General features: G+C 68.5%; 869 protein-coding genes, 17 tRNA genes, 1 other RNA gene and 5 pseudogenes. 502 read left to right on the forward strand and 390 right to left on the reverse strand.

What is annotated here, in order from left to right; translation table 11 throughout:
* Nucleotides 1-146: 146 nt before the first annotated feature.
* From HNQ67_RS00005 to HNQ67_RS00015, 3 genes are all read right to left on the reverse strand, one after another.
* Entirely contained in the window at nt 147-536 is a 390-nt protein-coding gene (locus HNQ67_RS00005; protein WP_183251145.1) for a DUF302 domain-containing protein, read from the reverse strand.
* A gap of 63 nt (nt 537-599) precedes the next feature.
* Nucleotides 600-1,703 carry a L,D-transpeptidase family protein gene (locus tag HNQ67_RS00010; protein ID WP_183251147.1) on the reverse strand — a complete coding sequence of 368 codons (1,104 nt, stop codon included), beginning with the start codon at nt 1,701-1,703 and terminating at the stop codon, nt 600-602.
* Between the two features lie 136 nt (nt 1,704-1,839).
* A complete protein-coding gene (locus HNQ67_RS00015) occupies nt 1,840-2,022 on the reverse strand; it encodes a hypothetical protein (protein WP_183251149.1) in 183 nt (60 codons plus the stop codon).
* A gap of 139 nt (nt 2,023-2,161) precedes the next feature.
* Between HNQ67_RS00015 and HNQ67_RS00020 the strand changes: the two genes are divergently transcribed.
* The 3 genes from HNQ67_RS00020 to HNQ67_RS00030 all read left to right on the forward strand — a co-directional run bounded on the left by HNQ67_RS00020 (nt 2,162) and on the right by HNQ67_RS00030 (nt 5,251).
* Complete coding sequence (locus tag HNQ67_RS00020; RefSeq protein WP_183251151.1) at nt 2,162-3,328, forward strand: GNAT family N-acetyltransferase; 1,167 nt, start codon at nt 2,162-2,164, stop codon at nt 3,326-3,328.
* 7 nt (nt 3,329-3,335) lie between these two features.
* Complete coding sequence (locus HNQ67_RS00025) at nt 3,336-4,241, forward strand: cupin-like domain-containing protein (protein ID WP_183251153.1); 906 nt, start codon at nt 3,336-3,338, stop codon at nt 4,239-4,241.
* 116 nt (nt 4,242-4,357) lie between these two features.
* Complete coding sequence (locus HNQ67_RS00030; protein WP_183251155.1) at nt 4,358-5,251, forward strand: GIN domain-containing protein; 894 nt, start codon at nt 4,358-4,360, stop codon at nt 5,249-5,251.
* Nucleotides 5,252-5,393: 142 nt separating this feature from the next.
* Here HNQ67_RS00030 and HNQ67_RS00035 read toward each other — a convergent pair whose 3' ends face one another.
* Entirely contained in the window at nt 5,394-6,131 is a 738-nt protein-coding gene (locus HNQ67_RS00035; protein WP_183251157.1) for a porin, read from the reverse strand.
* A 553-nt stretch (nt 6,132-6,684) separates the two neighbouring features.
* Here HNQ67_RS00035 and rpsJ point away from each other — a divergent pair.
* From rpsJ to HNQ67_RS00180, 29 genes are all read left to right on the forward strand, one after another.
* Nucleotides 6,685-6,990 (forward strand): 30S ribosomal protein S10, encoded by a 306-nt coding sequence (gene rpsJ / locus HNQ67_RS00040; RefSeq protein ID WP_003164367.1) that lies wholly within the window; start codon nt 6,685-6,687, stop codon nt 6,988-6,990.
* Nucleotides 6,991-7,010: 20 nt separating this feature from the next.
* Nucleotides 7,011-7,769 (forward strand): 50S ribosomal protein L3, encoded by a 759-nt coding sequence (rplC, locus tag HNQ67_RS00045; RefSeq protein WP_183251160.1) that lies wholly within the window; start codon nt 7,011-7,013, stop codon nt 7,767-7,769.
* A complete protein-coding gene (rplD, locus tag HNQ67_RS00050; protein WP_183251161.1) occupies nt 7,769-8,407 on the forward strand; it encodes a 50S ribosomal protein L4 in 639 nt (212 codons plus the stop codon). Before rplC ends, rplD begins: the two co-directional genes overlap by 1 nt.
* Entirely contained in the window at nt 8,407-8,712 is a 306-nt protein-coding gene (locus HNQ67_RS00055) for a 50S ribosomal protein L23 (RefSeq protein WP_183251164.1), read from the forward strand. Before rplD ends, HNQ67_RS00055 begins: the two co-directional genes overlap by 1 nt.
* 4 nt (nt 8,713-8,716) lie before the next feature.
* A complete protein-coding gene (rplB, locus tag HNQ67_RS00060) occupies nt 8,717-9,550 on the forward strand; it encodes a 50S ribosomal protein L2 (protein ID WP_183251166.1) in 834 nt (277 codons plus the stop codon).
* 2 nt (nt 9,551-9,552) lie between these two features.
* Nucleotides 9,553-9,831, forward strand: coding sequence for a 30S ribosomal protein S19 (rpsS, locus tag HNQ67_RS00065; protein WP_183251169.1), 279 nt, complete (start codon nt 9,553-9,555; stop codon nt 9,829-9,831).
* A 3-nt stretch (nt 9,832-9,834) separates the two neighbouring features.
* Nucleotides 9,835-10,215, forward strand: coding sequence for a 50S ribosomal protein L22 (rplV, locus tag HNQ67_RS00070; protein ID WP_056450358.1), 381 nt, complete (start codon nt 9,835-9,837; stop codon nt 10,213-10,215).
* Nucleotides 10,215-10,967, forward strand: coding sequence for a 30S ribosomal protein S3 (gene rpsC, locus HNQ67_RS00075; RefSeq protein ID WP_183251171.1), 753 nt, complete (start codon nt 10,215-10,217; stop codon nt 10,965-10,967). The genes rplV and rpsC overlap by 1 nt, the downstream gene beginning before the upstream one ends.
* Before the next feature lie 3 nt (nt 10,968-10,970).
* Entirely contained in the window at nt 10,971-11,411 is a 441-nt protein-coding gene (gene rplP, locus HNQ67_RS00080; protein ID WP_183251173.1) for a 50S ribosomal protein L16, read from the forward strand.
* A complete protein-coding gene (gene rpmC, locus HNQ67_RS00085; RefSeq protein WP_183251176.1) occupies nt 11,411-11,608 on the forward strand; it encodes a 50S ribosomal protein L29 in 198 nt (65 codons plus the stop codon). Before rplP ends, rpmC begins: the two co-directional genes overlap by 1 nt.
* 10 nt (nt 11,609-11,618) lie before the next feature.
* Complete coding sequence (gene rpsQ, locus HNQ67_RS00090) at nt 11,619-11,861, forward strand: 30S ribosomal protein S17 (RefSeq protein ID WP_168049152.1); 243 nt, start codon at nt 11,619-11,621, stop codon at nt 11,859-11,861.
* A gap of 19 nt (nt 11,862-11,880) precedes the next feature.
* Nucleotides 11,881-12,249 carry a 50S ribosomal protein L14 gene (gene rplN / locus HNQ67_RS00095; protein ID WP_055832151.1) on the forward strand — a complete coding sequence of 123 codons (369 nt, stop codon included), beginning with the start codon at nt 11,881-11,883 and terminating at the stop codon, nt 12,247-12,249.
* Nucleotides 12,250-12,251: 2 nt separating this feature from the next.
* Nucleotides 12,252-12,560 carry a 50S ribosomal protein L24 gene (gene rplX / locus HNQ67_RS00100; protein WP_183251179.1) on the forward strand — a complete coding sequence of 103 codons (309 nt, stop codon included), beginning with the start codon at nt 12,252-12,254 and terminating at the stop codon, nt 12,558-12,560.
* Entirely contained in the window at nt 12,560-13,117 is a 558-nt protein-coding gene (gene rplE / locus HNQ67_RS00105) for a 50S ribosomal protein L5 (protein WP_183251182.1), read from the forward strand. The genes rplX and rplE overlap by 1 nt, the downstream gene beginning before the upstream one ends.
* Before the next feature lie 20 nt (nt 13,118-13,137).
* Nucleotides 13,138-13,443, forward strand: coding sequence for a 30S ribosomal protein S14 (rpsN, locus tag HNQ67_RS00110; RefSeq protein ID WP_183251184.1), 306 nt, complete (start codon nt 13,138-13,140; stop codon nt 13,441-13,443).
* 14 nt (nt 13,444-13,457) lie between these two features.
* Nucleotides 13,458-13,856 (forward strand): 30S ribosomal protein S8, encoded by a 399-nt coding sequence (gene rpsH, locus HNQ67_RS00115; protein WP_168049145.1) that lies wholly within the window; start codon nt 13,458-13,460, stop codon nt 13,854-13,856.
* Nucleotide 13,857: 1 nt separating this feature from the next.
* Nucleotides 13,858-14,391 carry a 50S ribosomal protein L6 gene (gene rplF, locus HNQ67_RS00120; protein WP_183251186.1) on the forward strand — a complete coding sequence of 178 codons (534 nt, stop codon included), beginning with the start codon at nt 13,858-13,860 and terminating at the stop codon, nt 14,389-14,391.
* A gap of 3 nt (nt 14,392-14,394) precedes the next feature.
* Nucleotides 14,395-14,757, forward strand: coding sequence for a 50S ribosomal protein L18 (gene rplR, locus HNQ67_RS00125; protein ID WP_183251188.1), 363 nt, complete (start codon nt 14,395-14,397; stop codon nt 14,755-14,757).
* Nucleotides 14,758-14,769: 12 nt separating this feature from the next.
* The gene (gene rpsE, locus HNQ67_RS00130) at nt 14,770-15,378 is read left to right on the forward strand and encodes a 30S ribosomal protein S5 (protein ID WP_183251190.1); all 609 of its coding nucleotides are present in this window, start codon (nt 14,770-14,772) and stop codon (nt 15,376-15,378) included.
* A 3-nt stretch (nt 15,379-15,381) separates the two neighbouring features.
* Nucleotides 15,382-15,579, forward strand: coding sequence for a 50S ribosomal protein L30 (gene rpmD / locus HNQ67_RS00135; protein ID WP_183203635.1), 198 nt, complete (start codon nt 15,382-15,384; stop codon nt 15,577-15,579).
* Between the two features lie 141 nt (nt 15,580-15,720).
* Entirely contained in the window at nt 15,721-16,314 is a 594-nt protein-coding gene (gene rplO / locus HNQ67_RS00140; protein WP_183251192.1) for a 50S ribosomal protein L15, read from the forward strand.
* A gap of 104 nt (nt 16,315-16,418) precedes the next feature.
* A complete protein-coding gene (gene secY, locus HNQ67_RS00145; protein ID WP_183251194.1) occupies nt 16,419-17,804 on the forward strand; it encodes a preprotein translocase subunit SecY in 1,386 nt (461 codons plus the stop codon).
* A 23-nt stretch (nt 17,805-17,827) separates the two neighbouring features.
* Nucleotides 17,828-18,391: an adenylate kinase gene (locus HNQ67_RS00150; RefSeq protein WP_183251197.1), complete on the forward strand. Its 564-nt coding sequence runs from the start codon at nt 17,828-17,830 to the stop codon at nt 18,389-18,391.
* A gap of 59 nt (nt 18,392-18,450) precedes the next feature.
* Entirely contained in the window at nt 18,451-19,185 is a 735-nt protein-coding gene (locus HNQ67_RS13790) for an energy transducer TonB (RefSeq protein WP_221247678.1), read from the forward strand.
* Nucleotides 19,186-19,314: 129 nt separating this feature from the next.
* Nucleotides 19,315-19,683, forward strand: coding sequence for a 30S ribosomal protein S13 (rpsM, locus tag HNQ67_RS00160; protein ID WP_183251202.1), 369 nt, complete (start codon nt 19,315-19,317; stop codon nt 19,681-19,683).
* Between the two features lie 9 nt (nt 19,684-19,692).
* Entirely contained in the window at nt 19,693-20,082 is a 390-nt protein-coding gene (gene rpsK / locus HNQ67_RS00165; RefSeq protein ID WP_122468702.1) for a 30S ribosomal protein S11, read from the forward strand.
* Between the two features lie 87 nt (nt 20,083-20,169).
* A complete protein-coding gene (locus tag HNQ67_RS00170) occupies nt 20,170-21,189 on the forward strand; it encodes a DNA-directed RNA polymerase subunit alpha (RefSeq protein WP_183251203.1) in 1,020 nt (339 codons plus the stop codon).
* Nucleotides 21,190-21,290: 101 nt separating this feature from the next.
* The gene (rplQ, locus tag HNQ67_RS00175; protein ID WP_183251205.1) at nt 21,291-21,710 is read left to right on the forward strand and encodes a 50S ribosomal protein L17; all 420 of its coding nucleotides are present in this window, start codon (nt 21,291-21,293) and stop codon (nt 21,708-21,710) included.
* Between the two features lie 86 nt (nt 21,711-21,796).
* A complete protein-coding gene (locus HNQ67_RS00180) occupies nt 21,797-22,264 on the forward strand; it encodes a GNAT family N-acetyltransferase (protein ID WP_183251207.1) in 468 nt (155 codons plus the stop codon).
* A 10-nt stretch (nt 22,265-22,274) separates the two neighbouring features.
* Here HNQ67_RS00180 and HNQ67_RS00185 read toward each other — a convergent pair whose 3' ends face one another.
* Together HNQ67_RS00185 and HNQ67_RS00190 are read right to left on the reverse strand one after the other, a co-directional pair.
* Entirely contained in the window at nt 22,275-23,150 is an 876-nt protein-coding gene (locus tag HNQ67_RS00185) for an ABC transporter permease subunit (RefSeq protein WP_183251209.1), read from the reverse strand.
* Nucleotides 23,140-24,066, reverse strand: coding sequence for an ABC transporter ATP-binding protein (locus tag HNQ67_RS00190; protein ID WP_183251211.1), 927 nt, complete (start codon nt 24,064-24,066; stop codon nt 23,140-23,142). The genes HNQ67_RS00185 and HNQ67_RS00190 overlap by 11 nt, the downstream gene beginning before the upstream one ends.
* Before the next feature lie 193 nt (nt 24,067-24,259).
* Between HNQ67_RS00190 and HNQ67_RS00195 the strand changes: the two genes are divergently transcribed.
* The gene (locus tag HNQ67_RS00195) at nt 24,260-25,636 is read left to right on the forward strand and encodes a trypsin-like peptidase domain-containing protein (protein ID WP_183252665.1); all 1,377 of its coding nucleotides are present in this window, start codon (nt 24,260-24,262) and stop codon (nt 25,634-25,636) included.
* On the opposite strand, the gene HNQ67_RS00200 is transcribed toward HNQ67_RS00195, so the two are convergent.
* Complete coding sequence (locus HNQ67_RS00200; RefSeq protein WP_183251214.1) at nt 25,633-26,052, reverse strand: VOC family protein; 420 nt, start codon at nt 26,050-26,052, stop codon at nt 25,633-25,635. The two genes, HNQ67_RS00195 and HNQ67_RS00200, sit on opposite strands and share 4 nt — an antisense overlap.
* Nucleotides 26,053-26,125: 73 nt before the next feature.
* Between HNQ67_RS00200 and HNQ67_RS00205 the strand changes: the two genes are divergently transcribed.
* From HNQ67_RS00205 to HNQ67_RS00225, 6 genes are read left to right on the forward strand one after another with little or no spacing between them, the layout of a single operon-like run.
* Nucleotides 26,126-27,457, forward strand: coding sequence for a replication-associated recombination protein A (locus tag HNQ67_RS00205; RefSeq protein WP_183251217.1), 1,332 nt, complete (start codon nt 26,126-26,128; stop codon nt 27,455-27,457).
* A 51-nt stretch (nt 27,458-27,508) separates the two neighbouring features.
* Nucleotides 27,509-27,964, forward strand: coding sequence for a hypothetical protein (locus HNQ67_RS00210; RefSeq protein ID WP_183251219.1), 456 nt, complete (start codon nt 27,509-27,511; stop codon nt 27,962-27,964).
* Complete coding sequence (locus HNQ67_RS13705) at nt 27,961-28,089, forward strand: hypothetical protein (protein WP_281380644.1); 129 nt, start codon at nt 27,961-27,963, stop codon at nt 28,087-28,089. The genes HNQ67_RS00210 and HNQ67_RS13705 overlap by 4 nt, the downstream gene beginning before the upstream one ends.
* Nucleotides 28,090-28,407: a hypothetical protein gene (locus HNQ67_RS00215; protein ID WP_246347381.1), complete on the forward strand. Its 318-nt coding sequence runs from the start codon at nt 28,090-28,092 to the stop codon at nt 28,405-28,407.
* A gap of 38 nt (nt 28,408-28,445) precedes the next feature.
* Nucleotides 28,446-29,183 (forward strand): pseudouridine synthase, encoded by a 738-nt coding sequence (locus HNQ67_RS00220; RefSeq protein WP_183251221.1) that lies wholly within the window; start codon nt 28,446-28,448, stop codon nt 29,181-29,183.
* Between the two features lie 40 nt (nt 29,184-29,223).
* Nucleotides 29,224-29,739, forward strand: coding sequence for a CC0125/CC1285 family lipoprotein (locus tag HNQ67_RS00225; RefSeq protein WP_183251223.1), 516 nt, complete (start codon nt 29,224-29,226; stop codon nt 29,737-29,739).
* 118 nt (nt 29,740-29,857) lie between these two features.
* Here HNQ67_RS00225 and HNQ67_RS00230 read toward each other — a convergent pair whose 3' ends face one another.
* Nucleotides 29,858-31,078, reverse strand: a complete 1,221-nt coding sequence (locus HNQ67_RS00230) for a hypothetical protein (protein WP_183251225.1) — start codon at nt 31,076-31,078, stop codon at nt 29,858-29,860.
* A gap of 203 nt (nt 31,079-31,281) precedes the next feature.
* Here HNQ67_RS00230 and crcB point away from each other — a divergent pair, with 203 nt between their 5' ends.
* The 3 genes from crcB to HNQ67_RS00245 are packed head-to-tail and all read left to right on the forward strand — an operon-like array spanning nt 31,282 to nt 33,432.
* Nucleotides 31,282-31,677 (forward strand): fluoride efflux transporter CrcB, encoded by a 396-nt coding sequence (gene crcB / locus HNQ67_RS00235; protein WP_183252667.1) that lies wholly within the window; start codon nt 31,282-31,284, stop codon nt 31,675-31,677.
* Nucleotides 31,674-32,708: an RluA family pseudouridine synthase gene (locus HNQ67_RS00240; protein WP_221247679.1), complete on the forward strand. Its 1,035-nt coding sequence runs from the start codon at nt 31,674-31,676 to the stop codon at nt 32,706-32,708. Before crcB ends, HNQ67_RS00240 begins: the two co-directional genes overlap by 4 nt.
* 49 nt (nt 32,709-32,757) lie before the next feature.
* Nucleotides 32,758-33,432 carry an HAD-IA family hydrolase gene (locus tag HNQ67_RS00245; RefSeq protein WP_183251227.1) on the forward strand — a complete coding sequence of 225 codons (675 nt, stop codon included), beginning with the start codon at nt 32,758-32,760 and terminating at the stop codon, nt 33,430-33,432.
* A 3-nt stretch (nt 33,433-33,435) separates the two neighbouring features.
* Here HNQ67_RS00245 and HNQ67_RS00250 read toward each other — a convergent pair whose 3' ends face one another.
* Nucleotides 33,436-33,813 carry a YidH family protein gene (locus HNQ67_RS00250; protein WP_183251230.1) on the reverse strand — a complete coding sequence of 126 codons (378 nt, stop codon included), beginning with the start codon at nt 33,811-33,813 and terminating at the stop codon, nt 33,436-33,438.
* An 81-nt stretch (nt 33,814-33,894) separates the two neighbouring features.
* Here HNQ67_RS00250 and HNQ67_RS00255 point away from each other — a divergent pair, with 81 nt between their 5' ends.
* The 8 genes from HNQ67_RS00255 to HNQ67_RS00295 all read left to right on the forward strand — a co-directional run bounded on the left by HNQ67_RS00255 (nt 33,895) and on the right by HNQ67_RS00295 (nt 39,578).
* Nucleotides 33,895-34,659: an ATP12 family chaperone protein gene (locus HNQ67_RS00255; protein WP_183251232.1), complete on the forward strand. Its 765-nt coding sequence runs from the start codon at nt 33,895-33,897 to the stop codon at nt 34,657-34,659.
* Nucleotides 34,660-34,738: 79 nt separating this feature from the next.
* Complete coding sequence (locus HNQ67_RS00260) at nt 34,739-35,185, forward strand: hypothetical protein (RefSeq protein WP_183251234.1); 447 nt, start codon at nt 34,739-34,741, stop codon at nt 35,183-35,185.
* Nucleotides 35,182-35,508, forward strand: coding sequence for a transcriptional regulator (locus HNQ67_RS00265; protein ID WP_183251237.1), 327 nt, complete (start codon nt 35,182-35,184; stop codon nt 35,506-35,508). The genes HNQ67_RS00260 and HNQ67_RS00265 overlap by 4 nt, the downstream gene beginning before the upstream one ends.
* Before the next feature lie 65 nt (nt 35,509-35,573).
* Nucleotides 35,574-37,106: an acyl-CoA carboxylase subunit beta gene (locus tag HNQ67_RS00270; RefSeq protein ID WP_183251241.1), complete on the forward strand. Its 1,533-nt coding sequence runs from the start codon at nt 35,574-35,576 to the stop codon at nt 37,104-37,106.
* A 283-nt stretch (nt 37,107-37,389) separates the two neighbouring features.
* A complete protein-coding gene (locus HNQ67_RS00275; RefSeq protein WP_183251242.1) occupies nt 37,390-37,749 on the forward strand; it encodes a hypothetical protein in 360 nt (119 codons plus the stop codon).
* Between the two features lie 297 nt (nt 37,750-38,046).
* Nucleotides 38,047-38,238, forward strand: coding sequence for a hypothetical protein (locus tag HNQ67_RS00285; protein WP_221247680.1), 192 nt, complete (start codon nt 38,047-38,049; stop codon nt 38,236-38,238).
* 230 nt (nt 38,239-38,468) lie between these two features.
* The gene (locus tag HNQ67_RS00290; protein WP_183251245.1) at nt 38,469-38,825 is read left to right on the forward strand and encodes an endonuclease domain-containing protein; all 357 of its coding nucleotides are present in this window, start codon (nt 38,469-38,471) and stop codon (nt 38,823-38,825) included.
* 240 nt (nt 38,826-39,065) lie between these two features.
* A complete protein-coding gene (locus tag HNQ67_RS00295) occupies nt 39,066-39,578 on the forward strand; it encodes a hypothetical protein (RefSeq protein WP_183251247.1) in 513 nt (170 codons plus the stop codon).
* A gap of 51 nt (nt 39,579-39,629) precedes the next feature.
* Here HNQ67_RS00295 and HNQ67_RS00300 read toward each other — a convergent pair whose 3' ends face one another.
* A complete protein-coding gene (locus HNQ67_RS00300) occupies nt 39,630-40,034 on the reverse strand; it encodes a MerR family DNA-binding protein (RefSeq protein ID WP_183251249.1) in 405 nt (134 codons plus the stop codon).
* Between the two features lie 72 nt (nt 40,035-40,106).
* Between HNQ67_RS00300 and HNQ67_RS00305 the strand changes: the two genes are divergently transcribed.
* Nucleotides 40,107-40,847, forward strand: coding sequence for a MauE/DoxX family redox-associated membrane protein (locus tag HNQ67_RS00305; protein ID WP_183251252.1), 741 nt, complete (start codon nt 40,107-40,109; stop codon nt 40,845-40,847).
* 290 nt (nt 40,848-41,137) lie between these two features.
* On the opposite strand, the gene HNQ67_RS00310 is transcribed toward HNQ67_RS00305, so the two are convergent.
* Both HNQ67_RS00310 and HNQ67_RS00315 read right to left on the reverse strand, forming a co-directional pair.
* Nucleotides 41,138-41,911 (reverse strand): pseudouridine synthase, encoded by a 774-nt coding sequence (locus tag HNQ67_RS00310; protein WP_183251254.1) that lies wholly within the window; start codon nt 41,909-41,911, stop codon nt 41,138-41,140.
* Nucleotides 41,908-42,543: a DUF938 domain-containing protein gene (locus HNQ67_RS00315; protein WP_183251256.1), complete on the reverse strand. Its 636-nt coding sequence runs from the start codon at nt 42,541-42,543 to the stop codon at nt 41,908-41,910. The genes HNQ67_RS00310 and HNQ67_RS00315 overlap by 4 nt, the downstream gene beginning before the upstream one ends.
* A 205-nt stretch (nt 42,544-42,748) precedes the next feature.
* On the opposite strand from HNQ67_RS00315, the gene HNQ67_RS00320 reads away from it, so the two are divergent.
* Together HNQ67_RS00320 and HNQ67_RS00325 are read left to right on the forward strand one after the other, a co-directional pair.
* Entirely contained in the window at nt 42,749-44,596 is a 1,848-nt protein-coding gene (locus tag HNQ67_RS00320) for a phosphoenolpyruvate carboxykinase (GTP) (protein WP_343054763.1), read from the forward strand.
* A gap of 62 nt (nt 44,597-44,658) precedes the next feature.
* A complete protein-coding gene (locus HNQ67_RS00325; protein ID WP_343054764.1) occupies nt 44,659-45,669 on the forward strand; it encodes an NAD(P)/FAD-dependent oxidoreductase in 1,011 nt (336 codons plus the stop codon).
* Here the strand turns inward: HNQ67_RS00325 and HNQ67_RS00330 are convergent, their stop codons facing one another.
* Nucleotides 45,670-46,401, reverse strand: coding sequence for a TonB family protein (locus HNQ67_RS00330; RefSeq protein ID WP_183251261.1), 732 nt, complete (start codon nt 46,399-46,401; stop codon nt 45,670-45,672).
* 192 nt (nt 46,402-46,593) lie between these two features.
* Here HNQ67_RS00330 and HNQ67_RS00335 point away from each other — a divergent pair, with 192 nt between their 5' ends.
* Nucleotides 46,594-47,397, forward strand: coding sequence for a transglycosylase SLT domain-containing protein (locus tag HNQ67_RS00335; protein ID WP_183252673.1), 804 nt, complete (start codon nt 46,594-46,596; stop codon nt 47,395-47,397).
* An 82-nt stretch (nt 47,398-47,479) separates the two neighbouring features.
* Nucleotides 47,480-48,622, forward strand: a complete 1,143-nt coding sequence (gene spbR / locus HNQ67_RS00340) for a SpbR family protein (protein WP_183251263.1) — start codon at nt 47,480-47,482, stop codon at nt 48,620-48,622.
* 55 nt (nt 48,623-48,677) lie between these two features.
* Here the strand turns inward: spbR and HNQ67_RS00345 are convergent, their stop codons facing one another.
* From HNQ67_RS00345 to HNQ67_RS00355, 3 genes are all read right to left on the reverse strand, one after another.
* On the reverse strand, nt 48,678-49,154 hold the full coding sequence (locus HNQ67_RS00345; protein WP_183251266.1) for an Hpt domain-containing protein: 477 nt from the start codon (nt 49,152-49,154) through the stop codon (nt 48,678-48,680).
* A gap of 66 nt (nt 49,155-49,220) precedes the next feature.
* A complete protein-coding gene (locus HNQ67_RS00350) occupies nt 49,221-49,994 on the reverse strand; it encodes an NAD kinase (RefSeq protein ID WP_343054765.1) in 774 nt (257 codons plus the stop codon).
* A gap of 45 nt (nt 49,995-50,039) precedes the next feature.
* A complete protein-coding gene (locus HNQ67_RS00355) occupies nt 50,040-51,146 on the reverse strand; it encodes a DUF2336 domain-containing protein (protein ID WP_246347383.1) in 1,107 nt (368 codons plus the stop codon).
* A 144-nt stretch (nt 51,147-51,290) separates the two neighbouring features.
* Between HNQ67_RS00355 and HNQ67_RS00360 the strand changes: the two genes are divergently transcribed.
* The 4 genes from HNQ67_RS00360 to HNQ67_RS00375 all read left to right on the forward strand — a co-directional run bounded on the left by HNQ67_RS00360 (nt 51,291) and on the right by HNQ67_RS00375 (nt 57,234).
* The gene (locus HNQ67_RS00360) at nt 51,291-52,055 is read left to right on the forward strand and encodes a class II aldolase/adducin family protein (protein WP_183251268.1); all 765 of its coding nucleotides are present in this window, start codon (nt 51,291-51,293) and stop codon (nt 52,053-52,055) included.
* On the forward strand, nt 52,052-52,828 hold the full coding sequence (locus HNQ67_RS00365; protein WP_343054766.1) for a hypothetical protein: 777 nt from the start codon (nt 52,052-52,054) through the stop codon (nt 52,826-52,828). Before HNQ67_RS00360 ends, HNQ67_RS00365 begins: the two co-directional genes overlap by 4 nt.
* A 120-nt stretch (nt 52,829-52,948) precedes the next feature.
* Complete coding sequence (locus HNQ67_RS00370; RefSeq protein WP_183251270.1) at nt 52,949-54,055, forward strand: efflux RND transporter periplasmic adaptor subunit; 1,107 nt, start codon at nt 52,949-52,951, stop codon at nt 54,053-54,055.
* Nucleotides 54,055-57,234 carry an efflux RND transporter permease subunit gene (locus tag HNQ67_RS00375; RefSeq protein ID WP_221247705.1) on the forward strand — a complete coding sequence of 1,060 codons (3,180 nt, stop codon included), beginning with the start codon at nt 54,055-54,057 and terminating at the stop codon, nt 57,232-57,234. The genes HNQ67_RS00370 and HNQ67_RS00375 overlap by 1 nt, the downstream gene beginning before the upstream one ends.
* Before the next feature lies 1 nt (nt 57,235).
* On the opposite strand, the gene HNQ67_RS00380 is transcribed toward HNQ67_RS00375, so the two are convergent.
* Nucleotides 57,236-57,724, reverse strand: a complete 489-nt coding sequence (locus HNQ67_RS00380; RefSeq protein WP_183251274.1) for a c-type cytochrome — start codon at nt 57,722-57,724, stop codon at nt 57,236-57,238.
* Between the two features lie 143 nt (nt 57,725-57,867).
* On the opposite strand from HNQ67_RS00380, the gene HNQ67_RS00385 reads away from it, so the two are divergent.
* Nucleotides 57,868-58,137 carry a FeoA family protein gene (locus tag HNQ67_RS00385; protein WP_183251277.1) on the forward strand — a complete coding sequence of 90 codons (270 nt, stop codon included), beginning with the start codon at nt 57,868-57,870 and terminating at the stop codon, nt 58,135-58,137.
* Nucleotides 58,137-60,008: a ferrous iron transporter B gene (gene feoB / locus HNQ67_RS00390; protein WP_183251280.1), complete on the forward strand. Its 1,872-nt coding sequence runs from the start codon at nt 58,137-58,139 to the stop codon at nt 60,006-60,008. Before HNQ67_RS00385 ends, feoB begins: the two co-directional genes overlap by 1 nt.
* 56 nt (nt 60,009-60,064) lie before the next feature.
* On the opposite strand, the gene HNQ67_RS00395 is transcribed toward feoB, so the two are convergent.
* The 3 genes from HNQ67_RS00395 to HNQ67_RS00405 all read right to left on the reverse strand — a co-directional run bounded on the left by HNQ67_RS00395 (nt 60,065) and on the right by HNQ67_RS00405 (nt 61,122).
* A tRNA-Thr gene (locus HNQ67_RS00395) sits at nt 60,065-60,140 on the reverse strand.
* A 58-nt stretch (nt 60,141-60,198) separates the two neighbouring features.
* Nucleotides 60,199-60,603: a DUF1761 domain-containing protein gene (locus HNQ67_RS00400; RefSeq protein ID WP_183251283.1), complete on the reverse strand. Its 405-nt coding sequence runs from the start codon at nt 60,601-60,603 to the stop codon at nt 60,199-60,201.
* Nucleotides 60,604-60,684: 81 nt separating this feature from the next.
* On the reverse strand, nt 60,685-61,122 hold the full coding sequence (locus tag HNQ67_RS00405) for an HIT family protein (RefSeq protein ID WP_183251286.1): 438 nt from the start codon (nt 61,120-61,122) through the stop codon (nt 60,685-60,687).
* 103 nt (nt 61,123-61,225) lie between these two features.
* Between HNQ67_RS00405 and HNQ67_RS00410 the strand changes: the two genes are divergently transcribed.
* Nucleotides 61,226-61,576 (forward strand): phage holin family protein, encoded by a 351-nt coding sequence (locus tag HNQ67_RS00410; protein WP_183251288.1) that lies wholly within the window; start codon nt 61,226-61,228, stop codon nt 61,574-61,576.
* A 5-nt stretch (nt 61,577-61,581) separates the two neighbouring features.
* Here HNQ67_RS00410 and HNQ67_RS00415 read toward each other — a convergent pair whose 3' ends face one another.
* The 3 genes from HNQ67_RS00415 to HNQ67_RS00425 form a co-directional block, all read right to left on the reverse strand.
* A complete protein-coding gene (locus HNQ67_RS00415) occupies nt 61,582-62,730 on the reverse strand; it encodes a GNAT family N-acetyltransferase (RefSeq protein ID WP_183251290.1) in 1,149 nt (382 codons plus the stop codon).
* Nucleotides 62,731-62,896: 166 nt separating this feature from the next.
* On the reverse strand, nt 62,897-63,355 hold the full coding sequence (locus tag HNQ67_RS00420) for a RidA family protein (protein WP_183251293.1): 459 nt from the start codon (nt 63,353-63,355) through the stop codon (nt 62,897-62,899).
* 338 nt (nt 63,356-63,693) lie between these two features.
* Nucleotides 63,694-64,941 (reverse strand): DNA polymerase IV, encoded by a 1,248-nt coding sequence (locus tag HNQ67_RS00425; protein WP_183251295.1) that lies wholly within the window; start codon nt 64,939-64,941, stop codon nt 63,694-63,696.
* Nucleotides 64,942-65,296: 355 nt separating this feature from the next.
* Between HNQ67_RS00425 and HNQ67_RS00430 the strand changes: the two genes are divergently transcribed.
* Together HNQ67_RS00430 and HNQ67_RS00435 are read left to right on the forward strand one after the other, a co-directional pair.
* Nucleotides 65,297-65,683, forward strand: coding sequence for a response regulator (locus tag HNQ67_RS00430; RefSeq protein WP_183252679.1), 387 nt, complete (start codon nt 65,297-65,299; stop codon nt 65,681-65,683).
* Entirely contained in the window at nt 65,680-67,041 is a 1,362-nt protein-coding gene (locus tag HNQ67_RS00435; RefSeq protein WP_183251298.1) for a PleD family two-component system response regulator, read from the forward strand. The genes HNQ67_RS00430 and HNQ67_RS00435 overlap by 4 nt, the downstream gene beginning before the upstream one ends.
* 233 nt (nt 67,042-67,274) lie before the next feature.
* Here the strand turns inward: HNQ67_RS00435 and HNQ67_RS00440 are convergent, their stop codons facing one another.
* Both HNQ67_RS00440 and rpmG read right to left on the reverse strand, forming a co-directional pair.
* A complete protein-coding gene (locus tag HNQ67_RS00440) occupies nt 67,275-67,454 on the reverse strand; it encodes a hypothetical protein (protein ID WP_183251300.1) in 180 nt (59 codons plus the stop codon).
* An 83-nt stretch (nt 67,455-67,537) separates the two neighbouring features.
* Complete coding sequence (rpmG, locus tag HNQ67_RS00445; protein WP_003164451.1) at nt 67,538-67,705, reverse strand: 50S ribosomal protein L33; 168 nt, start codon at nt 67,703-67,705, stop codon at nt 67,538-67,540.
* Nucleotides 67,706-67,834: 129 nt separating this feature from the next.
* Here rpmG and HNQ67_RS00450 point away from each other — a divergent pair, with 129 nt between their 5' ends.
* Complete coding sequence (locus HNQ67_RS00450) at nt 67,835-68,404, forward strand: hypothetical protein (RefSeq protein WP_183251303.1); 570 nt, start codon at nt 67,835-67,837, stop codon at nt 68,402-68,404.
* Here HNQ67_RS00450 and HNQ67_RS00455 read toward each other — a convergent pair whose 3' ends face one another.
* The 7 genes from HNQ67_RS00455 to HNQ67_RS00485 form a co-directional block, all read right to left on the reverse strand.
* On the reverse strand, nt 68,405-70,240 hold the full coding sequence (locus tag HNQ67_RS00455) for a sulfotransferase (protein ID WP_183251306.1): 1,836 nt from the start codon (nt 70,238-70,240) through the stop codon (nt 68,405-68,407).
* Nucleotides 70,241-70,271: 31 nt separating this feature from the next.
* Nucleotides 70,272-70,682, reverse strand: a complete 411-nt coding sequence (locus HNQ67_RS00460; RefSeq protein ID WP_183251308.1) for a DUF5990 family protein — start codon at nt 70,680-70,682, stop codon at nt 70,272-70,274.
* 17 nt (nt 70,683-70,699) lie between these two features.
* The gene (locus HNQ67_RS00465) at nt 70,700-71,506 is read right to left on the reverse strand and encodes a hypothetical protein (RefSeq protein ID WP_183251310.1); all 807 of its coding nucleotides are present in this window, start codon (nt 71,504-71,506) and stop codon (nt 70,700-70,702) included.
* 86 nt (nt 71,507-71,592) lie between these two features.
* Nucleotides 71,593-72,309 carry an NUDIX hydrolase gene (locus tag HNQ67_RS00470; RefSeq protein WP_183251313.1) on the reverse strand — a complete coding sequence of 239 codons (717 nt, stop codon included), beginning with the start codon at nt 72,307-72,309 and terminating at the stop codon, nt 71,593-71,595.
* Complete coding sequence (locus HNQ67_RS00475) at nt 72,293-73,279, reverse strand: DUF4424 domain-containing protein (protein ID WP_183251315.1); 987 nt, start codon at nt 73,277-73,279, stop codon at nt 72,293-72,295. The genes HNQ67_RS00470 and HNQ67_RS00475 overlap by 17 nt, the downstream gene beginning before the upstream one ends.
* 77 nt (nt 73,280-73,356) lie before the next feature.
* Nucleotides 73,357-75,693, reverse strand: a complete 2,337-nt coding sequence (rnr, locus tag HNQ67_RS00480) for a ribonuclease R (RefSeq protein ID WP_183251318.1) — start codon at nt 75,691-75,693, stop codon at nt 73,357-73,359.
* Nucleotides 75,694-75,781: 88 nt separating this feature from the next.
* Nucleotides 75,782-76,219, reverse strand: coding sequence for a DUF1622 domain-containing protein (locus tag HNQ67_RS00485; RefSeq protein WP_246347384.1), 438 nt, complete (start codon nt 76,217-76,219; stop codon nt 75,782-75,784).
* A 117-nt stretch (nt 76,220-76,336) separates the two neighbouring features.
* On the opposite strand from HNQ67_RS00485, the gene HNQ67_RS00490 reads away from it, so the two are divergent.
* From HNQ67_RS00490 to HNQ67_RS00510, 5 genes are read left to right on the forward strand one after another with little or no spacing between them, the layout of a single operon-like run.
* Entirely contained in the window at nt 76,337-77,740 is a 1,404-nt protein-coding gene (locus tag HNQ67_RS00490; protein ID WP_183251320.1) for a pyridoxal-phosphate dependent enzyme, read from the forward strand.
* Nucleotides 77,741-77,744: 4 nt separating this feature from the next.
* Nucleotides 77,745-78,497 (forward strand): alpha/beta hydrolase family protein, encoded by a 753-nt coding sequence (locus HNQ67_RS00495; protein ID WP_183251323.1) that lies wholly within the window; start codon nt 77,745-77,747, stop codon nt 78,495-78,497.
* Between the two features lie 4 nt (nt 78,498-78,501).
* A complete protein-coding gene (locus HNQ67_RS00500; protein WP_183251325.1) occupies nt 78,502-79,305 on the forward strand; it encodes an alpha/beta hydrolase family protein in 804 nt (267 codons plus the stop codon).
* Nucleotides 79,292-80,041: a dienelactone hydrolase family protein gene (locus HNQ67_RS00505; RefSeq protein WP_183251328.1), complete on the forward strand. Its 750-nt coding sequence runs from the start codon at nt 79,292-79,294 to the stop codon at nt 80,039-80,041. The genes HNQ67_RS00500 and HNQ67_RS00505 overlap by 14 nt, the downstream gene beginning before the upstream one ends.
* Nucleotides 80,038-81,201: a cystathionine gamma-synthase gene (locus HNQ67_RS00510; RefSeq protein WP_183251330.1), complete on the forward strand. Its 1,164-nt coding sequence runs from the start codon at nt 80,038-80,040 to the stop codon at nt 81,199-81,201. The genes HNQ67_RS00505 and HNQ67_RS00510 overlap by 4 nt, the downstream gene beginning before the upstream one ends.
* A gap of 182 nt (nt 81,202-81,383) precedes the next feature.
* On the opposite strand, the gene HNQ67_RS00515 is transcribed toward HNQ67_RS00510, so the two are convergent.
* From HNQ67_RS00515 to HNQ67_RS00545, 7 genes are all read right to left on the reverse strand, one after another.
* Nucleotides 81,384-81,647 carry a hypothetical protein gene (locus tag HNQ67_RS00515; RefSeq protein ID WP_183251332.1) on the reverse strand — a complete coding sequence of 88 codons (264 nt, stop codon included), beginning with the start codon at nt 81,645-81,647 and terminating at the stop codon, nt 81,384-81,386.
* 78 nt (nt 81,648-81,725) lie between these two features.
* Nucleotides 81,726-81,938: a cold-shock protein gene (locus HNQ67_RS00520; RefSeq protein WP_183251334.1), complete on the reverse strand. Its 213-nt coding sequence runs from the start codon at nt 81,936-81,938 to the stop codon at nt 81,726-81,728.
* A 226-nt stretch (nt 81,939-82,164) separates the two neighbouring features.
* Entirely contained in the window at nt 82,165-82,779 is a 615-nt protein-coding gene (locus tag HNQ67_RS00525) for a fasciclin domain-containing protein (RefSeq protein ID WP_246347385.1), read from the reverse strand.
* Between the two features lie 205 nt (nt 82,780-82,984).
* Entirely contained in the window at nt 82,985-83,197 is a 213-nt protein-coding gene (locus HNQ67_RS00530) for a cold-shock protein (protein WP_168049003.1), read from the reverse strand.
* 165 nt (nt 83,198-83,362) lie between these two features.
* Nucleotides 83,363-83,593, reverse strand: a complete 231-nt coding sequence (locus tag HNQ67_RS00535) for a hypothetical protein (RefSeq protein WP_183251337.1) — start codon at nt 83,591-83,593, stop codon at nt 83,363-83,365.
* A 38-nt stretch (nt 83,594-83,631) separates the two neighbouring features.
* The gene (locus HNQ67_RS00540) at nt 83,632-84,321 is read right to left on the reverse strand and encodes a TorF family putative porin (protein ID WP_183251339.1); all 690 of its coding nucleotides are present in this window, start codon (nt 84,319-84,321) and stop codon (nt 83,632-83,634) included.
* 46 nt (nt 84,322-84,367) lie between these two features.
* Nucleotides 84,368-85,294 (reverse strand): NAD(P)H-dependent flavin oxidoreductase, encoded by a 927-nt coding sequence (locus HNQ67_RS00545; protein ID WP_183251340.1) that lies wholly within the window; start codon nt 85,292-85,294, stop codon nt 84,368-84,370.
* Nucleotides 85,295-85,403: 109 nt separating this feature from the next.
* Between HNQ67_RS00545 and queF the strand changes: the two genes are divergently transcribed.
* The 3 genes from queF (at nt 85,404) to HNQ67_RS00560 (ending at nt 88,442) form a co-directional block, all read left to right on the forward strand.
* Nucleotides 85,404-85,865 (forward strand): preQ(1) synthase, encoded by a 462-nt coding sequence (gene queF / locus HNQ67_RS00550; RefSeq protein ID WP_183251342.1) that lies wholly within the window; start codon nt 85,404-85,406, stop codon nt 85,863-85,865.
* 71 nt (nt 85,866-85,936) lie between these two features.
* Nucleotides 85,937-86,809, forward strand: a complete 873-nt coding sequence (locus tag HNQ67_RS00555; protein WP_183251345.1) for a DUF817 domain-containing protein — start codon at nt 85,937-85,939, stop codon at nt 86,807-86,809.
* Between the two features lie 25 nt (nt 86,810-86,834).
* Nucleotides 86,835-88,442 carry a phytoene desaturase family protein gene (locus tag HNQ67_RS00560; RefSeq protein ID WP_183251347.1) on the forward strand — a complete coding sequence of 536 codons (1,608 nt, stop codon included), beginning with the start codon at nt 86,835-86,837 and terminating at the stop codon, nt 88,440-88,442.
* A gap of 58 nt (nt 88,443-88,500) precedes the next feature.
* On the opposite strand, the gene HNQ67_RS00565 is transcribed toward HNQ67_RS00560, so the two are convergent.
* Together HNQ67_RS00565 and HNQ67_RS00570 are read right to left on the reverse strand one after the other, a co-directional pair.
* Complete coding sequence (locus HNQ67_RS00565; RefSeq protein WP_183251349.1) at nt 88,501-88,878, reverse strand: response regulator; 378 nt, start codon at nt 88,876-88,878, stop codon at nt 88,501-88,503.
* The gene (locus HNQ67_RS00570) at nt 88,875-90,398 is read right to left on the reverse strand and encodes an HWE histidine kinase domain-containing protein (protein WP_183251351.1); all 1,524 of its coding nucleotides are present in this window, start codon (nt 90,396-90,398) and stop codon (nt 88,875-88,877) included. The genes HNQ67_RS00565 and HNQ67_RS00570 overlap by 4 nt, the downstream gene beginning before the upstream one ends.
* Nucleotides 90,399-90,513: 115 nt before the next feature.
* Here HNQ67_RS00570 and HNQ67_RS00575 point away from each other — a divergent pair, with 115 nt between their 5' ends.
* The gene (locus HNQ67_RS00575; protein WP_183251353.1) at nt 90,514-92,040 is read left to right on the forward strand and encodes a carboxylesterase/lipase family protein; all 1,527 of its coding nucleotides are present in this window, start codon (nt 90,514-90,516) and stop codon (nt 92,038-92,040) included.
* Between the two features lie 3 nt (nt 92,041-92,043).
* On the opposite strand, the gene HNQ67_RS00580 is transcribed toward HNQ67_RS00575, so the two are convergent.
* Nucleotides 92,044-93,402 carry a GH1 family beta-glucosidase gene (locus tag HNQ67_RS00580; RefSeq protein ID WP_183251355.1) on the reverse strand — a complete coding sequence of 453 codons (1,359 nt, stop codon included), beginning with the start codon at nt 93,400-93,402 and terminating at the stop codon, nt 92,044-92,046.
* A gap of 257 nt (nt 93,403-93,659) precedes the next feature.
* Between HNQ67_RS00580 and HNQ67_RS00585 the strand changes: the two genes are divergently transcribed.
* The 6 genes from HNQ67_RS00585 (at nt 93,660) to HNQ67_RS00610 (ending at nt 102,345) form a co-directional block, all read left to right on the forward strand.
* Complete coding sequence (locus HNQ67_RS00585; protein WP_183251356.1) at nt 93,660-94,733, forward strand: LacI family DNA-binding transcriptional regulator; 1,074 nt, start codon at nt 93,660-93,662, stop codon at nt 94,731-94,733.
* On the forward strand, nt 94,730-97,771 hold the full coding sequence (locus HNQ67_RS00590) for a TonB-dependent receptor (RefSeq protein WP_183251358.1): 3,042 nt from the start codon (nt 94,730-94,732) through the stop codon (nt 97,769-97,771). Before HNQ67_RS00585 ends, HNQ67_RS00590 begins: the two co-directional genes overlap by 4 nt.
* A gap of 74 nt (nt 97,772-97,845) precedes the next feature.
* Nucleotides 97,846-99,300, forward strand: coding sequence for a glucoamylase family protein (locus HNQ67_RS00595; RefSeq protein ID WP_246347386.1), 1,455 nt, complete (start codon nt 97,846-97,848; stop codon nt 99,298-99,300).
* Complete coding sequence (locus tag HNQ67_RS00600) at nt 99,297-100,568, forward strand: extracellular solute-binding protein (RefSeq protein ID WP_183251361.1); 1,272 nt, start codon at nt 99,297-99,299, stop codon at nt 100,566-100,568. Before HNQ67_RS00595 ends, HNQ67_RS00600 begins: the two co-directional genes overlap by 4 nt.
* Nucleotides 100,565-101,524, forward strand: coding sequence for a carbohydrate ABC transporter permease (locus HNQ67_RS00605; protein WP_246347387.1), 960 nt, complete (start codon nt 100,565-100,567; stop codon nt 101,522-101,524). The genes HNQ67_RS00600 and HNQ67_RS00605 overlap by 4 nt, the downstream gene beginning before the upstream one ends.
* Entirely contained in the window at nt 101,521-102,345 is an 825-nt protein-coding gene (locus HNQ67_RS00610) for a carbohydrate ABC transporter permease (protein ID WP_183251363.1), read from the forward strand. The genes HNQ67_RS00605 and HNQ67_RS00610 overlap by 4 nt, the downstream gene beginning before the upstream one ends.
* Here the strand turns inward: HNQ67_RS00610 and HNQ67_RS00615 are convergent.
* The 8 genes from HNQ67_RS00615 to HNQ67_RS00650 all read right to left on the reverse strand — a co-directional run bounded on the left by HNQ67_RS00615 (nt 102,342) and on the right by HNQ67_RS00650 (nt 110,064).
* Nucleotides 102,342-103,832, reverse strand: coding sequence for a replicative DNA helicase (locus HNQ67_RS00615; RefSeq protein ID WP_183252688.1), 1,491 nt, complete (start codon nt 103,830-103,832; stop codon nt 102,342-102,344). The genes HNQ67_RS00610 and HNQ67_RS00615 overlap by 4 nt on opposite strands.
* A gap of 118 nt (nt 103,833-103,950) precedes the next feature.
* Entirely contained in the window at nt 103,951-104,331 is a 381-nt protein-coding gene (locus HNQ67_RS00620; protein ID WP_183251365.1) for a hypothetical protein, read from the reverse strand.
* 148 nt (nt 104,332-104,479) lie between these two features.
* Nucleotides 104,480-105,064, reverse strand: coding sequence for a 50S ribosomal protein L9 (gene rplI / locus HNQ67_RS00625; RefSeq protein WP_183251368.1), 585 nt, complete (start codon nt 105,062-105,064; stop codon nt 104,480-104,482).
* A gap of 1 nt (nt 105,065) precedes the next feature.
* Nucleotides 105,066-105,341 carry a 30S ribosomal protein S18 gene (rpsR, locus tag HNQ67_RS00630; RefSeq protein ID WP_183251369.1) on the reverse strand — a complete coding sequence of 92 codons (276 nt, stop codon included), beginning with the start codon at nt 105,339-105,341 and terminating at the stop codon, nt 105,066-105,068.
* A 12-nt stretch (nt 105,342-105,353) separates the two neighbouring features.
* Nucleotides 105,354-105,743: a 30S ribosomal protein S6 gene (gene rpsF, locus HNQ67_RS00635; protein ID WP_183251372.1), complete on the reverse strand. Its 390-nt coding sequence runs from the start codon at nt 105,741-105,743 to the stop codon at nt 105,354-105,356.
* Nucleotides 105,744-105,921: 178 nt separating this feature from the next.
* Nucleotides 105,922-107,991 carry a TonB-dependent receptor plug domain-containing protein gene (locus tag HNQ67_RS00640; protein WP_183251374.1) on the reverse strand — a complete coding sequence of 690 codons (2,070 nt, stop codon included), beginning with the start codon at nt 107,989-107,991 and terminating at the stop codon, nt 105,922-105,924.
* Between the two features lie 85 nt (nt 107,992-108,076).
* Nucleotides 108,077-108,640, reverse strand: a complete 564-nt coding sequence (locus tag HNQ67_RS00645; RefSeq protein WP_183251376.1) for a hypothetical protein — start codon at nt 108,638-108,640, stop codon at nt 108,077-108,079.
* 59 nt (nt 108,641-108,699) lie between these two features.
* Nucleotides 108,700-110,064, reverse strand: coding sequence for a D-alanyl-D-alanine carboxypeptidase family protein (locus HNQ67_RS00650; RefSeq protein WP_183251378.1), 1,365 nt, complete (start codon nt 110,062-110,064; stop codon nt 108,700-108,702).
* Between the two features lie 328 nt (nt 110,065-110,392).
* On the opposite strand from HNQ67_RS00650, the gene HNQ67_RS00655 reads away from it, so the two are divergent.
* On the forward strand, nt 110,393-110,884 hold the full coding sequence (locus tag HNQ67_RS00655) for a phasin family protein (protein ID WP_183251381.1): 492 nt from the start codon (nt 110,393-110,395) through the stop codon (nt 110,882-110,884).
* A gap of 59 nt (nt 110,885-110,943) precedes the next feature.
* Here HNQ67_RS00655 and HNQ67_RS00660 read toward each other — a convergent pair whose 3' ends face one another.
* Complete coding sequence (locus HNQ67_RS00660) at nt 110,944-112,122, reverse strand: S41 family peptidase (RefSeq protein WP_183251383.1); 1,179 nt, start codon at nt 112,120-112,122, stop codon at nt 110,944-110,946.
* 125 nt (nt 112,123-112,247) lie between these two features.
* On the opposite strand from HNQ67_RS00660, the gene clpS reads away from it, so the two are divergent.
* The 3 genes from clpS to HNQ67_RS00675 all read left to right on the forward strand — a co-directional run bounded on the left by clpS (nt 112,248) and on the right by HNQ67_RS00675 (nt 115,583).
* Nucleotides 112,248-112,580, forward strand: coding sequence for an ATP-dependent Clp protease adapter ClpS (gene clpS, locus HNQ67_RS00665; RefSeq protein WP_183251385.1), 333 nt, complete (start codon nt 112,248-112,250; stop codon nt 112,578-112,580).
* 12 nt (nt 112,581-112,592) lie between these two features.
* The gene (clpA, locus tag HNQ67_RS00670) at nt 112,593-114,905 is read left to right on the forward strand and encodes an ATP-dependent Clp protease ATP-binding subunit ClpA (protein ID WP_183251387.1); all 2,313 of its coding nucleotides are present in this window, start codon (nt 112,593-112,595) and stop codon (nt 114,903-114,905) included.
* A gap of 99 nt (nt 114,906-115,004) precedes the next feature.
* Nucleotides 115,005-115,583, forward strand: coding sequence for a DUF4287 domain-containing protein (locus HNQ67_RS00675; RefSeq protein WP_183251390.1), 579 nt, complete (start codon nt 115,005-115,007; stop codon nt 115,581-115,583).
* On the opposite strand, the gene HNQ67_RS00680 is transcribed toward HNQ67_RS00675, so the two are convergent.
* Entirely contained in the window at nt 115,580-115,885 is a 306-nt protein-coding gene (locus HNQ67_RS00680; protein WP_183251392.1) for a CsbD family protein, read from the reverse strand. The genes HNQ67_RS00675 and HNQ67_RS00680 overlap by 4 nt on opposite strands.
* A 455-nt stretch (nt 115,886-116,340) precedes the next feature.
* Here HNQ67_RS00680 and HNQ67_RS00685 point away from each other — a divergent pair.
* Together HNQ67_RS00685 and HNQ67_RS00690 are read left to right on the forward strand one after the other, a co-directional pair.
* A pseudogene (locus tag HNQ67_RS00685) lies at nt 116,341-116,718 on the forward strand (DUF2239 family protein).
* A 188-nt stretch (nt 116,719-116,906) separates the two neighbouring features.
* Nucleotides 116,907-118,121: a S41 family peptidase gene (locus tag HNQ67_RS00690; protein ID WP_183251394.1), complete on the forward strand. Its 1,215-nt coding sequence runs from the start codon at nt 116,907-116,909 to the stop codon at nt 118,119-118,121.
* Nucleotides 118,122-118,126: 5 nt separating this feature from the next.
* Here the strand turns inward: HNQ67_RS00690 and cobS are convergent, their stop codons facing one another.
* The 3 genes from cobS to HNQ67_RS00705 all read right to left on the reverse strand — a co-directional run bounded on the left by cobS (nt 118,127) and on the right by HNQ67_RS00705 (nt 120,991).
* On the reverse strand, nt 118,127-119,131 hold the full coding sequence (gene cobS, locus HNQ67_RS00695; RefSeq protein WP_183251396.1) for a cobaltochelatase subunit CobS: 1,005 nt from the start codon (nt 119,129-119,131) through the stop codon (nt 118,127-118,129).
* Between the two features lie 10 nt (nt 119,132-119,141).
* Nucleotides 119,142-120,251, reverse strand: coding sequence for an FAD-dependent oxidoreductase (locus HNQ67_RS00700; RefSeq protein WP_183251399.1), 1,110 nt, complete (start codon nt 120,249-120,251; stop codon nt 119,142-119,144).
* 65 nt (nt 120,252-120,316) lie between these two features.
* Nucleotides 120,317-120,991: a J domain-containing protein gene (locus tag HNQ67_RS00705; RefSeq protein ID WP_183251401.1), complete on the reverse strand. Its 675-nt coding sequence runs from the start codon at nt 120,989-120,991 to the stop codon at nt 120,317-120,319.
* Nucleotides 120,992-121,036: 45 nt separating this feature from the next.
* On the opposite strand from HNQ67_RS00705, the gene HNQ67_RS00710 reads away from it, so the two are divergent.
* From HNQ67_RS00710 to HNQ67_RS00730, 5 genes are all read left to right on the forward strand, one after another.
* Nucleotides 121,037-121,363: a BolA family protein gene (locus HNQ67_RS00710; RefSeq protein WP_183251403.1), complete on the forward strand. Its 327-nt coding sequence runs from the start codon at nt 121,037-121,039 to the stop codon at nt 121,361-121,363.
* A gap of 78 nt (nt 121,364-121,441) precedes the next feature.
* Nucleotides 121,442-123,259, forward strand: a complete 1,818-nt coding sequence (locus tag HNQ67_RS00715; RefSeq protein ID WP_183251405.1) for an ATP-binding protein — start codon at nt 121,442-121,444, stop codon at nt 123,257-123,259.
* Between the two features lie 152 nt (nt 123,260-123,411).
* Entirely contained in the window at nt 123,412-125,106 is a 1,695-nt protein-coding gene (locus tag HNQ67_RS00720) for a cisplatin damage response ATP-dependent DNA ligase (protein WP_183251407.1), read from the forward strand.
* Between the two features lie 52 nt (nt 125,107-125,158).
* Nucleotides 125,159-126,088: a mechanosensitive ion channel family protein gene (locus HNQ67_RS00725; protein ID WP_183251409.1), complete on the forward strand. Its 930-nt coding sequence runs from the start codon at nt 125,159-125,161 to the stop codon at nt 126,086-126,088.
* A 3-nt stretch (nt 126,089-126,091) separates the two neighbouring features.
* Complete coding sequence (locus tag HNQ67_RS00730) at nt 126,092-127,105, forward strand: beta-eliminating lyase-related protein (RefSeq protein ID WP_183251411.1); 1,014 nt, start codon at nt 126,092-126,094, stop codon at nt 127,103-127,105.
* Between the two features lie 3 nt (nt 127,106-127,108).
* Here the strand turns inward: HNQ67_RS00730 and HNQ67_RS00735 are convergent, their stop codons facing one another.
* Nucleotides 127,109-127,672 carry a sigma-70 family RNA polymerase sigma factor gene (locus HNQ67_RS00735; RefSeq protein ID WP_183251413.1) on the reverse strand — a complete coding sequence of 188 codons (564 nt, stop codon included), beginning with the start codon at nt 127,670-127,672 and terminating at the stop codon, nt 127,109-127,111.
* 163 nt (nt 127,673-127,835) lie between these two features.
* On the opposite strand from HNQ67_RS00735, the gene egtB reads away from it, so the two are divergent.
* On the forward strand, nt 127,836-129,995 hold the full coding sequence (gene egtB, locus HNQ67_RS00740; RefSeq protein WP_183251415.1) for an ergothioneine biosynthesis protein EgtB: 2,160 nt from the start codon (nt 127,836-127,838) through the stop codon (nt 129,993-129,995).
* Between the two features lie 59 nt (nt 129,996-130,054).
* On the opposite strand, the gene HNQ67_RS00745 is transcribed toward egtB, so the two are convergent.
* Nucleotides 130,055-130,276 carry a con-10 family general stress protein gene (locus tag HNQ67_RS00745; RefSeq protein ID WP_183251417.1) on the reverse strand — a complete coding sequence of 74 codons (222 nt, stop codon included), beginning with the start codon at nt 130,274-130,276 and terminating at the stop codon, nt 130,055-130,057.
* A 106-nt stretch (nt 130,277-130,382) separates the two neighbouring features.
* Nucleotides 130,383-130,559, reverse strand: coding sequence for a hypothetical protein (locus tag HNQ67_RS00750; RefSeq protein WP_183251419.1), 177 nt, complete (start codon nt 130,557-130,559; stop codon nt 130,383-130,385).
* A gap of 121 nt (nt 130,560-130,680) precedes the next feature.
* On the opposite strand from HNQ67_RS00750, the gene HNQ67_RS00755 reads away from it, so the two are divergent.
* Nucleotides 130,681-130,971 carry an LbetaH domain-containing protein gene (locus tag HNQ67_RS00755; RefSeq protein WP_183251422.1) on the forward strand — a complete coding sequence of 97 codons (291 nt, stop codon included), beginning with the start codon at nt 130,681-130,683 and terminating at the stop codon, nt 130,969-130,971.
* On the opposite strand, the gene HNQ67_RS00760 is transcribed toward HNQ67_RS00755, so the two are convergent.
* Nucleotides 130,968-131,672: an MBL fold metallo-hydrolase gene (locus HNQ67_RS00760; protein WP_221247683.1), complete on the reverse strand. Its 705-nt coding sequence runs from the start codon at nt 131,670-131,672 to the stop codon at nt 130,968-130,970. The two genes, HNQ67_RS00755 and HNQ67_RS00760, sit on opposite strands and share 4 nt — an antisense overlap.
* A 191-nt stretch (nt 131,673-131,863) precedes the next feature.
* On the opposite strand from HNQ67_RS00760, the gene tig reads away from it, so the two are divergent.
* The 4 genes from tig (at nt 131,864) to HNQ67_RS00780 (ending at nt 135,414) form a co-directional block, all read left to right on the forward strand.
* On the forward strand, nt 131,864-133,207 hold the full coding sequence (gene tig, locus HNQ67_RS00765) for a trigger factor (RefSeq protein ID WP_183251424.1): 1,344 nt from the start codon (nt 131,864-131,866) through the stop codon (nt 133,205-133,207).
* Between the two features lie 161 nt (nt 133,208-133,368).
* Nucleotides 133,369-134,016 (forward strand): ATP-dependent Clp protease proteolytic subunit, encoded by a 648-nt coding sequence (locus HNQ67_RS00770; RefSeq protein ID WP_183251426.1) that lies wholly within the window; start codon nt 133,369-133,371, stop codon nt 134,014-134,016.
* A gap of 77 nt (nt 134,017-134,093) precedes the next feature.
* The gene (locus HNQ67_RS00775; RefSeq protein ID WP_183251428.1) at nt 134,094-134,411 is read left to right on the forward strand and encodes a hypothetical protein; all 318 of its coding nucleotides are present in this window, start codon (nt 134,094-134,096) and stop codon (nt 134,409-134,411) included.
* A gap of 85 nt (nt 134,412-134,496) precedes the next feature.
* Complete coding sequence (locus HNQ67_RS00780; protein ID WP_183251430.1) at nt 134,497-135,414, forward strand: hypothetical protein; 918 nt, start codon at nt 134,497-134,499, stop codon at nt 135,412-135,414.
* Nucleotides 135,415-135,418: 4 nt separating this feature from the next.
* Here the strand turns inward: HNQ67_RS00780 and HNQ67_RS00785 are convergent, their stop codons facing one another.
* The gene (locus HNQ67_RS00785; protein ID WP_183251432.1) at nt 135,419-136,075 is read right to left on the reverse strand and encodes an HAD-IB family hydrolase; all 657 of its coding nucleotides are present in this window, start codon (nt 136,073-136,075) and stop codon (nt 135,419-135,421) included.
* 189 nt (nt 136,076-136,264) lie between these two features.
* On the opposite strand from HNQ67_RS00785, the gene clpX reads away from it, so the two are divergent.
* Together clpX and lon are read left to right on the forward strand one after the other, a co-directional pair.
* Complete coding sequence (gene clpX, locus HNQ67_RS00790) at nt 136,265-137,542, forward strand: ATP-dependent Clp protease ATP-binding subunit ClpX (RefSeq protein WP_183251434.1); 1,278 nt, start codon at nt 136,265-136,267, stop codon at nt 137,540-137,542.
* Nucleotides 137,543-137,907: 365 nt separating this feature from the next.
* Nucleotides 137,908-140,304: an endopeptidase La gene (gene lon, locus HNQ67_RS00795; RefSeq protein ID WP_183251436.1), complete on the forward strand. Its 2,397-nt coding sequence runs from the start codon at nt 137,908-137,910 to the stop codon at nt 140,302-140,304.
* Between the two features lie 166 nt (nt 140,305-140,470).
* Here lon and HNQ67_RS00800 read toward each other — a convergent pair whose 3' ends face one another.
* The 3 genes from HNQ67_RS00800 to HNQ67_RS00810 all read right to left on the reverse strand — a co-directional run bounded on the left by HNQ67_RS00800 (nt 140,471) and on the right by HNQ67_RS00810 (nt 143,479).
* Nucleotides 140,471-141,166: a pirin family protein gene (locus HNQ67_RS00800; protein WP_183251438.1), complete on the reverse strand. Its 696-nt coding sequence runs from the start codon at nt 141,164-141,166 to the stop codon at nt 140,471-140,473.
* A 488-nt stretch (nt 141,167-141,654) separates the two neighbouring features.
* Nucleotides 141,655-142,740, reverse strand: coding sequence for a chorismate synthase (gene aroC / locus HNQ67_RS00805; RefSeq protein WP_183251440.1), 1,086 nt, complete (start codon nt 142,738-142,740; stop codon nt 141,655-141,657).
* A gap of 13 nt (nt 142,741-142,753) precedes the next feature.
* Nucleotides 142,754-143,479 (reverse strand): DnaJ C-terminal domain-containing protein, encoded by a 726-nt coding sequence (locus tag HNQ67_RS00810; RefSeq protein WP_183251442.1) that lies wholly within the window; start codon nt 143,477-143,479, stop codon nt 142,754-142,756.
* An 86-nt stretch (nt 143,480-143,565) separates the two neighbouring features.
* Between HNQ67_RS00810 and pdxH the strand changes: the two genes are divergently transcribed.
* Nucleotides 143,566-144,240 (forward strand): pyridoxamine 5'-phosphate oxidase, encoded by a 675-nt coding sequence (pdxH, locus tag HNQ67_RS00815; RefSeq protein ID WP_183251444.1) that lies wholly within the window; start codon nt 143,566-143,568, stop codon nt 144,238-144,240.
* A gap of 7 nt (nt 144,241-144,247) precedes the next feature.
* Here pdxH and HNQ67_RS00820 read toward each other — a convergent pair whose 3' ends face one another.
* Both HNQ67_RS00820 and udk read right to left on the reverse strand, forming a co-directional pair.
* Complete coding sequence (locus HNQ67_RS00820; protein ID WP_183251446.1) at nt 144,248-144,874, reverse strand: TetR/AcrR family transcriptional regulator; 627 nt, start codon at nt 144,872-144,874, stop codon at nt 144,248-144,250.
* Between the two features lie 65 nt (nt 144,875-144,939).
* A complete protein-coding gene (gene udk, locus HNQ67_RS00825) occupies nt 144,940-145,602 on the reverse strand; it encodes a uridine kinase (RefSeq protein WP_183251448.1) in 663 nt (220 codons plus the stop codon).
* A 146-nt stretch (nt 145,603-145,748) separates the two neighbouring features.
* Between udk and HNQ67_RS00830 the strand changes: the two genes are divergently transcribed.
* Entirely contained in the window at nt 145,749-147,380 is a 1,632-nt protein-coding gene (locus HNQ67_RS00830; protein WP_183251449.1) for a long-chain-fatty-acid--CoA ligase, read from the forward strand.
* Nucleotides 147,381-147,384: 4 nt separating this feature from the next.
* On the forward strand, nt 147,385-148,077 hold the full coding sequence (locus HNQ67_RS00835; protein ID WP_183251451.1) for a DUF1499 domain-containing protein: 693 nt from the start codon (nt 147,385-147,387) through the stop codon (nt 148,075-148,077).
* A 3-nt stretch (nt 148,078-148,080) separates the two neighbouring features.
* Here the strand turns inward: HNQ67_RS00835 and HNQ67_RS00840 are convergent, their stop codons facing one another.
* Nucleotides 148,081-148,983: an MBL fold metallo-hydrolase gene (locus tag HNQ67_RS00840; RefSeq protein WP_183251453.1), complete on the reverse strand. Its 903-nt coding sequence runs from the start codon at nt 148,981-148,983 to the stop codon at nt 148,081-148,083.
* A 223-nt stretch (nt 148,984-149,206) separates the two neighbouring features.
* Nucleotides 149,207-149,629, reverse strand: coding sequence for a protein tyrosine phosphatase family protein (locus HNQ67_RS00845; protein WP_183251455.1), 423 nt, complete (start codon nt 149,627-149,629; stop codon nt 149,207-149,209).
* 215 nt (nt 149,630-149,844) lie between these two features.
* Here HNQ67_RS00845 and HNQ67_RS00850 point away from each other — a divergent pair, with 215 nt between their 5' ends.
* Nucleotides 149,845-152,979 carry a TonB-dependent receptor gene (locus HNQ67_RS00850; protein WP_183251457.1) on the forward strand — a complete coding sequence of 1,045 codons (3,135 nt, stop codon included), beginning with the start codon at nt 149,845-149,847 and terminating at the stop codon, nt 152,977-152,979.
* A 148-nt stretch (nt 152,980-153,127) separates the two neighbouring features.
* Nucleotides 153,128-153,670: a hypothetical protein gene (locus HNQ67_RS00855; protein WP_183251459.1), complete on the forward strand. Its 543-nt coding sequence runs from the start codon at nt 153,128-153,130 to the stop codon at nt 153,668-153,670.
* Between the two features lie 84 nt (nt 153,671-153,754).
* Here HNQ67_RS00855 and metH read toward each other — a convergent pair whose 3' ends face one another.
* Genes metH through HNQ67_RS00875 form a run of 4 tightly spaced genes read right to left on the reverse strand, consistent with a single transcriptional unit; the run spans nt 153,755 to nt 159,415 of the window.
* Nucleotides 153,755-156,412 (reverse strand): methionine synthase, encoded by a 2,658-nt coding sequence (gene metH, locus HNQ67_RS00860; protein WP_425486320.1) that lies wholly within the window; start codon nt 156,410-156,412, stop codon nt 153,755-153,757.
* Nucleotides 156,412-157,506, reverse strand: a complete 1,095-nt coding sequence (locus HNQ67_RS00865) for a homocysteine S-methyltransferase family protein (RefSeq protein WP_183251461.1) — start codon at nt 157,504-157,506, stop codon at nt 156,412-156,414. Before HNQ67_RS00865 ends, metH begins: the two co-directional genes overlap by 1 nt.
* Nucleotides 157,506-158,456 carry a methylenetetrahydrofolate reductase [NAD(P)H] gene (metF, locus tag HNQ67_RS00870; RefSeq protein ID WP_183251463.1) on the reverse strand — a complete coding sequence of 317 codons (951 nt, stop codon included), beginning with the start codon at nt 158,454-158,456 and terminating at the stop codon, nt 157,506-157,508. The genes HNQ67_RS00865 and metF overlap by 1 nt, the downstream gene beginning before the upstream one ends.
* Nucleotides 158,453-159,415 carry an ArsR/SmtB family transcription factor gene (locus HNQ67_RS00875; protein ID WP_183251465.1) on the reverse strand — a complete coding sequence of 321 codons (963 nt, stop codon included), beginning with the start codon at nt 159,413-159,415 and terminating at the stop codon, nt 158,453-158,455. The genes metF and HNQ67_RS00875 overlap by 4 nt, the downstream gene beginning before the upstream one ends.
* Before the next feature lie 108 nt (nt 159,416-159,523).
* Here HNQ67_RS00875 and HNQ67_RS00880 point away from each other — a divergent pair, with 108 nt between their 5' ends.
* Nucleotides 159,524-159,991 carry an EF-hand domain-containing protein gene (locus HNQ67_RS00880; RefSeq protein ID WP_183251467.1) on the forward strand — a complete coding sequence of 156 codons (468 nt, stop codon included), beginning with the start codon at nt 159,524-159,526 and terminating at the stop codon, nt 159,989-159,991.
* A gap of 38 nt (nt 159,992-160,029) precedes the next feature.
* On the opposite strand, the gene HNQ67_RS00885 is transcribed toward HNQ67_RS00880, so the two are convergent.
* Nucleotides 160,030-161,037: a 2-hydroxyacid dehydrogenase gene (locus HNQ67_RS00885; RefSeq protein WP_183251469.1), complete on the reverse strand. Its 1,008-nt coding sequence runs from the start codon at nt 161,035-161,037 to the stop codon at nt 160,030-160,032.
* 39 nt (nt 161,038-161,076) lie between these two features.
* Nucleotides 161,077-161,988, reverse strand: a complete 912-nt coding sequence (locus HNQ67_RS00890) for a LysR family transcriptional regulator (protein ID WP_183251471.1) — start codon at nt 161,986-161,988, stop codon at nt 161,077-161,079.
* Nucleotides 161,989-162,098: 110 nt separating this feature from the next.
* Here HNQ67_RS00890 and HNQ67_RS00895 point away from each other — a divergent pair, with 110 nt between their 5' ends.
* The gene (locus HNQ67_RS00895) at nt 162,099-162,287 is read left to right on the forward strand and encodes a hypothetical protein (protein WP_183251473.1); all 189 of its coding nucleotides are present in this window, start codon (nt 162,099-162,101) and stop codon (nt 162,285-162,287) included.
* Between the two features lie 11 nt (nt 162,288-162,298).
* The gene (phaC, locus tag HNQ67_RS00900) at nt 162,299-164,095 is read left to right on the forward strand and encodes a class I poly(R)-hydroxyalkanoic acid synthase (RefSeq protein WP_183251475.1); all 1,797 of its coding nucleotides are present in this window, start codon (nt 162,299-162,301) and stop codon (nt 164,093-164,095) included.
* A 46-nt stretch (nt 164,096-164,141) separates the two neighbouring features.
* Here phaC (HNQ67_RS00900) and ettA read toward each other — a convergent pair whose 3' ends face one another.
* Complete coding sequence (ettA, locus tag HNQ67_RS00905) at nt 164,142-165,809, reverse strand: energy-dependent translational throttle protein EttA (protein WP_183251477.1); 1,668 nt, start codon at nt 165,807-165,809, stop codon at nt 164,142-164,144.
* A 201-nt stretch (nt 165,810-166,010) separates the two neighbouring features.
* On the opposite strand from ettA, the gene HNQ67_RS00910 reads away from it, so the two are divergent.
* Nucleotides 166,011-166,730, forward strand: coding sequence for a helix-turn-helix domain-containing protein (locus tag HNQ67_RS00910; protein WP_183251479.1), 720 nt, complete (start codon nt 166,011-166,013; stop codon nt 166,728-166,730).
* 59 nt (nt 166,731-166,789) lie between these two features.
* Entirely contained in the window at nt 166,790-168,316 is a 1,527-nt protein-coding gene (locus tag HNQ67_RS00915) for a serine hydrolase (protein ID WP_246347390.1), read from the forward strand.
* 16 nt (nt 168,317-168,332) lie between these two features.
* On the opposite strand, the gene HNQ67_RS00920 is transcribed toward HNQ67_RS00915, so the two are convergent.
* The 3 genes from HNQ67_RS00920 to HNQ67_RS00930 form a co-directional block, all read right to left on the reverse strand.
* Nucleotides 168,333-168,683 carry a hypothetical protein gene (locus HNQ67_RS00920; protein ID WP_183251481.1) on the reverse strand — a complete coding sequence of 117 codons (351 nt, stop codon included), beginning with the start codon at nt 168,681-168,683 and terminating at the stop codon, nt 168,333-168,335.
* Between the two features lie 94 nt (nt 168,684-168,777).
* On the reverse strand, nt 168,778-169,389 hold the full coding sequence (locus HNQ67_RS00925) for a TIGR02466 family protein (protein ID WP_183251483.1): 612 nt from the start codon (nt 169,387-169,389) through the stop codon (nt 168,778-168,780).
* 28 nt (nt 169,390-169,417) lie between these two features.
* Nucleotides 169,418-170,176, reverse strand: a complete 759-nt coding sequence (locus tag HNQ67_RS00930; RefSeq protein ID WP_343054769.1) for a tRNA1(Val) (adenine(37)-N6)-methyltransferase — start codon at nt 170,174-170,176, stop codon at nt 169,418-169,420.
* 115 nt (nt 170,177-170,291) lie between these two features.
* Here HNQ67_RS00930 and HNQ67_RS00935 point away from each other — a divergent pair, with 115 nt between their 5' ends.
* Nucleotides 170,292-171,308 (forward strand): polyprenyl synthetase family protein, encoded by a 1,017-nt coding sequence (locus tag HNQ67_RS00935; RefSeq protein WP_246347391.1) that lies wholly within the window; start codon nt 170,292-170,294, stop codon nt 171,306-171,308.
* Here the strand turns inward: HNQ67_RS00935 and HNQ67_RS00940 are convergent.
* The 7 genes from HNQ67_RS00940 to HNQ67_RS00970 all read right to left on the reverse strand — a co-directional run bounded on the left by HNQ67_RS00940 (nt 171,305) and on the right by HNQ67_RS00970 (nt 179,094).
* Complete coding sequence (locus tag HNQ67_RS00940) at nt 171,305-172,510, reverse strand: pyridoxal phosphate-dependent aminotransferase (protein ID WP_183251488.1); 1,206 nt, start codon at nt 172,508-172,510, stop codon at nt 171,305-171,307. The two genes, HNQ67_RS00935 and HNQ67_RS00940, sit on opposite strands and share 4 nt — an antisense overlap.
* A 61-nt stretch (nt 172,511-172,571) precedes the next feature.
* Nucleotides 172,572-173,114, reverse strand: coding sequence for a hypothetical protein (locus HNQ67_RS00945; protein ID WP_183251490.1), 543 nt, complete (start codon nt 173,112-173,114; stop codon nt 172,572-172,574).
* Between the two features lie 2 nt (nt 173,115-173,116).
* The gene (locus HNQ67_RS00950) at nt 173,117-175,006 is read right to left on the reverse strand and encodes an LVIVD repeat-containing protein (protein WP_183251492.1); all 1,890 of its coding nucleotides are present in this window, start codon (nt 175,004-175,006) and stop codon (nt 173,117-173,119) included.
* Nucleotides 175,007-175,028: 22 nt separating this feature from the next.
* Nucleotides 175,029-175,679 carry a DUF305 domain-containing protein gene (locus tag HNQ67_RS00955; RefSeq protein ID WP_183251494.1) on the reverse strand — a complete coding sequence of 217 codons (651 nt, stop codon included), beginning with the start codon at nt 175,677-175,679 and terminating at the stop codon, nt 175,029-175,031.
* Between the two features lie 72 nt (nt 175,680-175,751).
* A complete protein-coding gene (locus HNQ67_RS00960) occupies nt 175,752-176,912 on the reverse strand; it encodes an SAM-dependent methyltransferase (protein ID WP_183252698.1) in 1,161 nt (386 codons plus the stop codon).
* A 59-nt stretch (nt 176,913-176,971) separates the two neighbouring features.
* Nucleotides 176,972-177,748: a DUF1365 family protein gene (locus HNQ67_RS00965; RefSeq protein WP_183251496.1), complete on the reverse strand. Its 777-nt coding sequence runs from the start codon at nt 177,746-177,748 to the stop codon at nt 176,972-176,974.
* Complete coding sequence (locus tag HNQ67_RS00970) at nt 177,745-179,094, reverse strand: NAD(P)/FAD-dependent oxidoreductase (protein ID WP_183251498.1); 1,350 nt, start codon at nt 179,092-179,094, stop codon at nt 177,745-177,747. Before HNQ67_RS00970 ends, HNQ67_RS00965 begins: the two co-directional genes overlap by 4 nt.
* A 106-nt stretch (nt 179,095-179,200) precedes the next feature.
* On the opposite strand from HNQ67_RS00970, the gene HNQ67_RS00975 reads away from it, so the two are divergent.
* The 3 genes from HNQ67_RS00975 to HNQ67_RS00985 are packed head-to-tail and all read left to right on the forward strand — an operon-like array spanning nt 179,201 to nt 181,244.
* Entirely contained in the window at nt 179,201-179,806 is a 606-nt protein-coding gene (locus tag HNQ67_RS00975; protein WP_246347392.1) for a sigma-70 family RNA polymerase sigma factor, read from the forward strand.
* Nucleotides 179,803-180,438 carry a cadmium/peroxide/UV radiation responsive anti-sigma factor ChrR gene (gene chrR, locus HNQ67_RS00980; protein ID WP_183251500.1) on the forward strand — a complete coding sequence of 212 codons (636 nt, stop codon included), beginning with the start codon at nt 179,803-179,805 and terminating at the stop codon, nt 180,436-180,438. Before HNQ67_RS00975 ends, chrR begins: the two co-directional genes overlap by 4 nt.
* Nucleotides 180,435-181,244 carry a DUF1295 domain-containing protein gene (locus HNQ67_RS00985; RefSeq protein ID WP_343054770.1) on the forward strand — a complete coding sequence of 270 codons (810 nt, stop codon included), beginning with the start codon at nt 180,435-180,437 and terminating at the stop codon, nt 181,242-181,244. Before chrR ends, HNQ67_RS00985 begins: the two co-directional genes overlap by 4 nt.
* Here the strand turns inward: HNQ67_RS00985 and HNQ67_RS00990 are convergent.
* Nucleotides 181,219-181,647 carry a DUF2177 family protein gene (locus tag HNQ67_RS00990; protein ID WP_183251502.1) on the reverse strand — a complete coding sequence of 143 codons (429 nt, stop codon included), beginning with the start codon at nt 181,645-181,647 and terminating at the stop codon, nt 181,219-181,221. The two genes, HNQ67_RS00985 and HNQ67_RS00990, sit on opposite strands and share 26 nt — an antisense overlap.
* A gap of 137 nt (nt 181,648-181,784) precedes the next feature.
* Here HNQ67_RS00990 and HNQ67_RS00995 point away from each other — a divergent pair, with 137 nt between their 5' ends.
* From HNQ67_RS00995 to HNQ67_RS01025, 7 genes are all read left to right on the forward strand, one after another.
* Nucleotides 181,785-182,507, forward strand: coding sequence for a TVP38/TMEM64 family protein (locus HNQ67_RS00995; protein WP_183251504.1), 723 nt, complete (start codon nt 181,785-181,787; stop codon nt 182,505-182,507).
* A gap of 235 nt (nt 182,508-182,742) precedes the next feature.
* On the forward strand, nt 182,743-183,783 hold the full coding sequence (locus HNQ67_RS01000) for a rod shape-determining protein (RefSeq protein ID WP_168048822.1): 1,041 nt from the start codon (nt 182,743-182,745) through the stop codon (nt 183,781-183,783).
* A gap of 149 nt (nt 183,784-183,932) precedes the next feature.
* Nucleotides 183,933-184,916, forward strand: coding sequence for a rod shape-determining protein MreC (gene mreC / locus HNQ67_RS01005; protein WP_183251506.1), 984 nt, complete (start codon nt 183,933-183,935; stop codon nt 184,914-184,916).
* Nucleotides 184,913-185,431, forward strand: a complete 519-nt coding sequence (locus HNQ67_RS01010) for a hypothetical protein (protein ID WP_183251509.1) — start codon at nt 184,913-184,915, stop codon at nt 185,429-185,431. Before mreC ends, HNQ67_RS01010 begins: the two co-directional genes overlap by 4 nt.
* Nucleotides 185,428-187,515 (forward strand): penicillin-binding protein 2, encoded by a 2,088-nt coding sequence (gene mrdA, locus HNQ67_RS01015; protein ID WP_183251511.1) that lies wholly within the window; start codon nt 185,428-185,430, stop codon nt 187,513-187,515. Before HNQ67_RS01010 ends, mrdA begins: the two co-directional genes overlap by 4 nt.
* On the forward strand, nt 187,512-188,669 hold the full coding sequence (rodA, locus tag HNQ67_RS01020) for a rod shape-determining protein RodA (RefSeq protein WP_183251513.1): 1,158 nt from the start codon (nt 187,512-187,514) through the stop codon (nt 188,667-188,669). Before mrdA ends, rodA begins: the two co-directional genes overlap by 4 nt.
* Before the next feature lie 29 nt (nt 188,670-188,698).
* Complete coding sequence (locus HNQ67_RS01025; RefSeq protein ID WP_221247684.1) at nt 188,699-189,157, forward strand: DUF6173 family protein; 459 nt, start codon at nt 188,699-188,701, stop codon at nt 189,155-189,157.
* Nucleotides 189,158-189,293: 136 nt separating this feature from the next.
* On the opposite strand, the gene pip is transcribed toward HNQ67_RS01025, so the two are convergent.
* Entirely contained in the window at nt 189,294-190,268 is a 975-nt protein-coding gene (pip, locus tag HNQ67_RS01030; RefSeq protein ID WP_183251515.1) for a prolyl aminopeptidase, read from the reverse strand.
* 29 nt (nt 190,269-190,297) lie between these two features.
* Nucleotides 190,298-190,669, reverse strand: coding sequence for a DUF423 domain-containing protein (locus tag HNQ67_RS01035; RefSeq protein WP_183251517.1), 372 nt, complete (start codon nt 190,667-190,669; stop codon nt 190,298-190,300).
* Between the two features lie 48 nt (nt 190,670-190,717).
* Between HNQ67_RS01035 and HNQ67_RS01040 the strand changes: the two genes are divergently transcribed.
* Nucleotides 190,718-191,875, forward strand: coding sequence for an MFS transporter (locus tag HNQ67_RS01040; RefSeq protein ID WP_183251519.1), 1,158 nt, complete (start codon nt 190,718-190,720; stop codon nt 191,873-191,875).
* Nucleotides 191,876-191,877: 2 nt separating this feature from the next.
* Here the strand turns inward: HNQ67_RS01040 and HNQ67_RS01045 are convergent, their stop codons facing one another.
* Entirely contained in the window at nt 191,878-194,403 is a 2,526-nt protein-coding gene (locus tag HNQ67_RS01045; RefSeq protein WP_183251522.1) for a coiled-coil domain-containing protein, read from the reverse strand.
* Nucleotides 194,404-194,518: 115 nt separating this feature from the next.
* Nucleotides 194,519-194,704, reverse strand: a complete 186-nt coding sequence (locus HNQ67_RS01050) for a hypothetical protein (protein ID WP_183251524.1) — start codon at nt 194,702-194,704, stop codon at nt 194,519-194,521.
* Between the two features lie 185 nt (nt 194,705-194,889).
* Here HNQ67_RS01050 and HNQ67_RS01055 point away from each other — a divergent pair, with 185 nt between their 5' ends.
* Nucleotides 194,890-196,356: a phospholipase D-like domain-containing protein gene (locus tag HNQ67_RS01055; protein ID WP_246347393.1), complete on the forward strand. Its 1,467-nt coding sequence runs from the start codon at nt 194,890-194,892 to the stop codon at nt 196,354-196,356.
* Here the strand turns inward: HNQ67_RS01055 and HNQ67_RS01060 are convergent.
* From HNQ67_RS01060 to folD, 5 genes are all read right to left on the reverse strand, one after another.
* Nucleotides 196,346-197,080 (reverse strand): endonuclease/exonuclease/phosphatase family protein, encoded by a 735-nt coding sequence (locus tag HNQ67_RS01060; protein ID WP_183251527.1) that lies wholly within the window; start codon nt 197,078-197,080, stop codon nt 196,346-196,348. The two genes, HNQ67_RS01055 and HNQ67_RS01060, sit on opposite strands and share 11 nt — an antisense overlap.
* A gap of 93 nt (nt 197,081-197,173) precedes the next feature.
* A complete protein-coding gene (locus tag HNQ67_RS01065; protein ID WP_183251529.1) occupies nt 197,174-197,866 on the reverse strand; it encodes a TPM domain-containing protein in 693 nt (230 codons plus the stop codon).
* Entirely contained in the window at nt 197,860-198,666 is an 807-nt protein-coding gene (locus tag HNQ67_RS01070; protein ID WP_183251531.1) for a TPM domain-containing protein, read from the reverse strand. The genes HNQ67_RS01065 and HNQ67_RS01070 overlap by 7 nt, the downstream gene beginning before the upstream one ends.
* Nucleotides 198,667-198,686: 20 nt before the next feature.
* Entirely contained in the window at nt 198,687-199,349 is a 663-nt protein-coding gene (locus HNQ67_RS01075; RefSeq protein WP_425486321.1) for a LemA family protein, read from the reverse strand.
* 70 nt (nt 199,350-199,419) lie between these two features.
* Nucleotides 199,420-200,343: a bifunctional methylenetetrahydrofolate dehydrogenase/methenyltetrahydrofolate cyclohydrolase FolD gene (gene folD, locus HNQ67_RS01080; RefSeq protein WP_183251536.1), complete on the reverse strand. Its 924-nt coding sequence runs from the start codon at nt 200,341-200,343 to the stop codon at nt 199,420-199,422.
* 94 nt (nt 200,344-200,437) lie between these two features.
* On the opposite strand from folD, the gene HNQ67_RS01085 reads away from it, so the two are divergent.
* The 4 genes from HNQ67_RS01085 to HNQ67_RS01100 all read left to right on the forward strand — a co-directional run bounded on the left by HNQ67_RS01085 (nt 200,438) and on the right by HNQ67_RS01100 (nt 204,202).
* Nucleotides 200,438-202,270 (forward strand): PPC domain-containing protein, encoded by a 1,833-nt coding sequence (locus tag HNQ67_RS01085; RefSeq protein WP_183251538.1) that lies wholly within the window; start codon nt 200,438-200,440, stop codon nt 202,268-202,270.
* Nucleotides 202,271-202,295: 25 nt separating this feature from the next.
* Nucleotides 202,296-203,333 (forward strand): type 2 isopentenyl-diphosphate Delta-isomerase, encoded by a 1,038-nt coding sequence (fni, locus tag HNQ67_RS01090; protein WP_183251541.1) that lies wholly within the window; start codon nt 202,296-202,298, stop codon nt 203,331-203,333.
* Nucleotides 203,334-203,436: 103 nt separating this feature from the next.
* Nucleotides 203,437-203,706: a hypothetical protein gene (locus HNQ67_RS01095; RefSeq protein WP_183251544.1), complete on the forward strand. Its 270-nt coding sequence runs from the start codon at nt 203,437-203,439 to the stop codon at nt 203,704-203,706.
* 43 nt (nt 203,707-203,749) lie between these two features.
* Entirely contained in the window at nt 203,750-204,202 is a 453-nt protein-coding gene (locus tag HNQ67_RS01100) for a hypothetical protein (RefSeq protein WP_183251546.1), read from the forward strand.
* A 4-nt stretch (nt 204,203-204,206) separates the two neighbouring features.
* Here the strand turns inward: HNQ67_RS01100 and hutH are convergent, their stop codons facing one another.
* Entirely contained in the window at nt 204,207-205,736 is a 1,530-nt protein-coding gene (hutH, locus tag HNQ67_RS01105) for a histidine ammonia-lyase (RefSeq protein WP_183251548.1), read from the reverse strand.
* A 79-nt stretch (nt 205,737-205,815) separates the two neighbouring features.
* Entirely contained in the window at nt 205,816-207,486 is a 1,671-nt protein-coding gene (gene hutU, locus HNQ67_RS01110; RefSeq protein WP_183251550.1) for a urocanate hydratase, read from the reverse strand.
* Between the two features lie 25 nt (nt 207,487-207,511).
* Here hutU and HNQ67_RS01115 point away from each other — a divergent pair, with 25 nt between their 5' ends.
* Both HNQ67_RS01115 and hutI read left to right on the forward strand, forming a co-directional pair.
* Nucleotides 207,512-208,417 (forward strand): agmatinase family protein, encoded by a 906-nt coding sequence (locus HNQ67_RS01115; protein ID WP_246347394.1) that lies wholly within the window; start codon nt 207,512-207,514, stop codon nt 208,415-208,417.
* Nucleotides 208,414-209,625: an imidazolonepropionase gene (gene hutI, locus HNQ67_RS01120; protein ID WP_183251554.1), complete on the forward strand. Its 1,212-nt coding sequence runs from the start codon at nt 208,414-208,416 to the stop codon at nt 209,623-209,625. The genes HNQ67_RS01115 and hutI overlap by 4 nt, the downstream gene beginning before the upstream one ends.
* Nucleotides 209,626-209,767: 142 nt before the next feature.
* On the opposite strand, the gene HNQ67_RS01125 is transcribed toward hutI, so the two are convergent.
* A complete protein-coding gene (locus HNQ67_RS01125; protein WP_183251557.1) occupies nt 209,768-210,370 on the reverse strand; it encodes a nitroreductase family protein in 603 nt (200 codons plus the stop codon).
* Nucleotides 210,371-210,415: 45 nt separating this feature from the next.
* Between HNQ67_RS01125 and HNQ67_RS01130 the strand changes: the two genes are divergently transcribed.
* From HNQ67_RS01130 to HNQ67_RS01140, 3 genes are all read left to right on the forward strand, one after another.
* Nucleotides 210,416-211,066, forward strand: coding sequence for an NUDIX domain-containing protein (locus HNQ67_RS01130; RefSeq protein WP_183251560.1), 651 nt, complete (start codon nt 210,416-210,418; stop codon nt 211,064-211,066).
* A 20-nt stretch (nt 211,067-211,086) separates the two neighbouring features.
* Nucleotides 211,087-211,908 carry a serine O-acetyltransferase gene (gene cysE, locus HNQ67_RS01135; RefSeq protein ID WP_183251563.1) on the forward strand — a complete coding sequence of 274 codons (822 nt, stop codon included), beginning with the start codon at nt 211,087-211,089 and terminating at the stop codon, nt 211,906-211,908.
* Nucleotides 211,909-211,985: 77 nt separating this feature from the next.
* Nucleotides 211,986-212,198: a DUF3126 family protein gene (locus tag HNQ67_RS01140; protein ID WP_055832479.1), complete on the forward strand. Its 213-nt coding sequence runs from the start codon at nt 211,986-211,988 to the stop codon at nt 212,196-212,198.
* Between the two features lie 87 nt (nt 212,199-212,285).
* On the opposite strand, the gene HNQ67_RS01145 is transcribed toward HNQ67_RS01140, so the two are convergent.
* Entirely contained in the window at nt 212,286-212,642 is a 357-nt protein-coding gene (locus HNQ67_RS01145; protein WP_183251565.1) for a hypothetical protein, read from the reverse strand.
* 196 nt (nt 212,643-212,838) lie between these two features.
* Here HNQ67_RS01145 and HNQ67_RS01150 point away from each other — a divergent pair, with 196 nt between their 5' ends.
* From HNQ67_RS01150 to HNQ67_RS01175, 6 genes are all read left to right on the forward strand, one after another.
* Nucleotides 212,839-213,708, forward strand: coding sequence for a 50S ribosomal protein L11 methyltransferase (locus tag HNQ67_RS01150; protein WP_183251567.1), 870 nt, complete (start codon nt 212,839-212,841; stop codon nt 213,706-213,708).
* Nucleotides 213,705-214,379: an SMI1/KNR4 family protein gene (locus HNQ67_RS01155; RefSeq protein WP_183251569.1), complete on the forward strand. Its 675-nt coding sequence runs from the start codon at nt 213,705-213,707 to the stop codon at nt 214,377-214,379. The genes HNQ67_RS01150 and HNQ67_RS01155 overlap by 4 nt, the downstream gene beginning before the upstream one ends.
* Before the next feature lie 84 nt (nt 214,380-214,463).
* Entirely contained in the window at nt 214,464-214,943 is a 480-nt protein-coding gene (locus tag HNQ67_RS01160; RefSeq protein WP_183251571.1) for a hypothetical protein, read from the forward strand.
* 926 nt (nt 214,944-215,869) lie between these two features.
* Nucleotides 215,870-217,240 carry a class II 3-deoxy-7-phosphoheptulonate synthase gene (locus tag HNQ67_RS01165; RefSeq protein ID WP_183251573.1) on the forward strand — a complete coding sequence of 457 codons (1,371 nt, stop codon included), beginning with the start codon at nt 215,870-215,872 and terminating at the stop codon, nt 217,238-217,240.
* 1 nt (nt 217,241) lies between these two features.
* Nucleotides 217,242-217,814: a prephenate dehydratase domain-containing protein gene (locus tag HNQ67_RS01170; RefSeq protein WP_183251575.1), complete on the forward strand. Its 573-nt coding sequence runs from the start codon at nt 217,242-217,244 to the stop codon at nt 217,812-217,814.
* A gap of 234 nt (nt 217,815-218,048) precedes the next feature.
* Nucleotides 218,049-218,807, forward strand: coding sequence for a chorismate mutase (locus HNQ67_RS01175; RefSeq protein ID WP_183251576.1), 759 nt, complete (start codon nt 218,049-218,051; stop codon nt 218,805-218,807).
* On the opposite strand, the gene HNQ67_RS01180 is transcribed toward HNQ67_RS01175, so the two are convergent.
* Nucleotides 218,804-219,286 carry a DUF305 domain-containing protein gene (locus tag HNQ67_RS01180; RefSeq protein ID WP_183251578.1) on the reverse strand — a complete coding sequence of 161 codons (483 nt, stop codon included), beginning with the start codon at nt 219,284-219,286 and terminating at the stop codon, nt 218,804-218,806. The two genes, HNQ67_RS01175 and HNQ67_RS01180, sit on opposite strands and share 4 nt — an antisense overlap.
* A 49-nt stretch (nt 219,287-219,335) precedes the next feature.
* Nucleotides 219,336-220,196 carry a pantoate--beta-alanine ligase gene (panC, locus tag HNQ67_RS01185; protein ID WP_183251580.1) on the reverse strand — a complete coding sequence of 287 codons (861 nt, stop codon included), beginning with the start codon at nt 220,194-220,196 and terminating at the stop codon, nt 219,336-219,338.
* A gap of 76 nt (nt 220,197-220,272) precedes the next feature.
* Between panC and HNQ67_RS01190 the strand changes: the two genes are divergently transcribed.
* The 3 genes from HNQ67_RS01190 (at nt 220,273) to HNQ67_RS01200 (ending at nt 222,292) form a co-directional block, all read left to right on the forward strand.
* Nucleotides 220,273-220,914 carry an SPOR domain-containing protein gene (locus HNQ67_RS01190; RefSeq protein ID WP_183251582.1) on the forward strand — a complete coding sequence of 214 codons (642 nt, stop codon included), beginning with the start codon at nt 220,273-220,275 and terminating at the stop codon, nt 220,912-220,914.
* A 114-nt stretch (nt 220,915-221,028) separates the two neighbouring features.
* Nucleotides 221,029-221,868 (forward strand): division plane positioning ATPase MipZ, encoded by an 840-nt coding sequence (locus HNQ67_RS01195; RefSeq protein ID WP_183251584.1) that lies wholly within the window; start codon nt 221,029-221,031, stop codon nt 221,866-221,868.
* Between the two features lie 4 nt (nt 221,869-221,872).
* A complete protein-coding gene (locus HNQ67_RS01200) occupies nt 221,873-222,292 on the forward strand; it encodes a J domain-containing protein (protein ID WP_183251586.1) in 420 nt (139 codons plus the stop codon).
* On the opposite strand, the gene topA is transcribed toward HNQ67_RS01200, so the two are convergent.
* The 3 genes from topA to plsY form a co-directional block, all read right to left on the reverse strand.
* The gene (gene topA, locus HNQ67_RS01205; protein WP_183251588.1) at nt 222,289-224,928 is read right to left on the reverse strand and encodes a type I DNA topoisomerase; all 2,640 of its coding nucleotides are present in this window, start codon (nt 224,926-224,928) and stop codon (nt 222,289-222,291) included. The two genes, HNQ67_RS01200 and topA, sit on opposite strands and share 4 nt — an antisense overlap.
* 92 nt (nt 224,929-225,020) lie before the next feature.
* Entirely contained in the window at nt 225,021-226,115 is a 1,095-nt protein-coding gene (gene dprA, locus HNQ67_RS01210) for a DNA-processing protein DprA (RefSeq protein WP_183251590.1), read from the reverse strand.
* Entirely contained in the window at nt 226,112-226,753 is a 642-nt protein-coding gene (plsY, locus tag HNQ67_RS01215; protein WP_246347430.1) for a glycerol-3-phosphate 1-O-acyltransferase PlsY, read from the reverse strand. Before plsY ends, dprA begins: the two co-directional genes overlap by 4 nt.
* A 212-nt stretch (nt 226,754-226,965) precedes the next feature.
* Here plsY and HNQ67_RS01220 point away from each other — a divergent pair, with 212 nt between their 5' ends.
* Entirely contained in the window at nt 226,966-227,820 is an 855-nt protein-coding gene (locus HNQ67_RS01220; RefSeq protein WP_183251594.1) for an N-acetylmuramoyl-L-alanine amidase, read from the forward strand.
* On the opposite strand, the gene pyrC is transcribed toward HNQ67_RS01220, so the two are convergent.
* The 4 genes from pyrC to ruvX are packed head-to-tail and all read right to left on the reverse strand — an operon-like array spanning nt 227,817 to nt 231,497.
* Nucleotides 227,817-229,100 carry a dihydroorotase gene (gene pyrC / locus HNQ67_RS01225; protein ID WP_183251596.1) on the reverse strand — a complete coding sequence of 428 codons (1,284 nt, stop codon included), beginning with the start codon at nt 229,098-229,100 and terminating at the stop codon, nt 227,817-227,819. The genes HNQ67_RS01220 and pyrC overlap by 4 nt on opposite strands.
* The gene (locus HNQ67_RS01230) at nt 229,097-230,080 is read right to left on the reverse strand and encodes an aspartate carbamoyltransferase catalytic subunit (protein WP_183251598.1); all 984 of its coding nucleotides are present in this window, start codon (nt 230,078-230,080) and stop codon (nt 229,097-229,099) included. Before HNQ67_RS01230 ends, pyrC begins: the two co-directional genes overlap by 4 nt.
* A 23-nt stretch (nt 230,081-230,103) precedes the next feature.
* Complete coding sequence (locus tag HNQ67_RS01235; protein ID WP_183251600.1) at nt 230,104-231,024, reverse strand: AEC family transporter; 921 nt, start codon at nt 231,022-231,024, stop codon at nt 230,104-230,106.
* The gene (gene ruvX, locus HNQ67_RS01240; RefSeq protein ID WP_183252705.1) at nt 231,021-231,497 is read right to left on the reverse strand and encodes a Holliday junction resolvase RuvX; all 477 of its coding nucleotides are present in this window, start codon (nt 231,495-231,497) and stop codon (nt 231,021-231,023) included. The genes HNQ67_RS01235 and ruvX overlap by 4 nt, the downstream gene beginning before the upstream one ends.
* A 76-nt stretch (nt 231,498-231,573) precedes the next feature.
* Between ruvX and HNQ67_RS01245 the strand changes: the two genes are divergently transcribed.
* The 6 genes from HNQ67_RS01245 to HNQ67_RS01270 all read left to right on the forward strand — a co-directional run bounded on the left by HNQ67_RS01245 (nt 231,574) and on the right by HNQ67_RS01270 (nt 236,489).
* Nucleotides 231,574-232,098, forward strand: a complete 525-nt coding sequence (locus HNQ67_RS01245) for a hypothetical protein (RefSeq protein WP_183251602.1) — start codon at nt 231,574-231,576, stop codon at nt 232,096-232,098.
* Nucleotides 232,099-232,181: 83 nt separating this feature from the next.
* Complete coding sequence (gatC, locus tag HNQ67_RS01250; RefSeq protein ID WP_183251604.1) at nt 232,182-232,469, forward strand: Asp-tRNA(Asn)/Glu-tRNA(Gln) amidotransferase subunit GatC; 288 nt, start codon at nt 232,182-232,184, stop codon at nt 232,467-232,469.
* A 1-nt stretch (nt 232,470) separates the two neighbouring features.
* Entirely contained in the window at nt 232,471-233,949 is a 1,479-nt protein-coding gene (gene gatA, locus HNQ67_RS01255; protein ID WP_183251606.1) for an Asp-tRNA(Asn)/Glu-tRNA(Gln) amidotransferase subunit GatA, read from the forward strand.
* A 2-nt stretch (nt 233,950-233,951) separates the two neighbouring features.
* On the forward strand, nt 233,952-235,445 hold the full coding sequence (gene gatB / locus HNQ67_RS01260) for an Asp-tRNA(Asn)/Glu-tRNA(Gln) amidotransferase subunit GatB (RefSeq protein ID WP_183251608.1): 1,494 nt from the start codon (nt 233,952-233,954) through the stop codon (nt 235,443-235,445).
* 2 nt (nt 235,446-235,447) lie between these two features.
* Nucleotides 235,448-235,741, forward strand: a complete 294-nt coding sequence (locus HNQ67_RS01265) for a DUF6958 family protein (RefSeq protein WP_183251610.1) — start codon at nt 235,448-235,450, stop codon at nt 235,739-235,741.
* 106 nt (nt 235,742-235,847) lie between these two features.
* On the forward strand, nt 235,848-236,489 hold the full coding sequence (locus tag HNQ67_RS01270; RefSeq protein ID WP_183251612.1) for a hypothetical protein: 642 nt from the start codon (nt 235,848-235,850) through the stop codon (nt 236,487-236,489).
* On the opposite strand, the gene HNQ67_RS13795 is transcribed toward HNQ67_RS01270, so the two are convergent.
* Nucleotides 236,413-237,618 (reverse strand): ATP-binding protein, encoded by a 1,206-nt coding sequence (locus HNQ67_RS13795; RefSeq protein ID WP_221247685.1) that lies wholly within the window; start codon nt 237,616-237,618, stop codon nt 236,413-236,415. The genes HNQ67_RS01270 and HNQ67_RS13795 overlap by 77 nt on opposite strands.
* Nucleotides 237,619-237,794: 176 nt before the next feature.
* Nucleotides 237,795-238,478: a P-loop NTPase family protein gene (locus HNQ67_RS01280; protein ID WP_183251616.1), complete on the reverse strand. Its 684-nt coding sequence runs from the start codon at nt 238,476-238,478 to the stop codon at nt 237,795-237,797.
* 489 nt (nt 238,479-238,967) lie between these two features.
* On the opposite strand from HNQ67_RS01280, the gene aspS reads away from it, so the two are divergent.
* Nucleotides 238,968-240,749, forward strand: a complete 1,782-nt coding sequence (gene aspS, locus HNQ67_RS01285; RefSeq protein ID WP_183251618.1) for an aspartate--tRNA ligase — start codon at nt 238,968-238,970, stop codon at nt 240,747-240,749.
* Nucleotides 240,750-240,782: 33 nt separating this feature from the next.
* Here aspS and HNQ67_RS01290 read toward each other — a convergent pair whose 3' ends face one another.
* From HNQ67_RS01290 to HNQ67_RS01300, 3 genes are all read right to left on the reverse strand, one after another.
* Entirely contained in the window at nt 240,783-241,691 is a 909-nt protein-coding gene (locus HNQ67_RS01290) for a pentapeptide repeat-containing protein (protein WP_343054772.1), read from the reverse strand.
* A gap of 74 nt (nt 241,692-241,765) precedes the next feature.
* Nucleotides 241,766-242,257, reverse strand: coding sequence for a pentapeptide repeat-containing protein (locus tag HNQ67_RS01295; protein WP_183251620.1), 492 nt, complete (start codon nt 242,255-242,257; stop codon nt 241,766-241,768).
* Nucleotides 242,258-242,321: 64 nt separating this feature from the next.
* Entirely contained in the window at nt 242,322-244,721 is a 2,400-nt protein-coding gene (locus HNQ67_RS01300) for a TSCPD domain-containing protein (protein ID WP_183251622.1), read from the reverse strand.
* 198 nt (nt 244,722-244,919) lie between these two features.
* Here HNQ67_RS01300 and HNQ67_RS01305 point away from each other — a divergent pair, with 198 nt between their 5' ends.
* Complete coding sequence (locus tag HNQ67_RS01305; protein ID WP_183251624.1) at nt 244,920-245,312, forward strand: NADH:ubiquinone oxidoreductase subunit NDUFA12; 393 nt, start codon at nt 244,920-244,922, stop codon at nt 245,310-245,312.
* Nucleotides 245,309-245,995: a DUF2155 domain-containing protein gene (locus tag HNQ67_RS13710; RefSeq protein ID WP_183251626.1), complete on the forward strand. Its 687-nt coding sequence runs from the start codon at nt 245,309-245,311 to the stop codon at nt 245,993-245,995. Before HNQ67_RS01305 ends, HNQ67_RS13710 begins: the two co-directional genes overlap by 4 nt.
* Here HNQ67_RS13710 and aat read toward each other — a convergent pair.
* Genes aat through aroQ form a run of 4 tightly spaced genes read right to left on the reverse strand, consistent with a single transcriptional unit; the run spans nt 245,962 to nt 249,019 of the window.
* Nucleotides 245,962-246,657, reverse strand: a complete 696-nt coding sequence (gene aat, locus HNQ67_RS01315) for a leucyl/phenylalanyl-tRNA--protein transferase (protein WP_183251628.1) — start codon at nt 246,655-246,657, stop codon at nt 245,962-245,964. The genes HNQ67_RS13710 and aat overlap by 34 nt on opposite strands.
* A 5-nt stretch (nt 246,658-246,662) precedes the next feature.
* Nucleotides 246,663-248,015, reverse strand: coding sequence for an acetyl-CoA carboxylase biotin carboxylase subunit (accC, locus tag HNQ67_RS01320; RefSeq protein ID WP_183251629.1), 1,353 nt, complete (start codon nt 248,013-248,015; stop codon nt 246,663-246,665).
* 4 nt (nt 248,016-248,019) lie between these two features.
* Nucleotides 248,020-248,532, reverse strand: coding sequence for an acetyl-CoA carboxylase biotin carboxyl carrier protein (gene accB / locus HNQ67_RS01325; protein WP_183251631.1), 513 nt, complete (start codon nt 248,530-248,532; stop codon nt 248,020-248,022).
* Between the two features lie 19 nt (nt 248,533-248,551).
* On the reverse strand, nt 248,552-249,019 hold the full coding sequence (gene aroQ / locus HNQ67_RS01330; protein WP_183251633.1) for a type II 3-dehydroquinate dehydratase: 468 nt from the start codon (nt 249,017-249,019) through the stop codon (nt 248,552-248,554).
* Between the two features lie 101 nt (nt 249,020-249,120).
* Between aroQ and thiS the strand changes: the two genes are divergently transcribed.
* The 4 genes from thiS (at nt 249,121) to HNQ67_RS01350 (ending at nt 251,638) form a co-directional block, all read left to right on the forward strand.
* Nucleotides 249,121-249,318 carry a sulfur carrier protein ThiS gene (gene thiS / locus HNQ67_RS01335; RefSeq protein WP_183251635.1) on the forward strand — a complete coding sequence of 66 codons (198 nt, stop codon included), beginning with the start codon at nt 249,121-249,123 and terminating at the stop codon, nt 249,316-249,318.
* A gap of 9 nt (nt 249,319-249,327) precedes the next feature.
* Complete coding sequence (locus HNQ67_RS01340) at nt 249,328-250,107, forward strand: thiazole synthase (RefSeq protein WP_183251636.1); 780 nt, start codon at nt 249,328-249,330, stop codon at nt 250,105-250,107.
* A gap of 533 nt (nt 250,108-250,640) precedes the next feature.
* A complete protein-coding gene (locus tag HNQ67_RS01345; RefSeq protein ID WP_183251638.1) occupies nt 250,641-251,111 on the forward strand; it encodes a DUF411 domain-containing protein in 471 nt (156 codons plus the stop codon).
* Nucleotides 251,112-251,140: 29 nt separating this feature from the next.
* The gene (locus tag HNQ67_RS01350; RefSeq protein WP_183251640.1) at nt 251,141-251,638 is read left to right on the forward strand and encodes a YybH family protein; all 498 of its coding nucleotides are present in this window, start codon (nt 251,141-251,143) and stop codon (nt 251,636-251,638) included.
* Nucleotides 251,639-251,647: 9 nt separating this feature from the next.
* Here HNQ67_RS01350 and copD read toward each other — a convergent pair whose 3' ends face one another.
* Both copD and copC read right to left on the reverse strand, forming a co-directional pair.
* On the reverse strand, nt 251,648-252,559 hold the full coding sequence (gene copD / locus HNQ67_RS01355) for a copper homeostasis membrane protein CopD (RefSeq protein WP_183251642.1): 912 nt from the start codon (nt 252,557-252,559) through the stop codon (nt 251,648-251,650).
* A complete protein-coding gene (gene copC, locus HNQ67_RS01360) occupies nt 252,556-252,915 on the reverse strand; it encodes a copper homeostasis periplasmic binding protein CopC (protein WP_183251644.1) in 360 nt (119 codons plus the stop codon). Before copC ends, copD begins: the two co-directional genes overlap by 4 nt.
* Nucleotides 252,916-253,055: 140 nt before the next feature.
* On the opposite strand from copC, the gene serS reads away from it, so the two are divergent.
* The 12 genes from serS (at nt 253,056) to HNQ67_RS01420 (ending at nt 264,882) form a co-directional block, all read left to right on the forward strand.
* Entirely contained in the window at nt 253,056-254,351 is a 1,296-nt protein-coding gene (gene serS, locus HNQ67_RS01365; RefSeq protein WP_183251646.1) for a serine--tRNA ligase, read from the forward strand.
* A gap of 34 nt (nt 254,352-254,385) precedes the next feature.
* Nucleotides 254,386-254,772, forward strand: coding sequence for a hypothetical protein (locus HNQ67_RS01370; protein ID WP_183251648.1), 387 nt, complete (start codon nt 254,386-254,388; stop codon nt 254,770-254,772).
* Between the two features lie 48 nt (nt 254,773-254,820).
* On the forward strand, nt 254,821-255,612 hold the full coding sequence (gene surE / locus HNQ67_RS01375) for a 5'/3'-nucleotidase SurE (RefSeq protein WP_183251651.1): 792 nt from the start codon (nt 254,821-254,823) through the stop codon (nt 255,610-255,612).
* A 400-nt stretch (nt 255,613-256,012) separates the two neighbouring features.
* Entirely contained in the window at nt 256,013-256,657 is a 645-nt protein-coding gene (locus HNQ67_RS01380; protein ID WP_183252708.1) for a protein-L-isoaspartate(D-aspartate) O-methyltransferase, read from the forward strand.
* A 32-nt stretch (nt 256,658-256,689) separates the two neighbouring features.
* Entirely contained in the window at nt 256,690-257,397 is a 708-nt protein-coding gene (locus HNQ67_RS01385) for an OmpA family protein (RefSeq protein ID WP_183251652.1), read from the forward strand.
* 72 nt (nt 257,398-257,469) lie between these two features.
* Nucleotides 257,470-258,516: a peptidoglycan DD-metalloendopeptidase family protein gene (locus HNQ67_RS01390; protein ID WP_183251655.1), complete on the forward strand. Its 1,047-nt coding sequence runs from the start codon at nt 257,470-257,472 to the stop codon at nt 258,514-258,516.
* Nucleotides 258,517-258,631: 115 nt separating this feature from the next.
* On the forward strand, nt 258,632-258,958 hold the full coding sequence (gene yajC, locus HNQ67_RS01395) for a preprotein translocase subunit YajC (RefSeq protein ID WP_183251657.1): 327 nt from the start codon (nt 258,632-258,634) through the stop codon (nt 258,956-258,958).
* A 32-nt stretch (nt 258,959-258,990) separates the two neighbouring features.
* Nucleotides 258,991-260,577, forward strand: coding sequence for a protein translocase subunit SecD (gene secD / locus HNQ67_RS01400; protein WP_183251659.1), 1,587 nt, complete (start codon nt 258,991-258,993; stop codon nt 260,575-260,577).
* Complete coding sequence (gene secF / locus HNQ67_RS01405) at nt 260,577-261,566, forward strand: protein translocase subunit SecF (protein ID WP_183251661.1); 990 nt, start codon at nt 260,577-260,579, stop codon at nt 261,564-261,566. Before secD ends, secF begins: the two co-directional genes overlap by 1 nt.
* A gap of 125 nt (nt 261,567-261,691) precedes the next feature.
* A complete protein-coding gene (locus HNQ67_RS01410; protein ID WP_183251664.1) occupies nt 261,692-262,315 on the forward strand; it encodes a hypothetical protein in 624 nt (207 codons plus the stop codon).
* A complete protein-coding gene (locus HNQ67_RS01415) occupies nt 262,308-262,943 on the forward strand; it encodes a squalene/phytoene synthase family protein (RefSeq protein WP_183251666.1) in 636 nt (211 codons plus the stop codon). Before HNQ67_RS01410 ends, HNQ67_RS01415 begins: the two co-directional genes overlap by 8 nt.
* Nucleotides 262,944-262,986: 43 nt before the next feature.
* On the forward strand, nt 262,987-264,882 hold the full coding sequence (locus HNQ67_RS01420; protein ID WP_425486322.1) for an ABCB family ABC transporter ATP-binding protein/permease: 1,896 nt from the start codon (nt 262,987-262,989) through the stop codon (nt 264,880-264,882).
* On the opposite strand, the gene HNQ67_RS01425 is transcribed toward HNQ67_RS01420, so the two are convergent.
* The 4 genes from HNQ67_RS01425 to HNQ67_RS01440 form a co-directional block, all read right to left on the reverse strand.
* Entirely contained in the window at nt 264,870-265,343 is a 474-nt protein-coding gene (locus tag HNQ67_RS01425; protein WP_183251667.1) for a chemotaxis protein CheE, read from the reverse strand. The genes HNQ67_RS01420 and HNQ67_RS01425 overlap by 13 nt on opposite strands.
* Nucleotides 265,340-265,912: a response regulator gene (locus tag HNQ67_RS01430; protein ID WP_183251669.1), complete on the reverse strand. Its 573-nt coding sequence runs from the start codon at nt 265,910-265,912 to the stop codon at nt 265,340-265,342. Before HNQ67_RS01430 ends, HNQ67_RS01425 begins: the two co-directional genes overlap by 4 nt.
* 90 nt (nt 265,913-266,002) lie before the next feature.
* A complete protein-coding gene (locus HNQ67_RS01435) occupies nt 266,003-266,953 on the reverse strand; it encodes an acetyl-CoA carboxylase carboxyltransferase subunit alpha (protein ID WP_183251671.1) in 951 nt (316 codons plus the stop codon).
* Between the two features lie 84 nt (nt 266,954-267,037).
* Entirely contained in the window at nt 267,038-267,949 is a 912-nt protein-coding gene (locus HNQ67_RS01440) for a site-specific tyrosine recombinase XerD (RefSeq protein WP_183251673.1), read from the reverse strand.
* A gap of 113 nt (nt 267,950-268,062) precedes the next feature.
* Between HNQ67_RS01440 and HNQ67_RS01445 the strand changes: the two genes are divergently transcribed.
* From HNQ67_RS01445 to HNQ67_RS01455, 3 genes are read left to right on the forward strand one after another with little or no spacing between them, the layout of a single operon-like run.
* Nucleotides 268,063-268,629, forward strand: a complete 567-nt coding sequence (locus tag HNQ67_RS01445; protein WP_343054775.1) for a shikimate kinase — start codon at nt 268,063-268,065, stop codon at nt 268,627-268,629.
* Nucleotides 268,626-269,732, forward strand: a complete 1,107-nt coding sequence (gene aroB / locus HNQ67_RS01450) for a 3-dehydroquinate synthase (protein ID WP_183251675.1) — start codon at nt 268,626-268,628, stop codon at nt 269,730-269,732. The genes HNQ67_RS01445 and aroB overlap by 4 nt, the downstream gene beginning before the upstream one ends.
* A gap of 11 nt (nt 269,733-269,743) precedes the next feature.
* Nucleotides 269,744-270,331: a GNAT family N-acetyltransferase gene (locus tag HNQ67_RS01455; protein WP_183252713.1), complete on the forward strand. Its 588-nt coding sequence runs from the start codon at nt 269,744-269,746 to the stop codon at nt 270,329-270,331.
* Here the strand turns inward: HNQ67_RS01455 and HNQ67_RS13715 are convergent.
* Complete coding sequence (locus HNQ67_RS13715) at nt 270,328-270,708, reverse strand: MliC family protein (protein WP_343054777.1); 381 nt, start codon at nt 270,706-270,708, stop codon at nt 270,328-270,330. The two genes, HNQ67_RS01455 and HNQ67_RS13715, sit on opposite strands and share 4 nt — an antisense overlap.
* 82 nt (nt 270,709-270,790) lie before the next feature.
* A complete protein-coding gene (tadA, locus tag HNQ67_RS01465; RefSeq protein WP_246347395.1) occupies nt 270,791-271,264 on the reverse strand; it encodes a tRNA adenosine(34) deaminase TadA in 474 nt (157 codons plus the stop codon).
* On the opposite strand from tadA, the gene HNQ67_RS01470 reads away from it, so the two are divergent.
* The 4 genes from HNQ67_RS01470 to HNQ67_RS01485 are packed head-to-tail and all read left to right on the forward strand — an operon-like array spanning nt 271,253 to nt 274,884.
* Nucleotides 271,253-272,773 (forward strand): pseudouridine synthase, encoded by a 1,521-nt coding sequence (locus HNQ67_RS01470; RefSeq protein WP_183252715.1) that lies wholly within the window; start codon nt 271,253-271,255, stop codon nt 272,771-272,773. The genes tadA and HNQ67_RS01470 overlap by 12 nt on opposite strands.
* A gap of 25 nt (nt 272,774-272,798) precedes the next feature.
* Nucleotides 272,799-273,230: a GFA family protein gene (locus tag HNQ67_RS01475; protein ID WP_246347396.1), complete on the forward strand. Its 432-nt coding sequence runs from the start codon at nt 272,799-272,801 to the stop codon at nt 273,228-273,230.
* The gene (gene rsmD / locus HNQ67_RS01480) at nt 273,231-273,803 is read left to right on the forward strand and encodes a 16S rRNA (guanine(966)-N(2))-methyltransferase RsmD (RefSeq protein ID WP_183251681.1); all 573 of its coding nucleotides are present in this window, start codon (nt 273,231-273,233) and stop codon (nt 273,801-273,803) included.
* 43 nt (nt 273,804-273,846) lie between these two features.
* Complete coding sequence (locus tag HNQ67_RS01485; protein ID WP_183251683.1) at nt 273,847-274,884, forward strand: Kelch repeat-containing protein; 1,038 nt, start codon at nt 273,847-273,849, stop codon at nt 274,882-274,884.
* Here the strand turns inward: HNQ67_RS01485 and HNQ67_RS01490 are convergent.
* The 5 genes and pseudogenes from HNQ67_RS01490 to HNQ67_RS01510 all read right to left on the reverse strand — a co-directional run bounded on the left by HNQ67_RS01490 (nt 274,881) and on the right by HNQ67_RS01510 (nt 282,215).
* On the reverse strand, nt 274,881-275,345 hold the full coding sequence (locus HNQ67_RS01490; RefSeq protein ID WP_183251685.1) for a low molecular weight protein-tyrosine-phosphatase: 465 nt from the start codon (nt 275,343-275,345) through the stop codon (nt 274,881-274,883). The two genes, HNQ67_RS01485 and HNQ67_RS01490, sit on opposite strands and share 4 nt — an antisense overlap.
* A complete protein-coding gene (gene mutL, locus HNQ67_RS01495; RefSeq protein WP_183251687.1) occupies nt 275,342-277,186 on the reverse strand; it encodes a DNA mismatch repair endonuclease MutL in 1,845 nt (614 codons plus the stop codon). The genes HNQ67_RS01490 and mutL overlap by 4 nt, the downstream gene beginning before the upstream one ends.
* Nucleotides 277,187-277,337: 151 nt before the next feature.
* On the reverse strand, nt 277,338-278,144 hold the full coding sequence (locus tag HNQ67_RS01500; RefSeq protein ID WP_183251689.1) for a DsbA family protein: 807 nt from the start codon (nt 278,142-278,144) through the stop codon (nt 277,338-277,340).
* A 23-nt stretch (nt 278,145-278,167) separates the two neighbouring features.
* Nucleotides 278,168-279,580 carry a M48 family metalloprotease gene (locus tag HNQ67_RS01505; protein WP_183251692.1) on the reverse strand — a complete coding sequence of 471 codons (1,413 nt, stop codon included), beginning with the start codon at nt 279,578-279,580 and terminating at the stop codon, nt 278,168-278,170.
* 61 nt (nt 279,581-279,641) lie between these two features.
* Nucleotides 279,642-282,215 (reverse strand): annotated as a pseudogene (locus tag HNQ67_RS01510) (Rne/Rng family ribonuclease).
* 440 nt (nt 282,216-282,655) lie between these two features.
* Between HNQ67_RS01510 and HNQ67_RS01515 the strand changes: the two are divergent.
* Nucleotides 282,656-283,879, forward strand: coding sequence for an N-acetylmuramoyl-L-alanine amidase family protein (locus HNQ67_RS01515; protein ID WP_183251694.1), 1,224 nt, complete (start codon nt 282,656-282,658; stop codon nt 283,877-283,879).
* 120 nt (nt 283,880-283,999) lie between these two features.
* Here the strand turns inward: HNQ67_RS01515 and HNQ67_RS01520 are convergent, their stop codons facing one another.
* Nucleotides 284,000-284,242 carry a hypothetical protein gene (locus HNQ67_RS01520; protein WP_183251695.1) on the reverse strand — a complete coding sequence of 81 codons (243 nt, stop codon included), beginning with the start codon at nt 284,240-284,242 and terminating at the stop codon, nt 284,000-284,002.
* 679 nt (nt 284,243-284,921) lie between these two features.
* Complete coding sequence (pal, locus tag HNQ67_RS01525; RefSeq protein WP_183251697.1) at nt 284,922-285,473, reverse strand: peptidoglycan-associated lipoprotein Pal; 552 nt, start codon at nt 285,471-285,473, stop codon at nt 284,922-284,924.
* A gap of 174 nt (nt 285,474-285,647) precedes the next feature.
* Here pal and HNQ67_RS01530 point away from each other — a divergent pair, with 174 nt between their 5' ends.
* The 5 genes from HNQ67_RS01530 (at nt 285,648) to prfB (ending at nt 292,363) form a co-directional block, all read left to right on the forward strand.
* Entirely contained in the window at nt 285,648-287,153 is a 1,506-nt protein-coding gene (locus HNQ67_RS01530; RefSeq protein WP_183251699.1) for an ATP-binding protein, read from the forward strand.
* Nucleotides 287,150-287,836, forward strand: a complete 687-nt coding sequence (locus tag HNQ67_RS01535) for a response regulator (protein ID WP_183251700.1) — start codon at nt 287,150-287,152, stop codon at nt 287,834-287,836. The genes HNQ67_RS01530 and HNQ67_RS01535 overlap by 4 nt, the downstream gene beginning before the upstream one ends.
* Before the next feature lie 55 nt (nt 287,837-287,891).
* On the forward strand, nt 287,892-288,614 hold the full coding sequence (locus HNQ67_RS01540; protein ID WP_183251702.1) for an exonuclease domain-containing protein: 723 nt from the start codon (nt 287,892-287,894) through the stop codon (nt 288,612-288,614).
* A gap of 61 nt (nt 288,615-288,675) precedes the next feature.
* The gene (locus HNQ67_RS01545) at nt 288,676-291,075 is read left to right on the forward strand and encodes a penicillin-binding protein 1A (protein WP_183252719.1); all 2,400 of its coding nucleotides are present in this window, start codon (nt 288,676-288,678) and stop codon (nt 291,073-291,075) included.
* A 165-nt stretch (nt 291,076-291,240) separates the two neighbouring features.
* A protein-coding gene (prfB, locus tag HNQ67_RS01550; protein ID WP_183251704.1) for a peptide chain release factor 2 occupies nt 291,241-292,363 on the forward strand; the annotation gives its coding sequence in 2 pieces (ribosomal slippage) (nt 291,241-291,309 and nt 291,311-292,363; 1,122 coding nt in all).
* 145 nt (nt 292,364-292,508) lie between these two features.
* Here the strand turns inward: prfB and HNQ67_RS01555 are convergent.
* The 4 genes from HNQ67_RS01555 to tyrS form a co-directional block, all read right to left on the reverse strand.
* Complete coding sequence (locus HNQ67_RS01555; protein ID WP_183251706.1) at nt 292,509-293,069, reverse strand: bactofilin family protein; 561 nt, start codon at nt 293,067-293,069, stop codon at nt 292,509-292,511.
* Nucleotides 293,053-294,204, reverse strand: coding sequence for a M23 family metallopeptidase (locus HNQ67_RS01560; RefSeq protein WP_183251708.1), 1,152 nt, complete (start codon nt 294,202-294,204; stop codon nt 293,053-293,055). Before HNQ67_RS01560 ends, HNQ67_RS01555 begins: the two co-directional genes overlap by 17 nt.
* A 198-nt stretch (nt 294,205-294,402) precedes the next feature.
* A complete protein-coding gene (locus HNQ67_RS01565; protein ID WP_183251710.1) occupies nt 294,403-294,870 on the reverse strand; it encodes a peroxiredoxin in 468 nt (155 codons plus the stop codon).
* 144 nt (nt 294,871-295,014) lie between these two features.
* Complete coding sequence (gene tyrS / locus HNQ67_RS01570; protein WP_183251712.1) at nt 295,015-296,328, reverse strand: tyrosine--tRNA ligase; 1,314 nt, start codon at nt 296,326-296,328, stop codon at nt 295,015-295,017.
* Between tyrS and HNQ67_RS01575 the strand changes: the two genes are divergently transcribed.
* A complete protein-coding gene (locus HNQ67_RS01575; protein WP_246347397.1) occupies nt 296,327-296,857 on the forward strand; it encodes a DOMON-like domain-containing protein in 531 nt (176 codons plus the stop codon). The genes tyrS and HNQ67_RS01575 overlap by 2 nt on opposite strands.
* Nucleotides 296,854-298,056, forward strand: coding sequence for an exo-beta-N-acetylmuramidase NamZ family protein (locus tag HNQ67_RS01580; RefSeq protein ID WP_183251714.1), 1,203 nt, complete (start codon nt 296,854-296,856; stop codon nt 298,054-298,056). The genes HNQ67_RS01575 and HNQ67_RS01580 overlap by 4 nt, the downstream gene beginning before the upstream one ends.
* Here HNQ67_RS01580 and HNQ67_RS01585 read toward each other — a convergent pair whose 3' ends face one another.
* Nucleotides 298,057-298,884 carry a transporter gene (locus HNQ67_RS01585; RefSeq protein ID WP_183251716.1) on the reverse strand — a complete coding sequence of 276 codons (828 nt, stop codon included), beginning with the start codon at nt 298,882-298,884 and terminating at the stop codon, nt 298,057-298,059.
* A gap of 65 nt (nt 298,885-298,949) precedes the next feature.
* On the reverse strand, nt 298,950-299,600 hold the full coding sequence (locus HNQ67_RS01590) for an alpha/beta hydrolase (RefSeq protein ID WP_183251718.1): 651 nt from the start codon (nt 299,598-299,600) through the stop codon (nt 298,950-298,952).
* A gap of 158 nt (nt 299,601-299,758) precedes the next feature.
* Between HNQ67_RS01590 and HNQ67_RS01595 the strand changes: the two genes are divergently transcribed.
* The 9 genes from HNQ67_RS01595 to HNQ67_RS01635 all read left to right on the forward strand — a co-directional run bounded on the left by HNQ67_RS01595 (nt 299,759) and on the right by HNQ67_RS01635 (nt 307,204).
* Nucleotides 299,759-300,226, forward strand: a complete 468-nt coding sequence (locus HNQ67_RS01595; RefSeq protein ID WP_183251720.1) for an Rrf2 family transcriptional regulator — start codon at nt 299,759-299,761, stop codon at nt 300,224-300,226.
* Nucleotides 300,223-301,362: an aminotransferase class V-fold PLP-dependent enzyme gene (locus tag HNQ67_RS01600; protein WP_183251721.1), complete on the forward strand. Its 1,140-nt coding sequence runs from the start codon at nt 300,223-300,225 to the stop codon at nt 301,360-301,362. The genes HNQ67_RS01595 and HNQ67_RS01600 overlap by 4 nt, the downstream gene beginning before the upstream one ends.
* Nucleotides 301,363-301,365: 3 nt before the next feature.
* Nucleotides 301,366-302,832 carry a Fe-S cluster assembly protein SufB gene (gene sufB / locus HNQ67_RS01605; RefSeq protein WP_183251723.1) on the forward strand — a complete coding sequence of 489 codons (1,467 nt, stop codon included), beginning with the start codon at nt 301,366-301,368 and terminating at the stop codon, nt 302,830-302,832.
* A gap of 102 nt (nt 302,833-302,934) precedes the next feature.
* Complete coding sequence (locus HNQ67_RS01610; protein ID WP_246347398.1) at nt 302,935-303,234, forward strand: GIY-YIG nuclease family protein; 300 nt, start codon at nt 302,935-302,937, stop codon at nt 303,232-303,234.
* Between the two features lie 180 nt (nt 303,235-303,414).
* The gene (gene sufC, locus HNQ67_RS01615; RefSeq protein ID WP_183251728.1) at nt 303,415-304,164 is read left to right on the forward strand and encodes a Fe-S cluster assembly ATPase SufC; all 750 of its coding nucleotides are present in this window, start codon (nt 303,415-303,417) and stop codon (nt 304,162-304,164) included.
* Nucleotides 304,161-305,189 carry a Fe-S cluster assembly protein SufD gene (sufD, locus tag HNQ67_RS01620; protein ID WP_183251730.1) on the forward strand — a complete coding sequence of 343 codons (1,029 nt, stop codon included), beginning with the start codon at nt 304,161-304,163 and terminating at the stop codon, nt 305,187-305,189. Before sufC ends, sufD begins: the two co-directional genes overlap by 4 nt.
* Nucleotides 305,168-306,406, forward strand: a complete 1,239-nt coding sequence (locus HNQ67_RS01625; RefSeq protein WP_183251732.1) for an aminotransferase class V-fold PLP-dependent enzyme — start codon at nt 305,168-305,170, stop codon at nt 306,404-306,406. Before sufD ends, HNQ67_RS01625 begins: the two co-directional genes overlap by 22 nt.
* Nucleotides 306,403-306,798 (forward strand): SUF system Fe-S cluster assembly protein, encoded by a 396-nt coding sequence (locus HNQ67_RS01630; protein ID WP_183251733.1) that lies wholly within the window; start codon nt 306,403-306,405, stop codon nt 306,796-306,798. Before HNQ67_RS01625 ends, HNQ67_RS01630 begins: the two co-directional genes overlap by 4 nt.
* 7 nt (nt 306,799-306,805) lie before the next feature.
* Nucleotides 306,806-307,204: a HesB/IscA family protein gene (locus HNQ67_RS01635; protein ID WP_183251735.1), complete on the forward strand. Its 399-nt coding sequence runs from the start codon at nt 306,806-306,808 to the stop codon at nt 307,202-307,204.
* Here HNQ67_RS01635 and HNQ67_RS01640 read toward each other — a convergent pair.
* The 3 genes from HNQ67_RS01640 to HNQ67_RS01650 form a co-directional block, all read right to left on the reverse strand.
* The gene (locus HNQ67_RS01640; RefSeq protein ID WP_183251737.1) at nt 307,195-307,983 is read right to left on the reverse strand and encodes a lysophospholipid acyltransferase family protein; all 789 of its coding nucleotides are present in this window, start codon (nt 307,981-307,983) and stop codon (nt 307,195-307,197) included. The genes HNQ67_RS01635 and HNQ67_RS01640 overlap by 10 nt on opposite strands.
* Nucleotides 307,984-308,014: 31 nt before the next feature.
* Nucleotides 308,015-309,070, reverse strand: coding sequence for a GGDEF domain-containing protein (locus HNQ67_RS01645; protein WP_183251739.1), 1,056 nt, complete (start codon nt 309,068-309,070; stop codon nt 308,015-308,017).
* A 112-nt stretch (nt 309,071-309,182) separates the two neighbouring features.
* Nucleotides 309,183-310,772, reverse strand: coding sequence for a DEAD/DEAH box helicase (locus HNQ67_RS01650; protein ID WP_183251741.1), 1,590 nt, complete (start codon nt 310,770-310,772; stop codon nt 309,183-309,185).
* Between the two features lie 239 nt (nt 310,773-311,011).
* Between HNQ67_RS01650 and HNQ67_RS01655 the strand changes: the two genes are divergently transcribed.
* The gene (locus HNQ67_RS01655; protein WP_183251743.1) at nt 311,012-311,371 is read left to right on the forward strand and encodes a hypothetical protein; all 360 of its coding nucleotides are present in this window, start codon (nt 311,012-311,014) and stop codon (nt 311,369-311,371) included.
* Nucleotides 311,372-311,453: 82 nt separating this feature from the next.
* Here HNQ67_RS01655 and HNQ67_RS01660 read toward each other — a convergent pair.
* Nucleotides 311,454-311,530 (reverse strand) — tRNA-Asp (locus HNQ67_RS01660).
* 253 nt (nt 311,531-311,783) lie between these two features.
* On the opposite strand from HNQ67_RS01660, the gene HNQ67_RS01665 reads away from it, so the two are divergent.
* The 34 genes from HNQ67_RS01665 to lpxB all read left to right on the forward strand — a co-directional run bounded on the left by HNQ67_RS01665 (nt 311,784) and on the right by lpxB (nt 343,705).
* Nucleotides 311,784-312,161: an NADH-quinone oxidoreductase subunit A gene (locus tag HNQ67_RS01665; protein WP_183251745.1), complete on the forward strand. Its 378-nt coding sequence runs from the start codon at nt 311,784-311,786 to the stop codon at nt 312,159-312,161.
* On the forward strand, nt 312,131-312,784 hold the full coding sequence (locus tag HNQ67_RS01670) for a NuoB/complex I 20 kDa subunit family protein (RefSeq protein WP_425486323.1): 654 nt from the start codon (nt 312,131-312,133) through the stop codon (nt 312,782-312,784). The genes HNQ67_RS01665 and HNQ67_RS01670 overlap by 31 nt, the downstream gene beginning before the upstream one ends.
* A gap of 23 nt (nt 312,785-312,807) precedes the next feature.
* Nucleotides 312,808-313,404, forward strand: coding sequence for an NADH-quinone oxidoreductase subunit C (locus tag HNQ67_RS01675; RefSeq protein ID WP_425486331.1), 597 nt, complete (start codon nt 312,808-312,810; stop codon nt 313,402-313,404).
* On the forward strand, nt 313,404-314,669 hold the full coding sequence (locus HNQ67_RS01680) for an NADH-quinone oxidoreductase subunit D (RefSeq protein WP_183251749.1): 1,266 nt from the start codon (nt 313,404-313,406) through the stop codon (nt 314,667-314,669). The genes HNQ67_RS01675 and HNQ67_RS01680 overlap by 1 nt, the downstream gene beginning before the upstream one ends.
* Nucleotides 314,669-315,067 (forward strand): hypothetical protein, encoded by a 399-nt coding sequence (locus HNQ67_RS01685; protein WP_183251751.1) that lies wholly within the window; start codon nt 314,669-314,671, stop codon nt 315,065-315,067. The genes HNQ67_RS01680 and HNQ67_RS01685 overlap by 1 nt, the downstream gene beginning before the upstream one ends.
* Nucleotides 315,064-315,726, forward strand: a complete 663-nt coding sequence (nuoE, locus tag HNQ67_RS01690; RefSeq protein ID WP_183251753.1) for an NADH-quinone oxidoreductase subunit NuoE — start codon at nt 315,064-315,066, stop codon at nt 315,724-315,726. Before HNQ67_RS01685 ends, nuoE begins: the two co-directional genes overlap by 4 nt.
* On the forward strand, nt 315,723-315,989 hold the full coding sequence (locus HNQ67_RS01695; protein WP_183251755.1) for a hypothetical protein: 267 nt from the start codon (nt 315,723-315,725) through the stop codon (nt 315,987-315,989). The genes nuoE and HNQ67_RS01695 overlap by 4 nt, the downstream gene beginning before the upstream one ends.
* 3 nt (nt 315,990-315,992) lie before the next feature.
* The gene (gene nuoF / locus HNQ67_RS01700) at nt 315,993-317,306 is read left to right on the forward strand and encodes an NADH-quinone oxidoreductase subunit NuoF (RefSeq protein WP_183251757.1); all 1,314 of its coding nucleotides are present in this window, start codon (nt 315,993-315,995) and stop codon (nt 317,304-317,306) included.
* 2 nt (nt 317,307-317,308) lie between these two features.
* Nucleotides 317,309-317,806: a hypothetical protein gene (locus HNQ67_RS01705; RefSeq protein WP_183251759.1), complete on the forward strand. Its 498-nt coding sequence runs from the start codon at nt 317,309-317,311 to the stop codon at nt 317,804-317,806.
* Complete coding sequence (gene nuoG, locus HNQ67_RS01710) at nt 317,806-319,851, forward strand: NADH-quinone oxidoreductase subunit NuoG (protein WP_183251761.1); 2,046 nt, start codon at nt 317,806-317,808, stop codon at nt 319,849-319,851. The genes HNQ67_RS01705 and nuoG overlap by 1 nt, the downstream gene beginning before the upstream one ends.
* Before the next feature lie 6 nt (nt 319,852-319,857).
* A complete protein-coding gene (gene nuoH / locus HNQ67_RS01715) occupies nt 319,858-320,922 on the forward strand; it encodes an NADH-quinone oxidoreductase subunit NuoH (RefSeq protein ID WP_183251763.1) in 1,065 nt (354 codons plus the stop codon).
* On the forward strand, nt 320,919-321,143 hold the full coding sequence (locus HNQ67_RS01720) for a hypothetical protein (protein WP_183251765.1): 225 nt from the start codon (nt 320,919-320,921) through the stop codon (nt 321,141-321,143). Before nuoH ends, HNQ67_RS01720 begins: the two co-directional genes overlap by 4 nt.
* Entirely contained in the window at nt 321,143-321,634 is a 492-nt protein-coding gene (gene nuoI, locus HNQ67_RS01725) for an NADH-quinone oxidoreductase subunit NuoI (RefSeq protein WP_183251767.1), read from the forward strand. Before HNQ67_RS01720 ends, nuoI begins: the two co-directional genes overlap by 1 nt.
* A gap of 74 nt (nt 321,635-321,708) precedes the next feature.
* On the forward strand, nt 321,709-322,335 hold the full coding sequence (locus HNQ67_RS01730) for an NADH-quinone oxidoreductase subunit J (protein WP_183251769.1): 627 nt from the start codon (nt 321,709-321,711) through the stop codon (nt 322,333-322,335).
* On the forward strand, nt 322,335-322,643 hold the full coding sequence (gene nuoK / locus HNQ67_RS01735) for an NADH-quinone oxidoreductase subunit NuoK (protein WP_183251771.1): 309 nt from the start codon (nt 322,335-322,337) through the stop codon (nt 322,641-322,643). The genes HNQ67_RS01730 and nuoK overlap by 1 nt, the downstream gene beginning before the upstream one ends.
* Nucleotides 322,644-322,645: 2 nt before the next feature.
* Nucleotides 322,646-324,736 carry an NADH-quinone oxidoreductase subunit L gene (gene nuoL / locus HNQ67_RS01740; RefSeq protein WP_183251773.1) on the forward strand — a complete coding sequence of 697 codons (2,091 nt, stop codon included), beginning with the start codon at nt 322,646-322,648 and terminating at the stop codon, nt 324,734-324,736.
* Nucleotides 324,737-324,747: 11 nt separating this feature from the next.
* On the forward strand, nt 324,748-326,226 hold the full coding sequence (locus HNQ67_RS01745; RefSeq protein WP_183252724.1) for an NADH-quinone oxidoreductase subunit M: 1,479 nt from the start codon (nt 324,748-324,750) through the stop codon (nt 326,224-326,226).
* A 7-nt stretch (nt 326,227-326,233) separates the two neighbouring features.
* Entirely contained in the window at nt 326,234-327,679 is a 1,446-nt protein-coding gene (nuoN, locus tag HNQ67_RS01750; RefSeq protein WP_183251775.1) for an NADH-quinone oxidoreductase subunit NuoN, read from the forward strand.
* A 2-nt stretch (nt 327,680-327,681) separates the two neighbouring features.
* Nucleotides 327,682-328,434 (forward strand): biotin--[acetyl-CoA-carboxylase] ligase, encoded by a 753-nt coding sequence (locus tag HNQ67_RS01755; RefSeq protein WP_425486324.1) that lies wholly within the window; start codon nt 327,682-327,684, stop codon nt 328,432-328,434.
* Entirely contained in the window at nt 328,431-329,213 is a 783-nt protein-coding gene (locus tag HNQ67_RS01760) for a type III pantothenate kinase (RefSeq protein WP_183252729.1), read from the forward strand. The genes HNQ67_RS01755 and HNQ67_RS01760 overlap by 4 nt, the downstream gene beginning before the upstream one ends.
* Entirely contained in the window at nt 329,210-330,883 is a 1,674-nt protein-coding gene (locus tag HNQ67_RS01765) for a ribonuclease J (protein WP_183251777.1), read from the forward strand. The genes HNQ67_RS01760 and HNQ67_RS01765 overlap by 4 nt, the downstream gene beginning before the upstream one ends.
* A gap of 97 nt (nt 330,884-330,980) precedes the next feature.
* Nucleotides 330,981-331,724, forward strand: coding sequence for a UMP kinase (gene pyrH / locus HNQ67_RS01770; RefSeq protein ID WP_183251778.1), 744 nt, complete (start codon nt 330,981-330,983; stop codon nt 331,722-331,724).
* Nucleotides 331,725-331,753: 29 nt separating this feature from the next.
* On the forward strand, nt 331,754-332,311 hold the full coding sequence (gene frr, locus HNQ67_RS01775) for a ribosome recycling factor (protein ID WP_183251780.1): 558 nt from the start codon (nt 331,754-331,756) through the stop codon (nt 332,309-332,311).
* Between the two features lie 32 nt (nt 332,312-332,343).
* Nucleotides 332,344-333,099, forward strand: coding sequence for a polyprenyl diphosphate synthase (gene uppS / locus HNQ67_RS01780; protein WP_183251782.1), 756 nt, complete (start codon nt 332,344-332,346; stop codon nt 333,097-333,099).
* Complete coding sequence (locus HNQ67_RS01785) at nt 333,099-333,914, forward strand: phosphatidate cytidylyltransferase (RefSeq protein ID WP_183251784.1); 816 nt, start codon at nt 333,099-333,101, stop codon at nt 333,912-333,914. Before uppS ends, HNQ67_RS01785 begins: the two co-directional genes overlap by 1 nt.
* Nucleotides 333,911-335,107: a 1-deoxy-D-xylulose-5-phosphate reductoisomerase gene (gene dxr / locus HNQ67_RS01790; protein WP_183251786.1), complete on the forward strand. Its 1,197-nt coding sequence runs from the start codon at nt 333,911-333,913 to the stop codon at nt 335,105-335,107. The genes HNQ67_RS01785 and dxr overlap by 4 nt, the downstream gene beginning before the upstream one ends.
* Nucleotides 335,108-335,130: 23 nt before the next feature.
* On the forward strand, nt 335,131-336,348 hold the full coding sequence (locus tag HNQ67_RS01795; protein ID WP_183251787.1) for a M50 family metallopeptidase: 1,218 nt from the start codon (nt 335,131-335,133) through the stop codon (nt 336,346-336,348).
* Nucleotides 336,349-336,380: 32 nt separating this feature from the next.
* Nucleotides 336,381-338,798, forward strand: coding sequence for an outer membrane protein assembly factor BamA (bamA, locus tag HNQ67_RS01800; RefSeq protein ID WP_183251788.1), 2,418 nt, complete (start codon nt 336,381-336,383; stop codon nt 338,796-338,798).
* Nucleotides 338,799-338,832: 34 nt separating this feature from the next.
* On the forward strand, nt 338,833-339,411 hold the full coding sequence (locus HNQ67_RS01805) for an OmpH/Skp family outer membrane protein (RefSeq protein ID WP_183251789.1): 579 nt from the start codon (nt 338,833-338,835) through the stop codon (nt 339,409-339,411).
* 1 nt (nt 339,412) lies between these two features.
* Complete coding sequence (gene lpxD, locus HNQ67_RS01810; RefSeq protein ID WP_183251790.1) at nt 339,413-340,444, forward strand: UDP-3-O-(3-hydroxymyristoyl)glucosamine N-acyltransferase; 1,032 nt, start codon at nt 339,413-339,415, stop codon at nt 340,442-340,444.
* Nucleotides 340,437-340,916: a 3-hydroxyacyl-ACP dehydratase FabZ gene (gene fabZ, locus HNQ67_RS01815; protein WP_183251791.1), complete on the forward strand. Its 480-nt coding sequence runs from the start codon at nt 340,437-340,439 to the stop codon at nt 340,914-340,916. The genes lpxD and fabZ overlap by 8 nt, the downstream gene beginning before the upstream one ends.
* Nucleotides 340,913-341,698, forward strand: a complete 786-nt coding sequence (lpxA, locus tag HNQ67_RS01820) for an acyl-ACP--UDP-N-acetylglucosamine O-acyltransferase (protein WP_183251792.1) — start codon at nt 340,913-340,915, stop codon at nt 341,696-341,698. The genes fabZ and lpxA overlap by 4 nt, the downstream gene beginning before the upstream one ends.
* Before the next feature lie 13 nt (nt 341,699-341,711).
* A complete protein-coding gene (gene lpxI / locus HNQ67_RS01825; protein ID WP_183251793.1) occupies nt 341,712-342,542 on the forward strand; it encodes a UDP-2,3-diacylglucosamine diphosphatase in 831 nt (276 codons plus the stop codon).
* Nucleotides 342,539-343,705 carry a lipid-A-disaccharide synthase gene (gene lpxB / locus HNQ67_RS01830; RefSeq protein ID WP_183251794.1) on the forward strand — a complete coding sequence of 389 codons (1,167 nt, stop codon included), beginning with the start codon at nt 342,539-342,541 and terminating at the stop codon, nt 343,703-343,705. Before lpxI ends, lpxB begins: the two co-directional genes overlap by 4 nt.
* Before the next feature lie 33 nt (nt 343,706-343,738).
* On the opposite strand, the gene HNQ67_RS01835 is transcribed toward lpxB, so the two are convergent.
* The 3 genes from HNQ67_RS01835 to gltX (HNQ67_RS01845) form a co-directional block, all read right to left on the reverse strand.
* Nucleotides 343,739-346,201: a DUF305 domain-containing protein gene (locus HNQ67_RS01835; protein ID WP_221247689.1), complete on the reverse strand. Its 2,463-nt coding sequence runs from the start codon at nt 346,199-346,201 to the stop codon at nt 343,739-343,741.
* Between the two features lie 99 nt (nt 346,202-346,300).
* The gene (gene gltA / locus HNQ67_RS01840; protein WP_183251795.1) at nt 346,301-347,602 is read right to left on the reverse strand and encodes a citrate synthase; all 1,302 of its coding nucleotides are present in this window, start codon (nt 347,600-347,602) and stop codon (nt 346,301-346,303) included.
* Between the two features lie 66 nt (nt 347,603-347,668).
* A complete protein-coding gene (gene gltX / locus HNQ67_RS01845) occupies nt 347,669-349,093 on the reverse strand; it encodes a glutamate--tRNA ligase (protein WP_183251796.1) in 1,425 nt (474 codons plus the stop codon).
* A gap of 28 nt (nt 349,094-349,121) precedes the next feature.
* Here gltX (HNQ67_RS01845) and HNQ67_RS01850 point away from each other — a divergent pair, with 28 nt between their 5' ends.
* Nucleotides 349,122-351,242 carry a ComEC/Rec2 family competence protein gene (locus tag HNQ67_RS01850; protein ID WP_343054781.1) on the forward strand — a complete coding sequence of 707 codons (2,121 nt, stop codon included), beginning with the start codon at nt 349,122-349,124 and terminating at the stop codon, nt 351,240-351,242.
* Here the strand turns inward: HNQ67_RS01850 and lexA are convergent.
* The 5 genes from lexA to HNQ67_RS01875 all read right to left on the reverse strand — a co-directional run bounded on the left by lexA (nt 351,223) and on the right by HNQ67_RS01875 (nt 354,920).
* Entirely contained in the window at nt 351,223-351,915 is a 693-nt protein-coding gene (gene lexA / locus HNQ67_RS01855; protein WP_183251798.1) for a transcriptional repressor LexA, read from the reverse strand. The two genes, HNQ67_RS01850 and lexA, sit on opposite strands and share 20 nt — an antisense overlap.
* A 96-nt stretch (nt 351,916-352,011) precedes the next feature.
* The gene (locus tag HNQ67_RS01860) at nt 352,012-352,461 is read right to left on the reverse strand and encodes a hypothetical protein (protein ID WP_183251799.1); all 450 of its coding nucleotides are present in this window, start codon (nt 352,459-352,461) and stop codon (nt 352,012-352,014) included.
* Nucleotides 352,462-352,505: 44 nt separating this feature from the next.
* Nucleotides 352,506-353,297 carry an indole-3-glycerol phosphate synthase TrpC gene (trpC, locus tag HNQ67_RS01865; protein WP_183251800.1) on the reverse strand — a complete coding sequence of 264 codons (792 nt, stop codon included), beginning with the start codon at nt 353,295-353,297 and terminating at the stop codon, nt 352,506-352,508.
* Nucleotides 353,294-354,328 carry an anthranilate phosphoribosyltransferase gene (gene trpD, locus HNQ67_RS01870; RefSeq protein ID WP_183251801.1) on the reverse strand — a complete coding sequence of 345 codons (1,035 nt, stop codon included), beginning with the start codon at nt 354,326-354,328 and terminating at the stop codon, nt 353,294-353,296. The genes trpC and trpD overlap by 4 nt, the downstream gene beginning before the upstream one ends.
* 1 nt (nt 354,329) lies before the next feature.
* Complete coding sequence (locus HNQ67_RS01875; RefSeq protein ID WP_183251802.1) at nt 354,330-354,920, reverse strand: anthranilate synthase component II; 591 nt, start codon at nt 354,918-354,920, stop codon at nt 354,330-354,332.
* Between the two features lie 105 nt (nt 354,921-355,025).
* On the opposite strand from HNQ67_RS01875, the gene HNQ67_RS01880 reads away from it, so the two are divergent.
* Nucleotides 355,026-355,223, forward strand: a complete 198-nt coding sequence (locus HNQ67_RS01880) for a peptidoglycan-binding protein (RefSeq protein WP_183251803.1) — start codon at nt 355,026-355,028, stop codon at nt 355,221-355,223.
* Here HNQ67_RS01880 and trpE read toward each other — a convergent pair.
* Entirely contained in the window at nt 355,199-356,707 is a 1,509-nt protein-coding gene (trpE, locus tag HNQ67_RS01885; protein WP_183251804.1) for an anthranilate synthase component I, read from the reverse strand. The two genes, HNQ67_RS01880 and trpE, sit on opposite strands and share 25 nt — an antisense overlap.
* Nucleotides 356,704-358,611 (reverse strand): peptidylprolyl isomerase, encoded by a 1,908-nt coding sequence (locus HNQ67_RS01890; protein WP_183251806.1) that lies wholly within the window; start codon nt 358,609-358,611, stop codon nt 356,704-356,706. The genes trpE and HNQ67_RS01890 overlap by 4 nt, the downstream gene beginning before the upstream one ends.
* 143 nt (nt 358,612-358,754) lie before the next feature.
* Between HNQ67_RS01890 and tpiA the strand changes: the two genes are divergently transcribed.
* From tpiA to pyrG, 3 genes are all read left to right on the forward strand, one after another.
* Nucleotides 358,755-359,504: a triose-phosphate isomerase gene (tpiA, locus tag HNQ67_RS01895; RefSeq protein ID WP_183251807.1), complete on the forward strand. Its 750-nt coding sequence runs from the start codon at nt 358,755-358,757 to the stop codon at nt 359,502-359,504.
* A gap of 94 nt (nt 359,505-359,598) precedes the next feature.
* Complete coding sequence (secG, locus tag HNQ67_RS01900) at nt 359,599-360,018, forward strand: preprotein translocase subunit SecG (RefSeq protein WP_183251808.1); 420 nt, start codon at nt 359,599-359,601, stop codon at nt 360,016-360,018.
* Nucleotides 360,019-360,106: 88 nt separating this feature from the next.
* Entirely contained in the window at nt 360,107-361,759 is a 1,653-nt protein-coding gene (gene pyrG, locus HNQ67_RS01905; protein ID WP_183251809.1) for a CTP synthase, read from the forward strand.
* A 285-nt stretch (nt 361,760-362,044) separates the two neighbouring features.
* On the opposite strand, the gene HNQ67_RS01910 is transcribed toward pyrG, so the two are convergent.
* Together HNQ67_RS01910 and HNQ67_RS01915 are read right to left on the reverse strand one after the other, a co-directional pair.
* A complete protein-coding gene (locus tag HNQ67_RS01910) occupies nt 362,045-362,437 on the reverse strand; it encodes a baeRF12 domain-containing protein (RefSeq protein WP_183251810.1) in 393 nt (130 codons plus the stop codon).
* Nucleotides 362,438-362,499: 62 nt separating this feature from the next.
* Nucleotides 362,500-362,769, reverse strand: coding sequence for a ComEA family DNA-binding protein (locus HNQ67_RS01915; protein ID WP_183251811.1), 270 nt, complete (start codon nt 362,767-362,769; stop codon nt 362,500-362,502).
* A 291-nt stretch (nt 362,770-363,060) separates the two neighbouring features.
* On the opposite strand from HNQ67_RS01915, the gene HNQ67_RS01920 reads away from it, so the two are divergent.
* A complete protein-coding gene (locus tag HNQ67_RS01920; RefSeq protein ID WP_183251812.1) occupies nt 363,061-363,693 on the forward strand; it encodes a TetR/AcrR family transcriptional regulator in 633 nt (210 codons plus the stop codon).
* Entirely contained in the window at nt 363,690-364,988 is a 1,299-nt protein-coding gene (locus HNQ67_RS01925) for a nucleotide disphospho-sugar-binding domain-containing protein (protein WP_183251813.1), read from the forward strand. The genes HNQ67_RS01920 and HNQ67_RS01925 overlap by 4 nt, the downstream gene beginning before the upstream one ends.
* A 35-nt stretch (nt 364,989-365,023) precedes the next feature.
* Here the strand turns inward: HNQ67_RS01925 and HNQ67_RS01930 are convergent.
* Nucleotides 365,024-365,113: transfer RNA gene (locus tag HNQ67_RS01930), tRNA-Ser, on the reverse strand.
* Between the two features lie 96 nt (nt 365,114-365,209).
* Between HNQ67_RS01930 and HNQ67_RS01935 the strand changes: the two genes are divergently transcribed.
* The 5 genes from HNQ67_RS01935 to HNQ67_RS01955 are packed head-to-tail and all read left to right on the forward strand — an operon-like array spanning nt 365,210 to nt 369,277.
* Nucleotides 365,210-366,049: a septal ring lytic transglycosylase RlpA family protein gene (locus HNQ67_RS01935; RefSeq protein WP_183251815.1), complete on the forward strand. Its 840-nt coding sequence runs from the start codon at nt 365,210-365,212 to the stop codon at nt 366,047-366,049.
* Between the two features lie 39 nt (nt 366,050-366,088).
* A complete protein-coding gene (gene tmk, locus HNQ67_RS01940) occupies nt 366,089-366,715 on the forward strand; it encodes a dTMP kinase (RefSeq protein WP_183251817.1) in 627 nt (208 codons plus the stop codon).
* Entirely contained in the window at nt 366,712-367,689 is a 978-nt protein-coding gene (locus HNQ67_RS01945; RefSeq protein ID WP_183251818.1) for a DNA polymerase III subunit delta', read from the forward strand. Before tmk ends, HNQ67_RS01945 begins: the two co-directional genes overlap by 4 nt.
* The gene (locus tag HNQ67_RS01950) at nt 367,689-368,477 is read left to right on the forward strand and encodes a TatD family hydrolase (RefSeq protein WP_183251819.1); all 789 of its coding nucleotides are present in this window, start codon (nt 367,689-367,691) and stop codon (nt 368,475-368,477) included. Before HNQ67_RS01945 ends, HNQ67_RS01950 begins: the two co-directional genes overlap by 1 nt.
* Nucleotides 368,474-369,277, forward strand: coding sequence for an MBL fold metallo-hydrolase (locus HNQ67_RS01955; RefSeq protein WP_183251820.1), 804 nt, complete (start codon nt 368,474-368,476; stop codon nt 369,275-369,277). The genes HNQ67_RS01950 and HNQ67_RS01955 overlap by 4 nt, the downstream gene beginning before the upstream one ends.
* 3 nt (nt 369,278-369,280) lie before the next feature.
* On the opposite strand, the gene HNQ67_RS01960 is transcribed toward HNQ67_RS01955, so the two are convergent.
* The 3 genes from HNQ67_RS01960 to hemB are packed head-to-tail and all read right to left on the reverse strand — an operon-like array spanning nt 369,281 to nt 371,384.
* Nucleotides 369,281-370,027 carry an AI-2E family transporter gene (locus tag HNQ67_RS01960; RefSeq protein WP_343054809.1) on the reverse strand — a complete coding sequence of 249 codons (747 nt, stop codon included), beginning with the start codon at nt 370,025-370,027 and terminating at the stop codon, nt 369,281-369,283.
* Nucleotides 369,940-370,332, reverse strand: coding sequence for an AI-2E family transporter (locus HNQ67_RS13800; RefSeq protein ID WP_343054812.1), 393 nt, complete (start codon nt 370,330-370,332; stop codon nt 369,940-369,942). Before HNQ67_RS13800 ends, HNQ67_RS01960 begins: the two co-directional genes overlap by 88 nt.
* A gap of 44 nt (nt 370,333-370,376) precedes the next feature.
* Nucleotides 370,377-371,384 (reverse strand): porphobilinogen synthase, encoded by a 1,008-nt coding sequence (gene hemB, locus HNQ67_RS01970; RefSeq protein ID WP_183251823.1) that lies wholly within the window; start codon nt 371,382-371,384, stop codon nt 370,377-370,379.
* Nucleotides 371,385-371,459: 75 nt separating this feature from the next.
* On the opposite strand from hemB, the gene HNQ67_RS01975 reads away from it, so the two are divergent.
* The 19 genes and pseudogenes from HNQ67_RS01975 (at nt 371,460) to HNQ67_RS02065 (ending at nt 387,678) form a co-directional block, all read left to right on the forward strand.
* Nucleotides 371,460-372,599, forward strand: coding sequence for an isobutyryl-CoA dehydrogenase (locus tag HNQ67_RS01975; protein ID WP_183251824.1), 1,140 nt, complete (start codon nt 371,460-371,462; stop codon nt 372,597-372,599).
* A 52-nt stretch (nt 372,600-372,651) separates the two neighbouring features.
* Nucleotides 372,652-372,930 (forward strand): type II toxin-antitoxin system Phd/YefM family antitoxin, encoded by a 279-nt coding sequence (locus tag HNQ67_RS01980; RefSeq protein ID WP_183251825.1) that lies wholly within the window; start codon nt 372,652-372,654, stop codon nt 372,928-372,930.
* An 89-nt stretch (nt 372,931-373,019) separates the two neighbouring features.
* Entirely contained in the window at nt 373,020-373,325 is a 306-nt protein-coding gene (locus HNQ67_RS01985; protein ID WP_183251827.1) for a hypothetical protein, read from the forward strand.
* Between the two features lie 9 nt (nt 373,326-373,334).
* Nucleotides 373,335-374,387: an enoyl-CoA hydratase/isomerase family protein gene (locus tag HNQ67_RS01990; protein WP_221247690.1), complete on the forward strand. Its 1,053-nt coding sequence runs from the start codon at nt 373,335-373,337 to the stop codon at nt 374,385-374,387.
* Nucleotides 374,388-374,452: 65 nt separating this feature from the next.
* Entirely contained in the window at nt 374,453-375,238 is a 786-nt protein-coding gene (locus HNQ67_RS01995) for a class I SAM-dependent methyltransferase (protein WP_183251829.1), read from the forward strand.
* A gap of 23 nt (nt 375,239-375,261) precedes the next feature.
* Complete coding sequence (locus tag HNQ67_RS02000) at nt 375,262-376,047, forward strand: class I SAM-dependent methyltransferase (RefSeq protein ID WP_183251831.1); 786 nt, start codon at nt 375,262-375,264, stop codon at nt 376,045-376,047.
* 70 nt (nt 376,048-376,117) lie between these two features.
* A pseudogene (mmsB, locus tag HNQ67_RS02005) lies at nt 376,118-377,029 on the forward strand (3-hydroxyisobutyrate dehydrogenase); the annotation flags it as partial.
* A 128-nt stretch (nt 377,030-377,157) separates the two neighbouring features.
* A complete protein-coding gene (gene hemA, locus HNQ67_RS02010; RefSeq protein ID WP_183251834.1) occupies nt 377,158-378,384 on the forward strand; it encodes a 5-aminolevulinate synthase in 1,227 nt (408 codons plus the stop codon).
* The gene (locus tag HNQ67_RS13850) at nt 378,314-378,559 is read left to right on the forward strand and encodes a DUF6898 family protein (protein ID WP_343772172.1); all 246 of its coding nucleotides are present in this window, start codon (nt 378,314-378,316) and stop codon (nt 378,557-378,559) included. The genes hemA and HNQ67_RS13850 overlap by 71 nt, the downstream gene beginning before the upstream one ends.
* A 65-nt stretch (nt 378,560-378,624) precedes the next feature.
* On the forward strand, nt 378,625-379,908 hold the full coding sequence (glyA, locus tag HNQ67_RS02020) for a serine hydroxymethyltransferase (protein WP_183251837.1): 1,284 nt from the start codon (nt 378,625-378,627) through the stop codon (nt 379,906-379,908).
* A gap of 7 nt (nt 379,909-379,915) precedes the next feature.
* A complete protein-coding gene (gene nrdR, locus HNQ67_RS02025; protein ID WP_183251839.1) occupies nt 379,916-380,386 on the forward strand; it encodes a transcriptional regulator NrdR in 471 nt (156 codons plus the stop codon).
* Nucleotides 380,386-381,039, forward strand: coding sequence for a RibD family protein (locus tag HNQ67_RS02030; RefSeq protein WP_183251841.1), 654 nt, complete (start codon nt 380,386-380,388; stop codon nt 381,037-381,039). The genes nrdR and HNQ67_RS02030 overlap by 1 nt, the downstream gene beginning before the upstream one ends.
* 153 nt (nt 381,040-381,192) lie before the next feature.
* Entirely contained in the window at nt 381,193-381,783 is a 591-nt protein-coding gene (locus HNQ67_RS02035) for a riboflavin synthase (RefSeq protein ID WP_183251843.1), read from the forward strand.
* Complete coding sequence (gene ribB / locus HNQ67_RS02040; protein ID WP_221247691.1) at nt 381,783-382,916, forward strand: 3,4-dihydroxy-2-butanone-4-phosphate synthase; 1,134 nt, start codon at nt 381,783-381,785, stop codon at nt 382,914-382,916. Before HNQ67_RS02035 ends, ribB begins: the two co-directional genes overlap by 1 nt.
* Nucleotides 382,913-383,374: a 6,7-dimethyl-8-ribityllumazine synthase gene (gene ribH, locus HNQ67_RS02045; protein ID WP_183251846.1), complete on the forward strand. Its 462-nt coding sequence runs from the start codon at nt 382,913-382,915 to the stop codon at nt 383,372-383,374. The genes ribB and ribH overlap by 4 nt, the downstream gene beginning before the upstream one ends.
* A complete protein-coding gene (gene nusB / locus HNQ67_RS02050) occupies nt 383,371-383,898 on the forward strand; it encodes a transcription antitermination factor NusB (protein ID WP_183251848.1) in 528 nt (175 codons plus the stop codon). Before ribH ends, nusB begins: the two co-directional genes overlap by 4 nt.
* On the forward strand, nt 383,898-384,887 hold the full coding sequence (gene thiL / locus HNQ67_RS02055; RefSeq protein WP_183251850.1) for a thiamine-phosphate kinase: 990 nt from the start codon (nt 383,898-383,900) through the stop codon (nt 384,885-384,887). The genes nusB and thiL overlap by 1 nt, the downstream gene beginning before the upstream one ends.
* Nucleotides 384,888-384,924: 37 nt before the next feature.
* Nucleotides 384,925-385,350: a hypothetical protein gene (locus tag HNQ67_RS02060; RefSeq protein ID WP_183251852.1), complete on the forward strand. Its 426-nt coding sequence runs from the start codon at nt 384,925-384,927 to the stop codon at nt 385,348-385,350.
* 180 nt (nt 385,351-385,530) lie between these two features.
* A complete protein-coding gene (locus tag HNQ67_RS02065) occupies nt 385,531-387,678 on the forward strand; it encodes a sodium-translocating pyrophosphatase (RefSeq protein ID WP_183251854.1) in 2,148 nt (715 codons plus the stop codon).
* A gap of 104 nt (nt 387,679-387,782) precedes the next feature.
* Here HNQ67_RS02065 and HNQ67_RS02070 read toward each other — a convergent pair whose 3' ends face one another.
* A complete protein-coding gene (locus HNQ67_RS02070; RefSeq protein WP_183251856.1) occupies nt 387,783-388,259 on the reverse strand; it encodes an outer membrane protein assembly factor BamE in 477 nt (158 codons plus the stop codon).
* A gap of 88 nt (nt 388,260-388,347) precedes the next feature.
* On the opposite strand from HNQ67_RS02070, the gene HNQ67_RS02075 reads away from it, so the two are divergent.
* From HNQ67_RS02075 to HNQ67_RS02105, 7 genes are all read left to right on the forward strand, one after another.
* Entirely contained in the window at nt 388,348-388,875 is a 528-nt protein-coding gene (locus HNQ67_RS02075; RefSeq protein WP_183251858.1) for a ubiquinol-cytochrome C chaperone family protein, read from the forward strand.
* Nucleotides 388,872-389,384, forward strand: a complete 513-nt coding sequence (locus HNQ67_RS02080) for a YceD family protein (RefSeq protein ID WP_183251860.1) — start codon at nt 388,872-388,874, stop codon at nt 389,382-389,384. Before HNQ67_RS02075 ends, HNQ67_RS02080 begins: the two co-directional genes overlap by 4 nt.
* Before the next feature lie 88 nt (nt 389,385-389,472).
* Entirely contained in the window at nt 389,473-390,546 is a 1,074-nt protein-coding gene (gene plsX, locus HNQ67_RS02085) for a phosphate acyltransferase PlsX (RefSeq protein WP_183251861.1), read from the forward strand.
* Nucleotides 390,543-391,520, forward strand: coding sequence for a beta-ketoacyl-ACP synthase 3 (locus HNQ67_RS02090; RefSeq protein ID WP_183251863.1), 978 nt, complete (start codon nt 390,543-390,545; stop codon nt 391,518-391,520). The genes plsX and HNQ67_RS02090 overlap by 4 nt, the downstream gene beginning before the upstream one ends.
* A gap of 74 nt (nt 391,521-391,594) precedes the next feature.
* The gene (locus HNQ67_RS02095) at nt 391,595-391,903 is read left to right on the forward strand and encodes an integration host factor subunit alpha (RefSeq protein ID WP_183251865.1); all 309 of its coding nucleotides are present in this window, start codon (nt 391,595-391,597) and stop codon (nt 391,901-391,903) included.
* Nucleotides 391,904-391,909: 6 nt separating this feature from the next.
* The gene (locus tag HNQ67_RS02100; protein ID WP_183251867.1) at nt 391,910-392,335 is read left to right on the forward strand and encodes a MerR family transcriptional regulator; all 426 of its coding nucleotides are present in this window, start codon (nt 391,910-391,912) and stop codon (nt 392,333-392,335) included.
* 55 nt (nt 392,336-392,390) lie between these two features.
* Nucleotides 392,391-392,467: transfer RNA gene (locus HNQ67_RS02105), tRNA-Pro, on the forward strand.
* A gap of 58 nt (nt 392,468-392,525) precedes the next feature.
* Here HNQ67_RS02105 and HNQ67_RS02110 read toward each other — a convergent pair.
* Entirely contained in the window at nt 392,526-392,732 is a 207-nt protein-coding gene (locus tag HNQ67_RS02110) for a DUF2842 domain-containing protein (RefSeq protein WP_183251869.1), read from the reverse strand.
* Between the two features lies 1 nt (nt 392,733).
* Nucleotides 392,734-393,054, reverse strand: coding sequence for a transglycosylase (locus HNQ67_RS02115; RefSeq protein WP_246347399.1), 321 nt, complete (start codon nt 393,052-393,054; stop codon nt 392,734-392,736).
* A gap of 66 nt (nt 393,055-393,120) precedes the next feature.
* On the opposite strand from HNQ67_RS02115, the gene HNQ67_RS02120 reads away from it, so the two are divergent.
* Nucleotides 393,121-394,188 (forward strand): COX15/CtaA family protein, encoded by a 1,068-nt coding sequence (locus HNQ67_RS02120; protein ID WP_183251870.1) that lies wholly within the window; start codon nt 393,121-393,123, stop codon nt 394,186-394,188.
* On the opposite strand, the gene HNQ67_RS02125 is transcribed toward HNQ67_RS02120, so the two are convergent.
* Nucleotides 394,157-395,542 (reverse strand): alkaline phosphatase PhoX, encoded by a 1,386-nt coding sequence (locus tag HNQ67_RS02125; protein WP_183251872.1) that lies wholly within the window; start codon nt 395,540-395,542, stop codon nt 394,157-394,159. The two genes, HNQ67_RS02120 and HNQ67_RS02125, sit on opposite strands and share 32 nt — an antisense overlap.
* A gap of 1,029 nt (nt 395,543-396,571) precedes the next feature.
* Between HNQ67_RS02125 and rplM the strand changes: the two genes are divergently transcribed.
* The 5 genes from rplM (at nt 396,572) to msrB (ending at nt 399,536) form a co-directional block, all read left to right on the forward strand.
* Nucleotides 396,572-397,048: a 50S ribosomal protein L13 gene (gene rplM, locus HNQ67_RS02130; protein ID WP_183251874.1), complete on the forward strand. Its 477-nt coding sequence runs from the start codon at nt 396,572-396,574 to the stop codon at nt 397,046-397,048.
* Nucleotides 397,049-397,146: 98 nt separating this feature from the next.
* Nucleotides 397,147-397,590, forward strand: a complete 444-nt coding sequence (gene rpsI / locus HNQ67_RS02135) for a 30S ribosomal protein S9 (protein WP_183252737.1) — start codon at nt 397,147-397,149, stop codon at nt 397,588-397,590.
* A 72-nt stretch (nt 397,591-397,662) separates the two neighbouring features.
* Nucleotides 397,663-398,037, forward strand: a complete 375-nt coding sequence (locus HNQ67_RS02140; protein WP_183251876.1) for a hypothetical protein — start codon at nt 397,663-397,665, stop codon at nt 398,035-398,037.
* Between the two features lie 8 nt (nt 398,038-398,045).
* A complete protein-coding gene (argC, locus tag HNQ67_RS02145) occupies nt 398,046-398,975 on the forward strand; it encodes an N-acetyl-gamma-glutamyl-phosphate reductase (RefSeq protein WP_183251878.1) in 930 nt (309 codons plus the stop codon).
* A gap of 63 nt (nt 398,976-399,038) precedes the next feature.
* Nucleotides 399,039-399,536: a peptide-methionine (R)-S-oxide reductase MsrB gene (gene msrB, locus HNQ67_RS02150; RefSeq protein WP_183251880.1), complete on the forward strand. Its 498-nt coding sequence runs from the start codon at nt 399,039-399,041 to the stop codon at nt 399,534-399,536.
* On the opposite strand, the gene HNQ67_RS02155 is transcribed toward msrB, so the two are convergent.
* Nucleotides 399,523-399,903, reverse strand: coding sequence for a hypothetical protein (locus tag HNQ67_RS02155; protein WP_183251882.1), 381 nt, complete (start codon nt 399,901-399,903; stop codon nt 399,523-399,525). The two genes, msrB and HNQ67_RS02155, sit on opposite strands and share 14 nt — an antisense overlap.
* Nucleotides 399,900-401,885, reverse strand: coding sequence for a class I poly(R)-hydroxyalkanoic acid synthase (phaC, locus tag HNQ67_RS02160; RefSeq protein WP_183251884.1), 1,986 nt, complete (start codon nt 401,883-401,885; stop codon nt 399,900-399,902). The genes HNQ67_RS02155 and phaC (HNQ67_RS02160) overlap by 4 nt, the downstream gene beginning before the upstream one ends.
* 77 nt (nt 401,886-401,962) lie before the next feature.
* Here phaC (HNQ67_RS02160) and HNQ67_RS02165 point away from each other — a divergent pair, with 77 nt between their 5' ends.
* The 7 genes from HNQ67_RS02165 (at nt 401,963) to HNQ67_RS02195 (ending at nt 406,948) form a co-directional block, all read left to right on the forward strand.
* Nucleotides 401,963-402,421, forward strand: coding sequence for a hypothetical protein (locus tag HNQ67_RS02165; protein ID WP_246347400.1), 459 nt, complete (start codon nt 401,963-401,965; stop codon nt 402,419-402,421).
* Nucleotides 402,422-402,481: 60 nt separating this feature from the next.
* Nucleotides 402,482-403,438, forward strand: a complete 957-nt coding sequence (glpX, locus tag HNQ67_RS02170) for a class II fructose-bisphosphatase (RefSeq protein ID WP_183251886.1) — start codon at nt 402,482-402,484, stop codon at nt 403,436-403,438.
* A gap of 13 nt (nt 403,439-403,451) precedes the next feature.
* Entirely contained in the window at nt 403,452-405,254 is a 1,803-nt protein-coding gene (gene recJ / locus HNQ67_RS02175) for a single-stranded-DNA-specific exonuclease RecJ (RefSeq protein WP_183251888.1), read from the forward strand.
* Between the two features lie 84 nt (nt 405,255-405,338).
* Nucleotides 405,339-405,413, forward strand: a tRNA-Glu gene (locus HNQ67_RS02180).
* A gap of 265 nt (nt 405,414-405,678) precedes the next feature.
* Nucleotides 405,679-406,242: a cold-shock protein gene (locus HNQ67_RS02185; protein ID WP_343054783.1), complete on the forward strand. Its 564-nt coding sequence runs from the start codon at nt 405,679-405,681 to the stop codon at nt 406,240-406,242.
* Nucleotides 406,243-406,348: 106 nt separating this feature from the next.
* Nucleotides 406,349-406,822 (forward strand): DUF192 domain-containing protein, encoded by a 474-nt coding sequence (locus HNQ67_RS02190; protein ID WP_246347401.1) that lies wholly within the window; start codon nt 406,349-406,351, stop codon nt 406,820-406,822.
* Nucleotides 406,823-406,871: 49 nt separating this feature from the next.
* Nucleotides 406,872-406,948 (forward strand) — tRNA-Pro (locus HNQ67_RS02195).
* Nucleotides 406,949-407,224: 276 nt separating this feature from the next.
* Here the strand turns inward: HNQ67_RS02195 and HNQ67_RS02200 are convergent.
* Nucleotides 407,225-408,514: a cystathionine gamma-synthase family protein gene (locus tag HNQ67_RS02200; RefSeq protein ID WP_183251892.1), complete on the reverse strand. Its 1,290-nt coding sequence runs from the start codon at nt 408,512-408,514 to the stop codon at nt 407,225-407,227.
* Between the two features lie 131 nt (nt 408,515-408,645).
* On the opposite strand from HNQ67_RS02200, the gene HNQ67_RS02205 reads away from it, so the two are divergent.
* From HNQ67_RS02205 to HNQ67_RS02220, 4 genes are all read left to right on the forward strand, one after another.
* Nucleotides 408,646-408,951: an ETC complex I subunit gene (locus HNQ67_RS02205; protein WP_183251894.1), complete on the forward strand. Its 306-nt coding sequence runs from the start codon at nt 408,646-408,648 to the stop codon at nt 408,949-408,951.
* An 88-nt stretch (nt 408,952-409,039) separates the two neighbouring features.
* A tRNA-Arg gene (locus HNQ67_RS02210) sits at nt 409,040-409,116 on the forward strand.
* Nucleotides 409,087-409,938, forward strand: a complete 852-nt coding sequence (locus HNQ67_RS02215; RefSeq protein ID WP_343054784.1) for an exodeoxyribonuclease III — start codon at nt 409,087-409,089, stop codon at nt 409,936-409,938. Before HNQ67_RS02210 ends, HNQ67_RS02215 begins: the two co-directional genes overlap by 30 nt.
* A gap of 4 nt (nt 409,939-409,942) precedes the next feature.
* Entirely contained in the window at nt 409,943-410,419 is a 477-nt protein-coding gene (locus HNQ67_RS02220; protein ID WP_183251895.1) for a hypothetical protein, read from the forward strand.
* On the opposite strand, the gene metC is transcribed toward HNQ67_RS02220, so the two are convergent.
* A complete protein-coding gene (metC, locus tag HNQ67_RS02225) occupies nt 410,409-411,590 on the reverse strand; it encodes a cystathionine beta-lyase (protein WP_183251897.1) in 1,182 nt (393 codons plus the stop codon). The genes HNQ67_RS02220 and metC overlap by 11 nt on opposite strands.
* A gap of 129 nt (nt 411,591-411,719) precedes the next feature.
* On the opposite strand from metC, the gene HNQ67_RS02230 reads away from it, so the two are divergent.
* Both HNQ67_RS02230 and HNQ67_RS02235 read left to right on the forward strand, forming a co-directional pair.
* Entirely contained in the window at nt 411,720-412,781 is a 1,062-nt protein-coding gene (locus tag HNQ67_RS02230; RefSeq protein ID WP_183251899.1) for an amino acid ABC transporter substrate-binding protein, read from the forward strand.
* Nucleotides 412,782-412,808: 27 nt separating this feature from the next.
* Nucleotides 412,809-414,122, forward strand: coding sequence for a dicarboxylate/amino acid:cation symporter (locus HNQ67_RS02235; RefSeq protein ID WP_183251901.1), 1,314 nt, complete (start codon nt 412,809-412,811; stop codon nt 414,120-414,122).
* 7 nt (nt 414,123-414,129) lie between these two features.
* Here the strand turns inward: HNQ67_RS02235 and sseA are convergent, their stop codons facing one another.
* The 3 genes from sseA to HNQ67_RS02250 are packed head-to-tail and all read right to left on the reverse strand — an operon-like array spanning nt 414,130 to nt 417,696.
* Nucleotides 414,130-414,966, reverse strand: coding sequence for a 3-mercaptopyruvate sulfurtransferase (sseA, locus tag HNQ67_RS02240; protein WP_183252744.1), 837 nt, complete (start codon nt 414,964-414,966; stop codon nt 414,130-414,132).
* A gap of 22 nt (nt 414,967-414,988) precedes the next feature.
* On the reverse strand, nt 414,989-416,209 hold the full coding sequence (locus HNQ67_RS02245) for a class I SAM-dependent methyltransferase (protein ID WP_183251903.1): 1,221 nt from the start codon (nt 416,207-416,209) through the stop codon (nt 414,989-414,991).
* A gap of 32 nt (nt 416,210-416,241) precedes the next feature.
* On the reverse strand, nt 416,242-417,696 hold the full coding sequence (locus tag HNQ67_RS02250; protein WP_183251905.1) for a cryptochrome/photolyase family protein: 1,455 nt from the start codon (nt 417,694-417,696) through the stop codon (nt 416,242-416,244).
* 110 nt (nt 417,697-417,806) lie between these two features.
* Between HNQ67_RS02250 and kdsA the strand changes: the two genes are divergently transcribed.
* From kdsA to HNQ67_RS02270, 4 genes are read left to right on the forward strand one after another with little or no spacing between them, the layout of a single operon-like run.
* A complete protein-coding gene (kdsA, locus tag HNQ67_RS02255) occupies nt 417,807-418,670 on the forward strand; it encodes a 3-deoxy-8-phosphooctulonate synthase (RefSeq protein ID WP_183251906.1) in 864 nt (287 codons plus the stop codon).
* Nucleotides 418,671-418,688: 18 nt separating this feature from the next.
* Nucleotides 418,689-420,143 carry a D-glycero-beta-D-manno-heptose 1-phosphate adenylyltransferase gene (gene rfaE2 / locus HNQ67_RS02260; RefSeq protein WP_183251908.1) on the forward strand — a complete coding sequence of 485 codons (1,455 nt, stop codon included), beginning with the start codon at nt 418,689-418,691 and terminating at the stop codon, nt 420,141-420,143.
* A complete protein-coding gene (gene rfaD / locus HNQ67_RS02265; RefSeq protein ID WP_246347402.1) occupies nt 420,140-421,141 on the forward strand; it encodes an ADP-glyceromanno-heptose 6-epimerase in 1,002 nt (333 codons plus the stop codon). Before rfaE2 ends, rfaD begins: the two co-directional genes overlap by 4 nt.
* Nucleotides 421,138-422,247 carry a DUF3089 domain-containing protein gene (locus HNQ67_RS02270; RefSeq protein ID WP_183251910.1) on the forward strand — a complete coding sequence of 370 codons (1,110 nt, stop codon included), beginning with the start codon at nt 421,138-421,140 and terminating at the stop codon, nt 422,245-422,247. The genes rfaD and HNQ67_RS02270 overlap by 4 nt, the downstream gene beginning before the upstream one ends.
* Here the strand turns inward: HNQ67_RS02270 and recG are convergent.
* Nucleotides 422,244-424,331: an ATP-dependent DNA helicase RecG gene (recG, locus tag HNQ67_RS02275; RefSeq protein WP_183251912.1), complete on the reverse strand. Its 2,088-nt coding sequence runs from the start codon at nt 424,329-424,331 to the stop codon at nt 422,244-422,246. The genes HNQ67_RS02270 and recG overlap by 4 nt on opposite strands.
* 133 nt (nt 424,332-424,464) lie before the next feature.
* On the opposite strand from recG, the gene HNQ67_RS02280 reads away from it, so the two are divergent.
* Together HNQ67_RS02280 and mfd are read left to right on the forward strand one after the other, a co-directional pair.
* Nucleotides 424,465-424,770, forward strand: coding sequence for an FAD assembly factor SdhE (locus HNQ67_RS02280; RefSeq protein ID WP_343054786.1), 306 nt, complete (start codon nt 424,465-424,467; stop codon nt 424,768-424,770).
* Nucleotides 424,770-428,222 carry a transcription-repair coupling factor gene (gene mfd / locus HNQ67_RS02285; RefSeq protein ID WP_183251915.1) on the forward strand — a complete coding sequence of 1,151 codons (3,453 nt, stop codon included), beginning with the start codon at nt 424,770-424,772 and terminating at the stop codon, nt 428,220-428,222. The genes HNQ67_RS02280 and mfd overlap by 1 nt, the downstream gene beginning before the upstream one ends.
* Here the strand turns inward: mfd and HNQ67_RS02290 are convergent.
* Together HNQ67_RS02290 and HNQ67_RS02295 are read right to left on the reverse strand one after the other, a co-directional pair.
* Nucleotides 428,219-428,953: an SRPBCC family protein gene (locus tag HNQ67_RS02290; RefSeq protein ID WP_183251917.1), complete on the reverse strand. Its 735-nt coding sequence runs from the start codon at nt 428,951-428,953 to the stop codon at nt 428,219-428,221. The genes mfd and HNQ67_RS02290 overlap by 4 nt on opposite strands.
* Before the next feature lie 4 nt (nt 428,954-428,957).
* On the reverse strand, nt 428,958-430,280 hold the full coding sequence (locus HNQ67_RS02295) for a diguanylate cyclase domain-containing protein (protein WP_183251924.1): 1,323 nt from the start codon (nt 430,278-430,280) through the stop codon (nt 428,958-428,960).
* Nucleotides 430,281-430,434: 154 nt separating this feature from the next.
* Between HNQ67_RS02295 and HNQ67_RS02300 the strand changes: the two genes are divergently transcribed.
* Nucleotides 430,435-431,388 (forward strand): YihY/virulence factor BrkB family protein, encoded by a 954-nt coding sequence (locus HNQ67_RS02300; protein WP_246347403.1) that lies wholly within the window; start codon nt 430,435-430,437, stop codon nt 431,386-431,388.
* Here HNQ67_RS02300 and HNQ67_RS02305 read toward each other — a convergent pair.
* Both HNQ67_RS02305 and HNQ67_RS02310 read right to left on the reverse strand, forming a co-directional pair.
* Nucleotides 431,351-431,581, reverse strand: coding sequence for a sulfurtransferase TusA family protein (locus HNQ67_RS02305; RefSeq protein ID WP_183251926.1), 231 nt, complete (start codon nt 431,579-431,581; stop codon nt 431,351-431,353). The genes HNQ67_RS02300 and HNQ67_RS02305 overlap by 38 nt on opposite strands.
* Nucleotides 431,578-432,069 (reverse strand): CinA family protein, encoded by a 492-nt coding sequence (locus HNQ67_RS02310; RefSeq protein WP_183251928.1) that lies wholly within the window; start codon nt 432,067-432,069, stop codon nt 431,578-431,580. Before HNQ67_RS02310 ends, HNQ67_RS02305 begins: the two co-directional genes overlap by 4 nt.
* A gap of 81 nt (nt 432,070-432,150) precedes the next feature.
* Here HNQ67_RS02310 and HNQ67_RS02315 point away from each other — a divergent pair, with 81 nt between their 5' ends.
* On the forward strand, nt 432,151-434,451 hold the full coding sequence (locus tag HNQ67_RS02315) for a fused MFS/spermidine synthase (protein ID WP_183251931.1): 2,301 nt from the start codon (nt 432,151-432,153) through the stop codon (nt 434,449-434,451).
* Here the strand turns inward: HNQ67_RS02315 and HNQ67_RS02320 are convergent, their stop codons facing one another.
* Nucleotides 434,452-435,588, reverse strand: a complete 1,137-nt coding sequence (locus tag HNQ67_RS02320; protein WP_183251933.1) for a bifunctional 2-C-methyl-D-erythritol 4-phosphate cytidylyltransferase/2-C-methyl-D-erythritol 2,4-cyclodiphosphate synthase — start codon at nt 435,586-435,588, stop codon at nt 434,452-434,454.
* A gap of 108 nt (nt 435,589-435,696) precedes the next feature.
* Here HNQ67_RS02320 and HNQ67_RS02325 point away from each other — a divergent pair, with 108 nt between their 5' ends.
* The 7 genes from HNQ67_RS02325 to hflX all read left to right on the forward strand — a co-directional run bounded on the left by HNQ67_RS02325 (nt 435,697) and on the right by hflX (nt 443,534).
* Complete coding sequence (locus HNQ67_RS02325; RefSeq protein ID WP_183251935.1) at nt 435,697-436,116, forward strand: MAPEG family protein; 420 nt, start codon at nt 435,697-435,699, stop codon at nt 436,114-436,116.
* A 50-nt stretch (nt 436,117-436,166) separates the two neighbouring features.
* On the forward strand, nt 436,167-437,219 hold the full coding sequence (gene dusB, locus HNQ67_RS02330; protein ID WP_183251937.1) for a tRNA dihydrouridine synthase DusB: 1,053 nt from the start codon (nt 436,167-436,169) through the stop codon (nt 437,217-437,219).
* Nucleotides 437,216-439,516, forward strand: a complete 2,301-nt coding sequence (locus HNQ67_RS02335; RefSeq protein ID WP_183251939.1) for a sensor histidine kinase NtrY-like — start codon at nt 437,216-437,218, stop codon at nt 439,514-439,516. The genes dusB and HNQ67_RS02335 overlap by 4 nt, the downstream gene beginning before the upstream one ends.
* A 9-nt stretch (nt 439,517-439,525) precedes the next feature.
* A complete protein-coding gene (ntrX, locus tag HNQ67_RS02340; protein WP_183251941.1) occupies nt 439,526-440,944 on the forward strand; it encodes a nitrogen assimilation response regulator NtrX in 1,419 nt (472 codons plus the stop codon).
* Complete coding sequence (locus HNQ67_RS02345) at nt 440,941-441,804, forward strand: D-amino-acid transaminase (protein WP_183251942.1); 864 nt, start codon at nt 440,941-440,943, stop codon at nt 441,802-441,804. The genes ntrX and HNQ67_RS02345 overlap by 4 nt, the downstream gene beginning before the upstream one ends.
* A 103-nt stretch (nt 441,805-441,907) precedes the next feature.
* Nucleotides 441,908-442,153, forward strand: coding sequence for an RNA chaperone Hfq (gene hfq, locus HNQ67_RS02350; protein WP_055830158.1), 246 nt, complete (start codon nt 441,908-441,910; stop codon nt 442,151-442,153).
* A gap of 76 nt (nt 442,154-442,229) precedes the next feature.
* Nucleotides 442,230-443,534 (forward strand): GTPase HflX, encoded by a 1,305-nt coding sequence (hflX, locus tag HNQ67_RS02355; RefSeq protein WP_183251944.1) that lies wholly within the window; start codon nt 442,230-442,232, stop codon nt 443,532-443,534.
* A gap of 56 nt (nt 443,535-443,590) precedes the next feature.
* Here the strand turns inward: hflX and HNQ67_RS02360 are convergent, their stop codons facing one another.
* The 3 genes from HNQ67_RS02360 to HNQ67_RS02370 all read right to left on the reverse strand — a co-directional run bounded on the left by HNQ67_RS02360 (nt 443,591) and on the right by HNQ67_RS02370 (nt 446,268).
* Complete coding sequence (locus HNQ67_RS02360) at nt 443,591-443,950, reverse strand: endonuclease domain-containing protein (RefSeq protein ID WP_183251946.1); 360 nt, start codon at nt 443,948-443,950, stop codon at nt 443,591-443,593.
* Between the two features lie 75 nt (nt 443,951-444,025).
* Complete coding sequence (gene mazG, locus HNQ67_RS02365) at nt 444,026-444,829, reverse strand: nucleoside triphosphate pyrophosphohydrolase (protein WP_183251948.1); 804 nt, start codon at nt 444,827-444,829, stop codon at nt 444,026-444,028.
* Nucleotides 444,826-446,268 carry an MFS transporter gene (locus tag HNQ67_RS02370; protein ID WP_183251950.1) on the reverse strand — a complete coding sequence of 481 codons (1,443 nt, stop codon included), beginning with the start codon at nt 446,266-446,268 and terminating at the stop codon, nt 444,826-444,828. The genes mazG and HNQ67_RS02370 overlap by 4 nt, the downstream gene beginning before the upstream one ends.
* Nucleotides 446,269-446,512: 244 nt before the next feature.
* Here HNQ67_RS02370 and HNQ67_RS02375 point away from each other — a divergent pair, with 244 nt between their 5' ends.
* The 4 genes from HNQ67_RS02375 (at nt 446,513) to ygiD (ending at nt 449,281) form a co-directional block, all read left to right on the forward strand.
* On the forward strand, nt 446,513-447,373 hold the full coding sequence (locus HNQ67_RS02375; protein ID WP_246347404.1) for a M15 family metallopeptidase: 861 nt from the start codon (nt 446,513-446,515) through the stop codon (nt 447,371-447,373).
* A complete protein-coding gene (locus HNQ67_RS02380) occupies nt 447,370-447,837 on the forward strand; it encodes a hypothetical protein (RefSeq protein ID WP_183251954.1) in 468 nt (155 codons plus the stop codon). The genes HNQ67_RS02375 and HNQ67_RS02380 overlap by 4 nt, the downstream gene beginning before the upstream one ends.
* Before the next feature lie 86 nt (nt 447,838-447,923).
* Complete coding sequence (gene wrbA / locus HNQ67_RS02385) at nt 447,924-448,526, forward strand: NAD(P)H:quinone oxidoreductase (protein ID WP_183251956.1); 603 nt, start codon at nt 447,924-447,926, stop codon at nt 448,524-448,526.
* On the forward strand, nt 448,526-449,281 hold the full coding sequence (ygiD, locus tag HNQ67_RS02390) for a 4,5-DOPA-extradiol-dioxygenase (protein ID WP_183251958.1): 756 nt from the start codon (nt 448,526-448,528) through the stop codon (nt 449,279-449,281). The genes wrbA and ygiD overlap by 1 nt, the downstream gene beginning before the upstream one ends.
* Here the strand turns inward: ygiD and HNQ67_RS02395 are convergent.
* Both HNQ67_RS02395 and HNQ67_RS02400 read right to left on the reverse strand, forming a co-directional pair.
* Nucleotides 449,278-449,682 carry a DoxX family protein gene (locus HNQ67_RS02395; protein WP_183251960.1) on the reverse strand — a complete coding sequence of 135 codons (405 nt, stop codon included), beginning with the start codon at nt 449,680-449,682 and terminating at the stop codon, nt 449,278-449,280. The genes ygiD and HNQ67_RS02395 overlap by 4 nt on opposite strands.
* A gap of 83 nt (nt 449,683-449,765) precedes the next feature.
* Nucleotides 449,766-451,325: an AMP-binding protein gene (locus tag HNQ67_RS02400; protein ID WP_183251962.1), complete on the reverse strand. Its 1,560-nt coding sequence runs from the start codon at nt 451,323-451,325 to the stop codon at nt 449,766-449,768.
* 161 nt (nt 451,326-451,486) lie between these two features.
* On the opposite strand from HNQ67_RS02400, the gene lipA reads away from it, so the two are divergent.
* The 14 genes from lipA (at nt 451,487) to lpdA (ending at nt 463,564) form a co-directional block, all read left to right on the forward strand.
* Nucleotides 451,487-452,449, forward strand: a complete 963-nt coding sequence (lipA, locus tag HNQ67_RS02405; protein WP_183251964.1) for a lipoyl synthase — start codon at nt 451,487-451,489, stop codon at nt 452,447-452,449.
* A 7-nt stretch (nt 452,450-452,456) separates the two neighbouring features.
* Nucleotides 452,457-452,912: a type II toxin-antitoxin system RatA family toxin gene (locus tag HNQ67_RS02410; RefSeq protein WP_183251966.1), complete on the forward strand. Its 456-nt coding sequence runs from the start codon at nt 452,457-452,459 to the stop codon at nt 452,910-452,912.
* Nucleotides 452,909-454,021, forward strand: coding sequence for an NAD(P)/FAD-dependent oxidoreductase (locus HNQ67_RS02415; RefSeq protein WP_183251968.1), 1,113 nt, complete (start codon nt 452,909-452,911; stop codon nt 454,019-454,021). The genes HNQ67_RS02410 and HNQ67_RS02415 overlap by 4 nt, the downstream gene beginning before the upstream one ends.
* Nucleotides 454,014-454,544, forward strand: coding sequence for a GNAT family N-acetyltransferase (locus HNQ67_RS02420; protein WP_183251970.1), 531 nt, complete (start codon nt 454,014-454,016; stop codon nt 454,542-454,544). Before HNQ67_RS02415 ends, HNQ67_RS02420 begins: the two co-directional genes overlap by 8 nt.
* A gap of 31 nt (nt 454,545-454,575) precedes the next feature.
* Nucleotides 454,576-455,091 carry a GNAT family N-acetyltransferase gene (locus tag HNQ67_RS02425; protein ID WP_183251972.1) on the forward strand — a complete coding sequence of 172 codons (516 nt, stop codon included), beginning with the start codon at nt 454,576-454,578 and terminating at the stop codon, nt 455,089-455,091.
* A gap of 110 nt (nt 455,092-455,201) precedes the next feature.
* The gene (rpmF, locus tag HNQ67_RS02430; RefSeq protein ID WP_123286562.1) at nt 455,202-455,384 is read left to right on the forward strand and encodes a 50S ribosomal protein L32; all 183 of its coding nucleotides are present in this window, start codon (nt 455,202-455,204) and stop codon (nt 455,382-455,384) included.
* 112 nt (nt 455,385-455,496) lie between these two features.
* Nucleotides 455,497-456,078 (forward strand): hypothetical protein, encoded by a 582-nt coding sequence (locus HNQ67_RS02435; protein ID WP_183251974.1) that lies wholly within the window; start codon nt 455,497-455,499, stop codon nt 456,076-456,078.
* Nucleotides 456,079-456,156: 78 nt separating this feature from the next.
* Nucleotides 456,157-457,434, forward strand: a complete 1,278-nt coding sequence (gene eno, locus HNQ67_RS02440; protein ID WP_183251976.1) for a phosphopyruvate hydratase — start codon at nt 456,157-456,159, stop codon at nt 457,432-457,434.
* Nucleotides 457,435-457,574: 140 nt separating this feature from the next.
* Nucleotides 457,575-457,892 carry an FtsB family cell division protein gene (locus HNQ67_RS02445; RefSeq protein ID WP_183252749.1) on the forward strand — a complete coding sequence of 106 codons (318 nt, stop codon included), beginning with the start codon at nt 457,575-457,577 and terminating at the stop codon, nt 457,890-457,892.
* A gap of 113 nt (nt 457,893-458,005) precedes the next feature.
* Nucleotides 458,006-459,034, forward strand: coding sequence for a pyruvate dehydrogenase (acetyl-transferring) E1 component subunit alpha (gene pdhA / locus HNQ67_RS02450; RefSeq protein WP_183251978.1), 1,029 nt, complete (start codon nt 458,006-458,008; stop codon nt 459,032-459,034).
* Nucleotides 459,035-459,037: 3 nt separating this feature from the next.
* Nucleotides 459,038-460,429, forward strand: coding sequence for a pyruvate dehydrogenase complex E1 component subunit beta (locus HNQ67_RS02455; protein ID WP_183251980.1), 1,392 nt, complete (start codon nt 459,038-459,040; stop codon nt 460,427-460,429).
* Complete coding sequence (locus HNQ67_RS02460) at nt 460,426-460,743, forward strand: DUF5076 domain-containing protein (RefSeq protein ID WP_183251982.1); 318 nt, start codon at nt 460,426-460,428, stop codon at nt 460,741-460,743. Before HNQ67_RS02455 ends, HNQ67_RS02460 begins: the two co-directional genes overlap by 4 nt.
* A complete protein-coding gene (locus HNQ67_RS02465) occupies nt 460,740-462,014 on the forward strand; it encodes a pyruvate dehydrogenase complex dihydrolipoamide acetyltransferase (RefSeq protein WP_183251984.1) in 1,275 nt (424 codons plus the stop codon). The genes HNQ67_RS02460 and HNQ67_RS02465 overlap by 4 nt, the downstream gene beginning before the upstream one ends.
* Nucleotides 462,015-462,163: 149 nt before the next feature.
* On the forward strand, nt 462,164-463,564 hold the full coding sequence (lpdA, locus tag HNQ67_RS02470) for a dihydrolipoyl dehydrogenase (RefSeq protein ID WP_183251986.1): 1,401 nt from the start codon (nt 462,164-462,166) through the stop codon (nt 463,562-463,564).
* A gap of 17 nt (nt 463,565-463,581) precedes the next feature.
* On the opposite strand, the gene HNQ67_RS02475 is transcribed toward lpdA, so the two are convergent.
* The gene (locus tag HNQ67_RS02475; protein WP_168048551.1) at nt 463,582-463,764 is read right to left on the reverse strand and encodes a DUF3606 domain-containing protein; all 183 of its coding nucleotides are present in this window, start codon (nt 463,762-463,764) and stop codon (nt 463,582-463,584) included.
* Between the two features lie 229 nt (nt 463,765-463,993).
* Between HNQ67_RS02475 and HNQ67_RS13720 the strand changes: the two genes are divergently transcribed.
* Nucleotides 463,994-464,461 carry a pilus assembly protein TadG-related protein gene (locus HNQ67_RS13720; RefSeq protein WP_183251988.1) on the forward strand — a complete coding sequence of 156 codons (468 nt, stop codon included), beginning with the start codon at nt 463,994-463,996 and terminating at the stop codon, nt 464,459-464,461.
* Here the strand turns inward: HNQ67_RS13720 and HNQ67_RS02485 are convergent.
* Together HNQ67_RS02485 and HNQ67_RS02490 are read right to left on the reverse strand one after the other, a co-directional pair.
* Nucleotides 464,440-465,306 (reverse strand): NAD(P)-dependent oxidoreductase, encoded by an 867-nt coding sequence (locus HNQ67_RS02485; RefSeq protein WP_183251990.1) that lies wholly within the window; start codon nt 465,304-465,306, stop codon nt 464,440-464,442. The two genes, HNQ67_RS13720 and HNQ67_RS02485, sit on opposite strands and share 22 nt — an antisense overlap.
* Nucleotides 465,307-465,316: 10 nt before the next feature.
* Nucleotides 465,317-465,817, reverse strand: coding sequence for a flavin reductase (locus HNQ67_RS02490; protein ID WP_183251992.1), 501 nt, complete (start codon nt 465,815-465,817; stop codon nt 465,317-465,319).
* Between the two features lie 143 nt (nt 465,818-465,960).
* Here HNQ67_RS02490 and HNQ67_RS02495 point away from each other — a divergent pair, with 143 nt between their 5' ends.
* The gene (locus HNQ67_RS02495) at nt 465,961-466,863 is read left to right on the forward strand and encodes a flagellar motor protein MotB (RefSeq protein ID WP_183251995.1); all 903 of its coding nucleotides are present in this window, start codon (nt 465,961-465,963) and stop codon (nt 466,861-466,863) included.
* A gap of 124 nt (nt 466,864-466,987) precedes the next feature.
* Nucleotides 466,988-467,722 (forward strand): arginyltransferase, encoded by a 735-nt coding sequence (locus HNQ67_RS02500; protein WP_183251997.1) that lies wholly within the window; start codon nt 466,988-466,990, stop codon nt 467,720-467,722.
* On the opposite strand, the gene HNQ67_RS02505 is transcribed toward HNQ67_RS02500, so the two are convergent.
* The 5 genes from HNQ67_RS02505 to HNQ67_RS02525 form a co-directional block, all read right to left on the reverse strand.
* A complete protein-coding gene (locus tag HNQ67_RS02505) occupies nt 467,719-468,741 on the reverse strand; it encodes a M48 family metallopeptidase (protein WP_183251999.1) in 1,023 nt (340 codons plus the stop codon). The two genes, HNQ67_RS02500 and HNQ67_RS02505, sit on opposite strands and share 4 nt — an antisense overlap.
* Nucleotides 468,742-468,744: 3 nt before the next feature.
* Nucleotides 468,745-469,323 carry a LemA family protein gene (locus tag HNQ67_RS02510; protein WP_183252000.1) on the reverse strand — a complete coding sequence of 193 codons (579 nt, stop codon included), beginning with the start codon at nt 469,321-469,323 and terminating at the stop codon, nt 468,745-468,747.
* A gap of 79 nt (nt 469,324-469,402) precedes the next feature.
* Entirely contained in the window at nt 469,403-471,604 is a 2,202-nt protein-coding gene (gene parC, locus HNQ67_RS02515) for a DNA topoisomerase IV subunit A (RefSeq protein WP_183252002.1), read from the reverse strand.
* Between the two features lie 40 nt (nt 471,605-471,644).
* Complete coding sequence (gene recO / locus HNQ67_RS02520) at nt 471,645-472,376, reverse strand: DNA repair protein RecO (RefSeq protein WP_183252004.1); 732 nt, start codon at nt 472,374-472,376, stop codon at nt 471,645-471,647.
* 44 nt (nt 472,377-472,420) lie between these two features.
* The gene (locus tag HNQ67_RS02525; RefSeq protein ID WP_183252006.1) at nt 472,421-472,882 is read right to left on the reverse strand and encodes a nuclear transport factor 2 family protein; all 462 of its coding nucleotides are present in this window, start codon (nt 472,880-472,882) and stop codon (nt 472,421-472,423) included.
* Between the two features lie 156 nt (nt 472,883-473,038).
* On the opposite strand from HNQ67_RS02525, the gene HNQ67_RS02530 reads away from it, so the two are divergent.
* From HNQ67_RS02530 to HNQ67_RS02545, 4 genes are all read left to right on the forward strand, one after another.
* A complete protein-coding gene (locus HNQ67_RS02530; RefSeq protein ID WP_183252008.1) occupies nt 473,039-473,386 on the forward strand; it encodes an ArsR/SmtB family transcription factor in 348 nt (115 codons plus the stop codon).
* Nucleotides 473,370-473,873: an SRPBCC family protein gene (locus HNQ67_RS02535; protein ID WP_183252010.1), complete on the forward strand. Its 504-nt coding sequence runs from the start codon at nt 473,370-473,372 to the stop codon at nt 473,871-473,873. The genes HNQ67_RS02530 and HNQ67_RS02535 overlap by 17 nt, the downstream gene beginning before the upstream one ends.
* A gap of 40 nt (nt 473,874-473,913) precedes the next feature.
* The gene (locus tag HNQ67_RS02540) at nt 473,914-474,393 is read left to right on the forward strand and encodes an SRPBCC family protein (protein WP_183252012.1); all 480 of its coding nucleotides are present in this window, start codon (nt 473,914-473,916) and stop codon (nt 474,391-474,393) included.
* A 62-nt stretch (nt 474,394-474,455) separates the two neighbouring features.
* A complete protein-coding gene (locus tag HNQ67_RS02545) occupies nt 474,456-474,896 on the forward strand; it encodes a VOC family protein (protein WP_183252014.1) in 441 nt (146 codons plus the stop codon).
* 4 nt (nt 474,897-474,900) lie between these two features.
* Here HNQ67_RS02545 and HNQ67_RS02550 read toward each other — a convergent pair whose 3' ends face one another.
* The 11 genes from HNQ67_RS02550 to folK form a co-directional block, all read right to left on the reverse strand.
* Nucleotides 474,901-476,082, reverse strand: coding sequence for a serine hydrolase domain-containing protein (locus HNQ67_RS02550; RefSeq protein ID WP_183252016.1), 1,182 nt, complete (start codon nt 476,080-476,082; stop codon nt 474,901-474,903).
* A 49-nt stretch (nt 476,083-476,131) separates the two neighbouring features.
* The gene (gene era, locus HNQ67_RS02555) at nt 476,132-477,079 is read right to left on the reverse strand and encodes a GTPase Era (protein WP_183252018.1); all 948 of its coding nucleotides are present in this window, start codon (nt 477,077-477,079) and stop codon (nt 476,132-476,134) included.
* The gene (gene rnc / locus HNQ67_RS02560) at nt 477,076-477,792 is read right to left on the reverse strand and encodes a ribonuclease III (RefSeq protein WP_183252019.1); all 717 of its coding nucleotides are present in this window, start codon (nt 477,790-477,792) and stop codon (nt 477,076-477,078) included. Before rnc ends, era begins: the two co-directional genes overlap by 4 nt.
* Nucleotides 477,792-478,685, reverse strand: coding sequence for a signal peptidase I (gene lepB / locus HNQ67_RS13565; protein ID WP_343054810.1), 894 nt, complete (start codon nt 478,683-478,685; stop codon nt 477,792-477,794). The genes rnc and lepB overlap by 1 nt, the downstream gene beginning before the upstream one ends.
* Before the next feature lie 343 nt (nt 478,686-479,028).
* Nucleotides 479,029-479,430 (reverse strand): holo-ACP synthase, encoded by a 402-nt coding sequence (gene acpS, locus HNQ67_RS02570; RefSeq protein WP_183252023.1) that lies wholly within the window; start codon nt 479,428-479,430, stop codon nt 479,029-479,031.
* A complete protein-coding gene (locus tag HNQ67_RS02575; protein WP_183252025.1) occupies nt 479,427-480,164 on the reverse strand; it encodes a pyridoxine 5'-phosphate synthase in 738 nt (245 codons plus the stop codon). The genes acpS and HNQ67_RS02575 overlap by 4 nt, the downstream gene beginning before the upstream one ends.
* A 9-nt stretch (nt 480,165-480,173) precedes the next feature.
* Nucleotides 480,174-480,758: an orotate phosphoribosyltransferase gene (pyrE, locus tag HNQ67_RS02580; protein ID WP_183252027.1), complete on the reverse strand. Its 585-nt coding sequence runs from the start codon at nt 480,756-480,758 to the stop codon at nt 480,174-480,176.
* 48 nt (nt 480,759-480,806) lie between these two features.
* Nucleotides 480,807-481,547 carry an LOG family protein gene (locus HNQ67_RS02585; RefSeq protein ID WP_183252029.1) on the reverse strand — a complete coding sequence of 247 codons (741 nt, stop codon included), beginning with the start codon at nt 481,545-481,547 and terminating at the stop codon, nt 480,807-480,809.
* 29 nt (nt 481,548-481,576) lie between these two features.
* A complete protein-coding gene (locus HNQ67_RS02590; RefSeq protein ID WP_246347446.1) occupies nt 481,577-483,643 on the reverse strand; it encodes a RelA/SpoT family protein in 2,067 nt (688 codons plus the stop codon).
* A gap of 227 nt (nt 483,644-483,870) precedes the next feature.
* Complete coding sequence (gene rpoZ, locus HNQ67_RS02595; protein WP_183252033.1) at nt 483,871-484,230, reverse strand: DNA-directed RNA polymerase subunit omega; 360 nt, start codon at nt 484,228-484,230, stop codon at nt 483,871-483,873.
* A gap of 86 nt (nt 484,231-484,316) precedes the next feature.
* Entirely contained in the window at nt 484,317-484,874 is a 558-nt protein-coding gene (folK, locus tag HNQ67_RS02600; RefSeq protein ID WP_183252035.1) for a 2-amino-4-hydroxy-6-hydroxymethyldihydropteridine diphosphokinase, read from the reverse strand.
* On the opposite strand from folK, the gene HNQ67_RS02605 reads away from it, so the two are divergent.
* The 3 genes from HNQ67_RS02605 to HNQ67_RS02615 all read left to right on the forward strand — a co-directional run bounded on the left by HNQ67_RS02605 (nt 484,873) and on the right by HNQ67_RS02615 (nt 486,421).
* Nucleotides 484,873-485,442, forward strand: coding sequence for a LabA-like NYN domain-containing protein (locus HNQ67_RS02605; protein WP_183252037.1), 570 nt, complete (start codon nt 484,873-484,875; stop codon nt 485,440-485,442). The two genes, folK and HNQ67_RS02605, sit on opposite strands and share 2 nt — an antisense overlap.
* Nucleotides 485,439-486,083, forward strand: a complete 645-nt coding sequence (locus tag HNQ67_RS02610) for a uracil-DNA glycosylase (RefSeq protein WP_183252039.1) — start codon at nt 485,439-485,441, stop codon at nt 486,081-486,083. The genes HNQ67_RS02605 and HNQ67_RS02610 overlap by 4 nt, the downstream gene beginning before the upstream one ends.
* A gap of 134 nt (nt 486,084-486,217) precedes the next feature.
* The gene (locus tag HNQ67_RS02615) at nt 486,218-486,421 is read left to right on the forward strand and encodes a hypothetical protein (RefSeq protein ID WP_183252042.1); all 204 of its coding nucleotides are present in this window, start codon (nt 486,218-486,220) and stop codon (nt 486,419-486,421) included.
* 587 nt (nt 486,422-487,008) lie between these two features.
* On the opposite strand, the gene smpB is transcribed toward HNQ67_RS02615, so the two are convergent.
* Together smpB and dapA are read right to left on the reverse strand one after the other, a co-directional pair.
* On the reverse strand, nt 487,009-487,479 hold the full coding sequence (gene smpB, locus HNQ67_RS02620) for an SsrA-binding protein SmpB (RefSeq protein ID WP_183252044.1): 471 nt from the start codon (nt 487,477-487,479) through the stop codon (nt 487,009-487,011).
* A 181-nt stretch (nt 487,480-487,660) separates the two neighbouring features.
* Nucleotides 487,661-488,545, reverse strand: a complete 885-nt coding sequence (gene dapA, locus HNQ67_RS02625; protein ID WP_183252046.1) for a 4-hydroxy-tetrahydrodipicolinate synthase — start codon at nt 488,543-488,545, stop codon at nt 487,661-487,663.
* Between the two features lie 111 nt (nt 488,546-488,656).
* Here dapA and HNQ67_RS02630 point away from each other — a divergent pair, with 111 nt between their 5' ends.
* Nucleotides 488,657-490,699: a lytic transglycosylase domain-containing protein gene (locus HNQ67_RS02630; protein ID WP_246347406.1), complete on the forward strand. Its 2,043-nt coding sequence runs from the start codon at nt 488,657-488,659 to the stop codon at nt 490,697-490,699.
* On the opposite strand, the gene HNQ67_RS02635 is transcribed toward HNQ67_RS02630, so the two are convergent.
* Genes HNQ67_RS02635 through HNQ67_RS02650 form a run of 4 tightly spaced genes read right to left on the reverse strand, consistent with a single transcriptional unit; the run spans nt 490,687 to nt 493,887 of the window.
* Nucleotides 490,687-491,457 carry an ABC transporter ATP-binding protein gene (locus HNQ67_RS02635; RefSeq protein WP_343054790.1) on the reverse strand — a complete coding sequence of 257 codons (771 nt, stop codon included), beginning with the start codon at nt 491,455-491,457 and terminating at the stop codon, nt 490,687-490,689. The genes HNQ67_RS02630 and HNQ67_RS02635 overlap by 13 nt on opposite strands.
* A complete protein-coding gene (locus HNQ67_RS02640; RefSeq protein WP_183252051.1) occupies nt 491,454-492,449 on the reverse strand; it encodes a FecCD family ABC transporter permease in 996 nt (331 codons plus the stop codon). Before HNQ67_RS02640 ends, HNQ67_RS02635 begins: the two co-directional genes overlap by 4 nt.
* Entirely contained in the window at nt 492,446-493,258 is an 813-nt protein-coding gene (locus HNQ67_RS02645; protein ID WP_343054791.1) for an ABC transporter substrate-binding protein, read from the reverse strand. Before HNQ67_RS02645 ends, HNQ67_RS02640 begins: the two co-directional genes overlap by 4 nt.
* Complete coding sequence (locus HNQ67_RS02650) at nt 493,255-493,887, reverse strand: WHG domain-containing protein (protein ID WP_183252052.1); 633 nt, start codon at nt 493,885-493,887, stop codon at nt 493,255-493,257. Before HNQ67_RS02650 ends, HNQ67_RS02645 begins: the two co-directional genes overlap by 4 nt.
* A 169-nt stretch (nt 493,888-494,056) precedes the next feature.
* On the opposite strand from HNQ67_RS02650, the gene HNQ67_RS02655 reads away from it, so the two are divergent.
* From HNQ67_RS02655 to HNQ67_RS02665, 3 genes are read left to right on the forward strand one after another with little or no spacing between them, the layout of a single operon-like run.
* Entirely contained in the window at nt 494,057-495,490 is a 1,434-nt protein-coding gene (locus HNQ67_RS02655; protein WP_183252055.1) for a glycosyltransferase family 2 protein, read from the forward strand.
* Nucleotides 495,462-496,352, forward strand: coding sequence for a class I SAM-dependent methyltransferase (locus HNQ67_RS02660; RefSeq protein WP_183252057.1), 891 nt, complete (start codon nt 495,462-495,464; stop codon nt 496,350-496,352). The genes HNQ67_RS02655 and HNQ67_RS02660 overlap by 29 nt, the downstream gene beginning before the upstream one ends.
* Nucleotides 496,352-497,149 carry a TrmH family RNA methyltransferase gene (locus HNQ67_RS02665; RefSeq protein ID WP_183252059.1) on the forward strand — a complete coding sequence of 266 codons (798 nt, stop codon included), beginning with the start codon at nt 496,352-496,354 and terminating at the stop codon, nt 497,147-497,149. The genes HNQ67_RS02660 and HNQ67_RS02665 overlap by 1 nt, the downstream gene beginning before the upstream one ends.
* On the opposite strand, the gene dnaE is transcribed toward HNQ67_RS02665, so the two are convergent.
* Nucleotides 497,146-500,616, reverse strand: coding sequence for a DNA polymerase III subunit alpha (gene dnaE / locus HNQ67_RS02670; RefSeq protein WP_183252061.1), 3,471 nt, complete (start codon nt 500,614-500,616; stop codon nt 497,146-497,148). The two genes, HNQ67_RS02665 and dnaE, sit on opposite strands and share 4 nt — an antisense overlap.
* Nucleotides 500,617-501,865: 1,249 nt before the next feature.
* Between dnaE and HNQ67_RS13570 the strand changes: the two genes are divergently transcribed.
* Together HNQ67_RS13570 and HNQ67_RS02675 are read left to right on the forward strand one after the other, a co-directional pair.
* Nucleotides 501,866-501,982 carry a hypothetical protein gene (locus HNQ67_RS13570; RefSeq protein ID WP_246347407.1) on the forward strand — a complete coding sequence of 39 codons (117 nt, stop codon included), beginning with the start codon at nt 501,866-501,868 and terminating at the stop codon, nt 501,980-501,982.
* Nucleotides 501,983-502,318: 336 nt separating this feature from the next.
* Nucleotides 502,319-502,777: a hypothetical protein gene (locus HNQ67_RS02675; RefSeq protein WP_183252065.1), complete on the forward strand. Its 459-nt coding sequence runs from the start codon at nt 502,319-502,321 to the stop codon at nt 502,775-502,777.
* A gap of 130 nt (nt 502,778-502,907) precedes the next feature.
* Here the strand turns inward: HNQ67_RS02675 and HNQ67_RS02680 are convergent, their stop codons facing one another.
* The 7 genes from HNQ67_RS02680 to HNQ67_RS02710 form a co-directional block, all read right to left on the reverse strand.
* Nucleotides 502,908-503,615: an ABC transporter ATP-binding protein gene (locus HNQ67_RS02680; protein WP_183252067.1), complete on the reverse strand. Its 708-nt coding sequence runs from the start codon at nt 503,613-503,615 to the stop codon at nt 502,908-502,910.
* Nucleotides 503,608-504,912, reverse strand: coding sequence for a lipoprotein-releasing ABC transporter permease subunit (locus HNQ67_RS02685; RefSeq protein ID WP_183252068.1), 1,305 nt, complete (start codon nt 504,910-504,912; stop codon nt 503,608-503,610). The genes HNQ67_RS02680 and HNQ67_RS02685 overlap by 8 nt, the downstream gene beginning before the upstream one ends.
* Entirely contained in the window at nt 504,909-506,225 is a 1,317-nt protein-coding gene (proS, locus tag HNQ67_RS02690; RefSeq protein ID WP_183252070.1) for a proline--tRNA ligase, read from the reverse strand. Before proS ends, HNQ67_RS02685 begins: the two co-directional genes overlap by 4 nt.
* Nucleotides 506,226-506,428: 203 nt before the next feature.
* Nucleotides 506,429-506,767: a DUF3088 family protein gene (locus tag HNQ67_RS02695; protein ID WP_183252072.1), complete on the reverse strand. Its 339-nt coding sequence runs from the start codon at nt 506,765-506,767 to the stop codon at nt 506,429-506,431.
* Between the two features lie 8 nt (nt 506,768-506,775).
* Nucleotides 506,776-507,042, reverse strand: coding sequence for a DUF1467 family protein (locus HNQ67_RS02700; RefSeq protein ID WP_343054792.1), 267 nt, complete (start codon nt 507,040-507,042; stop codon nt 506,776-506,778).
* Complete coding sequence (gene mce, locus HNQ67_RS02705) at nt 507,042-507,467, reverse strand: methylmalonyl-CoA epimerase (protein WP_183252074.1); 426 nt, start codon at nt 507,465-507,467, stop codon at nt 507,042-507,044. The genes HNQ67_RS02700 and mce overlap by 1 nt, the downstream gene beginning before the upstream one ends.
* Before the next feature lie 54 nt (nt 507,468-507,521).
* Nucleotides 507,522-507,968: an FxLYD domain-containing protein gene (locus HNQ67_RS02710; protein ID WP_183252076.1), complete on the reverse strand. Its 447-nt coding sequence runs from the start codon at nt 507,966-507,968 to the stop codon at nt 507,522-507,524.
* A gap of 87 nt (nt 507,969-508,055) precedes the next feature.
* Between HNQ67_RS02710 and HNQ67_RS02715 the strand changes: the two genes are divergently transcribed.
* Nucleotides 508,056-509,153 (forward strand): winged helix-turn-helix domain-containing protein, encoded by a 1,098-nt coding sequence (locus tag HNQ67_RS02715; RefSeq protein WP_183252078.1) that lies wholly within the window; start codon nt 508,056-508,058, stop codon nt 509,151-509,153.
* Between the two features lie 54 nt (nt 509,154-509,207).
* Here HNQ67_RS02715 and HNQ67_RS02720 read toward each other — a convergent pair whose 3' ends face one another.
* The 4 genes from HNQ67_RS02720 to rpsB all read right to left on the reverse strand — a co-directional run bounded on the left by HNQ67_RS02720 (nt 509,208) and on the right by rpsB (nt 513,342).
* On the reverse strand, nt 509,208-510,809 hold the full coding sequence (locus HNQ67_RS02720) for a M20/M25/M40 family metallo-hydrolase (RefSeq protein ID WP_183252080.1): 1,602 nt from the start codon (nt 510,807-510,809) through the stop codon (nt 509,208-509,210).
* Nucleotides 510,810-510,894: 85 nt separating this feature from the next.
* Nucleotides 510,895-511,299 carry a hypothetical protein gene (locus tag HNQ67_RS02725; protein ID WP_183252081.1) on the reverse strand — a complete coding sequence of 135 codons (405 nt, stop codon included), beginning with the start codon at nt 511,297-511,299 and terminating at the stop codon, nt 510,895-510,897.
* Nucleotides 511,300-511,368: 69 nt separating this feature from the next.
* Nucleotides 511,369-512,310, reverse strand: coding sequence for a translation elongation factor Ts (gene tsf, locus HNQ67_RS02730; RefSeq protein WP_183252083.1), 942 nt, complete (start codon nt 512,308-512,310; stop codon nt 511,369-511,371).
* A gap of 93 nt (nt 512,311-512,403) precedes the next feature.
* The gene (gene rpsB / locus HNQ67_RS02735) at nt 512,404-513,342 is read right to left on the reverse strand and encodes a 30S ribosomal protein S2 (RefSeq protein ID WP_183252085.1); all 939 of its coding nucleotides are present in this window, start codon (nt 513,340-513,342) and stop codon (nt 512,404-512,406) included.
* A gap of 214 nt (nt 513,343-513,556) precedes the next feature.
* Here rpsB and HNQ67_RS02740 point away from each other — a divergent pair, with 214 nt between their 5' ends.
* Nucleotides 513,557-514,261, forward strand: coding sequence for a hypothetical protein (locus HNQ67_RS02740; protein ID WP_183252087.1), 705 nt, complete (start codon nt 513,557-513,559; stop codon nt 514,259-514,261).
* Nucleotides 514,258-515,076, forward strand: a complete 819-nt coding sequence (locus HNQ67_RS02745; protein WP_183252089.1) for a M23 family metallopeptidase — start codon at nt 514,258-514,260, stop codon at nt 515,074-515,076. Before HNQ67_RS02740 ends, HNQ67_RS02745 begins: the two co-directional genes overlap by 4 nt.
* A 3-nt stretch (nt 515,077-515,079) precedes the next feature.
* Here HNQ67_RS02745 and hrpB read toward each other — a convergent pair whose 3' ends face one another.
* A complete protein-coding gene (gene hrpB / locus HNQ67_RS02750) occupies nt 515,080-517,512 on the reverse strand; it encodes an ATP-dependent helicase HrpB (protein ID WP_183252091.1) in 2,433 nt (810 codons plus the stop codon).
* Between the two features lie 152 nt (nt 517,513-517,664).
* On the opposite strand from hrpB, the gene HNQ67_RS02755 reads away from it, so the two are divergent.
* Entirely contained in the window at nt 517,665-519,323 is a 1,659-nt protein-coding gene (locus HNQ67_RS02755; RefSeq protein ID WP_183252093.1) for an amino acid permease, read from the forward strand.
* Nucleotides 519,324-519,523: 200 nt separating this feature from the next.
* Here HNQ67_RS02755 and HNQ67_RS02760 read toward each other — a convergent pair whose 3' ends face one another.
* Together HNQ67_RS02760 and HNQ67_RS02765 are read right to left on the reverse strand one after the other, a co-directional pair.
* The gene (locus HNQ67_RS02760; RefSeq protein ID WP_183252096.1) at nt 519,524-520,957 is read right to left on the reverse strand and encodes a sodium-dependent transporter; all 1,434 of its coding nucleotides are present in this window, start codon (nt 520,955-520,957) and stop codon (nt 519,524-519,526) included.
* Nucleotides 520,958-521,068: 111 nt separating this feature from the next.
* A complete protein-coding gene (locus HNQ67_RS02765) occupies nt 521,069-522,544 on the reverse strand; it encodes an alanine/glycine:cation symporter family protein (RefSeq protein ID WP_221247692.1) in 1,476 nt (491 codons plus the stop codon).
* A gap of 164 nt (nt 522,545-522,708) precedes the next feature.
* On the opposite strand from HNQ67_RS02765, the gene HNQ67_RS02770 reads away from it, so the two are divergent.
* The 3 genes from HNQ67_RS02770 (at nt 522,709) to HNQ67_RS02780 (ending at nt 524,604) form a co-directional block, all read left to right on the forward strand.
* A tRNA-Leu gene (locus tag HNQ67_RS02770) sits at nt 522,709-522,793 on the forward strand.
* A 130-nt stretch (nt 522,794-522,923) separates the two neighbouring features.
* Nucleotides 522,924-523,406 carry a hypothetical protein gene (locus HNQ67_RS02775; protein ID WP_183252098.1) on the forward strand — a complete coding sequence of 161 codons (483 nt, stop codon included), beginning with the start codon at nt 522,924-522,926 and terminating at the stop codon, nt 523,404-523,406.
* An 88-nt stretch (nt 523,407-523,494) separates the two neighbouring features.
* Nucleotides 523,495-524,604, forward strand: coding sequence for a PA0069 family radical SAM protein (locus HNQ67_RS02780; protein ID WP_183252099.1), 1,110 nt, complete (start codon nt 523,495-523,497; stop codon nt 524,602-524,604).
* On the opposite strand, the gene HNQ67_RS02785 is transcribed toward HNQ67_RS02780, so the two are convergent.
* Nucleotides 524,605-525,849, reverse strand: a complete 1,245-nt coding sequence (locus HNQ67_RS02785) for a class I SAM-dependent RNA methyltransferase (protein WP_183252102.1) — start codon at nt 525,847-525,849, stop codon at nt 524,605-524,607.
* 158 nt (nt 525,850-526,007) lie between these two features.
* On the opposite strand from HNQ67_RS02785, the gene HNQ67_RS02790 reads away from it, so the two are divergent.
* The gene (locus HNQ67_RS02790) at nt 526,008-526,682 is read left to right on the forward strand and encodes a glycine zipper 2TM domain-containing protein (RefSeq protein WP_183252104.1); all 675 of its coding nucleotides are present in this window, start codon (nt 526,008-526,010) and stop codon (nt 526,680-526,682) included.
* 160 nt (nt 526,683-526,842) lie between these two features.
* On the opposite strand, the gene HNQ67_RS02795 is transcribed toward HNQ67_RS02790, so the two are convergent.
* The 5 genes from HNQ67_RS02795 to HNQ67_RS02815 form a co-directional block, all read right to left on the reverse strand.
* Nucleotides 526,843-527,589, reverse strand: coding sequence for a TlyA family rRNA (cytidine-2'-O)-methyltransferase (locus HNQ67_RS02795; protein WP_183252106.1), 747 nt, complete (start codon nt 527,587-527,589; stop codon nt 526,843-526,845).
* Entirely contained in the window at nt 527,586-530,318 is a 2,733-nt protein-coding gene (locus HNQ67_RS02800) for a valine--tRNA ligase (RefSeq protein ID WP_183252108.1), read from the reverse strand. The genes HNQ67_RS02795 and HNQ67_RS02800 overlap by 4 nt, the downstream gene beginning before the upstream one ends.
* 85 nt (nt 530,319-530,403) lie before the next feature.
* A complete protein-coding gene (locus HNQ67_RS02805; RefSeq protein WP_183252110.1) occupies nt 530,404-531,057 on the reverse strand; it encodes a DUF2497 domain-containing protein in 654 nt (217 codons plus the stop codon).
* A 173-nt stretch (nt 531,058-531,230) separates the two neighbouring features.
* Nucleotides 531,231-532,709 carry a TolC family outer membrane protein gene (locus HNQ67_RS02810; protein ID WP_183252112.1) on the reverse strand — a complete coding sequence of 493 codons (1,479 nt, stop codon included), beginning with the start codon at nt 532,707-532,709 and terminating at the stop codon, nt 531,231-531,233.
* A gap of 134 nt (nt 532,710-532,843) precedes the next feature.
* On the reverse strand, nt 532,844-533,473 hold the full coding sequence (locus HNQ67_RS02815) for a protein-L-isoaspartate O-methyltransferase family protein (protein WP_183252113.1): 630 nt from the start codon (nt 533,471-533,473) through the stop codon (nt 532,844-532,846).
* Between the two features lie 141 nt (nt 533,474-533,614).
* Between HNQ67_RS02815 and HNQ67_RS02820 the strand changes: the two genes are divergently transcribed.
* A tRNA-Cys gene (locus HNQ67_RS02820) sits at nt 533,615-533,688 on the forward strand.
* Nucleotides 533,689-533,927: 239 nt separating this feature from the next.
* Here HNQ67_RS02820 and HNQ67_RS02825 read toward each other — a convergent pair.
* Entirely contained in the window at nt 533,928-534,734 is an 807-nt protein-coding gene (locus HNQ67_RS02825; RefSeq protein ID WP_183252115.1) for a TrmH family RNA methyltransferase, read from the reverse strand.
* Between the two features lie 68 nt (nt 534,735-534,802).
* Between HNQ67_RS02825 and HNQ67_RS02830 the strand changes: the two genes are divergently transcribed.
* A tRNA-Asn gene (locus HNQ67_RS02830) sits at nt 534,803-534,877 on the forward strand.
* A 136-nt stretch (nt 534,878-535,013) separates the two neighbouring features.
* Here the strand turns inward: HNQ67_RS02830 and HNQ67_RS02835 are convergent.
* Nucleotides 535,014-535,763 carry a hypothetical protein gene (locus HNQ67_RS02835; RefSeq protein ID WP_183252117.1) on the reverse strand — a complete coding sequence of 250 codons (750 nt, stop codon included), beginning with the start codon at nt 535,761-535,763 and terminating at the stop codon, nt 535,014-535,016.
* An 82-nt stretch (nt 535,764-535,845) separates the two neighbouring features.
* On the opposite strand from HNQ67_RS02835, the gene HNQ67_RS02840 reads away from it, so the two are divergent.
* Both HNQ67_RS02840 and HNQ67_RS02845 read left to right on the forward strand, forming a co-directional pair.
* A complete protein-coding gene (locus HNQ67_RS02840; RefSeq protein WP_183252119.1) occupies nt 535,846-536,448 on the forward strand; it encodes an LOG family protein in 603 nt (200 codons plus the stop codon).
* Nucleotides 536,449-536,538: 90 nt separating this feature from the next.
* Nucleotides 536,539-536,829: a DUF8200 family protein gene (locus tag HNQ67_RS02845; protein WP_183252120.1), complete on the forward strand. Its 291-nt coding sequence runs from the start codon at nt 536,539-536,541 to the stop codon at nt 536,827-536,829.
* Nucleotides 536,830-536,904: 75 nt separating this feature from the next.
* Here the strand turns inward: HNQ67_RS02845 and gltX (HNQ67_RS02850) are convergent, their stop codons facing one another.
* From gltX (HNQ67_RS02850) to HNQ67_RS02860, 3 genes are all read right to left on the reverse strand, one after another.
* A complete protein-coding gene (gene gltX / locus HNQ67_RS02850; RefSeq protein WP_183252123.1) occupies nt 536,905-538,239 on the reverse strand; it encodes a glutamate--tRNA ligase in 1,335 nt (444 codons plus the stop codon).
* Between the two features lie 72 nt (nt 538,240-538,311).
* The gene (gene dksA, locus HNQ67_RS02855) at nt 538,312-538,740 is read right to left on the reverse strand and encodes an RNA polymerase-binding protein DksA (protein WP_183252759.1); all 429 of its coding nucleotides are present in this window, start codon (nt 538,738-538,740) and stop codon (nt 538,312-538,314) included.
* A 182-nt stretch (nt 538,741-538,922) separates the two neighbouring features.
* Nucleotides 538,923-539,351 (reverse strand): flagellar assembly protein FliX, encoded by a 429-nt coding sequence (locus HNQ67_RS02860; RefSeq protein WP_183252125.1) that lies wholly within the window; start codon nt 539,349-539,351, stop codon nt 538,923-538,925.
* A 183-nt stretch (nt 539,352-539,534) separates the two neighbouring features.
* Here HNQ67_RS02860 and HNQ67_RS02865 point away from each other — a divergent pair, with 183 nt between their 5' ends.
* From HNQ67_RS02865 to HNQ67_RS02875, 3 genes are read left to right on the forward strand one after another with little or no spacing between them, the layout of a single operon-like run.
* The gene (locus HNQ67_RS02865) at nt 539,535-540,641 is read left to right on the forward strand and encodes a flagellar basal body P-ring protein FlgI (protein WP_183252127.1); all 1,107 of its coding nucleotides are present in this window, start codon (nt 539,535-539,537) and stop codon (nt 540,639-540,641) included.
* Between the two features lie 2 nt (nt 540,642-540,643).
* On the forward strand, nt 540,644-540,940 hold the full coding sequence (locus HNQ67_RS02870) for a rod-binding protein (protein WP_183252129.1): 297 nt from the start codon (nt 540,644-540,646) through the stop codon (nt 540,938-540,940).
* Entirely contained in the window at nt 540,937-541,380 is a 444-nt protein-coding gene (locus tag HNQ67_RS02875; RefSeq protein WP_183252131.1) for a flagellar basal-body protein FlbY, read from the forward strand. The genes HNQ67_RS02870 and HNQ67_RS02875 overlap by 4 nt, the downstream gene beginning before the upstream one ends.
* On the opposite strand, the gene HNQ67_RS02880 is transcribed toward HNQ67_RS02875, so the two are convergent.
* Nucleotides 541,364-542,989 (reverse strand): ABC-F family ATP-binding cassette domain-containing protein, encoded by a 1,626-nt coding sequence (locus tag HNQ67_RS02880; protein WP_183252133.1) that lies wholly within the window; start codon nt 542,987-542,989, stop codon nt 541,364-541,366. The two genes, HNQ67_RS02875 and HNQ67_RS02880, sit on opposite strands and share 17 nt — an antisense overlap.
* Before the next feature lie 233 nt (nt 542,990-543,222).
* Here HNQ67_RS02880 and HNQ67_RS02885 point away from each other — a divergent pair, with 233 nt between their 5' ends.
* Nucleotides 543,223-543,711: a group III truncated hemoglobin gene (locus HNQ67_RS02885; RefSeq protein WP_183252135.1), complete on the forward strand. Its 489-nt coding sequence runs from the start codon at nt 543,223-543,225 to the stop codon at nt 543,709-543,711.
* 157 nt (nt 543,712-543,868) lie between these two features.
* Entirely contained in the window at nt 543,869-546,772 is a 2,904-nt protein-coding gene (gene uvrA, locus HNQ67_RS02890; RefSeq protein WP_183252137.1) for an excinuclease ABC subunit UvrA, read from the forward strand.
* Between the two features lie 12 nt (nt 546,773-546,784).
* Here the strand turns inward: uvrA and HNQ67_RS02895 are convergent, their stop codons facing one another.
* Together HNQ67_RS02895 and HNQ67_RS02900 are read right to left on the reverse strand one after the other, a co-directional pair.
* Complete coding sequence (locus HNQ67_RS02895; protein WP_183252139.1) at nt 546,785-547,714, reverse strand: DUF7847 domain-containing protein; 930 nt, start codon at nt 547,712-547,714, stop codon at nt 546,785-546,787.
* A 30-nt stretch (nt 547,715-547,744) separates the two neighbouring features.
* On the reverse strand, nt 547,745-548,710 hold the full coding sequence (locus tag HNQ67_RS02900; RefSeq protein ID WP_183252141.1) for a hypothetical protein: 966 nt from the start codon (nt 548,708-548,710) through the stop codon (nt 547,745-547,747).
* A 107-nt stretch (nt 548,711-548,817) separates the two neighbouring features.
* Between HNQ67_RS02900 and trmFO the strand changes: the two genes are divergently transcribed.
* Together trmFO and HNQ67_RS02910 are read left to right on the forward strand one after the other, a co-directional pair.
* Complete coding sequence (trmFO, locus tag HNQ67_RS02905) at nt 548,818-550,212, forward strand: methylenetetrahydrofolate--tRNA-(uracil(54)-C(5))-methyltransferase (FADH(2)-oxidizing) TrmFO (RefSeq protein WP_183252142.1); 1,395 nt, start codon at nt 548,818-548,820, stop codon at nt 550,210-550,212.
* Complete coding sequence (locus tag HNQ67_RS02910) at nt 550,212-550,421, forward strand: hypothetical protein (RefSeq protein ID WP_183252144.1); 210 nt, start codon at nt 550,212-550,214, stop codon at nt 550,419-550,421. Before trmFO ends, HNQ67_RS02910 begins: the two co-directional genes overlap by 1 nt.
* 58 nt (nt 550,422-550,479) lie before the next feature.
* On the opposite strand, the gene HNQ67_RS02915 is transcribed toward HNQ67_RS02910, so the two are convergent.
* The 4 genes from HNQ67_RS02915 to HNQ67_RS02930 form a co-directional block, all read right to left on the reverse strand.
* Complete coding sequence (locus HNQ67_RS02915) at nt 550,480-551,688, reverse strand: acyl-CoA dehydrogenase family protein (RefSeq protein ID WP_183252146.1); 1,209 nt, start codon at nt 551,686-551,688, stop codon at nt 550,480-550,482.
* Between the two features lie 74 nt (nt 551,689-551,762).
* Nucleotides 551,763-552,068, reverse strand: a complete 306-nt coding sequence (locus HNQ67_RS02920) for an SCP2 sterol-binding domain-containing protein (RefSeq protein ID WP_183252148.1) — start codon at nt 552,066-552,068, stop codon at nt 551,763-551,765.
* Between the two features lie 100 nt (nt 552,069-552,168).
* The gene (locus HNQ67_RS02925; protein ID WP_183252150.1) at nt 552,169-552,945 is read right to left on the reverse strand and encodes a hypothetical protein; all 777 of its coding nucleotides are present in this window, start codon (nt 552,943-552,945) and stop codon (nt 552,169-552,171) included.
* Between the two features lie 290 nt (nt 552,946-553,235).
* Nucleotides 553,236-553,715: a MarR family winged helix-turn-helix transcriptional regulator gene (locus HNQ67_RS02930; RefSeq protein WP_183252152.1), complete on the reverse strand. Its 480-nt coding sequence runs from the start codon at nt 553,713-553,715 to the stop codon at nt 553,236-553,238.
* Nucleotides 553,716-553,779: 64 nt separating this feature from the next.
* Here HNQ67_RS02930 and HNQ67_RS02935 point away from each other — a divergent pair, with 64 nt between their 5' ends.
* The 3 genes from HNQ67_RS02935 to HNQ67_RS02945 are packed head-to-tail and all read left to right on the forward strand — an operon-like array spanning nt 553,780 to nt 558,470.
* A complete protein-coding gene (locus HNQ67_RS02935; RefSeq protein WP_183252153.1) occupies nt 553,780-555,555 on the forward strand; it encodes an N-acetylglutaminylglutamine amidotransferase in 1,776 nt (591 codons plus the stop codon).
* On the forward strand, nt 555,545-557,329 hold the full coding sequence (gene ngg / locus HNQ67_RS02940) for an N-acetylglutaminylglutamine synthetase (RefSeq protein WP_183252155.1): 1,785 nt from the start codon (nt 555,545-555,547) through the stop codon (nt 557,327-557,329). Before HNQ67_RS02935 ends, ngg begins: the two co-directional genes overlap by 11 nt.
* 22 nt (nt 557,330-557,351) lie before the next feature.
* A complete protein-coding gene (locus tag HNQ67_RS02945; protein WP_183252157.1) occupies nt 557,352-558,470 on the forward strand; it encodes an osmoprotectant NAGGN system M42 family peptidase in 1,119 nt (372 codons plus the stop codon).
* A 3-nt stretch (nt 558,471-558,473) separates the two neighbouring features.
* On the opposite strand, the gene HNQ67_RS02950 is transcribed toward HNQ67_RS02945, so the two are convergent.
* From HNQ67_RS02950 to HNQ67_RS02975, 6 genes are all read right to left on the reverse strand, one after another.
* Nucleotides 558,474-559,076 (reverse strand): LysE family translocator, encoded by a 603-nt coding sequence (locus HNQ67_RS02950; protein ID WP_183252159.1) that lies wholly within the window; start codon nt 559,074-559,076, stop codon nt 558,474-558,476.
* A gap of 82 nt (nt 559,077-559,158) precedes the next feature.
* Nucleotides 559,159-560,019: an adenine nucleotide alpha hydrolase family protein gene (locus HNQ67_RS02955; RefSeq protein WP_183252161.1), complete on the reverse strand. Its 861-nt coding sequence runs from the start codon at nt 560,017-560,019 to the stop codon at nt 559,159-559,161.
* Between the two features lie 59 nt (nt 560,020-560,078).
* Complete coding sequence (locus tag HNQ67_RS02960) at nt 560,079-560,585, reverse strand: pyridoxamine 5'-phosphate oxidase family protein (RefSeq protein WP_221247694.1); 507 nt, start codon at nt 560,583-560,585, stop codon at nt 560,079-560,081.
* Between the two features lie 776 nt (nt 560,586-561,361).
* Entirely contained in the window at nt 561,362-562,576 is a 1,215-nt protein-coding gene (locus tag HNQ67_RS02965) for a hypothetical protein (RefSeq protein ID WP_183252163.1), read from the reverse strand.
* A gap of 633 nt (nt 562,577-563,209) precedes the next feature.
* The gene (locus HNQ67_RS02970) at nt 563,210-564,139 is read right to left on the reverse strand and encodes a hypothetical protein (RefSeq protein WP_183252165.1); all 930 of its coding nucleotides are present in this window, start codon (nt 564,137-564,139) and stop codon (nt 563,210-563,212) included.
* A 210-nt stretch (nt 564,140-564,349) separates the two neighbouring features.
* Nucleotides 564,350-565,009 carry a recombinase family protein gene (locus HNQ67_RS02975; RefSeq protein ID WP_183252167.1) on the reverse strand — a complete coding sequence of 220 codons (660 nt, stop codon included), beginning with the start codon at nt 565,007-565,009 and terminating at the stop codon, nt 564,350-564,352.
* 237 nt (nt 565,010-565,246) lie between these two features.
* On the opposite strand from HNQ67_RS02975, the gene HNQ67_RS02980 reads away from it, so the two are divergent.
* From HNQ67_RS02980 to HNQ67_RS13580, 3 genes are all read left to right on the forward strand, one after another.
* Nucleotides 565,247-565,735, forward strand: a complete 489-nt coding sequence (locus tag HNQ67_RS02980) for a YybH family protein (RefSeq protein ID WP_183252169.1) — start codon at nt 565,247-565,249, stop codon at nt 565,733-565,735.
* Nucleotides 565,736-565,912: 177 nt separating this feature from the next.
* The gene (locus HNQ67_RS13575) at nt 565,913-566,233 is read left to right on the forward strand and encodes a site-specific integrase (protein ID WP_246347408.1); all 321 of its coding nucleotides are present in this window, start codon (nt 565,913-565,915) and stop codon (nt 566,231-566,233) included.
* Nucleotides 566,234-566,363: 130 nt separating this feature from the next.
* Entirely contained in the window at nt 566,364-566,537 is a 174-nt protein-coding gene (locus tag HNQ67_RS13580; protein WP_246347409.1) for a site-specific integrase, read from the forward strand.
* Between the two features lie 150 nt (nt 566,538-566,687).
* Here HNQ67_RS13580 and HNQ67_RS02990 read toward each other — a convergent pair whose 3' ends face one another.
* Genes HNQ67_RS02990 through HNQ67_RS03015 form a run of 6 tightly spaced genes read right to left on the reverse strand, consistent with a single transcriptional unit; the run spans nt 566,688 to nt 568,376 of the window.
* The gene (locus HNQ67_RS02990; RefSeq protein ID WP_183252170.1) at nt 566,688-567,272 is read right to left on the reverse strand and encodes an alpha-ketoglutarate-dependent dioxygenase AlkB; all 585 of its coding nucleotides are present in this window, start codon (nt 567,270-567,272) and stop codon (nt 566,688-566,690) included.
* Nucleotides 567,273-567,281: 9 nt separating this feature from the next.
* Entirely contained in the window at nt 567,282-567,467 is a 186-nt protein-coding gene (locus HNQ67_RS02995) for a hypothetical protein (protein ID WP_183252172.1), read from the reverse strand.
* Between the two features lie 18 nt (nt 567,468-567,485).
* Nucleotides 567,486-567,869 carry a hypothetical protein gene (locus tag HNQ67_RS13585; protein WP_246347410.1) on the reverse strand — a complete coding sequence of 128 codons (384 nt, stop codon included), beginning with the start codon at nt 567,867-567,869 and terminating at the stop codon, nt 567,486-567,488.
* 26 nt (nt 567,870-567,895) lie between these two features.
* Entirely contained in the window at nt 567,896-568,039 is a 144-nt protein-coding gene (locus tag HNQ67_RS03005; protein WP_183252174.1) for a hypothetical protein, read from the reverse strand.
* A complete protein-coding gene (locus HNQ67_RS03010; RefSeq protein WP_183252176.1) occupies nt 568,039-568,197 on the reverse strand; it encodes a hypothetical protein in 159 nt (52 codons plus the stop codon). Before HNQ67_RS03010 ends, HNQ67_RS03005 begins: the two co-directional genes overlap by 1 nt.
* Nucleotides 568,197-568,376 carry a DUF3606 domain-containing protein gene (locus HNQ67_RS03015; protein WP_183252178.1) on the reverse strand — a complete coding sequence of 60 codons (180 nt, stop codon included), beginning with the start codon at nt 568,374-568,376 and terminating at the stop codon, nt 568,197-568,199. Before HNQ67_RS03015 ends, HNQ67_RS03010 begins: the two co-directional genes overlap by 1 nt.
* Nucleotides 568,377-568,575: 199 nt before the next feature.
* On the opposite strand from HNQ67_RS03015, the gene HNQ67_RS13855 reads away from it, so the two are divergent.
* Nucleotides 568,576-568,926: a DUF6894 family protein gene (locus tag HNQ67_RS13855; RefSeq protein ID WP_425486327.1), complete on the forward strand. Its 351-nt coding sequence runs from the start codon at nt 568,576-568,578 to the stop codon at nt 568,924-568,926.
* On the opposite strand, the gene HNQ67_RS03020 is transcribed toward HNQ67_RS13855, so the two are convergent.
* The 3 genes from HNQ67_RS03020 to HNQ67_RS03030 all read right to left on the reverse strand — a co-directional run bounded on the left by HNQ67_RS03020 (nt 568,838) and on the right by HNQ67_RS03030 (nt 572,159).
* Nucleotides 568,838-569,596 (reverse strand): Crp/Fnr family transcriptional regulator, encoded by a 759-nt coding sequence (locus HNQ67_RS03020; RefSeq protein ID WP_183252180.1) that lies wholly within the window; start codon nt 569,594-569,596, stop codon nt 568,838-568,840. The two genes, HNQ67_RS13855 and HNQ67_RS03020, sit on opposite strands and share 89 nt — an antisense overlap.
* Nucleotides 569,593-569,898: a hypothetical protein gene (locus tag HNQ67_RS03025; protein ID WP_183252181.1), complete on the reverse strand. Its 306-nt coding sequence runs from the start codon at nt 569,896-569,898 to the stop codon at nt 569,593-569,595. Before HNQ67_RS03025 ends, HNQ67_RS03020 begins: the two co-directional genes overlap by 4 nt.
* A 179-nt stretch (nt 569,899-570,077) precedes the next feature.
* Nucleotides 570,078-572,159: a glycoside hydrolase family 65 protein gene (locus HNQ67_RS03030; RefSeq protein WP_183252183.1), complete on the reverse strand. Its 2,082-nt coding sequence runs from the start codon at nt 572,157-572,159 to the stop codon at nt 570,078-570,080.
* Between the two features lie 417 nt (nt 572,160-572,576).
* Here HNQ67_RS03030 and HNQ67_RS13590 point away from each other — a divergent pair, with 417 nt between their 5' ends.
* The 4 genes from HNQ67_RS13590 (at nt 572,577) to HNQ67_RS03045 (ending at nt 574,290) form a co-directional block, all read left to right on the forward strand.
* Nucleotides 572,577-572,780, forward strand: a complete 204-nt coding sequence (locus tag HNQ67_RS13590; RefSeq protein ID WP_246347411.1) for a hypothetical protein — start codon at nt 572,577-572,579, stop codon at nt 572,778-572,780.
* Complete coding sequence (locus HNQ67_RS03035; protein ID WP_246347412.1) at nt 572,737-573,099, forward strand: DUF4142 domain-containing protein; 363 nt, start codon at nt 572,737-572,739, stop codon at nt 573,097-573,099. The genes HNQ67_RS13590 and HNQ67_RS03035 overlap by 44 nt, the downstream gene beginning before the upstream one ends.
* Nucleotides 573,100-573,212: 113 nt before the next feature.
* The gene (locus HNQ67_RS03040; RefSeq protein ID WP_183252185.1) at nt 573,213-573,479 is read left to right on the forward strand and encodes a hypothetical protein; all 267 of its coding nucleotides are present in this window, start codon (nt 573,213-573,215) and stop codon (nt 573,477-573,479) included.
* 37 nt (nt 573,480-573,516) lie between these two features.
* Nucleotides 573,517-574,290: a DUF6766 family protein gene (locus tag HNQ67_RS03045; protein WP_183252187.1), complete on the forward strand. Its 774-nt coding sequence runs from the start codon at nt 573,517-573,519 to the stop codon at nt 574,288-574,290.
* 461 nt (nt 574,291-574,751) lie between these two features.
* Here the strand turns inward: HNQ67_RS03045 and HNQ67_RS03050 are convergent, their stop codons facing one another.
* The 4 genes from HNQ67_RS03050 to HNQ67_RS03060 form a co-directional block, all read right to left on the reverse strand.
* Nucleotides 574,752-575,978 (reverse strand): hypothetical protein, encoded by a 1,227-nt coding sequence (locus tag HNQ67_RS03050; RefSeq protein WP_183252189.1) that lies wholly within the window; start codon nt 575,976-575,978, stop codon nt 574,752-574,754.
* A gap of 489 nt (nt 575,979-576,467) precedes the next feature.
* Nucleotides 576,468-576,737: a helix-turn-helix transcriptional regulator gene (locus HNQ67_RS13860; protein ID WP_425486332.1), complete on the reverse strand. Its 270-nt coding sequence runs from the start codon at nt 576,735-576,737 to the stop codon at nt 576,468-576,470.
* A gap of 244 nt (nt 576,738-576,981) precedes the next feature.
* Entirely contained in the window at nt 576,982-578,706 is a 1,725-nt protein-coding gene (locus HNQ67_RS03055; RefSeq protein WP_183252191.1) for a DUF6538 domain-containing protein, read from the reverse strand.
* 138 nt (nt 578,707-578,844) lie between these two features.
* Nucleotides 578,845-578,936 (reverse strand) — tRNA-Ser (locus HNQ67_RS03060).
* Nucleotides 578,937-579,073: 137 nt separating this feature from the next.
* On the opposite strand from HNQ67_RS03060, the gene HNQ67_RS03065 reads away from it, so the two are divergent.
* From HNQ67_RS03065 to HNQ67_RS03080, 4 genes are read left to right on the forward strand one after another with little or no spacing between them, the layout of a single operon-like run.
* On the forward strand, nt 579,074-580,654 hold the full coding sequence (locus HNQ67_RS03065) for an exopolysaccharide biosynthesis polyprenyl glycosylphosphotransferase (RefSeq protein ID WP_246347413.1): 1,581 nt from the start codon (nt 579,074-579,076) through the stop codon (nt 580,652-580,654).
* 4 nt (nt 580,655-580,658) lie between these two features.
* The gene (locus tag HNQ67_RS03070; protein ID WP_183252193.1) at nt 580,659-582,110 is read left to right on the forward strand and encodes an oligosaccharide flippase family protein; all 1,452 of its coding nucleotides are present in this window, start codon (nt 580,659-580,661) and stop codon (nt 582,108-582,110) included.
* Entirely contained in the window at nt 582,107-583,045 is a 939-nt protein-coding gene (locus HNQ67_RS03075; RefSeq protein ID WP_183252195.1) for a glycosyltransferase family 2 protein, read from the forward strand. Before HNQ67_RS03070 ends, HNQ67_RS03075 begins: the two co-directional genes overlap by 4 nt.
* Nucleotides 583,045-583,986 (forward strand): glycosyltransferase family 2 protein, encoded by a 942-nt coding sequence (locus HNQ67_RS03080; protein ID WP_183252197.1) that lies wholly within the window; start codon nt 583,045-583,047, stop codon nt 583,984-583,986. The genes HNQ67_RS03075 and HNQ67_RS03080 overlap by 1 nt, the downstream gene beginning before the upstream one ends.
* Before the next feature lie 6 nt (nt 583,987-583,992).
* Here HNQ67_RS03080 and HNQ67_RS03085 read toward each other — a convergent pair whose 3' ends face one another.
* From HNQ67_RS03085 to HNQ67_RS03095, 3 genes are all read right to left on the reverse strand, one after another.
* Complete coding sequence (locus tag HNQ67_RS03085; protein WP_183252199.1) at nt 583,993-584,343, reverse strand: hypothetical protein; 351 nt, start codon at nt 584,341-584,343, stop codon at nt 583,993-583,995.
* A gap of 87 nt (nt 584,344-584,430) precedes the next feature.
* Nucleotides 584,431-585,132 (reverse strand): P-loop NTPase family protein, encoded by a 702-nt coding sequence (locus HNQ67_RS03090; RefSeq protein WP_183252201.1) that lies wholly within the window; start codon nt 585,130-585,132, stop codon nt 584,431-584,433.
* Between the two features lie 61 nt (nt 585,133-585,193).
* Nucleotides 585,194-586,639: a GumC family protein gene (locus HNQ67_RS03095; RefSeq protein WP_183252203.1), complete on the reverse strand. Its 1,446-nt coding sequence runs from the start codon at nt 586,637-586,639 to the stop codon at nt 585,194-585,196.
* A gap of 125 nt (nt 586,640-586,764) precedes the next feature.
* On the opposite strand from HNQ67_RS03095, the gene HNQ67_RS03100 reads away from it, so the two are divergent.
* Nucleotides 586,765-587,520 (forward strand): polysaccharide biosynthesis/export family protein, encoded by a 756-nt coding sequence (locus HNQ67_RS03100; RefSeq protein ID WP_183252205.1) that lies wholly within the window; start codon nt 586,765-586,767, stop codon nt 587,518-587,520.
* 105 nt (nt 587,521-587,625) lie between these two features.
* Nucleotides 587,626-588,120 (forward strand): hypothetical protein, encoded by a 495-nt coding sequence (locus HNQ67_RS03105; RefSeq protein ID WP_183252207.1) that lies wholly within the window; start codon nt 587,626-587,628, stop codon nt 588,118-588,120.
* 4 nt (nt 588,121-588,124) lie between these two features.
* Here the strand turns inward: HNQ67_RS03105 and HNQ67_RS03110 are convergent, their stop codons facing one another.
* The gene (locus HNQ67_RS03110; protein ID WP_183252210.1) at nt 588,125-588,427 is read right to left on the reverse strand and encodes a sel1 repeat family protein; all 303 of its coding nucleotides are present in this window, start codon (nt 588,425-588,427) and stop codon (nt 588,125-588,127) included.
* A gap of 213 nt (nt 588,428-588,640) precedes the next feature.
* The gene (locus HNQ67_RS03115) at nt 588,641-589,360 is read right to left on the reverse strand and encodes a glutathione S-transferase N-terminal domain-containing protein (RefSeq protein WP_183252212.1); all 720 of its coding nucleotides are present in this window, start codon (nt 589,358-589,360) and stop codon (nt 588,641-588,643) included.
* 177 nt (nt 589,361-589,537) lie between these two features.
* Here HNQ67_RS03115 and HNQ67_RS03120 point away from each other — a divergent pair, with 177 nt between their 5' ends.
* The 4 genes from HNQ67_RS03120 (at nt 589,538) to HNQ67_RS03135 (ending at nt 595,089) form a co-directional block, all read left to right on the forward strand.
* Nucleotides 589,538-590,173: an RcnB family protein gene (locus HNQ67_RS03120; protein WP_183252214.1), complete on the forward strand. Its 636-nt coding sequence runs from the start codon at nt 589,538-589,540 to the stop codon at nt 590,171-590,173.
* Nucleotides 590,174-590,556: 383 nt separating this feature from the next.
* On the forward strand, nt 590,557-591,252 hold the full coding sequence (locus HNQ67_RS03125; protein WP_343054795.1) for an RcnB family protein: 696 nt from the start codon (nt 590,557-590,559) through the stop codon (nt 591,250-591,252).
* Between the two features lie 106 nt (nt 591,253-591,358).
* Nucleotides 591,359-593,581, forward strand: a complete 2,223-nt coding sequence (locus tag HNQ67_RS03130; protein ID WP_183252216.1) for an RNA degradosome polyphosphate kinase — start codon at nt 591,359-591,361, stop codon at nt 593,579-593,581.
* Nucleotides 593,581-595,089: a Ppx/GppA phosphatase family protein gene (locus tag HNQ67_RS03135; RefSeq protein ID WP_183252218.1), complete on the forward strand. Its 1,509-nt coding sequence runs from the start codon at nt 593,581-593,583 to the stop codon at nt 595,087-595,089. The genes HNQ67_RS03130 and HNQ67_RS03135 overlap by 1 nt, the downstream gene beginning before the upstream one ends.
* A 4-nt stretch (nt 595,090-595,093) precedes the next feature.
* On the opposite strand, the gene HNQ67_RS03140 is transcribed toward HNQ67_RS03135, so the two are convergent.
* Both HNQ67_RS03140 and HNQ67_RS03145 read right to left on the reverse strand, forming a co-directional pair.
* On the reverse strand, nt 595,094-595,648 hold the full coding sequence (locus tag HNQ67_RS03140; RefSeq protein WP_183252221.1) for a hypothetical protein: 555 nt from the start codon (nt 595,646-595,648) through the stop codon (nt 595,094-595,096).
* Between the two features lie 49 nt (nt 595,649-595,697).
* On the reverse strand, nt 595,698-596,657 hold the full coding sequence (locus HNQ67_RS03145) for a M28 family peptidase (protein ID WP_183252223.1): 960 nt from the start codon (nt 596,655-596,657) through the stop codon (nt 595,698-595,700).
* A gap of 147 nt (nt 596,658-596,804) precedes the next feature.
* Between HNQ67_RS03145 and ligA the strand changes: the two genes are divergently transcribed.
* Nucleotides 596,805-599,144, forward strand: a complete 2,340-nt coding sequence (ligA, locus tag HNQ67_RS03150; RefSeq protein ID WP_183252224.1) for an NAD-dependent DNA ligase LigA — start codon at nt 596,805-596,807, stop codon at nt 599,142-599,144.
* Here the strand turns inward: ligA and HNQ67_RS03155 are convergent.
* Nucleotides 599,141-600,958 (reverse strand): aminopeptidase P family protein, encoded by a 1,818-nt coding sequence (locus HNQ67_RS03155; protein ID WP_183252226.1) that lies wholly within the window; start codon nt 600,956-600,958, stop codon nt 599,141-599,143. The genes ligA and HNQ67_RS03155 overlap by 4 nt on opposite strands.
* Nucleotides 600,959-601,784: 826 nt before the next feature.
* Complete coding sequence (gene gor / locus HNQ67_RS03160) at nt 601,785-603,179, reverse strand: glutathione-disulfide reductase (protein WP_183252228.1); 1,395 nt, start codon at nt 603,177-603,179, stop codon at nt 601,785-601,787.
* 161 nt (nt 603,180-603,340) lie between these two features.
* On the opposite strand from gor, the gene HNQ67_RS03165 reads away from it, so the two are divergent.
* Together HNQ67_RS03165 and HNQ67_RS03170 are read left to right on the forward strand one after the other, a co-directional pair.
* Complete coding sequence (locus HNQ67_RS03165; RefSeq protein WP_183252230.1) at nt 603,341-604,291, forward strand: hypothetical protein; 951 nt, start codon at nt 603,341-603,343, stop codon at nt 604,289-604,291.
* A gap of 103 nt (nt 604,292-604,394) precedes the next feature.
* Nucleotides 604,395-605,363, forward strand: a complete 969-nt coding sequence (locus tag HNQ67_RS03170; RefSeq protein ID WP_183252232.1) for a hypothetical protein — start codon at nt 604,395-604,397, stop codon at nt 605,361-605,363.
* Between the two features lie 4 nt (nt 605,364-605,367).
* Here HNQ67_RS03170 and rpiA read toward each other — a convergent pair whose 3' ends face one another.
* Both rpiA and glmU read right to left on the reverse strand, forming a co-directional pair.
* Nucleotides 605,368-606,090 carry a ribose-5-phosphate isomerase RpiA gene (gene rpiA / locus HNQ67_RS03175; RefSeq protein WP_183252234.1) on the reverse strand — a complete coding sequence of 241 codons (723 nt, stop codon included), beginning with the start codon at nt 606,088-606,090 and terminating at the stop codon, nt 605,368-605,370.
* Nucleotides 606,087-607,454 carry a bifunctional UDP-N-acetylglucosamine diphosphorylase/glucosamine-1-phosphate N-acetyltransferase GlmU gene (glmU, locus tag HNQ67_RS03180; RefSeq protein WP_183252235.1) on the reverse strand — a complete coding sequence of 456 codons (1,368 nt, stop codon included), beginning with the start codon at nt 607,452-607,454 and terminating at the stop codon, nt 606,087-606,089. Before glmU ends, rpiA begins: the two co-directional genes overlap by 4 nt.
* Nucleotides 607,455-607,594: 140 nt before the next feature.
* On the opposite strand from glmU, the gene HNQ67_RS03185 reads away from it, so the two are divergent.
* Nucleotides 607,595-607,669, forward strand: a tRNA-Val gene (locus HNQ67_RS03185).
* A gap of 87 nt (nt 607,670-607,756) precedes the next feature.
* Entirely contained in the window at nt 607,757-609,835 is a 2,079-nt protein-coding gene (locus tag HNQ67_RS03190) for a DEAD/DEAH box helicase (protein ID WP_183252237.1), read from the forward strand.
* Here the strand turns inward: HNQ67_RS03190 and HNQ67_RS03195 are convergent.
* Nucleotides 609,832-611,976, reverse strand: a complete 2,145-nt coding sequence (locus HNQ67_RS03195) for a histidine kinase dimerization/phosphoacceptor domain -containing protein (protein WP_183252239.1) — start codon at nt 611,974-611,976, stop codon at nt 609,832-609,834. The genes HNQ67_RS03190 and HNQ67_RS03195 overlap by 4 nt on opposite strands.
* The gene (locus HNQ67_RS03200; protein WP_183252241.1) at nt 611,976-612,554 is read right to left on the reverse strand and encodes a biliverdin-producing heme oxygenase; all 579 of its coding nucleotides are present in this window, start codon (nt 612,552-612,554) and stop codon (nt 611,976-611,978) included. Before HNQ67_RS03200 ends, HNQ67_RS03195 begins: the two co-directional genes overlap by 1 nt.
* A 109-nt stretch (nt 612,555-612,663) precedes the next feature.
* Between HNQ67_RS03200 and HNQ67_RS03205 the strand changes: the two genes are divergently transcribed.
* The 7 genes from HNQ67_RS03205 to HNQ67_RS03235 all read left to right on the forward strand — a co-directional run bounded on the left by HNQ67_RS03205 (nt 612,664) and on the right by HNQ67_RS03235 (nt 619,725).
* Nucleotides 612,664-613,746: an ABC transporter ATP-binding protein gene (locus HNQ67_RS03205; protein WP_183252243.1), complete on the forward strand. Its 1,083-nt coding sequence runs from the start codon at nt 612,664-612,666 to the stop codon at nt 613,744-613,746.
* Nucleotides 613,747-613,803: 57 nt separating this feature from the next.
* A complete protein-coding gene (gene alr / locus HNQ67_RS03210; protein WP_183252245.1) occupies nt 613,804-614,847 on the forward strand; it encodes an alanine racemase in 1,044 nt (347 codons plus the stop codon).
* A gap of 83 nt (nt 614,848-614,930) precedes the next feature.
* A complete protein-coding gene (gene radA, locus HNQ67_RS03215) occupies nt 614,931-616,295 on the forward strand; it encodes a DNA repair protein RadA (RefSeq protein WP_183252247.1) in 1,365 nt (454 codons plus the stop codon).
* A gap of 147 nt (nt 616,296-616,442) precedes the next feature.
* Nucleotides 616,443-617,036, forward strand: coding sequence for a CvpA family protein (locus HNQ67_RS03220; RefSeq protein ID WP_183252249.1), 594 nt, complete (start codon nt 616,443-616,445; stop codon nt 617,034-617,036).
* Between the two features lie 30 nt (nt 617,037-617,066).
* Nucleotides 617,067-618,572: an amidophosphoribosyltransferase gene (gene purF / locus HNQ67_RS03225; protein ID WP_183252251.1), complete on the forward strand. Its 1,506-nt coding sequence runs from the start codon at nt 617,067-617,069 to the stop codon at nt 618,570-618,572.
* An 8-nt stretch (nt 618,573-618,580) separates the two neighbouring features.
* Nucleotides 618,581-618,925 (forward strand): VOC family protein, encoded by a 345-nt coding sequence (locus HNQ67_RS03230; RefSeq protein ID WP_183252253.1) that lies wholly within the window; start codon nt 618,581-618,583, stop codon nt 618,923-618,925.
* A 47-nt stretch (nt 618,926-618,972) separates the two neighbouring features.
* Nucleotides 618,973-619,725: an SDR family NAD(P)-dependent oxidoreductase gene (locus tag HNQ67_RS03235; RefSeq protein ID WP_183252255.1), complete on the forward strand. Its 753-nt coding sequence runs from the start codon at nt 618,973-618,975 to the stop codon at nt 619,723-619,725.
* Between the two features lie 9 nt (nt 619,726-619,734).
* Here the strand turns inward: HNQ67_RS03235 and HNQ67_RS03240 are convergent, their stop codons facing one another.
* The 8 genes from HNQ67_RS03240 to HNQ67_RS03275 all read right to left on the reverse strand — a co-directional run bounded on the left by HNQ67_RS03240 (nt 619,735) and on the right by HNQ67_RS03275 (nt 626,483).
* Nucleotides 619,735-620,151, reverse strand: a complete 417-nt coding sequence (locus HNQ67_RS03240) for a hypothetical protein (RefSeq protein WP_183252257.1) — start codon at nt 620,149-620,151, stop codon at nt 619,735-619,737.
* A gap of 64 nt (nt 620,152-620,215) precedes the next feature.
* Nucleotides 620,216-621,838, reverse strand: a complete 1,623-nt coding sequence (gene der, locus HNQ67_RS03245; RefSeq protein WP_183252259.1) for a ribosome biogenesis GTPase Der — start codon at nt 621,836-621,838, stop codon at nt 620,216-620,218.
* Nucleotides 621,839-621,870: 32 nt separating this feature from the next.
* A complete protein-coding gene (locus HNQ67_RS03250) occupies nt 621,871-623,295 on the reverse strand; it encodes a PQQ-like beta-propeller repeat protein (RefSeq protein WP_183252260.1) in 1,425 nt (474 codons plus the stop codon).
* A gap of 23 nt (nt 623,296-623,318) precedes the next feature.
* On the reverse strand, nt 623,319-624,089 hold the full coding sequence (locus HNQ67_RS03255) for a tetratricopeptide repeat protein (protein ID WP_183252262.1): 771 nt from the start codon (nt 624,087-624,089) through the stop codon (nt 623,319-623,321).
* Between the two features lie 79 nt (nt 624,090-624,168).
* On the reverse strand, nt 624,169-625,005 hold the full coding sequence (gene panB / locus HNQ67_RS03260; protein ID WP_183252264.1) for a 3-methyl-2-oxobutanoate hydroxymethyltransferase: 837 nt from the start codon (nt 625,003-625,005) through the stop codon (nt 624,169-624,171).
* An 80-nt stretch (nt 625,006-625,085) separates the two neighbouring features.
* On the reverse strand, nt 625,086-625,505 hold the full coding sequence (locus HNQ67_RS03265; protein WP_183252266.1) for a hypothetical protein: 420 nt from the start codon (nt 625,503-625,505) through the stop codon (nt 625,086-625,088).
* On the reverse strand, nt 625,495-626,055 hold the full coding sequence (locus HNQ67_RS03270) for an RNA polymerase sigma factor (RefSeq protein WP_183252268.1): 561 nt from the start codon (nt 626,053-626,055) through the stop codon (nt 625,495-625,497). Before HNQ67_RS03270 ends, HNQ67_RS03265 begins: the two co-directional genes overlap by 11 nt.
* 26 nt (nt 626,056-626,081) lie before the next feature.
* Nucleotides 626,082-626,483: a DUF6249 domain-containing protein gene (locus HNQ67_RS03275; RefSeq protein ID WP_183252270.1), complete on the reverse strand. Its 402-nt coding sequence runs from the start codon at nt 626,481-626,483 to the stop codon at nt 626,082-626,084.
* Between the two features lie 425 nt (nt 626,484-626,908).
* On the opposite strand from HNQ67_RS03275, the gene HNQ67_RS03280 reads away from it, so the two are divergent.
* The 4 genes from HNQ67_RS03280 to bglX all read left to right on the forward strand — a co-directional run bounded on the left by HNQ67_RS03280 (nt 626,909) and on the right by bglX (nt 630,960).
* Nucleotides 626,909-627,148: a hypothetical protein gene (locus tag HNQ67_RS03280; RefSeq protein ID WP_183252272.1), complete on the forward strand. Its 240-nt coding sequence runs from the start codon at nt 626,909-626,911 to the stop codon at nt 627,146-627,148.
* Nucleotides 627,149-627,238: 90 nt separating this feature from the next.
* Nucleotides 627,239-628,204: a Vgb family protein gene (locus tag HNQ67_RS03285; protein ID WP_221247695.1), complete on the forward strand. Its 966-nt coding sequence runs from the start codon at nt 627,239-627,241 to the stop codon at nt 628,202-628,204.
* A gap of 3 nt (nt 628,205-628,207) precedes the next feature.
* Nucleotides 628,208-628,582, forward strand: coding sequence for a c-type cytochrome (locus HNQ67_RS03290; RefSeq protein WP_183252274.1), 375 nt, complete (start codon nt 628,208-628,210; stop codon nt 628,580-628,582).
* Between the two features lie 95 nt (nt 628,583-628,677).
* On the forward strand, nt 628,678-630,960 hold the full coding sequence (gene bglX / locus HNQ67_RS03295; protein WP_221247696.1) for a beta-glucosidase BglX: 2,283 nt from the start codon (nt 628,678-628,680) through the stop codon (nt 630,958-630,960).
* Nucleotides 630,961-630,966: 6 nt separating this feature from the next.
* Here the strand turns inward: bglX and HNQ67_RS03300 are convergent, their stop codons facing one another.
* Nucleotides 630,967-631,314 carry an arsenate reductase gene (locus tag HNQ67_RS03300; protein WP_183252276.1) on the reverse strand — a complete coding sequence of 116 codons (348 nt, stop codon included), beginning with the start codon at nt 631,312-631,314 and terminating at the stop codon, nt 630,967-630,969.
* 99 nt (nt 631,315-631,413) lie between these two features.
* Between HNQ67_RS03300 and HNQ67_RS03305 the strand changes: the two genes are divergently transcribed.
* On the forward strand, nt 631,414-631,905 hold the full coding sequence (locus tag HNQ67_RS03305) for a VOC family protein (protein WP_183252278.1): 492 nt from the start codon (nt 631,414-631,416) through the stop codon (nt 631,903-631,905).
* 68 nt (nt 631,906-631,973) lie between these two features.
* Nucleotides 631,974-632,552 (forward strand): superoxide dismutase family protein, encoded by a 579-nt coding sequence (locus HNQ67_RS03310; protein WP_183252281.1) that lies wholly within the window; start codon nt 631,974-631,976, stop codon nt 632,550-632,552.
* On the opposite strand, the gene guaA is transcribed toward HNQ67_RS03310, so the two are convergent.
* The 5 genes from guaA to guaB are packed head-to-tail and all read right to left on the reverse strand — an operon-like array spanning nt 632,553 to nt 638,052.
* The gene (gene guaA, locus HNQ67_RS03315; RefSeq protein WP_183252283.1) at nt 632,553-634,115 is read right to left on the reverse strand and encodes a glutamine-hydrolyzing GMP synthase; all 1,563 of its coding nucleotides are present in this window, start codon (nt 634,113-634,115) and stop codon (nt 632,553-632,555) included.
* On the reverse strand, nt 634,112-634,759 hold the full coding sequence (locus HNQ67_RS03320) for a 5'-methylthioadenosine/S-adenosylhomocysteine nucleosidase (protein ID WP_183252287.1): 648 nt from the start codon (nt 634,757-634,759) through the stop codon (nt 634,112-634,114). Before HNQ67_RS03320 ends, guaA begins: the two co-directional genes overlap by 4 nt.
* The gene (locus tag HNQ67_RS03325; RefSeq protein ID WP_183252289.1) at nt 634,756-636,168 is read right to left on the reverse strand and encodes an RsmB/NOP family class I SAM-dependent RNA methyltransferase; all 1,413 of its coding nucleotides are present in this window, start codon (nt 636,166-636,168) and stop codon (nt 634,756-634,758) included. Before HNQ67_RS03325 ends, HNQ67_RS03320 begins: the two co-directional genes overlap by 4 nt.
* A 10-nt stretch (nt 636,169-636,178) precedes the next feature.
* Nucleotides 636,179-636,580, reverse strand: coding sequence for an MAPEG family protein (locus HNQ67_RS03330; protein ID WP_246347414.1), 402 nt, complete (start codon nt 636,578-636,580; stop codon nt 636,179-636,181).
* A gap of 11 nt (nt 636,581-636,591) precedes the next feature.
* Nucleotides 636,592-638,052: an IMP dehydrogenase gene (guaB, locus tag HNQ67_RS03335; RefSeq protein ID WP_183252291.1), complete on the reverse strand. Its 1,461-nt coding sequence runs from the start codon at nt 638,050-638,052 to the stop codon at nt 636,592-636,594.
* Between the two features lie 131 nt (nt 638,053-638,183).
* Between guaB and HNQ67_RS03340 the strand changes: the two genes are divergently transcribed.
* The gene (locus HNQ67_RS03340; RefSeq protein ID WP_183252293.1) at nt 638,184-638,732 is read left to right on the forward strand and encodes a DUF2061 domain-containing protein; all 549 of its coding nucleotides are present in this window, start codon (nt 638,184-638,186) and stop codon (nt 638,730-638,732) included.
* Here the strand turns inward: HNQ67_RS03340 and HNQ67_RS03345 are convergent.
* A complete protein-coding gene (locus tag HNQ67_RS03345; RefSeq protein ID WP_183252294.1) occupies nt 638,729-639,439 on the reverse strand; it encodes an RlmE family RNA methyltransferase in 711 nt (236 codons plus the stop codon). The two genes, HNQ67_RS03340 and HNQ67_RS03345, sit on opposite strands and share 4 nt — an antisense overlap.
* Nucleotides 639,440-639,500: 61 nt before the next feature.
* On the opposite strand from HNQ67_RS03345, the gene HNQ67_RS03350 reads away from it, so the two are divergent.
* A complete protein-coding gene (locus HNQ67_RS03350) occupies nt 639,501-640,091 on the forward strand; it encodes an SOS response-associated peptidase family protein (RefSeq protein WP_183252296.1) in 591 nt (196 codons plus the stop codon).
* A gap of 67 nt (nt 640,092-640,158) precedes the next feature.
* Complete coding sequence (locus tag HNQ67_RS03355; protein WP_183252298.1) at nt 640,159-640,620, forward strand: peptidylprolyl isomerase; 462 nt, start codon at nt 640,159-640,161, stop codon at nt 640,618-640,620.
* Nucleotides 640,621-640,697: 77 nt separating this feature from the next.
* Here the strand turns inward: HNQ67_RS03355 and rnd are convergent, their stop codons facing one another.
* Nucleotides 640,698-641,846: a ribonuclease D gene (gene rnd, locus HNQ67_RS03360; protein ID WP_183252300.1), complete on the reverse strand. Its 1,149-nt coding sequence runs from the start codon at nt 641,844-641,846 to the stop codon at nt 640,698-640,700.
* An 80-nt stretch (nt 641,847-641,926) separates the two neighbouring features.
* Here rnd and purM point away from each other — a divergent pair, with 80 nt between their 5' ends.
* Nucleotides 641,927-642,970, forward strand: coding sequence for a phosphoribosylformylglycinamidine cyclo-ligase (purM, locus tag HNQ67_RS03365; protein ID WP_183252302.1), 1,044 nt, complete (start codon nt 641,927-641,929; stop codon nt 642,968-642,970).
* On the opposite strand, the gene HNQ67_RS03370 is transcribed toward purM, so the two are convergent.
* Entirely contained in the window at nt 642,967-643,422 is a 456-nt protein-coding gene (locus tag HNQ67_RS03370; protein WP_183252303.1) for a hypothetical protein, read from the reverse strand. The two genes, purM and HNQ67_RS03370, sit on opposite strands and share 4 nt — an antisense overlap.
* 113 nt (nt 643,423-643,535) lie before the next feature.
* Between HNQ67_RS03370 and HNQ67_RS03375 the strand changes: the two genes are divergently transcribed.
* The gene (locus tag HNQ67_RS03375; RefSeq protein WP_183252305.1) at nt 643,536-644,915 is read left to right on the forward strand and encodes a M20/M25/M40 family metallo-hydrolase; all 1,380 of its coding nucleotides are present in this window, start codon (nt 643,536-643,538) and stop codon (nt 644,913-644,915) included.
* The gene (gene purN / locus HNQ67_RS03380; RefSeq protein WP_183252307.1) at nt 644,915-645,523 is read left to right on the forward strand and encodes a phosphoribosylglycinamide formyltransferase; all 609 of its coding nucleotides are present in this window, start codon (nt 644,915-644,917) and stop codon (nt 645,521-645,523) included. The genes HNQ67_RS03375 and purN overlap by 1 nt, the downstream gene beginning before the upstream one ends.
* Nucleotides 645,524-645,580: 57 nt before the next feature.
* Here purN and ndk read toward each other — a convergent pair whose 3' ends face one another.
* Entirely contained in the window at nt 645,581-646,000 is a 420-nt protein-coding gene (ndk, locus tag HNQ67_RS03385; protein WP_183252309.1) for a nucleoside-diphosphate kinase, read from the reverse strand.
* A 133-nt stretch (nt 646,001-646,133) separates the two neighbouring features.
* On the opposite strand from ndk, the gene HNQ67_RS03390 reads away from it, so the two are divergent.
* The 7 genes from HNQ67_RS03390 (at nt 646,134) to HNQ67_RS03420 (ending at nt 651,305) form a co-directional block, all read left to right on the forward strand.
* Nucleotides 646,134-648,035, forward strand: a complete 1,902-nt coding sequence (locus HNQ67_RS03390; protein WP_183252311.1) for an ABC-F family ATP-binding cassette domain-containing protein — start codon at nt 646,134-646,136, stop codon at nt 648,033-648,035.
* Nucleotides 648,036-648,166: 131 nt separating this feature from the next.
* Nucleotides 648,167-649,573 carry a serine hydrolase gene (locus HNQ67_RS03395; protein ID WP_183252313.1) on the forward strand — a complete coding sequence of 469 codons (1,407 nt, stop codon included), beginning with the start codon at nt 648,167-648,169 and terminating at the stop codon, nt 649,571-649,573.
* A gap of 61 nt (nt 649,574-649,634) precedes the next feature.
* Nucleotides 649,635-650,093: a DNA polymerase III subunit chi gene (locus HNQ67_RS03400; RefSeq protein ID WP_183252315.1), complete on the forward strand. Its 459-nt coding sequence runs from the start codon at nt 649,635-649,637 to the stop codon at nt 650,091-650,093.
* A gap of 77 nt (nt 650,094-650,170) precedes the next feature.
* Nucleotides 650,171-650,404 (forward strand): hypothetical protein, encoded by a 234-nt coding sequence (locus HNQ67_RS03405; protein WP_246347415.1) that lies wholly within the window; start codon nt 650,171-650,173, stop codon nt 650,402-650,404.
* Between the two features lie 18 nt (nt 650,405-650,422).
* Complete coding sequence (locus tag HNQ67_RS03410) at nt 650,423-650,716, forward strand: I78 family peptidase inhibitor (protein WP_183252317.1); 294 nt, start codon at nt 650,423-650,425, stop codon at nt 650,714-650,716.
* Nucleotides 650,713-650,985: a peptidase inhibitor I78 gene (locus HNQ67_RS03415; RefSeq protein ID WP_183252319.1), complete on the forward strand. Its 273-nt coding sequence runs from the start codon at nt 650,713-650,715 to the stop codon at nt 650,983-650,985. The genes HNQ67_RS03410 and HNQ67_RS03415 overlap by 4 nt, the downstream gene beginning before the upstream one ends.
* Nucleotides 650,976-651,305, forward strand: coding sequence for an I78 family peptidase inhibitor (locus HNQ67_RS03420; protein ID WP_246347416.1), 330 nt, complete (start codon nt 650,976-650,978; stop codon nt 651,303-651,305). The genes HNQ67_RS03415 and HNQ67_RS03420 overlap by 10 nt, the downstream gene beginning before the upstream one ends.
* A gap of 231 nt (nt 651,306-651,536) precedes the next feature.
* Here HNQ67_RS03420 and HNQ67_RS03425 read toward each other — a convergent pair whose 3' ends face one another.
* Entirely contained in the window at nt 651,537-653,012 is a 1,476-nt protein-coding gene (locus HNQ67_RS03425; RefSeq protein WP_183252321.1) for a leucyl aminopeptidase, read from the reverse strand.
* Between the two features lie 133 nt (nt 653,013-653,145).
* Between HNQ67_RS03425 and HNQ67_RS03430 the strand changes: the two genes are divergently transcribed.
* From HNQ67_RS03430 to HNQ67_RS03465, 8 genes and pseudogenes are all read left to right on the forward strand, one after another.
* On the forward strand, nt 653,146-654,279 hold the full coding sequence (locus HNQ67_RS03430; RefSeq protein ID WP_183252323.1) for an LptF/LptG family permease: 1,134 nt from the start codon (nt 653,146-653,148) through the stop codon (nt 654,277-654,279).
* Nucleotides 654,276-655,391 carry an LptF/LptG family permease gene (locus HNQ67_RS03435; RefSeq protein ID WP_343054799.1) on the forward strand — a complete coding sequence of 372 codons (1,116 nt, stop codon included), beginning with the start codon at nt 654,276-654,278 and terminating at the stop codon, nt 655,389-655,391. The genes HNQ67_RS03430 and HNQ67_RS03435 overlap by 4 nt, the downstream gene beginning before the upstream one ends.
* 46 nt (nt 655,392-655,437) lie before the next feature.
* Nucleotides 655,438-657,888 carry an LPS-assembly protein LptD gene (locus HNQ67_RS03440; RefSeq protein WP_183252327.1) on the forward strand — a complete coding sequence of 817 codons (2,451 nt, stop codon included), beginning with the start codon at nt 655,438-655,440 and terminating at the stop codon, nt 657,886-657,888.
* A gap of 98 nt (nt 657,889-657,986) precedes the next feature.
* Nucleotides 657,987-659,327 (forward strand): peptidylprolyl isomerase, encoded by a 1,341-nt coding sequence (locus HNQ67_RS03445; RefSeq protein WP_183252329.1) that lies wholly within the window; start codon nt 657,987-657,989, stop codon nt 659,325-659,327.
* Nucleotides 659,324-660,313, forward strand: a pseudogene (pdxA, locus tag HNQ67_RS03450) (4-hydroxythreonine-4-phosphate dehydrogenase PdxA); the annotation flags it as partial. The gene HNQ67_RS03445 and the pseudogene pdxA, both read left to right, overlap by 4 nt.
* Before the next feature lie 230 nt (nt 660,314-660,543).
* On the forward strand, nt 660,544-660,900 hold the full coding sequence (locus tag HNQ67_RS03455) for an endonuclease domain-containing protein (protein ID WP_183252332.1): 357 nt from the start codon (nt 660,544-660,546) through the stop codon (nt 660,898-660,900).
* Between the two features lie 99 nt (nt 660,901-660,999).
* Complete coding sequence (rsmA, locus tag HNQ67_RS03460; protein WP_246347417.1) at nt 661,000-661,824, forward strand: 16S rRNA (adenine(1518)-N(6)/adenine(1519)-N(6))-dimethyltransferase RsmA; 825 nt, start codon at nt 661,000-661,002, stop codon at nt 661,822-661,824.
* Between the two features lie 381 nt (nt 661,825-662,205).
* The gene (locus HNQ67_RS03465) at nt 662,206-662,718 is read left to right on the forward strand and encodes a hypothetical protein (protein WP_183252334.1); all 513 of its coding nucleotides are present in this window, start codon (nt 662,206-662,208) and stop codon (nt 662,716-662,718) included.
* Here the strand turns inward: HNQ67_RS03465 and HNQ67_RS03470 are convergent.
* Entirely contained in the window at nt 662,678-663,124 is a 447-nt protein-coding gene (locus HNQ67_RS03470) for a BLUF domain-containing protein (RefSeq protein ID WP_183252336.1), read from the reverse strand. The genes HNQ67_RS03465 and HNQ67_RS03470 overlap by 41 nt on opposite strands.
* A gap of 323 nt (nt 663,125-663,447) precedes the next feature.
* Here HNQ67_RS03470 and HNQ67_RS03475 point away from each other — a divergent pair, with 323 nt between their 5' ends.
* The 3 genes and pseudogenes from HNQ67_RS03475 to HNQ67_RS03485 all read left to right on the forward strand — a co-directional run bounded on the left by HNQ67_RS03475 (nt 663,448) and on the right by HNQ67_RS03485 (nt 665,431).
* A complete protein-coding gene (locus tag HNQ67_RS03475) occupies nt 663,448-664,020 on the forward strand; it encodes a hypothetical protein (protein ID WP_183252338.1) in 573 nt (190 codons plus the stop codon).
* A 44-nt stretch (nt 664,021-664,064) separates the two neighbouring features.
* Nucleotides 664,065-664,670 (forward strand): annotated as a pseudogene (locus tag HNQ67_RS03480) (terminase large subunit domain-containing protein); the annotation flags it as partial.
* 329 nt (nt 664,671-664,999) lie between these two features.
* A complete protein-coding gene (locus HNQ67_RS03485; protein WP_343054800.1) occupies nt 665,000-665,431 on the forward strand; it encodes a phage terminase large subunit family protein in 432 nt (143 codons plus the stop codon).
* 233 nt (nt 665,432-665,664) lie between these two features.
* On the opposite strand, the gene gmk is transcribed toward HNQ67_RS03485, so the two are convergent.
* The 5 genes from gmk to fabF form a co-directional block, all read right to left on the reverse strand.
* Nucleotides 665,665-666,306 carry a guanylate kinase gene (gene gmk, locus HNQ67_RS03490; protein WP_183252340.1) on the reverse strand — a complete coding sequence of 214 codons (642 nt, stop codon included), beginning with the start codon at nt 666,304-666,306 and terminating at the stop codon, nt 665,665-665,667.
* 214 nt (nt 666,307-666,520) lie between these two features.
* Complete coding sequence (locus HNQ67_RS03495; RefSeq protein ID WP_183252342.1) at nt 666,521-667,006, reverse strand: hypothetical protein; 486 nt, start codon at nt 667,004-667,006, stop codon at nt 666,521-666,523.
* A gap of 136 nt (nt 667,007-667,142) precedes the next feature.
* The gene (locus HNQ67_RS03500) at nt 667,143-668,039 is read right to left on the reverse strand and encodes a YicC/YloC family endoribonuclease (protein WP_183252344.1); all 897 of its coding nucleotides are present in this window, start codon (nt 668,037-668,039) and stop codon (nt 667,143-667,145) included.
* Entirely contained in the window at nt 668,036-669,211 is a 1,176-nt protein-coding gene (gene mltG / locus HNQ67_RS03505) for an endolytic transglycosylase MltG (protein ID WP_183252345.1), read from the reverse strand. The genes HNQ67_RS03500 and mltG overlap by 4 nt, the downstream gene beginning before the upstream one ends.
* On the reverse strand, nt 669,211-670,491 hold the full coding sequence (fabF, locus tag HNQ67_RS03510; protein ID WP_183252347.1) for a beta-ketoacyl-ACP synthase II: 1,281 nt from the start codon (nt 670,489-670,491) through the stop codon (nt 669,211-669,213). Before fabF ends, mltG begins: the two co-directional genes overlap by 1 nt.
* 301 nt (nt 670,492-670,792) lie before the next feature.
* Here fabF and HNQ67_RS03515 point away from each other — a divergent pair, with 301 nt between their 5' ends.
* Nucleotides 670,793-671,668, forward strand: coding sequence for a dihydrodipicolinate synthase family protein (locus tag HNQ67_RS03515; RefSeq protein WP_183252349.1), 876 nt, complete (start codon nt 670,793-670,795; stop codon nt 671,666-671,668).
* A 104-nt stretch (nt 671,669-671,772) separates the two neighbouring features.
* Here HNQ67_RS03515 and cueR read toward each other — a convergent pair whose 3' ends face one another.
* Together cueR and HNQ67_RS03525 are read right to left on the reverse strand one after the other, a co-directional pair.
* Complete coding sequence (cueR, locus tag HNQ67_RS03520) at nt 671,773-672,243, reverse strand: Cu(I)-responsive transcriptional regulator (RefSeq protein ID WP_183252350.1); 471 nt, start codon at nt 672,241-672,243, stop codon at nt 671,773-671,775.
* Nucleotides 672,240-674,723 (reverse strand): heavy metal translocating P-type ATPase, encoded by a 2,484-nt coding sequence (locus HNQ67_RS03525; protein ID WP_183252353.1) that lies wholly within the window; start codon nt 674,721-674,723, stop codon nt 672,240-672,242. The genes cueR and HNQ67_RS03525 overlap by 4 nt, the downstream gene beginning before the upstream one ends.
* A 156-nt stretch (nt 674,724-674,879) precedes the next feature.
* Here HNQ67_RS03525 and HNQ67_RS03530 point away from each other — a divergent pair, with 156 nt between their 5' ends.
* Nucleotides 674,880-675,071: a heavy-metal-associated domain-containing protein gene (locus tag HNQ67_RS03530; RefSeq protein WP_183252354.1), complete on the forward strand. Its 192-nt coding sequence runs from the start codon at nt 674,880-674,882 to the stop codon at nt 675,069-675,071.
* Between the two features lie 253 nt (nt 675,072-675,324).
* Here HNQ67_RS03530 and HNQ67_RS03535 read toward each other — a convergent pair whose 3' ends face one another.
* From HNQ67_RS03535 to HNQ67_RS03565, 7 genes are all read right to left on the reverse strand, one after another.
* Complete coding sequence (locus HNQ67_RS03535; RefSeq protein ID WP_055830235.1) at nt 675,325-675,564, reverse strand: acyl carrier protein; 240 nt, start codon at nt 675,562-675,564, stop codon at nt 675,325-675,327.
* A 297-nt stretch (nt 675,565-675,861) separates the two neighbouring features.
* Entirely contained in the window at nt 675,862-676,602 is a 741-nt protein-coding gene (gene fabG / locus HNQ67_RS03540; RefSeq protein WP_183252356.1) for a 3-oxoacyl-[acyl-carrier-protein] reductase, read from the reverse strand.
* 23 nt (nt 676,603-676,625) lie between these two features.
* Nucleotides 676,626-676,871 (reverse strand): hypothetical protein, encoded by a 246-nt coding sequence (locus HNQ67_RS03545; RefSeq protein ID WP_183252357.1) that lies wholly within the window; start codon nt 676,869-676,871, stop codon nt 676,626-676,628.
* Complete coding sequence (gene fabD, locus HNQ67_RS03550; RefSeq protein ID WP_183252359.1) at nt 676,871-677,818, reverse strand: ACP S-malonyltransferase; 948 nt, start codon at nt 677,816-677,818, stop codon at nt 676,871-676,873. The genes HNQ67_RS03545 and fabD overlap by 1 nt, the downstream gene beginning before the upstream one ends.
* A 290-nt stretch (nt 677,819-678,108) precedes the next feature.
* The gene (locus HNQ67_RS03555) at nt 678,109-679,509 is read right to left on the reverse strand and encodes an FAD-binding oxidoreductase (RefSeq protein WP_183252361.1); all 1,401 of its coding nucleotides are present in this window, start codon (nt 679,507-679,509) and stop codon (nt 678,109-678,111) included.
* Nucleotides 679,503-679,877, reverse strand: coding sequence for a type II toxin-antitoxin system VapC family toxin (locus HNQ67_RS03560; RefSeq protein ID WP_425486328.1), 375 nt, complete (start codon nt 679,875-679,877; stop codon nt 679,503-679,505). The genes HNQ67_RS03555 and HNQ67_RS03560 overlap by 7 nt, the downstream gene beginning before the upstream one ends.
* 2 nt (nt 679,878-679,879) lie before the next feature.
* A complete protein-coding gene (locus tag HNQ67_RS03565) occupies nt 679,880-680,140 on the reverse strand; it encodes a type II toxin-antitoxin system Phd/YefM family antitoxin (protein WP_183252365.1) in 261 nt (86 codons plus the stop codon).
* A gap of 49 nt (nt 680,141-680,189) precedes the next feature.
* Between HNQ67_RS03565 and HNQ67_RS03570 the strand changes: the two genes are divergently transcribed.
* The 3 genes from HNQ67_RS03570 (at nt 680,190) to HNQ67_RS03580 (ending at nt 682,169) form a co-directional block, all read left to right on the forward strand.
* Complete coding sequence (locus HNQ67_RS03570) at nt 680,190-680,606, forward strand: NUDIX hydrolase (protein WP_183252367.1); 417 nt, start codon at nt 680,190-680,192, stop codon at nt 680,604-680,606.
* Nucleotides 680,607-680,735: 129 nt separating this feature from the next.
* Entirely contained in the window at nt 680,736-681,704 is a 969-nt protein-coding gene (locus HNQ67_RS03575) for an SPFH domain-containing protein (RefSeq protein ID WP_183252785.1), read from the forward strand.
* 3 nt (nt 681,705-681,707) lie between these two features.
* A complete protein-coding gene (locus tag HNQ67_RS03580; RefSeq protein WP_183252369.1) occupies nt 681,708-682,169 on the forward strand; it encodes an NfeD family protein in 462 nt (153 codons plus the stop codon).
* Here HNQ67_RS03580 and rnhA read toward each other — a convergent pair.
* The gene (rnhA, locus tag HNQ67_RS03585; RefSeq protein WP_221247697.1) at nt 682,166-682,606 is read right to left on the reverse strand and encodes a ribonuclease HI; all 441 of its coding nucleotides are present in this window, start codon (nt 682,604-682,606) and stop codon (nt 682,166-682,168) included. The two genes, HNQ67_RS03580 and rnhA, sit on opposite strands and share 4 nt — an antisense overlap.
* A 59-nt stretch (nt 682,607-682,665) precedes the next feature.
* On the opposite strand from rnhA, the gene HNQ67_RS03590 reads away from it, so the two are divergent.
* The 6 genes from HNQ67_RS03590 to HNQ67_RS03615 all read left to right on the forward strand — a co-directional run bounded on the left by HNQ67_RS03590 (nt 682,666) and on the right by HNQ67_RS03615 (nt 685,397).
* Nucleotides 682,666-682,893, forward strand: a complete 228-nt coding sequence (locus HNQ67_RS03590) for an AbrB/MazE/SpoVT family DNA-binding domain-containing protein (protein WP_183252370.1) — start codon at nt 682,666-682,668, stop codon at nt 682,891-682,893.
* On the forward strand, nt 682,890-683,285 hold the full coding sequence (locus HNQ67_RS03595) for a type II toxin-antitoxin system death-on-curing family toxin (RefSeq protein WP_183252372.1): 396 nt from the start codon (nt 682,890-682,892) through the stop codon (nt 683,283-683,285). Before HNQ67_RS03590 ends, HNQ67_RS03595 begins: the two co-directional genes overlap by 4 nt.
* A 102-nt stretch (nt 683,286-683,387) precedes the next feature.
* A complete protein-coding gene (locus HNQ67_RS03600) occupies nt 683,388-683,603 on the forward strand; it encodes a twin-arginine translocase TatA/TatE family subunit (protein WP_183252374.1) in 216 nt (71 codons plus the stop codon).
* A gap of 29 nt (nt 683,604-683,632) precedes the next feature.
* Nucleotides 683,633-684,196: a Sec-independent protein translocase protein TatB gene (gene tatB / locus HNQ67_RS13805; protein ID WP_183252376.1), complete on the forward strand. Its 564-nt coding sequence runs from the start codon at nt 683,633-683,635 to the stop codon at nt 684,194-684,196.
* Nucleotides 684,193-685,071 (forward strand): twin-arginine translocase subunit TatC, encoded by an 879-nt coding sequence (gene tatC, locus HNQ67_RS03610; protein ID WP_183252378.1) that lies wholly within the window; start codon nt 684,193-684,195, stop codon nt 685,069-685,071. Before tatB ends, tatC begins: the two co-directional genes overlap by 4 nt.
* 56 nt (nt 685,072-685,127) lie before the next feature.
* On the forward strand, nt 685,128-685,397 hold the full coding sequence (locus tag HNQ67_RS03615; RefSeq protein WP_183252380.1) for a hypothetical protein: 270 nt from the start codon (nt 685,128-685,130) through the stop codon (nt 685,395-685,397).
* Between the two features lie 75 nt (nt 685,398-685,472).
* On the opposite strand, the gene glnA is transcribed toward HNQ67_RS03615, so the two are convergent.
* Together glnA and HNQ67_RS03625 are read right to left on the reverse strand one after the other, a co-directional pair.
* On the reverse strand, nt 685,473-686,879 hold the full coding sequence (gene glnA / locus HNQ67_RS03620) for a type I glutamate--ammonia ligase (RefSeq protein WP_183252382.1): 1,407 nt from the start codon (nt 686,877-686,879) through the stop codon (nt 685,473-685,475).
* Between the two features lie 70 nt (nt 686,880-686,949).
* A complete protein-coding gene (locus HNQ67_RS03625; protein WP_183252384.1) occupies nt 686,950-687,288 on the reverse strand; it encodes a P-II family nitrogen regulator in 339 nt (112 codons plus the stop codon).
* 116 nt (nt 687,289-687,404) lie between these two features.
* Here HNQ67_RS03625 and HNQ67_RS03630 point away from each other — a divergent pair, with 116 nt between their 5' ends.
* The 4 genes from HNQ67_RS03630 to HNQ67_RS03645 all read left to right on the forward strand — a co-directional run bounded on the left by HNQ67_RS03630 (nt 687,405) and on the right by HNQ67_RS03645 (nt 690,515).
* Nucleotides 687,405-688,226, forward strand: a complete 822-nt coding sequence (locus HNQ67_RS03630) for an NAD(P)H-hydrate dehydratase (RefSeq protein WP_343054802.1) — start codon at nt 687,405-687,407, stop codon at nt 688,224-688,226.
* A gap of 75 nt (nt 688,227-688,301) precedes the next feature.
* Nucleotides 688,302-689,072: a peroxide stress protein YaaA gene (gene yaaA / locus HNQ67_RS03635; RefSeq protein WP_183252385.1), complete on the forward strand. Its 771-nt coding sequence runs from the start codon at nt 688,302-688,304 to the stop codon at nt 689,070-689,072.
* A gap of 65 nt (nt 689,073-689,137) precedes the next feature.
* Complete coding sequence (locus HNQ67_RS03640; RefSeq protein ID WP_183252387.1) at nt 689,138-689,986, forward strand: 3-hydroxybutyrate dehydrogenase; 849 nt, start codon at nt 689,138-689,140, stop codon at nt 689,984-689,986.
* A gap of 16 nt (nt 689,987-690,002) precedes the next feature.
* Entirely contained in the window at nt 690,003-690,515 is a 513-nt protein-coding gene (locus HNQ67_RS03645) for a hypothetical protein (RefSeq protein ID WP_183252389.1), read from the forward strand.
* 42 nt (nt 690,516-690,557) lie between these two features.
* On the opposite strand, the gene HNQ67_RS03650 is transcribed toward HNQ67_RS03645, so the two are convergent.
* The 3 genes from HNQ67_RS03650 to HNQ67_RS03660 are packed head-to-tail and all read right to left on the reverse strand — an operon-like array spanning nt 690,558 to nt 692,580.
* Nucleotides 690,558-691,535 carry an L-threonylcarbamoyladenylate synthase gene (locus HNQ67_RS03650; protein WP_183252391.1) on the reverse strand — a complete coding sequence of 326 codons (978 nt, stop codon included), beginning with the start codon at nt 691,533-691,535 and terminating at the stop codon, nt 690,558-690,560.
* Nucleotides 691,472-692,032, reverse strand: a complete 561-nt coding sequence (locus tag HNQ67_RS03655; RefSeq protein WP_183252393.1) for a YceI family protein — start codon at nt 692,030-692,032, stop codon at nt 691,472-691,474. The genes HNQ67_RS03650 and HNQ67_RS03655 overlap by 64 nt, the downstream gene beginning before the upstream one ends.
* Nucleotides 692,029-692,580, reverse strand: a complete 552-nt coding sequence (locus HNQ67_RS03660; RefSeq protein ID WP_183252395.1) for a cytochrome b/b6 domain-containing protein — start codon at nt 692,578-692,580, stop codon at nt 692,029-692,031. The genes HNQ67_RS03655 and HNQ67_RS03660 overlap by 4 nt, the downstream gene beginning before the upstream one ends.
* 127 nt (nt 692,581-692,707) lie before the next feature.
* Here HNQ67_RS03660 and HNQ67_RS03665 point away from each other — a divergent pair, with 127 nt between their 5' ends.
* Entirely contained in the window at nt 692,708-694,492 is a 1,785-nt protein-coding gene (locus tag HNQ67_RS03665; protein ID WP_183252397.1) for an acyl-CoA dehydrogenase, read from the forward strand.
* On the opposite strand, the gene HNQ67_RS03670 is transcribed toward HNQ67_RS03665, so the two are convergent.
* Nucleotides 694,489-695,307 (reverse strand): trypsin-like serine peptidase, encoded by an 819-nt coding sequence (locus HNQ67_RS03670; RefSeq protein WP_183252399.1) that lies wholly within the window; start codon nt 695,305-695,307, stop codon nt 694,489-694,491. The two genes, HNQ67_RS03665 and HNQ67_RS03670, sit on opposite strands and share 4 nt — an antisense overlap.
* A gap of 92 nt (nt 695,308-695,399) precedes the next feature.
* Here HNQ67_RS03670 and HNQ67_RS03675 point away from each other — a divergent pair, with 92 nt between their 5' ends.
* Nucleotides 695,400-697,580 (forward strand): S9 family peptidase, encoded by a 2,181-nt coding sequence (locus HNQ67_RS03675; protein ID WP_183252400.1) that lies wholly within the window; start codon nt 695,400-695,402, stop codon nt 697,578-697,580.
* Nucleotides 697,581-697,630: 50 nt separating this feature from the next.
* On the opposite strand, the gene HNQ67_RS03680 is transcribed toward HNQ67_RS03675, so the two are convergent.
* Nucleotides 697,631-698,014, reverse strand: coding sequence for a DUF1036 domain-containing protein (locus HNQ67_RS03680; protein ID WP_183252402.1), 384 nt, complete (start codon nt 698,012-698,014; stop codon nt 697,631-697,633).
* A 128-nt stretch (nt 698,015-698,142) separates the two neighbouring features.
* On the opposite strand from HNQ67_RS03680, the gene HNQ67_RS03685 reads away from it, so the two are divergent.
* A complete protein-coding gene (locus tag HNQ67_RS03685; protein ID WP_183252404.1) occupies nt 698,143-698,700 on the forward strand; it encodes a GNAT family N-acetyltransferase in 558 nt (185 codons plus the stop codon).
* Between the two features lie 376 nt (nt 698,701-699,076).
* On the opposite strand, the gene HNQ67_RS03690 is transcribed toward HNQ67_RS03685, so the two are convergent.
* Nucleotides 699,077-699,505 carry a response regulator gene (locus HNQ67_RS03690; RefSeq protein WP_183252406.1) on the reverse strand — a complete coding sequence of 143 codons (429 nt, stop codon included), beginning with the start codon at nt 699,503-699,505 and terminating at the stop codon, nt 699,077-699,079.
* 160 nt (nt 699,506-699,665) lie between these two features.
* On the opposite strand from HNQ67_RS03690, the gene HNQ67_RS03695 reads away from it, so the two are divergent.
* Both HNQ67_RS03695 and HNQ67_RS03700 read left to right on the forward strand, forming a co-directional pair.
* Nucleotides 699,666-700,268 carry an ATP-binding protein gene (locus tag HNQ67_RS03695; protein ID WP_183252408.1) on the forward strand — a complete coding sequence of 201 codons (603 nt, stop codon included), beginning with the start codon at nt 699,666-699,668 and terminating at the stop codon, nt 700,266-700,268.
* Nucleotides 700,269-700,360: 92 nt separating this feature from the next.
* Nucleotides 700,361-700,588 (forward strand): hypothetical protein, encoded by a 228-nt coding sequence (locus HNQ67_RS03700; RefSeq protein WP_183252410.1) that lies wholly within the window; start codon nt 700,361-700,363, stop codon nt 700,586-700,588.
* Nucleotides 700,589-700,699: 111 nt separating this feature from the next.
* Here HNQ67_RS03700 and HNQ67_RS03705 read toward each other — a convergent pair.
* Nucleotides 700,700-700,773: transfer RNA gene (locus tag HNQ67_RS03705), tRNA-Gln, on the reverse strand.
* A 156-nt stretch (nt 700,774-700,929) separates the two neighbouring features.
* Here HNQ67_RS03705 and HNQ67_RS03710 point away from each other — a divergent pair.
* A tRNA-Pro gene (locus HNQ67_RS03710) sits at nt 700,930-701,006 on the forward strand.
* Nucleotides 701,007-701,082: 76 nt separating this feature from the next.
* On the opposite strand, the gene ilvC is transcribed toward HNQ67_RS03710, so the two are convergent.
* Nucleotides 701,083-702,102, reverse strand: coding sequence for a ketol-acid reductoisomerase (gene ilvC, locus HNQ67_RS03715; RefSeq protein ID WP_183252412.1), 1,020 nt, complete (start codon nt 702,100-702,102; stop codon nt 701,083-701,085).
* On the opposite strand from ilvC, the gene HNQ67_RS03720 reads away from it, so the two are divergent.
* On the forward strand, nt 702,101-702,652 hold the full coding sequence (locus HNQ67_RS03720; protein ID WP_183252414.1) for a DUF924 family protein: 552 nt from the start codon (nt 702,101-702,103) through the stop codon (nt 702,650-702,652). The genes ilvC and HNQ67_RS03720 overlap by 2 nt on opposite strands.
* On the opposite strand, the gene HNQ67_RS03725 is transcribed toward HNQ67_RS03720, so the two are convergent.
* The gene (locus HNQ67_RS03725; protein ID WP_183252416.1) at nt 702,549-703,118 is read right to left on the reverse strand and encodes a hypothetical protein; all 570 of its coding nucleotides are present in this window, start codon (nt 703,116-703,118) and stop codon (nt 702,549-702,551) included. The two genes, HNQ67_RS03720 and HNQ67_RS03725, sit on opposite strands and share 104 nt — an antisense overlap.
* 346 nt (nt 703,119-703,464) lie before the next feature.
* On the opposite strand from HNQ67_RS03725, the gene HNQ67_RS03730 reads away from it, so the two are divergent.
* From HNQ67_RS03730 to HNQ67_RS03745, 4 genes are all read left to right on the forward strand, one after another.
* Complete coding sequence (locus HNQ67_RS03730) at nt 703,465-704,322, forward strand: thymidylate synthase (protein ID WP_183252419.1); 858 nt, start codon at nt 703,465-703,467, stop codon at nt 704,320-704,322.
* Between the two features lie 187 nt (nt 704,323-704,509).
* Nucleotides 704,510-704,809 carry a nucleoside triphosphate pyrophosphohydrolase family protein gene (locus HNQ67_RS03735; RefSeq protein ID WP_183252421.1) on the forward strand — a complete coding sequence of 100 codons (300 nt, stop codon included), beginning with the start codon at nt 704,510-704,512 and terminating at the stop codon, nt 704,807-704,809.
* A complete protein-coding gene (locus HNQ67_RS03740; RefSeq protein ID WP_343054803.1) occupies nt 704,806-705,336 on the forward strand; it encodes a dihydrofolate reductase in 531 nt (176 codons plus the stop codon). Before HNQ67_RS03735 ends, HNQ67_RS03740 begins: the two co-directional genes overlap by 4 nt.
* A 2-nt stretch (nt 705,337-705,338) precedes the next feature.
* Nucleotides 705,339-705,659, forward strand: a complete 321-nt coding sequence (locus HNQ67_RS03745; protein WP_183252791.1) for a YbjQ family protein — start codon at nt 705,339-705,341, stop codon at nt 705,657-705,659.
* Here HNQ67_RS03745 and HNQ67_RS03750 read toward each other — a convergent pair.
* Both HNQ67_RS03750 and HNQ67_RS03755 read right to left on the reverse strand, forming a co-directional pair.
* Nucleotides 705,626-706,678, reverse strand: a complete 1,053-nt coding sequence (locus tag HNQ67_RS03750) for a hypothetical protein (RefSeq protein ID WP_183252424.1) — start codon at nt 706,676-706,678, stop codon at nt 705,626-705,628. The genes HNQ67_RS03745 and HNQ67_RS03750 overlap by 34 nt on opposite strands.
* A 62-nt stretch (nt 706,679-706,740) precedes the next feature.
* Complete coding sequence (locus HNQ67_RS03755; protein ID WP_183252426.1) at nt 706,741-707,811, reverse strand: Mrp/NBP35 family ATP-binding protein; 1,071 nt, start codon at nt 707,809-707,811, stop codon at nt 706,741-706,743.
* Between the two features lie 53 nt (nt 707,812-707,864).
* On the opposite strand from HNQ67_RS03755, the gene miaA reads away from it, so the two are divergent.
* From miaA to HNQ67_RS03780, 5 genes are all read left to right on the forward strand, one after another.
* Entirely contained in the window at nt 707,865-708,749 is an 885-nt protein-coding gene (gene miaA / locus HNQ67_RS03760) for a tRNA (adenosine(37)-N6)-dimethylallyltransferase MiaA (protein ID WP_183252428.1), read from the forward strand.
* Nucleotides 708,750-708,797: 48 nt separating this feature from the next.
* Nucleotides 708,798-710,300, forward strand: a complete 1,503-nt coding sequence (locus HNQ67_RS03765) for a sensor histidine kinase (RefSeq protein WP_183252430.1) — start codon at nt 708,798-708,800, stop codon at nt 710,298-710,300.
* 2 nt (nt 710,301-710,302) lie between these two features.
* Nucleotides 710,303-710,667: a transfer-messenger RNA gene (gene ssrA / locus HNQ67_RS03770) on the forward strand.
* 80 nt (nt 710,668-710,747) lie between these two features.
* A complete protein-coding gene (locus HNQ67_RS03775; protein ID WP_183252432.1) occupies nt 710,748-711,233 on the forward strand; it encodes an SspB family protein in 486 nt (161 codons plus the stop codon).
* A 61-nt stretch (nt 711,234-711,294) separates the two neighbouring features.
* Nucleotides 711,295-712,050 (forward strand): C13 family peptidase, encoded by a 756-nt coding sequence (locus tag HNQ67_RS03780; protein WP_183252434.1) that lies wholly within the window; start codon nt 711,295-711,297, stop codon nt 712,048-712,050.
* Nucleotides 712,051-712,054: 4 nt separating this feature from the next.
* On the opposite strand, the gene HNQ67_RS03785 is transcribed toward HNQ67_RS03780, so the two are convergent.
* The gene (locus tag HNQ67_RS03785; RefSeq protein WP_183252435.1) at nt 712,055-712,408 is read right to left on the reverse strand and encodes a RusA family crossover junction endodeoxyribonuclease; all 354 of its coding nucleotides are present in this window, start codon (nt 712,406-712,408) and stop codon (nt 712,055-712,057) included.
* Nucleotides 712,405-713,007, reverse strand: coding sequence for a peptidylprolyl isomerase (locus HNQ67_RS03790; protein WP_221247698.1), 603 nt, complete (start codon nt 713,005-713,007; stop codon nt 712,405-712,407). Before HNQ67_RS03790 ends, HNQ67_RS03785 begins: the two co-directional genes overlap by 4 nt.
* Before the next feature lie 81 nt (nt 713,008-713,088).
* Between HNQ67_RS03790 and fumC the strand changes: the two genes are divergently transcribed.
* Nucleotides 713,089-714,480 (forward strand): class II fumarate hydratase, encoded by a 1,392-nt coding sequence (gene fumC, locus HNQ67_RS03795; RefSeq protein WP_183252437.1) that lies wholly within the window; start codon nt 713,089-713,091, stop codon nt 714,478-714,480.
* Between the two features lie 4 nt (nt 714,481-714,484).
* Here fumC and HNQ67_RS03800 read toward each other — a convergent pair whose 3' ends face one another.
* Both HNQ67_RS03800 and HNQ67_RS03805 read right to left on the reverse strand, forming a co-directional pair.
* The gene (locus HNQ67_RS03800) at nt 714,485-715,249 is read right to left on the reverse strand and encodes a class I SAM-dependent methyltransferase (protein WP_183252439.1); all 765 of its coding nucleotides are present in this window, start codon (nt 715,247-715,249) and stop codon (nt 714,485-714,487) included.
* Between the two features lie 80 nt (nt 715,250-715,329).
* Nucleotides 715,330-715,563: a DUF2171 domain-containing protein gene (locus tag HNQ67_RS03805; RefSeq protein WP_183252441.1), complete on the reverse strand. Its 234-nt coding sequence runs from the start codon at nt 715,561-715,563 to the stop codon at nt 715,330-715,332.
* A 75-nt stretch (nt 715,564-715,638) separates the two neighbouring features.
* On the opposite strand from HNQ67_RS03805, the gene HNQ67_RS03810 reads away from it, so the two are divergent.
* Nucleotides 715,639-715,815 carry a DUF4169 family protein gene (locus HNQ67_RS03810; protein WP_183252443.1) on the forward strand — a complete coding sequence of 59 codons (177 nt, stop codon included), beginning with the start codon at nt 715,639-715,641 and terminating at the stop codon, nt 715,813-715,815.
* A 9-nt stretch (nt 715,816-715,824) separates the two neighbouring features.
* On the opposite strand, the gene HNQ67_RS03815 is transcribed toward HNQ67_RS03810, so the two are convergent.
* Nucleotides 715,825-716,766 carry a DMT family transporter gene (locus HNQ67_RS03815; protein WP_246347420.1) on the reverse strand — a complete coding sequence of 314 codons (942 nt, stop codon included), beginning with the start codon at nt 716,764-716,766 and terminating at the stop codon, nt 715,825-715,827.
* A gap of 89 nt (nt 716,767-716,855) precedes the next feature.
* Nucleotides 716,856-717,602 carry a Coq4 family protein gene (locus HNQ67_RS03820; protein ID WP_183252444.1) on the reverse strand — a complete coding sequence of 249 codons (747 nt, stop codon included), beginning with the start codon at nt 717,600-717,602 and terminating at the stop codon, nt 716,856-716,858.
* A gap of 114 nt (nt 717,603-717,716) precedes the next feature.
* On the opposite strand from HNQ67_RS03820, the gene HNQ67_RS03825 reads away from it, so the two are divergent.
* Nucleotides 717,717-717,953 carry a ribbon-helix-helix domain-containing protein gene (locus HNQ67_RS03825; protein WP_183252446.1) on the forward strand — a complete coding sequence of 79 codons (237 nt, stop codon included), beginning with the start codon at nt 717,717-717,719 and terminating at the stop codon, nt 717,951-717,953.
* Between the two features lie 104 nt (nt 717,954-718,057).
* On the opposite strand, the gene HNQ67_RS03830 is transcribed toward HNQ67_RS03825, so the two are convergent.
* Nucleotides 718,058-718,381, reverse strand: a complete 324-nt coding sequence (locus HNQ67_RS03830; protein ID WP_183252448.1) for a hypothetical protein — start codon at nt 718,379-718,381, stop codon at nt 718,058-718,060.
* 3 nt (nt 718,382-718,384) lie between these two features.
* On the reverse strand, nt 718,385-718,582 hold the full coding sequence (locus HNQ67_RS03835) for a hypothetical protein (RefSeq protein ID WP_183252450.1): 198 nt from the start codon (nt 718,580-718,582) through the stop codon (nt 718,385-718,387).
* 123 nt (nt 718,583-718,705) lie between these two features.
* On the opposite strand from HNQ67_RS03835, the gene HNQ67_RS03840 reads away from it, so the two are divergent.
* The 4 genes from HNQ67_RS03840 to parE all read left to right on the forward strand — a co-directional run bounded on the left by HNQ67_RS03840 (nt 718,706) and on the right by parE (nt 725,397).
* Nucleotides 718,706-721,045, forward strand: a complete 2,340-nt coding sequence (locus tag HNQ67_RS03840) for an ATP-dependent helicase (RefSeq protein ID WP_183252452.1) — start codon at nt 718,706-718,708, stop codon at nt 721,043-721,045.
* Between the two features lie 23 nt (nt 721,046-721,068).
* A complete protein-coding gene (locus HNQ67_RS03845) occupies nt 721,069-721,842 on the forward strand; it encodes a hypothetical protein (protein WP_183252454.1) in 774 nt (257 codons plus the stop codon).
* Between the two features lie 134 nt (nt 721,843-721,976).
* On the forward strand, nt 721,977-723,329 hold the full coding sequence (locus HNQ67_RS03850; RefSeq protein ID WP_343054804.1) for an O-antigen ligase family protein: 1,353 nt from the start codon (nt 721,977-721,979) through the stop codon (nt 723,327-723,329).
* Between the two features lie 127 nt (nt 723,330-723,456).
* Entirely contained in the window at nt 723,457-725,397 is a 1,941-nt protein-coding gene (gene parE / locus HNQ67_RS03855) for a DNA topoisomerase IV subunit B (RefSeq protein WP_183252797.1), read from the forward strand.
* Here the strand turns inward: parE and HNQ67_RS03860 are convergent, their stop codons facing one another.
* The 4 genes from HNQ67_RS03860 to HNQ67_RS03875 form a co-directional block, all read right to left on the reverse strand.
* Nucleotides 725,398-725,916 carry a phosphoglycerate mutase family protein gene (locus tag HNQ67_RS03860; RefSeq protein WP_183252458.1) on the reverse strand — a complete coding sequence of 173 codons (519 nt, stop codon included), beginning with the start codon at nt 725,914-725,916 and terminating at the stop codon, nt 725,398-725,400. It abuts the gene before it with no gap.
* 55 nt (nt 725,917-725,971) lie between these two features.
* Complete coding sequence (locus HNQ67_RS03865; protein WP_183252799.1) at nt 725,972-727,222, reverse strand: glycosyltransferase; 1,251 nt, start codon at nt 727,220-727,222, stop codon at nt 725,972-725,974.
* A gap of 133 nt (nt 727,223-727,355) precedes the next feature.
* Nucleotides 727,356-727,523, reverse strand: a complete 168-nt coding sequence (locus tag HNQ67_RS03870) for a type II toxin-antitoxin system antitoxin (RefSeq protein ID WP_246347421.1) — start codon at nt 727,521-727,523, stop codon at nt 727,356-727,358.
* 28 nt (nt 727,524-727,551) lie between these two features.
* Nucleotides 727,552-728,442, reverse strand: coding sequence for an SPFH domain-containing protein (locus HNQ67_RS03875; RefSeq protein ID WP_183252462.1), 891 nt, complete (start codon nt 728,440-728,442; stop codon nt 727,552-727,554).
* Nucleotides 728,443-728,641: 199 nt separating this feature from the next.
* Here HNQ67_RS03875 and HNQ67_RS03880 point away from each other — a divergent pair, with 199 nt between their 5' ends.
* The 3 genes from HNQ67_RS03880 to HNQ67_RS03890 all read left to right on the forward strand — a co-directional run bounded on the left by HNQ67_RS03880 (nt 728,642) and on the right by HNQ67_RS03890 (nt 732,450).
* Complete coding sequence (locus HNQ67_RS03880; protein ID WP_183252464.1) at nt 728,642-731,980, forward strand: autotransporter outer membrane beta-barrel domain-containing protein; 3,339 nt, start codon at nt 728,642-728,644, stop codon at nt 731,978-731,980.
* A gap of 57 nt (nt 731,981-732,037) precedes the next feature.
* A tRNA-Val gene (locus HNQ67_RS03885) sits at nt 732,038-732,114 on the forward strand.
* 63 nt (nt 732,115-732,177) lie between these two features.
* On the forward strand, nt 732,178-732,450 hold the full coding sequence (locus HNQ67_RS03890; RefSeq protein ID WP_183252465.1) for a hypothetical protein: 273 nt from the start codon (nt 732,178-732,180) through the stop codon (nt 732,448-732,450).
* On the opposite strand, the gene HNQ67_RS03895 is transcribed toward HNQ67_RS03890, so the two are convergent.
* The 4 genes from HNQ67_RS03895 to queC form a co-directional block, all read right to left on the reverse strand.
* A complete protein-coding gene (locus HNQ67_RS03895) occupies nt 732,447-732,914 on the reverse strand; it encodes a GNAT family N-acetyltransferase (RefSeq protein WP_183252467.1) in 468 nt (155 codons plus the stop codon). The two genes, HNQ67_RS03890 and HNQ67_RS03895, sit on opposite strands and share 4 nt — an antisense overlap.
* Nucleotides 732,915-732,993: 79 nt before the next feature.
* Nucleotides 732,994-733,359, reverse strand: coding sequence for a 6-pyruvoyl trahydropterin synthase family protein (locus tag HNQ67_RS03900; protein ID WP_183252469.1), 366 nt, complete (start codon nt 733,357-733,359; stop codon nt 732,994-732,996).
* Nucleotides 733,356-733,991, reverse strand: a complete 636-nt coding sequence (gene queE, locus HNQ67_RS03905) for a 7-carboxy-7-deazaguanine synthase (protein ID WP_183252471.1) — start codon at nt 733,989-733,991, stop codon at nt 733,356-733,358. Before queE ends, HNQ67_RS03900 begins: the two co-directional genes overlap by 4 nt.
* The gene (queC, locus tag HNQ67_RS03910) at nt 733,988-734,707 is read right to left on the reverse strand and encodes a 7-cyano-7-deazaguanine synthase QueC (protein ID WP_183252473.1); all 720 of its coding nucleotides are present in this window, start codon (nt 734,705-734,707) and stop codon (nt 733,988-733,990) included. The genes queE and queC overlap by 4 nt, the downstream gene beginning before the upstream one ends.
* A gap of 182 nt (nt 734,708-734,889) precedes the next feature.
* Here queC and HNQ67_RS03915 point away from each other — a divergent pair, with 182 nt between their 5' ends.
* Entirely contained in the window at nt 734,890-736,527 is a 1,638-nt protein-coding gene (locus HNQ67_RS03915; protein WP_183252475.1) for a response regulator, read from the forward strand.
* Here the strand turns inward: HNQ67_RS03915 and HNQ67_RS03920 are convergent.
* Nucleotides 736,524-737,555 carry a ligase-associated DNA damage response exonuclease gene (locus HNQ67_RS03920; protein ID WP_183252477.1) on the reverse strand — a complete coding sequence of 344 codons (1,032 nt, stop codon included), beginning with the start codon at nt 737,553-737,555 and terminating at the stop codon, nt 736,524-736,526. The two genes, HNQ67_RS03915 and HNQ67_RS03920, sit on opposite strands and share 4 nt — an antisense overlap.
* A gap of 83 nt (nt 737,556-737,638) precedes the next feature.
* Here HNQ67_RS03920 and HNQ67_RS03925 point away from each other — a divergent pair, with 83 nt between their 5' ends.
* From HNQ67_RS03925 to HNQ67_RS03955, 7 genes are all read left to right on the forward strand, one after another.
* Nucleotides 737,639-738,109, forward strand: a complete 471-nt coding sequence (locus tag HNQ67_RS03925) for a PaaI family thioesterase (RefSeq protein WP_183252479.1) — start codon at nt 737,639-737,641, stop codon at nt 738,107-738,109.
* Entirely contained in the window at nt 738,106-738,504 is a 399-nt protein-coding gene (locus HNQ67_RS03930; RefSeq protein WP_183252481.1) for an acyl-CoA thioesterase domain-containing protein, read from the forward strand. The genes HNQ67_RS03925 and HNQ67_RS03930 overlap by 4 nt, the downstream gene beginning before the upstream one ends.
* Before the next feature lie 62 nt (nt 738,505-738,566).
* Nucleotides 738,567-738,959 (forward strand): hypothetical protein, encoded by a 393-nt coding sequence (locus tag HNQ67_RS03935; protein ID WP_183252483.1) that lies wholly within the window; start codon nt 738,567-738,569, stop codon nt 738,957-738,959.
* Nucleotides 738,960-738,992: 33 nt separating this feature from the next.
* The gene (locus HNQ67_RS03940; RefSeq protein ID WP_183252485.1) at nt 738,993-739,334 is read left to right on the forward strand and encodes a hypothetical protein; all 342 of its coding nucleotides are present in this window, start codon (nt 738,993-738,995) and stop codon (nt 739,332-739,334) included.
* Between the two features lie 87 nt (nt 739,335-739,421).
* Nucleotides 739,422-739,877: a hypothetical protein gene (locus tag HNQ67_RS03945; protein ID WP_183252488.1), complete on the forward strand. Its 456-nt coding sequence runs from the start codon at nt 739,422-739,424 to the stop codon at nt 739,875-739,877.
* A 26-nt stretch (nt 739,878-739,903) separates the two neighbouring features.
* Nucleotides 739,904-740,332 (forward strand): hypothetical protein, encoded by a 429-nt coding sequence (locus tag HNQ67_RS03950; protein WP_183252490.1) that lies wholly within the window; start codon nt 739,904-739,906, stop codon nt 740,330-740,332.
* Nucleotides 740,333-740,421: 89 nt separating this feature from the next.
* Nucleotides 740,422-741,057, forward strand: a complete 636-nt coding sequence (locus HNQ67_RS03955; protein WP_183252492.1) for a S24 family peptidase — start codon at nt 740,422-740,424, stop codon at nt 741,055-741,057.
* Nucleotides 741,058-741,128: 71 nt separating this feature from the next.
* On the opposite strand, the gene HNQ67_RS03960 is transcribed toward HNQ67_RS03955, so the two are convergent.
* Nucleotides 741,129-741,626, reverse strand: a complete 498-nt coding sequence (locus HNQ67_RS03960; protein WP_183252493.1) for an SH3 domain-containing protein — start codon at nt 741,624-741,626, stop codon at nt 741,129-741,131.
* Between the two features lie 119 nt (nt 741,627-741,745).
* Nucleotides 741,746-743,416, reverse strand: a complete 1,671-nt coding sequence (locus HNQ67_RS03965) for a lysine--tRNA ligase (protein WP_183252495.1) — start codon at nt 743,414-743,416, stop codon at nt 741,746-741,748.
* 90 nt (nt 743,417-743,506) lie between these two features.
* Here HNQ67_RS03965 and queA point away from each other — a divergent pair, with 90 nt between their 5' ends.
* Both queA and tgt read left to right on the forward strand, forming a co-directional pair.
* Nucleotides 743,507-744,592 carry a tRNA preQ1(34) S-adenosylmethionine ribosyltransferase-isomerase QueA gene (gene queA, locus HNQ67_RS03970; protein WP_183252497.1) on the forward strand — a complete coding sequence of 362 codons (1,086 nt, stop codon included), beginning with the start codon at nt 743,507-743,509 and terminating at the stop codon, nt 744,590-744,592.
* A 537-nt stretch (nt 744,593-745,129) separates the two neighbouring features.
* Nucleotides 745,130-746,260, forward strand: a complete 1,131-nt coding sequence (gene tgt / locus HNQ67_RS03975; RefSeq protein WP_183252499.1) for a tRNA guanosine(34) transglycosylase Tgt — start codon at nt 745,130-745,132, stop codon at nt 746,258-746,260.
* On the opposite strand, the gene HNQ67_RS03980 is transcribed toward tgt, so the two are convergent.
* Together HNQ67_RS03980 and HNQ67_RS03985 are read right to left on the reverse strand one after the other, a co-directional pair.
* Nucleotides 746,247-746,573, reverse strand: a complete 327-nt coding sequence (locus tag HNQ67_RS03980; RefSeq protein ID WP_183252501.1) for a hypothetical protein — start codon at nt 746,571-746,573, stop codon at nt 746,247-746,249. The two genes, tgt and HNQ67_RS03980, sit on opposite strands and share 14 nt — an antisense overlap.
* A gap of 64 nt (nt 746,574-746,637) precedes the next feature.
* Nucleotides 746,638-747,189 carry a hypothetical protein gene (locus HNQ67_RS03985; protein ID WP_183252503.1) on the reverse strand — a complete coding sequence of 184 codons (552 nt, stop codon included), beginning with the start codon at nt 747,187-747,189 and terminating at the stop codon, nt 746,638-746,640.
* A 113-nt stretch (nt 747,190-747,302) separates the two neighbouring features.
* On the opposite strand from HNQ67_RS03985, the gene HNQ67_RS03990 reads away from it, so the two are divergent.
* Entirely contained in the window at nt 747,303-747,791 is a 489-nt protein-coding gene (locus HNQ67_RS03990) for a pyridoxamine 5'-phosphate oxidase family protein (protein WP_183252505.1), read from the forward strand.
* 81 nt (nt 747,792-747,872) lie between these two features.
* On the opposite strand, the gene HNQ67_RS03995 is transcribed toward HNQ67_RS03990, so the two are convergent.
* Nucleotides 747,873-747,949 (reverse strand) — tRNA-Lys (locus HNQ67_RS03995).
* Between the two features lie 109 nt (nt 747,950-748,058).
* Between HNQ67_RS03995 and HNQ67_RS04000 the strand changes: the two genes are divergently transcribed.
* Nucleotides 748,059-749,141, forward strand: a complete 1,083-nt coding sequence (locus HNQ67_RS04000; protein ID WP_183252507.1) for a CaiB/BaiF CoA transferase family protein — start codon at nt 748,059-748,061, stop codon at nt 749,139-749,141.
* A gap of 9 nt (nt 749,142-749,150) precedes the next feature.
* Here HNQ67_RS04000 and HNQ67_RS04005 read toward each other — a convergent pair whose 3' ends face one another.
* Nucleotides 749,151-750,887: an ATP-binding protein gene (locus HNQ67_RS04005; RefSeq protein WP_183252509.1), complete on the reverse strand. Its 1,737-nt coding sequence runs from the start codon at nt 750,885-750,887 to the stop codon at nt 749,151-749,153.
* A 137-nt stretch (nt 750,888-751,024) separates the two neighbouring features.
* On the opposite strand from HNQ67_RS04005, the gene HNQ67_RS04010 reads away from it, so the two are divergent.
* The 3 genes from HNQ67_RS04010 (at nt 751,025) to HNQ67_RS04020 (ending at nt 757,393) form a co-directional block, all read left to right on the forward strand.
* Nucleotides 751,025-751,279 (forward strand): hypothetical protein, encoded by a 255-nt coding sequence (locus tag HNQ67_RS04010; protein ID WP_221247699.1) that lies wholly within the window; start codon nt 751,025-751,027, stop codon nt 751,277-751,279.
* Between the two features lie 199 nt (nt 751,280-751,478).
* The gene (locus HNQ67_RS04015; RefSeq protein WP_425486329.1) at nt 751,479-753,170 is read left to right on the forward strand and encodes an autotransporter assembly complex protein TamA; all 1,692 of its coding nucleotides are present in this window, start codon (nt 751,479-751,481) and stop codon (nt 753,168-753,170) included.
* Complete coding sequence (locus HNQ67_RS04020) at nt 753,167-757,393, forward strand: translocation/assembly module TamB domain-containing protein (RefSeq protein WP_183252513.1); 4,227 nt, start codon at nt 753,167-753,169, stop codon at nt 757,391-757,393. The genes HNQ67_RS04015 and HNQ67_RS04020 overlap by 4 nt, the downstream gene beginning before the upstream one ends.
* Nucleotides 757,394-757,395: 2 nt before the next feature.
* On the opposite strand, the gene HNQ67_RS04025 is transcribed toward HNQ67_RS04020, so the two are convergent.
* Complete coding sequence (locus HNQ67_RS04025) at nt 757,396-757,929, reverse strand: hypothetical protein (RefSeq protein ID WP_183252516.1); 534 nt, start codon at nt 757,927-757,929, stop codon at nt 757,396-757,398.
* A 112-nt stretch (nt 757,930-758,041) separates the two neighbouring features.
* Between HNQ67_RS04025 and HNQ67_RS04030 the strand changes: the two genes are divergently transcribed.
* From HNQ67_RS04030 to HNQ67_RS04055, 6 genes are read left to right on the forward strand one after another with little or no spacing between them, the layout of a single operon-like run.
* The gene (locus HNQ67_RS04030) at nt 758,042-759,292 is read left to right on the forward strand and encodes a hydrolase (RefSeq protein ID WP_183252518.1); all 1,251 of its coding nucleotides are present in this window, start codon (nt 758,042-758,044) and stop codon (nt 759,290-759,292) included.
* A 4-nt stretch (nt 759,293-759,296) separates the two neighbouring features.
* Nucleotides 759,297-760,304 (forward strand): arginine N-succinyltransferase, encoded by a 1,008-nt coding sequence (locus tag HNQ67_RS04035; RefSeq protein ID WP_183252520.1) that lies wholly within the window; start codon nt 759,297-759,299, stop codon nt 760,302-760,304.
* 17 nt (nt 760,305-760,321) lie between these two features.
* Nucleotides 760,322-761,740: a succinylglutamate-semialdehyde dehydrogenase gene (gene astD / locus HNQ67_RS04040; RefSeq protein WP_183252522.1), complete on the forward strand. Its 1,419-nt coding sequence runs from the start codon at nt 760,322-760,324 to the stop codon at nt 761,738-761,740.
* Nucleotides 761,737-763,083: an N-succinylarginine dihydrolase gene (gene astB, locus HNQ67_RS04045; protein ID WP_183252524.1), complete on the forward strand. Its 1,347-nt coding sequence runs from the start codon at nt 761,737-761,739 to the stop codon at nt 763,081-763,083. Before astD ends, astB begins: the two co-directional genes overlap by 4 nt.
* On the forward strand, nt 763,080-763,499 hold the full coding sequence (locus tag HNQ67_RS04050; RefSeq protein WP_183252526.1) for a hypothetical protein: 420 nt from the start codon (nt 763,080-763,082) through the stop codon (nt 763,497-763,499). The genes astB and HNQ67_RS04050 overlap by 4 nt, the downstream gene beginning before the upstream one ends.
* A complete protein-coding gene (locus tag HNQ67_RS04055; RefSeq protein WP_183252528.1) occupies nt 763,487-764,047 on the forward strand; it encodes a GNAT family N-acetyltransferase in 561 nt (186 codons plus the stop codon). The genes HNQ67_RS04050 and HNQ67_RS04055 overlap by 13 nt, the downstream gene beginning before the upstream one ends.
* Here HNQ67_RS04055 and phhA read toward each other — a convergent pair.
* Nucleotides 764,014-764,889, reverse strand: a complete 876-nt coding sequence (gene phhA / locus HNQ67_RS04060; RefSeq protein WP_183252530.1) for a phenylalanine 4-monooxygenase — start codon at nt 764,887-764,889, stop codon at nt 764,014-764,016. The two genes, HNQ67_RS04055 and phhA, sit on opposite strands and share 34 nt — an antisense overlap.
* Nucleotides 764,890-764,979: 90 nt before the next feature.
* Complete coding sequence (hspQ, locus tag HNQ67_RS04065) at nt 764,980-765,294, reverse strand: heat shock protein HspQ (RefSeq protein WP_183252532.1); 315 nt, start codon at nt 765,292-765,294, stop codon at nt 764,980-764,982.
* Between the two features lie 146 nt (nt 765,295-765,440).
* On the opposite strand from hspQ, the gene HNQ67_RS04070 reads away from it, so the two are divergent.
* Nucleotides 765,441-766,550 carry a Ppx/GppA phosphatase family protein gene (locus HNQ67_RS04070; protein WP_183252534.1) on the forward strand — a complete coding sequence of 370 codons (1,110 nt, stop codon included), beginning with the start codon at nt 765,441-765,443 and terminating at the stop codon, nt 766,548-766,550.
* Nucleotide 766,551: 1 nt separating this feature from the next.
* Here the strand turns inward: HNQ67_RS04070 and HNQ67_RS04075 are convergent, their stop codons facing one another.
* From HNQ67_RS04075 to gyrA, 5 genes are read right to left on the reverse strand one after another with little or no spacing between them, the layout of a single operon-like run.
* Nucleotides 766,552-767,445: a peptidylprolyl isomerase gene (locus tag HNQ67_RS04075; protein ID WP_183252536.1), complete on the reverse strand. Its 894-nt coding sequence runs from the start codon at nt 767,443-767,445 to the stop codon at nt 766,552-766,554.
* Between the two features lie 32 nt (nt 767,446-767,477).
* A complete protein-coding gene (locus HNQ67_RS04080; RefSeq protein ID WP_281380653.1) occupies nt 767,478-768,320 on the reverse strand; it encodes a peptidylprolyl isomerase in 843 nt (280 codons plus the stop codon).
* A gap of 6 nt (nt 768,321-768,326) precedes the next feature.
* The gene (gene coaD, locus HNQ67_RS04085; RefSeq protein WP_183252537.1) at nt 768,327-768,809 is read right to left on the reverse strand and encodes a pantetheine-phosphate adenylyltransferase; all 483 of its coding nucleotides are present in this window, start codon (nt 768,807-768,809) and stop codon (nt 768,327-768,329) included.
* A gap of 49 nt (nt 768,810-768,858) precedes the next feature.
* On the reverse strand, nt 768,859-769,662 hold the full coding sequence (locus HNQ67_RS04090) for an aminotransferase class IV (RefSeq protein ID WP_183252805.1): 804 nt from the start codon (nt 769,660-769,662) through the stop codon (nt 768,859-768,861).
* Nucleotides 769,659-772,436 carry a DNA gyrase subunit A gene (gene gyrA, locus HNQ67_RS04095; protein WP_183252539.1) on the reverse strand — a complete coding sequence of 926 codons (2,778 nt, stop codon included), beginning with the start codon at nt 772,434-772,436 and terminating at the stop codon, nt 769,659-769,661. Before gyrA ends, HNQ67_RS04090 begins: the two co-directional genes overlap by 4 nt.
* 445 nt (nt 772,437-772,881) lie before the next feature.
* Here gyrA and HNQ67_RS04100 point away from each other — a divergent pair, with 445 nt between their 5' ends.
* Nucleotides 772,882-773,187, forward strand: a complete 306-nt coding sequence (locus HNQ67_RS04100; protein ID WP_183252541.1) for a hypothetical protein — start codon at nt 772,882-772,884, stop codon at nt 773,185-773,187.
* Between the two features lie 19 nt (nt 773,188-773,206).
* Here HNQ67_RS04100 and HNQ67_RS04105 read toward each other — a convergent pair whose 3' ends face one another.
* The gene (locus tag HNQ67_RS04105; RefSeq protein ID WP_221247700.1) at nt 773,207-773,815 is read right to left on the reverse strand and encodes a hypothetical protein; all 609 of its coding nucleotides are present in this window, start codon (nt 773,813-773,815) and stop codon (nt 773,207-773,209) included.
* A gap of 144 nt (nt 773,816-773,959) precedes the next feature.
* On the opposite strand from HNQ67_RS04105, the gene HNQ67_RS04110 reads away from it, so the two are divergent.
* Nucleotides 773,960-774,862 carry a LysR family transcriptional regulator gene (locus tag HNQ67_RS04110; protein WP_183252543.1) on the forward strand — a complete coding sequence of 301 codons (903 nt, stop codon included), beginning with the start codon at nt 773,960-773,962 and terminating at the stop codon, nt 774,860-774,862.
* Between the two features lie 194 nt (nt 774,863-775,056).
* On the opposite strand, the gene HNQ67_RS04115 is transcribed toward HNQ67_RS04110, so the two are convergent.
* Nucleotides 775,057-776,907 carry an ABC transporter transmembrane domain-containing protein gene (locus HNQ67_RS04115; RefSeq protein ID WP_183252545.1) on the reverse strand — a complete coding sequence of 617 codons (1,851 nt, stop codon included), beginning with the start codon at nt 776,905-776,907 and terminating at the stop codon, nt 775,057-775,059.
* Nucleotides 776,908-777,040: 133 nt separating this feature from the next.
* On the opposite strand from HNQ67_RS04115, the gene rpmE reads away from it, so the two are divergent.
* Together rpmE and HNQ67_RS04125 are read left to right on the forward strand one after the other, a co-directional pair.
* Entirely contained in the window at nt 777,041-777,265 is a 225-nt protein-coding gene (gene rpmE / locus HNQ67_RS04120; protein ID WP_183252547.1) for a 50S ribosomal protein L31, read from the forward strand.
* Nucleotides 777,266-777,495: 230 nt separating this feature from the next.
* On the forward strand, nt 777,496-778,989 hold the full coding sequence (locus tag HNQ67_RS04125; RefSeq protein WP_246347423.1) for a L,D-transpeptidase family protein: 1,494 nt from the start codon (nt 777,496-777,498) through the stop codon (nt 778,987-778,989).
* A gap of 3 nt (nt 778,990-778,992) precedes the next feature.
* Here the strand turns inward: HNQ67_RS04125 and rcdA are convergent, their stop codons facing one another.
* Nucleotides 778,993-779,523 (reverse strand): protease adaptor protein RcdA, encoded by a 531-nt coding sequence (rcdA, locus tag HNQ67_RS04130; RefSeq protein ID WP_183252551.1) that lies wholly within the window; start codon nt 779,521-779,523, stop codon nt 778,993-778,995.
* A 93-nt stretch (nt 779,524-779,616) separates the two neighbouring features.
* On the reverse strand, nt 779,617-779,820 hold the full coding sequence (locus HNQ67_RS04135; protein WP_183252553.1) for a DUF1192 domain-containing protein: 204 nt from the start codon (nt 779,818-779,820) through the stop codon (nt 779,617-779,619).
* A gap of 81 nt (nt 779,821-779,901) precedes the next feature.
* Here HNQ67_RS04135 and HNQ67_RS04140 point away from each other — a divergent pair, with 81 nt between their 5' ends.
* Complete coding sequence (locus HNQ67_RS04140) at nt 779,902-780,870, forward strand: NAD(P)H-quinone oxidoreductase (protein WP_183252554.1); 969 nt, start codon at nt 779,902-779,904, stop codon at nt 780,868-780,870.
* Here HNQ67_RS04140 and HNQ67_RS04145 read toward each other — a convergent pair whose 3' ends face one another.
* Complete coding sequence (locus HNQ67_RS04145) at nt 780,871-781,467, reverse strand: beta/gamma crystallin-related protein (RefSeq protein ID WP_183252556.1); 597 nt, start codon at nt 781,465-781,467, stop codon at nt 780,871-780,873. It lies immediately after the preceding gene.
* 223 nt (nt 781,468-781,690) lie between these two features.
* Here HNQ67_RS04145 and HNQ67_RS04150 point away from each other — a divergent pair, with 223 nt between their 5' ends.
* On the forward strand, nt 781,691-782,359 hold the full coding sequence (locus HNQ67_RS04150) for a DUF1013 domain-containing protein (protein WP_183252558.1): 669 nt from the start codon (nt 781,691-781,693) through the stop codon (nt 782,357-782,359).
* Between the two features lie 59 nt (nt 782,360-782,418).
* On the opposite strand, the gene HNQ67_RS04155 is transcribed toward HNQ67_RS04150, so the two are convergent.
* Nucleotides 782,419-782,592, reverse strand: coding sequence for a YdcH family protein (locus tag HNQ67_RS04155; RefSeq protein ID WP_183252560.1), 174 nt, complete (start codon nt 782,590-782,592; stop codon nt 782,419-782,421).
* 116 nt (nt 782,593-782,708) lie between these two features.
* Between HNQ67_RS04155 and HNQ67_RS04160 the strand changes: the two genes are divergently transcribed.
* Genes HNQ67_RS04160 through HNQ67_RS04170 form a run of 3 tightly spaced genes read left to right on the forward strand, consistent with a single transcriptional unit; the run spans nt 782,709 to nt 784,062 of the window.
* Nucleotides 782,709-783,335: a UbiX family flavin prenyltransferase gene (locus tag HNQ67_RS04160; RefSeq protein WP_183252562.1), complete on the forward strand. Its 627-nt coding sequence runs from the start codon at nt 782,709-782,711 to the stop codon at nt 783,333-783,335.
* The gene (locus HNQ67_RS04165) at nt 783,332-783,799 is read left to right on the forward strand and encodes a TIGR02444 family protein (protein ID WP_183252564.1); all 468 of its coding nucleotides are present in this window, start codon (nt 783,332-783,334) and stop codon (nt 783,797-783,799) included. Before HNQ67_RS04160 ends, HNQ67_RS04165 begins: the two co-directional genes overlap by 4 nt.
* A gap of 38 nt (nt 783,800-783,837) precedes the next feature.
* Nucleotides 783,838-784,062, forward strand: a complete 225-nt coding sequence (locus HNQ67_RS04170; RefSeq protein ID WP_183252566.1) for a YdcH family protein — start codon at nt 783,838-783,840, stop codon at nt 784,060-784,062.
* 3 nt (nt 784,063-784,065) lie between these two features.
* On the opposite strand, the gene HNQ67_RS04175 is transcribed toward HNQ67_RS04170, so the two are convergent.
* Nucleotides 784,066-784,629, reverse strand: coding sequence for a diguanylate cyclase (locus HNQ67_RS04175; protein ID WP_183252568.1), 564 nt, complete (start codon nt 784,627-784,629; stop codon nt 784,066-784,068).
* 122 nt (nt 784,630-784,751) lie between these two features.
* On the opposite strand from HNQ67_RS04175, the gene purE reads away from it, so the two are divergent.
* Both purE and HNQ67_RS04185 read left to right on the forward strand, forming a co-directional pair.
* Entirely contained in the window at nt 784,752-785,243 is a 492-nt protein-coding gene (purE, locus tag HNQ67_RS04180; protein WP_183252570.1) for a 5-(carboxyamino)imidazole ribonucleotide mutase, read from the forward strand.
* Entirely contained in the window at nt 785,244-786,320 is a 1,077-nt protein-coding gene (locus tag HNQ67_RS04185) for a 5-(carboxyamino)imidazole ribonucleotide synthase (protein WP_183252571.1), read from the forward strand. It begins immediately after the preceding gene.
* A gap of 301 nt (nt 786,321-786,621) precedes the next feature.
* Here the strand turns inward: HNQ67_RS04185 and HNQ67_RS04190 are convergent, their stop codons facing one another.
* On the reverse strand, nt 786,622-787,314 hold the full coding sequence (locus HNQ67_RS04190; protein WP_183252573.1) for a COQ9 family protein: 693 nt from the start codon (nt 787,312-787,314) through the stop codon (nt 786,622-786,624).
* A 188-nt stretch (nt 787,315-787,502) separates the two neighbouring features.
* Between HNQ67_RS04190 and rpsU the strand changes: the two genes are divergently transcribed.
* Nucleotides 787,503-787,754 carry a 30S ribosomal protein S21 gene (rpsU, locus tag HNQ67_RS04195; RefSeq protein WP_183252808.1) on the forward strand — a complete coding sequence of 84 codons (252 nt, stop codon included), beginning with the start codon at nt 787,503-787,505 and terminating at the stop codon, nt 787,752-787,754.
* Between the two features lie 228 nt (nt 787,755-787,982).
* Here the strand turns inward: rpsU and HNQ67_RS04200 are convergent, their stop codons facing one another.
* Both HNQ67_RS04200 and HNQ67_RS04205 read right to left on the reverse strand, forming a co-directional pair.
* Nucleotides 787,983-789,374, reverse strand: coding sequence for an ABC transporter permease (locus HNQ67_RS04200; RefSeq protein ID WP_183252576.1), 1,392 nt, complete (start codon nt 789,372-789,374; stop codon nt 787,983-787,985).
* Nucleotides 789,371-790,327: an ABC transporter ATP-binding protein gene (locus HNQ67_RS04205; protein WP_183252579.1), complete on the reverse strand. Its 957-nt coding sequence runs from the start codon at nt 790,325-790,327 to the stop codon at nt 789,371-789,373. The genes HNQ67_RS04200 and HNQ67_RS04205 overlap by 4 nt, the downstream gene beginning before the upstream one ends.
* A gap of 147 nt (nt 790,328-790,474) precedes the next feature.
* Between HNQ67_RS04205 and HNQ67_RS04210 the strand changes: the two genes are divergently transcribed.
* From HNQ67_RS04210 to phoB, 6 genes are all read left to right on the forward strand, one after another.
* Nucleotides 790,475-791,917, forward strand: coding sequence for a sensor histidine kinase (locus HNQ67_RS04210; RefSeq protein WP_183252581.1), 1,443 nt, complete (start codon nt 790,475-790,477; stop codon nt 791,915-791,917).
* Nucleotides 791,918-792,025: 108 nt separating this feature from the next.
* A complete protein-coding gene (pstC, locus tag HNQ67_RS04215; protein ID WP_183252583.1) occupies nt 792,026-793,456 on the forward strand; it encodes a phosphate ABC transporter permease subunit PstC in 1,431 nt (476 codons plus the stop codon).
* Nucleotides 793,449-794,759 carry a phosphate ABC transporter permease PstA gene (gene pstA / locus HNQ67_RS04220; RefSeq protein ID WP_183252585.1) on the forward strand — a complete coding sequence of 437 codons (1,311 nt, stop codon included), beginning with the start codon at nt 793,449-793,451 and terminating at the stop codon, nt 794,757-794,759. Before pstC ends, pstA begins: the two co-directional genes overlap by 8 nt.
* Before the next feature lie 4 nt (nt 794,760-794,763).
* Nucleotides 794,764-795,630 (forward strand): phosphate ABC transporter ATP-binding protein PstB, encoded by an 867-nt coding sequence (gene pstB, locus HNQ67_RS04225; RefSeq protein ID WP_183252587.1) that lies wholly within the window; start codon nt 794,764-794,766, stop codon nt 795,628-795,630.
* Nucleotides 795,631-795,641: 11 nt separating this feature from the next.
* Nucleotides 795,642-796,367, forward strand: a complete 726-nt coding sequence (gene phoU / locus HNQ67_RS04230) for a phosphate signaling complex protein PhoU (RefSeq protein WP_183252589.1) — start codon at nt 795,642-795,644, stop codon at nt 796,365-796,367.
* 16 nt (nt 796,368-796,383) lie between these two features.
* Complete coding sequence (gene phoB, locus HNQ67_RS04235) at nt 796,384-797,073, forward strand: phosphate regulon transcriptional regulator PhoB (protein ID WP_183252592.1); 690 nt, start codon at nt 796,384-796,386, stop codon at nt 797,071-797,073.
* 13 nt (nt 797,074-797,086) lie between these two features.
* On the opposite strand, the gene HNQ67_RS04240 is transcribed toward phoB, so the two are convergent.
* The 8 genes from HNQ67_RS04240 to HNQ67_RS04275 all read right to left on the reverse strand — a co-directional run bounded on the left by HNQ67_RS04240 (nt 797,087) and on the right by HNQ67_RS04275 (nt 802,627).
* Nucleotides 797,087-797,647: a hypothetical protein gene (locus HNQ67_RS04240; RefSeq protein ID WP_183252593.1), complete on the reverse strand. Its 561-nt coding sequence runs from the start codon at nt 797,645-797,647 to the stop codon at nt 797,087-797,089.
* A 74-nt stretch (nt 797,648-797,721) separates the two neighbouring features.
* Complete coding sequence (locus tag HNQ67_RS04245; protein WP_183252595.1) at nt 797,722-798,174, reverse strand: hypothetical protein; 453 nt, start codon at nt 798,172-798,174, stop codon at nt 797,722-797,724.
* A 43-nt stretch (nt 798,175-798,217) separates the two neighbouring features.
* Entirely contained in the window at nt 798,218-798,481 is a 264-nt protein-coding gene (locus tag HNQ67_RS04250) for a hypothetical protein (protein WP_183252597.1), read from the reverse strand.
* 41 nt (nt 798,482-798,522) lie between these two features.
* Nucleotides 798,523-798,918, reverse strand: a complete 396-nt coding sequence (locus HNQ67_RS04255; protein WP_183252598.1) for a hypothetical protein — start codon at nt 798,916-798,918, stop codon at nt 798,523-798,525.
* Between the two features lie 40 nt (nt 798,919-798,958).
* Entirely contained in the window at nt 798,959-799,345 is a 387-nt protein-coding gene (locus tag HNQ67_RS04260) for a hypothetical protein (protein WP_183252600.1), read from the reverse strand.
* On the reverse strand, nt 799,342-799,611 hold the full coding sequence (locus tag HNQ67_RS04265) for a hypothetical protein (protein ID WP_183252602.1): 270 nt from the start codon (nt 799,609-799,611) through the stop codon (nt 799,342-799,344). The genes HNQ67_RS04260 and HNQ67_RS04265 overlap by 4 nt, the downstream gene beginning before the upstream one ends.
* Nucleotides 799,612-799,763: 152 nt before the next feature.
* Nucleotides 799,764-801,602 carry a winged helix-turn-helix domain-containing protein gene (locus HNQ67_RS04270; RefSeq protein ID WP_183252607.1) on the reverse strand — a complete coding sequence of 613 codons (1,839 nt, stop codon included), beginning with the start codon at nt 801,600-801,602 and terminating at the stop codon, nt 799,764-799,766.
* Nucleotides 801,603-801,709: 107 nt separating this feature from the next.
* A complete protein-coding gene (locus HNQ67_RS04275) occupies nt 801,710-802,627 on the reverse strand; it encodes an Hsp33 family molecular chaperone (RefSeq protein WP_183252609.1) in 918 nt (305 codons plus the stop codon).
* 149 nt (nt 802,628-802,776) lie between these two features.
* Between HNQ67_RS04275 and HNQ67_RS04280 the strand changes: the two genes are divergently transcribed.
* The 5 genes from HNQ67_RS04280 (at nt 802,777) to HNQ67_RS04300 (ending at nt 811,327) form a co-directional block, all read left to right on the forward strand.
* Nucleotides 802,777-804,183, forward strand: a complete 1,407-nt coding sequence (locus HNQ67_RS04280; RefSeq protein WP_183252611.1) for an SDR family oxidoreductase — start codon at nt 802,777-802,779, stop codon at nt 804,181-804,183.
* A gap of 89 nt (nt 804,184-804,272) precedes the next feature.
* Nucleotides 804,273-806,162, forward strand: a complete 1,890-nt coding sequence (gene serA, locus HNQ67_RS04285; protein ID WP_183252613.1) for a phosphoglycerate dehydrogenase — start codon at nt 804,273-804,275, stop codon at nt 806,160-806,162.
* Between the two features lie 89 nt (nt 806,163-806,251).
* The gene (locus HNQ67_RS04290; protein ID WP_183252615.1) at nt 806,252-808,081 is read left to right on the forward strand and encodes an autotransporter domain-containing protein; all 1,830 of its coding nucleotides are present in this window, start codon (nt 806,252-806,254) and stop codon (nt 808,079-808,081) included.
* A 265-nt stretch (nt 808,082-808,346) separates the two neighbouring features.
* On the forward strand, nt 808,347-808,970 hold the full coding sequence (locus HNQ67_RS04295) for a M23 family metallopeptidase (RefSeq protein WP_183252617.1): 624 nt from the start codon (nt 808,347-808,349) through the stop codon (nt 808,968-808,970).
* A gap of 65 nt (nt 808,971-809,035) precedes the next feature.
* A complete protein-coding gene (locus tag HNQ67_RS04300; protein ID WP_183252619.1) occupies nt 809,036-811,327 on the forward strand; it encodes an ATP-binding protein in 2,292 nt (763 codons plus the stop codon).
* Between the two features lie 10 nt (nt 811,328-811,337).
* Here HNQ67_RS04300 and HNQ67_RS04305 read toward each other — a convergent pair whose 3' ends face one another.
* Nucleotides 811,338-811,547 carry a hypothetical protein gene (locus HNQ67_RS04305; RefSeq protein WP_183252621.1) on the reverse strand — a complete coding sequence of 70 codons (210 nt, stop codon included), beginning with the start codon at nt 811,545-811,547 and terminating at the stop codon, nt 811,338-811,340.
* Between the two features lie 13 nt (nt 811,548-811,560).
* Nucleotides 811,561-812,841 (reverse strand): isocitrate lyase, encoded by a 1,281-nt coding sequence (gene aceA / locus HNQ67_RS04310; protein ID WP_183252622.1) that lies wholly within the window; start codon nt 812,839-812,841, stop codon nt 811,561-811,563.
* Between the two features lie 151 nt (nt 812,842-812,992).
* On the opposite strand from aceA, the gene HNQ67_RS04315 reads away from it, so the two are divergent.
* Nucleotides 812,993-814,420: a helix-turn-helix domain-containing protein gene (locus tag HNQ67_RS04315; protein WP_183252623.1), complete on the forward strand. Its 1,428-nt coding sequence runs from the start codon at nt 812,993-812,995 to the stop codon at nt 814,418-814,420.
* A 41-nt stretch (nt 814,421-814,461) separates the two neighbouring features.
* Here HNQ67_RS04315 and HNQ67_RS04320 read toward each other — a convergent pair whose 3' ends face one another.
* Nucleotides 814,462-815,457 carry a helix-turn-helix transcriptional regulator gene (locus tag HNQ67_RS04320; RefSeq protein ID WP_183252625.1) on the reverse strand — a complete coding sequence of 332 codons (996 nt, stop codon included), beginning with the start codon at nt 815,455-815,457 and terminating at the stop codon, nt 814,462-814,464.
* An 89-nt stretch (nt 815,458-815,546) separates the two neighbouring features.
* Here HNQ67_RS04320 and HNQ67_RS04325 point away from each other — a divergent pair, with 89 nt between their 5' ends.
* Nucleotides 815,547-815,777 carry a hypothetical protein gene (locus HNQ67_RS04325; protein WP_183252627.1) on the forward strand — a complete coding sequence of 77 codons (231 nt, stop codon included), beginning with the start codon at nt 815,547-815,549 and terminating at the stop codon, nt 815,775-815,777.
* A gap of 71 nt (nt 815,778-815,848) precedes the next feature.
* A complete protein-coding gene (locus HNQ67_RS04330) occupies nt 815,849-817,330 on the forward strand; it encodes a sulfotransferase (protein ID WP_183252629.1) in 1,482 nt (493 codons plus the stop codon).
* On the opposite strand, the gene HNQ67_RS04335 is transcribed toward HNQ67_RS04330, so the two are convergent.
* The 21 genes from HNQ67_RS04335 to HNQ67_RS04430 form a co-directional block, all read right to left on the reverse strand.
* Nucleotides 817,331-817,753: a DUF1801 domain-containing protein gene (locus tag HNQ67_RS04335; protein WP_183252631.1), complete on the reverse strand. Its 423-nt coding sequence runs from the start codon at nt 817,751-817,753 to the stop codon at nt 817,331-817,333.
* The gene (locus HNQ67_RS04340) at nt 817,753-818,274 is read right to left on the reverse strand and encodes a CYTH domain-containing protein (RefSeq protein WP_183252632.1); all 522 of its coding nucleotides are present in this window, start codon (nt 818,272-818,274) and stop codon (nt 817,753-817,755) included. Before HNQ67_RS04340 ends, HNQ67_RS04335 begins: the two co-directional genes overlap by 1 nt.
* Nucleotides 818,271-818,690: a cupin domain-containing protein gene (locus tag HNQ67_RS04345; RefSeq protein WP_183252634.1), complete on the reverse strand. Its 420-nt coding sequence runs from the start codon at nt 818,688-818,690 to the stop codon at nt 818,271-818,273. The genes HNQ67_RS04340 and HNQ67_RS04345 overlap by 4 nt, the downstream gene beginning before the upstream one ends.
* Nucleotides 818,687-820,102: an NAD(P)(+) transhydrogenase (Re/Si-specific) subunit beta gene (locus tag HNQ67_RS04350; RefSeq protein WP_183252636.1), complete on the reverse strand. Its 1,416-nt coding sequence runs from the start codon at nt 820,100-820,102 to the stop codon at nt 818,687-818,689. Before HNQ67_RS04350 ends, HNQ67_RS04345 begins: the two co-directional genes overlap by 4 nt.
* A 28-nt stretch (nt 820,103-820,130) precedes the next feature.
* Nucleotides 820,131-820,421: a hypothetical protein gene (locus tag HNQ67_RS04355; RefSeq protein ID WP_183252637.1), complete on the reverse strand. Its 291-nt coding sequence runs from the start codon at nt 820,419-820,421 to the stop codon at nt 820,131-820,133.
* The gene (locus tag HNQ67_RS04360; RefSeq protein ID WP_183252639.1) at nt 820,418-820,753 is read right to left on the reverse strand and encodes a proton-translocating transhydrogenase family protein; all 336 of its coding nucleotides are present in this window, start codon (nt 820,751-820,753) and stop codon (nt 820,418-820,420) included. Before HNQ67_RS04360 ends, HNQ67_RS04355 begins: the two co-directional genes overlap by 4 nt.
* Before the next feature lie 7 nt (nt 820,754-820,760).
* Complete coding sequence (locus HNQ67_RS04365) at nt 820,761-821,132, reverse strand: hypothetical protein (protein ID WP_183252641.1); 372 nt, start codon at nt 821,130-821,132, stop codon at nt 820,761-820,763.
* A complete protein-coding gene (locus HNQ67_RS04370; RefSeq protein ID WP_183252643.1) occupies nt 821,132-822,265 on the reverse strand; it encodes a Re/Si-specific NAD(P)(+) transhydrogenase subunit alpha in 1,134 nt (377 codons plus the stop codon). The genes HNQ67_RS04365 and HNQ67_RS04370 overlap by 1 nt, the downstream gene beginning before the upstream one ends.
* Nucleotides 822,266-822,383: 118 nt before the next feature.
* The gene (locus tag HNQ67_RS04375; protein ID WP_183252646.1) at nt 822,384-822,626 is read right to left on the reverse strand and encodes an aa3-type cytochrome c oxidase subunit IV; all 243 of its coding nucleotides are present in this window, start codon (nt 822,624-822,626) and stop codon (nt 822,384-822,386) included.
* An 82-nt stretch (nt 822,627-822,708) separates the two neighbouring features.
* Entirely contained in the window at nt 822,709-824,034 is a 1,326-nt protein-coding gene (locus tag HNQ67_RS04380) for a serine hydrolase domain-containing protein (protein ID WP_183252648.1), read from the reverse strand.
* Between the two features lie 36 nt (nt 824,035-824,070).
* Nucleotides 824,071-825,873: a M3 family oligoendopeptidase gene (locus HNQ67_RS04385; protein ID WP_183252650.1), complete on the reverse strand. Its 1,803-nt coding sequence runs from the start codon at nt 825,871-825,873 to the stop codon at nt 824,071-824,073.
* A 115-nt stretch (nt 825,874-825,988) separates the two neighbouring features.
* Nucleotides 825,989-826,561: a DUF2059 domain-containing protein gene (locus tag HNQ67_RS04390; protein WP_183252652.1), complete on the reverse strand. Its 573-nt coding sequence runs from the start codon at nt 826,559-826,561 to the stop codon at nt 825,989-825,991.
* Nucleotides 826,562-826,616: 55 nt separating this feature from the next.
* Entirely contained in the window at nt 826,617-827,165 is a 549-nt protein-coding gene (locus HNQ67_RS04395; RefSeq protein ID WP_183252654.1) for an NUDIX hydrolase, read from the reverse strand.
* A 182-nt stretch (nt 827,166-827,347) separates the two neighbouring features.
* Nucleotides 827,348-828,037 (reverse strand): 50S ribosomal protein L1, encoded by a 690-nt coding sequence (gene rplA, locus HNQ67_RS04400; protein WP_183252655.1) that lies wholly within the window; start codon nt 828,035-828,037, stop codon nt 827,348-827,350.
* A gap of 4 nt (nt 828,038-828,041) precedes the next feature.
* Nucleotides 828,042-828,473, reverse strand: a complete 432-nt coding sequence (rplK, locus tag HNQ67_RS04405; protein ID WP_183252657.1) for a 50S ribosomal protein L11 — start codon at nt 828,471-828,473, stop codon at nt 828,042-828,044.
* Nucleotides 828,474-828,669: 196 nt separating this feature from the next.
* Nucleotides 828,670-829,248 (reverse strand): transcription termination/antitermination protein NusG, encoded by a 579-nt coding sequence (gene nusG, locus HNQ67_RS04410; RefSeq protein ID WP_183252659.1) that lies wholly within the window; start codon nt 829,246-829,248, stop codon nt 828,670-828,672.
* A 10-nt stretch (nt 829,249-829,258) separates the two neighbouring features.
* Nucleotides 829,259-829,543 (reverse strand): preprotein translocase subunit SecE, encoded by a 285-nt coding sequence (gene secE, locus HNQ67_RS04415; protein WP_183252661.1) that lies wholly within the window; start codon nt 829,541-829,543, stop codon nt 829,259-829,261.
* 70 nt (nt 829,544-829,613) lie between these two features.
* Nucleotides 829,614-829,689, reverse strand: a tRNA-Trp gene (locus HNQ67_RS04420).
* Nucleotides 829,690-829,780: 91 nt separating this feature from the next.
* Complete coding sequence (locus HNQ67_RS04425; protein WP_183252663.1) at nt 829,781-831,115, reverse strand: hemolysin family protein; 1,335 nt, start codon at nt 831,113-831,115, stop codon at nt 829,781-829,783.
* A 94-nt stretch (nt 831,116-831,209) separates the two neighbouring features.
* Nucleotides 831,210-831,338 carry a hypothetical protein gene (locus HNQ67_RS13725; protein WP_281380655.1) on the reverse strand — a complete coding sequence of 43 codons (129 nt, stop codon included), beginning with the start codon at nt 831,336-831,338 and terminating at the stop codon, nt 831,210-831,212.
* 137 nt (nt 831,339-831,475) lie between these two features.
* Nucleotides 831,476-832,810 carry a mechanosensitive ion channel gene (locus HNQ67_RS04430; RefSeq protein ID WP_343054805.1) on the reverse strand — a complete coding sequence of 445 codons (1,335 nt, stop codon included), beginning with the start codon at nt 832,808-832,810 and terminating at the stop codon, nt 831,476-831,478.
* Nucleotides 832,811-832,997 lie beyond the last annotated feature (187 nt).

Genomic DNA, 832,997 nt, shown 5'->3' on the forward strand with positions numbered 1-832,997 from the left:
TCACGACGCGGTCGCTTGCTGCTTGAGCGCGTGACCGCACCGTACAACGACAGACCGGCCCCCGGAGCGATCCGGGGGCCGTTTTGCTGTCCGGATGCTGGCCTGAGGCCCGGGCCGGCCCGGGCCGGCCCGAGCTGGAGCCGGCGCTACAGTCTGTCGAGCGCGCGTCTGAGACGGGCCCCGATCTCTTCGGCCTTCGCCGCGAGAGCCGGGTTATCGATGGCGGACATGGAGGCGGCGGGGTCGACGGCGGCGACCTCGGTTCCCTCACCATCCGGTCGCTGTTGAACGATGACGTTGCAGGGCAGCATGACGCCGACCTTGTCCTCGACCGACAGGGCCTCATGGGCCGCCTTCGGGTTGCAGGCTCCGAGAATGATGTAGGGGCGAAAGTCGATCTCCAGCTTGTCGCGAAAGGTGGCGGTGACGTCGATCTCGGTGATGACGCCGAATCCCTCGGCCTTCAACGCCTCGCGCGTTCGGCCCACGGTCGCCTCGAAGGGGTCACTGACGGTCTTGCTGAAGTAGTAGGTCATGGGTTCGTCCTCTGCGGCGTTCGATATCCGGGCGCGGGCCCCGTCGCCCGCGCGTGGGGCGGGTCAGGTGAACCGCACCTTGACCCCCGGCTTGACCGCCCCGGCCAGTTGTTCGGCGTCCCAGTTGGTCAGGCGGACGCAGCCGCTGGAAGCGGTCTTGCCGATCTTCGCCGGATCCGGGGTTCCGTGGATCCCATAGGTGTCGCGGGACAGGTCGATCCACACCGAGCCGACCGGATTGTTGGGGCCGGGCGGGACGATGACCGTGCGGCCGCCCTCGCCATAGCTGACCCGCGAGGGATCGTAGGTGTAGTTGGGCTCGGGCGCGATGGCCCGGACGGTGTGGGTTCCGGTGGGGGACGGGGTCTGGCCGCTGCCGATGGTGGCGGGGTAGAAGGCCAGCAGCCGGCCGTCGGCGGCATAGGCGCGCACCGCGCTCTCGGCCTTGTCGACCACGATGCGGGCCACCTCGTCCTGCAGGGCGTCGGGCCCGGTCGCGGCCACCACGATGGTCTGGCCCGCGCGCCCGAAATCGACGTCGGGATTGAGGGCGTCGAGCAGGGCCTCGCTCATGTGGAATTTCTCGGCCAGCGCCTCGCGGGCGTCGACATAGCCGACGGTCTGCATCCGGGCCTGGGCTTCCAGCGACTCGGGTACGCTGCCGACGAAGGGGCCGGACACGTCCGCGGGGGTGATGGTGTAGTCGGTCAACACCCGGCCCCCGTCGCCGGCGGTCAGGCGCTCGAACACCGTCGCGTCGAGCTCGCCGTCCACCGGCAGGTCATGGGCTTCCTCGAAAGCGGCGATGGCCTGACGGGTGTTCTCACCGCCGAGGCCGTCGACGATGCCCGGCGAAAACCGCGTGCGGTCGAGCAGGATCTGGGCCCGAACCATGGCGGGCTCGGGTCGGGCGTCCCCGGGCAGCGCCTCGCGGACCGCGGGCGCCGTGCCGGGTCGTTCGCCGGCGGCGGCGTCGCCGGTCTCCGGCGCAGGGGCGGGCGGGGTGAAGCTCGCCGACTCCACGGACTGGCGCAGGCTGGCGGCGGCGGCGGCCCCCGGGTCGGCCGCCTCGTCGGCGCGGGGCGCCGGCCGACGATCACAGCCCGCAAGCGCCAACACGGGCAGGGCGGCGAACAGGGCGAGGCGGGCAGGGCGGCTCGGGATCATCGGCGAACTCCAGCGGTCGGGACCAGAGCAACACCGCAGGGCGCCGGCTGTTCCTTAAGCGAAGGTCTGCCGCCAGGCCTCCGGCGGCGATGCCACCCGGGCCGAACGCGGCAGGCGTCGACGACGAGGGCCCGGATCAAGGGTTGGGCTTTCCGGTGGCGGGATCGGTGGCGGTTTCTCCGCTGTTGCTGCTGCCTTCGGACCCGCGCGGCTCCTGGGCGGGGCGCGGCGGTTGTCCCTCGCGGGCGGGCGTGCGCTGTTCCTCGTATTCGTTCTGACGGCCGGGCGCGCGTCGGTCGGCTTCCTGCGGGTCGGTCATGGCGATCTCCTCTACAGCCAAGCCAACGCCCGCGGGCAGGGCAGGTTTCGTTCACCATGCCGGCTTACCCTGTTGAAAGAGGCGACGGGCTAAGCCTGACGGCGAAGACGCCCGCAGCGGGCGTCGCCCGGGAGGCCGCATGACCGCGCTGAAGGTCGACATCGTCGGAACGGATGCGCTGGGCGAGGCGGACTGGGCCGAGTGGCGCGCCATGCTGGCCGCCGATCCGGCCTTGAACAGCCCCTATTTCAGGCCCGAGTTCACCCGCGTCGCAGGGCGCATCAGCCCGAACGCGGCGGTGGCCGTGTTCTCGCGCGGCGGGCGCACCGTCGGCTTCTTGCCGCATCAGAGGCGGGGCGGGGCGGTGCAGCCGTTGGCCGCGCCGATGAACGATTATCACGGCGTCATCGCCCGGCCGGGCGAGGCGCCTTCCCTGGAAGCGGCGGCCGCGGCGTTGGGCGCCAGCCGGCTCAACGTCACCGCCTGGGTCGGGGCGACGGGCGAGGGCGGTCGCGACCCCGGCGAGCCGAGGCGAACGGTGCAGGTCGCCCTGGGGGCCGACGGATACGAAGGCTGGTACGCCGAACGCCGGGCGAGCGAGGGCAAATTCTTCAAGGACAAGGAACGCGCCCGGCGCAGCATGGAAGCGGAGCTGGGCCCGCTGCGCGTGGAACGGGGGCTCCGCGATCCGGCCCTGCTGAACTGGCTGATCGGGCTGAAGCGCGAGCAGTACCGGCGCACGGGGCGGCACGACATCTTCGCCTGCGGCTGGACCGCCGACCTCCTTCATGCCCTGCTCAAGGAGAAGACCGAAGGCTTCGGCGCCTCGATGGCCGGGCTGTGGGCCGGGGACCGGTTGGCGGCGGTGGAATATTCGCTGCACGGCGGCGACCAGTATCACTTCTGGTTCCCGGGCTACGATCCGGCGCTGTCGCGCTGTTCGCCGGGCATCCTGCTGAGCATGGACACGATGCGTCTGGCCTCGGCGCTGGGCTACCGGACCTTCGACTTCGGTTTCGAGGGCGAGCACTACAAGAAATATTTCTGCAATGCGTCGCGCACGGTGCGCGAGGCGCTGATCCTGCGGCCGGGGCTGGGAACGGCCGTCAGCCAGGCGGCTGTCGGGACGCTGAACCTGGCCGGACAAGGGCGCGGGGAACGCCTGCGCGCCAGCGTGCGGCGGCGCTGGGCGGCGATCGAGGCCTGCGAGACCACGCCGGTCGCGCGCATGCGCGGCGCCCTCCAGGCGGCCGGCGCGGCCCTTGCAAAGGCGCGGCGGGCATCGACCCGACCTGTACCGGCCTGAGACAGTCATGACCGTCGCGCGCACCCGCTACGCCGGGCCCATCACCGAGGCCCGGGTCCACGACCACCGCCTGGTCGAGCAGGGCTTCGCCACGGACGAGGCGCTGGCGGCCATGCTGGAGCGCTATCCCGCCGGGCTGTTCGACATCAATCTGTACGATTACGACGAGGCCGGTCAGGTGTCGTTGCGCACCGGCGCGCGCGGCCGACTGGGCGGCGCGGATCTGCTGGCCGCGATCCAGCAGGGACGGCTCTGGGTCAATCTGCGCGAGGTCGAGACCGGCTGGCCCGAACTGTGGGCCGCCGCGATGGCCGAGTTCGGGGACGTGCAGGCGCGCTATCCGGGTCTGCGCGCGGTGCGCCAGTCCGGGCAGCTGATCCTGTCGTCGCCGCGGGCGCGGGTGCCCTACCATTTCGATGCGGCGGGCGTGGTGCTGTTCCATCTCCGCGGACGCAAGCGGGTTTTCGTCTATCCGGGCGATGAGGCCCATCTGGCCGAGACCGACATGGAGCAGGTGGTGACCCGTCAGACCACGGAAGAACTGCCCTATCGCCTCGCCTTCGAGGCGGACGCCCAGATCATGGACCTCGAGCCGGGGCAGGCCCTGACCTGGCCGCTGTACGCTCCGCACCGTGTCGAGAACCTCGACCGCTTCTGCGTCTCCCTGTCGATGGATTTCCAGACCTGGCCGTCGCGGTTCAGAAACGGGGCCCTGTTCACCAATGCAGTGCTGCGTCGCGCGGGCGGCCGGCCGCGCTTCACCGACCGCATGTCCACGCCTGAACTGGCGGCGCGCTGGGCCGCCTCGCTGGCGCTCAAACGGGCGGGGGCGATGAAGAGCCGCATCGCCGGCTTCGAGCGCGATTTCGAGCCCGACGCGGGTGCGGCGGATGGCGCGCGCGCCCTGGCATGAGGCCGCCGGCGGCGGCCGCCGGGTTCCTTACAACGAGGTCATGACCTCGATTTAAAGTGACTTGGCGCGAGGTGAGTCGCACCTTCCCCGCACATTTTCGGAGAGGGAGCCCCGCCATGAAACCCATCCTGCTGTCCGCCGCCGCGGCCGCCGCGCTTGCCCTGGCCGTCGCCGGGCCCGCTCTGGCCAAGGAGCCCCGGGTGAAAATCGATCACGCCGTCGCCCGGGTCGTGGTCATCGTCGAGGACCGTGCCGACGTGGCCGTCGAGATTGAACAGGGGAGCTCGCGCCTGCCCGCCCTGCGTCTCGAGCGCGACGGCGACCGGATTCGCATAGACGGCGGTCTCGCGCGCCGCATGGCCGGCTTGCGTCTGGGCGACGACATCCGCAACTGCCGTTCTGGCCCGGATCGCACGCGACCGGGGGAGGGCGCCTCGGTCGAGGTCCGCAACCTCGGCCGGGTCAATGTGGATGACGCGCCGCTGATCGTCATCCGCTCGCCCCGCGCCGTCAACGTCGAGACCGGCGGCGCCGTATACGGTTCGATCGGTCGCGGCGCGGCTTCGGTCGATCTCGGCAGCAGCGGCTGCGGCGACTGGGCGGTGGCGAACACCGAAGGCTCGGTGGATGTGTCCGTGTCAGGCTCGGGCGACCTGATGGTCGGCACCTCCCGATCCCTCGAGGCCAGCCTGAACGGCGCCGGCGACCTGACGGCGGGCGCCACCGGCCGTCTCGCGCTGAGCGCGAACGGAGCGGGGGATGCGGTCATCGCCGAGGTGGACGGTGACACGGACATCTCGATCGCGGGTTCGGGCGAGGTGGCCATTCGCCGGGGGCGGGCGCCCAATCTCGATATCTCCATCGCCGGCGCGGGCGACGTCGATTTCGGCGGGGTAGCCGGAGACGTCAGCGTCTCCATCGCCGGCGCGGGCGACGTCCGCATCGCCGAGGCGACCGGTCGCGTCAACCGCAGCGTCGTCGGGGCGGGCGACATCCGCATCGGTCGCTAGCCCCTGCGGGCCATTGCCGGACGGGAAGGCCCGGGCGCGGACGCCGCCCGGGCCTTCTTGCTGGCCGTGACCCACAATCGGGCACGAAAAAGCCCCGGCGGATCGCTCCGCCGGGGCTTCGTCGTTCGGTCAGGCGTGACGCTTAGAGAGCGCCCAGCAGACCCATGACGCCCGAACCCGGCAGGGCCGCGCCGGCGCGGTCGCGGGCCTGCAGGCCGCCGCCGAAGCTGTAGCGCAGGCCGACGGTCCAGGTGTCGACGTCCAGGCCTTCGATGTCCGAGTGCGAATAGCCGGCGGTCGCCGAGAACGGCGTGCGGGCGATCTGGTACTCGGCGCCGACGCCGTAGGTGAAGCCGTCGACATCGGCGTCGTCGATGGTCATCCACGACACGCCGGCGTTCAGGCGCAGGGCGTCGGTGACGTAGAAGGCCGCGTCGCCGCCGACCGACCAGACGTCCAGATCGACGTCGTCGGCGGTGGTGTAGGCGACCACGCCGGTCAGGGTGGCGTTGGCCAGGTATTTCTGGGCCTCGAAGCCGGCCGTCAGGGCCGTCTCATCGGCCACGTCGGCGGCGCCGACGAAGCCGCCGATGCGCAGGTCCGAACCGACCAGGGTGGTCAGGTGGGCCGTTCCGGCGATGACGGTGTCGTCGTCGCTGTCGGCAACGGCGCCGGCGAGGGTCACGGTCCACTCGCCGAAGGCGGGCATGGCGACGACGCCGTCGACGGCCCAGGCGTCGGAGTCGGCGCTGAGGCCGCCGAGCTCGAGCTCGCTGTCGCTATAGGTGACGCCGAACGAGCCGACCGGGCCGTCCTGGGCCAGGGCGGGAGCCGCGGCGAAGGCGGCGATGGAGGCGGTGACGAGGAGGAGAGACTTCATTTTTTGTTTTCCTTGGGTGCCGCGGCTGGGAGCGCCGCGACGGACCGCCCGGCTAGCAGCGCCTCGCCAAGCGCGGCCATTACAAACGCGTCACAAATCAGCCGGATGGGCTGGTTGTGGCCGGCCGGCCACGCATTGTGGCCGAGCGGTGACAAAGTCGCGGACCTATTGCGGCGCTTCTTCAACCGCCTGTCATCCGGACGCCGGCCCAGCTTTTTCGAGGGACGCAGTTATAAGGCGTGGCCCGCACCGCGAGGGGCTTCGCCACGCTTTCGCCGCTTGACGGAAGCGGAATCGATCTGCATAAGCCCCCACTCTTGTTGGACCGGCTGTGCACCTCGCTTGAGTTTGGGGTGCAGACGCGGTCCGCAGGAACGACCTGAGACCCTGTTCTTTGCAGTGACCCAGGACTTCAACGGCCTTCGCGGGAGACTGCGTGGGCCGATCGTTTTTGCGGACGTGCGTCCTCTGAAGGCCTTCGCGGCCTGAAGACTCCGGTCTTTGAAATGGTTCACAGGGACGCAGGTTCGCCTGCTTGGGAATAGCTACCGATATGGATCAAAGCATCCGCATCAGGCTCAAGGCCTTCGATCACCGCGTCCTCGACTTTTCGACGCGCGAGATCGTCAACACCGCCAAGCGCACGGGCGCGACCGTTCGTGGTCCGATCCCGCTGCCGACCCTGATCGAAAAGTTCACCGTGAACCGCTCGCCGCACGTCGACAAGAAGTCGCGCGAGCAGTTTGAAATCCGCACGCACAAGCGTGTCCTCGACATCGTCGACCCCACTCCGCAGACCGTGGACGCGCTCATGAAGCTCGACCTGTCCGCCGGCGTGGACGTCGAGATCAAGATTTAAGAAGAAAGAGGCGGGATCCGATGCGCACGGGCGTGATCGCCAAGAAGCTGGGCATGACCCGCGTGTTCGCCGATGACGGCGCGCACGTTCCGGTCACTGTGCTTCAGCTAGACGGCTGCCAGGTCGTCGGCCAACGTACCCAGGAGCGTGACGGCTACGTCGCTCTCCAGCTGGGCGCTGGCAGCAAGAAGGCCAAGAACACCAACAAGGCTCAACGCGAAGCTTTCGCGAAGCTGTCGGTGGAACCGAAGGCCTATGTCACCGAGTTCCGCGTCGATGCGGACGCGATGCTGGATGTGGGCGCCGAGTTCTCGGCCGACCACTTCGTCGCCGGCCAGAAGGTCGACGTCCAGGCCGAGACCATCGGCAAGGGCTTCGCCGGCGCCATGAAGCGCTGGAACTTCGGCGGTCTGCGCGCCACGCACGGCGTCTCGGTCTCGCACCGTTCGCACGGCTCCACGGGTAACCGTCAGGACCCGGGTCGCACGTTCCCGGGCAAGAAGATGGCCGGCCACCTCGGCCAGGAAGTCGTCACCACCCAGAACCTGACCGTCTTCCGCGTCGACGCCGACCGCGGCCTGATCATGATCAAGGGCGCCGTCCCGGGTCACGAGGGCACGTGGGTCAAGATTCGCGACGCCGTGAAGAAGACCCGTCCGGCTGAAGCTCCCTACCCGGGCGGCGTGAAGTCGTCGAAGACCGCCGCTGCTGCTGAACCGGCCGAAACGCCGGCCGAGGAAGCCCCGGCGGTCGAGACCACCGAAGGCGGTGAAGCGTAATGAAACTCTCGGTCATCAAACTCGACGGCAAGGCCTCGGGCGACGTTGAACTGTCGGACGCCGTCTTCGGCATCACCGACATTCGCGGCGACCTGCTGGCCCGCTACGTCAACTGGCAGCTGGCCAAGCGCCGCGCCGGCACGCACAAGGTTCAAACCCGCAACGAGAACTCTCGTACGGGCAAGAAGATGTACAAGCAGAAGGGCACCGGCGGCGCCCGTCACGGTTCGCGCCGTGCGCCGCAGTTCGTCGGCGGTTCGCGCGCCTTCGGCCCGATCGTCCGCGATCACGGGTTCTCGCTGCCCAAGAAGGTCCGCGCCCTGGCCCTGCGTCACGCGCTCTCGTCGAAGGCCAAGGCCGGCGACCTGATCGTGGTCGACACGGTGTCGGTCAAGGAGCCCAAGACCGCCAAGCTGCGCGAGCAGTTCGGCAAGCTGGGCTGGACCAAGGCCCTGATCATCGCCGGTCCCGAAGTCGACGCGAACTTCGGCATGGCCGCGCGCAACATCCCGCACATCGACGTGCTGCCGAACGCCGGCCTGAACGTCTATGACATCCTGCGGGCCGACAAGCTGGTGCTGACCAAGGCGGCCGTCGAGGCCATCGAGGCGCGCTTCTCTGAGAAGGAGGCCGCGTAATGGCCGGCGCTCAACCCACCGCCAAACACTACGACACCATCCTGTCGCCGATCATCACCGAGAAGGCGACGATCCTGTCGGAGCAGAACAAGGTCGTTTTCCGCGTTGCGGGAACCTCGACCAAGGACGAGATCGCCGCGGCGGTCGAAAGCCTGTTCAAGGTCAACGTCCTGAAGGTCAACACCCTCGTCCAGAAGGGCAAGACCAAGCGCTTCCGCGGCATCATGGGCCGTCGGGTCGACATCAAAAAAGCGATCGTGACGCTGGCCGAAGGCCAGTCGATCGACGTCACCACGGGGCTCTGATCAGATGGCCTTGAAAACCTACAATCCGACGTCGCCGGGCCGCCGCGCCCTGGTGCTGATCGACCGCTCCGAGCTCCACAAGGGCCGTCCGGAGAAGTCGCTGACCGAAGGCCTGACCAAGTCGGGCGGACGCGGTCAGGGCGGTCGGATCGCCGTCCGCTTCCGCGGCGGCGGCGCCAAGACGCTGTACCGCAAGATCGATTTCAAGCGCCGCAAGTTCGCCTCGGCGACCGTCGAGCGCCTTGAGTACGATCCGAACCGGACCGCCTTCATCGCCCTCATCACCTATGAGGACGGCGAGAAGAACTACATCATCGCGCCGCAACGTCTGAAGGCCGGCGACACGGTGGTGGCCGGCGAGAAGGTCGACGTGAAGCCGGGCAACGCCATGCCGCTGCGCTCGATGCCCGTGGGTACGATCATCCACAACATCGAGATGAAGCCGGGCAAGGGCGCCCAGCTGGCCCGTTCGGCCGGCGCCTACGCCCAGCTGGTCGGTCGCGATCAGGGCTACGCCCAGATCCGCCTCGGCTCGGGCGAACTGCGCATGGTTCTGGACGGCTGCATGGCCACGGTGGGCGCGGTGTCGAACCCCGACCACATGAACCAGAACCTCGGCAAGGCCGGCCGCGTCCGTCACATGGGCTGGCGTCCGCACGTTCGGGGCGTCGCCATGAACCCGATCGACCACCCGCACGGTGGTGGTGAAGGCCGGACCTCTGGCGGTCGCACCCCGGTTACGCCGTGGGGCAAGGACACCAAGGGCACCCGGACCCGCAAGAACAAGGCTACGGACAAGTTCATCATCCGTACCCGCCACGTTAAGAAGGCTCGCTAAAGATGGCCCGCTCCTCCTGGAAAGGCCCGTTTGTCGACGGGTATCTGCTCAAGAAGGCCGACGCCGTCTCGACGTCGGGCCGCAAGGACGTGATCAAGACGTGGTCGCGCCGCTCCACCATCCTGCCGCAGTTCGTCGGCCTGACGTTCGGCGTCCACAACGGCCAGAAGCACGTGCCGGTGTCGGTCTCCGAAGAAATGGTCGGCATGAAGCTCGGCGAGTTCGCCCCGACCCGGTCGTTCCCCGGGCACGCGGCGGACAAGAAGGCCAAAAGGAAATAACTGATGGCCCAGACCAAAAACCCCCGTCGGGTCGCCCCGACCGAAGCCCGCGCCAAGCTGGTGAATGTCCGGATCAGCCCCCAGAAGCTGAACCTGGTCGCCCAGTCGATCCGCGGCCTGCCGGTGCAGAAGGCGCTGAACGAGCTGGAATTCAGCCGCAAGCGCATCGCCACCGACGTTCGCAAGGTCCTGTATTCGGCCGTTTCCAACGCCGAGAACAACCACAACCTCGACATCGACAATCTCGTCGTCGCCGAGGCCTTCGTGGGCAAGAACCTGGTGATGAAGCGTTTCGCGAGCCGCGCTCGTGGCCGCTCGTCGCGCATCCTGAAACCTTTCGCGGAGATCACCATCGTGGTCCGAGAAGCCGGTGAGGCCGCCTGATGGGTCAGAAAGTAAATCCGATCGGTCTGCGCCTTGGCGTCAACCGCACGTGGGACAGCCGCTGGTTCGCCGGCGGCGCCGACTACGCCAAGCTGCTGCACCAGGACCTGAAGCTGCGCACGTGGCTGAAGGAACGCCTCAACGCCGCCGGCGTGTCGCGCATCATCATCGAGCGTCCGCACAAGAAGTGCCGCGTGACGATCTACGCCGCCCGTCCGGGTGTCGTGATCGGCAAGAAGGGCGCCGACATCGAGAAACTGCGCAAGGACATCGCGGCCCAGACCGAGGGCGAGGTTCACCTGAACATCGTCGAGGTCCGCAAGCCCGAAACCGACGCCCAGCTGATCGCCGAGAACATCGCGCAGCAGCTCGAGCGCCGTATCGCCTTCCGCCGCGCCATGAAGCGCGCGATGCAGTCCGCCATGCGCCTCGGCGCCAAGGGCGTCCGCATCAACGTTTCGGGCCGCCTCGGCGGCGCCGAGATCGCGCGGATGGAATGGTACCGCGAAGGCCGCGTGCCGCTGCACACCCTGCGCGCCGACATCGACTACGGCTTCATCCAGGCCAAGACGACCTACGGCATCATTGGTGTGAAGGTGTGGGTCTTCAAGGGCGAGGTCTTGGAGCACGACCCGATGGCGCAGGACAAGCGCTGGGCCCAGGAAGCTGCTGGCCCGTCTTCCAACGAAGGCCGTGAACGTGGCCCCCGCGGTGATCGCGGTCCGCGTCGCGACCGGGGACGTGAGAACTAGGTCATGCTGCAACCCAAAAAGACCAAGTACCGCAAGGCCTTCAAGGGCCGGATCCATGGCTCCGCCAAGGGCGGCTTCTCGCTCAACTTCGGCTCCTACGGGCTGAAGACGGTCGAGCCGGAACGCATCACGGCGCGTCAGATCGAGGCGGCCCGCCGCGCGATCACCCGCCAGATGAAGCGTCAGGGCCGCGTCTGGATCCGCGTCTTCCCGGACCTGCCCGTCACGGGCAAGCCGGCCGAAGTCCGCATGGGCAAGGGCAAGGGCGCCGTGGACCATTGGGCCGCGCGCTGCCACCCGGGCCGTATCCTGTTTGAAATCGACGGCGTGCCGGACGACATCGCCCGCGAGGCGCTGCGCCTCGGCGCCGCCAAGCTGCCCGTGCGCACCAAGGTGGTCACCCGCCTCGACGCCGGCGTCGCCCATACGGAGGCTGCTGCCTGATGACCAAGATCGCCGATCTCCGGTCGCAAACCGCCGACCAGCTGTCCGACGAGCTGCTCAAGCTCAAGAAGGAACAGTTCAACCTGCGCTTCCAGGCCGCCACCGGCCAGATGGAAAAGACCCACCGGGTCTCGGAAGTGCGCAAGGACATCGCCCGCATCTCGACGCTTCTGCGCGAGAAGCGTGTGAACGCGTAGGGAAACGAAGATGCCGAAACGAATTCTCGAAGGCGTGGTCGTCTCCGACAAGGGCGACAAGACCGTCGTGGTGAAGGTGGAGCGCACGCTGCTTCACCCCGTCCTCAAAAAGACCGTCCGTCTGTCCAAGAAGTACCACGCTCACGACGAAGCGAACGCCCTCAAGGTCGGTGACCTGGCCCGCATCGTCGAGTGCGCCCCGAAGTCCAAGCTGAAGCGTTGGGAAGTCCTTTCCACCGCCTCGGCCTCGTAACTCAGAAGGATCGGATCCCATGATCCAGATGCAAACTAACCTGGAGGTGGCCGACAATTCGGGCGCTCGCCGGGTCATGTGCATCAAGGTGTTGGGCGGCTCCAAGCGCCGCTACGCCTCGGTGGGCGACACGATCGTCGCTTCCGTCAAGGAAGCCATTCCCCGCGGCCGCGTGAAGAAGGGCGACGTCGTGCGCGCCATCGTCGTGCGCACCGCCAAGGACATCATGCGCAAGGACGGCTCGGTCATTCGCTTCGACAAGTCGGCCGCTGTCATCGTCAACAAGCAGAACGAGCCCGTCGGCACGCGGATCTTCGGCCCGGTTCCCCGCGAACTGCGCGCCAAGAACCACATGAAGATCATCTCGCTGGCTCCGGAGGTCCTGTAGTCATGGCCGCCAAGATCAAAACGGGCGACAACGTCGTCGTCCTGACCGGCAAGGACAAGGGCCGGACCGGCAAGGTCACCAGGGTTCTGCCGACCGAAAACCGCGTCGTCGTGCAAGGCATCAACATGGTTCAGCGCCACACGCGCCCGACCCAGGCTGATCCGCAGGGCGGCATCAAGAACAAGGAAGCGTCGCTTCACCTGTCGAACGTCGCGATCGCCGACGCCAACGGCAAGGCCACCCGCGTCGGCTTCCGCGTGGACGGTGACAAGAAGGTTCGCTTCGCCAAGACGACGGGAGACGTCATCTGATGGCCGACACCAAGTACACGCCTCGTCTGAAGGACGAGTACCAGGCCCGCATCCGCAAGGCGATGACCGAGAAGTTCGGCTACACCAACCCGATGCAGGTGCCCAAGCTGGATAAGATCGTCCTCAACATGGGCATCGGCGAAGCCGTGGCTGACTCCAAGAAGGCCACCGCGGCCCTCAAGGATCTGGCTGCCATCGCCGGCCAGAAGCCCGTGCCGACCAAGGCCCGCAACTCCATCGCCGGCTTCAAGCTGCGCGAGGGCATGGTCATCGGCGGCAAGGTCACCCTGCGCGGCGACCAGATGTATGAGTTCCTCGACCGGTTCATCACCATCGCGCTGCCGCGGGTGAAGGACTTCCGGGGCCTCAAGGGCACCAGCTTCGATGGTCGCGGCAACTACGCCACCGGTCTGAAGGAGCACATCGTGTTCCCCGAGATCAACTACGACCAGATCGACCAGATGTGGGGCATGGACATCATCGTCTGCACCACGGCCAAGACCGATGAGGAAGCCAAGGCTCTCCTCACCGAGTTCAAGTTCCCGTTCGTGAACTGAGCGGGAAGGGATAGAGCACAATGGCTAAGAAGAGCGCCGTGAACCGCAACGAGATGGTGAAAGCCCTCGTCGCGAAATACGCCGACAAGCGGGCCGCCCTGAAGGCGACCGCCAACGATGAATCCCTGCCGCTTGAGGAGCGCTTCGAAGCGCGCCTGAAGCTGGCTGAGCTGCCGCGCAACTCGGCCGCCAACCGGATTCGCAACCGCTGCGAGGTGACGGGCCGTCCGCGGGCCTATTACCGCAAGCTCAAGATGAGCCGTATCGCCCTGCGTGAACTCGGCAACCTGGGTCAGATCCCGGGTCTGACGAAGTCCAGCTGGTAAGGGGAGCGACAGACATGATGATCAACGATCCCCTGAGCGACATGATCGCCCGCATCCGGAACGCCGCCATGCGCAAGCGTTCCAAGGTGCTCACCCCGGCTTCCCGCCTGCGCCAGCGCGTCCTCGACGTGCTGCAGGACGAGGGCTACATCCGCGGCTATTCGCTGGTTCAGAACCCCGGTGAGTTCCCGCAGTTCGAGATCGAGCTGAAATACTTCGATGGCCAGCCGGTCATCGCCGAGATCGCTCGCGTGTCCAAGCCGGGCCGCCGCGTCTATTCGGCGATCAGCGACCTGAAGCCGATCAAGAACGGCCTCGGCATCTCGATCCTCTCCACGTCCAAGGGCGTCATGTCCGACACCGCGGCCCGCGAGGCCAAGGTGGGCGGCGAAGTCCTCTGCAGGGTCTACTGATATGTCCCGTATCGGCAAGAAAACCATCGCGATCCCGAAGGGCGTGACGCTCACGCTCGACGGCCAGACCGTCTCGGTGAAGGGGCCCAAGGGCGAACGCACCTGGACCGTCGCGGAAGAGATCGAGGTCAAGCAGGACGGCGACGAGCTGTCGCTGATCCCGCGCTCGGACACGCAGCGCGCTCGCGCCATGTGGGGTCTGTCGCGCACCTTGGTCGACAACATGGTCACCGGCGTCACCACCGGCTTCGAGAAGTCGCTGGACCTCGTCGGCGTCGGCTATCGCGCCGCCATGAAGGGCAACGCCCTGTCGCTGCAGCTCGGCTTCTCGCACGACGTCGACATCCAGCCGCCGGCCGGCGTCACCTTCGCGGTGCCCAAGCAGACCGAAATCAAGATCTCCGGCGCTGACAAGCAGGCCGTCGGTCAGATCGCCGCCGTCATCCGCAAGCTGCGTCCGCCGGAGCCCTACAAGGGCAAGGGCGTGCGCTATTCGGGCGAAAAGGTCCGGCGCAAGGAAGGCAAGAAGAAGTAAGCCATGGCCAGTACTCTCAAGCAAAACGCCAAGCGTCGCGCCGAGCGCACCCGCCGCCGCCTCAAGGCTGTGGCCAACGGCCGCCTGCGCCTGTCGGTCCATCGCTCGGACAAGAACATCTCGGCTCAGATCATCGACGACGCCCAGGGCGTCACGGTGGCCGCCGCCTCTTCGCTGGAAGGCGAGAAGGGCAAGAAGCTGAAAGGTTCGGACACCGCAGCGGCTGCGGCCATCGGCAAGCTGATCGCCGAACGCGCTCTCGAGAAGGGCGTCAAGGACGTCGTCTTCGACCGCGGCGGTTACATCTATCACGGACGGGTGAAGGCGCTGGCTGATGCCGCGCGTGAAGCCGGCCTGAACTTCTAAGGGACGCGACAGATGGCGCATCAACCCCAACGTGGCGGCGGCGGCAACGACCGCAACCGTCGTGACAACCGCAACGCTCCCGCCGTCGACGGTCCGGATTCGGACATCGTCGAGAAGCTGGTGCACATCAACCGCGTCGCCGCCACCGTCAAAGGCGGCCGCCGGTTCTCGTTCGCGGCCCTGATGGTCGTCGGCGACGGCAAGGGCCGCGTCGGCTTCGGTCACGGCAAGGCGCGTGAAGTGCCGGAAGCGATCCGCAAGGCGACCGAAGAAGCCAAGAAGACCATGATCAAGGTTCCGCTGCGCGAGAACCGCACCCTGCACCACGACGGCTCGGGCCGTTGGGGCGCCGGCAAGATCATGATGCGCGCCGCTCCTCCGGGAACCGGCGTCATCGCGGGCGGTCCGATGCGCGCCGTGCTCGAAACCCTCGGCGTCCAGGACGTCGTCGGCAAGTCGACCGGTTCGTCGAACCCCTACAACATGATCCGCGCCACCTTCGAAGCTCTGAAGGTCCAGTCGTCGCCCCGCATGGTGGCCTCGAAGCGCGGCAAGAAGGTCGCCGACCTGATGGGCCGCCGCAACGACGGCGCCTCGGCGCCTGAAGCCGTGGAGGGCTGATAGATGGCCAAGACCGAATCCAAAGCCACCGTCACCGTTCGCCAGACCGGTTCGCCGATCCGCCGCAAGTCGGACCAGCGCGCCACCCTGGCCGGCCTGGGCCTGAACCGCATGGGTCGTGAATCGACCCTCGAGGACACCCCCTCGGTCCGCGGCATGATCGCCAAGGTCGCCCACATGGTGGAAGTGGTCGAGAAGTAAGCCGTTTCGCCCTCTCCCGGATCGGGGGAGGGCGTTCCGCTTCTTGCGAATACCGGACGGGCCGCCTAGAAGCGGCCCTTCAATTTTTCCAGAGCCGAGTCCGGTTTCGACCGGGCGCTAGCACCCGAAAGGATCAGGCACATGAAACTGAACGAAATCCGCGACAACGAAGGCGCTCACAAGAAGCGCATGCGTGTCGGCCGTGGCCCGGGTTCGGGCAAGGGCAAGACTGCCGGTCGCGGCGTCAAGGGTCAGAAGTCGCGTTCGGGCGTCGCCATCGGCGGCTTCGAAGGCGGCCAGATGCCGCTGTACATGCGGATGCCCAAGCGCGGCTTCAACAATCCGAACGCGCTCAAGCTGGCCGAGGTCAATCTGTGGCGTCTGCAGGAAGCCATCGACGCCAAGAAGCTGGACGCCAAGAAGGAAATCAACGGCGAGGCGCTGGTCGCCGCCGGCGTGATCCGTCGCGTCAAGGACGGCGTCCGTCTGCTGGGCACCGGCGAGATCAAGGGCAAGCTGAACCTCGTCGTCTGGTCGGCCACCTCGGGCGCTCTGAAGGCCATCGAGGCCGCCGGCGGCACCGTTGAGCAGCAGCGGATCGAGGCCGAGGCCAAGGCCGCCGCGCGCGTCGAAAAGCGCAACGCCGCCAAGGGCAGGGCTCCGGCGCCCAAGGCGCCGCAGGGCGACGCCAACAAGGTCTCGGCCCGCGCCAAGCGGACCGCCGCCAAGAAATAAGCTTGAAGGGCGCCCTCGCCACGGGGGCGCCCTTCACCTATCTGGACGCAGGCGCCGGATTCCTGTCCGATGCGCCGCGTTCTGACCAGTCGGGGTGACGACATATGGCTTCGGCCGCCGAACAACTCGCAGCCAATATGAACATGGGTTCGTTCGCCAAGGCGACCGAGCTCCACAAGCGTCTGCTGTTCACCCTGGGGGCCCTCGTGGTCTACCGCATCGGCACCTATGTGCCGATCCCCGGGCTGAACTCCGAGGCCTTCCTCCAGTTCTTCCAGAACCCTGACGGTCAGCGCGGCATCCTGGACATGTTCAACATGTTCTCGGGCGGCGCCGTCGAGCGCATGGCGGTCTTCGCCCTCAACGTGATGCCCTATATCTCGGCGTCGATCATCGTCCAGCTGATGGGCGCGGTGTATCCGCCGTGGGAGAAGCTGAAGAAGGAAGGCGGCGAGAGCGGCCGCAAGCAGCTGAACCAGTACACCCGCTATCTGACGGTCGTGCTGGCCCTGTTCCAGTCGGCCGGCATCGCGCTGGGCCTGAACGCCACCCAGGGGTTGGTTGATCAGCCTGGCCTGTTCTTCATCGTCTCCACGGTCACGACCCTGACCGGCGGCACCATGTTCCTGATGTGGCTGGGCGAGCAAGTGACGGCGCGGGGTATCGGCAACGGCATCTCGCTCATCATCATGGCCGGCATCGTCGCCGTGCTTCCCGGCGCCATCGCGCGGATGTTCGGCATGGCCCAGCAGGGCGTGATGTCGCCCTTCGTTCTGCTGATGATCACCGGCCTGGCCATCGGCGTGGTGGTGTTCATCGTCTTCATGGAACGGGCCCAGCGCCGGCTGCTGATCCAGTATCCGAAGCGCCAGGAAGGCAACCGCATGGCCGGGGGCGAACGCTCGTTCCTGCCGCTGAAGCTCAACACCGCCGGCGTCATCCCCGCGATCTTCGCCTCCTCGCTGCTGATGCTGCCGACCACGGTGGCGACCATGACCGCGTCGGCCAACCTGCCGACCTGGCTCGACTGGCTGCCGCTCTTCACCGCCCAGATGCAGCACGGCCAGCCGATCTTCATGGTCTTCTACGGCGCGCTGATCATCTTCTTCTGCTTCTTCTACACCTCGATCACGTTCAATCCGGAAGACACGGCCGAGAACCTGCGCAAGTACGGCGGCTTCCTGCCAGGCATCCGGCCGGGCAAGCGCACGGCCGAGTATCTGGACTATGTCCTGACCCGCCTGACCACAATCGGGGCCATCTACATCACCGCCGTCTGTCTGCTGCCCGAGTTTGTCGGGGCCCAGATCGGCGGGGGGCTGCTGTTCGGCGGCACCTCGATCCTGATCGTCGTCTCGGTGACCATGGACACGGTCGCCCAGATCCAGTCCCAGCTGCTCGCCCACCAGTACGAAGGCCTGATCAAGAAGGCCAAGCTGCGTGGACGGGGCGGTCGCGGCAAGGGCGTCACCGCGCCCGCGAGACGCTGAAGCCGGGCCGGGGAGGGGCGGCGATGAACCTGATCCTGTTCGGACCGCCGGCCGCGGGCAAGGGCACGCAGGCCAAGCGTCTCGTCGAGACGCGGGGCATGGTCCAGCTGTCAACCGGCGATATGCTCCGCGCCGCCATCGCCTCGGGCTCTGACCTCGGCCGGGAGTGCCAGGCGATCATGTCGCGCGGCGACCTCGTCTCCGACGCCATCGTCATCGCTCTGATCGAGGAGCGGCTGCCGGAGGCCGAGGCGGCAGGCGGCGCCATCTTCGATGGCTTCCCGCGCACTGTGGCCCAGGCCGAGGCCCTCGACGCCATGCTGGCCCGCAAGGGCGCCCGCATCGATCACGTCATCCGCCTCAAGGTCGACGACGAGGCCCTGCTGGAGCGCGTGGCCCGCCGCTACGCCGAGCAGGGTCGCCCGGACGACAATCCCGAGAGCTTCAAGGTCCGCCTGGTGGCCTACAACCGCAACACCGCGCCGCTGCTGCCCTACTACGCCGACAAGGGCTTGCTGACCGAAATCGACGGCATGGGATCTGTTGACGCCGTCGCCTCCGCGATCGACGCCGCATTGGATAAGTGAACCGGAGCTGAGCGCTTTCGGCTCCGGCGCGTTCATGCCGGATGTGGCATCTTCCGCCGGTGAAAATCCGCTCGTTCCTGACCCGGGACCGGCAGCGCAAGGCGGGCGTCTTCGTCGTGGTGCTGGCGGTGCATGCCGGCCTGTTCGCGGTTATGGCGCGGACCACGGCCTCGCCGCCGATGGCCCTGCCGCCGGTGTTCGAGGTCGAGCTGTTCCGGCCGCCGCCGCCGCCACCGCCGCCTCCGCCGCCCGAGGAGGCGTCTGTCGACCCCGGCGGCGGCGCGCCCGCCGCCCCCTCCCGCATCCACGTCCCGCCGCCGCCGCGCGATCCGACGCCGCCCGAGGTCCCGGCCCCCCGCCAGCAGGCGCCCGAGCCTGAGCTGGTGATCGGGGTCGCGCCGACCTCGTCGGAGACGCCCGGCATGGGCCAGGGCGGGCAGGGGACAGGGCGCGGCACGGGCGTCGGCGCGGGCGACGGCCCCGGCCGCGGCGTCCGCACGGGGCCGCGCAATCTGCGCGAACCCCGGCCGCTGGCCCTGCGGCGCTACCATCCGCAGGAGGCGCTGAGGCAGGGGGTGTCCGGCACGGCCGTGGTGAGCTGCCGGATTCGCGAGGACACGGTGCTGGATCAGTGCCGCGTGGTGAGCGAGACTCCGGCAGGGCAGGGCTTTGGCGCGGCCGGCATCGCCGCGGCGGTCGCCGAATACCGTTTTCGCCCGGGCATGATCGACGGACGCCCCGATTACGATCTGCGGGCGGTGATCACGGTCCGCTTCGGGCGCAACGCTCCCTGACGGGCGTCGGCAGGCGTTGACGGCGCGTGAATCCCCTGTATAAGGCGCGCTTCCGCGAAGGGCGTCGGCGCTCCTGGTCTGTTGACCGGAGCGTTTGTTGCGTCCGCACACGCGTATCTGGAGAGCTTCGTGGCCCGTATCGCTGGCGTCAACATCCCGACCAACAAGCGCGTCGAAATCGCGCTTCAGTACATCCATGGCATCGGCGCTCACGCGGCGAAGGACATCACGGCCAAGGTCGGGATCGAGCCCTCGCGCCGGGTGAACCAGCTGACCGACGCCGAGGTGCTGCAGATTCGCGAGACGATCGACCGCGATCACACCGTGGAAGGCGACCTGCGCCGCGAAACCTCGATGAACATCAAGCGTCTGATGGACCTGGCCTGCTACCGCGGCCTGCGTCACCGCAAGGGCCTGCCGGTCCGCGGCCAGCGCACGCACACCAACGCCCGCACCCGCAAGGGTCCCGCCAAGCCGATCGCCGGCAAGAAGAAGTAAGACAGACACATGGCCAAGGAACCGGGTCGCGTAAAGAAGCGCGAGCGCAAGAACATCACCTCGGGCGTCGCCCACGTGAATGCGTCCTTCAACAACACCATGGTGACCATCACCGACGCGCAGGGGAACGCCATCTCCTGGTCGTCGGCCGGGCACATGGGCTTCAAGGGTTCGCGCAAGTCGACCCCGTACGCCGCCCAGATGGCCGCCGAGGACGCCGCCAAGAAGGCCGGCGAGCACGGCGTGAAGACGCTGGAAGTCAATGTTTCGGGTCCCGGCTCCGGCCGCGAGTCGGCCCTGCGCGCGCTGCAGGCCGCCGGCATGACCATCACCACCATCCGCGACGTCACGCCGATGCCGCACAACGGTTGCCGTCCGCCCAAGCGCCGCCGCGTCTAAGCAGACATCGACCGACTATTCTCCGCCGGTCCTGCCGCCCCTGACGAGGAGCGAGGGACCGGCGAACTCCGTTTTCGAGGGACATCCATGATCGAACGTAACTGGCAAGAGCTGATCCGTCCCGAGAAGCCGCAGATCGAGGCCGGCTCCGACCCCCAGCGCAAGGCGCGCCTGGTCGCCGAGCCCCTCGAACGCGGTTTCGGCGTGACGCTCGGCAACGCCCTGCGCCGCGTTCTCCTGTCGTCGCTGCAAGGCGCGGCGGTGACGGCCATCCAGATCGACGGCGTCGTCCACGAATTCTCGTCGCTGGAAGGCGTGCGGGAAGACGTTGTCGACATCGTGCTGAACATCAAGCAGCTGGCGCTGCGCATGCACGCCGAGGGCCCCAAGCGCATGACCCTGCGCGCCACCGGCCCCGGCCCGGTGACCGCCGGCCAGATCGACGTCCCGTCGGACATCGAGGTGCTGAACCCCGATCACGTGATCTGCACGCTGGACGACGGCGCCTCGGTGCGCATGGAACTGACCGTCCAGAACGGCAAGGGCTATGTCGCCTCGGAGTTCAACCGTCCGGAAGACGCCCCGATCGGCCTGATCGCCGTCGACGCCCTCTATTCGCCGGTCAAGCGCGTCGCCTATCGCGTCGAGCCGACCCGTCAGGGCCAGTCGCTCGACTACGACAAGCTGGTGCTGGAAGTCGAAACCAACGGCGCCGTCTCGCCGGTTGACGCGGTGGCCTACGCCTCGCGCATCCTGCAGGACCAGCTCCAGATCTTCATCACCTTCGACGAGCCCAAGAAGGCGGTCGAACAGGCGGACGGCAAGCCCGACCTGCCGTTCAACCCGGCCCTGCTCAAGAAGGTCGACGAGCTGGAACTGTCGGTCCGCTCGGCCAACTGCCTGAAGAACGATAACATCGTCTACATCGGCGACCTGATCCAGAAGACCGAGGGCGAGATGCTTCGCACCCCGAACTTCGGCCGCAAGTCGCTGAACGAGATCAAGGAAGTGCTGGCGACCATGGGGCTCAGCCTCGGCATGGACGTGCCCAACTGGCCGCCGGAAAACATCGAAGACCTGGCCAAGAAGTTCGACGACCAGATCTAGTTTCAACCCTCCGCCCTTGGCCCCCCGGGCCGCGGAGCGGTTAGAATGAGAGAACCCCAGGTCCGCTTCTGTGGAAACCAGGGTGAGTAGGAGAGACCCCGATGCGCCACGGCGCCGCCTATCGCAAGCTCGGCCGCACGGCCAGCCACCGGACCGCGATGTTCGCCAACATGGCCGCGTCGCTGATCAAGCACGAGCAGATCACCACGACCCTGCCGAAGGCGAAGGAACTGCGTCCCTTCGTCGAGAAGCTGGTCACGCTCGCCAAGAAAGGCGACCTGCACGCGCGTCGTCAGGCCATCAGCCACGTCCGGGACGTGCCGCAGGTGGGCAAGCTGTTCGAAACGATCGGCCCGCGCTACGCCGACCGCAACGGCGGCTACATCCGCATCATGAAGGCCGGCTACCGCCACGGCGACAACGCCGCCATGGCCGTGATCGAGTTCGTCGACCGCGACGTCGACGCCAAGGGCCAGGACTCGGGTCCGGTCTATGAGATCGAGGGCGACGACGAGGCGTAAGCGTCTCCCGTTGGGGCTTCGAAGGGGCGGCCGGAGCGATCCGGCCGCCCTTTTTCTTTGGGTGGGGGCGAGGCAGAAGGTCGCCCATGAACGAAGTCCAGATCGTCCCCTTCCGTCCCGACCACGCCGCCGGCTGGGCCGCACTGAACGAGGCCTGGCTGGCCGAGGGCGGCTTCGCGGTCGAGGCCAGGGACCGCACGGTCATCGACGATCCGCGCGGGGCCATCCTCGATCGCGACGGCCGCATCTTCATGGCTGAACGGGACGGGGAGGCGATCGGCTGCTGCGCACTGATGGCGATGGACGATGGCGGCTATGAGGTGGCCAAGATGACGGTGTCGCCGGCCGCGCGCGGCCTCGGCCTCGGCCGCCGCCTGCTGGAGGCCTGCGAGGTTGCTGCCCGCGCTGCTGGCGCGCCGCGCCTCTATCTGGAGACCAGCAGCACCCTGAAGCCGGCGGGCGCCCTTTACCGAAGCTTCGGCTTCGTCGACCTCCCGCCTCGGCCGAGCCCCTACGTCCGGGCTGACGTCTGGATGGAAAAGCGGCTCCGCTGACCGGGCGCTCCTATTCCTTTGACAGGTCCTGCTTCTCGAACCACGCCAGCGCCCCCGCCAGCGGAAGCACCGTCCACAGACCGAGGCTGATCCAGGCCTTCAACAGCAGGCCGTCGGGCAGGGCCGCCGCGCGCTCGCCGCCGGCGATGGCCGCGCTGATGGCGTCGACCGCCGCGCCCGGATTGATCAGCATGGCCAGCCACGCGTCGGGCATGATCCCCATCGGCCCCAGCATCTGCGGCGAGAAGAATTGCGCCACGCCGATGACCAGCGGGACGAACAGCGCCGCTAGCAGGGACCGGGTCACGGTGGCGGCCAGCATGCCCATCATGGTGAACTGCAGGATGCGCAGCCACGACAGGCCGAACTGCCCGGCGAACTGGCCGAAGGCTTCACCGGTCGCGTTGAACACCACCGCCCGGTCGAAAATGGCGGCGCGGATGAAATTCTCGATCACGGCGGCGAGCAGCATGAACAGCATCGCCGCCAACGCGATCCCGGCCACCGTCGCCAGCTTGCCTAGCATGAGGTTGAGGCGGCTGTTCCGCGCGCTGATCAGCCGCCAGGTCTCCCAGCGGTAGTCGCCGGCATAGAGGGTCGCGGCCCCGATCAGCACGAACAGCAGCACGATCGGATTGGCGACATTCCCCGCCGCCTGAACCAGCGACTGGGCGAGGTCCAGTTGACCGCCCGAGGCCATCATTTCGCGCAGGCCCAGTGGGGCCTCCGCATCGGCCAGCAGCTTGGCCTCGTTGGCCTTCAGCACGAACTGGGTGATCGTCCCGATGGCGATGGTGATGATCGGAACGAACAGCACGCTCCAGAACAGCGCGGTGCGGTTCTTCGACAGACGGAAGCTTTCCGCGCGGATGGCGTCAACGAGCATGGATCGTCTCCGGCGTCTGGACGGAGCCCGTCTCGGTGAAGAAGATGGCCTCGAGGTCGGTGCCGACCCAGCGCGCCTCGTGGATGTCGACGCCGGCCTCGGCCAGGGCGCGGATCAGGGCGGGCCCCTCCTCGCGCCTGATGTCGGCCAGCACGGCGTCGCCCTCGGCGGCGCCCTTGGCCCCCAGCACCTCGAGGACCTTCGCCTGCGGACTGACCGCCAGCCGCAGCCGCTCGCCCACCGCCGTCAGCTCGCCGACCGCGCCTTCGCGCACCAGCTTGCCCTTGTTGAGGATGGCGACGCGGTCGCAGACGCGCTGGACCTCGAGCAACTGGTGGCTGGCCAGCACCACGGTCACGCCGTCGTCGTCGGCGAGGCTGCGGATCAGGGCTCGCATCTCCTGGATCCCGGGCGGATCCATGCCGCTCGTCGGCTCGTCGAGGATGACCAGGTCGGGGCGGCTCATCAGGGCGGCGGCCACACCCAGCCGCTGCATCATGCCGACCGAGAAGCCCCGCACCCGGCGGTCCGCCGCCTCGGTCAGGCCGACGCGCTGCAGCCAGTGGGGAATATCCGTCTCGCCGCCGATGCCATGCTCCAGCGCCAGCCAGCGCAGCACCTGCCGCGCGGTCATATAGGGCGGGAAACGGGGGGTCTCGATCATCGAGCCCATGCGGCGCATGTGGCCGACCTCGCTGACGGCGCCGCCCATGACGGTAGCCGATCCCTCGGTCGAGCGAATCAGCCCCAGCAGGATGCGGAACAGGGTCGACTTGCCCGCCCCGTTGGGGCCCAGCACGCCATAGACCCCGCCGCGCGGGATCGCCAGGTCCAGCCCGTCGAGGGCGCGGACGGTTCCGTAGGTCTTGGTCAGCCCCGAAACCTGGATCACGGGCGTTTCGATAACAGCGGTCATGGGTGCAGCTAGAACGTGCGCCGCGGCCCAACGCAAGTCGCGTCGGCATTAAGCTTTCGCAACGAACGCCCGGCGGTGCGTGCGGCCGCGGAACGTGGGCAAATCGTAATCGTTTGGCTTGCCTGCGCCTTGATCGCGTCGAAATGACCGGGCGAACTCGGCGTATAAAGCGTTCATGACCCCCCGGATGACGATGAAGACCAGCACCCTCGCGATCACCCTGGCCCTGTCCCTCGCCGCTTGCGGCCAGCCCGACGACAGCCGCGCCCAGGACGGCGTCTTCGCCGAAAACCGGATCCTGCCGGGCGACGCGTCGTCGATGAAGGCCAGTTTCGCCCCCGTGGTGCGCCAGGCGGCGCCGGCGGTGGTCAATATCGCCGCCCGCGGCGTGCAGCAGGTCCGGGACCCCTTCTGGGGCATCCCCGGCCAGCGCCAGACCGGCTCGGTCGGCTCGGGCGTCATCGTGCGCCCTGACGGCGTCGTGGTCACCAACAACCACGTCATCGAGGGCATGCAGGAGATCCGCGTCACCCTGAATGACCGGCGCGAATTCTCGGCCCGGGTCGTGCTCGCCGACGCCCGCTCCGACATCGCCGTGCTTCAGCTCGAAGGCGTCAACGACCGCCTGCCGACCTTGCCCATCGACGATCGCGAGGAACAGCAGGTCGGCGATCTGGTGCTGGCCATCGGCAATCCGTTCGGGGTCGGCCAGACGGTGACCAACGGCATCATCTCGGCCCTGAACCGGACCGAGACCGGCATCAGCGACAGCGGCTCCTTCATCCAGACCGACGCCGCCATAAACCCGGGCAACTCCGGCGGGGCCCTGGTCGACATGGACGGCGACCTGATCGGCATCAACACCGCCATCTTCTCGCGCTCGGGGTCGTCGTCCGGCGTCGGTTTCGCCGTACCCGCCACCCTGGTGAAGCGGGTGGTCGATTCCGCCGTCGGCGGCGCCACCGCCGTGGTCCGTCCGTGGCTGGGCGTGAAGGGCGAGACGGTCAGCGCCGAGATCGCCCGCAGCCTCGGCCTCGAGCGTCCGCAGGGGCTGGTGGTCACCGAGGTCTGGCCGAACGGCCCGGGCGCCCGCGCCGGCCTGCGCGAGGGCGACGTCATCACCGCCATCGACGGGGCCGAGATCAATGATCAGGGCGGGCTCAACTTCCGCGTCGGCACGCGCGCGCCGAACGACACGGTCGAGGTCGCTGTCCTGCGCGACGGCCGGGCCCGAACGCTGAGCGCCCGGGTGCAGCGGCTGCCGGGCGACGCCGACGTCGACCGGGCCACCCTGATCCGGGAAGGCGGCCTGTCCGGCGCCCAGGTCCTGACCCTCAATCCGGCGCTCGCGGACGGCCTCGGCGGCGATCCCTTTGCTACCGGCGTGATCGTCAGCCGCGTTGACAGCCGGGGCTACGCCCGCCGCGGCGTGGGCGTGCAGGCCGGCGACGTCATCCTGGCCGTGAATGGTCGCGCTGTGACCTCCGCCGAGCAACTGGCCAATCTGCCGCGCGGCGCCCAGCTCACGGTCGAACGGCGCGGCCAGCGGGGAATCCTTTTGGTCCGCTAGCCTTTCACCGGCGCTCCTATCGACCAGCAGTGGCCGAACGGGTCCTTCAACTGTCCGTAGCGGTCACCCCAGAACTGGTCGGCCAGCGGGAACACGGGCACGCCGCCCGCGAGGATGGCCCGGTTCCACCATTCGTCGGCGTCGTCCACCTGCAGGTGGATGGTCACCCCGCTGGGCGTGATGTCCTGCTCGCCGTTGTATTCGGGGAACTCGTCGTGCAGCAGGACGTCGCCGCCGTTGATCCGCAGCCAGGCGTGCATCAGCCGTTCGCCGTCCTCGGCCAGCATCCGGCGGACCTCCACGGCCCCGAAGGCCCGGGTGTAGAAATCGATCGCCGCCTGACCGCCGCGCGACGGAATGGTCAGGTGCGGCGCGACGCCCGTGGTCGGTCCCTGGGCGTTGTGGTCTTCGGTCATGGCGTGGTCTCCGATTGGACGCGCCACAGTAACGCGTGATTTGCGCGCCTGTACCGCCTATCTCTGAGCGTCCATGACCGATCTGTTCGAAGCCTCCGGCATCCATCCCCCCGACGCGCCGCTGGCCGACCGCCTGCGCCCCCGCACCCTCGACGAGGTGGTGGGCCAGGATCACCTGCTGGGCGAGGCCGGGCCGATCCGGCGCATGGTCGAGGCCGGACGGCTCGGCTCGATGATCCTGTGGGGACCGCCCGGCACCGGCAAGACCACCATCGCCCGCCTGCTGGCCCAGGCCTCCGGCTATCAGTTTCAGCAGATCAGCGCCGTCTTCTCCGGCGTCGCCGACCTGAAGAAAGCCTTCGAGGCCGCCCGCATGCGCTGCGCCGCCGGCCAGAGCACCTTGCTTTTCGTCGACGAGATCCATCGCTTCAATCGCGCCCAGCAGGACGGCTTTCTGCCGTTCGTGGAAGAGGGGATCGTCACCCTCGTCGGCGCCACCACAGAGAACCCGTCGTTCGAGCTGAACGGCGCCCTGCTGTCGCGCAGCCAGGTGTTCGTGCTCAAACGGCTCGATGACGAAGCTCTGAATCAACTATTGATTCGGGCCGAGGCGCAGGAGGAAAAACCCCTTCCGCTTACCCCCGAGGCGCGTCAGGCCCTGCTCGCCCTGGCCGACGGCGACGGCCGCTATCTGCTCACCCTGTCCGAGGTGCTGTTCGGTCTGGAGCCGGCCGAGCCGCTCGACGTCCAGGCCCTCGCCGGCATCCTGCAGAAGCGCGCGCCCGCTTACGACAAGAGTCGAGAAGAGCACTATAACCTCATATCTGCGCTACATAAATCGGTTCGCGGCTCGGACCCCGACGCCGCCCTCTACTGGCTGGCGAGGATGCTGAACGGCGGCGAGGATCCGCTCTATCTGGCGCGTCGCATCGTGCGAATGGCGGTCGAGGACATCGGCGAGGCCGACCCGCTCTCCCTCCTCGTCGCCAACGCCGCCAAGGATGCGTACGACTTCCTCGGCAGCCCCGAGGGCGAACTGGCCTTGGCCCAGGCCGTGGTCCACCTCGCCACCGCGCCCAAGTCGGTCGGCGTCTACGAGGCCTTCAAGGCGGCGAAGCGGGCGGCGGCCGAGACCGGCTCCCTGATGCCCCCCGCCCACATCCGCAACCCCCCGACGAAGCTGATGAAGTCACTCGGCTACGGCAAGGGCTACCAATACGACCCCGACACCCCCGAGGGCTTCTCCGGTGCGAACTTCTTCCCCGACGGTATGGACCGTCGCACCTTTTACGCGCCGAGGGGCGAAGGGCATGAGGCCAAGGTCAGGGAGCGACTCGAGCGCTGGGCGGCGCTGCGGGCGAAGATGCAGGCGGACGACGGGTCGTCAGCGGAACCGTTGCCGTAACCCTGTTTTCAGCCCATTCTCCCGTCCTCGGATTATCCTTGGGAGGGGACGATGACCGATACCATGAAGATGACTACCTCGACGCCCTGGCACCTCTGGGTGGTCGGTGTGGTTTCGCTGGTGTGGAACGGCTATGGCGGCTTCGATTTCATCATGACCACGACGCAGGGCGCGGCCTATATGCAGGCGTCCGGCTTCGACCAGCCCATGATCGACTACTATATGGGCCTGCCCACCTGGATGTACGCCCCATGGATCCTGGGCGTCTGGGGCGCCGTAGCAGGTTCCATCCTGTTGCTGATGCGCAGCCGGTTCGCCGTCTGGGCCTTCGGTCTGTCGCTGATCGGGGCGGTCGTCAGCCTCGTCTACGGCCAGTTCATCAACCCGCCCCCGGCGCTGCCGGCGGAACTGGCGGTGATGAGCTTCATGCCCTGGGTCATCGTGGTCATCGCCGCCTTCCTCGCCTGGTACGCCTGGACCATGTCGAAGAAGGGCGTGCTGCGTTGACCGCCTCGGGTCTCGGCGGCGCCCGGACGCCCTGGCACCTGTGGGTCGTCGGCGTGGTGGCCGTCCTGTGGAACGCCTTCGGCTGTTTCGACTACACCATGACCCAGCTGCAGGGCGAAGCCTAGTTGGTCCAGTTCGGCATGACCGAGGCGCAGATCGCCTATTTCCACGCCACGCCCGCCTGGGCGCACGCGGCCTGGGCCATCGGCGTCTGGGGCGGTCTGCTGGGCGGCATCTTGCTGCTGCTGCGCCGCAACTGGGCCCTTCCGGTGTTCGTGATCTCCTTCCTCGGCTGGGTGGCGGGCGTGATCTACGCCTTCGTCCTGTCCGATGGCGGCGAGCTCCTGGGAGACATGTGGCCGATGCAGGTCGTCATCGGGGCCGCCTGCGTCTTCTTCATCTGGTACGCCTGGACGATGTCGAAGAAGGGCGTGCTGCGCTGAGGGCTGACGGGGGAGGGCGGTTGGCGTAAGCACGCGCCGTGGCCGACCGCTCCCCCGTATCCCTGTCCGAAGACGAGACCGCCGCCGTCCGCGCGTGGGTGCTGCACGAGGACGCGCACATCCTCGTCCTGAACAAGCCCGCCGGTCTGTCCAGCCAGGGCGGGCGGATCAGGGCGCACACGCTCGACGATCTGCTGTGGGCCTTCATGCGCTCGAACGGCAAGCGGCCCGAACTGGTCCACCGGCTCGATCGCGACACCTCCGGCGCCATCCTGGCCGCCAAGACCAAGCCCGCCGCCAGCTTCCTCGGCAAGGCGTTGCAGATGCGGCGCTTCCAAAAGACCTATCTGGCCCTCATCTCCGCCGCGCCCGAACCGCGCGTGGGCCGGATCGACGCCCCGCTGGTCCGTCAGGAGATCGGCCGCGAGAGCTATATGCGCGTCTGCGCCTTCGACGCCCCCGGCGCCCAGGGCTCCCAAAGCCGCTATCGCACCCTGTCGGCCTCGGAGGACGGGGCGCTGGTCGAGCTCGAGCCCCTGACCGGGCGGATGCACCAGTTGCGGGTGCACATGGCCCACATCGGCCGCCCCCTGGTCGGCGACCCCCGCTACGGCGGCGCCCTGACCTTCGCCGGCCGCGCCGCGCCCCGACTGATGCTGCACGCGGCGAAACTGGCCTTTCCTCACCCCGAAGGCGGCGATCTGACCATCGAGGCCCCGCTCCCCGCCGATTTCGAGGCCTTGAGGCAAGCGGCGGAACTCCCGGAACATTCCTGACGGCCCGACGCTATTTCATGGGAAAGCCCGGAGCTCCGCCATGAAACGCCTGTCCCTGACCCTGCCCATCATCGCCGCCGCCGGCCTGGCTCTTTCGGCCTGCGCCAGCCTCGCCCCCTACGGTCCGCAGATGGGTCCCGGCGGGCAGGGCTACGCCGAGCAGCGCATCGAGTCGAACCGCTACCGCGTCACCTACTACGGCGTCGGCGCCCCCGGCCCGGTCGCCGACTTCGCCCTCCTGCGCGCCGCCCAACTGACCACGGCCCAGGGTTACGACTGGTTCGAGGTGACGCAGCGCTGGACCGACGGCCGTCTCGACAGCGCCGGCGGGCTTCGACCCAGCGTCAACCTGGGCTACGGGTCCGGCAGCTATGGCGGACGCTACGGCTCCTACCGCACCTCCGGCGTCGGCGTCGGTCTCGGCCTGAACTTCAGCGGCCCGTCCCCGACCTCGACCTCGCTTGAGGTGGTGATGGGCAATGGCGACCGCCCTGACCGCCCGACGGCCTATGACGCGCGTGGCGTGCAGGAGAGCATGGGGTGGAGGGCTCAGTAGGGCTTAGGTCTTAGGTCTTAGGGTTTGGGGGTCAGGAATTTGATGATCAAGGCGATCCCGCCCAACCCGGCCCGTTTCCCAAGCCCTGAGCCCTAAGTCCTCGCCGCCGACGGCGGCGCTATCTCCCCCCTCGCGTCAGCGCCCGGTATTCGACCAGCCGCTCCTTGTCGCGCCGCACCTGGTCGGCGACGGCGTTGTCGACGTCCAGCGAGGCGTAGCGGACCCAGTTCTCGATGCCGAGCTTGTCCTGCACCGCCGAGGTCGGCGTCTGCCACAGGAAATAGGACGCCAGGCCGACGATCGCCGACAGCACCACAGCCAGTCCCTGCAGGCTCCGCAGGGCCACCTCATGGCCTTCCAGGCCCGGCTGCAGGGCGAAGATCGCCACCCCGACCACGAACACCAGCGGCGTCAGGATGCGCGACAGCCAGCGCATCCAGTAGCGCTCGCGGCGCACTCGCCACAGCTCCATCTGGACGTATTTCTCAAGGTACTCCATGCGCGCGCCCAGCCACATGGTCAGGCGCGTCAGATACAGGGCGCGCTGCCCCCACGCCTTGCCGTCCTGCTGGTAGCGGGTCTCGGCCTGGTCGGCCATGGCGCGGCCGCTGGTGAACAGGTTCTGCAGTTCGCGCGACCGCTGCACGATCTCGCGCGACAGCTGGTAGGAATCGTTCTCCAGCCGGAAGCGGTACTGGATGAACAGGATCTGCTGGATGCCCCAGTAGAGACCCAGCACTACCAGCATGGCGCCGGCGGCCACGGCCGCGCCGGCCGCGTCCGTCCCGGTCCACTGGCTGAACCAGGTCGGTCCGAGCAGGGCCAGAGCCGCGAACGCCGCCATGGCCAGGGCCTGATTGACCCGCTTTATGATGACGTGGATGCGCAGCGCGTCGAACACCCCCCGGCCATAGGTGTAGATGTTGGACCGCAGGTCCGAGTCGACCGGGAACCGCTCCTCGATCTGACGTGCGTACAGGACGTGGAATCGGTCCGGCTTGCCCTCCGATTCCCAGAACGGAAAGATGTCCAGGGGCTGGTTGAAATACTCGTCGATATGGGCCGAGACCCGCTCGGTCGCGGCCGGATCTTCCGAGAAATACTCGCTGTCCTGGATCGGGTGCAGAATGCCGTCCGCATTGCGCATCGGGCCGCTATGTCGCGTCGGGGTGGCCGAGGGCACGGCCCGGTCCTCGACGTCGGCGGCCCCGCGCGGCGGCGGGTTGGGCGCGGGGTCGTAGCTGGTCTGCGCCCGGGCGTCATGGCCTTGGCCGCCATGGCCGCCGTCATGTGGCGCGCCGTGCGTGGGGGGGACATGGCTGTGATCGTCGTGCGACATGACGCGGGGTCGGTCCTTTTGATCGGTCAGCCAGCCTAGCAGATCGTTCCGCCGGTCCGACGCCGTTCTCTCACGACGCGAAGCGCCGCCGTTCTCACGGATATCGCCGTTAACCACGCCGCCCGGCAAGTGAAGTTTCGGTCAGAAGCAGCAGGCGACGGGCTCCTTCGCTTTGCGGCCCGGTGCAGTATAAGCCGCCCATGATGACCCGACTTCTCCTCATCGCGGCAGGGGGCGCGCTCGGCGCGGTCGCCCGCTACGGCGTCGGAGCCTGGGCTCTGCGCCTGTTCCCGACCGCCCAGTGGCCGTGGGCCACCCTGGGCGTGAACGTCCTCGGCGGCCTGCTGATGGGGCTGCTGGCCGGCTGGCTGGCGTTCCGCGGCGGGCTGCACGGCGAGTCGATCCGCCTGTTCGCCGCCGTCGGTCTGCTGGGCGGCTTCACCACCTTCTCGGCCTTCTCGCTTGAGACAGCGCTGATGATCGAGCGCCGTCAATTGGCCATGGCCGGGGGCTATGTCGCCGCCTCGGTGGTGCTGTCGATCGCCGCCCTGTTCCTCGGCCTGATGGTCGCCCGCCGCGCCTTCGGAGCCGCCCTTTGACTGACGATCCCATCAAGGGAGGCGAGCCCGCCCCCAGGCGCGAGGTCCAGACCCTCTACGTTGCCGAGGCCGAGGACGGCATCCGGCTCGACCGTTGGTTCCGCCGGCGCTGGCCGCACCTGTCCAACATCCAGGTGCAGAAGATGGCCCGCAGCGGCCAGATCCGCGTCGACGGCGCCCGCATCAAGCCCGAGGGCCGCCTGACCGCCGGGGCCGCCGTGCGCGTGCCGCCGATCCCGGACGACACGTCGCGCCAGGCGGGTGACGCCCACACCCTGAGCCCGCAGGACATCAAATTCGCCAAATCGCTCGTGCTCTACGAGGACGACATGGTTATCGCCCTCAACAAGCCGCATGGGCTGGCGGTGCAGGGCGGAACCAAGACCAGCCGCCACGTCGACCGCCTGCTGTCGGCCTGGGGGGAGGGGATGGAGCGCCCGCGCCTCGTCCACCGCCTTGACCGCGACACCTCCGGCGTCCTGCTGCTCGGCAAGGGCCCCGAGGCGGCCAAGCGGCTGGCCGGCGCCTTCGCCCGCCGTCAGGCGAAGAAGACCTACTGGGCCATCGTCATCGGCAATCCCAAGCCCGCCGCCGGCCAGATCGACATGCCGCTGAAGAAGACCGGCATCAACGACTTCGAGATGATGCGCCCGGCCGAGCGCAAGGACCCGCGCGCCGAACCGGCCGAGACCGCCTTCGCCACCATCAGCCGCGCCGCCCACCGCGCCGCCTGGATGGCCCTGCGCCCCTTCACCGGCCGCACCCACCAGCTACGCGCCCACATGGCCGCCATCGGCCATCCGATCCTCGGCGACCCGAAATACGGCGACGACAAATCCCGCGAGCTGTCGGGCAATCTGAAGCTCCAGCTCCACGCCCGCCGCATCGAACTGGACCACCCGTCGGGCGGCAAGCTGATCGTCGAGGCCCCGCTCAGCCCCGAGATGAAGGCCGGCTTCGCCCATTTCGGTTTCGAGGAAGCCGAGGGCAACGAAAGCGATCCGTTCGAGGGCGTGAGGCGGCAGCGATGAGTGGACTGACCCGTCTCCTCCCCATCGCTCCGCGACAGGGAGGAGACGAATGAGACCCCTGGCGGTCTTCGACATCGACGGCACCCTCGTCGACAGTCGCGCCTCGATCCATCGCGCCGCCTGCGAGGCCGCGCGCGACATCGGCCTGCCCGAACCCGACTACGACCGCGTCCGCAAGACTGTCGGCCTCAAGCTGGAGCACGCCATGGCGGTGCTGGAGCCCGGGCTGGACGCGCCGACCCTCGCCCGGTTCATCGCCGGCTTCCGGGCCAGTTTCAATCGCATGTACGCCGAGGGGCACGAGGAACCGCTCTATCCGGGGGCCGTCGACACCCTGCGCCGCCTGCACCGCGACGGCTGGCGCCTCGCCATCGCCACCGGTCAGAACCGCCGCGGCGTCGCCCGCAACCTCGCCCGCGAGGGCTGGGCCGACCTGTTCCTGTCCTCCCACTGCGCCGAGGACGGCCCCGGCAAGCCCGACCCGGCCATGCTCCACGCCGCCATGGCCGCCTGCGACAGCGACCCGGCCCGCACCGTGATGATCGGCGACACCGCCCATGACATCGAGATGGCCATCAACGCCGGCGTCCTCCCGCTCGGCGTGGCCTGGGGCTTCCACACCGTCGAGGAGCAGCGCGCCGCGGGCGCGCGGCACGTGGCCGAAACCTTCCCGGAACTGACCGTGGTGCTGGAGGGATTCGCCGCCCTGACCCGCGCCGCCTGAGCCTCAGACCAGCAGCCAGATGCCCGCGACCAGGGCCAGCGACCCGGTGCCGATGGCGAGGGCGATCAGCTTGAGATTCATCTGCTTCATGTCGCGCGCCGCATGGGTGTTCAGCCGCCCGGCCACGACGCAGGCGCGACGTTCCGCCATCCAGATCAGAAACACGCCCAGCAGCACGAACAGGCTGGCGATGGCCTTGGGCGCCCAGGTCGGCTCCATGGTGTTGAACAGGGCCTTGAACCCCAGGCCGATGCCGATCGCCGCCATCGCCGTCCGCGCCCACCCGGCGAAGGTCCGCTCATTGGCCATGGCCGTGCGGTCCTCGGCCAAGTCGGTGCGGTCTTCGGCCAGTTCGGTTCGGTCCGGTGTCTCGTCGCTCATCCCGTACCAAGCGCGGCCGTAAACCATCCGTTCCGCGCGCCGGGGCTGTGAACCGCCGCCCCGCGCGCTATATGCGCCGCCATGAGCCACATACCGCCCCTTGATCCCAACGTCGCCGCCCGCAAGGGTTTCCGCGAGTCCGAGGAGCGGCTGAAACGCTTCTGGAAGGCCGTCGACGTGGCCGAAGGGCCGGGCGGATGGTCGGTCACCCTCGACGGCCGTACGCCCAAGACCCCCGCCCACGCCCCCCTGACCCTGCCCACCGAGGCCGCCGCCCGGCTCGTCGCCGAGGAATGGGCCGCCCAGGGCGAGTTCATCGATCCCGCCACCATGCCGGCCACCCGCCTGGCCTCGACCGCCATCGACCGCGTCTCCCAGGTGCGCGAGGCCGTGGCCGACGAGGTCGCCGCCTTCGCCGGGACCGATCTGGTCTGCTACCTGGCCGAACATCCGTCGTCGCTGGCGAAGGAGCAGGCGGCCTGCTGGACGCCGTGGCGCGACTGGGCGGCGCTGGAGCTGAACGTTGTGCTCGAACCGGTCGAGGGGATCATTCACCGTCAGCAGGACCCCGCCGCCGTCGCCCGCGCCCGCGAACTGGCCCTGCGCCTCGACGACTTCGCCCTGACCGGCCTGGCCATGGCCACGCCCCTGCTGGGCTCGGCGGTGCTGGCCTTCGCCTTGCAGCGCGGCGTGCTGTCCGGCGAGGCGGCGTTCGAGGCCTCCCGCCTCGACGAGGCCTTTCAGGAACGCCAGTGGGGCGTCGACGCCGAGGCCGCCGAACGCACCGCCGCCCGCCGCGCCGAGGCGATCCTGCTGGAACGGTGGTTCAGGGTCATCGCCACTTAACTTTCCAAGGCGGAAAATAAACGCTTGCCAATCTGGAAAATGGCGCTACCCTTTCCACATCGGAAAGTGAAAGTTCGCCATGACCCAAGACCCTGATCCCCATGAGGCGTTGGCCTCCATCCAAGCCGCCCGCGCCGGCAGCGCGCCGCCGGCCGACTATCCGGTCGGCTATGACCTGATCTACGGCGCCGTCTGCGCCCTGCTTCTGGCGGGACCGGGTTTGCCGCAGCCCTGGTCGATCATCGTCCTGCCGCTCGCCATGGCCGGCCTGGCCCTGATGATCACCGCCTGGCGCAAGAAATACGGCTGGTGGGTCAGCGGCTATTCGCCCAAGCGCGCCCGCTGGGTGGCCTTCGCCCTCGGCGCCGTCTTCGTCGGCCTCATCCTGCTGTCGCTCTACGGCCGGGGCGACGGTCCCGACTGGTTATTCCTCGTCTCGGGCGGGCTCGGCTTCGTCGCCGCCATCGCCGGCAGCCGCCTGTGGCTCCGGGTCTGGCGCAGGGAACTGGCGGAGGAGATCCGGTGAGCGCCGTCCCCGTCTTCGATCCCGTCATCCACGCCCCCGGCCGGCTGCAGATCTGCGCCATCCTGTCGGGGCTCGACGAGGCCGAGTTCGCCCTGATCCGCGACCGCATCGGCGTCTCGGACTCGGTCCTGTCGAAACACCTGAAACAGCTGGAGGAGGCGGGCTACGTCAAACTGACCAAGGCCCCCTTCGACGGCCGCCAGCGCACCTGGCTCAGCCTCACCGGCGCCGGCCGCAAGGCCTTCGCCGCCCACGTCGCCGAACTCCAGCGCCTCGCGGCCATGACCGCCCCCGAGCCGATGGGGCAGGGGTTCGCCGGGTAGAAGGGGCGGGGGCGCTTGCCTCCGCCCCCGGCCCTCCTTAAGCCTCGCGCTCAAGGAGACGCCGCATGCAAGACATTCTCGAACAGCTCGAAGCCCGCCGCGCCGGGGCCCGCCTCGGCGGCGGCGAAAAACGCATCGCCGCCCAGCACGCCAAGGGCAAGCTGACCGCCCGCGAGCGGATCGAGGTTCTGCTCGACGAGGGCTCGTTCGAGGAGACCGACATGTTCGTCGAGCACCGCTCGCACGACTTCGGCATGGAGAAACAGCGCATCCCCGGCGACGGCGTGGTAACCGGCCGGGGCACGATCGGCGGCCGGCTGGTCTATGTCTTCTCCAAGGATTTCACCGTCTTCGGCGGTTCGCTGTCGGGCGCCCACGCGGCCAAGATCGTCAAGATCCAGAAGATGGCCCTGACCAACGGCGCCCCGATCATCGGCATTTTCGACGCCGGCGGCGCCCGCATCCAGGAGGGCGTGGAATCCCTCGCCGGCTATGCTGACATCTTCCTGCAGAACACCCTGGCCTCGGGCGTCATCCCCCAGATCAGCGTCATCATGGGCCCCTGCGCCGGCGGCGACGTTTACAGCCCCGCCCTGACCGACTTCATCTTCATGGTGAAGGACACCTCCTACATGTACGTCACCGGCCCCGACGTGGTGAAGACGGTCACCAACGAGGTGGTCACCCACGAGGAGCTGGGCGGCGCCCGGGTCCACGCCGGCAAGTCGGGGGTCGCCGACGGCGCCTTCGAGAACGATCTGGAGGCCCTCAGCGAGGTCCGCCGCCTGATCGGCTTCCTGCCCCTGTCGAACCGGGAAAAGCCCCCGGTCCGCGACTCCTACGACGATCCCGAGCGCGACGAGGCCAGCCTCGACACCCTGGTCCCGGCCAATCCCAACCAGCCCTATGACATCAAGGAGCTGATCCTGAAGACGGTCGACGAGGCCGAGTTCTTCGAGATCGCCCCCGACTACGCCCGCAACATCGTCACCGGCTTCGGTCGCCTCGACGGCCAGACCGTCGGCGTCGTCGCCAATCAGCCCCAGGTGCTGGCCGGCGTCCTCGACATCGACTCCAGCCGCAAGGCCGCCCGCTTCGTGCGCTTCTGCGACGCCTTCGACATCCCGCTGGTGACCTTCGTCGACGTGCCCGGCTTCATGCCCGGCACGCGCCAGGAGTACGGCGGCCTGATCAAGCACGGCGCCAAGCTGCTGTTCGCCTACGCCGAGGCCACCGTGCCCAAACTGACCGTCATCACCCGCAAGGCCTATGGCGGCGCCTATGACGTGATGAGCTCCAAACACCTGCGCGGCGACGTCAACTACGCCTGGCCCAGCGCCGAGATCGCCGTCATGGGCGCCAAGGGCGCGGTCGAGATCATCTTCCGCAAGGAGGCCGGCGACCCCGAGGCCCTGGCGGCGCGGGAGGCCGAATACAAGGAACGCTTCGCCAATCCGTTCGTGGCGGCGGGGCTGGGCTACATCGACGACGTGATCATGCCGCACGGGACGCGGCGCCGGCTGATCAAGGCGCTACGGACGCTGAAGAACAAGGCTATGGACAACCCGTGGAAGAAGCATGACAACATTCCACTGTGACGGAGGGGCAGAGATTGACGGAAGATGCCGACAAGGAAATGTCGGAAGCGGAGTACGCTCGCGTTAATGCGTGGTACAAGCAACGTTCTCCGATCTCATGTCAGGTCTGCCATTCAACGTCTTGGATGGTGAATTCGACTTTCGTAACGTTCCCAACATTCCACAAGAACGCTACGGTACTAGGCACTACCGTTCCCTGTTTCCAACTATTCTGTAAGGAATGCGGAAACACATTAAATATCAGCGCTGTACAGAATGAAATATTGGACGCGGAGGGCGAGTAGTGGCCCACGTGGATCCAAATATCGTTGAAGGTATTCAGCGCTCAACCGGCTTGACGCACGAGACAGTCGCACGAAAAGTTCCATATTATTACTGCAACGAAGCAGAACTTGAAGCCTTGAAGGGTGTAGGTCTGATCTTTAATGCGTGCTTCGCTTTTGGTGTTGGTGGACTATTCTTCGGGTTGCCCCTCATTCTTGGCGGAGCAGTTCTTAGCGTTGGAGGTGAACTGCAACCCGAAGCGAGTCGGGTCATAGGTTGGGTGGCGTTTGTATTCTCAGTGGTTCTGTTTCTGATTGCCTTCGTGTCTCATCGGTCCGGAAGCCGCCTGATGAAGCAGTTGAAAGGCGCTAAGGCGTAAGCGCTCACCTGACCAACCTCCTCTTCCTCTGCGCCCGCAACCGCCTCCGCTCCCCCACGGCCGAGCGGGTGTTCGCCTCGCGCCCCGGCGTCGAGACCGCCTCCGCCGGCCTGGCGCTTGACCCCTTCCTTTTCGTCATCCCGGGGCGCGTAGCGACCCCGGGACCCAGCGGCGCGCGAGAGCGCGAACCTGTCGCCGACACCCTGCCTGAACAGATCGCCTTCGGCGCCGCTGGGTCCCGGCCTTCGCCGGGATGACGAAAGGGAAGGGGGCGGCCAGGCCGACCTGATCTTCGTCATGGAGCGCGCCCACCGCGCCAAACTCCAGCGCCGCTTCGGCAAACACCTGAAGGGCAAGCGCGTCATCTGCCTCGACATCCCGGACGACTACGCCTTCATGCAGCCCGAGCTGGTGGCCCTGCTGGAGAAGAAGGTCGCCCGTTTCCTTCTCCCCCTGAGGGAGAAGGTGCCCCCGGCAGGGGGCGGATGAGGGGTGAGACTCCGGGGCGAGAAGGGTTCAAGCCGGCTTCCTGTCCGTACATTCGAGTGGTCCCGCCAATCTTTCAGACCTCTGCCCACACCCCTCATCCGGCCCTCCGGGCCACCCGTCAGTCGGTCGCCGTGCGACCTCCTTCCACCCACAAGGGGAGAAGGAGCCGCACCACCCGCACCGGTTGGTAGACGGCTGACACCTTGTCCCGTCCCGCCTACGCTCCGGCCATGCTCAAGCCCACCGAGCGCACCCGGACCGCCGCCCGCCGCTCGCGCCGCGAGCCGACGATGGCCGAGGCCGCCGTCTGGGAGCTGCTGCGGGACCGGCGCCTCGGCGATCTGAAATTCCGCCGCCAGATGCCCGTAGGTTCATATGTGGCGGACTTCTGCTGCCCGGCGCTCAAGCTGATCATCGAGCTGGATGGCGGGGTTCACCGCCTGAGGATCGACGACGATGCGCGGCGCGACGCATGGCTGACCGCCGGGGCCGGCTTCACGGTCCTCCGGTTCGAGAACGAGGCGGTGTTGCGAAATCCGGCGGTGGTGCTGGACGCCGTGCGGGCGCATGCGGCGCGGATGCCCTAGCCACCCGTGTCTCACCCCTCATCCGGCCCTCCGGGCCACCTTCTCCCTCAAGGGGAGAAGGAGCGGTTCCCGCCCCCACCCCCAAGTTTTCCCGATCGCCGGTTGAAAAATCTGAACTTTCGGCTATATTGGGGACATCCTGAAATCCAGACGGCTTCCTGCCCGCGCCCTGCGCGGCGGCGGGTTTCGCCCTATTCGCCGCTGGCTTTCGCGACATCGACAACCCCCGAAGGAGACGTCTTGTACGCACAACGCAAAGCCCCGTTCACCCCCCGCACCCACGCCGGCCGCGGCGGTTATCGCCCGACCCCGATCCGCGCCCGCGTCGGTCTCGCCATGCGCCGCTCCATGAATTTCGGCGACATGCCGGACGCCGAGTCCGTGCTGCGCTCGCGCGGCCTGTCGCTGGCCCCGATGTCGGTCGGCGACGCCGGGCTGAACGTCGGCGGCACCAGCGTCCTGCCCACCGCCCAAGCCTCCGACATCGACAACGGCGCGCTCAAGGCCGTGGTCATTCCGGCCGGCTCGACCGATGCCGAGGCGACCGCCGCCATCGATGACGTCGTCACCCGCGCCCAGGCCAAGGGCGCCCCGGTGTTCGCCTTCGGCGACGGCGTGGTCGCCACCCTGCGCGCCCTCGACCGGCCGACCGAGCCGTTCGCCGACGCTCCGGCCGTGCTGGTCACCGCCGACGCGGTCGAGCCGCTCGCCGACAGCGACGCCCTCGCCGCCGCCGCCCTGCGCGTGCAGTAGCGACGACCCGATCCCGGGCGCGGACGGCCTGCGCCGCCGCGCCCGACCGGTTCAGGTCTCGAAGGCCGCGATGATCGGGCAGGGGCCCTTGCCGCCTGTCCCGCAGGCCGTGGCCAGCCGCCTCAGCGCCGCCCGCGCCGCCTCCAGTTCAGCGATCCGCGCATCCAGTTCGCCCAGCCGCGCCATGGCCAGGGCCCGCGCTCGCGCCCGGTCCTCGCCCGCGTCCAGCGCCAGCAGTTCGCCGATCTGCTCGAGGGTGAAACCCGCGCCCTGCGCCTGACGGATGAACCTCAGCCGCCGCACATCCTCCGCCCCGTAGCGCCGCACCCCGCCGCCCAGCCCGGCGCCGTCCGGCCGCGGCGGCGTCTCCAGCAGGCCGCGCCGCTGGTAATACCGCACCGTCTCCACGCCGACGCCGCCCGCCGCCGCCAGCCGCGCGATGGTCAATCCGGTCATGCTTGACTCCGTACCATGGTCCGGACCCTACATGGGGCGCGGACCGTTATCGGCAACAGGAGACAACGCCCCATGTCCGCACCGAAAAAGACCGCCGTCCTCTATCGCATGGTCATGCCCGACCACCTGTGCCCCTCGGGCCAGAAGGCGCGCTGGCTGCTGCGCCGCAGGGGCTATGCGATCGAGGACCATCATCTGAAGACGCGCGCCGAGACTGACGCCTTCAAGGCCGAGCATGGCGTCCCGACCACGCCCCAGACCTTCATCGGCGGCGTTCGCATCGGCGGCTACGACGACCTGCGCCGCCATTTCGGTCAAACCGTCCCCGAGCCCGGCGCGACCAGCTACACGCCGGTCCTCGCCGTCTTCGCCGTCGCCGCCCTGATCGCCCTCGCCGTCGACTGGCTGTCGATGGGTGCGATCACCCTCATGGCCCTGCCGACCTTCGTCGCCGTGACCATGTGTCTGCTGGCCATGCTCAAGCTGCAGGACGTCGAGAAATTCTCGACCATGTTCCTCAACTACGACCTGCTGGCCCGACGCTGGGTGCCCTACGGCTACATCTATCCCTTCGCCGAACTGGGCGCGGGGGTGCTGATGCTGGCCGGCGTGCTGTCCTGGCTGTCGATCCCGGTCGCCCTGTTCATCGGCGGCATCGGCGCCGCCTCGGTGTTCAAGGCCGTCTACATCGACAAACGCGAGTTGAAATGCGCCTGCGTCGGCGGCTCCTCCAGCGTCCCGCTCGGCTTCGTCTCCCTTACCGAGAACCTGATGATGATCGGCATGGCGGTGTGGATGGTGGCCATGGGGTGACCGGCGCGTGCTGACTATTCGCCGCCAGCCATCATACTTTCGGCGATGAAACAGCGCGATTTCAAAGGCTTGGAAAAAATTGAGCGTCCTGAACCCGCCTGAGGGCGAGGGCGGCGTACACTCTTTCCGCTACGCCGCCCGCAGGGGCGTCCGGGTCTTTGACAACTGAATCGAACCCGCACCCGATCGACGCTCGGGGTCCGCCGACCGACCGGAGGTTGTCGACTCTGCCGACTCCGCCATCACGAATTTCCGATGCGACCTTGCCGACTCTGCCGACTCCGCCACACCTAATTTTTCGGGGCGGGTCCCCCGACCAGGGCCGCCCGCTCCTCCGCGGTCAGCAGCCGCCAGCGGCCTTCCGGCAGATTGTCCAGCTTCAGCGGCCCGATCCGCACCCGGATCAGGTCGACGACCTCCAGCTCGACCATCTCGCACATCCGCCGGATCTGCCGGTTGCGGCCCTCGCGCAGGATGAATTTCAGCCGGTGCGACTCCATCCGGCTGACATAGGCGGGCTTCAGCTGCCGCCCGTCCAGCATCAGGCCGTGGCGCAGGATCCTCAGCTTCTTCTCGGTGATGTCGCCGGTCACCCGGACCAGATATTCCTTGTCCAGATCGGACTGCGGCCCGATCACCGCCTTGGCCACCACCCCGTCCGACGACAGCAGCAGCAGCCCCCGCGAATCTTCGTCCAACCGCCCGATCGGGGGCAGGGAGTGATCGTCGGCCGGGACCTCGCCGGGGCCGACCCGGTTGTTCTCCGTGACCAGCCGCACCGCCGGCAGCTTGTCCGGCTCCGGCTGGCCCGAGACATAGCCCATCGGCTTGTGCATCACGATGGTGACGCCCTCGGCCAGCGCCGCCGTCGCCCGCTCGTTCAGCGTCAGGGTCTGCCCGGGCTGCAGCTTGCGCCCCGCGTCGGTGACCACCTCGCCCTCGACCGAGACCAGCCCCTCCGCGATCAGCGCATCCGCCTCGCGCCGCGAACAGATGCCCGACTGGCCCATGAATTTGTTCAGCCGCACCGGCTCCGCGCCGTCCCAGGTCTTCGAAAGGCTCATGGGACCCGCCGGAACAGCAACATCAGATTGTTGGCGGGCATCTCCACCCGCCGGGTCAGCGCCAGCCCCTCGGCTTTCGCGGCCGCCGCCACCGCCTCGCGGTCGCGCAGTCCCCAGGCCGGGTCCCGCGCCCTCAGGCTCTCGTCGAAGGCCGCATTGGACGTGGCCAGCGGAACCTCCGCCTCGCGATAGGGCCCGTAGGTGGCCAGCAGCCCGCCGACCGGCAGCGTCCGCCCGGCCAGCCGCATCAACCCCTCCGTCGCCGCCCACGAGCTGATGTGGATCATGTTGATGCAGACCAGCGCTGCGTAGGGCCCCTCCGGCCAGCCCGCCGCGTCCAGTACGTCCAGCGCCAGTGGCGGCTTCAGATTGGGCAGTCCCGCCGCTTCCGCCCAGGCCGCGATGCTGGCCCGCGCCTCCGCTGACGGATCGCTCGGCGTCCATTCCAGCCCCGGCAGGGCGCCCGCGAAGGCCACGGCGTGCTCGCCCGATCCCGCGGCGATCTCCAGCACCCGTCCCCGCGCCGGCATGTGGGCCTTCAGCACCTCGAGGATCGGCGCCGTGTTCCGCGCCACTGCGGGCGAGGCGAGGGCGCCCTGGGGAGTCGCGCTGATCGCATCCATCGTCTGCATGGCGGCTCCGATAACCCGCGCAGCGCCCCGCCGCGACCGGAAATATGCAGGGGAGGGGGCGCCCGCTGCGCCCACAGGGTTGAAACGTGCAGCGGTTGACCTTGCGTTCGCTTCGGTGTCATTCCGCCTGAAACATTGCGTGATGATCCACGCAAGGGAGGCCACGGCGGCCACAGATCGCCGGGCAGACGTCAGGAGAGTTCGCGTGACCGCATCCGCCATCCCGGGTCTGCACCCGGCCCCGACCTCGCACCAGAAGCTGATCGCCTGGGTCGAGGACATCGCCGCCCTGACCAAACCCGCCCGCGTCCACTGGTGCGACGGCTCTGAGGCCGAGAAACAGGCCATTATCGCGGACCTGATCGACAAGGGCACCCTGCGCGAACTGGACCAGACCAAGCGCCCCGGCTGCTACTACGCGGCTTCGGACCCCAAGGACGTCGCCCGCGTCGAGAGCCGCACCTTCATCTGCCCCGCCGACAAGGCCGACGCCGGCCCGACCAACAACTGGGCCGATCCCGCCGAAATGCGCGAGCGCCTGAACGGCCTGTTCGACGGCTGCATGGCCGGCCGGACCATGTATGTCGTGCCCTTCTCCATGGGCCCGCTCGGCTCGAAGATCAGCGCCCTCGGCGTCGAGATCACGGACAGCGGCTACGTCGCCGTCTCGATGGGCATCATGACCCGGATGGGCAAGTCGGCCCTCGACGTGCTCGGCGACGACGGCGTCTTCGTCCCCGCCGTCCACACCCTCGGCGCGCCGCTCGCCGACGGCCAGGCTGACGTGCCGTGGCCGTGCAACGACGACAAATGGATCGTCCACTTCCCCGAGACGCGCGAAATCTGGTCCTACGGCTCGGGCTACGGCGGCAACGCCCTGCTGGGCAAGAAATGCTACGCCCTGCGCATCGCCTCGGTCATGGCCCGCGACGAGGGCTGGTTGGCCGAGCACATGCTGATCCTCAAGCTGACCGATCCGAAGGGCCGCGCCAAATACGTCGCCGCGGCCTTCCCCTCGGCCTGCGGCAAGACCAACCTCGCCATGCTCCAGCCGACGCTGCCGGGCTGGAAGGCCGAGACCGTCGGCGACGACATCGCCTGGATGCGCATCGGCGACGACGGCCGCCTCTACGCCGTGAACCCCGAGGCCGGCTTCTTCGGCGTCGCCCCCGGCACCAGCCGCAACACCAACGGCAACGCCCTGGCCACCCTCGCCACGAACACCGTCTTCACCAACACCGCCCTGACCGCCGACGGCGACGTCTGGTGGGAAGGCCTGACGAAAGAGGCCCCTAAAGGCCTGACCAACTGGAAGGGTCAGCCGCACGATCCGGCGTCAGGCGAACCCGCCGCCCACCCCAACGCCCGATTCGCCGCGCCCGCCGGCCAATGCCCCGCTATCGCGCCGGAATGGGAAGATCCGAAGGGCGTGCCGATCGACGCGATCCTGTTCGGCGGCCGCCGCGCTTCGGCCGTGCCGCTGGTCGCCGAGGCCTACGACTGGGACCACGGCGTGTTCATGGGGTCGTCGGTCGCGTCGGAAGGCACCGCCGCCGCCGAGAACGCCATCGGCGAACTGCGCCGCGATCCCTTCGCCATGCTGCCGTTCTGCGGCTACAACATGGGCGATTATTTCGCCCATTGGCTGTCGATGAAGGATCGCACCGACGCCTCGAAGCTGCCGCGCCTCTACTTCGTCAACTGGTTCCGCAAGAACGAGGACGGCAAGTTCGTCTGGCCCGGCTTCGGCGACAACGCCCGGGTGCTGAAGTGGATCGCGGAGCGCCTCGACGGCGAGGCCGAGGCCGTCGACACGCCGGTCGGCCGCGTCCCGACCCGCGAGTCGCTCGACCTGTCGGGGCTTGACCTGACCGAGACCGATCTGTCGACCCTGCTCGACGTCGACGCCGAAGTCTGGGCCGAGGAAGCCGCGCTGATCCCCGCCTTCTACGAAAAGTTCGGCGACCGCCTGCCTCGCGCCCTCTGGGAGCAGCATGCCGACCTGACATCGCGGGTTGAACGGGCCCGGGCCGCCGCCATCGCCGCGGAGTAGGCCGCCGCGCGGCGAGCGATAGCGGCTTGCAAATGAAGCCCGGGCGGTCGATCTGATCGCCCGTGACTTCTTCCCCGGATGTGATCGTCATCGGCGCCGGCGTTCTCGGCCTCTGTACCGCCGCCGAGCTGGCGGGCCGGGGCCACGCGGTGACCGTGATCGACCCCGGCGGACCGAACGCCTCCTCCGTCGCCGCCGGCATGCTGGCCCCGGCGCTGGAATCCCTGCTCGAGGGCCTGACACCCGATCAGGCCGGTCTGTTGAAGCGCGCCCGGGATCTATGGCCTGACTTCGCCGAGGCCCACGGCCTGGCCTTGCACCATGAGGGCGCCGAGTGGAGGGAGGCGGATGCGGCCGTGGCCGTCGGTCGCCTGGGCCAACTTGGATTCGACGCCCGGGCGACGCCACTCGGCCTGATCACGCCTGACGACTGGCGCGTCGATCCGGGCCCCGCCCTGTCCGCCCTGGCCCGGGCGCCGGGCGTCAGCCTCGTCCGGGGGCGGGTCGCGCGCCTCGCCGGTGACGCCCGCCGCTGGCGGGTCGAGGCGGACGATGGCTGCATCTGGTTTGCCTCGACGGTGGTGCTGGCCAGCGGCGCCGCGCCCGCCGTCGACGGCCTCCCGCCGCCCGTGGCGGCCATGGTCGACGCCATCCAGCCGATTCGCGGCCAACTGACCCATGTCGCGGTCGAGGGGGTGGGTCGGGTGGTCCGCGCGCCGGGGGTCTATGCCGTGCCCGTCGCGGGCGGGGTCGTTATCGGCGCCACGATGGAGCCGGGCCGCCGCGATCTCGAGCCCGATCCCGATGAGGCCCGTTTGCGGGTGGCCGCGGGTCTGGCGCTGCTCGGCCGCGAGGGGACGGCCGGACCGACCCGCGTCGGAATCCGGGGCGCGGTCGCCGATGGCCTGCCGCTGGCCGGGGCCGCCGGACATCCCGGCCTGTTTTTTGCGCTGGCGCCGCGACGCAACGGCTGGCTGCTCGGGCCGCTCGTAGCCCAGGTCGTCGCCGACGCAATCGAGGGCCGCCCGCCCGTTCCGGACGCAGGGGCCCTCGACCCGCTCAGGTTCGCCTGATCAGTCCGTCGGCGGGTTGAAGCGGATGGCGATGTTGACCCGCGATCCCACCGCCGAGCCGTTCACCGTGCGCGGGCTGATCTGGAAATGCCGCGACAGCCCTTCGGCCGCCCGCCCGAAGCCGTAACCGCCGGGGGTTTCGGTGGTGACGTTGCAGTCGGCGACCCGGCCGTTGGGCTGGACGAGGCAGTTCAGCGTGGCCAGCCCCCCGACCTCGGCCCGCAGGGCCCGATCGGGATAGGCCCGCATCAGCTGTTCCGCCGACGGCTGCCGCTCCCAGCGGGGATTGGTGATCACGGCCGGTGGGCGCGGCGGTGAGGTCACGGTCGGGGCGCTCTCCACAGGCGCGGGAGACTTTTCGATGGTGCTGATGGTCGACCCTTCGGCGACCTTCTCACCCTGGACGATGCTCACGACGTTTTCTGTCGCCGGCGGAGCAGGCAGTTCGTTGAGCAGCGTATTGGGGGCTTGCGGTTGGGTGGGTGCAGGCAGCGGTTCGGGCGGCTTCGGCTTCGACCGGACCAGCTCGAGGATCGTAGGCGGGGTCGAGTCAGGGGCAGCAGGCGGCGCCATGTCGAAGCGCTGGTGGTAGAGGGCCGCCCCCGCGCCGACATGCCCGGCGGCGACAATGGCCAGGGCGATCCAGGTGGTTCGGGTGAAGCGCGGCGTCTTGCGCTCGTTGTAGTCGAAGGGGCTCACCAGTCCGGGCCCGTCCGCGGTTCTGATCATCATGGCCGTTCATCCCTGTCGTCCGCCGCCCCCGCAGCGTCCCAAGGACAAGTTGAGCGCTTACGTTAGGGCAAGTTTGGGGCGAGCTTCGCCATGAAAGGGACACCAGCGGCCACAGCGGCAAAGGTTAAGCTTCTGTGGACGGCGATAACGCTGTTAGGGTTTGGTTAACCACGAAGCCGCAGCGTCATGGGTATGAACATCGGAGCGATTCCATCCTCTGGCGGAGTCGAGGCGGCGATCAGGCGCGCCTCGAACGCGACAGGCGTGGACGCCGAGTTTCTCCTCAAGACGGCGCGGCGCGAGAGCGCGATGAACCCCGCCGCCAAGGCCCGGACGTCGTCGGCCGCCGGCCTGTTCCAGTTCATTGAGCAGACCTGGCTGGGCACGGTGAAGGCCCACGGGGCGAAGCATGGCTACGGCCAGTATGCCGACCTGATCCACAAGGGCTCGGATGGGCGCTGGCGCGTGGACGGTTCGGCGCGGAACGTCGTGCTCGACCTGCGGTTCGATGCGCAGGCCGCTTCGACCATGGCGGCGGAACTGACGGCCTCGAACGCCGCCTATCTGCGGGGGCGCACCGGCCGTGAGCCGGGGGCGGGCGACCTTTATGCGGCGCATTTCCTTGGCCCCGCCGGCGCGGCCCAACTGATGGAAGCCATGGAGCGGCGGCCCGGAACGAGCGCAGCCGCCATCTTCCCGGCGGCGGCGTCTGCCAACCGATCGATCTTCTATCGCGAGGGCAGGGCGGCGACGATCGCTGAGGTCCACGCCAACCTTCAGCGCCATGCGGGCGAAGGCGCGCCGGCCGCGTCGGCGGGGGTCGTAGCCGCGACCGCGTCGCCGCCGTTGTCCGAGCGCGACCAGATGCTGGCGGCCCGCCTCGACCGGCTGAAGCAGGACCAGAGCCTGCTCGCGCTCCTGCTCGGTCAGGACGGGGAAGGGAAGGGGGGCGGCTTCGGCGGCGCCTTCGCCCCCGAAGAGAGTTCGCGCGCCTGACCGCGAATCCGGCGATGGTAAACCGCCCGTTAGGGATGACCGGCCAAAGCTGGCGGGTATCGCCTGACCCAGAGCGCCAAACATGACTGCCTACCGCGCCCGCCTTACCGAGACCGACATCCGCCGCCTGATCAAGGCGACCGACGACGACGACCGGGCCGCCGCCGCGCACAAGCTGTGCCGCAACATGGACCGCGCGAAGTTGAGCGAGGAGGAACGCGAGGCGGCGCAGAAGATTCTCCGCATGCTGGCGCACGATGCGGCGGAACTGGTGCGCCGCGCGATGGCGGTGACACTGAAGTCATCAGACCTGATTCCGCGCGATGTGGCCCGGGCGCTCGCCGCCGACGTCGATAGCGTCGCCCTGCCGCTGATCAGCTTCTCGCCGGCCTTCTCGGACGAGGACCTGATCGAGATCGTCCAGGCGGGATCGGCGCTTCGGCAGATTGCTGTGGCCGGGCGTCCGGCTGTCGGTCGCGATCTCGCCGCGGCGCTGGCCGAGGTCGGCTGCGAGCAGGCTGTTCGGACGTTGGCCGCCAATGACAACGCCGACATCGCCGAGGCCGCCTTGGGGCGCTGTATAGATCGCTTCGGGACCTCGCCCGAGATTGTAGCCGCCATCGCCTACCGCCAGGTCCTGCCGCTGTCGGTGACGGAGCGATTGGTCGAGCTGGCGACCGACGCCGTGCGCGAGCACCTGGTCACGCGCCATGCCGTGGCTCCGGAGACGGCGATTCGACTGGCTTCCTTCGCTCGCGAGCGGGCGACGGTCGATCTGGTCGACCAGGCCTCGAACCACGCTGATCTTGCCATCTTCGCAGCCGGACTGAACGCTCGCCGGGCTCTGACCGGCTCCCTGCTGCTGAGGGCGCTTGCCCGCGGCCAGATGGCGCTGTTCGAATACGGCGTGGCGGAGCTGGCGGGAACTCCGCATCCGCGGGCGTGGCTGATGATCCATGACGCAGGCCCGCTGGGGCTCAAGGCCATTTACGACCGGGCCGGCCTGCCGCCCCGGCTGTTTCAGGCATTTCGAGCCGGAGTCGATACCTGGCGAATGCTCCAATCCGAAGGCGCAGACACGGCGGGCGACGGTTTCCGGCAGCAGATGCTGCAGCGTTTTCTGACCCAACGTCCGAACGCGCCGCGCGAGGATCTCGCCTATCTGATGGAGCGGCTCGACCAGGAGCCGGCCCCGGCCCGTTCGGCCCTCGGGGCCGCGGCCTGATCGACAGTTGAGAACGCGCGCCGGTCGGCGGGCGTTCAAACAGGCTTTGACGGTTTCAGCCGAGGTGGTCGGCGACACCCGCTTCCAGCGACTCCGCCAGCGCTCGGCCGATCGGGTGGTCGTCAGTCTGGATCTGATCGCGGACGACGGCTCTGATGGCGTCGATGTGGGCGTCGACCAGCACCCGCGGCGCGGCCATTCGCTTGGCGGGTTCGTCCATCATCTTGCACAATGATCCGGCCAAGCGGGTGACCAACGGGTACTGGTAGGTCGCGCCCAAACCCTTCAGGTCGTGGGCGCGGAAATACAGAGCCTCGGCGGTCTGTACGTTGTAACCTTGGTCGCTGATATCGCTCTGGGCCTTGTCCAGCTTGACGATCTCATCCTGCAGCCATTGGCCGAATTGCGAGGACATCGCCTTCAGCGCCTCCTCGGCCTTTGCGATCGCGCTTGCGTCGATGCCGCCGAATGCTCCGCCTACCTTGAGGCGCAGTGTGTTGGGCGGGCGAATGACCTGGGCGGAATTGCTCACGGGCGAGCTCCTCAAGACGAACCTTCCACATCGTGGCAGGACAGACTTAAGAACCTGTGCACGCCGTCAGGAGGTGAACTGCTCCGCCAGCACGCGTTCCTCGAACGAGCGGCCGGCGTCGAACAGCATGGTCAGGGCGATGTCGCGGCGCTCGCGCACCTCTACCCGGGTCACGCGCCGCACCTCGAAGCTGTCGGCGGTGGCGCTGACCGGACGCTTGTCGGGCTCCAGAACCTCGAAACTGACCTTGGCCGTATGAGGCAAGAGCGCCCCGCGCCAGCGTCGCGGTCGGAAGGCGCTGATCGGCGTCAGAGCCAGCACACGGGCGTCCAGCGGGATGATCGGTCCATGCGCTGACAGGTTATAGGCTGTCGAACCGGCGGCGGTTGAGACCAGACAGCCGTCGCAGGACAGCTCCTCAAGCCGCACCCTGTCATCGACGGTGATGCGGAGTTTGGCGCTCTGCCGGGTTTGCCGCAGCAGGGACACCTCGTTGATCGCCAAGCCGATTTTCACATCACCACCTTCGGTCGAGGCGTCCATCTGCAGTGGATGAATGACGGCCTGGCCCGCAGTGGCCAGCCGCTCTGGCAGGCCTTCTTCCTTGTAGTCGTTCATCAGGAAGCCGACTGACCCCCGGTTCATCCCGAACACCGGGGTGCGACGCTCCATGTTGGCGTGCAGCGTTTCGAGCATGAAACCGTCGCCGCCGAGTGCAACGATGACGTCGGCCGAGGCCGGGTCCTGGGACCCGTACATCGCGATCAACCGGTCACGGGCGGCGGCCGCTTCCGGGCGATCGGAAGCGGCGAAGGCGATGCGGAGGTCTGGCTGGTTCACGCGCCTACGCAAGCCGAGCCCGGCGGCGAAGTCAAACGGGCGTACTCAGCCCTCGACCAGAGCCCGGAAGGATCGGGCCGCGGAGGTCGCGGAAATCGATCCGCGCGTCCAGACTGGAGCCCCGGCGTCGCCCGGAAGCCCGTCGTTGAGCAGGCGGATCTCGGTCAGCAGGGCCGGATAGACCGCGCGGTCCACACCGGCCGCCGCACAGGCGTAGAAAAGCGCCTCCGGGCTGCGCGCGGCCAAGGCCTCGCGGATATGGGCGACCGAGAAGCCACCGAGGGCGGCCAGGGCGTAGACGAACAGCCCGAGGCGGCGTTCGCGTATCGCCCGGACGAGGTAGCCGGCGCGAAGCTGCCCTGAGGCCTGAAGCTTGGTGACCAGCCGCCGCTCCATTTCGTCGCGGTCGGGATCGTTCGCCGGAATCGCCACCAGGGTTCCGGACCTGGCGTCGTAGACCGACTGCTCGATCAGCGGCGCCAGTTTCGTCTCGTCGACCTGGAAGCGGTCACAGATTGACTGGCGCAAGGCCGCGCCGACCCATTGATACATTTGCGCGGCCAGTTGCTCGGTCATCCGAGGGTGGCGGGTCAGCGGACCCCGCAAAGCCGCCACCCGCCGTGATTGCTCGACCAGGCGGCGGAGTCCCTCCAGACTGATCTCCGCGGTGCGGTTGAACGCCAGGGCGGTCACCGTCGCGGGCTCGCCGCGATCGATAATGGCGTCGGCGACGCGGCCGCCGAGGTTCGGCCTGCGGGCGATTTCGATCTGATGCTCCAGCGTCGCCTCGACCAGCACGCGAAGCAGGTCGTCATCCTGAAGCAGGGGGCTGGCGGCGAGCACGGGCCTCGCGATCTCAATCTCGTCGAGAGCAAGGACGTTGATCAGGGCGGGCGGAGCCCAGTCGGCCTGGGCAAGGCGTTGGGACAAGACCTTGCGCACCTCCCGCTCCGCCTGCTTCGCCAAGGTCAGGAATATTTCGGTCAGGACCGGCGACAACTCACCCGATGGCGGGCGCGCGTCGCACAGGGCGATGACGCCCAGCAACAGGCGTTCGCGGGCCTCCGAACTGGGGTTTCTCGCCAGCGCCAACAGATCCGGAATGGCTGGCGGCGAGGCGAGGGGCGGTGAGCGAAGCTGAGCGACGGTCAAGGGCGTCTCCGGCGCGCCGACGATTCGGCTGATCCGAGCGTAACGGCAGGCCGCTAAGGCAGGGTTAACGGAAGCTGAATCTTGACGGCGAGGCCGCCCGGCGCGAGCGTGCGCCGCCGTACGCAACTTGAAGGACACGGACCCATGGCCGATGGAACTACCGCCTCGCTGAAGTCCCGCGTCTCCGAGGCCGAATGGAACGCCCGCGTCGAACTGGCCGCGCTCTACCGCCTGGTGGCGCTGCATGGCTGGGACGACATGATCTTCACCCACATCTCGGCGCGTGTGCCGGGGCCGGAGACGCATTTCCTGATCAACCCGTACGGCTGGTATTTCGAGGAGATGACGGCGTCGTGCCTCGTCAAGGTCGATCTGGACGGGAACATCGTCCAGGAGACCACGAGTTTCATCAATCCGGCGGGCTTCACCATCCATTCGGCGATCCACGCCGCGCGGGACGACGCCCATTTCGTCATCCACCTGCACACGGTCGCCGGGGTAGGCGTGGCGGCCCAGCAGGAGGGCCTGTTGCCGCTCGGCCAGAACGCCTGCCTGCTCCAGGAGCAGGTCGCCTATCACGGCTATGAGGGTCTCGCCCTGAACCATGACGAACGCGAGCGTCTGGTCGCGGACCTCGGGGACAAGCCGCTGATGCTGTTGCGTAACCACGGCACCCTGGCGGTCGGCCAGACCGCGGCCCAGGCGTGGATCGGCATGTTCTTCCTTGAGCGCGCCTGCGCCCAGCAGGTGGCGGCGCTGTCCGTAGGGCGTGAGCATGTGCTGATGGCGCCTGACGCGGCCCAGGCCGAGACCCGGAAACAGGGCAAGGGCATCGGCTTCGTCTCGGCGCTCGCCTGGCCGGGCGCGCTCCGGATGCTCGATCGAAAGTCACCGGGCTACGACGTGTGACCCGCGCTGGGGGGCTGCTGGTCGGATTCACGGTCGCGGTTCTCGCCACGCCGGCGGCCGCTGGCGCCTGGAACCAGACCAAGGGCAAGGGCCAGGTCATCCTCAAGTTCGAGCATATGGTCGCCGATCGAGGCTTCGATCCCGGTGGCGTGCTGGCCGGCCTGCCAGCCGAACGGCGGGACATCTCCCTGGGAGCCTTCGCCGAATACGGCCTGACTGACCGGCTGACCGTCCGGCTCAAGGGCGACTGGCAGTCCGGCGAGGACGCCTTCGTTGAATTCGAGGGGCGGGGGCCGGTTGAGTTGGGGATCAGCTGGCAGGCCTGGCGCGATGAGGCTACCGCGGTCAGCCTCTACGCCGGTTATGCACTCGGTGGGGAAGGGCGCAACGCGGGATACGCGGCGCCGGGACGGGGCGATCATGACTGGGAGGTGAGAGCCGCTGTCGGCCGTTCGTTCCAGAGCGGCTGGGGTCCGATTCCGCCGAAAACCTTCGTCGAGCTGCAGGTGGCGCGGCGCATGCGGCAGGGCCTGCCCGATGAGACACGGGTCGATGCGACCGTCGGCGCACATCTCGGGGACGACTGGATGGTGCTGACCCAGGCCTTTGGCGGAGAAACGGAGGACGGCGTGGCGCGCTGGTTGGCCGTCGAAGCGTCGGTCGTTCGGGACTTCGGAGTTTGGAGCGTGCAGGCGGGCTGGCGCCAGACGGTGGCAGGGCGCGAAACGCCCCAGGCGAGCGGACCGGTGATCGGCATCTGGCGCCGATTTTGACGCGTAGAAATACCGGTCTGTTCAGCGACGGAATTCGAAACACCGCGCGTTGCAGAGACTCCAGTTGCGTCGACGGCGGGAGCCGCTAAGTCGGCCCGTCCCGTCCCGGAGCCCGACCGCGTGATCAAGCGCCATTTCTTTCTCGCCGCCGCCGCTGTCCTGCTCGCCCTGATGGTAGTCGCCGTGATCCTGCGCCTCGCCATGGCGGACGAGGAAAAGGGAGGTGGTCGAGGTGGGCCGGGAGCGGGACGGGGCCAGGTTGTCTCGCAGGCCGTCGTCGCGCCTCGCGAGTTCACCGATGAAATCCGCGTGCTCGGCGTCGCGCGCGGCCGCCGCTCGGTCAACATCACCTCCTCGACCAGCGAACTGATCACACGCGTCCTGTTCACCGATGGCCAACGCGTCGCCGCCGGAGCGCCTCTCGTCGAACTTCAGGCGCGCGAAGAGGATGCCGACATCATCGAGGCGCGGTCGCGCGTCGCGCAGGCCCAGCGCGAATACGCCCGCTATCGCGACCTTGCCGACCGCGGCGTCGCGCCGAGGGTTACGGCGGAGAACGCCGAGACGGCCCTCGAGGCCGCACAGGCCGGTCTGGCTGCGGCCCAGGCACGACGGGGCGACCGCCTCATCCGGGCCCCGTTCTCGGGCGTGCTGGGCCTGACGACCGTGACCCCGGGCACCTTGATCAGCCCCGGGGCCGTGATCACCACCCTCGACGACATCAGCATCGTCCGCGTCGATTTCCCCCTGCCTGAGCGATACCTGTCGGTTCTTCGGTCCGGGGTGCCGATCATCGCCACCGCCGACGCCTTGGGCGAGCAGAGTTTTTCCGGACGGATCGCGCTGATAGACACCCGCGTCAACGAACAGACCCGATCGGCCACCGCCCGGGCAGAGATCGCCAATCCGGGCGGGCTCATCCGCCCCGGCATGTCGATGCGGGTGACGGTGAGACAGGGTCTTCGGCAAGGGCTCGCCGTGCCCGAGGCGGCGGTCCAGTATGAGGGCGACAGCGCCTTCGTGTTCCGCATCGCGCCGGGCGAACGGGGCCTGACCGCCCAGCGGCTCAACGTCCAGCCGGGATCGGTGGAGAACGGCTTCGTCGAAATCCTGTCCGGGCTGAACACCGGCGACCGGGTGGTCGCCTCGGGCCTGAACCGCATCCAGCCCGGTTCGCCGGTGACGGTGGCGGGAGCGCCCGCGAGCCGCGGGGGCGCGGCCCAATGATGTTGTCCGACGTCTCCGTCCGCCGTCCCGTCTTCGCGGCGGTGGCGGCGATCGTGCTGTGCGTGATCGGGGCCGCAGCCTTCTTCTTCCTGCCTGTGCGCGAACTGCCGGACGTCGATCCGCCGATCGTGTCGGTGAACACCAGCTACGCCGGAGCCTCGGCCGAGGTGATCGAGAACCGGATAACCGAGCCGATCGAACAGCGCATCGCCGGTATTCAAGGAGTCGAGCGCATCAACTCGACCAGCCGCGACGGCCGGTCCAGCGTCCGTATCGAATTCTCGCTCGATCGCGACATCGACAGCGCGGCCAACGACGTTCGGGACCGCATTTCGCGCGTCCTCGGCAATCTCCCGGATCAGGCGGACCCGCCCGAAGTGGCCAAGGCGGACACCAACGGCCAACCGATCATCATCCTGTTCCTGCGGTCCAGCCAGATGGATCGCCTGGCGCTGACCGACTACGCTGACCGCTACCTGATCGACCGCCTGGCCACGGTGCCCGGGGTCGCCCAGGTGCAGATCTACGGCGAGCAACGCTACTCGATGCGCGTCTGGCTGGAGCCCGCCGCTCTCGCCGCCCGCGGCTTGACAGTGAGCGATGTCGAGTCGGCCCTCACCAGCCAGAATATCGAACTGCCCGCGGGTGCGCTCGATACTGGCGAAAAGAATTACACGGTGCGCGTCGCCCGCAACTACGCCCTGGCGGAGGATTTCCGGCAGTTGCCGATCGGAGCCCGCGGGGGCGCCGTGTCGGGCGCGCAGTCGGGCGCCCTCCAGAACCAGACCGCCTATGTGACCCGCCTCGGGGACGTTGCGCGGGTCGAGGAGGCTCCGGAAGAGGAGCGCAGGCTGTTCCGTGGCAACGGCCTCGATCAGATCGGGCTCGCCGTCACGCGGCAGGCCCAGTCCAACGACCTGGCCATCTCCGATGGCGTGCGGGAAATGATGGAGCAGGTCCGGCCGAGCCTTCCCGAGGGAACCGAACTGGTCGTCGGGTCGGACAATTCGGTCTTCACGGCCCACGCCATCGACGAGGTATGGATCACCATCGGCATCGCCCTGGCGCTGGTCGCGCTGGTCAACTTCATCTTCCTCGGCACCCTGCGGGCTGCCTTCATTCCGTCGATCGTGGCCCCGATCTGCCTGCTATCGACCTTCATCGTGCTGGCCCCGCTCGGATTCTCGCTGAATCTGCTGACGCTGCTGGCCCTGGTGCTGGCCATCGGTCTTGTGGTCGATGACGCCATCGTGGTGACGGAGAACATCCAGCGCCGCATCGATCACGGTGAGCCGCCGCTGGTGGCGGCGGAGCGTGGGGCGCGACAGGTCTTCTTCGCCGTCGTGGCCACGACGATCGTGCTGTTGTCGGTATTCGCGCCGCTGCTTTTCCTGCCCGGTTATGTTGGACGGCTGTTCGTTGAACTGGCGGCCGCCATCGCCGCCGCCGTAGCCTTTTCGGCGTTCCTGGCGCTCAGCCTGTCGCCGATGCTGGCCTCCAAGATCCTGCGCCCGGCCTCGGGCTCAGGCTGGGTGGCCCGGCGCGTTGATCGCGGGATGGAGGCGCTGAAGAACTCTTATCGCAACTCCCTGACCGCGCTGCTCGGTCGCCGTGCGGCGGTCGGGGGCGTGATCGGATTGATCGTGCTCGTCGGGGCGGGGGCGGGAGCCATGTTCCTGACCCTTCCGAGCGAGCTGGTTCCCCCGGAAGATCGGGGCCGCATCGTCGGCCGCATCCAGGGGCCGGAAGGTGCGGGCTTCGATTACACTCGGCGCATCATGCTGGGGCTCGAGCCCATCCTGGCGGAATACCGGGAGTCCGGCGAGGTCGAGAGCTATCTGATCTCGGCCCCCGGCTTCGGCGGCGGCAGCTTCAACTCCGGCAACGCCGTGCTGAGCCTGAAGGATTGGTCCGAGCGCAGCCGCTCGGCCGATGAGATCGCCCAGGAACTGAACCAGAAGCTGCGTAGCCAGACCGACGCCCAGGTGAACGTCAGCGTGCCAGGCGCCTTCCAGCGAGGCGGCGGCAACTCCAACTCGGTCGAAATGGTTCTGACCGGCGCCGAATACGAAGACATGTTCGACTGGGTGCAGCCAGTCCTCGCCGCCGCCCAACAGAATCCCGGGTTTTCGCGGCCTCGTCTCGACTACGAGCCGAACGCGCCCCGTCTGCTCGTCGACGTGGATCCTCAGCGGGCCGCCGCCCTGGGCGTGTCGTCGCAAGAGATCGGTCGGACCCTGCAGACCATGTTCGGCTCACGCCGGGCGACGACCTATATCCGCGGCGGTCAGGAATACGACGTCATCCTGCAGACCGATCTCGAGAACCGGCGCTCGGTCGGCGATCTCGAGTCCCTTTACGTCTCCACCGGCAGCGGGCAACTGGTGCCGCTCGCGGCGGTAGTCACGACGGAGACGTCAGGCGATACGCCCGATCGCCGTCGTCTGGATCGCCAGCGCAGCATCTCCCTGAGCGCCGACCTGAATCCCGGCACGACGCTCGCCGACGCGATGTCGTTCCTGAGCGAACAGGCCGCGCGGCAGCCGTCGGGCGTGGCCACTGTCCAGTGGGGCGGCGCGGCGCGTGATCAGCAGGAGGCGGGCAGCGCCGTCGGCTGGGCCTTTGCCCTCGCCCTGCTGCTTGTCTTCCTGGTGCTGGCGGCGCAGTTCGAGAGCTGGGTCACCCCCGCGGTGATCATGCTGACGGTGCCGCTGGCCGCCGCCGGAGGGCTGTTTGGCCTGGTCATGGCGGGTTCGAGCCTGAACATATACAGCCAGATCGGCCTTATCATCCTGATCGGGGTGGCGGCGAAGAACGGGATTCTGATCGTGGAATTCGCCAATCAGTTGCGCGACCAAGGTCGGTCGATTCACGACGCCATCATCGAGGCGTCGACCCTCAGGCTGCGCCCCATCATCATGACCTCCATCGCCACCGCCTTTGGCGCACTGCCGCTGGTGCTGTGGCAGGGAGCAGGGGCGGGCAGCCGTCAGACCATCGGCGTGGTCATCTTCGCGGGCGCAATGTTCGCCACCCTGCTGACGCTGTTCGTGGTGCCGGTGATCTACGGCGTGCTGGCGCGCTTCACCAAGTCGCCGGAATACACCGCCCGCAAGATTGAGGAGTGGGAGGCGAAGGAGGCGGCCGCCAACGACCCGGCGCCGATAGCCGCCGAATAGGTCAGGGCCGGGCGGCCGGCGGCGAGTAGCCCGTCTCGACCTTAAGGAAGGCGATGACGTCGCGGCGGTCTTCCGCGTCCGGGATGCCGGGGAAGCTCATCTTCGTGCCCTTCAGGAAGGTGCGCGGGTTCTCCAGCCAGTGGTCCAGCCGTTCGCCGTCCCAGACGAAATCGGCCTGCTTCACGGCGGTCGAGTAACTGTATTTCGGATAAGCTCCGGCCCTACGGCCGAAGACGCCATACAGGTTCGGACCAGTCATGTTCGGTCCGCCCTCGGTGATGGTGTGGCAGGAGCGGCAGCGGGCGAAGACGCGACGGCCATTGTCCAGATCGGCGGCGTTGTACGGAGCCGGCAGGGTCGCGAGCAGGGCCGCCTTCTGTTCGGGCGTCGGCGCCGGGCGGGCCGGCGCCGACGGCGTGGCTTCGCCGCCATCCTGTCCGCAGGCAGCGAGACCCAGGGTGGCGAGGGCGATCAGGACGGGTCGGGTCATGCATGGGCTCCAGTGTCGCCGCAGTGATAGCCGAACCATCGTTTCGGACAACGGCTGCGACGCTTCGGTGGTGGACGGACGGCTCTCGCACCTGATAATCACTGTCAAAAGGCGCGCTGATCGCGCCGCCGTGCGTGAGCCTCATGTCCGACACCATCAAACTCAGCCAGGCCCGCCGAGGCGACTGCGGCGTCATCGTGCAGGTCGGCGACCACTGCCATCATGACGAGCACGCGCTGGAGCTGGAGCGCCGGCTGCTGGAGCTCGGCTTCGTCGAGGGCGCGCGGATCGAGCTGCTGCACGAGGGCTTGCTGGGCCGCGACCCGATCGCGATGAAGGTCGACGACATGCGCGTGGCGCTTCGCCGTCACGAGGCCGCGAGTCTGACTGTCCGGGTGGAGCCGGTCGCCTGATGGACGTCGCGGTTCGGAGCGCGCGGGTCGCGCTCGTCGGCAATCCCAACAGCGGCAAGACCGCGCTGTTCAACGCCCTGACCGGGGCGCACCAGAAAGTGGCGAACTACGCCGGCGTCACCGTCGAGCGCAAGGAGGGGCTGATCCGCACCGGCGACGGGCGGACGATGTCGGTGCTCGACCTGCCGGGCACCTATTCCCTGCGCGCCCGCAGTCCCGACGAGGAAGTCACCCGGGACGCCGTGTTGGGGCGGCTGGCCGGCGAGGCGCCCCCCGATGTCATCGTCGCGGTCGCTGACGCCACCAATCTGCGGTTGGTCCTTCGGCTGATCCTCGAGCTCAAAGCCGTCGGCCGACCGATGGTGCTGGCCCTGAACATGTACGACATCGCTCAGCGGCAGGGGCTACGGATCGATCTGGAGAGGCTCCAGGCGGAACTGGGCGTGCCGATCGTGACCACGGTGGCGACGCGCAAGCGGGGGGTCGAGGACCTCGTGTCGGCGGTGAACGCCGCCGCCGGGCATCTCTCTGCGACATCGGAGGGCGGCTGGATGGCGCCCGATGCGGAGGCCCTGCGCGGCAAGGCCCGCGAGGCCGAACGCATCATGAAGGCCTGTGTCCGGCCGCCGGAACGACCCGACACCCTGACCGGACGGATCGATTCCGTCCTGCTGCACCCGGTCGGCGGCCTGTTGATCCTGATGACCCTGTTGTTCGTCATGTTTCAAGCTGTCTTCTCTTGGGCCACGCCCTTCATGGACGGGATCGAGGCCGGCCTGGGCGCGCTCGGCGTCGGCGTGGCGGCGGTGACGCCCGACGGAATCTGGGAGAGCCTGATCGTCGACGGCCTGATCTCGGGCGTCGGCAGCGTGCTGGTCTTCCTGCCACAGATCCTGATCCTGTTCCTGTTCATCATCCTGCTCGAGGACTTCGGTTACATGGCCCGGGCGGCCTTTCTGATGGACCGGATCATGGGCGGCGCCGGCCTGCACGGGCGGGCTTTCATTCCGCTGTTGTCCAGCTTCGCCTGCGCTATTCCGGGCGTGATGGCGGCGCGGGTGATCGACTCGAAGCGGGACCGACTGACCACCATCATGGTGGCCCCGCTGATGACCTGTTCGGCGCGGATTCCGGTCTACACCCTGATCATCGCAGCCTTCATTCCGAACCAGACGGTGTGGGGATTCGCCAATCTGCAGGGCCTGGTGATGTTCGGCCTCTACGCCGCGGGCATTCTCAGCGCACTGGCGGTGTCGTTCGTGATCCGGCGCATCTTCTGGCGCGGCGCGGTCGAGCCCTTCATGATGGAGCTGCCGGCCTACAAGACGCCCGACCTGCGAAGCGTGCTGGTCAACCTGTGGCTCAGGGCCCGGATTTTCCTGGAGCGCGCGGGGCGGATCATCCTGCCCCTGATGGTGCTGGTCTGGGCGTTGTCGACCTTCCCGTATCCGCCGGAAGGGGCGACCCAACCGGCCATCGACTATTCGTTCGCCGGCATGATGGGCAAGGCGCTTGAGCCGATCTTTGCGCCCATTGGTTTCAACTGGCAGATGGTTATCGCCCTGATCCCCGGCATGGCGGCGCGGGAGGTGGCGGTCGCCGCGTTGGGGACCGTCTATGCGGTGGCCGATCCGGAGACGGCGACGGCGGTTCTGGCGACGACGCTGGCGGGACAGTGGTCGCTGGCGACCGGACTGGCCTTCCTCGCCTGGTACGTGTTCGCGCCGCAGTGCGTGGCGACGCTGGGGGTGGTCAAGCGTGAGACCAACTCCTGGAAGTGGATGTGGGTGATGGTCGCCTACATGTTCGGGCTGGCCTATCTGGCGGCCTTCCTGACGTATCGCGCGGCGGTCGCGCTCGGCGGCGGATAGCGTCGCGGCGCAGGACCATGGCCAGATCGGCGCCCCGCTGCTGAGCGGGGCCGGACTGGTGCCGGTTGCAGGAATCGAACCCGCGACCTTCGGTTTACAAAACCGCTGCTCTACCAGCTGAGCTAAACCGGCGTCCGTCCGTGACGGGCGGCCCTTATGCTGGCGAGCAGCGGTTGAGGCAAGCGCCTCGTCAGACCTTGGGCTTCATTCTCAGCCCGCCGATGATCGCGCCGCCGACGGCGTAGACGACGAGCAGATGGCTCCAGTCGATAGGCAGCAGCCCCATCGGCGAGGTCTGATAGATGAAGCCGTAGGCCGAGGTCATCAGGGCGAAGCAGACGCCGGCGACCAAGCCGATCTTGAGCCCCTGGATCCAGCCGCCGCCGTCACGGCCGATGAACCAGCCGAGGCCGATCATGGTCACCGAGGTCTGAAGCAAGCCTACGAGCATCCACATCGGATTGCCGGAGCCCTCGTCCGAGACGCCGGTCAGGGCCATCCACTGCTCCTGAAAGATCAGGCCGTACCAGAGGAAGCCGACGAAGAAGGCGGCCACGGTCGCCACGACGACGCCAAGCCAGTTGATCCGGTTCATGAAATCGCCCCTCCCAAGGCGCGGGGTGAGTCCCGCCGGGCAAAGGCTACGCTTGTCGGGTCGGACGTCAATGAACGCTGTTCAGTCGAGTTCGGCGGCGATGCGGTCGGCGAGGGCGCGCAGGGTTTCGGGCTCGGCCATCGGGGCGTGGCCGTGACCTTTCATCGGGCGGTCGGACCAGCGCGGGACGATGTGAAAATGCAGGTGGAAGACGGTCTGCCCGCCGGCTTCGCCGTTGAACTGCAGGATCTGGAAGCCCTCGGGCCGCAGCGCCTTGACCACGGCGCGGGCGGTGCGCCGGGTCGCCTCGGCCAGGCGGGCGAGGGTCTCGGGCTCGATATCGAGCAGGGTGCGGGCGGTCGAGGTTTTCGACACGATCAGGACATGGCCCTCGGACTGGGGAAAGACGTCCATGAAGGCGAGGACGTGCTCGTCCTCCCAGACCTTCACGGACGGGATCTCTCCGCGCAGGATTTTGGCGAAGATGTTGTCCGGGTCGTAGGGGGCGTTGAGGGTCATGAGGCGCTCCGGCTGCGTCGGGAGAAGCTAGCGGCTGAGGCGGCGAGAGGGGAGCCCCCGCGGCGTTCGGGTGTTAGGGTCACGGTTCAAAGGGGAGTCGGCCATGCTGCGGTTCATCGTCCAGTTTCTCGTCACCTGCCTGGCCCTGTGGCTGGCGGCGCAGGTCGTGCCCGGCGTCGGGTTCAGCGATACGACCTCGCTGCTGCTGGCGGCGGTGCTGCTGGGAATCGCCAACGCCATCGTCCGGCCGATCCTGACCATCGTGACCTTCCCGCTGACCATCATAACGTTCGGCCTGTTCCTGCTGGTGGTGAACGCGGCGACCATCGGTCTGGTGGCGGCCCTGCTGGGCGGGTTCGTGGTCGACGGTTTCTGGGCGGGCATAGGCGCGGCCATCGTCACCGGCGTGGTCAGCTGGATCGCGGGCTGGTTCATCGGCGACAAGCGGGACTGAGGCCATCAGCCGCCCCGGCGGAAGGGCGACAGCTCGGCGGCCATGACGCGGATCTCGGTGTCGACCGCGGGCCGTTCGCGGGCGAGGTAGCCGGCGACCGGTGCGCGCAGGGCGGGGTCGGCGATGTAGTGGGCCGAGTAGACGGGCGAGGGCAGGTAGCCGCGAGCGATCTTGTGCTCGCCCTGGGCCCCGGCCTCGACGCGGGACAGGCCGCGCTCGATGGCGAATTCGATGGCCCGGTAGTAGCAGAGCTCGAAATGGAGGAAGGGCACGTCCTCCAGCGCACCCCACTGGCGGCCGTAGAGGGCGTCGCGGCCGATCAGGTTCAGGGCCCCGGCGATCGGCGTCCCGTCGCGGAAAGCCATGATCAGGGCGATCCGGTCGGCCATGGTCCGGCCGATCCGGCTGAAGAAGTCGCGGGTCAGATAGGGGCGGCCCCATTTGCGCGAGCCGGTGTCCATATAGAAGGCGAAGAAGGCGTCCCAGTGGGCCTCCTCGATAGCGGCGCCGGCGAGGACGCGGATGTCGAGGCCGGCGTTGGCCTCACGGCGCTCGCGGCGGATGGTCTTGCGGCGGCTGGAGGAGAGGGCGGCGAGGAAGTCGTCGAAGGTCCGGTAGCCGCCGTTGCGCCAGACGTACTGCATGTCCTGGCGCCGGAGCAGGCCCGCCTCGCCCATGGCGGTCCAGTCGTCGCGGGTCGGGAAGTTGACGTGCAGGGAGGAGACGCCGAGCCGTTCGGTCAGGGCGACCGCGCCCTGCAGCAGGGCCTGACGGACCGTGGTCGGGTCGGCGTCGGGATGGGCGAGGAAGCGCGGACCGGTGACCGGGGTGAAGGGCACGGCGGCCAGCAGTTTGGGATAGTAGCGGCCGCCGGCGCGCTCATACGCCTCGGCCCAGCTATGGTCGAAGACGTATTCGCCCTGACTGTGGCCCTTGAGCCAGAGCGGCATGACGCCGAGGACGCGTCCGGCCTCGTCGCGCAGCGACAAATGGCGTCCGGCCCAGCCCTGATCGGGCGCGGCGCTGCCCGAGGCCTCGCAGGCGTCGAGGAAGTCGAACGAGACGAACGGGTCGCCGCAGGGAGAGGCGCAGGCCTCCCACGCCTCGCGGCCGATGTCGGCGACCCGATCGTGGACGCGGAGGGTGAAGGTCAACTCCGCTCATCCCCACCCGTCATTCCGGAGCCCGGCGGAGCCGGGAATCCGGAACCCAGGGCCGCAACGCAAGTGATCGGCGCGCTGTGAGGACCGCGCCTGGTCCTCCTGGGTTCCGGGTTCCGCTGCGCGGCCCCGGAATGACGGGAAAGAATGGGGTTCGGGATCAGCGGACTTCCACGATGGCGTCGACCTCGACGGCGAAACCGAGGGGGAGCCGGTAGACGCCGACGGCGGAGCGGGCGTGGCGGCCCTTGTCGCCGAAGGCCTCGACCATCAGGTCGGAGCAGCCGTTGATGACGGCCGGGATGGCCTCGAAGTCGCCGGCGGCCTGGACGAAGCCGCCCAATTTGACGACCCGGACGACGCGCTCGAGGTCGCCGCCGAGGGCCGCCGACATCTGGGCCAGCAGGTTGATCCCGCACAGGCGGGCCGCGGCCTTGGCCTGGTCCGCGGAGACATCGGCGCCGACCGTGCCCTTTACGCCGCCCGAGGCGTCGTTGGACAGCTGGCCGGAGATGTGGAGCAGGTTTCCGCTCTGGACGAACGGCACATAGTTGGCCACCGCGCTGGCGGGTTCCGGCAGTTCGATGCCGAGTTCGGCGAGGCGGGCGGCGACGGTCATGGCAGGCTCCTGATTGAGATTTTGGAGGCGGTTTAGCGCGCGGGAAGGGCGGCGTCGATGCGACGGCCGTGACATGAACCGATCGAAAAAACGGTGTGGCAGAGTCGGCAGAGTCGGCGCCGGAGGGAGCAGACGGCGGCTTCGCGCCTGGACGGCGCGGCGTGGGTTCGATTGTCAAAGACCGGTCGACGGCGAAAGGCCGCATTATGCGCCCGCCGGCCTATCCGGATGGAAGATTGATTCTGGATTTGGCCAAGTGACGGAAAACGCAGCGGAACGTCTCCACAATCCGACTATAAATTCGCGGATTGTCAGCACAGCGTCATGGGGGAGAAGGATCAGGTTTTCAGGGCCCGGCCCGCGACCACGGCCCCGGCGCCGAATTTGGCGCGGAGGCGGTCGATGGCGGTTTCGGTCTTGAGGGTGCGGGCCTCGGGGGAGTCGAACAGGGCGGCAGGGCCGTCGACGGCGTCCTGGATGTCGCCCATGCCGATGCCGATCAGGCGGTAGGGGCGGCCGAGTTCGGGGGCCATCAGTTCCCGGGCGGCGGCGAACAGGGCGCGGGCGGTCTGGATCGGCTCCGGGACCGTGACGCGGCGGGTGAGGATCCTGAAGTCGGTGCGGCGCAGCTTGAGCACGATGACGCGGCTGGCGACGCCGTCGCGGCGAGCCTTGGAGGCCAGTTTCTCGCACAGGGGCCAGAGTTCCGCCTCAAGGTCGGCGGCGGTGGTCAGGTCTTCGTTGAAGGTGGTCTCGGCGCTCATGCCCTTGCGGTCGTGTTCGGGCCGGACGGCGCGGGCGTCGCGGCCGTGAGCAAGGTCGTGCAGGCGCAGGCCGGTCTCGCCATAGCGTTTGACCAGATCGCGGACGTCGGCTGCGGCGAGGTCGCCGACGGTGGCGTAGCCGTCGCTCTGCAGGGTTTTGCGGAACACGGGACCGACGCCGGGCAGGATGCCGACCGGCTTCGGCGCCAGCAGGGCCTGCGCCTCGGAACCAATGACGGAGAAACCGCGCGGCTTGTCGAGTTCGGACGCCACCTTGGCGAGGAAGCGGTTGCTCGACAGGCCGATCGAGACGGTCAGGCCGACCTCGGCCTCGATGCGCTGCTGCAGACGGATCAGCTGGAAGGCGGGCGGACCGCCGTTGAGGCGTTCGGTGCCGGCCAGGTCGATCCAGGCCTCGTCCAGCGACAGGGTCTGGACCAGCGGGGTCAGTTCCCGCACCGCCCCGAAAATCTGCGCGCTGGCGGTCTTGTATTTGGCGAAGTCGGGTTTGATGACCACCGCGTCGGGGCAGGCCTTGAGCGCCTTGTACATCGGCTGGGCCGAGCCGACGCCGTAGAGGCGGGCGATATAACAGGCGGTGGTGACCACGCCGCGCTTGCCGCCGCCGACAATGACCGGGACGTCGCGCAGTTCGGGTCGGTCGCGTTTCTCCACCGAGGCGTAGAAGGCGTCGCAGTCGAGGTGGGCGATGGTGAGGGTGGAGAGCTCGGGGTGGGCGATGACGCGCCGCGAGCCGCAGGCGGGACAGCGCTCGACGGGGGCGTCGGCGGCGTGGAGGCAGTCGCGGCAGATGGACGTCATCGGAGGGGGCGGGTCATGGCGTGGGCCATTATCGGCCAATCGATGGCTCGGCCCCAACCCTTTCGTCATCCTCCGGCGAGCGTAGCGAGACCGGGGGACCCAGCGGCGCCGAAGGCGATCTGTTCAAGCAGGCTGTCGTGAAGGCGCGCTCCCGACAGCTTCGCGCTCGCGCGCGCCGCTGGGTCCCCCGATCGCGGCGCTGAGGCGCCTTGCCGGAGGATGACGAAATGGAGGGGCGTGGCTCGCCGCCGACTTCACGTCAACTTAAGAGAAGCGGAGCAAGACTACACCCGAAGAAGGCGATCAAGCCTCCGCGCAACCGCGCTTCCGAGGAAGCGGAACAGGCCGGGTGATGATGTCGAAGACGGTCCTCATCGTCGAGGATAACGAGCTGAACATGAAGCTGTTTCATGATCTGCTCGAGTCCCAGGGGTACCAGACCCTGCAGACCCGCGAGGGCTTGCACGCGCTCGCCCTGGCGCGACAGCACCGGCCCGACCTGATCCTGATGGATATCCAGCTGCCCGAGATCAGCGGCCTGGAAGTGACCAAATGGCTGAAGGACGACGAGGAACTGAACCACATTCCCGTCATCGCCGTCACCGCCTTTGCCATGAAGGGTGACGAGGAGCGGATCCGGCAGGGCGGCTGCGAGGCCTATATCTCCAAGCCGATCTCGGTGAAGCATTTCCTCGACGTCGTGCGCAAATACCTTGGGCCGGTGGAGGCGCTGGTCCCATGACGGCGCGGATTCTCGTAGTTGATGACGTCGAGCCAAACGTACGTCTGCTCGAGGCCAAGCTGACCCTCGAATACTACGAGGTGTTGACGGCGATGGACGGGGCGACAGCGCTGGAGATCGCCGCGGCCGAGCGGCCGGACATCATCCTGCTGGACGTGATGATGCCGGGGATGGACGGGTTCGAGACCTGCAAGCGGCTGAAGGCCGATCCGGTTACGCGGCACATCCCGGTGGTGCTGGTCACAGCGCTGGACGGCCGCGAGGACAAGATCAAGGGACTGGGCGCCGGAGCCGACGACTTCGTCACCAAGCCGATCGACGACGTCATTCTGTTCGCCCGCGTGAAGTCGCTGGTGCGGCTGAAGGCGGTTATGGACGAGCTGCGCGAGCGCGAGGAGAGCGGTCGGCGGCTCGGGGTCGACGCCGACGGCGCCGGCCGGCTGCGTGGCTCGGGCGGGCGGGTGCTGATCGTCGACGACAATGAGCTGCAGGCCGAGAAGATGGTCACCCATCTGGGCGGCGAGCACCGGCCGGTGGTCGAGACTGATCCGGCGGCGGCGCTGATCGCGGGTCGGGGGCCGATCGACCTGATGATCGTCAATGTGTCGAGCAGCGGTTTCGACGGTCTGCGGTTCGTGGCCCAGGCCCGCTCCAGCGAGGCCTCGCGGCGGACGCCGATCCTTGCGGTGGTCGATCCGGCCGACCGGCCGCGCCTGCTGAAGGCGCTGGAGCTGGGGGTCAACGACATCCTGCCGCGGCCGGTCGATTCCGAGGAGTTGATGGCCCGGGCGCGGACGCAGATCCGGCGCAAACGCTATGCCGACTTCCTGAAGGAAAAGCTGGATTACAGCCTCGAGATGGCGGTGACCGACGCCCTGACCGGGCTGCACAACCGCCGCTACATGGCCGGTCAGTTGCAGGCGATGGTCGGACGGGCGGCGCAGGGCGGCGACCCGGTGGCGGTTCTGGTCATGGACATCGACCACTTCAAGGTGGTCAACGACAGCTTCGGCCACGACGCCGGCGACGAGGTGCTGCGCGAGTTCGCGGTGCGGCTGGCGACAAACGTGCGGGCCATCGATCTGCCGTGCCGGTTCGGCGGCGAGGAGTTCGTGGTCGTCATGCCGGGGGCGACGCTGGAAGCCGCCTCGCGGGTGGCCGACCGTATCCGCCGCGACATCGAGGCCCAGCCCTTCCCGATCATGGGCGGTGCCGAGGGTTTGACCATCACCGTCTCGATCGGGGTCGCGGCCAGCATCGCCGGAGACACGCCGGAAGCCCTGCTGAAGCGGGGCGACGAGGGGGTCTATGAGGCCAAGAGCCAAGGCCGGAACCAGGTGATTTCGCGGGCGGCGTAGGCCTGGGTCCTGGCGCCGATCGATGATCTCGTCCGCTCAACTCAAATCCCGTCATTCCGGGGCCGCTTAGCGGAACCCGGAACCCAGGAGATCGAACCGACGGCTTCCGGCTCGGCCAAGACCAGTTTCCAGACGCCTGGGTTCCGGGTTCTGTACCCGGCTGCGCCGGTCCCAGCCCCGGAATGACGGGATGGGAATCAGGGAAAACGGTCAGGGTTGAATGGTGATCGAACCTAGCGACTCATCCAGGGCTTGGATTTGCCGGCGGCGATGCTGGCGGCCTGTTCGCGCTGGAAGCGGCCGCCGCGGGGCGGTTTGGGCCGGGCGTTGATGATCGCCTGTTTCAGGCGGAGCGCCCGCTGGATCGGGGTCTCGGAAGCCGGGGCCTGCGCGTCGTCGTCTTGAGCGGTCATTCGGCAACCTAGCACGCCCGACAACGAAAAACGCCCGGTCATCGCTGACCGGGCGTCTCAGAATTCGTCAGGCGGTCAAGGGATTACTTGATCTTGCCTTCCTTGAACTCGACGTGCTTGCGCACGACGGGGTCGTATTTCTTGACGACCATCTTTTCGGTCATGGTCCGGGCGTTCTTCTTGGTGACGTAGAAGAAGCCGGTGTCGGCGGTCGAGTTCAGGCGGATCTTGATGGAGGCGGGCTTGGCCATCGGACAATTACCTTTGCGACGGCGAAAGCCGCTGGAAACGAGAGGCGCGGAACATACTCAGGCGCGGTCGGAAGTCAACCGGGCCGGAAGCCGATTGAGCCGGGACGCGGGAGGGGGCAGTGTGCGGGGATGAAAATGCTCAAGCTCGCCGTGACGGCGCCGGTTCTCGCCCTGCTCGCCGCCTGCGCCACGGCGCCCGAGCCGGCCCATCCGCAGGACGCCTTCATGGCGCGGCTGAACGCCCTGTGCGGGCAGACCTTCGAGGGGCGGGTGACGTCCGACGACCCGGCCGACGCCGACTTCCGGGCCAGCCGGCTGGTCATGCAGGTGCGCGACTGTTCGCCCGGTGAGGTGGGGATACCGTTCGCGGTGGGCGAGGACCGGTCGCGGCGCTGGATCGTGACGCGGACGGCGGACGGGTTGCGGCTGAAGCACGATCACCGCGACGAACAGGGCGTCATCCACGGCTATCACATGTACGGCGGCGACACGGCGGGGACGGGCACCGCGTGGCGACAGGAATTCCCGGTGGACCGCGAGTCGATCGACCAGTTCATCGCCGGCGGGGCGCAGGTCTCGACGACCAATGTCTGGGCCATGGAGGTGCATCCGGAGCGGATGTTCGCCTATGAGCTGCGCCGGCCGAACGGGCGGTTCCTGCGGGTCGAGTTCGATCTGACGCGGCCGGTTGCGGAGTAGTCAGGAAAAGGCGCGGAGGCGGTCGAGGAGGGGCTGGAGGCCGGGGATCAGGGGCTCGATCTCGGCGGCGTTCTTCTTCCACTTGCCGGCCTTGGGCGGGGTCAGGGTGTGGCGCGACGGGGGCAGGTCGCCGCCGGTGCGCTCCGTCAGGGCCGCGTCGAATTCCAGATCGGCGAAGCCGCAGACGGCGCGGATGACGGCGGCGGGATCGGCGAGGAAGTCGCTGTAGCGGACGACGTGGCGGCGGTCGGCGGGGAGCTGCTCCAGATCGTCCATGATGGTCTGGTTGGTGGTCGCCCACTGATAGGCGGCGATCTCGGGCAGGGGCCTGCCCTTCAGGTCTTGCCAGCCGGGCGGCAGCAGCAGGGACCAGGGGCCGTCCCATCCGGGCAGCTGGGGATAGGTGACCCAGCCACCGGCGCGCCAGGCGTCGATGATGCTGGAGATGTTCTCCTCCGGTTCGCGCCACAGGAAGACGAAGCGGGCGTCGGGGAACAGGGCGTTGAAGAAGGGGATGCGCAGGGCGTTCTTGGGCGTCTTCTCCAGCAGGCGGACGCTGTCGGCGTCGGCGGGGGCGCCGGCGGCGCCGACCAGTTTCCCGGCCAGACGGGACTTCATGGCCAGGGCGATCTCGGGCGTCAGTTTGTCGGCGGTCAGCCGGTTGGAGTCCACGCCGGGCGCGCCGGGCAGGAACATGCGGAAGCCCTCGACCAGCCAGTGAGCCTCGCCGCCGGGATTGTGCAGCTGGGGCGTGACCGCGAGGGTCTCGAACAGGGCGGTGCTGCCCGAGCGGGGCGCGGCGACGATGATCACCGGGCGGTCGTAGTCGGGGGTGCGGACCACGGGGCGGGCGGCGGGCGCGGGGGCGGTGGAGGGTGCGCCGCCGACCGCGCCGACTTCGGGATTGACGGCGTAGGTGCCGATGCGCTGGCCGATGACGCGCAGCACCGGCATCTGGTTGGAGCGCACGCGCAATTCGTCGCCGAGAGCGTTGACCTGCTGCAGCAGCATATCCAGCCGCTTGCGGTAGTGGGGCACGCCGCGGTCGGTGTCGGCGAACAGGGACCACAGCTGGCGCCAGTCCTGACGGAAGCCGTAGACGACCCGCTCATAGGTCTGCATCTGCTCGCGCCCGGCGTCGCCGGCCTTGAGCGAAATCGTCTCCTCGACGAGATCGCGCAGCAGGTCGTCGACCTCGGACGGCGGCATGACGCGGTAGATGTTGTGCTGTTCGGTGGCGATGCCGACGCGGGCGCCGGGCTGGTAGGGAATGGTCTGCGGCTCGATGGTCTGCGTCGCGGCGGCGTGGGCCATGTCCCAGAAGCGGCTGTTGCCGGTGGTGTCGGCGACGAGGTGGATGCGCTCGATGTCGGAGTTGTTCTCGACCTTGTGGGTGCGCCAGTTGTCGAAGATCCACGACTCGCCCTGGGCCATGTGCACGACCTGGTCGCCGCAGAAGAATTTGACATCGGGGGTGGTCACGATGGGGACATGCATCCGCACCCGGTGGAACCAGTGGTAGTTGATGTCGGTGTGCAGCGGCACGGTCGCGCCGGGCCCAAGCTTCATCAGGCGGGAGCGGCTCCAGACCACGCCGAAATGGGCCAGCACCTGCTGCAGATAGGGCGAGGCCTTGAGGTGCGGCGTCATGGCCATGGCCCCGGCCACGTCATCGTTCTCGCCGCCGCCGACGGTGATCAGGCGCAGGGCGCTGTTGCCGTCCAGATTGTTCGGGTGGCGCGCCCAGGCGTCGGCGGGCAGGGCCGCGACCTCTTCCTGCAGCCGGGCGGCGTCGAACCGGAACGGCAGCTTGATGAAGGGGGCTTCGAGTTTCATGCCGTCGGCATACCGGCGGGCGGAGGCGGGGTCAAAGCGCGCGCCACGGGCGGAGCGGGTGAACGGTGGCGCAGGTCGGCGAGCCGTCGTGGCCGCGGCCCGGCAGGACGACCTCGAGCGTGCGGCCCGCGCGGGCCCGGTCGAGCAGCGGCGGCGGGATGTCGTGAATGTCGATCTTGGCGCGACGGGACCAGCAGCTGGCGTGGTCACCGGCCGAGGTGCCGACGCGGATGTAGACGAAGCGGCGGGCGGGGCCCTCGCGTCGGACGAAGGGGCCGAGGACGCGGTTGTCGTCGGACAGGCGGATCGGGACGTCGAACGACAGGGCCGCGTCAGACGCGGTGACCGGTTCGAACGGCGCGTCGTCCTTCTGCAGACTGTAGCGCACGCCGGGGACCGGATCGGCGATGGTCAGGCGCAGGGTGATTGGGACATCGGTCATCCCGGCACGCTGCGGCGTCAGGCCCGGTCGCGCAACGTCATCAGGAAGGCCTCGGCTTCGTCAACGCGGCGGAAGACATCCGCCGCGTCTCCCGTGATGCAGCCGCGATCCCAGCCGAGTTCCTGATCCTCATGACCCGGCTGGGACCAGACGAGCCGGCCGTAGGGCAGGTCGGCGACGACCCTCTCGCACTCGAAGCCCGCGCCCTCGTAGGGACGGAACAGATCCCGGACGCGGTCGAAATCGGCCGGAGAGACGGCGAAGGTCGTCGTCCTTCCGTCGCGGTGGGCCCAACTCGCATCGCCGCCCCGGGGAATGTCCCAGCGCTCCTGCATATTGCCCCAGGAAAGCCAGGTGAGAGTCATCCGCGTCGGATCCGGCAGGCCGGGAGGGGGGACCCAGCGTTCCTCGGCCATCGCCTTGACGGCGTAGTAGGCGCGACTGATCCCTCTGCCGGCCTCCCTGTGCCCTTCGGCGTAGCAGATCGATTCATGAGGCCGGCGTGTTTCGACGCCGTTCTCGCGCCAGACGAGGTAGCCGTTGTGTTCCCAAGGTTCCTCGCGGGCGCAGACCAAGCCTTTCTCGCGGTAGGGCTGAAGCAGGTCGCGGATGCGGACGTAGTCGTCATGGGTGACGGGGAAGAGGTAGTCTTCCTTCTCGCTGAGCGTGAAACGCGCCGCGCCGCCGTCCTCGATGGAAAAGAACATCGTGGCTGGGCTGTAGACCACCTCGATCCTGTCCGGCGGACCGGCGGGCGTGGCCGGCGGCGTGTGGGTGGCGCAACCGGTCAGCAGGGCAGTCGCCGCGATCAGCAGAGTGCGCATCAATATACCTTCCCTCTTTCCGGGCGGGCATTAGACCGCAGAGGGAGCCCCCCGCACAACCCGAAGTCCGTCGGCGTCAGGTCTGGTCAGTTGAGGTGCTCGATGACGTGGCGTCCGCGTACCATGCGCACGAAGGGAAGGGGTCGGTCGGGGGCGGCGAGGCGTTCGGCCACCTCGCCCAGCACGAAGCGGGTGATGGCGGGGACGTCGACGGCGCGGGCCTTGTCGAGCGGCAGCCAGGCGATTTCGTCCAGTTCGCCAGAACCGGCGGTGGGCTCGGGATGCAGCAGGGCCGAGGCGTCGGCCATGAAGAAGCGGGCGTCGAAGCGGCGGGTGCGGCCGGGCGGGGTTACGGCGCGCGCGATGTAGGACAGGGCCGCGAGGTCGGGCAGGGCGCCGACGGCGCGGAACTCGCGCCACGGCCCGGCGACGGAGGCGGTCGGGGCCGGCTCGGCCAGCAGCAGGCCGGTCTCCTCGAAGGTTTCGCGCACGGCGGCGAGGGCGAGGGCGCGGGCGCGGCGCAGGGTAATCTCGCGGGCAAGACGGCGGATTTCGGCGGGCGGCAGGTCGTTGGCGGCGGCGGCGGCGTGATCGGCGCGCTCGATCCGCCCGCCGGGGAAGACCCATTTGGAGGCCATGAAGACGTGTCCGGGGGCGCGGCGGCCCATCAGGACCTCGGCCCCGCTCGCGCCCCGGCGTGTCAGGATCAGGGTGGCGGCGTCCTTCGGGCGCTGACGGCCGCCGACACGCGGGGCGTCGGCGAGGTCGCGGGCGGCGTCGAAGGGATTACTCGTAGCGGTCACCCTGGACGATTAGCACGTTGAGGTCCCGGGTCGGGGTGAAGTTGGCATGGCGAACCTCGAATTGGGTCGGGCTGATGCGGCGTACGCCCTCGGCGCAGAAGCTGACGACATTGTCCTCGGAGCCCTTGTCGACCACCAGCCGGAAATCGCCGATGGGACCGGACCAGTTGGCGCCGGTGACCAGGGTGTAGTCGAGCCAGGAATCCCGCATCTGGAGGCCGTCGGCCTGTCTGCGCGCGACGGCGGCCCGCACCGGCTCGTCGATGCAGTATTTGCTGTCGTATTCGGGCCAGTGGTCGCCCGGCCTGCTCACCCCCGTGGCGGTCGTGCCGCCGACAACCGGAACATAAAGGTGTTCAATCCGGACCTCTTCGCCGGGGTAGAAGGTCTGGGTCCAGTAGTGGGTGGTCTTCAGGGTCCAGAGCCCGAAACTGGACCGGCTGCCGTCGTCGTGGACATTGCTTTCCATCAGGCCGTCGGCGACCAATTTGGCGATCTGGGCTTCCGAGAGCTCGCTCACGGGCCCTTCGAGCGAGTCGAAGTAGGGGATCAGCGGCAGGCCCAGCCGCTGAAGCCGGCGGGTGACGTCGACGCCGTCGAGCATGGCCTTCTGCTCGACCTGGGTCGGGACGGAATAGCCGTCGATGCGGGTGATGAAGGGCAGGGTCCGCATCGGGTCCGGCGTCGGCCCATTCACGCTGCCCATCCAGTCCGGCTCGATGTCCGGCATCGGGAAGGCGACGATGGTCTCGATCGCCTCGTCGGTGTGGTTGAGGAAGCGGTAGGTGACCCGGACCTCGTCCCTCGACAGGTACAGGTCCTCGGACAGCATGGTGATCCCGTCGGTCTTCTCCAGCACCAGGCCGCCCGCGCCCATCGAGGCGACGGTGTCGTTGGCGGGCGCCGGGGCGGCCGCGAGCAACGCGGCGACGGCCAGAGCCGTGGCGAGGGTCGAAGTCAGGCGTATCATGGCGTCCTCCCGTTCAGCGACCAAGGCTAGACGAAAGGAGCCGGGACACGAAATCCATCAGTCGGGCCGGCTCTCCATTAGCGCCGCTTGCCCTTGCGAACGCCCTTGAGGCCGCCGGAAGGTTTGCCGCCCTTCGGCTTGGGACCACCGGGGCGGCCGCCGCCGCGCTTGGGATAGCCGCCGCCCTTGTCGCCGCGAGAGCGGGCGCCGAGGCGAGGCGAGGGGGCGTTGGGGTCGCGCGGGGCCGGGTCGGACAGCATTTCAAACACCAGACCGCCGGTCACGGGGGTGGCCTCGACCAGCTTGACCTCGACCGTGCGGCCGAGGGTCCAGCGCTGACCGCTGCGCTCGCCGACAAGGGCGTGGGTGCGATCGTCGTGGTGGAAATATTCGCCGCCGAGGGTGGAAACCGGGATCAGGCCGTCGGCGCCGGTCTCGTCCAGCCGGACGAAGAGGCCGAAGCGGGTCACCCCGGTGATGCGGCCGGTGAAGGTCGCGCCGACGCGTTCGGACAGGAAGGAAGCCATGTAGCGGTCCATGGCGGCGCGCTCGGCGGCCATGGAGCGGCGCTCGGTCGTGGTGACCTGTTCGGCGATGGCCGGCAGTTCGGCGATCTCGCGGTCGGTCAGGCCGTCCTTGCCGAGGCCCAAGGCGCGGATCAGGCCGCGGTGGACGATCAGATCGGAGTAGCGCCGGATCGGCGAGGTGAAGTGGGCGTAGCGGTCGAGGTTGAGGCCGAAATGGCCAACGTTCTCGGGGCTGTAGATGGCCTGCATCTGGGTGCGCAGAACGACTTCGTTGACCACCTCGGCGTGTTCGCCGTCGCGGGTCTCGTCGAGCAGTTTGTTGAACCGTTTGGTGGTGGCCGGCTCGCCCTTGTTCCACGGCTTGCCGATGGTCTGGAGAAAGTCGCCGAGGTTGAACAGCTTCTCCTGACTGGGGGCGTCGTGGACGCGGTAGAGGAGGGGGACGCGCTTCTGCTCCAGCGTCTCGGCGGCGCAGACATTGGCCTGGATCATCATCTCCTCGATCAGGCGGTGCGCCTCCAGGGACTTACGGGGAACGATCGAGCCGATGCCGCCGCCCGGGTCCATCAGCACCTTGCGCTCGGGACTCTCGATGGCCAGCGGGCTGCGCTTTTCACGGCCCTTGAGCATGGTCCGGTAGGCGTTCCACAGCGGGCAAAGGATGGCCTCCATGATCGGGCCTGTGACGTCGTCGGTCCCGCCGCCGTTCTCGACCCCGTCGACGGCGGACTGGGCCTGTTCGTAGCTGAGGCTGGCGTGCGACCGCATCAGGCCACGGAGGAATTTATGGCCGGTTTTCCGGCCGGCCTTGTCGAAGACCATGCGGACGGCCAGGCAGGCGCGGTTCTCACCCTGTTTGAGGCTGCACAGGCCGTTGGACAGGACCTCGGGCAGCATCGGCTCGACGCGGTCGGGGAAGTAGGTCGAGTTGCCCTTCTCGCGCGCCTCGCGGTCCAGCGCCGTGCCGGGGCGGACGTAGGCGGCGACGTCGGCGATGGCGACCCAGACGATCCAGCCGCCCGCGTTCTTCGGATCCTCGTCACGCTGGGCGAATACGGCGTCGTCGTGGTCGCGGGCGTCGGCCGGGTCGATGGTGATCAGGGGCAGATCGCGAAGGTCCTCGCGGCCCTTGAGGGTGGGCAGTTCCTGATCCTGGGCCTCCTGAAGGACCTTGTCCGAGAATCCCATGGGGACATTGTGGGCAGCGATGGCGATCAGGGAGGCGGCGCGCGGGTCGTCCTCGCGGCCGATGGTCTCGAGAATCTTGCCGCGCTTGGGGCCGTAGCGCTGTTCGCCCTTCTCGATGGCGGCGAGCACGAGGTCGCCGTCGCGCAGGCTCTCGGCCTGGGCGTGTGGGACCAGCAGGACGTCCTTCGAGCGGCGATCGACGGGCTCGACCCGAACCTCCCTGTTGGACTTGCGGATGACGCCGAGGACGCGGTTCGCATCGGTGTCCAGCACCTTGATGATGCGGGCTTCCCAACCGTCCTCGCCGCGCGAGAATTTGGCGAGGACGCGGGCGCCGAGGCCGGGGGCCGCTCCGGTCTTGCCAGTGTTATCAGGGACGAGGATGGCTTTCGGCGCATCGGGCGAGGCCTCGACGAGGCGGACGTAGAATTCGCCGTCCACATCGCGTTCGACCACGTCGGCGACGCCGACGGGGGGCAGGGCGCCGGCCTCGGAAAAGCCCTTGCGGCCACGCTTGCCGAGTTTGCCCTCGGCCTCGAGCTCGCGGATCATTTCGCGCAGGGCGCGGCGATCATTGCCCTTGAGGCCGAAATGGCGGGCGATGTCGGTCTTCTCGGCCGATCCGGCTTCACGCAGGAAGGCGAGGAGGGCAGCTTTGTCGGGGAGGCCGGCGGCGGGCCGGCGGGGAGGTTTTGTCATTGGAATCCTGTGATAGCGCGGGTTCGAGTCAAAGGACACGCCGCGCGGGAGGGGCGGTGAAGGTTGGCGGGCCAGCCGGCATGGGCGGTCATTCCGGGGAGACGGCGCGGCCCCTGCTCCGTCTCGGGGCGGCCTGATCAGGCGAGCTGCGGTCCGGACTGTGCCGCCGCCATGGCCAGCGGCCCTCGATCTCGGTCTCCAGCGCGAAGCTGAGGAAGGTGCGGATGGCGACGATGCCGGCCAGAAGGCCGACGCTCTCGACCGTCAGCGGCGCGGTGACCGTGGCGATGATGTCGGCGCCGACGAGCAGTTCCAGCCCCAGCAGGATGCCGCGCCCGAGATTGGCGCGCGCGGCGTCATAGGCGGAGGCCCAATCCCGCGTGCCGAGGCCGCCCCGGAGGTAGAGCACCGCCGCGATCAGCACGGCGAGCAGGATCACGAGGACGCCGAGCATCTCCAGCACCATGGCGGCCAGGCGCGCCCATTCCATCAAGTCTCCCCTCCCGCCCAGGTCGGCGCCGATCATGCTTCAATCCCTCCTGACAGGACCATCGCGGCGGGCGCGGATTGGTTCCGGCGCGCATGGCTTGACCTGGGAGGACGGCGCGGCCAGCTTCCCGGCCGAACGTCACGGAGTATCTGAATGTCTCTCGCCCCCGCCCCAGTCCTGTCAGGACCCACCGGTTCGCTGCTGGACCTGATCGGCAAGACGCCGATGGTGGAGGTGACGAAGCTGGACACCGGGCCGTGCCGACTGTTCCTGAAACTGGAGTCCCAGAACCCGGGCGGGTCCATCAAGGACCGCATCGCCCTGTCGATGATCGCGGCGGCGGAACGGGAGGGCTTCCTGAAGCCCGGCGGCACCATCGTCGAGGCGACGGCCGGCAACACGGGACTGGCGCTGACCCTGGTGGGGCAGGCCAAGGGCTATAAGGTGCTGCTGGTCATTCCGGACAAGATGTCCAAGGAAAAAATCCAGCATTTGAGGGCGATGGGCGCCGATGTTCGTCTGACGCGTTCGGACGTCCCGCATGGGCATCCCGACTATTACACCGACATGGCCGAACGGCTGGCGCAGCAAATCCCGGGCGGATTCTACGTCAACCAGTTCGCCAACGACGCCAACTCCGAGGCGCATTTCAGGACCACCGGGCCGGAGATCTGGGAGCAGATGGACGGCAGGGTCGACGCCTTCGTCGCGGGCATCGGCTCGGGCGGCACGATCACCGGCATCGGCCGCTATCTGAAGAGCGTCGGCTCGGACGCGAAGATCATCCTTGCGGACCCGGTCGGCTCGACCCTGGCGGGGATCGTCAACGAGGGCGTGCCGGGTCCGGAGGGCAGCTACACCGTCGAGGGCATCGGGCAGAATTTCGTGCCGGATACGGCCGAGATGGATCTGATCGATAGCGCTTATTCCATCCCGGACGGCGAGGCGATCGCCACGGTGCGCGATCTGTTGCTGAAGGAAGGGGTGCTGGCGGGATCGTCGTCGGGCACCCTGATCGCCGCCGCCCTGCGCTGGTGTCGCGAGCAGACCGAGCCGAAGCGGGTCGTGACTTTCGTCTGCGACACGGGGGCGAAATATCTGTCCAAGGTCTACAATGACGCGTGGCTGGCCGACCAAGGGCTTGCCGAACGCGAGATCCACGGAGACCTGTCGGACCTGATCACGCGCAAATACGAGAAAGGCGACGTGGTGGTGATCAGCCCGGACGACACCCTCGACACGGCCTTCAAGCGGATGAAGGGGGCGGATGTTTCGCAGCTGCCCGTGATCGAGGACGGGCGGCTGGTCGGCATCGTCGACGAGAGCGACATCGTCCAGGTGATGCACACCGACGAGATCACCCGCGAGGCGCGGTTCAAGAAGCCTGTCGGCTCGGTGATGACGCGCGATCTGGACACGGTGCAGGTATCGGAGCCGCTGGAGGCGCTGATCCCGCTGTTCGACCGCGACCGGGTGGCCATCGTGCTGGACGGCGAGACCTTCGTCGGGCTGATCACGCGAAGCGATCTGATCAATCACCTGAGTTTGAACCGGTAGGCCGATGGGACGCAGCCGGCTCCTGATCGTCGTATTGGGGCTGGTCTGGTCGCTCGCGCCGGCGGCCCGCGCGGCCTGCGCCGACGACATTCCCCACGCGGCGACACGGGAGCAGACCAGCTACGCCAGCGGCGCGGCCACGGTCCGGGGACTGATCTATCGCCCGGCGCGGCCGAATGGCGCGGGGGTGGTGCTGCTGCACGGCGCGAGGGGGTTGGCGGCCGACGCGACGACCTTCGACCCGCACGCCGTCCAGCTGGCGTCTCGAGGCTACCATGTGCTGGTCCCGAACTACTATGACGCCGCGCCCGGTCGGGAGCGGCGCACCAGCCGCGACATGCGCGTCTGGCGCGGCGTGGCGCGGAACGGGGCGGCGTATCTGGCGCAGCAGCCCGGCGTGGAGGCGAATCGGGTGGCGCTGTGGGGCTATTCGCTCGGCGGCTTCCTGTCCGGCGAGGCGGCGATGGAGAGCGTGGGCGTGGCGGCTGCGGTCGCGCTGGCCGCCGGGCTCGACGGCGGCGAGATGGGCCGGGACCGGCGGGCGGTTCCTCTTCTGCTGATCCACGCCCGGACCGATCCGGTGATTTCGCCGATGTCGACGCGGCGCTGGGGCGACGGCTTGCAACGTCGGGGCGCGATGGTGGAGGTTCAGGCTCTGGACTGGGATGGGCATGGCTTCGATGGTCCGACCTGGTGCGACGTGTTCGGACGGACGCGGGCCTTTCTGGAGCGCGCCCTGGTCGGGGAAGGAGCTTGAGGTCATGACCACGGATCGGGCGCTCCGCCGGTCGGCACTGGCGCTGATCGGCCTTACCGCGATGCTGGGGAGCGGGCCGTCAACCGTCCTGGCCCAGGCGCAGGTCGGCGTGCCGGGCTGCACGGACGACGCGCCGGTCCGGGCGATGCGGGAGTCGATCACCTTCGACAGCCGCGGGCGGACCATCCGGGCCCACCTCTATACCCCCCGGGGAGAGGCCAACGGCGAGGGCCTCGTGCTGCTGCACGGCGGCACGGGCTTCGAGATGAACTCGATCCTTTTCGACGCTCACGCCATCCAGCTGGCGTCGCGGGGTTACCGGGTCATCCTGCCGGCCTATTTCGACGCGGCTGACCCCGATGCGCGGCGGCGGACCGCAGTGGCGCGAGCGTGGCGGCAGGCGGCGCTGGACGCCGCCGAGGCCCTGTCGGCCGAGCCGGGCATGGCCCGCGATCGGGTGGCGCTGTGGGGCTATTCGCGCGGCGCGGCGGTCGGGGCCGATGCGGCCACAGCCGAGGGCAGCGGCGTGCGGTCGGCGATCCTGGTGGCCGGAGGCGGGGCGGTCGAGGGCAGCGTCGCCGGACGGGACCTGTCGGTTCTTTTATTGCACGCGCGGCGCGACGAGGCCGTGCCGGTGCGCTCGACACTGCGTCTGGCGGAAGCGCTGCGCGAGGCGGGGGCGACTGTAGAGGTCCGGGAGCTGGCCTTCGACGGCCACCAGTACGACCTGCCGACCTGGTGCGAGGCGTTCAGAACGACCCGCGCCTTCCTCGAGAACCGGAGGGAGGCAGGCGATGGACCGGCGTAGCCTGCTGGCCGGCGCCGCAGCGGCGGGGCTGGCGGGGGCGGTCCGGGCGCAGGAGCCGGTCCTGCCGACGCCGACCTACGAGGGCATGACCTTCGACAGCCATGGCAAGACCATCCGGGCCATACACTACCGGCCGGTCGGCGAGGGGCGGCGCGCCGCCATCGTGATGATGCACGGCTCGGGCGGGCGGATCAGGAACCGCGGCCCCTGGCACGAGCTGGCCATGCGGTTCGCGGGCGAGGGCTACCAGGTGCTGACGCCGCTCTATACCGACGCCTTTCCCGACGACGGGATCCGGCCCGAGCGGATGATGGAGGCATGGCGCGACGTCGGCGAGCACGCCATCGACTGGTTCATCGACCGGGGCGTAGACCGACGCAGGACGGCGATGTTCGGCTACTCGTTGGGGTCCTATGTCGCCGTCGACGGGGCTCTGGGTAACAGCAGGGCGGCGGCGGCGATCGGGCTGGCTGGCGGGACGGACGTCTATACGCCGCGCGTGCCCCGGCGGCGGATACCGGTGCTGGTCATCCGGGCCGAGAACGACGACCACGTGCTGCCGCGCAATACGGCAGCGTGGGCCCGCTTCCTGCGCGACCATGACATCAACGTACGGGTTGAAGTGATCGCCGGGGCCGGCCATCTGTTCAGACCACGCGAGTGGGCCGAGATCTTCGCCCGCTCGGCCGAGTTTTACAGCGGCAACATCGGCCGCATCGATCAGGACACCGCATGAGTTCGCTGAAGAACAGCCAGGGTTTCTCGACCCGCGCCATCCACGCCGGTCAGCGGCCCGACCCGACGACGGGCGCGGTGATGACGCCGATCTACGCCACCTCCACCTATGCCCAGGAAAGCCCGGGCGTGAACAAGGGCTATGAATACGCCCGCGGAAAGAACCCGACGCGGGAGGCGTTCGAGGCCTGTCTGGCGGACCTTGAGGGCGGCACGCACGGCTTCGGCTTCGCCAGCGGCATGGCGGCGACCTCGACGGCGCTGGAGCTGCTGGACGCGGGGTCGCACATCGTCACCGGCGACGACCTGTACGGCGGGTCCTGGCGGTTGTTTGAGCGGGTGCGGCGGCGCTCGATGGGTCTGGACTTCGCCTACGTCGACCTGAGCGATCTGGCGGCGGTCGAGGCGGCGATCACGCCGAAGACCCGGATGATCTGGGCCGAGACGCCGACCAATCCGCTGATGAAGCTGGCCGACATCGCCGGCCTGTCCAGGATCGCGAAGGCGCACGGGCTCAAGCTGGTGGTCGACAACACCTTCGCGACGCCGTTCAGCCAGCAGCCGCTGAAACTGGGCGCCGACGTGGTGATGCATTCGGCGACCAAATATCTGAACGGCCATTCGGACATCATCGGCGGGGCGCTGGTCACCGGGGACCCGGAGCTGGCGAAGGAGATCAAGTTTCTCCAGAACTCGGTCGGCGGCATCATGGGGCCGTTCGACGCCTTCCTCGCCAACCGCGGGCTGAAGACGCTGGGCCTGCGCATGAAGGCGCATAACGAGAACGCCCTGGCTGTCGCCCGCTGGCTGGAAGACCGCAAGGGCGTCGCCAAGGTGATCTATCCGGGCCTGATCAGCCATCCGCAGCACGATCTGGCGGCGACGCAGATGAACGGGCGCTTCGGCGGCATGGTCACGGCGATCATCGACGGTGATCTGGCGCGCACGCGTCAGGTGCTGGAGCGGGTGCAGGTCTTCACCCTGGCGGAGTCGCTGGGCGGGGTGGAGAGTCTGGTCAACCACCCGGCCATCATGACCCATGCGAGCGTGCCGAAAGAGGTGCGAGAGGCCGGCGGCGTGACGGAGAACCTGATCCGGCTGTCGGTGGGCGTGGAGGAGGTCGAGGACCTGATCGCGGACCTGGATCAGGCGCTGGGGTAGGGGCCGGCCCAACGGTCCACCCTCGTCACGCTCGGGCAATATCGATCGCCGCCGAAGGCGATCTGTTCGGCCAGGCTGTTGGGAGCACCGGCATCCCCACAAGGTCGCCCTCGCGCGCCGCCGGGTCCCCGGTCTGGGCCGCTGCACGGTTTGCCGGCGCAAGACGGGACAGGAGGGTAGGTTCAGGCCGCCTTGCCGGGCAGCGCGGTCTGGTGGCCGGTGGCGGGGACGGCCTTCTTCTTCGCCGGGGCGCGCTTCTTCGGTTCGGCGACCGACTTGGGCGCGGCGGCGCGGCGGGCGGTTTCGGCGTCGATCAGGGGCAGGATATCACCGGCCGCCGTCATCTGGGCCGGCGTGCCGGCTTCCGACAGGCGGGCGGCGTTGGCGCGCAGGGCCTTCAGGTCAGGATCGCTCATGGCGGGGATCATGTCGGCAAGCGGGGTCATCGGCGGTCTCCGGAAGGCGGGGAAGGGGTGGTCGGGCCGGCGCCGTGATCGGCGGCCGGCCCTCCCGTCATTCGAAACCTATTCGGCGGCCTTCAGGCGACCGGCGGATTCCTTGCCCGAGCGCGCGTCGCGTTCGACCTCGTAGGAGACCTTCTGGTTTTCGTTGAGCGAACCCAGGTCCGAGACCTCGACGGCCGAAGCGTGGACAAACACATCCTTGCCGCCGTCGTCAGGGGCGATGAAGCCATAGCCCTTGGTGGAGTTGTACCATTTCACAGTGCCGGTAGCCATTTTCAGGACCTCCGCTAGCAGTTGACCGCCGGAAGAGTTCCGGGTCGGCCTGTCGGGTCTGAATGGGATCGGCTTTGGACCTCGGTGCGCGATGCAAAGGGCAGCAGCGTTTCGCAGAGAGATCGACGCTTATCAGGTGGGCGCTTCCGGCCCGAATAGCAAGAGCGGAGCGGAAACGCCCCCGGGCCGCCGGGAAGGAGGAACGGCGGCCCGGGGCTGGTCTCCACTAGTCGGGCATGGAGACGGTGTCGGTGACGTGGATGACGCCATTGGACTGGAACACATCGGCCTGGGTGACGGTGGCTTCGCCACCCTTTTCGTCGGTGAGGATCACCGAGGAGCCGCGCAGGGAGGCGGTCAGGGTTCCGCCCTCGACGGTGGTCAGCCGGGCGCTGCCGCCGCCGGCCTGGATCTGCTGGATCAGGTCGGCTGCGGCGATCCGGCCGGACACCACATGGTAGGTCAGGATCCTGGTCAGGGTCGCCTTGTTGGCGGGCTGGACGAGGCTTTCGACCGTGCCGGCCGGCAGTTTGGCGAAGGCGGCGTCGGTCGGGGCGAAGACGGTGAACGGACCCGGGCCGGACAGGGTCTCGACCAGGCCGGCGGCGGTCACGGCGGCGACAAGGGTCGTGTGATCGGCCGAGTTGACGGCGTTTTCGACGATAGTCTTGTTCGGATACATGGCCGCGCCGCCGACCATGGGGACATCCTGGGCCGGGGCCGACGCGGCGTCGGCGGGTTCCGGAGCGGGGGTTTCCGCGGCGTTCGAGCAGGCGCTGGCGAACATGGCGGTGGCGGCGACGCCGGCGACGAGCAGGGTGCGGTTAGCGGTGAATTTCATTTGTGTCTCTCCTGAGCGGCCGTTGATACGGCTCAGGACTGGAGACGAACGGGGGGCGCGGACGGATCAGAACCGCGGCTACTGGCCACACCGGGCCATCCGCCCCGGACGTTCATTCGTAGGGCTGACCCCGGACAGCAAAACGGCGGCGGGGCCGGAGCCCCGCCGCCGTTCGAAATCACGCGCCGGAGACCGGCGCCTGAAATCAGCCCTCGGTCTTCAGCTGACCAGCGGATTCCTTGCCCGAACGCTTGTCGCGCTCGATTTCGTAGGAAACCTTCTGGTTTTCATCGAGGCCGCGCAGGCCCGCCTGTTCGACGGCCGAGATGTGGACGAACACGTCCTTGCCGCCGTCGTCAGGCTGGATGAAGCCGTAGCCCTTGGTGCCGTTGAACCATTTCACAGTGCCGGTAGCCATTTTCAGGACCTCCGTTAGCAGTTGGCTTCAGGGAAGAGCCCCTGGAGCCTGTCGGGTCTGAAAGGAGCGGCTAGACCTCAGTGCGAAAGCAGAGGGTGGCGTTTCGCAGAGAGATCGACGCTGGAGTTGTGGACTCTTCCGGTGACGAAAGCAAGGCGGCGAAGCTCAGCTCGCGGCGTCTTCCGCGGTATGGCCGGCCGCCTGTTCGGCGGGGGCGACGTAATGCTCCTGGCACAGCTTGCGCAGGGCTGCGCTCAGGCTGGGGCCGTAGAGAGAGTCCTGGATGCGGTCGAAACCCTCGGACGAAAGGGCCTGCTTGATGTCGCTGACGGTGCGGCAGCGCCCCTCGCGGGCGAGTTCATAGGCGCGTTCGAGTGTGGTCGGTCGGTGAGTCATGCCTTTCAGATAGGCATGATCGGGCGAGATTGCGAGCCTCAGAAGGCGAGACTGAGGCCGGCGACCAAACTATCGGCGTATTGTTCGCCGGGAACGTCGGCGTCCGTACCGTACCAACGCAGTTCCGCCTCCAGGTTGCGGGTCAGGGCGTAGTTCAGGCCGACGTCATAGCCGGTGTAGTCGATGTTGTTGTCCTGCTCGCGCCGGCCGACGGCGGCGGAGGCATAGAGCTTGTCGGTAAAGTCCCAGCCCAGCCGGGCCTCGGCCCAGGTCCAGGCCTCGGTCGCTCCGGTGCTATCGGGCGAATACTGCAGGCGGATGCGGCCGCTGGCGGGGCCGATCGAGCGCTTCACGTCGGCGGTGAACTCCCAGGCGTCGGCGTCGGCGCCCGGATCAGCGTCGATCTGCCACTTGTGTTTGACGTTGAGATCGAGGTCGAAGCCGGCGAATTCCGGCCGCACGCCGGCGTTGAGAGCGACCTCGAGTTCCGAGCCGGACGACTTGATCGTCTCGAACGACGGCCCGGCGTAAAGCAGGCCTGAGGCGCTTTCCCACTCGGCCTCTCCCCAGACGAAGGCGTCGCCGTCGGATTTGGAGGCGGCCTTGGAGCGGTTGTCGGTGGCGGCGCCCGCCACGAAGGTCCACGCGCCGGTCGCGTCCTGGGCGGCGGCGGGGGCGGCGAGGGCCAGAAGGGCGAGGGCGGCGGCGGTCGGCAGGGTGCGGATCATCGGGGTCGCTTCGAATGGGGGGCGGAGGGCCCTGAAGCGGGCCGGTCTAGAACCGCTTCTTGTCGAAAACGGCGCAGGCCTCCGCATATTCGTCCCGAAGCCGCCCGACAAGATCGGCGGTCGGCAGAATGTCATGAACCGCGCCCGCGCCCTGGCCGGCGGACCAGACGGTCTTCCAGGCCTTGGCCTCGTCGGCCATGTCGAGTTTGTGCTCGGGCAGGGACTTCGGGTCGATTCCGTTGGCGACCAGGGAGGGGGTCAGGAAGTTGGCCGGGATGCCCGATACGGCGGGGGTGTAGGTGATGTCCGAGGCGCCGGCGTCGACGATCATCTGCTTGTATTCGGCCTGGGCCTGGCTCTCGGTCGTCGAGATGAAGCGGGTGCCCATATAGGCGAAATCGGCGCCCATCATCGTGGCGGCGGCGACGTCGCGGCCGGTCGACAGGCAACCGGACAGGATGATGGTCCCGTCGAAGAAGGTGCGCACCTCCTCGACCAGGGCGAAGGGGTTCACCACCCCGGCATGGCCGCCGGCGCCGTTGGCCACGAGGATCAGGCCGTCGACCCCGGCCTGGGCCGCCTTGCGGGCGTGGCGGACGTTGGCGATGTCGTGGAAAACCACGCCGCCATAGCCGTGCACCGCATCGACCACGTCGCGGACCGCGCCCAGCGAGGTGATGATCAGCGGCACCTTCTCCTCGACCGAGACCATCATGTCGGCCATCAGCCGGGGGTTGGTCGGATGGACGATGTGGTTGACGCCGAAGGCGGCGGCGTCGGGGGTCAGGCGGCCCTTGATGTCGTGCAGCCACTCCCGGTAGCCCTCGGTGGTGCGCTGGTTCAGCGACGGGAAGGCGCCGATGACCCCGTTGTTGCAGCACTCGACGACCAGATCGGGGCCCGAGACGAGGAACATCGGCGCGGCGATGACCGGCAGCTTGAGACCTTTTTGCAGCGATGCCGGAATGGCCATGAGATCCTCCCCGTTGTCTTTCGCTACGGATAGCGGGCTGTCGCGGGGGAAGGCAAATCCTTCGAGGGGCCAAGATGACGTCGCCCGGTGAACCGGCTACATCGCCTCCATGACCACCGACACCTCGGGCCTGCACCAACTGGGCCAAATGACCGCCGCGCCGACGAGCCCGGAGACCGCCGTGCTGGAGCGGGTGCCGAACCCTCACGCCGACACGCTCTATCTGACGCGGTTCACGGCGCCGGAGTTCACCAGCCTGTGCCCGGTGACGGGCCAGCCCGACTTCGCCCATATCGTCATCGACTATGCGCCGGGCGAGTGGCTGGTCGAGTCGAAATCGCTGAAGCTGTACCTGACCAGCTTCCGCAACCACGGCGCCTTTCACGAGGACTGCACCGTGGCCATCGGAAAGAGGCTGGTCGACCTTTTGAAGCCGCAATGGCTGAGGATCGGGGGCTACTGGTACCCGCGCGGCGGCATCCCCATCGACGTCTTCTGGCAGACCGGCGCGGCGCCCGAGGGGCTGTGGTTGCCCGACCAGGGCGTGCCGACGTATCGCGGGCGGGGGTGAATTCACCCGCCGCGCCAATTCCTCAGGATTTGCTCATGCGCGGGACGGCCGCATCGGCCTAGCTGGCCCCCATGACCGAACCGCGCCGCCTGCCGCTCGAAATATGGGGCCGTCACTGGCTGGGGCGGTTGCAGGCGTGGGCCGACCAGCGGGCGTGGAGCCGGTACGGGTTCGAGTTCCTGATGTTCGGGATCAAGCAGGGCTGGGCCTGTCTGTTCGGCGGGCTGATGCTGGCGCTGCTGATCGTGACGAAGCTGTGGTGGCCGGAGCCGGCGCCGGTCGCGCGCTACGACTTTCTGGTGCTGGGCGCGGTGGCCATCCAGGCGGGGATGCTGGCGCTGAGGCTGGAGAGTTGGGAGGAGGCGCGGGTCATCCTCGTCTTCCATGTCGTTGGCACGGTCATGGAGCTGTTCAAGACCTCGGCGGGGTCGTGGATCTACCCGGAGCCGTCGTTGCTGCGGATCGGCGAAGTGCCTCTTTTCTCCGGCTTCATGTATGCGGCGGTGGGCAGCTACATTGCGCGGATCTGGCGTATCCTGGACATCCGCTTCCGCCACTATCCGCCGCTGTGGACGACCTGGGCGCTGGCGGCGGCGATCTACGTCAACTTCTTCGCCCATCACTGGCTGCCGGATGGGCGGCTGGGACTGTTCGCCATGACGGCGGTGCTGTTCGGGCGGGGCTGGTTCTATTTCACCCCGGACCGGCGACGGCGGTCGATGCCGTTTCTGGTCGGTTTCTTTCTCGTAGCCCTGTTCATCTGGCTGGCCGAGAATATCGGGACGTGGGCGCAGGCCTGGGCCTATCCGGGGCAGGACGACGGCTGGGAGCCGGTGTCGTTGGCCAAGCTCGGCAGCTGGTTCCTGTTGATGATGATCAGCCTGGTGCTGGTGTCGTTGGTGCACAGGCCGGAGGAGGAGTCTGCCCGGCCGCGGCAGCCGTGATAGACGGAGCGAAAGCGGAGGCTCCATGACCACAACCACCACCGACGTCGTCGTCCTCGGCGGGGGCCACAACGGCCTCGTCTGCGCCTTCTATCTGGCGAAGGTCGGGCTGAAGGTGACGATGCTGGAGCGGCGGTCTGTGGTCGGCGGCGCGGCGGTGACGGAGGAGTTCCATCCGGGCTTCCGCAACTCGACCGCCAGCTACACCGTCAGCCTGCTCAATCCCAAGGTCATCGCCGACATGGAGCTGGCCCGGCACGGGCTGACCGTGGTCGAGCGCAAGGTCTCGAACTTCCTGCCGTTCGACGACGGCCGCTATCTCCTGGCGGGCGAGGGGCGGACGCAGGGCCAGGTCGCGAAGTTCTCGGCGAGGGACGCCGAGCGGTTGCCGCACTACGAGCGGCGGCTGGAAGTCATCGCAGCGATCCTGCGCGACTGGATCCTGAAGGCGCCGCCCAATGTAATCGAGGGCGGCTGGATGGCCATGCTGCCGGAGCTCGTAAAGGGCGCGTCGCTGGGCAAACAGGCGGCGGGGCTGGACACACAGGGGCGGCGCGACCTGCTGGACCTGTTCGCCAAGTCGGCGGGCGACTGGCTGGACGGCTGGTTCGAGAGCGATCCGATCAAGGCGCTGTTCGGCTTCGATAGCGTCGTGGGCAACTACGCCAGCCCATATACGCCGGGCTCGGCCTATGTGCTGCTGCACCATGTGTTTGGCGAGGTGAACGGGCGCAAGGGCGTCTGGGGCCACGCGCTCGGCGGCATGGGGGCGATCACCCAGGCGATGGCCAGCGCCTGCGCGGAACTGGGCGTCGAGGTGCGGCTGGAGACGGCCGTCGCCGAGGTGCTGACCGAGAAGGGCCGGGCCGTGGGTGCGGTGACCGCGGGCGGCGACGTAGTGCGGGCGCGGGCCGTCGTGTCCAACCTGCACCCACGGCTGCTGTTCGAAACCCTGGTGGATGACGCCGTGGTCCCGGCGGACTTCCGCGAGCGGATCGCGAACTATCAGTCGGGGTCGGGCACCTTCCGCATGAATGTGGCCCTGTCGAAGCTGCCGAACTTCACCAGCCTGCCGGGGCAGGGGGACCACCTGACCGCCGGGATCATCATCGCGCCGTCGCTGGCCTATATGGACCGGGCCCACGCCGAGGCGCGCCTGAACGGCTGGTCGTCGAAGCCGATCGTCGAGATGCTGATCCCCTCGACTCTCGACGACAGCCTGGCGCCGCCCGGCCAGCATGTCGCCAGCCTGTTCTGCCAGCATGTCGATCCAACGCTGGGCGACGAACACCGCGACACGGTGGCCGACCTGATGATCGACACGGTCGACGCCCACGCCCCGGGGTTCAAGGCGTCGGTGGTCGGGCGGCTGGCGCTGGGGCCGCGTGATCTGGAACGGCGCTTCGGCCTGGTCGGGGGCGACATTTTCCACGGGCGGCTGACGCTGGATCAATTGTTCAGCGCCCGACCCGTGCTGGGCCACGCCGATCACCGCATGCCGGTTCCGGGGCTGTATCTGTGCGGGTCGGGGGCGCACCCCGGCGGCGGCGTCACCGGCGCGCCGGGGCATAATGCGGCGCGAGCGGTGGCGAAGGATCTGGGAAGGTGGGGTCCAGGGGCGAGGGGCGAGTAAGCGGAGCGCGACGCGGGGCTGTTCTTTCACCCTCGCCCCTCGTCTCTCGCCCCTGCCTTCAGACGTCCGCCAGACCCATAGCCGTCATCAGGGCGTCGCGGACGGCGGCCTCGGTGAAGGGTTTCTGAAGAGTGGGTTGGCCGCGCCATTCGTCGGGCAAGCCGCCCTCGCCGTAGCCGGTCGAGAAGACGAAGGGCACGCCGCGCGCCTTCAGCGCCTGGGCGACCGGAAAGACCTGTTTGCCGGCGACATTGACGTCCAGCAGGGCGGCGTCGAGCGGTTCCTCAGCGCCCGACAGCCGGAGGCCCTCGTCGACCGTGGCCGCGGGGCCGACGGGGACGCAGCCCATGTCCTCGAGGATGGTCTCCAGCAGCATGGCGACGAGGGATTCGTCCTCCACGACCAGAACGCGGCGGCCTGCGATCGCCTGGGTCATAGGTCCGGCTCCCTCTCCAATGGTACTGAAATTGTGACGGTCAAGCCGCCGCTGGGGTAGTCGAGTTCGATCTCTCCGGCCAGATCATGGCGGACATTTCGTTCGATCAGGCGACTGCCAAAGCCCTTCCGATCCGGGGCGGTGACCGGGGGGCCGCCGGTTTCTCGCCAGACCAGCTTGAGCCGGGGGCGGGTCGGGTCGGCTATGGACCAGTCGACGAGAACCCGGCCGTCCTGAGCGGACAGGGCCCCGTACTTGGCGGCATTGGTGGCCAGTTCGTGGAAGATCATGCCCAGCGACAGGGCCGCGGCCGGCGCCAGAGCCACGCGCGGACCGTTGGTCGAGACCCGGCTGGCGCCGTGGGCCTCGGTTTCATGCTGCAGGATGTCGCCGAGATCGGCGCCTTCCCAGTTTCTGCGGGTCAGCAGGTCGTGGGTGTGCGACAGCGCCAGCAGACGCGCCTGGAACCCCTCGGCGAAAGTCCGCGGATCCGCGTGCGACCGGGCGGTCTGCATGGCGATCGACTGCACGGTGGCGAGGGTGTTCTTCACCCGATGGTTCAGCTCGTCGATCATGAGCTTCTGACGCTCGTCCGCGAGGACGGACTCCGTCACCTCATGGCCCTGGACGAAAACGCCGATGGTCTGGCCATCCGCGTCGCGGATCGGCTGAAAGATGAAGTCGACCCAGACCGTTTCGAGGGGAGCGTCGGGCGAGCGTTGGAGCTGGACGCCGAGGCTCCGGCCCTCGAACGGCTCGCCGGTCGCCAACACGGTGTCGAGGAGAGGTATGAAGCCCTGACTTTCTATCTCGGGCAGGGCCTCGACCAATGGCTTGCCGGCGATGTCGCGATGGCCGATCAATTGGGCGTAGGCCATGTTGTGCATCTGGAATACGTGGTCCGGGCCGGACAGCACAGCGATGAACCCGGGCGCCTGCATGAACAGCTCGACAAGCTGATTCCGTTCGGTCTCCAGCCGCCGGTTGTCTTCCTGGACCTGCTCGGCGCGGCCGAGCACAGCTCCGCTCACCACGCTGTCGAGCGCGCTTGCCTCGGTCGCGGTTCGTCCGCGATTGCGTAACGTCTCGAGTTCCGTGATGTCGGTGGTGTGCTGGAGAAGAAAGACCACCTCGCCGGCGTCATCGAAGATCGGCGTATGGGTGGCGCTCCAGAACCGGTCTTCGAACGTGTCAGCGCCGTTCGCCTGCCGGCGGGCGATCGAAAAGCGGACGACCGCGAGATGGTCGCGCTGGCCGGTGTCGCGAGCCTTTTCAAGCGAGGCCTTCACCTGCCGGACGTTTTCCGGGGCGTCTTCACCAGGCCCGGAATCGAAGGCGTCGAACAGTGGCTTGCCGAGGATGGCCTCGCGGGTCGCGCCGGTGACGTTGAGATAGGCCTGATTCATGCCCGCGATCCGCAGGTCGGGCGTGAGCAACACATAGGGATTGGGCGAGGCGTCGAACACGCTCGCCAGATCGACCGTCAGGTCGCCCGATTTAAACAGTTCCTTCAATCCCATCCCCGCCCCTGCCGGTCCGCTGTAACGCCTTGCGGGCGTGTCGGTTTCACGCAATCGGGCCCCCGGGCGATTTTCAGGATTGGGGGAGGGCGGCGGACGCCGCTAGTCTGGCCCGATGTATGTGGCTTTCATTCTGGCGGCGGCGGCTCTGATGATTTCACCGGCGGATCCCGCTGATCCCAATCCCCGGGCGACGGTCGAGCAGGGCGTGCTGGTCGGGCGCGGGGCGGAGGGGGTGCTCAGCTTCAGGGGCGTGCCCTACGCCCGACCGCCGGTGGGCGAATGGCGCTGGCGGCAGCCTCGGCCGGCCCTACCCTGGTCCGGTGAGCGGGACGCAGGGCAGGTCGGGGCGATCTGCATCCAGCCGCCCGCCAATGGCGACAATGGCGTCGGTCCCCTGCCGATGAGCGAAGACTGTCTGACGCTCAATGTCTGGGCGCCCGCGGAGCGAGAGGAGCCGCTGCCGGTGATGGTCTGGATCCACGGCGGTGGCCTGAACAACGGCTCGGGCACGGCCGCGCTGTACGATGGGAGGAACCTCGCCAAGCGCGGCGTGGTGGTGGTGACCATCAACTACCGGCTGGGCCGGTTGGGCTTCTTCGACCATCCAGCGCTGGCGGCGGAGCGGGAGGCGGGCGAGCCGGCCGCCAACTACGGACTGATGGACGTGATCGCCGCCCTGCAGTGGGTTCGAGACAACGCGGCGGCCTTCGGAGGCGACGCGGACAATGTGACGATCTTCGGCGAGTCAGCCGGCGGGGCGCTGGTCACGCGGCTGATGATTTCTCCGGAGGCGCGGGGGCTTTTCCATCGCGCGGCGGTTCAGTCAGGACTCGGACGCGACGAGGGCACGCCGCTGGACTCTGCGCGCCGCGACGGCGGGCCGTCGATGCGGGCGAGGGGAGAGGCCTTCGGGATGGCCTACGGCGCGAGGACGGCCGAGGCGCTTCGAGCCATCCCGGCGGAGGCTTTCCTCAGACCAGCGCCAAGCTTTTACGGCGGTGACCTGCTGGTGCGGGACGGGACCCTGATAACCGAAGATGTCGAGGCCGCGTTCGCCGGTGGGCGCGAGGCGCCCGTCCCCCTGATCATCGGCACAAACAGCGCCGAGTTCTGGTGGATGAAGCCGTCGGATCTGAGCCTTTATGGCGCGCTGGATGACGCGATGACAAGCGACGAGCGCGCGGCCTTCCTCAAGGCCTATGGCGGTCCGTCGGGCTACGACCAGTTCGTGCTGAGCGACCTCGTGTTCAACGAGCCGGCGCGGCGCCTGGCGCGGCTGCACGCGCGAAACGGACATCCGACGTACCTGTACCGCTTCGATGTGGTTTCCGCAGCGATGCCCGAGCCCCACGACGGGGCCACCCATGCGTCGGAGCGACAGTACGTGTTCGACAATCTGACCGCCTCGCCGTGGCCGACGGCGGCGATGGACCAGCGGGCCGCGGATCAGATGGCCGGCTACTGGACGACCTTCGCGGCGACGGGCGATCCGAACGGGGGGATGCGGCAGGTCTGGCCCGACTTCGGCGCCGATCCGGATCGACTGCTGGACTTCACCAACGACGGACCGGTGGCGAAGGCGGTTCCGTTCGGCGAACGGCTGGACCTTATCGAGGCGTTTTATAACCGGGCCCGCTGATCCTCAGAGCACGCCGCCGTTCGACTTGATCACCTCCGCGTAGAGCAGACCGGAGTCCTTGATGGTCCGCTCCTGGGTCTGGAAATTGACGTGGGTGATGCCGAACCGCTTCGAATAGCCCAGCGACCATTCCAGATTGTCGAGCAGCGACCAGGCCATGTAACCGCGCAGGTCGACGCCCTTGCCGATGGCGTCGTGCGCCGCCTTGAGGTGGTTCTTCAGATACTCAACCCGCATCGGGTCGTGGACCCGGCCGTCGATGGCGTGGGGCGGATCGTACCAGGCCGAGCCGTTTTCGGTGATCATCAGCGGCAGGCCGTTGGTCTGTTCATGCAGCCAGACGAGGGTGTCGGTCAGGGCGGGAGGATAGACCTCCCAGCCGGTCTCGGTGTGGGCGTGCTGGACCTGTTTCACCGGCCGGGCGCGGACGGGCCAGGCGTCGGGGGCGTTCTCGGGCACCGAGCGGGTGTACCAGTTCAGGCCCATCCAGTCGGTCGGCTGGGCGATCAGGTCGAAGTCCGCCTGCGGGAAGTCGCGGTAGGCCTCCCCGTAGACGTCTTCCAGTTCCTGGGGATAGCCGCGGCCCATCAGGGGGTCGAGGAACCAGCGGTTCATCTGGGCGTCGGCGCGGCGGCGGGCCGCCTCGTCCTCGGGCCGGTCGCTGGCCGGGTATTTCGGTTCGATGTTGAGGACGATGCCAATGTCGCCCTCGCCGACCTGACGGAACCGTTTCACCGCGGCGCCGTGGGCGCGCAGAATATTGTGGCCGGCGATCATGGCCTCGAAAGCCGAGCGGTGGCCCGGGGCGAGGGCGCCGTGCAGATAGCCGCCGTCGACGATGACCCACGGCTCGTTGATCGTGCCCCACGTCTTCACCCGGCCCTTGAATTTCTCGAACAGGACCTGGCCATAGTCGGCGAACCAGTCGGCGATGTCGGGATTGAGCCAGCCGCCGCGGTCGTCGAGAGCGGCGGGAAGATCCCAGTGGTAGAGGGTGCAAAGCGGCTCGATCCCGGCCTCGAGCAGGCCGTCGACGAGCCGGTCGTAGAAGGCGAGACCCTTCTCGTTGATGGCGCCGCGGCCCTCGGGCATGACCCGGCTCCAGCTGACCGAGAACCGGTAGGCCTGGAGGTTCAGGCGCTTCATCAACTGGATGTCTTCGCGCCACTTGTTGTAGTGGTCGCAGGCCACGTCGCCGGTGTCGCCGTCCCGCATGTTGCCCGGCGTATGGCTGAACCGGTCCCAGATCGAGGCGCCCGCGCCATCGGCCATGGAGGAGCCTTCGATCTGATAGGCGGCCGTCGCCGCGCCCCACAGGAAACCTTCTGGAAACAGATAGTTACCGGTGTCTTTCGTGATCATGGTCGAGGCTCGTGAAACGCGATGTGGTCAACTGAAAAGGGCTGGGCCGCCGGGGCGGGTACGCGTGTAGCCCCGTGAGCACAACCTCCCTGTGACCAAACTAGGGCACTTGCGGGCGATATGGCCAGTGTGTCATGTAATCGGTTACACGGAATTATCGAACGGACCCGCGAGAAGCGGGCCGGGATCGCGAACCGGTCAGGGAGAGAGACTTTGGGGCCTGGTGCGACAGCAAACATCTGCGTGGATGTTGGGGCATGAAGGCCGCGACGATCCGGGACGTGGCGGACCGGGCGGACGTCTCCGTCGCGTCCGTTTCACGCGTCCTGACCGGGGCCGGCCCGGTCACCGAAACGACCCGGAAGAAGGTGATGGAGGCGGTCGATGCGCTCCAGTACGTGCCCCACTCCGGCGCGCGCAGCCTGTCGACCAGCAAGACCCAGACGATAGGCGTCATCCTGCCGGACCTGTATGGCGAATACTTTTCCGAGCTGATCCGGGGCATGGACGTGGGGGCGAGGGCCCTCGGCTACCACCTGATCGTCTCCAGTTCCCATGACGACGCCGAGGAGGCCTCGGCGGCGATCCGCTCGATGCGTGGTCGCGTCGACGGATTGATTGTCCTGTCGCCGCATCTCGACGCGGCCAATCTGGCGACCAGCCTGGCCGGACGGCTGCCGATCCTGCTCATGAACGGCGGCGCCGACGCCGGTCGTCCCTCGATCGTGGTCGACAATCATGGCGGCGCCGTTCAGGCGGTGGAGCACCTCATCGCCACCGGCCGGCGCCGTATCGCGCACATTTCCGGCCCGACCGGCAACCTTGAGGCCGAGTCGCGGCTGGCGGGCTATCTGGAAGCCATGGCGCGGGCCAACCTGCCGACCACCGTGGTCGAAGGCGCCTTCACCCAGGCCTCGGGCCATCAGGTCGGGGCAGAACTGGCGGCGCGTAGCGAGCGGCCGGACGCGATCTTCGCCGGCAACGACATGATGGCGGTCGGAGCCATGCTGGCCCTTCAGGACGCCGGGCTCTCCGTGCCGGAGGACGTGGCTCTCGTCGGGTTCGACGACGTGCCGATCGCCGAGCTGGTGCGTCCGGGCCTGACCACTCTGAGGATCCGGATCGCTGACACCGGACGAAGCGCGCTGGAGCGTCTCGTCCGCCTCGTCGACGCAGCGGGGGCCCCTGCCGACACCGCCTGCGAGGTCGTCCGTCCCGAACTGGTCGTGCGCCCGTCGAGCGATCCTGCGGCGCAGGCCCGAACCACGTCCGGCGATCGCCCTCGCGATTCCGCCAGCTTACCACATCTCAAGGGGGAGAACCCGCAATGACCCGCAAGTCCAAGCAGTACCTGGGCGCCGTCTCGGCCCTCGCCGTCGCCCTCTCGCTGGCCGCCGCCGGCGGCGCGGCGGCCCAGGTCGCCACCTCGACCATCCGGGGTTCGGTGACCGACGGGGGACAGGCCGAAGCCGGAGCCGCGATCGTGGCGCGCGACGTGGCCTCGGGGTTCACCAACCGAACCACGGCGAACTCGCAGGGCGGCTATGTCCTGTCCGGCCTGCGCCCCGGCACCTATGAGATCACCGTCACCACGACCGACGGCGAGACCACGTCCGAGGTGGTCACGATTGGCATCGGCCAGGTCGGTGAGGTCGATCTCCGCATCGGGGGCGCGGCCGCTTCCGGCGGCGGGGCCACCGAAATCGCTGAAGTCGTGGTCACCGGTCGCCGGCTGGTCGAGGTCCGGACGCCGGAGATCGCCACGAATGTGACGACGCAGCAGATCAACACCCTGCCGCAGATCAACCGCAACTTCCTCAACTTCGCCGCCCTCGCCCCCGGCGTACGGGTGTCGCAGAACGAGCAGGAGCAGACCATCACCGCGGGCGGCCAGCGGGCGGAATCGGTCAACGCCTTCATCGACGGCGCCAGTCTGAAGTCGAACATTATCGACGGTGGCATCGCCGGTCAGGACGACAGCCGCGGCAATCCGTTCCCGCAGGCCGGCATCCAGGAGTTCCGGGTCGTCAGCCAGAACTTCAAGGCCGAGTACGAGCAGGCCTCCTCGGCCATCATCACGGCCGTGACCCGTTCGGGCACCAATGAGTTCCACGGCGAGGTGTTCGGCACCTATCGCGATCAGAGCTTCATCGAGCAGGACGTCTTTTCCGCACGGCGCGGCGACGAGCAGCCCGATCTGGAGGTTCAGCAGTACGGCTTCGCCCTCGGCGGTCCGATCATTCGGGACACGCTGCACTTCTTCGGCACTTATGAGCGCAAGGAAGAGGGCCGCGCCGCGGCCGTCAATCTCGGCCGTCAGGAGCCGCGCTTCACCAACCAGTTCGGCCAGTACATCGGCACCTTCGCCGTGCCGTTCGAGGAAGACCTGTATTTCGGCAAGCTGAGCTGGCAGCCGGCCGACGATCATCTGGTTGATCTGAGCGTCACCTGGCGTGACGAGTTCGACACCCGCGGGATCGGTGGGGCCGACTCGGCCGAGCGGGCCACGGAACTGAACCAGACCACGCTGACCATCAACGGCCGCCACCAGTGGACGACGGACACCTTCGTCAACGAGCTGACGGTCACCCAGCGCGAGTACAACTACAACCCGCAGCCGATCAACTTCTCCAGCTTTGGGGAAACCTACCGGCTGCACACCGACACCAATCCGGCGCCCGGGTTCCAGCCGAACTTTTTCGGGGGCGACACCATCCTCAACCTCGGCGGCGCCGACAGCCGGCAGGACATTGTCGATGAGGTTCTAACTCTCCGCGACGACCTGACCTTCAACGAGATCGAGTGGAACGGCTTCCACACCATCAAGATCGGCGGGAAATTCTCCCGCCAGAACTACCAGGTGACGAAGGAGTTCGGGCGCAATCCGCTGTTCTATTATGACGTCGATGGTCGTCCGGAGCTGTCGGGCAGCACCACGGTCCCGTACCGCGTCGAGCTGGGCAACGCCTTCCCGTCGGTCGATCTGACCAACAACGTCATCGGCCTGTACATCCAGGACGACTGGCAGATCACCGACAAGCTGGAGCTGAACCTCGGCCTGCGCTGGGACTACGAAGACAACGCCAACAATAACGACTACGTCACGCCCCGGTCGGTGGTCGACGGACTGAACCAGTGGATCGCCTCGACCAACGGCGGCAAGCCGGCGGGCTATGCGCCGAGCTGGTTCGACATCAACGACTACATCGCCACGGGCGACAACCGCGATCCGTTCACCGGGGCCTTCCAGCCGCGGATCGGCTTCTCGTACGATGTCTTCGGCGACCGCTCGACGGTGATTTTCGGCGGCGCCGGCCGCTACTACGACCGCGTCCAGTTCAACTTCTCGTTCGACGAGATCGTCAAGCCGTTCGACTTCCGCCAGAATGTCTTCTTTTCGACCACCGGAGCCCCTCCCGGCGTAGCCAGCGGCAACGCCGGCGACCCGATCTTGTGGCAGGAATCGTATCGCACGGTGGCCGGGCTCGACGCCCTGCTCGACACCATTCCGGCCCGGGGCGAGGCCTTCCTGCTGGCCAACGATTTCGAGCCGCCGCGCACCGACCAGTTCAACATCGGGGTTCGCCAGCGCTTCGGCGACTGGCAGACCGAGCTGACCCTCGCCTACGGCAAGACCGAGAACGAGTTCACCTGGCAGTATCTGAACCGCTGCCGCGAACCCACGCGACCCAATGACGGCAATGGCTATGGCGACAGCGGCGGCTTCTGCGGTCCGGACGGGACCAACCCGTACCGCGCCTACCTGGTGTCGGATCACAACAAGGAGCGCGAGTTCACCGCCCTCTATCTGAAGGCCGACAAGCCCTACACGCGGGACTCGGGCTGGGGCTTCAACCTCGCCTACACCTGGTCGGAATCGCTGCAGAACGGCGGCAACGACAATTTCTGCTTCGACTGCTTCTCGGTCGAGACGTCGCCGATGCGCTCTTCGGCGAACGACGAAACCCACCGGATCGTGGCCAACGGCATCCTCGACCTGCCGTGGGACTTCCAGCTGTCGGGCATCCTGACCCTCGGCTCGGGCTCGCCGTTCAACGTCTTCGACGGCACGGGTTCGCAGTTCTACTTCCGGCCCTACGCCGGGCGTCCGGAGAAGTACGGCTTCATCATTCCGAACGCCTTCGCCTACCGGAATCTGGACCTCCGCCTGACCAAGAATTTCGAGGCCTTCAGCGGTCACGAGCTGTCGCTGTTCGTCGACGCCATCAACGTCTTCAACTTCGACAACTACAGCGGCTTCGACGGCGGCACCGGCTCTGCGACCAATCCGAACCCGAACTTCGGCAACCCGAGCTCGGTGCTGTTCCCGACCCGCACCTTCCAGGTCGGTATGCGCTACAGCTTCTGATCTCCTGACCCTGGCGGCCGCCCTCCGTTCAGAATCGGGGGGCGGCCTGTTTTTTGACTAGTCGGACCGTGAGTATGAGAGTGGCCGCCATGGATCGTCGTCGTTTCCTGATGGGTTCCACCGTGGCCGGGGTCGGCGCTCTCGGACTGGCCGGCTGCGCCAGCGTGCCGGGCGCCCCGTGGACCGGCGGCCGGGCGCTCGACGCCGAGGTCGAGGAGCTGCAGGCGCGAACGTTCCGCTGGTTCGTGGACGTCACCAACCGGTCCAACGGCCTGACGCCGGACCGCTGGCCGACGAAGACCTTCGCCTCCATCGCCGCCGTCGGCTTCGCCCTGACCTGCTGGCCGATCGGGGTCGAACGCGGCTGGATGACGCGGGAGGAGGCGCGCGAGCGCACCCTGATCACCGCCCGCTTCTTCCATGACGCCCCGCAAGGGCCCGAGCCCACCGGCGTCGCGGGCCACAAGGGCTTCTTCTACCATTTCCTCGACATGGAGACCGGCCACCGCTACCGCGACACCGAGTTGTCGACGGTCGATACGACGCTGCTGCTGGGCGGGATGCTCTATGCGGCGCAGTGGTTCGACGGGGACCATCCCGACGAGGTGGAAATCCGCCGGCTGGTGCAGGCCATCTATGAGCGGGTCGAATGGGACTGGGCGGTGGTCCGGCCCAACCGCATCTCGATGGGGTGGCGTCCGGAGCGGGGCTTCATCGCCGCCGACTGGAACAAGTACAACGAGGGGATGCTGGTTCTGCTGCTGGCCATGGGCAGCCCGACGCACCCCGTCCCGGCGGCGGTCTGGGACGAATGGTGCAGCGTCTACGATCTGAGCTGGACCGACGAATGGGGGCCGGCGCACCTGCATTTCGCGCCGCTGTTCGGGCATCAGTACAGCCACATGTATGTGGACTTCCGCGGCATCCACGACCCGTTCATGCGCTCGAAGCAAGCCGAGATCCCGGGCTTCGACTACTTCCAGAACAGCGTGCGGGCGGTGCAGGCGCAGCGCAGATACGCCATCGACAATCCGATGGGCTGGGCCGGCTATTCCGCCGACATCTGGGGCCTGACCGCCTGCGACGGGCCGGGTGACATCAAACAGGTCATCGACGGACGGGAGCGGCAGTTCTTCAGCTATTCGGCGCGCGGGCCCGGCGACCGAGACGACGGGACGATCGCACCGACGGCGGCGCTCGGCTCCATGCCCTTCGCCCCCGCCGAGGTGACGGCCTGCATGAAGGCGATGAAGGCGCGCTACGGCGCGGCCCTCTATACGGAATACGGCTTCCTCGACTCGTTCAACCCGACCCTGACGCAGACCAGTCAGACGCTGCGTCACGGCCGCATCGCGCCGGGGATCGGCTGGGTCGACGGCGACTATCTGGGCATCGACCAGGGGCCGATCGTCATCCAGATCGAGAACCACCGTTCCGACGCCGTCTGGAAGCGTATGCGGCGTGAGCCGAACATCATCCGCGGTCTGAAGGCGGCCGGGTTCACGGGCGGCTGGCTGGCTAACGCATGAGCGTGATCCGGCCGGATCGACGGGCGGCGCTGGGCCTTCTGGCCGGGGCCGCGGCGTCGGGTCTGGCCGGATGCGGACGGCGGGATGACGGGGTCCTCCGCCTGACCTTCTGGGCCATGGGCAACGAGGCGACCAACGTCCCGCTGCTGCTGCCGGAGTTCGAGCGGCTGAACCCCGGGATCAAGGTCGACGTCCAGGCCCTGCCGTGGTCGGCGGCGCATCAGAAACTGCTGACCGCCTACGCCGGAGACTCGTTGCCGGACCTCAGCCAGGTGGGCAACACCTGGGTGTCTGAGATGGCCGCCATCGGGGCGATCTCCGCCCTGCCGGACTTCGCCTCGGACCTGCTCACCGACCAGTTCGATGCGGTGCTGGAAACCAACCGCATCGACGGCCGGGTGGTCGGCGTTCCCTGGTACGTCGACACCCGGCTGATTTTCTACCGCTCCGACCTGCTGGAGCAGGCGGGGTACGGGGCCGTGCCGCCGACCTGGGCCGGCTGGAAACAGGCCATGCTTGCGGTCAAGCGGGTGGTCGGGTCCGATAAATACGCCGTCCTCTTGCCGCTCAACGAGTTCGAACAGCTGCTGACCTTCGGCCTGCAGGGCGACCAGTCTTTGTTGCGCGAGCAGGCGACGCGGGGCAATTTCTCCAGCCCGTCGTTCGTGGCGGCGCTGGCCTTCTACAAGAGCCTGTTCGACGAGGGCCTGGCGCCCGTGGCGTCGGCGGCGCAGATCTCCAACGTCTGGACGGAGTTCGCGCGCGGCTGGTTCAGCTTCTATTTCTCGGGACCGTGGACCATCGGGGATTTCCGCAATCGCCTTGGTCCGGAGACGCGCTGGATGACCTCGGGCGTGCCGGGCCCGGACGGCATGGGAGCCTCGGCGCCCGGCGGCTCGTCCCTGGTGGTCTACAGCTCCTCGCCGCGGCAGGAGGCGGCGTGGACGCTGGTCCGCTATCTGTCCGATCCGGCGGTGCAGGCGCGCTTCAATGTCGTGACAGGCAATCTGCCGGCGCGGCAGAGCGCCTGGAGCGCGCAGGCGGTGGCCAATGATCCGTACATCGCCGCCTTCAAGGGCCAGCTGGCGCGCGCCGAGGCCGTGCCCAAGGTCCCGGAATGGGAGCGGATCGTCACCGAGATGCAGATTGTCGCCGAGCGGATGGTGCGCGGCGAGTACACGCCCGAGGCCGCCGGCGCCGAGATCGACCGCCGCGCCGACCGGCTGCTCGAGAAACGCCGCTGGATGATGGAGCGGGGCAGGGCATGACCGACGTCCGGCTCAACATGGCCAAGGTCGAGGCGGAGGCCGCCGTCCGTCCGCGCCGCAGGCCAGGCGGCGCCCGGGCGCGGGAGCGGGCCGCGTGGGGCTTCGTGGCGCCGGCGCTGATCGCCATCGGCGTGTTCTTCGCGGTCCCGGTGTTCGCGGCCCTGCTGCTCAGCCTGACCGACTTCGACATCTACGCCCTGGCCGATCTGGACAATGTCCGCTTCATCGGAGTGCAGAACTACGAGCGGCTGTTCGGAAATCCGCTGTTCTGGGGGGCGATGAAGAACACCGGCCTGTTCGCGGTGCTGGGCGTGCCGCTGTCGATCGCGGCGTCGCTGGCGGCGGCGGTGATCCTCAACGCCCGGGTGGTGAAGTGGCGGCCCCTGTGGCGGGTGATCTTCTTCGCCCCCTTCGTGACCACGCTCGTGGCCACGGCGGTGCTGTGGAACTACCTGCTGCACACCCGCTACGGCGTCATCAACTGGGCCATATCAAGCGTGGGCCTGTCGCCCGTGGACTGGCTGGGCCAGCCCTCGACCTCGATCCCCGCCATCCTGATGTTCGTGGTGTGGAAGATATTCGGCTACAACATGCTGATCTTCCTCGCCGTCCTGCAGACCGTGCCGGACGACCTGTACGAGGCGGCGCGGATCGACGGGGCGGGGGTGTGGAAGCGGTTTACCCACGTCACCCTGCCGGCCATCGCCCCGACGCTGTTGCTGGTCTCGATCATCTCGGTGGCGAGCTTCTTCCAGCTGTTCGCCGAGCCCTATGTGATGACCCAGGGCGGACCGGCGCAGAGCACGGTGACGGTGCTCTACTTCATGTACGAAGAGGGCTTCAAATGGTGGAACCTCGGCTCCGCCAGCGCCGTGGCCTTCGTGCTATTCGTCTGCATCCTGGCGGTGACGCTGGTGCAACTGGCCGTGGCGAAGCGGATGGGGGCCTACGAATGACCGCCCGCCGGGTCCCTTCGGTCGCGCTGAACGCGGCGGTGGCCTTCATCGCGCTGCTGGTGCTGTTCCCGCTGCTGTGGATGCTGTCGGTCAGTTTCATGGCGACCGGTGAGGCGGCCAGTTTCCCGCCCCCGCTGCTGCCGTCGACCTGGACGCTGGAGCACTACCGCGACCTGTTCGTGACCCAGGGCATGGGCCGCTATCTGTGGAACAGTTTCGCCCTGGCGACCATGGCGACCGGGCTGGCGCTGCTGTTCACAGTCCCGGCCGGCTACGCCTTCGCCAAGCTGAGGTTCCGGGGACGCGAGCGCACCTTCCAGCTGCTGGTCGCGGCCCTGGTGGTGCCTGCACAGATCGGCACCCTGCCGCTGTTCCTGATGCTCAAGGGGATGGGGCTGGTGAACACCTACGCCGGGGCGCTGGTGCCGTGGCTGGCCTCGATCTTCGGCCTGTTCCTGGTGCGGCAGTATTCGCTGTCGATCCCCGACGAGATGCTGGAGGCGGCGCGCATCGACGGGGCGTCGGAGGGGCAGATCTTCCGCCGGGTGGTGCTGCCGACACTGCAGCCGATCATCGTGACCCTGGCGCTGTTCGTCTTCCTCGGCAGCTGGAACGATTTCCTGTGGCCGCTGATCATTCTGACCGATCAGTCGAACTACACCCTGCCGGTGGCGCTGGCCGCCCTGTCCCGCGAGCACGTGCAGGACATCGAGATGATGATGGCGGGGGCGGTGATCACCGTCGCGCCCGTGCTGATCCTGTTCCTCGCCCTGCAGCGCTACTACATCCGCGGCATGCTGGCCGGGAGCGTGAAGGGTTAGTCGCCGTAGCTGTCGTAGCGCTGGCCGCCGGCGAGATTGCCGAATTTGGTGGTGTCGGCGTCGAAGGACAGTTTGACGATGCCGATGGGGCCGTGGCGCTGCTTGCCGATGACGACCTCGGCCTGGTGTTTGAGGCGGTCCATGTCCTCCTGCCATTTGAGGTGTTCCTCGGTCCCCTCGCGCGGCTCGGCGCGGCCGAGGTAGTAGCTTTCGCGGTAGACGAACATGACGCAGTCGGCGTCCTGCTCGATCGAGCCGGATTCGCGCAGGTCGGACAGCTGGGGCCGCTTGTCCTCGCGCTGCTCGACCTGACGCGACAGCTGCGACAGAGCGATGATCGGCACGCCCAGTTCCTTGGCCAGGGCCTTGAGGCCGCCGGTGATCTCGGAGACCTCCTGCACGCGGTTCTTCTGGCTGTTCGACTCGCCGGTGGTGATCAGCTGCAGATAGTCGACGATGATCAGGTCGAGGCCATGCTCCATCCGCTTCAGGCGGCGGGCGCGGGCGGCCAGCTTGGACATCGACAGGCCGCCGGTGGCGTCGATGAACAGGGGGCTCTCGCCGATCTCGACCGCGGCGTCGCGAATACGGCCGAAGTCGGCGGCGTCGATCTCGCCCTTGCGCAGCTTGTCCGACGACACGCCCGAGGCGTCGGCGAGGATACGCATGGCCAGCTGTTCGGCCGACATTTCCAGCGAATAGAAGGCGACGACGCCGCCGTTCACAGTCTTGCGGCCCTCGGGCGTCGGCTCCCAGCGATAATTGCGGGCCACGTTGAAGGCGATGTTGGTGGCCAAGGCCGTCTTGCCCATCGAGGGACGGCCGGCGAGGATCAGCAGGTCGGACGGGTGCAGGCCGCCCAGCTTCTGGTCGAGGTCGTCGAGATTGGTGGCCAGGCCGGCCAGCTTGCCGTCGCGCTGATAGGCCTCGGCGGCCATCTGCACGGCGCCGCTAAGGGCGGTGGAGAAGCTGACGAAGCCGGAGGAGGGCTTGCCGGTCTCGGCCAGGGTGTAGAGCCGCTGTTCGGCGCTCTCGATCTGGTCGAGGGCGGCGGTTTCGGGCTGGGGCGCCTCCTTGATGATCTCGCCGCCGATGCGGATCAGGTCGCGGCGCAGGGCCAGATCGTAGACGACGCGAGCATAGTCGGGCGCGTTCGCCGCCGGCGGGGCCCGGTCGACCAGGTCGGCCAGGTAACGCAGCCCACCGAACTCCTGGAAGGCCGGGTCCTGCTTGAACCGCTCCATCAGGATGGTCGGCTCGGCCAGCAGGCCCTGGCGGACGTGATCCTCGACGGCGTCATAGAGCCGCTGGTGGAAGGGTTCGTAGAAATGACTGCCGCGCAGACGGTCGGACAGGCGCTCGAACACCGCGTTGTCAAACATCAGGCTGCCGAGCAGAGCCTGCTCCGCCTCCAGGTTATGGGGCAGGGACGGGATGCCCGACGCGTCTGAAGACGACGGGAAGGGGACGGGGGCGAAGGCGTTCATCGGGGTCATGTCTTACCCATGCCCGCGTCCTGCGTCAGTCGCGGACGTAGCGGCGGCTAGGGATAAGTCAGGGCGATTGTGGGCGATCCGGAATTCCGTAACCGGATCAGTTAACGGCTCAGCTGGAGCACGGATAGCGCGAGGCCATCCAGCTGCGAATGCCGTCAGTGACGGTCATGCGCTGGCGGCGCGACTGCGGGATGGCGTTCAGGTAATCCAGCATCTGGCGCGGGTTGAGCTCGATGCGTTCCGGCGGGCAGGCCGGCGGGGTGCGGCCCGCCGCCCGGGCCTCCCGGATCTCGCGGCCGACGGCGGTGAACGCCCGTTCCGCCTCGCCTTTCAGGCGGTGGGCGCTGGGACGCAGGGCGGAGGTCGCGTTGAGCGGAATGCGGTTTGCCTCGGCGAGGAAGCCGTCCAGCGTGCGTTGGGTCTGGGCCGTCACGGCGTCCGCCGCCAACAACACGCCCAACGCCATCAAGATCGATGCCAGCCGCTTCATTGCCGTTCCCCTCGCTTCGCCGAAGAATGGCGCCGGCGGGACAAGACACAAGCCTTGCTGAACCGATCGTGAATGGGCCCGGCTCATGAAAAAGGGCGCGACCGTTGCTGGTCGCGCCCCTTAGCAGTCTTTAGCCGGTTGGCCGGGTTCAGGCTTCCGAACCGAGGCCTTCCTGCTGGCCGGCGCCGCCGGCGATCATGTCCTGCGCCGCTTCCGCCGCTTCCGCGCGGTCCTGGTCGTAGGCGGACTTGATCACGTCCTCGCCCTTGGCCTGACGCTCGGCCTCGTCGGCCGAGCGGGCGATGTTGATCTTGACCGTGGCGGTGACCTCGGCGTGCAGGCGAACCGACACTTCGTGGACACCCAGGGTCTTGATCGCGGTGTTGAGCACGACCTGCGAGCGCTCGATCTTGCCGCCTTCGGCCTGGACGGCCTCGGCGACATCGCGACCGGCGACCGAACCGTATAGCTGACCGGTCTCGCCCGCCTGGCGGATCATGACGTAGGTCTGGCCGTCGATCTTGTCGGCGACCTTCTGCGCCTCGGCCTTGTTCTTCTCGTTGCGGGCCTCGATGGCGGCGCGGTCGAGTTCGAAGGCTTTCAGGTTCGCGGAGGTGGCCCGACGGGCCTTGTCGCGCGGCAGGAGGAAGTTACGGGCGAAGCCGTCCTTGACGGACACGACGTCGCCGATGGCGCCGAGGTTCTCGACGCGTTCAAGCAGAACGACCTTCATATCACTTCACCACATAGGGCAGGAGGGCCAGATAGCGGGCGCGTTTGATGGCCTGGGCCAGCAGACGCTGCTTCTTCTGGGAAACAGCGGTGATGCGCGACGGGACGATCTTGCCGCGCTCGCTGATGTAGCGTTGCAGCAGTTTGACGTCCTTGTAGTCGATCTTCGGGGCGTTGGTGCCGGAGAACGGGCACACCTTGCGGCGACGGTAGAAGGGGCGGCGGGCGGGGCCGGAGCCGGCCGGCGCGCCCGGCGACGGGGCAGTCGTATCGGTCATGTTCCGGGTTCCTTAGTCAGCGGCTTCGGCGGTGGCGTCTTCGCGCGGGGTGCGCTCGCGCTCGCGTTCACGCTCGCGCTCGCGGCGGGCCAACAACGGCGACAGTTCCAGGTCGAGTTCCTCGACGCGGACGGTCAGCCAGCGCAGCACGTCTTCGTTGATCGACAGCTGACGCTCGACCTCGGCCATGGCGGCAGGCGGGCAGTCGACGGCGAGCAGCGAATAGTGAGCCTTGCGGTTCTTCTTCACGCGGTAGGTCAGGTTGCGCAGACCCCAGTACTCGATCTTGGCGACGGAACCGCCGCCTTGCTCGATCAAGCCCTTGATGGTGTCGTTCAGCGCTTCGGCCTGTTGCGCGCTGATATCCTGGCGCGACATGACCGTGTGCTCGTAAAGAGCCATGCGGTGGTCTCCCTTGGGGGGCGTCGGCGCGGGGAGACCGGGTAAGTCCGTCCCACGATGGCTCCTGATGCGGCGGCCGGGATGACTTCCCGGACCCTTTGGAACTCCGCGTCAGGACCGAAGCCCTAGAAAGGCGGGGCGTATAGGGGAAAAGGGGGCGGGGAGCAAGGCTCCGGGCCTAGAAGCTGCGCCGAACGTTCAAAGAAACCTGGCTGGTTCCCGGCTGGCGGCTGGCTTCCGTATAGACGGGCGTGCCGACGTGACGCGGGGCGTTGTACAGGGTGAACTCATTCCGGCTGCCGGAACCGACATAGAGGCCGCCGGTGACGCTCCACTGCGGGTCGGGCCGGTAGGTCAGGTTAAACTGGCCGGTCGGCTGCGAGCTGAAGCGCGACAGGACGCTGGGGCTGTAGCCGATCGTGTCCTGTCCGCTGCTCATGCTGACGTTCCAGTTAATGCGCTGGGCCACCAGATTCTGATTCAGGGCGATCGACCATCCGGTGGCCTGCTCGCCGGACAGGCGCCGGTCCACGAAGGTCACGGGGTCGGTGGTGTCGGACCAGCGATGGTAGACCTGGCCGGAGAGAAGGCCGCCCGACATGCCCCAGCGATCCAGCGGCAATCGGCCGGACAGGGTCAGCCTGTCACGGGTCGCGCCGCCGACATTGCGGGTGATGTTGAACGGACGCGGCGTCGTGCCGCCCGGCGGTATCTCGTAGATCACCACCACCCCGAGCACATCTTCAAAGACCTCATGGGTGAATTCGGCGACGAAGGAGCCCTGGGTGCCGAACAGTCGCTCGTAGCGCGCGCTGCTCAGCCAGATTTGCGCCGGACGAATGTCGGGGTTGCCTCGTCCGTAGATGTCGGTCGCAAAGGCGGCGGAGGCGGTGAAGGCCCCGAAGGACAATTGATCGACGCTCTTTTCGAGCTTGAAGGTCAGGGTGTTGCGCGGCGCGACAGTCCAGGTCGCGGCCAGCCGCGGCTTCAAATAGCCAAGGGTCGTCTCCGCCTCGCCGGCCGACCCATCGGCGGTGATGCGGGAGAGCTCGTAGCGCAGATTGGCCTCGACGCTGAGGTTGGGGCGCGCAGCCCACAGGGCGGTCACAAAACTCTCGTTGCGCAGTTCCTCGACCCGGGTGTCGTCGCCGGGAAGAAACAGGGGGCTGCCGTCGAACGTATAGGCGGTCGCCGAGTCGACCCAGTTGAGCGCCGTCTCCGATCCGGCCTCGAGATTCAGGGCGCCGCGTCCGGTTTCCAGCGGGGCGAACTTCAGGGTTCCCGAAACGATGCTCTCACCCGAGGTCTGGTCGCTCAACGTCCGGGTGGTGAAGAAGGGGGTGTCGTAGGCGCCGGCGTTATCGTTCTGGGTGAGCGACTGGAAACCGACCAGTTCGAGGTTCATCCCGCGCGGCAGGCTGCGGTTCCAGCGCAGGCCGGCTTCGCCACGCCAGCGCGTCGAGTCAGAGCGACTGAAGTCCTGGCCGCCGGGGAAGATCAGGATGTCCGTGCCCTCAAACAGGCTGGCGCTGTAGTTGACCAGAACGTTGGCGCGCACGCGCCCCCCGCCCAAGGGCCCTTCATAGACGCCCGTGGTCTCGCCGTTTGAATAGCCGACGTCCCCGTCATTGAGACCGACCAGGAGGACCTCCCCGTTCGGCCGGCGTCTTTCGCGCACTCCGCTGAATTCCTGGCTTCCGGTGGAAAAACGAAACGATCCGTCCATCGAGCGGCCGTCTCTCTGACGTCGCGCCTGAAGATTGACGCCGGGCTGAAAGCGGCCCTGATCGTTCATGGACAGGCTGGCGGCCGCTGATCCCGACACGCCCGCGTCGGGCTTGCGAATGACATTGGCGACGACGGCCTTGCCCTGCATGTCGATACCGCCCGCGCCCGCGCGCACGACGTCGATGCGCAGCACCTGGGCGGCTGGAATGCGGGACAGCACCGAGGCAAGGGAATCACCGCGGGTTGGCGGTCGCACGCCATCGATCAACACATTGCCGGCCGTGCCCGCGAATCCCCGCGCTGATGAGCCGCCGTCGAACTGGAAACCCGGAATGCGCCCGATCATGTCCAGCGCCGTAACCGGGCGGAACTCGGCGAAGTAGTCGGGGGCGTAGGGAGTGACGTTGGGATCGGCCGGCGCGGGCGCCGGATCCTGGGCCGCCGCTCCGCCGGCTACCGCCGCCGACAAGGCGAGCACAGACGCTCCGATCAGACGCCAGCCCCCGAGTGTGCCTGCCATAAGTCTCGATTCCCCGCGTGTCCCTCGAGCGGAACCTTGACGGGTAATGTGTCCTAGCCGCGACCATAAACTGTCAAAAATGTAATCACCCGAGGCTGCGCGACAGCCAGCCGATGGGCCCCGAGCTGAGCAGGAGGATGGCGATCGCGTGCCACCACAGTCGGCGGACGAAAACCAGCGAAGCGAACACACCCAACACCGCGAAGTCGAAGATCCGTTCCCCCAGATAAGCCAGAAGCAGGCCGTTCAGGGCGTTCTCGACGACGTCGACCAGCAGCAGCCAACCCAGCGCGGCGGTGAACAGGCCCCAGAAATACGGACCGTTGCGGTGATAGTAGGCCTTCAGGTCGATGCCTTCGGCGGGGACATCGTCAGGCAGGGCCGCCGCAGCCAGCAGGAACAGGATCACCAACTCGACGAACAGCGGAAGGAACTGACCGATGGTGATGGCGGAATCGTCGGGCCGGTAGAGGCTCCACCAGATCTGGATGAGGGTCAGGACCACGAAGACGGCAGCGACCGGGGCGGCCCAGTGCCACTGGACCGTCCGGCCGGCGCGGATCAGGCGATTGAGGCTGACCAGAATGTCGACCAGCGCCAAGCCGATGATGATCGACGCCAGCACGGACGTGTATTCGAACGCGCTCATGCTGCTCCCCCGAACCGCTGCCCGAGCTTAGGCTGGTTCAGGGGGCCTCGCCAAGCTGGCTATTGGGGTCGGACGACCATGCAGGTGACGCGGCGCTCGGCGAGCGTGGCGCAGGCGGCCTGGGCGGCCTGCTCGCTCATTCCGGTGAAGCGCGAGCGATACCAGCCTTCGGCGTTCTGGACCGACCGCTCGGCGGCCGAGAACTGACTCCGGAAGCGGCGGTTGACCTCGGTCAGCCAATCGCTGGCCACGGCCTCGTCGCGGAAGGCCCCGACCTGAACGGCCCAGCGGCCGGCGGTCTCGCGCGCGGTTTCGCGGGCCGGCGGTCTGGGCGTCGCCGATCGCCCGGCCGGTGCGCCGTTGAGAGAGGCCGTGACGTCGGCCGGATCAGCGGTGCGCATCATGGCGGCGAGGGTGCGGCCCTCGGACGGCGCCGGCGTGATTCGGGTCGGTTGCGACGGCGGGGAGGGCAGGGCGGCGTAGCTGACGGCGTTCGAACCGACGCTGTTATCGTCGTCCTCGTCGCCGAGGTCGGCGTACTGAACCGGGCCGGAATTTTCCGGGCCGATGCCGAAGCCCTTCTGTTCGAAATAGGTCTGGGCCACCTGGATCGGCTGACCGGCGCGGCGCAGCCGCTCGACCTCGAAGCCGGTGTCCATCAGCTCTGCGACATGGCTGTTGCGGCTGGCGGTCGACCGGCCGCCGAGGACGATGGTGATCAAACGCCGACCGTCACGCACCGCCGAGGCCGCAAGGTTATAGCCCGAAGCGTTGGTGTAGCCGGTCTTCATTCCATCATAGCCGTACTGACTGCGCAGCAGGCCGTTGGTGTTGCGGTACTCCCGGCCCTGGTAGGCCCAGTCGTGCAGGCCGAAATACCGGTAGTACTGGGGATAGTCGCGCATCACGGCGCGGGCGAGAATGGCGAGGTCGCGGGCCGTGGTGATCTGGCGCGCGTCGGGCAGACCGTTCGGATTGACGTAGCGGGTCTGGGTCATGCCCAGCTCACGGGCCTTGAGCGTCGCCCGGGCGGCGAACCGGTCGTGCGAACCGGCGACGTGTTCCGCGATGACCACGGCCATGTCATTGGCGCTGCGCACCGCGGTGGCCTTCATCGCGTCGTCGAGGGTGATGGTTTGTCCCGCGGCGAGGCCCAGCTTCGACGGCGGCTGGCTGGCGGCGCGGGAGGAGACGGTGATGACGTCGTCGAGCTTGACCTTGCCCTCGGTCAGGGCCTCGAAGGCCAGATACAGGGTCATGACCTTGGTGATGGAGGCTGGATAGCGCCGGCTGTCGGCGTGGCGGGCGAACAGGACCTCGCCCGTCTCGGCGTCGACCACGATGGCGGCGTAGCGGGTGTTCTCTGACGACTGGGCGACCAGCGGCGGCGTCGAGGGGACCACCGCGAGCGCGACGATCAACATCAGGGACAGCAAGCTACGGCGTATCAGGGACAGGTTCGGCAAGCGCAGGCCTCATTCATTCATTGCGCGACGGCGGCCCCACCACGCGACGCTGACGAAAGGCTAACATGCGTCATCGGGGTTTCGTGAGGGTAAACAAGCCGTCAACGGATTTGTGAAGCGGTCTCTCCTGTCAGGGGCGGTTCCCCATCGCGGCGGCATGGTGCAGTGCACAAAATATCCTTGACCTTTGTTCGCACTTGCACCATATGAGTGTCTGTCGCGGTGGCGTTTGTCGTCGCGGATCAGTCAACAGCGGCCCAGCCGCGACAGGTTCAGGAGAGATACCATGGCCGACAGCGCCGAAACCGTGAAGAAGACCGTCGAAACCGCCACCGCCCAGGTCAAGGCCTCGGCCGAGAAGGCCCAGGCCCAGGCCGAGAAGATGCAGGCCGCCGGCGCCCAGGCGTTCCGCGAAGCCGCTGACAAGTCGGTCGCCGGCCTGACCGAGCTCAACGCCGAGGGCAAGAAGAACCTCGAGGCCGTCGTCGCCTCGGCCACCGCCGCCCAGAAGGGCGTCGAGGCCATCTCGGCCCAGACCGTCGCCTACGGCAAGAAGTCGTGGGAAGATGGCGTCGCCGCTGCCCAGTCGCTGACCGCCGCCCGTTCGGTGCAGGAACTGGTCGAGCTGCAGACCTCGTGGGCCAAGTCGGCCGCCGAGACCTATCTGGCGGAAGTCACCAAGATGACCGACGTCTTCACCGCCTCGGTGAAGGACAGCTTCAAGCCGATCAACGAGCGCGTCACCGCCTCGGTCGAGAAGTTCCAGGCCACCCGCTAAGGCGAGCCACGGTTCAGTAAGCGTAGTGGAGAGCCCCCGGCGGAAGCGCCGGGGGTTTTTCATTGGCCGCTGCGCAGCCAGTCGAGCGCCGCATCCAGCGCCGGATCGGCCCCTTTCGACGCGCTGCCGGGCGTCGGGACGACGTCAACATCCGGAGCCACGCCCCGATCCTCGATCCTTGCCCCCGCTGGCGTGAGATAGTCGGCGTACGGCAGCATCAGCCGTCCTCCGTCGGGCAAGTCATAGGTCTGCGATGCGAGGACGCTGCCGCACGTGCGGGCGCCGAACAGACGTGCGCGTCCGTGATGCTGCAGCGCCGCCGCGGTCACTTCTGCGCAACTCGAGGTGCGGGGACCGATCAGAACGGCCAAGGCGCCAGTGAATTTGTCAGGTCCCGCGCCGGCGTTCATCAGGTAATCCCGCTCCCTGCCCTTAAACCGACCCAAGTCGCGTCCCTCCGGGAGAATAGCGGACAGGAAGTTCCAGCCCTCGCGGATCAGGCCTCCGGAGTTTCTGCGCAGGTCGAGCACCACCGGTCCGGCGGTTCCAAGCAAGACTGTCACGGCCGAGGCGACGGGCTGCCGGTCGAAGCTGTTGAACCTCAAATAGGCGGCGCCGCCGTAGAGGGGTCGGGTCTCGTTCGCCGGCGCCGCCTGTCGGGGAGCCCAGCGGATGCTGAACCTGTCCCCGTTGGATGCCGCGAGTCTCAGTTCGGGCCGGTGGTTCGGCCCTTCGAAGCCGGCGACCTGGAGCGACTGTCCCGGCCTGAGCCCGGCCGCCCAGGCAGGGCCATGCCTCGAGACGTCCTCGACGAGGTAGGCCGCTCCGGTCCAGGTCAGCACTGCGCCCATTCCAGCCTCGTCGGCGGGCGTGATCATGAAGAATGACCTACCCTTCTGCGGACGCGGCAGTCGGAAGCTCCGCCCGGTCGTCAGCAACAGGTCGCCCGGCGGCGTGAGGATGACGTGGGATGTCCTGAACTGGTCCAGCACCGGGAACAGGACGTCGAGATAGAGCGCGGACTCCGTCGACGCCGCCAAGGCCTTGGGCCGCCACTCCCGCCGGATGGCGGGCCAGTCAAGGCCGCCGAGGTCCGGGTCGAAATACTGGTTGCGCACGGTGCGCCATATCGCATCGAAGACGCCGAGACGTCGCCCTGCGTCCTCAGGCAGACAGCCGGACAGCGCCGCGCTCGCACCTACCTGTGCCAGGAATATCCGCCGCGTCGCCCGCCCCATCCGGCGATCCTAGGGCAGCGTCGACCGCCACAGCAACATCCCCACGCAAACCTGTGACTGGACGCGCCTTCAAATCAGGCCATCATCCCCTATCTGTCCATCGACTCCCCAAACACGGACAACGAATGCCGCCGTCACGTAAGGCCGGTGATCAGGAAGGAGGCCTTGGGGCCGCCACCGTCACCGAGACAAAGCCGAAGCTTCAGAAGCCCTCGCTGTACCGGGTGCTGATCCTGAACGACGACTACACGCCGATGGAATTCGTCATCTACGTGCTGGAGCGGTTCTTCCAGAAGAGCCGCGAGGACGCGACCCGCATCATGCTGCATGTGCATCAGCATGGGGTCGGGGTGTGCGGCGTCTTCACCTACGAGGTGGCCGAGACGAAGGTCGCCCAGGTGGTGGAGACGGCGCGCCGTCACCAGCATCCGCTGCAATGCACGATGGAAAAGGACTGAGAGGAACCTCCCATGCCGTCATTTTCGCGTCCTCTCGAAGAGACCCTGCACCGCGCCGTCCACTATGCGAACGAGCGCCGGCACGAGTACGCCACGCTGGAGCACCTGTTGCTCGCCCTGGTCGACGACCCGGACGCGGCCAATGTGATGACCGCCTGCACCGTCGACCTGCCGAGCCTGAAGACGGCGTTGACGCTGTACGTCGACACCGACCTGGCCGCACTGGCGACCTCGGACGGCGAGGACGCCAAGCCGACCGCTGGCTTCCAGCGCGTCATCCAGCGGGCCGTGATCCACGTCCAGAGCTCGGGCCGCGAGGAGGTCACCGGCGCCAATGTGCTGGTCGCCATCTTCTCGGAGCGCGAGAGCCACGCCGCCTATTTCCTGCAGGAGCAGGACATGACCCGCTACGACGCGGTCAACTACATCGCCCACGGCATCGCCAAGAAGGCGGGCGGCGAGACGCGGCCGGCCCGGACGGGCGGGAGCCCGGAGGACGCCGAGGACGCCGCCGCGGCCAAGACCGGCGGCGAGGCGCTGGAGGCCTATTGCGTCGACCTCAACGAGAAGTCCCGCAACGGCAAGATCGACCCGCTGATCGGCCGTCAGGCCGAGGTCGATCGCGCCATCCAGATCCTGTGCCGGCGAACCAAGAACAATCCGCTGCTCGTCGGGGATCCGGGCGTCGGCAAGACGGCCATCGCCGAGGGCCTGGCCCGCAAGATCGTCAACCACGAGGTGCCGGACGTGCTGGAAGGCGCGACCATATACAGCCTCGACATGGGTGCGCTGCTGGCCGGCACCCGCTACCGCGGCGACTTCGAGGAGCGGCTGAAACAGGTCGTCAAGGAGCTGGAGACGCACGACAACGCCATCCTGTTCATCGACGAGATACACACGGTGATTGGCGCGGGGGCGACCTCGGGCGGGGCCATGGACGCGTCTAACCTGCTGAAGCCGGCGCTGGCCTCGGGCAGCCTGCGGTGCATGGGGTCGACGACCTACAAGGAGTACCGCCAGCATTTCGAGAAGGACCGGGCCCTGGCTCGCCGCTTCCAGAAGGTCGACGTCAACGAGCCCACGCTGGACGACACGATCAAGATCCTGAAGGGACTGAAGACCTCCTACGAAGGCCATCACAAGCTGCGCTACACGGACGCCGCCATCCGCACGGCGGTCGAACTGTCGGCGCGCTACATGACCGACCGCAAACTGCCGGACAAGGCCATCGACGTGATCGATGAGGCAGGAGCGTCGCAGATGCTGCTGTCGGAATCGAAGCGCAAGAAGGTTATCGGCCAGAAGGAGGTCGAGGCCGTCATCGCCCGCATGGCCCGCATCCCGCCGAAATCGGTCTCCAAGTCCGACACCGAGGGGCTGCGCGAGCTCGAGCGCGATCTGAACCGGGTGGTGTTTGGCCAGTCGGCGGCGATCGAGCAGGTCTCGGCGGCGATGAAGCTGGCCCGGGCCGGCCTGCGCGATCCGCAGAAGCCGATCGGCGCCTTCCTGTTCAGCGGCCCGACCGGGGTCGGCAAGACCGAGGTGGCCAAACAACTGTCCTCGACCCTCGGCATCGAGATGCTTCGCTTCGACATGTCGGAGTACATGGAACGGCACACCGTCTCGCGTCTGATCGGCGCGCCTCCGGGCTATGTCGGGCACGACCAGGGCGGGCTGCTGACCGACGCGGTCGACCAGCATCCGCACGCCGTGGTGCTGCTGGACGAGATCGAGAAGGCCCACCCGGACGTCTACAACATCCTGCTGCAGGTGATGGACAACGGCCAGTTGACCGACGCCGTCGGCAAGAAGGTCGACTTCCGCAATACGGTGCTGATCATGACCACCAACGCCGGCGCCGCCGACAACGCGCGGGCGGCCATCGGCTTCGGCCGCGGCAAGGTCGAGGGCGAGGACGAGAAGGCCATCCAGCGGCTGTTCGCGCCGGAGTTCCGCAACCGCCTCGACGCCATCGTGGCGTTCAAGGCGCTGGATGCCGACACGATCCGGTCGGTGGTGACCAAGTTCATCCTGCAGCTGGAAGCCCAGCTGGCGGACCGCAACATCACCATCGAACTGACCGACGAGGCCAACGACTGGCTGGCCAAGAACGGCTTCGACGAACTGTACGGCGCACGGCCTCTGGCCCGGGTCATCCAGGAGCACATCAAGAAGCCGCTGGCCGACGACATCCTGTTCGGGCGTCTGACGCGCGGCGGCCATGTGAAGGTGGAGCTGAAGGACGGCAAGATCGCCTTCGACATCGCCTCGTCCAGCGCCGCCCAGGTCAAGGCGTCGCGGAAGGCGGACCAGGTGGTCGACTAGCCGCGTCCCGAAGACATGGAGGAGGCCCGGGCGTCGCCGTCCGGGCCTTTTTCTTTGTTCTGCGCGGAGGCAAGGTCGCCGCTGGAGCAGGAGGCGGACATGAGTGGAGCGGGGCTGACGGGGCGTCAGAAGAAGTGGTTCGCCACGGTCGAGGCCAATTTCGAGAAGCAGACGGGCCGGCCGGTGGCCGTCTGGGTCGACATCCTGAAGGGCTGTCCGGAAACCCGGCCGAAGGCGCAGGCGGCGTGGCTCAAGGCGACTCATGGCATCGGGGCCAACCACGCGGCCTATATTCTGAGCGCCGCGCGCCCGACCACGGAGCCGGGCTGGGACGACGCCGAGGCTCTTCGCGCCGCTCTGTGGGCCGATCCTCGGTCGCTGGCGATCCTTGAGGCGATCGAGCGCGCGGCCGTGGGCGTGGACGGCATCGTTTGCGGCCAGAGGAAGGGCTACACCGCGTTCAGCCGCACAGTGCAATTCGCGGCGGCGCGTCCGCTCAAGGGCGGGCGGGCGCTGCTGGGTTTGAAGCTGGAACCCGCAGCATCGGCGCGGCTGACGTCGTCGGCGCGCCGGGAAAGCTGGTCCGAGCGGCTGACGGCGGTGATCGAACTGGACGGGCCCGGCGCGGTCGACGCCGAAATCGGCCGCCTGTTCGCACAGGCGGCCGGGAACGGTTAGCGGCGGCGGCCGAGGCCGCTGAGCAGCACGGCCAGGCCGGCCACGATGCCGGTGGTCAACAGCGGCTTCCGGCGCGCGAAGTCGAGGCCCTGACGGGCCTTGCCCTGATATTGGGCCGGAGCCTTTTCGACGAGGCCGTCGAGGCCGTCGATGACCCGGCCGTAGGCGTCGAGCGCCTTGCCCTTCACCTCGTTCATCTTGCCCTCGAGCTGAAGCTTCGTGTCGCCGGTCATGCGGCCGAGGCCGTTCTGGACCTGGCCTTCGGTCTGGGCGGCGGCGCCTTCGATGCGTTGATCGGTCATGGGGAGCTCCTTCGATGCGGATGGGGAGGGTTGTCGGGTTAGCGCATGGCCGGGGCGGGAGTTCCGGGCCTGTGACAGCGGCGCGCGGATAGTTTTACCCGGGGAGTATCGTCTGCGAGTTTTACCCGGGTAAAACCCGGCGAACATGGTCCGGGGAGTCTACAGAGTCCAAGGGGTTTCACCCGGGTAGAACCCGCACAACTGAGTCCACTGGGTCCACCTGAGTCCCGCATGTCCGCCTCCGATCTCGCAGGCGGGAGTCTGGAGGTCATCCACGTCAAACACGGTCGTATCCCCGCCGCCCGGAGCTGGATTCATGTCCATTCCTTCCGACCTGCCTGTTGTGGCCTTCGTCGGCGTTGACCGCATCGTCGCACCCGCCCCGCTTCTCCGGGCCCTGCCGGTCCTCCACGCCGCCGCCGCGGCGGCCGAAGCTGGGCGTCACGGCGAAGGAGGTGACCCTGCTGCCGCGCCACTGGGGCTGGCTGTCGGCCCAGCCGAGCGGTGCCTCGGTGGCGCTGCGCAAGCAGATCGAGGCGCAGATGTAGGTCAGCGAGGTGCCGGAGCTGGCGCGGCGGGCGAAGGAGCGGGTCCACCGGTTCATGACCGCCATGGCCGGGGATCTGCCGAACTATGAGGAGGCGACGCGGATGCTGTTCGCCGGCGACTGGACGGCGTTCGATGCAGCGGTAGAGAGCTGGCCGGAGGGGTGCGGAAGACGGCGCAGGCGATGGCCGAAGGGGCGCGACGGAATGGGGCGGGATGGGTTTTGTTCCACTGGCGTGCGGGGGCGCCACAGGATCGCTCTGACAACCCGCGCCGGCCGTTGGTAAATCTGCCGGTCGGGAGTTCGGGCGCGATCGTCCCGTCGCTCGCAGCCAGTAGAGCGGTGCGGCTTTTCCGCCCGCCCTGCCAGATGGCCGAAGCCGCCCGCCGCAGGTTTGCCGTCAAGCTTGCACCGTGTTCATTTGACCGGGGCCGTCCGGCTTGGGATCGATGCCGAAAAGGCGGAGAAACTTCCTTGTTCAAGCGAGCAATTTTCCTCGGCGCGCTGTGCGCCGCCGGGATGGCGGCGGCCCCGGTCAGCGCCTCGCCGGCGACCGGATTCCTGTCGGCTGTGCGCGAGGCCCTCGCGGGCGGCTACTATCCGAAGCCGGGCGTCGACGTCGGGGTCATCATGGACCGCGCCCGCGAGGACCTGGACCGCGAATGCGCCGCGCTGGCCGGGGACTGTCCGCTCGAGACGGGGGTCGAGGCCGCGCGCCGCGCCGTGGCCGCCCTTGACGATACCCACACCCGGATCGACCGGGCACCGCCGCCGTTGCTGGGAGCCCAGGCGCACCGGGGCCCGACCGCGGCGAGCACGCCGCTGGGCTGGATGGTCCGGGCGGTGCGCGGCAGCGACCGCCTCTATGTCGCCTGGGTCGACCCCGACGGCCCCGCCGCCCGCGCCGGGGTGCAGCGCTATGACCTGATCCTCGCCGCCCCGGACATGAGCGCGGCCCGGCTGGGCGCCTTCGACGGGCCGGCGACCGTGACCCTGTCGCGCGGGGGCCGGACGTTCGAGGTGACGCTGAACCCCGACAGCGGGCGCCGCGGACCGTTGCCGCGGCTGGACCGCGTCGGCGAGGTGGCGGTGCTGCAGGTGCCGACGGGGGCCGGTAACGGCGTGGCCCAGGCGGCGCATGACCTGCTGGCCGGGGCAATCGACGCGGGGGTTACCGGCGTGGTGCTCGACCTGCGCGACAACGGCGGCGGCGGCATCGAATGCGCCGCCATGGCCTCGGCCTTCCTCGACTATGAGGTGGTCATGACCGACGGCGCCGGTGACCGGCGGGTCCTGACCATCACCCCCGGTGCGGTGCGCATCGCCGAGGGCGGGGGGGATGAAACCCTGAGCCTCGACCGGTCGGTGCGCTGGACCGGGCCGCTGGCCGTCCTGGTCAATCGCAACACCGGCAGCTGCGCCGAGGCAGTGGCCATCCAAGCCAGCCTGGCCGGTCGCGCCGCGGTCATCGGCGAGGACAGCGTCGGGGTCGGCAACAACGTCATCCGGCCCGTGCCCCTGCCGGACGGCTGGCGACTGCTGATGACGACAGCCTACAATTCGACCCCGGACGGCGAACTTCTGCCGCCGCGACCGCCGCTGGACCTTGAAGTGACGGACGATCCTGTCGCGATCAGCGCCACGGGCCGCGACGCCGTGTTGGAAGCGGCGGTGGCTTGGTTAGGCTAGGCCGCCTAACCCACCTTCACCCGCGTCGCCGCCTCCGGCAGGTCCTCCCCGAACGCCCGCTGGTAGAACTCCGCAATCGTCGGCCGCTCCAGTTCGTCGCATTTGTTGAGGAAGGTCAGGCGGAAGGCGAGGCCGACGTCGCCTTCGAAAATGATGGCGTTCTGGGCCCAGGTGATCACCGTGCGGGGGCTCATGACGGTGGAAATGTCGCCGTTCATGAAGGCGTTGCGGGTCATGTCGGCGACGCGGACCATGGCGGCGATGCGGCGTTTGCCCTCGGCGTCGTTCCACTCGGGCACCTTGGCGGCGACGATCTCGCCCTCGACGTCATGGTCGAGGTAGTTGAGCGTGGTGACGATGCTCCAGCGGTCCATCTGGCCCTGATTGATCTGCTGGGTGCCGTGGTAAAGGCCGGAGGTGTCGCCGAGGCCGATGGTGTTGGTGGTGGCGAACAGGCGGAAGAATCTGTTCGGGCGGATGACGCGGTTCTGGTCCAGCAGGGTCAGACGGCCCTGGGCCTCGAGCACGCGCTGGATGACGAACATCACGTCGGGGCGGCCGGCGTCGTATTCGTCGAACACCAGGGCGATCGGGCGCTGGATGGCCCAGGGCAGCATGCCCTCGCGGAACTCGGTGACCTGTTTGCCGTCCTTGAGAACGATGGCGTCCTTGCCGACCAGGTCGATGCGGCTGACGTGGGCGTCGAGATTGACGCGGACCATCGGCCAGTTGAGGCGGGCGGCGACCTGTTCGATGTGGGTCGACTTGCCGGTGCCGTGATAGCCCTGGACCATGACGCGGCGGTCGAAGGCGAAGCCGGCGCAGATGGCCAGCGTCGTCTGCGGGTCGAAACGGTAGGCCTCGTCGATGTCCGGCACATGGCTGTCGCGCTCGGAGAAGACCGGCACGGTCATGTCCGAGTCGATCCCGAACACTTCGCGGACGGTGGCGCGGCGGTGCGGCTCCATGGTCAGGAGGGCGTCGGGGGAGGCGTCGAGCGGGGAGGTCATGCCGGAGCGATTACCGCACCGTCACCGGGTGGTCGAGACCCATGCCGACCTTGATCAGGCGGTTGATGACGAAGGGGAGGCGGGCGATCAGCGGAAGGGCCAGACGGCGCAGCAGATCCGAACGGCGGGACGTGTCGCGGATCGCCGAGGTCACGGCCCGGACCCGGTCGACGACGGCGCCGTCCACCGCCTGACGCAGGCGGCCGTAGTCGTAAAGGCGGGCGCGGTCGCCGTCGAGGAAGTCCGCGGCGCAGGCGGCGAAGACGTAGGCGTCCTCGATGCCCAGATTCATGCCCCGCGCGCCGAACGGGGAATGGATATGGGCCGCGTCTCCGGCGAGACAGACCCGGCCGACGGTCATGGCCTCGACCATCCGGTGCGAAATGCGGAAGTTCGAGCTCCAGTGGACGGTTCCGGCGCTCCAGCCGGCGGGCAGACTGTCCAGCAGCGGCGGCCCCGGACCGATCAGACGAAAGGTCCGGCCCGAGAAGGGCAGGCAGACGAACGGGCCGGCGGCGCGCAGATCGATCCACGCCTCGTCGGCGGCGGGGCCGGTCAGGTCGACGTCCATCAGCCGCCACGGCTCCTCCCAGGCGTCTCCCGGGAAATCGAGACCGAGCGCCTTGCGGGCAGTTGAATGGGCGCCGTCCGCGGCGAGCAGCACCGGGATCTCAAGGGTCGAGCCATCGGTCAGGCGAGCGGTAACGCTGTCTGCGGATTGCGTCAGGCCAGCGAGGCCCAGGCCGCGTTCCGGCGTCACGCCGAGGGCCGCGAGCGCGCCGGCCAACAGCGCCTCGGTGCGGGCCTGGGGCAGGATGACCATGCGGTGGTCGACGCCGAGAGCGGCCCAGTCGATCGTCAGGCTCGCCAGGGCGCGGCCGCGGCGATGGATGCGCAGGGCGCGAACGCCCTGGGCCTCGGCCTCGATCCGGGCGGTGACGCCGGTGTCCTCCAGAAGGTCGAGGGTGCGCGGATTGACCCCGAGAGCCTTCGAGGTCCGGCCCGGTTCGGCGGCGATGTCGACGATCCGCACCGGCACGCCGCGCCGGGTCAGGAACAGGGCCGCGGCCAGTCCCGTGGGGCCGGCGCCGGCGATCAGGACCTGGGGCGGGCCGGGCATGGAGCGACGCTAGGCCGCGTCTGACGTGAGGTCCACCGTGGCGAGCGGACGCGGAAGCCCGCCCGTCAGGCCGCCAGTCCGGCTTTCTTCAGCGTCTTGTAGGCCTTGATGACGTTCTGCAGCTTGGCCTCGGCGCCGCGGTCGCCCTTGTTCAGGTCCGGGTGGAAGCGTTTCAGCAGCTCGTGATAGCGGGCCTTGACGGCCTTCTTGTCGCTGCGGGCGTCGAGGTCCAGGTCGGCCAGGGCCGCCCGCTCCAGCCGACCGAGGCGCAGTTCATCCTCGCCGGCCGGCCCCGCCTGCTCGCGGGTGCGGCGGCCGAACAGGCCAAAGCTGTCGCGCCAACTGCCCGCGCCTTCGGTGTTGGCCGTGCCGAATTTGGAGGCGAAGGCGGCCGCCTCGCGGGTGAATTTGCCGGCCTTCATCTCCCAGGTCGGGCGGCCGCCGGTCATGGCCTCATTCTCCTGGGCGGCGCGAACCTCGCCCTCGCTCATGCCGGCGTAGAAATTCCAGCCCTTGTTGTACTCGCCGGCGTGGCGTTGGCAGAAGTCGTAGAAATCGTTGAGGCGCTCACGCGACTTGGGGGCGCGGGCCGTGGCGGCCTGGCGGCAGTCGGGCCACTGGCACGGCTTCTCGCCCGGCTTGAGGTGCAGGACGTCGGCTTCCGCCGCCTCCTCCTCGGGCCGGGGCGGCTTGATCCGCATGTCTTTGAAGCGCGGCTTGTATTGAAAGGCAGATGACATCGCACGAAGTGTAGGGCCGAATTGGTCGCCAACAAGGACAAGCCCATGCCGGAAGGCCCGATCGCGACGATTATTCGCAAAAAACTGACGTCGGGGCTGTCGCCGGTCCGGCTGGAGATCGAAGACGATAGCGGGCGACACGCCGGCCACCACCATGAAGGCGGCATGGACGGGAAGGCCGGGGGCGAGAGCCACTTCAATGTGACGGTGGTCTCGACGGCGTTCGAGGGGCAGGGGCGGGTTCAGCGTCAGCGGGCGGTCAACGACCTGCTGCGAGAGGAGCTGGCGGGTCCGGTGCACGCCCTGTCGATCCGGGCGCTGACCCCGGACGAGGCCGCGTCGGTCGCATCCGCTCCTGCCCGAACGCCGTGATTGCAGATTCGTCGGCGTTCACTTCGTCTTAGAATCTTGGCCATAGCGTTCGGCCCGGGATGTTTGGGAGGGGGCGGAATGGTCGAGTCCGACGGGATCAGCAAGCCGGCGAACGGCGAACCCGGTTCCGGTGAGGCCGCCCAGGCGCTGCGCGCCATCCTGCAGACCCAGTATCTGCGCTATCTGATCATCTCCAGCTGGGCCGTCGGCCTGCTGGCCGTGGTCGGTCCGATCGCCGCGGCGCTCTGGTTTCTCGGGACGATCGCTGCCGGCACTCTCCGCGGCGCGATGGAGAAGCGCATCAGCGAACGCGTCGGGGCGGGCTGGGGCCTGATCTTCCCGGCCGTGGCCACTGCGACCACCGCCGCCTGGGCGACCGCGCCGCTGATGGCGTGGTTTTCCGGCCACCCGTTCGGCCAGCCCCTGGCCATGACCCTGCTCGTCTCCGGCTATGTGCTGGTGTTCGCACAGCTGAGAAGCTCGCCGAAACAGGCGGTGGTGATTTCGTCGCCCTACAGCGCTGCCGCCGCCGTGATCGCGGCCTCCCTTTGGGGCACCGACCTGTTCTGGGCCTTCATGGGCGTGGTGCCGTTCACCGGCGCCGGTCTGGTCGTGCTGGTCCTGATGACCATGCTGCGCGAAGAACGCATCCGTGCTTTCCAGGAGCACCAGGCGCACCTGATCGAGGAACTGGAAAGCGCCCGCGACCGTGCCAATGCGGCCAGCGAGGCCAAATCCAGCTTCCTGGGCGTTATTTCGCATGAACTGCGGACGCCGATGAACGGCGTACTCGGGGCGGCCCAGTTGCTCGGCGCGACCCGGCTGGAGCCGACGCAGCGCGAATATCTGTCGATCATTCGCAACTCGGGCGACAATCTGCTGAGTCTGCTCAACGACATCCTCGACATGACTAAGATCGAGGCCGGCAAGATGACCTTCGAGATGGTCGACGTCTCCATGTCCGACCTGCACAAGCGCATCACCGGACCGTTCCAGGCCCAGGCGGAGGCCAAGGGCCTGACTTTTTCGGCCCGCTTCGAGGGCGACGCCCCCGCCGTGGTCCGCGGAGACCCGCTGAGGGTCTGCCAGGTGATCCACAACCTGCTCTCCAACGCCGTGAAATTCACCGACGCGGGGGAGGTGGTCTATACGGTGCGCTCGGAACGCATGGGCGACAACCAGGTCAGGTTCGCCTTTTCGGTCAAGGACTCCGGGGCCGGCATTTCGCCGGAGGATCTGGAGCGGCTGTTCCAGCCCTTCACCCAGGTCGACGCTTCCTCGACGCGCCGCTTCGGCGGCACCGGTCTGGGCCTGACCATCTCGCAGCGCATGGCCAACATCATGGGCGGCGACATCACCGTGGAATCGACGGTGGGCGAGGGCTCGACCTTCACCTTCACGGTCGAGACCGAGGTCGTCGAATGGACCCGGCAGGAGGCCGCCGCGCCGATCGCGGCTGAGGTCCAGGACGGGCGGTCGCTGAATGTACTGGTTGTCGAGGACCACCCGGTCAACCGGATGATCCTGGAAGCCTGGATGAGCTCCGCCGGCCATACCTCCTCGACGGCCGAGAACGGCCAGATCGCGCTCGAGATGACAGCGGGCCAGCGTTTCGACCTGATCATCATGGATGTGAACATGCCGGTCATGGACGGGCTGACCGCCACGCGCGGCATCCGGGCCGGGGGCGGAATCAACGCCGAGACGCCGATCGTCGTGCTTTCGGCCTCAGCGCGGACAGAGGACCACGAGGCCGGGCTGGAGGCGGGCGCCGACGCCTATCTGAACAAGCCGATCGACTTCGCCGCCCTGGCGGCGGTGATGAACCAGGTCGGCGCCGGCCGGGCTGGACTGCGCGCGCTGACCGCCCTGGGCGAGAAAGCCCGGGCGGCCTGAACGGTCGTCGAACGGGCGCAATCGGCGCCGCCCATCTGAACCGGCTATGAGCGTCGCGGTTCAGGCGGCTCTGTTCAACCAAAACAGGCCGACGCCACAGCCGAAACGCCCCGAATGGAGACTTCCGGGGCGTTTTCGCGTTTGGAGACGGAATGCGCGCCTTCGCCGAACTGCTGGATCGCCTGTCTCTGACCGCGTCGCGCAATGCGAAGCTGGTTTTACTGAGGGACTATCTGCGCAGCACGCCCGACCCTGACCGGGGCTGGGCCTTGGCGTCGTTAACGGGCGAGCTGACCTTCGCCGCGGCCAAGCCGGCCATGATACGCAAGGCGGTGGAGGGCCGGGTCGACGCCGTGCTGTTCGGCTGGTCGTACGACTACGTCGGCGATCTGGCCGAGACGGTCGCCCTGATCTGGCCGCGCGATCCCGATCACCGCCCCAACCGGGAACCCGAGCTGGGAGAGGTGGTCGAGGCGCTGCGCACCGCCGGTCGCGGCGAGGTGGCGGGGTTGCTCGAGGGCTGGCTCGACGCGCTGGAGCCCAAGGGCCGGTGGGCCCTGCTCAAGCTGATGACCGGAGGGCTGCGCGTCGGACTGTCCGCACGGCTGGCCAAGACAGCGGCCGCCATGGTGCGGCCCGCGACCGTCAGCGAACCGCCCGACCCGGATGGCGGCGAGGCGGCGGTCGCGCTCGAGCCTGTCGAGGTGTCGGAGATCGAGGAGATCTGGCACGCTCTAGAGCCGCCCTATGGCGACCTGTTTGCCTGGCTCGAGGGGCATGGCGACCGGCCGGACGCCGAGGCCCCGGGCCGGTTCAGGCCTGTGATGCTGGCGACGGCGATCGACGAGGCGGCGGATTTCGCGAAGCTCGACCCGGCCGACTACGCCGCCGAGTGGAAATGGGACGGCATCCGGGTGCAGGCGGTGCGCGAGAGCGGGGTCGCCCGGCTTTATTCCCGAACCGGGGATGAGATCTCCGGCGCCTTCGCCGATATCATGGCCGGGCTGGCATTCGAGGGGGCGGTGGACGGCGAGCTGGTCGTCTGGCGCGACGGCGCCGTCGCGCCGTTCGGCGATCTGCAGCAACGGCTCAACCGCAAGACCGTCGATGCGAAGATGATGGCGGCGTATCCGGCCGTCATTGTCGCCTACGACCTGCTGTCTGAGAACGGCGAGGACTTGCGAGGCCTGCCGCTGCGGCAGCGGCGGGCGCGACTTGAGGCGGTGGTCGCGGACCATGGCGGCGACCGGCTGCATCTGTCGCCGGTCGTGCCCTATGCCGACTGGGACGAACTGGCCGCCCTCCGCGCCGATCCGCCGGTCGGGGCGGCGGCCGAGGGGTTGATGCTGAAGCGATGGGACAGTCCCTATGTCGCGGGCCGACCCAAGGGCCCGTGGTTCAAGTGGAAGCGCGACCCGCACGTCATTGACGCGGTGCTGATGTACGCCCAGCGCGGGCACGGCAAGCGGTCCAGCTTCTATTCCGACTACACCTTCGGGGTGTGGACGCGGGACGGTGCGCTCACGCCGGTGGGCAAGGCCTATTTCGGCTTCACCGACGAGGAGTTGAAACAGCTCGACAAATTCGTGCGGGAGCACACCGTCGAGCGCTTCGGGCCGGTGCGGTCGGTGCGGGCCGAACGTGACTTTGGTCTGGTGCTCGAGATCGCCTTCGAGGGACTGAATCGGTCGACGCGGCACAAGTCGGGCGTGGCCATGCGTTTCCCGCGCGTCAGCCGCATCCGCTGGGACAAGCCGGCGCGCGAGGCCAACACGCTGGACGATGTGATGGATCTGCTCGACGCGCTGGAAAGCGGTGGCGGACGGATCGGGACGGCGCAGGGCTGAAGAATTGGAGCGGCGGGGTTTAAAATCCGGGCGGGGACGTTAGACCCGGCTGATGACCTCGCTCCCGACCTCCTTCAACGACGCCGTGGCCGCCGGGCAGAAGGCGGTGACAGTCGACGCGGCCATGCTGGCGAAGCTGACCGATCTGGCCGGCGACCTGGCGGTCAACCTGGTCATCGCCTCCATCATCCTCGCGGCCACGGTCATTGGGGCGCGTTGGGCGGCCCGGCTGACCCGGCGCGTCCTGCTGCGGGCGCAGGCCTTCCGCCACGACCAGACTATCCTGAGCTTTGCCGTGCAGGTGGTCCGGGTGTTGGTCTACATCCTTGGTTTCATCGCCATCCTGCAACGGCTGGGGGTGCAGACCACATCGATCATCGCGGTGCTGGGCGCGGCGTCGCTGGCCGTGGGTCTGGCGCTGCAGGGGACGCTGTCGAATGTGGCGGCGGGGGTGTTGCTGCTGGTGTTGCGGCCCTACAAGGTCGGGGACGTGATCGACATCGGCGGGGCCGTCGGCACCGTGCAGCGGCTGGACCTGTTCACGACGCAGATGTCGAACGCCAACAACCACAAGATCGTAGTCCCCAATTCGCAGGTGCTGGGCGATGTGATCCTGAACCTGTCGGGCCAGACGACGCGGCGGATCGAGATTAATTTCACCGTCGGCTACGGCGAGGATCTGAACGCGGCGCGAGCGGTACTGGTCGGCGTAGCGGCGGCCCATGAGAAGGTGCTGGCGGATCCGCCGCCCTGGACGGGCGTCACCGGCCTGCTCGACAGCGCCGTGGAGATCCGGCTGCAGGCGTGGGTGGAGTCCGGCGACTGGTGGCAGACCCAGGCCGATCTGATGCAGGGCGGCAAGGAGGCCATCGACGCCGCCGGCATCGAAATTCCGTTCCCGCACCAGGTCGAGGTTCCGGCCAAGGGGACCGCCTTCGCCCGCGTCGTCGCGGCGCCCCCGGCCGAGGCAGAGGGAGACTGACGGGTGCGTTACGACTTCGGATCCGACAATACGGCGGGCATGGCGCCGGCCGCCCTGCAGGCGCTGGTCGAAGCCAATGAGGGCTATGCCCGGGCCTACGGGGCGGACCACGTCAGCGCCCGCGCCGCCGACCTGATCCGCCAGCGGCTGGATGCGGACGCCGAGATCCGTTTCGTCTTCTCCGGGACCGCGGCCAACGCTATCGCCCTGTCTATGCTGGCTTGGCCGCATGAGGCGGTGCTGGCCCACCATGCCGCCCATATCTGCACCGACGAAACCGGCGCGCCTGGCTTCTTCGGTTCGGGCGTCGGCCTGATCGGCCTGCCGGGCTTCTCGGGCAAGATCGATCCGCTGGCGTTGACCGCCGCGCTCGACGAGCCCGAGGTTGGCCATCGGCAGCCGCCAGCGGCGCTTAGCCTGACCCAGTCGACCGAATACGGCACGGTCTACAGCGAGGAGGAACTGCGTCACCTGATCGAGCCGGCGAAGCTGAAGGGTTGCGGCGTGCACATGGACGGGGCGCGGCTGGCCAATGCGGCGGCGGCGGGCTTCGACCTGACGCAGATCGCCCGGCTGGGCGTGAACGTCTTGGTGTTCGGCGGGGCCAAGGCGGGCGCGAACTGCACCGAAGCCATCGTCATGTTCGACAAGTCGCTGGCCCGGCGCGTCGACAACCGGCTGAAGCAGGCCGGGCAAACCGCCTCGAAGGCCCGGTATCTGGCCGCGCCGTTCCTCGGCCTGCTGGAAAGCAAGGCGTGGGAGCAGGGGGCCGCCCACGCCAACCAGATGGCGCTGCGGCTGGCCGAAGGGTTCGCGCTCGGCTCACCCTTCGTGCTGGCGCATCCGGTCGAGGCCAACGCCGTCTTCGTGCGAATGCCGCCCGAGGCGCACCGCCGGCTGAACGACCTCGGCTGGGCCTGCTACCGCTTCGACGACGGTTCGGTCCGGTTCGTCTGCTCGTGGGCCACGGCCGACGCGGCCGTGGACGAATTGCTGGAGGCCGTGCGCGGTCTTTGAGGCTCAGTCCGCCCCGCGCGGCATATCCATGGCTTCCGCCAACCGGTTGCGGGCGCGGTTGACGCGGCTCTTGATCGTCCCGAGCGCGCACCCGGCGATCTCGGCCGCCTCCTCGTAGGACAGGCCGGCGGCGCCGACCATGATGATGGCCTCGCGGTGTTCGGGCGACAGGTCGTCGAGGGCGAGCTTCAGGGCTCTCAGCTCGACCGACCACTCCTGGCTGGCTTCGGCCGTCATTCGGGCGGCGTGATGGCCGTCCTCGTCGGCGACCTCGCGGAGGCGCTTGACCACCGCTGAATACCAGGAATTCCTCAGGATAGTGAACAGCCAGGCCCTCAGATTGGTGCCAGGCTCGAACCGCTCGCGATAAGTCCAGGCCTTCGTCAGGGTCTCCTGCACCAGATCGTCGGCGTCGGCCGCGTTGCGGGACAGGGACCAGGCGAAAGCCCTCAGGGAGGGTATGAGGGCCGTGACGACCTCGCGCCACCCGGTTCGGTCGACGATGCCGTCACGCGCGCCTTCCGCGGCGGAACCACTCTCCTCGGATGGCGTGCTGGGCAGCGTCATGCGGACCCGCTCTCGACGAAATGTCACCGTAAATCAGGGACGTGGGGATTGAACGTCAGCTCTCCGGGAGCGTTCCGCTGGACAACGGCTGCATGCGCATGGAACAAAACAGGACCGTGAAGGTTGTCCCGGACCGCGGCAGTCAACGAGCAGGGGCCTACGCATGACTGTATCCACCAGAGCCTCGACGGCCCCCGGCGCGATGCTTGAGGAGTTCCGGCGGGTCCGTTGCGCGCTGCCGGCACTCGCCCGCGGACTGAGCGCGGAAGACCTGGCGGCCCAGCCGATGACCGACTGCAGCCCCGGCAAGTGGCACCTGGCTCATACCAGCTGGTTCTTCGAGGCGATGATCCTGGCGACCGAGCCGGGCTACGAGCCCGTCGATCCCCGTTTCCAGACCCTGTTCAACAGCTACTACGAAGCTCTGGGCGAGCGGGTGGAGCGCGGCGAGCGGGGGCTGATGACTCGCCCGTCGCTGGACGAGGTGCTGGACTACCGGCGCGAGGTGGACCGGCGGATGGAGGCGTGGCTCGAGGCAGGCGCGCCGGAGGGGCAGCCCGCCTATCTGTTCACCCTCGGCCTGCACCACGACCAGCAGCATCAGGAGCTGTTCCTGATGGACCTTCTGAACCTGATGGCGCGTTCACCCTTGGACCCGGCCGCCTATGACGAGGAACCGCGGTGGGCGCCGGCGCAGGAGGCGCGGGGCGGCATGACCCGGTTCGAGGGCGGGTTGGCCCGGATCGGCCATGACGGCGGCGGCTTCGCCTTCGACAATGAGAGACCGGTTCATCGCCAATGGCTGGAGCCCTACGGTCTTGATCACGACCTGGTCAGCAACGGCGACTGGCTGGGCTTCATGGAGGACGGCGGCTACGCCCGGCCGGAGCTGTGGTTGTCCGACGGCTGGGCGGTGGTCCAGTCAGAGGGCTGGACCGCGCCGCTGTATTGGTGCCGTGATGATGCCGGCTTGACGACGATGACGCTGGCGGGCCGCCGGGCGGTCGATCCCGCGGCGCCGGTGCGGCACGTCAGCTTCTACGAGGCGGACGCCTATGCCCGGTGGGCCGGCCGCCGGCTCCCGACCGAAGGCGAGTGGGAGCATGCGGTGCGTTGTCGCCCCGAGGTGTTTTCCAACGCTTTTGGGGAGCTCTGGCAGTGGACGTCGAGCGCCTACACCCCATATCGCGGGTTCAGGCCAACCGAAGGGACCGCGTCTGAGTACAACGGCAAGTTCATGGCCAATCAGATGGTGCTGCGCGGGTCCTCCTGGGCGACGCCGGAAGGGCATGGGCGGGTCAGTTACCGGAACTTCTTCTATCCACAGCAAAGGTGGGCGTTCATGGGAGTGAGACTGGCGAGGGACCTTCCCGCCCCCGAGGCGCGCGCCATGGGGGAGGCGGAGACCGCCCGTTTCCGCCGCGACCTGCTGAATGGCCTCGGTCGTTCGCCCAAGGTGGCCTCGCCGAAATGGTTTTACGACGCTGAAGGCTCCCGCCTGTTCGAAGAGATCACCCGATTGCCGGAATACTATCCGACCCGGCAGGAGGCGGCCTTGCTGCGCGAGATCGCTCCGGCGTGGGCGGCGCGGTTCGGCCCCGGGGCGGCTTTGGTCGAGTTCGGCTCGGGCGCCAGCGAGAAGACCCGGATCGTGCTGGACGCGGCGCCCGACCTGGCCGCCTATGTCCCGATCGACATCAGCGCGGACGCCCTCAGCGCGGCGGCCCGCAGCATCGACAAGAGCTATCCCGGCCTGAAGGTGGCGCCGCTGGTCGGCGACTTCCTGCATCTGGCGGCCCTGCCCGAGGGGATCGGAAGCGGGCGCCGGGTCGGCTTCTTCCCCGGCTCGACCATCGGCAATCTGGAGCCGGCCGAGGCCGTCGCCTTCCTGACCGCGGCCCGGCGGCAACTGGGCGAGGGCGCGCTGTTCATTCTCGGCGTCGATCTGGTCAAGGATCCGGAGACGCTGGTCGCCGCCTATGACGACGCGGCCGGGGTGACGGCGGCGTTCAACCGCAATCTGCTGGTGCGCGCCAACCGCGAGCTGAAGGCGGGCTTCGATGTCGACGGCTTCGCGCACCGCGCGGTCTGGAACCCCGACGCTTCGCGCATGGAGATGCATCTCGAGGCGACGCGGGACATGGAGGTCCGGATCGACGGCCGCGCCATCGCCTTTCATAAGGGCGAGACGATCCACACCGAGAGTTCGCGCAAGTTCACCGAGGCTTCGGTCCGCGAGCTTGCGGCGGCGTCGGGCTGGACGGTGGCGGCGTTCGAGGCCGGCCCCGCGCCGTCCGTGGCGCTGGTGCTGCTGGAATCCTGACACGGAAAAGGCGGCGCTCAGGGAGCGCCGCCTTGCCGGATCCATACAGTGCGCGGCTTCTATTCGGCGGGACCGGGCTCCTTGGTGCGCGAGCCGTGCGAGGCTTCGCCGCCCTTGCGTCCCGCCTGCGCGGCCAGGCTGCGGTCCTGCGAGAAGCTGCGCTTTTCGCTGGGGACGCTGGCGCCGCCCTTGCGCGCGATCTCGCGCTGTCGCTCCGGATCCATCGAGGCGAAGCCCCGCTTGGAAACACCAGAGGCTCGGGTGGGCTGACCTAAAGCCATTGCAGTTGTCCTTTCACGCGACGGTCGAGGTTGGTGGATGAACCCCCCCGGCGTCGTCCGGTTCCGGGTCGCCCCTCACAGAAACGCGAGCGAATCAGGGGGGTTGTCACGGACCAGGCACCTTGTGGCCGTAGGGACGGGAGTCGCCCTCGTCGCCTCCGCCGGGCTCGATCGGGGGAATTTCGTCTGGTGCTCCGGCCGGGTCGATGTCGGGACCGGGCGTGCGGGGTGGCGTGATGTCGGGCTGGGGCGTGCCGGGCGGGGTCGGTTCGATATAGGTCATGGCGAGCTCCTCACCGGTCTGAACGCGGCGGCGGGGGCGGCGTTCAATCACGATATCGGCGGCCCGGAACCGGGGCGGGGCGGGCGGATTGAACAGCCGAACCCCTCACAGGAGCCCCGTCATGAGCGAGACCTACACCGGCCCCACCCGGCCCGAAGACATCGATGAGCCTGTCGAACTGGAATCGACCCGGCTGGAGCGCGAGGCCGACGCCATCCTGCTGGAAGGTGAGGCCCGCACCTTCGGGCCGCGACCGATCCACGAGGCGGTCCGGGAGGATGCCGAAGCGGCCCGCGTCTGGGGCCGGACCCGCGCCGACCGGCTGCGGCGGGCTGTCGAGGACGAGCCGATGAAGGCGACCCTCTACGCCCTCGGCCTCGGGGTGGTCATCGGCATGCTGGCCGCCCGCTAGGAAGGGCCGGACGCCGGGCGCGGGATCGGCGCCCGGCTCATCGCCTGGTCGGAGACGAACGGATTGCTGCGGCGCTCGGCGCCGAAGGTCGAACTCGGCCCGTGCCCCGGGACGAAGGTTACGTCGTCGCCGAGCGGCCACAGCTTGGTGGCGATGGCGTTGAGCAGGCTGGCGTAATCGCTGCGCGGGAAGTCGGTCCGTCCGATCGAGCCCTGGAACAGCACGTCGCCGACCTGGGCGAAACGGGCCGCGCGATTGAAGAAGATCACATGGCCGGGGGTGTGGCCGGGGCAGTGGTAGACCTCCCACGCCGTCTCGCCGAGGGTCACCGTGTCGCCGTCCGCCAGCCAGCGAGTGGGGGTGAAGCTGCGCGCCTCCGGCAGGCCGTACATCTGTCCCTGAGCGGGGATGCCGTCGATCCAGAACTGGTCGTCCGGGTGCGGGCCGATGATGTCGAGCCCGGTCTTCTCCTGCATCTCGGCCGCCCCGCCGGCGTGGTCGAGGTGGCCGTGGGTGATCCAGATGGCGTCCAGCGTCAGTCCCTGCTTCGCTACAGCGCCGAGCAGGGCATCGACGGCAGCGCCAGGGTCGATGATCGCGGCCTTAAGCGTCCTGCGGCACCAGACGAGGGTGCAATTCTGCTGTAGCGGGGTGACCGGGAAGACGGCGACGCCGATCGGGGGAGGTGAGGCCTGATCCATGACGGCTGGATAGCGCCTAAGACCGCGCTCCGAAACCCGAGGCGGTCGGGTTCACGTTGACCTTTCGGGCCGTCATCGACATAAGGGCGGGCTTCAAAGGCGCCGCCTCACAAGGGCGGCCCTTGTTGCTTTACCCACACCGCGCAGCGCCTGACTCAATGGCGCCGCCCCAGAGCGTCAGAATCCCGACCATGCAAGTCGTCGAAAAGTCCAACGAAGGCCTCAGCCGCGTGATCGCGGTGACCATCCCCGTCGCGGAGCTGAACCAGAAGCTGGACGCCAAGCTGAAGGAAGTCGCGCCGCAGATGAAGCTGAAGGGCTTCCGGCCCGGCAAGGTCCCGACCTCGCACGTCAAGAAGACCTTCGGCCGCGACCTGATGGGCGAGATCGTCAACGAGGCGCTGAACAGCTCGAGCCAGAAGGCGCTCGACGACGCCAAGCTGCGTCCGGCCGCCCCGGCCGAGATGAAGCTGACCTCCGACATGGACAAGGTCATCAAGGGCGAGGACGACCTGGCCTATGAGATGTCGCTTGAGGTGATGCCGGAATTCACCCCGGTCGACATCAAGACGCTGAAGCTGAAGCGTCCGACCTACGAGGCCACCGACGCCGACCTCGACGAGGCCCTCACCGAGCTGGCCGGCCAGGCCAAGTCGTACGAGGACAAGAAGGGCAAGACCGTCAAGGCCGCCGAGGGCGACGAGGTCACCATCGACTTCCTGGGCAAGCTGGACGGCGAGCCCTTCGAGGGCGGCGCCGCCGAGGACGCCCAGCTGGTGATCGGCTCGGGCCGCTTCATCCCGGGCTTCGAGGAACAGCTGAAGGGCGCCAAGGTCGGCGAGGAGAAGGTCCTCAACGTGACCTTCCCCGAGGACTATCAGGCCAAACACCTGGCCGGTAAGGCCGTGACCTTCGACGTCACCGTCAAGGCCATCAAGGCCGAGGCCCCCGCCGTCGTCGACGAGGATTTCGCCAAGCGCATCGGCCTAGAGTCGCTGGACAAGCTCAAGGAGCTGCTGCGCGACAATCTGAACCAGCAGTATAAGGGCGCGGCCCGCTTCAAGCTGAAGCGCGCCCTGCTCGACGAGCTGGACAAGGCCCACGACTTCCCGCTGCCGCCCAAGATGGTCGACGCCGAGTTCGACGGCATCTGGGGCCAGGTCCAGGCCGACAAGGAAGCCGGCAACCTGCCGGAGGAGGACGCCAAGAAGTCCGAGAAGAAGCTCAAGGAAGAGTACCGCAAGATCGCCGAGCGCCGCGTGCGCCTCGGTCTGGTGCTGGCCGAGATCGGCCGCGCCAACAACGTCCAGGTCTCGGATCAGGAGCTGAACAACGCCATCATGGCCGAGGCTCGCAACTATCCGGGTCAGGAGCGTCAGGTGCTGGACTTCTATCGCCAGAACCCCAACGCCGCGGCCCAGATGCGCGCGCCGATCTACGAGGAGAAGGTCTGCGACCTGATCTTCGACCAGGCCAAGGTGACCGACAGCAAGATCAGCAAGGAAGAGCTGCTCAAGGAAGACGACGACCTGTAGGCGAAGGCGCAGAGCCGGAACGCCGCCAATCCCCGCTTCGGTCGCCGAAGCGGGGATTTGCTTTATTGGCCCGCCTTGCATCATCGGCCGGACGACGCGATATCCTGTCGAACAGGCGCGCGACCGGTGAGTCGCGGCTGCAGCATCCCGAGAAGGCCTGAATGCGCGATCCGATCGAACTGATGAACATGAACCTCGTCCCCATGGTGGTGGAGCAATCCAGCCGGGGCGAGCGGGCTTTCGACATCTTCTCGCGCCTGCTGCGCGAGCGGATCATCTTCCTCACCGGGCCCTTCGAGGACGGTATGGCGTCGCTGATCTGCGCCCAGCTGCTGTTCCTCGAGTCGGAGAACCCGAAGAAGGAAATCAGCATGTACATCAACAGTCCGGGCGGACAGGTGTCCTCGGCGCTGGCGATCTACGACACCATGCAATACATCCGCTCGCCGGTGTCGACGGTGTGCATGGGCATGGCCGCCTCGGCCGGCTCGCTGATCCTGACGGCCGGAGCCGCGGGCCAGCGCGTGGCCCTGCCGAACGCCCGGGTCATGGTGCACCAGCCCTCGGGCGGCTTCCGCGGCCAGGCCTCGGACATCGAACTGCACGCCGCCGACATCCGCTACACCAAGCGGCGGCTAAACGAGATCTACGTCCAGCACACCGGCCGGACCTATGAGGAGGTCGAGAAGACCCTCGACCGCGATCATTTCATGAGCGCCACGGAGGCCAAGGACTGGGGCATCGTCGACCACGTCTACGACCGCCGCGAACAGGCCGAGGACGACGGCGTCAAGACGCCGGGGTCCTGATCGGACTCCGGTTCATAGGTCGAGGGGAGGGCGCGCCGGGGACGACGCGCCTTTTTCTTTTGTGCTATCGCCCCGGCATGCAGACGCGTGACACCAAGGGGACCGTCGAGGTCGACGGCGACATCTATCACTGGGAGCTCCGGCGCCAGCCGCGGCCGACGACCGGCGGTCAGTGGGAGGGCGTCGCCGTGACGCTGCGGCTTCAGGACTTCAAGCGCGAGGCCATCGTGCAGTTTCCGCCCCCCGTGCGCCCCAACGGCCGGCCCGACGTCGAGAAGCAGTTCGTCAACACCGACCATGTGCGCAACGCCGTGGCGTCGGCCATCGAGGCTGGCTGGAACCCGACCTCGCGCGGCAAGGCCGTGGTCTTCGACGTGGATGCCGAGGGCCGCTGAGCCGGGTTCCGGTCGGCCGAGCCCGAGAGGTGACTCCTCGCGGAAAACGGGTGATAATGCCGCTCTGACATCCGGAGGCAGGCCGATGGTTCGGTGGCTGGGACTGATCTTCGTGCTGGTTCTCGCCGGCGCCGGGCCGGCAGGGGCGCAGACGCCGCCCGCGGAGCCGGACGATCAGGAGCCGCCGGTGAGCACGGTCGAAGACGTCATCGTGTCCGGCCGACCCTTGGAGGAGCGCGCCCGGATCTTCGTCGAGGAGGTAGCGCAGCCGGTGCGCAGCCGGGGGCTGGCACGCTGGGACGGGCCCGCCTGTTTCGGGGTGGTGAATTTCAGCGGCGACGCGGCGCGGCCCATCGCCGATCAGCTGGTGGTGCGGGCCGACGAACTGGGACTGCCGGTCGGCGAGCTGGATTGCGAGCCCAACGTCTTCATCATCGGCGCGGTCGACGCTCCCGCCGTTGCCAGGGCCTGGGTCGCCCGCAGCCCGGGCGCGTTCCAGCCGAATGTCTCCGGGACGAGGGGCGGCGCGGGCGCGCTGCGGACCTTTGTCTCGTCCGACGCCGCGGTCCGTTGGTGGCACATTAGCATTCCGATGCATTTCGATATCTTCTCGGGGGCGACACAGCCTGCGGTCCGGCTGCCCGGCCGGCCCCCGCCCGGTCTCCGGGTTTACGCCCGCTCCCAGCACGGATCGCGCATCCGCGACGACCTGTCGAAGGTGATGGTGCTGGTGGACATCGACAGGCTGGGCGAGGTCACCATCCCCCAGCTTTGCGATTACCTGTTGATGGTCGCCTACGCCCAGGTCGACCCCGAGGGCGACACGGCCGCGTACGAGACCGTGCTGAATCTGTTCGACGACCCGTCGGTCGCCGGACTGACCGAGTGGGATCGGTCGTATCTGGCCGCCCTTTACGAGGCGGACCCGGTCCGGCGTGTCGGTGTGGGGACCCAGGAGGACCGGCTCGTCGCCCAACTCGGCCGGGTCGCCGCTCCGGAATGAGGGCTCACCCCCAAGACGGCCGCTCCGTGAACACCCGGAACCCCGGTTCGTCCGCCATGGCCAGCATCTCGGTGTCGCCGGATGTGTCGCCATAAGCGGCGGCCAGCCGCATGTCCTCGCCATACACGGCGCGCAGACGGCGCACCTTCTCCTCGCCGCGACAGTTGGGGCTGGCGAAGGCGCCGGTGACGCGGTCGTCGCCGTCGAACACCAGCGGCGTGCCGAGCAGGGCCTCGGCTCCCAGCCGGCGGGCGAACGGGGCCACCGTCGTCTCCGGGCTGGCGGTCACGATCACCCGGTGCGCGCCTTTGTCGCCCCAGGCGTTCCAGCAGGCGAGGGCGTCCGGCCGCATGAACCTGTGCCAAATCCGGTCAGCGAAGCGTTCGGCGTCGCCCTCCAGCGTCGCGCGGTCCACGCCCCGCAGGAATTCCCGCACCGAGGCGGCCTTGATCCGTCCCCGGTCCCGGTCGCGGGCGTAGGTCGCCACCGCCGGGGCCATTTTGACGAGCCCCAGCGCCCATGCGCCCGGCCCGGCCCGCCCGCGCAGGAATTCGGTGAAACTGTCGCGGATCGTCAGGGTCCCGTCGAAGTCGAAGGCGACGATGGCCTGATCCTTGCGGGGCCGCTGGCGAAACGGAGTTGCGCTTCCCATGTCAGACATTCGCCGTGATCGCCATCAACAGTGAACCGTCCGCTTCCTGCTCCGGCCACGCTTGGCCGGGGTTGTGGCGGGCGCTTTGATGGGTGATTGTCATTTTTTGAAGACCTTTGCGCCCAATGTTTGGGAATCAACGCCAAGGAAGCGCGTTTCGCCTCATATCGGGGCCGATCGCGGGAGTGAGAAGGGTCGATGACCAAAGCCGCCGGCACAGACGCCAAAAGCACGCTGTACTGCTCTTTCTGCGGAAAGAGCCAGCATGAGGTGCGCAAGCTCATCGCCGGACCGACGGTGTTCATCTGCGACGAGTGCGTCGAACTCTGCATGGACATCATCCGTGAAGAGCACAAAATCTCGTTCTCCAAGGCCAAGGACGGCGTGCCGTCGCCGAAGGAGATTCGCGAGGTCCTCGACGACTATGTGATCGGCCAGGCCCACGCCAAGAAGGTGCTCTCGGTCGCGGTGCACAACCACTACAAGCGCCTGAACCACGCGACGAAGAACAACGACGTCGAACTGGCCAAGTCGAACATCATGCTGATCGGGCCGACCGGCTCCGGCAAGACGCTGCTGGCCCAGACGCTGGCGCGCATCATCGACGTGCCCTTCACCATGGCCGACGCCACCACCCTGACCGAAGCCGGTTATGTGGGCGAGGACGTCGAGAACATCATCCTCAAGCTGCTGCAGGCCTCGGACTACAACGTCGAGCGGGCCCAGCGCGGCATCGTCTACATCGACGAGATCGACAAGATTTCGCGCAAGTCGGACAACCCCTCGATCACCCGCGACGTCTCGGGCGAGGGCGTGCAGCAGGCCCTGCTGAAAATCATGGAAGGCACCGTCGCCTCCGTGCCCCCGCAGGGCGGTCGCAAGCACCCCCAGCAGGAGTTCCTGCAGGTCGACACCGCCAACATCCTGTTCATCGTCGGCGGCGCCTTCGCCGGCCTCGAGAAGGTCATCTCGGCGCGCGGCGACGGGGCCTCGATCGGCTTCGGGGCCAAGGTCAAGGAGATCGACGAGCGCCGCACCGGCGACATCCTCAAGGGCGTCGAGCCGGACGATCTGATGCGCTTCGGCCTGATCCCCGAATTCATCGGCCGTCTGCCCGTGCTGGCGACGCTGGAGGACCTGGACGAGGAAGCCCTGGTCACCATCCTGACCGAGCCCAAGAATGCCCTGGTCAAGCAGTACAAGCGGCTGTTCGAGATGGAGAATGTCGACCTGACGTTCACCGACGACGCCCTGACGGCGGTGGCCAAGAAGGCCATTACCCGCAAGACTGGCGCCCGCGGCCTGCGCTCGATCCTTGAGGGCATCCTGCTGGAGACGATGTTCGAACTGCCCACTTTTGAGGGCGTCGAGGAGGTCGTGGTCAACGCCGAGGTGATCGAGGGCAAGGCCCAGCCGCTGCTGATCTATTCGGAGAGCAAAGGCAAAAAGTCGGCGACGCCCGACAGCGCCGCCTGACGATCCCGGGAACACATGGAGGGCGGAGTCGGTGAAGGCTCCGCCCTTCTACTTGTCCGGCTCCAGCGGCGGGTGGCCTGATGCGTCTACGCCACAGGGCTGAACAGTCGGGATTCCGATCTCCGCGCCCCATGGCGCACGTTCGTTTCGGTCTCCGGCTTCCGGGCGGTTTTCCTAAGCAGCTTGGCTGGCTGTGGATGGAACGGGCGACCCCACGCCGGTCACGCTTGAACCCTGTGCGATCCAAACCACATACTCACGACAAGGCCGCCGAATGGCGGGCCGAGTCGAAACGGCGGGGCCGGTCGCCCCGCACGCCGGCCCGGCGGGCTTGAGATCAACGAGGGCCCCGGGAAGTACGCATCATGTCCGAGACCAAAACCCTGCCCGTCCTGCCGCTGAGAGACATCGTGGTCTTTCCGCACATGGTCGTGCCGCTGTTCGTGGGCCGCGAGAAGTCCGTCAAGGCGCTCGACGAGATCATGAAGGGCGAGAAGCAGATTCTGCTCGCCACCCAGAAGAACAGCGTCGACGACGACCCGCAGGCCGACGCCATCTACCCGATCGGGGTGCTGGCGACTGTGTTGCAACTGCTGAAACTGCCGGACGGCACCGTCAAGGTGCTGGTCGAGGGCAAGAGCCGCGCGCACCTGACCCGCTTCACGGACCGGACCGACTATTTCGAGGCCGAGGCGGTCGAGATCGCCGACGATCCGGGTGAGCCGTCGCAGTCGGAAGCCCTGCTGCGCGCCGTGATCGAGCAGTTCGAAAATTATGTGAAGCTGAACAAGAAGGTGCCGCCCGAGGCCCTCAGCTCGATCCCGCAGATCACCGACCCGTCCAAGCTGGCCGACTCCGTCGCCGCCCATCTGTCGGTCAAGATCGCCGACAAGCAGGGCCTGCTGGAAACCGTCTCCGTGCCGTCGCGGCTGGAGAAGGTCTACGGCCTGATGGAGGGCGAGATCTCGGTCCTGCAGGTCGAGAAGAAGATCCGCTCGCGCGTCAAGCGCCAGATGGAGAAGACCCAGCGGGAGTACTATCTCAACGAGCAGATGAAGGCGATCCAGCGCGAGCTGGGCGAGACCGACGACGCCCGTGACGAGATCATGGAGCTGGAGAAGCGCATCCGTAAGACCCGCCTCTCCAGGGAAGCCCGCACCAAGGCCGAGGCCGAGGTCAAGAAGCTGCGCAACATGAGCCCGATGTCGGCCGAGTCGACGGTGGTGCGGAACTACCTCGACTGGCTGCTGTCGATTCCGTGGGGCAAGGCCAAGTCGAAGCCGATCGACCTGAACAAGGCCGAGGCGATCCTTGAGGAGGACCACTACGGCCTCGAGAAGGTCAAGGAACGGATTATCGAGTATCTGGCCGTCCAGGCGCGGACCAACAGCCTGAAGGGTCCGATCCTGTGCCTCGTCGGACCTCCGGGCGTCGGCAAGACCTCGCTGGCCAGATCGATCGCCAAGGCCACCGGCCGGGAATACATCCGCATGTCGCTGGGCGGCGTGCGCGACGAGGCCGAGATTCGCGGCCACCGCCGGACCTACATCGGCTCCATGCCGGGCAAGATCATCCAGTCGATGAAGAAGGTGAAGACCACCAACGCCTTCATCCTGCTGGACGAGATCGACAAGCTGGGCGCCGACTGGCGCGGCGACCCGTCCTCGGCCCTGCTTGAGGTGCTGGACCCGGCCCAGAACAATGCGTTCGGCGACCACTATCTGGAGGTCGATTACGACCTGTCGAACGTCATGTTCGTGACCACGGCCAACAGCCTGAACATGCCGCAGCCGCTGATGGACCGGATGGAGATCATCCGGGTGTCGGGCTACACCGAGGACGAGAAGGTCGAGATCGCCAAGCGTCACGTCCTGCCCAAGGTGACCACCGACAACGGCCTGAAGCCGGCCGAGTTCGTGGTGCCGGACGAGACCATCCGCGACCTGATCCGCTACTACACCCGCGAGGCCGGCGTGCGCTCGCTGGAGCGGGCGCTGGGCGGTCTGGCCCGCAAGGCGGTGCGCGAGATGGCGCGCGAGAAGCTGCTGTCGATCACCGTCGATGAGGCCAAGCTGGCCGAATACGCCGGCGTGCGGAAATACCGCTACGGCGAGACGGACGAGGAGGATCAGGTCGGCATCGTCACGGGTCTGGCCTGGACCGAGTTCGGCGGCGACATCCTGACCATCGAGGCGATCAAGATGCCGGGCCGTGGCCGCATGACCGTGACCGGCAACCTCAAGGAGGTGATGAAGGAGTCGATCTCCGCCGCCGCCTCCTATGTGCGGGCCCGGTCGCTGAGCATCGGCGTCAAGCCGCCGGCCTTCGAGAAGACCGACATCCACGTGCACGTGCCCGACGGCGCGACGCCCAAGGACGGGCCCTCGGCCGGCGTGGCCATGACGGTCGCCATGGTCTCGGTCCTGACCGGCATCCCGATCCGCAAGGACATCGCCATGACCGGCGAGATCACCCTGCGCGGCCGGGTCACCGCCATCGGCGGCCTGAAGGAGAAGCTGCTGGCGGCGCTGCGCGCCGGCATCAAGACGGTGCTGATCCCCGAGGAGAACGAGAAGGACCTCGCCGACGTGCCCGACAATGTGAAGGGCGCGCTGGAGATCGTTCCGATCAAGACCGCCGACGAGGCCTTGAAGTGGGCCCTGACCGGCGCTCCGACCCCGGTGGAATGGGACGAGGCCGCCGAGCCTCTGCCCGCGCCGCCCCCGGTGCAGGACCCCGGCACGGTCGTCGCCACCCACTAACGAAAAGAACCCCGCCCGAAGCGATCCGGGCGGGGTTTTCTATCTGTGGTGAGTGGGTGCGGACCGATACATTCCGGGCAAGACACCCGTTACAATCGGCCCACTACATCGTCGACAGGAACGACGACATCCGCGACATGGTCGACATGGCCGACATCCCCGACACCTACAGGCTGTCGACCATCACCAGTTCGGCGTCAGCCTTCGCCGTGATGGTGATCTCCGCCTCGTCCTTGATGGCCGCGCCGTCGCGGGCGTTCAGCGCCACGCCGTTGATCTCGACCGCGCCGACGGCGGGGACCAGATAGGCGCGGCGGCCCTCGGCCAGGCTGTAGGTCAGGCTCTCGCCGGCGTTCAGCGTGGCGCCCAGCACTTTCGCGTCGGCGTTGATGGTCAGGGCCTCCTCCGACGGATCGCCCGAGGCCAGCACGGAGAACCGGCCGGTGCGATCGCTCTTCGGGAACTCACGCTGGCCCCAGCCCGGCGTGGCGCCCGGCTTGTCGGTCTCGATCCAGATCTGGAACAGGGTGGTGGTCTCGTCCTCGAGGTTGAACTCGGCGTGGCGCACGCCCGTGCCGGCGCTCATCACCTGCACGTCGCCGGCCCCGGTGCGGCCCCGGTTGCCCATCGAGTCCTCGTGGGTGATGGCCCCGGTGCGGACATAGGTGATGATCTCCATGTCGGCGTGGGGGTGGGGCGGAAAGCCGGACTTGGCGGCGATCTCGTCGTCGTTCCAGACGCGCAGCCGGCCCCAGCTCATCCGGCTCGGGTCGTAGTAGTCGGCGAAGGAGAAATGGTGTTTGGCGTTCAGCCAGCCGTGGTTCGCGCCGCCGAGGCTGGAGAAGGGACGGACGTCGATCATGAGGGGTCTCCCGTGTGGGCGCGCAGCCTACGGCGCGCCGTTCGGGGTCTATATAGGTAACAGTGTCAGTGGCGGAAAGGGGCTCTAGGCACGCCTTCTGCAAGGCGTCGGAACGGGTGCGAGCATGAAGAGCGGACCCTTCCGCGCGGAAAGACGGTTCAACGCCACCGCATCCCCGACGCGGCAGTCGAGGCGAGTGGGGCTTTCAATGCGAAGAGTTCGGCCTTCAACCTCAACGCTGGCCTCCCGCACGGACCCTCGGCCCCACTTGTCAGCGAAGCCCACCCCTACGATCTGTCCCTCGACGCGCGTAGTCGGAAGAGGACCTTGCGATACTGCCACAGACACGAACATCGCGATGCCAATGACGGCCACCACCGCCATGCAGACGATGATCAGTCCGCCGCGGTCTCGAAACTGGTCGACAAGGAGGGAGGGTAGGGCGCGCAATGGCAACCGGTGAGATATTCGCCGGCGTCTCACGCGACCTACCCCACCTGCGCCCGGTGCCTCAGCATGGCGTCGGCCAGCACGCAGGCGGCCATGGCCTCGACCACCGGCACGCCGCGCAGGGCGACGCAGGGATCGTGGCGGCCCCGGGTGGAGACCTCGGTCTCGATCCCGTCACGGGTAATGGTTTGTCCCGGCGTCAGGATGGAAGAGGTCGGTTTGAAGGCCACGCGCGCCGTCAGCGGCTGGCCCGTCGAGATCCCGCCGAGAACCCCACCGGCGTGGTTGGTCAGGAAGACCGGCCGCCCGTCCTCGCCCAGCCGCATGGCGTCGGCATTGGCCTCGCCCGCCAGTTCAGCCGCGCCGAAGCCGGCCCCGATCTCGACGCCCTTGACCGCATTGATCGACATCATCGCCGCCGCCAGTTCGGCGTCCAGCTTGCCATAGACCGGCGCGCCCCAGCCGGCGGGGACGCCCGTCGCCTCCAGCGCCACGACGGCGCCGATGGACGAGCCGGCCTTGCGCACGCCGTCGAGGTACGCCTCCCACGCCGGGACCACATCGGCTGACGCCGCGAACAGGGGGTTGTCGTAGACGGCGTCGAAATCGACTGCTTCCGGCGCAATCCGGTGCGACCCCAGCTGGACCACGCCGGCGCGGATGCGCACCGTCTCGCCCAGCACCTTGCGCGCCACCACCCCTGCGGCCACCCGCAGCGCCGTCTCGCGCGCCGACGACCGGCCGCCGCCGCGGTGGTCGCGGACCCCGTATTTGGCCTGGTAGGTGTAGTCGGCGTGGCCGGGGCGGAAGGCGCGGGCGATGTCGCCGTAATCCTTCGAGCGGGCGTCCTCGTTGTCGATCTGGATGGCGATCGGCGCCCCGGTGGTGACGGGGCCGTCACCATCGTCGAACACCCCGGACAGGATGCGGGCTGTGTCGCTCTCGCGCCGCTGGGTGACGAAACGGCTGCCGCCCGGCTTGCGGCGGTCGAGCCACGGCTGCAGGTCCGCTTCGCTCAGCGGGATCAGGGGCGGGCAGCCGTCGACGACGCAGCCGATCGCCGGCCCGTGGCTCTCGCCCCAGGTGGTTACGCGAAACAGATGGCCGAAGGTGTTGTGGGACATGTCGGCTTACGGCTTAGGCCGCCAGCCGGTCCGGCGTCCAGACGCGGGTGAAGCGGACCAGCAGATCCTCGGCCGCCGAGGGGATGTCGTCGGAGGGCTGCAGGCTGACGAACAGGTGCCCCTGACGCCGCGATCCGCGCGCGGGCAGACCAAGGTCCCGCAGGCGGAGCCGAAGCGGCGTTTGTCCAGCCACGATCCAGGCGGAGCGGGCCCCGGCGTGGGTGTCGATCTCCAGCCGGCCGCCGTCCTCCAGCAGCCGCGTCGGCACGGGCCAGTCCATGAACAGGTCGTCGCCGAGCACCCGCAACCCGTCGGCGGCGCGGATCAGCACCGGCAGATAGATGTCAGTCCCTCCGACCCCGGCGCCCTTCAGCCGCAGGTGTTCGCCGCTGCGCAGTCCCTTGGGCAGGTGGATGTTGAGCGTTCGTCCGGCCAGCCGGACCGCGACCTGACCGCCGTTGAGGGCGTCCATGGGGCCTATCGCCACCACGGGCGGGGCAGGGGGAGGCACGGCCGGACCGGCGAGGGCCAGCGGCCGCTCGCCATCCTGGATCAGCCGCCACGCCGCGATAACCCGCCGGAACCGGTCCTCGTTCCCATCCGCCGCCGAAGGGTGGGCCGCCTTCACCGCCGCCCTGAACGCGGCCGTCAGCGCGTCGGCCTCCACCGGCCCGGTCAGGCCGAGCAGGGCGTGGGCCTCGGCGAGGGAGGCGACTTCGGAGTGCGATCGGGCGCGCATCCGCACACCAAGCACTCAACGTGGTGAAGACCGGCTTAACCGTAAGGCTCTCCCCATCGGCGGCTGGAGCGGCTATCTCCCACACCATGACCGCGCCCGTGATCCCGCCCAGCCCCACCCGCGAGGAGTATGCGGCGCAATACGCCGCCGCCCTTGCGGCCAATGGCGACGAGAGCATCTTCGACCGTACCGAGCCGGTCGGCCTGTTCGTCGAGTGGCTGGCCGACGCCCGGGCGACCGAGCCGAACGACGCCAACGCCATGGCGCTGGCGACCGTCGATGCGTCGGGCCTGCCGGACGCGCGGATGGTGCTGCTGAAGGAGGTCGATGACCGCGGCTTCACCTTCTATTCCAATCGCGAGAGCGCCAAGGGCGAGGCGTTGGCGGCGCATCCGGCGGCGGCGCTGCTGTTCCACTGGAAATCTTTGCGGCGGCAGGTGCGGGTGCGCGGCGCCGTCGAGGCGGTCAGCGAGGCCGAGGCCGACGCCTATTTCGCCAGCCGCGCCCGCGAGAGTCGGATCGGGGCGTGGGCCTCCGACCAGTCCCGCCCCTTGGCCAGCCGGGAGGCGCTCGAACTCGCCGTGGCCCGCGAAGCCGATCGGTTCGCCGACGGGGAGGTGCCGCGGCCGGAGCGCTGGACCGGCTGGCGCGTGATCCCGGACAGCGTCGAATTCTGGCGCGACCGGCCGTTCCGGCTGCACGACCGGCTACGCTTCGACCGGGCGGAGGGCGAATGGACGAAGACGCGGTTGTGGCCCTGACGAACGGTCAGCGCCCGTAGCGGGCGAGGAAGGTTTCGACCGCCTCGGCGACGACCTCGGCGTTGGTGCGGCGGACCCGTACCTCGTCGCCAGTGACCAGCGGGACGAAGAACACCGGATGTTCGATCATCCCCATCAGATGTCCGGCGGCCCACGACGGATGTTCGACAGGACCCAGCTCACCGGATTTCGACAGCCGGACGATCAGGCCGATCAGCGTCCGGCCGACCTCGGCCCGGCCCTTTTCAAAGAAGCGCAGCGCCAGGGGTTGGAAGCGTGGTCGTTCGGCCATCACCAGGCGGAAGATGGAACGGACGAACGGATCGCTCATGAATGTTGCATAGGCGTCGGCGAAACTGGTCAGGGCGGCCCGGGCGTCGCCCTCCACGGCGCGAACCTGGGCCATCTGGCGGGCGAATTCGTCTGCCGCGTCATCGATCACCGCCGTGAACAGCTCGGCCTTTCCGCGGAACAACGCATAGAGAGTCGCCGTCGAAACCCCGGCCTCGCGAGCGATGGGTTCGACCTTGGCGGCGGCGTAGCCGTGTCTGACGAAATGGTCCCGGGCCTCGCGGACGATCAGGAGGCGCTTCGACGCGATGTTGGGGTCAGGAGAGTTGGCAGGGCCGTGCATCGTATTCATCGTCTGCTGAAGCAACGAGCAGACGCGCCCAGGGCTGTCGGGTCAAGGGCGAGTGATCAATGTTCGCCGACGGCGCCCGCGAAAAGACCCGCCAACAGGGGGTGGGCCAGCACCGGCGCAACCAGTCGAACCACCGCCTGCGGGTCTTCCAGCCGAACGGCGGCCGTAGCGTCCGCGACGACGAAGTCGGCGTTGACCCGTGAGGGCTCTGTCAGCCGCTCATGCCCCGGCCGGACCGTAGCCAGATACTGCTGGATCACGGAATCAGCGGTCCGCCCCCGCTCGGCCTGGTCACGCAGCAGCCGGCGGATGAAGCGGATGTCGGCGGGGGTGTCGACGAACACCCGGATGTCGAACAGTTCGACCAAACCGGGCGTGCAGAGCAGGTGGGTGCCCTCGACGATCACCACCTCGGCCGCCCGCACCGGCTCACCGCCCGGCTCGCGGCCGTGATGGATGAAGGAATAGATCGGGGCGGTGATGTCCCGCCCGGACTTGAGGGCGGCGAGGTCGCGGATCATCAGCGCGTGATCGCGCGCCGCCACATCGTCGAAGTCGAAGGTGGCGGCGTCGAACCCCGGCAAGCTGGCGGCGTCGCGGTAGTAGGAATCCTCGCGCACCAACGCGGCGGCCCCTTCCGGCAGGGCGCGAACGAGGGTTTCCGCCAAGGTGCTCTTGCCGGAGCCGGAGCCCCCCGTGATCGCGACGAGAATGGTCATGCGGGCCTTCTAGGGCCAGCATGGCCCGTCCGCCAAGCTGGAGGGCCGGGCAACGGGTGACCTAGCGTCACGTTGCCTAACGCGGAACGCCCCGATACTCATTTCGTCAAGCGGCCCATTCAGCGGACGCAAGCGAGGGACACCCGATGCTGGGAATGATGCAGGACTGGCCGCTGACGGTCGACAAGATCATTGACCACGCCAAAAATTGGCACGGCCACCGCGAGGTCGTGACCCGGTCCGTCGAGGGCCCGATCGTCCGCACCACCTACGCCGAAATTCACGCGCGGGCCCGGCGGGTGTCCAGCGTGCTCAAGGGCTGGGACGTCAAGGTCGGCGACCGTATCGCGACCCTGGCCTGGAACACCGGCCGCCACATGGAAGCCTGGTACGGCATCATGGGCATCGGCGCGGTCTGCCACACCCTCAACCCGCGCCTGTTCCCCGAACAGTTGATCTACATCATCAACCACGCCGAAGATAAGATCATCTTCGTCGACCTGACCTTTATTCCCCTGCTCGAAGCCATTTTGCCCCACTGCCCCTCGGTCAAGCGGGTGGTGGTCATGACCGACGAACTGGCCATGCCGGCGACCAAACTGCCCGGCGCGGAGTGCTACGAGGCGCTGCTGGGGTCGGCCTCCGGGGATGTCGAGTGGGGCGGTTTCGACGAACAGACCGCCTGCGGCCTCTGCTACACCTCGGGCACGACCGGAAACCCCAAGGGCGTGCTGTACTCGCACCGCTCCAACTTCCTGCACACCCTGATCACCATGCAGGCGACCATCATGGGCGCGACGCCGGATGAGGTGATCCTGCCGGTCGTGCCGATGTTCCACGCCAACGCCTGGGGCATCGCTTTTTCGGCCCCCGCGGCGGGATCGAAACTGGTCATGCCCGGCGCCCAGATGGACGGGGCCTCGATCTACGAACTGCTGGAGACCGAACGCGTCACCTTCTCCGCGGCGGTGCCGACGGTCTGGCAGGGTCTGCTCGCCTATATGCGGGAAAATGACCTCAAGCTGTCGACGGTCAGAAAGGTCCTTATCGGTGGCTCGGCCGTGCCCGAGAGCCTCATCCGGGCCTTCCATGACGAATTCGGCGTCGAGGTGTTCCAGGGCTGGGGCATGACCGAGACGTCGCCGGTCGGCACCCTGTCCCGCCTGACCCCCGAACTGGCCGCCCTGCCATACGACGAAGGCATGAAGTGGCGGATCAAACAGGGTCTGCCGCCGCTCGGCGTGGAACTCAAACTGAAGAACTACGCCGGCCAGGAGATGCCGCACGACGGCAAGACCTATGGCCGGCTGATGATCAAGGGCCCGACCATCGCCGGAGCCTATTTCAAAGGCGAGGGGGGCGACATCCTCGACCACGAGGGCTTCTTCGACACCGGCGACGTCTCGACCATCGACACCCACGGCTTCATGCAGATCACCGACCGGGCCAAGGACGTCATCAAGTCCGGCGGGGAATGGATCAGCTCGATCGAGATCGAGAACATCGCTGTCGGTCACCCGAAGGTCGAACTGGCCGCCGTCATCGGCGCGGCGCACACGAAATGGGACGAGCGCCCGGTGCTGATCATCAAGCTCAAGCCGGGCCAGAGCGAGAACAAGCAGGAGCACCTCGACTTTCTGCAGGGCAAGATCGCCAAGTGGTGGATGCCCGACGACGTGGTCTTCGTCGACGACATCCCGCTCGGGGCCACGGGCAAGATCGACAAGAAGCTCGTCCGCGAACGGATGAAGGACTACCGTCTGCCGACCGGAGGCTGAGGCGATGGCGAGATTGAAGCGCGGATCGGGCGGCGGCGGCATGTGGCTGGCGGCCGTGGTCATCCTCGCGCCGGTGTTTGTGCTCATCGCCGCGCTCGGGACCCGCACAGGTCTGTGGAGCTACGGAACGGGCCACGACCTGCTGGCGATGCGGGTGGGGGCCGTGCTGGCGGCCGTCGGCGCAGTCGCTGCCATAGCGCTGATCGTGTTCGCCCTGCGCCGCCGGGCTTCGGCGACGCTGGCGGCGCTGGCCGTCGCCGTCTCGGCCGCGACCGTCGGGGGTTATGTCTGGCAGGTGACCCGCATCATGGACGGCCCGCCTGATGACATCAGCACCGACACGGCGGAGGTGCCCGGCTTCGGCGCCCTCGACGCCCGGCGCGGCGGACCAGGCCCCGGCAGGACCGGCGGGGTCCACGATTGCCCCGGCGCTGTTCCCGCCATGACCCAGGTCGCCCCCGCTTCGGCGGTGTGGGCCCTGCAGGAGGCCGGCTTCAGCGTGCAGGGCGGCGTCACCGTCGCCCGGGTCGCCGGGACGCACCGCGGCTTCTGGTTCGGCACGGTTCATGACGCCGTCGTCCGCATCCGCCCGGGCCGGACCGATGTCCGGGTGGCGGCCCGCGACGGTCGCCCGCACGGCGGCGAGGCCTGCAGGCTGGCGGCGCGGATCAGCGAAAACCTGCGTGTGGTTCGCTAGGCGTCAGGCCAGGCTCCAGACCGCGTCGATGGCCGGCCGCGGCCTGGCCCGGACCCGCCCGGTTCGCTCCAGCGCGATCAGGTGGGCCCAGACCGACAATCCGGCCGCCGGCCACAGCCGCGGGTCGACCCCGGCGTAGAGCGTCGGGATCATGTCCATGATGCGGCTCGGGCCGCCTGCCAGTTGGGCGACGATCTGCGCTTCCCGCTCCAGCCGGTGCTCCCGATAGGCGGCGAGGAAGGGGGCCGGTTCCGTGATCGGCGCGCCGTGGGTCGGCCATATCGTCGCGAAGCGGCGCCGGATCACCGCGTCGAGGCTGGCCATGTAGGCGGTCATGTCGCCATCCGGCGGGGCCACCACAGTCGTCGACCAGCCCATCACGTGATCGCCGCTGAACAGGGCGTTCTCCTCGCGCAGGACGAAGGCCACGTGGTTGGACGCGTGGCCCGGGGTCGCCATCGCTTCGAGGGTCCATCGGTCGCCGTGAACCACCTCGCCGCCGGTCAGGATGACATCCGGCGCGAACGTGTCGTCGTCGTCCTCGTCGAGCATGCCTGAGGCATGGACGGTCCGCGCCGGGGGGCGGGCGGCCAGCACCGGGGCGCCGACGGCCGTCGCGAAAGGGCGGGCGAGGGGAGAGTGGTCGCGGTGGGTGTGGGTGACCAGAACATGGCTGACGGTCTGCTCCTCGACGGCGGACAGCAGCGCCGCGAGGTGGGCCTGGTCCGGCGGCCCGGGGTCGATCACCGCCACACGCGCGCCGGGCTCGGTGCGCCCGACGATATAGGTGCCGGTTCCGGTGAAGGTGAAAGGTCCCGGGTTGGCGGCGATCACTCGCCGGATCAGCGGGGAAACGGCGTCGGCACGGCCGTACTTCACCTCGAGCGTGCGCACGAAGGGGATCATGACGGCGCGCCCGGCTCGCGGCGCGGACCTTGCGTCAACACTCCGTAAACCATTCGCGGAGGGCCCGATATGGCCGTTTCCATCGCCCTGGCTGTCTCAAATAGGCTCCGGATCATCGCCACGGCCTTCCTGTGTCTCATGGCGGCGCAACTCGTTGTGGCGTCCTGCACGCCCGAGCCGGCCCCGTATGCGGTCCGTGTCGGCGTGGCTCGCTGACGGCTCGTTATAGAGGAACCCGGCCGAGGTCGTAGCCCGCCTCGAGCGCTGCGCGCCGCAGCGCTTCCGGATCGCCGCCCGCCAACCGCTCGGCCATCGCCCAGGCAGCGGCCGAACGCATGCCGGAGCGGCAGAACAGCACCGCCTTGCCGTCCGGGGGCAGGGCGTCAAGCGCCGCGCGGGTGGCGGCCACCGCCGCCGCGTCGGGCAGGCCCCGGACGGGGGCGTGGACCACCGTCAGTCCGGCTTTCGCGCCGGCTTCGGCGATCTCCGCCGCGGTCGGCTGCCCCGGTTCCTCGTCGTCGGGCCGGTGATTCACCAGACAGGTGATTCCGGCCTCGCGCAGGCCTGAAACTTGACCCAACGTCAGCTGTCCCGTGACCCGAACCTGCGCCGAAACGGCGCGCAATAAAGGCAGATGATCCGTCATTTTTTCAGTCTTTCCAGTGCCCTGCGGAACCCTGTGGCGGGATTGCGACAGACTTGCCTCGATTGGGTTACGGGGCCGTAATTATGCTGCGTCGGTCAATCGCCAAGACTAAGGTCCGGGGCAATCTGCGTGCATTGGGGTGCGCGGAGTTTGGTTGCCGTTGACGCCTGCTTCCCCGACGGGGAGGCGCGCTTCGGTCTCAGGAGGACCAGCCTTTGAAGACCCAAACCATCAAGCAGCGTTTGCTGCACTCGACCATGATTGGCGGAACGGCGCTTATGGCGCTGGTGGCGGCTCCGGCCGTCACCCTGATGACGCCCTCGGTCGCCATCGCGCAAAACCTGACCCAGGGCGCCGTCGCCGGCACCGTGACCAACCAGGCCGGCACGCCGGTCGCCGGAGCCGAAGTTTCGCTCCGTTCGGTCAGCCAGGGCTTCACGCGCTCCTTCACCACTGACGCTTCGGGCAGCTTCCGCGCCGTGGCCCTGCCGCAGGGCCAGTATGAAGTGGTCGTCAACGCCTCGGGCTACAACTCGCTGACCGACACCGTCTCGGTCGGTTCGGGCGGCACCGCCCAGCTGACGCTGACCATGGGCGCCTCGGCCGACAACGCCACGCAGATCGACGAAGTCGTCGTCGTCGGCGTGCGCCGCGCTGTTTCGGAGTTCGACGCCACCACGACGGGCCTGACGGTCAACGTCGAGGAGCTGTCGCGCACTGTTCCGATCGCGCGCGACGCCGGCGCCGTGGCCCTGCTGGCTCCGGGTGTGACCGCGTCTGACAACGCCTTCGGCAACATTCCGACCATCGGCGGCGCTTCGGCCGGTGAGAACACCTACTTCATCAACGGTCTGAACATCACGAAATTCCGGGACTTCACCGGTTCGTCGACCGTTCCGTTCGAATTCTACCAGACGCTCGAGACCAAGACCGGCGGCTACTCCTCGGAGTTCGGCCGCGGCACCGGCGGCGTGCTCAACGGCACGACCAAGTCGGGCGGCAACGAGTGGGAGTTCGGCATCACCGCCTACTGGCAGCCGGACAGCCTGACCGAAGACTCGCCGGATACCTATCTGGCGCAGAACAAGTTCGACGAGCGCGAGTCGACTGATGTCATCTTCGACTTCGGCGGCCCGATCATCCAGGACCGTCTGTTCATCTTCGGCCTGTACAACTGGCGTGACCGCGAATCCGTCAACATCGGCTCCACGACCGTCGATCCGGCCTTCGGCGCTGGCGCCAACGGCACCGTCGTCACCTCCAACGATCCGTTCTACGGCGCCAAGGTCGACTTCCTGGTCACCGACGATCACCGTCTCGAGTTCACCTACTTCTCCGACGAGCAGGAGCAGGAAACCCGCAACATCTTCGTCAACGCCAACGGCGACGAAGTCGGCGAGTTCACGCCCTCGACCTTCAAGTTCGGCGGTGAGAACTGGATCGCGCGCTATACCGGCGTGTGGACCGACTGGCTGACGACCTCGATCGCCTACGGCGTCAACGAGTACAACGAGTACAACTCGTCGCCCGGCGACTCCGGCGCCCTGATCACGGACCAACTGCCGGGCTTCCCGCGCCGCGGTACGTGGGGTGTGGGTCAGCCTTCGGTGAACGAGGACGAGCGCACCATCCTGCGCGCCGACGTCGACATCTATGCCGACTTCTTCGGCGCTCACCACTTCCGCGTCGGCATCGACCAGGAGAAGCTCGAGGCCTACCAGGAGCTCGACTATTCGGGTCAGGGCTACAACTACTGCCGGCCGGGCGGGATCACCCCGACCATTGCCTGCACCGGTGAAGTCACCGGCGGCATCTGGTACCGCTACGAGCAGCCGTTCACGGCCGCCAACGCTCCGGCGGGACGTCCCGATCTCATCGGCAGCCCGCGTCGGGTCCGCATTCGCGCGTACGACAACGACGGCGGCTGGACCTCGACCCAGAACGCCTACTACCTCCAGGACTCCTGGAAGGTTACGGATCAGTTGACCCTGAACCTTGGCATCCGCAACGAAGGCTTCGAGAACGAGAACATCGACGGCGTGGCCTTCGTCGACCTGCAGGACCAATGGGCTCCGCGTCTCGGCGCGACCTACGACGTCTTCGGCGACGGCGAAGCCAAGCTGTTCGGCTTCTATGGTCGTTACTTCCTGCCGGTCGCGGTCAACACCAACCAGCGTCTGGCCGGCGCCGAGTTCTTCATCCAGGACCGCTGGTTCCTCGACGTGACGACCGGTGGTCCGAACGACGTGAACCGTGACGGCATTCACGACGTCACGGACGAGCCGATCCTCGGATCCTTCATTTCCGGCGGCACCTTCGCTGACGGGACGACACGCCCGATCTCGACCCAGGTCGATAAGGAAATCGACCCGATGTACGTGGACGAGTTCATCCTCGGCTACGAGCAGCGCGTGTTCGGCGACTGGACCATGGGCATCAAAGGCACGTACCGCGAACTGGGTACGGCCATCGACGACGTCGCCATCGACGCCGCCGTGCTTGAGTACTGCGAAGCGGCGGGCGGCGGCCTCTCGGCGGCCATCTGCTACAACGTCTGGTACGGCTTCCACCAGTACGTCCTGACCAACCCGGGCGAAGACATGGTCATCACGCTCTCGGGCGCCGACCTGTCTCGCGCCACGGGCGGGGCGATCACCCAGGATCGGGAAGTCACGCTGACGGCTGATCAACTGGGCTATCCGGCTCCGGATCGCACCTACAAGGCGGTCGAGCTCTCGCTCGAGAAGCCGTTCGACGGCGTCTGGGGCGGTCGCTTCAGCTACGTCTGGTCGGAAAGCAAGGGCAACTACGAAGGCGCCCTGAAGTCCGACAACGGCCAGGTCGACCCCGGCCTGTCGCAGGACTTCGACCAGCCCGGCCTGACCGACAACTCGTACGGCTTCCTCCCGAACCACCGCGAACACACGTTCAAGGCGTTCGGCGCCTGGCAGGCGACTCCGGCCCTGAATATCGGCGCCAACCTGCTGATCCAGTCGCCGCGCAAGTTCGGCTGTCAGGGCGTGCACCCGACCGACTTCTTCGCCTCCCTCTACGGGCCGGCGTCGTGGTTCTGTCAGGGCGTCGCCACGCCGCGCGGTGAGTCGTTCGAAAGCGACTGGCTCAAGGTCCTCGACCTGACCTTCGCCTACGATCTGGCGGAAGTCTTTGAAATCCCGGGCGACAGCCTCGTGCTGCGCGCCGACGTGTTCAACGTCTTCGACTTCCAGTCGGAGCAGGATTTCAATGAGTTCGGCGATCTGAACGCCAGCGATCCGGATCCGAACTACGCTCGGGTCACGGCCTATCAGGCTCCGCGCTCCGTGCGCTTCAGCCTGGCCTACCGCTTCTAGAGCGGTCGGAGAGACAGACTATCGGGCGGCGGACCTTCGGGTCCGCCGCCTTTTTCTTTGCGCCGGCGCGGTCATGGAAAAACCATTGCGGCGTCTGAAGCGTTGCGGCATCCGAACCCTGCCAAGTGCGTCTGTTCCCGGAGTTCCCATGTTCGCCAGCCTCGCCTTCGCCGCCGCGCTCGCCGCCCACGCCACGCCCGCCGTCAGCCAGGACGGCCCGATCGTCACCGCCGCCCCCGCCTCGGGCGAGAACGCCGACGCCCGGCGCTTTCGCGAGGCCGTGGCCTACGCCAATCCGCTGCCGCGCGGCGCGCCCGAGGCCGACTATCCGCTGGTGGCCTGGTGCGAGGCGCTGGTGAACGGCCACGTCGCGCTCGGCGAGACGCTGACATCCGCTGACGACCTGGACCGCGACATCATCCGGCTCGGCCGGCTCGAGGCCGCCGACTTCCGCTCGGCGCTCGACGCCGCCGCGCCGCGCCAGTCGGCCGCCAGCCGCGCCGCCGCCGAAGCCGCTGCCGCCGAGGCGAGCGCCAAATGGACCCCGCTGAGGGGCCAGGACGAGGCGGTGCGCAGTCAGGCCTTCGGCCTGTTCTTCGGCCTGCCCGGTCGATGCGAACACGCCGCCCGCCGTCTGCGCGACAACGTCACCACCCCGCCGGCGACCCCGGAAGAGGTGGGGCTGGAGTAGGCGAGGAATTCGGCGACGGATTCGTGGGGAATTCGGCGACGGCTGGCGAGGAATTCAGGGACGACGGGGACTGCTGCCCCCGGCCTATGCCGCCGCCGCCCGCGCCGGATCGTAGTTGAGGATCGGACCCAGCCAGCGTTCGGCCGTCGCCACGTCCCAGCCCTTGCGGCGGGCGTAGTCCTCGACCTGGTCGCGGTCGATCTTGCCGACGCCGAAATAGTGGCTCTCCGGATGGCCGAAATAGAGACCCGAGACCGAGGCCGGCGGGGTCATGGCGAATGACTCGGTCAGCTGCATTCCCGCGTTCTTTTCAGCCTGCAACAGCCTGAACAGCGTCGCCTTCTCGGTGTGATCAGGCTGCGCCGGATAGCCGGGCGCCGGCCGGATGCCTTGATACTGTTCGGCGATCAGATCCTCGACGGTCGTCGTCTCGTCGGGCGCATAGCCCCACAGCTCCGTCCGCACCTTCTTGTGCAGCGCCTCGGCGAAGGCCTCGGCCAGACGGTCGGCGAGCGCCGTGGCCAAGATGGCGGAATAATCGTCACCGGCGTCCTTGAGCCGCTTGGCGATCTCCAGTTCGCCATGGCCGGCGGTGACCGCGAATGCGCCGATATAGTCGCGGCCCTCTCCGGCGACGAAGTCCGACATGGCGAGGTTGGGCTTGCCGTTCGCCTTCTTGATCTGCTGGCGCAGGGTGTGGAAGCGGGCGATTTCGTCGGTGCGGCTCTCGTCGGCATAGACAGCGATGTCGTCGCCAACGGCGTTTGCCGGCCAGAAGCCGACCACGCCCCGCGCCGTGAACCAGCGCTCGTCGACGATCCGCTTCAGCATCGCCTGCGCGTCCCTGAACAGATCGCGCGCAGCCTCGCCGACGATGTCGTCCTCAAGGATCAGCGGATAGCGGCCGATCAACTCCCAGCTGGCGAAGAAGGGCGTCCAGTCGATGTGGTCGGCCAGATCGCCCAGGTCCCAGCTGTCGAAGGCGCGCACGCCGAGGAAGGACGGAACCGGGGGCAGGGGCGTTGCCGGGTCCGGCTGGAAGCGGTTCTGGCGCGCGGCTGTCAGCGCCGCCCGCGCCTTGACCTCCTGACCCCGGGCATACTGGTCGCGGATGCGGACGTATTCTTCGCGCGTGGCGGCCTCGTTCTTCGCCCGCTCGGTCTTCGACAGCAGGCCGGAGACGACGCCCACGGCCCGGCTGGCGTCGATCACATAGGTGGTCGAACCGGCGCGATAGCCAGGCTCGATCTTGACCGCCGTATGGGTGCGGCTGGTGGTCGCGCCGCCGATCAGCAGGGGAATATCAAAGCCCCGCCGCTCCATCTCGCGCGCGACGAAGGCCATCTCGTCCAGCGACGGCGTGATCAGGCCCGACAGGCCGACGATGTCGACCTTGTGCTCGATCGCTGCGTCGAGGATGCGGTCGGCCGGGACCATTACGCCCAGATCGACGACCTCATAGTTGTTACACTGCAGGACGACACCGACGATGTTCTTGCCGATGTCGTGGACATCACCTTTCACCGTGGCCATCAGGATCTTGCCGTTGGTGGTCCGGGGCTGGCCCTCCTTCTCGGCCTCCATGAACGGTTCCAGCCAGGCTACCGCCTGCTTCATCACCCGCGCCGACTTGACCACCTGCGGCAGGAACATCTTGCCCGAGCCGAACAGGTCGCCGACGACGTTCATCCCGTCCATCAACGGCCCTTCGATGACGTGCAGCGGCCGCTCCGAGGCCAGTCGCGCCTCTTCTGTGTCGGCCTCGATGAACTCGGTGATGCCGTGGACCAGCGCATGCTCGATCCGCTTGCCGACGGGGGCCTCGCGCCATTTCAGATCAACGACCCGCGCCGCACCCTTCTCGCCCTTGTAGTCGGGCGCCATGTCCACCAGCCGCTCGGTGTTCGACACATTGGTCCGTTGGGGCCGGTTCAGGATCACATCCTCGACCGCCTCGCGCAGTTTCGGGTCGATGTCGTCATAGACCGGCAGGTCGCCGGCGTTGACGATGCCCATGTCCATGCCCGCCTGGATGGCGTGGTACAGGAAGACGCTGTGGATCGCCCGGCGCACCGGTTCATTGCCGCGGAAGCTGAACGATACGTTCGACACCCCGCCCGAGACCCGGGCCCAGGGCAGGGTGGCCTTGATGACCCGCGTCGCCTCGATGAAATCGACGGCGTAGTTGTCGTGCTCCTCGATCCCCGTCGCCACCGCGAAGATATTGGGGTCGAAGATGATGTCCTCGGGCGGGAAGCCGACCTCGTCGACCAGGATTCGATAGGCGCGGGTGCAGATCTCGATCTTGCGGGCGGCCGTGTCGGCCTGACCGACCTCGTCGAAGGCCATGACCACGACGGCGGCCCCGTAGCGCAGGCATTTGACCGCCTGTTCGCGGAACTCGGCCTCGCCCGCCTTCATCGAGATCGAATTGACGATCGGCTTGCCCTGAACGCATTTCAGCCCAGCCTCGATCACCTCCCATTTCGAGCTGTCGATCATCACCGGCACGCGGGCGATGTCGGGCTCGGCCGCTATCAGGTTGAGGAAGGTCCGCATGGCGACGGCGCCGTCCAACAGGCCCTCGTCCATATTGATGTCGATGATGGCCGCGCCCGCCTCGACCTGCTGGCGCGCCACATCCAATGCGGCGCCATAGTCGCCCTCGACGATCAGCTTCCGGAATTTGGCCGAGCCGGTGACGTTGGTCCGTTCGCCGACGTTGATGAAGGTGGGACGCACTACGCTACCAATTCAAAGGGTTCGAGGCCGGACAGGCGCATCGCCACCGGCCGTTCCGGAATTTCGCGCGGCTTCAGCGGTGCGACTTCTTCCGCTACGTGCCGGATATGCTCCGGCGTCGTGCCGCAGCAGCCGCCGACGATGTTGACCAGACCTGACGCGGCCCATTCCTCGATGAAGTGGGCGGTCTCATGCGGCTGCTCGTCATACTGGCCCATGGCGTTGGGCAGGCCGGCGTTGGGATAGGCCGCGACTAGGGTGTCGGCGACCCGGCTCAGCTCGGCGATGAACGGCCGCATCAGGTCGGCCCCCAGGGCGCAGTTGAAGCCGACGGCGAACGGCTTGGCGTGGCGCACGCTGTTCCAGAAAGCCTCGGCGGTCTGGCCCGACAGGGTGCGGCCCGAACGGTCGGTGATGGTGCCCGAAATCCAGATCGGCAGGGCTTCCATGCCCTCGTCCTCAAGGTCCTTGATGGCCTTGATCGCCGCCTTGCAGTTCAGCGTGTCGGTGATGGTCTCGATCAGATAGAGATCGACGCCGCCCTCGTTCAGCGCCTTCACCTGATGGCGATAGGCGTCATAGACCTGATCGAAGGTCACCAGCCGCGCGCCCGGATCGTTCACGTCCGACGACATCGACAGCATCTTGTTCAGCGGCCCGATCGAGCCGGCGGCGAAGCGCGGCTTGTGCGGCTCCTTCGCGGTCCAGCGGTCGGCGGCGGCGCGCGCCAGTCTCGCGCCTTCCAGATTGATGTCCCACACGGCGTCAGCGTCGAGCTTGTAGTCGTCCTGGGCGATAACCGTGGCCGAGAAGGTGTTGGTCTCGGAGATATCCGCCCCGGCGGCAAAATACTGGTCGTGCAGGCCGGCGATGACGTCCGGCCGGGTCAGGCACAGGATGTCATTGTTGCCCTTCATCTGTTCCTTCTCGTCATAGCCGTTGGCATTGACGAAGCGGTTGCCGCGGAAATCCTCTTCCGACAGTTCGTTGCGCTGGATCATCACGCCCCAGGCGCCGTCCAGAACCAGGATGCGTTCGCGCGCGGCGGCGTGCAACGCGGCGATGCGTTCGCTGCGGGGGAGGGGGGACGCCATTACGCTACAGCCTTGTTCTCGCGCACGCCCAACACGCGGCAGATCGCATAGACCAGATCCGCGCGGTTCAGGGTGTAGAAATGGAAGTCTGCGAAGCCCTCTTCCTGCAGCCGGGCGCAGGTTTCGGCGGCCACCGAGGCGGCCAGCAACTTGCGGGTCTCGGGATCATCGTCCAGCCCATCGAAATGGGCCTTCAGCCATTCGGGAATACTGGCCCCGCAGGCGCCGCACATCCGCGTCAGCCCGGCGAAATTGGACACCGGCATGATCCCCGGGATCAGGGGAATGGTCACCCCCGCCGCCCGCACCCGGTCGCGGAAGCGCAGGAAGGCGTCGATGTCGAAGAAGAACTGGCTGACGGCCCGGGTCGCGCCGGCGTCGACCTTGGCCTTCAGCACCTCGATGTCGTGGACCATGGACGGACTCTCCGGATGCTGTTCCGGATAGACGCCCACGGTGATTTCGAAGCCGCCGACGCGGCTGATGGCCCGGGCCAGTTCGGTGGCGTTGGCGTAGCCGTCGGCCCGGGGGGTATAGGCCCCGCCGATGCCGGCCCCGCCCGGCGGATCGCCGCGCAGCGCCACAATGTGGTTCACGCCGATCGCCTTGTAGTCGCGAATGACCTCGTCGACCTCGTCGCGGCTGGCCTCGACGCAGGTAAGGTGGGCCGCCGGCTTCAACGTTGTCTCCGTCAGCATCCGCTGAACGGTGCGGTGCGTCCGCTCCCGCGTCGACCCGCCCGCGCCATAGGTGACCGAGACGAATGCGGGCTCCAGCGGCGCCAGTCGGGTGACGGCCTTCCACAGATTGGCTTCGGCCTCGTCTGACTTCGGCGGAAAGAATTCGAACGATACCCGGGGACGCGACGAGTCCTGACCGGCGCGCGCCACCGGACCGAGGGGCGACAGCAGCAGCGCCCGGGCTTCCGCGAGGCTGAGGGAAGGCGTCATGCGACTTGCGCCCGGGCGTTGGCGGCCCGCTCGGCGGTCCAGATGACCACGGTGAGACCGTCGGTGTCCGGAGGCAGGGCGATAGGCGCCGAAGGCGTCAGGCCGGCCCGGGTCAGCCAGCGCCGCATTTCGTCATCGGAGAAACCGAGTCGGCGGTGCTGATATTCGTCCCGCAGGTGCTCCAGCGTGTGCGGGGCGAAGTCGACGATCAGCAACCGCCCGCCCGGCATGACCAGGCGCGCCGCCTCGGCCACCGCCGCCGTGGGATCGGCCAGGTAGTGCAGCACCTGATGCACCAGCACCAGATCGGCGGTCTGCTCCGGCAGCCGGGTCGCAAAAATGTCGCCGTGACGCAGCTCGACCTTGTCGAGCCCGGCCCGGGACACGTTGGCGCGGGCGATGTTGAGCATGTTCTGGCTGAGGTCGAGGCCGAGCGACATTTTGGCCTTCTTGCCCAGCAGGGTCAGCATCCGGCCCGAGCCGGTCCCGAGATCGACGACCCGATCAAACGGTCCGTCGCCCGCCGCCTTCAGGATCGCGGCCTCCACCGCCGCCTCGCAGACATAGAGCGAGCGGATCCGGTCCCACTGCGGGGCGATGCGCTCGAAATAGGCTCCGGCGGCGACCTCGCGGTCCTGCCGAACCTCTTCCAGCCGCCGGTCGTCGGCCTCGCCGGCTCCGCTGTCGAGCACGTCCAGAACGGTATCGATCAGGCGGCGCGCCGGGGCGTCCGAGGTCAGGCGGTAGAACACCCGGGCCCCGTCGGGAAAGCGCTCGACCAGACCGGCGTCGGTCATCAGCTTCAGATGGCGCGAGACGCGCGGCTGGCTCTGGTCGAGGATGCGCGACAGTTCCATCACCGACAGCTCCTCGCCGGCGAGCAGCGACAACACCCTCAGCCGGGTCGGCTCGCCCGCCGCACGGAGGGCTTCGACGGTATGGTCGGCGGTCAGTGACATTCGATCATATAAAGATATCCTTATATGATTATGCAAGCGGAATCCGCTGGCCAGACGCGAGGTTCGGGCACAAGCTGCCGGGTCGAGACGTCACCGGGGATCCCAGCCATGACCCAATCCGCGAACAGCCTGGCGGCCGCCGTCGCCGTCCTCTGCCTGACCGCCCCCATGGCCCTGGCCCAGACGCCGCCGGGCGGTGGCCGGGGTGGCGGCATGGGGCCGCCCCCGGCCCTGGCCGACGTGCCCGCCTGGGCGGGCCGCGTCTTCGATCGTCTCGACGCCAACGCCGACGGCGCCGTCACCGGTGAAGAGCTGGCGGTGCTGAGCAGCGGTCCGGCCGCGGCCATGGGCGGCGGCCGCCTGCGCCGGATGATTTCCCAGTCCGATTCCAGCAACGACGGCCGCATCTCGCGCGAGGAGCTGATCTTCGGAGCCGAACGCATGTTCCGGCGCATGGACGTCAACGGCGACGGCGTCCTGTCCGGCGATGAGCTGCCCCAGCCGCCAACGCCGCCGCGCGCGCCGAGCGTGCCGATGCCCCAGGGCGAGCCCATGCCATTCCCGGACTTTGATTAGGGTCGAGGGTCGAGGGGCGAGGGGCGAGGGTCTAGGGTCTAGGGTCTCGGGCCTGTTTTCGAGGCCTGCCCCATACCTTGCCCCTCGCCCCTAGCCCCTAGACCCTGGACCCGAGCCTCTGTCTTCACCGGCGTCTTCAGCGGCTCGCCGGCGAAGGCCGCCGCGAGGTTCTGCATCAGCAACATCAGCATGCCCTGCACCGCCTCGGTCGTGGCTCCCCCGGTGTGCGGCGTCAGCACGGTGTTGGGCACGCCGGCCCAGCGCGCGGCGTCGGTCGGCTCGTCCTCGAACACGTCCAGCGCCGCCTGTCCCAGCCGGCCGTCTCTCAGCGCCGCGATCAGGGCGGTCTCGTCGACCAGTTGGCCCCGCGCCACATTGACCAGCAGGCCTTGCGGCCCCAGCGCCTCGATCACCTCGCGCGAGATCAGGCCGCGATTGTCGTCTTCGGCCCGGCAGGCCACCACCAGCACGTCGCTGTCCCGCGCCAGCGCCTCCAGCGTCTCCGCCCGCGGCCAAGGGGCCTCCTTGTCCCGCGGCCCCCACCAACCGACCTGCATACGAAAGGCCTCGCCGCGTCGCGCCACCGCTTCCCCGATGGCGCCCAGCCCGACCACGCCCAGTCTCTGGCCCTTCATCGAGGGGGTGATCAGCTTCGAGTCGGCGGTCCAGCCTCCGGCGCGCAGGGCCCGGTCGCCGGCCGCGATCTGACGCCGCGCGGCGAGGATCAGGCCGAGGGCGTGGTCGGCCACGTCCTCGTGATTGACTCCCGGCGCGTGCGTCACCGCCAGCCCCCGCGCCCGGCACCAGTCGACATCGATCCCGTCATAGCCCGAGGTGAAACAGGCGATCAGCCTCAGGTTCGGCAGGCTCTCGACCAGATGGGTGTCCAGCGGGAACTCACCGGCTACGACCAGCGCCTGGATGTCGTGCTCGGCCTCGCGCGGCGGCCCCTCCCAGAAGCGATAGACGTCGTACTGGCTCTCCAGAAAGGCGGTCAGCGGCGCCAGATGGCGTTGCATGATGAGCAGGGCGGGGCGCTGGGTCATGACGCGATTACATCAGCCCCGGCGCGGCCCGCCAAGGCCTCACCCCGCGGGTCGGGCGCCGGTGAACAGCAGTCGGTCGGCGCGGACCGCCTCGCCGATCATTGCCGTAACCGCGCGGATCCGGGCCAGCGACCGCAGGTCGGCGTGTACGACCAGCCACAGGCTGAGGTCCAGGTGCACCGCGTCCGGCAGCACCCGGCGCAGGCCGGGCTCGCGCGCGGCGATGAAGTCCGGCAGGACGCACAGCCCCGCTCCGGCCAGGCAGGCCTGAAGCTGGGCGATCAGGTTGGAGCTCTGCAGCCCCACATGGATGTCGACGTCGGGCGCCTGCATATAGTCGAGCTCGGGCGCATAGAGCAGGTCGCCGATGTAGCCGATGAAGCGGTGGCCGGTCATGTCGGCCCGGGTCTCGATCGGCGGATGGGCGTCCAGATAGGCGGGCGCGGCGTACAGGCTCAGGCCATAGTCGGTCAGTTTGCGCGCCGTCAGCCGGCCCTCGCGCGGCGCGCTGAGGGTCACGGCGATATCGGCCTCGCGCTTGGACAGGCTGAGGACGCCCGAGATGGCCACCAGCTGGATGTCGAGCTGGGGGTGCCTGTCGGCCAGCCGCGCCATCAGCGGGGCCAACACATAGCTGCCGAAGCCCTCGGGCGCGCCGATCCGCACCGTGCCGGTCAGGGCCTGATCGGCCTCGCCCAGCTCGCTGGCCGCCAGCAGGGTCAGGCTTTCGATCTTCTCGGCCGTCGGCATCAGCCGTTCGCCGTGGGGGGTCAGGGCATAGCCCTGCGGGCTGCGGTCGAACAGGCGCGCGCCCAGTCCCGCCTCCAGCGCTCCGATGCGTCGGCCGACGGTGGTGTGGTCCATGCCCGCCCGCGCCGCCGCCGCGGTCAGCCGCCCCGTACGCGCCACCGCCAGGAACGCGCGCAGGTCGTTCCAGTTGAAATCGGCCATCCCGGTTTCCTCTGCAATAGTGCACAACGATAGCGCATTATCTGGCATCGCCTATGGAAAAACGCTGTGTCATATCACCGGTATCGCAGCTGTTCGGATACGCAACCGCCATGCCCTTCGACTCCATCGCCGTCTCCCCCGCCCAGCCCCTGATCGCCCCGCTCAGCCCCGCCGCCCTGATCGACGCGGCCTCCGAACCCTGCGCGGACTGGACCGCGCTGAACCCGGACCGCGCCCTGGCGTTGCTGTTCGTGGCCCCGCGCGACTGCGCCGCCGTCGACGTCCTCGCTCGCCTGTGACCGGACCCGCCATGAGCCAGAAGCCCGCGTTCCCCGGCACCTTCGTCAGCCCGCCCGACCCCTCCGTCGTGGCCGAGACCCTGACGACCCTGATGCACAACGCCGCCGCGGCCGTGCAGACCGCCATGACGCAGGCCGCGACGCCGCAGAGCCTGCCCTACGACCCCATGACCCTGACCCGGGCCATGATCGACTTCAACACCGCCGTGATGATGCGTCCCGCGGCCCTGTTCGAAGCCCAGACCAAGGGTTGGAGCGACTGGACTGTCCTGTGGCGCGCCATGGGCCAGCGGGTCGTCGGCGGCGAGGCGGCCCCCGTCGCCGCCCCCGCCAAAGGCGACCGCCGCTTCTCGGACCCCGCCTGGACCGACGAGCCGGTCTATGACTGGCTGAAACAATCCTATCTGCTGGCCGCGCGTCAGCTGCAGGACTTCGTCGCCACAGCCCCCGTCGACGACGCCACCCGCGCCCAGGTCGACTTCGCCAGTCGCCAGATGATCAACGCCCTGGCCCCGACCAATTTCGCCCACACCAATCCGCAGGTCGCCCGCCGCACCATCGAGAGCGGCGGCCTCAGTCTGATGACCGGCCTGTCCAACTTGCTGGAGGACGTCGGCAAGGGGCAGGGGCTGGTCACCCGCCGCGCCCCCAACGACTTTGAGCTGGGCGTCAACATCGCCGCCACCCCCGGCGCCGTGGTGTTCAAAAACGATCTGTTCGAGCTGATCCAGTACGCCCCGACCACGGACGCGGTCTATCGCCGCCCGTTGCTGTTCGTGCCGCCGCTGGTCAACAAATACTACCTCTTCGACCTGACGCCCAAGGCCAGCTACCTGAAATGGCTGGTGGATCAGGGCCACACCGTCTTCGTCATCTCCTGGGCCAACCCGGACGAGAGCCACGCCGACACGGGCATGGACGCCTATGTGAAGGACGGCGTCGTCGCCGCCCTGGACGCGGTGAAAAAGGCGACCGGCGAGCCGGACGCGGACCTGGTCTCCTACTGCCTCGGCGGCACCCTGTCGGCCATGACCCTGGCGTATCTGACCCAGACGGGGCAGGGCGACCGCATCGCCTCGGCCACCCTGATCGCCACCCTGGTCGACTTCGGCGACATGGGCGAGTGGTCGGTGTTCACCGGGGAGGACGACCTCAAGGCCTTCGAGCGCTATCTGGATGACCGCGGCTATGTCGAGGCCCACGACCTGACCAAGCTGTTCGCCACGGTGCGCGCCAACGATCTGATCTGGTCGTCGGTGGTCAACCACTATCTGCTCGGCGACGAGGCCCGCGCCTCGGACCTGCTGTGGTGGTTCGACGACGGTTCGCGCATCCCGGCCCGGATGCTCAAGGAGTACGGCCGTCAGGTGCTCAAGGACAACCGGCTCAAGGACAAGGGCGGCGTCTCCATCGACGGCGTCGCGCTCGACCTCTCGGCCATCAAGACGCCGGTGATGATCGTGGCCCTCAAGGACGACCACGTCGCGGCGTGGAGGACCACCTACGCCGGCCGCGCCTTCTTCGGCGGCCCGACGCGCTTCCTGCTGGGCGGCTCCGGCCACAACGCCGGAATGATCAATCCGCCGGCCGCCAACAAGCACGGCTACTGGATCAATGACGCCGCCCCCGCCGATGCCGACCAGTGGCTGGCCGGCGCCGAGCAGAAGACAGGCTCGTGGTGGCCCGAATGGCAGGGCTGGCTCGACGCCGCGGCCGGCGACGACAAGGTCAAGCCCCGCAAGCCCGGCTCCGGCAAGCTCAAGGCCGGCGCTGCCGCCCCCGGCGATTACGTCCGGGTCAAGCACTAGGCTGAAAGAAAAAGGGCGGCGGTTTTCACCGCCGCCCTATTCGTATCTACCGCCCGAACTTCTGGAACTTGATCCGGTGCGGGATCAGGCTCTCGACGCCGAGGCGACGCTTCTTGTCCTCCTCGTACGCCTCGAAGTTGCCCTCGAACCATTCGACGTGGCTGTCGCCCTCGAAGGCGAGGATGTGGGTGGCCAGACGGTCGAGGAACCAGCGGTCGTGGGAGATGACCACGGCGCAGCCGGCGAAGCCTTCCAGCGCCTCCTCGAGGTTCTGCAGCGTCTCGATGTCGAGGTCGTTGGTCGGTTCGTCGAGCAGCAGCAGGTTGCCGCCGGTGGCCAGGGTTTTGGCCAGGTGCACGCGGTTGCGCTCACCGCCGGACAGCTGGCCGACCTTCTTCTGCTGGTCGCCGCCCTTGAAATTGAAACTGCCGACATAGGCGCGGGTGTTGATCTCGCGCTTGCCGACCATCATCACGTCGGTGCCGCCGGAAATCGCCTGCCAGATGGTTTCCTCCGGCTTCAGGTCGTCGCGGCTCTGGTCGACGTAGGCCAGCTTGACCGTCTCGCCGACCTTGATCGTGCCGGCGTCGGGCTGTTCCTGGCCGGTGATCAGGCGGAACAGGGTGGATTTACCCGCGCCGTTGGGGCCGATGACGCCGACGATGCCGTTGGGCGGCAGTTTGAAGCTCAGGTCCTTGAACAGCAGCTTGTCGCCATAGGCCATCTCCAGCCCGTCGGCCTCCAGCACGACGTTGCCGAGGCGCGGGCCGGGCGGGATCTGGATGACGGCGTGGGTCTGGGCCCCGCGCATGCTCTCCTGCTCGTCGACCATCCGCTCATAGGCGGCCAGACGGGCCTTCGACTTCGCCTGACGAGCCTTGGCCCCCGAGCGAACCCATTCCAGTTCGCGGGTCAGGGCGCGCTGGCGGGCTTCGGACTCCGACTGCTCCTGCACCACGCGCTTGGTCTTGGCCTCCAGCCAGCTGGAGTAGTTGCCCTCGTGCGGGTGGCCCTTGCCGCGGTCCAGCTCCAGCGTCCACTTGGTCACCAGATCGAGGAAGTAGCGGTCGTGGGTCACCAGGATGACGCAGCCGGGGAAATTCTCGAGGTGGTGCTGCAGCCAGGCCACCGACTCGGCGTCGAGGTGGTTGGTCGGTTCGTCGAGCAGCAGCATGTCTGGCTTGCTGAGCAGCAGGCGGGCGAGGGCCACGCGGCGCTTCTCACCGCCGGACAGGTTGGTCACCTCCCAGTCGTCGGGCGGGCAGCGCAGGGCGTCCATGGCCATTTCGATGCGGCTGTCGATGTCCCAGACGTCGCCGGCGTCGATCTTCTCCTGGAGGGCGGTCATCTCCTCCATCAGCTCGTCGGAATAGTTCTCGGCCATCTCCATGGCGATGGCGTTGAAGCGGGTGACCCACTGCTTCTCCTCGCACCAGGCCTCGACGTTCTCGCGCACGTTCAGGGCCGGATCGAGCTGCGGCTCCTGCTCCAGATAGCCGCGCTTGACGCCGTCGGCGGCCTTGGCCTCGCCGGTGAACTCCTGGTCCAGCCCGGCCATGATCTTCAGCAGGGTCGACTTGCCCGAGCCGTTGACGCCCACGACCCCGATCTTGGCGTCGTTGTAGAAGCTCAGCCAGATGTTCTCGAAGATCTTCTTGCCGCCGGGAAAGGTCTTGGTCAGACCCTGCATCTGGAAAATGTATTGCTGCGCCATGGGGTGCGTTCAGCCCTGTCGTCTGGAGGTGCGGGGAGGTTGGCGCGGGATGTAGCGACCGCGCGCCGTCAGGGCAAATCCATAGCGCCGGGGCAGGGCGGATTGATGGCGAAGCCGCGCCCGGCTACAGCGCGATTTTTCCCCCCGGTGCATCCACCAGGGTCCGCCGCCGCCTCTCCCCGGGGAAGCATGGAGGGCTCCATGTCCGTCAGCGTCACTCTCGAAGCCTCGACCGGCCGTCGGCTGGTCCTGACGCACTATGCGCCGGGCGAGGAATGCCGACCGCACCGGCACGACTGGGCCCAGGTCTCCCTGCTGCTGGCCGGAGGCTATGTCGAGGACAGCGACGAGGGCAGGGCGCGGGCCGATGGTCCGGGCCTGAGCGCCAAGCCGGCTCGCTTCGAGCATCAGAACCGTTTCGGCGACGGGGGCGCGCTGATCCTGTCTCTCAATCTCGAGTCGATCGCGCCGGAGCGGTATGCCGTGGCGCGTCCCGCCGCCGCCGGCCGCGACACGCTGAGGCGGATGTCGGCCGGTGAGACCGGCATGGCGGTCCTGGCCGGACACCTGCCCGGCGAGCCGTCGAGCTCGCTCGTCGCGCCCGGGCCGTGGCTCCAGCAGGCCCATGACCGGCTGCTGGCCGAGCCGGGGATGAGCGTCGCCGCCCTAGCGCGTTCCTGCGGCCTGCATCCGGTGCGCTTCGCCCGCCTGTTCCGCGAGGCCTTCGCCCAGTCGCCGACCGCGGCCCGCCAGAACCGCCGCGCCGCCCACGCTGTCGACCGGCTTGTCCGCAGTGGAGCGCCGCTGGCGGAGATCGCGGCGGCCGAGGGCTTCGCCGACCAGGCCCATCTCAGCCGCGCCATCGCCCGAGCGACCGGCTGGAACCCTGGCCGTCTTCGACGCCTGTTCATCGCGGCGTGAGCGAGCGTTCCATCCGTTCAAGACGGGCGGGTGGCGGCGTGGCAAGCCGGAGCTCTCTGATGAAGGATCGATCCATGACCGACCTGTTCCGCCTCGCCGCTCTTGCCGCCGCCGCCGTCCTGCTAGCTCCCGCAACCGTCATCGCCGAGCCTGACGATGACCGCTTCCGGGCCGACGCCGACGCCTTCATCCGCCGGGCGTTGGACCAGGTCGGCGTGGTTCCGGGGCTGTCGATCGCCGTGGTCGACGGCGAGGATGTATTGCTGAGCGCCGGCTATGGCGTGGCGGATCTCGAGACCGGCGCTCCGGTCGACGCCGACACCCGCTTCTATATCGCCTCGTCGACCAAGTCCTTCACCGCCCTGGCCATCGCGGCGGTCGCCGCGCGCGGCGACCTTGATCTCGATGCGCCGGTTTCGACGTGGTCCGATATCCCGGCTGCGCGGGAAGACCTGTTCTCGGGCGTCAGCCTGACCGACCTGCTCAGCCACCGGTCCGGCCTCGACAATTCCCCCATGTCGTTCCGCGCCGCCATGACGGGCGAGCACACGCCCGAGGCGATGCGAGGGCTGGTCGCCGTCACGGAGCTCCGAGCGAACGCCCCGCACGGAACCTTCCGATACTCCAACGCCGGCTACAACCTCGCCACCACCCTGCTGGAGGCGCGCGACGGTCGGGACTGGCGGGTCCTCGTCCGGGACGAGGTGCTGCGCCCGATCGGCATGACCGACACGACCGGATGGATGTCCGAAGCCCGGGCGGGGGGCGTGGTCGCGGCCGGTCACCTCGGCTACGGGACCGACGGGCCGGTTCGCAGCCCGCTGCAGAAGGTTGATGCGACGATGCAATCCGCCGGCGGGCTGGTTTCGACCGCCGACGACATGGCCCTGTGGCTGGAAATCCAGATCAACGACGGCGTGCTCGACGGACGCCGGGCGTTCCCGGCCGGGCTGGTCGCGTCGACCCACCGGCCGCTGGCGACGAACAACGCCACCTTCGGCCCTTATGTCCGGGAGGCATACGGGCTCGGCTGGCAGATTGGCCGCTATCGTGACGACGTGCTGATCCACCATTTCGGCAACTTCGCCGGGTCCCGCGCCCACGTCTCCTTCATGCCGGAGCGGCGTCTGGGGGTGGCCGTGATGGTCAACGAGGACGCAGTCGCCGGTGAACTCGCCGACCTGGTCGCCAACTACGTCTATGACTGGCACGCCGGGCGGCCTGATCTCGAGGCGGCCTATGATACGGCCCTGACTGCCATTCTGGCCGAGCGCGACCGGGGGCAGGCCTCGATTGCGCGCCAATCCGCCGAGCGCGCCATGCGTCCGTGGATGCTTGCCCGGCCGCTGTCAGCCTATGCCGGAACTTACGTCAATCCCATCTTCGGCACTGTCCGGATCGCCGAACGGGACGGCGTCCTGGTAGTCACGACGGGCGTCATGGAGGCAGTCGCCGAGCCGTTTACCCGGCCGGAATCGATCCGCGTGGAACTGGCTCCCCTGCAGGGGCAGGTGTTGCAGTTCGCCCCAGAAGGCGAGATGCCCGCCAGTCTGATGTTCCTCGGGGAGACATTCCAGCGACGTTAGGCGGCGCGCTGTGGCCTCAGAAGCTGTCCGGCGATTCCCGACCGTCGGGGAGATAGCGGCCGCCGACATAGGCTACGGCCAGCCACAGCGAGGTCCACAGGCTCCAGATGACCACGGCCAGCGGGATGTCGGTCTCCGCCGCACTGGCGGCGTCGACCTGACCGATCAGGCCGACCGCGGCGGCCGAGAGCGCGGCCGCATAGACGACCAGACGGGACCATGGGCGGCACGCGAGCAGGGCCACCGCGCCGATGATGAGCAGGGCGCCGGTCAGGAGCCACGGAAACTGGGGCACCCACAGCCCGAGCGTCATGTGGAAGCCGCTGTAGAGAAGCAGGATCACACCGGTGGCGCGGGGCAGGAACATCTTGGCTTTCAACGCAGGAGCGCCCGGAACGGACGGGAGCATCATCGCCCGGCCGCCTTGGTGTCGCCTTAAGCGGAACGGTTAACGTCGCCGGTCAGGCGTAGTTGAAGCTGATCGAGATCCGCTCGCTTTTCGCGGCGTTGGTCGGCACCTCGTGGCGCAGCCAACTCTCCCACATCAGCACCGTCCCGGCCTTCGGGGCCAGATAGACGAACGGCCGCTCGGCCTCCGGGGCGTCGGCGTGGACGGCGGGCCGCGCCATCATCATCGGCAGACGCGGATCCTCCAGCTTGAGGGCCGAGGCGCCGTCGGGCACCTCGACATAGACGGTCCCGCTAAGGAAGGCATGGGGGTGAATATGGCCCGTGTGGCCGCCCCCCGGCTTGAGAATATTGACCCACAGATTGTCCAGTCGCGGGCGTCGCGCCAGATCGAAATTCATCGCCTTGGCATAGGTTTGCGCGTGTTTGTCGAGAAGCCGCTTCAGGTCCGCGAACTCTGGCCCCCGGTGCGGCAGGTCGGTCAGAGAGCCGTAGGAGGTGTAGCCGCGATAGCCGTGCTCGCGGCACCACCGCCGGCCGGCCTCGTCCTCCGCCGCCAGCATCCGGCAGGCGTCGGCGAGCGCGGCGTTGAAGGGGGCGAACCCGGGTCCGGCCGCCAGCGACGCTTCATAGACCTGGGTGACGAACAGCGGGCGCAGGGACATGGCGGCTGTCTAGCGCAGGGCTGGGGGATCAGAAAGGCAGGGCCGCCTCGCCGCGCAGGACGGCCTCCGCCTCAGCCGTGTGTTTTCCGCCCGAGCGGTCGTGCAGCACCAGCGGCGGCAGCAGGCGCAGCGGGGCCCGGCCGGTCTTGATGGCCTGCACCAGCACCCGTTTGGCCGGCTCGTCGGCGAAGGGGTGCACCGGCCGCACCGAAAACGAACCCGCCGTCTCGCCGAGCAGGGCCAGCAGGTCGGCGAGCCGGTCGGCGCGGTGGATGACCACGATCCGCCCGCCCTCGCGCACCGCCTTGAGCAGGAAGCGGGTCCAGGCCGCCAGCCCGTCGTCGGCCATCCAGGCCCCGCGCTTGCCCGGCGACGGCGCCCGCAGGGCCCCGGGATCATCGAAGAAGGGCGGGTTCGAAACCGCCCGGTCGAACGGCGCAAGCCCCAGAGAGCGGAAGCCCGCCGCCACGTCGCCGTCCAGAATCGTCGCTGCGGCCCCGTTCAGACCCGCGTTCTGCCGCGCCAGCGCCGCCATGGCCGGGTCGCGCTCCACTCCGGTCAGGGTCACGCCCGGCGTCCGCGCCGCCATCTGCATCAGCACAGCGCCGGCCCCGCAGCCGGCCTCGATGATCTGTTCACCCGGCTTGGCGCCCGCCGCCGCCGCCAGCAGGGCGGCGTCCATGCCGGCGCGATAGCCCGTCGCCGGCTGGCGCAGCCGGACGCGCCCCGCCAGCAGGGCGTTCTCGACGATTTCTCCGTCCGGTGCGGGGGATGGTGCGACGGTCACGCGGCTTGACCCTTCATGGCCCGATCACCATTGTGCGCCGCGTCGCCGCCCTGCAAGACGGCGGCTGGATTTTCAGGCGTGATCCTCCCCCCGCGCCGTGCCCATGAGTTCTCCGTTGGACGCTGTCACCGTCGCCGAGTCCCGTCCCAAGGGAGACGTTGAACCGCTGGTTCAGCTGGCGAAGCCCGACATGGCCGCGGTGGACGCCCTGATCGTCGAGCGGATGCAGTCGCAGGTGCCGGTGATTCCGCTGCTGGCCGAGCATCTCGTCTCGGCGGGGGGCAAGCGCTTGCGGCCGCTGCTGACCGTGGCCGCCGCCCGGGCGTCCGGGGCCGGCGAGGACATCGGCGCATCGCGCAAGCTGGCCGCCGCAGTCGAGTTCATCCACACCGCCACCCTGCTGCACGACGACGTGGTCGACGGCTCCAACCTTCGGCGCGGCAAGACGGCCGCTCACCTGATCTGGGGCGCGCCGTCCAGCGTGCTGGTCGGCGACTTCCTGTTCGCCCGGGCCTTCGAGCTGATGGTCGAGACCGGCCAGATGCGCGCCCTCGGCATTCTCGCCACCGCTTCCAGCGTCATCTCCGAAGGCGAGGTGCTGCAGCTGACCCGCGCCCACGACCTGAACCTCGACCAGGACACCTATCTGCGCATCATCGCGGCCAAGACCGCCGAACTGTTCGCCGCCGCCGCCGAGGCCGGCGCGGTCGGGGCCGGGGCCGACGAAGAGGCCGTGCAGGCCCTGCGCGCTTACGGCATGAACCTCGGCATCGCCTTCCAGCTGGCCGACGACGCGCTGGACTACGGCGGCGCCTCGGCGACCCTGGGCAAGAACGCCGGCGACGACTTCCACGAAGGCAAGGTGACCCTGCCCCTGCTGCTGGCGGTCGCCCGCACGCAGGGCCGCGACGACGCCTTCTGGGAGCGCACCATCAACCAGGGTCAGCGCACCGACGACGACTTCCGCCGCGCCCGCGAACTGATCATCGGCACGGGCGCCATCGGCGCCACGCTCGACACCGCCTGGGACTACGCCGCCGCCGCCCAGCACGCCCTGAAGCCGCTGCCGGCCAGCGAATGGCGCGACGCCCTGGAGCAACTGGCCGACTTTGCGGTCAGCCGGGCAGCCTAACGCAGCGAGGCGCAGAACCGCTGGATGCGCCCGCACGCCTCCTCCAGCACATCCTCCGACGTCGCATAGCTGATGCGGAAATAGGGGCTGAGGCCGAAGGCGGAGCCCTGCACCACCGCCACGCCCTCGGCGTCCAGCAGTTCGGTCGCGAAGACGTCGTCGCTGTCGATCGTCGCGCCGCTCGGGGCCGTCTTGCCGATCAGTCCCTCGATCGACGGATAGACATAGAACGCCCCTTCGGGCGTTGCGCAACGGATGCCGGCCGCCTGATTGAGCATCGACACCACCAGATCGCGCCGCGCCTCGAAATGCCCGGCCCGTTCGGCGATGAAGTCCTGCGGTCCGTTCAGCGCCTCGACGGCCGCCCACTGGCTGACCGACGACGGGTTGGAGGTGGTCTGCCCGGCCACCTTGCGCATCAGGTCGATCAAAGGCTTGGGCCCGGCCCCGTAGCCGATGCGCCAGCCGGTCATGGCGTAGGCCTTGGACACTCCGTTCACCGTCAGCGTCCGCTCGTACAGGTCGGGCGCCACCTCGGCGATCGTCCGGTAGTCGAAGTCGCCGTAGATCAGGTGCTCGTACATGTCGTCGGTCAGCACCCAGACCTGCGGGTGCCGGCGCAGCACGACCGCCAGCGCCTCCAGTTCCTCGCCGGTATAGGCCGCTCCGGTCGGGTTCGACGGCGAGTTCAGGATCAGCCATTTCGTCTTCGGCGTGATCGCGGCCTCCAGCGCCTCCGGCTTCAGCTTGAAGCCGTCCGCCTCATGGCCGACCACGGACACGGGCTCGCCGCCGGCCAGCAGCACCATATCCGGATAGGACACCCAGTAGGGGGCCGGCACGATCACCTCGTCGCCGGGCGACAGGGTGGCGACCAGGGCGTTGTAGATCACCGTCTTGCCGCCGGGGGCGACGTGGACCTGGTTGGTCTCATAGGTCAGCCCGTTCTCGCGGGCGAACTTGGCCGCAATCGCCGACTTCAGCTCGGGCAGGCCGTCGACATCGGTATATTTGGTTTCGCCCCGGCGAATGGCCGCGATGGCGGCGTCCTTGATGTTCTCGGGCGTGTCGAAGTCGGGCTCGCCGGCGCCGAGGCCGATGACGTCGCGGCCCTCGCGCTTCAGCTCGCGCGCCCGCGCGGTCACCGCCAGGGTGGCCGACGGCTTGACGCGGGCGAGGGCGGCGGACTGCAGGCTGGACATGGGTCGACTCCGGAACGGCGGCCATTCCTTACGCAGTTGCGAAAGGTCGATCAAATGCGGTTCAGCCGGCGGGCAGATAGGCGGCGGGGATCGGCGTGTCCGGCGTCTCGGCCAGCCAGTAGACGCTGAGGATCCACCAGCGGCTGCCGTCATGGAACAGCTGGATGCTGTTGACGCCCCGCATGAACGGGGACGGGTCCGACAGGCTGCGCACGCTGTCATAGGTCGACCAGACGTGGACCATGTGTCCGAACCTCTCGGACCGGCTGGCGATCTCCCGCTCATGGAAGCCGTCGCGCATCAGCGCCGGGCCGTTGCGCTCGATGTACTCCTCGGGCGTGATCGAGCGGGCGACCCCGACACCCTCGCGGTTGACGCCCGAGGGCATCAGCCGCGCGGTCGAATGGAACAGCGAACGGAAGCGGTCCCAGTCCCGCTCGACCCCGGCGTCGCCGGAGATCACGTCGTACAGGGCCGTGACGATGGCGTCGGGCGAAACGACGTCGGCCGGGACGGCTGCGATCGCCGGGGCAGGGGGCGTCTGGGCCGCAGCGGGCGCGGCGCACCCCAGGGCGACGATGGCGGCGAGGATCGACAGCCGCACGTCTAGCGCCCCCGCCCGAGCCGGGCGAACAGCTCCGACAGCGCCTTCAGCCGTGCGGCGTCGGCCGGCGGCGTTTTCTCCGGAACCACGGCGAGGGCCTGCGACAGCTCCGTCGCCCGCGCCCGGTTCGGACGCCCGTCACGCCATTGCTGCACCGCGGTCCTCGCCCGTTGTGCGAGACCCGTCTCGATCCCGTTCGACCGGGCCAGCTGGTCCAGATAGGCGGCCGCCACATCGGGATGATCCTCCCAGACCGGCCGGCTCTGGGTCTGCGGATTGATCGTCCCCTGCATCACCCGTTCGGCGACGGCGATCTCGGCCGCCGACAGATGTTCGCTGGGCTCAAGGCTCAGCACGTCGAAGCCGCGCGCGATCTCGCTGGCGTAGATGCGGCCGTTGAACCAGTAGGCTGACCAGTGGCCGCCGACCATCAGCCTCTCCGCGTCGATCGGGCCCCTGTCGAAATAGGCGATCTCCATCGGCCGGGCCGGGTCGGTGAAGTCGACGATCGAGACGCCGCCCTGGTACCAGGCCTGCAGCATCAGGTCGCGGCCGGGCACCGGAATCAGGTTGCCATTGTGGGCGACGCAGTTCTCGGAGGCCGTCTGCGCGGCCGGCAGCTTGAAGAAGCTCTTGCCGACGAGCCGTCCGTTCTCGATGGCGGCGATCAGGTCAGCGCCCCAGCTGTGCGGATCTTCGGCGCGGCAGCGCGCCGAGGTGCCGCCGCCCCATTCGTCGGTGAACAGCACCTTATCACCCGTGGTGTTGAAGGTGGCTGAGTGCCAATAGGCCATGTCGGGGTCGAACAGCTCCGAGATGCGCGCGGGGTTCTCCGGGTCGGAGATGTCCAGCAGGATGCCGTTGCCGCTGCACGCTCCGGCGGCCAGCCCGATCTCGGGATAGACGGTGATGTCGTGGCAGTGGTTGGTCACGGCGCTGCTCTGACTGGCGACGCCGAACCGGCCGCCTTTCCACAGGCCGGCGATCTCGCCGGTCTCGCGGTCGGCGAAGATGCGCGGCCGGTTGACGATGGCGGCCTGCGCCGGTGCGTTCAGCGGCACCTTGATCACGTCGATGGAATACAGCGCAGTCTCGGGATTCTCGCCCGGTTCTCCGTCCCGGCAGCCCGCAAGTTCGTCCGACTTGCGCACGCTCGAAGTGGCCGAGTTGTAGACGTACAGGACGTTCGCATCGGTCGGGTGCGGGACCAGGGTGTGGGTGTGCGAGCCCCGGCAGGTCTGCACTGCCGCGATCTGGCGGGGGGCGGACAGGTCGCTGATGTCGAAGATGCGGATGCCGCGGAAGCGTTCGGCGTTGACCTCGCCCTCGGCGTCCCGGACGCCGCAGTCCAGCCGGGCCCGATTCTGTTCGACCGACATGAACAGCAGATTCCCGTGCACCGACAGGTCGCCCTGTCCGCCCGGGCAGACGACCGACAGCAACAGCTCCGGCGCGCCCTCGCCCGACACGTCATAGGCGTTGAAGCCGTTGAAATTGCCGACGAACAACCGCCCGTTCGTCATCGCCATGTCGCTGTTGGCCATGGCCAGCGGACTGTACCGACGGGGGGGCGGCGGTTCCGCCGTGCCGGCCTCGACGGCCGCCGCCCGCGCCCGCGCGGCCTCGGCTTCCTCGCGGGTTGGCGGCGCGAATATGGCTTCCGGATCGAAAAAGCCGGGCGCGGGCCGGACCGAATGCTCCAGCGTCAGATTGGAGATCGCCTGTCCGGCGTCGTGCAGTCCGGGCGAGAGGGTCGAGCGGGCGTCGGCGCCGACCGGCGGCGTCTGACCCGCCGCGGCCTGTCCCGACGGGGACTGGGCCTGCGCCGCGGCGGCCCCGAACAGAACGCTGGCCGCGGCGGCGGAGCTCAACAGAAGGCTGCGGATGTTCATGGTCGCCCCTCGATGGATCGGTTCAAAGTCCGGACAGGATGGTCTGCATGCGCAGGATTTCGGCCGACTGGTCGGCGGTGATGGAACTGGCGAAGTCCGACAGCATCGGGTCCTCCGCCGTGTCGGGCCCGGCCAGCAGCGCCTCGACCATGTCCAGCGCGCCCTGGTGGTGCCGGATCATGCCCTCGAGGAACAGCCGGTCGAACGCCGGCCCGCTCGATGCGGCCAGGGCGGTCATTTGCGACGGCGACAGCATGCCGGGCATCAGAGGCGTGTCCGGGTCAGCCGGCGCATGGTTGATGCCGTGATGTCCGGCGTGCGGGTCCGCGGCCGCGACGGGCAGGCTGCGGGCGAGCAGCCACTCCTCCATCAGCGCCATCTCGGCCGCCTGGCTCTGCGCGATTCGTTCGCCCAGCAGGCGCACCGTCGGCGAGGCGGCCCGCGTCTCCAGCAGGGTCACCATCTCCACCGCCTGGGCGTGGTGGACGATCATGTGCTGCATGAAGCGCACGTCGGCCGCGACGAATCCGGTCCGGCTCAGCTCCACCGCCTCGGCCGCGCTGATCACCCGCGGCGCCGCGCCGGGCGCGCCGGGATGGAAGATCGGCGGGGTCTGCCCGCCGGCCGAGACGCCGAGGACAATCGCAAGGAGGAGGGCGGGCGTCGGACTCAAACTCTCGGCTCCGGTCGGCGAACGCCGCGGCGGGAACAGTAGAAGCGGGCATCCGCCGGGCGCAAGGCGATTTCAGCGTCCGGCGCCGGACAGGCCGATCTGGATGACGTCGGTTCGTCCCGAGCGGAAGCCGGCCTCGCAATAGGCGAGGTAGAACCGCCATAGCCGCCGAAAGCGTGAATCGAACTGTCCGCCCGCCGCGATCCGCTCCCAGGCCGCCTCGAAACGGCTGCCCCAAAGGTCGAGGGTGGCCGCATAGTCCGCGCCAAACCGTTCGGTGACGTCCCACGCCAGCCCGGCCCGGGCGATCACCGGCGCGAGGCGCGGCTCAGACGGCAGCATGCCGCCGGGGAAGACGTATTTCTGGATGAAGTCCGGCCGCCGACGGTAGCCCTCGAACAGGTCGTCCCGGATGGTGATGATCTGCAGCCCGGCTCTCCCGCCGGGTTTGAGCACCCGTTTCAGGGTGGCGAAATAGTCGCCCCAGTATCGCTCGCCCACCGCCTCGAACATCTCGATCGAGGCGACGCGGTCGAAACGGCCCTCGACGTCGCGGTAGTCGACCAGCTGGATGTCGACCCGCTCGGCCAGTCCGGCCTGGTGAATTCGCCGCCGCGCATAGTCATGCTGCTCCCGTGAGATGGTGATCGCCGTCACCCGGGCGCCGACCTCGCGCGCCGCGTATTCGGCGAACCCGCCCCAGCCGCAGCCGATCTCCAGCACGGACTGGTCCCGCCGCAGATCCATCATCGACGCCAGCAGGGCGTATTTGGCCCGCTGCGCCTGCTCCAGACTCTGGTCGGGAGCGCTGAACCGGGCCGCGGAATAGGTCATCGAGCCGTCCAGCCAGGTCTCGTAGAAGGCGTTGCCGAGGTCATAGTGGGCGTGGATATTGCGTCGCGAACCGCGCCGGCTGTTGCGGTTCAGCCCGTGCGCCAGCCGGTTCAGCGTGTTCAGAACGGGATTGCCGTCGACCAGCCGGTTCAGCCGGTCATAGTTGTCGGCGAAGGCTTCCAGCAGGGCGGCCAGATGCGGACTGTCCCACTCGCCGGCCATATAGCCCTCGGCGAAGCCGATATCGCCGCCGATGATGGCCCGGCGCACGCTGCGCCAGTCGGTGATCCACAGCACGGCGGTCCGGCCGGGCTCGCGCCCTTCCAGATGATGCACCGCGCCGTCGGGCAGGCTGACCGTCAGGCGGCCGGTGGTCCAGCTCGATGACAGCAACCGCATGAACAGGCCGGCCCCCAGGGCGGGCGCGGAGCGGGTTGGCGCCAGCGGCGCGACGGCGGTCACGAAGCCGTTCCCCGGGCGGCCATCGGCGGCGGGCGCCGCGCCAGCGTTACCGGCACGCCCTTCAGCCAGAGCCGCAAGGCCTCCCAGTGGATGGCCGCGACGACCTTCCAGGTCAGCAGCGGAAAGGTCACGGCGGCGCGCGCCAGCGCCCCGTCCGCCAGCGGGCGACGCTCGCCCCAAAGGCTGGCGGTCAGCACCGGTCCGTGGGCGTCGGCGCAGCCCACCGTCAGGCCGACGGTCTTGCCCGGCGCGCGGCCCCGGAAGCGGTACAGCATGTCCATGTCGAGGAACGGGGACACGTACAACGACTTGGCGCAGCTCTGCCGGAACAGGCCGTCCGGCCCGCCGGCGGGCACCGCCAGATCGTACCAGCGCCGCTCGCCGAAGGTGCTGGAAACCTCGTAACTCAACGCCGCCAACCGGCCGTCGGCGGCGTGGCAGTAGTAGACGCTGATCGGATTGAACACGAAGCCGAAGACCCGCGGCATGGTCAGCAGCCGGATGGCGCCGCCGCCGAGGTCGACTCCAATGGCGGCCAGCCGCGCCTCGACCTGGGCCCGCAGCGGCCGTTCGGACCCGTCGCCGTGATCCCGGTCGAAGAACGAGAACAGGTTCCGGCGATTGTGAGAGAACAGCCGCAGGCGTTGATGGAGGGCGTCGATCTCCGACAGGTCGAGCAGCAGCCAGAACACCCGGCGCTGCAGGCGGTGGCGCCGGGGGCGCAGGCGCTGATGCACCACCCCGCCGGCGTACAGGGCCGAGGCGCCGTTCACGCCGCGGTCTCCATCCGGCGGTTCTGCTCGCCGATCTGGATGCGCCCGCTCTCGTCGGCGACGGTCCACGGCCGGCGCACGCCCCCCAGCTGCTCGGCCACGGCCAGACCTGACTGCAGGCCGTCCTCATGGAAACCCGCGCCGAAATGGGCGCCGCAGAACCACACCCCGCCCTGGCCCTGAAGATCCCACAGCATGCCCTGCGCGCGCAGCGCCGCGGCGTCGAAGATCGGATGCTCGTAGAGTTCGCTGCGCAGCAGGGCGTCGGCCCGCGGCGGCTGAGGCGGGTTCAGCGTCACAAACAGGTCCTGGCCCGGCAGGCCCTGCAGCTTGTTCATCCAGTAGCTGACGCACAGGCCGTTGTCGGAGCCGATGTAATTCCAGCTGGCCCACGCCCGCCGCCGCTTCGGCATCAGGGCCGGGTCCGTGTGCAGCACCGCCAGATTGCGGCTGTAACGGAAGGCTCCCAGCGTCCGCCGCTCCGCCTCGGTGGGCTCGGCGAGCAGGTTCAGGGCCTGGTCCGCGTGGGTGGCGATGACCACCTGGTCGAACCGTTCGCGGCGGCCGTTTCGTTCAGTGACGATGACGCCGTCGCCGGTCCGGCGCACGCCCTCGATGTCCCGACCCAGCCGGACCCCGTCGCCGAGCGACGCGGCGATGATGTCGACATAGGTGCGGCTGCCGCCGGTCACCGTGCGCCACAGCGGCCGTCCCATCAGCTGCAGCAGGCCGTGGTTGTCGCAGAAGCGCAGGAAGGAGGCCGCCGGATAATCCATCAGGGCCTCGGTCGGCGACGACCAGATCGCCGCCGCCATCGGCAGCAGGTGATCGTCCCGGAAGGCGGTGCTGAACCGGCCCTGCTGCAGGAAGGCGCCCAGCGACAGGTTCCGGTCCTCCAGCGCCGCCAGCGCCGCCGGCGCCTCGCGGTAGAAGCGCAGCACCTCGGACAGCATCGACCAGAACCGCGGACGCAGCATGTTGCGGCGCTGGGCGAACAGGGCGGGGGCGGCGTATTCGAATCGCCCTTCCTCGAGCGAGACCGCAAAGGACATGTCGGTCGCCCGGCTGGCCACGCCGAGGTGATCGAACAGCGCGATCAGATTGGGGTAGGTCGCCTCGTTGAAGACGATGAAGCCGGTGTCCACCGCGATCGGCCCGGTGGTCGCGTTGGCCACGACGGTGTTGGTGTGGCCGCCGAGACGGTCAGCCCGCTCGTACAGAACCACCTCGTGTTTCTGATTCAACAGCCAGGCGCAGGAGAGGCCGGAAATACCGGAGCCGATCACGGCGATCTTCTGGCGTGGGGCGGCGGCGGCGGCGAGGTTCGGATTGGATGTGGACGGCATGCGGGCTCCGGTCGCCCCCCAATGGGCGGCACGGTGGCTGTTACGTCGCACCCCGCGGATTGGATGGGGTATGATCCGATCCGCGATCCGTCGCGTATGAGGGCCAATGCATGGAATGGTTTCGGACATCGGCCTGGCGCGGGCCGGCCCCATGAGCGGAGAGTTCGAGCACGATCGCTTGATCGAGGCGGTGGCGCGGGACCGTGACCGCGAGGCGTTCGCGGTGCTGTTCGATCACTTCGCGCCGCGGCTGAAGGCGTGGCTGATGCGTTCCGGGGCGGCCCCGGCGGCGGCGGACGACTTCGCCCAGGACGCCATGCTGACCGTCTGGCGCAAGGCGGAGATGTTCGATCCCACAAGGGCGCGGGCGGCGACATGGATCTTCACCATCGCCCGCAACCGGCGGATCGATGCGCTGCGGCGGGACAACCGGCCCCTGCCGGTCCCGGAGATCAGCCTCGCCGGGCCCGAACCGGATCGGCCGGACGATCTGCTCGAGGCCCGTCAGGACGAGGGCCGCGTCCGCGCCGCCCTGCGCAGCCTGAAACCGGACCAGATCGAGGTCATCCAGATGGCCTTCTTTCAGGATCTCACCCACGCCGAGGTGGCGCAGTCGCTGGCTCTGCCGCTCGGAACCGTTAAATCGAGGATACGCAACGCAATGATCAAACTCAGGGATCTTCTTGATCAGCCTGTCGGGGACCCATCATGACCGCCCTTCGTCGACCGTCCGAGGAACGCCTGCTGGCCTATGCCGCGGGAACCCTCAGTCCGCCTCAATCCGTCGTGATGGCGACCCACCTCGCCATGCGGCCGGACACCGCCCGCTGGGTCGGGCGTCTGCAGGCCGTCGGCGGCGAGGTGCTGGAGACCATCGAGCCGGCCCCGGTCGCCGACGACCTGCTGGCCCGGACCCTGGCCAGCCTGTCGACGCCCGAGCCCGAGACCCCGCCGCAACCGGCCAACGACATGACCGAGCTGCCGGAGCCGCTGCGCGGCTATGCGCTCGGCCCGTGGCGCTGGATCGGACCGGACATGCGCGTCCGCGACGTGCTGGCCCCCCGCGACGGCGACTGCCGGGTGATCCTGCTCAGCATCGGCTCCGGCCGCACCACCCCGGTTCACAGCCACCAGGGCGTCGAACTGACCTGCGTCATCTCCGGCGCCTATGAAACCGACGAGGGCCGGTTCGGCCCGGGCGACTTCGAGGAGGCCGACGGCGAGGTGCATCACCGGCCGCGCACCGTGTCGACCGAACCCTGTCTGTGCGTCGTCGCCCTCGACGGCCAGATCCGTCTGGACGGCTGGATCGGCCGACTGCTGCAGCCCTTCGTCCGCCTGTGATCGCCCTGCTGGCCCCCTGGGGTCTGGCCACGTTGTTCCTCGGCGTCGTCATGGCGGCGGCGTGGGCGGTGCAGCGGCGGACAGGGCAGGGGGGCTGGGCCGACGTGTTCTGGTCGTTCGGCCTCTGCGCCGCAGGCGCGGGCGCGACCCTGTACCCGGTCGACGGTCCGCCCGATGCGCGCCAGTGGCTGGCGGCGGGTCTGGCCGCGCTGTGGGGCGTCCGTCTGGGCTCCCACATCGCCGGCCGATCGCTGTCCGGGCCCGAGGACGCCCGTTACGCCCGGCTGCGAGAGGCGTGGGGGAGCGATTTTCAGCGCCGGCTGTTCGCCTTCCTGCAGCTGCAGGCGGGTGCGGCGGCCGTCCTGGTCCTGCCCATCCTGCTGGCGGCTCACAATCGTGAGGGCCCCCTTGGCCTTCAGGACGCCCTCGGCGCCGCCCTGCTGGTCGCCGGCGTTGTCGGGGCCGGCGTCGCGGACCGGCAACTGGAAGCCTTCAAGGCCGATCCCGAGACGACCCGCGACCAGGTCATGGACCGCGGTCTCTGGGCGTGGTCGCGGCACCCCAATTATTTCTTCGAATGGCTGGGCTGGTGCGCCTGGCCAATGCTGGCCATCGACCTCTCCGGCGAGCGTCCGTGGGGCTGGCTGGCGCTGGTCGGTCCCGCCTACATCTACTGGCTGCTGACCAAGGTATCGGGCATCCCGCCGCTGGAAGAGCACATGCGCCGCAGCCGGCCGGAGGCCTTCGCCCGCTACGCCGCCCGCACGCCGGTCTTCTTCCCTAGGCCGCCGGGATCGCCAGATTGAGCATCTTCATCAGCCGCAGCGCCGCCACGCAGGCGAGGGCGGATGACGCGCCGCTGACCACCACGCCCCAGGTCATGTCCAGTACGGTGATCTTCAGCCCCCAAGTCTTCAGCGTGGCGTAGTTGGTCAGATCGTAGGTGCCGTAGGCGAACAGGCCGAACAGCGCCCCCCACATCAGCGCCGTCTTCCAGTCCCCGGTCTTCAGACCCGGCAGCACCGCGAAGATGGTCAGGCCCGCCGCATACAGGGTGTAGAAGGCGATCGCGGGCACGAGGCGGAATTTGTCGGCCAGCACCTCGCCGATCAACGGCCGATAGACCCGGTCGCCCATCGATCCGAGCCACACGGTGTCGATCACGCTGAAGATGACGAGAACCGTCACGAACGCGAGCGCCTGGGTCATGGTCTATCTCCTGCTGGGTCGATCTCAATACGCGCAGGGCGCTGGCCCGGATCATCCGGAGATCGCTGGTGGGGATCGGGGGCGCCGACCAGCGGGCGCCCTCGCCGCCGACTTCGGGTGATGCTAATCGCCGATCAATGCGCCGTCTCCTTGATTTCATCCTCAACATGGAGGGCCGCCGGTGGCGGGCGGCGCTGGCGACGGCGTTGCTGCTCGGGGCGACCGTGGCCCTGCTGATGATCGGCAAGAGCCAGATGGGGCTGGACGCCGAAGAGAATCTGGAGGCCTGGCTGCAGGGCTATGCCGGCAGTCCGTGGGCCTTCGCCGCGACGGTGATCCTGTTCATCGCCGCCGCCTTCATCGGGGCCCCGCAGTTCATTCTGATCGCCGCCTGCGTGGTCGCCTTCGGCCCCTCGCTCGGCTTCTTCTACAGCTGGACGGCGACCGTGGCCTCGGCGGGGGTCACCTACTGGCTCGGACGGGGGCCGACGGCGCGGCTGCTCGACCGCCACGGCGGGCGCACCCTGGGCCGGCTCAAGGGCTTCGTCGGCAAGAACGCCTTCTACGCCAGCTTCATGATCCGCAACGTGCCCTCGGCGCCCTTCATCGTCGTCAACATGGCCTTCGGCGCCACCCGCGCGTCCTTCCCCGCCTATCTGCTTGGCTGCGCTCTCGGGGTTCTGCCCAAGACGGCGCTGGTGGCCTTCTTCGGCGGGGCGGTGGTCTCAGCCGTCAGCGGCGACGGCGTCTGGACCTCGGCGATTCTGGCCGGGGTGGCGGTGGTCTGGCTCGGCCTGATGCTGGGCGTCCGCGAACTGGTTAAACGGCGCGAGCGCGCGGCCGGGGCCGCGGATGAATAAGCTTGGCTGACGGGATCGTGAACGGCCACGCTGCAGATAGCGGCGACAGGGCCGACAGACAGGCCGCATGGGGCTTGTAATCGCCCCCGCACACGGGCAAACGAGCCTTCGGTCGGTCAGGCGATAACGATCAGGAGGCGGTGCGTATGGGGATGCGCGCGGCCGGGGCGTCGCCGAAGCGGATCGAGACAGCGAACGCCCTCTTCAAGGCCCGAACGAACGGTATCCCGGCTCCATGTTCAACAGCATTTTCGGCGCGATCTCCAACGACATCGCCATCGATCTCGGCACCGCCAACACCCTGATCTACATGAAGGGCAAGGGCATTGTGCTGAACGAGCCCTCGGTCGTCGCGCTGCGGAATGTCGGCGGGCGCAAGATCGTCCACGCCGTGGGCATAGAGGCCAAGCAGATGCTGGGCCGCACTCCGGGTCACATGGAAGCCATCCGCCCGATGCGCGACGGGGTCATCGCCGACTTCGAAGTCGCCGAGGAGATGATCAAACATTTCATCCGCAAGGTTCATAACCGCAAGGGCTTCGTGAACCCCAAGGTCATCGTCTGCGTGCCGTCGGGCGCCACCGCCGTCGAGCGCCGCGCCATCAACGATTCCTGCCTCAATGCCTCGGCCCGTCGCGTCGGCCTGATCGACGAACCCATGGCCGCGGCCATCGGCGCCGGCCTGCCGATCCATGAGCCGACCGGTTCCATGGTCGTCGACATCGGCGGCGGCACCACCGAGGTGGCCGTGCTGTCGCTGTCGGGCATCGTCTATTCGCGCTCGGTCCGCGTCGGCGGCGACAAGATGGACGAGGCGATCATCTCGTACATGCGCCGCAACCATAACCTGCTGATCGGCGAGACCACCGCCGAGCGCATCAAGAAGGACATCGGCACCGCCCGGATCCCGGCCGACGGCGAAGGCCTGTCGATCGACGTCAAGGGCCGCGACCTGATGCAGGGCGTGCCGCGCGAGGTCCGCATCTCCGAGCGCCAGGCCGCCGAAGCCCTCGCCGAGCCGGTCACCCAGATCGTCGAGGCCGTGAAGGTCGCCCTCGAAGCCACCCCGCCCGAACTGGCCGCCGACATCGCCGACAAGGGCATCATGCTGACCGGCGGCGGGGCCCTGCTGCGCGGGCTGGACGCCGAGATCCGGGACCACACCGGCCTGCCGGTTTCGGTCGCCGACGATCCGCTGTCGTGCGTCGCCATCGGCTGCGGCCGGGTGCTCGAACATCCGCGCTGGATGAAGGGCGTGCTCGACTCCGCCCTTTGAGCCGTAACGTCGAACGGTCGCCTCAAATCCCTGTCATCATTGATGAGATTGGGGTTGCAGCGGTTTCCAAACGGCCCGGATTTTGCGATAGGCTGGGCCAGTCGGCGGGGGGCGTCCCGCTGATTCCCTTTTTCTGAGGAAGGCGCGCCGTGGCGTTTCGCGACGGACCGTTCGAAAACATCAAGGTGCCGTTGGTCTGGACCGCGGCGGTCACCGTCGTGGTCGCCGCCGTCGGCTGCGTCCTGCTGCTGCTCAGCGACGCCCGGGCCCAGACTTCGCCGTATCAGCCGGTGCGCGCCGGCGTCGAAACCGTGGTCGGTCCGGTCGGCGGCGTCTTCGCGGCCCCGGTCCGCTGGTTCGGCCACGCCTCGGACTATGTCGGCGGCTATTTCTTCGCCGTCTCCGAGAACCGCCGGCTCAAGCGCGAACTGGCCGAACTGCAGCCATGGCGCGACCAGGCGATCGCCCTCAAGAACGTCAACGCCCGTTACGAGGCCATGCTGGGCATCCGGTCCGAGCCCCCGGTCGCGATGCGCACCGCCCGTTCGATCAGCGACACGCGCGGTCCCTTCTCCAACGCCCGTCTGATCGACGTCGGCGCGGCCCGGGGCGTCAAGGTCGGCAATCCGGTGATCAACGAGCATGGTCTCGTCGGCCGGGTGGTCGGAACCTCGTCCAATGTCAGCCGCATCCTGCTGCTCACCGACGTGGCCAGCAAGACGCCGGTGCTGGTCGACCGCACCGACGCCCGCGCCCTGCTGGCCGGCGACGGCTCCGGCAACCCCCGGCTGGAGTTCGTGCGCGGGGTCGGCTCGATCCAGGCCGGCGACCGCATCCTGTCCTCGGGCGACGGCGGCGGCTTCCCGCGCGGCGTGCCCATCGGCGTCGCCGCCAGGGGCATCGACGGCTCGTGGCGGGTCAAGCTGTTTAGCGACCGGGGGGCCATCGACTATGTCCGGGTCATGCTGTTCGAGGACTTCGGCCAGCTGATCGACGCCGATGATCTGAACGCTCCGCCGCTCGCCGCGCTCGACACCCTGTCCGACGCCACGCCCGCCCAGACCGCGGCCATCACCGACTCCGCCGCCCGACGCGCCGCGGCCCGTCCGTCTGCGCCGGGAGGGTCCGAATGAGACGCCCGGTCGCGGTCCGCGTCGTCGGGCCGATGCAGTGGATCGTCTATCCGGCGCTGATCGCCGTCGCGGCCACCATCGTCCTGCAGACCCCGGTCGAGCTGTTCGGCCTGCAGCTGCCCGAACCGGTCATCCCCATGGTGCTGGCCTTCGCCTGGCCGCTGATCCGCCCGTCGGTGCTCGCGCCCCTCGTGCTGGCCGCGCTCGGCCTGCTCCTCGATGTCCTGACCTGGGGCCCGCTCGGCCTCTGGGGGCTGACCTTCCTCGTCATCTACAGCGTGGTCCTCATCTCGCGCAGCTTCCTGGCGGGGCAGGACACCGCCGTGCTGTTCGTCTGGTATGCGGCCTGCTGCGCCCTGGCCTTCGTGCTGGCCTATGTGGTCATGGCCATCGTCGCCGGCACCCCGGCCAGTCTGATCGCCGTCTTCCTCCAGGTGCTTCCAACCCTGCTGTTGTTCCCGTTCGCGCACCGCCTGATCGAGCGCTTCGAGGACGGCGACGTGAGGTTCCGATGAGTTCGGAACCGTCGATCTTCTTCTCGGACACCAACGAGCGCCAGGGCTCCTTCCTGCGCCGTACCTTCGTAATCGGGGCGATCACCGCCGTCGGGGGCGTCGCCCTGACCGGCCGACTGGCCCAGCTGCAGGTCGTGCAGGCGGGCGAATACGCCACTCTGGCCACCAACAACCAGTTCAACTTCCGGCTCGTGCCGCCGCCGCGCGGCCGCATCCTCGATCGCAACGGCGTGGTCATCGCCGGCAACCGGCCGAGCTTCCGCGTGCTGGTCGTGCGCGACGAGACCAAGGATCTCGACCAGACCCTCGACCTGCTCGGCCGCCTGCTGCCGGACACGGTGGACCGCCGCCGGTCGATCATCCGCGACGTCAACGCCGCGCCGCGCTTCTCGCCCGTGCCGGTCAAGAGCGACCTGACCTGGGAGGAGTTCGCCCGGGTCAACCTCTACGCCAACGAGCTGCCCGGCGTGATGGCCGACATGAACGAGGCGCGCTTCTATCCGTTCGGCGGCTCCTTCGCCCACGTCATCGGCTATGTCGCCAAGCCCAACGATCGCGACATCAAGGCCATCGAGGACGCGGGCGAGAAGGTCCCCGAAATTCTCTACAACCCCGGCTTCCGCATCGGCCGGCAAGGGGTGGAGAAGGCCTTCGACCGCGATCTTCGCGGCGAGGCGGGCGGCAACCGCGTCGAGGTCGACGCCCGCGGCCGCGTCGTGGCCGAGGATGTCGGCGGATCGAAGCCGCCTGTGCCGGGCAAGGACGTGGTCCTGACGCTCGACGCCGACGTGCAGAACCGCGCCCTTGAGGTCTTCGGCGAGGAGTCCGGCGGCTGCGTCGTCATGGACGTCCGCAACGGCGACATCCTGTGCATGGTCTCGGCCCCGTCGTTCGATCCCAACCTGTTCGTCGGCGGCGTGCCCTCCAGCATCTATCGCGCCCTGGCCGACTACGAACGGCTGCCGCTGCTCGACAAGGCGATTTACGGCACCTTCCCGCCCGGCTCGACCTTCAAGATGACCACGGCCCTCGCCCTGCTGGACGCCGGCATCGATCCGAAGGAGCGGGTGGTCTGCACCGGCGGCTATCGCTTCGGCGCCCGCACCTTCCGCTGCTGGAAGGCCGGCGGCCACGGCGCGATGGACATGCACAGCGCCATCAAGAACTCGTGCGACACCTATTTCTACCACCTGTGCAATCGCGCCGGCATCGACCGGATCGCGCGGGTGGCCGAGGACCTCGGCTTCGGCCAAGCCTATGAGATCGGCATCGCCGGCCAGTCCAGCGGCACCGTCCCCTCGACCCGCTGGAAGCGCGCCTACACCGAGGCGACCAGCTGGGACGACGACGGAACCTGGTATCCGGGCGAAACCCTGTCGGTGGCGATCGGGCAGGGGGCTCTCTCCGTCAACGCCCTGCAGCTGGCGGTCATGACCTCGCGCATCGCCCACGGGCGCAAGGCGGTTCAACCGCGTCTGGTCAAGGCGGTTGGCGGCGAGGCGCGGCCCCAGGCGCCGGCCTTCGCCGATCTGCCGTTCAGCGACCAGCACCTCGACATCGTCCGCGCCGGCATGGCGGCCGTGGCCAATGACGTCACCGGCACCGCCTATCGCACGTCGCAGCTCGGCCTCGGCGATATCCAGATGGCGGGCAAGACCGGCACCGCCCAGTCGCGCGACTACAAGGCCGGTGAGTCGCGGGGCCCCCGCAACGCCCAGTGGTCGCGGCGCGACCACGCCCTGTTCGTCGCTTTCGCCCCGCATGACGCACCACGCTACGCCATCGCCCTGATCGTCCAGCACGCGCCATCGGGGGGCTCGGTCGACGCCGCGCCCAAGGCGCGCGAGATCATGAAGACCGTCCTGCTCAAGGATCCGGACATGCGCGCCCGCATTGAACGTCCGCTGCCCCCCGAAGCCGTGGCGCCCGTCGGCGTCGATGAGGGGGATGCGGGGTCCGGACCCGGAGGCGAGGTCGTCGGCCCCGCCGCCGCGGCGGTCGCCCCGCCGCCGCCGCCCGCGCCTCGCCCGGCGCCCGCCGCCACCTCCGGTCCGCGCCCCTATCTGTCGGAGCCGCCGCGATGACCGCCTCCGCCCTGACCCGCCCCGGCGAGCGTGACCGGCTGTCGACCAAGATCACCGAGCTGGACTGGCGCATCGTCGGCCTGCTCTGCCTCATCGCCGGCGTCGGCGCGGCCATGCTGTATTCAATCGCCGGCGGTCAGTGGCAGCCGTGGGCGGCCGACCACCTGATCCGCTTCGGGGTCATGCTGGTCGTCATGCTGGGCCTGGCCATGGTCCATCCGAAATGGTGGTTCCGCGGGGCCTATCCGCTCTACGGCCTGCTGCTGATCCTCGTGCTGATGATCGAGTTCACGCCCCTCGGCTATGTCGCGGGCGGCGCCCGCAACTGGCTCAATCTCGGGGTCATCCGCATTCAGCCCGCCGAGTTCATGAAGCTGGGCCTCGTCCTCGCCCTGGCCCGCTGGTACCACAGCCACTCCGCCCAGGAGGCGCGCTGGTCGTGGAAGCTGCTGATCCCGGCGGCCATGATCGGTCTGCCGTTCCTGCTGGTCGCCAAACAGCCTGACCTCGGCTCGGCCATGATCATCGGCCTGACGGGCGGGGCGATCATGTTCCTCGCCGGCCTCAGCTGGCGGGTGATGGCCGCCGCCGCCGCCGCCGCCGCCGCGGCTATCCCGCCCTTTGTCATGTTCGTGATGCACGACTACCAGCGCAACCGGGTGTTGACCTTCCTCAACCCCGAAGCCGACCCCTCCGGCACGGGCTACAATATCATCCAGTCCAAGATCGCCCTCGGTTCAGGCGGCGTGCTGGGCAAGGGCTACGGCCTGGGCAGCCAGAGCCAGCTTGAATTCCTGCCCGAGCGGCATACCGACTTCATCTTCTCCACCGTGGCCGAAGAGTTCGGCTTTGTCGGCTCGTTCGGCCTGCTGGCCTGCTATGTCGGCATCATTCTGATCGCCCTGCGCATCGCCTCGCTGGCGCACAGCCATTTCGGCCGCATCGCCGCCGCCGGCATGACCGCCTTCTTCGCCCTGTTCGTGCTGATCAACGGGGCCATGGTGATGGGTCTGGCTCCGGTCGTCGGGGTTCCGATGCCGCTGCTGTCTTACGGCGGTTCGTCGATGATGACGGTGATGATCGGCTTCGGCCTGGTGCTCTCGACCCGCGTTCACCGCTACGCCGAACTGCCCAAGGGGCAGGGCCTGTTCTGAACGGCCGCTTCAGGCGTTAGGGTCTGACCATGCCTGATAAAGCCAAGAAGACTGCGCCGCCCGCCTTCGTCCCCGACTGGGGCGACGAGCCCTGTCCCAGGCCCGTTCTGGCGGCGGCTTCGCCGGAACAGACCGCCGCCATGATGGACGGCGTCCGGATGCGCGAGAACCCGGCCGAATGGGCCTTTGTCCGCCTGTCCAAACTGATCGAGGATTTCGAGAAGGGCCTCGACAAGGACGAGGAGGTCGGCGCCCGCATCGTCGGCGTCCCCGGCGACGGCACGATGGCGATCGAGGACGTCGGGTTCTGGGGACCGGACTTCATCCTGTTCGTCGGCAGGAACTCGCACGGCAAGCCGGTCCGCCTGATCCAGCACTACGCCCAGATCAACGTGCTGCTCGACGTCCGCCGCCGTCCCGAGGAGCGCGAGGCCCGCCGCATCGGCTTTCAGCTGTCGGAAATGGTGCGCAAGACGGACGGGACGTGAGGGCTTGGGGCTTAGGGCTTAGGATGGGCGTGGCTCCTGCGAATGACTTCAGGTTACCCCCGACGCCGACCAGCCCACCTACCGTCGCCTACCCCTAAGCCTCAAGCCCTAAGCCCTAAGCCCCAAGCCCCAAGCCCTAAAGCGAAGCCGCCCAATCCGTCGCCCGGATCAGGCTGTCGACGATGCCTGGCTCGGTCGAGGCGTGGCCGGCGTCCCTGACCACATCCAGCTTCGCCTCGGGCCAGGCCCGGTGCAGGGCCCAGGCGCTGGACATCGGCGTGACCACGTCGAACCGTCCCTGCGCGATCCAGCAGGGGATATGGCGGATGCGGCCGATGTTCTTCAGCAGCCAGCCTTCCTCGGGGAAGAAGCCGCCATTGGTGAAATACCAGTTCTCGATCCGGGCGAAGGCCACGGCGAACGCCGGCTCGGCGAACTTGTCCGGCCGGGCGTCCGGCCCCTCGACGCTGACCGTCTCGCCCTCCCAGCTCGACCAGGCGATGGCGCAGCGTTCCCGCTCGCCCTTGTCGTCTCCGATCAGCCGCTTGTAATAGGCGCCCATCAGGTCGTGGCGCTCCTTCTCGGGGATGGGGGCGATGAACCGCTCCCAGGCGTCGGGGAAAATGTGCGACGCGCCGTCCTGATAGAACCAGCGCAACTCGCCCCGGGTCAGCAGGAAGATGCCGCGCAGCAACAGGGCCGCCGTTCTCTCGGGATGGGTGATGGCGTAGGCCATCGACAGGGTTGAGCCCCAGCTGCCGCCGAACACCACCCATTTGTCGACGCCCAGCAGCTCGCGCAGCCGCTCGATGTCCTCGATCAGCGCCCAGGTGGTGTTGTCCTCCAGCGAAGCGTTGGGCCGGCTCTTGCCGCAGCCCCGCTGGTCGAACAGGACGATGCGGTATTTCGACGGGTCGAAATAGCGCCGCATGCCCGGATTGACCGCCCCGCCAGGTCCGCCGTGCAGCACCACCACCGGCAGGCCCTGAGGGTTGCCACACTCTTCGTAGTAGATCTCGTGCACCCCGTCGGTAGCCATGAACCCGGTGGCGTAGGGCTCGATTTCCGGAAACAAATCTCGGCGGGACGTCTCGGGCACGGGGAAGGACATACGGCTACTCGGCCTCTTTTCGTGACTGTTCAGGCGAGGGGGGTGTGTGCCCGCAATGCGGCAATGGCGACCAAAAGCCAAGCCGCGATCATCAGCAGGCCTCCGATCGGCGCGACCGCGCCCATGGCCGAAAGGCTCAGCAGCGCGATGGCGGAAAGGGCGAGCGAAAAGACCAGACCGCCCGCGGCGGCCAGCCAGCCGGCGACCGCGATCATCCGGCCGCGGGCCGGCCAGACCGCGCAGATCAGGGCCAGAACCGCGTGGATCATCTGGTATTGGGCGCCGGTGGTCAGCAGCGACTTGATCTGCGGTCCCGCGCCATGGGCCGCGAAGGCGCCCAGCGCCACGGCCAGCGCGCCGTTCAGCGCGGCGAAGGCCGCCAGACTGCGATCGACTGTCATCCCGAGACGCTAGCCGACAGAATCCCGTGCGTCTGCTATGCGCCCGCCATGACCGCCGCTCAGCGCATGGCTTTGCAGTATGTGTTGCTCTTCGGCGCCACCGGCGTGTCACTTCCGTTTGCAGGCCTGTGGATGCGCGCGCAGGGGTTGAGCGGGGCCGAAATCGGGACCCTGCTGGCCGCGCCCATGCTGGCCCGCATCGTCACCGGCCCGCTGCTGGCGGTCTGGGCCGACGGCTTTCGCTACCGCCGCACCCCGATCGCCCTGATGGGGCTGGTCATGGCGGCGGGCTACGGCCTCGCCGGCCTGTCGGACCTCTATGCGGTCCGGGCGCTCGGCTGGTTCATCGGGGCGACGGCCATGGGCGTGCTGGTGCCGCTCAGCGACGTCATGACCCTGCGGCTGGCCGGACGGCTGGGATTCAGCTTCTCCCTGCCGCGCGGGGCCGGCTCCGCCGCCTTCGTCGTCGCCAATGTCGGCATGGGCGGCCTCTTGCTGCACGCGCCTGTGGACAGCGTCATCGTCTGGCTTGTCGCCGCGTCTCTGGGCCTCGCCGTCGTGGCCGCCTCCGCCTTACCCGCCGAGCCGGTCGCCGACGGCGTCGCCGTGCCCGGCCTGGAGCGCTTTCGGGGCCTCGGGCGGCTGCTCGGCGACCCGGTGTTCATGACCGCCATCTTCGCCATCGGAGCGGTGCAGGGGGCCCATGCCTTCCAGTATGGTTTCTCGGCCATCCTGTGGAAAACCCAGGGGATAAGCGAGGCCGTGACGGGTCAGCTCTGGGCCTTCGGCGTCATCGTTGAGATCGCCCTGATGTGGCTGTTCGAGCCGTGGCGGCGCCGTGTCGGCATCGGCCCATGGAGCCTTCTGATGGTCGGTTCTGCGGCCGCCGTGCTGCGTTGGGGCGTCATGGCGCTGGCCCCGCCGCTGTGGCTGCTCTGGCCGCTGCAGGCCCTGCACGCCCTGACCTTCGCCGCCACCTTCCTGGCCGGGCTGCAGATCGTCGAGCGGCTGTCGCCCTCCCACAGCCACACCGCCGCCCAGACGCTGAGCTCGGTGCTGTCGGCCGGCGTGCTGATCGGCCTCGCCACAGCGCTCTCGGGCCCGCTCTACGACCGCTTCGGCGCGGGCGGTTACTGGGCGATGGCGGCGATGGCGGCGGCCGGCCTGATCGCCGCGCTTCCGCTACGCCGACGGCTGGCGGTCTGAGGTCAGGACAGGTCGCCGATGGCGGCGTCCAGCAGCATGAAGGCCCGGCCGCCGTCCGAGGTCAGCCGGCCCAGCACCCCCGACCCGTCGCCGGCCTCGGCCCGGACCGACAGGTCCTGCGAAAAGCTCCGCACATAGGCCTCGGCGTCGGCGCGCAGATCGGGATCGGTCAGCACCCGCCGCGACACGCTGCGCACCGCGGCCGGCGCGACGCGCCGAACGATTTGGCGAGCCCGGTCGGGGTCGCCGGCGGCCACGGCCTGGGAGGCCTCCTCGACGCGGGAGCGGGGCAGCAGGGCGTTCGGATCGACCCCCATGCGCCGGATGGCGGCCGTGATCCGCTCTCCCAGGGCCTCGGTGTCGGCGGCGGGCATGACCGGCGTGTCGAGGTCCAGCGGCGCCTCGCCCGAGCCTTCGTCGACCAGATCGCTCCAGCCGAGCCGGTCCTTCTCGGGCTGGTTCTGAACCGCCGCTCCGGCCATCGGCTCCAGTTTCAGTCGCCCTCGCAGCCCGAAACCGCGGTGCTCCTCGGCCCGCTCCGGGCGGGCGCGTTGCGGCGCCTCCGGCTCCGGGGCGGGCGTGGGCGCGGCGGCGTCGCGTCGGCGGGTCGTCGGGCTGTCCCCGGACACCACGCCCATCAAGCGGACGGCCTCGGTCAGCATGTCGTAGTTGCGCCGTACCCGCTCCTGGAAGCCGGCGTCCAGCGCCTCGGTGTCGGCGGCGGCTTTCTGCGAGGCGGCGGAGAGGGCGGCCAGACCTTCCTCGACGGTGGCGCGCACGGCGTCGACCCTCTGGCGGGCCTCCTCGGGCAGGCGGGCGGCGCGTTCGTCGAGCTCGCCCATAGCCTGTTCGACCCGGGCGAGGGCCGTGTTCATGCGCTCGACGGTGGCCTCGAGCTGTTCGATGGCGTGCTGGCCGGCCTCGTCGACCAATTCGCTGGTTTCGGAAACGATGCGACGGGCGCTGTCGACGCGCGCGTCGGCGGCCTGATCGGCCTTCTGGGCGGCCTCGAACAGGGCCTCGCCCAGCCGGTCGGCCCGGGCCTGGGCCTGTTCGGCGGCGCTCTCCGCGGCGAGGCGCGAGTCCTCGGCGGTGGCCTGCAGGGCGGCCAGGGCCCGGCGGGTCTCCTCGACCAGGGCGTCGCGGGCCTCGGCCGCCAGCGCCTCGAACTTGTCCAGCGCCACCTTGGTCGCGCCGTCGAAGCCGTCGGCCTCGCGCTGGGACATCTCGACCAGGGCGCGGAACTGATCGGTGGCCGCCTCGACCAGGTCCTTGATGCTCTCGGTGGTGCGCACCGAGGTCTGGCCCAGTTCGTCCGTCACGGCCCGGGTGGCGGACAACTGCTCGGTCAACTGGGCGCGCTGGCTCTCGACCTGGGCCGAGAAATCCTCCTGATCGGTGCGCAGGGCGTAGGCGGCGGTGACCAGGGCGGCGCGCTGCTGGCCCAGCCCTTCCTCGACCGACTGGATCTGTTCGGCGACGCCCGAGCCGGCGTTCTCCAGCCGCAGGGTCTGGCGGGCCAGATCGTCGGCGGCGACGCGCGCGGCGTCCTGCGCCTCGTTGGCGGCGGCGGCCAGATCGGCGGCGCGCGCGGCCAGGGCGGCCTCGGCCTCGCGCAGCTGCGTCTGGGCCAGGTCGGAAGCATCGACCACCATCCGCGACTGGCGCTCGACCGCGTCGATGACCCCGGCGGCCTGGCTGTCCAGCTGGACGCCGAGCGTCTGCATCTGGTCGCGCTCCTGGCCGAGCTGTTCGGACAGCCGGCGCGCGGTCCGGCCCGCGGTTTCGGCCGCCTCGTTGAGCCGAACCGTCTCCTGCGCCAGCGCCTCGCGCAACAGGGTCATGTCATGGCGCGCCCGCTCGGCGGCGAGCGACGCCTGATCGATGTCGGCGCGAAGCGTCTGCAACACCTCGCCGGTCTGCTGCGCCGCCAGCGCCGTCGGCGCAATCAGCGCCTCGGACAGGCCGCGGGCCCGCCGGGTCTCGGCGGCCAGGCCGGCGCCCTGCCGCACCGCGTGGGCCAGCATGATGGCCAAGCCGGCGGGCGCGAGGGCGATCAGGGCGTAGACGGCCAGCCGCAGGGGCTCCAGCTCGGCCGCGCCCGAGCCGACCTCAAACGCCAGCCACGCCGCCACGCCGCCGATCCACAGGGCCGCCGAGATTCCGGCGAGCAGATAGGCGTGCCGTCCCGACGGCGCGGGTTCGGCTGACCGATGGGCCATGACGGGCGGGGAAGGGGGCTCGTAGGCCACCGGGGGCGCGTCCGCGGACTCCGCCAGTTCGGGCGTCGCGGCGGCCGCATCAGGCGCCTTGGCCGTCTTGGTCTCAGCGGCCGCCTGCTCGGCCTGACGGCGCTCTTCCGCCAGACGGCGCCGACGCCGCTCGGACATAGGCCTTTCGGTCTCCGCCGGGGCTTCCGGCGCCGGATCGGCGGCGGCCTCGGTCGCGGCTTCGCTCTCGGTCAGTCCGGCGGCCTCCGGCTCGGGGTCGGTCAGATTCAGCGGCGGCCGTTGGCGGGGCGACTTCATAAGGGGGCGGTCTCGTCAGGATGCGGCGGCGCGCAGCCGGGGCGCGCGATCCGTCAGGACCCTAGCGGCTCATTCGCGGCGCGCAAAGCGAGCACGGACGATTCCGGCGAGGGGTTCAGCAGTCGTGGCGGCGGCTGGTGGGGGTGATGGCGCCGGTGACCGGCGCGTCGCTGCAGTCCTGGACCCGGTGCACTTCGCGTTCGGATTTCGTGGGGGCGTCCACTTGCAGGCCAAACTGCGACAGGGCCGCTGCGGCGAGCAGGGCGATGAAGCCGATGATCATTTCGATCAGCGCCTGCATCGCCGACCTCCCCCGTCCAGAATGACGTAGACATATGCCCTGAAAACCGCGTTCGGGCAATCCGTGGCCGCGATCAGCGGCTCCATTGACGGGAAGGGCGGCGGCATGGAACGGAACACGGCGGCGCGCGTCCTGTAAAGCTTGGGGCGCACGCCGGCGTCATGCGAATCGGTCAGGCTGCACCTATGAGCTCCTCCGCGGACGATCAGAACGAGCCCTGGCTGACGCCGGGACAGAATTGCTGGCGGGTCGAAACCGCCGGCCGTCTGGCCGTGCTGATGGAGAACGAAGCCTATTTTGACGCCCTTCGCTCGGCTCTCGAAAAGGCCCGGCGCTCGGTGGTGATGCTTGGCTGGCAGTTCGATCCGCGCACCCGGCTCGACCCCGAAACCCTGCCCGACGACCACCAGGCCCAGATCGGCCACCAGCTGCGCATGATGGTCAGGGCGCGGCCCGAGCTCGATGTCCGGCTGCTGATCTGGAAATCCCCGCTGGTCATCGCCGCCTCGCAGGGCTTCTTCCCCCATCGCGCCCAGAGCTGGTTCCGCAAGCGGACGGTGGAGCTTCGACTCGACAACCTCAGCCCGCCCGGAGCCTGTCACCATCAGAAGGTGGTCATCATCGACGACGCCGTGGCCTTCTGCGGCGGCGGAGATGTCGCCACCGACCGCTGGGACTCGGTCGAACATCTCGATGGCGATCCACGCCGTTGCCAGCCGTCCGGACGGATTTCGCCGCCCCGGCACGAGGTCATGTGCGTGATGGATGGTCCCGCCGCCCGGGCCCTTGGCGACCTCGCCCGCGAGCGCTGGTTCCGATCCTCCTCCGAGCGCGTGGTCGCGGGAGAGGGGGACAGCGATCCCTGGCCCGACGGCGTCGAGCCTGACCTTCTGGACACGCCGGTCGGCATCGCCCGGACCGAGCCGGGCTGGCGGGGCCGGCGCGAGGTGCGCGAGAACGAGGCCCTGCATCTCGACGCCATTCGTCGGGCCAAGCGATTGATCTACCTCGAGAACCAGTATTTCACCTCGCCGAGGATCGCCGCCGCCCTGGCCGAACGTCTCGTCGAGCCGGACAGCCCGGAGGTCGTGCTGGTCTCCACCGGAGCCAGCCCCAGCTGGTTCGACCAGATCACCATGGACACCGCCCGCTCGGAAGTTCTGTTCCGGCTTGAGCAGGCCGATCGCAACAATCGTTTCTTCGCCTTCGCACCGCACACGCTCGAGGGCGAGCGGATCATCGTCCACGCCAAGGTGTCGATCTACGACGACGAGGTGCTTCGCGTCGGCTCGACCAATCTGAACAACCGGTCTTTCGGCTTCGACAGCGAGTGCGACATCGCTGCGGTCCCGACGACCGACGAGGGGCGGGCGGCCATTCGCCGCTTCCGCCACCGCACTATCGGACATTGGATCGGGGAGAGCGCCGACGAGTTCGCCGCCGCCGAGGCGCTGTTCGGATCGGTTGGCGAGGCCATCCAGCGCTTCGATACGGGGCGCATGCAGGCGCTCGGCGCCACGCCGCCCTCGGCCATCGAGCAGTTCATCGCCGAGTTCCAGCTGGGCGACCCGATTTCGCCTTCCGACGCCTTCCGCCCGTGGAAGCGCCGCAGCCGGTCGCAGCGCGCCCCTCAGCCCCTGATCAGGTCCTGAACTCGAAGTCGACGACCAGCGGCAGGTGATCCGACGCCGCGCGGGCGAGGGGAGAGAAGGGCGCCGTCACCCCGGTCACCGCCAGTTCCGGGCTGGTGAAGCAGTGATCGATGCGGATGGCCGGGAAGCTCGACGGAAAGGTCTTCACCGAGGGCCGCACCCCCAGTTCGCGCTGACAGTCCGACAGCCGCCGCGCCAGCGCCTGATATGGCCGTGTGATCGAGGTGGCGTTGAAATCACCGGCCAGCAGGGTGGGACCCTTGCACGATGGATGGCCGAGCCAGCCCTCGCCCAGCAGCGCCGCCGCCTGCAGCCGCTGCTCCCGCGGCACCAGCCCCAGATGGGTGTTGATGACGTTCAGGGTGACGCCGTCGAAATCGATCGCCGCCCACAGCGCGCCCCTCGGCTCCAGTCCCGGGATGCCCCGGACCGTCGGCAGCGGTCCCGACTTGATCAACCGCTCCGGGCGAAGCGTCAGGATCGCGTCCCCGTACTCTTCCGTCTCGACCGTCATGGCCGCGTGGAAGTGGAACGTCATGGCCAACCGCTCCGCGATGGCGCTGGCCTGGTCGACCATGCCGGTCCGGGCGCGCCCGACATCCAGTTCCTGCAGGCAGACGATGTCCGGCTCGTGCTCGGCGATGACGTCCGCGATCCGCCCGACATCCAGTCGGCGATCGACGCCGACGCAGCGGTGAACATTGTAGGTCAGCAGGCGGGGCATGAAGTCCTGGGAACGGCCGGAACGCTCTGTGGGGCTCGGGCTAGGCCATTTCGAGGCGGAATGCGACCCCCGGCGGCGCGTTCCGGCGGCGGCTCAGATGACCACCAGCCGGTCGGCCACCTCGTTGGGATTCGACGATCCGGGCGGGAACTGGCCCGCCAGAACCTCGCCGCACAGGCCGACGGCCGCCTCGAAGCCCCCCGCCGGATCGCCGCGTTTCAGCCCTCGGGATAGGGCCTCGGCGGCGTCGCCCCAGACGGTCTGGTCGACGCGGGCGTGGATGCCCTCGTCGGCGACGATCTCCACCTGATGATCCACGAGCGCCGCGAAAATCAGTACGCCCGTGCGCGCCTCGGTGACGTGCAGACCGTGCGCCAGGAACTGCTGGATGGCGGCCTGACGCGTCCGGGCCCGCCGGACCGCTCGGGGCGTGATCCAGCGTGTGACCGGGGGAATGCGGCTGATCAGATAGACGGCCAGAAACACCACCGCCTGGATCACTGCATAGGCGCCGAGGGCCTGGCCGGTCGACACCTCGCGCGCGGCGAGGTGGGCCGCCTCCCAACTGTCGCCGAAACCCGGGATCCATGCCGCCTCGAAGCCCAGCGGGATCAGGCTCAGCGGCAGGATCAGCGCCGCCGCCGCCGCCCAGCCCAACGACACGTCCCGATAGGACGACACCCGTCCGGCCAGCACGCAGAAGATTTCGCCCGAGGTGCGGGCTTCCGCCGCCGCGATGGCCGCCGCGATCCGGTCGTGGGCCTCGGTTGTCAGCTTGATCACCATCCGCCGGACGCGCCTCCGCCGCCGAAACCGCCCCCGCCGCCGCTGAAACCGCCGCCGCCGCCCCACGATGATCCCCCGCCTCCGCCGCGGCTGCTGCTGCGCAGGGCCTCGGCCGCCGCCCAGATCAGGATCGGGGCCACGCCCGAGCCGCGCCGGCGTCGACCGCCCCGGCCGAGGGCGCCGGCCATGCCGACGAACATCAGAAACAGGATCACCCCGATCATGATCAGCGGCCCCACCGGCACACCGGCCTTCGGCGTGTCAGCCGCCGTCGCCCGCGCTTGCGCCTCGGCCGGATCCAGCCGCAGCTGCGCCTCGATGGCCGCCACCCCCTGTTCGATGCCGCGCTCGAAATGACCGTCGCGGAACGACGGCAGGATCTCGTTGTGAATGATCAGGGCCGACAGGCCGTCGGTCAGGATCGGCTCGAGCCCGTAGCCGACCTCGATCCGCACCTTGCGCTCGTTGGGGGCCACGATCAGCAGGGCCCCGTTGTTCTCCCCGGCCTGGCCGATGCCCCACGCCCGTCCCAGCCGATAGCCGTAGTCCTCGATCTCGAGACCCTGCAGGCTGTCCAGGGTGACGACCACCAGCTGGTCCGAGGTGTCCCGCTCCAGCGCCTCCAGCCTGGCCGTGAGCCCGGCCTCCTTCTCCGGCGTCAGCAGCCGGGCCTGATCGACGACCCGGCCGGACAGGGCTGGAAACGCCACGTCCCTCGACCCCTGCGCTTCGGCGTCCGCAGCGAAGCCGGCCCAGACGACCGCCAGCAGCCCGAAAAGCAGGGCGGTCAGGCGGATCATTGAACGGGAGCGGGTTGAACTCACTGCGCCGGCGGCGCCGCGCCGGGGGTCGTCGCCGGGGCGTTCCCGCCCGGCCGCGCCGAATTCAGCGCGTCGAAGTTCACCGTCGGCGCGGTCTGCGCGGCGGTGGTCGCCTCGAACGGCTGCATCGGCTCTGACCCGCCGTGGATCGTGTTCGCCCAGATCACCGTCGGGAAAGTGCGCAGCGAGGTGTTATAGTCCCGCACCGCCTCGTTGTAGTCGATCCGCGCCACATTGATGCGGTTCTCTGTCCCCTCCAGCTGCGTCTGCAGCACGAGGAAGTTCTGGTTCGACTTCACCTCCGGATAACGTTCGACCACCAGCATCAGCCGGGACAGGGCTTCCGTCAGCTGCCCCTGCGCCGCCTGGAAGCGTTGCATGGCGCCCGGGTCGTTCAGCGTCTCCGGCGTCACCGTCACGCCCGTGGCCTGGGCCCGCGCCTCGATGACCTCGGTCAGGATCGTGCGCTCCGAGATCGCCGCGCCCTGCACGGTGGCCACGAGCTGGGGCACCAGATCGGCCCGCCGCTGATACGCCGACTGCACATCGGCCCAGCGCGCCCTGGCCGCCTCTTCCTTGGTCGGGATGGCGTTGATGCCGCAGCCGGCCACGGCCGGCGTCAGGATCGCCACGGCGGCGATAGCGGCCGCCCGGGAGCTCATGGGATTCATCGTCGTCTCCTGACAGGGTGAAAACCCGGGAAACCGACTATCGGAGGTTAGGCGTCGCCGTTCAAGCGTCCAGCGCGTCCGGCTCCACCCCGGCCGAACGGCAGGCGGCCGTATAGGTGTTGGCCAGCAGGCAGGCGATGGTCATCGGGCCGACGCCGCCCGGCACCGGCGTGATGCGCCCGGCCGCCGCCGCCGCCTCTTCGAAGGCCACGTCGCCGACCACCCGGGTCTTGCCTTGCGCGGCCTTCATCGGATCGCGCGACGGGACCCGGTTGATGCCGACGTCGATCACCGTCGCGCCGGGCTTGATCCAGTCGCCGCGGATCATCTCGGCCCGGCCCACGGCGGCCACCAGGATGTCGGCCGTGCGGCACAGGGCCGGCAGGTCGCGGGTCCGCGAATGGGCGATGGTCACGGTGCAGCTCTCGCCCAGCAGCAGCTGCGCCATCGGCTTGCCGACGATGTTGGAGCGGCCGACGATCACCGCATTCAGCCCCGACAGCTCGCCCAGCTCGGCCTTCAGCAGCATCAGGCAGCCCAGCGGCGTACACGGGACCAGCCCCGGCAGCCCCACCGCCAGCCGGCCCGCGTTGACGACATGGAAGCCGTCGACGTCCTTGTCGGGGTCGATCGCCCCCAGCACCGCCGAAGCGTCGATGTGGCCCGGCAGCGGCAGCTGGACGAGAATGCCGTGAATGCCCTTGTCGGCGTTCAGCGCGGCGATCAGCGCCAGCAGCGTCTCCTGGTCCGTCTCGTCCGGCAGCCGGTGGGTGTCCGAGCGCATCCCCGCCCGCTGCGTCGTCTCGCCCTTGTTGCGGACGTAGATCTGGCTGGCCGGGTCCTCGCCGACGATGACGACCGCCAGCCCGGGCTTGATCCGGTGCTTCGCCTCCAGCCGGGCCGAGGCGGCGGCGACGCGCTCCACCAGTCCGGCGGCGAAGGCCTTGCCGTCGATGAGGGTCGCGCGGGCGGGGTCGGCCGTCATGGTTCGGGTCCGTCGTCAGGAATGGTGCGGTGTGCGCGATTTACAGACGGGGCGGTTCGGCGTCTATGATCGAGGCCGTATTCAGGGGGACCGCATGCGCCGTCACACCATCCTCGCCGCCGCCAGCTGCCTGGCGATCGTTCTCGCTGCGGGCTCCGCCCTGGCCCAGTCGGGACAGCCGCTGGCCGTCGGGACCACGGTGCAGGGGGCCATCGAGGAGGGCGACCAGACCGACGCCGAGGACGCGTACCGCTACGACGACTACGCCGTCACGGCCCGGGCCGGGCAGCGCTTCGAGGCCATCCTCCGGTCGGGCGAGTTCGACGCCTGGCTGGAGGTCTTCCCGCCCGGAGAGTCGGCGGAGGCGCTCGGCTCGGACGACGACGGGCTCGGCGAGGGCACCGATTCCCGCCTGCGGTTCACCGCCCCCGAGGCCGGGACCTACATCCTCCGCGCCCGCCCCCTCTCGGGCTTGGAGGGCGGCGCCTATACGCTCAGCCTGACGGAGCGCCCGCCCGCGCCCCGCGCCCCGCGCCCCTCGGGCATCCGCCTCGGCCAGACCCTGAATGGCGAGCTGTCGGCCCGCGACCCGGAAACCGACGACGGCCGGCCCTACGACGCCTTCAGCTTCCGGGCCCGCCAGGGCGAGCGGTTCGCGGTGGCGCTGGACAGCGAGGCCTTCGACCCCGTGCTCCGCGTCGGCCGCAACGTCGACGGGGCCTTCGTCCAGCTGGCCGAAAACGACGACGGGCCGGATTCGGGCCTGAACTCGCGTCTGATATTCACCGCCCCCGAGACCGGCGACTATCTGATCCGGGTGACGCCGCTGGATGCGGCCGGGACCGGCGCCTACAGCCTCGGTCTCCGCGAGGGTCCGCCGCCCGCGAGCGCCGAGCCCATCGCCATCGGCGCCACCGTCGAGGGCCAGTTGACCGGGAGCGACGGCAAGAGCGAGAGCGACACCCCGGCCGACGCCTGGCGGTTCGAGGGTCGCGAGGGCCAGCGCGTCCGCATCGACATGACGTCAGACGATTTCGACACCTATCTGGAACTGTTCGACGAGAACCGCGTCAGCCTCGACGAGGACGACGACGGCGGGCCGGCGGGCACCAACTCCCGCATCACCCTGACCCTGCCGCGAACCGGCGCCTACATCGTCGAGGCGCGGGCCTTCTCCGACGGGACCGGCGCCTACAGCCTGTCGGTCACCGAGGTGCAACCCGACCGGATGCCCGAGCCGATCGCTTTCGGCACCGCGTTGCAGGGCGAAATCGGCGAGGCCGACCCGCGCGATGACGATGACCGCGGTTTTGACGCCTTCACCTTCTCCGGCGTCCAGGGCCAGCGCATCCAGGCTATCATGCGCTCCGGCGACTTCGACACCTATCTGCAGATCGGCAAGGCGGGCGGGGAGTTCTCCGCCCTCGAAGATGACGACGACGGCCTGATGGAAGGCACGGATTCGCGCCTCAACTTCATCCTGCCCGAGGACGGCGAATACGTGCTGCGCGCCCTGCCGCTGGGTTCGGACGGCGAGGGCCTCTATTCGCTGGAATTGGTCGATCGGGGGCCCCAGCCCAAGGCCGGCAGTCTGCTCATCGGCTCCACGGCCTGGGGGACGCTGTCGGAGTCCGACGCCACCACCGACAGCAACAGCCATTATGACGCCTACCGCATTACCGCGCGCGAGGACGAGAAACTGCTCATCACCATGGTCTCGAACGACGTCGACAGCTTCGTCGCCATCGGCCGGGTCAAGGCCAACGGGGATTTCGAGGTGCTCGGCAGCGATGACGATGGCCTGACCGACACCCACGCCAAGCTCGAATGGACCGCCCCGGCTGACGGAACCTACGAGATCCGCGCGGGGGCCTATCAGCACGGCCAGACCGGGGTCTACGCCCTGACGGTCGAGAAGAAGCCCTGACCCGGTCAACGGCGGAGTAGGCGTTATGGAGACGACGACCGGCCGCAAGGACCAGCATCTCGACGTCATCCTCGCCGGCAAGGCGCGCCACGGCCGTTCGTCCGGTTTCGCCGATGTCCAATTCGTGCACGAAGCCCTGCCGGACCTTGATCACGGCAAGATTGACCTCGGCGCCGACTTCCTTGGCCGGCGGCTGAAGGCGCCCCTTCTGATCAGCGCCATGACCGGCGGTCCGGCCCGGGCCGACGCCATCAACGCCCGTCTCGCCGAAGCCGCCCAGCATCTCGGCATCGCCCTGGCCGTCGGCTCGCAGCGGGCGGCGCTGCAGACGGACGACCCGACCCCCGGCCTCGACATGGCCCTGCGCCTCAAGGCCCCCGACACGCCGATCCTCGCCAACATCGGCGCCGCCCAGCTGACCCGCGGCTTTGGCGTCGACGAGGCGCGGCGGGTGCTCGACATGATCGCCGCCGACGCCCTCGTCGTTCATCTCAACCCGCTGCAGGAGGCCTGCCAGCCCGAGGGCGACCGCGACTGGTGGGGCGTCGGCGCCGCGCTGGAGGCCCTGGTCAAGACGCTGGACGCGCCGGTGGTGGTCAAGGAGACCGGCGCGGGCGTCTCGGCCACGACGGCGAAGCGGCTGGCCGACATGGGCGTGGCCGCCATCGACGTGGCCGGCGCCGGCGGCTCGAACTGGGCCATGGTCGAGGGCGAGCGGGCGGCGGATCCCGCCTGCAAGGCCCACGCCGCCGCCTTCGCGGACTGGGGCCTCCCCACCGCCCGCGCCATCGCCGAGGTCCGCGCCGCCTGCCCGAAGACCCTGATCATCGGCTCGGGCGGGATCGCCGACGGCGTCGACGCCGCGAAAGCTCTTCGCCTGGGCGCCGACATCGTCGGTCAGGCGGCCGGCGTCCTGAACGCCGCGACGGTCTCGACCGAGGCGGTGGTGGCGCATTTCCAGACCGTGATTCGCCAGTTGAGGACGGTGTGTTTCTGCACCGGCTCGGCCAATCTGACGGCGCTCAGGCGGGCCCCGTTGCAGATTGGAGGCGGTCTGGAATGACGGGTCGGTTCTGTCAGGTATCGTGGGGTGCGCGACCCGGATTCGGCCTCACAGGATTGGTGGTTCTTGGGGACGCTGCGACGTCAACTCACGGGAAGATCAGATGTATCGATTCACCGGTGCCCTTCTGGCGGGCAGCCTCCTTCTCGCCGCCGCACCCGCTGCGGCCCAGTCGGTCATCCGGCCTGGCGACAGCGTCCAGGGCTTCCTCGGCCGACTGGACCGGACGCTTGACGACGGCAGCTCCTATGACTGCTTCAACCTGCAAGCCCGCGCCGGCAATCAGATCGAAATCACCCTTCGATCGAACGAATTCGAATGCCTACCTCGCGGTCATCGAGGGGGCAGATTGTCCGGTGGGACGACCCTATGAGAGCGATGACGATAGCGCAGGCGGCACAAACGCCCGGGTGCGGATGACGCTCGGAACTGGCCCTTACTCCATCCGCGCCAACAGCCTGAGCGAAGGGGAGACGGGACGATACACTCTCGCTGTCGACCGGCTGCCGGCCGTCCAGCGCGTGCAGCCGGTCTATCTGGGACGAGCGTCCGCGCAACGGCTCGGCGAACTGACGGGTGACGATGCGATGGCGGACGACGAGTCCTACTTCGACTGCTACGCCTTCGACGTCCGGCAGGGTCAGACCGCTGGCATCGGCCTCACCTCCCAGGATTTCGACACCTATCTGTCGCTGCACGAGGGCGGGGTGTGCGATGCCGAGATTGCCTTTGACGACAATGGCTTGGGCGAGGGGACGGACGCCTACATCGAGCACACCTTCGAGAGGGGCGGGCGGTACTCGGTCCGCGCCAACAGCCTCGGTTCGGATGAGATCGGTCGCTATGGGTTCGTGATCGAGATCCGTTAGGGGCTCACGCCGACGGCAGCAGCCCCCCCGCGAACGCCCGATAGCGCCCCTCGCGCACCCCATCCGTCGCCCGGGCGATATCCGGCGCGAAATAGTGGTCGCTGCCATAGGCGGCGGCGGCCTCGCGCACGATCCCGAAGACCTTCTCCAGATCGGGCGAGGTCGTCAGCGGCCGATGGAACTCGATCCCCTGCGCCGCCGCCAGCAGTTCGATGGCCACCACCGTCGCCGTGTTCTCCGCCATGTCCAGCAGCCGCCGCGCCCCATGCGTCGCCATCGACACATGGTCCTCCTGATTGGCCGAAGTCGGCACGGTGTCGATGCTGCATGGATGGGCCACCATCCGGTTCTCGGCCACCAGCGCCGCCGCCGTCACCTGGGCGATCATGAAGCCCGAGTTCAGGCCGCTCTCCCTGACCAGAAACGCCGGCAGGTCGCTCATCTTGGGATCCACCAGGATCGACGTCCGCCGCTCCGAGATATTGCCGATCTCGCACAGGGCCATGGCGATCTGGTCCGCCGCGAACGCAACGGGTTCGGCGTGGAAGTTTCCGCCTGAGATCACGTCGCCGTCCTCGATGAAGACCAGCGGATTGTCGGTCACCGCATTGGCCTCGCGCTCCAGCGTCGCGGCGGCGTTCCTCAGCACGTCGAGCACCGCGCCCATGACCTGGGGCTGGCAGCGGAGGGAGTAGGGGTCCTGCACCTTCGAACAGTCGTGGCGATGGCTGTCGCGGATGGCGCTGCCGGCCATCAAATCCCGCAGTCGGGCCGCGACGTCGACCTGCCCCGGCTGGCCGCGCAGGGCGTGGATGCGGGCGTCGAACGGCGAATCCGACCCCTTCAGCGCATCGACCGACAGCGCCCCCGCCGCGATGCCCGCCGCGAAGGCCGCCTCGGCCGCGAACAGGCCCGCCAGCGCCAGCGCCGTCGAGCACTGCGTCCCATTGAGCAGCGCCAGCCCTTCCTTCGGCCCCAGCGTCAGCGGCTTCAGCCCGACCGTGGCCAGCGCCGCCTCGGCCGAGAGGGTCTCGCCGTTGACCCGCGCCTCGCCGACCCCGATCAGCACGCAGCTCATATGCGCCAGCGGCGCCAAGTCGCCTGAGGCCCCGACCGAGCCCTTCGACGGAATGCAGGGCAGGACCCCGCCGTTGACCATGCCGATCAGGGCTTCCAGCGTCTCGCGCCGGATGCCCGACGCCCCCTTCGACAGCGAGGCGATCTTCAGCACCATCAACAGGCGGACCACCGCATCATCCAGCAACGGCCCGACGCCGCAGGCGTGACTCAGCACCAGATTCTTCTGCAGCGTCTCCAGGTCGTCCGCGGCGATCGAGGTGTTGGCCAGCAGGCCGAAACCCGTGTTGACGCCATAGACCGTCCGCCCCTCGGCCACGATGGCGGCGACCGTGGCGGCGCCCTTGTCGACCTTGGTCCAGGCGGCGGGGGTCAGCGCGACGGTGCAAGGGCCGTCGAGGACCGCGCGCAGCTGGGCGAGGGTGAGGGCCGTAGTGCCGAGGGTGAGGGTGGTCATCGTGTGGTTCCGAAACAGAAAGCAGTCGTCATCCCGGGTTTTTCGCTGCGCGAAACCCCGGGATGACGGGGGGCAAGGTTCATTTCAGACCCGGCAGGTTCAGGCCGTTCTCGCGGGCCGCGTCCCTGGCGATATCATAGCCGGCATCGGCGTGGCGCATGACGCCGGTGGCGGGGTCATTCCAGAGCACGCGCTCCAGCCGCTTCGCCGCCTCGGGCGTGCCGTCGGCGACGATGACCACGCCCGAGTGCTGGGAATAGCCCATGCCCACGCCCCCGCCGTGATGCAGCGACACCCAGCTAGCCCCCGAGGCGGTGTTGAGCAGGGCGTTCAGCAGCGGCCAGTCGGACACGGCGTCCGACCCGTCAATCATTGATTCCGTCTCGCGATTGGGGCTGGCGACCGAGCCGGAGTCGAGATGGTCGCGGCCGATGACGATCGGGGCGCTGAGCTCGCCCGAGGCGACCATGTCGTTGAACATCAGGCCGGCGCGATGGCGGTCACCGAGACCGATCCAGCAGATCCGGGCGGGCAGACCCTGGAAGGCGATGCGTTCGGCGGCCATGTCCAGCCAGCGGTGCAGGCCGGCGTTGTCGGGGAACAGCTTTTTCATCGCCGCGTCGGTTTTGGCGATGTCGGCCGGATCGCCGGACAGGGCGGCCCAGCGGAACGGACCGATGCCGCGGCAGAACAGCGGGCGGATATAGGCCGGGACGAAGCCGGGGAAGTCGAAGGCGTTGGCGATGCCGGCGTCAAAGGCGACCTGACGGATGTTGTTGCCGTAGTCGGTGACGGGAACGCCCATCTTGCCGAAATCCAGCATGGCCTGGACATGGACGGCGCAGGACTGGGCGGCGGCGAATTCGACGGCGGCGGGATCGGAGACGCGTTTGTCCTCCCATTCCGCGACGGTCCAGCCTTGGGGCAGATAGCCGTTGACCAGGTCGTGGGCGCTGGTCTGGTCGGTGACCAGATCGGGGCGGACGCCGCGCTTGACGAGTTCAGGCAAAACATCCGCTGCATTGCCCAACAGGCCGATGGATATGGCTTTTCTGTCTGTCTTGGCCTGCTCGAGCAGCGTCAGGGCCTCGTCGAGGGTCTCGGCCATGACGTCGAGATAGCGGGTCTTGAGGCGCATCTCGATGCGGCTGCGCTGGCATTCGACGGCGAGGCAGGAGGCCCCGGCCATGGTCGCCGCCAGCGGCTGGGCCCCGCCCATGCCGCCGAGGCCGGCGGTCAGGATCCACCGGCCGGACCAGTCGCCGCCGTAGTGCTGGCGGCCGGCCTCCATGAAGGTCTCATAGGTGCCCTGAACGATGCCCTGGGTGCCGATGTAGATCCACGACCCGGCCGTCATCTGGCCGTACATCATTAGACCCTTGCGATCGAGCTCGTTGAAATGCTCCCAGGTCGCCCATTTGGGCACCAGATTGGAGTTGGCGATCAGCACGCGCGGGGCGTCGACATGGGTGCGGAAAACGCCGACCGGCTTGCCCGACTGGACCAGCAGCGTCTGGTCCGCCTCCAGCGCTCTCAGTTCGTCGACGATCCGGTCGAACGACGCCCAGTCCCGCGCCGCCTTGCCGATGCCGCCATAGACCACCAGGTCCTCGGGCCGCTCGGCGACCTCGGGATCGAGGTTGTTCATCAGCATCCGCAGCGCGGCCTCGGCCGCCCAGGTCTTGGCCGTCATCTCGGGGCCGCGGGGGGCGCGGATGACGCGGGTGTTCGGGGTCTGTTGTTGAGTCATGACGGCCTCTCTACGCTGCCCGCCCATGACCATGGAAGACTCAGACGCCCTCGGCTGGAGAAGCATCGCTGATCTCGTCGGCGACCACCCCGACGCACCCGTCGCCCTCATCGGCGCCGGCCTCAACGAGCGCTCCCTGACGCCCGGTCGCTGCGACCTCGGCCCCAGGGCCTTCCGCGCCGTCCTGCCGCGTTTCTCGACCTATGATGTCGAGACCGGCGCCGAGCTCTCGACGCGCATCCACGACGCCGGCGACCTGCCGTTGAAAGCCCTGTCGCCCGCCGACGCCTTCGAGCCCGTCCGCGACGCCGTGGCCGGGCAGGGGCGCCGCGCCCTGACCGTCCTGATCGGCGGCAACAACGCTATCACCCGCCCCGGCGTCCACGCCCTCGGCCTCGCCAAAGGACTGTCCAGCGCCGGCCTGCTCACCCTCGACGCCCATTTCGACCTGCGCGACACAGACCAGGGCCTGACCAACGGCAATCCGGTCCAGGCCCTGCTCGAGGACGGGCTCGACGGCCGCCGCATCAGCCAGATCGGTCTCGCCCCCTTCGCCAACACCAGGCGGGCGCATGACAAGGCGAAGGCGGCGGGCATCAGCGTCCGCACCGCCCGCGACTGCCGCCAACGGGGCCTCGCCGCCGTCGCGACCGAGGAACTCGACCGCCTCTCGGCGCTCTGCGACGTCCTCTACGTCGATTTCGACATCGACGTCATCGACCGCAGCCAGTGGCCCGCCTCGCCCGGCGCCCGCCCCGGCGGCGTGTCGGCGCAGGACTTCTTCGACGCCGCCCGGGTCATCGGCGCCCATCCGAAGGTCAGGGTCGTCGACCTGACCGAATACGACCCCTCGCTCGAGATCGGCGACCTCGGCTCGCTCACCGCCGGGCGCTGGTTCTGCGAACTGCTGGCCGGGTTCGAAACGCGATGAAGGCCGACCTGCTCATCACCGACTGCCGCCTCGCCACCATGGCGGAGAGCGGAGAACCCTATGGCGCGATCGAGGACGCCGCCGTGCTGATCGCCGGGGGCCGCATCCTCTGGACCGGCCCCCGCGCCGACCTGCCGCCGCATCAGGCCGCCCGGACCGACCGCCTCGACGGCCGCTGGGTCACGCCCGGCCTGATCGACTGCCACACCCATCTGGTGTTCGGCGGCGACCGTTCCGGCGAGTTCGAACAGCGGCTCGGCGGCGCCGCCTATGAGGACATCGCCCGCGCCGGCGGCGGCATCGTCTCGACCATGACCGCCACCCGCGCGGCCTCCGAAGACGCCCTCTACGCCGCCGCCCTGACCCGGCTGGCGGGCCTCAAGGCCAGCGGCGTCACCACCGTCGAGATCAAGTCCGGCTACGGCCTCGACCATGACGGCGAGCTGAAGATGCTGCGCGTCGCCCGCCGCCTCGGCGCTGAGGCCGGGGTCCGCGTCCGCACCAGCTATCTCGGCCTCCACGCCGTCCCGCCCGAACATCGCGCCGACCGCGCCGCCTATGTGAACAAGGCTGTGGATGAAATCCTCCCCGCGGCCCATGCCGAGGGTCTGGTCGACGCCGTCGACGCCTATTGCGAACCCATCGCCTTCTCGACCGACGAAGTCGCCCGTCTGTTCGACAAGGCCCGCGCCCTCGGCCTGCCGGTCAAGCTCCACGCCGACCAGCTCTCCGACGGCGGCGGCGCGGCACTCGCGGCGCGCTACAACGCCCTGTCCGCCGACCACATCGAGCACACCACGGAGGCGGGCGTCCAGGCCATGGCGCAAGCCGGGGTCGTCGCCGTCCTGCTGCCGGGGGCCTATCTGATGCTGCGCGAAACCACCCCGCCGCCCGTCGACCTGCTGCGCCGGCACAGGGTGGCCATGGCCGTGGCCACCGACTGCAATCCCGGCACCTCGCCCGTCGCCTCGATGACGGCGGCGCTCAACCTCGCCTGCGTCCAGTTCCGCCTCACCCCGGAGGAGGCGCTGGCCGGGGCCACGCGGGTCGCGGCCAAGGCTCTCGGCCTCGCCGATGTCGGCGTCATCGTCCCCGGCATGGCCGCCGACCTGGCCGTCTGGGACATCGAGCGCCCCGCCGAGCTCTGCTACTGGCTCGGCAAACCGCTGCTGCACGCCCGCTACCTCGCCGGCGTCGCCGATCGGTAATCGCCCGGAAGGGCGAATCCCCGCATCCTCCGTCCATGCGCTTCGCCCGTGACCGCACCGAAGGTGTTCTGCTCGCCGCCCTGATCGCGGTGACCGTGGCGCTCGCCGTCGCCACCGGCCTGTCCATCGAGGCAGTGTTCGCTCAACTTCGGTAGTCGACCTTCGCGGCCATGTCGGGCCGCGGCCGCTCCAGCGCCGGCTCCGCCAGCGTTCCGACATGGATGAAGCCGGCCACCTGCTCGCCCGCCTTCACGCCCACTAAATCAAGCGCCTGCGGGTCATAGCTGTACCAGTCCGTAATCCAGCTGGCGCTGTAACCCAACGCATGGGCGGCGTGTTCGAGGTTCATGCACACCGCCCCGGCCGACAACTGCTGCTCCCACACCGGCACCTTGTGCCCCTCGATCGGGGTCGACACCACCAGGATGGTCAGCGGCGGCGCCGTCAGCTTGGCCAGCACATTGCGGGCCTTGACCGGGTCCGTCTGCCGCGCCGCGTGGGGCAGCAGGGCCTCGGCCAGCGCCGCCCGGCTCTCCGGCCCCATGACCACGAACCGCCACGGGAACAGCTTGCCGTGATCCGGCGTGCGCGCGCCGAGATGCAGGATGCGCTCGATCTCGGCCGGGGAAGGACCCGGGCCGGTCAGGGCCTGCGCCGGGGCCGACCGGCGCACCGCGAGGCGGGCCTGCAGTTCGGGCGAGGGTGTGGGGAGGGGCAGGGCCTGGCCCAGATCGGCGTCGGACATGTCGCCTAGCTAGTCGTCCGCGCGCCTCTGCGCCATATGCGGCGCATGACCGATTCCCGTGACGACTTCGACGCCGACCGCCCCACCCCCGGCTGGGACGACCCCGCCGACCGCCCGCCGCCGTGGCGCAGCGAGGGCGAGACGACGCTGTTCGCGAGCCCGTGGATGCGCCTGACCCGACATCCGGCTGTCGCCCCGACCGGGCTCGAGGCCGACTATGTGGTCATGCGCCCGCGCAACCTCTCGGTCGGCGTGCTGCCGGTACACGCCGATGGAACCGTCACCCTCGTCGGCCAGCAGCGCTTCGCCCTGATGAACTGGTCGTGGGAGATGCCCGAGGGCGGCGCCCCGTTTGACGAGGACCCCATCGAGGGCGCCCGCCGCGAATTGGCCGAGGAGGCGGGCCTGCGCGCCGCCCACTGGCGCGAGGCTCTGAAGGTCGAGATGAGCAACTCCATTACCGACGAACGGGCCCTCGCCTGGATCGCCTGGGATCTGTCGCCCGCGCCGTCGGAGCCCGATCCCACCGAGGTCCTCCGCGTCGCCCGCGTTCCCTTCGGCGACCTGCTGCGCGAAATCGGCCGCGGCGCGGTGCGCGACATGTTCACGGTGGCGACCACGCTGCGCGCCTACCATATGGCGCGCGAGGGCGACCTGCCGCCCGAATTGGCGAAGGCCATGCTGGCGAGCGTATGATGCTGTCAAAGGAGACCCGGATGCCCAAGCTCGAAGTCGTCGCCGAGACATCGGACATCTGGAGCCAGCTGCGCGCCGCCGCCCGGGACACCGCCCGCGCCGAGCCGCATCTGGCCTCGCAGATGAACGCCGTCATCCTGTCGCACGGCGATCTGGCGGCGGCCCTCGGCTTCCAGATCGCCCGCAAGCTCGGCGACGCCGAACTGGGCGCCATGTCGGTTCGCGAAATCTGCCGCGACGCCCACGAAGCCGATCCCGCGATCGTCGCCGCCGCCGAGGCCGACCTGCGGGCCGTGGCCGAGCGTGACCCGGCCATCAAGTCGCTGCTGCAGCCCTTCCTCTACTTCAAGGGCTTCCAGGCCTTGCAGGCGCATCGCGTCGCCCACTGGCTCTGGATCCAGGGTCGTGAGGCCCTCGCCTTCCATTTCCAGAGCCGCATGTCCGAACTGTTCCAGCTCGACATCCATCCGGCCGCCCGGCTCGGCTCGGGTCTGTTCCTCGACCACGGCACCGGTATCGTCATCGGCGAGACGGCGGTGGTCGGTGACGACGTCTCCATGCTGCACGCCGTGACCCTCGGCGGCACGGGGGCGCAGCGCGGCGATCGCCATCCCAAGATCGGCAAGGGCGTCCTGCTCGGCGCCGGCGCCAAGGTGCTCGGCAACATCACCGTCGGCGACTACGCCAAGGTGGCCTCCGGCTCCGTGGTGCTCAAGCCGGTCCCCGCCGGCTGCACCGTCGCCGGCGTCCCGGCCCGCCTGGTCAACTGCCCGACCGAGGCCGCCCCGGCCCGGACCATGGACCACACCCTGGCGGACGTCGTCTACGACTTCGTCATCTGAACGGGACGCGGAAACGCTTCCCCTGCGCCGGCCCTTTCTCTAGGGTCCGCCGCTCAATTCCAGACCTGAGGCCCACGATGAACACCGCCGACATGAAGCGCGTCGAGACGCACCTGAAGCGCACCTTCAACACCGGCGGCATCATCCTGAAGCCGCGCGGCAAGCCCAACGACTCCTGCGAGGTCTACGTCGGCGACGAGTTCATCGGCGTGGTCTTCGAGGACGAGGACGAGGCCGGCAGCTTCATGTTCGAAATGGCCATCCTCGCCGAGGACCTGCCGCAGGACTGACCCGCCGCCGGGCGACGCGCACGAAAAAGCGCCGGAGGATCGCTCCTCCGGCGCTTCGTCGTTTCAGGCCGAAGCCTCAGACCCGGATCAGCGCTTGCCGAAGATCCCGTCGAGGATCTTGGTCAGGAAGCCGCGCTTGTCGGCCGGCTTGGCGGCGGGCGCCGGAGCCGGAGCCGGAGCGGCGGTCGCGGGCTTGGGAGCCGGGGCGGCGGCGGGCCGGGCGGCCGGAGCGGCGGCCTTCGGCGCAGCGGGCTTCGGAGCAGCGGCCTTGGCGGCCGGCTTCTTCGCGGCGACCGGCTTCTTCGCGGCGGCGGCCTTCGGAGCCGCGGCCTTTGCGGCCGGCTTGGCGGCGGCCTTCGGCGTGGCTTTCGGGGCGGGCTTGGCGACCGGTTTCTGGGCGGCGGCCGGCTTGGGTGCGGCGGCCTTCGCGGGCGCCTTGGTCACGGCCGGCTTCGCGGCGCTCGACTTTGCCGCCGGTTTCGGCTTGGAAGCGGCGGTCGCCGCCTTCGGTTTTGCGGTGCTCGGCTTGGACGGTGCTTTAGCCATGGATTCCCCGACCCCTCGGTTCAGTTGGTTGATGCTGGCGCAGGAGAGCACGCCAGCGCGTGTCCCGAGTCGTCATGATAGCGGTGTTTGAGAAATGTCCGAGTCCGCAGTTCAAATAATCGCGAGAGGCCCGCGCGCCATCGCCGAGGCCGCCGCCGCCGCGCTCGATTCCGACCCGTTGCTGGAGGGGGCGACCTACTCCATCCTCGAGGAAGACGAGGACAGGGGCGTCTGGCGCATCGACGCCTTCCCCAATGACGCGGACGACGTGCGCGGCATCGAGGCCCATCTGAAGTCCCACGACGGCCTGGCCGTCATCGTCGAGAAACTGGCCGACGCCGACTGGCTGGCCATGTCCCTGTCCGGTCTGCCGCCGGTGCGGGCCGGGCGCTTCTTCGTCTACGGCGCCCATGACGAGGGCGTGGTGCCGCGCAACACCGTCAATCTCAAGATCGACGCCGGCGCCGCCTTCGGCACCGGCCATCACGGCACCACGGTCGGCTGCCTCGTGGCTTTCGACGAGCTGCTCAAGCGCGAGCGGTTCGAGCGGGTCCTCGACGTCGGCTGCGGCACCGGCATCCTCGCCATCGCGGCGGCGAAGACCGGATCGAAGGTCGCCCTCGGCACCGACATCGACGAGCCCTCGGTCCGCATCGCCAATGAGAACGCCAGGCTGAACCTCGCCAACGCCCGCTTCGTCCACGCCTTCGGCCTCAACGACCGCAAGGTGCGGGGGCAGGGACCCTACGACCTCGTCTTCGCCAACATCCTCGCCCCGCCGCTGGTCAGCCTGTCCCAGGACATTAAGGAGGCGCTCGCCCTCGGCGGCGTCGCCATCCTCTCCGGCCTGCTGCGCACCCAGGAGCGGCGCGTCACCGCCGCCTATCTGTCGCGCGGCTTCGTCCTCGAACGCCGCATCCGCCGCGACGCCTGGAGCGCCCTGGTGCTGCGCCGGGTCGGATGATCTGGGAGGGGGCGGAGGTCCTGCTGGCGCGGCTGGAGCGCTGGCGGCCCGGCGGTTGGGTCGAGCATGCCGGCGGCGGGCTGCAGGTTTGCCACACGCCGAAGGAAGGCTCCCACGCCTACCTTCACTGGCTCTATCCCGGGCTGTCGGAGGAACGCTTGGCCCAGACCGAGGCCGTCTATGATCGCCCGCTGCCCGCCGAATACAGACGCTACCTCGGCTGGTCGAACGGCGGGTGCTTCTTCGCCGGGCATCTCGGACTCAACGGCAGCCACATACGCGAAGCCGCCCGCGACCCACTCGATCGAAGCGGCGTCGGGATCGGCCAGCCGATCAGCCTCGACCATGGCAACCTGTTCGGACGACCGGCCGGCGCGCCGGCGACGGCCTGGATGATTGGCCACATCTCGGGCTGGTCGGGGCAGGGAAGCCTTCTGCTCCATCAGTCTGGCGAGGTTCGACTGTGCTCGAATACCGATGCGGGCGATGTGGCTGCGGTCTGGGGCTCGTTCGGCGAGATGCTGCTGGCGGAGTTCGACCGGATGGGCGCTCTGGTCGGCGACCGTGGAGAAGCGCTGGTCGAGTACGTCCAGTTTCTCCCCGAGGGGGGGCGCCGATGGGAGCAGCCTCCGAAAAGGCGGTGGAGCCTGCGATCACTTCTGGGCGGGTGACCGGCTTGCTGACCCGCCGAGTGGGTTAACGGGCGGAACGGAGGACGGGCGGGGCCGTTGCGCCAGTTCAATGGAGGACTGTCCGTGACCCACTACGATCCCAACGACCCCAATCGCCCGCTTCCCCCGGGTGACCGGATGGAAACCGTGGACACCATCGTCGTCGGCCCCGGCGGCGTCAGCGAGACGGTCGAGACCGTCGTGGTTCGCGAGTCCAACACCGGTTGGTGGATCGCCGGCATTCTCGCCGCCCTGGTGCTGCTGGCCGTGCTGTGGATCCTGTTCGCCCGCGGCGAACCTGCTGCCGACGACGCCCTGCTCGACGCCCGTCTGGACGCCGCCGAGGCCCAGGCCCAGCGGGACGCCGCCCTCGTCCAGGGTCAGGTCGCCGGCGCCCAGGCCAGCGTTGACGTCGCTCGCGCCAACGCCGCCGCGGCGGAGGCCCAGGCCCGCGCCGCCGAAGCGCGCAGCGCCCCGCCAGTGGTGATCGAACGCGAGGTCCCCGTGCCCGCCCCGGCCCAGACCGGCCCCGCCGTCGTCAGCCCCACGGCCCCGCAGAACTGACCGCCTCCTCGTCTCCTCCCTGTTCGCGCAGCGAATGGGGAGGGGGACCGCGAAGCGGTGGAGGGGTTGGCGGCCGCCGTCCCGGGCGTAGACCCGTCTTCGGCTGGCTGGTTCGTCACAACGACCACGGCGAAGCGAAGCCACAACGGACACGACGGGAACGAGCCCCGCTTCGCCTTCGCGGGCCCTTGCCCGCCATCCATCGACTGAGTCTCCCTGCGTTAGCCGCCGCCCCGCCGGCCCCGTCGTGTCCGTTGTGACGAACCTCGGCTCTCAAGGGCCATGTCGCTGTGCTGACAATCCGCGAAATTATAGTCGGGTTCAGCGGACGATTTCCGGCCTTTTCAGCCACATAGTCGAATCTAGAATCGATCTTCCATCCGCATAAACGGGCCGGTCTACACTCTTCCCATCCCGTCGGTGGGGAGGGCGTCGGATCCACGTTCTCGATGTCGGCGGGCTGTGGTCGAGCGATGAAGCCCGGGCGACGGAGAGTCCGGGGGTCCTCGAGACGGTCGATGGATGGCCGTCGCTTGCTCGCCGCGCGCTAATGGAAGCGGGCTGCTGACGTCAGCAACATGCCGTCATGTCCGCCCCGCGTCGAAGTCAGCAATGGCGGCGGCGGTGATCCGGCAAGGCTCGAATGACAGGGCCGCCAGCCGGAGGGCGCGTGGATAACGACCGCGCGGGACAGTCTGTCTCGTCGAAACGGTATTCACATCCCAACCGGGCGAGGCCCGGCTGTCCCGCGCCCTCCCCAACCGCTTTTCCCGAAGCGGCGCAGAGTCCTGCCTTTTCCCTCCCCGTCCCGGGGAGGGATGTCGACGCGCCAGCGGCGACAGGGTGGGGCGGCGCCGGGGACGGAAAAACCTCATGCGTCACAACGGTTCATTGTCCACAGCCCGCCCTCCGCCTATCTTGCCCAAATGAGCCGCTGGACGCCCGAGAGCTGGAGATCGAAACCCGTCGTGCAGATGCCGACGGACTATCCGGACATGGCCGCCCTGCAGCGCGTCGAGGACGAGCTGCGCACCATGCCGCCGCTGGTCTTCGCCGGCGAGGCGCGGACCCTGACCGCGAAACTGGCCCAGGTCGAGGCCGGCGAGGCCTTCCTGCTCCAGGGCGGCGACTGCGCCGAGAGCTTCAAGGAGTTCTCGACCGACAACATCCGCGACACCTTCCGCCTGATCCTGCAGATGGCCGTGGTCCTGACCTTCGCCGGGCGCAAGCCGGTGGTGAAGGTCGGCCGCATCGCCGGCCAGTTCGCCAAGCCGCGCTCCTCGTCGCTGGAAACCGTCGGCGAGCAGACCCTGCCCAGCTACCGCGGCGACATCATCAACGGCATGGGCTTCACCCCGGCCGAGCGCGTGCCGGATCCGCAGCGGCTGATCCGCGCCTATAACCAGTCCGCCTCGACGCTGAACCTGCTTCGCGCCTTCGCCGGCGGCGGCTACGCCGACCTCTACAACATCCACCGCTGGACCATGGGCTTTGCGGCCGACAGCGCCTACGGCGCCAAATACCGCGACCTGGCCGACAAGATCACCGAGGCCCTGGCCTTCATGGAGGCGGTCGGCGTCAATCCCGACAGCCATCCGGACCTCAGCCGGGTCGAGGTCTTCACCAGTCACGAAGCCCTGCTGCTCAATCTCGAGAGCGCCCTGACCCGTCTCGACGGCGCCTCCGGCGAATGGTTCGACACCTCCGCCCACATGGTCTGGATCGGCGAGCGCACCCGTCAGCTGGATGGGGCCCACGTCGAGTTCGCCCGCGGCATCCGAAATCCGGTGGGCCTCAAGTGCGGTCCGACCATGGAGCCCGACGAACTGCTCGCCCTGATCGACGTGCTCAACCCCGACAATACGCCGGGCCGCCTGACCCTGATCGGCCGCTTCGGGGCCGACAAGGTCGGCGACCGGCTGCCGCGTCTGATGAAGGCGGCGAAGGAGAACGGCAAGCGCGTGGTCTGGTCGATCGACCCGATGCACGGCAATACGCTGAAGGCCGGCAACGGCTTCAAGACCCGCCCGTTCGAGCGCATCCTCGGCGAGGTTCGCAGCTTCATCGACGTGGCCGAGGCCGAGGGCGTCCACCCCGGCGGCGTCCATCTGGAAATGACCGGCCAGAACGTCACCGAATGTATCGGCGGGGCCCAGGCCCTGACCGAGGACGACCTGTCCAGCCGCTATCACACCCATTGCGATCCGCGCCTCAACGCCGACCAGGCGCTGGAACTGGCCTTCCTCGTCGCCGAACGACTCAAGGCCGGTCGGCGGCCGCAGTCCGAGGCGGCCTGAGATGGAAGGCGTCGGCCGCCCCGACGGCGACGACGCCCCCGGTCGCTGCGCCTATCAGGGCGCGCCCGGCGCCTTCAGCCACGAGGCCGTCATCGATCTGCGCCCGTGGGACGAACCGGTCGCCTACGACAGTTTCGAAGCCGCCATCGCCGCCTTGAAGGCGGGGCAGGTGGGCTGCGCCCTGATCCCCGTCGAGAACACCACCATCGGCCGCGTCGAGCCGGCCGCCTCGCTGGTCGAGACGGCGGGGTTGACCGTGGTGTCCGAGGTCTGGCGACCGATCCGGCTCGCCCTGATGGCTCCGGCCGGCGCCCGTCTCGGCGACGTCCGGACGGCCGAGAGCCACCCGGCCGCGCTCGGGCAGTGCACGGGCGCCCTCGCGGCGCTCGGCATCCGGCCGGTCGAGGCCTTCGACACCGCCGGCGCGGCCCGCGCCGTGGCCGAGGCCAATGATCCCGCCCGCGCCGCCGTCGCGCCCGCCCGCGCCGCCGAGGTTTATGAGCTGTCGATTCTGCGCAACGATATTCAGGATTCGGCCGACAACCGCACACGCTTTGTCCTGCTCAGCGCCTGAATGGCTTGACGACGCACGATCCTTGCGCCCAATGGATCCCATGGTCCGCTCGCCAGCCACCGCTGCGACTGCATTCGCCGGCTCCACCGCCGCCGCGGACCTGTATTTCTACGGCTTTCGATACGCCGGCTGAGGCGTCGGGCATCGCGTCCTGACCGCCTCGCCGGCGACCGCTCCGCGACGGAGCGGCGGCTCGCAAAACGCCCGGCCCCAACGAAATCCGAAAGTCCTCCCATGCCCCCGTGCACGCTCCAGCAAGTCTGGCCCGCCCCCCTCGACGTCTCTCCCGAGCAGATGGCGCTCGCCGCCCTGCGCCACGAGATCGACGTCCTCGACGACCAGCTCCTCGCCCTGTTCGAACGCCGCCTCGCCATCGCCGCCCGCGTCGGCAAGGCCAAGGACGCGCCCTCCGGCCCGCATCTCAAACTCCGCCCCGACCGCGAGCAGAGCGTCCTCGACCGGGTAGTCGCCCAGGCCGCCCCCGACAACCGCGAGGCCGTGGAATCCCTGTGGCGCCAGATCGTCGGCTGGGGGCTGGCGCGGCAGGGGAGGGTGCAGGTGCGGGTCTGGTCGCCGGTCGAGCCGACCCGCGCCTTCGACGGCGCCCGGCTGCGCTTCGGCGACGCGGCGGACATGAAGGTCGCCCGCGATCCGCAGGCGGCACTCGCCTGGGCCGCCGAGGGCCATGGCGTGGCGGTGCTGGCGATCAACGCCGGCGATCCGTGGTGGATCGGCCTGCGCCGCGAGTGGGGGTCGCTCTGCGTCTTCGACGGCTTCGGCGGCGAGACGCCCACGGCCCTGGCCGTCGGCCGCATCGATCCTGCCGCCCTGCCCGGCGGACGCCGCGTGCTGATCACCGCCGGGGGCGACGCCGGCGACGGCTCCGGTCTGCGCCGCTGCGGCCTCGACACGCATCATGGCTGGAGCCTGTCGCTGACCGACGCGCCCGTCTCCCTCGGCGGCGACGAAGGCTGCGTGGGCGCGATCGGCTAGGGGGACGGCTGCAGCACCGGCGCGTCGGCCGGAGGATTCCGCTCCAGATCGGCGATCAGGGCGTTCATCTCGTCGATCTCGCGGCGCTGGGCCGCGATGATCTCGTCGGCCAGCTTGCGGACTCGCGGATCGCGGATCTGCGCCCGCTCGCTGGTCAGGACGGCGATCGAGTGGTGCGGGATCATCGCCTTCATATAGGCCACGTCCCCGACCGTGGTCTGGCTCCGCACCAGAGCCAGCGACCCTGCGAACACCAGCGTCGCGCCGGCGAGGATGGCGAGATTGACCCGCCGGTCCGGATACATCTTCAGCATGAACAGCAGCATGACCACGGCCATCGCCGCCCCCATGACCAGCGCCATGAAGGCCCGCGTCTCGCTGAAGCGGACATGCTCGATGGCGTAGGTGTTCAGATACATCAGGCCGAACATGACGACCGTCGAGACGGCGATCATGGCGGCGAAGCGGGCGTAGCTCATCGTATCCTCCAGGCTGTCCTGGAGAGAAACGGGGGGGCGGCGGCGTGGTTCAGATCGCCAGGTTATCGATCAGTCGGGTCTTCCCCAGCCAGGCGGCGGCGAGGATGCGGGCGGGCGCATCGACTGCGCCGCCCTCGAACACGCCCATGTCATCGGCCCGGCGGACGGCGACATAGTCGACGTGGCTGAAGCCGGCGCCGAGCAGGGCCTCGACCGCCTCCGCTGCGACCTCTTCGATGGCGGCCCCGCTCGCGATCCGCGCCCCGGCCTCGGCCAGCACCCCGTTCAGCCGCCGGGCCACCGTCAGCTCCGCCTCGGACAGATAGGCGTTGCGCGATGACAGGGCGAGGCCGTGACCATCCCGGATGGTCGGCGAGCCGACGATCTCGACCGGAATATCCAGATCACGAACCAGCCGCCGGATGACGATCAACTGCTGGAAATCCTTCTCGCCGAACACCGCCGTGTCGGGCTGCACCTGATTCAGCAGCTTGGCCACCACCAGGGCCACGCCGCCAAACATATGCGGCCGGCACTTGCCCTCCAGCCCTTCGGCGGGAGCGCCGACGGAGACCGTGGTGGTGGCGCCCGGCCGATACATCTCCGCGACCTCGGGCGCATACATCAGATCGCAACCCGCGCCGGCCAGCAGCTCGGCGTCACGGGCCTCCTGACGGGGATAGGTCCCAAGGTCCTCATGAGCGGCGAACTGGGCCGGATTCACGAACACGCTGGCCACCACCCGGTCGGCTCGTTCACCCGCTTCCCGAACCAGAGCCAGATGCCCCTCGTGCAACGCCCCCATGGTCGGCACGAAGCCGACGGTGAACCCCTGCCGCTTCCAGCCGCTTACCGTCTGGCGCAGCTCCGCGATGGTGCGGACGACGGGCAGGTCAGGGGTGCCGGGCATGGTGAACGAATTAACCCTTCGCCTTAAGCGTGCTTGTGAACCGGGCTTCAAAGTCCGGCGTGCCAGTGTCCCGCTTATGACGCCGCGCCACATAATCCGTCCAGTGCTGGCCTGTCTGGCCGCAGCCTCCCTGTCCGCCTGCGGCATGGTCGAGGCCGATCCGCACCGCTTCGAGAATATGGCCAACGCCATCGCCGCCATCCCGTTGGACGGGCAGGCGCAACAGGCTGGGTCCCGCTCGCCGGTGGTCCGCACCGCCGCCGACGCCGGACTGCGCCCGGCCCTGAAGGTTCAGGTCATGGATCCGCATGCCCTGTGGGACGCCCGCGACGGCGGTCTGAACGGTTTGGTGGAGCAGCAAGGCCAGCGCCTCGCCGCCGCCGCCGCGCCCGCGGTGGCCGACGCCGTGGTCCGCGACGTGTCCACCCGCATCGACGGCGCCGCCGCGCGGGCCGGCTTGCGGCCGGCGCATGCCCCGCGCCCTCCGGCCCCGCACCGCCCCGCCAAACTGGTCCAGATCGGGGCCTATTCGAGCGAGGCCGCGGCCCGCGCCGCCTGGGCCCGCCTCGATCTCGACGGACTGTCGCCGGTCTATGAGGCCGTCGAGGTCGGCGGCCGCCGCCTGACCCGGCTCAAGGTCAACGCCCCGTCAACCGCCGCCGCCGCCGTCTGCGCCGCCGCCGGCGTCGACGATCCGTGGTGCCACCGCGCCGCCTGAGGCGCGGCATCCACAGTCCGATCCTCCGCGCTCGTTGACGGCGCGCCCGGACCCGGCGATTCTGCCGCTTCAGGGCCGCGCGTCGAGTCGGCGGCCGTCGGAGCATCGGATTTCATGACTGACCCCACGGTCATCGTCGTCGGCAACGAGAAGGGCGGGGCGGGCAAGTCCACCCTCGCCATCCACATCGCCTGCGGCCTGCTGCACGCCGGCAAGACGGTGTCCATCATCGATCTGGACCTGCGCCAGCGCTCGATGGCCAAATTCTTCGCCAACCGCGCCGCCTGGATGGCCGGAAACGACCAGACCCTGCTGATGCCGTTCGAGCCCGATCTGGGCGACGGCAAGGCTCTCGCCCGGGCGGACGAGGCCGAGCAGCTGGCGCGCTTCGACGCCGCCTTCGCCGAGGCGCGGGCCGTGGCCGACTTCATCCTGATCGACACCCCGGGCGGCGACACCGTCCTGTCGCGCACCGCCCACGGCCTCGCCGACCAGATCGTCACCCCGATGAACGACAGCTTCGTCGACTTCGACCTGCTCGGCCACATCGACCCGGTCACCCTCGACCTGCTCAAGCCCTCGATCTATTCCGAGAGCGTCTGGGAGGCGCGCAAGCACCGCGCCGTCACCGAGGGCCGCGCCGCCGCCATCGACTGGATCGTGGTGGTCAACCGCATGGCCGTCGCCGCCGCCCGCAACCGTCAGCGCCTCGAGGAGCGGATGGAGAAGCTGGCCCGCCGGGTCGGTTTCCGCATGGGTCCCGGCCTGCGCGACCGCGTCATCTACCGGGAGCTCTTCCCCTTCGGCCTGACCGTCGCCGACCTGTCCAACGAGATCCGTCCGGTGCAGGTTTCGCTCGCTCACGTCGCGGCGCGGCAGGAACTGCGCAACCTGATGCAGGCGCTCGGTCTCGACGGCGGCTCGATGAACGCGCCGCTGGACGAAGCGGCGTGAAGTCTTGAGCCTGGTCTGGCTGGCGCTGGCGGCGATCGCCGTCTGGGCGCTGGTGCGGCTGGGCCGACAGACCGAGCGGCGCGGCCAGGGCCACTGGCGCGTCACCGCCACCCTGTTCAGCGCCGTGTTGATCGCCGCCGCCGTCCTGCTCGCCGCACGCGGTTCCTGGATGGCCGCCGCCGTTCTCGGTTCCGCCGGTCTGTGGCTGACGGTGTCGTCGCGACAGCGCCCGGCCATGCCGCGCGGCGAAACCATGAGCGCCGCCGAGGCGCGCTCCCTGCTGGGCGTTTCCACCGAGGCCAGTCGACAGGACATCCAGGCCGCCTGGAAGCGGCTGATGACCCGCGCCCACCCGGACCAAGGCGGTACCGCAGGCCTCGCTTCACGCCTCAACGCCGCCCGGGACCGGCTGCTGAAGGATTAGGCTTTCGCCGAGGCCTTCTTGGCGGCCGGCTTCTTCGCCGCAGCCTTCTTCGCGGCCGGCTTCTTCGCCGCAGCTTTCTTCGCGGCCGGCTTCTTGGCCGGAGCCTTCTTCGCCGCCGCCTTCTTGCCCTTTGGCGCCGCCGCCGCCCGCGCCGCCAGCAGGGGCAGGGCCTGCTCCAGCGTCAGCTCTTCGGGCGTTGTGCCCTTGGGCAGGGTGGCGTTGATCTTGCCCGACTTCACATAGGGCCCGAAGCGTCCGGCCATGACGTGAATCGGGTCGCCCGTCTCCGGGTGGGCCCCGAGGTCCTTCAGCGGGGCGGCGGCCGCGCCGCGTCCGCCGAACTTGCCGGCCCGCTTCTCGGCCAGCAGCACCACCGCCCGGTTGAGCCCGACTTCGAACACTTCATCGATGTCGGCGACGTTGGCGTAGGTTCCCGCGTGTTGCACGAACGGCCCGTAGCGGCCGAGGCCGGCGGTAATCGGCTTGCCGTCCTCTGGGTGGATGCCGACTTCGCGCGGCAAGGCCAGCAATCGCAGCGCCTGTTCCAGCGTCAGCGCTGCCGGCGACCAGCCCTTGGGCAGGGAAGATCGCTTCGGCTTCTCGGCCTCGGGCGGCATGGTCTCAACATAGGGGCCGAACCGGCCGATCTTCAGCTGCACCGGCTGGCCCGTCTCCGGGTCGACGCCCAGTTCGCGGTCCGTCCCGGCCTCTTCATTGGAGGCCCCGCTGCCGAAGCCGCGGGTGTATTTGCATTCCGGATAGTTCGAGCAGCCGATGAAGGTCGACTTCATCTTGAAGCTGGCCTTCAGGTGCAACCTTCCAGAGCCGCACACCGGGCAGAGGCGTGGGTCCGAGTCGTCGGCCTTGGGCGGGAACAGGAAGGGCCCGATGGCCTCGTCCAGCTTGTCGATCACGCCCTGCATGGCGGTGACGTCGGCCGTCGCCGGCTTCAGCTGGCCCCAGAACTCCCGCAGCAGCTTCTTCCAGTCCAGTTCGCCGGCCGAGACCTGGTCCAGCTGGCTCTCCAGATCGGCGGTGAAATCGTATTCTACCCACTGGCCGAAGAACTGCTCGAGGAAGGCCGTGACCAGACGGCCGGTGTCCTCGGGGATGAACCGGTTCTTGTCCATCCGCACATAGCCGCGGTCGCGCAGGGTGGTCAGGATCGAGGCGTAGGTTGACGGCCGCCCGATACCCAGCTCCTCCAGCTTCTTGACCAGGGTCGCTTCCGAGAAGCGTGGTGGCGGCTCGGTGAAGTGCTGCTCGGTCCGGATGGCCTCGACCTTCGCGGCCGCACCTTCCTTCAGCGCGGGCAGGCGGGTCGAATCGTCCTCGTCATCCTCGCCCGACTTCGGCCGGTCGTCGCGGCCCTCCTCATAGACCGCCATGAAGCCGTCGAAGGCCACCACCTGGCCGGTGGCGCGCAGGCCGGTCAGACCGTCCGGCGTCTCGACCTCGACCGTGGTCCGGTCCAGCCGCGCCGACTCCATCTGGCTGGCGATGGTTCGTTTCCAGATCAGCTCGTAGAGCCGCTGGAGATCGCCTTCCAGCCGGAGCGTCTCGGGCGCCCGGGCCATATTGGTCGGGCGGATGGCCTCGTGCGCCTCCTGGGCGTTCTTGGCCTTGCTCTTGTAATAGCGGGGCTGCTCCGGGACGTAGGCCGGGCCGAAGCGGTCGCCGATAACCTCGCGGGCCTGGGCGATGCCTTCGGGACTGACCGACAGGCCGTCGGTCCGCATATAGGTGATCAGGCCGCCCTGATCGTCGACGCCCTCGTACAGTTTCTGAGCCGCCTGCATGGTGCGCTGCGCGGTGAAGCCCAGCTTGCGCGAGGCTTCCTGCTGCAGGGTCGAGGTCATGAACGGGGGGCTGGGCGCGCGCTTGACCGGCTTCTTCTCGATCGAGCGGATGGTGAACTGGCCGGCGTTGATCGCCTCGCGCGCCGCCGCGGCCATGGCCTCCGAGACGATGTCCAAACGCTGCACCCGCTTGCCGGCGTGCTTGACCAGACGGGTGGTGAAGGGCGGACTGTCGGCGGTCAGGTCGGCCTCGACCGACCAGTATTCCTGCGGCCGGAAGGCCTCGATCTCCAGCTCGCGGTCGACGACGATGCGCAGCGCCACCGACTGCACCCGTCCGGCCGAACGCGCGCCCGGCAGCTTGCGCCACAGCACCGGCGACAGGGTGAAGCCCACCAGATAGTCCAGCGCGCGGCGGGCCAGATAGGCCTCGACCAGCTCCATATCCAGCTGGCGCGGATTGGCCATGGCTTCCAGCACGGCGCCCTTGGTGATGGCGTTGAAGGTGACCCGTTCGACGTGGGTGTCCTTCAGCGCCTTCTTCTTGGTCAGCACTTCGAGCACGTGCCAGCTGATCGCCTCGCCCTCGCGGTCGGGGTCGGTGGCGAGGATGACGCGGTCGGCCTTCTTCGCCGCCTCGGCGATCTCGGACATCCGCTTGGACGCCCTGGCGTCGACTTCCCACGACATGGCGAAGTCTTCGTCGGGCAGGACCGATCCATCCTTCGACGGCAGGTCGCGGATGTGACCGTAGGACGCCAGGACATGAAAGTCCGGGCCCAGATATTTGTTGATGGTCTTGGCCTTTGCGGGGCTCTCGACGACGACGAGGTTCATGCGGGGAGGGGGCCTTCAGGGGGCTCGAAAGGGGGCGGAACGTGGTTGGCGCGGGCGTCGCTGTCAATCGTCGCCGAGATTCAGAGGGGAGATCAGCCGGAAACCAGCCCTCCGGGAAGCAGGGTCGCTCGGCCTGCGAGGCTCAGTTCCAGCAGGGCGGCTGCGACCATTCCAACGGGCGCGTTCAGCGCCCGGGCCAACTCGTCGCGCGGCGTTGGCGTTGGCGACAGCAGGGTGGCGACCTGCTCGAGGAAGGCGGCGTCCATGTCGTCCGGCGCGCCGGCGAACGGATTGTCGGCGGGCGGCTCGCCAAGCGTGCGCAGGGTCGAGAAGGCGCGCTCCACGTCGTCCACGCCCTCGCACAGGATGGCCCCCTGTCGCAGCAGTTCGTTCGGTCCGCGCGAGCGAGGATCCAGCGGCGACCCCGGCACGGCGAAGACGTCGCGGCCCTGCTCGCCCGCCAGCCGCGCTGTAATCAGGGAGCCCGAGCGCAGTTCGGCCTCGACGACGATCACACCCCGCGACAGGCCTGAGATGATCCGGTTGCGGCGCGGGAAATCCTTGGCCTGCGCCCGCGCTCCGATGCGGCTCTCCGAGACGATGCAGCCCTGTTCGGCGATCTGCGCATAGAGGTCGGCGTTGTCCGGCGGATAGACGTCGTCGACGCCGCCGCCCAGCACCGCGACGGTGCCGGTCGGCAGGGCGCCGGCATGGGCCGCGCCGTCGATCCCGCGCGCCAGTCCGGACACCACCACATGTCCCGCCTCGCCGAGTTGCTGCGACAGGCCTCGCGCGATCCGCTGTCCGCCGGCCGAGGCGATCCGGGCTCCGACCACGGCGATGCAGGGTCGCGTCGTCAGGCTCGGGTCGCCCAGCGCCCAGAGCATCGGCGGCGGCGGGTCGACGGCCGCCAACATCTCCGGATAGTCGGGGTCGCCCAATACGATCAGCCGGGCTCCCAGGGCGGTCCCGGCCTCGATCTCGGCCTCGATCTCGGCGACAGGCGCAAGGTCATGCTCGTGCCCGCCGCCGCGCCGGAGTAGCTCAGGCAGGGCCTCGACGGCGCGCTGGGCCGAGCCGAACCGGTCGAGCAACTGTTGGAAGGTGACCGGACCGATCCGGTCGGTGCGCGCCAGTCGCAGTCGGGCGATCCGCTCCGTCTCCGGCAGCGGCGCCCCGGCGGTCACGCCTTCCCGGCGCCGATGCGGGGCTCGGCCCCCTTGAGCAGGCGGCCGATGTTCTGGTGGTGCCGGACCCAGATCAGGGCGGCGGTGAAGAGCGCCACCACGACAATCGGGGCGGGGGCGGGCAGTCCCAGCGCCGCCAGCGGCAGCAGCGCGTAGAGAGGCGCGGCGGCGGACGACGCCAGCGCCGCCAGCGAGGAAATCCGGAACAGGGCGGCCACGATCAGCCAGGTCGCGCCCGCCAGCAGGCCCAGCGGCCATGCCGCCGCCAGCAGCAGACCGAAGAAGGTGGCGACGCCCTTGCCGCCCTTGAAACCCAGCCAGACCGGGAACAGATGGCCGAGGAAGGCGGCCCCGCCCGCGATCGCCGCGATCGCCGGTACCTCGGGAAACAACAAGCGGGCGATCAGCAGCGCCGCCGCTCCCTTGCCCGCGTCGAGCAGCAGGGTGGCGAAGGCCAGATCCTTGCGCCCGGTCCGCAGCACATTGGTTGCGCCGATATTGCCCGAACCGATGCCGCGCACGTCCTGACCGGTTACGGCGCGGGTCAGGATCACGCCGAACGGGATGGAGCCCAGCAGGTATCCTCCCGCCGCCGCGAGCGCGAGCGTTCCCAAAGCGGGCCCGACCAGATCCTGCAACTCAACCCCCATACAGCCAATGCGTGCTTATAACGACTTCACGCGCGATGCACTCACGATGTCAGACGATTCGGACATCCCTACTCCGCGTGGCTCCCAAATGCACCGGGGGTGGAGCAGCAAAGGCGCGTTCGGATAACAATGTTGTTGAATGGCGTCGCAGTCTCAACCCACACTAGCCCCTGCCAACATCATTCACCCGGGAGGGGGACATGAAATTTGACAGCAAGGGACGCCTGGACAATGCGAACTGGGCGCCGTCGCCCAACTTCTATCCGGGGGCGAACGCGCGCGAAATCATCGTGATGCATTACACGGCGGGCTACACCGCCGGCTCCGCGATCAATACTTTCGCGGTCAAAGGCTCGAAGGCCAGCGCCCATTTCGTGGTCGAGGTCGACGGGGCGATCACCCAGATGGTGTCGACCAACGACAGGGCCTGGCATGCGGGCGGCGGCTACTACCAGTCCCGGAGCCAGGTGAACAATTTCTCGATCGGTATCGAGATTGTGAATCCGGGATACCACTTCAGCGACGGAGCGGGCGGCTACCTGAATTGGGCGCGCAAACCCGTCAAGGCGTCGCAGTTGAAGCCATTTCCCGGCATGACCCAAGCTCATGATCCCTGGGCGGGTTCGGCCAAGCTGTTCTGGCCGAACTATCCCGAGGCCCAGCTCGTGGCGGTCGAGGCCCTGACCCGCGCCCTGCTGAAAGCCTATCCCACGATCCGTGACGTCGTCGGCCATCGGGACGTTGACGGGGTGCGCAAGCTGAAGGTCGATCCCGGCCCGGCCTTTCCTCTTCGTCGTTTCAGGTTGCTGACGGACGAACGGTCTGACGAGACGCCGCCTGCACCGGTCATGCGCGTCGCGGTCGAGGACGGGGGTCTGAACGTTCGCGGCGGACCGGGCACGGCCTTTGCCGTGATGGACTGGAGTCCGCTCAGGAACGGCGAAGACGTCGAGGTGCTCGAGCGGCTCGGCGACTGGTACCGGATCCAGCGGTGGTTCAGCGGGGTGGCGAAGAGAGGCTGGGTCTTCGCCCGCTATCTGGAACCGCCGGGCTAGGCCTTGAACACGGTCCGGCCGCCGACGACGGTGAGCAAGACCTTCCCTTGCAGACGCCGTCCGTCGAACGGCGAGTTCTTCGATTTGGACTTCAGGGCGTCGGCGTCGATGACCACGGGCGCGCCCGGATCGAACAGCATCAGATCGGCCGGGGCGTCGGTCGCCAGCTCCCCCGCCTCCAGCCCCAGCAGGGTGGCCGGGCCGTGGGTCAGGGGGCGCAGGATATCGAGCAGGTCCAGCCCGTCCTCGTGATGCAACGACAGGGCCGCGGGTAGCAGGGTCTCGAGACCCACCGCCCCGGGCGTGGCCTCGGCGAAGGGACGGCGCTTGTCCTCCGCGGGGGCAGGGGCGTGGGCGCTGGTGATGGCGTCGATCAGGCCGTCGCGCACCGCCTCGATCAGCGCCTGCCGGTCGCGCTCGGACCGTAGCGGCGGGTCCATCCGGTAAAACGTCCGGTAGTCGCCGATATCGATTTCGTTGAAGCACAGGTGATTGATCGACACCGAGGCGGCGACTTCCAGTCCCCTGGCGCGGGCCCGGGCCAGGGTCTCCAGCGCGGCCTCGGTCGAGATCTGATCGACGAGGAAGCGTGCGCCGGTCTGCTCCACCAGCGCCAGATCGCGCTCCAGTTGGATGCGTTCAGCGATGGCCGGGGCGGACGACAGGCCCAGCCGGGTCGCCAGTTCGCCCGATGTCGCCACCGCCCCTTCGCTCAGCCAGGGATCGGCCGGACGGCACGAGATCAGCGCATTGAAAGCCGCCGCATAGCTCATCACCCGCTGCAGCATCCGGGTGTTGGCGATGACCCGGTCGACGTCGGTGAAATACAGGGCGCCGGCCTCGTCCATCAGGCCGATCTCGGCCATGCGGCTGCCGTCGCGGCCCTGCGTCGCCGCCCCCGCCGCCCGGACATTGACCAGACCCAGCGCCGCCCCGCGCCGCTGGATGAATTCGATCATCGCCGGATCGTCGATGGCCGGATCGGTGTCCGGTTGGATGACGATGGTGGTCACCCCGCCCGCCGCCGCCGACAGCGACGCCGACTTCAGCGTCTCCTTCGGCTCCGCGCCCGGCTCGCCGGTCTTGACCCGGATGTCGATCAGGCCGGGAGACAGGCACAGTCCGTCTGCGTCGACCACCTCGACGCCCGCCGGGGCCGAAGCCCCGCCGCCGCGGATGACCTCGACGATCCGCCCGTCCTCGACCAGCACCGAGCCCGGCCCGTCGTAATCGCCGGCCGGGTCCAGCAGACGCGCGTTCAGAATGGCCAGCGCGCTCATGCCTCGGCCTCCTCGCGCCGGGCCGACAGGGCCGCCAGCACGGCCATTCGCGCCGCCACCCCCATCTCGACCTGGTCCTGGATCAGCGACACGGTCAGATCGTCGGCCACTTCAGAGTCGATCTCGACGCCCCGGTTCATCGGCCCGGGATGCATCACTTTCGCGCCCGGCTTCGCCCACGCCAGTTTTTCGCGGTCGAGGCCCCAGAAGCGGAAATACTCGCGGGTCGAGGGCACCAGCGCCCCCTCCATCCGCTCCAGCTGAAGGCGCAGCATCATCACCACATCGACGCCCTGCAGCCCCTCGCGCATGTCATGAAAGACCTCGCAGCCCCAGCGATCGGCGTCGCCCGGCACCAGCGTCGGCGGCCCGATCAGCCGCACCCGCGCGCCCATCATCGACAACAGGGCCACGTTCGAGCGCGCAACCCGACTGTGGGCGATGTCGCCGCAGATGGCGACGCTCAGGCCGCCGACGTCGCCGAACGCCCGGCGCAGGCTCAGCAGGTCCAGCAGGGCCTGGGTCGGATGTTCGTGCCGACCGTCTCCGGCGTTGACCACCGCGCAGCCGACCTTCTGCGACAGCAGGGCCGCCGCTCCGGAGGCCCCGTGCCGCACCACCAGCACATCGGGCTTCATCGCGTTCAGGGTCGCCGCCGTATCGATCAGCGTCTCGCCCTTGGCGGTGGATGAGGTGCGGGGCGACAGCGCCGTCACATCGGCCCCCAACCGTTTGGCGGCGATCTCGAACGAGGCGCTGGTCCGCGTCGAATTCTCGAAGAACAGGTTCATCACCGTGCGGCCGCGCATCAGGTCCAACGACTTGGCGCTCTGCCGGTTGAACTCGACGAAGGCGTCGGCCAGATCCAGCAACGGCGGGACCGTCGCGGCGTTCAGATCGCCGGCGGACAGGAAATGGTCGCGGGGGAACGGCGCCAGCCGCTCGTGGATCAGATCGGTGACGGCGGCGGGCTGGGTCATCGAGGCCCGGCTATACGGCGGACTCACAGGAAACGGAAGGCCGCCAGCAGGATCGGTATGGTGGCGGCGCTGGCCACGGTGGTGAAAGCCACCACCCCGGCCATCAGCGGCGCGTCCCCGCCCATCTGCCGCGCCAGCACATAGGAGGCCGCCGCGCCGGGCGCCGCGCCCGCCAGCAGGGCGATCCCCTGCGCCGTCCGGTCCCCGCCCAGCCAGCCGCAGACGAAATACATCGCCACCGGCAGGACCAGCAGCTTGATGACCGAGACGGTGACAATCAGCATCGGCCGCGCCGCTGCGTAGCGGAAGCTGAGCCCGGCCCCCGCCGTGATCAGCCCGAGAGCGATCGCGCCCGGCCCCATCAGTTCGAACACGCCCTCCATCAGAGGATGCGGTCGCAGCCCGCTGAGGTTCAGCGCCGCGCCGACGCCGCAGGCCCAGATGATCGGATTGCGCCCCAACGAGCGCAGCGCCAGCCGCCATCCGCCGCCTTGACCCGCGCCCCATTTCGCCAACGCCAGCACGCAGATCACGTTCAGGGCCGGGGCCAGCACCCCGAAGGCCACGGCCGCCGTCCCCAGCCCACTGGGCCCGAACACCGCCCCGGCGACTGGCAGGAAGACGAAACCGTTCCAGCGGATCACCCCCTGGAACACGCTGGTGAAGCCCGGATCGCTGACCGGCAGGACCGGCCTGGCCGCCAGCGACAGCCCGGCGACAACGAACGATACCCCGATGGTGCTCAGCGCCACCGGGCCGGCCGTTCCGGCGCTGAAGTCCGCGCCCCACACCGCCGGCACGAGGAAGGCCGGGTAGAAGATGAAATAGGTCAGCCGCTCAACGGCCCGCCAGCCGTCGTCTGCCAGCAGGCCGCGCACCTTCAGGCCCCAGCCCAGCGCGATCATGGCGAAAACCGGCACGATCCCGGCCAGCAGTCCGTTCATCGGGCGGCCGCGTCTCTCAGCCGGTCAAGCGCCCCCTGCAGGATCCAGGCGGCGGCGGTTCGGTCGACCACATTGGCCCGGCGCTTGCGGTTCAGGTCTAGGTCCTCGATCAGGAACCGCTCGACCGCGCTGGTCGAGAGCCGTTCGTCCTGAAACGCCACCGGCACGGTCCGCAGCCGCTGCAGATTGCGCGCGAAGGCCCGGCACGACTGCGCCCGGGGCCCTTCCGACCCGTCCATGTTCAGCGGCAACCCGATGATCAGGGCCGAGGCGTTGCGCCCGTCCATCAGCTTCAGCACCGCCTCGGCGTCCTGGGTGAATTTGGTCTTGCGGATCAGCACCAGCGGGCTGGCGATCATCCGCGTCGCGTCCGAGGCGGCCACCCCGATGGTCTTTTCGCCGAGGTCCAGCCCCAGCCAGGGCGTTCCGGGCGGCGTCGAGGCGGCGAGCTCTTCAAGGGTCATGACGGTCACGGCCTGCCGGTAGGACTGGCGCGACCGCGTGTCAAAGTGCAAAGCTCTCTCAGCGTTAGACGAGGAGGGTCTTCCGATGAAGCCGCTGTTGTTCCTCACCGCCCTGGTCGGGCTCGCCGCCTGCGATTCCGGGGTCGAAACCCGCCAGGACGTCGTGCCGCCTGCCGAGCGCCCCGCCCCGGCCGCCACCGCCACGCCGTTCGCCCCGGCTGGTCCCGCCGCCACGCTCCAGCCGGAGACCCGTGAGGGCCTGCAGGACGCCGCCGCGGTCGTTCGTCTGGATGAACTGGCGGGGCAGGGGCCCCTCGCGGCCAAGCTGTTCGGCACGGCCGGCGGCGATCCGGCCATGAACGGCCTGTACACCTACATCGCCTTCTTCGAGAATCCGTCCGAGGGCTGGCGGGTGTTCCGCATCGGCGACGTGCTCGACTACCGGATCCTGTCCCAGCGGGCCGGACGGGTCGATCTCGAGCTCGACGAGAGCATCCTCGACGACGTCTCCGGCGACATCGGCGGCCGCACCCGCCGGGTCATCGTCAGCTGGCCCATCGCCGCCGACGGCTCGCCCCCCGCCGAGGTGACGGTCACCCCGGCGCAATAGGCACGCCGGGGCGGCTGAAATCCTTGTGAAAGCGGGGCGGGGCCGCTAATCCCGCCCGTTCTGGTTTCGCTATGGAGGGCCGCATGGCCATCGACGCCGCGACCGTGCGCCGGGTGGCGCACCTCGCCCGCATCAAGACCCCGGAAGACCGGCTCGAGCCGCTCGCCGCCGAGCTGAACGGCATCCTCGCCTGGATCGAACAGCTCAACGAGGTCGACGTCGCGGGCGTCGAGCCGATGACCTCCAACGTCCACCAGCCCCTGCATCTGCGCGACGATGTGGTCACCGACGGCGGCAAGCGCGACGACGTGCTGTCCAACGCGCCCCGCGCCGCTGACGGCTTCTTCGTCGTGCCCAAGGTGGTCGAATAGAATGTCCGACCTCACCAAACTGACCCTGAAAGCCGCCCTCGACGGCCTCAAGGCCCGCGACTTCTCCTCCGAGGAGATCACCCGCGCCTTCGTCGCCAACATCGACGCCGCCAACCCGCGCCTCAACGCCTACGTCGTCCAGACCACCGACAAGGCGCTGGAGATGGCCCGCGCCTCAGACGCCCGTCTGGCCAAAGGCGAGGGCGGCCCCCTCGAAGGCGCCCCGCTGGGGATCAAGGACCTGTTCTGCACCGACGGCGTCCAGACCACCGCCGGCTCCAACATGCTGCGCGGCTTCGTCCCGCCCTATGAGTCGACCGTCACGTCCAACCTCTGGGCCGACGGCGCGGTCATGCTCGGCAAGCTCAACATGGACGAGTTCGCCATGGGCTCGTCCAACGAGACCTCGGCCTTCGGTCCGGTCGTGAACCCGTGGAAGTCCAGCGCCTCCAACGCCGACCTGACCCCCGGCGGCAGCTCCGGCGGCTCGGCTTCGGCCGTCGCCGGGGACCTCTGCCTCGCCGCCACCGCCTCGGACACCGGCGGCTCGATCCGCCAGCCCGCCGCCTTCACCGGCACGGTTGGAATGAAGCCCACCTACGGCCGCGCCAGCCGCTTCGGCATGGTCGCCTTCGCCAGCTCGCTGGATCAGGCCGGCCCGATCGCCAAAACCGTCGAGGACGCCGCCATCCTGTTGCGCTCGATGTGCTCCTTCGACCCGAAGGACTCGACCAGCCTCGACGTCGAGGCGCCGGACTGGACCCAATCCCTCGGCAAGGGCGCCAAGGGTCTGCGCATCGGCATCCCGAAGGAATACGTCGTCGACGGCATGCCCGCCGAGCAGATGGACCTGTGGGAGAAGGGCAAGGCCTGGCTCAGGGACGCCGGGGCCGAGATCGTCGACATCAGCCTGCCGCACACCAGATACGCCCTGCCGGCCTATTACATTATCGCCCCGGCCGAGGCCTCGTCCAACCTGGCCCGCTACGACGGCATGCGGTTCGGCCATCGCGCCGACAAGGCCTCCAGCCTGACCGACCTCTACGAGACCAGCCGCGCCGAGGGCTTCGGCAAGGAGGTCCAGCGCCGACTGACCATTGGCGCCTATGTCCTTTCCGCCGGATTCTACGACGCCTACTACGTCCGCGCCCTCAAGGTCCGCCGCCGTATCGCCATGGATTTCGACGCCGTCTGGGACAAGGTCGACGCCATCCTGACCCCGTCCACCCCCTCGGCCGCCTTCGCCATCGGCGACAAACAGGTCGACCCGCTGCAGATGTATCTGAACGACATCTTCACCGTCACCGCCAACCTCGCCGGCCTGCCCGGCATCTCGGTCCCCGCCGGCCTCGACAAAGGCGGCCTGCCGCTCGGCCTTCAGGTCATCGGCAAGGCGCTCGACGAGGCGACGGTGTTCCAGGTGGCGGACGTGCTGGAGCAAAGCGCCGGCTTCACGGCCCGGCCGGAGAAGTGGTGGTGAGCATGACCGAGAACACGAAACTCATCCACGGCCGCACCGGGCCGTGGGAAATCGTCATGGGGCTGGAGATCCACGCCCAGGTGGCGTCGAAGGCCAAGCTGTTCTCGGGCGCCGCCGTCGGCTTCGGCGCGGGGCCGAACGAGCAGGTGTCGCTGGTCGACGCCGGCTTCCCCGGCATGCTGCCCGTGCTCAACAAATTCTGCGTCGAACAGGCCGTCCGCACCGGCCTCGGCCTCAATGCGCAGATCAACAGACGCAGCCAGTTCGACCGCAAGAACTATTTCTACCCCGATCTGCCGACCGGCTATCAGATCAGCCAGCTCTACCACCCGATCGTCGGCGAGGGCGTCGTCGAGGTCGAGGCCGAGGACGGCGCCTTTTTCAACGTCGGCATCGAGCGCCTGCATCTGGAGCAGGACGCCGGCAAGCTGATCCACGACCTGTCGCCGACCGAATCCTATGTCGACCTCAATCGCGCCGGCACGGCCCTGATGGAGATCGTTTCCCGGCCCGACATCCGCTCGCCGGAAGAGGCGGTCGCCTACGTCAAGAAGATCCGCACCATCCTGATCTATCTCGGCACCTGCGACGGCGACATGGAGAAGGGCAATCTGCGCGCCGACGTCAACGTCTCGGTCTGCCGCGAGGGCCAGTACGCGAAGTACAAGGCCACCGGCGACTTCAGCCACCTCGGCACCCGCTGCGAGATCAAGAACGTCAACTCGTTCCGCTTCATCTCCCAGGCCATCAACTACGAGGCCCGGCGCCAGATCGAGATCCTCGAGGACGGCGGCAAGGTGATCCAGGAGACCCGCCTCTACGACCCCACGGCCGGCGAGACCCGTTCGATGCGCTCCAAGGAAGAGGCGATGGACTATCGCTACTTCCCCGACCCCGACCTGCTGCCGCTCGAGATCGAGCAGGCCTGGATCGACGAGATCAAGGCCAACCTCCCCGAACTGCCCGACGCCAAGCGCCGCCGGCTCATGGCCGACTACGGCCTGTCGCAATACGACGCCGTGGTGCTGATCTCGGAACAGGCCAAGGCCGACTATTTCGAGGCCGCCGCGAAGGGGCGCGACGCCAAACTGGTCGCCAACTGGGTCACCAACGAGCTGTCCGCCCGCCTCGCCGCGAACGATCTGGACTTCGACCAGAGCCCGGTCCCGGCCGCCCATGTCGCCCAGCTGGTCGAGCTGATCGAGACCAACGTGATCTCCTCCAAGATCGCCAAGGAGGTCTTCGACCACGTCTGGAACGGCGAGGGCTCGCCGGCCGAGGTGGTCGAGAAGCACGGCCTGAAACAGGTCACCGACACCGGCGCGATTGAAAAGGCCGTCGACGAGATCATCGCAGCCAACCCCGACAAGGCCGCCGCCGTCGCCGAAAAGCCCCAAGCCATCGGCTGGTTCGTCGGCCAGGTCATGAAGGCCACCGGCGGCAAGGCCAACCCGGCCGCGGTCAACGACATCCTGAAGGCGAAGCTGGGGCTCTGATCATGGCCCAGGAAATCTTCGAGGCGTTGAACGTCAATCATCCGGGCAAGGTCCACCGGGTGGACGCCGTGAAGTTTTGCAAGGCCTGCGCCGGTCTGCTTTCGGTTCTCCCGACCGAGGCCCCCGGTCTTAACCAGTCCGAGATGATCGCGGCGGCGCGGGCGGTCTTGCCCGACGCCGACTTCCCCGGTTCGACCCAGGGCTGGTGGGTCAAAAGCGCCCAGCTGCACCTTGAGGCCGTCGGCGAGGTCGTTCGCGACACGGGCAAACCCCTGCGCTGGCGGCGGGTGAGCTGAGCCGCTGCCGTCCCGGGCGTGGTCCGGGCGATCGCTCCGACTGGCCTCTCGCGACGGGAGCCTCCAATATCGCGGGACGCGAGAGGCATCATCCGGGGGGATGAACATGACAGCACGGCACATCCGATGGGCTCGTATCTTGTCGCTGGCGGCCGTGGCGGCAGCGACGCTGTTCGTTCTGGTGGTGGCCCTGCAGCCGTGGGCCGAGCCGCATCTGATGTTCATGGACATGATCGCGGCGGCCGAGGCGTCCGGCTATTGCTGCCGGGGCTACTATGGGGCGGTGTCCCAGCTCGGCGTCATGGCCTGGTTCCTCACGGCCGGGGTGCTTCTGCTGGCGGCCCTTTGCGTGGCGACGAGCGGCGGACGCTGCGGGCTGTTGGCCTTCGCCGCGGTGTTCAGCACGCTCCTCGGCGCCGATGACGGGCTGTTGCTGCATGAATCCATGCTGCCCGGCATCGGGGTGCCCCAGTTCGTCGTGGTCGGGATCTATGGCCTCATTGCGCTCGCCTACGCCTGGCTTCAGCGGCACAGGATGATGATGCTGGACGGGGCTTTTCTGCTGCTGGCCTTCACCCTGTTCGCGCTCAGCCTGGGCATCGATCAGGTCCTGCATACGACGGACGGTCACGTCGTCGCGGTCGAGGACGGTCTGAAGTTCGTCGGCATCGTCAGCTGGCTGGCGTTCCACTTGGACTGGGCCTGGCGAACGGTTTCCGGGATCGCCCGGCCCGCGCCAGTGAGCTGAGGGACCCCGCCTCCGGGTCCGCCAGGCGATACTCCGGATGATTGCGGAAATGCCGCAGGAAGACATTCCCGTAGGTGCCGATGGCCGGCAATGGATCGGCGGGATCGAAGATGGCGTGGGTGCAGCGCAGGGCGTCGCTCGCGATCGTCCACAGCGTCGCGAGCGAGGCGAGAGGACGGCTTTTTCCACCGGCGATCTGCTTCGCCAGCAGACCGAGATCGCCCTTGGTCCAGACGTAGCGGACCCCTCTGCGGTAAGTCCACGGCGGCTGTTGCGGATCGACCGTCTCGCCCAGCGCCAGTTGCAGGCCCCACACGCTGTGCGGCAGGCCCGCGCATTCGGCGATCCGTCCCAGGCTGACGCGCGGATTGATTTCCATGAAGGTGACCCGCCCGGTCGGACTGACAATGAACTGCGCGCAGCCGGTGGAGGTGTAACCCAGATGGGAAACCAGCCGCTCGACCCCTTCCGCGACCAGCGGGGTCGGGACGACCGTCTCGCCGTACGTCGTATAACCCGTGCCGTCGTCCACGTGAGTGCGCGCGGCCCGGATCTCGACGGCGCGCAACAGCCGGCCCCGGTCGGCGCTGAAGATCACGCTGTGACGGGGCCCGGAAACATAGCTCTGGACGATGAGCTCCGGGTGGATCGCCGGCCAGTCTGGCATGACGGCCTCCAGTCCGGCGGCGTCCTGCACGATCAGGGCTTTGCGCCCGAACAGTTCGGCATCGACCACGGCTGGTTTGACGATCAGGGGAAATCCGATCCGGCTCGCGGCCGCCTTCAGTTCCACCAGACTGCGCACCCGCTCATAGGGCGCCAGCGCCACGCCCAGCGCGGCGCACAGGTCGAACAGACCCGGCTTGTCCATACAGGCCGCCACGGTCTGCGCGTCGGGCATGATCAGCTGCGACAGGCGTTCAAACTGCGCCCGGTGCCGCGTCAGGAAACGCGAGCCCGCCTCACTGACCGGTTGGATGGCGTCAACGGGGCCGTGTTCGCTTAGCCAGTCGAGGATATACGGCAAGGCGTCATCGGTTCCGGGCTCCAGCGGCGGGTGCCGGAACGATCCAGCGATATGACGCGACCACTCCAGATAGTTGCTGAATTTGGACACGCCGGCGAACACCCGGTGTCCGGCCTGATCGAGGGCGCGGGCGACCGGAAACGCCATCCGGGCGTCGCCGATCAGCAGTACGGTCCTGGAATCGACCGAGGATGGGATCGCACTCAGGTGTCGAGGCCCTCTCATGGGGCAAGCCTAACCGCGAAACCTTGAGCTTGGCTTACGGGCCATCGAGGCCGCTACTCAAACAACGCCCCGCTCTCCGGCGGGCCCTCCACCACCGTCCGGGCCAGGGCCCGGGTCACGGGCCGGTGCAGGTCGTCCAGCCGCTCGACCACTTCCGCCGCCGCCGCCGCCGAGCGGTCGATGCGGCGCAACAGGTAGGGGACCACGTCCTTCGCCGGCCGGATGCCGCGCTCGGCGAAGCGCGCGTCCAGCATGGCGGCCAGCACGGCGTCGTCCGGGGCCTCCACCGCGATGGTCCGAACAGAGTCCAGCCGGGAGCGCAGGTCGGGCAGGGCGGTCGACCAGGCCGACGGCGGCTCGCGCGAAATCAGCAACAAGGCTCCGCCCGGCGTCTGGGCCAGATTGATCAGATGAAACAGGGTCTCGTCGTCGACGTCCCGGGCCCGATCCAGCAGCACCGGCCGGCCCTCCAGCTCCAGCGGGTCGATCAGAGCCGCCTCGGCCCCGTGCAGCGCCGTCGCCCCGACCCGTTCGGCCCAGATCTGCCCCAGCCGGCTCTTTCCCGCGCCCTCGGGGCCGTGGACCGCCATCACCCCGCCGATAAGGTTGGGCCAGTCCGCCAGCGCCTCGTGAGCCGCCCGGTTGCTGTCCGAAACGACGAACCCTTCCGCACCCTCGGGCAGGTCGCTCTTTAACGGCAGGCGCATCTGGTCAGGCGGCGAGGGGCGGGCGGTCATCCCGTTCATCATAGCAGATGAACGGTGCGGTTCCGCGCGCGCCCGTGGACAAGCGGCCGCACCTGTGGATGCACGGAAGCCCTGCCATCCCGACACTCCCGTACCCTGTCATCCCGGCCAAACCCGGTCCTTCCGGACGGAGCCCTGCCGTCCCGGAGTCGGCCACCCGATCGCGGCCAAGGACTAGGAAAGTCGGCGGCGGCCTGACTCGATCGACCGGAATGCGCCGCTTCTTCAGGGGTTTGCCGGCCAGCCGTGGGGTCAGGGGCCATACGACCGGAACTGACGCAGGCACGCGCTACCGTATCTGCAGTGACGGCGTTCCGGTCTTTGACATCATGAAGTTGGACAGGGTTTTGCATTTTTTGGCGCCAGCCCTGTCATCCGTGCACGCCGGGCCGGTAAACCTTGACTTTCCGGGGCGATGATGCGCCCTTCCGGCCTCCCGAATTCCGCCCCTCGCGGGCCCGAATCCAAGACGAACCGACCATGCACGCCTACCGCTCCCACACCTGCGGCGCCCTCCGTCTGACCGATGCGGGCTCCAATGTCCGCCTGTCCGGCTGGGTGCACCGCAAGCGCGACCACGGCGGCCTGCTGTTCGTCGACCTGCGCGACCATTACGGCCTGACCCAGCTGGTGCTGCACCCTGAGACGCCGGGATTCGAGGCGGTCGAGCGTCTGCGCGCCGAGAGCGTCATCCGCATCGACGGCGAGGTCGTCGCCCGCGAGGCCGCGGTGGTGAACCCGAACCTGCCGACCGGCGAGATCGAGATCCGCGTCCAGTCGGTTGAGGTCCTGTCGGAAGCCGCCGAACTGCCGCTGCCGGTCTTCGGCGAGCCCGAGTATCCCGAGGAGATCCGCCTCAAGCACCGCTATCTCGACCTGCGCCGCGAGACCCTTCACAAGAACATCGTCCTGCGCTCGCGCGTCATCTCATCGATCCGCCAGCGGATGGTCGCACAGGGCTTTCTCGAGTATCAGACCCCGATCCTGACGGCCTCCTCGCCGGAAGGCGCGCGGGACTTCCTGGTGCCGTCGCGCCTCCATCCCGGCAAATTCTACGCCCTGCCTCAGGCCCCGCAGCAGTTCAAACAGCTGCTGATGGTCTCGGGCTTCGACCGCTATTTCCAGATCGCCCCCTGTTTCCGGGACGAGGACCTGCGCGCCGACCGGTCGCTGGAATTCTACCAGCTCGACGTCGAGATGAGCTTCGTCACGCAAGAGGATGTTTTTGCTGCGATCGAGCCCGTCATGCACGGCGTGTTCGAGGAGTTCGCCGACGGCAAGACGGTCGATCCGTATCCCTTCGTCCGCATCCCCTATCGCGAGAGCATCGCCAAATACGGCACCGACAAGCCGGACCTGCGCAACCCGATCGAGATGCAGGACGTCTCGGATCACTTCCGCGACGGCGGCTTCGGCCTGTTCAACAAGATCCTCGGCGCCGATGCGAAGAACGCGGTCTGGGGCATCCCGGCGCCCAAGGGCGGCTCGCGCGCTTTCTGCGACCGCATGAACTCCTGGGCCCAGGGCGAGGGCCAGCCGGGCCTCGGCTACATCTTCTGGTCGGATGACAACAACGCCTGGGGCGGCCCGATCGCCAAGAACCTCGGCGCCGAGGCGACCGACGGCCTGATGAAGGCGCTGGGCATGGGGCAGGGCGACGCCGCCTTCTTCGCCGCCGGCGACCCGGCCGTGTTCTCGAAATTCGCCGCCAACGCCCGCATCAAACTGGGCCAGGACCTCAACCTGATCTCTGACGACGAATTCCGCTTTTGCTGGATCGTCGACTTCCCGATGTTCGAATGGTCCGAGGAGGAGAAGAAGGTCGACTTCTCTCACAACCCCTTCTCCATGCCGCAGGGCGAGATGGAGGCCCTGCAGACCAAGGACCCGCTCGATATCCTCGCCTACCAGTACGACATCGTCTGCAACGGCTATGAGCTGTGCTCGGGCGCGATCCGGAACCACAAGGCCGAGATCATGCTCAAGGCCTTCGAGATCGCCGGCTATGACGCCTCGGTGGTCGAGGACCAGTTCGGCGGCATGCTCAACGCCTTCCGCTACGGCGCTCCGCCCCACGGCGGCCTCGCGCCCGGCATCGACCGCATCGTCATGCTGCTGGCCGGCCAGACCGCGATCCGCGAGGTCATCGCCTTCCCGCTGAACCAGCAGGGCGAGGATCTGCTGATGAGCGCGCCGTCGGACGCCGCCGAGCGCCAGTACAAGGAACTGCACATCCGCCCGGCCCTGCCGCTCAAGGGCTGAAATGAAAAGGCCCCGCCGCGGCGGGGCCCTTGATCATCGGCCGCTGCTGGCGACCACGAGGTTGCGGCTGCGCGGCGGCACGGGCGGCGCCGGAGGCCGCGGCGGCGACACAACGACCAGGCCGCGGCAGGCCCGGGCGCTCAGGTTGCCGGGCAGGCGGGTGCTGGCGTCGCCGCAGGCCCGACTGATCTGGGCCTGGCTCAGGCCGTGGGCGCGGGAGAGATCGGCGCCCCGGATGTCGACGCGGTTCATCTCGGCGCCCTCGAAGTCGGCTCCGATGAAGGCGCCGCCGGTCAGCCTGGACCCGTTCAGGACTGCGCCCGAGAAGTCCGCGCCTCGAAAGTCTCCGTTCGACAGGTTGGACATGCTGATGTTCGAGCCCGAAAAGTCCGTGCCACGCGCGCTGACGTTGGCGAGGGTGACGGTGATCATCTCGGCGTCGCTCATGTCCGCGCCGCTGAGGACCGCGCCGTTCAGGTTGACGCCGACGAGCTGGGCGCCCGACAGGTCGGCGTTGCTGAACCGGGCGCGAACCAGGGTCGCTCCGGAGGCGTCGATACCCGACAGGCTGGCGCCGCTGAAATTGGCCCCTGTGAAGTTGCCGCCGGCGAGCGTGGCGCCGTCGAGGTCGGCCCGGCTGAAATCACTGCCCGAGAAGTTCGAGCCCACCAGCTCGGCGCCGCGCAGATTGGTTCCGACGAGGGTGGCGTTGATGAAGGTGGCGCCGTGGAAGGCGGCGCCGGTCAGGTCGCGTCCGGACAGTTCACAGCGGTTGCACGATCCGCCCAGCGACACCATCCGGGCGACGTCCCGGTCCTGGATGCCGAACTGCAGCTGAATCTCCGCCGAGGCCGGGGTCGCCATCAGGACGGCCATCGCCGCGCCGACCGTCAGGCTGGCGATGGTGAGGCGGCGGATCAGTGGCGAGGCGATCTGGGTCACGCTCCGGTTCTGCCTGCAAACCCCGGCAAACCCTACTTAAATCGCGGTAAGGTGGATGGCAGCGACCTGTCCGTTCAGCACCGGGGGATAGTGAGGCCCCGCGGCAGCTTGGTCGCTTCGTCCCCACAGGCTCGGTTCAGCTGGCCTTGGGTCAGACCCGTGGCCCGTGCCAGCGACGCGCCGGCGAAATTGGTCCCGGCCAGAGTCGCGCCGCTGAAGTTCGATCCATCCAGCCAGGCGCCGACGAAGCTGGCGTTGGTCAGGTTCGCGCCGGCGAAGTTCGAACTCGAAAACACCCCGCCATAGGCCTCGACGTCGCGGAGGTCGGCGTTCGAGAACCGGGTCCGGTTCATCACACTGAGGCTGAGGTTGGCCTGACGAAGCCGCGCCCCGGCCAAGTTGCGGCCGCGCAACTCCAGACCGGAAAAATTCCCCTGGAACAGGTTGCAGCCGGCGCAATTGGCGCCGTCGCGCATACGGGCGATCTGGCCGGCGTTCTGGGCGGCGGCGGGCAGCGCGGTCGCGGTGCAGGCGGCGACAACGAGGGCGATAAGGATCGGCTTCATGGCGGGCTCCGTGTCTCGCATCCAGCGATGCAAGTCCCGCGCCATCCTGGGGCGAAATCGTTGATTATCCCTGCATGGAGGGCGCTGCGCCGCAGGTATCGCAAATCCAGCCGGAGCCGCGCTGCTGGAGGGAGAAGTCACCGCAAGCGGGACAGGCGGTGGCCTGGGGGGGCGCCGCCGGAGCCTGCGGTGTCTCGCGCCTCTGGCCGAACGGCAGGACGACCAGATTGTCCGGCGCAGCCCCGCGCGCGAATCCTTTCGAGATGAATTTCGCTGCCGGCACCGTCTCGGGGACGCCGTCTCCGCCGGGGCCTCCGCCGAGGCCGTCAGCGTCAAGGCTCCCGGGATCGGCGTTGGCCAGTTCGTGCCGGTCCAGATACGACACGCCGAGTTCGCGGAAAATGTAGTCGAGGATCGATGTTGCCGAACGTATCGAGTCGTTGCCGGTGACACGACCGGCGGGCTCGAAGCGGGTGAAGACGAAGGCATCGACGAACTCGTCCAGCGGCACGCCGTACTGGAGGCCGATCGAGATCGCGATGGCGAAATTGTTCATCAGCGACCGGAAGGCTGCGCCCTCCTTGTGCATGTCGATGAAGATTTCGCCCAACTCGCCGTCATCGTATTCGCCGGTGTGGATGTAGACCTTGTGACCGCCGACCGCGGCTTTCTGGATATAGCCTTTGCGCCGGTCGGGCAGCTTGCGGCGGGCGCGGTCTCGCTCGACGACCTTTTCCACCACCCGCTCCACGGCCCGGGCCTCCGGCTCCCGGCGGCGTTCGCGCGGCGCCTCCGCTTCCGGGAGGTCCAGCCAGCGGCCCGGCGGGGCCGACCGTCGCATCAGCCGCACGGCCCGCCGTCCGGCCCGCGCGGCGTCGCCGAGGATCCGGACCGCCTGGGCTGGAGAGGCGCGCCAGTCGAGTTTGAGCGGCATGGGGTCTGGGGCGAGACTATGCGGCTCCAAGACCCCCCGCAGTCGCGCCTCGAACTCGGCGGGGTCGGCGAACAGGGGTCGCAAGGCCTCCGGCGCCTCGGGCCACTCGGAGAGGTCACCATGTCCGAAAACCCAGGCCTCGGCTTCGGCAACCGCCTCGAGCGTGAAGCCGAGGTGTATCAGCAGCGGTCCGTCACAGCCGGCCTCAACGCCGAGGACATCCTCAAGAAAACCGGCGTCCAGCACTGGCGGACGGAAGGCGTCTTCAAGCCGCTCGACCTGGGGCAGAGCGGTCTCGACCGCCTCCAGTTCGATATCGGTCAGCCCTCGGGCGCGCAGGGCTGGGTGATCGATCCCAGGTGCTCCGGCGAGGGTGCGCCGCCCGAGAAGATGTCGTTCGGCCGAATCGACGTCTCCGCCGCAGGCAGCGACGGCCGCTGCGAGGGACGGCCGCAATCGTTTCTCGACCTCTCCGTCGCGGCTCTCGAACACGTCCACCGCCGTCAGCGGCGTCAGACCGACGCGTAGACGGGCGTCGGCATCGTCGACGAAGAGGCTGCTCCGACCGGCGCCGGCGACGAGGGCGGCGACATCGTCGGCGAGGGCGTCGACCTCCGCCAACTCGCCGGTCAGCGCCAGATCTGCCAGGCCGCCGAGACCGAAGGACGGCGTTGCGTCGCCGCAGGCGTCCGACCACAGGGCGACGAGGGCCGACAGCGCCGCGCCGAATTGGTCGCCGGCGATCGCGTGAAGGGCCGGCAGAGAGATCATCAGGGCCGGACCGCCCGAAGCCTCGACAAGGGTTTGTGCGGTTTCTGCATCGAACGTCAGGACCAGGTCGCCGTCCACCGCCGCCTCCGCGGCGAGCAGGGCGACCGGAGCGCCCGAAGCGACGAGATCCCGATCCGCCACGGCGACCAAGACCGGAAACACCGGAGCAGGTAGAAGGCTGGCCGCGAACCGCTCACCCGCGATGGCGCGCACGATGTCGGCATCCGCGGCGCCGGCCAGGCGGGCGGCGAGGGCGGCGCGGGCGAGGGCCGGGTTCCGCGCGGGATCGGCGCAATCTGCCGATGGCCCTTCGCAACGCCTGACCGCCTCTGTGACAGCGCGCAGGGAAGCCGCTGCAGTCTCGACGGCGTTCGCCGCCAGCCGAGCGGCCCGGCGCCGAGCTATTTCTGCTTCCAGGCGCTTTCCGGCCGTCGGATCGGAGAGGTCGAGCCAACCGGGCGCGACGGAACGGGAGTCGGCGGGACAGGCGACGCCCAGCAGCAGTATCGCCGCCATTTCATCGGCCGCCGCCCCGCGGAGACCCGCTCGCCGCGCGAACGTGGCGGCCGCTTCAGACAAGGGGTCGTCGCCCGTGGCGAGCAGATTTTCGGCCTCGACCCAGTCGAGCCAGGCCTCGAGTTGGACGGCCGGCCAATTGTCGGGCGCATAGACCGTCGTGAGCCGGTCAGGGCGCTCGATCTCGCGCCGGGAGCGGCGGGCGATGGCGGCGAGCGGGGCGAAGCGGAACGGCGGGCGCATGCGGCGGTCTCGACTGGGCTGAGCTGATGCTAGCCTGCCTTTCCGCTTTGGCAATAAATCTGGCGTGCGTTGGCGGTGTTACCCCCAAGATGTTGAGTTTGGATCCGACTGCGCCGCGCTGGACGGACGGCCCCGGGGTTTCTATGATCGACCGTTGTCGCTGCCTCCCCGCGCGACCTGAATGAGTGGATTCCCAACGTGCTAGGCAAGATCTTCGGCTGGACCAGCGGCGCGACCCTCGGAACCCTGTTCACCATCGCCAAGCGTGGAGAACTGGTTGGCACGGACGAGTTCGGCAATCGCTACTACCTGTCGCGCGACGCCAGCAGCTATGACGGCCGCCGCCGTCGCTGGGTGGTGTACAACGGCTACGCGGACGCCTCCAAGGTGCCGCCGGAGTGGCACGGCTGGTTGCACTACACGTTCGACGAACCTCCTACCGAGCATCCGCTGCCTCGTCGCGCCTGGGAGAAGGACCACCTGCCCAATCTGACGGGGACTCCGATGGCGTGGCGGCCGCAGGGCTCATTGGCGGCCGAGGGCCGTCGTCCCGCCGCTACCGGCGACTACGAGGCCTGGCGTCCGGAATGAACCGCAAGGGCGCGATCCTCGGAAGCGTGACCGCGCTGACACTATTGGTGTCCGGCGTCGTTGTGGCGTCCTCGCTCAGCGACCTGCCGCAGGATGCGCAGCCCGCGCAGAGTCCTACGGCCGATCTGAACCGGCAGCCAACTCCGGCTCCCGCCTTGACGCCGCCGCCTCCGGAACGGCCCGTGCCGCAGGAGCCGGCCCCGGAGGCGGAGCCCGCACCGGCCAGACCCATCGCCATCACCCCGCCGGCTCCGGTGATCATCGTCGCCGAGGAGCCGGAGAAGAACGACGACGAGGATAGCGAGGAGGCGGAAGCGCCCGTCGCCGCGTCGACCGAACCGGCCCCGCCCCCCGGGCGCCGGCAGCGTCGGCGGGTCGCCATCGTCGAGGCTGTTGACAAGATAACCGCCGAAAGGATGCGGTTCGAGGTCGAGGTCGGCGGCCGGCCGGTGCGCTTCCAGAAGACGCTAATCTTCACCGCCCGTGCCTGCGAGGTGTCCGCCTCTGACGAAGTGGTTCAGGATTCCATCGCCTATCTCGAAGTCGATATTCAGCCACGCGGGGTTCTGCAGCCCTCCGGGCCGCGTCAGATTTTCCGCGGATGGATGTTTGCATCGGCGCCGGCAGTCAACGCCCTCGAGCACCCGATCTATGACGCCTGGGTTGTCGGCTGCAGGGCGTAGGCGACGGCATCCGGCCCGCTTATCGGCTCCAGCAACGAAATCGCGTCAGGGCGCTGCGAGCGTACGATCTTGAGCGTTCGCAGATAGGCCGCCTGCGGGACCTCTACGGCCCCGAACTGGCTCAAATGGGCGGTGAGGAACTGGGCGTCGAGCAGCCGCCATCCGCCGCGCTTGAGCCGGGCCACAAGATGCACCAGCGCCACCTTTGAGGCGTCGCGCTCGCGGCTGAACATGCTCTCGCCGAAGAAGGCGCCGCCCAAGGTGACGCCGTAGAGGCCGCCGACGAGCCGTTCGTCGCGCCAGCACTCGACGGAATGGGCGTGGCCGCGGGCGTGGAGCTCCGTGTAAAGGCGGCGGATCGGTCCGTTGATCCAACTGTCCTCGCGTCCCGGGCCGAGGGCGGCGCAGGCGTCCAGTACGGCCGCGAAGGCGGTGTCGACCCGAACTTGGAAGGCCTCACTTCGCACCGTCCGCGCGAGGCGTCCGGGGATCCGGAAGCCATCCAGGGGGATGACGCCGCGATGCTCCGGTTCGACGAGGAAGACGCGGGGATCGTCGCGGCCTTCGCCCATCGGGAAGACGCCGCAGGCGTAGCATTCGAGCAGTTCGTCAGGACCGAAACCGCCGAAGGGACCACGGGCGCTGAAGCCGGGTTCGTCCACCGGATCTAGGCGTCGCCTTTCTGACGCTTCGCCCAGTTCTCCAGCCAGTGGATGTCATAGTCGCCGGACAGGATGTCGGGCTCCTGCAACAGCTTCTGGAACAGGGGGATGGTGGTGTCGATGCCGCCGACGACCATCTCGCCCAGCGAACGCTTCAAGCGGGCGATGCACTCCTCGCGGTCGCGACCATGCACGATCAGCTTGCCGATCAGGCTGTCGTAATAGGGGGGGATCGAATAGCCGGCGTAGATGGCGCTATCGAGCCGGACGCCGAGGCCGCCCGGGGCGTGGAAATCGTTCACCGTGCCCGGCGAGGGGGTGAAGGTCTCGGGGTTCTCGGCATTGATGCGGCACTCGATGGCGTGGCCCTGGAACTTCACGTCGTCCTGGCTGAACGACAGGGGCAGGCCGGCGGCGATGCGGATCTGCTCGCGCACCAGATCGACGCCGGTGATCATCTCCGTGACCGGATGCTCGACCTGCAAGCGGGTGTTCATCTCGATGAAGAAGAATTCGCCGTCTTCCCAGAGGAATTCGATGGTGCCGACACCGAGGTAGCCGATCTTGCCGATGGCCTCGTTGACGGTGTGGCCGATCTGGGCGCGCTCCTTGGCCGACAGGGCGGGCGAGGGGGCCTCTTCCAGGATTTTTTGGTGGCGGCGCTGCAGCGAGCAGTCCCGCTCGCCGAGGTGGACGACGTTGCCGTGGCTGTCAGCGATGACCTGAAGCTCGATGTGGCGCGGCTTCTGAAGGTAGCGCTCCATGTAGACGGCGCCGTTGCCGAAGGCCGCCTGGGCCTCCGATTGCGCGGTCTGGACGGCCTCGACCAGATCGTCGGCGGTCAGGGCGACCTTCATGCCGCGCCCGCCGCCGCCGGCGGCGGCCTTGACGATCAGCGGGAAGCCAATGGTCTTCGACGCCTTGATGGCGGCATCGATGGTTTCCACCTCGCCCGCGGAGCCGGGCACGCACGGAATACCGGCCTCGAGCACGGTCTGTTTGGCGGTGATCTTGTCGCCCATGACCCGGATGTGCTCGGGCTTGGGCCCGATGAAGGTCATGCCGTGGGCTTCGACGATTTCGGCGAAGCGGGCGTTCTCGGAGAGGAAGCCGTAGCCGGGGTGGATGGCCTGGGCGCCCGTGATCTCGGCCGCAGCGATGATCGAGGGGATGTTCAGATAGGACTTGGCCGCGGGCGCGGGCCCGATGCAGACGCTCTCGTCGGCCAGCCGCACCCACATGGCGCCCCGGTCGGCTTCGGAGTGCACGGCGACGGTGGAGATGCCCATCTCCTTGCAGGCGCGATGGATCCGCAGGGCGATCTCGCCGCGGTTGGCGATGAGGACTTTCGTGAACACCGGATCAGGCCTCGAGAAGGACGAGCGGCTCGCCGAATTCGACCGGCTGGGCGTCGCCGACCAGCACCTCGACCACGACTCCGTCGCGCGGCGACTGGATCGGGTTCATCGTCTTCATGGCCTCGACGATCAGCAGGGTCTGGCCCTTCTTGACCTTGTCGCCGGGCTGGCAGAACGGCGGCGCCTCGGGCGAGGCCTGGAGATAGGCGGTGCCGACCATCGGCGACTTCACCTCTTCACCCGATCGGGCGACGATGGTGGCGGGGTCGGAGGGCATGGAGGCCGGAGCCGCAGCGGCGGCGGGCGCGGCCGGCTGGACCGCCGCCGCGGGCGCCGGGGCGTACTGGACCGGCGCGGCAACGGTGACCTCGCGGGCGACGCGGATCTTCAGATCGCCGCGCTCGACCTCGATCTCGGTCAGATCGGTGTCGTTCAGGATGTCGGCGAGGCCGCGCACCAGGGCGGTGTCGATCTCGTCATTCTTGAGCTTGGGCGCGGGCGTCTTGGAGTCGGCCATGGGAGCCTCTTGTTACCTTCTAAACCGAACGGTCGGCGGCGGCGCGATGTTCCTGCGCCAGCCGCAGAGCGGCCTTGACGGCCAGTTCGTAGCTGAAAGGGCCGAAGCCCGAAACCACGCCGGCGGCGACCGGCGATACATAGGAGCGGTGGCGGAAGCGTTCGCGGGCCGCCGGGTTGGAGAGGTGGCACTCCACAATGGGAATCGTCAGGGTCTTGAGAGCGTCGAGCAGGGCCACGGAGGTGTGGCCGTAGCCGGCGGGGTTGATGACCAGGGCCGAGGCCGTGTCGCGCGCCTCCTGGACCCAGTCGATCAGCTGGCCCTCGTGATTGGTCTGGCGGAAGACAACGCACGCGCCATCGGCGGCGCCTTCGCACAGCGCCTGGACGTCATCGAGGGTTTCGCGCCCGTAGATGTCCGGCTCGCGCACCCCAAGCAGGTTGAGGTTCGGGCCGTTCAGGACGTAGAGGACGGGGGTTTCGGGCATTCGCTCGAGGTTATGACATCCGGCCGCGCGGAATCGGAGCGGCCTTTTAGCTGAGGCTTGGCGGTAATCAAACCGTCCGCCGGAGAGATTGACGTAGCGTCATGCGTATTCAGGTCAATGGCGAACCCCGGGTGGTTGCGGCGGCGACGGTTCTGGCCCTGGTCGAGGAACTGGGTCTCGACGTGCGCAAGGTGGCGGTCGAGCGCAATCTGGAGATCGTGCCCCGGTCGCTGCACGCCGGGACCCCGATCGCCGATGGAGACCGGATCGAGGTGGTCCAGTTCGTCGGCGGGGGCTAAGAGGCGCGCATGACTGACGCACAAGACACCTGGACCGTCGCCGGACGGACGTTCAGCAGCCGGCTGATCGTCGGCACCGGCAAATACGCGGACTACGCCCAGAACGCTGCGGCGGCCGAGGCGGCGGGGGCCGAGATCGTCACCGTGGCCCTCCGCCGGGTGAACCTGAGCGATCCGACGCAGCCGATGCTGGTCGACCACGTGAAGCCGGAACGGTTCACCTTCCTGCCCAATACGGCCGGCTGTTTCACCGGCGAGGACGCGGTCCGGACCCTGCGGCTGGCGCGCGAGGCGGGCGGCTGGGGTCTGGTCAAGCTGGAGGTGCTGTCGGACACGGCGCATCTGTATCCGGACATGGTCGAGACGCTCAGGGCGCTGGACCTGCTGGTCAAGGACGGCTTCGACGTCATGGTCTACTGCACCGACGACGTGGTGATGGCGAAGCGGCTGGAGGAGGCGGGGGCCGCGGCCATCATGCCGGCGGCGGCGCCGATCGGCTCGGGCCTAGGCATCCAGAACCGGGTCAACATCCGGCTGATCGTCGAACAGGCGAAGGTGCCGGTGCTGGTCGACGCGGGGGTGGGGACGGCGTCGGACGCCACCATCGCCATGGAGCTGGGCTGCGACGCGGTGCTGATGAACACGGCCATCGCCGGGGCGAAGGATCCGATCCGGATGGCCCACGCCATGAAGCACGCGGTGATCGCCGGGCGCGAGGCCTATCTGGCCGGGCGGATGCCGAAGCGGATGTACGCCAGCGCCAGTTCGCCGATGGCCGGGCTGATTTAAACCCGGGCCGAAACTGAAAAATCGAGTCGCAGGAGTCGCAGGAGTCGCATCCGGCCGGTCGTTCGACCCGGGCGACGGACCCGGTGAGGCGAGGACATCGCGGACGCAGAGCCGGAAGAGACCGGGTTGGAGCGCCGGGACGGCGCGGCGGGGATTCGATTGTCAAAGACCGGCGGGCCGGGGAAAACAGGGGGCACTATGAGGCGCCCGCTTCCTCAGGCGGGTTCATGACGCTGAAAAATTAAGGTTCCGTAGGGAGAACAGCGAGTTGGCCGACGGAACTATGATAGCTGGGCGGGGATTTGCAGCGCAGCAATCGCCTCTCGCCGCTATCGCAGGCTGAACACGAACGCCACGTCGCGGCGCCATTGGTGCAGGCGCAGGGTGATGGCGAAGACCTCGAGCCGGGCGGCGACGCCGAGGCCCACACCCGCTCACAGCACGACCCTCAGGCTGCCAAATGGCCGCGCGCCCATCTATGGTCCGGCGATCGAACCGCGCCTAGGATCGCGGAAACGCGCGAGGAGACGACCATGCCGCAGATCAACCGACGCCTTTTGATCGGGTCCGCCGCCGGGCTGGCGCTGACCGGAAGCGCGCGGGCGCAGGGGCGAGGGAGCCGGCAACTGGCGGTCTACAAGTCGCCGACCTGCGGCTGCTGCGACGGCTGGGTCGTCCACATGCGGCAGGCCGGGTTCACGGCAGCGGTGCATGTGGTGGCGGATCCGGGAACCGTGCGTCGCGCCCGCGGACTGCCCGATGCGCTGGCGTCCTGCCACACCGGGGTGATCGGCGGCTATGCGATCGAGGGCCATGTGCCCGCCGCCGACGTGGTGCGGCTGCTGGCCGAGCGGCCGGAGGCCGTGGGGCTGACGGTCCCGCGCATGCCGATGGGGTCGCCGGGGATGGAGACGCCGGACGGACGCAAGGCGCCGTTCGACACCCTGCTGGTGCTGCGTTCGGGCGAGACCCGCGTGTTCGCCCGCCACAACCGCGCCGCCTGATCCTGTCCAAGCCGTTTCCGGAGCCCGTCATGTCCCGATCCCTCTGTTTGCTGGCGGTCGCCGCCCTGTCGCTTCCGGCCGGGGCCGTCGCGGCCCACGATCCGGCCCCGCTGTCGCAGGTCGAAGGCCTGGTGCAGGCCGAGGCGGCCGAGGCCGCCGCGGTGGTCGACGCCTTCCACGCGGCGTTGAAGGCCGGCGACACGGCTGCGGCCTTGGCCCTGCTCGTCGAGGACGCGATGGTGCTGGAGGAGGGCGGAGGCGAACGGTCGCGGGCGGAATACGCCTCGCACCATCTGGGCTCCGACGCGGCCTTCGCGGCCGCGGTCGAGGCCATGGTCCTGCGCCGGTCGGGATGGGCTGACGGCGACGTGGCGTGGATCACCAGCGAGGGCCGCACGACGGGGACTTTCAACGGCCGGGCGGTGAACCGGTTGACGGCGGAGACCATGGTGCTGAAGCGCGGGCCGGATGGATGGCGGATCGCGCATATTCACTGGTCGTCCCGGGCGCCGCGCGCGGTCGGCTGAAGTCCCGGACTACAACGCGGCGGGCGGCGCCAGCGTGCCCATCAACGACACGACGAGCAGTATGGCCGCGCCCACGGCCGCTTCCACGAGCACGCTGCGACGCAGCCGGGCAAGGGCCGGGGCGGTGTCGCCGCCCGCCGCGAGGGCGGCGCCGAGGGCGGGCGTCAGACGCCAGCGGTTGCCGGCGGCGATGGCGATCATGGCGGCGAACAGCGCCAGCTTGAGCAGAAGCAACTGGCCGTAGAGGCTGGTGAACAGCGACCCGAGCCGCTCCGGGCCAATCAGGTAGCCGCTGTTGATCAGGCCGGTCGCGACGAGCAAAGCCACCGCGAGCGTGCCGACGCCGGCGAAATCGCGCAGGGCCCGATGGGTGGGCGCCGGGGCGCGGGGGCGGGCCAGCAGCAGGGCGAATCCGGCCAGGGCGCCGAGCCACAGGGCGGCGGCGACCGCATGGACGATGTCGGCGCCGAGATGGATCAGACGGCCCGGACCCTCGGTCGACGCCCCGTGGCCTGTCCAGGCGAAGCTGGCGACCACGACGAGACCGCCGAGCGCCGCCAGTCCCCACAGGACGCGGCCGGACGGTACCAGGCTGAACAGGATCAGCACGATCAGGGCGGCGGCGGCGCGCGAGACGAAGGCCATGCCGAGCGCCGTATCCCCGATCATGAAGCCGAGTGAAGCGGGCTTCAGGGCCTCGGCGAGCGAACCGGCCATGACCGCGGTCTGGGCGACCAGGCCGGCGAGGGAGAACAGGGCGACGGCGAGGGCCGCCCCGGCGATCAGCCGTCGGGCACCGGTCGGACCGGCGACGCCGCGACCGGGGCTGTAACCGTAAAGCAGGAACAGGGGCGTCCCCAGCAGCACCACGGCGGCCCCGTACTGGAGCCCGCGCAGCAGGACGACCGAGGTCTCGATCACCCCCGACGGACCGTGAAGGTGTAGGAACCGGTCATGCGGTGGCCGTCACTGGAGGCGATCCGCCAGTTCACGCGCCACACCCCGGGGGCCAGTCGCGCGGCCGGAGCGCCGGACAGGGTCTTGCCGTCGTCCGACACCGCCGCGTCGACCGCCACTGTGGCGCCGTCCGGACCGACGAGGTCGAAATCGGAGAAAGCCGGAACCATCCGCTCGCTGAAGGTCAGGCTCACGGCGCGGGGGGCGGCCACGATCGAATCGGGGGCCGGGGTGGCGCTGACCAGCCGGGCGTGGGCGGCGGCGGTCCCGGCCACGGCGGCCGCGACGGTCGCGACCAGGGCGAGATTCCAGATACGCATACTCAAACTCTCCAGACGGGGGTCGCCATCCCTTACATCACCCCGGACGATTTGAGAGCCCCGACCGGGGGGCGGCGGGTTGGCTGAATCCGCCGGGAGGTCTAGAGCATCGGCTCCTTCCCGAGACAGACTGACCGACCATGCACGACATCCGCGCCCTTCGTGACCATCCCGACACCTTCGTCAGCGGGTGGAAGTCGCGCGGCGTGGAGGATGCGCAGGCGGTGGTCGACAAGGCGCTGGAGCTGGACCGGACGCTGCGGGCGGCTCAGACGGCCGGTCAGGAGGCGCTGGCGAAGCGCAATGCGGCGTCCAAGCTGATCGGCGCGGCGATGGCGAAGAAGGACATGACCGAGGCCGAGCGGCTGAAGGCCGAGGTCGAAAGCCTGAAGGGCGAGATCGCGGCGCAGGAGGCGGTCGAGGCCGGGGCCGGCAAGGCACTGCGCGACCTGCTGGCGGCGCAGAAGAACCTGGCGGCGGACGATGTGCCGGAGGGCGCGGACGAGGCGGGCAATGTCGAGGTGACGCGCTGGGGCCTGCTGAGCGAAGGCGGGCCGAACAGGGACCACGCCGATCTGGGCGAGGCGTTGGGGTTGCTGGACTTCGAGGCGGCGGCGCGGATGAGCGGCGCGCGGTTCGCGGTGCTGAAAGGCGGGCTGGCGCGGCTGGAACGGGCCATCGGCCAGTTCATGCTGGACGTGCAGACGACCGAGCATGGCTATCTGGAGGTCAATCCGCCGTATCTGGTGCGCGACGAGGCGATGTTCGGGACGGGACAGTTGCCGAAGTTCGAGGAGGATTTGTTCCGGGTGGATGAGCACCTGCTCATCCCCACCGCCGAGGTCTCCCTGACCAATCTCGTGCGCGAGCAGATCCTGTCCGAGGACGAGATGGCCACGCCGATGCGGCTGACGGCGCTGACGCCGTGCTTCCGGGCCGAGGCGGGGTCGGCGGGGCGGGATACGCGCGGGCTGATCCGGCAGCACCAGTTCCACAAGGTCGAGCTGGTCTCCATCACCCGGCCGGAGGACTCGGACGCCGAGCACGAGCGGATGGTGCGCTGCGCCGAGGCGGTGCTGGAGAAGCTGGAGCTGCCCTATCGCCGGATGCTGCTGTGCAAGGGCGACATGGGCTTTTCGGCGCGGAAGACCTTCGATCTGGAGGTGTGGCTGCCGTCGCAGGGGACGTATCGGGAGATCAGCTCCTGTTCCAACTGCGGGGATTTCCAGGCCCGGCGGATGGATGCGCGCTTCAAGCGGGCCGGTGAGAAGAAGACCGAGTTCGTCCACACCCTGAACGGCTCGGGCCTGGCGGTCGGTCGCACGCTTGTCGCGATCATGGAGAACTATCAGGAGACCGACGGCTCCATCCGCGTGCCGGATGCGTTGGCTCCCTATATGCCCAAGGGCATGACCCACGTGGGCGGACCCCGGTAGTCCGCTCAGTCCGATGAGCGGGAAAGAGGATGCCATGATGAAGTTTGTGATCGGTCTCTCCGCGCTGGGTCTGGCTCTGAGCGCCTGCGCCACGGCCTCGACGCCGATGACCTATGCCGCCGCTGACACCGCCTTCACCGGCTGGGTGAAGTTCAGCAACGAAGAATTCCAGCTCTACGCCGACGAGGATCAGGTGCTGCAGCCGTTCGCGCGGCCGTGCGTCTCGGGCGCGGCGTCGCGGGACGAGATGCGCCAGGCGGTGCAGGATCTGGCCGGGCGGAAGGTGACGATCACGGGCCGGACGGCGGCCTGGTCGGCGGGGCTGCCGGGCAACCGGATCGCCCACGAGGGTTCGGTGATCCGCAACGATTGCGGCGGCGCCTTCGTCATTCTCGCGGACGACATCCGGCCGGCGAACTGACACAAGGCGGTTGCGCCGGCGTCCGACGCGCTGCATCACCCGGACGGCATGCGCATTCTTCTGACCAACGACGACGGCATCGAGGCCGAGGGGCTGGCGTGTCTGGAGCGGATCGCCCGGACGCTGTCGGACGACATCTGGGTGTGCGCGCCGCAGGTCGAGCAGTCGGGCAAGGGGCGGGGGATCACCCTGACCGAGCCGCTGCGGGTCAATACGCTGGGCGAGAAGCGGTTCGCGGTGACCGGGACGCCGACCGACTGCGTGGTGCTGGCGGTCAACGACCTGATGCCGGAGAAGCCCGATCTGGTGCTGTCGGGGGTCAACCGGGGGCACAATGTCGGCGAGGACTGCTCCTATTCGGGGACGGTGGCGGGGGCGCTGCAGGGCATGGCCTTCGGCATCCGCTCGATCGCGCTGAGCCAGTCGCTGGAGCGGTTTCACGACGAGGTCAGGGCGCACTGGGAGACGGCCGAGGCGTTCGCGCCGGCGATCATCAGCCGCCTGCTGGCCCAGCCGTGGCAGACCGGCGTGGTGATGAACCTGAATTTCCCCGCCCGGCCCCCGGAGGACGTGACCGAGGTCGAGGTGACGCGGCAGGGCTTCCGCGATCTGGGCGAGATGCACGCGGTGCGGCGCACCGATCTGCGCGGCCGGGACTATTACTGGATGAGCTTCCGCGGGACCAAGCAGGAGCATGCCGACGGGACCGACCTGCGGGCCATGGACGAGGGCAGGATTTCGGTGACGCCGTTGCACATCGACCTGACGCACATGCCGAGCGTGCATGACCTGAAGGGCGTGCTGGGCGGGGCGCCGCCGAAGACGGTGGCGGCGGAATGAGGGAAAGGGTTGCGCTCCTCACGTCGATAGCGGCGCTGCTGACCGGTTGCGCGACGCAAGCGCCATGGCCGGATAGGCCGTGGCTTGACGCGGGATGTGATGCAATGGGCTCTTGCGCGGTCCGCGGACGACTTGAAATCGTCCGGGGGGTTCCTCATTCCGGCGGTGTGCTGACGCTGCAGGACGGAAGCTGCATGGCGGTTGCTCTGCCTCGGGAAGTCCTCACTGACTGGCGACGATGGAGCGGACGGCAGGTGGCTATTCGCGGAGGGACGGTGGCGCGCGGCGGCGAGTCCGCTGAAGTCGTATCGATCCAGTACGGGGATCGCTTCGTCCCGACGGGGCTCTGTCCATCAGGCTCCATGCTCTACGCCAACCGTCTGTCGTTAAAGGGCGGATGATGAAACTCAACGATGATCGCGCCGGGCGGCTGATCCTGGGGCTGCGGCAGCAGGGGGTGACGGAGCCGCGCGTGCTGGAGGCGATGGAGTCGATCGACCGCGCGGTGTTCGTGCACGAGAAATTCCTCGACCAGGCGTGGGAGGACCAGGCCCTGCCGATCGACTGCGCCCAGACGATCTCGCAGCCCTATATCGTCGGCCTGATGACCCAGGCGCTGGACGTGCAGCCGCGCCACCGGGTGCTGGAGATCGGCACGGGGTCGGGCTACCAGGCGGCGGTGCTGAGCCGGCTGGCGCGCTATGTCTATTCGGTGGAGCGCTACCGCAGCCTGTTGACCGAGGCCGAGCGGCGGCTGAAGGAGCTGAAGATCGATAACGTCATCACCCGCCACGGCGACGGCGGGCTGGGCTGGCCGGAGCAGGCGCCGTTCGACCGGATCATGGTCACGGCGGCGGCGCCCGGCGAGCCGACGGAGCTGCTGCACCAGCTGAAGCCGGGCGGGATCCTGGTTTGTCCGGTGGGGCGGGGATCGGTGCAGAGGCTGCACCGGTATGTGAGTCTGGAGGACGGATCGTTCCGGCGCGAGAGCCTGGCCGAGGTGCGGTTCGTGCCGCTGGTCGAGGGGACGGCGCGGGAGGGGTGACAGGGATCGGTCTGACGGGGCAGGGTGGCTCCATGTCAGTCTTCAGCGCTGCTCTCCTCACTTTGCTGACCGCGGCGTCGCCCGGCCAGACCCACACATGGGAGGCGTGTTTTGACGGGGACGTCCCCACGCCCGAAGCCTTTGCCGCTTTCCGCGAGGCCGGGCGCGTGTTTCGCGACGCCGGCCGGTTTGGCGCGCGCGCGACGCTGGCGGGTTCGGACCAGTCCGAGACGGCCTGGTCGGAGGCGAAACTTACAGCCTACGTCGAACTGCTACGTGCCGGGGTGTCGGCCAACTATCTAAGCGTCAATCCGGCCCCGAGGAATGCCGGAGCGTGCCTTCCGGTTACGGTCGAGGTGCTCCCACCGGCGCAGAACCCTCCCGGCCTGTGGCACCTCAGACCGGTGTATGGTTTTGAGCCGGGCAGTGCGGAAATCCGATCGTTCGGCGCCAGGGCTGCGGTGCGGATCGCCGCGGCCGTCTATGAGCCCGGGTGGGTGATCCGTCTGGACGGCCACACCGATACAGTCGGCTCGGAGGAGGACAATCTGGCGCTCAGCCTTCGACGCGCAGAGGCGGTTGCCGAGGCGCTCGTGCGGGAGGGCGTGCACTGGAAAGCTATCGAAATCCACGGGCGCGGAGAGAGCCAGCTGGCCCGACCAACGGCTGACGACATGCCGGAGCCTCTGAACCGGCGGGTCAACATCGACTACCGGCCGCCTCCCGCAACGCCTCATTAACCTTCACGCCCAACTTTGGCGCGGTTTACGGGGTCTGGTCCGAAGGGCGGATTCGAGATTGAGGAGCGGGCGATGATCGGGATCAGGACGGGGTTGAAGGCGCTGGCGGTGCTGGGGGCGATGAGCCTGACGGCGGCCTGCGCCAGCTATCCGACCGAGCCGCGCTATTCGATCCACGCTGAACCGCCGCCGCCGCCGGTGCGCAACTATCCCGCGCCGCCCGCCGCGCCCGCGCCGAGCGGGGAAGGCGTGCGCGGTCCGACCAACCCGGCCAATGAGGCGCCGCCGCCTGCGGGCGCGCCGGTCGCGGAGATCGAGGGCGGGGCGCTGGACGCGCCCGTGGGGACCAGCCCCTACCAGCCCGCCGCCGGCCCCGCCTCGGAAGGGTTCGCCAGCCCGCCGCCGCCCGCCTCGGGCGCGCCGGTCGCGGCCGGCGCGGCCTATGTGATCCAGCCGGGCGACACCATTTCCGGCATCGGACGGCGCTTCCAGACGCCGGTGCAGACGCTGATCGATCTGAACGGCCTGGGGCCGAGGGCTGATGTGTCGCCGGGCCAGCGCGTCATTCTGCCCGCCAGCGCGGTCGACATCGGCGGCGATCCCTACGCCACCGGACCGTCGCCGACGGGAGTCTATGTGGCCGACGCGGGCGTGCCGCCGCCGCCGCCGCCGCCGCCGGCGCCGCCCATGCCCACGGCCGCACCGCCGCCCGTGCCGCCCGCGACCGCGACCGTGAGTCTGGACTGGCCGGTGCGCGGCGACATCCTGCGTCGCTTCGGGCCGGTCGGCATGGGCGAGCGCAACAACGGCGTCAACATCGGCACCCCGGCGGGGGCCGAGGTGCGGGCCAGCGCGGCGGGCCGGGTCGGCTATGTCGGCGATGATCTGGCCGGGCAGGGGCTGACGGTGCTGATCGTGCACCGTGAGGGCTGGCGCTCGGTCTACGGCCATCTCGGTTCGGCCACGGTGCGCGACGGCGACGAGGTGCGGGCGGGCCAGGTCATCGGCACGGTCGGAAACACCGCCGGGGACGGACGGCCGTCGATCCATTTCGAGACCTGGCGCATGCGCGGCGACGAGCCGACGGCGATCGACCCGCTGAGCGTGTTGCCGCGCTGACGCAGGCGGGGCGGACCGGCCAGTCTTCGCGTTGCAAAGTGAGGCGGCGCACCCTAGGTTCCGCGCCTCGTTTTCCAAGGGCGCCGCGGGGGGCCCGTATGCCAGAGACCCATCGATGACTCCGACTGACGGCGGCCTGATGGCCCAATTGATCAGCTTCGCTCCGATCATCCTGATCGGCGTAATGGGCTATCTGCTGCTGGTCCGCCCGCAGATGAAGCAGGCCAAGCTGCACCGCGAGATGATCGCCGGGCTGAAGCGCAACGACACGGTGGTGCTGTCCAACGGCATGATCGGCAAGGTGACGCGGATCGAGAACGACGAGGCCATGGTCGAGATCGCCCAGGGCGTGAACGTCCGCGTGGTCAAGGCGATGATCACCCAGGTGCGCGACCGCACCGGCGTCGCCGCCAACGACACCAAGAAAGTCACCAAAGCCTGATCCCGGCGCTCTGAAAGGTCGGGGAAGCCCGCATGATCCATCTGTCGCGCTGGAAGGTCATTCTTCTCGCCCTGTCGTTCGTTTTCGGGCTGTTCTTCGCCTATCCGAACGTGCTGACCGCCGAACAGAAGGCGGCGCTGCCGGGCTGGCTGCCCAAGAGCGGAGTCAATCTCGGCCTCGACCTGCAGGGCGGGTCTTACCTGCTGCTGGAAGTCGACGTGCCGGAGATGCGCGAGAAGCGCCTCACCAACCTCGGTGAGGACGCCCGGACGGTGTTGGGTGAAACGGGGATCGACATCTCGGGCATCCAGCAGGACGGCTCGGGCGTGACCGTCACCCTGGCCGATCCGGCCAGCATGGATCGGGCGCTGGAAGCGATGCGGCCGCTAACGGGCGGGGCGGGCCAGGTGGCCGAGCGCATCGTTCGGCGTCAGGGCGAGGACCGCATCCGCTATGCCTTCACCCAGCAGGCCATGGATTCGATGGCCTCGACGGCGGTCACCCAGTCGATCGAAGTGGTGCGCCGCCGGATCGACAGCCTCGGCACCCGTGAACCGTCGATCACCCGTCAGGGCGCCGACCGCATCGTGATCCAGGCGCCGGGCGAGAGCGATCCGGCTGAACTGGAGCGGATCATCGGTACGACGGCGCAGCTGACCTTCCAGATGGTCGACGTCGAGAACTCGGTCGAGGAGGCCCTGGCCGGTTTCCCGCCGCCGGACGCCGAGATTATTCCGGACGCCGCCGGCTTCCCCTATCTGGTCAAGAAACGCATCCTGGTGTCGGGTGAAAATCTGACCCGGGCGCAGGTCACCACCGATCAGAACAACCAGACGGCCATCGGATTCAACTTCGACAGCGCCGGCGCCCGCCGCTTCGGCGAGGCGACAGCCCAGAACATCGGCAAGCCTTTCGCCATCATCCTCGACGGCGTCGTCATCTCGGCGCCGAATATCCGCAGCGCCATCACCGGCGGCTCCGGCATCATCGAGGGCAGTTTCACGATCCAGGAAGCCGCCGAGCTGGTCAACCTTCTGAACGGCGGGGCCCTGCCGGCGCCGCTGCAGGTCGAAGAGCGCCGGACCGTGAGCGCCGCCCTCGGCGCCGACGCGGTGGAGGCGGGCGCGTTGTCGACCGCCATCGGCTTCGCCATCATCCTGATCTTCATGCTGCTGTCCTACGGCTTCCTGTTCGGGGGCATCTCGATCATCGGCCTGCTGCTGAACGGCCTACTGATCATCGCGGCCATGTCTATGACCGGGGCGGCCCTGACCCTGCCCGGCATCGCCGGATTGGTGCTGACCTTCGCCGTGGCGGTCGACGCCAATGTGCTGATCTATGAGCGGATGCGCGACGAGGCGCGGGCCGGGCGGTCGGTGATCGCCTCGCTGGACGCCGGCTTCAACAAGGCCATGGGCACCATCATCGACGCCAATCTGACGACCCTGGTGGCCGCAGCGATCATGTTCGTGCTGGGCGCAGGGCCGGTGAAGGGCTTCGCCTGGACGCTCAGCATCGGCGTCTTCACCTCGATGCTGTCGGCTGTTCTGGTCGCACAGGTCGCCTTGGCGTGGTGGCTGAAGGTCGCCAAGCCCAAAAAACTGCCGATCGCGGAGTGATGGCGATGCGTGGATGGCCCCTCATCAAACTTCTGCCGACGCGGACAAACCTGAAGTTCGTCAGATTTTCCCGGGCGTTCGGCGCCCTGTCGGCCGTGCTGGTGATCGCCTCGATCATCGGCTGCTTCTATCCCGGCCTGAACATGGGCATCGACTTCCGGGGCGGCGCCTCGCTTGAAGTTTCCAAGCCGGCCGGTCAGGTCGTGGCGCTGGACGAGCTCCGCGGCTCGGTGCGTGATCTCGGCCTTGGCGACGTCCAGGTCCAGGGCATCGCCCGGCGCGGCACGGACGTGGACGACGGTTCGACCGCTATCGTCAGCTTCCAAATTCCCGAAGGGCGCGACCAGACCGCCGTGGTCCGGCAGGTCGAAGCCGCCATCACCGGCGCGGTCGGTGAGGTGACCTATTCGGACGTCGCCGTGGTCGGCTCCAAGGTGTCGGGCGAGTTGTTCACCTCCGGCATGCTTGCGCTCGGCCTCGCCGTGGTTCTGATGTTCGCCTACATCTGGTTCCGCTTCGAGCCGCAGTTCGGCTTCGGCACCATCGCCGGACTGGCGCACGACGTAATCCTGGTCTTCGGCCTGATCGTCGTGCTTCAGCTGGAGTTCAGCCTGAACACGGTCGCGGCCATCCTGACGGTCATCGGCTATTCGATGAACGACACCGTCGTGGTGTTCGACCGCCTCCGCGAGAACCTGCGCAAGTACAAGACCATGCCGTTGCGCGAGGTGATCGACCTGTCGATCAACGAGACCCTGTCGCGGACTATCATCACCGGCGTAACGGCGATCATGGTGCTGGCGGCGCTGGCGGTGTTCGGCGGCGAGGCCCTGTTCGGCTTCTCCATCGCCCTGATGGCCGGCATCATCATCGGCACCTATTCGTCGGTCTATGTGGCCGCGCCGATCATCCTGCTGTGGGGCGTCAAGCGGGGCGGCGCGGCGGATGACGCCACGCCGGTCAAGCTGGGCATGGCCAGCCGGCCGTAGGGCGCCGGATACCCGCTCCCTTTTGTCGGGGGGGCGGATACCCACAAACTCTTTCGGTTTTTGTCGGAGAGGCGCGGCTGTATGGTCGCGCTTCAACGATTCTCGCCCGGGGAGGGGCGTCTGACATGTTCGGCAAACTGCTTTCGAACTTCCGCACCACCGTGCTGCTCAGCCTCGTGTTGGCGGGGGTGATGATCTACGCCTTCGGCAGCGTCTCGCCGGGCGGCTTCGACCTGATCTTCTGGCAGGCGGTATTCCGCTGGACCCATGTCGTCGCCGGCGTCCTGTGGATCGGCCTGCTGTGGTATTTCAACTTCGTCCAGATCCGGATCATGCCGTCGATCCCGGCCGAGCTGAAGCCGGCCATCGGCAAGCACATCGCCCCGGAGGCCCTGTTCTGGTTCCGCTGGTCGGCGCTGGCCACCGTGGTCGCTGGCCTGGCCCTCGCCTTCAGCCGGGGTCACGCCTATGCGGTCGAGGTGCTGAGCTTCGGCCTCGTCGGCGGTCTGACCGAGGACCAGAAGGGCTACACCCTGCTGGGCATCGGCGTCTGGCTGGCCATCGTCATGTTCCTCAATGTCTGGGGCATCATCTGGCCGAACCAGAAGCGGGCGCTGGGCATTGTTCCGGCCGAGGACGACGTCAAGGCGAAGGCGGCCCGCGTGGCCATGCTGGGCAGCCGCACCAATATGCTGCTGTCGCTGCCGATGCTGACCGCCATGGCGATGTACCAGACGCTGTTTGGCTGATTCCGGGTCATCGCTGGACGAACAGGTCCGCGCGGCCGATCCCGACCGCTGGCTGTCGAGCCGGTTCGTCGGCGATGCGGCGGCGCGCGCGGACCTGATCGCCCTCTACGCCTTTGAAGCCGAACTGCTGGCCATTCCGACGCGGGTGACCCAGCCGCTGCTGGCTGAGATGCGCTATGTCTGGTGGCGCGAGCAGATGGACGGGGTGTTCGCGGGCGTCGCCCGCAAGGGCCATCCGGTGCTGGAGGCCCTGACGGATGTCGTGGGGCGTCATGGGCTGGAGCGCGCGCCGTTCGAGGCGCTGATCGCGGCGCACATCGGCCGGGTGCACGGCGAGGCGCACGATCTGGACGCCTTCTACGTCGGACCGATGCAGGTGGCCGTGCGGCTGTTGGCCGGGCCCGGGCATGAGGCGGCGGTGGTCGAGGCCGGACGGGTGTGGGGGATGACGCAGACCGGCCGGCTCGACGAGGCGAGGGCCGCCCGACCGCGGGCGCGGGCGGCGCTGCGCGGTCTGCCCGTCGCCGCCTTTCCGGCGGTCGTCCACGCAAGCCTGACGAATCCGACCCGGAGCGAGGCGGCGAAGCGGCTGCGCCTGATCTGGGCGTCGCTGACCGGCCGTATCTGAACGACCCTTTGCGCAGCCGCCGGCACCGGGCCATATGGCGTTCATGGCGATGCGGGGCGAACGAGCAGGGGGGCGACGGGGCGATTCGGCGGCCAGGGCCGCGCAGGACGCGCCTCCGGCCGGGCTTTCGAAAGGCCCGCCCGCCGGTCGGGCCCTGCTGGACCTGATGCGGTTGGTGCGGCGGTCGAACGCGCCGCAGCTGCGGCTCAGGCTGGTCGCGGCCATCGGCATGACCCTGGGCGGCAAAGCGCTGGGCGTGCTGGCCCCGCTGGTGCTGGGGGCGGCGGTGAACCGGCTGGCGGCGGGGCAGGGGACGGGCGCGGCCCTGGCCTGGGGCTTCGGCGGGTTCGCGGTGGGCTGGGCCATCGTGCGGCTGCTGTCGGCGATCGCCCCCAACGCCTCGGACGTGGTGTTCGCGCCGGTGCGGTCGGCGGCGCAGCGGACGGCGGCGGCGGAGACCTTCGCCCACGCCTTGAGCCTGTCGCTGGATTTCCACCAGACCAAGCGATCCGGCGCCCTGTCGCGGACCATGGACCGGGGCTCCCGGGCCGTCGATTTCCTGATGCGCATCCTCGCCTTCAACCTGATCCCGACCGGGGTGGAGCTGGTGCTGGCGGCCGGGGTGCTGGCGGGCAAATACGACTGGCGACTCGGGGCCGTGGCGGTGGCGGTGGTCGCCATCTACGCCGTCTCGACCTTCGCCCTGTCGAACTGGCGGATCGAGCACCGGAGAGAGATGAACGCCGCGGACACCCAGGCGGCGGGAGTCTCGGTCGACGCCCTGCTCAACTACGAGACGGTCAAGTCGTTCGGAGCCGAGGCGCGGGCGGCGCGGGCCTATGACATGGCGCTGGGCGACTACACGCGGGCGGCGCTGAAGGCCAACAGCTCGCTGGCCCTGCTGAACGTCATCCAGGCCGTGATCATGAATCTCGGTCTGGCGGTCATGGCGGTGATGGCGGGGTTCGAGGCCGCCGCCGGACGGATGGGTCCGGGCGACGTCATGGCGGCGGTGCTGATCATGATCAGCCTGTACGCGCCGCTCAACATTCTGGGCTTCGCCTACCGGGAAGTCCGTCAGTCCTTCATAGACATGGAGGAGATGCTGAAGGTGACGCGTCAGACGCCGCAGGTCGCAGATGCGCCCGACGCCGCCCCCCTGACCCGGCCGGCCGACGCGCGCGGCGCGGCGCTCGCCTTCGACCACGTCGGCTTCCGCCACGACGCCCGCGCCAGCGGGCTGGAGGACGTCAGCTTCGTCGCGGCGCCGGGCACGACGACGGCGCTGGTCGGGCCGTCAGGCTCGGGCAAGTCGACGATCGTCAAACTGGCCCTGCGCCTGCTGGATCCGCAGGAGGGGGCGGTACGGATCGACGGCTTCGACGCTCGCCGGGTGACGCAGGAATCGCTGCGCGCGGCGGTGGCGCTGGTGCCGCAGGACGTGGCCCTGTTCAACGACACGATCCGCGCCAACATCGGCTTCGCCCGCCCGGATGCGGACGAGACGGCGATCTGGGCGGCGGCCGGCGCCGCCGAGCTGGACGCGTTTATCCGCGCCCTGCCGCAGGGCCTGGACACCATGGTCGGTGAGCGCGGACTGAAGCTGTCTGGCGGCGAGCGCCAGCGGGTGGGCATCGCCCGGGCGCTGCTCGCCGACCCCTGCATTCTGATCCTCGACGAGGCGACCAGCGCGCTGGACAGCCGGACCGAGGCGGCGATCCAGAAGACCCTGCGCCGGGCGCGGGCCGGCCGGACGACGCTGGTGGTGGCGCACCGGCTGTCGACCATCGCCGACGCGGATCAAATCCTGGTGCTAAAAGCCGGCCGGATCGTCGAGCGGGGCGCGCATCACGAGCTGGTGGCGCGTCAGGGCGGGGAATATGCGGCGCTGTGGCGCAAGCAGACACGCGGCGCCCGGACCGACCGTCAGCCGGTCTGACCGAATTTCCTGGCCATCATGCTCGACAGTTGGGAGGTGACGGCGTTGCGCTCCTCGACTGCTTCTTCCGGCAGGGTGCTGAGCAGCTGCAGCGACTGGATATGAACCTGCAGAATGCGCCAGTCGAAGGCATCCTCTTCGGATGCCAGGTCGACCACGTCGCACAGGCTGGAGGCCACGGCGCAAATCTCCGACAGACCGAACGGGCTGGCGGCGTCGATCAGGTGGTTGGCCGACTGATAGATGCGACGCAGGATCTCGTCCCTCTCGTCGGACGTCGTCGGCTGCTTCAGAGCGGACAGCGCCCCGATGTGATGGGTGACCTCCTTGAGCGCCTTGTCTCTCAGCTTGCCGATATTTTCTCTCGCCTGGGTCAGCGCCAGGCCGACAGCGATGCCGCCCGCGCTGTCGATCAATTTGGAAAGGCGCGATTTGCGGCGGGAATGGGTGATAACGCTCATTGGCCTGCCTCTTCGGCGAGGGCGGCCTTCTGGGCCTCGAACTCGGCGCGGCGGATGTTGTCGGCGCGGCGCTCCTTGCCCGGAGGCTCGCCCTCGCGGAATCGGCGGTCCGGGCCGAAATAATCGCCGACCTCCAGAAACGGCCGGTTGTCGCGCGCCACCCAGACAATCCGCTCCAGCAGGCTGGAGGCGCTGAACGGCTTGGTGACGATGAAGTTGGCTCCGCAGTTTCGGGCCCTGTCGACCATCGAACGACGGATGTGAGCCGCCGTCATGATCACGGGGACGAAGGCGTTGGGCGGGCCGGAACGCCGCAGCCACTCGACCAGTTCAAAGCCGTCCATGCCCGGCATCTCGCAGTCGACGACCAGCAGGTCAGCCTCGATCTCAGTGAGGATCGCCATGGCCTCAGGCGCGCTTCGGCAGGAATGACGGGTTCGGATGCCGAAGCCGGAAAGGGCGGTGGTGGTGATCTCGGCGGAGAAGGGCGAATCGTCGACCACCATGGTGACGGCCCCGGCCAGATTGATGATGGCGGATTCGCGGAGCGCTTCGCCGACACTACTCATTCCCGTCGTTCCCGACTCAGTCGCCACCTGCAACTCAGGATACGACGAAGCCTTGCCCGACAACCGTCGCCGAAGGGTTAACAGGGTCGGCTAGCCGACACGGCCGATAGCGTAGAAGCGGTCGGCTCGGGCCTTGCGGATCTGTTCGGGTGACAGGCCCGAGAGCGCCGCCAGTTCCTCGGCCAGGACGTCGCCGACGGACTGGATCGCGGCGGCTGGATCGGCGTGGGCCCCACCCACGGGTTCGGGGATGATCCGGTCGACGATCTTGAGCTCGACAAGGTCGGGGCCCGTGATCTTCATGGCCATGGCGGCGTCGCGGGCGCGGGCGCCGTCGCGCCACAGGATGCCGGCGGCGCCTTCCGGCGAAATGACCGAATAGATCGAATGCTCGAGCATCAGCACCCGGCCGGCGGCGGCGATGGCTATGGCCCCGCCAGAGCCGCCCTCGCCGGTCACGGTGGCGATCGACGGCACGCCAAGGGTCAGGCAGCGCTCGGTCGAGCGGGCGATGGCCTCGGCCTGGCCGCGTTCCTCGGCCCCGAGGCCGGGATAGGCCCCGGCGGTGTCGACGAAGCTGAGCACCGGCAGGCCGTATTGCTCGGCCAGGTCCATCAGACGCACCGCCTTGCGGTAGCCCTCGGGGCGGGCCATGCCGAAATTGTGGGTCAGGCGGGTCTGGGTGTCATGGCCTTTCTCATGCCCCATCAGGACGACCGGTTCGCCCCGGAAGCGTGCGAGCCCGCCCAGAATGGCCTGGTCGTCGCCGAACTGGCGGTCGCCCTTCAGCTCGACGAAGTCGGTGAACAGGCCTTCGACGTAGTCGACGAAATGCGGCCGCTGCGGATGGCGCGCGACCTGGGTCTTCATCCACGGATCGAGATCGGCGTAGACCTTGCGGCGCAGCTGTTCGGCCTTCTTGCGCAGGCCGGAGACCTCGGCGTCGAACGACCCGGAGGTCGAGGAGAGCAGATTCAGCTCCTCGATCTTCGCCTCCAGTTCGGCGATCGGCTTTTCGAATTCGAGGTAGTGGGTGGCCATCAGGCGTCCGGAACAGGCGCGCGTATCAGCGCAACGGAAGGCGGCGGAACCTAGTGGGGTCAACGCCGGGGGGCAAGCGGCGGTTCAGTCGTCCTTCGCCAAGGGATGCTTGTCCCGGACCACCCGAGCCAGCCGGTCGACAGCCACGTGGGTGTAGATCTGGGTGGTGGCGATGTCGGCGTGGCCGAGCAGGGTCTGGACCACGCGCAGGTCGGCGCCGCCCTCCAGCAGATGGGTGGCGAAGGCGTGGCGCAGGACGTGTGGGCTGACCCGGGCGGGGTCGATGCCGGCGTCGACGGCGGCCTGATCCAGCAACTGGGCGAAGCGGCGCGGGGTCAGATGCCCCCTGGCCGAGGATGAGGGAAACAGCCACGGACTGTCCGGGGCCTTTTCCGGGCGGGCGGCGTCGCGGGCGACGAGCCAGACCCTGACGGCTTCGCGGGCCGAGGCGTTGAGCGGGGCCAGCCGTTCCTTGCCGCCCTTGCCGCGGACGATCAGGAAGGCCGGATCGCGCCGCACGGCCTCGACCCGCAGGCCGAGCAGTTCGGAGACGCGCAGGCCGGAGGCGTAGGCCAGTTCGACAAGGGCCACGAGGCGCAGACCGGCGGCGCCGTCGCGGGCCGAGGCGGCGGCGAGCAGACGTTCGACCTCGTCCCGGCCCAGCGTTTTGGGCAGCCTGCGGCCCCGTCCGGGGGCCTCGAGGCGACGCGAGGGATCGTCGGTTCGCCAGCCCTCGCCGAGGACGAAGCGGTAGAACTGGCGCACGGCGGATCGGCGGCGGGCCTGGGTGGCGGCGGACAGGCCGCGGGCGCCGAGACCAGCGTACCACGCCTCGACAGCGGCTTCGTCGGCGCCCATCAGGCCATGGGGCAGGGCGTTTTCAGCGTCGGCGAGATCGCGGGCGTAGGCCGACAGGGTGTGGGGCGAGGCGTCACGCTCGACCGCCATCATCTCCAGAAAGGCCTCGACCTGACGGGTTCCGGGCGGGAGGCTCATGCGCGCGACCGCTTTGCGTCGGCGCCGCCTGGTGTAAAGGGTGGTCGGATCATGCCGCCTTGCCTGTCGCCGTCCGTTCCGCCACCGCCCGACCGCCTCCCGCGAGGCCGGTCGTGACAGGCGACGGGCCGATTCCGGTCCATCGCCGCACCATAGCGCTGGTCGGGCTGATGGGGGTGGGGAAATCGACGGTCGGGCGCCGGCTGGCGAAGCGGCTGGAGCTGCCCTTCGCCGACGGGGACATCGAGATCGAGGCGGCGGCGGCGATGACCGTATCGGATATCTTCGCCAAACTGGGCGAGGCCGAGTTCCGGGCCGGAGAGGCGCGGGTGATGAGACGGTTGCTCGAAGGGCGGCGGATGGTGCTTGCCACCGGCGGCGGCGCCATCCTGAACCCGGATACGCGGGCGCTCCTCAAGGAGCGGGCCGTGACGGTGTGGATGCGGGCCGATCTGGATACGGTGGCGCAGCGGGTCCAGCGGCGCGACACCCGGCCCCTGTTGCGCGGACGGGACCCGCTGACGGCGCTGAAGGCCATGGCGGAGGTGCGCTACCCGGTCTATGCGACCGCCGATCTGATCGTCGACGTCGCGGGCGGGGCCCATACGCAGGCGGTCGAGGCCATCGTCGAGGCGCTGGACGCCCATTTCGCCGCCCATGCGCCGGAGGTTCGGACGTGACGACGACCGTGCTCGTCTCGGGCCGAGACTTCCGACCCTATGAAGTGATCGTCGGCCGCGGCCTGATGGCCGGGCTGGGGGCGCGGGTGGCCCCGCTGGCGGCCGGTCGGACGGTGGTCATCACCGACGAGATCGTGGCGGCGCTGCACGGCAAGGCGGCGCTGGCCTCGCTGGAGGCGGCGGGCGTGCAGGGTCGTCTGCTCACCATACCGCCGGGCGAGGGGTCCAAGTCGTTCGCCGAGCTGGAACGGGTGATCGACCGGATGCTGGCCTTCCGGCTCGACCGGAAGGATGTGGTCGTGGCGCTGGGCGGCGGGGTGGTGGGCGACCTGGCCGGACTGGCGGCGGCCCTGTTCATGCGCGGCATCGACTTCGTGCAGGTTCCGACGACGCTGTTGGCCCAGGTGGACTCGTCGGTCGGGGGCAAGACGGCGATCGACACGCCACGCGGCAAGAACCTGGTCGGCGCCTTCCATCAGCCGCGGCTGGTGCTGGCCGATATCGATGTGCTGGGGACCCTGCCGGGACGGCAACTACGCTCGGGCTGGGCCGAGGTGCTGAAGCATGGGCTGATCTGCGACGCCGGCTTCTTCGACTGGTTGGGAGGCGGGGGGGCGGCGGGCGCGGCAGGCGATCCGGCGGCGCTGGAACGGGCCGTGGTGCGCTCCGTCGAGATCAAGAGCGCCATCGTCGGCGAGGACGAGAAGGAAACGGGGCGGCGCGCGCTGCTGAACCTCGGCCACACCTTCGGTCACGCCATCGAGGCGGAGCTCGGGTTCGACGAGACCCGGCTCACGCATGGCGAGGCGGTGGCGCTCGGATGCGCGCTGGCCTTCCGGTTCTCGGCGGCGGAGGGGCACTGCCCTGCGAAGGACGCCGTTCGCGCGGAAGCGGTTCTGGCGGCGGCCGGCCTGCCGACCCGGCTGAAGCAGGTCGGGACGTTCCGGGGCGTGCGCCTCGTCCAGCGGATGGCCGGGGATAAGAAGGCCGAGGGCGGACGGCTGACCCTGATTCTGGCGCGAGCCATCGGGGACGTCCTCGTCGAGAAGGCTGTCGACCCCAGCGCCCTGACCGCCTTCCTCGATGCGGAGATCGATGCGTGAAACCCGCCCCGATGAATCTGGCGGTCGAGCCGCTGACGAACCGGTTCGTCCGTCTGGAGCCGTTCGCGGACGGATTGATGGCGGAGGTCCAGGCGGCGCTGGACTGCGATCAGGCGTCCTGGGACATCATGGTGGGCGCGGCTTATGGCGAGAATTTCGCCGGCTGGTGGCGGTCCGCCCTGACGGCGATGGAGAATGGAACCCGCATCGCCTACGCCGTGCGGCGGCTGTCCGACGGCGTCGTGGTCGGGACGTCCAGTCTCTACGAGATAAGACCCGAGCATCGACGCTGCGAGATCGGCTCGACCTTCTATCGACCTGAAGCGCGCGGCGGCGCGGTGAATCCCGCGGCCAAACGCCTGTTGTTGGCGCATGCGTTCGACGGCGGCGCGATACGGGTCGAGATCATCACCGACGCGATCAATCCGGGCAGTCAGGCCGCGATCCGCAAGCTCGGTGCGCGAGACGAGGGAATTCTGCGCAAGCACAAGATCACCTGGAAGGGCCGCATCCGCGACACAGCCCAGTTCGCTGTCCTCGATGAGGACTGGCCGATGGTGCGTGACCGGCTGGACGCCCGCCTGGCGGCCTTCGCCTAGTCGATGGCCCGGCAGTCGGTGGGCTGGCGACCGTCGCCGGTCCAGACGGCCATGGCGCCTTCGCCGCGGAGTTCATAGCCCGAGGCGCGGTACCAGAGGCCGGACCCGGCCTGTTCCTGATGCAGGTCAACCGCCTTGCCGCTGGAGTTGCGGACCGTGGCCATCTGACGGGGATTGTCGAAATCGACCGTCAACCGCTCGCCGTTGTTGCACAGATAGCTGGTGCGGATGACCCGGTTCAGCGCCCGCTCCTGGATTTCGGCGCCCGTCCGCCGTTTGGCCGTTTGCGCGGTCTCCGCCCGCTCGCGAACGGCTTCGCCGTCCGTGGGAGCGGTGGCGGCGTCCGAACCGCAGGCCGCAAGAAGGAGGAGAGCCACCCCACAGGCCGGGAACGCGGCGAAAGACGTCAAACGCATACAGACAAGCCTTGCTGTTCGGATGGAGCGATGAACGCGCCGTTCAAGCGGCCGTTCCCTTGCGTCGGGCCCGGAAGAAATCGCGGAGCAGGGTCGCGCCCTCGGTGGCCAGAAGCCCGCCCTCGAATGCGGGCCGCCAGTGGCAGGTCGGCTGGTCGAAAAAACGTGGGCCGTGGGCCAGGGCGCCGCCCTTGGGATCGTCGGCGCCCCAGACCACGCGGCCGATGCGGGCGTGGCTGATGGCCCCGGCGCACATGGCGCAGGGCTCGAGCGTGACGTAGAGGGTCAGGCCGGTGAGGCGATAGTTTCTGCGCTTCGCCGCCGCCGCGCGCAGGGCCACGATCTCGGCGTGGGCGGTGGGGTCGTGCGCGCCGATGGGGCCGTTCATGCCCTCGGCGACGACTTCTCCGGTCGATTCGTCGACGATGACGCAGCCCACGGGAGTCTCTCCCGCGTCCGCCGCCGCTTGCGCACAGGCCAAGGCCATGTGCATGAACCGCTCATCATGGCCAGCCATCCCCGAGACAACGACAAGAAGCCGCGCCCGCGTCAAGACGCCGACCGCGACGGCCCCCGCAAACCCTATGTCAAACGCGTCGAGGGCGCGGACGACCGGGGGCCGCCCAGAGGCGGGAAGCCGTACGACAAGGCCGGGAAGGGCGGGGGCAAGCCGTTCAACAAGGACGGCAAGGCTTTCTCGAAGGGAGGAAAGCCCGGTCCCAAGGCTGACGAGGGCCCGAAGCGCAGCGAGCGCATCGCCAAGGTCATGGCCCGGGCCGGTATTGCCTCGCGCCGCGAGGTCGAACGGCTGATCGGTCTGGGCAAGGTGGCGGTCAATGGCAAGATCCTCGACACGCCGGCGGTGGTGGTGACACGCGACGACGTCATTACGGTCGACGGCAAGCCGATCGGTTCGGCAGAGGCGACGCGGGTGTGGCGCTATCACAAGCCCGCCGGTCTGCTCACGTCGCACACTGACCCCGCTGGACGCCCGACCGTGTTCGATGCGCTGCCCAGCGGCCTGCCTCGTGTGCTGTCGGTGGGACGTCTCGATCTGAACACCGAGGGTCTGCTGCTGCTGACCAACGACGGCGAACTGAGCCGGGCGCTCGAGCTTCCGTCGACCGAACTGGTGCGCCAGTACCGGGCCCGCGCCCGCGGCCGGGTCAGCCAGCTTCAACTCGATTCGCTCAAGGACGGCGTCACGGTCGACGGCGTCCGCTACGGGCCGATCGAGGCGACGCTGGACAAGGCCAAGGAGAGCGAGGGCCATGCCCCCGCCAATCTCTGGATCAGCGTCTCGATCACCGAGGGCAAGAACCGCGAGGTCCGCAAGGTGCTGGAGCATCTGGGGCTGACGGTGAACCGGCTGATCCGCCTGGCCTATGGGCCGTTCCAGCTGGGCACCCTGCCGACGGGGTCGGTGGAGGAGGTCGGGCCGCGGGTGATCCGCGAACTGCTGGCCCAGCATATCCGGCCCGAGAACCTGCCGACCGGCAACTCGGTGGCGACCCCGGCGCCGATACCCGGACGGCGGGTGTCGACCCCGATCAACAAGGGGGCTTCGGGCTCGGCCATCTCCGATCCCTCGCGCAAGCCGAGCCGGGTGCGCGCCGCCGGGGCCGCGGCCGAGGCCGCGGCTGAACGGGCCGCCCGGCCGCCGAAGAAGGCCGGCTGGGCCAAGGCGACGCCGAAGTTCGAGCATCCGAAGAAAAACTTCACCCCACGCGCCCGGCCCGAGGGCGAGACGGCGGGCGGCGAGCGGCCGAAGCGGGCGTTCAAGCCGCGCGACGACCAGTTCATCGACGACCGGCGCGGCGAGCGCTCGTTCGGCAAGTCGGGCGCGGACGGCGACAGTCCGAAGCGGCCCTTCAAGCCGCGCGATGGCGGCGCGCTTCGCGGCGAAGGGCCGTCGAGCGGGTTCAAGCGCGGGGGCGGGACCCGGAGCAATCCGCCGGGCGGCAAGCGACCGGGCGGCGGCCCCGCCGGCGGACGCGGCAGCCCCCGTGGGCCGCGCAAGCCCTGAAGTCACGATCCGAGGCGAGTCCAGAATGACCGACACCTCCCATGCCGAACGCCTGACGGGCCGCTGCCTGTGCGGCGCCGTGACGTTCACGGCGGTCCCGAAACACGGTATGCACGCCTGTCATTGCGAGAACTGCCGACGCTGGACGGGCGGCGTCTATCTGGGCGTCGATTGCGGCGACAGCGTCGAGGTGGCGACTCCCGAGGCGGTGGCCGTCTATGACTCGTCGGACTGGGCCACGCGGAGCTTCTGCCGCGCCTGCGGATCGACGCTGTTCTGGACCCTGAAAGGCGGCGGCCTGACCGCGGTCTCTGCGCAGGCGTTCGACGACCCGTCGGTCTTCGCCTTCGAGAGCGAAATTTTCATCGAGTCCAAACCGGACAATTACGACTTCGCCGGGGACCGCGACCGGATGACCGGCGAAGAGGTCATGGCCCAGTTCGCGGAAGGCGCCTGAGTGCGGATCGTCGCCGGAAGCCTGAAGGGCCGATCCATCGTCGCGCCGGAGGGGCAGGGCACGCGCCCGACCTCCGACCGGGCGCGCCAGGCCGTGTTCAATGTGCTGGAGCATGCGGCCTGGGCCGACGGGCTGCAGGACGCGCGGGTGATGGACGTCTACGCCGGGTCGGGGGCGCTCGGCTTCGAGGCGATCAGCCGGGGGGCGGCCTTCTGCCTGTTCGTCGAGACCGATGAGGACGCGCGCGGGGCGATCCGCGAGAACGCCGACGCTTATGGCGTGATGGGCCGGACGCGGGTGCACCGGCGCAGCGCCACCGATCTTGGCGTGCGGCCGGGATCTGACGGCGAGGCCTTCGACCTGGCCTTTCTGGATCCGCCGTATCGCAGGGGGCTGGGCGAGCAGACGCTGGTGCGTCTGCTGGAGGGAGACTGGCTGAAGCCGGGCGCGATCGTCGTGTTCGAGCGGGGCTCGGACGAGCCGGAGATCGAGACGCCCGGCTATGACCGGCTGGACGCGCGCGACTACGGGGCCGCGCGGGTGCTGTTCCTCAGAGTGGCGCGGCCGGCCTGACAGGCGTCTGGCGCAACAGGCGGTTCAGGCGCAGGCTGTCGCCATGAACACGCTCGACCGCCGCGCCTTCGTCGCCGCCGCCGGGGCCTCCGCCGCGGTCCCGTTCACCGCTTGGGCGCAGGCGGACGGGAGCGAATGGCGGACCATGCCCGCCCTGCCGTGGGCGGTGCAGGAGATCTACTGCGCGGTCTCGAAGGGGGCCATTGTAACCGCCGGAGGGTTGCGCCGCGTGGGCGGCGTCACCGAGATCGAGGACCGCATGGCGCGCTGGGTTCCTGGCGCGCCGGGCTGGACGGAGGGGCCCCGGCTGCCGGCGCCGCGCCATCATCCCATGATCATCGCGGACGCGGCGGGGCGGGTGTTCGCCCTGGGCGGCTATGGCCGCTCGGAGGCCGGAGACTGGACCTCGATGACCGAGGTCTGGGCGCTGGACGGCGACCGCTGGATCGAGGCGGGACAGTTGCCGGAGCCGCTCAGCGAGACGGTGGGCGCGGAACTGGGCGGACGGATCCATCTGGTCACCGGCCGGTCGCCGGGCGGGCGGAACGGTCAGTGGAACGACCAGGTCGACGTGGCGACGCACCGTGTGTTCCTCCCCGGCGAAGGGCGTTGGGAGACGGCGGCGCCCTGTCCGATGGCGCGTAACAGCGCGGCCGGGGCGGTGCTGAACGAAACGCTGTGGGTGGCCGGCGGCCGGAGGGTGTCAGGCGGCGGCACCGGGCGGCTGGACCGCTACGATCCGGTCGCGGACCGCTGGGACACCCTGACGCCGATCCCGCCATCGCCGGAGACCGGGCAGCAGGTCGGCGGCGGGCTGGCCATGGCCGCGCTCTCCGGAAAGCTGGTCGCCTTCGGCGGCGAGTGGTTCGCGCCCGGCGGGGGCGGGGGCGGGGGCGGGGTCTTCGCCGAAACGTGGATCTACGACCCGGCGGTCGATCGCTGGGACGCCGGACCCGCCATGCGAACGCCGCGTCACGGGCTGGCCGCCGCGGCGGTGGACGGCGTCATCTATGCCATCGCCGGCGGCGAGGTTGTCTCGGGCGGCCGCGCGAGCGGCGTGGTCGAGGCGCTGAGCCTTTAGCGATCCGATCGCAGGCGGGCCGCCAGCGTCCGCGCCGCCGCCGTCACCTCGGCCCAGGTGATCTCGAAGCCGGCTTCGTCGCCGAACCAGGGGTCGGTCACGGCCTGGCCCTCGCGGCCCTCGACGTGATCCAGCAGCAGGCTCAGTTCGGCCGTCGCGTCGGCGGGGGCGAGCCGGCGGAGGTTCGACAGATTGTCGTGGTCGAGGGCGATCACATGGTGGAAGCGGTGAAAGTCGCCGGGCCGCACCTGCCGCGCTCGCAAGGCCGAGATGTCGACGCCGTTCTTCAGGGCGACGGCGATGGCGCGGTCGTCGGGCGGCTTTCCCGCATGCCAGTTCCCGGTGCCGGCGGAGTCGACGATCAGGTCGAGGCCGATGCGCGCGGCCTCGGCCCGCAATGCGCCCTCGGCCAGAGGCGAGCGACAGATATTGCCGAGGCACACGAACAGGACCGACTTCATCGCCGTCCGAACAGCTTTTCGAGGTCGTTGAGCTTCAGCTCCACGTAGGTCGGGCGGCCGTGGTTGCACTGGCCGGAGTGGGGGGTCGCCTCCATCTGGCGGAGGAGTGCGTTCATCTCCGGGGCGGAGAGCACGCGGCCGGCGCGGACGCTGCCGTGGCAGGCCATGGTGCCGCACACCTCGCCAAGGCGTTCGCTGAGGGCCAGGGCCGCGCCGTGTTCGGCCAGGTCGTCGGCGATGTCGCGGATCAGGCCCTGAACGTCGGTGTCGCCGAGGAGGGCGGGAGTCTCGCGGACCAGCACGGCCCCGGTGCCGAACGGCTCGACGATCAGCCCAAGCTGGGCCAGTTCGTCGACGCGGGCGCCGATCCGCTCGGCCTCGGCGGGATCGAGCTCGACCACCTCGGGCGTCAGCAGGGCCTGGCGGGTCACCGCGCCGGCGGCCATCTGGGTTTTCATCCGTTCATAGACGAGGCGTTCGTGGGCCGCGTGCTGGTCGACGACGACGAGCCCGTCACGGGTCTGGGCGACGATGTAGGTGCCGTGCAGCTGGGCCCGGGCGGCGCCGAGGGGGAGGTCGATTTCGGAAAGGGCGTGGGGCGTGGGGTGTGGGGTGTAGGCGTCAACAGGTTCGACGCGGGCGCTGCGATCGTTGAGGCCCGGGATGAGTTGGGCGGCGGAGTCGGGGACGGACCAGCCGGTCCAGCCTGACCAACCCGGCGCGGCCGCGGGGGTGGCCGCCACGCCCCACGCCCCATGCCCCACGCCCTCGTGAGCCGTGAAGCCCGCCAGCGCATCCGCCGCCACCGTGGTCGAGGCCCGGTGACCGGCGGCGTGCAGGGCGTGGCGCAGGCCGCCGACGATCAGGCCGCGAACGAGGGCGGGATCGCGAAAGCGCACCTCGGCCTTGGCCGGATGAACGTTGACGTCGACGTAGAGCGGATCGACCTCGAGGAAGAGCACCGCCGCCGGGTGGCGGTCGCGGGCGAGGAAGTCGGCGTAGGCTCCGCGCAGGGCCCCTTGCAGCAAGCGGTCCTTCACCGGGCGGCCGTTGACGAACAGAAACTGGTGGGCGGCGTTGCCCCGGCTGTAGGTCGGCAAACCCGCATAGCCGGACAGGCGCACGCCGTCGCGTTCCTGATCGATCAGCAAGGCGTTGGCCTCGAAATCGCGGCCGAGCAGGGCGGCGAGGCGTTTGAGACGGCCCTGGTCGCCTGGGAATTCAGCGGGCAGGCGCAGGGTCGTGCGGCCGTCGAGGTCGAGGGTGAAGGCGACGGCCTCGTGGGCCATGGCCTGACGCTTGATCTCCTCCGAGATGGCCATCGCTTCGGCGCGCTCGGACTTCATGAATTTCAGCCGGGCCGGGGTGGCGTAGAACAGGTCGCGCACCTCGACGCGGGCCCCGTGCGGGCCGGGGAAGGCGGCGGGGGCGACCGGGCGCTGGTCGCCGCCCTCGACGGTGATCCGGTGAGCGTCGCCGCCGCCTTTCGGCCGGCTGGTGATGGTCAGACGGGCGACCGAGCCGATCGAGGGCAGGGCCTCGCCCCGGAATCCGAGGGTCGAGATGCGCAGCAGGTCGACGTCGCCGGCGTCGTCGGTCTCGAGCTTGGAGGTGGCGTGGCGCTCGATCGCCAGAGCCAGCTGGTCGGCGGCCATGCCATGCCCGTCGTCGGCGATCAGGATGCGGCTGAGGCCGCCGCCGTCAGCCTGCACCTCGATCCGCGTCGCGCCCGCGTCGAGGGCATTCTCGACCAGTTCCTTGATGGCGCTGGCCGGGCGTTCGACAACCTCGCCGGCGGCGATGCGGTTGACGGTTTCGGGCGGAAGACGGCGGATGGGCATGAGCGGGGGACTATGGGCTGATCCGCCGGGCGGGAGAAGCGCCGCTTGGCCTCGCCCTGTGGTTCGGCCACGTTCGGTTGGGGACAGGGAAGACTTCCGGAATGCGCGGCCGTCGGAGGTGCGGCGCGATGAGCCTCAGCCTGGTCTGAATCTAGCCCGCCTTGGCTTTTCGGATCGCTCGATCCAGGACGGCGGGCTCGATCGACGCCAGCGCCTCGCCGTTGACGAAGAAGGTCGGGGTCCCGACGAGGCCCAGGGCCATGGCGGAAGTCTGCATGTCGGCCATGTGGCGGGCGAGTTCAGAGCTGGCCATGGTCGCCTCGGCCTGTGGCATCGACACGCCGTTGGCGGCGAGGATGGCGTCGATCGACGCCTCGGACAGTGACGGCGCGTCCATAAGGTCGCGGAACACCGGCAGATATTTGCCCTGACGGTGGGCGGCCTGGGCTGCGCGGGCGGCGTAGTGGGACGCCCCGTTGGTCGGGCCGTCGAGGATGGGCCATTCCTTGAAGACGAAGCGCACGTCGGGGTGGGCCTGCATCAGGCGCAGCACCTCGGGCGCGGTCGCCTTACAGCCCGGGCAGCGGAAATCGAAAAACTCGATGACGGTGACCTTGGCGTCGGCGGGCCCGAAGGCCGCGTCGCGACCGTCGACACCGAGAAGGCCCGGATTGGCCGCGGCGCGCGCCGTGATCTCGACCGTCTTCTGGCGGTTCTCGACGATCTGCTGCTGCTGGGCCTTCTGGTCGAGAGCAATGCTGACTTCCTGCAGCACCTCGGGGTTCTGGATCAGATAGGCCTTCACCCGAGACCCGAAGTCCGTTCCCGTCGCATAGGGGGCGACCGCGACGATCAGCGCCACGATCGACACCGCCAAGGCCAGCACGCCGGCGCGACCGCCGGACAGGAGGCGGCTCGGCAGCGACGGCGCGGGCTTGGATTCGGGCGTTTCGGTCATGCGTCCTCTCGGAATGGGATGGCTCAGCCGCCGGCGGGAATGACGCCTGGCCGACGGCGCTGATCGTTGCGGCGGTCGAGATCGTCGACATCGTCCTGGGTGGCCCCCGAGGCGAAGACAATGTCCATGGCCCGGATCCATTCGACGGAGCCCGGCTCGAGCATGTCGCGAGCGCGGAGGGCGAACTGGGTGGCCTGTCGCTGCGAACCCGCGGCGAAATACATCTCCGCCGAAGCCAGTCGCGCCTCGCCCTCCTTGCCCTGGCTGTCGTAGGCTTGGGCGAGCAACCGCCACGCCATGCTGTTGTCCTTCTCAAGCGCCGAGGCGAGCTTGAGGTGGCGGACGGCGTCATCCAGCCTGGCCGGATCGCGGGTCTCGATCAGGGCGTGGCCGAGATTGATGCGCAGCAGCGGCGCGTCCGGCATCAGCTCGACCGAGCGCTGGTGGGCGCCGATGGCCTCCTCGGGTCGGCCTTCCTCGAACAGTATCTGGCCCTTCAGTTCCCAGAAATACGGGTTCTCCGGCTGTTCCGCGAGCAGGACGTCGACCGCCGAAAGCGCCCGTTCCGTCTGGCCGTCGCGATACCAGGCGATGGCTCGCGCGTAGCGGGCGGGCAGGGCGGTGTCAGTCTCGGGATAGTCGCGCAGGGTCTCGCGCGGATGGTCCATGAAGGCATGAATCTTGGCCAGGACGAGGGCGTGCTGGGCCATCCGTTCGGGGCTGTCGCGGTTTGCATAGCTGGGCTGTTCGGACACGAAGCGGCGCAGGCTCTCGATCCGGTCGGACGACAGCGGGTGGCTGCGGAAATACGGATACCGGCGGGCGTCCGAGAACACTTCCTGGGAACGGAAATTCTCGAAGAAGGAGACGAGCCCGCGGCCCGACTGGCCCGCCGTTTCGAGCGCGCGGGCGGCGGTGTTGTCGGCTTCACCCTCTTGATGGGTCATGTAGCGCAGAGCGCTGAGCGTGCCGAAATACTGGCTGTTGCCGAGCAGGACGGCGCCGGCGTCAGGCGCGCCCGCGGCGATGGCCAGGGCCCCGAGAGCCATGGTCATCAGCATCGGCTGCATGCCGGCGTCCCGGGCCCCGTCGCGCAAGGTATGGCGGTTGCGGATGTGACCGCCCTCGTGGGCGATGACGCCGAGCAGTTCGTTCGGAGTACGCGTGCGCAGGATCAGGCCGGTGTTGATGCCCATGATCCGGCCGCGGGTGGCGAAGGCGTTCAGTTCCGGGTCGGCGACGAGCAGGATCTCGACCTCGGACGGCTCGAGCCCCATGCCGAGAAAGACCGGATCGGCCCATTCGTGGATGATCGACTCGATCTCGGTGTCGCGAATGGCGCTCTGGGCCGAGGCGGGGGCGGCGGCCGCCAGCATCAGGCCGGCGGCGGCCACGGCCCCGACGAGGCGAGCGGCGTGTCTGGTCAGCCAATTCATGGCGTACTCCCGATACCGTCGAACGCCCCCGTCGCGATCCTCACTATCTAATCGCGGCCATTCAACGGCGCCACCATCCCCGCTTCGGCTTCTCGGGCGGTGCGACGATCTGGTTCGGATCCTCGGCGATCAGGGCGGCCACGTCGACCTCGGCCTCGGCAGGCTCCGGAGAGTCGGCGGCGGGCGACGGCTCCCCGGCCGGTTCGACGACCGGTTCCGGCGCCGCGACCGGCTCGGGAGCCGCCGGTTCGGCGAGCTCAGCCAGCGGCGCTTCGACGTCCGGAGCAGTCTCTGCGGTCACCTTGCGACGCACGCGGCGGCGCTTCGGTTCCTCGACGGCCAGCGGAGCAGGGGCCTCGGCCTCGTCGGCGACCCGCACGGCTGCCGGAATCCCGGGCGAGGTTTCCTCGATCATGCCCTCGTTGGCGGCGCGGAGCTCCGGGGTGGTCTCGGGGGCCTGGTCCCGGTCGCCGCGATCCCGGCCGCGACCCCGGCCGCGGCGGCGGCGCGAGCGTCCGCTGCGTTCGCCGGTCTCGCCGCCCTCGGCCTCGACGCGGTCGCGCGGCGCGCCGTCGCTTCCGGCGTCCGGGCGCGGGGTCGCGGCGCCGGGGTTGATCGGGTCGAACCAGACAAAGGGATCATCCAGCGACGGGGTGCGGCCGCGGACCCAGAAGAAGGCGTCGCGCTCGCCGCCTTCTTCACGGACGCGACGACCGCCGCGACGGCCGCGACGACGCCGGCGACCGGCCTCGCTGTCGTCGTCGTCCTCGCCGGCGGGAGGGGTGGCTTCACCGGCCGCAGCGTCGCCGTCATCGCGGCGTCCGCCGCGACGCCGCCGGCCGCGACCGCGGCCCCGCTCGCCATCGACGCGTTCGCCGCGGGACTCGCCGTCCTCGCCGGAGGCGTCCTCGTCCTCCTACACGACATCATCGAGGAACTCGTCCTCGTCTTCCTCGTCGTCGGCCCAGGCGCTGTCGTCAAAGTCATCGTCCAGATCGACAAGGGCCTCGACCCCATCCGGCGGGGTGAAGTCTTCATTGGTCTCGGTGCGCTCGATGTTGTGCTCGCCCTGGGCGAGGCTGTCGTCGATCTGGATGACGACGGCAAGGCCCCGCTGGACCAGCAGGCGCTGCAGGTAGTCGCGTTTGTGGTTCAGGATGTAGAGGGCGACGGCGGTGCAGACGCGCAGGGTGACCGAACCGGCGCCGTTGCGGCCAGCTTCGATGTCGACGGCGCGCAGGGTCATCAGGGCGGCGCTCTCGGCGGAGCGGATGCGGCCGGCGCCCTGGCAGTGCGGGCAAACCTCCGTGGCGCCCTCGATGACGCCGAGACGACGGCGCTGACGGCTGATTTCCATCAGGCCGAAGCCGGAGATGCGGCCCATCTGGATGCGGGCGCGGTCCTTGGCCAGCGCGTCCTTCAGCGCCTTCTCGACCGCCCGGTTGTTCTTCGATTCATCCATGTCGATGAAGTCGATGACGATCAGGCCGGCGAGGTCGCGCAGGCGCAGCTGGCGGGCGGCCTCGACGGCGGCCTCCATATTGGTCTTGAAGGCGGTGGCCTCGACGTTGCGCTCCTTGGTGGCGCGGCCGGAGTTGACGTCTATGGCGACCAGGGCCTCGGTCTGGTTGATGACCAGATAGCCGCCGGACTTCAGCGGCACCGTGGGCTGGTGAATCTGGGTCAGCATCTCCTCGATGCCGTTGGAGGCGAACAGCGGGCGCGCGCCCTGGTACAGGTGCACCTTCTTCGACTGGGCGGGCATCAGCACCCGCATGAAGTCGCGGGCCTCCTTGAAGCCCTCGACCCCCTCGACCTGGATGCCGTCGAAATCCTTGTCGAACATGTCGCGGACGGCGCGGCGGACGAGGTTCTCCTCCTCGTAGATCAGGGAGGGGGCGTTGGAGGCGAGGGTGGTCTCGCGGATCGTCTCCCACAGGCGGAGCAGATATTCGTAATCGCGCTTGATCTCGGCCTTGGTGCGTTTGGCGCCGGCGGTGCGGATGATCAGGCCCATGCCGTGCGGCACGTCGAGCGCCGCGGCCGCGGCCTTCAGGCGCTTGCGATCGGTAGCCTGGGTGATTTTGCGGGAGATGCCGCCGCCCTTGCCGGTGTTGGGCATCAGCACGCAGTAGCGGCCGGCGAGCGACAGCCAGGTGGTCAGGGCCGCGCCCTTGCCGCCGCGCTCGTCCTTGACGACCTGGACCAGCATGACCTGGCGGCGTTTGATGACGTCCTGGATCTTGTAGCGGCGCATCAGGCGGCGCTTGAGGCGCTCTTCCTCGGCGAGGCCGCCTTCGGCTTCACCCTCGTCGCTCTCGCGGCCGAGGTCGTCGTGCTCGTCCTCGTCCGACGGCGCCTCGGCCATGATGGCTTCGCGGTCGGCGACGGGGATCTGATAATAATCCGGGTGGATCTCGTTGAAGGCGAGGAAGCCGTGGCGGTTGCCGCCGTACTCGACGAAGGCGGCCTGCAGGCTGGGCTCTACGCGGGTGACCTTGGCGAGGTAGATGTTGCCCCGAAGCTGGCGCTTCGAGCGGGATTCAAAGTCGAATTCCTCGATCTGACGGCCCTCGACGATCGCGACGCGGGTCTCCTCCGCGTGGGCGGCGTCGATCAACATGGTCTTTGACATGGAGTGTTTCTTTCTGGCGCGCTCGGCCGGCCCCGCGAGGGGGTGTGGCGGCTCGCCGAATGGAAGGGAGGGCGGACGCGAGCGCGGTCCCGTCGCCTCGGCGTTGGCCGGGGGCGAGGTCGGTCGGTTCAGACCGGAAGGGAGCGCAGGCGGTGTGGCCCATGAAGGTTCAGTACGGTCCTGGGCCCGAACGCGCCGTCGATAGGGGCGTCCCGGACCCGGTCGTCGAATCGGCGGGCGGGCCCGTCCGGCTCTCGGATCAGTGAAAGTCATGCCGCGAGGAGGGCGCATCCGGTCCCGATGGCTCGGGGGACGCGATCATTCGCGAGCGGGCCAAGCATAGGGACGACCAATTCGAATTGAAAGCGGCGTCGGCCTTAACCCGTTGGCGACTCCGTTGCGGCAGGATGCCGACAACCAAGAAGGTGGGTTTCCGTCGAATGCACGGGTTGTCGCGTATGAAACTGGCGCACTGGAGCGTCCGCGAGCGGGTCATCGCCGCCGTGGGCCTGCTGGTCTTCGCCGTCGCCCTTCTGGCGGCGGGACGGGGGCTGGCGGCGGGCGGCATGGGCGAAATTCTGCGGGTCCGGTTCGGCGGCGACGCCGAACGCACCCGGGTGGTCTTCGATCTGGACCGCACCGCGCGCGGCGAGGTGATCCAGTCCGGCGACGACGGCCGGGTGGTGCTGAGCCTCGCCGGCGTGTCGCCGCCCGGCCAGCGCAGCGGCGCGGGCCAGGGGCTGGTGCGCGACTTCCGGGTCGCGGGCGCCGGGGCCGCCTCGCGCATCGAGCTGGACCTGGCGACCAGCGCCGAGATCGAACGCCGCTTCCTGCTGCCGCCGGGCGACGGTGTCGCCCACTATCGCTACGTCATCGACCTGAAGGCCACCGGCCGGGCCCCGACGCGAACCGCCGAACGCCGCCCCGCGCCGCCCCGTCCCGCCGAGAAGCCGCTGATCTTCATCGACGCCGGCCACGGCGGGCGCGATCCGGGCGCCAGCGGAGCCCATTCGCGCGAGAGCGCCGTCACCCTCGCCGCCGCCCAGGCCCTGAAGGCCGAGCTGGAGCGCGGCGGACGCTACCGGGTGCGGATGACCCGCGACAGCGACGCCTATGTCGACCTGTACCGTCGCGTGGCCATCGCGCGGCAGGCGGGCGCGGACCTGTTCATCTCCCTGCACGCGGATGCCGGCGCCGATCCGGCCACGCGCGGGGCCAGCGTCTACACCCTGTCCGAACAGGGCGCCGGCCGGGCCGTGCGTGAGTTCACCCGCGGCGAAAACTGGCAGCGCAGCCTGAACCTGCCGGGCCGTGACGCCTCGGTCGACCGCATCCTGCTCGACATGACCCAGCGCGCCACCCAGAACCGCTCGGCCCAGCTGGCCCGCAGCCTGCTGGGCGAGCTGGAGGGCGCCGATCATCCGCTGCTGCGGCGCAGCCACCGCGACGCCGGCCTGGCTGTGCTGCTGGCGCCCGACGTGCCGGCCGTGCTGCTGGAGATGGGTTTCATCACCAATCCCGAGGATGAGCGCCTGCTCAACGACCCCCGCGCCCGGCGGCGGCTGATGCAGGCCGTGGCGGAGGGTATCGACGCCTATTTCCGCGAACCGCAGGGCGAGCTGCAGATGGCCTCGGCCGGGGCGGCGGCGGGCGGAGCGAACTGAGCCCATCCGGCGGCGGGTCTTCCCGGCGGAGCCGGAGTCCGGACGGACGGAAGATTCATCACAACGGCCACAACGAATGCACAGAGGACACGACGGGGCCTGCGCCACGCCCGGAAACCGTCACGACCACTCCTCGAAACCGGGCGGCGGGCCGCGGCCCTGGTCGATCAGGGTCTGGCGGGCGCGCTCGAAATGGTCCGCGGTGCAGTGGCCGCCGGTCTCGGCCATGGCGATGCGCCAGGCCTCTCGATGCACGGCGTCCTTCCACCGTTTGAGCGGTCGCCAGCGGAGGCGCAAGGCCGCCATGGCGCGGTCCTCGGGCGTCGGCGGCGGAGGGCGGGACACGGCGCGGGGCCGGGGCATGGGCGATCCTTTCTCCGGACGTGCGGAAGCAGCCTCGCGCCGGGGCGCGAGGGGCGGGAAGGCGGCGGAGCGCCGGGCCGGAGCCCGGAGACAATTTCAACTAACCGTTTCGACTCCGTACTGACGCTCCGCGCGGAGATTGGGCGGAAGCTTGCGTCGGGTGGCGGTCTTATCGCCTTACCGCAGCGCCTCCGGCGGGCGGGGCGTGCTTGCGACACGGGCCCCGGACCGGGCGAGTATCCCCCTCGCCCCTGACATCGCATCCGGCCTTTTCCTCAGCCGGACAGACCCCGGGCGAACGCTCGTCTTGATGTGACGAGCCGGAACCGGGTCCCCGCTTCTCCACATCCCGCCGCCAAAGAACGCAAGGCCTCTGCGCCTCCCCGAGCGACGGGACGGACCGATTGTCCCACGGGTCGGCCCTCAGGCGGGTTCAGGACGCTCCCGGAGAGGTGATGCGCAGGAAAAACAGTGGGTTGTCTGTTCGAAGTGTGCGGATTGCACATTAACTTGCAGCGCAGCAATTCGCGTCACCGGTCCGTGAAATTGGGCGTGGCCCGCTGTCGATTGGGCGACAACGGGCCACTACTGGAGGCCGGCGATAACTCAGGCTGGCCAGACGCGCCGCGCCGGTGGGCTCCAGATCTCGGTTCCGGGCCCGACCGGGCGCGGAATGGGTTTAGCGTTGGTTGGCGATCGCGGTGTGGGCGTTCCGGTTCTGGGCGAACGCGCTTTCGCCGGACCCCGAGGCGATCGGTCGTTCCTTGCCGAAGCTGATGGTGTCGATGCGGCCAGCGGGGACGCCCCGGCCGATCAGATAGGCGCGCACCGCCTCGGCCCGACGGGCGCCGAGGGCGAGGTTGTACTCGCGGGTGCCGCGCTCGTCCGCATTGCCCTCGATCCGGATGTTGACGCCGGGATAGCGCTGCAGCCAGGTCGCCTGGGCATCGAGCCGCGAAAAGGCGTCGGTGCGGATCTGGTGGCTGTCGAGATCGAAATAGACCCGGTCGCCGACGTTGATGCTGAAGTCCTCGGCGCTGCCGGCGATATAGCCGGTCCCGGCCCCGCCGCGGTCATCCCGAGACCCGGTGGCGGGCGGGATGGCCGCGCCCATGCTTCCATCGGCGGCGCTCGCCGGCGCGGCCCGGTGGCCGCAGGCGGACAGCCCGATCGCCAGAGCGCAGACGGCGCCAAGAGCGAGGACGGGATGGCGGGCGGGCGAACGGTTCATCGAAGTCTCCTTTCGAAGAGTGATGGAGCGTTCGGCCCGACGCCTCAAGAATAGGATTTTTATGCCTCTCCCCCGCCGGGCGAAAACATTGCATGGCTGGGAGGCGGCCGTTCCGGCGCCGCTAGAGAGAATGCCCTCGCCTTGTTCCACATCTCGCCCGAGACCGAATCCGTCGTGAGCCCCTCTCCGCCGCCGCCCCGGCCGACCGCCTGGTTCCTGGAGCGGTTCGATGTCGGCATGGGTGTGGCGGGAGAGTTTTTGGCCGCCGCGACGGTCGTCCTGATCGGAACGGTGACGGCTGCCTTCTTCTACGAGGTCTTTGACCTCACGCGTCTGGCCATCTTCTTCCTCGGGTCGGTGATCGTCTGCGCCCTGTTCTTCGGCACCCGGCCAGCGGTGTTTGCAGCCTTTCTGGCATTCATCGCCTACAATTTCGCTCTGGTGGAGCCGTATTTCAGTTTCCGGTTCGCCGGCGCCGACGACGCCCTGACCCTCGCGGCCTTCCTGGTCGTGGCGCTGCTGGTCGGGGGCCTGGCCGGGCGGGTTCGCGAGAGCGAGCGCAGCAGCCGTCGCCGGGCGGACCTGCTGGAATCGCTGCTCGGCGCCAGCCGCGCCTTCAGCGCCGCCGGGGAGGCGGGCGCGCTACGCGATGAGCTGGCGGCGCAGCTCGAACTCGCGACGGACGGTCAAGCCTTCATCCTGACAGGCGGGACGGTCGAGGACCCGGCCGACGAGATGGTGACTGAACTCGCCGCCGAGGCCGTGGGCCGGGGCGGGCTGGTCGCCCGGGGCGCCTGGCGGGCCAAGGCCCTGTCCCGCGAGGGCGAACTCGGCGTCGCTGTCTGGCGCATCGGCGAGACACCGGCCTCAGACCTGGCGGCCCAGAACCGGCTCTGCGGCCTTCTGGTCGACCTCGGCGCCGCGGCCCTGGATCGGATCAGGCTGGTCGATCTGCAGACGGAGATCGAGGCGGGCGTGCGGGCGTCGCGTCTGAGGGATGCGATCCTCGGGTCGATCTCGCACGATCTGCGGACGCCGCTGGCGACGGTGCTGGCGTCCGCGAGCAGCCTGCGGGATTATGGCGAGCGGTTCAGCGACGATACGCGCCGCGACCTTGCGGAGGGGATCGTCCAGGAGGCCGACCGCCTCAACTCCTACCTGGAGAGTCTGTTGGCCCTTTCGCGGATCGAAGCCGGCCATCTCGCGCCGGCGCTCGGCCCCGTGGCAGTCATCGAGGTGTTGGACGGGGCGATCCGGCGTCTGGATCCCGAGGCCGCCGACCGCGTCGACGCGTCCGCGCTGGACCAGACCCTCGAGATGGAGGCGGACGCGGCCCTGCTGGAGCAGGTCGTGTTCAATCTGCTGGACAACGCCGTCGTCCACGGCGGCCCGTCCGTCCGGGTTCGGATCGAGGCCCGGCGCGGCGAAGGGACGGTCGAGCTGTCGATCGAGGATGACGGGGTCGGCGTGCCCGACGAGGAGTACGATCACCTCTGCGACAAATTCTACCGCGGTCAGAACCGGCATCCGGACGCGCGCGGAACCGGCGTGGGGCTGTCGATCGCCAAGGGGTTCATCGAGGCGATGGGGGGCTCGATCCGCCTGGGCCGAAGCCGGGCGGCGGCCCAGGGGCTAAGGGTGGACATCAGCCTGCGCGGAGCGGAGCACGGTGGGTCATGAGCCGGATCCTGCTGGTCGAGGACGAAGCCCATATCGTGCGGGCGCTGTCACCGGCGCTGGAGGCGGAAGGCTACGAGATCACGCCTGTCGGCACCGGAAACGCGGCGCTGGAAGCGCTGGCGGGGGAGGGGTTCGACCTGATTCTGCTCGACCTCGGCCTGCCCGACATGGACGGCAAGGTGGTCATCGAACGGATCCGGCAATGGTCCGAGGTGCCGATCATCGTGCTCAGCGCCCGGCATCTCGAGGATGAGAAGATCGCGGCCTTCGACTTCGGCGCCGACGACTACGTCAACAAGCCGTTCGCGATGGGGGAGTTGATGGCCCGCTTGCGCGCCGCCCAGCGCGGGCGCGAGCGCCGATTCTCGTCGGTGTCAGTGTTCAAGGCCGGGGCCCTGACCATGGACCTGTCCAACCGGCGCGTCTGGATCGAGGATGAACCGATCCATCTTACGCCGAGGGAGTACGATCTGGCGCGGACGCTGGCACGCTACGCCGGTCGTGTGGTCACCCACCGGCAGATCGCCGTGGCGGTATGGGGCGGCTCCGGGGCGGTCGACAATCAGTCGGTTCGCGTGCTGGTCGCGCAACTGCGCCAGAAGATCGAGCGCAATCCGGCGCGACCGCGCATCATCCTGACCGAGCAGGGGCTGGGCTACCGGATGACCGAGCCACTGGGCTGATCGCGGCGGGCGGCGGCTCTCCCGCTCGCCCTGTCCCGCCGCTATCTTCCCGACAATGCGCCTGCGAGTCGTCGACCTTGAAACCACCGGCGGGGACCGGGCCTCGGAGATCATCGAGGTCGGGGTGGTGGATGTGGTGCGCGAGGGCGATGGGTGGCGCGCCTTGGCGCCCGTGTCGAAACTGTTCCGGCCGCGCGGACCGATCTCGTTCCACGCTATGGCGGTGCATCATCTGACGCCGGAGGATTTCTGCGACGACGATCCGCACTGCGACGAATACGCCCTGCGCGCCCTGTTCGCGGAGCCGGCGGATGTGATGGTGGCCCACTCGGCGCGGTTCGAGCGGGGATTCATCGCCGATACGGCGACGGGCGGCCTGCCCTGGATCTGCACCGTGCGGGCCTCGAAACAGGTGTGGCCCGAGGCGCCGGGGCATTCGAACCAGGTGCTGCGCTATTGGCGCGGCCTACGGCTGGACCCGGCGCTGGCCCTGCCGGCGCACCGGGCGGGGCCGGACGCCTGGGTGACGGCGCATATTCTGATCGACCTGCTGAAGGCGGCGACGGTCGAGCAGATGCTGGAGTGGACGCGCGAGCCTCGCAGGCTGGAGCGAATTCCGTTCGGCAAGCACCGGGGTCGGCCATGGGGCGAGGCGCCGGACGACTATCTGCGCTGGATGGCGGCGCAGGGCGACATGGACGCCGACGTCGTGGCCGCGGCGCGACAGGAACTGGCGCTTCGCGCGGGGGCTCTGGCGGCGGGCGGCGACGCGGGCTAAACCTGCCGGCCGGGCGCGTCATGCGGAGTACCAAGTGAAGATTGCCGAACGCTGGTTCGTGATGGCGGGCGTCGGCCTGCTGGCCGGGATTGCGCTGATCGGGATGATCGTGGCGATCTACGCCGCCTGGCTGTTCCACGCCCTGCCCGACGCCTCGGAGCTGGCCGACTACCGGCCCGCGACGGCGACGCGCGTCTATGCGGGCGACGGGACCCTGATCGGCGAATTTTCGGACGAGCGGCGCATCTATGTGTCGTACGAGCAGATCCCCGAGCCGGTGGTGCAGGCCTTCCTAGCCGCCGAGGACCGCAACTTCTTCAGCCACGGCGGGGTCGACGTGTCGGGCCTGGGCCGGGCCATGTTCAAGAACATCTTCAACGCCGCGACCGGCCGGCGGCTGGAGGGCGGCTCGACCATCACCCAGCAGGTCGCCAAGAACGTGCTGCTGACCAATGAGACCAGCATCAACCGCAAGGTCAAGGAAGCCATCCTCGCCAACCGGCTGGAAGCGACCCTGACCAAGCCGCAGATTCTCGAACTGTATCTGAACGAGATTTTCCTCGGCTACCGGTCGTATGGCGTGGCGGCGGCGGCCTACAACTATTTCGGCAAGTCGCTGGATCAGCTGACGGCGGACGAGGCGGCTTTCCTGGCGGCCCTGCCCAAGGGGCCGAACAACTATCATCCGAAGCGGCATCCCGGGGCGGCCAAGGGCCGGCGCGACTGGGTGCTGGGCGAGATGGAACAGAGCGGCTTCATCACCGAGGAGCAGTTGGTCGCGGCCCGGGCCCGGCCGCTGGTGACCCAGGATGCGCCACGCCGGGCGCAGTACGCCGACGCCGACTTTTTCGTCGAGGAGGCCCGGCGCCGGGCCATCGCCCAGTTCGGCCGCGAGGAGATCAACCGCGGCGGCTACTATATGCGGACCACGCTGGACCCTGAACTGCAGTCGGCGGCCCGCGACGCGCTGATGAAGGGACTGGAGAACTACGACCGTCGTCACGGCTGGCGCGGGCCGTGGGGCACGACCGATTTCGCCGAGGGCTGGCAGGACAAGGCGCTGGACCAGACCCGGCCGCCGGAGCGGCGGGCCTGGCGGGCGGCGGCGGTGGACAGCGTCTCGGGCAATACCGTGCGCGTACGGCTGGCCGCCAACGGCGAGACCGGGACGCTGCTCAGCGCCGACGCGGCCTGGGCCAACGCCAACCGGCCGCTGAAGCGCGGCGACCTGATCTTCGTGGAACCGAGCGGCGGTCAGTATGCGCTGAAACAGGTGCCGGCGGTGAACGGGGCGCTGGTGGCCATCGAGCCGCACTCCGGGCGGGTGCTGGCCATGGTCGGGGGCTATTCCTACGCCCTGTCGAGCTTCAACCGGGCGACCCAGGCGGAGCGCCAGCCCGGCTCCGCCTTCAAGCCGTTCGTCTATGCGGCGGCGCTGGAAGGGGACTACACCCCGGCCTCGATCGTGCTGGACGCGCCGATCAGCTTCGCGGGCGGCCGCAATGGCGAGCGCTGGACCCCGGAGAACTACAGCCGGCAGTACTACGGGCCGCAGACGCTGCGGCGCGGGCTGGAGCTGTCGCGCAACGTCATGACCGTGCGTCTGGCCCAAGCGGTGGGCATGAACAACATCGTCGACCTGTCCAGGAAGATGGGGGTGTCGGACAATCTGCAGCCCAACCTGTCGGTGTCGCTGGGGGCGGGGGAGACGACGCCGTACCGGCTGACCGCCGCCTACGCCGCCTTCGTCAACGGCGGGCGCAAGATCGACCCCTATCTGATCGAGGTCGTGCAGGACCGGAACGGCGAGACCATTTTCCGCGCCGACGACCGCCGCTGCCGCGAGTGCAGCCGGCCGTTCAGCGGCCAGGAGTCGCCGCGGCTTGAGCCGCGCGGGACCCAGGTGCTGGACCCGATCACCGCCTATCAGATCAGCTCGATGCTGGAGGGCGTGATCCAGCGCGGCACGGGGGCCAGCGCCCGCGGGCTCGGCCGCTGGGTCGGGGGCAAGACCGGCACGACCAATGAGTACCGCTCGGCCTGGTTCGTCGGCTTCTCGTCCGACATCGTGGTCGGGGTGTTCATCGGCTTCGACGACAACCGCCCGCTGGGCACCGGCGAAACCGGCGCCACGGGGCCTGTGCCGGTGTTCAACGAGTTCATGCAGGTGGCCCTGAAGAAGCGGCCGGCGCGGGAATTCGTGCGGCCCCGGGGTGCCGTGTTCCGCACGGTCAACGGCATCGAGGAGGCCTTCCGTCCCGGCACCGAGCGCCGGCGCGAGCAGGAGGCCCCACGCCCCGAGGTCCCGACCGGGCCGCAGAACTACAACGATATCCTTCGCCGGGAGCGGGAGGAGGCGGCCGGCCTGCCGCCCTCGACTCCGGCGCCCGCCCCGCCGCCGCCGACCACGCCGCCGCCGCCCAAGAAGGAACCGGCGGAGGATTTGAGCGGGCTGTACTGACGGGAGGGCTTAGAGCTTAGGGCTTGGGGCTTGGTGCTTGGGGCTTGAGCAGCGCCGCGCTCCTCCTAAGCCCCAAGACCTAAGCCCTGAGAACCCCCTTCCCCTTCCCCTTCGGCGCCGACCGCTCTATGTCCGCGCCTCACCTTTGGATCGCCGGAGAATGCGATGAGACCGGATGTCGAGGCCGCGAAGGCCGACATCGAGCAGAGCGTCGCTCTGCTCAGGAGGCGTCTTTGACTGGGATGTCGCCGTCCGAAAGCTCGATGAGCTGAACGCCCGGGTCGAAGACCCGAGCCTGTGGGACAACCCCGACGAGGCCCAGGCCGTGAGCCGCGACCGCTCGCGGCTGGAGAGCCAGATCAACGCCGTCAAGGAGATGGAGCAGGGCCTCGAGGACGGGGTCATGCTGGCCGACATGGCCGACGAGGAGGGCGACGAAGCCACCCTCGAGGAGGCGCGCGCCTCGCTGAAGGCGATCAAGGACCGGGCCGCCCGGGCCGAACTGGAGGCCCTGCTGTCCGGCGAGGCCGACGGCAACGACGCCTATCTGGAGGTCAACTCCGGCGCCGGCGGCACCGAGTCCAACGACTGGGCCGGCATGCTGCTGCGGATGTATTCGCGCTGGGCGAAGGCGCACGGCTATGAGGTCGAGGTCGAGGCGGAGGAGGGCGGCGAACAGGCCGGCATCAAGTCCGCCACCATCCTGATCAAGGGCCCGAACGCCTATGGCTGGCTGAAGTCGGAATCGGGCGTGCACCGGCTGGTGCGGATCAGTCCGTATGACGCGGCGGCCAAGCGGCACACGAGTTTCGCCTCGATCGGGGTCTCGCCCGTGGTCGACGACGCCATCGAGATCGACATCAACCCGGCTGACGTGCGCACCGACACCTACCGGGCTTCCGGCGCGGGCGGCCAGCACATCAACAAGACCGACTCCGCCGTGCGTCTGACCCACGTCCCGACCAATACGGTGGTGGCCTGTCAGGCCGGGCGGTCGCAGCACCAGAACCGCGAACAGGCGTGGAAGATGCTGCGGGCGCGGCTGTACGAGCTGGAGCTGCAGAAGCGCGAGGCGGCGGCCCAGGCGCTGGCCGACGCCAAGACCGACATCGGCTGGGGCCACCAGATCCGGTCCTACGTTCTGCAGCCGTATCAGATGGTCAAGGACCTGCGGACCAACGTCGAGACCTCGGATACGCAGGGCGTGCTGGACGGCGACCTCGACCAATTCATGGGCGCGGCGCTGGCGGCGCGGGTGGGGGAGACGCGGGGGAGTACGGTGGAGTAGGGGCCATTCTCCCTCCCCGTTCGGGGAGGGTGGCTGAGCGGAGCGAAGCCGGGTGGGGACGACTCCAAAGCAAAAGGCGGCTCTTTCGAGCCGCCCCCACCCCGTCGCTGCGCGACGACCCTCCCCTGAGGGGGAGGGAGAGAAATTACGCCCCCGGCTTCATGTCGATGACCTGCGGGCGGTCGTCGCCGTGGGGCGGCGTGGCGCTGGCGGGGGCCGTGGAGGGCTTGGGCGCGGCGGCGGGGGCCTCGCGGCGGCCCTGCAGGACGCGGCCCTGGAAATAGGCGCCGATGTCGATCGACAGCTGTTCGGCGGTGATGTCGCCATCGACATAGGCGGTGGCGATCAGCTTGACCTGTTTGCCGGAGACGGCGCCGACAACGCGGCCGCGGACCTCGACGTAGTCGGCCGAGACATTGCCCTCGACCGCGCCGGTCTCGCCGACGATCAGCCGGCCGACGCGGACGTCGCCCTTGATGGCGCCGTCGATCTGGAGGTCGCCGCCGCCGGAGATGTTGCCGTCGAACTGCAGGTCGGAGGACAGGGTCGACAGGCCGCGCGAACTGACCGGGGAGGGGCCGCCGCGGGGGGCCGGCGCCGCGGCCGGGGCGGGCGCGCCCGGTGTCGGCAGGTCGGGCAGGGGCGGGATGGCCGAGCCGGTGTCGGAGCGGGGCTGCGGGGCGGGGGATTTAGTCTTGTTGAACAAGTTGGTCTCCGGCTCTCATGAAGCGGGCGGGGTTTTGCGGACGGCCGTTCATCCACACCTCGTAGTGCAGGTGAACGCCGGTGGAGCGTCCGGTCGTGCCCATGGCCCCGATGCGCTGACCCAGCGCAACGCGCTGGCCGGGGCGGACGGCCATGGAGTTGAGGTGGGCGAAGCGCGTCTTGAAGCCACGCCCATGATCTATCTCGACGGTCTTTCCATACCCTGAACGCAGGCCGACGAATGACACAATGCCGGGAGCGGGCGCGCGGATCGGAGTGTTCAGAGCGGCGGCGAAGTCCTGGCCCTGATGCAGGGCGGGGCGGCGGTTGAATGGATCGAAACGGACGCCGTAGCCCGAGGTCGTGCTCGCGTCCGTCGGCCGGTGGAACGGCATGCCTTCGGCGGCGTCAGCCAGTCGGCGCATGTCGGACAGATTGTCGGCGGCGCTGCGGATGCGGACGGCGAAGGGTTCGTCGACGTCGAGAATGGCGGCGAGGGCGCGGGGGTCGCGTGCTTCGACCAGCGGGCCGCCGAGGCCGGCGCCGTTGCTGGGCGCATAGGCCGAAGGGTTCAGGCCGGCGAGGCGGAAGGCGAGGCGCAGGCGCTCGGCGCGGGTCTGGGCGACGGACTCGGCGCGGTCGATCAGCCGTTCCTGATCCATCCGCACCGCGACCATGCGCTGCACCGGCGAATGCTCGTCCGGATCAAGTGACGCGGCGGGCGTCAGGGCGGCCTGGGCCCCGTCGACCCCACGGAACATGCCCATGACCTGGGTCAGGGCGGCGTGGCGACGCTCGACCATCCGGGCCATTTCGTCGAGCGAGCCGGTCGTGGCCGTCATGCGCACGACGGCGCTGTCGAGGCGGGCCTGCAGGTCGGCGTTGAGACGCTCCGAGGCGGCGCGGGCCTGGGCCACCGTGCGGTCGGCCTGGCTCTGCATTATCAGGTCGAGAGCGAAGCCGCCCGAGGCGACGAGACACCAGCCGCCGATGATTATGGCGGCCGCGGCGCCGAGCGCCTGACGGCCCGGGGTCAGGGCCCAGGCCCGGATGTCGTCGCCGTCCCTCAGATACACATATCGGGTCGGAAACCACCGACCCAGCAGAGACTTTCGTTCAGTCGTCTGGTTCGTCATTACGCCACGCCCCCACGCACGGCAGGCGTTATGCGCCACCTTGGCCGCTGGGGACAAGTCTGTTCACGACTTGTTAACCATCCTTGCGGGCTTTCACGCGAACTTCGACGGTATTCGGCCCGGATTTTCCCCTGGCACGCGAAACAGCGAATCTGTGGAACAGCCGTTACATCTCTTTCGACGTAGATTCGTCGGTGTTCAGAGCGATCGAACAGCGTCCAGCACTTCGGCCGCGTGCCCCTTCACCTTGACCTTGCGCCAGACGCGCCGGACGCGGCCCTCGCCGTCGATCAGGTAGGTGGCCCGCTCGACGCCCATATAGGTGCGGCCGTAGAGCGATTTCTCGACCCAGACGCCGAAGGCTTCGGTGACGTCGCCGGGTTCGTCGGAGGCGAGGTCGACCTTGAGGTCATATTTCGCCTTGAAGCGGTCGAGCTTCTTCACAGGGTCGCGCGACACGCCGATCACGGTCGCGCCGGCGGCGGCGAAGTCGTCGGCGAGGGCGGAGAAGTCCTGGCCCTCGGTGGTGCATCCGGGGGTGTCGGCCTTGGGGTAGAAGTAGAGGACGTAGGGCTTGCCGCTGAGGGCGGCGGAGGCGACGCGGCCGCCGTCGGCGGCGGCCATGTCGAAGGCGGGGGCCGGCTGGCCTTCGGTGATGTGGGTCATTTCAAACTCCGCTCATCCCGGCGAACGCCGGGACCCAGTTCTGTCCAGCCTGACGCCAGCGCATCAGGACAACCGCCTGTCTCTTCGTCCCGCTGCACCATCACCCAAAGCACTGGGTCCCGGCGTTCGCCGGGATGAGCGGAATCAGACCGGCCGCACCAGAACGATCTTCTTCTTGCCGGCGGCGAGCTTGAAGACGCCGTCGGCGTTGACGTCGGCGGCCTCGATCGGGCGGGCGCCGTCGGAGACGGCCTCGTCGTTGAGACGCAGGCCGCCGCCCTGGGCCAGGCGGCGGGCCTCGCCGTTGGAGGCGGTCAGGCCGGCGCGCGTGGCGACGGCGGCGATCATGGCGCCGATGACCTCGCCCGCCGGGATCTCGACGGTCGGCAGGTCGGCGGACAGCTTGCCCTGCTCGAAAGCGCTTTCGGCGGCGGCGCGCGCCGTCGAGGCGGCGTCCGCGCCGTGCAGCATCGTCGTCGCGGCGTCGGCCAGGGCCTTCTTGGCGTCGTTGATGGCGGCGCCGTCCAGCACCTCGAGCCGGGCGATCTCGTCCAGCGGCAGGTCGGTGAACAGGCGCAGGAATTTGCCGACGTCGGCGTCGTCGACGTTGCGCCAGAACTGCCAGTAGTCGTACGGCGACAGCTGTTCGGCGTTCAGCCACACAGCGCCTTGGGCCGTCTTGCCCATCTTGCCGCCCGAGGCGGTGGTCAGCAGCGGCGTGGTCAGGCCGAAGGCGGCCTTGTGATCGACGCGGCGAACCAGATCGACGCCCGAGACGATGTTGCCCCACTGGTCCGATCCGCCCATCTGCAGGGTGCAGCCGTAACGGCGGTTCAACTCGAGGAAGTCCACAGACTGCATCAGCATGTAGTTGAACTCGAGGAAGGTCATCGGCTGTTCGCGTTCCAGCCGCAGCTTGACCGAGTCGAAGGCCAGCATCCGGTTGACGGTGAAATGCGTGCCGTAGTCGCGCAGGAACTGGATGTAGCCGTAGGTCGACAGCCATTGGTCGTTGTCGAGCATGACCGCGTCGGTCGGGCCGTCGCCGAAGGTCAGGAATTTCTCGAACACCGTCTTGATGGAGGCGATGTTGGACTGGATGGTCTCGTCGGTCAGCTGGGGCCGCGAGGCGTCCTTGCCGGTCGGGTCGCCGACCTTGGTGGTGCCGCCGCCCATCAGGACGATCGGCTTGTGGCCGGCCTGCTGCAGGCGGCGCAGCATCATGATCTGGATCAGGCTGCCGACGTGCAGCGACGGGGCGGTGGCGTCGAAGCCGATGTAGCCGGTAACCACGCCTTCGGAGGCCGCGGCGTCGAGCTCGGCCGGGTGGGTGATCTGATGGATGTAGCCGCGCGCCTGGAGGGTTTTCAGGAAGTCGGACTGGAAGGCGGGCTCGGCGGTCATGGCTCGGGGATCAGGCTTGGCTTGGGAGGGAAGGGGCGTGTAGCACGGGGGCATGGAAGCGCGAACAGCTCCGGCTCCGTCAGCGGTGTTGCAGCCGCATCCCGGCGCCGGCGAGACGCCGGCGGCGGGCGTCGAGGTGCACATCGAACGGGACGGCCTGCTGCTGTGGCTGCGGTTCGTGGTGCGGGGCGAGGTGGAGCGGATCGCCTGGCCGGCCGCGACGGCGCCGGGGCGCGCCGACGACCTGTGGCGGCACACCTGCTTCGAGGCGTTCGTCAGCACGGACGACGGCTACGTCGAATACAATCTGTCGCCATCGAACCAGTGGGCCTCGTACCGGTTCAACGGACCGCGGATCGGGATGAGGGCGGCGGACGAGGTGGCGACGGTGGAAGGTCTGGACGGCGCGGGGGATATGATGGCGCTGGAGGCGCGGATCGCGCTGCCGCCCGGAGCGAAGCGGCTGGGGCTGTCGGCGGTGATCGAGGGGGCCGATGGCGCGATGAGCTATTGGGCGCTGGCCCATCCGTCGGCTAAGCCGGACTTCCACCATCCCGACTCGTTCGTTCTGGACCTGCCATGAAGACCGGCCTCGACCGCCTGTTGTCCGATCCCGCGCTGCGGGCGCCGCTCAGGGGCAAGCGGGTGGCCGTGCTGGGGCATCCGGCCTCGGTGACGGCGGTCCTGACGCACGCGATGGACGCGCTGGCGGCCTGTCCGGACATACAGCTGACCGCCGCCTTCGGGCCGCAGCACGGCATGCGCGGCGACCTGCAGGACAATATGATGGAGACGCCGGACGAGACCGACCCGCGGCTCGGCATTCCGGTGTTCAGCCTGTACGGCGAGGTGCGGCGGCCGACCGACGCCTCGATGCAGACCTTTGACGTGCTGCTGGTCGATCTGCAGGATCTGGGCTGCCGCATCTACACCTTCATCACGACCCTGCTCTATGTGCTGGAGGCCGCGGCCGAGCACGGCAAGACGGTGTGGGTGCTGGACCGCCCCAACCCCGCCGGTCGGCCGGTCGAGGGGCTGACGCTGCGGCCGGGCTGGGAGAGCTTCGTCGGCGCGGGACCGATGCCGATGCGGCACGGCCTTACCCTGGGCGAGCTGGGGCTGTGGTTCATCGACCGGTTCAAGCTGGATGTGGACTATCGCGTCATCGGGATGGAGGGCTGGGAGCCCGAGGCGGGACCGGGCTACGGCTGGCCGCTGCTGGAGCGCGAGTGGATCAATCCCAGCCCCAATGCGCCCAATGTGTCGATGGCGCGGGCCTATGCAGGGACGGTGATGCTGGAGGGGACGACCCTGTCGGAGGGGCGGGGCACGACCCGGCCGCTGGAGCTGTTCGGGGCGCCGGACATCGACGCCCGGGCGGTGATCGCGGAGATGCAGGCCTTCGCGCCGCAGTGGCTGGAGGGCTGCGTGCTGCGCGACATCTGGTTCGAGCCGACCTTCCACAAACACGTCGGCACGCTGTGCAACGGGGTGCAGATGCATGTGGCGGGACCGGGCTACGACCATGCGGCGTTCCGGCCGTGGCGGGTGCAGGCGCTCGCCTTCAAGGCGATCCGGCGGCTATATCCGGACTATGAGCTGTGGCGGGATTTTCCGTACGAATACGCGTTCGGGAAACTGCCCATCGACGTGATCAACGGGGGGCCGGGGCTGCGGGAGTGGGTAGACGATGCAGCGGCGACGCCGGCCGATCTGGATGCGATGGCCGGGCTGGATGAGGCCGCATGGATGACCTTGCGCGACCCCTATCTTCTGTACTGATCAGAACCGCCGCGCCACCCCGACGCCGAACTCGAGGTCCGGGCTCTGGTCGTTGAGGCCGAAATTGAGGCCGAAGTCGATCTGGGCGTTGGCCATGAATGGCGGGCTCCATACAGCGGTCAGATCGAAGGTGGATTGGGTGACCTCGTCCAGCGGGTCTTCGTCGCGGCTGACCCAGACTTCGGCGCCGAGGTTCCAGTCACCGACATCGCGGCCAAGACCGGCGACCATTCCCCAGGCCACATGCGAACCTTCGCCGTCGGCGTCGCGGACGATGTCGATCCCGGGGGTCAGCGCCAGGCTCCAATTGTGATCGATCGGCAGGCCGAACGGCAGGACCAACCCGCCTTCGATGCCGTCCGCGCGAACCGCATCGGAGCCGGTCGGGAGGGTCAGGTAGCCCTGGATCGCCGCCGACCGGCCTGAACCGTCGGGATTGCCCAGTGCCCGGCGGGCGCTGAGGAACAGATCCCCAACCCCTTCAACGCTGTCCTGATCGCCTGTCTGGCGGTCGGTGACGCTTTCGGTCTGCCAGGGCGTCAGGCCGACCTGAACCTCCAGCAAGGGGGTCAGGCCGTAGCGGATCAGGGTGCTGGCAACCGCCCAGCTCTCGATCTTGAAGGCGGCGTCGCGATGGCTGGCGAAATCAACCAGGCCGCTCTCGACCTGGACCACGCCCTGATCCAGGACGCAGGTTGCTGCGCCCTTGCCGGGCCGGTCAGCGCAAAACTCCCGTTGCTCGGGAATCGCCCCCTGGGCCAATGCCGCGCCCACCGATATCAGGCTGGCAGCCGCGACGGCGAAGGCTGTCAAAACAGTGCGAAACATTAATATCCCCCGAACTTTGCGCTGATTACAGCAGCAATCCTAGTTTGGGTTAATGCGCGGACGGGTCAGGCAGGCTTCTCTTCCAGCCGCTTGTCCAGATACAGCCCGACGCGGCGTTCGACGGCGTCGATGTGGTCCTGCCAGAAGTGGGTGGCGCCGTCCTCGAGTTCGTAGTCGATGACGATGCCCTTCTGGGTGCGCAGCTTGTTGACCACCCGCTCGACCTCGACCGGCGGCACGACGGTGTCGGCGGTGCCGTGCAGGAACAGGCCCGAGGCCGGGCAGGGGGCGAGGAAGCTGAAGTCGTACATGTTCGACGGCGGCGACACCGAGATGAAGCCGTCGGTCTCGGGGCGGCGCATCAAGAGCTGCATGCCGATGTAGGCGCCGAACTGGTAGCCGGCGACCCAGGTCTGGGTGGCGCCGGGGTTCTGGGCCTGCAGCCAGTCGAGGGCGGTGGCCGCGTCGGCCAGCTCGCCGATCCCCGAATCGAACTCGCCCTGCGATTTTCCGACGCCGCGGCTGTTGTAGCGCAGGGTGGCGAAGCCTCGCTTGACGAACAACTGATAGAGGGTGACCGCGACCGGGTTGTTCATATGCCCGCCCGCCTTGGGGTGGGGGTGCAGGATCAGGGCGATCGGGGCGTTCGGGCGCTTGCCCGGCGAATAGCGGCCTTCGATGCGGCCCGAGGCCCCGGGCAGAATGACTTCAGGCATAAGCGGCGAAATCCGTGTTCAACTGTCGTTTCGCAGGTGCGTAATACTTGACCGCGGCGGTAGGACTTTCTAAGTCCGCCGTGCGCGCCGACGCCTTTGCGAAGGCGCGGGTTCTAGCACAGGACCCCCGAAATGCGCGCAAATTTTGAGGGCGCGCGATGCGACTGTCGACCAAGGGACGATACGCGGTGATGGCGATGGCCGATCTGGCCAAGAACGGCCGCGCCAACGGAGTGCAGCGGGCGGTGTCGCTGGCCGAGATCGCGGCGCGGCAGGAGATTTCGCTGAGCTATCTGGAGCAGCTGTTCGCCCGCCTGCGCAAGAGCGGTCTGGTGCAGAGCGTGCGCGGACCCGGCGGCGGCTACCGGCTGGCCAAGGGCGCGGACGAGACGGTGGTGGCCGAGATCGTGCTGGCGGTCGACGAGCCGATCCGGGCGACGCGCTGCATCGGTCATTCGTCGCCCAAGGGCTGCATGATGGCCGGCGAGCGCTGCATCACCCACAATCTGTGGGAGGACCTCGGCGACGAGATCCACCGCTATCTGGCCGGGGTGTCGCTGGAAGACGTGGTTATGAACCGCACGGGCGCGCGGCGTCGCGATGCGGGTGTTGGAGTAGCGGCGTGAGTCCTGTGTATCTCGATTACAATGCGTCGGGCCTCGTTCGCCCGGAGGTTCAGGACGTCATGGCCAGGGCGCTGGCCGACAACGGCAATCCGTCGGCGGTGCACGCGGCCGGGCGGCGGGCGCGGGCGCGGGTCGAGACGGCGCGGGCCCAGGTGGCCGAACTGGTCGGGGCCGACGCGACGGCGGTGGTTTTCTCGTCCGGGGGCACGGAGTCCAACGCCCAGGCGATTCTGAGCGCGCTGGCGGCGGGCTGCGAGCGGCTGATCGTCGGCGCGACCGAGCATCCGTGCGTGGCCGAGGCGGCCATCGCCTCGGGCAAGCCGGTCAAGATGTTGCCGGTCGACGCCCGCGGGGTGGTCGATCTGAACAAGCTGCGCCAGCTTCTGGGCCTGCCGGGCAAGGCCGTGGTCGCCATCCATCACGCCAACAACGAGAGCGGCGTGATCCAGCCGATCGCCGAGGCGGCGCGGCTGGTGCGGTCGGCGGGCGGCTGGCTGCACGTCGACGCCATCCAATCGGCGGGCAAGCTTCCGGTCGATATCCGGACCCTGAAGGCCGACAGCCTGACCCTGTCCGCGCACAAGCTCGGCGGGCCGCAGGGGGTCGGAGCGCTGGTCATGGGCGAGGGCCGCGAGGCGATCCGCATCGTCCACGGCGCCGGACAGGAGCGCGGCCTGCGCGCGGGCACCGAGAATGTGCCGGGCATCGCCGGCTTCGGCGAGAGCGCGGTCTGCGCCGCCCGCGACCTGCCGCACGTCGAGGCCCACGCCGCCTGGCGCGACGCGGCCGAGTCGAAGGTCAAGGCCGCCGGGGCGACCATCATCGGCGAGGGCGCCGAGCGGCTGCCCAACACCCTGTTCATGGCCGTGCCCGACTGGGAGAGCCCGCAGCAGCTGATCACCCTCGACCTGATGGGGCTGATGGTGTCGGCGGGCAGCGCCTGTTCCTCGGGCAAGACCAAGCCGTCGCGGGCCATTCTGGCGACCGGCCGCGCCGCGCTGGCCACCGGCGGCATCCGCGTCTCGGGCGGCTGGGGCACGGTCGAAAGCGACTGGGACCGGTTCGCCGAGGCCTGGGTAGCCGCCTATCAGAAGCATCGTGCGCGCCAGTCAGATCGCACGAAGAAGGTCGCGTAAGTCATGGTCGCTGTTAAAGAAACCATCGACGCCGTCGCCGCCCTCGAAAAATACGAGCACGGCTTCACCAGCGACATCGACACGGAATACGCCCCGCGCGGGCTGAACGCCGACATCGTCCGCTTCATCTCGGAGAAGAAGGGCGAGCCGGAATGGATGCTGGAATGGCGTCTGGCCGCGTTCGAGCGCTGGCAGGCGATGGAGGAGCCGACCTGGGCCTCGGTGAAATACACGCCGGTCGACTATCAGGACCTGTTCTACTACGCCGCGCCGAAGAAGAAAGAGGGGCCCAAGAGCCTCGACGAGGTCGATCCGGATCTGCTGGCCGTCTACGCCAAGCTGGGCATCCCGCTGAAGGAGCAGGAAGTGCTGGCCGGGGTCGAGGGCGCGCCGCGCTATGCCGTGGACGCGGTGTTCGACAGCGTCAGCGTGGTCACCACCTTCAAGAAGGAGCTGCAGAAGGTCGGAGTGATCTTCATGCCGATCTCCGAGGCGCTGCGCGAACATCCGGAGCTGGTGCGCCAGTATCTGGGGTCGGTGGTGCCGGTCTCGGACAACTATTTCGCGGCCCTGAACAGCGCGGTGTTTTCGGACGGATCGTTCGTCTACATCCCGCCGGGCGTGCGCTGCCCGATGGAGCTGTCGACCTATTTCCGCATCAATGCGAGCCAGACGGGGCAGTTCGAGCGGACGCTGATCATCGCCGACAAGGGCAGCTACTGCTCCTATCTGGAGGGCTGCACCGCCCCGATGCGCGACGAGAACCAGCTGCATGCGGCGGTGGTCGAACTGGTCGCGCTGGACGACGCCGAGATCAAATATTCGACGGTGCAGAACTGGTACCCCGGCGACGCAGAGGGCAAGGGCGGCATCTACAATTTCGTCACCAAGCGCGCCGACTGCCGCGGGGACCGGTCGAAGGTGTCGTGGACCCAGGTCGAGACCGGCTCGGCCGTCACCTGGAAGTATCCGTCCTGCCTGCTGAAGGGCGAGGAGAGCTCGGGCGAGTTCTATTCGATCGCCATCACCAATGGGCATCAGCAGGCCGACACCGGCACAAAGATGGTCCACCTCGGCAAGAATTCGAAGAGCCGGATCATCGCCAAGGCGGTTTCGGCCGGGAAGTCGGACTCGACCTATCGCGGCCTGGTGTCGGTGCATCCGAAGGCGACCGGGGTGCGCAACTTCACCCAGTGCGACAGCCTGCTGATCGGCAAGGAGTGCGGCTCGCACACCGTGCCCTATATCGAGGCCCGCAACGGCTCGGCCCAGCTGGAGCACGAGGCGACGACGACGCGCCTGTCCGACGACCAGCTGTTCTACGCCCAGCAGCGCGGCCTGTCGCAGGAGGAGGCGGTGGCCCTGCTGGTCAACGGCTTCGTCCGCGACGTGCTGCAGGAACTGCCGATGGAGTTCGCCGTCGAGGCGCAGAAGCTGGTGGCGATCTCGCTGGAAGGGAGCGTGGGATGATCGTCACCCCCGCTTCGTCATCCTCGGGCTTGTCCCGAGGACCCATCGCGATGCAAGCTCGGCCTTATGGCGAGGGAGCGCGTTCTCATAGCCGTCTACATCATGACCAACGGACCGTACGGAACGTTGTACGTCGGGGTGACCAGCAACCTTTATCAGCGCGTCCGGCAACATCGGGACGGGACGTTCGGCGGCTTCACCAGGAAGCATCGGCTCACCCGGCTGGTCTGGTTCGAGACCTTCGAGTTCATGACCACCGCCATCAGGCGCGAGAAGGCCATCAAGCGGTATCGGCGCGACTGGAAGATCAATCTGATCGAAAGGGACAATCCTCACTGGCTGGACCTGTCGCTCGATTGGGACCGGCCGCCGGTCTGGAAACACGGACCGACAGACGAGTAGCTTCCGCGCATCGGTCCACCCCCCGTCATCCTCGGGCTTGTCTCGGGGACCCATTGCTCAGTCACGCGGCTCGTTCGGCACAGCCACCTCGCCCGATGATCGGTGGTTCGCGGACGCCGACGGATGGGCCCTCGGGACAAGCCCGAGGGTGACGGATTTCAAGTTTCAAGGTTCAATCGCGTGCTGAAAATCAACAACCTCCACGTCTCCGTCGGCGACAAGCCGATCCTCAAGGGCCTGAGCCTCGATGTGCCGGCCGGCGAGGTGCACGCCGTCATGGGGCCGAACGGGGCCGGCAAGTCGACGCTGGGCTATGCCCTGTCGGGGCGGCCGGGCTATGAGGCGGCCGAGGGCGCCGTTGCCTGGAAGGGCGAGGACCTGCTGGCGCTGGAACCCGCCGAGCGGGCGGCGAAGGGCGTCTTTCTGTCGTTCCAGTATCCGATCGAGATCCCGGGCGTCCCGGCCCTGACCTTCGTACGCACGGCGCTGAACGCCCAGCGGCGGGCGCGGGGCGAGGAGGAGGTTTCGGCGCCGAATTTCCTGAAGCTCGTCAAGGCGGCATCCGAGAAGCTGCGCATGGATTTCGACATGCTGAAGCGGCCGCTCAACGTCGGCTTCTCGGGCGGCGAGAAGAAGCGGATGGAGATCCTGCAGATGGCCCTGCTGGAGCCGTCGCTGCTGATCCTCGACGAAACGGATTCGGGCCTGGACATCGACGCCCTGCGCATCGTCGCCGACGGGGTCAATGCCATGCGCAGCCCCGAGCGGGCCATGCTGGTGATCACCCACTATCAGCGTCTGCTGGACTACATCAAACCGGACCGGGTGCATGTGCTGGTCGCCGGGCGGATCGTCGCCTCGGGCGGGCCGGAGCTGGCGCACCAGCTGGAGGCGGACGGGTACGACCAGTATCTGCCGGCCGCCGCGTGAGCGCGCTTCCGGTCATCGATCTGAAGGACGCGTCCAGCTTCCCGTCGCGACGGGTCGAGGCGTGGAAATACAGCGACCTGCGCAAATATCTGCGCGAGGCGCCCGCGCCGTCGCCGTCGGCGGCGATCCCGATGACCGGGGGCGGGCCTTTCGAGGGGCTGGGCGGCGAGCCGATGGCCTTCGTCAACGGCCGGGCGGTCGGGGTGAACACCCTGATGGCCTGCGGGACGCAGACGGTGCGGCTGCGGCTTATCTCGAAGGCCGAGGCGACGGGGCACGCGACGACGGCGCGGATCTCGGCCCGGGCCGGGGCGAAGCTGCTGATCCTCGAAACCCACGAGGGCGAGGGCTCGGCCTATGTGGCGCACAACCGGCTGGAGCTGGATGTGGCGCACGACGCCGAGGTGACGCGGATCGTGCTGGCCGACGAGCCGGAGGACGCCATCTCAATCTCGCAGGCCCGGGTGCGGGTCGCGCCGGGCGGCCGTTACCGCCAGACCGTCGTCACCACGGGGGCGAAGCTGCAGCGGCTGGAGACCGAGGTGACGCATCTGGGGCAGGGCGCCGATGTGCGGATGGACGGCCTCTACGCCCTGACCGGCGCGCGGCAGGCGGACCTGACCAGCGTGGTCGATCACACGGCGGCTGACGGCACGACCTCGCAACTGACCAAGGGGGTAGTGCGCGACGCCGGGCGCGGCGTCTTCCAGGGCAAGATCATTGTCGAACGCGGGGCCGACGGCACCGATGCGCGGATGGGGCATCACGCCCTGATCCTGTCCGAGCGCGGCGAGGTCGACGCCAAGCCGGAGCTGATCATCTACGCCGACGACGTGCAGTGCGCGCACGGCAATACGGTGGGCAATCTGGACCAGAACGCCCTGTTCTACATGCAGCAGCGCGGGCTGCCGCTGGACGAGGCGCGGGCCCTGTTGACCGAAGCCTTCCTGATCGAGGTGGTCGACCGGATCGAGCATGAGGGCGCGAGAGAGGTGGTGCGGGAATGGCTGACGGCTCGCCTGTGACCCGCTTCGATCCCTATGCGGCGCGGGCCCAGTTCCCGATCCTGTCCCGTCAGGTGAACGGCAGGCCGCTGGTCTATCTGGACTCGGCCGCCTCGGCGCAGAAGCCGCGGGCGGTGATCGACGCCATGGTGGGGTCGATGGAGGGCGGCTACGCCAACGTCCATCGCGGCCTGCACACCCTCGCCAATGAGACGACCGAGGCGTTCGAGGCGGCGCGGGAGAGCGTGGCGCGGTTCCTGAACGCGGAAGCGGCGTCGAACATCGTCTGGGCCAAGGGGGGCACCGAGGCGATCAACCTGGTGGCGGCGGGGATCGGCCAGTCCATCGAGCCGGGCGACGAGATCATCGTCTCGGAGATGGAGCACCACTCCAACATTGTGCCCTGGCACCTGCTGCGCGAGCGGCACGGGGCGGTGCTGAAGTGGATTCCGGTTCTGGACGACGGCTCGGTGGACATGGCGGCCTACGCCGACCTGCTGGGGCCGAGGACGAAGGTCGTCGCGGTCACCCATATGTCGAACGTGCTGGGGACCATCAATCCGGTGCGGAAGATCACGGAGATGGCCCGCGACGCCGGGGCGCGGGTGCTGATCGACGGCTGCCAGGGGGCGGTGCACGCGGCGCCGGATGTCCAGGCTATCGGTTGCGACTTCTACGTCTTCACCGGCCACAAGCTTTACGGGCCGTCGGGGATCGGCGCTCTGTACGGGACGGCTGAGGCGCTGGGGGCCTTGCCGCCATACCAGGGCGGCGGCGAGATGATCGAGACGGTCGAACGCGACCGCGTGACCTACGCCAAACCGCCGCACCGGTTCGAGGCGGGGACGCCGCCGATCGTCGAGGCCATCGGGCTGGGCGCGGCGATCGAATGGCTGAGCCAGTTCGACAAGGCGGCGATCACCGCCCACGAACAGGCGTTGTACAACCATGCCCGGGCGCGGTTGGACGGCGTCAACTGGTTGAAGGTGGTCGGCGAGGCGGAGGGGAAGGGGGCTATCCTGACCTTCACCGTCGACGGGGCCCACGCTCACGACATCGCCCAGGTGATGGACCGGTATGGCGTAGCGGTGCGCGCCGGGCTGCACTGCGCCGAGCCGCTGGCGAAACGCTTCGGCCTGACGTCGAGCGCCCGCGCCTCCTTCGCCCTATATAATACGACCGAGGACGCCGACGCCTTCGCCGACGCCCTGATCAAGGCCCGTGAGTTTTTTGCATGACCACCCCCGAGGGACAGTTCAACGACAGCCCGGCCTTCGCCGAGGCCTGGGACGCGCCGCAGAAGGGCGCGCTGGAGCAGGGCGAGATCGACCGGCTGACCGACGACATCATCGCCGCGCTGAAGTCGGTGTTCGATCCGGAAATCCCCGTCGACATCTACGAGCTGGGGCTGATCTACAAGGTCGACCTGTCGGACGACCGCGACGTGGCGATCGAGATGACCCTGACCGCGCCCGGCTGCCCGGTCGCGGGCGAGATGCCGGGCTGGGTCGAGGATGCGGTGAAGAAGGTCGACGGGGTCCGGTCGGCCCGGGCCGAACTGGTGTTCGACCCGCCGTGGGATCCGTCGAAGATGAGCGACGAGGCCAAGCTGGCCCTGAACATGTTCTGAGGACGAGATGAGCGAGCTTCAGACCACGCCCCGCCAACGCCGTCCGCGCCCCGCCGTCGTCACCCTGACCGAGGCCGCGGCCGAACGCGTGCGCGCCCTGACCGAGGCCGGCGGGCACAAGGGCTTGCGCGTCGGGGTCAAGAACGCGGGCTGCGCGGGGCAGGAATACACCTTCGCCCTGGCGGACGAGATCGGGCCTCTGGAGGAGGTGGTCACCGACAAGGGCGCGACGGTGGTCATCGATCCGAAGGCGATCCTGTTCCTGATCGGCTCGGAGATCGACTACGAAACCACGAAACTGGCGTCGAAATTCGTCTTCCGCAATCCGAACCAGACCGACGCCTGCGGCTGCGGCGAGAGCGTCACCATCGTGCCGGCGGCGGCGCGGGACGACAGTCAGGCCTGAGCGGCCGGGAGCTTCGCCGCCCTGGCCAACTCGTCCGGCGCCGGCACCTGGATCGCCGGAGTTACGGCGGCGCCGGTAGCCTCGGCGACCAGTTCCGCGGTCCTGCCTTCGACGGCGGCTTCGAGTCGGGCGAGAAACTGGTCCTTGGGCAGGCCGGTGGGGATGGGGTCGAGGAACTCCAGCGTGGCCAGGCCCGGACGTTTCCGGAACGCCTCCTGCGGCCAGAACAGGCCGAGGTTCGTCGCCACCGGCACGACCGGCATGTCGAAGTCGCGGTACATATGCCAGACGCCCGAGCGGTAGCGGAACTTCTCGCCGACCTTCGCCAGATTACCCTCCGGATAGATGAGGATCTTTCGCCCGTCGCGGTGGGCGTCGGCGGCCCGGCTCTTCAGGGCGTCGCGAGCGTCCCGCCCGCCGCAATTGTTGACCACGATAGCCCCCAGCTTGCGCAACACGGTGGCCATCAGCGGGAATTTCTCGAGATGGTCGCCGGTCACGAAGGCGAGGTCCTCGAAACGGTCGTAGACGGTGAAGCCGTCGCCCCAGCTCTGGTGTTTGGCGGCGATGATGAAGGCGCCGCTTGGCAGCCGATCTTCACCGCGGTAGCGGACGTGGATGCCGGCCAGCAGCCGCATGGCCTGGACCATGCGTTTGACATAGCGACGGATGATCCAGCCGGTGGCTGCGCGCCCGGGCGCGAGGGCCGCGATCACAGCGGCCAGGGTATAGCCGATCGACAGGACCCAGTAGGCGATGTTGAAGGCCAAGCTTCGCATCGGACGACTATGCCGCGACTCGGCGCGGGTTCTAGGCCGCGCTGTCGAGCCGGTCGGCGCTGGTGACGCGATTGCGGCCCGAGCGCTTGGAGGCGTAGAGGGCGGCGTCGGCGCGCCCCAGCAGGCTGGCGGCGGTCTCGCCGCCGCGCCAGTGGGCGAAACCGATCGAGACGGTCACCGCGCCGAGGTCGTCGTTGGTCGAGCGGCGGCGCAGCGTGCGAGAGCCGATCTCCTTGCGGACGCTCTCCAGCGCTATCTCGACCTCGGACAGGGACTCGTCCGGGAAGATCATGGCGAACTCCTCGCCGCCGTATCGGGCGGCGGTTCGCGGTGCATTGGCCGCCTTGCCGAGCACGCTGGCGACGTAGCGCAGCACCTGATCACCGGTCTGATGACCCCAGGTGTCGTTGAAGCGTTTGAAATGGTCGATGTCGACTACCGCCAGCGACAGTCGCGCGCCCTTGGTGAGGGCGGTCTCGCGGGCGCGGTCCAACTGTTCGTCGAAGGCCTTGCGGTTGGCGAGATTCGTCAGGGCGTCGGTCATCGAGTCGCGCCGCACCTGTTCGAGGTTGGCGCTGAGACGGGCGATCTCGCGCGTCGAGAGCTCCAGCTTCTTCTCGAGGGTCTCGTTGTCTTTCTGAATCTTGTGGGTGGCGGTCGTCAGGCCGGAAACGATGGCCCGAAGCTGGGGGGCGCCATCCGCAGACTCCAGACTGCCCGCGGCGCCTTCAAGGGTGCGGCCGTAGTCAGATTGGGCCTTGTGGGCCAGTGAGATGGCTTCCGTCACGCTGGACAGCTCGCGATCCAGCACCCGACCGGCGTCGCGGATCTCCTCGGTCAGGCGGCCGCGCGGCAAATATTCGGCAGCGAGAAGCTCGGCCGCGCCCTCGGTGAAGGGTTCTCCGGCGGCCAGCATGCGCTGGATCTCGCGGCCGAGCGCACCGTCGGGCTCGCCGATGCACCGAAGCCAAAGCTCGAAGTTGAGCGGGGTCGGCCAAACCGACGCGGCCTCCATCGCCTCGACGGCCCGACGCGCCATTGAATAGGCCTCGGGTCCCCGCAGCGTGGATTCGACCGCTTCAGTCATCGACGTCCCTTGCCGGATCGCCTTGGTCGGCGACCTCTTGCCGTGACGCTAGCCCCGGCTTCCGTAACGTCGAGTTAAATCAACGGCTGACGAAAAGGAATTGCGGTCGCTGTCAGCCCTTCACGGACACGGCGCGGCGCAGGAAGGCCGGCACTTCGGATTCGCCGAACGGACGGCCGTTGCTGCGCTGCGGTTCCGCGGCCGGGCGGGCGCCGCGGCGATCGGACTGGCGCAGATGCGCCTCTTGCGCCGGCCGTTCCTGTGCAACGGGATCCGCGGCGACGGCAGCCGGGGCTTCGACGGGCGCTGCGACGGCTTCGGCCGGCGCCTCGGTCCGCGCGGATCGGCCACCTCGACGACTACGGCTCCGGCGGACCGGGGTGGCGGGGACCTCGGCCTCGGGCGATTCTTCCGTGACGGTCGCGGCGGGTGTCTGGGCGACGGCTTCGACGTCCTCGGTCCTCGCCGCCGGGGCGCGGCGCGAGCGGGCCGGGCGTTCGCCGCGTTCGCGAGGCGCGGGCTCGGCGCGCTCCGACTTGTCCGGACGGCGACCGCCGCCGCCGCCGAGGTCGGCGCTGTCCAGCGTCAGCTCCTCGGGGGCCATCTTGATGAGCTTCAGGACCTTGTCGAGCGACCGGTCGTCGCCGGGGGTGACGATCATGAAGGTCTGGCCGGTCTTGCCCGCGCGGCCGGTGCGGCCGATGCGGTGGACGTAGTCGTCGGCGTGGTGCGAGACGTCGTAGTTGAAGACGTGGCTGACGTCGGGAATATCGAGCCCGCGGGCCGCGACGTCCGAAGCCACCAGCAGCTTGAGCTCGCCCGAGCGGAAGGCCGCAAGGGTCTTCATGCGCAGCGACTGGTCGAGGTCGCCGTGGATCGGCGCCGCGTCGAAGCCGTGCCGCTTCAGCGATTTGGCGACGACATCGACCTCGGATTTGCGATTGCAGAAGACGATGCCGTTGCTCACGTCATCACGGCCGATCAGGGCGCGCAGCGCAGCGCGCTTCATCTTTGGGTCGCTGGACGGGATGCGGACGAGGTACTGGGTGATGGTCTCGGCCGTCATCGCCGGGCGCGAGGCCTCGATGCGGGTCGGGTCCTTGAGGAACTGGGTCGTCAGTCGGGTGATCTCGGGCGGCATGGTGGCCGAGAAGAACAGCGTCTGGCGCTTGGGCGGCGTCAGTTTGAAGATGCGCTCGATGTCGGGGATGAAGCCCATGTCGAGCATGCGATCCGCCTCGTCGACCACCATCAGTTCGACGCCGGTCAGCAGCATCTTGCCGCGCTCGAAAAGATCGAGCAGGCGGCCGGGCGTGGCGATCAGCACGTCGACGCCCTTGTTCAGCGCCGCCACCTGGTCGCCCATGGAGACGCCGCCGATCAGCAGCACCCAGCTCAGCTTGGTGCCCTTGGCGTATTTTTCGAAGCTGGAGGCGACCTGGTCGGCCAGCTCACGGGTCGGCGCCAGCACGAGGGCGCGCGGCATGCGGGCGCGGGCGCGACCCTTCGACAGGCGGTCGATCAGGGGGAGAGTGAAGGCGGCGGTCTTGCCGGTGCCGGTCTGGGCGATGCCGAGAACGTCGCGCCCCGCGAGGGCGACCGGAATGGCCTGGGCCTGAATGGGGGTGGCGGTGGTGTAGCCGGTATCGGCGACCGCCTGCAGGGTCGTGGGCGAGAGGCCCAGCTGGGAAAATTCGGTCATGAATCCTTTGGAACTGAACTGAAGGACGTCCCGCGCATCGGGCCGTCGTGCGATGTCGCGGAACCGCCCTCGCTATGGGCGTGCGGGCGGCGCGGATTCGCCAGTCCTGTTCCGAACGTGGGCCGCATATAGAAGCCCCCACGCCAGAGTCAACTATTCGCGAGAGCGGTGAGAGGGCTTGGCATTCCCTAACTGATTGTTAATAGTCCCGCAGGGGGAAGGCTGATCAGGGGTTCCGTATGCTTCGTACGCTTGCCGTGGCGACCATCGCAGCAGCCTGTCTTGTGGCGACGCCCGGCCGGGCCGACATCAACGCCGCTTTCGGAAACACGGTGCTGTCTCGGTATCCGGACGGCGGCTGGGTCAAGCACTGGTTTAATCCAGACGGTACATACGCGGCCCAATTCTCTGACGGTCGGCGCCTTTCGGCCCGTTGGGCGGTGCGGGGCGAGAAGCTTTGTCTGACCAACATTCGGCCGAACATGCTGATCCCGCGCTTCTGCACCGAGATGATCGAAGCCAGCGTCGGCGAGACCTGGCAATCGCGCGACCCGCTGGGCCGCCGCGTCAGCAATGTCCTCATCGCCGGACGCAACTGACGGCTCGAAGCTTTTCGGATTTTTTTGAAGGACCGCTCGCGGAGCGGAAAGCGCCATTCCCTGACTGCAAAATCAGAGGGAATGGCGCGAGTGACGGGGCTCGAACCCGCGACCTCCGGCGTGACAGGCCGGCACTCTAACCAACTGAGCTACACCCGCGTTTCCCGGCCGCGAAGCAGTGCGTCGCGGCGAGGGGCGTCGTTTAGGCGGGGGCGCCTCGCACTGTCAAGCGAGGATGCGCGCCGGTTCGACAGATTTTCCGCGTCGTCGGACGGCGGGGTCATTGCCTGAAATTGCTGCGAACCATTCTCAAGAAAAACCTTTCGCCGCATGGGTTTGAACGGCGGCGGTTCCGGGTCTAGAAAGCGCCGAATCCGCCCCCTCCCTCGAAGGCGGACGAGGTTCCATACGGATGAACGCATATCTTCTCGAATATCTGCCGATCGTGGTCTTTCTCGGGATCGCGGCGGCGCTTGGGCTCGGCTTCATGCTGGCGGCCTGGGTGCTCGCGCCGAAGAACCCGGACTCAGAGAAGCTGTCGGCCTATGAGTGCGGCTTCAACGCCTTCGACGACGCGCGCATGAAGTTCGACGTGCGCTTCTACCTGGTCTCGATCCTGTTCATCATCTTCGACCTCGAGGTGGCGTTCCTGTTCCCATGGGCGGTGTCGATGTTCGACCTGTCGCGCGCCGGGATGGTTTTCGCCTTCTGGTCGATGATGGTCTTCCTCGGCGTGCTGACCGTCGGCTTCATCTATGAATGGAAGAAGGGCGCCCTCGAATGGGAGTGACCACCGACAACACCCTGCCGCTGATCGGCGTGGGCAACCAGGGCGCATCGCCGTCTATGGCCCCGTCATCGCCGGTCGCCTTCGGCCGGGCCGGGCGAACGCTGGTCGAGGGCTATGACCCGGCCGTGCACGACAAGTTCTTCGAGGCCGTGAACGCCGAACTGGGCGAGCGCGGCTTCATCACCACCTCGCTGGACGATGTCATCAACTGGGCCCGGACCGGCTCGCTGATGTGGATGACCTTCGGCCTCGCGTGCTGCGCCGTGGAGATGATGCAGGCGTCGATGCCGCGCTTCGACATGGAGCGGTTCGGCATGGCCCCACGCGCCAGCCCGCGTCAGTCCGACCTGATGATCGTCGCCGGCACTCTGACCAACAAGATGGCTCCGGCGCTCCGTAAAGTATACGATCAAATGCCAGACCCGCGTTACGTGCTTTCGATGGGTTCGTGCGCCAATGGCGGCGGGTATTACCACTATAGTTACAGTGTAGTGCGCGGCTGCGACCGCGTTGTTCCTGTCGATGCTTATGTGCCGGGGTGCCCGCCGACGGCGGAGGCGCTGCTCTACGGGCTGCTGCAACTGCAGAAGAAGATCCGGCGGACGGGGACGATCGACCGATGAGCGCGATCGCCCGCATCGAGGAGATGGAATCGGGGCTGACGCCGCTGGGCGCCGAGATGGTCGGCGCGCTGGGCGTTCAGGCCCAGGTCGCGTTCGGCGAACTGACGCTGGTGGCCGAGCGGGGGCGCATCGTCGAGGTGCTGACCGTGCTGCGCGACCGCTTCGGCTTCCAGCAACTGCTGGACGTCTGCGGCGTGGACTTCCCGGATCGTGAGGAGCGATTCGAGGTCGTCTATCACCTGCTCAGCCTGACCCGGAACGCCCGCCTGCGCGTCAAGGTGACGACCGACGAGCGCCAGCCGGTGCCCAGCGCCGTGTCGGTGTTCCCCTGCGCCGACTGGTTCGAGCGCGAGGCGTTCGACATGTACGGCATGCTGTTCGAGGGTCATCCCGACCTGCGCCGGCTGCTGACCGATTACGGTTTCCAGGGACATCCGCTGCGCAAGGACTTCCCGATGACCGGTTATGTCGAAGTTCGTTACGACGACGAGCAGAAGCGGGTCGTCTATGAACCGGTCAAGCTGACCCAGGAGTTCCGCAATTTCGACTTCCAGTCGCCGTGGGAAGGCGCAGACTATCCGGCCCCGGTGCTGCCGGGTGACGAGAAGGTGCAGGGCTGATGGCTGATTCCTCCACCCTCCCGCCGCCGATCGGCGCCAGCGTGTTCGACGACGAGCCCGACGGCCGGACCGAACACGCCCGCGCGCTCGACGACCGCAAATTCACGATCAATTTCGGCCCGCAGCACCCGGCCGCGCACGGCGTGCTGCGCCTGGTGCTGGAGCTGGACGGCGAACTGGTCACGCGCGTCGATCCGCACATCGGCCTGCTGCACCGCGGCACCGAGAAGCTGATGGAGGCGCGCACCTACCTCCAGAACATCCCTTACCTGGACCGCCTCGACTACGTCGCGCCGATGAACCAGGAGCACGCCTTCTGCCTGGCCATCGAGAAGCTGCTGGGCATGGACGTGCCGTACCGCGGCCAGCTGATCCGGGTGCTGTTCTCCGAGATCGGCCGGGTCCTGTCGCACCTGCTGAACGTGACGACGCAGGCGATGGACGTCGGCGCCCTGACGCCCCCGCTGTGGGGCTTCGAGGAGCGCGAAAAGCTGATGGTGTTCTACGAGCGCGCCTCGGGCGCCCGTCTGCACGCCAACTATTTCCGCCCGGGCGGCGTCCACCAGGACCTGTCGCCGGACCTGATCGACGACATCGGCCGCTGGTGCCTGGAATTCCCGGCGGCGCTCAAGGATATCGAGTCTCTCGTCACCGAGAACCGCATCTTCAAACAGCGCAACGTCGACATTGGGGTGGTCACCAAGCAGCAGGCGCTGGATTGGGGCTTCACCGGGGTGATGCTGCGTGGTTCGGACATCCCCTGGGATCTGCGCAAGTCGCAGCCGTATGAATGCTATGCCGATCTCGACTTCGACATCGCCGTCGGCAAGAACGGCGACTGCTGGGACCGCTACCTCTGCCGCATCGAGGAGATGAAGCAGTCGGTGCGGATCATGGAGCAGTGCATCCACACGCTGCGCAACTGCCCCGGCGAGCCGGTGATCACCGAGGACAACAAGATCGTCCCGCCGCGTCGCGGTGAGATGAAGCGGTCGATGGAATCGCTGATCCACCACTTCAAGCTCTACACCGAGGGGTTCCGGACGCCGGAGGGCGAGGTCTACGCCGCTGTCGAGGCGCCCAAGGGCGAGTTCGGCATCTATCTGGTGTCGGACGGCTCGAACAAACCGTACCGGGTCAAGATCTCGGCCCCGGGCTTCCGCCACCTGCAGGCCATGGACTGGATGAATCGCGGCCACATGCTGGCTGACGTCAGCGCCATCCTCGGCTCGCTCGACATCGTGTTCGGCGAGGTCGACCGCTGATGGGGTTCGCCGTCCAGCCGATCTTCACGACGACGCAGGCGATCTGGTTCGCCGTGCTGTTGACGTTCGGCGTCGCCATGCAGCTGGCCTTTTCGCCGCGCCGCCGCGCGATCATGGGCGGGCTGAAGTTCGCCCTGGCTTCGGCGCTGGCCGCGGCCCCGGCCGCGGCCGGGGTGACGCTGGTGCGCGGTGCGTACCGGCTCGGTTATCTGGAAGAGGGCAGGGGCTTCTGGGAGGCCAATCTGCGCTCCGTCGTGTGGATGAGCGGAGCCATATTCTTCGGCCAGCTGGCCGTGCGCTACCTACCGCCAATGGCGTGGCTGTCGCGGGATCTGAGAAATGCCGGCCGCGCCGTGTGGAGCGAGCGCCTGGGCCGCTGGATGGGTAAGCAACAATGAGCGTTCGTCGTCTCGCCAAGGAACAGCCCGCCTCGTTCGCCTTCTCGAAGGCGACGAAGGCCAAGGCCGACTGGTGGATCGCCAAATATCCGGCGGAGCGGAAGGCTTCGGCGGTGATTCCGATCCTGTGGCTGGTCCAGAAGCAGGAGGGCTGGGTGTCCGAGCCCGCCATTCGCGCCATCGGCGAGCTTCTGGCCATGCCGTACATCCGGGTTCTGGAGGTCGCGACCTTCTACACCATGTTCATGCTCGAACCCGTTGGTTCGGCTGCGCTTATTCAGGTTTGCGGCACGACGCCGTGCATGCTGCGCGGGGCCAATGAACTGATGGCCGTGTGCAAGAGCCGGATCGGTCCGAAGCAGACCCTGAGCGCCGACGGCCGCTTCACCTGGGAGGAAGTCGAGTGCCTTGGCGCCTGCGCCAATGCGCCGATGGCGATGATCAACGACTATTATTTCGAAGACCTGACGCCGGAGAACATGGCGCAGATCATCGACGACTTCGCCGCCGGCAAGACCCCCAAGCCCGGGTCGCGGGTCGGCCGCACCAGTTCCGAGCCGGAGGGCGGGGCCCTGACCCTGACCGATCCGAAGCTGTATGACGGCTCGGCCGCCAAGCCGATCAGGAAGCTGCCCAACAGCGAACCGGTGACGGCATGAGCCGTCCCGACCTGTCGAACGACCAAACGGTCGCCCGCTATCGCGCGGAACTGCGCATGGTCGGGCGTAACCAGCGGCTGGCCGGGTTCGCCCTGGTCATCCTCGGCGCTGTCGCCGTCTGGGGCGGGACCGCGGCCGGCCCGGCGGGCCCGGCGATCCAGTACGCCGGCTATGCCGCGCTGGCTCTCGGATGGGCCCTGATGCTGGCCGCCATCTTCCTGCGCACCCGATACCACCGCCGCCGTATGCGGGAGATGGACTGAATCATGGTTGGAATCCTCGAAGACAAGGATCGCATCTTCACCAACCTTTACGGGCTCCAGGACTGGGGACTTGAGGGGGCGAAGAAGCGCGGCGCGTGGAACGCCACGAAGGACATGCTCGACCTCGGGCGCGACTGGATCATCGCCAACGTCAAGAACTCGGGCCTGCGCGGTCGGGGCGGCGCCGGCTTCTCGACCGGTCTGAAGTGGTCGTTCATGCCCAAGGAGCTGAAGGACCGGCCGCACTATCTCGTCATCAACGCCGACGAGTCGGAACCGGGCACCGCCAAGGACCGGGAGATCATGCGCCACGATCCGCAGCTGCTGATCGAGGGTTGCCTGATCGCCAGCTTCGCGATGCAGGCCCACGCCTGCTACATCTATCTGCGCGGCGAATATGTGCTGGAACGCGAGCGCATGGAGGCCGCGGTCAAGCAGGCCTATGACGCGAAGCTGATCGGCAAGAACAACGTCCACGGCTGGGATTTCGACGTCTACATCCACCACGGCGCGGGGGCCTATATCTGCGGCGAGGAGACGGCCCTGCTGGAGTCGCTGGAGGGCAAGAAGGGCCAGCCGCGCCTGAAGCCGCCGTTCCCGGCCGGGGCCGGCCTGTACGGCTGCCCGACCACGGTCAACAACGTCGAGTCGATCGCCGTCGTCGGCACCATCCTGCGCCGCGGGGCCGAGTGGTTCGCGGGCTTCGGTCGTCCGAACAACACCGGCACCAAGCTGATGACCATCAGCGGCCACGTGAACCGGCCGTGCAATGTCGAAGAGGCGATGTCGATCCCGCTGCGTCAGCTGCTGGAAGAGCACTGCGGCGGCGTGCGCGGCGGCTGGGACAACCTCAAGGCCGTGATCCCGGGCGGTTCGTCGGTGCCGCTGATCACGCGGGAGATGTCCGAGACCGCCCTGATGGATTTCGACAGCCTGCGCGACATGCGTTCGGGCCTCGGCACCGCGGCGGTCATCGTCATGGACCAGTCGACCGATCTGGTGAAGGCGATCGCCCGCATCAGCTACTTCTACAAACACGAGAGCTGCGGCCAGTGCACGCCGTGCCGCGAGGGCACCGGCTGGATGTGGCGCGTGCTGGAGCGGATGGCCATCGGCGAGGCCGACCCGTCGGAGATCGACCTGCTGCTGGACGTCGCCGGCCAGGTCGAGGGCCACACCATCTGCGCCCTCGGCGACGCCGCGGCCTGGCCCGTTCAGGGCCTGATCCGCCATTTCCGCCACGAGATCGAAGAGCGGATCGCCACCTACCGCAGCCGCCGCGCGAACTTCGCCGGCCACGCGATCGCGGCGGAGTGACGATGCGCGCTCTCGCTTTCCTGATGCTGGCGCCCGTCGCCCTCGCCGCCTGCGGCGAGCGGGCGGACGAGGCCGCGCCGACTCCGGCCGAGGTGGTGTCGGCGGCGCCGGCGACAAGCGATGTCGCACCCGCGGCCCCCGCCGTGCTGACCGCCGCCGATCTGCGCCGCGTCTGCCGCGCCGGCCTGGCCGGCATCCACGGCCAGCAACTGACGGACATCTCGATCGACGGCGTCGAGGGCGAGGTCGTCAACGCCTCGTGGCGCGCGCCGGTCGACGGCGGCCGCCGTCGGGCCCAGTGCCGGGTCGAGGGCGACCTGATCACCTGGAAACCGGCCGACGCCCAGACCCCCGAAGAGGCCCGCTGGATGAACCAGTCGGGCGACCCGGTGACGCGCTTCGTCCTTGACGGCGAGGCCATCACCATCAACACGACGCTCCCGGATGGGACGACCGCCACGGAAGAGTACGCCGTGGCCACCGAGCAAGAGGCCCGCTGATGCCCGTCGCCAAGGTCAACGGCGTAGAAACCGAGTTCGAGCCCGGCATGACCGTGCTCCAGGTCGCCGAGAAGGCCGGCCATGAGATCCCGCGTTTCTGCTACCATGAGCGGCTGTCGATCGCTGGCAACTGCCGCATGTGCCTGGTCGAGGTGAAGCCCGGACCGCCGAAGCCGCAGGCGAGTTGCGCCCTGCCGGCCGCCGAGGGGCAGGAGATCTTCACCGACACGCCGATGGTCAAGAAGGCGCGCGAAGGGGTGATGGAGTTCCTGCTCATCAACCACCCGCTGGACTGCCCGATCTGCGACCAGGGCGGCGAGTGCGACCTGCAGGACCAGGCCATGGCCTATGGCCGCGACGGCTCGCGCTACGCCGAGAACAAGCGCGCCGTCGAAGAAAAGAACATGGGTCCAACGGTCAAGACCTTCATGACCCGGTGCATCCAGTGCACGCGCTGCGTCCGCTTCATCACCGAGGTGGCCGGGGTTCCGGACATCGGCATGATCTCGCGCGGCGAGAGCGCCGAGATCACCACCTATCTGGAAAAGAACATCGACAGCGAGCTGTCAGGCAACGTCAACGACCTGTGCCCGGTCGGCGCCCTGACCCACCGGCCGTGGCAGTACCACTACCGCCCGTGGGAGCTGAGGAAGACCGAGTCGATCGACGTCATGGACGCGCTGGGCTCGAACGTCCGCGTCGACGCTCGCGGGGCCGAAGTGATGCGCGTGTTGCCGCGCGTGCACGAGGGCATCAACGAGGAGTGGCTGTCGGACATCAGCCGCTACGCCGTCGACGGCCTGCAGCGCCAGCGGCTGGATCGGCCTTACGTTCGCGAGAACGGCAAGCTCCGCGCCGCCTCGTGGGAAGAGGCCTTGGGCGTCGTGGCCGCGAAACTGACCGCCGCCAAACCTGAGAAGATCGGCGTCATCGCCGGCGATCTGCAGGACGCGGAGTCGATGAAGGCGGCGCTGGACCTGTTCCGGGCGCTCGGCTCGGCCAACACCGACTGCCGTCAGGACGGCAGTGCGCTGGGCCATGGGCCGCGCGAAGGCTGGCTGTTCAACTCCGGCCTGCAAGGGATTGAAAACGCGGACGCCGTCCTGATCGTCGGGGCCAATCCGCGGACCGAGGCGCCGCTGCTCAACGCCCGCCTGCGCAAGGCCTGGTTGACCGGCGAGATGGAGGTCGGCGTCATCGGCGAACAGGTCAATCTGACCTTCACGCACAGCTGGCTCGGCGCAGGTTCGAAGACCCTGGCCAAGCTGCCCAAGGCGGCGATGGAGTTTCTGACCAAGGCCGAGCGGCCGGCGATCATCGTCGGCTCAGGCGCGCTGACCGGCGAGACCGGACCGGCCGTGCTGAACGCGCTCGGCGCGCTGGCCAAGAAAGTCGGGGTGGTCGCGGACGGCTGGAACGGCTTCAACGTGTTGCACAGCGCCGCCTCGCGCGTCGGCGGCCTCGACATGGGCTTCGTCCCCGGCGAGGGCGGCCTTTCGGCGGTGGAAATGGCGAAGAAGGGCGCGCTGGACGTGCTGTTCCTGCTCGGCGCCGACGAGATCGACGCCTCGGCGAGCAAGGCGTTCAAGGTCTATCTGGGCAGCCACGGCGATCGGGGCGCGCACGGGGCCGACGTGATCCTGCCGGGGGCGGCCTATACCGAGAAGCCCGGCCTTTACGTCAACACCGAGGGCCGGGTGCAGATGGCCGAACGGGCCGTCTTCCCCAAGGGGCAGGCGAAAGAGGACTGGGCCATCCTGCGGGCGCTGTCGGCGCTGGTCGGCCAGACCCTGCCGTACGATACCATCGACGCCCTGCGATCGAAGCTGATGGCCGATCACCCGACCTTTGGCCGCATCGACTACCGGCCGCCGGCGGCGTCGTTCGACGTGGCGAGCCTCGGCAAGAAGGGCGACCTTGGCGACACGGCCTTCCAGTCGGCCGTGCGCGACCCCTATCTCAACAACCCGATCGCGCGCGCCAGCGTGACCATGGCCGAGCTGTCCGCCCTGCGGACCGCGCCGGTCGCGATGGCGGCGGAGTAAGGCCCGATGGATTTCTGGAGCACTCCTCTCGGTTGGACCCTGATCACGGCGGGCGGCATCCTGCTGGTCACCGTCGGCATTTTGATCTCGCTCGCCTTCCTGCTGCTGGCCGACCGCAAGATCTGGGCAGGCGTGCAGATGCGGAAGGGGCCGAACGTCGTGGGCCCGTTCGGTCTGCTGCAGTCGTTCGCCGACTTCTTCAAATTCGTGCTGAAAGAGATCGTCGTGCCGGCGGGCGCCGACAAGGTGATCTTCCTGCTGGCTCCGCTGCTGACCTTCATCCTCGCCTTCATCGCCTGGGCGGCGATTCCGTTCGCGCCGGGCTGGGTCATTTCAGACCTGAACGTCGGCATCCTCTACATCTTCGCGATCTCGAGCCTGGGCGTGTACGGCATCATCATGGGGGGCTGGGCTTCGAACTCGAAGTATCCGTTTCTCGGCTCGCTGCGCTCGGCGGCGCAGATGGTGTCCTATGAGGTCTCCATCGGCCTGGTCATCATCAATGTGATCCTGCTGGCCGGGACCATGAACCTGACCCAGATCGTCACCCAGCAAGGCGGCTGGATCTGGAACTGGTTCGCCTTCGGCGGAGGTCTGGCGACCTGGCCGACCATCGTGGTGATGTTCCCGATGGCGATCATCTTCTTCATCTCGGCCCTGGCCGAGACCAACCGCCCGCCGTTCGACCTGCCCGAGGCGGAGTCGGAGCTCGTGGCCGGCTACCAGGTCGAATACAGCTCGACGCCGTACCTGCTGTTCATGATCGGCGAATACGCCAACATCGTCTTCATGTGCGCCCTGATCAGCCTGCTGTTCTTTGGCGGCTGGCACCCGGGCTTCCCGACCGACTTCCTGAACGACTGGCCCGAGTTCGTGGCCAACCTGTTCTACTTCCTCGTCTTCTTTACCAAGATCATCTTCTGGTTCGCCATGATCGCCATGGTGAAGGCCTTTGTGCCCCGCTACCGCTATGATCAGCTGATGCGGCTGGGTTGGAAGATCTTCCTGCCGACCTCGCTGGTCGCCGTCGTCATCGTCGCCGCCTGGCGCGTCTTTGCGGTGGGCGCATGAGCCGGCTCCTGACCCTGATCGCTCTGGCCGCCGTCGTCTCGACGACCGCCTGCACCCTGCCGACCTACGAGGCCGAGCCGGTTTCGGTCTATCAGTGGGAACGGCGCCAGCAGGCCGTCGAACGGCAGGAGGCCGAACGCGCCCGCCTGTGCCGCATCACCAAGGACGAGGACCCGCGCAAGGAAGAGCTGTGCCGCGGCGTCGCCGGAGAGAAAGACTGATGGCTAACCGTCTCATCCAGGCCGCGAAGGGCGCGTTGCTGATCGACGTGATCGGCGCCGTCGGCCTGTCGCTGAAATACATGATGCGGCCCAAGGCGACCGTGAACTATCCGTTCGAGCGCAACCCGCAGTCGCCGCGCTTTCGGGGCGAGCACGCGCTGCGCCGCTATCCGAACGGCGAGGAACGTTGCATCGCCTGCAAGCTGTGCGAGGCCATCTGCCCGGCCCAGGCCATCACCATCGAGGCCGAACCGCGCGCCGACGGCAGCCGCCGCACGACCCGCTACGATATCGACATGGTCAAATGCATCTACTGCGGCCTGTGCCAGGAGGCCTGCCCGGTGGACGCCATCGTCGAGGGGCCGAACTCGGAATTCACCGTCGAGACCCGCGAAGAGCTGCTCTACGACAAGGAAAAACTGCTTTCGAACGGCGACCGTTGGGAGCGGTTGATCGCGAAGAATCTGGAACTCGACGCGCCTTACCGCTAAGGCGCAACCGCTGAACGGGGAGGGCGATTCCGCGCGGGATCGCCGCCCATAACCGAAAGGGGCGCAGGCCTCAGATGTTGACCGGAATAGCCTTCTATCTGCTCGCGGCGGTGGCCGTGGTCGGCGGCCTGATGGTCGTCACCGCGAAGAACCCCGTGCACAGCGTGCTGTGGCTGATCCTGACCTTCTTCTCGTCGGCGGGGCTGTTCGTGCTGCTCGGCGCGGAGTTTCTCGCGATGCTGCTGGTCGTGGTCTACGTCGGCGCCGTCGCGGTGCTGTTCCTGTTCGTGGTCATGATGCTGGACGTCGACTTCGTGCGCCTGCGCGAGGGCTACGCCCGCTACCTGCCGCTGGCGGCCATTGTCGCCGGCATCCTGCTGGCCGAGATGATCATGATCTCGCTGGTGGTGGTGCAGGGCGGGGCGGCCGCCAACGCCGTGACCCCGGCGGTCGCCACCACCGACATGACCAACGTCGAGGCCATCGGCCGGGTGCTCTACACCGACTATGTCTACATCTTCCAGGCGGCGGGGATCGTACTGCTGATCGCCATGATCGGCGCCATCGTCCTGACCCTGCGCCACAAGCCCAACGTCAAGCGCCAGAAGGCCCACGACCAGGTCAACCGCGACCGCAAGACCGCCGTCGAGGTCAAGGGCGCGACGACTGGCGCGGGCGTCTCCGCCGAGGATCTGATCTGATGGAAGTCACGCTGCAGCACTATCTGGCGGTCGGCGCCATCCTGTTCACTATCGGCGTTTTCGGCATCTTCGTGAACCGCAAGAACGTCATCATCATCCTGATGTCGATCGAGATGATCCTGCTGGCGGTGAACATCAATTTCGTCGCCTTCTCGGCCTATCTGAACGACGTCTCCGGGCAGATCATGGCCATGTTCGTCCTGACCGTGGCCGCCGCCGAGGCCGCCGTCGGCCTGGCCATTCTGGTGACCTTCTTCCGTAATCGCGGCGACATCGCCGTCGACGACGCCAGCGTGATGAAGGGCTGATCGTGGACCTCGAGCTTCTCGTCACCCTCGGCGTCTTCGCCCCGCTGCTCGGCGCCGCCATCGTCGGCCTGTCCGGCCGCCGGCTCGGCGACCTGCTGTCGAAGTCGATCACCACCGGCCTGCTGTTCTTCTCCTGCGCCGTCGCCTGGATCGTGTTCAGCCAGTGGACCTGGGGCCATCTGGAGCCGTTCACGGTGCAGATCGCACCGTTCATCCACGTCGGCGACTTCCAGTCGAACTGGTCGATCCGCATCGACGCCCTGTCGGCGGTGATGCTGGTCGTGGTCACGACGGTGTCGTCGCTGGTCCACCTCTACAGCTGGGGCTACATGGCCGAGGACCCGGACAAGCCGCGGTTCTTCGCCTATCTGTCGCTGTTTACCTTTGCCATGCTGGCGCTGGTCACCGCCGCCGACTTCATGCAGCTGTTCTTCGGCTGGGAAGGGGTGGGGCTGGCGTCCTATCTGCTGATCGGCTTCTGGTACAAGAAGGCCACCGCCTCGGCGGCCGCGATCAAGGCGTTCGTGGTCAACCGGGTGGGCGACTTCGGTTTCGCGCTGGGCATCTTCACCGTGTTCTGGATGTTCGGCACCATTGAGTTCGCCGAGCTGTTCCCGATGATCGCCGCGCGCGAGGGCACGGGCTGGGAGTTCCTGGGCCATACCTGGTCGGCGCTCGACCTGGCCGGCGTGCTGCTGTTCATCGGCGCCATGGGCAAGTCGGCCCAGTTCTTCCTGCACACCTGGCTGCCCGACGCCATGGAGGGCCCGACGCCGGTGTCGGCCCTGATCCACGCCGCGACCATGGTCACAGCCGGCGTGTACATGGTCTGCCTGCTGTCGCCGATCTACGAGTATGCGCCGTACGCCAGCCAGATCATCGCCCTGACCGGCGCGGTGACGGCCCTGTTCGCCGCCACCGTTGGCCTGGCCCAGAACGACATCAAACGAGTCATCGCCTATTCGACCTGTTCGCAGCTCGGCTACATGTTCTTCGCCGCCGGCGTGGGCGCCTATGAGGCGGCCATGTTCCACTTGTTCACCCACGCCTTCTTCAAGGCCCTGCTGTTCCTCGGCGCCGGCTCGGTGATCCACGGCATGCATCACGAGCAGGACATGCGGAAGATGGGGGGTCTGTGGAAACTGCTGCCCATCACCTATGCGGTGATGATGATCGGCACCATCGCCATCACCGGCCTGGGCATTCCCGGGATCGGCGGCCTGGCCGGCTTCTATTCGAAGGACATCGTCATCGAGAGCGCCTTCGCGGCGGCCGCGAGCAACCACTCGCCGATGGGCCTGTTCGCCTTCCTCGTCGGCATCCTCGCCGCCGGCCTGACGGCCTACTATTCGTGGCGGCTGATCTTCATGACCTTCCACAACAAGCCGGTGTGGAAGGAAGAGGGCGCGCACCATGCGGACGACCACGCCACCGACGCTCAACTGGAGACCCACTCCGAGCCGCTGGCGGACGATGGAGACCGCGGCGCGCATGCGCATGACGATCATCACCATCATGGCCCATTGAAGCCGCACGAGAGTCCCTGGGTCATGCTCGTGCCGCTGCTGCTGCTGTCGATCGGCGCGATCGCGGCGGGCTTCCTGTTCGAGCCGTTCTTCACCGGACACCATGAGAACGAGTTTTGGCGCGGGGCCATCTTCACCGGCGCGGCCAATCACGTCCTGCACGAGGCGCACGCGGTTCCGACCTGGGTGAAGTGGTCTCCGCTGGTCCTGACCCTGATCGGCACCTTCGCCGCCTTCTGGCTCTATGTCCTGAAGGAAGGCATGGCCCGTCGCATGGCCGACCGCGGCGGCGTGATCCACGCCTTCCTCTACAACAAATGGTATTTTGACGAGCTGTATGACGTGGTCTTCGTGCGCGGCGCCAAGGCCGTCGGCGACCTGTTCTGGAAGGTCGGCGACGTGAAGATCATCGACGGGCTCGGCCCCAACGGCGCGGCCTGGGCGGCGCTGAAATCCGCCGCCAGACTAGGCAAACTCCAGTCCGGCTATGTCTACCACTATGCGTTCGTGATGCTGCTCGGCGTGGCCGCCTTCCTCGCCTTCGCCATCTATGCGTGGGGAGCCTGATCTTGCCCCAGATCCCCTTCATCCTGAGCGTCGTCACCTTCCTCCCGCTGGTCGGCGCGGGCCTGATCCTGCTCGCCCGCCTGATGGGCAGGGGCGACGCCGCCGGCGCGGCCCGCTGGATCGCATTGGTCACGACGCTCGCGACGCTCGCCGTTTCGGCGGTCCTGGTGGCCGGCTTCGACGTCTCGAGCGCGGCCTATCAGTTCGTGGAGCGCTACGCCTGGTTCACGGGCGCGGAATACCACATGGGCGTCGACGGGATTTCGATCCTGTTCGTGCTGCTGACCGCCTTCCTGATGCCGATCTGCATCATCGCCAGCTGGACGACGATCAGGGAGCGGGTGGTCGACTACATGATCGCCTTCCTGGTGCTGGAGACGCTGGTCATCGGCGTGTTCACCGCGCTGGACCTGTTCCTGTTCTACATCTTCTTCGAAGGCACCCTGGTGCCGATGTTCATCATCATCGGAGTGTGGGGCGGGGCGAACCGCATCTATGCGGCCTACAAATTCTTCCTCTACACCCTGCTGGGCTCCGTCCTGATGCTGCTGGCCATGCTGTGGATGGCGGCTGAGGCCGGCACGACCAGCATTCCGGCGCTGAAGGCGTTCGACTTCCCGGCCTACGCCCAGCCCATGCTCTGGCTGGCCTTCTTCGCCTCGTTCGCGGTCAAGATGCCGATGTGGCCGGTTCACACCTGGTTGCCCGACGCCCACGTTCAGGCCCCGACGGCGGGATCGGTCATCCTGGCCGGCATCCTGCTGAAGCTCGGCGGCTACGGCTTCCTGCTGTTTAACCTGCCGATGTTCCCGCTGGCGTCGGAGATGTTCGCGCCGCTGGTCTTCGCGCTGTCGGCCATCGCCATCGTCTACACTTCGCTGGTCGCGTTCCGGCAGACCGACATGAAGAAGCTGATCGCCTATTCGTCGGTGGCGCACATGGGCTTCGTGACCATGGGCATCTTCGCCGGCAATGATCAGGGCGTGCAGGGCGCGGTGTTCCAGATGCTGAGCCACGGCCTGATTTCGGGCGCGCTCTTCCTCTGCGTCGGCGTGGTCTACGACCGCATGCACACCCGCGAGATCGCCCTGTACGGCGGGCTGACGGCGCGGATGCCGTGGTTCGCGGCCATCTTCATGCTGTTCACCATGGCCAACGTCGGCCTGCCCGGCACCTCGGGCTTTATCGGCGAGATCCTGACCATGACCGGCGTCTACCAGGTGTCGACGTGGACGGCGCTGTTCGCGGCCTCGGGGGTGATCTTCTCGGCGGTCTACGCCCTGACCCTGTACCGCAACGTCATGTTCGGCGAGATCACCAACCCGGCGATGAAGACCATCACCGACGTCGACAGGCGCGAACTGCTGATCTTCGCCCCGCTGATCCTCGGCACGATCTGGCTCGGCGTGCAGCCCGGCCTCGTGCTCGACTACACCGCCGCCTCGGTCGAGGCCCTGACCTCCGCCTATCAACTTGCGATCGGCGGGTGAGACGATGATGCCTGATCTGATTTCCGCTCTTCAGCTTTCCGCTTCCGAAGCCACGCTGGCGGTTGGCGGCCTCGTGCTGCTGATGCTCGGCGCCTTCGCCGGCGAGAAGAGCGCGCGGTTCGTTTCCGTGCTTTCGATCCTGCTCCTGCTCGCCGCTACGGCGCTAGCGGTGACCGGCCCGCTCGGCCAGGCCTTCAACGGCGCCTATGTGGCCGATCCGCTGGCCGTCTACGGCAAGGCGCTGATCTTCCTGTCCAGCGCCGTGGCCATCGTGCTCGGCGACGGATGGATGAAGCGCACGCGCATCGCCCGCTTCGAATTCCCGGTGCTGATCGTGCTGGCTTCCGCCGGCATGGGGATGATGGCCTCGTCGGGCGATCTGATCTCGCTCTACGTCGGCATCGAACTGCATTCGCTGGCCCTGTATGTGCTGGCCGCCTTCCACCGCGACGACCTGAAGGCGTCCGAGGCCGGCCTGAAATATTTCGTGCTCGGCGCCCTCTCGTCCGGCCTGCTGCTCTACGGCGCCAGCCTGATCTACGGCTTCACCGGCTCGATGCGGTTCGACGAGATCGCCGCCTACGCCGCGACCAATGCCTCGCCGGGCCTGATCTTCGGTCTGGTGTTCCTGATCTGCGGCCTGGCCTTCAAGGTGTCGGCCGCGCCGTTCCACATGTGGACGCCCGATGTCTACGAGGGCGCGCCGACCCCCGTCGTGGCCCTGTTCGCCACCGCGCCCAAGGTCGCCGCCATGGTGTTGATCGCCCGCACGCTGGAGGGGGCCTTTGCCGGTTCCCACGACCAGTGGGCCCAGGTGCTGATCCTGATCTCGCTGATCTCCTTCGCCGTCGGCGCCTTCGGCGGACTGGTGCAGAAGGACCTGCAGCGGCTGCTAGCCTATTCGTCGATCGCCAACATCGGCTATGCCCTGCTTGGCATCGCCGTCGGCACGACCCTGGGCGTGCAGGCCATGCTTCTGTTCATGACCCTGTACGTGATCGATCAGTTCGGCTTCTTCGCTCTGATCCTGTCGCTGAGCCGCAATGGACGTCCGATCCGCCGCATTGAGGACTTCGCCGGCCTGCGCAAGGACCGACCGGTGATGGCGCTGGTTTTGACCGTGCTGTCGCTGTCGGTGCTGGGGATGCCGCCGCTGGCCGGCTTCTGGGGCAAGTGGGCCGTGTTCGGCGCCGCCGCGGAGGCGGGGTACTGGATGGTCGGCGCCGCCGGCCTGGTAGCCTCTGTCGTGGCCGGCTTCTACTATTTGCGCATCATCAAGCTGATGTGGTTCGATCCGGCGCCGGAAGGCGTCGAGGCCATCGACCGTTCGCCGATCGAGGCGAAGACCATCGCCATCGCCGCGGCCCTGTTCTCCTTCCCGCTGGTGATGGTCGCCCTGACCTGGCTGGAGCCCCTGACGCGGGCGGCGGCCGTCGGCTACGGGGCGGGCTGACGGTGGCTTCGGCCGCGCCTGTCCTGCTGCTCGAACAGACCGACTCCACCAACGCGGAGGCCCGCCGTCGGGCCGAGGCCGGCGAGACCGGTCCGCTGTGGATCACCGCGCGCCGACAAACCGCGGGCCGGGGCCGCCGGGGGCGATCGTGGGCGAGCGACAGCGGCAACCTGTTCGGGACCCTGCTGCTGACGACGCGGAAGGCGCCGGCCGAGGCCGCCCAGATCACCTTCATCGCGGCGCTGTCCGTCGCCGACCTGCTGGACGCCTATGCCCCGCCGTCGCTGGTGACGATCAAATGGCCCAATGACGTCATGCTAGCGGGAGACAAGGCCTCCGGCGTGCTGGTCGAGTCCGGCTCCCATCCAGCTGGCGGGCTGTGGCTGGCGGTCGGGATCGGCGTCAATCTGGCCAGCGCGCCGACCGGAACGGAGCGGCCGGCGACCTGTCTGGCCCAGCACCTGAGGGGTGATGTCGGGGCGCCGCCGTCCGTCGAAACCGCCGGCGCCAGGCTGGCTCAGGCCTTCGCGGTCTGGCTCGAGCGGTGGCGGACGCTGGGCTTCGAGCCTATCCTTGACGCCTGGACGGCCCGCACCACTGGTCTGAAGGGGCCAGCGACGGCCCGCCTCGGACATGAGACGGTCGAGGGCCGGGCCGAGGGCGTTGCGCCGGACGGGGCCCTCAGGCTTCGGCTGGCCGACGGCACGCTACGGCTGATTTCGGCCGGCGACGTATTCTTCGGGGAGCCCGCCTGATGCTTCTGGCCATCGAGCAAGGGAACACCAATACGCTGTTCGCGGTCCACGACGGCACGGACTGGGTGGCCCAGTGGCGGACAGCCACCGAGAGCACTCGCACGGCCGATGAATACGCGGTCTGGCTGAGCCAGCTGCTGACCATGCGCGGCCTCGATATCCGCCAGCTGGACGGCTGCATCATCTCCAGCGTCGTGCCGCAGTCGATCTTCAACCTGCGCAACCTGTCCCGCCGCTATCTGAACGTCGAGCCGCTGGTCATCGGCGACAATGTCGATCTGGGCATCGGGGTGCGGATCCTGAAGCCGAGCGAGGCGGGCGCGGACCGGCTGGTCAACGCCATCGGCGCGCATCTGGCCTATCCCGGCGATCTGGTCATCATCGACAGCGGCACCGCCACCACCTTCGACGTGGTCGCGGCTGACGGCGCCTTCGAGGGCGGGGTCATCGCGCCGGGCATCAATCTGAGCCTGCAGGCCCTGCACGAGGCGGCGGCGATGCTGCCCCGCATCGCCATCCAGCGGCCCGAGCGGGTGATCGGCAAGGACACCGTATCCAACATGCAATCCGGCGTCTTCTGGGGCTATGTCGCCCTGATCGAAGGCCTGGTGGCGCGCATCAAGGCGGAGTGGGGCAATCCCATGACCGTCATCGGAACCGGCGGGGTCGCCTCGCTGTTCGAAGGCGCGACCGATTCCATCGACCGGTTCGATCCGGACCTGACTATCCGCGGCCTGCTCGAAATCTGGCGGCGGAACACCCACATCAAGGACGTATGAAAAAGAAAACCAGCGACGAATTCGTCTTCCTGCCGCTCGGCGGGTCGGGCGAAATCGGAATGAACCTGAATCTGTACGGCTACGGTCCCGAGGCGAACCGCGAGTGGATCGTCGTCGACGTGGGCGTGACCTTTGGCGACCTGTCGACGCCCGGCGTGGATGTCATTGTGCCCGATCCCGCCTTCCTTGAGGGCGAAACCATTCGCGGCATCGTGCTGACCCACGCCCACGAAGACCATATCGGCGCGCTCGGCTGGCTGTGGTCGCGTATGAAGGCCCCGCTGTACGCCACGCCGTTCACCGTCTTTCTGATCCGCGAGAAGCTGCGTGAGGCAGGCATCCTCGATCAGGTCGAGATCAACGAGATTCCGCTGGGCGGCTCCATCGATCTCGGGCCGTTCACGGTCGACTTCATCACCATGACCCATTCGATCGCCGAGCCGAACGGTCTGGCTATCCGGACGCCGCTGGGGACGGTCCTGCACACCGGCGACTGGAAGATCGACGACGAGCCGATCGTCGGCGCGGTCACCGATTCACGCGCCATCAGCCGCCTCGGCGACGAGGGCGTGCTGGCCATGGTGTGCGATTCCACCAACGTCTTCGTCGAGGGCGTGGCGGGGTCGGAGGGCGGCGTGCGCGACGCCCTGACCGAGCTGATCGGTTCGTTGAAGGGCCGCATCGCCGTCGGCTGTTTCGCCTCGAACGTTGCCCGCATGGACAGCGTCATCCGCGCGGCCGAGGCCTCGGGGCGGCGGGTCTCGCTGGCGGGGCGGTCGATGCACCGCATCACCGCCGCCGCCAAGTCGGTCGGCATGATGCAGGACATCAAGCCCTTCCTGTCGGAGCAGGAGGCGCGCGTCTGGCCGGCCGACGAGATCCTCTATCTGTGCACCGGCAGCCAGGGCGAGGCGAGGGCGGCCCTGTCGCGCGTGGCCGAGGGCACCCATCCCTACATCAAGCTGAGCCGGGGCGATCACTGCATCTTTTCGTCGCGGGTCATCCCGGGCAACGAGCTGTCGATCGGCCGCCTGCAGGACAAGCTGACCGACCGCGGGGTGCGCATCTACACCGAGAAGGATCACCCCGGCATCCACGTCTCGGGCCACCCCTGCCGCGAGGAGTTGCGCCAGATGTACGCCTGGGCGCGGCCGAAGATCGCCGTCCCGACCCACGGCATGCGCCGCCATCTGGCTGAACACGCCAATCTGGCCAAGGATATCGGCGTGCCGGAGACGGTCACGCCCCGCAACGGCGACATGGTGCGACTCGCTCCCGGACCCGCCGCCATCATCGACGAGGTTCCCAGCGGCCGTCTGTACGTCGACGGCGGCCGTCTGGTGACTGAACAGGGCGAGGCGCTGCACGAGCGTCGCCACGCCTCGACCAACGGCGTGCTGATCGTCAGCTTCGCGATGGACCGGCGCGGCAAGATCGTCAGCGATATCGACGTGCGCGCCATCGGTCTCCCGGGCGACGCGGAATCGCCCCTCGGCGACGCGCTGGACGACCTGGCCGAACGGGCCGAGGCGGCGGTCACCAAGCTGAAGGGCGCGGCGCTGGACGATGAACTGGTCATCGAGCAGGCCGTCTCGCGGGCTTTAAAGAAGGCGAGCCAGCAAATCTGGGACCGCCGACCGATTGTCGAGACCATCGTTCTGAGGCTCTGATCGTCGGGCCGGCTCGCTTTCTGGCGTGTCACAGGCCTTTGAACGGGGCGGGGGGCTGCCTATAAGAAGCCGAATCCCGCCTGCCCAAGGACCCGCCATGCCCGATGCCCCGTCAGAGTTCCGCTACAAGCGCGTCCTGCTGAAGGTCTCGGGCGAGGTGCTGATGGGCGATCAGCCCTACGGCATCGACATGAAGACGGTCGCCAAGGTGGCCGAGGCGGTGGCCCGGGTGGCGCGCGAGGGAGTCGAAATCTGCCTCGTCATCGGCGGCGGCAACATCTTCCGCGGGCTGAGCAAGGCCGCCGGCGACATGGAACGCGCCACCGCCGACTATATGGGCATGCTGGCGACGGTGATGAACGCCCTGGCCATGCAGGCGGCGCTGGAGAAGATCGGGGTCCAGACCCGGGTCCAGAGCGCCCTGACCATGAACGCGGTGGCTGAGCCCTATGTGCGCCGTCGGGCCCTGCGCCACCTCGAGAAGGGCAGGGTGGTGATCTTCGCCGCCGGGGTCGGCGCGCCCTTCTTCACGACGGATTCGGGCGCTGCCCTGCGGGCCGCCGAGATGGGCTGCGACGCCCTGCTCAAGGGCACCAGCGTCGATGGCGTCTATACCGCTGATCCGAAGAAGGATCCGTCGGCGACGCGTTACGACACCCTCAGCTACCACGACGTGCTGGCCAAGGACCTCAAGGTCATGGACGCCTCGGCGATCGCCCTGATGCGCGATTCCGGTATTCCGATCGTGGTCTTCTCGATCCGGGAGCCGGGTACGCTGCGCAAGACCCTGACCGGAAAGGGGACCTTCACGGTCATAACATCGGACGCAAAGTCAGCCTGACAAGCCATTAAAGAACGAGAGAAAAGACCATGGCCAAGCCTGATCTGAAGAGCTACCGCGACCGCATGGACAAGGCGGTCGGCGCGCTGAAGGAAGAGTTCGCCGGCCTGCGCACCGGCCGCGCCAACGTCGGCCTGCTGGATCCCGTGCAGGTCGAGGCCTACGGCTCCACCGCGCCGCTGAACTCCGTCGCCGCGATCAGCGTGCCCGAGCCGCGCATGATCTCGGTCAATGTCTGGGACAAGAGCATGGTCGGGCCGGTCGAGAAAGCCATCCGCGCGGCTGGCCTCGGACTCAACCCCATCGTCGATGGACAGATGCTGCGCATCCCGGTGCCGGCGCTGACCGAGGAGCGGCGCAAGGAGCTGGCCAAGCTGGCCGGCAAATACGCCGAGCAGCAGAAGATCGCCGTCCGGAACGTGCGACGCGACGCCAATGATGATCTGAAGAAGGCCGAGAAGGCCTCCGAGATCAGTCAGGACGAGCAGAAGAAGATGGAAGCCGAGGTCCAGAAGGACACGGACGCGGCCATCAAACGCATCGACGAGACCTTGAAGGCCAAGGAAGTTGAGATCATGCAGGTTTGACGGCGCGTTATGCCGTAGGATACGCGCCGGTCATGCCCGTCAAACCCCTTGATCCCCAGCCCGCGTTGGACGGGCCGCGCCACGTCGCCCTGATCATGGACGGGAACGGTCGCTGGGCGCAGGCGCGTGGGCTGCCGCGGGCCATGGGGCACCGCGAAGGCGTGCAGGCGCTGAAGCGGACCGTTCAGGCGGCTCCGGCGCTGGGCATCCGCTGCCTGACGGTGTTCGGCTTCTCCACCGAGAACTGGCGGCGTCCGGCGGAGGAGGTCTCGGACCTGATGGGCCTGGTCCGCTCCTATGTCGCCAGCGATCTGAAGCGGCTGGATCGCGAAGGCGTCCGGGTGCGGATTCTCGGACGCCGCGCCGGCCTGCCCGACGATATCGCCGAAATCGTCGAGCGCACCGAGGCGCAGACCGCCCACAACACCAAATTCCTGCTGCAGGTCGCCTTCAACTACGGGGGGCGGGCCGACATCGTCGATGCCGCGCAAAGGCACCTCGAACGCGTGCTGGCGGGTGAGACGACGGGTCCCCTCGACGAGGAGACGCTGGGACTCGGCCTGTCGACCGCCGGCGGGCCGCCGGTCGACGTCATCGTGCGCACCTCGGGCGAGCAGCGCCTGTCGAACTTCCTGCTGTGGGAGGCCGCCTATGCCGAGCTGGTCTACCAGCAGGTGCTGTGGCCGGACTACGGCCCGGAGGCGCTGGCGGACGTGGTCGAGCAGTATCGCAATCGCGACCGGCGTTTCGGCGGCCTGACGGCCGCGCCCGCCGTGGCGGCCGGCTGATGGCGGTTCGGGCCGGCGACATCGGTCTGCGCGCCGCGTCGGCCATCGTGCTGGCGCCGGCGGCGGTGCTCGGCATCTGGGCCGGCGGACCATGGTTCCTGGCGCTCATGCTGCTGGCCTGCGCCCTGCTGGCGGTCGAATGGGCGATGATGAGCGCCGCGACCGCGTGGCGCGTGATGGCCGGGGCGGTCGGTTTCGGCCTGTTCGCCGCGGTCATTTCGGCCCACGTCGAGCAGCTTTCGCTGGCCCTCGTCATGCTGGTGTTCTGCGCCGCGGCGGCGGGACTTTTCGCGCGCAGCCGGGGGCAGGAGGCGCTCGACGCCGCCTATGGCGTTCTCTATCTCGGCTGGCCGGCCGTCCTGCTCATCTGGCTGCGGGACGGGTCGTCGGCCAGCGGTCTGGCCTGGACGGTGTCGGCCTTCGTCATCGCCTGGGCGTCGGACATCATGGCCTATCTGGTGGGCAGTCTGATCGGCGGCCGGAAGCTTTGGCCGCGGTTCTCGCCCAACAAGACCTGGTCCGGCTTCATCGGCGGGCTGGCGGCCGGCACCGGCGCCGGCGCCCTGCTGGCGACATGGCTCGATCTCGGGATTGGTCCCGCATGGGGCGCGCTCCTCGGCCTCGCCGCGGCCCTGGCCACGATGGCGGGCGACCTGTGGGAGTCCGCGCTGAAGCGGCGCTACGGGGTCAAGGACGCCGGCAAGCTGATCCCGGGTCATGGGGGCTTGCTCGACCGGGTCGACGGCCTGATGTTCGCGGTCGTGGTGGTGGCCTGCGGCCGGCTGCTGTTCGTGACGTTCGGAGCCGGCGCATGATCCGCCGCCGCGTCACTGTCCTGGGCTCGACCGGATCGGTCGGGAGCTCGACGCTGGAGTTGATGGAGCAGGCCGAGGCCAGTGGAACCGGAGCCTTCGAGGTCGAGGCCCTGACCGGCGGCGCCAACATCGGCCGACTGGCGGAGCAGGCGCGGCGCTGGAAGCCCCGGGTGGCCGTCACCGCCGATCCGGCTCGTCTGGGCGAATTGCGGGAGGCCCTGGCCGGAACCGGGGTCGAGGCTGCGGCCGGGGAGGGGGCGGTGATCGACGCCGCCGCCCGCCCGGCCGACTGGGTCATGGCCGCCATCGTCGGGGCCGCCGGTCTGCGCTCGGCGTGGGCGGCCGCAGACACCGGCGCGACCCTGGCGTTGGCCAACAAGGAAAGCCTGGTTTGCTGTGGCCCGGCGCTGATCGACCGCGTTCGCCGCTCCGGCGGTCGGCTGATCCCGGTCGATTCGGAGCATTCGGCCATCTTTCAGGTGTTTCCTCACGACGCGCCGCATCAGGTCAGCAAGATCGTCCTGACCGCGTCCGGCGGGCCGTTCCGGACCACGCCGCGCGAGGCCCTGGCCGGGATCACGCCGGAACAGGCCGTGGCCCATCCCAACTGGAGCATGGGCGCCAAGATCTCGGTCGACAGCGCCACCATGGCCAACAAGGGCCTGGAGGCGATCGAGGCAGCCTATCTGTTCGACATGACCGGGGATCGCATCGACGTCGTCGTGCATCCGGAATCGATCATTCACAGCATGGTCGAATACGTCGATGGCTCGACCCTGGCCCAGATGGGGCCGCCGGACATGAAAACTCCGATCGCCTGCGCCCTCGCCTGGCCGGATCGGATCGCCTGGCCCGCGCCGACGCTGGACCTCGCGGCCTTGGGCAGCCTCACCTTCGAGGCGCCGGACGAGGTCCGCTTTCCGGCCCTCAAACTCGCCCGCGAGGCCTTGCAGGCGGGCGGTTCGGCCCCGATCGTGTTCAACGCGGCCAATGAGGTCGCGGCCCTGGCTTTTCTTGACCGTCGTCTGGCCTTTCTCAATATTGCCGCAGTCGTCGCCGACACCTTGTCGCGCGTAACGGCCTCGGGGGTAGATTCCGGTTCCAGCAACGCCTGCGATGCGGCCCTGGCCGTGGACGCGCAGGCGCGGCGAGTGGCGGAGTCGATCGTTCGAGGCTTGGCCGCGGCGGCCTGAACGGTGGAGGATTTCAAATCGGCATGACGGGCTTTCTGGGCCAGGCGCTGCTCTACATCGTCCCGTTCCTGCTGGTGCTGACGTTCATCGTCACCATCCACGAACTGGGACATTTTCTCGTGGCGCGGGCCTTCGGCGTGAAAGTCGACCGGTTCTCGATCGGCTTCGGCAAGACCATCGTCAGCCGGGTCGATCGCCGCGGCACCGAGTGGCGGATGGCCTGGTTGCCGCTCGGCGGCTACGTCAAATTCTCCGGCGACCTCGACCCGTCCAGCGTGCCGGATGAGGCGGGCCTCGCCGAGTTACGCCAGCGCGTGATCGCCGAGAAGGGTCCCGGCGCCGAGCGAGACTATTTCCATTTCAAGCCGATCTGGCAGCGCGCCCTGATCGTGGCGGCGGGCCCCGCGGCCAACTTCCTGCTGGCCTTGGTGCTGTTCACTGCCCTGTTCACCGTGGTCGGCGAGCGCATCGAGGCGCCTCGCGTCGTTCAGGTCACCGCGGGCTCGCCGGCGGCGGCCGCCGGCTTCCAGCCGAGAGATCTCGTCACCGCCGTGAACGGCAGGCCGGTCGTCGAGGGCGCCGATGTGACCCGGCTCGTGATGATGAGCGCCGGCGACCCGATGCGATTCACCGTTGAGCGCGCGAACGGACCGGTGACCCTGACGGCGACGCCCGAGCGCGTGCTTGTGGACGACGAGATCGCCGGCCGTGTGCGCATCGCCCGGATCGGCCTGTCCATGGGGGCGATGGTCCCCTCGGATTACCGTTTCCGCCGCCTGAACCCGTTGGAAGCGGCCGGCGAGAGCGTCAAAACCATCCGCGAGACGATTGGAACCACCGCGACCTATATCGGCCGCATCTTCATGGGCAAGGAATCCGGCGATCTGCTGAACGGTCCCATTGGAATCGCCAAGGCCGCCGGGGGCGTGACGCAGCTGGCCGTCGCCGCCAACCCCGATCCCGGCTGGATGGCCGCCAATCTCGCCCTGACCTTCCTCAGCTTCGCCGCTCTCGTTTCGATTGGAATTGGGATCGTCAATCTTCTGCCGATTCCGGTCCTCGACGGCGGACACCTGTTGTTCTACGGCTATGAAGCTGTTGCGCGCAGGCCAGTTCCGGCGCGGGTTCAGGAGGTCGGATATCGCGTTGGCCTTGCTTTGCTGGCGGGATTGATGTTGTTCGCCACCTGGAACGACCTGCAGAAGCTGAGCCTGTTCAAATTCCTCGGCGGGCTCGCATGATGAGCCGACGCCAGCCCCCGATGGTTTCCCGCATGATCCGACAAGACGCGTCCGCCCTTCGTTTCGCCCGTGCCGTGAGCCCGAGCCTGTTGGCCCTTGTGGTGGCGGCCGGCCTGTCCGGCCCGGTGCTGGCCCAGATCGCTCCGGCGCCGGAGGCGGCGCAGGCCGCGCCCGCCCAGCAGACCCCGCCGGCGCTCCAGGAGGAAAGGGCTGTCGTCAATCGCATCCTGGTGCGCGGCAACCAGCGCATCGACCAGACCACCGTCCTGTCGTACCTGCCGATCCAGCCGGGTGACACGATCACGCCGGCCGTGCTGGATGTCGCGGTTCGCACCCTCACCCGGACCCAGTTGTTTGCGGACGTCCAGCTGGGCGTGCAGCCCAACGGCGACCTGATCGTCGAGATCGTCGAGAATCCGATCATCAACCAGGTGGTGTTCGAGGGGAACGGCGCGATCAGCGAGACCAAGCTGCGCGAGGAGGTGACCCTGCGTCCCCGCGGCATCTACACCCGGGCCCGGGTCCAGGAGGACGTCGGCAAGATCGTCGAACTGTATCGCCTGTCGGGCCGTATCTCGGCCACCGTGACCCCCAAGCTGGTCCAGCTGGACCAGAACCGGGTCGATGTGATCTTCGAGATCGACGAGGGGCCGGAGACCGGCGTGCGGGCCATCACCTTCCTCGGCAACACCGCCTTCTCGGACGGCGACCTGCATGGGGTCATGGTCACCAAGGAGTCGCGCTGGTGGCAGATCTTCGGCTCGAACGACAACTATGATCCGAACCGGCTCGACTACGACCGGGAACAGCTGCGGAAATTCTACACCAACCGCGGTTATTACGATTTCCGCGTGCTGTCGGCGATTGCTGAGCTGGCTCCCGACGATCGCGCCTTCGGCATCACCATCACCCTTGACGAGGGCGACCGCTACAATTTCGGCAAGGTCGACGTGGTGACCGAGAACGACCGGCTGAACCCGGACTTCCTCAAGCTGCTGCTCCCGATCCGGACCGGCCAGCTCTACGAGAGCGACAAGATCGAGTCGGCCGTCGACGCCCTGACCTTCGCGGCCGGCTCCGCCGGGTACGCCTTCGTCGAGATCGAGCCGTCGTACCGGGCCGATCCGGAAACCGACACCGTCGACGTCACCTTCAACGTCCGCGAGGGGCAGCGGGTCTACGTCGACCGGATCAATGTGATCGGCAACACCCGCACCCTGGACAACGTTATCCGCCGCGAGATGATGCTGACCGAGGGCGACGCGTTTAACCGCACCCTGCTGGAGCGGTCGCGCAACAACCTCCGCGGCCTTGGCTTCTTCAAGGACGTGAAGGTCGAGGAGGCGCGAGGATCTGCGCCCGACCGCTCGGTGGTGAACGTCACGGTGGAGGAGCAGCCGACCGGGGAGCTGTCGGTCGGCGCCGGCTTCAGCTCGGTCGATTCCTTCGTGGTCAATCTGGGCGTCACGGAGCGGAATTTCCGCGGTCGCGGGCAGAACGTCGTCGCCCGCATCGAATGGGGTTCGCTGCGCCAGCAGATCGACTTCCGCTTCACCGAGCCGAAATTCCTCGGCCGCGACCTGCGCGCCGGTTTCGACGCCTTCCACTCGCGGTACGACCTGAGCGAATATTCGTCGTACGACTACCGCTCAACCGGCGCCGGCGTGCGCCTGTCCTATCCGTTGAACGCCTATACGCTTCTCAGCACCCGTTACTTCCTCAAGGCGGACGAGATCATCGTTCCCAACAATTTCTGCAACGGATTCGGCGGCGGTTCCAACGCTCTGTGCGATCAGGTCGGGTCTTTCATCAACTCCTCGGCCGGCTACACCCTCTACGTCGACCGTCGTAACGATCCGATCCGGCCCACCCGCGGCTGGACCGGCCGCATGATCCAGGACTTCGCCGGCATCGGCGGCGACGTGAACTATGTGAAGACCGAGGCCGAGGTGTCGGCCTATTGGGGCATCACGCCCAACTGGGTGGTCAGCACCTCGGCGTCGACCGGTTATGTGTCCGGCTGGGGCGGAGATCCGATCCGGATCAACGACCGCTTCTTCAAGGGCGGCAACAGCTTCCGCGGCTTCGAAACCGCCGGCATCGGTCCGCGTGACACCCTGACCACGGACGCCCTCGGCGGCAATTTCTATGTCATCGGCACGATGGAACTGACAGTCCCGAACGGTCTCCCGGAAGAATACGGCATCCGCACATCGCTATTCACCGACGTGGGTACGGTCGGCATGCTGGACGACCGCTATACGCTCAACCCCGACGGCACGCCCAGCACACGCATCGTCGATGAACTTGAGCTGCGCGCGTCCGCCGGCGTCAGCATCCATTGGCGTTCGCCGATGGGCCCGATCCGCTTCGACCTCAGTCACATTCTCGGCAGCGAAGAGTACGACAAGACCGAGACCTTCCGCTTCTCGACCTCAACGCAGTTCTAACTTTCGGGCGCTCCGCCCGATCAAAGGCAGTACCATGAAAACCCTCGCTTTCGGCGCCTTCGCCGTCGCCATGCTGGCCGGTTCGGCCGCCGCCGCGCAGACCCAGAACTTCGGCCCGGCGATCCCGGGCGTCTGCATCTATCACCACGACCGCCTGACGGCCCAGTCGACCGCCGGCCAGTCGCTGGTCGCCGGCGTGCAGCGCCTGCAACAGGAAGTCCAGGCTGAGCTGGCTCCGTACGAGCAGTTCATCCAGACCGAAGGCCAGGCCTTGCAACAGGGCCAGGCCAGTATCCCGCAGGACCAGCTTCAGCAGCGCGCCCAGGCGCTCGAAGCCCGCTACCGTGAGTTCGAAGGCCTGCGCCAGACCCGCACCGCCGAACTGCGCTACACCCTGGCCTATCAACAGCGGCAGATCGACCAGGCCGTCGACCCGATCCTCGCGGCGCTCTACGCCGAGCGGGGTTGCGGCATCCTGCTGACCGCCGACAGTGTCCTCCGCGCCAACCCCCAGATGGACATCACCGAGGCCGCGATCCAGCGGCTGAACGCCGCCCTGCCGTCGCTGCCGGCCTTCTCGCGCATGCCGGTTCCGGCCCAACCGGCCCAGTAACATGGGCCGAGGCCCCGATGCGCGCTTCTTCGAGCGACTGCCGTCCCTGACGGTCGGCGCGCTCGCGGAGCGTATCGGCGGCGAAATCTTGCGCGGCGGGGACCGGACGGTCTCCGCCGTTGCGCCGCTTCCGACGGCCAGTGAAGGCGACGTGGCCTTTCTGGGCGACCGGCGCTTCCTGCCCGCCCTTGCCGAAAGCGGCGCCGGCTGCGTCATCGTTCCGGCGTCCGCCCTCGAGGCTGTTCCCGCCGGCGCGGCCGTCATCGTCTCGCCGGAGGCCCAAGCCGCGTGGGCGCGGGCGTCTCTTCTGTTCCATCGCCCGATCCCGCTGTCAGCCTCGCTCACCGTCGAGCAGGCGGCCGAGGACGACTCGGTCGTGGTCGAGCCCGGCGTGATCCTGGGCGACGGCGTCCGGATCGGTCGAGGCAGCCGCATCGGCGCCAACACCGTCATCGGTCCGGGCGTGCAGATCGGCCGCGACTGCGTCATTGGATCCAACGTCACCGTCGGTTTCGCCCTGATCGGCGACCGGGTCCGTCTGTTGTCCGGCGCGCGAATCGGCGAACCCGGCTTCGGAGCGGCCGGATCCCGCGGCGGTCCGATCGATGTTCCCCAATTGGGCCGGGTGATCCTTCAGGACGGCGTCAGCGTCGGCGCCAACACCTGCATCGACCGCGGCGCCTACGACGACACGGTGATCGGCGAGAACACCAAGATCGATAACCTGGTCATGATCGGCCACAATTGCGTGATCGGGCGCAACTGCCTGCTGGCGGCGAACACCGGCCTGTCGGGTTCGGTGACTGTCGGGGACGGGGTTATGTTCGGCGGGAAGGCCGGTGTCGGCGACCATCTGAGTATCGGCGAGGCGGCCCGCGTCGCGGCCGGCGCTGGCGTCCTGCAGGACATCCCGGCGGGTGAAACCTGGTCGGGCTATCCGGCGAAACCCCTGCGACAGTTCTTGCGTGAAGCCGTCTGGCTCGCCAAACAGGCGTCCGGAAAGGCGCGTGCAGGAAAGGCCGGAAATGACTGATGCAGAGGGCGTGAGGGCGACGATCGACTACGCCGAGGTGATGCGGCGGCTGCCGCACCGCTACCCCTTTCTTCTTGTCGACAAGGCCGAGGACTTCGTACCCGGAACCTCGATCACGGGGATCAAGAACGTTACCCATAATGAGCCCTTTTTCCCCGGCCATTTCCCCATCGATCCGGTGATGCCGGGGGTGATGATCGTCGAGGCGATGGCCCAGACCGGCGCGCTGATGATGTCCAAGACCATGGATGTCGCCGTCGAGGGCAAGATCATCATGTTCATGTCGATCGACGGCGTCCGCTTCCGCAAGCCGGCCCGGCCCGGCGACCAGCTGCGTATGAAGGTGGTGGTGACGAAGCAGCGCGGCGACATCTTCAAATTCCGCGGCGAGACCTTCATCGACGGCAAGCTGGCCGCCGAGGCGGACTTCGCCGCCATGATGGTCACCGTCGACCAGTCGGCTGCTTCGTGAGCATCCATCCCACCGCCATCGTCGACGCCGACGCCCGGCTAGCGGACGGAGTCGAGGTCGGGCCATGGTGTTCTGTCGGCCCGGGCGTCGTCCTGGCTGAGGGGGTGCGTCTGGTCAGTCACGTCGTGGTCCAGCAGGACACGTTGATCGGCGCGCGCACCGTGGTCCACCCGTTCGCGGTCATCGGCGGGGACCCGCAGCACGGCGGTTACAGGGGCGAGAAGGTCACGCTGGAGATCGGCGCCGACAACCTGATCCGCGAACACTCGACCTTCAACCGCGGCACCCCGCAGGGCGCAGGCGTGACGCGGGTGGGGTCCAACGGCTTGTTCATGACCGGCGCGCACATCGGCCACGACTGCGTTGTCGGCGACAATGTCGTGTTGGCCAACAACGCCACCCTCGGCGGCCACGCCCGGATCGGCGACCGGGTCTTCCTCGGGGGGCTTGCGGCCGTGCACCAGAACGGGCGGGTGGGGCAGGGCGCCATCGTCGGCGGGCTGGCGGCGGTGACCCGCGACGTCATCCCTTACGGTTCGGCCTGGGGGAACCACGCGCGCCTGCACGGGCTCAATCTGATCGGGCTGAAGCGCAAGGGCTACGGCAAGGATGCGATCAGGCGACTGCTGGCGGCCTATCGCGAACTGTTCGAGGGCCGGGGAACCTTCGCCGAGCGGATCGACGCGGCGGCGGCGGCGTACGCCGACCTGCCCGAAATCATGGAGATCGTCGTGTTCATCCGTGAGGACGGCAAACGTCCGCTTTGCCTGCCGGGCGAGTGAGAAGGCCGGGCCGATGAGCAAGCTGGGTCTGATCGCCGGCGGCGGGGCCCTCCCGGTGTCCGTGGCCGGCCGTTGCGAGGCTGAAGGACGGCCGGTGTTCGTGATCCGTCTGGCCGGCTTCGCCGACCCGCATCTGGCTCGCTATCCCGGGGTCGACGCCGGCATGGCCGAGATCGGTCGAGTTCTGTCGGCGCTGAAGAAGGCCGGGTGCGACGCCGTCTGTTTCGCCGGAACGGTCAACCGACCGGATTTCAAGTCGCTGAAGCCGGATTTCAAGGGCATGACCCTTTTGCCGGGCATCATCGCCGAGGCGGCCAAGGGCGACGATGCCCTGCTGCGCAAGATCCTGTCGGTGTTCGAAGCCGAGGGCTACGTCATCGAGGGCGCCGACGACATCCTCGGCGGCGAGACCCTGCCGGCCGGCGCTCTGGGCGCTTTTTCGCCGACACCGGCTCAGATCGCCGATCTGAAGAAAGCTCTGCATGTCGCGGAAAAGGCCGGGGAACTTGATATCGGGCAGGGCGCGGTTGTGTGCGACGGCTTGGTGCTCGCGGTCGAGGCTCAAGAGGGGACCGACGCCATGCTGGCCCGGGTCGCGGGCCTGCCCGCGGACCTGCGCGGCTCCGCAGCGGATCGCAAGGGCGCTCTCGGCAAGGCGCCCAAGCCGATCCAGGACCTGCGCGTGGACATGCCGGTGATGGGGGCCCGAACGATCGAGCTAGCCGCGGCCGCCGGGCTGGCCGGGGTGGGCGGCGTCGCCGGCAAACTGATCCTGATCGACCATCCTGCCATCGTCGAGGCGGCCGATCGCCTGGGCCTGTTCGTTTGGGGCGAGACGCGGTGAGCCGACCGCTGAAGATCATGCTGGTCGCCGCCGAGGCCTCGGGAGATGCGCTGGGGGGAGGTCTGGCGCGAGCACTGAAGGCGCGCCTTGGCGACGACGTAACCTTCGTCGGCGTTGGCGGTTTGCGCATGGCGGAGGAGGGCGTCGCCAGCCCGTTCGACATCACCGACCTCTCGGTCCTCGGCTGGCTGGAGGGGCTGAAGGCCTATGGCGTGGTCAAGCGCCGCGTCGCCGACACCGCCGCCCTCGCCGCGGCCGAACGGCCGGACGCCGTGGTGCTGATCGACAGCTGGGGGTTCACCATCCGTGTGGCCAAGGCCATTCGCGCCGTCCTGCCGGATACGCCCCTGATCAAATATGTGGGGCCGCAGGTCTGGGCCTCGCGGCCCGGTCGGGCCAAGACTCTTGCAGCGTCGGTCGACCACCTGCTGGCCTTGTACGCCTTCGATGCGCCGTGGTTCGAGCGGGAGGGTCTGGAGACCACGGTCGTCGGCTCCCAGGCGCTTCACGTCGACATGAGCGGCGCCGACCCGGCCGCCTTCCGGAGCTCGCGCGGGATCGCGCCCGCTGCTCCCCTCATACTGGTCCTGCCGGGCAGCCGCCGTTCCGAAATCCGCCTGATGACCCCGATCTACGAGGCCGCCGTGGCCCGGCTGAAAAAGGCCCATTCAGGTCTGGAGGTCGCCGTTGTGGCCGCCGGCGCGGTGGCTGACCTGGTCACCGCCGAGGTCGCCTCCTGGCCGTTCCGCGCCCATCTGGTGCCTGAGGCGGAGAAATACTCCGCCATGAAAGCCGCCACCGTCGCCGTGGCCACCAGCGGCACGGTATCCACCGAGCTGGCACTGGCGGGCGCGCCAATGGTCATCGCTTACCGGTTCCAGCCGCTGAGCTACGCGATCATGAAGCCATTTTTCACCGGCAAATACGCGACCCTGTTCAACCACGCCGCGGACACGGAGATCGCGAAGGAGTTGATCCAGAACGACGCGACGCCGGAGAAGGTGGCGGCGATAGTCGCCGGTCTGCTGGCCGACCCCGAGCGCCGCGCGGAACAGGCTGCGCGCCAGACCGCCGCCCTGGACCTGATGGGCCGGGGAGGGCGCGACCCGTCCGAGATCGCCGCGGACGCGGTGCTCAGGGTCGTCGCCGCCCGTCGGGGATAGGGCTCCCGCCGGACGGCGAGACCTCCCCGAGGATCAGCCGACGCGGGCGGCGATGCCCGACAGCGTGTCCTTCAGCCCCGCCATCCGCTTCGCCGTCTGGTCGGCGCCCGAAATGCGGACTTGCCCGGCCAGGGCGTTCAGGGAGCGCGCCACGGCGGCGTCGCGCCCGCCGCTGTCGACCAACGGCGCCGCCGCGTCGAGGGCGGCGACGATGCGGCCCATCATCTCCGCCGGGAGGGCGTTGTCGCGGGCCAGTTGATCCAGATAGGCGCGGGCCACGACCGGATGGGCCGGCCAGGTGACGGGGAACTGCTGCTGTGGGTTCACCGTCTCGCCCTGAACCGCCATCTTCGCGGCGGCGATCTCGTTTTCCGTCAGATGTTCGCTGGGCAGCAGGTTGAACACGTCGAGCCCGCGCGCGATCTCAGTCCCGTAGATCCGTCCGTTGTACCAGTAAACCGACCAGTAGCCGCCCTGACTCGCCCGGTCGGCGTTGACCGGGCCGCGGTCGAAATAGGCGATCTCCTGAACATTGGACGAGTCGGTGAAGTCGCTGATGGAAAGCCCGCCTTGGTACCAGGCCTGGACGAACAGGTCGCGGCCCGGGACCGGGATCAGCGAGCCGTTGTGGGCGACGCAGTTCTCGAGGTCGGTCTGGGCGGCCGGCAGCTTGTAGTAGCTGCGGAAGACCAGCTTGCCGTCGACGATGTCGTAGATGGCGTTGGCGCCCCAGGTCCGCGGGTCCTGGACGCGGCATCGCGGCCGGCCGCCGCCGCCCCATTCGTCGGTGAACAGCACCTTGGTGCCGTCGTTGTTGAAGGTCGCCGAGTGCCAGTAGGCGAAGCCGGTGTCGGTGACCGCGTCGATCCGCCGGAGCGCGCGGGGGTCGGAGATGTCGAACAGTATGCCGTTGCCCGAACAGGCGCCGCCCGCGAGGTTCTTCGACGGGAACAGGGTAATGTCGTGGCACTGGTCGGTGCGGCTGGTGGTCTGGGTGCCCGTGCCATGGTCGCCGCCCCTCCAGAGGCCGGCGATCTCGCCGGTCGTCTCGTCGGCGAAGACCGTCGGGCTGTCGATGATGCGGGCCCGCGACGGGTCGGCCAGCGGAATCTCGATCACGTCGATCCGGAAAAGGGCGGTGCGCGGATCACCCGGCAGGCCCGCGACGCAGCCGGGGAGTTCCCGCTCGTCGCGAACGCCCGCCGTGCCCGAGTTGTAGACGATCAGCCGCTCGGCGTCCGCGGACACTACCGAATGGGTGTGAGAGCCGCGGCAGGTCTGAACCTGGCCGACCTGCACCGGTCGCGTCACGTCCGAGATGTCGAAGATGCGGAGTCCGCGGAACCGGTCCGGGCTGGGCCCCGGCCCTACGCCCTCGCGGCCGCAATCGACCCGACCGTTGGTGGACTCCACCGACATCAACATCAGGTCGCCCACGATCGACACGTCCCCTTGCCCCCCCGGGCAGACGATCGAGCTGATCAGTTGCGGCTCGGGGTCGGCGCCGAGGCGATAAAGGTTGACGCCGTGATAGTTGCCCGCGGCTAGGAGATCTCCCGAGAAGGCCATGTCGGTGTTGGAGAAGCTGAGGAAGGGCGAGCGCCGGCTGGACTGATCCCCGGCGCCGGGGCGCGCCTCGCCGCCGGACCCCGCGTCGGCGGCGGGCGCCCGGGGTGGCAGGCCCTCGGGATTGGTGGGATCGAAGAAGCCGGGCGGTTTCGGCAGGCTGGCAATCAGCTCCATATTGCTGGCCGCCTGACCGGCGTCGCGGAATCCGGCCCGGAGATTCGTCCGGGGATCCGGCGAGCCTTCGCGCAGCAGGGCGGCCATGCGCTTGATCTCGGCCTGCTGTTCGTTGGTCACATCGTTGACGAAGCGGTACAGCACCGGATCGTAGGCCGAGCCGGGCCTCGCCAGAAGGTCGGCGACCATCTGGACCGCCCCCTCGTGGTGGGCGATCATGCGCTCGAGGAACAGGCGGTCGAAGGTCGGACCCTGGGCGGCGGCCAGGGCCGCCATCTGTTCGGGCGTGGCCATGCCCGGCATCCCGGCGTGATCCGGCATGTCGTGGGCGCCGTGGGCCGAGTGATCCATGCCCGTCATGACGTGACCGTGGCCCGGCTCCGGCGCCGCCTCGCCGCGCTCGCGCAGCCAGGTCTGCATGAACTCGATCTCGTCGGCCTGGGAAGCGTCGATGCGGCCGGCGACGTCCCTGACCGCCTGGGTGTTCGTGCGGTCGGCGACGAGGTCCGCCATGGCGACGGCCTGGGCATGATGCAGGATCATGCCCCGCATGAACTTCACGTCGTCGTCGGAGTAGCGGTTGTCGGCGATCCGGGAGGCCTCACGGCCTTCCAGCGTGCGGCTGGCCTGGCCGGGGGCGCCCGGTTGGACGATCGGCGCCTCCTGGGCGGCGGCGGCCGCGGCCGTCAGGAGAACGCTGGCGGCGACGGAGCACCCCAGCAGCTTGCGAATTTGGAGACCTTTGCTGCGCACGACTTCACTCCCCGGAGACGCTGTGTCGTCACGGGTACCATGTGAAATACTGTAACATAAGCCTCGATTTCGCGACCGACGGCCGCGACCCGGGGATCGTCAGCCGCGGTTCTGAATCGGCACGAAATCGCGCTCGGTCGGGCCGGTATAGAGCTGGCGCGGGCGGCCGATCTTTTGGGTCGGATCGCCGATCATCTCCTGCCACTGGGCGATCCAGCCGACGGTGCGGGCCAGCGAGAACAGCACCGTGAACATCGAGGTCGGGAAGCCCATCGCGGACAGGGTGATGCCCGAATAGAAGTCGACGTTCGGGAACAGCTTGCGCTCGATGAAATATTCGTCGTTGAGCGCCACCCGTTCCAGTTCGCGGGCCACCTGCAGCAGCGGATCGTTCGGATCGCCGACCGCCTCCAGCACCTCGTGGGCGCTCTCCTGCATTACCTTCGCGCGCGGGTCGTAGTTCTTGTAAACCCGGTGGCCGAAGCCCATCAGCTTGTATTTCTTGGCCTTCACGCCCTCGATGAACTCCGGGATGCGATCGGGGGTGCCGATCTCCTTGAGCATGTTAAGCGCTTCTTCGTTGGCGCCCCCATGCGACGGGCCCCACAGGCAGGCGATGCCGGCGGCGATACAGGCGAACGGATTGGCGCCCGACGAACCGGCCAGGCGGACGGTCGAGGTCGAGGCGTTCTGCTCGTGATCGGCGTGCAGGATGAAGATGCGGTCCATGGCCTTGGCCAGCACCGGATTGACCACATAGTCCTCGGCCGGAACGGCGAAGCACATGCGCAGGAAATTCTCGGCGTAGTTCAGGTCGTTGCGCGGCGACACGAAGGGCTGGCCGACGTGATATTTATAGGCGCGCGCGGCAATGGTCGGCATCTTGGCGATCAGGCGGATGGCCGAGATGTTGCGTTGGACCGGATCATGGATGTCCAGGCTGTCGTGATAGAAGGCCGACAGGGCACCGACGGTGCCGACCATGATCGACATCGGGTGGGCGTCGCGACGGAAGCCCTCGAAGAAGCGGTCGAACTGGCTGTGCAGCATGGTGTGCATGGTCACGCTGCGCTCGAACGCCTCATATTCGGAGGCGGTCGGCAGTTCGCCGTGCAGCAGCAGGTGGCAAACCTCGACGAAATTCGACTTCGAGGCCAATTGGTCGATCGGATAGCCCCGGTGCAACAACACGCCCTTGTCGCCGTCGATATAGGTCAGGGCGCTTTCGCACGACGCCGTCGAGGTGAAGCCGGGATCGTAGGTGAAGGCGTCCGTGGCCCCATACAGCTTGCGGATATCGATCACGTCGGGGCCGGTCGAGCCCGCCAGAACCGGCAATTCCACGGACTTGTCGCCGTAGGTGAGGGTGGCCGAGCCGGCGGGTTTGGCGAGTTCAGTCATGGAATCCCCTTGGTCAGACGGCGGCCTCGCGCGAGGGAGGCGGCGGGTCGCAGTTCGATGTGAAAGTCAGATAGTCTGTTGCAGCGCATCATTCAAACGCCCGAGGCTTTCTTCACGCCCCAAAGCCGACAGGGTGCGGGCGATGTCGGGCGAAGCCGAGCCGCCGGTCAGGGCCGCGCGGGCGGCGGGACCGATCTTGCCGAAGCCGACGCCTTCCTCTTCGGCGAAGGCTTTGAGCTCCACCTCGAGAGCGAAGACGTCCCAGCTTTCGAACAGCGCCAGCCGGTCGCGCAGCCGGCCGATCCGCTCGCCGGCCTCCCCGGCCAGGGTGTCACGAGCCTTGCCTTCGATGGCGATCGGGCGAGTCTTGAGAACGAATTCAGTCTGATCCGCCAGCTCGAGCGCGGTCTTGGCCCGGTCCTTCACGAACGGAATGGCCCGGGTCAGGCGCGCCTCGTCGTCAGGCCCGAGGGCATGTCCGCGCGCCAGATGCACGTCCAGCGTCAGCTTGGCCAGCCGGTCGTCGTCGGCCAGCCGAATCCAGTGGGCGTTGACGTGGGCCAGCTTGTCGAAGTCCAGGCGGGCGGGCGCGCGGCCGACGCCATCCAGATCGAACCACGCCGTCGCCTGCTCGTCGGAGAACAGCTCGTCGTCGCCGTGGGCCCAGCCCAGCCGGGCCAGATAGTTGCGCATCGCCTCGGGCAGGTAACCCATCTCGGCGTACTCATGCACCGCCTGGGCGCCGTGCCGCTTTGACAGCTTGGCCCCGTCCGGCCCGTGGATCAGCGGGATGTGGGCGAAGGTCGGGCGGGTCCAGCCGAGGGCGTCGTAGATCAGGCTCTGGCGCGCCGCGTTGTTCAGATGGTCGTCGCCGCGGATCACATGGGTCACGCCCATGTCGTGGTCGTCGACCACCACGACCAGATTATAGGTCGGGGCGCCGTCCGAGCGCAGGATGACCAGATCGTCCAGCGAGGCCGATTCCCAGCGCACCTGTCCCTGCACCGCGTCCTCGACGACCACCGGCACGTCGGTCGGGCGCCGGAAGCGCACCGTGTGCGGCTTGGAAAGGTCATCGACGGTCGGCGTGCGGTCACGCCACGGCGACTCAAAGGCGCGGCCCTCGGCCTTGGCGGCGTCGCGCAGGGCGCCGGTCTCCTCGGCGGTCAGGAAATCGCGGTAGGCGTGGCCCGTCTCCAGCAGAATGTTCGCGACCTCCCGATGGCGGTCCGCGCGGGCGTGCTGGAACACCGGCTCATCGTCAGCGAACAGGCCCAGCCAGCTCAGCCCGTCGAAAATGGCTTTGACCGCCGCGTCGGTGGACCGTTCGCGATCCGTGTCTTCCACCCGGACCAGAAACCGCCCGTTGTGCCGTCTTGCATACAAATAGTTGAAAAGTGCAGTGCGAGCGCCGCCTATGTGCAGGAAGCCGGTCGGCGAGGGGGCGAAGCGGGTGACGACTTCGGGCGCGGATGTGGAGGCGGAGGTCATGGCGGGCGTTATACCGCCCGCTCCGCCCGTGCACAGTCTCCCCACGCGACTGGCCGGATTTCTGCGCGCCCAGGTGCTGGCCCAGGCCCTGCGCTGGCGGTTGTGGGCCCCGGTGGCCATGGGCGGAGGCTGCGCCGCCTACTTCTATCTGAAGGCCGAGCCACCGTCGTGGCCGCTGCTGATCGCCGCCCTGCTGGCCGCCTCCGCCTGGCTTGGCGCGAAACGGGCGGGGATGGCCCGGCTCCTGACCCTGCCGTTGATGCTGCTGGCCTGTTTCGCACTCGGTCTGGCGGTGGCCAAGCTGCGCACCGACGCGGTGGCGGTGCCGATCGCTCCCGCCCTGTCCGAGCCGACCGTGGTCGAGGGCTGGGTCATGGACGTCGACAGCCCCGGCGCCGCCGGACCCCGAGTGATCATCGCGCCCGTGCGTATCCGGGGCCTGCCTCCCGAACAGACGCCGGAGCGGCTGCGGGCCACGGTGCGGGGGCGGGCGCCGGAGCCGGGCGAGGCGGTGCGCCTCTACGCCATCCTCAACCCCCCGCCGGCTCCGGCCAGCCCCGGCGCCTACGACTTCGGCCGCAATGCGTATTTCCAGTCGATGGGCGGCGTCGCCTTCGGCCTCGGTGAAGCCCGCCCTGCATACCTGCCCGAGCCGTCATGGGAGCTCCGCCTGGCCATGTGGGTCAATGGCGTCCGCTATGACCTCGCCCGCCGGATCGTGGCCCGGCAGGGCGAGCGGGCGGGCGGCGTGGCGGCGGCGATGACCACCGGACACGAGTCGTGGCTGGACCCGGTCGAGGTCGAGGTGATGCGTAACTCCGGCCTGGCCCACATCCTGTCGATCTCGGGCCTGCACATGGCCGTGGTCGGCGGCTTCGTTTTCTTCCTCGTGCGCCTGCTGGTCGCGGCTTGGCCGTGGCTGGCCTTGCGCGTTCCGGGCAAGAAGGTCGCGGCCTGGGCCGGATTGCTCGCGGTCGGCGGCTATCTGGTGATTTCGGGCCATCCGCCGCCGGCCGAGCGGGCGGCGATCACCGCCTCCATCGCCTTCCTCGCCATCCTGCTGGACCGGCAGGCTATCACCATGCACGCGCTGGCCGTCGCCGCCTTCGTGGTCCTGTTGCTGCAGCCCGAAGCCATCGTCACGCCCGGCTTCCAGATGTCCTTCGCCGCGACGGCGGCGTTGGTTGCGTTGGTCGAGGCCTGGCCGCGCCGGCCGAAAGAGATTTCGGCGCCATGGCCCATTCTGATGGTCCAGCGCGGCGGTGTCTGGGTCGGTGGAGCCATTCTCGCCAGTCTGGTCGCGGGCGCGGCGACCGGACCGTTCGCCATGCAGCATTTCAACCGGACGGCCATGTACGGTCTGCTCGCCAATCTGGCCACGGCGCCGGTGGCGGATTTTCTGATCATGCCGGCGCTGGCGCTCGGAGCCTTGCTGGAGCCGCTGGGTCTCGGCGCGCCCTTCCTGTGGCTGGCGGCGAGAGGGATCGAGGCGATGCTGGCCATCGGCACCTGGACGGCGGGTCTGCCGGGCGCGGTGCGGACCATCGCCAGCGCCCCCGACTATGTCCTGCCCATCGCCTTTCTGGGGGTGCTGTTCTGCTGTTTGTGGCGCGGACCCCTGCGCTGGTTCGGCCTGCCGTTCGCGGCGGCGGTGATGCTGTGGCCCCGCGCGCCGACGCCTGACCTGTGGATCGGCGACGGCGGGACGCAGGCGGCCTGGGTCGAGGCGGGGGAGGCGGTCGTGGCCCGGGCGGCGGTGCGTCAATTCGCGGTCGACGTCTGGTCGCGGCGGCGGGGAGTCGCACCGGTCGAGCGACCGGCCGAGGGCTGGACCTGCACCCGCTTCTCCTGCACGCCCGATACGCCCAACGCCGGTCCGCTGGCCCTGTGGTGGGGCCGCCGCGCGCCGTCGGCGGAGCAGCTGGACGTCCTGTGCCGGTCGGCGCCCGTGGTCAGCGTCCGCGCGCCTGTCACGGTTCTGCCGGACTCATGCGACGGGCGGCTGGTGCTGGACGGTGTGGACTACGCCCGCGGCGGCGCGGTCGAGCTGTGGCGCGAGGGGTCGGCGACCGACAACCGCTGGCGGGCGGTCTGGTCGGCCGAGATGCGCGGCGACCGGCCTTGGAGCGTCAGTGATAGCGGCGGATAAGGCCGACCAGCTTGCCCTGCACCTCGACCTGGTCCGGTCCGAAGATGCGGGTCTCGTAGTTCCGGTTGGCCGGCTCCAGCGCGATCGAGGCGCCTTTCTTGCGCAGCCGCTTGAGCGTGGCTTCTTCGCCTTCGACCAGGGCCACGACGATCTCGCCCGAGTTGGCGGTATCCGCCGATTTGATGATGACCATGTCGCCGTTCAGGATCCCGGCCTCGATCATCGAATCGCCCTCGATCTCGAGCAGATAGTGTTCCCCGGCGCCCAGCATGGCCTCGGGCACCGGATAGCGGGCCTGTTCGTGTTCGATGGCGGCGATCGGCGTGCCGGCGGCGATCTTGCCCATCAGCGACAGTTCGCGGGTGTCGTTGGCCGCTTCGACCGCCTGCGGCCGTCCGCCGCCCTCGATGACGCCCGGGGTGAATCCCGCCCGGCCGCGCGGCGCGCCCGCCGTGGCCTGGTCCGGCAGCTTGACCACCTCCAGCGCTCGCGCCCGGTGCGCCAGCCGGCGGATGAAGCCGCGTTCCTCCAGCGCTGTGATCAGCCGGTGGATGCCCGACTTGGACGCCAGATCCAGCGCCTCCTTCATCTCGTCGAACGACGGGGAGACGCCGGTCTCCTTGATCCGTTCGTGAATGAACATCAGCAGTTCGTGCTGTTTGCGCGTGAGCATTGGCAACCTCGGCGGCGAATCCCGTTGCGGGAACGCTAGCGGAACAAACCGCAAACGTCCACAAGGTGTTCCTGTGCTGTTCCGGTTAAGGTCCGGTTACCGCCCGCCAGACCTCAGCGACGCGTCGAGCCGGATCATGTGGTCCCTCAACCTGTCGAGGATTTCACTCGGGGCTTCGGTAGTTTTCGGCAGGGGATACTTCCACGTCCGCAGGTGCCCCACCATGGAAACATAAGGTATGGCCCTCAGGCCGGGGAGAAATGGGTCAGATTCGGACAGCTCGAAGGTGGCCCCTGATTCCAGTGGAAGCGGCCGCATTCGGTTCGCCAGCCAAAGGTGACCACCGTCGACAAAGATGGCGATCCGCTTCCAGCGAAACATCCGCCACAGCGCCCAAAGTACGATCAGGATACAGAAAGGCGAAGCCACGAGGGCGATCAACAGCAAGAACGGGCGCGAGTCGGTCGCCAGGGCCTCGAAGACGCTTCCGGCCTCTACAACGGCGAACCACGGAAAGGCGCTTCCAACGAGAAGGAAGATGACCATGGGGATTGCACCGGTTCTGCTCCGATGCGCGATCGGCATTCCCCTCATCCCAATAGCGCCCGCGTCGCGGCCTCGACGTCCGCCTGCCGCATCAGGCTCTCGCCGACGAGGATCGCCCTGGACCCCGCCTCTGACACCCGCGCCACGTCCGGAGAGGTGAAGATGCCGCTTTCCGCCACCAGCAGCGCCCCCGCCGGGGCCATCGGCGCCAGCCGCTCCGTCACCGCCAGATCGACCTCGAAGGTCCGCAGCGAGCGGTTGTTGATCCCGACCAGATCGCCGCCCAGTTGGCAGGCGCGGGCCATTTCGGCCTCGTCGTGGGTCTCGATCAGGGCGTCCATGCCGAACCGCTCCGCCTCGGCGAACAACTCGCCCGCGACGACATCATCAATCATGGCGAGGATGATCAGGATGCAGTCGGCGCCCAAGGCCCGGCTCTCGGCCACCTGCCACGGGTCGACGAGGAAGTCCTTGCGCAGGCAGGGCAGGGCGGTCGCCTCGCGCGCCTGACCGAGGAAGGCGTCGTCGCCCTGGAAACTGGGGCCGTCGGTCAGCACCGACAGGCAGGACGCCCCGCCGCGCTCATAAGCGCGGGCCAGCGCCGGCGGGTCGAAGTCGGCGCGGATCAGACCCTTGGACGGGCTGGCCTTTTTGATTTCGGCGATCAGGGCCGGACGGCCCGTCTCCGCGAGCCGCCGTTCCAACGCGGCCCGGAAGCCGCGCGGCGGCGACGCCGACCTAACCCGCGCCTCGACGGCGTCCTGCGACAGCGCCGCCTTGCGGCCCGCCACGTCCTCGCGCTTGTAGGCGGCGATCCGCTCCAGCACGTCGGTCACGCGGGTTCGTCCTCGATGTCGGTATTGGTCGCCTCGACCAGCGCCGCCAGCGCCTTCGCGGCCCGGCCGTCGTCGATCACCGCCGCCGCCAGCGCCGCGCCTTCGGCCAGATCGGTGGCCTTGTCGCCCACAACCAGCGCCGCCGCCGCATTCAGCAACACGATGTCGCGATAGGCCCCCTTGGCCCCGTCCAGCAGCGCCCCCAGCGCCGCCGCATTCTCCTCGGCGTCGCCGCCGCGGATGTCGGCGATGTCGGCGCGCGCCAGGCCGGCGTCTTCCGGCGTGACCGTGAAGCGGCGCACCGCCCCGTCCTTCCACTCCGCCACCTCGGTCTCGCCCGTGGTGGTCAGTTCGTCGAGGCCCCGACCGTGCACCGTCCAGGCCCGCTCGGCGCCCAGCCGCCCCAGCACCTCGGCCAGCGGCTCCAGCAGGCGCGGGTCATAGACCCCCATCACCTGCCGCTTCGCATTGGCCGGATTGGACAGCGGCCCCAACAGGTTGAACACCGTCCGGAAACCGATCTCGGCCCGCACCGGCCCGACGTGGCGCATCGCTCCGTGGTAGGCGGGGGCGAACAGGAAGGCGATGCCGGCCCGGTCCAGCGCCCGCAGCTGCTGCGCCGGCGTGGCCGCCAGATTGACCCCCAGGGCCGCCAGCACGTCCGACGACCCGGACTTCGAACTCAGGGCCCGGTTGCCGTGCTTGGCCACCTTCAGCCCCGCGCCGGCCAGAACCAGCGCCGCCGCCGTCGAGATGTTGAAGGTGTGCTGCCCGTCGCCGCCAGTGCCGCAGGTGTCGATGACCTCATACGGGTGATCCAGCGTCAGGGCCGCCTCGCGCATCGCCCCGGCGAAGGCGGCGATCTCGCTCACTGTCTCGCCGCGGATGCGCAGGGCGGTGACCGCCGCCGCCACCTGGGCCGGGGTCGGCTCGCCCCTCAGGCAGGCGGCGAAGAAGGCGTGAGCCTCCGCGTCCGACAGCACCTGGCCGTCGACCAGCTTGGCCAGCAGGGGTTTGAAGCCGTCGGCCATTTCAGACCATCGCCGTGCGTTTGATGTTCGCCAGATCGAGGAAGTTGGCCAGCAGGTCGTGACCGTGCTCAGTGGCGATCGATTCGGGATGGAACTGCACGCCGTGGATCGGCCGCGTCCTGTGCGCCAGCCCCATGATCTCGCCGTCGGCGGTCCAGGCGGTGACCTCCAGCACGTCCGGCAGGGTCTCCCGCTTCACCGCCAGCGAATGATAGCGCGTCGCCGTAAAGGGGGAGGGCAGGCCGCGGAACACGCTCTTGCCCTCATGCTCGATCGGCGAGGTCTTGCCGTGCATCAGGGCCTTGGCGCGGATCACGTCGCCGCCGAAGGCCTGACCCATCGCCTGATGGCCGAGGCAGACTCCGAAGATCGGCATGTCCTGTGGCGCGGTTTCGATCAGAGCCAGGCAGATCCCGGCCTCGTTCGGCGTGCACGGCCCCGGCGACAGCAGCAGGGCGTCCGGCTTCAGCGCCAGGGCCTCGGCCGCCGTCAGGTCGTCGTTGCGCACCACGCGCGTCTCAGCGCCCAGTTCCGCGAGGTAGTGGACCAGGTTCCAGGTGAAGCTGTCGTAGTTGTCGACGACGAGGATCATGCTTCGGCTTCTAGGGGGTGCGGGGCGGCGCGCCAAGCAGTCCTGCGGGTAAGTCTTCGTTAACCATGATCCGGCGAACTGGGGGTCTCAGGCCGGAGGGGTTCCATGGCAGACACCACAATCGACAAGGCCCGCGATCTGCTCAGTCCACCGGCGGCGCGTTCGGGGAACGCCTGGGCGATGCTGGCGTCAGCGGCGCTGGCCGCCATGGCCGCCGTGCTGATGGCCGGAGTGATGGTTCTCGGGCCGGGCGTCCGCTTCGAGGAGCCGCCGGTGGCTCAACCGCTGTTCCCGAACGGATAGCGCCAGGCGTCCTCCGCCGCCCCCATCGGGGCCCGGGCCTTGGCCTTGGTCTCCGCGAATTCGGCGGCCGGATCGCTGTCAGCGACGACGCCCGCTCCGGCCTGGACATGGATCTTGCCGTCGGCGAACAGGGCGGTTCTGAGCACAATGCAGATGTCCGCCTCGCCGCCGGCCGAGATATAGCCGACGCCGCCGCCGTAGCCGACGCCGCGCTTCTCGCCCTCGAGCTCGTCGATGATCTCCATGGCCCGCACCTTCGGCGCGCCGGACAGGGTGCCGGCGGGCAGGGCGGCCAGCAGGGTGTCGACCGCGTCCAGCTTCGGATCGGCCTGACCCTGCACATCGGAAACGATATGCATGACAGAGCTGTAGCGCTCGACCTTGAAGCTCTCCGTGACCTCAACCGTGCCCGGCGCGGCGACGCGACCGACGTCGTTGCGGCCCAGATCGAGTAGCATCAGATGCTCGGCCCGCTCCTTCGGATCGGCCAGCAGTTCAGCTTCCAGCGCCCGGTCGGCTTCCGGCGTCTCACCGCGGGGCCGGGTTCCGGCCAGCGGGCGGATGGTGACCCGCCCGTCTTTCAGCCGCACCAGTATCTCCGGGCTCGATCCGGCCAGCTGGAAGTCGCCGAAATCGAGGAAGAACAGATAGGGCGACGGATTGCGCCGGCGCAGCGAGCGATAGAAGGCGAACGGGTCGCCGTCCCATGGCGCGGCGAAGCGGTGGCTGAGCACCACCTGGAAGATGTCGCCGGCGGCGATGTAGTCCTTGGCCCGGGCCACCATCTTCCCGAACGCAGCCTCGTCGACCGGCGAAGCGAACGGCGGAGCGGGGGCCTCGACGGGTGCCGGCAGGGCGGGCAGGGGCCGGCGCAGGTCCGCCTCGAAGGCATCGAGCCGGAGCAGGGCCGCCGCATAGGCGTCCGGGGCCGACGCGCCGCCGTCGGGGAAGGCGGCGGAGACCAGCACGATCTCGTGCTTCACGGAGTCGAAGATCGCCACGAGGGCCGGCCGGGTCAGGACTGCGTCGGGCAGGTCCAGCGGGTCCTGATTGGCCTCGCCCAGCGGCTCGAGTAGCCGGACCATGTCGTAGCCGAACACCCCGAACAGCCCTGCGGCCATCGGCGGCAGGTCGTCCGGCAGGTCGAGACGCGAGGCCGCGATCAGGCGGCGCAGCGAGGCCAGGGGATCACCCGGCTCGACCTCGAAGACCGCGGCGTCCGGCCCCCGCGCCAGTTCCGCCTGTCCGTCCCGGCAGCGCCAGACCACGTCTGGCTCGCGGGTGATGATCGAATAGCGGCCGTTGACCGCGCCGCCCTCCACCGACTCCAGCAGGAAAGCATGGGTCCGCCCGTGCCCGACCTTCAGGAAGGCCGAGACCGGGGTCTCGAGGTCGTCGACCAGCCGCCGCACCACGACCTGGGCGCGGTCGGCGGCCCAGCCCGCCTCGAACGCCGGCCACGGCGAGCCGGCGCCCGAACTCATTGTCCGGCCGGCGTCGCCGGCGTCTCGGTCAGTCCAAGGGCCTGGCGCGCGAGGTCCTCATTATACGTCGCGTTCATCCGCTCAGCGGCCGCCGAGACGCTGGCGGCCAGGAACGGGTCGCCGGCCTGGGCGCCGATGCGAGCCCGCCACTGCTGCGCCTCCTCGGCGACCACGACCGCGGTCGGAGCCGAGATGCGGTCGATCCGGCCGATGGCCATGCTGTCGGCAGACTGCGGCTGCGAGAAGACCTGACCGCTCTTACCGTTGAACACGCCGCTCACCACGCCCCGGCCCAGCCGGTCCATCGTGTCCTGCTCCTGCTTCAGGCCGGTGTTGGTGACGACTTTCGCACCGACCGAGGCGGCTACGGCGGCGATGTCTTCGCCGGCCCTGAGCCTCTCGGCCAGGGCGTCGGCGCGGGCCGAGAGCAGCCGGACGTTTTCACTGGCCGTCCAGGCCTGGGTCACCATCTCCCGGACGCTGTCGAGCGAGGGCATGGCCGGGGGCGTCACCTTGTCGACGCGAACCACGAAATACTGACCTTCGCCGAGGCCGACGGGCTCGTTGGCGCGGCCTTCCGTCAGCTTCCACATGGCCTCCAGCACCGGGGCCGGGACGTTGAGCTGCTGACCGTTTTCGGTCTTGCCCTCGCGGCTCACCGCCGGGATGGGTACGGCCATGGCGCCGACTTCGCGGACCGCCTCGTCGACGCTCTTCCCGCCGCGGCGGGCCGTCTCGAAGGCTTCGACCCGGCGGGCGACGGCGCCGCGCGCTTCTTGACCCCGCAGTTCCGTGACGATCTCGTCGCGGGCGTCTTCCAGCGTGACCTCGCGGCCCGGCTGAATGGCGGTGACCTTGGCCACCACAAAGCCCACGCGGGCCTGGATCGGGGCCGAGACCTCGCCTTCGCCGAGGCCGAACACGGCGGCGGCCACGGCCGGGTCGCCGATCGCGCTGCGCGGCGTCTCGGTGTAATTCGCCGGCTGCAGGTCGTTGGCCTCGCCTACGGCCGCCGGGGTCTGGCCGGCCCGCAGAGCGGCGGCGATGCGGTCGGCGGCTGCGCGGGTCGGCGCCGCCAGAGTGGTGAAGGTCCGACGCTCGGGAGTCGACAGGGCGTCCTTGCGGAACTCGTAGCGCGCCCGGATTTTCTCTTCGCTGATCTGGATATTCTGGTCGGTCGGATTGGCGAAGACCACCAGCGTGCCGGACCGCAGCTCCGGCGTCCGGAGCTCGGAGGCGTGCTGGCTCATGAACGAGGTCAGCTGGGCGTCGGTCGGGCGCGGCGCGGTTCCGGCCATCGCCTGGGTCAGGACGAACCAGCGCGCGTCGCGGCTCTGCTGGGTCTGGTTGGCGTAGAGGGCGCCGTAGACGCGCGGCAGCCGCAGGCCGGCCGTCGACGCCGACGCGTAGTGCAGCCCCATGTAGCGATCGCGGATATCGCGCTCGTTGGACGCCGCGGTCATCTTGTTCTGCGCCAGCGCAGAGGCATACGCCTGCTCGCTGAACCGCTGGGTGACCGGATCGAAGAAGGCGGGCTCGGCCCGAATGATGCGCAGGACCAGTTCGTTACCGGGCCGGATGCCGGTCTTCCAGGCCCAGCTGAAAAAGCCGAGTTCGTCCGCCTGGCCCTTCAGGATCGACGCCAGCGGCACCTGGGCCAGCAGTTCCTCATAGGTGATCGCACGGCGCTCCTGCGTCTGGACCTGCTGCAACCGGCGATCCATTTCCGCCCGGAACTCCTGCGGGCTGAGGCTTCGATCGCCGGCGGATACAACCTTTGGCGGCTGCAGGCTGCCCAGCACATCCGTCTGGGTGCCGCCCGTGACCAGCAGACCCATGACCATAAGGACCAAGAGGCCGAGCGCCCACTTCGACTTCGCGAAATTGCGGAACATGGAGATCATGGGGAAGCGGTCCTGGGCGGATGGCGGCGACGATGGTCGCTTCGGCCTATAGGGGGTGACAGGTCGGCACGGCAAGACAATGGCGACGTATCGACCGCTCCGGAAGTCTTGGCTTGGCGAAAAGGTCCGCCTAGAGAGGCCGGATGAAACAATCCGTGAAGCTGATCGCCGGAAACTGGAAAATGAACGGCCTGGGCGCGAGCCTGGACGAGGTGGCGGTGCTGCGGCGGGCGCTTGAGGCCGAGCCGGCGACTTGCCGCGTCGCCCTGTGTCCGCCCGCCACCCTTGTCGAGCGTCTGGGCGCCGCCGCGCGCGGAAGCGCCATCGAGGTCGGCGGACAGGACTGTCGGGCGGAGCCCCACGGCGCGTTCACCGGCAGCGTCTCAGCCGCGATGTTGAAAGACGCCGGCGCGAGCCTCGTCATCGTCGGACATTCCGAGCGCCGCCAGGAGTTCGGCGAGAATGACGGGCTGGTCGCCGCCAAGGCTGAAGCGGCCGTGCTCGCGTCTCTCGCCCCGATCATCTGCGTCGGAGAAACTCTGGAGCAGCGCGAGGCCGGCAAGGCAGTCGCGGTGGTGCGCGACCAGGTCATGAACTCGTTGCCGAAGGCCGTTCTCGGGCGGGATTTCGCTGTGGCCTATGAGCCGGTGTGGGCGATCGGCACCGGCTTGACCCCGACCCTGGAGCAGATCGAGGAAGTCCACCGCGCCGTCCGGGCGGCCATGCTCGAACGGCTTGGTCTCGGCAGCGCCGCGGCGCCGATTCTCTACGGGGGATCGGTCAAGCCGGACAACGCCCGCGACATCCTCGCTGTGCCCGAAGTGGGCGGCGCCCTTGTCGGCGGCGCCTCGCTCAAGGCCGCCGACTTCCTGCCGATCATAAGGGCCGCTTGAAGGGCCGCCCTTAGGCTCCCTTCCCCCCGCCCGACATCAATGATAGACGCCGCCGCTTGATCGGCGCGGCTTCGCGCCACACATATCGGCCGCCATGCTCCAGACCATTCTCCTCGTCGTCATGATCCTCATCTCGGTCGCGCTCGCCGGCGTGATCCTGCTCCAGCGCTCCGAAGGCGGCGCGCTCGGCATGGGTGGAGGACCGTCGGGCTTCATGACCGCGCGGGGGGCCGGCAACCTGTTGACGGTGACGACGTGGTGGCTGGGCGTGGCCTTCTTCGCCTGCGCCATCGGCCTGACCATCGTCGGCAACCTCAGCCGCGCGGACCAGTCGATCGTCGACCGTGACGCCGTCGGCGCCCTTGCCGCGCCGACCGGAGACTCGACAACGGCGCCCGCCGAGGTCGATCCGGCCGAGGCTCCCGCCCAACCGACCGGTCCGTCGCTCGACGACTTCGTTGGTTCGGCATCGGCCGCCCAGCCCGTTCCGGCCCAGCCGGCTCCGGCGCAATAAGGTGGGCGGGGCCCTTATCCCCGCCTTCCGCTCCCGCCCTCATAGTCTCCGCAGTAAGCCGCTCGAATCAGCGGTAGAGTGATCTCCCATGGCCCGTTACGTGTTCATCACCGGCGGCGTGGTTTCCTCATTGGGAAAAGGCCTCGCCTCCGCCGCTCTCGGCGCGCTGCTTCAGGCGCGCGGCTACAAGGTGCGTCTGCGTAAGCTTGACCCCTATCTGAACGTCGATCCGGGCACGATGAGCCCGTATCAGCACGGCGAGGTGTTCGTCACGGACGACGGAGCCGAGACCGACCTCGACCTCGGCCACTACGAGCGCTTCACCGGCGTCTCGGCGGCGAAGTCCGACAACATCACCACCGGCCGCATCTATTCGACCATCCTCGAGAAGGAGCGACGCGGCGACTATCTGGGCGCGACGGTGCAGGTCATTCCGCACGTCACCGATCAGATCAAACAGTTCTGCCTGACTCCGGCCCTGACCGACGACGGCGACGAGGTCGATTTCGTCCTGGTCGAGATCGGCGGCACCGTCGGCGACATCGAGGGCCTGCCCTTCTTCGAGGCCATCCGCCAACTGGGCCAGGACCTGCCGCGCGGCCAGTCCTGCTTCGTCCACCTGACGCTGCTGCCTTACATCAAGACCGCCGGCGAAATGAAGACCAAGCCGACCCAGCACTCGGTCAAGGAACTGCGCTCGATCGGCATCCAGCCCGATATCCTGCTGTGCCGCTGCGAATACCCGATCCCGCCGGACGAGAAGCGCAAGATCGGGCTGTTCTGCAATGTGCGCGAAAGCGGCGTCATCCAGGCGATGGACTCGGCCGACATCTACGCCGTGCCGCTGGACTATCACCGCGAGGGCCTCGACGCCGAGGTGCTGGCCCATTTCGGCATCACTGACGCGCCCACGCCCGACCTGTCGCGCTGGCAGGAGATCGCGCGCCGTCGTCTGCAGCCGGATGGCGAGGTGACCGTGGCCGTCGTCGGCAAATACACGGTCCTCAAGGACGCCTACAAATCCCTGATCGAGGCCCTGCATCACGGCGGCGTGGCCAACAACGTCAAGGTCAACATCGACTGGGTCGAGGCCGAGACCTTCGAGGGCGACCGCGAGGCCTGCGACGCCCGGCTGCAGGGCGCCCACGCCATTCTGGTGCCCGGCGGTTTCGGCGCGCGCGGGGCCGAGGGCAAGATCCAGGCGGCCCGCTTCGCCCGTGAGCGCAACATCCCCTATTTCGGCATCTGCTTCGGCATGCAGATGGCGGTAATCGAGGCGGCCCGGAACCTTGGCGGCTTTCCAGAGGCCTCCTCGACCGAATTTGGCCCGACCTCCGAACCGGTTGTGGGTCTGATGACCGAATGGACCCAAGGCAATCAGCGCATCCAGCGTCAGGCGGACGGCGATCTGGGTGGGACCATGCGTCTCGGGGCCTATGATTCAACGTTGAAGCCCGGGTCGAAGATCGCGGAGATGTACGGCTCGACCACCATCAGCGAACGGCACCGCCATCGCTACGAGGTCAACATCAACTACCGGGAAGCGGTCGAGCAGAAGGCGGGTCTGGTTTTCGCCGGGCTGTCGCCGGACGGCGTTCTGCCCGAGACGGTGGAGCGCGAGGACCATCCGTGGTTCATCGGCGTGCAATACCACCCGGAACTGAAGAGCCGTCCGTTCGCGCCCCATCCCCTGTTCGCGGGCTTCATCGGCGCCGCCCTGGTGCAGAGCCGGCTGGTCTAGAGCCGGCTTATTCCGGTTCTGGCCGAATGGTCACTGCAGGGGTCGTGGAAACGGCTTCTGTCAATCCTTCAAAGGGCCGCCGCTCTCGGCAACGAAGGCAGACCTGAACGCCGGCTTCGCGGTGGCTGTCCACGAAGATGTGGCCTTTCAATCTGCACCGAATAGCCTTGAACATCACACCCTCCAGGCACAACAGTGATATGGATCACGTTGCGGCGCAAGGTGATGGTGCGATGCAAAAACCAACCGTTTTCCTGTTCCCGCAAGAGGGCGGCTTGTCGGGTCTCAGGTGCTCAGCGACCGTTGGATATCTTCGACGGTGGCGTTGACGAGGGTCTTCGCATGCTCGCGAACCAGCTTTCCAGTGACCTCCTGGTGCAGCAGAGGTCTGATTTCACCTAAAGTCACCGGATCGGCGGCGAGGATCAGGTGCTTGTAGGCGCCGGCATGCGCCATCGAGTAGAGGCGGGCGGCGATCTGTTTGGAAAAGGTCGCTTCGTTAAGGTCCTGGTCCGACATCTCCGGCGGCGTTTTACCAGCTGGACCCTCGTCGGCGAGGTTCTGAGGAGTCCAGTTCCCGTCGTGCTCCAGCGAACCATGCCTTACGCGGAAGGTCTTGGCTTCTTCCCCGCTCGCTACGACGACCAGCGCGCCCTCGTGAAACCCAGCTATTCCCATCGAACTTCCTCTCGTGTTTTGCGGCGGGCTGATGCAGAGAACCTGCCAGCCCTTCTGCGAGGTCAGGCCTGACCGAGGTTACCGCGCGGGCTACCGCCGCTGCCCCCGCTGCCGGGCTCTCCGATCGGGCCTTCGCCCGGGGCGCCGAGCTGGATCCCGGCGCTCTTGAGGCCGTTGATTTCGTCCTGATTCAAGCCGGCGCGTCGCAGATCTGACCAATCCTGAAACGGGCGATGCTCAACGATGGTCGCCGCTTGTTCGCCGATCTGATCGATGCTCGCGAGGTCACCGGCGGAGGCGAGATTGAGGTAGACGGTCTGCTGCTGGGTCACGGGATTCCTCCGTTCTGATGTCCTGACCAGGCGCCTTGCCGGGGATACGGCGAGCCCTCTGAGCCATCGGCGAGAGATCCGACCCGTCCGGGGCAGGTCTCATGTTGCTTGTTGGTAATCGACCAGAGCGTTCGGGGTTCCGGGCAGCGGCCGTTGGGGACCGCACCAGATAGCCGTGTCGAGGGCGAGAGCCGGGCGCGCTCAACGTCGCCTGCCCGCATGACCAATAATTCATGTAAATGGCACTAACTCCAACTTGACGGACGCCCATTTCGCGGTAATTGGCCTCTCATGAAAAAACAGCCCCTTTCCGAAACCCGTCGTCCCTATCAGCAGGGCGCCCGCGCCGCGGCGGCTGAGGCGACGGGGGAGCGGATTCTCACCGCCTTTCTGGCCCGCATAGAGGCCCAATGGTTCGAAGACATCACCCTTGAGGCCGTCGCCCGCGACGCCGGGGTGTCGGTCCAGACCGTGATCCGCCGGTTCGGCGGCAAGGATGGCCTGCTTGAGAGGGCAATGGGGCTGCTCGACAGGGCGGTCCAGCGTCGCCGAAGCACCGAGCCCGGGGGCATCTCTCGCGCCATCGCTGTACTGACTGAAGACTACGAAGCTTCCGGCGACCTGGTTTGCCGTCTGCTCGATCAGGAGCAGCGGCATCCGGCCTTGAAGGTCGCAACCGACGCCGGGCGCGTGCACCACCGGGCCTGGCTGGCCGCCGTGTTCGCTGACTGGCTCGCCGATGCAGATCCCGCCGTCAACACCGCCCGGCTCGACGCCCTGGTTGTCGCCACGGATCTTTATGTCTGGAAGCTCCTGCGTCGTGACATGGGCCGGCCGGTTGACGCCTTCACCACCCTCTCTGAAACCCTGGTCCGCGCTGTCCTCGAGAAGGCTCCGCGGCAATCGATGGACGCTCCCCGATGATCGCCCAAAACACGCCTCCGGCTCGCTTCCTGTTCACGACCTGGGAGGGCGGCGGCAATGTCGCGCCGCCCATGACCCTGGCCGCCCAGTTGCGCCGGCGCGGGCACAGTGTCCGCTTCATGTGCGACGAGGCCAGCCGCAGCGAAGCCGCTGCGGCGGGTGTGGTCTTCCGCCCGTGGACCCGGGCGCCCAACAGGCCGGACCGCACCCGTGCGAGCGATCCCACCCGCGACTGGGATGTGGCCTCCTCGGCCGAAGGATTCCAGCGCATGCTGGCGACGATCATGGCCGGCGCCGCGGACCGTTACGCCGCTGACGTCCTGGAGGAACTGCGCCGCGAGCCGGCCGACTTGGTCGTCACCAGCGAAATGCTGCTGGGAGTCATGGCCGCCTGCGAGAGCATCGGCCAATTGCACGCGGTCTTCGCAGCGAACCTGTGCATCTACCCGGTAGAGGGCATGCCCATATTCGGGCCCGGTCTGCCGCCGGCCCGGACCGACGCAGAGCGAGCGTTGCACGCCGAGATCGCGGCGGGCTCGGTGGCGATGTTCGATGGCGGCCTGCCGGCGCTGAATGCCGCTCGCGAGCGCTTGGGGCTGGGACCGCTCGACCACCTGTGCAACCAGATCGACTCGAACGCCGCCTATCTGCTGGGGACGGCCCGGGCGTTCGATTTTCCCGCCGCCTTGCCCGATCGAATGACCTATGTCGGACCGCAGCTCGGCGCGCCGGCCTGGACGGACGACTGGAACGCACCGTGGGAGCCGACGGATGGCCGCCCGCTGGTCGTGGTCGGCATGAGCTCGACCTTCCAGAACCACGCCGGGGTGCTCCAGGCGGTGATCGACGCCGCGGCCAACCTGCCGGTGCGGGCCGTGGTGACCCTCGCCGACATCCATCCCGACGAGGTCATCGCCGCCCGTAATGTCTGGCTGGTCAGAAGCGCGCCGCATGACGCCCTGATGCGCGAGGCCACGCTCGTCGTGACTCACGGCGGCCACGGCACGGTGATGCGGGCGCTGAAGCACCGACTGCCGATGCTGGTTATTCCGCATGGTCGCGACCAGGACGAGAACGCCGTGCGCGTCGCCAGCCGCGGCGCCGGTCTGACGCTGCCGCCCGACGCGGGCGTGATGCAGATCACCCGTGCGCTTGAGCGGCTCCTGGCCGACGACAGCTTCCGCCGCTCGGCCGATCAGCTGGGGCAGGCGATTGCGGATGAAACGGCGGCCACGACCGCGGTCCAAACCCTCGAGCGGCTGGTCATGGGCACGACCTGCGCAGCCGCCGCTTGATTCAGGGTTGCGCCTGGCGCCAAAGCCGGAACCCGTGGCGGACAGGGTGGGATTCGAACCCACGGTAGGCTCACACCTACGGCGGTTTTCAAGACCGCTGCCTTAAACCACTCGGCCACCTGTCCGTGTCCTGCGAGCGGACCCGCCGCATAGCGCCAAACCTTCCATTAACCCAAGCGGAAATCTCTTCCGTCATCCTCGCGGCCTTCAAAGGCGAGGCTATGACTACGAAGTTTCTTAAAGGGGTTCTGGTCGCGGGACTGATGTCCCTGCTGGCCGCCTGCGCGAGCGGGGCCGGATCTTCCGCGCGGCCCGCCATGCCCGTGGTCACGGATCCGGCTCCGATCGTCTCGGGGACCATGCGGCCGTACCAGATCCGTGGCCGCTGGTATCGGCCGGAAGAGCAACCGGACTATGATGAGACGGGCCTGGCTTCCTGGTACGGCGACCAATTCCACGGCCGACCCACCGCCACCGGCGAGCGTTTCGACATGAACGCCCTGACCGCCGCCCACAAGACATTGCCGCTGCCGGGGCTGGTGGAGGTCACCAATCTGGAGAACGGCCGGCGCGTCGTCCTGCGAGTCAATGATCGGGGTCCGTTCGTCGACGGACGCATCATCGACCTGTCGCGTGGGGCCGCCGACGCCCTCGACCTGCGCCGTGCCGGCGTGGGGGAGGTGAGGGTGCGCTATCTCGGCCGCGCCCCGCGTCAGGGCGGCGGTTCGACGGTTCAGTACGCTGAGGCGCGGCCGTCGGCGCCCGCACCGTCCCCAGGCCCCACCCCATATCTGCCGGGACCGGCCGCAACGCCGCCTCCGCTGCACCTCGCGGCCTCCTCGCGCCCCGGCGTCTGGATCCAGGCAGGCAGTTGGAGCAACCCCCGGGAGGCCCGTCGGGCCGCTGACCGGCTGGGCGGCGGCGTCATCGTCGAGGAGTCGGCTTCCGGCCAGTTCCGGGTGCTGGTCGGTCCCTGGCCGGACACCGGGACGGCCGAGCGCTCGCGGCGCGCGGTGATCTCGCGGGGTTATCCCGAGGCCGTGATGATTTCCGGCGACTAGACCCTTCCGCAACCGGGTCGGCGCCGCCATTGTGCGCCCGTGACTCAGGGCAGATTCATCACGTTCGAGGGCGGCGAGGGGACCGGCAAGTCGACCCAGGTCGCCCGGCTGGTGGACCGCTTGCACGCCCGTAATCTCGATGTGGTCCAAACCCGCGAACCGGGAGGGTCGCAGGGGGCGGAGGAGATCCGCAATCTCGCCCTCAACGGCGACGCCGGGCGCTGGTCGCCGGTGACCGAGACCCTGCTGATGTTCGCCGCCCGCTCGGACCATCTGGAGCGTACCATCCGCCCGGCGCTCGAAGCCGGCCGCTGGGTGGTCTGCGATCGCTTCGCCGACTCCAGCCGGGCGTATCAGGGCGCCGGCGGCGGCACGCCGGCCGAATTCATCGAGACCCTCGATGCCGCCATCGTCGGCCGGACACAGCCGAACCTGACCCTTATCTTCGATCTGCCCGTCGAGATCGGGTTGGAGCGGGCCTTCGGGCGCGGGCTGTTCGAAACCCGATTCGAGTCGAAGGGGCTGGAGTTTCACCAACGGCTGCGGCGTGGCTTTCTCGACATCGCCGACGCCCATCCCGAACGCTGCGTGGTGATCGACGCGGACGGCGATCAGGATGCGGTCGAGGCGCGGGTCTGGGCCGCCGTCGAGGCGCTCCTGCCGTGAGCGAGCACCCGCGCGACCGCTTCGATCTGATCCCCGACGCCGCCGCCGAGGCCGCCTTTCTCGACGCCTTCGACAAGGGGCGGCTGCATCACGCCTGGCTGCTCTGCGGGGTCGAGGGCTCCGGCAAGGCGACCTTCGCCTTCCGCGCCGCCCGTCGGCTGCTGGGAGCCACTCCGGATCCCGCGCGCGGCCTTCTGGGCACGCGGCCAGACGATCCCGTCGCCCGGCTCGTCACCGCGCGGTCCCATCCTGACCTGCTTCTGCTCGAACGCGCCGTCGAGGGCGGCAAAACGAAGAAGTCGATCTCGGTCGATCAGGCCCGCGATCTGCCGGAATTCTTCTCCAAGAGCCCGTCGCAGGCCCGCTATCGCGTCGCCATTATCGACGCCGCCGACGATCTGAACCTCAACGCCGCCAACGCCTTGCTTAAGGTTCTTGAGGAACCGCCCGAGCGCGGCGTGCTGTTCCTCGTCACCCACGCCCCCGGCCGGCTGTTACCGACCATCCGCTCGCGCTGCCGTCGGCTGGCGTTTCCGGTCTGGCCGCAGCACGCGCTGGAGGATCTGGTCCGCAACCGCACCGGCGTGCCCTCGTCCGAGGCCGCCCGCATCGCCGGCATGGCCGCCGGTTCCCCCGGTCAGGCCCTGGCCCTCGCCTCCGGCGCCACGCTCGAGGCCGACCAGCTGGCCCAGGCCTGGGTCGCCGCGCCCGAGCTCGACCGCGCTGAGGTCATGGCCGTCGCCGACAAGTTCCGCGGCGCCGAGGGGCAGGAGCGGTTCGAGACCCTGATGGACCGGCTGATCGCCGCCGTGAAGCTGCGCGCGCTCGAGGAAGGCAAGTCCGGGGCCCGCTGGGCCGAGCTGTGGGAGCGGTTGTCCGAGTTGCCGGACCGCGCCGCCGCCATCAATCTCGACCGCGCCGATGTGCTGGCCGGCGCCCTCGCCGACCTGCAGCGCACCAAGGCCCGCGCCTGATGCTGATCGACAGCCACGTCAACCTGCACGCCCCCCAGTTCGACGAGGACCGCGACGCCGTCATCGCCCGCGCCCGCGAGGCCGGCGTCGGCCTGATGGTCGAGATTTCCGACAAGCTGTCGACCTTCGAGGCCACCCACGGCCTGGCCATGGCCCACGACGACATCTGGGCCACCGTCGGCGTTCATCCGCACGAGGCGAAGGATTACGCCGACCTGAGCGCCGACCGGCTGGTCGAATTGGCCGCCCGGCCCAGGATCGTCGGCATCGGCGAATGCGGCCTCGACTTCCATTACGACCTGAGCCCGCGCGACGTGCAGGCGGCCGTGTTTCGCCAGCATATCGAGGCGGCCCGCCGCACCGGGTTCCCGTTGGTGGTCCACACCCGCGAGGCCGACGCCGTCATGGCCGACATTCTGACGGAGGCGCAGGCGAGAGGCCCCTTCCGCTTCTTGATGCACTGCTACACCAGCGGACCGGAACTGGCGGAAAAGGCGGCGGAACTGGGCGCATGGTTCTCGGTGTCCGGCATCGCCACCTTCAAGGCCGCCGCCGAGGTCCGCGAGATCATCGCCGCCCTGCCCGCCGACCGCATCGTCGTCGAGACCGACTGCCCCTACCTGGCCCCCGTGCCCCACCGCGGCCGCCGCAACGAGCCGGCGTACGTCGGTCACGTCCTCGACAAGCTGGCCGAGATCCGCGGCTGGTCCCGCGACGAGGCCGAGGCCCGCACCACCGACGCCTTCTTCGCCCTGTTCGACCGCATCCCCCGACCGGAGGGCGCATGAGCGCGCCGGGCGAACTTGAGGTCGTCATCCTCGGCTGCGGCTCGTCCGGCGGCGTGCCGCGCGGCGACGGCGACTGGGGCGCCTGCGATCCGGCGGAGCCGAAGAACCGCCGCCTGCGCTGCTCCCTGCTGATTCGGCGCCACGGCCCCGGGGGCGTCACCAGCGTGCTGATCGACACCTCGCCCGACCTGCGTCAGCAGATGCTGGCCGCCAGCGTCCGCCACATCGACGCCGTCCTCTACACCCACGACCATGCCGACCAGACCCACGGCGTCGACGACCTGCGCGTGTTCGCCATGCGCGCCCGCCGCCGCATCCCCGCCTTCATGGACGCCGCCACCCACGCGGCGATGCACGGCCGGTTCCGCTACATCTTCGAGAGCGTCGAGGGCTATCCCGCCATCCTCGACGCCCACCCCCTGCCGCCGCACGGCCAGGCCTGGTCCGTCGACGGCCCCGGCGGCCCGATCCCCGTCGTCACCTTCGACCAGGCCCACGGGCCGATCCGCTCGGTCGGTTACCGCATCGGCGCCGTAGCCTACTCCAGCGACGTCTCCGATCTCGATGACGCCGCCCTTGAGGCGGTGCGCGGCTGCGACCTCTGGATCGTCGACGCCCTGCGATGGACCGCGCACCCGACCCACGCCCATGTCGAGAAGACGCTGGGCTGGATCAACCGGGCGCAGGTTAAGAAGGCCGTGCTGACCAACCTTCATCTCGATCTGGATTTCAATGCTTTGTCGGCGGCGGTTCCACCGAACGTCGAGGTCGCTTTCGACGGCTGGACGGCTCGCTTCTAGCGATCAGGCCTGCCCCGGCGTCGATATGTCCTCGCCCAGCGTCCGCCGCAGGTAGAGCAGCCGCACATTGACGAACAGCACGACCAGCAGCGGTGTCGCCACGAACACGCCGAGGAAGCCAAACAGGGTCCCGAAAGCCAGAATCCCGAACAGGGTCAGGACTGGCGGCAACTTCACCGCCCGCTTCTGGATGAACGGATAGATCAGGTTGCCCTCGACCTGCTGGACGATAATGTAGACCAGCAGCGTCCACGCCATCAGCTCCCAGCCGCCTTGCGCCGCCACCAGCAGGGCCGGGACTGCGCCCGCAATGGAACCCACGATGGGTACGAAGGCCAGGAGCCCGGCGATCAAACCCAGCGCCAGCGGCGAAGGCAGGCCGATCAGAGCCACGCCGATCCCGGTCATCACGCCGACGACGACCATGTCGGTCAACTGGCCGAGCAGCCAGGCTTTCAAAGCCTGCCCTGTCGCATTGGCTGACTCGCGCATGGCCTCTCGCCGGGGCGGCGGGAACAACAGGATCGCGCCGTCGCGATAGAGCCGGGGGCTGACGGCGAGAAACACGCCGGCGATGACCAGCAGCACCAGGCTGGTTGCCACGCTGACGGCCGAGATGGCGTAGCCGCCCACCCGTCCGACGAGGCCGCCGGCGCCCCCCATCAAGCCGGAGCCGTCGATACGCGCGATCTGCTCCCCGAATGGCCAGGTGGAGACCAGTGCGCGCAGTTCCGTCGTCGAGGTGGGAATGTTCGCCGCAAGCTGGCGCGTCTGCTCAGCCAGCACGGACCCGACAGCCAGAACGACCCGGTCAGAACCGTCACCACGATCAGTCCGGCCAGGGCGACGGCCAGCCCGTCGGAAACGGGGGTGCGGGCCGCGATCGGGTCACTGATGCTGCGCAGCAGGACCGCTACGATGACCGCCGAGAAGGCCAGCAGCAGGACGCCGCTCAACTGCCAGATCAGGAACAGGCCGGCGGCGACGCCGAACACGTACAACGTCCGTCGCGCGAACGCAGGATCGACGCCTTTGCTGTCCGACGAACTCGCCATCCCCTCCTAACTGCGAGGCTGGGGTAGGGTTCAACCGCGCGACGTCAGGCGCGATGCATCAACCGGGCGGCCTGAGGGGCGAAATAGCTCAAAACTCCTGCGCATCCGGCCCGCTTGAAGGCGTGCAGGCTTTCCAGAATGGCCCGCTCTTCGTCCAGCCAGCCATTGGCCATGGCCGCCCGCATCATCGCGTATTCCCCGGAGACCTGATAGGCGAATGTCGGAACCTGGAATGTTCGACTAACCCGCTGAACAATATCAAGATACAGCATCCCCGGCTTGACCATGACCGCGTCCGCCCCCTCCGAGATGTCCATGGCCACCTCGCGCAGCGCCTCGTCGCTGTTGGCGTAGTCCATCTGATAGGTCTTCTTGTCGCCGGTCAGCGCCTTGGCAGACCCTACCGCGTCCCGATACGGCCCGTAGAAGGCCGAGGCGTATTTGGCGGCGTAGGACAGGATCATCACGTCTGACAGGCCATTGGCTTCCAGCGCCTCACGGATGGCCTGCACCCGCCCGTCCATCATGTCCGACGGCGCCACCACGTCGGCCCCGGCGTGGGCGTGGACGAAGGCCTGTTCGGCCAGCCGCTCCAGCGTCGTGTCATTGACGATCCGATCGTCCTCCAGCACCCCGTCGTGACCGTGGTCCGTGTAGCAGTCCAACGCCACGTCGGTGATCACCCCAACTTCCGGCGCAGCGTCCTTTATCGCCTTGATGCAGTCGGGAATGAGACCATCCGGATCGGTTGCGCCGGTGCCGACGCCGTCCTTGATCGCCCCGTCGACATTGGGAAACAGGGCGACGGCCGGAATGCCCAGGTCGCGCGCCTCGACCGCCGCCTTCGCCGCCGCCTTGGGGCTCAGCCGGAACACGCCCGGCATCGAGGCCACCGCCACGCGCTCGTCCGCTCCGTCATGCACGATCAGCGGCCAGACCAGATCGGCCGGCGTCAGGGTCGTCTCGGCGACCAGCCGCCGCACCCACGGCTGGCTGCGCAGCCGTCGGGGACGGGCGTAGGGAAAGGCGGCGGGCGCGAACGGCTGGGTCATGGCGCCTCATAGCTCCCTTCTCCCAATCGGAGAAGGTTTGCCCTAGAAGGCCCGCAAAGACTCGAGGAAACACCCATGGACTTCGCCCTCACCGACGACCAGCGCGCCATCCAGGACGCCGCCCGTGCCTTCGCCGACGCCGAACTGGCCCCGCACAGCGCCGAATGGGACGAGACCAAACATTTCCCGGTCGATGTGATGAAACACGCCGCCGAGATGGGCTTCTGCGGCATCTACACCGGCGAGGAGCACGGCGGCATGGCGCTGGGCCGGGTCGAGGCCGCGGTGATCTTCGAGGAGCTGTCGCGGGGCGACGTCTCAACGGCCGCCTTCATCTCGATCCACAACATGGCGACGTGGATGATCGACAAGTTCGGCTCCGACGACCTGCGCGGCCGCTACGTCCCGTCGCTGGTGTCGATGGAGCGGATCGCCTCCTACTGCCTGACCGAGCCGGGCTCCGGCTCCGACGCCGCCGCTCTGCGCACCACGGCGAAGCTGGACGGCGACCACTACGTCCTCAACGGCTCCAAGGCTTTCATCTCGGGCGCCGGGACCTCGGACGTCTATGTCGTCATGGCCCGCACCGGCGCTAATGGACCCAAGGGCATCTCCACCTTCGTGGTCGACAAGAACGCGCCCGGCCTGTCGTTCGGGGCGCAGGAAAAGAAGATGGGCTGGAACAGCCAGCCCACCGCCATCGTCAGCTTCGACGACTGCCGCATCCCGGCGGCCAATCTGCTCGGCAAGGAAGGCGACGGCTTCCGCTACGCCATGATGGGCCTCGACGGCGGCCGCCTGAACATCGCCGCCTGCTCGCTGGGCGGCGCCCGGCTGGCGCTGGAGGCGGCGCTGGAATACGTCGCCTCACGCAAGCAGTTCGGCAAACCCATCGCCGACTTCCAGAACACCCAGTTCAAGCTGGCCGACATGGCGACCCAGCTGGAGGCCTGCCGGCTGATGGTGCTGCGCGGGGCCTGGGCGCTGGACACCCGCCATCCCGAGGCGACCAAATGGTGCGCCATGGCCAAGCGCTTCGCCACCGACGCCTGTTTCCAGATCGCCGACGAGGCCCTGCAGCTGCACGGCGGCTACGGCTATCTGAAGGACTATCCGCTGGAGCGCATCGTCCGCGACCTGCGCGTCCACCGGATCCTCGAAGGCACCAACGAGATCATGCGCGTGATCACAGCGCGGGAAATGCTGCGGCAGTAGGGGTGCTGGCCGATCCGTGTTAGCCTGACCAGCATTCTGGTCAGGGGTGTGCATGCGCAGCGTCGGTGTTCTGGAAGCCAAAACCAAGCTTTCGGCCCTGCTCGACGAGGTCGAAGCGACGGGCGAGGCCATCGTCATCACGCGGCACGGCAAGCCCGTGGCGCGGCTGTCGCCTGAGCGTGGGGCAGACAATCTGCGCTCCCGGCTGTCGGCCCCCGAACTGGCCGAGCGTGCCCGGGCCTTCCGGGACAAGCAGGCGCCTGACCCGGAATGGGCGGCCCTGTCCTGGGAGGAACCGAAGGCCATCGCGCGTGACGAAGCTGATCATTGACGCCTCGGCGGCGGCATCGTGGCTGCTGGCGTCACAGGCGACGCGGTCTGCGACGGAGCTGCTTGAACGGTTGGGCGACTTCGAGCCAGGTGCGGTACGTCTTCCAGTGGGAGCTTGGAAACCTGCTGGTACGCCAGACCCGCCGCGAGCCGGGCTTCGACCTGCGCGAGGCGTACGGGGTTCTCGACTCCTTCAAAATCATGGTGGCGCCTCCGGTGGCACGAGACGACATCCGTGCACTGGCCGCCATTGCGGCGGCCCGTGGGCTCAGCCTGTTCGACGCCGGCTATCTGTGGCTGGCCATGCAGATGGACGGCATCGTCGCCTCCCGCGACGGGGGCCTGATGGCTGCTGCGGCCGCCGCCGGTCTTCCCGTATTCGATCTTCGCGACTAAGCGGAGCGCATGATCTCCGAATCCGAAGTCCTCGCCCGCGTCCAGTCCGGCGTCGGCCGCCTGACCCTGAACCGCCCGAAGGCCCTGCATGCGCTCAACCGCGCCATGTGCGACGCCATGATCGAGGCGCTGCTGGCCTGGCGTGATGACGATGCGGTCAAGTCCGTCCTCATCGACCACGCCGGCGAGCGCGGCTTCTGCGCCGGCGGCGACATCCGCATGATCGCCGAAAGCGGGGCAGGGGACGCCTCGGAGGCGAAGGCCTTCTTCGACCGGGAATACAAGCTCAACCACCTGCTGTTCGATTATCCCAAGCCGGTCACCGCCCTCGTCGACGGCATCGTCATGGGCGGCGGCGTCGGCATCTCCGAGCCCGCCGACGTCCGCATCGCCACCGAACGCACCACCTACGCCATGCCCGAGACCGGCATCGGCCTGTTTCCCGATGTCGGCGGCGGCTGGTTCCTGCCGCGCCTGCCGGGCCAGACCGGCGTCTGGTTGGCCCTGACCGGAGCCCGGCTCAAGGCGGCGGACACCGTCTTTCTGGGCGTCCACACCCACTTCCTGCCCTCCGACGCCCTGGAGGCCTTCCGCGCCATTCTCGCCGCCGATCCAGCCCATCCGATCGACGTCGCCGACGGGCTGGAGACCGACGCCGGCGAACCGCCGATCGAGCCGCACCTGCCGGCCATCGAACGCCTGTTCGCCTTCGACGCCGTCGAGGAGATATTCGCCGCTCTCGAAGCCGATGGTTCAGATTGGGCGCTGACCCAACTGGCGACCCTGAAGACCAAGTCGCCGCAGTCGCTGAAGGTCACCCTGCGCCAGCTGCGCACCGGCGCGAGCCTCGGCAGCTTCGCCGACAACATGGCCATGGAGTACCGTCTCGGCGGTCGCGTGGTCCGCACCCACGACTTCCAGGAAGGCGTCCGCGCCGTCATCGTCGACAAGGACAACACCCCGAAATGGGCGCCGGCCGATCTGGCGGGCGTGTTCGAGGCCGAGCTGGATCGCCTGTTCGCGCCGCTGCCGGCGGACGAGGAGTGGAGGCCGCTCGCCTGATCGACAGGGGTTGCCATCGGCCTCAATCCGGAGCTTGGCTGTCGCCGCTGGTTCAGGAGACGATCATGCCCAAGCCGTCGCTTCTCGCTCTTGCCGCCGTTCTTGCCCTGTCCGCTTGCGGGTCCGACCCCTACGCCGGGCGCGAGGACCGGCTCATCAATTCCACCTATCAGGCGATGCAGCTGGCCGACATCCACCGCGCCGCGGTCACCGACCTGCTGCGTCCCGCCGACGAGGTGGCCCGCGACGAATTCCGTCATCCCGACCGCATGCTGGCCTTCGCCATGCTGGAGCCGGGCGACAAGGTCGCCGACATCCGCCCCGGCGCCGGCTATTTCACCCGTCTGTTCGCCCGCGTGGTCGGCGACGGGGGTAAGGTCTACGCCTTCGTGCCCAACCGCACCGCCGAGCGCGAGAACCCCCGCGCCGACGCTCTGGTGGCGGCCTATCCCAACGTGGTCCGGGTCAACGGCGACCTGAACACCATGAGCTTCCCCGAGCCGCTCGACGTCGTCTGGATGAGCCAGGAATATCACGACTTCCACATCCCGGCTTTCAACACCGACGTCATGACCATGAACCGGGCCATCTACGCGGCGCTCAAGCCCGGCGGCTATTTCATCGTCATCGATCACGCGGGCCGTCCGGGCACGGGCCACAGCGAGGTCCAGTCCCTGCACCGCATCGAGGGCGCCTCGCTGCGCGCCGAGGTCGAGGCGGCGGGCTTCGTCTTCGACGGCGAGTCCTCTGCGCTGGTGAACCCTGCCGACGACCGCACGACCAATGTCTTCGACGAGGCCATCCGCGGCCGCACCGACCAGTTCGTCTATCGCTTCAGGAAGCCGGGCTGAGTCCCGGAAGACAGGAGGTTTCCATGCGTAACGCCTTTGTCCTGGCCGCCGTCGCCGGTCTCGTCCTCTCCGCGCCCGCCGCCGCACAGCTCCCGCCGCTGCCGGCCCCGCCCGTCGTGCAGTCGATGCCGGGCGGACCCGACTACGCCGCCGTCCTCGCCTCGCCGATCCGCACCGACGAGGACCGGGCCCGGGACGAGACGCGCCAGACCGCCATCGTCCTCGGCTTCACCGGCGTCCGTCCCGGCTGGAAGGTCGTCGACATGATCATCGGCGGCGGCTATTTCACGCGAATCTTCTCCGCCGCCGTCGGGCCCGGGGGGCATGTCACCGCTTGGCAACCGGCCGAATTCATCGGCTTCCAGGCCTCCTATGCCGAGGCGATCGAGGCCGCCGACGCCCTGCCCAACGTCGACGCCATCCGCTCGCCCATCGCCGCGCCCGACTTTCCCTACGACCTCGACCTGATCTTCACCGCCCAGAACTACCACGATCTGCATCTTCGGCCGTTCGCGGCGGACACGGCGGCCCGCGTCAATACGGCGGCGTTCTCAGCCCTGAAACCCGGCGGTTTCTACGTCGTCATCGACCACTACGCGGTCGACGGTTCGGACCTGTCCGTCGCCGACGATCTGCACCGCATCGACCACGACACCGTCGTGCGCGAGGTCGAGGCCGCTGGTTTCGAGCTCGACAGCATGAGCCCGGCCCTGTGGAACGACGACGATCCCCGCACCGCAAACGTCTTCGACGAGTCGATCCGCGGCCGCACCAGCCAGTTCATGATCCGGTTCCGCAAGCCGGAGTGATCGAAATCCGCCCGCCCCGCTGGCGAGCGGGCGCCGGACGGGCTAACCCTCCCGAAAATCATTCGGGAGAGACGCCATGACCCAGACCATCGCCTTCATCGGCCTCGGCAATATGGGCGGCGGCATGGCCGCCAACCAGGCGAAGGCGGGCAATACGGTCATGGCCTTTGACCTGTCGAAGGAGGCGCTGGACCGCGCCGCCTCGCACGGCTGCACCCCCGCCGCCTCGGTGGCCGAGGCGGTCAAGACCGCCGATGTGGTCATCACCATGCTGCCCGCCGGACCGCATGTGCTGAAGGTCTATTCCGAACAGATCATCGGCGCGGCCCCGACCTCGGCCCTGCTGCTCGACTGTTCGACCATCGACGTCGACACCGCCCGCAAGGTCGCCGGCCTGGCGAAGGACGCCGGCTACGCCTTCGCCGACGCCCCTGTCTCGGGCGGGACCATGGCGGCCGACGCCGGCACCCTGGCCTTCATGGTCGGTTGCGACGAGCCCGACTTCGCCCGCATCGAAACGGCGCTGGAGCCGATGAGCCGCGCCACCTTCCGCGCCGGCGATCACGGGGCAGGGCAGGCGGCCAAGATCTGCAACAACATGATCCTCGGCATCACCATGCTCGGCACCTGCGAGGCCATCGGCCTGGCCGAGAAGCTGGGTCTGGACCCGGTGAAGATGTTCGACATCGTCGCCAAGTCGTCCGGCCAGAGCTGGAGCGTCACCACCTACTACCCCTGGCCCGGCCCGGTGCCGACCGCCCCGTCGAACCGCAACTACGACGGCGGTTTCGCCGCCGCCATGATGCTCAAGGACCTCAAACTGGCCCAGGACGCCGCCGCCAAGTCCGGCGCCTCGACCCCGCTCGGCGCCCAGACCGAGGCCCTGTTCCAGATGTTCAACGGCCTCGGCTACGGCGGCCGCGACTTTTCGGCCATCCTGCAGATGCTCCGCGGCAAGCTGGACGAGTTGCCGAAGAGCTAAGCGGGCCGAGAATCTGAGAACCGTTATCAATTAGAGGTTTGCGGCGTTTTGTCCGGGCCGATTCATGGACAAATCGGCCCGATCGGCGCATCACGCGGCAAGTTTTCGCCGCCAGCAGAGCTGACAGCTTGTACGATTACAGGGCCGCATTTCAGACCGCCGTGGAGCAGGTAAAGGGCGAGGGGCGCTATCGCGTCTTCGCCGACCTGAAGCGCGTGCGCGGCGAATTCCCCAAGGCGGTGCGACGCCGCGAGGACGGCTCGGAGCAGGACGTCGTGGTCTGGTGCTCCAACGACTATCTCGGCATGGGTCAGCATCCGGCCGTGCTGGAAGCCATGCAGGGCGAGATCGATCAGGCGGGCGCCGGCGCCGGCGGCACGCGCAACATCTCGGGCACGACCCGCTCGGCGGTCGATCTGGAAGCCGAGCTAGCCAGCTGGCACCAGAAGGAAGCCGCCCTCCTGTTCACCTCGGGCTATGTGGCCAACGAAGCGACCCTGACGACCCTGCAGCGCATCCTTCCGGGCCTGATCGTCTTCTCCGACAGCCTCAACCACGCCTCGATGATCGCCGGCATCCGCAACGGCGGCTGCGAGCGGCACATCTACGCCCACAACGACCTCACTCACCTCGAACGGCTGCTTCGCGACGCCCCCGCCGACGCGCCGAAGCTGATCGCCTTCGAGAGCGTCTATTCCATGGACGGCGACATCGCCGATCTGGCCGGCACCATCGCCCTGGCGAAGAAATACGGCGCTATGACCTACCTCGACGAGGTCCACGCCGTCGGCCTGTACGGCCGCACAGGCGCCGGGATCGCCGAGCGCGACGGCGTGCTGGACGGCATCGACATCGTCGAATGCACCCTTGGCAAGGCCATCGGCGTCATGGGCGGCTACATCGCCGCCGATGCGGTGATCGTCGATGCGGTGCGCAGCTGGGCCTCGGGCTTCATCTTCACCACCAGCCTGCCGCCGGCCCTGACCGCCGGCGCCTTGGCCTCGGTGCGTCACCTCAAGACCCATCCGGCGTTGCGCGAGGCTCATCAGGAGCGCGCCGCCGCCCTCAAGTCCCGCTTCGCCGCCGCCGGCATCCCGGTGATGGATTCGGTCAGCCACATCGTCCCGGTCTTCGTCGGCGACCCGGTGCATACCAAGATGATCTCGGACATGCTGCTCGACGAGTACGGCGTCTACGTCCAGCCGATCAACTATCCCACCGTGCCCAAGGGTACCGAACGCCTGCGCTTCACCCCCTCGCCGAACCACACCGACGCCATGATGGATGATCTGGTCAGGGCGATGGACAAGCTCTGGACCCACTGCAACGTGGCGCGCCTCCCTGCCGTCGCCTGACGCCGAACTCGGCGAGGTCATCATCGAGCTGACCCGCAGCGGCCCGTATCTGAAATGCTCGGCCATCCACGTCGCCACGGGCGTGGAGGTGTCCGCCTTCGGTCCGGTCGCCGAGCCGAAGGGTCTGGAACGCATCGCTCTCGCCAAGCTGAAACGGGCCCTCGCCGCGCGCTGACCACAAGATGTTGTGGTGAACCGTCGCCGGGCCTAAATGAACCACCGCAGTTCCGGGGACCCGCAGTGACCGCCTTCACCCACGACGCCTTCTTCTCGACAACCCTCGCCGAGGCCGATCCCGACATCTTCGGCGGCATCCAGGGCGAACTGCGCCGCCAGCAGGAGCAGATCGAGCTGATCGCGTCCGAGAACATCGTCTCGAGGGCGGTGCTGGAGGCGCAGGGCTCGGTCCTGACCAACAAATACGCTGAGGGCTATCCGGGCCGGCGCTACTACGGCGGCTGTGAATACGTCGACGTCACCGAGGATTTGGCCCGCAGCCGCGCGAAGCAGCTGTTCGGCTGCGCCTTCGCCAACGTCCAGCCGCACTCCGGCGCCCAGGCCAACCAGGCGGTGTTCCAGGCCCTGCTGACGCCCGGTGACACCTTCCTCGGCATGGATCTGGCCTGCGGCGGTCACCTGACCCACGGCTCACCGGCCAACCAGTCCGGCAAATGGTTCCGGCCCGTGACCTACAAGGTCCGCGAGGACGATCACCTGATCGACTACGACCACGTGGCGCAGATGGCGGAGCAAGAGAAGCCGAAGCTGATCCTCGCCGGGGCCTCGGCCTACAGCCGCCATATCGACTTCAAACGCTTCCGCGAGATCGCCGACAGCGTGGGGGCGTATCTGATGGTCGACATGGCCCACTATGCGGGCCTGATCGCCGGGGGCGTCTATCCCGACCCGCTGCCGCACGCCCACGTCGTCACCACCACCACGCACAAGACCCTGCGCGGCCCGCGCGGCGGCATGGTGCTGTCGAATGACATCGAGCTCGGCAAGAAGATCAACTCCGCCGTCTTCCCCGGCCTGCAGGGCGGGCCGTTGGAGCACGTTATCGCCGCCAAGGCCGTGGCCTTCGGCGAGGCCCTCAAGCCGGAGTTCAAGGCCTATGCCCGACAGGTTGTCGACAACGCCCAGGCCTTGGCCGCCGTTCTGGTCGAGCGCGGCGCGGCCATCGTCTCGGGCGGCACCGACAGCCATCTGATGCTGGTCGATCTGCGGCCCAAGGGCGTCACCGGCAAGGCCACGGAGGCAGCGATGGAGCAGGCCCTGATGACCTGCAACAAGAACGGCGTGCCGTTCGACACCGCGCCCTTCACCGTGACCTCGGGCGTCCGCCTCGGCACGCCGGCCGGCACCACCCGTGGCTTCGGCGTCTCCGAGTTCCAGCAGGTCGGCCACTGGATCGCCGACGTCATCGATTCGATGAAGGGCACGGACGAGGCCGACGCCGGCGTGTCGCAACGCGTCGCCGGCGAGGTGCGCGAGCTCACGCGCCGCTTCCCGATTTACGGATAGCACCCCGATGAAGTGCCCCTTCTGCGGAAATCAGGACACCCAGGTGAAGGACAGCCGCCCGTCCGACGACGGCGCCGCCATCCGTCGCCGCCGCTCCTGTCCGCAGTGCAGCGGGCGGTTCACCACCTTCGAGCGGGTCCAGCTGCGCGAGCTGGTCATTCTCAAGCGCAACGGCCGCCGCACACCCTTCGACCGCGACAAGCTGGAGCGGTCGCTCGGCATCGCCCTGCGCAAGCGGCCGGTCCAGCCGGAGCAGATCGAACAGCTGGTCAGCCGCATCGTCCGCCAGCTGGAAAGCCTCGGGGAGACCGAAATCCCGTCCTCGACGGTCGGCGACTTCATCATGAAGGCGCTGAAGTCGGTCGATGAAGTCGCATATGTCCGCTATGCCTCGGTCTACAAGGACTTCCGCCACACCGGCGATTTCGCCCGCTTCCTCGGAGACGAGGGTCTGGACGACGAGTCCGGCCCGCGCTGATGCGGCCCCGCGTCACCCTCAAGCTGGCCACCTCTCTCGACGGCCGGATCGCGACCGCGTCCGGGGAAAGCCAGTGGATAACCGGCCAGGAGGCCCGGGCCGAGGGCCATCGCCTGCGCGCCTCGCACGACGCCATTCTGATCGGCGTCGGCACGGCCCTCGCTGACGATCCGCAGCTGACCGTGCGCCAGCCGGGTCTGGAAGACCATCAACCCGCCCGCATCGTGCTCGACAGCCGCCAGCGGCTCTCGCCCGGCTCGAAACTGGCCCTGACCGCGCGGGAGTCGCCCGTCATCGTCCTGACCGTGCTGGCGCCCGCGCCCGCGCTGGTGCGGGCGGGCGTCGAGGTGATCCAGGTCCACGCCGGACGGGACGGACGACCGTCCCTGACCCACGTCCTGACGGCGCTGCAGGGCCGGGGCCTCATTTCCCTGCTGGTGGAGGGCGGCGGCGAGGTCGCAGGCAGTTTCCTGCGTGGAGATTTCGTCGATCGCCTCGAATGGTTCCGCGCGCCCATCCTGCTCGGCGCTGAGGGACGACCCTGCGTCGCCCCCTTGGAGCTTGCAAAGCTGGATGCCGCCCCCAAGTTCCGGCGGGTGTCCGCCGAAGCCGTCGGCGACGATCTGTGGGAACGTTATGACGCCGTCCGCTAGCCTTTTCCGGCCTGCGTCCGATCCTGACGTATCGGGGGGGTACGGTTCGGGTTCCGGGGCGCCGCCCCGCATACCCGGACGGCCTAGGGTAGACGAGGTAGACTCAATAGACGGTAGACTCCTCCCTTCAGAGTCGATCCCGGGGAAGCGCTGATGTTCACCGGCATCGTCACCGACATCGGCCGGGTCCGCTCGGTCCGCCAGACCGATCGTGATCGCCGCTACGAGATCGAGACGGCCTGGGACACCGCCGGCATCGACCTCGGCGCCTCGATCAGTCACGCCGGCTGCTGCCTGACGGTGACGGAGAAGGGCGCCGGCTGGTTCGCCGTCGAGGTCTCCGGCGAGACCCTGTCGAAGACTACCCTCGGTGGCTGGGCGGAAGGCGACAGGGTCAATCTGGAGCGCGCCGCGAAGCTCGGCGACGAAATGGGCGGCCACATCGTATCCGGCCACGTCGACGGCCTCGGCCGCATCGTCGCCATCGAGCCCGAGGGCGGATCACACCGCGTCCATATCGAGACGCCCGTGCCCCTGCACCGCTACATCGCGCCCAAGGGTTCGATCACCGTCGATGGCGTCTCCCTGACCGTCAACGCCGTCGAGGGTCGCCGCTTCGAGGTCAACATCATCCCGCATACGTGGGACGCGACCACGCTGGGGGCCCTGAAACCCGGCGATGCGGTCAATCTGGAGATCGATATGCTGGCGCGATACCTCGCGCGATGGCAGGAGACGGCGTGATGCAACTGGCCGCCAACATGAACGACAGCCCGATCAGCCCCATCGAGGACATCCTCGAGGACGCCCGCAACGGCAAACCCTACATCCTCGTCGACGCCGAGGACCGCGAGAACGAGGGCGATGTCATCATCCCGGCCCAGTTCGCGACGCCGGACCAGATCAACTTCATGGCCCGCCACGCCCGCGGCCTGATCTGCCTGGCCATCACCGCCGACCGCGCCCGCCAGCTGCGCCTGCCGCCGATGTCGGCCGAGAACCGCGAGAGCATGGGCACCGCCTTCACCGTCTCGATCGAGGCCAGGGAAGGGGTCACCACGGGCATCTCCGCCGCCGACCGCGCCCGGACGGTGCAGGTCGCCGCCGACCCGACCCGCGGCGCCGACGACATCGTCTCGCCCGGCCACGTCTTTCCGCTGGTCGCCCGCGACGGCGGCGTGCTGGTCCGCACCGGCCACACCGAGGCGGCGGTCGACATCAGCCGCATGGCCGGCCTGACCCCGGCGGGCGTGATCTGCGAGATCATGAACGAGGACGGCACCATGGCCCGGATGCCGGACCTGGTCGCCTTCGCCCAGCTGCACGGGCTGAAGATCGGCACCATCGCCGACCTGATCGCCTACCGCCGCCGCACCGAGCGGCTGGTCGAGCGGGTCATGGACACGCCGTTCGAGAGCATCCACGGCGGGCCGTTCCGCCTGATGCTCTATCGCAATGCGATCGAGGGCGTCGAACACGTCGCCTTGGTCCACGGCAAGATTGAGCCGGGCAAGCCGACGCTGGTCCGCATGCACCAGGTCGACTTCGCCGCCGACCTTCTGGGTCACGTCGAGGCGCGTCAGGACTATGTGCCACGGTCGCTGAAGGCAATCAGTGAACACCCGGGCGCCGGCGTCACTGTTTTCCTGCGCGACCCGGAGCTCCATGGTCTGGCCGAGCGTCTGACCGGGGTCGAGAAACCCAAGGCCATCGACCGCTCGATCCGCAACTACGGGGTCGGGGCGCAGATCCTGCTCGATCTGGGCGTCCGCGATATGATTGTGATGAGCGCCACGCGTCCCAACCCGACGGCGCTTGAAGGCTATGGCCTTCGCATCGTCGGCTGGCGCGACATGGACGGAGAAGAACAGTCGTGAGCGATCCCTACCGCGTCCTCATCGTCGAGGCGCGCTTCTATGACGATCTGGCTGACGCGCTGCTGGACGGCGCGAAGGACGCCCTGCGCGCTCAAGGCGCAGATTTTGACGTCGTCTCCGTGCCGGGCGCACTGGAGATCCCGCCGGCCATCGCCTTGGCCGAGGAGGCCGGTCGCCTGCCGACCGCGCCGCGCTACGACGGCTATGTCGCCCTGGGCTGTGTCATCCGCGGCGAGACCTATCATTTCGAAATCGTCTCCGATCAGTCCGCCGCCGGCCTGATGCAACTCGGGCTCAAGGGTATCGCCATCGGCAATGGCGTGTTGACGACCGAAGACGAGGACCAGGCCTGGGCCAGGGCGCGGCTCAGCGAGGGCGACAAGGGCGGCGGTGCAGCCCGCGCCTGTCTCGACCTCATTGCCTTGCGCAAGCGCCTGCGCGTAGGACTGGCCTCGTGACCGAACCCGCCAGCCTCCAGTCCGTGCTCGAGCAACTCGCCGAAGCCGAAAAGCAGCGCGCCGAGCCGCAGCTGACCAGCAAGCAGCGCCGCGCCCGCACGGTGGCCCGCCTCGCCGCCGTCCAGGCCCTCTACCAGATGGAGCTCGCCGGGGAGGGGGTCGAGACCGTCATCACCGAGTTCTCGAACCATCGCTTCGACGCCGACATCGAGGGCGAGCCCCTCGCTGAGGCCGACGAGTCCTATTTCGCCGAGATCGTACGGGGCGTGGTCGGCGGCCAGCGCGAGATCGACGCCGCCGTCAAGGCGCGGCTGGCCTCGAACTGGCGGTTGGAACGGCTCGATTCGACGCTGCGGGCCCTGCTGCGAGCTGGCGCCTGGGAGCTACGCGAGCGTCAGGACGTGCCGAAGGAGATCGTCATCGACGAATACGTCGAGCTGGCCAAAGCCTTCTTCGACGACGCGGAAGCGAAGTTCGTCAATGCGGCGCTGGACGGCGTGGCCCGGGACGCCCGCGCCTCCTGATGGCCGGCGTCGACGTCGCCGGTGAGTTCGAGACCATCCGGCGGCTGTTCGCGCCCCTCGCCCACCCCGAATGGGGGCGAGGGCTCAGGGACGACGTCGCGGTAATCCCGTCGAAGCCCGGCCACGATCTGGTCCTGACCAAGGACGCCATAGTCGAGGGCGTCCACTTCCTGCCCGCCGATCCGCTCGACACCGTAGCCCGCAAGCTGATGCGGGTGAACCTGTCCGACCTCGCCGCCAAGGGCGCCGAGCCGTTCGGCTATCTGCTGGCCTGCCACTGGTCGGAACGCTGCGGCTGGCCCGAGCGGATGACCTTCGTGGACGGACTGCGGGCGGACCAGAAGGCTTTCGGCGTCGCCCTGCTGGGCGGGGACACGGTCGTCACCCCGGGCCCGGCCAGCTTCTCCATGACCCTGATGGGGTGGACGCCCAAGGGGCGCACGGTCGCCCGGATGGGCGCCCGCGTGGGCGATCTGGTCTTCGTCACGGGCAATATCGGCGACGGCTGGCTGGGTCTGCAGGCGGCGCAGGAAAAGCTGACGCTCGAGGCGGACCGGATCGCCGCCCTGCTGGAGCACTATCGGACGCCGACGCCGCGGGTTGAGTTCATCGGCCCGATCCGGGCCTATGCCAGCGCCTCGATCGACATTTCGGATGGCTTGATCGCCGACCTCGAGCATATGGCGGCGGCGAGCGGCGTCGGCATCGAGATCGATCTTGAGGTCACGCCCCGCTCCGCGGCCGGCCAGGCCTGGTACGACGGGCGGGTGGACGAGCAGGCCGCGCTCGAGAGCCTGGTCACCGGCGGCGACGACTACGAGGTCGCCTTCAGCGCATCACCCCGGGACGAGGCGACCCTCCGGCGCGAGGCAGGACGTCGTCACCTTCGGCTCACTCGCATCGGCCGGGTCACGACCGGCGAGGGGGTGGTCGCGCGGTTCGCTGGCCAGCCCGTCACCATCGACAGGTCGGGCTTCGCCCACGGCTGACAACGAAATCTCAAGGCGTCCGCGCCACTGTCGCCGAATGCGCCGTCGTGACCTCATCGCCGCCACCATCGCCGTCCCGGCTCTAGCGGCCGCGTCGACGGCCCATGCGGGTGACAAGGCGGCGCCCGGCGGAGCGAGTCTCGGCATCGCGGGCGTCGGCCTGCCGGTCATTTCGGGCGGGCGGATTCGCAACTACGTCTTCGTCTCCCTGCGTCTGCATCTCGGCGGATCCGCGACGCCGGAATCGATGCGCCCCAAGGAAGCCTACCTGCGTGACGCCCTCGTCCGCGCCGGACACCGGACGCCCTTCGTCGTCGAGGGCGACTGGACCCGGATCGACGCCGCCGCCATGTCTGCCAGCCTGATGCGTTCGGCGGCTGCCATAGCCGGGCGTGGGGCCGTGACCCGGATCGAGGTCGTCAGCCAGGCGCCGCGGCGCCGTACAGGTGTCGTTGCTCGCTGACGCCTGTTCACCAATCCTGTTGCGTCGCCCCGGCGCATTTGGCACGTTTCCGCCGCATTTCCCGAGGGACGCAGGCTCGCGTCCGGTGCGCACGGGGGGACCGGAAGGCGGACAGAGGCGAATAACGCCCGCCGCGCCAAGGGTCCGGGCGCCTCTAGAAACACAGGGTTTGGAAACGCCATGAGTAATATTCTGTGGCTCGTCATCGCCGCGGGCGCGCTGGGGGTCCTCTATGGACTGATCCAGACCGCCGCGCTGATGAAGGCTTCGACCGGCACCGACAAGATGCGCGAGATCGCCGCCGCGATCCAGGAAGGCGCTTCGGCCTATCTGCGGCGGCAATACATGACCATCGGCATGGTCGGGGTCGTCATCCTGATCGCCGCCTACCTCCTGATCGGAGAATGGGCCGCGATTGGCTTCGTCATCGGCGCCGTCCTGTCCGGCCTGGCCGGCTTCGCGGGCATGCTGATTTCCGTCCGCGCCAACGTCCGCACGGCCCAGGCCGCTTCGGAAAGCCTGTCAAAGGGCCTCGATCTGGCGTTCCGCTCGGGCGCGATCACCGGCATGTTCGTGGCCGGCGGCGCCCTGCTGGGCGTCGCGGGCTACTATGCCGTCCTGACGGCCGGCATGGGCTTCGATAGCACCAGCCGTGAAGTCATCGACGGTCTCGTCGCACTCGGCTTCGGCGCCTCGCTGATCTCCATCTTCGCCCGTCTCGGCGGCGGCATCTTCACCAAGGGCGCCGACGTGGGCGGCGACATGGTGGGCAAGGTCGAGGCCGGGATCCCGGAAGACGACCCCCGCAACGCCGCGACCATCGCCGACAACGTCGGCGATAACGTCGGCGACTGCGCGGGGATGGCTGCCGACCTGTTCGAGACCTATGCGGTGACCACGGTCGCCACCATGGTTCTGGCCGCGATCTTCTTCCGCGACCTGCCCTATGTAGAAACCTTGATGCTGCTGCCGCTGGCGATCTGCGGCGTCTGCGTCGTCACCTCGATCATCGGCAGCTTCTTCGTCCGCATGGGCAAGAGCCAGAATATCATGGGCGCCCTTTATCAGGGCCTGATCGTCACCGGGGTGCTGTCGGCGATCGCCCTGTATTTCGTCATCGACACCCTCATCGGCGGTCCGATCGTCACCAACGGCGGCCTGACGATCGAACCGATGAGCCTGTTCTGGTCGGGCATGGTCGGGCTTCTGGTCACGGCCGCCATCGTGGTGATCACCGAATACTACACCGGGTCGAACTTCCGTCCGGTGCGCTCGGTGGCCAATGCCTCGGTCTCGGGTCACGGCACCAACGTTATCCAGGGCTTGGCCGTCTCGCTCGAGGCGACCGCCCTGCCGGCCCTGACCATCGTCGTCGGCATCATCGCCAGCTACCAGCTGGCGGGCCTGTTCGGCATCGCCATCGCCACGACGACCATGCTCGGCGTCGCCGGCATGATCGTGGCGCTGGACGCGTTCGGACCGGTCACCGACAACGCCGGCGGCATCGCCGAGATGGCCGGCCTGCCTTCGGAAGTCCGTCACTCGACCGACGCCCTCGACGCGGTCGGCAACACCACCAAGGCCGTCACCAAAGGCTATGCCATCGGTTCAGCGGGCCTCGGCGCCCTGGTGCTGTTCGCGGCCTATACGTCGGACCTCGAGTATTTCGCGGCCAATGCGGCGGAGTACCCGTTCTTCGCCAACATGGGCGCGATCGATTTCGCCCTGACCAATCCGTATGTCGTCGTCGGTCTGCTGTTCGGGGGGCTACTGCCCTTCCTGTTTGGCGGCATGTCCATGATGGCGGTGGGGCGCGCGGCCGAATCGGTCGTGGCCGAGGTCCGTCGCCAGTTCCGCGAGAACCCCGGCATCATGACCTATGAGGTCAAGCCCGAATACGGCAAGGCGGTCGATATCCTCACCAAGGCCGCGATCCGCGAGATGATCGTGCCGTCGCTGCTGCCGGTGCTGTCGCCGATCGTCCTGTTCGTCGCGGTGCTGTCGATTTCTGACAAGGCCACGGCCTTCGCCGCCCTCGGCGCCATGCTGATGGGCGTGATCGTGACCGGCCTGTTCGTGGCCATCTCGATGACCTCGGGCGGCGGGGCTTGGGACAACGCCAAAAAGGTGATCGAGGAAGGCTTCACCGATCGCAACGGCGTGGTCCACGGCAAGGGTTCCGAAGCCCACAAGGCGGCGGTGACCGGCGATACGGTCGGGGATCCCTACAAGGACACCTCCGGTCCGGCGGTGAACCCGATGATCAAGATCACCAACATCGTGGCCCTGCTGCTGCTGGCGGTGCTGGCCAGCGGCAATATCGGCTGATCGAGCGAGCCGCCGCGTCCCTCGGGGCGCGGCGGTGGGCCTAAGAGAAACGCCCCGGAGAGCGATCTCCGGGGCGTCCTTGTGTGTGGCGTTGCCGGCTTGGGCTAGTCCGGGCGGCGCTGGCCGGGGACGTTTTCGTCGGTACGGGGCAACTGGCCGCGCCCGACGTTGCCGAGCAGTTGTTCGATGATGGTCAGCTGACGGCCGCGGGTCGGGGTCTCGCGCCCGTTCATGGCGATCTGTTGGCCGTCGTCGAGGCCCAGGGTCCGCACCTCGGCGACCTGACCGGTGTCAGTGAAGGTGATCTCGGTCACGCTACGCTGGGTCACCTGCGGCCGGTTATAGGTGTATTTCTCGGTCACCTGGCTGATGTAGTACCAGACGTTGTCGCGCTCGAAGGTCGAGGTCGTCGACGGCGTGCCGAGTTTGGTCAGCACGGTCTGTTTGGTGTCCGTGCCGGCGACGATATCGCGCGGCTTCGCGTCGATGGCCTGGAAGCCGTTCTGGCCCACGATCGGGGCGCAGGCCCCGGTCAGGGCGGCGGCCGAGAGAGCGGCGAAAAGGAGCTTGGTGCGGAGCATTGACGACGCCTGCGAGAGAACAAGGCCTTTGACCTAACCGGACCCGAGCCTTAGTTCAACGGCGCGGCGGAAAAGGGGCCGCATCATTATGCTTCAGAATATCTTCCGAACCCGTCCCAGCCAACGTCTGGGCGAACCCCTGTATGAACTGGCGGTGCGCCAGGCGCGCGATCCGGCCTTCTACACGGCGCTCGGCGTCGCCGATCGGATCGACGCCCGTTTCGAACTCTATACCCTGCACGTTCTGTTGCTGGTCATGCGTCTGAAGGACGAGGGTGAAAGAGGCGCCGAGGCGGCCCAGGCCCTGTTCGACACCTATGTATCTGCGCTGGACCACGCGTTGCGCGAACTTGGGGTCGGCGACATTTCGGTCGGCAAGAAGATGCGCAAGCTCGGAGAGGCGATGTACGGGCGGATGACCGCCTACGAGCCGCCGCTCCGGGACGGTGACGCTGCGGTCCTGGCCACAGGTCTGGCCCGCAACGTCTTCGAGCGCGATGAACCATCGGCGGGCGAAGCTCTTGCGGCCTACGCGCTGGCCAGCCGGGGCCGGTTGGCGGCGCAGGACTTCGCGGCCGTGACCACGGGGCCAGATTGGGCGGAGATCAAGCCATGAGCGGCATTGATCTGCCCTTGAGTGAGCCGGTGCGCCTGCATCAGGTGGGGACGGGGGTGACGCGGACGCTTGAACCGGACGCGGCGGCGCGCGCTCGTATTGCGAAAGCCCTCGACCTGGCCTCGCTCGAAGCCTTCACCGCGGAGATGACGCTCGCGCCGGTCCCCGGTGGTTGGCGGCTGTCGGGCCGGGTGAAGGCCAGTCTCGCCCAGACCTGTGGCATCACCCTGGACCCCCTGCCTGTCGAGGTCGATGCGCCGTTCTCCATCACCCTCGCGGAGGCTTCCGATGAGGACACGGATGAGATCGTCATCACTCTGGACGACGAATCGCCCGATCCGGTCGAGGGGGGGCAGGTTGATCTGGGTCTGTATGCCGTCGAACAGCTGGCCCTGCGGTTGGATCCCTTTCCCCGCAAGCCCGGCGCCGAATTCGTGCAGCCGCCGGAACCGACCGAAATCTCGCCCTTCGCTGTCCTGAAGTCGCTTCGCCCGACCGACGACGGTTGACGCAGCGGCGGCGCGGTTGCATCCCCCCGGTGCGGCGCTATCGTCGTTCAGACAAGCGCCGGCCACGGCGCGACGGAGTCGAAACGGCTTGTCATCCCCGGTTCTGATATCGCTCGACGCCATGGGCGGGGACCACGGTCCGCCGGTCGTGGTGGCGGGAGTGCGCGACTACCGTAAGCGCCATGGCGGCGAGGGCGTGCGCTTCCTGCTGCACGGCGAGGAGTCGGCGATCCGGGCGGAGTTGACGCGGAACGCTCTCGGTGACGACGTCTGTGAGGTGCGCCACACCGACAAGGTCGTGGCCATGACCGAGAAGCCGGCCCAGGCGATGCGCCGCGGCAAGGGCTCCAGCCTGTGGAACGCCGTTGAGGCCGTGAAGGCGGGCGAGGCCGGGGCCGTGGTCTCGGCCGGCAACACCGGCGCTCTGATGGCCATCTCCAAGCTGATTCTCCGCATGTCCGCCCATGGGCTTGAACGACCCGCGATCGTCGCCAGCTGGCCGACCCTGCGGGGCGTCACCGCGGTGCTGGACGTGGGCGCCAACGTCGAGAGCGACGCGGAGCAACTGGTCGAGTTCGCCATCATGGGCGAAGCCTTTCACGCCGCCGTGCATGGCGGCGACAAGCCGACCATCGGCATCCTCAACGTCGGGTCCGAGGACATGAAGGGCCATGAGGAGGTCCGCGAGGCGGCGCGCATCCTGCGCGAGGGCGGTTTCGGACTGGCCTACAAGGGCTTCGTCGAGGGCGACGACATCGCCAAGGGCACCGTCGACGTCGTCGTCACCGACGGTTTCACCGGCAATATCGCGCTCAAGACGGCTGAAGGTGTGGCCCGCTTCATCTCGGCCCTGCTGAAGGAGGCCCTGACCTCCAGCGTCCCTGCAAGGGCGGGAGCCCTGCTGACCCTGCCGGCGCTGAGGCGGATGCGCCAGAGGATCGACCCGAGCGCGATCAACGGCGGACCGCTGCTGGGTCTGAACGGGATTGTGGTCAAGAGCCACGGCGGGGCCGACGCCAAGGGATTCGGGAATGCGATCCGTATTGCTGTCGATCTGGCCCGCAGCGACTATCTGAAGAAGGTCAGCGAGAGCCTGAACCGGCTGACCGTCGTTCTTGAACAGCCGGCCGCAGAAGATGCGGCCATGGAGACTCCCCAGTGAGCGTCATTCGCAGCGCTGTGACCGGCGTCGGCTCCTATCTGCCGGAACAAGTCGTGACCAACGCCGACCTGGCCGAGATCGTGGACACCTCGGACGAGTGGATCGTCGAGCGCACCGGCATCCGCCAACGGCACAAGGCGCGCGACGACCAGCCGACCAGCGATCTGGCCGTCGAGGCGTCGAAACGGGCGCTGGTCGACGCCGGTCGGGTTCCCGCCGACGTTGATCTGATCGTGGTGGCGACGACGACCCCGGACATGACCTTTCCGTCGGTGGCTTCGATCGTCCAGCGCAAGCTGGGCGTGCCGACCTGCATCGCCTTCGACGTCCAGGCCGTCTGCTCGGGCTTCGTCTACGCCCTCAGCGTCGCCGACGGATTTGTGGCGCGGGGGATGGCCAGATGCGCCCTCGTCATCGGCGCCGAGGAAATGACCCGGCTGATGGACTGGTCCGACCGCTCGACCTGCGTGCTGTTCGGCGACGGCGCGGGTGCGGTCGTGGTCGAGCCCCGGGAGGGGCAGGGAACCAAGGCCGACAAGGGTCTGCTCGGCTTCGCCCTGCGCTGCGACGGATCCAAGACCGATCTGCTTTACGTCGACGGCGGGCCCGCGACCACGGGATCGGTCGGCCATCTGCGCATGGCGGGTAATCAGGTGTTCCGTCACGCCGTGGTCAACATCGCCGAGGCGATCACCGCTTGCTGCGAGGCCTCCGGGATCGAGATCGCCGATGTCGACTGGTTCGTGCCGCACCAGGCCAATCAGCGGATCATCAAGGGCGTCGGCGACCGGCTGGGGCTGGATGAGGCCAAGGTGATCTCGACCGTCGCCACCCACGCCAATACGTCCGCGGCCTCGATCCCGCTGGCGCTCGACGCGGCGATCCAGGACGGCCGGATCAAGCGCGGCGATCTGGTTCTGGCCGAAGCCATGGGCGGCGGACTGACCTGGGGCGCCTGCGCCTTTCGCCTGTAGGGCGCATTTCGCCTTTCCATTTGAAGGCGCTTGCTCTTTTATGGGCGCGACGGACTTGTTGAGGGAGGGGACCATTGGCTCAGCACCAGACCCTGACGCGGGCGGACCTGTGTGAGGCTGTCCACGAGGAGGTCGGCCTGTCGCGCCAGGAGTGTTCGGCCCTGGTCGAACGGACGCTCGAACTGATCATAGAGTCGCTCGAGCGTGGAGAGACGGTGAAGCTGTCCGGGTTCGGCGTCTTCCAGGTGCGGGACAAGCGGGCCCGCATGGGCCGCAATCCCAAGACCGGCGAACCGGCGGCGATCCACCCGCGCCGGGTGATCAGTTTCCGCGCCTCGCAGATCATGAAAGGCCGGGTTCACGACGCCGTCGTGCCCGCCTGACCTCCTGTGGCCAAGAGCCCCGACGCCTTTCGCACCATCTCGGAAGCCGCTGACGAAGTCGGCGCGCCGCAGCATGTGCTGCGCTTCTGGGAGACCAAATTCTCGTTCATCACGCCGCTGAAGCGGGCCGGCGGGCGGCGCTTCTACCGGCCGCAGGACGTGGTGGTGCTGAAGGCGGTCAAGCGGCTGCTTCACAAGGACGGGCTCACGATCAAGGGCGTGCAGCGGTTGCACCGTGAACAGGGGCTGAAGCGGCTGGCGGCGTATGGCGACCCGGACGAGGCGGTGGCCTTCGAGCCCGAAGGCGGCGCCGGGCCCGCCCCCACGACAGCGGCGCCGGCCGGCGTTTCGTCGGTTCGGCTGCGTCAGGTTCTGGCCGAGCTGGAGGGCGCGAAGGCGCGGCTTGAGGCGGTTCTTTCGAGAACCGGCTGACGGGTCGCTTTTGGGTTTGCGGGCCGGCGGCGCCCCGTCTATAGGGAGCGCCTCTCGGAGCGTGGCGCAGCCTGGTAGCGCACTTGACTGGGGGTCAAGGGGTCGCAGGTTCGAATCCTGTCGCTCCGACCATCTTCCGCAATGAAGACGGTTGGTTGAAGGGGTCGCTTTCGGGCGGCCCCTTTCCAATTCAGCCGGGCCTTTTGCCGCCCTCGGCCCATTTGAACAGCGGGTAGAGGGGGAGACCCCAGCCGAGGCCGGCGACGGCGTAGACGACCAGGTCGATCAGCGGGCCCGGCGGCAGGACGCCGCGCAGGGCGATGGCGCCCCAGATCCAGAAGACCAGGAAGGCCAGAACGCCCAGCATGGCGACGAAGCGGCGGGTGCGGGGCCCCATGTCAGCGCTTGGTCCTAAACAGGAAGAAGGCGGCGAGGGCGATGACCGAGGCGGCCAGCGACCAGCCGACCCAGGTCCAGCCGTCCATGGTCGAGACCGCGAAGACGCGGATGGCGAGGAACCAGCCGGCCACGGCGGCGACGCCCGAGACCAGCGAAGTGGCGAACAGGCCGCGGCGACCGGTCAGCTGGTCGGCGGTCCAGGCCAGGGCGAAGGCGCCGAGAACGGCGATGACGATGTCGGCATGTTGCAACCGCGTTCTCCAGACCTGCGGCGCCGCGACGCCGAAAACCGACTCGATCTCGCCTTCGTGGGCGGGCATACCGCTCAATCGGGCGTCGGACCAGCGGCGCCCGCCCAGTGTAACGGTCGGGATAGCGGGCGTCGAATGCAGCGTTTCATCGGGCGGGATCAGAGCAGGACGATCGCGATCTGGCTGTTCGTCACGGCGGCGCTGGTGTTCGCGATGGTGGTCGTCGGCGGAATCACCCGCCTGACCGGTTCGGGTCTGTCGATCACCGAGTGGAAGCCGATCATGGGCGCCGTGCCGCCGATGAGCGCGGCCGATTGGGCCGAGGCGTTCGAGAAATATCGGGCCATTCCCCAGTACGAGCAGGTCAACGCCGGCATGACCTTGGGCGAGTTCAAGGGCATCTTCTGGTGGGAGTGGATTCACCGGCAGCTCGGGCGGCTGATCGGGTTCGTCTTCGCCGCGCCGTTCGCCGTCTTCCTCGTCCTGCGGCGGATGCCGCGGCGGCTGATCTGGCGCTGCGCGGTGCTGCTGGGGCTGGGCGGACTGCAGGGATTGATCGGCTGGTGGATGGTGTCCAGCGGGCTGAGCGAGCGGGTCGATGTGGCCCCGGAGCGGCTGGCGACGCACCTGGGTCTGGCCCTGCTGATCTTCGCGGGGCTGATCTGGACCGGGCTGGAGGCGTGGAACGGCGAGGAGCATTCGCGCCATCCGGTCGGCTGGAGTCGGGGAGCGGCGATCCTGCTGGCGGCGGTGTTCGTGCAATGCCTGCTGGGCGGGCTGGTGGCGGGGGCCAAGGCCGGGCTGGTCTACACCGACTGGCCGATGATGAACGGGCAATGGCTCGCGCCGGTCGAGTGGGGCGCCGGGGGGCTGGCCTTCCTGCACGATCAGGCGCTGGTGCAGTTCAATCACCGGATCGTGGCCTACGGCCTGCTGATCGGGGGCACGGTCTATGCGGTCCAGGCGTGGCGCTGGCGGCTGGCCGAAGGGCTGGGAATGTCGGCGTTCGCGCTGGCGGCGGCGCTGTGGCTGCAGGCGGCGCTGGGCGTCGTCACCCTGATCAACGCCGTACCGCTGTGGCTGGGGGCGCTGCATCAGGCCGGAGCGGCGCTGGTGCTGGCGACGGCGACGGTGAACCTGTGGCTGGTCCGGCGATCGCAGCCGCGCCTGTTCATGTCCGGACCGAGGTCCACGGGCCTCTGATCGCGAAGGTGATGCCCGGATACATGATGTTGACGAACAGCACCGCGCCGTCGGGTGAAAACACTGCACCGGCGAACTCGGAATTGCCGGTGAAGACGTTGCGACCGATCACATAGACCCGGCCGTCCGGGGTGACGCCCTTCAGATGGTTGCGGGTGTCGCTCGAATAGTTGTCCTCGCAGACGATCAGATGGCCCCAGGGCGCGACGATGAGGTTGTCGCCCATGTTCATCGTCCGCTCATCGGCGCTTTCGAGGAACAGCTGTATGCGGCCGCCGTCGCGGGCGGAGGGTACGTAGCGCAGGATCTGGCCCCGACGCAGCGGGCCGCCCGAGGTGGCGGTCATATAGAGTTCGCCATCGCCCCAGAATATCCCCTCGCCGCGGGCCACCAGGGCGGCGCCGTCGGCGTGGCCGCGCCTGCGCAGGTCGCCGTTGGGCGATTCGACGTCCTCGAGATCGATCCAGACCACGTCGCGCCAATCGCCCACGGCCCACTCGCGGGTGTCGTGATTGGTGGTGTCCGCGCCCGGCTTGCCCTTGAAGGCCATGGCCTGAAGCCTGCCCCCCTGCGCCAGTCTGCCCGGCGTCGTGGGGAGGAAGCGATAGAACAGGCCGTCGTTCTTGTCCTCGGTCAGATAGACGATGCCCGTGCGGGGATCGATGCAGACCGCCTCATGATCAAACCGGCCCATGGCCTTGAGCGGGACGGGATCGACAAGGCCGGAGGCGGTGGCGGGCACCTCGAAAACGAAGCCGTGGGGTTTGGTCACGTCGGCGTCAGCGGGGGTCTGCTCGGTCTCCTCGCAGGTCAGCCAGCTGCCCCAGGGGGTATGGCCGCCGCAGCAGTTGGTCGAGGTGCCGGCCAGCGACAGGTGCTGGCTGATCGTCCTGCGGGTCTGGAGATCGTAGACCAGGGTGGTGGTCCCGCCGGGCAGGGCGCGGCCGTCCTTGTAGGTGTCGTAGCCCCTCGCCGGGTCGAGCAGGCCGATGCGTTCCTGGTGAAAGCCGCCGGGGCCGAGATTGCGGTGCAGGGCGCTGGAACCCTTGAGTTCGTGGTTGCGGACGAGCGCCACCTTGCCGTCGCCGAGATCGAAACAACCCATGCCGTCGGGCTGGCCGGGGACGAACAGGCCGTCGTCCATGGTGTCGCCGCTCTGGGAGATGACCTGGTAGGTGAAGCCCCCGGGCAGGTCGAGGAGGCGGTCGGGGTCGCGGACGAGCGGTCCGTATCCGTGGACCTCGTTGACATAGGTCTCTTCTGACGCCGCCTGGGCGTGGACATTGCGGGCGAGGCCCGAGAAGGCGAGGGCGGCGGCCGAGCCGGTGAGAAGGTCGCGGCGTTGCAGGCGCATGGAGACTCCGGGGAGGGGCAGAGCGGTTATGACGGGGCGGACAGCGCTGGTCATCATGGTTCTGTGACGGCGGGCCCGTTCCGGCCCGGGGAGCGGGATGACAAGGCGCGGGCCATCGTCCTCCGGGGCGCGAGCCGCGGAAGGTGGGGAGGGCGCGGGACAGCCGGGCCTCGCCCGGTTGAGATGTGAGTACCGTTTCGACGAGACAGACTGTCCCGCGCGGTCGTTATCCACGCGCCCTCCGGCTGGCGGCCCTGTCATTCGAGCCTTGCCGGATCACCGCCAGGGCCATTGCTGAACCCGACGCGGGGCGGACATGACGGCATGTTGCTGACGTCAGCAGCCCGCTTCCATTAGCGCGCGGCGAGCAAGCGGGCAGGATCCATCCCTGCCCGACGAGGACCCCCGGACTCTCCGTCGCCCGGGCTTCATCGCTCGACCACAGCCCGCCGACATCGAGAACGTGGATCCGACGCCCTCCCCACCGACGGGATGGGAAGAGTGTAGACCGGCCCGTTTATGCGGATGGAAGATCGATTTTAGATTCGGCTATGTGGCGGAAAAGGCCGGAGATCGTCCGCTGAACCCGACTATAATTTCGCGGATTGTCAGCACAGCGACATGGGCTGGCGGCGGGTTTTGGCAGTCGAGGTTCGTCACAACGGGCACAACGAAAGGTCACGACGGACACGACGGGGTCGGCGGGCCGGCGGCGACCGTCAGGGAGACGCAACCAATGGATTGCGGGCAAGGGCCCGCGAAGGCGAAGCGGGCGCGGTCCCGTCGTGTTCGTTGTGACTTCTCTTCTTCGCCGTGGTCGTTGTGACGAACCAGCCGGAGCCGTCCTGACGCTCATTCAGATGCGGTATTTTCATACCGGTGTCAGATTGCCGCGTAATAACAATACACTAGCCCTCACTGAGCGCCGCAACATGCCTTGACCGCACCCCCCGCTTCCTCTATCAGCGCGCCTTCCGCTCATCCCGGTCACGGGAGGGGCATCCGTCCGTCCTCCCAGGAACCCTCGTCATGCTGAAGAGCACCACGGCTTCGCTGAAGCCGGCCGAGGTCGAGAAGAAGTGGATCCACATCGACGCCGAAGGCGTCGTGGTGGGCCGTCTCGCGACCTTCATCGCCAACCGTCTGCGCGGCAAGCACCGCGGCGACTACACCCCGCACGTCGATTGCGGCGACTATGTCGTCGTCACCAACGTCGACAAGGTGGTGTTCACCGGCAAGAAGAACACCGACAAGATCTACTACCGCCACACCGGCCACCCGGGCGGCGTCAAGCAGACGACCCCGGAGAAGGTGCTGAACGGCCGCTTCCCCGAGCGCGTGCTCGAGAAGGCCGTTGAGCGCATGCTGCCGAAAGAAAGCCCGCTGGCTCGCAAGCAGATGACGCACCTGCGCCTGTTCGCCGGCGCCACGCACACCCACGAAGCCCAGTCGCCCGAGACGATCGACTTCAAGTCGGCCTCTCCCAAGAACACCCGGAGCGTCTGAGCATGACCGACGTGACTGCTGAAAACACCGCCGCCGACACCCCGGCCGCCGACGCGCCCGCCGCCGAGGCCCTGACCGGCTTCGACGCCCTGAAGAGCATGCAGACCCCGGGCGCCGGCGAGGAACACCCCGTCTACGTCCAGAAGCTGGACGCCCAGGGCCGCGCCTATTCGACCGGCAAGCGCAAGAACGCCATCGCCCGCGTGTGGATCAAGCCCGGCTCGGGCAAGATCACCATCAACGGCAAGGATCAGATGCAGTATTTCGCCCGCGAAATCCTGCGCATGATGATCGCCCAGCCGCTGGAAGTGACCGACCGCGTCACCCAGTTCGACGTCGTCTGCACGGTCGAGGGCTCGGGCCTGTCCGGCCAGGCCGGCGCCATCCGCCACGGCCTGTCGCACGCCCTGACTCACTATGAGCCGGAGCTGCGCAAGGTTCTGAAGCCGCACGGCTTCCTGACCCGCGACGCCCGCGTCGTCGAGCGCAAGAAGTACGGCCGCGCCAAGGCCCGCAAGTCCTTCCAGTTCTCGAAGCGCTAGGCCGTTTCACGATACGGTTTGGAATGGGGCGCTTCGGGAAACCGGAGCGCCCTTTTTCTTTTGGAGTTTGCTGTGACGCCGTTTCCGCCCAGCGAGAGCGTGGCCTTTCTTCTTGAAGGCGACGCTTCGATTTCACAGGTCGTTTTCAATGCCACGAACATGTTGTTCCGGCTGGCGAACGGCTGTCAGATCGATGTCGAACTTGGCCTAACCTACGTGTCTGGCGCGGGCGTGGTCTTCACCTACGACAGCGAATGGTTTCGGACGGAAGCGGTCCATATCTTGCCGTTGATCGACAAGAAGATCGTGGCTGTCGAGACGGCCGACTTGGAGATGGTCCTGTCCTTTGAGAACGGCGCCAAGTTGATCGTTCGCTCTGACGTCGGACCCTACGAAGCGGGTGCGGTCCTGGGACCGAATGACTCTCGCCTTGGCTTCTACTTCTGAGTGACCGCATGACCCACACCATCTTCATCGACGGCGAGGCCGGGACCACGGGGCTGGAAATCCGCGAGCGGCTGGAGGCGCGCGGCGATCTGGAACTGATCCTGCTCGGCGACCGGCGGCGCGACGTCGAGGCGCGGCGCGAGGCGTTGAACGGCGCCGATGCGGTGATCCTGTGCCTGCCGGATGACGCGGCGAAGGAAGCCGTGGCGATGATCGAGAACCCGAGCGTGCGGGTGATCGACGCCTCGACGGCCTATCGGGTCGATCCGGCCTGGACCTATGGCTTCGCCGAGATGGCGCCGGGGCAGCGCGAGACGATCGCGGCGGCGACGCGGGTGTCGAATCCGGGCTGCTATCCGACCGGGTTCATCGGGCTGGTGCGGCCGCTGGTCAGCGCCGGGATCATTCCGGCGGGCTGGCCGGTGACGGTCAATGCGGTGTCGGGCTACTCCGGCGGCGGCAAGGCGATGATCGCCGAGTTCGAGGCCGGGGCCGAGCCGTACCGCGCCTACGGCCTGTCGCTGAAGCACAAGCATGTGCCGGAGATGACGCGGCACACCGGGCTGGAGCGGCCGGTGCTGTTCGCCCCGGCGGTGGGGGCGTACCGGCAGGGGATGCTGGTCGAGGTTCCGCTGCACCTGGGAGCGCTGCCGGGCTCGCCGTCGGTGGAGGTGGTGCACGGGGCGCTGGTCGAGGCCTATGCCGACGCGCGCTTCGTCGAGGTGGCCTCGCTGGAGGAGACCGAGGTCCTGACCGGGATCGATCCGGAGGGGCTGAACGGGACCAACTCCATGCGCCTGCATGTGTTCGGCGACCGGGCGGGGGAGCAGGTGCGGTTGGTCGCCCTGCTGGACAACCTCGGCAAGGGGGCGTCGGGCGCGGCGGTGCAGAACCTCAACCTGATGCTGGGGCTGGATGAGGGCGCGGGGCTTTCGTGATCCTGCTCCCTCAAGGGGAGAAGGGATTGAAACCGCCAGCCTCTTCCCGACGTATCAAGGGTCATGACCCACGCCCTGTCCCGCCGCCATCTGTTGCTGACCGCCGGCGCGGTCGGGCTGAACGCCTGTTCGCCGGGGCCGGCGGATGCGTCGCAGGGCCGGTATGCGAACTCGCCGTACCGGCGGATCACCGACGCCCAGTGGCGTCAGCGGCTGCCGCGGGCGGCCTGGGACGTGCTGCGCCACGAGGCGACGGAGCGGCCCTACACCAGTCCGCTGAATGACGAGGGCCGGCGCGGGACCTTCGTGTGCCGGGGCTGCGAGCTGCCGCTGTTCCGGTCGCAGTGGAAATACGACAGCCGGACCGGCTGGCCGAGCTTCTACGACGTGATCGCGGCCAATATCGGGACCAAGACCGACTTCGCCATCGGCCTTCCCCGCACGGAGTATCACTGCGCCCGTTGCCTCGGGCATCAGGGGCATGTCTTCGACGACGGGCCGAGGCCGACGGGAAAGCGCTACTGCAACAACGGCGTGGCGCTGAAGTTCAACGCGGCCTGAGCACCTTGAGCGCTGACTCGATCGTGACCCCGGTCCAGACGCCGGCGATGATGATGAGCAGGCCGTAGTCGTGGCCGGGCCAGAAGATCGGCACGGCGGCGGCGAAGATGACGAAGAGCGGGAACAGGCCGGCCCAGACCGCCGTGCCGGGCGCGTCGCGGTGGATCATCGGCGGGCGCGGAGCCTGTTTCATGCGCCGCTGGAGCATGGGGTTGAGCCAGACGAAGCCGGCGGTGGACGCGACGGCCAGGAAGGCGTTGCGCAGCAGCCGGGGTTCGGCGCCGTAGAAGGTGCTGGTGACCAAGACGAGGACGAGGGCCAGGGTGGTGGACAGCGCCAGCAGCAGATTGGGTTCGAGGCGGTTCAAGACTTGACCTTCACATAGGCGCCGGGGGCGGGCTCGATGGGTTTCAGCGGCCCCTTGGACGGATTCCGGGCCGGGACCCAGTCGCCGGATTTGTCGTGCAGCCAGTCCGCCCAGTGATTCCACCAGCTGCCGGGATGTTCTTCCGCGCCGGCCTGCCACTCGGCGAGGGAGCCGGGCAGGGCGGGGTTGGTCCAGTGCTGGTATTTCTTCGCCGAGGGTGGATTGACCACGCCGGCGATATGGCCCGAACCGGCGACGGTCAGGGTGACGTCGGCGTTCGAGAAGGCGCGGGCCGAGCGATAGACCGAATTCACCGGGGCGATGTGGTCCTCGCGGCTGGCCTGGAAATAGAGCGGGATGGTCACTTTCGACAGGTCGACCTTGACCCCGCCGATGGTGAATTCGCCCTGTGACAGGCGGTTCTGGCCGTACATGGAGCGCAGATAGTCCATGTGCAGTTTTTTGGGCATGCGGGTCTGGTCGGCGTTCCAGAACAGCAGGTCGAAGGCCGGCGGATCCTTGCCCATCAGATAGTTGGAGACAAAGAACGACCAGATCAGGTCGTTGGCGCGCAGGGCGTTGAAGGTTTCGGCCATGGCCGCGCCGGGCAGGACGCCGCCGGCCGCGTCCATCTGCTGCTCGATCTCACCCAGCCAGTGGTCGTCGGTGAACAGCAGCAGGTCGCCGGCCTCGGCGAAGTCGTGCTGGGCGGCGAAGAAGGTGGTGGCGGTGACGCGGTCGTCCTTCCTGGCCGCCATATGCGCCAGGGCCGCGCCCATGAGGGTCCCGCCGATGCAGTAGCCGACGGTGTTGACGTGGTCGGACTTCGACTGCTCCAGCGCCTTTTCGACGGCGCGGTAGATGCCTTTCTCGAGGTAGTCGTCAAAGCCGAAGCCGGCCTTGTCGACATCGGGATTGACCCACGAACAGACGAAGACGGTGAACCCCTGGCTGGACAGCCAGCGGATCATCGAATTCTCGGGCTGGAGGTCGAGGATGTAGAATTTGTTGATCCACGGCGGGAAGATCAGCAGCGGGATTTGCCGCTGCTTGTCGGTGGCGGGGTCGTACTGGATCAGTTCGAACAGCTCGTCGCGCCAGACCACCTGGCCGGGGGCGGTGGCGACGTTCTCGCCGACCTTGAAGCGGCCGTAATCGGCCTGGCTGATCTTCAGCTTGCCGGCGCCGCGCTCCAGATCGGCGGCGAAATTCTGCATCCCCCTGACCAGCGATTCGCCGTTGGTCTCGGCCAGGGCCTTGAGGGCGGCGGGATTGGAGGCGAGGAAGTTGGAGGGGGAGAAGGCGTCGGTCAGCAATTTGGTGAAGAATTCGGCGCGGCGTTTGGTGCGGGGGTCGATGTCCTCGACGCTGGAGACCAGGCCGTTCATCCAGTCGGCGGTGGCCAGATAGGACTGGCGCATGACGTCGAACATCGGGTTCTCGGACCAGGCCGGGTCCTTGAAGCGCTTGTCCTTCGAGGGGGCGGCCGGGACATCCTCGCCGGCGGCGCGGCGCGTGGTCGAGGCCCACAGGTCCATATAGCGGTTGAACAGGTCGGCCTGGGCGGCGAACAGCTTGTCCGGGCGCGAGGCGAGGCCGGTCATCACCTGGGTCATGGCCGGGCCGACGTTGAACGGATCGGGCGACAGGGCGGCGGGGCGGTCGGCCTGCGACAGGGCGGCCTCGGCGATGGCGGCCTGGGCGGTCATGGCGGCGCGGGCGAGGTTGAGCGACAGGGCCTCGAGCATCTGGCGCTGGTCCGCGCCGGGGGACGCGGCGGCGGATCCGGGCGGCGGCGGGGCGTCAGCCGGCGTTTCGGCCCGGGGCTGTTCCGGCGGCGCAGCGGCGGGTTGTTCCGGCGGGGCCTTGGCCGTTGTTTTCGCCTTCGCCCGGGGGCGAGGGGGCTTGGCCGAGGTCGGACGGCCGGCCTTGCGCGGCGCGTGCGCGGCCTTTGCGGGCGGGGTGGTCGGACGCTTGGCCATGCGGGAGGCTCCGGAGAGGACGTCAGGATCGGACGTAGGGGCTGTCGCCGCCCTTCCGCCGGGGGTCATCATGGCATATGACCGGCCCCGACATGAACGCGCCGATCCGGAAAATTGCAGCGGTCCTGACCGCCGTCGCCGCAGGGGCCGGTCTGACCGCCTGCGCGGGCGCATTCGAGCCCCGCACCGATCCGACCTCGCCGGTGGCGCCGCGGGTCGACGCGCTGGTCGCCGCCAATCGCGAATACCCCCGCTGGGCCGACTTTCCGAAGACGCTGGAGCCGGTTCCGGAACCGGCCGCGATCTCCGCGCGCGTCGCCACCCTGGGAACGGCGGGCGGCGAGCTGGCTGCGGCGGCGGCCAGGATCGAATGGCAGTCGAACGAAGATCCGGCCGCCTTCGCCGCCGACGTCCAGGCCCGGGTGGCCGCGGTCGAGGTCACCCCGGTGACGGCGGAGACCGCCGCCGCGATCGAGGAATTCGCCCGCCGCACCCGCGAACGCGGCCGGGCCCCGCCGCCGGTCGATCGCCGCTAGAAACACCAAAGGTCGCCGGGCCGACAGAATCCCGGGATCATCGTCTTCAGGAGAACGCCCATGGCCGCCACGGCCCCCTACGCTTCCACGCTGGCCGCCGACGCCGCCCGGGTCACCGAACTGGCCGCCATCGCCAGCTATGCCCAGATCGGCCGCGGCGACGAGAAGCAGGCCGACCAGCTGGCCGTCGACGCCATGCGCACGGCGCTGAACAAGCTCGACATCGACGGCAAGATCGTCATCGGCGAGGGCGAGCGCGACGAGGCGCCGATGCTCTACATCGGCGAGAAGGTCGGCACCGGCAAAGGCCCGGCCATCGACATCGCCCTCGATCCGCTGGAAGGCACGACGCTGACCGCCAAGGCCATGGCCAACGCCCTGTGCGTGCTGTCGATGTCGCCGGGCGGCGGCATGCTGCACGCGCCCGACACCTATATGGACAAGATCGCCATCGGGCCGGGCTACAAGCCGGGCACGGTCGATCTCGACATGTCGCCGCAGGACAACGTCCGCTCGCTGGCCTCGGCCAAGGGCGTCGATCCGCGCGACATCACCGTCTGCGTCATGGACCGGCCGCGCCACGCCGAACTGATCGCGGCGCTGCGCGAGGTCGGGGCGCGAGTGCTGCTGATCACCGACGGCGACGTGGCCGGAGTGATCCACACGGCCGAACCGGAGACCGGCATCGACCTGTACCTCGGTTCCGGCGGGGCGCCGGAAGGGGTGCTGGCGGCCTCGGCGCTGAAATGCGTCGGCGGTCACTTTCAGGGCCGGCTGATCTTCCGCAACGACGACGAGCGGGCCCGCGCCGAGCGCACCGGGGTCAAGGATTTCGACCGCAAATACGACCTGCACGAATTGGTTTCGAAGGACGCCATCTTCGCCGCCACCGGCGTGACCAAGGGCGCCATGCTTGACGGCGTCGTGGTGCAGGGCGGCTTTGTCACCACCCATACGCTGGTGATGGATTCCTCGACCCGGACGATCCAGCGTATCCGCACGAAGAGACCTGTTTGATGGGGCCGGTCTGATGGCCGACGGGGGAAGCCTACCCGCCTTCCTGGGGGTTTCCCGCTCGCTGTCTGGACGCGCCTGGCGGCAGAGGCCGGCCGAAGCGGGGCTTATCCGCGCCCATATGCAGGCCCTGAACCTGGAGGAGCCGCTGGCGCGGGCGCTGGCGGCGCGCGGGGTGCGGGCCGACCAGGGGGCCGATTTCCTGCAGCCGACGCTGAAGGCGCTGTTCCCCGACCCGTCCAGCTTCATGGACATGGACGCGGCGGCCGAGGCGATCCTCGACGCCCTGCAGACCGGGGCCTCGATCCATGTGTTCGCCGACTATGACGTCGACGGGGCCTCGAGCGCGGCCCTTCTGGTGCGCTGGTTCCGGGCCATGGGCGCGGACCTGCCGATCTATGTGCCCGACCGGATCACCGAGGGCTACGGACCGAGCCCGAAGGCGTTTGATACGCTGAAGGCCTCCGGCGCCGATCTGGTCGTCACCGTGGACTGCGGCGCGGCGGCCAATGAGGCGGTCGCCCATGCCTCGGCGATCGGGCTGAAGGTCGTGGTGATCGATCACCATATGATGCGGGAGCATCCGCCGGTGTGCGCCGCTGTGGTCAATCCGAACCGGCCGGGGTGCAACTCCGGGCAGGGCAATCTGGCGGCGGCGGGCGTGGTGTTTGTCCTGCTGGCGGCGCTGAACCGCGAGGCGCGTCGGCGCGGGATGTTCGGGGAGGTGAGGGAACCGGACATCCGGCGCTGGCTGGATCTGGCCGCCATGGGGGCGATCTGCGACGTCACCGGCCTGACCGGCTTCAACCGGGCCCTGACCAGCCTCGGCCTGCGCGTGATGTCCGAGTGGGGCAATCCTGGTCTGAGAGCGCTGCTGGCGGCGGCGGGAAGCGAGCCGGGACCGGCCAAGTCGAACCACGCCGGCTTCATCCTGGGGCCGCGCATCAACGCCGGCGGGCGGATCGGCAAGTCGGACCTTGGCGCGCGGCTGCTGTCGACCGACGATCCGCACGAGGCGATGGCGCTGGCCCAGGAGCTGGACGCCCTGAACATCGCACGGCGCGAGGTCGAGCGGCAGGTGACCGATCAGGCCACCCGGATGGTCGAGGCCTCCGGCGCCCACGCCGACGGCTCGGCCGTGGTCGTCGTCGAAGGCGACGAATGGCACCCGGGCGTGGTCGGCATCGTGGCCGGACGGCTGCGCGAGCGCTGGCGCAAGCCCGTGGTGGTGATCGGCGTCGATGCGGTCAACGGGGTCGGCAAGGGCTCGGGCCGCTCGCAGCCGGGCATGAACCTGGGCCGGGCGGTGCAAGCCGCCTGGGAAGCCGGGGTGCTTATGGCCGGCGGCGGACACGCCATGGCGGCCGGGCTGACCGTGAAGGCCGGCCGGATCGGCGCGCTGCGCGATTTTCTCAACGACCGGATGGCCGGCGAGCAGGCGGCGGCCGAGGCGCTGGACGGCGTGGAGATCGACGCCCTGATCGATCCGGGTGCGGCGACCCGGCCCCTGTTCGAACAGTTCGAGCAGCTGGCCCCGTTCGGACCGGCCAATCCGGAGCCCTTGTTCGCCCTCGAGCATGTCGCGGTGCGCGAGCCCGTGGCCATGAACGGCGGCCATGTGCGTTGCCGGCTGGTCGGGGCGGACGGGGCCTCGGTGAAGGCCATCGCCTGGCGCTGTGCGGACCTGCCGTCGGGCAAGGCGCTGCTGGCGGGGCAGGGCGGGCTGAGCGTGGCGGGGCGGCTGAAGGCCGACGACTGGAACGGCCGCCGCGGCGTTCAGTTGGAGATCGAGGACATCGCCGATCCGCGCATGGCGTAGCGTTTCGGACCGATGACGATTTCTGCGGCAAAGCGGGTTGCACGCCGCGGAATCGGCGGCTATATCGCCGCTTCCCCGCGCCGCGGTCCCTTCGTCTATCGGTTAGGACGTCAGGTTTTCAACCTGAAAAGAGGGGTTCGATTCCCCTAGGGACTGCCACGCGGGGCCTTCCCCACATGTCTGGTCGAGGCCTCTTCCAGAGGTCTTGTCGCGCCGCGCGCGGTTCCGATCACCGGTTCCGGGGGGCGGCCGCATCACCCGTTTCCCCAAGGGAAGGCGGCGCCTCCCGCGTGCGGCAATCCGGCCAGGACGGGCAATAAATGTTCGCCTCCGGGGCGAAATCGGCGTTTTTGTCTTTTCCGCCGTTCACAGAACCATGTTAAACTAGGCGCCGTCCGCAGTACGCGCGGGCAGGGGGAAGGCTGTGTCGGACTACGAGGGCGTGGAGACGATCGAGACGGTGCGTATCGCCGGTCGCGTGAAGTGGTTCGACCCCGGCAAGGGGTATGGCTTCATCGTGCCCGACGAGCCGAGCCTCACCGACCGAAAGGACGTCCTGCTGCACATCTCGAGCCTGCGCGACAGCGGGCGCGATTCGGCGGCCGAAGGGGCGCCGATCACCTGCGACTGCGCCCGTCGCCCCAAGGGCTGGCAGGTGACGGAGGTCCACGACCTGGGGGAAGGCTCCCCGGACGCGGTCGCAGCGCCACGTCGCGGCTATGAAACCCTGCGGCGCAGCAGCAATGGCGGCGCGACACCGATGCCGGACGACGGCGGCTCGCTGGAGACCGCCATCGTCAAATGGTTCAACCGGACCAAGGGCTATGGCTTCGTCGTCCGCGACGGCGAACCGGGCGACATCTTCGTTCATGTCGAGACGCTGCGGCGCTGCGGGCTGGACGATCTGGTCCCGGGCGAGCCGGTGGCGGTGCGCTTCGCCGAGGGGCCCAAGGGTCTGGTGGTCGCGGAAATCCGCCCCGTCGGCTGACGGCGTCAGGCACGCTCGCGCCCGGCGCCGCGCCACCCTATGCTGGGGGCTTGCCGCGCGCCCGGATCGGCGCAAATTGCGCGGATTGTTGCTCAAGGGTGGAATGATGTTGGTTCGTCGCGGATTTCTGGCCGGAGTCGCCGGCCTTCTCCTCCTCGCCGGATGCGCGGGAGCGGGCACGGGGGCGGGGCCGAATGGAGAGCCGCTGGAGCCGCTGACGGTCGTGACGGCGACCGGAGAGCACCACTTCATGGTCGAGATCGCCGACGACGAGGCGGAGCGGCAGCGCGGCCTGATGCACCGCGACGTCCTGCCCGACGACCGCGGCATGCTGTTCCAGTTCCCGGATGTGGCGGAGCGCAGCTTCTGGATGCACAACACGCCCAACTCTCTGGACATCCTCTACATCGATCCCTACGGCCGCATCGTCTCGATCGCCGAACGGGTGACGCCCAACTCCGACGCGATGATCCCGTCGAACGGACCGGCCAGCGGCGTGCTGGAGATCCGCGCCGGCCGGGCCGACGAGATCGAGGCCAGGCCCGGCGACCGCGTCCGGCATCCGTTCTTCGCCCAATAAGGCGCGTTGCGGCGGCGGGCGGCGCGTGGCAAAGAGCGCCGCTCTGGATCGGGGTGTAGCGCAGCCTGGTAGCGCATCTGCTTTGGGAGCAGAGGGTCGGAGGTTCGAATCCTCTCACCCCGACCACACAATCTCGACCGGCGAGCCCGTGTCAGGGCCGGAAGTCGCCGGCCCCAATCCATTTCATGAATATACGGAAGAAGAAGCCGGTCCGCGCCTTGGGTGTGGCCAAGCGAGCTTTTCGACCACCGCCCCGGTACATCCGTACAATCACTGGCTGCTCTCCCAATCGGAGGACAACACCAGAACCGTGTGGCCGGTTCCTGTGTCGGAGGCCGGACAGAACGGTGGGGAAGGTCGGGCGCCCGGCGGCCTCGGCGAAAGCGTACCGGCAGGTCACCCTCACCCTATCCTGGCGAGAGCCTGTTCGAGGTCGGCGTACAGGTCGTCGACATGCTCGATCCCGACCGAGAGTCGGACGAGGTTGTCGCCGATGCCGCAGCGGGCCTTGGCTTCGGGGCTGTAGTCCGAATGGGTCGTGCTGGACGGATGGGAGGCCAGGCTCTCGGTGCCGCCCAGACTGACCGCCAGCTTGAACAGACGCAGGGCGTTGAGCATGCGGAAGGCCTCGGCCTCGCCGCCTTTCAGACGCAACGAGAAGGTCGAGCCGGGCCCCGAACACTGGCGCGCGAAGATCGCCCGCTGACCCGGCGAACTCTCGGCGCCGCCGGCATCGAGGACAGCCTCGATCCGCGCATGCCCGCGCAAACGCCGGACCAGCTCGACGGCGTTGGCCTGCGACCGCTCCATCCGGATGTGCAGCGTCTCGAGACTGCGCATCAGCAGCCAGGCCGTGTGCGGATCGGTCACGGCGCCGCAGATGGTCCGCATCTCGGCGACGCGACCCATCAGGTCGGCGCGACCCATACAGGCCCCGGCGATCAGGTCGGAGTGCCCGCCGACGTATTTGGTCAAGGAGTAGAGAATCAGATCGGCGCCGTGCTGCAGCGGCTTCTGCCACAACGGCCCCAGGAAGGTGTTGTCGACCACCAACGGCGGCGGCTCCGCCTGACCCAACGCCTTGATGGCGGCCGCCGCGGCCGCGAGGTCGATCAGCTGATTGGTTGGATTGGCGGGCGTTTCGACATAGACGGCGGCCAGTCGTCCGCCGCGCGCGGCGGCTCGCGCCGCGGCCTCGCCGACGGCCCGGGCGAGGCCCTCGCCGCCGTCAGCGTCGGCCACGCTGACGGTCTCGACCCCCATGCGCGGCAGGATGCGGTCGAACAGATATTCGGTGCCGCCGTAAGCCGGCGCCGTATAGACCACGATGTCGTTGGGCCGGCTCAGCGCCAGGATCGTCGTCGAAATCGCCGCCATGCCGCTGGAGAAGACCAGCGCCTTGTCGGCCCCGTCCCAGACCGCCAGCCGGTCCTCGAGAATTTCGAGGTTGGGGTTGTTGATCCGCGAATAGATCAGCCCCAGCGCCTCGTCGGGATCCCTCTCGCGCAGGCCATAGGCGACCTCGAAGAAGCGTTTGCCGTCTTCGGCCGATTTGAAGACGAAGGTCGAGGTCTGGAAGATCGGGGCCTTGATCGACCCCTCGGACAGGGCGGGATCGTAGCCGTAGCCCATCATCAGGGTCTCGGGCGAAAGGGGACGATCGCCCAGGGTGCGGCTGCGGTGTCGATTCATACTGCGTCTCTCCTGAGCGGACCCCTGACAGGCGTGGGACGGTCTCGACGAAGCGACGCTGGACCGATCAAGAGGCAGCCACTATCAGGTCTCGCAGGAGCGCCGCCACCCCCTGACGACAGGATCAGATCATGCTCGCCCGCATCTACCGCCCCGCCAAGACCGCGATGCAGTCCGGCAAGGCCAACGCCAGACATTGGCGACTGGAGTTCGAACCGGCGTCGGCGCGGACCATCGACCCCCTGATGGGCTGGACCAGCTCGGCCGACATGAACGGGCAGGTGCGGCTGGAGTTCGATTCGCAGGACGAGGCGGTGGCCTACGCCGAGCGCTACGGCATCCCGTTCCGCCTGCACGAGGCGCAGGAGGCACCGGTGATCCTCAAGGCCTATGCCGACAATTTCGCCACCAGCCGCAAGGTGCCGTGGACGCACTGAACCTTTCAGGGCGGCTAACGCTCGCGCCGCGGGCGCTCGCTGCTTGAGCCGCGGGATCAGGGCGGCTAACGCTCGCCACAGCCATCGGGCGCCCATAGCTCAACCGGATAGAGCACCCGCCTTCTAAGCGGACGGTTGCAGGTTCGAGTCCTGCTGGGCGCGCCATTGCGGCCGAAGGAGCAACCCGCCGGCCAGCTTGGCCGTTACGGTCCGGTGAAGATCGCCACCTTCAACATCAACGGGGTCAACACCCGGCTGGCCAATCTTCTGGAATGGCTGGAGGCGGCGCGGCCGGACGTCTGCTGTCTGCAGGAGCTGAAGGCGACGGATGCGCAGTTCCCGGCCGCGGCGATCCGGGCGCTGGGCTATCAGGCGGTGTGGAAGGGCGAGCATCGCTGGAACGGCGTGGCCATTCTGGCGCGGGACGCGGAGCCTGTGGTGACGCGGCGAACGCTGCCGGGCGAGCCGGGCGACGCCCAGAGCCGGTATCTGGAGGCGGCGGTGGGCGGGGTGCTGATCGCCTCGCTCTATCTGCCCAACGGCAATCCGCAGCCGGGACCGAAGTTCGACTACAAGCTGGCGTGGATGGAGCGGCTGAACGCCCATGCGGCGGCGCTTCTGGACAGCGGCGCGCCCGTGGTGCTGGCGGGCGACTACAATGTCGTGCCGACCGAGGCCGACATCTACCACAGCCGCTCGTGGAAGAAGGACGCCCTGCTGCAGCCCGAGAGCCGGGCGGCGTTCGCGCGGCTGCTGGACCAGGGCTGGACCGATGCGCTGCGGGAGCGGTTTCCCGAGGACCCGCCGCCGTGGACCTTCTGGCAGTATTTCCGCCAGGCGTGGGAGCGGGACGCCGGCCTGAGAATCGACCATCTGCTGCTCAGTCCGGCGGCGGCGGCGCGGCTGACCGACGCCGGGGTCGACCGGACGGTGCGCGGGCGGGAACGGGCCAGCGATCACGCGCCCGTGTGGATCGAGCTGGACTGAGGCGATGGCGAGAAAGCTGAAGGTGTTCTGCTATTCCGACGGCTTCCATTCGTGGACGGTGGCGGCGCCGTCGCGGGCGAAGGCGCTGGAGGCGTTCGGGGTCAGGCGCGACCTGTTCAAGGACGGCTCGGCGCGGGAGATCGATGTCGGGCCGGACAGAGCGGCGGCGCTGGAGTCGCCCGGCGAGCTGATCGAGCGCGGCCTGTCGATCGATGTCGGCAAGATGGCGCGGACAACGGCGCCGAAGGCGAGAGCGAAACCGGAGAAGCCGAAATCCGATACCAGAGCCCGGGCGCGGGTCGAGGCGCTGGAGGCGGAACTGGACGCGCTCGCCAGGACGCAGGCGGCGGAGACGGCGGCGCTGGCCGCCGAGCAGGAGGCGCTGGAGCGCCGGGCGCGCGATCTGGTCAAACGGCAGAAGAAGGCGCGGGACGCGTTGACGGCGAGGCTGAAGCCGGCGCGGACCAGGCTCAACGGATAGCGTCGCGCCAGGCGGCGAGACCGGTTTCCAGATCGGCGATCAGGTCGGCGGGGTCCTCGAGGCCGACGTGGAGGCGGAGCAGTTCGCCCTGCAGCGCCGGCGTCGCGCGACGGAAGGCGAGCTGGCCGGTCTCGTGGGTGATCAGGCTTTCGAAACCACCCCAGGAATAGCCAAGGCCGAACAGCTCCAGGGCCGACATCAGGGCGTGGGCGGCGGCCTCGGAGCCGCCGTTCATGACCACGCCGAAGATGGAGGCGGCGCCCGTGTAGTCGCGGCGCCAGAGGTCGTGGCCGGGCGCGCCGGGCAGGGCGGGGTGGATGACGCGCGCCACCTCGGGTCGGGTCTGCAGCCATTCGGCCACGACAAGGCTCGAGCGGGCCTGTTCGGCGTAGCGCAGGGGCAGGGTGCGCAGGCCGCGCAGGGCCAGCCAGGCGTCGTCGGGCGAGACGCGCCAGCCGAGATCCTCGATCGTCTCCGATATCTGGCGACCGACGGCGGGGTCGGAGACGGCGATGGAGCCCATCAGCAGGTCGGAGTGGCCGGCGATGTATTTGGTCACCGCCTGGACGCTCACGTCGACGCCGTGGGCCAGGGGCCGGAAGGCGAGGCCGGCGGCCCAGGTGTTGTCCATCACGGTCAGGACCCCGCGCTCGCGGCAGGCGGCGGCGATGGCGGGGACGTCGGCCAGTTCAAAGGTCAGGGAGGCCGGCGACTCGATCAGCAGCAGCCGGGTCCGGTCGGTCAGGGCGGCGAGGATGTCGGCCACGGCGGCGCCGGGGTCGTGGAAGCTGGCCGCGACGCCGCGCGGCTTCAGGTGCCGGTTGAGGAACCGGCGGGTGGGGCCGTAGAGGGCGTCGGTCGTGAGCATCTCATCGCCCGGCCTGAGCAGGGCGGTGAGGGGTACCGTGACGGCGGCGAGGCCCGAGGGAACCAGCCAGGCGTCGGCCGCCCCCTCGAGATCGGCGAGGGCCGCGCGCAGGCCGCGGGCGGCGGACAGGTCCTCGATGCCGTAGACCGGACCGTGGCCTTCGTCGCGCATGGCGGCCGGGTCGTCATTGAGCAGGGTCGAGGCCCGCTCCACCGGCGGACTGACCGGACGGCGGCCGCCGCCGCGGCGCGTGGCCGGGGCGATCAGGCGGGTGCGGGCGCTGGGGTCGGGGCGATCGTTCATGGGAGCCCGGTCGAGGGGTTGCGGTTCAGGCTCCAAAGGCCTCTAAAGCGGACGGGGCGCAAGGTCGGAAAGGCTCGGGCGAGGAGCGGAATGCGGACAGGAGCGGTGCGGCGAGCGGCGGCGACGGGCATGATCCTGGCCCTAGGCCTGACCGCGTGCGGCGACCGCAATCGCCAGCCCGAACCCGATACCGCGACGGTGGTGACCGCCACCGAGGCTCCGGCATTCGCCAGCCCGACCCTGCAGGCGGTCAAGCGGCGCGGCCGGCTGAACTGCGGCGTGCACGAGGGGCTGGTCGGCTTCGCCTACACCGACAACCGCGGCGAATGGCGCGGGTTCGACGCGGACTTCTGCCGGGCCCTGGCGGCGGCCGTGCTGGGCCGGCCCAATGCAGTTCGGTTCGTGCCGCTGACCGCCAGCCAGCGCTTCGACGCCCTGCGCGGCGGGCGGATCGACGTGCTGTGGCGGGCCACGTCGTGGACCATGTCGCGCGAGATTTCCGAGGGTATTCGGTTCGCCGGGGTCAACTATTACGACGGGCAGGGTTTTCTGGTCAGGCGCTCGCTCGATCTGGCCAGCGCGCAGGAGCTGAACGGCGCCCGGGTCTGCGTGCAGCGGGCGACCACGTCCGAGCTCAACGCCGGCGACTTCTTCCGGGCTCGGGGGATCGAGTACCGCCCGGTCGTGACCGCCAACGAAGAGACGGCGCGCACGGCCTATCAGCGCGAGGACTGCGATGCGTTCAGCGCCGACATTTCGGCGCTGGCGGCGGCGCGCACCCTGCTTCCCAACCCGGAGCAGCACGCCATTCTGCCGGACGTGATCTCCAAGGAAGCGCTGGGTCCGGCGGTGAAACGCGGCGACGAGTCGTGGACCTCGGTCGTGCGCTGGACCCTGAACGCCCTGATCCTGGCGGAGGAGCTTGGCGTCACCGCCGCCAACGCCGACCAACTGGCCAAGGATTCGCGTGATCCGCAGATTCGCCGCCTGCTGGGGGTGGAAGGCGACCTCGGGCCGACCATGGGACTGTCGCGAGATTGGGCGAAGAACGCCATCAAAGCTTCTGGCAACTATGGGGAAATCTTCGCTCGCAATCTGGGGCCTGATTCAGCGCTCGACCTGGCGCGCGGGCTTAACGCACAATGGAATGCTCGGCCGGGCGGCCTGATCTACGCGCTGCCCATCCGGTAACGACATCGGCCGAGGCCGGGGGGAAACATGGAAACGACCAAACGGGGCAAGGTCCCGCTCTATCTGTGGATGCTGCTGGGCTTCGCCGCCGGTCTCGGTGGCGGTCTGTACGTCAATCTGACCGGACAGGTGGTCATCCCCGAGGTGATGGAGATCATCCGGTCGGTCGGCCAGATCTTCCTGCGCCTGCTGTTCATGTTGGTCCTGCCGCTGCTGTTCTCGGCCCTCGCCGTGGGCGTGGCCGAGATGGGCGACCTGAAGTCGCTGGGGCGGGTCGGCTACAAGACCCTGCTGTTCACCGTCATGGTGTCGGCGATCGCCGTCGGCATCGGCCTCGGCATGGTGAACGTGTTCCGCCCCGGCGACGGCGTCGATCCCCTGCTGGCCCAGCAGTTGCTGGCCCAGGGCGCGGAAGGCGCCTCGGCCATCGTCGGCAGTGCGCCGCAAAGCATCGAGGCGGGTCAGTTCTTCCTCGACATGATCCCGTCGAACGTCGTGACCGCCGCGTCCGAGAACCAGATCCTGCCGGTGATGGTCTTCGCCCTGATCTTCGGCATCGGCATGGTGATGGCCAAGAGCCGCGCCACCGACCAGCTGCAGGAAACGCTGCAGGGGGTGTTCGAGGTGATGATGAAGCTCATCAACCTCGTCATCAAACTGGCCCCGATCGCCATCGCCGCGCTGATGTTCAACCTGGCCGCGGTGTTCGGCTGGGACCTGCTGGTACGGCTCGGCGCCTACGCCCTCGTCGCCGTCGGCGCGATGGCCATCCACATGTTCATCGTCTACCCGCTGCTGGTGTGGATTTTCGGCGGCATGAATCCGCTGAAGTTCGCCGCGGGCGTGAAAGAGCCGTTCGTCGTCGCCTTCTCGACCGCCTCGTCCAACGCCACCCTGCCGATCGCCATCAAGGCGGCGGAGGAAAACCTGAAGCTGCCGAAACGCATCTCGCGCTTCGTGCTGACCGTGGGCGCGACCGCCAACCAGAACGGGACGGCCCTGTTCGAGGGCGTGACGGTGCTGTTCCTGGCCCAGTTCTTCGGCATCGAGCTGAGCGTCGGTCAGCAGCTGATCGTCATGCTGGTCTGCATTCTCGGCGGCATCGGCACCGCCGGCGTCCCGGCCGGATCGCTGCCGGTCATCGCCCTGATCCTGGTCATGGTCGGCGTGCCGGCGGAGGGCATCGGCCTGATCCTTGGCGTCGACCGCTTCCTCGACATGTGCCGGACCACCCTGAACGTCACCGGCGACCTGGTGGCGGCGACCGTCGTCTCGCGCGGCGAGACCGACGCCGTGGTGCCGGTGGACGAGCCGCTTCCGGCGGTCGCCCCGCCGGACTGACCGGGCCTCAGCCGGTCGCCACCCCGGTGTCCGCCCGCCCGCCCCATTCGGCCCAGCTGCCGTCATAGAGACGGGACGGGCGGCCGAGGACGGCGAGGCCCAGGCTGAGGATGGCGGCGGTGACGCCCGAGCCGCAGGTGGTGATCACCGGCCGTTCGGGGTCCAGGCCGGCGTCGCGGAAGGCGGCCTCGAGGTCTGCGGGGGCCTTCATCGTGCCGTCGGCCTTCAGCAGGGCGGCGAAGGGCAGGTTCAGCGCGCCCGGCATGTGGCCGGTTCGCAGGCCCGCCCGAGGCTCTGGCGCACGCCCCTGAAAGCGGTCGGCGGCGCGGGCGTCCAGAACCTGGACCTCACCGGCCAGGGCGGCGCGAACCGCCTCCAGATCGGCGACGGCGGATCGGTCGACGCGGGCGGCGAAGCGGGCGGGTTCGGCTCCGGATGGCGGACCCGACTCGAGGGGACGCCCCTCGGCCCGCCATTTCGGCAGGCCGCCGTCCAGCACCTGGACCCGGGACGCGCCCATCACGCGGAACATCCACCAGACCCGCGCCGCCGATCGGATGCCGACGGTGTCGTAGACGACGATGTGGTCGGTCTCGCGCAGGCCCAACCGGCCCATGCGGGCGGCGAAAGCGTCCGGCGAGGGCAGCATGTGCGGCAAGTCGCTCGCCGGATCGGAACTGGCTTCCAGATCAAAGAACACCGCCCCCGGCAAACGGGCCGCCTCGAAGTCCGGCAGGCCGTCGCGCCCATCCAGATGCCAGCTGGCGTCGACGAGGCGGAGGTCGGGCGCGCCGAGGCGGTCGGCGAGTTCGGCGGCGGAGATCAGCGGAGCGAGGTCGGCCATGGTCCAGTCCAGCAGGCCCGGCTCAGGCGCGGGACAGGCCAAGCTGAATGACATCAGTCCGCGCGGTGCGGAAGCCGGCCTCGCAATAGGCGAGGTAGAAGCGCCACAGCCGGCGGAAACGCTCGTCGAAGCCGCCGAGCCGGCGGATGTCGGTCCACGCGGCCTGGAACCGTTCGTCCCAGAGCCGCAGGGTCTCGGCGTAGTCCTGACCGAAGCGCTCGACGCCGGTCCGGTGGAGGCCGGCGTCGGCGACGAGGGGGGCGAGGGCCGCTTCCGACGGCAGCATGCCGCCCGGGAAGATGTATTTCTGGATGAAGTCCGTGCGCTTGCGATAGCCGGCGAAGACCGCGTCATCGATGGTGATGATCTGCAGGCCGGCGCGGCCACCGGGCGCCAGCACCTCGCGGATCTTGCCGAAATAGGCGGGCCAGTATTCCTGGCCGACGGCCTCGAACATCTCGATCGAGGCGACCCGGTCGAAGGCCCCCTCGACGTCGCGATAGTCGATCAGCTGGATGTCGGCGCGCTCCGACAGGCCGGCGTTGAACATTCGCTGGCGGGCGAAGTCGTGTTGCTCGCGGGAAATGGTGATGCCGGTCACCCGGGCGCCGATCTCCCTGGCCGCGAATTCGGCGAAACCGCCCCAGCCGCAGCCGATCTCAAGCACGGACAGGCCGGGATGAAGGTCCATGATGCGGGCCAGGCTGGCGTATTTCTCGCGCTGGGCCGCTTCCAGCGCCATGCCGGCGCCGGTGAAGCGCGCCGAGGAATAGGTCATCGAAGGATCGAGCCAGGCCGCGTAGAAGGCGTTGCCGATGTCGTAGTGGGCGTGGATGTTCTTGCGCGAGCCGGACCGGCTGTTCCGGTTCATCCGGTGTGACAGCCAGTGAACCGCCTTCATCATCCGGTTGCCGGCCACCAGACGGCGGATGTAGTCGCTGTTACGGGCCAGGGCCTCGAGCAGGCCGGCGAGGTGAGGCGTCTCCCACTCGCCGGCCATGTAGCCCTCCGCGAAGCCGATATCGCCAGAGGCCAGGACGCGGCCGGCGAATCGATAGTCGCGGATGACGAGGGTGGCGGAAGGCCCGGGCCGGCGGCCTTCCAGATGGTGGGTGTTTCCGCCAGGCAGGCGGACGGTCAGCCGTCCGACGGTCCAGTTGGCGGCCAGCAGGCGCAACAGAAGACCGAACCCGCGCGGCATGCGGGCGGCGGCCTCGTGGCGCTCGGCTGTCACCGACGTCATGCGGTCAAGGTGGGGTCGGACGGGGCGGCTCGTCAATCCCCGGTTTGCGAGCCCCCGGGCAGGGCGCGAAGCGCGCGCAAGGCCCGATCCCGGGCCTCGGCGTGGTCGACGATCGGGGCGGGGTAGTCGCGACCCAACCGAACTCCGGCGGCCTGCAAGACCGCCGGCGGCGCCGTCCACGGGGCGTGCAGCCAGCGATCCGGCACGTCCTTCAGGGCCGGAACCCAGCGGCGGACGTAGCGGCCGTCGGCGTCGAATTTCTGGCCCTGGGTGACCGGATTGAAGATGCGGAACCACGGCGAGGCGTCCGCCCCGGAGCCGGCGACCCACTGCCAGTTCTGCACATTGCTGGCCAGGTCGGCATCGACCAGCGTGTCCCAGAACCACGCCTCGCCCGCGCGCCAGTCGATCAGCAGATCCTTGATCAGGAAGGAGGCCACGATCATGCGCACGCGATTGTGCATCCAGCCCATCGCCCACAGCTGGCGCATGCCGGCGTCGACGACGGGATAGCCGGTCAGGCCGCGCTTCCAGGCCCGGAGCCCCGCTGGATCATCGCGCCAGGGCAGGCGGTCGTATTCCGGGCGGAAGGCCGTGTCGGTCATCTGCGGAAAGTGGTGCAGCAGGTGAGCCGAAAACTCCCGCCAGCCCACCTCAGCGGCGAACTTGTCAGCCTCGGCCGGGGCGATCCGGCCGTCGGAGGCCGCGCGCCGCGCCGCCTCGATCGCCCGCCACGGATGGATCTCGCCCCAGTGCAGATGCGGGGACAGGCGGCTGGTGGCGGGCTCAGCGGGGCGATCGCGCCCCTTCGAATAGGACTTCAGGCCCCCGGAGACGAAGGCGGCGAGAGCGTCTCCGGCTCCGGCCTCTCCGGGCGTCCAGTCGAAGCCGGCGGCCCAGTCAGGGGCGGTCGGGCGCAGGGCCCAGTCCTCCAGGGCCTCGCCAGACAGACCTCGCACGGAGGCGATGGCGGCGGGCGCAGTCATCGGCGGCGGCACCGAGGCGGTCGCCATCAGGGTCCTGAAGAAGGGGGTGAACACCCGGTACGGACCGCCGGACCCGTTGAGAACGGTCCCGGGCCGGCAGAGCAGGGCGCCGTTGCAGCCATGACACTCGACACCGTCCGCCTTCAGCGCCTGGGCGATGTCAGCGTCGTGCACGAAGGCGTCGGGTTCGAACCGGCGGTTCATGTAGACCGCGTCGGCGCCCGTCTCCTCGATGAGGCGGCGCAGCTCCGCCTCCGAATCACCGCGGCGGAGCAGGAGCGACGCGCCCCGCGCGCGCAGGTCTGCGGCGAGAACCCGCAGCGAGCCGTGCAGCCACCATCGCGAGGCCGCGCCAATCGGGCGGACCGCTGGGCCCTCGTCGAAAATAAAGACCGGGACGACCGGGCGTCCGGCGGCGACCGCCTGGGCGAGGGCGGGATTGTCGCCGAGGCGAAGGTCCTTACGGAACCACAGGATCACGGGCCGCGGTCTGGTGGTCATGCGGTCGGGCTCCATGGTAGCTTGCGCACGACGCTGTCTCACGCCACCTGATCGCCGCATAGACGCGGCATTGGCCACGCGTCGCCAAGTCGCAACCCGGGAAACCTGCCGTGTCCAAGCCGAACGCCATCATCGACATCAAGGACGGGCTGGCGCGCCCGGTCAGCATCGGCGGCGGTCAGCGCATCGTCTTCATCGCCGGCCCGTGCCAGCTGGAGAGCCGCCAGCACGCGTTGGAGATGGCCCATGCGCTGAAGGAAATCGGCGAGCGGCTGAACGTCGGGATCATCTACAAGACCAGCTTCGACAAGGCGAACCGGACGTCGGCGACCGCTGCGCGCGGCTTCGGCCTCGAGGGCTCGCTGCCGGTTTTCGCCGAAATCCGCGAGGTTACGGGGCTGCCGGTGCTGACCGACGTGCACACCGAGGAACACTGCCGCATCGCCGCCGAGGCGGTGGATGTGCTGCAGATTCCGGCCTTCCTGAGCCGTCAGACCGACCTGCTGCTGGCCGCGGCGGCCACGGGCAAGGCGATCAACATCAAGAAGGGCCAATTTCTCGCTCCCTGGGACATGAAGAACGTCATCGCCAAGGTGGTCGGGGCCGGCAATCCGAACGTGATGGCCTGCGAGCGGGGGGCCAGCTTCGGTTACAACACCCTGGTGTCGGACATGCGGGCCCTGCCGGTGCTGCGCGACATCGGCTGCCCGGTGGTGTTCGACGCCACCCATTCGGTGCAGCAGCCGGGCGGGCAGGGGACCTCGTCGGGCGGCCAGCGCGAATTTGTGCCGGTGCTGGCCCGGGCCGCGGTCGCCGTCGGCGTCGACGCGGTGTTCATGGAAACCCACCAGGACCCGGACAACGCCCCGTCGGACGGGCCGAACATGGTGCCGCTCGACCAGTTCGAGGCCCTGGCCGCCGACCTGATCGCCTATGACGACCTGACCAAGGCGCGGATGGCGAAAGCCGCCTGAATCCGATAGGCCAAGCGGATGGCTGAACGGACGCTCGATCTCGGACAATTGCAGGCCCTGCTGGAGCGGGTGCGCGGGCTGAAGGTGGCCTGCGTCGGCGATCTGATGCTGGACCGCTACGTCTACGGCGAGGTCAGCCGGATCTCGCCGGAAGCGCCGATTCCGGTGCTGCGCATGGGACGCACCACGGCCATGCCCGGCGGCGTCGGCAATGTGGCCCGCAACGTGGCGGCGCTGGGCGGCGTGGCGCGGCTGGGAGCGATTTCGGGGCAGGACGCCGCCGGGGATGAACTGGCCGGGCTGATCGCGGACGAGATGGGGGTAGAGGACGCGGTCGAACGCCGCGCCGATGTGGCCACCATCGTCAAGACGCGCTTCGTGGCCGCGGGACAGCAACTGCTGAGGCTGGATGAAGAGAGCGCGCCCCTTCTGGCGACGGAAAGCGACGCGTTTACCAATGCTTCCGTCCTACTCCTATCGGACTATGCGAAGGGGGTGGTGAGCGATCTGGTGATCGGCCAGGCTCTGAAGGCGGCGGTCGCGACGGGGGCTCCGATCATCGTCGACCCCAAGGGACGGGACTTCGCCCGCTATGGCGCGGTCGACCTGATCAAGCCCAACGCCAGCGAACTGGCCGGGGCCACGGGCCTGCCGGTCGAGACCGATGCGGAGATCGAGGCGGCGCTGGCAGCCCTGCTGAAGGCGACGACCGCCAAGGCCGTTGTGGTCACCCGGGCCGGCAAGGGCATGAGCCTGATGCGGCGCGGCGGGGCGGTGAGGCATTTCCCGGGCCGGGCGCGCGAAGTGTTCGACGTTTCGGGGGCCGGGGACACCGGCCTGGCGGCGCTGGGGCTGGCGCTGGGGGGCGGCGCGTCGCTTGAGACGGCGGTGGAATTCGCGATCCTCGCCTCGGGCGTGGTGGTCGGCAAGGCGGGCACGGCCGTGGTCACGCCGGCCGAGTTGATAGACGCCGAGATGAGCCAGCACGCCGCCGGGGCCCACGCCAAGGTCGCGCCGGTCGACGAACTGGCCGATGTGGTCGAGGGCTGGAAGCGGCGGGGGCTGAAGGTCGGCTTCACCAACGGCTGTTTCGACATCCTGCACCGCGGGCATGTGGCCTATCTCGCCCAGGCGCGGGGCTGGTGCGACCGGCTGGTGGTGGCGCTGAACACGGACGCCTCGGTGCGGCGGCTGAAGGGCGAGGGACGGCCGATCAACGATCTCGACAGCCGGGCCGTGGTCATCGGCGGCCTGACCAGCGTCGACCGGGTCACCTCGTTCGACGAGCCGACGCCGCTGGCCCTGATCGAACGCCTGCGGCCGGACGTGCTGATCAAGGGTGCGGACTACACCCGCGAGGGCGTCGTCGGCGGCGACCTGGTCGAAAGCTGGGGCGGCGAGGTGAGGCTGGCGACGTTCGAGGACGGCTATTCGACGACGAAGACAATCGCGAAGATGAAGGACGACCAATGAGCCGGCGGATGATCGTGGTGACCGGCGGGGCCGGTTTCATCGGCTCCAACATCGTCGCGCGGCTGTGCGCCGGGGACCGGTGGGACGTGGTGGTGTGCGACCGCCTTGGGGAGGCCGCCCTCGCCAAGTGGAAGAACATCGCCAAACACCCGATCGCCGACTTCTGGCAGCCGGAAGAGCTGTTCGAACAGCTGGAGCGGCATGCGGAGGCGGTCGAGGCCGTGGTGCACATGGGGGCGATCTCATCGACGACGGAGGCCGACGCCGACCTCATCCTGAGGACGAACTTCACCCTGTCGCGAGACATCTGGGACTGGTGCGCGCTGCGGGACGCAAGGATGATCTACGCTTCGTCGGCGGCGACCTATGGCGACGGCGACGAGGGCTTTGGGGATGACGACAGTCTTGAAGCATTGGCTGCGCTAAGGCCTTTAAACGCCTATGGTTATTCGAAAATGCTGTTCGATCAGTATGCGGCGCGCCAGTCGGACCGGGGGCAGTCGCCGAGCCAGTGGGCAGGACTGAAATTCTTCAACGTCTACGGCCCCAACGAGTACCACAAGGGTGGCATGAAGTCGGTCGTGGCGCAGATCTGGCCGAAGGTGGCGGCCGGCGAGCCGGTGACCCTGTTCCGCTCGCACAACCCCGACTACCCCGACGGCGGGCAGATGCGCGACTTCGTCTTCGTCGACGACGTGGTCGATATCGTCGAGTGGCTGCTGGACACGCCGGCGGTGTCGGGCGTGTTCAACGCCGGTTCGGGACAGGCGCGGTCGTTCCTGGACCTGGCCAACGCTGCGTTCGCGGCGGCGGGCAAGGAGGCGCGGGTCGAATACGTCGATACGCCCGAAAGCATCCGCGACAAGTACCAGTATTTCACCGAGGCCCGGATGGAGCGGGTCCGGGCCGCCGGCTTCGGCGGGCAGTCGACGCCGCTGGAGGAGGGGGTCCGGCGCTATGTGCAGGACTTTCTGATGACGGCGGACCCGTATCGATGAAGGGACCGCGGCTGACCACCCGGCAGTGGTTCGGCTGGACCGGCTTCGCGCTCGTCTTCCTGCTCACGGCGGCCGTGGCGGTGTGGCGGGGGGACATCCTCAGGGCCGGGCTGGATCCGCAGGCGCCGTTCCAGACCTATGATCCGCCCGCGGCGCCGGACTATGCGGAGCCGGAGGCCTGGGCGCTCAGGGACGCGCGGGCGCCGGACGCCGGACCTGCGGCGGTGTTCTTCGTCCATTCGACGACTTTCGATGGCGGCCAGGACTGGAACGGGCCGATCGGCGACCCCAAGGCGGACGCCTGGCTGGAGCGGGTGGTGTTGCCGAACTACGCGGGCCCGTTCGCGCGGCTGGGGGCGGTGAGCGCCCCGCGGTACCGCCAAGGCAGCCTCTATACGCGGCTGACGCTTCGCGACGACGCCCGCGAAGCCCGGGCCTTCGCCTGGCGGGACGTGGCCTCCGCCTTCGAGACATGGATCGCGCGTCATCCGGACGGCCCCATCGTGCTGGCGGGGGTGGAGCAGGGCGGCGAACTGGTCGAGCGGCTGCTGCGCGAGCGGGTCGCGACCGATCCAGCGCTGCGCGAGCGGCTGGTCGCCGCCTATCTGATGGATGTGGTGACCCCGGCCGGCGGCCTGTCGCCGCAGATTCCCGCCTGCACGCAACGCAATCAGGCCGGCTGCGTCGTCGGCTTCTCGCCCGTCGGCGAGGGCAACGACGGGGCGGCGCGGCGGCGGCTGAGGCGAGCCCTGGTCTGGGATGCGCGAGGTCGGCTGGTGGAGTTGGGTGACCGCGCACCCTTGTGCGTCAATCCGGTCACCGGATCGACCTCGACCGCGCCGGTGGAAGCCCGTCTGAACCGGGGCGCGACCAACGCCACCGGACTGGAATGGGGCGCCCGGCCGGCCCTTCTGGCGCGCGAGATCGCCACCCAATGCCGCGACGGCCTGCTGCGCCACACCGAACCTGAGATGGAGTCGTTCCGTCAAACGGGCGGCTGGGCCGACCGGAGAAAGTCACGTCCCTACAATCTGTTCTATGGGGATATTGAAGCCGACGCCGAGGCCCGGCTGGCGGTCTGGCAGGCGGTACGCAGCCCGTCCTAATCCGCGCCGGGCCGGTCGTTGCGCCAGTCGAACAGGGCTTCGAGCACTTGAACCGCCTCGCCGCGAGGGGAAGTCAGATCCGGGTCGCGGCCGAGCACGAGGCGGGCGTCGTCGGAAGCGGCCAGCAACAGATCCCGGTGCCGGATCGGATCGGCGAAGCGGTAGGCGGGAAAGCCGCTCTGCTTGAGCCCCAGCGGATCGCCGCCGCCGCGCAGCCGGAAATCCTCCTCGGCGATCTCGAAGCCGTCCTCGGTGCGGCGCAGGGTTTCGAGCCGGATGCGGGCAGTCTCGCCCAAACCGTCGTCGCCGCCGCCGTAAAGCAGCAGGCAGGTGCTGGCCGCGGTTCCCCGGCCGACCCGCCCACGCAGCTGATGAAGCTGGGCAAGGCCGAAACGGTCGGCGTGTTCGATGACCATGATGGAGGCGTTGGGGACGTCGACGCCGACCTCGACCACGGTCGTGGCGACCAGCAGGGGCGTGCGGCCGTCGGCGAAATCGGCCATCACGGCTTCACGCTCGGGCCCGGGCATCTGGCCGTGGGCGAGGCCGACCTCGACCCCCATGATGCGGCGCAGGTCCGCGGCGCGGGCCTCGGCGGCGGCGAGGTCGGAGGCCTCGCTCTCGGCCACCAATGGGCAGATCCAGTAGGCCTGCGCCCCGCTGTCGAGGGCGGCCTTGAGACGTTTGGCGACCTCGCCGATGCGGGCCTGCGGTACGACGGCGGTCGTGACGGGCGTCCGACCCGGCGGCTTTTCGGTCAGGCGCGACACCTCAAGCTCGCCGTACTGGGTGAGTTCGAGGGTCCGCGGGATGGGCGTGGCTGACATGGTCAGCAGGTGGACCCCGCCGGTGCGGGGATCGCCCTTGGCCTGCAGCCGCTGGCGCTCATTGACGCCGAAGCGGTGCTGCTCGTCGATCACCGCCAGGGCGAGGCTGTCGAAGCGGACGGCGTCCTGGAACAGGGCGTGGGTGCCGATGGCGACCCTCGCCGCCCCCGAAGCGAGGGCGCCGAGCCGGGTGCGGCGCTCGGCGGGCGTATCGCGGCCGGTCAGGAGGATGGTGGGGACGCCGGCCGCCTCCAGCATGGGCGACAGACGCTGGAAATGTTGGCGGGCGAGGATTTCCGTCGGAGCCATCAGGGCGGACTGGAAACCCGAGGCGGCGGCGTCGGCCAGGGCCAGCGCGGCCACCGCCGTCTTGCCCGACCCGACGTCGCCCTGCAGCAGCCGGCCCATCTGCTCGCCCGAGGCGAGGTCGCGACGGATCTCGGCGAGGGCCTGGAGCTGGGCGGCGGTGAGTTCGAAGGGCAGGGCGGAGAGCACGCGCGTCGACGCCTCGCCGGGCGTGACGACCGGGGCGGGGGTGATCTGGCGGGCGCGGCGGCGGCGGGCGAGGGCGAGCTGGTGGGCCAGCAGTTCGTCATAGGCCAGCCGCTGTCGGGCGGGGGCGTCGGGCAGCAGGTCCGGCTCGGCGGTCGGAGCGTGCAGGGCGGCGAGGGCGGCGCGCCAGCCAGGCCAGCGCCGCTTGGCCAGCCAGGCGGCATCCTGCCACTCCGGAAGCTCCGGCGCCTGTTCGAGCGCGCCTTGGGCCAGTTTGCGGATGACGCGGGAGGTCAGGCCCTGGGTGGCCGGATAGACCGGCTCGACCGCGGCGATCTCGTCGGCCTGGGCGGGGGTGAAGATGTCCGGATGGACGATCTGCACTTCGTTGTTGAAACGCTCGACCTTGCCGGAGACCAGCCGGCGCTGCCCCTTCGGCAGCAGGCGGTCGATGTGCTGGGCGGAACCGCCGAACCAGATCAGGTGGACGAAGCCGGTGTCGTCGGTGGCGCGGACCTTGATCGGGACGCCGGGCTTGCCGGGCACGAGCAGGCGGTCGATGACGATGTCGAAGACGCCGACCAGGCCCTCCACAGCGTTGGCGGCGGTCATGGGTCGGCGGACGATCAGGCCGGACGGCGACAGGAACAGCAGGTCGCGGACCAGCGGCCCTGCCAGCTTCTGGACCAGCGGCAGGATTTTGGGCCCCACCCCCTTCAGGGTGGAGACCTCCGCGAACAGGGGAAAGAGACTCGGCGGCCGCATCTCCGACAGCATAGCTGGCGAAAGCGCGTCTGGAACGCTATCTGACGCGCTTCATTGAAGTGCCCTGCGCTCGCCGCGCCGCGTTATGCCGTTCGAGGGCGCTTCTCACGAATTCCACCGGGCAAGGAAGCTTGTGGCCGATACCGACGCACGTCTGAAAGAGAGATTGGGCCGCATCGCCTTCCGGGCGTGGCGGCGGGGGTTCCGCGAGGCGGACCTGGTGCTGGGACCGTTCGTGGATCGGATCGGACCGGAGTTGGACGCGGCGGAACTGGATGCGCTGGAGGCCCTGCTGGCCCAGGACGACGATCACCAACTCTATGCCTGGATCATCGGCAGCGAGCCGACGCCGGCGGAGCACGAGACATCGGTGATGGCGAAGATCCGCGCCTTCATGCGCGACCATGTCGCGGCGGCCGTGGCCGGGGGAGCGGGTTGATGGACGCGATGGTCAGGCGGGATGATCGCGAACTGGGCGGCGCGCCGGAGGGGCTGGACGCCCTGACCGTGGCGGAGCGGCTCAAGACGGATGGCGGGGTCGGCGTCTTCGTGGCGCGCGACTACGCTCGTATGGGCGAGTTCGTTCAGGCATTCCGGTTTTTCGCCGACAACATTGAAGTCGTGGAGTTTCCGGCGTGGGATTGTCTGCCCTATGACCGGCTGAGCCCGACTTCGTCGGTGTCGGCCGAGCGGATGGCGGCCCTGACCCGGCTGGCGCAGCGCGACGCCGGCGACAGGCGGCCGCTGCTGGTCGTGACGACGGTGGGCGCGGCGATGCAGCGGACGCCGCCCCGCGAGGTGACCTGCGGCGCCGGCTTCGAGACCACGGTGGGGCTGGACCTCGATACCGAGGCGCTGGAACGGTATTTCGCCGCCAACGGCTATATGCGGGCTTCGACCGTCTCGGATCGCGGGGAGTTCGCGGTCCGGGGCGGGGTGATCGACGTCTTCCCGCCGGGCTTCGATGAGCCGGTGCGACTGGACATGTTCGGCTCGGAGCTGGAGTCGATCCGCACCTTCGATCCGGACACCCAGCGGTCGACCGGGCAACGCCGCGACGTGTCGCTGGCTCCGGTGTCGGAGGCCTTGCTGGACGCCGACAGCATCTCGCGCTTCCGCACCGGCTATCTGAGCCTGTTCGGCGCGGCGGGCGACGACCCGCTCTACATGGCCGTCAGCGAGGGCGCGCGACGGCAGGGCATGGAGCACTGGCTGCCGCTGCTCTACGACCGGCTGGAGACCCTGTTCGACTATCTGCCGGACGACGCGCGGCTGTTCCTCGACAACCAGGTCGAGGCGGCGCGGGCGGAACGCTGGGTCCTGACCAAGGACGCCTATGACGCCCGACGCGACGCGGCCATGGGCAAGGCCGGGGCGGCCTATCGCGCCCTGCCGCCCGAACGGCTGTATCTGCCCGAGAGCGACTGGAACAGCGCCCTGGCGGGGCGCTGGATCCGGCGGCTTTCTCCCTTCGACAACGGCGGTGAAAACGCAGGCGGACGACTGGGCCGCAGTTTCGCGGCCGAACGGGCCCAGGACAGCGTCAATCTGTTCGAGGCCGTGGCGCGACATGCGGAAGGGCTGAAGGCGGCCGGGAAACGGGTGCTGTTCGCCTCATGGACCGAAGGCTCGTCCGAGCGGCTGGCCTCGATGCTGGCCGATCACGGCCTGAAGCATGTGGTGGCGGTGCGCGACTGGGCCGATGTCCAGAAGGCGCCGAAGGACATCTATCTGCGCGGCGTCCTGCCGGTGGAACATGGCTTCGAAACCGACAGCATCGCCGTCATCTCCGAGACCGACATGCTCGGCGACCGGCTGGCGCGGCCGAAGAAGAAGCGGCGGGCCTCGAACTTCCTGGCCGAGGCGTCGGCTCTGACCACGGGCGATCTGGTCGTCCACCTCGATCACGGCATCGGGCGCTATGAGGGCCTGAAGACGCTGGAGATCCAGGAGGCGCCGCACGATTGCCTCGAACTGCTCTACGCCGGCGACAGCAAGCTGTATCTGCCGGTCGAAAACATCGACCTGCTCACCCGCTATGGCTCGGAGACCGATGAGGCGCAGCTCGACCGGCTGGGCGGCGCGGGCTGGCAGGCGCGCAAGGCCAAGGCCAAGCAGCGGCTGCGCGACATGGCCGAGGGACTGATCGCCCTGGCCGCCAAGCGCTCGCTGCGGACGTCCGACGCCATCACTCCGCCCCAGGGACTGTTCGACGAGTTCTGCGCCCGCTTCCCCTATGAGGAGACGGACGACCAGCTGAACGCCATCGGCGACGTGCTGGAGGACCTCGGCAAGGGCACGCCGATGGATCGGCTGATCTGCGGCGACGTCGGCTTCGGCAAGACCGAGGTGGCGCTGCGGGCCGCCTTCGTGGTGGCGATGAGCGGCCAGCAGGTGGCCATCGTCTGTCCTACGACCCTGCTGGCGCGGCAGCATTTCAAGACCTTCAGCGAGCGTTTCGCCGGTTGGCCGGTCAAGGTGCGCCACCTGTCCCGGATGGTGACGGCCAAGGACGCCGCGGAGACGCGGGCGGGGCTGAAGGACGGCTCGTTCGAGATCGTGGTCGGCACCCATGCGGTGCTCAGCGAACAGGTCGGATTCAAGGACCTCGGCCTGGTAATCGTCGACGAGGAGCAGCATTTCGGGGTCAAGCACAAGGAGAAGCTGAAGTCCCTGCGGGCCGACGTCCACCTGCTGACGCTGACCGCCACGCCGATCCCGCGCACGCTGCAGATGGCGCTGTCGGGCATCCGCGAGATGTCGATCATCGCCACGCCGCCGGTCGATCGACTGGCGGTGCGGACCTATGTGACGCCGTGGGACCCCGTGCTGGTCCGAGAGGCCCTGTTGCGCGAGAAATATCGTGGCGGGCAGGCCTACTACGTCGTGCCGCGCCTGTCCGACCTGCCGGATATCGAACAATTCCTTCGCGAGAAGGTGCCGGAGATCAAGTTCGTGGTCGGCCACGGCCAGATGTCGCCGACGCAGCTGGAAGACGTGATGAGCGCCTTCTACGACGGCAGCTACGACCTGCTGCTGTCGACCACCATCGTTGAGTCCGGACTCGATGTTCCGACCGCCAACACCTTGATCGTGCACAAGGCCGACATGTTCGGTCTGGCGCAGCTGCACCAGATCCGGGGGCGGATCGGGCGGGCCAAGGCGCGGGCCTTCGCCTATCTGACCACCCCGCCCGAAAAGCCGATGAGCCTGTCGTCGGAACGGCGGCTGCAGGTGCTGCAGTCGCTCGACAACCTCGGCGCCGGCTTCCAGCTGGCGAGCCACGATCTGGACCAGCGGGGCGGCGGCAATCTGCTGGGCGACGAACAGTCCGGCCATATTCGCGAGGTCGGGGTCGAACTGTACCAGCAGATGCTGGAAGACGCGGTCGCCGAGCTGCGCCAGGCGGGCGAAGGCGGCGGCGTGGTCGATCGCGGCTGGTCGCCGGCCATCAATGTCGGCGCGGCGGTGCTGATTCCCGAGAGCTATGTGCCGGACCTGAATGTGCGGCTGAGCCTCTACCGGCGCCTGTCGGACGCCGAAAATTCCGAGACGCGCGAAGCGCTGGCCGCCGAGCTTATCGACCGCTTCGGGCCGCTGCCGGACGAGGCCAAACAGCTGCTGCGCATCGTCGGCATCAAGGCCAACTGCAAGACGGCCTGTATCGAGCGCATCGACATCGGGCCCAAGGGCGCGGTGCTGACCCTGCGCAACAACGAATTCCCCAATCCCGCGGGACTGATCGGGCTGATCCAGAAGAACCACGCTTTCTGGAAGATCCGGCCGGACCAGAAGATCGTGGTCAAGGGCGACTGGGACACGGCGGCCGAGCGGCTCAAGGTCGCCGAGCGGATCACCGCCGATCTGGCGCGGGTCGCGGGGGCCGGCTAGCAGCCTGGCGCGGCGGTTTCGAAGCGTTCGTCCCACCACGCCTGCCAGCGAGCCTGAAGGTCGCCGAGCGCGTCGTCGGAGAGGCCGTAGGTGGTCAGGGTCAGCATGGCGAAGCCGCGCGGCTTGCTGTCGGTTGGCGGCTGATCAACCACGACCAGCAGGCCGTCGCCCCAGGCGTCGACGGTGACGCCGATCTGGTGGCGGGCGGTGAACCAGACCTGCCCGGCGGCGCTCTCCGGGCCCAGCGGCCCAATCCAGGGCTCCCCGCCGGCCGGGGCGGCGTCGAGGCCGAGCAGCGACCGGGCGAGGCGATCCTCGCGCGGCGGGCCGGAGAAGAACAGGGTCCGCCGGGGTTGGCCCGGATGGCGGGCGAAGGCGAAGGCCAACTGCCAGGTGAAGGAAATCCAGCCCTCGATCATGCCGTCGAAGACGTCCGACCAGTCGCTCGCCGGGGCCGAACGGACGACGCGGACCACGCTGGCGTCGCCGCGCGCCTCGACTTCGTAGCGATCATTGACGCCGACGAAAGTGACGGTGCGCGTCGCCTCATCGGCGGCGGCGTGGGTGACGAAGATGAAGTCGATTTCGTCCTTCAGGGTGTCGGCGTCCCAGCCGAACCAGTCCTTGATCTTCGCCGGATCGCGCAGGGCGGCCCAGACTGCGTCGGCGGGGGCGGGGACCGTGACCTCGACGAGGACGTGGTCCTCCCTGGGTGTTTCAGCGTCGGTCATGGCGTCAGTTCCCGGCTGGTGTGGCCCGGATGTCGGCCGAGGCGCGCTCGAGCACCGCCGCCGGCGATTCGCCCGGCCCGACCTCGGCCACACCGACCTCGAACTCGACCACGAAGGGCGAGCGGTCGGGACCGGCGTCGAAAGCGGTGCAGCCAATGACCGCGGCGATCCGGTCGGCCGCGATCCGGCCGGCGGGGCCGCGGGTGGCGGGGAGGGCGAGGGCGAAGACGTCGGGCGACAGGCGGGCCGCCGTGTCCTCCGTCCGGATCAACCGCGAGACCATGGCGCCGATCTGGGGCAGGGCGCGGTCCAGCCAGCCCCCCTTGCGGGCCTCGGCCACCGGCGGGGTGTCCGACACCCGCAGCACCACGACCGACAGCGGACGGCGGCGCGCGCGAGCGCCCTCGGCCACCCGGGCCAGATGGCTGGCGAACAGTTCGGGCGTGAACAGGCCCGTGGCCGGATCGGTCAGGCCCGAGCCCCGCGCGCTCTCCAGCGCCTTGCGGATCGCGACGTGCCGCCGATGATGACGGGCGAGCGCGACGATCCGTTCGGCAGTTTCTTCCTCCGGCGTGTCGGCGGCGGCGACGTCCGCGAAGCCGCGATTGTAGAGCTCGGCCAGGTTGATTTCGCCCGAGCCTCGCAGATAGAGCACCACCGGAATGTGGTAGAGGCGGGTGTTGCGCTTCATGCCCGAGGCGATCGAAAGGGCGGGGGCGTGGTCCTCGGCGCCCCACAAGACGGCAGCGTCGAACGGCCGCTCGTGCAGATAGTCAAAGGCGGTGTAGGGCGTCGGCGCGGCGACCACCTCGCAGCCGTGGGCCACCAGAGCGTTCGACAAGGCGAGGAAGTGTCGGTCGGCCTTGCCGGCGGCCAGCACCCGCAACGCGCTGGCGTCGATTTCGGCGGTCGGCAGGGGCTCGCCCCGGGCCGCGAAGGTCGCCTCGCGCAAGGTGACCTCCTCCTCCGCGATGGCGGCGCGAACGAGGTTGTCGAGGCGAAGCGCCGCCTGGGCCGCATGCGGCGGGGCTGACATGGCGATATCGGCGGCCTCCGCCGGCCAGTCCGCCGCCGCCGGGCCGATGGCCATGACCGGCAGGCGACGGGGCGAGACCGTCTGGCGCAGCGCGGCGACGCCTTCAACCGCATCCGGCAGGCGGGCGTCCAGAATTACAGTCTCCAGTGGCCAGTCGATCAACACCTGTACGGCGCCGGCCAGCGAGCGCGCCGTGACCGTGCGCCAGCCCAGGGCGTCCAGCCCCTGGCACAGGGTCCCGATCAGGTCGTCATCAGGGGCGACGACCAGAATGCGCGGATCGGAAGTCAAGGCGAAGTCTCCGGCGGCCCCCCACCCGGGCCGCGATCTCATGGCGCGGACCATAGCGACGGTCCCCGTGGCGAGGCAACCGGCGGCGTCCTCCTTTCCCCAGACGCGAATTGCGCTAAAGGGAACGGCTTCGCGGCGGGGACAGGACACCGGTTTGCAGGCCAGTAAGGAAATCGAGGACGCCGTGCGCTGGGCGACGCCAGCGCTGTGGGGCCGTCTGGCGGTCAAGGCTTTCGCGCGTAGCTGGGGCCGGGACGTCATGCTCTACACGGGCGGGGTGTCGTTCTTCGCCCTGCTGGCGGTGTTCCCCGCCATCGCCATCCTGATCGGCTTCTACAAGGCGGTGCTTTCGATCAGCCAGGTCAGCGAACAGGCGGCGGCGCTGGCGGATGTGATGCCGTACGCGGCCCAAGCCATCTTCATGACCGAGATCGACCGGCTGGCCAATGCCTCGGCGCGCACGGTATCGGCGCAGAGCGCCTTCGCACTGATCATCGGCGGCTACGCGGCGCACCGTGGATTCAAGGCCTTGCTGGCCGGACTGAACCTGATTCATGACGAGAGCGAGCCCCACGGCTTTCTGAAGTTCAACCTGCTGGCCTTCTTCGTGGCCCTGTTCGCCTTCGCCCTGTTCACCGTGGTGTCCGGCGCCGTGGTGACATCCCGGCTTCTGGCCCACACAGGACCTGGCGCGGCCAATGGCGCGGAAGGTTCGGCCCTCGTGGGACTGTGGCCCGCGGTCGGCCTCGTGGTCGGCCTGACCATGCTCTACCGGTACGCCATGTCGCACCGGACGCCGGTGGCGTGGTTTCCGGCCATCGTCGGCGGGGTTCTGGCGACGATCATGTCGACGGTCTCGTCCTGGCTGTGCGCCATCTATGTCGAGCAATTGGCGCCGCTGGGCGCGACCTACGGCTCGGTCGGCGCCATCGTGGTGTTGCTGATCTGGCTGTCGTGGAACGTCAACGCCATCTTCTACGGCGGGGCCTTCGCCACCGAGATGGAGATCGTCCAGCGTTCGATGGACGCGCCCGAGCTGGAGCCGGCCGATCCGCTGCCGGAGTCCGTGGTCAGCCTGTCGGAGCGGCGGGCGTCTCGACCTCGATAGTCAGGACTCCGTCGGCCTCCTCGATCGACACCACCCACCCGCCGGCGCCGGCCATCAGATAGGGCACGTCGATGCGGGCCATCGGATCCGTGGCCAGCAGGGTGAGACGCGCGCCGGGAACCGCTCCGCGCATGGCTTTCTGCAGCCTCAGGCTCGGGGTCGGACAACGGTGGCCGCGAGCGTCGACGATCATGCGCCGATCCGGTCCAACAGCAGGCCGACGGCGACCCGCACGCTGTCGAGCCGGACGGCCTCGCGGCCGATGTCGCCGAAGCGGCGCTCGACATGGATCAGTCCGGCCGGACCGGCGGCCGCGAAATGCACCAGGCCGACCGGCTTGTCCGCCGATCCCCCGCCCGGACCGGCGATGCCTGTCACGGCGACCGAGACCTGCGCGGCGGATTGGTTGAGCGCGCCCTCGGCCATGGCCCGGGCCACCACCTCCGAGACGGCGCCATGCCGGTCGATCAGGTCCGCCGGAACGCCGAGCATCTCGCGCTTGGCGGCGTTGCTGTAGGTCACGAAGCCGCGCTCGACGACCGCCGACGATCCGGCCACCGCCGTCAGGGCGGCGGTGACGAGGCCGCCGGTGCAGCTCTCGGCCGCCGTTACGGTCAGCTCCGCCGCCGTCGCGGTCTCGACGACCCGGCGGGCGAGGTTTTCGATATCGTCGGGAAACATGGGCGAGGGCCTTCCGGAGCGGCGGCGAGTCGGTTCAGGGTGGCGCGATGCGCCCGAGCGGCGCCAGCATACGGGGCGGGCATGAGCGACACCACTGGCGAACCCGGGGTTTCGATCCGGCCCGCCGACCGCCTGACCCCGCTGCTGTTCGCCGTCGCCATCTTCACCTCCGCCTCGCTGGTTTTCGTGGTCCAGCCGATGGTTACAAAGCTGGTCCTGCCGATGCTGGGCGGATCGCCGGCGGTGTGGAACACGGCGATGGTGTTCTTCCAGGCGGCGCTGCTGGGCGGCTACCTGTATGCCCACCTGTTGCAGAGGATCGCTTCGATCAAAGTGCAGGTGGCGGTTCATCTGGCCTTGCTGCTGGCCGCCGCCCTGTTCCTGCCGCTGCGCATCAACGGCTGGCTCGGCGATCCCGATCCGGCCGCCCCGATCACCTGGCTGCTGGCGACCCTGGCCCTGTCGGTGGGCGCGCCTTTCGCGGTGCTGTCCGCGACGGCGCCGCTGCTGCAAGCCTGGTTCGCACGGGTGCGCGCCGGCTACGCCGACGGCAAGAACCCTTATGTCCTCTATGCGGCTTCCAACCTCGGCAGCTTCCTGGCGCTGCTGTCCTATCCGTTCGTGATCGAGCCGCTGACCAATCTGGTCGGGCAAAGAATGGGCTGGACGGGCGGCTACGGGGCCTTCCTGCTGATGGTCGCGGCCCTGGCCTTCGTGGTCTGGAGCCGCCGCATCGACCGCGCCGCCGAGCCCGCGCGGCTGGCCGCGACGCCGCCGATCCCGTGGCGCGAGAAGGCCATAATGATCCTGCTCGCCGCCGCGCCGTCCAGCCTGATGCTGGGGGTGACCGCCCACCTGTCCACCGACGTCGCCTCGGCGCCGTTCCTGTGGGTCATCCCGCTGGCGCTTTATCTGCTGACCTTCGTCATCGCCTTCCAGAGCCGGCCGTGGATCCCGCTGCCCGTCACCCTGGTGGTGCAGGGCGCGCTCGGGGCCATGGTCGTGCTGATCGTGGCCTTCCGGACGCTGGATATCAGGATCGCCTTCGTCATCCACATCCTCGCCTTCTTCTTCGCGGCGCTGATGTGCCACCAGATGCTGGCCGCGCGGCGGCCGCCGCCGGACCGGCTGACCGAGTTCTACCTGCTGCTGTCGGTCGGCGGCGTGCTCGGCGGGGCCTTCACCGCCCTGGTGGCGCCCGTGATCTTCAACCTGGTGTGGGAGTACCCGCTGGTGCTGGTGCTGGTCGGTCTGGCCCGACCATGGGATCGGCGCCAGCTGCGCGGCGAGGAAACCGGGGCGCTGGTCGCGGTCGGCGTGCTGGCCGTAGCAGCCGCGGCCCTGTCGGGGTGGATGACGGCGGATCCCGACGCCTGGGCCGCCCTGTGGCGGGTGATCCCGCTGTTCCCGTTGCAGACCCTGTGCATGCTGATCCTGACGCCGGCGCTGATCTGCGCCTTTCTGTTGCGCGACCGCGCCCAGGCGTTCACCGCCGCCCTGCTGATGATCGGTCTGTCAGCCCAGTTCGTGACCCGCGGCTACGAAGACAGCTACGCCGAACGGAGCTTCTTCGGCGTCATGCGGGTGGCGGTCCAGCAGGACCCCGGGCTGGGCGGCGACGTGCACATCCTGACGCACGGAACCACCTGGCACGGCGCCCAGGCGCGCGACGCCCGCTACGACTGCCAGCCGAGCCTGTATTACAATCCGCTGACCCCGATCGGGCAGTCGGCGGAGATCGTTCAGGCGCGGGGCCCGGCGCGGATCGGGGTGGTCGGGCAGGGCGCCGGCACCATGGCGGCCTACAAGCGCGCGCAGGACTCGCTGACCTTTTTCGAGATCGACCCGATGGTCGACCGGATGTCGCGCGATCCACGCTGGTTCACCTACATCTCGGACTGCGCGGTCGGCGGGATCGACACAGTGCTGGGCGACGCCCGGTTGACGCTGGAGGACCAGCCGGCGGGAAGCTACGACCTGCTGGTCATCGACGCCTTCTCGTCGGACGCCGTTCCGACCCATCTGCTGACGGTCGAGGCCATCGAGGGCTATCTGCGACTGCTGAAGCCGGATGGGGTGGTGCTGCTACACCTGTCCAACCGCAATCTCGAGATTGTACTGCCCACCATCGCGGCGGCGAGGACGCTGGGGCGGCCGGCCCTGCACGGGCTGTACGTCGAGGACGACTCCCTGCCGCAGATGGCGGTCGCCTCGACCGAGGCCGTGGTGATCTCGCCGACCGAACAGGGTCTGGCCGACTTTCGCGGCAAGCCGAACTGGCGCGAGGCGCCCGGGACCGACGTGCGGCCGTGGACCGACGACTACGTCAACATGTTCGGGGCGCTGTGGCGGTCGTTCCGGCCCCCGCCCGAGCGCCCGTGATCAGGCCGGCAGGTCAACCGTCGCCACCGCCTGGGCGGCGAGGCCTTCGCCCCGGCCGGCGAAGCCCAGGCCCTCGGTCGTGGTCGCCTTGACGCTGACGGCGTTGAGCGGCAGCGACAGCAGGGCGGCGAGGCGTTCGCGCATGGCCTGACGGTGCGGCTTCACCTTGGGCTGCTCGCAGATCAGGGTGACATCGACGTTGAGCAACCGGCCGCCCCGCGCGCGCAACCGCTCCACGGCATGAACCAAAAAGCGGTCGGAGGAAGCGCCCTTCCACTGCGGGTCGGTCGGCGGGAAGTGATCCCCGATGTCGCCGTCGCCCATGGCCCCGAGAATGGCGTCGGTGAGGGCGTGCAGGCCGGCGTCGGCGTCGGAATGGCCGATGAGGGTCTGGTCGTGGGCGATCTCGACCCCGCACAGCCAGACCGACGAGCCCGGGCCCCAGCGATGCACGTCGAAGCCCTGGCCGACGCGGGTCCAGCGGGGGATCAAGGCCTCGGCCATGGCGAAATCCTCGGGGAAGGTGAGCTTCATCAGGCGCGGGTCGCCCTCGACCAGGGCCACGGCCTGGCCGGCGGCGCGGGCGACCTCGACGTCGTCCGTCGGCGGGGCGTCGCCCGGCCATCGGGCGTAGGCGTCTCGCAGGCTGCCCAGGCGGAAGCCCTGCGGCGTCTGCGCCCGCCACAGTCCGTCGCGCCCGACCGGGTCGCCCATCAGGCCGTCGGCGCCTCGCCGCAAGCTGTCGATGACCGGCAGGACCGGAAGGGCGGCGTCCGCCCCCTCAAGGGCGGCGAGGACCCGGCGAATGGTCGCCGCGTCCAGCAGGGGCCGGGCGGCGTCGTGCACCAGCACACGGGCGTCCGGCCGGCCGGTCAAGGCATTGAGACCCGCCTGCACCGAGGCCGCGCGGGTGTCGCCGCCGACCACGGCGGACCAATGCCCGAGACCGGCCATGGCCTCGGCCGCCCGGGCCTCGGCGCCGGGCGCCACGACCACCGCCAGTTCGGACGCGCCGGTCGTCAGCAGGGCCTCGGCCGACCAACGCAGGACAGGGCGACCGGCGAGATCGCGCCACTGTTTCGGGCCGCCCGCGCGGGAGCCGGTTCCCGCGGCGACGATGATGGCGAGGAAGCTCATGGCCCGCTTGTAGACACGCCGTGTCGCGCTGACGAGAGCCCGTCGCGGTGTTCATCCTGTTTGACAACGGACCGCACGCCGGGTCAGCTTGACCGTAGGAGGACGACCATGAGCCACGTCATGCTGCAGCCGGTCATGGCCCTGGTGCTGTGGTCGATGGTGATGTGGGGCTGGCTTTACGCCACCCGACTGCCCGCCATGATCCGCGCCCGAACATCGCTGGATCCGACCCAGCCGCGGGACGTCATGCTGGGCGGCCTGCCGCCGCAGGTGCGATGGAAGGCTGACAATTACAATCACCTGATGGAGCAGCCGACGCTGTTCTACGCCACGGCCCTGACCCTGGCCCTGCTCGGGCAGGGTGACACCATCAATCTCGCGCTGGCCTGGAGCTATGTGGCGCTGAGGGTGGTCCACAGCCTGGTCCAGGCGCTGATCAACCTGATCGTCCTGCGGTTCGCCATCTTCATGGCGGCCAGCGTGGTCCTGATCGTTCTCGCCCTGCGCGCCGCACTCGCCCTGGGCTGAGCCGGCGGCAGAGTTGGACCACCGGCCTCAAAAGCCCTATCTGCCGCCCCATGCGCAACGGCCTTCAGATCGGCGACGTGTGGGTGCCCGGCCGGGTGCTGACCGCGCCCATGACCGGGATCACCGACCTGCCGTTCCGGCTGCTGGCCAGCCGGCTGGGCGCGGCCTATGTGGCCACCGAGATGGTCGCCGCCGCCGAACTGGCGCGGGCGCGGCCCGATGTGGTGCGGCGGGCGGCGGTGGGCGAGGGCCTGCCGCTGACGGTGATCCAGCTGGTCGGGCGCGATCCGGCCGCCATGGCCGAGGGCGCGCGCATGGCGGAGCAGGCCGGCGCTGACATCGTCGACCTGAATTTTGGTTGCCCGGCCAAGGAGGTGACGGGCTCGGCCTGCGGCTCGGCCCTGATGCGCACGCCGGATCTGGCCTGCCGGCTGATCGAGGCGGCGGTCGAGGCGACCAGTCGCCCGGTGACCGTCAAGATGCGGCTGGGCTGGGACGACGCCAACCGCAATGCCCCGGAACTGGCGCGCCGGGCCGAAGCGCTGGGCGTTCGGGCGGTGACGGTGCACGGGCGCACGCGGCAGCAGTTCTACACCGGCGTCGCCGACTGGACGGCCGTGGGCGAGGTCAAGGCGGCGGTCAGCGTGCCGGTGATCGTCAACGGCGACATCATCAACGCCGATGACGCGCGGGCGGCGCTGCAACAGTCGGGCGCCGACGCCCTGATGCTCGGGCGCGGGGTTTACGGACGACCATGGCTGGCGGCTCATCTGGAGCGGGCGCTGGCCGACGGGACGGTGATGCGGGAGCCTGACCGCGAGGAGCGGCTGGAGATCGTGGTGGAACATCTCCGCGCCTCGGTCGGCTTCTACGGCCTGCCGCTGGGGCTCAAGATGTTCCGCAAACACCTCGGCTGGTACGTCGAACAGGCGCCGTGGCCGGAGGACCCGCTGGAGCGCCGCGCAGCCAAAGCGCGGCTGTGTCGCCTTGAGGCGCCGGACCAGGTGGAGATCGCCCTGGCCGAGCTGTGGCGACCACTGACGCATTCCGGCAACTCGGCTGTTGATATCGGGTCACAGTTCGCCGAAGCTGGAACAGCATGACGGACGCGCCCTCCACGCCTGCCGGACCCGACGCCGCCCCGCTCCGGGGGCCGGCGCGCTGGTTCGCCGGCTGGTCGGAGGAGCGTCGGCGCAACACGTTCCTGATCGCCTATTCAGTCGCCTTCCTGATCACAGCCGCAGCGATCTGGTTGGTCGCGGTCGCGCCGGATGCGGGTGACGAGGGGGCGCGCGGCATGGCTCATCAGGCCGTGCTGGTCATCCTGGGCTTCAATTTGTTGGTTATTGGAGGGCTGGGGCTGGTCGTCGGTCGGCGCGTGTTGTCGCTGTTCCAGCACCGCAGTCAGGCCGGCGCACGGCTGCATCTTCGCTTCGTCACGATATTCTCGCTGGTCGCACTGGTGCCGGCCGTGTTGATCGCCCTGGTGTTCGGGGTGGTGGTCAACCGGGGGGTGGATCAATGGTTCAGCGAGAACGTCGAGACCGCCGTAAACAACGGGGCCGCCATCGGCCGCGCCTACACCAGCGATGTCTCCGGTGAGATCGATGGCGACCTGGCGGTCATCGCAGAGCAGCTGGAGGGCATTCGCCCCCTGTTCGGCAATCCGATCCAATTCTCGGATGCGCTGGCGCAGGTCGGGGAGCTGTTCGGGTACCCGGCCATCTACATCATCGACGACGACGGCGCGGTCCTCGCAAGCGGCGAAGGGCCTGACGCGCCACCCTACATGGCTCCGTCGCCCGCTGCCCTTGAGGAGGCTGCGGCCGGCGAAGAGCCATCGGTGCAACAGCCCACGCGGAATCCCGATGCGGTCAGGGGACTTGTGGCCTTTCCAGCCTACGGAGAGGCCTACCTGTATGTGGTCCGGCCGCTGCGGCCGGGGCTGTTCGATCAGCTGGCCGCGGCCGAGGAGTCCATCGTCGCCTACCGGGAGGCGCAGAAGAGCCGCGACCGCATCCAGGCGGCCTTCGCCCTCAGCTACATCGAGACCGCCCTGCTGGTTCTGGTCGGCGCCATATGGCTGGGCATGGCGGCGGCGACGTCGATCTCCGCGCCCATCGGACGGCTGGTCGAGGCGGCGGACCGGGTGGCGAGCGGCGATCTGACGGCGCGGGTCGACGGCGAGGATGGGCCCGGCGAGATCAAGAACCTGACAGCCGCCTTCAACCGAATGACCGGGGACCTTGAGGCGCAGCAGGCGGCGTTGCGGGCGGCCAGCGAGGAGGCCACGGGGCGGACCCTGTTTATCGAGACGGTGCTCTCGGGCGTGTCGGCCGGCGTGATCGGCGTCGACCGGCAGCGCCGTGTCTCGGCCATCAACGACAGCGCGGTCGAGCTGCTCGGTCTGTCCTCCGGCGAGGACATCATCGGTCACCCGCTGGCCGAGGCGGCGCCGGAACTGGGCGAGCTGGCCGGCCGGGCCGAGGCCCACATCGAGGAAGAAATCGACGTCAGCCGAGACGACGAAACCCGGCGCCTGCGCGTCCGCATCGAAGGCGGCGTCGGCGGCGAGATGGTGCTGACCTTCGACGACATCACCCGCCTGGTCACGGCCCAGCGTAACGCGGCCTGGCGCGACGTGGCGCGGCGCATCGCTCACGAGATCAAGAATCCGCTGACCCCGATCCAGCTGTCAGCCGAGCGCCTGCGGCGGCGCTATCGCAAACAGGTTGGCGACGACGTCGAGGTGTTCGACCGCTGCACCGAAACCATCATCCGCCAGGTCGGCGACATCGGCCGGATGGTCGACGAGTTCTCGTCCTTCGCCCGGATGCCGGCGCCGCGCTTTACCGCCGAGAACCCGGCCGAACTTCTGCGCGAAGCGGTCTTCGCGCAGCGGGTCGCGGCGCCCGATATCGGCGTGGAATTGATCGAGCCGTTGCCGAACGTAGTGCTTCACGCCGACGGCCGCATGGTCGGTCAGGCCCTGACGAACATCCTCAAGAACGCCGGCGAGGCGGTGGCGGCGCGACGTGCGATCGCGCCAAGAGCGGGGGACGGCAAACGTCCGGGCGTGAGCGCGCGCCTCGAGGCGGCGGACGACCTGATCACTTTCGTCATCGAGGATGACGGCGTCGGCCTTCCGGCCAAGGACCGCGACCGATTGACCGAGCCGTATGTGACCACGCGCGACAAGGGCACTGGTCTCGGCCTGGCCATCGTCAAACGAATTTGCGAGGAGCACGGCGGCGAGCTGAGGCTGGCCGATGCCGAGCAGCTGACGGGCGCCCGGGTGTGCGTGATCTTCCCATTGAAATCTTCACTGCAATCGACCGGCGCGGCCGGGGGCAGGGACGCGAAAGCGGCCCGGGCCCCGGCCGTTCCGGCCGGCGAATAGCGAGGCGACATGCGATCCACGGGAGCCGATATTCTGGTCGTCGACGACGAGGCCGACATCCGCGAGCTGGTTTCCGGCCTGCTGGAGGATGAAGGCCATGCCGTGCGGGTGGCGTCCAACTCCGACGAGGCCCTGGCCGCGATCCGGGCGCGCAAGCCGTCGCTGGCGCTGCTCGACATCTGGATGCAGGGGGGCGGACTCGACGGGCTCGAGCTTCTGGACGTCATCAAGGAGCTGGATCCCGACCTGCCCGTCGTGATGATCTCGGGCCACGGCAACATCGAGACGGCGGTTACGGCGCTGCAGCGCGGCGCCTATGACTTTATCGAAAAGCCCTTCAAATCCGACCGGTTGGTTGTCGTCGTTCAGCGCGCACTGGAGGCGTCGTCGCTGAAGCGCGAGAACCGGCGGCTGCGGGCCCAGGTCGCGGCCCCGACCGGTTTCATCGGCAAGTCGGCGGCGGCGCAGGCCCTGCGCACCACCATCGCCAAGGTCGCCCCGGCCAACAGCCGCGTGTTGATCTCCGGACCGCCGGGCTGCGGCAAGGAGCTGGTGGCGCGCCAGATTCACGAGGCCAGCGCCCGGTCGGGCGGCGAGTTCGTCGCCATCGCCGCGGCGGGCATGACCCCGGAACGCCTCGATCTGGAGCTGTTCGGCGAGGAAGGCCACGATGGCCGGCCCAGCAAGATCGGCGTCTTCGAACGGGCCCACAACGGCACCCTCTATCTCGACGATGTCGGTGACATGCCGCGCGAGAGCCAGAGCCGCATCCTGCGCGTGCTGGTCGAGCAGCGCTTCCGCCGCGTCGGCGGCGAACAGGATGTGCAGGTCGACGTGCGCGTCATCACCTCGACCTCGCGCGATCTGAAGCAGGAGATCGACGAGGGCCGCTTCCGCGAGGACCTGTTCCACCGGCTGAACGTGGTGCCGATCCGCGTGCCGGCGTTGTCCGAGCGCCGTGAGGACATCCAGGAACTGGTGGATTATTTCATCGAAACCCTGTCGGCCGCGCAGGGTCTCCCGCGCCGCCGTCTGGGCGACGACGCCATCGCCGTGCTGCAGGTCCATCCGTGGCCGGGCAACGTTCGCCAACTGAGAAATAACGTCGAGCGGCTGCTGATCCTCGCCACCGGGGATACGGACGAGCCGATCGGCGCCGACGCCCTGCCGCAGGAGGCCACCAACGCCGGGTCCAGCGGATCCCTGGGCGCCGAACGGATCATCGCCCTGCCGCTGCGCGAGGCGCGGGAGGTGTTCGAGCGCGAATATCTGGCGGCCCAGATCATGCGCTTCGGCGGGAATATCTCGCGCACCGCCGCCTTCATCGGCATGGAGCGGTCGGCGCTTCACCGCAAGCTCAAGTCGCTCGGCGTCTCACCGGCGCGCGGTCCCGTCGAGGACGAGGATGCGGGAGTCGTCGAGGCATGAGCCGGGTCGCCTACGTCAACGGTCAGTACGTTCAGCACGGGCAGGCGACGGTCCATGTCGAGGATCGCGGCTTCCAGTTTGCCGACGGGGTCTATGAGGTCTGGTCGGTGTTCGACGGCCGGATGGCCGATTTCGACGGCCATATGACCCGGCTGCACCGCAGCCTGAACGAACTCCGTATCCCTATTCCGATGACGCGCGAGGCGCTGGAGCGGGTGCTGAAGGAGACGGTGCGGCGCAACCGGGTCAACGAAGGCCTGGTCTATATCCAGGTGACGCGCGGCACGGCCCGGCGCGACCACCCGTTCCCGGCTGAGGGGACCGCGCCGAGCGTGATCGTCACGGCCCGCTCGCTGCCGCTTTCGAAGGGGAATGCGGCGGCGGCCAAGGGCGTGGCCGTCATCACCCACCCCGACATCCGCTGGGGCCGTTGCGACATCAAGACGGTCGGCCTGTTGCCGAACGTGCTGGCCAAACAGGCGGCCAAGGAGCGCGGCGCGGCCGAGGCCTGGATGGTCGATGAGATGGGTCTGGTCACCGAGGGCTCGTCGACCAACGCCTGGATCGTCGACGAGAGCGGCAAGCTGCGCACCCGGGACACCCAGTCGAACATCCTGCATGGCATCACCCGCGCTGCGGTGATGGCGCTGGCCGCCGACGAGGGCATCGAGGTCGAGGAGCGGGCTTTCTCGGTGGATGAGGCCAGGCGGGCCCGGGAGGCCTTCTACACTTCCGCCAGCGGTTTCGTGATGCCGACGGTGTCGATCGACGGGGCCATGATCGGCGACGGCAAGCCGGGCCCGATCGCGACGAAGCTCAGGGCGCAGTATCTGGATCAGGCGCGACGCGACGCCATCTAGGCGTTGCGACGGACGCAGGGGCCGTTAAGGTGGCGCGCCGGCGTCGATCGGTCCCGGTCGCTCCCCCGGCCGGCGCAACAATCAAGAACAGGCTGAACCTGCCATGTCGCAAGACAAGTCCAAGAACCTTCAGGACACTTTCCTCAACAGCGTCCGCAAGACCAAGACGCCGCTTACCATCTTCCTGGTCAACGGGGTCAAGCTGCAGGGCATCGTGACCTGGTTCGACAACTTCTGTGTCCTGCTGCGCCGCGACGGCCAGTCGCAGCTGGTCTACAAACACGCCATCTCGACCATCATGCCGTCGGCGCCGGTGCAACTGTACGAGCCGGAAGCGGACGAGGATTGAGCCCGCCGGGGATAGCCGCGGTGCTGTCGCATACCTATCTGTCGGCCCCGCCACTTTCCTGAGAGCTTACGCCCACTTGGCCACCCAACTGATCGACCACGCCGTCCCGCTGATCCGGGCCGTCGTCATCCACCCCGACGGCCGGAGCGAGAGCTCGCGGCTGGCGGAGGAGCGACTGGAGGAGGCCGCCGGCCTCGCCCGGGCGCTGGACCTCGACGTCCGAGCCGAGGAGATCGTGCGGGTCCGCAAGCCGACGCCCGCGACCCTGTTCGGTTCGGGCAAGGTCGACGAACTGGCCGCCCTGGTGCGCGCCGCCGAGGCCGAGGCCGTGGTCGTCGACGACCAGCTGACGCCGGTGCAGCAGCGCAATCTGGAGAAGGCCTGGGACTGCAAGGTCATCGACCGGACGGGCCTGATCCTCGAGATCTTCGGCCGCCGGGCGCGGACCAAGGAGGGCCGGCTGCAGGTCGAACTGGCCCGGCTGGACTATGAGCGCTCGCGGCTGGTGAGGACCTGGACCCACCTCGAGCGCCAGCGCGGCGGCACCGGCTCGACCGGCGGCCCCGGCGAGACCCAGATCGAACTCGACCGCCGACTGATCGCCGACCGCATCGTCAAGCTCAAGGTCGAGCTCGACGAGGTGCGCCGCACCCGCGGCCTGCACCGCAAACAGCGCCAGAAGGTCCCGTTCCCGACCGTCGCCCTGGTCGGCTACACCAACGCCGGCAAGTCGACCCTGTTCAATCGTCTGACCGGGTCCGAGGTGTTCGCCAAGGACCTGTTGTTCGCCACCCTCGACACGACCCAGCGCACCATCCGCCTGCCGCAGGGCCGGCCGGCCATCGTGGCCGACACCGTCGGCTTCATCTCCGACCTGCCGCACGAACTGGTCGAGAGCTTCCGCGCCACCCTGGAGGAGGTCGGCGAGGCCGACCTGATTCTGCACGTCCGCGACATCGCCAGCCCCGACAGCGACGCCCAGCGCAAGGACGTCGAGGCGGTGCTGAAACAGATCGAGACGCCCGAGGGCAAGACCCGCCGGGTGCTGGAGGTCTGGAACAAGATCGACCTGCTGGGCGAGGACGTCCGCGAGGCGGTGCTGGGTCAGGCCGAACGGCTGCGGGCGCAGGGCGAGGCGGTGGCGGTCTCGGCCTGGACAGGGGAGGGGATCGAGCCCCTGCGCGAAACCATCGCGTCGCTGATCGACGACGATCCGGAGACGGAGCTGGTCCTCGACCCGTCACAGGGCGAGGCGCTGGCCTGGCTCTACGAGAACGGCCGCGTCACGGGGCGTGAGACGGACGACGAGGGCCGGACGCATGTGACGGTGCGGCTCCACCCGGCGGCGCTGGGGCGGTTCGAGCGGCAGTTCGGGGCGTAGGCGTGCCGTCTCCTCCCCGCTCGCGGGGAGGGGGACCGCGAAGCGGTGGAGGGGCGTCAGACTCCGCGCCGTTCCAACGCGGTTCGCGCGAGGAATTCCAGAACGCCGTCCAGATTGGCTCGAACGTCCTCCGCCGCCAGCCTGACAACCCGAACGCCATGCTTTTGAAGCCACAGAGTTCGGCGGCGGTCATGGTCGATCCGATCGGGATGCGCGTGAGATTGCCCGTCCACCTCCACAGCCAGCTTGGCCTCTGCGCAGTAGAAGTCGAGGATGAACGGTCCCATCGGGTGCTGCCGCCGGAACTTCAGGCCCTGCAGCCGCTTGCCGCGAAGTTGGACCCACAGGCGCACCTCCGGCGGGGTCATGTGGCGGCGAAAGGCGCGCGCCAACAGGACAGTTTCGCTTCTGGTCATTCGCCCCTCCACCGCTTCGCGGTCCCCCTCCCCATGGCTACGTCACGGGGAGGAGACAGGGCAACGACTTGCAACCTAGCGTGGGTGTTCCGCCATCTTCGCCGCATTCCACAGGCCGTCCATCTCGGCCAGATCGCTCTGCTCCGGCGTCCGCCCGTCCTTCGCCAGTTCCGCCTCGATGAAGGCGAAGCGGCGGACGAATTTGGCGTTGGTCCTCCGCAACGCGTCTTCCGGCTCGACGCCCAGCTTGCGGGCGAGGTTGGCCATGACGAAGAGCAGGTCGCCGATCTCCTCGCGGGCCTTGTCGAGGTCCCCGGCGGCGATCTCGGCGCGCAGTTCGGCGACCTCCTCGACGAACTTGTCGAACACCTCGTCGGTGGAGGGCCAGTCGAAGCCGACGCGGGCGGCGCGTTTGGTCAGTTTGGCGGCGCGGGCCAGGGCGGGCAGGCCGACCGGGACGTCGTCGAGCACGCCGTGCTGGTCCTTGCCCTTGCGTTCAGCGGCCTTGATGTCCTCCCAGCGCGCCTTCTGGGCGGCGCTGTCGGGTTTGGCCGCCTCGTCCCCGAACACATGCGGGTGGCGGCGCTCCAGCTTGTCGGCGATGGCGTTGGCCACGTCATCGAAGCCGAACAGCCCCTGTTCCTCGGCCATGCGGGCGTGGAAAACGACCTGGAACAGCAGGTCGCCGAGTTCGGACCTCAGCTCGTCCCAGTCCCCGCGCTCGATGGCGTCGGCGACCTCATAGGCCTCCTCCAGCGTGTAGGGGGCGATGGTCTGGAAGGTCTGCTCCACGTCCCACGGGCAGCCGCCCACCGGGTCGCGCAGCCGGGCCATGATGGCGTTGAGGCGGTCGATGGGGGAGGTGGGGGACTCGGTCATGGGCCGGTCTGATGCGGCGCCGCCCCGCGCGCTTCAAGGGCGGCGCGGATTTCGGCGTGGCGCGCCTGGTCCAGCGGATAGCGGTGCAGGGCCACGGCCGCGAGCAGCAGGCACAGGGCCGGCAGGCCGGCGAACATGATCTGCAGCCACATCAGGGCCGGGCCGGAATTCTCGCCGCCCAGCCCCGGATCGAAACCGGCCATCTGCAGGCCGGCGAAGGTCAGGACCGAAACGGCGTAGCCCAGCTTGGAGGTGGCGGTCAGGATCGAGAACAGCAGGCCGGTGCGGTCGGCCCCGTCATCCAGCCGCACCTGATCGCTGACGTCGGCCATCATGGCCCGCAGCAGCAGGTCGCCCGAGGCGAAGGCGAGGCCGACGAGAGCGACCATGAGAGCGGCCATCAACAGGTCGGCGTAAGGAGCCGGCTTTCCGGTCAGCGCCTGCAGCCCGGCCTCGGCGGGTCCGACCAGGATCGGCGCAAGGAAGGCCGCGAACATCAGGGTGACGGCGAAATAGACGCAGGCCCAGATCAGCGCCCGGTGCTTGCCCAGCCGCACCGCCAGCCAGCTCCACGCCGGCGCTCCGAACAGGCCGAAGACGAAATAGACCAGCAGCAGGATCGAGGTCTCGGCCCGTTCGAAACCCCGGGCGGCCTCGAAGAAGTAGAAGAACAGCGCCCCGACCACGCCGCGCGCCACGCCCAGGGCGAGGTCGGCCCCGAGCAGACGCTGGATCACCCGCCGCTTGAACAAGGCCAGATAGGCGAAACGGCTTTCGGTCGAGGCGGGCGGTCCGGGCGGCGGTTCCGGCGTGAAGGCGAAGGTTATGGCGAGGGCGACAGGCAGGGCGACGATGATGAACCAGCCCTGCCACTGCACCGCGCGGGCGTAGTCGCCCCAGCCCATGTTCTGCACCAGCACCGGCACCATCAGCACCGCCAGCACGCCGATGATGTTGGCGGTCTGCCACCAGCCGTAGATGCGCGAACGCTGGTTGTAGTCGGAGGACAGGGCCGAGGCCCAGCTGACCTGCGACAGCAGGCTGACCGAGAAGCCGAGCGACAGGACAACCAGCCACACGGTCAGGTGGGCCGCTCCGGCGCCGGGCCGGGCCATGAACAGCATGCCGACCGCCAGCATCAGCACCGGCGCCGCCATCCCCATCCACAGCCGGTAGCGGCCGAAGCGGCTGTGGGTCCGGTCGATGACCATGCCGAGGGCCGGATCGATGAGGATGTCGGCCATACGGATGATCAGGAACACCAGGCCGACCACGGCCAGGTCGACGCCGACATGGCTGGCGTAGAATTCGGGCAGGGTCACATAGACCGGCAGGCCGAGCGCGGCGTAGGGCAGGCAGGCGGCGGAGAAGGCGGCGAGCACGCCGTTGCTGCGGCGCGGGGCGGCCCCTGCGGTCGAGGTCTGGGCGGCGTCGGTCATGCGGGCGTCCGGCGGTCCGGCCCTGAGTCGGCCGTGTCTCAGCATGCCGGTTTTTCATGGCGGCCGCATAGTCCGGCGACATGTCCCGCCTGTCCGCCTTGTCGATGATGTCGCGGCGTGCCGTGTCCCGGATGTCTCGCCCCGCATGTATTGGTCCGAAATCCCCGTTCGGACATGGGCTCTTGCCCTGACTGGCAGGGTCAGGTTTGCTTGCCGGATGGCGTTGTCGCGCACACTCTTCGGTTTGCTCGTTCTATGCGCCGCCGCCGCGGTGTCGGCGCCACGCGCCGCCGCCCAGTCGGCGGAGGACTGCGACGCCGCCCAGGTCGAATGGGGCGCGCCCGCCCTGGCCAACGCCATCTCCCACTATTCGCTGGAATGGCGGCCGTTCGGCGGCGCCGAATGGGGATGGGAAACCTATCTGCCCCTGATCCAGAAGGAGCTCGGAACCGGCTGCGCACCCGGTTCGGCGCGTTTCGCGCGGGCGCTGGCGGAGTTCCAGTACAACTACGGCCTGCCGGCCACCGGCTGGTTCGACGCGGCGACCTTCCAGGTGTTTCGCGGCCTGTGGCAGGAGCGGCGGCCGTTCATCATGGAGCGGGTGCGCGAACAGCCGTGCCCCGACCCGCCGCCGCTGTATCAGCTCGGCTATCTGGTGGCATCGGAGGAGCACGCCGACCGGCTGACGCGCCTGCTGCGCCGCGACGTTCTGGCCGCCTATCGGCTGATGGTGGCGGCGGCCCGGGAGGAGGTTCCCGAAGTGGCCGCCGATCCGGAGCTGCTGCAGATCTTCTCGGGCTTCCGCGATCCGGAGGCCGACGCCGCCCGATGCGCCGCCCAGGGCAATTGCGACGGCCTGCGCCGCGCCGTCTGTTCGCCGCATCGGACCGGCACGGCGGTCGATCTCTACGTCGGTCAGCTGGACGAGATGGGCGTCGACAACACCTCGCCGGCCAGCCGGCTGCACATGAGCCGCTCCGCCACCTACCGCTGGCTGGTCCGGAACGCCCACCGGTTCGGCTTCGTGCCCTATGTCTATGAGCCGTGGCACTGGGAATGGGTGAGCCCGACCGGGGGTTATGCGCTGGATATGGCTGCGCCTTGATCCGGGCCCTCACGCCCGGCGAGGCGGCGCTCGCCCGCGAGGCCTTCGGCGACGCCTTGCGATGCGAGAGCGTCCGTTTCCTCCCCGCGCCCTGGCCCTTCGATCGCGCCTTCGTGCCGGGCTGCTGGTTCGGCCGGGAGTGGATTGTCTGGCCGGCCCGGACCCTGCCTGCGGATATCGCCGTCGCTTCGCTGAAGGCCCAGGCCACTCTGATCCATGAGTTGACCCATGTCTGGCAGGCGCAGCAGGGCGTCAACCTGCTCACCGGCAAACTCCGGGCGGGGGACCGGCCGGAGTCCTACGAATACCCGATCGGCATGGACTGCGACTGGGGCGGGCTGAATATCGAGCAACAGGCGATGGTCGTGGAGCATCGCTTCCGCCTGCTCCATGGCGGCGTCGTTCCGGCGCCGCCCGATTTCTACGACCGGGTCTGCCCGCTGGGGCCTCGGATCAAAGTCTGAACGGAGACACTTGTCCCCCGGTCAATGGAACCCATATCCGCTACACGCTATGTTGCTAATGTCAGCCCCCATCAGCGGAGACTCCCATGCCCAAGATCCTTGTCCTGTACCATTCCACGCGCGGCCACGTCGAAGCCATGGCCGGGGCGGTCGCCGAGGGTGCTCGGCAGGTCGACGGCGCCACGGTGGACATCAGGCGCGTTCCCGAACTGGTCCCGGAGGAACTGGCGCGGAGGAGCGGTTACAAGCTGGACCAGGCCGCTCCGGTCGCCGAGGTCGACGAACTCGCCGGCTATGACGCGATCATCGTCGGCGCGGGCACCCGCTACGGCACGGCGGCGTCCCAGATGCGCAACTTCCTCGACCAGACCGGCGGGCTGTGGGTGAAGGGCGCGCTGGTCGGCAAGGTCGGATCGGCCTTCACCTCGACCGCGAGTCAGCATGGCGGTCAGGAGACCACTCTGATCGGCCTGGTCCAGACCCTGCTGCACCAAGGGATGGTCGTCGCGGGCCTGCCGTACGCCTGGCAAGGCCAGTCGCGCATCGACGAGATCACCGGCGGCTCGCCCTACGGCGCCACGACCATCACCGGCTCCGACGGCTCGCGCATGCCCAGCGACAACGAGCTGGAAGGCGCCCGCTGGCAGGGTCGTTATGTCGCCGAGACAGCGAAGAAGCTGTTCGGCTGATGCGTCAGCCGGCGCTCTTCTTTGGCCACGGCTCGCCGATGAACGCGCTCGGCGGCCCCTATGCCGAGGGCTGGCGCAGGCTGGGCGAAGGCGTCGGTAAGCCACGGGGCGTGGTCATGGTCTCGGCCCACTGGGAAACGGAGGGGGCGGCGGTGACGACGCAATCAGCTCCGGAAACCATTCATGATTTCGGCGGCTTCCCGGACGAACTGCATGCGATGCAATACCCGGCGCCGGGGTGTCCGACCCTGGCCCTCCGGGTGTCTGACCTGACCGGAGCCGCGCCGACCGACCAGTGGGGCCTCGATCACGGAACCTGGTCGGTGCTGGCCCACGTCTGGCCGGCGGCGGATGTGCCTGTCGTGCAGCTGTCGCTGGACCGCCGGCTGGACGCGCGTGGGCATTTCAATTTGGCTCGGAAGCTGGCGCCGCTGCGCGACGAGGGGGTCATCATCGCCGGTTCGGGCGACTTCGTACATAATCTGCGGACCTGGAAGCGGGCCGGGGGCGAGGCCTATGACTGGGCGACGCGTTTCAACGAGGCGGTCAAGGCGGCACTGGCCCGCGGCGACAACGAGGCTCTGATCAATTGGGTCGGTCTGGCCGAGGACGCCCAGTTGAGCGTCCCGACCGACGAACACTATCTGCCGCTGCTCTACGTCGCCGCCCAGCGCAGGGCGGGCGACGACGTCAGCTTCTTCAACGACGTCATCGAGGGCGGTTCGATCTCGATGACCGGAGTCCGGATCGGCTAGGCTTTCCGCTTGAGGATGTGGCCCACGGCCCAGGCGCCTGGCCCGGCGAACGCCAGATAGAGGAAGACCCAGCAATACAGCGCCGCCAGTTCGCCCTGGTTGACCATCGGGAAGACCCCGCCGGTCAGGGCATGGAACTGGAAATAGGCCACGGCCATCATGCCGGACAGGACGAATGCCACCGGGCGCGTGAACAGTCCGACCACGATCAGGGCCCCGCCGAACAGCTCCAGCACCCCGCCGACGCCCATCTGGCTGAAGAGTTCAAACGGCCCGTGGGCCGGGGCCGGGAAGCTGAAGATCTTCTGGGCGCCGTGCTGCATGAACATCAGGCCCGTGACGATGCGGAGCCCCGCCAGGGCCTTGTCGGAGTGCGGGGCGAGCTTGGAAAACAGATCCATGAATCGGGTTCCTTTGATAACCGGCCCGGCTTGGGCCGATCTCCATATTGGAACCGATACTGTTACAGACAAGAGCCGGCCCGTCAGGCCGCCTTGTCCATTTCGACAATCTGCTGGATGCGGACGTAGTCGGTCTTGCCGGTGCCCAGCACGGGGACTTCGGCGACCCGCATGATCTTCTTGGGCACCGCCAGTTCCGGTGCGCCGTGGCTGCGGGCCCATTCGGCGAGGCGGGCTACGTCGGCGTCCTTGCGGTCGGTGACCAGCACCAGCTTTTCGCCCTTGCGGCTGTCGGGCACCGAGACGACGGCGTGGCGCGCCTCGGGCCAGACCGCGCTGGCGAGGCCCTCGACGGCGGTCAGCGAGACCATCTCGCCGCCGATCTTGGCGAACCGTTTGGCGCGGCCGAGGATGCAAACATAGCCTTCGTCATCGATCGCGACGATGTCGCCGGTGTCGTGCCAGCCCTCCCTGAGCGGCTCAATGGCCTCGGGGTCGTCCGGCGACAGATAGCCCTTCATGACGTTCGGACCGCGCAGAAACAGCCGGCCGCCTTCGTCGATGCCCTCGACCGGTTCGACCCGCCATTCCATCCCAGGCATCATCTGACCAACCGTTCCCGGGCGGTTGCGGTCGGGGTGGTTCACCGCCACCACCGGCGCCGCCTCAGTGGCCCCATAGCCTTCCAGCAGTTTCAAGCCGTGGAAGCGGGTGTTGAACAGGTGATGGGTCTCCGGCCGGACCTTTTCAGCCCCGGCGACCACGAACTGCAGGGTCGAGAAGTCGTCCGGCCCGGCCACGCGGGCGTACTGGTTCAGGAAGGTGTCGGTGGCGAACAGGATGGACGCTTTCACCTGCGGCAGCAGCTCCACGATCTGTTTGGCGTGCAGCGGGGAGGGGTACTGGAACGCCTTCATACCGTGGAGGATCGGCAGCAGCACGCCGCCGGTCAGGCCGAAGCAGTGGAAGGTCGGCAGCGGGTTGAACATCACCCATTCGGGCAGCAGGTCGATGTGCTGTGCGACCTGACGACAATTGGCCACAAGGTTCGCCTGGCTCAGCACAACGCCCTTGGGCGCGCCGAAGCTGCCGGAGGTGAACAGGATCACCCCCGGCGACGACGGCTCGGTCTTCACCCGGAACCGCTTGGGCAATAGACCGGCCATCAGGCCGTACAGCTTGTCGGGCAGGCCGATCGATTTTCGCACGTCGTCGAGCCAGACGAGTTCGGCTACGGTTTCGATCCTGGCGACCAGGTCCTCGATCTTGGCCTGCTGGACAAAACGCCGCGCGGTCAGAATTCTGGTGACGCCGGCGGCCTCGATCGCCGCCTTGATATTGAGCTCGCCGGCGGTGAAATTGATCATCACCGGCACGCGGCCGTGGGCGTGCAGCCCGTAGTAGGTGACCACCACGCCCATGCTGGACGGCAGCAGGATGCCGACCCGCTCGCCGGGTTCAGTCATCGCGGCGATCTTGCGCCCCAGCACGAAGGCGGCCCGGATCAACCCCGTGTAGGTCAGGGGTTTCCGATCCTGATCCTCGAGGATTTCCTTGTCGCCGTAGGTGTCGCGCGCCGCGATCAGGGCGTCGAAAATCGTCTCCTCGACGGCCGTGGGGTCCAGGGGTACGCGCAAAGACATCCTCCGTGACGCGTTGGCCGCGTCTTGTCCGAACGCCCAAACTAGAGCGGGGGGCCATGGTTGAAAAGATGTGTTACCCGGCGTGAGCCCGGACCGCGCCTTGCCTTCGCCACGCGGAAGGACGACATAGCGGTCTCGCAACGCCCGGAGCCGACCCCGCCTTGGTCACGCTGATCGACACCCTGACGAAGACGCCGGCCGAACTGCGTCACCCGGAGAAGCAGAAGCGCCCGGAAACGGCGGTGCTGAAGAAACCCGACTGGCTGAGGGTGAAGGCGCCCGGGTCGGGCCAGTACAACGCGACCAGGGCCATCGTGAAAGACAAGGGTCTGGTCACGGTCTGCGAGGAGGCGGCCTGCCCGAACATCGGCGAGTGCTGGAGCCAGAAACACGCCACCCTGATGATCATGGGCGACACCTGCACGCGGGCCTGCGCCTTCTGCAACGTCAAGACCGGCCTGCCGCAGCCGCTGGACCCGGAAGAGCCGGGCAAGGTCGGACTGGCCGTGGCGCAGCTGGGTCTGAACCACGTCGTCATCACCTCCGTGGATCGGGATGATGTGGCGGACGGCGGCGCGGCCCATTTCGCCGAGGTGGTGCGCCAGATCCGCCTGCAGGCCCCCAACACGACGATCGAGATCCTGACCCCCGACTTCCTGCGCAAGGACGGCGCGGCCGAGGTGATGATCGACGCCCGTCCCGACGTCTTCAACCACAACCTCGAGACCGTGCCGCGGCTGTATCTGAAGATCCGGCCGGGAGCCCGCTACTTCCACTCCCTGCGCCTGCTGCAGATGGTCAAGGAGCGCGACCCGAACCAGTTCACCAAGTCCGGCATCATGGTGGGCCTGGGCGAGACCCGCGAAGAGGTCATGCAGGTGATGGACGACATGCGCTCGGCCGGCGTCGACTTCATCACCATCGGCCAGTATCTGCAGCCGACCCGCAAACACGCCGCCATCGACCGGTTCGTGACGCCGGAAGAGTTCAAGGCCTATGAGGCGATCGCCCGGGCCAAGGGCTTCCTGATGGTGTCGTCGTCGCCGTTGACCCGCAGCTCACACCACGCGGGCGATGATTTCGCACGCCTTAAGGCGGCGCGGCTGGCCCAGACCGGACGCTGATCCGCGCTTGGCCGTCCACCGCGTCACCAAAATCCTGCCTTATACGCCCGACCAGCTGGCCGCGCTGGTCGCCGACGTGCGCGCCTATCCGGAGTTCGTGCCCTGGGTGAGCGGAATGCGGGTTTGGAATCCACGCGTGGAGGCGCCCGGCGTGTCGCTGGTCGACGCGGAGGCGGCCGTAGGATTCTCATTCCTGAAAGAGCGGTTCTCGACCTGGGTCCGGCATGACCGGAACCGCGACCTGGTCGAGGTGGGCCTGCTGCGCGGGCCGTTCAAATATCTGAAGAACCGCTGGGAGTTCTTTCCCGATCCCGCCGGGAGCCGGGTCGAGTTCATGATCGACTTCGCCTTCAAGTCGCGGCTGCTGGACGGCCTGCTGCACGCCAATTTCGACCGGGCCGTGGACCGCCTGATGCACTGTTTCGAGGCGCGAGCCGCGCATCTCTACGGGCCGAAGGGATGAACTTCGACTTCGACGCCGTGGTGGTGGGCGCCGGGGCGGTCGGTCTGGCCTGTGGCCGCGCCCTGTCCCGACGCGGGATTACGGTGCTGGTGCTCGAAAAGGAAGCGCACATCGGACAGGGCGTGTCGTCGCGCAACAGCGAGGTCATCCACGGCGGTCTCTACTATCCGACCGGATCGCTGAAGGCGCGGTTCTGCGTCGAGGGGCGGCGCGCGCTCTACGCCTTCCTCGACAGCCGCAAGGTCGACTATCGCAAGTGCGGCAAGCTGGTCGTGGCCACCGACGAGACCGAGGTGGAGCGGATCGAGGCCGTCTTCCGGCAGGCGACCACCAACGCGGTGGAGGGGCTGGAGCATCTGACGGGCGCCCAGGCGAGGGCGCTGGAACCGGGCCTCAACGCCCGGGCCGCCATTCTGTCGCCCGAGAGCGGTGTGTTCGACAGCCACGGCTACATGTTGGCCCTGCAGGGCGAGATCGAGGACGCGGGTGGCTCGGTCGTCGTCTCGACGCCGTTCGAGCGGGCGGAGGCGCTGCCCGGCGGCGGCTTCACCGTCACGGCCGGCGGAGAGGGGGGCGCGACCCTGACGGCCCGCCTGCTGGTCACAGCGCCGGGATTGCAGGCGCAGGATGTGGCGGCCCGGATCGACGGCTACCCGGCTGATCGCATCCCCGAGGGCCATTTCGGCAAGGGCGTCTATTTCCGCCTGATCGGCAAGGCGCCGTTCGAGCGGCTGATCTATCCGCCGCCCATCCCGGGCGCGCTGGGCACCCACTATCGCAAGGATCTGGGCGGGCAGGCGGTGTTCGGGCCGGACCTGCAATATGTCGAGGGAGAGGACTATTCGGTCGACCCGGCCAGGGCGACCGAGTTCGGACATTACATCCGCCGTTTCTGGCCGGGTCTGCCGGAGGGCGCCCTGACGCCTGACTACGCCGGCGTCCGGCCCAAGCTGCACGGGCCGGGCGAGCCGCAGCCGGACTTTCAGCTGAGGGGCTCCGAGGATCACGGGATCGACGGGCTGATGGCGCTGTTCGGGATAGAGAGCCCCGGCCTGACCAGTTCGCTGGCGGTCGGTGAGGCTGTGGCGGGCAGTCTCCTCGATGACTGAGGTCTTCATCCGCGAGGCCGTAGCGGCCGACATCCCGGCGCTGCACCGGTTGATCGAAAGCGCCTATCGCGGCGAGGTCTCGCGCGCCGGCTGGACGACCGAGGCCGACCTGCTGGCGGGGCAGCGCACCGATCCCGAGGATTTGGCGTCCGTGCTCGCCGATCCGGCGCAGGCCATGCTGACCGCCTGGAGAGGCGAGGAACTCCTCGGCTGCATCCTGATCGCCGACCGGGGCGGCGAGACGGGCTATTTCGGCATGCTGTCGGTCAGCCCGCCCCTGCAAGGCGGCGGACTGGGCCGCCGGCTGGTCGAGGCCGCTCATCAGGCGCTCGCGGACAGGTTCGGCGCGCGGCGGGTGCGCATCTCGGTGTTCCCGCAGCGCGAAACCCTGATCGACTGGTACCGGCGGCTTGGGTATGCGCCGACCGGCGAGACGCTGCCGTTCCCCTATGGCGACCCGCGCTTCGGCTTGCCGCTCCGCGACGACCTGCATTTCATCGTCATGGAACGCCCGCTGGCTTGACCGTTCACGCGTCAGGCCGCACTCGCACAAAATGGAATTTCGCACCCCCCGGCTAGTCCTGCGCTCCGCCCGGCCGGACGATCTGGCGGCGATGCACGCCGTCCTGTCCGATCCGCGCGCAACCCGCTGGTGGTCGACGCCGCCGCACGACTGCCTCGACCAGACCGCGCAGTGGCTGAGCAGCATGATCGCCAACGGGCCGGATCAGCCGGACTTCGTCATCGAGCGCGCTGGCGTCGTTATCGGCAAGGCGGGTTTCTGGAAGCTGCCGGAGATCGGCTACATCCTGCACCCCGACCACTGGGGGCAGGGGTTCGCCCGGGAAGCGGTGGAGGCCGCGATCGGTCATGTCTTCACCACCCGGGACATCGACGACCTGACCGCAGACGTCGATCCGGAGAACGTCGCCTCGATTCGCCTGCTGGAACGGCTCGGCTTCGTGCGCACCGGGTTCGCGGAGCGCACCTGGGAGATCGCTGGCGAGTGGAAGGACAGCCTGTACTATGGACTGTCCCGCGCGGACTGGAGCTCGCGTCAGCGCACTTGAACTCGCGGTCGGGTTCAGGCATAAGCCCGCGCTCGCGTGGCGGCTCTTCCGGGGGCCGCCGCTGTTGTTTTCGCGCCTTCCGGCGCCCGACCTAGAAGATTGAGACGGACATGGCCGTTCCGAAGCGCAAAGTATCGCCCTCGCGTCGCAACATGCGCCGCGCCCACGACTCGCTGGGCTCCAACCCGCACGTCGAGGACAAGGACACGGGCGAGCTGCGCCGCTCGCACCACATCGACCTGAAGACCGGAACCTATCGCGGCCGGCAGGTCCTGACGCCCAAGGAAGACTAGGTCTTTCGACTGGTTCGGACCCCGGGTCCGGCGAAGCTTTTCACGGCGCGCGATGGCCTCGCGCGCCGTTTTCGTGCGTTGTAGGCGGCGGCAGCAACGTCGGAGACGCTCCATGACCCGCCTCATCGCCCTCGGTTCGACCGCCGTCCTGGTCCTCGCCGCCTGTGGCGCCCCGCCGCCTGAACCCGTCAGGGCTCCGGATCTGCCTGCAGTTCCGGCTCCCAGCGCTGAGCCGTTGACCGCTCTGGGATTTGGTCCGCTGCGCATCGGCATGACCCGCGCCGAGGTCGTTGCGGCGCTCGGCCCCGACGCCGACCCCGAGTCGCCCGGCGGCCCGGACCCCGCGTCCTGTGACATGTTCCGGCCGGAGCGCGCGCCCGAAGGCCTGGAGGTGATGATCGAGGACGGCGTGCTGACCAGCATCTGGCTCAGCCGCAATACGGTTGTCGCGACGGACCGTGCGCTGACCATCGGCGATACGGCCGCCGAGGTGAAGCGCGTCTACGGCGCGGCCGCGAAGGTCGAACCACACGAATATGAGTCCGCGCCAGCCGAATACATCATGGTCTGGTCCAACGCCGACCACCAGAGCCCCGCCGCGCGGGGCCTGAAATACGAGATCGGGATGGACGGCCACGTCCAGCACATCGCCGGGGGCGGACCGAGCATCCAATACGTCGAGGGCTGCGCCTGACGGCGGTCAGGCGCTTGGCGATTCGGAAGGCGTTGGGCTAAACCCGCCATCCAATCCTCGCCCTGACAGAGCCGTCTCATGACCGACATCGCCGACATCGCCGCCCGCATGATCCTCGACAGCCGGGGCAATCCGACGGTGGAGGTCGATGTAATCCTGGATGACGGGAGCTTCGGCCGGGCGGCGGTCCCGTCGGGGGCCTCGACCGGCGCCCATGAGGCGGTCGAGCTGCGTGACGGCGACAAGGATCTGTGGGGCGGCAAGGGTGTCGGCAAGGCCGTGGACGCGGTTAACGGCGAGATCTTCGACGCCCTCAGCGGCATGGACGCCGAAGACCAGCGCCGCATCGACGAGGCCCTGATCGGGCTGGACGGGACGTCGAACAAGAGCCGGCTGGGCGCCAACGCCATCCTCGGCGTCAGCCTGGCCTGCGCCAAGGCCAGCGCCATTTCCTCGGGCCTGCCGCTCTATCGTTATCTCGGCGGCGTATCGGCCCGGATCCTGCCGACTCCGATGATGAACATCATCAACGGCGGGGCCCATGCCGACAATCCGATCGACATCCAGGAATTCATGATCCTGCCGACCGGGGCGGACAGCTTCTCGGAAGGCCTGCGGATGGGAGCGGAGATTTTCCACGCCCTGCGCAAGCAGCTGAAGGACGCCGGCCACAACACCAACGTCGGCGACGAGGGCGGCTTCGCGCCCAACCTGGCCTCGGCCGAGGAGGCGCTTAGCTTCATCACCCGCGCCGGCCAGGCGGCGGGCTATCTGGCGGGCGAAGATTTCCACCTCGGTCTCGACGTCGCTGCGACGGAATTCTTCAAGGACGGCAAATACGTCATGGCCGGGGAGGGCAAGACGCTCGAGGCCGAGGCCATGGTCGGCTACCTCGCCGATCTGTGCGAACGCTTCCCGATCGTCTCGATCGAGGACGGCTGCGCGGAGGACGATTTCGACGGCTGGAAGCTGCTGACCGATCGGCTCGGCGACCGGGTCCAGATCGTCGGCGACGACCTGTTCGTCACCAACCCGGCCCGACTGGCGGCCGGCATCGGCGAGGGTCTGGCCAATTCCATCCTTATCAAGGTCAATCAGATCGGGACCTTGTCCGAAACGCTTGATGCAGTGGATATGGCCCACCGGGCTGGCTACACCGCCGTCATGAGCCACCGTTCGGGCGAGACCGAGGACTCGACCATCGCCGATCTGGCCGTCGCCACCAACTGCGGGCAGATCAAGACCGGCTCGCTGGCCAGATCCGACCGCACAGCCAAATACAATCAGTTGCTCCGCATCGAGGAGATGCTGGGTGACCAGGGCGCCTACTATGGCGACGGAATGCTGCTGAAATAGTCTCCGGATCGGCCTCGCTTCGCTCGTTGTCCGAGGATGACGGGTTTTATGGCCAAGCTACGGTTCGTTAGGCATTTTCGGTCAGGACTCGTCAATCGTGAGTCCACGCTCAGAAGGAGCGTCCGTCAGTGCCCGAACGGATGAAGCCGTATTTCCCGTCAGCAATCCTGATGCTGCTGATCGCCTACCTGGGCGTCCAAGCCCTGACCGGCGAACGCGGGCTGCTGAGCGGCGGCGAGCGCGAGGCCATGCTGTTGCGCCGCGAGGCCCAGCTGGCGGGGATTCTGGAGCAGCGGCGGGATCTTGAAGTCCGCGTCCGCTACCTGCGCACCGACAGCCTGTCGCGGGATCTGCTCGAGGAGAGGGCCCGCGCCGTGCTCGGCTTCGCCGACCCCCGCGACTATGTGATCCGGGTCTCCGCGCCCGCTCCGGAGGCCGGGTCGACGCCGAAGGCGTGAACTTTCGTTACAGCTTGACCGGAGCGCTTTGCGTTTCGGGAACGAAGGCTGCTAAAGCCCCTTTCCGTAACGACAAGAGGTCCTGGAAGCGGGGCCCAGCCGGGAGATGACGGATGGCGAAAGCCCCCGCCGCCAAAGCTGATTCCAGCAAGGCGACCAAACTGCCCAACACGCCGACGGCCTCCAAGGAGGACCTGCTGCGATTTTACCGTGAGATGGTGCTGATCCGCCGTTTCGAGGAGCGCGCGGGCCAGCTCTACGGCATGGGCCTGATTGGCGGCTTCTGCCACCTCTACATTGGCCAGGAGGCCGTGGCGGTGGGCGTTCAGGAGAGCGTCAAACAGGGCCACGACAAGATCATCACCGGCTACCGCGACCACGGCCACATGCTGGCCGCCGGCATGGACCCGAAAGAGGTCATGGCCGAGCTGACCGGCCGCATCGGCGGCTCGTCCAAGGGCAAGGGCGGTTCGATGCACATGTTCGACACCGCCACGGGCTTCTACGGCGGCCACGGCATCGTCGGGGCCCAGGTCGCGCTCGGCACCGGTCTGGCCTTCGCGGGTCGTTATCGCGGGGATGACTCGGTGGCGTTTGTGTACTTTGGCGATGGCGCGGCGAACCAGGGACAGGTCTACGAGAGCTTCAACATGGCCCAGCTGTGGAAGCTGCCGGCCATCTACATCATCGAGAACAATCAGTACGCCATGGGCACGAGCATCGAGCGCTCGTCGTCGACGACCGACCTGAGTCAGCGCGGGGCCAGCTTCGGCATTCCGGGCGAGCAGGTCGACGGCATGGACGTGCTGGCGGTGCGCGACGCGGTGGCCAAGGCCGTCAAGCGGGCGAGGGAAGGGGGCGGTCCCTACATCCTCGAGGTGAAGACCTACCGCTACCGCGGCCACTCGATGTCGGACCCGGCCAAATACCGTTCCAAGGAGGAGGTCGACGAGGTCAAGAAGACCCGCGACCCGATCGATCACATCAAGACCCTGCTGGCCGCCGCCAAGGCGACAGAGGACGAGCTCAAGGCCATCGACAACGAGGTCAAGGCCATCGTCGCCGAGGCGGTGCAGTTCGCCCAGGAAAGCCCGGAGCCGGATCCGTCCGAGCTCTACACCGACGTCTACGTGGAGGCCTGACTCGTGACCGACATTCTCATGCCGGCGCTGTCGCCCACGATGGAAGAGGGCACGCTGACCAAATGGCACATCAAGGCGGGCGACACCGTGTCGGCCGGCGACGTGATCGCCGAGATCGAAACCGACAAGGCGACCATGGAGGTCGAGGCCGTCGACGAGGGCGAGGTGCTGGAAATCCTCGTCGCCGAGGGCTCGGAAAACGTGAAGGTCAACACGCCGATCGCCCGTCTGGCGGGTGAAGACGGCGCGGCGAATTCGACGACGAAATCCGGGGACTCCGGAGACAGCGGAAAGACGACTTCGGAGACTTCGGAGACCAGGGCCGCTAAGGAGACCGGCGACCCGGAGAAGGCGTCGTCGCAGACGGCGACCCCGAAGGTCGAGCTGAAGGATCCCGAGGTTCCCGCCGACGCCAAACTGGTCAAGACCACCATCCGCGACGCCCTGCGCGACGCCATGGCCGAAGAGATGCGCCGCGACGAGGGCGTCTTCCTGATCGGCGAGGAGGTCGCCCAGTATCAGGGCGCCTACAAGGTCAGCCGCGAGCTGCTGCAGGAGTTCGGCGACAAGCGCGTCGTCGACACCCCGATCACCGAGCACGGCTTCGCCGGCCTCGGCGTCGGCGCGGCGATGGCGGGCCTGAAGCCGATCGTGGAGTTCATGACGTTCAACTTCGCCATGCAGGCCATCGACCACATCATCAATTCGGCCGCCAAGACGCTCTACATGTCGGGCGGCCAGATCCGCGCCAGCATCGTCTTCCGCGGACCCAACGGCGCCGCCAGCCGCGTCGGCGCCCAGCACAGCCAGGACTATTCCGCCTGGTACGCCCAGGTGCCCGGGTTGAAGGTCATCGCTCCCTATGACGCCGCCGACGCCAAGGGGCTGATGAAGGCCGCCATCCGCGACCCCAACCCCGTCGTCTTCCTCGAGCACGAGATGATGTACGGGCTGGAGTTCGACGTGCCCGAGGTCGAGGACTATCTGGTGCCGATCGGCAAGGCCAAGGTGCGTCGCGAAGGCACGGACGTGACCATCACCGCCCACAGTCGCATGGTCGGCTTCGCCCTGCAGGCCGCCGAGAAACTGGCGGAGGAGGGGATCAGCTGCGAGGTCGTCGATCTGCGCACCCTGCGCCCGCTCGACCACGAAACCATCGTCGAGAGCGTCAAGAAGACGAGCCGTCTGGTTTCGGCCGAGGAGGGGTGGGGGCCGATGGGCGTCGGCGCCGAGGTCGTGGCCCGGGTGATCGAACACGCCTTCGACTATCTGGATGCGCCGCCGCTGCGGGTCCACCAGGAGGACGTGCCGCTGCCCTACGCCGCCAATCTGGAGGCGCTGTCGCTGCCGGGCGCCGACAAGATCGTCGCCGCCGTGAAACAGGTGATGGCATGAGCGAGCCCGAAGAGCACCAGCTGAAGACCCCGGACAGCGTCGCCGCCGATCCCGAGGCCGTCGAGATCCTGCGCATGTGGTGGTCGAAGCAGGAGCCAGTGATGTCGGTCAAGCCGGCCTTCAACGACCCGGCCATGTTCGGCCGCATGCTGGCCTATGCCGCCACCCATATGGCGCACGGCTACAAGGTTCGGCACGGCATGGACGAGCGGCACGCCTACAACCAGATCCTGACTGGCATGAGCGACGCCATCAAGGCGCAGAACGTCCAGACCGTCACGGAACCGCTCGAACCGTCGGGGAGCGCGCAATGACCGACATCCTGATGCCCGCCCTGTCGCCCACCATGGAGGAGGGCGTACTGGCCAAATGGCACGTCAAGGTCGGCGATGTCGTCTCCGCCGGCGACGTCATCGCCGAGATCGAGACCGACAAGGCGACCATGGAGGTCGAGGCCGTCGACGAGGGCGAGATCACCGACATCCTCGTGGCCGAAGGGACCGAGGGGGTGAAGGTCAACACCCCGATCGCGCGACTGAAGGACGAGGGCGGTGCGGCCGCTCCGGCGCCGAAGGCCGCGCCCGCGAAGGCAGAACCGGCCAAGGCCGAGCCCCCGAAAGCGGACGCCGCCCCCGCCGCTGCTCCGGCCCAGAAGGCGCCCGCTGCGCCGTCGAAGGACGGCGAGCGCATTTTCGCCTCGCCGCTGGCGCGCCGCATCGCGGCCCAGAACGGCGTCGATCTGAAGTCCGTCAAGGGCACCGGGCCGCACGGCCGCATCGTCAAGCGTGACGTTGAGGGCGCGGGCAAGGGCGGGGCGCAACCTTCGCCCGCCGCCGGGGCTCCGGCCGGCGAGGTCCGCAAGGTCCAGTCGCTGGCTCAGATGGGCATCCCGGACGGCAGCTACGACCTGATCCCGCTGGACGGCATGCGCAAGGCCATCGCCCGGCGTCTGACCGACAGCTTCCGCGACGTGCCGCATTTCCCGCTGACCATCGATTGCGACATCGACGGCCTGCTGGCCGCCCGCGCCAAGGTCAATGCGATGCTGGAGAAGGACGGGGTCAAGGTCTCGGTCAACGACTTCGTCATCAAGGCCTCCGCCATGGCCCTGAAGGCCGTGCCGGAAGCCAACGCCAGCTATTCACCCGAGGGCATCGCCATGCACCACAACGCCGATGTGGCGATGGCGGTGGCCATCGACGGCGGCCTGATCACCCCGATCATCCGCAAGGCCGAGACCAAGACGCTGTCGCAGATCGCCACGGAGTCAAAGGATCTCGCCAAACGCGCCCGCGACCGCAAGCTGAAGCCCGAGGAGTTCCAGGGCGGCACCTTCAGCGTGTCGAACCTGGGCATGTTCGGCATCAAGTCATTCGCCTCGATCATCAACGAGCCGCAGGGCGCGATCATGAGCGTCGGGGCAGGGGAGCAGCGCCCCGTGGTCAAGAACGGCGAGTTGGCCGTGGCCACGGTGATGTCGGTCACCCTGACCTGCGATCACCGCGTCGTCGACGGCGCGATCGGTGCAAAATTCCTGCAGGTCTTCAAGGCGATGATCGAAGATCCTGTGACGATGCTGGCGTAACCTTTTCGCTTGTCATCCTCGGGCCTGTCTCGAGGACCCATCGTTCCAACGCAAGGATCAGGGATCGGCGGGCGCAACCTACCGGCGGTGTTCGTGTCCGAACCCGCCATGGGCCCTCGGGACACGCCCGAGGGTGACGGAGTTTAGAGATGGAATTCGACCTCATCGTCATCGGCTCGGGCCCCGGCGGCTATGTCGCCGCCATCCGCGCCAGCCAGCTGGGCCAGAAGGTCGCCATCGTCGAGCGCGAGAACCTCGGCGGCATCTGCCTGAACTGGGGCTGTATCCCGACCAAGGCGCTGCTCAAGTCGGGCGAAAAGTACGAGAGCCTGACGCACCTCAAGGACTACGGCCTGTCTGCCGACAAGGTCGGGTTCGACTTCGAGGCCATCATCCAGCGTTCTCGGGGCGTCGCCGCCACGATGAACAAGGGCGTCGCCTTCCTGATGAAGAAGCACAAGATCGAGGTGATCGAGGGCTCGGCGAAGCTCGAAAAGGGCAAGGAGTCGCCGAAGGTGGTCGTGGCCCTGAAGGCCGGAGGCTCGCGGACGGTCGAGGCGAAGGCGGTCATGCTGGCCGTCGGGGCGCGGGCGAGGGCGCTGCCGCAGATCGGCCTGGAAGCCGACGGCGACCGGATCTGGGCCTATCGCGAGGCTCTGGCGCCGAAGTCCCTGCCGAAGTCGTTCGTGGTGATCGGATCGGGCGCTATTGGGCTGGAATTCGCCAGCTTCTACCGCGCCCTGGGAGCAGAAGTTACGGTAGTAGAAGCGGTCGACCGGATCATGCCGGTCGAGGACGAGGAGGTCTCCAGGGCCGCCCGCAAAGCCTTCGAAAAGCGCGGCCTCAAATTCCGCGTCGGGGCCAAGGTGACCAAGGTCACCAAGTCGGCCAAGGGCGTCTCCGTGGCCGTCGAGGTCGACGGCAAGGCCGAGACGCTCGAAGCCGAGGTGTGCATCTCGGCCGTGGGCATCACCGCAAACACTGACGGCATCGGGCTGGAGGCGCTGGGCGTTGAACTGGACCGTGGGCACATCAAGATCGACGGCCACTGCCAGACCAATGTGAAGGGGCTGTTCGCCATCGGCGACTGCGCCGGCGCGCCGTGGCTGGCCCACAAGGCCTCGCACGAGGGCATCCACGCCGCGGAATACATCGCCGGCTACAAGACGCCGAACGTCCATTCACCGATCGCCGGCTGCACCTATACCCAGCCGCAGGTGGCCTCGGTCGGCCTGACCGAACAGGCCTGCAAGGCCGAGAAGCGCGAGATCAAGGTCGGCCGCTTCCCGTTCAAGGTGAACGGCAAGGCCGTGGCCGCCGGGGAGACGGAGGGTTTCGTCAAGACGATCTTCGACGCCAGGACCGGGGCCCTGATCGGGGCCCATATGATCGGCGCCGAGGTCACCGAGATGATCCAGGGCTATGTCACCGCCATCACCATGGAAGCGACGGAAGAGGACATCCACGGCATCGTCTATCCGCACCCGACGATGTCCGAGGCCATGCACGAGGCGTCCCTGGACGCCTATGAGCGGGTGCTGCACCTCTAAGGCGCGGCGGGACGGCCCTAACGCTTCTTGCCGAGCTCGGCGGCGATGTCCTTGACCATGCGGCCGGCCTTGCGGTGGGCGGCGACAATCTGGTCGCGGGTTACGCCCCAGCGCTTCATCCAGTATTCCACGGCCTGACGCTCCGACAGGTCGAGCCGGTCCTTGTCGATAAAGCCGCGCTTGTCCTTGAGGCCGGCCATGATCGCTCCTTGTCAGCGAGAGAGGGGTAATCGCGGCGGCGGCCGATAGCGAGTCCAAACACGCGGACCTGATTGTCGCCTAAGATATATTATGCGAAATGTGAAACGCCTTCAGCCGCTTGGGCAGAAACGTTTAACCTGTCGACTGTACAACGATCCTGACGCTGAAGCCCAACCCGTCGATCGGGTCCAGGGCGCCGGCAGCGCAGGCGATAGAGGCGGTAGAGGCGTGCGGATCATCTTTTGGGCCACACGGTTCGGAAAGAACACCCGGGGCTCGCTCGCCCTGAAATCGGCGCTCGTTCTTCCGGCGGTCCTGATGATGGGCGCGGTCGGGTTCGACCTGATCCAGGTCCAGGCATCGAAGAACCATCTCCAGGATATCGCCAACAGCGCCGCCCGGGCCGCCGCCGATGACCATTCAGCGCCCTCCGACGCCAACGAGCGCGCCCGCACCCATGTGGAGTCTGAACTCGGCGAATGGGGCAAACAGGCCCCAACGGTCGAGGGTCTCTACGAGGTCGTGGATGTCGAAGGCCGGAGCGCCATCCAGGTGGTCCTGAAGGGACGCCGCCCCTCCCTCTTCGCGAATCTTCTGCCCCCCGGCGGCTGGCGTTTCGTCGCCCGGTCGTCAGCAACGATCCCAAGCATGGCGCCTGAGGGTCAGCAATCGGATCACCGCGCCGGACGGGCCTGAAGCCGCGCCGCGAGGCTGGACGTGTCCCAGCGCGCGCCGCCCATGGCCTGAACCTCCGAATAGAACTGGTCGACCAGCGCCGCCAGGGCCAGATGCGCCCCGTTGGTCCGCGCCTCGTCGAGCACCAGACCCAGATCCTTGCGCATCCAGTCGACGGCGAAGCCGAAGTCGAACTGGCCCGCCGCCGCGGTCTTCCAGCGGTTGTCCATCTGCCACGACTGCGCGGCGCCCCTGGAGATGGCGTCATAGACCGCGTCGGTGTCGAGCCCCGCCGTCTGGGCGAAGTGAACCGCCTCGGCGAGTCCCTGGACGACGCCGGCGATGGCGATCTGGTTGACCATCTTGGTCAGCTGGCCGGCGCCTGACGGGCCCATGTGCTTGACGGCCTTCGCATAGTGCATGAGGACCGGCTCGACCCGGACCAGCGCGGTCGCGTCGCCGCCGGCCATGACGCTGAGCTGGCCGGTCTCGGCCCCCGCCTGCCCGCCCGAGACCGGCGCGTCGATGAACGCAGCCCCCTGCCCCGCCGCCTGCGCCGTCATCTCGCGCGCGACCCGCGCCGAGGTGGTGGTGTGGTCGACGATGACCGCGCCCCGGGCCAGCGACGGCAGGGCCGCCGCGACGACCTCACGCACATCGTCGTCATTGCCGACGCACAGGATGAACATCTCCGCGCCCGCCGCGGCCTCGTTGACAGTCGCGACGAACCGGCCGCCAGTCGCCTTGGCCCAGGCCCGCGCCTTGTCCGGCGAGCGGTTGAAGCCGGCGACCGCGTGACCGGCCTCGACCAAATGACGCGCCATCGGGGCGCCCATCACGCCCAGTCCCGCGAAGCCGATCTTCATGCCTGGATCCTCAGCTGTTCGGTTCGGTCGCAGCGCCGTATCGGCCGCGATAATAGGTCAGGGCGTCGCCCGGGCGGGTCTCGAAGGCCTGGACTTCACCGACGATGGTCAGGTGGTCACCCATGACGATGCGGTCGCGGGCGAGGCAGTCGAGCCGGGTCAGGGCGTTCTTGAGACGGGGCGGCTCCCGGCTGGAGCTGTCGAACTCGTCGGAAGACAGCCGGCAAACGCCCCAGGCGAAGCGGTCGGACATCTCGCGATCCTCGACCGGCAGCATGTGCACCGCGAACCGGTCGGCCGAGGCGAAGGCGTCGTGCCGCCAGGACGCGCGGTCGAGGCACCACAGGATCAGCGGCGGGTTCAGCGAAACCGAGGTGAAGGAGTTGACGGTGATGCCGTACGGCCCCTCGTCGGTGTGGGCCGTGACGACGCAGACGCCGGTCGCGAAACCGCCCAGGGCACGGCGGTAGGCGGCGGCGTCGAAGGCTTGAGGGGCGGCGGGACCGGTCACCCGGCAGGACTAGGATAGCCCCGGCGCAGCGGCAAGGTCCGTTTCCGTGTCGCCCGTCGAACGGGGTCAGCGGTTATCGCAAACGGGTTCTTAACGCCGACCGTCGACTGTGGCGGGAACTGGATGCGTAGCGAGTCTCCCCGATGTCCATGAGCGATCGGCCGATCCTCATCAAGAAGATAAAGAAGGTCGCCGGCCACGGGCATCATGGCGGCGCCTGGAAGGTCGCCTATGCCGACTTCGTGACCGCCATGATGGCCTTCTTCCTGCTGATGTGGCTGATCAACACGACCGATCCGGAACAGAAGCGCGGCATCGCCGAATATTTCGCCCCGGCCAGCGTGTCGGCCACGACCTCGGGTTCGGGCGGCATCCTGGGGGGCACATCGCTGGGCGACGACGGCGCCAAGGGATCCGGCTCGCAGTCGGTGATCAGCCAGCTGGCCCCGGAAGCGCCGCCGGACGCGCCGCCGGAGGCCGGACAGAGCCAGAGCCTCGCGGCCGCCAGCGAAGCGGCCCTGCGCGACGAGATCGCCCGGCGCGAGGCCGCCGAATTCTCCTCGGCCGCCGAGTCCCTGCGTCAGGCCATGCAGTCGATGCCGGAACTGGCCGAACTGTCGAAACAGCTGATCATCGACCAGACCCCGGAGGGCCTGCGCATCCAGCTGGTCGATCAGGAAGGCCGCTCGATGTTCGAGACCAATTCGGCCCGTCCGAACGCGCGGGCGCAGTTGCTGCTCAGGGCGATCTCGCGGGTGATCAACCAGCTGCCCAACCGTATCTCGATCACCGGCCACACCTCGGCGGCCGCGGGGGCGAACCGGGCCAGCGGACCGAACGACTGGACCTTGTCCTCCGAGCGCGCCAATGCCTCGCGTCTGATCCTGCAGGGTGCGGGCGTCGATCCGGACCGGGTCTATCAGGTCTCGGGCAAGGCGGGGTCCGATCCGCTTTATCCGGACGACCCGACGCTGGCCGGAAACCGCCGGATCGCCATCGTGCTGCTGCGCGAGGCTCCGGTGCTGCCTACGGACACCAGCCTGTGACCGCCCGCCCGCCGCTCAGGCGTCGGGCGAATGGCCTTGCCGCGCGGACCGGCGCAGGGCCAAATCGGGCGATGCCGTCAGGAGCGCCAAACTGTCGTCGGAATTGGGTGTGGAGCTGTCGTCCGTGACCCAGTTCGTCCCCACGCGTCAGCTTCGCTTCTACATGACCTCGGTGGCCCCCTGCCCCTATCTGCCGGGGCAGACCGAGCGGAAGGTGTTCGCCAACCTGCCGTTCAGCGAAGGCGCGCACGTCAACGACGAACTGACCCAGGCCGGCTTCAGGCGCAGCCAGAACATCGCCTATCGTCCGGCCTGCGAAGGCTGCGACGCCTGCGTCTCGGTGCGGCTGCCGGTGCCCGAGTTCTCCTTCTCGCGCTCCGAGCGCAAGGTGCTCAAGCGCAACGACGACCTGACCCGGGATCTGGTCGAGGCCGAGGCGACGATGGAGCAGTTCGACCTGCTGCGGCGCTATCTGCAGGGCCGGCATCCCGGCGGCGGCATGAGCACCATGGGCTGGCTCGACTACGTCGCCATGGTCGAGGACACGACGGTGCGGACCCATCTGATCGAATACCGTCTGCCCCCGCCCGACGGCGGACCCGGCGATCTGGTTGGGGTGTGCCTGACTGACCTGCTCTCGGACGGGCTGTCGATGGTCTACAGCTTCTTCGATCCGGCGCTGGAGGCCCGCAGCCTCGGCCGGTTCGCCATCCTCGATCATGTCCGGCAGGCGGCGGCGGTGAGCCTGCCCTTTGTCTACCTCGGCTATTGGGTACAGGGCTCGAAAAAGATGGACTACAAGGCCGGCTTCCGGCCGCTGGAGCGGCTGACCCGGCTGGGCTGGGAGCGACTGCCCTAGCCGGAGACCGGCGTCGAGGTCCCCCACGGCGAGACCGCCTCGCCGCCCGGCCATGGACCGGGATCCCGCCCGCCGCCGAACTTCACCAGGGCGTCGACCCGTTTCTGGATCGGCGGATGGCTGGCGAACAGGCCTTCGAGGCCGACGCCGTCGGGCTGGTTGTCGAGGAACAACTGCTGCACCTCGTCCGGCCCCTTGATCGAGGATCGGCCCTCGACCTTGCGCAGGGCCGAGATCATGGCGTCGGGGTTCTTGGTCAGCTCGACCGCGCCGGCGTCGGCCACGAACTCGCGGGTGCGCGACAGCATCATGCGGATGACGAAGGCGAGCACGAAGCCGATCACGGCGAAGGCCAGGCCGATCAGGATCAGCGGCATGGCGTTCTTGTTGTCGCGCCGCCCGCTGCGGGAATAGAGCAGCCCCCGGAACACCATCTCGGCGATCACGCTGATGATGCCCGCGAAGATCGAGGCGATCACCATGGTGCGCACGTCCTTGTTGATGACGTGGGTCAACTCGTGGGCCAGAACCGCCTCGACCTCGTCGCGGTCGAGAGTGTTCACCAGGCCCCGGGTGACGGTCACGCTGTACTGACCCTCGTGCAGGCCGGTGGCGTAGGCGTTGAGGCTGTCGGTCTCGATGATGCGCAGCGTCGGGGTGCGCAGCCCGCGCGAAATGGACAGGTTTTCCAGCAGGTTGTAGAGCTCAGGTTCAGACCGTCGCTCAACCTTGCGCGCGCCGGTCAGGGCGTCGACCATGGCCTGACTGCCGAAATAGGCGATGGCGAACCAGACGGCGGCGATGCCCAAGGCCAGGGGCACGGTCCAGCCCAGCCACGAGGCGGCCAGCGCCATGTCGTCGCCGAGCCCCTTGCCCGTGCCGGGCATGAACCCCAGCCCCATCAGGATCAGCTGCACCCCGTAGAGGATAAAGATCACCAGCACCGGGAAGGCGGCGAGCAGCAGGATCGAGCGGGTGTTGTTCGCCCAGATGTGGGTCTGGAGCCCGACGGCGCGCATGGATCAGGCCTGGAAATTCACCAACGGCGGCGCGGCGGTCATGGCGGCCCGATCGGTCTCGCCCACGTCGAAGAAGGGCTTGTCCGAGCCAAAGCCGACCATGGCGGCGAACAGGACGGTCGGGAACTGGCGGCGCACGGCGTTGAACTCGCTGACCGCGTTGTTGAAGAAGCGGCGGGCGGCGGCCAGCTTGTTCTCGATGTCCGACAGCTCGCGCTGCAGTTCGAGGAAGTTGGTGTTGGCCTTGAGGTCCGGATAGGCCTCGGCGACGGCGAACAGCCGGCCGAGGGTGGCGGTCAGCATGTTCTCGGCCTGGACCTTGTCGTTGACCGAGTTGGCGCCGGCCGCGGCGGCGCGGGCCTGGGTGACGGCGTCGAGGGTGGCCCGCTCGTGTGTGGCGTAGCCCTTCACCGTCTCGACGAGGTTGGGGATCAGGTCCTGACGCTGCTTGAGCTGGACGTCGATGTCCGCGAACGACTGGTCGGCCTTCTGGTCGAGCGCGACCAGCCGGTTGTAGGCGCCGACGACGACGAACAGCACGACGGCGACGATGACGGCGATGACGATCAGGGTGGTCAGCATGGCGGTCTCCAAGCTCGGCCGGTGATCGGCCACGAACGATTATCGGGCGCCCGGACGACGCTCGATAGTGAAATCGGCGTCACCTGAATTTGCGCAGCCCGCGGGGGCCCTGCCGCCCCGCCCCGGCGCGCTTGCCGAGCCAGTCCTTCCAGTCAGGCCAGTTGCGCCGGCGGCCGCCGCCGTCGACCCATTCGGGACCGGCCTCGGCGCTGAACACCGCGACGTCGGCGAGGCCGCCCTGTTTGTAGGACTGCAGCTTGACCCCCTTGCCCCGGCCCATCTCCGGCAGGTCGGCGAGAGGGAAGATCAGGGCCTTGATATTGTCGCCGATGGCGGCGACGTGATCTCCGGACACCCGGATGGCGGCCAGCATCTCGCCGTTGAGGACCTGTTTGCCGCCGCGCTTCTGGGCCAGCAGGTCGTCTTCCGGCGCGACGAAGCCGTAGCCGGCCTTCGACGCCACCAGCAGCTTGCCGCCGGGCTGATGGGCCAGCAGATTGACGATCCCGGCCCCCTCGTCGAGGTCGATCATCAGCCGGACCGGCTCGCCGTGGCCGCGTCCCGAGGCCAGCTTGTCGGCGCCGATGGTGAAGATGCGCCCGTCCGAGGCGGCCAGCAGCAGCTTGTCGGTGGTCCAGGCGGGCACAAGGAAGGCGAGGCTGTCGCCCTCCTTGAACTTCAGCTCGGACGGATCGTCGACCTTGCCCTTGGCGGCGCGGATCCAGCCGCGTTCGGACAGGATGACCGTGATGGCCTCGCGCGGGATGAAGGCCTCGATCGAGGCGATGGCGGCGGTGTCGACCGCCTCGGAAATGGTGGTGCGGCGCGGCGAGACCAGCGCCTTGCGGACGGATTCAAGGTCCTTGCCGACCTGTTTCCACTGTTTGGCGGGCGAGGACGACAGCGCCTGCAGTGTAGCAAGTTCGTCCGACAGGGCCTTGTATTCATTCTCGATCGTCATCTCCTCAATCCGCGCCAGCTGGCGCAGTCGGGTGTCGAGGATGAAGTCAGCCTGGAGTTCGCTGAGGCCGAAGCGGGCGATCAGGACGGCCTTGGGCTGTTCCTCCTCGCGGACGATGCGGATCACCTCGTCGAGGTTGAGGAAGACGATGCGCAGGCCTTCGAGCAGGTGCAGCCGCTTCTCAACCCGGTCGATGCGCCAGCCGGCGCGGCGCACCAGCACCTCGCGGCGGTGATCGAGGAAGGCCTGCAGACAGGCCTTCAGTCCCATGACCCGTGGCGTGCCGGTGGCGTCCAGCACGTTCATGTTGATCGGGAAGCGGACCTCGAGGTCGGAGAGCTTGAACAGGCTCTCCATCAGGACCTCGGGCTCGACCGTGCGGCTCTTCGGCTCGAGCACCAGGCGGATGTCCTCCGCGGACTCGTCGCGCACGTCACCAAGCAGCGGGGCCTTCTTGTTCTCGATCAGGTCGGCGAGCGCCTCGATCAGCTTCGACTTCTGAACCTGATAGGGCATCTCGGTGACGACGATCCGCCAGACGCCGCGGCCGAGGTCCTCGGTCTCCCAGCGGGCGCGCAGGCGCACCCCGCCCCGGCCCGTCTCATAGGCGTCGAGGATGGAGGCGTGGCCCTCGACGGCGACGCCGCCCGTCGGGAAGTCCGGCCCCGGCACGATATGCGCCAGCTCTTCGGTGGTCGCGTCGGGCCGCTCGAGCAGCAGGTGGCAGGCGTCGATCAGCTCGCCGGCGTTGTGGGGCGGGATCGAGGTGGCCATGCCGACGGCGATGCCCGACGAGCCGTTGGCCAGCAGATTGGGGAAGCCGGCGGGAAGGACGACCGGCTCCTCGTCTTGATCGTCGTAGGTGGCGCGGAAGTCGACCGAGTCCTGGTCGATGCCTTCCATCAGCAGAACGGCGGCGGGCGTCAGCTTGCACTCGGTGTAGCGCATGGCCGCGGCGTTATCGCCGTCGATGTTGCCGAAATTGCCCTGGCCGTCGACCAGCGGATAGCGCTGCGAGAAATCCTGGGCGAGACGCACCAGGGCGTCGTAGATCGAGGCGTCGCCGTGCGGGTGGTAGCCGCCCATGACCTCGCCGACGACCTTGGCGCATTTGCGCGCCGCCGCCTGCGGGTTCAGCCGCATCTGGTGCATGGCGTACATGATGCGCCGGTGCACGGGCTTGAAGCCGTCGCGCACGTCCGGCAGGGCCCGGTTGGTGATGGTCGACAGCGCATAGGCGAGATAGCGGCGAGACAGCGCCTCGCTCATCGGTTCGTCGATTATGCGTCCGCCTTCGGGCGGCGGGGTATGAACGGTCATGGGCCTTCGAATCGGCGGTCTGGAGCCGGAAGTCTAGCGCCTAAAGCCGTCCCGCCTCGCCCAGCTTGTCGATCATCCACACCCGCGCGGGGGGAAGCGGCCGGTCGAGCGGGTGGAAGACGAACTGTTCGAGGAAATGGCCGGTCAGGGCGAGACCCGAGCCGACATCCCCCTGCCCCAGGCCGGCCTGGGCGCCGAGCATGAAGGGCGGCAGATCGAGCAGCTTGCCGGCATAGGGTTCGCCGGCCGCGCGGCTGACGGCGCGGCCGGTGCGGGGGCTGACCCAGACCAGATCGTCCATGCTCCCGCTGACGGCGCAGCGCGACAGGTCGAGGCCGAAGCCAAGATCTTCCAGCAAGCCGGACTCAAAGCGCACGAAGATCGCCGGCCAGACGTCCGGCACGGCGAAGGCGGCCATCAAGGCCTCGAAGGCATGGAAGGCGCCCGGGTGTGGTTCACGCTCGGGCAGCGCCCCCTGGGCCACGGCGGCGGCGGCGGCGAGTCCGGTCAGGGCCAGCGGATCGTCGAACAGGGCGCTGGGTCCCTCCCCCACCGGCTCCAGCCGCGCCGAGCCGAGATGGTCGGCGGTGCGGGCCCGATAGTCGGCGACGACCCGGGCCCCGGCCTGCAGAAACGGCTTCATCCGCCGCGAGGCCCCGCCCGCGACATAGGCGGCGCGGCGGCCGTGCCCCTCGGTCAGCAGCTCGACCACCACGCCGGTATCGCCGTGGGCGCGGGCCGAGAGGACATAGGCGTCGTCGGTGAACTCCATGGCCCGGGTTAGCGGGGTCGGCGCGCGTTGGCCATACGTTCCGTCTATTCCGGGGACCGGATCGTCTCCACGACCGCCCTGGCCTGATCGTTGGGGACGGCGAAGCTGAGGACGTACTGCTCGATCTTCCAGCCCCCGTCGGTCAGACGCAACACGCCGGAGCCGCGGGTGACGCCGTAGGACTTGTTGTTCAGAACCTCGTCAAACCAGGCGATGCACCGGCAAGCGATCGGGGCCAGGGTCACGGTCCGCTCGACCGGGGTGTAGGTCCAGCCCTGACCGCGGGCGAAAACCGGTTCGGCGTAGGCCCTGAACTCCGGCAGCGTCCAACGTTCCGCGGCGTCGGTGCCGATAAAGCGGGCGTCCGGCGTGAACAGCGCGAAATAGGCCGCGCTGTCGGCGCTGGAGGCGGCCACGTGCAGGGCGTCGATCGTCGCGGCAACTTCCGCCTCGGGCGATTGAAGCGGAGCCATGGGCAGGGCGAGGGCGGCGACAAGGGCGAGCATGGCGAGGTCTCCGGCGATATGGCGTCATGAGCCTAGACCGGGCCGGCGGGAAAGTCCGGCCGGATCGCTCGCCCCACGCCCGTCCTATTTAACCAAGCGGTTGACAGCGGCGCGACGGCGGTCCATTTAACTAGCCAGTTACATACAGAGTGCCTGATGCCCGCCGATCCCCTCAGCGCCAAGTTCTCCGCCCTGGCCGACCCGACCCGTCGGGCCATCCTGGCGCGGCTGTGCGAGGGGGAGGCCACCGTCAACGACCTCGCCGAGCCGTTCGACATGAGCCTGCCGGCCGTGTCGAAACATCTGAAGGTGCTGGAGAAGGCCGGGCTGATCAGCCGGGGGCGCGAGGCGCAGTGGCGTCCCGCCCGGCTCGAACCGATGGGCCTGAAAGGCGTCGCCGACTGGCTGGAGCATTACCGCCGCTACTGGGACGCCAGCTTCGACCGTCTGGATGCGTACCTGAAGCAGATTCAGAAAGGAGACCCCGATGGACGGGAACACTGAGACCAATCCCTGCCACACCGACGGTGTCGCCCATGAGCACGCGCTGGTCCTGCGCCGGGTCATCGACGCCTCGCCGGAGCGGATATGGAAGGCGTGGATGACGCCGGACCTGCTGAAGCAATGGTTCGCGCCGAAGCCATGGACGATCTCGGACGTGCAGGTCGATCCGAGGCCCGGAGGCGTGTTCAACTTCGTCATGCACGGTCCGGACGGCGAGCGCTTTCCCAACAGCGGCGTTTTCCTGGAGGCGATTCCGAACAAGCGCTGGGTCACGACCGACGCCCTGACGCCCGATTGGCGGCCGGCCGGCCAGCCGTTTATGGTGGCCACGGTGGAGCTGACGCCGCGCGATGACGGCAAGACCGACTACGTCGCCACCGCGCGGCACTGGAACGCCGAGACGATGAAGCAGCACGAGGCCATGGGCTTCCACGAAGGCTGGGGCCAGTGCGCCGACCAGCTGGCCGAGCTGCTGAAGAGCCCCTGACCCTCCCCGGTCGCGACCGGACCCGCCGAAGAGCCCCCCGATGACCCTCGCAGAAGACGTCGCCACCCGCCCCACCCTGCACATTCAACGCGTCTTCGACGCCCCGCGGGCGCTGGTGTGGCGGGCGTGGACCAGCCCCGAGATCATGGTGCTGTGGATGGGGCCGGTCGAATGGCCGATGGTGTCCGGCTCCGGCGATTTTTGCGTGGGCGGCGCCTGGCGGGCCTGCCTGCGTTCGCCCGCCACCGGCGAGGCGTTGTGGCAGGGCGGGATCTATCGCGAGATCGTGCCGGAGGAGCGGCTGGTCTTCACCTTCAAGTGGGACGAGGCGCACGAGGACGGACCGCCGGTCGACACCCTGGTAACGGTGAGGCTCAGCGACGCGCCGGGCGGCGGAACCGTGATGGACTTCACCCACGAGGGCCTGAAGTCCGAACAGAGCCTGACCGGCCACAGGCACGGTTGGACCAGCACCTTCGACCGGCTCGAGGCCTTTCTGGCGCAAGACGGAGTTTCCTGAAGAAGGCCTATTCCTGATCAGTAGAGACGCGTTCGGTTCAACCTGCTCGAGGAGCGAAGACCATGAAGATCGTGACCAGCCTCAGCTTCCGCGGACAGTGCCGCGAAGCCTTCGAATTCTACGCCAAGGTGCTTGGCGGAAAGATCACCGCCGCCATGCCCTATGGCGACGCCCCGCCCGACATGCCGGTGGGCCCGCAATACAAGGACTGGCTGATGCATTGCTGGCTTGAGGTCGGCGATCAGGCGATCATGGGCGCCGACATGGACGTCGACTGGGCGCCGAACGTCGACAAGCCGAAGAACGGTTTCGACGTCACCCTGCACACCGAGGACGCGGTCGAGGGACGCCGCTGGTTCGACGCCCTGGCGGAGGGCGGCAAGGTCGGCATGCCCTTCGCCGAGACCTTCTGGTCGCCCGGCTTCGGCTCACTGACCGACAAGTTCGGCGTACCCTGGATGGTCAATACGATCCCCTCGGGAGACGGACAACCGGCGTCGTGAGGGTTTAGCGCGCCATCGCGGTCGGGAAGGCCCGGCCCAGCGCCTCGGCCATGCCCTGCTGCGACAGCTGGAAGACAGCCTCGCGCTGGTGATAGTTGTTCGACAGGACGATCACCGTGACGTCGCCCTCGGGCTGGTGCGTCGCCAGGTTGCGGAAGCCCGACCAGCTGCCGGTGTGATAAATCTGGCGGTCGAGGAAATCGGGCCGGACCCGGCGGCCAAGACTGTTGACGAACAGGCCATAGCCCCAGTCCCGGCGGGGCCGGCCGCGTTCGTCCGGCGTGTCGGCCGGGGCGTGATCGGCGATCATCTGGCTATAGCTCTCCGGGCTCAGCAGCGTCCCGCCATGCAGGGCGCGGTTCCAGACCAGCAGGTCGTCCAGTGTCGAATACAGGGCGCCCGCGCCAGGGATGATGCTGACGTTGTGGTCCGGCTGCGGCGACGGCGGGCCGCCAAGATTGGCGTAGCCCATGACCACGTCGGACCGGTCGTCCTCGAAGCCGGTGTCGGCCATGGCGAGCGGCACGAAGAAGGCGTCGCGAAGATAGTCTTGCAGCGGCAGGCCGCTGGCCTTCTGCACCACATGGCCCAGCAGGTTGTAGGCGGCGTTGTTGTAGCGGACCTTCGTACCCGGCGGGAACTGCAGGCCATACTGCGCTGACTCCACGGTCAATTGTTCCGAAGTGGCCGGCGTGACGCGGCGGAGACCCCAGCCCGGACGGGCCATCAGGTCAGGGATGCCCGAGGTGTGCGACAACAGGTGATGCAGGCGGATCGGGGCCCAGGCCGCCGGACAGTCCTCGACCCAACGGCAAACCGGGTCGTCGACCGTCAGCACTCCCTCGTCCTGCAGTCGGAGGATGGCGGCGGCGGTGAACTGCTTGCTGACCGAGGCGAGGCGGAAGCGGGAATCGAGCGCCAGCGGCTTGCCGAGATTGCGGTCCGCATAGCCGTAGACCTGGCGGAACAGCACCTGATCGCCCCTGGCCACCAGCACGCCGCCGGTGAAAGCGCCTGACCCGCCCCAGCGTTCCAGCTGTCCGGCCAGCTGGGGCAGGTCCTCGACCACGACCAGCGGCGGGCGGGGCGGCAGAGGTTCCGGCGCCGGCGCTTCCGGCAAGGGCCGGACCGTGAGCCAGGCGACGACCCCGGCGGCGAGGACGAAGATCACGGCGAGAAAGGCCATCGTCAGCCGGGGGTGGCCGCCGGAGTGTCTGGGGACGTGAAACACCAGCCTAGACGTCGTAATCCAGCCCGAACTGGGCGAAGAGGGCGCGGCTGTCCTGCCATTTCGGGTCGACCTTGACCGTCAGGAACAGATGCACCGGGCGGTCGAGCAGCTCGATCAACTCCTCGCGGGACTTCTGACCGATCCATTTCAGGGTCTGGCCGCCCTTGCCCAGCACGATCGGCCGCTGGCTCTCGCGCTCGACGTAGATGGTCTGTTCGATGCGGGCCGAGCCGTCGGCCTTGTCCTCGAACGAGGTGGTCTCGACCGCCGCCGAATAGGGCAGCTCCTCGTGGACGCGCAAATAGACCTTCTCGCGGGTGATTTCGGCCGCCAGCACGCGCATCGGCACATCGGCCGACTGATCCTCGGGATAGAGCCAGGGCCCTTCCGGCATGGCTCGGGCGAGGCGCTGCTTCAGGTCATCGACACCGTCGCCGCTGAGCGCGGAGATCATATAGACCTCGGAATAGACGCCGGTTTCGAACAGGGCATGCGAGAGGGCCAGCAGGGTGTCGCGCCGCATTCCGTCGATCTTGTTCAGCGCGAGAATGACCTGTTTCCCGGCGGCCTTGAGCGCGGCGATGATGGTCTCGGTGTCCTCGGCCGAGCGGCGATCGGCGGCCTGACCGTCCCTGCCCTCGGCGGCGATGTGCGAGGCGGCGTCGATCAGGTGGACCACCACGTCGGCGTCGTCGGCCCCGCCCCAGGCCGAGGCGACCATGGCCCGGTCCAGGCGCCGGCGCGGGGTGAAGATGCCGGGCGTGTCGACCAGCACGATCTGTGCGTCGCCCTCCATGGCGATGCCGCGCACCGGAAAGCGGGTGGTCTGGACCTTCTGGGTGACGATCGAGACCTTTGTCCCGGTCAGGCGGTTGACCAGCGTCGACTTGCCCGCATTGGGCGCGCCGATGATCGCGGCGAAGCCGGCTCGCTGGTTTTGGGTCTCGGTCAAATCACGCCTTCACGCTGCAGCAGGCCGATGGCGGCCGCCTTCTCCGCGTCCTGACGCGAACGGCCCTGCGCGGTCAAGGGCGGATATCCGTCCACCATGGCCTCGACGGTGAATGTCGGGGCGTGGTCCGAGCCGGTGCGCTCGACGATGCGGTAGGTCGGCAGCGGTCTCCCCTGCCCCAGCGCCCATTCCTGCAGGGCCGATTTCGGGTTGGTCAGGGACCGGCGCGGCGGGGCGGCCAGTTCGGCGGCCCAGGCGCGTTCGAACACGGCGCGGGCGGCGTCGATGCCGCCGTCCAGCCAGACCGCGGCGAGGATGGCCTCCATGGCGTCGCCGAGCATGCCCTCGCGACGCCGGCCGCCCTGTTTGGCCTCGCCCGGCGACAGTCGCATGGCGTCGCCGACGCCGAGACTCTCGGCGGCGCGGGCGCAGGTGGCCTTGTCGACGAGGCCGTGCAGCAGCGAGGACATCTCGCCCTCGTCAGCGGCGGGGAAGTCGCGCATCAGCCGATCGGCGACGAGCAGGCCGAGCACCCGGTCGCCGAGAAACTCCATCCGCTGGTTGTCGAGGAACGGCCGGCCGCGGGCATCCCGTTCGGCCCCCTCCCCCACGCTGGCGTGAGTCAGGGCCTGGTCGAGCAGCGACGGGTCCCGGAAGTCGTGGCCCAGCTTGCGCGCCAGCGCCGCGACCGCCTGCGCCCGCCGGTCAGCCATCAGTGCAGGACGGTGAAGAACCGGCTCGGACGGACCTTCGAGAACCAGCTGACGGGATTCCAAAGCGAGGCGCCCTCGGTCCACGAGAACAGGATGATCTCGGCCTTGCCGATCAGGTTCTCGGCCGGAACCAGGCCGACGCCGTTCTCGGTGACGCCGTAGCGGCTGTCGACCGAATTGTCCCGGTTGTCGCCCATCATGAAATAGTAGCCTTCGGGGACCTCGAACACCGGGGTGTCGTCGGCCTGGTTGCCGGGACCGTAGTCCTGGATGGTGAAGGTCTTGCCGCCGGGCAGGGTCTCACGCGCCTTGATGACGGGCATGCCGTACATGTTGGCGGCGTCGGCGTCGCTGATGACGACGTCCTGCACCGGCTGGTCGTTGATGTGCAGGACGTTGTTGATCATCTGGACCCGATCGCCGGGCAGGCCGACCAGACGCTTGATGTAGTCCGTCTTGTTGTCGCGCGGCAGTTTGAACACCACGATGTCGCCACGCTCGGGCTGCTGTCCAAAGATGCGGCCCTCGAACACCGGCGGGCTGAACGGGATGGCATGCTTCGAATAGCCATAGCTCCACTTGGAGACGACGATGTAGTCGCCCTCGTAGAGGTTGGGCTCCATCGAGGCCGACGGGATGGTGAAGGGCTGGAACAGCAGCACCCGCAGGACGAGAGCGATGAGCAGGGCGAAGACGATCGTCTTGATGATCTCGACGGTCTCGTTGCCGCCGCCCGACTTGCCTTTCTTGCGGCCCGTCTTGCCGCGGGCGTAGACGGGCGTCGTATCGACGTCCTCGAAGGGCGCGTCGCCCGAGTCGCTCCACACCGGCGTCCTGGACGAGGCGGCGGCGGCACCGGCGGCGGCGGCGGCGGTCGCCCCGGCGGCGGTCACAGCCGCGTCGTGGTCGCCGTGCGCGGCTTCGGCCTGGACCTCGTGGCCGTGCCCGGCGTGATCCGCGGCATGGGCGTCCGCCACCGGATGGACCTCGGGTGCAGGTTCGTCATGATGAGCATCGGCGGCCGGCGCGGCGTGGGCCTCGTCGTGCCGCTCGGCGCCGTGCGTCCCGGCGGGCTCCGCATGATCCGGTTCCGGCGAGGCGGCCGGTGCGTGATCATCGTGACCGTGTCCGGCGTCCTGGCCGTGGTCGTCGTGCGGCTTGTTCTCGTCGCTCATGGTGACCCTGTCCCCCAGCCGCTGTGCGCGGTCTTTCAGCGGCAGAAGCGGTATAACGTGATTAAGCCATCGGCAAGGCTTCGATCACCACGAAGGCGAGCGCGTAGGGGTGTTCGTCGCTCAGCGTGAGATGGATTCGCGCCTCGTGACCCGGAGGCGTCAGACGCGCCAGATGCTCGGCGGCGTGGCCGGTCAGGCGCAGGGTCGGCTGTCCGGACGGCAGGTTGGCGACGCCCATGTCGCGCCAGTAGACATCGGCCCGCATGCCCGTGCCCAAGGCCTTGGCGCAGGCCTCCTTGGCCGCGAATCGCTTGGCGTAGCTCCAAGCCGGCTCCGGCTTGCGGTCAGAACGGACCCGTTCCAGTTCGGTGAAGCAGCGCAGCTTGAAGCGCTCGCCGTAGCGGTCCAGCGAGTTCTGGATGCGGCGGATGTCGCACAGGTCCGCGCCGACGCCGACGATCATGAAGCGGCGTCCATGGCCGCACGCATCCGGTGGATTGCGGCGGTCAGGCCGACGAAGACCGCTTCGCCGATCAGGAAGTGACCGATATTGAGCTCCCGCACCTCCGGGATGGCCATCATGTCGCCTGCGGTCTGGTAGTCGAGCCCGTGGCCGGCGTGGACCTCCAGGCCAAGATCGGCGGCGCGGCTGGCGGCGGCCTGCAGGCGGACGAACTCCACCGCCCGTTCGTCGCCCGACACATGGCAGTACCGGCCAGTGTGGAACTCGACGACCTGGGCTCCGACGGCGTGGGCGGCCTCGACCTGCTCAAGCGCCGGCTCGATGAACAGCGAGACCCGCACGCCGGCGTCGGCCAGGGCCCTGGCCACCGGCGCGATCCGCGCCTCGCAGCCGGCCACGGCCAGGCCGCCCTCGGTGGTCACCTCCTCGCGCCGTTCGGGCACCAGGCAGGCGGCGTGCGGGCGATGGCGCAGGGCGATGGTCAGCATCTCGTCGGTGACCGCCATCTCGAGGTTCAGCGGGCGACCGGCGACGGCGCACAGCTCGCTGAGCGCCTCGATATCGGTGTCGGTGATGTGGCGGCGGTCTTCCCGCAGGTGGGCGGTGATGCCGTCGGCGCCGGCGGCGAGAGCCTCGCGGGCGGCGCGGACCGGATCGGGATGGACCCCGCCCCGGGCATTCCGGACCGTGGCCACATGGTCGATGTTGACGCCAAGGCGGACGGGCGAGACCATCTGGCTCTCCTACTTCGCCAGCCGCCGGCTGCCGGGGTCCTCGACCGGCAGGGCGGCCAGTTCGGGCGGCAGGGCGTCGGCGGGATAGGCCGGAACGTCCAGCGTGGCCAGCGCCACCAGCGGCACGCCGACATCGGCCCGACCGCCCGAGCGGTCGACGATGCAGGCCGCCGCCACGACGTCGCCGCCGGCCGCCCGGATCGCCGCGATGCATTCGCGCGAGCTCAGGCCGGTGGTGACGATGTCCTCGACCATGACGATCTTCTGGCCGGGTTCGACGTGGAAGCCGCGGCGCAGTTTGAACGCACCGCCCTCGCGCTCGACATACATCGACGGGACCTTGAGCCAGCGGGCGGTCTCATAGCCGGGAATGATGCCGCCGACCGCGGGCGAAATGGCCACGTCGACGGGGCCCACGGCGGCGATGATCTTCTCCGCCAGCGCCTTGCACAGGCGGGTGCAGCGCGCCGCGTCCATGAACACCAGGTTCTTCTGCAGGAAGACCGGGCTGTGCAGGCCGGAGGAGAGTACGAAATGGCCCTCACGCAGGGCTCCGGCGGCGCGGAATTCGTCGAGAACGTCGTCTGAGGTCATGGCGGGCTGTCTAGCGCAGCCGTGGCGGCGAAAGAAGATGCGCCGGCGTCAATCGGCCCTTTGGTGCGGCTTCAGGCCTCCGGCCAGCAAGGCCGACCAGACACCCTCGGCGTCTCCGGCGAAGCGGAAAAGATCGACATCGCCCGGGTGGATCATGCCGTGCCGCACGAGCACGTCGAAATTGATCGCCGATCGCCAGTAGGCCTCATCGAACAGGACGATGGGAATGCGCGGCGCCTTCCCGGTCTGGCGCAGGGTCAGGATCTCGAAAAGCTCATCGAAGGTGCCGAAGCCGCCCGGGAAGACCACCAGCGCGTTGGCGCGCATGGCCAGGTGCATCTTGCGCATGGCGAAGTAGTGGAAGTTGAACGTCAGTTCGGGCCTCGACCAGGCGTTCGGTTCCTGCTCGTGCGGCAGGGTGATGTTGAAGCCGATCGACGGCGCGCCGACGTCGGCCGCGCCCCGGTTGGCGGCGCCCATGATCCCCGGCCCGCCGCCGGTGGCGATGACGTTGTCGCGGGGCTGGCCGTTCGGGCCATGCATCGCCCCGCCGCGCTCCGAGGCCAGTCGCCCGAAGGCCCGCGCCGCCTCGTACCAGCGAGCATGTTCGCCTTCGCCGTCCTCGCCGATGCGGGCGCTGCCGAACACCACGATCGTCGAGCGGACGCCCCAGGCCCGCAACGCCTCCTCGGCCTTGGCGTATTCCATCAGGAAGCGCACGCCGCGCATGGAGTCGCCGAGCAAAAACTCTTCGTCGAGCGCGGCCAGCCGGAAGGACGGCGAAGCCATCTGGGCCGCGTTGTCCGGGGCCTCCGCGCTCACCCCCGCGACCGCTCGACGGTGTCGACGGAGGGATTGGTGCGCAGGGCGGCCATGATGGCCGTTGCGTGTTTGGCGTCCTCGACCTCCATGTCGATGTCCATGTCGAAAAAGTCCTGCTGACGGTGGGTCATGACCAGGTTGAGAATGTTTCCGCCGGCCTCGCCAATGATCGTCGCCACCTGGCCAAGCACGCCGGGCGCATTCTTGATGGTGGCGCGGACGCGGGCGGAGGCGACGGCGCCCTGCTCCGCCTGCGGCGTCCACTGCAGGTCCTGCCAGACCGAGTCGTCGTCAGCGAATTCCTCCAGCCGCTGGCAGTCGATGGTGTGAACGGTCAGGCCAGCCTCAGGTTCGAGGATGCCGACGATGCGGTCGCCCGGCACCGGTGAGCAGCAATGCCCGAAATGGACGCTGACGCCAGGCGTCAAGCCGCCGCCGCGCACGAACAGCCGACCCTGCTCGTCGCCGATCCGCTTGCGGTCCGGGCCGGCCTTGAGCCGTCCCTTGAGGGCGGGGAAGAGAATCTCGCCGATCTTGGCCGCCGACACCCGGCCGCGCCCGACGGCCTCGTACAGATCGTCGTCGCTGGCGAAGCCCAGCTGCTCCAGCGCCGGGCGCAGGGTCAGCTCGACATCGGTCTTGCCGGCCCGGGTCAGGGTTTGTTCGAGGGTGGCGCGGCCCAGCTTCTGGAACTCGCCCCGCTCGGAGGTGCGGATGTGACGGCGGATGGCCGAGCGGGCCCGGCCGGTCACGGTCAGCGAGCGCCAGTCGACCGGAATCTCCCGCTTGGCGCCGCGGATGATCTCGACCACGTCGCCGTTCTGCAGCTGGGTCCGCATGGGCTTGAGCTCGCCGTTGATCTTGGCCCCCACAGCCGTGTCGCCGACCTCGGTGTGGACGGCGTAGGCGAAGTCCAGCGGCATGCCGCCGCGCGGCAGGGTGATCAGCGCCCCCTTCGGCGTGAACACGAAGACCTGGTCGAGATACATCTCGAGCTTGGCGTGCTCGACCCAATCCTCGCCGCCCTCGCCGTGCTCGATGACCTGCACCAGATGGCGCAGGTTCTGAAGCGGATCGCGCCCGCCCTGGGCGGCCATGGCCTCGGCGTCGAAACCGTAGGCCATGTTCTTGTAGGCCCAGTGCGCCGCCACCCCGTCCTCGGCCACCCGGTCCATGGCGTCGGTGCGGATCTGCATCTCGATGCGCAGGCCCGACGGGCCGACCACGGTGGTATGCAGCGAGCGGTAGTTGTTCGACTTGGGCGTCGAGATGAAGTCCTTGAACCGCTCGGGCACCATCGGCCAGGCGCGGTGAATCACGCCGAGGGCGCGGTAGCAGTCGTCCTCGGCCTCGACGATGACGCGGAAGCCGTAGATGTCGGACAGCGACGAGAAGCCGACCGACTTGCGCTGCAGCTTGCGCCAGATCGAATAGGGCGTCTTCTGGCGGCCGAAAACGTGGGCATGGACGCCCGCCTCCTCCAGCACCCGTTCGACCTCGCGCGCGACGCCGTCAATGGCCTGACCGTGTTCGAGCTTCAGCGCCTCGAGCCGCCGCTCGATGGCGGTGCGGGCCGTCGGGTTCAGATGCTCGAAGGCCAGTTCCTCCAGTTCGGAGGCGATGGAGTGGATGCCGATCGACCGGCCCAGCGGGGCGTAGACCTCCAGCGTCTCGCGGGAGATCCGCTCGCGCTTGTCCGGCTTGACGTGCTTCAGCGTCCGCATGTTGTGCAGACGGTCCGCCAGCTTGACCAGCAGGACACGCACATCCTTCGAGATGGCGAGGATGAATTTGCGCAGGTTCTCGGCCTGGCGCGTGTGCTCGGCCTGCAGCTCCAGCCGCGACAGCTTGGTGACGCCCTCCACGAGGTCGGCGACTTCCTCGCCAAAGCGCTCGGCGATGTCGTCGCGCGTGGCCGAGGTGTCCTCGACCACGTCGTGAAGCAGGGCGGTGACGATGGTGGCGGTGTCGAGCCGGTAGTCGGTCAGAATGCCAGCGACCTGGATCGGATGGGCGAAATAGGGATCGCCCGAGGCCCGCAGCTGCGAGCCGTGCATCTTCATCGCATAGACGTAGGCGCGGTTCAGCAGTCCCTCGTCGGCGGTGGGATCGTAGGCCCGGACCGCCTCGACAAGCTCGAACTGACGCAGCACCGGAGCCCGGGCGGGCTCGACGGCGTCGGCCGGAGGGGGATCGCCCTCCGGGTCGTTCAGATTGGCAGCTTTCAGAGGCGACGCGGGCTGCGACGTCCGCGCCGGCAGGATGGTGATACCGTTGGCGGGTTCAGCCGTCAGTACCGCTCCTCCTGCCCGCCGTCGCGGTCGCTTTGCAGCGCGCGGATCAGCTCGGCTTCCGCCATGTTCATGTGCTGCGGTTCGGCCAGCAGGGCGACGGTTTCAGCCTCGTCCTCGGCTTCCGTCCGCTCGTCGACGCGCTGCAGGGTGACGACGATGTTTTCCTGCAGCTCGTCCGGGCTGACCGTGTCCTCGGCCAGTTCGCGCAGGGCGACGACCGGGTTCTTGTCGTTGTCGCGGTCGAGCGTCAGCGGCGCGCCGTTGGCGATGGAGCGGGCGCGGTGGCCGGCCAGCAGAACCAGACCAAAACGGTTCGGGACTTTCTCGATGCAGTCTTCGACAGTGACGCGGGCCATGAATTTCCTCGGGACGCGGGGGAGAACCGCACAAAATATAGGGTTGGCGCTCATTGTGCAACGCCGCATGGGCGGGAATGAGGCGATCAGCGCAGCGGCGCCGCATCCTGCCCGATCGGCGCCGCGTCCGCGAGATCCCTCGCCCGGCCGCCCGCCGGATGCCGCCAGTCGGGCGCGATCTCGGCCAGCGGTCCCATCACGAACCTCCGCTCCGCCGCGCGCGGGTGCGGCAGAATCAGACCCGAGAGGTCGCCGCTCAGCCGGCCGTAGGCGATCAGGTCGAGGTCGAGGGTGCGCGGGGCGTTGCGGGCCTCGCGGCGGCGGCCGAACGCCTCCTCGATCCGCCCGAGGGCGGCCATCAGGGCGTGCGGGTCGTGGGCGGTGCGGACGACCACGACCCCGTTCAGGAAGGGCGGGTCCGAAGGGTCTGGCCAGGCGTCCGAGCGCCACCAGGACGAGCGCAGCAGCACGTCGATTCCCTCGGCGCGGAACCGGGCCAGCGCCGCCTCCAGCGCCTCCCGGCAATCCCGCCACGCCCCCTTGTCATTGCAGCCCAGCGCGACGATGACGGCCTGATCCAGATCGAGGGCGCCGCCCAATTCGACGGCGACCGGGACGTCCATATTTTCGGGATCGATTTCCATGACGCCTATTCCGACCGAGCGCATCGCCCTGTTTATCGACGGGGCCAATCTCTATTCCGCCGCCAAGGCCCTGAACGCCGACCTCAATTTCAGCAAACTGCTGGATATGTATCGCGCGAACAGCGTTCTGGTTCGCGCCCACTACTACACCGCCGTGATCGAGGGGGAGGAATTCTCGCCGATCAAGCCGCTGGTCGACTGGCTGGACTACAACGGCTTCACCGTGGTGACCAAGCCGGTCAAGCGCTTCACCGACGCCCAGGGGCATTCGCGGGTCAAGGGCAATATGGACATCGAGATCGCCGTCGACATGCTGGAGCTGACGCCGCGCGTGGACCACATGGTGCTGTTCAGCGGCGACGGCGACTTTCGGCGGCTGGTGCAGGCGGTCCAGGCGCGCGGCGTACGCGTCACGGTCGTCTCGACCATAAAGAGCCAGCCGCCCCAGATCGCGGACGAGTTGCGCCGCCAGGCGGATGCGTTTGTCGAGCTGCAGGATCTGTTGCCGGAGATCGGACGGCCGCGCGCCGCCGGCGCCGGTGCGAACAGCCGGGTGTTCGACCGATGACTGTCCCCTACCCTCCCGAAGCCCCGCGCGACTGCCCGCTCTGTCCCCGCCTGGTCGAATACCGGCAGGAGAACGCCCGTCAGAAGCCCGGCTGGTGGAACGGCGCCGCACCCTCGTTCGGCGATCCGAACGCCCGCCTGCTGGTCGCCGGCCTCGCGCCGGGCCGCACCGGCGCCAACCGCACCGGCCGTCCGTTCACCGGCGATCACGCCGGTTGGCTGCTCTACGACACCCTGCTGAAGGCCGGCTTCGCGCGCGGGACCTATGACCCCGACGGCGACGACGACCTCGAACTGGTCGACTGCATGATCACCAACGCCGTCCGCTGCGCCCCGCCCGGCAACAAGCCGCTGCCGGCCGAGGAGGCGACTTGCCGACCCTTCCTGCAGTCGCGGCTCACCGCCCTGCCCCGGCTCAAGGTCATCGTCACCCTCGGCGACGTCTCCCGACGCAATGTGCTGAAGACCCTCGGCCGTCCGGCCAGCGCCATGCCGGCGGGGCATGGGGCCCAGGCGGAGATCGGACCCTATGTACTGCTGAACAGCTATCACTGCTCCCGGCTCAACACGAACACAGGGCGGCTGACGGCGCCGATGTTCGAGGACATCTTCCAGCGCGCCCGGGACCTCGTCGAATCCTGATCGAACACCGGTCGTCCAGGTGGCGACTGTGCCTCCCGCGCCACGCGAATCAGTGGGCCGCGGATGAAGCCTTCTTCCCCAGGAACAGCGTCGCCGATCCCGCGTTCATTTCAGCGGGACCTGGGAGGTTTGTAATGGGTAACAGTCAGCAAGGGGCGTTCACCGCCGAGGAACGCAAGGGCGCGCTCTGGGCGCTGCTGATCGCGGGCGTTATCGCCTTTCTGGCCTTGCTGTTCCAGCAGTCGACCCAGCCGTCGCTCGGGCCGTGGGGCGCGGATCAGGCGTCGGTCGCCATGCCCGACGTCCTCGACGCCCAGCCGATCGCCTCGACGCTCTAGCCCTCGTCGTCACTCTTCGGGGCGCTATTGCGACCGCTGGCCTTCAATGAGGTTCGCTTTTCGGCGGCGACCCTATGGCCGCTTCCGACCCATTGCGGACCTTTCCACGCGGGCCATGCACGGCCACTCTTAGGTGATCGCCGTCGGGAATCCGTGATGCGAAGACTGTCAGCTCCGTCCGCACTCTGCGCCGTCGTTCTGGCCAGCGCAGGCTGCTCCGAGCCGATCGATCCTGAAAAGGAAGCGGCTGAGTATCGCCCTACTTCACCGGTGTCGCGACCCGCATATGAATGGGAGCTTCGTCGATATCTGATCGAAGAATACGACTGGCCTATGATCTGGGGCCCCGATGGGCGATGGCAGTTCCAGGGCGTGGCGCCGACCTACGGCACATACCGGCTTGGCGGCGATGTCGTTTGCACCCGGCAGGACGGCGCGGCGGTAGAGCGCTGCGCAAATCTCTCGATCGGACCTCAGGGTCCCACGATGTCAGAATGGCGTGAGACTGCTGTTCGCAAGGACTAACGTCCGCTTTCCACCCATAACAGCGGTTCGGTACGTCTGCTGTCCGGCAGGTCGCCGCGCGCCTAGCCCCGGTCCTTCATCAGCCGCGCCTTGTCGCGCTGCCAGTCGCGATCCGCTGTCGCCTGTCGCTTGTCGTGCAGCTTCTTGCCCTTGGCGAGAGCGATTTCCAGCTTCGCCTTGCCGGCCTCGTTCAGATAGAGGCGGATCGGGATGATGGTCTGGCCGTCGCGCTGGACCGCCCCGATCATCTTGTCGATCTGCTTGCGGTGCAGCAGCAGTTTCCGCGGCCGGCGCGGCTCGTGGTTGAAGCGGTTGGCTTGTTTATAGGGCGGGATGTCGGCGTTGATCAGCACGATCTCGCGCCCCTCCACCGCCGCGTAGGACTCAGCGATATTGGCCCGGCCGTCGCGCAGCGCCTTGATCTCGGTGCCAAGCAACTGGATCCCGGCCTCGGTGTAATCCTCGAGGAAATAGTCGAATTTCGCCCGGCGGTTCTCGGCGATGACTTTGGTCTTGGGTTTCTCGGCGGCCATTCCGGCCCTCCTACACGCTCCGCCCGCGCTCGCGAAGCCGTCGCTCCCGCCCACGTCCGATTTTGACGCAGGCCCGGTCTATGCTGCCCCCATGGCCCGGTCGATGTGCAGGGTCAGAACGCGTTCCAGCTTCAGGGACCCGCAGCGTGTCGACTCTGCCGACTCCGCCACACCGAATTTTCTAGAGTCCCGCCTCGGCCATGGCCCGATCGATCGCCGGTTTCACGGCGTCGGCGGTCGGAGCCAGCGGCAACCGCACCTCCTCGGTGCACAGGCCGAGCCGGGACAGCGCGTATTTGGCCGGCGACGGCGAGTTGTCGAGGAACAGCCCCTTGTGCAGGCCGATCAGCCGGTCCTGCCACTCCCGCGCCGTGGCGTAGTCGCCCACGGCGGCGGCTTCGTGCAGCGCCACCATGGCCTCGGGCGCCACGTTGGAGGTCACCGAGATCACCCCGACGCCGCCCTGCGCGTGATAGCCGAGGTAGCTGGGATCGTCGCCGGAGATCAGGTCGAACTGCTGATCGCGGATGTGGGCGCGCATCCAGCTGACGCGGGCCAGATCGCCGGTGGCGTCCTTGATGCCGACAATGTTCGGATGCGCGGCCAGCCGCGCGACGGTCTCGTTGGCCAGGTCGACGCCAGTGCGGCCCGGCACGTTGTAGAGCAGCACCGGCAGTTGGACCGCCTCGGCGATGGCCTCGAAATGCAGCGCCATGCCGGCCTGCGAGGGCCGGTTGTAATAGGGCGTCACCACCAGCGCCCCGTCGGCGCCGACGGTCTTAGCGTGCCGGACCAGATCGATCGCCTTGTCGGTGGCCGAAGACCCGGCGCCCGCGATGACCCTCACGCGCCCGGCCGCGATCTCCACGCACAATTCGACGACCCGTTTGTGCTCGTCCAGATGCAGGGCGGCGCTCTCGCCGGTCGTGCCCATGGGGACGACGCCGTGAACCCCGGCCGCGATCTGGCGTTCCAGCAGCGTCCTGAAGGCGGCTTCGTCCACCTTTCCGTCACGAAGTGGTGTGATCAGGGCGGTGATCACGCCCTTGAACAAGGGGGCGGTCATTGAAACGATGGTCCTGCGTGGGAAGGGGCGGTGCGCCCTGAAGCGAAGCGTGGAAGGTTAGGTTGCCGGCGACGCCGCCGCAACCGTCATGGAATGGGGTTCGGACACCGAATGATCGCAACCAGTCTCGCGGCCGCTCTCGCTCTGCTCGGCCCCGCGCCCGAATCGCTGGTCCCGCAGGCCCGCCCCTATGCCGAGGTCGCGCCGCAGGGCTCGCAGGCGCGCGTACTGAATGATCAGGACACCGCCCTCTTCCGTCAGGGCCTGGCCCAGGCCCGCGCCCGCGACGTGGTCAGCACGCGCCAGACGGCGGCGCAGATCCGCAATCCGACCGCGCGCAAGCTGGTCGAATGGGCGCTGCTCGACACCTCGGCCCCGCAGCTGCCTTACAGCGACCTCGCCGCCGCCCAGACCGCCTTCGCCGGCTGGCCGCGGGGCGACAGCCGCCGCGAGGCCGCCGAGCGGGCGCTGGACCTCGCCTACGCTGGGCCTGACGCAGCGCTCGCCCTGTTCGCAGGGTCGCCGCCGACCACGGCCGAGGGCGCCGTCGCCCTGGCCGACGCGCTGGAGCAACGCGGCCGCCGCGACGAGGCGGGGGCGCTGATCCGCGAGTGGTGGCGGACCCGATCCTTCGACGAGGCGCTGCAGACCAGAGTCCTGACCCGCTGGGGCGGTTCCCTGACCCAGGCCGACCACGAGGCGCGGTTGAACCTGCTGCTGCTTGGGCCGCACGGACCCGCGACGCGGGCCATGACCCAGATGGTCTCGCCGGATCGGCGCGCCGTGGCCGAGGCGGCGATGGCGCTGCGCAACGCCTACAGCCCCGACGCGGTCGTGGCCGGCCTGAGGCCGGCGCAGGCGATGGATCCGGCCGTGGCGCTGGAACGCGTTCGCATTCTGCGCTCGCAGAACCGCCAGTCTGAGGGGTTCGCCTTGCTGGCCGCCCTGCCCCCGGCGCCGTCGCACAGCGAAGGCCAGAACACCCTGTGGAGCGAGCGACGCAACTATTTCCTCGACGCCCTAGAGCGCCGCAACTGGCAGGCGGCCTATGACTCCATGGCCGGGCATGGCTTTCCCTCGGGCGAGCGCAAGGTCGATGCGGAGTTCTTCGCGGGCTGGGTGGCTCTGACCAAGCTGAACGACCCTGCCCGCGCGGCCAATCACTTCGAAATCCTGCGCCAGTCGTCCTCGACGCCGATCACCCAGGGCCGGGCCATGTACTGGCTGGGCCGGGCGGCGGAGGCGCGCGGCCATACGCCGGCGGCCGTCGAATTCTACCGGAACGGCGCGCAGCACATCCAGACCTTCTACGGCCAGCTCGCCGCCGAGAAGGCGGGGATACGCACCCTGACCCTGCCCGGCGATCCGGCGCCGACCACCGCCGAGCGCGCCGCCTTCGAGGCCAATGAACTGGTGAAGGCGATGCGCATCCTCGGCGAAACCGGCGAGGCCAGCCTGTTCCGGGTGTTCGCCTATCAACTGGACGATGATCTTCCGGGAGCGTCCGAACTGGCGCTGTTGATGGACCTGTCCCGCGCCTACGGCGAAGACTTCACCGCCATGATGGTCGGCCGCGCCGCCAGCCAGCGCGGCTTCCTGATGCCCGAGCGGCAGTATCCGATCCGGATCCCGCCCGCCGTTCCCGGCGCAGCGCCGCTCGAGTTCACCCTCGCCATCACCCGGCAGGAATCGAGCTTCGATCCGCGCGCCCGCTCGCACGCTGACGCCCGGGGCATGATGCAGTTTCTGCCCTCGACGGGGGCGGCCGTGGCGCGCCAGCTGGGCATGCCCTTCTCGGCCGAGCGGCTGTGGGACCCGGACTACAATATGACGCTGGGCAGCTTCCACCTCGGCGACCTGACCAACCGGTTCGGCGGTTCGATGCTGCTGACCACGGTGGGCTACAACGCCGGTCCGGCGCGCCCGCCCCAGTGGATCGCCCGTTGCGGCGACCCGCGCGGGGGCCAAGTCGATCCGGTTGACTTCATCGAGTGCGCGCCCTTCACCGAGACGCGCAACTACATGATGCGGGTGATGGAGAACATGTCGGTTTACAAGGCCCGGCTCAACGGCGGCTCGGCGCCTCTGACCCTGTCGGACGACCTGCGGCGGGGAGCCGGCGTGAACAGCGGACCGCGTCCCTACGAGCCCTGAGGGCGCGCGCGGACAGCGGACAGCAGGGGCCCGTCCGGCCCGTCGACCCAGCGCGCTGACAGGCCGAACACGCGCTGGAGAATGTCCGGCGTCAGGGCCGCCAACGGCGCGGCGTCGGCCACGACCCGGCCGTGATCCAGCACCGCCACCCGATGGGCGAACCGCGCCGCCAGCGGCAGGTCGTGCAGGCTGGCCAACACCGCCTGCCCCGCCCCGGCCCGCGCGCGCAGCCGCTCCAGCACCATCAGCTGCGCCTCGGGATCAAGCCCGGCGATGGGCTCGTCGACGAGCAGGGCCTGCGACGGGGCTGCCAAGGCTCGCGCCAGCAGGACCCGCGCGCGCTCGCCGCCCGACATTTCCGCCACGCCCCGGTCCGCAAGGCCACCGACCTCGACCTCGTCGAGGGCCTTCCGGGCCGCGGCCAATGCATCCGCGCCCGACAGGAAGGGCGCGCCGAGCGCGGCGACCTCCATGGCGGGCAGGTTCCAGGCGATGCGCCGTTCCTGCGGCAGATAGACGGCGCGCGCCGACCGCTCGCGGGGCGAGAGATCGTTGACATCATCCCCGGCCAGCCGGGCCACGCCCGTATCCAGCGGAAGCAGACCCGCCAAGGCCCGGATCAGGCTGGACTTGCCCGCGCCATTGGGGCCAACGAGGGCCACCAGCTCGCCCCGCTCGACCCGCAGGTCGGCGCCGTCCAGCACCCTCCGGCCGCCCAGCCGCGCCGTGGCGTCCCACATGGTGAGCCACGCGGTCACAGCCGCCACTCCCGCGCCGCCCGCCAGGCGATCAGGGCGAACAGGGGCGCGCCCACGAGGGCGGTGAACACGCCAAGCTTCAACTCCTGATCGGTCGGCGTCAGCCGCGCCAGCAGATCCGCCGCCACCAGCATCAATCCTCCGGCGAGGGCTGAGGGCAGCAACAGGCGGGCGGGATCGCCGCGCACCGCCGCCCGCACCAGATGGGGCGCGGCGAGGCCGACGAAGCCGATCACCCCCGCCACCGCCACCGCCGCCCCCGCGGCCACCGCCGTCGCCAGCAGGGCTACCAGCCTGAGCCGGGCTATCGGCAGGCCCGAGGTCCGGGCCGTCTCCTCGCCAAGGCTGAGCATGCGCAGCCCGGGCGCGGCGAAGGCGGCCAGGCCTGCTGCGATCAGCACTGCGGGCGTGACCCAGGCGACGTCGACCCAACTGCGGTTCTGCACGGAGCCCAGCAGCCAGTTCATCACCTCGGCGGTGGCGATCGGGGACGGCGACAGGTTGAAGATCAGCGCCGTGGCCGCGCCGGCGAAACTGGACACCGCCACGCCAAACAGGATCAACGCCTCGGGCGAACGCACCCGCGCCGAGAACATCACCAGCACCCCCCCGGCAAGGCCCGCGCCGGCCAGGGCGGCGATCTCGACCGCGCCGGGCCAGGCGGCCCACCCGAGCACGATCGCGGCCGCCGCCCCCAGAGCGGCCAGCGCCGAGACGCCCAGCACCCCGGGGTCCGCCAGCGGATTGCGCAGCAGGCCCTGCATGACCGCGCCGGAGAGGCCCAGCGCCGCCCCGACCATCAGCGCCGTCACCGCCCGGGGCGCGCGCACCGCCCACAGCACCTCCGCTGGACCGGAAGACGGATCCATGAAGCCCTGACGCAGCTGCGCCGCGCTGAAGATGGTCTCGCCGAACAGCACGGCCGCCAGCGTCGCCAGCCCGATCGGGACGACGAGGATCAGAGACAGACGCCCCTCGCGACCGCCCGTCATCCGGCGGCCCTCAGCATAGCCGCCGCGTCCGCCGCGAACCATGCCGGACAGGTCAGGCTGGCGGCGGGCAAGCGGGCGACGACCCGGTCTTGCGTCGCCGCGCGCACCGCCGGATGCCGCCCCGGCCCCCGCCAGTCGCCGCGCGACTGGTCGAAGAACCCCAGCACGAACCGGGCGGGCCGCCACAATACGATGCGCTCGACGCTGACGGGGACGAACCCCGGATTGGTGACCAGATTGGTCAGGCCGGCGGCCCCGAGAATGGCGTCGGTCAGCGTGCCGCGCCCGGCGGTGAAGCCGCCGGCGGTCACATACAGGGCGGATCGTTCGGGCGTGGCCGGACGGGGCGCGGCCTCGCGCAGGCGGACGTCCATGCGGGCGATCAGGGCGTCTCCGCGGGGTTGGGCCCCCAGCGTAGCGGCGGCCGTCCGTATATTGCGGCGAACCCCCTCGAAGTCCGTGGCGTCCTCGATGTCGACGACGCGCACCCCACTCTGTTCGAGCCGGGCGAGCAGTCGGGCATCGCCGCCCCAGTAGCGGAGGACCACATTGGGCTGGAAGCCGATGGCGGATTCGAGCGTCGGCCGCACCCGCCGCCGCCCCGCCGCCGCCTCGCGCATCCACGAATCGGGATCGTCTGCGCGGGGCGACAGGGCCAGCTCCGCATCGGGCGCCAGCGCCAGCGCATACTGGTCGCCGCACTGATCCAGGGACATCACCCGCAATGGACGGCTCTCGCCCGCCGCCGCCGGCGTCGCGGTCAGGACAAGGGTCAGGGTCAGGGCTGCCGCCGTCGCCGCCGACCTCACGGCTTCATCAGGCCCGCGAAGAGCCCGTCCAGCAGCGTTCCCACCAGCGCCTCGCGATCGACCCAGTCGAAATAGGGTTTGGTGATCATCAGCGAGACCACGCCATGACAGCCCGCCCAGAGCGCCTGGGCCGTGGTGCGCGCGTCGCAGCGCAACAGGCCGTCCGCCTCGGCGTCCTCGACCACCTGTTCGAACGACCGGTACAGGGACGCCCCCGTCTCCTGAGCCGCCGACAACGCCCCGTGCCGCAGCTCGACCGGCCGGGTCATGTAGATCAGCCGATAGGCGTTGGGATTGTCAAAGCCGAAGTCGATGTAGGCCTGCAGCATCCGTCGCAGCCGTTGCTTCGGCCCGCCCGGCTCGGCGACGACGGCCTGGTTCAATTCAAGCAGGGTGGCGAAGGCCTGGCGGCAGATTTCATGGAGGATCTCGCCCTTCTCGGCGAAATGCATATAGAGCGCTGTTGAGGACAGGCCGACCTCGTCGGCGATCTTGCGAATCGTCGCCCCTTCATAGCCATGCTCGACGAAGATGCGTTCAGCGGCGGCCAGAATCTCGGCGCGGCGGGCGTGACCTTCGCCCTTGGGCTTGCGCCGGGATCGCGGATTGAGGACGGCGGAGGCGGTCACCTGGGTCGAAACTCCGTACTGCGGCTTCTGAATAGCGGCATTCCCCGCCTCGCGCCAATCACTTGCAGGTTGCGCACCGGCGCGTTAACCATTTCGAATGGAACGGGCGGGGATCAGCGGTTTTCGGGATCGTGGGCGCGAGACTGTGCGTCCTGAGCCGCCGCGGGAAATGAGTGCACGACTGCGCGGCCTCTCTGACTTCCAGTGGCTCGCCCTCGCCGGTGCGCTCACCGCGGCGGGCTGCCTGGTCTGGATACGCCCAGGCCTGATCGGGCCGCTGCTGGTGGCGGGCGCGGCGGCGACCTTCCTCGTCATTTCGTGCTGGCGCGTGGCGCTGGTCATCCTGAGCGCGGGCGGCATCGACCGGCGGGATCACGCGACCGCCGACCTGCCCCGCTACAGCGTGCTCGTCGCGCTGCACGACGAGGCCGAAGTGATCGATCAACTGGTCGAACGTCTCGCGCGCATCGATTACCCGCAGGACCGCCTGCAGGGTCTATTGATCCTCGAACCGCACGACGCGCCGACCATTAGCGCGGCGCTGGCGGCGTCGAAACCGGGTTGGCTGGAAGTCTTCGTGGCGCCGCCCGGCGAGCCGCAGACCAAGCCCCGGGCCCTGAACTGCGCCCTGCCCCACGTCACCGGCAACCTGCTGACCGTCTATGACGCCGAGGACGAGCCGGATCCGCAGCAGTTGCGCGAGGCCGCCGCCCGGTTCGCGGCCGACGCCGGTGGCAACCTGGCCTGTTTGCAGGCGCCGCTGCGCATCCGGCGGATGCATCGCGGGCTCAGTCCCTCCCCCTTTCTCGACCGGCAGTTCGCGGCCGAATACGCCAGCCTGTTCGAGACGGCCCTGCCCGGCATGGCGCGGCTCGGCCTGCCGTTTCCGCTGGGCGGGACCAGCAATCATTTCAGGGTCGACGTGCTGCGCGCGGTCGGCGGCTGGGACGCCTTCAACGTCACCGAGGACGCTGACCTGGGCTTTCGCCTGTGGGGCAAGGGCTGGCGGCTCGGGGTTATAAGCCGGCCCACCTGGGAGACGCCGCCGGGCGACCTGTCCGACTGGCTGCCGCAACGGACGCGATGGCTGAAGGGCTATATGCAGACCTGGGGCGTGCATACGCGGCGGCCGTGGCGGCTGGGCGCGCGGGGCGCCTTCGCCCTGCTGATGACGGTCGGAGCCGGCATCGTCTCCGCGTCGGTCAATGGGCCGTCCCTCGCCTGGCTGGCGACGACGGTGCTCGTGGCGGCGGTGGCGGGGCTGCCGCCGCAGACGCCCGCGCTGGCGCTCGTCGTCCTCATCCTCGGCGCGGCCTCGGCATGGCTGTCCTGCGCCATCGGGGCGCGGCGGGCCGGCGTGCCCTACGGGCCGACGGACATGATCGTCGCGCCCGCCTATTGGGCGTTGCAGAGCCTGGCCGCCGCCCATGCGGCGTGGCGCCTGGTGCGGGAGCCGTTCGCCTGGGACAAGACGCGTCACCGGCGCGACGAACCCGTGACCGCGACGGTGACTGCGCCTGCGCCTGCGCACGCCGCGCTGGACGAGGCGGCGCCGGAACGCCTATCAGCGGGCCATGCCGCCGCGCCTCAACCCGTCGCCTGAAACCCTCGTCACCCGCGCCTGGCCGGACTATGCCCTGCTGGACAGCGGCGACGGCCGCAAGCTGGAGCGTTACGGCCCCTACACGGTCGTGCGGCCGGAGCCGCAGTGCTTCTGGTCGCCGCGCGATCCGGCCGCCTTCGAGGCCGCAAACGCCGTGTTCGATCCTACCGACGAGGACGAGAGCGGTCGCTGGCGGTTCGCCGGCAAGCCGGTCGACTGCTTTCCGCTGGCGTGGCGCGATGTGCGGTTCACCAGCCGGTTCACGCCGTTCCGGCATCTGGCATTCTTCCCAGAGCAGGCGGCGAACTGGGACTGGCTGGACGGGCGGGTGCGGCGGCTGCGCAAGCCAAAGATCCTGAACCTGTTCGGATACACGGGCGTGGCCAGTCTGGCCTGCGCGGCGGCGGGGGCGGAAGTGACCCACGTCGACGCCTCGAAGAAGTCGGTGGCCTGGGCGCGCGAGAACGCCGAGCTGTCGGGTCTGGCCGACCGGCCGGTGCGCTGGATCGTCGAAGACGCCCGCAAATATGCGGCGCGGGAGGTCCGGCGAGGGTCGAAATACGACGGTATCATCCTCGACCCGCCGAAATACGGGCGGGGGCCGACGGGGGAGGTGTGGCGTCTGTTCGACGATTTGCCGGGGTTGCTGAAGGACTGCGCGGCCCTGCTGTCGGACGATGCGTCGTTCCTGCTGCTTAACGCGTACGCGGCGCGGATTTCGGGGCTGTCGCTGGCGCATCTGATGGCCGAGGCCACGGCGGATCGGGGCGGCGTCATCGACTGGGGCGAACTGGCGCTGGCCGAGGACGGACCGGACGGGCGGGCGATCGGGCTGAGCTTCTTCGCGCGGTGGAGCGCCTGATGGCGGACCGGCTGATCACCTCGCTGACCAATGACACGGTCAAGGCCGTGCGCGCCCTGCACATGCGCAAGGAGCGCGAGGCGACGGGGCGGTTCCTGGCCGAGGGGCTGAAATTCATCGGCGAGGCGCTGGATCAGGGCCGGACGCCGAAGCTGCTGCTCGTCGGCGAGGAGGCGCGGCCGCATCCGCTGCTGGAGCGGGCGAAAGCCGAGACCCGGGCCGCCGGGGGTGAGGTGGTGGCGGTGACCCACGCCATCCTTGAGAAGATCAGCCGGCGGGACAATCCGCAGACCGTTCTGGGCGTTTTCGAGCAGGTCTATACGCCGCTGACGGCGATCGTGCCGGGGACGGCGCCGTGCTGGGTGGCGCTGGAGCAGGTGCGGGACCCGGGCAATCTGGGGACCATCATCCGCACGGCCGACGCGGCGGGCTGCGGGGGGGTGGTGCTGATCGGGGACTGTGTCGATCCCTATTCCGTCGAGGCGGTCCGGGCGACTATGGGATCGGCCTTCGCGGTGGCCATCGCCCAGGCCTCGGCGGCCGAATTCCTGGCCTGGCGGGACAACTGGCCCGGCAGCGTGATCGGGACGCGGCTGGACGCCGCCACGGGCTATCGGGAGGCTGATATCCAGCGCCCGGCCCTGATCCTCATGGGCAATGAGCAGGCCGGGCTGACGGATGCGCTGGCGGCGGCCTGCGACGTCAACGTCAAGATCCCGATGCGGGGGCGGGCCGACAGCCTGAACCTGGCGATCGCCACGGGGATCATGGTCTATGCGGTGACGGATCAGGCCTAGGCATCCTCCAGCAGCACCACCCCGGGGGCGGATTTGAGGGCGCCGCGGAGGGCGCCGTCGAGGCGGTAGCGGCCGGGGAGCTTCAGTTCGACCTCGCGGCGGCCGTCGAGCGAGGCGACCAGAGAGACCTCGCCGCCCTTGCCCTCGGCCCGGGCGCGATCGAGGCGGGCCTTGAGGGCGGCGGGATCGGCGGCCTTCGAGGAGACATGGATGCGCAGGCCCATCTGCCCGTCGTCGATCAGCGTCTCCAGCCGGGTGGCGCTGTCGCCGAAGAATCGCACCTCGCCGTCTGACGATTTGGCGCGAACGCGGATCATGACCGAGGCGCCGGCCTCAAGCACCTCGCGGCTGTTGCGCAGCTGTTCGGGGGGGAACAGGCATTCGAACTCGCCGGTCGGGTCCGAGAAGGTAACGAAGGCGAATTTCTCGCCCGTCTTCGCGCTGGCCCGTTCCTGGCGACGGCGCACGACGCCGGCCATCAGGAAGGCCTCATGGCCGCTTTCGGCCAGGGCGGTGGCCTCGGCGACGAAGGTGACGCGCTTGCGTTTCAGGGCCGGGGCCATGTCCTCCAGGGGGTGGCCAGACAGGTAGAAGCCGACGGCGGCCAGTTCCTGATCCAGCTTCTCGGGCCCGACCCAGGGTTCGACCGGCCGGAGACGCGGCCGGGCCGCCCCGGCCTGATCGCCGCCGAACAGTGAGACCTGGGACGAGGCGCGCTCGGCCGCGACGCTCTGGCAATAGGCCATCAGGGTGTCGGCCTGTTCGACCAGCTGGCGGCGGTTGGTGTGGAAGCTGTCGAAGGCGCCGGCGCGGGCGAGGTTCTCGAGGGCGCGCTTGTTGATGTATTTTGGATCGACCCGTTCGAGGAAGTCGAAGATGTCGGTGAAGCGGCCGCCAGTCTCGCGCACCTCGACGAGGTGTTTCATCGCCTCCAGTCCGACGTTGCGGATGGCGCCGAGGGCATAGAGCACCGAACCAATCTTTTCGCCGTCCGTCCCCTCCTCCCAGGCGACGTCGAAGTCGGCCGAGGAACGGTTCACGTCGGGGGCCTTCACCGGCACTTCGAAGCGGCGACAATCCTGATAGAATACGGCCAGTTTGTCGGTATTGCTGAGATCGAGACTCATGGACGCGGCCATGAACTCGACGGGGTGATTGGCCTTCAGCCACCCGGTCTGGAAGGAGATGAGGGCGTAGGCGGCGGCGTGCGATTTGTTGAAGCCATAGCCGGCGAACTTGGCGACCAGATCGAAGATGCCGCCGGACTGCTCCTCGGGCACGCCCCGTTCCGAGGCGCCCTTGATGAAGCGCGCCCGCTGGAAGTCCATCTCCTCCTTCTTCTTCTTGCCCATGGCCCGGCGCAGAAGATCGGCCTCGCCGAGGCTGTAGCCGGCCAGGATCTGGGCGATCTTCATCACCTGCTCCTGGTAGATGATGACGCCGTAGGTCTCGGTCAGGACTTCCTTGAGCGAGGGGTGAAGGTAGTCGACCTCCTGACGGCCGAACTTGCGATCGATGTAGGTGTCGATCATCTCCATCGGCCCGGGCCGGTAGAGGGAGATCAGGGCAGTGATCTCCTCGATCGAGCCGCAACGCATCTTGCGCAGGGTGTCGCGCATGCCTTGCGATTCCAGCTGGAACACGCCGACGGTCTGGCCCGAGGCCATCAGTTCATAAGTGCGGGCGTCGTCGAGCGGCAGGCCGTTCCAGTCGGGAGCGGCGCCGCGCCGTTCCAGATACTGGCGGGCGCGGTCGAGCACCGTCAGGGTCTTGAGGCCGAGGAAGTCGAACTTCACCAGACCGGCGGCCTCGACCCATTTCATGTTGAACTGGCTGGCCGGGATGGAGGAGCGCGGGTCCTGATACAGCGGCGCGAGCTCGACCAGGGGGCGGTCGCCGATGACGATGCCGGCGGCGTGGGTCGAGGCGTTTCGGTAGAGCCCCTCCAGCTCCAGCGCCGTCTCCAGCAGGGCGGCGACATTGGCGTCGCTGTCGCGCGCCTCCTTGAGCCGGGGTTCGAGGTCGACGGCCTGGGCAAGGGTGACGGGGTTGGCGGGGTTGGCGGGGACCATCTTGGCCAGGCGGTCGACCTGGCCGAGCGGCATCTGCAGCACCCGGCCGACGTCGCGCAGCACCGCCCGGGCCTGCAGGGTGCCGAAGGTGATGATCTGGGCCACCCGGTCCTTGCCGTAGCGGTCCTGGACGTAGTCGATCACCTCCTCGCGCCGCTCCTGGCAGAAGTCGATGTCGAAGTCGGGCATGGAGACCCGCTCGGGATTGAGGAAGCGCTCGAACAGCAGACCGAAGCGCAGCGGGTCAAGGTCGGTGATGGTCAGCGACCAGGCGACCAGCGAGCCGGCCCCGGAGCCCCGCCCGGGACCCACGGGGATGCCGTGGCTCTTGGCCCATTTGATGAAGTCCGACACGATCAGGAAATAGCCGGGGAAGCCCATCTGCTGGATGATGCCGACCTCCCATTCGAGGCGGCTCCAGTATTCTTCCTCGGGCGCGGCCGGGGTGACCTGTTTGAGGCGGACCCTCAGACCCTCGCGGGCCTGATGCATCAGTTCGTCGGGCTCGGAGCGGCCGTCGCCGGCGTCGAAGCGCGGCAGGATGGGCGCGCGGGTCGGGGCGACGAAGGCGCAACGGCGGGCGATGTCGAGGGTGGCGTCACAGGCCTCGGGCAGGTCGGCGAACAGTTCGCGCATGGCCGCGGCGGTCTTGAACCAATGCTGGCCGGTGATGCGGCGGCGATCCTCCTGACCGGTGAAGGCGCCGTCGGCGATGCACAGCAGGGCGTCGTGCGACCTGGCTTGGGCGGCCTTGGCGTAATGGACGTCGTTGGTGGCCACGAGGGGGGCGTCGTGAGCATAGGCCCACTCTACGAGACCGCGCTCGGCCTGCTGTTCGGAGGCGAGGCCATGGCGCTGGAGCTCGACGTAGAAACGGTCGCCGAAGACGGCCTGCATGGCCGCGAGGGCCGCGCCGGCCTCGGCGGGTTTGCCCTGGACGAACAGGGGATCGACCGGGCCGTCGGGGCCGCCGGAGAGCAGGATCAGGCCCTCGGCATGGGCCGCTACCTTCTCCCAGGGCACGCTTGGCTCGTCCATCGCCCCGGCGTCGAGGAAGGCGGAGGACGACAGGATCGAGAGGTTGAGCCAGCCGGCCTCGTTCTGGACCAGCAGCACGACCGTGGGGACCTTGGCCCAGCGCTCGTTGATCTTGCCGCCGATGCCGGTGACCGGCAGGGCGCAGGCGATCAGCGGCTGAACTCCGGCGTCCTTCGCGGCCTGGCTGAATTCCAGCGCGCCGAACAGATTGGCGCGGTCCGCGACGCCGACCGCCGGCATGCCCGCGTCGGCGGCCAGCCGGGCGACCTTGCCGGCCTTGATCGCGCCTTCCAGCAGGGAATAGGCCGAGCGGACCCGGAGGTGGATGAAGCCCTGGCTGTTCAGCGTGTCGGTCAAACCGGGTCCTTCGTCAGGTGAGCCCCTGTCATGGACCGAGTCTCACATCGCGGGCGACCGCGACACCCGAAAGCGGCGCGGACGGCGGCGGGACCGGGGACCGGCTGTGGATGAGCCGGGGCGTGACGAAAAAACGGTGTGGCGGAGTCGGCAGAGTCGGCGCCGAAATTGGGTGTGGCAGAGTGGGCAGAGTCGACATCGGGGAGTCGGCGAGAGCCGCCGTTCAGGGCGACCTGATCGCCCTGCCGCATCAGGCCGCCGTGGTCAGCAGCGCCGCCTGCCACATCACCCAGACGAAGCCGCCGCACGACGCCAGCGACAGTGCATCCCGAACCCAACGCGCCATGACGGCCTCCTTCGTGCGTGTTCCGGGTATGTTCCTATTCTTGTTTTGTTCTTTTTGCAATAGCCTCGCTTAATGATCCCGCATCAAGTTAGCTTCCGCTCACGACGCTATCTCGCAGCATTTGCCAGACTGGCTTGGATGCCAGCGCTGCTTCTGTGGATTGCTGACACTTGGTTGACCCCGCTCCTTCCAGTTTATGTTTGGCCCGCCCTGTTCCTCGGTCTGTCCGTCTTGTCGGCCGGATTCGTATTGGGTGAGGCGGCTCACGGGAAAGGCCCGCTCACGCGACTGCAAAGAGCAATGTCCCCGGTTACGTTTAAGCCGTTGATCTATCGGGATCGGTCGGACAGCGGTGATCGCGAGATTTCGCTCTGGGCGGCTCTGAAGGCCAAGCCCGGCCGCGAACTGACGATCGAGGCCATCTATCTGGCGGAGGTGCACTACGTTGATGGGACCTTCGTTTGGGAGAAGCGTGACAGGCTGACGGCTGCAGCCGTCAGGGTGCCTCCCAGCGGGGAACTGGAGTGGCAGCTACTTTCGCGGAACCAACAGTCTCGTCAGCTTAGTCCCACGCTTGGCGATAAGTATGGTGGTGCCTCTGGGTGGGTAAGAGTCGATGTCGCGGTCGCCGGGCGCGGGTTTAGCGCCCACCACTCTTATCATGTGATGTTAGGTGACCTCCCAGCCCCGATCACAGCGCTTCCCGTTGCGCCGCCCACAGCAGACAAGGCTGACATAGCCGCTGATCAAGTGCGTGAGGCGACCCTCTCGGTGAAGAGCGCGTAAGGACTGGCGGCCAAGTTTCAACGTATCGGGCTCGCTCGACCTGAAAATGCTATGCTGCCTGCAGCAGACGCCACCAGTCATCCGCCTTCCGGCGGCAGGCGTCGCGGGATGACGATCATGGCCAAGGGTCAAGCGCGCAGCAACAAGGAAATCCGCAAGCCGAAGGCGGAGAAGGCCAAACCGGCGGTATCGGTGGGGACCTCGCCCTTCACCCAGGCGCCGGGGAAGAAGTAGGTCGCTCCGAGGCGTCCGGAGCCTTGTCATCCCGGACGTCGCGAAGCGGCGATCCGGGACGGCAAGGCGCAGAATGCCGCTCCCGGAAATCGTTCGCGATTGTCCGGGAGACTGGTGGCGATCCGAGCCAGCCCAACCTGTGGCCCGGACAGCCGCTGCGCAGCTTCCGGGCCGGTCATGATCTTTGCGAACCCGTCCCGGATCGTCGCTTCGCGACGTCCGGGATGACAAGGTGCGGTCCTGCAATGCCCCTCCCTCTCCCCTGCCCCGCGAGCGCCCTTGCGCCGTTGCGCCTTGACCGCATAGCTTCGGCGTTAACCATCGGGAGCAGACGGCATGAATGACGTTGCAGCGGAGGCCGCCGTCGTCGGGCGGAACGACAAGGGCCGTAGCAACGGCGGCCTGTTCCGGTTCCTGCCCGGCTTTGTGCTGATCCTGGTGCTGTTCATCGCCGGCCAGCTGATCTTCAGGGATCCGCGCGCCGTCCTGTTCGACATCGAGGGCTACAAGCTGGCCTGGGTCGAGGTGCTGATGGTGGCGGCCGCCATCGTGGCCATGGCCGAACAGCTGAAGGTGTCCAAACCGGGCGTGAACCAGATCAACGAGGCCCTGCTGATCGGGCTGGTCGCCGTGGTGCAGATCGTGCTGTTCACCCTGGGGGCCTCGGGCGTGGCGGGGTTCGACATGTTCGCCAACACCGAGTTCGTGCTGCTGACCCTGATCAACGTCGCCCAGACGGTGGTGGCCTTCCAGATCAACGCCGCGACGCTGATGCGGACGATCAGCTCGGGGTGAGCCGCCGGCCGTCAGTGCGGCCCTCGTCGTCGGGCGCGGTGCGCCTTCCTCCACCCCTCCACCGCTCCGCGGTCCCCCTCCCCATCGCTTCGCGACAGGGAGGAGACAGAGGGCCCCCGCCGCATTGAAGCTAGTAGGCGTGGCTCTCGGCGGGGCGTTCCTCGAGATGGCCGTCCTTGAGGGCGAAGACGCGGTCCATGTGGCCGGCCAGCTCCATGTTGTGGGTAGCGATCAGGGCGGCGACGCCGGTCTTCTTGACCAGATCGTGCAGAGCCTCGAACACCGTCTGGCTGGTGGCGGGGTCGAGGTTGCCGGTCGGCTCGTCGGCGAGCAGCAGGCGCGGGCGGTTGGCGAGGGCGCGAGCGACGGCGACGCGCTGCTGTTCGCCGCCGGACATCTGGGCCGGCTGGTGGGTCAGGCGTTCGCCGAGGCCGAGGGCGGTGAGCACCTCGGACGCGCGGGCGCGGGCGTCCGTCTGGTTCACGCCGGCGATGCGCAGCGGCAGGGCGACGTTGTCGCGGGCGTCGAACTCGGCCAGCAGGTGGTGGAACTGGTAGACGAAGCCGATGCTGGCGAGGCGGATGTGGGTGCGGGCGCGCTCGGGCAGGTCGCCGACGTCCTTGCCGTCGATCAGGATGTCGCCCGAGGTGGGGCGCTCCAGCAGCCCGGCGGCGTGCAACAGGGACGACTTGCCCGAGCCCGACGGACCGATCAGGCCGACGACCTCGCCCGGCATGACGTCGAGATCGACGCCCTTGAGCACGGTCAGAGGACCGGCCATGGACTCATAGGTGCGGGTGACGCCGCGGACGGAGAGGACGGGGGTGGCCTTACTCATAGCGGAGGGCCTCCACCGGATCCATTTTGGCGGCCCGCCACGAAGGCAGCAGGCTGGCGACGCAGGACATGAAGACGGACCACAACGTGACCCAGAGGACGTCCCAGGGGTCGACCTCGGCCGGGATGGACTCGAGCATATAGACGTCGGCGTCGAACAGGCGGACCTGGAACAGCCATTCGAGGAAATGCTGGATGCTGCCGATGTTGAGGCAGAACAGCAGGCCGAGGACGAGGCCGGTGATGGTCCCCGCCACACCGATGGCGGCGCCGGCGATGAAGAAGATGCGCAGCATGGAGGACTGGCTGGCTCCGACGGTGCGCAGGATGGCGATGTCGCGGGTCTTGTTCTTCACCAGCATGACGATGCCGGAGATGATGTTGAGCGCGGCGATAGCGACGACGAGGCCGAGGATGATGCTCATGGCCACGCGCTCGACCTTGAGCGCGCCCCAGAAGGCGGCGAGGCGGTCGCGCCAGTCGCTGACGATGGCGGCGCCGCCCACGGCCTCGCGGACGGGGGTCAGCAGGGTCTCGACGCGGTCGGGCTCGGCCACCTTGAGCTCGATGACGTCCCAGACGCCTTCCTTGGCGAAGAACAGCTGGGCCTGCTCCAGCGGCATGAAAATGAAGGCGCGGTCGAAGTCGGCGGTGCCGGAGCTGAAGGTGCCGCCAACGCGGTAGGTCTTCTCCAGCCCGCCGAGATTGCCGAGGGCGCTGTCGGCGCCGGTCGGCGAATAGAGGGTGATCGGGTCGCCGACGCGCAGGCCCATGCCGTCGGCGAGGGCCTTGCCGATCAGGATATTGTCGCCCCCATACGCGCCCTGACCGAAGCTGCGGCGGGCCTCTTCCGACAGGCTCTCGTTGACGTACTGCATTGAGCCCAGGTCCTGCGGGCGCAGGCCGCGCACCATGGCGCCCGTCGTGACGCCGGCGGCGCGGACGATGCTCTGGTTCTCGATCAGGGGTGTGACGCTGACCACGCCGGGGACGGCGGCGATGCGATCGAGGGCGGCGTCGCGGGTCGGATCGACCAGCACCTGGCCCTGGACGTACATGTGGCCGTTGAAGGACAGCATGCGGTCCAGCAGCTCGTTGCGGAAGCCGGCCATGATGCTCATCACCACGATCAGGGCCATCACCGCCAGGGCGATGGCGACGTAGGAGATGATGGCGATCAGGGCGATGCCGCCCTCGCGCCGGCGGGCCCGCAGATAGCGCAGGGCGAGGCCGAACTCCCAGGCGGAGAAGGGGCCGGCGGGCTTCGGGGTCTTCAACGGCGCGGTCGCGTCCGTCATGCGGTCAGCCTCGTCATGGCCTGGTCGAGAGGGATGGAGACTTTTTCGCCGGTGGCGCGGCGCTTGAGCTCGACCACGCCGTCGGCGAGGCCCTTGGGCCCGATGGTCAGCTGCCACGGCACGCCGATCAGGTCGGCGGTGGCGAACTTGCCGCCGGGGCGCTCGTCGGTGTCGTCATAGAGCACATCCTTGCCGGCGGCCTCCAGTCTGGCCACGGCGTCTTCGCAGGCGGCGGAACAAGCGGCGTCGCTGGACCGCAGGTTGATGACGACGACGTCGAACGGGGCGACGGCGTCGGGCCAGATGATCCCGGCCTCGTCGTGGCCGGCCTCGATGATGGCGCCCAGCAGGCGGGAGACCCCGACGCCATAGGAGCCCATGTGGACATCCGTGTCCTTGCCGTCGGGGCCGGCGACCCGGGCCTTCATCGGCGCCGAGTATTTGGTCCCGAAGTAGAAGATGTGGCCGACCTCGATGCCGCGGGCCGAAAGGCGGTCGCCCTCGGCGGTCTCGCGCTCGAAGCGCGCGGCGTCGTGCATTTCCTCGGTGGCGGCGTAGAGGGCGGTGCGCTCGTCGACGATGGACTGCAGGTCGTTCCAGTCGACGTCGCCGCCGGGAGCGGGCATCTCGACCAGTTTGCGGTCGCAGAACACCTCGCTCTCGCCGGTGTCAGCCAGGACGATGAACTCGTGCGAGAGGTCGCCGCCGATCGGGCCGGTGTCGGCGCGCATCGGCACCGCCTTCAGTCCCATGCGGGCGAAGGTGTTGAGATAGGCCACGAACATGCGGTTGTAGGATTTGCGGGCGGCGGCCTCGTCGATGTCGAAGCTGTAGGCGTCCTTCATCAGGAATTCGCGGCCGCGCATGACGCCGAAGCGCGGCCGGCGCTCGTCGCGGAATTTCCACTGGATGTGGAAGAGATTGAGCGGCAGCGACTTGTAGCTCTTCACATAGCCGCGGAAGATGTCGGTGATCATCTCCTCATTGGTCGGGCCATACAGCAACTCGCGCTCGTGCCGGTCGGTGATGCGCAGCATCTCGGGGCCGTAGGCGTCGTAGCGGCCGGACTCGCGCCACAGATCGGCCAGCTGCAGGGTGGGCATCAGCAGTTCGACGGCCCCTGCCCTGACCTGCTCCTCGCGGACGATCTGCTCGATCTTGCGCAGCACGCGCAGGCCGAGCGGCAGCCAGGCGTAGATGCCGGCGGCCTCCTGCCGGATCAGACCGGCGCGCAGCATCAGCTTGTGCGAGACGATCTGGGCGTCGGACGGCGCTTCCTTGAGCGTGGGCAGAAAGTAGCGCGACAGACGCATGGGCGGACTCCGGGGACAGAGGTGGAGAACCGCTTTAGCCGGGAGAGCGGGGCGAAAGCTAGGCCAAGTGAGGAGGGCTTAGGGCTTGGGGCTTAGGAATTAGGGGGGTTCCGGAGATCACCTCGACACCCTCGCTCCAAAACTTGGTCCCATGCCTAAGCCCTAAGCCCTAAGCCCTAAGCCCTAAGCCCTAAGCCCTTCCTTCACGGATGCGGCCGGCCGATGCCGTAACGCGCTGCCAGATAGGGGATGATGGCGTGATCCTGGAGAAAGCGGCGGCCGGTGGCGGCGCTGGTTTCGGCGTCGGGCCAGTCGAACGCGCCGTCGAGGACCAGGATCGGACAGGACTGGTGCGCCTCGCCAACCGCCTCAATCACCGGCGGGCGGGGACGGGGGTGGTCAAGACGGGTGATGTCCAGATGCGACTTGAGGGCCGGATAGAAAGCCAGCACGCCCTCGACGAAGGCGCCGGCGGGGCAGAACCACGGGCCGCCGTCGTCGTCATGCCAGTCGGGGTTCAGGAGAAACAGGCGATCGGTCATCGGTTACCTCAGGCGGGCGGGGCCAGATCCGGCAGCGGCATCCAGCCGATGAAGACCAGCACCATGACAACGGCCCAGACGATAAGCGAGACCCAGCTGGTGGTGATGAATTTGCGCTTCAGCCGGGGATCGGCGGGGGCCCCCCACTGGCCGCCGTCGGTGGGGCGTTCCTGCGCGCCCTGCGTCATGCCCAGCGGCAGGACCGCGAACAGCACTACCCACCAGCAGACAATGTAGATGGCCAGCATGGTGACCGGCCCGATCGGCATGTCCATCAGTGGGCTCCCTGTTTCGGCGTTTCCATCAGTTCGACCAGCACCCCACCCATGTCCTTCGGATGGACGAAGATGATGGGCGTGCCGTGGGCGCCGATGCGCGGCTCGCCCGTGCCGAGAATGGTCGCGCCCTTGGCGCGGAGCGCATCACGCGCCGCCAGGATATCCTCGACCTCGAAACAGACGTGATGCTGGCCGCCCTTTGGGTTCTTGGCGAGGAAGCCGTGGATGGGACTGCCGTCGCCGAGCGGCTCGATCAGCTCGATCTGGCTGTTGGGCAGGTCGACGAAGCAGACGCGGACGCCCTGGGCCGGCAGGTCGAAAGGTTCATGCGCCTTCGTCGCGCCGAGCAGGTCGCGATACAGGGCGACGCTGGCCTCGATGGACGGGGTGGCGACGCCGACGTGATTCAGTCTTCCGATCATGAAAGGGACTTAGCCGGTCCGGCGGCGCGGGAGAAGGCCGCCGGGGTGCGGCGCTCAGTCCGGCAGGCAGCCGAAAGGCAGAGGTTCGGGACGCTCGAGCGTCACCCGCCGGCCGCCGTCAGCCCAGCGCAGGGCGTGGACGCTCAGACCGGCGGCCTCAGCGGGCAGGCGCGCCTGCAGGTGAATGGCTGCGCCCGGATCGAGCCCGCCGACCCGGGCGCTGACGGGGGCGCCGACGACCCGGCCGCTGCGGTCATGGAAGTGGATCTCGACTGACACCGCGGTGCGCGGTGTGCTCGCGATATTGGTCAAGGCGCCCCGCCAGGTGCGGCCGCCGAGGGCCTCCCGCACCACCTCGTTGCGGGTGAGCGCCACACCGTTCCGGTCGCCGCCAATCCTCAGGGCGAGGATCGGGGAGCTGATCGCCGCCCGAGACGACACGGGAGCGAAGGGCGCGACCCATCCGCGCCGGTCGCCCACGATCTCCGCCGTATTGGCCATTGCCTCGCCTCCGTCGATAAGTGAGGCTTGCACCCTGCCTGGCGCGACGGTGAGCGGCATGAGCAAGTCGTGAGGTCCTGCTGAAAAATGGCGTCTGGCCGTTTCCGCTTCGAAGAATTCGAGCTCGACGTCGACGACCGCCGGCTCCGGCGCGACGGTGAGCCGGTCGAGTTGAACGGCCGCTATTTCGACGCCCTCGTCCTGCTGGTGCGCGAACACGGTCGGCTGGTCACCAAGGATCGCTTCCTCGACGACGTCTGGCGCGGCGTGCCCGTGACCGACGAGGCGCTGACCCAGTGCATCCGCACGCTGCGGCGGCAGCTGGGGGACGACGCGAGCCGGCCGCGCTTCATCGCGACGACGCCCAAGCACGGCTACCGCTTCATCGCCGAGGTCGAGGCCGAGGGGGAGGACGCGCCCTCCCCGGCACTGGCGGCCTCGGCCGTGACCGCGCCGCCCGTTGCGTCTTCGCCATGGCGGCGCTTCTGGCTGAGCGGCGCCGCGGGCATGGCCGGCGGCGGAGTTGCGGGAGCCCTGATCGGCCTGTTCTACGGCTTCGGCGCGGCGCCGGACCCGCTGCAGGCCGGCATCGGGGCCGCCTCGGTGCTGCTGGTTCTGGTCAGTCTCAGCGTCGTGCTGGGGCTGATCGCGGGGGCTGGCGTCGGCTTCGGCATCGCGGCGGCAGGCTTCGCGCCGGAGCGGCGCTGGCTGTGGAGCATCGTCGGCGGCGCCGGCGGCGGGCTGCTGATCGGGGCGGTCGGAAAACTGATCGGGCTGGACGCCTTCAACCTGCTGTTCGGACAGACGCCGGGCGCGATCACCGGCGGGGTTGAAGGGGCGGCCATCGGCGGGGCGCTGGGCCTGGGGGCCCGGCTGGCGACCTGTTTTCCGGGCCGGCCGCGGCTGACGCCGAGCTTCGCGGCCGGGGGGTTGGCCGGCGCGGCGGCGGGGCTGTTGATTCCGCTGCTCGGCGGGCGGTTGATGGGCGGCAGTCTCGATCTGCTGGCCCGCCAATTTCAGGACTCGCGGCTCAGCCTCGACCAGATCGGGGCGGTGTTCGGCGAGACCGGCTTCGGGCCCATCAGCCAGGTGGTCACCGGCGGCATCGAGGGCCTGCTGTTCGGCGGCTGCGTCATCGGGGCGATGATGCTGGGGCGCAGGGCGATGGCGGACGGCGGCGCGTAAAGAAGAGGCCGGCGAGTCTGCCCGCCGGCCCCTTCGAAATCGATTGCAAACGCCTCAGTTGCCAAACGGGTTCGTCGGTCGGGGCTGCGTCGGCATAGGCATGCGCGGCAGCGGCTCGTCGCTGTTGGCGGCGGCAAGCAGAAGGCCGGCCAGGACCACGGCGGCCTGGCGCAGGTCCTCGGGCTGCAGGTGATCGTAGCTGTCGATCGAGGTGTGGTGCAGGCGGCTGCCGTAGTCGAGCGGATCCTGGATGAACTGGAAGCCGGGGACGCCGACGGTCTGCATATAGACGTGGTCGGTGCCGCCAGACGGCCGCAGCGAAACGGTCGTGGCGCCGAGGCTGTAAAAGGGCTTCAGCCATTCCTCGAACACGGCGGCGGCGGCGACATTGCCCTCTGCATTGATGCCGCGGATGCGGCCCGAGCCGTTGTCGATGTTGAAATAGGCCACGAGGTCGGAATAGCCGGGCCGGGGCTGGACCGGCCAGCGGGCGCGCCAGGTCTGGCCGTTGGGCAGGGCGTCCAGCTCGGGATCGCCCAGCGGCGCGCGGGTGGCGAGGTGACGGTCGACATAGGCGAGGGAGCCGTGCAGGCCCTGCTCCTCGCCGTTCCACAGGGCGAACCGGATGGTGCGCTTCGGCCGCACGTTCAGGGCCTTCAGGATGCGCGCCGCCTCCATGACGACGGCGGTCCCGGCGGCGTTGTCGACCGCGCCGTCCGCGGCCGCCCAGCTGTCGAAGTGGGCCCCCGCCATCACATACTCTCCCGAGCGGCTGGTTCCCGGGATGTCGGCCAGCACATTGTAGGCGTTGACGTCCTCATCGTGGAAACGGACCTCGCTCATCATCTCGAGCGCTGGCGCCGCGCCTGCGCGCGACAGGCGGGCCAGGCGGCGGTAGTCCTCGGCCGCCAACTCCATGCCCGGCAAGGTCGGGGTGGCGCCGGTCCGGTGGGTGTAGCCGGCGCCGTGCAGCAGGCCGCCGTCGCGGTAGGACATGCGCACCCAGCCCAGCGCGCCCTCGGCGGCGAGGAACTCGTCCATGCGAAGGGCGAAGTTGTCGCGCCCGCCGTCACGGCTGACGTTCACATGCGAGTGGGTGGGCTGGTTATAGCCCGTGCGGCCGGCCAGTTCGTCATCGGTCCAGCGGCGGAACTGGGGCGAGGTCGGATCCTCCGCGTCGGTCGGCTCGGAGATCATCACAATCTTTCCGGCCAGCTTGCCGCGATATTTGTCGAAGTCAGCCACCCGGCTCATCGGGGCAAGGATCACCTCCCCGCTCACCGTGCCGTCGGTGCCCGGCGTCCAGGCCACCGGGATGGCGCGCAGCTCCAGCGGGCGCGGCGCGATCATGCGTACATCGGAGCGAACCATCGACCAGCCGCGTCCGAACTCGAAGCCTTCCGCGCGCACGTTCGACAGGCCCCGGTCGCGGAACCACTGCTGGGTCCAGCGTTCGGTCTCGCGCATCTGCGGCGAGTTGGTGATGCGGCCGCCGATACGGTCGGTCAGGTGCGCGGCTGTCTCCATCACCTCGCTGTGGTTGAAGCCCTGATCGATGATCCGGTTGACAGCGACCCGATCCACCTCCTGGGCGGACACCGTGGCGGGCACGGCGAAGGCGATGGCGGTCGCGGACAGCAAGGCGGCCAGACGCATGGTAACTCCCCTGAATCGTTGCAGGCCGCGATATGACGCGATCAAGCGACGCAGTGCAAAGGGAGATGTCGCGGTCCCTAACGGCTCAGTCGTCGGCGGCGCCCGGATCGACCGCCTCTTCGACCAGGCGGCGCCAGACGGGGTCGGTGTCGTCCACCAGATCGACGTCCTCGAGCAGGGCCACGGCGCCGCCGCCGTCGGGGAGGATCAGGCCAAGCACCTCCATCTCCTCGCCGTCGGAACCGAGGTGGCTTTCGGCCTGGACGGCGACGGCGGCCTGTTCGCCGTCGGCCTCCCACCAGATCACCGGCTGGGGCAGGTCAATGGCGATGGGACGGGGGTCGTCGGTCTCGGCGAGGGCGAAGACGGCGCGTCTGGCCTGAACGTCATCGAGCGTGGCCACGGCGCCGGTGAAGGGCGTCAGGCGCGACCAGTCGTCGAAATCGAAGCCGCCGCCATCTTCGTCGGACAGGTCGTCATTCGGGGTCATGGGCGTCTCCACGAAAAAGGGCCGGCGTTTCCGCCGACCCCTGATCGATCTCCTCGCGGTGAGGACGTTCTACTGGCCGCTGGTCATGGAGGCGACTTCGGAGGCGAAGTCGGGCCCCTCGACCTTTTCGACGCCTTCGCCGAGGGCGAGGCGGACAAAGCCGGCGAGGTGGAGACCGGGCGCGCCCAGTTCCTTACCGGTGTCGGCGACGAGCTGTTCGATGGTCACGTCCGGGTTCATCACGAACGGCTGCTTGGACAGAACGACGTCCTTCTGGAACTTGGCGATCTGGCCATCGACGATCTTGGCGATCATGTTTTCCGGACGGCCGTCTTCCTTGGCCTTCTCGGTCAGGACCTGACGTTCCTTCTCGATGGCGGCCGGGTCGAGGTCGTCGGTGTTGAGCGACAGCGGCGCCGTGGCGGCGACGTGCATGGCGATCTTGCGGCCCAGTTCGCGCAGGGCGGTCTTGTCGCCGCCGCCGTGCAGGGCGACCAGCACGCCGATACGGCCGAGGCCCGGCGACACCGCGTTGTGGACATAGGAGGCGACCACTCCCTCGTCGACCGACAGGCGGGCGGCGCGGCGCAGCTGCATGTTCTCGCCGATGGTGGCGATCATGCCGGTGACTTCGTCCTGGACCGTCTTGCCGGCTTCCAGTTCGGCGCCGTGCAGGCCCTCGACCGTGGCGTGCTCGAGGCCCAGTTGGGCGAACCGCTTGGCGGCGTTCTGGAACAGTTCGTTGCGGGCGACGAAGTCGGTCTCGGCGTTGAACTCGATGGCGGCGCCGACTTCACCGGCGCCGACTTCCTTCGAGGCGACGGCGACGAGGCCTTCGGCGGCGACACGATCGGCCTTCTTGGCGGCCTTGGACAGGCCCTTGGCGCGCAGCCAGTCGACGGCGGCGTTGATGTCGCCGTCGGTCTCCTGGAGGGCCTTCTTGCAGTCCATCATGCCGACGCCGGACTTGGCGCGCAGTTCCATCACGAGGGCGGCGGTGATCTCGGCCATGGGTAGTCTCCTTGGGTATGCGTATGCGGGAACGGCCGGACCCTGATCCGGGTCCGGCCGCGTATTCAGTTCGCCGTCGGGAAGGCGGGTCGGTTAGACCGCGGCCTTCTCGGTCTCGACGGCGTCGTTGGCGTCCGAGGTCGCTTCCTTGGCGGCTTCGTCGGCGACAGCCGGTTCAGCAGCGGTCGGTTCGGCGGCGGCTTCCATCTCGGCGGCCACGCCTTCCGTGCCGGCCGGAGCCGCGTCTTCAGCCTTGGCGGCCTTGGCCTTCGGGGCCTTGGCCTCGCGCAGCATCGGCTCCTCGGGGTTCTCCGAGGCGCCCAGGTCCACGCCCGACGAAGCGGCGCCGGCTGCCAGGCCGTCGAGGACGGCGTCGGCGATCAGGTCGCAGTAGGTCTGGATGGCGCGGGCGGCGTCGTCGTTGCCCGGGATCGGATAGGTGATGCCGTCGGGATCCGAGTTGGTGTCGAGGATGGCGATGATCGGGATGTTCAGCTTGCGGGCCTCAAGGATGGCGATGGCCTCCTTGTTGGTGTCGATCACGAACATGATGTCGGGGATGCCGCCCATGTCCTTGATGCCGCCCAGCGACAGCTCGAGCTTGTCCTTCTCGCGCTGCAGGGTCAGCAGCTCTTTCTTGACGCGGCCTTCGCCGCCGCCTTCCAGCAGGCCTTCCAGTTCGCGCAGGCGGGCGATCGAGCCCGACACGGTGCGCCAGTTGGTCAGGGTGCCGCCGAGCCAGCGGTTGTTCATGTAGTACTGGGCGCAGCGCTGGGCGGCCTCGGCGACCGGATCGGCGGCCTGGCGCTTGGTGCCGACGAACAGGACGCGACCGCCCTTGGCGGCGACGTCGCGCACGGCGACCAGGGCCTGGTGCAGCAGCGGGATGGTCTGCGACAGGTCGATGATGTGGATGTTCGAGCGCGAGCCGAAGATGTAGCGGTCCATCTTCGGGTTCCAGCGGTGCGTCTGGTGACCGAAATGGGCGCCGGCTTCGAGCAGCGAACGCATGGAGAATTCAGGCAGAGCCATGAGGGGTAGTCCTTTATCCGATTGATCCGCCGCAGGCGCTGTAAAGACCGAAGTCCTCGGATCGGAGCGAACAGGATTTCTCCCTGACCGCGCCACGCCTGCGTGTGAAGTGCGGCGGCTTCTATGCGGGATGGGGGGAAAAGGCAAGCGGCGCGTGGGCGAACTCGCCAGCGTCGCATAACAACGCTATGGTGAAGTCCGGGAGGACTCCACCATGAGCATCCGCAACCGGGCCCTGGCCGGCGGCGTGATCATCGCCGCGGCGGTCGCGGGGGTCGCCACTTCGCAACAGCAACCGCCGTCGCCGGTCGCGGCCACCCAGGTGGCGCTGACGCCCAGCCGGGCCGACAATGCGGCGCTGGCAGAGGCGCGGCAGGACCCGGTGGCGGCGCGGCTGCGCGGGGTGCTGGGGCAGAGCAAGTCGCCTGACTTCATGCAGCGGGTCAACGCCTCCGCCGTGCCGGTGCTGGCGCCGACCGACCCGGCCCTGCTGGCCTCGGCTGAGTTCAACGGCGGCGACCGTTTCTACATGCTGACGGTCCAGCGCGGCGAGACGATCATCGAAATCTACGGAGCGACCAAGGCCTTCCAGTCGCCGCTGGGCGCGCCGTCGCCCCAGTCCGCCCCGGCCGCGCCGGTGACGCGGGCGGCCCCTGTGACCGCAGCCCGGGGCCCGCGGATCGCCGCAGCCCGGATTCCCGACGCCGCCGGGCAGGCGCTGGCCCAGGCGCGGGCGCGGGCGCGCGGCCTGAGCGACATCCGCACCGAGCGGACCGAATACGGGGTCGACGTGACCTTCAGCCGCTTCGGCGCGGCCTATAACGTCACCTTCATCTGCGAGGGGGCGCCGAACTGCGCCGAGGCGGACGCCATCCTGTTCGCGGCCAGACTGGTGCTGATCGGCGGGGGCGCTTCGTGAGACGGCTGGCGGTCGCGGGACTGCTGCTGACGCTGACAGCCTGCGCGCCAGGCGGCTGCCAGCCGACCGGCTCGCCCGAGACCGGCGACGCCAATCCGGCGGAAGAACCCCTGCCCGGTGATCCGGACGAGCCGTTGGCGGAGCCCGAAGCGCCGCCGGAGCCGGAGCCGGTGACCTGGCCCCATGAGCCGGGCGGTTCGCTGTATCCCGGCTCGGGGAACGGCGCGACCGACGCCACCCTGTGGGCCGCCGGCATGCGCTTCCCGATGGAGGCCGCGCCGGCCTACGCCAACTCTCAGGTCTACGGCTACGGGGGCTATCTGGCCCCGGGGCCGGGCGGCCAGTGCGACGCCCGCAATTACGCCTATCCGTGGCGAGATAATTTCTGCGAGACGCGGTCGTGGACTAACGGCATGTGCCCGGCGGGCAAGGGGCATCAGGGCCAGGATATCCGTCCGGCCACCTGCGAGAAGAAGGTCCATTGGGCCGTCGCGGCCGAGAGCGGGCGGGTCACCTCGATCGGCAGCTACACCGTGACGCTGCTGGGCGATTCCGGGCGCATCTACCGCTACCTTCACCTCGACATGGCGGGGGTGCACGCCCTGTTCCCGAACTCCGCGTCGCGCGACGTCACGCGCGGCCAGCATCTGGGAAAGGTGTCGGCCGACTTCGGCGGCAACGCCACGACCATCCACCTGCATTTCGAGATCAAGGCGCCGGTAGCCAGCGGCGGCGGAGCGGCGGTGGTGATGTTCGTGCCGACCTACTCCAGCCTGGTCGACAGCTATGGCCGACTGCTGAGCGTCACCTCCTGACGGTCAGGTCCCGCGCGGCTTGGCGCGGGTGGTGGCCTCGGCCTTCATTGGATCCTCGGGCCAGGGGTGGCGGGGGTAGCGACCGCGCATCTCGGCGCGGACGGCGGCCCAACTGCCTTTCCAGAAGCCCGGCAGGTCCTTGGTCACCTGCACCGGACGGCGCGCCGGCGACAGCAGGGCGAGGGTTAGGGGGACGCGGCCGCCGCCGACCGCGGGGTGGGTGGTGACGCCGAACAACTCCTGCACGCGGATGTCGACGCGGGGGCCGCCCTCGGCGGCGTAGTCGATGGCGGCGGAGCCGAGCGGGGTCTCCAGCCGGGCTGGGGCGAGGTCGTCGAGGGCGCGCTGGCGGTCCCAGGGGATCAGGGCGCGGAGACCTTGTTCGAGGGCCGTGTCGGGAATGGCGTCGAGCGACTGGACGTCGTCCAGCAGGGGCCACAGCCAAGTCTCGCGGGCCGCGAGCAGCCCGTCGTCGGACATGTCGGGCCAGCCGTCGTCGAGCGTGCGCAGGAAGGTGAGACGGGCGCGCAGAGCCGTGGCGCGGTCGCCCCAGCGCAGGGAGTTCAAGCCGTCACGCTCGACCTCCTCCCGGAGGGCGGCGGCGACCTGGGCCCGGTCGGGCGTGCCGGCGATCCGTTCGTCCACCACGATGCCGCCGAGGCGCCGGATACGTTTTAGAACCCTGCGGCCGGACGGTTCGCGGGTCAGCCGCTCCTCGATCCCGATGCGGTGCTCCAGGGCGACCGGGTCGACGGGCGCGGCGAGGCGGATGCGGTCGCGGGCGTCGCCGCCGCCGAGCTCGGCCACCGCCAGCCAGGGCTCACGGGCGAGAGTGTCGGTCGGGTCGAGGAAGGCGCCGCGCCCGGAGGCGAGGAGGAACTCCCCCGGCTTGCCGCGCGCCTTCGCTACCCGTTCGGGGAAGGCCTCGACCAGCAGGGTCCCGACCTCGGCCTCGCCCCCCTGCCCGCCCCGATCCCCGTCTTTGGCGGCGCGCGCCCAGCGGTCAGCCAGCTTCAGGGCGTCGCGAGCGCGGGGAGACCGGTCGCGATCGAGGGCCCGAAGCCGCTCGCGCAGGTCCAGATCGTTTCCGCCCAAGCCGGGCTCGGACAGGATGGCGGCGACCCGGGCGCCCAGCATCGCGTCGCCGGAGTCGGCCGCCACTGCGACCATGTGGGCCAGACGGGGCGGCAGGGGGATGCGGGTCAGGCGGCGGCCGTGGTCGGTCAGGCCGCCTGCGTCGTCGAGGGCGTCGAGGCGCTGGAGCACCTTGCGGGCCTCTGCGAAGGCGCCGGCGGGGGGCTGGTCCAGCAGGGCGAGGCCTTCCGTCGATCGCGCGCCCCAGCGGGCGAGGTCGAGGGCGAAGTCGGTCAGGTCGGCCTCGAGGATTTCGGGGCGCTGGTGCGGGACAAGTCCCCGGGTCTGCTCCTCGTCCCACAGCCGGTAGCAGACGCCGGGCTGCGTGCGTCCGGCGCGGCCCCGGCGCTGTTCGGCCGAGGAGCGGCTGACGCGGACGGTGGCGAGCCGGGTCAGGCCGCTCGCCGGCTCGAAGCGGGGGACGCGCGACAGGCCGCAGTCGATGACGACGCGCACCCTCTCGATGGTCAGGCTGGTCTCAGCGACGGAGGTGGCCAGGACGACCTTGCGGCGGCCGGGCGCGGCGGGCTCGATGGCGCGATCCTGTACCGCCTTGTCGAGGGCGCCGTAGAGGGGGACGACGTCGACGGCCGGGTCGCGCAGGCGTTCGGCGAGGCGCTGGACGGTGCGGTGGATTTCGCCCTGCCCCGGCAGGAAGGCCAGCACCGAGCCGGTCTCTTCGCCGAGGGCCTGCAGGACGGCGCGGGCCATGGCGTCCTCGAACCGTTCGCCGCCGTTGCGGCCGAGATAGCGGGTCTCGACCGGAAACATCCGGCCCTCGGCCTCGATCACCGGGGCGTCGTGCAAAAGCTTCGAGACGCCGGCGATGTCGAGGGTGGCGGACATGACCAGCAGACGCAGGTCGTCGCGCAGGAGCGCCTGGGTCTCCCGGGCCAGGGCGAGGCCGAGGTCGGCGTCGAGGCTGCGCTCGTGGAACTCGTCGAACAGCACGGCGCCGACGCCGTCGAGACCGGGGTCGTCGAGAATCATCCGGGTGAAGACGCCTTCGGTGACCACCTCGATACGGGTGTCGGGGCCGATACGGCTCTGCAGCCGGGTGCGGTAGCCCACGGTCTCGCCGGTGCGCTCGCCGAGGGTCGCAGCCATGCGCTCGGCCGCGGCGCGGGCGGCCAGCCGTCGGGGCTCAAGGACGAGGATTCGGCCGCCCAGCCAAGGCTGATCCAGCAGCGCCAGCGGGACGACCGTGGTCTTGCCCGCTCCCGGCGGCGCGGCGAGCACCACCGCATTGCTCGCGGCCAGCGCGGCCTTCAGCGGCTTGAGGACGGCGTGGATGGGCAACATCGGATCGGATCTAGCGGTCGGCGGCGACAGGCGGAAGGCGGGGCGCTGGAGCGGCCGGAATTTGGTTCGTTGACAGCCTATTGCGCCCCGCTACCGTCCGCGCGTCGTGGTCAGCCGCTCAAGGGAGGGGCGCACGGTTGGACAAGACACAGATGGCCGTAACAGGTCGCCCGCCGGGGAACCGGCTGTTTCTCAAAAAATCCGTAGCCCAGATCCAGAAGGAGGCCGCCAAGAGCGAGCTGAAACGCACGCTCGGCCCGATCAACCTGATGAGTCTCGGCATCGGCGCCATCATCGGCGCCGGTATCTTCGTGCTCACGGGCCAGGTCGCGGCGGCAAACGCCGGGCCTGCGATCATGCTGAGCTTCGTGGTCGCGGGCATCGCCTGCGGTCTCGCCGGCCTATGCTACGCCGAGCTCGCTTCGACCATGCCGGTCTCCGGCTCGGCCTACACCTACGCCTATGGCACCCTGGGAGAGGTCTTCGCCTGGATCATGGGCTGGCTGCTGGTGCTGGAGTACGGCGTAGCGGCCTCGACCGTCGCGGTCGGCTGGTCCGGCTACGTCGTCTCCATCCTGTCTGATTTCGGCATAAGTCAGCAGATCTTCCCGGCCATCCAGTACGCCGGGGGCGAAGGACCGCAGTGGGCGACTCCGCTGGTGCAACTGGTGCAGGACGCCGGATCGACCGCCTTCCCGCTGACCGGCACCTTCAACCTCGTCGCCGCCGTCGGCATCGCGGCAGTTTGCAGTCTGCTGGTTCTCGGCGTCTCGGAGTCCGCGAACATCAACAACATCATCGTCGTCGTAAAAATCGTCGTACTGCTGACCTTCATCGCCGTGGGCATCCAGTACATCGATCCAGCCAACTGGGTTCCCTTCATTCCGGAGGCCACCGGCCAGCCCGGCCAGTTCGGCGTGGGAGGGATCTTCCGGGGGGCGGCGATTATCTTCTTCGCCTACGTCGGATTCGAAGCGGTCTCGACCGCGGCGGCCGAGGCCAAGAACCCGTCCAAGGACGTTCCCGTCGGCATTCTCGGCGCCCTGGTCGTCTGCACGCTGATCTACATGGCCGTCGCCGCCGTCATGACCGGCGTGGTGCCCTATCTCGAGCTGGCCAGTCCCGCGCCGGTGGCCGTCGCCATCGACCGCATGGGTCTGGAGTGGGCCAATCTGCCGCTCGGCGCGGCGCCCGGCGGCGAGCTGAACATGATCGGCTTCCTGATCAAGATCGGCGCGGTCACCGGCCTCAGCTCGGTGATGCTGGTGCTGTGCTACGGCCAGACCCGGATCTTCTACACGATGGCCCGCGACGGCCTGCTGCCCAAGGCTTTCGCCGTGGTTCATCCGAAGTTCCGCACGCCCTGGATCGGCACCATCGTGCTGGGCGTCCTGATCGCCATCGCAGCGGCCTTCCTGCCGATCTCCATCCTTGGGGACCTGGTGTCGCTGGGCACCGCGACGGCGTTCGCCATCGTCTGCCTGAGCGTCATCGTCCTGCGGGTCAAACACCCCGAGATGGAGCGGCCGTTCAAGGTGCCGGGCGGTATCGTCACCGCGGTGCTGGGCATTCTCGCCTGCCTGTTCCTGGCCAGCCAGAACCTGATCCCGATGTTCCAGCACGCCGCGGAAGACAATCCGCTGCCGCTGATGCTGCTGAGCGGCTACGCTGTCGTCGGCGCGATCATCTACGCCGCCTATGGCTTCTGGCACTCCAAGCTGGCGAAGGGCATCGACATCACCGAAGACACCAAACTTTCCAGCCCGGCCGCGGCCTTGGGCGGCGAGGTGGACAACGTGAAAGAGGACTGAGGCCGGTCGGCCTTCGTCAGCGGAAAGGCCCGGGTTCGCCCCCGGGCCTTTCTCATTTCGGTACCCGCCGCGCGCCCGTTTGAGGCCATGCTCCCGGAGCGGGCTCGTGGACCAGTCCAAGCCCCGTTCACGTTCGCCCATGCATGCGAAAACGGCCCGGACTCGCGTCCGGGCCGTTTCACTTCGGGAACGAGCCGGGCTCAGCCCAGCAGTTGCGGGAACAGGCCGATGATCAGGATGGCGGCGACCGCGAGCGGGCACAGCCAGGCGATCAGGAATCGCCAGACCTTCAGACCCCCGCCGCTCAGGCCGGTTTCCGCGTTGACCAGCTGACGGTCCGCGACCCAGCCGATGAAGATGGCGGTGACCAGACCCGACAGGGGCAGCAGCAACTTTCCGGTCACGCCGTCGATGGCGTCGAACCAGCCGGCGTTTTCGAAACCGGGGATGAAGGGGATCGGCCGGTGGTCGGCCCAGACGTTGAAGGACAGCGCCGAAACCACGCCGACGAGGAAGACCAGCACGCCGATCCAGATCGAGGCCTTGACGCGCGAGGTCCCGAACTTCTCGGTCACCCAGCCCACGGAGATCTCGAGCAGGGAGACCGACGAGGTCAGGGCGGCGAACAGGGCCAGGACGAAGAACAACAGGCCGACGATGGCCCCGCCCGGCATCGAGTGGAAGGCCGCCGGAAGGGTCTGGAACATCAGGGTCGGGCCGGCGTTCGGCTCCATCCCCACGCTGAACACGATCGGGAAAATGGCCAGGCCGGCGATGATGGCCACCGAGGTGTCGGCGAAGGCGATCATGCCCGAGGTCTGGCCCAGGTTGGTGTCGCGCGAGGCGTAGGCGCCATAGGCGATCATCGCGCCGCCGCCGAGGCTGAGCGAGAAGAACGCCTGGCCGAGGGCGGAGCTGAGCACGCCGGGCTGAAGGGCGCGTTCGAAGTCCGGTGTGAACAGGAACGCCACGGCGGCCGCGAAATCGCCCGTGATGGCGGCGTAAACAGTGATGCCGATAAGCAGGAAGAAGAAGGCCGGCATCAGCCAGGTGGCCGCTACCTCGATGCCGCCCTTGACGCCGCGGGCGACGATCCAGGTCGTTACGGCGACGAAGGCCAGCTGCAGACCGACCAGCAGGACCGGATCGGCGAACAGGGCGGGCATCAGTTGCTGGATCTGTGCGACGGAATCGCCGGCGTAGGCGCCCGCCAACGGCGTTCCCGACGAGACCGCACCGAACACGTCAGCCGCGCTGGTCCCGATGAAGTAGACCACCCAGCCGGCGACGACGCAGTAGAAGGTCAGGATGGCGGTATTGGCGATCAGGCCGATGACCGCCAACAAGCTCCACGCCGGGCTCGCCCCCGACTGGCGGGCCAGATAGACGGCGCTGGCGATGGTCGAGCGCTGGCCGTGACGGCCGATCAGGCTCTCGGCCAGCAGCAGGGGCGCAGCGATGAGGACCACGAACAGGACGTAGAACAGCACGAAGGCCCCGCCGCCGTTGCTGCCCGCCTCGGTCGGAAAGCGCCACAAATTGCCCAAGCCGACGGCCGAGCCGGTGGCCGCAAGGACGAAGGCGGCCTTCGAGGACCATCGCGCCCCGGTCGGCGCCGCAGTGTTTCCAGCCAAATTCTCTACTCCCGTGCGGGCGACGCTGAGCGGCCGCCTCTCTTTATCAGGGCGGTGAGCGCCGCCCCTCGAACGAACGCCCGGGCCGCAGGGGCCCGGGCGCGGTGCAGACTACTCGTGGTCCTTGCCGGCCGTCCTGTTTCCCTTGGCGAGGGCGAAGACGACGCCTGACAGCAGGGCCAGCGCGATCAGGTTGGGCAGGGCCATGGCCGCGTTGGCGATGTCGCCGAGGCGCCAGACCAGTTCGATCTCCTGGAAGGAGCCGATGAAGATCATCACCACCCAGAAGAGGCGGAACGGAATGGCCAGCTTCATGCCGAACAGATAGGTCGCCGCCCGCTCGCCGTAGTAACCCCAGGTGATCAGGGTCGTGAACACGAACAGGATCAGGGCGATCGAGACGACCAGGCCGCCGAGGGTGACCGTGCCGAACAACGGCATCGGGAAGGCGGTCGCATAGGCCGCCTCGGTCATGGCGAAGCCGGTCAGGTCGGAGGTCCAGACGGTATTCTGCATCACCACGACGCCGTCGGCGCCGGTGTGGGGGAAGGCCCCCTGCACCGCCAGCATCACAAGGCCGGTGGCCGTGCAGATGATGATGGTGTCGATGAAGGTGCCCATCATGGCGAAGCGGCCCTGTTTGGCGGGGTCGTCGGTCTGGGCCACGGCGTGGGCGATGGGGGTCGAGCCCTGGCCGGCCTCGTTGGAGAACAGGCCGCGCGCCACGCCGGAGCGGATGGCGAGAATCATGCCGGCCCCGAGGAAGCCGCCGGCCGCGGCGTGGCCGGTGAAGGCGCTCTCGAAGATGGTGACGAAGGCGCCCGGGATGGCGGTGAAGTTCAGCGCCAGGGCGATGAAGGCCATGACCAGATAGATCAGCGCCATGACGGGCACGATCTTCTCGGCGATGGCGCCGATCGACTTGATGCCCCCGATGATGACCGCGAACACGGCCACGGCGACGACGATGCCCGAGCCCCACTCCGGCAGGCCGGTCAGGCCGCTGAACGAATCCGCGAAGGAGTTGGCCTGGATCATGTTGCCGGTGGCGATCGACGAGAACAGCAGGCCGATGCAGAAGATCACCGCCAGCCAGCCCCATTTTTTGCCGAGGCCGTTGCGAATGTAGTTCATCGGGCCGCCGCGGAAGTGCCCGTCCGGCCCCTTCTCACGATAGCGGATGGCCAGCGAGCCCTCGGCGAAGGCCAGCGACATGCCGATCAGGGCGGTGACCCACATCCAGAACAGCGCGCCCGGTCCGCCGAGGGTAATGGCGGTGGCGACGCCGGCCAGGTTGCCGGTGCCGACCTGGCCCGACAGAGCGGTCGAAAGGGCGGCGAAGGGCGAGATCTCGCCCTTCTCCTTGTCGGCGCTTCGCTTGAACAGGCCGGCGAAGGCCATGCCGAGATGGGTGATCGGGTAGAAGCGCAGCCCGATCATGATCCAGATGCCGACGCCGAGCAGGATGACGACCATCGGCGGGAACAGCAGAACCTGCTCGCCGTGCCAGGTTCCGCCCCAGATGAAATCGCTGACGTTGGTCACGCCGTCGTAGAAGCCCTGCATCGAGCTCGGATTGTTAGCCATTCGGATTCCCTCGACCCCTCAAGCGGCGCAACTATCCACATGGTGAACCGATTGGCCAGTCGGAATCACGGCTTTTGTGCGTTCCCGACAGGCCTTCCACAGCCGGGCCGGCGAGCCGGCCTTGCCGAACCGCGCCGCGCCGCCTAGGAGCGCTGCGGACCTATGCGGATGTGGCGGAACTGGTAGACGCACTGGATTTAGGTTCCAGCGCCGCGAGGCGTGGAGGTTCGAGTCCTCTCATCCGCACCATTCCCACGTCAGGTCGCCACGCCCGGCGGATGTGGCGACCGCGCCTCTGTGATCGACCGGGCTCGGGGTTTTCCTTCCGGTGACACCTGTGCGAACGTCGGTCTGCCGAAGTTCGCACAGGAGAGCCCCGATGTCCCTGCCCAGTGGTTTCGTGGTCGCGGCCGCGCTTGTAATGAGTGCTGGTGCGGAGGGCGGCTGGGCGACCGTGTTTCACTCGGATGAAGCCGGATATTACGGGATCCAGACTGGCGGCGTTTACCCCCAGGGGCAGAAGAAGACTTTCCCGATCGTCCACGCCACCAATGTCGTCCAGAACAATGTCTTGTACTCGCAGGGCTGGGCGACGGTGGACTGCCAGGCAAGGACGATCCAGATATGGCAGCTGTCTCACATCGACCCGGAGTTCCGGGTCATCGGCGGCGGCACGATCCCAATGGCTGACCGGGTCACGGAAGACATCGAGCCCGGCACGGTAGGCGACAGCTACTACCGGGTCGTCTGTCAGGGCGAGACGCCCATGGAGGATCTCGACGAGCCTCATGTGACGAATCTGGTCTTCCGTTTCCGGAGGATTCTCGAGCGGAACCTCGCCGGGAGCGGCCAACGGGATTAACCTGGCACTCCGCGGGCGGCCGACGCCGTCACGGCGCGGACGTGAGGAACGTTCTTGCTTTGTTCCGCTCGAGCCAGTACAGGGAGGCATGGTTGAAGCGGCGAAGGGACGGGGGGCGCGGTCGAATGCGACCGGGCGGTTCGAACCGGAAACCGTGGAAGCCTTCGATGACGGCTGGACGAGCGACGACGACGGTGCAGCGCCCTTGCGCACCAGCCTGACGCCCGAGCACGCCCGGACGATCATCGCCAAGAACACCAGTCCGGACATCGGTTTCGACCGGTCCATCAATCCCTACAAGGGCTGCGAACATGGCTGCATCTACTGCTACGCCCGTCCGTCCCATGCCTACATGGGCCTATCCCCGGGCCTGGATTTCGAGAGCCGGCTCTTCTACAAGCCCGAGGCCGCGCGTCTGCTGGAGCAGGAACTCTGCAAGCCCCGGTACGTCTGCAAGCGCATCCACATAGGCGGCAATACCGACCCCTATCAGCCGGTCGAGCGCGAGCTGAAGTCGACGCGGTCGATCCTTGAGGTTCTGCAGAGATTCAGACACCCGTTCAGCATTATCACCAAATCGGTGCTGATCGCGCGTGACGCCGACATACTGGGCGCGATGGGGCGCGAGGGACTGGCCTCGGCCATCGTCTCGATCACCACCCTGGACCGGGGACTGGCGCGGGCGATGGAGCCGCGCGCCTCGACGCCGGCGAAGCGGCTGGAGGCGATCCGCCGGTTGGCCGAGGCGGGGTGCCCGGTCGGGGTCGGCTTCGCGCCGGTCATCCCCGGCCTGAACGACCACGAGCTGGAGGCGGTGCTGGAGGCGGCGGCGAAGGCAGGGGCGACCTCCGCCATGTACGTAACGCTGCGCCTGCCGCTCGAGATCAAGGACCTGTTCCGCGAGTGGCTGGCCGACGCCCGGCCGGAGCGCGCCGCGCGGGTGATGTCGCTGATCCGCCAGACCCGCGGCGGCCGCGACTACGACCCCGACTGGAACCAGCGGATGAAGGGGACCGGTCCGGTGGCGGAACTGATCGCCGCGCGGTTCAGGGCGGCGGTGAAACGGTATGGGCTGGATGGACCGCGGCCTCTGCTGGACGAGAGCCGGTTCCGGGTTCCGACGGAGATGAAAAGGCAGCTGGACCTGTTCGACCAACTTCTTCCTTCCCCCCTCGCGGGGGAGGTTTTTGCGAGGTGACTAGCGCCGGAAGACCGCGACGAGCTCGACGTGGGCGGACCACAGGAACTGGTCGACCGGCGTGACCCGATCGAGGCGGAAGCCGGCGTCGATCAGCAGGCGGGCGTCGCGGGCGAAGGTGACCGGGTTGCAGGAGACGTAGACGACCGTGTGCGCCTTCGTGCCCGGCAACTGGGCCGTCTGTTCGCGGGCGCCGGCCCGGGGGGGATCGAGCACGACGGCATCGCAGCCGCGCAAATCGTAAGGGGCCAGCGGCCGCCGGAACAGGTCGCGCGCCTCGGCGGCGATCGGCTTTAGACCTTTCGCCGTCCCGACGCCGGCCTTGAGAGCGGCGATCCCCGCCGCCGAGGCGTCGGCGGCCAGCACCGACGCGACGGTCGCCAGCGGGAAGGTGAAGGTCCCCGCTCCGCAGAACAGGTCGGCGATCTTCTTCGCCCCGCCCACCGCCTCGACGGCGCGGGCGACCATGGCCGCCTCGGCCTCGGGCGCGGCCTGCAGGAAACCGCCCGGCGGCAGGGGCACGGTGGCGGGCCCGAAGGCGACAACCGGCTGGCGCGACATCATCAGGACATCCCCGGCTTGGCTGAGGCGGGCGAGGTCCGCGACGCCAGCCGCCTCGATGGCCCGCATCTGCGCGTCGCGGGACAGGCCGCCGCTGCGCCGCTCAACGCCGGTGACGTCGACGTCGAGTCCGGTCAGCGTCCAGGTCGCATGCAGGGTTGGAGCCGACTTCGGATGTTCGAGGAAGGCCTCGGCGACCCGGGTCAGAGCCGGAATGGCCGCGACCAGACGGGGATCGGCCACCGGGCAGACGCGGATCTCGACCAGCCGCCAGCTCTTGCGCGCCTTGAAGCCGAGGACGGCCCGGCCGTCCGGACCGCGACGGGCGTGCAGAGCGATCCGCCGGCGGGCGCCCGGTGGCACGGCGACGGCCGGATCGACCTCCGCCTCGATCCCCTCCCGGGCGAGCGCGAGGCGGACCTGTTCGCGCTTCCAGTCCAGATAGGGGCCGGTGGCCCAGTGCTGCAGCGAACAGCCGCCGCAGTCGCCATAGTGGGGAGACATGGGCTCGATCCGGTCGGGGCTGGCGTTGACGATCTCGACGGCTTCCGCGCGTCCGTCGCGCACCTCGGCCCTCACCGTTTCGCCCGGCAGGGTCAAAGGGGCGAACACCGGCCCGGCCCCTGTTTCGGCGATCCCGTCGCCCTGCCCGCCCACGCGCGTGATGGTTAGCGTTTCCGTCATGGCGCGGTTCTAGAGGTTCCCGGCGCCCGGCGAAACATGAACGAAGATGAACGGGGTGCTCAAAGGCCGTTCAGCTTCCGGGCCTTAATCCTGAATGCAACAGACCCGGGGCGCCGTTCGTTCGGGGTCCATCGATTAACCAGTTCAGGACCGATCCGATGTTCGCCCGATCCATCGCCGCCACCGCCGCCCTCGCCGCCGCCGGCATGCTGCTCGCGCCCGCCTCGGCTTCGGCGCAGGCCTACACCTACCAAGGCCCCCAGAACTACGGGACCGGCGCCTATGGTCAGGCGTACGACTACAACAACCGGTACGGCTACCAGAACGACCGTTATCGCGACTATCGCCATGACAACGCCTGCCGCAGCTATCGCAGCGACCGTCAGGCCGGCGGCGCGGTGATCGGCGCCACGGTCGGGGCCGTGGCCGGCTCGCAGATGGCGGCGCGCGGCCGCCGCACTGAAGGCAGTCTGCTCGGCGGCGTGCTGGGGGCCGTGGTCGGCGCCGGCGTCGGCGGCAGCTCGGCCCGCGAGTGCGAGCGCTACGACTCGAACTACCGCTACGACGACAACCGCTACGGTGATCGCTACGGCTATCAGACCCAGGGCCGGTACGACGACCGCTACGGCTACGACGACCGCCGCTACAGCGATGATCGCTACCGGTATGGCCAGTCGAACTACGGCTACGACTACGACCGCCGCTACAGCAGCGGTTATCAGTCGGGCTACAGCAGCGACCGCTATGGCTGCCGAACCATCGAGAGCCGGAGCTACACCCGCGATGGCCGTCTCGTCACCCGATACGAGCAGTCCTGCCCGGACCGCTACTGACCGAATCGCGTCGCCGATTATTTTTCAGCCCCCCTGTCGATCGGCGATGTGACGGAGACCCTCGGTGGAGCAATCCATCGGGGGTTTTTCCTTTTTTTGAAAGAGAGGGCGCTAACGCCCGCGATGCGGTCGCTCGCTGTTTGGGCGCAGACGTGAGGCGCTATCGCTCGCCGCTAGCGCGCCGCGCCCAGAGCAGGAACTCGACATTGCCGTCTCCGCCGACGATGGGGCTTGGCGAGGTCGCCTCGACCCTCCACCCCTGCCCTTCCAACCAGGCCGAGACCGAGTTGACCGCCGCCTGGTGCGCCTCGGGGTCCTTCACGACACCCTTCTTGCCGACGCCCCTGGGGCTGTCCGCCTCGAATTGGGGTTTCACGAGCGTGACCAGATCGGCGTCCGGGGCCGCCAGCGCCAGGGCGGCGGGCAGAACCTTGGAGAGGCCGATGAAGCTGGCGTCGCAGACGATCAGTTGCGGCGGTTCGGGGATCAGCGCCGAGGTCAGGTCGCGGGCGTCAGTGCGTTCGAGGTTGATCACCCGGGGGTCCCCGGCGAGGCGGGGATGCATCTGGCCGTTGCCGACGTCGACGGCGTAGACGCGGGCCGCGCCGTGTTCGAGGCAGACCTCGGTGAAGCCGCCCGTCGAGGCGCCGATGTCGAGGACGATGCGTCCCTCGACCGGGACCGGCCACAGCGACAGGGCGTGCTCCAGCTTGAGCGCGCCGCGCCCGACCCAGCGGTGGGCGTCGACGTAGGCCACGACGGCCTTCTCGGCGACCGATTGCGAAGCGGCGCGGGCGGGAGAGCCATCCACCGTGACGCCGCCCGCCTCGATCGCCGCCCTCGCCTTCGCGCGACTCTCCGCGAGACCCCGCGCGACCAGTAGTTGGTCGAGGCGGACCCTCGTCACTCCACCGCGTCCAGCCGGGCCAGGGCGGACAACAGCTTCGCCTTGCCGGCCTCCGCCTCGGCCAGCTTGCCGCGCTGCTCCTCGACCACCTCGGGGGCGGCGCGGGCGACGAAGTTGGGATTGCCCAGCTTCTTGTTGAAATGGCCGATGTCGCTGTCGAAGGCGGCGATCTCCTTCTGGAGCCGCGCGCGCTCGGCCGCGATATCGATGATCCCGGCCAGGGACAGGGCTGCCGTGGCGCCGCCGGAGACGAAGGTCACGGCGCCGGCCGGGGCGGCGTCCGCCTGAACGACCTCGGACACGCGGGCGAGGGTCAGGATCAGGTCACGGTGGCGGCCGATGCGATCCGCTGTCGCCGCGTCCGGAACCACGAAGGCCAGCGGCGGCTTCGCGGACGGCGACACGTTCATCTCGGCGCGCAGGGCGCGGATCTCGGTCACGAGATCGACCAGCCAGCCGATTTCCGCCTCCGCCGATGCGTCGATGAAGGCATCCGGCAGGGCGGGCCAGGCGGCCCCGATCAGGGTCGGCTCGGCGCGCGGGGCGCCCTCCCCGGCCAGCTTGTCCCACAGTTCCTCGGTGATGAAGGGCATGACCGGGTGCATCAGCTTCAGCGTCTGGTCGAGCGTCCAGGCGGTCATGGCCCGGGTTTCGACCCTGGCCGCCTCATCGGCGCCAGTGAAGACCGGCTTGGCCAGCTCAAGATACCAGTCGCAGAAGACGTTCCAGACGAAGCGGTACAGGGCCGAGGCGGCGTCGTCGAAGCGGCCGCCCTCGATGGCGGCGGAGACCTGCCGTTCGGCCTTCGTCAGCTCGCCGCGGATCCAGCGGTTGATGGTCTGCTCCACGCCCGCGGGATCAAAGCCCTCGACGCGGCGCGCTTCGTTCATCTGGGAGAAGCGCGCGGCGTTCCACAGCTTGGTACCGAAGTTGCGATAACCTTCAATGCGTTGGCGCGACAACTTGATATCGCGCGTGCCTGACAGGATGGCCATGGTGAAGCGCAGCGGGTCGGCGCCGAGCTCGTCGATGATGGTCAGGGGGTCGATGACGTTCCCCTTCGACTTGCTCATCTTCTGGCCCTTCTCGTCGCGGACGAGGCCATTGATGATCACCCGCTTGAACGGCACCTCATCCATGAAGTGAAGTCCCATCATCATCATCCGGGCAACCCAGAAGAAGATGATATCGGCGGCCGTGACGAGGTCGGAGGTCGGGTAGAAGCGTTTGAGGTCCTCGGTCTTCTCCGGCCAGCCCATGGTCGAGAAGGGCCACAGGGCCGAGCTGAACCAGGTGTCGAGCACATCCTCATCCTGGGTGAGCGGGGTCTCGGCGCCGTAGTGGTGGCGGGCGGCGGCGCGGGCCTCATCCTCGGTCTCCTCAACGAAGATGGCGCCGTCGGGCCCGTACCATGCCGGGATGCGATGTCCCCACCAGAGTTGGCGCGAGATGCACCAGGGCTCGATATTGCGCAGCCACTCGAAATAGATTTTCTCGTAGCTCTTCGGCTCAAACACCGTGTCGCCCTGCTCCACCGCCTTGATCGCCGGCTGGGCCAGGGTGTGGGCGTCGACGTACCATTGGTCGGTCAGCCAGGGCTCGATGACCACGCCGGAGCGGTCGCCATGCGGGATGACATGGCGGGTCTTCTCGATCTCCCTGAGCCAGCCCTCTTCCTCCGCCCGGGCGACGATGGCCTTGCGCGCGGCGAAGCGGTCCATGCCCTCGTAGTCGGCGGGGACGTCCGGCGTGTCGGCGGCGGTGATGCGGCCGAAGCCGTCCATGACGTTGAGCGCCGCCAGCCCGGCCCGCTTGCCGACCTGGAAGTCGTTGAAGTCATGCGCCGGGGTGATCTTCACCGCGCCCGACCCCTTGGTCGGATCGGCGTAGTCGTCGGCCACGATGGGGATGCGGCGGCCGACGATGGGCAGTGTCACGAATTTCCCGACCAGCCCGGAATAGCGCGCGTCATCCGGATGCACGGCGACTCCGGTATCGCCCAGCATGGTCTCGGGCCGGGTCGTCGCCACGACGATGTAATCGCGGATCTCGTAGTCGGTCGCCTTGCCGTCGTCATCGAAGGCGACCGGATGCTCATAGGTCACGCCGTCGGCCAGCGGATAGGCGAAATGCCAGTAGCTGCCGTCCATTTCGCGCTGCTCGACCTCGAGGTCGGAGATGGCAGTCTGGAAATGCGGGTCCCAGTTGACCAGCCGTTTGTCGCGATAGATCAGGCCTTCCTTGAACAGCTGGGCGAAGACCTTGCGGACGGCGTCCTGAAGCGTGGGATCCAGCGTGAACCGCTCGCGCGACCAGTCGCAGGACGCGCCGAGACGGCGCAGTTGCTGCTGGATCGATCCCGCGCTGGTCGCCTTCCATTCCCAGACCTTGTCGATGAAGGCCTCCCGGCCCATGTCGCGCCGTCCGATATTGCCGGCGGCCGCCAGCTGGCGCTCGACCACCATCTGGGTGGCGATGCCGGCGTGATCGGTCCCCGGCAGCCACAGGACGGCCTTGCCGGTCATCCGGTGATAGCGGGCAAGGATATCCTGCAGGGTGTTGTTCAGCGCGTGACCAATGTGCAGCGAGCCGGTCACGTTCGGCGGCGGGATGACGATCGAATAGGCCTCTGCGGCCGTGTCCTGGCGCGGCGAGAAGACCCCGCTCTCCTCCCATTTCGCATAGAGGCGCGGTTCGGTGGCTTTCGGATCGAAGGTCTTGTCAAGCATGAGGGGGTCTTGTTGCAAAGAAGAAGGGCGGCTCCGACTGGAGCCGCCCCGGAATGATCTAGCCTTGATCAGGTCGCAGGTGAAGCTAGCCGGCGTTGCGGGCGATGCGTTCGACTTCCTTGCGTACCTGGGCCTCGACGATGCCCGGCAGGTTGGCGTCGAGCCATTCCTTCAACATCGGACGCAGCAGGGCGCGGGCCAATTCGTCGAGCGTGGGGCCGGAGGGCGTCGAAGATTCCATGGGCTCGGGCTTCCTGAGGGACGAGGCCAGTCCGGCGAAGGCCGAGGCCGCGCTGGCCGCGGCGCTGTCGCCGACGAGGGGATCGTAGGTCTCCGGAGCGTCGAAGCTGGTCGTGTCGGCCGGAGGTTCCGGCTCGGACGCGACGACCGATTCGCTGGCCGCTTCGGCCGGGAACGGCTCCACTTCGTCCTCCGCCGGCGAGACGTCGAGATCGCCGATGCTCTCGGCGGCCGGCGCTTCGTAGGTTTCGGTCAGCTCCAGCACGTCCTCCTCGGACGCGGCGGGCTCTTCCGTCGACGGCGTTTCGTCCATCAGAGCGGACGAGACCGGCTCGGCCTCCGCCTCGACGGGCGTTGGCTGGGCCTCGGGTTGGGGCTCGCCGTCCGTCTGGGCCGGGGCCGCCGCCGTCTCCGCCGGCGCGTCGTCTTCGGAGATGATCCGGCGGATCGACGCCAGGATCTCCTCCATCGTCGGTTCCTGGGCGGTCTGGTCGGTCATGTCGAAACCCCGAGGCGCGCGGCAACGCACAATTCTGGTGATGCGGCGCGGGACCGCGGCCCCCACTCCGCCCCTTGTCGTCGCATCTCAGCCCGCTGGAATCAACGGGCGTTTTTCGCGTCACAGGTTAATGAGCCGGGCCTGAGTCGCCTATCGGGCGATCCCGCGACGCTTCAATCCCGCGGGGCCGTCTGAACGATCCCGGACTTGAGCCGCTGGTCGATCGGCGCGTCGGCAGCGTCGTTGGCCGGCACGATCGGCGGCGCCAGAACGCGGTCAAAGGACTCGATCACTCCGTCCCACGGTAGCGCGCCCCGGTTACGCACGCGCTCATAGTTGTCGGCCGGATTGTAGATCGTCAGCGTCGGATCGAGATCGGCGCCCTCGAGCCGCCCCATGGCGGCGAGCAGATTGGCCTGGGCGACGTATTCGTTTCGACGGGCGTTGGCGAGGGTGACCTCGGCGTTGCGCAGTTCCAGTTCCTGGTTGAGCACGTCCAGGGTGGTGCGCAGACCGACCTGGGCTTCCTGGCGGACCCCCTCGGCGGCGACGGTCGCGGCCCGGACGGCTTCCGTCCCCGCCTGCAGGCTGGAGCGCGCCGAGAGGGCCTGGGCGTAGGCCGAACTAACCGACTGCAGGGTGTTGCGGCGCTCGCCCTCGACATTGATCTGGGCGACGTTGGCGCGCTCGAGGGCCTGGGCCACACGCGAACCGTTGAGCCCGCCGGTGAACAGGGGCACCGAGACGGTGGCGCCGGCGGTCAGACGCTGGTTGTCGCCGATGTCGCCGATCCGGTCAAAGTCAGCGTTCGAGCCGCCGTAGGAGGCGGTCAGCCGGGCCGAGGGCAGGTATTCCGACCTGGCGGCCGCGGCGTTGGCCTCCGCGGCGCGGAGATTGTAGGCGGCTGCGCGGATTCCCGGGTTGTCGCGCAACGCCACGTCCAGGGCGTCGTCGAAATCGGACGGCACGCCCGGCAGCGCCGGCATCGGAGCGAGGTCCCCCGGCGACTGGCCGACGACAGCGGCGTAGGAGGCGCGGGACACCGACAGCTGGGCCTGGGCGTTGGCCAGATCAGCCTCGGACTGGGCCAGACGCGCTTCCGACTGGGCCACGTCCGTGCGGGTGATCTCGCCGACCTCGAAGCGGGCCGAGGCCTCCTCGAGCTGGCGCTGGAGCACGCCGAGGTTGGCCTGGCGGATACGCAGGATTTCAGCGTCGCGGATCACGTCCGCGTAGGCTTGAATAACCGAGGCCAGCACCGTCTGTTCGATGTCGCGCAGGTTCTCGCGGCCGGCGAGGATGTCGGCCTCGGCGGCGGTGATGCCGTGGCCGATGCGGCCGCCGGTCCACAGGGTTTGGGACAGGCCGATGCTGGCCGAGGCGCTGTCGCCGTCGAAGCCGGCCCTGTCGCCGTAGCTCTGCGTGTGGCTGCCGCTGAGGGTGACATCGAGGCGCGGGCGCAGACCGGCCCGGGCCTGAACGATCGATTCGTCGAGCGCACGCTGGTTGGCCCGCTGGGCCAGCAGCGATGGATTGGTCTGGTAAGCCAGGGCGATCGCGTCCCGCAGCGTTTCAGCCCAGGCAGGCGCGCCCATGCCGCTGAAGACGGCGATGACGGCGACCGAGGCGAGCGCGCGCGAACGTTTCAACATGACTGTTCCTGCCTGGCGCGCACGGACAAGCGCACGCCCTCTTGTATCCCATAGGCCTGATGCGGGACGGTTTCCTCCCACGCCAGTTAAGATTTTTTCACGCGGCCGCCGAACCGCGCCAGCCGGCGCCGGTCCTACAGGGCGAAGGCGGGCTCGGGCGCGAGGCCGGCCAACACGGGCGGAGCCGCGTCGAACAGTTCACGGCGGGAAACGCCGGAGGCGCCCTTCACATACAGGACGGCCTTGCCGGCAGGCCCGCTGCGCTCGACCACGGCCAGCCGGCCGCCGACCTTGAGCGCCGCCAGCCAGGCGTCGGGCCGCACGGGCGTGGCGGCTTCGGACACGATCAGATCGTAGCCCTCGCCCGTTGGCCGGGTGAACGGCGCCAGGACACCTTCGACGCCCGCTTCGGCCAAGGCGGGGACGACCACGTCAAGAACCTCAGCCTCGGCTTCCTGGGCGGTGACCGTCAGACCCATCCGGGCCAGCACGGCGGCGGCGTACGGACCGGCGATGGCCAGAGCCCGCTCACCGACGCGCGGCTCCAGCGCCATCAGCAGCTTGGACAGGTCGCGGGCCAGCATCAGGCGACGGCCGCCGGCGATCTCGGGTTCGATTTCGGCATAGGCGGAAAAAGCGCGGTCGGCAGGCAGGAAGCGCTCTCGCGGGACCGCGAGCAACGCCGCCTGAAGGTCCCGGTCGGTGACATCGTTCACCCGCACCTGACTGTCCACCATGACCTTGCGCGCGGCGGCGAAATCCATCTTTCGATCGTCCCGTTGTGGCGACGGCGCGGTAGCGCGCCCGAAATCTCGCGCGCTTATAGGTCTGTGCGTTGCGGGGGACAATCCGATCTGATAGCGAACGCGCCTCGCGATGGCGAGGTCGTCGAACAGACGGCCCAGGGCCTGATGGCGGAGTGGTGACGCAGAGGACTGCAAATCCTTGCACCCGGGTTCGATTCCCGGTCAGGCCTCCATCGCGAGTTCGGACAGTTCGGACGCGCCCTCTAGATGGGCGCAGTCATCCAGCCGATGACCGTGGCCGCGCTCACCGTCGCGGCGACGATGGTGATGGCGACCGCGACCCGCGCGTTGCGATTCACGAAGAACAGAATGTTGTCGAGCATAGCCAACTCCCCCCGGACCACGACACAGCGGCACAGTTTCCGCCGTTCATCAAGGTATACGAAGAGTTAATCGCGAATCAGTGAACGGTTTACGCCTCCCGGGTGAAATGATGCAGGGCGATGGCCCCCGCCGTCGCCACATTGAGCGAATCGAAGCCGCCCGACATCGGGATGCCCAAAGTCTCGCAGCGCTGAAGCAGGTCCGGCGGCAGCCCCGGGCCCTCGGCTCCGAGCACGATGGCGGTGCGGCCGCCCCGAGGCGAGAGGTGCAGGGGCGATAGCGACGACGGGGTCATGGCCAGCACACGGAAGCCCGCACCGCTCAGGCCCTCGATCAGCTCCCTCGCACCGAGGCCTCTCGACATCGGGGTGCGCAGCACGGCGCCGACCGACACCCGGATGGCCTTGCGGTAGAAGGGATCGCAACAGCGACCGTCGAGCAGAACGGCGGCGGCCCCGAAGGCGGCGGCGGCGCGAAAGATCCCGCCCATGTTGTCGTGATTGCCGATCCCGCAGGCGACCACCACCACCACGTGGTCGTCGCCCATTCCCGCCAGCAATCCGGCGAGCGGGGGCGGCGCGGGCTTCTCGCCGACCGCCAGGATTCCCCGGTGGAGATGAAACCCGGCGATGCTGTCGAGCACGGGCTGAGACGCGGCGTAGACCGGCGTCTCCGGCGGCAGGGCCTCGACGACATCGGCGAGAGCGGCGATGCGCTTTTCCGCGATCAGGGCGGCGACAGGGCGGCACCGGGAGGCCGGCGAGGCGAGCACGCGCAGCACCACCTCCCCTTCGGCCACGAACAGCCCCTGGCGGCCCGTCAGGTCGCGCTCGCGGATATCGCGGAAGACGGCGACGCGCGCGTCCAGCGGATCATCGATGGGGATTACGGCCAATCGGATATTTCCCGTTGCGCGAGGCTGACTCGCGCTGCTATAGCGCCCGCCTTCCCGAGAGGAAGTGTTCCGCGGTAGCTCAGTGGTAGAGCAGCCGACTGTTAATCGGCTGGTCGTAGGTTCGAATCCTACCCGCGGAGCCACTCTCCCGTCCCCAACACAATCGAACGGAAAAAAGCCCGACGCGAGCGCCGGGCTGAAGAGTTCGGTGATGGTGGGTGTCCTCGAAAGAAGACACTTCCTCGTTCGGCTGAATTGGTAAACGGATCGTAAACCTCGTCAGGGCGCGGTGGCGTCCGGCAGCCAGGTGGTCTGCCCCGAGCCGCCTGGACCGGTCCAGCGGATACGCCAACCCGCTCCGATCCTTTCGACCTGCCAGTCTCCCGACGCGCCGCCCTCTCCCGGCCACGCGAAATCCCGTCCCCCCACGCGAACCTGGTCCGTCCCCTCCCGAGGGGCCAGAATCACACTCCACCGACCTTCGGCGTCGGGCACCACCGGCACCGTCTCTCCCCCGGTCTGAATCTCCACGGCGGGTGTGCCGGGAGGAACCCGGCCTGACGCCAGCCGCATGTGGCCGTCGCTGTCGATCGCGCCCAGTACCGGCGCGGGGTCCAGCCGGCGAGTCGCCCCCCCCGCACGGAGCACCGCGATCGGTCCCTTTCCGGCCGCGAGGATCAGCAGGCGATCCGGGGCAGGCGCAGCGTCCTGCCCGATCTGGGTCTCGGCATGCAGCAGACGATGGCCGGCGGGCACGGGGACGCGGATATCGAAACCGCCGCCGGGGTCTGCGGTGGCCGCGAACGCAGCGCCGTCGTCTCCGCGCAGAACGACCCGCGCCCCGGGATCGGCGACCCCCGAAACCATCAGGGATGTTCCGGCCCGTTCGACCCGTTCGATGACCGGGGGGCGGGCCCACTCGCGCGCCGCCTGGGCTTCGCTCGCCGTCCGCTCCGGAGGGGACGGCGAGCAGGCCGCCGCACCACCCGCGAGGACGGCCGCGGCCATCGACAACATCGCCCGTTTCATACTGCCTCTCCGACCGTTAGGAGTGTCGCCCCAGATAACGCGGCGCCCCGCCCGCTGTCTTTCACTGTCTTCAAGAGGCTCCATGTCGTCGTCCGTCACCATCCAGCCGTTCGACGGCAAGTCGGTCTGCCTGTTCTGCGGCTCGTCCGAGTCCGTCCGGCCGGAATATCTGGACGCGGCGCGGGACTTCGGCGCGGCGACGGCTAACGCGGGCTGGCGACTGGTTTACGGTGGCGGCGGCGTCGGGCTGATGGGGGCCTCGGCGCGGGCGGCCCACGCCGCCGGCGGGCGGGTGCTGGGAGTCATGCCCGGCTTTCTGCGCAGCCGCGAGCGGCTATTCGACGACGTCGAGACGCTCGTCGTGCCGTCGATGCACGAGCGCAAGACCATCATGTACGACCAGTCCGACGCCTTCGTGGTTGCGCCGGGCGGCGTCGGCACGCTGGAAGAGGCCATTGAGGTGCTATCGTGGAAGCGCCTTGATCTGCACGCCAAGCCAGTCATCTTTCTGAATCTGCACGGCTTCTGGGATGCCCTGTTGAGGGTGATGGAGCACAGCATCGATGAGGGCATGACGCCCGAATCGTTCCGTCAGGCGTGGATCGTCTGCAACACCGTCGCCGAGTCGATCGAGGCGGTGAGGGCCGCCGAAGATCTGCCTCACTTGCAACATGATCAGCGATAAGTAATCACTGGTCAGTCAACGTCGCCGACACGGCTGGCGGCTGACGTCGCCGGGCGGATCAACGCCCCTGCCATCTTCGGAGACCTCCCCATGCGTGCTCTGCTTATCGCCGCGACCCTGCTCGTCGCCGCCCCTGCCTTCGCCGACGCCCCCGTCTCGAGCGCCGTCCTCGCCGACGCCTCCAAGGCGCCCGCCGCCCGCACCATCATCGATGGCGCCGCCTGGCGCTGCGAAGGTGCGACCTGCACCGCCAGCGGCGGCGCCAACCAGCCGGCCGCCCGCGCCTGCCGCCGGATCGTGGCCCGCTTCGGCGCCGTGACCGCCTTCACCTACAAGGGCGTCGAACTGACCGCCGAGCAGGTGGCCGCCTGCAACGCCTGACCGGCGAAAGCACAGCGACCAAAGACAAGGGCCGCCCTTTCCGAAGGGCGGCCCTTTCTGTGTCTGGTCCGTCGATCAGGCGGTTTCGCCGGCCAGTCGTTTCACAATGCGCTCGCGGCCGATCAGCGGCACGAGGCTGGCCATGTCGGGGCCGTGGGCCTGACCAGTCAGGATGTGGCGCAGCGGCATGAACAGGGCCTTGCCCTTGGCCCCGGTGCGCTCCTTGACGGCATTGGTCCAGATTGACCAGGCGTCGGCGTCCAGGGTGGCCGGCAGGACCTCGAGCGCGGCGGCGGCGAAGGCCGGATCTTCGATCACGGGGTTGACTGGCCCACTGATGATCCGTTCCAGATCAACAACATCAGCGAACTTTTGAAGGTTGGGCCGAAGCGTATTCCAGACCGTTTCACCCATGTCCGAGCCAAGGTCGGCGAGCCGCGGCCGCGCCGTCGCATAGTCCATCGCGTGCAGGGCCTGGGCGTTCAACCGGTCCAGATCGGCGGTATCGTAGCGCGCCGGCGAACGGCCCATCTTCGAGAAGGAGAAGCTCTCGCCCAAGGCCTCGACCGACGGCGCGACCTCGAGCGGATCGGAGGTGCCGATCCGGCCGAGGTGGCTGGTGATGGCGATCGGCTCATAGCCCTGGTCGCGCATCTCGGCGATCGACAGCGAGCCGAGCCGCTTGGACAGGGCTGAGCCATCCTCCCCGACCAGCAGCGGCATGTGGGCGAAGTCGGGCGCTGGGCCGCCCAGCGCCTCGAAGATCTCGATCTGGGCCCCGGTGTTGGTCACGTGATCCTCGCCGCGGATGACGTGGGTGATGGCCATGTCGATATCGTCGACCACCGACGGCAGGGTGTAAAGAAACAGGCCGTCCTCGCGGATCAGGACCGGATCGGACATCGAGGCGGTGTCGACCTCGGCGTGGCCGCGCGACAGGTCCTCCCAGGCGACGCGCTTGCCGTCCAGCTTGAAGCGCCAGTGCGGGCGGCGACCCTCGGCCTCGTAAGCCGCCTTCTCCGCCTCGGTCAGTTGGAGGGCGGCGCGGTCGTAGACCGGCGGCAGGCCGCGCGAGAGCTGGACCTTGCGGCGGCGGTCGAGTTCGTCGGCGGTCTCATAGCAGGGATACAGGCGTCCAGCCGCCTTGAGACGGGCCGCGGCCTCCTCGTAGCGGTCGAACCGCTTCGACTGATTGTAGCGCTCGTCCCAGACCAGTCCGAGCCAGACCAGGTCATCTTCGATGCCCTGTTCGAACTCCGGCGTGGAACGGGCCAGGTCGGTGTCGTCGATGCGCAGGACGAAGGCGCCGCCCTGCCCTTTGGCGAACATCCAGTTCACGAGGGCCGTGCGCACGTTGCCTACGTGCAGTTTCCCCGTCGGCGACGGGGCGAAGCGAACCTTGACGGACATACGGTGACCTTGAAACGCGAGGCGCGGTAGGTCGCGCCCCCACGCGGCCAAGTCAAGGCGCTGCCGATCTCGTCAGTCGTCGCGGTGAACCCGTTCGCGGCGCTCGTGCCGCTCCTGGGCCTCGACCGAGAGGGTCGCCGTGGGGCGGGCTTCGAGGCGGCCGAGACTGATCGGCTCGCCGGTTTCCTCGCAATAGCCGTAGGAGCCGTCCTCGATCCGGCGCAGCGCTTCGTCGATCTTGGAGATCAGCTTGCGCTGGCGGTCGCGGGTCCGCAGCTCCAGGGCGCGGTCGGATTCCGACGACGCCCGGTCGACGAGATCAGGATGATTTTCCGTCTCCGCCTTCAGGTTGACCACGGTACCTTTGGACTCGCGAAGGATTTCGTCCTTCCAGGCCAGAAGCTTGGCCTTAAAGTAGGCCTGCTGCCGCTCACTCATGAACGGCTCGTCCTCGGATGGCCGATACCCGTTCGGCTCAATCGCAGACGCCAATGCGTTCATCGCACTCACGCTCTCAACAGCGCCCCCCTGTGGCGCAGTGCTGCGTATAGGGATGGCGACGAGTCGCGGCAACAACGCTCGCGCGAGCGTGACCGGCGTTGGCGCCCGTTCTACTGGCGAGCGTGACATTTCTTCATCACCCGCCGCTCCACGATCACGCTTTTGCGAAATATTTCACCGACTTATGTTGCAGCGCGGCGAAGATCAGCCTTCGCCAGCTCCACGGCGGCGCGCAAGTCAATCTGGTTCAGCAGGCTGTTCAGGCCGGGATCGGCGTCGGTTGGGCGCTCCTCGCCCAGACCGCGTCCAAGGCGTTCAAGCGCGGCTTCGCCGGCCTCACCCCCCAGCAGAGCCAGCTTCAGCTCTTCCAGCCGGTCCAGCAGGCCATGGCCCCGACGAAGGGCGCGACGGCGACGCTCGGTGACGTCCTCGACACCTTGCAGCGCCATCAGCGCCGAGACTCCCGCCACGCCCGACACGCCAGCAGCGGCCGTCGCCGCGCCCGCCGGCGCCGCGGCGCCGGACGACGGCACCGAGAAGCCGCCGCCTTGCCGGCCGGCAGGCCGCGCGCCGGGCGAGGTGGACGGTCCGGATGGGCCGGTGACCTTCATGGATTGCGACTCCAGAACATGCTCGACCATCGTCGGCGGTCGGTCACTGTTTGGTTAACGGCCCGGCATTTTCTGCCGCATCGCTCAGGCTATGCGGCCAGCTGTTGTATGTTTTTGCAGGCTTTTTGCGCTGGCACGCGACTGGCAGCGTTGTCGGCACAACAGTTTGCGGACACCGTACCGATGCAGAAACTGCTCGCCTCTCTTCTGACCGCCGCCGCCCTGGCCGGATTCGCGGGGCCCGCCGAGGCCCAGTCGCGGATCAAGGACATCGCCGCCATCGAGGGCGTGCGCACCAACCAACTGGTCGGTTACGGCCTGGTGGTCGGGTTGAACGGCACTGGCGACTCGCTGCGCAACTGCCCGTTCACCCGCCAATCGCTGGAAGGCATGACCGAGCGGCTGGGCGTCAACATCCGCGGCTCCAACGCCAACTCCAAGAACATGGCGGCGATCATGGTGACGGCGGAGCTGCCGCCGTTCGCGACGCCCGGGGCCCGGATCGACGTCAGCGTTTCGTCGATGTGCGACGCCAAGAGCCTGCTTGGCGGAACCCTGCTGGTGACCAGCCTCCAAGGCGCCGACGGCGAGGTCTATGCGGTGGCGCAGGGGTCGATCCAGACCGGCGCCGTGTCGGCCTCCGGCGGGTCGGGCTCGTCGGTCACGCGCGGCGTGCCGACGGCGGGCCGCATCGCCTCGGGCGCGACGGTCGAGCGCGAGACCGGTTTCCACCTGGCCAATATGAACGAGGTGCGGCTGACACTGCGCAATCCCGACTTCACCACGGCGCAGCGCGTCGCCGCCGCAATCAACCAAGTCTATCCGAACGCGGCTCTGGCCGAGAACGGCACCGTCATCGCCCTGCGCTCGCCCGGTCAGATGGGGATGGCCGGCTTCATCAGCCAGGTCGAGAACCTGCCGGTCACCGTCGACTCGCCCGCCAAGGTGATCATCGATGAGGTCAACGGCGTCATCGTCATGGGCGACGCAGTGCGCGTCTCCACCGTCGCCATCGCCCAAGGCAATCTGACCGTCTCCATCCAGGAGATGCCCTATGTCAGCCAGCCGGAGCCGTTCAGCCGCGGCGGACAGACGGTCGTCGTCCCTGACTCCGACGTCTCTGTCGAGGAAGAACTCGGTCGCCAGATGCGCATCGTCGGCGGCGGCGCGTCGCTTACTGACCTCGTCAATGGACTGAACGCCCTCGGCGTCAGCCCGCGCGACATGATCAGCATCCTGCAGGCCATCAAGGCGGCTGGCGCGCTGCAGGCCGACATCGAGGTGATGTGAGCATGACCGACCTGGCCGTCTCCCCTTCCCTGCTGCAGCCGACGCCGGCCGCACCCGTGGTCACCACCCGAATGCGCGAAACCGCCGAGGCGTTCGAGGCCTCCTTCATGGCCCAGATGCTGAAGCCGATGTTCGAGGGCCTTTCGACCGACGGCCCCTTCGGTGGCGGCGAGGCCGAGGGCACCTGGCGGGGTTTCATGATCGAGGCCATGGCCAAACAGACCGTCAGGGCCGGCGGGATCGGCCTGGCCGATCAGGTCGTCGCCCAGATGCTGAAGATGCAGGAGCAAGACCAGTGACCGGAACCGCCGAACTCAACGCCACGGCTCGCGTGCGCCAGCTGATCGACCTGACCGAGCGGCTGACCGCCAGCCTCGGCGCCGAAGCCGAGGCCTTCGAGGCGCACCGGCCGCAGGACGCAGCCGCATGCCTCGCCGGGACCCAGGACCTGGCCAACGCCTATCGCCGGGAGTCGGCCCAGGTGAAGGCCCATCCGGCTGTGCTGGCCGCCGCTCCGGTCGGCGAGCGCAAAGCCCTGATCAAGGCCACCGAAGCTTTTGAGGTGGTGCTGAGCCGCCACTCGCGCGCTATCGAGGCGGCGCGGATCATCTCCGAGGGACTGGTCAAGACCATCGCCGCCGAGGTCGCCGCCCAGCGCGGAAGCCCCTCGGCTTACGGCTCCACCGGCCAGGCCAACACTGGCGACGGCCGCGCCGTGGCCCTCAACCGCACCGCCTGAGTTCGACCGTCCGGTCGACGCAGACGGCGGCGAGGAAGTCCGGATCGTGACTGACCGCGACCATCGCCCCGTCCCAGGCGATCAGGGCCGCCTCGACCGCCGCGATGGAGTCGAGATCGAGGTGATTGGTCGGCTCGTCGAGGATCAGCAGCTGCGGCGGGCGGGCGCCGGCCATGACGCAGGCCAGGCCAGCGCGCAGCCGTTCGCCGCCGGACAGGGTTCCGACGATCCGGTGCGCCGCCGCATTGCGAAACAGGAAGCGCGCCAGGGCGGCGTGCGCCGCGTTCGCCGTGGTCCCCGGGTTCAGGCGACGGTAGACCTCCATCAGGGTTTCATCGGGCTTGAGGAGCGCGGTTTCCTGATCCAGGAGGACCGCCGCGCCGGAACGCTCGACCCGGCCTGCCGTCGGCTCCAGCGGGCCTGCGATCAGCTTCAGCAAGGTTGACTTGCCGACGCCGTTGGGGCCCGTGACGGCCACCCGTTCCGGGCCGGTGATGCGCAGCGAGATCGGGCGGAACACGCGACGCCCGTCCGGCGTGTGCCACGTCGCGTCCTCCAGTGTCAGCACCGTCTTTCCGGCAGCGAGCCTTGAGGACGGAATGGGGATGGTCATGGCGCGCACCCGTTCGAGCCGTGACCGGGCCTCGTTGAGCGCGACTTCGGCGGCCTCGGCCCGGCGGCGGGCGAGCAGACGCTCACGGTTTCCCGAGTTCTCGGCGCGTTCGGCCATGGCGCCGAGCAGAATCTTCGGTTCGGACTTCTTCGCCGCGAAGGCCCGGCCGGCCTTGTCGCGGCGGGCCTTCTTCTCCAGCGACGTCTGGCTTTCGCGCGCCACCTGGGCCGCGCTTCTCTCGGCGACTTCCACATCGCGTTCGGCCGCGACGCGCTCAGCCGCCTTGCGCTCGGCGTACAGGTCGTAGTTCCCGCCGTAGACGGCGACCCCAAGGCCCGACAACTCTACGATCCGGTCCATCCGTCGCAACAGGGCGCGGTCGTGGCTGACCACGACCGCCCCGCCCTTCCAGCGGGCCAGCAGATCGGCGACGGCGTCGCGGCCGGCCTTGTCGAGATGGTTGGTGGGTTCGTCGAGCACCAGCAGGTCTGGCGCTTGCAGCAACAGGGCCGCAAGGCGCGCCCGCGTCTGCTCTCCGCCGCTCAGGGTCGCCGCCGGGCGGTCGAGGTCGAGGCCGGGGAGGCCGACATCCGCGAGGGCGGCCTGGATGCGGTCGTCCAGCGTCCAGTCGGCCACCGCCAGATCATCCGCCGCGCCTTCGCCCGCCAGAACCCGGCGCACCACGGCCATGGCCGGGCCGACGCCGAGCAGGTCCAGCACCGTCTCGCCGGTCCGGGGCTCGCGCCGCTGTTCCAGCCAGCCGACCTTGCCGGCGCGCGAGACAACGCCCTCCGCGGGGTCGGCGAGGCCCGTGACGAGGCGCAGCAGGGTGGTCTTGCCGACGCCGTTGCGGCCGATAAGGCCCGTGCGCTCGCGCCCGAAGGCGAGGCTCAGGTCAAAAAATAGGGTGTGGCCGTCAGGCGTGCGGGCCGCGACGCGATCGAGCGTCACGAGTGCGTATGCGGACGGGCCGGGGACGAGGTTGGGTAAGGACATGGACAAACGCGAGCAGCGAGGCGGAAAGGGCGAAACCAATTCCCAGTGCGCTGATCATGTTCGTCGGGCCTCCAGTGAACTCACTCGAACCAACAGGATGGTTGCGCGGACCAGAATTCGCAAGCGATTTCGGCGAACCCCGCTGCTGACAAGGCCGTGAGAAGACCCAGTTGCACCGGCCTGCGACGCCGCGCCGACTGGCTTCGGCGCCCGGTCCGCCCTAGATGGCGGCCATGAGCCATGCCGCCGACACCGAGGACGCCGCAACCCGCCGCGCGGCGGTCGTCGACCAGATCCGGGCCGACACCGGCATCGACGAAGCGATGATCGGCCGGCTGGTCGATGGCTTCTACGAGCGGGTTCGTGGCGATCAGTTAATTGGCCCAGTCTTCCACGAGCGTATTGACGACTGGGGACCTCACCTCGAACAGATGAAGCTGTTCTGGTCATCCGTGGCGCTGATGAGCGGCGCCTATCACGGTCGTCCGATGCCGAAGCACCTGCCCTTACCCGTCGACGCCCGCCATTTCGACCGCTGGCTGGAGCTCTTCGAGACGACGGCGCGGGAGCTGTGTCCCCCCGTGGCCGCCGACCACTTCATCGAACGCGCCCGCCGCATCGCCGAGAGCCTGGAGCTGGGCATCGCCGGCGCCAACGGCGTCCTGTTGCGGAAGGGTGAGCGCTATGTGCAGTCGCAAGACGCGTGGACGCCGCCCAGTTGAGCGGCCCAAGCACCGCCGTCTCCTGCCAAAATGGTGTCAGCAGACGGCGACCGAACCGCGCGCGTTCCCATAATGTTCTTGCTGAAAGCGTCGAATTGATCCCCATATAGCGTCGTCGCGCCGGACCTCGTCCGGCCCTCCCGCGTTCCCGGATTCCATGACCGAAAAGCACAACTTCATCCGCGTGCGCGGCGCGCGGGAGCACAATCTCAAGGGCGTTGACATCGACATCCCGCGCGAGAAGCTGGTGGTGATGACCGGCCTGTCGGGCTCGGGGAAGAGCTCGCTGGCCTTCGACACCATCTACGCCGAGGGCCAGCGCCGCTATGTCGAGAGCCTGAGCGCCTACGCCCGCCAGTTCCTCGAGCTGATGGGCAAGCCGGACGTGGACCTGATCGAGGGCCTGTCGCCGGCCATCTCGATCGAGCAGAAGACCACCTCGAAGAACCCGCGCTCGACCGTCGGCACGGTGACCGAGATCCACGACTATATGCGCCTGCTGTGGGCGCGGGTGGGGGTGCCCTATTCGCCGGCCACCGGCCTGCCGATCGAGAGCCAGACCATCTCGATGATGGTCGACAAGCTGACCGCCCTGCCCGAGGGCGAGCGCCTGCTGCTGCTGGCTCCCGTGGTTCGCGGCCGCAAGGGCGAGTACCGCAAGGAGATCGCCGAGTGGCAGCGCTCGGGCTTCCAGCGGCTCAAGGTCGACGGCCAGTTCTACGCCATCGAAGACGCGCCCACGCTGGACAAGAAGTTCAAACACGACATCGACATCGTCGTGGACCGGATCGTCACCAAGCCGGGCCTGGAAGGCCGCTACGCTGACAGCCTGCAGACCGCCCTGGGTCTGGCCGATGGCATCGCGGTGGCGGAGTGGGCCAATGCGCCCGAGGGCGAGGAGCCCCGGCGGATCACCTTCTCGGAAAAATTCGCCTGCCCGGTCTCCGGCTTCACCATCAGCGAGATCGAGCCGCGGCTGTTCTCCTTCAACAACCCGTTCGGGGCCTGCCCGACCTGTGACGGGTTGGGGGTCAAGCTGGCCTTCGACGCCGACCTGGTGGTGCCTGATCGCGACAAGGCCCTGCACAAGGGGGCGGTGGCGCCGTGGTCGCGCGGCCCGTCGCCGCTCTACACCCAGACGCTGCAGTCCCTCAGCCGCCATTACGGCTTCTCGATGGACAAGCCGTGGCGCGACCTGCCGGAGAAGGCGCAGGCCGTGATCCTGCACGGCTCGGGCGGGGAGAAGATCAAATTCACCTACGACGACAACGCCCGCACCTATGAGACGACCAAGGCGTTCGAGGGCGTCCTGCCGAACCTCGAGCGCCGCTGGCGCGAGACCGACAGCGCCTGGGTGCGCGAGGAGCTGGGCCGGTTCCAGTCGGAGACGCCGTGCGAAGCCTGCGGCGGCAAACGTCTCAAGCCCGAGGCCCTGGCGGTCAAGATCGCCGGGACGGACATCGCTGAGGTGTCGTGGCTGTCGATCAAGCACGCCCACGAATGGTTCACCGACCTCGACGGCAAGCTGACCGACAAGCAGATGGAGATCGCGCGGCGGATCCTGAAGGAGATCACCGACCGGCTGCGCTTCCTCAACAATGTCGGCCTGGACTATCTGAACCTGTCGCGCGCCTCGGGCACATTGTCGGGCGGCGAGAGCCAACGCATCCGGCTGGCCTCACAGATCGGCTCGGGCCTGACGGGCGTGCTCTATGTGCTGGACGAGCCGTCCATCGGCCTTCACCAGCGCGACAACTCCCGGCTGCTGGAAAGCCTGCGTGGCCTGCGCGACCTCGGCAATTCCGTCCTCGTGGTCGAGCACGATGAGGAGGCCATCCTGACCGCTGACTATGTCATCGACATGGGCCCGGCCGCCGGCGTCCACGGCGGCGAGGTCTGCGCCCAGGGCACGCCCGCCGAGGTCATGGCCGACGCCAAATCCCTGACCGCCAAATACCTGACCGGGGAACGGGAGATCGAACTACCGCCCGAGGGCCGGCGACCGGTCGACCGCAAGCGGATGCTCCGGGTGTCGGGCGCCACTGGCAACAATCTCAAGAACGTCACCGGCGAAATCCCCGGCGGTCTGTTCACCTGCATCACCGGTGTGTCCGGCGGCGGCAAGTCGACCTTCACCATCGAGACCCTCTACAAGGCCGCCGCGCGCCGACTGCACAACGCTTCCGACGCCCCCGCTCCCTTCGACCGGATCGAGGGACTGGAGCTGTTCGACAAGGTCATCGACATCGACCAGTCGCCCATCGGCCGCACCCCGCGCTCCAATCCGGCGACCTACACCGGCGCCTTCGGCCCGATCCGCGACTGGTACGCCGGCCTGCCCGAGTCGAAGGCGCGCGGCTATGGTCCCGGCCGGTTCAGCTTCAACGTCAAGGGCGGGCGCTGCGAGGCCTGTCAGGGCGACGGCCTGATCAAGATCGAGATGCATTTCCTGCCCGACGTCTACGTCACCTGCGACGTCTGCAAGGGCAAACGCTACAACCGCGAAACCCTGGAAATTGTTTTCAAGGGAAAGAGCATATCCGACGTTCTGGATATGACGGTTGAAGAGGCCGGAAGCTTCTTCAAGGCCGTGCCCTCGATCCGCGACCGGATGTTGACCCTCAATCGCGTCGGCCTCGGCTACATCAAGGTCGGCCAGTCCGCCACCACCCTGTCAGGCGGCGAGGCCCAGCGGGTCAAACTGTCGAAGGAGCTGTCGAAACGGGCCACCGGCAAGACCCTCTACATCCTCGACGAGCCGACCACGGGCCTGCATTTCGAGGACATCCGCAAACTGCTCGAGGTACTCCAGGAACTGGTCGAGAACGGCAACACCATCGTCGTCATCGAGCACAATCTGGATGTCATCAAGGTCGCCGACTGGCTGCTCGACTTCGGCCCCGAGGGCGGCGACGGCGGCGGCGAGATCGTCGCGGTCGGCACCCCTGAACAGGTCGCCGCCAACCCCAAGAGCTGGACCGGCAAATACCTCAAGGAGGTGCTCGACCGGCACGAGACCCGCCGCAAGGCCCGGGTGGCGGCGCTGAAGAAGCGGGCCTGAGGCGCTCTCGTCTCAGGCGGTCGGGGTCTCCGCGCCCAGTCCCTTGATGTCGCGATAGGCGGCGGCGAAGGGCGCGTACATCACCCCGACCGTCAGGGCGTAGACCACCGCTTCGGCGACGGCGCTGGCGATGATCCACGGGTTGGTCACGTCAAGGGCCGCAGCCACTGCCTCGGCGTCGCCGCCCGAACCGATGGACCATATCTCGCCTCCGGCCATCATCGCGAGGGGCAGGGTGACGACCCAGGACAGCATGCTGATCACGAGCACCATGGCCAAGGCGATTACAGCCATGCCGAGCAGGGACCAGAACCGTCCGCGCGTCACCGCGAACGAGTCGAAGAAGGCGAAGCGGTTTTCGGCCACTGTGATCGGCACCGCCAGGCTCAGGCGGACGGCGAGCCAGACAAGCCCGGCGACGCCGGCGAGGCCGGCCAGAACCACGAACAACCACAACCAGTTGGCGCCGGCGGCGCTGGCGATGCCCGCCAGCGTGCCGACCACGACGGCAACGGCGATCCAGGCGCAGAAGATTACGATGCCGAGCACGAGGGTGACGACGAACACGCGAAGTTCGTCCATGCCGAGCCGAAGATAGCCGAACCCCGTGGCGCGTGGGTTCAGCACCCCCCGCGCGACCGCCGCCATCAGCATGGCCGTGACGATCAGCGTGATCGGCAGCAGCCAGGCCATGCCCAGCATCACCTGTCCGAAGCCCTGAAACGCCTCCAGAACCTGTTCCGGGGTCGCCTTGGGGGACTGGGCTTCCAACGCCTCCATCCGCTCCGCCCATTCGGTCATCGGGCCGATCATGGTCGACATGGCGAACAGGTTGCCCACGCTCACGATGGCGTAAAGAACCGCCCAGGCGACAAGCGCCATCGGATTGCGCCTGACGAGCCGAAAGCCCTCAAACGCCGCGTCGCTGCCGGAAAACGCCATGGTCCCCTCCTATGCGTATTCGCCCGGAACCTAGTGGTCGATCAGGGCCGTGTCAGCGGAAATCGCGCTGTTCGGCGTTACGTCGGGCGCGAGATCGAGCACCGCCCGGGCGAAGGGGGCGGCGCCCAATAACTGGCAGAAGCCGTGAACCCAGGCGACGGGCAGCAGCAGCAAGATCCCGCCGCCGATCAACAGCAAGGGCCGCCCCTGCAGCCCCTCGAACCAGGCCTGCACGGCCTCGGGCTCGGGCTCCATCGCCGCCATGCCGCCGCCCACGAACATCGCGGCCACGAGGATGACGGTGAACAGGACAGCGCAGAGCACGAGGGCGACAAAGAACATCACGATCATCAGCGCCAGAAGACGCCACGTCTGGCCGCGGCCCAGCTTCCAGCCTTCGACGAAGGCGAATGTGTTGTAGCGGAGACAGGCAGGCGCAAGCAGGGCAAGCCGCCCCCAGAGGGCAAGAAAGCCGACCGCCAACCCGATCCCCATGCCGAAATAGATGAGGCTCCGCCACGGCTCGGGCGTCCCCCCCAGGGCCAGGCCGATCGCCACCGCCAGCAGAACAGCCGCGACCACGGTGATCACCATGCCGATCCCCACCGTCACCCCGATTACGGCGACATAGAGCTCCTGCATGCCGATGCGGAGGTGAGCGGCGCTGTCCCCGCGCCGGCTCGCGAAGACGGCCCGAATGATGGCGGTGGTCACCAGAAGGACCGCGAACAGCTGGGCGATGTTGGCCAGTTGGCTCCAGATCTGGAACTGCATCATCGCGGCGAAATCGTCGTCGAACGGCGAGACGTGGTCCGGGCCCGGTCCGTTTTCGAACGCGCCCGACGCCATAAGCTCCGTCAACATTGGAATGATGGCGGCGAAGGCGAGCGCCGTCGGCGCCAGCAGCACCAGCCCCCAGATCATCGTGGCCATTGGGCGCCGCACCGCCTGCCGGAACGGCTCGGCGACAGCTTGAGAAATCGAAAATGTCTTCATACCGCGCCCTCCCCGGCGGCCTTCTATTAACCACAGCCAAGCTTGAGGCCCAAGCCAGATCGAATTCCGAGGCTGACGCGGACCGTCCGCATGACTAGAAAGCCGCGATGAACGCCTCCACCTCCCCCACCCCCGTCCACGTCATCGGCGGCGGCCTCGCCGGCTCCGAGGCCGCCTGGCAGATCGCCCACGCCGGCGTGCCGGTCGTCCTGCACGAGATGCGCGGCGTGCCCGGCGTGAAGACCGACGCCCACCACACCGACGGCCTCGCCGAACTGGTCTGCTCCAACTCGTTCCGCTCGGACGACTGGGAGTACAACGCCGTCGGCCTGCTGCACGCCGAGATGCGGGCGCTGAACTCGGTGATCATGGCCTGCGGCGACGCCAATATGGTGCCGGCCGGCGGGGCGCTGGCGGTCGATCGCGACGGCTTCTCGCAGGCGGTGACCGCGAAGCTGGAGGCCCACCCGCTGGTCACCGTCATGCGCGAGGAGATCGCCGGCCTGCCCCCCGAAGACTGGGACAACGTCATCGTCGCCACCGGCCCGCTGACCTCGCCCGCCCTCGCAGACGCCATTCTGAAGGCTACCGGCGAGGAGAGCCTGAGCTTCTTCGACGCCATCGCGCCCATCGTCCATGCCGATTCGATCGACTTCGACATCGCCTGGCGCCAGTCGCGCTACGACAAGGAAGGGCCGGGCGGAGACGCGGCCGCCTACGTCAACTGTCCGATGGACAAGGCGCAGTACGAGGCCTTCATCGACGCCCTGCTGGCTGGACCGAAGGCGGAGTTCAAGGACTGGGAGAACGTCCCCTATTTCGACGGCTGCCTGCCGATCGAGGTGATGGCCGAGCGCGGCCGCGAGACCCTGCGCCACGGCCCGATGAAGCCGGTTGGCCTGACCAATCCGCGCGACCCGCAGGTCAAGGCCCACGCCATCGTCCAGCTGCGTCAGGACAATGCGCTCGGCACCCTGTTCAACATGGTCGGCTTCCAGACCAAGCTGAAACACGGGGCCCAGGCCGAGGTGTTCCGCATGATTCCGGGTCTGCAGAAAGCCCAGTTCGCACGGCTCGGCGGCCTGCACCGCAACACCTTCCTCAACTCGCCGAAACTGCTGGACCGCCAGTTGCGCCTGAAGGCCATGCCGCGGCTGCGCTTCGCTGGCCAGATCACCGGCGTCGAGGGCTATATCGAGAGCGCCGCCATGGGTCTGCTGACCGGCCGACTGGCGGCGGCCCAGACCCTGGGCCGCAACCTGTCGCCGCCCCCGCCCGAGACGGCCATCGGGGCGCTGGTCGAACACATCACCGGCGGCCATCTGGAAGGCTCGAAATTCCAGCCGATGAACATCAACTACGGCCTGCTGCCGCCGCTGGAGGCGCCGAAGGTGGACGCCGAGGGCAAGAAGATTCCGCCCAAGGATCGCGGGCGGGCAAAAAAGCGGCTGATGAGCGTGCGGGCGCTGGAGGCGCTGAAGGCGTGGCGGGACGCGAGCTGATGACGGTCGCTGAGAACGGGACGGACCTCGCCCGGTTGGCCGCCCGTCGGGTCACCCTGATCTACCGCCTCGACCTGATCGCGAAGGGCGCCCAACTCAGCTACGAGGACGGTACGCTGGTCGACATGGCCTCCGAACAGACCCGGCTCGAGGATGAGGTCGCCCGCTTGGATCGCCTTATCGAAGCACTGGAGCGCCTTGCCGACTGAACCCGTCCACGAGGGGCCGCCGGGTCGCCCGGGCCCATCCGACGATGGCGACCCGCTACTAGCCGCCCCGCCCCCCATGCTTGGCGTACTCCAGCCGGGCGACGGTGCGGTTATGGACCTCGTCAGGGCCGTCGGCGATGCGCAGGGTACGGACCATGGCGTACATCTCGGCCAAGGGCGTGTCGGCCGAGACGCCGGCCCCGCCATGGGCCTGGATGGCGTCGTCGATGATCTGCAGCGCCATGCGCGGCGCCGCGACCTTGATCTGGGCGATCTCGGACCTGGCGTTCCTGGCGCCGCCGTTGTCCATCATCCACGCGGCCTTGAGCACCAGCAGGCGGCACATCTCGATCTGGGTGCGGGCCTCGCCGACGCGTTGTTCCCAGACCGAATGCTCGGCCAGGGTCTTGCGGAAGGCGGTGCGGCTGAGCAGGCGGGCGGTCATCAGTTCGAGCGCCCGTTCGGCCATGCCGATGACGCGCATGCAGTGGTGGATGCGGCCCGGCCCGAGGCGGCCCTGGGCGATCTCGAAGCCCCGGCCCTCGCCGGCGATCAGGTTCTCCACCGGGACCCGGACATTCTCCAGAACCACCTCGGCGTGGCCGATCGGCAGTTCGTCATAACCGAACACCGTCAGCATCCGCTCGACGCGGAAGCCCGGCGCGTCGACCGGGACGATGATCTGGGACTGCTGGGCGTGGGTGGCGGCATCAGTGTCGGTCTTGCCCATGACTATGGTCACGGCGACGTTCGGGTGGGCCATGTTGGTCGACCACCATTTTCGACCGTTGATCACATAGTGGTCGCCGTCACGGACGATGCGGGTCTGGATGTTGGTGGCGTCGGACGAGGCGACCTCGGGCTCGGTCATCAGGAAGGCCGAACGAATTTCACCGGCCATCAGGGGCTTCAGCCAGCGGTCCTGCTGCGCCGCGTTCCCGTACATATGGAGCACTTCCATATTGCCGGTGTCGGGAGCGTTGCAGTTGAACACCTCGGCCGACCACAGATGCCGGCCCATAAGCTCGGCCAGCGGGGCGTATTCGAGGTTGGTCAGACCGGCGCCGTGATCACCGGGCAGGAACATGTTCCACAGGCCCGCCTCGCGCGCCTCGGCCTTCATCGTCTCCATGACCGGGGGTTGGCGGGACGGATTTGCGCGGACCTGCGCCCGGTAGTCCGCTTCGCGCGGCAGAACCTTGTCCTCCATGAAACGGCGGACGCGATCCTGCCAATGCAGGGCCTTTTCGCTGAGGCGGAAATCCATGGTGATGCTCCGATGCGAAAACGGCGCGACCCCGTCGGAGCCGCGCCGCTGAAATCAGTCCGTCGCCGCCCGCCTCAGCGCTTCAGCAGCGGGGCCAGTTTCTGGGCGATCATCATGTCGCCGGCGATCTTCAGCTTGCCCTGCATGAAGGCCATCATCGGATCGAGCTGACCGTTCGACAGGGCCATGAAGTCATCCCAAGACATGGAGACGGTGGCGTCGGCCGGCTTGTCCTCATTAGTCACGGTGTTCGGAACCGAGGCGCCGTCGATGTAGATTTTACCGGCGTCGCCCAGATCGATCTTCACGGTCTTGCCCAGACCGGAGTTGTCGCCGACGGCGCCGCGGATGTGTTCGGTGACTTGGGCCAGATCGGCCATGGTGCGTCTCCTGACGAGGTTGAACCTCCGACCTAGACCGGGCCGCGAGGCCTGCCAAGATCACCCCGGGTCAAGTTCTCGTTCGGGCGCCGCCCTGGGGTCAGTCCGACCATCCGTAATAGGGCCGCGGTCCACTGTCCGGCGGGGGCGGAGGCGACAGGTGGCGCGACGGCTCCTGGGCGCGCTCCGGACGCGGCTCGCGGAAGTCCGGCGGCGGGAGGGGCCTGCGGGGCTCGCGCCATTCCCGGTCCGGAGGAACCATCCGCCAATGGGGGCCGCCGCGCGCTTCTCGGCTCGCAAAGACCCGGCGCTCGTCCTCCCGGGCGCGATCATGACGATAGCGCTCGGCGGCGCGGCGTTCACGGGCGCGGGCTTCCCGGGCGTCCCGCTCCATGGCGTCCAGACGGGCGCGCCGGGCCTCTCGCTCGGCCTGAAAATCGCGCTGCGGCGCATCGAAGCCAAACCAGCGCTGCACCGTCCGCACCGCTGAAGTCCGTTCGGTTTCGGGCGCCGGCTCGTAGTCGCGTGCCTCGGACACACGCCGGGTCTCGCGGCGCGGCCTTGAGACCTCATCAAGGTCGTCCCAGCCATCGTCGTACGACCAGGCCACGTCGGTCAGGGGCGGAAGGGGCGGCGGCAAACCCTGGAAGCCGTCGACCAGTTCACCGACCTCCATCACCGAACCGGGGACGAGGTCGGGTTCGACCGGCGGCACGATCTCGATCCGCAGGCGGTCGCTGTCGCTTACCGGGCGCGGCCCCGGTAGCTCGACGGCGCGTAGACCGACGAGACCGAAGGCAGCCGCCGCGAGGACAGACAGCGCGACAACGTGGCCCGTCCGCATACGGGAGGCGGCTCCGCGGAAGACGGTGGACACGCGTTCGATGTAGGGCCGGAGCGATGACATGGCGGGCGCCTGATAACTGCTATGTCTGCAACCCCCTGGCGGCGGTCCGGTTTCAGAACGGGGGTTTACGGTCGATGCAAATGCGACTGCGATTGACCCCGACTGGCGCCCCGGCGAGAGGCGCGCCCGCGCCACCCTCGTTTAATCCACCGCCGCGGCCCGCCGTCTGCTCTTCGTCTCAACCGCCAGCTTCATGATCGCACCAATGCAGCCGCACGCTGGCTGCGTCGGCGACTGGCTCTGTCAAGGGGTGGCGGTGCTCAAGTCTCGCCCACGTCGTTGTCAAGGCGCTTCCCGGCGATCAGATCAGCGAACATCGACATAGCGCCGGCCATAGTCTTCTGACGTTCGGGCGCCAGGGCGGACCACCGCGACAGGGCCTCGGCGCCCATCAGGCCGGGCGCGTCGGTCAACGCCGCGCAGCCGAAGTCGGTGAGCCGGGCGTGCACCACCCGGCGGTCGGTCTCGGAGCGATAGCGGACGATCAGGCCCTTGGCCTCCAACCGGTCCAGCACCGCGACCACCGTCGGCGAGGACATCGACACGTCGCGGGAGATAGCGCTGGTGCTGACCTCCCCGAGGGCGCGGATTGACTGCAGGACCAGCAACTGCGGCAGGGTCAGGCCGGTCAGGCTTGATATCTCGCGCGAGCGGACGTCAATCGCCTGGGCGATCCTACGCACCGACCGCACGAGAGAGGCCGTGGGATCGCTGTCAACGGGAACGGAAAGCTCGGCCATCGGGTTGAACTCGTTAGTGCACTAACCATATCCACACGCTGCTTTCACAATTCAAGGAGGGCCCATGTGCGGTCTGAGCGGCGAGATCAATTTCGACGGAAGGCCAGCCGACGCCGGCGCCGTGCAACGCATGACGGATGCGCTCTCGCCTCGGGGACCGGACGGGTCCGGCATCGTGATGCGCGGCCCGGTGGGGATGGGCCACCGGCGGCTGAAGATCATCGACCTGTCGGAGAAGGCGCAGCAGCCAATGGTCGATTCCGACCTCGGCGTGACGCTGGCCTTCAACGGCTGCATCTACAACTATCCGGAACTGCGCGCCGAGCTTGAGGGGCTGGGGCACCGCTTCTTCTCGCACGGCGACACCGAGGTCATCATCAAGGCGTGGAAGGCTTGGGGCGAGGCCTGCGTCGATCGCTTCAAGGGGATGTTCGCCTTCGTCCTGCATGAGCGGGACAGCGGCCGGGTCGTGATCGCCCGCGACCGGTTCGGCATCAAGCCGCTGTATTTGGAGGAGAAGGGCAAGCGGCTGCGCTTCGCCTCGAGCCTGCCGGCCCTGCTGGCGGCGGGCGAGGTCGACACGTCGATCGATCCGGTGGGCCTGCACCACTACATGACCTTCCACGCCGTGGTGCCGCCGCCCCACACCATACTGACGGGGATCAGGAAATTCCCCGCCGCCACGATCCGCGTGATCGAGCCGGACGGGACGTCGCGTGAGCGCGTCTACTGGCGACCAGATATGACGCGGCGTCCGGAGGACGCCGGGCTGACGGCCGAAGACTGGCGAGACCGGGTGCTGGAGTCGCTGCGCGTCGCCGTGAAGCGCCGCATGATCGCCGACGTGCCCGTCGGGGTGTTGCTGTCGGGCGGGGTCGATTCCAGCCTGATCGTCGGCCTGCTGGCGGAGTTGGGGCAGAAGGACCTGATGACCTTCTCGGTCGGCTTTGAGGCGGCCAACGGCGAACAGGGCGACGAGTTTGTCTATTCCGACCTGATCGCCAATCATTACGACACCCGGCACCACCAGATTTTCGTGCCACACGAGCGGCTGATGGAAGCTCTGCCGGGCGCCATCGGGGCGATGTCGGAGCCGATGGTCAGCTATGACAACGTCGGCTTCTACCTGTTGAGCCAGGAGGTTTCGAAACACATCAAGGTGGTTCAGTCGGGCCAGGGCGCCGACGAGGTTTTCGGCGGTTATCATTGGTATCCCCCGATGGTGGGCGCGACCGATCCGGTCGAGACCTACGCCAAGGCGTTCTTCGACCGCAGCCACGAGACGCTGAAGACACAGCTGAACGGGGCGTTCATGGCCGACACCGATGTCAGCCGGGCGCTGGTCGAGGCGCACTTCGCCCAGCCGGGCGCGGAGACGCCGGTGGACAAGGCGCTGCGGCTGGACAGCCAGGTGATGCTGGTCGACGACCCGGTCAAGCGGGTCGACAACATGACCATGGCCTGGGGCCTGGAGGCGCGGGTGCCCTTCCTCGACCATGAGCTGGTCGAATTGGCGGGTCGAATTCCGCCGGAGCACAAGCTGAGCCAGGGCGGCAAGGGCGTTCTGAAGGAGGCGGCGCGACTGGTCGTCCCGCCCGAGGTCATCGACCGCAAAAAGGGCTACTTCCCCGTTCCCGCCTTGAAGTACATCGAGGGGCCTTATCTGGAGATGGTGCGCGAGGCGCTCACCAACCGGGCGGCACGCGACCGGGGCCTGTTCGACAAGGGCTACCTCGACACCCTGTTCGCGGACCCGACGGCGCATATCACGCCCCTCCGCGGCTCGGAGCTCTGGCAGGTCGCCATCCTCGAGATGTGGATGCAGCAGCATGGCCTCTGACATCCGCCCCGTCCGCGCCAAGGCGCATCGGCTCAAGCGCCTGCGCCACGAGGGGCTGAAGCCGCCGGTGCGGACCGGCGTGGGCGCGCCCCAGCCCAACGCGGTGCTCGATTGCGGTTGGGGCCGGCTGTTGTTCGCCCAGACGTTCAAGGCCGCCCCGCCGCTGGTGGAAGCGCTGAGGGCCGAGGGGCCGGACCGGCGCGACATCGCCTTCTACGTCCGCAATCCGCACGTCCTGCTGGCGTCGGCGCCTCAGGAGGTGTTCCTTGATCCGTCGCACACCTACCGCCTCGACCTGGCCACCTATCGCGCCAGCCGCCGCCAGCCCCGCGGCTTCACCGTCCGCCGCCTGACCTCGGAAGCGGACGCAGAGGCCGTCAACGAAATCTACGCCAAGCGCCGGATGGTGCAGGCGCCGGCCGACTTCTTGTGGAGACACCGGGACGACCGGACCCTGACCTATCTGGTCGCCGAGGACAGCGTGACGGGGTTGGTGATCGGCACGGTGACGGGGGTCAATCACGCCCGCGCCTTCGACGATCCGGAGTGCGGTTCGTCCCTGTGGTGTCTGGCGGTCGATCCGCAAGCGACCCAGCCGGGGATCGGCGAGGCCCTGGTCCGGCGGCTGGCCGAGCATTTCGCGACCCAGGGTCTGGCCTACATGGATCTGTCGGTCATGCACGATAATCTCCAGGCCATCGCTCTGTATGAGAAGCTGGGCTTCCGGCGCGTGTATTTCTTCGGCGTGAAGCGCAAGAACCCGATCAATGAGGTGTTGTTCGTCGGGCCCACCGACGATCTCGATCTCAATCCTTACGCCCGCATCATCGTCGATGAGGCGAGGCGTCGGGGCATCCATACCGACATTATTGACGCCGAAGGCGGCCTGTTCCGCCTCAGCTGGGGCGGGCGATCAGTGCGCTGCCGCGAGAGCCTGTCCGAACTGACCAGCGCGGTGGCGCTGAGCATCTGCGACGACAAGCGGATGACCCGGCGCATCGTCGATGCGGCGGGCGTGCGCGTGCCCGCCCGGATCGCCGCCGACGAGCCGGCCGCCATCAGGGCTGCGCTGAAGAAATACCCCGCACTCGTGGTCAAACCCGCCCGCGGCGAACAGGGCCAGGGCGTCGCCGTCGGTCTGACGACCGTGAAGGATGTTGAGGCGGCGCTGGAACGGGCCCGGCAGATCTGCTCCGAGGTGCTGGTCGAGGAGCAGGTGGAGGGCGAGGACCTGCGGCTGGTGGTCATCGACTACAAGGTTGTCGCCTGCGCCCTGAGACGCCCTCCCCGCGTCTTCGGCGACGGCCGTTCGACCCTGCGGGCTCTGATCGAACACCAGAGCCGCCGCCGCGAGGCGGCCACCGGCGGGGAATCCAGAATCCCGCTCGACGCCGAGACCGAACGGGCCCTCGCCGAGGCGGGCTATGGCCTCGATGACATCGCGCCCGAGGGAACGGAGATCATGGTGCGCAAGGCCGCCAACCTTCACCTCGGAGGCACCATCCACGACGTGACCGAAGAGGTGCATCCGGAACTGATCCGCGCGGCGGTCGCGGCCGCCCGCGCCATCGACATCCCCGTCACCGGCATCGACCTGATGGTGAAATCGCCGCGCGAGCCGCACTACGCGTTCATCGAGGCCAACGAGCGGCCTGGTCTGGCCAATCACGAGCCCCAGCCGACGGCCGAGCGGTTCATCGACCTGCTGTTCCCGCTGTCGGCGCCGGCGGCGTCGCGCATCGCGGGCCGTCCGGACGCCCCGGGCGCCGCCTGACCCCCAACCAGAAGGAGCAATCTTGTCCCGTCCCGCGATCGACCTCGACTATCTGAAGTCTCGCCTCGGCGAGCTGCTAAACACGCCCAGCCCGACCGGCTACACCGACGAAGCCGTCTGGCTGCTGTGCCGGGAGCTGGAAAGGCTGGGCCTGACCTATGAGCTGACGCGCCGGGGCGCGATTCGCGCGCGCCTGCCGGGGCGGGACCCGAAGCCCGCCCGCGCCATGGTCGCCCACGTCGACACCCTCGGCGCCCAGGTCAAGTTCGTGAAGGATAACGGCCGGCTGGAGCTGGTACCCATCGGGCACTGGTCGTCGCGCTTCGCCGAAGGGGCGCGAGCCACGATCTTTTCGGAAGGCGGCATGTACCGGGGCACGATCCTGCCGCTGAAGGCCTCGGGGCACACCTTCAACGAGGAGGTGGACACCCAGCCAGTCAATTGGCGCCAGGTCGAGCTGCGCATCGACGCCGTGACCCACAATGCCAGGGACACGCGCCTGCTCGGTGTCGAAATCGGCGACATCGTGGCCATCGACCCCCAGCCGGAATTCATGGACAGCGGCTTCATCGTCTCGCGCCATCTCGACGACAAGGCAGGGGTCGCAACCCTCCTGGCCGCTCTGGAGTGCATGATCCGTGAGGAACGGACGCCTACAGTCGACACGTGGTGGCTGTTCACCATCGCCGAGGAGGTCGGCCACGGCGCCTCGTCCGTGCTGGTCCCCGACGTGGCCTCCATGGTCACCGTCGACAATGGCACTACCGCGCCGGGGCAGAATTCGTCGGAGTTCGGCGTCACCATCGCCATGGCCGACCAGACCGGCCCGTTCGACTGGCACCTGTCGCGCAAGCTGGCGCAGCTGGCCGTCGACCACGGCATTCCGCACCAGAAGGACGTGTTCCGCTACTACCGGTCGGACTCCGCCTCGGCGCTGGAGGCCGGCGCAGACATCCGCACGGCCCTGCTGACCTTCGGCATCGACGCCAGCCACGGCTACGAGCGCATACACGCCAGCGCCCTGGTCGACCTGGCCCGGCTGCTGATCGCCTATGCCGAGAGCGAGGTGGAGATCGAACGCGACCTGCGGCCCCTGAGCGGCATCAAGGGCTTCACCCACCAGCCGGTGGATGAGGGGTGATCTTCATCCCGGAGCCAAGGGGATAACGACCATCAGGAATGCCGCCGCGACCAAGCTGATCGCCAGGAAGACCCGAAGACCGTATGCCCAGCGTGGCGGCAGACTGGAAGCCGCTCCCGCGGCACCGAATACGGCCGCGCTGTGTATCACGATGCTGATGGCGATGTGGAGGCCGCCGAGGACAAGGATCTGGGTGACCAATGGTCCCGCCTCAGGTTCAATGAATCCCGGCAGCAGAGCGAGGTAGAAGATCGCCGCCTTGGGATTGAGCATGTTGGCCGCGAGGCCGCGGACGAACGGGCCAGCGCGAGCGGGTTTCTCGTCTGCCGTCGCGCCGGAGCCGGACCGCAGGGCTTCCCAGGCCAGCCAGAGAAGATAGGCGGCGCTGACCCAGCGCAGGACGTCCAGCGCCTCGGGCGAATGCAGCGGTGTTCGGGTCAGACCGAACAAGGCGACGAACAGCCAGAACAGGAGCCCGACAGTGATTCCGGCGACGGCGAGCAGTCCCGCCCGGCGGCCGTTCGAGGCGCCCAGGAGCGCAAGATATGTCAGATTGGGCCCGGGCGTGAGCTCCACGAGGATCATCGCGAGGGCGAAGGCCGGCAAGACTCCCGGATCGACGCCGGTCCCATTCATCCGTACAATCCCGCGTTGCCGGGACGGGACAGGTGGTCGCGAGCCCCCATATTCAGTGGGCCAACAGAAGATTGGGGCCGTCTTCCTGGCCCAAAAAAGTCCGGGTGGCCCCGCCGAAAATCGCTTCTCGCAGCCGAGAATGACCCCAGGCGCCGGCGACGAACAGACCAGCCTGCTTGCCCTCCGCCGCGGCGATTAGGGTCGCCCCCTCCTCCGCGCCCTCGAGCAGGGTCGCAATCCCGGTCCCGACACCGTGGAGCTTCAGATAGGCATTGAGCAGATCAATGTCAGGCTCAGTTGTGTGGCGGTCGAGGCTATCAACGCATTGGAGGACGTGGATTGCGCTAGCCATAGCCAACAGCGGCAGGGCGGCGCGGACCGCGCGACCAGCTTGAGGGCTTCCGTCCCAGGCGATCGCGGCCGGCCCGGACAGACGGTCCGGGTCGCCCCCGGCTATCAGCACGGGCGCACGATCGGCCAGCAGAACCTGGCTCAGAATGTCCTTCACGGGCGCCTCACCGAGCGCGTCGCGAGCGATGACCAAGAGATCGGCCAGCGCCGCATTGCGCGAGACGGCGAGCGCCGGACGCAGGCCGCGTGTGAGCACGGACATCCGGGGTCCGCCCTGCCCCGCGCCGTAAGCGACCCTCGCTCCGTCCGCCGCCTCCCGCGCCACCCTTTCGATCCGCTCCTGCATGGTCCGCTCCGCAGCCGCCAGTTCGTCGATGGCCTCGCGGGACAAGGTCGCGCCGAGCGTCATGCCGAGGGTGATCATGTCCATGGCGGAGTCAGGATAGACCGGGATGACTTCGACCACGGCGTCATGCTGGGCCGCCAGCCAGGCGGCGAAGACCAGGGCGGATGGATCGCCGGAGCGGCCGTCGGCGAGGGCGAGGACACGTTTCAGGCTCATGGGCGGTCTCCTTTCGAATGCCAGTGGAACTATCGCCGGGCAGCGCCCGGATCGGCGACTCAGAACAGGTCCGAAACGCTCGGCGGCTCCTGCTCGCCAACTGTGAAGGTCTGGGGATCGCTGCGGCCGCCCGCCACGCCGACGGGGGAAATGACTGTCGGTCGAAACCGCATCACCGCGACCGCGTCCGCGGATGGGCAATAGACGTGCACCTCCGGGAACCGTTCGGCCACAAGGCGATTCAGCCGCTCGACAGCGGCGGGGTCATCGACCTCGACGGCCCGTCCGGCCATGGAGACCCCGACACCGCCTCCGCCACTGCTGCCGCTCTTGAACCGGATCGCGACGGAGGCGCGCGGGTCGGTTTGCAGGTTTGCGAATTTCTGGCTCGTTCGGGCGATGATGAAATAGAGATTCAAGCCCTCGTTCAGGTAGCCGACGGTTGTCGCCTGCGGCCAGCCGTCGGGCCGATTGCACGCAAGCGTCATCAGCCTTTCGCGATCAAGCAGTTCGACGATGGCGGCGACGGCGCGGCTGTGGATCGGTGGCGGGGTCTCGGCGCTCATGGCAGACTCCTGACGGGCCGGGTCGGGAGCCCGATCCTACCACACCGCGGATTGTCCTGCGTTGATGCCGATCGGGTCGACGCGGCATGGCCTGCGTAATTGTCGCGACAGGCCCATCTGGCTCGCCCGCAGGTGTGGGCGGCGGAGGTTCAGGACTACCATGCAAGGTCTGGCGGAGACGGAGGGAAGTGACGTGTACCAAACCAAACACCTCCAACTCATTGATTTATGTTATACCCAACCGACTTTGTGTACCAAGCCTGTGTACCAAGCCGGTGTACCAAACTTCGCGATCATCATTGCGTCAGCCAAGACGCGCAGCGCGTCCCATGGCATCAGGCAAACCCCACTACGGGACAGAAACTGTCCGGACCGAGGAAAGCAAGCCGCCCCAAACGTTGGAAGGCGATCCTGCTGAACTGTTCACCCCGGGCGCTGACAAATACCGTCGCCCGGTTGTCGGCACTGCCGGATCGCGATCTCGAATGGATCAGCAGACTGATCGACGCGGCCCTAAAGCCAAGGACTTAGCCCCCCTGAGGCCGTCTAGGGCGGCCGTGGGCGGGCAAGACGACTTCTTTGGGGGGAGTTTGTGAGCCCCAATCGGAAATACGTCTCCGCCGCCTCCTGACGGAGTTGCGACCGCCCGCTACCCCCCCTAGGCGACGGGCAGCTTTCGATCCATTGCGAAACTTCGCAGCTGGGCATCACTAGAGCAGGGCGCAGGTGTTTGGAGGATCCGCTCTTCGGTTTGCCGCTCCACGCGCCCTCTTGGCCTAGCTCAGGTCATCAGGCGAGGGGAGAAGCAGGCGTTGCCGCAGCTCAGCAGGCACTGCCCCAGCCCGGTGCCATTCAATCCGAGCGTCGACTTCAAGTGCGAGCTCTCGCGTCTGCGGTGGAGCCAAGAGATCGACGGTGTATTGAAGACCCGCAGGGTCAATGGGTCCGACGCCGGCGATCACTCGCCAGACCGCCCGATTTGCTGCCATTCGAGCTATTAGGTACTGCTCGACGGTCGAGCTCGTTTGCTCGGCTCCGCTGCTCACGGATATTGCCACTTCGTCATTGCCCGTCACCTCGCGACTGGAGGAAAACCCTCCCTTCGCTCCCCCTATGTTGACGCTCGTGGAGTTTTTCTGCGTCGCCGTGCGTTTCAGACCAGTTTGCGCGCCGGTGCTGTTCTTCCTAGTGACGGACGAGAAGGCTGCGGTTGGTGAGATTTCCTCGAAGACGATGCCTTCTTGTGAAAGGGCACGGACCTCAAGACTGACCGCCTCCAGGTGGTCACCCTCCGGCACGTCGATAAGCGTCTGCACCTGGAGGCGGTAGCGAAGCTGCGGGGTTTGTCCGAAGCCGCTTGGCTTCTCAAGGAAGCGCGCTGGCATGACGTGAATGGTTACGCTGCCGGGTATGAGACGGTTCTTCAGAATGGCCTCAAGCTCGGTGAGGCGAGCCACGTACTGAGGTGCCCATTTTTCCATCGGCCCGAACATGCGCGGGAACAGCCAGTTGAACCCCGGAAAGCTCCTGATCAACGAGCTGAAGGTGGTGACCCCAATAGCGCTTACGATCTCGCGAACTGGCGCGTCGTCACGATGAGGGTTGGCGAGAAACGGGCGCAACAGCGGTCGTATCGCGTCTGGATCAACATCGCTTAGGCCGCGAGACCCGCGTACGATGTCCACGAACTGCTCGAATGCGGCGACTGGGCTTTGGACGGCCTCTGGAGTGGTCGCGGGTATCGAGGGCGTCAAAGTGCGCTCTACCGTCAATCTACAAGTTCCCCGTGCGGTCAGCTTGATCGTGGCCCAGTAGCGTCGCAGTTTGTCGCCGCCGTCAATCAGGCCGGAACGATTGTCCTCTTCAGTATCCGCAACCGCCGCGAGATGACCGCTCGTGTGCGCGGATCTAAGGGGAGCCGAGTGTCCGCTTCCCACCCTTAGACGACCGACCGCTTTCGACCCGAAGCGGACGTTCGGCAAAATACGCATCGTGCGAAGGGGGTGACGATGAAAACGATATTTGCAGCCGCCGCTGGCGTCGCCTTGCTGACTGCCACCGGTTGTTCTCAGACCGAAACTGCTCCCTCGGAGGCAGTGATGGTCCAACAGTGGGCGTCCCATAGAAGCGACTTCGAAACCATTCGCCAAGCCGTCACGATGCCTCCACGCATCCTTTGGGTCGAGCGGGACGAGGATGATGGTCTGTCCGTCCTCCCAGTAGACGCAAGCCGAGAGAGGGTCGCGACCATTGGCTCGCTGATGCAACGCCTTGGCGTCGAGTCAGTATCCTCGGACCACAGCTCGCAGCCGAGTGTGGACATCCTCGTGTTCGAACAAGCGGGACGCGACCGCTATGAGTCACGGATGTTCACGCACAGACCGATTGACCCCCCACTGAGCCGGTGGCGAGCATCGACAGCGTGATCCGAAGCGATCCGGACGCAGACCACACGGTCTTCATGTCGCTGGGCGAGAGTTGGTATATCCGAGCATCTTCGATCCCAGCCGCATCGCGACAATAACTGCGGCGGACAGGCGTAGGCGGAACGTCCGCTTTCCCCCCATAGCGGACGTTTGAAGTGTCTGCTTTTCGACTAGGATGTGCATAAGGCGATCAGGCGATCAGGCTGACGAGGGGTTGGTGACCCCCTCAACCATTGCACTACGGATTTCGTGCAGACAGGTCAGAGAGTTGGAAACAAGCTGCCGGACCCCCATCCCCGCCTCTGCTGACAGACCATGACGGGTCAGGCTATGGCCGTCCGCCTCGCCCCGGAGCCGGTCGAGGTCTGGGCCTCCCACCCAGCGGTCCAGACACTGACCTTCGACCACGAACACTGCGTCAGCGACGGCAGCGTGAGCCTTGCCGGGGGAGAGCTGGGCCAAGGCCGGCGAGACCCGAGATAGCGATCTGGTGAACCGACCGATGGCCTGACGTCCCAGCCGTTCATGCTGATCGAATGCCTCAGCAGGATAGCCGTCGATCATCATGGTTTCAGGCATTGCGTCGTACCGTTCAACATCGTCCCGATGCAGGCGGGTGGCCACGACGAAGCCGAGGCTCATGTTGTCGAGGGGGCGAAGCAGAGACGCCTGAGCAGCCCGAGCAGACGCCGGGTCCATCTGATTAGGTAACATCTCGCCAGCGGCCGTGATGCCACGCTGATCGGGCGGGCACAGACTAAGGCCCTTCGGTACGATCCCGCGCAGGATCGACAAGGCGACATAGGCTTCATATGGGTCAGCCCCGCCGAACCGATCAAGAAGTTGGTCAGTGGTCATGCCACCGAACGGTCGGAACATCTCTGGCTCTCCCGTCTCAACCACAAAGGCCAGTTCGATGGCCGAACGGGACTTGAGGGCGGCTGCCATGCGCCGTGTCAGGGCGATCAACAGGGGCAGCTCTCCCACGGCCTTGCGAAAGGCCGCCCCCTGAGCGGCCGTGGCCCAGAAGACGGCTTCAGGAGCGCCGATACCGACATCCTCGACGGCGATGGTCGAGATAGCCCGCCAGACGTACCGAGGATCGAGCCTATGGAGGGCTAGGGCCATCCTGACCGCTCTGTCGGCCTGACCCCTCCGCACGGCCTTCTGGAGGCTGCTCCTGATCCGCCAACGATGTTCAGGGTCAACGTGGGCTGGTTGCGGCTCCAGCGTCGCCCAACGGGCAACCCAGGCGAAGGCCTCCTCTACGAGGAGTTCGGATGAGGGAGTGAACACGGAGGCTCCAAAGGCTGTGGGATCGGCCCTTGAGCGTGGAAGTCATGGCTTGGCAGGGAAGGTGATGATGTCGAGCCGGCGAAGAAGTTTCGAAACCCCGGAGTGGTGCCACCGCCCGGCCTCTCGGGTTGCTATTTCCATGGCGTTGAGACCGTCTGCGATCTGTCTGGTCGTGGTCGCGCCTGTGGCAAGGACTGCCTCGACCTGTGGGCGCACGGTCTCTGCAAAGAGAGCGGCGAGCCGCTTGTGCTCGGCGGCCAACACCGCGCCGTTCTTACCGAGGATCGTTCCCCGAGCTTTGGCCGCTGCCATAGCCGCCCGCGTCCGCTCCCGAATGATGGTTCTTTCGTGTTCGGCGAAAACGGCCAGTAGCTGAAGCGTCAGCCGGTTCGCCTCCGGCACGTCCGCAGCCCGAACATCTACCCCGGCCTCCAGCAGTTGGGCGATGAAGGCCAGCGACCGGGAAAGACGATCTAGCCTCGCAATGAGGAGGACCGACTTCTTGCGGCGGCAAAGATCCAGAGCCGCCGCAAGTTGCGGCCGATCCCGGACCGCGCCGCTCTCGACCTCGGTGAAGGTGGCGATGATCGGCTGGCCCGTTCGGGCTGCGTACCTCTCGATGGCGTCTTGTTGTGCTTCAAGGCCGAGGCCGGAAGCCTGCTGTTTGCCGGTCGAGACGCGGGTGTATGCGACGAGAGCCATGTTGGGTCTGGATCGGGTTATGGTTGGATAAGGCGATCCAGCCTATTCAGGTTTGACCGTCACGGAAGAAATGAAGTTTCACTTCAGGAGCGGGCCTTTCGCTGAAAAGCAGACCTTCCGAGCGTCCGCTATGGGGGGAGAACGGACCTTGCCAACTCGGCTATTGAAAGGCCTTGTGAGGATGTAGCCCCCAGCCCCCGTGCGGTATTTTGGCTACTTGAAACGAGGAAGAGCTAGATGAAAACCTCGCCGATACGGCTGTCGTTCGCCGCCTGTTCCTGCTTTCTGGCGGTATCCTGTGCAAGCCTCCCAACCAACTCGGCAAATGAGGAACTGCGGCTGATGGAAACTAGTCGCGAGTGGTCGCAGGCGGCCGCGAGCGGGGATGTTGATGCGATCATCCGATATTGGGCGGATGATGCCGTGGTGCTGATGTCTGGTCTGCCGACCTTCAGAGGAAAGGAAGCCATCCGTACTTACGTGACAGAGAGCATGAAACTACCCGGCTTCAGGATCAGCTGGGAGCCGGTCGAAGCGCATGTGTCGGCGTCCGGAGACATGGGGTACCTTCTGGAGCGAACCCAGGTGACAGTTCCCGGCCCGTCTGGAGGGTTGGAGACGCAGCAGTTCAGGACGGTGACTATCTGGCGCAAGCAGGGGGACGGCAGCTGGCGCAATGTCGTCGACATCGCGACCCCCGGAGCGGGAGCGACGCAGGCTCACTGACGACCGCTACGGGTCGGGAGCGGCCAAAGGCATCGGACCGACAAGCGGACGTTCCCAGGCTCAGACGGCATGGCTGAATGTCGTGTTTCCGGCGCTTAGAGAGTGACCGGTTCTGGCGCATTCGCGACCCACAAGGCGTAACGTGGAGATCGGGGGCCTCCGCACTGGGAGGCGGCCATGGGCCAGCCCGATCTTTTTCGCATGCTTCGAAAACCCTGGAACGCTGGACGCATGACTGGGGCGAAAGCTCCTCTCAAGCCGAAGCATATTTGGGCAATCCGCCAGCACCTGAAGTCACTTGGATCGGTCCGGGATCTGGCGATGTTCAACACCGCGCTGGACGCAAAACTCAGGGGCTGCGACCTCGTCAGGCTGCGGCTTGCCGATGTCGCCCATGGAGGCGTCATTCGACAGCGGTCTACCATCGTCCAACAGAAGACCGGGCGACCCGTACCGTTCGAGATCACAGAGCCGGCGAGAGAAGCGCTGACGCAATGACTGGAGCTCCGAGGTCGGCGGCTGGATGACTGGCTGTTCCCGCGCCGAAGCAATGCCGGAAGGCATATCGGGACTGGGCAGTACGCACGCCTCGTCGACGGCTGGGTTCGTATGATCGATCTCAACCCGAGTGGGTACGGCGCACACATTCTGCGACGGACCAAAGTGGCTGATCTACAAGAAGACCGGAAACCTGCGCGCCTGCCAGCTGCTCCTGGGACACGGCAAGCTGGAGAGCACCGTCAGATATCTTGGAATCAAGGTTGATGACGCTCTGGAGATCTCCGAGCAGATCGATCTTTAGGCTGCGGTGGGTCCGTCGGCAAGCGGATCCACCAAAGGTCTGTTTCGGGGGGAAGGCAGACATATACGTCGGCCTGAACGGGACACCCCACGCCCCTGAATTGTCAGCCTGACTATAGCCAGACCGTCACCACGGCGTGCGGGAGGAAGTTCAACGTAGCGTTCTGAACGTCACCGAATAGCGCAGCCTGTCGCCCGGCATGATGCTGTGTTGCCAGTCGTGGCGCACCTCGCCGTCGAGCAGATAGGCCGAGCGAGGTTCAAGCAGCACGCTCTCGCGTCGCCAGCCTTCACCATGGCGGCGGCGCAGCCGGAGAATGCACGCGCTCGCAAAAGAGACGCCTACGACTTTTCCGTACTCCGGACGATCGCGGTGCCAGCCAATCCCCGCGCCGGGCGCGTATTCGGTGATCAAGGCTTGGACCAGGGCGTCCGGCTCTAGATTCGCAAAGGCGGCGGCCCGCGATTGCAGCGGCCGGAGCCAGTCAGGGAAAGGGTCCGCCGGCTTCACCCGGCTCTGCGTGAAATCGTATCGCGAGCCGAAGGGCACGGTCTGACGGTTTCCCTTGAACCCGTGAAAATCGAAGGGCTGAAACGGAAGCTGTTCGAACCGGCGCACCAGCGCAGCGTGTTCATCCGGCGGAACCAGCTCCCGCGCATAAGAGAAGCCCGGGGGCGCGTACGGTGCCGGTTCGAACAGGGGAAGGGTTCCGCTCGGATCCGCTCTATCCAGCATCTGCGCCGCTTAGGCCCGGGGCCGCCCGACCGGCGCGTCTTCGCAACTGCCGGCCTCGGCCCTGTGCTCGATACGCCCGGTCTCGACCTCGGTGCGCGAAAACACCTCCTCCTGACCGTCTTCGAGCAATTCGCTTTCCGGCCCGCCCTGTCCGCCGACCACAAGGCCGGCGGCCGCGTCTGCCGAATGTGTCATGCGTCGGTTCGGCATGGCTCAGACCGGCCGGTCCGGATGCGTCTGCGTTCCGGGGGGCATGGCGTCGACATCCTGCAGGGGATCGTCCGTCTCTCTGATGGAGAGGATGGACTCGCCCGGAGACATCAGCGTCGCCGCAGCGTCGCCGGCCTGGACGTCCGTCTTCGACGGGACTTTCACGACACGGGTCGCACCGTCCCGTCCGGATACCGCGACTTCGTAGATGCGCATCGTCATGTGCCCGAAGCCTCCTGGCCCTCCGGCGCCCGCGCCGCTGGTCGCCGGCCCGGTGTCGGTTTGGGCCGGCGCGGGGGCGGCGTCTGACCCCTGGTCCGGGCGTCGCTGTCCGTCGCCCTCCTCGCGGTCGCGCTGGATCTTCTGGTCAGGTTGAGTGTCGGTCATGGCTTCTCTTTATTGCTCAGTTGGAGTCAACCTCGCCGCCGGCCGAGAAATGGCAGGCCGAACAGCAGAGGAAGGGCGAAAAAGACGAAATGGCCGCCTGTCGCCATGTAGATCAGGAGGCTCAGCAAAACGGCGACCAGCGCAACCAGCACCATCGTCCCGCCTCTCATCAGTCGTGCCCCGTCATGCCCTTGGACGGGTCGTCCGACGGGGTGGTCGGGTCCAGTTGATCGTCCGCCTTGCGGCTTCGCAGCCACGCCCACATGACCACCGCGAAAACGAGAAGCGGTCCGCCGACGGTCACCAGCGCCCAAGGGAAGGCTTCCATCACCGCCCCCTCAACTCACGCTCGACATCGTCGACCATATTGCCGACCTTGCCGACCGCGGCGCGCAGCCGTTCCTCGCTGACGCCGTATTTGGCGCTCCAGTCCCGCGCTTCGTAGTCGTCGGACAGGCTGATGCGTTGGTGGTCTTGGCCGCCAGCCTGGCTCCTGTCGTCACTCATTGCAAAACCTCCGATCGTATAGATTCCGGCCATCGCATAGACGGGGACGCGGGGGTCGGGGTCCTGGACAGCCATCCCGGCAAAACGGGCGGCTCGGCGGACGGTTCTGTCGTAACCCCGACACAGAGCGACGATTTTAGCTGGCTCTGTCGCATCCCGGACTCAGGAACCGTGTCTCGGGGTTGGCTGTTCCGCGGGGATGACCCGCTACCATTTTCACGCCGCGGACGGGGCGACCCTCAGGGACTCAGAGGGCGAAGAGCTCCCGGACATCGACGCTGCGAAGGCGGTAGCGCCCGATGTCATGGCCGCCTTGCTTCCAATGAAGCGGCACGAGTTCTGGCGGCGTAAAATGCTGTCTGTCAGCGTAACGGATGAGACCGGTCGATTGGTCGCTGTTATCACAGCCACGGCGCCGTGGACCCTGTCGCCCAAGCTGATGTGGCGCCCGAAAACTGAAATCAGGCCGGGTCGAGGCCCAGCGCCCGGGACCGACGGCGCTGCATTTCGTAACACTCGCAGGACGACCGCTCCAGCAGGTCCCGGTTAGTAATGCGGATGTAGCCCCTCTGATAAGCGATGGCACCCAGCGTCTTCAGTTCACCAGCCGCCTGATTGATCGTCGTCCTCTGCATGCCCATCAGGGCGGCCAAATCCTGCTGGGTGATTTCCAGCTTCTTGCCTTGGCTTCGATCGTCGAACATCAGAAGCCAGCGTGCCAGTTTCGCGGTCGACCGGTGAACCGTGTTGCAGGCCGCCGTCTGCGCCGACTGCGCCTGATAGTCGTGCACCAGACGCACCAGAAGCCCGCGAAGGTCGGCGCTCTCCCGGGCCTGGCTCCGGAGCACCGAGGACGGCAGCGCGAGGGCCGATCCCGCGATCTGCACCACGACTTGCCAGGCGCAGGGCGCATCCGCAAGGAAGGGGGCAAGACCCGACACGCCCTCGGACCCGACAACGGCGGTTTCGACGCTGCGCCCATCGGTGAAGATCGTCAGATTACATAGTTGCGCCGAAAGCGGAAAATGCACTTCCTCGACCGCGGCTTCCTGCTCGATCAGGACCTGCCCCTTGCGCAGTTCGACTTCCCGCATCCGCGGGAGCATGGCAGCGAGGTCTTCCTGCGCGATCGCCGAAAGGAATTTGTTTTTCAGCACGGCAGCCATCAGCCCACCTTCCGCATGCGCGGGCAAGGACTCCGTAAAGCGTGACAGCTTCATGGGTTGCCCGAGTGCCCCTGCCAGAAAGCCGCGCCGCCGCCAGGCGGCAGGCCAGGCAAGCCAAGGAGCAGGACGTCGTCGTCTTCGTCGACGGGCGGCACGCAAAGAAAACGTCCTGCACACACGCCGGAGCGGAGCCTGAGTTCCAGCTCAGTCGTCGACCCCGCGCGGGCCAGCCGGCGGGCCAGACGCTTGCCGGCGTCTTCCGCAGCGCGGCCCGACCGAAACACCATCGGATTATCAGTGCTGGGAGTCTCGACGGCCCAGCCGTCGCCCAACGGTTTGACCCGTATCTTCTCCATCGCTCACTCCCTTATGGGTCTCAGCGAGCGCCGATCTAGGTCGCGCCCGGGCCAGGGCAAGAGACTCGGGCGGGCGTCGCCAGACCGCAGTAGCGGGTCCGGATTCCCGCGTAAGTCCGAACTCGGACAGAGGCCCGCTGAACGCGTACGAGTCCGATCCGCTGAAGCGCCGACGGGCGTCAGTCCCCCTGCTGACCGACCCAGGTCAGCTCGGCCCGACCGGCCCCCTGACGGGCCGAAAACCGCGCGGGCCTTCCGCGGATCCACAGCCTGTCGCATTCGATCGCTTCCCAGCCTTCCGGCAGCACAACGGGGCGCGCCGGCCACGACTCCGGGTCGCCGGGCCCGACGCGAATCCCTGTCAGCCCGAACATCAGGCCGGTCAGGAAGCCCCCCATGTTGGCGAAGAATGGCCCGGACGCCACGCCGTCCACGGTGTCGAGCCGGTATTCGAGGGTCTGCTGAAACCGGCCGTACTGGTATTTTCCGTACCCCTCTTCCAGCAGCTTCAGCGAGAGGTCGCGGTGGCCTGCCCACGCCGCCCAGGTCCCGTACAGCGCCGGCAGCATGGGCGCCCCGGCGTAGTCCTTCCAGAGACCCAGGTAGAAGGTCAGTGTTTTCTGCATCGTGTCCGGATCGATGTCCGCCCAGTATGGGAAGAAGCCCATCAGCGGCGCGGGCGTCGCCCCTTTTTCCTCGTCGCTGCGGTAGCCGTCGTGCGAGGCAATGACGCCGTCGGCCCGCATTGGCAGGCGAAGCCCCTGGGCCACCCGCGCCCATGACGCCCGCGCGGGCAGGCCGACCCGTTCGGCCGTTGCGAACGCCCGTTCCAGCACGATCCGGGCCGCCATCAGGGTCATGGCGTCGTTGTCGTCCGTCTTCTTGCGCTCCGCCGGACCGCCGCCCTCGCGCAGGTCGTAGCCGGACCGCGCCCGGTCGACCCGGTCCACGAACCAGTCCGCCACGCCCGCCAGCACCGGCCAGGCGGCCTCTTTCAAAAACTGCTCGTCGCCGGTGACGTCGGCGTACCAAGCGAAGGCCCGCGCCACATGCATGTTGATATGGTCCTCGCGCGCCGCCGCGCCGGCTCCGCCCGGCGCTGCCTCCTCGCCGCGCAACGGCCCGGCCTCCCACGGATACTGCACCCCCAGCCGGCCCCAAGTCTGCGCATTGCTCCGCGCCGCCGGCAGACCGCGCGTGCGGAAATCCAACATCGCCCGCGCTGCCTCCGGCTGCGTTAGGGCCAGCGGCGGGATGGCAAAGGCGTCCACGTCCCACATCACGTGGCCGAAATAATAGTGGTAGTCCGTCCAGGTCGCGAGACCGTAGATCGACGTCGACGATGGCGAGGCGGCGTGGACCGAGGTGTTGAGGTAGAAAAAGGCGGCGTCGGCCATGGCCTGCCATTTTCTCTCCGCGCCGACGAGGCGGATCCGCCCCTTCCACAGCTCCCGCCATATCGCTCGGTTGCGACGACGCAGTTCATCGAAGCCCAGGTCACCCGCCGCCGCGATCATCCGTACGGCGTGCCTTTGCGGCTGATGGTGCATGACATCCGGCACAAGGCTGACCATCTGACGGAACCGGTAGCGGCGGTCCTTCCGCACCCGCTGCGTATATGTGCTTGAGAGTGGGCCGAGGGCGTCCCACGGCTCCTGCTTTCGAGCGACCTCGTGCGCCGCCTCCGTCATCAGCGCCAGTCCGCACCGGCCCAAGGCGCCTTCCGCTTCCCACAACAACGAGCCGTCGCACACCGGTGCGGCCTCTCCCGGCGTGTCGAGGCGCCGCTCGATCTGACGGCCCCGCAACCCGGTTGAGTCCAGCCGCATCCGCACCATCAGGTCGCAGGCACCATCGACCTCGACCGTCACCTCCTGACAGAGGACGGTGGGATGGCTGCGGCTGGCGAAAGTCAGCACCTCGACGTCGGCGCGACGGTCGCCGATGCGCACCGTAAGCCGGCTGGTCAGTTCCCCGCTCCCAAAGTCGTAGGCCTGATCTACCGGCTCGACCGAACCGGGCTGGTCGGCGCTCCACAGCCCGTCTATGGCGATGTCTCCGCCTAGGGGGTAGGGCGCGGCGGCCGCAGCCTCGATGCGTTTTTCGTGGTGCTCGCCGACGAAGCCGCTGATGATGCACATCCCCGACTGCAGCGGGTTCTCCCGCACCCTCAGGCCGATGAGCCCGTTGGAGACATAGGCAGGCAGGTCGCGCCCTCGCGCGCCCTTCGCGATCGGGGGGCTGATAGGTGCCGATTTCACATCCGACTCCCGTCCACGGCAGAGGTTCACCGCCGTAACGGCGTCGCCGAGGCAGGGTTTCGTCGGCTTCCAGACACATGACCCCCCGCAGTCCGCGCCGGTTTGACATGGGCAGTTTGGAGTCGCTGCCGATTGATGCCTCAGCACAAGTTGAAATACCTTTGTGGCCAGGGAGTTCGCGAAATCGTCGACGTTGCCGACACGGATGAGGCGGAAGTTCCCGCCCGTCGAAGGCTGCTCTTCAGCGAGTCGGGCTTTGCATCGCCGTCCTGTCCGACGGCGTCGGAGTGTATCGCCTCACCTGGAAAACAAGGCGGCTGACATCGCGACTTCGGCCGGCCGCCCCGTCCAAGGCCCAGCCTGCCCGTCCGCGACTCCAGAAGCTTTGCCAAAAACCCAACTCAGGGATCACCACCGATGATGAATACACTTTTCGCCAGCGCCGCATGCGTCGCCCTTCTCGCCGCCTGCAACGAGCGCGGTGCCTCGCCCGCGATCGACAAGGCCCAGTACATGGCCGCGGCACCCGTCGGGCGGGCCTCGGCCGCGACACTCGGAGCCAATACGGTTTCCGCCTATGTGCCGAACGGAACGCCGAGGTCGGGCGACTGGCGACGATGATCAAGACGGATCACATCGACGCCTCCAACAGGTTCAAGGCCATCATCGGCACCATGAACCCGCCAATGACGCCGCCCGCCGGACTCGACGAGCGCCGCCAAGGTCTGATCAACAATCTACGCGCGGCGGGCGCCGCCGCCTCGACCGAGTTTTCCTCGACCAGCAGATCGCGGCCCGCAGCGAGGCCCTGACTCTCCACCGCGGCTTGTCCGACCACAACGAAGCGCCTCCGCTGGCCGAACACGCCCGTTCGGTGGTTCCGAAGATTGAAGGCCACCTTCGCATGGCTGAACAGCTCAAGGCCTCGAACGCCGGCTGAGCCGGAGCTCGCGGTCAGGCGGCAGGTCCGGTCGCCAGGGCCAGTGTCCGAATCCCGGCAGACGGCGCTTTGGTCCGAGCGTTTCATGGCGCCGTGAACGGACTGGAGGAGAAGTGACCTATTTCTGCTTTATCGAGTCCTCCATCCTGTCTGTCCCCCACATGGAACCCCTCACCGCTGAGGATCCCGATAGTGCAGCCACGGAAGCCGGGGAGCTGCTCGCACAGCACGCCAGCGGGTACGCCGTGCATGTCTTTCTGGGCGACCAGAAGATCGTGACGCTCAGGCGCGAACCCGAGGGCGCCGCCATCATTCGAGGGCAATCAACACCCACCCCGTCGCGATCAGCATCCAGCGTTTCACAAGGAACGACCACGTGACGAAGACCGTCAGGGACAACGGCCCTACACGCTAGCCTTGCTGGCCTTGTTCTTCGCCAGTCTCGTTCGACAGGCCCTCGCCGGCCAAGCCAGCGAAAACGCCGAGCTGGCAGACCAAGGCCAACCCGCCCTAAGCCGTGCCGCCTATCTGACCAGCAGGGCCTTTTTGTCCTCCCTGTTCGAAAACTGGGAGAGCGAGTTCCTACAGATGTGGGCGTTTGTCATGCTGACGGCATACCTGTTTCAGCGGGGATCGCCGGAGAAGTATCCCGACGCACCAGCGCCCCAGGATCGTGACCCCGCTCTTGACGCAGGCAAGGCCAAAGCGCCGCTCCCGGTCCGTCTCGGCGGAATGGCCCGCGTCGTCTATTCTCACTCTTTGGGGCTGGCGTTGTTCCTGCTGTTCATCGTTTCGTTCGTTCTTCACTGCGTGAACAGCGCGCTGGCAGCGGATCAGGCGCAGCTTCATAATGAGGATGTCGGCGGAAGCTTGATCGCTCACGTGGCCGAGGCGGACTTCTGGTTCGAAAGCTTCCAGAATTGGCAGAGCAAGTTTCTGTCGACAGCCGTCCTTATCGTGCTGGCGATTTTTATGCGGGAACGCGGCTCGCCAGAGTCCAAACCCGTTGGGGGCCCCACATCATGTCACGGGTGCCGGTTAGCCGCGCTTTCTCCGAGCTCACTGGTGGGCGATTTCCTCACTGAGGAAGGTTCCGACTTGCGGGTCAGTCCCAAGACTTCAACGTCCGCTTTGGGTCGGGAGTGGCCATTCGTATTGTTCCTCAAAGCGGTCATACACTCGATGACGTAGACCGGGTTCGCTGCGGATCTATTTGCTCCGGCTGCTCAGCAACTACGCCCTCCCGCGCGAGGATGAGCTTGCCCAATCGGTAGACGAGCAGCCGGTTGGGAATGATCGCGAAACACGGGGCGTACAGCCCAGCAACCCACTCGTTACGCCCTGTTTTTCTCGCGATACGGTGGTGCACCAGCCAACGGAAAAACACCTCTTCCTTTGGGTACCAGCGGGGCTTGGCGGAGAGCATTTGGGCTCTTCCGAAAGCGGTGTTGTACAACATCGCGCTGCTCTGAGGCCCTGTTCGGAGCAGCACGGCAGCGTGGTGGAGCGCGAGCAGAACTCCGGTCGAGCGGCGTCGGCCACGAAGCCAGGACTTGTGTCCGACGGGCGGCTTCGGACAGGCAACCCTAACGTATCTGTGACGGCGAAATCGCTTCCAAGGTGCCATCTGCTCGTTCCAGAAACGGCGAACCTCATAGGCTCTCGACCCAAGGGGGATCGGTGTCCTCGGCCATTATCAACTCGCCCACGGTCGGCGTTCCATCTGGATCATCTTCAAAAGTGTAAGCGGCCTCTTTTGGGGCCATGCTTTCCAAGTGGATGAGGAGGTCGACCGCCACCGAAACGGCACCCGGGATGACGGCATTTTGGGCGACCCAGCCGTTGATGCTTTCCCTGATCGCTGCGAAAGCGACAGGGTCCTTCGACCGCTTAGCGTCCCGTATTCTGACCAGTGTCTTGAGGGCGAACTTATCGAGCCGGCCAGCCGAAAGTTCGACCCGCATCTTGCCCCGGTGGAGCCGATATTCCCGTCCGCAGAAACTCACACCACGACGGGGTGAGGTGATCCGGGTGCGACTGGTGAGCGGCCCGATCACGTCCGCGCCAAAGGTATCTCTGACTGATGACGTGAGGGCGTCTATAACTGACGTCCTGTCTTTGGCGTTTCGCAGGACCACGATCAGGTTGTCACCAAAGCTCGCAGCAAACACATCTGGGGACGTGTCGTTGATGGCTCGGATGATCGGCGCGATCATGGCCTCCGAAACGATTGAGGCAGGTGCCGTGCCCTGCGGGATGCCCCGCTTGTGCGCGCTCACCACGGCGACTTTCTCCTTATTCATAGGAGTGAGACCCCCAGGGGCCACATCAAGGAAGAGCGCCCGATCCTTAGGATCGAACAGCACCGCCTTCTTGACCGCCGCTGGAAGCGGCAGGCCGGAAATGACAGCATCCCTCAAGAGGCTTTCAAAGCAACTTGGGATGTCGGTGGTTATGACGAGGGCGGCCGCGGGCAGCTCGGTTCGGAGCCAACGCTCGAAACCCGCCCTTCCCCCAGTCGACATGAACTGCGTTGGCTCCGGGGTGCACAGCCCCTCGAGTGCATATTTGACCAGCAGCCCGACGGCATGATCGACGAACTTGGCGCTGAACACCCAGCGAAATGAGCCGTCGAACTTCTCGCGGGGGACCGCCAACAGCCTCCCCCGGCTAGGCTTGTACGGGTCCATGGCAGGGAGGGCGGCGAACACGGCCTTCAGAGCATCACCATCAGCACCGACGAGGCCGCCGACCTTTCTCTCGTAGGCGGCAGCGGCCGCAGCCAGTCGGGCAGTGTCACTGGCTAGAAACCGGCGCGAAAGCCGGCCCGCACGACGGGCACCGTTCACCTCGCCTGTTCGCCGCACGGCCGCGATCATCAATCGGGTCCTGTGAGCCGCGATTTTTGCTAAACGATGGGCCTGCTGATGATCAGCGGGCATCGCCAGCCTGTCCCACTGGGAGGGCCATGATTTGTGGGCAGCCCGCGGGGACTTGTCGGAGTTCGTCATTGGTCGTTCCTCAGGTTTCGGGCAGTGATCCATTTCCAGATTGACTGCAGCACTCAGCGCCGCCTGTGCCCTTTTGATTTCGGGTGTGCGGTGGCTACAGGCGGCGAGAGAGAGCAGCGGCAGCCCGGGTTCTCGGGCCTTCGCAAAGCCCTAGTTCAGCCCCTCGGCGAAGCATCCGATGTAGCACCCCGTAGTTCCAGCCTCGGCCGTACGGTCCGAACTCATCGCGGATGTTGAGGGCACCAAGCATCTCGCGGATCGCGATGATGCCCTGCAGCTGAAGCAGTCTGAACAGGGGTGCGAAGGCCTTGACGTCTCGGTCAAAACCGATGCCACGGTTGCTGCGCCGGGCCGCCATCAGGCCGACCCTCCCATCCGCGCAGGCACTTGGTCTGCCATCCAGCTCCGCAGATGCGCTTCACGGTACCAGGCGCGACGGCCGACCCGGATGAAGACGGGTCCTGTTCCCGCCATCGACCAGTGCGCCAAGCTGGAAACGGAAACTCCAAGGAAAGTGGCGGCCTCTTCCCGGGTGAGGAGGGCAGGGTCATTCGGCCTGCGAACCGATAGCGGGCGAGATATGATCTTTAGGGATACTGACATCACGCGTTTCCATGCGAGCGACATGCCCGCGAGTTGAGACGAAAAACAGGGGAAACTGGCCACTCACAGGGTGTGCCGATTGGTGATGTTGCAGCTGCTAAAGCAGCTCAATCACTCTGCGTGATGCTATGATGGCTCGAAACCATCTGATCGGTGATTAGGATGTCGACAATAAGATCGGACGTCAATCGTCCGCTCTAGATTATTTATCGCATCCAATCAGATGCAGCAGGCGGACCTGTCTGGATCATTATAGAATACAAGCAAATCAAATTCTTACTCTGTACGGAAGTCTCATTTCTCTGACGGCATTTTCGCAGACGGTCAAAGAGACGCCCTCACCGTAACCGTCGCTGACGTTCCCGCCTGCGTGCCCGATTATCCGGTCGATCACGTACTGCGGAAGGAGAGCGTTCCGGAAAGCGTCCTCGGCGGTATGTCGAAACGAATGAAAAACGAGCGCGGGATCCTTGAGCCCGACCTTGTCGAGCAGTCGCGCGAACCATTTCGAAAAGACCGTCGAGGGCTGTCCGTCAGCGCCAAATCCGACCTGCCAGAATACCCTCTTGTGTGGCCGCTTGTCCTTAAGCCGCCTCCGCATGAAGTCGCCGAAACCAAGGTCCAAGACGTCCTGATGGATCGGCACTCGGCGCACTCCAGCGTGCGACTTCACCATTTTCTCCTCGCCGGTGCCGCGCTCAGCAGAGCCCTCCTCTGTGATCACGAAATGGGGGACCGGATCGTCGAGCCTGACATCGGCGAGGTGAAGCTGGACCAGCTCACCAAGGCGGGCACCGGTATAGTAGCCGAGGATGGGGATCCAGAAGTGGGCATCCTTGATGACGAGTGAGCCCGGCTCGAAGCGTCGCTTCGCCGACTTCATTCCCGTGAAGACCGGGGCCGAAAAAAGGGCCCGCAACTCCTCGGCATTGAACGGGCGGCGTGATTTCACGCCCTTGGCTTTCTTGACCCTTGGCAAGCGAACGTCCTCTGCCGGGTTGATCGAAATGTAGCCCTGTTGGCCCTTCGCCCAGCGGAAGAACGCCCGGCAGGGGTTGAAGAGGTTCTCGACCGTGACGGCGGAAATGCGGGTGTCCTCATTGGACGTTTGTCGAGCCAGAAAGCTCTCGCCCCCGGCCCTCATGGAACGGGGGCGAAGACGTCGCAGCGCATCGCGATAGCTCACAATGTGCTGTGCGGTGATTGCTGCGATGGGCGTTTCGGCTCCGATATGCTCTCGGAGATAATCCAGTTGGCGAGCGCGGCCTTTCCAGGTCTTCAGCGACCACATCCGCTTTCCCTCCCCCAAGTAGACGTCCAACGCCTCGCCAAGGGTCGGCCCCAAGACGGGTGTGGAGTTCCACTCGGGGGGGGTCACGCCGACCGCACTCACGGCAGCCCGCCGAAACAAGGGATCGACCGGCTGGTACGGCAGCAGCCGCTCTGAGAGACGGTAGATGACCAGCCGGTCGCGCTCGATGAGCGCCCGGGCCACTCCGTCGTGCATGTCGTCCAGCACATCTTGTGGCAGGTCGAGGACCGCCACGCCGGCTTTCGCAAGGAGGTGTAGGACCTCTCCGACGACGGGGTACCGATAGTCCCCTGTTGCCCGCTGAGCTTCGATTTCCGAGATGGCCTCTTCGGTGAGGTGAGCCACGTACTCAAGCTCACGTTCTCGGTCCCGCGTCTCAAAGCGGCGGCCGCCGTTGGCCGCCCGTTCGAGATCACTGAACCGATCCACGATCATCGCACTGATGCGATCCTTGGTCAGTTCTGACGCCCTAATCATTTCGAACACCTCCATCACACGCGCGGCGTATTTCAGCGCAAGCGGACGGGCCTCAGCGAAAGTGTGGACGTGAAGGGATCGTCGGACCTCGCGCAAACCCACCCGCACACGAAGATCGTCGGGCACCCGCACGCGCAGATGAAAGGTGCCATGACGTCGTTGCAGATGCGGCACACGGCTTCCGCTCTTGGCGGCGCGTCCCATCCCTAAACTCGATCCAATCGAGCCGCCCGACACGTGGCCTCGGGCGAGGGTTCGTGTACCACGCTCGTGTACCAAACGATGGACGAGCGAGGCAGACCGGTAGCATGACCCCTGAAATCCTTGAAGAAATCAGGGCACTGGCGGAGACGGAGGGATTCGAACCCTCGGTACCCCTTACAGGGTACGACGATTTAGCAAACCGTTGCCTTCAGCCACTCGGCCACGTCTCCGGCAGGCGGCGTGGATAGCGGAGCGCGCGGGCGGGCGCAACGGGTCTTGGACGTGCTTGCTGGAGCAGGCGACCGTTAACGCGACAGTGAGAGGGCCCGTGCAAGGTGGCGGCGAACCTCCGCCGTGCGAGTCTCGATTGCCCGACGCCGCCAGCCGCTTTTCGCTCGACACAGATCCGGCCGCGGCCGGCGAGTTCGACGTGGCCAGCTTGCAGGCCCTCGCCGCCTCGGCCTCGATAGGACGAGGCGAGCCGACGCCAAGCAAGGGCGCGGCCCGTCGCGGGCCCTTCCGTCCCGAGGTCTGGCTTAATGCCCGGCAGAGGCACGCCTCCCGGCTGGCGGCCCACTATTTTCGGACGTTTGACGTCCTGGCCGTGGCGGCGGTGACCTTGCTGTGCGCCTCGGCGGCGACGCCGGGGCCGCTTGTCTACGCGGACCTCTCGACGCTGGCGCCGTTTGCGCTCGGCGCGCTAACGGTGCTGGGGCTGATGCGGTCGCTGGGGCGTTACCGGTTCGCGCGCGGCCAGAAGACGGCGCTGCATCTGGCCTCGGTGGCCGCAATCGTGGCCGTGGGCGCGCTCGTGGCCTTGACGTCGGGCTGGGCGCTCCAGGGAACGACGGCGCAATGGGCGGCCTGGCTGGTCTGGAGCGGGCTGGTGCTGGTCAGCCTCTATGCCCTGCACATGGGCTGGAGCGACATGGTCCGGCGCTGGCGAGAGTCGGGCGCGCTGACGCCCAACATCGTGCTGGTCGGCGCGACCCGGCGCGCCGAGAGCCTGATCCGCGAGGCGCTTAAGCGGCGTGACCTGAACGTGCTGGGGATTTTCGACGACCGGCTGGCGCGGTCGCCCGAGGCCGTCGAGGGCGTGCCGGTTCTGGGCACGGCGACCGACCTGCTGGCCCACAAGATGACCCCCTATGTCGACCGGGTGGTGTTGGCCATCGACCCGAAGGCCGAAGCGCGGGTGCGCCATTTGACGACCCAGCTGCGGACCCTGCCGAACGAGGTGACCCTGCTTGTCGAGCCGAACAGCGAGGCCGAGATGCGCTCGGCGCTGGACCGCTTGGCGGCCGCGCCCCTGGCCGATGTGCAGGGGCCGATCGACCATGACCGCCGGGCCTTCAACAAGCGTCTCCAGGATCTGCTGATCGGCCTGCTCGCCCTCGTGCTTCTGGCCCCGGTCATGGCCGTGATCGCCGCCGCCATCCGGCTGGACAGCCCGGGCCCCATTTTTTTCCGGCAGCGCCGACACGGCTTCAATCACGAGGAAATCGTGGTGTGGAAATTCCGCTCGATGAAGCAGGAGGCCGCCGACGCCACTGCCAGCCGCCAGGTGACCCACGACGACGACCGCATCACCCGGATCGGGAAATTCATCCGCAAGACCAGCCTCGACGAGCTGCCGCAACTGCTCAACGTCATCACCGGCGAGATGTCGCTGGTCGGGCCCCGACCGCACGCGATCGGCATGAAGACCGGCCATGTCGAGAGCGCCCGGCTGGTGGCGGAATACGCCCACCGGCATCGCATCAAGCCCGGCATGACCGGCTGGGCCGCCGTCAACGGCTCGCGGGGCCCGCTGCATACGGCCCAGGACGTGCGGGCCCGTGTGCGGCTGGACATCGAGTATGTCGAGCGTCAGTCGCTGTGGCTGGACCTGTGGATCATGGCCGTCACCGTGCCGGTGTTGCTCGGCGACCGGTCGGCGGTGCGGTAGCGCGATGTTCTGGCGCGGCGTCTGGGGCTATCTGCCCGCCAACATCGTGCAGGGGGTGGTCGGGTTCCTCGCCATCGTCCTGTTCACTCGTCTGCTGAGCGCCGAAGACTTCGGCCGCTACGCCCTCGCCTTCGCCGTATTGACCCTGGCTCATGTAGCGGTCTTCACCTGGCTGGAAGCGGCGATGGCCCGGTTCTGGGCCTCCGGTCGCCCCGGCGCCGACCTGGCCGGACATTTCGCCAGCCTGTACCGCGGCGCCGTGCTGATGACGCTGGTGTTCGTGCCGGTGACCGCGCTGGCGCTGTGGTTGTGGCCGACCGATCCGCTGATGAAGTTCGCGCTGGCGGCCGGTCTGGCGGGTTGTCCTGTGCGCTGCTTCGTCAAACTGGCCCAGGAACGCTATCGGGCAGCGGGCGAGGTCGCGAAGGCGGCAGGGCTGGACATCGCCGTGGCCGTCGGCGGCCTGATCATCGGCGTAGGCTTCGCCCTGGGGGGAGCGGGAGGCGCGGCGCCGCTGCTGGGCATCGGCCTGGCCCCGCTGGCCGCCCTGCCCTTCGTCTTGCCGGGAGAACTGAAGCAGGCGCGCGGCGGCGTGGCGGCGCAAGAGCGGCTGAAGAACTACGCTGTTTACGGCTACCCGATCGCCGCGTCGCTCGCCCTGACAGTGGTGCTGGCGTCGACTGACCGCTTCCTGCTGGCGGCGTTCCTCGACGAGGCGGCGGTGGGCGCCTATCACGCCGGCTATTCCATAGCGAACCGGACGCTGGACGTGCTGTTCCTGTGGCTGGGCGCGGCAGGACAACCGGCGCTGGTCATGGCGCTCGAGCGCGGCGGACTGGACAAGCTGAAGACCGCGGCGCGCGAGCAGCTGTCGACCTTCCTGCTGATCGGTCTGCCGGCGGCGGCGGGGGTGGCGCTGGTCGCCCGACCGCTGGCCGAGGTGCTGATCGGCGAGGATTTGCGCGGGGCCGCGGCCAGCGTGACGCCGTGGATCGCCCTGTCGGCCCTCCTCTACGGGCTGACAGCCTATTATTTCGGCCAGGCTTTCACCCTCGGCAAGAAGACGAAACACCTGCTGGTCGCCATGGCCATTCCGGCGAGCATGAACGTGGTCCTGAACCTGATCCTGGTGCCGCGCTTCGGCCTGATCGGGGCGGCTTGGGCGACGGCGGCGAGCTTCGCGCTCGGCCTGCTGGCCACCCAAATGATCGGTCGCCGGGTGATGCCCCTGCCGATCCCGTGGGACAGTCTGATCCGGTGCGGCGTCGCGACGGGCGCCATGGCCCTGGTCGTGTGGCGCCTGCCGGCCATCGGCGGGATCGCCGAGCTGGCGTTGGACGCCGGCGTCGGCATGATTGTCTACGCCGCCGTCGCCATGGCCCTGAACGCGGCAGGCGTCCGCGACGTGGCGATGCGGCTGCTGGTTCAGGCGCGAGACCGGAGGGCCACGGTATGACCACGAGCGCCAAGGTCATCGACAACGCCGCATGGAGGCGAGCGAAGCCGGCCCTGTCGGTCCTGACGCCATTCCTGCGCAATGATCCGGACGAATTGCTGGCCCTGCTGGACGAGGAGGCCGCGTCGGTCGACGGCGCGGTGGAGGTCATCGTGCTGGACGACGGCACATGCGATCCCGAACTGACAAGGCGGCTGACGGCGCGGATCAAGGCCATGGCCCTGCCCGCCCGGCTGATCACACTTACCGCCAATGAGGGCCGCTCGATCGGCCGCAACCGGCTGGCGGCGTCGGCGCGCGGCGGCAGCCTGCTGTTCCTCGACAGCGATATGCGGCCCGACCATCGCCGTTTCCTGCGCGACTGGTCCGATCTGGTGGCGCGCGAGGATCCCGCCGTGGCTTTCGGCGGCTTCTCGCTGCTGCAAGCGCCGACCGACGCCCGCTTCGCGGTGCACCGGGCGATGGCGGCGAAGTCTGAGTGCGTGCCCTACACCGAGCGCGCCCGGCAGCCGGAGAAATACGTCTACACCTCAAACCTGCTGGTGCGCCGTGACGTGTTCGACTCCGAGGCGTTCGATCCCGGCTTCACCGGCTGGGGCTGGGAGGACGTCGAGTGGGCCATGCGGGTGTCGCGCCGGTTCCGGGTCGTCCACCTCGACAACGCGGCCACTCATATGGGGCTGGACACGGTGGCGTCGCTGGCCGGCAAGTACGAACAGTCGGCGCCGAATTTCGCGCGCATGGCCGACCGGCATCCCGAAATCATTGCGGCCTATCCCAGCTACAAGGCCGCCAGGCTGTTGAAGCGCCTGCCGGGCCTGCCGTGGTGGCGTGGAAGGATGCGGGGAGCCGCCGAGGCGGACTGGTTGCCGGTCCCGGCGCGGGCCTTCTCACTGCGCCTGTATCGCGCGGCGCTCTATGCGGAGGCGGTGTGATGGCGGACGTTGCGATCATCGTCCCGACCCTGCGGCGACCTCAGAGCCTCGAGCGCGCCCTGCGCTCGCTGTTCGCCCAGACCGGCGTCGCCGACCGCGTCTCCGCCATCGTGGTTGTGGACAACGATCCATCCGGCTCGGCCGAAGGCGGCGTCGAGGCCCTGCGCACGCTGTCGCCATGGCCACTGTTTTATGTCCATGCGCCCCGGCCGGGCGTCGCCACAGCGCGCAACGCCGGTCTCGCCGCCACCGACGCGCGGCTGATCGCCTTCCTCGACGATGACGAGGCGGCTTCGCCGCTCTGGCTGGGCAGCCTGATCAAGGCGCAGGAGACGACCGGAGCCGATGCGGTGTTCGGACCGATCACCGGTCGTGCGCCGGAAGCCGAGCCGTGGCTGAAGCCGTATCTCGAACGGTTCTTCGGCCGCGAGGGGCCCGCGCAAACCGGTCTGGTGGATGAGCCTTACGGCTGCGGCAACTCGCTGATGGTCCGGGCGACCGCCTTGCCCGGTTCAGAGCCGTTCGACCCTGGATCGGATCAGGTCGGCGGCGAGGATGACGCCCTGTTCGCGGCCCTGCGGGACCGCGGGGGCCGCTTCGGCTGGGCCGCCGACGCATGGGTGGAGGAATTCGCGCCGGCGCATCGCGCGACGCTCGCCTATGCCCTCGCCCGCGCCTTCGCCTATGGTCAGGGGCCAAGCCAGACCGCGGCGGCGGCCCGCGACTGGCCGGCCGTGCTGCGCTGGATGATCATCGGCGTGGGGCAGACGATCGTCTGGGGCGCGGCTGCGGCGGCCCTGACCCTCATCCGCAGCCCAGCACGCGCGGCCCTGTACGACCGCACCGCGCGAGGCGTCGGAAAGCTGTTCTGGATGAAGGGCTTCGAACCGCACTTCTACGGCGCGCGCGAACTGGCGCGGCTGGAGCGCGCGGCCGCCTGAACCCGGCTATTCGCCCCGATTCAGCGTGCGGTCGATGGCGGCATTGCGCTGGACCCGCTGGGCGTCACGCCGAACCATCCGCCACGACTGCCGGCACTCGGTGTCGGTCGACGGCCGGGCCGATGACGCCTTGGGGCGCGTGTGAGTGCGGCCGATGCCCCGGTCGCGCGCTTCGTCCCTGCGGCGGTGGGCGGTGGCCGTGGCCTGCACCGGGGCGCAGCTGTCGTCGGCTTGTTGTTCGGCGGCCTGGACAGGCTCGGCGGGCTGAGCGGCGGGCCCAGGCTGAACCTGGGTCGTCCAGGCACCGAGGGCGAGGCACCCGCCGGCGACAAGGATGCTGAGGATCGTGCGACGCATGGCGGCTCTCCTGCGGCTCGGTCGAAGACCGATGGTTCCCGACAAGACGCCGCCTTGCGCCACGCGTCAAGGTTGATGACGCAGGCGTTATCCCGTCAGTCGTTTCAGAAACGCCGGCGGTTGGTAGGTGGAGCGGTTGACCACGACGCCGGCGATCTTGCCGCCCGCCGCCTCGATCTCGTCGCGCAGGTTCAGCGGATCGCCTGCGTCGGTGCTTTCCGCAGCGACCACCAGAACGGTGGCGTCGACGAAGGGCGCGAGGGTGATCGACATCGAACTGCGGTCGGTCGCCGGACTGTCGATGACCACCGTGTCAGCGTGTTTGCGCAGCGCGTCCCAGTAGCGGGCGTCGGCGACCGGCTCGGCGCGCTGGCCCGAGCGCAGGTGTTCGGCGGCGAACCGGGTCACCCACAGGCGTCCGCCGAGGCAGGGACGCGCCGTCATCAGCCGCGCGGGGTGGACCGGCTTACCTGTCCGGTCAATGAGCCGGGGCGTGACGGCGAAGAAGATGGAACCGTCCGGGGTCGCGATGGCTGCCTTGCCCAAGGCGCCGAACCGGTCGGGTTCGGCCGCCACCGCCTCGAGTTGGCCCTGTTGCGCAAGGTCCGCATCGATCAGCCAGACCGGCCGGCGGGCGCGGACGGCGGCCAGACGGGCGTATTCGCGCGCCACGGTGGAGACCCCCTCCCCGGAACTGGCGGCGGCGATCTGGATCACGCGCCCGCGATGGCCCGGCGCCGGACCCAGCGCCGCCCAGAGAGCGGCCATTTCGGATGTCAGGTCGACCATCGAATCGCTACGCGCCCGGCTACAGGTCCCTACGCTACCATGACGGGCGCGGACGCGCGCATCATCGGGCCTTCATCGGGGCCACCGCGAGCACCGGCATCTCCAGCGTTCGCCCGGTCGAGGCCGGGGTGACGTAGCCGCGCCGGGTGAACACCCGCAGCAGACCCACGCAGAGAGCCGTGAAGGCCGCGAACAGGAAGACGACCGCCAGCAGCGGCGCCTTCAGGCTTGATCCGCGCGTGGGGGCTTCGGCCCTCTCTATGACGGTGACATTATCGGCTCCGGCCGCGACCAGGGCGCCGTCGGCGCGGGCCTGGGCCTCGCGCTGCTGAAACTCGCGGATGCTGGCGGTCAGCACCTCGCGGTTCCCGGCGAGGTTGGCGTTGGTGGATTCCAGCCGGTTCATCTCGGCCAGACGCGAGCGCAGCAGGGCCAGCTGGCTGTCGGCGACGGCCAACCGGGCCGCCAGGCCGGCACGGTCCGCGGCGGCGGTGATCCGTTCGGTTTCGATGGCGGTGAAGATGGTGCTGGGGCCGGTCCGGACCTCCTTGGCGCCGACCGTCGTGCCGCTGGCGACATAGCTCTGCAGGTCCGCGATCTGCTGTTCAATGTCCTTCACCGGCTGGGCGTCGGGCGTATAGCGCGACAGCAAGGCCTCGCGCTGGGTGCGCAGTTCGAGAATCTGGTTCTGGGCCGAGACGTTCAGATCCTGCTGCAGCACCACCTCGGCCGGCTGTTGCGCCAGCTGGGCCTGGAGGGTGTTGAGCCGCTGGGTGGCCTGATTCAGCTGGGCCCGCAGAGACAGGGCCTCGGCCTGGGTCGTCTGATAGTTGGCGGCCAGCGACGCCTTGGCGGTGGCGAAGTCGCCGATGTCGTTGGAGGTCATGAAGGCGTTGTAGGCGGCGTCGGCTTTGGCCAGTTCGTCTTCGAAGGCCTCGCGCTGGGCGGCGATGGCGGGGGTGGCGCGATCGCGGAAGACCGAGCGGCGCTGTACCAGATACTGGTCGATCAGGCCGTTGAGGATGGTCGCGGCGCGTACCGGATCGTCGGCCGCGTAGGAGGCCGAGATGATGGCGCTGCCCGGGGTGGTGCCGACGCCGAGGCCGCTGTCGAGCGCCTTCAGGGCAGCGGCCTTCTTCTCGGCGGGCGTGCCCCTTGCGCGCGGGCCGAGGATGGCGTCGGCGCCGAGGGCGTCGACCGTCTTCTGTTTGACCGCGAGACTGCCGAGGATCTGGGCTTCGGACTGGGCGACAGCGTCGGCCTCAAGCGGCTGGCCGCCGCGATCGGCAGCTCCCACGCGGGGCTGGTAGACGTATTCCTGACCAACGCCGGCGTAGACGCTGGCGCTGGCGGTATAGGATTTCTTCAGGGTCAGGACCGCCGCCGTCCCGATCGCGAACACCAGCAGGAAGATGACGACCATCAGCAGCAACTCGCGGAACAGCAGGCCGACGACGTCGAGAAAGCCGTAGCGCGGGCGGACTGTGGTGTAGGCCGTCGTGCGCATGCGGGCGAACTGATTCCATACTGCGGGACTGAACGGGACCAGCCTTGGGCCAGCGGCGTTAACCCATGGTTACCCATAAGCGGCGACCTTGCCTCTCAGACGCCGCTTTCGGGAATCGCACCGCTATGTCCATCGACCGTCGCCTGCTGCTTCTGGGCCTCGCCGGCGTCGGAGGGACGCTGGTCGCCGGATGCGGCGGCGGCGAGTACGGCGCACGGATGCCCGGCCCGGTGGCGGGGGCTCAGCGCGTCAGGGAAGCGGGGCGGTCTTCGTTTCCGGAGATCGGGTTCGCGGACTGGACCGAGACCGAACCTGAATACGTCCTCTATCCCGGCGACGAGATCGAGATCGCCACACCCACGGCGCCGGAACTCACGCGCACCCAGAGGATCGGGCCCGACGGACGCATCTCACTGCCGCTGGTCGGGCAGATCATGGCCGCGGATCGCACCATCGCCGAGGTCGAGGCGGATGCGTCCGACGCCTTCGCCAGCCAGCTGCGCCGCCCCATGGTGGAGATCACGCTGAAGACCGCCGGCCCGATCCGGGTCTGGGTCGGCGGCGAGGTTCGCACCCCTGGCATGATCGAGATGAACGGCGACCTCGACGCCTATCAGGCCGTGATCCAGGCCGGGGACTTCCTGCCGACCGCCCGTCCGCAGGAGGTGGCCCTGATCCGACGCGGTCCGGGGGGAATCCGGATGATGCGGGCGGTCGATCTGCGCCCCCGCCGCGGCGAGGTGGTCGCCCTGCGGCGCGGCGACATCATCTTCGTGCCGCGCTCGAACCTCGGCGAGGTGGCGAACTTCGTCTCGCTGTTCCGCAACGCTCTGCCGATCGGCTTCAGCTACGCCATCGGCGGGCAGTATCAGAACTTTTAGGGCCGCCCCCAGGGGCTCCGTCCTGACGTTTGCTGATCCTCCGTCGGGCGGGAGTTGCCCGCCAGCTTCTCCCTGCCGTAAAGTCGGCGGAACTCGGGAGGGATTATGGGCCGCATTGGAATTCTCGTAGTCGGGCTGGCCCTTGCCATCCCCGTCGGGTGGGCGGAAGCCTCAATCCCGCCATCCTACCGGGTGCTGGTGGTCTCGGCGGACAAGGAGGCGGAAGCCCAGTCCGACGCCCTGGTGCAGTATATGAGCGCCCTTGAGGCCTTCGCCCGTGTCGCGCCAGCGGTTCGTGAGCACGAGGTTCGCGCCTGCCTCGAGGACGACGATTTCGGGGGGTGCGTCCGAGGTCTCGTCCCGGCGCCCGAACACTGGCAGGACCCGCGCCACATCGTGATCCGGGCCGAGGGGGCCGGATCCGGACGACTCTCCTGGACCTGCGTAGGCTCCGGCGCCTATCGCGCTCCGACCGCGGCACAGCAGGTCGAGCTGGATGCACGGACCGCGATCTTCGGCGAAGGTGACGACCAGACCGGGGCCCTGCGGGCCGCGATGGATTGCGTCCGGTCAGCGGCGCTCGAATCCAGTCGCCCGTGAGCGCCTAGGCGGCGAGTTTCACCACGCCGGCGTCGATCCAGCGGCGAGCGGCCTTCTGGGCCTCGCAGATCTCGTCCTGCTCCATCTCGGCGCTCATCTCGCGGCGGTAGACGCGCGCCTCGACCGAGCCCTTCATGGCGGCGAGATTGAAGATCATGTGGGCCGAAACGCGGTCCATCGGGCAACCGCCCTGGCCGCTCGAATACATCATGCCCAGCCGGAACAGGTCGTCCCCGCTCATGTCGGCCGTCGGCAGGGGCAGACCCTGCTCTTCGTTGGTCGTGGGCGCGGTTTCTTGCGCGATCATCACCGTATCCTCCGAACCGGAGCCGTTCTGGCCCCGCCCTCTGACACGAATGAAATACCCGCGGTTTGAAGTTAAAGTTAACAGGAACGAGGCCGAACCGACCTTTCGGGCAAATCCGGCTCGAATAGTGCGGCGCGTAAATACCTCTGAAATCTCTTCGAAATCTCTGATTCACGACTTCTAACGAAGAGTCACCCGGCGGTTTGCAGGGGGTTACAGGGCCCGCTGTCCAAACAGCACCTTGCGGGCCTCCTCCGCCGCGCTTCCCGAGGCCGTCAGCGAGCGACGAAGGTCTTCACCCAACGCTCGCCCTGCCCTGACGGCGGGCCGCTCGCCGACGCGGTTCATCCACGCTTTGAGGCCGGGGAACTCTTCGAGGGACTGTCCCTGCAGCGCAGGCAGGATCCATGGCCATATCGCCATGTCGGCAATGGAATAGTCGCCGGCAATGAACTCCCGGTCCGCCAGCCGGCGGTCCAGAACGCCGTAGAGGCGGTGCGTCTCATCAGTGTAGCGGCGCACGCCGTAGGCGATCTGGCGCTGGTCCTTGACCATGGCCGGCGCGTACTGGCGGAAGTGATGGGTCTGGCCCGCCATCGGGCCGAGGCCGCCGACCTGCCAGAACAGCCACTGGTCGACCTCGGCCTTACCGCGAGGGTCCTGCGGATAGAAGCGGCCCGATTTCACGCCGAGATATTGCAGGATGGCGCCGGACTCGAAGATCGACAGGGGTCTCCCATCGGGTCCTTCCGGGTCGATGATGGCCGGCATCCGCCTATTGGCGCTGATGACCTGGAAGGCCGGATCGAACTGCTCGCCCACGCCGATGTTTACCGGCTTCATCTCGTAGGGCAGTCCCATCTCCTCGAGGGCGATGGAGATCTTCCAGCCGTTCGGCGTGGGCCAGTACCAGAGTTCGATCGGTCGGGTCACACGGCGCGCTCCTGGGTTCGAAGACGCCGGACGTGGGAAGGCGGAGGCCCCAGCGCAACGGCTTTGCGGCGAACCTGAAAGGGATGTTCAGGCGCAGTTCATCGCGGTCCGGACAGGCTCGCGTATGATTAACGGGCCGGTTCAGCCTATCCGTCCCGACAGTGGATGGAGAGGATCATGAAGCGATTCACCAGGGCTGCGATCATTGGCCTCGCCCTGGCCACCACCGCCGCACCGATGGTCGCCGAGGCCCAGAGCCGCCGCGACCGTGAGGAGCGCCGCGACGATCGCCGCGACTACCGCCAGGATCGTCGCGAAGATCGCCGGGAATATCGTCAGGAACGCCGCGAGGACCGCAGGGACTGGCGCAGGGGCGAATACGACAGTCGCCGGGACTACCGCCGGGACCGCCGCGAGGATCGCAGGGATTTCCGCGAGGAGCGCCGTCAAGACCGGCGCGACTTCCGTCGGGACCGGCGCAACGACCACCATTGGGACCGCCGCTGGGACCGCTACAGTCGCGACTGGTGGCGCGGGCGAGACGACTTCCGCGACTATCGCGGCCGGCGGAACGGCTACTGGTACGCCCCGAGCTACGGCTACTACCGCGTCGAGCCACGCTATTACGGCTACCGTTGGCAGCGAGGTCATTACCTGCCGCACTCGTACCGGAGCTATTATGTGCGCGACCCGTATGTCTACGGCCTGCGCCCGGCGCCGCGCGGCTATCGCTACGTTCATGCCGGCGACGACATCGTCATGATCGCCATCGCCACCGGGCTGATCGCCAGCGTGCTGCACGACGTATTCTAGACTGGTCGAACCGGCCACCAGAGCGCCCCGCCGGTCATGGCGGCGGGGCGTCGCACGCCCGCTTCGCCCGCGCCTGACGCGCCCGTTCAGTCAAGGTTCATCATGCCGACCCGACCTTAGCCTCAAGCCGCCTGACAGGGGCGTGCAGGAAGAAGACGAGAATGAAGCGCTCATTGATGGTCGCCGCGTCGGTCGCGGCTTTCGTTGTCCCCGCAGCCTCCCCGCTCGCCGTTCTGGCGCAGGACGGGGGGCCGGACCGCGCTGAGGCGCGCGAGCAAAGGAGAGAGGCCCGCGCCGAACGCCAGGCTGACGCCTCGCCCCCGCCGGCCCCACGCGTGAACCCGCAGCCCCAACCCCGCGTCGAGCGACCCGCTGGTCCGGAGGTGCGCCAAGAACGCCGGGAAGACCGGCAGGAGCGTCGCGAAGACCGCCAGGAGCGGCGCGCCGATCGGCCCGCACCTCCGACTCGCCCCGAAGTTCGCCAGGATCGACGCAACGATCGTCAGGAGCGGCGTGAGGATCGTCGCGACGACCGGCAGGACCGCAGACAAGATCGTCGGGAAGACTGGCAGGACCGCCCCAATCGGCCTGATAACCGGCAGGACGGCCGTGGCGACAGGCAGGACCGGCGCGAGGATCGCCGTGATGACCGTCAGGATCGACGGCAGGATCGGCGCGAGGACCGCCAGGAACGACGCCAGGATCGCCGCGAGTACCGGGAATTCCGCCAACGTTTCGACGGCAATCAGTGGCGGCGCGACTGGAATCGCCGGCACGGCCGTGACTGGTGGCGGAGCGACCGGCGCTGGCGTGGCTATAGCGGCCTTCGGATCGGCTTCTATTTCGCTCCCGGTTACGGCTACTACAACGTCCCGCGCAGCTACTGGAACCGGACGTGGCGGGTCGGCGACTATCTGCCCTCGATCTTCTGGCGCTACCGGCTGGACGACTGGCGGACCTACGGACTGGGGTATCCGCCTATAGGCACCCGCTGGGTGCTGGTCGACAACCACATCTATCTGATCGACGAGTACGACGGCTACGTCATCGACGTCATCTACGACGCCTGGAGCTGGTAAGCCGTCAGCTTACGGATGGAACGCCGATCGGTCATACGATCGGCCGGCGTTTCGCTGTCCTTGATCGAGGTTGCAGCCGCCCGCGGCGCGCGTCAGAACCACAGGCATGAGCGACGCGGCCATCAGCGACACCACCACCGGCGAAGAGGTCCCCTCCTCCCGCGCCCCGCAGTTGCACCTGTCGGAAGAGCTGATGGCTTCGCCGGCGAGGTTCTTCAATCGCGAGATATCCTGGCTCCGGTTCAATGGCCGCGTGCTTGAAGAGGCCGCCAACCCGGCGCACCCGCTGCTGGAGCGCCTGCGCTTCCTGTCCATCTCGGCCAACAATCTGGATGAGTTCTTCATGACCCGGGTCGCGGGCCTGAAGGGTCAGGTGCGCGAGCGGGTCCGGGTTTTGTCCGCCGACGGACTGACCCCGGCGGAGCAGCTTGAAAAGGTCAGCGTCGCTGCAGGGCGGCTGATGGACGAGCAACAGCGCCGCTGGCGCAAGCTGCGCAAGGAACTGACGACGGCGGGCATAGAGGTGGTCGATCCCGCCAAGATCACCCGCACCGAGCGCGAACGGCTGGAACCCGAGTTCCTCAGCCAGTTGTTCGCCATCCTGACGCCGATGGCCATCGATCCGGCCCACCCCTTCCCATTCCTGCCCAACCTCGGCTTCTCCCTGGCGCTCAAGCTCCGGCGACGATCCGACAACCGGATGCTCTACGCCCTCGTGCCGGTGCCGACCCAGGTCAAGCGGTTCTGGCCGCTGGCCACCGACGGACGGTCCAAGCCGGGCCGCAAGCGCTATGTGGCGCTGGAAAGCCTGCTGACGCTGTTCATTGACCACCTGTTCCCCGGCTGCGAGGTGCTGGAGCGCGGTGTGTTCAGGTTGATCCGGGATTCGGACATCGAGATCGAAGAGGAGGCCGAGGACCTCGTAATGGAGTTCGAGGAAGCGCTGAAACAGCGCCGCCTCGGATCGGTGGTGCGCATCAAGATCGAGACGTCGATGCCCGACGACCTGCGCACCTTCATCATCAACGAGCTGAATGCGGCGCCGCAGGACGTCGTTCTCGTCGACGGCATGCTCGGCCTCGCCCAGATTTCGGACCTGATCCCCTCGGGCCATCCCGACCTCAAATTCCCCGGCTACGAGCCGCGCTATCCCGAGCGCGTCCGCGACCACGGCGGCGACATCTTCGCCGCGGTCCGCGAGAAGGACATGCTGATCCACCATCCGTTCGAGAGCTTCGACGTGGTGGTTCAGTTCCTGCGCCAGGCGGCGCGCGATCCGCACGTCATCGCCATCAAACAGACCCTCTACCGGACCTCACGCGACAGCCCGATCGTGGCGGCCCTGATCGAGGCCGCCGAGAACGGCAAGAACGTCACCGCCCTGGTCGAGATCAAGGCGCGCTTCGACGAAGAGGCCAACCTGCGATGGGCTCGCGCCATGGAACGGGCCGGAGTGCACGTCGTCTTCGGCTTCGTCGAGTACAAGACGCACGCCAAGGTCAGCGTGGTCGTGCGGCGCGAGGGCGAGGCGCTGAAGACCTACTGTCATTTCGGCACCGGCAACTACCACCCGGTCACCGCCCGCATCTACACCGACCTGAGCCTGTTCACCTGCGACCCAAGGCTCGGCCGGGACGCCACCCGGGTCTTCAACTACATCACTGGCTACGCCGCGCCCGACGAGCTGGAGGCGCTGGTCGTCTCCCCGCTCAACATGAAGGACACCCTGATCGACCTGATCGGTCACGAGATGGCGGCGGCGGCCAAGGGCAAGCCGGCGGCGATCTGGGCCAAGATGAACTCGCTGGTGGACCCGGCGGTGATCGACGCCCTGTATCGCGCCAGCCAGTGGGGCGTTCGCATCGAGCTGGTGGTTCGCGGCATCTGTTGCCTCCGCCCCGGCGTGCCCGACCTGTCCGAGAACATTCGGGTCAAGTCGATCGTCGGCCGGTTCCTTGAGCACAGCCGCATCATCGCCTTCGCCAACGGCCGCGACCTGCCGCACGACAGGGCCAAGCTGTTCATCTCGTCCGCCGACTGGATGAATCGCAACCTCGACCGGCGCGTTGAGTTGATGACACCCGTGCTGAACGCCACCGTCCACGACCAGGTGCTGGACCAGATCATGGTGGCCAACCTCAAGGATGACGCCCACAGCTGGGTTCTGGATCCCGACGGCGCCTACAACCGGGTGACGCCGGCCGACGCCCAACGTCCGTTCTCGGCCCACAGATATTTCATGACCAATCCGAGCCTGTCGGGACGCGGGCGCAAGGTGAAGACCCTGCCCGGCCAGTTGAGCTACGAACCCTCGCGGAAGAAGCGTTGATGCTGGAGGGCGCTGTTCCGGCGTTCCCGACCGCTCGCGAGTTCGCGGCGATCGACATCGGGTCGAACTCGGTCCGCCTGGTTCTTTATCGGTTGGAAGGGCGGGCCATCTGGACCGTGTTCAACGAGAAGGTCCTGGCGGGCCTCGGACGTGACATGGCCACGACCGGACGGCTGTCGGAAGACGGGGCCGCGTTGGCTTTGACCGCACTCAAGCGTTTCGCCGCCGTGATCGACGGCGTCAAACCAGCCCAGACCTTCGTCGCCGCGACGGCGGCGGTGCGCGAGGCGAGCGACGGTCAGTCCTTCTGCGAACGAGTGGCGGCGGAGACAGGACTGATCATCCGCGTCCTGTCCGGTGAGGAGGAGGCGCGCTACGCCGCCTTCGGCGTGATCGCCGGCATGCCGCGGGCGGACGGCGTAGCGGCCGATCTCGGGGGCGCCAGTCTGGAACTGGTCGGGATCGAGGAGGGCCGCGTCGGCCGCGGGATCACCCTGCCGCTGGGTCCCTTCTCTCTGGCCGGCGATGGTCCGATCGATCCGGGCAGGCTAAGGGAAACGATAGCCACCCGTCTGAAACCGGCGGGAGACTATCAGGCCGATACCCTCTACGCCGTCGGCGGGGCCTGGCGGACGCTGGCCCAGGTTCACATGGGCCACGCCCGCTATCCGCTGCACATCGTCCATCAGTACGTCATGGAGGCCGATGAGGCGCGGGACATCATCCGCCTGATCGCCCGCTCGTCCCGCACGTCTCTGGAACGCTGGAAGGGGCTTTCGAAGAAGCGGGCCGAGACGTTGCCGCATGCCGCCCTGGTGCTCGAGGGTCTGATCGATCGTCTCGGACTGAAGCGCATCGTCCTGTCGGCGTGGGGGGTGCGCGAGGGATTGCTGTTCGAGGCCCTCGACGAGGAGACAGCCACGGCTGACCCACTGCTGGCCGGATGCACCGCGCTCGGGGCCCGGCAGGGGATATCACCCGGGTTGCCGGGCGCCCTTTACGGCTGGATCCAGCCCATTTTCGACGCCCTACCCACGATCTTCGGCGGCGAACGCGACCGGGTGCTGGCCGACGCGGCCTGCCGGCTGGCCGATCTGGGGGCCCGCCTGCACCCGGATCACCGTATCGAACTGGCCTTCGACCAGGTTTTGCGCGCGCCGATCCCCGGCCAGACCCATGCAGAGCGCGCCTTCCTCGCCACCGCCGTCAATGCCCGCTACGGCGGCGGCGCCGCCACGCCTGAGCCCGACACGATGGGTCGGCTGCTGACCGAGGAACAGCGGACGTCCGGCCGGGCTCTCGGGCTGGCCATTCGCCTCGCCTGCGACCTGTCGGGGCGGTCGCCGCAATTGCTCGTCAACGCCCATATCGCGGTGGCGGACGGCGTGCTGGTTCTCTCCGCTTCCGACGGCTACGCCGACGTGTTGCTTGGCGAGCAGACCCGGCGGCGCGGCAAGGCGCTGGCGGAAGCTCTCGGTCTCAAGCTGGACATCCGCAACGGAAGGTGAGGCGTCAGTCGCCCATCCACCAGCGCAGGCCGACGTCCCGCACGGTCCGCCCGTCGGCCGTCAGGGTTCCGGTCATCACCGCGCCGTCGCCGCCGCCGAGAGTTCGCCTCGAGGTGGCGAGGGCGTCGGGATCCAGCCGCCCGTCGAAGACGACCCGTCCCAGTTCGGGAGAACGTCCCTCGAAAATCACGGCGGTGTCGGTGACCTCGTAGCGCGTCGGCAAGACGCGGGCCGTCACGCTGTGAGCCTCTCCCGGATCCGTCGCAGCCATCGGGCTTGAGGCGTCGTCGAACTGAAGCATGACCGGCGCGAACGTCTCGCTGCGCGCCCCGCCCTCCCAGGTCTGGAACTCCGACGCCTGTCCGATGAACACGTGATCGAGGCTCCAATCGCCGATCCGGACCGGGTCCGCCGGCATGTAGTAGCCGGAGATGTCGGTTGTCACGGCGTGGGTGTAGGCGGCCGGCGCCGGCGTTCCGGGCGGCCCGGACGTGCGCTCGCAAGACGCGACGGCGAGACCGGCGACAAGCGCCGCGGCGATGAGAAATCTCGTGTGCATGGGCCCCTCCGGGCGTGACCCGACCATGCGGGCCGTCCGCTGTCTACACCTAGCGATTCAAACCCCTGTCCAGGGCGCGGAAGCTGGCGATCGAGAGCTCGGTGGCGCTGATGAACACCGACGGGGTGATGGTCGCGAAGTCGTCCGACGGCCGGTGGTAGTCGGGATGGTAGTTCACGCCGAGATACAGGAACGGCACGTCCGCCCGGTGGAAGGCCGCATGGTCGGACGAGTTGACCCAATTATCGTCGCCGGTGTCCTGCGGCGTGTCCTTGCCGAACGCCAGGGCCACAGCGCCGTTGGCGGGAACGGCCTCCAGCAGCGGGCGGAACGTCGGGTGCTGGTAGGTGCCGGTGACCCACAGCTTGCCGTCGGTCTCGGCCCGGGCGGTCATATCGAAGTTCAGGTTCATCGCGATCGAGGCGAGCGGCACCGGCGGCGCCTCGACGAAATGCCTGGCGCCCAGCAGGCCCCGCTCCTCCCCGTCCAGCGCCACGATCAGCACCGAGTGCTCCGGCGCCTCGCGCTTCAGGTCGGCGGCCAGGGCCAGCATGGTGGCGACGCCCGACGCATTGTCGTCGGCGCCGTTGAAGACCTGACCGTCGTTGACGCCGACGTGGTCGTAGTGGGCGGTGACGACGATGTATTTGTCGGTGACCCGGGTTCCCGGGATGACGCCCAGCACATTGACGCCGTTGAAAGTCTTCGGCCCCTCGCGGGTGCGGCCCTGCATCTCCCAGGGTTGCTCGCGGCCCACCGGCGGGGCGGTGACGCCGAGCGCGTCGAGCCGGCCGATGATGTAGGCCCGGGCCAGCGCCCCGCCCGGCGCGCCGGTGTCGCGGCCCTGCATCTCGTCGGCGGCGAGGATGCGGACGTCCTCGAGCAGTTGGGCGTGCATGGCTGACGGCTGCGGCGCGGACGGGGCGACGGCGGGTTCGCCGGTCGAGCAAGCCGCCAGCAGCAGGGCGGCGGCGAGCGGTGAGAGGGCGGCGAGGCGAAGGTGACGCATGAAGGCTCCGTGGGTTGCCCGACGCTTAGCAGGCCGGCGCGGCGGCGTCAGGTTAAGGTGGTGTCATGACGCGGAAACGGACACCCCCTCGCGGCGTTCGCCCCGGGTGCTAGAAGGCAGCCGAGAGATGGAGCAGACGCGATTCCCATGGCCGATACCGCCGTCGATCAGTTGACCGAGGACCAGGCCCGGGCCGAGTTCTCACGGCTGACCGCCGAACTGGCGCGTCACGACGCCCTCTATCACGGCCAGGATGCACCGGAAATTTCAGACGCCGACTACGACGCCCTGAAGCGGCGAGCATTGGACATCGAGAGCCGGTTTCCTGAGCTGACGCTGGCGGATTCGCCCTCGCAGGTGGTCGGGGCGGCGGTGTCGGCGCAATTCGCCCCGGTCCGCCACGGCGTGCCGATGTTGTCGCTGGACAATGCCTTTGACGCCGGCGAGGTCGCCGATTTCGAGGCCCGCATCCGTCGTTTTCTCAAGCTGCCCGCGGACGAGCCCGTCGCCTTCGTCGCCGAACCCAAGATCGACGGCCTGTCGGCCAGCCTGCGCTACGAGGACGGCCTCCTGGTCCGCGGCGCCACGCGGGGCGACGGCCGCACCGGCGAGGACGTGACGGCCAATCTGCGCACCCTCGGCGACGTTCCCGAACGACTGACCGGCTCAGGCTGGCCCTCCGTGATCGAGGTGCGGGGCGAGGTCTATGCGCCGAACGACGCCTTCGACGCCTTCAACGCGGCGGCCGAGGCGGCGGGCACGCGGACCTATGCCAATCCGCGCAATTTCGCCGCCGGCTCGCTGCGCCAGAAGGATGCGACGGTGACGGCCCAACGCCCGCTGCGCTTCTTCGCCTACGCCTGGGGCGAGGCGTCGGCGCCGTTTGCAGAGACCCAGTGGGAGGCTCTGCAGGCGCTGCGGTCGTGGGGTTTCCCGGTCAACGACCGCTCGCGCCGGGTCGAGGACGCCTCGGGGCTGACGGCGCTTTACGACGGGTTGCAGGTCGATCGCGCCGGGCTCGGCTATGACATCGACGGCGTGGTCTACAAGGTCGACCGGTTGGACTGGCAGCACCGGCTGGGTTTCGTGGCGCGGACGCCCCGCTGGGCCATCGCCCACAAGTTTCCGGCGCAGCAGGCGCAGACGGTGCTGGAAGGCATCGACATCCAGGTGGGGCGGACCGGCTCGCACACCCCCGTCGCCCGCCTGCACCCGGTCACCGTCGGCGGGGTCGTGGTACGCAACGCCACCCTGCACAACGCCGACGAGATCGAACGGCTGGATGTGCGCATCGGGGACACGGTGACCCTGCAGCGCGCGGGCGACGTCATCCCGCAGATCCTCGGGGTGGTCGATGCGGATCGGACGGGACGCGGCCCGCCGTACGAGTTTCCGCACAACTGCGTCTGCCCGCTCAAGACGGCGCTGGTGAAGGAGACCAACGCCTCGGGCGTGGAGTCGGTGGTGCGGCGCTGCACCGGCGAACTGGCCTGCCCGTTCCAGCGCATCGAACACCTGAAGCATTTCTGCAGTCGCCGCGCCTTCGACATCGAGGGGCTGGGCGAGAAACAGTTGATCGCCTTCCACGAGCGGGGCTGGATCAGCGAGCCGGCGGACATCTTCCGGCTGGCTCGCGACCCGGAGAAGCTGGACGCCCTGCGCGCCGAGGACGGCTACGGCGAGACCAGCGTGCGCAATCTGGTGGCGGGGATCGACGCGCGGCGGACCATCGGCCTGGACCGGTTCATCTATGGGCTGGGCGTGCGGGACATCGGCGAGCAGACCTCGATCGTGCTGGCCCGGGCGTTCGAGACCTGGACCGCCTTCGAGGCGGCCTGCATGGCGGCGGCGGACGGTATACCGGGCGAGGACTGGGTGCGGCTGAACGAGGCGCATGCCGTGTCTCCCCGGGTCGTCGCCATGCTGGCCGAGGCGTCGCCGCCCGCGGACGATCCGTGGCCCGAGGCGTCGCTGGACCAGAAGATCGCCCTCGCCTTCCCCGGTCTCGCGGCTCCCGCGAGGCGCGGACTGGCGACGCTGGCCGACGACTGGGGCGGGCTGGTGCGACTGGCCGACGTGGCGCGCACCGAAGGGCCGTCGGAAGGGCTGGGCCAGATCGCCGGCGTCGCGGGCGTCGGACCGGTCGCGGCGCGGGCGTTGGCGCTGTTCTTCCGCGAGACCCACAATCGCGCCATGGTCGATGCGCTGGTGGCCGAATTGGACCGGATCGAGGATGCGGAGAAGCCGAAATCCGACACCGCCGTCGCCGGCAAGACCGTGGTCTTCACCGGCGCCCTGGAGCGCTTCACCCGGGACGAGGCCAAGGCGCGGGCGGAGTCGCTCGGCGCCAAGGTGTCGGGTTCGGTGTCGAAGAAGACCGACTATCTGGTCGCGGGCCCCGGCGCGGGTTCGAAGCTGGCCGAGGCGCAGAAGCACGGCGTCGCGGTGCTGACCGAGGACGAGTGGCTGGCGCTGATCGGCGGCTAGCGGTCCAGCGGGGCGCAGGCCCGCTCCAGCCACGCCTTCGCCTCCCCGTCCAGCCGCGGGCCGACCTTGTTCCAGACGTCGGCGTGGTAGGCGTCGACATAGGCGCGCTCGTCGGCGGTCAGCAGGGCGACGTCGATCAGCTTGCGGTCCAGCGGAGCGAGGGTCAGCTGCTCGAAGCCGTGCATGGGGCGTTCGCCGCCAGGGATCTGTTCCGGCGGGGTGACCACCTGCAGGGTCTCGATGCGGATGCCCCAATGACCCTCTCGGTAGTAGCCCGGTTCGTTGGACAGGATCATGCCGGTCAGCAGCGGCTGGCTGTTGGGGGCCTTGGAGATGCGCTGCGGGCCTTCATGGACGCCCAGATAGCTGCCGACGCCGTGGCCGGTGCCGTGATCGTAGTCGAAGCCCTGCATCCACAGCGGCACCCGGGCCAGGGCGTCGAGCTGGTGGCCGGTCACGCCCGCCGGGAAGCGAACCGTGGCCATGGCGATATGGCCCTTGAGCACGAGGGTGAACATGCGGCGCTGGTCGGCGGTCGGCTCGCCGACGGCCATGGTGCGGGTCACGTCGGTGGTGCCGTCCAGGTACTGGCCGCCGCCGTCGACGAGCAGCAGGGAGCCGTTCTCGATGCGGCGGATGGTGCGGCTCACCGGCTTGTAGTGCGGCAGGGCGCCGTTGGGGCCCGCGCCGGCGATGGTGTCGAACGACAGGTCCTGAAGCGCGCCCGTCTCCTCCCGGAAGCGCTCGAGGGTCAGGGCGATCTCGCGCTCGTCGGGCAGGGTCTCCTGCGCGACTGTGTCGACCCAGTGCAGGAAACGGCTGAGGGCGGCGCCGTCGCGGATATGGGCCTGACGCGAGCCTTCGATCTCGACCGGATTCTTGACGGCGCGCGGCAGGGCGCAGGGGTCCATGCCGCGCACGACCGTCGCGCCGGCGGCCTCGAGCCGGTCGAAATACCAGGCCGGGGACTGGCCCGGATCGATCAGCACGCTCTGGCCCTTGAGCCCGTCCAGCGCGTCCGGCAGGGCCTCGGGGGCCTCGAGGGTGACGGCGTCGCCCAGCCAGCCGGGGAGTTCATTGGTGACCTTGCGCGGGTCGAGGAACAGGCGGGCCGCGCCGTCGGCCCTCACGATGGCCTGCGCCAGCGGCAGGGGCGTGCGGATGACATCGCCGCCGCGGATGTTGAACAGCCAGGCGATCGAGGACGGAGCGGTGAGGACGGCGGCGTCTGCGCCCTTGTCGGCGATCGCGGCGCCGATGCGGGCGCGCTTCGATGCACTGGCCTCGCCGCTGTAGCGGTCCTCGTGCGGCGTGACGGGCGCGGTCGGCTGAGCCGGGCGTCCGGCGCCCCAGGCCTCGTCGATGGGGTTGGACTCGACCGGCTTCAGCGTGGCGCCGGCCTTCTTCGCCGCGCGCCGCAGCGAGGTCAGGGCGTCCGGGCTGTGCAGGCGCGGGTCGTAGCCGATCGTCGCCCCCTTCGGCGCCGTCTCCAGCCAGGCGGCGAGGCCGTCGTTCTCCAGCGACAGGATCTCGAAATGCGTCGGATCGACCTGGGCGCGGACCTGCACCGAATAGCGGCCGTCGGCGAACACGGCGGCCCGGTCGGTCAGCACGGCCCCCGCGCCGGCCGAGCCGGTGAAGCCGGTCAGCCAGGCGAGGCGGTCGTTGGCTTCCGGCAGATATTCGTTCTGGTGCTCGTCCTCGTGCGGGACCAGCAGGCCGTCGAGGCCCTGCCCGGCCATCTTCGCGCGGACGAGCGGCAGGTGTTTGGCCCCGAAGGACGGATCGGTGGTTTCATCAAAGGACTGGCGCATGGAGGGTACATAGCCTTCGGGGACCGCCTTGGGGAGGGCCGGCGTCCGGATCGCGGCGCCGCTCCCACCCTGCCGCCGCTGGCGCGTCGACATCCCTCCCCGGGACGGGGAGGGAAAAGGCAGGACTCTGCGCCGCTTCGGGAAAAGCGGTTGGGGAGGGCACGGGACAGCCGGGCCTCGCCCGGTTGGGATGTATTTACCGTTTCGACGAGACAGACTGCCCCGCGCGGCCGTTTTCCACGCGCCCTCCGGCTGGCGGCCCTGTCATTCGAGCCTTGCCGGATCACCGCCGCCGCCATTGCTGACTTCGACGCGGGGCGGACATGACGGCATGTTGCTGACGTCAGCAGCCCGCTTCCATTAGCGCGCGGCGAGCAAGCGACGGCCATCCATCGACCGTCTCGAGGACCCCCGGACTCTCCGTCGCCCGGGCTTCATCGCTCGACCACAGCCCGCCGCCATCGAGAACGTGGATCCGACGCCCTCCCCACCGACGGGATGGGAAGAGTGTAGACCGGCCCGTTTATGCGGATGGAAGATCGATTTTAGATTCAGCTATGTGGCTGATATCGCCGGAGATCGTCCGCTGAACCCGACTATAATTTCGCGGATTGTCAGCACAGCGACATGGCCCTTGAGAGCCGAGGTTCGTCACAACGGACACGACGGGGCCGGCGGGGCGGCGGCTAACGCAGGGAGACTCAGTCGATGGATGGCGGGCAAGGGCCCGCGAAGGCGAAGCGGGGCTCGTTCCCGTCGTGTCCGTTGTGGCTTCGCTTCGCCGTGGTCGTTGTGACGAACCAGCCGGCCGAAGCCGGGCGGCGCCCTACCCCGCGCGCGCGTCCGGGGACTGTTTCTCTTTCAGGGTGACCAGTTCCTCGGCCATGGTCGGATGGACGGCGCAGGTGGCGTCCCACTGGGCCTTGGTGAGGCCGGCCTTCACGGCGATGGCGGCGATCTGGATCATCTCGGGCGCCTCGGGGCCGACGATGTGGACGCCGACGACCTTCTGGGACGTGGCGTCGACGACCAGCTTCATCAGCATCCGTTCGTCCGAGCCGGTGAAGGCGTATTTCATCGGCCGGAAACGGGTGACGTAGACGTCAACCTCGCCGGGGCAGGCATGGCGCGCCTCGCTCTCGCTGAGGCCGACCACGCCGACCGGCGGCTGGCTGAACACGGCTGTGGCGACGGCCTCGTAGTCGAAATGCTGCGGGTTGTTCCTGTAGACGGTCTCGTGGAAGGCGACGGCCTCGCGGATCGCGACGGGGGTCAGGTTCATGCGGTCGGTGACGTCGCCGATGGCCCAGATGTTGTCGGCGCTGGTCCTCGAGAAGGCGTCGACACAGATCGCGCCGTTGTCGTCGATCTTCACCCCGGCCGTTTGCAGGCCGAGGTCCTTGACGTGGGGGACGCGGCCGGTGGCGAACATGACGACGTCAGTCTCGAGGCTCATGCCGTTCTCGAGGTGGTTGACGATGCCGTCTGCGGTCTTCTCCAGCGACGTGTGCTGGCAGCCGAGGATGACCTTGATCCCGCGCTTCTCGATCTCGCCGGCCAGATGGGCGCGGACGTCGTCGTCGAAGCCGCGCAGGATGTTGGGACCGCGATAGATCAGGGTGGTCTCGACGCCGAGGCCGGCGAAGATGCCGGCGAACTCGACCGCGATATAGCCGCCGCCGGCGATCAGGATGCGTTTGGGCAGCTCGGGCAGGTGGAAGGCCTCTTCCGAGGTGATAGCGTGTTCGACCCCCGGCAGGTCCTCGGGTTTCCACGGGCGGCCGCCGGTGGCGATGAGGATCTTCTCCGCCGTGATGGTCTGGCTCTCCCCGCCGTCGCGGTGCGTCACCTCGACGGTGTGGGCATCCTTGAGGACGGCGCGACCGTGCAACAGGTCGACCCCCGCCTTGCCGAGGTTGGCGGCGTAGATGCCGGACAGGCGGGCGATTTCGACGTCCTTGGCCTCAAGAAAGGTCGGCCAGTCGAATTCCGCCTTGTCGAACGACCAGCCGTAGCCTTCGGCGATCTCGAGGGCGTGGCTGACCTCGGAAGCCATGACCATGAATTTCTTGGGCACGCAGCCGCGGATGACGCAGGTGCCGCCGACCCGGAACTCCTCGGCGATGGCCACGCGCTTGCCGCCGAGGGCGGTCAGCCGCGCCGCCCGGACGCCGCCCGAGCCGGCGCCGATGACGAAGAGGTCGTAGTCGTAGTCGGCCATTCGGCGAAGCTCCGTTCGGCGGGGGACGCGTGGTTCGGGGGACGGCGCCCGACTTAGGCGCCAGGGTCCGGGGGAGCAAGGGCGGCGGCGGCGTCGAAGAAGGCTTGACCGGGACAGAAACGGGCGCATAGTCGAGGCGAATGTCGCCCAGGATGTGACTCATGGTTGCTCTCGCCATCGCCGCCCTGCTCGCCATCGCGCCGGCGCCGCCACAGCCGACGGGCATCCAGGACCCGCCGCCGTCGTCGGCGGCCGTCGATCCGGGCCCGGTCGACCTCGGCGAGGTCGAGGTCACCGGCCGCACGCTGGACTCGATGATCCGCTCGTTCGTCAATGGGGTCGCGGCTCCCAACCGCCGCCGGGGCCTCGCGCGGTGGGACGGCCAGGTCTGTGTGGGCGTGGCAAACCTGCGGGGAGAGCCGGCCCAGTACATCGTCGATCGCGTCTCGACCGTGGCGGAGGACCTGGGGCTCAGGCCCGGGGGTCCGGGGTGCAGGCCCAATGTGCTCGTCGTCGCCAGCGACCGGCCGTCGGAGCTGGCCGGCGAGCTGGTCCAGGAGCAGCGACAGGCGTTCCGAAGGGGCGGGTCCGGCATGGACCGGGGTGGCTCGGCCCTGCGCGCCTTCATCGCTTCGGAAGCCCCGGTGCGCTGGTGGCAGGTGAGCATGCCGGTGGACTCCGAAACCGGTCAGCGCGCCACGCGCATCCCGGGGGACTGCATCGACCCCTGCAGCAGCCCGCTGCACTATGCGCCGCAGATTTCGGTGTTCGCCGCTTCCCGATTGAGCACCCAGATCGTCGACCAGATGTACAGCACCGTCGTCATTCTCGACATGAACAAGATCAGCGGGTTCTCGGCCCAACAGCTGGCGGACTATGTGGCCATGGTCTCCCTGGCCCAGATCGATCCGGAGGCCGACACCAGTGGCTACGCCTCGATCCTGAACCTGTTCGAGGCGCCCGGGACGACCGGCCTGACCACCTGGGACACGGCCTATCTGCGGGGGTTGTACGACGCCGAGCGCACGCGGCGGAACCTGCGCGCCGGTCGTATGGAAATCGCCGACTCGATCCATGACGCCCACCGGGACCTGAGGGGCGACGAAGACTAGCGGCCGCTCCCGTCACGGGCGCGGGACGCGACCCTGGCCGGGTCCGCGCGGGCAGGGTCGGGTCGAAGGCAGTATAGGACGAACGCACTAGAGGATGTCACCCATGGTCGCCCTTGCCCTCTCCCTTCTGCTGGCCGCAGCGCCGATGCAGGACCCGCCGCAGCCCGCGCCCACGCCGCAGCAGCCTGCGACGGCGATCGACCCGGCCGCCGTCGACCTGGGTGACGTGGAGGTCACCGGACGGCCGCTGGACTCGATGATCCGCTCGTTCGTCAATGAGGTCGCCGCACCCAACCGCCGCCGCGGCATCGCCCGCTGGGACGACCGAATCTGCGTCGGGGTGGCCAATCTGCGGGCCGAGCCGGCGCAGTACATCGTCGACCGGGTGTCGACGGTGGCGGAGGACCTCGGCGTCATGCCGGGCGCGCCGGGCTGTCAGCCGAACGTCATCATCGTCGCCAGCGACGATCCCGACGGCCTGGCGCGGCAGCTGACGGAGGAACGGCGCCGGGCCTTCCGCATGGGCGGCTCCGGTATGGACCGCGGTGGACGGGCGCTGGACGCGTTCGTGAGCAATGATGCGCCCGTGCGCTGGTGGCAGGTCAGCATGCCGGCCAACGCGGACACCGGCGATCGCGCGGTCCGCATACCGGGCGAGTGCCGGGACCCGTGTCAGAGCGTGGAGGACTTCGCCCCCAACATTTCGGTATTCGCCGCCTCGCGGCTGAGCACCCAGATCGTCGACTACATCTTCCGCACCGTCGTCATCCTCGACATCGACCAGATCCGTGGCGTCTCCGCCCAGCAGCTGGCGGACTATGTGGCCATGGTCACCCTGGCCCAGATCGATCCCGAGGCGGACACCAGCCGCTACGCCTCGATCCTGAATCTGTTCGACGCGCCGCATGAGGCGGACGGCCTGACGGATTGGGACACGGCCTATCTGCGCGGCCTGTACGACGCCGAGCGCACGCGGAAGAACCTGCACGCGGGCCGGATGGAGATCGCCGACTCGATCCATCAGGCGCACCAGCAGGCGCGGGCCGTCAGGCCGAACGCTGACGAGGACTAGAGCCTTACGGCGTCAGCAGGTCCACCCCGCCGTCCGTGCCGATGATGGCCTCGTCGGCGAGGTCGAGGAACAGGCCGTGCTCGACCACGCCGGTGATCAGCTTGAGGTCGTCGGCGAGGCGGGCGGGGTCGTGGATGGCGCCGCATTTCGCGTCATAGATCAGGTTGCCGCCGTCGGTGCGGACATACTGGGCGCCTATGCTCGCGACGCGGTCACTCGCGGCTTGAGGCGAGGCGGTCCTGACGCGGGCGGGCATGGCGATGTCGTGGTCGGCGAGGACGTCGGCGATGCGGTTGGCGGTGGTCTTGTGACCGAAAGCGACGACCTCGATCGGCAGGGCGAAGGCGCCGAGGGTCTTCACCACCTTGGCGGCGTCGGCGATGACGAGGCAGCGGGCCGAGGCCTCCCAGACCAGTTTCTCGCGCAGCAGGGCCGCGCCGCCGCCCTTGATCAGGGCCAGGCCGGGGCCGACCTCGTCGGCGCCGTCGACGGTCAGGTCGATGCGGGGGCTGTCCTCCAGGGTGGAGAGCGGCAGGCCGAGGTCGCGGGCCAGTTCGGCGGTGGCCTCGGACGTGGGGACGCAGCGCAGGTCGGCGAGGTTGCGGGCGGCCAGCGCCTTGACGAACCAGGCGGCGGTCGAGCCGGTGCCGAGGCCGACGGTCATGCCCGCCTCGACGCGGAGGGCGGCGGCTTCGCCGGCGCGTTTTTTCTGGGTGTCCGCGCTCATGTCTTCGCCGCCTTCTTCGCCCGCATCATGTCCATGAATTTCGCCGCCCAGCCGGGTTTCGCCGTCTGCTGACCGCGAGCCAACGCCAAATCGCCCGGCGCGACGTCCTTCGTGATCACCGAGCCCGACCCCACCATCGCACCGGCGCCGATGGAGACGGGAGCGACCAGCGAACTGTTCGAGCCGACGAAGGCCCCCTCGCCCACCGTGGTGCGGTGTTTGAAGAAGCCGTCGTAGTTACAGAAGATCGTTCCCGCGCCGATGTTGGCCTTCGCCCCGACATCGCCGTCGCCGAGATAGGCGAGGTGGTTGGCCTTGGCGCCGGCGGCCATGCGGACGTTCTTCACCTCAACGAAATTGCCGACCCTGGCCCCCTCGCCGAGGTCGGCGCCGGGGCGCAGGCGGGCATAGGGGCCGACCTCGGCGCCGGCGGCGACGGTCGCGCCCTCGAGGTGGCTGAAGGCGCGGATGCGGGCCCCGGCGGCGATCTTCACGCCCGGGCCGAAGACGACATAGGGCTCGACGGTGGTCCCGCCGCCGATCTCGGTGTCCCACGAGACATGGACGGTGTCGGGCGCGGCCATGGTGACGCCGGCGGCGAGCAGGTCCTCGCGGCGGACCTTCTGGAACAGGGCCTCGGCGGCGGCGAGTTCGGACTGGGCGTTGACGCCCATGACGGCGTCCTCGTCGGCCATGACCGTGCGGGTCGGGGCGGCGCGCTCGCGGGCCAGGGCGACCACGTCGGTCAGATAGTATTCGCCCTTGGCGTTGTCGTTGCGGACCTCGGCCAGCAGTTCGAACAACAGGCGGGCGGGCGCGGCCATGACGCCGGAGTTGCAGGCGGTGATCTTGAGCTGATCGGGCGAAGCCTCCTTGTGCTCGACGATGGCCTCGAGTCCGCCGTCGGCGTCGATCAGCAGGCGGCCGTAGCCGGTCGGGTCGCGGGCCTCGAAACCGACGACGGTGACGCCCTCCCCGCCCCCGAAGGCCGCCTCGATGTCGCGGGCCTTGAGCAGGGGCACGTCGCCGTAGGTGATGATCACCTCGCCCGCGAAGCCGGCCAGGGCGGTTTCGGCGGCGCGGACGGCGTGGCCGGTGCCGAGCGGCGGGTCCTGCACCGCGATGGCGGCGGCCCCGAGCCGCTTCTCGACATGGGCGCGGACCTCGGGCGAATGGGCCCCGACCACGACCACGACCCGCTCGCAGCCCAGCGCCTCGGCGGCGTCGATGGCGTGATCCAGCATGGCGCGGCCGCCGACGGGGTGGAGCACCTTGGGGACAAGCGACTTCATCCGCGTGCCCTGTCCGGCGGCGAGGATGATGGCGGCCCTCCTTTGCGCGGAAGGATTGGCTGGTCGGGTCATGAATCGGTCCGGCGGTTGGTCACCCGGGAGGTCTAGCCCATCAGGGCGGCGGACGGGAGACGGGGAAGACGCGAACGGCCTGTCCGACACCGCTTGCCAGCCGGGGGCGGGCAAGCTATGTCCCCGCCTCCCCGATTGATGGATGCGTAGCTCAGCGGGAGAGCACCTCGTTCACACCGAGGGGGTCACAGGTTCAATCCCTGTCGCATCCACCATTTCGCCGCTATTTCCTCCTACAGGCCGCCGTCCGCCGCTCTTCGCGCCGACCGTTCGCGCGCTGAACCGTGCTATTGGACCGCCCCATGCCCTTCCCCGCCAGTCATCCCGCGCTCGACCGCGCCCTGTCCGAACGCGGCTACGCCGAGCCCACGCCGGTGCAGGCCGCTGTGCTGGAGGCCGAGGACGGCCGCGATCTGCTGGTCTCGGCCCAGACCGGATCGGGCAAGACGGTGGCTTTCGGCCTGGCGCTGGCGACGACGCTGCTGGGCGAGGACGAGCGGTTCGCGGACAACGCCGCGCCGGTGGCGCTGGTCATCGCCCCGACCCGGGAACTGGCGCTGCAGGTATCGAAGGAGCTGGAGTGGCTCTACGCCAAGACCGGGGCGCGCATCGCCACCTGCGTCGGCGGCATGGACCCGCGCGCCGAACGGCGCGTGCTGGAGCGGGGCGCGGCCCTCGTGGTCGGCACGCCCGGCCGCCTGCGCGACCATCTGGAGCGGTCGGGGCTGGACCTGTCGCAGCTGAAGGCCGTGGTGCTGGATGAGGCCGACGAGATGCTGGACATGGGCTTCCACGAAGACCTGACCTACATCCTCGACCAGGCCCCGGCCGAACGCCGGACGCTGCTGTTCTCGGCCACGATCGCGCGCGAAATCGCCAACCTGGCCAAGACCTACCAGCGCGACGCCATCCGCATCGACACCACGTCGAAGAACATGGCCCACGGCGACATCGAATACCGCGCCATCCGCGTCGCGCCGCACGAAATCGAGCACGGCGTGGTCAATGTGCTGCGCTATTTCGAAAGCCCCGGCGCGCTGGTGTTCGCCAATACGCGCGAGCGGGTGAAGCATTTGACCGCCAGCCTGCGCGAGCGCGGCTTCTCGGTCGTCGGCCTGTCCGGCGAACTGACCCAGTCGCTGAGGTCCGAGGCGCTGCAGGCGCTGCGCGACGGCCATGCGCGGGTGTGCGTGGCCACCGACGTGGCGGCGCGCGGGCTGGACCTGCCCGATCTGGGTCTGGTCATCCACGCCGAGATCCCGGTCAACAAGGCGACCCTGCTGCACCGTTCGGGCCGGACCGGCCGTGCCGGCAAGAAGGGCGTCTCGGTGCTGATGGTCAGCCATACGCGGCGTCGCAAGGTCGAGCTGATGCTGCAGTCGGCTGCCATCAAGGCCGAGTGGCAGGGCCCGCCCAGCGCCGACGAAATCCGGGCCAAGGATCACGAGCGGATGCTGACCGATCCGGTGCTGATGGCCGAAGCCGACGAGGAATCGCTGGCCATGGGCAAGGAACTGCTGGCGCGGACCTCGCCCGAGCACGTCGCCGCGGCCCTGATCCGGCTGTACCGCGAGAAGCTGCCGCCGCCGGAGGACGTGCAGGACGACGAACGGATGAAGCGCGCCATGGCCTCGGGCGTGAACGAGCGCGGCCAGAGGGACGGCCCGCTGGTCGACTTCGCGCGCGGCGGCGAGATGAGCTGGTTCCGGGTCAATATCGGGCGCGACAAGAACGCCGATCCGAAATGGCTGCTGCCGCTGATCTGCCGCCTCGGCCATGTGACCAAGCGTGACGTCGGCTCGATCAAGATCTTCGACCGCGAGACCAAGTTCGAGATCACCAAGGACGCCGAGGCGAAATTCCGCGTCGCCCTCACCCAGCCGAACGACGACGGGGTGACGGTTCAGGACGCCGTGGCACCGGCGGCGGGCGAGAAGAGCCTGCGCAAATGGGACAAGCCCGGCGGCGGTGATGATCGCGCGCCGCGCGGCGACAAGCCGTTCCGCAAGCCGCGCGCCGACGGCGACGGCCCGAAGAAGCCCTGGGCGCCGCGTCCCGACGGCGATGCGGCCAAGAAGCCCTGGAAGGCGCGGGAGGATCGGCCGGACGGCGACAGGCCGAAGAAGCCGTGGACGCCGCGCACGGACGGCGACGCCGCGCCGGCCGCGGACGCCGGTGAGAAGAAGTGGGTCAAGCGCACCAAGGATGGTCCGACGCCCGAGGGCAAGAAGCCGTGGGTCGACAAGAAAGGGCCGAAGAAGCCGTGGACGCCGCGCGCCGAGGGTTCGGCCGCCGGCGACCGGCCGTGGACGGGCAAGCCCAAGCCGGGGTTCAAGAAGCCGGGCGGGAAGCCGTTCAAGGGCAAGCCTGATCGGGGTTAGGCTTCGCCCTGCGTGATCGGGGCCCGAAGCGTCACCCGCAGTCCGGGGTTCACGTCCGAATAGTCGATCTCGCCGCCAAGCTGGGCGACCAGCCGGTCGATCATCATCGAGCCGAACCCCTTGCCGGCGGCGTGGCCGCCCTTGCCGCTGTCCTCGACGGCAAGGCGAAGTTTGCCCCCGGTCTCTTCGAGCTGAATCCGGATGGAGCCCGGCTGACCGCCATAGGCGTACTTCTGGGCGTTGATGATCAGCTCGGTCAGCACCAGGCCGAGGGTCACGGCGCGACCGGCCTCGACGCTGATCGGAACGAGATGATGATCCAGCTGCGCCGTCCAGTCGGCGCCCATCGACCCACCGAGTTCTTCGATGAGTTCGGCGAAATATCGGGCCAGATCGATCGTGGCCGACGCCTCGACCCGGTACAGGCGACTGTGCACCGCCGACACCGCACGGATCCGGCGACGAGCCTCGGCAAGCTGGCGCTGAACCTCCGGTTCGGCCTGCCGGGCCTGCAGCCCCAGGAAGGATGAGACCAGCGTCAGGCTGTTCTGGACCCGGTGATTGACCTCGCGGATCAGGAACTCCTGCTGCTCCAGCTTGAGGTCGCGCTCATCCAGGCTGGCCCTCAGCGTCCGGTTCAGGTTGCGCAACCGGCCGACGGCGGTGAAGTCCATCAGGGCGTCGCGGAGGCGCAGGGCGGATTCAACCTCCGACGGAGACCAGCGGCGCGACCGCCCGCGCACCGACTCGGTCCAGGCCACGAACGAGGCGCGCGGGGTCAGGGCGCCGGACGGCCCCTGCTTGACCGCCGTTGATGGATTGCCGGCCCAGCGCACCGTCTCGACGATCTCGGCCCGGAACCACAGCAGGGTCACCGGCTGCTCGCCTTGCAGGTGAACGCCCAGCAGACCGCTGGCCTCCGCATGCCAAGCTTCGGCCTCGGGGTGCAGCCGTCCGAGGGCATGGGTGACGAGCGGCCTGAGACCCGGCTGGAGGGCGACCCAGTCGGCGATGAGGGCGATCCCGTCCGTCGGCGGCGTCACGCCGAAGCGATAGGTCTGCCCGCCGCCGACCACGACCACGCCGTCGGCGTCCACGAGGTCCGCGAGGTCCCGGGCGTGATCGGCCAGCGACTCCTCGAGCGGCCGGTCAGCGCCCAGGCGGCCGACCAGTTCATCCTCCAGCCGCCTCAGCCGGGTCCGCTCGCGATAGAGCTCCGCCTCACTCCTGGCCTTGATCTGGCGGGCGAGCGACCGGGCCAGATTGGTCGCCGCGGCGCGCAGCTCGAAGGGCAGCAGCTGCGGGCGGGGGCTGTGACAGGCCACCAGTCCCCACAGCTCGCCGTCGATGATGATCGAGACCGAGGCGGAGGCCCGCACGCCCATGTTGCGCAGATACTGGAGGTGGACCGGCGATACGCTGCGCAGGGCGCAGTCGCTCATGTCGAGCGGGTCGCCCACCGCCGGACTGAGGGGTTGCGGCTCATAGTTGGAATCGGGAATCACCCGGACCGGATTGCGCAGATAGAGCGCCCGCGCCTGACGCGGGATGTCCGTCGCCGGAAAGTGGTGGTTCTGGAATGACTCGACTTCGTCCGAGCGTGATTCCGCCACTACCTGACCCGCCGCATCGTCGAGGAAGCGGTAGATCATGATGCGGTCGAAGCCCGTCAGGCTGCGGAACGACCCGGCGGCGGCCTCGCAGACCGCCCGCACGGTACCGGCGCGCTCGAGCGCGGCGGCGGCGGCGTCCAGACGGCCGATCAGTTCAATGCCGAGCTGCGCCGCGTGAGAGCTCTGCTCGAGCTCGACGATCATCGCCTCGCCGCCCGACCGCGCGATGACGTCGTATTCGAGCCTATTGGCGCCCCGCCAACGGCCCGCGAGCCCCTCGCCGGCGGCGCCCGCAACCGCAGCCAGCCGTTCGGCGACCGCATCGCCCAGCAGACTCGTGATGGCCACGCCAAGCCAGGTTTCCTTGCCGGTGATCGGGCCGAGCCGCCCGGCCTCACGGATGACCTTGAGATCGCCGTCCAGCACCAGCAGCAGACCGTGCGGTTGAATGGCCTCCGGCGTGTGGATCGGCTCGCGATCACAGTCCGACAGAATGAGGGGCGGGGCGGCGTGCGGAGAAGACGTCATCAGGCGAACTCGACGGACGCGCGGTCGACCAGCAGTCTCGAGGCCAGGGTGAAAGCGTCCTTTCCACCCCTGCAAATATCCGCCGGCGCAGCCAGGCCCTGGGCGCAGGCGGCGTCAATCGCGCCGAGGAAGGCCCGCCAACGCACCCCGGCGTCCTCGCCATAGGGGTCGAGAAAGTCCAAGCCGGTCAGGCTCACGCCGTCGGCGATCATGGCGCGGCGCATGACCCGGCCGCCCAGCATCGAGCCCTCGGCGACATAGGCCCAACCCAAGGCCTGGCCGAACGTGCCAAGAGGCGCCGTCTCGACGACATCGACCGCCGGTTCGCCGAGCGCGGCCAGCCCCTCACGGATTAACGCCGACCGGGCCTGCGGGTGACAACCGACCCGGTCCAGGGCCGTCCGCCACGGCGCCAGCCGCTGTTCGACCGAGAGGTGGAACGCGAGGAGCCGCGACACCATCCGCACCCGGGTGAGCGGGTCGCGCAGACGCCGTTCGACATCGGCCTCGCGCTCGATCGCGTGATGGTCGGCTGCCGTCGCCGCGCGCAAGGCCTGGATTACGGGAGACACAGCCACGCGCCGACCTTATCAGCGGAGCCGCGGATGTCACCCCTCCGGCCCGCCATTGCGCCTGATCTGTAACCGTTTACGGTTAGCCCGGGGCAAGCAGCGGCGAGCGGGAGACATGGCGGAGGTGCGGCTGACCGGGGTGAGCAAGCGCTTCGGTTCGACCGAGGTGCTGAGAGGCATCGATCTGGACATCGCGGACGGGGAGTTCGTGGTTTTCGTCGGCCCATCGGGCTGCGGCAAGTCCACCCTGTTGCGCACCATCGCCGGGCTGGAAGAGCTGGACGCCGGCGAGATCGCCATCGCCGGACGGGCGGTCGACGACCGGTCGCCGTCGGAGCGGGGCATCGCCATGGTGTTTCAGTCCTACGCCCTGTATCCGCACATGAACGTCTATGAAAACATGGCGTTCGGACTGAAACTTGCGAAACACGACAAGGCCGAGATCGACCGGCGGGTGCGCGCGGCGGCCGAGACGCTGAACATCACTGACTATCTCTCGCGCAAGCCCAAGGCCCTGTCTGGCGGCCAGCGCCAGCGGGTGGCCATCGGTCGGGCCATCGTGCGCGAGCCGCAGGTTTTCCTGTTCGACGAACCCCTGTCCAACCTCGACGCCGCCCTGCGGGTGCGGATGCGCTATGAGTTCGCCAGCCTGCACGAGCGACTGAAGACGACGATGATCTACGTCACCCACGACCAGGTCGAGGCGATGACCCTGGCCGACCGGATCGTGGTGCTGAACGAGGGGCGCATCGAGCAGGTCGGCCAGCCGATGGAGCTGTACGAGCGGCCCCGCAACCTGTTCGTCGCCGGCTTCATCGGCAGCCCGAAGATGAACTTGCTGCCGGCCGAGATCGTCAGGGCGTCGGCCGCGGGCGCGACGGTGCGCACCGGAGCGGGCGAGACCGTGCGGGTCGATGTCGACGCCTCGCGCGCCGCGCCCGGCGACGCGGTGACCTTGGGCGTGCGGCCGGAGCATCTGAGGTTGTCGGGCCAGGGCGACGCCCTCGGGGCCACGGTCACCTTCGTCGAGACCCTGGGCCACGCCACCTACGCCTATCTCGACGCGGGCGAGACGCCGCTGACGGTGTTGCTGCCCGGCGATGTGCGGCCCTCTGCGGGCGAGGCCGTGAAGCTGCACGTCGCCGCCGGCGAGACGCATCTGTTCGACGGCGACGGGGAGGCCTTCGCGCGGCTCTGATGCGGCCGGGCGGCGACGGCGTGTTGCGTCGCACAACGGGCTGGCTCTAGATGCGCCATGCCCGCGCCCTCCCCCGCCCTGCTGACCGTCGATCTCGACGCGCTCGTCGCCAACTACCGCACCCTGGAACGGGTCGGCGGCGTTCCGGTGCATCCGGTGGTCAAGGCCGACGGCTACGGCCTCGGAGCCGCGGCCTGCGCCGAACGGCTGATGCGCGAGGGGGCGCGCACCTTCTTCGTGGCCCGCACGCGCGAGGGCGAGCAGCTGCGGACGGCCCTGGGGTCCGGGCCGGCGATCTATGTCCTCGATGGCTGCCTGTCCGGGCAGGCGGGGCGGCTGCAGGGCGCCGATCTTCGGCCGGTGCTGAACACCGGCGCCCAGTTGAGGGAATGGCGAAGCGCGGGCGGCGGAGCCTGCGGTCTGCAGATCGATACAGGCATGAACCGGCTGGGCTTACGGCCCGGGGACGCGCCGGAGCCATTCGAAGGGCTGGATCTGGTTTTGAGTCACCTCGCCTGCGCCGACGAACCCACCGCACCGATGAATGCCCGCCAGAGGGACGCTTTCGCTGCGGTGGCGGCGCGCTATCCCGGCGCCCTGCGGTCGTTCGCCAACTCCGGGGGCGTCTTCCTCGGCGAAGATTACGCGTTCGACGCCTCGCGGCCGGGCATCTGCCTGTATGGCGGCGGACCCGAGGGGCGTCCGGACGACCGCATCCGGCCGGTGGCGACCTTCACGGCCGAGGTGCTGCAGGTGCGCGACGTGCCGGCGGGCGAGAGCGTGGGCTATTCGCGGGGCTTTGTCGCCGACGGGCCGCGCCGGATCGCCACCATCGGCGCCGGTTACGCCGACGGCGTGCTGCGGAGCTACAGCCCCGAAGGCCGGGTGTGGATCGGCGGCGCGCTGCGGCCGATCATCGGGCGGGTGTCGATGGACGTCAGCGCCGTCGATGTGACCGGACTGGAGGCCGCGGCCGGCGATGCCGTCGAGCTGTTCGGCGCCCACCGGATGCTGGACGACGCGGCGGCGGCGGCGGGCACGGTGGCCTGGGAGCTGCTGACTTCGGTCGCGGCGCGCGTGCCCCGGCGCTACGTCGGTTGAGACCGTAGCGCCCACGTCAAAATCGGTCGTAGGCCCGACCGCACCCCCTGCCCCGTCCGCGCCGGGTGCTGTAAGCCAACCGCATGGCTCGAGACGGCGCAATCCATGTTTGTCAGTCCTGCGGGGCGGTGCACGGCAAGTGGTCCGGCCAGTGCGGCGCGTGCGGGCAGTGGAATTCGATCGTCGAGGAGAGCCGCTCGGCCCCGCCGGGGGCGCTGAAGCCGGCAGCGAGCAGCCGCACGCGCGGCGTGCAGTTCGAGACGCTGCAGTCCGATACGCCAGAGCCGCCGCGCATCGTCACGGGCGTGACCGAATTCGACCGGGTCTGCGGCGGCGGGGTGGTGCCGGGGTCGGCCATCCTGCTGAGCGGCGATCCGGGCGTCGGCAAGTCGACCCTGTTGCTCGACGTGGCCGGGCGGGCGGCGATGTCGGGGCGGCGGGTGGCCTATATCTCGGGCGAAGAGGCGGTCGAGCAGATCCGGGCGCGGGCGAAGCGGATGGGGCTGGAGAAGGCCCCGGTCGAACTGGCTTCGGCCACGGCGCTGCGTGAAATCCTCGGCACGCTGAAGCGCGAGAAATTCGACATCGTCATCGTCGATTCGATCCAGACCCTGTGGTCGGACGCGCATGAGGCGGGACCGGGCTCGGTGACCCAGGTGCGGGCCTGCGCCGGCGAGATGGTGCGGCTGGCCAAGTCGCAGGGCGTGGCCGTGGTGCTGGTCGGCCATGTCACCAAGGACGGCCAGGTGGCCGGGCCGCGGGTGGTCGAGCACATGGTCGACGCGGTGCTCAGCTTCGAAGGCGAACGCGGGTATCCGTTCCGGATCCTGCGGGCCGGCAAGAACCGCTTCGGAGCCACCGACGAGATCGGCGTATTCGAGATGGGCGACGCGGGGCTGCGCGAGGTGGCCAACCCGTCGGCCCTGTTCCTCGGCGAGGGCAAGGACCGGGCGCCCGGCGCGGCGGTGTTCGCCGGCATCGAGGGGTCGCGGCCGGTGCTGGTCGAGGTCCAGGCGCTGGTCTCCAAATCCGCCTACGGCACCCCGCGCCGCGCGGTGGTCGGCTGGGACACGGGCCGGCTGGCCATGGTGCTGGCGGTGCTGGAGGCGCGCTGCGGTTTCGGCTTCGGGGACCAGGACGTCTATCTGAACGTGGCCGGGGGGCTGCGCATCAACGAGCCGGCGGCCGATCTGGCGGCGGCGGCGGCGCTGGTCAGTTCGGCGACCGACATGCCCCTGCCGCAAGGCTGCGTGGTGTTCGGCGAGATCAGTCTGTCGGGCGAGATCCGCGCCGTCGGCCGGGCCGAGGCGCGGCTGCGCGAGGCGCAGAAGCTGGGCTTCGATCAGGCCCTGTCGCCGCCGCTGACGGTGAAGGACAAGGGCGTCAAGGTGACGGCGGTCAACCGGCTGACCGAGGCGGTCGAACGAATCTCGCAAAACCGCTACTGATGTTTGGGCAGGGTCGCCGTCCCATCTCCGTCATTCCGGGGCCGCGAAGCGGAACCCGGAACCCAGGGGTTCGAGCTGCGGTCCTGGGTTCCGGGTTCTTCGCGATGCGAAGCCCCGGAAGGACGAACGGGATTTGAGCGAGCCCACATGACCGGTTTCGACGTCGTCGCCATACTGATCATCCTCGCCTCGGCCGCCGCCGGCTGGGTGCGCGGGGGCACGCGCGAGATCATCACCCTGCTGAGCTTCATCCTGGCAGCCTTCATCGCCCTGGTGGCGCTGCCGGTCACGGCGCCGATCGGGCGGGGGCTGATCGATCCCGACTGGGCCGGGACCATCCTGGCGGCTGTGGCCTCCTTCCTGCTGGTCTATTTCGGCATCCGCATCTTCGGCTCGAAATTGTCGAAACGGGCCCAGGCGCATCCGCAGCTGGGCGGGATCGACCGCGTCATCGGCGTATTCGTGGGCGCCGGGCGGGCGCTGGTGCTGCTCGGCGCCATCCATCTGGTCATCGTGGCCGCCATGCCCGGCGAGAAGACCCCGCGCTGGCTGACCGAGGCCGCCCTGCAGCCACTCACGGCGGGCGCCGCGCGGGCCATCCAGATCGTGCTGCCGGGCATCGGGCGGGGCGCCGACGCCCTCACGCCGGTGGTCACATCGTCCGTGAGCAAGGGGATTTCCGGCGACGACGCCTTGCCCCCGACAGATTCCGGGCCTACCTCCCGGCGCACCGCACCCTAGTCGCATACCCCGGTCATCGGAGCCCCGACGATGTCCCACTCCATCGCCGACCCCGTCGTTCACCGCGAGCATTGGCGTGACGCCGATGACGATCGCCCGCGCCTCGAGTGCGGCGTGTGCGGCGTGTGGGGCGCCGAACCGGACGCCGGCGCGGCGATCGTGGCGCTGGGCCTGCACGCCCTGCAGCACCGGGGTCAGGAAGCCTGCGGCATCGCCAGCGTGTGCGAGACCCGCTTCCACACCGAACGCCACATGGGGCTGGTTGGCGAAGCCTTCGGCGGGGCCGACCTGCCGGACCGTCTGCCGGGGCCGGCCGCCATCGGCCACACCCGCTATTCGACCGCCGGGGGGAGCTTCCTGCGCAACATCCAGCCGATGTTCGCCGATCTGGACCAGGGCGGCATCGCCATCGCCCACAACGGCAACCTGACCAACTTCCTCTATTTGCGGAACCAGCTGGTCGGCGAAGGGGCCATCTTCCAGTCGACCTCGGACTCGGAGGTCATCCTTCACCTGATCGCGCGCAGCCGGAAGGCCAAGATCGTCGACCGCTTCATCGACGCCGTCGGCCGGATCGAGGGCGGCTACGCCCTGGTGTGCCAGACGCGCTCGAAGATGATCGGCGCCCGCGATCCGCTGGGCATCCGTCCGCTGGTGCTGGGCCGGCTGGGCGAGGCCTGGGTGCTGGCCTCCGAGACCTGCGCGCTGGACACCATCGGCGCGACCTTCGAGCGCGACGTCGAGCACGGGGAGATCGTGGTCATCGACAAGGACGGGCTGAAGTCGCTGAAGCCGTTTCCGACCCGCGCGGCGCGGCCCTGCCTGTTCGAGTATGTCTATTTCTCGCGCCCCGACAGCATCGTGAACGGCAAGTCGGTCTATGGCGTCCGCAAGCGGATGGGGATGACGCTGGCGCGCGAGCACGCGGTCGAGGCCGACGTGGTCGTGCCGGTGCCGGACTCCGGCGTACCGGCGGCGCTGGGCTATGCGCAGGAAAGCGGCATCCCCTACGAGATGGGGATCATCCGCAGCCACTATCTGGGGCGCACCTTCATCCAGCCGAGCCAGGGCGCGCGGCAGAAGGGCGTGCGCATGAAGCACAGCCCGAACCGCTCGGTGCTGGAAGGCAAACGGGTGGTGCTGATCGACGACTCGATCGTGCGCGGCACCACGTCTGTGAAGCTGGTGCGGGCGGTGCGGGCCGCGGGCGCCAAGGAGGTCCACCTGCGCTCGGCTTCGCCGCCGATCCTGTGGCCGGACTTCTACGGCATCGACATGCCGGAGCGGGACCAGCTGATCGCGGCCAACCACACCCTGGAAGAGATGCGGGCCCACCTCGAGGTCGACTCGCTGGGCTTCTTGTCGGTCGACGGCCTCTACGAGGCCATGGAGGCCGGGCCGCGCGATCCGCGCCATCCGCAGTTCACGGACCACTATTTCACCGGCGAATACCCGACCCGGCTGCTCGACCGCGAGATCGAGGAAGGCGGGCGCGAGGTGGCGGCCCGGCAACTTTCGCTGCTGGTGAGCGCTTAGGGTCAGCAATGACCCAGCTCGGCTACTTCACCATCGGCGTTCCGGACATCGACAAGGCGCGCGCCTTCTACGGCGCCCTGTTCGGCTGGACCTTCGACGAGGCCTCGTCGCACGAGACCTACGCCCATGTGGCGGACAGCGACCCGCCCTGCGGCTTCACCAAGGTGGAGCGGGCGAAAGACTGTTCGCATCTGTATTTCCGGGTCGGGGACGTCGACGGCCTGTGCGAGCGGGTGACCGAACTGGGCGGCAAGGCGGCCGTGCCGTCGGACAGCGAGTCCGGGCGGACGGCGGTGGTTTCGGACGACCAGGGCGTCAGCTTCAGCCTGTGGCGGCCCGCGCCGGGGTTCTAGACCGGTTTCGCTTTCAGCGGACGTGACGGCGCGCTATCAGGCCCGCCATGTCAGACCTTCCCCTCCAGGACCGCATCGCCCTCGTCGTCGGGGCCTCGCGCGGCATCGGCTATGAGAGCGCCCTGGCGCTGGCCAAGGCCGGGGCGCATGTGATCGCCACGGCGAGGACCCAGGGCGGGCTGGAGGAGCTGGACGACGCGATTTTCGCCGCCACCGGCAAGCACGCCACCCTGATCCCCTTCGACCTGGTCGACGGCGGGGCCATCGACCGGCTGGGCGGGGCCATCTTCGAGCGTTTCGGGCGGCTGGACGTCTGGGTGCAGGCGGCGGCGACCATGGGCGCCGAGGGGCTGACGCCGGTAAGCCACGCCGACCCGCGCGGCTTCGCCAAGGTGGAGAAAACCAATTTCACCGCCGTCTATCGCCTGATCCGCTCGCTGGAACCGCTGCTGAAGGCGTCGGACGCCGGGCGGGTGATCCATCTGACGACCAGCGTCGCCGGCGCGCCCAGGGCCTTCTGGGGCCCCTATGCGGCGACCAAGGCGGGAGCCGAGGCGCTGATGAAATGCTGGGCCGACGAGATCGAGTCGATGCCGATCCGGGTCTCGATCGTCGATCCGGGCCGGATGCGGACCCAGATGCGGGCCCAGGCCTATCCGGGCGAGGACCCGGAGACGGTGGTCCATCCCTCGGCCATCGGCCCGCTGGTGGTCGAACTGGCCCGGGAAGATCTCGAGCCGCCGCTCGAGGTCAGCTTCAAGGCGTGGAGCGAAGGGCCCGCGGTGGCGGCGCTGATCTGAGGTCGCGCGTCAGGCGACAGGCGCGCGTTTCGAGCCGACGCGGCTCCCGGTCAGGCCGCCAAGGATCACGAGCACGATCCCCGCGGCGGTCATCCAGACCGGATGAGGGATCATCAGGAGATTGGCGGCGGTCGCGCAGAGGAAGATGCCGGCTGCGACCCAGCCGGGCCACGCTCCCTTGCGGCCGAAGCGTGCGGCGACGAAACCGGCGGCGAACGCGGCGATCGTCCAGCCGGCCAGCATGACTGCGAAAACCGTGGTCGGCAGGCCGGCGACATAGGCCTCCATGGCCGGCCGGTCGTTCATATCCGTCGGCGGCGCGCCCGCCGTGGATGCGGCGAGCATGTGGGACAGCATGTCGCCGAGCATGACGATCACGAAGGCCGCAGCCACGCCGGCGACGATGGAAAGGATGGCTCTGAGCATCTGGAATTCCCCCTGCCCGATACTGGGCCCGGGCGAGGCCGGCGTCAAAGCGACCGGCAAACCGCTATTTCTTCGGCGCGTGCTTCTGGCCTGTGCGAACACGACCCGAGCGCGACACCTGCCTCGCCCCTCCCCGCGCACCCTTCTGGACGGCGACGGAGGAGCCGGCCTTCTTGTTGGCGCTGGCTTTCAGGCCGGACAGCGGCTTTGACTTGCCCTTGCCGGCCTTTTTCTGCTCCAGCGCCTTGCCGGGCAGGTTGGACAGGCGGTCCTCGCGCTCGGCCTTCTTGATGACCCGACGCGGAGCAGTCTTCGCGTCGCCCTTGTAGCGTTCGGGGCCCGACTTGGCGCCGCCCGGGGCGTAGGGGTTCTCGCTGCCCGATTTGACGATCAGGCGGATCGGGGTACCCGGCAAGTCAAAAGATTCGCGCAGGTTATTGATCAGATAGCGCTTGTACTGTTCCGGCATGGCCTCGGCGCGGCTGGCCATCAGCACGAAAGTGGGCGGCCGGGCCTTGGTCTGGGCCATATATTTGGGCTTGATCCGCTTGCCATCGACGGCGGGGGGCGGATGCCTCTGGGTGGCCAGCGACAGCCAGGTGTTGAGATCCTTGGTCTTGACCTTGACCGACCAGGTGGCGTGGGCCTGCAGCACGGCCGGCATCAGCCGCTCGACGCCGCGGCCGCTGTGCGAGGACAGGGCGACGAACGGCGAGCCCCTGAGCTGGGGCAGCTTGTCCTCGGCCATCTGCTGCAGCTTGGCGAGGCGGGACTGGGGCTCGGTCTCGAGGTCCCATTTGGCCGCGACATAGACCAGCGCCCGGCCCTCGCGCTCGACCAGATCGGCCAGCTGCAGGTCCTGGGTGTCGAAGGCGTCGTCCTTGTCCATGACCAGCACGACCACCTCGGCGAAGGTGATGGCGCGGATGGTGTCGGCGACCGACAGCTTCTCCAGCTTCTCCTGCACCCGGGCCTTGCGGCGCATGCCAGCGGTGTCGACCAGCCGGATGTTGTGGCCCTCGTATTCCCAGTCGACCGAGATGGAGTCGCGGGTGATGCCGGCCTCGGGGCCGGTCAACATCCGGTCCTCGCCGATCAGGCGATTGATCAGGGTGGACTTGCCGGCGTTGGGGCGGCCGATGATGGCGATGCGGATCGGCTTGTCCGGCTCGTCCAGCTCCTCGATGAAGATGTCGGCGCTGCCGGCGACGATGGCCGCGTAGAGATCGGCCATGCCCTCGCCGTGCTCCGCCGAGATGGCCACGGGCTCGCCAAAGCCCAGTGCATAGGCCTCGCCGATGCCGCCGCCGCTCTCGCGGCTTTCGGACTTGTTGGCCAGCAGGATGACCGGCTTGTGCTGATGCCGCAGCCGCTCGGCGAAGATGCGGTCCAGCGCCGTGACGCCTTCACGGGCGTCCATCATGAACAGGATCAGATCGGCGTCTTCCAGCGCCGCCTCGGTCTGTTCGCGCATCCGCGCCTCGAGGCTTTCGTCGGTGACGTCCTCGTAGCCGGCCGTGTCGATCAGCGTCAGATCCATGTCGCCGATGTTGCCCTCGGCGTAGCGACGGTCGCGGGTCACGCCCGGGCGGTCATCGACCAGCGCAAGGCGCTTGCCGACGAGGCGGTTGAACAGGGTCGACTTGCCCACATTGGGGCGGCCGACGATGGCGACCTTGAGAGCCATGTCGGCCTTCTAACGCAGAATGGGGCGAACGGTCAGCGAATGCTGACCAGAGTGCCCTTGTCGGTGAGAACGTAGAGGGCGCCGTTGTAGGCGGCCGGCGCGATGAAAGCGGGGGCGCCGAGTCGCAGCGAGGCGGTCTGCAGGCCGGTCTTGGGATCGAAGGCCACCAGCTCGCCGTCGGAGTTGACCAGCACCAGACGGTTCGAGGCCAGCAGCGGGCCCGACCAGGTCGGGCGCACGGTGCGGTCCCAGAAGCCGAAGAAGCCGCCTTCCTGACGCACGCGGCCCTCGTTGAGGTCGCGGGTCCAGTAGACTTGGCCCGAGTCGCGGTTGACGACCGTCAGTTCGCCGGTCTTGGAGACGAGATAGACGACGTCCCCGACCGGCAGGGGCGCATTGACGCCGGCGACCGGCAGTTGCCATTTGGGCTGGCCGGTCGGCACGTCGATGGCCGACATCAGGCCCGAGTGGCTGATCGCATAGACGACGCCGCGGCTGACCACCGGACGACCGGCGATGTCGCGGATTTCGGACAGGGCGCTGGTCCGGCTGGTGCGCGACAGCACCTGCTGCCACACCGGCTGGCCGGTGGAGGCGCGCAGGGCGACCAGTTCCCCGGAGGAGAAGGGCGCGATGACCGTGTCGCCGGTCACGGCCGGGCTGGTGGCGCGCATGATGCGGGCGGGCTCGGGAATGCCGCGATAGGCCCAGACCTGCCGGCCGGTGTTCACGTCGAGGGCCAGCATCTGGTTCTCGACATCGACCACGTAGACGCGGCCGCCGGAGACCGTGGGGGCCCCGTGGATCGGCACGTCGACGGGCGTGGTCCACAGCACCGCGCCGGTGCCCTGATCGACAGCGGTGACGGTGCGGTAGCCCGAGGCGATGAAGACCTTGCCGCCGCCGACCGCGACGCCGCCGCCGAAGCCGCCGCCGGTCGAGCTGCCGCCGAACAGGTTGAAGTCCAACAGGCCGCGCTGGAACTCCTTCTCGTCAGGCTTGACGCTGACCTTCCAGGCGACCGAACCGCTGGCGGAGTCGACCGCGGTGACCGTGGCCTCGCCGTCGAGGACAAAGACGCGGCCGTTGTCGGCGACGACCGGGGCCATGACCTGACGGGTGTCGGACGAACCGGCGCCGATGTCGCGGCGCCAGGCGACGGCGAACTCGGGGGCCGCGACGACGTGCTCGACCGCATTCTCCGGATTGCCGCCAGGCTGGGTCCAGGCCGCGGCGGGCTGGGGACCAGGCAGGAAGAAGTCGCGACCGGACAGGGCGGCCGAGGGCGCCAGTTGCTGTTCGAACTCGAGCACCGAGATGCGCTGGCCTTCGGTCGCGCGGGCTTGGGGGGCGTCGGAGCCGCCGAGACCGAATGGCAGGATGTTGCGGACCGTGCCGCAGGAGGCGACGGTGGCGGCGAGGCCGCACAGCAGGGCGACTTTAAGCACGCGGTTCATGGCGGACGTCCTGGAAGCGGGGGTCACGGGCGGGCCTGCCCGGCCGGAGCGGTCTCGGCGGGCGGCGCGGCGGGCGCGGCGGGCGCGGCGGGCGCGGCGGGCGCTTCGACCGGGCCCATGGCGGCGATGATGGCGGGGATGTTGGAGGCGGTGCCGTCGTCGATCGAGGCGAGCGCCAGCTCGGCGCGCTGGCTCAGCTCGCGCGGGGTGTCGAGACTGTTCTTGAGCACCACGAGGGTCGAACGGGCCTCGGCGGTCTTGCCGTGCTGCAGCTGGGCGGCGGCCAGCGCCTCGCGGGCGAAGGCGCGGAAGGGCCGCCCCTCTTCGGTCAGGGGTTCGAGCCGGGCCTGAACGTCCTCCAGACTGGCGGTGTCCATCACCAGCAGGGCCGCCTTGTAGGCGGCGCCGTCGCGCAGCAGGGGATCACGGGAGGCGGCGGCGGCTTCGTCGAACAGTTCGACGGCGGCGGGGATGCGGTTCTGCTGAACGGCGATGCCGGCGCGATGCTGCAGCGCCAGCGCCCTGTAGGCGGCATTGCCCTCGTCGGCGGCCTGGACGAAGGCCGCGTCGGCCCCGACCAGATTGTTCGACTCGAGCGATTCGAGGCCCCGCTGGTAGGCGATGGAGGCCTTGTCGGCCTTCGAGGTCTCCATCTTCTGCCAGCCCCACCAGGCAAGGGCCGCGATCAGGGCGACCAGAAGCACGCCGCCGACAACCGGCAGCCAGGTGCGGGCCAGCCGCTTGTATCGATCGGAGCGAAGCTCCTCCTCGACCTGATCGAAGACATCAACCACGGATACGTCGCCCCAAAAGTCGCAGAAAATCCAACCGGCCGGACCCTAGAGACTCGTTTCCCGCGCCGCAACGCGGGCGCTACGGCGAAACCGGCTTTTTCGAGAAGTAGGTCTCGACTTCGGCAGGAAAACGGCGGGCGCGGACATCGTCGGCGTAGGCGCCGACCGCCCGGCCGATCTCGGAGCGAAGATCGGCGTAGCGGCGGACGAATTTCGGCGTCCAGTCGAACAGGCCCAACATGTCCGGGGTGACGAGGATCTGGCCGTCGCAGGCGGCCGAGGCGCCGATGCCGATGGTCGGCTTGTCGACCGCCTCGGTGATCTCCCGGGCCAACCCTTCGGCGACGCCCTCGATGACGATGGCGAAGGCGCCGGCGTCGGCGGTGGCCTCGGCCTCGGACATGACCCGCAACCGCTCCTCGTCGGTGCGGCCCTTGGCCTTGAACGCCCCGTCGGTCAGCACGGCCTGGGGGCGCAGGCCGACGTGACCCATGACCGGAATGCCGCGCTGGACGAGGTAGGCGATGGTTTCGGCGACGGTCGGACCGCTTTCCAGCTTCACGCCCTGGGCGCCGGTTTCCTTCATGACACGGGCGCAGTTCTCGTAGGCCTGTTCCTTGCCGCCTTCGTAGGAGCCGAACGGCATGTCGATGACCACCATGGCCCGATTCGAACCCCGCATCACCGCCTGGCCGTGCAGAATCATCATCTCAAGGGTGACGCCGACGGTGTTGGGCATGCCGTGCACGACCATGCCGACGCTGTCGCCGACCAGCAACAGGTCGCAATGATCGTCCAGCAGGGCGGCGGTCGGGGCGTCGTAGGCGGTCAGACAGACCAGCGGCTCGCCGCCCTTGCGCGCCCGGATGTCGGGGGCGGCGATGCGACGGACGGCTTCCTGCTTGTGGCTGGACATGGTCGGCCTCCTGTTCGGAGACCGGGATATAGGGCTCCGCGCCCGGCCCGTCATCCCCGGGCGGGGTAGACGGGAAGGGTTCAGACTTCCTGCGACAGCTTCATCACCCCGGCGGCGGCGACGGCGATCAGGGCGCCGGCGGCGATCCAGAACAACTGCATGCCGCCCATGGAGCCCAGTTCCATATTGGCGAGGCCGACCTGATCGAGCGCCGACTGGGTCATGTTCTGGACGTTCAGGGACGCGGACTGGATGCCCTGGCCCAGCGCGTCGCCGGCGACCACGCCGTCGCGGGCGCCGAGATCGATATCGACCTGCATGGTCTCGCGCACGGCCACCGCCCCTCCGATCAGGCCGGCGAGCGACAGGGCGAGAAAGCGGACGCGGGAGCCCTTCTGAAGACGTTGCTCGACCCGGGCAGTGAACAGGGGGGCGTCGGGCAGCGTGGGCGTCCGCGCGAACAGACGTTCCACGAAGGGATCGAACTCGTCAGCCGACATGCTGCGTTCTCCCCAAGGTTTGAGCGGGTTCCGGCTGGAGCCGCGCGCGGAGTTTATCCAGACCACGTTTGACATGAGACTTCACCGTACCGAGTGGCAAATTCAGGGCGGAGGCGATCTCGGGATGCGCCATGCCCGCTCCGTGGCAGAGAGACACACAGAGCCGTTCCGGTTCGCTGAGGGCCTTGAGGGCCTCGTCCAGGTCCATCAGGCCCGCCTGATCGGCGGCGGGCGCGACATCATCCTGTTCGATTTCACCGACGTAACGGGCCTCCTTGGCGACCCGCTTGATATAGAGGCGCGCCGCGATCCGCTTGACCCAGGCCACGAACGTCCCCTCCCCGCGAAATTCGCCGCAGCGCTGGAAGGCCTGGATGAAGGCGTCCTGGGCGATGTCGTCGGCGAGCGAGGGCTGGGCCCCCATGCGCCGGAGAAGGGCGCGCACCGCCGAACCGTGGCGGCGCACGAGCTCTCCGAACTCCCGCCGACCGCCCGCCGCCGCAAGGGCGGCGAGCTCGACGTCGTGCCGGTCGACCAAGGCCTGGGTCATGATCTGTCCCCCTGTCCGCCCCGGCCCTATTCCTTGTTCGGGTTGAAGAAGCTGAGCAGAATGAAGGCCAGGCCGATGGTCACCGGAAGGGCAGCCAGACCCGTCATGGCGGCGGACGCGCCCCGAACATCGTGATCGTTCCAGCCGAGGCTGCTCAGATAGCTGAATGCGGCGAAACCGATGCCCACGGCCAGCCAGATGACGCCGCGGCGCAGGTCGCGGGTCCGTGAGGGCAGTTTGCTGGCGACGTCGCGGGTCATGGCGTCGACCAGTTCAGGCGGCAGGGGCTGACCCTTGTCGATGGCGTGACGGACCGTGGCCTGTGTTTCCCGGCGATCCCGCGATTTCAAATAGGTCGGGCCGAAAAAGACCGCCACGATGGTTCCGAAGAACGCGACGATCGCGACAACCGGAATGAAGTCTTCCATTGAGGTATCCCCTCTCGTGTGAAACCGGAGCGTGATGCTTCGGCCTTCTGACGACAAGAGGCGGCGACGGCGGCCTGCGGATGCGATCCGGCGGATGAAACTTTCGTAAAGCGGTTCAGGCTCGGCCGAAGCGGCGCGAGAGCCAGCGGGCGGCGAGCGCCGAGGGCCGTCGCCAGCACCATCGCGATGGGCTGGATGGCCGCGACCATGCTTTCTGCGAGGGGAGAGACCACCCGGCTGACGCCCCACAGCAGTGCCGTCGCCTCGATGGACCAGGCGCGCCAGCGGATGCGCTGCGTTTGGCTTTTTCCAGCTGTCGTGAGCGACGGGTAAGGGGTCCGACCGCCCTGCAACTGCACAGCCTGCCCCGCGTTCGCTGTATGCCGTGCGTTTTTTGCCGGCCGACGCCGCTGGAGAACCGCCCCATGGTCCAGATCACCTATCGTATCGTCGAACACGACGGGGGCTGGGCCTACCAGCTGGGCGACACCTTTTCGGAAACCTATCCTGACCACGACTCCGCCCGGGCGGCGGCCGTGGCAGCGGCGCGCGAGCAGAAGGTTCCGGACGAAAACACCCTGATCGAATATGCTGATGCGTCGGGACGCTGGGTGACCGAACGGGCCGACGGCCATGATCGGCCGCAGACCGAGGTCGAAGGCTGAGGCCCGATTTCGGTCGCAATCTCCGACGGAAGGGGGCGCGTCGTCCGTAGAAGGGTAACGTTGTCCGCATCACGAACGGAGGGATTCCACATGCGCTGCTTCTGGATGACGCTGCCCGCAGCGGCGGTCCTCGCCATCGCCGCACCGGCCTGGGCCCAGCAGGTTCAATACTATGACGTGCCCCCGGGCGGTCGGGCCCACGATGTCGCCGTCACCGCCGACGGCGCGGAGGTCTGGTGGACGGTGCAGCGCGGCGGCGGGCACGGCATCCTGAACCCGGAGACGGGCGAAACGGTGATCATTCCGCTGGGCGAGGGCTCGGCCCCGCACGGGGTCATCGTCGGCCCGGACGGCGACGCCTGGATCACCGACGGCGGCCAGAACGCCATCGTCCGCGTCGACCGCGAGACGCGGCAGGTCCGGGTCTGGCCTCTGCCGGAGGACACCGGCCCGATCAATATGAACACCGCCACCTTCGACCACCGCGGCCGCATCTGGTTCACCGGCCAGACCGGCTTCTACGGCCGGCTCGACCCGGCCACCGACGACATGAAGGTCTGGGCGGCGCCGCGCGGACGGGGTCCGTACGGCATCACCACCACGCCCTCGGGCGACGTCTGGTACGCCTCGCTGGCCGGCAGCCATATCGCGAAGGTCGATCTGGACACCGGTGAGGCGACCATCGTCGAGCCGCCGACCCCGAACCAGGGGGCGCGGCGGGTCTGGTCCGACAGCCGGGGCCGAATCTGGGTCAGCGAGTGGAACAGCGGCAACGTCAGCGTCCACGACCCGCGCGATGGCAGCTGGCGCACCTGGAAGCTCCCGGGCGAGGCCCCGAAGACCTATTCGGTCTATGTCGACGAGACCGACAAGGTGTGGCTGACCGACTTCGCCGCCAACGCCATTGTCCGCTTCGACCCGGCCACGGAGACCTTCGAGAGCTTCCCGAGCGACCGCCCCGGGGCCCAGGTGCGCCAGATGCTGGGTCGGCCCGGCGAGGTTTGGGGCGCGGAATCCGGCACCGACCGGCTGGTCGTCATCCGGCACGGCGACTGAGGCATGCCCCTTTACTGGCTTCTGCTGACGGCGGTCCTGACGACCCCGCCGGCGCCCCAGTCCGCGCCCGCGCCCGATCCGGGCGAGCGCGCTTTCCAACGCTGCGCGGCCTGCCATTCCATGCGAGCGAACGATCATGACAATCCGGGACCGAGCCTCAGGGGCGTGCTCGGCCGCCGGGCCGGCGGGGCGTCCGGTTTCGCCTATTCCGACGCCCTGAAGGCGGCGGGCCGACGGGGCATGGTGTGGGACGAACGGACGCTGGAGCGCTATCTCGCCGACCCCGTAGCCGTCGTGCCCGGAACCGACATGCCGTATCAGGGCGGGAGCGCCGCCGAGCGGGCGGCGGTGATCGCCTGGCTGCGTCGGCAGCGCTGATCCACCACCGGCGCAACGCCTTGTGATCGATCGAGGGTAGGCGCGGGGCGACGCGCCGTTTAGTCCTGCGTCGTCCCACAGATGGAACCGGTTACATGCGCCACCTGCCCCTCCCCGCCCCGACCCGCCGCATGCTTCTGGCCGGAGGTGCGGTCGCGGCCGGGCTGATGATGGCGCCGCGCATCGCGGCGGCCCAGGCGCAGGCCAATCTGGACCGGGTCAACGCCCTGATCGCGCGCATGACGATCGAGGAAAAGGCCGGCCAGTTGACGCTGCAGAACGACCCGTTCCGCTGGCGGCCCGAAGGCGTGAACCCCGGCGACACGCTGGACACCAATCAGGAGCAGACGGCGGCCGAGATCCGCGCCGGACGGATGGGCGCCCTGTTCAATGGCGTCGGGGCCGCGACCACGCGCTTCGTGCAGGAGATGGCGGTCCGGGACAGCCGGTTGGGCATTCCGCTGCTGTTCGCCGCCGACATCGTGCACGGATTGCGCACCACCTTTCCGGTGCCGCTGGGCGAGGCGGCGAGCTGGGACCTCGATCTGGCCGAGCGCACGGCGCGGGCCGCCGCCGTCGAGGGCGGCGCGGCGGGCGTCCACCAGACCTATGCGCCGATGGTCGACATCGGCCGCGACCAGCGCTGGGGCCGGGTGGTCGAGGGCGCGGGCGAGGACGTGCTGCTGGGCAATCTGTTCGCCGCGGCGCGCACCCGGGGCTTCCAGGGCGACGACCTGAAGGCCTGGTCGTCGCTGTTGGCCTGTCCCAAGCATTTCGTCGCCTATGGCGCCGCCGAGGCCGGGCTGGACTACAACTCGACCGACATGAGCGAGCTGGAGCTGCGCTCCGTCTATCTGCCGCCGTTCAAGGCCGCCTTCGACGCGGGCGCCCTGTCGACGATGAGCGGGTTCAACGATCTGAACGGCGTCCCGACCAGCGGCAACAAGTGGTTGCTGACCGACATCCTGCGCGGGGAATGGGGCTTCGCGGGCTTCGTGGTCTCGGACTACACCTCGGAGGAGGAACTGATCGCCCACGGCTATGCCGCCGACGGCCGCGACGCGGCGCGGATCGCCCTGATGGCCGGCGTCGACATGTCGATGAAGAGCGGCCTCTACATGAAGCACATCCCGGATCTGGTGCAGTCGGGCGACGTGCCGATGGCGCGGGTCGACGAGGCCGTGCGCCGGGTGCTGATGACCAAGGCGGCGCTGGGCCTGTTCGAAAACCCGTACCGCGGCTCCGATGTCCGGGTGGAGCGGCGGGTCACCGGCAGCCGCGAACATCTGGCGCTGGCGCGGGAGGCCGGACGCAAGTCGATCGTGCTGCTGAAGAACGAGAACGGCCTGCTGCCGCTGCCGAAGACCGGCCAGCGCATCGCCCTGATCGGGCCGTTCGGGGCGGACAAGGTCGATCTGTTCGGGCCGTGGTCGATCTTCAAGGACGCCAGGCTGTCGGTGTCGCTGGAAGAGGGGCTGCGCGCGGCCATGGGAGCGGGCGGATCGCTGACCGTGGTCAAGGGCTCCGACGTCGAGGCCCCGATCGCGGGCGGCGTCGAGACCGCCGTCATCGCCGCGTCGCAGGCCGACGTGGTGCTGTTGGCCGTCGGCGAGAGCCAAAACATGTCGGCCGAGGCGCAGTCGCGCGTCGACATCGGCCTCCCGGAGCCGCAGCTGGCGCTGGCCGAAGCGGTGGCGGCGACGGGCAAGCCGGTCGTGGTCCTGCTGCGCCACGGCCGGGCCGTGGAGCTGTCGGGCGCGGTCAAGGACGCGCCGGCGATCCTCGCCACCTGGTTCCTCGGCTCCGAGACCGGAAACGCCGTCGCCGACGTGCTGTTCGGCGACCATGCGCCGACCGGGCGGCTGCCGGTCAGCTTCCCTCACTTCTCGGGCCAGTCGCCCTTCTACTACGCCCACAAGAGCACCGGCCGCCCGGCGGCGTCGCGCGACGAGGGCTTCAAGGCGCAGTTCCGCGAGACGGCGAACGCCGCCCTCTATCCGTTCGGCCACGGCCTGACCTATGCGCCGGTGCAGTATTCGCCGGTTCGGTTGTCCGCGCCGGCCATGGGGTGGAACGGCGAGCTGACCGCCACGGTCACCCTGACCAACAGAGGCGCGCGCGAGGCGTCGGAGGTGGTGCAGCTGTACATTCGCGACCGCGCCGCCTCGATCACCCAGCCGATCCGGCTGTTGAAGGGGTACCGGCGGGTCACCGTGCCAGCCGGCGGCAGCGTCGAGGTCAGCCTGCCATTGAGATTCGCCGACCTGCTGTTCCTCGGCCCGGACCTGGAACCGACGGTAGAGCCGGGTCAGTTCGACGTCTGGCTGGCCCCGAACGCCCAGGCGGGGGAGCCGGCGCGGTTCAGCCTGACGCGCTGACGGCCGTCAGGCGAACGCCGCCGCGTAGAGGTCCGGTTTGAAGCCGACCAGGGTCCGGTCGCCGAGGTCGAGCACCGGCCGTTTGATCATCGACGGCTGGGCCAGCATCAGGTCAACGGCCCTGACGGCGTCGAGGTCGGCCTTGTCGGCGTCCGGCAGGGCGCGGAAGGTCGTGCCGGCGCGGTTCAGCACCGTCTGCCAGCCGTGCGCCGCCACCCATTGTTCCAGCCGCGGACGGTCGATCCCGGCTTTCTTGTAGTCGTGGAACGCAAAGGCGACGCCGCGCTGGTCCAACCACGTCCGGGCCTTCTTGACCGTATCGCAGTTGGGGATGCCGTAGAGGGTGAGGGTCATTTTTCCTGTCTGCCGGGAGCCTCCACGAGTCGCAAGCCGAGGACCTTGCGTTTAACCGCTTGGTTTAATATACAGGCCGGGCCGACAACGGAGACCGACATGACCACCCTCCCCCCGCGTCAGAAAGTCATTCCCTGTCTGTGGTTCGACAAACAGGCCGAAGAGGCCGCGAACTTCTATGCGTCGCTGCTTCCGGATTCCCGTGTCGACAGCGTGATCCGCGCGCCGGGCGACTATCCCAGCGGCCAGAGCGGCGATGTGCTGGTGGTCGAATTCACTTTGGCCGGCAGCCGCTACACCGCCCTGAACGGCGGCCCTCACTTCAAATTCAGCGAGGCCGTCTCGCTGCAGATCGACTGCGAGGACCAAGCCGAGGTCGACCGGCTGACCGAGGCCCTGTCCGCCGTCCCCGAAGCCGAGCAGTGCGGATGGGTCAAGGACCGCTACGGCCTGTCGTGGCAGATCGTGCCCTACGCCCTGCCCCGCCTGCTGGCCGACCCTGACGAAAAGGTCCGCAAGCGGGTCTTCGAGGCCATGATGCAGATGAAGCGGCTGAACGTCGCCGAACTGGAACGCGCCGCGAGGGAATAGTCCTCCGCCTGGAGGGAACGGATCGGCCGCCGGGACCTTGAGGCTTGGAACGACAAGAGGAGGCATTGATGAATCGGCTGGCCTGGACCGCGACGGTCCTGACATTCGCCCTCGCGGGCTGCGGCGCGCCCGAGACGACGGAACCGGCCGAGGCGCCCTCCCCCGCCCCCGCGCCCGTGACCGCCGTGGATCAGGCCACGCGGGCCGTCGCCATCTTGCGGACGGCGGACGGATCCGCGGCGGGCAGCGCCACGGCCACCGACACCGGTGGTCAGGTGGTGATCGCTCTCAGCGTTCAGGGTCTGCCGCCCGGACAGCACGGCGTACATGTCCACACCACCGGACGCTGCGATGCCCCGGGCTTCGACAGCGCCGGCGGCCACTGGAACCCGACCAACCAGAAGCACGGGATCGAGGACCCTGAGGGCCAGCACGCCGGGGACATGCCCAATCTGACCGTGGCCCAGGACGGACGCGGCACGCTGGAATACCGGCTTGAAGGCGCCAGCTTCGACGGCCTGTTCGACGCCGACGGCTCGGCCTTCGTGGTCCACGCCGGCGCGGACGATCAGCGCACGGATCCCTCCGGCGACAGCGGCGCCCGCATCGCCTGCGGCGTGTTCGAGCGGGGCCAGCTGGTTAGCTGATTATTCCCACTCGATGGTCCCCGGAGGCTTGCTGGTCACGTCATAGACCACCCGGTTGACGCCCCGCACCTCGTTGACGATGCGGGTGGCGGTCCTGCCGAGGACATCCCACGGGAATTCGAAGAAGTCCGCGGTCATGCCGTCGGTGGAGGTGACGGCGCGCAGGGCCAGCACCTTCTCGTAGGTGCGGGCGTCGCCCATGACGCCGACGGTCCTGACCGGCAGCAGGACGGCGAAGGCCTGCCAGATCTTGTCGTAGAGGCCGGCCTTGCGGATTTCGTCGAGGTAGATGGCGTCCGCCTCCTGCAGGGTGGCGACGGCGTCGGGGGTGATCTCGCCGGGGATGCGGATGGCCAGGCCCGGCCCCGGGAAGGGGTGGCGGCCGACGAAGGCCTCGGTCAGGCCGAGCTCGCGGCCGAGCGCCCGGACCTCGTCCTTGAACAGTTCGCGCAGCGGCTCGACCAGCTTGAGCTTCATATAGTCGGGCAGGCCGCCGACGTTGTGATGGCTCTTGATCACATGGGCCTTGCCGCTCGACGAGGAGACGCTTTCGATCACGTCCGGATAGAGGGTGCCCTGGGCGAGGAACTCGGCGCCCTCGATCTTGCCGGCCTCGCGGTCGAAGATCTCGATGAAGACCCGGCCGATGATCTTGCGCTTGGTCTCCGGGTCCGATTGTCCGGCCAGTTCGCCGAGAAATTCCCTTGACGCATCAACATGGATCAGCGGAATGTTGTAGTGGTCCCTGAACAGGGTGGTGACCTGTTTGGCCTCGTCCTTGCGCAGCAGGCCGGTGTCGACGAAGACGCAGGTCAGCTGGTCGCCTATGGCCTCGTGGATCAGGACCGCGGCCACCGATGAGTCGACGCCGCCGGACAGGCCGCAGATCACTTTCGCCGAACCGACCTGCTCCCGGATCTGGGCGATCTTCTCGTCGCGATAGGCGGCCATGGTCCAGTCGCCCTTCAGCCCGGCGATGCCGTGGGTGAAGTTCTTCAGCATGGTCGCACCGCGCGGGGTGTGCATCACCTCGGGGTGGAACTGGACGCCGTAGAAGCGGCGGGTCTCGTCGGCGATCACAGCGTAGGGCGAACCGGCGGAGGTCGCGACGGCCTCGAAGCCCTCGGGGATGGCGACGATCTTGTCCCCGTGGCTCATCCACACGGTTTCCTCGTAGCCGACCGGAGCGAGGCCGGCCAGCAGCGGAGAGGTTTTCCGCACGGTGATCTCGGCCCGCCCGAATTCGCGATGGTGGCCGCCCTCGACCTTGCCGCCGAGCTGTTCGCACATGGTCATCTCGCCGTAGCAGATGCCCAGCACCGGCACGCCAGCCTCGAACACCGCCTGCGGCGCGCGGGGGCTGCCCTCCTCGTGCACGCTCTCGGGACCGCCCGACAGGATGATGGCCGCCGGCTTCAGCGCCGCCAGCGCCGCCTCGGCCTTCGCATAGGGATGGATCTCGCAATAGACGCTGGCCTCGCGCAGGCGCCGCGCGATCAGCTGCGTGACCTGGCTGCCGAAGTCGACGATCAGAACCTTCTGGTGATCAGCGGGGGCGGTCATGCGGGCTCCGTGGCGGCAGGGGCGAAATGGTCATGCAACAGGTCGAGCGCTTCGGCCAGACGGAGATCGATCTCCGCCAGGGCGTCGGTCCAGTGCGACAGGGCGCTGAGGTCGGCGCGGCCGTCCGAGACACCTCGCAGGCCGAGCACCGGCACGCCGAAACGGGCGGCGGCGCGGACCACGGCATAGGTCTCCATGTCGACCATGTCCGTGTCGAGGGCGTCATAGCCGGCGCCGGAGACGACGCTGGCGCCGGTCGCCAGCCGCGCGGTTGGCAAGGCGGCGGGGCCGTCGGCCAGAGGCAGGACGGCTGAGCCCGGCAGGAACGGCGTCTCCCCCTTCGGAAAGCCGAGCACGCTGGCGTCCATGTCGCGATAGGCGACGTGCGATACGCGGTAGACGCGGGCGTGATCGAGCGTCCGCGAGCCGGCCGAGCCGAGGCTGATCACCAGGTCCGGCAGATCGCCCGCCGCCTTGAGCTCGGCCAGGGCGTGGCCGATGGCGGCCGCGGCCTCGACGGGGCCCACGCCGGTCATCAGAGGGCGGATGCGGGCGCGGAGCGCCGGGCCGTATTCGGCCTCGGCGGCCATGGCGCACAGGACGGTCTTCGGACCGAAGCGGGAAAGGGCCCAGTCCCGGCTCACGCCCGCCGCTCGTAGAGGGCGAGGAAGAAGCCGTCGGTATGGGTCGAGGCCGGCGACATCCGCAGGCGATGGCCGGCGGCCGCTGCGGCGAGGCGCTCGCGGGCGGCGGCGGTCAGAGTCGGCGCGTCGAGAAGATCGGCGACCGGCAGGGGTGTGAAGTCCGGATGCGCCGCCTCGAAGGCGCCGGTGGTCGCCTCGTTCTCGACGGTCAGCATGGAACAGGTGACATAGGCGAGGCGGCCGCCCGGCTTCACCAGCGCCACGGCCTGATCGAGGATGCGGCGCTGCAGGGCGTGAAGCCGCTCGACCTCGTCGGCCTTCAGCCGCCAAGCGTCCTCAGGACGACGACGCCAGGTGCCGGAGCCGGTGCAGGGGGCGTCGACGAAGACGAGGTCGGCCTTGCCGTTGAACTCCTCGACCCCGCCGCCGTTCTGGCCGATCAGGCGCAGGTCGGCGGCGACGCCGGCGCGCTGCAGGCGGGGGCGGATGTTGTCGAGCCGCTTCTGGACCACGTCGCAGGCGATGAGTTTCATGCCGGAGGCCGGCGGGGCGGCGCGGCGAGCGGCGGCTTCATCCTCACCGGTGGGCGACCAACCGGCGGGCTTCGGCGCGCGGACTTCGGACGGATCGGCGTCAGGCAGGCCCTGAACGGCGAGCGCCAGCGTCTTCCCTCCCCCACCGGCGCAATAGTCGACGACGATGCTCTCGGGGGTGAAGTCCAGACCCGAGCCGGCCAGCCAGGTCACGATCTGGCTGCCTTCGTCCTGGATCTCGATATGACCCGCCTTGAAGGCCTCCAGCGCCTGGACATTGGGCGGCGGTTCGGAGGGCAGGCGCAGGCCGTGGGCCGACCACGGCGTCGGCTCCGGCGACAGACCGGCGGCGGTCAGCTCGGCGGCCACGCCCTCGACGGAAGCCTTTGCGGTGTTGACGCGCAGGTCGATGGGCGCGCGGGGCGCCATCAGCTCGCGGGCCTCTTCGCTCCAGCGCTCGCCAAAGGTGGCCTTGAAGTCCTCGACCACGAATTCGGGCAGGCCGGCGGCAACCCAGCCGGGCAGATCGCCCTCCCCGGCCGTGATGCGGGCGCGTTCCTGTTTCGACAGCGGCCGCGGGCCATAGCCCTCGCCGGAGTGCAGCGCCTCGATCTCCTCCAGCGACAGGCCGTCGATCAGCGAGAGCGAGCCGATGACCAGCGCCCGGCCGTCCTCGCGCCCGCCCATGGCCCAGACCAGACGGCCGCGGGCGCGCAGCACGCGATAGACGCGGTCGGCGACGGCGCGGCGGTCCTTGGAGCCCGCATAGCGGTTGGCGGCGCCCCAGGCCTTGAGCACGACCTCGGCCGGCGCGCGGCCCTGGGCGATGCTATCGAGGACGGAGGCGGCGGCGGCGAGGCGGGCGGCTGGGGTCAACTCGAAACTTTCAGACGAACAGGGCGGCGAGGACCATCACCAACCCGCCGGCGGCGACCAGCCAGACCAGCGAGCGGATGTAGGGCACGCCGAAGGCGTAGAGCGGCAGGTAGATCAGCCGCCCGAAGAAGTAGAGGTGCGTGCCGACGAGGGTCAGCATCACGCCGTCCTTACCGGCGATATGCGCCATGATCACGGCGGCGGCGAAGATCGGCAGGGTTTCGAACAGATTGGCCTGGGCCCGCATCAGCCGCCCGGCCAGTTTCCCCGGCGGCGGAACCTCGGCGTCGCGCGGACCGGCGTTCCACTTCGCGCCGAGTTCCGCCGTCCGGGCCATGCCCGCCGCCCCGATCTGGACCAGCGCCAGGATCAGGGTGAAGGCCAGCATGATGAACTCGGGCGTCATATCCATGGCCTGTTTCCTCAGCCCTGCCGGTAGTTCGGCGCCTCGCGCGTGATCATCACGTCGTGGACGTGGCTCTCGCGCAGGCCGGCCCCGGTGATGCGCACGAACCGCGCCCGCTCCTGCAGATCGGCGATGGTGGCGGCGCCGACGTAACCCATGGCGGCGCGCAGGCCGCCGACCATCTGGTGCAGCACCGGCGAGATCGGCCCCTTGTAGGGCGTCTGGCCCTCGATGCCCTCGGGCACCAGCTTCTGGGAGTCCTCGACTTCCTTCTGGAAGTAGCGGTCGGCCGAACCGGCGCCCATGGCCCCGACCGAGCCCATGCCGCGGTAGGATTTGTAGGACCGGCCCTGGTAGAGGAAGACTTCGCCGGGGCTTTCGTCGGTGCCGGCGAACATCGAGCCCATCATGGCCACGCTGGCGCCCGCGGCGATGGCCTTGGCCAGATCGCCCGAATATTTGATGCCGCCGTCGGCGATGACGGGAGCGCCGGACTCCCTGGCGGCGCGGACGGCCTCCATGATGGCGGTCAGCTGGGGCACGCCGACGCCGGCGACGATACGGGTGGTGCAGATCGAGCCGGGGCCGATGCCGACCTTCACCGCGTCCGCGCCCGCGTCGACCAGCGCCCGGGCGGCGTCATAGGTGGCGACGTTGCCGGCGATGATCTGGATGCGGTTTGATTCGCGCTTGATGCGTTCGACAGCGCGCGAGACCTGCGCCGAATGGCCGTGGGCCGTGTCGATCACCACCACGTCCACGCCCGCCTCGGCCAGGGCCATGGAGCGTTCGTAGCCCGCGTCGCCAACCGTCGAGGCGGCGCCAACCAGCAACCGGCCCTGATCGTCCTTGGCGGCGTGCGGATGGGCCTGGGCCTTCTCGATGTCCTTCATCGTGATCAGGCCGACAGCCCGGTAGGCCTCATCGACGACGATGACGCGTTCGATCTTGCGGTCGCGCAGCAGGGCCAAGGCCTCGTCGCGCCCGGCGCCCTCGCGCACGGTGATCAGGTCGCCGGCGGTCATCATCGCGGCAGCCTTGCGGCCCGGATCGGTGTCGAAGCGCATGTCGCGGTTGGTCAGGATGCCGACCAGCTTGCCCGTCGCGGGATCGACGACCGGGAAGCCGCTGATCTTCTTACGGGCCCGGATCTCGCGGATTTCGCCCAGTGTGGTCTGCGGCATGATGGTCACCGGATTGATGACCATGCCGCTTTCGTAGCGCTTCACCTCGCGAACCATGTCGGCCTGCTGCTCGACCGTCATGTTGCGGTGAAGCACGCCCAGACCGCCGGCCTGGGCCATGGCGATGGCCAGACGCGCCTCGGTGACCGTGTCCATCGCCGACGAGGTCAGCGGGATGTTCAGCCTGATGTCGCGGGTGAGCTGCGTCGAGACATCCGCGTCGGCGGGCATGATCTCTGACGGGCCGGGTTCCAGCAAAACATCGTCGAAGGTGAGCCCTTCGCGTATCTCCATGAGGAGTCTCCGTTTTGCGGGCCGCGTATAGCGGTCGATGGCGGGGAACCGCAAGGCCCGCTCGCGCCTATCCCTACGATAAGAACAATTGCCTTGCCGGATGCGGCGCCGACCCCACATCTGAAGGACGAATGGTCCGACTGTTGATCAACACCGCCCGTCGCCTCGCGCTGAAGATCGCGAGCTATGGCGTGATGCACCTGGTGGTGGCCATCCTCGTGGCCTTCGCCATCACCCGCGACTGGCGGCTGGCGCTGGCCGTGGGCGCCGTCGAGCCCTTCTTCCAGACCATCGCCTATTCGATCCACGACCGGGTCTGGCACCGCATCGAGCGACGCGGAATGCTGTCGGGCGTGGAAGAGGCCTCCGAGGCTTTCACCGCCCGTCTCGGCTTCATGACGCCCGAGGAACAGACCCGGGCCCACGGAGCCGGTTGCGGCCACAGCCACGTGCTGCCGCGATCGTTCAAACAGATCGCCGCCAAGACGGTGACCTATGGCGTGATGCATTTCGCCGTGGCGGTGGCTGTGGCCTACGCCCTGACCTGGAACTGGCGGCTGGCGCTGGCCATCGGCATCATCGAGCCGCTGGTGCAGACCGTCTTCTTCACCGTGCACGACCGCGTTTGGACGCGGATCGAGGCCCGCAAGGCGCGGGCGGCGCAGATGGCGCGGGCCTAGCGCCGGTTCATCGCCACCAGGAAGACCTCGGCGCTGTCCTTCCGGCTCGACTCCGGCTTCACGTATTTGACCGTCTCGAACTCGGCCCGGAGCCGCGTGAGCACGCCGCCGGCGTCGCCGCCCTGGAAATTCTTCGACACGAAATGGCCGCCCGGTTTCAGCGTGCGGATGGCGAAGTCGGCGGCGATCTCGATCAGGGCGATGATCTTCAGGTGATCGGTCTGGCGGTGACCGACGGTGTTGTGGGCCATGTCGGACAGGACGAGGTCGGGCGGCCCGCCCAGCAGGTCCATCATCTGCCGGTCCACCCCCGGGTGGGTGAAGTCGGCCTGGACCAGCTCCGCGCCGGGGATGGGCTCGATCGGCAGCAGGTCGACGCCGACCACGGCCTTCGCCCCGCGCTTCAGCGCCACCTGCACCCAGCCGCCCGGCGCGGCGCCGAGGTCGATGACCCGGCTGCCCGCCCGGATCAGGTGAAAGCGGTCGTCGATCTCCAGCAGCTTGAAGGCCGCGCGGCTGCGCCAGCCCTCGGCCCGGGCGCGCTCGGACCATTTGTCGGACAGTTGGCGCTTGATCCACTGCTGGCTGGACATCGACTTGGTGTCCGCCGTCTTCATCTTCGTGCCCATGCCGCGGCCGGCCGCGGTGCCGCCGGAGGGCGGGCGCACCATGCGGCGGCGTTCGGGTTTGGCTTCTTCGTCGGACATGAAGCGCTTATGTCATCCGCCTTCGGTCGACGGAAGGCGCGACCTCGGGCAGGTTCGGCGCATGTGCAGCCAGTTCCAGGTCAAGCTCCCCCTGCATGTCGTCGAGGCGTCGTTCAGCCATACGCGCTTCCCGCTGCGCTTCCCGGCCGGACGCCCGAACATCGAGCCGCGCGACGAGGTGACCATCGGCGATTCGGCCGCGGTAGTGACGCTGGGCGAGGACGGGCCGGAGATGGCGCCCCTGCCCTTCGCGTGGAAGGGTCCGAACCGGCGGCCGGTGTTCAATTTCCGTTCGGACGGGCGGCGCTTTGACGGCAGCCGGCGCTGCCTCGTCCCGGCCTCCGGTTTCTTCGAATTCACCGATCCCCAGCCTGGCCAGAAGCGCAAGACCCGCTGGCTGTTCACCCTCCAGGGCGAGGAATGGTTCTGGATGGCGGGCATCGTCCGGGACGGAGCCTTCGCTCTGCTCACCACCGAGCCCGGCGAGGACGTCGCGCCGTATCACAACCGCCAGGTCGTGGTGCTGCCGCCGGATCTGGGACCGGATTGGCTGGGACTGACCCGGCCCGAGGACGCGCTGCTTCGCCCGCTGGCCGCCGGAAGCCTGACGGTGGAGCGGGCCTTCCCGCCGCTCGAGCCGACGTTGCTGTGAACGACGCCGGGGTTTCGCGGTCCCGCGCCGGGATGTAAGAGCGCCCCAACTCAAACAGGAGCGCCCGATGGCCGACACCCTCACCTTCACCCTCGACACCGGCGACGGCGAGGCCCGCGACGTGGTCATCAAGCTGCGCCCCGACCTCGCGCCCGGCCACGTGGCCCGCATCAGCGAGCTGGCGCAGGAAGGCTTCTACGACGGCGTGGTCTTCCACCGCGTCATCCCCGGCTTCATGGCCCAGGGCGGCGATCCGACCGGCACCGGCACCTCGGGCTCGTCCAAGCCGAACCTGAAGGCCGAGTTCTCGGCCGAGCCGCATGTCCGCGGGGTCTGCTCGATGGCCCGCACCTCGGACCCCAACAGCGCCAACAGCCAGTTCTTCATCTGCCTCGACGACGCCACCTTCCTCGACCGCCAGTACACGGTCTGGGGCGAGGTGACGGATGGCATGGACAACGTCGACGCCCTGCCCAAGGGCGAGCCGCCCCGCAACCCGGGCAAGATCGTCAAGGCGACGGTGAGCTGAGGTCGTAGGTCGTAGGGCTTAGGGCTTGGGGCTTGGGGACGCGCTCCCACCAAGCCCTAAGCCCCAAGCCCTAGCCCCTATTCGATCTCGACAACCTCGACCCGCGGGCCGTTCAGCACGAGGGCGATCTCGCCGCGCTTGAGCTTCAGCGCGTCCTCGCCGAACAGCTGGCGGCGCCAGCCCTTCAGGGCGTCGACATCGGCCTCGTCGCTGAGCGCGATCTTCTCCAGGTCGGCGACGTTGGCCAGCAGTTTGGTGGCCACGCCGGCGTTGTCGCTCTTGGCCTTGAGCAGCACCTTCAGCAGTTCCACCACCGACGGCGGCGCCGGCTGGTTGTGGGAGGGGCGCTCGAGCTTGGGCGCGTGGGCCTCGGGATCGGCCAGCACCCGGTTCAGTTCGGCGGTCAGTTCGACCCCGAGACGCGAGGCGCCGAAGCCCTTGGGCACCGAACGCAGGCGATTGAAGGCGTCAGGATCGGTGGGGCCTTGGGCGGCGATCTCGTCGATGGCTTCATCCTTGAGAATGCGGCCGCGCGGCTGGTCGCGCTCCTGCGCCGCCCGCTCGCGCCACACCGCCGTGGCCACGAAGGCGGCCAGGTATTTGGCGGAATATTTCTTCGGCTTCAGGCGCTTCCACGCCTTTTCCGGATCGGTGTCGTAGAGGGCCGGGTCGGTCAGGTCCTCCATCTCGGCGGTGACCCAGCTCAGGCGGCCGTCCTTCTCCAGCCGCTCGCGCAGCTTCGGGAACAGGGCGGCCAGATGCGTGACGTCGCCCAAGGCGTAGGTGAGTTGGGCGTCCGACAGCGGACGGCGCGCCCAGTCGGTGAAGCGGCTGCCCTTGTCGACCTCCTGCCGCAGCATCTGGCGGACCAGGGCTTCATACGAAACCTGATCCCCGAACCCCGCCGCCATGCCGGCGACCTGGGTGTCGAACATCGGCCGGGGCATGGCGCCCAGCTTCACAAAGATCTCCACGTCCTGGCGGGCGGCGTGGAAGACCTTGAGAATCGATTCGTCGCGCAGCAGCTCGAGGAAGGGCTCGAGGTCGATGCCCTCGGCCATCGGGTCGATGATGGCCGCGTCTGTGGCCGACGCCGCCTGGATCAGGCACAGTCGCGGCCAATAGGTCGTTTCCCGCATGAACTCGGTGTCGACCGTGATGAAGGGCTGGTTCGAGAGCTTCGCGCAGAAGTCGCGCAGCCCCTCGGTGGTGGTGATCGGCGTCATTCGGATGCTATAGCCCCGCGCGATGCGGTTGTGGCAAGAGCCGCCGCACAAATCCGCCCACTGATTCAGGCCCGTGACCGATGAGCGACACCCCCGACAGCCCGCGCAACGGCCTCACCTACGCCGATGCCGGCGTGGATATCGACGCCGGCGAGATGCTGGTCGACGCCATCAAGCCGCTGGCGAAGTCGACGCGGAGGCCCGGCGCCGAGGCGTCGCTGGGCGGATTCGGGGCCCTGTTCGACCTCAAGGCGGCGGGGTTCGAGGATCCGCTGATCGTCGCCACCACCGACGGCGTCGGCACCAAGCTGAAGATCGCCATCGAGACCGGACGCCACGACGGCGTCGGCGTCGACCTGGTGGCCATGTGCGTCAACGACCTGCTGGCCCAGGGCGCGGAGCCGCTGCTGTTCCTCGACTACTACGCCACCGGCAAGCTGGAGATCGACGCCGCCAAGCGGGTCGTGGCCGGGATCGCCGAAGGCTGCCGTCAGGCGGGCTGCGCGCTGGTCGGCGGCGAGACGGCCGAAATGCCCGGCATGTACGCCGGCGGCGATTATGATCTGGCGGGCTTCTCGCTGGGCGCCGTCGAGCGCGGCCACGCCCTGCCGTATCTGGACCGGCAGGCTCCGGGCGACGTCATCATCGGCCTGGCTTCATCCGGACCGCACTCGAACGGCTACTCCCTGATCCGCAAGGTGGTCGAAAAGTCCGGTCTGTCGTGGGCGGACGACGCCCCCTTCGCTCGCGACCGCACCCTGGCCCAGGCCCTGATGGAGCCGACCCGTATCTATGTGAAGCCGGTGCTGCCTCTTATGAAGGCGGGGCTGGTCAAGGGCGCGGCGCACATCACGGGCGGCGGCCTGATCGAGAATCCGCCGCGCTGCATCGCCGAGGGTCTGCACGCCGAGTTCGACTGGGACGCCATTCCCCTGCCGCAGGTGTTCCAGTGGCTGGGCGAGACCGGCGGGATTTCGGATCACGAAATGCGCCGGACCTTCAACTGCGGCGTCGGCTTTATCCTGGTGGTCGCGCCGGAAAACGCCGAGCCGGTGCTGGCGGCCCTGCTCAACGCCGGCGAGGCGGCCTTCGTCTGCGGCCAGCTGGCGGCCGACCCAGCCTAGTCTTCGAGGAGCGAATAGCTGACCCGCACGATGGTGGCGCGGCCGGGGTTCTGGTGCACGGTGGCCGTCAGGCCTTCACGCGTCCACACCGGCCAGTCCTCGGGCTCGTCGGGAACCGGCGCGAAGCCCGCGCTCTCCAGCGGGCCCGCCACGGCGTCCCGCGCCTGATCGAAGCCGCCCGCCCGCGCCTGCACCTCGCACACCCGGCGCAGGTTGTGGTCCCGGGCGTTCCCGGTCAGCGTCAACTTGACGAGGTGGTGCCCGTTGGCGGTCTGCAGATCGCGCTCGTCGCCGCCCGGCCGCCGGACCAGACCGGCGAGGGCGATGTTGTCGGCCGAAACCTCGCCCGAAGCGGCGAACGGCAGGCAGACGCCGACGACGATCTGTCGCGTGATCTGACCCGAATCCTGGGGGGCGGCGACGAGGGCGGCGGCAAGGATCAGCGGGTGCATCTGGTTCTCCTCGAGACACTGTCCCGGAGGACGGGCTCCGGCGCAAGCCGCCCGCATTGACCGCCGCGCCCTGCCCCGGCAAGGTCCGCGCCTTCCCCGCTGTGAGGTCGCTGATGCGCGCGCTTTCGATCGCCCTGACCGGGCTGGTGCTGGTCTCCGGATCCGCGGCCGCCCAGACGCCCGCCGCCAACGAGCACGCCCTGCTGCACCGGCTCGCCGCCGAGGTCCGGCCCGAGCGGATGCGGGCGGACATCGAGTCCATGGTCGGCTTCGGCACCCGCCACACCCTGTCGGAGACGCAGTCCGACACCCGCGGCATCGGGGCCGCCCGGCGCTGGGTCCAGCGCGAGTTCGAAGCCATGAGCCGCGACTGCGGCGGCTGCCTGACCGTGGTGACGCCCTCGGACACCGTCACCGGCGCCCGGGTGCCGACGCCGACCGAGGTGGTCAACATCGTCGCCATCCAGCGCGGCACAGGGGACCCGAACCGGGTCATCATCATCTCGGGGCACCTCGATTCCCGGGTCAGCGACGTGATGAATTTCACCGACGACGCTCCCGGCGCCAACGACGACGCCTCGGGCGTGGCGGCGGTGATGGAGGCGGCGCGGGTTCTGTCGAGACACCGTTTCGACGCCACCCTGGTCTATGCCGCCCTGTCGGGCGAGGAACAGGGCCTGCTGGGCGGCAAGATCGTCGCCGATTACGCCGAAGCGCAGGGCTGGCGGGTCGAGGCCAATCTGAACAACGACATCGTCGGCAATTCCCAGGGGCAGTCGGGCGTGCGCGACACCACCCGGGTGCGCGTCTTCTCCGAAGGCACCAAGACCGTAGAGACGGCCGCCCAGGCGGAACGCCGGCGCTACAACGGCGGTGAAGTCGATTCGTCGTCGCGCAATCTGGCCCGCTTCATCGACGCCGTCGCCGAGCGTTATCTGACCAATTTCGACGTCGAGATGATCTACCGCACCGACCGCTACGGCCGCGGCGGCGACCAGGTCGAGATGCTGCGCCACGGCTTCCCCGCCGTGCGCATCAGCGAGGGGGCCGAGAACTACGACCGCCAGCACCAGGACCTGCGGGTCGAGGATGGGGTCCATTACGGCGACACCATCGACGGCGTCGACTTCGATTATCTGGGCCAGGTGGCGCGACTGAACATCGTCGCCATGGCCGCCCTCGCCAACGCCCCGGCCACGCCGCTCGGCGTCACCATCGAGGGCGCGGTCAAGCCGGACACCACCGTCAGATGGCAGGCCGTCCCCGGCGCGGCGGGCTATCGCGTCTGGTGGCGGCCGACCACCGCGTCGCAATGGACCCATAGCCGCTGGGCCGGATCGGCGACCGAGCTGACCCTGCCGGGCGTGGTCATCGACGACTACTTCTTCGGCGTCTCCGCGGTCTCCGCGGGCGGCTATGAAAGTCCGGTGGTCTTCCCCGGGCCGGCCGGGTCGTTCGTTTCGGTCGGCGACCCCGCCCCGCCCGCGCGCTGATGTCCATGCCGCCTTCCGGCCGCGCGCGCGTGGCCGTCCTGATCTCCGGCGCCGGGTCCAACATGGCCGCCCTGATCGACGCCGCGCAGCCGTCCGACGCCCCGTTCGAGGTGGTTCTGGTGCTGTCGAACAAACCGGACGCCGGCGGACTGGCCGTCGCCCAGGCCCGGGGAGTCGCCACCGCCGTCGTCGACCACCGCCCCCTCGGCAAGGACCGCGCGGCTCACGAACGGGCCGTCCAGACGGTGCTGGAGGCGCACGGCGTCGAGGTCGTGGCCCTCGCCGGCTACATGCGGTTGCTGACGCCGTGGCTGGTCGGCCGGTGGCAGGGTCGGATGGTCAACATCCACCCCAGCCTGCTACCCAAATATCCGGGTCTGGACACCCACGCGCGCGCCCTCGCCGCCGGCGACGCCGAGGCCGGCTGTTCGGTGCATCTGGTCGCCGAGGGCGTCGATGACGGCCCCCTGCTGGGGCAGTCGCGTGTGCCGGTCCTGCCCGACGACACCCCGGCCTCTCTGGCGCAGCGGGTTTTGACCGCGGAGCACGAACTCTATCCGCGGGTTCTGGCCGACTTCTGCCGGGCCGGTCGGGGTCGAACGCAATGAAAACAGCCCCGGCGATCGCTCGCCGGGGCCGCTCGATATTCCGAAAGCCGAAAAGGCTTAGCCGACGATCTGATCGTCGGCGAAGAACTGCTCGATCTCGATCTTGGCGTTCTCGATCGAGTCCGAACCGTGCACCGAGTTCTCGCCGATCGACAGGGCGAACTGCTTGCGGATGGTGCCGTCGGCGGCGTCCTTCGGATTGGTGGCGCCCATGACTTCGCGGTAGCGGGCCACGGCGTTGTCGCCTTCCAGAACCTGGACCACGACCGGCTCGGCGGTCATCTGGCCGACCAGTTCGCCGTAGAACGGACGCTCGGCGTGGACTTCGTAGAATTTCTTGGCCTGGGCCTCGGTCAGCTTGACGCGGCGCTGGCCGACGATGCGCAGGCCGGCGCCCTCGATCACGGCGTTGATGGCGCCGGTCAGGTTGCGGCGCGTGGCGTCGGGCTTGATGATCGAGAACGTACGTTCGGTCATGGGAGTGACTTCTTGTTGGGAGATTGAGGGTCGCGGGCTTATAGACGCGCCCTCCGACCTTTCCAAGGCGTCCCTAACGCTCGGCGCGCGGCGCCTCGCTGCTTGAGGGACGTGCGCTGACCTCGATTGTTTCATGCTCCAGATCACCGACCTGACTTTCAGCGCCTGGGGCCGCAAATTCCTCGAGGACGCCTCGGTCAGCCTGCCGCCGGGATCGAAAGTGGGCCTTGTGGGCCGCAACGGCATCGGCAAGTCGACGCTGTTCAAGCTGATCCTCGGCGAGCTGGCCGCCGGCGGCGATGAGATCACCCTGCCGAAGACGGCCCGCGTCGCCTCGGTCGATCAGGAGCACCCGGCCACCCCCGTCAGCGTGCTGGAAACCATCCTCGAGGCCGATGTCGAGCGCCATGACCTGCTGACCCGGCTGGAGACCGCCGAGCCCGAGGAGATGGGCGAGATCTGGACCCGGCTGATCGAGATCGACGCCGACGCCGCCCCGGCCCGGGCCGCCGAAATCCTCGTCGGCCTCGGCTTCGACCAGGACAACCAGCAGCGGCCGATGTCCGAGTTCTCGGGCGGCTGGCGCATGCGCGTGGCCCTGGCGGCCGCCCTGTTCGCCGAGCCGGACATGCTGCTGCTCGACGAACCGACCAACTACCTCGACCTCGAAGGCGCCCTGTGGCTTGAGGCGCGGCTGAAGAAATATCCGCACACCGCCCTGATCATCTCCCACGACCGGGAGATGCTGAACGAGGTCTGCACCCACATTCTGCACCTCGCGAACCGGACCCTGACCCTCTACACGGGCAACTACGACCAGTTCGAAAAGGCCCGCGCCGAGAAGGCCCGACTGCAGCTCTCGGCCAAGGCCAAGCAGGACGCCGAGCGCGCCCACCTGCAGGCCTTCGTCGACCGCTTCAAGGCCAAGGCCTCCAAGGCCGCCCAGGCGCAGTCGCGGATGAAGCGGCTGGCCAAGATGGAGCCGGTCTCGACCACCATCGAGGAGCGCGTCGCGCCCTTCATACTGCCCTCCCCGCCGCGCCCGCTGGCGCCGCCGCTGATCCGGCTGGAGGCCGCCAACGTCGGCTATGAGCCCGGCAAGCCGATCCTGCGCAATCTCAACCTGCGCATGGACCTCGACGACCGCATCGGCCTGCTCGGCGTCAACGGCGCCGGCAAGTCGACTTTCGCCAAGATGATCGCGGGCGCGCTGGACGTCGAGACCGGCGAACTGCACCGCGACCGCAAGATGCGCGTCGGCTGGTTCCACCAGCACCAGATCGAGGCCATGGACCCGACCGACACGCCGCTGGAGATCATCCGCCGCGCCATGCCGGACGCGAGCGAGAGCAGCCGTCGGTCAAAGCTGGCCCAATGGGGTCTGGGCTATGAAAAGCAGGAAACCACCGTGGCGTCCCTGTCCGGGGGGGAGCGGGCGCGGCTGCTGCTCAATCAGGTGGCGATGGACGCCCCGCACGTCCTGATCCTCGACGAACCGACCAACCACCTCGACATCGACAGCCGCCGGGCCCTCCTCGATGCGCTCAACGAATACTCCGGCGCCGTCATCCTGATCACCCATGACCGCTCGCTGATGGAGTTGGTCGCCGACCGGCTGTGGCTGGCCGCCGACGGCACGGTGAAGCCCTTCGACGGCGACATGGACGATTACGCCAAATTCGTCCTCGACCGGGCAAAGCAGGCGGCGGTGAAGCCGTCCCAGATCAAGGCGGAGGCCGAGGCGAAGGTCAGCCTTCAGGTAGACAGCGCCCGCGGCCCGAACGACAGGGCGAACAAGAAGAAATCCGGCCCGTCCCCCTCGACACTGCGTCACGCGGTGAAGAAGGCGGAAGAGCGGATGGCGGCCCTCACCGCCGAGGTGGCCCGCATCGACGACGATCTCGCCAACGCCGCGGTCAGCAATCCGAAGGCGCTGGAGGGATTGACCCGGGCACGCGCGAAAACCCAAGCCGATCTGGAAGCAGCCGAGGCCGCCTGGATGCAGGCCGAGGAGGCGTTGGCGGAGGTGAACTGAGACCGACCCTTGGAGCGGGACCAGACGGGCGTTATTACAGAAACCTCATGCTGCCGGCTGCATCCACAGGCGGCGCGGACGGCCTCCTTGTCGTCGAAGGCGTGAGAGTCACGCTCCAGCGGGGTGCCAGAATGTTCGATTCCACTGTCTCCAGGAACCAGGGCCCGAAGGGCCGCCATCCGGTTCAGGGCCGTCGCGGCGGTATCCGCCTCACCCTCGTCAGCCTGACGGCCCTGGCGCTCTGCGCCGCCCCCGCGCTGGCCCGGGACCCGGAGCGTATGGACCAGGTCGTGCGAGCCTCGGTCGAGGCCGAGCAGTTCAGCGGTTCGGTTCTGGTCGCCCGCGATCGCGAAATCCTGCTCGACCGGGGTTACGGCCTCGCCAATCGGGAATGGAACATCCCCAATGACGGCGACACCAAGTTCCGCCTGGCGTCGGTGACCAAACAGTTCACCGCCGTCGCGGTGATGATCCTGCACGAACGCGGTCTGGTGGATCTGGACGCGCCGGTGAAGACCTGGCTGCCGGACGCGCCGGCGGCCTGGGATGACGTCACGGTCCGCCACCTGCTCACCCACACCTCCGGCGTGCCCAGCTTCACCAGCTTCGACGATTACGACGCGACGAAGACCTTGCCCGCCACCCTGGACAGCCTGATCGCGCGCTTCCGCGATCGGCCGCTCGACTTTCAGCCGGGCGAGGGCTGGGCCTATTCCAATTCAGGCTATGTCCTCCTGACCGCCGTCGTCGAGCAGGCGAGCGGCCAGTCCTACGCCGACTTCGTCGCCGGTGCGCTGTTCCAGCCGCTCGGCATGAGTGACAGCGGCTATGACAGCCACGCCGCCATCCTGCCGCGTCGCGCGGCGGGGTACACGCCCAGCGCCCGTGGCATCATCAACGCCGACTATGTGGATATGAGCATCCCCCAGGGCGCGGGTGCGCTCTATTCCACCACTCACGATCTCCTGAAATGGACACAGGGAGTGTTTGGCGGCCGTTTGTTGCGTCCGGAATCGCTCACGCTTCTGACGACGCCGGTTCGCAACCAGTACGCCTTCGGTCTGATCGTGACGGAGAAGGACGGAAACACCACCGTCGGCCACTCCGGCGGCATCGAAGGCTTCAACACCTATCTGGCCTATGATCCGGCGCGCCGGATGACGGTCGTCGTCCTTGGGAATCTCAATGGCGCCGGCCCGGATCAGGTCGGGGCCTCGCTTATGGCGCTTGCGCGCGGTCAGGCCGTCACCCTGCCGGGCGAGCGTCAGGCCTTCACGGTCGCGCCCGAAGTGCTGAGAGCCTACGAAGGCGTCTACGAGCTGACCCCGACATTCGCCATCACTGTATCGCTGGTGGACGACAGGTTGATGGCGCAGGCGACCGGCCAGGACGCATTCGAACTGCATGCGGAATCCGCCGACGCGTTCTTCCTGCGCGTGGTCGACGCCCAGGTCACCTTCACCCGTGACTCCTCGGGAACCGTCGACGGTCTGATCCTGCACCAGGGCGGCAGGGACACGCCCGCGCCGAAGAAGTAACGCGGCTCGGGCCTGTCGCCTGTAGGCGAACGGCCGGTCCCCCGGCTAAGATGCCGGCCCTATGGCTGAACACCCCGAAATCTGGTTCTACCACCTCGAACGTTCGACGCTCGATCAGGTGTTGCCGGGCCTGCTCGAGAAGACGCGCGAGCGAGGCTGGCGGGCGCTGGTCCGCGCCGCCGACCAGCGGCGGCTGGACGATCTCGACGAGCGGCTCTGGACCTATCGCGACGACAGTTTTCTGGCCCATGGCCGCGCCTCGGAGCCGGAAGCGGCGCGGCAACCCATCCTTCTGACGCAGTCCGCCGAGAACCCGAACGGCGCTCAGGCGCTGTTCATCCTGGACGACGCAGAGCTTGGCGATACGAAAGGGTTCGATCGATGCTTCATCATCTTCGACGGTCGGGACGACACCGCGGTGGCTGCGGCCCGGGTGCGCTGGAAGACGTTGAAGGACGGCGGCGCCAATCTCGCCTACTGGAAGCAGTCGCCCGAGGGACGCTGGGAAAAGGCGGCCTGATCGCGCTCGCCGCGCTCGCGGCCTGTTCGACCCCGGCGTCTGACGCGCCTGCGCCCCGGACGGTGGAGCGGGCCCAGATGAGCCAGCCGATCGGCGCTCCGGTGGTCAGCCCCACCGCCGACCTGTGCAAGGCCGGCGAGCTGCAGTGGCTGGTGGGGAAACCGAAGACCGAGATCCCCGTTCCCGTTGACGTGGTCAACCGCAGGGTGACCTGCACCACCTGTCCGGTGACCGAGGAGTTCTCGCCCCACCGCCTGAACATCTTCTTCAACGACCAGACGGACATCGTCGAACAGGTTCGCTGCGGCTGAAGCCAAGGGAGACGCCCCATGAAGATTCATCTGCCCAGCCTCGCCGCCGCCGGCCTGCTGATCGCAGCCTGCGCCCCGGTCGAGCCGGGCCCCGCGCCGACGCCCCCCGGGGACAGCCCGTCCCAGTGTCGCGCCGACCACTATCAACGCTATATCGGCCGCAACCGGTCCGAACTCCCGGCCCGGCCCGCCGGAGAGGTCTGGCGCGTGACCTGCACCACCTGCCCGGTGACCATGGATTACAACCCCGCCCGCCTGAACATTCTCTACGACCAGTCCAGCGGCGTGATCCGGGAGGTCAAATGCGGATGAGAACCCTTGTCCTGACGGCGGGCGCGCTCGTCCTGGCGTCCTGCGCCCCGATGCCGGAGAGCGCGGGCGACCCGATCCCCCAGCGCTGCGACGCCGGGGCCAACCAGTCCCTGATCGGATCGCACGTCGGCGCCGTCAGCTTCCCGGCCGACGCCAATGTCCGCGTGGTCTGCACCACCTGCCCCACCACCAAGGACCTGCGCCCGGACCGGCTCAACGTTCGCTTTGACCAGGACACGGGCATCATCCGGAGGGTGGATTGCGGCTGATCGTCCTGACCCTCGGGGCCGCGGCGACGCTGGCCGCCTGCACCGAACCGGCGCCCCCGTCCGCGCCGACTGAGCCCCGTCCATCCCCTCCGGCCAGACCGGAGGCGCCGCCCACCCCGGTTCCGGCCGATGGGTGTGGGGCGGCCGAACGTCAGGACTGGGTCGGTCGCGCACGCTCGGACCTGCCGGCCCCTCCGTCGCGGGCGAATTGGCGGATCTACGAAACCGGTCAGCCGGTGACCCAGGACCTGCGGCCCGATCGGCTCAACATCGAAATCGATCCGGACAGCCAGACCGTCGTCCGCCTCGGCTGCGGCTGAGCCTCGCCCCGCTACCTCGGGAGTCGCGTGTGTCGCGGATGTCCCTGCCGGTGTAGCCGCCGTGTCCATGATCTGTAGCGGCCGGGTCGCGGATATGTCCCGCTTGTCGCGGGCGAATGTGACGCATGTCTCTGGTCGAGCTGATCGAAATGGCCGTCCGAACGGGCCGATAGCCCGTCCGGCGCTGGTCGAAATCGTCACGAACTGGCTACGGCCCGCGATGCCGCCGCATCAGCTCTCGTAGCTATCGGCCACCATGCGATCGAGGGTGCGGACGCCCCAGCCAACAGGGCCGTCGGGCACGGTCGGGTTCTTGCTGTCCTTGACCCAGGCCGTCGGCGCGATGTCGATGTGGGCCCACGGGACGCCGTTGGTGAACCGCTGCAGGAACAGGGCGGCGGTGATCGAGCCGCCGGCGCGGCCGTTTCCGGTGTTCTTCACATCGGCGATCGGGCTGTCGATGTGACGCTCGTAAGCCTCCGGGATCGGCATCCGCCAGGCGTTCTCGCCGACCTTGGGCGCGGCGGCGAGGAAGTTGTTCGCCAACTCGTCCGAGTTCGAGAAAACACCCGCATATTCAAGGCCAAGGGCGACAATCATGGCCCCGGTCAGCGTCGCCAGGTCGAGCATGAATTTCGGCTTGAACCGCTCCTGGGTGTACCAGAGGCAGTCGGCGAGGACGAGGCGGCCCTCGGCATCGGTGTTCAGGATTTCGACCGACTGGCCCGACAACGACATGACCACGTCGCCGGGGCGCTGGGCGTTCCCATCCGGCATATTCTCGACCAGGCCGATGACACCGATGGCGTTGACCTTCGCCTTGCGACCCGCGAGGGCGTGCATCAAGCCCGAGACAGCGGCCGCGCCGCCCATGTCCCACTTCATCTCCTCCATGCCGTCCGACGGCTTGATTGAGATGCCGCCGGTGTCGAAGGTCACGCCCTTGCCGACGAAGGCAATCGGCTGGTCGCCCTTGTTGCCGCCGTTCCACTTCATGATGGCGACCTGGCTCTCGCGGCGGCTGCCCTGCCCCACCCCGAGCAAGGTGCGGAAGCCGAGCTTCTCCAGCTCCTTCTCGCCGAGCACCTCGACCTCGAGGCCGATCTTTTCCAACGCCTTGACGCGTTTGGCGAACTCGACCGGATACAGGACGTTGGCCGGCTCGGCGACGAGATCACGCGAAAATTCAACGGCCGCGGCGACGGGCGAGAGCTTGCCCCAGGCGGCCTGGGCTGCCTTCACGTCGCCGGCGACGATCTTGATGGTCTCGATCGACGGGGTCTTCTCGGGCTTCAGCGTGGTGCGGTACTTGAGGAACCGGTAGGCGGCCAGGCGGGCGCCGAAGGCGGCGCGCGCGGCCTGATCGGCGGACAGGGAGCCGGCGTCGATGGTCAGCGTCTTCGCGCCCGAGAGCTTGACGGCCTGATAGGCGGCGCCGGCAGCCGTCTCCATCGCCAGATCGTCGAACTTGCCTGGATCGCCCGCGCCGGTAAGCACCACCGTGTCGGCGTCGATCCCGCTTGGGGCCGCAACGACGAGGGTGCTGTTCGCGCCACCCGTGAAGCGGCCGGCGGTCATGGCCCGGGTTAGGGCGCCCGAGGCGGCCGTATCATGTTCGGCGCCCTTGCCCTGGAAGGCGCGGCCTTCGTGAACCAGTACCGCCAGCACCTCGGCTCCGCTGGCGTTCGCGACGAACTCGATCTTCATGAGGCTACTCCTGCCGGGATGGAACGCCCCGGTCGTACTTGCAGTGACGCACGCGGGCGACTGTCGCCGGTGCGTGGGGATGTGTATTAGAGGCGTTCCCGCCGCCGCCTGCAACGGGCGATTTTCTCCGCTTATGACGCTGATTCAAGGCTATCTATTTCGCCAGATCGCCCGCCCCGTCGTGGGAGCGTGCGCCGCGCTGGCCGGTATCGGCATCCTGAGCCAGAGCCTCGACCAGCTCGAAATCATCGTCGAGCGCGGTCAGAGCGTCTGGGTCATGGTCAAGCTGACCCTGCTCGCCGTGCCCCAGCTTCTGGCGGTGATCGTGCCGATCGGCCTGTTCGTCGGAGCCCTCGTCGCCCTCACCCGACTCCAGCGGGAACAGGAGCTCACCGCGGTCTTCGCATCCGGCGTCACCCGCTGGTCGGCGATTCGGCCGGCCGTGCGCATCGCGGCCATCGCTGCGGTCCTGACTCTGGTCGTCACCACTGTGCTGCAGCCGTGGGCGCAACGGCAGGCGCGGGCCGAGGCCTTCGCCGTCCGCACCGATCTCGCCGCCCTGCTCGTCGAGGAGGGCCGCTTCGTCCAGGGGCCCGAGGGACTGACAGTCTATGTCCAGCAGATCGAACAAAACGGCCTGCTGAAGAACATCTTCATCTACTTGGCCGAGGATGATCGGGTTACCACCTGGGACGCGGCCGAGGCCCGATTTTCCCGGATCGACGGCGAGCCGATCCTGACCCTTATCGATGGGTCGTGGCAGCGATACTCCAGCCGGGGCGTGCTCGAACACCTCTCCTTCGGGCGTCAGGATGTGCCGCTGGGCCCCTACACCGAGGTCACGGACACAGTCCGCTACAAGCCGTCCGATCTTTACCTGACCCAGTTGCTCAACCCCTCCCCGCAGGATCTCGACCGGATCGGATCCGCCGGCGAGCTCAGGGCCGAGGCGCATTCGCGGCTGTCCGCCCCCCTGTATGCGCTGCTGGCCATGGCGATGGCGCTTTCGGCCATCCTCGGCGGTCAGTTCAGCCGCACCGGCTACGGCCTGCGGATCGCCCAGGTGGCGGCGGCGTTCCTGACCATCCGCATCGTCGGCTACGGCGTAGTGGCCGCCAGCGCTTGGAACGGCTGGCTGAACGTATTCCAATACCTCCTGCCTCTCGCGGCGACCGTCGTCGCCCTGCGCCTGCTGTTCCGCGCGCTCAAGCCCCGGCGGCGGCGGTCATGGCCGGCCTACGATCGCCTGAAGGCGAGGTTCGCGTGAGCGCCGACACCACGCCTTCATGGCTGAGGCTGGGGCGGATCGAGCGCTATGTGCTCCTCCAGCAGGCGCGCTATCTGGCCATCGCGCTGGGCGTCATCGCCGCCCTGATCATGCTCATCGACTTCGTGGAAATTTCCCGGGGCGTGGGCTCGGACGTCGACCTGTCCGGCGTCCGTATCCTCGGGCTCATGCTGCTGAAATCGCCGCAGGTGATCATCCAGCTGCTGCCGTTCGTCTTTCTGTTCGGCACCCTCGCCGCCTTCGTGGGGTTGAACCGGAGAAGCGAGCTGATCGCCATGCGCGCGGCCGGGTTGTCGGCCTGGCGGTTCGTGTTGCCGGCTGCGGGAGCGGCCTTCCTGTTCGGCGCGCTGACGGTGACAGCTCTGGGTCCTCTGGCCGCGTCAGGGGACGGCCTGTTCCAGCGCGAGCGCAGCCGACTCTCGGGCGCCCGGGACGCGGCGGAAGCAGTCTGGATTCGGGAGGGCGACGACACCCGGCAGATGGTCATTCGCGCGGAACGACAAGACCGGAGCAACGCCCAACTCCTCGGCGTGACCTTCTTCATCTATGCCAACGACGGCGACGGTCATCGCACTTTCCGGGAGCGGATCGACGCGGCGTCCGCCTCGTTGAGCGCCGGTCGCTGGCGGTTGGTCGACGCCGTGGGAGCCCAGGTCGGCCAACGGGCAGTGCGCTACGAAACGCTCGACCTGCTTTCCAGCCTTGCCGACGACGAGGCTTTCGAGCGATTCGCGCGGCCGCAGTCGACCCCGTTCTGGTCGCTTCCCGGTCAAATCGCCCGGGTCGAGGCGGCGGGCTTTTCCAGTACGGCTTATCGATTGAGGCTCCAGCAGTTGCTGGCCACGCCCCTGATGTTCGCGGCCATGTCGATCCTCGCCGCCGCCTTCTCGCTGCGACTGATGCGATTGGGCGACCTCGCGCGGATGAGCCTGGCGGCGGTGGTGCTCGGCTTCGGCTTTTTCTTCGTCAACCAGGCGGCGTCTGCGTTCGGCTCGGCAGAGGTGATCCCGCCCTGGCTGGCGGCGTGGCTGCCGCCAATGCTGACGGCGCTCGCCGCCTTCACCTTGCTGTTCTATACCGAAGACGGCTAAGCGAGCCGTCGCCCATCCTCCTTTGCCGCCCATCGAGTGAGCCTGAATGCCGCGTGACAGCCACGCCGAAACAGGAGCCCTGCGCCTCCGGCTTCTGGCCGGCGCGGCGGCCGTGGCCGTGGCGTCATGGAGCGGGACGGCGCAGGCCCAACAGACTCCGCCGGCCGGTGGCCCCGTCGCGCAGCCCGGCCTCGACGGCCTGACACCGGAAGCGGTCTATCTGGAGGCGGACACCGCGTCGCGCGACGGAGACGTAATCTCCGCGGCCGGCGGGACGGAGCGGGTTCTGGCCCGCTTCCGCAACACCACCCTGCGCGCCGGCAGCTTGTCCTATGATCTGAATCTGGGCGTGGCGACGGCCGATGACCGGGTCGAGTTCATTGATCCCGAAGGCAACGTCGTCTTCGCCAGTCATCTGGAGCTCGACTCCGACCTGAAGGCCGGCGTGGCCGTCGACTTCGCCACCCGCTTCCGCAACGGGGCCAGCCTGATGGCGGCCACGGCCGTGCGTCGCAGCGAGAACGTCAACGAGCTGAACTACGCCCTGTTCACCCCCTGCCCCATCTGCGACGCTGAAGGAAATCCCCGGGAGCCGAGCGTCGCCATCCAGGCAGAGAAGGTAGTGCAGGACGAGAGCCTGCGCGCGGTGCTGTACCGAAACGCCGTCTTCAGGGTCGGAGGCGTGCCGGTTTTCTACCTGCCCTGGTTCGCCCATCCGGACCCGACGGTCGAGCGGGCCTCCGGCTTCCTCGCACCGACTCCCAGCTATGACGAAGGTCGGGGCTTAAGCCTTGAGGTTCCCTATCTTCAGGTGGTGTCACCATCGGAGGACTGGCTGATCAGTCCCCAGCTTAACAACCGGGTCGCGCCGCTGCTGAACCTGCAATGGCGCCGTCGATTCGCAGACGGCACGGTCGTGCTGCGCGGCGGCTACACCTACGAGCGGAACTTCGGCGACTTCGATCTCGACAACGACGGCGATGCCGAGAGCAACGTAAAATTCGGCGACCGCACCAGCCGCAGCTATTTCCTCGGGCACGGCCGGTTCGATCCGGCGGGCCCATGGCGCTGGGGCTTCACGGCCGAGCGCACCTCGGACAAGACCCTGTTCGACCGCTACGATGTGCGCGACCCCTATCAGGACAACGGTCTCTATTACGGCGACCAGCGCCGGCTCATCAGCCAAATCTACGCCGAGCATCAGACCGACCGGTCCTATGTCTCGGTCGCCGCCTTCACCTTGCAGAGCCTGCGCGTGGCGAAGTTCGACCCGATCACCCCCGCATTGAACGAGTTCGAGCGCGACGGCGCGCTTCCCGCCGTCGCACCTCTGGTGGAAGCGCGATGGGAGCCGGACGGGCCCGTGCTGGGCGGACGGCTGCGCCTGCGGGGGTCGGCGGTCGCCCTCTATCGCGACGATTACGTCGGCAGCCCGGTGCTCCGGCCGCAGGTTCTCCCCACCGGGCCGACCCTGGGTTTCCCTGGCGTCGACAGCCGACGGGTGTCGGCCCAGGCCGATTGGCGCAAGACGATGATCTCGCCGGCGGGCGTGCGATGGGAGCCGTTCATCGACCTGCGCGCCGATTACTATTCCGTCGCCGACCTGCCACCCGCCCTTGGGCTGGACGAGGAATCGATCGGGCGCGGGCGCGCCACGGCAGGCGTCGACGTCAGCTATCCGTTGATCCGGCGATTTGGGGCTACGGAGATGATCCTCGAGCCTATAGCGCAGTTGTCGCTCTCGACCGATCCGGATCTTGACCCCCGGATCCCGAACGAAGACAGCGAGACCATCGAACTCGCCGAGAGCTCGCTGTTCAGGGTGGACCGGTTCCCGGGGCACGATCTTTACGAGGGCGGCCTGCGCCTCACAACGGGCGCGCGGACCACGCTGCGCTGGGACGCCGGACGGCAAGCCAGCCTGTTCATCGGCCGCAGCTTCCGGTCCGACGAAGAGCCCGCCTTCCTGATTCCCGTTCCGGACTCTCCGGGCGATCTCTACGATCCGACCGGTCTGGCGGCAGACACCTCCGACTGGGTCATGCAGGGCGAGTTCTCACCGTCGGACCGCATTCGCGGCTGGGGCCATGCCACGATCGATTCCGGCGGCAATGTGCGGCGGGCAGAGATCGCCGTCGACGGCCGATGGGGGCGGCGAAACCTGGCGACGGTCAGCTACATTCTCGACCGCTCCAACCCTCTGGCCGGGCCGAACAACCGGAACTACGAATTCGTCCAACTGGCGGGTCAGCAGTTCCTGTATGGCAATTGGGGGGTGGCCTTTGCGGGAATCGCCGATCTCGAACGGACGCCCCGTCCGGGCCAGCCCGATCCAGGTTATCTGGTGCAATCCGAGATTGGCCTTCTGTTCGATGACGACTGCTTCCGTTTCGAACTCGGCTGGCGGCGGGACAATACCAGCGTGAGGCCGTCCGGCCCCTCCGAGGGCCCTTATGTGCGCCTAACCCTCGCCACTTTCGGCGGTACAGGATATTGACGGGGCGACAGGCGCCGGCCGGCGTGCGATCTCGGTCGTGCGCGGGCTGCCAGAACGGGGCTCGAACCCACGGCGCCGCTTGAGGAACCAGGACTAATATGCGTTTTCAGCGTTATTTCACGGGCGTGGCGATCGCCGCCCTCCTGGCGGGAACGGCCATGGCCCAGACCGCTCCGCAGCCGCCGGCGGCGGCGGGCACGCTGAATCCCGCCACCGCGCAGACCCCCCCCGCCGCGCCGGCGGGCGCGCCGCAGTTCCAGATGGCCGACGGCATCCTGGCCACGGTGAACGACAGCGTCATCACCGGCTTCGATCTCCGGCAGCGTATGCTGTTGCTGATCGCCATGACCCAGGTCCAGCCCACGCCCGAGAACATTCCCGCCATCCAGCAGGAAGCCCTCAACGCCCTGATCGACGAACGCTTGCAGATGCAGGAATTGAGAAACTACGAGGGGCTCGTCGTCAGCGACGAGGAAGTGACTCGGGAAATCGCCGCTATGGCCCAGGAGGTCGGGGTCACCGCCGACGCCTATCTGGCCTTCCTTGAGGCCGGCGGCATTCGGGAGCAAACTCTCCGCGACCAGTTGCGCACCCAGATCGGCTGGCAGCAGCTGGTCGGCGGTCGATTCCAGAGCCGGGCCAGAGTTAGCAGGGGCGCGGTCGACGCCGCCATGCGCCAGCTTTCCGAGGCCGCGTCCAAGAAGCAGTACCTGATCGGCGAAATCTACATCGAGGCCGCTCGGGTGGGCGGCCAACAAGCCGCGATGAACGGCGCCGCCCAGCTAGTCCAGCAGATGGTCCAGGGGGCTCCGTTCCAGAACGTGGCGCAACAGTTCTCGGCCGCCCCGTCCGCGACCCGTGGAGGCGATGCGGGCTGGGTCGTTGCTGGCACCGTAAACCCGACTCTCCAGCAGGCAATGGACCAGCTTGAAGTTGGGCAGCTTTCGCGGCCGATTCCGGTGGAGGGGGGCGTTTACATCATCTACATGCGCGACAAGCGGGAGGGGGCGTCGGCGAGCCTGGTGCAGCTGAAGCAGGTGATGGTCGAGCTGGCGGAGACGGCGAGCGAGGCCGAGGTGGCGGCGGCGGCGCGGCGGCTGACCGCCCTCCAGCCGCAATTGACCTGCGATAACATGCTGCAGCGTGCGACGTCGGAGCATGGCCTGCTCGGCGCCGACCTCGGCGAGGCCGATGTGCAGAACCTGGCCCCGCAGTTCCAGCAGGTCGCGCGTTCGGCCGAGGTCGGCTCGGTCAGCACCCCGATCCGCACCCCGCTGGGTCTGCACCTGGTCGGCGTCTGCGGCCGCCGCGTCGGCGGAGCCGAGGCCCCGGACCGCCGCGCCGTCGAGAACCAGCTGTTCCGCCAGAACCTCGCCAACCTGGGCCGCCGCTATATGCGCGACCTGCGCGAGGACGCCCTGATCGAGTTCCGCCAGTGACCCCGGCCCCGCCGCTGGCCCTGACCATGGGCGAGCCGGCGGGCGTGGGACCCGAGATCATCGCCGCCGCCTGGCGCGCCCTCAAGGAGGGGCCGCAACCGTTCGCCGTCGTCGGCGACGCGGCGCTGATGCGCGCCCAGGGCGTCCCCGTCGAGTCGATCGCGGCGCCCGCCGACGCCGCCCGCGCCTTCGCCCGCGCCGTGCCGGTGCTCGACTCTCCCCTGCCCGCCCCGGTCACGCCGGGCCGGCCCGAGGCCGCCAACGCCGGCGCGGTGGCCGACTGGATCGAACAGGCCGTCAACCTGGCCCTCGCCGGCGAGGTCGCCGGTCTGGTCACCGCCCCGATCGCCAAGGCCCCGCTGTACGCCGCCGGTTTCCGCTTTCCCGGCCATACGGAGTTCATCGCCGAACTGACCGCCGAGGCGCCGTTCGCGGGGGTGCGGGGCCCGGTGATGATGCTGACCGCGAAGGACCTGAGGGCCTGTCTGGTGACCATCCACGCGCCGCTGGCCGAGGTCCCGGAGCTGGTCACGGGCGAGCGCGTCCGGCGCACCGCCCGCGTCGTCCACGAGGCGATGAAGCGCGATTTCGGCATCGCCCGGCCGCGTCTGGCGCTGGCGGCGCTGAACCCCCACGCCGGCGAGAGCGGAGCCTTGGGGCTGGAGGAGATCGGGGTGCTGGCTCCGGCGGCGGCGGCCCTGCGCGGCGAAGGCGTCGAGATCACCGATCCCCAGCCCGCCGACACCCTGTTCCACGACGCGGCCCGGGCCGGCTACGACGCGGTGCTGTGCCTGTATCACGACCAGGCGCTGATCCCGGTCAAGACGCTGGACTTCTGGGGCGGGGTCAACGCCACGCTGGGATTGCCGGTGGTGCGCACCTCGCCCGACCACGGCACCGGCTTCGACATCGCCGGCCAGGGCGTTGCGCGCGCCGACAGCCTGATCGCGGCGGTGACGCTGGCGGGCGAGATGGCCAGGGCAAGGGCGGGTCAGGATTCCTTCTCCCTTCGGGGGAGAAGGTGGGCCGGAGGCCCGGATGAGGGGGCTGTTTGAAGCCCGCCGGCGGTCAGCCGATCCGGAGCCGATTCACCCCTCATCCGCCCCTCCGGGGCGCCTTCTCCCCCAAGGGGAGAAGGATGCGGTCTGCGACTTTCGGATGTATCGTCTGGCCATCTCCCGGTTGATCCATCAGGATCGCCGCTGGAGGTTCTCCGATGTTCCAGACGCCGTCGAGGACGCGACAAGCCAGACGCCTGCGCGTCGAGATGACCGGCGCGGAGGCGAAGCTGTGGGCCATGCTGCGGGGCAGACGGTGCGACGGGCTCAAGTTCCGCAGGCACGCGCCCACCGCGGGCGCGATACCGGACTTTTTCTGTCCGGAGATTCGGCTGGCGATCGAATTGGACGGCGGCGTGCATCGGCTACTTGAATATCGGGACGCGGAGCGGGACGCCCGACTGGCGAAAGCCGGGTTCACGGTGCTGCGCTTCGGGAACGAGGCGTTTCTGGGCAATCCGGCGGTCGTGCTTGAGGCGATCCGGCGACATGCGGCGACGGTGAGCGGACGCTGAGTTTGGTGAAGTCCCAAAACGGTTGGCGTCGGGGCGCGGCTGGCTTACCCCTCATCCGGCCCTCCGGGCCACCTTCTCCCCCAGGGGGAGAAGGATACGATGATGGACAGCCCCTTGCCCGACCTCCCCTCCCTCCGCGAAACGCTCGACGCCCACGGCCTGCTGGCGAAGAAGTCGTTCGGGCAGCATTTCCTGCTGGATCTGAACGTGACGCGGAAGATCGTGCGGCTGGCGGGGCCGTTCGAGGGGCGGAGCGTGATCGAGGTGGGACCGGGGCCGGGGGGGCTGACGCGGGCGTTGCTGGAGAGCGACGCCGGCAAGGTGGTGCTGGTCGAGAAGGACCCGCGGTTCATCCCGCTGCTGAAGGAACTCGATGACGGCTCGGGGCGGCTGGAGATCGTCGAGGGCGACGCGCTGAAGGTGCGCGAGAGCGATCTGGCGGACGGACCGGCGCATGTGGTCTCCAACCTGCCGTACAATGTCGGCACGGCGCTGCTGATCAAATGGCTGACCGGGCCGTGGACGCCGCACGCCCTGACATTGATGTTCCAGAAGGAAGTCGCCGAGCGCATCGTCGCAGGGCCCGGGGACGAGGCCTACGGCCGGCTGGCGGTCATTTCGCAGGCGGTGTGCGAGGCGAAACTGGTCATGCACCTGCCCGCCGCCGCCTTCACCCCGCCGCCGAAGGTGGCCAGCGCCGTGGTGCATCTGGTCCCGCGCCCGGACCGGGCGGACCGGGAGACGCTGAAACGGCTGGAACGGGTCACGGCGGCGGCCTTCGGCCAGCGCCGCAAGATGCTGCGCTCGAGCCTGAAGACGCTGGGCGGGGCCGGACTGTGCGAGGCGGCCGGGATCGCCCCGGACGACCGGGCCGAGGTGGTGGATCTGGCGGGGTTCCTGCGGCTGGCGGCGGCGCTGGCCTGAGTCGTCCCGCGCGGCCGAGGGCGCCGTTCCGGGTTCGACGCTCGCCCATCCCACGGCATAGACGTCGCGCTACGCCGTCATCTGGCCGATCGCCCTGACGACGCAGAACGTCACGGCGCGGTCCGCTTGGGCGACGACGTCGATCCGGATCGCATGGCCGCGCGCAGCGATCTCGACGCGGTGCTGGCGCGCGCCTCGACGGATCCAGAATGCACGAGGCAGACGGGCACGATAGAGCGATCTCCCGCGGCGCTTGAAGGCGCATCGTATAGGCCTGCTGTCCGACTTGGTCCGGGACGGCCGACAGCGCCGGTGACGCCGGGGCGATGATCTGTCACAACCGGGGCGGGCCCGGACTGAACCGGTGGAGATCGGCCTACGGTGACCGTCTGGCAGCAAGCAGAAATCTTGTTCGGCCTGATCGTCTACACGGTTGTCTGGATGCGCGGCGGACCTCCAGAGAGACTGGCCGTGGGGGTATTGCTGATCCACAACCTGACGTCGTTCGTCACCTGGCGGTGGGAAATCGAAGCTTCCTATACCGCGTCCATGATCCGAGAATCCGTCTCTCTGCTCATCTTCGGCGGCCTGTGGTTTCGATCAAACCGTTGGTGGCCGGCTGTCATGGCTGCGGCGACCTGTCTGCTCCTGCTCACCTACGCTCTCTGGATGCTGCACGCCGCGGTCGCGCACTTTGCCGTCGCCTCGGCCCGTGTCGGCCTTTGGTTTCTGATCGACCTGGTCCTGTTGCTGAGCGTCTTCGAACGCTGGGTGGCGGGGGAGCCGCCGGCCGGTTCCGCTGCGTGGGCGAAAGCGGCGCGGGCGACGGCGGCGAAGCGCCGGGCCGCCTCGCCTACCGCGCCTCCGACTCCACCGCGCCCGTCCGTCCCGTGACGATGCGCAGCAGGGCGTCGACGGCGGCCTCGGGCGAGACGCGGCACTGGTCGATCAGCCGCTGAAGCTGTGGGGCGATCTCCGGCGTGATGCGGGCGGCAACCATGGTCCAGTCGGGAAACAGGCGGCCGGACACGGTGCGGCGCGACAGAAGCTCGATCTCGGCGTGCCGCGCGTCGTCGGCGAGGCGGCGGAGCAGGCCGTCCAGCGCCGGACCCGGGCCCTCGACGACCTGGAGAAACCAGCCGTCGTTGACGGCAAGGGCGCCGGTCAGGCCGTCACGGACATTGTTGCGTCGGGAAACGCCGAGGATCTCGGAAATGATCTGCAGGGAAGCGGTGTCGACGCAGGCCTTGCTACAGTAGACGATCCGCTCGAGCGCGTCGTGACGAGGTGATCCGAACATCTGTGTCCTCCCTGCCGCTGCAGGAAAAACAGCGCGGGGAGCCGACGGGTTGCATTGCAGGCCCTCCCGGGCCTTCCAAAGGGTCGAGAGCCGGTCCCTGAACGCGGCGCGGGACCTGGACCGTCGCCCGAGACATTTTCCGCGAGACATCCGGGACACCGCCGCCGGCGACAGCGGCGACACCCGAGACATGCGCGACAAATGCTGACAATCCGCCGCCAGCCATCACAATCTGGCGGGCCAAGGCGTTGATCGCCCGCGCCTTTCGTGTCGCGACAGCGTCCTGAACCCGCCCCATGAAGCGGCGGGGCGATAATGGCGGGATGGAAAAGCACGACACCCCCCGACGCAACCCCTATCGCATTCGCGGCAAGCGGACCTGGGCCCTGATACGGCCGCGCTATCTGGCCGGGCAGAGCGCGCCGCGGCTGGCCGAGGTGTTCAACGTCACCGAATACGCCATCCGCCAGCGCATCCGCCGCGAGGGCTGGAGCAAGGCGTCGCTGGCCGAGGCCGAGGAGGCGGGGATGCCCGATCCGGAGGAGGCCGCAGCGGCGCCGGCGGCCGAAGCGGCGGCGGACGGATTCGAGGACGCGGAACTGGACCCGCGGGCTGCGGCGCGAACGGCGCTGGAGGCGGCGGTGCGGCTGATGAAGATCGGGCAGATGACCGGGGCGGCCGAAGCGGCGCGGGTGGCGGACGTGATGGCGCGGGCGGCGGCGCGGCTGGACGGCGACGGGCCGGGCGATCCGGGGGAGCCGGATCAGGCCGCGTTCGAGGCGGTGCGAAGGAAGGTGCTGGGCGAAGACTGGCGCGCGGTGGTGGATGACCTCGACCCCTCCACCGCTTCGCGGTCCCCCTCCCCATCGCTTCGCGACGGGGAGGAGACGGTTTGAGCCGGGCGGCGCGGATTGCGGGGCTGTCGCCGCCGGACAAGCAGATGTTCGGAGCGGACTGGCGCCTCGCGCGGCACCCCGGCCAGAAGCCGCCGGCGGGGGACTGGTCGACCTGGCTGATCCTCGGCGGGCGCGGCGGGGGGAAGACGCGGGCGGGGGCGGAGTGGATCGCCGACCGGGCGTGGGAGACGGGGCGGATCGCCCTGGTCGGGCAGAGCCTGCACGATGTGCGCGAGGTGATGATCGAGGGACCGTCCGGCATCCGCGCCCTGCCCCGCTTTTCAATCGGCGGGCGGCCGGGGTGGGAGGCGAGCCGGCGGCGGCTAACGTGGCCGAACGGGGCGATCGGCATGGTGTTCTCGGCCGAGGACCCGGAGAGCCTGCGCGGGCCGCAGTTCGGGGCGGCGTGGGCCGACGAATGGTGCGCCTGGCGAAGGCCGGAGCCGACGCTGGCCCTGCTGCGCATGGGGTTGAGATTGGGGACCCGGCCGCAACTGGTGCTGACGACGACGCCGAAGCCGATGGCGGCGCTGCGCCGACTGCTGAACGAGGCGGGATTGGCGCGGACGGATCTGCCGACGGCGGCCAATGCGGCCAATCTGGCGCCGGCCTTTCTGGAAGGACTGCAACAGCTGTACGGGGGCACCCGGCTGGCGGCGCAGGAGCTGGAGGGGATGGTGGTGGAGGGGGATGGGGCGCTGTTCACCCTGGCGATGATGCGGGCGGCGCGGGGGGAAGGCATGCGCTCTCCTCCCCGCCCCGGGGAGGGGGGTCGCCGGAGGCGACCGGGTGGGAAGGGCCGGGCGAGCGACCCGCCGCCTGTTCGCTGGATCGCCGGGCCGCCCCCACCCCGTCGTCGCTTCGCGCCGACGACCCTCCCCGGAACGGGGAGGGAGAGCGCGAGCGCCCTTCCGGGTTCGACCGGGTGGTGGTGGCGGTCGATCCGCCGTGCTCGGCGGAGGGCGACGCCTGCGGGATCGTGGTCGCGGGTCGGGCGCGGGGGATGGCGTGGGTGCTGGCGGACCGAACGGTGCATGGGCGGTCGCCGCAGGGCTGGGCCGGCGTGGTGGCGCGGGCGGCGGCGGAATTCGGCGCCGTGCGGGTGGTCGCCGAGGCCAACCAGGGCGGGGAAATGGTCGAGGCGGTGCTGAAGACGGCGGGTGTCCGCTGTCCGGTGAAACGGGTGCATGCGCGGCTCGGCAAGCAGGCCCGGGCCGAGCCCGTGGCGGCGCTCTATGAACAGGGGCGCGTGCGGCACAGCGCGGGGCTGGAGGCGCTGGAGGAGGCCTTGATGGGGTTGGGGCTGGAAGACGGCGGCGGGTCGCCCGACCGGGCCGACGCGCTGGTCTGGGCAGTGACGGACCTGCTGGTGGACGGGGCCGGGATGGGGCCGAGGGTGAGGGTTCTGTAGGAAGGGCTTAGGTCGTAGGGCTTAGGGCTTAGGGCTTAGGGCTTAGGGCTTAGGGCTTGGGGCTTGGGGCTTGGGGCTTGGGGCTTGGGGCTTGGGGCTTGGGGCTTGGGGCTTAGGGCTTAGGGCTTGGGGCTTGGGGCTTGGGGCTTGGGGCTTGGGGCTTGGGGCTTGAGTTGCTGGGCCCGAGAGCAAATAGCCAACACCTAAGCCCTAAGACCTAAGCCCTGCCTGCTTCAGACCGTCTCGTTGAGCAGGGCGTTGCGGTAGGCGTCGACCCAGGTGTTGCGCGAGCGGCGCGAGCGTTCGGCGTGGTAGATGTGGGCCAGCTCGGCGTAGGAGCGGTCGAAGTCGTCGTTGACGAAGATGTAGTCGAAATCGCCGCAGTGCTCGATCTCGCCCTTGGCGTTGGCGATGCGGCGCTCGATGACGTCCTCGGCGTCCTGTGACCGGGTCACCAGCCGGCGGCGCAGCTCCTCGAGACTGGGCGGCAGGATGAAGACGCGGACGGCGTCGCCGGGGCATTTGGCGGCGATGTCGCGGGCCCCCTGCCAGTCGATGTCGAACAGCACGTCACGGCCCTCGGCGAGGGCGCGCTCGATCGGGGCGCGGGGGCTGCCGTAGCGGCTGCCGTGGACGTCGGCCCATTCGAGGAAGGCGTCCGCGTCGATCATGCGCTGAAACTCGGCGTCGTCGACGAAATGGTAGTCGCGGTCGGCGACCTCGCCGGGGCGAATGCCGCGGGTGGTCATCGAGATCGACAATTCGAGACCGCCGTGGTCGGCCATCAGGCGGCGGCACAGGCTGGTCTTGCCGGCGCCCGAGGGGCTGGCGACGATCAGGAGGACGCCCCGGCGAGGCGTGCGTTCATTCGACATTCTTGGGTTCTTTTCCGGGACGCGCAGTTCAGGTTGGGCTCGACGACCCCGCCCGTGAAGTCGCTCGGGCGGGATAATTCCCAGCCGTTAAACGCTCCGCAGACGTCCGAGGCAAGGCAGGGACGCCTGGGAGACCGACTCTCCGGACGGGCGGTCCGGATCGGGGGATTCTGTTTCCACCGCAAGCTCGGGCGCCAGCGCCTTGACCCGGGTATCATCGAGAGCTGCGCTGGCGATCGGGGGTGAAGTCCAGAGTCAGTCGTCGCGGCAGAAGAAGATCATGCACGAAGTCGCCCCGCGCCCGGGTCCAGATCGCCGTCACGTCGCGAAGGCGGCCGTTACGGACGTATCCGGACCACTGGAGCCGCTCATTGTCCCGGGTGACATAGTCTGCCGAGAACCGGGCGCCGTCAGCCGTCTGAGACTGATCGTACCGCCCTGACTCCGTTACGCCGTCGACCGTCCAGTGCAGCCGGCCGCCCTGGAATGACAGAACGCCCGCGACGCTGAACAGGCCGTAGATTCCGCGCGCGCGAACCCGTCCAGGCACGGACAGATTCTCGAGCTCGGGCGTATCAACCGCCGCCTCGCCTGTGGGCCAGGACGGTTCGACCGCCGCCGGAGGCGACGCCGTCGCCGTCCGATCCGGAAGACCGACCAGACACAATGCGGCGGCAAATCCGATAGCGCGCATCGTCATGCAGAAATAATACAAGACCGGCCAATACAGGGCAAATACCGGGCGTCATTCTGGCCCATCACGCATAGATCAGCAGGTTAATGGATGGTCGGACATTTCTTGGCGAAATCCACCGATTCACGCCTGAGCTGCGGATTTACTCGACATTCTGGACCTGTTCCCGCAGCTGTTCGATGACGGCCTTCAGTTCGAGGCCGATTCCGGTGAGCGCGGTCGTAGCCGATTTCGAGCAGAGGGTGTTCGCCTCCCTCATGAATTCCTGCATCAGGAAGTCGAGTTTCCGCCCGGCGGGGGGCTGGCGCAACAGTTGGCGGGCGGAGTCGAGGTGGGCGGCGAGACGATCGAGCTCCTCGCGGACGTCGGCCTTGGCGGCCAGGGCGGCGGCTTCGAGGAAGATGCGCTCCTCCAGACCGGGTGCGTCGGGAGCCAGTTCGGTCATGCGGCGGGTGAAGCGCTCGCGGATGGCCCCGGTCTGGGCGGCGGCTTCGGTTTCGGCCGAGGCGACGAGGGTCCCGATGCGGTCGATGAAGTCGGTGATCACCGGCAGCAGCTGGGCCCCCTCGCGGTCGCGGGAGGCCTTGAGGGCGGCGAAGGCGGCGTCGATGGCGGCGGCCATGGCGGTCTCGACGGCGGCGCGGGCCTCGGGGGCCTCGTCCTCCTCCGGGGCTTCGAGCACGCCGCGTAGGGCCAGCAGGCCGTCGGCCGAGGGCGGCGCGGCCCCCGCCTCCGCCAGCCGGTTGGCGAGGGCCAGGTAGCGGGCGAGGATGTCGTCATTGACCCTGAGGGCGGCGGCGCCGGGGTCGGCGCGCTTCGCCTGGACACCGACGGTGACCTGACCGCGATTGAAGTGAGCGCGGGCGGCGGTCTTGGCGTGGTTTTCGAGGGTGTCGAAGCCGGGCGGGCCGCGGAAGCGGACCTCGAGGTTGCGGCCGTTGACCGAGCGGGCCTCGACCGCCCAGGTCCAGCCGCCCTCCCCGCCTTCGCTGCGGCCGAAGCCGGTCATGCCGGAGATCTGGCCGGAGATCCGGCTCATCGGGCGGGGGCCTGCTGCGGGACGCGGATGACCTGGGCGCCGGGCGGGACGACGACGCCCGCGGGCGCGGCGTCGGGGTCGGCGTTGGGCACGCCGGGCACGGTCCCCGGCACGGCCGGCGACGGGGCGCCGGGGGGCAGACCGGCCTTGCGGCGCTCGATCTCGCGCCAGCGGGCGACGTTGGCGAGGTGCTCGTCATAGGTGCGGGCGAAGGCGTGGCCGCCCGAGCCGTCGGCGACGAAGAACAGCTCGTCGGACGCCGGCGGATTGAGCACGGCGGCGAGGGCTTCGTGGCCGGGATTGGCGATCGGCGTCGGCGGCAGGCCGGCGATCTGGTAGGTGTTCCACTCGGTCGGGCGGTCGAGCTCGGAGCGACGGATGCCGCGGCCCAGCGGGCGGCCGCGGGTGATGCCGTAGACGATGGTCGGGTCGCTCTCCAGCCGCATGCCGAGACGCAGGCGGTTGGAGAAGACGGCGGCGACGCGGGGGCGCTCGGCGGCGACGGCGGTCTCCTTCTCGACGATGGAGGCGAGGATGACGGCCTCCTCGGGCGACTTGACCACGGTGCGCGGCGAGCGGGCGGCCCACAGGCGGGCGAGATTGTCGGCCTGGGCGCGGGTCATGCGGGCGACCACCGAGGCGCGGGTGTCGCCGCGGGCGATCTCATAGGTGTCGGGCCACAGCGAGCCCTCCTCCGGGGTGTCTGGAATCTCGCCGGTCAGCAGCGGCTCGCGCATCAGGATGTCGACGGCCTGGGCCGAGGACCAGCCCTCGGGCAGGGTGACGTAGTGGCGAACCACCTTGCCGTCGACCAGCAGGGCGAGAACCGACCGGAGCGAGGCCCGGGACGGCACTTCGTATTCGCCGGCCCGCAGCTTGCGGTCGGCGCCGGTCAGGGTGGCGGCGGCCTTGAACATGTCGGTCGAACGGATCACCCCGGCCGCCTTCAGATTGGCCGCAATGGCGTTGACGCCGGCCCCGCTGGGCAGGGTGACGATGGTGTGATCCTCGCCGCCGCGGGCCGCCGGTCCCGGGGCGTAGAACACGCTCCAGGACGCGACGATGGCGGCGATCAGGAACAGGCTGAAGGTGGCCGAGGCGGCCAGCAGGGCGGTGGCCCGGCCGGACCGCTGTCGTTTCGGAGCGCCCGCCCCCCGGGGACGTCCGGCCATCAGGCGACCTTCTTGAAGATGACCGAGGCGTTGGTGCCGCCGAAGCCGAACGAGTTGGACATGGCCACGTCGATCTTCATCGGCTTGCCTTTATGGGGCACCAGATCGATGGCCGTCTCCTCCTCGGGATCGTCGAGGTTGATGGTCGGCGGGGCGATCTGGTCGCGGATGGCGAGCACCGAGAAGATCGACTCGATGGCCCCGGCCGCGCCGAGCAGGTGGCCGGTCATCGACTTGGTCGAGGACACGGCGAGGTCCTTCGCATGGTCGCCGACCAGCCGTTCGATGGCGCGCAGTTCGATCCAGTCGGCCATGGTCGAGGTGCCGTGGGCGTTGACGTAGTCGAGATCCGACGGCGACATTCCGGCCCGTTTCAGCGCCGCCTTCATGGCCCGCGCCCCGCCCTCGCCGTCCTCGGACGGCGCCGTGATGTGATACGCATCCCCGGACATGCCGTAGCCGACCACCTCGGCGTAGATCTTCGCGCCGCGCGCCTTCGCGTGTTCGTATTCCTCCAGCACCATGACGCCCGCGCCCTCGCCCATGACGAAGCCGGCGTGGCCGCGGTCATAGGGGCGGCTGGCCTTCTCCGGCGTGTCGTTGAAGGCGGTGCACAGCGCCTTGCAGGCCAGGAAGCCGGCGATGCCGATCGGCACGATCGAGCTCTCGGCCCCGCCCGCCACCATGACGTCGGCGTCGTCCATGGCGATCATCCGGGCCGCGTCGCCGATGGCGTGGGCCCCGGTGGCGCAGGCGGTCACCACCGAATGGTTCGGGCCCTTGAGCCCGTGGCGGATCGAGATCTGGCCCGAGGCCAGGTTGATCAGGGCCGAGGGGATGAAGAAGGGGCTGACCCGGCGCGGGCCCTGTTCCCTGAGGATCAGGGCGGTGTCGGCGATGGGGCCGAGCCCGCCGATGCCGGAGCCGACCATGACGCCGGTGCGCTCCTTCTGATCATCGGTTTCCGGCTTCCAGCCCGCGTCGCCGAGGGCCTCGTCCGCCGCCGCGATGGCGTAGACGATGAAGTCGTCGACCCGCTTGCGGTCCTTGGGCGACATGATCTTTTCGTGGTCGAACACCCCCGGCTGGTCCGGCGCCCCGCCGCCCCGCCCGTCCACCGACGGAATCTCGCCGGCGATGGTGCAGCCATAGCCCTCGGTGTCGAAACAGGTGATCGGCCCGATGCCCGACCGCCCCTCGACGATGCCCTTCCAATTATGCTCGACGCCCCAGCCGAGCGGGGTGAGCAGGCCGAGGCCGGTGACGACGACGCGACGCATGCGGCGGTCCTTTGCGGTGAATCTCGCTGGGAGAATAGGGGGTGGAGGCGCGCGGGGCTAGGCGGGGTGGATGAAGCCGATCGGAATGCCCGAGATGCGCCAGAGCCGGACATTCGATCGTCGCCGGGAAGCGGACCTCCGAGCCTGGACGGCCAGGCGGCCACTTCCGACCCGTAGCAGACCTAAGGCGTCAGGGTGGCGACTGCGCCACGCTGAGACCGGCGTTCACAAACCGAACCCAAGTCTGATTTGTGTCGCTGTCGAAAGACGGATCCATTGCTGCGGTTTCTGGAGTTGAGGCATGACGCTATTTTCAGGTCTTTCGGCCTTTCCGATCACACCGATGACGCCGTCGGGCGAGCTCATCGCTGCCGACCTGAGCCGGCTCGCTCGCCGCATCGAAGCCGGCGGCGCCGCTTCCATCGGTCTGCTCGGCAGCACAGGGACCTATATGTTCCTGGGCCAAGAGCAGCGGAGGCGGGCCGTGGCGACCGCCGTCGGGGCAGTTTCATCGATCCCCGTGATTGTCGGCGTCGGGGCCATGCGCACGGACGATGCCGAGTCCCTGGCGCGCGATGCGGCGACGGAGGGGGCGGCCGGCCTCCTGTTGGCGCCCGTGAGCTACACTCCTCTGACCGAAGGAGAGGTTTTCGAGCACTTCCTCGCGGTCGCGTCCGCCAGCGACCTGCCCCTGTGCATCTACAGCAATCCCGGAACGACCAACTTCACGTTCCGGCCGGACTTCGTCGCTCGCCTGGCGGCCATTCCGACCGTCGCGGCCATCAAGCTTCCACTCCCGTCCTCTGGCGACATCGCCGCCGACCTGGCGGCCTTCCGTCAGGCCGCGCCCGGCCTGTCCGTTGGCTACAGTGGGGACTGGGGCTGCAAGGAGGCCCTGCTAGCGGGTGCCGACTGCTGGTTCAGCGTCATTGGCGGGCTCTTCCCCGAGCGCGCTGCAGCCCTGACGGCTGCGGCCATGAAGGGCGATCGCGAAGAGGCCGACCGTCACGATGCTGTCTTTGCGGGCTTGTGGGACCTCATCAGAGCGAATGGAAGTCTGCGACTGATGTATGCTGCGGCGAACCTTCTAGAACTGACCGATGCCCAGCCGCCGCGACCTCTGCTCGGAGTGGGCGAAGAACTCAGGGCGAAGATTGCGTCAGCGCTTCCAATCTGAAGTGACGACCCGGCGGCGACGTCCATTTCCCGCCCATAGCGGACGCTCAGACGCCGATGGGCTTCAGGTCAGGACAGCGCTGGACGCGGACTTTGACAAAAGTCCTATGATCGGGTTCTCGAAACGCCCGAATAGACCGGGTTGGGGGATCGGACGACTTTTTGTCGGACCCGGAGCACGCCGCCATCCCGTTCTGCCAGATCCATGAGGATTGGACAGTCCGGGCGGTCATCGCCAGCGCAGCCTTTGGCGAGCGTCCGAAGCGCGTCCGCCATCGCCTGCATCTCGGCAACCCGGGCGTCGAGGTCGGCGACGTGTTTCTGGGCGATCGCCTTTACTTCCCGGCTCGGACGGGCGCGGTCACGCCAGAGCGATAGCAGTTGGCCGATTTCCTCGACCGAGAAACCCAGGTCACGGGCGCGACGGATGAACTGCAACTCCCGCACATCCCGCTCGCCGAAGTCGCGGTAGTTGCTGTCCGTCCGGTCCGCCGGCCGGATCAGGCCGACGGACTCGTAGTAGCGGATCATCTTGGTCGAGACGCCGGTCGCCCTTGAGGCCTGGCCGATGTTCATGTCTGGACTCCTTCGAAGCGGGTCTTGAAGCCGCGCAGGCGAAGCGCGTTGGTCAGGACGCTGACGCTGGACAGGGCCATGGCGCCGGCGGCCAGCATGGGCGACAGCACCCAGCCGAACACCGGGAACAACAGACCGGCTGCGACCGGGATCAGCACGACGTTGTAGCCGAAGGCCCAGACCAGGTTCTGGCGGATATTGCGCATCGTGGCGCGTGACAGGGCGATGGCGTTCATCGCTCCGCGCAGGTCACCCCCGGTCAGGACCACGTCCGCGCTCTCAATGGCGACATCCGTGCCGCCGCCGACGGCCAGCCCGACATCCGCCGCCGCCAGCGCCGGGGCGTCGTTGACGCCGTCGCCGACGAAGGCGACGCGGCGACCGCCGGCCTGAAGGGCGCGAACGGCTTCGACCTTGCCGTCGGGCAGAACTTCGGCGCGCACCTCATCGATGCCCAGATGCCGGGCCACGGCCTCGGCGGTCCGGCGGTTGTCGCCGGTGATCATCGCCACCTTCAGCCCAAGCGCGTGGATCGCGGCGATGGCGGCGGGCGTCGTCGCCCTGATCGGATCGGCGACCGCGATGATGGCCGCCAGGCGGCCGTCGATCCCCGCATAGAGGGGGCTCTTGCCCTCCTCGCCGAGCCGCTCGGCCTGATCGGCGAAGGCGGAAACGTCGTGGCCGAGTCCGATCATCAGGCGGTCGGCTCCGACCTGTACCGCGCGGCCTGCGACCCGGCCTTCGGCGCCGAAGCCGGGACGCGACGAGAAGACCTCGGGTTCCGGTACGGCGAGGCTCCGCGTTTCGGCAGCCTGGATGATGGCGCGGGCGATGGGGTGCTCCGACCGGGTCTCCAACGCGGCGACCAGGCTCAGCACCTCATCCTCGATGAAGCCCGCGGCGACGGTGAGATCCGTCAGTCTCGGCCGACCCTCAGTCAGGGTGCCGGTCTTGTCAAAGGCGACGACCTCGACGCCCTGGAGCGCCTGAAGCGCCTCGCCCTTGCGGAACAGGACGCCGAGTTCGGCGGCCCGGCCCGTGCCAACCATGATCGAGGTCGGCGTCGCCAGTCCCATGGCGCAGGGGCAGGCGATGATCAGCACCGCGACCGCGTTGACGAGAGCGAAACCCAGCGCCGGATGAGGACCGAACGCCAGCCAGACACCGAAGGTCAGGACGGCGATGGCGATGACGGCGGGGACGAACCAGCCGGTCACCTTGTCGACCAGCGCCTGGATCGGCAGCTTGGCCCCCTGGGCCGCCTCGACCATGCGAACGATCTGCGCCAGCACGGTTTCGGAGCCCACCTTCTCGGCCCGGAAACGGAAGGCGCCGGTCGTGTTGATGGTGCCCCCGACGACCTTGCCGCCCTCAACCTTCTCCACCGGGATCGGCTCGCCGGTCAGCATGGACTCGTCAACGAACGAGGCCCCGGACAGCACCAGGCCATCGACCGGAACGCGTTCGCCGGGTCGGACCACCACGACGTCGCCGGGGGTGACCTGATCGATCGGCAATTCGACCTCCGACCCATCCCGTTCGACGCGCGCGGTCTTGGCCTGGAGCGTCATCAGGCGACGAATGGCCTGGCTGGTCTGCCCCTTCGCACGCGCTTCGAACCAGCGGCCGACGAGGATCAGGGTGACGATCACCGCCGCCGCTTCGAAATAGACGTTGGCGGTCCCGGCGGGCAGCCATTGAGGGACGAAGGTCGCGATGGTGGAGAAGGCCCAGGCGGCGGTGGCGCCCAGCACGACCAGCGAATTCATGTCCGGCGTCAGCCTGACGAGGTTCGGCACGCCTTTCCGATAGAAGCGCAGACCCGGAACGAAGAGCACGAAGGTCGCCAGCACGAAGCTGATGATCCGCCAGGGCGTCATGCCAATGGAGTCCATCAACCAGCCGTGGGCGCCGGGAACGAAGTGCAGCCCCATCTCGATGACGAACAGCGGAAGGGTCGCCGCGCCGGCGACGGCGACGGCGCGCCCAAGGCCGCGGATTTCCGCGGCGCGTGAGGCCTGTTCGCGATCCTCGCTGGTCGCGTCCGGCGCGGATGCCGCTTCGGCGGTGTAGCCGGCCTTGGCCACGGCTTCCTTGAGGGTGTGGGCATCTGCGACGCCTTCCAACACCCGGACAGTGGCGCGCTCCGTCGCGAGGTTGACGCTGGCGTCCAGAACGCCGGGAGATGTCCTCAGGGCGCGCTCGACGCGGCCGACGCAACTGGCGCAGGTCATCCCCGAGATGTTCAGTTCGATCGTGTGCTCGATCGGCTCGTAGCCGGCGGAGCGGATCGCCTGGGTCACCGCCGCCGCAGAGCCGGCGTCGTCCATCTCCACACGCGCGCGTTCGGCGGCGAGGTTCACGGTGGCGCTCTTCACGCCGGGCGCGGCGCGAATGGCCTTCTCGACGCGACCGACGCAACTGGCGCAGGTCATGCCGAGCACGGGAATGTCGAGGGTTCGCAAGGTCGTGGCGGTCATCGGGACGGTCTCCAAAAATGAGGTCCCGCCCTTCTTGAACCTTCCAGTCATGGGAAGGTCAAGCGTCCCTTCAAGTAAGTCCGATGCTCACCCCCTTGACCTTCCCACGCTGGGAAACCCCACCTGCCTCATCGTCAATCGACAAAGGAGATGACGATGATCGAGTTGAAGGTTGAGCGAATGACCTGCGGCGGCTGCGCTGCGACGGTGAGGGCTGCCGTGGCTGAGGTGGCGCCAAAGGCCCGGATGGAGATCGAGATCGCCACCGGGACGCTGCGGGTGGAAGGCGAGGTCGACGAATCCCGGGTCCGGGCCGCGATCGAGCAAGCCGGCTACGGCATCGCCTAAGGGGTCGCGGCCGATCCCTCGATCGGCCGCGACCGTCCTTCACGAGGGAAGCGCCCGCTTGGCGCGTAGAGACACAGAAGGCCGGGATCGGCCGCATGTCTGGAGACCGGGTATGCGTAACTTCAATCCCGCCCCCTTCATCGCCGTCGCGGCGAGCCAGACGCTGCCTTTAGCGCCCCCCCAAACGCAAAAGGCCGCCGCGCGCCCTTCGGCGTCGCGGCGGCCTCTCGTGCCGTACGATCGGCTGGCGGCCTTAGCCGGCCAGCTTCTCGTCGATGAACTTCACGGCGTCGCCGACGGTCTGGATGTGCTCGGCGGCGTCGTCGGGGATTTCGATGTCGAATTCTTCCTCGAAGGCCATGACCAGTTCGACGTTGTCGAGCGAGTCGGCGCCCAGATCGTCGATGAAGCTGGCCTTTTCAACGACCTTTTCCGGATCGGCGTCCAGGTGGTCGATGACGATCTTGCGGACGCGTTCCAGGGTGTCGGACATGGGGGTCTCTGCTCTCAGGGCCGCCGCGGCGGCTGTTGTTCAGTCTTTGCCGTATGACGACGGCGGCGGCTGCGCAAGCCTTCAACGAAGACTCAGGCGAACCGGTTGCGTGGGGTTTAGCACGGGCGGGGCGGGTGGAAACAGGGTTGTAGGCGTATGTGATTGGCCCTCGGACCCCTCCACCGCTTCGCGGTCCCCCTCCCCATCGCTGCGCGACAGGGACGAGACAGGGGTCCGGCCGCTTCGCCCCTACACCGCTTCGCGGTCCCCCTCCCCTCGCCTGCGGCGCGGGGAGGATCAGATCATCGCCATGCCGCCGTTGACGTGCAGGGTCTGGCCGGTGACGTAGGCGGCTTCGTCCGAGGACAGATAGACGGCGGCGGCGGCGATCTCGTCGCCCGTGCCGAGGCGGCCAGCGGGAATGTTCTTCAGGATGGTCTCGCGCTGCTGGTCGTTGAGCACGTCGGTCATCGGGCTGGCGATGAAGCCCGGGGCGATGCAGTTGACGGTGATGCCTCTGGAGCCCACCTCTTGCGCCAGCGACTTGGAAAACCCGATCATGCCGGCCTTGGAGGCGGCGTAATTGGTCTGGCCGGGGTTGCCGGTGACGCCGACCACCGAGGTGACGCCGATGATCCGGCCCGAGCGGCGCTTCATCATCCCCTTCATGGCCGCGCGCGAGAGACGGAAATAGCTCTCGAGATTGACCTTGATGACGTCGGAGAAGTCCTCGTCCTTCATCCGCATCAACAGGCCGTCCCTGGTGATGCCGGCGTTGGCGACGAGAATGTCGAGCGGGGCGCCGGCGGCCTCCTCGGCGCGGGCGATCAGGCCGTCGACGGAGTCGGCGTCCGACAGGTTGGCGGCGGCGGCGAAGGCGCGCTCGCCGAGGTCTTTCGCCAGATCCTGCAGCACCGCCTCGCGGGTGCCGGACAGGACGACGGTGGCTCCCTGGGCGTGCAGGGCGCGGGCGACGGCCCCGCCGATGCCGCCGGTCGCGCCGGTGACGAGGGCGGTCTTGCCGGTGAGGTTGAACATCTGAAACTTCTCCAATCCAGGCCTTAGGTCAGGTCTTCATCACATTTTGAGCAGCGTTTGACCGGAACCGGGGTCACCCACATCCCGCGCCGATAAACGTTACGGCCACAGGCCGGACACCTGAGGGCGATCGACACCAGCAGCAGGCCGAACCACGCAAATAACAGCCAGCCTGGGACATAAGCGAGAAACAACAGCCCAGAAAGAACGAGGATCCCGACGACCGCGCTGAGCAGCGCATGTCCGAGCGCGACCCGGTACAGGCTCATCAGCCCGGCGACTTCGCGAAGGCTTCCAGATCCTCCGGCGTATTCAGGGCCAGGCTCTCGGCGTCGGGCGCGATGCGTTTGGCCATGCCGGTCAGGACCTTGCCCGAGCCGATCTCGGCGAAGCGGGTCACACCGCCCTCCCCGGCCATCCATTCCATGCTCTCGCGCCAGCGCACGCGGCCGGTGACCTGCTCGACCAGCAGGCGGCGAATGACTTCCGGGTCGGTCTCCGGGCGGGCGGTGACGTTGGCGACGACGGGGACGGCGGGGGCGACGATCTTCGCGTCAGCGAGGGCGTCGGCCATTTCGTCGGCGGCGGACTGCATCAGCGGGCAGTGGAACGGGGCCGAGACGTTCAGCGGGATGGCGCGGGCGCCCAGCTCCTTGGCCTTTTCGATGGCGCGGTCGACGGCGGCCTTGTCGCCCGAGATGACGATGTTGCCGGCGTTGTTGTCATTGGCGACGACGCAGACGCCGACCTCGGAGCCGGCGGCGGCGGCGGCCTCGGCGAGGGCGAGGTCGGTCTTGGGACCGATCAGCGACGCCATGGCCCCGCGGCCGACCGGCACGGCGCGCTGCATGGCCTGACCGCGCAGCTTCAGCAGGCGGGCGGTATCGGCGAGGGTGATCGATCCGGCGGCGCACAGGGCGGAGTATTCGCCGAGCGAGTGGCCGGCGACGAAGGCGGCGCGGCTGACGTCGACGCCGAACTCGACCTTGAGCACCCGGGCGGCGGCCAGCGACACGGCCATCAAGGCCGGCTGGGCGTTCTCGGTCAGGGTCAGCTGGTCCTCGGGCCCCTCGCGCATCAGCTGCGACAGCTTCTGGCCCAGGGCGTCGTCGACCTCGGCATAGACCTCGCGGGCGGAGGCGAAGGCGTCGGCCAGGGCCGCGCCCATGCCGACCGACTGGCTGCCTTGTCCGGGGAACAGCAGGGCGAGGGTCATGGGCGGGGCTCCGGGGTATTTGAATTGAGGCGGAGGGTTAGGACGATCGCCCGGTGCGGGCAAGCGTCCCTTGCCGAACCTCGGGGCGAGGCCGGCTGGTTCGTCACAACGGCCGCAACGAAGACACGACGGACACAACGGGGCCGGCGGGCCCGCGTCGCCCGTCAGGGAGGCGCAACACAATACCATGGCGGGTAAGGGCCCGCGAAGTCCGGAAGCCCGCTCGATGTCGTCGTGCCCGTTGTGGCTTTTTCTCGTTGTGGCCGCTGTGATGAACCTACGAGGTCAGATCAGAACAGCACCGCCGGGTTCATGATCCGGTGCGGGTCGATCGCCGCGCGTATCGCCTGCATGGTGCGGATCTCCAGCGGGGATTTGTAGCGGCGGGCCTCGTCGGTCTTGAGACGGCCGAGGCCGTGTTCGGCGGAGATGGAGCCGTCGTAGCGGGCGACGATGTCGTGGACGATCTGCGAGCCCTCGGCCCAGCGGGCGAGGAAGGCTTTCAGGTCACCGCCCGGCGGGCACAGCACATCGTAGTGGAGGTTGCCGTCGCCGACGTGGCCGAAGGCGCTGACCCGGGCGCCAGGGTGGAAGCGTTCGACGGCGGCGGTCGCTTCCTCGAGGAAGTCGGCGATGCGGGAGACGGGGACGGAGACGTCGTGTTTCCAGCCCCCGCCCTCGGGCTTCTGGGCGGCGGACTGTTCCTCGCGGACCTTCCAGAAGGCGGCGCGCTGGGCGTCGTTCTGGGCAATGGCGGCGTCGACGATCAGGCCGGTCTCGAAGGCTTGGGCCAGCAGCCGCTCCATGGCGGCGTCGGCCGCCCCAGGCTCGCCAGAGACCAGTTCGATCAGGACATACCAGGGCGGGGCGGAGTCGAGCGGTTCGCGGGTGTCGGGGATGTTGGCCAGCACGAATTCCATGCCGATCCGCTTCATCAGTTCGAAGCCCTCGACCCCGCCGCCGGTCTCGACCTTGGCGCGGGCCAGCAGCTCGATGGCGGCGCGGGAGCTGTCGAGGCCGACCACGGCGGTGGCGTGCGAGCGCATCACCGGGAACAGCTTCAGGGTCGCGGCGGTGACGACGCCCAGCGTGCCCTCCGCCCCGATCAGCAGCTGTTTCAGGTCGTAGCCGGTGTTGTCCTTCCTGAGCCGCTTGAGGCCGTGGAAGACCTCGCCGTCGGGCAGAACGGCCTCGATCCCCAGCACCAGGTCGCGCATGACGCCGTAGCGCAGCACGGCGGTGCCGCCGGCGTTGGTCGAGACGACGCCGCCGATGGTGGCCGTGCCCTCGGCGGCGAGGCTGAGCGGGAACATCCGGTCGGCGGCGGCGGCGGCCTGTTGCGCCTCCAGCAGGGTGACGCCGGCCTCGACGGTCATGGCGTCGTCGAGCGGGGTCACGTCGCGGACGGCGCGGAGCTTGCGGGTCGAGAGCAGCACCTCGCCGAACGGAATCTGGCCGCCGACGAGGCCGGTGTCGCCGCCCTGCGGGACGATGGCGACGCGGTGTCCGGCGCAGACCCGCACCGCCGCTGCGACCTGATCGGTGGAACGGGGCGTCAGCATCAGGGGCGTGTGGCCGTGCCAGCGGTTGCGCCATTCGGTCAGCCAGGGCGCGATCTCGGCCGGATCGTCGGTCCAGCCGCCGTCGCCGAGGGCGGACTTGAGCGCGGCCAAAGCCTGCGGACTCACCATTCCAGCCGAGTCCCATAGATAGGCAAGGCCCTGTCGGCCGAGATGAGCGTGAGGTTCTCGGCGAGCGCCTGGGCCACGATGATCCGGTCCCAAGGGTCCCGGTGATGTTCGGGCAGTCGGCCCGCCCGGGTTGCATGGCCTTCATCGATCGGCAGCCACTCGAAGACGAGCAGATGACGGAGCTCGTCGAGATCGGTCGGAAGCCTGGAGAGTTCAGGATCGCGTCGGCGCTTGTATTCGATCTCATAGGCGGAAGCGGTGCTGACCATGCGGTCGTTGTCCGGATCAGAAATCAGGTCGCGCGCCCTTGCGGACAGGCTTGACGGAAGCAGCGCCGACCACACGAGAGCATGGGTATCGAGCAGCAACCTCATCGTCTGGCGGGATCGATCGGCGCGTCCATCAAGGCTTCCAACTCCAGGTCTGGCTCGAAGAACACCGAGTCCGGCACATTGATGTTCAGGTGTTGCCAAGCGCCCAGAACCGGCTTGCGGCGCGCCGCGGGCTCGACGGGCTGAAGCCGGACGCTCGGCTTGCCGTTGCGCGCGATGACGACCTCCTCGCCCGCTTCCGCTCGAGCGACGAGTTCCGAGAGTTTGGACTTGGCCTCGGCGATGTTCATCGTCGTCATGAACCCAAGACTATCACGGACGCCCGAGTTGGTCCAACATGGTTGGACCATGACCAGTCCGCTGCCCGCTCCCGTGCCCTGCGTCGGCGTCGTCTGCCTGCGTGGGGACGATGTGCTGCTGATCCGGCGGGGGCGGGCGCCGATGGCTGGGGCCTGGAGCCTGCCGGGCGGACGGATGGAGCCGGGCGAACGGGCCACGGAGGCGGCGCTGCGCGAACTGCGCGAGGAAACCGGCGTGGAGGCGGAGATCACCGGCCTGATCGATGTGGTGGACGGAATCTTCCCTGAGGCTGGCCGGCATTATGTGCTGGTCGACTACGCCGCGCGGTGGCTGTCGGGCGAGCCGACCGCCGGTGACGACGCCCTGGAGGCCCGGTTCGTGCCGCTGGACCAGGTCGAGACGCTGGTCGACTGGGACGAAACCCGGCGGGTGATCCGCCTGGCCGTGGCGACCCGGGAAGGCTGAAACATTACAGCGAGTTCATGAACGGGGGTCCGGTTTCGCTGGCGGGCCGGCCCCCGGGTGCTAACCTTGAGGAGAACAGGGAGGCTTTTGATGGACTTTTCCACACTCTTCGTCGGCGCGCTGGTCGTCATGGCGTTCATCCTGCTGTTCAGCGTGGTGAAGATCGTGCCGCAGGGGCGCGAGATGACGGTCGAGCGGTTCGGGAAATACACCCGGACGCTGTCCCCCGGCATCAGCCTGCTGACGCCGTTCGTGGAGCGCATCGGCCGCCGCATGAACATGATGGAGCAGGTCCTCGACGTGCCCCAGCAGGAGGTCATCACCAAGGACAACGCCATGGTGAAGGTCGACGCCATCGTCTTCATCCAGGTGATGGACGCGGCGCGCGCCGCCTACCGGGTCGAAAACCTGCCGTACGCCATCACCCAGCTGTGCTCGACCAACCTGCGCACCGTGGTCGGCTCGATGGACCTCGATGAGGTGCTGTTCCAGCGCGACAACATCAACTCGCGCCTGCTGACCGTGATCGACGCGGCGACCGAGCCGTGGGGCGTCAAGGTCAACCGCATCGAGATCAAGGACCTGAGCCCGCCGGCCGACATCACCAACGCCATGGCCCGGCAGATGAAGGCCGAGCGCGAACGCCGCGCCGTGATCACCGAGGCCGAGGGCGAGAAACAAGCCGCCATCGCCCGCGCCGAGGGCGCCAAACAGTCGGCCATCCTGCAGGCCGAGGGCCGCAAGGAGGCCGCCTTCCGCGACGCCGAGGCCCGCGAACGCGAAGCCCAGGCCGAGGCCAAGGCGACGTCGATGGTGTCGGAGGCCATCGCCCGCGGCGACGTCAACGCGATCAACTATTTCGTGGCCCAGAAATACGTCGAGGCCTTCGCCGAACTGGCCCGAAACCCCACCCAAAAAACGGTCATCGTCCCGGCCGAAATGTCCGGTCTGGTCGGCACCATCGCCGGTCTCGGCGAACTGGTCGGCCTGGCGAAGGAGCAACAGCAGGGCCGCACCGACGTCCGCGCCGCCGCCCCGCCGCGGGCCACGCCCCCCGCCCCGCCCCGCCCACGCGGCGGGTCCGTTCCGAGGAGCTGATCCATGGACGCCCTGATCGACCTGCACGCCGCCCAACCCTACTGGATCTGGCTGGCCATCGGCGTGATTCTGCTGGCCATCGAGTCGGCCTTCTCGACCGAATGGCTGCTGTGGCCGGCGGTGGCGGCGGGCGTCGTGGCGGTGGTCACGGCGCTGGGCCTGCCGCTCGGCGGGTTCTGGGGCGAGACCGCGCTGTTCGCGGTGTTGACCGTGGCCGCCACCCTGATGTCGCGGCGGCTGATCCAGCGCGTCAACCCCGCCGACAGCCCCGACATCAACGCCCGCGACAGCCGCCTGGTCGGCCAACGGGCCCAGGTGGTCCAGGCCTTCGTCGACGGCCGGGGTCGGGTGTTCGTCTCGGGCTCCGAATGGATCGCCGAGATCGAGGGCGCCGCGCCGCTGGCGGGCGAAAGCGTGATCGTGGAGGCGATGGACGGGTCCAAGCTGAAGGTGCGAGCCGTTTAGCCTCCCATCTCGTCGATCCCGCGATTGGCCAGACCGTCGGCCCGTTCGTTGAGCTCGTGGCCGGCGTGGCCCTTGACCCAGTGCCATTTCACCTCATGGCGGGCGCGGGCGGCGTCGAGGCGTTTCCACAGGTCCTCGTTCTTGACCGGCTTCTTGTCGGCCGTCTTCCAGCCGCGCGCCTTCCAGCCCCGGATCCATTCGGTGATGCCGGTCATGACGTATTTGCTGTCGGTGTGCAGGTCGACGCGGCAGGGCCGGGTCAGGGCCTCCAGCGCCATGATCGCCCCCATCAGCTCCATGCGGTTGTTGGTGGTCAGCGGCTCGCCGCCCCACAACTCCTTCTCGTGACCGCCGCCGGTTTGCAGCACGGCGCCCCAGCCGCCGGGACCGGGATTGCCACGACAGGCGCCGTCGGTGTGGATGATCACATGGGACAAGATAGGCTCGCTTTGCGTTATAACATTTGTTATATAGCTATCTGAAAGCGAGACCAGCGATGATAGCCGTCAAAGTCACTCAGGTTGGAAATTCCCTTGGGATGCTGTTGCCCAAGGAAGCCGTCGTGGAGCTCGGCGTCGAAAAGGGTTCGACCCTCTACATGACCCGCGCACCAGACGGCAGCATGCGCATCTCTCCGTACGACGACCGCATTCAGGAGCAGATCGCACTCGGCGAGAAGTTGATGGACGAACATCGCGACGTTTTCCGTGCCTTGGCCAAATGAGGGACCTTGAGCCTCGGTGGCTCGAGAAGCAGGCGATCATCGCACTACATGACCGTACCTTGGCTCTCCATGGCGGCCCGAGCGGCCTTCGGGACGAGGGATTGCTGGAGTCTGCGCTCCAACGGCCCATCGATCACTTTGCCTACGAAGGAGAGACGAGCCCTGCCGCGCTCGCCGCGATCTACGCCGTTGGGATCGCAACGAACCATCCGTTCGTGGACGGCAACAAACGGGCGGCATTCCAGGCGTTGATCCTGTTTCTGGCGTTGAATGGGACTCCGCTTCGAGCTGACCCGATCGATGCCATCAACACCATGCTGGATGTCGCGGCGGGCCAGATCGATATCGAAGCCCTCGCAACCTGGGTTCGGGCCAACAGCACGGCGACCTGACGCCGCATTCGCTTGGCGTCGCGCCACTGAACGGCCTATATGCGGGACCATGTTTTCCGTCGGGGCAATACCGCTCCGATCATCGATAGAGATTGAGCCGCCATGCAGCCCGGTATCTGGCAAATCCTGATCATCGCCGTCCTCGCCCTCCTGCTGTTCGGCGGGCGCGGCAAGATTTCCGGCCTGATGGGCGACGCCGCCAAGGGCATCCGCGCCTTCCGCGACGGCCTGAAGGACGGCGACGCCGACAAGCCCCGGGACGAGCGCGCGGGCGCCCTGCCTCGCACCGAGGCCGAAAAAGAAGACCTGAAGTCGTAAGCCCCGTTTCGCGCCGGAGACTCTGACGGATGGGTGGTCTTGGGCCCGGCATCGGCGGGCTGGAAATCCTCGTCATCGGCCTGCTGGCGCTCATCGTCGTGGGACCGAAGGACCTGCCGCTGCTGATGCGCAGGGTCGGCAAGGCCGTGGGCAAGGCCCGCGCCATGGCCAACGAATTCCGCGCCAGCTTCGACGAGATGGCGCGGCAGTCGGAGCTGGACGAGCTGCGGCAGGAGGTCGAGGCCCTGCGGCGCGGCCAGGGTATGGTTCCGCTCGGCGCCGAGGCCGAGGCGACCTTCCGCGATATCAGCGATGATCTGAACAGACCGCTGGACGAACCCGCGACCCAGCCCGCGCTGACCGGGCCGGATGAATGGCCCGACGCCGCGCCGGTGATGGAGCCGCTTGAAACGAAGCCCACGGCCTCTGCGCCCAAGGCCGCCAAGGCGCGGGCCAAGACGCCCGGGACTCGGGCCGGCGCCGCGAAGCCCGCCGCCAAGGCCCGCCCGGCCAAGCCGAAAGCCCCATCCGCCGGTCGGAAGGCTGCGGCCGCCAAACCGAAAACCCCGCGCAAGAAGGCGATCGACCTGTGAGCGGGCCCGAACGCGACGAGGCCGACATCGAGGCGTCGCGCGCCCCGCTAATGGATCACCTGATCGAGCTGCGCACGCGGCTGATGATCTGCGTCGCCGCCTTCGTGGTGGGCTTTGTCGGCTGTTTCATTGTCGCCGACCCGATCTATGTATTCCTGGTTCAGCCGTTCGTGGTGGCGGCCCAGTTCCACGAAGCGGCCGGGCCGGGGGGAAGCGTGTCGCCCTTCGATCTGATCCTCGGGACGGCCGGGCTGGTTCCCGTGCCGCGCGGAGACGGCGAGACCGTGAACCTGATCTTCACGGCGCCGCTGGAGTTCCTGATCACCAAGATGAAGCTGGCGGCGTTCGGCGCCGTGGTGGTGACCTTTCCGGTGTTGGCCTGGCAGTTGTACCGCTTCGTGGCCCCGGGGCTGTACCGCAACGAACGGGGCGCCTTCCTGCCCTTTCTGATCGCGGCCCCGGCCATGTTCCTGACCGGCGCGGCGATGGTCTATTACGTCATGCTGCCGTTCGTGATGCTGTTTTCCCTGGGTCAGCAGATCAGCGGCGGCGTCGTCACGGCCGAATTGCTGCCGCGGGTGTCGGACTATCTGAACCTGGTCATGGCGCTGCTGCTGGCCTTCGGCCTGTGCTTCCAGCTGCCGGTGGTGATGACCCTGCTGGGCATGGCCGGGATGGTGTCCTCAAGAGCGCTGGCCTCGGGCCGGAAATACGCCGTGGTCGCCATCGCCGTGGTCGCCGCCTTCGTCACCCCGCCCGATCCGCTGAGCCAGATCATGCTCGGCGTCCCGCTGCTGCTGCTCTACGAGATTTCGATCTGGTGCGTGCGGCTGATCGAACTGCGGCGCAGGAAGGCGGACGCGGCCCCGGCCTGACGGAACCCCGCGGCAGCGTGGCCGTTTGGACCGGGTTCCCATTCAGGAGTCCGACCATGACCAGCCTTTTCCGCCTGACCGCCGTCGCCTCGATCGGCGCCCTCGCCTTCGCCGCCGCCGCCTGCACGCCCGCCGAAAATGACGCGGACGACGGGACCGACACGACCACGATCGTGGAGCGCGAGGTCCCGGCCGATCCGGTCGTGGTCGAGCGCGAGGTTCCCGTCCCGACCCCGCCGGTGGTCGTCGAGGATCGCCGCGAAGGCGACAGCACCACCGTCCGCGCCAACCGCGACGGCCTCGAGGTCGAGACCACCAACCGCTGATCCCCCCGCAGCATGTGAAAAGGGCGCCGGCGGTCTCCCGTCCGGCGCCCTTTGATCGTCAGCCCCCGCTGTCGATCAGCAGCTGTAGTACATGTCGAACTCGACCGGGTGCGGGTGCAGTTGCAGCCGCATCACTTCTTCCATCTTCAGCTCGATGTAGCTGTCGATGAAGTCGTCATCCATGACGCCGCCCTTCTTGAGGAAGGCGCGATCCTTGTCGAGACTCTCGAGGGCCTCGCGCAGGCTGCCGCAAACCTCGGGGATGTTGCCGCGCTCTTCCGGCGGCAGGTCGTAGAGGTTCTTGTCCGCCGCCGCGCCCGGATCGATGCGGTTCTCGATGCCGTCAAGGCCGGCCATCAGCAGGGCCACGAAGGTCAGATAGGGGTTGCCCATCGGATCGGGGAAGCGCGCCTCGATGCGCTTGGCCTTGGGCGAGTTGACCCACGGAATGCGGATCGAGGCCGAGCGGTTGCGCGCCGAATAGGCGAGCTTGACCGGAGCTTCGTAGCCCGGGACCAGCCGCTTGTAGGAGTTGGTGGTCGAATTGGCGAAGGCGTTGATGGCCTTGGCGTGTTTGATGATGCCGCCGATGTACCACAGGCACATGTCCGACAGTCCGGCATATTTGTCGCCCGCGAACAACGGCTTGCCGTCGCGCCAGATCGACTGGTGGACGTGCATGCCCGAGCCGTTGTCGCCGAAGGTCGGCTTGGCCATGAAGGTGGCCGACTTGCCGTAGGCGGCGGCGACGTTGTGGATGACGTATTTGTAGAGCTGCAGGCGGTCGGCCATGGTCAGCAGGTCGCTGAACTTGAGGCCCAGTTCGTGCTGGGCCGGGGCCACTTCGTGGTGGTGCTTCTCGGGCTGCATGCCGAGGTCGCGCATAACGCCCAGCATCTCGCCGCGCAGGTCCTGGGCGCTGTCGGTCGGATTGACCGGGAAATAGCCGCCCTTGTGCGTCGGGCGGTGACCCATGTTGCCTTCGGAATAATCCGCGCCGGTGTTGGCCGGCAGCTCGATCGAATCGTAGCTGTAGCCGGTGTCGTGCGAGGCGGTGGACCAGCGCACGTCGTCGAAGATGAAGAATTCGGCTTCCGGTCCGAAGAAGACGGTGTCGCCGACGCCCGAGGACTGGACATAGGCCAGCGCCTTCTTGGCCATCGAGCGGCTGTCGCGGTTGTAGGGCTCGCCGGTGTCCGGGTTCAGCACGTCGCAGAACAGGAACAGGGTGGTCTGCTGATAGAAGGGGTCGATCCAGAAATTGGTCAGGTCCGGCTTGAGCAGCATGTCAGACTCGTTGATCGCCTTCCAGCCGGCGATCGAGGAGCCATCGAACATGGTCCCGTCTTCCAGGAACTCCTCGTCGACCAGATCGATGTCGAAGGTGACGTGCTGCATACGCCCCTTGGTGTCGGTGAAGCGGAGATCGACGTATTGAACGTCCTTCTCCTTGATCTCTGACAGGATTTTCTTGGCGCTCATGCTCGAGGGTCCGTTTCTTGGGGAGGATAGTGAAACGGCCGCCTCGAAAGGCGGCCGGTGGTTCAAGCGGTCAGACGGCCTGGGCCCCTGTTTCGCCGGTGCGGATGCGGATGACGTCGAGGACATCGGAGACGAAGATTTTGCCGTCGCCGATCTTGCCCGTGCGGGCGGCGGCCTGGATGGCGTCGATGACCGAGGGGACCATGTCGTCGGGAACCACCACCTCGATCTTGATCTTGGGCAGGAAGTCGATGACGTATTCGGCTCCGCGATAGAGTTCCGAATGGCCCTTCTGGCGGCCATATCCCTTGGCCTCCAGAACAGTCATGCCCTGCACCCCCGCGTCCTGGAGGGCTTCCTTCACTTCATCCAGCTTGAAGGGCTTGATGACGGCTTCAATCTTTTTCATCAGCGATCCCAGGCGGGCTTACAACGCCGCGCGCTCGGGCGGTAAAGGGACATTGCATTGCACAATAAGGCAAGCCTTTTTCGGTTTCCGGCGCCATCCGTGATCGGAGGACCGGCGTGACCACCCTGGCCGACTGGCGCACCGGCCTGCCGTGGCCGGAGCGCGAAACCCACAAGCACGCGCGCGGTCGGCTGGGGGTGGTGTCGGGCAAGGCGACGCAGACGGGCGCGGCGCGGCTGGCGGCCCGGGCGGGGCTGCGCATCGGCGCCGGGCTGGTCCGTATCCTGTGTCCGCCGGACGCCGCCCTGGTCATCGCACCGGCGATCGAGGCCGTCATGCTGACCCCGTTCAGCTCCCCCGAGGGGCTGGTCGAGGGCTGCGAGGGGATGGACGCGGTGGTGATCGGCCCGGCCGCCGGGCTTACCGAGGCGACCCAGGCCAATGTCCGCGCCCTCGCCATGACCGGCGCCGCCCTGGTGGTGGATGCCGACGGGCTGATGGTGTTCGAGGACTGGACCGAGGGCCTGTTCGAGGCGCTGGACCGGGACGACGTGCTGACCCCGCACGAGGGCGAGTTCGAGCGGCTGTTTCCCGACCTGCTGGGGGCCGGACGCGAGACGGCGGCCGCCGAGGCGGCGGCGCGGGCCGGGGCCGTCGTCGTGCTCAAGGGGCCGGAGACGGTGATCGCGGCTCCGGACGGCCGCGTGGCCGTCAACGACAACGGCACGCCTTGGCTGGCGACGGCGGGGAGCGGCGACGTGCTGGCCGGCATGATCGGCGGGCTGGTCGCCCAGCGTATGGACAGTTTCGACGCGGCCCGGGCGGCGGCGTGGATGCACGCGGAGGCGACGCGGGGGATCGGACCGGGCCTGATCGCCGAGGACCTGCCTGACCGCCTGCCTGCCGTGCTGGCGGCCCTGCATGCAACGTCGGGCTGAGGCGCGACGGCGCGTCCGGTTCAAATTGTCGTCGAAGCGGCCTATGCGGAGCGTCCCCGCCGCCGGAGCCTCGCCTTGCTGATCGTCCTGTCCCCGGCCAAGCGGCTGGATTTCACCGAAGCCGACCCCGCCCTGCCCGCCTCCGAGCGGCGATTCCGCGAGGATACGGCGTCGCTGGCGCGCACGGCGCGGGGTCGCACCGTCGCCGAGCTGCGCGGGCTGATGAGCCTTTCCGACGACCTGGCGCGGCTGAACCGGGCCCGGTTCCAGGCCTTCGACACCGAATCGGCCGACGGGGTGCAGGCGGCCTTCGCCTTCGCCGGCGACGTCTATGAGGGCCTGAAGGCGCGCGAGCTGGACGCCACCTCGCTGGAATGGTCGCAGGACCGCCTGCGCATCCTGTCGGGGCTGTACGGCCTGCTGCGCCCGCTGGACCGGATCCAGCCGTACCGTCTGGAGATGGGGACCCGGCTGAAGACGCGGCGCGGCGCCAGCCTGTACGACTTCTGGGGCGACCGCATCTCCAAATGCCTGAACCTCGACGCCGAGGGACATGACGATCCGACGCTGGTGAACCTGGCCAGCCAGGAATATTTCGGCGCCGTCGATGCGCGGGCGCTCAAGCTGCCGGTGGTGACGCCGCATTTCCGCGAGGAGAAGGATGGCGAGAGCCGGATCATCTCATTCTTCGCCAAGAAGGCCCGCGGCGGCATGGCCCGTTTCGCCATCGATGAGCGCATCGACCGCGCCGAGGACCTGAAGGGGTTCGACCGCGACGGCTACCGCTTCGACAAGGCCGCCTCGACCGATGCGGACTGGATATTCATCAGATCAGGAAATTCGTGAGTCCCTGTCGCCTTCGCTGACGCGAGCGGCTAGGTTGGACCCGAGATTCAGACGGACGACACCCCATGTTCCAATGGCCTAAACGCGGTGACGGCTCGCAAGCCGAGGACGCCCCCTTCCGCGACATCGGCGACCTGAAGGGGCAGGTGGCGGTGATCTCGGGCTCGACCTCGGGAATCGGCCTGGCCTTCGCCCGCGCCATCGCCTCGCGCGGCGGCGAGGTGGTGCTGAACGGCCTCGGCGATCCGTCGGAGATCGAGCGGACGCGCGCGGAGATGGAGGCCAGCTGCGGCGTCCGGGTGCGCTATCACGGGGCCGACATGCGGCGCGGCGACGAGGTCGCCGACATGGTCGCCTACGGCAAGCACCAGTTGGGCCGGGTCGACATCCTGATCAACAACGCCGGCGTCCAGCACGTCGAGGCGGTCGAGAAATTCCCCGCCGACAAATGGGAGCAAATCATCGCCATCAACCTGTCGTCCACCTTCTATGCGACGCGGGCGGCGATCCCGATCATGAAGGCCCAGGGCCGCGGACGGATCATCAATGTGGCCTCGGCCCACGGCCTGGTCGCCAGCCCGTTCAAGTCGGCCTATGTCGCCGCCAAGCACGGCGTCATCGGCTTCACCAAGACGGTGGCGCTGGAGCTGGCCCAGGACAACATCACCTGCAACGCCCTGTGCCCCGGCTTCGTCGAGACACCCATCGTCGAGAAGCAGATCGCCGATCAGGCGCGCACGCGCGGCGTGTCGAAGGAGGCGGTGCTGAAGGACGTCATCCTCGGCTCCCAGCCGACCAAGCGGTTCGTGACCACCGACGAGTTGACCGGGATGATGCTGTATCTGGTCAGCGACCTCGGCGCCTCGGCCAACGGGGCCAGCTTCTCCATCGACGGCGGCTGGACGGCACAGTAGCGGGACCAGGTCGCCCATGACCGCGCTGACCTGGATACGTGGCTATACCGCAGCCGAACTCGAACGAGCGCAGGCGCGATTCCGCCTTAACTTCCCCTCTGACCTCATCGAACTCCTACGGGACCGACGCCCGGTCGGAGGGCCGGATTGGAACAATGAGGAGAAGGTGCGCCGGCTCTTGGCTTGGCCATTTGAAGGCCTGCTCTTCGATGTCGAGCAGAACGGACTCTGGTGGACCGATTGGGGAGATCGCCCCGCCAAGGCGGAGGAAAGAGCCGAATTACTGAGGCAGGTCGTGGAGCGCGCACCGCGTCTCATTCCGATCTTCAGCCACCGGTACCTGCCGGCGACCCCCACCGTGGCCGGAAACCCCGTCTTCTCCGTCTACCAGTCCGACGTGATCCACTACGGGGCGGATCTGGACGACTACATTGATCGTGAAGTGAACGGCTGGGAGACTCGGCCGTGGCCAGAAAATCTTCGGGAGATCGACTTCTGGTCCGAGCTTGTCCGACGCAATAACGCCTGAGGTCGTGAGGAATTCACCGAGGCGTCGTGACCTCGCCTTCCCCTACCCCACAAACCCCGCCGCCCGCTTCAGCCGGTCGTTGATGGCTTCGCCCAGTCCGTGGCCGGGCACCGGCGACACCGCAATGCCCGCCGGAGTCTCACGGTCGGCTTCGCGCAGCATCCGGAACAGGTTGGCCGCCGCCTCCCGCAGGTCACCCGTCGGGCTGAGGCTCCAGCGCAGCGCACCCACGCCGGGCCCGAAGCCGAGCAGGATTTCCCCCTCCCCCGCCGCCATGGCGTTGATCCGCACCGGGGCGTCCGGGGCGTAGTGAACGGCCGCGCGGCCGGGCGAGCGATGCCCCTCGCCGCCCCGCTCGAGCGGGCCGACCACGGCTTCGATGTCGGCCCGGGTCACCGAGCCGGGCCGCAACAGGGCGACGCGGCCGTCCAGCACCGAGACCACCGTGCTCTCGACCCCGACGGCGCAGGGGCCGCCGTCCACGGCGTCGGCGGCGGCGAAGCCGGTCTCCTCCAGCGCGTCCGCGAAGGTGGTGGGGCTGGGCCGGCCCGAGCGGTTGGCCGAGGGGGCCACCACGGGCTTGCCGAAGGCCGAGATTACGCCGCGGGCGCGGAGGTGGCCGGGAACCCGCACGGCCACGCTGTCCAGCCCGGCGCGGGCGAGGTCGCAGACCCGGTTCCGGTCACGCACCGGCGCCACGATGGTCAGGGGGCCGGGCCAGAAGGCTTCGGCCAGGGCGCGGGCGCGGGCGTCGAAGACGGCGATGGCCTCGGCCTCGACCGCGTCGGCGACATGGGCGATCAGCGGGTTGAAGCGGGGCCGGCCCTTGGCCTCGAAGATGGCGACGACGGCGGCGGCGTTCCCGGCGTCGGCGGCGAGGCCGTAGACGGTCTCGGTCGGCAGGATGACGAGACCCCCGCGCGCCAGCGCCTCGACGGCCTGGGCGTCGGTCGCGCCTAGAGCCGACGCGCCTGAAGCGCCACCCGCACGGTTACCTCGCGGCCGACCATCCTGTTCCACGCGCCTGAGGTTCCTATGCCGAAATCCGTGCGGTCGAGAGTGAACGCACCCGTCAGATGCGCCCGGTCGCCGGTCACGCGCAAGTCTACGGGGAAGGTCACCGGACGGGTTTGCCCCTTCATCGTCACCTCGGCCCGGGCCGTATAGCGGTCGCCGCCGGCCGATTCGAGCGACCGGAGCTGGAATCGGATCGTCGGATGTCGCCGGGCGTCGAGGAACCCGGGACCGATCGCCCGCCCGGTCACGGCCGAGGCGTTCATCTTCAACGACCCGGCTTGCACCACGATGGTCGCACGGGTCCGCGACGGCGCGTCCGGATCGAAGGCGACGTCGCCGCGCCAGTCCTCAAACCGGCCCCGGTGGGAGCCGCCGAAGGCGCGCACCGACATCTCAATGGTCGAGGCCTCGCGCAGCACCTCCCACGGCGGCGGCGCGTCGCTCCACGCGCCGAGCCCGAGCAGCGCGAGACCCGCCAGCAGGACGGCCCGGCGGATCACGGCCGGCGCGGGATGAAGGGAAGCATACGGTGCAGGACGTTGTCGCGGTCGACGAAGTGGTGCTTCAGCGCCCCGGCGACATGCAGGAAGAGCAGCACGTAGAGGGCCTTGGCGGCGAGCTCGTGCATGTCCATCAGCTGGCCGGCGGTCTCGCGGCCGCCGCCGATCGGCAGGGCCGGCCACTCGAACAGGCCGAACCAGAGAATCTCGCGGCCTCCGGCCGAGGAGGCGGCCCATCCGACCAGCGGCATGCCGATCAGGAAGGCGTAGAACAGGGCCTGGGTGCCGCGCGCCAACAGCTTCTGCCAACGCGGCGTCGTTTCGGGCAGCGGGATGGCCGGATTGGCGATGCGCCAGCCGAGTCGAGCCAGGGTCAGGACCATAATGCTCAGACCCACCGATTTGTGGACATTGACGAACTCGCGGGAGATTGGCCCATCCGTCACCTCATGCGCCCAGATCAGGCCGATCTGGGCCACCACGAGGGCGGCGATCAGCCAGTGCAAGACCAGCGATACGGTCGAATAGCGGTTGCGCGGTTCGGCCACGGAGTTGCTCCCTTACCCGGATGTCAGACCGTCAGCTTGACCCAGCCGACGCGGTTCGCCAAGCCGCGCCTTGCGTGACCCGGCGGCAAGGCGGCATGAACATGGGCACAGTTTCGAGAGCGAACCGATGACCTACCGCGCCCCCGTCCGCGATCTGATCTTCACCCTGACCGAGGTGGCCGGGCTCGACGCCGTCGCGGCGACCGGCGCCTTTCCCGACTTCGACGCCGATCTGACCGGCGCGGTGCTGGAGGCGGCGGCCCAGTTCTCGGAAGGCGTGCTGGCCCCACTGAACCGCGTCGGCGACCAGAAGGGTTCGCTCTACGCCAATGGCGCTGTGACGGCGGCCCCGGGCTTCGCCGACGCCTACCGCCAGTTCGCCGAGGGCGGCTGGACCGGCCTGTCCGCCCCGACCCACGCTGGTGGGCAGCAACTGCCCAAGGCGCTGGAGCTGGCGGCCTATGAGACGGTGCACGCCGCCAATATGGCCTTCGGCCTCTGTCCGATGCTGTCGCTTGCGGCGATCGAGGCGCTGGAGGCGGTCGGCACCGAGGCGCAGAAGACGACCTATCTGACCAAGCTGGTCTCCGGCGAATGGACCGGGGCCATGGTGCTGACCGAGCCGCAGGCGGGATCGGACCTCGGCGCCCTGACGGCGACGGCGGTTCCGAACGGCGACGGGACGTATTCCCTGACCGGGCAGAAGATTTTCGTCACCTGGGGCGACCACGACGCCACCGACAACATCGTCCACATGGTGCTGGCCCGCCTGCCCGACGCGCCTCCGGGGCCGAAGGGGATCAGCCTGTTCCTCGCCTCCAAATACCGGGTCAAGCCGGACGGCTCGCTGGGCGAGCGCAACGCCTTCCGGCCGGTCGGGGTCGAGCACAAGCTGGGCATCCACGCCTCGCCGACCTGCGTCATGGCCTATGAGGGGGCGACGGCCGAACTGGTCGGTCAACCCAATCAGGGCCTGGCCCATATGTTCGTGATGATGAACGCGGCCCGGCTGGCGGTCGGCGTCGAGGGCGTCGGCATCGCCGAAAGGGCCTACCAGCAGGCGCTGGACTACGCCCGCGAGCGGCGTCAGGGCCGCTCGGTCTGGACCGGCGAGGCCAACGCCCCGATCATCGACCACCCCGACGTGCGGCGCGCCCTGTCGGTGATGAAGGCCAAGATCGCCGCCGCCCGCGCCCTCTGCCTGTCGACCGGCGTCGCCGCCGATCTGGCGAAGCACGCCGCGACGGACGAGGAACGGCGCCGCTGGAAGAGCCGCGAGGACCTGTTCACCCCCCTCGCCAAGGCCTGGTCGACCGACGTCGGCTGCGATGTCGCCTCGATGGGGGTGCAGGTCCACGGCGGCATGGGCTTCATCGAGGAGACCGGCGCGGCCCAGTACTATCGCGACGCCCGCATCGCCCCGATCTACGAGGGCACCAACGGCATCCAGGCCATGGACCTCGTCGGCCGCAAGCTGGGACAGGACGGAGGCCAGGCGGCCCGCGACCTGATCGCCGATATGAAGGCGACCCTGGCGCTTCTGCCGCGGCTGTATTCGGGCAAGCCGCTGGAACGTTTCGCCACCGCCATCGAGGCGGTGCAGGACGCCACCTTCTGGCTGCTGGACCGCAAGGCGGCGGCGGACGGGGCGGCGGACGTGCTGGCCGGTGCCGACGCCTATCTGACGCTGATGGGCGACGTCGTCGGGGGCTGGATGCTGGCCAAGGGCGCGCTGGCAGCGCGGGCGACCCTCGACGCGGGCGAGGGCGACCCCGCTTGGCTGGAGGGGCGGATCGCCCTCTACGAAGTCTACGCCGCCAATGTGCTGGGCCACGCCTCGAGCCGGCTGGCGGCCGTCGGCCAGGGCGGCGACCTGCTGCAGCGGATGAGCCCGGACGTGCTGGCCGGTTAGGGGCCTTCAGGGGCGTCCAGCAGGGCGATGGCCTCGCGGACGTAGACCGCGTGGGCGACGATGCCGATGCCCAGACGCCCTTCGCCCGGGCGCACCTCGGAGGTCACCACCCCGGCGATGAATGGATGATCCGGCCGGACCGAGCCGGGCAGCTTGCGCGCCGCCGGGGTCCAGAACACCGGCCCGCCGGAGTTGCCGGGGAAGACGGGGAAGTCGAGCAGAAAGGTCGGGAACGACCCGATCGGCGTCACCGGCCACGACGCCACCCGCCCGGTGCGCAGGATGGGGAAGCCGGCGGTGTTCGCCGAATAGCCGTGCGGGTAGCCGAGGGTGAACAGTTCGTCGCCCGGCCCGACCTGCCAGACATCCAGCGCGTCGGCGTCGCCCAGCCAGTCGAGCGGGATGGCGGCCCGGGCGAAGTCCGCCGGGGCGGACACCTCCATCACGGCGATGTCGCGCTCGGGGTGACGGGTCCAGGCCGGATCGCCGTCCTCATCGCGAATGCGCAACGGCTCGGGTGTGAACCGCCAGCGCCCGCCGGGCATCTCGACCCGCCAGCCGATGCGGGCGTCCGGGGCCGACATGTCCCTGAAAACATGGTGCGCGGTCACCAGCACGGTGCGCGGCGACCCGTCCGGCCGGGGCGCATCGACCAGAAAGCCGGTGCCGACCCGCCGGGTGGTCTGATCGCCGTTGCGTTGGTCGAGTTGGACCGTGGCCGAGATCAAGCCGACGGTCAGGTCCCAGGCGGGGGCGACGAGGGCCGCGACAGGCGGCTCAGGAACGGGTTCGGGCGGGACTTGCAGATCGAACATGGGTTGGATGACGCCGGGGCCTTTTGTTCATTTGACGGCACCGGGCCGGTCGCACAAGGTCCGCGCCCTGTACGCCACGGGGGCCCGACATCATGAATCGCCGCGACCTGCTCGCCACCGCCTCGGCCGCCCTGGCGGCGACCGCCCTGCCCGCCCACGCCCGCACCACCGGAGCCCCGATGCCTCAGACCGCCCCCGTCCCGCCCGTCGCGAAGAAGATCCCCGTGCGGATCGAACAGCTGGGCCGGGTGCGGGTCGACGACTATCAGTGGATGAAGGACGACAACTGGCAGGCGGTGCTGCGCGACCCGACCCTGATAAAGGCCGACGTCAAGGAACACCTGACCGCCGAAAACGCCTATCGCGAGGCGATGATGGCCTCGACCCTGCCCCTGCAGGTGCAGATGTTCGAGGAGATGAAGGGGCGCATCAAGGAGGACGACAGCTCGGTGCCGTCGCCGGACGGGCCGTGGGCCTATTACGTCGAGTACCGGACCGGCGACCAACATCCCCGATACATGCGCAAGGCCCGGACCGGCGCGGGCGCCGAGCAACTGCTGCTCGACGCCAACGCCCTTGCCGAGGGCAAGGCCTATTCCGAGGTGTCGTCGGCCCAGCACAGCCCCGATCACGAGCTCTTCGCCTACGCCGAGGACGCCCAGGGCTCGGAGGTGCACCAGATTTTCGTCAAGGACCTGGCTACAGGCGAGGTGCTGCCCGATCCGATCGGCTCGGCGACCGGCAATTTCACCTTCTCGCGGGACAGCCGGTGGATTTTCTGGACCAACCGGGACGACAACGGCCGCCCGGACAAGATCTTCCGACGCCCCGCCCGCGGCGGCGAGGCGACGCTGGTCTATGAGGAGGACGACGACGGCATGTTCATCAGCGTCGGCCGCACCGCCGACGACGCCTTCGTGCTGATCTCCATCGCCAATCAGGAAACCTCGGAGGCCCGGTTCATCCCGGCCGCTACGCCGACCGCCGAGCCCGCCGTTCTGGAGCCGCGCGAGGTGGCCCGGCTTTATGACGCCGACCACTGGGGCGACCGCTGGGTGATCCGCACCAACGCCGACGACAGCATTGATTTCAAGATCGTCGAGGCTCCGACCGCGACGCCGGGCAAGGCCCACTGGCAGGACCTCGTCCCGCACACGCCCGGCCGTTACATCGAAGGCGTCGCGCTGGTGAAGGACTTCATCGGCCGTCAGGAGCGCGCCGACGCCAACACCCGCATCATTATCCGCGACCGGGCCGGGGCCGAGCACGAGATCGCCGTGGACGAGCCCGCCTACTCCCTGTCGCTGGGCGGGGCGTCGGAGTTCGACACCACCGTCATGCGCTACGGCTACAACTCGCCGTCGACCCCGACCTCCACCTATGACTACGACCTGGAGACCCGCGAGCGGACCCTGCGCAAGGTGCAGGAGGTCCCGTCGGGGCACGACCCGGCCGACTATGTGGTCGAGCGGCTGAACGCCCCCGCGCCGGACGGCGAATTGGTCCCCGTGACGGTGGTGCGCCGCAAGTCGACGCCAGTCGACGGATCAGCGCCCCTGCTGCTCTACGGCTATGGCAGTTACGGCATTCCGATGCCGGCCAGCTTCTCGACCAACCGGCTGTCGCTGGTCGATCGTGGCTGGATCTACGCCATCGCCCATATCCGCGGCGGTTCGGACAAGGGCTGGAACTGGTTCCTGAGCGCGCGCCGATTCACCAAGAAGAACACCTTCACCGACTTCATCGCGGCGGCCGAGCATCTGATCTCCAGCGGCCACGGCAAAGCCGGGCATATCGTGGCCCAAGGGGGCTCGGCCGGCGGCCTCTTGATGGGGGCGGTCAACAACATGCGGCCGGACCTGTGGGCCGGGATCATCGGTCAGGTGCCCTTCGTCGATGTGATCAACACGATGAGCGACATCTCGCTGCCGCTGACGCCGCCCGAATGGCCCGAGTGGGGCAATCCGATCGAGGACGCCGAGGCCTACGACTACATCATGAGCTACAGCCCCTATGACCAGGTCGAGGCCAAGGCCTATCCGGCCGTGCTGGCCACCGGCGGGCTGTCAGACCCCCGCGTGACCTATTGGGAGCCGGAAAAGTGGGTAGCCAAACTGCGGCCGGCCACGACCTCGGGCAAGCCGGTGCTGCTGAAGATCAATATGGAGGCCGGGCACGGCGGCGCGTCGGGTCGGTTCGACTATCTGAAGGAGGTCGCCCACGACTACGCCTTCGCGGTCTGGGCGATCGACAAGGGCTGGGAGCGGCCCTGACCGCTCCCGGCGCCGCCTACGGGTCAAGGGTCCAGGTGTAATCGCCGGGTTTATCGGCGTGCATCGGCACGAAATTGGGGGTCTCGTAGCCGCTGGGGCAGGTGTCGCCGCCGTCCGACCAGAAGGTGTTGGGGGCCAGGGTACTGGACACAAAGCGTATGGTTGCCCGCCCAGGAGCGGTTCGAGCCGTCGGTGGCGTCGGCGTACATGTAGAAATTCGAATTGTCGGTGCTGACGAGATCAATGCAGGCGGCGTTGTAGACGTCGTACCAGCCGCGGTTGATGAAGCGCCCGGCGCCGACCTCGACATAGGAAATGGCGACCGTAGCGTTGCGGCCGCTGTTGTTGCAGACCTTGAGTTCAACGGTCGGCGTGTACGATGAATTCGCCGTCTGGGCTGCAACCCGAACCGGCGCGCCCAGCGTCAAGGCCAAGCGCGGCGGCCGCAATGACAAAGGATTTCACGGTTCTCAGCTCCCCTCGCTCCCTGCGGTAGATTATCAGAGGCGGAGGTCGAATCCAGTGACGGTTGCCGACGGCCCGGCAGGCAGGGATTGATCCGATGATCCGCACTATCCGCGATGCGACGCAGGACGACCTGGCCGCCGTCGCCAGACTTTACGGGCACGAGACGCTGAACGGCACCGCGACATTCGAGCTGGAGCCGCCGACGCGGGACGAGATGGCCCGCCGCTTCGCCGCGGTTCAGCGCCACGGTCTGCCGTGGCTGGTCGCCGAACTGGACGGCGCCTTCGCGGGCTACGCCCACGCCTCGCCGTTCCGCCCTCGCCCGGCCTATCGCTATGGGGTCGAGGGCTCGATCTATGTCGAGCCGGTTGCGCGGGGCCACGGCGTCGGCCGCGCCCTGCTGGAGACGTTGATAGAGCGGGTCCGCGCCATGGGCCTGCGCCATGTGATCGGGGCGATCAGCGACAGCGACAGCAGCGCCGCCTCGATCGCCCTGCACCGGTCGCTCGGGTTCCGCGAGGCCGGCGTCTACCGGCAGGTGGGCTGGAAATTCGACCGTTGGCTTGACGTGACGCTGATGCAGCTCGACCTGATCCCGGGTGGCGGCCCGCCTACCGGGCCGGGCCTTGATCTGGGCGGCGGCCTGGCTTGAAGCCGGCCACGTGGCCGGAGCCCTACCCCCACCCGTCGCGATATCTCCTCGACTGATCACGTCCGCCAAGCGGTGACAGGTCGCGCGTCCCTTGTTCATTCATGCAGCCCTTCATGAGACTGGCTATGATCGCGTGCCGCTCGACCATGGCATGACCACCAGATGGCAACCCGGTCCGTCAAAGCCTGGCGGCCTGCACTCGGGGCGGTTCACGATTGGCGTCTGGCGGAGAACCTGCGCTTCGGCCTCGGGCCTCCGTACACTTTCACCCGTCCCTGCGGTGCCGTAGCCATCTTGGGGCGGCGATCTCGACGGCGGCATGGTGTTCGTGCGGCTGAAGATCCACTGATACCCGGAGTCGCGCCGCACGGGCCCGTCAGTGCGGCGCGATTTCGTCCGGCGGGGTCGACAGCCAGGGGGCCAACCGGAAGCGGCGGGGCGGTTCGCCGAGGGTCCGATGCTGGATGAACTGGCGGGCGAAATCGACCACCGCGCGGATGGTCTGTTCGTCGAAGGGTTTGGACACTGCGCCGAGGGCGCCAGCAAACCCCTCGGGAATCTGCTCTGGATTGGCGGTCAGGAAGACCACCGCCGTCCCGTGCTCGGCTACCAGCCGCTGGGCGATCCGGGGGCCGGTCATGCCATCCAGAAGGTTCACGTCTATCAGCGCCAGATCGGGATTCTCGCGTCCGGCGATGGCGAAGGCGCTCAACTGGTCCATCGCGCATCCGACGATGTCACAGCCGGATTCGCCCAACACCAGCTCGAGCTCCATGGCGAGAAGCGCCTGGTCCTCTACGATCATGACCCGAAGGTCGGGCGGATTGGACAACACAACACCCCCGAACGGGACCAGAGGCCGTTTACCACTCCCTGTGTCCGCTAGCGGACGATAAATGCCTGATTGGCTAATTGGTTCGGCGTGACGTAAGATTTCTTGGGCTTTTTCAGGGGCTGGGGGATCGATGGCTACCGCTGCCGGAGAGGGCGTTGTCGAACTTCAGCGCCGGTTGCTGGGCGGCTACCAGTTGCTGCAGACCCTCGTGGGAATTCGGCTGCGGACCGTCACCGATCCGGAAAGCGTGCGGCACCTGACCTGGCTTAGCGACGTCACCGCCGCGGTGGAACTGATCAGCCGGCGGGTGACCGTCGACGGACCGCTGGACTTCGGCGGCTATCTGGAAGACGTGGCCGCCTTCTGGACCCGCGCCTGCGGGGGCCGACCGGTACGTCTGGACGTGCGCGGCCATACCGCCCTGCTGCCCGACAGCCATTTGTTGCCGTTGGCCATCATCACCCACGAGCTGATCTCCAATGCTTGCCGCCACGCCTTTACGGACGGCCGCCGTGGCTCGATCGCGGTGGCCTTCTCGAGGGCGGTGGGCGGCGTCAGCCTGGTGGTGCGCGATTCGGGGATCGGGGCGGAGACGCTGGAGCCTGGTGAAGGTCTCGCTCTGGTGCGCGGGCTGGTCGAGCATCTGGGCGGGTCGATGAGCGTCGAGACCGCACCGGGACAGGGCGTGGGCGTCCGCATCCGAATTGCGCTCGAGCCCTCCCCGATACATTGAACATCGCGCAACCTTCAGTCTTTTGGTTCTTGTGCGAACCTGCCCGTCGAGCTAGGACTACCCCGGTTTTGCAGTTCTTTTGGAGAAGCAACGTGAAGAAGACCATCGCAGCCGTGACGGCTGGTCTGCTGCTGGTGGCCGGTCAGGCTGCCGCAGCGAACAACAACAATGCTGCGGCTCGTGTGGGTGACCGCGTCGGCGCCGTAGCCGGTGAATCGAGCGAGTTCGCGGGCGTGCCGCTTCCCGCGGTCCTGCTCACCATCGCCGCCATCACCTTCGTGGTGGTCGGCGTGAGCGAGGACGACTCCGATAGCGACTAAGCGTCGTCTTTTTGACGACTGAAGAGCCCCGCCGGGAAACCGGCGGGGTTTTTTGTTGCCTGGGACCAGCGCCGGGAAGCGATGAGAGGAGAAGGGGGTTGCGACGGCGGATGGCTGGGGAACTAGGACTCGAACCTAGAATGACGGTACCAAAAACCGGAGTGTTACCATTACACCATTCCCCAGCAGGTCCGGCGGTCCCGGGGCCGAAGCGCCGGAAGGCGTGCGAGATACGACAAGGCCGCGGGGGATGCAAGACGCGGATTTCAGACATTTTCGCGGCAGGGCGTTTCCCGGCTTGCGGGGGGCAAACCCCGTCGCTATAAGCCCCCTCCTCAAGTCGGAGTGTGGCTCAGCCTGGTAGAGCACTGCGTTCGGGACGCAGGGGTCGGAGGTTCGAATCCTCTCACTCCGACCATTTTCTTCAGCGCTTCCCGAAAGCGCCGGAGACGAGCTTCAAGGGGCGCCTCGCGCCCTTTTTTGTTGCGCGGCGCTCAGTCGTCCCGTGCGCGACCGGCGACCTCCCCCAGATGACGGCCCACGGCCTCGACAGACCGCTGGCCCAGCGCCTCGCGGCGGGCCAGCAGATCGGGCGAGCCGGCGTCGTAATCGGCCATCAGCCGTTTGACGAAGGCGCCGGAGCGGACCTCGGCCAGGACCTCATCCATGGCGGCGCGCGAGGCTTCGCCGATGACGCGGGGGCCGGTGAGGTAGGCGCCGTACTCCGCCGTATTGGAAATGCGGCCGAAGGCGCCGGCCACGCCCATCGAGAACATCAGGTCGGTGACCAGCTTGACCTCGTAGAAGCATTCGAACCACGCCACCTCGGGCGGATAGCCGGCCTCGACCAGTTTGGTGAAGGCGGCGTCGATCAGTTCGCCGACCCCGCCGCACAGCACCACCTGCTCACCGAACAGGTCGCTCTCGCATTCGGCGGCGAAGGTGGTCTCGAGGATGCCCTTGCGGCCGCAGCCGAGGGCGGCGGCGTAGGACAGGCCAAGCGCATGGGCCCCGCCGGAGGCGTCCTGATGCACGCCGAAGAGGGCGAACACCCCCTCCCCTTCGACATAGAGGTCGCGGATGCGCGGCCCGATGCCCTTGGGCGAGGCGAGGATGACGTCGAGGTCGAGGCCCGGCTCGACCAGACCGAAGCGGACCGACAGGCCGTGGGCGAAGACCAGGGCCGCGCCGGGCTGCATCGCCGGAGCCAGCTCGTCGCGCCACAGATCGCGATGGGCCTCGTCGGAGACCATGACGGCGACGACGTCGGCGTTCGCGGCGGCCTCGCCGGCGGTGAGGACGGTGAAGCCGTCCGCCTCGGCTTTCGCCCGCGTCGCCGAACCGGCCTTCAGCCCCACGACGATGTCGGCCACGCCGGAGTCGCGCAGGTTCAGGGCGTGGGTCCGGCCCTGGCTGCCGTAGCCGATCACGGCGACGCGTTTGCCGCGGACGATCGACAGATCGCAGTCGCGGTCATGGAAGACGGGGAGCGGGGCGCCTAGATTATCGGTCATGAGCACAGACATAGCCCCTTCCGCCGTCGTCGCCTTCTGGAAAGAGGCCGGACCGAAGATGTGGTTCAGGAAGGACGACGCCTTCGACGCCGAATTTCGCCGCCGTTTCCATGACGCCCATGTCGCCGCCGCCCGGCGCGAGCTGGATCGCTGGGCGGAGACGGCGGAGGGGTCGCTGGCCCTGCTGATCCTGCTGGACCAGTTTCCGAGGAACAGCTTTCGCGACACCGGCCACGCCTTCGCCACCGACCCGCTGGCGCGGATGTTCGCCTACCGGGCGCTGGACGCCGGGCACGATCTGGAGACGCCGGGCGACCTGCGCCGGTTCTTCTATCTGCCGCTGCAGCATTCCGAGGAGATGGCGGATCAGGACCGTCAGCTGGAATTGTTCCAGACGCGGATGGAGCGGCCCGACGACGACCGCTGGGCCGAGCATCACCACGACATCATCCGCCGCTTCGGCCGGTTTCCGCACCGCAACCGCCCGCTGGGCCGGGAGACGACGGCGGAGGAGCAGGCGTTTCTGGACGAGGACGGGTTTCGGGGGTGAGGGTAGACTCCGGGACCGGGAGTCCACCGTCTACTCCGTCTACCTCGTCGACCGGACAGTCATCGTCCGCCCCAAGTTCGCTGAACCGGGCGAATTCCTGGCAGGACGCCTCATTGAGCCGCAGGTGCAGCCGGAGCCAGGCTTCCGCCTGACCGACGCAGCCGTTGACGATGGCCTCGCGCAGATGGATGACCGACATGTCCGCGAGATCGGAATAGTCGGCCTCGTTGATATCGCCCTCGATTTCGAGCGGGCCCGTCGGCATGGCGGCCGGCTGGTCGATGCGGCGCCAGCCGCCGATCGCGGCGCGCTTGCGGAAGGCGGCGAGGCCGAGGCCATAGCGGGCGCAGACGGCGGGACCGCTGAAGCCGGCCAGATAGTCGTCGCGGGCGCGCTCCCAGGTTTCCGGCGGGTGGATGCGGTGGCCGGGGTGAACGGGCGCACCGGTGGTGAGCAGGTCTGTCATGCGTCTCTCCAGCAAAGAGACGGATTGTAAGGGGACGCCGCCCTAGGGCGGGTTCAGGACGCTGACGCGGAGGTGATATGCTGGGAAAACAGAAGGTTATGGCGTCGAAGCACGATGGAAAGACATTAACTTGCAGCGCAGCATTTCCGTTTTCGTCGCATGCCTGGGCTCCGCCCGATGACGCTTGAGGCCGCGTCGTCGCAAGGCGGTGCGTCCCTCCTCAACCCCTCCACCGCTTCGCGGTCCCCCTCCCCATTGCATGGGGAGGAGACGGGGCGGCCACGTTTCTGTGAGCAACCGAATCGATGGTCTGCCCACGAGAGCGAATCGGGGACACTGTGTGCTCATGAACGCCCAGGTCCTTCTCGCAGACGTCCAGACCCGCTCCGGAGCCGTCGCCGCTGATCACCCCGAGTGGCAGTATCTGAACCTGCTGCGCGACATCCTCGACAACGGGGCGCGGCGGGACGACCGGACGGGGACCGGGACGCTGGGGGTGTTCGGGCGGCAGATGCGGTTCGACCTGTCGAAGGGCTTTCCGGTCCTGACCACCAAGAAGCTGCATCTGCGGTCGATCATCGTCGAGCTGCTGTGGTTCCTGCGCGGCGAGACCAATATCGGCTGGCTGAAGGACAACGGCGTTTCGATCTGGGACGAATGGGCCGACGCCGAGGGCGAGCTGGGGCCGGTCTACGGCAAGCAGTGGCGGTCGTGGGCGGCGCCCGACGGACGGGTCATCGATCAGATCGAGAAGCTGATCCACGGGCTGAAGACCAATCCGAACGGGCGTCGGCACATCGTCAGCGCCTGGAACCCGGCCGATGTCGACGACATGGCCCTGCCGCCGTGCCACTGCCTGTTCCAGTTCTTCGTCGCCGACGGAAAGCTGAGCTGCCAGCTGTACCAGCGGTCGGCGGACGTCTTCCTGGGGGTGCCGTTCAACATCGCGTCCTATGCCCTGCTGACCCTGATGATGGCGCAGGTATGCGGGCTGAAGCCGGGCGAGTTCGTGCACACCTTCGGGGATGCGCACCTGTATCTGAACCATGTGGAACAGGCGGAACTGCAACTGAGCCGCGAGCCCCTGCCCCTGCCGACGATGACTCTCGCGGCGAAGGACGACCTGTTCGCCTACCGGCTGGAGGACTTCGTGCTCGAGGGCTACGCGCCGTGGCCGCACATCAAGGCGCCGGTGGCGGTTTAATGGTCTTTCGTCATTCCGGGGCGCTCGCAGAGCGAACCCGGAACCCAGCGGCGCGCGAGAGCGCGAACCTGCCGGGAGCGTGGCTGCTGAACAGTCGCCTTCGCTTCGCTTCGGCGCCGCTGGGTTCCGGGTCTCCGCCTCGCGATGCGAGGCTGCGCCCGGAATGACGAAAGTATAGAAGCCCCCCATGACCCTCTCCGACCTTACCGCGTCCGTCCTGCGCATCTCCGACATCTATGCGGCCGAACACGGCATCGAGCGGTCCGGGGACTGGGCCCTGCTGAAGCTGCAGGAGGAGCTGGGCGAGCTGACCGCCGAGCATCTGCGCATGAGCGGCCGGGCGCGCGGCGAGGCGGACGCCGGCAAGCTGGGCGACGAGGCGGCGGACGTGCTGGGCATGCTGCTGATCTATTGCGACCGGGCGGGGATCGACCTGGAGACGGCGATGCAGCGGAAATGGCTGCATTGGCTGGAGGCGAAGGCGTGAGCGCCCTGCCCGCCATCGCCCTCGTCGTCGCCCGGGCCCGGAACGGGGTGATCGGGCGGGGCGGCGACCTGCCTTGGCGGCTGCGCAGCGACCTGCAGCGTTTCAAGGCCATCACCATCGGCAAGCCCTGCATCATGGGCCGCAAGACCTGGGAGAGCCTGCCGCTCAGGCCCCTGCCCGGGCGGCTGAACGTGGTGCTGACCCGCGACGAGGGCTGGGGCGAGGACGGTCAGGCCAAGGGGGCGCTGGTGTGCCGGACGCTGGACGAGGCCATCGAGATCGCCCGCGAGCAGGCCCAGGACGACGGGGTCGACGAGATCTGCGTCATCGGCGGCGCCGGCCTGTTCGAGGCCGCCCTGCCGCGGGCGAAGCGGCTCTACATCACCGAGGTCGAGGCCGAGGTGGAGGGCGACGTGTTGTTCCCGGCGTTCGACGAGGGGGCGTGGACCGAGGTCTCGTCGGAGCCGCATCCGCCGGGCGAGAAGGACGATCATCCCTTCGTCTTCCGGGTGCTGGAGCGGAGATGACCATGCTGATCGTGACCACCAACGACGTGCCCGGCCACCGGGTGGTGAAGACGCTGGGGCTGGTGCGGGGCATCACCGTGCGCTCGCGGAACGCCCTCAGCGACGTGGTCGGCGGCTTTCAGTCGATGCTGGGCGGCCGGGTCGGCGCCTATGTCAAACTGGCCGAGGCGTCGCGCGAAGAAGCCTATGACGAACTGGTCGCCCATGCGCAGGGCATGGGGGCCAACGCCGTGATCGCCATGCGCTATGAGGCCAATGAGATCATGGAAGGCGTCACCGAGGTGCTGGCCTATGGCACAGCGGTGGTGGTCGAGCCCGAATAGCTGTCCAACTCGGCGAGCAGCTGGTCGCGCCAGATCAAATCCTGGACCGGCCCGCGGAGCTGATGGATCTCGTGTAAAAGCCAGTCACACTCGCCTTCAAGGCGTTCCCTGGCGTGATGGGCGAGCCCCTCGTCCCAGCCGTCGTTCGGACCGAACAGGGCGCGGTGCAGGTCAAGCGGCGTTTCAGGCGAGGGCTGGAAGCGCCAAGCTGGCGGCGCATCGTATGTCGCGACCTGATGCTCGGCCATCACTCTGACGAGAACGAACCACCAGAAGGGCGGCGCCTCGTCGGAGGCCGCGATCCGGGTCCGGAGTTCGGCGGCGAGGTCGGCGACGCCGAGACCGGTCATCCGCATGGCGCGGCCGGTGGCGGCGGGCTGGTCGCCCCAGATGATCGGATAGTGGTCGGCCCAGAACAGGTCGTGCAGTCGCTGTCGGCCCGCCGGACCGAGCAGGCCGACACCGAGGATGACCCCGGCAAGGCAGTCGGCCGACGGCAACTCCGTTTTTCCGTCCTCGACGAGGAAGCGGTCGAGCAGTTCCGCGTCACCGATCCAGCCGGCCAGCGCCGGCGCATATTCCGCGAACAGCGGGCGTCCGACGCAGGCGCCGACGACGGCGCGAACCTCGGCCTCCAGTCCGTCGGGCGGCAGGTGGACGAGGCCATCGAGGGCGGCGGGGGCGGAGTCCCAGTTCGGCTCGCAGGCGTAGTGGAACAGCATAGGACGGGCCTCTTCGAGACCCGCCCAGCCGAAGGCCCACAACAGACGCGGGTCGGCGCCGTCGACCATTCGCCCGCCCTCGACGAAGCGGTCGTACAGGCGCCGGACCATGGCGGCATCGCCGTGCCGGGCGATCGGATCGATCAGGTCGCCGTTGACGGCGGGATCAGCCAGCAGGACAGGCAGCAGGGCCTCGGCGTCGGCGGGGCCGCCCCGGATGGAGACCAGATCAACGGCGGCGCCGCGCTCCAGCGGATGGAGGGTTTCGGTGAACAGACGGCGAGTCGCATACAGCATGGCGGCGCAGGCTAGAGGCTGTTCCGCGCCGGGCAAGCGGCCGTCAGATTTCGAAGGCCGGTTCAAATCCCGAGCACGTCTGCCACCCGGGCCGCGACTTCGGCGAACCGGCGGGCCGTGTCGCCGTCACGGTCGGCGCTGACCAGCGGGGTTCCGGCGTCGCCGGCTTCGCGCAGGGCGGCGTCGAGCGGGAGGTCGCCGAGGAAGGAGACGCCGAGGCGGGCGGCTTCGGCTTCGGCGCCGCCGCGGCCGAAGACGTCGCCGGACATGTTCTCGATCAGGCCGAGGGTCGGGACCTTGACCTTCTGGAACAGGGCGTGGGCGCGGCGGGCGTCGGCGAGAGCCACCTCCTGCGGGGTCGAGACGATGACGGCGCCGTCGAGCGGTGTCTTCTGGATCAGGGTCAGCTGGACGTCGCCGGTGCCGGGCGGCAGGTCGACGACGAGGATGTCGAGGGGCGCGGCTTCTGTTCCCCAGCGGGTCTGGGTCAGCATCTGGGTGATGGCCTGCGAGGCCATCGGACCGCGCCAGACCATGGCGTCGTTGGCGCCGGTGAGCAGGCCGACCGACATGACCTTCAGGCTATGGGCCGTGTGCGGCTCGATCATGCCGTCGCGGTATTCGGGCTTGCCGGAGACGCCGAGCATGGTCGGCATCGAGGGGCCGTAGACGTCGGCGTCGAGCACGCCCACCGACAGGCCGCGCGCGGTCAGGGCGGCGGCGAGGTTGGCGGCGACGGTGGACTTGCCGACCCCGCCCTTGCCGCTGGCCACGGCAAGGACGCGGCGGACGTGGGCGGGGCGGTCGGTGGGGACCGGGGCCCCGGCGCGGGTCTGTTCGACGGCCTGGGGCGACAGGGCGGCGGTGCGGGCGGGTTTCGTCGCGGGCGCGGTTTCGGCGGTGAGGACCACGGAGACGCGGGCCATGCCGGGGATGGCCTTGAGGGCGGCCTCGGCGGCGTCGCGGACCGGGGCGTAGAGGGCGGTGTCGCCGGCCGGGACTTCCATCACGAAGCCGGCCCGATCCTCCGTGACCGTCAGGCCCTGCGCCAGACCGGCGGCGACCAGCCCCTGCCCGCTCTTCGGATCGCGGATGGCGTCGAGGGCGGCGATGACGGTGGCGCGCGTGATCATCGCGTCGCTTTACGGCCTTCCCTCCCGCATTGGGAGGGGGATATGGGACATCCATGCCCCCCGCCCCCCTGATCACCCTGCTGGCCGGCCCGACCGCCTCGGGCAAGTCAGCGCTGGCGCTGGAGCTGGCGGCGCGCACCGGGGCCGTGATCGTCAACGCCGACAGCCAGCAGCTCTACGCCGACCTGCGTGTGCTGAGCGCCCGACCGTCGGCGGAGGACCAGGCGCGGGCGGCGCACCGGCTGTACGGCGTGGCCGATGCGGCGGAGGCTTGGTCGGTGGGGCGATGGAGCCGGGCGGCGATGGAGCTGCTGGCCGGACTGGACGGACGACCGGTGCTGTTCGTCGGCGGGACCGGTCTGTATTTCACGGCTCTGACCAAAGGGTTGGCGGATATTCCTGATATCCCGGTCGAGGCGCGCGATGGGGCGATGCAGGCTTTGGACATCGAGGGCGAGGAGGCGTTCCGGCGGCGTCTGGCGGAGATGGACCCCGCGGCGGCGACGCGGATCGAGGCCGGCGACCGGCAGCGGCTGACCCGCGCCATGGCCGTGGCGGAACATACCGGCCGGGCGCTGAGCGACTGGACGGCGGAGACCACGCCGCTGCTGCCCCCGGGGTCGTGGACCGGCCGGGTGGTCGAGCCGGAGCGGGCGGCGCTTTACGACAACTGCGACCGGCGCGTCAGCCAGATGGTCGAGGCCGGGGCCCTGGACGAGGTGCGGGCGCTGGTCGCGCGCGGGCTCGACCCCGCCCTGCCGGCGATGAAGGCCGTCGGGGTGCGCGAGTTTGCGGCCCATCTGGCCGGCGAGACGACGCTGGAGGCGGCCGTCGAGGCGACCCGGCAGGCGACCCGCCACTACGCCAAACGGCAACTGACCTGGTTCCGCAACCAGACGCCGCAGTGGCGGAGGGTGGGGCGCGGCGCGGCCCCTTGAGCCCGGTCCGGATCGGCGGCAGTGTTTGCTGCGGGACAAGGGGCTGACATGCGGACTGCGCCGGACACCGATCTCGCCTTCCTGGAGGGCGGCGGAGAAATGGGCGCCCTGATGCGCGCGCATGACTGGTCGACCTCGCCGGTCGGCCCGCCCGCAACCTGGCCCCAGCCGCTGCGCACCACCGTCCGGCTGATGCTCAACACCGGCCATCCGATCTTCATCATCTGGGGTTCCGAGGGGGCCTGTTTCTACAACGACGCCTTCCGGCCCTCGATCGGCGATGAACGTCATCCCGGAGCCCTCGGGCGACCGGCGATCGAGGTCTGGGAAGAGATCTGGCCGGACATCAGCCCGCAAATCGAGCAGGTGATGGCCGGGCGTGGCGCGACGTGGCACGAGAACCAGTTGCTGCCGATCACCCGAAACGGCGTGCTGGAGACCGTCTACTGGACCTACAGCTACGGCCCGATCGACAATCCGGACGCGCCCGCCGGGGTCGGCGGGGTTCTGGTGATCTGCACCGAGACCACCCAGACGGTGCTGGCCGAACAGCGCCGGAGCGCAGAGGCGGCCCGACAACGGCGGCTGTTCGAACAGGCCCCGGGCTTCATCATCATCATGCATGGCCCGGACCACGTGGTGGAGTTCGTCAATGACTCGCACCGGGCGACGTTCAACAGCGAGAGCTGGGTCGGACAGACCATCCGTGACGCCTTTCCCAGCATCGAGGGCCAGGGGTTTTTCGAGGAGCTGGACGCGGTTTACAGGACCGGCGTGGTCTTCGAGGCGCGGGAGGCGGAGGTCCGGTATCGGCGCGGACCCGACGCGCCCGAGGAAACCCGCTACCTGACCTTCACCTACGCGCCCCTGTTCAACGACGCCGGCGAAGTCTCCGGCATTTTCTGTCTCGGCTACGACGTCACCGAGGGGCGCCGGGCGCAACTGGCGGAAATCCGCCAGCACCGCCATCTGCAGTTGCTGGTCGACGAGCTGAATCATCGGGTCAAGAACACCCTGGCCATCGTCCAGAGTCTCGCCCAGCAGTCCTTCCGCGGCGAGGCAGCCGCGGCGAGGCAGGCCTTCGAAGGTCGTCTGGTCGCCCTCGCCAACGCGCACAATGTGCTGACCGCCGAGGGTTGGGAGTCGGCCGATCTGGGCGACATCGTGCGCGGCGCCTTGCATGCGCATGCGACGGCGGAAAGCCGCTTCCATCTGGAGGGGCCAGACGTGAGATTGCCGCCCCAGTCAGCGGTGGCGGTCGCCCTCGTGCTGCACGAGCTGACCACCAATGCGATGAAATACGGCGCGCTGACGCAGGACCAGGGTCGCGTCGAGGTCTCTTGGCGCGTGCGCCCGGACCCGGAGCCCTGCGTCGATCTGTGCTGGACCGAGAGCGGCGGCCCTCCCGTCTCGGCGCCGGATCACAACGGCTTCGGCAGTCGCATGATCGAGCGCGCCATGGCTGGAGAAGGCGGCAAGGCCCGCCTCGATTTCCGGCCCGAGGGCGTGGTCTGCGAAATCTCGGTGGGGCTACACGCCGACACCGCATGAGCCCGCTTGGAATGCCGCCCCGGAGCGCCTATATTGGGGATGTCCGGGTTCGCCCGGACTATGGCGATAAACGCGCTTGTAATAAGCGGACCGGACCCGGGTGCGATTCCCGGCGGCTCCACCATTTCCTCCCGTGTATCGGCGGGCGGTGCGGGGCCGACTAGCATCGACGGACGTGTAAAGAAGACTGCTTTCGCCCGTCCTGGCCCACCGTATCGGGCCTTTATCTAACTGCGAACGATAACTTCGCTGGAGAAGTCCGCCTCGCCGCGTAATGCGGTTCGGTTGATTTCGAACACTTAAGTCCTGGGGGATCAGTTCCCCAGGCGGGGCCGCCTGGGGGCCTGCCAACAGAACCCCTGGCACTTTCCCGACTCTTTACCGTCTCCGCGTCTTTCGCCCGCGCCGCTGCGCGTCTAAACCCTCGACTGCAACGCCGAGGACCCGATGGCCGACGAGACCCCGCCAGTCGACGAGATGCACTACGAGCAGTTGGCGCAGGACGCCCTGCGCGGCGTCATCCGCTCGGCTCTGGAGCGCGCGGCCCTGCCCGAGGGCATTCCGGGGGCGCACCATTTCTACATCACATTCAAGACCAGGGCCCCGGGCGTCAGCGTGCCGCCGGACGTGATGGCAAAGTACCCGGACGAGATGACAGTGGTGCTGCAGCACCAGTACTGGGACCTGAAGGTCGAGCAGGACCGGTTCTCGGTGATGCTGAAATTCGGCGGCATGCCGAAGGTGCTGTCGATGCCTTATACGGCGGTGACGCGCTTCTATGATCCGTCGGTGCAGTTCCTGCTGCAGTTCGAGATGCCGGCCGTGGTCGAGGAGATCGCCGACGAACCCGAGGCGGTGGCCGAAACGCCGCCGCCCGCCACCGGCGACGACGGCCCCAAGGTTGTCTCGCTGGACCAGTTCCGGAAGAAGTAGGCCCCTTTTCCACGGCGTCGCTTGCGTTAACCTGCCCCCCGCGATGAGTGAGGGGTCGCGCATGGGTCGGGGATTTCTGCTGCTGATGCTGACGGCCGTGTTCGCGTTGGCCGGACCGGCCCGCGCGCAGGGATCAGCGGGCCGCTTTGACGGCTGGGCCACGGTGGTGATCTCGGCGGACTGGCGCGACGGCGGCAGGCAGCCGATCGAGGCCTTCGACAATGCGCGGCGCGACGTGACCGCCGGTCTGCTGGCCGCGGGTCTGCCGAGCGGCAGCATGATCGACTTCACCCTGAACCCCGCCGCGTCCCGCACGGCCAGCGCGGAAGTCGTCGCGCGCGCCGTCGGCGATCTGACCCGGCGGGCGCAGGGCGGCTGCCTGCTGTATTTCACCTCGCACGGGACGCCCGAAGGCATGGTGTTCGGCGACGACGGGCTGGTCACCCCGGCGTCACTGGGGCGGATGGTGCGCGAATGGTGCGGGGCGCGGCCGACAGTGGTGATCGTCTCGGCCTGCTATTCCGGCGTCTTCGTCAATGCGCTGGCGGCGCCGAACCGTATGGTTCTGACCGCGACGAGCCGGGAGCGGACGTCGTTCGGCTGCGGGGCGGGAGAAACGTACCCGTGGTTCGACGGCTGCGTCATCGAGAGCCTGCCGGCGGCGAGCGACTTTCTGGCGCTGGCGGCGGCGGCGCGCGCCTGCGTGGCGCGCAAGGAGCAGGCGGCGGGTATCGCCCTGCCCTCCGAGCCGCAGCTGTTCGTCGGGGCGGAGATGCAGCTGCGGCTGCCGACGCTCAGGTTCGAGCGCTCACCCTGACCGATCAGGGCTGCGGAAACACCCGGATGGTGATCCGTTCGCGCTCGCCCTCGTGGCGCTCGACCAGCAAGCGGGCGACCTGGGCGTCGTCGTGGAACAGATAGCCCTTGATGGCGTCGAGCAGAGCCTTGGCGAGGTTGTCGAGGTCGATGTGCGGCGGGTCGCCGACGTGCTCCATGCGGATCTCGACGACGAAATCGCCCCAGGACGGGCGGGAGGCCCACTCCTTTCGCATGAACTCATAGACCAGCGGCTTGTAGTATTTGGCCTGGGTGGTCAGGCCGTCGATGGCGATCTCGACCCCCTCTCCATGGACGCGGGCGCGGACCTTGCCGATGCCGGTCCAGCCTGCGGTCACAGGCGGCACCGGGCCGGAACGTCGCTGATCAGGGTCGCCGAGCGGATCACCACCGGCGGCGTCAGTTGCTCTGCGGCGTCGGCGGGGGACATCTGGATGCGGCGGGCGACGTCGAGGCCTTCGACCAGACGGCCGAAGGCGGCGAAGCCCTGGCCGTCGGGGTTGCGCCCCCCGCCGAAGTCGAGACTGGGCGTATCCTGGGTCACGATGAAGAAGCTGGAGGTGGCGGTGTCGGGACCGTCGCGGGCCATGGAGATGACCCCGGCGACGTGGCTGAGGCCGGTGTCGCGGGTGCGCTCCAGCGGGATCGGCGGGCGCAGGTCATCGTCCGAGCCGCGCGGGGTGGCGGCCTGGATGACGTCGATGGGGTTGGGATTGGCGTTGGTCTCGCGCACCACGGTGCGGAAGAAGGAGCCGCCCGCGTAGTCGCCGTCGGTGACGTAGCCGAGGAAGTTGCAGACGGTCAGGGGCGCGCGCTCCGGCTCCAGTTCCACGACCATGCGGCCCGCGTCGGTGTCGAGGACCACGCGGGGCTGGTCGGCCGCCGAGGCGGCGCAGGCCGAAAGCGCCAGCGCCGCCGCCATCATCATCGTCCGCATCGCCGCTCCTCCGCCTTGTCCCCTCGCCCGCCCGTGCTACACCGCCGCGCATCCTCCCGCCACGCCTGAAGAGCCGCCGACATGAGCAACGTCCGCACCGAAACCGACACCTTCGGCCCGATCGAGGTCGCCGCCGATCGTTACTGGGGCGCGCAGGCGCAGCGGTCGCTGGGCAATTTCAAGATCGGCTGGGAGACGCAGCCGCTGCCGATCGTGCGGGCGCTGGGCGTCGTCAAGCGCGCGGCGGCCGAAACCAATATGGCGCTGGGCAAGCTGGACCCGGCGATCGGCAAGGCCATCGTCGACGCCGCCAATGAGGTGATCGAAGGGAAGCTGAACGACCATTTCCCGCTGGTGGTCTGGCAGACCGGCTCGGGCACCCAGTCGAACATGAACGCCAATGAGGTGATCTCGAACCGTGCGATCGAGATGCTGGGTGGCGAGATGGGCTCGAAAAAGCCGGTCCATCCCAACGACCACGTCAACATGAGCCAGTCGTCCAACGACACCTTCCCCACGGCCATGCACGTCGCCTGCGCCGAACAGGTAGTCAACGACCTGATCCCGACGCTGAAGCATCTGCACGCGGCGCTGGACGCCAAGGCGAAGGCCTGGGCCCACATCATCAAGATCGGCCGGACGCATACCCAGGACGCCACCCCGCTGACGCTGGGTCAGGAGTTCGGCGGCTATGCCCAGCAGGTCGCCAACGGCATCGAGCGGATCGAACAGACCCTTCCGAAACTGATGGAACTGGCCCAGGGCGGAACGGCGGTCGGCACCGGGCTGAACGCCCCGGTCGGCTTCGCCGAACAGGTGGCCGAGCGGATCGCCGCCATCACCGGCCTGCCCTTCACGACGGCGCCGAACAAGTTCGAGGCCCTGGCCGCCCATGACGCCATGGTATTCAGCCACGGAGCCATCAACACCGTCGCCGCCTCGCTGTTCAAGATCGCCAACGACATCCGCTTCCTCGGATCGGGCCCGCGTTCGGGTCTGGGCGAACTGGCCCTGCCCGAGAACGAGCCGGGCTCGTCGATCATGCCGGGCAAGGTCAATCCGACCCAGTCCGAAGCCCTGACCCAGGTCTGCGTGCAGGTGTTCGGCAACCATGCCGCCGTGACCTTCGCCGGCTCGCAGGGGCATTTCGAGCTGAACGTGTTCAACCCGGTGATGGCCTACAACTTCCTGCAGTCAGTGCGGTTGATGGCCGATGCGGCGGTGTCGTTCACCGACAACTGCGTGGTCGGCATCGAGCCGCGCGAGGACAACATCAAGCGCGGCCTCGACAATTCGCTGATGCTGGTCACGGCCCTGAACGGCAAGCTGGGTTATGACGCCTGCGCCAAGATCGCCAAGACGGCGCACAGGAACGGCACCACCCTGCGCGAGGAAGCCGTCGGCGGCGGTTATCTGACGAACGAGGAGTTCGACGAGTGGGTGCGGCCGGAGAAGATGATCTCGCCCGGGTGACCCGTCAGCTCCGCGTCAACACCATCAGGTCCGCATCGATATACAGGGGCGCGGGTGTGGTCTCCGCCGCCGCATGGGCTTCCAGAGCGGCTTGTCCCGCCAGGATTTCAGCTTCCTGCATATGCTCGAAGGTCGAGATGGGTCGCAGTTTCAACCGCGCCGCGGTCTCTGCCCAGCTGTCGGCGATCAGCTCGCGATGGCGCTCCAGCGCGACCGGTTTCAGCCCGACCGGCCGGAACGCCGCCTCCACCTGATCCGTCGTCGGGAACATGGCCCGTTCGATTGCGCCTGCGCGTGGAAAGAAGCGGTGCCAGTCGATCACCGGCATGCGGTCGCTGAACACGCTGCGGACCAACAGACGTCCGTCGGGCTGCAGCGCCCGCGCGATTTCTCGTGCCGCCGCCGCCTGATCGCGTACGTGATGCCAGGACAGCATCATCAACACCAGGTCGATCGACCCGTCCTCCAGGGGGATCGCCTCGGCCGACCCGGGGAGGTAGCGCACGCGCGCATGGGGATTCTCGCGCTCGGCGGTCGCACGCATTCGGTCTGACGGTTCAACGCCGATCGCTTCTCCGAAGGCGTCAGCGAGCGGCGGGGTGAACCGGCCAGCGCCGCAGCCCAGGTCCAGCACACGTAGGGGGCGCCGTTCGGGCGCATGGGCCTCGAACGCCGCAATCCACAGCGCCCGGGCGGCCCCGTGCAGGGGCCGCCCCTTCGCATAGTTGCGATGTTGGTTGTCGTCGTAGTCGATGTGTCTGAGCGCCATGGCCCAGTCTATCCCACCAAGCGAACGAGAAAAGCCTCGCTGTTAGCGGGACCTCGCCATGGCATCACACCCCGCCGCGGTCAGGACTTCTCGGTCCACCGCGCCTTGGCTTCGTCCTTGGTGACGTTGAGGTGGACGTGGGCGTCGACATGGTCGACCCAGCTGACCGGGATCAGGTGGTGTTTGAAGCCCGAGCCGAGGTCCAGCTTGGCCAGTTCGATCTGGTCGCCGTGAACGTGATCGACGCGGCCGACGTGTTCGCCGTCCGATCCGACAACTTCGAGGCTTTCGCGGAGCAGCGAGAGGTCTACCATGGGGGCACTCCTGACGGGTTGAGATGAGTCAGGACAACCCGCCGGCCGCGCGGCCGGTTGCATAACGGAGGCGTCATGGGCGAGGTCGTGAACCTGAACCGGGCGCGCAAGGACCGGGCCAGGGCCGAGGCGAAGGCCGCCGCGTCCGCCAATCGCGCCGCGCATGGCCGCTCGAAGGCGGAGCGAACGACGGCGGAGAAGGAGCAGGCTCGCGCCGACCGGCTCCTCGACGGCTCGAAACTGGAGGAGTGAGACGGTCCGTCAGACGGCCGAGACCTTGGGCGCGCGGATCAGCAGCACCTGTCCGGCGAGGACGAGAGCGAGGCCCGCCAGCGCCAGCCAGCCGAAGCGGGCGTTCTCGAACATCACCGAGACCAGCATGGCGATCGGCGGGGTCAGGGCCGAGATGTAGCTGGCCAAGGCGTAGCCACGCGCACGCGCGATGCTGAAATAGACCACGAAGGCGATCACCGAACCAAACACCGCCAGATAGAGCAGCGAGCCGACGTAGGTGAAGGTCGGATCGATCGACCATTCGACGCCGGTGGCGAGGCCGAACAGGGCGAGGAAGCCTGTCCCGTAGGCCATGGCCCAGGCCGTCGAGGGGATCACCGCCGAGCCCGCCACCTGGCCCCTCCAGGCGAAGAAATTGCCGAACGCCGCCGCCACCACGGCCGTGATCGCGAACCCGACGCCGATCGCGCTGGCCTCATCGAGCCCGGAGCCCAGCACTTCCGAGCCGGACAATACCGCCACGCCTACAACGCCGAGAGCCGCTCCGCCCCATGAGAGCCACGCGGCCCGCTGACCGGCGGCGATGCGGAACAGAATCAGGTTGAGCAGGGCGAGCGAGGCGAAGATCACCGCCACCACCGCCGAAGCGATCCGGCCCTCGGCGGCGTAGGTGAAGCTGTAGCTGATCGAGAAGGCGAAGATCCCCTGCCCCGCAGCCGCCAGATGCTGGGTCAGCGTCAGCCTCAGCGAGCGGCGCGTCAGCAGGCAGCCGGCGAACAGCAGGACGGCGGCGAGGCCGAAGCGCCAGACGATCGAGGCCAGGGGCGCGACCTGGCCCAGCTGGAGCGTGATGGCGTACCAGGTCGTGCCCCAGATGATGGCGCACACGGCCACGCCGGCGATCGCCCACAGGGTCGCGCGGGACAGTCCGGAGGGCGGCGAAGCAAGAGACTCGGAAGGTGCGGTCATGTTCGCCAAGTGGAGGAGCTGGAGACCCGGCGCAAGCCGAGGATCCGCATCCCGTCACAAGTCGGTCTTATGGCGTCCGAAAGGCGCGGTCAGGCGCGCAGGCGCAGAGCGGCCCGAACCTCGGTCGGAACCGTCTCGTAGACGGTGGGTGGGCGCAGGCCGAGACGGGCGCGGGCCGCCTCCAGCGGTTCGGCGAACAGGGCCTCGTAGTCGAGCGCGGGCAGCCAGCGGGCGGCGCGGCCGATCCGCCACGCCTGGAGAACGGCCCGGCGGGCCGGGACGGTGCGGTTTTCGCGCCGGATTTCCCGCGCCGCGCCCAACCCGATGAAGGCGAAGCCGAGGTTGCCGGTCTGGGCGTGGGAGAAGGTGACCACGCAGGCCTCGCCCAATGCGTCGGTCTCGTAACCGGTCAGGACGTGCCAGATGTCGTGCACGTCGCGCAGGCGGCGCGAATACCAGATCACCGGGTGGGGGGCGTCGGCCTGTGGTGCGACCTTGCGGGCCTCGTCGGCCAGGCCCTCGGCGGTGAAGCCGCGCGCCTCGCGAAAGTCCCGATAGGCCGCGCCGACCGTGCCGGGACCGAATTGGGCCAGCCACGACGGATCGTCGAGCCTGTGGGCCAGTTCCTCGCGGAGGAAGGCCTGGCGGCCGCCTTCCATGGTGCCGAGCATCCGGTTGTAGCCGCGTGCGATCGAACGGCCCGAGAGGGCGCGCATGATCTCGAACACCTGGGCGGTGTCCTCCTTGTCGCGGACCAGTCTGCGAAAGGCGCGGAAGGCCGTCAGCGGCTCCAGCCTCTGGGGGCGGAAACGATCGAAGTCGGCGATCATGGTCATGCGGCGATCCTGTCCGGGGCGAGGTTAACATATCGCGTCCGGCGCTCTGGGTGAACGGCGATCATGAACGGTGGGAGCCTCGCCCCTGGCGACCGGCTCGGCTAGGCTGGCCCGATGCTCAGAAAACGCTCCGTCTCGCTGTCAGGCCACGCCACCTCGGTGGCGCTGGAAGCCGAGTTCTGGGCGGTTCTGGACGGGATCGCGACCGAGCTGGGGCTGACCCATGCCGGGCTCATGAAGCGGATCGACGAGCGGCGGGGACGGACCCCGCTGGCCTCGGCCTGCCGGCTGCTGGCCCTCGCCTGGACCGGCGGCGACCGGTCGTTCGCGGACCCCGCGGCGCCGGACTGACCGCGATCGCATGTCTGCCGCGCGAGGGCTACGGCGGCGCGAGTCTGCCCCCGGACCAGAAGGTCCGGGGACGAACCACGATCATTTGTCGGCTGGATAGCCGATCAGTTGGCCGGAGCGGGCTCCGGAGTCGGCAGCGTCGGCGGCTCGACCGGCGGCAGGTCCGGCAATTCGGGCGTCGGCAGCGCCGGCGCCTCAGGCAGGTCGATGTCGAGGTCGACATTGGTGTCCGTGGCGCGGTTCAGGCCGCCGCCCGCGAACACCACGATCGCGATGATGATCAGCACCACCACGATGCCGCCTACGAGGAAGCCGATCCAGCCGGACCCGCCTCCGCCATTCGACGGGGGGTTGTTGATGGTGGTATGATGCACGACCTCGGGCCGGTCCTCGGGGTCGCGGGGCGGAGGGACGTTGGGATCGGTCATCGATCAGCCTCCCGTGCCGGGAACCTGCGGGGCCGAAACCTCGGGCAGATCGACATCGACGTCGATCTGTTTGGTCTCGGGCGCGCCGCCTCGGGCGAAGACGAACCATGCGACAATCACGAGCACGACCACGACCGCCCCGACGATGAAGGCGAGGCCGGTGTTTCCGCCGCCGCCCGTGTTGTTTGTGTTCTCAGCCATGAGGCCGTCCCTTCCTGTGACCCTGTGTCGGCAAGCGGAACGGAGAACAGGCTTTGCGGTTCCGTGAGCGCGGTCGTCGACGATGGCGCTGACATCGGCGGCCGTGCCCCTTATGTTCTCCCGATGAGTCTGCCTGAAACCCCCTCCCCGCGCATATCCGATCTCGCCCGCTCACGCGGCCCCGGCGGCGTCGCCCCGTCCGGCGCGCCCGACTATCTGGCCGGGTTGAATCCCGAACAGCGCGAGGCGGTGGAGACGGTCGACGGGCCGGTGCTGGTGCTGGCCGGCGCGGGCACGGGCAAGACCCGGGTGCTGACCACCCGGCTGGCGCACATCCTGGCCACGGGGCGGGCGAAGCCGTGGGAGCTGCTGGCCGTCACCTTCACCAACAAGGCCGCGCGCGAGATGCGCGAGCGGATCACTCATCTGATCGGGCCGTCGGCCGAGGGGCTGCGCTGGCTGGGCACCTTCCACTCGGTGGCGGCGCAGATCCTGCGGCGGCACGCGGAGCTGGTCGGGCTGAAGTCAACCTTCACCATCCTCGACACGGACGATCAGGAGCGGGTGTGCAAGCAGCTGCTCGAGGCGGCCAATCTCGACACCAAGCGTTGGACGCCGCGCTCGCTGAGCGGGCTGATCGACCACTGGAAGAACCGCGGCTGGACGCCGGAGAAACTGCCGTCGAGCGAGGATTTCGCCAACGGCAAGGGGCACGCCCTGTATGCGGCCTATCAGGCGCGGCTGGTCAGCCTGAACGCCTGCGACTTCGGCGACCTGCTGCTGCACAACCTGACCATACTGTCGAAACACGCGGATATCGCCGAGGAATACCGTCGACGCTTTCGCTACATCCTGGTCGACGAATACCAGGACACCAATGTCGCCCAGTATCTGTGGCTGCGGCTGCTGACGTCCTCGACCGGCAATGTCTGCTGCGTCGGCGACGACGACCAGTCGATCTATGGCTGGCGGGGCGCCGAGGTGGACAACATCCTGCGTTTCGAACGCGACTTCCCCGGCGCCAAGGTGATCCGGCTGGAGCGCAACTATCGCTCGACGCAGCATATCCTCGGCGCCGCGTCGGGCCTGATCGCCTCGAACAAGGGGCGGCTGGGCAAGACGCTGTGGACCGAGGACGAGAGCGGCGACAAGGTCCGGGTGCGCGGTGTCTGGGACGGCGAGGCCGAGGCCCGGCTGATCGCCGACGAGATCGAGACCGCCCGGCGCGCGGGCGTGGCGTACAAGGACATGGCGGTGCTGGTCCGGGCCTCTTTCCAGATGCGGGCGTTCGAGGAACGGTTCGTCATGCTCGCCGTGCCCTATGTAGTCATCGGCGGGCCGCGCTTCTTCGAACGGGCCGAGATCCGCGACGCCCACGCCTATCTCCGGCTGATCCTGTCGGAAGACGACGACCTGGCCTTCGAGCGGATCGTCAACGTGCCCAAGCGCGGCATCGGCGACACCAGCGTGCAGAAGGTGCTGCAGATCGCCCGGCTCTCGAACCGCTCGGCCATGACGGCGGTACGCGATCTGATCACGTCGGACGAGCTGCAGGCGCGGACGCGGACGGCCTTGTCCAACTTCGTGCGCGACATCGACCGCTGGCGCGAGTTCGCACAGACCTCGACCCATTGGGAACTGACCGAGACGGTGCTGGAGGAGAGCGGCTACACCGACATGCAGAAGGCCGACCGGGCCACCGGCCAGACGCGCCTCGACAACCTGAAAGAGCTCATCCAGTCCATGCAGGCCTTCGACAGCCTGACCGCCTATCTGGAGCACGTCTCGCTGGTCATGGACCTCGACCGGGGCGAAAGCGCGGACTCGGTGCAGGTCATGACCCTGCACGGGGCCAAGGGGCTGGAGTTCCCGCTGGTCTTCCTGCCCGGCTGGGAGGAAGGCGTCTTCCCCAGCCAGCGCAGCATCGACGAGAAGGGCGAAAAGGGCCTCGAGGAGGAGCGCCGGCTGGCCTATGTCGGGGTGACGCGGGGCAAGTCGGACGTGCGGATATCGTTCGCGGCCAACCGGCTGGTCTACGGCCGCTGGACCTCGCAGCTGCCGAGCCGGTTCGTCGATGAACTGCCCATCGATCACGTCGAGGCCGAGAGCGACACCGGCTACTACGGCGTCACGCCCGGCATGAAGGAGGCCAAGAGCCGCTGGGACGAGATGCCGACCTTCGGCAGCGGCTATTCCTCGCCGGGCTGGAAACGGGCGCAGTCGTTCACGGCGGCGCGGGCTCCGGCGGCGCGGCCGGCGCGGCATGCGCTGATCGAGGGCGACGGACGACTGGTGGCCACCGCCGATCCGAAGTCGGGCTCGGGCTGGTCGAAGGGCGAGCGGGTGTTTCACCAGAAGTTCGGCTACGGCCGCATCACCGGCATCGAGGGCAACAAGCTGGTGGTGGCCTTCGAGAAGGCGGGGGAGAAGAAGGTGATCGATACGTTTGTGGAGAAGGCGTAGCTCAGTTGAGTACGGGGGAAAAAATGAAGATCGATAATATCAAAACGCATATGACTTGGACTATCGTGATACTTGCTGCGCTTCTGATTGGAAGCCTAAGTGTCTCATGGTCAACGCTAGATGAAATACCAACAATTGTTTCCATAGCCTTGGGGCTATCTTCTTTGGCTGTGGCTTTTATCGCAATTGTTCAGTCGCTGTCTGGCAATAGCACCCTGTTATCTTCTCTATCCAAGATTGAGTCCGCGTCCCAACAGGCATTTACCGCAACCAAATCGGTGGAGGCCGCAGCCCTCTCCCTTGCTAGCAAAGTCTCTCTGTTTGATGAGCTGCCGCAGTCTGTTGATGCAATAGGAAAAAAGATCGATCAGTTCACTCTGTCGGCCAGTGATGCGTCGGTATCAAATAGCGCCCCTGAGAAGCCAGAAGCTAACGCGGATCAAGCCGGGAGGGGGCTCAACTTGGTTGAGATGTATAACGACGGAACAAACGGTACAGCTATAGCCATGTATATGGCAGCGGTCGGCCACCAGAAAAATAGATCGTTTGACCCATTCGAAGCAATGGAAAGCAAATATATATCTGGAATGATCAATGGATATCTAATAGCGCTGAAATCTTCTGGCGCAATTAAGGCCGATTTTGTTGACGGGAAATTTCATGTCCGAGACATGCCCATGGATGACCGCGACATTATAATCAAAACAGCTGAGGGTGATGAGAACGAGTTTATTAAAAAGCTCGTGGGCGCAGCAAACAAACATTTCGCAGAGAGCGCCGTAGAGACACCGCAATAGCGCGCATTCAACCGCAATACCCTTCCATGGCTCGAAGATGGGTGAAGGTGAAGCAACATGCGACCACCCGACGTCTCGCTGGCCATGATGCATGCCCCAACCCTTCTTTAAGCCCGTTGGCCGACTCTGCGAGGGTGCGCGAATCCCGTCCAGACGGAGTCCTGATCGAAACCCCGCCCGCCCTGTGGGAGCGGGCGATCTGCGTCGTCATCATCGCCATGCTGACCGGCGCCCTGATCGGGCCGGTGTTCGCCCCGCTGCAGGAAGAGACGCCGGTGCTGCGGCTGGTCTGGCTGCCGGCCTATGCGGCCATCGCGGGGCTGCTGATCTATCGGATCGACCGGCTGTGGCGGGCGTGGCCGGCGATGATCGCCATCGCCCTGCTGATCGGGCTGGCCTTCGCCTCGCGCTACTGGTCGATCGATTTTCACACCACCATGCGGCGGGTCATCGCCCTGGCCATCAGTTCGGCCTTCGCCCTCTATCTGGGGGCGGTGTTCCGGGGGCCGCATCTGCCGCGGCTGCTGATGCATGCGGCCCTGATCATGGCGGTGGGCAGTCTGGTGATGGTCTTCGCCTTCCCCGCCATCGGGGTGCACCAGTACGAGAACGCCGGCCTGTGGCGCGGCCTCTGGTACGAGAAGAACCAGATGGGGGCGGTGATGGTGATCGGGGCCACGGCCTCCGCCGCCTGCCTCGCCTCGCCCGACCCGAGACGACTGCTGCCGGCCATCGCCCTGATCCTGTCGTCGATTCTGGTGCTGGCGACCCAGTCCAAGACTTCGCTGCTGTGCCTGGTGGTCGGACTGGCCTTCGTCGGCGGCTTCTGGACCCTGCGGCGCGGCGGCGCGGCCTTCAGCGTCGTGGCGATCTGGGCCGCCGTGGTGCTGGCCGGGGCCGGCGTCTGGTTGTGGGAGTCCCACTCCGTGACCGTGCTGGAGGTTCTGGGGAAGGACCCGTCGCTGACGGGCCGGACCGACATCTGGGACGCCCTGATGCGCAAGGTCGCCGACCGGCCGTGGACGGGCTACGGTTATGGCGCCTTCTGGGGCCGCGAAGGCGAGTCCGCGCCCGCTGACTGGGTGCGCAAGGAAACCCAGTGGCCGGTGCCCAATGCCCACAACGGCTGGATCGACCTGCTGGTGCAGTTGGGCTGGCCCGGGGCGATACTGGTCGGGACGCTGATGGCCGGAACCGCCGTCATCACCGTCTTCCGCTCGATGGGCCAGGGCGTGCGCGAGGGCTGGTGGGCGCTGGGCTTCCTGGCCGCCTTCTTCGTGCTGAGCCTGTCAGAGTCGATCCTGCTGGCGCACCAGGGCCTGCCCTGGGTGCTGTTCCTCGCGGCGATGACCCGGGCGATCCTGCCGGCGCCGTCCACGGTGGCGGCGCCGCTTGTGGAGAAGCGCCGCCGGGCCTACCAGACCGGTCCCCGAATCGCAGCACAGTACCGCTATGGGTCCCAACGCCGCGCCATCCCTGTTCGATGACATCCCCGAGCCGAAAGGCCCGGAGCCGACGGCTGCGCCTGAGCCGGCCCTGACGCCGCAGGCGGCCGCGCCGCGCCCCGAGCCCGCGCCGGCGCCGAAGCCCGCCGACACGCCCTCGCCTGCCCCGATGGAGGCCGCGACCGGTTACTCCGCCTCGTCGATCGAGGTGCTGGAGGGGCTGGAGCCGGTCCGCAAACGCCCCGGCATGTATATCGGCGGCACCGACGAGCGGGCCCTGCACCACCTGTTCGCCGAAGTCCTCGACAACGCCATGGACGAGGCGGTGGCCAAGCACGCCAAGCTGATCACCGTCGATCTCGACGCGGACGGCTGGCTGTCCGTGCGCGACGACGGCCGCGGCATCCCGGTCGATCCGCACCCCAAACACCCCGGCAAATCGGCCCTCGAGGTCGTGATGACGGTGCTGCACTCGGGCGGCAAATTCTCGGGCAAGGCCTATGAGACCTCGGGCGGCCTGCACGGCGTCGGCGTTTCGGTGGTCAACGCCCTGTCTGAGCACCTCGACGTCACCGTCTGGCGCGACGGCCACGAATGGCGGCAGTCGTTTGCCCGCGGCCATGTGCTGGGTCCGATCCAGCAGGTCGGACCGTCGCGCAAGAAGGGCACCCTGATCCGCTTCAAGCCGGACGAGGAAATCTTCGGCGTCGGGGCGGCGTTCAAGCCGGCGCGGCTGTTCCGCATGGCGCGGTCCAAGGCCTATCTGTTCCGCGGCGTCGAGATCCGCTGGACCTGCGCGTCCGAGCGGATCACCGACCACACCCCCGCCGAGGCGGTGTTCCACTTCCCCAACGGCCTCGCCGACGCCCTGTCGGAGCGGATCGGCGAGATCGAGACCGTCACCCCCGCCTTCGCCGGCCGGGTCGAGCGCAAGGGCGAGGCCGGGGCCGTCGAATGGGCCGTGACCTGGTCGCCGATCGGCTTCGGCGAGGCCGACGGCTTCGTCAGTTCCTACTGCAACACGGTCTCGACGCCGGACGGCGGCACCCACGAGGCCGGCTTCCGCGCTGCGCTGGTCAAGGGTCTCAAGGCCTATGGAGAACTGGTCAACGAGAAGCGGGCCGGGCTGATCACCGCCGAGGACGTCATCGCCAACGCCGGTGCGCTGATTTCGGTGTTCATCCGCAACCCGGAGTTCCAGGGGCAGACCAAGGATCGCCTGTCGTCGCCGGAGGGCGCGCGGCTGGTCGAACAGCTGATGCGCGATCCGCTGGACCACTGGCTGACCGAGAGCCCGAAACAGGCCAACACCCTGCTGGGGTTTGTCATCGAACGGGCCGAGGACCGGCTGAAGCGCCGCAAGGACAAGGAAGTCCAGCGCGCCGCCGCCACACGCAAGCTGCGCCTGCCCGGCAAGCTGTCAGACTGCACCCGTCAGTCGGCCGAGGGCACCGAACTGTTCATCGTCGAGGGCGACTCGGCCGGCGGCTCGGCCAAGCAGGCGCGTGACCGCACGACCCAGGCCATCCTGCCCCTGCGCGGCAAGATCCTGAACGTGGCCTCGGCCACGGCGGACAAGCTGCGGGCCAATATCGAGTTGTCGGATCTGGCGCTGGCCTTGGGCGTGCAGCCCGGCACGCGCTTCAACATCGACGACCTGCGTTACGAGCGCATCGTCATCATGACCGACGCCGACGTGGACGGGGCCCACATCGCGGCCCTGCTGATCACCTTCTTCTACCGCTCCATGCCCGAAACGATCCGTCAGGGGCGGCTGTTCATGGCCCTGCCCCCGCTCTACCGGATCAGCGCGGGCCCCCTGAGCGAATACGCCCGCGACGACGCCCACCGCGACGAGCTTCTGGCCACGGTGTTCAAGGGCAAGAAGGTCGAGATCGGCCGGTTCAAGGGTCTCGGCGAAATGATGGCCTCCCAGCTCAAGGAGACCACCATGGACCCGAAGAAGCGCACCCTCGCCCGCGTCACCGTGCCGGCCTCCGAGGACGACATCGAGGATCTGGTCGAGCGCCTGATGGGCAAGAAGGCCGAGGCCCGCTTCCAGTTCATCCAGGACAACGCCCAGTTCGCGGTCGCCGATCTGGACGTGTGATCAGGCGCAGGTCGACGCTTCGCCGTAGCGGCTGACCACACCATGGGCCCGGCCCTCGCCCATGAGATGCAGGGTGGTCAGCCGGTCGTATTCGCAATCCGGCATGTCGGCGGCCCCGGCGTAGCCCAGCGTGCGGGCGATTAGCGGAACCGTGTTGCTGTGGCCGACGATCAGGATGACGGCGTCCGCCGGCGCGGCTTCCACGCGGGCGGCGATGGCGGCCAGATGGGCCTGCAGGCCGTCGCTCAGCGGGATCGCTTCGGAGGTCATGCCGTGCAGGTCCGCCGTCGGGGCGGCTGTCAGGATGGTGCGCTGGAGGGGGCTGGTCAGGATCGCCGAGAGATGATCTCCCGCCAGTTGGGCGGCAAGCGCCTGCGCCCTCACCTGCCCGGCGTCGGACAACAGCGGATCGGCGCTGGAGTCGACCTTTTCGGCGTGGCGGACGATGACCACGGTCTGGGCCATGGCGGGCAGGGCGGTCGCGAGCGTCAGGACGGCGGCGAGCAGAAGGCGTTTCATGGATGATCCCCGTTTCGGCTCAGAGTGACGGGGCGCGCCGTCGCTGTCGAGATCGTCAGTGCTCGACCCGGTCACCGCGGGGTTCGACGAAGGCGCGCTTCCCGCTGACGTCGGCGTAGGTCATGCACAGATCCTCGAACACCCGGCCCCAGGAGAACCGCTCAACCGCCTTGACCCGGGCGGCGGCGCCGAGGGCCTCGATGTCCCGGGCGAACAGGGCCTCGACGGCGGCGGCGTAGTGGACGGGATTGGCGCTCCTGGCCAGTTGGCCGACGCTGTTGTCGACCGTCTCCATGACCCCGCCCGCGTTGACGCCGACCACCGGCCGGCCGCAGGCCATGGCCTCCAGCACGATCAGGCCGAACGGCTCCTTGTCGTTGGCATGCACGAAGGCGTCGCACGAGGCGATGATCTTCGACACGGCCTTGGGGTTGGCTTCGTACGGCAGGGAGATGACCCGGTCCTCGGCCGGCAGGCCGGCGCCCGCGCCGATCAGGATCAGGTGATAGGGATCGCCCAGCTTCTGGACCGCCTGGATCAGCACGTCGATATTCTTCTCCCGGGCGGGCCGACCGGCGAAAACCAGCAGCCGGGCCGAGCCGGGCAGGTTCAGCTTCTTCAACAGCCAGTCGCGGTCGCGGCGGTCCGGGCGGAAGGTGTCGACCTCAACCCCCAGCGGCTGGATGACAATATCCTCGATGCCGGCCTCCTCCAGCCGACGCGCGATATAGCGGCTCGGCGAGATGACCCGGTCGAACTGGCCGAACAGCCGGGCCCAGCGCTTCTCGACCGGCTTCTTGGCCCATTCGCCGAAATGCAGGGCGGCGAGGCCGGCCGGGTCCGAGTGGCAGAAGCCGACGACGGGGCAGCCGGCGCGCTGCCCGGCCTCGAGGGCGCCCTGCCCCGGCGTGTAGGGATCGCCCGCCTCGATGAGCGACGGGTTCAGCGATGCCGTCCAGGCCGCCCAGCGGCGCACCGAGGTCGGCCAGCGATAACCGTCGCCGAACGGCAGCTTGGTCGCATGCAGATGCACAATGCCATCGTCGCCGGCTTTATGGTGCGCGCCGGGCACGACCAGCGAATGGGCCACGCCGGGACGTTCGGTCTCCAGCCATGCCTTCTTGGACAGCAGATAGCGTTTCACCCCGCCCGAGCGGGGGGCGTAGAGCATGGTGGTGTCGACCAGCCGGGGGCGGTCGTCGTCGCCGGCGGCTTTGGTCGCCTTCAGGGTCTCCGAAACTTCCTCGTCCCACCCGGGGATCAGACGAAGCTCGCCCTCCTGGACCTCCAGTCCGGCCAGGTTCATCAGTTCCTTCTCCGCCGCGCTGATACCGAGCGGACCAACGCGCCGAACCCGCTTCTGGATGCGGCGGGCCTTGCGGACCTTGGACATATGCGACTTGACCATCCGCGCGCCGTAGCGCCCGCGACGGCGAAGCTCAAGCGTCATCCTTGGTGTCGTCCACCGGCGGAGGGTCTTCCGAAGGCACGACACCGCGCCGCGCCAACGCCTCGCGCAGCAGGGTCTCGACCTGGGCGTTGACCGAGCGCAGCTCGGCGGCGGCCAGGCGTTCGACCGCCGCCATCACCCCGGGTGAGGCCCGCATCAGGAATGGCTTCCTGGTTCGCGCCATGTCAGCCGTACAGCGTACCGGTGTTGACCACGGGCTGGGCCTCGCGGTCGGCGCACAGCACCACCAGCAGGTTCGAGACCATGGCCGCCTTGCGGTCCTCGTCGAGTTCGACCACCTCGCGCTCGTTGAGGTCGGCGAGGGCGTTCTCGACCATGGCGACCGCTCCCCGCACGATCAGGCGGCGGGCCGACAGTATGGCCTCTGCCTGCTGGCGGCGCAGCATGGCGCCGGCGATCTCCGGCGCGTACGCCAGATGGGCCAGCCGGGCCTCGTCGACGGCCACGCCGGCCACGCGGACCCGTCCGACCAGCTCGTCCCTCAGCCGGGTCGCCACATCCTCGGCGTCGGCGCGCAAGGTCATTTCAGGCGCGTCGGACTCCTCGCCATGGTCGTAGGCATAGTGCGAAGCGATGTCGCGCAGGGCGGTGTCGACCTGGATGTTCACGAAAGCCTGATAGTCATCGACGTCGAACAGAGCCTGGGCCGAATCCTCGACCCGCCACACGACATTGGCGGCGATCTCGATCGGATTGCCGCGCTTGTCGTTCACCTTAAGCTTGTCGCTGGTCAGATTGCGGACACGCAGACTGATCTTTTTGCGGCTGTACCACGGCACCACCCAGCGCAGTCCGGCCTTGCGGTCGGTGCCGCGATAATCCCCGAACAGCAGGATGGCCACGCTCTCGTTCGGCTGCAGCGAATATAGACCGCCGATCAGGAACAGGCCGGTGACGCCCGCGATGACGCCGCCGACGAGCAGCAGGGTGTTGTCCGGGTCCTGCGCGATTCCGACCGGGCCCCCAATCAGCAGCGCCAGGCCCAGAAGCAGCATGAGAATGCCGTTGGCCGTCGAGGCGGGGCGTTCTGTGGATTTCGAGTGGGTCGTGGCCATCGGTCCCTCCTGACATCGATATCGTGATGATATCATAATGATACCGTTTTTGGCAATGGCCAAGCTCAACCTGCCCATGGACGGGGCGCCTTCGGCCTTGCATTCGCCTCAAATTCGAGAAACTTGAGGCAGGCTGGCCCGGTCCCTGTTAGAGGATCGCCGGCGTCTCTGCGTGTCGTCCACAGGGGTTCTTTTCCGAATGCGTATTATGCTCGCGACCGCGGTGGCGATCGCTCCCTTGATGGCGGCCTCGGGCGCCATGGCCGAGATCGTCATCTCGACGACCCGCACCACGCCGATCACCACGGCGAATGCGACCGGCAGCGGTCCTGACAGCATTCGGCTCGGTACGGGAGGCTCGATCGTCCTGAACAGCGGCGTCGGCGTCACGGTTAACTCTAGCCACAACTTCACGATGGATGGTGGTTCGATCACCATCGCCAATGCCCCGGCCGGAGCCACGGGCGTCCTGATCGAGGGCGGGAACACCTCTGACATCAGCATCGCGGGCTCGATCAGCCTGGGCGAAGACACCCCGACCGATCGGGAGCGAGACACGGACAAGGACGGCGATATCGACGGTCCGTTCGCGAACGGCTCGGATCGCTATGGGGTTCGGCTCGCCGGCGCCGCGCCCCTGACCGGCAAAATCACCGTGGCTTCAGGCGCGCAGATCGCCGTCAAGGGCAACAACTCCTACGGCATCCTGCTCGAGGCCCCGCTGAACGGCGGTTTCGACATGTTTGGTTCGGTTCAGGTCACGGGCGCCAACAGTTTCGGGGTCAGCGTCAACGGAGACATCAGCGGTGATCTTCGGACGGGCGGCAGCATATCAGCCGTCGGCCCGGGCTCGACCGCGTTTGCCGTAGCCGGCGACGTCGGCGGTGCCCTGGTCATCCACTCCAATATCTCTTCGTCGGGCTACCGCTATACGACCCGGCCGCCCGAGCGGCCCGCCGGGTTCACCGAGACCGCACAAAACAATCAGGATCTGCTGTTCCTCGACGAACTGGACGCGGAAGACCTTCAGCAGGGCGGGCCGGCTGTCTCCATCCGGGGCAACGTGGCCCGCGGCGTCGTGTTCGATCGCGGGCCAAGCTACGGGGCGGGCGGCCTTGAAGGCGACGACGATGGCGACGGCATCAAGAACGGCGACGAGGATGACGACGGCGACGGAATCCCGAACCGGACCGACACCGATCGCGATGGAGACGGCCTTCTCGATTCCACCGAAGCAACCGCCGCTATCAATGCCTACGGTTCGGCGCCGGCCGTGGAGGTTGGCTCCGCTTCCCAATCGATCGTGCTCGGAAACGTCGGCACGGGCGATGCGGCCTTCGGCTTCATCAACCGCGGCAGCATCACGGCCCAAGGCGTGTACGGCAAGATGACCGTGGGCGGCGTGGCGTACGACGGCGTCGCCGCCAATTCCGTAGTAATCGGGGGCAATGCGGGCCAGACCGTCGACCTCTCGGGCGGCTTCCGCAATGACGGCACGATCGTGTCTCTGTCGTTCGATGCTGATTCCACCGCCATCCGTTTCGGTGAAGGCGCCATCGCCCCGGCCGTGATCAACACCAACGCCATCACCGCGGGTTCAAACAGCACGATCGCCGCTTCGACCACCGGGATCCGCATCGACGCGGGAGCGGTGGTCAACAGCCTTACAAACAGCGGCAACATTCTGGCCACCACAGGCGGCGGCACGGCGAACACCTTCGGAATCCACGATCTCAGCGGGACCCTGACGGCGATCACGAACTACCGTTCGATCCAGGCCACGATCAACGCCAACGCCGACAACGACCCGATCACCGGCTCGGCCACGGCCATCGATGTCAGCGCCAACACCACGGGCGTGACCATCATCCAGGACGGCATCACCGCTACCCCGACTGACGTCAACCCGGACACGGACGGCGACGGCGTTCCCGACAACAACGAACCGAACATGTTCGGCGCGATCAGACTGGGAAGCGGCGCCGACACGCTGGACGTTCGTAACGGCCTGATCATCGGCGACATCAGCTTCGGCGACGGCGCGGACTCCCTGCTGATCAGCGGCGGGGCGCTGGTGCGCGGCGCCCTGTCCGACACCGACGGATTGCTCGACATCGACGTATCGAAAGGCACGCTTGAGGGCCGTCATACGAATGCGCTGAACCTCACCAACCTCAACGTCGGCGCCGATGGCACCCTCGTGGTGACGCTGGACCCGACAAACAACGCCGCCGGAACCTTCAACGTCTCCGGGACCGCCACGCTCGCCAACGGCGCCGGTCTGGGCGTTCGCTTCAACTCCCTGCTGACGGCTCCCGACCGCTTCACCCTGATCGACGCGGCGACGCTGAACTACGGCGACATCGATCTGAGCTCGATCGAGCCGAACTCACCCTACCTGTATGTGGTCGACGTGGGCGCCAACCTTCCCGCTGGCCAGGTGTTCGCCGACGTGCGCCGCCGAACGGCCGATGAGGCGAACCTGATCGCGGTCGAAGCCCAGATGTTCGACGCCTTCTACGGCGCGCTGGGCGGGGCCAACGCTGGCCTGGTGCGTGACGCCTTCCTCGGCCAGACCAACCGCGACGACTTCGTAAACCTCTACGAGCAGTTGCTGCCCGACCACTCCGGCGGACCGCTGCTGTCGCTGGCTTCGGGCGTCGACGCCGTCACCCGCGCCCTGACCGGCCGCAACGCCTCGGCCGCGCCGGGTGAGACCAGCGCCTGGGTGCAGGAGATCAATTTCTACGCCGACAAGGACAAGACCGACTCTTACGGCTTCCGTTCGGAAGGCTTCGGGGTCGCGGGGGGCATCGAGCGCGGCTCCGGCCTCGGCGCCGTCGGCCTCAGCCTCGCCTTCACCTCGTCGGATCTTGAGGATCCCGAAGCCGAGGCGGAGGAAGTCCTGTCCGCCAGCCTGCTGGAGCTCGGCCTCTACTGGCGGGCACAGGGCCAGTATTGGACGACCTGGGCGCGGGCCGCGGCGGGCTATGCCTCGTTCTCGTCCGAGCGCCGCTTCGTCGGCGCCGGCCTGAACCTGTCCAACGAATCCGACTGGAACGGCTTCACCCTGGCCGCCGCCGGCGGCGTGTCCTATGAGCGCAACTACGGCCGGTTCTGGATCCGGCCCGAAGCCTACGCCGAATTCTTCTCGCTCAGCGAGGACGGCCACGTCGAGGAAGGCGGGGGCGACGGATTCGATCTCGAGATCGATGATCGCGACGGCCACATGTTCTCCGCCACGGCCGCCATCAATATCGGCATGAAGATGGGCGACAACGACTGGCTGCGTCCGGAAGTGCGGCTCGGCTGGCGACAGAACATATCGGTGGATCCGGGCGACACCATCGCCCGTTTCCGCTCCGGCGGCGGTGACTTCACCCTCGCTCCCGACACCATTGAGGGCGGCGGACCGATCGTCGGCTTCCGCCTCAATGTCGGCAATGAGCTGGGCATGCTGTCGGTCAGCGCCGATGCCGAGATGATCGAAAACTATGTGCGCTACATGCTGTTCCTGCGGGCCAGCTTCCGGTTCTAGGTCGATTTCATCAAGCAGCGAGCCGCCGGGCGGCAAGCGGTAGGGCAGGAAAAGATCGGGCGGCTAGCTCAGCTGGTCAGAGCACCTCGTTTACACCGAGGGGGTCGGGGGTTCGAACCCCTCGCCGCCCACCATCCTTCCGTGGTCAGGGGCCGTTCACCATTCCTGCCTAAGGATGCGGCAGCAGGAGATTTTCGATGCGCGCCAGGATCACACGCACCTCGGCCCTGGCCGCTGTTCTCGGCGCGGCCCTGATGCTGCAGGGATGCCTCGTCGGCGCCGTGGTCGGCACGGGGGCCGCGATCGTCGGCGGCGCGGCCAAGGTCACCGGGGCCGTTGTCGGCGCGGGCGTCGACGCCGTGACGACCTCGGACGAGGAAACGAAGGCCAAACGCGAGCGCGAGCAGCGGGCTTACGAGCGCGAGCAGCGCCGCTGCGAACAGCGTCAACGCCAGGGCCGCGACTGCTAGATCGGCTTCTCGACCGCCCAGTTATGGATCGGCACGCCGGCGACCTCGAAATCGCGGCGAGCGACGACGGAAAAGCCCAGCCGTTCGAACACCGGCCGCGCCGTCTCGCTGGCTTCGGCGTACAGCCGCGCCGCGCCTGAGACCGGCGCCAGGGCTTCGGCCGTTTCGAGCAGGGTTCGGGCGACGCCCTGACCCGTCGCCGACGGCGCCACGTAGAGCAGATCGATGTGGCCGTCGGGCTCGATGTCGATGAAGCCGGCGACGTCTGCGTTCGACTCCGCGACCAGCCGCGACCGCCCGTCCTGCATCCGCGCGGTCAGGGCTTCCGGCGAGGGAGTCAGGGACGCCCACGCCTCGATCTGGGCCGGGGTGTAATCCCGCGCGCCGAGGCGCCGCACCGAGGCTTCATACAAGGCCGACAGCGCCCCGGAGTCGGAGGGCCGCCACGGGCGGATCGACAACATCAACTTTCAGACTCCGTCAGTCGGACGGGTCGAGTTGACCGCGAATTTGTGGCTGAAAACGTCGCGAACTGGTCGGCTGTCACAGCGTCAGCACGCAGCGCTCGTGGATGGTCGGGCGCGCCACGGCGATGCGGCTGAGGCTTGGCCATTCGGGCTTCAGCCGGTTGGCGAACCACAGGCAGAGATGCTCCAGCGTCGGCAGCTCCAGCCCCGGCTTTTCATTCAGCAGGCCATGATCCAGCTCTTCGGCCGCCGCCTTCAGGGCGCGGTCCAGCGCGCCGAGATCCGCGATCCAGCCGTGACCGTCCAGCGCCTCGCCGCGCACCGTCGCCTCGACCGAAAAGGAATGGCCGTGCATGCGGCGATACGGACTTCCGTCCGGCTCGTTGGGAAAATGGTGAGCCGCGTCGAATGTGGCCGCCTTGGTGATCTCGAAAACGCTCATCTCACGCCGATGTATTTGTGGGTCTGGACGCTGAGCCGCCATTTGGGATGGCCCAGGCAATAGTCGATGGCCGCCGCTGTATTGGCCTCACGGTCCGGGCCGTCCATGGGCTGGAGCCAGAAGCGCTCGAAATCGAGGTGCTCGAAGCGGTCCGGCATGGCGGCGGCCTGCGGATAGACCAGCTTCAGCTCCTGGCCCGAGGTCTGCACCAGCGGCGCGTCGGCCTTGGGACTGACGCAGATCCAGTCGATCCCGTTGGCCGCCGCCAGCGTGCCGTTGGATTCGATGGCGACTTCGAAACCGCGCGCGTGCAGGGCGTCGATCAGGCCCCCGTCCAGCTGCAACAGCGGCTCCCCGCCGGTGCAGACGACCAGCTTTGGGTCCCCCGCCCTGCCCCGCCACATCGCCGCGACGTGATCGGCCAGGGCGTCGGCGGTCGCGAACTTGCCGCCGCCGTCACCGTCAGTCCCGACGAAATCGGTATCGCAAAAGGTGCAGACGGCCGCCGCGCGGTCCCGCTCCAGGCCGTTCCAGAGATTGCAGCCGGCGAAACGCAGGAACACCGCCGGCCGCCCGGCCTGACCGCCCTCGCCCTGCACCGTCAGGAAGACCTCTTTCGCGGAATATATCATGGCCGCCCCGCCCATTCGCCGTACCCGGCGGCCCGCAGTTCGCAGGCCGGACAGTCGCCGCAGCCGTAGCCCCAGGCGTGGCGGTGCTCGCGGTCGCCGCGGTAGCAGGTGTGCGACGCCTCGACGATCAGTCCGACCAGCGCCTCGCCGCCCAGATCGTGCGCCAGCGCCCAGGTCTCCGCCTTGGTCAGGGCCATCAGCGGCGTCTCGATGACCACCGGCTGGTCGAGCCCGAGGCCGAGCGCCCTCTCCATCGCGTCGATCGTCTCGCGGCGGCAATCGGGATAGCCGGAAGAGTCGGTCTCGCACATGCCCCCGACCAGCACGCCAAGACCCCTTCGATCCGCCAGGGCGGCGGCGCAGGTCAGAAAGACGAGATTTCGGCCCGGCACGAAGGTCGTCGGCAGGCCCCGCGCGTCCATCTCGATCGCCCTGTCGGCGGTCAGGGCGCTGTCGGCGATGCGGCCATATCCGGTCAGGTCGACGACATGATCCGGCCCCAGCCGGTCCGCCAACCCCGGCAACACCTCGGCCAGGCCGTCGCGCACGTCCAGCCTCGCCTGCATCTCGACCGCATGGCGCTGGCCGTAGTCAAAGCCAACCGTCTCGACCCGCTCGAAGCGTGCGAGCGCCCACGCCAGACATGTGGCGCTGTCCTGACCTCCGGAGAACAGGACGAGGGCGGAGTTCGCGGGCTTTTCCACTGAATCGGACATGGCGAATCTGCGGTCGGCCGATCGGCCGCGCGCATGGACAGGGAGGGATGAGCCGTTCCAGGACGGGCGCGCCTTCTACACCAGCCCGGCGAGGCGTGCAAAAGCGACCGGATTGCGGCCTTAACCCTTCCGCAAATGGTTCTCGGCAATGTCCATCGGTCGCAGTGGAGTGCCGGTGAGTAATGCCGACCATTGAAAGTCTCACCGAGCGCGCCGAGGCGGTGTCGCCTCAGACGTTGGGAAGCGAGGTCTTCGCCCGCTTCGAGAGCGAACCCGACACCCTGGTGATCGCGGTCGTCGATGGCCAATTCCCGGTCGGCCTGATCGAGCGCAATGACTTCCTGCTGAAGATCGCCTCCCCCTTTGGCCACGCCCTGTACGCCGGTCGGCCAGTCATCCACGTCATGGACTCCGAGCCCCCCATGGTCGAGGCGGGCGTCGCCATCGGCACCGTCTGCGACGCCCTGATCAAGGGCGGTCCGGGCACCTTCATGCGGGGGTTCATCGTCACCCGCGACGGGCGCTATCATGGCATCGGCACCGTCGCCTCGATGCTGCGGGCCGTCAATGAGGATCAACGGGGCCAGAACGCCGATCTGGCTGAACAGGTGCGGCAGCTAAGCGACACCCGGAACCAGGTCCTCGAGTCGGCCCGGTCCCGCAGCCAGTTCCTGACCATCATGAGCCACGAGTTGCGCACCCCGATGAACGGCGTGCTCGCCGTGGCCGAACTGCTGCGCCGGCAACCGCTGAACGCCCAGGCCCACGCTCATGTGACTACGATCGTCGAGTCCTCCGAGACCCTGCTGCGTACCCTGCAGGACGCACTTGACCTGTCGCGGGCGGAAGCCGGTGAACTGGAACTTCGCGCGGCGCCGACGCCGCTTCGGGCCATGATGGACGATGTTCAGGCCCAGTGGGCCCCACGCGCCTCGCAGGACAACGTCTCCCTGATGATCAGCTACGAGGGCGACACAGAGTTGGCCGCGGTCATCGACGGCGAGCGGCTGAAGCAGGTGTTGAACAACCTGATCGGCAACGCCCTGAAGTTCGCGCGCAACGGCGTCGTCGAAGCCAGCCTGCGAGCCAGGGCCGCCGGCGACCGGATCACGCTGGAGGCGCGCATCCGCGACGACGGGCCGGGGATCGACGCGGACCGGGTGGATAGGATCTTCGAGCCCTTCGTGCAGGGATCGGGTCACGACGGCGCGGGCCTCGGGCTGTCGATCTGCCGCCAGATCGTCGACCGCATGGGCGGACGGATCTGGGCCCGGAACAACGGCGGACAGGGCGCGACTTTCGGCTTCGACCTTGAGGTCGACCGAACGAAGGCCGAGGCCGCCCCGGCCTCGAACGTCCAGTCCCTGTCGGAACTGGAGATGACCAGCAACCCGCATATCCTGATTGTCGACGACAACGCCACCAACCGCGTCGTCGCCCAGGCCCTGTGCGAAATGTTCGGCTGCACCTCCGAAACCGCCGAGGACGGGGTCGAGGCGCTGGAAGCGGTTCAGGAGCGCCAGTTCGATCTGGTGCTGATGGATATCAAGATGCCGCGCATGGACGGGGTGCAGGCGACCCGCGCGATTCGCGCTCTCGACGGGCCCGCGGGCGCCGTGCCGATCGTGGCCCTGACCGCCAACGCCGATCCCGACGACGCCAGGAAATACCTCGCCTGCGGCATGGCCGCCGTGGTCGAAAAGCCGATCAAGCCGGAACGCCTGCGCATGGCCATGAACGCGGCGCTTGAACAGGGCGCGACGACGGCGGCGGTTGAGGAAGCGCCTGCCAAACGTCGTCGCTCACGCTCGGCCGCCTAGCTGGCGTCGGCGAGACCCGCCTCCTCGTCCTCCTCGTCATAGCCGACCAGCCGCAGGGCCCGGGCCTTCTGCCCCTCCAGTTCGCACCAGCGCAGCAGGCCCTCCTCCCGCCCATGGGTGATCCAGACCTCCTCAGGCCGCAGTTCGGCGAAGGTGGCGGTCAGTTCGGGCCAATCGGCATGGTCGGAGAGCACCAGCGGCAGTTCCACGCCGCGCTGCCGGGCGCGGGCGCGGACGCCCATCCAGCCCGAGGCGAAGGCCAGCACCGGATCGGCGAAGCGGCGGGCCCAGCGGTCCTGGGTCGCTGACGGTGGCGCGATCACCACCTCGCCGCCGAGCGCGTTCGGCTTCAGCCCGGTGGCTGGCTCAAGCGGGCCGAGATCGACGCCTTCGCGCTCATAGAGGCGGTTCAGCCGCTCCAGCGCGCCGTGGACGTAGATGGGCCGATCCCAGCCCGCCTCGCGCAACAGGCGGATGACCCGTTGCGCCTTGCCAAGGGCATAGGCGCCGACCAGATGGGCCCGCTCCGGAAACTGCTGCAGCGACTGGACCAGGCGGCCGATCTCCTCGGCGTCCCGCGGATGGGTGAAGACCGGCAGGCCGAAGGTCGCCTCGGAAATGAACACATCGCACGGCACGGGCTCGAACGGGGCGCAGGTGGGGTCCCGGCGGCGCTTGTAGTCGCCCGAGACCACCATGGTGACGCCCTTCCAGCGGATCACCGCCTGGGCGGACCCCAGCACGTGCCCGGCGGGGACCAGGGCGATCTCCACGCCGTTGTGGGCGGCGGTGTCTCCGTGGCCCACAGGCTGTTCGCGTGCGGCGAAATCCGCGCCATAGCGTTCGGCCATGATGGCGAGGGTCTGCGGTGTGGCCAGCACCGCGCCGTGGCCGGCCCGGGCGTGGTCGGAATGGCCATGGGTGATCACCGCCCGGTCGACCGGCCGCACCGGGTCGACGTAGAAGTCGCCCGGCGGGCAGTAAAGGCCGGCCGGGGTCGGCCTGAGCAGGTCCTCGAAACGGATCATGGGTCGGATATGGGCCCTCGCAGCCGACAGGGAACGCGCGAGCGGCGCTTGCGTCCCCGCCCTTGCCGGGGTGATAGCAGGGCATGTCGACCTCCCCCCTCGTTTCCCTGCTGCCCCAACTGGCCTCCGGCGCGGCCCATACCCACGCCCTGGGCTTCGAATTCGACCGGCTGGAGGGCGACCGGGTGCGCATCCGCGTACCCTGGCGCGAGGATCTGGTCGGCGATCCGAACACCGGCGTGCTGGCGGGGGGTCTGGTCACCGCCCTGCTGGATCACGTCGGCGGGCTGGCGGTGTGGATCGCGCTAGACCGGTTCGAGCCGATCGCCACCCTCGACCTGCGGGTCGACTACATGCGGGCGGCCGAGCCGCGGCGCGACCTGATCGCCGAGGCGCGCTGCTATCGTCTGACGAGGTCCATCGCCTTCGTCCGGGCCTGGGCCTTCGAGAACGAGCCGGACGACCCCGTGGCGGCGGCGCAGGCCACCTATGTGCTCAGCGCCCGCGGCGCGCGCGAGGCGGACAAGGCCCGGGCGGCGGAGACGGCCCGGTGAGCGCCCTGCTGGATCGCGCGCCCTACGCCCGCTTCCTCGGGCTGGAATCCCGGCAGGACGGGGACATCCTGACCGTAACCATGCCGTTCGCGGACCGTCTGATCGGCAATCCGATGCTGCCCGCCCTGCATGGGGGCGCCACGGCCGCCCTGCTGGAACTGACCGCGGGAGCCCAGGTGGCCCTGACGTGGCCGCGCCTGCGCCTGCCGCGACCGATCAATGTGACGGTGGCCTATCTGCGCTCGGGGCGCCCCGTCGATGTCCACGCCCGGGCCCGGATCAGCAAGGCCGGCCGGCGCGTGGCCCATGTGCTGGCCGAGGCGTGGCAGGAGGACGAGGCGCAGCCCATCGCCTCCCTGACCGCCCACTTCCTCGTGGCTGAACACGATCTCTAGTTGTAACACGTTGTAACGTCCGATTGCTTGCTTTACGCGATGGTTAATCGCGGGAGGAAGACATGACGAGACAGAATATCGGCGAGGCCCTGGCGGCCCGTCTCTACACCGCCGAAGCGGCCATAGACCGGGCGATGGCGGAAGCCGCCGCCCTCGCCGCCGCGCTTCCGACCGCGCGCACCGAGGCTTGGCTGTCGGCGGTCACGGGCCAGCGCGCCTTCACCGGCGCGGCGGCCGCGATCAGCGCCCTGGCCGAGGCGCGCGGCCATCTGGTCCAGACCCACAACACCCTCGCGGCGCTGGCGCGGAAGCTGGGGCTTGAGGCTCTGGCGGTCGGTCCGGTCGACAAACCGGGCGACACGCCGCCGGTCGGTGGCGGGGGCGTATGTCCGGAAGGCGACACCGGTCGTCGCGTGGTAAACAAATCCCTACCGGATACTGCCGAGCTATGTTAAGACCTCGTTTACTGTTTCAGTTTGGAGGCTTCCATGGATAAGGCTCAAGTTATCGCCAGCGTCGCCGGCGATCTGAATGCGACGGAGCAATCCGTTGACGAGGCCATCACCCGCGCCACGACCCTTGTTCAGTCGATGATCGGGGGCCGTGCGGCCATGAACGTGTCGCCCGTCGTCGGCGCCGAGGCTCAGGCCAAGGCGATGGAAGCGATCGCCGCCCTCGCCGCCGCGCGCCAAGCCATGGTCGCTTGCCACGAGGAACTGGCAAAGGATCATCGGCGCATGGGCTACGGTGTGTATGCCCAGGGTCTGGACAAGCTGCCCGAGGGTGAGAAGCCCAAGACCATCGGCGAACACCGACTGCGCGCAGTTTAATTCTAGGTAATGTCAGCGAGCGGTCATTCCCGCCCGCGCTGACTTCAGGCAGTATCGCCCTCATGCCTATGGCGTGGGGGCGATTCCGTGTTTGAGACCATCTACTCCCAACTAGTCCTTGCAGCCGCGATTATCGTCGTCGCATTTGTGTTCTGGAAGGGCGACGAGCCGGAGCGAATGGGCGGCGCGGCGTACGCGATGGTCTTCCTGGCCACAACCATGATCACCGACAGCGGCAGCCATAGCGTTCCTCGATGGGGCGTGATGGGTATCGAGATCATACTCTTGATCGTCTTCATCGGTATCGCTTGGAATAGTCGGCGTGCCTGGCCCGTTTGGGCCGCCAGTTTCCAAGCATTGGTTGTCACCTCCCACGCTTTGATCGCGGCCAACCTCCGCCCTCCTCACAACGCAGTGGCCGCGGTTATAAACATGTCCAATTACGGCTTGCTGATCGCGCTCGCCGTCGGAACTTTCTGGGCTTGGCAGGAGCGGCGGGCTGCCTCAATGGGATTCGACAACGCCCGGCCGCCACGCCTGTAGAGGCGCGGCCCCTGCGGAGGTTCCACGTGTTCGACACCCTCTACTCCCAGATCGGCGCGGCGGTCGGCGTGGTCGTGGTGACCTTCGCCTTCCTCAAGGGCGATGAGCCGGAGCGGGTCGGAGCGGGAATCTACGCCCTCGGTTCGCTCGCGGCCCTGCTGGTTCAGAACGACATCCAGTTGTACGGCCCGCAATGGGGGCTTCTGATCGTTGAGCTGGTGGTGCTGGCGGCCTACGCCGGCGTGGCGTGGAAAAGCCGCCGGTCGTGGCCGATCTGGGCCGGCGCGCTGCAATCGGTGATCGTCGTGAGCCTTGTCCTGCCCGCCATCGATGTCCGCCCCCCGATCGCGGCCTTCTACGCCGTCGGCAATGCGGCCAGCTACGGCATTCTGCTCGTCCTCGCCCTCGGCGTTCTCCAGGCCTGGCGGGACCGCCGGGCGCTGGGGTTTGAGTAGTCCGGCAGGGTCCTAGGTGGATATTCCTATCCTGACGCGGTAGTCTTGGACGAGTCGGCCGCCCTGTGCCGGCGCGGACCCCTGCCCTCATGCCCCTGTCCCATGCCCAGTTGTGGAAGGCGATCGACGGACTGGCGCGGCGCGAGGGGATCAGCGTCTCGGCGCTGGCGCGGCGCGCGGGGCTGGACGCAACCAGCTTCAATCCGTCGAAACGGTTCGGGCCGGGGGATCCGCCTCGCCCGCGCTGGCCGTCGACCGAAAGCCTGACGCAGGTGCTTCGCGCCACCGGCCTGTCGCTGGGCGAGTTCGCGGATCTGGCCCGGGATGCACCCGAGCGGCCGTCGACTGTTCCGATGCTGGGCATGGCCCAGGCGGGTCAGGACGGGTTCTTCGACGACGCCGGCCTGCCCGTCGGCGACGGCTGGGACCAGACGGAGCTGCCGCGCCCGACCGAGACGCTGCTCAGCCTGCGCGTCACCGGCGATTCCATGGCCCCGGTTTATCGCGAGGGGGACCGGATCATCGTCGACCGCGAGGCTTCGGACGTGCGCAAGGGCGACCGGGTGGTGGTGCGCACAACGGGCGGAGAGACGCTCGCCAAGGAGGTCGCGGCGCTGACCGTCCAAACGGTAACCCTGGCCTCCATCAATCCGGCCTTTGAGCCGCGCCTCGTGCCGCGCAAGGACATCGTCTGGATGGGCCGCATCCTCTGGGTCAGTCAGTAGCGCCCCGTGCGGTATCGCCCACGAAAAAGGCCGCCCCGGACGGGACGGCCTCTCCATTCGACGGGATGTCGTTAGCGACTGACGTAGTGGGCGCTGACCCATCCGCCATTGGCGAGCTGGACCCATTCGCCCTGCGAACCGACGGCCGAGAAGGATTGACCGGCCGAGAGGCTGCCGACCTGGCGGTAGTTGGTGCCCGGACCCGAGCGGACGCGCAGGTTGGTGGTCGCGCGGAAGGTGTCGGCATTGCTGGCGTTACTGTAGCCGTAGTCCGAATTGTACGACCGGGCCCGCTGCTGGTTGCAGCCGATGTAGGAGCCGGCCGCAGCGCCGGCGCCCGCGCCGACGACGGCGCCGAGGGCGCGTTCATTGCTGGAAATCCGGCTGCCGGCCAAGCCGCCGATCACGGCGCCGATGGCGGCGCCGACTTGCTGGCGACCGCCGGGGGCGTCGCAGTTGGTGATTCCGTTGGCCTGTTGCGCCACGGCTGCGGTGGGAAGCGCCATCGGGGCCAGTCCACCCAGCAGGGCGGCGGCGGCGGCGACGGCGGTGATCTTGTTCTTCGACATGGCTCAGTCTCCTGTCATCGAGTTGGTCGATGCAGGGCACAATGCGCCGCGTCAGGTGAAGGCTCCCGGAGGCCTGTCGTTATATTCGGTTCATCTAGTCCTCCCCGTCGGGAGACGACTTATCCCGCCAACTTTCCGTTGGCCCCGTCCTCAATCAGCTGGATGGTCTGCGGCAGGCCGTAGATCGCCGCGAACGAGCCGAAGCGCGGGCCCTGGGACGCGCCCAGCAGCACTTCGTACAGGGCGCCGAACCAGCCGCGCAGGGGTTCAAAGGCGTGCTCCTTGCCTGCGGCATAGACCTCGGCCTGGATCAGCTCACCGTCGGTCGTATCGGCCGGCAGGGCCTTCAACCGCGCCGCCAGGTCCAGCAGGGCCGCTTTTTCGCGCGGATCCGGCAGGCGGTAGGTCTTCGTCGGCTTCACGAAGTCCTCGTAGTAGTTCAGCGCCCGGTCCATCAGCCGATCCAGCAGCGGCTCGCTGTCCGGCGTGGCGTCCGGCAGGTATTTGGCGAAATAGGCCCACAGCTGCGCCTTCGACGAGGCGTTGGCGACGCCGACGAGATTGAGCAGCAGGGCGAAGGAGACCGGCGAGGTGTGCGTCGGCGGATCCCCGGCATGGATCGACCAGACGGCGTTGTCGATCCGCTTGGCCGGCTCCTGGGTCTTGTAGGCCTCGATGAAGGCCATCCAGTCGTCGATGGCGCGCGGAATGACGTTGAAATGCAGCGACTTGGCCGACTTGGGCGACTGGAACATGTACCAACTCAGCGACTCCGGCGTGCCGTAGCGCAGCCACTCATCCATGGTCAGGCCGTTGCCCTTGGATTTGGAGATCTTCTTGCCCTCGACGTCCAGGAAGAGCTCGTAGTTGAAGCCCTCGGGGGGCGTACCGCCCAGCGCGCGGCAAACCTTGGAGCTCTCGCGTACGCTCTCGATCAGGTCCTTGCCCGACATCTCGTAGTCAACGTCCAGGGCCGTCCAGCGCATGGCCCAGTCCGGCTTCCACTGCAGCTTCACATGGCCGCCGGTGACCGGAACCTCGGTGCGCCCGCCCGCGGGGTCGTCGAAGACGATCGTGCCCTTGTCGACGTTGCGCTCAAGGGTCGGGACCTGCAGCACATGGCCGGTGACGGGACTGATCGGCAGGAAGGGCGAATAGGTCGCGCGCCGCTCCTCTCCGAGGGTCGGCAGCATGATGGCCTGCACCGCGTCGAACCGCTCCAGCAGGGTCAACAGCGTCGCGTCGAACCGGCCGGATTTGTACTGTTCCGTCGAGGACAGGAATTCGTAGTCGAAGCCGAAGCCGTCAAGGAAGGCGCGCAGGCGGGCGTTGTTGTGGGCTCCGAAGCTGTCGTGCGTGCCAAAGGGGTCGCGCACCACGGTCAGCGGCTTGTGCAGGTCCTCGGTCAATATCTCCGGATTGGGGATGCCCTCGGGAACCTTGCGCAGCCCGTCCATGTCGTCGCTGAACGCCACCAGCCGCGTCGGCCAGTGGTCGCCGGTCAGGGCGCGAAAGGCGTTGCGCACCATGGTCGTGCGCGCCACCTCGCCGAAGGTGCCCATATGCGGCAGGCCGGACGGGCCGTAGCCGGTCTCGAGGATCACCGGCCGCTGCAAGGCCTCGAAGGTCGCCAGCGCCTCGTCCGCCTTGCCGGCGTCGATCAGCAGTTTCGCCGCATTCCGATCCGCGTCAGGCAGCCGCTTCTTCAGCACATGGGCGAGAAGGTTGCGGGCCTGTTCGAACGGCCACGACCTGGCGTCGCGCGCGAGGGTTTCGAGGTTCTGCAGCATGGAACGGGCTTTGGCGCTTGATTGGAGCGGGGTCAAGGAATGCCGCTATCGCTTGACCCCGCTCCTTCCCCGTGGCCTTTGCCCCGGCCCATGAAGACCGCCGATTTCGACTTTGACCTGCCGGACGACCGGATTGCGCTCCGCCCCGCGGAGCCGCGGGATTCCGCGCGCCTTCTGGTGGTGCGCGACGGCGGGCAGGAGGATCGGATCATCCGCGACCTGCCGGACTTCCTGCGCCCCGGCGACGCCCTGGTGTTCAACGACACCCGCGTGATTCCGGCGCGGCTGTCGGGCGTGCGGGAACGGATCGGGCCGGAGGGCGAGACCCTGACGGTCGAGGTCGAGGCCACCCTGCATCACCGCGACGCTCCAGACATCTGGTCGGCCTTCATGAAGCCGGGCAAGCGGATCAAGGTCGGGGACCGGGTGCGGTTCGGTGCACAGGGGGACGCGGCCTGCGAACTCGGTCGCCTTGATGCCAACGTTGAAGCCAAGGGCGAGGCCGGGCTCGTCACCCTGCGCTTCGACCTGTCGGGCCCCTTCCTCGACGAGGCGATCCGCGATGTCGGCGTCATGCCCCTGCCCCCCTACATCGCGGCGAAGCGGGCCGAGGACGACCGCGACCGGTCGGACTATCAGACCATGTTCGCGCACTGGGACGGATCGGTCGCGGCGCCCACGGCGGGTCTGCATTTCACCCCGGCGCTGATGGCGGCGATCGAGGCGAAGGGCGTCTCGACCCACGCCGTCACCCTGCACGTCGGGGCCGGCACCTTCCTGCCGGTCAAGGCCGAGGACACCGCCGACCACAAGATGCATTCCGAATGGGGCGAGGTGTCTCCGGAGACCGCGGAGGCCCTGAACGCCGTTCGAGCCGTCGGGGGCCGCATCGTCTGCGTCGGCACCACCTCGCTGAGGCTGCTGGAGAGCGCAACGACCGAAGAGGGGGTCGTCCAGCCCTTCCACGGCGACACGGCCATCTTCATCACGCCCGGATACCGCTTTCGCGCCGCCGATGTGCTGATGACCAATTTCCACCTGCCGAAGTCGACCCTGTTCATGCTGGTCAGCGCCTTCGCCGGGCTGGAGACGATGAAGGCCGCCTATGCCCATGCCGTGGCGGAGGGATACCGGTTCTATTCCTACGGGGATGGCAGCCTGCTATTCCGTCGCTAGTTTGCGGCCCATAGCCGACCTCCAGCAACGGTCATTCTTGGCACATCCGTTCTCAACACCAGGTTCGAGACCCGCCCTTCGCTGGTTCCTTTTTGTGTGCGTCGCGGGGGGACTGCTTGTCCTGTATGGAATCGCCCTCAATCGTGCCCCGGCCTGGCTTCTCGGTGTCCTGTCTGGCGTTCTTGGACTGGCCGCCGCCTTCTTCGGCCTGCGCTGGGCGGATAGACGGCTCAGATCACGCGGCAAGCACGCGGGCTGGATGTTTCTCTTCTTCGGCCCTCACGTCCTGGGAGCGTTGGCTCTTGAGCATTTGGGACCGGACTTGTCGGAGAAGGGAGAAGTACTGCTTTTTCTGATCGTTGTCTTGGTCGCAGCACCCTTCAGCGTCTGGGGTTTGGTTGAGCTGACGTCAAAGCCGCACGACGGACCGGAGCCGTGACGCGTTGCGGATCGGCCGCAGGCGGCTGAGGAAGGACCGGCCATTTGGTCGTTCTCCACCACACCATCAACTCCCCTCTCTCACCGTCAGGGCACCGTTTGACCTTCCCCCTCGACATCTCCGCCACCGACGGCCGCGCGCGCACCGGCGTGCTCAGGACCCCGCGCGGCGATATCCGCACGCCCGCCTTCATGCCCGTCGGCACGGCGGCGACAGTCAAGGCGCTGACCGTGGATCAGGTGGCGCAGACGGGCGCGGACATCCTGCTGGGGAACACCTACCACCTGATGCTCCGGCCCGGACCGGAGCGGATGGAGCGGCTGGGCGGCTTGCACAAATTCATGCGCTGGGACCGGCCGATCCTGACCGATAGCGGCGGCTTTCAGGTCATGTCCCTGTCGGGGATTTCGAAGCTGACCGAGGAGGCGGTGACCTTCTCCAGCCATATCGACGGCTCGAAACATGTGCTGACGCCGGAGCGGTCGATCGAGATCCAAGCCGACCGGTTGGGCTCTGACATCGTCATGCAGCTGGACGAATGCGTCGCCTGGCCGGCCGAGGAGGCTCGCGCCCGCTCGGGGATGGAGCTGTCGGCGCGCTGGGCGAAGCGGTCCAAGGACGCGTTCGGCACGCGGGACCTGCAGGCCTTGTTCGGCATCCAGCAGGGCTCGACCTTCGAGACCCTGCGCCGGGAGTCCTCCGAGCGCCTGCAGGAGATCGGCTTCGACGGTTACGCCATCGGCGGCCTCGCTGTCGGCGAGGGCCATCAGGCCATGTGCGAGGTGCTGGACTATGCGCCGGACATGCTGCCCGCCGACCGGCCGCGCTATCTGATGGGGGTCGGCAAGCCGGTCGATCTGGTCGAGGCGGTGTGGCGCGGCATCGACATGTTCGACTGCGTCCTGCCGACCCGGGCCGGTCGCCACGGGCAGGCCTGGACCTGGGATGGGCCGATCAATCTCAGGAACGCCCGTTTCGCCGAGGATCAGGACCCGCTGGATACAGACGCCCCCTGCCCGGCCTCCGCCGACTATTCAAAGGCTTACCTGCATCACCTGATCCGCGCCGATGAGATTCTCGGCAAGATCCTGCTCAGCTGGCACAACATCGCCTTCTTCCAGACCCTGACCGCGGCCATGCGTGAGGCGATCGCCCATGGTCGGTTCGATCAGTTCCGCCGCGACTTCCACGCTCGTCACTCCAGCAACGGGGCGGTCAACCGCCCCTGAGCTGCTTCTGGATAGCCGCGTGCGTTTTCGCGCCGTGGTGGTCGGTGTCGCGGCTGTGGGCGGCGATATTGGTCCGGTCGCGGCCCGACTGGACCTCATCGCCGTCGAGCGCATCGCCCTCGTCTATGTAGTCGGCGACTTCCCCCGCGGCCGGCGGGGCCAGGGTGGAATCCTCTACGTCGGGCGCGGCGTAGGTCCTTGGTTCGGGATGGGCCGAGGCGTTCTGTTCGCGGCCCTGATCGTTCGGGGCCAACGGCTCGGTGGCGGCGTTCTGCGCGGTGGCCTTGCCGGCCTCGACATTCTGATGCGGCATGATCGCTCCTTTCTGTGCAGGAGAGGAACAGGGCGATGCCGGAACGGGTTCCGGGAGCGCGAGTTTAGCGGCGGCTGCCGCCCGCAGGCCGGAACCAGGCCGGCGCGGCCGGGGGGGCGCAGTTCCGGTTCATGCCGATGCCCTTGAGGAAGGCCCGCCGCATCCGACCCGCCTGAATCGCCGCCTGCACATCCCGGCTGTGCTGTTCGGCCCCGGACAACCGCCGGATCCAGCTGCGGCCGGGGATGAAGTCCGTCGTCGTGTCGCGGATGGCGTCCAGCGCGGCGCGGGACGCCGCGTCCGAGGCGCGTTCGCCCATCGTCGAGCCGTCCGGCGCGGGCGGTTCGTCCGCGTCGGGGCCGAGGGCGGCGTCCAGGCGGCGTATCTCGGCGCCGATCGTCGAACAGCGATTCAGATTGCGCAGGTCGTAGGGATTGGCCTCAGCCTGCAGCAGTACGGTCGGGATATGTTCCCGGCGCAGATTGAGGTCGTCCAGCGGCGCGGTCGCGGCGGCTCCAAATCCGGCCCCGAACGACCGGACTCCGTCCATGGCCGAGCCGCCCGCGCTGCAGGCGCTCAGGGCGACGATGGGGAGCAGCAGGACGGGCAGGCGCATTCCACACTTGAACCACGACCGCGAGAGAAGCGCCATCGGAACGATCAATTCCACCGCGTCCCGATGACTGGGTTACACTGGGTCTCCCCGAGCCCGGTTCAGGAGGCCGCCCCATGAGCGACACGCTTCAACCCCTCAACCGTCGGACAGAAGCGGCCATCGTCGATCTGCTCAGCCGCGAGCATCTGATGACGGTGGCGTGCAATCGTGCCGACGGCTTTCCCCAAGCGACGACGGTCGGCTACATCAACGATGGTCTCCGTCTCTACTTCATGGTCTCGCGCGCGAGTCAGAAATTCGGGAATCTGCGCCACGACCCCAGAGCGTCGATCGCCATTCGTTCGCGGAGCGGCGGCAGCGCCGTCGGCCTGTCCATGGGAGGACACGTGGTCGAGGTCACCGACGAGGCGACCGCCGCCGGCCTCTCTGAGCAGATGGCGACGCGGTTCCCCGGCGTGCATGTCTACTGCCCGTCAGGAGAATCGACGGCTCTGCTGCAGTTCACGCCCGTGGTCGTCTCGGCGGTTGGCGTGGTGGAAGGCCGGAGCGACCCGACCGGTTTTGCAGTCGTCCCGCGCGAACCGCCGCCATCACGCAGCTAGTCACGCGGGCTGGAGGCCGGCCGGCATCCGATAATGCCAGTCAGGCCAGCGCCGACGCCGGAGCATGAAGGGGAAGGATGGTGGTACGTCCTCTCGGGCTCGAACCGAGGACCCTCTGATTAAAAGTCAGATGCTCTAACCAACTGAGCTAAGGACGCACACCGTCGGGGCCCGCATTAGCGAACCGCGACGCGCCTTCTGTTGCAAACCGCGCCCCGGGTCAAGCGTCGCCTCGACGGTTCCGACGTCCACGGCTAAGCAATTCCGATGAAACCGCTCTCCGGCTTGCGCATCCTCGAGTTCGACGGCCTCGGGCCCGTCACCTTCGCGGGCATGGTTCTGGGCGATCTCGGGGCCGATGTCCTGCGCCTGACCCGCAGCGCCGAGGCCGGCGCGCCGGTGTTCACCGATGTCGGCGGCGAGGTGCTGCACCGTGGGCGGGCCGCGGTCGCCGTTGATCTGAAGAACCCGGCCGATCTGGCGCGGGTAAAACAGCTGATCGGCGCGGCCGACGCCCTGATCGAGGGATTCCGGCCGGGTGTGATGGAGCGGCTGGGGGTCGGGCCGGAGGTCTGCGCCGGGCTCAATCCGCAATTGGTGTTCGGCCGCGTCACCGGTTGGGGTCAGACGGGACCGATGGCGCGTCAGGTCGGGCACGACCTCAACTTCATCGCCTTGTCCGGCGCCCTGTCGATGATGGGCGAGCCGGACCGCCCGCCCCGGCCGCCGCTCAACGTGGTCGGCGACTACGGCGGGGGGGCCATGCTGCTGGTCACCGGGGTGCTGGCCGCCCTGCTGGAGGCCAGGACGAACGGGCGCGGCCGCGTGGTGGATGCGGCGATGACTGATGGCTCGGCCCTTCTCACCAGCCTGTTTCACGCGCTTTCGGCGCGCGGGCTGTGGAGCGAGGCGCGAGGGACGAACCTGCTGGACGGCGGGGCGCCGTTCTACCGCTGCTACGCCTGCCGCGACGGCCGGTTCGTGGCCGTGGGGGCTCTGGAGCCGCAATTCTACGCCGCCTTGCTGGCGGGTCTCGACATACCGCCGGATAAGGCGCCGCAGTTCGACATGGCAGGCTGGAGCGCCCTGCACGCCCGTTTCGCCGACGTATTCGCCACGCGCGATCGCGATGACTGGGCGGCGCACTTCGCGGACAGCGACGCCTGCGTCACCCCGGTGCTGTCCCTGACCGAGGCCCCGGGGCATCCGCACAATGCGGCGCGCGGGACCTTCACCGGGGAGGGCCTCGTCCAGCCGGCGCCGGCCCCGCGATTCGGCGACGAGAGGGCCGGGCTGACGCCGCAACCGGGCACCCTGTCCCTGGAAGAGGCCGTCGCCGGCTGGGTATGACCCCGGGCGTCAGGCCACCGCGCTGTCAATTCGCTCCCGTCGTTCGGCCGCGCAGGCTTCGGCGAGCGTCCCGGCCAGCACGACCGGGTCGATCGGCTTGGTCAGAAAGGCGTGCACCCCGGCGGCGTCCCAGGCCTCGCGATGGCTGTCGAGGGCGTTGGCGGTCAGGGCGATGACCGGGGTCCCGCCGTTGACGGCCCCCTCGCGGATGCGCCGGGTCGCCTCGAGGCCGTCCATGACCGGCATCTGCATGTCCATCAGGATGGCGTCGAACGGCTCTGTCGAGGCGGCCTCCAGCGCCTCGGCGCCGTTTTCGACGAGGGTCAGGCGACAGCCGTGCGGCTCGAGCAGCAGGGTCAGGATGCGGCGGTTCACCTCGTGGTCATCCGCGGCGAGGATGGATCGGCCCCGAAGCGCTTGGGTGGTCTCGATTCGCCGTTCGGGCCGGACCGCTTCGCCCACGACCGCCGGCACCGGCAGCGTCAGGATGAACGTCGAGCCGTGCCCTTCGACACTCTCGACCGACAGCGTTCCGCCCATGATCTCCGCCAGCCTGCGGCTGATCGCGAGGCCCAGACCGGTGCCGCCATGGCGGCGGGTGGTGCCAACGTCGGCCTGTTCGAAGCTGTTGAAGACCTGGGTCAGCCGGTCGGCGGGGATCCCGCAGCCGGTGTCGGACACCGCGACCGAGAGACGGGCCCCATCCCAGTCCACGGCGACCACGATCTCGCCATCGCCGGTGAATTTCACAGCATTGGAAAGCAGGTTGAACAGAATTTGCTGGAACCTTAGAGGATCGGTGCGGACCGCTTCGGGGACTTCGGGGGCGACGCGCAGCCTAAGGCGGACCCCATTGGCCATGGCGCGCGGCTCCCATAACCGGGCCATGGTGGCGAGACGTTCGCGCACGACCATGTCGGCGCTTTCCAGCTCCATCTTCCCGGCCTCGATCTTGGAGAAGTCGAGCACGTCGTTGAGCAGGCCCATCAGCACGTCGCCGGCGTCGATCAGCATAGAGACATGCTCGCGCTGGCGGATGTCGAGGCGGGTGCGGCGCAGCAGGTTTGCGGCCGAGATCACCGCGTTCATGGGGGTGCGGATCTCGTGACTGATCACCGCCAGAAAGTCGGATTTGGCCGCACTGGCGACCTCGGCCTTCCGGCGGGCCCGCTGCTCGGCGTCCCGGGCCGATTTTAGCGCTGTCGTGGTCATCGAGCTCTGGCGAACGGCGACGACCAGATGGCTCATGTAGAGCAGGCATCCGAGAGCGATGAGCAGTTCATGCCAATTGCCGGCGATGACGGCGCCGAGGATCGGCAGACCCAGAAAGTAGGTGGCGTGGGAGGCGACGGCCGAGATCAGGATTGTGCGCACCTGGTGCATGTGCAGGCTGACGTGCAGCAGTCCGCCGGCGCACTGGACCATGGCGAAGATGCGGCCGACGTCACCGCCGCGGAACCACAGATAGGCGCTGGCCCCCGCGTAGACGACGACGCTTAGCACCGTCGTCGCGCTGCACAGGACCACATAGGCGCGGTCCGGCTCCCATTCGGGGTTGGCCCGAAACCTGCGGAACACCACCCAGTCCAGTGCCTGGGTGGCGACGACCGCCGAAAACCACACCGCGGGCCATACACCCGGAACCATGAACCACGCCGTGGCGCCGATGAATCCCGCCAGGGCGAGGCGCGTCGGGAGCTCCCGGTACCGCACCTGAGAAACCAAGGCGTAGGCCGTCGCGGTCATTGCATTTCCTCCAGTCCGCCACCGTCGCGCGAATTGGAAAAGGATTGGTTGCCGGGCGTGATGACCGCGGGCGCGATCCCCGCTATGGAACGGTCAATATCGCCGTGCGTTGGAACGCCGATCCGGGGAGCTCGCTGATGAAACGTCTTTTTACCCTTGTCGCCATCACCAGCGCGGTCGCTCTGACCGCCTGCGACGACCCGCGTCCGGCCGAGCCGGAAGTGATGGATATGCCGATCGAGGAGCCGGTTGCGCCGGCCGTCGAAGACGTTCAGGCGCCCGTCGTCGCGCCGTCCGCCACCGACACGCCCCCGGACAACAGCCGGTCGCCAACCGACAAGCGCACCTCGGAAGAATCCGTCCAGCCGAACAGCGAAACTCTGTTCTACTGACATGCCCAGAACGGTGGCGCCTCAAATGCGCCGCCGGCGGATGCGATCCCGCCCACCGCCCGCCGATAAAGGGCGTTCGCCCGCCGACGAAGGATCCGGTTTGAAGTCGAGGCCCGCAGTGTTTCTCTCTGGCGTGGCCTGGTGCGCGCTTCTGGCTTCGGCGGCGGCGGCCGATCCTCGGGCGGAAATTCGCGGTGATATGGACGCGTCGCTGCGCGAGCAACTGCAACGGGCGGTCGGCGAGGTCGATGGCCCGCCGTCCAACCGGTTCGAGGCCCGCCGGCGAGCGCGGGGCGCCCTGGAGGCGGCCGAAGCGCTGCTTCGATCTGAAGGTTACTATCAGCCGGTCCTCGACGATGTGGTCGAGGGCGAGGAAGACCCGGTCGCCATCGTCGACGTCACCCCGGGTCCTCGCTTCGCGCTGACCGATCCGGTCGTCAACTGGATTGAACCGCCCCCGGCTCCCGCCTTGCAGCAGACCGTGCTCGGCGCTGTCGCGTTGAAGGCCGGCGCCCCCGGACGGGCGGTCGACGTCATCGCCGCCGAGGGCCGGATTGTCGCAGGGCTGACCCGCCGGGGCCACGCCGACGCCCGCGCCGAGCCACGTCGCGTGGTGGTCGATCACGCCGCCCTGACGGTGGAGCCGACCTACAACATCAACGCCGGTCCGCTGGTGCGGCTTGACGGCGTGCGTCTCGAGACGCTGGGGCCTACCAATCCGAACTGGGTCGCCGGCCTGGCGCCCTGGTCGGCGGGCGAGGTCTATGATCCCGAGGACGTCGCCGAACTGGAACGCCGTCTGCTGGACACCGGCGTTTACGACGGGGTCGGGGTCGCTCTCGCCCCCGCCGACCAGACGCTTCCCGACGGAAACCGACCGATCGTCGTCACCCTGACCGATCGCCCCCCACGCATTCTCGAGGCGGGGGCCACCTTCTCGACCGCCGAAGGCTCCGGCGTCGACCTGATCTGGACCTGGCACAACCGCTTCGGCCGCGCCGACACCCTGGTCTGGCAGGCCCGTGCCGCCGATGTGGACAGCCGGCTCGGCGTCGATCTGCGCCTGCCGCACTGGCGCCGGCCTGGACGGACCTTGAGGCTGTCGGCGGCGGCGCTGAACGAAGACACCGACGCCTACCGACGGACCGCCGTGGCCCTCGCCGCCGACCTGCAACAGCGCCTCGGCAAGACGTCCTGGTTCAGCTACGGCGTCGGCCTCGACGCCGGCCGGTATGACGAAAACCGGTTCGATCCGGTGACCCAGGCGCCGATCAATTTCGAACGCGACCTGTTTATCCTGACCGGTCGGGGCAGCGCCTATCTCGACTATTCCAACGACCCGCTCGACCCGACCACCGGCTGGCGGCTGACCGCCTCGGCCCAGCCCACGGCCGTGACCGGCGAGGACACCACGGTATTCCTGCGCGCCGAGACCCAGGTGACCGCCTATTTGCCGGTCCAGGACAATGCGAAGACCGTGCTGGCCGGCCGGGTCCGGTTGGGCTCCATCCTCGGAGGCGAGGAACTAACCGTGCCCTCTGACCGCCTGTTCTATTCCGGCGGCGGCGGATCCGTGCGCGGCTACCAATATCAAGGCGTCGCGCCCCGCCTGCCGGACAACACGCCGCGCGGCGGTCTGAGCCTGTTCGAGGTCTCGGCCGAGGTTCGGCGGGACGTATTCCGCAACTTCCAGGGCGTGGTCTTCGTCGACGCCGGATCGGTCGGCTTCGACCAGGCGCCCGACCTCAGCAACATGCGCTACGGCGCTGGCTTCGGAGTGCGCTACAAGCTGCCATTCGGTCCGATCCGGGCGGACATCGCCTTCCCCCTGGACAAGCGCGACGGCGACGCCGACTTCCAGATCTACGTCAGCATCGGACAGGCGTTTTGACCGACGCTCCGCCCCCTTCGGAAACGCCCGAGGCCCCCGCCGTGAAGGCGGAGCGAAAGAAGCGGACCCGCCTGCAGGCCATCGCCTTCTTCGGCGGCGTCGGCCTTGCGATCCTGGCCGCGCTGGTGCTGCTCTTGGCGGTCGGCGGGCGGATGTATCTGCTGTCCGATTCCGGCCGGGGCCTGGTGACCAGCTTCGTAGCCGGCAAGAAGCTGGGGCGCTACGGCCGCATCAACGTCGAGGGCGTGCGCGGCGACCTGTTCGACGACTTCACCATCGACCGGGTGACGGTCACCGACGCCGACGGCATGTGGCTGGAGGCGCGTCAGGTCCGCGTCGACTGGGACTGGTGGCCGCTGGTCCTGCGCCGTTTCCACGCCACGGAAATCGAGGCCGAGGTCATCCGGCTGATCCGCCGCCCCTTGGTCGAACCATCGACCGAACCGCCGGGTCCGCAGCCGCTGTCGATCGACATCGACCGGTTCGCCGCCAACGTCGAACTGCTCAAGGGCTTCAGCAAGGAATATGGTCGCTGGCAGCTGGCGGGCGAGGCCGAGGTTCCGCGCAAGGGCGTCAAGCGGATTACTGTCAACGCCGACAGCAACAGCCGGCCGGGCGACTTCCTGCGCCTCACGGCGGGGATCAGCGACGACATCGCCGACATGCGCCTCGACCTGCGGGCCCGGGAGGCCCGCGGCGGCCCGATCGCCGGCGCCCTCGGCTATTCTCCCGACCAACCATTCATCGCCAACGCCATCGTCAACGGCAAGGTCGTGGACGCGGTGGTTCGGACCGGCGACTTCACCCCCCTGACTATCGAAGGAACCTACGGTCGCGATCAGACCAACATCGCGGGTTTTGTGGACTTCTCCGGCTCCGACCTGCTGGAGCCCTTCGTGCGCCGGATCGGCCGAACCGCCAAATTCGCGCTGGCGGTGGCTCCCGACCGAAATGACGACGGCTTTCAGGGAGTCGGCTGGCGTTTGTCGTCCGAGAACCTGAACTCCCGCGCCAGCGGCGTGATCCGCACCAGCGACCGCAGCGCGCCGCGCGGAATCCGGATCAATGTCTCGACCCCGTCCCTGACCCGGCTGGCGGGCACGCCTCTCGGCGAGCGGGCCGCCTGGACAGCCGTTTTCGAGGGCAATGCGACCGCCTGGAGCCTGGACGGCTCGGTCGACGTGATCGATGCCGAGCTCTCCAGCTACAGCGCCGGCCGCATCCGCGGGCCGGTCGACATCCGCGCGCGAAACGGCCGCTACGATATCGACGGCGACGTGCGCGTGGCGGGCGGCTCCGCGGCCGGCGTGATCGGTGGGCTGCTGGGTTCGACGCCTCGGGTTCGATTCGAAGCGGCGCGGCTGGCGGACGGCTCGATCCTGCTCGAACGGCTGGACGCCGAGGGCCAAGCGCTCAAAATCACGGGCACGGGCGGACGCAACCTGTTGGGCGGGCTCGGCTTCCGCGGGCGGGCCGAGGTCACCGACGCCTCCCGCCTGCGCGCCGGAGCAGACGGCGCTTTCGGCGGCTCTATCGCCGCCTCGATGCCCCGGGCCGGCGCGCCATGGCAGGTAACGTTCGACGGGCGCGGGCGCGGCTTCGCCCTTGGCGTCAGCGAACTGGACCGGTTGCTGGGAACGACGCCCCGGCTCCAGCTGGTCGGCGCCCTGGACGACGGCCGCGTGGTCGTCGAGTCGGCGCGTCTGACCGGCGCCAACGGCAATGCCGCGGCGCGGGGCTATATCGAGGGCGACGGCCGGCTGCGCCTGGCGATGAACTGGAACGCACGGGGCCCGTTCGGCGTCGGTCCGGTCGAGATCGACGGCGCCATGGATGGCGAGGGAACGGTCGGCGGTACCCTCGCCCAACCGAGCGCGGACCTGCGGGCGACCTTCGGCAGCGTCAGCGCCGGCGCCCTCACCCTGAGCGATGCGACCCTCGACCTGAGCTTCCGGCGCGGCGCCGACGCCTCGGACGGCCGCATTTCGGTGGTCGCCGGCTCCAACTACGGTCCGGCCCGGGCCAGCGGCAATTTCTACCTCGGCGGCGACCGCATCCGGCTGACGGACGTCGACCTCGACGCTGGCGGGGTCGCCGCCCAGGGCTCCATCGCCCTGTCGGACCGGCTTCCGTCCAGCGCCGACCTGACCTTCACCGCCCGCCCGGGCGCCTTCCTCGCCTCGGGAACGGCCGACGGACGCGTGCGCCTGACCGAGGGGGCCGGATCTGAAACCGCCATTCTCGACGTCACCGGCCGCAATGTCCGCCTCGCCGGTTCGTCCTGGACCATCCGGTCGCTCGACCTGAACGGCCGGGGCACGCTGGACCGGCTGCCCTTCACTCTCAAGGCTGATGTCGGGGGAGCCACCCCGGTCCGCTTCGACGGGAGCGGCGTCTATTCACGGCAGGCGAACGCGCAGACGGTCGTGCTGGAGGGCTCGGGCCGGATTCGGGACATCGCCTTCGCCACGCGCAATCCCGCCGTCGTGGCCTTGTCCGGAGACGGCCGCGTCGTCCGGGTCGATCTGGGCGTCGGCGGCGGCGTCCTGACCGGCGAGCTGCGCCAGGATTCCCGCGCCTCAATCATCGAGGCCAATCTGACCAGCGTCGAACTGGGCTCCCTCGCTCCCGACCTGCGCGGGCGGGCGACTGGACGGCTGTCGCTGAGGGGCGCCGGCGACGACCTGTCAGGGTCCGCCAATGTGTCGCTGGAAGACGTGCGCAGCATCGACGCGCCGCGCGGCCTGGCCATCGCCGGCACCTTGAACGCCCTGCTCGTCGACAACACCCTGCGCGTCCAGGCACGGGTCGCCGACGACGGCGCCGTGCGGGCCGAGGCCGACATCACCCTGCCCGTCGAGGCCTCGGCCGCCCCTCTGCGGCTGGCCGTGGTCCGCACGCAGCCGATGTCCGGCGAAATCGACATCCAAGGCCAGGTCCAGCCGGTCTGGGACCTGTTCCTCGGCGGGGAGCGGACGCTGTCGGGCAAGATCAATGCCCGGGCCACCCTGGCCGGCACGATCGCCGCGCCGCGCATTAACGGCCGGATGGACCTGTGGGAAGGCGGCTTCCGCGACAACGCCACCGGTCTCCAGCTTCGGGACATGACCCTCGCCAGCCGGTTCGACGATACAACCGCGATGGTGGAAAGTTTCTCGGCCACCGACGGCTCGGGCGGCCGGGTCTCAGGCGACGGCCGCATCGGCCTGCGCGAGGGGTCCGGATCCAGCGTCGAACTGACCCTGACGCGTTTCCAGATCATCGACAACGACCTCGCCGAGGCTCGCGCTTCGGGTCCGCTCAGCGTCGTCCGGGCCGAGGACGGCAAGATCCAGCTGACTGGCCGGATCGACATCGACGAGGCCCGTATCGAGGCCAATCCGCCTGGCTCCACCGGCATCGTCCGCATGGACGTGGTCGAGATCAACAAGCCCGGCGGCGACGTCCCGGAGGACGAACAGAACCGCCCGCGCGGCTCCCAGATCGGCGTCGATATCGCCATCCGCTCGCCCGGCGGCGACATCGTGGTGGTCGGACGCGGGCTGAATGTGGAGATGAACGTCAATGCGCGGGTGACCGGCACGATCAACAACCCCTCCCTGAGCGGCACGGCCCGGGTGGTGCGCGGCGACTACGACTTCGCCGGCAAGCGGTTTGTTTTCGACGAGCGCGGCACGGTCAGTCTTTCGACCCGGCCGGAAAACATCCGCCTGAACCTGACGGCGACGCGCGACGACCCTGCCCTGACGGCGACGATCCGCGTCACCGGCACGGCGGCGCGGCCCGAGATCGCTCTGTCATCGACCCCCGCGCTGCCGCAGGATGAAATCCTGTCGCAGGTGCTGTTCGGGCGCTCGGCCTCCCAGCTGTCGGCCTTCGAGGCGGCCCAACTGGCGGCGAGTGTGGGGGCGCTGGCTGGCGGCGGCGGCTTCGACGTGATCGGAAATCTCCGAGAACTGGCCGGACTGGACCGGCTGTCATTCGGCGGCGAGGCTTCGAGCCTGACCGTGGCAGGCGGCCGTTACATAACCGACGACGTCTATCTCGAGATCATCGGCGGCGGCGAGGACGGCGCGGTGGTCAATGTCGAGTGGCAGGTGCGCCGCAACCTGACCATCAGTTCGGAATTCGGCGGAGAGGGCGGCGCCAGTCTGTCGATCCGTTGGCGCCGCCAGTCCGCCCAGCCGGGAACCGGTCGCGAGGACCGGCGCCCGAACCGGTAGGTTTAGTAGGCTTGGGCTTCGCGGAACTTGCGCAGGGCGCTGGCGCCCCGGATGCCGGCGATGTGCAGGGTCAGCTGGATGACCATGACGGCCAGGGCGCCCCAGGTCTGCCAGGCGGGCGTCGCCGCCGCGGTGGCGCCGAGCTCTTCCATCTGGCCCGCCATCACCATGCCTAACGCCGTGCTGCCCAGTCCGTAGACGACCAGCACCGTGAACAGGATTGGGATGACGATGTTGGGCTTGAACCACTGGACCAGGCCAAGAATCGCCTGAATAACCACCAGAACGCCGGCGAATACAACGGCTGCTCCGGTCATCATGCCGGTCATGCTCGCCGCCTCGGGTGAAGTGGCGGCGGCCTCCGCCATGGCGGCTTCCATCACGGCCGCGCCGGGACCCATCAGCCAGATCAGCCCGATCGCGCCCCAAACCACGCCCAGAAAAATGGCGATCGCACTGGCGCGCGCGGCCGCCTTGGCCTCTTCCGCGTTCGATATCGTGGCAGTCGGGTTCATCCCCCTCACCATGTCAGTCATGCCGTTTTCCTCCCTGATTGGCCTCGCCACCCTATAAGGCCCCATCGCCTGTGCAACGCACAATCGGCAGTCGCCTTCACCTTTGCCGCCCGCGCAGCTAGGGTCCGGCCGCATGCGGATTCTCCTCCAAGATCAGGCCGTTCTCGACCATGTCGCGGAGCGCGGACCAGCCATCATCGGCCGGGCGGTCGACTGGGCGGCGGTCAACTCCGGTAGCCGCAACGCCGCCGGTCTGGCGCGGATGCTGGACTTGCTGGAAGCCGCCGCCTCGCCCCTCGGGGCGGACGTCGCGCGCCTGCCCACCGCCGGCTCGACCAGCGTCGGCGACGACGGCCGGGTGCGCGAGGAGGCTCACGCCGACGCCCTGAGGATCAGCGCGCGGCCCAACGCCCCTGTGCAGGTGATCCTGACCGGCCACTACGACACCGTTTTCCCGGCCGACAGCGCCTTCCAGACCGTTGCGACTCGCCCTGACGGCGCCCTGAACGGCCCCGGCGTCGCCGACATGAAGGGCGGGATCAGCGTCATGCTGGCGGCGCTGGAGGCGTTCGAGACCCATCCGGACCGAGACCGGGTCGGCTGGACCGTGCTGCTGTCGCCGGACGAAGAGATCGGCTCGCCCGCCTCGGCCCCGCTGCTGGCTGAGCTCGGAGCGCGGGGCCATATCGGCATGACCTATGAGCCGGCTCTGGCTGACGGCACCCTCGCCGGGGCGCGCAAGGGCAGCGGCAACTACCATCTGATCGTCGGCGGCAAGGCGGCCCATGCCGGGCGCGCCTTCCACGAGGGCGCCAACGCCGTCGCCGGCGCCGCCATCATCGCCGCCCGCCTGCACGCCCTCAACGGCCAGCGCGAGGGCGTCACCGTCAACGTCGCCAAGATCAGCGGCGGCGGGGCCCTGAACGTCGTCGCCGACAACGCTGTCGTCCGCTTCAATGTCCGCGTGCCGGACGCCCAGGCCTCGGCGTGGATTTCAGAGGCGGTGCGCGAGATCGCCGCGGAACCGCCCTTCCCCGGCCTGACCCTCGATCTGCACGGCGGCATGACCCGCCCGCCCAAGCCGATGGACGCCGGTCAGACCGCCCTGTTCGACGCCGTGCGCGAGACCGGCGCCCTGCTCGGTCAGACCATCGCCTGGAAGCCGTCCGGCGGCGTCTGCGAGGGCAACAACCTGCATGCCGCCGGTCTGCCCAATGTCGACACCCTCGGGGTGCTCGGCGGCGATATCCATTCGGATCAGGAATTCGCCTGGCCCGCCAGCTTCGTCGGACGCGCCCAGCTCAGCGCGCTGATCCTGTGCAAGATCGCCTCGGGCGAGATCGACGCCCCCAAATTGAAGTCCCTGCGTCTGGAGACGATGTAACCCCATGCTCGTCGTCCGACCCGCCGGCCCCGCCGACCTCGATCACCTGCTTGAACTGGCCATTCTCAGTGGCCCCGGCTTCACCAGCCTGCCCGAGGATCCCGACCAACTGACCGAACGCCTCGACCTCAGCCGGGACAGCTTCACCGGCCGGCTTGAGCCGCAGCAGCGCTGGTACACCCTGATGCTGGAGGAGTCCGAGACCGGCGACGTGGACGGCGTCGGCTCGGTCAAGGCGGCCGTCGGGCTAAACCGGCCTTTCTTCTCGTTTCGCCTCGTCAACAACACCCAGTCGTCGCCGTCGCTGGGGGTCAAGCTGGACCACCAGACCCTGGTTCTGGTCAATGAATGCACCGGCTGGACCGAGGTCGGCTCGCTGTTCCTCAAGGCCGACCGGCGCAAGGGCGGGGCGGGCCGCCTGCTCAGCCAGTCGCGCTACATGCTGATCGGGGCCCAGCCGGACCTGTTCGCCGACAATGTGCTGGCCGAGTTGCGCGGCGTCTTCACCCCGGACGGCGCCTGCCCGTTCTGGGATCATGTGGCGCACAAATTCTTCCCGATGGAGTTCGACGACGCCGACCGCATGACAGGCTCGACCGACAAGCAGTTCATTCTCGACCTGTCGCCGCGCCACCCGATCTATGTCGAGCTCCTGCCCGAGCCCGCCCGGGCTGTGATCGGCAAGGTCCATCCCCAGGGCGTCCCGGCCATGGCCCTGCTGGAGAGCGAAGGCTTCCGCCCCAATGGCCTGGTCGACATCTTCGACGCCGGCCCGACCGTCTCCTGTGTGCGCGACAACATCCGCACCGTCCGCGATGCCCGCCGCCTTGACGTCGCCATCGCCGACGAGGTCGAGGCCGAACTGCCCGCCCTGATCTCGACCGACAGCGTCGCCGCCTTCCGCGCCGTCCGCCAGAAAGCCGCCGTCGAGGGCGATACCGCCACCCTGACCCGCGAAACCGCCGATGCGCTGAAGGTGCGGGCGGGCGACACCGTGCGCGTGAAGGCATAAGCCCCTATCTGGACCCCATGAGCATGTTCCAGTCCATCGACCCCGCCACCGAAGACGTCGTCTGGGAGGGCGCCGCCGCCACCCCCGCCGAAGTGCAAGTCGCCGTCGACCGCGCCCGCGCCGCCTTCCCCGACTGGGCCGACCGCCCGCGCCAGAACCGTATCGACGCAGTCAAACGCTACCAGGCCGTGCTGAAGGAGCGCGCGCCGAAAATCGCCGAAGCCATCAGCCGCGAAACCGGCAAGGCCCTGTGGGAGACGACGACCGAACTCGCCGCCATGCAGGGCAAGGTCGACATCTCGATCCGGGCCTATGATGAACGCACCGGCGAGCGGACGGCCGATACCGCCTTCGGTCAGGCGACCCTGCGCCACCGCCCTCACGGTGTGGCGGCGGTGCTCGGCCCGTTCAACTTCCCCGGCCACCTGCCCAACGGCCACATCGTCCCTGCTTTGCTGGCCGGCGACACCGTGGTGTTCAAACCATCGGAAGAGACGCCGCTGGTCGGCCAGTTGATGGCCAAGGCCTTCGAGGCCGCTGACTTGCCGCCAGGCGTGGTCAATGTGGTGCAAGGCGGACGCGACACCGGCGCGGCCCTGCTGGACAGCGGCATTGACGCCCTGATGTTCACCGGCTCCGGCGCGGCCGGCGCCCATTTCCGGCGCAAATTCGCCGACGATCCGCATGTGATCCTCGCGCTTGAGCTGGGCGGCAACAATCCGCTGGTGGTGTGGGACGCCGCCGACGCCGAAGCCGTCGCCGGAATGGTGGTCCAGTCCGCCTTCATCACCACCGGCCAGCGCTGCTCCTGCGCCCGCCGCCTGATCGTGCCCGAGGGGCGAGAGGGCGACGCCATCGTGGCGGCCGTCGAATCAATCATTGATCGGCTGACCTTCGCGCCGTGGAATTCGACGCCCGAGCCCTACGGCGGGCCGCTGATCTCGGTGAAGGCGGCCGAGGCGGCGCTGAAGGCTCTGCAGGAGCGCATCGACATGGGCGCGAAGGTGATCCGCGGCTCCGGCCCCGTCGGCAACCTGCCCGGCGCCTTCGTCAAGCCGGCGATCATCGACGTCACCGGCGTCGACGTGCCCGACGAGGAGATGTTCGCCCCCTTCCTGTCGGTGACCCGCGTGTCGTCGTTCGAGGCCGCCGTCGCCGAGGCCAACGCCACCCGCTACGGGCTGTCCGCCGGGCTGGTCAGCGACGACCCGGCCAACTGGGATCGCTTCATCCGCCGTATCCGGGCCGGCGTGGTCAATTTCAACCGCCCGACCACCGGCGCCGCCGGCGACATGCCCTTCGGCGGCCTCGGCGCCAGCGGCAACCACCGCCCGTCGGCCTACTACGCCGCCGACTACTGCGCCTACCCGGTGGCCAGTTTTGAAGCGGAGTCGGTTAAGAATATCGAGAGTGAGATCAAGGGCCTGCGAGCATGACCTCGCCTGCCGTCGAAGCTAATGCGGACGGCCTGATCGGGCCGACCCATTCCTATGCGGGCCTGTCGCCCGGCAACCTCGCCTCCAGTCTGAACAAGGGCGAGGCGTCCAACCCCCGCGCGGCGGTGCTGCAGGGCCTCGATAAGATGAAGCGGCTGGCCGACCTCGGCCTGCCGCAATATGTCCTTCCGCCGCATGAGCGGCCGAACCTCCCCTTCCTGCGGTCTCTCGGCTTCACCGGCTCCGACGCCGCCGTTCTCGAGCAGGCGTGGAAGGATGCCCCGTCCTTCGCCGCCGCCGCCTGCTCCGCCTCGCCGATGTGGGCCGCCAATGCCGCCACGGTGACGCCCAGCGCCGACGCCGCCGACGGCCGGGTGCATTTCACCCCCGCCAATCTGCACACCAATCTGCACCGCTCGCTTGAGCACCGGCAGACCAAGCGGGCTCTCGACGCCCTGTTCCCCGACAAGGCCCGCTTTGCGGTGCACGACGCCCTGCCCGCCGTCAGTCACCTCGCCGACGAAGGCGCGGCCAACCATGTCCGTCTGTGCGCCGAGCACGGCGCGCCGGGCGTCAATATGCTCGTCTGGGGTCGGGGGGCCTTCGAGCCTTGGGCCGACGCCTTCCCGGCCCGCCAGACGCATGAGGCCAGCCAGGCCATCGCCCGCAATCACGGAGCCGCGCGGGCGATCTTCCCGCGCCAGTCGCGCGCCGCCATCGCCGGGGGCACCTTCCACAACGACGTGGTCTGCGTCGGGGCGCTCGAAACCCTGTTCTTCCACGAGCTGGCCTTCGAGGACACGGCGACGACCAAGGCCGCGATCCGCGCCGCCGCCGACGGCCTGTTCGAACCGCAATTTGTCGAGATATCCGCCGCCGACCTCCCCCTCGCCGACGCCATCTCCAGCTATCTGTTCAACTCCATGCTGGTCTCCCTCCCGGGCGAGGACCGCCTGACCCTGATCTGCCCGACCGAGACCCGCGACAACCCGCGTAGCCATGCGGTCGCCGAGAGCCTCGCCGCCTCCAACGGCCCCATTGGCCGCGTCGAATACGTCGATGTGCGTCAGTCGATGCGCAACGGCGGCGGCCCGGCCTGCCTGCGCCTGCGCGTCGTGCTGACCGAGGCCGAGCAGGCCGCCGCCAATTCCGCCATGCGCATGACCGAGGAGCTGCACGCCCGCCTGTCGATCTGGGCTGCCAACTGGTACCGGGATGCGCTGGCGCCCGCCGACCTCGCCGACCCGGCCCTGCTGGACGAGAGCCGCGGCGCGCTGGATGAACTGACCGGCATCCTTGAACTGGGCGGCGGCTTCTATCCCTTCCAGCGGGAGCCGGCGTGACCAACGCCTGGCTCGCCGCGGGTGGCGCGCTCAGCGCGGCGGCCTCGCTGACGCACCTGGCCATCATCGTCGGCGGACCGCGCTGGTATGACTTCTTCGGCGCCGGTCCGCACATGGTGCGACTGGCCGAGCAGGGCTCGCCAAAGGCGACCCTGATCACCCTCGGCATCGCCGCCGTCCTCGCGGTCTGGGCGGCCTACGCCCTCTCAGGCGCGGGCCTGATGCCGCGCCTGCCGCTGCTGAAGCTGGCGCTGTTCGCCATCAGCGCCGTCTATCTGGTCCGCGCGCTTGGCTACATTCCGCTGCTTGCCGCGACCGGCGCGACGGTCGGGACCTTCGCCTGGGTCAGTTCGATCATCGTGCTGGTTTACGCCGTGATCCACATGGCCGGGACCGTCCAGCTATGGCGCAGCTGACCCACCGCACGGCCACCGAGGCCGATATCCCGGCGCTTGTCACCCTGATGGACCGGTCCATTGCCGGCCCGCTGGCGGCCTTCCTGACGCCTGACCAGATCGCCGCCAGCCGACGGCTGATGGGCATCGACAGCCAGATCATCGCCGACCGGACCTATGTCATCGTCGAGCATGACGGGGTCATGGCCGGCTGCGGCGGCTGGAGCGGCCGGATCACCGAGTATGGCGGCGACCACACCCCGGGCCGCGAGCCGGCCCCGCTGACGCCCGGCGTCGACGCCGCCCGCATCCGCGCCATGTACACCGCCCCGGAATTCCTGCGTCGGGGCGTCGGCCGGATGATCCTCACCCTGTGCGAGGACGCCGCTCGCGCCGCCGGCTACGACCGCGCCGAACTGGTCGCCACAATGGGCGGCGAGCCCCTGTATCGCGCGGCGGGATACCGGGAGATCGAGAGGTTCGAGGACGATCGCGGCGGCGCGCCCGTGCCCCTGGTCAGGATGGGGAAGCCGCTTCAGGCCGCGAACCGCCCACCCTTGTTGGCATAGGCCTGGGTGCCGCGGGTGAAGACCTTGTCGGTCGGCAGGATGGCGTCGATGGCGATGTCGTCGGCGCCCTTCAGCCGCTCATAGATCGGCCCGAAATCCTGCAGCGTCTCGTGCTTCAGCTGTTCGATCCCGTCGATGACGAAATAGACCTGCTGGAAGTCGTCGATGCGGTACAGCGTTCGCATCACCCGCTCGAGATCGAAGCCCAGCCGGTTCGGCGACGGGTCCTCCAGCGCGAAGACGCTCTCGGTCGCCGACGAAACGATGCCGGCACCGTAGATGCGCAGGCCGCCCTCGTCCTGCATCAGGCCGAACTCGACCGTGTACCAGTACAGCCGGGCCAGATTCTGGAGCATGCCCAGCGAGGCCGCCCGCTGCCCGCCCTTGCCATAGGCTTCCATATAGGCGGCGAAATCGGGGTCGCTCAGCATCGGGACGTGCCCGAACACGTCATGGAAAATGTCCGGCTCCTGCAGATAGTCGAGCTGGTCCGGCTTGCGGATGAATTGGCCGGAGGGGAAGCGGCGGTTGGCCAGATGGTCGAAGAACACCTCGTCCGGCACCAGGCCGGGCACGCACACGACTGTCCAGCCGGTCAGGGCCTGCAGCTTGGGATTCATGACCTCGAAATCGGGAATGCCGCCCGTATTCAGGTCCAGCGCCGTAAGCCCCTTCATGAACACGTCGGCGGCGCGACCGGGCAGGATCTTCATCTGGCGAGCGTAGAGGGTGTCCCAGGTGCGATGCTCGACGTCCGTGTAGGCCGACCAGTTCTGCGGGATGGTCCAGTCCTCGGCCGCGCCCTCGGGCGGGGCTTCGAAGACGTGCTCGAAATCGGACATGAAGGCGCTCCTGCTCGCTTCGGACTCTGACGGTCCCTTGCCCCCCAATCTATGCCGGGGCCGGCCGCGGCGCCAGCGTGACCGCGGGCGTCAGTGGATGGCGTGCGCCTTCGGGGCATAGTGGCCCTTGCGGTCGACGGTGAACCAGCGCGCCTCGGCCTCGCGGGCGACGGACGACAGTTCGGGGTCGTGCTCCAGGGCATCCTCCGGCGCATAGGCGATGAACCCGCCCTCGGCCCCGAGAGCGAGCACCTGATAGAAGGGCTGGTCGGGCGAGATGGCCCCGGTGTCGCCGGGTTTGCCCGAGAACACCGGGTCGACGTCGATCACCACGCCGCGAAACGCGGCGTCGCGATGACGGACGATCTGTCCCAGTCCGAATTTGGCGATGATTTCATCGGTCATGACACCAGACTGCGCCATCCGACCTGAGCGGCATCACCGCCGAACCGTTCATTTTCGGGTCAGGTCGTCTTGGCGCGGGGGCGGTGACGGGTCTAGGCTGTCCGGGACGGGCGCCGTTCTGGACCGCCCACCGTGAAAGTTCGGCCATGCCGGAGACCGGCGCGCCCGCGGGCGCTCCCCGGTCCCAGCGTTTCGGGTCCGGCGGCCAGCGCGCCCGCGGCGGCGCCTCCGACGGACACGGCGCATCGGGGCGCGACGCTCCCCTGTACGGGGCGCTCGACCTGGGGACCAACAACTGCCGTCTGCTGATCGCCCGCCCGGCGCGGGACGGCTTTCGCGTGGTGGATTCCTTCAGCCGGATCGTCCGTCTCGGCGAGGGCCTGTCGCGCACCGGCCGGCTCGACGACGCGGCCATGGAGCGAGCCTATGAGGCTCTCGTGCTGTGCGGGGAACGGGTCGCGAAGAAAGGGATCGAGTCGAGCCGCCTCATGGCCGTCGCCACCCAGGCCTGCCGCCAGGCCGACAACGGCGTCGCCTTCATCGAACGGGTACGCATGGACACCGGCTTGCGCCTGCGCATCATCGATCCGGTCGAGGAGGCGCGCCTCTCGGTCGAGGGTTGCCTCAACCTGTTCGACGACACCGCCGAGGCCGTGCTGGTCGTCGATGTCGGCGGCGGTTCGACCGAATTGAGCTGGCTGAAACGGGGCGGCGCCGGGTTCGAACTGGACGGCTGGATGTCGGCGCCGATCGGCGTGGTCACCCTCGCCGAGCGCCATCCCGAGCCGGCGGGCGCCGGGCCGGCCGTCATCGAGGCCTGGTACGAGGCCATGGTCGAGGACATGGGCGTGGCTCTGTCAGCGGCCCCGATCGACCCGGCCCTCCGCGAGGTCTTCGCCGCCGGCCGGGCCCATCTGGTCGGCACCTCGGGGGCGATCACCAGCCTGGCCGGCATCCACCTCCGCCTGCGCCGCTACCAACGCAATTTGGTCGACGGCCTGTGGATGTCGCGGGGCGACTGCGAGAATGCGGCCCGGAGGCTGATCCAGCTCGGCCCCGAAGGCCGCGCCGCGGAATCCTGCATCGGCCCGGACCGCGCCGACCTGGTTCTGGCCGGGGCGGCGATCATGGAGGCGGTGCAGCGCGCCTGGCCCTCGGAACGGGTCAGGGTCGCCGACCGCGGCCTGCGCGAGGGCCTGCTGCTGCAGAAGATGCGCGAGGACCGCCGCCCGAGACGACGCCGCCGCAGACGGTAAGCTAGTTGCTCACCTGCACCGGCAGGGTCACGTCGCAGACCGAGAAATCGGCCCCGCGTGCGCCCCGGGCCTCGTCGACCAACGCCCGGAACCGCGCCGAGTCGGTCGCCAGCATCTGCACCATGGGCCGTTCCGCCGCCGGGATGTCGGCCGCGATGCGCACGCGAGTCATCCGGTCGGGCTGGGCCTGGGACATCATGCCGTTCTCCCCGTCGCCAACCTGCAGCGACCGTACCACGTCCAGCCCGTCCACGGTCATGCCCCAGATAGTGTAGCGCTTGTCCAGCGCCGGATAGGCCTGACGCATGATGAAGAACTGGCTGTTGGCCGTGTCGTTGCCGACGTCGCGGGCCATGCCGGCCACGCCGGGGCAGTAGAGACCCCAGCCGTGCACCTTGCCGTCCCCCGTCTGGGCGAAGGCAGCGTCAGGCTGCGTCTGCACGGGCAGGGAGTGGAAGAAGCCGACGCGCGCGCCGGTCGGCTCGGCCACGGCGGCGAACGGCATGGCCGGATCGCGGCGGAAGGTGAATTCGGCCGTCAGGTCGGGATAGGGGCTCTGGCCCTCACCATTGCCCAGCGGATCGCCGGTCTGCGCCATGAACCAGTCGATCACCCGGTGCCACGGCGTATTGTCGTAGAAGCCGCGCCGGGCCAGCAGCTTGATCCGCTCGACGTGCAGCGGCGCCACCTCCGGGAACAGTTCGACGAGGATGCGTCCCCGCGTGGTGTCGATCACCAGCAGGTTTTCGGCCGGGACGGCGCGCCATTCGGTCGCGGCGATCGTGGTCTGGGGGGTCGGTGCGGGCGGCGGCGGGGGTCCGCCGACGTCCTGGGCCAGCACGGGCGCGGCGAACAGGACGACGGCGAGCAGCGCGGCAGTGCACATGGACTTCATGACGGTCTCCCCCGGAATTCCGGACAGCAGGATCAGCCCCCGACGACCTCGGCTGGCGGCTGGACATCGCAAACATTGAAGCCGGCGCCGCGGGCGGAGCGGACCCGTTCGACCTCGGCCTGCAGGGCCGCGCCGGTCGCCACGCGCACGGACGGGCGCTCGCCCTCCGGCAGGGCGCCGGCGGTCCGGGCTCGGATCATCACGTCGGGATCGGCCACATTGCCGTTGTTGGCCTCCGTCCCGGCCTTGATGGCGCGAACCGCGTCCATGCCGGCCACGACCCGACCGAACGGTGTGTAGCGCCCGTTCAGGTCCTCTTTCGGGCCGGTCATCAGGAAGAATTGGCTGTTGGCGCTGTCCACCGAACCACCGCGCGCCATGCCCGCCACGTGGGAGCAGAACAGTCCCTGCGCGCCCGTCTTGAAGTCGGCGGTGATCATCATCTGCGCGTCCGGCTGGGTGACCACCGGCACGGAGCCGATCAGCCCGAACTGTTCGCCAGAGGTGGACGCGACCGGCACGAAGCCGGCCTCGCGTCCACGCCGGAACTCGAACTCCGCGGCCAGGTCTGGCAGGTCGCTGCCGCCCTGCCCCGTGCCCTGCGGGTCCCCGGTCTGGGCCATGAAGCCGCTGATGACCCGGTGGAATTTGAGCCCGTCGTAGAAGCCCTGATCGGCCAGGGTGCGGATGCGGTTCACCGCCTGCGGGGCCATGCGCGGCTCCAGCTCGACGAGGATGCGGCCGTGGACCGTGTCGATGACCAGCAGGTTCTCGGGCGCGACGGTGCGCCAATCCGCCGCCGGGGCAATCTGGGCCCCGACCGGGGCGGCGGCCAGCAACGAAAGCGAAAGCGCGGCGGCGGTGACGAACTTCAAAGCGGACTATCCCTTGACCTTGGCCCGGACCGCCTTGGCGACGGCAGGACTGACGAAACTGTCGACCGCGCCGTCCAGACGGGCGATCTCCTTGACCAACCGCGAGGCGATGGCCTGATGCCGCGGGTCGGCCATCAGGAAGACCGTCTCAATGTCGGCATTGAGGCGCTGGTTCATCGCCGTCATCTGGAATTCGTATTCGAAGTCCGCGACGGCGCGCAGGCCGCGCACGATGATGCTGGCGTCCAGCGACTCGGCGAAATGCATCAGCAGGCTGTCGAACGCCCGCACCTCCACCCTGTCGCCGAGGTGCGCGAGCTCGGCCCGGACCATGGCGACGCGCTCGTCCGTCGTGAACAGCGGTCCCTTGTCGTCGTTGCGGGCCACGCCGATGACCAGCCGGTCGACCAGCTTCACCGCCCGCCCGATGATGTCCATATGCCCGTTGGTGACGGGATCGAAAGTGCCCGGGTACAGGCCGATGCGCATGCGTTCCTCCCCGCCTTCGCCGTGGTTTAGCAGGTGGGGCCGGACCGGCCTAGATCGGCTGACAGGGCTGTGACGCCCAGGCCGCCCGCAGCCGGTCGATCAGCGTCGGGTCGGTATCCAGCGCCCAGCTATCGATCCCCGTCACCGGACAGGCCGGGGTGGCGCTGTTGCAGATGAAGGCTGACCGGAAATTCCCCGCCGCCACATCGTTCCAGTCCAGAATCCGCGTCTCGTCGCTCAGGCCCACGTCAGCCAGACCCGCCTGGATCAGCCTCTGGGTCACGCCCGCCAATATCGGCGCCCGAGGCCAGGTCACCACGTCTCCCCGGACAAAGCCGATATTCCACAGCGTGCCCTCGGAAAACGCGCCCTCCCGATCCGCGAACAGGGCGTCGTCGAACCCTTCGGCCCGCGCCCGCCGCCGCGCCGTCAGCAGGTCCATGTTCGCCGCGTGCTTCAAGTGCGGCGCGATCCGTTCATGCCGCTGCACCTGCAACCGCAGGCTCCCGGCCAGCGGTGGAGGCGGGTCAAACACCGCGATCATCACGCGCGGCCGGCCGACCGAGGTCGGGTCCCGATTCGAGATCTGGTCCGAGAACAGGCTGACCCGAAGCCAGCAGGTCTCTCGCGCTTCCATCGCCGCCCGCATCAGCTCAAGCAGCCGCGCCTCAGGAACCGCCTCGCCAAACAACTCGATCGAGGCGTCGCGCAGCCGCTCCAGATGCAGGTCCAGCCCCCGGGCCGCGCCGTCCTCGACGCGGAACGAGGTATAGGCCCCGTAGTTCACCAAGGCCTGATGCGTCAGCGCCTCGATGGACGCCGGCTCTCCATCGATGAAGAGGGCGCGGCTCAGGCCTCGCCCTCGCCGCCCTCGATCGCGCCGCCGCCTGCCTCGACGTCGGCCTCATCATCCCCGCCGGAGTCCGGCAGGCGCTCGACCGAAACTACCCGTTCGCCCTCTGCCGTGCGGAAGATGGTCACGCCCTGGCTGGCGCGTCCGACGATGCGGACCTGGTTCATCGGCGTGCGGATCATCTGCCCGCCGGAGGTGACCAGCAGCAGGTCGTCGTCCTCCTCGACCGGGAAGGACGCCGCCAGCCGGGTGCCGGCGCGACCGCCCAGCCCATGAGCCGTCAGCCCCTGCCCGCCCCGGCCGGTGCGCCGGTACTCATAGGCCGAGGAGCGCTTGCCGAAGCCGGTTTCGGTGACCGTCAGGATGAACTGCTCCGCCGCGCCCAGTTCGGCGATGCGCTCGACCGACAGGGCGGCGTCTCCAACCGCCTCGTCGTCGGCCTCGACTGGCGTATCGTCCTCGTCGCCGGCGGCGCGGCGCATGGCGTTGGCGTGTTTCACATAGGCGGACCGCTCTTCCGGCGTGGCGTCGACCCGGCCCAGCACGGCCATGGAGATGACCTCGTCGTCTTTCTGCAGACGGACGCCCCGCACGCCGGTCGAATCCCGGCCCTTGAACACCCGGACATCGTCGGCCTTGAAGCGGATGGCCCGCCCCAGGGCCGTCGTCAGCATGACGTCGTCGTCGGCCGTGCACAGGGCCACGCCGACCATGCGATCGTCATCTTCCAGCTTCATGGCGATCTTGCCGGCCCGGTTGACGGTGGCGAAGTCCGACAGCTTGTTGCGGCGCACGTCACCGGACTTCGTGGCGAACATGATGTCGTAGTTGGCCCATTCCGCCTCGTCCTCGGGCAGGGGCAAGACATTCATGATGCTGTCGCCCGGCTCGATCGGCAGCAGGTTGACGAAGGCCTTGCCGCGCGAGGTCGGCCCGCCCAGCGGCAACCGCCAGGTTTTCAGCTTGTAGGCCTTGCCGTTGGTGGCGAAGAACAGCACCGGCGTATGGGTCGAGGCCGAGAACACGCCAACCACGGCGTCGTCGTCCTTCATGGCCACGCCCGAGCGGCCCTTGCCGCCGCGATGCTGGGTCCGGTAGGCGTTCAGCGCCACCCGTTTGACGTAGCCGCCGTGGGTGACAGTCACGACCATGTCCTCGCGCGGGATCAGGTCCTCGTCTTCCAGCTCGAAATCGCCGTCGCCGATCTCGGTCCGCCGCGGCACCGCGAACTCATCCTTGACCAGCAGTAGGTCCGCGCGGATCACCGCCAAGATGTTGGCCCGGTCCGACAGCAGGGTCAGATGCCCCTGGATGGTGTCGGCCAGCTCGCGCGCCTCGCCGAAGATGTCGTCGCGGCCGAGGCCGGTCAGGCGGCTCAGCGTCAGCGCCAGAATGGCCCGCGCCTGCTCGTCCGTCAGCCTCAGCTTGTCCCCCTCGACCAGGGCCGAGCGCGGATCGGCGATCAGCTCGATCAGGGCCATCATGTCGCCGACCGGCCAGGCCTTGGCCTGCAGGCGCTCGCGCGCCTCGGACGGATCGGCCGACGAGCGGATGATGTGGATGACCTCGTCGATATTGGCCACGGCCACGGCCAGTCCGACCAGCACGTGGCCGCGGTCCCGGGCCTTGGCCAATTCGAACTTGATGCGGCGGACGACCACCTCTTCCCGGAACTCGAGGAAGGCCTCGAGCAGCTGGCGCAGGCCCATCTGCACCGGCCGGCCATGGTTCAGGGCCAGCATGTTGACGCCGAACGACGACTGCATCGCCGTGAAGCGCCACAGCTGGTTCAGCACCACGTCGCCCGAGGCGTCGCGCTTCAGCTCGATGACCATCCGCATGCCGTCGCGGTCGGACTCGTCGCGGACGTCGGAAATGCCTTCGATCCGCTTCTCGCGGACCATTTCGACGATGCGCTCGATCAGGGTCTGTTTGTTGACCTGGAACGGCAGTTCGGTGACCACGATGGCCTCGCGGTCCTTGCGGATCGTCTCGATGGTCGCCTTGCCGCGCACGATGACCGAGCCGCGCCCCTCGCGCAACGCGTTCCGGGGCGCCGTCCGACCCATGATCTCGCCGCCGGTCGGGAAGTCCGGTCCGGGGACGATGTCCAGCAGGGCGTCGTCGCCGATATCCGGATTGTCCAGCAGGGCGACAGCCGCATCGACCACTTCGCCCAGATTGTGCGGCGGGATGTTGGTGGCCATGCCGACGGCGATGCCGCCCGCGCCGTTGACCAGCAGGTTCGGGATCCGTGCCGGCAGCACCACCGGCTCGATTTCCTTCTCGTCGTAGTTCGGCTGAAAATCGACCGTATCCTTGTCGATGTCGGTTAGCAGGGCCGCCGCCGCCGGGGCCATGCGGCACTCGGTGTATCGCATCGAAGCCGGGGTATCGCCGTCGACCGAGCCGAAATTGCCCTGGCCGTCGACCAGCATCAGCCCCATCGAGAACGGCTGCGCCATGCGCACCAACGCGTGATAGACGGACAGATCGCCGTGGGGGTGGAACCGGCCCAGCACGTCTCCGACCACGCGTGCGCATTTCGAATAGCTGCGCTCCGGCGTCATTTTCGCTTCGTGCATCGAGTACAGGATGCGGCGGTGCACGGGCTTGAGCCCGTCGCGCGCGTCCGGCAGGGCGCGCGACACGATCACGCTCATGGCATAGTCGAGATACGAGCGGCGCAGCTCGTCCTCGATCGTTATGGTGGAGATATCGCCGCCTGCGCCCGACGAAGGCGGCAGGGCGTTGTCATAGGTGTCGTCGGTCAAGGAAATCGGGCTTTAAATGGCCGGAATCGGAACGTGATCCGCTAGGGATTTTTCTAGCATCCGGGGGCTGTGGAGGCAAAGCGATCCGCCCGTCCGGGCGCCGCATGATCGCGGCCTTCGCGACCGGGAGGCGTGTCCAATCCCCACAATGTCTTCGACACGGCGGCGGGCCGCTATCTGTTGGTGGTCCGCGCAGGCCCGACGATGCGAGCGGCTGATCGCCCTCCACCGCAAATCGGCGACGAACCGTCTGAGTCATGCGCGACGTGGACGGCGTCACCTCCCTGCTGACCGACCCCCAGCACAAGCGCCGCCCGGTCGTTCTGATCGAGGACGACGCCCTGTAGAAGCAGGTGGTGGCGCGGCTGGGCCGCCGCCTGATCTCGCAGATCGAAAAGGCCTTGAAGCTCAAGCCGACCCGGATCGAACGCTCTGATGGACCGCCATGACGCCGAAACCGGCGACTTCTTTCGCCCGCACCGGGACAACACCACCAAGGGCACGCCGGTTCGCCCTCTCGATCAATCTCAACGCAGACCACGAAGGCGGCGATCTCCGCTTCCCGAACACGGCGCGCGCACCTATCGCACGCCGCGGCGGAGCCTGCGTCTTCTCCTGCTCCATCCTGCTCGAAGTCACGCCCGACGCCCGCGGCGAACGCTTCGACTTCCTGCCCATTTTCTACGACAGGGCGGCCGCGCAGATCCGGGGCGAGAACCTGAATTATCTGGATCCGGCGCTGACCGCCTGAGCGGGCGGTCGAGGCTTGATCAGTGCCCTTGATGGGCGCCGTTCCCGCGGTGATGGGCGCACGTCACGGCAGGATTGAAGGGCGCGAAAACGCCATTGGGGTTGTCCCGATACAGCCAAACATGACGGTCGTGATGGGGCTCGAACGAATGCGCCTCGTCTATTGGCGTGGAGGGATCATCGCTCATGGTGTCGTAGACCACACCATGGAACGATGGCGGGGCATCATGTCCCGCCGCCTTCCAGCTTTCGGCGAAAACCAAGTTCTCGACCGCTACCAGCGCGAGCGAGCCGTCTGCCTGCGGCTCGTAGATCAGGATGGCGGGCCGAAGAAAATCGGTGTGAATGCCTGTGCCGTTCACGCGCGCCCCCGGAAGCTCCGAAAGACCGAGCAAGTCCGGTCGAAAGAAATGAATGCCCATGGCGCCCAGCTCCGGCGGTCTGCCCATCATCGCGGCCGTATCGCAGAGGTCCATGGGATCGCGGAGATAGCCTTCGGCCAATGCTACGCTGACGTCACGGAACCGCTCGGTTGCGGCGCGAACTTCGTCCAGTGTCGGCTCACCCGGGCCTGGGTCCGCCGAGGCCAGGGCGGCGATGGCTTTGAGCAACAGGATACCGGCGGTCAAGGCAAACTCCTCCGAATGGCAGGCCCGAACCCGGTGATTCCGGAGCGCCGGCGCCCGGCTTTCAGCAGCGAATTATGCTTTGCCGACAAGCTCGGCAATCAACGTTCTTGCGCGGTGACTATGCGCTGTTGAATAACATATGCCATGTTCGACTGGGATGATCTCAGGGTGTTCAGGGCCGTGGCTGAGGCTGGAACCACGTTGGGCGCTGCCCGCCGACTGGGTATCAGCCAGCCCACCGTTGTTCGCAGAATAGCCGGCTTCGAACGGGCGGTCGGTGTCGCCTTGTTCGAGCGCAGCCGAACAGGATACCGGCTGACCGAGGCCGGTGAGGAGCTTGTTCCCCTCGCCGAACAAGTCGGCAAGGAGGTCGAGGCGATCAACGACATGCTGGCTTCCCGCTCGAGAAGTCTCGCCGGAACGATACGCGTCACGGCGGCGGAGCCCGTCGCCAACATGTTGCTGGCTCCGGCAGTTCTCGATTTTCAGCGAACGAACCCGAATGTCGCGATACAGCTTCTGATCGCCGACCGATTTCTGGACCTCGCTCGAGGCGAGGCGGACGTCGCCTTGCGCGCGACATTCAACGGCCTGGAAGATTCGAACCTCGTGGGCCGGAAGCTCGTGGATGCCCCATGGGCGGTCTACTGCAGTCGAGAATACATGGAGAACCGGGGACGCCCGTGCACTCCCCTGGAAGCAGACGGCCATCCGATCCTTAGTAGCGAGCGGTCGGCCGGCGACGCTCCTGTCATGCACTGGCTCGAAGAGGCAGTCCCAAACGCCAAGCTGGTATGGCGTAGCAATTCACTCTCCAGTCTGCAGTCGGCGGTCCGGGCCGGCCTCGGGCTCGCGCCCTTGCCCTGCCTCCTCGGCCGGAACGATCCGGAGCTGGTCAAATGTTTCGACGCCGGCGGAGCGGCATTCCCCGATATCTGGCTGCTTGCCCACGCCGCCGCACGGAGCCGGCCGCATATCCAGTCCTTCATCGCGGCTCTCAGCGATCACGTCATCGCCCATGCTGACCTGCTTCGCGATGAGTCATAGACGGCGGCGCGGAGCCCCCAACACCGGGAGCCGGGCATCCGCGACGAGTTGAGTTCAGGGGCACCGGCAGTCAGCATCCCCCTGCCACACTGCGCGAGTTAGGCCATTGAAACCCTCGCCAGCCATCATCCCGCCTTGGGAACGTTCAGAAGTGTCGGGATGGCAGGGTCTCGCGATTCTTCACTGACAGGAGGTCAGTCGGCCCGGAACTGCAACTCCGCCAGCCGGGCGTACAGCCCGCCGCGGGCTTTCAGCGCCGCGTGGGTCCCCTCCTCCACCACCCGACCGTCCTCCATCACCATGATGCGGTCGGCCCGGAGAACGGTGGCGAGGCGATGGGCGATGACGATGGTGGTCCGGGTCGACATGGCCTTGTCCAGCGCCGCCTGCACCAGCCGCTCGCTCTCGGCGTCGAGCGCCGAGGTGGCCTCGTCGAGCAGCAGGATCGGGGCGTCGCGAACCAGGGCCCGGGCGATGGCCATGCGCTGGCGCTGGCCGCCAGACAGGCTCTTGCCGCGCTCGCCCAGCGGCGTGTCGAAGCCCTGCGGCAGGGCCTCCAGGAAGCCCAGCGCCTGCGCCTCTCCGGCGGCCGCGCGAAGCTCGTCCACGGTCGCCGCTTCCCGTCCGAAGCGAATGTTTTCATTGGCCGAACCGGAAAACAGTGGCGCCTCCTGCGACACCCAGGCGAAACGGTTCCGCACCGCCGTCGGATCGGCCTCGCGCACGTCGACGCCGTCCACCGACACTACCCCGGACTGCGGGTCGTAGAAGCGCAGCAGCAGCCGGAAGACCGTGCTCTTGCCCGCCCCCGAGGGGCCCACCAGCGCCACCGTCTCGCCCGGTCGTACGGTGAGGGAAAAGCCGTTGAGCGCCGGCAGATCGGGGCGCCCCGGATAGCTGAACTGCACCGCCGACATCGACACCTCGCCAACCGGCGGCTCCGGCAGGGCGTGCGGTCGAGCTGGCGGGGCGATCGCCGGCGTGCTGCGCATCAGCTCGTCGATCCGCTCCATGGCCCCGGCGGCCTTCTGCACGTCGCCCCAGCTCTCGCCCAGCGCGCCCACGGCCCCGGCCACGAAGACCGCCAGCAGCACGAACTGCAGCAGCGCCCCCGGCGACATCCGCCCGCCGATCACGTCCTGCGCGCCCAGCCAGAGCACCAAGGTAACCCCGCCGAACATCACCACGATGATCATCGCGGTCATCAGGGCCCGCGCCCGGATGCGGATCAGCGAGACCCCGAACGCCGCCTCCACCGCCGCGCCGAAGCGGGCGATGGCGCTCTTCTCGCGGCCAAAGGCCTGCACCGTCTCGATGGCGTCGACGCTTTCGCCGGCGAAGCCCACGGCGTTGGCGAACTTGTCCTGCGACGCCACGGTCAGCTTGCGCACCTGCCGCCCGAACAGGAAAATCGGCCCCAGCAGCAGCGGCACCACCAGCAACACCATCCCGGTCAGCTTGGGGCTGACCACGAACAGCAGGATGGTCCCGCCGATCAGGGTCAGGAAGTTGCGCAAGGCGAAGGACACCGAGGTGGTCAGCAGCGTCTCGACCAGGGCGATGTCGGTGGTCAGGCGCGACAGCACCTCGCCCGTCCGCATCTGGGCGTAGAAGGCCGGGTCCAGCGTCAGGATGCGCTCGAACAACCCCTTGCGCACGTCGGCCACGACCCGCTCGCCGGTTTTGGTGACGAAATAATAGCGCACCGCCGTCGCCAGGCCGAGAAACAGGGCGTTCGCCCCCAGCACCATGAACCACAGGTTCAGCCGCGCCCCGCCGTCCTCGAAGCCGTTGTCGATCGCCCCGCGCGCCGACACGGTCAGGGCCAGGGAGGCGGCTGTGGACAGCGCCAGCCACAGCACCGCCATGGCCATATGGCCCTTGTGCCTGAGGGCGTAGGGCAGCAACCGGCCCAGCGGGCGGATGTCGCGCCGCTTCTCGCGCCGCTGGCCCGCCTCGCCCATCTGCTCGATCAGCAGCGCGCCGGCGCCGGGCCGTCCCCGAAGGTCGGCGGCGTCGGTCACGGGGGCGGTGGTGTCTGTCATGGCGCGCGCCTCTTGCCCCGGAACGGCCCCCGGTGTAAACGCCGCCGCTCATTCCCGCCGCCTCCCGGCGGGTTTCTCATTTTCGCGCATGGACGGTCGGCATCGTCACCGCGCAGAGACCGGACAACGACCCATGAAGGCCGATACGCACCCCGACTACCACTTCATCACCGTGACGATGACGGATGGTACGACCTATCAGACGCGCTCCACCTACCAGAAGGAAGGCGCCACCCTGAACCTCGACATCGATCCGCTGACGCACCCGGCCTGGACCGGCGGCAACCAGCAGCTGATGGATCGCGGCGGCCGCGTCTCGCGCTTCAACAACAAGTTCGGCGGCTTCATCAAGAAGTAGCTCTGGTTTTCGGGTCACAGTCCCGGCCAGGAAGATCACGAAGGCGCCGGTCCCGGGACCGGCGCCTTTCTGTTTGCCCGGAACGCCGATAACATGTCGGCGTTGGAACATTCGGGCGTAGACGCAGGATTCTGCGTGGAATTGGGCGAAGAGCAGCAGTTATGAATCGACGGCAACTGGGTCTGGGCGCGGCGGCGGCGGCCATCGCGTCGGCAAGCGGAGGGGTCGTGATGGCCCAGACCCGCGATCCGGCCGCGGTCGCCTTCTATGACAGCTTCAACGATCAGCTGGCTCGTCTGCCCGCGACGATCCAGCCCGACGTGCGCGCCTTCTACGAAATGAACGGCTGGCGCCCGGTGTGGACCCCGGACCGCGTGCGGGCCCTGCGGAATGCCGCCGACCGCGCCGGCCGTCACGGTCTGTCGTCCGCCGACTTCTTCGATTTCGAGGCCTTGGCCTCCATCCCGTCCGCGGCCGAGATGCGCACCACGGCCGCCGCCCTCGGCTACGGCCGGGTGTTGGCCGAGGGCCGGGTCCGGCCCGAGACGGTCGAAGACCTGTGGGAAATGCAGAAGAACCGGGTCGATCTGCCGCTCGGCCTCAACGATGCACTCGCCCGCAATCAGTTGCTGGACTGGTTCGAGGGACTGGCCCCGACCGATATCGGCTATTCCAACCTGTCAGCCGGATATGAGCGCTACCGCCGGATGATCCGCGAGGGCCGGAGCTGGCCGGTGTTCCGCGCCGGTCCGACCATCGAGCCGGGGACCAGCGACCCGCGCATCCCGGTATTAATCCAGCGTCTCATGGCCGAGGGCGACCTGTCCACGGCCGACGGCGCGCGCCTGGCCGGCGCGGGCAATTTCTACGGCCCCGAACTTGTGGAGGCCGTCAGGGGCTTCCAGGTCCGCCACGGCCTCGCCTCCGACGGCCGGATCGGGACGGGCACCCAGCGCTCGCTGTCCGCCTCGGCCGAGGACCGCGCCCGCCAGATCGCCCTCAACCTCGAGCGCCGGCGCTGGCTCAAGCGAGATCTCGCGCCCGAACGGATCGAGGTCAACACCGCCGCCGCCATCATGGTCTACTGGAAGGACGGCAAACCGGTTCACTCGAACCGGGTCGTCGTCGGCACGCCGTCGAACCAGACGCCCAGTCTCGAGAAGCAGTTCGCTTCGGTGGTCGCCAATCCGCCGTGGTATGTGCCCGCCTCGATCGCCCGGAACGAGATCCTGCCCAAGGGTCCCGGCTATCTGGCGGCCAACAATATGTACATCTCGAACGGCACGGTCATCCAGCGCGCCGGTCCGACCGCCGCTCTCGGCTATGTGAAGTTCGAGCTGCGCGACAGCTACGCCATCTTCCTGCACGACACCCCGACCAAATCAGCCTTCAACCTGGCCATGCGCCAGCGCAGCCACGGCTGCGTTCGGGTCCAGGACGCGGTCGAGTTCGCCCGCCTGCTGCTCTCGCCGGATCCGGCGCTGCTGGAGGCGTTCGACGCGGCTCAGGACAGCCGCGAGACCAAGCGCATCCAGACCGGCCGCGAAATCACCGTCCGTCTGCTGTACTGGACCGCCTTCGTCGATGGTCAGGGACGCGTCGCCTTCCGCGAGGACGTCTACGGCCGCGACGACAAGCTGGCCGAGGCCCTTGGCATCGCCGTCAGCCTGCCCAAGGTGGTCGATGACGGCCGCGGCCGCGACGTCGACGACATCGGACCGTAGCCCTTAATGGCGAAACGCCGCCGCCAGCCGGTCCAGCTGGCTCTGCACCGGATTGACCGCCTCTTCCTCCGGCGCGTCCAGATACATGCGCCGGTCGAGGTGCAGCACCCGGTCATACAGCTTCTCGGCCCGGACCAGATATTCGATGAGGGCGATCGGCAATTCCGGATGGGTCGGCTCGGTCTCGATCTTGCGGCCGGCCAGACGATACCGGGCCTCGCAGGCCGCCGTGGCCGTCATGTCGCCCTCGCGCACCGCCCGCTGGACCAGCAGCCAAGAGGCGATCTGCATCAACCGCGTGGTCAGCTTCATGCTCTCCCCGGCGTACGCCAGCGCCGTGGTCCGCGACAGCAGCTTGGATTCCCGCCGTCCGTCGCCATCCAGATAGGCCGCCGTCTCTTCGACCAGCTCCATCCCCTCACGAAACGTGCGGTCGAACAGCTCCGACCGGGCGAAGTCATCGACGACGGCCGCCCGGGTGCGTCCGGCGGATTGGATGAGGTCGTCGCTGGGCATCAAATCGATCTGACTCATGGGCAAGGCGCATCCGTATCACGACCGGCACGGTTTCGCGCGGTGCATGAGCCGTCTGCAACGGCCATGCCAGCAGACCGGGTCACGGACATTTCAGGAGCGGAAGTTGAACATGGCGTCGGCGGCGTTGCGCTGGGACGACTTGCCGTCGATGGCGGCCTTTGACCGTGCGATCTCCGCCTCCAGCCCGGCGATGCGTTCCTTGAGGTCTTCGACCGAATATCCGTCCAGATCCTCGCGCTGCAGGGCGATCAGCGGCGCGCCCCGCGCCGGACGGGGCTCCAGATCCTCGAACATCACCGCCTCCTTCTTGGCCAATCCACGGGCAAGCGCCTATCTGAACGCCCGGACACGGACGATTGCAAGGACGAGGAGCCGATGCGGGCTGTCGAGATTACGGGCGGGTCGGGTCCCGCGGAGGCGCTGAGACTGGTCGACCGACCTGAGCCGGTCGCCGGTCCCGGCCAGATCCGCATCCGCGTGCGCGCCGCCGGAGTGAACCGTCCCGACATCTTCCAGCGGCTCGGGCGGTACCCGCCCCCGCCCGGCGCTTCGAACATCCTCGGGCTCGAGGTCGCCGGCGAAGTGGATCAAATCGGCGCCGGCGTCACCCGCTGGGCGGTGGGCGATCGGGTCTGCGCCCTGCTCGGCGGCGGCGGCTATGCGGACTGCGCCTTGGTCGATGCTCGCCACGCCTTGCCCGTCCCCGACGGCCTCGACTTCGTTCAGGCCGCCGCCCTGCCCGAGACGGTCTGCACCGTCTTCGCCAACGTGTTCGAATCCGGCGCGCTCAAGGCCGGAGAGACCCTGCTGATACACGGCGCCACCAGCGGCATCGGCGTGACTGCTATCCAGATGGCCAGGGCGGCGGGGGCCTGCGTGGTCGCCACCTCCCGTGGCGCGGACAAGGCGGACGCCGCCCGGGCGCTCGGAGCTGACCTGAGCCTCGACGCCCTCACCGACGATCTGGAGGGAGCCATCGCAGCCTACGGCGGCGTCGACGTGGTGCTGGACATGGTCGGGGCGGACTACGCCGCGCTCAACCAGACGGCGCTGAAACCGTTCGGCCGCTGGGCGGTCATCGCTACCCTCTCAGGCGCACGAGCCGAGGTCGATCTGGCCCGACTGATGATGAAGCGGATCGTTCTGAGCGGCTCGACCCTGCGCGCCCGGCCCGCCGACGAAAAGGCGCGGCTGATCGCGGCTGTGGAGACGACCGTATGGCCTTGGGTCAGGGCCGGCCTCGTCCGGCCGCCGGTCGAGACCTTCCCGCTGGAACAGGCGTCGGCCGCCCACTTCAGGCTCGAGGCGGGCGGCCATGTCGGCAAGGTCGTGCTGACGACCTGACTACCAGCGATCATCCCGGTCGTACCGGTCCCGGCCCCCGCGTCCCACGGGACGGAGCGAGGAAATCCGGTCGTTCATGCCGTGCTGCTGCAGGTTCCACACATCGTCGCTGAAGGTCCGGCAGGTGCCGCGGAAATAAGCGTCCGTGCAGGCCTCCCAGGTTCCCCGGAACCGCATCGAACTGATGTTGTCGTTGAACTCCGTATTACGCAGGTTCGGCATCGCGCCCCGGAAACTGGTCGACGGGCCCCGGTAGAGGGCGTCCTTGTAAACCGTGATCTCGGCACGCCCGCCCCCCCAGCCGCCGCCGTTGTCCGGACGCCCACCGCCCTGACGGTCCTCATAGCTCCCGCGGACAGGGCCGCAGACCAGCAGACCGTTGTCGTTGCGGATTTCATAGGGGGTGCAGCGGTTCAGCTCGATCGAGGTGCCGCGGATATCGCCCCGCCGGTCACGGCAGTCGGCGTACAGGCGGCCCCGGTTGACGTATTCGCCGCTGCAGCTGTCGCGGTAGTCGCCGCGAGGGGCGACGCGCGGCGTCAGTTCCTGACCGGCGCCGGACATCATGGCGACGGCGGCGAGGGTTTCGATCAGCATGGTATCCTCCGGTTGGGTCAACGACGCACCACGCGTCCGGACGACACTGTTCCGCCGCCAGGATGAACCTTGGCTGTATGGCGATGTCGGGTTTCGTTTTCTTTTGCCGCGAATGAGCTTATATCGAACACATACGCGCCCGGCCGAAAGGTCGGGCGCCGTCGTATCCGGAACCCGCCAGGCCCCGTGTCGGGGCGGGCCAAGAACAGAAGCAAAGACGCTCATGACCGACATTCTGATGCCCAAGGCCACCGCGGTCTGGCTGGTCGACAACACCTCCCTCACCTTCGAGCAGATCGCTGATTTTTGCGGCCTGCATCCGCTGGAAGTGCGCGGCATCGCCGACGGCGACGTGGCGCGCGACATCCGCGGAGCCGACCCGCTGGTCAATGGTCAACTCACCCGCGAGGAACTGGACAAGGCCCAGAACGACGACAGCTACCGCATGAAGGCCGTGGTCAGCCGCCACGCGGAACTGCTCAAGTCAGCCAAGCCGGCGCCGAAATACACGCCGGTGTCGCGCCGTCAGGACCGGCCTGACGCCATCGCCTGGTTCGTGCGCAACCACCCCGAGGTGACCGACGCCCAGATCGCCAAGCTCCTCGGCACGACCAAATCGACCATCGAGAGCGTGCGCAGCCGCACGCACTGGAACAGCGCCAACATCAAACCGGTCGATCCGGTGACCCTTGGCCTGGTCGGCCAGCTGGCGCTCGATGAACTGGTGAAGAAGGCCGCCGACAAAAAGGCCAAGGACGACGCCAAGAAGGGCGGCGCCACCCTCCAGCCCGCCGACGCCGCCGAGCCGGCCGAACCGGAATTCGTGCCGGAGGCCCGCGAGCGCCGCGGGGCCGAACCGACCGCCGAGTCGGTGTTCGGTGCCAAGGACTGACAAATCAGAACGGCCCCGGATCGCTCCGGGGCCGTCTTTCTGTCTGCGGGAGGCCGTCGCTAATGCGTTCGGGCCTCCAGGCTGGTGATCTGTTCCTTCAGCCGGAGCTTCTGCTGCTTGAGCTCCCTTACGCGAAGCGAGTCCGACGCCGGGTGGGTCATTTCGCGCCGGATGGTCTCATCCAGATTGCGATGACGGTTTCCCAGTTCGCGGATACGAGCTTCGATGGTCATGGCTTGCGCCTCCATGTCTAAGGGACCACTAGATTGAGCGCCCGGCTGGACCAGCTGTGGAATCACTTTCCGGTGAAGCCGCTGACCGCCCGGACCTGATGACCGTGGACCCGAATATGGCCGATGATGTGAACGGAGCCGTACGGAACCCGAGGCCGACCACGCCGTCCCGCTTGGTCGTCGGAATTTCCGGAGCATCCGGCGTGGCTTACGGAATCCGGGCGCTGGACGCCCTGCGCGAACTCGGCGTCGAGAGCCACCTTGTCGTGACCCGCGCCGCCCTGCTGACCCTGTCGCAGGAGACTGAATTATCCGCCGACGACCTGATGGGCCGCGCCGACGTGACGCACCGTCTGAACGATGTCGGCGCCTCGATCGCCTCCGGTTCCTTCCGGACCATGGGCATGCTCGTGGCCCCCTGTTCCGTCCGGACCATGAGCGAGATCGCCACCGGTGTGACCTCGACCCTGCTGACCCGCGCCGCCGACGTCGTGCTCAAGGAGCGGCGGCCGTTGGTGCTGATGGTCCGCGAGACGCCGCTGCACCTCGGCCATCTGCGCACCATGACGGCCCTGACCGAAATGGGCGCGATCATCGCCCCGCCCCTGCCGGCCTTCTACGCCAGGCCCGCCTCGATCGAGGAGATGATCGACCAGTCGGTCGGGCGCGCTCTCGACCTGTTCGGACTGGAGTGGTCCAGCGTCCGGCGCTGGACCGGACTTAAGGGCGCAACCAGGGAATGAGCGACCTGTGGAACTGGGCCGTGCGGGCTTACGGGACCGACGGCGTCCGGGAGGCCTGTCTGCATCTGCAGGACGCCGCCGGCCAGAGCGTGCCCCTGCTGCTTTGGGCCGCCTGGGCGGCGCGGACCGGGCGGGCGCCGGACGCCGACACGCTCGAGGCCGCCTGCGACATCGCCCGGGCCTGGCAGGAGACCGCCATCGCCCCGCTCCGGGACGTCCGGCGCGCGCTCAAGGGCCGCAACCCTGATCTGGAGGATGCCGGCCGCGAGGCGTTTCGCGCCCAGGTCAAGGCCGTGGAGCTGGAAGCGGAACGCCGTCTGCTACAGGCGCTGGAGGCGCTGACCCCGTCGCCGGGGAAAGCCCCGCGGCCCGTGCTGGACGCGCTGATCGCGGTGGCGCGGCAGTGGTCGCCGATGACGCCGCGTCCCGGCCTGACGGCCCTCGCCGAACGGCTTCCGGCGTGAACCACAGCGCGCTATAAGCCCGCCTCCGGGGCCCGACCATGAACGACGACGATCCTTATCTGAGCGAGGAAGAGCAGGCGCTGCACGCCCGGCTCAAGGTGCTTCAGCAGGAGCACGCCGACCTCGACGCCTCGATCGAGGCGCTGATGCTCATGCCCGTGCCCGACCAGCTGATGGTGGCCCGGCTGAAGCGGAAGAAGCTGACCTTGCGGGACGAGATTGTGAAGATCGAGGCCATCGTGCTGCCCGACATCATCGCCTGAGGGTCAGCGGCCCTTCTTTCTCACCCACATGGCGGCGTCGGCCTCGGCCAGCCAGACTTCCGGGTCGGTGTGGGCGGCGAAGGCGCGGACGCCGAACGAGCCGCCGAGACCGGCGGAGCGGCCCTTCCATTCGAACGGTGCATCTTTCAGGGTCGCGGCCAGCTTGCGGGCCTTTTCCCGGCCCTCGTCGAGACCGGCGTTGAGCATCAACAGACCGAATTCGTCGCCGCCCAGCCGGCCGACGGCGTCCGATTCGCGCAAGTTGGCCCGCATCATCTCGGCCACATGGATCAGGGCCGCGTCGCCGGCGGCGTGACCAAGGCTGTCGTTGACCGCCTTGAAGCCGTCGAGGTCGAGGTAGAGCAGCACGGCCGGGACGTCGTGGCGCTGGCAGAAGGCCATGGCCCCCTTCATGGCGGCGACGAAGCCGCGGCGGTTCAGCGCCGGCGTCAGCACGTCGTGGTCCGCCGCCGCCTCGGCCGCCTCGGCGCGGCGGCGCAGGGCCTCGACCTCGGCGCGGAGCCGTTCGATCTCGGCGATGGGGTCGATGGCGGCCGCGTCGGTCACAGGCGAATAGCGCTCCCTGACCGGCGACTCACCATGCTCCGGCCGACCCCGAGCCTAACGCCGTCGGTTGCGGGCGCAACGCGAGTCCTGTATCGCGCCGCTTTCCCGCGAAAGAGGTCAGCATGGCGACTCAGACCCCGCCGGTCGCGATCATCATGGGCAGCCGCTCGGACTGGCCGACGATGAAGCACGCCGCCGAGGCGCTGGACCGGCTCGGCGTGGGCTGGGAGGCGAAGGTCGTCAGCGCCCACCGCACCCCCAAACGCCTGTTCGATTTCGCCACGGGCGCGCGGGCCGCGGGCTACAAGGTGATCATCGCCGGCGCCGGCGGCGCGGCCCACCTGCCCGGCATGGCCGCCTCGATGACCGAACTCCCAGTGCTGGGCGTGCCGGTGGAGTCGAAGGCGCTCAAGGGCATGGACAGCCTGCTGTCGATCGCCCAGATGCCCGGCGGCGTGCCGGTCGCCACCCTGGCCATCGGCGAGCCGGGAGCCAAGAACGCCGGCATTCTGGCGGCGCAGATTCTGGCCCTGTCGGACGAGGTGCTGGCCGGACGTCTGGCCGCCTTCCGCGAGGCCCAGACCGAGGCGGTCCACGAGACGGTCGAGGACTGAGTGACTCCCCTGCCCCCCGGATCGACCCTCGGCATCCTCGGCGGCGGACAGCTGGGCCGGATGCTCAGTCAGGCCGCATCGCGCCTCGGCTTCAACGTCGTTATCCTCGACCCGGAAGAAAACAGCCCGGCGGGCCGCGTGTCGCAGGGCCAGATCGTCGCTGCCTATGACGACCCGACGGCGCTGACCGTGCTGGGCCGGGTGGCGCAGGCGGTGACCTTCGAGTTCGAGAACGTGCCGGCGGCCTCCGTGGCGACCCTGGCCGAGGCCGGCGCCCTCGTCGCGCCCGGCCCCAAGGCCCTGGCCGTGGCCCAGGACCGCGTCGACGAGAAGACCTTCCTCAACGGCGTCGGCGCGACCACCGTCGATTTCGTCGCTGTCGACAGCCTCGACGACCTGCTGGCGGGGTTGGAGCGTCTGGGCGCACCGGCCCTGCTGAAGACCCGCCGCGAGGGCTATGACGGCAAGGGCCAGATTTGGGTTCGTTCAGCGAAGATGGCCGCCGACGCCTGGCATGCGATCGGCGAACGCCCCGCCATCCTCGAGGCCCAGGCCGCCTTCAGCCGCGAGCTGTCGGTGATCGCCGCGCGGGGGCGGGACGGCAAGATCGCCGTCTATCCGATGGGCGAGAACATCCACAAAGGCGGCGTCCTCAAGACCACCCTCGCCCCCGCCGCTGTCGAGGCGAAGACGGAGAAGCGGGCCAAGGCCATCGCCAGGGCCATCCTCGAAGGCCTCGACTACGTCGGCGTGATCGGCGTCGAACTGTTCGATCTCGGAGACGGCCGGCTGCTGGTCAACGAGATCGCGCCGCGGGTGCACAATACCGGACACTGGACCCAGGACGGCTGCGTCTGCGACCAGTTCGAACAGCATATCCGCGCCATCGCCGGCTGGCCGTTGGGCCCGACCACGGCCCACGCCAAGGTCGAGATGACCAATCTGCTGGGCGACGAGGTCGAGCAGTGGAAGACGCTCTCGGCCAGGCCCGACATGCGCCTGCACCTCTACGGCAAGGCCGAGGCCCGCCCCGGCCGCAAGATGGGCCATGTGAACCGGGTCAAGCCGCTGGGCTGAGCCTCCGAAGGGTGCACGGGATGGCAGGGTTGGCGCGAAAAAATGCACCCTGTCATCGACTCCAACATATGAGCGCGATCGTGCTGGCGCGGATCGCCGCGCCTGGACGGCGGCGGCGGGGATTTGGAGCTGTCAAAGACCAGGCCCGGCGGGCATTCAGCCAGTGTGCACGGGACTGCGTCAGAAGCGGACGTGTGGGGGAATGGGCGACCTTTCAGACCTGATCGGGCGTGTCGGAAAGGCAGGGTTTGGCCGGGATGACAGGGTCCGGGATGGTAGGGTTTCGGCGGTCCCTCTCTCCCTACTCCGCCTTCGCCCCGTATCGCATCCGGCTGAGCGCATCGGTCATCCTGCGCAGCGGCGCGTCGAAATCCTTGCCGGCCTTCCATTTCTCGAAGGCCATGACGTTCTCTATGCGGCGGGCGACGAAGGCGTCCGCCGCCTCCTTGCCGTCGAACCAGCGCATGGTCAGGGCCGGGATCAGTATGCCCGACAGGATCGCCCGCTTGGAATAGTGGTTCCAGTCGGTAGCCGTATCCCCGGCCCAGTTCCAAAGGTGATCGGCGGTCTCCCACGCCAGTTGCAGGCCGAGATCGACGTTGGTCGGCAGGGCGAGGAAGGCGGCGCAGCGGCGCGTCGCCTCCAGATCGGCGGCTCCCGCCTCGAGCCGTTCGGAGACGGCGCGGGCGATTCGCTCGCGGATCTTCAGCGTGGCCGGATCAACCTCGCCCAGCGCGGCCAGCGCCCGGTCGTCGTGCCGCCGCGACAGCAGGGCGGCCAGATCGCGCGCACCGTTCGGGAACAGCAGCTCCTCGTCGCCGCGCGACAGCCCGTTCGCCGCGCAGGCCGCCCGGACCATCCGTCCGTTCCAGCCCAGCGCCGGCGCACGCTCGACCGCGGCGTCCAGCACCGCCTGCTCCATGCGGTCGGCCCAATCGGCTTTGAGAGCCTCCCCCTTGGAGGGGTCGTTCGACAGGTGTGGCGCCTCGGTCATGCGGCCAGCATAAGCCCGTCCGGCGGGCGTTTCGAGCCTTCACATCTTGCCGCGACGATCTGGACAGGCCGGGTCGCCTCGTGTATCAGCCCGCCTTCACTCATGGGCCCCCGGTTCCTGAGCACGAATTTTATTTGTCTGCCCGTCTCCCTCACAGGACGCGGCGGGCGGCCAAAGGAGAGTTTCACCTGGTTCAGATTTTCGTCCGCGACAACAACGTCGATCAGGCGCTGAAAGCCCTGAAGAAGAAGATGCAGCGCGAAGGCAGCTTCCGCGAAATGAAGCGTCACGTGCACTACGAGAAGCCCTCGGAGAAGCGCGCTCGCCAGAAGGCCGAGGCCGTGCGCCGCGCCCGCAAACTGGCCCGCAAGCGCGCCCAGCGCGAAGGCCTGCTGCCGCCGCCGAAGCCCCGCGTCCCGGGCGGCGCCGGTCGCGGCTAAGCCGGCAGTTCAGACCAGACGATCAAAAGGCCGCCCCGGGACACCGGAGCGGCCTTTTTCTTGTCCTGTCTCCTCCCTGTCGCGAAGCGATCCGGAGGTCGCGCGGCGCGAATACCCGCTGTGACGGAGGGGCGCGTTCCGCCGCACGACTGTTGCGCCGTTTCCCCCTCCACCGCTTCGCGGTCCCCCTCCCCATTCGCAAGGCGAACGGGGAGGAGACGTGAGGATCTACCTTCCCCGGCCGATCGCGCCCGCAAACGCTTTCCAGCTCAGCTTCACGTCGGACAGCGCCCCCGCGCGGAAGGCGCGGCCGGCGATCCACACCATCAGCAGGGCGAAGGCGAACATGCCGGCCATGGTGCCGACGATCTCGATCATCGGCGGCTCGGACGGGGCCCGCGCGCTCATCAGGAAGGGCGTGAAGAACGGGACCCACGACATGATCTGGACCAGCGGGGCGTCCGGGGTGCGGATGGCCATCTGCATGACCAGCAGCGGCACGACCAGGACCATCATGATCGGCCCCATCAGGGTCTGGGCGTCGCGCGGCGTCTCGCAGAAGGCGCCGATGGCCGCGAACAGCACCGCGTACATCAGATAGCCGCCGACCGCATAGGCGAGGAAATAGCCGATCAGACCGCTGTCGATCAGCACTTCGCCGACCATCGGGGCGTACTGCGGCATGCCGGCGATCAGACCGAATGCGCCGATGCCGCCCCAGACCAGCAGGACCGTGAGGGTCAGCAGGGCCACGCCCAGCACCTTGCCGGTCAGAATCTCGGTGGCCGAGGCCGAGGACAGCAGCACCTCGAGGATCTTGTTCGACTTCTCCTCCATCACGCTGTTCAGCAGGATCGAGGCGCCGGTGATGATCAGCGACCACAGCAGGAAGCCCGAGGCGAGGCCGATGATCCCCGGCAGCTTGTCGCGGAAGGACACCTCTCCACCACTCGCCGACCGCGGCGACAGGGTCGTCACGTCGGGCTCGAAGGCCGCCGTCGCTGTCACCACGGCGGGATCGATACCCGCCCGCTCGAAGGCCACGCGGCGATGCTCTTCCTTGAGCGCGGTCCGCACAAAGCGTTCGACCGCCGTGTCGGTGGCCTTGCGCGACCAGACCCGGGCCGTCGGTTGGCCGTTGGCGTCGCGATCCAGCAGGACCACCGCGTCGAGACGGTCGGCCTTGGCCACCTCGTCGCCGAGGTACTGACGCGCGACCGCCTCGCGCGGCTCGCCCGGTTCGGCGGCCATGAGATCGGCAGGGGCCGCGACGAGGGTCATCCGCGGCCCGTCGAGGCCGCTGAGCGCGCCCCTGGCGACATTGCCGCCGGCGGTTCCCCCCGCGGCTTCCTGGATTTTGGCCTCAGCCAGCTGGCGTTGCCTGGCCCGCCGGGCTTCGTCCTCGCGCAGCGAGGCCTGAACGGCGGCGGCGAGGCCCGAGGCCCGCGGCCCCTCCTCCACAACCACGACCTGACGCACGGGCTGGTTGGAGGCCATCAGGATGGGAATCGCGCCGCCCAGAAGGGCGAACACCGGAAAGGCCAGCAGCGACAGCCAGAAGCCGACGGTCTTGGCGTAGGCGGCGAACTCGCGCCGGGCGATCAGCAGGGTGCGGCTCATCGGGCGGCCTCCGCGGCTTTGACGGACTGGTCCTGATCGGGGTTGTCCCCGGTCAGGCCGATGAAGGCGTCGTGCAGACCCGGTTCGCGCAGCTCGAAGCGGCGCACGTCGAGGCCGCCCAGGAAGGCCGCCTTGAGCGCGTCCTGACCCTGGGCGCCGCGGCCCAGGGCCGCCTTGATGACACGTACGCCGTCGATATCGGAGACGACCTCGACGCCGCTGACGCCCGGCAGGCCGGACGCCTGCTCCGGCGCGATGGCGCCTTCCAGTTCGAGGAAGCGGGGGGTGGTGGCGCGGGCCTCGGCGACGGTGCCCTCGAAGGCCTTTCGGCCGCGCGCCAGCAGCACCACCTTGTCGCACAGCCGCTCGGCGTGCTGCATCACATGGGTCGAGAACAGCACGGTGGCGCCGTCGGCGGCGAGACCGCGGATCATCGCCTCCAGCCCCTGCTGGTTGACCGGGTCGAGCCCCGAGAACGGCTCGTCCAGGATCACGAACTCCGGCCGGTGCACCACCGAGGCGATCAGCTGGACCTTCTGGGACATGCCCTTGGACAGGTCCTTCATCTTCTTGCGCCGAGCCTCGCCCAGCCCCTGGGCGACCAGCATCTCGCGGGCCCGCTTGCGGCCCTCGCCCGACGGCAAGCCCTTCAGGGCCCCAAAGAAGGCGATGGCGTCGACCGGGGTCATCTTCTTGTAGAGGCCACGCTCCTCAGGGAGGAAACCGATCTGGTCGCGCACCTTGCGGCCGTCGTCGGCCCCCAGAATGGTGATCCGGCCGGCGGTTACCGGCTGCAGGCCGAGGATCATGCGGATAGTCGAGGTCTTGCCCGCGCCGTTGGGGCCCAGAAAGCCGCAGATCGAGCCTTTCTCGACCTCGAAGCTGAGATCGCGCACGGCCTGGAAATCGCCGTATCGCTTGCTGACTCCGTCGAGCGTCAAAGCCGCCGTCATGGGACCTCCCCGGGATACTGTTCAGACGCCTTGGTAGGTCTGTAAAGGGTGTTTGACAACACCGGGCGGGGGGGCGGCCCTGCCTTTGTCGTGAATTCATGTCATGTTTTCGGGATAGACGTCGGCGAAAGCCCGCCGGAACCCTTGATGACCTACGATGTCCCGCCCTCACCCGTCGCGCCCCACTCCGGATCCCGGCTGTGGACTGCGGGGGCCAGCGCCGGCGTGGCGATCCTCGTGCTCGTAGCCCTGGCTCTCTATCAGCCTGATCTCGCCTGGCCCCTGCTGGCCGGCGCGGCCCTTGTGGCGCTGGCGGCGTGGACCCTGAGCCGCTGGTCGGGTCCGGCGGCGCGGACCGATCACGGCGCAGCCGAAGCGGCGCCGGCCGGATCGAGACTCGATCCCACCCTGCTGCAGAGCGTATTCGAGGCGCTGGCCGATCCGGTTCTGGTGGTCTCGGGCGGCGAGCCGGACGACATCGCCGACCGCCGCGTCGAATTGGCCAATACGGCGGCGCGGGCGCTGTTGCGGACGCCGCGCGAGGGGGGGCTGCTGGTCTCGGTGCTGCGCGAGCCGGCGGTGCTGGAGGCGGTGGACGAAGCCCTGTTCGGCGGCGTGGAGCGGACCACCGACTATACCGGCGTTGGGGCCCAGACCCGGCACTGGCGGGCGCTGACCCGGCCGCTCGCCCCGACCGGCGACCGGGCGCTGGCGCTGGTCGTGTTGCGCGACGAGACCGACGTGCGACGCATGGAGCTTATGCGGGTCGACTTCCTCGCCAACGCCAGCCACGAGCTGAGGACGCCGCTGGCCTCGCTGTCGGGCTTCATCGAGACCCTGAAGGGCCATGCCCGCGACGACCCCAAGGCGCGGGACAAATTTCTCGACATCATGGCGACCCAGGCCGAGCGGATGGGGCGGCTGGTCGCCGACCTGCTGTCGCTGAGCCGGATCGAACTGAACGAGCATGTCCCGCCGTCGGGGAAGGTCGATCTGGCGCGGGCGACGTCCGACGTCATCGACGCGGTCAGCGTGCTGTCGGCCGAGCGCCAGGTGCGGATCGTGATGGAGGGCCCGGAGACGGGCGCTCCGGTTCACGGGGACCGCGACGAGATCGTGCAGGTGGTGCAGAACCTGATCGACAACGCCATCAAATACTCGCCGCAGGGCGACGTGATCGAGGTCGTCGTCCAGCCGGAGGTGACGCTGGAACAGGCCTCGGCCCCGTGGTCCGGCGGTAATCGGGGCGGCGGGGCGACGCGGCTGCCGCTCGTCACGCCGGATCGGGAGCCGGGTCTGCGCTACGCCGCCGTGACCGTGCGCGACCGCGGGCCGGGCATGGCCCGCGAATATCTGCCGCGGCTGACCGAACGGTTTTATCGCGTCGAGGGCCAGAAGAGCGGCGAGCGTCCCGGCACGGGTCTCGGGCTGGCCATCGTCAAACACATCGTCAACCGCCACCGGGGCGGGCTGACCGTCGAAAGCGCGCCCGGCAAGGGCGCCAAATTCACGGCCTATTTCCCGCTGGCGGCCCCAAGGGGGGCGGCGGGGTCGCGTGACTTCCGGATGACGGCGGGCCGCCGGACGTAACAGAACTGTCACGCGGGCGTCGTAATCCGCTGACCATTCACGGGCAGGTTCCGCCGCGAACGACGGGGGCCGCCCCCGGCCGCTCCGATTCCCCGGTTCCGGACCCGCATGACCTGGTTTTTCCTGCCGATCCTGATCGTCGCCTCCATCGCCGCCTGGTTTGGCGCGCGAGGACTGGCCGAACGGCGTCAGCGGGGAATCCACGCCCACTCCCGGCCCGCCCAGTTCGGCGCCTGGGCGCTGATCTGGACCGCGGTCCCGGCGCTGGTGGTGCTGATCGCTGCGGCGGTGTTCGGCCCGGCGATCGAGGGCAGTTTGATCATGGGCGGCGCGCCCGAGGCGGTGAGCGAGCTCGACCCGCTGCGCCGGGGCGCCTTCTTCGGCGACGCCCGCGCGATCGGAGCCGGCCAGCCTGCGACCCAGATCTGGCCCGCGCCCTACGCTGAGTTGCTGCCGGCCGAGGGCGCGCGGGTCGCCGGGATCGGCCGCATGCTGGATCTCGGGACCGTGGTGCTGGCGGCGCTCGCGGCGCTGCTCGGCGCGCTGTTCGTGTTCAGCCGTATCCGGCCGGACATGAGGGCGCGCAACCGGGTCGAGGGCTGGGTGGTGGCCCTGCTGTTCGTCAGTTCGGCCGTGGCGGTGCTGACCACCGTCGGCATCATCGCCTCGCTGGTGTTCGACTCGCTGCGCTTCTTCGCCTCGGTGCCGATCTTCGAGTTCCTGTTCGGGACCCAGTGGAGCCCGCAGACGGCGATCCGCGCCGACCAGGTTGGATCGACCGGGGCTTTCGGCGCCCTGCCGCTGTTCGCCGGCACCTTCCTGATCATGCTCATCGCCATGGTCGTGGCCGCGCCGGTCGGTTTGTTCGCGGCCATCTATCTGTCGGAATACGCCGGGCCGGCCTTCCGGGCCACGGTCAAGCCGGTGCTGGAAGTGCTCGCCGGGGTGCCGACCGTGGTCTACGGCTTCTTCGCCGCCCTGACGGTGGGCCCGGCCTTCCGCGAGTTCTTCAACGGTCTCGGCGCCCTGCTGGTCGGCGGCCCGCTGGACGGGATCGGCCAATATCTGATGCTGGTCCAGAACCAGATGGCCCTGGTGGCCGGTGCGGTCATGGGGATCATGCTGATCCCCTTCGTCAGCTCGCTGTCCGACGACATCATCAACGCCGTCCCCCAGTCGCTTCGCGACGGCTCCTACGCCATGGGCGCGACCAAGTCCGAGACGGTCAAGCGGGTGCTTCTGCCGGCCGCTCTGCCCGGCGTGGCGGGGGCCATGCTGCTCGCCATGTCGCGGGCCATCGGCGAGACCATGATCGTGACCATGGCGGCGGGGCTCGCGGCGCGGCTGACTCTCAATCCGCTCGACACCGTGACGACCGTGACGGTGCAGATCGTCACCCTGCTGACCGGCGACCAGGAGTTCAACAGCCCCAAGACGCTGGCGGCCTTCGGCCTCGGCCTGACCCTGTTCCTCGTGACCCTGGCGCTGAACATCATCGCCCAGCGCATCGTCCATACCTATCGGCAGCAATATGACTGACGCGGCCATTCCCCCCGGCAAGCCGACGCCCGCCGCCGGCGCGGAGCGGACCGACCGCCTGCGCGCCGGTCTGAAGCGCCGCTACGCCCGCGAGGGCCGGTTCAAGCTGTACGGCCTGCTGGCCATCGGTGTGGCGGTGGGCTTCCTTCTGCTGCTCCTTGGCCGGATTTTCGACCAGGGCCACACCGCCTTCTACGCCCACACCCTGACCGTACCCGTCTATATGGACCCGGCCCGGATCGACCAGGCCTATCCGCAAGGGACCAATTTCGAGCAGCTGGTCGCCGAGCAGCAGCTGGCGCGGCTCGGGATCGCCGACGACGAGCAAGGCACGCAGTCCACCGCCATGCGCGGCCTGTTCTCGTCCGAGCTGAAGTTCGTCGCCGCCGACCTGATCCGGGACCGGCCGGCCCTGATCGGCGAGACCGTGCCGATCCCGGCGCCGCTGTCGGATGACGCCGACCTCTATTTCAAGGGCGAAATCTCGCGCGACACGCCCGCCGACCAGCGCCGCCTGTCGGATCAGCAACTGGCCTGGCTGGACGGCATGAAGGCCGATGGCATGGTCACCTCGCACTTCAATTCGGCCCTGTTCACCAAGGGCGATTCGACCGAGCCGGAGCTGGCCGGAGTGCTGGGCGCCGTGGTCGGCTCGGCCTTGATGCTGCTGGTCACCGCCCTGATCGCCCTGCCGCTGGGCGTCGGCGCGGCCCTCTATCTCGAGGAGTTCGCGCCCAAGGGCCGGATCACCAACCTGATCGAGGTCAACATCAACAACCTGGCGGCCGTGCCGTCGATCATCTACGGCCTGCTGGGCCTGGCCCTGTTCATCAACTGGATGCACCTGCCGCGCGCCAGTCCGCTGGTCGGCGGCCTTGTGCTGGCCCTGATGGCCCTGCCGACCATCATCATCGCCACCCGGTCCTCGCTGAAGGCGGTTCCGCCGTCGATCCGCGAGGCCGCGCTGGCCATGGGGGCCTCGAAGACCCAGACGCTGTTTCACCACACCCTGCCGCTGGCCATGCCGGGCGTGATGACCGGCGCCATCATCTCCATGGCCCACGCGCTCGGCGAGACCGCGCCGCTGCTGCTGATCGGCATGGTCAGCTTCGTGCCCGGCATCCCCGCCGGTCTGAGCGAACCGACCGGCGCCCTGCCCTCGCTGATCTACATTTGGGAAAACGCCTCGGAGCGCGCCTTCCATGAGCGCACCGCCGCGGCCATCATGGTCCTCCTCGCCTTCATGATCGTCATGAACGCCGCCGCCGTCCTGTTGCGGCGCCGTTTCGAACGCCGGTGGTAGTCTTATGAAGTTCAAGATTTTTCACGCACCGGACGGCGCGAACAGCGGATCGGGTGACACGGACACCCGGGTGCTGACGCCTCCGCCAGTCCTGCACAGCGCCGACCCTGACGCCCCGACCAAGATCACCGCGCGCGAGGTTTCGGTCTTCTACGGCGACAAACAGGCGCTGCATGACGTCTCGCTGGATATTCCGGACAAGACGGTCACCGCCCTGATCGGCCCCTCGGGCTGCGGCAAGTCGACCTTCCTGCGCACCATGAACCGGATGAACGACACCATCCCCGGCGCCCGCGTGGTCGGCCGCATCGAGATGGACGGCGAGGACGTCAATGCGAAGTCGGTCGATCCGGTGTTGCTGCGCGCCCGGGTCGGCATGGTGTTCCAGAAGCCCAACCCCTTCCCCAAGACCATCTACGAGAACGTCGCCTACGGTCCCCGCATCCACGGCCTCGCCGACGGCAAGCCCGAGCTGGACGGCATCGTCGAGGACTCGCTGAAGCGCGCCGGCCTGTGGGAAGAGGTCGCCGACCGGCTGCACTCGCCGGGCACCGGCCTGTCCGGCGGCCAGCAGCAGCGCCTGGTCATCGCCCGCGCCATCGCCGTCGAGCCCGAGGTCATCCTGATGGACGAGCCCTGCTCGGCTCTCGACCCGATCGCCACGGCGCGCATTGAGGAACTGATCGACGAGCTGCGCGAGCGCTACTGCATCGTCATCGTCACCCACTCAATGGCCCAGGCGGCGCGGGTCAGCCAGCGCACCGCCTTCTTCCACCTCGGCCGGCTGATCGAGACCGGCGACACCGAGGACATCTTCACCAATCCGCGCGAGCGGCGCACGCTCGACTACATCACCGGCCGCTTCGGCTAGGACGCATCAGGATGACCCAGCACACCGTCAAGGCCTATGGAGACGAACTGGACCAGCTGACCGCCGAGGTCGCCCGCATGGGCGGTCTGGCCGAGGCCCAGGTCGCCGACGCCATCGATTCCGTCGCCCGCCGCGACGTCGCCCTCGGCCGTTCGGTGGTCGAGCGCGACGCCAGGCTGGACGCCCTGCAGCGCGAGATCGAGAAGAAGGCCATCCGCCTGATCGCCCTGCGCCAGCCAGTCGCCTCGGACCTGCGCCGCACCCTGTCGTCGATGAAGCTGGCCACCGACCTGGAGCGCACCGGCGACCTGGCCAAGAACATCGCCAAGCGCGGCCTGATCCTCGCCGAGGGCGATCCGATGCAGCCGCTAACGCGGTCGATCGAGCGGATGGGCAAGCTGGTCTCCATGCGCCTGCGCGACGTGCTCGACGCCTACGCCGCCGGCGAGATCGAGCGGGCCGTGGCCGTCTGGAACACCGACGACGAGGTCGACGAGCACTACAACAGCCTGTTCCGCGAACTGCTGACCTACATGATGGGCGACCCGCGCACGATCGGGGCCTGCACCCACCTGCTGTTCATGGCCAAGAACCTCGAGCGCATCGGCGACCACGCCACCAACATCGCCGAGACGATCTACTACGAGATCACCGGCCAGGAGTTCACCGGCGAGCGCCCGCGCTGGAACCCCGACACCGCCGAAGACATCCCCGAGCCGCCCGCCGACGACGCCTGAGACCCGGAGAACCGCCGTGCAGCCCTATGTTCTGGTGATGGAAGACGAGGACGCCCTGGCCACCCTCATCCAGTACAACCTCGAGAAGGAAGGCTACCGCGTCGTCGTCGCCGCCGACGGCGAGGAGGGCATGCTTCAGATCGAGGAGCGGTTGCCCGATCTGGTGCTACTGGACTGGATGCTGCCCAAGCTGTCCGGCATCGAGGTCTGCCGGCGCATCCGCGGCAAGGCCGAGACCCGAAACCTGCCGGTCATCATGCTCACCGCCCGTGGCGAGGAATCCGACCGCGTGCGCGGCCTCGACACCGGCGCCGACGACTACATGACCAAGCCGTTCTCGATGGTCGAGTTGAACGCCCGCATCCGCGCCGTGCTGCGCCGCATCCGCCCGGGCCTGGCTGACGACCGCCTGAACCACGGCGACATTGTCATCGACCGCGTCGCCCATCGCGTGCGCCGCGCCGGAACCGAGATCCACCTCGGTCCGACCGAGTTCCGCCTGCTCGACCATCTGATGCAGCACCCCGGTCGGGTGTTCAGCCGCGAACAGTTGCTCGACGCCGTCTGGGGTTCGGATGTCTACGTCGAGGCCCGCACCGTCGACGTCCACGTCGGCCGCCTGCGCAAGGCGCTGAACCTCGAGGGCACGGTCAACCCGATCCGGACGGTGCGGTCTGCGGGCTATTCGCTGGATTTGGGGGGATAGGGGCCGCTCCGCCTCAGTTGGCGAACGGGTCGACAGGGTCCGGGATGCGCCCGCCGAGCAGTTGTTGCAGATGTTTGAAGGCGTTGAATACGCGGTCTGGTTCTCGACAGCTTTGAAAGGTCGTTGAGGTCGTCTTGGAGCTCCGTGCAGCGGCGGCATCCACAACGTCTCCCACCGACGAGAGAGCAGAGTCTGGATGTATGTTTGCTCCGAAAATGCAATCTATAACCCCACAACTGAAATAGACATTCCCATTGTTGTACGTAATGACATCAACGGTGCGCAGATCGAATGTATGCACATAGTATTCATACGATCCGCCAATCGTTCCGGGCCTCCCATCACGTAGTGGTGGACGCCAACGCATGAGCGCGATCTTGTTTCGGTGAAGAGACACGCTTTGATGGTATCTCGCATCAGAGACATGCTCACTGCAGCGCTGGTTGATGTAAGAAAGCGTATCGTCAATATTCAGGCTTTGCGCCGCGGCGGGGGTGGCGCAGGCGAGACTGGCGAGCAGGGCCAGGCCGGCCCCGTTCAGGGTGGCGCGCCGCAAGGATCGTGGGGTCGTCATGATGTCCTCCTGGGGTCGGCCCGGGCCGTGTCCGGGCGGGCGTGGGAAACGAGATCGACGGCGCCGGTCCGCCTCTAGAAACTGCCGGATTCGACGACGCTGTAGCCGTGCCGATCCTGATAGCCGCCGTCGCGCAGGCGCAGCTGGCGGACCGCCTCCCGTTTCGCCGCCGTCCGGTTGGCGCCGTAGCCGAGGGCCCAGCGCGTGTAGGGGGCGCCTGCATAGTCCAGCCGGCGACCGCCGAGGATCAGGACATACTGACCATGCTCCATGGACCGGCTGCGGTCACAGTGCGGCGCCCAGTTGTTGCTGCCGCCATACCGCCGATTGTCGAAATCCTCGCGTGCCTGCCTCTCCAGGGTGCGACTGTTGATGCTTGGGGATCGGCGAATGAAATACTGTTTGTCGTCGCCGCCGCCGGTGGCATTGCTGCCGACTTCAATGCAGACGGCGACGCCGCCGGCCTGGGCGGGGGTAGTCAGGGCCAGGGCGCCGAGACCTGCGATGGCGATGAGCAGGGTTTTCATGGTCTCTCCAGTTCTGTGCGTTCGATAGTGCGGAGCTTTGAACTCAGTCGTCCGTTCTGCGGGTCACGATGACGGTGCAGACGAAGTCATGACTGCCGCGCTGCACGCAGCGGCACGGGCTGATCGAGATCACCCCCTCCTGGCTGCCGATTCTCGCGGAGCGGTTGACGGCTCGGCAGGCCAGAGCTTCCGTCGTCGCGCTGCCCTGAACGGGGTAGCTTCTGACCCCGGCGCCGGCAGGCGCCGATAGCGACAGAGCCAGTCCGGCGACGATGACTGTGGCGCGGCATGTGGTGAGAACAGGCACGATCGGTCTCCCTTTTTCATCTGCTCAGGATGTTGGTTTGTTCACGGCCAGGCGACGGCGCCCACGCTCCGGCAATAGGATTCAGCCTCGGCGCCGTTGAGCTCCGCGACGTTCTTCATCAGGCCGCGGTCAACCATCTCGAGCATGAGATCGATATTGTCGCCCATCGCCAGCGCGAGATATCGCAGCGTCTGGACCTCATGGCGGCTGGGCATCCCGCCGCCGGCGCGGTCGCGCGACCGGATCATCAGTCCGTTGTAGTTGCAGGTCAGACGCGCCGCCGCGAGGGCGCACTCCCGGGTCGCACGACCCGAGCACGCCTGATCGACTTCGTCGACCTGCTCCGAGGCGCGGGCGAAGTCGTCGCGTCCGGCGTGGGCGGGCGTGGTCAGGGTCAGGGCGCCGAGGCCCGCGATAGCGATGATCAGGGTCTTCATGGGGTTCTCTCCCAGAGTTGGGCATCGGGCTGAGCGGGGCTCATCGGGGCGGGCGGGGGATGCAGGGGCGGCCATCCATGACGGCGTCATAGGTGTAGGCCCCCATCAGCGAGGCCGGGCGGCCGTCGGAATACCAGGTGGCGTTGTAGCCGTGGCCGGCGTTGGCCGCGTACGGGCAGTGATAGACGGACGGCTGACGCCGCCGGTCGCGCCCCCGCCGCTCGTCATAGCCTCGCTCCAGCCAGCGGATTCCGGCGTATTTGCGCTGGAGGCAGACGCTGTCATGGCCGATGAACTCGCCGTCGCGATAGATCGAGCACTGTTCGTAGTCGCCACGGGTCAGGTTCTGGGCCGCGGCGGGGGCCGCGCCCGCCGCGCTCAGGGTGAGCGCGGCGAGCAGCGTTCCGCAAAGCCGGCGACCGGTCATTCCCGACGCTCGTAGGTGAATTTGATTTCGCAGACGTAGCCATAGACCCGGCCGGCGCTGTTGCGGCGCGGGCTGCAGTCGCACGGGCTCATGCGCGTGACCCGCGTATAGCGGTCCTCGTAGCGGCTCTGGATCCGCTGGCGAGCGGTGCTGCAGGCCTCCGCCTGGGTTGCGCCGGGGGCCGACAGGGTCATATCGCCCGCATGGACGGGGACGGCGGCGCCCAGCATCGCCACGGACAGTGCGGTGAAAATGGTCATCTTCACGGTGGGTCCTCCTCCAGGTCTCTGGATGACCGGAAGCGTGACCCGGGCGGATCGGAGGAATCTTTGCCCGACCGCTGAACAATGCTGAAAGATCTTGTGCCGCAATTCTGAAAATTGTGAATTGCAGGCGATTTCCGCTGGTTGTGCGAGAGCTATCCCGCCTCGGGCCCGTCCAGCCCGGCCAGCATTCGCGCCTCGATCAGCGCGGGATAGGTCTTCGGAAGGGCGTCGACCGCGCCGAGCGCCGACAGACAGGCCCGCCCCGCCCGCCGCGCCGCCGCCGCATCGTCCCGCGCCACGGCGACCTGTCCGGCGAGGCAATGCAGCCGGGCGCGCCACGGATGATCGGGCATGACGAACGCCTGATCCATAGCGTCGCCGGCGCGGCGCCGTTCGGCCTCCGCCTCGTCCGCCTGGCCGAGCGCGGCCAGGGTGCGGGCCCAGCGCAGATGGAAATGCGCGGCCTTGCCGGCCCGCCCGTAGAGCACCCTCGCCCCGGTCTGGCGGGCTTCGCGCAGCAGGGCGGCGGCGCGCGCGTCCTCGCCCGCCATCGCCTCGGCAAGGGCCAGTTCGCTCATCGTGTACAGGGTCCAGAAATGATCGGCCCCGAGGGTTTCGCGATAGCGTTCGAGCAGGGCGCGCAACAGGGCGCCGGCGTCCCCGGCCTCGCCCCGCCACAGATGGGCGACGGCGCGGCTGTAGGCGGGCGACAAGGACTCCGGATGATCCGGACCCAGGGTGGTGTCGAAGATCAGTCGGGCGCGATCCAGTTGCTCGTCGGCGCGGACGTAGTCGCCGCTGTCCACCAGGAAGTCGCCGTAGTCAGCATGGGCCCAGGCGGTCAGGGGGTGCGCGTCGCCGTGCAGGGTCTGGCGCATCGCCAGATGGCGCCGCAGCGCGCCCGCGGCGGGCTCGAACCGGCCGAGCTTGCGCAGCGACAGGCCGAGGAACCATTCCGCGTCCGCCCGCTCTTCCCCGCTCAGCCTCCCGCCCGGCTTCAGGGCTTCGGTCAGGGCGACGGCGGCCGCGTCATACTCGCCGATCTCGAACTGCAGCTTGGCTCGCGCGATCCGGGCCGCGTTCAAATGTGGAGAGCCCGACGCCCGCGCCCCCTGCTCGGCTCTCAGACAGATCCGTTCGGCGCGGCGCGGCTCGCCGGCCAGTCGCAAATTCTGGCAGATCGCGATGTCGATCGGAACGCTCTCGGCGGCGCGTGATCCATGCAGACGAGCGCTCAGATTGTAGGCGCGATCCAGATGGCTGACCGCCTTCTCGTACTCGCCCCAGTTCGAAAACGCCTCGGCGACCATCCGATGCAGCGTCACCCGGGTCGGGGCGTCTTCCCGCAGCCGATCGTCCATCGTCGCCGCTGCCCGTTCGATCGCCTCGCGCAGCGACCGGTCCTGAAACGCGGGCGAATAGGGGTCTGCGGACGACAGGACATCCGATCCGAGAAAATCTACCAGCGCCTCGACCTGCCGCGTCTGTTCGGCGGCCTCCTTGCGGGCGGTCCACCCCCAGCCGACCGCCAGCCCGGCCGCGGTCAGGCTGAGCCCGACCAGCACCGCCCCCAAGACGACCGCCGTGCGGATGCGGCTGCCGAACAGCCGGGCCCCGAGCTGCGACAGCCGGCCGTTGAGCCCGTCCGTCCGGCCCGGGGGACGCGGCGTGCGCTGCACGGGCCCCGTCAGCCGGTAGCCGTTGCCGTAGAGCGCCTCGATCCGGACCCCGTCATCGCCGAGCGCCTGACGCAACCGACCGATGGCCTTGGCGAGCGAGTTTTCATGCACGACGCGCCCGGGCCAGCCGGCCTCGAGCAGCGCATCCTTGCCGAGCGGCTCTCCGGCCTGTTCCAGCAAGGCGGCCAGCAGAGCCAGACAGCTGCGATCGATATCGACGGCCTCTCCGGCCACCGCCAGCGTGGACTCGACCGCGTCAAACTCGACGCCGCCGAAGCGCCAGATCGCGGCCCCCGTAGGATTGTCCCCCATCCCGCAACCTTAAGCGCGATTTCCCCGCGCGCAATTCGAAGGTTGGCGAGGCGGTCCGCCACCCGGCGGGGCCGCCGGAGGGATCGCGAGCCGGGGTCGCGGCGGGCTTACCCCGCCTCGACCTCTTCCGGCGCCAGCTCATACACCGTCGCGCAATATTCGCAGGCGACCCGGATCTTGCCGTCGGGCTCGACCATCTCCGCCCGCTCCTCCGGCGAGAAGGAGGACAGCACCGTGCCGATGCGATCCTTGGAGCAGCGGCACACCGCCTGAAGCGCGCGCGGGTTCTCCAGCCGCACGCCGTCCTCGTGGAACAGGCGAAAAAGCAGCGTCTCGGGGGAGACGGTCGGATCGATCAGTTCGTCGTCAGCCAGCGTCTGGAACAGCGCCCGCGAACGGTCCCACGCCTCCTCGGTGGAGCCGCGCGCGGCGTCGCCGGCGATCAGCTGGATCAGCGCCCCGCCGGCCCGCCAGGCCGTGCCGGCCCCGGTGGTCACCGCGCCGACCGCCAGCCGCACCCGGGTCGGGATTTGCTCGGACTGCTGGAAATAGTGTTCGGCCGCCAGCGACAGGCTCTCGCCCTCGATCGGGGTGATGCCCTGGGTGCGCTCGAAGTCGGGGCCGCGGTCCAGCGTCATCACGAACAGCCCCCCGCCGAGCAGCGTCTTCGCGCCGGGCCGGGCGAATCCCTGCGAGGCGGCGGCCACCTCGGCCTCGTCGAAGCGGCAGTAGCCGCGCAGATGGCCCCGGGTGTCGTAGTCGGCCACGACGTAGCGCACCGGCCCGTCGCCCTGGGCCTGAACGATCAGCCGACCCTCGAACTTGAGGCTGGAGCCGATCAGGGCCGCCAGGACGCAAGCCTCGCCCAGCAGGGCGGCGACCGGCTCGGGATAGGCGTGGGCCGACAGGATGGCGTCGATGGTCTCGCCCAGCCGGACCAGCCGGCCGCGCACCGGCCAGCCCTCGATCTGGAAAGCGGCGGCGAGATTGTCGGCCATGGGTGCGGCGGGCGCGTGATCGGTCACGGCGGGTCCTCGAAAGGCGATTGTGCGGAAGCGCCGCAAGATAGGCGCCCGTATCGCGATTGGTAAGGGCGGCGTGCTAGAGCAGGAACAAGCGGGGCCGCGGTCCCGTTTCCTCGAAGGCGCACAGACCTCAATCAGCCGGCGATTTCATGACCAAAGCGACGCTCAAGCCCCTGAACCAGCAAGCCATCGTGGTGACCGGCGCGACCTCGGGCGTCGGGCTGGCCGTGGCCCGGCGGGCGGCCCGGAAGGGGGCCTGCGTCTTCCTGATCGCGCGCGGCGAAAGCGATCTCAAGGCCCTGACCGAAGAGCTACAGGCCACGGGTGCGCGGGCCGCCTGGGCGGTGGCGGACGTCGCCGACCACGCCGCCCTCAAGGAGGCCGCGGAGAAATGCGTGCGGTTGTTCGGCGGGTTCGACACCTGGGTCAACAATGCGGGAGCCTCCATCTACGGCGCCATCCGCGAGACCACGCTGGAGGATCAGCGACGGCTGTTCGAGACCAACTACTGGGGCGTGGTCAACGGCTCGCTGGTGGCCTCGGAACACCTGCGCGAGCGCCCGGGCGGCGGGGCCATCATCAACGTCGGCTCGATCCTGTCCGATGCGCCGGTCCCGGTGCAGGGCGTCTATTCCGCCTCGAAGCACGCGGTGAAGGGTTTCACAAACGCCCTGCGTATGGAGTTGATGCGCGAACAGGCGCCGGTGACCGTCAGCCTGGTCAAGCCCGGCGCGATTGACACACCCTACAACAAACACGCCCGCAACCTGACCGGTCAGGCGGTGCAGAACCCGCAGCCGGTCTATGCGACCCATGTGGTGGCCGACACGATCCTGTACTGCGCCGAGCATCCGATCCGCGAGATCACCGTCGGCGGCGGCGGGCGGCTGATCGCCAGTTTCTATTCGGTGCTTCCGGGTGTGGCGGAACCACTTTTCGCCCGGTTCGCTCCTTCACTGATGCGGGACCGCCGTTCCGCGTGGCAGCCGGACGAGGACGGGCTCTACGACCCGACCGAGGACGGTCTCGATGAAGAGGTTTACTACCCGATGGTCCGACAGTTTTCCGCCCTCGCCGAAGTCCGCAAGCATCCCGGCGTCGCCGCAGGTGTGGTCGCTATTCTCGCGGGCGTCGGCCTGGCCACCCTTCTGCTCAACCAGCGCACCGGCCCGACGCGGCTGGAAACCCTGCGCGGACGGTTCGATCCGCGCGGCTGGGTCGACGCCGACGGCTTGCGCACCCGCTTCGAGGACCTGACCGAAACGGTGCGGCGCGGCGTCACCGAGGCCGGCGAGCGCGCGGCCGATCTGGGCGAGGACACCGGGCGCCGCTCCCGGCGGTTCTTCGACGACACCCGCCACACCTCGCGCAGGGCGCTGAAGAAGCACGGCAAGCGGGCTCGCCATTACGCTTCGGAGGCCGGAACCTATGCCCGTGACCACGCGAGAGAAGGCGGCGCCCTGCTGGCGCTGGTGACTATCGCAGCGGCGGTCGGCGCGGCGGCCCTCGACGCCCGGCGACCGGACAGCCGACTGCGCAGCCTCGGAAAGTTCTGACAGCTTGCGCTTGAAGCCGGCCTAGGGTTCCCGCGCGCGGGTCATTCTGAACCGTTGCTGCAACTGCGAAGGTGCGCCAAGGTCACCCCATGGCTGACGCGGCGACCTATGTCTTCGATTTCGATTCGACCCTGGTCGACTTCGAAACGCTTGAGGCCCTCGCTGACATCGCCTTGGAGGGATCGTCCGAGGCGGAGGCCGTGCGGGCCAGAATCGCGCGCCTGACCGACCGGGCCATGACCGGCGATATTCCGTTCGGCGAGGCTCTGACCCGTCGGCTGGCCCTCTTGCCCCTGACCCACGCCCATCTTGAGCGTCTCGCGGCTGAAGCCGAGCCGCGTTTGACGGCGTCGGTGCGCCGCAACCTGCCCTTCTTCCGTGAGCGGGCGGGCCGCGTGGTCATCGTCTCTGGCGGCTTCCGCGAGATCATCGCTCCCGTCGCCCAAGCCCTCGGCGTTCCGGCTGACCGCATCATCGCCAACGATCTGACCCTCGACGCCGACGGCCACGTCACGGGCGTGGCCGACAGCCCCCTGCTCGAGCCGCTCGGCAAGGCCGCGGCGCTGAAAGCCCTCAATCTGCCTGGTCCGGTGGTTATGGTCGGGGACGGTTGGACCGACGCCGAGGTCAAGGCGGAGGGGGCGGCGGACCGCTTCTACGCCTTCACCGAAGTGGTGCGCCGCGAACGGGTCGTCGCGGCGGCCGACGCCGAGGTGCGGTCGGTCGACGAGCTTCTGCATCTGGAAGGTCTGGCCGGCCGCTGGTCCTATCCGCGCAGTCGCATGCGGATGCTGTTGCTGGAAAATGTCCACCCCGCCGCGGTCGAGCGGTTGCAGGCTGCCGGCTACCGGGTCGAGACGGCCAAGGGGGCCCTGTCCGAGGATGCTCTGGTCGAGCGCATCAAGGGCGTTCACGTGCTCGGCGTCCGCTCCAAGTCCCAGGTCAGCGCCCGGGTTCTTGATGCCGCCGACAAACTGATGGCGGTGGCGGCCTTCTGCATCGGCACCAATCAGATCGACCTCGACGCCGCCGCCGAACGCGGCGTGGCGGTCTTCAACGCCCCCTATTCCAACACCCGGTCGGTGGTGGAGTTGGCGGTCGGCCTGACCATCGCCCTGCTGCGGGATGTCGCCGACAAGTCGGCGGCGATGCACCGGGGCGAATGGAACAAGTCCGCCGCGGGCGCGCGCGAGTTGCGCGGCAAAACCCTCGGGATCGTCGGCTACGGCGCCATCGGCTCGCAGTTGTCGGTGCTGGCCGAGGCGCTGGGCATGCGGGTGATCTTCCACGACCTGACCGAGCGGCTGGCGCTGGGCAACGCCCGGCCGATGCCTTCGCTGGAGGCGCTGCTGGCCGAGAGCGACGTGGTCAGCCTGCACGTCGACGGACGGACGGCCAACACGGCCCTGATCGGGGCTTCGGAGCTGTCGCGGATGAAGCCCGGGGCCCTGCTGCTGAACCTGTCTCGCGGCCACGTCGTCGACGTCGGCGCCCTGGCCCAGGCGCTGGGCTCGGGCCGCATCGGCGGCGCGGCCATCGACGTCTTCCCCGACGAACCGGCGACCAACGCCGATCCGTTCGACAGCCCCCTGCGCGGCCTGCCCAACGTCATACTGACTCCCCACATCGGCGGCTCGACCGAAGAGGCCCAGGAGGCGATCGCCGAGTTCGCGGCCGAGCGTCTGCTGGCCTATCTGAACCGGGGCGACACCACCTTCTGCGTCAATCTGCCGAATGTTCAGCTGGCCGAAGTCAGCGGCGCCCATCGCATCCTGCACATCCACCGCAACCAGCCCGGCGTGTTGGCCGAGCTGAACCGGGCCCTGGCGGCGGCGGGGTTGAACATCCTCGGCCAGCACCTGAAGACCGACGAACGCACCGGCTATGTCATCACCGACGTCGACCGCGACTACGATCCGGCCGCGCTGAAGGCGCTCCGCAGTGTGGCCGGGACGCTGCGCTTCCGGACGCTGCACTGAAAGCTTCCCTCACGGCATCTTGCGCGGGCTGAAAACCGGCGCAGAGTGCTCGCAACGGTCGCATGATGACGGCCGAGGGAGGATCATCGATGTCTCGTTTCCTGCGTAATGCGGCCGCCGCCGCCCTGACCGTCGCTGCGGTCGGCGCCCTCGCATCCGCCGCCAGCGCCCAGACCTACAACCGTCTGATCGTCTTCGGCGACAGTCTGAGCGACAACGGCAACCTGTTCGCCCGGAGCGGCCAGCCGACCTCCCCGCCCTATTTCCAGGGCCGCTTCTCGAACGGTCCGGTGTTCACCGAACTGCTCGGCTTCAACGCCGGTCGCTCGGCCCTTGGCGCGCCGGTGACCGGCAGCATCAACTATGCCTACGGCGGCGCCCGCACCGACAGCACGGCCTTCCCCCCCGGCATGCGCAACCAGTTGCTGGCCTATACCGGAGCCGGCGGCGTGTTCGGCCCCAGCGACCTCGTCAGCATCCTCGGCGGCGCCAACAACATCTTTCAGGCCTTCCCCGGCGCCGCGGGGAACCCGTTGACCGCTCAGTCGACGATGCAGGTCGTGGCCACCGGCGCGGCCGCCGACGTCAACTTCATCGTCAACCGGGTGGCCGGGGCCGGAGCCGGCACCATCCTGGTCGGCAACCTGCCGCGTCTGGGGATCACGCCGCAGTTCTCGGCCAGCAACCCGCTAGTGGGACCGTCCGGCTCGGCGCTGGCGGACTTCTCCGGCACGACGTTCAACTCGGCCCTGTCGGCCGGCCTGTTCGGAGTCGCCGCGGCGAATCCCAACAGCAATATCATCCTGTTCGACATCTACAAGGTCAGCGATGCGCTGGCCGGCAACCCGGGCCTGTTCGGCCTGACCAATGCGCGGGACGCCTGCTTCAACGGCGTCACGATCTGCGCCAATCCGGACGGCTACCTGTACTGGGATAGCGTGCACCCGACGGCCGCCGGACACCGGCTGCAGGCGCAACTGGCCAATGACTATCTCTACTACGGAGACCTCGGCGCCCAATCGACGCTTCAGGCCGAGACCGCCTTTCGCCAGCGCGAGGACCTGCTCGATCTCGCCAGCGAGAGCATGGCGGCGCGCGGGTCGTGGGAGCCCGGCACGCGGCTGACCTTCGGCGCGCTGTACGACAGCGTCGAGACCGACGCGCGCGGCCCGGTCGCCGCGGCCGACGCCACCGGCTGGGGCGGACGGGTCGGCCTCGACCACGTCATGTCCGATACGATGCGCTTCGGCATGGCCGGAACCTTCCGCACCGCCGATGTCGAGGCCGGGCCGTTGGCCTTCGACGTGGAGACCTACGCCTTCGACCTCTACGCCGGCTGGCGTTCCGGCGCGATGTTCGTCAATGCGGCGCTGGGCGGCTCGGTCGACAAATACGACGACATCACCCGCGTCACCGCCCTGGCCCCGATCGTTCACAGCGGCGAGACCGACGGCGGTAGCCTCGGCGCCCGCCTGCAGGCGGGAACCTGGTTCGACATGGGAGGCATCGCCCTGTCGCCGCGTGTCGCCGTCAACTTCGTCTCCACCGAGGTCAACGGCTATGTCGAACAGGGCGTGGCCGCCCAGTACCAGTACGAGGACCGCTCCGTCGAAGGCGCCAGCGGCGAGGTCTCGCTGCGCGCCGAGGGCGGCGGCGACGGCATGAGTTTCTGGGTCGAGGGGGGCTATCGCGACAGCTTCGCCGACAGCCGCGACGCCGTTCGGGTCGGCATCGCCGGCAATCCGGCCCAGGTGCTTTCCCGCGACTTCGACGATCCGTTCGGCGGCTCGCTGATCGCCTCGGCCGGGCTCGAGGCGGGCTTTGGTCCGGGCTCGATCTCGGTCGGTTATCGCGGCCGCTATGGCGACGCCACTGACAGCCATCTAGGCGCGATCACCTTCCGCCTGCCGCTTCAGTAGGAACGGCCGAACCCGGATCCGGCGCGCCGCCCTGGGGTGGCGCGCCTTTTTCGTGCGCGCGTCTTTTTGTTGAATTGACCGAGTTTTTTACGGCCCCGCTGCGACCTCCTGTCACCCCTCCGGAACCTTTTCCGCCCCAAAGTCGCCAAGCCTGCCCCCTAGGAAGACCGTCCTCCCGGTCGCCGGCCGTGAGCGTCGCCTGCCGGGCGGCCCGTCGGCGCCTTCACCGCTCAACCGAGCCGAAAAGACGGAGCCGACGCCGCCCATGCGACGCCTGTTGCCGACCGTACGGTCGTTTCTTATCCATTCCGGTCAGGCCGCCGCCCTGGCCTCGGTCGCCGTGCTCGCCATGGCCGCCGCCCCTGCCTCCGAACCCGCCGCCGACGCGCTCGAGACCGCCCTGCCGGTTCCCGCGGCGCCGCCGGTGATCGCCGTGGAACGGCCCGCCGGTCCGATGACCCGCCTGATCGCCTTCGCCGCCCCGCTTAAGGGCTACGCCATCAACTCGGCCTATGGCCTGCGCCGTCTCGCCGGCGAGGCCCGGGCGCGCCAGCACAAGGGCGTCGACATCGCCGCGCCGCAGGGCACCAGCGTCTTCGTCGCCTGCGAAGGCGAGGTCGAGCGCACCGGCTATGACGCCGGTGGCTATGGCCGCTTCATCGAGGTGCGCCACCCGAACGGCATGACAACCCTCTACGCCCATCTGAGCCGCGTCGACGTCGCTCGCGGCGACCGTCTCGGGTCGGGCGAGCGGATCGGCCTGGTCGGCTCGACCGGTCGTTCCACCGGACCGCACCTCCATTTCGAGGTTCGTCGCGATCACACCCAGGTCAATCCGACGTCGGTGCTGGGCCAGGCCTTCGAGATCGAGGTCGAAGCCGCCGTCTAGGGCAGACCGCAGGCCACGGTTTCTTCACCCCTTTGCCGGATCTTGTTTGGCCATAAGGGGGCGACTTGAGCCGAATTCTGTACTGCCTGACGGTTGAGCACGACTGGCGCTGGACGCTGGCGGCCGCAGTCCTGTGCGTTTTCGGGCTCGGCGCCGCCTTCCGGCTGTTGGTGGAGGCCAGACGTCTGCAGCGGGCGCGTCGGCGTGAAGTCGCCCTGCTCGGGGCGGTTGTCGGCGGGGTCACGGTCTTCTCCACCCATTTCGTGGCCATGCAGGGCTATGACGCCGGCGGCGATGTCCGATACGGCCTGGCCCTGACCCTACTGTCGCTGGCCCTCGGAGTGGGCGGCGTTGTGTTGGGCTCGTTGGTCCTGCTGGCCGGGAACAGGCGTCTGCACCGCGGGATTGGGGGCATGGTCGGGCTGTCCGGCGTGGCCGCCATGCATTTCGTAGGCATCGCCGCGCTCGAACTGCCCGGGCGCACCATCGGCTGGGACCCGGTACTTGCCGTAGCAGCCGTCGTCGGCGGTCTCGCCATGGCGCTCCTGACGGGTGCGGTGATCTACGGCAAGGGCACGCCACGCTTCGCGGCGACCTGCATGGGCGGCGCGCTGTCCGTCATCATTCTTCATTTCACGGCCATGAGCGCCATGGCGATCACGCCCGATGCTGTGACGACGGCAGCCATCGGCCCCACCGCAGGGTCCTCGACCATGCTGACGGTGCTCGCGATGATGATCCTCGGGCTGGTCGGCGCGGCGGGTACGGCCGCCTGGCTGGGCTATATTTCGCGCTCCAGCGCCCTGCACCAGATCCGCGAGGCGATCGACGCCATGCCGGACGGCCTGGCCTTCTTCGACGCCGACGACCGGCTGGTGTTGTGGAACAACCGCTATGACGAGGTGAACCCGGAGCTGTCGTCAAACCTCCAGGCCGGCATGACTTTCCGCGAAATCATCCAGATCGGCCTGAACGAGGGCCTCTACGCCGAAGCCAGGGGCCGCGAAAAGGAATGGATCACGGACCGGATGCAATCGCGCCGGGCCCTTTCGGCGATGATGGAGCAGCGCATCGCCGGCGACCGCTGGTTGCGCGTGGCGGACCGGCGCACCGCCGCGGGCGGCATCGTCACCGTCTGCACGGACATTACTGATCTGAAGAACGACGCCCAGGCTCTTGCAGAGGCTCGTGACGCGGCCCAGGCGGCCAACGCCGCCAAGAGTCAATTCCTCGCCAACATGAGCCATGAAATCCGGACGCCTCTGAACGGCGTCATCGGTCTGGCCCAGGCGCTGGGCAACACCAACCTGTCCCCTCAACAGGCCGAGATGCTGGATCTCATCCAGTCGTCGGGGCGGACGCTGCAGGTTCTGCTCAGTGACATTCTCGATCTGGCGCGGGTCGAATCCGGACGGCTGGAACTGTCCGAAGAGACGTTCGATCTGGGAAGCGCCGTGCGCGACGCGGCCCAGCTCTACGAGGCCTCCGCGCGCGAGAAGGGGCTGCAGTTCTTTGTTGAGATCGCGCCGGAGGTCGATTGCTGGATCATCGGCGACCAGGTCCGCCTGAAACAGATCCTGACCAACCTTGTCTCGAACGCTGTCAAGTTCACGGGCGAGGGATTTGTCAGCCTGACCGCCGCGCCCGGACCGACCCGGGACGGGGTGCAGACCCTGCGCTTCTCGGTCGAGGACACCGGCATCGGCTTCGACGCCCAGACCCGCGATCGCTTGTTCAGCCGCTTCGAACAGGCCGACGGAGCGATCACCCGCAAGTTCGGCGGCTCGGGGCTCGGCCTCGCCATCTCTCGCCAACTGTCCGAGATGATGGGTGGGGATCTCGATTGCGAAAGCGAGCCGGGCGGCGGCTCCGCCTTCATCCTGACGGTGCCCTTCAAGGCCGCCAAGGCCCCGGTGGCGGCCCCGGGCGAGGCGATCGACGACGGGACCGCGGCGCATGCGACCGTTCGGGTCCTGCTGGCGGACGACCATCCGGTGAACCGGCGTGTGGTGGAGATGATTCTGGGCCAGGCCAATGTGGCCCTGACATCCGTCGAAGACGGCGCCCAGGCGTTGCAGGCGGTCCGCGACGGCGACTACGATCTGATCCTGATGGACATGCAGATGCCGGTGATGGACGGCCTGACCGCGACGCGGGAAATCCGCCTGCACGAAACGGCGATGGGTCTGGGCCGGACGCCGATCGTCATGCTGACCGCCAACGCCCTGCCCGAGCACGTCAGCGCCGCCGAGGCCGCCGGCGCCGACCGGCACCTGCCGAAGCCGTTCGACGCCGCTGAACTGCTGCACCTCGTGGTCGCCCTCCCCAGGACGATGGCCGGGTCGATCGCCGCCTGACCGTCGCCGGCTATTCGTAGCCGTGCGCGGCCTCGTTGATCACCTGCGAAGGCATCGACGAGAAGTCGACCGCGACCGGGCGTGCCGCGCGCTGCTGGAAGGTCTTGATGACATGCTCGAGTCGGCGGCGGACCTCCCGCTCGGCGTCCGAGCCGGTGTCGAGAGCCAGGGGGGCGAGGCAAAAGTCGATGATCGCCTGCGGGCTGGATATCGGTTCCATCAGTCTCTTCTTGTTACTCCGCCGCAACGAACTGGGCGGTTTCGGTGGAATCCTTGAGGGCCGTGGTCGATGACCGGCCGCTCGAAATGACCGTCGCGACCTGGTCGAAATAGCCGGTGCCAACCTCCCGCTGGTGGCGGGTGGCGGTGTAGCCCGCGGTCTCGTTGGCGAACTCGCGCTGCTGCAGTTCGGAATAGGCCGCCATGCCGCGATCGCGGTAGCCGCTGGCCAGCTCGAACATGCCGTTGTTGAGGCTGTGGAAGCCGGCCAGGGTCACGAACTGGAATTTGTAGCCCATGGCACCCAGCTCGCGCTGGAATTTGGCGATCGTCGCATCGTCCAGTTTGGCCTTCCAGTTGAACGACGGCGAACAGTTGTAGGCCATCAGCTTGCCGGGGTGTTCGCGCTGGATCGCCTCGGCGAAGCGGCGGGCGTCGTCGAGATCGGGGTGGGAGGTCTCCCACCACAGCACGTCCGCATATTTCGCATAGGCGAGGCCCCGGGCGATGCAGTGGTCCAGACCCGTCCCCGGCTTCAGGCGGAAGAAGCCCTCCGGGGTGCGATCCTCGCGGCGGATGAAGGGATGATCCCGCTCGTCCACGTCAGAGGTGATCAGCTGGGCGCTCTCGGCGTCGGTGCGGGCCACGACCAGGGTCGGGGCGCCCATCACGTCAGCGGCGAGGCGGGCCGCGATCAGATTGCGCTCGTGGGCCTGGGTCGGGATCAGCACCTTGCCGCCGAGGTGGCCGCATTTCTTCTCCGAAGCCAACTGGTCCTCGAAATGCACACCCGCGGCCCCGGCCTCAATGAAGGCCTTCATGATCTCGAAGCTGTTGAGAGGTCCGCCGAAGCCGGCCTCGGCGTCGGCCACGATGGGCACGAACCATTCCCGTTTCGCCCCGCCCTCGGCGTGCTCGATCTGATCGGCGCGCTGGAGCGTGCGGTTGATGCGGCGGCACAGCTCGGGCGCGGCGTTGGCGGGATACAGCGACTGGTCCGGATACATGGCCCCCGCCGTGTTGGCGTCGGCCGCGACCTGCCAGCCGGAGAGATATATGGCTTTCAAACCGGCGCGAACCATCTGCATCGCCTGGTTGCCGGTGACGGCGCCGAGGGCGTTTACGAACGGCTCGTCATGCAGCAGGTCCCAGAGGCGGTTCGCGCCGCGCTCGGCAAGCGTATGGGTGATCGGCAGCGACCCGCGCAGGCGAAGAACGTCCTCGGGCGTATAGGGCCGGTCGACGCCGTCGAAACGGCCCTCGGGCGACGGAATGAGGTCGGTGAAGCTGGTCATGGTTGGTCTCTGCGCAATCGCGGGGCTTGCCGCGGGTGACGCAGAGGACAACACGGTGAAGTCACGATTGATACAATGAATAGACTGTTTTCGTGTATTGTAGTCACAATATGACACTTGATATTGAGTCATTATGTGACACTCTCCACCTATGGAGCCGACGGCCGACCGCAAGCTGTTTCTGGGAGGCCGTCTCAAGCGGCTGCGCCGCGACCTGGCGCTGACCCAGACCGCAATGGCGCTCGATCTCGGCGTTTCACCCAGCTATCTCAACCACATAGAGAGGAACCAACGGCCGGTTTCCGCCCAGCTCCTGCTCCGGCTTGCGGATACCTATGACGTCGACCTGCGCACTTTCGGCCCGTCCGGCGGTCCGGCGACCGAGTCGGAACTGGCCGAGGCCTTCGCCGATCCGCTGTTCCAGGGGCTGCCGGTGCCGCGTCACGAGATCGTCCAGCTGGCCGAAGACCAGCCCGCGGCGGCCGACGCCCTGCTCCGTCTCTATCGCGCCTTCTCCGACCGCCGGGCTCGCGATCAGGCCGAGGCCGACATCTCGGGCGGCGCCGGCGACGACAGCCCCGCCGACTGGGTCCGGGAATACGTCCAGGGCCGCCGCAACCACTTTCCCGAACTGGACGCCCTCGGCGAGGCTCTGGCGGAGACGCTCGAGGCCGAAACGCCCGGCGAGTCGTTCGAGACCCGCGCCCGCGCCCGGCTGCTGTCGCGGCACGGCCTGACCGTCCGCACCCTGCCCGCCGAGGTCATGGTCGAATGGACGCGCCGCTACGATCCGCACCGCAAGCGGCTGCTGCTGTCTGAAACCCTGGGGCCTTCATCCCGCGCCTTCGCCGTCGCCTTCCAGCTGGCCCTGTCCGAGCACGACGCCGAACTCACCGCCCTGACCGACGCCGCCTCCGCGCCCGACGAACCCACACGGCGGCTGCTCAAGGTGTCTCTGACCAACACGCTCGCGGCGGCCATCCTTATGCCCTACGCCGCGTTCCAGCGAACGGCTGAAGAGACCGACTATGACGTGGCCCGGCTTGGCGCCCGGTTCGGCGTTTCATTCGAGCAGGTGGCCCACCGGCTGACCACGCTGTCGCGGCCCACCGCACGGGGCGTGCCGTTCTTCCTCATGCGGGTCGATCAAGCGGGCAATATCTCGAAGCGATTCGCCTCCGGGACCTTTCCTTTTTCCCGGTTTGGAGGAGCGTGCCCGCGTTGGCGGCTGCACAGCGCCTTCCGCACCCCCGGACGGGTGGTCACCCAGATCATCGAGACGCCGGACGGCGGGCGCTGGTTCACCCTCGCCCGCACGGTCGACCGTCAGGGGCATGACGCCTTCACGGAAGGGCACGATCTCGCCATTGGCCTTGGCTGCGAGCTGAAGCACGCCCATCGTCTGATCTATGCCCGGGGCCTCGATCTGGCCACGCCCGCGGTCACCCCTATCGGCCCCGCCTGCCGGCTCTGTCACAGGCATCCCTGCGCCGAGCGCGCCGCGCCGCCGGTCGACCGGTCCCTGACCGTGGACGACTGGTCGAAATCGATCAGTCCGTATCCGTTTTCGGCGGACTGATCCTTCAGCACGATCCGGACGGTCGGTGTCGCCCAGAGAGATCAGCCCGGGTGCCGGGCCCGATCGAGGGCGCGGCCAGCCGCCGCAAGTTCGTCGGCCATCACCGACTTCAGCCGCTCCGGGGCGACAATCTCCACCCGTTCGCCCCAGGTGAACAGATGCCAGGCCAGTTCCCGCATGCCCGAGGCGCGGAAACGGACCATGACGCCGCCGTCCGACTGGTCCTCGACGCTCTGGGTCGGATGCCAGCGCCACGCCCGGGCCTCGTCCGCCCCCTCCGGCGCCACCTTCAGCACCACATCCTCGATCTCATCCTGATAGATGCCGAAGGACTGGCTGGCGAAACCCTGCAGGTCGAAGTCCGGGGGCGGCGAGGCCGTCCCCTCCTCGCTCCGCACGGCGCTCATCCGGTCGAGGCGGAAAGTCTGGATACGGCCGCTCTCGCGGTCAGCGGCGACCAGATAGTTGGCCCGACCAAACATCACCCCGCACGGCGCCACGCTGCGGCTGCGCGCCTCGGCGCCCGGCCGGCTGTAGATGAAGCCCAGCGGACGGCCCGCCAGCACGGCCTGACGGATCTCGGCCAGCACCGCCTCGTCGGCCGAGGGTCGGGGCCCGGCCTGAACCGCGATGGTTTCGGCTCGCACCAGCGCCTCGAGATCGGGGGCCAGCCGGTTCAGCGTGGTCGAGCGCATGGCTGACTTCAGCTTGCGTTCCAGCCCCTCCAGCGCCGCCGCCCGGCCGGACTCGCCGCTTGCTTTCAGCGCCTGCGCCGCCTTGGCCAGTTCGATCAGCTCGGCCGTGGTCGGGGCCTGTTCGAAGGCCGACAGCCCGCCGCGGATGCGCCAGCGCTTGTTGGGCGGGTCCGAGACCTCCTCAGTCTGCGGGAACAGGCTGATCACGGCGTCGCGCAGCCGTTCGGCCGTGCGCCGTCCGACGTTCAGATCGCGCTCGATCTCGCCCAAGGTTACGCCTTCGGCGCTGGCCGCCATGCGCCGGGCGAGGTCGAGAACCAGGGCCGCCTTGTCGTGTCTCATGCGGCGGACAAGAGCATACGTCCGATTTTGACGCAACGCTGTCCCATAGTCAGATCATCGACAGAGTCACCGCTTCAGGAGCTTTTCCCATGGCCCGCGCTTTCGCCCCCCAAACCGCCGTCGCCGCCTCCCGCTATCTGATCGTGCCGTGCGAGGCAGACGGCTGCGGCGACCTCGCCGTCATCTGGGATCGGCTTGAGGAACAGGTGATTGACGTCATCGACGCCCGCGCCTCCGCCCGCTACGCCGATGAAGACGCCCTGTGGGACGAGGCCCGCCCGGCCTTCGACCCCGCCGAGGACTTCCGCATCGCCGCCTGAACCCTCGCTCCGGCTTGCGGCGACGGCTTCAGGCGGCTAGCCCTCCTGCTTGCCGGGAGGACGACCGAACCATGACGACGCAGACGGTGGATGGAGCGCAGCTGGTCAACGGCGCGCTGGCCGCATTTCAGGCCCGCGAGCGCGACGACGCCGCCTACCTGCTGGCCAAGGCGGTTCAGGCCGATCCGCCGCTCGGCGCGCGTTGGGCCTCGGTCTCGCGACTGGCCGCCACCATCGGCGAGATCACCCTTGCCCTGACCGCCGCCCGCAAACATGTGTTGGCGACGCCGACGCCGGAGGCCCGGCTGGCCTACGCTCAATTGCTGATCCAGAGCGGCCGCACCCACGACGCCCTACGCGAAGGCGCGGCGCTGGCGCGCGAACGGCCGAACGACCCCGCCGCCCTGCATTTCCTCGCCACCTGTCAGGTCCAGCTGGGCGACCACGACGCCGCCATCGCCAACCTGCGCCGCATCATCGCCCTCCCCGGCGTACAGCTGGGCGCCGAGAACGCCTGGCATGTGTTGGCGGACATCAAGAAATTCACCACGGACGACCCCGACATCGCCCGGATGGAGGCGATGCTGGAGCGGATCGGCACGTCCGACGCCCACCGCCAGAGCCGGATCGTCATGCTCTACGCCCTCGGCAAGGCGCTGGACGACGCCGGCCAGCTCGAGCGCGCCTTCGCCTGTTTCGACGAAGCCGCCAAGCTGCAGAAGCTCGACAGCACCTTCAACGCCGCCCACGCCGACGCCTTCGTGGACGCCGTAGTCGAGGGTTGGGACCGGGCCTTCATGGACCGCCTGCCGAGGAGCACGGTCGACAGCGAGCGGCCCATCTTCGTGCTCGGCCTGCCCCGCTCGGGCACCACCCTGGTCGAGCAGATCCTCGTCAGCCACTCGCAGGTCGTGGACGGCGCGGAGGCCAACCTGTTCCGCCCCGCCGCCATGGCCATCAAGGGCTATACCCCGGATGAGGTTCGGGCCTCGTTCGACCGTCCTGATGCCGACGCCCTGCCGACCCGGATCGGCGAGGCCTATCTGCACCTCGTGGACGAGCGTTTCGGCAAGACCGGACGCGTCGTCGACAAAACCCTGAACCAGACCCGCTACCTCGGCCTGATCCATCAGGTGCTGCCCAAGGCGAAGCTGATCTGGCTGCGCCGCGACCCGGCCGGCATCGCCTGGTCCTGCTATCGCACCCGCTTCGCCAAGGGCGTCGACTGGACCCGCTCGCTGACCGACATCGCCGCCTATTTCAAGGGCGAGGATCGGCTGCACGCCCACTGGTCGAAGGTGCTGGGCGACAGCCTGCTGACCGTGCCCTACGAGGCGCTGGTCGACGACCCCGACACCTGGATGCGGCGCATCATCGAACATGTCGGTCTGGAGTGGGAGGACGGCGTCCGCGACTTCCACAAGACCGAACGCGCCGTCACCACCGCCAGCTTCGCCCAGGTCCGCAAGCCGATGTACGCCTCGTCGAAAGAAGCCTGGAAGAAGTACGAGGCCCAGCTCAAGCCGTTTTTCGACGCCTACGGCAAGGCCTGATCAGCAGGTCGGATAACGCTCGCGCATGGTCTCGACCGACCACGCGCAAAGACGCCGAAGTCTGTCCGCGTCGAGATCCGACAGCCGGTTGAAATAAAGGCAGGAGACGCTGGTCTTGAACTTGCCGAGGCCGTCCATCAGCTCGGGCCGCGCCTTGAAGCCGGGCATGATGTAGAGCGACATGTTGGCCTTGCGCGGCGAGAAGCCGATGATCGGCCAGTCGGCGGGCTTGTTGGTCGTGTTGACGTAGGTGTAGCGGCCGAAGCCGATGATCGACGATCCCCACATCACGGGCTTCTCGCCGGTGATCTCCTCCAGCAGGGCGCACAGCTTCGCGGAGTCCTCGCGGCGGCCGGCGTGGTCGACCGAGGCGATGAAATTGGCGGGTGGAACGTCGGTGGGCCGGGTCTTCAGCTCGGGCATCAGGCGGGCTCCGGGCGGCCATTCACGACCAGTTCTCCGCCAGCATAGCGCGGATCGGCGGTCACCTCACGCAGGGCGAAGGCCGGGTCTGGAAAGGCCGCCATGGCCGCGTCGTCGGCGAACTCCGCCTCGGCGAGGAACAGTCCCGCCAGAGGCCCCCCGAACCGGTCGACCGACAGGGTGACCTCGCCGGCGGCGTAGTGGTGGCGCGTCTTGCACATGCGCCGCCCAGGCAGGTTCTCGAACAGACCGTACTCCGCTTCGGTCAGATAGAGGGTGGTGATCAGCCGCCGGTCGGGCGCCAGATCGGCCTTCTTCGACAGCCGCAGGATCGGCGCCCCGCCACCGACCGGCGTCGCCCGCCGCAAGCGCAGCAGCGAGTTATCGACATACAGATCCTCGATCGCCTCGGCCCGCACCACCGGCAGGTCCGGCAGCCCGGTGCATAGCCACCGCCGCTCACGCTCTACGGCGGCGTATTTCTCCGGTTTGAGGAAGCCGAGGGCTGCGGGGTCGGTCATTTGGGCGATCCTGCGGGCGCCCATCCTTCGGGCGCCAGTTCGAAGCTCGCAAAATCGAACCCGGGCGCGACGGTGCAGCCGACCAGCGTCCAGTCGCCCAGGCTCTCGGCCGCCTGCCACTGGCCGGCCGGAACCACACCCTGCGGCCGCTCGCCCTTCGCCAGATCAGGCCCCAGCGTCAGCACCCCCTGCCCCTCGATGCTCAGGGCCAGCGGCGCGCCGGCGTGGAAATGCCAGACCTCGACGGCGTCCACTCTGTGCCAATGCGACCGCTCGCCGGCCCCCAGCAGGAAATAGATGGCCGTCGAGGCCGCGCGCCCGTCGATCAGACGCGGATCGCGGAAGGTCTCGCGATAGTGGCCGCCCTCTGGGTGCGGCTTCAGGTCCAGCAGGCGGATGATCTCGTCGGCGGTCACAGCGCCTTCACGATCCCCTCGACCATCTTCTTGGCGTCGGCGAACAGCATCATGGTGTTGTCGCGGAAGAACAGCTCGTTCTCGACGCCGGCGTAGCCCGAACCCATGCCGCGCTTGATGAACAGCACCGTCCCGGCCTTCTCCACGTCCAGCACCGGCATGCCGTAGATCGGGCTCTGCGGGTCGGTCTTGGCCGAGGGATTGGTGACGTCGTTGGCGCCGATGACGAAGGCCACGTCGCAGCTCGAGAACTCGCTGTTGATGTCCTCCAGCTCGAACACCTCGTCATAGGGCACGTTCGCTTCCGCCAGCAGCACGTTCATGTGGCCGGGCATGCGGCCGGCGACGGGGTGGATGGCGTATTTCACCTCGACCCCTTCCTCCTTCAGCGTATCGGCCATCTCGCGCAGCGCATGCTGGGCCTGGGCCACCGCCATGCCGTAGCCGGGGACGATGATGACCTTGGAAGCGTTCTTCATGATGAAGGCGGCGTCCTCGGCCGAGCCCTGTTTGACAGGGCGGGTTTCGGCCGCGCCGCCGCCGCCCGCCGCCGTCTCGCCGCCGAAGCCGCCGAGGATCACCGAGATGAAGCTGCGGTTCATGCCCTTGCACATGATGTAGCTCAGGATCGCGCCCGAACTGCCGACCAGCGCTCCGGTGATGATCAGGGCGATGTTCTCGAGCGTGAAGCCCAGCGCCGCCGCGGCCCAGCCGGAGTAGGAGTTGAGCATCGACACCACCACTGGCATGTCCGCCCCGCCGATGGGGATGATCAGGGTCGCGCCGAGGATCAGGGCGATGATGAACACCCCCCAGAAGGCCCACACCGCCGTCCCGCCCGAGCCGATCATCACCCCGATCAGCAGCACCAACCCCAACGCCAGGGCGATGTTGATCAGGTGTCGCGCCGGCAGGATGATCGGCGCTCCGCTCATGTTGCCGTTCAACTTGGCGAAGGCGATCACCGAGCCGGTGAAGGTCACCGCCCCGATGGCGACGCCGAGGCTCAGTTCGATGATCGACAGGGTCTTGATGCCGCCCGTCGCCGTGGCGATGCCGAAGCTCTCCGGCGCATAGACCGCCCCCACCGCCACCAGGCAGGCGGCCATGCCGACCAGGCTGTGGAAGGCCGCGACCAGCTGGGGCATCTGGGTCATCTGAACCCGCGCCGCGATCAGGGCCCCCGCCCCGCCGCCGACGATCACCCCCGCCGCGATCAGACCAAGGGTCAGCGGGTCCAGCACGTTCGTCGACCACAGCGTCGCCAGCGTCACCGCCACGGCCAGGGCCATGCCGACCATGCCCAGCGTATTCCCGCGCCGGCTCGTCTCCGGGCTCGACAGCCCGCGCAGGCTGAGAATGAACAGGACGCCCGAAACCAGATAGGCCAGGGCCGCGATCGATGCGTTCATGGTGTTCGGTGTCCCCTCATCGTCGCCTTCACTTCCCCGCTGGCGGCGCACCGGCCGTCCGCGCCAGCCGCCACAGGGCGGCGGCGATGAACAGCGGGCCGATGAAGACCACGGCCCAGTCCCAGATGTTCATCTGCCGCTCCTGCGCCACGATGCGCAGCAGGATCGACGAGAACAGCAGCACCACCCCGCAGTCGAGGAAGCGCAGCTTGCGGATGGCGTCCTTCTCGCCCAGCCAGCTCCACAGCCACAGGGCCGCGCCGATCGCCGTGGCGATCCAGGACGCGCCGACCGCGAACTGCTGCGGATCGTAGATCATCCGGCGTCGGCCGCCTTGGCGGGCGCGGGCGGCCGCTCCTTCTTGCGGTACATGGCCAGCATCCGCCGGGTGACCATGAAGCCGCCGAAGATGTTGACGCTGGCCAGGGTCACGGCGGCCACGCCGGCCCCCTTGGCGATCCAGCCGTCGTCGCCGCTGGCCGCCGCCGCCGCGATCAGCCCGCCGACCACGATCACCGATGAGATGGCGTTGGTGACCGCCATCAGCGGCGTGTGCAGCGCCGGCGTCACCGACCAGACGACATAGTAGCCGACGAAGATCGCCAGCACGAAGATGGCGAGGCGGAAGATGGTGGGGTCTACGTGTTCCATCAGTTCCTCACATTGGTTCGCGCGAGATCAGCCGGGCGTTGATGCAGATGATGTCGCCAAGGTGCCAGGCTGTCATCGGCTCAAAACAATCAGCGGCGATCTCCACCTGGTCACCGGGAAACGGCCGATCGCCGATCATCTCGTCTGACCAGCTGATCTGAACCCAACGCCCTTGAACGACATATGGCTCACCCGTCGCCCCCGCCTCTCCGAGTACACACACCGGATCGACAGTTTTGACGAAGCCGTATCGCAGGTTCGTCCCGTTGGGGTGGCGAGACTCCACGTATCGAAACTCGCCCGAAACGCTGTCGCCGTCTCGGAGGCAAACCGGTCCATATGCCTGCATGGTGGCGACCGCGGCGAGGCCGAGAAGCATCATCCCCTCACCCCTTCATGCACCACGGCCCCGCCGTGGGTCACCGCCGCCGCCTTGAGGATTTCGTCCTCCAGATCGACCGCCAGCACCCCGTCCTTGACCATCAGCCCGACGAAGGCGCTCAGGTTCCGGGCGTAGAGCGCCGAAGCGTCCGCCGCGATCCGGCCCGCCATATTGGTCCAGCCGACGATCCGCACGCCGTTCGACGTCTCCACCACCTCGGCCGGCTTCGCCCCCTCGACGTTGCCGCCGTTGTCGATGGCCAAATCAACCAGCACGCTGCCCGGCTTCATCGACGCCACATGCGCCGCCGTCACCAGCCGCGGGGCCGGCCGGCCGGGGATCAGGGCGGTGGTGATGACGATGTCCTGTTTGACGATGTGGCTGGCGGTCAGCGCGGCCTGCTTGGCCTGATACTCGGCCGACATTGGTTTGGCGTAGCCGGCGGCGGTCTCGGCGGCCTTGAACTCCTCGTCCTCGACGGCGACGAATTTGGCGCCGAGCGACTCGACCTGCTCCTTCGACGCCGGACGCACGTCGGTGGCGGTGACCACCGCTCCCAGCCGCCGCGCCGTGGCGACCGCCTGCAGCCCGGCCACGCCCGCGCCCATGACGAAGACCTTGGCCGGGGCCACCGTGCCCGCCGCCGTCATCATCATCGGAAAACCCTTGCCGAAGGCGTAGGCCGCCTCGATCACCGCCCGATAGCCGGCCAGATTGGCCTGGGACGATAGGGCGTCCATCACCTGCGCCCGGGTGATCCGCGGCACGAACTCCATGGCGAAGGCGGTCACGCCCTGGCCGGACAGCGCCGCCACCGTCTCCTTGTCGCGCCAGGCGTCCAGCAGGGCCACGACCACCGCGCCCGGCTTCAGGGCGCTGGTCTCCTGCGCCGTCGGCCCGCGCACCTTCAGCAGGATGTCGGCCCCCGCCAGCACGGCCTTGAGGTCCTTGGCCACCGCCGCGCCGGCGTCGGCGTAGTCGGCGTCGGGAATGGACGAACCGATCCCCGTCCCGGTCTCGACCGTCACGGTCGCGCCCAGGGCGGTCAGCTTCTTCACCGTTTCCGGGGTGACGGCGCAGCGCGTTTCGCCATCTCGGCGTTCGCGGGTCACGGCGATGGCGACAGCCAAGCGAATCCCTCCGTCCTCTCTCGACGAAGCGACGTTAGGCTTATCCGGGACGGGCCGTCAAAAGGTGAGCGGGGCGGCGCTCAGGCAACGTGCGACCGCGTCGCGAGCGGTAGCGCCCCTAGTGCTGCGACTTCTTCTTGCGCAAGGCGAAGATGCCGACGACCAGAAGCACGAAGGCCGCGATCGCGCCGGCGATGAAGCTGCCGCCCGGCTGGAACCACAGGACCAGCATCACCAGGGTCACCGCGATCAGCAGCGAACCCCATTTGGTCAGGCCCATGAACAGGTCGAACGTCGACGCCTGCTCGCTGATCTCCTGCGAGCCGCGAACGTAATCGTCTTGAGCGTGGGGGTCGGCCATGGTCGGGTCCGGGAATCTGAAAGGTCGTTGGCGCCCTTATAGCGGGGCGCGCCGCCCGCTCAAGCCAGGCGCGACATTTCGGTCAGTCCAGCGCCGCCAGCACGTCGCGGGTGAAGGCGATGAAGTCGAACCGCCGCCCCGCCGGATCCTCGCCGCGCCGAACGATGACGATGTTCCGGCTGGGCACGACGACGACGTACTGGCCGCGGTTGCCGTTGGCCGAAATGGTGTCTGGCGGCACGCCGTCGGTCTGGTTCATCAGCCAGAAGGACGCGCCATAACCCTGCGCCCCGCCCGGCTGCGGCCCCGACGGGCGGGAGACATAGTCCAGCCAGCCCTCGGGCAGGATGCGCTCCCCGTCAACGACGCCATCGTTGGCGTAGAGCTGTCCGAACCGCGCCAGGTCCCGCGCTGTCGACCACACCTGGCTGGACAGCATGTAGTTGCCCCGCCAGTCGGTCTCAGCCCAGGTGTCGTGCATGCCCAGCGTGCGGAACAGCGCGGCCGGCGGGTGGTCCCGGAAGGTCGGCGCGATGCTGAGCACCGCGATCAGGGTGTCGTTGTTGGCGTAGCGGTAGCGCGTCCCCGGCGTCGCGATCAGCGGCCAGCTCGTGACCTGCTCGTCGACGCCCACGCCGCCGAAATAGAGCGCGTCGGTCCGATTGCCCGCCGTGTCGCTGGTCAGGCCCGACGCCATGCGCATCAGCTGGTCGACGGTGATGGCCGCGCGCGGGTCGCCGTCCCGGCTCCAATCGGCGATGGCGGCCGGAGCGTTCACATCGACCTCGCCGCGCTGCACGGCGGCGCCGATAATCGTCCCGGCCAGCGACTTGGCCACGGACCATGTACGCTGGGGCACGTCGGGACCGAAGCCCGGCGCATACCACTCCGCCAACAGCCGGTCGTCCTTCAGCACCACCACGCCGGTGGTGTTGGCGCCCGCCCCATAGCCGTCGGCGGCCGCCGCACGGATGACCGCGTTCAACGCCGGGACCGGGTCTCCCGCCAGAAAGCCCCGATCGGCCTGAACGCCCGACCGGATCATTGGCTCGGGCACGCCCGACCAGCCGACCGGCATGACGGCGCAGCCCTGGCCCGGGCTCCACACCGCGACGCGCGGCGGCATGGCGTCGTCCCAGGGCGCCGAGACGGTTCGCTCGCTGACCTCGGCCCGCATCTCGCGGGCCAACGGGTCGAGTTCAGAGTAGATGCCGACCAGTTCGTTGGCCTCAACGCTTTCGACCGTGCGCGATCCGCCCGCGGCCTCGGCGTTCTTCACCGCGCCACAGACCATCAGGGCCTTGTATCCCGCCGCCATGGCGCGGGTCGCGGCCGACGGCTCCGGCGGCGTCTGGGCGGCCGCCGGCAGGGCGAGAACGGCGATGGCGGCGAGGATCAGAGGGCGCATGGCCGGACGCTCGCCCGCCCGCGCCTGACCGTCAACTCAGACCAGCGCCTCGAACCGGTTGATCAGCCCTTCCAGCCGTTTCGTGCCGATGGTCCAGAAGGCCGGGTCGCGCGGGTTCAGCCCGAACGGCGCCAGCGCTTCGACGTAGCCCTTCGACCCGCCGCCCGCGAGCAACTCGCGATACAGCGGCGTGAACCCCGCCGGGTCCTTGGCCCGCGTCTCCATCAGCGCCGTCACCAGCAGATCCCCGAAGGCATAGGCGTAGACGTAGAACGGCGAGTGAACGAAGTGGCTGACATAGCTCCACCAATGCTCGTAACCCGGGTTCAACGTCACCGCCGGGCCCAGCGAACCGCCCATCTCCTCCAGCCAGATTTCACCGATCCGCTCGACCGACAGCTCGCCCCCCGCCCGCTCGTCGTGGAAGCGCGTCTCGAAGCGGTGGAAGGCGATCTGGCGGATGACGGTGTTCAGCCCGTCCTCGATCCGCCCCGCCAACAGGCCTCGCTGCTCCGCCCTGGGCGCCGTCGTCAGCAACCGATCGAAGGTCAGGCCCTCGGCGAAGATCGAGGCCGTCTCGGCCAAGGTCAGCGGCGTGTCGGCCAGCAGACTGCCCTGCCCCGCCGCCAGCGTCTGGTGCACCCCATGGCCCAGCTCGTGCGCCAAGGTCAGCACGTCGCGGCGCTCGCCCATCCAGTTCAGGAAGACATAGGGATGACGGTCCGAGGTCACCGGATGGGCATAGGCCCCCGACTGTTTCCCCGACCGCGCCCGGCCGTCGATCCACGGCTTGTCGAAGAAACCTTGCGCCCGGGCGGCGAACTCGTCGCCAAGATCGCCGAAGCTCTCCAGCACCAGCTCGCGCCCCTGCGCCCAGTCGTAGCCGCGCGGCGCCGTGGTCTCGATCGGGGCGTTGCGGTCCCACTGGTTCAACGTCGCCTTGCCCATGGCCCGGGCCTTGAGCGCGTAATAGCGGTGCGACAGACGCGGATAGGCCTCCGCCACCGCCTCGGCCATGGCGTCGACCGCGTCGCCGTCGACCTCGTTGGCGAGGTGGCGGCTGTCCGCCGGCCGCCTGAAGCCGCGCCAGCGGCTCTCCAGCGCGTGGTCGGCCGCGACGGTGTTGAGCACCAGCGCCATCGTCTGCACCCGCACGCCCAGCGCCTCGTTCAGCCCCTCGGCCGCCGCCTTGCGCCGCGTTTCCTTCGGATCCGACAGTCGATTCAGCGCCTCCGACAGGGTCAGTTCGTCCTTGCCGGCGCTGACCTTCATCGCCGCCAGCGTCTCGTCGAACAGGCGGGGCCACTGGGCGCTGATCGGCCCGCGCTCGGCGAGGAAAGTCTCCAGTTCGTGCGACAGCTCGTGCGGCTTCATGGCCCGCACCCGCCGCAACCACGGGCGCCAGCGCGCGGCGCCCGGCGCGGCGGTCAGCGCCGCCTCGATCTCCGCCTCGTCCAGTTGGTTGATCTCCAGCGTGACCCAGACCGTTGGCGTGGCGATGACGGTGATCTTCTCGCGCACCGTCGCCTCGAAGCCCTGCGCCCCGGCGTCGTTGCGGTCGGTCGAGGCGGCGAGGAAGGCGTAGGCGCCCAGCGCGCCCAGCAGGTCCGAGGCCTGTTCGTAGCGGCTCACCGCCCGGTCCAGCCGCTCGCCCAGCACCGCCGCGTCCGCCCGCGCCGCCACCAGTTGCCCCTGCAGGGCGTTCAGCTCGCCGACCAGCGCCCGGGCGCGTTCGAGGTCGGCCTCGATGCGCGGGTCCGTGCGCGAAGCGTAGAGGTCGGACAGGTCCCAAAGCGGCGCTTCGGTCGGATCGGCGGGGGTCTGGAAGGGTGCGTTCATGGCTCCCGTTGTGGGGACGCGGACGCTCCGGCGCAACGCCCGAAAGCCGTCCACACCCCGGGGTGCCCGTCTGTCACGATCTCGGTGAAGCGGACAGCGCCCGATCCAGTAGCCGCTATTTTCGCCTGGGGGCCACCGGGACTTCGCCGCGGATGGCCCCCTGCATGGCCCGCAGCTCGCCCGCGTCACAGCCGTAGTGCTGGCACATTCGGGCGGCCATCTTGTCCATCAATTGCGGCATCACGGTCATGGCCGCCGCGTGGGCCTCGGGCATGACCGTCATGGTCTTTTCGATGATGCTCTTCCCCAATTCGCTATCATAGAAGGCGATCACGGCCTCCAGCTCGGCCTCGGTAAAAATTCGGGCATAGACCGGCGTCATGGCCTCGAGCATCTGCGGGATCATGTCGGCGGTCAGGTCCGCCGACAGCTCGGCGATGAAGCGCCGCTCTTCATCGGGCAGGCCGCGCGCGCCCGGGTCGATCTCGGCCTGGGCCATGATCATCTGCCGCAGGGAATCCTCGAACTGCTCAGTCATCGTCAGGTCGATGTATCTGCGGGTCAGTTCGAGCTGGCGGGCCGTGGGCGCAGCCGTCACGTCCTGCGAGGCGACACTGGCGAGAGCGGCGGGCGCCGACAGGCCGCCAGCCATCAACGCCGCGGCCATGAATGCAATCTTGAAGCGCATCAATTCCCCCTTTTCGTGCATCCTCAGCGAACGGGCGACGCAACACAAGCCCGATTCAGGGTTCGAAAGCGGCGATCAACCTCCGCAGATCGGGTTCGTCCACCATCCGCGCGGCCTCGTCACGGCTGACCCAGACGCGCTCGCGCTCTGCGCGCTCCTTCCAGTCCGAACGTTCGACGCCGACCTCCAGATCATAGACATCGACCACGCACCAGCGCGACGCCCGCCGCTTCAGCACCTTCAGATAGCGAAAACTGCCCAGCGGCCGGTCGGCGATCACGCCCTCGACCCCTGCCTCCTCCAGCGCCTCCTGTGCGGCCGCCTCGGCGTCGGTCTTGCCCGACATGCGCCCGCCCTTGGGCGTCACCCAGCGCCGGGTTTCGCGCGAGGTGATCAACAGGATCTCGACGCCCGTCCGTTCTCGCCGCCACGGCAGAGCCGCGACCTGGCGCCGCTCGGCCGTCTGAATGCGCGTGTCGCGGGGGTGGCGTTTCTTCCGCGAAGGCGTCGCCGGCGCACCGGCGTTCTCACGGTTGTCCGGAACCGGCGCCCGCTTCGCGGAGGCGCTGTTCCGGGACAGCAGCGCCCGAAGCCAGCGCAACATCATCGAATCTCCCCGGCATCAACCTGGATCGTGAATCCCGCGCCTGAACCGGCGCGTCAACCCGTCTGCACACGGAGGGTTTCCCTGCCGCCCGGGCCCGCTACGACGGCGTGTGAAGCCAGAACGAAAACGGCGGCGGAGATCGCTCTCCGCCGCCGCTTCAGTCTGGTCTGATCCGTGGATCAGGCGCCCAGCGAGGCCGGGTCGACCTTGAAGCCCGGGCCCATGGTGGACGACAGGCTGATCTTCTTGACGTAGGTGCCCTTGGCGCCCGCCGGCTTGGCCTTGGTCAGGGCGTCGACAAACGCCTTGACGTTGGCTTCCAGCGCCGCCTGGTCGAACGAGGCCTTGCCGATGCCGGCGTGGACGATGCCCGCCTTTTCGACGCGGAACTCGACGGCGCCGCCCTTGGCGTCCTTGACCGCCTGCGCGACGTTCGGGGTCACCGTGCCGACCTTCGGGTTGGGCATCAGGCCGCGCGGGCCCAGCACCTTACCCAGACGACCGACCAGGGCCATCATGTCCGGCGACGCGATGACGCGATCGAAGTCCATGAAACCGCCGTTGATCTTCTCGTACAGATCCTCGGCGCCGACGTGCTCGGCTCCGGCCGCGCGGGCTTCATCGGCCTTGGCGTCCTTGGCGAAGACGGCGACGCGGACATCGCGGCCCGTGCCCGACGGCAGGTTGACCACGCCGCGGACCTGCTGGTCCGCGTGACGCGGGTCGACGCCCAGGTTGACGGCGATCTCGATCGACTCGTCGAACTTGGCCGAGGCGTTGTCCTTCACGGCCTTGATCGCGTCGGCGAACGGCATGTTGACCGTCACGTCGCCGCTGCGGGCCTTGAAGCGCTTGGTTTGCTTGGCCATGTGCTTAGCCCTCCACGACGTTGAGGCCCATGGCGCGAGCCGAGCCTTCGATGATCTTGGTCGCCGCGTCCAGGTCGTTGGCGTTCAGATCCTTCATCTTCTTCTCGGCGATCTCACGCAGCTGGCTGCGCTTGATCTTGCCGGCCACTTCGCGGCCCGTCAGCTTGGAGCCCGAAGTGATGCCGGCGGCCTGCTTGATGTAGTGGGTCGCGGGCGGGGTCTTGGTGACGAAGGTGAAGCTCTTGTCCTGATAGACGGTGATCACCGTCGGCAGGGGCGTGCCCTTCACTTCCTTCTCGGTGCGCGCGTTGAACTCCTTGACGAAGCCCATGATGTTGACGCCGCGCTGGCCGAGGGCCGGCCCGATCGGGGGCGACGGCGTGGCGTTGCCGGCCGGCACCTGCAGTTTGATGTAGCCGAGAATCTTCTTGGCCATTGGTCTCTCCTTACAGTGGACCTGAACTCAATCAGGACCGGTGAGCCGTGGTCGTGGCATGGCTGCCTCCCACGGATTTATGCGGGCGAACCCGCACCGCCCCTTGGAGCGAGGCGCGCGTGTAGCGGATCGGGGCCGGAAAAGCAAACGGCGGCCCCGGGGAGCCGCCGCTGCGAAGTCCTGGATGGATCGTAGCCTAGGCCGCGACCTTCTCCACCTGGCTGTACTCCAGATCGACCGGGGTCGGGCGGCCGAAGATGGACACGGCCACGCGCAGGCGGGCGTTGTCCTCGTCGACGCTTTCGACCTGACCGTCGAAGCTGGCGAACGGGCCGTCGATGACCTTGACGGTCTCGCCGATGTCGAAGCGGATGGTGGGTTTCGGACGCTCGACGCCCTCTTCCACGGCCCCGATGATGTTCTGGACCTCACGCTCCGAGACCGGCAGCGGCTTGGTCCCGCCGGCGGCGCCGAGGAAGCCGGTCACCTTCGGCGTGTTCTTGACCAGGTGATAGGCCTCGTCGGTCATCTCCATCTTCACCAGCACATAGCCGGGAAAGAATTTGCGCTCGGAGTTGACCTTGCGGCCGCGGCGGATCTCCACGACGTCCTCGGTCGGCACCAGGATTTCGCTGAAGCAGTCCTCGAGCCCCTGCTGGCGCGCCTGATCGGTCAGGTGCTGCGCCACCTTCTTCTCGAAATTCGAATAGGCGTGGACGATATACCACTTGTGGCGCGGATTGGCGGGCTTGGCGGCGGGAGCGGCGTCGGTCATGGGCGGTCTCTTACTGGCCGATGGCCAGGATGTTGCGCGAGGCGAAGGCCAGGACGGTGTCCACCACGAAGAAGAAGGCGGCGGCCAGGGCGACCATGATGAAGACCATCACCGAGGTGATCCAGGTCTCCTTGCGGCTCGGCCACACGATCTTGCGGCGCTCGGCGTTCACCTGGCTGATGAATTGCGGAACCGAGACCCGCGGCTTCTTCGGCGCGTCCGCCGCGACGGCGGCGCCCGCGATCGCGGGCTGGGCGGTCTGGGGGCGGCGCCCGGGGGTCTTGGCCTTGGCCATCACTGATCCGTCAAAGAATTGATCCTGTCGCCCCCAGATAGGAAGCCCCATCCGGCGGCGACAGGGGAAATGGCAGGAGTTGGGGGACTCGAACCCACGACCCCCGGTTTTGGAGACCGGTGCTCTACCAGCTGAGCTAAACTCCTGGACGCAACCCCGGGCCGCTCCGAAGAGCGGACAGGATCGCCAGACCGGGGCGTATGCCCCACGCCGCCCCGGTTTTCAAGGGCGGAACGGTCAATCGTCCTGATGCGCCGCCACGGCGCTGGCCTCATCCTCGGCCTTGACCAGCTGACGGAACAACAGCTTGTCGATGCGGCGGTCGTCCATGTCGATGATCTCGACCTCGAAACGGCCCAGCTGCAGCACCTCCCCCTCGTCCGGGACCCGCGACAACTGGTGCAGCACCAGGCCGGCCACGGTGTGGAAGCCCTCGGCCTCGCCGAAGTCCTCGCCCAGCATATCCGCCAGTTCCTCGATGTCGGCCTGGCCGTCGACCAGCCAGCTGCCGTCCTCGTTCTGGCGAATGTAGGCGTCGTCCTCGTCGTGGCTCTCGTCGAAATTGCCGGCGATCATCTCCAGCAGGTCGGTGGCCGTGACCACGCCCTCGAAGGCGCCATACTCGTCGACGAGAAAGGCCATGTGGACCCGCGAGGCCTTCATGATCCCCAGCGCCTTCAGCACCGATGTCGACTGCGGGATGAAGGCCGGAGTCTGCACCAGCCGTTCAACGTTGAACTCGCCGTTGTCCAGCAGGCTGTCCAGCAGATCCTTCTTGTGGACCACGCCCAGCGGATTATCGACGTCGCTCTCGCGCGCGACCACGATGCGTGAATAGGGGCAGGTCCGCACCTCCTGCCGCAGCTGCTCCTCGGTGTCGTCCAGAGCGATCCAGAACACCTCGTGGCGCGGCGTCATGGCCACGCGGATGGGGCGGTCGCCGAGGCGCAGGATCTCCTCGATCATCTCCTGCTCTTCCGGCTCGATCAGACCCGAGGCCGTGCCCTCGGCGATCATGGTCTCGACCTCTTCCTGGGTGACGTCCGAACCGTCGCGGTCCTTGACGCCCATCAGCTTGAGGATGGCCGAGGTCGACGCCGTCAGCAGCACGACGAAGGGTTTCAGCACCTTGGCCACGGTCGAGATCGGCGCCGCCATCTTGGAGGCGATCGATTCGGGGAAGATCAGCGCCAGACGCTTGGGCACCAGCTCCCCGACGATCACCGACACATAGGTGATGAAGACGATGACCAGGACCGTCGAGAACACCTCGGTATAGGCGGCGACCGGAGGAAAGGCCGCTTCGAGGATCGCGTTCAACTCGCCGGCGATGGCCGCCTGGCCATAGGCGCCGGCGGCGATGCCGATCAGGGTGATGCCGACCTGGACCGCCGACAGGAAATGCGTCGGGTCCTCGGCGAGCTTCAACGCGGCCCGGGCGCCCCGGTCGCCCCGTTCGGATCGACTCTGAAGTTTGGATTTGCGGGAAGACACGACCGCGAGTTCGGTCATGGCGAACAGGCCGTTCAGCACTACGAGCAGCAGTACGACGGCGATGGCGATGGCTAACATCTAGGGAGAGCGGGACCGGCGCGGCGCGACAGTCGGCGTCCGCCGGACGGATGATAGGGGGGTTTTGCCCCGTCCGCCACGATTTCCTTCGCGATCAGCGGCTGCGGCCGGCCTCGACCGAGCCGTAGGGGCCCTTGGCGCCGGCCTCATACGGCCCCGCGGCGCAGGCCGACATGCCCAGCAGGGTGCCGATGAACAGTCCGGTCCGGAGTGCGCGCCGCATGGTTACCAATTCCCTAACGTTCCTGAACCGAACGTAGGCCCCGGATCGGGGTTCCCGGCAAGCGCCGTCTCCCGCCCGGGGAATTGCAAAGGGGCGACGCCTCGGCGCCGCCCCTCGCAGGCGAGTATCCGTCGGCCTCAGGCCCTGGGCGGCGCCGCTCGGCCGGTGCCCTTGCCGGTGACCTTGTCGGCCCAGCGCTGCGCAACCTGCCCGGCCGCGGTCCGGCCGCCAAGCCCGAAGGCCAGCGCCGCGGCCACCGCCGCCGCGCCCAGCACCAGACCGAAGGCCAGCAACACCACGTCGTCGGCGATGCCCATGAAGCGCAGGCCCATGGCCGTGGCCAGGGCGATGGTCGCCCAGCGCACCAGGGTCGAGGCGAAGCGGTCGGCCCCGCCCGTGCCCTTGTCGATCAGTCGCGCCAGCACGTCGGCGATCAGCACGCCGGCGGTGATGATGACGCCGCCGACGATCACCCGACCGGCGAGGCCCAAAATCTCCTCGACCGTGGCCGCCAGGGTGGCGAACTCCAGCAGCCGCGCCGCTTCGACCGCGGTGAAGGCGACGATGGCCACCATCACCAGCTTGCCGACCACGCCCGAGGGCGTCATCGGGCCCGAGATCGTGGACTCGCCCATGGCCGCGGCCGTGGCCGGGGTCACGTCGCCGGCGTAGGGGGCCGACCCGGCCGGCGTTTCGGTCCGGTCCGAGGCCAGGTTCATCACGCTGCGCACGCTGCGGTCGAAGCCGGTGGCCGGCAGGACGCGCTCGATGACCTGCGCCACCCAGCGGCCGATGAACCAGCCGATGGCGAGCACGATGGCCGCGGCCAGAACCCGCGGGATGGCGTCGAACACCGTCGACAACACCGCCACGGCCGGGACCGTCAGGGATTCAATGCCGAGCTGCTCCAGCGCCGCGATGGTGATCGGGATCAGCACCAGCACGAACACCAGGGTGCCCACGGCGGTGCTGACGCCGGTCGAGCCCGTCGCCCGCGACAGCCCCGCCTTCTCGATCCAGCGGTCGGCGTTGGCCGCCTGCAGCGCAGCCTCGGTCACGCGCCGGGCGAGGGTGGCGACCACGAAGCCGATGAAGAAGATCAGCACCGCGCCCAGCACGTTGGGCAGGAAGGCGGCGATCTGGTTCAGCAGGGTGTTCAGCGGGCTGACCACCTGACCGAGGTTCATCACCCCGAGGGCGGCGACCACGCCGAACAGCAGGATCAGCCAGAAGGCCACGTCGCCAAGGCTGTGGCCTACCGAATGTTTGGGATTGTCGCTCAGACTCGCCTTCGAGGCGCCCGGTATGCGGTCCACCCCCTTGGCCAGCGCCCATTTGGCCGCCTTGCCGATAAACCAGGCGGCCACAAGGATCAGCACGGCCCCGAGCACCTTCGGCGCCCAGACCTGGATCAGCTGCTCCCAGCCGATAAATTCGTATCGCGTGTCGTACATGCGTTCAGCCCGTCTCACGCCGCGCCCTCCGCGACGTTCCTTCGCAAGCTAAACGGGGGGCCGTGGGGGATGTTCCGGATGGCGGGCGGATCGCAGCGGTTCGCTGCCGGTCCGGACAGCAAAACGGCCCCCGGATCGCTCCGGGGGCCGGTCTGTCGTTGTACGGTGCGGTCACGCGCTCAAGCAGCAAGCGACCGCGTCGTGA

The organism is Brevundimonas basaltis (assembly GCF_014202075.1).
Lineage (GTDB): Bacteria > Pseudomonadota > Alphaproteobacteria > Caulobacterales > Caulobacteraceae > Brevundimonas > Brevundimonas basaltis.

What these genes read in the sequence shown, in the direction of transcription:
- HNQ67_RS00005 (WP_183251145.1), bottom strand. Translation starts at nt 536, where the DNA reads ATGACCTACTACTTCAGCAAGACCGTCAGTGACCCCTTCGAGGCGACC.
- HNQ67_RS00010 (WP_183251147.1), bottom strand. Translation starts at nt 1,703, where the DNA reads ATGATCCCGAGCCGCCCTGCCCGCCTCGCCCTGTTCGCCGCCCTGCCC.
- HNQ67_RS00015 (WP_183251149.1), bottom strand. Translation starts at nt 2,022, where the DNA reads ATGACCGACCCGCAGGAAGCCGACCGACGCGCGCCCGGCCGTCAGAAC.
- HNQ67_RS00020 (WP_183251151.1), top strand. Translation starts at nt 2,162, where the DNA reads ATGACCGCGCTGAAGGTCGACATCGTCGGAACGGATGCGCTGGGCGAG.
- HNQ67_RS00025 (WP_183251153.1), top strand. Translation starts at nt 3,336, where the DNA reads ATGACCGTCGCGCGCACCCGCTACGCCGGGCCCATCACCGAGGCCCGG.
- HNQ67_RS00030 (WP_183251155.1), top strand. Translation starts at nt 4,358, where the DNA reads ATGAAACCCATCCTGCTGTCCGCCGCCGCGGCCGCCGCGCTTGCCCTG.
- HNQ67_RS00035 (WP_183251157.1), bottom strand. Translation starts at nt 6,131, where the DNA reads ATGAAGTCTCTCCTCCTCGTCACCGCCTCCATCGCCGCCTTCGCCGCG.
- rpsJ (WP_003164367.1), top strand. Translation starts at nt 6,685, where the DNA reads ATGGATCAAAGCATCCGCATCAGGCTCAAGGCCTTCGATCACCGCGTC.
- rplC (WP_183251160.1), top strand. Translation starts at nt 7,011, where the DNA reads ATGCGCACGGGCGTGATCGCCAAGAAGCTGGGCATGACCCGCGTGTTC.
- rplD (WP_183251161.1), top strand. Translation starts at nt 7,769, where the DNA reads ATGAAACTCTCGGTCATCAAACTCGACGGCAAGGCCTCGGGCGACGTT.
- HNQ67_RS00055 (WP_183251164.1), top strand. Translation starts at nt 8,407, where the DNA reads ATGGCCGGCGCTCAACCCACCGCCAAACACTACGACACCATCCTGTCG.
- rplB (WP_183251166.1), top strand. Translation starts at nt 8,717, where the DNA reads ATGGCCTTGAAAACCTACAATCCGACGTCGCCGGGCCGCCGCGCCCTG.
- rpsS (WP_183251169.1), top strand. Translation starts at nt 9,553, where the DNA reads ATGGCCCGCTCCTCCTGGAAAGGCCCGTTTGTCGACGGGTATCTGCTC.
- rplV (WP_056450358.1), top strand. Translation starts at nt 9,835, where the DNA reads ATGGCCCAGACCAAAAACCCCCGTCGGGTCGCCCCGACCGAAGCCCGC.
- rpsC (WP_183251171.1), top strand. Translation starts at nt 10,215, where the DNA reads ATGGGTCAGAAAGTAAATCCGATCGGTCTGCGCCTTGGCGTCAACCGC.
- rplP (WP_183251173.1), top strand. Translation starts at nt 10,971, where the DNA reads ATGCTGCAACCCAAAAAGACCAAGTACCGCAAGGCCTTCAAGGGCCGG.
- rpmC (WP_183251176.1), top strand. Translation starts at nt 11,411, where the DNA reads ATGACCAAGATCGCCGATCTCCGGTCGCAAACCGCCGACCAGCTGTCC.
- rpsQ (WP_168049152.1), top strand. Translation starts at nt 11,619, where the DNA reads ATGCCGAAACGAATTCTCGAAGGCGTGGTCGTCTCCGACAAGGGCGAC.
- rplN (WP_055832151.1), top strand. Translation starts at nt 11,881, where the DNA reads ATGATCCAGATGCAAACTAACCTGGAGGTGGCCGACAATTCGGGCGCT.
- rplX (WP_183251179.1), top strand. Translation starts at nt 12,252, where the DNA reads ATGGCCGCCAAGATCAAAACGGGCGACAACGTCGTCGTCCTGACCGGC.
- rplE (WP_183251182.1), top strand. Translation starts at nt 12,560, where the DNA reads ATGGCCGACACCAAGTACACGCCTCGTCTGAAGGACGAGTACCAGGCC.
- rpsN (WP_183251184.1), top strand. Translation starts at nt 13,138, where the DNA reads ATGGCTAAGAAGAGCGCCGTGAACCGCAACGAGATGGTGAAAGCCCTC.
- rpsH (WP_168049145.1), top strand. Translation starts at nt 13,458, where the DNA reads ATGATGATCAACGATCCCCTGAGCGACATGATCGCCCGCATCCGGAAC.
- rplF (WP_183251186.1), top strand. Translation starts at nt 13,858, where the DNA reads ATGTCCCGTATCGGCAAGAAAACCATCGCGATCCCGAAGGGCGTGACG.
- rplR (WP_183251188.1), top strand. Translation starts at nt 14,395, where the DNA reads ATGGCCAGTACTCTCAAGCAAAACGCCAAGCGTCGCGCCGAGCGCACC.
- rpsE (WP_183251190.1), top strand. Translation starts at nt 14,770, where the DNA reads ATGGCGCATCAACCCCAACGTGGCGGCGGCGGCAACGACCGCAACCGT.
- rpmD (WP_183203635.1), top strand. Translation starts at nt 15,382, where the DNA reads ATGGCCAAGACCGAATCCAAAGCCACCGTCACCGTTCGCCAGACCGGT.
- rplO (WP_183251192.1), top strand. Translation starts at nt 15,721, where the DNA reads ATGAAACTGAACGAAATCCGCGACAACGAAGGCGCTCACAAGAAGCGC.
- secY (WP_183251194.1), top strand. Translation starts at nt 16,419, where the DNA reads ATGGCTTCGGCCGCCGAACAACTCGCAGCCAATATGAACATGGGTTCG.
- HNQ67_RS00150 (WP_183251197.1), top strand. Translation starts at nt 17,828, where the DNA reads ATGAACCTGATCCTGTTCGGACCGCCGGCCGCGGGCAAGGGCACGCAG.
- rpsK (WP_122468702.1), top strand. Translation starts at nt 19,693, where the DNA reads ATGGCCAAGGAACCGGGTCGCGTAAAGAAGCGCGAGCGCAAGAACATC.
- HNQ67_RS00170 (WP_183251203.1), top strand. Translation starts at nt 20,170, where the DNA reads ATGATCGAACGTAACTGGCAAGAGCTGATCCGTCCCGAGAAGCCGCAG.
- rplQ (WP_183251205.1), top strand. Translation starts at nt 21,291, where the DNA reads ATGCGCCACGGCGCCGCCTATCGCAAGCTCGGCCGCACGGCCAGCCAC.
- HNQ67_RS00180 (WP_183251207.1), top strand. Translation starts at nt 21,797, where the DNA reads ATGAACGAAGTCCAGATCGTCCCCTTCCGTCCCGACCACGCCGCCGGC.
- HNQ67_RS00185 (WP_183251209.1), bottom strand. Translation starts at nt 23,150, where the DNA reads ATGCTCGTTGACGCCATCCGCGCGGAAAGCTTCCGTCTGTCGAAGAAC.
- HNQ67_RS00190 (WP_183251211.1), bottom strand. Translation starts at nt 24,066, where the DNA reads ATGACCGCTGTTATCGAAACGCCCGTGATCCAGGTTTCGGGGCTGACC.
- HNQ67_RS00195 (WP_183252665.1), top strand. Translation starts at nt 24,260, where the DNA reads ATGAAGACCAGCACCCTCGCGATCACCCTGGCCCTGTCCCTCGCCGCT.
- HNQ67_RS00200 (WP_183251214.1), bottom strand. Translation starts at nt 26,052, where the DNA reads ATGACCGAAGACCACAACGCCCAGGGACCGACCACGGGCGTCGCGCCG.
- HNQ67_RS00205 (WP_183251217.1), top strand. Translation starts at nt 26,126, where the DNA reads ATGACCGATCTGTTCGAAGCCTCCGGCATCCATCCCCCCGACGCGCCG.
- HNQ67_RS00210 (WP_183251219.1), top strand. Translation starts at nt 27,509, where the DNA reads ATGACCGATACCATGAAGATGACTACCTCGACGCCCTGGCACCTCTGG.
- HNQ67_RS00225 (WP_183251223.1), top strand. Translation starts at nt 29,224, where the DNA reads ATGAAACGCCTGTCCCTGACCCTGCCCATCATCGCCGCCGCCGGCCTG.
- HNQ67_RS00230 (WP_183251225.1), bottom strand. Translation starts at nt 31,078, where the DNA reads ATGTCGCACGACGATCACAGCCATGTCCCCCCCACGCACGGCGCGCCA.
- crcB (WP_183252667.1), top strand. Translation starts at nt 31,282, where the DNA reads ATGACCCGACTTCTCCTCATCGCGGCAGGGGGCGCGCTCGGCGCGGTC.
- HNQ67_RS00245 (WP_183251227.1), top strand. Translation starts at nt 32,758, where the DNA reads ATGAGACCCCTGGCGGTCTTCGACATCGACGGCACCCTCGTCGACAGT.
- HNQ67_RS00250 (WP_183251230.1), bottom strand. Translation starts at nt 33,813, where the DNA reads ATGAGCGACGAGACACCGGACCGAACCGAACTGGCCGAAGACCGCACC.
- HNQ67_RS00255 (WP_183251232.1), top strand. Translation starts at nt 33,895, where the DNA reads ATGAGCCACATACCGCCCCTTGATCCCAACGTCGCCGCCCGCAAGGGT.
- HNQ67_RS00260 (WP_183251234.1), top strand. Translation starts at nt 34,739, where the DNA reads ATGACCCAAGACCCTGATCCCCATGAGGCGTTGGCCTCCATCCAAGCC.
- HNQ67_RS00270 (WP_183251241.1), top strand. Translation starts at nt 35,574, where the DNA reads ATGCAAGACATTCTCGAACAGCTCGAAGCCCGCCGCGCCGGGGCCCGC.
- HNQ67_RS00285 (WP_221247680.1), top strand. Translation starts at nt 38,047, where the DNA reads ATGGAGCGCGCCCACCGCGCCAAACTCCAGCGCCGCTTCGGCAAACAC.
- HNQ67_RS00290 (WP_183251245.1), top strand. Translation starts at nt 38,469, where the DNA reads ATGCTCAAGCCCACCGAGCGCACCCGGACCGCCGCCCGCCGCTCGCGC.
- HNQ67_RS00300 (WP_183251249.1), bottom strand. Translation starts at nt 40,034, where the DNA reads ATGACCGGATTGACCATCGCGCGGCTGGCGGCGGCGGGCGGCGTCGGC.
- HNQ67_RS00305 (WP_183251252.1), top strand. Translation starts at nt 40,107, where the DNA reads ATGTCCGCACCGAAAAAGACCGCCGTCCTCTATCGCATGGTCATGCCC.
- HNQ67_RS00310 (WP_183251254.1), bottom strand. Translation starts at nt 41,911, where the DNA reads ATGAGCCTTTCGAAGACCTGGGACGGCGCGGAGCCGGTGCGGCTGAAC.
- HNQ67_RS00315 (WP_183251256.1), bottom strand. Translation starts at nt 42,543, where the DNA reads ATGCAGACGATGGATGCGATCAGCGCGACTCCCCAGGGCGCCCTCGCC.
- HNQ67_RS00330 (WP_183251261.1), bottom strand. Translation starts at nt 46,401, where the DNA reads ATGATGATCAGAACCGCGGACGGGCCCGGACTGGTGAGCCCCTTCGAC.
- HNQ67_RS00335 (WP_183252673.1), top strand. Translation starts at nt 46,594, where the DNA reads ATGAACATCGGAGCGATTCCATCCTCTGGCGGAGTCGAGGCGGCGATC.
- spbR (WP_183251263.1), top strand. Translation starts at nt 47,480, where the DNA reads ATGACTGCCTACCGCGCCCGCCTTACCGAGACCGACATCCGCCGCCTG.
- HNQ67_RS00360 (WP_183251268.1), top strand. Translation starts at nt 51,291, where the DNA reads ATGGCCGATGGAACTACCGCCTCGCTGAAGTCCCGCGTCTCCGAGGCC.
- HNQ67_RS00375 (WP_221247705.1), top strand. Translation starts at nt 54,055, where the DNA reads ATGTTGTCCGACGTCTCCGTCCGCCGTCCCGTCTTCGCGGCGGTGGCG.
- HNQ67_RS00380 (WP_183251274.1), bottom strand. Translation starts at nt 57,724, where the DNA reads ATGACCCGACCCGTCCTGATCGCCCTCGCCACCCTGGGTCTCGCTGCC.
- HNQ67_RS00385 (WP_183251277.1), top strand. Translation starts at nt 57,868, where the DNA reads ATGTCCGACACCATCAAACTCAGCCAGGCCCGCCGAGGCGACTGCGGC.
- feoB (WP_183251280.1), top strand. Translation starts at nt 58,137, where the DNA reads ATGGACGTCGCGGTTCGGAGCGCGCGGGTCGCGCTCGTCGGCAATCCC.
- HNQ67_RS00400 (WP_183251283.1), bottom strand. Translation starts at nt 60,603, where the DNA reads ATGAACCGGATCAACTGGCTTGGCGTCGTCGTGGCGACCGTGGCCGCC.
- HNQ67_RS00405 (WP_183251286.1), bottom strand. Translation starts at nt 61,122, where the DNA reads ATGACCCTCAACGCCCCCTACGACCCGGACAACATCTTCGCCAAAATC.
- HNQ67_RS00410 (WP_183251288.1), top strand. Translation starts at nt 61,226, where the DNA reads ATGCTGCGGTTCATCGTCCAGTTTCTCGTCACCTGCCTGGCCCTGTGG.
- HNQ67_RS00420 (WP_183251293.1), bottom strand. Translation starts at nt 63,355, where the DNA reads ATGACCGTCGCCGCCCGCCTCGCCGAACTCGGCATCGAACTGCCGGAA.
- HNQ67_RS00425 (WP_183251295.1), bottom strand. Translation starts at nt 64,941, where the DNA reads ATGACGTCCATCTGCCGCGACTGCCTCCACGCCGCCGACGCCCCCGTC.
- HNQ67_RS00430 (WP_183252679.1), top strand. Translation starts at nt 65,297, where the DNA reads ATGTCGAAGACGGTCCTCATCGTCGAGGATAACGAGCTGAACATGAAG.
- HNQ67_RS00435 (WP_183251298.1), top strand. Translation starts at nt 65,680, where the DNA reads ATGACGGCGCGGATTCTCGTAGTTGATGACGTCGAGCCAAACGTACGT.
- HNQ67_RS00440 (WP_183251300.1), bottom strand. Translation starts at nt 67,454, where the DNA reads ATGACCGCTCAAGACGACGACGCGCAGGCCCCGGCTTCCGAGACCCCG.
- rpmG (WP_003164451.1), bottom strand. Translation starts at nt 67,705, where the DNA reads ATGGCCAAGCCCGCCTCCATCAAGATCCGCCTGAACTCGACCGCCGAC.
- HNQ67_RS00450 (WP_183251303.1), top strand. Translation starts at nt 67,835, where the DNA reads ATGAAAATGCTCAAGCTCGCCGTGACGGCGCCGGTTCTCGCCCTGCTC.
- HNQ67_RS00455 (WP_183251306.1), bottom strand. Translation starts at nt 70,240, where the DNA reads ATGAAACTCGAAGCCCCCTTCATCAAGCTGCCGTTCCGGTTCGACGCC.
- HNQ67_RS00460 (WP_183251308.1), bottom strand. Translation starts at nt 70,682, where the DNA reads ATGACCGATGTCCCAATCACCCTGCGCCTGACCATCGCCGATCCGGTC.
- HNQ67_RS00465 (WP_183251310.1), bottom strand. Translation starts at nt 71,506, where the DNA reads ATGCGCACTCTGCTGATCGCGGCGACTGCCCTGCTGACCGGTTGCGCC.
- HNQ67_RS00475 (WP_183251315.1), bottom strand. Translation starts at nt 73,279, where the DNA reads ATGATACGCCTGACTTCGACCCTCGCCACGGCTCTGGCCGTCGCCGCG.
- rnr (WP_183251318.1), bottom strand. Translation starts at nt 75,693, where the DNA reads ATGACAAAACCTCCCCGCCGGCCCGCCGCCGGCCTCCCCGACAAAGCT.
- HNQ67_RS00485 (WP_246347384.1), bottom strand. Translation starts at nt 76,219, where the DNA reads ATGATCGGCGCCGACCTGGGCGGGAGGGGAGACTTGATGGAATGGGCG.
- HNQ67_RS00490 (WP_183251320.1), top strand. Translation starts at nt 76,337, where the DNA reads ATGTCTCTCGCCCCCGCCCCAGTCCTGTCAGGACCCACCGGTTCGCTG.
- HNQ67_RS00495 (WP_183251323.1), top strand. Translation starts at nt 77,745, where the DNA reads ATGGGACGCAGCCGGCTCCTGATCGTCGTATTGGGGCTGGTCTGGTCG.
- HNQ67_RS00500 (WP_183251325.1), top strand. Translation starts at nt 78,502, where the DNA reads ATGACCACGGATCGGGCGCTCCGCCGGTCGGCACTGGCGCTGATCGGC.
- HNQ67_RS00505 (WP_183251328.1), top strand. Translation starts at nt 79,292, where the DNA reads ATGGACCGGCGTAGCCTGCTGGCCGGCGCCGCAGCGGCGGGGCTGGCG.
- HNQ67_RS00510 (WP_183251330.1), top strand. Translation starts at nt 80,038, where the DNA reads ATGAGTTCGCTGAAGAACAGCCAGGGTTTCTCGACCCGCGCCATCCAC.
- HNQ67_RS00515 (WP_183251332.1), bottom strand. Translation starts at nt 81,647, where the DNA reads ATGACCCCGCTTGCCGACATGATCCCCGCCATGAGCGATCCTGACCTG.
- HNQ67_RS00520 (WP_183251334.1), bottom strand. Translation starts at nt 81,938, where the DNA reads ATGGCTACCGGCACTGTGAAATGGTACAACTCCACCAAGGGCTATGGC.
- HNQ67_RS00525 (WP_246347385.1), bottom strand. Translation starts at nt 82,779, where the DNA reads ATGAAATTCACCGCTAACCGCACCCTGCTCGTCGCCGGCGTCGCCGCC.
- HNQ67_RS00530 (WP_168049003.1), bottom strand. Translation starts at nt 83,197, where the DNA reads ATGGCTACCGGCACTGTGAAATGGTTCAACGGCACCAAGGGCTACGGC.
- HNQ67_RS00535 (WP_183251337.1), bottom strand. Translation starts at nt 83,593, where the DNA reads ATGACTCACCGACCGACCACACTCGAACGCGCCTATGAACTCGCCCGC.
- HNQ67_RS00540 (WP_183251339.1), bottom strand. Translation starts at nt 84,321, where the DNA reads ATGATCCGCACCCTGCCGACCGCCGCCGCCCTCGCCCTTCTGGCCCTC.
- HNQ67_RS00545 (WP_183251340.1), bottom strand. Translation starts at nt 85,294, where the DNA reads ATGGCCATTCCGGCATCGCTGCAAAAAGGTCTCAAGCTGCCGGTCATC.
- queF (WP_183251342.1), top strand. Translation starts at nt 85,404, where the DNA reads ATGACCACCGACACCTCGGGCCTGCACCAACTGGGCCAAATGACCGCC.
- HNQ67_RS00555 (WP_183251345.1), top strand. Translation starts at nt 85,937, where the DNA reads ATGACCGAACCGCGCCGCCTGCCGCTCGAAATATGGGGCCGTCACTGG.
- HNQ67_RS00560 (WP_183251347.1), top strand. Translation starts at nt 86,835, where the DNA reads ATGACCACAACCACCACCGACGTCGTCGTCCTCGGCGGGGGCCACAAC.
- HNQ67_RS00565 (WP_183251349.1), bottom strand. Translation starts at nt 88,878, where the DNA reads ATGACCCAGGCGATCGCAGGCCGCCGCGTTCTGGTCGTGGAGGACGAA.
- HNQ67_RS00570 (WP_183251351.1), bottom strand. Translation starts at nt 90,398, where the DNA reads ATGGGATTGAAGGAACTGTTTAAATCGGGCGACCTGACGGTCGATCTG.
- HNQ67_RS00575 (WP_183251353.1), top strand. Translation starts at nt 90,514, where the DNA reads ATGTATGTGGCTTTCATTCTGGCGGCGGCGGCTCTGATGATTTCACCG.
- HNQ67_RS00580 (WP_183251355.1), bottom strand. Translation starts at nt 93,402, where the DNA reads ATGATCACGAAAGACACCGGTAACTATCTGTTTCCAGAAGGTTTCCTG.
- HNQ67_RS00585 (WP_183251356.1), top strand. Translation starts at nt 93,660, where the DNA reads ATGAAGGCCGCGACGATCCGGGACGTGGCGGACCGGGCGGACGTCTCC.
- HNQ67_RS00590 (WP_183251358.1), top strand. Translation starts at nt 94,730, where the DNA reads ATGACCCGCAAGTCCAAGCAGTACCTGGGCGCCGTCTCGGCCCTCGCC.
- HNQ67_RS00595 (WP_246347386.1), top strand. Translation starts at nt 97,846, where the DNA reads ATGAGAGTGGCCGCCATGGATCGTCGTCGTTTCCTGATGGGTTCCACC.
- HNQ67_RS00600 (WP_183251361.1), top strand. Translation starts at nt 99,297, where the DNA reads ATGAGCGTGATCCGGCCGGATCGACGGGCGGCGCTGGGCCTTCTGGCC.
- HNQ67_RS00605 (WP_246347387.1), top strand. Translation starts at nt 100,565, where the DNA reads ATGACCGACGTCCGGCTCAACATGGCCAAGGTCGAGGCGGAGGCCGCC.
- HNQ67_RS00610 (WP_183251363.1), top strand. Translation starts at nt 101,521, where the DNA reads ATGACCGCCCGCCGGGTCCCTTCGGTCGCGCTGAACGCGGCGGTGGCC.
- HNQ67_RS00615 (WP_183252688.1), bottom strand. Translation starts at nt 103,832, where the DNA reads ATGAACGCCTTCGCCCCCGTCCCCTTCCCGTCGTCTTCAGACGCGTCG.
- HNQ67_RS00620 (WP_183251365.1), bottom strand. Translation starts at nt 104,331, where the DNA reads ATGAAGCGGCTGGCATCGATCTTGATGGCGTTGGGCGTGTTGTTGGCG.
- rplI (WP_183251368.1), bottom strand. Translation starts at nt 105,064, where the DNA reads ATGAAGGTCGTTCTGCTTGAACGCGTCGAGAACCTCGGCGCCATCGGC.
- rpsR (WP_183251369.1), bottom strand. Translation starts at nt 105,341, where the DNA reads ATGACCGATACGACTGCCCCGTCGCCGGGCGCGCCGGCCGGCTCCGGC.
- rpsF (WP_183251372.1), bottom strand. Translation starts at nt 105,743, where the DNA reads ATGGCTCTTTACGAGCACACGGTCATGTCGCGCCAGGATATCAGCGCG.
- HNQ67_RS00640 (WP_183251374.1), bottom strand. Translation starts at nt 107,991, where the DNA reads ATGGCAGGCACACTCGGGGGCTGGCGTCTGATCGGAGCGTCTGTGCTC.
- HNQ67_RS00645 (WP_183251376.1), bottom strand. Translation starts at nt 108,640, where the DNA reads ATGAGCGCGTTCGAATACACGTCCGTGCTGGCGTCGATCATCATCGGC.
- HNQ67_RS00650 (WP_183251378.1), bottom strand. Translation starts at nt 110,064, where the DNA reads ATGTTGATCGTCGCGCTCGCGGTGGTCCCCTCGACGCCGCCGCTGGTC.
- HNQ67_RS00655 (WP_183251381.1), top strand. Translation starts at nt 110,393, where the DNA reads ATGGCCGACAGCGCCGAAACCGTGAAGAAGACCGTCGAAACCGCCACC.
- HNQ67_RS00660 (WP_183251383.1), bottom strand. Translation starts at nt 112,122, where the DNA reads ATGGGGCGGGCGACGCGGCGGATATTCCTGGCACAGGTAGGTGCGAGC.
- clpS (WP_183251385.1), top strand. Translation starts at nt 112,248, where the DNA reads ATGCCGCCGTCACGTAAGGCCGGTGATCAGGAAGGAGGCCTTGGGGCC.
- clpA (WP_183251387.1), top strand. Translation starts at nt 112,593, where the DNA reads ATGCCGTCATTTTCGCGTCCTCTCGAAGAGACCCTGCACCGCGCCGTC.
- HNQ67_RS00675 (WP_183251390.1), top strand. Translation starts at nt 115,005, where the DNA reads ATGAGTGGAGCGGGGCTGACGGGGCGTCAGAAGAAGTGGTTCGCCACG.
- HNQ67_RS00680 (WP_183251392.1), bottom strand. Translation starts at nt 115,885, where the DNA reads ATGACCGATCAACGCATCGAAGGCGCCGCCGCCCAGACCGAAGGCCAG.
- cobS (WP_183251396.1), bottom strand. Translation starts at nt 119,131, where the DNA reads ATGACCTCCCCGCTCGACGCCTCCCCCGACGCCCTCCTGACCATGGAG.
- HNQ67_RS00700 (WP_183251399.1), bottom strand. Translation starts at nt 120,251, where the DNA reads ATGCCCGGCCCGCCCCAGGTCCTGATCGCCGGCGCCGGCCCCACGGGA.
- HNQ67_RS00705 (WP_183251401.1), bottom strand. Translation starts at nt 120,991, where the DNA reads ATGTCATCTGCCTTTCAATACAAGCCGCGCTTCAAAGACATGCGGATC.
- HNQ67_RS00710 (WP_183251403.1), top strand. Translation starts at nt 121,037, where the DNA reads ATGCCGGAAGGCCCGATCGCGACGATTATTCGCAAAAAACTGACGTCG.
- HNQ67_RS00715 (WP_183251405.1), top strand. Translation starts at nt 121,442, where the DNA reads ATGGTCGAGTCCGACGGGATCAGCAAGCCGGCGAACGGCGAACCCGGT.
- HNQ67_RS00720 (WP_183251407.1), top strand. Translation starts at nt 123,412, where the DNA reads ATGCGCGCCTTCGCCGAACTGCTGGATCGCCTGTCTCTGACCGCGTCG.
- HNQ67_RS00725 (WP_183251409.1), top strand. Translation starts at nt 125,159, where the DNA reads ATGACCTCGCTCCCGACCTCCTTCAACGACGCCGTGGCCGCCGGGCAG.
- HNQ67_RS00735 (WP_183251413.1), bottom strand. Translation starts at nt 127,672, where the DNA reads ATGACGCTGCCCAGCACGCCATCCGAGGAGAGTGGTTCCGCCGCGGAA.
- egtB (WP_183251415.1), top strand. Translation starts at nt 127,836, where the DNA reads ATGACTGTATCCACCAGAGCCTCGACGGCCCCCGGCGCGATGCTTGAG.
- HNQ67_RS00745 (WP_183251417.1), bottom strand. Translation starts at nt 130,276, where the DNA reads ATGGCTTTAGGTCAGCCCACCCGAGCCTCTGGTGTTTCCAAGCGGGGC.
- HNQ67_RS00750 (WP_183251419.1), bottom strand. Translation starts at nt 130,559, where the DNA reads ATGACCTATATCGAACCGACCCCGCCCGGCACGCCCCAGCCCGACATC.
- HNQ67_RS00755 (WP_183251422.1), top strand. Translation starts at nt 130,681, where the DNA reads ATGAGCGAGACCTACACCGGCCCCACCCGGCCCGAAGACATCGATGAG.
- HNQ67_RS00760 (WP_221247683.1), bottom strand. Translation starts at nt 131,672, where the DNA reads ATGGATCAGGCCTCACCTCCCCCGATCGGCGTCGCCGTCTTCCCGGTC.
- tig (WP_183251424.1), top strand. Translation starts at nt 131,864, where the DNA reads ATGCAAGTCGTCGAAAAGTCCAACGAAGGCCTCAGCCGCGTGATCGCG.
- HNQ67_RS00770 (WP_183251426.1), top strand. Translation starts at nt 133,369, where the DNA reads ATGCGCGATCCGATCGAACTGATGAACATGAACCTCGTCCCCATGGTG.
- HNQ67_RS00775 (WP_183251428.1), top strand. Translation starts at nt 134,094, where the DNA reads ATGCAGACGCGTGACACCAAGGGGACCGTCGAGGTCGACGGCGACATC.
- HNQ67_RS00780 (WP_183251430.1), top strand. Translation starts at nt 134,497, where the DNA reads ATGGTTCGGTGGCTGGGACTGATCTTCGTGCTGGTTCTCGCCGGCGCC.
- HNQ67_RS00785 (WP_183251432.1), bottom strand. Translation starts at nt 136,075, where the DNA reads ATGTCTGACATGGGAAGCGCAACTCCGTTTCGCCAGCGGCCCCGCAAG.
- clpX (WP_183251434.1), top strand. Translation starts at nt 136,265, where the DNA reads ATGACCAAAGCCGCCGGCACAGACGCCAAAAGCACGCTGTACTGCTCT.
- lon (WP_183251436.1), top strand. Translation starts at nt 137,908, where the DNA reads ATGTCCGAGACCAAAACCCTGCCCGTCCTGCCGCTGAGAGACATCGTG.
- HNQ67_RS00800 (WP_183251438.1), bottom strand. Translation starts at nt 141,166, where the DNA reads ATGATCGACGTCCGTCCCTTCTCCAGCCTCGGCGGCGCGAACCACGGC.
- aroC (WP_183251440.1), bottom strand. Translation starts at nt 142,740, where the DNA reads ATGTCCCACAACACCTTCGGCCATCTGTTTCGCGTAACCACCTGGGGC.
- HNQ67_RS00810 (WP_183251442.1), bottom strand. Translation starts at nt 143,479, where the DNA reads ATGCGCGCCCGATCGCACTCCGAAGTCGCCTCCCTCGCCGAGGCCCAC.
- pdxH (WP_183251444.1), top strand. Translation starts at nt 143,566, where the DNA reads ATGACCGCGCCCGTGATCCCGCCCAGCCCCACCCGCGAGGAGTATGCG.
- HNQ67_RS00820 (WP_183251446.1), bottom strand. Translation starts at nt 144,874, where the DNA reads ATGCACGGCCCTGCCAACTCTCCTGACCCCAACATCGCGTCGAAGCGC.
- udk (WP_183251448.1), bottom strand. Translation starts at nt 145,602, where the DNA reads ATGACCATTCTCGTCGCGATCACGGGGGGCTCCGGCTCCGGCAAGAGC.
- HNQ67_RS00830 (WP_183251449.1), top strand. Translation starts at nt 145,749, where the DNA reads ATGCTGGGAATGATGCAGGACTGGCCGCTGACGGTCGACAAGATCATT.
- HNQ67_RS00835 (WP_183251451.1), top strand. Translation starts at nt 147,385, where the DNA reads ATGGCGAGATTGAAGCGCGGATCGGGCGGCGGCGGCATGTGGCTGGCG.
- HNQ67_RS00840 (WP_183251453.1), bottom strand. Translation starts at nt 148,983, where the DNA reads ATGATCCCCTTCGTGCGCACGCTCGAGGTGAAGTACGGCCGTGCCGAC.
- HNQ67_RS00845 (WP_183251455.1), bottom strand. Translation starts at nt 149,629, where the DNA reads ATGACGGATCATCTGCCTTTATTGCGCGCCGTTTCGGCGCAGGTTCGG.
- HNQ67_RS00855 (WP_183251459.1), top strand. Translation starts at nt 153,128, where the DNA reads ATGTTCGCCAGCCTCGCCTTCGCCGCCGCGCTCGCCGCCCACGCCACG.
- HNQ67_RS00865 (WP_183251461.1), bottom strand. Translation starts at nt 157,506, where the DNA reads ATGGCGTCCCCCCTCCCCCGCAGCGAACGCATCGCCGCGTTGCACGCC.
- metF (WP_183251463.1), bottom strand. Translation starts at nt 158,456, where the DNA reads ATGACGCCTTCCCTCAGCCTCGCGGAAGCCCGGGCGCTGCTGCTGTCG.
- HNQ67_RS00875 (WP_183251465.1), bottom strand. Translation starts at nt 159,415, where the DNA reads ATGTCACTGACCGCCGACCATACCGTCGAAGCCCTCCGTGCGGCGGGC.
- HNQ67_RS00880 (WP_183251467.1), top strand. Translation starts at nt 159,524, where the DNA reads ATGACCCAATCCGCGAACAGCCTGGCGGCCGCCGTCGCCGTCCTCTGC.
- HNQ67_RS00885 (WP_183251469.1), bottom strand. Translation starts at nt 161,037, where the DNA reads ATGACCCAGCGCCCCGCCCTGCTCATCATGCAACGCCATCTGGCGCCG.
- HNQ67_RS00890 (WP_183251471.1), bottom strand. Translation starts at nt 161,988, where the DNA reads ATGGCCGATTTCAACTGGAACGACCTGCGCGCGTTCCTGGCGGTGGCG.
- HNQ67_RS00895 (WP_183251473.1), top strand. Translation starts at nt 162,099, where the DNA reads ATGCCCTTCGACTCCATCGCCGTCTCCCCCGCCCAGCCCCTGATCGCC.
- phaC (WP_183251475.1), top strand. Translation starts at nt 162,299, where the DNA reads ATGAGCCAGAAGCCCGCGTTCCCCGGCACCTTCGTCAGCCCGCCCGAC.
- ettA (WP_183251477.1), bottom strand. Translation starts at nt 165,809, where the DNA reads ATGGCGCAGCAATACATTTTCCAGATGCAGGGTCTGACCAAGACCTTT.
- HNQ67_RS00910 (WP_183251479.1), top strand. Translation starts at nt 166,011, where the DNA reads ATGTCCGTCAGCGTCACTCTCGAAGCCTCGACCGGCCGTCGGCTGGTC.
- HNQ67_RS00915 (WP_246347390.1), top strand. Translation starts at nt 166,790, where the DNA reads ATGAAGGATCGATCCATGACCGACCTGTTCCGCCTCGCCGCTCTTGCC.
- HNQ67_RS00920 (WP_183251481.1), bottom strand. Translation starts at nt 168,683, where the DNA reads ATGTTCCTGCCCCGCGCCACCGGTGTGATCCTGCTTCTCTACAGCGGC.
- HNQ67_RS00925 (WP_183251483.1), bottom strand. Translation starts at nt 169,389, where the DNA reads ATGTCCCTGCGCCCGCTGTTCGTCACCCAGGTCTATGAAGCGTCGCTG.
- HNQ67_RS00940 (WP_183251488.1), bottom strand. Translation starts at nt 172,510, where the DNA reads ATGTCCAGCCTGCAGTCCGCCGCCCTCGCCCGCGTCAAGCCGTCGGCC.
- HNQ67_RS00950 (WP_183251492.1), bottom strand. Translation starts at nt 175,006, where the DNA reads ATGAACATCCGCAGCCTTCTGTTGAGCTCCGCCGCCGCGGCCAGCGTT.
- HNQ67_RS00960 (WP_183252698.1), bottom strand. Translation starts at nt 176,912, where the DNA reads ATGCGGTTGCTGTCATCGAGCTGGACCACCGGCCGCCTGACGGTCAGC.
- HNQ67_RS00970 (WP_183251498.1), bottom strand. Translation starts at nt 179,094, where the DNA reads ATGCCGTCCACATCCAATCCGAACCTCGCCGCCGCCGCCGCCCCACGC.
- HNQ67_RS00975 (WP_246347392.1), top strand. Translation starts at nt 179,201, where the DNA reads ATGCATGGAATGGTTTCGGACATCGGCCTGGCGCGGGCCGGCCCCATG.
- chrR (WP_183251500.1), top strand. Translation starts at nt 179,803, where the DNA reads ATGACCGCCCTTCGTCGACCGTCCGAGGAACGCCTGCTGGCCTATGCC.
- HNQ67_RS00990 (WP_183251502.1), bottom strand. Translation starts at nt 181,647, where the DNA reads ATGACCCAGGCGCTCGCGTTCGTGACGGTTCTCGTCATCTTCAGCGTG.
- HNQ67_RS00995 (WP_183251504.1), top strand. Translation starts at nt 181,785, where the DNA reads ATGCGCCGTCTCCTTGATTTCATCCTCAACATGGAGGGCCGCCGGTGG.
- HNQ67_RS01000 (WP_168048822.1), top strand. Translation starts at nt 182,743, where the DNA reads ATGTTCAACAGCATTTTCGGCGCGATCTCCAACGACATCGCCATCGAT.
- HNQ67_RS01010 (WP_183251509.1), top strand. Translation starts at nt 184,913, where the DNA reads ATGAGACGCCCGGTCGCGGTCCGCGTCGTCGGGCCGATGCAGTGGATC.
- mrdA (WP_183251511.1), top strand. Translation starts at nt 185,428, where the DNA reads ATGAGTTCGGAACCGTCGATCTTCTTCTCGGACACCAACGAGCGCCAG.
- rodA (WP_183251513.1), top strand. Translation starts at nt 187,512, where the DNA reads ATGACCGCCTCCGCCCTGACCCGCCCCGGCGAGCGTGACCGGCTGTCG.
- HNQ67_RS01025 (WP_221247684.1), top strand. Translation starts at nt 188,699, where the DNA reads ATGCCTGATAAAGCCAAGAAGACTGCGCCGCCCGCCTTCGTCCCCGAC.
- pip (WP_183251515.1), bottom strand. Translation starts at nt 190,268, where the DNA reads ATGTCCTTCCCCGTGCCCGAGACGTCCCGCCGAGATTTGTTTCCGGAA.
- HNQ67_RS01035 (WP_183251517.1), bottom strand. Translation starts at nt 190,669, where the DNA reads ATGACAGTCGATCGCAGTCTGGCGGCCTTCGCCGCGCTGAACGGCGCG.
- HNQ67_RS01040 (WP_183251519.1), top strand. Translation starts at nt 190,718, where the DNA reads ATGACCGCCGCTCAGCGCATGGCTTTGCAGTATGTGTTGCTCTTCGGC.
- HNQ67_RS01045 (WP_183251522.1), bottom strand. Translation starts at nt 194,403, where the DNA reads ATGAAGTCGCCCCGCCAACGGCCGCCGCTGAATCTGACCGACCCCGAG.
- HNQ67_RS01050 (WP_183251524.1), bottom strand. Translation starts at nt 194,704, where the DNA reads ATGCAGGCGCTGATCGAAATGATCATCGGCTTCATCGCCCTGCTCGCC.
- HNQ67_RS01055 (WP_246347393.1), top strand. Translation starts at nt 194,890, where the DNA reads ATGAGCTCCTCCGCGGACGATCAGAACGAGCCCTGGCTGACGCCGGGA.
- HNQ67_RS01060 (WP_183251527.1), bottom strand. Translation starts at nt 197,080, where the DNA reads ATGCCCCGCCTGCTGACCTACAATGTTCACCGCTGCGTCGGCGTCGAT.
- HNQ67_RS01065 (WP_183251529.1), bottom strand. Translation starts at nt 197,866, where the DNA reads ATGGTGATCAAGCTGACAACCGAGGCCCACGACCGGATCGCGGCGGCC.
- HNQ67_RS01070 (WP_183251531.1), bottom strand. Translation starts at nt 198,666, where the DNA reads ATGATCCGCCTGACCGCCCTGCTTTTCGGGCTGCTGGCGGTCGTCTGG.
- HNQ67_RS01075 (WP_425486321.1), bottom strand. Translation starts at nt 199,349, where the DNA reads ATGAGCTCCCGGGCGGCCGCTATCGCCGCCGTGGCGATCCTGACGCCG.
- folD (WP_183251536.1), bottom strand. Translation starts at nt 200,343, where the DNA reads ATGACGGCCGACCCCGCCCGCGCGACCCTCATCGACGGCAAGGCCTTC.
- HNQ67_RS01085 (WP_183251538.1), top strand. Translation starts at nt 200,438, where the DNA reads ATGCGCCGTCACACCATCCTCGCCGCCGCCAGCTGCCTGGCGATCGTT.
- fni (WP_183251541.1), top strand. Translation starts at nt 202,296, where the DNA reads ATGGAGACGACGACCGGCCGCAAGGACCAGCATCTCGACGTCATCCTC.
- HNQ67_RS01095 (WP_183251544.1), top strand. Translation starts at nt 203,437, where the DNA reads ATGTATCGATTCACCGGTGCCCTTCTGGCGGGCAGCCTCCTTCTCGCC.
- HNQ67_RS01100 (WP_183251546.1), top strand. Translation starts at nt 203,750, where the DNA reads ATGACGCTCGGAACTGGCCCTTACTCCATCCGCGCCAACAGCCTGAGC.
- hutH (WP_183251548.1), bottom strand. Translation starts at nt 205,736, where the DNA reads ATGACCACCCTCACCCTCGGCACTACGGCCCTCACCCTCGCCCAGCTG.
- hutU (WP_183251550.1), bottom strand. Translation starts at nt 207,486, where the DNA reads ATGACTCAACAACAGACCCCGAACACCCGCGTCATCCGCGCCCCCCGC.
- HNQ67_RS01115 (WP_246347394.1), top strand. Translation starts at nt 207,512, where the DNA reads ATGACCATGGAAGACTCAGACGCCCTCGGCTGGAGAAGCATCGCTGAT.
- hutI (WP_183251554.1), top strand. Translation starts at nt 208,414, where the DNA reads ATGAAGGCCGACCTGCTCATCACCGACTGCCGCCTCGCCACCATGGCG.
- HNQ67_RS01125 (WP_183251557.1), bottom strand. Translation starts at nt 210,370, where the DNA reads ATGTCCGACGCCGATCTGGGCCAGGCCCTGCCCCTCCCCACACCCTCG.
- HNQ67_RS01130 (WP_183251560.1), top strand. Translation starts at nt 210,416, where the DNA reads ATGACCGATTCCCGTGACGACTTCGACGCCGACCGCCCCACCCCCGGC.
- cysE (WP_183251563.1), top strand. Translation starts at nt 211,087, where the DNA reads ATGCCCAAGCTCGAAGTCGTCGCCGAGACATCGGACATCTGGAGCCAG.
- HNQ67_RS01140 (WP_055832479.1), top strand. Translation starts at nt 211,986, where the DNA reads ATGAACACCGCCGACATGAAGCGCGTCGAGACGCACCTGAAGCGCACC.
- HNQ67_RS01150 (WP_183251567.1), top strand. Translation starts at nt 212,839, where the DNA reads ATGTCCGAGTCCGCAGTTCAAATAATCGCGAGAGGCCCGCGCGCCATC.
- HNQ67_RS01155 (WP_183251569.1), top strand. Translation starts at nt 213,705, where the DNA reads ATGATCTGGGAGGGGGCGGAGGTCCTGCTGGCGCGGCTGGAGCGCTGG.
- HNQ67_RS01165 (WP_183251573.1), top strand. Translation starts at nt 215,870, where the DNA reads ATGAGCCGCTGGACGCCCGAGAGCTGGAGATCGAAACCCGTCGTGCAG.
- HNQ67_RS01170 (WP_183251575.1), top strand. Translation starts at nt 217,242, where the DNA reads ATGGAAGGCGTCGGCCGCCCCGACGGCGACGACGCCCCCGGTCGCTGC.
- HNQ67_RS01175 (WP_183251576.1), top strand. Translation starts at nt 218,049, where the DNA reads ATGCCCCCGTGCACGCTCCAGCAAGTCTGGCCCGCCCCCCTCGACGTC.
- HNQ67_RS01180 (WP_183251578.1), bottom strand. Translation starts at nt 219,286, where the DNA reads ATGAGCTACGCCCGCTTCGCCGCCATGATCGCCGTCTCGACGGTCGTC.
- panC (WP_183251580.1), bottom strand. Translation starts at nt 220,196, where the DNA reads ATGCCCGGCACCCCTGACCTGCCCGTCGTCCGCACCATCGCGGAGCTG.
- HNQ67_RS01190 (WP_183251582.1), top strand. Translation starts at nt 220,273, where the DNA reads ATGACGCCGCGCCACATAATCCGTCCAGTGCTGGCCTGTCTGGCCGCA.
- HNQ67_RS01195 (WP_183251584.1), top strand. Translation starts at nt 221,029, where the DNA reads ATGACTGACCCCACGGTCATCGTCGTCGGCAACGAGAAGGGCGGGGCG.
- topA (WP_183251588.1), bottom strand. Translation starts at nt 224,928, where the DNA reads ATGAACCTCGTCGTCGTCGAGAGCCCCGCAAAGGCCAAGACCATCAAC.
- HNQ67_RS01220 (WP_183251594.1), top strand. Translation starts at nt 226,966, where the DNA reads ATGAAATTTGACAGCAAGGGACGCCTGGACAATGCGAACTGGGCGCCG.
- pyrC (WP_183251596.1), bottom strand. Translation starts at nt 229,100, where the DNA reads ATGAGCGCGCTGGCCATTCTGAACGCGCGTCTGCTGGACCCGGCCGGC.
- HNQ67_RS01230 (WP_183251598.1), bottom strand. Translation starts at nt 230,080, where the DNA reads ATGACCCAGCCCGCCGCCGTCACCGATCTGATCCACGAGCGGCTGGCG.
- HNQ67_RS01235 (WP_183251600.1), bottom strand. Translation starts at nt 231,024, where the DNA reads ATGAACGGACTGCTGGCCGGGATCGTGCCGGTTTTCGCCATGATCGCG.
- HNQ67_RS01245 (WP_183251602.1), top strand. Translation starts at nt 231,574, where the DNA reads ATGAAGCCGCTGTTGTTCCTCACCGCCCTGGTCGGGCTCGCCGCCTGC.
- gatC (WP_183251604.1), top strand. Translation starts at nt 232,182, where the DNA reads ATGGCCATCGACGCCGCGACCGTGCGCCGGGTGGCGCACCTCGCCCGC.
- gatA (WP_183251606.1), top strand. Translation starts at nt 232,471, where the DNA reads ATGTCCGACCTCACCAAACTGACCCTGAAAGCCGCCCTCGACGGCCTC.
- gatB (WP_183251608.1), top strand. Translation starts at nt 233,952, where the DNA reads ATGACCGAGAACACGAAACTCATCCACGGCCGCACCGGGCCGTGGGAA.
- HNQ67_RS01265 (WP_183251610.1), top strand. Translation starts at nt 235,448, where the DNA reads ATGGCCCAGGAAATCTTCGAGGCGTTGAACGTCAATCATCCGGGCAAG.
- HNQ67_RS01270 (WP_183251612.1), top strand. Translation starts at nt 235,848, where the DNA reads ATGACAGCACGGCACATCCGATGGGCTCGTATCTTGTCGCTGGCGGCC.
- HNQ67_RS01280 (WP_183251616.1), bottom strand. Translation starts at nt 238,478, where the DNA reads ATGACCGCCCGCCCCTCGCCGCCTGACCAGATGCGCCTGCCGTTAAAG.
- aspS (WP_183251618.1), top strand. Translation starts at nt 238,968, where the DNA reads ATGCACGCCTACCGCTCCCACACCTGCGGCGCCCTCCGTCTGACCGAT.
- HNQ67_RS01295 (WP_183251620.1), bottom strand. Translation starts at nt 242,257, where the DNA reads ATGAAGCCGATCCTTATCGCCCTCGTTGTCGCCGCCTGCACCGCGACC.
- HNQ67_RS01300 (WP_183251622.1), bottom strand. Translation starts at nt 244,721, where the DNA reads ATGCGCCCGCCGTTCCGCTTCGCCCCGCTCGCCGCCATCGCCCGCCGC.
- HNQ67_RS13710 (WP_183251626.1), top strand. Translation starts at nt 245,309, where the DNA reads ATGAACCGCAAGGGCGCGATCCTCGGAAGCGTGACCGCGCTGACACTA.
- accB (WP_183251631.1), bottom strand. Translation starts at nt 248,532, where the DNA reads ATGGCCGACTCCAAGACGCCCGCGCCCAAGCTCAAGAATGACGAGATC.
- aroQ (WP_183251633.1), bottom strand. Translation starts at nt 249,019, where the DNA reads ATGCCCGAAACCCCCGTCCTCTACGTCCTGAACGGCCCGAACCTCAAC.
- thiS (WP_183251635.1), top strand. Translation starts at nt 249,121, where the DNA reads ATGCGTATTCAGGTCAATGGCGAACCCCGGGTGGTTGCGGCGGCGACG.
- HNQ67_RS01340 (WP_183251636.1), top strand. Translation starts at nt 249,328, where the DNA reads ATGACTGACGCACAAGACACCTGGACCGTCGCCGGACGGACGTTCAGC.
- HNQ67_RS01345 (WP_183251638.1), top strand. Translation starts at nt 250,641, where the DNA reads ATGCCGCAGATCAACCGACGCCTTTTGATCGGGTCCGCCGCCGGGCTG.
- HNQ67_RS01350 (WP_183251640.1), top strand. Translation starts at nt 251,141, where the DNA reads ATGTCCCGATCCCTCTGTTTGCTGGCGGTCGCCGCCCTGTCGCTTCCG.
- copC (WP_183251644.1), bottom strand. Translation starts at nt 252,915, where the DNA reads ATGCGTATCTGGAATCTCGCCCTGGTCGCGACCGTCGCGGCCGCCGTG.
- serS (WP_183251646.1), top strand. Translation starts at nt 253,056, where the DNA reads ATGCACGACATCCGCGCCCTTCGTGACCATCCCGACACCTTCGTCAGC.
- HNQ67_RS01370 (WP_183251648.1), top strand. Translation starts at nt 254,386, where the DNA reads ATGATGAAGTTTGTGATCGGTCTCTCCGCGCTGGGTCTGGCTCTGAGC.
- surE (WP_183251651.1), top strand. Translation starts at nt 254,821, where the DNA reads ATGCGCATTCTTCTGACCAACGACGACGGCATCGAGGCCGAGGGGCTG.
- HNQ67_RS01380 (WP_183252708.1), top strand. Translation starts at nt 256,013, where the DNA reads ATGAAACTCAACGATGATCGCGCCGGGCGGCTGATCCTGGGGCTGCGG.
- HNQ67_RS01385 (WP_183251652.1), top strand. Translation starts at nt 256,690, where the DNA reads ATGTCAGTCTTCAGCGCTGCTCTCCTCACTTTGCTGACCGCGGCGTCG.
- HNQ67_RS01390 (WP_183251655.1), top strand. Translation starts at nt 257,470, where the DNA reads ATGATCGGGATCAGGACGGGGTTGAAGGCGCTGGCGGTGCTGGGGGCG.
- yajC (WP_183251657.1), top strand. Translation starts at nt 258,632, where the DNA reads ATGACTCCGACTGACGGCGGCCTGATGGCCCAATTGATCAGCTTCGCT.
- secD (WP_183251659.1), top strand. Translation starts at nt 258,991, where the DNA reads ATGATCCATCTGTCGCGCTGGAAGGTCATTCTTCTCGCCCTGTCGTTC.
- secF (WP_183251661.1), top strand. Translation starts at nt 260,577, where the DNA reads ATGGCGATGCGTGGATGGCCCCTCATCAAACTTCTGCCGACGCGGACA.
- HNQ67_RS01410 (WP_183251664.1), top strand. Translation starts at nt 261,692, where the DNA reads ATGTTCGGCAAACTGCTTTCGAACTTCCGCACCACCGTGCTGCTCAGC.
- HNQ67_RS01420 (WP_425486322.1), top strand. Translation starts at nt 262,987, where the DNA reads ATGGCGATGCGGGGCGAACGAGCAGGGGGGCGACGGGGCGATTCGGCG.
- HNQ67_RS01425 (WP_183251667.1), bottom strand. Translation starts at nt 265,343, where the DNA reads ATGAGCGTTATCACCCATTCCCGCCGCAAATCGCGCCTTTCCAAATTG.
- HNQ67_RS01430 (WP_183251669.1), bottom strand. Translation starts at nt 265,912, where the DNA reads ATGAGTAGTGTCGGCGAAGCGCTCCGCGAATCCGCCATCATCAATCTG.
- HNQ67_RS01435 (WP_183251671.1), bottom strand. Translation starts at nt 266,953, where the DNA reads ATGGCCACCCACTACCTCGAATTCGAAAAGCCGATCGCCGAACTGGAG.
- HNQ67_RS01440 (WP_183251673.1), bottom strand. Translation starts at nt 267,949, where the DNA reads ATGAGCCTCCCGCCCGGAACCCGTCAGGTCGAGGCCTTTCTGGAGATG.
- HNQ67_RS01455 (WP_183252713.1), top strand. Translation starts at nt 269,744, where the DNA reads ATGAATCTGGCGGTCGAGCCGCTGACGAACCGGTTCGTCCGTCTGGAG.
- HNQ67_RS01470 (WP_183252715.1), top strand. Translation starts at nt 271,253, where the DNA reads ATGGCCAGCCATCCCCGAGACAACGACAAGAAGCCGCGCCCGCGTCAA.
- tadA (WP_246347395.1), bottom strand. Translation starts at nt 271,264, where the DNA reads ATGGCTGGCCATGATGAGCGGTTCATGCACATGGCCTTGGCCTGTGCG.
- HNQ67_RS01475 (WP_246347396.1), top strand. Translation starts at nt 272,799, where the DNA reads ATGACCGACACCTCCCATGCCGAACGCCTGACGGGCCGCTGCCTGTGC.
- HNQ67_RS01485 (WP_183251683.1), top strand. Translation starts at nt 273,847, where the DNA reads ATGAACACGCTCGACCGCCGCGCCTTCGTCGCCGCCGCCGGGGCCTCC.
- HNQ67_RS01490 (WP_183251685.1), bottom strand. Translation starts at nt 275,345, where the DNA reads ATGAAGTCGGTCCTGTTCGTGTGCCTCGGCAATATCTGTCGCTCGCCT.
- mutL (WP_183251687.1), bottom strand. Translation starts at nt 277,186, where the DNA reads ATGCCCATCCGCCGTCTTCCGCCCGAAACCGTCAACCGCATCGCCGCC.
- HNQ67_RS01500 (WP_183251689.1), bottom strand. Translation starts at nt 278,144, where the DNA reads ATGACCGAAACGCCCGAATCCAAGCCCGCGCCGTCGCTGCCGAGCCGC.
- HNQ67_RS01505 (WP_183251692.1), bottom strand. Translation starts at nt 279,580, where the DNA reads ATGAATTGGCTGACCAGACACGCCGCTCGCCTCGTCGGGGCCGTGGCC.
- HNQ67_RS01515 (WP_183251694.1), top strand. Translation starts at nt 282,656, where the DNA reads ATGCACGGGTTGTCGCGTATGAAACTGGCGCACTGGAGCGTCCGCGAG.
- HNQ67_RS01520 (WP_183251695.1), bottom strand. Translation starts at nt 284,242, where the DNA reads ATGCCCCGGCCCCGCGCCGTGTCCCGCCCTCCGCCGCCGACGCCCGAG.
- pal (WP_183251697.1), bottom strand. Translation starts at nt 285,473, where the DNA reads ATGAACCGTTCGCCCGCCCGCCATCCCGTCCTCGCTCTTGGCGCCGTC.
- HNQ67_RS01535 (WP_183251700.1), top strand. Translation starts at nt 287,150, where the DNA reads ATGAGCCGGATCCTGCTGGTCGAGGACGAAGCCCATATCGTGCGGGCG.
- HNQ67_RS01540 (WP_183251702.1), top strand. Translation starts at nt 287,892, where the DNA reads ATGCGCCTGCGAGTCGTCGACCTTGAAACCACCGGCGGGGACCGGGCC.
- HNQ67_RS01545 (WP_183252719.1), top strand. Translation starts at nt 288,676, where the DNA reads ATGGCGGGCGTCGGCCTGCTGGCCGGGATTGCGCTGATCGGGATGATC.
- HNQ67_RS01560 (WP_183251708.1), bottom strand. Translation starts at nt 294,204, where the DNA reads ATGACGAACCAGACGACTGAACGAAAGTCTCTGCTGGGTCGGTGGTTT.
- HNQ67_RS01565 (WP_183251710.1), bottom strand. Translation starts at nt 294,870, where the DNA reads ATGACCCACATCACCGAAGGCCAGCCGGCCCCCGCCTTCGACATGGCC.
- HNQ67_RS01575 (WP_246347397.1), top strand. Translation starts at nt 296,327, where the DNA reads ATGGAAGCGCGAACAGCTCCGGCTCCGTCAGCGGTGTTGCAGCCGCAT.
- tyrS (WP_183251712.1), bottom strand. Translation starts at nt 296,328, where the DNA reads ATGCCCCCGTGCTACACGCCCCTTCCCTCCCAAGCCAAGCCTGATCCC.
- HNQ67_RS01580 (WP_183251714.1), top strand. Translation starts at nt 296,854, where the DNA reads ATGAAGACCGGCCTCGACCGCCTGTTGTCCGATCCCGCGCTGCGGGCG.
- HNQ67_RS01585 (WP_183251716.1), bottom strand. Translation starts at nt 298,884, where the DNA reads ATGTTTCGCACTGTTTTGACAGCCTTCGCCGTCGCGGCTGCCAGCCTG.
- HNQ67_RS01590 (WP_183251718.1), bottom strand. Translation starts at nt 299,600, where the DNA reads ATGCCTGAAGTCATTCTGCCCGGGGCCTCGGGCCGCATCGAAGGCCGC.
- HNQ67_RS01595 (WP_183251720.1), top strand. Translation starts at nt 299,759, where the DNA reads ATGCGACTGTCGACCAAGGGACGATACGCGGTGATGGCGATGGCCGAT.
- sufB (WP_183251723.1), top strand. Translation starts at nt 301,366, where the DNA reads ATGGTCGCTGTTAAAGAAACCATCGACGCCGTCGCCGCCCTCGAAAAA.
- HNQ67_RS01610 (WP_246347398.1), top strand. Translation starts at nt 302,935, where the DNA reads ATGACCAACGGACCGTACGGAACGTTGTACGTCGGGGTGACCAGCAAC.
- HNQ67_RS01625 (WP_183251732.1), top strand. Translation starts at nt 305,168, where the DNA reads ATGGCTGACGGCTCGCCTGTGACCCGCTTCGATCCCTATGCGGCGCGG.
- HNQ67_RS01630 (WP_183251733.1), top strand. Translation starts at nt 306,403, where the DNA reads ATGACCACCCCCGAGGGACAGTTCAACGACAGCCCGGCCTTCGCCGAG.
- HNQ67_RS01635 (WP_183251735.1), top strand. Translation starts at nt 306,806, where the DNA reads ATGAGCGAGCTTCAGACCACGCCCCGCCAACGCCGTCCGCGCCCCGCC.
- HNQ67_RS01640 (WP_183251737.1), bottom strand. Translation starts at nt 307,983, where the DNA reads ATGCGAAGCTTGGCCTTCAACATCGCCTACTGGGTCCTGTCGATCGGC.
- HNQ67_RS01645 (WP_183251739.1), bottom strand. Translation starts at nt 309,070, where the DNA reads ATGACTGAAGCGGTCGAATCCACGCTGCGGGGACCCGAGGCCTATTCA.
- HNQ67_RS01650 (WP_183251741.1), bottom strand. Translation starts at nt 310,772, where the DNA reads ATGACCGAATTTTCCCAGCTGGGCCTCTCGCCCACGACCCTGCAGGCG.
- HNQ67_RS01655 (WP_183251743.1), top strand. Translation starts at nt 311,012, where the DNA reads ATGCTTCGTACGCTTGCCGTGGCGACCATCGCAGCAGCCTGTCTTGTG.
- HNQ67_RS01665 (WP_183251745.1), top strand. Translation starts at nt 311,784, where the DNA reads ATGAACGCATATCTTCTCGAATATCTGCCGATCGTGGTCTTTCTCGGG.
- HNQ67_RS01670 (WP_425486323.1), top strand. Translation starts at nt 312,131, where the DNA reads ATGGAAGAAGGGCGCCCTCGAATGGGAGTGACCACCGACAACACCCTG.
- HNQ67_RS01675 (WP_425486331.1), top strand. Translation starts at nt 312,808, where the DNA reads ATGGAATCGGGGCTGACGCCGCTGGGCGCCGAGATGGTCGGCGCGCTG.
- HNQ67_RS01680 (WP_183251749.1), top strand. Translation starts at nt 313,404, where the DNA reads ATGGCTGATTCCTCCACCCTCCCGCCGCCGATCGGCGCCAGCGTGTTC.
- HNQ67_RS01685 (WP_183251751.1), top strand. Translation starts at nt 314,669, where the DNA reads ATGGGGTTCGCCGTCCAGCCGATCTTCACGACGACGCAGGCGATCTGG.
- nuoE (WP_183251753.1), top strand. Translation starts at nt 315,064, where the DNA reads ATGAGCGTTCGTCGTCTCGCCAAGGAACAGCCCGCCTCGTTCGCCTTC.
- HNQ67_RS01695 (WP_183251755.1), top strand. Translation starts at nt 315,723, where the DNA reads ATGAGCCGTCCCGACCTGTCGAACGACCAAACGGTCGCCCGCTATCGC.
- nuoF (WP_183251757.1), top strand. Translation starts at nt 315,993, where the DNA reads ATGGTTGGAATCCTCGAAGACAAGGATCGCATCTTCACCAACCTTTAC.
- HNQ67_RS01705 (WP_183251759.1), top strand. Translation starts at nt 317,309, where the DNA reads ATGCGCGCTCTCGCTTTCCTGATGCTGGCGCCCGTCGCCCTCGCCGCC.
- nuoG (WP_183251761.1), top strand. Translation starts at nt 317,806, where the DNA reads ATGCCCGTCGCCAAGGTCAACGGCGTAGAAACCGAGTTCGAGCCCGGC.
- nuoH (WP_183251763.1), top strand. Translation starts at nt 319,858, where the DNA reads ATGGATTTCTGGAGCACTCCTCTCGGTTGGACCCTGATCACGGCGGGC.
- HNQ67_RS01720 (WP_183251765.1), top strand. Translation starts at nt 320,919, where the DNA reads ATGAGCCGGCTCCTGACCCTGATCGCTCTGGCCGCCGTCGTCTCGACG.
- nuoI (WP_183251767.1), top strand. Translation starts at nt 321,143, where the DNA reads ATGGCTAACCGTCTCATCCAGGCCGCGAAGGGCGCGTTGCTGATCGAC.
- HNQ67_RS01730 (WP_183251769.1), top strand. Translation starts at nt 321,709, where the DNA reads ATGTTGACCGGAATAGCCTTCTATCTGCTCGCGGCGGTGGCCGTGGTC.
- nuoK (WP_183251771.1), top strand. Translation starts at nt 322,335, where the DNA reads ATGGAAGTCACGCTGCAGCACTATCTGGCGGTCGGCGCCATCCTGTTC.
- nuoN (WP_183251775.1), top strand. Translation starts at nt 326,234, where the DNA reads ATGCCTGATCTGATTTCCGCTCTTCAGCTTTCCGCTTCCGAAGCCACG.
- HNQ67_RS01765 (WP_183251777.1), top strand. Translation starts at nt 329,210, where the DNA reads ATGAAAAAGAAAACCAGCGACGAATTCGTCTTCCTGCCGCTCGGCGGG.
- pyrH (WP_183251778.1), top strand. Translation starts at nt 330,981, where the DNA reads ATGCCCGATGCCCCGTCAGAGTTCCGCTACAAGCGCGTCCTGCTGAAG.
- frr (WP_183251780.1), top strand. Translation starts at nt 331,754, where the DNA reads ATGGCCAAGCCTGATCTGAAGAGCTACCGCGACCGCATGGACAAGGCG.
- uppS (WP_183251782.1), top strand. Translation starts at nt 332,344, where the DNA reads ATGCCCGTCAAACCCCTTGATCCCCAGCCCGCGTTGGACGGGCCGCGC.
- HNQ67_RS01785 (WP_183251784.1), top strand. Translation starts at nt 333,099, where the DNA reads ATGGCGGTTCGGGCCGGCGACATCGGTCTGCGCGCCGCGTCGGCCATC.
- dxr (WP_183251786.1), top strand. Translation starts at nt 333,911, where the DNA reads ATGATCCGCCGCCGCGTCACTGTCCTGGGCTCGACCGGATCGGTCGGG.
- HNQ67_RS01795 (WP_183251787.1), top strand. Translation starts at nt 335,131, where the DNA reads ATGACGGGCTTTCTGGGCCAGGCGCTGCTCTACATCGTCCCGTTCCTG.
- bamA (WP_183251788.1), top strand. Translation starts at nt 336,381, where the DNA reads ATGATCCGACAAGACGCGTCCGCCCTTCGTTTCGCCCGTGCCGTGAGC.
- HNQ67_RS01805 (WP_183251789.1), top strand. Translation starts at nt 338,833, where the DNA reads ATGAAAACCCTCGCTTTCGGCGCCTTCGCCGTCGCCATGCTGGCCGGT.
- lpxD (WP_183251790.1), top strand. Translation starts at nt 339,413, where the DNA reads ATGGGCCGAGGCCCCGATGCGCGCTTCTTCGAGCGACTGCCGTCCCTG.
- fabZ (WP_183251791.1), top strand. Translation starts at nt 340,437, where the DNA reads ATGACTGATGCAGAGGGCGTGAGGGCGACGATCGACTACGCCGAGGTG.
- lpxI (WP_183251793.1), top strand. Translation starts at nt 341,712, where the DNA reads ATGAGCAAGCTGGGTCTGATCGCCGGCGGCGGGGCCCTCCCGGTGTCC.
- gltA (WP_183251795.1), bottom strand. Translation starts at nt 347,602, where the DNA reads ATGACTGAACTCGCCAAACCCGCCGGCTCGGCCACCCTCACCTACGGC.
- gltX (WP_183251796.1), bottom strand. Translation starts at nt 349,093, where the DNA reads ATGACCTCCGCCTCCACATCCGCGCCCGAAGTCGTCACCCGCTTCGCC.
- lexA (WP_183251798.1), bottom strand. Translation starts at nt 351,915, where the DNA reads ATGCTCACGCGCAAACAGCACGAACTGCTGATGTTCATTCACGAACGG.
- HNQ67_RS01860 (WP_183251799.1), bottom strand. Translation starts at nt 352,461, where the DNA reads ATGGTCATCTTCCTTCTCGTTGGAAGCGCCTTTCCGTGGTTCGCCGTT.
- trpD (WP_183251801.1), bottom strand. Translation starts at nt 354,328, where the DNA reads ATGGCCGACGGCTTCAAACCCCTGCTGGCCAAGCTGGTCGACGGCCAG.
- HNQ67_RS01875 (WP_183251802.1), bottom strand. Translation starts at nt 354,920, where the DNA reads ATGATCCTCGTCGTCGACAACTACGACAGCTTCACCTGGAACCTGGTC.
- HNQ67_RS01880 (WP_183251803.1), top strand. Translation starts at nt 355,026, where the DNA reads ATGGCAGACACCACAATCGACAAGGCCCGCGATCTGCTCAGTCCACCG.
- trpE (WP_183251804.1), bottom strand. Translation starts at nt 356,707, where the DNA reads ATGAGTTCGGGCGCCGGCTCGCCGTGGCCGGCGTTCGAGGCGGGCTGG.
- HNQ67_RS01890 (WP_183251806.1), bottom strand. Translation starts at nt 358,611, where the DNA reads ATGATCTCCATGTTCCGCAATTTCGCGAAGTCGAAGTGGGCGCTCGGC.
- tpiA (WP_183251807.1), top strand. Translation starts at nt 358,755, where the DNA reads ATGAAACAATCCGTGAAGCTGATCGCCGGAAACTGGAAAATGAACGGC.
- secG (WP_183251808.1), top strand. Translation starts at nt 359,599, where the DNA reads ATGCTCCAGACCATTCTCCTCGTCGTCATGATCCTCATCTCGGTCGCG.
- pyrG (WP_183251809.1), top strand. Translation starts at nt 360,107, where the DNA reads ATGGCCCGTTACGTGTTCATCACCGGCGGCGTGGTTTCCTCATTGGGA.
- HNQ67_RS01910 (WP_183251810.1), bottom strand. Translation starts at nt 362,437, where the DNA reads ATGGGAATAGCTGGGTTTCACGAGGGCGCGCTGGTCGTCGTAGCGAGC.
- HNQ67_RS01920 (WP_183251812.1), top strand. Translation starts at nt 363,061, where the DNA reads ATGAAAAAACAGCCCCTTTCCGAAACCCGTCGTCCCTATCAGCAGGGC.
- HNQ67_RS01925 (WP_183251813.1), top strand. Translation starts at nt 363,690, where the DNA reads ATGATCGCCCAAAACACGCCTCCGGCTCGCTTCCTGTTCACGACCTGG.
- HNQ67_RS01935 (WP_183251815.1), top strand. Translation starts at nt 365,210, where the DNA reads ATGACTACGAAGTTTCTTAAAGGGGTTCTGGTCGCGGGACTGATGTCC.
- HNQ67_RS01950 (WP_183251819.1), top strand. Translation starts at nt 367,689, where the DNA reads ATGCTGATCGACAGCCACGTCAACCTGCACGCCCCCCAGTTCGACGAG.
- HNQ67_RS01955 (WP_183251820.1), top strand. Translation starts at nt 368,474, where the DNA reads ATGAGCGCGCCGGGCGAACTTGAGGTCGTCATCCTCGGCTGCGGCTCG.
- HNQ67_RS13800 (WP_343054812.1), bottom strand. Translation starts at nt 370,332, where the DNA reads ATGGCGAGTTCGTCGGACAGCAAAGGCGTCGATCCTGCGTTCGCGCGA.
- hemB (WP_183251823.1), bottom strand. Translation starts at nt 371,384, where the DNA reads ATGACCCAGCCGTTCGCGCCCGCCGCCTTTCCCTACGCCCGTCCCCGA.
- HNQ67_RS01975 (WP_183251824.1), top strand. Translation starts at nt 371,460, where the DNA reads ATGGACTTCGCCCTCACCGACGACCAGCGCGCCATCCAGGACGCCGCC.
- HNQ67_RS01980 (WP_183251825.1), top strand. Translation starts at nt 372,652, where the DNA reads ATGCGCAGCGTCGGTGTTCTGGAAGCCAAAACCAAGCTTTCGGCCCTG.
- HNQ67_RS01990 (WP_221247690.1), top strand. Translation starts at nt 373,335, where the DNA reads ATGATCTCCGAATCCGAAGTCCTCGCCCGCGTCCAGTCCGGCGTCGGC.
- HNQ67_RS01995 (WP_183251829.1), top strand. Translation starts at nt 374,453, where the DNA reads ATGCCCAAGCCGTCGCTTCTCGCTCTTGCCGCCGTTCTTGCCCTGTCC.
- HNQ67_RS02000 (WP_183251831.1), top strand. Translation starts at nt 375,262, where the DNA reads ATGCGTAACGCCTTTGTCCTGGCCGCCGTCGCCGGTCTCGTCCTCTCC.
- HNQ67_RS13850 (WP_343772172.1), top strand. Translation starts at nt 378,314, where the DNA reads ATGATCTGGTCAGGGCGATGGACAAGCTCTGGACCCACTGCAACGTGG.
- nrdR (WP_183251839.1), top strand. Translation starts at nt 379,916, where the DNA reads ATGAAGTGCCCCTTCTGCGGAAATCAGGACACCCAGGTGAAGGACAGC.
- HNQ67_RS02030 (WP_183251841.1), top strand. Translation starts at nt 380,386, where the DNA reads ATGCGGCCCCGCGTCACCCTCAAGCTGGCCACCTCTCTCGACGGCCGG.
- HNQ67_RS02035 (WP_183251843.1), top strand. Translation starts at nt 381,193, where the DNA reads ATGTTCACCGGCATCGTCACCGACATCGGCCGGGTCCGCTCGGTCCGC.
- ribB (WP_221247691.1), top strand. Translation starts at nt 381,783, where the DNA reads ATGCAACTGGCCGCCAACATGAACGACAGCCCGATCAGCCCCATCGAG.
- thiL (WP_183251850.1), top strand. Translation starts at nt 383,898, where the DNA reads ATGGCCGGCGTCGACGTCGCCGGTGAGTTCGAGACCATCCGGCGGCTG.
- HNQ67_RS02060 (WP_183251852.1), top strand. Translation starts at nt 384,925, where the DNA reads ATGCGCCGTCGTGACCTCATCGCCGCCACCATCGCCGTCCCGGCTCTA.
- HNQ67_RS02065 (WP_183251854.1), top strand. Translation starts at nt 385,531, where the DNA reads ATGAGTAATATTCTGTGGCTCGTCATCGCCGCGGGCGCGCTGGGGGTC.
- HNQ67_RS02070 (WP_183251856.1), bottom strand. Translation starts at nt 388,259, where the DNA reads ATGCTCCGCACCAAGCTCCTTTTCGCCGCTCTCTCGGCCGCCGCCCTG.
- HNQ67_RS02075 (WP_183251858.1), top strand. Translation starts at nt 388,348, where the DNA reads ATGCTTCAGAATATCTTCCGAACCCGTCCCAGCCAACGTCTGGGCGAA.
- HNQ67_RS02080 (WP_183251860.1), top strand. Translation starts at nt 388,872, where the DNA reads ATGAGCGGCATTGATCTGCCCTTGAGTGAGCCGGTGCGCCTGCATCAG.
- HNQ67_RS02110 (WP_183251869.1), bottom strand. Translation starts at nt 392,732, where the DNA reads ATGGGGCCCCGCACCCGCCGCTTCGTCGCCATGCTGGGCGTTCTGGCC.
- HNQ67_RS02115 (WP_246347399.1), bottom strand. Translation starts at nt 393,054, where the DNA reads ATGCCCGCCCACGAAGGCGAGATCGAGTCGGTTTTCGGCGTCGCGGCG.
- HNQ67_RS02120 (WP_183251870.1), top strand. Translation starts at nt 393,121, where the DNA reads ATGCAGCGTTTCATCGGGCGGGATCAGAGCAGGACGATCGCGATCTGG.
- HNQ67_RS02125 (WP_183251872.1), bottom strand. Translation starts at nt 395,542, where the DNA reads ATGCGCCTGCAACGCCGCGACCTTCTCACCGGCTCGGCCGCCGCCCTC.
- rplM (WP_183251874.1), top strand. Translation starts at nt 396,572, where the DNA reads ATGCTGAAGAGCACCACGGCTTCGCTGAAGCCGGCCGAGGTCGAGAAG.
- rpsI (WP_183252737.1), top strand. Translation starts at nt 397,147, where the DNA reads ATGCAGACCCCGGGCGCCGGCGAGGAACACCCCGTCTACGTCCAGAAG.
- argC (WP_183251878.1), top strand. Translation starts at nt 398,046, where the DNA reads ATGACCCACACCATCTTCATCGACGGCGAGGCCGGGACCACGGGGCTG.
- msrB (WP_183251880.1), top strand. Translation starts at nt 399,039, where the DNA reads ATGACCCACGCCCTGTCCCGCCGCCATCTGTTGCTGACCGCCGGCGCG.
- phaC (WP_183251884.1), bottom strand. Translation starts at nt 401,885, where the DNA reads ATGGCCAAGCGTCCGACCACCCCGCCCGCAAAGGCCGCGCACGCGCCG.
- HNQ67_RS02165 (WP_246347400.1), top strand. Translation starts at nt 401,963, where the DNA reads ATGACCGGCCCCGACATGAACGCGCCGATCCGGAAAATTGCAGCGGTC.
- glpX (WP_183251886.1), top strand. Translation starts at nt 402,482, where the DNA reads ATGGCCGCCACGGCCCCCTACGCTTCCACGCTGGCCGCCGACGCCGCC.
- recJ (WP_183251888.1), top strand. Translation starts at nt 403,452, where the DNA reads ATGGCCGACGGGGGAAGCCTACCCGCCTTCCTGGGGGTTTCCCGCTCG.
- HNQ67_RS02190 (WP_246347401.1), top strand. Translation starts at nt 406,349, where the DNA reads ATGTTGGTTCGTCGCGGATTTCTGGCCGGAGTCGCCGGCCTTCTCCTC.
- HNQ67_RS02200 (WP_183251892.1), bottom strand. Translation starts at nt 408,514, where the DNA reads ATGAATCGACACCGCAGCCGCACCCTGGGCGATCGTCCCCTTTCGCCC.
- HNQ67_RS02205 (WP_183251894.1), top strand. Translation starts at nt 408,646, where the DNA reads ATGCTCGCCCGCATCTACCGCCCCGCCAAGACCGCGATGCAGTCCGGC.
- HNQ67_RS02220 (WP_183251895.1), top strand. Translation starts at nt 409,943, where the DNA reads ATGGCGAGAAAGCTGAAGGTGTTCTGCTATTCCGACGGCTTCCATTCG.
- metC (WP_183251897.1), bottom strand. Translation starts at nt 411,590, where the DNA reads ATGAACGATCGCCCCGACCCCAGCGCCCGCACCCGCCTGATCGCCCCG.
- HNQ67_RS02230 (WP_183251899.1), top strand. Translation starts at nt 411,720, where the DNA reads ATGATCCTGGCCCTAGGCCTGACCGCGTGCGGCGACCGCAATCGCCAG.
- HNQ67_RS02235 (WP_183251901.1), top strand. Translation starts at nt 412,809, where the DNA reads ATGGAAACGACCAAACGGGGCAAGGTCCCGCTCTATCTGTGGATGCTG.
- sseA (WP_183252744.1), bottom strand. Translation starts at nt 414,966, where the DNA reads ATGGCCGACCTCGCTCCGCTGATCTCCGCCGCCGAACTCGCCGACCGC.
- HNQ67_RS02245 (WP_183251903.1), bottom strand. Translation starts at nt 416,209, where the DNA reads ATGACGTCGGTGACAGCCGAGCGCCACGAGGCCGCCGCCCGCATGCCG.
- HNQ67_RS02250 (WP_183251905.1), bottom strand. Translation starts at nt 417,696, where the DNA reads ATGACCACCAGACCGCGGCCCGTGATCCTGTGGTTCCGTAAGGACCTT.
- rfaE2 (WP_183251908.1), top strand. Translation starts at nt 418,689, where the DNA reads ATGGCTGAACGGACGCTCGATCTCGGACAATTGCAGGCCCTGCTGGAG.
- rfaD (WP_246347402.1), top strand. Translation starts at nt 420,140, where the DNA reads ATGAGCCGGCGGATGATCGTGGTGACCGGCGGGGCCGGTTTCATCGGC.
- HNQ67_RS02270 (WP_183251910.1), top strand. Translation starts at nt 421,138, where the DNA reads ATGAAGGGACCGCGGCTGACCACCCGGCAGTGGTTCGGCTGGACCGGC.
- recG (WP_183251912.1), bottom strand. Translation starts at nt 424,331, where the DNA reads ATGCGGCCGCCGAGTCTCTTTCCCCTGTTCGCGGAGGTCTCCACCCTG.
- mfd (WP_183251915.1), top strand. Translation starts at nt 424,770, where the DNA reads ATGGACGCGATGGTCAGGCGGGATGATCGCGAACTGGGCGGCGCGCCG.
- HNQ67_RS02290 (WP_183251917.1), bottom strand. Translation starts at nt 428,953, where the DNA reads ATGACCGACGCTGAAACACCCAGGGAGGACCACGTCCTCGTCGAGGTC.
- HNQ67_RS02305 (WP_183251926.1), bottom strand. Translation starts at nt 431,581, where the DNA reads ATGATCGTCGACGCTCGCGGCCACCGTTGTCCGACCCCGAGCCTGAGG.
- HNQ67_RS02310 (WP_183251928.1), bottom strand. Translation starts at nt 432,069, where the DNA reads ATGTTTCCCGACGATATCGAAAACCTCGCCCGCCGGGTCGTCGAGACC.
- HNQ67_RS02315 (WP_183251931.1), top strand. Translation starts at nt 432,151, where the DNA reads ATGAGCGACACCACTGGCGAACCCGGGGTTTCGATCCGGCCCGCCGAC.
- HNQ67_RS02320 (WP_183251933.1), bottom strand. Translation starts at nt 435,588, where the DNA reads ATGAGCTTCCTCGCCATCATCGTCGCCGCGGGAACCGGCTCCCGCGCG.
- HNQ67_RS02325 (WP_183251935.1), top strand. Translation starts at nt 435,697, where the DNA reads ATGAGCCACGTCATGCTGCAGCCGGTCATGGCCCTGGTGCTGTGGTCG.
- dusB (WP_183251937.1), top strand. Translation starts at nt 436,167, where the DNA reads ATGCGCAACGGCCTTCAGATCGGCGACGTGTGGGTGCCCGGCCGGGTG.
- HNQ67_RS02335 (WP_183251939.1), top strand. Translation starts at nt 437,216, where the DNA reads ATGACGGACGCGCCCTCCACGCCTGCCGGACCCGACGCCGCCCCGCTC.
- ntrX (WP_183251941.1), top strand. Translation starts at nt 439,526, where the DNA reads ATGCGATCCACGGGAGCCGATATTCTGGTCGTCGACGACGAGGCCGAC.
- HNQ67_RS02345 (WP_183251942.1), top strand. Translation starts at nt 440,941, where the DNA reads ATGAGCCGGGTCGCCTACGTCAACGGTCAGTACGTTCAGCACGGGCAG.
- hfq (WP_055830158.1), top strand. Translation starts at nt 441,908, where the DNA reads ATGTCGCAAGACAAGTCCAAGAACCTTCAGGACACTTTCCTCAACAGC.
- HNQ67_RS02360 (WP_183251946.1), bottom strand. Translation starts at nt 443,950, where the DNA reads ATGACCAGAAGCGAAACTGTCCTGTTGGCGCGCGCCTTTCGCCGCCAC.
- mazG (WP_183251948.1), bottom strand. Translation starts at nt 444,829, where the DNA reads ATGACCGAGTCCCCCACCTCCCCCATCGACCGCCTCAACGCCATCATG.
- HNQ67_RS02370 (WP_183251950.1), bottom strand. Translation starts at nt 446,268, where the DNA reads ATGACCGACGCCGCCCAGACCTCGACCGCAGGGGCCGCCCCGCGCCGC.
- wrbA (WP_183251956.1), top strand. Translation starts at nt 447,924, where the DNA reads ATGCCCAAGATCCTTGTCCTGTACCATTCCACGCGCGGCCACGTCGAA.
- ygiD (WP_183251958.1), top strand. Translation starts at nt 448,526, where the DNA reads ATGCGTCAGCCGGCGCTCTTCTTTGGCCACGGCTCGCCGATGAACGCG.
- HNQ67_RS02395 (WP_183251960.1), bottom strand. Translation starts at nt 449,682, where the DNA reads ATGGATCTGTTTTCCAAGCTCGCCCCGCACTCCGACAAGGCCCTGGCG.
- HNQ67_RS02400 (WP_183251962.1), bottom strand. Translation starts at nt 451,325, where the DNA reads ATGTCTTTGCGCGTACCCCTGGACCCCACGGCCGTCGAGGAGACGATT.
- HNQ67_RS02415 (WP_183251968.1), top strand. Translation starts at nt 452,909, where the DNA reads ATGAACTTCGACTTCGACGCCGTGGTGGTGGGCGCCGGGGCGGTCGGT.
- HNQ67_RS02420 (WP_183251970.1), top strand. Translation starts at nt 454,014, where the DNA reads ATGACTGAGGTCTTCATCCGCGAGGCCGTAGCGGCCGACATCCCGGCG.
- HNQ67_RS02425 (WP_183251972.1), top strand. Translation starts at nt 454,576, where the DNA reads ATGGAATTTCGCACCCCCCGGCTAGTCCTGCGCTCCGCCCGGCCGGAC.
- rpmF (WP_123286562.1), top strand. Translation starts at nt 455,202, where the DNA reads ATGGCCGTTCCGAAGCGCAAAGTATCGCCCTCGCGTCGCAACATGCGC.
- HNQ67_RS02435 (WP_183251974.1), top strand. Translation starts at nt 455,497, where the DNA reads ATGACCCGCCTCATCGCCCTCGGTTCGACCGCCGTCCTGGTCCTCGCC.
- eno (WP_183251976.1), top strand. Translation starts at nt 456,157, where the DNA reads ATGACCGACATCGCCGACATCGCCGCCCGCATGATCCTCGACAGCCGG.
- HNQ67_RS02445 (WP_183252749.1), top strand. Translation starts at nt 457,575, where the DNA reads ATGAAGCCGTATTTCCCGTCAGCAATCCTGATGCTGCTGATCGCCTAC.
- pdhA (WP_183251978.1), top strand. Translation starts at nt 458,006, where the DNA reads ATGGCGAAAGCCCCCGCCGCCAAAGCTGATTCCAGCAAGGCGACCAAA.
- HNQ67_RS02460 (WP_183251982.1), top strand. Translation starts at nt 460,426, where the DNA reads ATGAGCGAGCCCGAAGAGCACCAGCTGAAGACCCCGGACAGCGTCGCC.
- HNQ67_RS02465 (WP_183251984.1), top strand. Translation starts at nt 460,740, where the DNA reads ATGACCGACATCCTGATGCCCGCCCTGTCGCCCACCATGGAGGAGGGC.
- lpdA (WP_183251986.1), top strand. Translation starts at nt 462,164, where the DNA reads ATGGAATTCGACCTCATCGTCATCGGCTCGGGCCCCGGCGGCTATGTC.
- HNQ67_RS02475 (WP_168048551.1), bottom strand. Translation starts at nt 463,764, where the DNA reads ATGGCCGGCCTCAAGGACAAGCGCGGCTTTATCGACAAGGACCGGCTC.
- HNQ67_RS02485 (WP_183251990.1), bottom strand. Translation starts at nt 465,306, where the DNA reads ATGAAGATCGGCTTCGCGGGACTGGGCGTGATGGGCGCCCCGATGGCG.
- HNQ67_RS02495 (WP_183251995.1), top strand. Translation starts at nt 465,961, where the DNA reads ATGTCCATGAGCGATCGGCCGATCCTCATCAAGAAGATAAAGAAGGTC.
- HNQ67_RS02505 (WP_183251999.1), bottom strand. Translation starts at nt 468,741, where the DNA reads ATGCGCGCCGTCGGGCTCCAGACCCACATCTGGGCGAACAACACCCGC.
- HNQ67_RS02510 (WP_183252000.1), bottom strand. Translation starts at nt 469,323, where the DNA reads ATGCTGACCACCCTGATCGTCATCGCCGTCATCGTCGCCGTCGTGCTG.
- parC (WP_183252002.1), bottom strand. Translation starts at nt 471,604, where the DNA reads ATGACCGTTCATACCCCGCCGCCCGAAGGCGGACGCATAATCGACGAA.
- recO (WP_183252004.1), bottom strand. Translation starts at nt 472,376, where the DNA reads ATGGAGTTCACCGACGACGCCTATGTCCTCTCGGCCCGCGCCCACGGC.
- HNQ67_RS02525 (WP_183252006.1), bottom strand. Translation starts at nt 472,882, where the DNA reads ATGCTCGCCCTTGTCGCCGCCCTCGCCCTGCCCATGGCTCCGCTTCAA.
- HNQ67_RS02530 (WP_183252008.1), top strand. Translation starts at nt 473,039, where the DNA reads ATGCCCGCCGATCCCCTCAGCGCCAAGTTCTCCGCCCTGGCCGACCCG.
- HNQ67_RS02535 (WP_183252010.1), top strand. Translation starts at nt 473,370, where the DNA reads ATGGACGGGAACACTGAGACCAATCCCTGCCACACCGACGGTGTCGCC.
- HNQ67_RS02540 (WP_183252012.1), top strand. Translation starts at nt 473,914, where the DNA reads ATGACCCTCGCAGAAGACGTCGCCACCCGCCCCACCCTGCACATTCAA.
- HNQ67_RS02545 (WP_183252014.1), top strand. Translation starts at nt 474,456, where the DNA reads ATGAAGATCGTGACCAGCCTCAGCTTCCGCGGACAGTGCCGCGAAGCC.
- HNQ67_RS02550 (WP_183252016.1), bottom strand. Translation starts at nt 476,082, where the DNA reads ATGGCCTTTCTCGCCGTGATCTTCGTCCTCGCCGCCGGGGTCGTCGCC.
- rnc (WP_183252019.1), bottom strand. Translation starts at nt 477,792, where the DNA reads ATGGCTGACCGGCGGGCGCAGGCGGTCGCGGCGCTGGCGCGCAAGCTG.
- acpS (WP_183252023.1), bottom strand. Translation starts at nt 479,430, where the DNA reads ATGATCGTCGGCGTCGGCGCGGACCTGTGCGACATCCGCCGCATCCAG.
- HNQ67_RS02575 (WP_183252025.1), bottom strand. Translation starts at nt 480,164, where the DNA reads ATGGTCTCGCCCGTCCGCCTTGGCGTCAACATCGACCATGTGGCCACG.
- pyrE (WP_183252027.1), bottom strand. Translation starts at nt 480,758, where the DNA reads ATGACCTCAGACGACGTTCTCGACGAATTCCGCGCCGCCGGAGCCCTG.
- HNQ67_RS02585 (WP_183252029.1), bottom strand. Translation starts at nt 481,547, where the DNA reads ATGGCTTCGCCGTCCTTCCGGCTGGCCGCGCTCGACGAAGAGTTTTTG.
- HNQ67_RS02590 (WP_246347446.1), bottom strand. Translation starts at nt 483,643, where the DNA reads ATGAAGATGCACGGCTCGCAGCTGCGGGCCTCGGGCGATCCCTATTTC.
- rpoZ (WP_183252033.1), bottom strand. Translation starts at nt 484,230, where the DNA reads ATGGCCCGCGTCACTGTCGAAGACTGCATCGAGAAAGTCCCGAACCGT.
- HNQ67_RS02605 (WP_183252037.1), top strand. Translation starts at nt 484,873, where the DNA reads ATGACGCCTATTCCGACCGAGCGCATCGCCCTGTTTATCGACGGGGCC.
- folK (WP_183252035.1), bottom strand. Translation starts at nt 484,874, where the DNA reads ATGGAAATCGATCCCGAAAATATGGACGTCCCGGTCGCCGTCGAATTG.
- HNQ67_RS02610 (WP_183252039.1), top strand. Translation starts at nt 485,439, where the DNA reads ATGACTGTCCCCTACCCTCCCGAAGCCCCGCGCGACTGCCCGCTCTGT.
- HNQ67_RS02615 (WP_183252042.1), top strand. Translation starts at nt 486,218, where the DNA reads ATGGGTAACAGTCAGCAAGGGGCGTTCACCGCCGAGGAACGCAAGGGC.
- smpB (WP_183252044.1), bottom strand. Translation starts at nt 487,479, where the DNA reads ATGGCCGCCGAGAAACCCAAGACCAAAGTCATCGCCGAGAACCGCCGG.
- dapA (WP_183252046.1), bottom strand. Translation starts at nt 488,545, where the DNA reads ATGACCGCCCCCTTGTTCAAGGGCGTGATCACCGCCCTGATCACACCA.
- HNQ67_RS02630 (WP_246347406.1), top strand. Translation starts at nt 488,657, where the DNA reads ATGATCGCAACCAGTCTCGCGGCCGCTCTCGCTCTGCTCGGCCCCGCG.
- HNQ67_RS02640 (WP_183252051.1), bottom strand. Translation starts at nt 492,449, where the DNA reads ATGACGGGCGGTCGCGAGGGGCGTCTGTCTCTGATCCTCGTCGTCCCG.
- HNQ67_RS02655 (WP_183252055.1), top strand. Translation starts at nt 494,057, where the DNA reads ATGAGTGCACGACTGCGCGGCCTCTCTGACTTCCAGTGGCTCGCCCTC.
- HNQ67_RS02660 (WP_183252057.1), top strand. Translation starts at nt 495,462, where the DNA reads ATGCCGCCGCGCCTCAACCCGTCGCCTGAAACCCTCGTCACCCGCGCC.
- HNQ67_RS02665 (WP_183252059.1), top strand. Translation starts at nt 496,352, where the DNA reads ATGGCGGACCGGCTGATCACCTCGCTGACCAATGACACGGTCAAGGCC.
- HNQ67_RS13570 (WP_246347407.1), top strand. Translation starts at nt 501,866, where the DNA reads ATGGCCAAGGGTCAAGCGCGCAGCAACAAGGAAATCCGCAAGCCGAAG.
- HNQ67_RS02675 (WP_183252065.1), top strand. Translation starts at nt 502,319, where the DNA reads ATGAATGACGTTGCAGCGGAGGCCGCCGTCGTCGGGCGGAACGACAAG.
- HNQ67_RS02680 (WP_183252067.1), bottom strand. Translation starts at nt 503,615, where the DNA reads ATGAGTAAGGCCACCCCCGTCCTCTCCGTCCGCGGCGTCACCCGCACC.
- HNQ67_RS02685 (WP_183252068.1), bottom strand. Translation starts at nt 504,912, where the DNA reads ATGACGGACGCGACCGCGCCGTTGAAGACCCCGAAGCCCGCCGGCCCC.
- proS (WP_183252070.1), bottom strand. Translation starts at nt 506,225, where the DNA reads ATGCGTCTGTCGCGCTACTTTCTGCCCACGCTCAAGGAAGCGCCGTCC.
- HNQ67_RS02695 (WP_183252072.1), bottom strand. Translation starts at nt 506,767, where the DNA reads ATGACCGATCGCCTGTTTCTCCTGAACCCCGACTGGCATGACGACGAC.
- HNQ67_RS02700 (WP_343054792.1), bottom strand. Translation starts at nt 507,042, where the DNA reads ATGGACATGCCGATCGGGCCGGTCACCATGCTGGCCATCTACATTGTC.
- mce (WP_183252074.1), bottom strand. Translation starts at nt 507,467, where the DNA reads ATGATCGGAAGACTGAATCACGTCGGCGTCGCCACCCCGTCCATCGAG.
- HNQ67_RS02710 (WP_183252076.1), bottom strand. Translation starts at nt 507,968, where the DNA reads ATGGCCAATACGGCGGAGATCGTGGGCGACCGGCGCGGATGGGTCGCG.
- HNQ67_RS02715 (WP_183252078.1), top strand. Translation starts at nt 508,056, where the DNA reads ATGGCGTCTGGCCGTTTCCGCTTCGAAGAATTCGAGCTCGACGTCGAC.
- HNQ67_RS02720 (WP_183252080.1), bottom strand. Translation starts at nt 510,809, where the DNA reads ATGCGTCTGGCCGCCTTGCTGTCCGCGACCGCCATCGCCTTCGCCGTG.
- HNQ67_RS02725 (WP_183252081.1), bottom strand. Translation starts at nt 511,299, where the DNA reads ATGACCCCGAATGACGACCTGTCCGACGAAGATGGCGGCGGCTTCGAT.
- tsf (WP_183252083.1), bottom strand. Translation starts at nt 512,310, where the DNA reads ATGGCCGAGATCACCGCCGCCCTCGTGATGGAACTGCGCGCCAAGTCC.
- rpsB (WP_183252085.1), bottom strand. Translation starts at nt 513,342, where the DNA reads ATGGCTCTGCCTGAATTCTCCATGCGTTCGCTGCTCGAAGCCGGCGCC.
- HNQ67_RS02740 (WP_183252087.1), top strand. Translation starts at nt 513,557, where the DNA reads ATGAGCATCCGCAACCGGGCCCTGGCCGGCGGCGTGATCATCGCCGCG.
- hrpB (WP_183252091.1), bottom strand. Translation starts at nt 517,512, where the DNA reads ATGTTGCCCATCCACGCCGTCCTCAAGCCGCTGAAGGCCGCGCTGGCC.
- HNQ67_RS02755 (WP_183252093.1), top strand. Translation starts at nt 517,665, where the DNA reads ATGGCCGTAACAGGTCGCCCGCCGGGGAACCGGCTGTTTCTCAAAAAA.
- HNQ67_RS02765 (WP_221247692.1), bottom strand. Translation starts at nt 522,544, where the DNA reads ATGGCTAACAATCCGAGCTCGATGCAGGGCTTCTACGACGGCGTGACC.
- HNQ67_RS02775 (WP_183252098.1), top strand. Translation starts at nt 522,924, where the DNA reads ATGTCCCTGCCCAGTGGTTTCGTGGTCGCGGCCGCGCTTGTAATGAGT.
- HNQ67_RS02780 (WP_183252099.1), top strand. Translation starts at nt 523,495, where the DNA reads ATGGTTGAAGCGGCGAAGGGACGGGGGGCGCGGTCGAATGCGACCGGG.
- HNQ67_RS02785 (WP_183252102.1), bottom strand. Translation starts at nt 525,849, where the DNA reads ATGACGGAAACGCTAACCATCACGCGCGTGGGCGGGCAGGGCGACGGG.
- HNQ67_RS02790 (WP_183252104.1), top strand. Translation starts at nt 526,008, where the DNA reads ATGTTCGCCCGATCCATCGCCGCCACCGCCGCCCTCGCCGCCGCCGGC.
- HNQ67_RS02800 (WP_183252108.1), bottom strand. Translation starts at nt 530,318, where the DNA reads ATGCTTGACAAGACCTTCGATCCGAAAGCCACCGAACCGCGCCTCTAT.
- HNQ67_RS02805 (WP_183252110.1), bottom strand. Translation starts at nt 531,057, where the DNA reads ATGACCGACCAGACCGCCCAGGAACCGACGATGGAGGAGATCCTGGCG.
- HNQ67_RS02810 (WP_183252112.1), bottom strand. Translation starts at nt 532,709, where the DNA reads ATGTTGAAACGTTCGCGCGCGCTCGCCTCGGTCGCCGTCATCGCCGTC.
- HNQ67_RS02815 (WP_183252113.1), bottom strand. Translation starts at nt 533,473, where the DNA reads ATGGATTTCGCCGCCGCGCGCAAGGTCATGGTGGACAGTCAGGTGCGG.
- HNQ67_RS02835 (WP_183252117.1), bottom strand. Translation starts at nt 535,763, where the DNA reads ATGAAACGGGCGATGTTGTCGATGGCCGCGGCCGTCCTCGCGGGTGGT.
- HNQ67_RS02840 (WP_183252119.1), top strand. Translation starts at nt 535,846, where the DNA reads ATGTCGTCGTCCGTCACCATCCAGCCGTTCGACGGCAAGTCGGTCTGC.
- HNQ67_RS02845 (WP_183252120.1), top strand. Translation starts at nt 536,539, where the DNA reads ATGCGTGCTCTGCTTATCGCCGCGACCCTGCTCGTCGCCGCCCCTGCC.
- gltX (WP_183252123.1), bottom strand. Translation starts at nt 538,239, where the DNA reads ATGTCCGTCAAGGTTCGCTTCGCCCCGTCGCCGACGGGGAAACTGCAC.
- dksA (WP_183252759.1), bottom strand. Translation starts at nt 538,740, where the DNA reads ATGAACGCATTGGCGTCTGCGATTGAGCCGAACGGGTATCGGCCATCC.
- HNQ67_RS02860 (WP_183252125.1), bottom strand. Translation starts at nt 539,351, where the DNA reads ATGAAGGTCACCGGCCCATCCGGACCGTCCACCTCGCCCGGCGCGCGG.
- HNQ67_RS02865 (WP_183252127.1), top strand. Translation starts at nt 539,535, where the DNA reads ATGCAGAAACTGCTCGCCTCTCTTCTGACCGCCGCCGCCCTGGCCGGA.
- HNQ67_RS02870 (WP_183252129.1), top strand. Translation starts at nt 540,644, where the DNA reads ATGACCGACCTGGCCGTCTCCCCTTCCCTGCTGCAGCCGACGCCGGCC.
- HNQ67_RS02880 (WP_183252133.1), bottom strand. Translation starts at nt 542,989, where the DNA reads ATGTCCTTACCCAACCTCGTCCCCGGCCCGTCCGCATACGCACTCGTG.
- HNQ67_RS02885 (WP_183252135.1), top strand. Translation starts at nt 543,223, where the DNA reads ATGAGCCATGCCGCCGACACCGAGGACGCCGCAACCCGCCGCGCGGCG.
- uvrA (WP_183252137.1), top strand. Translation starts at nt 543,869, where the DNA reads ATGACCGAAAAGCACAACTTCATCCGCGTGCGCGGCGCGCGGGAGCAC.
- HNQ67_RS02895 (WP_183252139.1), bottom strand. Translation starts at nt 547,714, where the DNA reads ATGGCGTTTTCCGGCAGCGACGCGGCGTTTGAGGGCTTTCGGCTCGTC.
- HNQ67_RS02900 (WP_183252141.1), bottom strand. Translation starts at nt 548,710, where the DNA reads ATGAAGACATTTTCGATTTCTCAAGCTGTCGCCGAGCCGTTCCGGCAG.
- trmFO (WP_183252142.1), top strand. Translation starts at nt 548,818, where the DNA reads ATGAACGCCTCCACCTCCCCCACCCCCGTCCACGTCATCGGCGGCGGC.
- HNQ67_RS02910 (WP_183252144.1), top strand. Translation starts at nt 550,212, where the DNA reads ATGACGGTCGCTGAGAACGGGACGGACCTCGCCCGGTTGGCCGCCCGT.
- HNQ67_RS02915 (WP_183252146.1), bottom strand. Translation starts at nt 551,688, where the DNA reads ATGGATTTCCGCCTCAGCGAAAAGGCCCTGCATTGGCAGGATCGCGTC.
- HNQ67_RS02920 (WP_183252148.1), bottom strand. Translation starts at nt 552,068, where the DNA reads ATGGCCGATCTGGCCCAAGTCACCGAACACATCCGCGGCGCCGTCGGC.
- HNQ67_RS02930 (WP_183252152.1), bottom strand. Translation starts at nt 553,715, where the DNA reads ATGGCCGAGCTTTCCGTTCCCGTTGACAGCGATCCCACGGCCTCTCTC.
- HNQ67_RS02935 (WP_183252153.1), top strand. Translation starts at nt 553,780, where the DNA reads ATGTGCGGTCTGAGCGGCGAGATCAATTTCGACGGAAGGCCAGCCGAC.
- ngg (WP_183252155.1), top strand. Translation starts at nt 555,545, where the DNA reads ATGGCCTCTGACATCCGCCCCGTCCGCGCCAAGGCGCATCGGCTCAAG.
- HNQ67_RS02955 (WP_183252161.1), bottom strand. Translation starts at nt 560,019, where the DNA reads ATGAGCCTGAAACGTGTCCTCGCCCTCGCCGACGGCCGCTCCGGCGAT.
- HNQ67_RS02960 (WP_221247694.1), bottom strand. Translation starts at nt 560,585, where the DNA reads ATGAGCGCCGAGACCCCGCCACCGATCCACAGCCGCGCCGTCGCCGCC.
- HNQ67_RS02965 (WP_183252163.1), bottom strand. Translation starts at nt 562,576, where the DNA reads ATGCGTATTTTGCCGAACGTCCGCTTCGGGTCGAAAGCGGTCGGTCGT.
- HNQ67_RS02970 (WP_183252165.1), bottom strand. Translation starts at nt 564,139, where the DNA reads ATGGCCCTAGCCCTCCATAGGCTCGATCCTCGGTACGTCTGGCGGGCT.
- HNQ67_RS02975 (WP_183252167.1), bottom strand. Translation starts at nt 565,009, where the DNA reads ATGGCTCTCGTCGCATACACCCGCGTCTCGACCGGCAAACAGCAGGCT.
- HNQ67_RS02980 (WP_183252169.1), top strand. Translation starts at nt 565,247, where the DNA reads ATGAAAACCTCGCCGATACGGCTGTCGTTCGCCGCCTGTTCCTGCTTT.
- HNQ67_RS13575 (WP_246347408.1), top strand. Translation starts at nt 565,913, where the DNA reads ATGGGCCAGCCCGATCTTTTTCGCATGCTTCGAAAACCCTGGAACGCT.
- HNQ67_RS02990 (WP_183252170.1), bottom strand. Translation starts at nt 567,272, where the DNA reads ATGCTGGATAGAGCGGATCCGAGCGGAACCCTTCCCCTGTTCGAACCG.
- HNQ67_RS02995 (WP_183252172.1), bottom strand. Translation starts at nt 567,467, where the DNA reads ATGACACATTCGGCAGACGCGGCCGCCGGCCTTGTGGTCGGCGGACAG.
- HNQ67_RS13585 (WP_246347410.1), bottom strand. Translation starts at nt 567,869, where the DNA reads ATGACCGACACTCAACCTGACCAGAAGATCCAGCGCGACCGCGAGGAG.
- HNQ67_RS03005 (WP_183252174.1), bottom strand. Translation starts at nt 568,039, where the DNA reads ATGAGAGGCGGGACGATGGTGCTGGTTGCGCTGGTCGCCGTTTTGCTG.
- HNQ67_RS03010 (WP_183252176.1), bottom strand. Translation starts at nt 568,197, where the DNA reads ATGGAAGCCTTCCCTTGGGCGCTGGTGACCGTCGGCGGACCGCTTCTC.
- HNQ67_RS03015 (WP_183252178.1), bottom strand. Translation starts at nt 568,376, where the DNA reads ATGAGTGACGACAGGAGCCAGGCTGGCGGCCAAGACCACCAACGCATC.
- HNQ67_RS13855 (WP_425486327.1), top strand. Translation starts at nt 568,576, where the DNA reads ATGACCCGCTACCATTTTCACGCCGCGGACGGGGCGACCCTCAGGGAC.
- HNQ67_RS03020 (WP_183252180.1), bottom strand. Translation starts at nt 569,596, where the DNA reads ATGAAGCTGTCACGCTTTACGGAGTCCTTGCCCGCGCATGCGGAAGGT.
- HNQ67_RS03025 (WP_183252181.1), bottom strand. Translation starts at nt 569,898, where the DNA reads ATGGAGAAGATACGGGTCAAACCGTTGGGCGACGGCTGGGCCGTCGAG.
- HNQ67_RS13590 (WP_246347411.1), top strand. Translation starts at nt 572,577, where the DNA reads ATGATGAATACACTTTTCGCCAGCGCCGCATGCGTCGCCCTTCTCGCC.
- HNQ67_RS03035 (WP_246347412.1), top strand. Translation starts at nt 572,737, where the DNA reads ATGTGCCGAACGGAACGCCGAGGTCGGGCGACTGGCGACGATGATCAA.
- HNQ67_RS03050 (WP_183252189.1), bottom strand. Translation starts at nt 575,978, where the DNA reads ATGATCGCGGCCGTGCGGCGAACAGGCGAGGTGAACGGTGCCCGTCGT.
- HNQ67_RS13860 (WP_425486332.1), bottom strand. Translation starts at nt 576,737, where the DNA reads ATGTCGCTCGCATGGAAACGCGTGATGTCAGTATCCCTAAAGATCATA.
- HNQ67_RS03055 (WP_183252191.1), bottom strand. Translation starts at nt 578,706, where the DNA reads ATGGGACGCGCCGCCAAGAGCGGAAGCCGTGTGCCGCATCTGCAACGA.
- HNQ67_RS03070 (WP_183252193.1), top strand. Translation starts at nt 580,659, where the DNA reads ATGTTCTGGCGCGGCGTCTGGGGCTATCTGCCCGCCAACATCGTGCAG.
- HNQ67_RS03075 (WP_183252195.1), top strand. Translation starts at nt 582,107, where the DNA reads ATGACCACGAGCGCCAAGGTCATCGACAACGCCGCATGGAGGCGAGCG.
- HNQ67_RS03080 (WP_183252197.1), top strand. Translation starts at nt 583,045, where the DNA reads ATGGCGGACGTTGCGATCATCGTCCCGACCCTGCGGCGACCTCAGAGC.
- HNQ67_RS03085 (WP_183252199.1), bottom strand. Translation starts at nt 584,343, where the DNA reads ATGCGTCGCACGATCCTCAGCATCCTTGTCGCCGGCGGGTGCCTCGCC.
- HNQ67_RS03090 (WP_183252201.1), bottom strand. Translation starts at nt 585,132, where the DNA reads ATGGTCGACCTGACATCCGAAATGGCCGCTCTCTGGGCGGCGCTGGGT.
- HNQ67_RS03095 (WP_183252203.1), bottom strand. Translation starts at nt 586,639, where the DNA reads ATGCGCACGACGGCCTACACCACAGTCCGCCCGCGCTACGGCTTTCTC.
- HNQ67_RS03100 (WP_183252205.1), top strand. Translation starts at nt 586,765, where the DNA reads ATGTCCATCGACCGTCGCCTGCTGCTTCTGGGCCTCGCCGGCGTCGGA.
- HNQ67_RS03105 (WP_183252207.1), top strand. Translation starts at nt 587,626, where the DNA reads ATGGGCCGCATTGGAATTCTCGTAGTCGGGCTGGCCCTTGCCATCCCC.
- HNQ67_RS03110 (WP_183252210.1), bottom strand. Translation starts at nt 588,427, where the DNA reads ATGATCGCGCAAGAAACCGCGCCCACGACCAACGAAGAGCAGGGTCTG.
- HNQ67_RS03120 (WP_183252214.1), top strand. Translation starts at nt 589,538, where the DNA reads ATGAAGCGATTCACCAGGGCTGCGATCATTGGCCTCGCCCTGGCCACC.
- HNQ67_RS03130 (WP_183252216.1), top strand. Translation starts at nt 591,359, where the DNA reads ATGAGCGACGCGGCCATCAGCGACACCACCACCGGCGAAGAGGTCCCC.
- HNQ67_RS03135 (WP_183252218.1), top strand. Translation starts at nt 593,581, where the DNA reads ATGCTGGAGGGCGCTGTTCCGGCGTTCCCGACCGCTCGCGAGTTCGCG.
- HNQ67_RS03140 (WP_183252221.1), bottom strand. Translation starts at nt 595,648, where the DNA reads ATGCACACGAGATTTCTCATCGCCGCGGCGCTTGTCGCCGGTCTCGCC.
- HNQ67_RS03145 (WP_183252223.1), bottom strand. Translation starts at nt 596,657, where the DNA reads ATGCGTCACCTTCGCCTCGCCGCCCTCTCACCGCTCGCCGCCGCCCTG.
- ligA (WP_183252224.1), top strand. Translation starts at nt 596,805, where the DNA reads ATGGCCGATACCGCCGTCGATCAGTTGACCGAGGACCAGGCCCGGGCC.
- HNQ67_RS03155 (WP_183252226.1), bottom strand. Translation starts at nt 600,958, where the DNA reads ATGCGCCAGTCCTTTGATGAAACCACCGATCCGTCCTTCGGGGCCAAA.
- gor (WP_183252228.1), bottom strand. Translation starts at nt 603,179, where the DNA reads ATGGCCGACTACGACTACGACCTCTTCGTCATCGGCGCCGGCTCGGGC.
- HNQ67_RS03165 (WP_183252230.1), top strand. Translation starts at nt 603,341, where the DNA reads ATGGTTGCTCTCGCCATCGCCGCCCTGCTCGCCATCGCGCCGGCGCCG.
- HNQ67_RS03170 (WP_183252232.1), top strand. Translation starts at nt 604,395, where the DNA reads ATGGTCGCCCTTGCCCTCTCCCTTCTGCTGGCCGCAGCGCCGATGCAG.
- rpiA (WP_183252234.1), bottom strand. Translation starts at nt 606,090, where the DNA reads ATGAGCGCGGACACCCAGAAAAAACGCGCCGGCGAAGCCGCCGCCCTC.
- glmU (WP_183252235.1), bottom strand. Translation starts at nt 607,454, where the DNA reads ATGACCCGACCAGCCAATCCTTCCGCGCAAAGGAGGGCCGCCATCATC.
- HNQ67_RS03190 (WP_183252237.1), top strand. Translation starts at nt 607,757, where the DNA reads ATGCCCTTCCCCGCCAGTCATCCCGCGCTCGACCGCGCCCTGTCCGAA.
- HNQ67_RS03195 (WP_183252239.1), bottom strand. Translation starts at nt 611,976, where the DNA reads ATGACGTCTTCTCCGCACGCCGCCCCGCCCCTCATTCTGTCGGACTGT.
- HNQ67_RS03205 (WP_183252243.1), top strand. Translation starts at nt 612,664, where the DNA reads ATGGCGGAGGTGCGGCTGACCGGGGTGAGCAAGCGCTTCGGTTCGACC.
- alr (WP_183252245.1), top strand. Translation starts at nt 613,804, where the DNA reads ATGCCCGCGCCCTCCCCCGCCCTGCTGACCGTCGATCTCGACGCGCTC.
- radA (WP_183252247.1), top strand. Translation starts at nt 614,931, where the DNA reads ATGGCTCGAGACGGCGCAATCCATGTTTGTCAGTCCTGCGGGGCGGTG.
- HNQ67_RS03220 (WP_183252249.1), top strand. Translation starts at nt 616,443, where the DNA reads ATGACCGGTTTCGACGTCGTCGCCATACTGATCATCCTCGCCTCGGCC.
- purF (WP_183252251.1), top strand. Translation starts at nt 617,067, where the DNA reads ATGTCCCACTCCATCGCCGACCCCGTCGTTCACCGCGAGCATTGGCGT.
- HNQ67_RS03230 (WP_183252253.1), top strand. Translation starts at nt 618,581, where the DNA reads ATGACCCAGCTCGGCTACTTCACCATCGGCGTTCCGGACATCGACAAG.
- HNQ67_RS03235 (WP_183252255.1), top strand. Translation starts at nt 618,973, where the DNA reads ATGTCAGACCTTCCCCTCCAGGACCGCATCGCCCTCGTCGTCGGGGCC.
- HNQ67_RS03240 (WP_183252257.1), bottom strand. Translation starts at nt 620,151, where the DNA reads ATGCTCAGAGCCATCCTTTCCATCGTCGCCGGCGTGGCTGCGGCCTTC.
- der (WP_183252259.1), bottom strand. Translation starts at nt 621,838, where the DNA reads ATGGCTCTCAAGGTCGCCATCGTCGGCCGCCCCAATGTGGGCAAGTCG.
- HNQ67_RS03250 (WP_183252260.1), bottom strand. Translation starts at nt 623,295, where the DNA reads ATGAACCGCGTGCTTAAAGTCGCCCTGCTGTGCGGCCTCGCCGCCACC.
- panB (WP_183252264.1), bottom strand. Translation starts at nt 625,005, where the DNA reads ATGTCCAGCCACAAGCAGGAAGCCGTCCGTCGCATCGCCGCCCCCGAC.
- HNQ67_RS03265 (WP_183252266.1), bottom strand. Translation starts at nt 625,505, where the DNA reads ATGTCGGCTGACGAGTTCGATCCCTTCGTGGAACGTCTGTTCGCGCGG.
- HNQ67_RS03270 (WP_183252268.1), bottom strand. Translation starts at nt 626,055, where the DNA reads ATGACCCAGGCCTTGGTCGACCGGCACGACGTCGAGCTCGCCGCCCTT.
- HNQ67_RS03275 (WP_183252270.1), bottom strand. Translation starts at nt 626,483, where the DNA reads ATGGAAGACTTCATTCCGGTTGTCGCGATCGTCGCGTTCTTCGGAACC.
- HNQ67_RS03280 (WP_183252272.1), top strand. Translation starts at nt 626,909, where the DNA reads ATGGTCCAGATCACCTATCGTATCGTCGAACACGACGGGGGCTGGGCC.
- HNQ67_RS03285 (WP_221247695.1), top strand. Translation starts at nt 627,239, where the DNA reads ATGCGCTGCTTCTGGATGACGCTGCCCGCAGCGGCGGTCCTCGCCATC.
- HNQ67_RS03290 (WP_183252274.1), top strand. Translation starts at nt 628,208, where the DNA reads ATGCCCCTTTACTGGCTTCTGCTGACGGCGGTCCTGACGACCCCGCCG.
- bglX (WP_221247696.1), top strand. Translation starts at nt 628,678, where the DNA reads ATGCGCCACCTGCCCCTCCCCGCCCCGACCCGCCGCATGCTTCTGGCC.
- HNQ67_RS03300 (WP_183252276.1), bottom strand. Translation starts at nt 631,314, where the DNA reads ATGACCCTCACCCTCTACGGCATCCCCAACTGCGATACGGTCAAGAAG.
- HNQ67_RS03305 (WP_183252278.1), top strand. Translation starts at nt 631,414, where the DNA reads ATGACCACCCTCCCCCCGCGTCAGAAAGTCATTCCCTGTCTGTGGTTC.
- HNQ67_RS03310 (WP_183252281.1), top strand. Translation starts at nt 631,974, where the DNA reads ATGAATCGGCTGGCCTGGACCGCGACGGTCCTGACATTCGCCCTCGCG.
- guaA (WP_183252283.1), bottom strand. Translation starts at nt 634,115, where the DNA reads ATGACCGCCCCCGCTGATCACCAGAAGGTTCTGATCGTCGACTTCGGC.
- HNQ67_RS03330 (WP_246347414.1), bottom strand. Translation starts at nt 636,580, where the DNA reads ATGGATATGACGCCCGAGTTCATCATGCTGGCCTTCACCCTGATCCTG.
- guaB (WP_183252291.1), bottom strand. Translation starts at nt 638,052, where the DNA reads ATGGAGATACGCGAAGGGCTCACCTTCGACGATGTTTTGCTGGAACCC.
- HNQ67_RS03340 (WP_183252293.1), top strand. Translation starts at nt 638,184, where the DNA reads ATGGTCCGACTGTTGATCAACACCGCCCGTCGCCTCGCGCTGAAGATC.
- HNQ67_RS03345 (WP_183252294.1), bottom strand. Translation starts at nt 639,439, where the DNA reads ATGTCCGACGAAGAAGCCAAACCCGAACGCCGCCGCATGGTGCGCCCG.
- HNQ67_RS03350 (WP_183252296.1), top strand. Translation starts at nt 639,501, where the DNA reads ATGTGCAGCCAGTTCCAGGTCAAGCTCCCCCTGCATGTCGTCGAGGCG.
- HNQ67_RS03355 (WP_183252298.1), top strand. Translation starts at nt 640,159, where the DNA reads ATGGCCGACACCCTCACCTTCACCCTCGACACCGGCGACGGCGAGGCC.
- rnd (WP_183252300.1), bottom strand. Translation starts at nt 641,846, where the DNA reads ATGACGCCGATCACCACCACCGAGGGGCTGCGCGACTTCTGCGCGAAG.
- purM (WP_183252302.1), top strand. Translation starts at nt 641,927, where the DNA reads ATGAGCGACACCCCCGACAGCCCGCGCAACGGCCTCACCTACGCCGAT.
- HNQ67_RS03370 (WP_183252303.1), bottom strand. Translation starts at nt 643,422, where the DNA reads ATGCACCCGCTGATCCTTGCCGCCGCCCTCGTCGCCGCCCCCCAGGAT.
- HNQ67_RS03375 (WP_183252305.1), top strand. Translation starts at nt 643,536, where the DNA reads ATGCGCGCGCTTTCGATCGCCCTGACCGGGCTGGTGCTGGTCTCCGGA.
- purN (WP_183252307.1), top strand. Translation starts at nt 644,915, where the DNA reads ATGTCCATGCCGCCTTCCGGCCGCGCGCGCGTGGCCGTCCTGATCTCC.
- ndk (WP_183252309.1), bottom strand. Translation starts at nt 646,000, where the DNA reads ATGACCGAACGTACGTTCTCGATCATCAAGCCCGACGCCACGCGCCGC.
- HNQ67_RS03390 (WP_183252311.1), top strand. Translation starts at nt 646,134, where the DNA reads ATGCTCCAGATCACCGACCTGACTTTCAGCGCCTGGGGCCGCAAATTC.
- HNQ67_RS03395 (WP_183252313.1), top strand. Translation starts at nt 648,167, where the DNA reads ATGTTCGATTCCACTGTCTCCAGGAACCAGGGCCCGAAGGGCCGCCAT.
- HNQ67_RS03400 (WP_183252315.1), top strand. Translation starts at nt 649,635, where the DNA reads ATGGCTGAACACCCCGAAATCTGGTTCTACCACCTCGAACGTTCGACG.
- HNQ67_RS03405 (WP_246347415.1), top strand. Translation starts at nt 650,171, where the DNA reads ATGAGCCAGCCGATCGGCGCTCCGGTGGTCAGCCCCACCGCCGACCTG.
- HNQ67_RS03410 (WP_183252317.1), top strand. Translation starts at nt 650,423, where the DNA reads ATGAAGATTCATCTGCCCAGCCTCGCCGCCGCCGGCCTGCTGATCGCA.
- HNQ67_RS03415 (WP_183252319.1), top strand. Translation starts at nt 650,713, where the DNA reads ATGAGAACCCTTGTCCTGACGGCGGGCGCGCTCGTCCTGGCGTCCTGC.
- HNQ67_RS03425 (WP_183252321.1), bottom strand. Translation starts at nt 653,012, where the DNA reads ATGAAGATCGAGTTCGTCGCGAACGCCAGCGGAGCCGAGGTGCTGGCG.
- HNQ67_RS03430 (WP_183252323.1), top strand. Translation starts at nt 653,146, where the DNA reads ATGACGCTGATTCAAGGCTATCTATTTCGCCAGATCGCCCGCCCCGTC.
- HNQ67_RS03440 (WP_183252327.1), top strand. Translation starts at nt 655,438, where the DNA reads ATGCCGCGTGACAGCCACGCCGAAACAGGAGCCCTGCGCCTCCGGCTT.
- HNQ67_RS03445 (WP_183252329.1), top strand. Translation starts at nt 657,987, where the DNA reads ATGCGTTTTCAGCGTTATTTCACGGGCGTGGCGATCGCCGCCCTCCTG.
- HNQ67_RS03455 (WP_183252332.1), top strand. Translation starts at nt 660,544, where the DNA reads ATGTTCCAGACGCCGTCGAGGACGCGACAAGCCAGACGCCTGCGCGTC.
- rsmA (WP_246347417.1), top strand. Translation starts at nt 661,000, where the DNA reads ATGATGGACAGCCCCTTGCCCGACCTCCCCTCCCTCCGCGAAACGCTC.
- HNQ67_RS03470 (WP_183252336.1), bottom strand. Translation starts at nt 663,124, where the DNA reads ATGTTCGGATCACCTCGTCACGACGCGCTCGAGCGGATCGTCTACTGT.
- HNQ67_RS03475 (WP_183252338.1), top strand. Translation starts at nt 663,448, where the DNA reads ATGGAAAAGCACGACACCCCCCGACGCAACCCCTATCGCATTCGCGGC.
- gmk (WP_183252340.1), bottom strand. Translation starts at nt 666,306, where the DNA reads ATGTCGAATGAACGCACGCCTCGCCGGGGCGTCCTCCTGATCGTCGCC.
- HNQ67_RS03495 (WP_183252342.1), bottom strand. Translation starts at nt 667,006, where the DNA reads ATGACGATGCGCGCTATCGGATTTGCCGCCGCATTGTGTCTGGTCGGT.
- HNQ67_RS03500 (WP_183252344.1), bottom strand. Translation starts at nt 668,039, where the DNA reads ATGAGCCGGATCTCCGGCCAGATCTCCGGCATGACCGGCTTCGGCCGC.
- mltG (WP_183252345.1), bottom strand. Translation starts at nt 669,211, where the DNA reads ATGGCCGGACGTCCCCGGGGGGCGGGCGCTCCGAAACGACAGCGGTCC.
- fabF (WP_183252347.1), bottom strand. Translation starts at nt 670,491, where the DNA reads ATGCGTCGCGTCGTCGTCACCGGCCTCGGCCTGCTCACCCCGCTCGGC.
- HNQ67_RS03515 (WP_183252349.1), top strand. Translation starts at nt 670,793, where the DNA reads ATGACGCTATTTTCAGGTCTTTCGGCCTTTCCGATCACACCGATGACG.
- cueR (WP_183252350.1), bottom strand. Translation starts at nt 672,243, where the DNA reads ATGAACATCGGCCAGGCCTCAAGGGCGACCGGCGTCTCGACCAAGATG.
- HNQ67_RS03525 (WP_183252353.1), bottom strand. Translation starts at nt 674,723, where the DNA reads ATGACCGCCACGACCTTGCGAACCCTCGACATTCCCGTGCTCGGCATG.
- HNQ67_RS03530 (WP_183252354.1), top strand. Translation starts at nt 674,880, where the DNA reads ATGATCGAGTTGAAGGTTGAGCGAATGACCTGCGGCGGCTGCGCTGCG.
- HNQ67_RS03535 (WP_055830235.1), bottom strand. Translation starts at nt 675,564, where the DNA reads ATGTCCGACACCCTGGAACGCGTCCGCAAGATCGTCATCGACCACCTG.
- fabG (WP_183252356.1), bottom strand. Translation starts at nt 676,602, where the DNA reads ATGTTCAACCTCACCGGCAAGACCGCCCTCGTCACCGGCGCGACCGGC.
- HNQ67_RS03545 (WP_183252357.1), bottom strand. Translation starts at nt 676,871, where the DNA reads ATGAGCCTGTACCGGGTCGCGCTCGGACATGCGCTGCTCAGCGCGGTC.
- fabD (WP_183252359.1), bottom strand. Translation starts at nt 677,818, where the DNA reads ATGACCCTCGCCCTGCTGTTCCCCGGACAAGGCAGCCAGTCGGTCGGC.
- HNQ67_RS03555 (WP_183252361.1), bottom strand. Translation starts at nt 679,509, where the DNA reads ATGGTGAGTCCGCAGGCTTTGGCCGCGCTCAAGTCCGCCCTCGGCGAC.
- HNQ67_RS03565 (WP_183252365.1), bottom strand. Translation starts at nt 680,140, where the DNA reads ATGACGACGATGAACATCGCCGAGGCCAAGTCCAAACTCTCGGAACTC.
- HNQ67_RS03570 (WP_183252367.1), top strand. Translation starts at nt 680,190, where the DNA reads ATGACCAGTCCGCTGCCCGCTCCCGTGCCCTGCGTCGGCGTCGTCTGC.
- HNQ67_RS03575 (WP_183252785.1), top strand. Translation starts at nt 680,736, where the DNA reads ATGGCGTTCATCCTGCTGTTCAGCGTGGTGAAGATCGTGCCGCAGGGG.
- HNQ67_RS03580 (WP_183252369.1), top strand. Translation starts at nt 681,708, where the DNA reads ATGGACGCCCTGATCGACCTGCACGCCGCCCAACCCTACTGGATCTGG.
- HNQ67_RS03590 (WP_183252370.1), top strand. Translation starts at nt 682,666, where the DNA reads ATGATAGCCGTCAAAGTCACTCAGGTTGGAAATTCCCTTGGGATGCTG.
- HNQ67_RS03595 (WP_183252372.1), top strand. Translation starts at nt 682,890, where the DNA reads ATGAGGGACCTTGAGCCTCGGTGGCTCGAGAAGCAGGCGATCATCGCA.
- HNQ67_RS03600 (WP_183252374.1), top strand. Translation starts at nt 683,388, where the DNA reads ATGCAGCCCGGTATCTGGCAAATCCTGATCATCGCCGTCCTCGCCCTC.
- tatB (WP_183252376.1), top strand. Translation starts at nt 683,633, where the DNA reads ATGGGTGGTCTTGGGCCCGGCATCGGCGGGCTGGAAATCCTCGTCATC.
- HNQ67_RS03615 (WP_183252380.1), top strand. Translation starts at nt 685,128, where the DNA reads ATGACCAGCCTTTTCCGCCTGACCGCCGTCGCCTCGATCGGCGCCCTC.
- glnA (WP_183252382.1), bottom strand. Translation starts at nt 686,879, where the DNA reads ATGAGCGCCAAGAAAATCCTGTCAGAGATCAAGGAGAAGGACGTTCAA.
- HNQ67_RS03625 (WP_183252384.1), bottom strand. Translation starts at nt 687,288, where the DNA reads ATGAAAAAGATTGAAGCCGTCATCAAGCCCTTCAAGCTGGATGAAGTG.
- HNQ67_RS03640 (WP_183252387.1), top strand. Translation starts at nt 689,138, where the DNA reads ATGTTCCAATGGCCTAAACGCGGTGACGGCTCGCAAGCCGAGGACGCC.
- HNQ67_RS03645 (WP_183252389.1), top strand. Translation starts at nt 690,003, where the DNA reads ATGACCGCGCTGACCTGGATACGTGGCTATACCGCAGCCGAACTCGAA.
- HNQ67_RS03665 (WP_183252397.1), top strand. Translation starts at nt 692,708, where the DNA reads ATGACCTACCGCGCCCCCGTCCGCGATCTGATCTTCACCCTGACCGAG.
- HNQ67_RS03670 (WP_183252399.1), bottom strand. Translation starts at nt 695,307, where the DNA reads ATGTTCGATCTGCAAGTCCCGCCCGAACCCGTTCCTGAGCCGCCTGTC.
- HNQ67_RS03675 (WP_183252400.1), top strand. Translation starts at nt 695,400, where the DNA reads ATGAATCGCCGCGACCTGCTCGCCACCGCCTCGGCCGCCCTGGCGGCG.
- HNQ67_RS03685 (WP_183252404.1), top strand. Translation starts at nt 698,143, where the DNA reads ATGATCCGCACTATCCGCGATGCGACGCAGGACGACCTGGCCGCCGTC.
- HNQ67_RS03690 (WP_183252406.1), bottom strand. Translation starts at nt 699,505, where the DNA reads ATGATCGTAGAGGACCAGGCGCTTCTCGCCATGGAGCTCGAGCTGGTG.
- HNQ67_RS03695 (WP_183252408.1), top strand. Translation starts at nt 699,666, where the DNA reads ATGGCTACCGCTGCCGGAGAGGGCGTTGTCGAACTTCAGCGCCGGTTG.
- HNQ67_RS03720 (WP_183252414.1), top strand. Translation starts at nt 702,101, where the DNA reads ATGAGCACAGACATAGCCCCTTCCGCCGTCGTCGCCTTCTGGAAAGAG.
- ilvC (WP_183252412.1), bottom strand. Translation starts at nt 702,102, where the DNA reads ATGACCGATAATCTAGGCGCCCCGCTCCCCGTCTTCCATGACCGCGAC.
- HNQ67_RS03725 (WP_183252416.1), bottom strand. Translation starts at nt 703,118, where the DNA reads ATGACAGACCTGCTCACCACCGGTGCGCCCGTTCACCCCGGCCACCGC.
- HNQ67_RS03730 (WP_183252419.1), top strand. Translation starts at nt 703,465, where the DNA reads ATGAACGCCCAGGTCCTTCTCGCAGACGTCCAGACCCGCTCCGGAGCC.
- HNQ67_RS03735 (WP_183252421.1), top strand. Translation starts at nt 704,510, where the DNA reads ATGACCCTCTCCGACCTTACCGCGTCCGTCCTGCGCATCTCCGACATC.
- HNQ67_RS03745 (WP_183252791.1), top strand. Translation starts at nt 705,339, where the DNA reads ATGCTGATCGTGACCACCAACGACGTGCCCGGCCACCGGGTGGTGAAG.
- HNQ67_RS03750 (WP_183252424.1), bottom strand. Translation starts at nt 706,678, where the DNA reads ATGCTGTATGCGACTCGCCGTCTGTTCACCGAAACCCTCCATCCGCTG.
- HNQ67_RS03755 (WP_183252426.1), bottom strand. Translation starts at nt 707,811, where the DNA reads ATGATCACGCGCGCCACCGTCATCGCCGCCCTCGACGCCATCCGCGAT.
- miaA (WP_183252428.1), top strand. Translation starts at nt 707,865, where the DNA reads ATGCCCCCCGCCCCCCTGATCACCCTGCTGGCCGGCCCGACCGCCTCG.
- HNQ67_RS03765 (WP_183252430.1), top strand. Translation starts at nt 708,798, where the DNA reads ATGCGGACTGCGCCGGACACCGATCTCGCCTTCCTGGAGGGCGGCGGA.
- HNQ67_RS03775 (WP_183252432.1), top strand. Translation starts at nt 710,748, where the DNA reads ATGGCCGACGAGACCCCGCCAGTCGACGAGATGCACTACGAGCAGTTG.
- HNQ67_RS03780 (WP_183252434.1), top strand. Translation starts at nt 711,295, where the DNA reads ATGGGTCGGGGATTTCTGCTGCTGATGCTGACGGCCGTGTTCGCGTTG.
- HNQ67_RS03790 (WP_221247698.1), bottom strand. Translation starts at nt 713,007, where the DNA reads ATGCGGACGATGATGATGGCGGCGGCGCTGGCGCTTTCGGCCTGCGCC.
- fumC (WP_183252437.1), top strand. Translation starts at nt 713,089, where the DNA reads ATGAGCAACGTCCGCACCGAAACCGACACCTTCGGCCCGATCGAGGTC.
- HNQ67_RS03800 (WP_183252439.1), bottom strand. Translation starts at nt 715,249, where the DNA reads ATGGCGCTCAGACACATCGACTACGACGACAACCAACATCGCAACTAT.
- HNQ67_RS03805 (WP_183252441.1), bottom strand. Translation starts at nt 715,563, where the DNA reads ATGGTAGACCTCTCGCTGCTCCGCGAAAGCCTCGAAGTTGTCGGATCG.
- HNQ67_RS03810 (WP_183252443.1), top strand. Translation starts at nt 715,639, where the DNA reads ATGGGCGAGGTCGTGAACCTGAACCGGGCGCGCAAGGACCGGGCCAGG.
- HNQ67_RS03815 (WP_246347420.1), bottom strand. Translation starts at nt 716,766, where the DNA reads ATGACCGCACCTTCCGAGTCTCTTGCTTCGCCGCCCTCCGGACTGTCC.
- HNQ67_RS03820 (WP_183252444.1), bottom strand. Translation starts at nt 717,602, where the DNA reads ATGACCATGATCGCCGACTTCGATCGTTTCCGCCCCCAGAGGCTGGAG.
- HNQ67_RS03825 (WP_183252446.1), top strand. Translation starts at nt 717,717, where the DNA reads ATGCTCAGAAAACGCTCCGTCTCGCTGTCAGGCCACGCCACCTCGGTG.
- HNQ67_RS03830 (WP_183252448.1), bottom strand. Translation starts at nt 718,381, where the DNA reads ATGACCGATCCCAACGTCCCTCCGCCCCGCGACCCCGAGGACCGGCCC.
- HNQ67_RS03835 (WP_183252450.1), bottom strand. Translation starts at nt 718,582, where the DNA reads ATGGCTGAGAACACAAACAACACGGGCGGCGGCGGAAACACCGGCCTC.
- HNQ67_RS03840 (WP_183252452.1), top strand. Translation starts at nt 718,706, where the DNA reads ATGAGTCTGCCTGAAACCCCCTCCCCGCGCATATCCGATCTCGCCCGC.
- HNQ67_RS03845 (WP_183252454.1), top strand. Translation starts at nt 721,069, where the DNA reads ATGAAGATCGATAATATCAAAACGCATATGACTTGGACTATCGTGATA.
- parE (WP_183252797.1), top strand. Translation starts at nt 723,457, where the DNA reads ATGGAGGCCGCGACCGGTTACTCCGCCTCGTCGATCGAGGTGCTGGAG.
- HNQ67_RS03860 (WP_183252458.1), bottom strand. Translation starts at nt 725,916, where the DNA reads ATGAAACGCCTTCTGCTCGCCGCCGTCCTGACGCTCGCGACCGCCCTG.
- HNQ67_RS03865 (WP_183252799.1), bottom strand. Translation starts at nt 727,222, where the DNA reads ATGAACCTGGCCGGACTGGAGGTCCAGGAGGGCGAGCTTCGTCTGATC.
- HNQ67_RS03870 (WP_246347421.1), bottom strand. Translation starts at nt 727,523, where the DNA reads ATGCGGGCCTCACCCGGGGTGATGGCGGCGGTCGAACGCCTGGCCGCC.
- HNQ67_RS03875 (WP_183252462.1), bottom strand. Translation starts at nt 728,442, where the DNA reads ATGGCCACGACCCACTCGAAATCCACAGAACGCCCCGCCTCGACGGCC.
- HNQ67_RS03880 (WP_183252464.1), top strand. Translation starts at nt 728,642, where the DNA reads ATGCGTATTATGCTCGCGACCGCGGTGGCGATCGCTCCCTTGATGGCG.
- HNQ67_RS03890 (WP_183252465.1), top strand. Translation starts at nt 732,178, where the DNA reads ATGCGCGCCAGGATCACACGCACCTCGGCCCTGGCCGCTGTTCTCGGC.
- HNQ67_RS03895 (WP_183252467.1), bottom strand. Translation starts at nt 732,914, where the DNA reads ATGTTGTCGATCCGCCCGTGGCGGCCCTCCGACTCCGGGGCGCTGTCG.
- HNQ67_RS03900 (WP_183252469.1), bottom strand. Translation starts at nt 733,359, where the DNA reads ATGAGCGTTTTCGAGATCACCAAGGCGGCCACATTCGACGCGGCTCAC.
- queE (WP_183252471.1), bottom strand. Translation starts at nt 733,991, where the DNA reads ATGATATATTCCGCGAAAGAGGTCTTCCTGACGGTGCAGGGCGAGGGC.
- queC (WP_183252473.1), bottom strand. Translation starts at nt 734,707, where the DNA reads ATGTCCGATTCAGTGGAAAAGCCCGCGAACTCCGCCCTCGTCCTGTTC.
- HNQ67_RS03915 (WP_183252475.1), top strand. Translation starts at nt 734,890, where the DNA reads ATGCCGACCATTGAAAGTCTCACCGAGCGCGCCGAGGCGGTGTCGCCT.
- HNQ67_RS03920 (WP_183252477.1), bottom strand. Translation starts at nt 737,555, where the DNA reads ATGATCCGTTTCGAGGACCTGCTCAGGCCGACCCCGGCCGGCCTTTAC.
- HNQ67_RS03925 (WP_183252479.1), top strand. Translation starts at nt 737,639, where the DNA reads ATGTCGACCTCCCCCCTCGTTTCCCTGCTGCCCCAACTGGCCTCCGGC.
- HNQ67_RS03935 (WP_183252483.1), top strand. Translation starts at nt 738,567, where the DNA reads ATGACGAGACAGAATATCGGCGAGGCCCTGGCGGCCCGTCTCTACACC.
- HNQ67_RS03940 (WP_183252485.1), top strand. Translation starts at nt 738,993, where the DNA reads ATGGATAAGGCTCAAGTTATCGCCAGCGTCGCCGGCGATCTGAATGCG.
- HNQ67_RS03955 (WP_183252492.1), top strand. Translation starts at nt 740,422, where the DNA reads ATGCCCCTGTCCCATGCCCAGTTGTGGAAGGCGATCGACGGACTGGCG.
- HNQ67_RS03960 (WP_183252493.1), bottom strand. Translation starts at nt 741,626, where the DNA reads ATGTCGAAGAACAAGATCACCGCCGTCGCCGCCGCCGCCGCCCTGCTG.
- HNQ67_RS03965 (WP_183252495.1), bottom strand. Translation starts at nt 743,416, where the DNA reads ATGCTGCAGAACCTCGAAACCCTCGCGCGCGACGCCAGGTCGTGGCCG.
- queA (WP_183252497.1), top strand. Translation starts at nt 743,507, where the DNA reads ATGAAGACCGCCGATTTCGACTTTGACCTGCCGGACGACCGGATTGCG.
- HNQ67_RS03980 (WP_183252501.1), bottom strand. Translation starts at nt 746,573, where the DNA reads ATGCCGCATCAGAATGTCGAGGCCGGCAAGGCCACCGCGCAGAACGCC.
- HNQ67_RS03985 (WP_183252503.1), bottom strand. Translation starts at nt 747,189, where the DNA reads ATGCGCCTGCCCGTCCTGCTGCTCCCCATCGTCGCCCTGAGCGCCTGC.
- HNQ67_RS03990 (WP_183252505.1), top strand. Translation starts at nt 747,303, where the DNA reads ATGAGCGACACGCTTCAACCCCTCAACCGTCGGACAGAAGCGGCCATC.
- HNQ67_RS04000 (WP_183252507.1), top strand. Translation starts at nt 748,059, where the DNA reads ATGAAACCGCTCTCCGGCTTGCGCATCCTCGAGTTCGACGGCCTCGGG.
- HNQ67_RS04005 (WP_183252509.1), bottom strand. Translation starts at nt 750,887, where the DNA reads ATGACCGCGACGGCCTACGCCTTGGTTTCTCAGGTGCGGTACCGGGAG.
- HNQ67_RS04010 (WP_221247699.1), top strand. Translation starts at nt 751,025, where the DNA reads ATGAAACGTCTTTTTACCCTTGTCGCCATCACCAGCGCGGTCGCTCTG.
- HNQ67_RS04015 (WP_425486329.1), top strand. Translation starts at nt 751,479, where the DNA reads ATGGACGCGTCGCTGCGCGAGCAACTGCAACGGGCGGTCGGCGAGGTC.
- HNQ67_RS04025 (WP_183252516.1), bottom strand. Translation starts at nt 757,929, where the DNA reads ATGACTGACATGGTGAGGGGGATGAACCCGACTGCCACGATATCGAAC.
- HNQ67_RS04030 (WP_183252518.1), top strand. Translation starts at nt 758,042, where the DNA reads ATGCGGATTCTCCTCCAAGATCAGGCCGTTCTCGACCATGTCGCGGAG.
- HNQ67_RS04035 (WP_183252520.1), top strand. Translation starts at nt 759,297, where the DNA reads ATGCTCGTCGTCCGACCCGCCGGCCCCGCCGACCTCGATCACCTGCTT.
- astD (WP_183252522.1), top strand. Translation starts at nt 760,322, where the DNA reads ATGAGCATGTTCCAGTCCATCGACCCCGCCACCGAAGACGTCGTCTGG.
- astB (WP_183252524.1), top strand. Translation starts at nt 761,737, where the DNA reads ATGACCTCGCCTGCCGTCGAAGCTAATGCGGACGGCCTGATCGGGCCG.
- HNQ67_RS04055 (WP_183252528.1), top strand. Translation starts at nt 763,487, where the DNA reads ATGGCGCAGCTGACCCACCGCACGGCCACCGAGGCCGATATCCCGGCG.
- phhA (WP_183252530.1), bottom strand. Translation starts at nt 764,889, where the DNA reads ATGTCCGATTTCGAGCACGTCTTCGAAGCCCCGCCCGAGGGCGCGGCC.
- hspQ (WP_183252532.1), bottom strand. Translation starts at nt 765,294, where the DNA reads ATGACCGATGAAATCATCGCCAAATTCGGACTGGGACAGATCGTCCGT.
- HNQ67_RS04070 (WP_183252534.1), top strand. Translation starts at nt 765,441, where the DNA reads ATGCCGGAGACCGGCGCGCCCGCGGGCGCTCCCCGGTCCCAGCGTTTC.
- HNQ67_RS04075 (WP_183252536.1), bottom strand. Translation starts at nt 767,445, where the DNA reads ATGAAGTCCATGTGCACTGCCGCGCTGCTCGCCGTCGTCCTGTTCGCC.
- coaD (WP_183252537.1), bottom strand. Translation starts at nt 768,809, where the DNA reads ATGCGCATCGGCCTGTACCCGGGCACTTTCGATCCCGTCACCAACGGG.
- HNQ67_RS04100 (WP_183252541.1), top strand. Translation starts at nt 772,882, where the DNA reads ATGACGCCGAAACCGGCGACTTCTTTCGCCCGCACCGGGACAACACCA.
- HNQ67_RS04110 (WP_183252543.1), top strand. Translation starts at nt 773,960, where the DNA reads ATGTTCGACTGGGATGATCTCAGGGTGTTCAGGGCCGTGGCTGAGGCT.
- HNQ67_RS04115 (WP_183252545.1), bottom strand. Translation starts at nt 776,907, where the DNA reads ATGACAGACACCACCGCCCCCGTGACCGACGCCGCCGACCTTCGGGGA.
- rpmE (WP_183252547.1), top strand. Translation starts at nt 777,041, where the DNA reads ATGAAGGCCGATACGCACCCCGACTACCACTTCATCACCGTGACGATG.
- HNQ67_RS04125 (WP_246347423.1), top strand. Translation starts at nt 777,496, where the DNA reads ATGGCCCAGACCCGCGATCCGGCCGCGGTCGCCTTCTATGACAGCTTC.
- rcdA (WP_183252551.1), bottom strand. Translation starts at nt 779,523, where the DNA reads ATGAGTCAGATCGATTTGATGCCCAGCGACGACCTCATCCAATCCGCC.
- HNQ67_RS04135 (WP_183252553.1), bottom strand. Translation starts at nt 779,820, where the DNA reads ATGTTCGAGGATCTGGAGCCCCGTCCGGCGCGGGGCGCGCCGCTGATC.
- HNQ67_RS04140 (WP_183252554.1), top strand. Translation starts at nt 779,902, where the DNA reads ATGCGGGCTGTCGAGATTACGGGCGGGTCGGGTCCCGCGGAGGCGCTG.
- HNQ67_RS04145 (WP_183252556.1), bottom strand. Translation starts at nt 781,467, where the DNA reads ATGCTGATCGAAACCCTCGCCGCCGTCGCCATGATGTCCGGCGCCGGT.
- HNQ67_RS04150 (WP_183252558.1), top strand. Translation starts at nt 781,691, where the DNA reads ATGACCGACATTCTGATGCCCAAGGCCACCGCGGTCTGGCTGGTCGAC.
- HNQ67_RS04155 (WP_183252560.1), bottom strand. Translation starts at nt 782,592, where the DNA reads ATGACCATCGAAGCTCGTATCCGCGAACTGGGAAACCGTCATCGCAAT.
- HNQ67_RS04160 (WP_183252562.1), top strand. Translation starts at nt 782,709, where the DNA reads ATGGCCGATGATGTGAACGGAGCCGTACGGAACCCGAGGCCGACCACG.
- HNQ67_RS04165 (WP_183252564.1), top strand. Translation starts at nt 783,332, where the DNA reads ATGAGCGACCTGTGGAACTGGGCCGTGCGGGCTTACGGGACCGACGGC.
- HNQ67_RS04170 (WP_183252566.1), top strand. Translation starts at nt 783,838, where the DNA reads ATGAACGACGACGATCCTTATCTGAGCGAGGAAGAGCAGGCGCTGCAC.
- purE (WP_183252570.1), top strand. Translation starts at nt 784,752, where the DNA reads ATGGCGACTCAGACCCCGCCGGTCGCGATCATCATGGGCAGCCGCTCG.
- HNQ67_RS04190 (WP_183252573.1), bottom strand. Translation starts at nt 787,314, where the DNA reads ATGACCGAGGCGCCACACCTGTCGAACGACCCCTCCAAGGGGGAGGCT.
- HNQ67_RS04200 (WP_183252576.1), bottom strand. Translation starts at nt 789,374, where the DNA reads ATGAGCCGCACCCTGCTGATCGCCCGGCGCGAGTTCGCCGCCTACGCC.
- HNQ67_RS04205 (WP_183252579.1), bottom strand. Translation starts at nt 790,327, where the DNA reads ATGACGGCGGCTTTGACGCTCGACGGAGTCAGCAAGCGATACGGCGAT.
- HNQ67_RS04210 (WP_183252581.1), top strand. Translation starts at nt 790,475, where the DNA reads ATGACCTACGATGTCCCGCCCTCACCCGTCGCGCCCCACTCCGGATCC.
- pstC (WP_183252583.1), top strand. Translation starts at nt 792,026, where the DNA reads ATGACCTGGTTTTTCCTGCCGATCCTGATCGTCGCCTCCATCGCCGCC.
- pstA (WP_183252585.1), top strand. Translation starts at nt 793,449, where the DNA reads ATGACTGACGCGGCCATTCCCCCCGGCAAGCCGACGCCCGCCGCCGGC.
- pstB (WP_183252587.1), top strand. Translation starts at nt 794,764, where the DNA reads ATGAAGTTCAAGATTTTTCACGCACCGGACGGCGCGAACAGCGGATCG.
- phoU (WP_183252589.1), top strand. Translation starts at nt 795,642, where the DNA reads ATGACCCAGCACACCGTCAAGGCCTATGGAGACGAACTGGACCAGCTG.
- HNQ67_RS04240 (WP_183252593.1), bottom strand. Translation starts at nt 797,647, where the DNA reads ATGACGACCCCACGATCCTTGCGGCGCGCCACCCTGAACGGGGCCGGC.
- HNQ67_RS04245 (WP_183252595.1), bottom strand. Translation starts at nt 798,174, where the DNA reads ATGAAAACCCTGCTCATCGCCATCGCAGGTCTCGGCGCCCTGGCCCTG.
- HNQ67_RS04255 (WP_183252598.1), bottom strand. Translation starts at nt 798,918, where the DNA reads ATGAAGACCCTGATCATCGCTATCGCGGGCCTCGGCGCCCTGACCCTG.
- HNQ67_RS04260 (WP_183252600.1), bottom strand. Translation starts at nt 799,345, where the DNA reads ATGACCGGTCGCCGGCTTTGCGGAACGCTGCTCGCCGCGCTCACCCTG.
- HNQ67_RS04270 (WP_183252607.1), bottom strand. Translation starts at nt 801,602, where the DNA reads ATGGGGGACAATCCTACGGGGGCCGCGATCTGGCGCTTCGGCGGCGTC.
- HNQ67_RS04280 (WP_183252611.1), top strand. Translation starts at nt 802,777, where the DNA reads ATGACCAAAGCGACGCTCAAGCCCCTGAACCAGCAAGCCATCGTGGTG.
- serA (WP_183252613.1), top strand. Translation starts at nt 804,273, where the DNA reads ATGGCTGACGCGGCGACCTATGTCTTCGATTTCGATTCGACCCTGGTC.
- HNQ67_RS04290 (WP_183252615.1), top strand. Translation starts at nt 806,252, where the DNA reads ATGTCTCGTTTCCTGCGTAATGCGGCCGCCGCCGCCCTGACCGTCGCT.
- HNQ67_RS04295 (WP_183252617.1), top strand. Translation starts at nt 808,347, where the DNA reads ATGCGACGCCTGTTGCCGACCGTACGGTCGTTTCTTATCCATTCCGGT.
- HNQ67_RS04305 (WP_183252621.1), bottom strand. Translation starts at nt 811,547, where the DNA reads ATGGAACCGATATCCAGCCCGCAGGCGATCATCGACTTTTGCCTCGCC.
- aceA (WP_183252622.1), bottom strand. Translation starts at nt 812,841, where the DNA reads ATGACCAGCTTCACCGACCTCATTCCGTCGCCCGAGGGCCGTTTCGAC.
- HNQ67_RS04315 (WP_183252623.1), top strand. Translation starts at nt 812,993, where the DNA reads ATGGAGCCGACGGCCGACCGCAAGCTGTTTCTGGGAGGCCGTCTCAAG.
- HNQ67_RS04320 (WP_183252625.1), bottom strand. Translation starts at nt 815,457, where the DNA reads ATGAGACACGACAAGGCGGCCCTGGTTCTCGACCTCGCCCGGCGCATG.
- HNQ67_RS04325 (WP_183252627.1), top strand. Translation starts at nt 815,547, where the DNA reads ATGGCCCGCGCTTTCGCCCCCCAAACCGCCGTCGCCGCCTCCCGCTAT.
- HNQ67_RS04330 (WP_183252629.1), top strand. Translation starts at nt 815,849, where the DNA reads ATGACGACGCAGACGGTGGATGGAGCGCAGCTGGTCAACGGCGCGCTG.
- HNQ67_RS04335 (WP_183252631.1), bottom strand. Translation starts at nt 817,753, where the DNA reads ATGCCCGAGCTGAAGACCCGGCCCACCGACGTTCCACCCGCCAATTTC.
- HNQ67_RS04340 (WP_183252632.1), bottom strand. Translation starts at nt 818,274, where the DNA reads ATGACCGACCCCGCAGCCCTCGGCTTCCTCAAACCGGAGAAATACGCC.
- HNQ67_RS04350 (WP_183252636.1), bottom strand. Translation starts at nt 820,102, where the DNA reads ATGAACGCATCGATCGCGGCCCTGGCCTATCTGGTTTCGGGCGTCCTG.
- HNQ67_RS04355 (WP_183252637.1), bottom strand. Translation starts at nt 820,421, where the DNA reads ATGATCTACGATCCGCAGCAGTTCGCGGTCGGCGCGTCCTGGATCGCC.
- HNQ67_RS04360 (WP_183252639.1), bottom strand. Translation starts at nt 820,753, where the DNA reads ATGGAACACGTAGACCCCACCATCTTCCGCCTCGCCATCTTCGTGCTG.
- HNQ67_RS04365 (WP_183252641.1), bottom strand. Translation starts at nt 821,132, where the DNA reads ATGCTTCTCGGCCTCGCCGCGGTCGCCACCATGCAGGCATATGGACCG.
- HNQ67_RS04375 (WP_183252646.1), bottom strand. Translation starts at nt 822,626, where the DNA reads ATGGCCGACCCCCACGCTCAAGACGATTACGTTCGCGGCTCGCAGGAG.
- HNQ67_RS04380 (WP_183252648.1), bottom strand. Translation starts at nt 824,034, where the DNA reads ATGCGCCCTCTGATCCTCGCCGCCATCGCCGTTCTCGCCCTGCCGGCG.
- HNQ67_RS04385 (WP_183252650.1), bottom strand. Translation starts at nt 825,873, where the DNA reads ATGAACGCACCCTTCCAGACCCCCGCCGATCCGACCGAAGCGCCGCTT.
- HNQ67_RS04390 (WP_183252652.1), bottom strand. Translation starts at nt 826,561, where the DNA reads ATGCGCTTCAAGATTGCATTCATGGCCGCGGCGTTGATGGCTGGCGGC.
- HNQ67_RS04395 (WP_183252654.1), bottom strand. Translation starts at nt 827,165, where the DNA reads ATGTTGCGCTGGCTTCGGGCGCTGCTGTCCCGGAACAGCGCCTCCGCG.
- rplA (WP_183252655.1), bottom strand. Translation starts at nt 828,037, where the DNA reads ATGGCCAAGCAAACCAAGCGCTTCAAGGCCCGCAGCGGCGACGTGACG.
- rplK (WP_183252657.1), bottom strand. Translation starts at nt 828,473, where the DNA reads ATGGCCAAGAAGATTCTCGGCTACATCAAACTGCAGGTGCCGGCCGGC.
- nusG (WP_183252659.1), bottom strand. Translation starts at nt 829,248, where the DNA reads ATGACCGACGCCGCTCCCGCCGCCAAGCCCGCCAATCCGCGCCACAAG.
- secE (WP_183252661.1), bottom strand. Translation starts at nt 829,543, where the DNA reads ATGGCCAAGGCCAAGACCCCCGGGCGCCGCCCCCAGACCGCCCAGCCC.
- HNQ67_RS04425 (WP_183252663.1), bottom strand. Translation starts at nt 831,115, where the DNA reads ATGTTAGCCATCGCCATCGCCGTCGTACTGCTGCTCGTAGTGCTGAAC.
- HNQ67_RS13725 (WP_281380655.1), bottom strand. Translation starts at nt 831,338, where the DNA reads ATGCGGCGCGCACTCCGGACCGGACTGTTCATCGGCACCCTGCTGGGC.